This window comes from Saccharopolyspora erythraea NRRL 2338, from assembly GCF_000062885.1.
In the GTDB taxonomy this organism is placed as follows: domain Bacteria; phylum Actinomycetota; class Actinomycetes; order Mycobacteriales; family Pseudonocardiaceae; genus Saccharopolyspora_D; species Saccharopolyspora_D erythraea.
Genome location: NC_009142.1, coordinates 4,227,995 through 5,150,740, shown reverse-complemented (window position 1 = coordinate 5,150,740; position 922,746 = coordinate 4,227,995). Strand labels below are relative to the sequence as shown.

General features: G+C 71.7%; 735 protein-coding genes, 13 pseudogenes and 1 riboswitch (2 of these 749 only partly in view). Of the genes and pseudogenes, 395 read left to right on the top strand and 353 right to left on the bottom strand.

All coding sequences use genetic code 11. The features are described 5' to 3' along the window. Positions 1-742 carry the 5' portion of a 2-hydroxyacid dehydrogenase gene (locus tag SACE_RS22335; protein WP_009943519.1) on the bottom strand. 269 nt of this gene lie to the left of the window's left edge, so the window shows 742 of its 1,011 coding nt (coding positions 1-742); it begins with the start codon at positions 740-742; the stop codon falls past the left edge of the window. Between the two features lie 110 nt (positions 743-852). Here SACE_RS22335 and SACE_RS22330 point away from each other — a divergent pair, with 110 nt between their 5' ends. Together SACE_RS22330 and SACE_RS22325 are read left to right on the top strand one after the other, a co-directional pair. Next, entirely contained in the window at positions 853-1,716 is an 864-nt protein-coding gene (locus tag SACE_RS22330) for a dihydrodipicolinate synthase family protein (protein ID WP_009943520.1), read from the top strand. Positions 1,717-1,783: 67 nt separating this feature from the next. Further along, positions 1,784-2,461 carry a GntR family transcriptional regulator gene (locus tag SACE_RS22325; RefSeq protein WP_009943521.1) on the top strand — a complete coding sequence of 226 codons (678 nt, stop codon included), beginning with the start codon at positions 1,784-1,786 and terminating at the stop codon, positions 2,459-2,461. Positions 2,462-2,486: 25 nt separating this feature from the next. Here SACE_RS22325 and SACE_RS22320 read toward each other — a convergent pair whose 3' ends face one another. The 3 genes from SACE_RS22320 to SACE_RS22310 all read right to left on the bottom strand — a co-directional run bounded on the left by SACE_RS22320 (position 2,487) and on the right by SACE_RS22310 (position 4,514). Further along, complete coding sequence (locus SACE_RS22320; RefSeq protein ID WP_009943522.1) at positions 2,487-2,894, bottom strand: RidA family protein; 408 nt, start codon at positions 2,892-2,894, stop codon at positions 2,487-2,489. Between the two features lie 76 nt (positions 2,895-2,970). Then, positions 2,971-3,732 (bottom strand): SDR family NAD(P)-dependent oxidoreductase, encoded by a 762-nt coding sequence (locus SACE_RS22315; RefSeq protein ID WP_009943523.1) that lies wholly within the window; start codon positions 3,730-3,732, stop codon positions 2,971-2,973. Positions 3,733-3,749: 17 nt separating this feature from the next. Next, positions 3,750-4,514 (bottom strand): SDR family oxidoreductase, encoded by a 765-nt coding sequence (locus tag SACE_RS22310; protein ID WP_085982007.1) that lies wholly within the window; start codon positions 4,512-4,514, stop codon positions 3,750-3,752. Positions 4,515-4,624: 110 nt separating this feature from the next. Here SACE_RS22310 and SACE_RS22305 point away from each other — a divergent pair, with 110 nt between their 5' ends. Next, the gene (locus SACE_RS22305) at positions 4,625-5,452 is read left to right on the top strand and encodes a helix-turn-helix transcriptional regulator (protein ID WP_011874394.1); all 828 of its coding nucleotides are present in this window, start codon (positions 4,625-4,627) and stop codon (positions 5,450-5,452) included. A 41-nt stretch (positions 5,453-5,493) separates the two neighbouring features. Here SACE_RS22305 and SACE_RS22300 read toward each other — a convergent pair whose 3' ends face one another. The 8 genes from SACE_RS22300 to SACE_RS22265 all read right to left on the bottom strand — a co-directional run bounded on the left by SACE_RS22300 (position 5,494) and on the right by SACE_RS22265 (position 16,726). After that, positions 5,494-6,636 (bottom strand): L-talarate/galactarate dehydratase, encoded by a 1,143-nt coding sequence (locus SACE_RS22300; RefSeq protein ID WP_009943528.1) that lies wholly within the window; start codon positions 6,634-6,636, stop codon positions 5,494-5,496. Positions 6,637-6,682: 46 nt separating this feature from the next. Next, entirely contained in the window at positions 6,683-8,068 is a 1,386-nt protein-coding gene (locus tag SACE_RS22295) for an MFS transporter (protein WP_009943529.1), read from the bottom strand. Between the two features lie 216 nt (positions 8,069-8,284). Then, positions 8,285-10,729, bottom strand: coding sequence for a glycoside hydrolase family 2 (locus SACE_RS22290; protein ID WP_011874393.1), 2,445 nt, complete (start codon positions 10,727-10,729; stop codon positions 8,285-8,287). A gap of 401 nt (positions 10,730-11,130) precedes the next feature. Next, positions 11,131-12,195 carry a L,D-transpeptidase gene (locus tag SACE_RS22285; protein WP_231849728.1) on the bottom strand — a complete coding sequence of 355 codons (1,065 nt, stop codon included), beginning with the start codon at positions 12,193-12,195 and terminating at the stop codon, positions 11,131-11,133. Between the two features lie 350 nt (positions 12,196-12,545). Continuing rightward, the gene (locus SACE_RS22280) at positions 12,546-13,394 is read right to left on the bottom strand and encodes a carbohydrate ABC transporter permease (protein WP_009943532.1); all 849 of its coding nucleotides are present in this window, start codon (positions 13,392-13,394) and stop codon (positions 12,546-12,548) included. Next, positions 13,391-14,464, bottom strand: a complete 1,074-nt coding sequence (locus SACE_RS22275) for a carbohydrate ABC transporter permease (protein WP_231849727.1) — start codon at positions 14,462-14,464, stop codon at positions 13,391-13,393. The genes SACE_RS22280 and SACE_RS22275 overlap by 4 nt, the downstream gene beginning before the upstream one ends. A gap of 4 nt (positions 14,465-14,468) precedes the next feature. Then, positions 14,469-15,692 carry a sugar ABC transporter substrate-binding protein gene (locus SACE_RS22270; RefSeq protein WP_009943537.1) on the bottom strand — a complete coding sequence of 408 codons (1,224 nt, stop codon included), beginning with the start codon at positions 15,690-15,692 and terminating at the stop codon, positions 14,469-14,471. Further along, positions 15,692-16,726 (bottom strand): LacI family DNA-binding transcriptional regulator, encoded by a 1,035-nt coding sequence (locus SACE_RS22265; protein ID WP_011874392.1) that lies wholly within the window; start codon positions 16,724-16,726, stop codon positions 15,692-15,694. The genes SACE_RS22270 and SACE_RS22265 overlap by 1 nt, the downstream gene beginning before the upstream one ends. A gap of 175 nt (positions 16,727-16,901) precedes the next feature. Between SACE_RS22265 and SACE_RS22260 the strand changes: the two genes are divergently transcribed. Further along, the gene (locus tag SACE_RS22260; protein WP_011874391.1) at positions 16,902-18,833 is read left to right on the top strand and encodes an amylo-alpha-1,6-glucosidase; all 1,932 of its coding nucleotides are present in this window, start codon (positions 16,902-16,904) and stop codon (positions 18,831-18,833) included. 20 nt (positions 18,834-18,853) lie between these two features. Here the strand turns inward: SACE_RS22260 and SACE_RS22255 are convergent, their stop codons facing one another. Both SACE_RS22255 and SACE_RS22250 read right to left on the bottom strand, forming a co-directional pair. After that, the gene (locus tag SACE_RS22255) at positions 18,854-20,020 is read right to left on the bottom strand and encodes an acyl-CoA dehydrogenase family protein (RefSeq protein WP_011874390.1); all 1,167 of its coding nucleotides are present in this window, start codon (positions 20,018-20,020) and stop codon (positions 18,854-18,856) included. 43 nt (positions 20,021-20,063) lie between these two features. Continuing rightward, positions 20,064-21,248, bottom strand: a complete 1,185-nt coding sequence (locus tag SACE_RS22250; protein WP_009943542.1) for a CaiB/BaiF CoA transferase family protein — start codon at positions 21,246-21,248, stop codon at positions 20,064-20,066. A gap of 119 nt (positions 21,249-21,367) precedes the next feature. Here SACE_RS22250 and SACE_RS22245 point away from each other — a divergent pair, with 119 nt between their 5' ends. The 7 genes from SACE_RS22245 (at position 21,368) to SACE_RS22215 (ending at position 27,754) form a co-directional block, all read left to right on the top strand. Continuing rightward, positions 21,368-22,321 carry a LysR family transcriptional regulator gene (locus SACE_RS22245; protein ID WP_009943543.1) on the top strand — a complete coding sequence of 318 codons (954 nt, stop codon included), beginning with the start codon at positions 21,368-21,370 and terminating at the stop codon, positions 22,319-22,321. 173 nt (positions 22,322-22,494) lie between these two features. Continuing rightward, complete coding sequence (locus SACE_RS22240) at positions 22,495-23,295, top strand: alpha/beta fold hydrolase (RefSeq protein ID WP_009943544.1); 801 nt, start codon at positions 22,495-22,497, stop codon at positions 23,293-23,295. A 158-nt stretch (positions 23,296-23,453) separates the two neighbouring features. After that, on the top strand, positions 23,454-23,984 hold the full coding sequence (locus SACE_RS22235) for a thiamine pyrophosphate-binding protein (RefSeq protein WP_009943546.1): 531 nt from the start codon (positions 23,454-23,456) through the stop codon (positions 23,982-23,984). Beyond that, positions 23,984-24,568, top strand: a complete 585-nt coding sequence (locus SACE_RS22230; RefSeq protein WP_009943547.1) for a thiamine pyrophosphate-dependent enzyme — start codon at positions 23,984-23,986, stop codon at positions 24,566-24,568. The genes SACE_RS22235 and SACE_RS22230 overlap by 1 nt, the downstream gene beginning before the upstream one ends. A gap of 113 nt (positions 24,569-24,681) precedes the next feature. Continuing rightward, positions 24,682-26,076, top strand: a complete 1,395-nt coding sequence (locus tag SACE_RS22225; RefSeq protein ID WP_009943549.1) for an MFS transporter — start codon at positions 24,682-24,684, stop codon at positions 26,074-26,076. A 2-nt stretch (positions 26,077-26,078) separates the two neighbouring features. Next, a complete protein-coding gene (locus SACE_RS22220) occupies positions 26,079-26,945 on the top strand; it encodes an HTD2 family dehydratase (protein ID WP_009943550.1) in 867 nt (288 codons plus the stop codon). Continuing rightward, positions 26,942-27,754, top strand: a complete 813-nt coding sequence (locus SACE_RS22215; RefSeq protein WP_009943551.1) for an HpcH/HpaI aldolase/citrate lyase family protein — start codon at positions 26,942-26,944, stop codon at positions 27,752-27,754. The genes SACE_RS22220 and SACE_RS22215 overlap by 4 nt, the downstream gene beginning before the upstream one ends. Positions 27,755-27,811: 57 nt before the next feature. Here SACE_RS22215 and SACE_RS22210 read toward each other — a convergent pair whose 3' ends face one another. Further along, entirely contained in the window at positions 27,812-29,740 is a 1,929-nt protein-coding gene (locus SACE_RS22210) for a YhgE/Pip domain-containing protein (protein ID WP_009943552.1), read from the bottom strand. Between the two features lie 18 nt (positions 29,741-29,758). Next, a complete protein-coding gene (locus SACE_RS22205) occupies positions 29,759-32,467 on the bottom strand; it encodes an efflux RND transporter permease subunit (RefSeq protein WP_009943554.1) in 2,709 nt (902 codons plus the stop codon). 167 nt (positions 32,468-32,634) lie between these two features. Here SACE_RS22205 and SACE_RS22200 point away from each other — a divergent pair, with 167 nt between their 5' ends. After that, the gene (locus SACE_RS22200) at positions 32,635-33,330 is read left to right on the top strand and encodes a TetR/AcrR family transcriptional regulator (RefSeq protein WP_009943555.1); all 696 of its coding nucleotides are present in this window, start codon (positions 32,635-32,637) and stop codon (positions 33,328-33,330) included. Positions 33,331-33,377: 47 nt separating this feature from the next. On the opposite strand, the gene SACE_RS22195 is transcribed toward SACE_RS22200, so the two are convergent. The 4 genes from SACE_RS22195 to SACE_RS22180 all read right to left on the bottom strand — a co-directional run bounded on the left by SACE_RS22195 (position 33,378) and on the right by SACE_RS22180 (position 37,592). Next, entirely contained in the window at positions 33,378-33,866 is a 489-nt protein-coding gene (locus SACE_RS22195) for a hypothetical protein (RefSeq protein ID WP_009943556.1), read from the bottom strand. 157 nt (positions 33,867-34,023) lie between these two features. Continuing rightward, positions 34,024-34,524: a quercetin 2,3-dioxygenase gene (locus SACE_RS22190; RefSeq protein WP_011874388.1), complete on the bottom strand. Its 501-nt coding sequence runs from the start codon at positions 34,522-34,524 to the stop codon at positions 34,024-34,026. Between the two features lie 111 nt (positions 34,525-34,635). Beyond that, positions 34,636-35,880: a beta-ketoacyl synthase N-terminal-like domain-containing protein gene (locus SACE_RS22185; protein ID WP_011874387.1), complete on the bottom strand. Its 1,245-nt coding sequence runs from the start codon at positions 35,878-35,880 to the stop codon at positions 34,636-34,638. Next, positions 35,877-37,592 carry a polyketide synthase gene (locus tag SACE_RS22180; protein ID WP_009943559.1) on the bottom strand — a complete coding sequence of 572 codons (1,716 nt, stop codon included), beginning with the start codon at positions 37,590-37,592 and terminating at the stop codon, positions 35,877-35,879. Before SACE_RS22180 ends, SACE_RS22185 begins: the two co-directional genes overlap by 4 nt. Before the next feature lie 125 nt (positions 37,593-37,717). On the opposite strand from SACE_RS22180, the gene SACE_RS22175 reads away from it, so the two are divergent. Then, the gene (locus SACE_RS22175) at positions 37,718-38,980 is read left to right on the top strand and encodes an RNA-guided endonuclease InsQ/TnpB family protein (protein ID WP_011874386.1); all 1,263 of its coding nucleotides are present in this window, start codon (positions 37,718-37,720) and stop codon (positions 38,978-38,980) included. Between the two features lie 13 nt (positions 38,981-38,993). On the opposite strand, the gene SACE_RS22170 is transcribed toward SACE_RS22175, so the two are convergent. The 10 genes from SACE_RS22170 to SACE_RS22125 form a co-directional block, all read right to left on the bottom strand. Continuing rightward, the gene (locus SACE_RS22170) at positions 38,994-39,740 is read right to left on the bottom strand and encodes a polyketide synthase (protein WP_009943561.1); all 747 of its coding nucleotides are present in this window, start codon (positions 39,738-39,740) and stop codon (positions 38,994-38,996) included. Then, positions 39,737-40,480, bottom strand: coding sequence for an enoyl-CoA hydratase/isomerase family protein (locus SACE_RS22165; protein ID WP_009943562.1), 744 nt, complete (start codon positions 40,478-40,480; stop codon positions 39,737-39,739). The genes SACE_RS22170 and SACE_RS22165 overlap by 4 nt, the downstream gene beginning before the upstream one ends. Continuing rightward, positions 40,462-41,685: a hydroxymethylglutaryl-CoA synthase family protein gene (locus SACE_RS22160; RefSeq protein ID WP_009943563.1), complete on the bottom strand. Its 1,224-nt coding sequence runs from the start codon at positions 41,683-41,685 to the stop codon at positions 40,462-40,464. The genes SACE_RS22165 and SACE_RS22160 overlap by 19 nt, the downstream gene beginning before the upstream one ends. Positions 41,686-41,696: 11 nt before the next feature. Beyond that, positions 41,697-41,945, bottom strand: a complete 249-nt coding sequence (locus tag SACE_RS22155; protein ID WP_009943564.1) for a phosphopantetheine-binding protein — start codon at positions 41,943-41,945, stop codon at positions 41,697-41,699. A 3-nt stretch (positions 41,946-41,948) separates the two neighbouring features. Further along, positions 41,949-42,209 (bottom strand): acyl carrier protein, encoded by a 261-nt coding sequence (locus tag SACE_RS22150; RefSeq protein WP_009943565.1) that lies wholly within the window; start codon positions 42,207-42,209, stop codon positions 41,949-41,951. Between the two features lie 83 nt (positions 42,210-42,292). Then, on the bottom strand, positions 42,293-43,306 hold the full coding sequence (locus tag SACE_RS22145) for a 3-oxoacyl-ACP synthase III family protein (protein WP_009943566.1): 1,014 nt from the start codon (positions 43,304-43,306) through the stop codon (positions 42,293-42,295). Beyond that, the gene (locus SACE_RS22140; RefSeq protein WP_009943567.1) at positions 43,303-43,953 is read right to left on the bottom strand and encodes a hypothetical protein; all 651 of its coding nucleotides are present in this window, start codon (positions 43,951-43,953) and stop codon (positions 43,303-43,305) included. The genes SACE_RS22145 and SACE_RS22140 overlap by 4 nt, the downstream gene beginning before the upstream one ends. Continuing rightward, positions 43,950-45,653, bottom strand: a complete 1,704-nt coding sequence (locus SACE_RS22135) for a thiamine pyrophosphate-binding protein (RefSeq protein ID WP_009943568.1) — start codon at positions 45,651-45,653, stop codon at positions 43,950-43,952. Before SACE_RS22135 ends, SACE_RS22140 begins: the two co-directional genes overlap by 4 nt. After that, positions 45,640-46,830, bottom strand: a complete 1,191-nt coding sequence (locus tag SACE_RS22130) for a valine--pyruvate transaminase (protein WP_009943569.1) — start codon at positions 46,828-46,830, stop codon at positions 45,640-45,642. The genes SACE_RS22135 and SACE_RS22130 overlap by 14 nt, the downstream gene beginning before the upstream one ends. After that, the gene (locus SACE_RS22125; RefSeq protein WP_009943570.1) at positions 46,827-48,374 is read right to left on the bottom strand and encodes a coproporphyrinogen-III oxidase family protein; all 1,548 of its coding nucleotides are present in this window, start codon (positions 48,372-48,374) and stop codon (positions 46,827-46,829) included. Before SACE_RS22125 ends, SACE_RS22130 begins: the two co-directional genes overlap by 4 nt. Before the next feature lie 811 nt (positions 48,375-49,185). Between SACE_RS22125 and SACE_RS22120 the strand changes: the two genes are divergently transcribed. Next, positions 49,186-50,457, top strand: coding sequence for a cytochrome P450 (locus SACE_RS22120; protein ID WP_231849726.1), 1,272 nt, complete (start codon positions 49,186-49,188; stop codon positions 50,455-50,457). Positions 50,458-50,505: 48 nt separating this feature from the next. Continuing rightward, on the top strand, positions 50,506-51,882 hold the full coding sequence (locus tag SACE_RS22115; protein WP_009943572.1) for an FAD-dependent oxidoreductase: 1,377 nt from the start codon (positions 50,506-50,508) through the stop codon (positions 51,880-51,882). 179 nt (positions 51,883-52,061) lie between these two features. Here the strand turns inward: SACE_RS22115 and SACE_RS22110 are convergent, their stop codons facing one another. From SACE_RS22110 to SACE_RS22060, 11 genes are all read right to left on the bottom strand, one after another. Then, the gene (locus SACE_RS22110; protein WP_231849725.1) at positions 52,062-53,078 is read right to left on the bottom strand and encodes a methyltransferase; all 1,017 of its coding nucleotides are present in this window, start codon (positions 53,076-53,078) and stop codon (positions 52,062-52,064) included. Positions 53,079-53,357: 279 nt separating this feature from the next. Next, a complete protein-coding gene (locus SACE_RS22105) occupies positions 53,358-54,773 on the bottom strand; it encodes an Nramp family divalent metal transporter (protein ID WP_009943574.1) in 1,416 nt (471 codons plus the stop codon). 97 nt (positions 54,774-54,870) lie between these two features. Further along, positions 54,871-55,821 (bottom strand): phosphoglycerate dehydrogenase, encoded by a 951-nt coding sequence (locus SACE_RS22100; protein ID WP_009943575.1) that lies wholly within the window; start codon positions 55,819-55,821, stop codon positions 54,871-54,873. Further along, positions 55,818-57,002, bottom strand: coding sequence for a sialidase family protein (locus SACE_RS22095; protein WP_009943576.1), 1,185 nt, complete (start codon positions 57,000-57,002; stop codon positions 55,818-55,820). The genes SACE_RS22100 and SACE_RS22095 overlap by 4 nt, the downstream gene beginning before the upstream one ends. After that, positions 56,999-57,772, bottom strand: a complete 774-nt coding sequence (locus tag SACE_RS22090) for an HpcH/HpaI aldolase family protein (protein WP_009943577.1) — start codon at positions 57,770-57,772, stop codon at positions 56,999-57,001. Before SACE_RS22090 ends, SACE_RS22095 begins: the two co-directional genes overlap by 4 nt. Positions 57,773-57,928: 156 nt before the next feature. Then, on the bottom strand, positions 57,929-58,906 hold the full coding sequence (locus SACE_RS22085; protein ID WP_009943578.1) for an aldo/keto reductase: 978 nt from the start codon (positions 58,904-58,906) through the stop codon (positions 57,929-57,931). Next, complete coding sequence (locus SACE_RS39960) at positions 58,903-59,733, bottom strand: ATP-binding cassette domain-containing protein (protein WP_009943580.1); 831 nt, start codon at positions 59,731-59,733, stop codon at positions 58,903-58,905. Before SACE_RS39960 ends, SACE_RS22085 begins: the two co-directional genes overlap by 4 nt. Then, on the bottom strand, positions 59,730-60,563 hold the full coding sequence (locus SACE_RS39955) for an ABC transporter ATP-binding protein (RefSeq protein ID WP_009943581.1): 834 nt from the start codon (positions 60,561-60,563) through the stop codon (positions 59,730-59,732). The genes SACE_RS39960 and SACE_RS39955 overlap by 4 nt, the downstream gene beginning before the upstream one ends. Beyond that, entirely contained in the window at positions 60,560-61,462 is a 903-nt protein-coding gene (locus tag SACE_RS22070) for an ABC transporter permease (protein WP_011874383.1), read from the bottom strand. Before SACE_RS22070 ends, SACE_RS39955 begins: the two co-directional genes overlap by 4 nt. Beyond that, a complete protein-coding gene (locus tag SACE_RS22065) occupies positions 61,459-62,394 on the bottom strand; it encodes an ABC transporter permease (protein WP_009943583.1) in 936 nt (311 codons plus the stop codon). Before SACE_RS22065 ends, SACE_RS22070 begins: the two co-directional genes overlap by 4 nt. A gap of 3 nt (positions 62,395-62,397) precedes the next feature. After that, a complete protein-coding gene (locus SACE_RS22060) occupies positions 62,398-63,966 on the bottom strand; it encodes an ABC transporter substrate-binding protein (protein ID WP_009943584.1) in 1,569 nt (522 codons plus the stop codon). Positions 63,967-64,149: 183 nt separating this feature from the next. Between SACE_RS22060 and SACE_RS22055 the strand changes: the two genes are divergently transcribed. From SACE_RS22055 to SACE_RS22045, 3 genes are all read left to right on the top strand, one after another. Next, the gene (locus tag SACE_RS22055) at positions 64,150-65,445 is read left to right on the top strand and encodes a four-carbon acid sugar kinase family protein (RefSeq protein WP_009943585.1); all 1,296 of its coding nucleotides are present in this window, start codon (positions 64,150-64,152) and stop codon (positions 65,443-65,445) included. A gap of 4 nt (positions 65,446-65,449) precedes the next feature. Then, positions 65,450-66,454 (top strand): 4-hydroxythreonine-4-phosphate dehydrogenase PdxA, encoded by a 1,005-nt coding sequence (gene pdxA / locus SACE_RS22050; protein ID WP_009943586.1) that lies wholly within the window; start codon positions 65,450-65,452, stop codon positions 66,452-66,454. A 90-nt stretch (positions 66,455-66,544) separates the two neighbouring features. Continuing rightward, on the top strand, positions 66,545-67,342 hold the full coding sequence (locus tag SACE_RS22045; RefSeq protein WP_009943588.1) for a DeoR/GlpR family DNA-binding transcription regulator: 798 nt from the start codon (positions 66,545-66,547) through the stop codon (positions 67,340-67,342). Positions 67,343-67,464: 122 nt separating this feature from the next. On the opposite strand, the gene SACE_RS22040 is transcribed toward SACE_RS22045, so the two are convergent. Next, complete coding sequence (locus SACE_RS22040) at positions 67,465-68,208, bottom strand: SDR family oxidoreductase (protein ID WP_009943590.1); 744 nt, start codon at positions 68,206-68,208, stop codon at positions 67,465-67,467. 164 nt (positions 68,209-68,372) lie between these two features. Here SACE_RS22040 and SACE_RS22035 point away from each other — a divergent pair, with 164 nt between their 5' ends. From SACE_RS22035 to SACE_RS22025, 3 genes are all read left to right on the top strand, one after another. Then, a complete protein-coding gene (locus tag SACE_RS22035) occupies positions 68,373-68,849 on the top strand; it encodes a MarR family winged helix-turn-helix transcriptional regulator (protein WP_009943591.1) in 477 nt (158 codons plus the stop codon). Between the two features lie 187 nt (positions 68,850-69,036). Then, on the top strand, positions 69,037-69,702 hold the full coding sequence (locus tag SACE_RS22030) for a nitroreductase (RefSeq protein WP_009943592.1): 666 nt from the start codon (positions 69,037-69,039) through the stop codon (positions 69,700-69,702). 68 nt (positions 69,703-69,770) lie between these two features. Continuing rightward, entirely contained in the window at positions 69,771-70,502 is a 732-nt protein-coding gene (locus tag SACE_RS22025; RefSeq protein ID WP_009943593.1) for an SDR family oxidoreductase, read from the top strand. A 7-nt stretch (positions 70,503-70,509) separates the two neighbouring features. Here SACE_RS22025 and SACE_RS22020 read toward each other — a convergent pair whose 3' ends face one another. Next, positions 70,510-71,025 (bottom strand): RrF2 family transcriptional regulator, encoded by a 516-nt coding sequence (locus tag SACE_RS22020; RefSeq protein WP_009943594.1) that lies wholly within the window; start codon positions 71,023-71,025, stop codon positions 70,510-70,512. 103 nt (positions 71,026-71,128) lie between these two features. On the opposite strand from SACE_RS22020, the gene SACE_RS22015 reads away from it, so the two are divergent. Both SACE_RS22015 and SACE_RS22010 read left to right on the top strand, forming a co-directional pair. After that, positions 71,129-72,223, top strand: a complete 1,095-nt coding sequence (locus SACE_RS22015) for an IS630 family transposase (protein ID WP_011873748.1) — start codon at positions 71,129-71,131, stop codon at positions 72,221-72,223. Positions 72,224-72,240: 17 nt separating this feature from the next. Further along, positions 72,241-72,741 (top strand): site-specific integrase, encoded by a 501-nt coding sequence (locus tag SACE_RS22010; RefSeq protein ID WP_011874381.1) that lies wholly within the window; start codon positions 72,241-72,243, stop codon positions 72,739-72,741. A 55-nt stretch (positions 72,742-72,796) separates the two neighbouring features. Here SACE_RS22010 and SACE_RS37825 read toward each other — a convergent pair whose 3' ends face one another. The 5 genes from SACE_RS37825 to SACE_RS21995 form a co-directional block, all read right to left on the bottom strand. Further along, a complete protein-coding gene (locus SACE_RS37825; RefSeq protein ID WP_009951443.1) occupies positions 72,797-72,943 on the bottom strand; it encodes a hypothetical protein in 147 nt (48 codons plus the stop codon). Between the two features lie 290 nt (positions 72,944-73,233). Next, positions 73,234-73,395, bottom strand: a complete 162-nt coding sequence (locus tag SACE_RS36705; RefSeq protein ID WP_197537703.1) for a Chromate resistance protein ChrB — start codon at positions 73,393-73,395, stop codon at positions 73,234-73,236. 137 nt (positions 73,396-73,532) lie between these two features. Next, complete coding sequence (locus tag SACE_RS22005) at positions 73,533-74,963, bottom strand: sugar porter family MFS transporter (protein WP_011874380.1); 1,431 nt, start codon at positions 74,961-74,963, stop codon at positions 73,533-73,535. A 24-nt stretch (positions 74,964-74,987) separates the two neighbouring features. Continuing rightward, positions 74,988-75,929: a sugar phosphate isomerase/epimerase family protein gene (locus SACE_RS22000; RefSeq protein WP_009951445.1), complete on the bottom strand. Its 942-nt coding sequence runs from the start codon at positions 75,927-75,929 to the stop codon at positions 74,988-74,990. 109 nt (positions 75,930-76,038) lie between these two features. Then, positions 76,039-77,058, bottom strand: a complete 1,020-nt coding sequence (locus SACE_RS21995; protein ID WP_009951448.1) for a Gfo/Idh/MocA family oxidoreductase — start codon at positions 77,056-77,058, stop codon at positions 76,039-76,041. Between the two features lie 293 nt (positions 77,059-77,351). On the opposite strand from SACE_RS21995, the gene SACE_RS21990 reads away from it, so the two are divergent. Beyond that, a complete protein-coding gene (locus SACE_RS21990) occupies positions 77,352-78,401 on the top strand; it encodes a LacI family DNA-binding transcriptional regulator (RefSeq protein ID WP_231849724.1) in 1,050 nt (349 codons plus the stop codon). A gap of 2 nt (positions 78,402-78,403) precedes the next feature. Here the strand turns inward: SACE_RS21990 and SACE_RS21985 are convergent, their stop codons facing one another. Further along, the gene (locus SACE_RS21985) at positions 78,404-78,868 is read right to left on the bottom strand and encodes a hypothetical protein (RefSeq protein WP_011874378.1); all 465 of its coding nucleotides are present in this window, start codon (positions 78,866-78,868) and stop codon (positions 78,404-78,406) included. A 129-nt stretch (positions 78,869-78,997) separates the two neighbouring features. Next, positions 78,998-79,822: an IS5 family transposase gene (locus SACE_RS21980; RefSeq protein WP_011873634.1), complete on the bottom strand. Its 825-nt coding sequence runs from the start codon at positions 79,820-79,822 to the stop codon at positions 78,998-79,000. 339 nt (positions 79,823-80,161) lie between these two features. Here SACE_RS21980 and SACE_RS35930 point away from each other — a divergent pair, with 339 nt between their 5' ends. Continuing rightward, positions 80,162-80,995, top strand: coding sequence for an NAD-dependent epimerase/dehydratase family protein (locus SACE_RS35930; RefSeq protein ID WP_231849723.1), 834 nt, complete (start codon positions 80,162-80,164; stop codon positions 80,993-80,995). A 199-nt stretch (positions 80,996-81,194) separates the two neighbouring features. Here SACE_RS35930 and SACE_RS21970 read toward each other — a convergent pair whose 3' ends face one another. From SACE_RS21970 to SACE_RS21925, 10 genes are all read right to left on the bottom strand, one after another. Then, a complete protein-coding gene (locus tag SACE_RS21970) occupies positions 81,195-83,201 on the bottom strand; it encodes a heavy metal translocating P-type ATPase (protein ID WP_009950651.1) in 2,007 nt (668 codons plus the stop codon). Between the two features lie 4 nt (positions 83,202-83,205). After that, positions 83,206-83,595 carry an ArsR/SmtB family transcription factor gene (locus SACE_RS21965; protein ID WP_011874377.1) on the bottom strand — a complete coding sequence of 130 codons (390 nt, stop codon included), beginning with the start codon at positions 83,593-83,595 and terminating at the stop codon, positions 83,206-83,208. A gap of 204 nt (positions 83,596-83,799) precedes the next feature. Continuing rightward, entirely contained in the window at positions 83,800-85,311 is a 1,512-nt protein-coding gene (locus SACE_RS21960; RefSeq protein ID WP_009950655.1) for a PucR family transcriptional regulator, read from the bottom strand. Next, the gene (locus SACE_RS21955) at positions 85,308-86,384 is read right to left on the bottom strand and encodes a DUF917 domain-containing protein (protein WP_029622113.1); all 1,077 of its coding nucleotides are present in this window, start codon (positions 86,382-86,384) and stop codon (positions 85,308-85,310) included. The genes SACE_RS21960 and SACE_RS21955 overlap by 4 nt, the downstream gene beginning before the upstream one ends. Positions 86,385-86,445: 61 nt before the next feature. Next, positions 86,446-87,552 (bottom strand): DUF917 domain-containing protein, encoded by a 1,107-nt coding sequence (locus SACE_RS21950; protein WP_009950657.1) that lies wholly within the window; start codon positions 87,550-87,552, stop codon positions 86,446-86,448. 10 nt (positions 87,553-87,562) lie between these two features. Then, complete coding sequence (locus SACE_RS21945; protein WP_081468406.1) at positions 87,563-87,811, bottom strand: S-methyl thiohydantoin desulfurase domain-containing protein; 249 nt, start codon at positions 87,809-87,811, stop codon at positions 87,563-87,565. Between the two features lie 84 nt (positions 87,812-87,895). Next, positions 87,896-89,446, bottom strand: a complete 1,551-nt coding sequence (locus SACE_RS21940) for a hydantoinase/oxoprolinase N-terminal domain-containing protein (protein ID WP_009950659.1) — start codon at positions 89,444-89,446, stop codon at positions 87,896-87,898. 22 nt (positions 89,447-89,468) lie between these two features. Further along, positions 89,469-90,791 (bottom strand): purine-cytosine permease family protein, encoded by a 1,323-nt coding sequence (locus SACE_RS21935; protein ID WP_009950661.1) that lies wholly within the window; start codon positions 90,789-90,791, stop codon positions 89,469-89,471. 279 nt (positions 90,792-91,070) lie between these two features. After that, positions 91,071-91,883, bottom strand: coding sequence for an SAM-dependent methyltransferase (locus tag SACE_RS21930; RefSeq protein ID WP_011874376.1), 813 nt, complete (start codon positions 91,881-91,883; stop codon positions 91,071-91,073). 313 nt (positions 91,884-92,196) lie between these two features. Continuing rightward, positions 92,197-93,135, bottom strand: a complete 939-nt coding sequence (locus SACE_RS21925) for a helix-turn-helix domain-containing protein (RefSeq protein ID WP_009950663.1) — start codon at positions 93,133-93,135, stop codon at positions 92,197-92,199. Here SACE_RS21925 and SACE_RS21920 point away from each other — a divergent pair. Together SACE_RS21920 and SACE_RS21915 are read left to right on the top strand one after the other, a co-directional pair. Further along, complete coding sequence (locus SACE_RS21920; RefSeq protein ID WP_231849722.1) at positions 93,080-94,447, top strand: MFS transporter; 1,368 nt, start codon at positions 93,080-93,082, stop codon at positions 94,445-94,447. The genes SACE_RS21925 and SACE_RS21920 overlap by 56 nt on opposite strands. Positions 94,448-94,521: 74 nt before the next feature. Then, a complete protein-coding gene (locus tag SACE_RS21915) occupies positions 94,522-96,420 on the top strand; it encodes an ATP-binding protein (RefSeq protein WP_009950665.1) in 1,899 nt (632 codons plus the stop codon). Between the two features lie 25 nt (positions 96,421-96,445). Here SACE_RS21915 and SACE_RS21910 read toward each other — a convergent pair whose 3' ends face one another. Next, a complete protein-coding gene (locus SACE_RS21910) occupies positions 96,446-96,871 on the bottom strand; it encodes a universal stress protein (protein WP_009950666.1) in 426 nt (141 codons plus the stop codon). Between the two features lie 186 nt (positions 96,872-97,057). Between SACE_RS21910 and SACE_RS21905 the strand changes: the two genes are divergently transcribed. Then, positions 97,058-98,062: a zinc-binding alcohol dehydrogenase family protein gene (locus tag SACE_RS21905; protein ID WP_193755443.1), complete on the top strand. Its 1,005-nt coding sequence runs from the start codon at positions 97,058-97,060 to the stop codon at positions 98,060-98,062. Between the two features lie 56 nt (positions 98,063-98,118). Further along, on the top strand, positions 98,119-99,129 hold the full coding sequence (locus SACE_RS21900; protein ID WP_011874373.1) for an Acg family FMN-binding oxidoreductase: 1,011 nt from the start codon (positions 98,119-98,121) through the stop codon (positions 99,127-99,129). Positions 99,130-99,188: 59 nt separating this feature from the next. Here the strand turns inward: SACE_RS21900 and SACE_RS21895 are convergent, their stop codons facing one another. From SACE_RS21895 to SACE_RS21875, 5 genes are all read right to left on the bottom strand, one after another. After that, positions 99,189-99,635, bottom strand: a complete 447-nt coding sequence (locus tag SACE_RS21895) for a universal stress protein (RefSeq protein ID WP_011874372.1) — start codon at positions 99,633-99,635, stop codon at positions 99,189-99,191. 128 nt (positions 99,636-99,763) lie between these two features. Beyond that, on the bottom strand, positions 99,764-101,074 hold the full coding sequence (locus tag SACE_RS21890) for a YrhB domain-containing protein (RefSeq protein ID WP_009951588.1): 1,311 nt from the start codon (positions 101,072-101,074) through the stop codon (positions 99,764-99,766). A gap of 61 nt (positions 101,075-101,135) precedes the next feature. Then, on the bottom strand, positions 101,136-103,139 hold the full coding sequence (locus tag SACE_RS40230) for a toxin glutamine deamidase domain-containing protein (RefSeq protein ID WP_011874371.1): 2,004 nt from the start codon (positions 103,137-103,139) through the stop codon (positions 101,136-101,138). 505 nt (positions 103,140-103,644) lie between these two features. Further along, positions 103,645-104,763 (bottom strand): aromatic ring-hydroxylating oxygenase subunit alpha, encoded by a 1,119-nt coding sequence (locus SACE_RS21880; RefSeq protein ID WP_011874370.1) that lies wholly within the window; start codon positions 104,761-104,763, stop codon positions 103,645-103,647. Positions 104,764-104,960: 197 nt separating this feature from the next. Continuing rightward, a complete protein-coding gene (locus tag SACE_RS21875; RefSeq protein ID WP_009951624.1) occupies positions 104,961-106,046 on the bottom strand; it encodes an S-(hydroxymethyl)mycothiol dehydrogenase in 1,086 nt (361 codons plus the stop codon). 331 nt (positions 106,047-106,377) lie between these two features. Here SACE_RS21875 and SACE_RS21870 point away from each other — a divergent pair, with 331 nt between their 5' ends. The 8 genes from SACE_RS21870 (at position 106,378) to SACE_RS21835 (ending at position 114,832) form a co-directional block, all read left to right on the top strand. Next, positions 106,378-106,725, top strand: a complete 348-nt coding sequence (locus tag SACE_RS21870; RefSeq protein WP_011874369.1) for a bifunctional 3-phenylpropionate/cinnamic acid dioxygenase ferredoxin subunit — start codon at positions 106,378-106,380, stop codon at positions 106,723-106,725. Continuing rightward, a complete protein-coding gene (locus SACE_RS21865) occupies positions 106,722-107,900 on the top strand; it encodes an NAD(P)/FAD-dependent oxidoreductase (RefSeq protein WP_009950732.1) in 1,179 nt (392 codons plus the stop codon). The genes SACE_RS21870 and SACE_RS21865 overlap by 4 nt, the downstream gene beginning before the upstream one ends. Positions 107,901-107,945: 45 nt before the next feature. Further along, a complete protein-coding gene (locus SACE_RS21860) occupies positions 107,946-108,848 on the top strand; it encodes a LysR family transcriptional regulator (protein ID WP_009950733.1) in 903 nt (300 codons plus the stop codon). 303 nt (positions 108,849-109,151) lie between these two features. Continuing rightward, a complete protein-coding gene (locus SACE_RS21855) occupies positions 109,152-111,434 on the top strand; it encodes an FdhF/YdeP family oxidoreductase (RefSeq protein WP_009950734.1) in 2,283 nt (760 codons plus the stop codon). Positions 111,435-111,450: 16 nt separating this feature from the next. Beyond that, positions 111,451-112,287, top strand: coding sequence for a formate dehydrogenase accessory sulfurtransferase FdhD (gene fdhD, locus SACE_RS21850; protein WP_009950735.1), 837 nt, complete (start codon positions 111,451-111,453; stop codon positions 112,285-112,287). 166 nt (positions 112,288-112,453) lie between these two features. Further along, a complete protein-coding gene (locus SACE_RS21845; protein WP_009950737.1) occupies positions 112,454-112,987 on the top strand; it encodes a DUF2332 family protein in 534 nt (177 codons plus the stop codon). Between the two features lie 119 nt (positions 112,988-113,106). Then, positions 113,107-114,405 (top strand): RNA-guided endonuclease InsQ/TnpB family protein, encoded by a 1,299-nt coding sequence (locus tag SACE_RS21840; protein ID WP_009950738.1) that lies wholly within the window; start codon positions 113,107-113,109, stop codon positions 114,403-114,405. Continuing rightward, entirely contained in the window at positions 114,374-114,832 is a 459-nt protein-coding gene (locus SACE_RS21835) for a DUF2332 family protein (protein WP_173401319.1), read from the top strand. The genes SACE_RS21840 and SACE_RS21835 overlap by 32 nt, the downstream gene beginning before the upstream one ends. Before the next feature lie 279 nt (positions 114,833-115,111). Here SACE_RS21835 and SACE_RS21830 read toward each other — a convergent pair whose 3' ends face one another. Beyond that, the gene (locus tag SACE_RS21830) at positions 115,112-115,660 is read right to left on the bottom strand and encodes a DM13 domain-containing protein (RefSeq protein WP_011874368.1); all 549 of its coding nucleotides are present in this window, start codon (positions 115,658-115,660) and stop codon (positions 115,112-115,114) included. A gap of 211 nt (positions 115,661-115,871) precedes the next feature. On the opposite strand from SACE_RS21830, the pseudogene SACE_RS40225 reads away from it, so the two are divergent. Then, positions 115,872-116,255 (top strand): annotated as a pseudogene (locus tag SACE_RS40225) (PDZ domain-containing protein); the annotation flags it as partial. 129 nt (positions 116,256-116,384) lie between these two features. On the opposite strand, the gene purU reads toward SACE_RS40225, so the two are convergent. Next, positions 116,385-117,233, bottom strand: a complete 849-nt coding sequence (gene purU, locus SACE_RS21820) for a formyltetrahydrofolate deformylase (RefSeq protein WP_009950741.1) — start codon at positions 117,231-117,233, stop codon at positions 116,385-116,387. A gap of 10 nt (positions 117,234-117,243) precedes the next feature. Then, positions 117,244-118,617, bottom strand: a complete 1,374-nt coding sequence (locus SACE_RS21815) for an L-serine ammonia-lyase (protein WP_021341886.1) — start codon at positions 118,615-118,617, stop codon at positions 117,244-117,246. 135 nt (positions 118,618-118,752) lie between these two features. On the opposite strand from SACE_RS21815, the gene SACE_RS21810 reads away from it, so the two are divergent. Further along, complete coding sequence (locus tag SACE_RS21810) at positions 118,753-119,427, top strand: GntR family transcriptional regulator (RefSeq protein ID WP_031334562.1); 675 nt, start codon at positions 118,753-118,755, stop codon at positions 119,425-119,427. A gap of 11 nt (positions 119,428-119,438) precedes the next feature. Here SACE_RS21810 and folP read toward each other — a convergent pair whose 3' ends face one another. The 4 genes from folP to SACE_RS21790 form a co-directional block, all read right to left on the bottom strand. Continuing rightward, complete coding sequence (gene folP, locus SACE_RS21805) at positions 119,439-120,338, bottom strand: dihydropteroate synthase (RefSeq protein ID WP_009950746.1); 900 nt, start codon at positions 120,336-120,338, stop codon at positions 119,439-119,441. Positions 120,339-120,345: 7 nt separating this feature from the next. Further along, positions 120,346-121,227, bottom strand: coding sequence for a bifunctional 5,10-methylenetetrahydrofolate dehydrogenase/5,10-methenyltetrahydrofolate cyclohydrolase (locus SACE_RS21800; protein WP_009950747.1), 882 nt, complete (start codon positions 121,225-121,227; stop codon positions 120,346-120,348). Next, positions 121,224-121,844 (bottom strand): cyclodeaminase/cyclohydrolase family protein, encoded by a 621-nt coding sequence (locus SACE_RS21795; protein ID WP_009950778.1) that lies wholly within the window; start codon positions 121,842-121,844, stop codon positions 121,224-121,226. The genes SACE_RS21800 and SACE_RS21795 overlap by 4 nt, the downstream gene beginning before the upstream one ends. 101 nt (positions 121,845-121,945) lie before the next feature. Continuing rightward, complete coding sequence (locus tag SACE_RS21790; RefSeq protein WP_009950779.1) at positions 121,946-124,414, bottom strand: GcvT family protein; 2,469 nt, start codon at positions 124,412-124,414, stop codon at positions 121,946-121,948. 399 nt (positions 124,415-124,813) lie between these two features. On the opposite strand from SACE_RS21790, the gene glyA reads away from it, so the two are divergent. The 8 genes from glyA to SACE_RS21750 all read left to right on the top strand — a co-directional run bounded on the left by glyA (position 124,814) and on the right by SACE_RS21750 (position 133,857). Beyond that, a complete protein-coding gene (gene glyA, locus SACE_RS21785; protein ID WP_011874365.1) occupies positions 124,814-126,124 on the top strand; it encodes a serine hydroxymethyltransferase in 1,311 nt (436 codons plus the stop codon). Then, positions 126,124-127,356, top strand: coding sequence for a sarcosine oxidase subunit beta family protein (locus tag SACE_RS21780; RefSeq protein ID WP_009950572.1), 1,233 nt, complete (start codon positions 126,124-126,126; stop codon positions 127,354-127,356). The genes glyA and SACE_RS21780 overlap by 1 nt, the downstream gene beginning before the upstream one ends. A gap of 10 nt (positions 127,357-127,366) precedes the next feature. Next, positions 127,367-127,642 (top strand): sarcosine oxidase subunit delta, encoded by a 276-nt coding sequence (locus tag SACE_RS21775; protein ID WP_009950574.1) that lies wholly within the window; start codon positions 127,367-127,369, stop codon positions 127,640-127,642. Then, positions 127,639-130,482: a sarcosine oxidase subunit alpha family protein gene (locus tag SACE_RS21770; protein WP_009950576.1), complete on the top strand. Its 2,844-nt coding sequence runs from the start codon at positions 127,639-127,641 to the stop codon at positions 130,480-130,482. The genes SACE_RS21775 and SACE_RS21770 overlap by 4 nt, the downstream gene beginning before the upstream one ends. After that, positions 130,475-131,074, top strand: a complete 600-nt coding sequence (locus SACE_RS21765) for a sarcosine oxidase subunit gamma (protein WP_009950578.1) — start codon at positions 130,475-130,477, stop codon at positions 131,072-131,074. Before SACE_RS21770 ends, SACE_RS21765 begins: the two co-directional genes overlap by 8 nt. A 358-nt stretch (positions 131,075-131,432) precedes the next feature. Then, entirely contained in the window at positions 131,433-132,515 is a 1,083-nt protein-coding gene (locus tag SACE_RS21760) for an S-(hydroxymethyl)mycothiol dehydrogenase (RefSeq protein ID WP_009950580.1), read from the top strand. After that, on the top strand, positions 132,515-133,141 hold the full coding sequence (locus tag SACE_RS21755) for an MBL fold metallo-hydrolase (RefSeq protein ID WP_009950581.1): 627 nt from the start codon (positions 132,515-132,517) through the stop codon (positions 133,139-133,141). The genes SACE_RS21760 and SACE_RS21755 overlap by 1 nt, the downstream gene beginning before the upstream one ends. Before the next feature lie 179 nt (positions 133,142-133,320). Beyond that, complete coding sequence (locus tag SACE_RS21750; RefSeq protein WP_009950582.1) at positions 133,321-133,857, top strand: putative immunity protein; 537 nt, start codon at positions 133,321-133,323, stop codon at positions 133,855-133,857. A gap of 150 nt (positions 133,858-134,007) precedes the next feature. Here the strand turns inward: SACE_RS21750 and SACE_RS21745 are convergent, their stop codons facing one another. Beyond that, positions 134,008-135,849, bottom strand: a complete 1,842-nt coding sequence (locus tag SACE_RS21745; protein WP_009950584.1) for a BCCT family transporter — start codon at positions 135,847-135,849, stop codon at positions 134,008-134,010. Positions 135,850-136,327: 478 nt separating this feature from the next. Then, positions 136,328-136,675 carry a bifunctional 3-phenylpropionate/cinnamic acid dioxygenase ferredoxin subunit gene (locus SACE_RS21740; RefSeq protein ID WP_011874364.1) on the bottom strand — a complete coding sequence of 116 codons (348 nt, stop codon included), beginning with the start codon at positions 136,673-136,675 and terminating at the stop codon, positions 136,328-136,330. 399 nt (positions 136,676-137,074) lie between these two features. On the opposite strand from SACE_RS21740, the gene SACE_RS21735 reads away from it, so the two are divergent. The 3 genes from SACE_RS21735 (at position 137,075) to SACE_RS21725 (ending at position 139,965) form a co-directional block, all read left to right on the top strand. Continuing rightward, positions 137,075-137,704, top strand: a complete 630-nt coding sequence (locus SACE_RS21735; RefSeq protein ID WP_011874363.1) for an MBL fold metallo-hydrolase — start codon at positions 137,075-137,077, stop codon at positions 137,702-137,704. A 352-nt stretch (positions 137,705-138,056) separates the two neighbouring features. Next, positions 138,057-139,472: a GGDEF domain-containing protein gene (locus tag SACE_RS21730; protein WP_231849720.1), complete on the top strand. Its 1,416-nt coding sequence runs from the start codon at positions 138,057-138,059 to the stop codon at positions 139,470-139,472. 160 nt (positions 139,473-139,632) lie between these two features. After that, positions 139,633-139,965 carry a hypothetical protein gene (locus SACE_RS21725; RefSeq protein ID WP_011874362.1) on the top strand — a complete coding sequence of 111 codons (333 nt, stop codon included), beginning with the start codon at positions 139,633-139,635 and terminating at the stop codon, positions 139,963-139,965. A gap of 68 nt (positions 139,966-140,033) precedes the next feature. Here SACE_RS21725 and SACE_RS21720 read toward each other — a convergent pair whose 3' ends face one another. The 5 genes from SACE_RS21720 to SACE_RS21700 form a co-directional block, all read right to left on the bottom strand. Continuing rightward, positions 140,034-140,423 carry a VOC family protein gene (locus tag SACE_RS21720; RefSeq protein WP_009950589.1) on the bottom strand — a complete coding sequence of 130 codons (390 nt, stop codon included), beginning with the start codon at positions 140,421-140,423 and terminating at the stop codon, positions 140,034-140,036. Beyond that, the gene (locus SACE_RS21715; RefSeq protein WP_009950591.1) at positions 140,420-140,716 is read right to left on the bottom strand and encodes an ArsR/SmtB family transcription factor; all 297 of its coding nucleotides are present in this window, start codon (positions 140,714-140,716) and stop codon (positions 140,420-140,422) included. The genes SACE_RS21720 and SACE_RS21715 overlap by 4 nt, the downstream gene beginning before the upstream one ends. 7 nt (positions 140,717-140,723) lie before the next feature. Then, positions 140,724-141,047: a lamin tail domain-containing protein gene (locus SACE_RS21710; protein WP_009950593.1), complete on the bottom strand. Its 324-nt coding sequence runs from the start codon at positions 141,045-141,047 to the stop codon at positions 140,724-140,726. Continuing rightward, on the bottom strand, positions 141,044-141,301 hold the full coding sequence (locus SACE_RS21705) for a hypothetical protein (protein WP_009950594.1): 258 nt from the start codon (positions 141,299-141,301) through the stop codon (positions 141,044-141,046). Before SACE_RS21705 ends, SACE_RS21710 begins: the two co-directional genes overlap by 4 nt. A 356-nt stretch (positions 141,302-141,657) precedes the next feature. Then, complete coding sequence (locus SACE_RS21700; RefSeq protein ID WP_011874361.1) at positions 141,658-143,379, bottom strand: AfsR/SARP family transcriptional regulator; 1,722 nt, start codon at positions 143,377-143,379, stop codon at positions 141,658-141,660. Positions 143,380-144,088: 709 nt separating this feature from the next. Here SACE_RS21700 and SACE_RS21695 point away from each other — a divergent pair. The 7 genes from SACE_RS21695 (at position 144,089) to SACE_RS21665 (ending at position 155,929) form a co-directional block, all read left to right on the top strand. Continuing rightward, on the top strand, positions 144,089-145,279 hold the full coding sequence (locus tag SACE_RS21695) for an aminotransferase class I/II-fold pyridoxal phosphate-dependent enzyme (protein ID WP_009950596.1): 1,191 nt from the start codon (positions 144,089-144,091) through the stop codon (positions 145,277-145,279). Positions 145,280-145,296: 17 nt separating this feature from the next. Then, positions 145,297-150,003, top strand: coding sequence for an SDR family NAD(P)-dependent oxidoreductase (locus SACE_RS21690; protein ID WP_011874360.1), 4,707 nt, complete (start codon positions 145,297-145,299; stop codon positions 150,001-150,003). A gap of 145 nt (positions 150,004-150,148) precedes the next feature. Next, complete coding sequence (locus SACE_RS21685) at positions 150,149-152,917, top strand: beta-ketoacyl synthase N-terminal-like domain-containing protein (protein ID WP_009942709.1); 2,769 nt, start codon at positions 150,149-150,151, stop codon at positions 152,915-152,917. Positions 152,918-152,934: 17 nt separating this feature from the next. Further along, complete coding sequence (locus tag SACE_RS21680; RefSeq protein WP_009942711.1) at positions 152,935-153,885, top strand: quinone oxidoreductase family protein; 951 nt, start codon at positions 152,935-152,937, stop codon at positions 153,883-153,885. Positions 153,886-153,899: 14 nt separating this feature from the next. Then, positions 153,900-154,235 (top strand): ATP-binding protein, encoded by a 336-nt coding sequence (locus tag SACE_RS21675; RefSeq protein WP_009942712.1) that lies wholly within the window; start codon positions 153,900-153,902, stop codon positions 154,233-154,235. Positions 154,236-154,317: 82 nt separating this feature from the next. After that, positions 154,318-155,268: an NAD-dependent epimerase/dehydratase family protein gene (locus tag SACE_RS21670; protein WP_009942713.1), complete on the top strand. Its 951-nt coding sequence runs from the start codon at positions 154,318-154,320 to the stop codon at positions 155,266-155,268. 40 nt (positions 155,269-155,308) lie between these two features. Next, positions 155,309-155,929 (top strand): PaaI family thioesterase, encoded by a 621-nt coding sequence (locus tag SACE_RS21665; RefSeq protein WP_009942714.1) that lies wholly within the window; start codon positions 155,309-155,311, stop codon positions 155,927-155,929. 65 nt (positions 155,930-155,994) lie between these two features. On the opposite strand, the gene SACE_RS21660 is transcribed toward SACE_RS21665, so the two are convergent. From SACE_RS21660 to SACE_RS21640, 5 genes are all read right to left on the bottom strand, one after another. Next, positions 155,995-157,293 (bottom strand): macrolide family glycosyltransferase, encoded by a 1,299-nt coding sequence (locus SACE_RS21660; protein ID WP_143538185.1) that lies wholly within the window; start codon positions 157,291-157,293, stop codon positions 155,995-155,997. Continuing rightward, positions 157,286-157,918 (bottom strand): TetR/AcrR family transcriptional regulator, encoded by a 633-nt coding sequence (locus SACE_RS21655; RefSeq protein WP_009942717.1) that lies wholly within the window; start codon positions 157,916-157,918, stop codon positions 157,286-157,288. The genes SACE_RS21660 and SACE_RS21655 overlap by 8 nt, the downstream gene beginning before the upstream one ends. Positions 157,919-158,090: 172 nt before the next feature. Continuing rightward, on the bottom strand, positions 158,091-160,319 hold the full coding sequence (locus SACE_RS21650) for a xanthine dehydrogenase family protein molybdopterin-binding subunit (RefSeq protein WP_009942718.1): 2,229 nt from the start codon (positions 160,317-160,319) through the stop codon (positions 158,091-158,093). Positions 160,320-160,329: 10 nt separating this feature from the next. After that, positions 160,330-161,313, bottom strand: a complete 984-nt coding sequence (locus tag SACE_RS21645) for an FAD binding domain-containing protein (protein WP_009942719.1) — start codon at positions 161,311-161,313, stop codon at positions 160,330-160,332. Next, the gene (locus SACE_RS21640) at positions 161,310-161,918 is read right to left on the bottom strand and encodes a 2Fe-2S iron-sulfur cluster-binding protein (protein ID WP_009942720.1); all 609 of its coding nucleotides are present in this window, start codon (positions 161,916-161,918) and stop codon (positions 161,310-161,312) included. The genes SACE_RS21645 and SACE_RS21640 overlap by 4 nt, the downstream gene beginning before the upstream one ends. Before the next feature lie 419 nt (positions 161,919-162,337). On the opposite strand from SACE_RS21640, the gene SACE_RS21635 reads away from it, so the two are divergent. After that, positions 162,338-162,661, top strand: coding sequence for a hypothetical protein (locus SACE_RS21635; RefSeq protein ID WP_009942721.1), 324 nt, complete (start codon positions 162,338-162,340; stop codon positions 162,659-162,661). Between the two features lie 57 nt (positions 162,662-162,718). On the opposite strand, the gene SACE_RS21630 is transcribed toward SACE_RS21635, so the two are convergent. Further along, positions 162,719-162,919 carry a three-helix bundle dimerization domain-containing protein gene (locus SACE_RS21630; RefSeq protein ID WP_009942722.1) on the bottom strand — a complete coding sequence of 67 codons (201 nt, stop codon included), beginning with the start codon at positions 162,917-162,919 and terminating at the stop codon, positions 162,719-162,721. A 298-nt stretch (positions 162,920-163,217) separates the two neighbouring features. Between SACE_RS21630 and SACE_RS21625 the strand changes: the two genes are divergently transcribed. Further along, complete coding sequence (locus SACE_RS21625; RefSeq protein WP_009942725.1) at positions 163,218-163,775, top strand: DinB family protein; 558 nt, start codon at positions 163,218-163,220, stop codon at positions 163,773-163,775. 20 nt (positions 163,776-163,795) lie between these two features. Here SACE_RS21625 and SACE_RS21620 read toward each other — a convergent pair whose 3' ends face one another. After that, positions 163,796-164,329: a GAF domain-containing protein gene (locus SACE_RS21620; RefSeq protein WP_009942726.1), complete on the bottom strand. Its 534-nt coding sequence runs from the start codon at positions 164,327-164,329 to the stop codon at positions 163,796-163,798. Positions 164,330-164,524: 195 nt separating this feature from the next. On the opposite strand from SACE_RS21620, the gene SACE_RS21615 reads away from it, so the two are divergent. After that, positions 164,525-164,824 (top strand): hypothetical protein, encoded by a 300-nt coding sequence (locus SACE_RS21615; protein WP_009942727.1) that lies wholly within the window; start codon positions 164,525-164,527, stop codon positions 164,822-164,824. 36 nt (positions 164,825-164,860) lie between these two features. On the opposite strand, the gene SACE_RS21610 is transcribed toward SACE_RS21615, so the two are convergent. The 3 genes from SACE_RS21610 to SACE_RS39425 all read right to left on the bottom strand — a co-directional run bounded on the left by SACE_RS21610 (position 164,861) and on the right by SACE_RS39425 (position 166,242). Further along, a complete protein-coding gene (locus tag SACE_RS21610; protein WP_009942728.1) occupies positions 164,861-165,316 on the bottom strand; it encodes a VOC family protein in 456 nt (151 codons plus the stop codon). A 102-nt stretch (positions 165,317-165,418) separates the two neighbouring features. Continuing rightward, positions 165,419-165,832 carry a zf-HC2 domain-containing protein gene (locus SACE_RS39430; protein ID WP_050784263.1) on the bottom strand — a complete coding sequence of 138 codons (414 nt, stop codon included), beginning with the start codon at positions 165,830-165,832 and terminating at the stop codon, positions 165,419-165,421. Next, a complete protein-coding gene (locus SACE_RS39425) occupies positions 165,820-166,242 on the bottom strand; it encodes an RNA polymerase sigma factor (protein WP_011874355.1) in 423 nt (140 codons plus the stop codon). Before SACE_RS39425 ends, SACE_RS39430 begins: the two co-directional genes overlap by 13 nt. A gap of 1,124 nt (positions 166,243-167,366) precedes the next feature. Between SACE_RS39425 and SACE_RS21600 the strand changes: the two genes are divergently transcribed. Further along, complete coding sequence (locus SACE_RS21600; protein ID WP_009942730.1) at positions 167,367-167,663, top strand: hypothetical protein; 297 nt, start codon at positions 167,367-167,369, stop codon at positions 167,661-167,663. A 69-nt stretch (positions 167,664-167,732) separates the two neighbouring features. On the opposite strand, the gene SACE_RS21595 is transcribed toward SACE_RS21600, so the two are convergent. Both SACE_RS21595 and SACE_RS21590 read right to left on the bottom strand, forming a co-directional pair. Continuing rightward, a complete protein-coding gene (locus tag SACE_RS21595; protein ID WP_011874353.1) occupies positions 167,733-168,941 on the bottom strand; it encodes a metal-dependent hydrolase family protein in 1,209 nt (402 codons plus the stop codon). A gap of 103 nt (positions 168,942-169,044) precedes the next feature. Then, positions 169,045-170,421, bottom strand: a complete 1,377-nt coding sequence (locus SACE_RS21590) for an MFS transporter (RefSeq protein WP_044547501.1) — start codon at positions 170,419-170,421, stop codon at positions 169,045-169,047. Between the two features lie 100 nt (positions 170,422-170,521). On the opposite strand from SACE_RS21590, the gene SACE_RS21585 reads away from it, so the two are divergent. Beyond that, a complete protein-coding gene (locus tag SACE_RS21585; protein ID WP_009942733.1) occupies positions 170,522-171,391 on the top strand; it encodes a MurR/RpiR family transcriptional regulator in 870 nt (289 codons plus the stop codon). 42 nt (positions 171,392-171,433) lie between these two features. Here SACE_RS21585 and SACE_RS21580 read toward each other — a convergent pair whose 3' ends face one another. Beyond that, positions 171,434-172,162 (bottom strand): hypothetical protein, encoded by a 729-nt coding sequence (locus SACE_RS21580; protein ID WP_009942735.1) that lies wholly within the window; start codon positions 172,160-172,162, stop codon positions 171,434-171,436. Positions 172,163-172,341: 179 nt separating this feature from the next. On the opposite strand from SACE_RS21580, the gene SACE_RS21575 reads away from it, so the two are divergent. From SACE_RS21575 to pqqC, 6 genes are all read left to right on the top strand, one after another. Continuing rightward, positions 172,342-173,217, top strand: coding sequence for an Rv0361 family membrane protein (locus SACE_RS21575; protein WP_011874350.1), 876 nt, complete (start codon positions 172,342-172,344; stop codon positions 173,215-173,217). Between the two features lie 726 nt (positions 173,218-173,943). After that, positions 173,944-174,408, top strand: coding sequence for an MSMEG_3727 family PQQ-associated protein (locus SACE_RS21570; protein ID WP_009942737.1), 465 nt, complete (start codon positions 173,944-173,946; stop codon positions 174,406-174,408). Between the two features lie 10 nt (positions 174,409-174,418). Further along, entirely contained in the window at positions 174,419-176,107 is a 1,689-nt protein-coding gene (locus SACE_RS21565) for a PQQ-dependent dehydrogenase, methanol/ethanol family (protein ID WP_009942739.1), read from the top strand. A gap of 32 nt (positions 176,108-176,139) precedes the next feature. Beyond that, positions 176,140-176,250, top strand: coding sequence for a pyrroloquinoline quinone precursor peptide PqqA (gene pqqA, locus SACE_RS21560; RefSeq protein WP_009942740.1), 111 nt, complete (start codon positions 176,140-176,142; stop codon positions 176,248-176,250). An 87-nt stretch (positions 176,251-176,337) separates the two neighbouring features. Further along, complete coding sequence (pqqB, locus tag SACE_RS21555) at positions 176,338-177,231, top strand: pyrroloquinoline quinone biosynthesis protein PqqB (RefSeq protein ID WP_029621382.1); 894 nt, start codon at positions 176,338-176,340, stop codon at positions 177,229-177,231. 2 nt (positions 177,232-177,233) lie between these two features. Further along, a complete protein-coding gene (gene pqqC, locus SACE_RS21550; RefSeq protein ID WP_009942742.1) occupies positions 177,234-177,923 on the top strand; it encodes a pyrroloquinoline-quinone synthase PqqC in 690 nt (229 codons plus the stop codon). 11 nt (positions 177,924-177,934) lie between these two features. On the opposite strand, the gene SACE_RS21545 is transcribed toward pqqC, so the two are convergent. Beyond that, positions 177,935-178,963, bottom strand: coding sequence for a sodium:calcium antiporter (locus SACE_RS21545; RefSeq protein ID WP_009942743.1), 1,029 nt, complete (start codon positions 178,961-178,963; stop codon positions 177,935-177,937). Positions 178,964-179,198: 235 nt separating this feature from the next. Here SACE_RS21545 and SACE_RS21540 point away from each other — a divergent pair, with 235 nt between their 5' ends. The 4 genes from SACE_RS21540 (at position 179,199) to SACE_RS21525 (ending at position 181,965) form a co-directional block, all read left to right on the top strand. Continuing rightward, positions 179,199-179,651, top strand: coding sequence for a YkvA family protein (locus SACE_RS21540; protein ID WP_031334224.1), 453 nt, complete (start codon positions 179,199-179,201; stop codon positions 179,649-179,651). Positions 179,652-179,792: 141 nt separating this feature from the next. Then, positions 179,793-180,875, top strand: a complete 1,083-nt coding sequence (locus SACE_RS21535) for an S-(hydroxymethyl)mycothiol dehydrogenase (RefSeq protein ID WP_029621383.1) — start codon at positions 179,793-179,795, stop codon at positions 180,873-180,875. Next, entirely contained in the window at positions 180,875-181,504 is a 630-nt protein-coding gene (locus SACE_RS21530; RefSeq protein WP_011874347.1) for an MBL fold metallo-hydrolase, read from the top strand. Before SACE_RS21535 ends, SACE_RS21530 begins: the two co-directional genes overlap by 1 nt. 86 nt (positions 181,505-181,590) lie before the next feature. Next, complete coding sequence (locus tag SACE_RS21525; RefSeq protein ID WP_011874346.1) at positions 181,591-181,965, top strand: nuclear transport factor 2 family protein; 375 nt, start codon at positions 181,591-181,593, stop codon at positions 181,963-181,965. 24 nt (positions 181,966-181,989) lie between these two features. Here the strand turns inward: SACE_RS21525 and SACE_RS21520 are convergent, their stop codons facing one another. Further along, on the bottom strand, positions 181,990-182,862 hold the full coding sequence (locus tag SACE_RS21520; protein WP_009942748.1) for an SAM-dependent methyltransferase: 873 nt from the start codon (positions 182,860-182,862) through the stop codon (positions 181,990-181,992). 137 nt (positions 182,863-182,999) lie between these two features. Beyond that, positions 183,000-184,085 carry a LacI family DNA-binding transcriptional regulator gene (locus SACE_RS21515; protein WP_009942750.1) on the bottom strand — a complete coding sequence of 362 codons (1,086 nt, stop codon included), beginning with the start codon at positions 184,083-184,085 and terminating at the stop codon, positions 183,000-183,002. An 89-nt stretch (positions 184,086-184,174) separates the two neighbouring features. On the opposite strand from SACE_RS21515, the gene SACE_RS21510 reads away from it, so the two are divergent. The 11 genes and pseudogenes from SACE_RS21510 to SACE_RS21465 all read left to right on the top strand — a co-directional run bounded on the left by SACE_RS21510 (position 184,175) and on the right by SACE_RS21465 (position 196,641). Then, positions 184,175-185,371 carry an MFS transporter gene (locus SACE_RS21510; RefSeq protein ID WP_009942751.1) on the top strand — a complete coding sequence of 399 codons (1,197 nt, stop codon included), beginning with the start codon at positions 184,175-184,177 and terminating at the stop codon, positions 185,369-185,371. Positions 185,372-185,624: 253 nt separating this feature from the next. Beyond that, a complete protein-coding gene (locus SACE_RS21505; protein ID WP_011874345.1) occupies positions 185,625-186,368 on the top strand; it encodes a dienelactone hydrolase family protein in 744 nt (247 codons plus the stop codon). A gap of 311 nt (positions 186,369-186,679) precedes the next feature. Beyond that, a complete protein-coding gene (locus SACE_RS36690) occupies positions 186,680-186,868 on the top strand; it encodes a hypothetical protein (RefSeq protein ID WP_011874344.1) in 189 nt (62 codons plus the stop codon). A gap of 257 nt (positions 186,869-187,125) precedes the next feature. Continuing rightward, positions 187,126-188,352, top strand: coding sequence for an ROK family transcriptional regulator (locus SACE_RS21500; RefSeq protein ID WP_044547957.1), 1,227 nt, complete (start codon positions 187,126-187,128; stop codon positions 188,350-188,352). Between the two features lie 12 nt (positions 188,353-188,364). After that, positions 188,365-189,174 carry an ABC transporter permease gene (locus SACE_RS21495; RefSeq protein ID WP_009942756.1) on the top strand — a complete coding sequence of 270 codons (810 nt, stop codon included), beginning with the start codon at positions 188,365-188,367 and terminating at the stop codon, positions 189,172-189,174. Further along, positions 189,171-189,986, top strand: coding sequence for an ABC transporter ATP-binding protein (locus SACE_RS21490; RefSeq protein WP_009942757.1), 816 nt, complete (start codon positions 189,171-189,173; stop codon positions 189,984-189,986). Before SACE_RS21495 ends, SACE_RS21490 begins: the two co-directional genes overlap by 4 nt. 16 nt (positions 189,987-190,002) lie before the next feature. Continuing rightward, the gene (locus SACE_RS21485) at positions 190,003-190,998 is read left to right on the top strand and encodes an aliphatic sulfonate ABC transporter substrate-binding protein (RefSeq protein WP_009942758.1); all 996 of its coding nucleotides are present in this window, start codon (positions 190,003-190,005) and stop codon (positions 190,996-190,998) included. Continuing rightward, on the top strand, positions 190,995-192,503 hold the full coding sequence (locus tag SACE_RS21480) for a sulfatase family protein (RefSeq protein ID WP_009942760.1): 1,509 nt from the start codon (positions 190,995-190,997) through the stop codon (positions 192,501-192,503). Before SACE_RS21485 ends, SACE_RS21480 begins: the two co-directional genes overlap by 4 nt. 54 nt (positions 192,504-192,557) lie before the next feature. Then, positions 192,558-194,915 carry a glycoside hydrolase family 43 protein gene (locus SACE_RS21475; protein ID WP_037303245.1) on the top strand — a complete coding sequence of 786 codons (2,358 nt, stop codon included), beginning with the start codon at positions 192,558-192,560 and terminating at the stop codon, positions 194,913-194,915. Between the two features lie 212 nt (positions 194,916-195,127). Then, positions 195,128-196,098 (top strand): annotated as a pseudogene (locus SACE_RS38855) (SUMF1/EgtB/PvdO family nonheme iron enzyme). A 165-nt stretch (positions 196,099-196,263) separates the two neighbouring features. After that, on the top strand, positions 196,264-196,641 hold the full coding sequence (locus SACE_RS21465) for an SseB family protein (protein WP_009942766.1): 378 nt from the start codon (positions 196,264-196,266) through the stop codon (positions 196,639-196,641). A gap of 47 nt (positions 196,642-196,688) precedes the next feature. Here the strand turns inward: SACE_RS21465 and mug are convergent, their stop codons facing one another. Continuing rightward, positions 196,689-197,240, bottom strand: a complete 552-nt coding sequence (mug, locus tag SACE_RS21460) for a G/U mismatch-specific DNA glycosylase (RefSeq protein ID WP_009942767.1) — start codon at positions 197,238-197,240, stop codon at positions 196,689-196,691. A gap of 77 nt (positions 197,241-197,317) precedes the next feature. Here mug and SACE_RS21455 point away from each other — a divergent pair, with 77 nt between their 5' ends. Beyond that, complete coding sequence (locus SACE_RS21455; protein ID WP_011874341.1) at positions 197,318-197,863, top strand: YceI family protein; 546 nt, start codon at positions 197,318-197,320, stop codon at positions 197,861-197,863. A gap of 396 nt (positions 197,864-198,259) precedes the next feature. On the opposite strand, the gene pqqE is transcribed toward SACE_RS21455, so the two are convergent. The 4 genes from pqqE to SACE_RS21440 form a co-directional block, all read right to left on the bottom strand. Continuing rightward, a complete protein-coding gene (pqqE, locus tag SACE_RS21450; protein ID WP_009942769.1) occupies positions 198,260-199,351 on the bottom strand; it encodes a pyrroloquinoline quinone biosynthesis protein PqqE in 1,092 nt (363 codons plus the stop codon). Beyond that, positions 199,344-199,625: a pyrroloquinoline quinone biosynthesis peptide chaperone PqqD gene (gene pqqD / locus SACE_RS21445; protein ID WP_011874340.1), complete on the bottom strand. Its 282-nt coding sequence runs from the start codon at positions 199,623-199,625 to the stop codon at positions 199,344-199,346. The genes pqqE and pqqD overlap by 8 nt, the downstream gene beginning before the upstream one ends. Before the next feature lie 106 nt (positions 199,626-199,731). Continuing rightward, positions 199,732-199,869, bottom strand: a complete 138-nt coding sequence (gene pqqA, locus SACE_RS36670; protein WP_009942771.1) for a pyrroloquinoline quinone precursor peptide PqqA — start codon at positions 199,867-199,869, stop codon at positions 199,732-199,734. Positions 199,870-199,968: 99 nt separating this feature from the next. Further along, complete coding sequence (locus tag SACE_RS21440) at positions 199,969-200,367, bottom strand: DoxX family protein (RefSeq protein ID WP_009942772.1); 399 nt, start codon at positions 200,365-200,367, stop codon at positions 199,969-199,971. Between the two features lie 582 nt (positions 200,368-200,949). On the opposite strand from SACE_RS21440, the gene SACE_RS21435 reads away from it, so the two are divergent. After that, positions 200,950-201,555, top strand: coding sequence for a hypothetical protein (locus tag SACE_RS21435; RefSeq protein WP_011874339.1), 606 nt, complete (start codon positions 200,950-200,952; stop codon positions 201,553-201,555). Continuing rightward, entirely contained in the window at positions 201,552-202,145 is a 594-nt protein-coding gene (locus SACE_RS21430; protein ID WP_009942775.1) for a class F sortase, read from the top strand. Before SACE_RS21435 ends, SACE_RS21430 begins: the two co-directional genes overlap by 4 nt. Here the strand turns inward: SACE_RS21430 and SACE_RS21425 are convergent. Further along, positions 202,138-203,178: a DMT family transporter gene (locus SACE_RS21425; RefSeq protein WP_009942776.1), complete on the bottom strand. Its 1,041-nt coding sequence runs from the start codon at positions 203,176-203,178 to the stop codon at positions 202,138-202,140. The two genes, SACE_RS21430 and SACE_RS21425, sit on opposite strands and share 8 nt — an antisense overlap. A gap of 83 nt (positions 203,179-203,261) precedes the next feature. Between SACE_RS21425 and SACE_RS21420 the strand changes: the two genes are divergently transcribed. The 3 genes from SACE_RS21420 to SACE_RS21410 are packed head-to-tail and all read left to right on the top strand — an operon-like array spanning position 203,262 to position 205,175. After that, complete coding sequence (locus SACE_RS21420) at positions 203,262-203,885, top strand: TetR/AcrR family transcriptional regulator (RefSeq protein ID WP_009942777.1); 624 nt, start codon at positions 203,262-203,264, stop codon at positions 203,883-203,885. A gap of 37 nt (positions 203,886-203,922) precedes the next feature. Then, positions 203,923-204,753 (top strand): TIGR03619 family F420-dependent LLM class oxidoreductase, encoded by an 831-nt coding sequence (locus SACE_RS21415; protein WP_029621385.1) that lies wholly within the window; start codon positions 203,923-203,925, stop codon positions 204,751-204,753. Beyond that, positions 204,750-205,175 carry a TIGR03668 family PPOX class F420-dependent oxidoreductase gene (locus tag SACE_RS21410; RefSeq protein ID WP_009942779.1) on the top strand — a complete coding sequence of 142 codons (426 nt, stop codon included), beginning with the start codon at positions 204,750-204,752 and terminating at the stop codon, positions 205,173-205,175. Before SACE_RS21415 ends, SACE_RS21410 begins: the two co-directional genes overlap by 4 nt. Positions 205,176-205,236: 61 nt before the next feature. Here SACE_RS21410 and SACE_RS21405 read toward each other — a convergent pair whose 3' ends face one another. The 5 genes from SACE_RS21405 to SACE_RS21390 form a co-directional block, all read right to left on the bottom strand. Further along, a complete protein-coding gene (locus tag SACE_RS21405; RefSeq protein WP_009942780.1) occupies positions 205,237-206,046 on the bottom strand; it encodes an ABC transporter permease in 810 nt (269 codons plus the stop codon). Then, entirely contained in the window at positions 206,039-206,845 is an 807-nt protein-coding gene (locus tag SACE_RS21400) for an ABC transporter ATP-binding protein (protein ID WP_009942781.1), read from the bottom strand. Before SACE_RS21400 ends, SACE_RS21405 begins: the two co-directional genes overlap by 8 nt. Positions 206,846-206,874: 29 nt before the next feature. Then, positions 206,875-207,906: an ABC transporter substrate-binding protein gene (locus SACE_RS21395; RefSeq protein WP_011874335.1), complete on the bottom strand. Its 1,032-nt coding sequence runs from the start codon at positions 207,904-207,906 to the stop codon at positions 206,875-206,877. A 160-nt stretch (positions 207,907-208,066) separates the two neighbouring features. Further along, on the bottom strand, positions 208,067-208,192 hold the full coding sequence (locus tag SACE_RS39805; RefSeq protein ID WP_269453502.1) for a hypothetical protein: 126 nt from the start codon (positions 208,190-208,192) through the stop codon (positions 208,067-208,069). A 156-nt stretch (positions 208,193-208,348) separates the two neighbouring features. Then, positions 208,349-208,996: a mandelate racemase/muconate lactonizing enzyme family protein gene (locus tag SACE_RS21390; protein WP_021341582.1), complete on the bottom strand. Its 648-nt coding sequence runs from the start codon at positions 208,994-208,996 to the stop codon at positions 208,349-208,351. Here SACE_RS21390 and SACE_RS39415 point away from each other — a divergent pair. Both SACE_RS39415 and SACE_RS21385 read left to right on the top strand, forming a co-directional pair. Then, positions 208,980-209,162 carry a type 2 periplasmic-binding domain-containing protein gene (locus tag SACE_RS39415; protein WP_231849719.1) on the top strand — a complete coding sequence of 61 codons (183 nt, stop codon included), beginning with the start codon at positions 208,980-208,982 and terminating at the stop codon, positions 209,160-209,162. The genes SACE_RS21390 and SACE_RS39415 overlap by 17 nt on opposite strands. Positions 209,163-209,468: 306 nt before the next feature. Continuing rightward, the gene (locus SACE_RS21385) at positions 209,469-210,206 is read left to right on the top strand and encodes a hypothetical protein (RefSeq protein WP_231849718.1); all 738 of its coding nucleotides are present in this window, start codon (positions 209,469-209,471) and stop codon (positions 210,204-210,206) included. 60 nt (positions 210,207-210,266) lie between these two features. Here the strand turns inward: SACE_RS21385 and SACE_RS21380 are convergent, their stop codons facing one another. Next, complete coding sequence (locus tag SACE_RS21380; protein ID WP_009942787.1) at positions 210,267-210,608, bottom strand: VOC family protein; 342 nt, start codon at positions 210,606-210,608, stop codon at positions 210,267-210,269. A 115-nt stretch (positions 210,609-210,723) separates the two neighbouring features. On the opposite strand from SACE_RS21380, the gene SACE_RS21375 reads away from it, so the two are divergent. The 3 genes from SACE_RS21375 to SACE_RS21365 all read left to right on the top strand — a co-directional run bounded on the left by SACE_RS21375 (position 210,724) and on the right by SACE_RS21365 (position 213,911). Beyond that, positions 210,724-211,386, top strand: a complete 663-nt coding sequence (locus SACE_RS21375; RefSeq protein WP_009942789.1) for an ArsR/SmtB family transcription factor — start codon at positions 210,724-210,726, stop codon at positions 211,384-211,386. A 204-nt stretch (positions 211,387-211,590) separates the two neighbouring features. Further along, positions 211,591-212,793, top strand: a complete 1,203-nt coding sequence (locus tag SACE_RS21370; protein WP_009942790.1) for an MFS transporter — start codon at positions 211,591-211,593, stop codon at positions 212,791-212,793. A gap of 122 nt (positions 212,794-212,915) precedes the next feature. Beyond that, positions 212,916-213,911 (top strand): YdcF family protein, encoded by a 996-nt coding sequence (locus tag SACE_RS21365; protein ID WP_009942791.1) that lies wholly within the window; start codon positions 212,916-212,918, stop codon positions 213,909-213,911. A gap of 128 nt (positions 213,912-214,039) precedes the next feature. Here the strand turns inward: SACE_RS21365 and SACE_RS37820 are convergent, their stop codons facing one another. After that, a complete protein-coding gene (locus SACE_RS37820; RefSeq protein ID WP_021341585.1) occupies positions 214,040-214,195 on the bottom strand; it encodes a DUF6131 family protein in 156 nt (51 codons plus the stop codon). A 128-nt stretch (positions 214,196-214,323) separates the two neighbouring features. Then, the gene (locus tag SACE_RS21360; RefSeq protein ID WP_009942793.1) at positions 214,324-214,752 is read right to left on the bottom strand and encodes an STAS domain-containing protein; all 429 of its coding nucleotides are present in this window, start codon (positions 214,750-214,752) and stop codon (positions 214,324-214,326) included. A 368-nt stretch (positions 214,753-215,120) separates the two neighbouring features. Here SACE_RS21360 and SACE_RS21355 point away from each other — a divergent pair, with 368 nt between their 5' ends. Then, positions 215,121-216,419, top strand: coding sequence for a PP2C family protein-serine/threonine phosphatase (locus tag SACE_RS21355; RefSeq protein WP_009942794.1), 1,299 nt, complete (start codon positions 215,121-215,123; stop codon positions 216,417-216,419). A gap of 22 nt (positions 216,420-216,441) precedes the next feature. Here the strand turns inward: SACE_RS21355 and SACE_RS21350 are convergent, their stop codons facing one another. Beyond that, positions 216,442-216,816 carry a hypothetical protein gene (locus SACE_RS21350; protein ID WP_009942795.1) on the bottom strand — a complete coding sequence of 125 codons (375 nt, stop codon included), beginning with the start codon at positions 216,814-216,816 and terminating at the stop codon, positions 216,442-216,444. Between the two features lie 218 nt (positions 216,817-217,034). Here SACE_RS21350 and SACE_RS21345 point away from each other — a divergent pair, with 218 nt between their 5' ends. Next, a complete protein-coding gene (locus tag SACE_RS21345) occupies positions 217,035-217,868 on the top strand; it encodes an SDR family oxidoreductase (protein WP_011874332.1) in 834 nt (277 codons plus the stop codon). 129 nt (positions 217,869-217,997) lie between these two features. Here the strand turns inward: SACE_RS21345 and SACE_RS21340 are convergent, their stop codons facing one another. After that, positions 217,998-219,443 carry a CitMHS family transporter gene (locus SACE_RS21340; RefSeq protein ID WP_009942798.1) on the bottom strand — a complete coding sequence of 482 codons (1,446 nt, stop codon included), beginning with the start codon at positions 219,441-219,443 and terminating at the stop codon, positions 217,998-218,000. Between the two features lie 66 nt (positions 219,444-219,509). Here SACE_RS21340 and SACE_RS21335 point away from each other — a divergent pair, with 66 nt between their 5' ends. From SACE_RS21335 to SACE_RS21320, 4 genes are all read left to right on the top strand, one after another. Beyond that, a complete protein-coding gene (locus SACE_RS21335) occupies positions 219,510-220,433 on the top strand; it encodes a LysR family transcriptional regulator (protein ID WP_009942799.1) in 924 nt (307 codons plus the stop codon). A gap of 142 nt (positions 220,434-220,575) precedes the next feature. After that, complete coding sequence (locus tag SACE_RS21330; RefSeq protein ID WP_009942802.1) at positions 220,576-221,790, top strand: CaiB/BaiF CoA transferase family protein; 1,215 nt, start codon at positions 220,576-220,578, stop codon at positions 221,788-221,790. Next, positions 221,780-222,739 carry an HpcH/HpaI aldolase/citrate lyase family protein gene (locus SACE_RS21325; protein ID WP_009942804.1) on the top strand — a complete coding sequence of 320 codons (960 nt, stop codon included), beginning with the start codon at positions 221,780-221,782 and terminating at the stop codon, positions 222,737-222,739. Before SACE_RS21330 ends, SACE_RS21325 begins: the two co-directional genes overlap by 11 nt. 168 nt (positions 222,740-222,907) lie before the next feature. Continuing rightward, a complete protein-coding gene (locus SACE_RS21320) occupies positions 222,908-224,776 on the top strand; it encodes an FUSC family protein (protein WP_011874330.1) in 1,869 nt (622 codons plus the stop codon). Positions 224,777-224,798: 22 nt separating this feature from the next. Here the strand turns inward: SACE_RS21320 and gndA are convergent, their stop codons facing one another. Both gndA and SACE_RS21310 read right to left on the bottom strand, forming a co-directional pair. Further along, a complete protein-coding gene (gene gndA, locus SACE_RS21315; RefSeq protein ID WP_009942808.1) occupies positions 224,799-226,238 on the bottom strand; it encodes an NADP-dependent phosphogluconate dehydrogenase in 1,440 nt (479 codons plus the stop codon). A 104-nt stretch (positions 226,239-226,342) separates the two neighbouring features. Then, the gene (locus SACE_RS21310; protein ID WP_009942810.1) at positions 226,343-226,810 is read right to left on the bottom strand and encodes a zinc-binding dehydrogenase; all 468 of its coding nucleotides are present in this window, start codon (positions 226,808-226,810) and stop codon (positions 226,343-226,345) included. Positions 226,811-226,869: 59 nt separating this feature from the next. Between SACE_RS21310 and SACE_RS21305 the strand changes: the two genes are divergently transcribed. The 6 genes from SACE_RS21305 to SACE_RS21285 all read left to right on the top strand — a co-directional run bounded on the left by SACE_RS21305 (position 226,870) and on the right by SACE_RS21285 (position 233,810). Next, positions 226,870-227,148 carry an S-adenosylmethionine--2-demethylmenaquinone methyltransferase gene (locus SACE_RS21305; protein ID WP_009942811.1) on the top strand — a complete coding sequence of 93 codons (279 nt, stop codon included), beginning with the start codon at positions 226,870-226,872 and terminating at the stop codon, positions 227,146-227,148. 68 nt (positions 227,149-227,216) lie between these two features. Then, positions 227,217-227,624: a hypothetical protein gene (locus SACE_RS21300; RefSeq protein WP_231849717.1), complete on the top strand. Its 408-nt coding sequence runs from the start codon at positions 227,217-227,219 to the stop codon at positions 227,622-227,624. A gap of 242 nt (positions 227,625-227,866) precedes the next feature. Further along, the gene (locus tag SACE_RS21295) at positions 227,867-228,784 is read left to right on the top strand and encodes an AurF N-oxygenase family protein (protein ID WP_009942813.1); all 918 of its coding nucleotides are present in this window, start codon (positions 227,867-227,869) and stop codon (positions 228,782-228,784) included. A 4-nt stretch (positions 228,785-228,788) separates the two neighbouring features. After that, positions 228,789-230,315, top strand: a complete 1,527-nt coding sequence (locus SACE_RS21290; RefSeq protein WP_009942814.1) for an FAD-dependent oxidoreductase — start codon at positions 228,789-228,791, stop codon at positions 230,313-230,315. A 165-nt stretch (positions 230,316-230,480) separates the two neighbouring features. Then, complete coding sequence (locus tag SACE_RS38390) at positions 230,481-230,630, top strand: hypothetical protein (RefSeq protein ID WP_009942815.1); 150 nt, start codon at positions 230,481-230,483, stop codon at positions 230,628-230,630. A 66-nt stretch (positions 230,631-230,696) separates the two neighbouring features. Then, on the top strand, positions 230,697-233,810 hold the full coding sequence (locus SACE_RS21285; protein ID WP_011874329.1) for a type 2 lanthipeptide synthetase LanM family protein: 3,114 nt from the start codon (positions 230,697-230,699) through the stop codon (positions 233,808-233,810). Positions 233,811-233,825: 15 nt separating this feature from the next. Here SACE_RS21285 and SACE_RS21280 read toward each other — a convergent pair whose 3' ends face one another. Together SACE_RS21280 and SACE_RS21275 are read right to left on the bottom strand one after the other, a co-directional pair. Then, the gene (locus SACE_RS21280) at positions 233,826-235,313 is read right to left on the bottom strand and encodes a bifunctional aminoglycoside phosphotransferase/ATP-binding protein (RefSeq protein WP_009942818.1); all 1,488 of its coding nucleotides are present in this window, start codon (positions 235,311-235,313) and stop codon (positions 233,826-233,828) included. 66 nt (positions 235,314-235,379) lie between these two features. Beyond that, positions 235,380-236,444, bottom strand: a complete 1,065-nt coding sequence (locus SACE_RS21275; RefSeq protein WP_009942820.1) for an aldo/keto reductase — start codon at positions 236,442-236,444, stop codon at positions 235,380-235,382. 184 nt (positions 236,445-236,628) lie between these two features. On the opposite strand from SACE_RS21275, the gene SACE_RS21270 reads away from it, so the two are divergent. Next, positions 236,629-236,952, top strand: a complete 324-nt coding sequence (locus SACE_RS21270) for a CU044_2847 family protein (RefSeq protein ID WP_009942821.1) — start codon at positions 236,629-236,631, stop codon at positions 236,950-236,952. Positions 236,953-237,175: 223 nt separating this feature from the next. Here the strand turns inward: SACE_RS21270 and SACE_RS21265 are convergent, their stop codons facing one another. Beyond that, positions 237,176-237,835, bottom strand: coding sequence for an HAD family hydrolase (locus tag SACE_RS21265; protein WP_011874328.1), 660 nt, complete (start codon positions 237,833-237,835; stop codon positions 237,176-237,178). 197 nt (positions 237,836-238,032) lie between these two features. On the opposite strand from SACE_RS21265, the gene SACE_RS21260 reads away from it, so the two are divergent. Then, complete coding sequence (locus SACE_RS21260; RefSeq protein WP_009942823.1) at positions 238,033-239,277, top strand: sensor domain-containing diguanylate cyclase; 1,245 nt, start codon at positions 238,033-238,035, stop codon at positions 239,275-239,277. A 36-nt stretch (positions 239,278-239,313) separates the two neighbouring features. Here SACE_RS21260 and catC read toward each other — a convergent pair whose 3' ends face one another. From catC to SACE_RS21240, 4 genes are read right to left on the bottom strand one after another with little or no spacing between them, the layout of a single operon-like run. After that, complete coding sequence (gene catC, locus SACE_RS21255; protein ID WP_009942825.1) at positions 239,314-239,604, bottom strand: muconolactone Delta-isomerase; 291 nt, start codon at positions 239,602-239,604, stop codon at positions 239,314-239,316. Positions 239,605-239,635: 31 nt separating this feature from the next. Beyond that, positions 239,636-240,493 (bottom strand): catechol 1,2-dioxygenase, encoded by an 858-nt coding sequence (gene catA / locus SACE_RS21250; protein ID WP_009942827.1) that lies wholly within the window; start codon positions 240,491-240,493, stop codon positions 239,636-239,638. A gap of 28 nt (positions 240,494-240,521) precedes the next feature. Next, positions 240,522-241,625, bottom strand: a complete 1,104-nt coding sequence (locus SACE_RS21245) for a mandelate racemase/muconate lactonizing enzyme family protein (RefSeq protein WP_009942828.1) — start codon at positions 241,623-241,625, stop codon at positions 240,522-240,524. Next, the gene (locus SACE_RS21240; protein ID WP_009942829.1) at positions 241,622-242,530 is read right to left on the bottom strand and encodes a LysR substrate-binding domain-containing protein; all 909 of its coding nucleotides are present in this window, start codon (positions 242,528-242,530) and stop codon (positions 241,622-241,624) included. The genes SACE_RS21245 and SACE_RS21240 overlap by 4 nt, the downstream gene beginning before the upstream one ends. A gap of 254 nt (positions 242,531-242,784) precedes the next feature. Here SACE_RS21240 and benA point away from each other — a divergent pair, with 254 nt between their 5' ends. The 7 genes from benA to SACE_RS21205 all read left to right on the top strand — a co-directional run bounded on the left by benA (position 242,785) and on the right by SACE_RS21205 (position 253,604). Continuing rightward, positions 242,785-244,179: a benzoate 1,2-dioxygenase large subunit gene (gene benA / locus SACE_RS21235; protein WP_009942830.1), complete on the top strand. Its 1,395-nt coding sequence runs from the start codon at positions 242,785-242,787 to the stop codon at positions 244,177-244,179. Positions 244,180-244,190: 11 nt separating this feature from the next. Further along, positions 244,191-244,709, top strand: a complete 519-nt coding sequence (gene benB, locus SACE_RS21230; protein WP_009942831.1) for a benzoate 1,2-dioxygenase small subunit — start codon at positions 244,191-244,193, stop codon at positions 244,707-244,709. A 223-nt stretch (positions 244,710-244,932) separates the two neighbouring features. After that, positions 244,933-247,671, top strand: a complete 2,739-nt coding sequence (benC, locus tag SACE_RS39800; RefSeq protein WP_009942832.1) for a benzoate 1,2-dioxygenase electron transfer component BenC — start codon at positions 244,933-244,935, stop codon at positions 247,669-247,671. 87 nt (positions 247,672-247,758) lie between these two features. Further along, complete coding sequence (locus SACE_RS21220) at positions 247,759-250,461, top strand: helix-turn-helix transcriptional regulator (protein ID WP_011874327.1); 2,703 nt, start codon at positions 247,759-247,761, stop codon at positions 250,459-250,461. A 56-nt stretch (positions 250,462-250,517) separates the two neighbouring features. Then, positions 250,518-250,713, top strand: a riboswitch (cobalamin riboswitch). A gap of 205 nt (positions 250,714-250,918) precedes the next feature. Then, positions 250,919-251,818, top strand: coding sequence for an ABC transporter substrate-binding protein (locus tag SACE_RS21215; protein ID WP_009942834.1), 900 nt, complete (start codon positions 250,919-250,921; stop codon positions 251,816-251,818). Further along, a complete protein-coding gene (locus tag SACE_RS21210) occupies positions 251,815-252,831 on the top strand; it encodes a FecCD family ABC transporter permease (protein ID WP_009942836.1) in 1,017 nt (338 codons plus the stop codon). The genes SACE_RS21215 and SACE_RS21210 overlap by 4 nt, the downstream gene beginning before the upstream one ends. Continuing rightward, positions 252,828-253,604 (top strand): ABC transporter ATP-binding protein, encoded by a 777-nt coding sequence (locus SACE_RS21205; RefSeq protein WP_011874325.1) that lies wholly within the window; start codon positions 252,828-252,830, stop codon positions 253,602-253,604. Before SACE_RS21210 ends, SACE_RS21205 begins: the two co-directional genes overlap by 4 nt. Positions 253,605-253,620: 16 nt before the next feature. On the opposite strand, the gene SACE_RS21200 is transcribed toward SACE_RS21205, so the two are convergent. The 5 genes from SACE_RS21200 to SACE_RS21180 form a co-directional block, all read right to left on the bottom strand. After that, on the bottom strand, positions 253,621-254,139 hold the full coding sequence (locus SACE_RS21200) for a hypothetical protein (RefSeq protein ID WP_011874324.1): 519 nt from the start codon (positions 254,137-254,139) through the stop codon (positions 253,621-253,623). A gap of 95 nt (positions 254,140-254,234) precedes the next feature. Further along, complete coding sequence (locus SACE_RS21195; RefSeq protein ID WP_011874323.1) at positions 254,235-254,792, bottom strand: hypothetical protein; 558 nt, start codon at positions 254,790-254,792, stop codon at positions 254,235-254,237. Positions 254,793-254,894: 102 nt separating this feature from the next. After that, the gene (locus SACE_RS21190) at positions 254,895-257,027 is read right to left on the bottom strand and encodes a putative bifunctional diguanylate cyclase/phosphodiesterase (protein WP_009942840.1); all 2,133 of its coding nucleotides are present in this window, start codon (positions 257,025-257,027) and stop codon (positions 254,895-254,897) included. A gap of 143 nt (positions 257,028-257,170) precedes the next feature. Next, entirely contained in the window at positions 257,171-258,442 is a 1,272-nt protein-coding gene (locus SACE_RS21185; RefSeq protein WP_021341682.1) for a GGDEF domain-containing protein, read from the bottom strand. A gap of 157 nt (positions 258,443-258,599) precedes the next feature. After that, positions 258,600-259,367: a class I SAM-dependent methyltransferase gene (locus SACE_RS21180; protein WP_009942843.1), complete on the bottom strand. Its 768-nt coding sequence runs from the start codon at positions 259,365-259,367 to the stop codon at positions 258,600-258,602. 282 nt (positions 259,368-259,649) lie between these two features. Here SACE_RS21180 and SACE_RS37815 point away from each other — a divergent pair, with 282 nt between their 5' ends. Both SACE_RS37815 and SACE_RS21170 read left to right on the top strand, forming a co-directional pair. Beyond that, positions 259,650-260,483, top strand: coding sequence for a hypothetical protein (locus SACE_RS37815; protein ID WP_011874321.1), 834 nt, complete (start codon positions 259,650-259,652; stop codon positions 260,481-260,483). Next, positions 260,480-261,265, top strand: coding sequence for a metallophosphoesterase family protein (locus tag SACE_RS21170; RefSeq protein ID WP_009942845.1), 786 nt, complete (start codon positions 260,480-260,482; stop codon positions 261,263-261,265). The genes SACE_RS37815 and SACE_RS21170 overlap by 4 nt, the downstream gene beginning before the upstream one ends. Positions 261,266-261,280: 15 nt before the next feature. Here SACE_RS21170 and SACE_RS21165 read toward each other — a convergent pair whose 3' ends face one another. Beyond that, positions 261,281-261,973 carry a haloacid dehalogenase type II gene (locus SACE_RS21165; RefSeq protein ID WP_009942846.1) on the bottom strand — a complete coding sequence of 231 codons (693 nt, stop codon included), beginning with the start codon at positions 261,971-261,973 and terminating at the stop codon, positions 261,281-261,283. 83 nt (positions 261,974-262,056) lie between these two features. On the opposite strand from SACE_RS21165, the gene SACE_RS21160 reads away from it, so the two are divergent. Then, positions 262,057-262,641, top strand: coding sequence for a CGNR zinc finger domain-containing protein (locus SACE_RS21160; RefSeq protein ID WP_009942848.1), 585 nt, complete (start codon positions 262,057-262,059; stop codon positions 262,639-262,641). Between the two features lie 88 nt (positions 262,642-262,729). Next, positions 262,730-263,515, top strand: coding sequence for a pectate lyase (locus SACE_RS21155; protein ID WP_009942849.1), 786 nt, complete (start codon positions 262,730-262,732; stop codon positions 263,513-263,515). A gap of 30 nt (positions 263,516-263,545) precedes the next feature. Here the strand turns inward: SACE_RS21155 and SACE_RS21150 are convergent, their stop codons facing one another. The 5 genes from SACE_RS21150 to SACE_RS21130 all read right to left on the bottom strand — a co-directional run bounded on the left by SACE_RS21150 (position 263,546) and on the right by SACE_RS21130 (position 268,667). Then, positions 263,546-263,902, bottom strand: coding sequence for a DUF4186 domain-containing protein (locus SACE_RS21150; RefSeq protein WP_009942850.1), 357 nt, complete (start codon positions 263,900-263,902; stop codon positions 263,546-263,548). Between the two features lie 101 nt (positions 263,903-264,003). Further along, on the bottom strand, positions 264,004-264,960 hold the full coding sequence (locus SACE_RS21145; RefSeq protein WP_009942851.1) for a beta/alpha barrel domain-containing protein: 957 nt from the start codon (positions 264,958-264,960) through the stop codon (positions 264,004-264,006). Beyond that, the gene (locus SACE_RS21140) at positions 264,957-266,198 is read right to left on the bottom strand and encodes a CaiB/BaiF CoA transferase family protein (protein ID WP_009942852.1); all 1,242 of its coding nucleotides are present in this window, start codon (positions 266,196-266,198) and stop codon (positions 264,957-264,959) included. The genes SACE_RS21145 and SACE_RS21140 overlap by 4 nt, the downstream gene beginning before the upstream one ends. A gap of 38 nt (positions 266,199-266,236) precedes the next feature. Beyond that, positions 266,237-267,607: a GntP family permease gene (locus SACE_RS21135; RefSeq protein WP_009942853.1), complete on the bottom strand. Its 1,371-nt coding sequence runs from the start codon at positions 267,605-267,607 to the stop codon at positions 266,237-266,239. Between the two features lie 250 nt (positions 267,608-267,857). Next, the gene (locus tag SACE_RS21130; protein WP_009942854.1) at positions 267,858-268,667 is read right to left on the bottom strand and encodes an IclR family transcriptional regulator; all 810 of its coding nucleotides are present in this window, start codon (positions 268,665-268,667) and stop codon (positions 267,858-267,860) included. 29 nt (positions 268,668-268,696) lie between these two features. Here SACE_RS21130 and ilvA point away from each other — a divergent pair, with 29 nt between their 5' ends. Continuing rightward, positions 268,697-269,962 carry a threonine ammonia-lyase IlvA gene (gene ilvA, locus SACE_RS21125; protein WP_009942856.1) on the top strand — a complete coding sequence of 422 codons (1,266 nt, stop codon included), beginning with the start codon at positions 268,697-268,699 and terminating at the stop codon, positions 269,960-269,962. 66 nt (positions 269,963-270,028) lie between these two features. Here ilvA and SACE_RS21120 read toward each other — a convergent pair whose 3' ends face one another. Beyond that, positions 270,029-270,382: an ArsR/SmtB family transcription factor gene (locus tag SACE_RS21120; protein ID WP_009942858.1), complete on the bottom strand. Its 354-nt coding sequence runs from the start codon at positions 270,380-270,382 to the stop codon at positions 270,029-270,031. Positions 270,383-270,526: 144 nt separating this feature from the next. Between SACE_RS21120 and SACE_RS21115 the strand changes: the two genes are divergently transcribed. The 4 genes from SACE_RS21115 to SACE_RS21105 all read left to right on the top strand — a co-directional run bounded on the left by SACE_RS21115 (position 270,527) and on the right by SACE_RS21105 (position 274,361). Continuing rightward, positions 270,527-271,639, top strand: a complete 1,113-nt coding sequence (locus tag SACE_RS21115; protein ID WP_009942859.1) for an NADH:flavin oxidoreductase/NADH oxidase — start codon at positions 270,527-270,529, stop codon at positions 271,637-271,639. 74 nt (positions 271,640-271,713) lie between these two features. Continuing rightward, positions 271,714-271,935 carry a substrate-binding domain-containing protein gene (locus tag SACE_RS36665; protein ID WP_081468230.1) on the top strand — a complete coding sequence of 74 codons (222 nt, stop codon included), beginning with the start codon at positions 271,714-271,716 and terminating at the stop codon, positions 271,933-271,935. Between the two features lie 241 nt (positions 271,936-272,176). Continuing rightward, positions 272,177-273,250: a class I SAM-dependent methyltransferase gene (locus SACE_RS39405; RefSeq protein WP_143538183.1), complete on the top strand. Its 1,074-nt coding sequence runs from the start codon at positions 272,177-272,179 to the stop codon at positions 273,248-273,250. A 142-nt stretch (positions 273,251-273,392) separates the two neighbouring features. Continuing rightward, positions 273,393-274,361: an NsdA family TPR-like regulatory protein gene (locus SACE_RS21105; protein WP_231849716.1), complete on the top strand. Its 969-nt coding sequence runs from the start codon at positions 273,393-273,395 to the stop codon at positions 274,359-274,361. 99 nt (positions 274,362-274,460) lie between these two features. On the opposite strand, the gene SACE_RS21100 is transcribed toward SACE_RS21105, so the two are convergent. From SACE_RS21100 to SACE_RS21090, 3 genes are all read right to left on the bottom strand, one after another. Continuing rightward, positions 274,461-275,450 (bottom strand): transketolase family protein, encoded by a 990-nt coding sequence (locus SACE_RS21100; protein WP_009942863.1) that lies wholly within the window; start codon positions 275,448-275,450, stop codon positions 274,461-274,463. Continuing rightward, positions 275,447-276,280 (bottom strand): transketolase, encoded by an 834-nt coding sequence (locus SACE_RS21095; protein WP_009942865.1) that lies wholly within the window; start codon positions 276,278-276,280, stop codon positions 275,447-275,449. Before SACE_RS21095 ends, SACE_RS21100 begins: the two co-directional genes overlap by 4 nt. A gap of 211 nt (positions 276,281-276,491) precedes the next feature. After that, entirely contained in the window at positions 276,492-277,148 is a 657-nt protein-coding gene (locus SACE_RS21090; RefSeq protein WP_031334443.1) for a GntR family transcriptional regulator, read from the bottom strand. A 258-nt stretch (positions 277,149-277,406) separates the two neighbouring features. Here SACE_RS21090 and SACE_RS21085 point away from each other — a divergent pair, with 258 nt between their 5' ends. The 7 genes from SACE_RS21085 to SACE_RS21055 all read left to right on the top strand — a co-directional run bounded on the left by SACE_RS21085 (position 277,407) and on the right by SACE_RS21055 (position 284,691). After that, a complete protein-coding gene (locus SACE_RS21085; protein WP_011874316.1) occupies positions 277,407-278,453 on the top strand; it encodes a LacI family DNA-binding transcriptional regulator in 1,047 nt (348 codons plus the stop codon). 261 nt (positions 278,454-278,714) lie between these two features. Next, positions 278,715-280,382 carry a sodium:solute symporter family protein gene (locus SACE_RS21080; RefSeq protein ID WP_011874315.1) on the top strand — a complete coding sequence of 556 codons (1,668 nt, stop codon included), beginning with the start codon at positions 278,715-278,717 and terminating at the stop codon, positions 280,380-280,382. Positions 280,383-280,415: 33 nt separating this feature from the next. Next, entirely contained in the window at positions 280,416-280,718 is a 303-nt protein-coding gene (locus tag SACE_RS21075; RefSeq protein ID WP_009942869.1) for a hypothetical protein, read from the top strand. Between the two features lie 19 nt (positions 280,719-280,737). Then, on the top strand, positions 280,738-281,625 hold the full coding sequence (locus SACE_RS21070; protein WP_009942870.1) for a U32 family peptidase: 888 nt from the start codon (positions 280,738-280,740) through the stop codon (positions 281,623-281,625). Between the two features lie 17 nt (positions 281,626-281,642). Beyond that, positions 281,643-282,800, top strand: coding sequence for a mandelate racemase/muconate lactonizing enzyme family protein (locus SACE_RS21065; RefSeq protein ID WP_009942871.1), 1,158 nt, complete (start codon positions 281,643-281,645; stop codon positions 282,798-282,800). Next, positions 282,797-283,810: a zinc-dependent alcohol dehydrogenase gene (locus SACE_RS21060; protein WP_009942873.1), complete on the top strand. Its 1,014-nt coding sequence runs from the start codon at positions 282,797-282,799 to the stop codon at positions 283,808-283,810. Before SACE_RS21065 ends, SACE_RS21060 begins: the two co-directional genes overlap by 4 nt. A 20-nt stretch (positions 283,811-283,830) precedes the next feature. Beyond that, the gene (locus SACE_RS21055) at positions 283,831-284,691 is read left to right on the top strand and encodes an SMP-30/gluconolactonase/LRE family protein (protein WP_009942875.1); all 861 of its coding nucleotides are present in this window, start codon (positions 283,831-283,833) and stop codon (positions 284,689-284,691) included. 87 nt (positions 284,692-284,778) lie between these two features. On the opposite strand, the gene SACE_RS21050 is transcribed toward SACE_RS21055, so the two are convergent. After that, positions 284,779-285,447 (bottom strand): class I SAM-dependent methyltransferase, encoded by a 669-nt coding sequence (locus tag SACE_RS21050; protein WP_173401317.1) that lies wholly within the window; start codon positions 285,445-285,447, stop codon positions 284,779-284,781. 303 nt (positions 285,448-285,750) lie between these two features. Between SACE_RS21050 and SACE_RS21045 the strand changes: the two genes are divergently transcribed. Next, on the top strand, positions 285,751-286,920 hold the full coding sequence (locus tag SACE_RS21045) for an MFS transporter (protein ID WP_009942877.1): 1,170 nt from the start codon (positions 285,751-285,753) through the stop codon (positions 286,918-286,920). Positions 286,921-286,929: 9 nt separating this feature from the next. Here SACE_RS21045 and acnA read toward each other — a convergent pair whose 3' ends face one another. Beyond that, positions 286,930-288,957 (bottom strand): aconitate hydratase, encoded by a 2,028-nt coding sequence (gene acnA / locus SACE_RS21040; protein ID WP_197537701.1) that lies wholly within the window; start codon positions 288,955-288,957, stop codon positions 286,930-286,932. On the opposite strand from acnA, the gene SACE_RS21035 reads away from it, so the two are divergent. Both SACE_RS21035 and SACE_RS21030 read left to right on the top strand, forming a co-directional pair. Further along, positions 288,950-289,249: a hypothetical protein gene (locus SACE_RS21035; RefSeq protein ID WP_193755469.1), complete on the top strand. Its 300-nt coding sequence runs from the start codon at positions 288,950-288,952 to the stop codon at positions 289,247-289,249. The genes acnA and SACE_RS21035 overlap by 8 nt on opposite strands. A gap of 85 nt (positions 289,250-289,334) precedes the next feature. After that, entirely contained in the window at positions 289,335-290,225 is an 891-nt protein-coding gene (locus tag SACE_RS21030) for an FCD domain-containing protein (RefSeq protein WP_231849715.1), read from the top strand. Between the two features lie 46 nt (positions 290,226-290,271). Here the strand turns inward: SACE_RS21030 and SACE_RS21025 are convergent, their stop codons facing one another. The 5 genes from SACE_RS21025 to SACE_RS21005 all read right to left on the bottom strand — a co-directional run bounded on the left by SACE_RS21025 (position 290,272) and on the right by SACE_RS21005 (position 295,103). Further along, entirely contained in the window at positions 290,272-291,330 is a 1,059-nt protein-coding gene (locus SACE_RS21025) for an amidinotransferase (protein ID WP_011874310.1), read from the bottom strand. An 88-nt stretch (positions 291,331-291,418) separates the two neighbouring features. Further along, positions 291,419-291,811 (bottom strand): adenosylmethionine decarboxylase, encoded by a 393-nt coding sequence (speD, locus tag SACE_RS21020; RefSeq protein ID WP_009942885.1) that lies wholly within the window; start codon positions 291,809-291,811, stop codon positions 291,419-291,421. Continuing rightward, a complete protein-coding gene (locus SACE_RS21015; RefSeq protein WP_009942886.1) occupies positions 291,804-293,027 on the bottom strand; it encodes a type III PLP-dependent enzyme in 1,224 nt (407 codons plus the stop codon). The genes speD and SACE_RS21015 overlap by 8 nt, the downstream gene beginning before the upstream one ends. After that, positions 293,024-294,028: a GNAT family N-acetyltransferase gene (locus SACE_RS21010; protein ID WP_009942887.1), complete on the bottom strand. Its 1,005-nt coding sequence runs from the start codon at positions 294,026-294,028 to the stop codon at positions 293,024-293,026. Before SACE_RS21010 ends, SACE_RS21015 begins: the two co-directional genes overlap by 4 nt. Further along, the gene (locus tag SACE_RS21005; protein ID WP_009942888.1) at positions 294,021-295,103 is read right to left on the bottom strand and encodes a dimethylarginine dimethylaminohydrolase family protein; all 1,083 of its coding nucleotides are present in this window, start codon (positions 295,101-295,103) and stop codon (positions 294,021-294,023) included. The genes SACE_RS21010 and SACE_RS21005 overlap by 8 nt, the downstream gene beginning before the upstream one ends. 1,072 nt (positions 295,104-296,175) lie before the next feature. Between SACE_RS21005 and hpnC the strand changes: the two genes are divergently transcribed. From hpnC to SACE_RS20965, 8 genes and pseudogenes are all read left to right on the top strand, one after another. After that, entirely contained in the window at positions 296,176-297,072 is an 897-nt protein-coding gene (gene hpnC, locus SACE_RS21000; RefSeq protein WP_011874308.1) for a squalene synthase HpnC, read from the top strand. Further along, positions 297,069-297,941, top strand: coding sequence for a presqualene diphosphate synthase HpnD (hpnD, locus tag SACE_RS20995; RefSeq protein WP_009942891.1), 873 nt, complete (start codon positions 297,069-297,071; stop codon positions 297,939-297,941). Before hpnC ends, hpnD begins: the two co-directional genes overlap by 4 nt. Then, positions 297,938-299,302, top strand: coding sequence for a hydroxysqualene dehydroxylase HpnE (gene hpnE, locus SACE_RS20990; protein ID WP_009942892.1), 1,365 nt, complete (start codon positions 297,938-297,940; stop codon positions 299,300-299,302). The genes hpnD and hpnE overlap by 4 nt, the downstream gene beginning before the upstream one ends. After that, the gene (locus tag SACE_RS20985; RefSeq protein ID WP_009942893.1) at positions 299,299-300,312 is read left to right on the top strand and encodes a polyprenyl synthetase family protein; all 1,014 of its coding nucleotides are present in this window, start codon (positions 299,299-299,301) and stop codon (positions 300,310-300,312) included. Before hpnE ends, SACE_RS20985 begins: the two co-directional genes overlap by 4 nt. Further along, positions 300,309-302,219, top strand: coding sequence for a squalene--hopene cyclase (shc, locus tag SACE_RS20980; protein WP_009942896.1), 1,911 nt, complete (start codon positions 300,309-300,311; stop codon positions 302,217-302,219). Before SACE_RS20985 ends, shc begins: the two co-directional genes overlap by 4 nt. Continuing rightward, positions 302,216-302,884 (top strand): phosphorylase family protein, encoded by a 669-nt coding sequence (locus tag SACE_RS20975; protein WP_011874305.1) that lies wholly within the window; start codon positions 302,216-302,218, stop codon positions 302,882-302,884. Before shc ends, SACE_RS20975 begins: the two co-directional genes overlap by 4 nt. Next, positions 302,865-303,867, top strand: a pseudogene (hpnH, locus tag SACE_RS20970) (adenosyl-hopene transferase HpnH). Before SACE_RS20975 ends, hpnH begins: the two are co-directional and overlap by 20 nt. A gap of 44 nt (positions 303,868-303,911) precedes the next feature. Continuing rightward, the gene (locus SACE_RS20965; protein ID WP_231849714.1) at positions 303,912-304,625 is read left to right on the top strand and encodes a VC0807 family protein; all 714 of its coding nucleotides are present in this window, start codon (positions 303,912-303,914) and stop codon (positions 304,623-304,625) included. Positions 304,626-304,633: 8 nt separating this feature from the next. Here SACE_RS20965 and SACE_RS20960 read toward each other — a convergent pair whose 3' ends face one another. Together SACE_RS20960 and SACE_RS20955 are read right to left on the bottom strand one after the other, a co-directional pair. Further along, entirely contained in the window at positions 304,634-305,371 is a 738-nt protein-coding gene (locus tag SACE_RS20960; protein ID WP_009942899.1) for an SDR family NAD(P)-dependent oxidoreductase, read from the bottom strand. A gap of 6 nt (positions 305,372-305,377) precedes the next feature. After that, a complete protein-coding gene (locus SACE_RS20955; protein WP_009942901.1) occupies positions 305,378-307,798 on the bottom strand; it encodes a WS/DGAT domain-containing protein in 2,421 nt (806 codons plus the stop codon). A gap of 362 nt (positions 307,799-308,160) precedes the next feature. Here SACE_RS20955 and SACE_RS20950 point away from each other — a divergent pair, with 362 nt between their 5' ends. Further along, on the top strand, positions 308,161-309,645 hold the full coding sequence (locus tag SACE_RS20950; protein WP_044547948.1) for an ArnT family glycosyltransferase: 1,485 nt from the start codon (positions 308,161-308,163) through the stop codon (positions 309,643-309,645). Positions 309,646-309,678: 33 nt separating this feature from the next. After that, a complete protein-coding gene (locus SACE_RS20945; RefSeq protein ID WP_009942903.1) occupies positions 309,679-310,581 on the top strand; it encodes a DMT family transporter in 903 nt (300 codons plus the stop codon). A 56-nt stretch (positions 310,582-310,637) separates the two neighbouring features. Here SACE_RS20945 and SACE_RS20940 read toward each other — a convergent pair whose 3' ends face one another. After that, positions 310,638-311,918, bottom strand: coding sequence for an aspartate aminotransferase type Ic (locus SACE_RS20940; RefSeq protein ID WP_011874302.1), 1,281 nt, complete (start codon positions 311,916-311,918; stop codon positions 310,638-310,640). A 231-nt stretch (positions 311,919-312,149) separates the two neighbouring features. On the opposite strand from SACE_RS20940, the gene SACE_RS20935 reads away from it, so the two are divergent. The 4 genes from SACE_RS20935 (at position 312,150) to SACE_RS20920 (ending at position 314,982) form a co-directional block, all read left to right on the top strand. Next, positions 312,150-312,794, top strand: a complete 645-nt coding sequence (locus tag SACE_RS20935) for a hypothetical protein (RefSeq protein ID WP_011874301.1) — start codon at positions 312,150-312,152, stop codon at positions 312,792-312,794. A 38-nt stretch (positions 312,795-312,832) separates the two neighbouring features. Beyond that, positions 312,833-313,291, top strand: a complete 459-nt coding sequence (locus SACE_RS20930) for a GNAT family N-acetyltransferase (RefSeq protein ID WP_009949542.1) — start codon at positions 312,833-312,835, stop codon at positions 313,289-313,291. A 123-nt stretch (positions 313,292-313,414) separates the two neighbouring features. After that, on the top strand, positions 313,415-313,885 hold the full coding sequence (locus SACE_RS20925; RefSeq protein ID WP_009949543.1) for a hypothetical protein: 471 nt from the start codon (positions 313,415-313,417) through the stop codon (positions 313,883-313,885). Between the two features lie 86 nt (positions 313,886-313,971). Next, positions 313,972-314,982: an ATP-grasp domain-containing protein gene (locus SACE_RS20920; protein ID WP_009949544.1), complete on the top strand. Its 1,011-nt coding sequence runs from the start codon at positions 313,972-313,974 to the stop codon at positions 314,980-314,982. Between the two features lie 50 nt (positions 314,983-315,032). Here the strand turns inward: SACE_RS20920 and SACE_RS20915 are convergent, their stop codons facing one another. Then, complete coding sequence (locus SACE_RS20915; RefSeq protein ID WP_009949546.1) at positions 315,033-315,803, bottom strand: MBL fold metallo-hydrolase; 771 nt, start codon at positions 315,801-315,803, stop codon at positions 315,033-315,035. A gap of 223 nt (positions 315,804-316,026) precedes the next feature. Between SACE_RS20915 and SACE_RS20910 the strand changes: the two genes are divergently transcribed. Beyond that, positions 316,027-316,515, top strand: a complete 489-nt coding sequence (locus SACE_RS20910) for a GreA/GreB family elongation factor (RefSeq protein ID WP_009949547.1) — start codon at positions 316,027-316,029, stop codon at positions 316,513-316,515. A 94-nt stretch (positions 316,516-316,609) separates the two neighbouring features. Here the strand turns inward: SACE_RS20910 and SACE_RS20905 are convergent, their stop codons facing one another. The 4 genes from SACE_RS20905 to SACE_RS20890 all read right to left on the bottom strand — a co-directional run bounded on the left by SACE_RS20905 (position 316,610) and on the right by SACE_RS20890 (position 320,981). Further along, positions 316,610-317,491 carry a S1 family peptidase gene (locus SACE_RS20905; protein WP_009949548.1) on the bottom strand — a complete coding sequence of 294 codons (882 nt, stop codon included), beginning with the start codon at positions 317,489-317,491 and terminating at the stop codon, positions 316,610-316,612. A gap of 204 nt (positions 317,492-317,695) precedes the next feature. Beyond that, positions 317,696-318,973 (bottom strand): alpha-hydroxy acid oxidase, encoded by a 1,278-nt coding sequence (locus SACE_RS20900; protein ID WP_009949549.1) that lies wholly within the window; start codon positions 318,971-318,973, stop codon positions 317,696-317,698. A 58-nt stretch (positions 318,974-319,031) separates the two neighbouring features. After that, positions 319,032-320,474: an Nramp family divalent metal transporter gene (locus SACE_RS20895; protein WP_009949551.1), complete on the bottom strand. Its 1,443-nt coding sequence runs from the start codon at positions 320,472-320,474 to the stop codon at positions 319,032-319,034. Between the two features lie 327 nt (positions 320,475-320,801). Then, on the bottom strand, positions 320,802-320,981 hold the full coding sequence (locus SACE_RS20890; RefSeq protein WP_009949553.1) for a hypothetical protein: 180 nt from the start codon (positions 320,979-320,981) through the stop codon (positions 320,802-320,804). Positions 320,982-321,589: 608 nt separating this feature from the next. On the opposite strand from SACE_RS20890, the gene SACE_RS20885 reads away from it, so the two are divergent. Continuing rightward, positions 321,590-322,519, top strand: coding sequence for an AEC family transporter (locus SACE_RS20885; RefSeq protein WP_009949555.1), 930 nt, complete (start codon positions 321,590-321,592; stop codon positions 322,517-322,519). A gap of 27 nt (positions 322,520-322,546) precedes the next feature. Here the strand turns inward: SACE_RS20885 and SACE_RS20880 are convergent, their stop codons facing one another. From SACE_RS20880 to SACE_RS20870, 3 genes are read right to left on the bottom strand one after another with little or no spacing between them, the layout of a single operon-like run. Then, on the bottom strand, positions 322,547-326,863 hold the full coding sequence (locus tag SACE_RS20880) for a type I polyketide synthase (RefSeq protein WP_009949556.1): 4,317 nt from the start codon (positions 326,861-326,863) through the stop codon (positions 322,547-322,549). After that, complete coding sequence (locus tag SACE_RS20875) at positions 326,860-327,114, bottom strand: acyl carrier protein (RefSeq protein WP_009949558.1); 255 nt, start codon at positions 327,112-327,114, stop codon at positions 326,860-326,862. The genes SACE_RS20880 and SACE_RS20875 overlap by 4 nt, the downstream gene beginning before the upstream one ends. 27 nt (positions 327,115-327,141) lie before the next feature. Beyond that, positions 327,142-328,875, bottom strand: coding sequence for a fatty acyl-AMP ligase (locus SACE_RS20870; protein WP_009949559.1), 1,734 nt, complete (start codon positions 328,873-328,875; stop codon positions 327,142-327,144). Positions 328,876-329,145: 270 nt separating this feature from the next. Here SACE_RS20870 and SACE_RS20865 point away from each other — a divergent pair, with 270 nt between their 5' ends. Next, positions 329,146-330,072, top strand: a complete 927-nt coding sequence (locus SACE_RS20865; RefSeq protein ID WP_009949560.1) for a DUF6461 domain-containing protein — start codon at positions 329,146-329,148, stop codon at positions 330,070-330,072. Between the two features lie 65 nt (positions 330,073-330,137). On the opposite strand, the gene SACE_RS20860 is transcribed toward SACE_RS20865, so the two are convergent. The 3 genes from SACE_RS20860 to SACE_RS20850 are packed head-to-tail and all read right to left on the bottom strand — an operon-like array spanning position 330,138 to position 333,729. Beyond that, complete coding sequence (locus SACE_RS20860) at positions 330,138-331,232, bottom strand: ferritin-like domain-containing protein (RefSeq protein ID WP_009949561.1); 1,095 nt, start codon at positions 331,230-331,232, stop codon at positions 330,138-330,140. 32 nt (positions 331,233-331,264) lie between these two features. Next, a complete protein-coding gene (locus SACE_RS20855; protein ID WP_009949562.1) occupies positions 331,265-333,217 on the bottom strand; it encodes a GMC oxidoreductase in 1,953 nt (650 codons plus the stop codon). Further along, positions 333,217-333,729, bottom strand: a complete 513-nt coding sequence (locus SACE_RS20850; protein WP_009949563.1) for a hypothetical protein — start codon at positions 333,727-333,729, stop codon at positions 333,217-333,219. Before SACE_RS20850 ends, SACE_RS20855 begins: the two co-directional genes overlap by 1 nt. A gap of 436 nt (positions 333,730-334,165) precedes the next feature. Between SACE_RS20850 and SACE_RS39795 the strand changes: the two genes are divergently transcribed. From SACE_RS39795 to SACE_RS20835, 4 genes are all read left to right on the top strand, one after another. Then, positions 334,166-334,291: a hypothetical protein gene (locus SACE_RS39795; RefSeq protein ID WP_269453498.1), complete on the top strand. Its 126-nt coding sequence runs from the start codon at positions 334,166-334,168 to the stop codon at positions 334,289-334,291. Positions 334,292-334,429: 138 nt separating this feature from the next. After that, entirely contained in the window at positions 334,430-335,833 is a 1,404-nt protein-coding gene (locus tag SACE_RS20845; RefSeq protein WP_021341365.1) for a pyridoxal phosphate-dependent aminotransferase, read from the top strand. Positions 335,834-336,063: 230 nt separating this feature from the next. Continuing rightward, the gene (locus tag SACE_RS20840) at positions 336,064-336,282 is read left to right on the top strand and encodes a hypothetical protein (protein WP_009949565.1); all 219 of its coding nucleotides are present in this window, start codon (positions 336,064-336,066) and stop codon (positions 336,280-336,282) included. A gap of 126 nt (positions 336,283-336,408) precedes the next feature. Continuing rightward, positions 336,409-336,714, top strand: coding sequence for a hypothetical protein (locus tag SACE_RS20835; protein WP_009949566.1), 306 nt, complete (start codon positions 336,409-336,411; stop codon positions 336,712-336,714). Positions 336,715-336,748: 34 nt separating this feature from the next. Here the strand turns inward: SACE_RS20835 and SACE_RS20830 are convergent, their stop codons facing one another. Beyond that, on the bottom strand, positions 336,749-338,263 hold the full coding sequence (locus SACE_RS20830; protein WP_009949567.1) for a flavin-containing monooxygenase: 1,515 nt from the start codon (positions 338,261-338,263) through the stop codon (positions 336,749-336,751). Positions 338,264-338,333: 70 nt separating this feature from the next. Here SACE_RS20830 and SACE_RS20825 point away from each other — a divergent pair, with 70 nt between their 5' ends. The 4 genes from SACE_RS20825 to SACE_RS20810 all read left to right on the top strand — a co-directional run bounded on the left by SACE_RS20825 (position 338,334) and on the right by SACE_RS20810 (position 341,926). Continuing rightward, the gene (locus SACE_RS20825) at positions 338,334-339,344 is read left to right on the top strand and encodes an AraC family transcriptional regulator (protein WP_009949568.1); all 1,011 of its coding nucleotides are present in this window, start codon (positions 338,334-338,336) and stop codon (positions 339,342-339,344) included. A 43-nt stretch (positions 339,345-339,387) separates the two neighbouring features. Beyond that, positions 339,388-340,323: an amidase gene (locus tag SACE_RS39790; protein ID WP_009949569.1), complete on the top strand. Its 936-nt coding sequence runs from the start codon at positions 339,388-339,390 to the stop codon at positions 340,321-340,323. Continuing rightward, positions 340,278-340,766, top strand: coding sequence for an amidase family protein (locus SACE_RS39785; protein WP_269453497.1), 489 nt, complete (start codon positions 340,278-340,280; stop codon positions 340,764-340,766). Before SACE_RS39790 ends, SACE_RS39785 begins: the two co-directional genes overlap by 46 nt. Positions 340,767-340,972: 206 nt before the next feature. Further along, a complete protein-coding gene (locus SACE_RS20810) occupies positions 340,973-341,926 on the top strand; it encodes an ornithine carbamoyltransferase (RefSeq protein WP_009949571.1) in 954 nt (317 codons plus the stop codon). On the opposite strand, the gene SACE_RS20805 is transcribed toward SACE_RS20810, so the two are convergent. Next, entirely contained in the window at positions 341,910-343,790 is a 1,881-nt protein-coding gene (locus tag SACE_RS20805) for an AfsR/SARP family transcriptional regulator (RefSeq protein ID WP_269453496.1), read from the bottom strand. The genes SACE_RS20810 and SACE_RS20805 overlap by 17 nt on opposite strands. 323 nt (positions 343,791-344,113) lie before the next feature. Between SACE_RS20805 and SACE_RS20800 the strand changes: the two genes are divergently transcribed. Then, positions 344,114-345,643, top strand: a complete 1,530-nt coding sequence (locus SACE_RS20800; RefSeq protein WP_009949574.1) for an amidase — start codon at positions 344,114-344,116, stop codon at positions 345,641-345,643. Positions 345,644-345,647: 4 nt separating this feature from the next. Here the strand turns inward: SACE_RS20800 and SACE_RS20795 are convergent, their stop codons facing one another. Further along, positions 345,648-345,878, bottom strand: coding sequence for a hypothetical protein (locus SACE_RS20795; protein WP_009949575.1), 231 nt, complete (start codon positions 345,876-345,878; stop codon positions 345,648-345,650). A gap of 168 nt (positions 345,879-346,046) precedes the next feature. Between SACE_RS20795 and SACE_RS20790 the strand changes: the two genes are divergently transcribed. The 6 genes from SACE_RS20790 (at position 346,047) to bla (ending at position 384,151) form a co-directional block, all read left to right on the top strand. Continuing rightward, positions 346,047-367,826 carry a non-ribosomal peptide synthase/polyketide synthase gene (locus SACE_RS20790; RefSeq protein ID WP_011874295.1) on the top strand — a complete coding sequence of 7,260 codons (21,780 nt, stop codon included), beginning with the start codon at positions 346,047-346,049 and terminating at the stop codon, positions 367,824-367,826. Positions 367,827-367,926: 100 nt separating this feature from the next. Beyond that, complete coding sequence (locus tag SACE_RS20785; RefSeq protein ID WP_011874294.1) at positions 367,927-377,940, top strand: non-ribosomal peptide synthetase; 10,014 nt, start codon at positions 367,927-367,929, stop codon at positions 377,938-377,940. Between the two features lie 358 nt (positions 377,941-378,298). Then, positions 378,299-379,099, top strand: a complete 801-nt coding sequence (locus SACE_RS20780) for a thioesterase II family protein (RefSeq protein ID WP_231849713.1) — start codon at positions 378,299-378,301, stop codon at positions 379,097-379,099. After that, entirely contained in the window at positions 379,084-382,866 is a 3,783-nt protein-coding gene (locus SACE_RS20775) for an SDR family oxidoreductase (protein ID WP_009948745.1), read from the top strand. The genes SACE_RS20780 and SACE_RS20775 overlap by 16 nt, the downstream gene beginning before the upstream one ends. A gap of 23 nt (positions 382,867-382,889) precedes the next feature. Beyond that, positions 382,890-383,108, top strand: a complete 219-nt coding sequence (locus SACE_RS20770; RefSeq protein WP_009948746.1) for an MbtH family protein — start codon at positions 382,890-382,892, stop codon at positions 383,106-383,108. Positions 383,109-383,248: 140 nt separating this feature from the next. Further along, on the top strand, positions 383,249-384,151 hold the full coding sequence (gene bla, locus SACE_RS20765) for a class A beta-lactamase (RefSeq protein WP_009948748.1): 903 nt from the start codon (positions 383,249-383,251) through the stop codon (positions 384,149-384,151). An 81-nt stretch (positions 384,152-384,232) separates the two neighbouring features. Here the strand turns inward: bla and sbnA are convergent, their stop codons facing one another. From sbnA to SACE_RS20740, 5 genes are all read right to left on the bottom strand, one after another. Then, on the bottom strand, positions 384,233-385,216 hold the full coding sequence (sbnA, locus tag SACE_RS20760; protein ID WP_009948749.1) for a 2,3-diaminopropionate biosynthesis protein SbnA: 984 nt from the start codon (positions 385,214-385,216) through the stop codon (positions 384,233-384,235). 59 nt (positions 385,217-385,275) lie between these two features. Next, positions 385,276-386,301 carry a 2,3-diaminopropionate biosynthesis protein SbnB gene (gene sbnB, locus SACE_RS20755; RefSeq protein ID WP_009948750.1) on the bottom strand — a complete coding sequence of 342 codons (1,026 nt, stop codon included), beginning with the start codon at positions 386,299-386,301 and terminating at the stop codon, positions 385,276-385,278. Positions 386,302-386,332: 31 nt separating this feature from the next. Next, the gene (locus tag SACE_RS20750) at positions 386,333-387,325 is read right to left on the bottom strand and encodes a TauD/TfdA family dioxygenase (RefSeq protein WP_009948751.1); all 993 of its coding nucleotides are present in this window, start codon (positions 387,323-387,325) and stop codon (positions 386,333-386,335) included. Between the two features lie 20 nt (positions 387,326-387,345). Beyond that, the gene (locus tag SACE_RS20745; RefSeq protein WP_011874293.1) at positions 387,346-390,555 is read right to left on the bottom strand and encodes a non-ribosomal peptide synthetase; all 3,210 of its coding nucleotides are present in this window, start codon (positions 390,553-390,555) and stop codon (positions 387,346-387,348) included. A gap of 198 nt (positions 390,556-390,753) precedes the next feature. Next, entirely contained in the window at positions 390,754-391,737 is a 984-nt protein-coding gene (locus SACE_RS20740) for a clavaminate synthase family protein (protein WP_011874292.1), read from the bottom strand. 221 nt (positions 391,738-391,958) lie between these two features. Here SACE_RS20740 and SACE_RS20735 point away from each other — a divergent pair, with 221 nt between their 5' ends. The 6 genes from SACE_RS20735 to SACE_RS20710 all read left to right on the top strand — a co-directional run bounded on the left by SACE_RS20735 (position 391,959) and on the right by SACE_RS20710 (position 397,779). Continuing rightward, complete coding sequence (locus SACE_RS20735; protein ID WP_011874291.1) at positions 391,959-392,939, top strand: daunorubicin resistance protein DrrA family ABC transporter ATP-binding protein; 981 nt, start codon at positions 391,959-391,961, stop codon at positions 392,937-392,939. Continuing rightward, positions 392,939-394,057, top strand: coding sequence for an ABC transporter permease (locus tag SACE_RS20730; protein WP_197537700.1), 1,119 nt, complete (start codon positions 392,939-392,941; stop codon positions 394,055-394,057). Before SACE_RS20735 ends, SACE_RS20730 begins: the two co-directional genes overlap by 1 nt. Before the next feature lie 69 nt (positions 394,058-394,126). Further along, positions 394,127-394,834, top strand: coding sequence for a thioesterase II family protein (locus SACE_RS20725; protein WP_009951385.1), 708 nt, complete (start codon positions 394,127-394,129; stop codon positions 394,832-394,834). Between the two features lie 234 nt (positions 394,835-395,068). Beyond that, positions 395,069-395,950 carry an MIP/aquaporin family protein gene (locus SACE_RS20720; RefSeq protein WP_009951386.1) on the top strand — a complete coding sequence of 294 codons (882 nt, stop codon included), beginning with the start codon at positions 395,069-395,071 and terminating at the stop codon, positions 395,948-395,950. A gap of 91 nt (positions 395,951-396,041) precedes the next feature. Continuing rightward, the gene (locus SACE_RS20715) at positions 396,042-397,022 is read left to right on the top strand and encodes a phosphotransferase (RefSeq protein ID WP_029622213.1); all 981 of its coding nucleotides are present in this window, start codon (positions 396,042-396,044) and stop codon (positions 397,020-397,022) included. A 262-nt stretch (positions 397,023-397,284) separates the two neighbouring features. Next, positions 397,285-397,779, top strand: coding sequence for a hypothetical protein (locus SACE_RS20710; RefSeq protein WP_009951388.1), 495 nt, complete (start codon positions 397,285-397,287; stop codon positions 397,777-397,779). A 48-nt stretch (positions 397,780-397,827) separates the two neighbouring features. Here SACE_RS20710 and SACE_RS20705 read toward each other — a convergent pair whose 3' ends face one another. The 3 genes from SACE_RS20705 to SACE_RS20695 are packed head-to-tail and all read right to left on the bottom strand — an operon-like array spanning position 397,828 to position 399,271. Continuing rightward, positions 397,828-398,124 carry a DUF3817 domain-containing protein gene (locus tag SACE_RS20705; RefSeq protein WP_231849712.1) on the bottom strand — a complete coding sequence of 99 codons (297 nt, stop codon included), beginning with the start codon at positions 398,122-398,124 and terminating at the stop codon, positions 397,828-397,830. 2 nt (positions 398,125-398,126) lie between these two features. Beyond that, positions 398,127-398,600 carry a DUF2269 family protein gene (locus SACE_RS20700; RefSeq protein ID WP_009951391.1) on the bottom strand — a complete coding sequence of 158 codons (474 nt, stop codon included), beginning with the start codon at positions 398,598-398,600 and terminating at the stop codon, positions 398,127-398,129. After that, a complete protein-coding gene (locus tag SACE_RS20695) occupies positions 398,597-399,271 on the bottom strand; it encodes a DJ-1/PfpI family protein (RefSeq protein WP_009951392.1) in 675 nt (224 codons plus the stop codon). The genes SACE_RS20700 and SACE_RS20695 overlap by 4 nt, the downstream gene beginning before the upstream one ends. Positions 399,272-399,449: 178 nt before the next feature. Between SACE_RS20695 and SACE_RS20690 the strand changes: the two genes are divergently transcribed. Beyond that, on the top strand, positions 399,450-400,406 hold the full coding sequence (locus tag SACE_RS20690; RefSeq protein WP_009951393.1) for a GlxA family transcriptional regulator: 957 nt from the start codon (positions 399,450-399,452) through the stop codon (positions 400,404-400,406). A 166-nt stretch (positions 400,407-400,572) separates the two neighbouring features. Here SACE_RS20690 and SACE_RS38840 read toward each other — a convergent pair whose 3' ends face one another. Next, positions 400,573-401,118 (bottom strand): transposase, encoded by a 546-nt coding sequence (locus tag SACE_RS38840; RefSeq protein WP_085982282.1) that lies wholly within the window; start codon positions 401,116-401,118, stop codon positions 400,573-400,575. A gap of 23 nt (positions 401,119-401,141) precedes the next feature. Here SACE_RS38840 and SACE_RS20685 point away from each other — a divergent pair, with 23 nt between their 5' ends. The 3 genes and pseudogenes from SACE_RS20685 (at position 401,142) to SACE_RS39395 (ending at position 403,221) form a co-directional block, all read left to right on the top strand. Beyond that, on the top strand, positions 401,142-401,966 hold the full coding sequence (locus SACE_RS20685; RefSeq protein WP_044547486.1) for an IS5 family transposase: 825 nt from the start codon (positions 401,142-401,144) through the stop codon (positions 401,964-401,966). A gap of 10 nt (positions 401,967-401,976) precedes the next feature. Beyond that, positions 401,977-402,258 (top strand): annotated as a pseudogene (locus SACE_RS40355) (transposase); the annotation flags it as partial. A 366-nt stretch (positions 402,259-402,624) separates the two neighbouring features. Beyond that, positions 402,625-403,221, top strand: coding sequence for a superantigen-like protein SSL4 (locus tag SACE_RS39395; RefSeq protein WP_231849711.1), 597 nt, complete (start codon positions 402,625-402,627; stop codon positions 403,219-403,221). Positions 403,222-403,856: 635 nt separating this feature from the next. On the opposite strand, the gene SACE_RS20675 is transcribed toward SACE_RS39395, so the two are convergent. Then, positions 403,857-404,936, bottom strand: a complete 1,080-nt coding sequence (locus SACE_RS20675; RefSeq protein WP_009950053.1) for a (Fe-S)-binding protein — start codon at positions 404,934-404,936, stop codon at positions 403,857-403,859. A 184-nt stretch (positions 404,937-405,120) separates the two neighbouring features. On the opposite strand from SACE_RS20675, the gene SACE_RS36650 reads away from it, so the two are divergent. Then, positions 405,121-406,014, top strand: a complete 894-nt coding sequence (locus tag SACE_RS36650) for an RNA-guided endonuclease InsQ/TnpB family protein (protein ID WP_009950054.1) — start codon at positions 405,121-405,123, stop codon at positions 406,012-406,014. On the opposite strand, the gene SACE_RS20665 is transcribed toward SACE_RS36650, so the two are convergent. Together SACE_RS20665 and SACE_RS20660 are read right to left on the bottom strand one after the other, a co-directional pair. Next, complete coding sequence (locus tag SACE_RS20665) at positions 405,909-407,291, bottom strand: FAD-binding oxidoreductase (RefSeq protein WP_009950055.1); 1,383 nt, start codon at positions 407,289-407,291, stop codon at positions 405,909-405,911. The two genes, SACE_RS36650 and SACE_RS20665, sit on opposite strands and share 106 nt — an antisense overlap. Further along, complete coding sequence (locus SACE_RS20660; protein WP_009950056.1) at positions 407,291-408,922, bottom strand: L-lactate permease; 1,632 nt, start codon at positions 408,920-408,922, stop codon at positions 407,291-407,293. Before SACE_RS20660 ends, SACE_RS20665 begins: the two co-directional genes overlap by 1 nt. A gap of 136 nt (positions 408,923-409,058) precedes the next feature. Between SACE_RS20660 and SACE_RS20655 the strand changes: the two genes are divergently transcribed. Continuing rightward, positions 409,059-409,724 (top strand): GntR family transcriptional regulator, encoded by a 666-nt coding sequence (locus SACE_RS20655; RefSeq protein ID WP_009950057.1) that lies wholly within the window; start codon positions 409,059-409,061, stop codon positions 409,722-409,724. A gap of 35 nt (positions 409,725-409,759) precedes the next feature. Here the strand turns inward: SACE_RS20655 and SACE_RS20650 are convergent, their stop codons facing one another. The 5 genes from SACE_RS20650 to SACE_RS20630 form a co-directional block, all read right to left on the bottom strand. Continuing rightward, positions 409,760-410,839, bottom strand: coding sequence for an ABC transporter ATP-binding protein (locus tag SACE_RS20650; protein WP_009950058.1), 1,080 nt, complete (start codon positions 410,837-410,839; stop codon positions 409,760-409,762). 37 nt (positions 410,840-410,876) lie between these two features. Beyond that, a complete protein-coding gene (locus SACE_RS20645; protein ID WP_009950059.1) occupies positions 410,877-412,550 on the bottom strand; it encodes a glycoside hydrolase family 13 protein in 1,674 nt (557 codons plus the stop codon). Between the two features lie 37 nt (positions 412,551-412,587). Beyond that, positions 412,588-413,448: a carbohydrate ABC transporter permease gene (locus SACE_RS20640; RefSeq protein ID WP_009950061.1), complete on the bottom strand. Its 861-nt coding sequence runs from the start codon at positions 413,446-413,448 to the stop codon at positions 412,588-412,590. Further along, positions 413,445-414,461: a carbohydrate ABC transporter permease gene (locus SACE_RS20635; protein WP_011874287.1), complete on the bottom strand. Its 1,017-nt coding sequence runs from the start codon at positions 414,459-414,461 to the stop codon at positions 413,445-413,447. The genes SACE_RS20640 and SACE_RS20635 overlap by 4 nt, the downstream gene beginning before the upstream one ends. A gap of 62 nt (positions 414,462-414,523) precedes the next feature. Continuing rightward, positions 414,524-415,813 carry an ABC transporter substrate-binding protein gene (locus tag SACE_RS20630; protein ID WP_011874286.1) on the bottom strand — a complete coding sequence of 430 codons (1,290 nt, stop codon included), beginning with the start codon at positions 415,811-415,813 and terminating at the stop codon, positions 414,524-414,526. 379 nt (positions 415,814-416,192) lie between these two features. Between SACE_RS20630 and SACE_RS20625 the strand changes: the two genes are divergently transcribed. Both SACE_RS20625 and SACE_RS20620 read left to right on the top strand, forming a co-directional pair. Then, positions 416,193-417,413, top strand: a complete 1,221-nt coding sequence (locus SACE_RS20625) for an ROK family transcriptional regulator (RefSeq protein ID WP_009950065.1) — start codon at positions 416,193-416,195, stop codon at positions 417,411-417,413. 318 nt (positions 417,414-417,731) lie between these two features. After that, positions 417,732-419,132, top strand: a complete 1,401-nt coding sequence (locus SACE_RS20620) for an amino acid permease (RefSeq protein ID WP_011874285.1) — start codon at positions 417,732-417,734, stop codon at positions 419,130-419,132. A 283-nt stretch (positions 419,133-419,415) separates the two neighbouring features. Here the strand turns inward: SACE_RS20620 and SACE_RS20615 are convergent, their stop codons facing one another. After that, on the bottom strand, positions 419,416-420,138 hold the full coding sequence (locus tag SACE_RS20615) for a DUF1990 family protein (RefSeq protein ID WP_009950069.1): 723 nt from the start codon (positions 420,136-420,138) through the stop codon (positions 419,416-419,418). A gap of 7 nt (positions 420,139-420,145) precedes the next feature. Beyond that, positions 420,146-420,358 carry a hypothetical protein gene (locus SACE_RS20610; RefSeq protein WP_009950070.1) on the bottom strand — a complete coding sequence of 71 codons (213 nt, stop codon included), beginning with the start codon at positions 420,356-420,358 and terminating at the stop codon, positions 420,146-420,148. A gap of 85 nt (positions 420,359-420,443) precedes the next feature. Between SACE_RS20610 and SACE_RS20605 the strand changes: the two genes are divergently transcribed. After that, positions 420,444-421,148, top strand: coding sequence for a DUF1990 family protein (locus tag SACE_RS20605; RefSeq protein ID WP_009950072.1), 705 nt, complete (start codon positions 420,444-420,446; stop codon positions 421,146-421,148). Between the two features lie 35 nt (positions 421,149-421,183). Here SACE_RS20605 and SACE_RS39390 read toward each other — a convergent pair whose 3' ends face one another. Beyond that, positions 421,184-421,801 (bottom strand): CGNR zinc finger domain-containing protein, encoded by a 618-nt coding sequence (locus SACE_RS39390; RefSeq protein ID WP_011874284.1) that lies wholly within the window; start codon positions 421,799-421,801, stop codon positions 421,184-421,186. A 71-nt stretch (positions 421,802-421,872) separates the two neighbouring features. Here SACE_RS39390 and SACE_RS20595 point away from each other — a divergent pair, with 71 nt between their 5' ends. Then, a complete protein-coding gene (locus SACE_RS20595; RefSeq protein ID WP_231849710.1) occupies positions 421,873-423,153 on the top strand; it encodes an MFS transporter in 1,281 nt (426 codons plus the stop codon). A gap of 100 nt (positions 423,154-423,253) precedes the next feature. On the opposite strand, the gene SACE_RS20590 is transcribed toward SACE_RS20595, so the two are convergent. Both SACE_RS20590 and SACE_RS20585 read right to left on the bottom strand, forming a co-directional pair. Then, positions 423,254-424,489, bottom strand: coding sequence for an MFS transporter (locus SACE_RS20590; protein ID WP_009950077.1), 1,236 nt, complete (start codon positions 424,487-424,489; stop codon positions 423,254-423,256). A gap of 497 nt (positions 424,490-424,986) precedes the next feature. Continuing rightward, complete coding sequence (locus tag SACE_RS20585; protein ID WP_372491184.1) at positions 424,987-425,265, bottom strand: hypothetical protein; 279 nt, start codon at positions 425,263-425,265, stop codon at positions 424,987-424,989. Between the two features lie 26 nt (positions 425,266-425,291). On the opposite strand from SACE_RS20585, the gene SACE_RS20580 reads away from it, so the two are divergent. From SACE_RS20580 to SACE_RS20565, 4 genes are all read left to right on the top strand, one after another. Continuing rightward, a complete protein-coding gene (locus SACE_RS20580; RefSeq protein ID WP_009950079.1) occupies positions 425,292-425,480 on the top strand; it encodes a hypothetical protein in 189 nt (62 codons plus the stop codon). A gap of 34 nt (positions 425,481-425,514) precedes the next feature. Next, entirely contained in the window at positions 425,515-426,732 is a 1,218-nt protein-coding gene (locus SACE_RS20575) for a cytochrome P450 (protein ID WP_009950080.1), read from the top strand. Positions 426,733-426,734: 2 nt separating this feature from the next. Further along, positions 426,735-426,929, top strand: a complete 195-nt coding sequence (locus SACE_RS20570) for a ferredoxin (RefSeq protein WP_029622042.1) — start codon at positions 426,735-426,737, stop codon at positions 426,927-426,929. A 246-nt stretch (positions 426,930-427,175) separates the two neighbouring features. Further along, positions 427,176-428,153, top strand: a complete 978-nt coding sequence (locus tag SACE_RS20565) for an RICIN domain-containing protein (protein WP_009950082.1) — start codon at positions 427,176-427,178, stop codon at positions 428,151-428,153. A 31-nt stretch (positions 428,154-428,184) separates the two neighbouring features. On the opposite strand, the gene SACE_RS20560 is transcribed toward SACE_RS20565, so the two are convergent. Then, on the bottom strand, positions 428,185-429,030 hold the full coding sequence (locus SACE_RS20560; RefSeq protein WP_009950083.1) for an SAM-dependent methyltransferase: 846 nt from the start codon (positions 429,028-429,030) through the stop codon (positions 428,185-428,187). 287 nt (positions 429,031-429,317) lie between these two features. On the opposite strand from SACE_RS20560, the gene SACE_RS39385 reads away from it, so the two are divergent. Together SACE_RS39385 and SACE_RS20550 are read left to right on the top strand one after the other, a co-directional pair. Continuing rightward, positions 429,318-429,788 (top strand): helix-turn-helix domain-containing protein, encoded by a 471-nt coding sequence (locus SACE_RS39385; protein WP_231849709.1) that lies wholly within the window; start codon positions 429,318-429,320, stop codon positions 429,786-429,788. Beyond that, positions 429,755-430,639 carry an IS3 family transposase gene (locus SACE_RS20550; RefSeq protein ID WP_081495006.1) on the top strand — a complete coding sequence of 295 codons (885 nt, stop codon included), beginning with the start codon at positions 429,755-429,757 and terminating at the stop codon, positions 430,637-430,639. The genes SACE_RS39385 and SACE_RS20550 overlap by 34 nt, the downstream gene beginning before the upstream one ends. A gap of 69 nt (positions 430,640-430,708) precedes the next feature. Here the strand turns inward: SACE_RS20550 and SACE_RS20545 are convergent, their stop codons facing one another. Continuing rightward, positions 430,709-436,192: an ATP-binding protein gene (locus tag SACE_RS20545; protein WP_009949100.1), complete on the bottom strand. Its 5,484-nt coding sequence runs from the start codon at positions 436,190-436,192 to the stop codon at positions 430,709-430,711. 754 nt (positions 436,193-436,946) lie between these two features. Between SACE_RS20545 and SACE_RS20540 the strand changes: the two genes are divergently transcribed. Further along, positions 436,947-437,828 (top strand): exonuclease/endonuclease/phosphatase family protein, encoded by an 882-nt coding sequence (locus SACE_RS20540; protein ID WP_009949101.1) that lies wholly within the window; start codon positions 436,947-436,949, stop codon positions 437,826-437,828. A 102-nt stretch (positions 437,829-437,930) separates the two neighbouring features. Here the strand turns inward: SACE_RS20540 and SACE_RS20535 are convergent, their stop codons facing one another. After that, positions 437,931-438,194: a hypothetical protein gene (locus SACE_RS20535; protein WP_009949103.1), complete on the bottom strand. Its 264-nt coding sequence runs from the start codon at positions 438,192-438,194 to the stop codon at positions 437,931-437,933. 155 nt (positions 438,195-438,349) lie between these two features. On the opposite strand from SACE_RS20535, the gene SACE_RS20530 reads away from it, so the two are divergent. Beyond that, the gene (locus SACE_RS20530) at positions 438,350-440,119 is read left to right on the top strand and encodes a phospholipase D family protein (protein ID WP_021342045.1); all 1,770 of its coding nucleotides are present in this window, start codon (positions 438,350-438,352) and stop codon (positions 440,117-440,119) included. A 25-nt stretch (positions 440,120-440,144) separates the two neighbouring features. On the opposite strand, the gene SACE_RS20525 is transcribed toward SACE_RS20530, so the two are convergent. The 4 genes from SACE_RS20525 to lanKC all read right to left on the bottom strand — a co-directional run bounded on the left by SACE_RS20525 (position 440,145) and on the right by lanKC (position 446,347). Next, positions 440,145-441,854, bottom strand: a complete 1,710-nt coding sequence (locus tag SACE_RS20525; RefSeq protein WP_009949106.1) for an ATP-binding cassette domain-containing protein — start codon at positions 441,852-441,854, stop codon at positions 440,145-440,147. Then, positions 441,851-443,509, bottom strand: coding sequence for an ATP-binding cassette domain-containing protein (locus SACE_RS20520; RefSeq protein ID WP_009949108.1), 1,659 nt, complete (start codon positions 443,507-443,509; stop codon positions 441,851-441,853). The genes SACE_RS20525 and SACE_RS20520 overlap by 4 nt, the downstream gene beginning before the upstream one ends. Positions 443,510-443,604: 95 nt before the next feature. Further along, positions 443,605-443,745 (bottom strand): SapB/AmfS family lanthipeptide, encoded by a 141-nt coding sequence (locus tag SACE_RS37215; RefSeq protein WP_009949109.1) that lies wholly within the window; start codon positions 443,743-443,745, stop codon positions 443,605-443,607. Positions 443,746-443,812: 67 nt separating this feature from the next. Further along, a complete protein-coding gene (gene lanKC / locus SACE_RS20515; RefSeq protein WP_009949110.1) occupies positions 443,813-446,347 on the bottom strand; it encodes a class III lanthionine synthetase LanKC in 2,535 nt (844 codons plus the stop codon). A gap of 497 nt (positions 446,348-446,844) precedes the next feature. On the opposite strand from lanKC, the pseudogene SACE_RS36645 reads away from it, so the two are divergent. Further along, a pseudogene (locus SACE_RS36645) lies at positions 446,845-447,220 on the top strand (MmcQ/YjbR family DNA-binding protein). Between the two features lie 630 nt (positions 447,221-447,850). Here the strand turns inward: SACE_RS36645 and SACE_RS20505 are convergent. From SACE_RS20505 to SACE_RS20495, 3 genes are all read right to left on the bottom strand, one after another. Further along, the gene (locus SACE_RS20505) at positions 447,851-448,888 is read right to left on the bottom strand and encodes a DUF1015 family protein (protein WP_009949113.1); all 1,038 of its coding nucleotides are present in this window, start codon (positions 448,886-448,888) and stop codon (positions 447,851-447,853) included. Further along, on the bottom strand, positions 448,885-449,895 hold the full coding sequence (locus SACE_RS20500; RefSeq protein ID WP_009949115.1) for a 3-phosphoglycerate dehydrogenase: 1,011 nt from the start codon (positions 449,893-449,895) through the stop codon (positions 448,885-448,887). The genes SACE_RS20505 and SACE_RS20500 overlap by 4 nt, the downstream gene beginning before the upstream one ends. A 279-nt stretch (positions 449,896-450,174) precedes the next feature. Next, the gene (locus tag SACE_RS20495) at positions 450,175-451,536 is read right to left on the bottom strand and encodes a CoA transferase (RefSeq protein ID WP_009949116.1); all 1,362 of its coding nucleotides are present in this window, start codon (positions 451,534-451,536) and stop codon (positions 450,175-450,177) included. Positions 451,537-451,786: 250 nt separating this feature from the next. On the opposite strand from SACE_RS20495, the gene SACE_RS20490 reads away from it, so the two are divergent. Continuing rightward, positions 451,787-452,785: a phage baseplate protein gene (locus tag SACE_RS20490; protein WP_009949118.1), complete on the top strand. Its 999-nt coding sequence runs from the start codon at positions 451,787-451,789 to the stop codon at positions 452,783-452,785. A 10-nt stretch (positions 452,786-452,795) separates the two neighbouring features. Here SACE_RS20490 and SACE_RS20485 read toward each other — a convergent pair whose 3' ends face one another. After that, positions 452,796-453,431, bottom strand: a complete 636-nt coding sequence (locus SACE_RS20485; RefSeq protein ID WP_011874280.1) for a DedA family protein — start codon at positions 453,429-453,431, stop codon at positions 452,796-452,798. A gap of 189 nt (positions 453,432-453,620) precedes the next feature. Between SACE_RS20485 and SACE_RS20480 the strand changes: the two genes are divergently transcribed. After that, the gene (locus SACE_RS20480) at positions 453,621-454,259 is read left to right on the top strand and encodes a GAP family protein (protein ID WP_011874279.1); all 639 of its coding nucleotides are present in this window, start codon (positions 453,621-453,623) and stop codon (positions 454,257-454,259) included. A 7-nt stretch (positions 454,260-454,266) separates the two neighbouring features. Here the strand turns inward: SACE_RS20480 and SACE_RS20475 are convergent, their stop codons facing one another. Then, the gene (locus SACE_RS20475; protein WP_009949123.1) at positions 454,267-455,352 is read right to left on the bottom strand and encodes an AI-2E family transporter; all 1,086 of its coding nucleotides are present in this window, start codon (positions 455,350-455,352) and stop codon (positions 454,267-454,269) included. Positions 455,353-455,607: 255 nt separating this feature from the next. Between SACE_RS20475 and SACE_RS20470 the strand changes: the two genes are divergently transcribed. The 4 genes from SACE_RS20470 (at position 455,608) to SACE_RS20455 (ending at position 458,178) form a co-directional block, all read left to right on the top strand. Then, positions 455,608-456,144: a DinB family protein gene (locus SACE_RS20470; RefSeq protein ID WP_009949124.1), complete on the top strand. Its 537-nt coding sequence runs from the start codon at positions 455,608-455,610 to the stop codon at positions 456,142-456,144. A 90-nt stretch (positions 456,145-456,234) separates the two neighbouring features. Then, positions 456,235-456,780, top strand: coding sequence for a MarR family winged helix-turn-helix transcriptional regulator (locus tag SACE_RS20465; RefSeq protein ID WP_009949125.1), 546 nt, complete (start codon positions 456,235-456,237; stop codon positions 456,778-456,780). Beyond that, the gene (locus SACE_RS20460) at positions 456,773-457,621 is read left to right on the top strand and encodes an EamA family transporter (protein WP_009949127.1); all 849 of its coding nucleotides are present in this window, start codon (positions 456,773-456,775) and stop codon (positions 457,619-457,621) included. Before SACE_RS20465 ends, SACE_RS20460 begins: the two co-directional genes overlap by 8 nt. A gap of 197 nt (positions 457,622-457,818) precedes the next feature. Continuing rightward, a complete protein-coding gene (locus SACE_RS20455) occupies positions 457,819-458,178 on the top strand; it encodes a hypothetical protein (protein WP_009949128.1) in 360 nt (119 codons plus the stop codon). 67 nt (positions 458,179-458,245) lie between these two features. Here SACE_RS20455 and SACE_RS20450 read toward each other — a convergent pair whose 3' ends face one another. Beyond that, complete coding sequence (locus SACE_RS20450) at positions 458,246-458,854, bottom strand: TetR/AcrR family transcriptional regulator (RefSeq protein ID WP_011874278.1); 609 nt, start codon at positions 458,852-458,854, stop codon at positions 458,246-458,248. Positions 458,855-458,974: 120 nt separating this feature from the next. On the opposite strand from SACE_RS20450, the gene SACE_RS20445 reads away from it, so the two are divergent. Continuing rightward, positions 458,975-459,742 (top strand): class I SAM-dependent methyltransferase, encoded by a 768-nt coding sequence (locus tag SACE_RS20445; RefSeq protein WP_009949131.1) that lies wholly within the window; start codon positions 458,975-458,977, stop codon positions 459,740-459,742. A gap of 42 nt (positions 459,743-459,784) precedes the next feature. Here the strand turns inward: SACE_RS20445 and SACE_RS20440 are convergent, their stop codons facing one another. The 3 genes from SACE_RS20440 to SACE_RS20430 are packed head-to-tail and all read right to left on the bottom strand — an operon-like array spanning position 459,785 to position 463,604. Next, on the bottom strand, positions 459,785-460,582 hold the full coding sequence (locus SACE_RS20440) for an SDR family NAD(P)-dependent oxidoreductase (protein ID WP_009949132.1): 798 nt from the start codon (positions 460,580-460,582) through the stop codon (positions 459,785-459,787). Next, the gene (locus tag SACE_RS20435; protein ID WP_009949133.1) at positions 460,579-462,240 is read right to left on the bottom strand and encodes an FAD-binding dehydrogenase; all 1,662 of its coding nucleotides are present in this window, start codon (positions 462,238-462,240) and stop codon (positions 460,579-460,581) included. Before SACE_RS20435 ends, SACE_RS20440 begins: the two co-directional genes overlap by 4 nt. After that, positions 462,237-463,604: a TetR/AcrR family transcriptional regulator gene (locus SACE_RS20430; protein WP_009949134.1), complete on the bottom strand. Its 1,368-nt coding sequence runs from the start codon at positions 463,602-463,604 to the stop codon at positions 462,237-462,239. Before SACE_RS20430 ends, SACE_RS20435 begins: the two co-directional genes overlap by 4 nt. Before the next feature lie 91 nt (positions 463,605-463,695). Between SACE_RS20430 and SACE_RS40215 the strand changes: the two are divergent. Next, positions 463,696-463,914 (top strand): annotated as a pseudogene (locus SACE_RS40215) (FAD-dependent oxidoreductase); the annotation flags it as partial. On the opposite strand, the gene SACE_RS20425 reads toward SACE_RS40215, so the two are convergent. The 3 genes from SACE_RS20425 to SACE_RS20415 all read right to left on the bottom strand — a co-directional run bounded on the left by SACE_RS20425 (position 463,844) and on the right by SACE_RS20415 (position 468,765). Beyond that, positions 463,844-465,628 (bottom strand): elongation factor G, encoded by a 1,785-nt coding sequence (locus tag SACE_RS20425; protein WP_009949137.1) that lies wholly within the window; start codon positions 465,626-465,628, stop codon positions 463,844-463,846. The pseudogene SACE_RS40215 and the gene SACE_RS20425 overlap by 71 nt on opposite strands. A gap of 203 nt (positions 465,629-465,831) precedes the next feature. Further along, positions 465,832-467,394, bottom strand: coding sequence for a GMC family oxidoreductase (locus tag SACE_RS20420; protein WP_009949139.1), 1,563 nt, complete (start codon positions 467,392-467,394; stop codon positions 465,832-465,834). A gap of 408 nt (positions 467,395-467,802) precedes the next feature. Further along, a complete protein-coding gene (locus tag SACE_RS20415) occupies positions 467,803-468,765 on the bottom strand; it encodes a GlxA family transcriptional regulator (protein ID WP_009949140.1) in 963 nt (320 codons plus the stop codon). Between the two features lie 231 nt (positions 468,766-468,996). Here SACE_RS20415 and SACE_RS20410 point away from each other — a divergent pair, with 231 nt between their 5' ends. Both SACE_RS20410 and SACE_RS20405 read left to right on the top strand, forming a co-directional pair. Then, on the top strand, positions 468,997-469,191 hold the full coding sequence (locus SACE_RS20410) for a hypothetical protein (RefSeq protein ID WP_009949141.1): 195 nt from the start codon (positions 468,997-468,999) through the stop codon (positions 469,189-469,191). Positions 469,192-469,402: 211 nt separating this feature from the next. Further along, entirely contained in the window at positions 469,403-469,789 is a 387-nt protein-coding gene (locus tag SACE_RS20405) for a hypothetical protein (RefSeq protein WP_009949143.1), read from the top strand. Positions 469,790-469,829: 40 nt separating this feature from the next. Here SACE_RS20405 and SACE_RS20400 read toward each other — a convergent pair whose 3' ends face one another. Then, positions 469,830-470,621, bottom strand: coding sequence for a helix-turn-helix transcriptional regulator (locus SACE_RS20400; protein WP_011874275.1), 792 nt, complete (start codon positions 470,619-470,621; stop codon positions 469,830-469,832). A 134-nt stretch (positions 470,622-470,755) separates the two neighbouring features. Here SACE_RS20400 and SACE_RS20395 point away from each other — a divergent pair, with 134 nt between their 5' ends. The 4 genes from SACE_RS20395 to SACE_RS20380 all read left to right on the top strand — a co-directional run bounded on the left by SACE_RS20395 (position 470,756) and on the right by SACE_RS20380 (position 479,123). Then, a complete protein-coding gene (locus SACE_RS20395) occupies positions 470,756-473,941 on the top strand; it encodes a bifunctional cytochrome P450/NADPH--P450 reductase (protein WP_009946717.1) in 3,186 nt (1,061 codons plus the stop codon). 668 nt (positions 473,942-474,609) lie between these two features. After that, positions 474,610-476,076 (top strand): aldehyde dehydrogenase family protein, encoded by a 1,467-nt coding sequence (locus tag SACE_RS20390; RefSeq protein ID WP_011874274.1) that lies wholly within the window; start codon positions 474,610-474,612, stop codon positions 476,074-476,076. A gap of 13 nt (positions 476,077-476,089) precedes the next feature. Further along, entirely contained in the window at positions 476,090-477,601 is a 1,512-nt protein-coding gene (locus tag SACE_RS20385) for a GMC family oxidoreductase (RefSeq protein WP_009946720.1), read from the top strand. 19 nt (positions 477,602-477,620) lie between these two features. Beyond that, positions 477,621-479,123, top strand: a complete 1,503-nt coding sequence (locus tag SACE_RS20380; RefSeq protein WP_009946721.1) for an APC family permease — start codon at positions 477,621-477,623, stop codon at positions 479,121-479,123. A 45-nt stretch (positions 479,124-479,168) separates the two neighbouring features. Here the strand turns inward: SACE_RS20380 and SACE_RS20375 are convergent, their stop codons facing one another. From SACE_RS20375 to SACE_RS20330, 10 genes are all read right to left on the bottom strand, one after another. Next, on the bottom strand, positions 479,169-480,113 hold the full coding sequence (locus SACE_RS20375; protein WP_009946722.1) for a sensor histidine kinase: 945 nt from the start codon (positions 480,111-480,113) through the stop codon (positions 479,169-479,171). Beyond that, positions 480,110-480,487: an STAS domain-containing protein gene (locus tag SACE_RS20370; protein ID WP_009946723.1), complete on the bottom strand. Its 378-nt coding sequence runs from the start codon at positions 480,485-480,487 to the stop codon at positions 480,110-480,112. Before SACE_RS20370 ends, SACE_RS20375 begins: the two co-directional genes overlap by 4 nt. A gap of 126 nt (positions 480,488-480,613) precedes the next feature. Next, positions 480,614-481,942, bottom strand: coding sequence for a PP2C family protein-serine/threonine phosphatase (locus tag SACE_RS20365; protein WP_231849708.1), 1,329 nt, complete (start codon positions 481,940-481,942; stop codon positions 480,614-480,616). 403 nt (positions 481,943-482,345) lie between these two features. After that, positions 482,346-483,152, bottom strand: coding sequence for a SigB/SigF/SigG family RNA polymerase sigma factor (locus tag SACE_RS20360; RefSeq protein WP_009946725.1), 807 nt, complete (start codon positions 483,150-483,152; stop codon positions 482,346-482,348). Next, entirely contained in the window at positions 483,149-483,568 is a 420-nt protein-coding gene (locus SACE_RS20355; protein ID WP_011874273.1) for an ATP-binding protein, read from the bottom strand. The genes SACE_RS20360 and SACE_RS20355 overlap by 4 nt, the downstream gene beginning before the upstream one ends. A gap of 263 nt (positions 483,569-483,831) precedes the next feature. Beyond that, positions 483,832-484,281 carry an ATP-binding protein gene (locus SACE_RS20350; protein WP_009946728.1) on the bottom strand — a complete coding sequence of 150 codons (450 nt, stop codon included), beginning with the start codon at positions 484,279-484,281 and terminating at the stop codon, positions 483,832-483,834. Between the two features lie 131 nt (positions 484,282-484,412). Further along, complete coding sequence (locus tag SACE_RS20345; protein ID WP_009946729.1) at positions 484,413-484,754, bottom strand: STAS domain-containing protein; 342 nt, start codon at positions 484,752-484,754, stop codon at positions 484,413-484,415. A 365-nt stretch (positions 484,755-485,119) separates the two neighbouring features. After that, complete coding sequence (locus SACE_RS20340) at positions 485,120-485,587, bottom strand: SRPBCC family protein (RefSeq protein ID WP_029621616.1); 468 nt, start codon at positions 485,585-485,587, stop codon at positions 485,120-485,122. A gap of 496 nt (positions 485,588-486,083) precedes the next feature. Continuing rightward, the gene (locus tag SACE_RS20335; protein WP_009946731.1) at positions 486,084-486,716 is read right to left on the bottom strand and encodes a response regulator; all 633 of its coding nucleotides are present in this window, start codon (positions 486,714-486,716) and stop codon (positions 486,084-486,086) included. Then, positions 486,710-487,891: a GAF domain-containing sensor histidine kinase gene (locus SACE_RS20330; RefSeq protein WP_231849707.1), complete on the bottom strand. Its 1,182-nt coding sequence runs from the start codon at positions 487,889-487,891 to the stop codon at positions 486,710-486,712. The genes SACE_RS20335 and SACE_RS20330 overlap by 7 nt, the downstream gene beginning before the upstream one ends. Positions 487,892-488,143: 252 nt before the next feature. Here SACE_RS20330 and SACE_RS40210 point away from each other — a divergent pair. The 3 genes and pseudogenes from SACE_RS40210 to SACE_RS20320 all read left to right on the top strand — a co-directional run. Then, positions 488,144-488,476 (top strand): annotated as a pseudogene (locus SACE_RS40210) (uracil-DNA glycosylase family protein); the annotation flags it as partial. A 79-nt stretch (positions 488,477-488,555) separates the two neighbouring features. Then, positions 488,556-488,807: a uracil-DNA glycosylase family protein gene (locus SACE_RS40205; RefSeq protein ID WP_009946736.1), complete on the top strand. Its 252-nt coding sequence runs from the start codon at positions 488,556-488,558 to the stop codon at positions 488,805-488,807. 130 nt (positions 488,808-488,937) lie between these two features. Continuing rightward, positions 488,938-489,465 carry a hypothetical protein gene (locus SACE_RS20320; protein WP_011874268.1) on the top strand — a complete coding sequence of 176 codons (528 nt, stop codon included), beginning with the start codon at positions 488,938-488,940 and terminating at the stop codon, positions 489,463-489,465. 24 nt (positions 489,466-489,489) lie between these two features. Here SACE_RS20320 and SACE_RS35770 read toward each other — a convergent pair whose 3' ends face one another. Next, positions 489,490-491,334, bottom strand: coding sequence for an amidohydrolase family protein (locus tag SACE_RS35770; RefSeq protein WP_011874267.1), 1,845 nt, complete (start codon positions 491,332-491,334; stop codon positions 489,490-489,492). Positions 491,335-492,798: 1,464 nt separating this feature from the next. Between SACE_RS35770 and SACE_RS20310 the strand changes: the two genes are divergently transcribed. After that, positions 492,799-494,010 (top strand): IS110 family RNA-guided transposase, encoded by a 1,212-nt coding sequence (locus tag SACE_RS20310; protein ID WP_009946738.1) that lies wholly within the window; start codon positions 492,799-492,801, stop codon positions 494,008-494,010. Positions 494,011-494,025: 15 nt separating this feature from the next. Here SACE_RS20310 and SACE_RS20305 read toward each other — a convergent pair whose 3' ends face one another. Further along, complete coding sequence (locus SACE_RS20305; protein WP_011874265.1) at positions 494,026-494,490, bottom strand: GNAT family N-acetyltransferase; 465 nt, start codon at positions 494,488-494,490, stop codon at positions 494,026-494,028. Between the two features lie 134 nt (positions 494,491-494,624). On the opposite strand from SACE_RS20305, the gene SACE_RS20300 reads away from it, so the two are divergent. Together SACE_RS20300 and SACE_RS20295 are read left to right on the top strand one after the other, a co-directional pair. After that, positions 494,625-494,897 (top strand): hypothetical protein, encoded by a 273-nt coding sequence (locus SACE_RS20300; RefSeq protein ID WP_009946741.1) that lies wholly within the window; start codon positions 494,625-494,627, stop codon positions 494,895-494,897. A gap of 80 nt (positions 494,898-494,977) precedes the next feature. Then, the gene (locus SACE_RS20295; RefSeq protein WP_009946742.1) at positions 494,978-495,166 is read left to right on the top strand and encodes a hypothetical protein; all 189 of its coding nucleotides are present in this window, start codon (positions 494,978-494,980) and stop codon (positions 495,164-495,166) included. A gap of 7 nt (positions 495,167-495,173) precedes the next feature. Here SACE_RS20295 and SACE_RS20290 read toward each other — a convergent pair whose 3' ends face one another. The 3 genes from SACE_RS20290 to SACE_RS20280 all read right to left on the bottom strand — a co-directional run bounded on the left by SACE_RS20290 (position 495,174) and on the right by SACE_RS20280 (position 499,860). Continuing rightward, positions 495,174-497,117 carry a non-homologous end-joining DNA ligase LigD gene (locus SACE_RS20290; RefSeq protein ID WP_009946744.1) on the bottom strand — a complete coding sequence of 648 codons (1,944 nt, stop codon included), beginning with the start codon at positions 497,115-497,117 and terminating at the stop codon, positions 495,174-495,176. Positions 497,118-497,167: 50 nt separating this feature from the next. Continuing rightward, entirely contained in the window at positions 497,168-498,445 is a 1,278-nt protein-coding gene (locus tag SACE_RS20285) for an ATP-grasp domain-containing protein (protein ID WP_009946745.1), read from the bottom strand. A 200-nt stretch (positions 498,446-498,645) separates the two neighbouring features. Continuing rightward, positions 498,646-499,860: a GNAT family N-acetyltransferase gene (locus tag SACE_RS20280; RefSeq protein ID WP_009946746.1), complete on the bottom strand. Its 1,215-nt coding sequence runs from the start codon at positions 499,858-499,860 to the stop codon at positions 498,646-498,648. A 246-nt stretch (positions 499,861-500,106) separates the two neighbouring features. Here SACE_RS20280 and SACE_RS20275 point away from each other — a divergent pair, with 246 nt between their 5' ends. From SACE_RS20275 to SACE_RS20250, 6 genes are all read left to right on the top strand, one after another. Next, the gene (locus SACE_RS20275; RefSeq protein WP_009946747.1) at positions 500,107-500,628 is read left to right on the top strand and encodes a hypothetical protein; all 522 of its coding nucleotides are present in this window, start codon (positions 500,107-500,109) and stop codon (positions 500,626-500,628) included. A 164-nt stretch (positions 500,629-500,792) separates the two neighbouring features. Continuing rightward, complete coding sequence (locus SACE_RS20270; RefSeq protein WP_009946748.1) at positions 500,793-501,362, top strand: hemerythrin domain-containing protein; 570 nt, start codon at positions 500,793-500,795, stop codon at positions 501,360-501,362. Positions 501,363-501,480: 118 nt separating this feature from the next. Then, positions 501,481-502,608, top strand: a complete 1,128-nt coding sequence (locus SACE_RS20265) for an SDR family oxidoreductase (protein WP_011874263.1) — start codon at positions 501,481-501,483, stop codon at positions 502,606-502,608. A 7-nt stretch (positions 502,609-502,615) separates the two neighbouring features. Then, positions 502,616-503,065: a hypothetical protein gene (locus tag SACE_RS20260; protein ID WP_009946751.1), complete on the top strand. Its 450-nt coding sequence runs from the start codon at positions 502,616-502,618 to the stop codon at positions 503,063-503,065. Between the two features lie 87 nt (positions 503,066-503,152). Further along, positions 503,153-503,809, top strand: a complete 657-nt coding sequence (locus SACE_RS20255; protein WP_009946753.1) for a HemK2/MTQ2 family protein methyltransferase — start codon at positions 503,153-503,155, stop codon at positions 503,807-503,809. After that, entirely contained in the window at positions 503,793-504,008 is a 216-nt protein-coding gene (locus tag SACE_RS20250) for a CDGSH iron-sulfur domain-containing protein (protein ID WP_009946754.1), read from the top strand. The genes SACE_RS20255 and SACE_RS20250 overlap by 17 nt, the downstream gene beginning before the upstream one ends. A gap of 47 nt (positions 504,009-504,055) precedes the next feature. Here the strand turns inward: SACE_RS20250 and SACE_RS20245 are convergent, their stop codons facing one another. From SACE_RS20245 to SACE_RS20205, 9 genes are all read right to left on the bottom strand, one after another. After that, entirely contained in the window at positions 504,056-505,105 is a 1,050-nt protein-coding gene (locus SACE_RS20245) for an iron-containing redox enzyme family protein (protein ID WP_009946755.1), read from the bottom strand. Positions 505,106-505,132: 27 nt separating this feature from the next. Next, on the bottom strand, positions 505,133-506,308 hold the full coding sequence (locus SACE_RS20240) for a carboxylate-amine ligase (protein WP_009946756.1): 1,176 nt from the start codon (positions 506,306-506,308) through the stop codon (positions 505,133-505,135). Beyond that, positions 506,308-507,810 carry an FAD-dependent oxidoreductase gene (locus SACE_RS20235; RefSeq protein ID WP_009946758.1) on the bottom strand — a complete coding sequence of 501 codons (1,503 nt, stop codon included), beginning with the start codon at positions 507,808-507,810 and terminating at the stop codon, positions 506,308-506,310. The genes SACE_RS20240 and SACE_RS20235 overlap by 1 nt, the downstream gene beginning before the upstream one ends. A gap of 71 nt (positions 507,811-507,881) precedes the next feature. Beyond that, entirely contained in the window at positions 507,882-508,796 is a 915-nt protein-coding gene (locus tag SACE_RS20230) for an alpha/beta hydrolase (RefSeq protein ID WP_009946759.1), read from the bottom strand. Beyond that, positions 508,796-509,998, bottom strand: a complete 1,203-nt coding sequence (locus SACE_RS20225) for an FUSC family protein (RefSeq protein WP_009946760.1) — start codon at positions 509,996-509,998, stop codon at positions 508,796-508,798. The genes SACE_RS20230 and SACE_RS20225 overlap by 1 nt, the downstream gene beginning before the upstream one ends. A gap of 266 nt (positions 509,999-510,264) precedes the next feature. After that, positions 510,265-512,292, bottom strand: a complete 2,028-nt coding sequence (locus tag SACE_RS20220) for an NADPH-dependent 2,4-dienoyl-CoA reductase (RefSeq protein ID WP_009946761.1) — start codon at positions 512,290-512,292, stop codon at positions 510,265-510,267. Further along, the gene (locus tag SACE_RS20215) at positions 512,289-512,858 is read right to left on the bottom strand and encodes a PadR family transcriptional regulator (RefSeq protein WP_009946762.1); all 570 of its coding nucleotides are present in this window, start codon (positions 512,856-512,858) and stop codon (positions 512,289-512,291) included. Before SACE_RS20215 ends, SACE_RS20220 begins: the two co-directional genes overlap by 4 nt. A 106-nt stretch (positions 512,859-512,964) precedes the next feature. Next, the gene (locus SACE_RS20210) at positions 512,965-513,795 is read right to left on the bottom strand and encodes a S1 family peptidase (protein WP_009946764.1); all 831 of its coding nucleotides are present in this window, start codon (positions 513,793-513,795) and stop codon (positions 512,965-512,967) included. Between the two features lie 282 nt (positions 513,796-514,077). Next, complete coding sequence (locus SACE_RS20205) at positions 514,078-515,073, bottom strand: sugar-binding transcriptional regulator (protein ID WP_009946767.1); 996 nt, start codon at positions 515,071-515,073, stop codon at positions 514,078-514,080. Between the two features lie 123 nt (positions 515,074-515,196). On the opposite strand from SACE_RS20205, the gene SACE_RS20200 reads away from it, so the two are divergent. The 9 genes from SACE_RS20200 to SACE_RS20160 all read left to right on the top strand — a co-directional run bounded on the left by SACE_RS20200 (position 515,197) and on the right by SACE_RS20160 (position 522,513). Further along, positions 515,197-516,207 (top strand): zinc-dependent alcohol dehydrogenase family protein, encoded by a 1,011-nt coding sequence (locus SACE_RS20200; protein ID WP_009946768.1) that lies wholly within the window; start codon positions 515,197-515,199, stop codon positions 516,205-516,207. Further along, positions 516,194-517,555 carry an ABC transporter substrate-binding protein gene (locus SACE_RS20195; RefSeq protein WP_011874261.1) on the top strand — a complete coding sequence of 454 codons (1,362 nt, stop codon included), beginning with the start codon at positions 516,194-516,196 and terminating at the stop codon, positions 517,553-517,555. The genes SACE_RS20200 and SACE_RS20195 overlap by 14 nt, the downstream gene beginning before the upstream one ends. Next, positions 517,552-518,520, top strand: coding sequence for a carbohydrate ABC transporter permease (locus tag SACE_RS20190; RefSeq protein WP_009946770.1), 969 nt, complete (start codon positions 517,552-517,554; stop codon positions 518,518-518,520). Before SACE_RS20195 ends, SACE_RS20190 begins: the two co-directional genes overlap by 4 nt. After that, complete coding sequence (locus SACE_RS20185) at positions 518,517-519,344, top strand: carbohydrate ABC transporter permease (RefSeq protein WP_009946771.1); 828 nt, start codon at positions 518,517-518,519, stop codon at positions 519,342-519,344. The genes SACE_RS20190 and SACE_RS20185 overlap by 4 nt, the downstream gene beginning before the upstream one ends. Before the next feature lie 108 nt (positions 519,345-519,452). After that, a complete protein-coding gene (locus tag SACE_RS20180; protein ID WP_009946772.1) occupies positions 519,453-520,547 on the top strand; it encodes an ABC transporter ATP-binding protein in 1,095 nt (364 codons plus the stop codon). A 230-nt stretch (positions 520,548-520,777) separates the two neighbouring features. After that, positions 520,778-521,275 carry a hypothetical protein gene (locus SACE_RS20175; RefSeq protein ID WP_009946774.1) on the top strand — a complete coding sequence of 166 codons (498 nt, stop codon included), beginning with the start codon at positions 520,778-520,780 and terminating at the stop codon, positions 521,273-521,275. A 223-nt stretch (positions 521,276-521,498) separates the two neighbouring features. Continuing rightward, positions 521,499-521,681, top strand: a complete 183-nt coding sequence (locus SACE_RS20170) for a hypothetical protein (protein ID WP_011874260.1) — start codon at positions 521,499-521,501, stop codon at positions 521,679-521,681. Positions 521,682-521,728: 47 nt separating this feature from the next. Continuing rightward, the gene (locus SACE_RS20165) at positions 521,729-522,151 is read left to right on the top strand and encodes a phage holin family protein (protein ID WP_011874259.1); all 423 of its coding nucleotides are present in this window, start codon (positions 521,729-521,731) and stop codon (positions 522,149-522,151) included. Beyond that, entirely contained in the window at positions 522,148-522,513 is a 366-nt protein-coding gene (locus SACE_RS20160; RefSeq protein WP_009946779.1) for a DUF3618 domain-containing protein, read from the top strand. The genes SACE_RS20165 and SACE_RS20160 overlap by 4 nt, the downstream gene beginning before the upstream one ends. Before the next feature lie 67 nt (positions 522,514-522,580). On the opposite strand, the gene SACE_RS20155 is transcribed toward SACE_RS20160, so the two are convergent. Continuing rightward, positions 522,581-523,642 (bottom strand): NAD-dependent epimerase/dehydratase family protein, encoded by a 1,062-nt coding sequence (locus tag SACE_RS20155; protein WP_011874258.1) that lies wholly within the window; start codon positions 523,640-523,642, stop codon positions 522,581-522,583. Positions 523,643-523,786: 144 nt separating this feature from the next. On the opposite strand from SACE_RS20155, the gene SACE_RS20150 reads away from it, so the two are divergent. Further along, entirely contained in the window at positions 523,787-524,605 is an 819-nt protein-coding gene (locus SACE_RS20150) for a DUF1206 domain-containing protein (protein ID WP_011874257.1), read from the top strand. Between the two features lie 53 nt (positions 524,606-524,658). On the opposite strand, the gene SACE_RS20145 is transcribed toward SACE_RS20150, so the two are convergent. The 7 genes from SACE_RS20145 to SACE_RS20115 all read right to left on the bottom strand — a co-directional run bounded on the left by SACE_RS20145 (position 524,659) and on the right by SACE_RS20115 (position 533,838). Next, positions 524,659-526,683 carry a CocE/NonD family hydrolase gene (locus SACE_RS20145; protein ID WP_009946782.1) on the bottom strand — a complete coding sequence of 675 codons (2,025 nt, stop codon included), beginning with the start codon at positions 526,681-526,683 and terminating at the stop codon, positions 524,659-524,661. Between the two features lie 26 nt (positions 526,684-526,709). After that, the gene (locus SACE_RS20140) at positions 526,710-527,570 is read right to left on the bottom strand and encodes an SDR family oxidoreductase (protein ID WP_009946784.1); all 861 of its coding nucleotides are present in this window, start codon (positions 527,568-527,570) and stop codon (positions 526,710-526,712) included. A 229-nt stretch (positions 527,571-527,799) separates the two neighbouring features. After that, on the bottom strand, positions 527,800-529,110 hold the full coding sequence (locus SACE_RS20135; RefSeq protein ID WP_009946785.1) for a flavin monoamine oxidase family protein: 1,311 nt from the start codon (positions 529,108-529,110) through the stop codon (positions 527,800-527,802). Beyond that, positions 529,107-530,519 (bottom strand): APC family permease, encoded by a 1,413-nt coding sequence (locus tag SACE_RS20130; protein ID WP_009946786.1) that lies wholly within the window; start codon positions 530,517-530,519, stop codon positions 529,107-529,109. The genes SACE_RS20135 and SACE_RS20130 overlap by 4 nt, the downstream gene beginning before the upstream one ends. 187 nt (positions 530,520-530,706) lie before the next feature. Beyond that, positions 530,707-531,369 (bottom strand): hypothetical protein, encoded by a 663-nt coding sequence (locus SACE_RS20125; protein WP_231849706.1) that lies wholly within the window; start codon positions 531,367-531,369, stop codon positions 530,707-530,709. 159 nt (positions 531,370-531,528) lie between these two features. After that, positions 531,529-532,485: a hypothetical protein gene (locus tag SACE_RS20120; protein ID WP_009946789.1), complete on the bottom strand. Its 957-nt coding sequence runs from the start codon at positions 532,483-532,485 to the stop codon at positions 531,529-531,531. Between the two features lie 123 nt (positions 532,486-532,608). Beyond that, positions 532,609-533,838 carry a benzoate/H(+) symporter BenE family transporter gene (locus SACE_RS20115; RefSeq protein WP_009946791.1) on the bottom strand — a complete coding sequence of 410 codons (1,230 nt, stop codon included), beginning with the start codon at positions 533,836-533,838 and terminating at the stop codon, positions 532,609-532,611. A gap of 57 nt (positions 533,839-533,895) precedes the next feature. Here SACE_RS20115 and SACE_RS20110 point away from each other — a divergent pair, with 57 nt between their 5' ends. From SACE_RS20110 to SACE_RS20070, 9 genes and pseudogenes are all read left to right on the top strand, one after another. After that, positions 533,896-534,486, top strand: a complete 591-nt coding sequence (locus SACE_RS20110) for a helix-turn-helix domain-containing protein (RefSeq protein WP_009946793.1) — start codon at positions 533,896-533,898, stop codon at positions 534,484-534,486. A 485-nt stretch (positions 534,487-534,971) separates the two neighbouring features. After that, positions 534,972-536,204, top strand: a complete 1,233-nt coding sequence (locus tag SACE_RS20105; protein WP_009946794.1) for a cytochrome P450 — start codon at positions 534,972-534,974, stop codon at positions 536,202-536,204. Between the two features lie 408 nt (positions 536,205-536,612). Next, complete coding sequence (locus SACE_RS20100) at positions 536,613-537,920, top strand: cytochrome P450 (protein ID WP_009946795.1); 1,308 nt, start codon at positions 536,613-536,615, stop codon at positions 537,918-537,920. Between the two features lie 105 nt (positions 537,921-538,025). After that, positions 538,026-539,276 (top strand): cytochrome P450, encoded by a 1,251-nt coding sequence (locus SACE_RS20095; protein ID WP_009946796.1) that lies wholly within the window; start codon positions 538,026-538,028, stop codon positions 539,274-539,276. 21 nt (positions 539,277-539,297) lie between these two features. Continuing rightward, on the top strand, positions 539,298-552,281 hold the full coding sequence (locus SACE_RS20090) for a type I polyketide synthase (protein WP_009946797.1): 12,984 nt from the start codon (positions 539,298-539,300) through the stop codon (positions 552,279-552,281). Positions 552,282-552,298: 17 nt separating this feature from the next. Further along, on the top strand, positions 552,299-562,744 hold the full coding sequence (locus tag SACE_RS38830) for a type I polyketide synthase (RefSeq protein ID WP_011874255.1): 10,446 nt from the start codon (positions 552,299-552,301) through the stop codon (positions 562,742-562,744). A gap of 28 nt (positions 562,745-562,772) precedes the next feature. Next, complete coding sequence (locus tag SACE_RS39380) at positions 562,773-578,852, top strand: type I polyketide synthase (RefSeq protein ID WP_011874254.1); 16,080 nt, start codon at positions 562,773-562,775, stop codon at positions 578,850-578,852. Between the two features lie 47 nt (positions 578,853-578,899). Further along, positions 578,900-584,275: pseudogene (locus SACE_RS39780) on the top strand (type I polyketide synthase); the annotation flags it as partial. Further along, the gene (locus tag SACE_RS20070) at positions 584,272-585,747 is read left to right on the top strand and encodes an FAD-dependent monooxygenase (protein ID WP_009947012.1); all 1,476 of its coding nucleotides are present in this window, start codon (positions 584,272-584,274) and stop codon (positions 585,745-585,747) included. The pseudogene SACE_RS39780 and the gene SACE_RS20070, both read left to right, overlap by 4 nt. An 87-nt stretch (positions 585,748-585,834) precedes the next feature. Here the strand turns inward: SACE_RS20070 and SACE_RS20065 are convergent, their stop codons facing one another. The 7 genes from SACE_RS20065 to SACE_RS20035 form a co-directional block, all read right to left on the bottom strand. Beyond that, positions 585,835-586,797, bottom strand: coding sequence for a zinc-dependent alcohol dehydrogenase family protein (locus SACE_RS20065; protein ID WP_009947013.1), 963 nt, complete (start codon positions 586,795-586,797; stop codon positions 585,835-585,837). 227 nt (positions 586,798-587,024) lie between these two features. Continuing rightward, the gene (locus SACE_RS20060; protein ID WP_009947014.1) at positions 587,025-587,513 is read right to left on the bottom strand and encodes an FAS1-like dehydratase domain-containing protein; all 489 of its coding nucleotides are present in this window, start codon (positions 587,511-587,513) and stop codon (positions 587,025-587,027) included. A 1-nt stretch (position 587,514) separates the two neighbouring features. After that, the gene (locus tag SACE_RS20055) at positions 587,515-589,722 is read right to left on the bottom strand and encodes an MMPL family transporter (protein WP_231849705.1); all 2,208 of its coding nucleotides are present in this window, start codon (positions 589,720-589,722) and stop codon (positions 587,515-587,517) included. Positions 589,723-589,752: 30 nt separating this feature from the next. Next, the gene (locus SACE_RS20050; RefSeq protein WP_009947016.1) at positions 589,753-590,994 is read right to left on the bottom strand and encodes a beta-ketoacyl-[acyl-carrier-protein] synthase family protein; all 1,242 of its coding nucleotides are present in this window, start codon (positions 590,992-590,994) and stop codon (positions 589,753-589,755) included. Next, on the bottom strand, positions 590,991-591,278 hold the full coding sequence (locus SACE_RS20045; RefSeq protein ID WP_011874252.1) for an acyl carrier protein: 288 nt from the start codon (positions 591,276-591,278) through the stop codon (positions 590,991-590,993). Before SACE_RS20045 ends, SACE_RS20050 begins: the two co-directional genes overlap by 4 nt. Positions 591,279-591,280: 2 nt before the next feature. Beyond that, the gene (gene pigE, locus SACE_RS20040; protein ID WP_011874251.1) at positions 591,281-593,755 is read right to left on the bottom strand and encodes a prodigiosin MAP biosynthesis aminotransferase PigE; all 2,475 of its coding nucleotides are present in this window, start codon (positions 593,753-593,755) and stop codon (positions 591,281-591,283) included. 46 nt (positions 593,756-593,801) lie between these two features. Continuing rightward, a complete protein-coding gene (locus tag SACE_RS20035; protein WP_009947019.1) occupies positions 593,802-596,225 on the bottom strand; it encodes a hypothetical protein in 2,424 nt (807 codons plus the stop codon). Positions 596,226-596,715: 490 nt separating this feature from the next. Between SACE_RS20035 and SACE_RS20030 the strand changes: the two genes are divergently transcribed. Continuing rightward, positions 596,716-597,321 carry a TetR/AcrR family transcriptional regulator gene (locus SACE_RS20030; RefSeq protein WP_009947021.1) on the top strand — a complete coding sequence of 202 codons (606 nt, stop codon included), beginning with the start codon at positions 596,716-596,718 and terminating at the stop codon, positions 597,319-597,321. Between the two features lie 61 nt (positions 597,322-597,382). On the opposite strand, the gene SACE_RS20025 is transcribed toward SACE_RS20030, so the two are convergent. After that, a complete protein-coding gene (locus SACE_RS20025; protein ID WP_009947022.1) occupies positions 597,383-598,426 on the bottom strand; it encodes a glycoside hydrolase family protein in 1,044 nt (347 codons plus the stop codon). 346 nt (positions 598,427-598,772) lie between these two features. Here SACE_RS20025 and SACE_RS20020 point away from each other — a divergent pair, with 346 nt between their 5' ends. The 3 genes from SACE_RS20020 to SACE_RS20010 are packed head-to-tail and all read left to right on the top strand — an operon-like array spanning position 598,773 to position 603,559. Next, entirely contained in the window at positions 598,773-600,674 is a 1,902-nt protein-coding gene (locus SACE_RS20020) for a CoA transferase (protein ID WP_009947023.1), read from the top strand. Then, entirely contained in the window at positions 600,671-602,326 is a 1,656-nt protein-coding gene (locus SACE_RS20015; RefSeq protein WP_021342126.1) for a class I adenylate-forming enzyme family protein, read from the top strand. The genes SACE_RS20020 and SACE_RS20015 overlap by 4 nt, the downstream gene beginning before the upstream one ends. Before the next feature lie 12 nt (positions 602,327-602,338). Continuing rightward, complete coding sequence (locus SACE_RS20010; RefSeq protein WP_009947026.1) at positions 602,339-603,559, top strand: acyl-CoA dehydrogenase family protein; 1,221 nt, start codon at positions 602,339-602,341, stop codon at positions 603,557-603,559. Between the two features lie 153 nt (positions 603,560-603,712). Here SACE_RS20010 and SACE_RS20005 read toward each other — a convergent pair whose 3' ends face one another. The 3 genes from SACE_RS20005 to SACE_RS19995 form a co-directional block, all read right to left on the bottom strand. Continuing rightward, on the bottom strand, positions 603,713-605,140 hold the full coding sequence (locus tag SACE_RS20005) for a class I SAM-dependent methyltransferase (protein ID WP_009947027.1): 1,428 nt from the start codon (positions 605,138-605,140) through the stop codon (positions 603,713-603,715). A 410-nt stretch (positions 605,141-605,550) separates the two neighbouring features. Next, positions 605,551-606,930, bottom strand: a complete 1,380-nt coding sequence (locus tag SACE_RS20000) for an aminotransferase class V-fold PLP-dependent enzyme (RefSeq protein WP_143538173.1) — start codon at positions 606,928-606,930, stop codon at positions 605,551-605,553. 198 nt (positions 606,931-607,128) lie between these two features. Next, the gene (locus SACE_RS19995) at positions 607,129-608,514 is read right to left on the bottom strand and encodes an MFS transporter (protein WP_009947029.1); all 1,386 of its coding nucleotides are present in this window, start codon (positions 608,512-608,514) and stop codon (positions 607,129-607,131) included. Between the two features lie 235 nt (positions 608,515-608,749). On the opposite strand from SACE_RS19995, the gene SACE_RS19990 reads away from it, so the two are divergent. After that, complete coding sequence (locus SACE_RS19990; protein ID WP_009947030.1) at positions 608,750-609,244, top strand: MarR family winged helix-turn-helix transcriptional regulator; 495 nt, start codon at positions 608,750-608,752, stop codon at positions 609,242-609,244. 71 nt (positions 609,245-609,315) lie between these two features. Here the strand turns inward: SACE_RS19990 and SACE_RS19985 are convergent, their stop codons facing one another. Both SACE_RS19985 and SACE_RS19980 read right to left on the bottom strand, forming a co-directional pair. Then, the gene (locus SACE_RS19985; RefSeq protein ID WP_009947032.1) at positions 609,316-610,086 is read right to left on the bottom strand and encodes a thioesterase family protein; all 771 of its coding nucleotides are present in this window, start codon (positions 610,084-610,086) and stop codon (positions 609,316-609,318) included. Continuing rightward, complete coding sequence (locus tag SACE_RS19980) at positions 610,083-611,297, bottom strand: MFS transporter (protein WP_009947033.1); 1,215 nt, start codon at positions 611,295-611,297, stop codon at positions 610,083-610,085. The genes SACE_RS19985 and SACE_RS19980 overlap by 4 nt, the downstream gene beginning before the upstream one ends. A 415-nt stretch (positions 611,298-611,712) precedes the next feature. Here SACE_RS19980 and SACE_RS19975 point away from each other — a divergent pair, with 415 nt between their 5' ends. Both SACE_RS19975 and SACE_RS19970 read left to right on the top strand, forming a co-directional pair. Next, positions 611,713-612,726 (top strand): methionine ABC transporter ATP-binding protein, encoded by a 1,014-nt coding sequence (locus tag SACE_RS19975; RefSeq protein WP_009947035.1) that lies wholly within the window; start codon positions 611,713-611,715, stop codon positions 612,724-612,726. Positions 612,727-612,894: 168 nt separating this feature from the next. Continuing rightward, the gene (locus SACE_RS19970; RefSeq protein WP_009947036.1) at positions 612,895-614,199 is read left to right on the top strand and encodes a flavin monoamine oxidase family protein; all 1,305 of its coding nucleotides are present in this window, start codon (positions 612,895-612,897) and stop codon (positions 614,197-614,199) included. A 126-nt stretch (positions 614,200-614,325) separates the two neighbouring features. Here SACE_RS19970 and SACE_RS19965 read toward each other — a convergent pair whose 3' ends face one another. Then, positions 614,326-615,147, bottom strand: coding sequence for an alpha/beta fold hydrolase (locus SACE_RS19965; protein ID WP_009947037.1), 822 nt, complete (start codon positions 615,145-615,147; stop codon positions 614,326-614,328). A gap of 520 nt (positions 615,148-615,667) precedes the next feature. Between SACE_RS19965 and SACE_RS19960 the strand changes: the two genes are divergently transcribed. From SACE_RS19960 to SACE_RS19950, 3 genes are all read left to right on the top strand, one after another. Next, a complete protein-coding gene (locus tag SACE_RS19960; RefSeq protein WP_009947038.1) occupies positions 615,668-617,026 on the top strand; it encodes a class II 3-deoxy-7-phosphoheptulonate synthase in 1,359 nt (452 codons plus the stop codon). A 242-nt stretch (positions 617,027-617,268) separates the two neighbouring features. Next, positions 617,269-618,345, top strand: a complete 1,077-nt coding sequence (locus tag SACE_RS19955; protein WP_011874246.1) for a hypothetical protein — start codon at positions 617,269-617,271, stop codon at positions 618,343-618,345. Position 618,346: 1 nt separating this feature from the next. Next, positions 618,347-619,726 (top strand): aldehyde dehydrogenase family protein, encoded by a 1,380-nt coding sequence (locus tag SACE_RS19950; RefSeq protein WP_009947041.1) that lies wholly within the window; start codon positions 618,347-618,349, stop codon positions 619,724-619,726. A gap of 16 nt (positions 619,727-619,742) precedes the next feature. Here SACE_RS19950 and SACE_RS19945 read toward each other — a convergent pair whose 3' ends face one another. Then, a complete protein-coding gene (locus SACE_RS19945) occupies positions 619,743-620,558 on the bottom strand; it encodes a LuxR C-terminal-related transcriptional regulator (RefSeq protein ID WP_009947043.1) in 816 nt (271 codons plus the stop codon). Between the two features lie 764 nt (positions 620,559-621,322). On the opposite strand from SACE_RS19945, the gene SACE_RS19940 reads away from it, so the two are divergent. Next, positions 621,323-622,009 carry an AfsR/SARP family transcriptional regulator gene (locus SACE_RS19940; RefSeq protein WP_009947045.1) on the top strand — a complete coding sequence of 229 codons (687 nt, stop codon included), beginning with the start codon at positions 621,323-621,325 and terminating at the stop codon, positions 622,007-622,009. Positions 622,010-622,053: 44 nt separating this feature from the next. Here SACE_RS19940 and SACE_RS19935 read toward each other — a convergent pair whose 3' ends face one another. Both SACE_RS19935 and SACE_RS19930 read right to left on the bottom strand, forming a co-directional pair. Further along, on the bottom strand, positions 622,054-622,887 hold the full coding sequence (locus SACE_RS19935) for an isocitrate lyase/PEP mutase family protein (RefSeq protein WP_009947046.1): 834 nt from the start codon (positions 622,885-622,887) through the stop codon (positions 622,054-622,056). 114 nt (positions 622,888-623,001) lie between these two features. Continuing rightward, positions 623,002-624,159 (bottom strand): IS701 family transposase, encoded by a 1,158-nt coding sequence (locus SACE_RS19930; RefSeq protein WP_011874243.1) that lies wholly within the window; start codon positions 624,157-624,159, stop codon positions 623,002-623,004. Positions 624,160-624,769: 610 nt separating this feature from the next. Here SACE_RS19930 and helR point away from each other — a divergent pair. Then, positions 624,770-626,977 carry an RNA polymerase recycling motor ATPase HelR gene (gene helR, locus SACE_RS19925; RefSeq protein WP_029621652.1) on the top strand — a complete coding sequence of 736 codons (2,208 nt, stop codon included), beginning with the start codon at positions 624,770-624,772 and terminating at the stop codon, positions 626,975-626,977. Positions 626,978-627,021: 44 nt separating this feature from the next. Here helR and SACE_RS19920 read toward each other — a convergent pair whose 3' ends face one another. Further along, the gene (locus tag SACE_RS19920) at positions 627,022-628,350 is read right to left on the bottom strand and encodes an MFS transporter (RefSeq protein WP_009947049.1); all 1,329 of its coding nucleotides are present in this window, start codon (positions 628,348-628,350) and stop codon (positions 627,022-627,024) included. A 406-nt stretch (positions 628,351-628,756) separates the two neighbouring features. On the opposite strand from SACE_RS19920, the gene rhaI reads away from it, so the two are divergent. The 6 genes and pseudogenes from rhaI to SACE_RS19895 all read left to right on the top strand — a co-directional run bounded on the left by rhaI (position 628,757) and on the right by SACE_RS19895 (position 635,785). Next, on the top strand, positions 628,757-629,920 hold the full coding sequence (rhaI, locus tag SACE_RS19915; protein WP_029621653.1) for an L-rhamnose isomerase: 1,164 nt from the start codon (positions 628,757-628,759) through the stop codon (positions 629,918-629,920). Positions 629,921-629,973: 53 nt separating this feature from the next. Continuing rightward, a complete protein-coding gene (locus SACE_RS19910) occupies positions 629,974-632,034 on the top strand; it encodes a bifunctional rhamnulose-1-phosphate aldolase/short-chain dehydrogenase (RefSeq protein ID WP_029621655.1) in 2,061 nt (686 codons plus the stop codon). Between the two features lie 18 nt (positions 632,035-632,052). Then, the gene (locus tag SACE_RS19905) at positions 632,053-633,510 is read left to right on the top strand and encodes a rhamnulokinase (RefSeq protein WP_009947052.1); all 1,458 of its coding nucleotides are present in this window, start codon (positions 632,053-632,055) and stop codon (positions 633,508-633,510) included. Between the two features lie 105 nt (positions 633,511-633,615). Next, a pseudogene (locus SACE_RS39950) lies at positions 633,616-633,846 on the top strand (hypothetical protein); the annotation flags it as partial. Between the two features lie 158 nt (positions 633,847-634,004). Continuing rightward, a complete protein-coding gene (locus tag SACE_RS39355; RefSeq protein WP_009947054.1) occupies positions 634,005-634,400 on the top strand; it encodes an enolase C-terminal domain-like protein in 396 nt (131 codons plus the stop codon). Between the two features lie 62 nt (positions 634,401-634,462). Beyond that, positions 634,463-635,785 carry a glycoside hydrolase family 1 protein gene (locus tag SACE_RS19895; protein ID WP_009947056.1) on the top strand — a complete coding sequence of 441 codons (1,323 nt, stop codon included), beginning with the start codon at positions 634,463-634,465 and terminating at the stop codon, positions 635,783-635,785. 6 nt (positions 635,786-635,791) lie between these two features. On the opposite strand, the gene SACE_RS19890 is transcribed toward SACE_RS19895, so the two are convergent. The 4 genes from SACE_RS19890 to SACE_RS19875 are packed head-to-tail and all read right to left on the bottom strand — an operon-like array spanning position 635,792 to position 639,015. Next, entirely contained in the window at positions 635,792-636,511 is a 720-nt protein-coding gene (locus SACE_RS19890; protein ID WP_011874240.1) for a 2OG-Fe(II) oxygenase, read from the bottom strand. Then, positions 636,508-637,128, bottom strand: a complete 621-nt coding sequence (locus SACE_RS19885; protein ID WP_009947059.1) for a methylated-DNA--[protein]-cysteine S-methyltransferase — start codon at positions 637,126-637,128, stop codon at positions 636,508-636,510. The genes SACE_RS19890 and SACE_RS19885 overlap by 4 nt, the downstream gene beginning before the upstream one ends. After that, positions 637,125-637,616 carry an RNA polymerase sigma factor gene (locus SACE_RS19880; RefSeq protein WP_009947061.1) on the bottom strand — a complete coding sequence of 164 codons (492 nt, stop codon included), beginning with the start codon at positions 637,614-637,616 and terminating at the stop codon, positions 637,125-637,127. Before SACE_RS19880 ends, SACE_RS19885 begins: the two co-directional genes overlap by 4 nt. A gap of 52 nt (positions 637,617-637,668) precedes the next feature. Continuing rightward, positions 637,669-639,015, bottom strand: a complete 1,347-nt coding sequence (locus SACE_RS19875) for a cryptochrome/photolyase family protein (protein ID WP_009947062.1) — start codon at positions 639,013-639,015, stop codon at positions 637,669-637,671. 190 nt (positions 639,016-639,205) lie between these two features. On the opposite strand from SACE_RS19875, the gene SACE_RS19870 reads away from it, so the two are divergent. The 3 genes from SACE_RS19870 to SACE_RS19860 all read left to right on the top strand — a co-directional run bounded on the left by SACE_RS19870 (position 639,206) and on the right by SACE_RS19860 (position 644,082). Further along, positions 639,206-640,543: a TIGR01777 family oxidoreductase gene (locus SACE_RS19870; protein WP_009947063.1), complete on the top strand. Its 1,338-nt coding sequence runs from the start codon at positions 639,206-639,208 to the stop codon at positions 640,541-640,543. Between the two features lie 230 nt (positions 640,544-640,773). Beyond that, positions 640,774-642,288: a GGDEF domain-containing protein gene (locus tag SACE_RS19865; protein WP_009947064.1), complete on the top strand. Its 1,515-nt coding sequence runs from the start codon at positions 640,774-640,776 to the stop codon at positions 642,286-642,288. Between the two features lie 81 nt (positions 642,289-642,369). Then, positions 642,370-644,082, top strand: coding sequence for a serine/threonine-protein kinase (locus tag SACE_RS19860; RefSeq protein WP_009947065.1), 1,713 nt, complete (start codon positions 642,370-642,372; stop codon positions 644,080-644,082). A 100-nt stretch (positions 644,083-644,182) separates the two neighbouring features. On the opposite strand, the gene SACE_RS19855 is transcribed toward SACE_RS19860, so the two are convergent. Next, on the bottom strand, positions 644,183-647,650 hold the full coding sequence (locus tag SACE_RS19855; RefSeq protein WP_011874238.1) for an NAD-glutamate dehydrogenase domain-containing protein: 3,468 nt from the start codon (positions 647,648-647,650) through the stop codon (positions 644,183-644,185). On the opposite strand from SACE_RS19855, the gene SACE_RS39945 reads away from it, so the two are divergent. The 6 genes from SACE_RS39945 (at position 647,649) to SACE_RS19835 (ending at position 653,236) form a co-directional block, all read left to right on the top strand. Then, the gene (locus tag SACE_RS39945; RefSeq protein WP_081468317.1) at positions 647,649-648,182 is read left to right on the top strand and encodes a maleylpyruvate isomerase N-terminal domain-containing protein; all 534 of its coding nucleotides are present in this window, start codon (positions 647,649-647,651) and stop codon (positions 648,180-648,182) included. The genes SACE_RS19855 and SACE_RS39945 overlap by 2 nt on opposite strands. A 269-nt stretch (positions 648,183-648,451) precedes the next feature. After that, complete coding sequence (locus tag SACE_RS37740) at positions 648,452-648,634, top strand: hypothetical protein (protein ID WP_011874237.1); 183 nt, start codon at positions 648,452-648,454, stop codon at positions 648,632-648,634. A gap of 251 nt (positions 648,635-648,885) precedes the next feature. Then, positions 648,886-650,223, top strand: coding sequence for an MFS transporter (locus SACE_RS19850; protein WP_011874236.1), 1,338 nt, complete (start codon positions 648,886-648,888; stop codon positions 650,221-650,223). A gap of 7 nt (positions 650,224-650,230) precedes the next feature. Next, positions 650,231-650,893, top strand: a complete 663-nt coding sequence (locus SACE_RS19845; RefSeq protein WP_009947068.1) for a response regulator transcription factor — start codon at positions 650,231-650,233, stop codon at positions 650,891-650,893. Between the two features lie 4 nt (positions 650,894-650,897). Continuing rightward, complete coding sequence (locus SACE_RS19840) at positions 650,898-652,301, top strand: sensor histidine kinase (RefSeq protein ID WP_009947069.1); 1,404 nt, start codon at positions 650,898-650,900, stop codon at positions 652,299-652,301. After that, positions 652,298-653,236 (top strand): TAXI family TRAP transporter solute-binding subunit, encoded by a 939-nt coding sequence (locus SACE_RS19835; protein ID WP_009947070.1) that lies wholly within the window; start codon positions 652,298-652,300, stop codon positions 653,234-653,236. Before SACE_RS19840 ends, SACE_RS19835 begins: the two co-directional genes overlap by 4 nt. A gap of 232 nt (positions 653,237-653,468) precedes the next feature. On the opposite strand, the gene SACE_RS36615 is transcribed toward SACE_RS19835, so the two are convergent. Continuing rightward, positions 653,469-653,978, bottom strand: coding sequence for a GNAT family N-acetyltransferase (locus SACE_RS36615; protein ID WP_011874234.1), 510 nt, complete (start codon positions 653,976-653,978; stop codon positions 653,469-653,471). Between the two features lie 108 nt (positions 653,979-654,086). Here SACE_RS36615 and SACE_RS19825 point away from each other — a divergent pair, with 108 nt between their 5' ends. Next, complete coding sequence (locus tag SACE_RS19825; protein ID WP_009947074.1) at positions 654,087-655,142, top strand: zinc-dependent alcohol dehydrogenase family protein; 1,056 nt, start codon at positions 654,087-654,089, stop codon at positions 655,140-655,142. Positions 655,143-655,260: 118 nt separating this feature from the next. On the opposite strand, the gene SACE_RS35880 is transcribed toward SACE_RS19825, so the two are convergent. Together SACE_RS35880 and SACE_RS19815 are read right to left on the bottom strand one after the other, a co-directional pair. After that, positions 655,261-655,383, bottom strand: a complete 123-nt coding sequence (locus SACE_RS35880) for a winged helix-turn-helix transcriptional regulator (RefSeq protein ID WP_009947075.1) — start codon at positions 655,381-655,383, stop codon at positions 655,261-655,263. A gap of 96 nt (positions 655,384-655,479) precedes the next feature. Beyond that, entirely contained in the window at positions 655,480-656,661 is a 1,182-nt protein-coding gene (locus SACE_RS19815) for an epoxide hydrolase family protein (RefSeq protein WP_011874233.1), read from the bottom strand. 193 nt (positions 656,662-656,854) lie between these two features. Between SACE_RS19815 and SACE_RS36610 the strand changes: the two genes are divergently transcribed. Next, positions 656,855-657,430 (top strand): CGNR zinc finger domain-containing protein, encoded by a 576-nt coding sequence (locus tag SACE_RS36610; RefSeq protein ID WP_009947077.1) that lies wholly within the window; start codon positions 656,855-656,857, stop codon positions 657,428-657,430. A 123-nt stretch (positions 657,431-657,553) separates the two neighbouring features. Here the strand turns inward: SACE_RS36610 and SACE_RS19810 are convergent, their stop codons facing one another. Beyond that, entirely contained in the window at positions 657,554-659,200 is a 1,647-nt protein-coding gene (locus SACE_RS19810) for an FAD-dependent monooxygenase (RefSeq protein WP_009947079.1), read from the bottom strand. 12 nt (positions 659,201-659,212) lie between these two features. Next, positions 659,213-660,175, bottom strand: coding sequence for an MBL fold metallo-hydrolase (locus SACE_RS19805; RefSeq protein ID WP_011874231.1), 963 nt, complete (start codon positions 660,173-660,175; stop codon positions 659,213-659,215). Between the two features lie 152 nt (positions 660,176-660,327). Between SACE_RS19805 and SACE_RS19800 the strand changes: the two genes are divergently transcribed. Further along, positions 660,328-660,864, top strand: coding sequence for a MarR family winged helix-turn-helix transcriptional regulator (locus tag SACE_RS19800; protein WP_009951334.1), 537 nt, complete (start codon positions 660,328-660,330; stop codon positions 660,862-660,864). 90 nt (positions 660,865-660,954) lie between these two features. Here SACE_RS19800 and SACE_RS37200 read toward each other — a convergent pair whose 3' ends face one another. Continuing rightward, complete coding sequence (locus SACE_RS37200; RefSeq protein WP_011874230.1) at positions 660,955-661,209, bottom strand: IclR family transcriptional regulator domain-containing protein; 255 nt, start codon at positions 661,207-661,209, stop codon at positions 660,955-660,957. A 256-nt stretch (positions 661,210-661,465) separates the two neighbouring features. Here SACE_RS37200 and SACE_RS19790 point away from each other — a divergent pair, with 256 nt between their 5' ends. Beyond that, the gene (locus tag SACE_RS19790; protein ID WP_009951337.1) at positions 661,466-662,200 is read left to right on the top strand and encodes a PIG-L deacetylase family protein; all 735 of its coding nucleotides are present in this window, start codon (positions 661,466-661,468) and stop codon (positions 662,198-662,200) included. 82 nt (positions 662,201-662,282) lie between these two features. Here SACE_RS19790 and SACE_RS19785 read toward each other — a convergent pair whose 3' ends face one another. After that, positions 662,283-663,245: a siderophore-interacting protein gene (locus SACE_RS19785; RefSeq protein ID WP_009951338.1), complete on the bottom strand. Its 963-nt coding sequence runs from the start codon at positions 663,243-663,245 to the stop codon at positions 662,283-662,285. Between the two features lie 77 nt (positions 663,246-663,322). Between SACE_RS19785 and SACE_RS19780 the strand changes: the two genes are divergently transcribed. Continuing rightward, on the top strand, positions 663,323-664,333 hold the full coding sequence (locus tag SACE_RS19780; RefSeq protein WP_009951340.1) for an ABC transporter substrate-binding protein: 1,011 nt from the start codon (positions 663,323-663,325) through the stop codon (positions 664,331-664,333). Positions 664,334-664,398: 65 nt separating this feature from the next. On the opposite strand, the gene SACE_RS19775 is transcribed toward SACE_RS19780, so the two are convergent. Both SACE_RS19775 and SACE_RS19770 read right to left on the bottom strand, forming a co-directional pair. Next, a complete protein-coding gene (locus tag SACE_RS19775; RefSeq protein ID WP_009951341.1) occupies positions 664,399-665,379 on the bottom strand; it encodes a DUF4331 family protein in 981 nt (326 codons plus the stop codon). A gap of 196 nt (positions 665,380-665,575) precedes the next feature. After that, on the bottom strand, positions 665,576-666,019 hold the full coding sequence (locus tag SACE_RS19770) for an Lrp/AsnC family transcriptional regulator (RefSeq protein WP_009951342.1): 444 nt from the start codon (positions 666,017-666,019) through the stop codon (positions 665,576-665,578). Between the two features lie 173 nt (positions 666,020-666,192). Here SACE_RS19770 and SACE_RS19765 point away from each other — a divergent pair, with 173 nt between their 5' ends. Then, positions 666,193-669,684, top strand: coding sequence for an indolepyruvate ferredoxin oxidoreductase family protein (locus tag SACE_RS19765; RefSeq protein WP_009951344.1), 3,492 nt, complete (start codon positions 666,193-666,195; stop codon positions 669,682-669,684). 68 nt (positions 669,685-669,752) lie between these two features. Here the strand turns inward: SACE_RS19765 and SACE_RS19760 are convergent, their stop codons facing one another. The 3 genes and pseudogenes from SACE_RS19760 to SACE_RS40200 form a co-directional block, all read right to left on the bottom strand. Next, a complete protein-coding gene (locus tag SACE_RS19760; protein ID WP_143538171.1) occupies positions 669,753-670,937 on the bottom strand; it encodes an IS30 family transposase in 1,185 nt (394 codons plus the stop codon). A 286-nt stretch (positions 670,938-671,223) separates the two neighbouring features. Then, the gene (locus tag SACE_RS19755) at positions 671,224-671,478 is read right to left on the bottom strand and encodes a hypothetical protein (protein WP_009946624.1); all 255 of its coding nucleotides are present in this window, start codon (positions 671,476-671,478) and stop codon (positions 671,224-671,226) included. A gap of 31 nt (positions 671,479-671,509) precedes the next feature. Further along, positions 671,510-671,779 (bottom strand): annotated as a pseudogene (locus SACE_RS40200) (class I SAM-dependent methyltransferase); the annotation flags it as partial. 560 nt (positions 671,780-672,339) lie between these two features. Here SACE_RS40200 and SACE_RS19750 point away from each other — a divergent pair. From SACE_RS19750 to SACE_RS19725, 6 genes are all read left to right on the top strand, one after another. Next, positions 672,340-676,059: a nitrate reductase subunit alpha gene (locus tag SACE_RS19750; protein ID WP_173401315.1), complete on the top strand. Its 3,720-nt coding sequence runs from the start codon at positions 672,340-672,342 to the stop codon at positions 676,057-676,059. After that, a complete protein-coding gene (gene narH / locus SACE_RS19745) occupies positions 676,059-677,630 on the top strand; it encodes a nitrate reductase subunit beta (RefSeq protein WP_009946628.1) in 1,572 nt (523 codons plus the stop codon). The genes SACE_RS19750 and narH overlap by 1 nt, the downstream gene beginning before the upstream one ends. Then, positions 677,630-678,271, top strand: coding sequence for a nitrate reductase molybdenum cofactor assembly chaperone (gene narJ, locus SACE_RS19740; protein ID WP_009946629.1), 642 nt, complete (start codon positions 677,630-677,632; stop codon positions 678,269-678,271). The genes narH and narJ overlap by 1 nt, the downstream gene beginning before the upstream one ends. Continuing rightward, positions 678,268-678,999: a respiratory nitrate reductase subunit gamma gene (gene narI / locus SACE_RS19735; RefSeq protein WP_009946630.1), complete on the top strand. Its 732-nt coding sequence runs from the start codon at positions 678,268-678,270 to the stop codon at positions 678,997-678,999. The genes narJ and narI overlap by 4 nt, the downstream gene beginning before the upstream one ends. Beyond that, positions 678,996-680,156 (top strand): TDT family transporter, encoded by a 1,161-nt coding sequence (locus tag SACE_RS19730; protein WP_009946631.1) that lies wholly within the window; start codon positions 678,996-678,998, stop codon positions 680,154-680,156. The genes narI and SACE_RS19730 overlap by 4 nt, the downstream gene beginning before the upstream one ends. Positions 680,157-680,284: 128 nt before the next feature. Next, a complete protein-coding gene (locus SACE_RS19725; protein ID WP_009946632.1) occupies positions 680,285-680,752 on the top strand; it encodes a PPOX class F420-dependent oxidoreductase in 468 nt (155 codons plus the stop codon). Between the two features lie 41 nt (positions 680,753-680,793). On the opposite strand, the gene SACE_RS19720 is transcribed toward SACE_RS19725, so the two are convergent. Further along, positions 680,794-681,561, bottom strand: a complete 768-nt coding sequence (locus SACE_RS19720) for an alpha/beta hydrolase (RefSeq protein ID WP_009946633.1) — start codon at positions 681,559-681,561, stop codon at positions 680,794-680,796. Positions 681,562-681,622: 61 nt separating this feature from the next. Then, entirely contained in the window at positions 681,623-682,975 is a 1,353-nt protein-coding gene (locus SACE_RS19715) for an MFS transporter (RefSeq protein ID WP_009946634.1), read from the bottom strand. A gap of 377 nt (positions 682,976-683,352) precedes the next feature. Between SACE_RS19715 and sfnG the strand changes: the two genes are divergently transcribed. The 5 genes from sfnG (at position 683,353) to SACE_RS19690 (ending at position 688,345) form a co-directional block, all read left to right on the top strand. After that, a complete protein-coding gene (gene sfnG, locus SACE_RS19710; RefSeq protein ID WP_009946635.1) occupies positions 683,353-684,489 on the top strand; it encodes a dimethylsulfone monooxygenase SfnG in 1,137 nt (378 codons plus the stop codon). Between the two features lie 55 nt (positions 684,490-684,544). Continuing rightward, positions 684,545-685,747 (top strand): acyl-CoA dehydrogenase family protein, encoded by a 1,203-nt coding sequence (locus SACE_RS19705; protein ID WP_009946636.1) that lies wholly within the window; start codon positions 684,545-684,547, stop codon positions 685,745-685,747. 50 nt (positions 685,748-685,797) lie between these two features. Continuing rightward, entirely contained in the window at positions 685,798-687,000 is a 1,203-nt protein-coding gene (locus SACE_RS19700) for an SfnB family sulfur acquisition oxidoreductase (protein ID WP_009946637.1), read from the top strand. Positions 687,001-687,071: 71 nt separating this feature from the next. Further along, the gene (locus tag SACE_RS19695) at positions 687,072-687,710 is read left to right on the top strand and encodes a DinB family protein (RefSeq protein ID WP_011874225.1); all 639 of its coding nucleotides are present in this window, start codon (positions 687,072-687,074) and stop codon (positions 687,708-687,710) included. 74 nt (positions 687,711-687,784) lie between these two features. Beyond that, positions 687,785-688,345, top strand: a complete 561-nt coding sequence (locus SACE_RS19690; RefSeq protein WP_009946640.1) for a hypothetical protein — start codon at positions 687,785-687,787, stop codon at positions 688,343-688,345. Between the two features lie 96 nt (positions 688,346-688,441). Here SACE_RS19690 and kynU read toward each other — a convergent pair whose 3' ends face one another. From kynU to SACE_RS39345, 5 genes are all read right to left on the bottom strand, one after another. Further along, the gene (gene kynU, locus SACE_RS19685; RefSeq protein ID WP_009946642.1) at positions 688,442-689,677 is read right to left on the bottom strand and encodes a kynureninase; all 1,236 of its coding nucleotides are present in this window, start codon (positions 689,675-689,677) and stop codon (positions 688,442-688,444) included. 25 nt (positions 689,678-689,702) lie between these two features. Next, on the bottom strand, positions 689,703-690,692 hold the full coding sequence (locus SACE_RS19680; protein ID WP_009946644.1) for an amidohydrolase family protein: 990 nt from the start codon (positions 690,690-690,692) through the stop codon (positions 689,703-689,705). Beyond that, positions 690,693-691,553: a tryptophan 2,3-dioxygenase gene (locus SACE_RS19675; protein WP_009946645.1), complete on the bottom strand. Its 861-nt coding sequence runs from the start codon at positions 691,551-691,553 to the stop codon at positions 690,693-690,695. It lies immediately after the preceding gene. Positions 691,554-691,647: 94 nt separating this feature from the next. Beyond that, a complete protein-coding gene (locus SACE_RS19670; protein WP_009946646.1) occupies positions 691,648-692,646 on the bottom strand; it encodes an aldo/keto reductase in 999 nt (332 codons plus the stop codon). Positions 692,647-692,973: 327 nt separating this feature from the next. Next, positions 692,974-693,330 (bottom strand): cytosine permease, encoded by a 357-nt coding sequence (locus SACE_RS39345; RefSeq protein WP_009946647.1) that lies wholly within the window; start codon positions 693,328-693,330, stop codon positions 692,974-692,976. A 71-nt stretch (positions 693,331-693,401) separates the two neighbouring features. On the opposite strand from SACE_RS39345, the gene SACE_RS19660 reads away from it, so the two are divergent. The 6 genes from SACE_RS19660 (at position 693,402) to SACE_RS19635 (ending at position 698,836) form a co-directional block, all read left to right on the top strand. Next, positions 693,402-693,902, top strand: coding sequence for a cytosine permease (locus SACE_RS19660; RefSeq protein WP_231849704.1), 501 nt, complete (start codon positions 693,402-693,404; stop codon positions 693,900-693,902). Between the two features lie 252 nt (positions 693,903-694,154). Next, on the top strand, positions 694,155-694,721 hold the full coding sequence (locus tag SACE_RS19655; RefSeq protein WP_009946650.1) for a type 1 glutamine amidotransferase domain-containing protein: 567 nt from the start codon (positions 694,155-694,157) through the stop codon (positions 694,719-694,721). Between the two features lie 18 nt (positions 694,722-694,739). Next, the gene (locus SACE_RS19650) at positions 694,740-695,864 is read left to right on the top strand and encodes a baeRF2 domain-containing protein (protein ID WP_009946651.1); all 1,125 of its coding nucleotides are present in this window, start codon (positions 694,740-694,742) and stop codon (positions 695,862-695,864) included. Positions 695,865-696,016: 152 nt separating this feature from the next. Beyond that, the gene (locus SACE_RS19645; protein WP_009946652.1) at positions 696,017-697,180 is read left to right on the top strand and encodes a dipeptidase; all 1,164 of its coding nucleotides are present in this window, start codon (positions 696,017-696,019) and stop codon (positions 697,178-697,180) included. Positions 697,181-697,542: 362 nt separating this feature from the next. Continuing rightward, positions 697,543-698,019, top strand: coding sequence for a nitroreductase family deazaflavin-dependent oxidoreductase (locus tag SACE_RS19640; protein WP_011874223.1), 477 nt, complete (start codon positions 697,543-697,545; stop codon positions 698,017-698,019). A gap of 604 nt (positions 698,020-698,623) precedes the next feature. Next, positions 698,624-698,836, top strand: coding sequence for a DUF2277 domain-containing protein (locus SACE_RS19635; RefSeq protein ID WP_011874222.1), 213 nt, complete (start codon positions 698,624-698,626; stop codon positions 698,834-698,836). A 6-nt stretch (positions 698,837-698,842) separates the two neighbouring features. Here SACE_RS19635 and SACE_RS19630 read toward each other — a convergent pair whose 3' ends face one another. Together SACE_RS19630 and SACE_RS19625 are read right to left on the bottom strand one after the other, a co-directional pair. Further along, positions 698,843-699,430 carry a TetR/AcrR family transcriptional regulator gene (locus SACE_RS19630; RefSeq protein ID WP_011874221.1) on the bottom strand — a complete coding sequence of 196 codons (588 nt, stop codon included), beginning with the start codon at positions 699,428-699,430 and terminating at the stop codon, positions 698,843-698,845. Further along, complete coding sequence (locus SACE_RS19625; RefSeq protein WP_009946658.1) at positions 699,427-700,467, bottom strand: CE1758 family FMN-dependent luciferase-like monooxygenase; 1,041 nt, start codon at positions 700,465-700,467, stop codon at positions 699,427-699,429. The genes SACE_RS19630 and SACE_RS19625 overlap by 4 nt, the downstream gene beginning before the upstream one ends. 229 nt (positions 700,468-700,696) lie before the next feature. Between SACE_RS19625 and SACE_RS19620 the strand changes: the two genes are divergently transcribed. After that, a complete protein-coding gene (locus SACE_RS19620) occupies positions 700,697-700,957 on the top strand; it encodes a hypothetical protein (RefSeq protein WP_009946659.1) in 261 nt (86 codons plus the stop codon). Between the two features lie 46 nt (positions 700,958-701,003). Here SACE_RS19620 and SACE_RS19615 read toward each other — a convergent pair whose 3' ends face one another. From SACE_RS19615 to pabB, 8 genes are all read right to left on the bottom strand, one after another. Beyond that, positions 701,004-701,495, bottom strand: a complete 492-nt coding sequence (locus SACE_RS19615) for a hemerythrin domain-containing protein (protein ID WP_009946660.1) — start codon at positions 701,493-701,495, stop codon at positions 701,004-701,006. 65 nt (positions 701,496-701,560) lie between these two features. Then, the gene (locus SACE_RS19610) at positions 701,561-702,421 is read right to left on the bottom strand and encodes a metallophosphoesterase family protein (protein WP_009946661.1); all 861 of its coding nucleotides are present in this window, start codon (positions 702,419-702,421) and stop codon (positions 701,561-701,563) included. 209 nt (positions 702,422-702,630) lie between these two features. Next, positions 702,631-703,860 carry an NAD(P)/FAD-dependent oxidoreductase gene (locus SACE_RS19605; protein WP_011874219.1) on the bottom strand — a complete coding sequence of 410 codons (1,230 nt, stop codon included), beginning with the start codon at positions 703,858-703,860 and terminating at the stop codon, positions 702,631-702,633. 187 nt (positions 703,861-704,047) lie between these two features. Then, complete coding sequence (locus tag SACE_RS19600) at positions 704,048-705,565, bottom strand: FAD-binding oxidoreductase (protein ID WP_231849703.1); 1,518 nt, start codon at positions 705,563-705,565, stop codon at positions 704,048-704,050. An 84-nt stretch (positions 705,566-705,649) separates the two neighbouring features. Continuing rightward, the gene (locus SACE_RS19595) at positions 705,650-706,123 is read right to left on the bottom strand and encodes a carboxymuconolactone decarboxylase family protein (protein WP_009946665.1); all 474 of its coding nucleotides are present in this window, start codon (positions 706,121-706,123) and stop codon (positions 705,650-705,652) included. A 353-nt stretch (positions 706,124-706,476) separates the two neighbouring features. After that, positions 706,477-708,039 (bottom strand): class I adenylate-forming enzyme family protein, encoded by a 1,563-nt coding sequence (locus tag SACE_RS19590; RefSeq protein WP_009946666.1) that lies wholly within the window; start codon positions 708,037-708,039, stop codon positions 706,477-706,479. 30 nt (positions 708,040-708,069) lie between these two features. Then, complete coding sequence (locus SACE_RS19585; protein WP_009946668.1) at positions 708,070-709,563, bottom strand: AMP-binding protein; 1,494 nt, start codon at positions 709,561-709,563, stop codon at positions 708,070-708,072. Next, complete coding sequence (gene pabB / locus SACE_RS19580; RefSeq protein ID WP_009946669.1) at positions 709,560-711,710, bottom strand: aminodeoxychorismate synthase component I; 2,151 nt, start codon at positions 711,708-711,710, stop codon at positions 709,560-709,562. Before pabB ends, SACE_RS19585 begins: the two co-directional genes overlap by 4 nt. Before the next feature lie 712 nt (positions 711,711-712,422). Between pabB and SACE_RS19575 the strand changes: the two genes are divergently transcribed. The 7 genes and pseudogenes from SACE_RS19575 to SACE_RS39940 all read left to right on the top strand — a co-directional run. Then, positions 712,423-713,619: a 4-hydroxybenzoate 3-monooxygenase gene (locus tag SACE_RS19575; protein ID WP_009946670.1), complete on the top strand. Its 1,197-nt coding sequence runs from the start codon at positions 712,423-712,425 to the stop codon at positions 713,617-713,619. 20 nt (positions 713,620-713,639) lie between these two features. Beyond that, positions 713,640-714,920, top strand: coding sequence for an MFS transporter (locus tag SACE_RS19570; protein WP_011874217.1), 1,281 nt, complete (start codon positions 713,640-713,642; stop codon positions 714,918-714,920). After that, complete coding sequence (locus SACE_RS19565; protein WP_009946673.1) at positions 714,917-716,143, top strand: FAD-dependent oxidoreductase; 1,227 nt, start codon at positions 714,917-714,919, stop codon at positions 716,141-716,143. Before SACE_RS19570 ends, SACE_RS19565 begins: the two co-directional genes overlap by 4 nt. After that, the gene (locus SACE_RS19560) at positions 716,127-716,942 is read left to right on the top strand and encodes an aminotransferase class IV (RefSeq protein ID WP_231849702.1); all 816 of its coding nucleotides are present in this window, start codon (positions 716,127-716,129) and stop codon (positions 716,940-716,942) included. The genes SACE_RS19565 and SACE_RS19560 overlap by 17 nt, the downstream gene beginning before the upstream one ends. 112 nt (positions 716,943-717,054) lie before the next feature. Continuing rightward, complete coding sequence (locus tag SACE_RS19555) at positions 717,055-718,068, top strand: methyltransferase (protein ID WP_009946676.1); 1,014 nt, start codon at positions 717,055-717,057, stop codon at positions 718,066-718,068. A gap of 262 nt (positions 718,069-718,330) precedes the next feature. Continuing rightward, the gene (locus SACE_RS19550; protein ID WP_009946677.1) at positions 718,331-718,591 is read left to right on the top strand and encodes a GlsB/YeaQ/YmgE family stress response membrane protein; all 261 of its coding nucleotides are present in this window, start codon (positions 718,331-718,333) and stop codon (positions 718,589-718,591) included. Positions 718,592-718,726: 135 nt separating this feature from the next. Next, a pseudogene (locus SACE_RS39940) lies at positions 718,727-718,873 on the top strand (DUF4440 domain-containing protein); the annotation flags it as partial. A 463-nt stretch (positions 718,874-719,336) separates the two neighbouring features. Here SACE_RS39940 and SACE_RS19545 read toward each other — a convergent pair. From SACE_RS19545 to SACE_RS19515, 8 genes are all read right to left on the bottom strand, one after another. Then, a complete protein-coding gene (locus SACE_RS19545; protein WP_009946679.1) occupies positions 719,337-721,130 on the bottom strand; it encodes an ABC transporter ATP-binding protein in 1,794 nt (597 codons plus the stop codon). Beyond that, on the bottom strand, positions 721,123-722,883 hold the full coding sequence (locus SACE_RS19540; protein ID WP_009946681.1) for an ABC transporter ATP-binding protein: 1,761 nt from the start codon (positions 722,881-722,883) through the stop codon (positions 721,123-721,125). Before SACE_RS19540 ends, SACE_RS19545 begins: the two co-directional genes overlap by 8 nt. Before the next feature lie 80 nt (positions 722,884-722,963). Next, positions 722,964-723,119, bottom strand: coding sequence for a VenA family class IV lanthipeptide (locus SACE_RS38360; RefSeq protein WP_009946683.1), 156 nt, complete (start codon positions 723,117-723,119; stop codon positions 722,964-722,966). A 105-nt stretch (positions 723,120-723,224) separates the two neighbouring features. After that, a complete protein-coding gene (locus SACE_RS19535; protein ID WP_021342106.1) occupies positions 723,225-724,979 on the bottom strand; it encodes an alpha/beta hydrolase family protein in 1,755 nt (584 codons plus the stop codon). Next, a complete protein-coding gene (lanL, locus tag SACE_RS19530; RefSeq protein WP_009946686.1) occupies positions 724,976-727,729 on the bottom strand; it encodes a class IV lanthionine synthetase LanL in 2,754 nt (917 codons plus the stop codon). The genes SACE_RS19535 and lanL overlap by 4 nt, the downstream gene beginning before the upstream one ends. A 342-nt stretch (positions 727,730-728,071) precedes the next feature. Further along, positions 728,072-728,719: a GntR family transcriptional regulator gene (locus tag SACE_RS19525; protein WP_009946687.1), complete on the bottom strand. Its 648-nt coding sequence runs from the start codon at positions 728,717-728,719 to the stop codon at positions 728,072-728,074. Positions 728,720-728,723: 4 nt separating this feature from the next. Beyond that, positions 728,724-730,016, bottom strand: coding sequence for an amidase (locus tag SACE_RS19520; protein ID WP_009946688.1), 1,293 nt, complete (start codon positions 730,014-730,016; stop codon positions 728,724-728,726). Then, a complete protein-coding gene (locus SACE_RS19515) occupies positions 730,013-731,593 on the bottom strand; it encodes a class I adenylate-forming enzyme family protein (protein WP_231849701.1) in 1,581 nt (526 codons plus the stop codon). Before SACE_RS19515 ends, SACE_RS19520 begins: the two co-directional genes overlap by 4 nt. A gap of 928 nt (positions 731,594-732,521) precedes the next feature. Between SACE_RS19515 and SACE_RS19510 the strand changes: the two genes are divergently transcribed. Genes SACE_RS19510 through SACE_RS19470 form a run of 9 tightly spaced genes read left to right on the top strand, consistent with a single transcriptional unit; the run spans position 732,522 to position 743,104 of the window. Next, the gene (locus tag SACE_RS19510) at positions 732,522-733,379 is read left to right on the top strand and encodes an FAD binding domain-containing protein (RefSeq protein WP_009946690.1); all 858 of its coding nucleotides are present in this window, start codon (positions 732,522-732,524) and stop codon (positions 733,377-733,379) included. Then, positions 733,376-735,712: a xanthine dehydrogenase family protein molybdopterin-binding subunit gene (locus tag SACE_RS19505; protein WP_009946691.1), complete on the top strand. Its 2,337-nt coding sequence runs from the start codon at positions 733,376-733,378 to the stop codon at positions 735,710-735,712. Before SACE_RS19510 ends, SACE_RS19505 begins: the two co-directional genes overlap by 4 nt. Further along, positions 735,709-736,191, top strand: a complete 483-nt coding sequence (locus tag SACE_RS19500) for a (2Fe-2S)-binding protein (RefSeq protein ID WP_009946692.1) — start codon at positions 735,709-735,711, stop codon at positions 736,189-736,191. The genes SACE_RS19505 and SACE_RS19500 overlap by 4 nt, the downstream gene beginning before the upstream one ends. Beyond that, positions 736,188-738,476: a xanthine dehydrogenase family protein molybdopterin-binding subunit gene (locus tag SACE_RS19495; protein WP_009946693.1), complete on the top strand. Its 2,289-nt coding sequence runs from the start codon at positions 736,188-736,190 to the stop codon at positions 738,474-738,476. Before SACE_RS19500 ends, SACE_RS19495 begins: the two co-directional genes overlap by 4 nt. Positions 738,477-738,508: 32 nt before the next feature. Continuing rightward, a complete protein-coding gene (locus SACE_RS19490) occupies positions 738,509-739,258 on the top strand; it encodes an SRPBCC family protein (RefSeq protein ID WP_011874212.1) in 750 nt (249 codons plus the stop codon). Further along, positions 739,255-739,947 (top strand): enoyl-CoA hydratase/isomerase family protein, encoded by a 693-nt coding sequence (locus SACE_RS19485; RefSeq protein ID WP_231849700.1) that lies wholly within the window; start codon positions 739,255-739,257, stop codon positions 739,945-739,947. The genes SACE_RS19490 and SACE_RS19485 overlap by 4 nt, the downstream gene beginning before the upstream one ends. Before the next feature lie 41 nt (positions 739,948-739,988). Beyond that, entirely contained in the window at positions 739,989-740,870 is an 882-nt protein-coding gene (locus SACE_RS19480; RefSeq protein ID WP_009946698.1) for an alpha/beta fold hydrolase, read from the top strand. 28 nt (positions 740,871-740,898) lie between these two features. Next, positions 740,899-741,696: an SDR family NAD(P)-dependent oxidoreductase gene (locus SACE_RS19475; protein WP_009946699.1), complete on the top strand. Its 798-nt coding sequence runs from the start codon at positions 740,899-740,901 to the stop codon at positions 741,694-741,696. A gap of 37 nt (positions 741,697-741,733) precedes the next feature. Beyond that, on the top strand, positions 741,734-743,104 hold the full coding sequence (locus SACE_RS19470; protein WP_009946700.1) for an MFS transporter: 1,371 nt from the start codon (positions 741,734-741,736) through the stop codon (positions 743,102-743,104). A gap of 48 nt (positions 743,105-743,152) precedes the next feature. Here the strand turns inward: SACE_RS19470 and SACE_RS19465 are convergent, their stop codons facing one another. The 3 genes from SACE_RS19465 to SACE_RS19455 all read right to left on the bottom strand — a co-directional run bounded on the left by SACE_RS19465 (position 743,153) and on the right by SACE_RS19455 (position 746,810). Next, entirely contained in the window at positions 743,153-744,361 is a 1,209-nt protein-coding gene (locus SACE_RS19465; RefSeq protein ID WP_009946701.1) for an acetyl-CoA C-acetyltransferase, read from the bottom strand. 24 nt (positions 744,362-744,385) lie between these two features. Continuing rightward, positions 744,386-745,708 carry an MFS transporter gene (locus SACE_RS19460; RefSeq protein WP_009946703.1) on the bottom strand — a complete coding sequence of 441 codons (1,323 nt, stop codon included), beginning with the start codon at positions 745,706-745,708 and terminating at the stop codon, positions 744,386-744,388. A gap of 208 nt (positions 745,709-745,916) precedes the next feature. After that, entirely contained in the window at positions 745,917-746,810 is an 894-nt protein-coding gene (locus SACE_RS19455; protein ID WP_009946704.1) for a LysR family transcriptional regulator, read from the bottom strand. Between the two features lie 113 nt (positions 746,811-746,923). Here SACE_RS19455 and SACE_RS19450 point away from each other — a divergent pair, with 113 nt between their 5' ends. The 5 genes from SACE_RS19450 (at position 746,924) to SACE_RS19430 (ending at position 752,659) form a co-directional block, all read left to right on the top strand. Then, positions 746,924-747,850 carry a CoA transferase subunit A gene (locus SACE_RS19450; RefSeq protein ID WP_009946706.1) on the top strand — a complete coding sequence of 309 codons (927 nt, stop codon included), beginning with the start codon at positions 746,924-746,926 and terminating at the stop codon, positions 747,848-747,850. Continuing rightward, entirely contained in the window at positions 747,843-748,616 is a 774-nt protein-coding gene (locus SACE_RS19445; protein WP_009946707.1) for a CoA-transferase subunit beta, read from the top strand. The genes SACE_RS19450 and SACE_RS19445 overlap by 8 nt, the downstream gene beginning before the upstream one ends. A 72-nt stretch (positions 748,617-748,688) precedes the next feature. Beyond that, positions 748,689-750,242, top strand: coding sequence for a 3-hydroxyacyl-CoA dehydrogenase (locus SACE_RS19440; protein WP_009946708.1), 1,554 nt, complete (start codon positions 748,689-748,691; stop codon positions 750,240-750,242). A 7-nt stretch (positions 750,243-750,249) separates the two neighbouring features. Beyond that, complete coding sequence (locus SACE_RS19435; protein WP_009946709.1) at positions 750,250-751,401, top strand: acyl-CoA dehydrogenase family protein; 1,152 nt, start codon at positions 750,250-750,252, stop codon at positions 751,399-751,401. A 250-nt stretch (positions 751,402-751,651) separates the two neighbouring features. After that, positions 751,652-752,659 carry a glycoside hydrolase family 5 protein gene (locus SACE_RS19430; RefSeq protein ID WP_009946710.1) on the top strand — a complete coding sequence of 336 codons (1,008 nt, stop codon included), beginning with the start codon at positions 751,652-751,654 and terminating at the stop codon, positions 752,657-752,659. A 96-nt stretch (positions 752,660-752,755) separates the two neighbouring features. On the opposite strand, the gene SACE_RS19425 is transcribed toward SACE_RS19430, so the two are convergent. Next, positions 752,756-753,256, bottom strand: a complete 501-nt coding sequence (locus tag SACE_RS19425) for a MarR family winged helix-turn-helix transcriptional regulator (protein ID WP_009946711.1) — start codon at positions 753,254-753,256, stop codon at positions 752,756-752,758. A gap of 204 nt (positions 753,257-753,460) precedes the next feature. Between SACE_RS19425 and wrbA the strand changes: the two genes are divergently transcribed. Further along, positions 753,461-754,078 carry an NAD(P)H:quinone oxidoreductase gene (gene wrbA, locus SACE_RS19420; RefSeq protein WP_009946712.1) on the top strand — a complete coding sequence of 206 codons (618 nt, stop codon included), beginning with the start codon at positions 753,461-753,463 and terminating at the stop codon, positions 754,076-754,078. Positions 754,079-754,132: 54 nt separating this feature from the next. Here wrbA and SACE_RS19415 read toward each other — a convergent pair whose 3' ends face one another. Further along, entirely contained in the window at positions 754,133-754,795 is a 663-nt protein-coding gene (locus SACE_RS19415) for a 4'-phosphopantetheinyl transferase family protein (protein ID WP_009946713.1), read from the bottom strand. A 110-nt stretch (positions 754,796-754,905) separates the two neighbouring features. Between SACE_RS19415 and SACE_RS19410 the strand changes: the two genes are divergently transcribed. The 9 genes from SACE_RS19410 (at position 754,906) to SACE_RS19370 (ending at position 772,574) form a co-directional block, all read left to right on the top strand. Further along, positions 754,906-756,180: an RNA-guided endonuclease InsQ/TnpB family protein gene (locus SACE_RS19410; RefSeq protein ID WP_197537780.1), complete on the top strand. Its 1,275-nt coding sequence runs from the start codon at positions 754,906-754,908 to the stop codon at positions 756,178-756,180. 443 nt (positions 756,181-756,623) lie between these two features. Beyond that, complete coding sequence (locus tag SACE_RS19405) at positions 756,624-757,871, top strand: glycosyltransferase family 87 protein (RefSeq protein ID WP_009944728.1); 1,248 nt, start codon at positions 756,624-756,626, stop codon at positions 757,869-757,871. 435 nt (positions 757,872-758,306) lie between these two features. After that, entirely contained in the window at positions 758,307-762,878 is a 4,572-nt protein-coding gene (gene gltB, locus SACE_RS19400) for a glutamate synthase large subunit (RefSeq protein ID WP_037305841.1), read from the top strand. Beyond that, positions 762,871-764,322, top strand: coding sequence for a glutamate synthase subunit beta (locus SACE_RS19395; protein WP_009944731.1), 1,452 nt, complete (start codon positions 762,871-762,873; stop codon positions 764,320-764,322). Before gltB ends, SACE_RS19395 begins: the two co-directional genes overlap by 8 nt. Positions 764,323-764,593: 271 nt before the next feature. Next, on the top strand, positions 764,594-765,553 hold the full coding sequence (locus tag SACE_RS19390; protein ID WP_009944732.1) for a sporulation protein: 960 nt from the start codon (positions 764,594-764,596) through the stop codon (positions 765,551-765,553). Positions 765,554-768,547: 2,994 nt separating this feature from the next. After that, positions 768,548-768,994, top strand: coding sequence for an amidohydrolase family protein (locus SACE_RS40195; RefSeq protein ID WP_372491183.1), 447 nt, complete (start codon positions 768,548-768,550; stop codon positions 768,992-768,994). A 258-nt stretch (positions 768,995-769,252) separates the two neighbouring features. Then, complete coding sequence (locus SACE_RS19380; protein WP_009944734.1) at positions 769,253-770,380, top strand: thiolase family protein; 1,128 nt, start codon at positions 769,253-769,255, stop codon at positions 770,378-770,380. A 28-nt stretch (positions 770,381-770,408) separates the two neighbouring features. Further along, complete coding sequence (locus SACE_RS19375; RefSeq protein WP_009944735.1) at positions 770,409-771,554, top strand: acyl-CoA dehydrogenase family protein; 1,146 nt, start codon at positions 770,409-770,411, stop codon at positions 771,552-771,554. 147 nt (positions 771,555-771,701) lie between these two features. Beyond that, the gene (locus SACE_RS19370) at positions 771,702-772,574 is read left to right on the top strand and encodes a LysR family transcriptional regulator (protein WP_011874209.1); all 873 of its coding nucleotides are present in this window, start codon (positions 771,702-771,704) and stop codon (positions 772,572-772,574) included. Here the strand turns inward: SACE_RS19370 and SACE_RS19365 are convergent. Then, the gene (locus SACE_RS19365) at positions 772,489-773,409 is read right to left on the bottom strand and encodes a LysR family transcriptional regulator (RefSeq protein WP_231849699.1); all 921 of its coding nucleotides are present in this window, start codon (positions 773,407-773,409) and stop codon (positions 772,489-772,491) included. The genes SACE_RS19370 and SACE_RS19365 overlap by 86 nt on opposite strands. Positions 773,410-773,553: 144 nt before the next feature. On the opposite strand from SACE_RS19365, the gene SACE_RS19360 reads away from it, so the two are divergent. The 3 genes from SACE_RS19360 (at position 773,554) to SACE_RS19350 (ending at position 776,093) form a co-directional block, all read left to right on the top strand. Next, on the top strand, positions 773,554-774,591 hold the full coding sequence (locus SACE_RS19360) for an MBL fold metallo-hydrolase (protein ID WP_011874208.1): 1,038 nt from the start codon (positions 773,554-773,556) through the stop codon (positions 774,589-774,591). Between the two features lie 72 nt (positions 774,592-774,663). Continuing rightward, entirely contained in the window at positions 774,664-775,428 is a 765-nt protein-coding gene (locus SACE_RS19355) for a crotonase/enoyl-CoA hydratase family protein (protein WP_009944739.1), read from the top strand. Beyond that, on the top strand, positions 775,425-776,093 hold the full coding sequence (locus SACE_RS19350; protein ID WP_009944741.1) for a PaaI family thioesterase: 669 nt from the start codon (positions 775,425-775,427) through the stop codon (positions 776,091-776,093). Before SACE_RS19355 ends, SACE_RS19350 begins: the two co-directional genes overlap by 4 nt. Before the next feature lie 4 nt (positions 776,094-776,097). Here the strand turns inward: SACE_RS19350 and SACE_RS19345 are convergent, their stop codons facing one another. Together SACE_RS19345 and SACE_RS19340 are read right to left on the bottom strand one after the other, a co-directional pair. Continuing rightward, complete coding sequence (locus tag SACE_RS19345) at positions 776,098-776,679, bottom strand: SDR family oxidoreductase (RefSeq protein WP_143538169.1); 582 nt, start codon at positions 776,677-776,679, stop codon at positions 776,098-776,100. Between the two features lie 84 nt (positions 776,680-776,763). Then, positions 776,764-777,435, bottom strand: coding sequence for a TetR/AcrR family transcriptional regulator (locus SACE_RS19340; protein ID WP_009944743.1), 672 nt, complete (start codon positions 777,433-777,435; stop codon positions 776,764-776,766). Between the two features lie 67 nt (positions 777,436-777,502). On the opposite strand from SACE_RS19340, the gene SACE_RS19335 reads away from it, so the two are divergent. The 3 genes from SACE_RS19335 (at position 777,503) to SACE_RS19325 (ending at position 780,426) form a co-directional block, all read left to right on the top strand. Continuing rightward, the gene (locus SACE_RS19335) at positions 777,503-778,348 is read left to right on the top strand and encodes an SDR family NAD(P)-dependent oxidoreductase (RefSeq protein ID WP_173401314.1); all 846 of its coding nucleotides are present in this window, start codon (positions 777,503-777,505) and stop codon (positions 778,346-778,348) included. A 159-nt stretch (positions 778,349-778,507) separates the two neighbouring features. Beyond that, a complete protein-coding gene (locus SACE_RS19330; protein WP_009944745.1) occupies positions 778,508-779,251 on the top strand; it encodes an adenylate/guanylate cyclase domain-containing protein in 744 nt (247 codons plus the stop codon). Positions 779,252-779,337: 86 nt separating this feature from the next. Further along, positions 779,338-780,426 (top strand): VIT1/CCC1 transporter family protein, encoded by a 1,089-nt coding sequence (locus SACE_RS19325; protein ID WP_009944746.1) that lies wholly within the window; start codon positions 779,338-779,340, stop codon positions 780,424-780,426. A gap of 7 nt (positions 780,427-780,433) precedes the next feature. Here SACE_RS19325 and SACE_RS19320 read toward each other — a convergent pair whose 3' ends face one another. Together SACE_RS19320 and SACE_RS19315 are read right to left on the bottom strand one after the other, a co-directional pair. Next, positions 780,434-781,315 carry a hypothetical protein gene (locus tag SACE_RS19320; protein ID WP_011874207.1) on the bottom strand — a complete coding sequence of 294 codons (882 nt, stop codon included), beginning with the start codon at positions 781,313-781,315 and terminating at the stop codon, positions 780,434-780,436. Between the two features lie 54 nt (positions 781,316-781,369). Then, positions 781,370-782,788, bottom strand: a complete 1,419-nt coding sequence (locus tag SACE_RS19315) for an MFS transporter (RefSeq protein WP_009944748.1) — start codon at positions 782,786-782,788, stop codon at positions 781,370-781,372. A gap of 122 nt (positions 782,789-782,910) precedes the next feature. Between SACE_RS19315 and SACE_RS19310 the strand changes: the two genes are divergently transcribed. After that, positions 782,911-783,549, top strand: a complete 639-nt coding sequence (locus SACE_RS19310; RefSeq protein WP_009944749.1) for a TetR/AcrR family transcriptional regulator — start codon at positions 782,911-782,913, stop codon at positions 783,547-783,549. A gap of 200 nt (positions 783,550-783,749) precedes the next feature. Here SACE_RS19310 and SACE_RS19305 read toward each other — a convergent pair whose 3' ends face one another. The 4 genes from SACE_RS19305 to SACE_RS19290 are packed head-to-tail and all read right to left on the bottom strand — an operon-like array spanning position 783,750 to position 789,889. Next, positions 783,750-784,787 (bottom strand): family 2 encapsulin nanocompartment cargo protein polyprenyl transferase, encoded by a 1,038-nt coding sequence (locus SACE_RS19305; protein WP_009944750.1) that lies wholly within the window; start codon positions 784,785-784,787, stop codon positions 783,750-783,752. A gap of 16 nt (positions 784,788-784,803) precedes the next feature. After that, positions 784,804-786,204, bottom strand: coding sequence for a family 2B encapsulin nanocompartment shell protein (locus SACE_RS19300; RefSeq protein ID WP_009944751.1), 1,401 nt, complete (start codon positions 786,202-786,204; stop codon positions 784,804-784,806). 53 nt (positions 786,205-786,257) lie between these two features. Continuing rightward, positions 786,258-788,456: a terpene synthase family protein gene (locus SACE_RS19295; RefSeq protein ID WP_009944753.1), complete on the bottom strand. Its 2,199-nt coding sequence runs from the start codon at positions 788,454-788,456 to the stop codon at positions 786,258-786,260. An 11-nt stretch (positions 788,457-788,467) separates the two neighbouring features. After that, positions 788,468-789,889 (bottom strand): family 2B encapsulin nanocompartment shell protein, encoded by a 1,422-nt coding sequence (locus SACE_RS19290; protein WP_029621478.1) that lies wholly within the window; start codon positions 789,887-789,889, stop codon positions 788,468-788,470. 590 nt (positions 789,890-790,479) lie between these two features. Between SACE_RS19290 and SACE_RS19285 the strand changes: the two genes are divergently transcribed. The 3 genes from SACE_RS19285 to SACE_RS38565 are packed head-to-tail and all read left to right on the top strand — an operon-like array spanning position 790,480 to position 792,666. Further along, positions 790,480-790,749, top strand: a complete 270-nt coding sequence (locus SACE_RS19285; RefSeq protein ID WP_009944756.1) for a helix-turn-helix domain-containing protein — start codon at positions 790,480-790,482, stop codon at positions 790,747-790,749. Further along, on the top strand, positions 790,746-791,507 hold the full coding sequence (locus tag SACE_RS19280; RefSeq protein ID WP_009944757.1) for a bestrophin-like domain: 762 nt from the start codon (positions 790,746-790,748) through the stop codon (positions 791,505-791,507). The genes SACE_RS19285 and SACE_RS19280 overlap by 4 nt, the downstream gene beginning before the upstream one ends. Before the next feature lie 4 nt (positions 791,508-791,511). Continuing rightward, positions 791,512-792,666, top strand: coding sequence for a DUF6923 family protein (locus tag SACE_RS38565; RefSeq protein ID WP_009944759.1), 1,155 nt, complete (start codon positions 791,512-791,514; stop codon positions 792,664-792,666). Positions 792,667-792,674: 8 nt separating this feature from the next. Here SACE_RS38565 and SACE_RS19270 read toward each other — a convergent pair whose 3' ends face one another. After that, complete coding sequence (locus SACE_RS19270; protein ID WP_009944761.1) at positions 792,675-793,451, bottom strand: AraC family transcriptional regulator; 777 nt, start codon at positions 793,449-793,451, stop codon at positions 792,675-792,677. Positions 793,452-793,505: 54 nt separating this feature from the next. On the opposite strand from SACE_RS19270, the gene SACE_RS19265 reads away from it, so the two are divergent. The 4 genes from SACE_RS19265 to ssuE all read left to right on the top strand — a co-directional run bounded on the left by SACE_RS19265 (position 793,506) and on the right by ssuE (position 798,304). Then, entirely contained in the window at positions 793,506-794,696 is a 1,191-nt protein-coding gene (locus SACE_RS19265; RefSeq protein ID WP_009944762.1) for an MFS transporter, read from the top strand. 89 nt (positions 794,697-794,785) lie between these two features. Then, positions 794,786-795,808 carry a cation diffusion facilitator family transporter gene (locus tag SACE_RS19260; protein WP_011874202.1) on the top strand — a complete coding sequence of 341 codons (1,023 nt, stop codon included), beginning with the start codon at positions 794,786-794,788 and terminating at the stop codon, positions 795,806-795,808. 151 nt (positions 795,809-795,959) lie between these two features. After that, positions 795,960-797,438 (top strand): aldehyde dehydrogenase family protein, encoded by a 1,479-nt coding sequence (locus SACE_RS19255; RefSeq protein ID WP_231849698.1) that lies wholly within the window; start codon positions 795,960-795,962, stop codon positions 797,436-797,438. Positions 797,439-797,743: 305 nt separating this feature from the next. Continuing rightward, entirely contained in the window at positions 797,744-798,304 is a 561-nt protein-coding gene (ssuE, locus tag SACE_RS19250; protein WP_009944765.1) for an NADPH-dependent FMN reductase, read from the top strand. Between the two features lie 177 nt (positions 798,305-798,481). Here the strand turns inward: ssuE and SACE_RS19245 are convergent, their stop codons facing one another. Further along, on the bottom strand, positions 798,482-799,399 hold the full coding sequence (locus SACE_RS19245) for an ABC transporter substrate-binding protein (protein ID WP_009944766.1): 918 nt from the start codon (positions 799,397-799,399) through the stop codon (positions 798,482-798,484). A 504-nt stretch (positions 799,400-799,903) separates the two neighbouring features. Between SACE_RS19245 and SACE_RS19240 the strand changes: the two genes are divergently transcribed. The 3 genes from SACE_RS19240 to SACE_RS19230 are packed head-to-tail and all read left to right on the top strand — an operon-like array spanning position 799,904 to position 803,522. Then, the gene (locus SACE_RS19240) at positions 799,904-800,851 is read left to right on the top strand and encodes an amino acid ABC transporter permease (RefSeq protein WP_009944767.1); all 948 of its coding nucleotides are present in this window, start codon (positions 799,904-799,906) and stop codon (positions 800,849-800,851) included. Further along, positions 800,851-801,618, top strand: a complete 768-nt coding sequence (locus tag SACE_RS19235; RefSeq protein ID WP_009944768.1) for an amino acid ABC transporter ATP-binding protein — start codon at positions 800,851-800,853, stop codon at positions 801,616-801,618. The genes SACE_RS19240 and SACE_RS19235 overlap by 1 nt, the downstream gene beginning before the upstream one ends. Next, on the top strand, positions 801,615-803,522 hold the full coding sequence (locus SACE_RS19230; RefSeq protein ID WP_009944770.1) for an FAD/NAD(P)-binding protein: 1,908 nt from the start codon (positions 801,615-801,617) through the stop codon (positions 803,520-803,522). Before SACE_RS19235 ends, SACE_RS19230 begins: the two co-directional genes overlap by 4 nt. A gap of 61 nt (positions 803,523-803,583) precedes the next feature. Here the strand turns inward: SACE_RS19230 and SACE_RS19225 are convergent, their stop codons facing one another. Next, on the bottom strand, positions 803,584-804,123 hold the full coding sequence (locus SACE_RS19225) for an NADPH-dependent FMN reductase (protein ID WP_009944772.1): 540 nt from the start codon (positions 804,121-804,123) through the stop codon (positions 803,584-803,586). Between the two features lie 579 nt (positions 804,124-804,702). On the opposite strand from SACE_RS19225, the gene SACE_RS19220 reads away from it, so the two are divergent. Continuing rightward, complete coding sequence (locus tag SACE_RS19220) at positions 804,703-805,329, top strand: winged helix-turn-helix domain-containing protein (RefSeq protein ID WP_009944773.1); 627 nt, start codon at positions 804,703-804,705, stop codon at positions 805,327-805,329. A gap of 62 nt (positions 805,330-805,391) precedes the next feature. Here SACE_RS19220 and SACE_RS19215 read toward each other — a convergent pair whose 3' ends face one another. Next, positions 805,392-806,282 carry a diacylglycerol/lipid kinase family protein gene (locus tag SACE_RS19215; RefSeq protein WP_009944774.1) on the bottom strand — a complete coding sequence of 297 codons (891 nt, stop codon included), beginning with the start codon at positions 806,280-806,282 and terminating at the stop codon, positions 805,392-805,394. A 1-nt stretch (position 806,283) separates the two neighbouring features. Next, positions 806,284-807,849 carry an FAD-binding oxidoreductase gene (locus tag SACE_RS19210; protein ID WP_241867867.1) on the bottom strand — a complete coding sequence of 522 codons (1,566 nt, stop codon included), beginning with the start codon at positions 807,847-807,849 and terminating at the stop codon, positions 806,284-806,286. Positions 807,850-807,929: 80 nt separating this feature from the next. Between SACE_RS19210 and SACE_RS19205 the strand changes: the two genes are divergently transcribed. Both SACE_RS19205 and SACE_RS19200 read left to right on the top strand, forming a co-directional pair. Next, positions 807,930-808,556, top strand: a complete 627-nt coding sequence (locus tag SACE_RS19205) for a TetR/AcrR family transcriptional regulator (protein WP_009944777.1) — start codon at positions 807,930-807,932, stop codon at positions 808,554-808,556. Next, complete coding sequence (locus SACE_RS19200; RefSeq protein WP_009944778.1) at positions 808,553-810,091, top strand: glycerol-3-phosphate dehydrogenase/oxidase; 1,539 nt, start codon at positions 808,553-808,555, stop codon at positions 810,089-810,091. The genes SACE_RS19205 and SACE_RS19200 overlap by 4 nt, the downstream gene beginning before the upstream one ends. Positions 810,092-810,166: 75 nt before the next feature. Here SACE_RS19200 and SACE_RS19195 read toward each other — a convergent pair whose 3' ends face one another. Further along, entirely contained in the window at positions 810,167-810,655 is a 489-nt protein-coding gene (locus SACE_RS19195) for an ATP-binding protein (RefSeq protein ID WP_009944779.1), read from the bottom strand. 379 nt (positions 810,656-811,034) lie between these two features. On the opposite strand from SACE_RS19195, the gene SACE_RS19185 reads away from it, so the two are divergent. Both SACE_RS19185 and SACE_RS19180 read left to right on the top strand, forming a co-directional pair. Beyond that, the gene (locus SACE_RS19185) at positions 811,035-811,844 is read left to right on the top strand and encodes a nucleotidyltransferase domain-containing protein (RefSeq protein ID WP_231849697.1); all 810 of its coding nucleotides are present in this window, start codon (positions 811,035-811,037) and stop codon (positions 811,842-811,844) included. 103 nt (positions 811,845-811,947) lie between these two features. Beyond that, positions 811,948-812,841: an MBL fold metallo-hydrolase gene (locus SACE_RS19180; RefSeq protein WP_009944784.1), complete on the top strand. Its 894-nt coding sequence runs from the start codon at positions 811,948-811,950 to the stop codon at positions 812,839-812,841. A gap of 21 nt (positions 812,842-812,862) precedes the next feature. Here the strand turns inward: SACE_RS19180 and SACE_RS19175 are convergent, their stop codons facing one another. From SACE_RS19175 to SACE_RS19165, 3 genes are read right to left on the bottom strand one after another with little or no spacing between them, the layout of a single operon-like run. Then, on the bottom strand, positions 812,863-814,227 hold the full coding sequence (locus SACE_RS19175; protein ID WP_009944786.1) for a dihydrolipoamide acetyltransferase family protein: 1,365 nt from the start codon (positions 814,225-814,227) through the stop codon (positions 812,863-812,865). Continuing rightward, positions 814,220-815,245: an alpha-ketoacid dehydrogenase subunit beta gene (locus SACE_RS19170; RefSeq protein WP_009944787.1), complete on the bottom strand. Its 1,026-nt coding sequence runs from the start codon at positions 815,243-815,245 to the stop codon at positions 814,220-814,222. Before SACE_RS19170 ends, SACE_RS19175 begins: the two co-directional genes overlap by 8 nt. After that, positions 815,242-816,327 carry a thiamine pyrophosphate-dependent enzyme gene (locus SACE_RS19165; protein WP_009944788.1) on the bottom strand — a complete coding sequence of 362 codons (1,086 nt, stop codon included), beginning with the start codon at positions 816,325-816,327 and terminating at the stop codon, positions 815,242-815,244. The genes SACE_RS19170 and SACE_RS19165 overlap by 4 nt, the downstream gene beginning before the upstream one ends. Positions 816,328-816,449: 122 nt before the next feature. Here SACE_RS19165 and SACE_RS19160 point away from each other — a divergent pair, with 122 nt between their 5' ends. From SACE_RS19160 to SACE_RS19150, 3 genes are all read left to right on the top strand, one after another. Next, positions 816,450-816,935, top strand: coding sequence for an Lrp/AsnC family transcriptional regulator (locus SACE_RS19160; RefSeq protein WP_011874197.1), 486 nt, complete (start codon positions 816,450-816,452; stop codon positions 816,933-816,935). Between the two features lie 70 nt (positions 816,936-817,005). Further along, on the top strand, positions 817,006-817,827 hold the full coding sequence (locus tag SACE_RS19155; RefSeq protein ID WP_009944791.1) for an SAM-dependent methyltransferase: 822 nt from the start codon (positions 817,006-817,008) through the stop codon (positions 817,825-817,827). Positions 817,828-818,039: 212 nt separating this feature from the next. Next, positions 818,040-819,680, top strand: a complete 1,641-nt coding sequence (locus SACE_RS19150) for a hypothetical protein (RefSeq protein ID WP_011874196.1) — start codon at positions 818,040-818,042, stop codon at positions 819,678-819,680. A gap of 159 nt (positions 819,681-819,839) precedes the next feature. Here SACE_RS19150 and SACE_RS39335 read toward each other — a convergent pair. Both SACE_RS39335 and SACE_RS19140 read right to left on the bottom strand, forming a co-directional pair. Continuing rightward, positions 819,840-820,010: pseudogene (locus SACE_RS39335) on the bottom strand (cytidine/deoxycytidylate deaminase family protein); the annotation flags it as partial. A 110-nt stretch (positions 820,011-820,120) separates the two neighbouring features. Beyond that, positions 820,121-820,828 (bottom strand): IclR family transcriptional regulator, encoded by a 708-nt coding sequence (locus SACE_RS19140; protein ID WP_143538166.1) that lies wholly within the window; start codon positions 820,826-820,828, stop codon positions 820,121-820,123. 105 nt (positions 820,829-820,933) lie between these two features. Here SACE_RS19140 and SACE_RS19135 point away from each other — a divergent pair, with 105 nt between their 5' ends. The 6 genes from SACE_RS19135 to fahA are packed head-to-tail and all read left to right on the top strand — an operon-like array spanning position 820,934 to position 827,381. Further along, complete coding sequence (locus SACE_RS19135; protein ID WP_231849696.1) at positions 820,934-822,565, top strand: FAD-dependent oxidoreductase; 1,632 nt, start codon at positions 820,934-820,936, stop codon at positions 822,563-822,565. Next, positions 822,562-822,726, top strand: coding sequence for a hypothetical protein (locus SACE_RS38355; protein ID WP_009944797.1), 165 nt, complete (start codon positions 822,562-822,564; stop codon positions 822,724-822,726). Before SACE_RS19135 ends, SACE_RS38355 begins: the two co-directional genes overlap by 4 nt. Positions 822,727-822,760: 34 nt before the next feature. After that, positions 822,761-824,104: an MFS transporter gene (locus tag SACE_RS19130; RefSeq protein ID WP_009944798.1), complete on the top strand. Its 1,344-nt coding sequence runs from the start codon at positions 822,761-822,763 to the stop codon at positions 824,102-824,104. Between the two features lie 42 nt (positions 824,105-824,146). Further along, positions 824,147-825,346, top strand: coding sequence for a homogentisate 1,2-dioxygenase (locus SACE_RS19125; protein WP_009944799.1), 1,200 nt, complete (start codon positions 824,147-824,149; stop codon positions 825,344-825,346). Further along, positions 825,343-826,185: a hypothetical protein gene (locus SACE_RS19120; protein WP_009944800.1), complete on the top strand. Its 843-nt coding sequence runs from the start codon at positions 825,343-825,345 to the stop codon at positions 826,183-826,185. Before SACE_RS19125 ends, SACE_RS19120 begins: the two co-directional genes overlap by 4 nt. Beyond that, entirely contained in the window at positions 826,182-827,381 is a 1,200-nt protein-coding gene (gene fahA / locus SACE_RS19115; protein ID WP_011874194.1) for a fumarylacetoacetase, read from the top strand. Before SACE_RS19120 ends, fahA begins: the two co-directional genes overlap by 4 nt. A gap of 50 nt (positions 827,382-827,431) precedes the next feature. Here fahA and SACE_RS19110 read toward each other — a convergent pair whose 3' ends face one another. After that, on the bottom strand, positions 827,432-827,734 hold the full coding sequence (locus tag SACE_RS19110) for a GNAT family N-acetyltransferase (RefSeq protein WP_009944802.1): 303 nt from the start codon (positions 827,732-827,734) through the stop codon (positions 827,432-827,434). Positions 827,735-827,800: 66 nt separating this feature from the next. On the opposite strand from SACE_RS19110, the gene SACE_RS19105 reads away from it, so the two are divergent. The 7 genes from SACE_RS19105 to SACE_RS19075 all read left to right on the top strand — a co-directional run bounded on the left by SACE_RS19105 (position 827,801) and on the right by SACE_RS19075 (position 834,652). After that, the gene (locus SACE_RS19105; protein ID WP_009944803.1) at positions 827,801-828,781 is read left to right on the top strand and encodes a pirin family protein; all 981 of its coding nucleotides are present in this window, start codon (positions 827,801-827,803) and stop codon (positions 828,779-828,781) included. 199 nt (positions 828,782-828,980) lie between these two features. Continuing rightward, positions 828,981-830,378 (top strand): sugar porter family MFS transporter, encoded by a 1,398-nt coding sequence (locus SACE_RS19100; protein ID WP_231849695.1) that lies wholly within the window; start codon positions 828,981-828,983, stop codon positions 830,376-830,378. A 51-nt stretch (positions 830,379-830,429) separates the two neighbouring features. Next, the gene (locus SACE_RS19095; RefSeq protein ID WP_009944806.1) at positions 830,430-831,278 is read left to right on the top strand and encodes a fumarylacetoacetate hydrolase family protein; all 849 of its coding nucleotides are present in this window, start codon (positions 830,430-830,432) and stop codon (positions 831,276-831,278) included. Next, complete coding sequence (locus tag SACE_RS19090) at positions 831,278-832,594, top strand: L-fuconate dehydratase (RefSeq protein WP_009944808.1); 1,317 nt, start codon at positions 831,278-831,280, stop codon at positions 832,592-832,594. Before SACE_RS19095 ends, SACE_RS19090 begins: the two co-directional genes overlap by 1 nt. Then, positions 832,591-833,331 carry an SDR family NAD(P)-dependent oxidoreductase gene (locus SACE_RS19085; protein ID WP_009944809.1) on the top strand — a complete coding sequence of 247 codons (741 nt, stop codon included), beginning with the start codon at positions 832,591-832,593 and terminating at the stop codon, positions 833,329-833,331. The genes SACE_RS19090 and SACE_RS19085 overlap by 4 nt, the downstream gene beginning before the upstream one ends. A 14-nt stretch (positions 833,332-833,345) precedes the next feature. Continuing rightward, positions 833,346-833,660 carry an L-rhamnose mutarotase gene (locus SACE_RS19080; RefSeq protein ID WP_009944810.1) on the top strand — a complete coding sequence of 105 codons (315 nt, stop codon included), beginning with the start codon at positions 833,346-833,348 and terminating at the stop codon, positions 833,658-833,660. Further along, positions 833,657-834,652, top strand: a complete 996-nt coding sequence (locus tag SACE_RS19075; protein WP_009944811.1) for an aldo/keto reductase — start codon at positions 833,657-833,659, stop codon at positions 834,650-834,652. The genes SACE_RS19080 and SACE_RS19075 overlap by 4 nt, the downstream gene beginning before the upstream one ends. Before the next feature lie 81 nt (positions 834,653-834,733). Here the strand turns inward: SACE_RS19075 and SACE_RS19070 are convergent, their stop codons facing one another. From SACE_RS19070 to SACE_RS40350, 4 genes are all read right to left on the bottom strand, one after another. Next, positions 834,734-835,426 (bottom strand): FadR/GntR family transcriptional regulator, encoded by a 693-nt coding sequence (locus SACE_RS19070; protein WP_009944812.1) that lies wholly within the window; start codon positions 835,424-835,426, stop codon positions 834,734-834,736. Between the two features lie 67 nt (positions 835,427-835,493). Then, positions 835,494-836,186 (bottom strand): nitroreductase family protein, encoded by a 693-nt coding sequence (locus SACE_RS19065; protein WP_009944813.1) that lies wholly within the window; start codon positions 836,184-836,186, stop codon positions 835,494-835,496. A gap of 300 nt (positions 836,187-836,486) precedes the next feature. Then, positions 836,487-836,801 (bottom strand): YciI family protein, encoded by a 315-nt coding sequence (locus SACE_RS19060; RefSeq protein WP_029621482.1) that lies wholly within the window; start codon positions 836,799-836,801, stop codon positions 836,487-836,489. 95 nt (positions 836,802-836,896) lie between these two features. Next, a complete protein-coding gene (locus SACE_RS40350) occupies positions 836,897-839,200 on the bottom strand; it encodes an AAA family ATPase (protein WP_009944816.1) in 2,304 nt (767 codons plus the stop codon). Positions 839,201-839,327: 127 nt separating this feature from the next. On the opposite strand from SACE_RS40350, the gene SACE_RS19050 reads away from it, so the two are divergent. The 4 genes from SACE_RS19050 (at position 839,328) to SACE_RS19035 (ending at position 844,795) form a co-directional block, all read left to right on the top strand. Next, on the top strand, positions 839,328-839,993 hold the full coding sequence (locus SACE_RS19050; protein WP_009944818.1) for an esterase/lipase family protein: 666 nt from the start codon (positions 839,328-839,330) through the stop codon (positions 839,991-839,993). Positions 839,994-840,351: 358 nt separating this feature from the next. Then, the gene (locus SACE_RS19045; protein WP_231849694.1) at positions 840,352-841,707 is read left to right on the top strand and encodes a cytochrome P450; all 1,356 of its coding nucleotides are present in this window, start codon (positions 840,352-840,354) and stop codon (positions 841,705-841,707) included. Positions 841,708-841,814: 107 nt separating this feature from the next. Next, a complete protein-coding gene (locus SACE_RS19040) occupies positions 841,815-843,734 on the top strand; it encodes a 2-oxoacid:acceptor oxidoreductase subunit alpha (RefSeq protein ID WP_009944821.1) in 1,920 nt (639 codons plus the stop codon). Continuing rightward, the gene (locus tag SACE_RS19035; protein ID WP_009944823.1) at positions 843,731-844,795 is read left to right on the top strand and encodes a 2-oxoacid:ferredoxin oxidoreductase subunit beta; all 1,065 of its coding nucleotides are present in this window, start codon (positions 843,731-843,733) and stop codon (positions 844,793-844,795) included. The genes SACE_RS19040 and SACE_RS19035 overlap by 4 nt, the downstream gene beginning before the upstream one ends. Here the strand turns inward: SACE_RS19035 and SACE_RS39330 are convergent. Next, a complete protein-coding gene (locus tag SACE_RS39330) occupies positions 844,696-845,262 on the bottom strand; it encodes an LLM class oxidoreductase (protein ID WP_011874191.1) in 567 nt (188 codons plus the stop codon). The genes SACE_RS19035 and SACE_RS39330 overlap by 100 nt on opposite strands. Before the next feature lies 1 nt (position 845,263). Further along, complete coding sequence (locus SACE_RS39325; RefSeq protein ID WP_011874190.1) at positions 845,264-845,671, bottom strand: LLM class flavin-dependent oxidoreductase; 408 nt, start codon at positions 845,669-845,671, stop codon at positions 845,264-845,266. 358 nt (positions 845,672-846,029) lie between these two features. Between SACE_RS39325 and SACE_RS19025 the strand changes: the two genes are divergently transcribed. Next, on the top strand, positions 846,030-847,691 hold the full coding sequence (locus tag SACE_RS19025; RefSeq protein ID WP_009944824.1) for an amidohydrolase: 1,662 nt from the start codon (positions 846,030-846,032) through the stop codon (positions 847,689-847,691). Between the two features lie 30 nt (positions 847,692-847,721). On the opposite strand, the gene SACE_RS19020 is transcribed toward SACE_RS19025, so the two are convergent. Continuing rightward, positions 847,722-848,948 (bottom strand): RNA-guided endonuclease InsQ/TnpB family protein, encoded by a 1,227-nt coding sequence (locus SACE_RS19020; protein WP_081468269.1) that lies wholly within the window; start codon positions 848,946-848,948, stop codon positions 847,722-847,724. A gap of 416 nt (positions 848,949-849,364) precedes the next feature. On the opposite strand from SACE_RS19020, the gene SACE_RS19015 reads away from it, so the two are divergent. The 13 genes from SACE_RS19015 (at position 849,365) to SACE_RS18955 (ending at position 863,304) form a co-directional block, all read left to right on the top strand. Next, positions 849,365-850,111: a polysaccharide deacetylase family protein gene (locus SACE_RS19015; protein WP_009944826.1), complete on the top strand. Its 747-nt coding sequence runs from the start codon at positions 849,365-849,367 to the stop codon at positions 850,109-850,111. Between the two features lie 99 nt (positions 850,112-850,210). Further along, a complete protein-coding gene (locus SACE_RS19010) occupies positions 850,211-851,554 on the top strand; it encodes a nucleotide sugar dehydrogenase (protein WP_009944827.1) in 1,344 nt (447 codons plus the stop codon). A 15-nt stretch (positions 851,555-851,569) separates the two neighbouring features. Then, complete coding sequence (locus SACE_RS19005; RefSeq protein ID WP_009944828.1) at positions 851,570-852,820, top strand: carboxylate--amine ligase; 1,251 nt, start codon at positions 851,570-851,572, stop codon at positions 852,818-852,820. Next, positions 852,817-854,052: an NAD(P)-binding domain-containing protein gene (locus SACE_RS19000; RefSeq protein ID WP_009944830.1), complete on the top strand. Its 1,236-nt coding sequence runs from the start codon at positions 852,817-852,819 to the stop codon at positions 854,050-854,052. Before SACE_RS19005 ends, SACE_RS19000 begins: the two co-directional genes overlap by 4 nt. Then, positions 854,049-855,425: a sugar transferase gene (locus SACE_RS18995; RefSeq protein WP_009944831.1), complete on the top strand. Its 1,377-nt coding sequence runs from the start codon at positions 854,049-854,051 to the stop codon at positions 855,423-855,425. Before SACE_RS19000 ends, SACE_RS18995 begins: the two co-directional genes overlap by 4 nt. Next, positions 855,422-856,510, top strand: coding sequence for a glycosyltransferase (locus SACE_RS18990; RefSeq protein ID WP_009944832.1), 1,089 nt, complete (start codon positions 855,422-855,424; stop codon positions 856,508-856,510). Before SACE_RS18995 ends, SACE_RS18990 begins: the two co-directional genes overlap by 4 nt. Continuing rightward, entirely contained in the window at positions 856,507-857,487 is a 981-nt protein-coding gene (locus SACE_RS18985) for an NAD-dependent epimerase/dehydratase family protein (protein ID WP_009944833.1), read from the top strand. The genes SACE_RS18990 and SACE_RS18985 overlap by 4 nt, the downstream gene beginning before the upstream one ends. A 10-nt stretch (positions 857,488-857,497) precedes the next feature. Then, a complete protein-coding gene (locus SACE_RS18980) occupies positions 857,498-858,655 on the top strand; it encodes a glycosyl hydrolase family 18 protein (RefSeq protein WP_009944834.1) in 1,158 nt (385 codons plus the stop codon). Next, complete coding sequence (locus tag SACE_RS18975) at positions 858,652-859,977, top strand: glycosyltransferase family 2 protein (RefSeq protein WP_009944835.1); 1,326 nt, start codon at positions 858,652-858,654, stop codon at positions 859,975-859,977. Before SACE_RS18980 ends, SACE_RS18975 begins: the two co-directional genes overlap by 4 nt. A gap of 88 nt (positions 859,978-860,065) precedes the next feature. Beyond that, entirely contained in the window at positions 860,066-860,743 is a 678-nt protein-coding gene (locus SACE_RS18970) for a LuxR C-terminal-related transcriptional regulator (RefSeq protein WP_009944836.1), read from the top strand. Next, entirely contained in the window at positions 860,740-861,897 is a 1,158-nt protein-coding gene (locus SACE_RS18965; RefSeq protein WP_009944837.1) for a glycosyltransferase, read from the top strand. The genes SACE_RS18970 and SACE_RS18965 overlap by 4 nt, the downstream gene beginning before the upstream one ends. An 89-nt stretch (positions 861,898-861,986) precedes the next feature. Continuing rightward, positions 861,987-862,661, top strand: a complete 675-nt coding sequence (locus tag SACE_RS18960) for a sensor histidine kinase (protein ID WP_011874187.1) — start codon at positions 861,987-861,989, stop codon at positions 862,659-862,661. Then, positions 862,639-863,304, top strand: coding sequence for a response regulator (locus SACE_RS18955; protein WP_009944840.1), 666 nt, complete (start codon positions 862,639-862,641; stop codon positions 863,302-863,304). The genes SACE_RS18960 and SACE_RS18955 overlap by 23 nt, the downstream gene beginning before the upstream one ends. Here the strand turns inward: SACE_RS18955 and SACE_RS18950 are convergent. After that, the gene (locus SACE_RS18950; protein WP_009944842.1) at positions 863,297-864,838 is read right to left on the bottom strand and encodes an acetolactate synthase large subunit; all 1,542 of its coding nucleotides are present in this window, start codon (positions 864,836-864,838) and stop codon (positions 863,297-863,299) included. The two genes, SACE_RS18955 and SACE_RS18950, sit on opposite strands and share 8 nt — an antisense overlap. Before the next feature lie 277 nt (positions 864,839-865,115). Here SACE_RS18950 and SACE_RS18945 point away from each other — a divergent pair, with 277 nt between their 5' ends. Then, a complete protein-coding gene (locus tag SACE_RS18945) occupies positions 865,116-865,862 on the top strand; it encodes an alpha/beta hydrolase (RefSeq protein WP_009944843.1) in 747 nt (248 codons plus the stop codon). 22 nt (positions 865,863-865,884) lie between these two features. Here SACE_RS18945 and SACE_RS38350 read toward each other — a convergent pair. The 3 genes and pseudogenes from SACE_RS38350 to SACE_RS18925 all read right to left on the bottom strand — a co-directional run bounded on the left by SACE_RS38350 (position 865,885) and on the right by SACE_RS18925 (position 869,716). Continuing rightward, positions 865,885-866,720: pseudogene (locus tag SACE_RS38350) on the bottom strand (alpha/beta fold hydrolase). Positions 866,721-866,788: 68 nt separating this feature from the next. Beyond that, positions 866,789-867,811, bottom strand: a complete 1,023-nt coding sequence (locus tag SACE_RS18930; RefSeq protein ID WP_009944847.1) for an aldose 1-epimerase family protein — start codon at positions 867,809-867,811, stop codon at positions 866,789-866,791. Positions 867,812-867,880: 69 nt separating this feature from the next. Further along, the gene (locus tag SACE_RS18925) at positions 867,881-869,716 is read right to left on the bottom strand and encodes a glycoside hydrolase family 2 protein (RefSeq protein ID WP_009944848.1); all 1,836 of its coding nucleotides are present in this window, start codon (positions 869,714-869,716) and stop codon (positions 867,881-867,883) included. A 244-nt stretch (positions 869,717-869,960) separates the two neighbouring features. Here SACE_RS18925 and SACE_RS18920 point away from each other — a divergent pair, with 244 nt between their 5' ends. The 8 genes from SACE_RS18920 to SACE_RS18885 all read left to right on the top strand — a co-directional run bounded on the left by SACE_RS18920 (position 869,961) and on the right by SACE_RS18885 (position 884,481). Further along, a complete protein-coding gene (locus tag SACE_RS18920; RefSeq protein WP_009944849.1) occupies positions 869,961-871,676 on the top strand; it encodes an AMP-binding protein in 1,716 nt (571 codons plus the stop codon). A gap of 1,135 nt (positions 871,677-872,811) precedes the next feature. Further along, positions 872,812-874,518: a glycine/sarcosine N-methyltransferase gene (locus SACE_RS18915; protein ID WP_009944851.1), complete on the top strand. Its 1,707-nt coding sequence runs from the start codon at positions 872,812-872,814 to the stop codon at positions 874,516-874,518. A gap of 58 nt (positions 874,519-874,576) precedes the next feature. Beyond that, on the top strand, positions 874,577-875,779 hold the full coding sequence (metK, locus tag SACE_RS18910; protein ID WP_044547445.1) for a methionine adenosyltransferase: 1,203 nt from the start codon (positions 874,577-874,579) through the stop codon (positions 875,777-875,779). Positions 875,780-876,142: 363 nt separating this feature from the next. Continuing rightward, the gene (locus SACE_RS18905; protein ID WP_011874185.1) at positions 876,143-877,117 is read left to right on the top strand and encodes a carbohydrate kinase family protein; all 975 of its coding nucleotides are present in this window, start codon (positions 876,143-876,145) and stop codon (positions 877,115-877,117) included. Positions 877,118-877,173: 56 nt separating this feature from the next. Further along, the gene (gene metH, locus SACE_RS18900; protein WP_009947851.1) at positions 877,174-880,743 is read left to right on the top strand and encodes a methionine synthase; all 3,570 of its coding nucleotides are present in this window, start codon (positions 877,174-877,176) and stop codon (positions 880,741-880,743) included. 59 nt (positions 880,744-880,802) lie between these two features. After that, positions 880,803-882,263 carry an adenosylhomocysteinase gene (gene ahcY, locus SACE_RS18895; RefSeq protein WP_009947852.1) on the top strand — a complete coding sequence of 487 codons (1,461 nt, stop codon included), beginning with the start codon at positions 880,803-880,805 and terminating at the stop codon, positions 882,261-882,263. 327 nt (positions 882,264-882,590) lie between these two features. Continuing rightward, positions 882,591-883,478 carry a mycobacterial-type methylenetetrahydrofolate reductase gene (locus SACE_RS18890; RefSeq protein ID WP_009947854.1) on the top strand — a complete coding sequence of 296 codons (888 nt, stop codon included), beginning with the start codon at positions 882,591-882,593 and terminating at the stop codon, positions 883,476-883,478. 109 nt (positions 883,479-883,587) lie between these two features. Further along, a complete protein-coding gene (locus tag SACE_RS18885; RefSeq protein ID WP_009947855.1) occupies positions 883,588-884,481 on the top strand; it encodes a methylenetetrahydrofolate reductase in 894 nt (297 codons plus the stop codon). Between the two features lie 67 nt (positions 884,482-884,548). On the opposite strand, the gene SACE_RS18880 is transcribed toward SACE_RS18885, so the two are convergent. From SACE_RS18880 to SACE_RS18870, 3 genes are all read right to left on the bottom strand, one after another. Continuing rightward, the gene (locus tag SACE_RS18880) at positions 884,549-885,250 is read right to left on the bottom strand and encodes a DUF5134 domain-containing protein (RefSeq protein ID WP_009947856.1); all 702 of its coding nucleotides are present in this window, start codon (positions 885,248-885,250) and stop codon (positions 884,549-884,551) included. Between the two features lies 1 nt (position 885,251). Beyond that, entirely contained in the window at positions 885,252-886,646 is a 1,395-nt protein-coding gene (locus SACE_RS18875) for a PepSY-associated TM helix domain-containing protein (protein WP_009947857.1), read from the bottom strand. Between the two features lie 137 nt (positions 886,647-886,783). Continuing rightward, the gene (locus SACE_RS18870; RefSeq protein ID WP_009947858.1) at positions 886,784-887,536 is read right to left on the bottom strand and encodes a sugar isomerase domain-containing protein; all 753 of its coding nucleotides are present in this window, start codon (positions 887,534-887,536) and stop codon (positions 886,784-886,786) included. Positions 887,537-887,720: 184 nt separating this feature from the next. On the opposite strand from SACE_RS18870, the gene SACE_RS18865 reads away from it, so the two are divergent. After that, entirely contained in the window at positions 887,721-888,119 is a 399-nt protein-coding gene (locus tag SACE_RS18865; protein WP_011874184.1) for a DoxX family protein, read from the top strand. 7 nt (positions 888,120-888,126) lie between these two features. Here the strand turns inward: SACE_RS18865 and mmuM are convergent, their stop codons facing one another. Next, the gene (mmuM, locus tag SACE_RS18860; protein ID WP_009947861.1) at positions 888,127-889,020 is read right to left on the bottom strand and encodes a homocysteine S-methyltransferase; all 894 of its coding nucleotides are present in this window, start codon (positions 889,018-889,020) and stop codon (positions 888,127-888,129) included. A 408-nt stretch (positions 889,021-889,428) separates the two neighbouring features. Here mmuM and SACE_RS18855 point away from each other — a divergent pair, with 408 nt between their 5' ends. After that, complete coding sequence (locus SACE_RS18855; protein ID WP_009947862.1) at positions 889,429-890,829, top strand: FAD-binding oxidoreductase; 1,401 nt, start codon at positions 889,429-889,431, stop codon at positions 890,827-890,829. Positions 890,830-890,973: 144 nt separating this feature from the next. Next, on the top strand, positions 890,974-891,939 hold the full coding sequence (locus SACE_RS18850; RefSeq protein ID WP_031334478.1) for a magnesium transporter CorA family protein: 966 nt from the start codon (positions 890,974-890,976) through the stop codon (positions 891,937-891,939). Between the two features lie 216 nt (positions 891,940-892,155). On the opposite strand, the gene SACE_RS18845 is transcribed toward SACE_RS18850, so the two are convergent. Further along, the gene (locus SACE_RS18845) at positions 892,156-893,112 is read right to left on the bottom strand and encodes a chitinase (RefSeq protein ID WP_009947864.1); all 957 of its coding nucleotides are present in this window, start codon (positions 893,110-893,112) and stop codon (positions 892,156-892,158) included. Between the two features lie 181 nt (positions 893,113-893,293). Continuing rightward, positions 893,294-894,265, bottom strand: coding sequence for an SDR family NAD(P)-dependent oxidoreductase (locus tag SACE_RS18840; protein WP_009947866.1), 972 nt, complete (start codon positions 894,263-894,265; stop codon positions 893,294-893,296). Between the two features lie 56 nt (positions 894,266-894,321). Between SACE_RS18840 and SACE_RS18835 the strand changes: the two genes are divergently transcribed. After that, on the top strand, positions 894,322-894,771 hold the full coding sequence (locus SACE_RS18835) for a MerR family transcriptional regulator (protein WP_009947867.1): 450 nt from the start codon (positions 894,322-894,324) through the stop codon (positions 894,769-894,771). On the opposite strand, the gene SACE_RS18830 is transcribed toward SACE_RS18835, so the two are convergent. From SACE_RS18830 to SACE_RS18810, 5 genes are all read right to left on the bottom strand, one after another. After that, entirely contained in the window at positions 894,761-896,950 is a 2,190-nt protein-coding gene (locus SACE_RS18830; RefSeq protein WP_009947868.1) for a thiamine pyrophosphate-dependent enzyme, read from the bottom strand. The two genes, SACE_RS18835 and SACE_RS18830, sit on opposite strands and share 11 nt — an antisense overlap. Then, the gene (locus SACE_RS18825) at positions 896,947-897,894 is read right to left on the bottom strand and encodes a LysR family transcriptional regulator (protein WP_009947869.1); all 948 of its coding nucleotides are present in this window, start codon (positions 897,892-897,894) and stop codon (positions 896,947-896,949) included. The genes SACE_RS18830 and SACE_RS18825 overlap by 4 nt, the downstream gene beginning before the upstream one ends. An 8-nt stretch (positions 897,895-897,902) precedes the next feature. Next, a complete protein-coding gene (locus tag SACE_RS18820; protein ID WP_009947871.1) occupies positions 897,903-899,078 on the bottom strand; it encodes a Glu/Leu/Phe/Val family dehydrogenase in 1,176 nt (391 codons plus the stop codon). A gap of 92 nt (positions 899,079-899,170) precedes the next feature. Further along, a complete protein-coding gene (locus tag SACE_RS18815; RefSeq protein ID WP_009947872.1) occupies positions 899,171-900,319 on the bottom strand; it encodes an NAD(P)/FAD-dependent oxidoreductase in 1,149 nt (382 codons plus the stop codon). Further along, positions 900,316-901,872, bottom strand: coding sequence for an aldehyde dehydrogenase family protein (locus SACE_RS18810; RefSeq protein ID WP_009947873.1), 1,557 nt, complete (start codon positions 901,870-901,872; stop codon positions 900,316-900,318). The genes SACE_RS18815 and SACE_RS18810 overlap by 4 nt, the downstream gene beginning before the upstream one ends. A gap of 213 nt (positions 901,873-902,085) precedes the next feature. Between SACE_RS18810 and SACE_RS18805 the strand changes: the two genes are divergently transcribed. The 3 genes from SACE_RS18805 to SACE_RS18795 all read left to right on the top strand — a co-directional run bounded on the left by SACE_RS18805 (position 902,086) and on the right by SACE_RS18795 (position 905,559). Beyond that, positions 902,086-903,072: an ornithine cyclodeaminase family protein gene (locus tag SACE_RS18805; protein ID WP_009947874.1), complete on the top strand. Its 987-nt coding sequence runs from the start codon at positions 902,086-902,088 to the stop codon at positions 903,070-903,072. Positions 903,073-903,272: 200 nt separating this feature from the next. Beyond that, positions 903,273-904,727 carry an amino acid permease gene (locus SACE_RS18800; protein ID WP_009947875.1) on the top strand — a complete coding sequence of 485 codons (1,455 nt, stop codon included), beginning with the start codon at positions 903,273-903,275 and terminating at the stop codon, positions 904,725-904,727. Between the two features lie 55 nt (positions 904,728-904,782). Continuing rightward, positions 904,783-905,559 carry a serine hydrolase gene (locus tag SACE_RS18795; RefSeq protein WP_231849693.1) on the top strand — a complete coding sequence of 259 codons (777 nt, stop codon included), beginning with the start codon at positions 904,783-904,785 and terminating at the stop codon, positions 905,557-905,559. On the opposite strand, the gene SACE_RS18790 is transcribed toward SACE_RS18795, so the two are convergent. The 3 genes from SACE_RS18790 to SACE_RS18780 all read right to left on the bottom strand — a co-directional run bounded on the left by SACE_RS18790 (position 905,560) and on the right by SACE_RS18780 (position 909,161). Next, a complete protein-coding gene (locus tag SACE_RS18790; protein ID WP_231849692.1) occupies positions 905,560-906,564 on the bottom strand; it encodes an aldose 1-epimerase family protein in 1,005 nt (334 codons plus the stop codon). Positions 906,565-906,635: 71 nt separating this feature from the next. After that, positions 906,636-908,273, bottom strand: coding sequence for an amidohydrolase (locus SACE_RS18785; RefSeq protein WP_009947879.1), 1,638 nt, complete (start codon positions 908,271-908,273; stop codon positions 906,636-906,638). A 57-nt stretch (positions 908,274-908,330) separates the two neighbouring features. Further along, on the bottom strand, positions 908,331-909,161 hold the full coding sequence (locus SACE_RS18780) for a hypothetical protein (protein WP_009947880.1): 831 nt from the start codon (positions 909,159-909,161) through the stop codon (positions 908,331-908,333). 638 nt (positions 909,162-909,799) lie between these two features. On the opposite strand from SACE_RS18780, the gene SACE_RS18775 reads away from it, so the two are divergent. The 4 genes from SACE_RS18775 to SACE_RS18760 all read left to right on the top strand — a co-directional run bounded on the left by SACE_RS18775 (position 909,800) and on the right by SACE_RS18760 (position 914,580). Further along, the gene (locus SACE_RS18775; protein ID WP_037303984.1) at positions 909,800-910,966 is read left to right on the top strand and encodes a Glu/Leu/Phe/Val family dehydrogenase; all 1,167 of its coding nucleotides are present in this window, start codon (positions 909,800-909,802) and stop codon (positions 910,964-910,966) included. A 351-nt stretch (positions 910,967-911,317) separates the two neighbouring features. Then, positions 911,318-911,521: a cold-shock protein gene (locus SACE_RS18770; protein WP_009947882.1), complete on the top strand. Its 204-nt coding sequence runs from the start codon at positions 911,318-911,320 to the stop codon at positions 911,519-911,521. Positions 911,522-911,774: 253 nt separating this feature from the next. Beyond that, on the top strand, positions 911,775-912,716 hold the full coding sequence (locus SACE_RS18765; protein WP_143538321.1) for an NAD-dependent epimerase/dehydratase family protein: 942 nt from the start codon (positions 911,775-911,777) through the stop codon (positions 912,714-912,716). Between the two features lie 481 nt (positions 912,717-913,197). Continuing rightward, positions 913,198-914,580: an FAD-binding oxidoreductase gene (locus SACE_RS18760; protein WP_009947884.1), complete on the top strand. Its 1,383-nt coding sequence runs from the start codon at positions 913,198-913,200 to the stop codon at positions 914,578-914,580. On the opposite strand, the gene SACE_RS38345 is transcribed toward SACE_RS18760, so the two are convergent. From SACE_RS38345 to SACE_RS18735, 6 genes are all read right to left on the bottom strand, one after another. Beyond that, the gene (locus SACE_RS38345; RefSeq protein ID WP_009947885.1) at positions 914,581-914,757 is read right to left on the bottom strand and encodes a hypothetical protein; all 177 of its coding nucleotides are present in this window, start codon (positions 914,755-914,757) and stop codon (positions 914,581-914,583) included. It abuts the gene before it with no gap. Positions 914,758-914,815: 58 nt separating this feature from the next. Beyond that, complete coding sequence (locus SACE_RS18755) at positions 914,816-915,622, bottom strand: enoyl-CoA hydratase-related protein (RefSeq protein WP_009947886.1); 807 nt, start codon at positions 915,620-915,622, stop codon at positions 914,816-914,818. Positions 915,623-915,837: 215 nt separating this feature from the next. Continuing rightward, a complete protein-coding gene (locus SACE_RS18750) occupies positions 915,838-916,278 on the bottom strand; it encodes a thioesterase family protein (RefSeq protein WP_009947887.1) in 441 nt (146 codons plus the stop codon). Continuing rightward, positions 916,275-917,237: a 3-hydroxyacyl-CoA dehydrogenase NAD-binding domain-containing protein gene (locus tag SACE_RS18745; protein WP_009947888.1), complete on the bottom strand. Its 963-nt coding sequence runs from the start codon at positions 917,235-917,237 to the stop codon at positions 916,275-916,277. Before SACE_RS18745 ends, SACE_RS18750 begins: the two co-directional genes overlap by 4 nt. 63 nt (positions 917,238-917,300) lie before the next feature. After that, complete coding sequence (locus SACE_RS18740) at positions 917,301-918,185, bottom strand: beta-keto acid cleavage family enzyme (protein ID WP_009947889.1); 885 nt, start codon at positions 918,183-918,185, stop codon at positions 917,301-917,303. A gap of 76 nt (positions 918,186-918,261) precedes the next feature. Then, positions 918,262-919,122 (bottom strand): TetR/AcrR family transcriptional regulator, encoded by an 861-nt coding sequence (locus SACE_RS18735; RefSeq protein WP_011874179.1) that lies wholly within the window; start codon positions 919,120-919,122, stop codon positions 918,262-918,264. A gap of 274 nt (positions 919,123-919,396) precedes the next feature. Between SACE_RS18735 and SACE_RS18730 the strand changes: the two genes are divergently transcribed. After that, entirely contained in the window at positions 919,397-920,818 is a 1,422-nt protein-coding gene (locus SACE_RS18730; RefSeq protein ID WP_009947891.1) for an MFS transporter, read from the top strand. A 3-nt stretch (positions 920,819-920,821) separates the two neighbouring features. On the opposite strand, the gene SACE_RS18725 is transcribed toward SACE_RS18730, so the two are convergent. Then, entirely contained in the window at positions 920,822-922,249 is a 1,428-nt protein-coding gene (locus tag SACE_RS18725; RefSeq protein ID WP_031334468.1) for an amino acid permease, read from the bottom strand. A gap of 151 nt (positions 922,250-922,400) precedes the next feature. Further along, positions 922,401-922,746, bottom strand: partial view of a catalase gene (locus tag SACE_RS18720; protein WP_009947893.1) — the 3' portion only. 1,760 nt of this gene lie beyond the right edge of the window; 346 of the gene's 2,106 nt are visible here — the last part of the coding sequence; its start codon lies beyond the right edge, outside the window; its stop codon occupies positions 922,401-922,403.

Genomic DNA, 922,746 nt, shown 5'->3' with positions numbered 1-922,746 from the left:
CGGCGTTGACCACGTAAGCGCCCGAGGGCATGGTCGCGAGCAGTTCGTCCCCGAGCAGTCCGCGGGTGGCGTCGTTGAGCGGCATGTGCAGGCTCAGCACGTCCGCCCGCGCCACGGCTTCCTCCAGCGCCACGTACTGGCGCCCGGGCTCCGACGGGAACGGGTCGTGCACGACGATCTCCGCGCCGAATCCGTCGAGCCGGCGGGCCACCGCGCGGCCGATGTTGCCGAAGCCGAGGATCGCGACCGTCAGCGCGCTGAGATCGCGGCCGCGCAGTCCTTCCGGGCCCCAGCCGCCCTGCTCGACCTTGCGATGTCCGGCCGCGTAGTGGCGCAGCAGGTGCAGCATCGCGCCCACGGTCCAGTCGGCGACGGCGTCGGCGTTGAAGCCCGGCAGGTTCGCCACCGGGATGCCGCGCTCGGCGGCGGCCACGTGGTCGACGCCGTCGAACCCGACCGCGACCGACTGGATCAGGCGGCAGTTCGGCATCGCGTCGAGCAGGGCCGCGTCGATCCGGCGTTCCTTCTCCAGCGGGGCCAGCACGATCGTGGCGGTGGCGAGCTCGGCGCGGTGGCCTGCGGGGTCGGCGTCCGGCCCGATCTCGGTGATCCGCAGGCCGGGGTGGTCGGGCAGGTGCTTGCGCAGCTCCGCCTCGGTGATGTCGTTCAGGTGGTAGAGGCTGACGATGTGCTCGCCCATGCGGGCCTGCTCCTCTCCTTCGGGGAGCGCGGCGGAGGTCACGCGGCGCTGGTCGGCACAGTCTCGGCGGAAACCCTGCCTCAGTCAACCGTTAACGAAATACAGTTAACGAAGTATGCTGGGGTCGTACCGATCCGGACGAAAGGATCCGCATGAGCGGCCAGCGCACGGTCATCACCGCGGTGACCACGCCCTTCCAGCCCGATGGCGACCTCGACCTGGCGGCGGCCAGACAGCTCTACCGGTTCGCGGGGCAGCACACCGGGCAACTGCTCGTCGGCGGCACCACCGGCGAGTTCCCGGCGCTGACCATCGACGAACGCATGTCGCTGCTGGACGCCGCGCTGGAGGTCGCCGGAGCGGAGGGAGTCATCGCGCACGTCGGCACGGCCGATGCCCACAACGCCGCGCAGCTGACCCGCGCGTCGGTGCGCGCGGGCGCGCGACGGCTGGCCGCGCTGACGCCGTACTACCTGCCCGCGACGCCCGAGGAGCTGCACGCCTACTTCGGGGCGGTCCGGGACGCCGCCGGGGACGCGGAGATCTTCGCCTACCTGTTCCCGGAGCGCACGGGGCTGGAGGTGTCGCCGGAACTGTGCGCCGAACTGGCCGCCGCGCACGGGCTCGCCGGGGTCAAGCTCAGCGGCGCCGCGTCCCGCCGGGTGCGCGAGCACGTCGCGGCGGCGCCGGAGGGCTTCGAGGTGTACTCCGGCAACGACCGCGAACTGGGCGGCGTCCTCGCCGCCGGCGGCGAGGGCACCGTCTCCGGATGCTCCGCGGCGCTCCCGGAACCGTTCCTGGAGCTGGCCGAAGCGATCCGGACCGGACGCGACACCGGCGAGGTGCAGCAGCGGGTCGACCGCGTGGTGGCCGCGCTCGGGCCGAGCATCGGGCGGATCAAGTGCGCGCAGCGGTTGCGCGGGCTGCCCGCCGGGGAGTCCCGGATGACCGTGGCCGACCCGGATGCCGAGACCGAGTCGTTGATCAAGGATCTGGTGGCCGAGAACGCGCGCTAACCTGGTGGCCGCCCTGCCGAAGATCCACCGGCGGGGCGGCACCGCAGCCCGAGCCTAGGAGTTGGTCGTGAGCTTCCCGTCCCTGGTGCAGCGGTCGCTGGGCGACCGGGTCGCGCACGAGCTGCGGGTCCGCATCATCGGCGGGGAGCTGCCGCGCGGCACCCGGCTGGTCGAGGACGTGCTCGCCGAGCAGTTCGACGTCAGCCGCGGCCCGATCCGCGACGCCTACCGGCAGCTGGAGGCCGAGGGGCTGCTGGAGTCGCGGCGGCGCGGCGTGTTCGTCACCGGGCTCACCGAGGACGACGTCGACGAGCTGTACATGCTGCGGGAGTCGCTGGAAACCCTCGCGATGTCGTTGGCGATGCGGCGGGCCGAGCCGGGCGGCTGGGACCGGGCGCAGGAGTGCGTGGACGAGATGGCCAACGCCGCGCAGCGCCGCGACGTGCGGACCTTCGCCCGCGCCGACCTCGAGTTCCACACCGAGCTCTACCGGCTGTCGGGGCACCGGCGGTTGCGGGCGGTGTGGGAGCAGTACCTGCCGACGATCGCCGTGGTGCTGGACGTGACCAACGCCCAGGACGTCGACCTGCACCCGGCCGCCGAAGCCCACGCCGACCTGCTGCGCCTGGCCCGCAACGGCCCGGAGGAGGAGGCGCTGACGAACCTGCGCGCCCACCTCCTCGGTGCCCGCAACCGCCTCCGCGCCGCGATCGGCACCACGCAGCGGTCCGCGACGGCGGACTGATCCGCCGCACGGCGGGCAGCGCCCGTCAGCGCGGCACCGCGGCGACCGCCTCGACCTCGACGGCCAGTTCGGGCGTCGCGAGCGCGGCCACCACCGCCAGGGACTGCGCGGGCCAGTCGCCGTCGGGGTACCAGTCGTCGAAGACCTCCCGCAGCGCCGACCGGAAGCCGTCGAGGTGTTCGGTGCCCGCGACGAGCGTGAAGAGCTTGACCACCGACCGCGGGCCTGCGCCGAGGGAGTCGAGCAGGACCGCGATGTTGGTGAAGGCCTGGCGCGTCTGGGCCTCGGCGTCCGGACCGGCCAGGGAGCCGTCCTCGCGCGCGCCGATCTGGCCGGACAGGAACACCACCCCGTGGTCGGCGGGGACCGAGGCCAGGTGGCTGTAGCGGCCGGCGGGCGCGGCGACACCGGAGGGGTTCCAGCGCTTGATCATCGTCGTCTCCTCGTGCTGGCGGACGTCCTGATCTTCGCAACCGCTCGAGTGCACCGGGCGTCGAACCCCGCAGCGCTCACTGAGCGGTCCATCCGCCGTCGACGGCGACGAGGGCGCCGGTCACGAACGCGGAGGCGTCGCAGACGAGGAAGGCGACGGCTTCGGCGACCTCCTCGGGCTTGCCGATCCGGCCGATCGGATGCGCGCTGCCGAAGGAGGCGAGCATCTCGCGCCCGTCGTCGACGACGCCCTCCATGATGTCGGTGTCGACGACGCCGGGGAGCACGGCGTTGGACCGGATGCCCTTGGGGCCGCCCTCGATCGCGAGCACCCGCGTGATCTGCGCCAGGGCGCCTTTCGACGCGGCATAGGCGGTCTGGGTCCGGAACGCCACGACCGACGAGACGGACGCGATCGAGACGATCGCACCGCCGCCTCCGGCCTCCATCGCGCGGAAGGCTTCGCGCGCCTGCACGAAGTTGCCGCGGGCGTTGACCCGCATGATCTCGTCGAAGTCGTCGACGGTGGTGTCGGTGACCGGCTTGTTCAGGGTGCGGCCCGCGTTGTTGACGAGGATGTCGAGCCGCCCGAACCGCTGGGTGGCCAGCCGCGTGGCGGCTCGTGCGATGTCCTCGTCGGCGACGTCGCCCACGAGCGCGGCGACGTCGTCCGGGTCGTCCGCCGCGAGTTCCTCGACGGCCTCGCGACGGTCGGTCACGACCAGCCGGGCGCCGCGCTCGCGCAGCAGCGCGGCGGTGGCCCGGCCGATTCCGCGCGCAGCGCCGGTGACGACGGCCACTCGGCCGGTGAGGTCCCAGGAAGCGGGGATGGTGTTCAAGGATTCCTCCTGCGTGCTCAGCGTTGGCGGGCCGGACGCACGACGATCTCGTTGACGTCGACGTCGTCGGGCTGGTCGAGGGCGTAGGAAACGGCTTCGGCGATGGCCTCGGGCGCGATCGCGTTCCTGCGGTAGGTGTGCATCGCCTCCGCCGCCCCGGGATCGGTGATGGAGTCCGCGAGCTCGGAGGTGACGACGCCGGGGGAGATGGTGGTGACCCGGATCGAGGGGTCGGTCTCCTGGCGCAGTCCCTCGGTGATCGCCCAGGCGGCGTACTTGGTGCCGGAGTACACGGCGCTGGTCGGCACGACCTGGTGGGCGCCGATGCTCGCGATCGTGACGAAGTGGCCCCCGCCCTGCGCGGTGAAGCGGGGCAGCGCGGCGGCGATCCCGTGCAGCAGTCCGCGCACGTTGACGTCGATCATCCGGTCCCACTCGTCCACCAGCAGGGAGTCCAGTCGCGACAACGGCATGACCCCGGCGTTGTTGACGAGGACGTCGACGCGCCCGAACCGGTCGCGGGCGGTCTCGACGAAGGCGGCGACGTCGTCCCGGTCGGTGACGTCGAGGCGCACGGGGTGGATGCCGCCGCCCGACGCGGCGGTGGCCTCCTCGGTGCGTTCCGCGAGCGCCCGCAGGCGGTCGGTTCGCCGGGCGCCGGCGACCACCTGGTGCCCGGCACCGGCCGAGCGGGCGGCGATCGCCTCGCCGATCCCGCTGCTGGCGCCGGTGACGAGGACGACTTTTCCCGTGACGGGAGCGTTGGCTGCTTCTCGGCTCATGTGCATGCCGACCACGCTGCCCCGCTCGGACGTGCCGTACGAGGGCGCCGTCCTCATGGGAGCGCCGCACCCACCAAGACCGGCGCCCGGCCGCCTACGATCGGGCTGTGATGCGCTCCGACCTCGGCGACTACCTCCGCGCGCGGCGAGCCCGGGTCGGCCCGGGCGAGGTGAACCTGCCCAGCACCGGGTACCGCCGGGTGCCGGGTCTGCGCCGCGAGGAGGTGGCGCTGCTCGCGGGGCTCAGCGTCGACTACTACGTCCGCCTCGAACAGGGGCGGGAACGCAGCCCGTCGGCGCAGGTGGTCGACGCTCTCGCGGCCGCGCTGCGGCTCGACGAGGACGGCCGCGGCCACCTGTTCCGGCTGGCCGGGCTCGGCCCGCGGGCACGGACCGCAGCCGTGCGCGACCGCGTCGACCCGAGCCTGCTGGAGCTCATGGACGCCTGGCCGGACAACCCGGCCATCGTCTACAACCGGGCCTACGACGTGCTGGCCTCGAACGCGATCGCGGACGCGCTCTTCCACGACTGGACCCACTCGCGCAACCTGATGCACGTGGTGTTCACCGACCCGGTCGCGCGGACGTTCTACCGGGACTGGAACGACGTCGCGCGCAACACCGTCGCGGGTTTCCGGCTCTGCCACGGCGAGGCGCCCGACGACCCCCGCGTGCGGCAGGTGCTCACCGAACTGCTCGACCAGAGCCCCGAGTTCGCCGAGCTGTGGGCCGGCCACGACGCTCGGGGCAAGGCGCTCGAGCGCAAACGCTTCGACCACCGCGCCGTCGGGCCGCTGACGCTGACCATGCAGACCTTCGACGTCCGGTCCAGCCCAGGCCAGGAACTCGTGGTCTACCACGCCGAACCGGCATCGGCGAGCAGCCGCGCGCTCGCCCTGCTCGGGTCGCTGGCCGCCACCTCACGTCAGCGGACCTGAACCCTTCGACCCACCTCGCGTGGTGGTGCGGGGGCGGGACCTCAGGCGTGGAACTGCTGCTCCGCGACGGTCCAGGCGCGGGCCTGGTCGCTGATGGTCACGCCGAGGCCGGGGCGCGGGGAGAGGTGCATCCGGCCGCCGGAGATCTCCAGGTGCTCGTCGAAGAGCGGGTCCAGCCACTCGAAGTGCTCCACCCACGGCTCGCGGGCGTAGGCGGCGGCGAGGTGGATGTGGATCTCCATGGCGAAGTGCGGTGCCAGTTGCAGGTTCCGGCTGTCGGCCAGCGCCATCACCTTGAGGAACTGGGTGATGCCCCCGACGCGCGGGGCGTCCGGCTGCACGATGTCGGCGCCGCCCGCGCGGATGAGCTCGGTGTGCTCGGCGACGCTGGTCAGCATCTCACCGGTGGCGATGGGGGTGTCGAAGTGCGACGCGAGCACGGCGTGGCCCTCGAAGTCGTGGGCGTCGAGCGGTTCCTCGATCCACACCAGGTCCAGCGGTTCCAGAGCGCGGCACATGCGTCGCGCGGTGGGCCGGTCCCACTGCTGGTTGGCGTCGACCATCAGGGCCACGCCGTCGCCGATCTTCTCGCGCACGGCGCGCACGCGGGCGAGGTCGGTGGCGTTGTCGGGATGGCCGACCTTGATCTTGATCCCGCCGATGCCGTTGTCCACCGACTCCGCGGCGCGGTCGAGGACTTCCCCGATGGGCGCGTGCAGGAAACCGCCGGAGGTGTTGTAGCAGCGAACCGAGTCGCGGTGGGCGCCGAGGAGCTTGGCCAGCGGCAGACCGGCGCGCTTGGCCTTGAGGTCCCACAGCGCGACGTCGAAGGCGGCGATCGCCTGCACCGACAACCCGCTGCGGCCCACCGACGCCCCCGCCCAGACGAGTTTGTCCCAGATCTTGGCGATGTCGCTGGGATCCTCACCGAGCAGCACCGGCGCGATCTCGCAGGCGTGCGCGTACTGGCCCGGACCGCCCGCGCGCTTGGAGTAGCTGAAGCCGACGCCTTCCAGCCCGCCTTCGGTGGTGATCTCGGCGAAGAGCATCGCCACCTCGGTCATCGGCTTCTGCCGCCCGGTGAGCACCTTGGCGTCGCTGATGGCGGTGGGCAGCGGCAGCGTCACCGAGGAGATCTCGACTCCGGTGATCCGGTCCGAAGTGGCCGGTCCTGCGGTGGTCATGGTTGGTCTCCGTTCAGTGATTTCGTTGCTGGGTCGGGAAAGTCGGTCACGGCTCGTCGAACTGGATGCGCCTGATCGTGCCCATCGCGGCGAGGCCGACCAGTGACAGCAGCCCGTGCGCGGCGACGAACCACAGCGCGGTGTTGAACGAACCGGTCGCCTGCACGGTGTAGCCGATGACGATCGGGGTCACGATGCCCGCCACGTTGCCGAACGCGTTCATCGTCGACCCGACGAAGCTGGTGGCCTGCGGCGGCGCGATGTCGGTGGTGATGGCCCAGCCGAGCGAGCCGAGTCCCTTGCCGAAGAAGGCCAGCGTCATGATCGCGATGATCAGCGGGCTGCTGTCGGTGAGGCTGCACAGCGCGATGCTGGTCGCCAGTCCCATGCCGATGACCGACGGCACCTTGCGGGCCGCGGTGAGCGAGTACCCGCGGCGCAGCATGGCGTCGGAGAAGAAGCCGCCCGCGAGGCCGCCTGCGAAGCCGCACAACGCGGGCAGCGCCGCGACGAAGCCGACCTCCAGCAGCGACAGCCCGCGGCCCTGCACGAGGTAGACCGGGAACCAGGTGATGAAGAAGTAGGTCAGCGCGTTCACGGCGTACTGCGAGACGTAGACGCCCCACAGCGCGCGGGTGGAGAAGATCTTCGCGATGGTCCGGCGGTCGAGGCGGGCGCGTTGCAGCTTCGGCGCGTCCGAGGTTCCGGTCTTCGGTGCGTCCAGGTCGACCAGTCCGCCGCCCGCGGTGATCGTCTCCAACTCGGCGGGCGTGACACGCGGGTGGTGCCGTGGCGAGTCCATCCACCGCAGCCACACCACGGCCAGCACCACGCCGAGCACGCCCAGCAGCACGAACACCCACCGCCAGCCGAACTGGTGCGTGACCCAGCCCATCACCGGCGCGAACAGGGCGGTGGCGAAGTACTGGGCGGAGTTGAACACCGCCGTCGCGCGCCCGCGTTCGGCGGTGGGGAACCACGCCGTGGCGACCCGCGCGTTCGCCGGGAAGGCGGGCGACTCGAAGACGCCCAGCAGGAGCCGGAGCACGAAGATGACGGTCACGGCCACCAGCACCGGTGTGGTGATCAGCCCGACCAGGCTGATCGCGGCGGTCACCAGGGTCCACAACCCGAGGATCAGGGCGTAGACGCGGCGGGCGCCGAAGCGGTCGAGCAGGATGCCGCCCGGGATCTGGCCGACGACGTAGGCCCAGCTGAACGCCGAGAAGATGTAGCCGAGCTGGACGCTGCTGAAACCGAGGTCCTCCTGCAGGCTGGTGCCGGTGATGGAGAGGCTGCTGCGGTCGGCGTAGTTGAGCGCGGTGATGATGAAGATCAGCGCCAGGACCAGGTAGCGGGTCGGGACGCGGCGGCCGGTGGTGGCCGGAGCCGCCGTCTGCCCGCCGCTGGAAGCCGTTGTGTTGTCAGACATCGTTGTCCTCCGGTCGCCCGCGGAGCACTGCGCGGTGACCAGGACATTAGGGCGGCTCGGCGATGCCGGTCCAAAACCAATCGGACATCAACCAATACCTTGAACGTATCGGAAGGTCTGGGCTCACCGGCCGTCAGCCCGTGCGACGCGCTGGAGCGCCGGGTCCGCGCGGTCGTGCGCGAACCCGGCGCTCCGGGGCGTTCTGGCGATGGTGCGTCAGTCGCGGGTGGCCAGTGCGGTGACCTCCTCCTCGGAAAGAGCGCGGTCGAAGACGCGGACGTCGTCGACGTCACCGCGCAGGAAGTCGACCTGCGCGCCGCCGTACTGGGCCCGACCGATCACCGTGCTGCCGGTGGATTCCGCCGCGATGCAGGCGTTCTTCGTGTCCGCGAGCCGCCCGTCGACGTAGAGCGAGACGGTGCCGTCCGCGGCGTCGCGCACCCCGGTCAGGTGGTACCAGCGCCCGGGTTCGGGCTTCTCCGGTGACAGTGCGCGCAGTCCGACGAAGCTCATCGCCCATCGCTGGTCGGCTCCGGAGTACTGCAGGAAGAACCCGCTGTTGGTGCCGCCGTCCTGGCTGGCGACCGTCTGGAACGCCCCGGTGGCCTCGTCGAGCTTGGCCCACGCCGAGACCGAGTAGCTGCCCGCGGTGTCGATCAGCGGCTGCCCGGTGTCGGCCTGCCCCGCTCCGGCGAAGGAGAGCCCGCCGCCGTCGACCCCGGGCACCCACTCGGTGCCGGTCAGCGCGGCGTCGGCGGAACCGACCGAGTCGGCCGCGGTCGCACCGGTGCCCTCGTCGAACTGGTAGCCGTGCACGCCCTGCAGGCCCGGCGTTCCCGGGGCCGGCGCGGGACCGCCGCTGCCGTCGGCGCTGCGCACGATCTCGTCGTTGATGGCGCGGACCCGCGCGAAGTCCATCTTCTCCACCTGGCGGTCGTAGGTGAAGAACCCGTTGACCTCGTGCTCGACGTCGGTGATCTGGGTGTAGATCGCACCGCTGATACCGCAGCGCTGCGCCGCGGTGAGCACGTCGCGCTGGTTCTCCACGTAGCGCCTGGTGAGGGTCTGCTCGTCCGGGGTCATCTCGTAGGCGTGGCCCTCGCCGAACCACATGTGCCCGTCGACCTCCAGACCGAACCCGCCGTGCTCGCCGTCGATGGAAACCCGGTCGCCCTCCGGGGAAGGCGTGGCCGGACCGACGTACTGGTGCCAGTCGATGACGTCGCCCTTGCCCGAGTCGCCGAGCGAGGCACAGCAGTTGACCCCGCTGTGCCCGTTGACCAGCCGGGTCGGGTCCTGGCGCTTGACGTCCTCGGCGATGCGGCCGGTGGCCTCGCGCGACCACTCGCCCCAGCCCTCGTTGAACGGCACCCAGCCGATGACCGAGGTCCAGTTCTTCTTCTGCTCCACCAGTTCGTGCAGTTCGGACTCGAACTGGCGCTGCGCGTCGACCGGCGGCCGCTCCTCGCCGGTCCGCATCGACGGCATGTCCTGCCAGACCAGCAGACCGAGCTCGTCGGCGTGGCGGTACCACCTGTCGGGTTCGGTCTTGATGTGCTTGCGCACGGTGTTGAAACCGAGCCTCTTGTGCTGCTCCAGGTCGAACCGCAGTGCTTCGTCGGTCGGGGCGGTGTAGATGCCGTCGGGCCAGTATCCCTGGTCCAGTGTGGACATCAGGAACAGGATCCTGCCGTTGAGCGTGATCCGCTGCTTGCCGTCGGCTCCCGGCGCCATGCCGATCTCGCGCATGCCGAAGTAGGACGACACCTGGTCCACCGGTCGCCCGCGGTCGGTGAGCACGACGTCGAGGTCGTAGAGGAACGGCGAGTCGGGCGACCACAGCTTGGCGCCGGGCACCGGGACGTCGATCTTGCCGCCCGCGACGCCCTGCGTCCGGCTGACGACCCTGCCGCCGTCCCTGACGGTGACCTCGGCCCGCAGCCCGGGGGCGCCGCCGGTGCGCACCGTCAGCCCGAGGGTGGAGGTGTCGATGTCGGGCACCATGTCCAGCACCTCTGCGTGGCCGCGCGTCGCCACCGGTTCCATCCAGACCGTCTGCCAGATGCCGGACGCGCCCTCGTAGAAGATGCCGCGGTCGGGAACCAGGCGCTGCTTGCCGACGGGCTGCCAGGTGGCGTCGGTGCGGTCCTCGACGCCGACGACGATCTCCTGCTCGCCCGACGGCTTCAGCGCGCCGGTGACGTCGGCGGAGAAGGCGCCGTAGCCGCCGCGGTGGGTGGCGACCTGCTTGCCGTTCACCCACACCACGGCCTGGTGGTCGACGGCGCCGAAATTGATCTTCAGCGAGTTGCCGCGGCCGACCTGCCAGTCCGGCGGCACGGTGAAGGTCCGCCGGTACCACATGCGGTCTTCGTGGCGCTGGATGCCGGAAAGCGCCGACTCGGTGGGGTAGGGAACCAGGATGCGTTCCGGGAGGCGCTGCCCGAAGGGCGGGGCCTGGCCGGCCTCGGCGCGGGCGAATTCCCAGGTGCCATTGAGGTTCTGCCACTTCGGGCGGGTCAGCTGCGGCCTCGGGTACTCCGGCAGCGCGTTGTCCGGTGAGACCTCGTCGGTCCACGGGGTCGTCAGGCGCGGCTCGGCCTGCTGCGGACCTTCGGCCGGCTGCGCCGTGGAAGGTACCGCCGCGGTGGCCAACAGCATCGCTGCCGCGACCGCGGTGGTCAGGAAGCCTCGGATCGTTCGCCGTCGAGTCGTCGGTGCTGGTGACATCGGTGTCGGACACCCTTCTCGAAGGGGACCGCGCCAGCGGGCGCTGGCGCCAGAGCGCCGGCCGGACGCACGAGCGGTGGGTCCCCCGGGCCGACGCGTTGTCAATTGACGATCCCTTTTCGGCGGATGTCAACGAACTCGATCAATTTCGATCAGACTTCAACACTAATGTCGTAGTTGTCCGGGTGCGCTGCTCATTTGATGCGTGATGTTGTTCGTTCTCGATCACAGTCGGCATGGCGGCGCGCCGCTGCCGCCGGCGGCGGACGTGGAGGCCGTGCGGGCCTTGGTGAGGTCCCGTTGCGCCGCGCGGGCTTCCGGGGCGCGGGGCGTCAGCGCGGCTGGTAGAGCGCGCTTCCCTTGACGTAGTCGTCGTAGGGGATGGTCCAGTCCGGGATGTCCCCGTCCTGCGGTGTCAGCGGACGGTCCGACCCGACGATCTCCACCGGGTCCCCGATCTGGACGAAGTCGAAGAACCACTTGCCGTTGGCGGGGGAGAGGTTGACGCACCCGTGCGAGACGTTGGCCCTGCCCTGCTGACCCACCGTCGCGGCGTTGACGTGCACGAACTCACCGTTGTTGGAGATCCGGACCGCGTGCGGCAGGACCTCGTCGTAGTAGCCGGGCTCGCCCTTGCGCGGACCTCCCCAGGTGTCCGAGCGCATCCGCGTGGAGGTGTGCTTCTCGAAGGCGACGTGGATGCCCGACTGGGTGGGGTAGACCTTCCGGCCGAAGGAGGCCGGGAGCTCGCGGATCTGCTGCCCGTCCTGGAATACGGTCACCACGTGCCGGTTGACGTCGCCGACCGCGCGCTGGTCGCGTCCGACGACGAAGCCGCTCTCGTGGTCGGCGGTCCCCATGACGCCACCGCCGGCGTCCACGCCGTACAGCCGCGCGCGCACGCGGACGCTGGTGCCGGGTTTCCAGAACTCCCTGGGGCGCCAGTTGACCTGTTCGTCGCTCATCCAGTGGAACGAGCCCTCGGTCGGCACCGACGGCTCGACCGACAGGCGGCTTTCGACGGCCGCCCGGTCCGCCACCGGCCTGCTGAAGTAGATCGAGACCGGCATGGCCACCCCGACGGTGTCACCGTCGGACGGCCGCGTCCGGTCGACGGTGAGCTCCTCCTTCGGGACGACCGTGCTGAACGTCGAGTTCAGCGGGACCGAGGGGACGCTCTCGGCGTTGTGGGCCACGGCCTGCACGCGGTAGGTCGTGCCGAAGGCCAGCGGCGCGGTCGTGGTCCAACGGCGGCCGTCGGGGTCCATCGCACCCGGCACCGGGGCGTTCTCGTGGGTGGTCACGGTGACCGAGCTGAGCGTGCCCTGGTGCGCGGTGACGACCAGCGGGCCGCTGGGCGCGACCTGGGTGGCGCCGTGCGGTATCGATGCGGTCACCGACGCCGGCGGCACCTCGGCGCAGGAAGCCAGCACGCAGGAGAGCGCGGTTGCACAGATGAGCTGCCACGTCGTTGCGACCCGCATATCGGTCCCCCGCTCTGGTCGCCGCTCGGCCCGACATTCCAAACACTGTTGGGGTCCGGGGCCGAGATCTCAACACGATCATGGCCGGGGGTCATCCGATCAGTTCCTTCTCGTGTTCCGCAGGGTTACGCGCCTGGTCGGGCGGACCCGACGACCACCCGTCCGGGCGACATCGGCCCCGCGGACGCGTAGCACCTCGCCCGGGTGTTCGCACGTACGGGGCCCCGCGCATCCGACCGCGGGGCCGGAAGGGCGGGGTTCTGCTATCCCTTCACCGCGCCGGACGTCTGGCCGCGCACCAGGTAGCGCTGGCTGAACAGGAAGACGACCGCGACGGGCACCGTCGCCACCATCGCGATGGTCAGCTTCAGCGGCAGTTGCCGCCCCTCGCCCAGCGCACCGCTGACCAGCCTCGCCAGGCCGACGGTCAACGTCTCGTACCGCGCGCCGGAAGTCGCGACCAGGAAGTGGGCGAACTCGTTCCAGGAGGACTGGAAGGCCAGGATCGCCAGCGTGATCAGCGCCGGCCGCACCATCGGCAGCACGACGCTCCACCACCGGCGGACGACGCCGGCGCCGTCGACCTTCGCCGACTCCTCAACCTCGGCGGGAACCTGCTCGAACGCCTGCTTCATCAGGAAGATGCCCATCGCGTCGGCCAGCAGCGGCAGGATCATGCCGGAGTAGGAGTCGTACATGCTGAGCTGCCGCAGCAGGAGGAACTTCGGGATCAGCAGCACCACGCTGGGCACCGCCATCACGACCAGCACACCGCTGAACACCGCCTTCCGCCCGCGCCAGCGCAGCCGGGACAGGGCGTACCCGGCCATCGAGTCCACCAGCAGCCTGCCGATCGTCACGCACGCGGTGACCAGCAGGGAGTTGCCCAGCCACCGAGGGACGTCCACGGTGGGGTCGGTGGCGACCCGCTGGTAGCTGCCGGTGGTGACCGGGCTCGGGATGAGCGAGAGCGGATGAGCCACGGCGTCGGCGTCGGTCTTGAACGACGTGGCGAGCTGGATGGCGAAGGGACCGAGGTAGAGCACGGCACCGACCACCAGCACGGCGTAGCCGAAGGCGGTCCCGATGCGCCACGGGCCGGGTGTGGTCACGAGTTCCTCCCGTCCCGCAGCACGAGGCGTTGCGCCGCGGTGAGCACGACGATGAGCAGGAACAGCAGGAAGGCGATCGCCGCTCCCGTTCCGTAGGCGCCCTCGGCGAAGGACTGCTGGTAGGACAGCAGCGCCGGGGTCAGCGTGGTCTTGGCGGGATCGCCCTGGCTCATCACGTAGACCTGGTCGAACACCTGCCACGTGCTGATCAGCCCCAGCGTCGCCACCAGGAACACCGTCGGCATCAGCATCGGCACGGTGACCCTGCCGAAGCGCTGCCACCACCCGGCTCCGTCGACGCGCGCGGCCTCCTCGACGTTGTCGGGGATGTTCTGCAGGGCGGCCAGGAACATCAGCATGTAGGTGCCCGAGGTCGTCCACACCACGAGCGCGACGAGGGTGAGCATGGCCGTCGACGGCCCGGACATCCACTCCCACAGCGAGAGGCCGGCCAGGTCGGTTCCCGCCAGCCACGGCGGGGCGTCGTGCACGCCCACCGCGGCCAGCAACTGGTGCAGCACACCGCGGGAGTCGGTGAACCAGTCAGGTCCCTCGACACCGACCGACCGCAGCAGCGCGTTGACCGCACCGGAACCGGAGAACAGGAACAGGAAGATGACCGAGATCGCGACCGAGCTGGTGATCGACGGGAAGTAGAACACCGACCGGAAGAACCCGCGTCCGCGCAGCGCGCGGTCGTTGACCACGACGGCCAGCAGCAGCGCGACGAAGGTCTGCGCCGGGACCGTGAACAGCACGAAGTAGAACGTGTTGCGCACGCTGGTCATGAAGTCCTCGCGGGCGAGCCCGTCCTCGGCCAGCAGCTCCCGGTAGTTCTCCAGCCCCACGAACGGGGCCCGGCCCGACAGCGGGCTGTAGGTGCCGTTCCACTCCAGCAGGCTCACGTACAGCGCCAGGGCGGCCGGCACGACGAGGAAGAGCGCGAGCAGGGCCACGGCCGGGGCGACGAACAGCCATCCCGCGCGGTTCTCCCGCCTGGCCTCCGCCGACATCCGGCCGGCAGCGGGCGCGTACCGGGCTCGCGGACGAGGAAGTGCCGCTGTCTTCATCGGATCACCGGTCCAGTGCTCGTTCGGCGTTGCGCTGCACCTCGGCGAGGATCGCTCGCGGGTCGTCACCGCGGGCCAGACCCAGCAGCTTGGCGTCGAAGTCGTCGGCGACCGCCCCGAATCCCTGCGCCGTCACCTCGCCCTTCGCGTACGGGGCACCCGCGGTGAACCCCCGCATCCGCGTGTCGGCGTCGGTCGCCCGTGCCGCGCGCTGGTTGCTCGGCAGGACCCCGACCTCGCGGCCGACCTGCTCCTGCTGCGGGACGTCGAGCAGGAAGCCCACCAGGTCCTCCGCGGCTCGTTGCCGGGAGCTGCGCTCGGGAATCCCCCAGCAGTTGGTGAACGACAGCGTCCCCTTGCCCGCCGGGCCGCTGGGCAGCTCCACGGACCGCCACCGGGTGGCGGGGTAGTCGGCGGCGAGCGCGCCCGCGGCCCAGGTCCCGTCGATGGCCATCGCCGCGGTTCCCCTGCCCAGCGCCTCCCCGCCCCATCCGGCATCCACCTGCGAGGAGAACGCGGTGCTGCCGGAGCGGAACAGCTGCTGCACGTACCGCAGCGCAGTGAGGTTCTCCGGACTGTCCACTGTGGCTTTCCGACCCGCCGGGTCGAGGTACCAGCCACCGGCCTGCCGCATGAACGCCCCGATGCGGTCGCTGTTGTCGTCGAACACCAGGCCCTTGCGAGTCGGTGTGGTCAGGTGCTGGGCGACGTCGGCCAGCTGCCGCCAGTCCGTCGGGATGTCGGCGTCGGTGAGGCCGGCGGCCTGCCACGCGTCGGTGTCGATCAGCAGCGCCAGCGTCGAGAAATCCTTGGGGGCGCAGTAGAGCTCGCCGTCGCGGGTGAACACCTCCCGCAGGTTCGGGTAGATGTCGGCGGCGCCGCGCAGCCGGTCCCCGTAGGCGTGCAGGTTCCCGCTCCCGGCGTAGCGGCCGAAGCTGTCGGGGGAGAGGTAGAACAGGTCGGGCGGGCTGCCGCCTGCGAAGGCCTGCCCGAGCTGCTGCTCAAGCTCGGCGGCCGGAACGATCTCGACCCTGTTGCCGGTCCGTGCGGCCCAGCGGGCGGTCTGCTCGCGCAGCACGCGGGTCTCGGCTGTCGTGCCCGACCCGATCAGCACCTGCAACGTGACCGGTCCGCGCTCCTGCTCGACCGGATCGTCGAAGCCGCTGCCGCAGCCGGTGGCGAGGACGGCGACGGAGAAGGCCATCGCGGCCGCGAGTGCGCGCCGCATCAGAGCTGCCCTCCGGCCGAGTGGACCGGGTCGCTGCTGCCTCGGACGACGAGCTCCGGCGACAGCAGCTCGCCGCCGGCGGCGTCCGGCTCGTCCAGCAGTTCGACCATCCGCCGCGCGACCCGTTCGACAGGCTGGCGCAAGCTGGTCAGGCCCGGCACGAGCACCGAGGCCGTGGGGCTGTCGTCGAATCCCGTCACCGCCACGTCGGTTCCGACCCGCAGTCCGCGGGCGGCCAGCGCCGCGTAGGCACCCAGCGCCAGCGCGTCGTTCGCGGCGACCAGCGCGGTCGGCCCGCCGCCCGGGTCCAGGAGCAGCTCGGCGGCTTCACCGCGGTCGCGGTGCTCGTCGGCGCATCGCACCACCAGGTCGCCGGACGCCTCGACGCCGGCTTCCGCGCAGGCCCGCCGCCATCCCTCGGCGCGGTCGTCACCCACCCGGTTGCCCTCGGGCAGACCGAGGAACCCGATCCGCGAGTGCCCCTGTTCGAGCAGGTGGCGCACGGCCTGGGCGGTGCCGTCCGCGCCGTCGACGTCGACCCACGGGCCGGGCTGGTCGCCGGTGCCGGAGCCGGTCCGGCCGAAGGAGGCGAACGGCACCCCGCGCTCGGCCAGCCATTCGTGCCGGGGGTCGCCGACCTGCGTGTCGCTGAGCACGAACGCGTCGACCGCGCTGCGGGCGAGCAGGTCCTCGTAGACGGGGAGCCCCTCGGCGCCCGGGGCGGCGGTGAACAGCAGGACGTGCCTGCCGGTGCGCTCCACCTCGGCGGTCAGGGCCCGCAGGTACCGGTCCATGAACGTGTTGACCGAGTCCGCGCGTCGTTCGGCGACGCAGTAGCCGATCAGGCCGCTGGAACGGGTGCGCAGCCCGCGCGCCTTCGTGTCGGGCCGGTATCCCAGCTCGTCGATGACCTCGCGGACGCGCCGCAGCGTGTCGGGACGGACCTTGCCCGGCGCGTTGAGCGCGTTGGACACCGTCTGGCGGGAGACGCCGGCGCGTGCGGCGACTTGTTCGAGCGTCGTTGCCCGAGGCACCTCGGAACCCCTTCCGCGCAGGTCTGGCCTCGCCGTGCCGGTCCGTGCCAGACTGCGATCGGTTTGAACGTTCAAATCAAGCTTTGAACCTGTTTTGAACGTTCAAAGCCTTGGTTGAGGCACCAGGCTCGCCCGCCGCTGCCCGAATGTCAAGAAGAACCAGTTGGAGGAATCCATGCCCGACGGCCAGCAGCCCGCGCTCCACGACCTGGTCACCGTGCTGTGCGCGCCGAGCGTCGCCATCAGCGCGCCGGACGGGCAGATCCGCGCCGGAGGGGCGTCCGGTTTCTACCGCCACGACCGGCGCGGCCTGGCGCTGCTGGAGATCGGCGTCGAGGGTGCGGAGCTGGTGCCGACGGGCGCGAACGCGCCCGAGGCCGGTCGGGCATGCTTCCACGGGGTGCTGCGCGGACAGGGCGAGGCGAACCCGGATCCTGTGCTGCACTACCGCCGCGAGCGCCGTGCCGGTGGTGAGTCCTTCGCCGAGACCTGGACGCTGTGCAACCACTCGTCGCGCGACGCCGACCTGGTCGTCACCGCTCGCGTCGCGACCGACCTGGCCAGGATGGACCTGGTGAAGGCCGGTGCCCCGGGCGCGCTCGCGGAACCGGAGGCCACCGGCGACGGTGTGCGCTGGCAGGGTGACGGGTGCGCCGTCGACCTCGCCGCGAGCCGGACGGCCGACGATGTGTCCATTGAGGACAACCAGGTGCGCTTGTCGTGGCGCGTCGAGTTTCCCGCCGGCGCGCAGTGGTCCTTGTCGTTCGCCCTCCACCAGCACGAGCAAGAGCAGTCCGGGTTCCTGCCGCAGCGGCCGGCGCGTCCCGTCCGGCTGGTCGCTCCGCGGGCGGGGGAGGGTGATCACGCCAGGCTCCTGGAGCGCAGCCTGCAGGACCTGGACGGACTGCTGCTGGCAGACCCGCGGCAGCCGGAGTCGGCGTTCCTCGCCGCGGGCAGCCCGTGGTTCTTCACCCTGTTCGGCCGGGACTCCCTGTGGGCGGCCAGGTTCCTGCTGCCGCTGGGCACCGAGCTGGCCGGTGGCACGCTGCGCGTGCTCGCCGCGCTGCAGGGCACCCGGCACGACCCGGCCACCGAGGAGCAGCCGGGCAAGATCCCGCACGAGCTGCGGCGGGCGGCGATCGACATCGACGGCTCCGAGCCGCTGCGGCTGCCGCCGCTGTACTACGGAACCGTCGACGCGACGCCGCTGTGGGTGTGCCTGCTGCACGACGCCTGGCGCGCGGGCCTGCCGGAGGACGAGGTGCGCGCACTGCTGCCGACGTTGACGGCGGCGCTGGGGTGGTTGTCCGGTCCCGGTGATCCCGACGGTGACGGGTTCTGCGAGTACCAGGGCTCGGACGCCGACGGGCTTGCCAACCAGGGTTGGAAGGACTCCGGCGACGGCATCCGCTGGTCCGACGGCGGCATCGCGCGCCGTCCGCTGGCGCTGTGCGAGGTGCAGGGCTACGCCTACGCTGCCGCGGTCGGGGGCGCGGACCTGCTCGACGCCTTCGGCGGCGACGGCGGCCCGGCCCGCCAGTGGGGAGCCGAGCTGCGCGCGCGGTTCCGCGAGCAGTTCTGGGTGGAGGACGAGCACGGCCGCTACCCGGCGGTGGCGCTCGACGGTGACAAGCGCCCCGTCACCGGGCCGACGTCGAACATGGCGCACCTGCTGGGTACGGGACTGCTCGACGCGCACGAAGCGCGGCTGGTGGCCGACCAGCTCACCAGCAGCGCGCTGGACAGCGGCTACGGGTTGCGCACGCTGGCGTCGACCAACGCCGGGTTCAACCCGTTGAGCTACCACTGCGGCAGCGTCTGGCCGCACGACACCGCGATCGCGGTGCTGGGGCTCGCCGCCGAGGGGCTGCACGAGCAGGCGCGGGTGCTGGCCGAGGGACTTGTGCGGTCGGCCGTGGAGTTCGGCCACCGGGTGCCCGAGCTCCACGGCGGCACCGACAGGGCGGCGGGCGAGCCCGTCGTGGCCTATCCCGCGTCATGCCGGCCGCAGGCGTGGTCGGCGGCCGGTGCCGTCGCCGTGGTCGGCTACCTGGAGGGCTGGAACCGGGCGGCGAAGCCCGGTGCGCAGCCGGGGCGGAACGCGTAGGGCGGCGCCGGCATCGGTTCTCAGCCGTCGAGGCCGCCGCGCTTCACGAGCTGACTCGCGATGACGTTGCGCTGGATCTCGTTGGTGCCCTCGCCGACGATCATCAGCGGCGCGTCGCGGAAGTAGCGTTCGACGTCGAACTCGGTGGAGTAGCCGTAGCCGCCGTGGATGCGCACGGCGTCGAGGGCGATCCGCATGGCGGTCTCGGAGGCGAACAGCTTGGCCATGCCGGCTTCCATGTCGACCCGGCGCCCCGCGTCGTACTCGCGCGCGGCGTGCAGGGTGAGCTGGCGCGCGGCCGAGAACGAGGTGGCCATGTCGGCCAGGTAGTTGCCGATGGACTGGTGCTGCCAGATGGGTTTGCCGAAGGACTCGCGCTCCTGGGCGTAGGCCAGTGAGTCCTCCAGCGCGGCGCGGGCGACGCCGAGTGCGCGCGCGGCGACCTGCAGGCGGCCCGTCTCCAGGCCCTTCATCATCTGCGCGAAACCCGCGCCCTCCACGCCACCGAGCACCGCGTCCGCGCTCGCGCGGTAGTCGTCGAAGGACAGCTCGCAGCTCTCGACGCCCTTGTAGCCGAGCTTGGGCAGGTCGCGGGAGACGGTGAGCCCGGGCCCGTGCTCGACGAGCAGGATCGAGATGCCCTTGTGCGCGGGTTCGGCCCGCGGGTCGGTCTTGCACATCAGCGCGATGAGCTGCGAGCGCCGCGAGTTGGTGATCCAGGTCTTCGACCCGTTGACCACGTACCCGTCGGCGTCGCGGCTGGCGACGGTGCGCATGGCCTGCAGGTCCGAACCGCCGCCTGGCTCGGTCAGCGCCATCGTCGCCCGCACCTCGCCGGTGGCCATCCCCGGCAGGTAGCGGCGCTTCTGCTCCTCGGTGCCGAAGCGCAGCAGCAGCTTGGCGACGACGGTGTGCCCGCCCATCGCGCCGGCCAGGCTCATCCAGCCGCGGGCGAGCTCCTCGGTGACGAGCACGTAGCACGGGGTGGACACCGGGGTGCCGCCGTAGGACTCGGGGACGGCCAGCCCGAAGATCCCGAGCTGCTTCATCTGCTCGATCAGCGCCTCGGGGTAGGTGCCGGAGTGCTCCAGCTCCCGGACGACCGGGCGGACCTCCTTGTCGACGAAGTCGCGGACCGTGGCGACGACGAACCGCTCGTCCTCGGAAAGGGCGTCGAGGGTGCTCACGTCGGGATGCTCCTTGGTCTGGTCGTGTGTCCTCAGAGGACGCTCAGATGACGTTGCCGGAACGCAGGCCGTCGATGTCGCCGGGGGAGTAGCCGAGCTCGGTCAGCAGCCGCTCGGTGTGCTCGCCCGCGGCGGGCACGGGATCCATGCGCGGGGTGACTCCCGCGAGGTCGACCGGGGGCACCAGCGCCGGCACGACCGCTCCCGGGATACCCACGTCGCGCCAGCGGTCGCGACCGCTGAGCACCGGGTGAGCGAGGAACTCCGCGACGTCGTTGACCCCGGCGTTGGCGATCCCGGCCTGGTCGAGCAGCTTCGAGATCTCGGCGCTGTCGCCGCGGCCGAAGCGCTCGGCGACGATCGCGTTGAGCTCGTCGCGGTGCGCGACGCGGTCGGAGCCGGTGGCGAACCGCGGGTCGGCCACCAGGTCCGGGCGTTCGAGGACCTGCTCGCACAGCGCGGCCCATTCGGTCTCGTTCTGGATGGAGAACAGCACTTCCCTGCCGTCGGCCGCGGTGTAGGCGCCGTAGGGGGCGATCGTCGCGTGCTGGGTGCCGATCCGCGGCGGCTGGGTGCCGCTGTGGCGGGTGTAGTCGGCGGGCTGGCTCATCCATTCGGCGAGTGCCTCGAACAGCGACACCTCGACGGCGCGGGCGACGGCGGTGGTCGCCCGGGTGAACAGCGCGGTCAGGACTCCCGAGTAGGCGTACATCCCGGCGGCGATGTCGGCGACGGAGATCCCCACGCGGGCGGTTCCGCGTTCGTCGCCGGTCAGCGACACCAGCCCGGTCTGGCACTGCACGAGCAGGTCGTAGGCCTTGCGGTCGGCCCACGGCCCGCTGGTGCCGTAGCCGGACACGGTGCACGGGATCAACGACGGGTATCGCCGCGTCAGCGACGCCGCGTCCACGCCCAGCCGCGCCGCCGCCCCCGGCGCCAGGTTCTGCACGAACACGTCGGCCGTGGCGAGCAACCGCTCCAGAACCTCCCGGCCGCGCGGGGATTTCAGGTCCAGCGCCACGGACTCCTTCGAGCGGTTGAGCCACACGAAGTAGCTGGACTGCCCGTGCACGGTGGTGTCGTAGCGGCGGGCGAAGTCGCCGCCGCCCGTCCGTTCCACCTTGATCACGCGGGCGCCGAGATCGGCCAGCTGGCGGGTCGCGAAGGGGGCGGCCACCGCCTGCTCGATGCTGACGACGGTGATGCCGGAAAGCGGCGGTTCGGTCATGCGGAGACCTCCGTTGGCCCGGGCATGTGCAGTAGTAGCATCATCGCGGTTAATGACCGCGTTCGTGAAATAAAAAGAGCTGATGGCTCCATGTCGGGCGCGGATGGTGGGAGGACGCGGTGGACATCAAGCAGCTCAAGGCGCTGGTGACGGTCGCGGAGGCGGGTAGCGTCACCCGGGCGGCCGAACTGCTGCACCTGGTCCAGCCCGCCGTCACCCGGCAGATCCGCACGCTGGAGCAGGAGCTCGGCGTGGTGCTGTTCGAGCGGACCCGCCAGGGCATGCGGCCCACCGAGGCCGGGGCGGTCATGGTCGACCGCGCCCGCCGGGCCCTCAACGAGCTCGAACGGGCGCGGGTGGAGGTGCAGCCGACCCCCGGTGCGGTGACCGGCGTGGTGACCGTCGGGCTGCTGGAGAGCGCGACCGACCTGCTCGCCGAGCCGCTGGTCTCGGCCATCGCGCGGGAGCAGCCCGGGATCGAGCTGCGGCTGATGACCGCCTACTCGGGGCATCTGCAGCAGTGGCTCGACGACGGCGACCTCGACCTGACGTTGCTCTACAACCTGGCCAGCGGTCCGTCGCTCAACGCGCACCGGCTGGCGCGGGAGCGGCTGTGGGCGGTCGCGCCGCACGACGAGGCGTTGCGCGCCGCGAGCCCGGTCCCGTTCTCGGAGGTCGCCGCGCACCCGCTCGTCATGCCCGCGGCCGGGCACGCCCTGCGGGCCCTGATCGACTCGGCCGCCGCCCGCGCCGGAGCCGACCTGAACGTGGTCGTGCAGACCAACTCGATGCGGGTGCAGAAGCAGCTCGTGCTCGCCGGCCACGGCTGGACCATCCTGCCCGGGGTGGGCATCGCCGAGGACGTCGCCCGCGGATCGCTCAGCGCCGCGCCGTTGTGCGAGCCCGACGTGTGGCGCTCGATCGTCCTCGGCACGCAGCGCAGCGGGCGCACACCGCCCGCGGTGGAGGTCGTGGCGCGCGAGCTGGGACGGCAGGTCCACGCCGCCGTGCGCGACGGCCGCTGGCCGTCGGCCGAGTGGCATGCCGACGGCACCGGCCTGGAAGACCGATGAGGGCCCGGGAAAGACCGGACGGCATCGCCACGGAAGGCCGGACGGCATCGCCACGGAAGGCCGGACGGCATCGCCACGGAAGGCCGGACGGCATAGCCCCGGAAAACCGGACGGCACGACCCCGGAAGATCGATGACGAGCTCCGCGAGCTATCGCGCGGCAGGGAGGAAGCCATGCCCCACGCCCACCAGCGGACCGACGCCGTCGCCCGAGCCCACGATGGCACCGCGCTCGCCCACCAGCGCCAGGGGAGCGGCTACCCCCTCGTGCTGCTCGCGGGGCAGGCCAACAACCACCACTGGTGGGACGGCGTGCGCGAGGACTTCGACGCCGAGCACAGCACCATCACGATGGACTACCGGGGAACGGGTGACAGCGGCAAGCCGGACGAGCACTACTCGACCCGGGGTTTCGCCGAGGACGTCATCGCCGTTCTCGACGACCTCGGCGTCGACCGCGCCGACGTCTACGGGACGTCGATGGGCGGCCGCGTCGCGCAGTGGGTCGCCGCGCGCCATCCCGAACGCGTGCGGCGGCTGGTGCTCGGATGCACCTCGCCGGGCGGTCCGCGCGCCGTCGAGCGCGACGGCGCGGTGCGGCGCGCCCTGGCGCAGAGCGACCCCGCAGCGGCTCGCGGCGCCCTGCTCGAGCTGATGTTCGCTCCGGCCTGGCTCGCCGAGCATCCCGGACCGCATCCGGTCCTCGGCGATCCGGACATGCCCCCGCACGCCCGGCGCCGCCACCTGGTGGCCAGCAACGAGCACGACGCCTGGGACGTGCTCCCGCTGATCACGGCGCCCACGCTGATCCTGCACGGTGACGAGGACCGGCTGACACCGCCGGACAACGCGGAGCTGCTCGCCTCGCGGATCCCGGACGCGCGGGTGCGCCTCCTCGCCGGCGCGCGCCACGCCTATTTCCGCGAGCGCCGCGGAGAAGCCGGGGCGCTGGTCGCGGATTTCCTCGCAGGCTGAAGGAATCCGGCACACACCGGGCAGAGCGTCCGCCGGGCGCCGCTTCGGACTCCGATGCCGTCAGCGCATGCGGGCATCACTTCTTTTTATTGTTCAGGCGGCTGCATGAGTGCACATGATGTGTGCCACCAGTCGACCGAACAGCGGAGCCGAAGCGGATGCCCGAAAAGCAAGTCACCGCCTGGCAGGACGCCGTCTTCACCGTGTTGAAGAAGGGCGGGGTGCAGCAGATCGCCTACGTCCCCGACGCCGGCCACTCCCACGTCATCGGCCAGGCCCGGCAGGACCCGTCGATCCACGACATCGTGCTCACCACCGAGGAGGAGGGTGTCGCGGTCGTCAGCGGCGCCTGGCTCGGCGGCCAGCGGGCGGTGCTGCTGACGCAGAGCAGCGGTGTGGGCAACTGCGTCAACATGTTCTCCCTGCTGGAGATGTGCCGCTTCCCGTTCCTGGCGCTGGTCACGATGCGCGGCGAGTACGCGGATTTCAACCCGTGGCAGGCGCCCATGGGGCGCGGCACCCGGCGGGCGCTGGAGCTCATGGGCGTCACCGTCCTGCGGGCCGACGACCCCGACGACGTCGAGGAAACCGTGCAGGCGGCCTTGGACTCGGCTTTCGAGGCCGGTGACCGGGTGGCCGTCCTGCTCGGGCAGAAGCTGATCGGACGCAAGAAGTGGGAGCGCGACTGATGACCACCCGCCTCGACCGCCGCCGCTTCGTCGCCGAGCTGATCGACCGCGTCCCTGGCGACACCCTCGTCGTCAGCGGGCTCGGCTCGGCGAGCTACGACGTGTTCGCCGCCTGCGACCGACCCGGGAACTTCTACCTGTGGGGCGCGATGGGCGCCGCCGTCCCGTTGGCCCTCGGTCTCGCGCTCGCGCAGCCCCGGCACCCCGTCGTGGCGATCACCGGCGACGGCGAGCACCTCATGGGCATCGGCGCACTGGGCACCATCGGCGTCCGGCAGCCGCCCAACCTCGACGTGGTCGTGCTCGACAACGGGCACTTCGGCGAGACCGGCATGCAGTCCAGCCACACGAGCCTCGGCACCGATCTCGTCGCGGTGGCGCGGGGTTTCGGCATCGCCGACGCCCACCGGATCAGCGATCTCGCCGAGGTCGGCGACCTCGGCGCGCGCATCCGCGCCCGCCAGGCCACGACCTACGCCCAGGTGCTCATCAACACCGACGAGCCGCCCCGCGCGCTGCCGCCGCGCGACGGCGTGGCGAACAAGAACGCCTTCCGCGCCGCGCTCGGTTTCCCGACCTTCTAGCCGCGGCGGTGCCGAGAACACGACCGCCTGGCTCAACACCGGCGCGCCCGCGGCGACCCCGTTCGTCCCGCGCCGAAGAACATCCCACCGCGACGAGAGCAACGGAGCTTCACATGTCGCAGCAGACAACCCCCGCAAGATCCCGGACGACTCGGGCGAGATCCCGCGTCATCGCCAACATCGTCCGGGGTTGCCTGGGCAACCTGGTCGAGTGGTACGACTGGTTCGTCTACGCCTCCTTCAGCATCTACTTCGCGCAGGTCTTCTTCCCGGAGGGCGACCAGACCGCGCAACTGCTCTCCACCGCGGTGGTCTTCGCCGTCGGGTTCTTCATGCGCCCGCTGGGCGGCTGGCTGCTCGGTCTCTACGGCGACCGCTTCGGGCGCCGTGCGGCGCTGACCCTCTCGGTGACGTTGATGAGCGTGGGCTCGCTGACGATCGCGGTCACGCCGTCCTACCAGACGATCGGCCTCGCGGCGCCGGTCCTGCTCGTCGTCGCCCGCCTCGCGCAGGGGCTCTCCGTCGGCGGGGAGTTCGGCTCCAGCGCCTCGTACCTCTCCGAGATCGCGCCGAGCGGCCGTCGAGGCTTCTACTCCAGCTTCAACTACGTCTCCATCGTGCTGGGCCAGCTCTCGGCGCTGGCCGTGATGATCGTGCTCCAGTCGGTCCTGGACGAGGAGCAGATGGGGCAGTGGGGCTGGCGGGTCCCGTTCGCGATCGGCGCGGTGGCCGGGCTGGTCGTGATGTACCTGCGGCGGTCGATGGAGGAGTCCGAGCACTACAAGCGCGACCGGCTCCGGCGGTCCGCCCCGGAGGCGGCCGGGGAACGGCGCGGCCTGTTCGCCCTGCTGACCGAGTACCCGCTCCAGGTGATCGCCGTCCTCGGGTTCGCCATCGGCGGCACGGTCGCGTTCTACACCTTCACCACCTACCTGCAGAAGTACCTGGTGAACACCGCGGGCATCCCGAAGCCGACCGCCTCCCTGATCAACTTCGCCGCCCTGTTCGTCTTCATGCTGCTGCAACCCGCGGCGGGCGCGCTGTCGGACCGCATCGGACGACGGCCGGTGATGTTCGTCTTCTCCGTCGGCGGCATGCTCATCACGGTGCCGGTCATGACCGTGCTCGGCCAGACCCGCAACCCCTGGGTGGCGTTCCTGCTGATGACCGGTGCGCTGGTGTTCGTGAGCGGCTACGCGGCGCTGTCGTCGATCATCAAGGCCGAGATGTTCCCGACCAAGGTCCGCGCGCTGGGGGTGGGGCTCTGCCACGCGCTGGTGACGGCCACCTTCGGCGGAATGACCGAGTCCGTCGCGCTGGTGCTCAAGCAGAGCGGCCGCGAAAGCACCTTCTTCTGGTACGTCACCGGATGCATCGCCCTGACCTTCGTCGCCACGCTGCTGGTGCGCGAGCCTTCCCGCGAGTCCACTCTGGATGGCGAGGACACCGCGTCCGAGCGGGCGTCGGCGCGTGACGACGAGCAAGTGACATCCCCGATGGAACGATGAGCATGCACAACGCTGAAAGAGCACTCGACGAGTACGTGGAGTCGTGGGCACCCGGCCCGGTCACCGACGAGGACGCGATGCCACCCGGGCCGGTGGCGGCCGTGTCCGCCCTGCTGGACCTACCGGAACCCGCCGCCGGGCCCGGCGACCCCGTGCCCGCGCTGTGGCACTGGTTCCACTTCCTGCACTGGCCCCGGCAGGAGGAGCTGGGCGCCGACGGCCACCCGGCGCACGGGCGCTTCCTGCCGCCGATCCCGGACCGGCAGCGGATGTTCGCCGGCGGCCGTTGCGAGATCGTGCGGCCGCTGCGGCTGGGGGAGCGCGCGGAGCGCACGAGCAGTCTCGCGAACGTGGCGTTCAAACGCGGTCGGACCGGCGAGCTGCTGTTCGTCACCCAGCGCAACGAGTTCCGGCAGGGCGGGCGGACGTGCCTGGTGGAGGAACTGGACATCGTCTACCGGTCCGGGCGCGGTTCGGCGAAGCACCCGGCAGCACTGGACACCGCCACCGCACCGCCGCCCACCGGCACCTGGCAGCTCGCCGCGCAACCCGACCCGACGCTGCTGTTCCGGTTCAGCGCCCTCACCGCGAACTCGCACCGCATCCACTACGACCACCCGTACGCGCGGGAAGCGGAGGGCTATCCCGGGATCGTCGTGCACGGCCCGCTGCTGGCGGTCCTGATGCTGGAGCTGGTTCGCCGCAACGTGTCCCGGCCAGTGCGCTCCCTGTCGTTCACACTTCGCAGCCCGGTGTACGCGGGCGAGAAGCTGGTGGCGTGCGGGACACCGTCGGACGACGGTGCGCGCCTGCACGTGGCCACCCACCGGGACGACCGGCACGCCACGGCGGAGGTGACGTTCGCGTGACGCTCGCACGAGAGCGCATCGCCGCCGCCCGCAGCTTCCTGTTCGTGCCCGGGCACCGGCCCGACCGGTTCGCCAAGGCCGCCGCGTCCGCGGCCGACGTGGTGATCGTCGACCTCGAGGACGCCGTCGCGGCCGAGGACAAGGACCGCGCGCGGTGCGACGCCGCCGAGTGGCTCGAGCAGGGCGGCGACTGCGCTCTCCGGATCAACCCGCCCGGCACCGCGTGGTTCGAGGACGATCTCGCGACCGCCGTCCGCCACGGTTGCCCCGTCGTGGTGCCCAAGGCCGAGGCGGGCCCGGCGCTCTGCGACGTCGGCCGCCGGACGCGAGGTCTGATCCCGCTGGTCGAGACGGCGTCGGGCGTGGAGCGGGCCGCCGAGTTGTGCGCGACGGCCGGAACCGTCCGGGTCGCCCTGGGCAACGTCGACCTCGCCGGTGAACTCGGCGCCGCACCCGACGACCGCGCAGCGCTGGCTTACGCGCGCTCCAGGCTCGTGTTCGCGTCGGCGGCGGCAGGCCTCGCCCAGCCCATCGACGGCGTGACGATCGCGCTCGACGACACCGCGGTCCTCGAGGGCGACGTCGCGCACGCCCGCCGCCTCGGCTTCGGCGGGAAGCTGTGCGTCCATCCCGGCCAGGTGCCGGTCGTCTCGGACGGGTTCGCGCCGTCCGAGAGCGAGCGGGAGTGGGCACGCGCAGTCGTCGGGGCGGGGGACTCGGTCACCCACGTCGGCGGGCAGATGGTCGACAAGCCGGTGCTGGAGCGAGCGCGGCGCATCATGGCCGCCCGCAACGGCAACGAGTCATGATCGGTCCCGCGGGCCTGGATTGGGGCAGGGCAGGAAATCCCCGCCCTGCCCCGGATCTCACGCCAGTCCGCGCTGGACTCCGTAGGCCGGGCGGAATCGGGTGGCGCGGACCGTGCGCCCGCGCTCGACCGCGACCCAGGTCACCAGCAGGCCGCTCAGCGCCCAGATGACCAGCAGCGCGAAAGCCGCGCCACCGGGACCGCCCCCGTCGGTGACCGCCCGCAGGGCGTCCTGCGCCGGACCGACCGGTAGTGCGGCGGAGATCTGACCCAGCACCGCGGGCACCGCTGCCACGAACCCGTTGGCCAGCACCACCAGACCGACCAGCATCGCCGCGAACCGGCCGATGCCGCCCAGCAACGCGGCGAGCGCCTGGTTCACCGCGGTGAACGCCACCGCCGCCAGCGCCAGCAGCCCGGCGGCGGCGAACCACTGCCCGGCGGAGAGATCGCCCGCGATCCCGACGACCGCGCTCACCAGCACGCCCTGCACCACGGCGAGCACGGCGGGCAGCCGGAACTGCCGCAGTGCCAGCCGCAGCGACGAACGGGTCGACTCCAGCGCGCGCTCCGGAACCGGGCGCAGCACCAGGAACGTCGCCAGCGCACCGACCCACAGCGCGAGGACCGCGTACAGCGACAGGCCGGAGGAGCCGAAGCCGAGCGTGGTGCCCCCGGCGGTCTCGACCGGGTTGGCCACCGCCTTCGCCAGCTTGTCCCGTTCGCCGTCCGGGTACTTCGGCAGCTGCCGCACCGCCTGGTCGAGTCCGCCCGCGAGCTGCCCCGAGCCGTCGCCGAGCCGGCGCGCACCGTCGGCGACCCCGCGCATGCCTCCGGCCAGCTGGTCCGCGCCGTCGGCGAGCTTGTCGGCACCGCCCCGGGTCTGCGAGAGCCCGCCGGCGAGCTGCTGCGCGCCGCCGTCGAGCTGTGCGGCGCCGTCGGCGAGCCGGCCGATGCCGCCGCTGAGCGCGGGCATCCCGCCGGAGAGCTGGTTCAGGCCGCCGGAAACGCCGGTGCTGGCCTGCTGCACCTGTCCGGCGCCGTCGCTGAGGGCCTTCGCCGTCGCGGCCTGGACGGCGAGGTCGTTGCACATCGGCAGGACACCGGGCGGGCACTGCCTGGACATCTCGGCGAGCTTCTCCGACATCCCCTTGAGCCCGCCGTTGAGCTGCTGCACGCCCTGGGCTTCCTGCGCGGAGACCAGGGCCAGCGTCCCGACCTGCTGCGGAAGCTGCCCGGTCTGCTCACGCAGCTCGCCGAGCCCGTCGGAGAGCCCGCCGGTGCCCTGCGCGAGCTGCGCCGCCCCGTCGTCGAGGGCGCCCAGCCCGTCGGCCAGCGCGCGCGAGCCCTTCGCCAGTTCGCCGGCTCCGTCGGAGAGCTTGCCGGTGCCGCCCGCGAGCTGCTCGGCGCCGTCGGCCAGCGAGGTCGCGCCCTCCGAGGCGTCGCCCAGCTTGTCGCCCAGGGTGTTGAAACCGACGTAGACGTTGTCCAGATAGGTCGTGGTCAGCTGCTGGCCGAGCAGGTTCGCGGCCGTGGTGGTCACCACCCGGCTGATCGCCTCGTCGGCCAGGCGGCTGCGCTCGCCGGTGCTGACGTCGATGGTCGCGCGCCGGGCCGCGGCCGGGTCGCCGGAGAAGGAGGTGGCCGCCGCGGAGAAGTTCTCCGGGATCGTCACCACCGCCGCGTAGGTGCCGTCGCGCAGGCCCTCCTCGGCGGTCTGCGGGGTCGCGAACTCCCAGCTGTAGTTGCTCTTGATCTCCCCGCCGACCAGCTTCGCCGACAGCTGGCGCCCCAGCGGGGCGAGCTGGCCGCCGACCTCCACGGGCTTGTCGTTGTTGACGACCGCGGCCTTGACGTCCTTCAGCCGTCCGGGATCGCCCAGCGACCAGGTGAGCAGTCCCGCGATGGCCAGGGGGACCAGCAGCAGGCCGAGCAGGGGCAACACGGGGAGCCGGAAGCGGGACCGGCCCTTGACCAACGAGCTCACAGTGAGTACCTCGGCTTTCTAGCGGATCGCGCCGGAGAGGACGCCGGGGGCGGCGGGCGCGCCGCCGCGCAATTCGGCGACGGTCGGCGAAGCGGTCGCGGGCAGCACGTCGCTCACCTCGGCCAGGCCGGTGGTGCCCGCGACGACGGTCCGCCGGGAGCCGGTGAGCAGTGCGCGGATCTCCCGGCGCGCCGCGGGATCGGAGACCCGGTCGGTGCGGTCGAGCACCAGTACCGCGGGGTTCTCGGCCAGCGCGCGGCGCACCGCCTCCGCGCCGTCCTCGCCGGCGTCGACGTAGGCGACGTGCGAGCGCACCGCCGAGGCGCGGGCGGGCAGCACGTGACCGAGGACCTTGAGCCTGCCCGCGTCCGGCTTCAACCGGCCGGACAGCGTCAGCAGCAGCGCGGTGGTCGCCGACTCGTCGGCACACCGCACGACGTGCACCCCGCCGCGCGGCACCAGGAAGCCGACGTCGCGGTAGACCGGGCCGCCGGTGGACGGCTCCACCAGCCGCAGCCCCTGGCAGGCGATGGCTTCGTCGGAACCGGGGCGCGGCCAGTCGCGCAGCTCCAGCTCCTCGCGCAGGTCCTCGCCCTCGACGTCGAACGACGGCAGCACGCGGTCCAGCGCGCGCGGCATCCACCACGCCCTGTCGCCCAGCAGCGCCAGCACCGCCGGGACCAGCGTCATGCGCACCACGAACGCGTCGACGAACACCCCGGCGGCCAGCCCGAGCGCGATCGGCTTGAGGTTCGCGTCGCCTTCTGGCACGAACGCCACGAACACCGCGAACATGATCACCGCAGCCGCGGTGACGACCTTGGCCGAGGACACGAATCCGCTGTGGACCGCGCCGCGCGCGTCGCGGGTGTGCACGAACTCCTCGCGCATCCGCGTGACCAGGAAGACCTCGTAGTCCATCGCGAGCCCGAACAGCACGCCCATCAGCACGATCGGCATGAAGCTGATCACCGGCCCGGTGCGGGAGACGTTGAGCGCGTCGGCCAGCCAGCCGTCCTGGAACACCAGCGTCACGATGCCCATCGAGGCGCCGATGCTGAGCAGGTAGCCGAGCGCGGCCTTGATCGGCACGGCGATCGAGCGGAACACCATCGCCAGCAGGATCAGCGACAGCCCGACCACCACCACGCCGAAGGGCAGCAGCGCCTCGCCGAGCTTGTCGGAGACGTCGATGCCCACGGCGGTGAAGCCGGTGACGGAGATGTCGATGCCGTAGGTCTGCTGGAAGTGCCCGCGCAGCGAGCGGATCTCGTCGACGAGCTGCTTGGTCTGCTCGGAGTCCGGGGAGCCCTCCGGGATCACCTGCACGATGCCGGTGTCGGCGGTGGGGTTCGGGGTGGCCAGCGGGACGTCGGCCACCCCTGGCAGCCGCTCGATCTCGGACTTGAGACCGGCCATCAGGCCCAGCGGGTCGGTGCTGGTGACGATGTCGCCGGTGACGATCAGCGGGCCGTTGAAGCCCTTCGGGAAGTGCTCGGAGACCAGGTCGTAGGTGACCCGCGCCGGATCCTCCCGGGGCAGCGCCCCGGCGTCGGGCAGCGCGAGCCGCAGCCCCGCGGCGGGCACCGTCGCGATGCCCAGCGCGCCGATCACGACCAGCACGGTCACCAGCGGGAAGCGGGTCACCGCGCGCACCCAGCCCGCGAAGAACCGGTCGCCGCCCGAGCGCCTGGCCCGCCTCTTGCGCGGTCGCGGCCGCAGGCGGTCGCCGGCGAAGCCCAGCAGCGCGGGCATCAGCGTCACCGACACCAGCACCGCGATGCCGACGCCGACGGCGGCCGTGACGCCCATCGTGGTCAGGAACGGGATTCCGGCGACGCCGAGCCCGAACAGCGCGATCATGACCGTCAGCCCGGCGAAGATCACCGCCGAGCCCGCCGTGGCATTGGCCCGCGCGGCGGCCTCCCGCGCGCTCACGCCCCCGGCGAGCTCCTGCTGGTGGCGCGAGACGATGAACAGCGCGTAGTCGATTCCCACGGCCAGGCCCAGCATCAGCGACAGCAGCGGGGTGGTGGCGGTGATCGGTCCCAGCGCGGTCGCGACGAAGATCAGCGTCATCGACACGCCCACCCCGACCAACGCGTTCACCAGCGGCATCCCGGCCGCCAGGAACGAGCCCAGCGTGATCATCAGCACCACGATCGCGACGACCAGGCCCAGCGCCTCGATGATGCTCAGGCCGGGGAAGTTCTGCGCGAACAGCGGCCCGCCGTAGGAGGCCTGCGAGCCCGCGGGCAGGCGCTGCTGGAGGTCGTGGGAGATCTGGGCGATGCGGTCCTTGGTGGGCTGGCCGATCGTGGAGGTCTCGCCGTCGAGCTGGATCGTGATCAGCCCGGCCCGGCCGTTCTCGCTGATCGTGCCGCCGATGTTCTCCTCGTAGGGGGAGACGACCGAGGCGGCCCCGTCGAGGTTCCTGAGCTCCTCGACGGCCCGGTCGACCTCGGCGCGCACGGCGGCGTCGCGCACGCCCTGCGGGGCCACCGCGATGATCTGCGCCGAGGCGCCGCTGGTCTGCGGGAAGGTCACCGACAGCCGGTCCAGCGCCTGCTGGGCCTCGGTGCCGGGGATGGTCACCGAGTTGTCCATGCCCTTGTTGAGCAGACCCGCCGCGCCACCTGCCACGGCCAGCACCAGCAGCCAGGTGAGCAGCACGGTCTTGCGGGCGGCGAAGGCCCTGCGGCCGAGTGAGTAGAGGAACGAGGACACGCCAGACTCCTGTCGCCGGACGCACCGGACTGGTCTATGTCACCGGAACGGGGGGATTGGATACAGCACTGTATCCGATACATGAGCGTATCCGATAAGGTGGCGTCCTTCCACGCCGGTGCACGCGTCATGCTGGAACCGCTGGTCGAGCGAGGAGGATGGGTCCGTTGAACACGAGCAAGCCGGCGGCGGGAAAGGCACCCGCAGGTGGCGGGCGGGAGACCGCGCGCCGGGCCAGGACGCGCGAGCGGCTGCTCGACGCCGCCTACCGGCAGTTCTGCGAGCACGGCATCAACGGCACCTCCATCGAGGCGATCACCGACGACGCCGGGTTCACCCGCGGCGCGTTCTACTCGAACTTCGCCAGCAAGGAGGAGCTGTTCCTCGCCCTGACCGAGCGGGAGAACCGGGCGCGGCTGGAGACCCTGCGCGACCGGTTCGACGAGGTGGTCGCGCCGCTGGGGCGGGTGGCCGGCAAGCCCGATCCGGAGCTGATCGAGGGCGCGATCGCCGACATCCTGGCGGTCCAGCCCGACAACCGGCAGTGGTGCCTGCTCAACAGCGAGTTCAAGCTGCTGGCGATGCGCGAGCCGCAGGTCGCCCCGCGGTTCCTGGAGAGCGTGCGGACCTTCCAGCAGGAGCTGGCCGCGATGGTCGACACCGCGCTCGCCTCGGTGGGGCTGCGGTTCTCCGTCGACTCCGGACACCTGACCCGGCTGCTGCTGGACCACTTCGAGTCCGCGATGCAGGAGGCCATCCTCGCCGGCGCCGAGGACGCCGAGCGCGCGGTGCGCGACAACGTCATGCGCACCCTGCCGTCCCTGGTGCACAGCCTGACCGAGGTCCGGCCGCCCGGTTCCTGAGCGGCGTCAGGCGGGGGACCGGGTGCGGATCCGGTGGAACGCGGGGTTTACGCCGGTGTCCGCTCGCGCGCAAGATGCCCGGAGCCGGATACGCGCGCCGGCATCTCGGGGCTGCTGGTTCGCTGCCGCGGCAGCGTGGGCGGGTCGAGGGTGACGTGCCGTTCCGCCACCGCGCCCGCTTCCTCCGCCAGCACGGTGCAGTAGGCGCTCGCGTACGCCTGGCGCACGAGGAGTGAGCTCGCCTTGCAGCCGGCCGACGAGGCCGGCGGGATACCGGTGTCGTCCAGCGCGACCTCGATGCTGGCCGTGTCGTCGCTGGAGTGAACGGCTCGCCTGCTGCACCACAGCCACGCCGCCAACGGGCTCCCGGACGGACCGACGTTCATCTCGACGATCCCTCCTCGGGTGAGCTCGCCGGCAGCGCATCGGCAGGTGAGCTCACGCACGGCGAGCCGGCCGGCGACCTCCGCGGCGAGGATGACCTCTTCCCAGTAGCCGTCGGACAGGACGGCGCAGTCGGCTTTCTCGGGCAACATCGTGTTCTCACCGCCAGAGGTGGAGAAATGCCTCCCGCCCCGGCTACCCGGGGTCGGCGGCTCCCACTCCTCTGGCGGTGCGGTCGGTCGGCGTGCGGCCACTGCGACCGGTGCGCGGCCGCCAGTCCGTCGACGGGCTGGTGGCCACGCGGCGGCGCTACTGCGGCCCGCCCTCGGGGAGCCGCACCTCCAGGCCGTACTCCTGGGCGAGTCCCATCGCCTTCTGCAACTGCTCCGGCGACATCTGCGGCGCGGGCGGCACACCGGGCTCGGCGGGGGTGCCGACCCCGGCGAAGTACCTGTCCATGCCGCCGGGGGTGTACATGGTCAGAGTCTTGCCGGGGTGGACGCCGACGTTGCGGAGCGCGTGCACGGTGCCGCGGGGCACGAACACGAAGTCACCGGGGCCGGCCAGGAACGTGCGGCCGTCGGTGAAGAACTCCAGCTCCCCGGCGAGCACGTAGATCCCCTCGTCCTCGTTCGAGTGGACGTGCGGCGGCGGGCCGTCGCCCGGCGGCACCGAGACCTCCATGAGGCTCAGCGACCCGCCCGTGGTCTCCTTCGTCGCCTTCAACGTGTAGATGTCGGCGCCGATCCACACCGACTGCCCTTCGCTCGCCGGGACGTGCAGCAAATCCTTCTTCGGGCCTTCCGGCACCGCGACCTCCAATGGATCTCCGCGAGCTGCGCTCGTTCGTGACAGGTACGTGGGGAACGGGGTTCTCGTTTCACCGCAACATCATTCGCAGCACCTCTCCCTCAGGCGCCGTCACCGGCGGACCACGATCGCGGCGTTGATCCCGCCGAACGCCACGCTGTTGGACAGCGCCACGTGCAGCGCCCCGCGACGCGCGGTCGGGCCGACGAACGCGAGTGCCGGATCGACCGGTTCGGCCAGGTTGGGGTTGGGATGGGCGAACCCGCCGCGCAGTTGCAGGATCGTGGCGACCAGCTCCTGCAGTCCCGCCGAGGCCAGGCAGTGCCCCACCAACGGCTTGGTCGAGTTGATCAAGGGCCGGTTTCCGGGCCCGAACACCTCGGCGAGCGCACGCGCTTCGGCGGCGTCGCCCACCACCGAGCCGGTGCCGTGCGCGTTGACGTAGTCGACGGCGGCCGGTTCCACTCCGGCGCGGCCCAGCGCGGCGCGCATCGCCGCCGCCTGTCCCGACGGGTCCGGTTCGGTGCCCCGGCGGGCGTCGAGACGCTGCCCCCATCCGGCGATGCCCGCCATCCGGCGCGCGCCCCTGCGTCCGGCCCGCTCGCGGCTTTCCAGCACCACGGCCGCGGCGCCCTGGCCGTAGACGAACCCCCGCCGCCGCGCGTCGAACGGCCGGCACACCTGCCAGGGCTCGTCGGTGCCGTGCGAGCCCGCCATGGCGCCGCTGTCGTGGAAGGCGCGCAGCTCGGCCGCCGACAGCTCCGAGACCGGCGCCACCACCAGGCAGGTGTCCGTCTCGCCCGCGGCGACCATCCTGGCACCGAGGATCACCGCGAGCGTGCCGCTGGCCGAGGCGGCACCGGCCGTCCACCCCTCACCGGCGATCCCGGTCACCTCGCTCACCACGCCCACCACGTCGGTGTCGAGGTGGGTGAGCGCGTGCGACGGGCGCAGGCTGCCCGGTCGTTCGCGGAACCGGTGCAGGACGTCGGCGTGGTAGTCCAGCGCGAGGTTGTTGCCGGCGACGATCAACGCCGCACCGCTGCGCTGCTCGGGTCCGAGCAGCGCGTGCCGGACGGCCGCGAGCGCCGCGCAGGCCGCTGTCCGCGCGGGCAGGGCGGCCCTGCGGGACACCGCTGCCAGCCGGTCGGCGTCCGGGTCGTCGCGCAGTTGCCGGTCGGCCCAGGCGGAGACGGAGAACCCGTCGAGCCAGGCGCCCACCGACGTCCTGGCTTCGGCCGCCACGTCGGCGGCGCGCACGCCGCTTCGCCCGGCCGCCAGGGCGGCGGCGTAGGAGTCCGGACCGTCGGCGACGGAGTTGAGGACGCCGACGCCGGTGACCACCACCTCGTTCATCGCGCCGCGCGTGCCGCGCGCCTGGGTGCGATGCCCAGCGAGGTGCGGCGGAACGGGTAGCCGGGGAGCCGGACCCGGCGGCCGGGCGGGCGGTTCCACAGCGGGCTCCAGTCGATGTGCTCGCCGTCCAGCCACCTGCGGACGCGGACGTCGTCGTCCGGCGCGACGTCGTCGCCCGCCGCGATCCGCCGGAGCCCGTCGCGCAGCTCCGCGAGCGTGCGCGCGGGGACGACGGCACGCGACGCGAGGTGGTCGCGGCCGGTCTGCAGGGTCCAGGCCGTCACCGCCAGCTCCGGCGCCGACGGCCCGTCCAGGAACTCCGCCAGCCGGGCCGCGACCCGTCGCAGCGCCTCGGGGTCGGTCGCGCTGATCGGCACCGGGATCGGTCGTGAGCCCCACGTCCCGCCGGGTGCCGCGACGGCCGGTGCTTCCTCCAGCACGACGTGCGCGTTGGAGCCGCCGATGCCGAACGAGCTCACCCCGAGCCGCCGCGGGCTCCCCGACGCGGGCCAGGACACGACTCCCGCGCCCGCCTGCTCGTCGTGGACGTCGAAACCGCTGTCCATGCTGAGAATTCCCACGCCGGCCGGGATCGCGCCGTTGAGCAGGACCAGCACGCCCTTGGCGAGGCTGGCCGCGCCCGCCGCGCCCTCCAGGTGCCCGAGCACCGCCTTGACCGTGCCGATCCAGAGCCGGCCGTCGGGCCCGGCGAAGCGGGCGGGCTCCGCGCCCCGCAGCAGCTCCCGCAGACCGTTGAGCTCGACCTCGTCCAGCTTCGTCCCGGGGGCGTGCGCCTCGAGGTAGCCGAGCGAGGAGGGCTCGATCCCGCCCTGGGCGAGCGCCCGCCGCATCAGCCGGGCCTGCGAGTGCGCGTCGGTCTTGACCAGCCCGCCCGCACGTCCGTCGTGGTTGGCCGCGGCGCCCCGGATGACCGCGAGCACCGGGTCGCCGGAGTCGAGCGCGTCGTCTAGCCGCTTGATGACGAAGCACAGCACGCCCTCGCCGCGCACGTACCCGTCGGCGTCGGGGGAGAACGGGCGGCAGACGCCCGTCGGCGACAGCGCTCCCATGTGCGCCAGCGCGGCGGTCAGCCAGCCCGATCCGTAGACGTTCGACGCGCCGACGATGGCCATGTCGAAGTCGCCCGCACGCAGTCCCGACGCGGCCAGCGACAACGCGCTCAGCCCGCTGGAGCACGCCGTGTCCACGGTGATGCTGGGCCCGCGCAGGTCGTAGTGGTGCGAGATGCGGTTCGACAGGTAGGCGGCGACGCTGCCGGTCGCCGAGTAGCGGTCGAGCGCTCCGGTGCTGATCATGTGGTCGCGGAAGTCGCTGGTCGACGACGCGACGAACACGCCGACCTCCCGGCCCCGCAGGCTCGCGGGCGCGATGCCCGCCGACTCCAGCGCGCGCCAGCTGGTCTCCAGCAGCAGGCGCTGCTGCGGGTCCATCCACGCCGCCATCCGGCCGCCGACGTCGAAGAACTCGGCGTCGAAGGCGTCCGCGTCGGGCATCAGCCCGGCGGTGAGGCCGCCCGCCCCGGCCACCTCGGCGTTGTAGCCGACCAGGCGCTCCTCGGGCACCGGGCCCATCATCGAGCGCCCGCTCAGCAGCGTCTCCCAGAACTCGTCGACGTCGTCGCCCCCGGGCACCCGGCACGACATGCCCACGATCGCCAGCGGCTCGGACTCCGCGAATCGTCCAGTGCTCATGTTCACCGGTTCTCCAATCGGCGGAAGCCCCGGCGTTCACGCCGGGGAGGAGCCGATCCCGAACGTCGACGGGCGACCGCGCGCCCGTACTTGCTCGTGATCGGCAAACGTGTGAAATGATCAGCATGCGGACGGCGTACAAGGTTCGGGCCTACCCCGACCCCGAGCAGATGGCCCAGTTGGGCCGCACGTTCGGATGCGTACGCCTGGTGTGGAACAAGACCCTCGCCGACCGACACCGGGCCTACCACGCCCACGGCAAGAAGGCCTCCTGCAAAGAGACCGACGCCGCACTGACCGCGTGGAAGAAAACCGCCGAGCCGGCGTTCCTGTCCGAGGTCTCGTCGGTGCCGTTGCAGCAAACGTTGCGGCACCAGCACACCGCCTATCAGAACTTCTTCCTCGGGCGCGCGCGCTACCCGCGTTTCAAGTCCCGCAACGGCCGCCAGTCCGCGCACTACACGCGCAGCGCGTTCCGCCTGCGCGGCGGCAAACTGACTCTCGCGAAGCACACCGCGCCGCTTGCGTTCGTGTGGTCCTGGGGCGCCGAAACCCTGGCGTCGTTGAACCCGACGATGGTGATCGTGTCCCGCGAGCCCGACGGCCGCTGGTATGTCACGTTCGCCGTGGACACCGACGGCCCCGAACCGCAGACCGAGACTGGCCGTGCGGTCGGGGTGGACCTGGGTGTGAAGGACTTCGCGGCCCTGTCCTCCGGCGAGAAGATCGCGAACCCGAAGCATCCGGACCGCAAGGCCCGTAACCTTGCCCGCTACCAGCGGCAGATGACACGGAAGCAGAAGGACTCGAACAACCGCCGCAAAGCCAAGAACAAGGTCGCCCGCGCGCACCGCGAGATGCGCCACGCTCGCCAGGACTTTGTCCACAAGACCAGTACACGTCTGGTGCGCGAGAACGACGTCATCGCCATCGAAGACCTCAACGTCTCCGGCATGACCCGCTCCGCCAAGGGCACCGCCCACGAGCCCGGCCGCGTTCGGGCCAAATCCGGCCTGAACCGTGCCGTGATGGACGCGGCGTTGGGCGAGTTCCGGCGTCAACTGGAGTACAAGGCCGACCGCGCGGGAAAGACCCTGGTCGTCATCGACCGCTGGTACCCGTCCAGCAAGACGTGCTCTGCGTGCGGGCACATGCTGTCGAGCTTGAAACTGTCGGTACGACACTGGACGTGCCCGGACTGCGGCACCCGGCATGACCGGGACATCGACGCCGCGAAGAACATACTTGCCGCTGGTCGAGCGGTAGCCGGGGAAGCACCCGGCGATGCCTGTGGAGCTGGTGTGAATCCGCAAGGGTCCTCCCCTCGGTTGTCGGCTACGAAGCAGGAACCATCGGGCGCGAGCCCGATGGGAATCCCCGCCCTTTAGAGCGGGGAGGAAGTCAACGAGCTATCTCCTCTGCTCGCCCGTACCGCTGCTCGACCAGCCGGCGGAACTCCTCGCTCCGCCACGCCTGTTCGTGCCTGCCCACCTCGACCTCGATCGCTGCGTCACCGGCCGCGAGCGCCTGCGCGGCGAGCTGCTCCTTGAGCAGCCGGAGCGCGTGCCTGGGCGCGCGGGCGATGTCGCGGGCGATCTCCAGCGAGGAGCCGAAGACCTCGTCGTGCGGCACCACCCGCACCGGAGCGGACCTCGCGCGCAGCTCGGCTCCGCGGTAGCCCCGCGCGGTCAGCAGCATCTCGGCGCCGAGGGTGTGCCCGAGCCTGCTGGGGAGCAGCCACGTCGTGCCGTATTCCGGGACCAGTGCGTAGTTCAGGAAGTTCGCCGCGTAGACCGAGCGCTCGGACAGCACCGGCACGTCCGCGTAGAGCCCGTGGCTGAGCCCGCCGCCGATGGCGTGCCCCTGCATCGCCGCCACGACCGGCAGCGGGCAGTGCGGGAACGCGCGGACGAACGGTTCGACGTCGGCGCGTTCCTCGGTGAGCAGGTACTCGCGGCTGGCGCCGGTCGCGAACACGTTCGGCAGCCCGGCGGCCAGGACCACGTGCACGCGCGGGTCGGCCGCGACCGAAGCCAGCGCGGCGGGCACCTGCTCGATCAGCGCGGGCGAGATCGCGTTGCCGCCGTCGGTGTCGGCCATCGTCACGATCGCCACCCGCTCGTCGACCTCCACCGTCACCGGGCTCATAGCATTCCTTCCCGTTGCAGCAGGCGGACCCGGGTGCGCACGGCGGGATCGGCCGCGGCGCGCTCGAAGAGCCGGTGGGCGTGTTCGAGGTAGCCGGCGGGTTCCGCGCCGAGCATGCGGCGGCACTGCTTGAACTCGTCGACCGCGTCCGGCCGAGGCATCCTCCGCAGCGCCAGCACGATCCGCCGCACCACGTCGCCGGGCCGCTGCGCGACCTCGTCGACGAGACCGAGCCGCTGCGCCGCGGTGGCGTCGAACTCCTCGGCGAGCAGCGCCATCCGGAGCACGGCGCGGCCGACCCTGGCCGATACGAAGGGCGTGATCACCGCGGGCACCAGTCCGAGCAACAGCTCGGTGAGGCGGAAGCTCGCGGCGGGTCCGGCCACGACGAAGTCGCAGCAGGCTGCCAGCCCCACTCCGCCGCCGGTGGCCCTGCCCTCGACCACCGCCACGGTGACCAGCCTGCTGCCGGCCAGGCCGGACAGCAGCTCCATCAGCGCGGCGCTGGCCTCGGCGGGCCAGGCATCCGGTTGGTCCACAGCGGACAGATCGACGCCGGTGCAGAAGGCAGTGCCTTCCGCGCTGAGCACCAGCGTCCGGCAGCCCGGATCCCTTTCGGCGGCGCGCAGTCCGTCGAGCAGTTCGGCCACCGCGTCCGCGCTCAGCGCGTTGCCCGCCTCGGGGCGGGACAACCGCAGCTCGGCGCACCCGCCGCGGATGCTCAGCGCGCTGGGAGCCACCGGTACTCCCTGCGGTAGTTCTCGACCGAGGACAGCACCGCGCGCGGCCGGTCGCCCGCGCCCCACGCCGCGAGGTCGTCTGCGGCGACCCGGGCGTGCTCGGCGCCGAACCCGGCGGCCACGGCGCCGTCGACCGCGACGTCGTAGTCCGCGACGGTCAGCCGCGTCCGGGCCGCGAGCTCCTGCTCCAGCCCGGTCCGCTCGACCAGTTCCGCGGCCCCCGGCAGGACGGTGCAGGCGAAGAACTCCGACGCGCACCCCGATCCGTAGCTGAACACCCCCATCGACGAAGGCCGGTCCGCGGGTGCCCCGGCGACCGCGCTCATCATGGCCAGCAACGTGGTGGCGGAGTAGATGTTGCCGACCAGCTCGGGAAAGCGCAGCGACTGCGCGACCCGGCGGCCGAAGTCTTCCTGCTCACCGCCCCGGCCGAGGCCGGAGAGCTTGCGCACGCCGGTCCGGTGCGCGCCCCGGACCATGCCGGGGAACGGGGTGTGCATGGCCAGCAGGTCGTAGGAGCCGACGAAGTCCGCGCCGGGCTTGCGCGCCGCGTGGTCGCCGAACGCCCCGATCAGACAGTCCAGGTAGGACATCAGGGACAGGTCGGTGTCCATCACGTCGACGTCCGGACGCGGCCGGAAGAAGTCCGGCGTCTCGTAGCCGTAGCAGCCCGTCGTGCCCAGTTCCAGCTCGACGACCCGCGGTTGCGGCCCGACCAGCACCGCCACCGCCCCGGCGCCCTGCGCGGGTTCCATGTAGGAGCCCCGGGTCGGCACCGGGGTGTCGGAGGCGATCACCAGCGCCCTGCTGCCCGGTTCGGTGGCCACCACCGAGGCGGCCAGCCCGAGCGCGGCCGCCCCGCCGTGGCAGGCCTGCTTGACCTCCAGCAGCCGGCACTGGCGGGGCAGGCCCAGCAACTGGTGGACGTGCGTGCTCGCGGCCTTGGACAGGTCCAGCGGTGACTCGGTGGCGACCACGAGCGTCCGGATGCTCGCCTTGTCGTCGACCGCGTCCACCAGCGGCCGGGCCGCGGTGGCCGCCATCGCGACGACGTCCTCACCGGGAGCCGCCACGCTCTTGCGGCGCAGCCCGAGGTTGCCGATCCGGCCGGCGTCCAGACCCCGGGCGGCGAACAGGTCCTCGGTCTCCAGGTAGGCGCTGCCGCAGTAGGCGCCGACCGCTTCGATTCCCACGGGGACGTTCATGGCCACATCCGTTACGACTCGTTGAGGTTTTCCAGCAGGACGTCGACCAGGCCACCGATGTCGCGCACGCCGGCGAACCGGTCCGGGCGCAGCTCCAGGCCGACCTGGTCGAGCGAACCGACGACCACGTCCATCCGGTCCAGCGAGTCGCAGCCCAGCTCGTGCATGCTGCGGTCCTCGCGGATGTCGGCGGGGTCGACTTCCGCGCGCACCGCGAGGATGTTCTCGCGCACGACCGCGAACACCTCGTCCCTGGTCATCGGCTACGCCTCGGCGGCGATGTGGGCGAAGAAGGCCCGCGGCGTCCCCAGCTCGTAGAGCGAGGCGACGGTCTGCTCGACGCCAAGCTCGTCCTTGAGCATCGAGACGTACTCGACGGCCAGGATCGAGTCCAGGCCGAGCTCGGTGAAGCCGGTGTCCAGGTCGATCTTGCCCGCCTCGACGTACAGCACCTCGCCGAGCAGGTCGAGCGCCGCGTTCTCCGCGGTCCTGCTGGAGCCTTCCGCCTGGGTTCCGCTGCTCATCGCTGGTCCTCCTGATCCGGTGTCCGCAAAGGGTTTTCTCGAACGGGCGCGGCTCGTCGCGCAGGGACGAGCCGCGCCCGCGGTCATGCCTTCTCCCGCCACCTGATGGCCGCGCCCGCGGCCATCTCGCCCGCTCCGGCGAAACCCGCGAGCACCACCAGCGAGCCCGGGGCGACCCTGTCGGCTCGCAGGGCGTGGTCGAGGCTCACCGGCACGCCGGCGCCGAAGAGGTTTCCGTAGGAGTCGAAGGTGTCGAACTGCCGCGACGCGTCGATTGCCAGCTCCCTGACCCAGTTGCGCAGCAGCAGCCGGTTCGGCTGGTTGGTGACCAGCAGGTCGATGTCGTCGAGCCCGGCGCCGATCCGCCCGCACAGGGCGCGGACGACCTCGGGCAGGATCTTGGTCCCGCGCTCGATGACGTTCTGCGCCTTGGTGTTGTCGAAACCGACGTCCATCTCCGAGGTGCCGGGCTCCCAGTACAGCCGCCCGTCCTCCAGCGTGATGTTCACGTCGGGGGCGTACTCGAAGTAGTGGTGCACCTCGGTCGCCAGGACCGGCGACTCGTCGGAGGCCGCGACGAGGGCGACCGCCGCGCCGTCGCCGGGGACCGACGCGTGAGCCGAGGTCCGCACGCCGGGCTGGGTGAAGATCTTGCCGGCGTTCTGGGAGACGCACAGCAGCGCGGTGTTCGCGCCGTCCTCCTGGAGCAGCTTCCTGGCGAGGTCGAGCATGTACGGGAACACCACGCAGTGCCCGTTGTGCACGTCGACGACGGACCTGGGCCGGCAGCCGAGCCGCCGCGCGATCTCGGCCCCCGATCCCAGGAACGGCACGTCGGGCAGCGCGTTGTAGGTGAGCAGCACGTCGACCTCGCGCAGGGCCTCCGCGCCGTGCCGGTCGGTGAAGGCCGCCGCGGCCTGCTCGATGAGGTCGGCCCCGGTCTGCTCCCGCGACGCGTAGTGCCGGTACTCGGGCGGGCGGAACATCGGGTTGCGCAGCAGCGGGTCGTCCGGGCGCGAGTACCGCTCGAAGTACTCCCGGCCGACGCGGTTCGGCGGCTGGTAGCTGGCGACGTCGATCAGGCTGACGGGTTTCACCGCGCGGTCCTCGCTCCACCGCCGACGATCGGGATCCCGTTGCGGTGGCGGTGTTCCAGGATCGCCTTGACGTTGTCCATCTCGATCCGGTGCCCGGCGTTGAACAGCGGCCACAGCTCGCCCACCCACGGGCGCGACGGGCTCGGCGCCGCCTCCGGGTAGGGGTTGTCGGTGTAGTACGGGTGGTGGCAGTTGGTCATCAGCAGCACCGAGCCAGGCTTGCGCAGCACCAGCTCGGCGGGCAGCACGCGGAAGAGGTAGATCATCCACAGGTCGTCGCCCTGGTCCCACGCCGCGTGGTAGTCGACGGTGAGCGCGTCGGGGTTCGACTCGATCCGCACGAAGATGCGGGTCTGCGGGTCCACGCGGTCCCAGCCGACGTGCAGCCCGGTGTCGTCGATCGGCTCCAGACCGCGGACGCTGTAGGTGTACTCCTCCTGGCTGTACATGTCGGCCATGTAGTCGAAGACGGCGCGGGGCGGGCAGTCGATGTAGGTGTGCAGGGTGCAGTAGTCCCCGTACACCTCCTCGTGGGAGTAGGACTCCTTGGTGTTCTCCTGGGCCTGCTTGACGATGACGTCCATCGACAGGCTCTCGCACCGGGCCAGGCCCGGGATGGCGGACAGCTCTTGCTCGGAAGCCCTCACTTCGGCGATGTCCTCTCGGTCGCGGGTTGTGCGGGGACGAAGGGCAGGTAGGGCGGCATCTCGTCGCGCCGCATCTCGACCGACACCAGGCACGGCGCCCGGGTCCGGCCGGTCTCGGCGAGGAACGCGCGCAGTTCCTCCAGCCCGCGCACCGTCGTCGCGCGCAGGCCGGGGAACATGGCCGCGACGCCCGCGCCGATGTCGCTGCTGCGGAACGCGTTGAACGTGTGGCCGCCGTCGTAGAACAGCTCCTCCCGCGACTTGCAGGCCGCGTGCGAGTTGTTGTTGAAGATCACGAAGGTGACGGGCAGGTCGTGCTCGATCGCGGTGTGCACCTCCATGCCGTGCATGAAGAACGAGCCGTCGCCCGCCAGCACGTAGGTGCGCTCGCCGGTGGCGAACGCCGCGCCCAGCCCGGCGCCGAAGCTGAAGCCCATCCCGCCCATGCCGAGCGCCAGCAGGTACCGGCCGCGGGCGGGCGCGGGCAGGAAGTGCAGCACCCCGCACCCGGTGTTGCCCGCGTCGGACACCACGGTCGCCTCGGCGGGGACCGCGGCCGCGATCGTCTCGACCACCTCGCGCAGCGCGATCCGGGAGCCTTCCGACCGCTCGTGCGGCAGGTAGTCCAGTCCGTCGTGCGGCGGGGTCGCCGGCCGGGCGCAGGGCAGCCCCTCCAGCCGCTCGGTCGCGCGCAGCAGGCTCGCCCGCAGGTCGCCGCCGACGTGCAGGGCGGGGAGCTCGTCGGAGACGTAGGCGGGGGCGCGGTCGAAGCACACGATCGTGCGCCCGAACAGGGCGTCCTCCAGACCCGCGCGCGCCACCTGCGGGAAGCGCGTCCCCACCAGGACCACGGTGCTCGCGCGCTGGAGGCAGTGCCGCACGCTGGGATGGCCGTTGGCCCCGGCCACACCGACGAAGCCCGGGTGGTGGTTTCCGAAGACGTCCTTGGCGTCGGGTTCCACGGCCACCCACGCGCCCAGGCTCCGGGCGAAGCCCGCCAGCGCCGAGCGTGCGTTCGCGCGCACCACGCCCGAGCCCGCGACGATCAGGGTGGGTCCGCCGCGTCGCGCCCCTTCGAGCACGCGCCACACCCGCTCGTCGAGGTCCTCGAACCCGACTGCGTCGTCGTCCAGATCGACCGGTTCGGCCGTCGCCGTGGCCTGCTGGACGTCCTTGGGCAGCAGAAGAACGGCGGGGCCTCCCTCGCGCAGCGCCGCCCGCACCGCGCGCGGCAGCAGGTCGGCGATCGCGTCGGGCTTGTCGACCCGTTCGCAGAACCGGGAGACCGTCGAGAACAGCGCCGGGCCGTCCAGCGACCCGGCGAGACCGCTCTGGTCCTGGAACCCGCCGCGCCCCTCCAGGGAGGTCGGCGGTTGCCCGATCAGCGCGAGCACCGGCACTCCGGACGCGTATGCCTCGCCGAGCGCCGGAACCAGGTTCAGCGAACCCCCACCGGAGGTGGTGGCGACGACGGCGAGCCGGTCGCTCGCGCGGTGGTAGCCGTCGGCCATCGCGCCGGCGGAGAACTCGTGCTTGGCGATGACGCCGCGGACCCGGCCGGGGGAGCGGTGGATCGCGTCGTAGAGGTCCTCGACGTTGGCGCCGTGCACGCCGAAGACGTGGCGCACGCCCGTCGAGTCCAGGTAGTCGACGATGCGGTCGACCACCCGCGTGCGCGCGTCGTTGTCAGCGCCCGGCATTGACCACCTCCGCGAAGATCCCCAGGCCCTGCTCGATCTCGGCGTCCGACGCCGTGACGCCGATGCGCACGCTCGTGCGCGCGTGCGGCTCCCGGTGCAGGTGCGGCAGGTAGAACGGGGCCGAGGGCGCCACCAGCACGCCGCGGTCCTTCAGCTCGTGGAACAGCTCCGAAGTGGACGTTCGCAGCTCCGGCAGGTGCAGCCAGCGGAACTGGCCGCCGTCGGAGGCGTGCAGCAGGAAGGGGACCTCCATCCGCTCGTGCAGGACCTCGCCGACGAGCTGGTGGCGCTGCCGGTAGCGCTCGCGCAGGTCGCGCTCGCACAACCCGACGTAGTGGTCGTCGCGGAGCAGGATCGACGCGACCAGCTGCACCAGCTGCGGCGGGAACGTGGCCACCTGCGCCTGCAGCTCGGCGAACATCTCGATCACCGGCTCCGGCGCGAGCACGAAGCCCAGCCGCTCGCCTGCGAGCGCGCCCTTGGAGAAGCTCTGCACCAGCACCACGTTCGGCGCCCAGGGCATGCCGAGCTCGCGGAAGGCCAGGCTCGGGATGACCGGCGCGTAGGCGTTGTCGACGACGAGCAGCGCGTCGACGGCCGCGCACTCGCGCAGCAGCTCTCCCAGCGCCTCGTCGGAGATCACGTTGCCCGCGGGGTTGCTCGGCCGCGACACCACGACCGCGCCGACGTCGGAGTCGAGGGTCCCGCGCGGCGGCACGTAGCGGAACTCGTGCTCGCCTTCGGCCACGACGTCGGAGTGCACCATCTCGTAACGGACGTCCTGGTGGGTGCGGTAGCCCGGGTACTCCGGCCCGAAGAACAGCACCTTGCGGCCGCGCCGGGCCATCAGCGCCGACACGGCGTGGAAGGCGGCCTGGGCGCCGGGCGTGACCAGCACGTTGGCGCTGGAGACCGGCAGCGCGAACCGCTCGCCGTAGAGCGCCGCGAGCCGCTCGCGCAGCACCTCGTCACCGAGCACGCCGTGGTACCGCGCCACCCGGCTGGAGAAGCCGGGGTCGTCCACGGCGGCGCGGAACGCCGCCCGCACCGCCGCCGACATCGAGGGCAGCTCCAGCGGCATGCCGGTGGCCAGGTTGTGCCGTCCGCCGTCGACGTCGAGCAGGTAGGGCACGACGTCCTGCCACTGCTCGATAGCCGCGGCACTGGCCGTGGTCATGCGCGGACACCGTCCCGGTAGTGGTCGGCGATGCCGCCGGGCAGGTCCAGCCGCCCGATCGGCGAGTAGTCGTAGCGGTCCACCGGGTCCTGCGAGGGGGAGAGGATGAGCTCGTTGGCCTCGGCGACGTGCGAGGTGACCTCGTCGCTGGCGAACAGGTAGCCGATCCCGTCGACGAAAGTGCAGCCCAGATCGGTCAGCGTCATCCGGGCGCCGTCGACGGTGACCAGGCCGAGCTGCTCGAGCCGGGCGATCTCGGCGGAGAACAGCGCCTTGGCGTCGACCTCGTAATGCCGGCCCAGGGCGTCGAAGTCCACGCCGCCGGAGCGGATCCCGAACATGACCGCCCGCCGCGCGCGCTCCTCGTTCGGCAGCGTGTGGCCCCGCCACACCGGCGCCCTGCCCTCGGCGATGGCCTCGACGTACTGCCGGTTGTCGCACAGGTTGTAGTACTGCGTGCCGCCGATGTAGCCGAACCCGCTCACCCCGAGGGCGACGAGGTTGTCCTCCTCGATGGAGTCGAACTTGTTCTGCTGCTGCTGCGAGTGCACCCGGCCCTTGGCGTAGTAGAAGACGGGGCCGCGGGCGAAGCCCGCCGAGCTCAGTACGAACTCCGCCATGTAGTGCATCCGGAGCCGGTCGGTGGCGTCGGGGAACAGCTCCGGGTTGCGCATGTACTGGCGGGTGATCGGGTCCGAGCGCTTGAACATCAGCGGGAAGATGTTGAACTTCTCGATCCCCGCGGCCATCAGCTCGGTGAGCGTGTCGTACCAGTTGCGCAGGTTCTGCAGCGGTAGCCCGAAGATGAGGTCGACGTTGAGGTTGTCGATCCCGCGCTGCTCGAGCAGTCCGAGCAGGCGGTAGACCTCGTCCCGGCCGTGCCCGCGGTTGAGCTTGACCAGCACGTCGGGGTCCATCGACTGGATGCCGAAGACCCAGCGGTTGACGCCGCCCGCGGCGATCGCGTCGAGCCGGTCCTCGTAGTCGGGCTGGCGCACCACGCCGGGGTGCAGCTCGAAGGTGATCTCGGTGTCGGGCCTGGTGCGGACGTTCTTCCACAGGTGGTCGAACAGCCGGGTGATCTGGGGGGCCCGCAGGTAGGAGGGGGTGCCGCCGCCGAAGTAGATCGACGAGGCGTTCAGGCCCAGCGGGCTCTGCGCCGACACCCGCTGCGCGACCGCCGAGATGTCGTCCAGCAGCGCCGTGACGTAGCGGTCCACCCAGGACTGCTCGGCGTTGATCTCCTTGTAGAAGTGGCAGAAGGTGCAGTACTGCTCGCAGAACGGGATGTGCAGGTAGAGGTTCTGGGAGGCGGTGACGCCCCGGAAGACCTCGTCCTCGCCGATGTCGTGCAGGTACTTCAGCGGCGGATAGGTGCCCACCAGGTAGTACTCCAGCGGCGTGCGGTACACCCCCGCGGCGCGGAGCTCGTCCAGCGCGATCGCCTCGATCTGCTGGTCGGCGTATTCGACGGCTTCGGCGAAGCCGGGGACTGCCGGCGCATCGCCGGCACCTGGGGAACTCGATCCATTCGGCTGCCGCACAGGGTTCTCCTCCGGTCTCGTGACGCCAGACTCGTATCTCGTTCAACCGACTCGTAGCGTGTTCAACTAATTCGGCAAGAAAAGGGCATAGCCGCACTCGGCCCCGTGATTCGGGCAGCACTGAACAGCGGTGCCGACCGAATCGCGGAAAAAACCGCGACCTCGATGCAGAGGGGGCAGCGGTGACGGCTTTGGCTGAATTCCCGCCGAAAGGAGTCGTGGCGCTGAGCGGAAGTTCCTCCGCTGGAGTTCCTGTGTTGCCGTTGCCGAACAGGTCAGCACCGCGACCGGGCTGCCGATCCTCTGGTCCGCGATCTGATCGCCGGTTCGCCGGACCGGGACCAAGGTGTCGCAGCGGACGGCGAACTCACGGGCCATCTCGCCGCCCGGAGCCCGCTCGTGTTCCGCCCTGCTTCGCCGACCTGCGAAAACAGGACGAAGTGCGGGAAAAGAGGCACCGCTTCGCGTGCTACATCAGCTGCTCACCCGTTCGTCGTAACTGCGCTGCTTCCGTTCCGGGTAATCAGCCCGGTGCTGTTCGGTTGAACGCGATTGTTCAAAGACGAACTTTTCCACCCAGTTCTCCCCAGACGTTCAGCGGCTCTCATCGAAGCCTACCCGGTGGAGCCTAAGTGCGTCCGTGAGCGATCGTCAAGGATTGTCGCACCCGACCAGGTCGCCTCGATTTTCTTGACAGGGCGGGAAGTGCTCTGCAACATGGGGACATCTGATCACGGTGCGGTATCGACGTACCGTCTTTCTCCCGGTCGACCCCTCGGGTAAACGAACGGGTGGGGTGGAGGAGCTGCAGGTGGACGCAACCCGTGTGGGTGCAGGCTGCCCGATATCGCGGATCGCGGAAGAATTCGATCCTTTCGGCGAGGCCTACCAGCAGGATCCCGCGGGCGTGCTGAAGGCGGCGCGCGAGCGGGAACCGGTGTTCTACAGCCCGGAACTCGACCATTGGGTCGTAACCAGATATGCCGACATAAAGGAGATCTTCCGGGACACCCGGCGCTTCTCGGCGTCCAACGCCCTGGACCCGATCACGCCGCTGGGTGCCAAGGCCCGCGAGCGCCTCGCGGAGTACGACTTCGCGCCCGGTCCGGTCCTGGTCAACGAGGACGAGCCGCTGCACATGCGGCGCAGACGCGCGCTCGCCGGCCCGCTCGCCGCCGACGAGGTCGCCAAGCTGGAGGGGCGCATCCGCGACCTGGTGACCCGCTACGTCGACGGGTTCGCCGGACGCGGGCGGGCCGACCTGGTCGACGACCTGCTGTGGGAGGTGCCCGCGATCGTCGGGCTGCTGGTCTGCGGCGTACCGGACGAGGACATCGACCGCGCCCGGCACTACACCATCAAGATGGGTTCGTTCACCTGGGGAAGGCCGACCGAGGAGCACCAGGTCGAGATCGCCGACCAGGTGGGCCAGTGGTGGTCGCTGTCGGGCCGGCTCGTGGAGCGCCTCAAGCGCGAGGGCGGCGAGGGCTGGGTCCCCACCGCGATCGAGGTGCACCGCGAGGACCCCGAGCTGGTCAACGACAACCACCTGCAGAACATGATGATGAGCGGGCTGGTCGCCGCGCACGAGACCACGACCAACGCCACCGCCAACGCGCTGCGGCACCTGCTGTCGAACCGGTCCTCCTGGGAAGCGCTGTGCGCGGACCCGTCGGCCATCCCCAACGCGGTCGAGGAATGCCTGCGGTTCTCCTCGTCGGTGCTGTGCTGGCGGCGCAAGGCGCTGGTGGACGTGCCGGTGGGCGGTGTGACGATCCCGGCGGGCGCGCGCGTGCTGCTGGTGATCGGTTCGGGCAACCACGACGACGACGTCTTCGGCGACCCCGGGGAGCTCGACATCGCGCGGTCCAACGCCAAACGCCACCTCACCTTCGGGATCGGCAGCCACGCGTGCATCGGCGCGCCGCTGGCCAGGCTCGAGATGCGGATCATCCTCGAGGAGCTGACCCGCAGGCTGCCGGGGATGCGACTGGTCGAGGGACAGGACTTCGGCTACCTGCGCAACGCCTCCTTCCACGGCCCGCGGCACCTGCTCGTCGAGTGGGAACCGGCCGGGGCCTGATCCGGCCACCAGCCGGCGCGGGACAACATCCATCACATTAGGAGCATCATGGCTGCACGAATTGCCGTCGTCGGTGGCAGCGTCGCCGGGCTGAGCAGTGCGATCCTGCTGGCGCGCCGCGGATTCGAGGTCGACCTGTACGAGCGGGACACCCCGCCGCCGGACGACCTGGACGACGTGCAGCAGTGGAACCGGCCCGGGGCGCCGCAGACCCAGCACCCGCACGTCTTCCTCGGCCTGTTCCGCAAGCTGCTGCGGCAGAACCTGCCGGACGTGCACGAGGACATGCTCGCAGGCGGTGTGGAGGAACTGCCCTTCAGCTGTCCGCTCGCGGCGACCGCGCCCGGTGACGAGGACCTGCTGATGATGGCGGCCCGCCGGACCACGCTCGAGTGGGCGCTGCACCGCGCACGCGGGCGGGAAAGCCGCATCCGGTACTGCCCCGGTGCTTCCGTGCAACTCGGAGATGTCGACAACGGCACGCTCAAAGGGATTCGCACCGCCGAGGGCGACCGCGACTACGACGCCGTCCTCGACGCCACCGGTGCGCGCTCGAAGCTCGGCCTGGCGTTCACGCCGGTCGTCTCCGACATCGAGTGCGGCAAGGTCTACAACAGCCGCTTCTACGTCCTGCGGGACGGCGCCGAGCGCCCGCCGTTGCAGTACGGCTCGGTCAGCGTCGTGGACGGACTCGGTTACGGCGCGGCGCTTTTCTACCACGACCGCGGGACGTTCTCGATCGACATCGGCAGGCTGCCCGAGGACGACGCCATGAAGAAGCTGCGCGACCCGCACGCGTTCGACCGGGTGGTGGCGATGCTCGAGCCGTTCCGGCCGTGGTTCGAGGACGGCAAAGCCTCGCCGATCAGCGAGGTCGTCCCGATGCCGGGACTGCGCAACGTGCTGCGCGGGCTGGCGCCGGACGCGCCGAAGGGCTACTTCCCGGTCGGCGACCGGGTCTGCCTCACCGACCCGACGTTCGGGCGCGGGCTCGCGCTCGCGCTCGCGCACGCGGTGCGGATCGCCGAGACCTTCGCGGGGACGGAAGGCGAGCTGGCCGCACTCAACGTGCGCACGACGCAGGAGCAGGTGGACTACGTGCGGCCGTGGTTCGACGACGTCGTGGTCCAGGACGTCGCGCGCACGTCGCTGTGGCGCGCGGCGGTGGAGGACGAGCCGTGGCAGCACCTGCTGCCCGACATGCCGCCGAACCCGTTCCTGATGATCGACGCCGAGGAGCACGACCCCGAGCTCGGCCAGGCGGCCCGCCGCTACGTCAGCATGCTGACCCGCACGGTCGACACCTCGGACATCCACGAGCGGATCCAGGCCATCGGCACCTCGAGCGCCAAGGACCAGGCAGCCGCGAGCGCTCCGACCTACGCCCAGGTGCTCGACGCGCTGGGAGTGGGAGTGGCCGTGTGATTCGAGCGCGAAACCAGCCGGGGTGCTCGCCCCCGGCTGGTTTCGCGATTCCGTCGATTCGAATACGAGGAACCCGCGCGGAACACGTGCATCCGCCGCGGGTTCGAATTGTGCCGGGAACAAGAGCGGGCAACGAAAAAAGAAAAGGCGCCACCGGATGGTGACGCCTTTCCCGCGGATCAGTCCTGAACCGGAACAGCTTCGACGACGCTCATCGGAGAGGCGGTCGGGGTGACCCCGGTGAGCCGGAAACCGGCCTCCGCGAGCAGTGCCGAATACTCGTCCTCGGTGCGTTCCCGGCCGCCCAGGACGACCAGCAGCGTGATGTCCATGGCCTTGCCCGGGTGGTCGTCGTCGCCCGGCGGGAGCACCCGCTCGATGAGCAGCAGCCGGCTCTGCGGGGACATCGCCCGCCGGCAGCCGCGAAGGATCCGCACCGCGTCCTCGTCCGGCCAGTCGTGCACGATCGACTTCAGCAGGTAGAGGTCACCGCCGGCCGGCACCTCCTGGAAGAAGTCGCCGCCGGTGAAGGTGAGGCGGTCGGCGACCCCCGCGGCCTCGGCCTTCGCGGCCGCCTCCGCGGCCAGGTGCGGCAGGTCGTAGACCACGCCCGTGCTCTGCGGGTACGCGCTCAGCACCGCGCCGAGCAGCGTGCCCGTGCCGCCACCGACGTCGACGATGCCGCGTGCACCGGAGAAGTCGAAGGCCTCGAGCAGCGCGGCGGTCTCCAGCCTGCTGGCGTCGGCCATCGCGCCGTTGAAGAGCGTTGCCTGCTCGGGGTGGTCCTTGAGGTAGTCGAACAGCGGCTTGCCGAAGGTCTTCGGGAACGCCGGTTCGCCGGTGCGCAGGCTGTGCATGGCATCGGCGTAGACCGGGTGGAACAGCCCCGCGCTGAGCAACGTCGCCTTCACCGACTGCGGGTGGTCTCCCTGCAGGTGCGCACCGGTCGCGGTTACCGCGAAGCTGCGGGGCTCGACCTCGGAGACGATGCCGCAGCCCGCGAGCAGCCGCAGCAGCCGGTACAGCGACCGCGAGTCCGTCGCGGTGGCCGTGGCGAGGTCGTCGGTGCTGCGCGGTCCGTCGGACAGCAGGTCGGCGATCTGCAGTTCGGCCGCGAGCTGGAGCGCTCGCGCCCGGATGAAGCCGTCGTGGAGTTCCATCAACAAAGCGCTGCCATCGCGCACACTCGTGGTCACCAGATCTCACGCTCACTGACTCCGGGATCGTGCTCGGCGTGGCGGACCCGGAATTCCGCCGCGCCGCACCGCCGGGCGATTCCGGCGGTGTTGAACAAATCCGCTCCGGTCGTGCCCGGGCGGCCCCATCCGCCATTCTTATCACGCGGTGGTGCGGCGCAGAAGAAGCCGATCTTGATTTCGGGAGGAATTCCGGACGGGTCGCTTTCCCACTATTTCCGTTGTCGACGGACTCCGGTGCGAGGGGCCAGGTCGCGTTCGGCGGCGTCTCGCGTGCCGCTACTCGCCGAATCCGATGCCGAAGACCTCCAGCACCGAGTACACGCCGATCGTGGCGATGGCGGTGCTGCTGAGAACCAGCGCGACGGTCAGCCAGGGGTTGGCGCGGAAGCGCCGGTCGACCTCGGTCGTCCGCAGCTTCCACACGGCGATCACCACGCCGGGCAGGAAGACCCCGCCGCCGATCCCTCCCACCTGGACCATCAGCACCGGGGACTGGAGGAACAGGAAGAACGTCGCCCACACCGGCGGGAGGCACCAGGTCAGGATGCGGATCGTGCGCCGGCGGGCGCGCACGTCCTCCCAGTCGATGACGCCGAGCAGCCCGAGCGTGTTGGTCCACAGCCGCGGCACGCTGGCCGTCGAGCCGATGTAGGTGGAGTACAGCACCGCGATCGCACCGAACAGGAACAGGTACTGCGCCCACGGGCCCATGGTGTCGGTGTAGATCCGCGACAGCGTGGTGATCATGTCGTTGCCCTCGGGGACCAGACCCTGCGGGTGCAGCACCGCGGCGCCGATCACGTAGAACGACAGCGTGCACAGCGTGCAGACCAGCCACGAGGCGAGCACGTCCAGCCGCATGACCCGCAGCCAGCCCTCGGCCCGCCGGGCGCGTTCCTCGGTGCCGTCGTCGGGCCCGGTCCAGCGCGCATAGCCCTTCTCCAGGCACCAGTAGGTGTAGGTCGTCATCTCGTCGGCCCCGACTCCGGTGGCACCGAACATGGCGACGGCGATGCCGACGGTGCCGGCGGGGATGGCGAAGCTCAGGCCGCCGGCGATCTCGCCCGGGCCGTAGGAGAAGTCCGCCAGCGGCAGGCCGAGCGCGAGACCGACGGTGGCGAAGGTGAAGACGGCCACCGAGATGACGGCCGCGTTCTCCACCACGCTGTACTTGCTGCTCTGCAGCAGCAGCACACCGCTGGCGGTCACGATCACCGTCCACACCACCAGCGACGGGAAGCTCAGGGCGGCACCGTAGACCGGCCACAGGATCGAGCAGGCCGCGGCCGTGCCGCCGATGATGCCCCCGCGCTGGAACATCTTGGCGAAGTCCATCCCGATCCACAGCAGGTTGATCCACCCGACGCGCCCGGCCCGCGGGCCGACCCGGCTGAAGCCCTCCAGCGCGGTCGTGCCGTTGAGGATTGTCCAGCGGGCCAGCTCCATCTGGATCCACACCTTCACCCCGGTGCTGAGGATCACCAGCCACAGCAGCGCGAACCCGGCGCGGGCTCCCATCGAGGTGGTGACGATCAGCTCGCCCGAGCCGACGACGGCCGCGGAGAGCACCATGCCGGGACCGAGGTGGCGCAGCCTGCCGAGGAAGGTCGTCGGCGGCCTGCGGACGTCCTCGGCTCGCAGCGCGTAGAGATCGGGCTCGACCGGTGCGTTGGTCGCGGGGTTCGCGTTCATGGCGCTACGTCCTCTCCACCCGGCCTCGTCGCCGGGTGCGGGGCAGGGGGGAGTGTCGGCGGGGCGGTGGAACTCGGACGGTGGTGTCGGCTGGCCGTCAGGTGGCGTTGTGGTGGGGTTGTTCGCCGCGGAGCACCCTGGCCACGTCCTGGGCCACCATCACGCCCATGTCGCGGTTGGCCTCGTGGCTGCACGCGCCGATGTGCGGTGTCAGCAGCACGTTCGGCGCGGTCCGCAGTGGACTGTCCGCCAGCGGCTCGGTGGCGAACGCGTCGCAGGCGGCGGCCCCGAGATGTCCGGAGTGCAGCAGTTCCGCCAGCGCGGACTCGTCGACCAGGCCGCCGCGCGCGGCGTTGACCAGGCAGGCACCCGGTTTCATCGTCCGCAGAGCCCGCTGGTCCAGCAGCGGCGGTCTGCCGGGCTCGGCGGGCAGGTGCAGGCTCACGAAGTCCGACATCGCCAGGCACTCGCTGAAGCTCACCGGACGCACACCCCGCTCGGTCAGCTCCCCGTCGTCCAGGAAGGGGTCGTATCCGACCACGGTCATCCCGAAGGCCTGCGCGTACCCGGCGAGCAGGCGCCCGATCCGGCCGAAGCCGATGACGCCGAGCGTCCGGCCGGCGAGCTCGGGACCGTAGAGCTTGGGCCAGTCACCGGCGACGACCGCCGTGTGCGCCGCCGCGATCCGCCGCGCCGCGGCGATCATCAGGCCGAACGTCAGCTCCGCCACGGCGCGGGAGTTGCTGCCGGGGGCGAACACCACGGGTATGCCCCGCGCCCGCGCGGCGTCCAGGTCGATGTTGTCGACGCCCACGCCGTGCTTGGCGATCACCCGCAGCCGGGGCCCGGCCTCGATCACCTCGGCGGTGACCAGGTCCATGCCGACGATGAGCGCGTCGGCCTCCGGCACCCTGGCGAGCAGGTCGTCGGCGGGCATGGCCCGCGTCTCGTGCGGACGCACCGCGGCGGATCCGGCGGCTTCGAGGATCTCCCACGGTTCCCGGGAGAAACGGCCGAACGTCGGAGTGGTGATCAGGGTGGTGGTCATCGTGCAACTCCCCGCGACGCCCAGTCGGGATCGATCCGCACGTGCTTGACAGCCCTGCGGTGGTAGGTGAACGCGATGTGCAGGACGCCGTCGGCGGTCTGGGCGACCGACGGGTAGGACAGCTCCCGGTTGAGCCCGTCCCGCGAGTTGTTGGTCATGCAGTAGCCGTCACCGGTCTCCACGTCCCGGCGGACAGGCCACGTGCGTCCGCCGTCCGAGGACAGGGCGAGGGTCAGCGGTGCCCGGGGCGCGCCCCAGAAGGCGCGGCTCGGGCCGCCCTGCGTGGACGGGGAGCCGGTGATGCCGTTGTCGTCGATCTCGTCGTAGAGCGACGTTCTCCGCTCGGTGGCGTCGGCCGCGCTGCTGGCGTTGAACACCAGCGCCAGCCGCCCGTCGCGCAGGCGTGTGCACTGGATCGAGGAGTTGTTGTTGGGCAACGCGGTCGGCACCGGGGCGCTCCAGCTCCGCCCGCCGTCGTGGGAGCGGCTCTCGTGGATGGCGTCGGCCCAGCGGCTGCGGAACAGGGCCAGCAACGAGCCGTCGTCGAGCTCGACGACGTTCATGTGCACGCACCCGGTGCTGTCCGGAACCTCCTCGTGGTGCCAGGTCGCACCGCGGTCGTCGGAGACGAGCAGCGCGCTGGTGTCGTCGTCGCCGACCCACTTCCCGAATTCCGGACGTGCGCAGTGGAAGACGGGCAGCAGCCACCGGCCGGACCGCAGGACGACCACCGGCTGGCGGACGAACACCCCGCCCGCCTCGGTCGCCGCGACCAGCGTGCGCACCGGCCCCCACGTCCGTCCGCTGTCGCCGGAGGTCCGCACCCGCACTTCCGCGGTGTCCTGGTCGCCCGCGTGCTGGGCGGTGTGCAGCAGCCACAGCTCACCGCCGGGCGCGGGGAACAGCACCGGGTTCTGCTCGGACCGCGTCTGGTCGTCGGAGAGCCGGACGGGCTCGGACCAGGTGTCCCCGCCGGCGGCGAGCCGGGAGAACCAGACGCCGATGTCGGCCACGCCTTCCTGCGTCCCGCTGAACCAGACGCACCCCAGGTCACCGTCCGGCAGGGGCATCAGGTTCGCGGCGTGGGACTGCACGGCGGGGGCGGGGAGGAACGCCTCCCGGCGGTGCGGGTCGTCCGGGACGGGCCGCACCACGCCGTCGGTGCGCAGGGCGGTGGTCACGAGTCCTCGTTTCCGGAGGCGGCCGCCAGGTGCGCCGCGGCGATCTTCTCCAGGTGCACCAGGTCGGAGGCGACCGTGGCGAAGGTGTAGCCCTCCGCCAGCCTGCGCGCGGCGGCGCGGCCCTCTGGGGTGTGGATCCCTGCCGCGATCCCGGCCGCCGCGGCCACCTCGCGCACCTTCTTGAGCGCGGCCTCGAAGACCTCGGCGACATCGGGATCACCCGGGTAGGCGCCCCCGACTGCCAGGCACAGGTCCGACGGTCCGACGTAGACGCCGTCGAGACCCGGGGTCGCGCAGATCGCCTCGACGTTCTCCAGGCCCTGCGGCGTCTCGATCATGGCCAGCACGACGGTGCTCTCGTCGGCCTCCGCGGGCTTGGGACCGATCCGCAGCATGGAGCGCATCGGGCCGTAGGAGCGCACGCCGCGCGGCGGGTACCGGGTCGCGGCGACGGCCGCCGCCGCGTCCTCGGCGGTGTTGACCAGCGGCACGATCACGCCGCCGGCTCCGGCGTCGAGCGCGCGGCCGATCGACGCCGCGTCGTTGGCCTCCACCCGGACCACGCCGATCGACACCCCACCGGCGTCGATGGCCTGCATACCGTGCAGGATGCCGTCGTAGCCGATCAGCCCGTGCTGCCAGTCCAGCGCCACGTAGTCGTAGCCCAGGCGCGCGATGCGCTCGGTGGCGACCGGCGCGTCGAGCACCGACCAGTAGCCGATGGCGCGCTCCCGGTTGCGGATCCTGCGGGCGAAGTCGGCCGCGGTCATGGGTTCTCTCCTTCGGTTCTCTTCTTTGCTCGTCTTGCGTTGCGGTGCGGGTGGCGGTGCCGGTGCCGAGGGTGGGCCAAGCGGCTCTGCCGCTTGAGGACAACGACCAAAAGATCGCGGTGCGGTACTGGGCTGAGCGAAGCTCGTGCTGTCCGGTCAGCGGTTGTAGGCGGGCATCGGGCCGCGCAGGGCGGCACCGACCTCGTCGCAGGCGGCGACGACGTCGGCGGGCAGCGGCCCGGCGTCGAGGGCGGCGATGTTGGCCCGCAGGTGCTCGACCTTCGAGCCGCCGAGCAGGACCGATCCGGTGGCTGGCTTGGACACCAGCCAGCGCAGGGACAGCTCGGTCAGCCCGATCCCGGCGTCGTCGGCGACCTTGGCCAGCGCGGCGACCGACTCGAACAGCTCGGGGTTCCAGTAGCGCTGCCGGTACATCTCGGCCACCCGGGAGTCGGCGAACCGGCCGCCGGAAGGCTGCTCCCCGAAGGAGTGCCTGCCGGTCAGCAGCCCGCCGCCGAGCGGGTTGTAGACCATCGTCAGCAGGCCGGTGGCCGACGCGAACTCGGCGTACTCCTCCTCGATGCGCCGCGCGAGCAGGTTGTAGAGCTGCTGCGCGACGACGGGGCGGGGTGCTCCGGTCTCGTCGGCGGCGCGGTTGAGCTCGCTGATCTGCCACGCCGCGTAGTTCGAGACGCCGAGCGCGCCGATCTTGCCCTCGGCGACCAGCTCGGCCACCGTCGTCAGCGTCTCGGCCACCGGTGCCGCCCGGTCGGGTTGGTGCAGGTAGAACAGGTCGATGCGGTCGGCGCCCAGCCGCCGCAGGCTGCCTTCGACACCGGCCCGGAGCCCGCGTGCCGACAGCGGGGAGTGCTCCCCGGCGTCGGGGTGGGGGATGCCGGCCTTGGTCGCGAGCACGACGCGGTCGCGCCGCGAGCGCAGCAGGCCGGCCAGGATCTCCTCGGCCGCGCCGCCGGCGTAGCCGTTGGCGGTGTCGACCCCGGTGATCCCGGCCTCCAGCGCGACGTCGAGCATCCGGCCGGCCGCGGCGGCGTCGACGGTGTCCCCGAACGTCATCGTGCCGAGCACGAGCGGGGACAGCGGAACGTCGGTTCCCGGCAGTCGGGTGGGTTTCATCGGACAGCTCCTCCGGCGGTCGTGGCGGTGGCCGCGCGTGGCTTGCGGCCCCGCGTGGTGGACGGGTCGAGGGCGGCCGCGCGCAGCGCGCGGGTGTAGGGGTGCCCGGGTGCGGCGAGCACCCGCTCGGTGGGGCCGCGCTCGACGAGGGACCCCTTGCGCATCACCACGATCTGGTCGCTGATCTCGCGGACCACGGCGAGGTCGTGCGAGATGAACAGGTAGGTCAGCGAGCTCTCCCGCTGGATCTCCCGCAGCAGCGCGAGGACCTGCGCCTGCACCGAGACGTCGAGGGCGCTGGTCGCCTCGTCGCACACCAGGACCTCCGGCCGGCTGGCCAGCGCGCGGGCGATGCCGATCCGCTGCCGCTGGCCGCCGGAGAACTCCGCCGGGCGCCGGTCGAGCGCGTGCGCGGGCAGCCCGACGCGGTCGAGCAGCGCGGCGGCTTCGCGGGTCCGCTCGGTCCTGGAGCGCACGCCGTGCAGGCGCAGCGGCTCGCCAACGATCTCGGCGGCGGACAGCCGCGGGTCCAGCGACCCGTAGGGGTCCTGGAAGACCATCTGGATGCGGGGGCGCAGCGGACGCAGGTGCCTTTCCCCCAGCCGTGCGATGTCCCGCCCGCCGAGCAGGATGCTGCCGGACGTCGGCGTCAGCAGCCGCACCAGCGACCGGGCGATGGTGGACTTGCCGCAGCCCGACTCGCCGACGACCGCCAGGGTGCTCCCGGCGGCCACCGCGAAGCTGACGTCGTCGACGGCCCGGAACGGTCCTGCGGGCGTCGGGTACTCGACGACGAGGTCGCGCACGTCCAGGATCGGTTCGCTCATCGGGGGTCTCCGTTCGCTCCGTCCCAGGGACCGAGTTCGGGCACGGCCCGCAGGAGCGCCCGCGTGTACTCCTGCGCCGGGGCGCCCACGACGTCCTCCACCTCGCCGCTCTCGACGAAGCGCCCGGCGCGCATGACGTGGATGCGGTCGGAGACCAGCCGCGCGACGCCGAGGTCGTGGGTGATCATGAGGATGCCGACGCCGGTGTGCTCCTGGAGTTCCAGGAGCAGGTCGAGGATCTCGGCCTGCACCGTGACGTCCAGCGCGCTGGTCGGCTCGTCGGCCACGAGCAGCCGCGGTTCGGCGGCCAGCGCGATGGCGATCAGCACCCGTTGCAGCATGCCGCCGGAGAGCTGGTGCGGGTACTTGCGGAGCTGCCGGTCGGGCTCGGGGATGCGGACCCGGGCCAGCAGTTCCGCGGCCGACGCCTTCGCCGCGGCGGCGGGCAGCTCGGGCCTGCGCAGCCGCACGCTCTGCACGAGCTGGTGGCCGATGGTGTGCACCGGGCTGAGCGCGGTCATCGGGTCCTGCGGGACCAGCGAGACCTCGCGCCCCCGCACCTCGCGGACCGCGCGCGGGTCGGCGATGACGTCGCGTCCGCCGATCACGGCGCTGCCGGAGAGCACGGCGAGGTCGTCGGGCAGCAGCCGCAGCACGCCCATCGCGGTCGTCGACTTGCCCGAACCGGACTCGCCGATGATCGTCACCGTCTCGCCGGTGCGGATCTCGAACGAGACCCCGTCGACCGCGCGCACGACGCCGGCCTCGGTGATCAGCTCGATCTGGAGGTCGCTGACGGCCAGCAGCGGCTCTCCGGTGGCGGTGGTCATGCGCCTGCTCCCTTCCGCGCGGGGCTGCGGTCCCGCAGGCCGTCGCCGAGCAGGTTGACGCCGATGACCAGGACCACGATCACCAGTCCGGGCAGCGTCACCAGCCACCAGGAGGTCGTCACGTAGTCCTGGCCGTCGGAGATGATCCGGCCCCAGGTGGCGAACGGCCGTTGCGGTCCGGCGCCGAGGTAGCTCAGGGCGCTCTCCAGCAGCACCGCCTGCGCGAGCAGCAGCAGAACGACCAGCGTCGCGCGCTTGGCGATGTTGGGGACGACGTGGCGGGCCAGCACCGCGACCCGGTGCAGCCCGAGCACCCGGGCCGCGTCGACGTAGGGCTTCTCGCGTTCCACCAGCACCAGCGACCTGGTCAGCCTGGCCACCTCCGGCCACTGCGCGATGGCGATGACGCACGTGATGACCGGTACCGACGGCCCGAACAAGGCCACCACCAGCAACAGCATCATCAGCAGCGGCAACGACATCTGCGCTTCCAGCAGCCGCGAGACCACGGCGTCGACCCAGCCGCCGAAGTAGCCCGCCGCCGCACCGGCCAGCACGCCGACGATCCCGGAGACCACGACCGCGAGCACACCGACGAGCAGCGACACCTGGCCGCCGTGCAGCACCCGCGCCAGCAGGTCGCGGCCGAGCTGGTCGGTGCCGAACAGGTGGCCGTCGGTCAGCGGAGGCAGTCTGCGCTCGTGCAGGTTCTGGTCGTCGGCGCCGGGGATCGGCAGCACGTTGGCCAGCGCGACCGGCACGACCACCAGCGACGTGCACACCGCGCCCGCCCAGAGCTTGGCCCGCGCGGACTTCGCCCGCCGGGTCGCCGAGGCGCGGGCGAGGTCCTTCGGCGTGACCCGGCTCGGCCTGCTCTCTTCCACAGTGGACCGGGTCATCGGGCGACCGCCTTCCCGAGCCGCACCCGCGGATCCAGCAGCGGGTAGGTCAGATCGATGAGGAGCTGCACGCCCACCGCCAGCGCGGCCGTGATCAGGACGGTGGCCTGGATCAGCGGGTAGTCCCTGGTCTCCAGCGCCCGCACCACCAGCGAACCGACGCCGGGCCAGGCGAAGACCACCTCGACCACGACGACGCCGTTGAGCATGGCGGCGAAGCGGGTCCCCAGTGCAGTGAGCACCGGGATCGAGGAGTTGCGCAGCGCGTAGCGCCAGGTGAGCACGGCTTCGGAGAGCCCCCGCGAGCGCGCGATCGTCAGGTAGGGCGCTGCGAGGTTGGCCGCCATCTCCCGCCGCACCAGCCGGGAGATCAGGGCGATCTGCAGCAGCGCCACGGTGGTCGCGGGCAGCACGAGACCGGCCCAGGTGGCGAACCCGGACGCGGGCAGCACCGGGACGACCACCGCGAAGGCGGTGAGCAGCATGACGCCGCTCCAGAACTCCGGCATCGACTGCCCGGCGATGGTGAGCACGTTCGCGCCGGTCTCCCGGCGGGTGTCGGCCCGCCGTGCCATCCAGACGCCGAGCGGGACGGCCAGCAGCGCGGTGATCGCGATCGAGGCGACGGCGAGGGTGACGGTGTAGGGAACCCGCTCGGACACGACGTCGAACGCCGGTGCCTGGAACGAGTAGGAGGTGCCGAGGTCGCCGGTGACCAGCCCGCGCAGGAACACGGCGTACTGGGTGGTCAGCGGTTCGTCCAGGCCGAGCTGCGCGCGGACCCGCGCGAGCTCCTCGGTCGTGGCCAGCGGCCCGGCGTAGGAGGTCGCCGGGTCACCCGGGGCCATCCGGATCAGCACGAACACCGTGGAGACGGTGAGGAAGACGGTCAGGGCGCTCAGTCCCAGCCTGCGCAGGAGGTAGCGGACCACGGCTCATCCCTCCAGCCGGGTCGAGGCGAGCTCGTAGGAGTTGGTGGGTTCCAGCGCCAGGTCCTTCACCCGCCTGCGGCGGGCCAGCACCGCGCGCGGGACGAACGCCCACAGGCAGGGCCAGGTGTTCCACACCGCGTGCTGGGCGCGCGCGACCAGCTCCTGCCGCGCGGTGGGGTCCACTTCGGAGTTCGCCCGGTCCAGCAGGCCGGCGACCTCGGGGACGACGTAGCCCTGGTAGGTGTCGCGGGTCTTCTCCTTCTCCGCGGTCCCGCCGTACATGCCCTGCAACGTGATCATCGCCAGGCCGGTGGGGCTGGTGAACCCGTTGCCGAGGACGTCCCAGTCGCCCGCGCGGCCCTGCCGCCACTGCGAGATGTCCCCGCCGGGCTCGAACTGCTGGAGCGTCACCGGCACGCCGACGCGGCCGAGCATCTGCAGCACCGCCTCCATCACGGTGGTGTCGGCGGGGAACTCGCCGGACTCCCAGATGATCTTGAGCCGCAGGTCGCCCTCGCGGACTCCCGCCGCGTCGAGCAACTGCCGGGCCCGTCGCGGGTCGAAGGTGTACTCGCCGGTGCGCACCGCGCCGGACAGCGTCGCGGGCACGACACCGCCCGCCTGCTCCACCGACCCGACGAGCACGTCTTCCACCAGCGTGCGGCCTTCGATCGCGAACGTCAGCGCCTGGCGGACGCGCGGATCCGACAGCGGATGGCCCTGCGGTTTGCGGAAGTTGTAGAAGAGCTGGTTGATCCGGGTCCCGGGCACGGTGTCGAGTTCGACATCGGGCAGGCCCGTCAACTGCTCGGCCGAGTCCGGCGAGATCGTGTCGATCACGTCGACCTCGCCGCTGCGCAGCGAGACCACCCGGCTGGACTCCTCGGGGACGAACCGGACCTCGACGTTGCGGACCCGCGGAGGCGGGCCCCAGTAGCGGGGGTTCGCGGTCAGCGAGTAGTCGCCGGTCCCTCGGTTGGAGGCGGTGACCACGTAGGGGCCGGACCCGATCCCGGACTGCAGCTCCTCGGGCCGGTTGGCGCCGGACGGGGTGATGAGGATGTTGGCCATCAGGTAGTCCAGCGCGGGCAGCGGCCGCCGCGACCGCAGCTGGAAGGTGCGGTCGTCGAGGGCGACGACCGTCGGCCACTCGGGGAAGAACGCCGCCAGGAACGAGCCGTTGACGCCCTGGTACATCTCCAGCGCCGTGGCGACATCCCGCGGCGTCACCGGGCTGCCGTCGGAGTAACGCGCTCCCGCGCGCAGGCGCACCGTCCACGCCGTCGGCTCGGTGAGCTCGAACCGCTCGGCCAGCACCGGTTGGGGGGTCAGGTCGGGGCCGATGCGCACCAGCGCCTGCCGCACGGCGCGCTGCACGGTGACCGCCGCCTCGAACTGGTTGAGCTTGTTGTCCAGCGAGACCAGGGAGCGGTTGAGGGCCAGGGTCATGGTGTCGGGCCCCGGGCTCCCGGTCGGTCCCGCGCAGGCGGCGAGCGGACCCAGTGCGCACAGTCCGGCACCGAGCCGCAACGCGCTGCGCCGGGACAGCGCCGGGGATCTCGACTGGGTCATCGTCGACCTTTCCGTCTGGCACACCGGCCCGGCCTGCGGGCGGCCGGTGTTGCGTGGAGCACCCTTGCACGATTGCGTGTTTCGCGCAATGACAGTAGCGTGATTCGCGCAAAGACTGCGAGGGATGCGGTGGGTCCGCGTTCTCGGCGACGGCACGCGCCCGGTGCGCGGAAAGGGGAGAGGATGCGCGATCTCGCTGTTCTCGCCCTTGCGGACGACCTTTCGGGCGCGGCCGAGACCGCGGCGGCGCTGATGTCCTCCGCGCTGCGCGCCGACCTCGCTCTCGATCCAGGCGCAATGGTTTCTGCGTATAACGCGCAGAACGGTGCCGAGGCGCGTGCACTCGTCGTCGACCTCGACACACGGCAGTCGGACGCGGAACGCGCCGGGGCGGCGCTCGCGCACGTGCTCGCGCAGCGCGGTCCGACCGGTCCGCGGGTGCTGGTCAAGATCGACTCGCTGCTGCGCGGGAACGTGGCCGCGACGCTTTCGGCCGTCGGCCCCGCCGTTCTCGCGCCGGCGCTCCCGGTCGGCGGCCGGACCGTCGTCGCCGGAGCGGTGCGCGTCAACGGTGCGCCCCTGCGCGAAACGACGGCATGGGGCACCGAACCGGGCTCGGCACCGGACTCGATCGCCCAGGTCCTCGCACCCGCGCCCTGCCGCTCGGTCTCGCTCTCCGAGATCCGCCGCGACCCGCGGTCCGCGATCGCCGAATCGCTTGCCGCAGGCCGGATCCCGGTCTGCGACTCCGAGACCGACAGCGATCTGGACGCCGTCGTGGCCGCCACCCCGCCGGAGGTCGCCCTCGTCGGCTCCGGCGGTCTGGCCGCCGCCCTCGGCCGGTCCTTCCGGCAGCGCAAAGCCGCGCCACGCCCGGAGTTCGCGCCGCGCGAGGACCGCGCGCTGCTGGTCGTCGTCGGCACGGCCGAGCCGGGCGCGTCGGTCCAGGTGCACCGGCTCGTCGAAGCGGGGGCGCGGTCGCTGGACCTGCACGTCGATCAGCTCGCCCACGGGGACCCGCTTCCCGGCGAGATCGAGCGCATCGCCGACGCGGTGCGGCAACAACCGACCGCACTGCGGCTCCACGCGCCGCGAGGCGTCGACCCCGCCCAGTCCCGCGCCCTCGTGCGGCGGCTGGCCGGCACCGTGCGACGCGTCGTCACCGCCGTCGAGGACGTCGACCTGGTCCTGACCGGAGGCGAGACGGCACGCAAGGTCCTCGACGCGCTGGGCGTGCGAGCGCTGCGCCCGGTCGCCCAGGTGCACCACGGCGCCGTGCTCAGCCGCACCGCCGACGGCCGCTCGGTCGTCACCCGCCCCGGAAGTTTCGGCGACCCGGACAGCCTCGTGCGGATCCTCCGGCACCTCCGGCCAGATTTTCCTTCCCTGCCAACGACATCCCCGCCAGTGGCAGACCAGCCAACGACCTCACTGCCAACGACAGCACCCGGGCTCGTCCCGGGCTCCACGGAAGGCTGAACAGGTGAGCACCGCTCTTCCCCTCATCGCCGTCACCATGGGAGACGGCGCCGGCGTCGGACCCGAAGTCACCGTCGGCGCACTGCTCGACGACGGCACCGCGGCGCGGTGCAGGCCCGTCGTCGTCGGCGATGCCGCCCGGCTGCGCCAGGCCGCCGAGATCCTCGGGAGACCCGCGGAGGTCGTCGCGGTGGAGTCGGTCGCCGACGCGGTCTTCGCGCCGGGCCGCGTCAACGTCATCGACCTCGGGCTGCTCCCGGCGGACCTGCCGTGGGGCGAGGTCTCGGCGGTGGCAGGCGACGCGGCCTACCACTACGTCCGGGTCGCCGGCGAGCTCGCGACCGCCGGGCAGGTCCACGGCATCTGCACGGCACCGCTGAACAAGGAGGCGCTGCACTCGGCGGGGCACCTGTTCCCCGGCCACACCGAACTGCTCGCGCACCTCACCGGGACCGACGAGGTGTCGATGATGCTGTCCACGCCCAAGGTCAAGGTCGTCCACGTGACCACCCACATCGGACTGGTCGACGCCGTGGCGAGGATCGAGCCCGGTCTGGTGGAGCGCACCGTGCGCCGGGGCCACCGGGCGATGGTCGGTTCCGGTGTGGCGGAGCCGAGGATCGGCGTGTGCGGGATCAACCCGCACGCCGGGGAGAACGGGCTGTTCGGCCACGGCGAGGAGGAGGAGAAGATCGTCCCCGCGATCGCCGCCCTGCGCGCGGAGGGCATCGACGCGCACGGGCCGCTGCCCGCCGACACGGCGTTCTTCCTCGCCGGGCGCGGCGATTACGACCTGATCGTGGCGATGTACCACGACCAGGGGCACGCCCCGGTCAAGGTGCTGGGGATCGAGGCCGGGGTCAACATCACGGTCGGGCTGCCGGTCATCCGGACCTCGGTCGACCACGGCACCGCCTTCGACATCGCCGGGAAGGGCGTCGTCGAGGTCGGTAGCATGATCGAGGCCCTGCGCCAGGCGGCGGAGCTGGCGTCCGCTCCGGCCGTGTAGGAGGTCCCGCGGTGCGAGAGCGGGAGCCGGGCGCGTTCCGAGTTGGTTTCCGGGCTGCTTCGGCGAGTTGCCGGTGAGCGGAGGAGGACGATGACCCGCGGATCACAGGCGCGGCGCGACGCGATCGTCGAGCTGGCCACGACGTCGGGGCTGGCCAGCGTGGAGGAGCTGTCGGCGACGTTCGGGGTGACCGCCTCCACCATCCGCCGCGACCTGCAGGCGCTGGAGTCGGCGGGGCAGCTCGCCCGGACCTTCGGCGGCGCGATGGCGATGGCCGCCCACCCGGAGGCGTCCCTGCGCCAGCGCACCGGCGAGGAGTTCGAGGCCAAGCGGGCGATCGCGGCCTGGGCCGCGGCGCAGATCGGCCCGGGGGAGGCGGTGCTGCTCGACTCGGGCTCGACCACGGGGGCGCTGGCCCACGAACTGCGCCGCGCACGCGACCTGACCGTGGCCACCACCGGGTTGACGGCGCTGCAGGAGCTCGCCAACGCCGAGAACGTCCACGTCGAGTGCCTGGGCGGTACGCTGCGCCACCTCAGCCAGGGTTTCGTCGGCCCGCTCGCCGAGGCGGCGCTGACCAGGATGACCTTCGACCGCGCCTTCCTGGGCGCCGACGGGGTCACCGCCGAGGACGGCATCTGCGAGGCGAGCCTGCAGCAGACCCGGCTCAAGGAACTCATGGCGCAGCGGGCGAAGCGGGTCTACGTCCTGGTGCACGCCGCCAAGCTCGGCCGCCGGCCCTTCCACGCCTGGGCGGCGTTGCCAGACCGCTGCATGCTGGTGACCGACGCCAAGGCCGGCGAAGCCGACATCGCGCCGTTCCGGGCTCGCGGGGTCGAGGTGGTCGTGGTCGGCGCCGACGGCGTCGCGGAGCAACGCGGAGCCTGAAGCCGGCCTGACGCCGGACAGCTCGGCTTTTCCCTTCGAGCGGGGAAATGCCGCGGGCTCGGGTGTGCTCCGGCGTGGATGGCCTCTGTGGACAGACATCGGTTCAGCGGGTTCGGTACCGCTCAGCGCTGTCCGGCGAGCCACTCCTCGAAGGTGGTCGGCGCGATGCGGGCACCCTCGCCGGGCAGCAGCGCCTCGCCCGCCATCGCCGGACCGAACATCCCCGACCACGTCGGCACGAGCTTCACCTCGCGCCCCCGCGCGGCGTTGGTGCGCCGGGCCATGTCGACGAGGTCCTGCGGCTCCGGTCCGGCGAGGTCGGGGTGGCGGCCCAGCGGCTCACCCACCGCCACCTCGGCGAGCACGTCGGCGACGTCCCCGGGCGCGATCGGCTGCACGAGCAGCGGCGCGATGGTGGCCACGCCATCCTGCTCGGTCCAGCTCGCCACCATCGCGGCGAAGTCGTGGAACTGCGTGGCCGGCACGATCGTCCACGGCACCGGTCCGGCGGTCACCAGGCGCTCCTGCTCGCGCTTGCCCGCGTAGTGCGCGTTGCCGTCGACCCCGTGGATGCCCACGATCGAGAGCAGCACGTGGTGGGCGACCCCGGCCCGCTGCTCGGCGGCGAGCAGGTTGGCGGTCGCGGTGCCGAAGTACTCCACCGTCTCGGCTTCGCCGACGGGCGGCGAGCTGGTGGCGTCGACGACCGCCCTGACGCCGGCGAGGGCGTCGTCGAGCCCGGCGCCGGTGGTCAGGTCGACGCCGAGCGAGCGGCTGATCCGCACGACCTCGTGCCCGGTGCTTTCGAGGGCCGCGACGGTGAGGCTTCCGATGTTGCCGGTGGCGCCGGCGACTGCGATCCGCATGGGTGATCTCTCCTCGTTGGCGTAGTCCAGCCGACCCTAATGCGGCTTTCGTGGATACGCAATATCCATGATTGGCTGTGCGGCGACCTGTGCTGTCGCACCGCCTGCTCGACGCGGAGAGGTTTGGTTTCAAGTGAGATGGTTTCAGGCGTTAACATGCCCTCATGGCCGCCGACGCCCCTGGCCCCTCGCGGGCGACCGACCGCCCCGGGGACACCTCGCCTTTCGCCCTCGGCCTGCTGCTGCGCCAGGCCCACTGGCGCGCGGCATCGGTGATGGCGGAGGCGCTTCGGCCGCTCGGCATCGAGTTGCGGCACTTCGCCGTGCTGATCGAGCTGGTCAACCGCGGGCCGACGGTCCAGCGGGACCTGGCGGCGGCAACGGGGTCGGACAAGGCCGGAATCATGCGGGTCGTCGACGACCTGGAGCGCAAGGGGCTGGCCGTTCGCAAGGCCGTCGCGGGGGACCGGCGGGCGCGGGCCGTGGAGATCACGCCCGATGGCCTTGAGCTCTTCGATGCGGCCCATGTGGCGGCCGAGCCGCTGGCCGAACGTCTGGTCGCCGGGCTGGGGTCCGGCGAGGCGGAGCAGCTGAAGGCTCTGCTGACCAGGTTCGCCTACCCCGCGGGCGGCGAGGCGTAAGCGCGACGGCGCCGCGGTCGCCTGTCACGGGTGCGTTCCACGCCTTGCGCCTTTCGCTGTCCGCCCGGCTGAGGCATCAGTGGCTGTGACGCCTCGAACTCCGAATTAGTCTTATCTGAGATGGTATTGAATGATACTATCGTGGATGTAACGAGGTAGGCCCGCGTTGAGCAGGGAGATGCGGTTGATGGACGTCTACGAGGCCGTCAGGAGCCGACGGGCGGTGCGCGGGTTCACCGACCGTGAGGTCCCGAGGGAGGTGCTGGAGCGGGTGCTGTCCGCCGCGGCCTGGGCGCCGTCCGGATCGAACCTTCAGCCGTGGAAGATCTACGTGGTGACCGGCGAGCCGCTGGCCGAGATCAAGAAGCGCGCCGGCGAGCGCCTGGCCGCGGGCGACCCCTTCGACGAGGCGGAGTACGAGCAGTACCCGCCCGTGCTGAAGTCCCCGTACCACGAGCGCCGGACCGCCTTCGGCGAGCAGCGCTACGGCGCGCTCGGCATTCCGCGCGGGGACGTGGAGGCGCGCCAGCGGGCAGCTTCGGCGAACTGGGACTGCTTCGGCGCGCCCGCGGCCCTGTTCTGCTACATCGACCGCGACCTGGGCCGTCCCCAGTGGTCCGACGTCGGCATGTACCTGCAGACCGTCATGCTGCTGCTCCGCGCCGAAGGGCTGCACAGCTGCCCGCAGATGGCGTGGGCGAAGTTCCACGAGACCGTCGCGGAGGTCCTGGCGCCGCCGGACGACCTGGTCCTCTTCTGCGGCATGTCGATCGGGTTCGAGGACGCCGCGGAGGGTTACACCCGTACGGGCAGGGCGCGGCTCGACGAGACGGTCACGTTCGTCGAGGGTTAGCACGCAGGCCGCAACCAGAACCGCACAAGCCGCACGTGGGGACCTGACATCGAAGGGAGGCGTGTGCCATGAAGTTCGCAGTCATCGGCGGAACCGGGCGGATCGGGTCACGGGTCGTGGAGAACCTGAACGCGGCCGGTCACCAGGCCGTACCGCACTCCCCGTCCACGGGCGTGGACATCATCACCGGCCAGGGGCTGGAGGCGGCTGTGGCGGACGCCGACGCTGTCATCAACCTGGCGAACTCCCCGACCTTCGACGAGGCCTCGCTCGCCTTCTTCCGGACCTCGATGGAAAACCTCCTCGCCGCGAGCGAGAAGGTCGGGGTCCGGCACTTCGTCGTCCTCTCGATCGTCGGCGTGGACCAGGTGCCCGAGCTGGACTACTACCGGGCGAAGGTGCTCCAGGAGGACCTACTCAAGGCCGGGCCGATCCCCTATTCCATCGTCCGCGCCACGCAGTTCATGGAGTTCATGGACGCGACCCTGTCCATGACCACCGAAGGCGACACCGTCCGCCTGCCGCGCACCCCGATCCAGCCGATCGCCGCCGCGGACGTCTCCAGGTTCGTAGCCGAGGTCGCCGCGGGCAGCCCCGTGAACGGCGTCGTCAACATCGCGGGCCCCGACGTCTACCCCCTCGACGAGCTCGGCCGGCTCACCCTGGTCGCCAAGAGCGACGGGCGCTCCGTCGTCACCGATGACACCGCCGGCATGTTCGCCGCCGTCCACGGCGACGTCCTCACCGCCCCGGAGGACGCCCGCATCGCCCCCACCCGCTACACCGACTGGCTGTCCTGAAGCAGCCTCAGCTCTCCTCGCGCCGTCCGGTGGCCGAGCCGGAGCGGTCGGACGCGGCTTTGCTGAAACGCTCCCGGTTGCGGGCGCGGATGTCGTCGGGAACCTGGCCGACCAGATCGGCGATGGTGGTGCGGCGCAACGTGTCGCGCCACGCCTCGTGCGCCTGGGCCATCACGGCGGCGATGCCGCACGGGCTGGTGCACTTCTCCGGAGGCACCGCGCCGGTGCCGCGCTGGCGGATCTCCTGGCACACGAACGGCGCGGCGTCGCCCTCGACGGCGTCGAGTACGTCGAGCACGGTGATCCGCTCGGCGGGCCGGGCCAGGCGGAACCCGCCGCGCGGTCCCGGGGTGGCGGTCAGCAGGCCGGCGCGGGTCAGCGCGTTGAGGTGCTTGGCCAGGTAGGCCTCGGGCAGCCCGTGGTGCTCGGCCAGGCTCCGCCGGGACAGGGCGGTGTCCTCGGGGGCCTGCGCGATCAGCGCCGTGCAGTGCAGGCCCCACTCCACGCCCTGCGACAGCTTCATGCCGCCACCTTAACAAGGTGAACGTGGACCGATGATGTCCGCGATCTCGGCCCACGCCCGGCGACTAGTGTCCTGAGTTGGAAGTTTGTTGTATGTTTTGGTGATGGGTCGTAGAGGTCCGCGTTTGCCCGATTTGGCGTTGACGGACGCTGAACGGGAGACGCTTCAGAGGTGGGCGCGTCGCCCGAAAACCGCGCAGGCGTTGGCGTTGCGGGCACGGATCGTGCTCGCCTGCGCCGAGGGAGTGTCCAACATGGACGTCTCGCGGCAGTTGCAGATTTCCCCTCCGACGGTGACGAAGTGGCGCCGCCGCTTTGTCGCTGATCGCCTGGAGGGATTGTCGGACGAGCCCCGGCCGGGTGCCCCGCGCACGATCACTGACCAACAGGTCGAAACCGTGATCGCCAAGACACTGGAGGAGGCGCCGCCGAACGAGGACTCGCATTGGTCGACTCGTTCGATGGCGAACGCGGTCGGGATGTCGCAGACGGCGATTTCCCGGATCTGGCGGGCTTTTGAGCTCAAGCCGCACCTGGTGCAGACCTGGAAGCTCAGCACCGATCCGCTGTTCGTGGAAAAGGTCCGAGACGTCGTCGGCCTCTACCTGGACCCACCGGAAAACGCCCTGGTCCTCTGCGTCGATGAGAAATCCCAGATACAGGCTCTGGATCGCACCGCGCCGATCCTGCCGGTCATGCCCACCACCCCGGCGCGCATGACCCACGACTATGTCCGGCACGGCACCACCAGCCTGTTCGCCGCCCTGGACGTGGCCACCGGATCCATCATCAGCCAGCACTACCGGCGGCACCGCCATCAGGAGTTCCTGAAATTCCTGAAGACCATCGACAAGAACACTCCCGCCGAACTGGACTTGCACCTGATCTGTGATAACTACGCGACGCACAAGACACCCGTGATCAAGAAATGGTTGTTGCGCCACCCGCGCTTCCACGTGCACTTCACCCCCACGAGCGCCTCCTGGCTCAACCTCGTCGAACGGTGGTTCGCCGAGCTGACCAACCGCAAACTCCGCCGATCCGCCCACCGCAGCGTCACCGAACTCGAAGCAGACGTCCGCGCCTGGATCGAATCCTGGAACGCCGACCCCACACCCTTCGTCTGGACCAAGACCGCCGACGAAATCTTCCAAACCCTCGCAGCCTACTGCCAACGAATTAACGACTCACGACACTAGTGCTGGGCCTTGCCATGATGGGTCGCCGCAGTGAGCTGGTCGCGCTGAACCTGGAGGACGTGCGCGAGACGGCTGACGCTGGAGAGTTGATCCGAACCTCCAAGACCGATCAGGACGCCCAGGGCGCGGAGGTCGCCATTCCGTACGGGCAGCACGCCGACACCTGCCCGGTCCGACTGGTGCGAGCCTGGCGGGCGGCGCTGACCGCGCGCGGCATCACCTCTGGTCGCCTACTGCGCTCGGTGAACCGGCACGGCCGTCCTGGTGCCAGCATGTCCACGGATGCAGTGGAAGACGTGGTGCGCGCTCGGGCGGTCGCGGCCGGGCTGCCGCACGCCGAGGACTACTCGGCCCATTCGTTGCGGGCCGGGGTGCCACGTCGGCGTACAGGGGCCGGGGCGCCGGTGTCGGTGATCGCGGCGCACGGCCGGTGGGCGGAGGGCTCGCCGGTAGTTCTGGGCTACGTACGAGCCACTGACCGGTGGCGTGACAACCCGATGAAGGGCGTCGGCCTCTGAGGTCAGCTCGCAATCAGCGGCACGATGATGGCCACCACCGCGGCGATGAGGGCGATCACTCGGGAACGATAGCCTTCGTTCTTGGACTGCTGGCTAACTCCCAGGGCTCGGCGCGCGAGATCGAGCTGTCAAGTTCGCGCGCGTCCTGCTCAGCTTCGCGGGCTGCCTTCTCTTCGTGCATCTCCTCGAAGATTTGGCCCATGTCGTTGAAGGCTGCCTCCCCTCCTCCCAGGCCCGCTGCTGACCCGGAGCATCGACTCAAATTCCGGCATACGGGGGAAGTCGCTTCCTGCCACGGGTCCGGCTTCAACGGCTGCCCCGCACACTGGCCGCGCGTGTGCCGCAGCAGCGAAAACGCCCTGAGCACGCGGTCGACGCGCTCAAGAGACCTCGGGCGAAAGTTTCAGCCGCGCCAGCTCGGCGGGGCTCGCATTACGCAGCCAGCACCGCACGGTCCTCTTCGGGTGACCGCCTGTCCGCCCGCGCTGCCGGTCAGCTCGACCGCCCGCCCGCCGCACCCCCTGCGCGAAGGCGGGTACGTCCGGGGATCGCCCAGGTGCCGTGCCCCAACAACAGCGCCCCGGCTTTGCGCAGCTCGCGCCAGACGGCCACGCGATGCCGGGACGGCTCGGCGGGCAGCCTGATGACCAGCACCAGTCACGACACGTCACCCGATGTCACAGCGGCGAATGTAGCGGCCGTTACATCGCGCTGACGACGGCCGAACGAAAAGAGATCCGCTGCCCCGTCACACTTCAGGGCAGCGGATCTCTTCGGTTGTAGTCGTACGGCTACGAAGTCGACGCCTGCGGGGCCGGGTCGGCTTCCTGGAAGTGTTCTTCCAACTCCTCCAACGTCTTCCCGCGCGTCTCCGGGAGGAACTTCGCGAGGAAGACGATCGTCGCGGAGTTGATCAGCGCGAGGATGAAGAACGTGTTGCCGCCGAAGGAGTTGATTAGGACCGGGAAGGTCAGCGCCACGGTCCCGTTGCTGATCCACTGGGCGAAGATCGCGATACCCATCGCGAAGCCGCGGAACCGCAGCGGGAACATCTCCGACATCATCAGCCACCACACGGTCGCGATCATGCTCTGCATGAAGAACAGGAAGATGAGCATGAAGCCGAGGACCGCGTAGCTGCGCAACGTCGACTGCGGCAGCAGGAAGCAGGCACCGAGAAGCACCAATGAGATCGTGACGCCGACCTGGCCGGTGATGATGATGGGCCGTCTGCCCAGTCGTCCCAGCAGCCAGATCCCGAGGATCGTCGCGGCCACGGAGACCACGCCGTTGGCGATGCTCGCGGTGATCGACGCCGTCGTTCCCAGGCCGGTGGCCTGCAGGATCGTCGGCGCGAAGTACATGATCGTGTTCACGCCGGTGAGCTGTACCGAGATGCCGAGCACGACACCGATGACGACGAGCTTGCGGATCCAGGGAGTGCGCAGGTTCGTCCACTCGCCCCGGTGGGTCTCGGGTACGTTCTCGGCACATCTGCGGATGTCGGCGAGCTCGCGTCCGGCCTCGTCGGCGTCGCGGATCCGGCGCAGGACCGCCATCGCTTCGTCGAAGCGGCCCTTGGACGCGTACCAACGCGGGCTTTCGGGCAGGAACAGCATGCCCAGCCACAGCAGCACCGCTGGGATCGTCGCGAGACCGAGCATGTAGCGCCACGCGTGATCGCCCGGCCAGAAGTTCACGATGGCCGCGTTGGAGGTGTAGGCCAGCAGCTGGCCGGTCACGATCATGAGCTCGTTGTGGGTCACGAGCTGGGCGCGGCCGTGGGCCGGAGCCAGTTCCGCGATGAACATAGGCACGGTGGCCGAAGCACCGCCGACGGCGAGTCCGAGCACGATCCGGAAGAGGATCATGGTCTCGGTGTTCGGGGCGAGCGCGGTGCCCAAAGCCCCGGCGAAGAAGACCACCGCGAGCGTGAGGATGTTGCGCCGGCGGCCGTGCCAGTCGGACAGGCGGCCGCCGAGGACGGCGCCGAAGGCCGCCCCGAACACGAGTGAGGAGGTGACGATCCCTTCGGTGACCGGGGTGAGCCCGAGTCCCCCTCGTTCCGGGCCGAGTGCCATGAACGGCAGAGCACCGGAGATGACACCGGTGTCGTAGCCGAACAGCAGCGCGCCCAGGGTCGCCACCGCCGTGATGATCCGGACGAGGGGTTTCGGTCTGCTCGTGCGGGCCTCAGGTTGAGCCGAGACTGTCTGCGTCATCGCAGGGTCCTGCCTTTCTGCTGCTCACGCGACGGGTTCGGTGTGGAGAGCGGCGCGCAGCAGGTCCACCGAGCGGCGGACGCCGTCGACGGGAGTGCAGGCGAGGTCCTCGTGCTCGATGCTCAGCGTGCCCGTGTAGCCGGAGGAGCGGAGCGCGGCGACGAACTCCGACCAGTACGCGGTGCCGCCGGGGTGGCCGTCGCCGAGGGTGACGTAGTTCCAGGCGCGGTCGCCGACGCGGTCGAACGGCAGCGTTTCGAGGCGGGAGGTCAGCCCGAGCCGGTCGGATTCGAGGCGGGTGTCCTTGGCGTGCACGTGGTAGATGGCGCCGTCGAGCGCCTCGACGCTCTGGATCGGGTCGGAGCCCATCCACATCAGGTGGCTGGGATCCATGTTCGCACCGATGACGGGGCCGACGGCCTCGCGCAGCCGCAACAGGGTCGGCGCGTTGTAGACGAGCTGGTTGGCGTGCATTTCCAGAGCGAGCCGCACATCGTGGGCTCGTGCGAACTCCACGAGCTGCCGCCAGTAGCCGGTGGCGGTCTCCCACTGGCGTTCGAGCACCTCGGTGGTCTCCGGCGGCCAGCACGTGGTGATCCAGTTCGGCGTGCTGTCGCCCGGCGCGGCCGGGAGGCCGGACATGAGCACGACCGTGGGCACGCCGAGCAGCCCGGCGAGGCGGATCGTGCCGCGGACGACGCGGTCCTGCTCGGCGCCGGTGACGGGGTGGAGCTGGTTGCCGCTGGCGTTCAGCGCGGAGAGGCGCAGGCCGCGGTCGCGCAACGCCGCGGACAACTCGGCGCGGGCCGCTTCGCCGGCGAGCAGGCCCTCGAGGTCGAGGTGCGGGGCGGTCGACCAGTTGCCCGTGGCGAACTCGACGGTGTCGATTCCGAGCTCGGCGGCGAGGTCGAGGGTTTCGGTCGTGGACAGTGCCGCGACGCTGTCGGTCATCAGTCCGATGTTCATGGTCGGGTTCTCCTCATTGCGAGTCGTGCGGTCCGGGCCGCGGGTCGAAGCGGGTGAGGCGGCGGCGTGGAGTCCGAGCGGGCCGAGGGGGCCCGTCGGCCGGAGGTGGTCACGCGGCCAGCGGGGCGTACAGCGCGGGTTGCGGTGCGATCTCGACGGGTGCGGTCGATCCGGTGGCCACCGAGTGCAGGCATGCTTCGGCGACCGCGGCGGAGGCGTAGCCGTCCCAGGCCGTGGCTCCGCGGACCTCGCCCGAGGCGCCGGCGGTCACCCACGCCTGCAGCTCGTTGCGGTAGGCGTCCTGGAAACGGGGACGGAAGTCCCGCGCGACCGGCCGGCCCTCCAGCCCCTCGTAGCGGGTGGTCAGGGTGGCCGGAGGGTGCAGCGAGATGCTGCCGAGCTCGCCGACGAGCTCTCCCCGCACGTCGTAGCCGTAGCCGGCGTTGACGAAGATCTCGACGTCGACGAGCACGCCGTTCTCGGTCTCGAGCACGAGGAACCGGGTGTCCTGGAAATCCGGCCGGGCCAGTCCGGAGCGCCTGGGCGTGTGCGCGGTGGCGGTCACGATCTCCTGGCCCAGCAGCCAGCGGGCGATGTCGATGTCGTGCACGCCGGTGCCGGTGATCAGGGCCGAGTCGGGCAGAGCCGGTGGGTAGCCGGCATTGCGGTGCACGCTGTGCAACATCAGCGCCCGCCCGATCCGGCCGGAGTCGAGCACGCGCTTCATCTCCAGGTAGGAGGGATCGAAGCGGCGCATGAACCCGACCTGCACCAGCGGTCGGCCCCCGCGCATCTCGGCCTCCACCACGCGCAGGCACGCCTCACTCGTCGTGGCCAGCGGTTTCTCGCAGAGCACGGGCTTGCCCGCCCGCACGCAGGCGAGTGCGAACTCCTCGTGCGTCTCGTCGGCGGAGGCGACCACCACGGCATCCACCTCCGCGTCGTCGATCAGGCCGAACGGATCGGAATGCACCCGTGCACCCTCCGCCTCTGCCGCTGCTCCCGCTGCCCGGCCTTCGTCGGCGTCGTTCACCGCGGCGACCCGGGCACCGGACACCGCAGTCGTGAGGGTGCGGATGTGATCGGCGCCCATCAGGCCGCATCCGATGACACCGATGTTCATGGTCATTGCTCGTCTCTCCTGGTCGCATGCTCCGGTCTGCTCGGAGGCGCATCGGGTAAGGACGTTTCACTGAATCGAGGCTTGTGTGGATCGACCGTTCCTGGCAGGGGTCGCCTGCCGCGCGGCCTCGCGGTCACCGCGCGACCGAGGTCGTGCGCGTCTCGGACCGCCCGCTCGCCGTGGGTGTGACGAACGGCGGGGTCACTTTTTCGTACAACTAGTACGTACAAGTGCTACGTACTATGGGAGCGGGGTGTTATGCATGTCAATACCTGCACGGCAGATCGCGGGAGGAACGCATGCGGGATCCAGGTGCCCGGCCGGGCGTGCCGGGTGGCTCGCCGGGCCGGGCGAAACGTCCGACCATGTCCGACGTCGCCGCGCGCGTCGGGGTTTCCCAGGCCCTCGTGTCACTGGTGTTCCGCAACCAGCCCGGCGCCAGTGCCGAAACGCGCGAGCGCGTGTTCCAGGCCGCCGAGGAGCTCGGCTACCGCCCCGATGCCGCAGCCCAGCTCCTGCGCCGCACCCGCAGCCGGCAGTTGGGCGTCCTGTTCACCATGCGCCACCCGCACGACGTGGACATCGTCGAAGCGGTCTACCCCGCGGCCAGGAAGCACGGCTACAACGTCGTGCTCAGCGCCATGGTCGCCACCCGCGGCGAGCGTCAGGCCGTGGAGGAGCTGCTCGCGCTGCGCAGCGAGGCGATCATCATCATCGGCACCGAGTCCAGCGCCCACGAACTGGCCGCGGTCGCCGGCCAGACACCCGTCGTGGAGATCAACCCGACCGCGCGAGCCGCCGGCGTGGACGTCGTCCGGACCGCCGACGGCAATGGGGTGCGCCAGGCGGTCGACCACCTCGCCGAACTCGGGCACCGCGCCATCGCCCACCTCGACGGTGGTGTCATGCCGGGTGCCGGTGAGCGGCGGCGCGGCTACCGTGCCGCCATGCGCCGTCACGGACTCGCCGAGCACATCCAGATCCATTCCGGCGACTACACCGAGGAGTCCGGAGCCCAGGCGGCCAGGGAACTGCTCGCGCACGACGAGCTCCCCACCGCGGTCATCGCCGGCAACGACCGCAGTGCCCACGGCCTGCTCACCACGCTCCTGCGCGCCGGCGTCCGCGTGCCCGAGGACGTCTCCATCGTCGGCTATGACGACAGCCAGCTCGCACGCCTGTCGTTCATCGACCTGACCTCCGTGCGCCAGGACGCAGCCGAAGTGGCCGAGCTCGCCGTCCAGGCGGCCGTTGAACGACTCGACGACGGACGCACCGCCGACCGCGACATCGTCCTCAACCCCACCCTTGTCGTGCGGGGAAGCACCGGGCCGCCGCGCGCTTCGTGAAGCTAGTCGCGTTGGGCTCCGTCCGGCCAGATGATGGTGACGGGTGTGCCGCGTTCGCGGGCGGCGGCGACCACGTCGGCGCTGCCGCCGTAGCCGCGCGCGGGTTCTCCGTCCCAGACCGCGAACAGCCTGTCGGCCATCTCAAGCATCTTGATGCTGGCGGCCATGTGCGCTTCCGAGGTGGAGTCGGGGAAGTCGAGCCGGACGACGTCCGAGGCGCGGCTGAACAGGTCGTCGTACTCAGCGTGGTGCTCTTCGGGCAGCTTGTCGCGGTAGTTGGTTGCCGGAACGATGACGACCAGCGAGCCGCCGCGGTCGAGCACCGCCCGGGCGAAGAGTGCGTCCGCGCCGTCGGCGAGGCAGCTCAAGCCGACCAGGAAGTCCTCGTCATACTGCCCGAGGTCTGCGTAGAGCGCCCAGCTCACCAGCGCGGTCGTCGACGGTGCCAGTCCTCGGTGGCCTGTCACGGCAAGTCGGCTCACCATTGCTCCTCGTCGTTGAGCCCGATCAATCGACGTGCCTCGTCCTGCTGCCGGCCGGAAGGCGCCAGCGTGGGGGGATTGTGATGGTACCTCCCACGGGACTTAGGGGTCCTTTCAGATTGCGTGTGTGGGGAGCTTGGCGGCGAGGATCATGCAGTGGGTGAGTTGGAGGAAGCCGTCGTGGATGTCGTCGCGGGTTTCCCAGCGGATCCGTAGGCGGCGTGGTCCGTGCAGCCAGGCGATCGCGGCTTCGACCACCCACCGCAGCTTGCCGAGGCCGGAACCGTGGTCGTCACCTCGGCGAGCGATCCGGGGTGTGATGCCCCGGGCCCGCAGCTTGTCTCGGTAGACGTCGTGGTCGTAGGCCCGGTCTGCGTAGAGGCGGCGGGGTTTGCGGCGGGGCCGACCCGGCCGTCCGCGCACCGGTGGGATCGCCTCCACCAGCGGCACCAGCTGGGTCACATCGTTGCGGTTGCTGCCGGTCAGCACCACCCGCAACGGGGTTCCACAGGCATCGGTGATGACGTGGTGCTTCGAGCCCGGCCGACCACGGTCAACCGGACTCGGACCGACTTTTGGGCAACCACGTCCCCGTTTGGCCTGGATCTGGGAGGAATCCACGACCGCTCGGGAGAAGTCCAACTGATCGGCCGCTCGCAGGCGATCCAGCAGCACCCGCTGCAACTGCTCCCATACTCCGGCCTGCTGCCACTCGGCCAACCGCCGCCAGCACGTCGACCCCGAGCCGAATCCCAACTCCTGCGGCAGAAACTCCCACTGGATGCCGGTGTAGAGCACGAACAAGATGCCCTGCAGAGTCTTGCGATCGTCGATCCGACGCCGACCCGGATACCGAAACCGACGCTCGTGCCGGGGCAGCAACGGCTCGATCAACGCCCACAACTCGTCGCTGACCTCCCACGGCCTCGGGCGAGCCATCCCACGCTCCCAACGATCGAAACGTGATCAACTCCAGCCACCACCATGCCAGACCAAGATCATTATGCAAGGACCCCTTAATCCGAAGTTGTCGTCGCGGTCAGGGGGCCGAATCACGAGTCGCGTCAGGGGCCGAAGCGCGAGCTGCGGACGACGCCGCAGCGGAGTGGGAAGTCGCATTCCATTTGATCAGAGGAGCGGTATGAGAGTTGTCGTCGTCGGGAGAAGCGGGCACATCGGCACTTTCCTCATCCCGCGGCTGGTTCGCGCGGGCCATGAGGTTTTCAACATCAGCCGGGGAAATCGGGCCGCTATGTCGACTCGCTTGAATGGCAGCACGTGCAGCAGGTGGTGGCGGATCGTCAGCAGGAGGACGCCGAGGGCGTTTTCGGCGACAGGGTGGCGGGGCTGCGTCCGGATGTCGTCGTCGACTTGGTGTGCTTCACCCTCGAGTCCGCTGTCGCTCTCGTGGAACGACTTCGCGGAGAGGTAGGCCACCTGCTGCACTGCGGTTCCTTGTGGCGTTACGGGCCGAGTAACAGCCTGCCCATCGCGGAGGGGACGGGGACGGAACCGTTCGGTGATTACGGCATCCAGAAGGACCGAATCGCGCGGATGCTGAAGGACGAGACCGCCGGCGGCGGTGTGGTGACGACGTCGCTGCACCCCGGGCACATCGTCGGTCCGGGATGGGCCCCGATCGGACCGACCGGCAACTACGACCCCGCTGTCTGGCGCACGCTGTCGGCCGGGCAGCCACTGCGGATCCCCGGGCTCGGTGTCGAGCTCATGCACCACGTTCACGCCGATGATGTGGCCCAGGCTTTCGAGAGGGCGATCGCGCATCGTGACATGGCAGGTGGGGAGGACTTCAACGTCGTCGCCCCCACGGCCCTGAACGTTCGCGGGTTCGCGCACGAAGCAGCGAGCTGGTTCGGGCAGGAGGCTTCGCTGGAGAGCGTGTCGTGGGAGCAATTCCGCGCGACCACGACCGACGAGCACGCGCAGGTGAGCTGGGAACACCTCTACCGCAGTCACTGCCTCACGATCGAGAAAGCCAAGTCGCTACTCGGGTATTCGCCCACGTACGAGCCCGGGCCCGCCGTGCTCGAGTCCGTTCGCTGGCTCATCGAACACGACCAGCTCGAGGTGGATCGGCCTCTCGCCGTGTAGTTCGGAGTGACGGTGAAGTCGCCGTGGCCATGCCGCGTCCCTTCATCCCCGGGCAGACCCGGTGACTTGCGTCGCCGGCAGAATTGTTTGTCCGGCGGGGAAGCCACGCCCACTGAGCCTGATCCCGCACCACGCTCCGGCACGACGTCCCGGGTCAGCCTGATGGCCTGAACGGGTTGCCGACGGACGCCGCCGGTGCTCAGCAGGCGTCGCAGCACCCGTCGCTGTCCGGACGGCTACTGGGCTTGCCCACAATGGACGGTTGCTGGTCGTGGGGCGGCGCCACTGGCGTGGTGCCGGGCAGCGGCCGGGTGCGGGCGGCGCGGATGGCGTTGCCGATGACGAGGACTTCGGCGAGTTCGTGCACGAACACGACGGTGGCCAGGCCCAGGACGCCGGCGGCGGCCAGGGGGATCAGCACGGCGATGATCGCCATCGAGAGCCCGATGTTCTGCAGCATCACGGCGCGCGCATGGCGGGCGTGGGCGAGGACTTGCGGGAGGTGGCGCAGGTCTTCGCCCATCAGCGCGACGTCGGCCGTCTCGATCGCGACGTCGGTGCCCATGGCGCCCATGGCGATGCCGACGTCGGCGGTGGCCAGGGCGGGTGCGTCGTTGATGCCGTCGCCGACCATGGCGATCTTGCGGCCGTTGCTCAGCCTCTCGAGCAGTCCGGCCTTGTCTTCGGGGAGCAGCTCCGCGTGGACGGTGTCGATCCCGGCCTGCCGCGCCAGTGCGGTGGCGGTGCGGGTGTTGTCGCCGGTGAGCATCGCCGTGCTGATTCCCAGTGCGCGCAGCCGGCGGATGGTTTCGGGTGCTTCGTCGCGGAGTTCGTCGCGGACCGCGACCGCTCCGAGCACGGTGCTGTCGCGTTCGACGAGCACGACAGTGGCGCCTTGCTGCTGCCAGCGGGTGACGTCGTCGGTGAGCGGCCCGGGGTCGATCCAGCCGGGCTTGCCGAGCCGCAGCGCAACGCCTTCGAGGTGTCCGCGGAGTCCGTGGCCGGGCACGGCGGTGACCTCGTCGGCGGGGGCGGGGGAGTCGGTGGCCGACAGGATCGCCCGGGACAGCGGGTGTTCGCTGCGCGCTTCCAGCGCGGCGGCGATGCGCAGCACCTCGGCGTCGGTGGTGCCGTCGGCCGCGATGGTGGCCACGACCTGCGGCTCGTTGCGGGTGAGGGTGCCGGTCTTGTCCACCGCCACGGTGCTGACGCGTCCGAGCTCTTCCAGCGCCGCCCCGCCCTTGACCAGCGCGCCGGTGCGGCTGGCCGCGCCGACCGCCGCGACGACCGTCAGCGGGACGGAGATCGCCAGCGCGCAGGGGGAGGCGGCCACGAGCACGACGAGCGCGCGTTCGATCCAGACCAGCGGCTCGCCCAGGACCGGCCCGAGCGCGGCGATCAGGACAGCGAGCACCATGATGCCGGGCACCAGCGGGCGCGCGATGCGGTCGGCGAGCCGCTGCCCGCGGCCCTTGCGGTCCTGGGCCTCCTCGACGATGTGCACGATCCGCGCCAGCGAGGAATCCGAGGCCGGTGCGGTCACCTCGACCTCGACGGCGCCGCCGCCGTTGATCGCACCGGCGTGCACGGTCTCGCCGGGACCGGCCTCGACCGGGACGGATTCACCGGTGATCGCCGAGAGGTCGAGGCTGGTGCGGCCCGAGCGGATCACGCCGTCGGTGGCGGCACGCTCACCAGGGCGCAGCACCATCAGGTCGCCCACCGCGAGGAAGTCTGGGGAGACCTGCTGTTCGGCTCCGTCACGTAGGACCGTGGCGGTGGGCGGGACCAGAGCCAGCAGCGCCCGGAGTCCGCGCCGGGTGCGGGCGATCGCGTAGTGCTCCATCCCTTCGGCGATGGAGAACAGCACTCCGAGCAGGGCCGCCTCGGCGAACTGGCCGAGCGCCACCGCGCCCACGGCCGCGATGGTCATCAACGTGCCGACACCGACCCGGCGACGCAGCAGGTTGCGCAACGCGCCCGGAACGAACGTCGCGGCGCCGGCCACGGCGGCGGCCAGCTCGAAACCGACACCGGCCAGTTCGGCGCCCGCCAGCCCGATCAGCCACCCCGCGGTGAGCAGCACGGCCGCCACGGCGGCCAGGCGCAGCTCGCGAACCTGCCACAACCGCTCCGCGCTCTGCTCACCGCGGCTGTGTTCCTGCGATGGACCGGCTTCGGCGGGGCCGCAGCACTCAGCGCTCATCGGCTCAGCCCTCCCGGCCCGGATCGGCGGTAGCCGCATCCGCGGACAGGCCGAGCACAGCGGCCGTCAGCGCGCGCCCCTGCTCGGTCAGCTCGTACATCACCAGCTTCCCGTCCCTGCGGGAGGTCACGAGCCCTGCGGCCTTGAGCTGCCGCAGGTGGTGCGACACCAGGTTCTTGGCGTGGCCCACGACCCAGGACACGTCGCAGACGCACTGCTCACCGCCGGTGTGCAGGGCGGCGGCGACGGTCAGGCGTGTCGGGTCGCCCAGGGCGCGCGCCGCTGCCGCCGCCGGTTCCACGACCGCGAGCCCAGGCAGGCCGGTCCTGATCTCCTCGGCGTGGGGGAGGTCGAGGCACAGCAGGTCGCAGCCGTCGTCACGTTCCACAGTCACATCAACATACTAACGCTCATTGAACTGTTAGGTCACGGAGCTCAGCGCTGTGGTCAACGCCAGCGGTTGCAGCCCCCACCCGCCTACGAGGGGCTGCGGGCTGCGATCGAAGCCGAACTCAAGCGCTGAGCCGGCGGTCCGGGTGAAGGCGTGACGGCCGCAGCGGTCACAGCGGCCCAGAGGTGTCCGCTGTGGACTGGTGGTTCATGCGCCCTCGGCGAGCGTCACGGCGCGGCACGCCAGGTGCAGCGCGAGACGTTCGTCGCGGTGCTTGAGGTCCACCGAGAGCAGGCGCTCGATCCGCTCGATGCGCGGCGCGATCGTGTTGCGGTGCACGCCCAGCACCGCGGCGGTCTCGGCGATCGACGACTCCGAGTCCAGATACGCCATCAGCGTGCGCACCAGGTCGCCCGGCTGGTCGCGCAGCGGGCCGATCAGCGCGCGGGCCGCTGGCTCGAAGGTGTCGGTGCGGGTCCACTCCAGCAGCAGCTGCGCCATGCCGAGCTGGTCGACGTGCAGGAACCGGCCCGACTCCGGGCGGGTCAGGGCCATCCGGGCGGCGTCGGTCGCCTCGGCGATGGTGTCCGCCAGGCCGTCGGCGTGGGGATGCGGCCGGCCGACGCCCATGTGCGCGTCCATGGTGCGCTGCAAGTCGCGGTGCGCGTCGCGGAGCTGGGCGGCCAGCGTGCGCACCTCTTCGGAGGTCGGCTCCTGGTCGAAGGTGAACCAGGCGGTCCAGCCGTCACCGTGCTCCACGACGACGGCGTCGCTGCCTCCCACCCGCAGCGCCCGCCGGGCCTCCTGGCCGCGGGCCACGGTGTCGACACCGGACTGGGTGCCGATGCGGACGCCGACGTGCCAGCCGCCGAGCCGCCAGCCCGCGTCCGCGGCGCGCCGGCGCAGGTCGGCGGTGGGTTCGGTGTCGTGCCGCAGGATGTCGCTCAGCAGCGCGGCGCGGGACCGGGCGTCGCGCTCGAGCCGCACGCGGTTCGCCAGCAGCCACCGCTGCACCGTGCCCGCGGCCACCGCGAGCGCGGGCGGCATCGCCGCGGCCCGCGCGGTGCCCGTGCCGCGCAGCTCGGTGGCCAGCCACAACGTCGGCCGCGGGGTGTCGGGCATCCGCACCGGGTGAGCGAACAGCACGCCGCCGTCGAAGGCGATCCGCTGCGGCACCGGTTCGTCCACCCGCACCTCGTCGGTCGCCATGAGGTCCCCCGAGAGCGGGACGCCGAGGTCGTCGAGCAGCGCGACGGGCGCGGCGAACACCTCGCGCAGCGCGGCGACCACGTCCTCCGGGGGGCGGACCTGGTCGCCGACCGCGTCGTGGATGGCCATCAGCAGGTTCGCGCGATCGAGCCCTGGAGCGGCCAGCAACAGCCGGGCCGCGATCAGCAGGTCGAGCGACGGCACCTCGGCGACCAGCAGCGGTACGCCGAGGCGGTCGCCGAGCAGGCGCGTGCCGGCCAGCACTCCGGTGTCCGGGAGCAGGACGCCGACTCCACTGCCGTCGGCGACCTGGCGCAGCAGGGCGTCGATGCGCCAGTCGCCCGCGGAGACCGGCTCCACGACGACCGCGAGCTCGCCGGGCTCGATCGAGCGCTCCGCTCGCATCGGCCGCACCGCGCGGACCGCCGAGTCGAGCTTGTCGGCCCCGGCCAGCACCCGCACGGACTCCCGCCACTCCGGCAGGGCCAGCAGGTCGCGCACGCTGCTCATCGTGTCCCCTCCAGCAGGATCGGGTCGCAGTCGATGCCGAAGGCCCTCGGCGCCAGGAGCGGCAACCTCCGCGGGTCGGTCCAGAAGCCGGGTGCGGGCAGTTGCAGGACCGCCACGTCGGCGCCGGCGCGGATGGTGTCGCACGGGATCGGCACGCACGTCCGGCGGTCCAGCACGGCCAGGAGGTCCGGTGTGGACGCCACCGGGTCGCCGTCGTGCATCGCCAGGAGATACTCGTTCTCCATCTCCAGTCTCAGCAACGATCCGGTGCGGTGGTCCCGGACGGTCGCACTGCCGCGGCCGAAACCGGCGCGGCCGTGTTCGCCGGGTCCGGGGCGCCGGGAGACCTCCACGACGCGGCCCAGGCCGAGCACCCGGCCACCCGTGGCGGCGGCGAGCGCGTCGCCTTCCGGGCATTCCCCGATGGCGAGCGCTCGCTCGCCCAGCGCGAGCGCGGCGCCGACCGTGCCGACGATCGCGCACTCCGGCAGCTCCCGCGCCGGGATGGGCGCCAGCGCCAGCGCCGCCCAGCCGCCGGCGGAGGAGAGCACGGAGCGGGCGGTTCGTTCGACTTCGACCGAGGACGCCTCGGCGATGACGAGGGTCTGGCCGCTGGAGGCGAGCGCGGCCGGGGCGAGGCCGTTGCCCGCGGCGGCCACCGAGAACTGGTCCAGGCGCGGCAGGGCCCGGCCGCACAGGTCCGCGTCGACGAGGGGAAGTTCGAGGTCGAGCGCCGCGACCAGCGGCATGATCCCGTTCAGGCCACCGACCTCGATGGAGACGAGCGCGTCGATGGAGGCCCTGGTCCAGTGCTCGATCGCGCGGACGGCGGCGCGGATCTCGTTGCCGACGGGCAGTTTCTCGGAGAACACCGGGGTCGCTCCCATCACTCCGACCGGCACCACCAGTGCGTCGGCGGGCAGGTCGGAGACCGGGGTGAGCACCGCGCCGGGCTGGGTGGTGAGCTGTTCCCGCAGCAGCGCGGCGGCGGTGACCGTGTCACCACCGCCGCCGGAGCCCAGTAGTGACACGCCGCGTTCCAATGCGGTCACGTCCGGTAACCCGATGCGCATGCCGGACAGCCTGCCGCATCCGTCGCGGCCGGCGCCGCGGGGTTGCCAATTCGAGGCCGTTTCACGACTCCGCGGTGGTCAGGGCCTCCACTGGCCGGAATTCGTGCCGGAGGCCGAAGGCCGCGGGCCCGAAGACCGCCAGGGCCTGCGGGGTGCGCATCAGCTCCGGGGTGGAGATGCCGACCACCGTGACGCGCTGGCCGTAGCGCAGGGACTCGGTGGTGATCGGCTCGGCCTGTTCGGACTCCAGCACGCACACCAGATCCGGCACGAGGCACCGCACCTCGCCGTCCACGAGTGCCACCAGGTGCTCGTTCTGGAACACCAGATCCAGCTCGTGCCGCCCGTCGAAGGACTTCGCCGTGGCGCGGCCGCGGGCGAACCCGGCTTCGGTGCGCCGTTCGACGTCGGAGATCTTGCCGCGGAACAGCACCCGCAGGTGCTGGTACAGACTCCCGGCCAGCACCTCACCGAGGTGGGCGATCGGATCGTCCTGGCGTTCCCGCGCCTCGCGCAGCGCCCTGCCGACGGTGTGCGCGAGCGTGAGGGTGCGCGGGACGGCGGTGCGCTTGACCTCCGCGCCGCGCATCGAGTACTCGGCGATGTGCGCGACACCGCCGAGCCGGATGGTGATGCCGCGCGCCAGCCATTCCATGCGCTTGTTGTCCGCACCGGTGTCGATGACCGACGTCTCGCCGCGCTCTCCGGCGACCGCCATCGGCGAACCGGTCACCCCGTAGACGCCGAAGGTCTCCATCTGCAGTTCCGGGAACGCCCGGCCCATCCCGTCGGCGTCGACCACCGGCAGGCCGCTGCGCGCGGCCACGACCAGCGGGATCATCGAGTTGATGCCCCCGCACTCGATCGGCATGGTCGCCGCCGCCCGCGTCCCGAGGTGCCGTTCCAGCGCGCGCAGAGCCGTCAGCGCCTCGTCGCCGCTCGGGATCTTCTCGAACACCACGGTCGGCGCGCCCATCTGCGCGGTCGGGATGACCAGTGCCTCGTCGTCGACCTCGGCCGGGTCGAGGACGGTGACCGGCCCGCACTCGCGGATCGCCTGCCGCACCAGCAGCCGCCCGACGTACGGGTCGCCACCGCCTCCGGTGCCCAGCACCGCGGCGCCGCGGGCGAGGTCCTCCAGATGTTCCTCGGTCAGCAACCAGCTCACTGCGCCATCCTCACTGGGTCACCCGCACCGGATCGATGTCGTAGCCGAAGTAGCGCGGCCCCGCGACCTCCAGTCCGGCCGGGCTGTGCCAGCGCGGGTCGGCGGGTGCGGCGATGACCGCGACCCGCTGGCCGTAGCGCAGGGACTCGGTGGTCACCGCTTCGCCGGCGTCGTAGTCCAGGACGCAGATCAGGTCGGGTACGGACGCGAGCACGGTGCCGTCCCGTTCGGCGACGAGGTGCTCGTTCTGGAACCGCAGCAGCGGGGTCGCCGCCCCCGCCGGTGCCCAGGATCGCCGCGCCCAGCGCGATGTCGCCGAGGTCGTCCGGAGTGATCTCGCGCATCAGCGGCCCAGTTGCAGGTCGCCGACGGCTTTGGCGCGGATCCGGGTCGCGTTGCCCGGCAGGTAGGGGATCGGCACCTCGTCGAAGTCGACGATCTCCACGGTCGACGGGGACGCCCCGGCGGCCACCGCGCGGTCCAGCGCCTCCTGCTTGGCCTCGTCGACCACGGTGTCCCGCTGTCCCGGCTCGATCGCGTAGACGCGGTCGACCTCGCCGCCGATCTGCGCGATCGCCGCCCCGATCGCGTTGGCCACCGCGTAGTGCTCCGGGCGCCGCACGTCCCCGGGCTCGAACATCTCGTCGGGCAGCAGCATGGAACCGCCGCCGACGGCGACGACCGGCAACGGCTCGGCCGAGGTGCGCATCCGCTCGACGGCGTCGGTGGCGTCCGCGGCGATGCGCTCCATCGCGGCGCGGACCAGCGCGGGTTCGAGGTGGCCGACCCGGTCCGCGTCGCCGATCTCGGCGCGCCCGGCGGCGACCGCGATGTCGGTCGCGGTCAGCGTGTCGCCGCCGAACACCAACGCCCTCGACGTCAGCTGGTAGCCCACCGACTCCGGCCCGACCGCCACCCCGGCCGGCTCGCCCAGCACGAGGCTGCCGCCGCCGATGCCGATCGAGAGCACGTCGGGCATCCGGAAGTTCGTGCGGATACCCGCGACGCTGACCGCGGTCGTCGCCTCCCGGGGGAAGCCCTGGTTCAGCACGCCCACGTCGCTGGTGGTGCCGCCGACGTCGACCACCGCGCAGGTGTCCAAACCGGACAGGACCGCCGCACCGCGCATCGAGTTGGTCGGCCCGGAGGCGAAGGTGGCCACGGGGTAGCGGCGGGCGAAGTCGACGTCCATGAGCGTGCCGTCGTTCTGGCTGAGGTACAGCGGGGCGGTGATGCCCGCGCCGGTGACCGACTTGGCCAGGCCGTCCACGATGCCGGCGGCCAGCTCCCGCAGGGCCGCGTTGATGATCGTGGCGTTCTCCCGCTCCAGCAGCCCGATCCGGCCGATCTCGTGGGACAGCGAGATCGCCACGTCCGGCAGCTCGGCGGCGATGATCTCCGCCGCGCGCTGCTCGAACTCGTGGTTCACCGGGGAGAACACAGAGGTGATCGCGACGCTGCGGGTCCCGGCGCGGCCCATGTCGTCGGCGGCCTTGCGCAGCTCGTCCTCGTCGAGGTCGGAGATGTGCCTGCCGTCGAACTCGTGCCCGCCGTGGCACAGGTAGCTGCGCCCGGCCACCGCGTCGACCAGGCGCTCCGGCCAGCTCACCATCGGCGGCAGCGAACGGCCGGCGGGCAGGCTGAGCCGCACCGCCGCGGTCGGCGCGAGCCGCCGGGCCTCGACCAGGGCGTTGATGAAGTGGGTCGTACCGATCATCACGGCCTGCACCTGGGCCGGGTCGAACGCGTGCTGGTGCTGCAGTCCGTCGATCGCGGACACGATGCCGGAGGTCACGTCCTCCGTGGTGCTCACCTTCACCGCTGCCAACACGTGGGCCCCGTCGAGCAGGACCGCGTCGGTGTTGGTTCCCCCGACGTCGATGCCGATACGCACTTGTGGTCTCCCCTTGTCTCGATCAGGTGGTCCGGGCCAGGTCGGTGGCCGACGGCTTGCCCCCGACGCCGTGGACCAGCCCCAGCTTCCCGGCGACCGCGTAGAGCACGAACGCGAGCAGCAGCGAGTTCAGGCTCGGCAGCCCGATTCCGACGAGCCCGCCGACCAGGGCGGAGACCACCCAGATCACCAGCGTCGCGGGAACCCAGTTCGGTGCCTCTTCGGGCACGGTGCCGCGCGACCGGGACTCGTCGAGCTCGCGGCGCCAGCGCCGCACCACGAAGTACTCGGCGACCATGATTCCGCCGATGGGCGGGAACACCACGCCGAGCACGGTGAGGAACCCGCTGAACTGCTCCAGGATTCCGGCCGCGGCCAGCGCGCTGCCGATGACGCCGAACACCGCCGTGGCCACGCCCCGGTTGAGCTGCTTGCCGAACACCGTGCCGACGAAGTTCACCAGGCCCAGCCCCGACGAGTACAGGTTCCAGTCGTTGACCTTCACGGTGCCGAGCAGGATCACCAGGATCCCGACCCAGCCCACCGACGAGGTGATGATCGCGGTGACGTCGTCGGTACCGGCTGCATGCGCCAGCAGCACCCCGGACAGCCCGATGACGTACTCGCCGAGCGTGATGCCGATCAGCGTCTGCTTGACCACGTCGGAGGTGCTGCGGTTGAACCGCGTCATGTCAGGTGTGATCAGCGCGCCGACCATGAACCCGCCCGCGACGAGCGTTGTGCCCTCCAGCAGCGAAAGCCGCGGGCCGGGCGGCGCCGAGGCCATCAGCGCGCCGAGGTCGTGGCGCAGCAGTTCGGAGCCGACCGACCAGGCGATCAGCACCAGGAACGCGGGCACCGTCAGGTAGGCGGTCCAGGCCATCGACCGGAAGCCGCGCAGCACGATCGCGGTCACCAGCAGGCCGAACGCCAGCGACCACACCCACTCGGGCAGCCCTCCGACCAGCGTCACGAGCCCGCGTGCCGACACCGCGGACTGGATGCCGAACCAGCCGATCAGGCTGATCGCGATGGCCAGGCCGATCAGCGCCGATCCCGCCCGGCCGAACCCGGTCCAGCGGGCGAGCATCGAGGTCGACAGGCCCTCGCGGACGCCGATCACCCCGACGAGGATCGCGACGAGCTCCAGGACCACCGCGCCGAGCGTCAGCGCCAGCAACGCCTGCCAGAAGTCCATGCCGAAACCGAGGGTGGCGCCGAGCAGGAACTGGCTGAGCGCCGAGACCTGGCCGAACCGCTGCACGGCGACCGACCACCACGAGTAGCGGGCGCGGTCCGGGACTCGGGTCAGCGCGTAGTCGTCGACACCGACCGACGAAGCCATGACTTGTCCCCTCTCGGCCGGGGCTGTGCGGTCACCGCACACCGTAAGGGCTTGATCACTTCATGTCAGTGGTCGGACTGCACACCCGGACCGTCGCCGACGTGCACGCTGCATAGGCGGGACGATGTGCGCGCCCGACTCGCCGATGCGCTCGCGTGGTGTGGACGATTGCGCGTGTATGACCAGCGCACCGGAGTCCGCCCGCAGCGACGACCGCGGACTCGACCGTCGGTCGCGCACGGCCATCCGAGGCCGAAGTCCGTTCGAGCGCGGGCGTTGTCAGGGTTTGCGGGCGACGGCGCCGAGGAACTGGTGGTGCATCAGGTCCAGCGACGGCGACGGGTCGGCAGGGTCGGGACGCCAGTCGGCCAGCGGCACCACGCCGGGTTGGAGGACGTCGAAGCCGGCGAGCAAGTCGAGGATCTCCGCGCGCGAGCGCCAGCGCCCGGTCCCGAGGGCGTCGCTCAACAGCTTCTCGCTGGTCTCGGCCTGGCTGGCGACTTCCGGGTCGGCCTGCGCGGGGTTGTGGAAGTGCGAAAGCGCGAGGTGGCTGCCGGACGGGAGGGCGCGGCGCAGGGTGGCGGTGACGCCCGCCGGGTCGTCCTCGTCGCGCACGTGGTGCAGGACGGCGAACAGCAGGATTCCCACGGGTTCGTCGAAGTCGATGAACCGGTGGACCTCCGGGTCGCCCACGATCTCCTCGAGGCGCACGACATCGGCGTGGACGGCCGTTGTGGTGGCGTCGTCGGCCAGCAGCGCGCGGCTGTGGGCGACGACCATGGGGTCGTTGTCGACGTAGACGACGCGGGCGCCCGGATCGAAGGAGTGCGCGATCTCGTGCACGTTGCCCCGCGCCGGCAGCCCCGCGCCGAGGTCGATGAACTGCCGGATCCCGGCGTCGGCGACCAGGTGGCGCACTGCTCGCCGCACGAAGGCCCGGTTGGCCAGCGCCGCCCGCCCGGCGTCCGGGGCGACGGCCAGGAACTGCTGGGCCACCTCGCGGTCGACGGCGTAATGGTCCTTGCCGCCGAGGAGGAAGTCGTACACGCGCGCCGCGCTCGGTGCGAGGAAGCAGGTCTTCGCCGAAATCACCACATGAGACCTTCCGCAGCAAGCGAGCGCCGCACCCCGGCTGCTCACACCATCGCGCCGGGACCGGCGATGGGTGTGGCGCGTAGGGCGCTACCGATGCGCAGCGTAGGGGCTGATCACTCCGCTGTCACCGGTCTCATTGCACAGCGGCGCCACCCGCGCCGTGCGCCTCGCACAGTCGCTTCGCGGCGAGACCGACGCACCGCACCGCGGGGAACCTCCACCTGCACGCGCGGTTGATCAGGGGCGCTGCGTGTATCACGTAGTGGCACCCCGTCGGGACGGCCGCGTCCGGGCTCCCCGGTGTCTCCGGCTATTCGCGGAACCCGCGCCGGTAGGCGGTGGGTGAGACACCGATGGTTCTGTTGAAGTGGCGGCGAAGGGTGGCCGCGGTACCGAGACCCACGCGCTCGGCGATCTGGTCGATGCCGGCATCGGTCGTTTCGAGAAGTTCCTGGGCCCGGCGCATTCGTTGGGCCAGCAGCCATCGCAGGGGGCTGGTTCCGGTCGCGGACAGGAACTGGCGGCCGAGGTTGCGGGGGCTCGTGTTCGCTTGACGGGCGAGGTCGGCGACGGTCAGCGGCTCGTGGAGGTGGTCCATCGCCCAGTCCAGCAGCGCGCTGAGCCCACGTCCGTCGCGGGCCGGTAGCGGGTTGGCGATGAACTGCGCCTGACCGCCTTCGCGATGCGGGGAGACCACGAGCCGTCGTGCCAGGGCGTTGGCGACCGCCGCGCCGTGGTCGGCCCGGACCAGGTGCAGGCAGAGGTCGATTCCGGCGGCCTGCCCGGCGGAGGTGAGCACGTCCCCGTCGTCGATGTAGAGCACGCTCGGGTCGACATCGACGCGGGGGTACCGCTCGGCCAGACGCTCGGCGTACATCCAGTGGCTGGTGGCCCGCCGCCCGTCGAGCAGGCCCGCGGCGGCCAGCACGAAGGCGCCGGTGCAGATGGAGGCGACACGCGCCCCTCGCCCGTGCGCGACCTGCACGGCCTCGACCAGGTCGGCGGGTGCGGCCTCGATGGCTTCGTCGCAGGCGGGCACGACGACGGTGTCGGCAGCCGCCAACTCGTCCAGTCCGTGCCGCGTCTCGGCGCGGAACCAGGTTCCCACCGGCGCACCGGACGCGGCGCAGACGGTCAACTCGTACCAGCTCTGGGCCGCGTGCGGCTTCGGTGCGCCGAAGACCGCGCACGGGATGGCGATTTCGAACAGCGACATCCCCTCGGTGATGGCCAGTGCGACCGATGCCATGTCCGGAATTGTACGCATGTTGGCGTTCCAGCCACTGTCCGTTGGCACCTGGTCGTCGCCACCATTGGCTGCCATGACAGGACAGCTCCCGACCGCGGATGACATTTTCCGACGGCAAGGCAGGACGGCGGACGGCCCGGGCCCGCGGGAGTGGCCGGCGGTCGGTCTGGCCCTGGCGGCAGTCGGCTGGGGTGCGAACCAGTTCGCCCCGATGCTGCTGGTGTACCGGGCGGAACTGGGGGTGTCCGAGGCGACGGTCCAGGCCACCTACGGTCTCTACGCTGCCGGACTGATCCCCGGGTTGTTGCTGGGCGGTCCTTTCTCGGACCGGTACGGCCGCCGCCGGGTACTGGCACCGGCGTTGACGATTTCCGTGCTCGCCAGCCTGTTGCTGATGGCAGGCGGGATCGGCGTCGAGTGGTTGTTCGTCGGGCGGTTGGTCGCCGGTGTGGCCAGCGGCGCCGCCTTCAGCTCCGGTACGGCCTGGATCAAGGAACTGTCCCCGGTCGGCCCCGAGCGCGGCTCCGGAGCCCGGCGCGCGACGGTGGCGATGACCGCGGGTTTCGCCTCGGGCCCGCTCATCGCCGGGCTCCTTGCTCAATGGGGACCATCGCCCACTCTCGTCTCGTACGTGCCGCACGTGGTCCTGACGCTCGCTTCCCTTCCGCTCGTGCTGCGCACGCGCGAAACCCGCTCACCGCGTCCGGACGCAACGCTGTGGGAGCCGCTGCGGCTGCCTGTGGCGAGCCGTCGCCGGTTCCGCAACGTCGTGGTGCCGCTCGCGCCGTGGGTGTTCGGCGCTTCCTCGATCGCGTTGGCCTACCTGCCCGGGCTCGTGCGGGACAGCCTCGGCGACAGCGGGCTGGTGTTCAGCGCGGTGGTCACCGCGCTGACGATGCTGGCGGGAATCGCGGTGCAACCGCTGGCCCGGCGCGTGAACCGTCGGGGCGGAAGTCCCTCGCTCGCAACGGCTTCGGCTCTTGTGGTGGCGGGCCTGCTCCTCAGTGCGGGGGCCGCCGAGACCTCGCGACCGCTGCTGGTCACCGTGGCGGCGCTCGTGCTCGGCGCGGGTTACGGATGTTGCCTGGTGTGCGGCCTCACCGAGGTGCAGGCCATGGCGCGGGCCGACAACCTGGCCCGGCTGACGGCGATCTTCCAGTCGCTCGCCTACCTCGGCTTCGCAGCCCCCTACCTGCTCGCCGTGATCGAGCGGGTTCTGCCGGCGCCATGGCTCCTTCTGGCCGCAGCGTTCGTCGCCGGCCTCGCACTGGCGTGGACGACGTTCCGCGCCGCATCGGCAGGAGCCCAATGATGTCCGCTCGATCGGCGACCGAGGTTTCGCGTGAACCGGGCCTGGCGCGGTGATCGCCCTGGCACGATGGGTGGGTGGCCGATCCCGACGGCGGTAGCTTCCACCAGGTGCTCTGGGCCCGCCAGCGTGCCGACTTCGTGGGCCGGGAGCAGGAGCTCGACCACTTCCGCCGCAACCTGGCCTTGCCGGCGACCGAGCGCAAGTACGTCTTCGCGGTGCACGGGCACGGCGGCATCGGCAAGACCTACCTGTTGCGGCAGTTGAGCGACATCGCACGGGAGTCAGGCGCGCTGGCCGCGCTGATCGACGACCCACGCGCGGATCCGGTCGAGCTGATGTCGGCCATCGCCGCCGAACTGGAGCAGCAGGGCGGACAGGCTCGCGGTTTCACCAAGCGCTACGAGGAGTACCAGCAGCGCCGCAACGAGGTCCTCAACGACCAGCAGGCTCCGAGCGGCGCGAGGAAGCTCCTCGGCGTCGCCACGATGCGGGTCTTGGTCGGCTCCATGCGCACGGTTCCCGGGCTCAGCCTGATCGCGGATGCCGTGACGCCGGAGGAAGTCGCGGGCTGGATGGATCAGTCGCGGGAGTTCTTCGCCCAGAAGTTCAGCAGGCGCGAGGACGTCGACCTGTTGCTGTCGCCGGTCGACGAGCTGAGCAAGCTGCTGGTCCGGGACCTGCGCCGGCTCACCCAGCACTGCCAGGTGGTGCTGCTGTTCGACAACTTCGAGACGATCGCGCGCCCCGCCGAACCATGGCTCCTCGACCTGCTGGCGGGGCGGTTCGGCCACCTGCCGACCGGGTTCGCGTTGGTGCTGGCCGGGCAGCAGCCGTTGAACCCCAACTGGTGGGGCATGTACTCCGCGGTCGCGGTGACGTGGCCGCTGGCGCCGTTCACCCCGGAGGAGACGCGGGAACTGCTGCGGCGCAAGGGAATCACCGGCCCGGAAACCGCGAGGCTGATCCTGGCGCTGTCCGGCGGTCTGCCGAATCTCGTCGTAGCGCTGGCCGACGGCTACCAGGTGGAGGGCGAGCTCAGGGATCCCAGTGCGATCGCGGTGGAAAGGTTCATGAAGCTGGAACCGAACCCGTGGCGACGCGCCGACACCCTGCTGGCCGCGTTGCCGCGCAGGCTCGACGAGGATGTGCTGGCCGTGCTCAAACCCGGTCGGCAGAGCGGGTTCTTCGAGTGGCTGCGCCGATTGCCGTTCGTCGTGGAAACCTACGGTCACCTGCGTTTCCAGCGTGCGGTGCGGGTCCCGATGGTGCGTTACAAGAGCGGACGGTCGCCGGACGAGTTCACCGATCTGCATCGGAGGCTGTTCGCGCACTACTGCAATCGTCGTCGGCGGCTGGGGCTGTCCGATCAGGACGGGTGGTCCGACGACCAGTGGCGGCAACTGCTGTTGGAGGAGACCTACCACCGGTTGTGCGCCGACCCGCGACAGGAGCTGCACCGAGCGCTCGTGGTGGGTGCCGACGCGTGCGAGCACGGTGCGGACGTCGTTCGGGGCTGGTTGGACGTGCTCGGCGAGGCGGGCCGCGACAGCGGTGATGACGCGCTCGCCACGTGTGCCCGCGAGCTGGCGGATGCGGAACCGGGCGAGCTTCGCGCACGCATCAACACCAGGCTCGGATCAAGTGTCGAGCACCAGGAGATCGGCGGGAGTACTGGTGTTCCCGTGCAGGGGAGTCCTGGAACCGCGGACACCGGGCAACCGCGACCTGGTGATGAACAGGACTGCGGACGCCCAGGACAGCGAACCGGCCTTGGGTCGGGAGCAACTGCTGGTGGCGGCTTCGACCCTGGTGCGGGTGCGGGTGGCCGTGCGGGAGCGGGCGCGATGGGCGCCGGTGCCAGGCCACGACTCGGTGAGGACGAGGAAGAACGCGAGCGTCCCACTTACCTGGTTGAGGCCGAGGACATCTGGTTGGAGCTGCCGAAGACCGCTCCGCCGGTGTTGGGCGAGTGACTGCCGCCGAACGCGGACCGCGGCGCTACTCGCGGACCACCACGACGGGGCAGGTGGCGTGGTGGACGCAGTACTGGCCGACGGACCCGAGCATCGCTTCGGTGAACCCGCCGTGACCGCGGTTGCCCACCACCAGCAGATCGGGATCGGCGACCGCGCTGAGCAACGCGCGAGCCGGATGGTCGCGCACGACGCGCTGCTGCACGTTCACGGGTACCTCGCCGACGATTTCGCCGACCAGTTCGGACAGGGCGTTGGTGAGCAGGCGCTCGTAGTCGGCTCCAGCAGCGATCCGGTCGCTGTAAACGGTGGAGGTGTTCCACGCCGTCAACGCCACGACGCTGCCACCGGCCAGGCGGGCGTGCCACGCGGCCCAGCGCAGGGCCGCTTTGGACGACGGGGACCCGTCGACCCCGACGACGACCACGTACTGCTTGTCAGCGCTGGTCACCCTGGCACTCCCGTTTCGGCCGGCCCGGCACAGGACGTGGCTCCACGGTGGCGGACCGGTCGTCTGGTCGCAGCATGGAGTGGCGGAAGCCGCGGGTATGCCGCGGGTGGTCGGCGGCGGTACCCGCGGACCGGACGGGTGGGGCGACGTGCCGGCGAGGGGGACGCGATGGCTCCGGGCGAGACGATGGCGGCGTGGGTGGTGGAGGCTCCCGCACCGGTGGAGCGCGGACCGCTCAGTCCGAGGGACCTCCCGCTACCGCGGGCCGCGGATGACGAACTGCTGGTGCGGGTGTCGGTGTGCGGGGTCTGCCGCACGGACCTGCACGTCGCCGAAGGTGATCTTCCGCCGCACAGGCCGGCGGTGGTCCCCGGCCACGAGGTGGTCGGGCGCGTGGTGGCGTGCGGTGCGGCGACGACGGGGTTCGGCGAGGGAGACCGCGTCGGCATCGCCTGGTTGCGCCGCACCTGCCAACGGTGCGTGTACTGCCGCAGGGGCCGGGAGAACCTGTGCCCGAACTCCCGCTACACCGGGTGGGACGCTGACGGCGGCTACGCCGAGTACACCACCGTGCCCGCCGATTACGCCTACCACCTGCCGGAGGGCTACTCCGATGAGGAGTCCGCGCCGTTGCTGTGCGCGGGGCTGATCGGCTATCGGGCGTGGTTGCGGGCCCGGCTCCCCGAGGGCGGCAGCCTGGGCATCTACGGCTTCGGTGCCAGCGCGCATCTGACCGCCCAGGTCGCCATGGCCAGCGGTGCGACGGTGCATGTGCTGACGCGTTCGGCGCAGGCGCGGGAGCTGGCGCTCGAACTGGGCGCGGCCTCGGCGGGCGGGGCGGGCGACCGTCCGCCGGAGCCGCTGGACTCGGCGGTGCTGTTCGCGCCGGTCGGAGAGCTCGTGCCCGTCGCGCTGGAGGCGCTGGACCGGGGCGGGACCCTGGCGATCGCGGGCATCCACCTCACCGACGTGCCGCCGCTGAACTACCAGCGGCACCTGTTCCTCGAACGGAACCTGTGCAGCGTCACCGCCAACACGCGCCAGGACGGTCAGGAGTTCCTGCGGTTCGCCGCGCGCCACCGGATGCGGGTCACCACGACCCCCTACCCGTTCGCGGCGGCCGACCGGGCGCTGGACGACCTCGCCCACGACCGGGTGAACGGCGCGGCGGTCATCAGGGTCGCCGCCTGAGTCCCGGTGGGGCACGCTGGGGTCGGCTACGCAGCTCGCCCGAGGGGGTGGGGAGGATGAGCTCGTTTCCCTCCGCGTTGGGACTGTCCCCGCAGCAGACCGAGGACGTGGTCCGGATGGCCGCTGCCGCGCCGTCGCTGCACAACAGCCAGCCGTGGCGGTTCCGGCTCTCGCGGCATTCGATCGAGCTGCACGGCGACCCGCGTCGGCGACTCCCCGCGGCCGATCCGGCCGACCGCGAACTGCGGCTGGCCTGTGGTGCCGCGCTGATGAACCTGCGGCTGGCCCTCGCGCATGCCGGCGTCCGGCCGGTGGTGACGCTGCTGCCGCGCCTGGCGGGTCCGTCGGCGCTGGCCGAGGTCCGCGTCCAGGGCCACGGGGCGGCCGCGCCCGCCGACGAGATGCTCTACCGGGCTATCCCGGCGCGGCGCAGCAACCGGCGCCCGTTCATGGACACCGCCGTGCCCGCGGGCCATCGCCACCAGCTGGAAAAGGCGGTGCACGACGAGCACTGCCGATTGCACGTGATCGGAAGGCATGAGCGCAGTGGGCTGGAACGGCTGGTTCAGCGTGCTCACCGGGAGCAGATGAACGATCCGGCCTTCCGTGAGGAGCTGGCCCGCTGGACCGGAGTACGGCAAGGGGCGGCCGAAGGCGTCCCGGCGGCGAGCGCGGGACCGGAGCCCGAACCGCAGGACCAATGGGTGGTGCGCGACTTCTCCGGCGGGCAGGCGCGGCAGCGGGTACCCGGCAAGGACTTCGAGGACGAACCGCTGCTGGTGGTGCTGTGCTCGTACCGGGCGGGCAAGATCGCGGACCTGGAAGCGGGGCAGGCGTTGCAGCGGATGCTGCTGACGGCGACGTCGCTGGGCCTGTCGACCTCGTTGCTGTCCCAGGTGGTGGAGGTCGATCAGGCTCACGCGGAGTTGCGGCGGCTGCTGGGGGAAGGACTGTGGCCGCAGGCGGTGGTGCGCGTCGGCTACGGCTCGCCGATGCCGCGCACGCCGCGGCGTGAGCCGTGGGAACTGGTGATGGATGCCGGTTCGCCGGTCAACAGCCCGGACTGACCTGCACGAACGCGACCGTTGTCGGTGCTGTGCCGGAGTGGGCCCTCCCGGTTGTGGGTTCACCGCGCTTCGCGGACGACGGCCACCGGGCAGCGGGCGTGGTGCAGGACGCCGCTGGCGACCGAGCCGCGGAGCAGCTCCGCCTCGGTCAGGCCACCGCGTCCGCGGTTGCCCACGACGAGCAGGTCGGCGCCCTTGTCGCGCGCGGCGTCGAGCAGGGCCCTGGCCGGGTGGGCCTGGGCGACCTCCTTGCTGACGGACACGGAGGTCTGGCCGCCCACCTTGTTGATCACTTCGTCGAGGTAGCGGGCGGTGGTCGCGGCGAAGTCCTCCAGGCCGGGTACTTCCCAGTTGTAGATCAGCGGCGTGTCCCAGGCCATCAGCGCGGTGACGGAGCCGCGGGTGAGGCCGGCGTGCCACAGCGCCCAGCGCAGCGCTTCCTTGGAGGCTGGTGAGCCGTCAATGCCGACCACGATCGTGTAGACGCGTTCCTCGGTCGTGGTCACCTCCGGTGGTGTGCATCAAGGATGCGACGCGCGTCAGCAGCACGCCCAGCGAGCCGGGGCCGTCGACGGCGAAGTGCGCCCAGGTGTCGCGGTCGCCGTGCTCGGCGCTGCGAACGCCGACGGTGTTGTCAGAGCCGGGCGGGGGTGGCGCGGTAGGTGACGAGCAGCAGTCCGAACGGGCTGTCCTCCAGCTTGGGCACGGCGGTCGGGTTGCGCGGGTCCGCGATACGCGCCTTGCCGCCGTCGTTGGCGGCCACCAGGAGGTTCCCGACGGTCTCGCGGCCTCGCCGGTCCTTGCGCCGCAGCCACACCACGGCGCCGGTGTCCGGCGGCAGCGTCTGCAGCTGGGAGATCACCCCCGGCCAGTCGGTGTGGTGGCTCGTGGCGAGCACCGGTCCCAGGTCGCGCATCGTCGGCTCGTACCAGGCGGCGGCGCCGGGGTCCGGGGGCTCCGGCAGGTTCTGCGCGTGCGCGTCCCAGTGCCGCAGGTATCCCCAGGGGTCCTCGTTGGGCAGGCCGAACGGGTCTTCCCCGTCGTCCTTGGGGACGACGAGCGCGGAGTCCAGCAGCTGGTCGCGCCAGTCGCCGGTGCGCACGAACGTCTCGGTGGTGCAGGCGAACAGCCAGCCGCGGCGCAGCTCGTCCTCGGCCGCGGGGGCGACGAGGACGACCTCGCCTCCGTAGGTGGCCTCCAGCCACGCCGTCGCCTTGGCCACCGCGGTGTCGAGGTCGGGGGCGGCGGTCCGCCAGGGCACCGCGATGGGCTCGGCGGTCGCGGGTTCCCGGCGGAACGTGGCGACGGTCAGCTCGTGGACCTCCTCGTCGCGGAGTTCGGCGGGCATCCCGCGCTGGGGGTCGAGCACCAGTACCGCCCCGTCGGCGTACTTGGCGTACAGCAGGTGTCCGGTGACCTCGGCGCCGCGGAACCGGCGGCGCAGCCAGACCACCGCGCAGGTGTTCGGTCCCCCTGCCGCGATCACGTCCAGCGCGGTCGCCCAGGTGCGGTGCGCGGTGGTCGTCGCGTCCGGGAAGTGCTCGGCCAGCAGGCGGGTCCACCAGTCCGGGCGCTCGTCGGCCGGCTTCCACGGCAGCGCGCTCGCCTGCGCACCTCGAAGGACGGCGTCGACCGCGACCACGCAGTTGCGCGCGTTGACCCGCCAGCGCCACGGCTCCCGCCCGGGGAAGACGGGCGGCGGGGGCGGCGCGAGGTTGAGGGCTTCGTCGATCGGTGCGGCGTTGGCGACCGGGAAGGGTGCGCGTCCGTCCTTCGGGACGGCGACGGTGCCGGCCAGCATGGGCTGCGCGGCGGCGTCCCGGTGGCCGCACCGGACCAGCCAGCTGTGCCGTCCCTCGGCGACCGGCGCCGAGTCGGTGACGCCGACGCTCCCGCCGTAGACCTGCTCCAGCCAGGCGGCTGCGCTGCGGATCGGATCGATCATGTCGCGGACTTCTCGATTCTGTGGCATCGGATGAAGGGCGGGCAGGGTGCGCGGCGGGTGCCTATTCGATCAGGTCGTCCTCGTCCACGCTCGGTCGCGGACTACCCGCGTCCTCCATCGGAACATCCCCGTCCGAACTCGTGCTCGGACCGCCGGCATCAGACATCGGGACGTCCTGGTCGACCGCCGGCGGGGTTCCCGGCCGGGACGCGGGGGAGTCCGCGTCGGCCATCTGGACGTCCAGGTCGTGATGGGGCGCCGGGGTCTGCTGGCTGGCGGGCGGGGCCTGGGGCTGCGCGGGCGGCGTGTCCGGTCTCGCAGCCGGAACGTTCGTGTCGACCGCCGGCGCGTTCGGCGTCGCCCCGGGAGCGTTCGGCTGGGGCGCAGGCGTTTGCGAGACGTTCGTCGGGGCGTTCGGGTAATCCATCGCGTACAGCTCGCTGGGCTTCTTGCTGATGTCGGCAGGCATTCCGCTCTGCCCGTCGAGGTAGACGACCGCACCGTTGGGGTGCTTGACCACGTTGAAGAAGTGCCCGACCTCCTCGTTGGGCCACCTCGCCGCGACCGAGGCCACGAAGCCGGGCGGTTGGTTGGCGACGTCCTGGCTGAGCTGGTCGTAGCCGCCCGGGAACGGCTGGAACTTCCCGCTGGAACCGTGCGGCACCGAACCGTTCGCCACGTCGTCCAGGCCCATGGGTTTGGCCGGGTCCACCCGGTACGGCTGCCCCGTCTTGATGGTGTGCGCGGTGGCGACCGTGCAGTTGCCGCAGTTGGTGTCGTGGCCCGGGGTCTTGCTGTCGAACTTGTCCTTGTTGATCTGCTGGACCGGGCCGAAGTGGTCCTGCATGAACTTGTTCGCCTCGTCCGGGGTCTTGAAGCTGCTCGCATCGATCACTTGCGGCTTCTGAGGCGGGGCGTTGTGCGGCGGAACGCTCTGCGGCTGGGCGCTCTGCGGCGGAGCGGCCTGCGGCTGGACGTTCCGCGGCGGCGGAGCGCTCTGCGGGGTGCTGTTCTGCGCGGACGGCCTGACGATCGGCCGGCCCGTGCGCGTCGTGGGAGGCGCAGGCGGGCGGGGCGCCCCGAACAACGGTGGAGGCGTCGCACCGCCCCCGGGCCCGCTCCTGGGTGCGCCGACGTCCTTCGGGGGAGGTGGGGTGTCCGCGCCGGCGGGAGTGGTCGTGTCCGGGCCGGTGCCGGGTCCCTTGCCGCCCGCGGGTGGGGCGCCGGTCGGGGAGGTCCGCGCCGGGCGGTCGGCGAGGCCCTGCTTGGGCGGTGGCGGGGTCTTCGCGGACGGCGGGGCGGTGCTGTCGTTGTTCTTGATCTTCTTGAGTGCGTCGGCCGCCTCGTCGAAGGAACCGCCGAGCTTTTTGAGCATGGGCATCAGCGACTGCATCGCCTTGACCAGCTTGGTGGTGATGTCGGCGATCTTGGCGGTGACCTTGGCGACCTCGGCCACCACCTGCGGCACCACCCAGGTCAGACCGATGCCCAGGGTGGCCACCACCTGCAACGCCCAGCTCACCAGATGACCGACCAGCTCGGCGATGATGTCGCGCACCAGCGTGCGCACCGCCCCCACCACCTCCCCGGCGGTGGCGATCCCGCTGGAAGCCCCCTCGGCCGCACTCCGCGCAGCCGTGATCAACTTGCCCGTATCCGCACTGCGGGCGCGGTAGGCCTCAGCAGCCGCACCCGTCCAGGCGGCGGTGTCCTTGTCGACCAGACCGGCCATGTCCCCGGCGATCGCGCCCAGCTCGGCGCCGATGTTCTTCCAGGTCTGCGAATGCGCCTTGATCTCGTCCGGATCCCCGGTCAGCGAGTCCAGCGCGTCCGAGACCGGGCCGACGTGCTCCATCAGCCACCCCACCCCGGCGGCCAGGATCGCCCCGAACGGATCCAACGCCATGCCCAACGCGTCCAGACCGGTACCCACCGCACCGAGCACCCCGGCCGCCCAGTCACCGGACTCGATCGCCTTGCGGGTCTCGTCCACCGACTCCAGGATCGGCACCCCGCTGAACCCCTGCGTCGAGTCCTGCCGTTGCGCCACCAACGGATTGGTCATGGCGGGGCCCACCCCCGGGATGTGGTCGATGCGGAAAAAGGGAACTGTTCGGCGGAACTGCTCAGCGGATCAGCGAGTCAGTCGCGGCACGGGTCGACGTCGGAACCCATGTGCCCATACGGCTCGAGCCGGCCACCGGTTCGTCCGGGTGGCCGGTGGGCATGGTGCGTTCCTCGATCACGACCCCGCGGGGCATGCTCCGCCTTTCGAGACAATTCGGACAGGACGCCGAAGCTGTGCTGCGTGCGTCCTCCGCGGGCGCGATGCCGATCCAGGAGTCATCACCGGTGATCAGACCGCGACAGCCACGCCGAACGTGCACGTGTCGCCGACATGATCATGGTGAACGCCAATGCTGCGCCAACGTCACGCCAACGCCGAGGCCCCGGGGGTGGTGGCTCTCGATGCGGCTGAACTCCGAGCGCGGCAACCGTCCGTCCCGTTGGGCGCTCGGAGTTCTCTCGCGGGGCGACCCCGCGAGAGAACTCCGGCTGCGTGCCGGTCGTCAGGCGAGTTCCTTCTGGACCCAGTCGTGGAATTCCGCGATGTGGTATTCGCTGGGGACGAAGACTCCGCCCTTGCTGTAGCCGCGGGAGTCCATGGCCAGCTGGCAGCGTTCGCAGGCGTCGAAGTCCTGCCGGTTGACGCGGTCGAACAGCTCGACCGAGCGGGACAGGTCGCGGCCGGACTCCACGACCTCGGGCAGGTACAGCCAGTCGCACTCGATCAGCGTGCGATCCGGCGCGACCGGGAACATCCGGTGGAAGATGACGTGGTCGGGCACCAGGTTGATGAACACCTGCGGGCGCACGGTGATGGCGTAGTAGCGGCGGTCCTGGTCCTCGGTCACCCCGGGCAGCCGCTCCAGGCCCTCGCTGCCGTCGACGGTGAAGCCCTGCACGTCCTCACCGAACTCCGCACCGTGACCGACGTAGTACTGCGCGGCGAAACCGTCGGCGAACTCCGGCAGCACCTCGGTGAGCTCGGGGTGGATCGTGGCGCAGTGGTAGCACTCCATGAAGTTCTCGATGATCTGCTTCCAGTTCGCCTTCACGTCGTACTCGATGCGCTTGCCCAGCTTCAGCGCGGTGATGTCGTAGGAGTTGATCGCCCCGGCATCACCCAGCCGCGCGGTGACATCGGAGACCACCGTGTCGTCGAACGACGGCGGGTCCTCGGCCAGGCACACCCACGCATACCCCAGCCACTCCCGCACGTGCAGCCGGTTCAGCCCGAACTCGGTGCGGTCGATGTCGGGCATGTCGTTGAGGTTGGGCGCGGCGATCAGCTTGCCGTCCAGGCCGTAGGTCCAGGCGTGGTACGGGCACTGGAAGGAGCGGCGCACCTCGCCCTTCTCCTCGGTGCACAGCCGCGCGCCGCGGTGGCGGCAGATGTTGAGGAACGCATTGATCGCGCCGTCACGGCCCCGGGCGATGAGCACGCTCTCACGCCCGATCTGCACCGTGCGGAAGGCGCCGGGCTTGTCCAGGTCGTCGCAGCGCACCGCGCAGAACCACTGCTCCTCGAAGATCCGGGACTGCTCCAACGAGAAGATGGCCGGGTCGGTGTAGTAGTGGCCGGGCAGCGTGGCCAGCAGGCTTTCCGTCGGTCCGGTCGTGGTCATCTCAACCTCACTCGTGTAGTGGGACAACTGGTCTTGTTCGGGACTGACGTCAACGGTTGGCAACCGCACCGCTGCGACCTCGACGAAGGCAGGCGGCATCGAGCTCCCGACCAGGTCGGTGAGCGTGTGCGGGCATTTGTCGTCGCGGTGCGGCGGCGGTTCGCCTCAGGCGCGTGCTCCCGCGGCGCGAGCCGGGGTCACAGCACCACCACGGAGCGCAGCACTTCGCCGTTGTTCATCCGGTCGAAGGCCGTCTCGACCTCGCCGAGCGCGATCCGTTCGGTGACGAACGCGTCCAGGTCGATGCCGCCCTGCTCGTGCAGCTCGACCAGCGCGGGGAAGTCGCGTTCGGGCAGGCAGTCGCCGTACCACGAGGACTTGATGGCGCCACCGCGGGAGAACACGTCGATCAGCGGCAGGTCGAGATCCATCTCAGGACCCGGCACCCCCACCAGCACGACGGTTCCGGCGAGGTCGCGGGCGTAGAAGGCCTGCTGGAACGTCTCGGGGCGCCCGACCGCGTCGATCACGACGTCGGCACCGACTCCGCCGGTGAGCGTCCGGATCGCCTCGACCGGGTCGGCGTGGCGGGCGTTGACGAGATCGGTCGCTCCCAGTTGCTCCGCCCAGGCGAGCTTGCGCGAGTCCAGGTCGACGGCGATCACTTGCCGTGCGCCGGAGAAGTCGGCTCCGGCGACGGCCGCGCAGCCGACACCACCGCAGCCGATGACCGCGACGGTGTCGCCGAGCCGGACCGGTGCGGTGTTGACCGCCGCGCCGATTCCGGCCATGACGCCGCAGCCGAGCAGGCCGACCACCGCGGGATCGGACTCGTGGTCCACCTTGGTGCACTGCCCGGCGGCGACCAGGGTCTTGTCGGCGAAGGCGCCGATGCCCAGGGCCGCGGTCAGCGGTGTGCCGTCCTCCAGCGTCATCGGCCGGCGCGCGTTGCGGGTGTCGAAGCAGTACTGCGAGCGGCCGCGGCGGCAGGCCCGGCACCGGCCGCACACGGCGCGCCAGTTCAGCACGACGAAGTCACCGGGGCGCACGTTGCCGACGTCGGGGCCCACGGCCTCGACGACTCCTGCCGCTTCATGCCCGAGCAGGTACGGGAACTCGCTGCCGATGCCGCCCTCGCGGTAGTGCAGGTCGGTGTGGCAGACCCCGCACGCCTGCACCGCGACGACTGCCTCGCCGGGGCCGGGGTCGGGCACAAGGATGTCGAGCACCTCGACGGGGGCGCCTTTCTTGCGTGCCACGACGCCTCGGGCCTTGTGTCGCACGGGCAGATCTCCTCTTCGCACGAGCGCTGAGAGTGGTGGAGGGGCGGAACGCCACGGAGGAGCAGGTTGCGCATAGCGCACCGCGTTGCTCAATTTGAGACAACGATGAGGCTGGGTGGCCCTCCTGTCAAGAGGCACCTGGCGACGTTTGTGGTTACCGCTCGGTAGTCGAGAGGGCGAGTGGTGCCCGCCGGTCGAAACCCCTGTTGGAGGCGGAGAAGTAGCCCGAAGAGCCGCCGGTGGATCTCTTGACGGTGCCCCGGTCGCTGTGGATCCTTGTTGCGTATAGAGCTACTTGTTCTGTTATGCGCAACGTTTGGAGGGGGTGCTCATGATCGCCGTGTGCCGTGTCGAGGAGCTGCCGCCAGGGGAGTCGACCCGGGTCTTCGCGGACGTGGCCGTGGCCGTGTTCAACGCCGACGGTGAGTTCTACGCGGTCGACGACACCTGCACGCACCAGGACGCGTCGTTGTCGGAGGGGTTCCTGGAGGGCTGCTTCGTGGAGTGCCCGCTGCACGCGGCGTTCTTCGACCTGCGCACCGGGCAGCCGACCTGCCTGCCGGCCAAGCGGCCGGTGCGCACCCACCCCGTCACGATCGAAGACGGCGTGATCCACGTCCACGTCGCCGGACACGCCGGCCAGTCCGAGAACGCACAGGAACAGGAGGCCGTCGCATGAGGAGCATCGCGGTGATCGGGGCGTCGCTGGCCGGGTACTCCGCCGCCCAGCAACTGCGCGCACAGGGCTTCGGCGGACGGCTGGTGCTCGTCGGCGACGAGGTGCACCCGCCGTACGACCGCCCGCCGCTGTCGAAGGACTTCCTGCTCGGCAAGGTCGACGCGGACGCTCTCGCGCTCGGCGAGAAGTCCGACCTCGACGACCTCGAGGCGCAGTGGATCATCGGCGACCCCGCCGTGCGGCTGAGCCGCGCCGACGGCGCGGTGGAGCTGCTCAGCGGCGAGCGGGTCGGCGCCGACGGCATCGTCATCGCCACCGGCGCCACGCCCCGGCGCCTGCCGGGCACCGAGGGGATCGCCGGCATTCACACCCTGCGCACGCTCGACGACGCGGCGAGGTTGCGCGAGCAGCTGACGAGCGCCTCCCGGGTCGTGGTCATCGGTGCCGGTTTCATCGGGGCCGAGGTGGCGTCCTCGTGCTCCTACCTCGGCGCCGACGTGACCGTGGTCGAAGCCGCCGAGCTCCCCCTCGTCCACGCCCTGGGCCGGAGCATGGCCGCGGCGTGCGCGGAACTGCACGGCGACCACGGGGTGCGCACGCGGTTCGGCGTCGGTGTCGCCGGCATCCTCTCGGCGGCCGGCCAGGTGACCGGCGTCCGGCTCGCCTCCGGGGAGGAACTGCCCGCCGACGTCGTGGTGGTCGGCATCGGCGTCCGCCCCAACACCGGGTGGCTGGCCGACTCGGGCCTGACCATCGAGGACGGTGTGCGCTGCGACGCGGGCGGTATCACCGACCTGCCCAACATCGCCGCGGTCGGCGACGTCGCCCAGGTGCACCGCCCCCACCTCGGCTACGCCGCCCGCACCGAGCACTGGTCAGCGGCCACCGCCCAACCGCGCGCGGCGGTCCGCAACCTGCTGGCGGGCACCACCGTCGAGCACCACAGCGACACCCCGTACTTCTGGTCCGACCAGTACGGCAGCCGGATCCAGTTCGCCGGGTCGGTGCCTCCCGGAGCCCACGCGCGCGTCGTCGACGGCGACGTCGAGGACCGCAGCTTCCTCACGCACTACGAGCACGATGGCCGGCTCGTCGGCGTACTGGCCTTCAACCAGCCCAAGGCGTTCGGGCGCGCCCGGCGCCAGATCGCCAAACCCGGTCTCGTCGCGGCCTGACCACCGAGGACGCATGACACGTGTACTGGGCCGTAAGGTGGAGCAATGCTATTTCGGCAGCTCGAGTACCTCGTCGCGTTGTCGAGAGAGCAGCACTTCGCCCGCGCGGCCCAGGCGTGCCACGTCTCGCAGCCGACGCTGTCGGCGGCCGTCCGCAAGCTGGAGGACGAGCTCGGCGTCGCGCTGATCCGCCGCGAAAGGCGCTTCCAGGGCCTGACGCAGGAAGGGGAGCGCATCGTCCGGTGGGCGGAGCGCATCCTGGCCGACCGCGAGTCGATGCGGCAGGAGGTCGGTGCCCTGCGCACCGGTCTGAACGGACGGCTCACCCTGGGAGTCATCCCGACAGCCGCGCCCGCGGTGCCCCTGCTCACCTCCGCGTTCTGCGCGAAGCACCCGCTCGCGCAGGTGCACGTCCTGGCGGACGTCTCCACCGACGAGATCTCCCGCCGGCTGCGCACCTTCGAGATCGACGTCGCGCTGACCTACGACCACGGCGCCGAGGTGAGCGGGCTGACCTCGGTTCCGCTGTACCGGGAGCGCTACGTGTTCCTGACGCCGTCGGACGGCGAGTTCGGCCGGCGTGAGTCGGTGACCTGGGCCGAGGCCGCCCGCGTGCCGCTGTGCCTGCTGACCCCGTCGATGCAGGGGCGGCGCAGGCTGGACGCCCTGTTCGGCAAGGCGGGCGTCGCGCCTTCTCCGCAGCTGGAAACCGATTCGATCTCTTCGTTGTGCTCCCACGTCGCCACCGGGCTCTGGTCCACCGTCGTTCCCGCCCCCTTCGCCCGCGCGCTCGACGACATGGCGGGGGTGCGCGCTGTCGCTCTCGAGGAGACTGACGACGCCGCACGCGTCGCACTGGTGCTGTCCTCCCGCGAGCCCGGCTCGGTGGTCGGGCGCGCGTTCGTCGACGTGGCGCGGTCGATCGACCTCGCCGGGTCGCTGGAGTGACTCCACGAATCCGGGATAGACGGCGGCTATCAAGAGATCGGGAACGTCTCTTTGACAATTCCGCGGAGGTCGCCGATAACTGTCTGGCGCGGAATTCGGAGCGCGCGGTCGAGCAGGAAGCGGTGGAGGGCTCGGGCACCTCGGCGGGCATCGCGTCCGATTCCGATCGTCCGATGACCGCACGTCCTGCCTTCGACGGGTGAGTCCCGTGCGCAGGCGGTCGCCAGGCCGTTCCGGACGCCTTTCCCTGGGCGTCCGGAACGGCTCGCGCGGGAAGTACCCAGTGGAGGAACAGAGGCGAGGATGAGCTCCATCGAAGACCCGACTGACGACCTGTCGGTGACACCGCCCAAGACCTGGGCGACCGGCGTCCCCGCGGTGGCCCACGCCCTGCAGTACTCGCTGAGCCAGACCTCGGTCCGCCGGACCGCCCTGACCCTGCTCAACGTGAACCAGGCCAAGGGGATCGACTGCCCCGGCTGCGCCTGGCCGGAAGGGGGCCCGCGGGAGCGCGCCCTCAACGAGTACTGCGAGAACGGCGCCAAGCACATCAACGACGAGGCGACCACGCGCCGGGTCAACGCCGACTTCTTCGCCCGGCACAGCGTTTCCGAGCTGGCGGCCAAGTCCGACTACTGGCTCAACCAGCAGGGCAGGCTGACCGAACCGATGGTCAAGCGCCCCGGCTCGCAGCACTACGAGCCGATCGGCTGGGACGAGGCGTTCGGCCTGCTCGCCGAGGAGCTGCGCGGGCTCGACTCGCCCGACGAGGCCCTGTTCTACACCTCGGGGCGGCTCAACAACGAGGCCGCGTTCCTGCTCCAGCTTTTCGCCCGCGCCTTCGGCACCAACAACCTGCCCGACTGCAGCAACATGTGCCACGAGTCCAGCGGCTCGGCGATGAGCGAGACGCTGGGCGTCGGCAAGGGCACCGTCAGCCTCGACGACCTGCACCGGGCCGACCTGGTCTTCGTGGTGGGCCAGAACCCGGGAACCAACCACCCGCGGATGCTGTCCGCGCTGGAGGAGACCAAGCGCAACGGCGGCCAGGTCGTCGCGGTGAACCCGCTGCCCGAAGCCGGGCTGATGCGGTTCAAGCACCCGCAGAAGCTCCGCGGCGTGCTCGGCCGCGGCACCGCCATCGCCGACCAGTTCCTGCAGATCCGCCCGGGCGGCGACCTCGCGCTGTTCCAGGCGCTGAACTCGATGCTGCTGGAGGCCGAGGACGCCGCGCCGGGCACCGTGCTCGACCGCGCGTTCATCGACGAGCACACCAGCGGGTTCGAGGAGTTCGCCGAACACGTCCGCACCGTCGGCTGGGAGCACGTCCTGGCCGCCACCGGACTCCGCCGCGAGGAGATCGAGGAGGTCCGCGACCGCGTCCTGCGCAGCGAGCGGATCATCGTCTGCTGGGCCATGGGCCTGACCCAGCACAAGCACGGCGTCCCCACGATCCGCGAGGTCGTCAACTTCCTGCTGCTGCGCGGGAACATCGGCAAGCCCGGCGCGGGCGCCTGCCCGGTGCGCGGCCACAGCAACGTGCAGGGCGACCGCACGATGGGCATCTGGGAGCGGATGCCGCAGGCGTTCCTGGACGCCTTGGAACGCGAGTTCGGCTTCACCCCGCCCACCGAGCACGGCTGGGACTCGGTGGACTCGATCCGGGCGATGCTCGACGGCCGCGCGAAGTTCTTCCTCGGCGTCGCGGGCAACTTCGTGCGCGCCAGCCCCGACAGCGACCGCACCGAGCAGGCCATGCGCAACTGCCGGCTCACCGCGCACATCTCGACCAAGCTCAACCGTTCGCACGCGGTGTGCGGGGAGACCGCGCTGATCCTGCCGACGCTGGGCCGCAGCGACCGCGACGTCCAGGCCGGCGGTGAGCAGTTCGTGACGGTCGAGGACTCGATGAGCGAGGTGCACGCCTCGCGCGGCCGGCTGGAGCCGGCCTCGGAGGCGCTGCTCAGCGAGGTGGCGATCGTGTGCAGGCTGGCCCGCCGCACCCTCGGCGAGGACGTGGCGATCCCGTGGGAGGAGTTCGAGGCCGACTACGGCACGATCCGCGACCGGATCTCCCGCGTGGTGCCGGGATTCGAGGACTTCAACGCCCGCGTGGCCCAACCGGGCGGGTTCCGGCTTCCGAACCCGGCCAACCACGGGCAGTTCCGCACCGCGACCGGCAAGGCGAACTTCACCCGCAACGAGTTCGTGAACCTGAACGTCCCCGCGGGGCACCTCGTGCTCCAGACCCTGCGCTCGCACGACCAGTGGAACACCATCCCGTACGCGATGAACGACCGGTACCGGGGCATCCACAACGCCCGCCGGGTGGTGCTGGTCAACCAGGTGGACCTGGACGCCCTCGGGATCGCCGACCGCAGCGAGGTCGACCTGGTGAGCGTGTGGCGCGGGGGAGAGGAGCGCCGCGCGCCCGGTTTCCGGGTCGTGTCCTATCCGACCACGCCGGGCTCGGCCGCCGCCTACTACCCGGAAACCAACGTCCTGGTCCCGCTGGACAGCGTGGCCGACATCAGCAACACCCCGACGTCCAAGGGCGTCGTGGTCCGGCTGGAGCCTGTCGGCTGACAACGAGGAGGGCGACATGGGCCGGGCGACCGTGCGCAGGCGGGTGCTGCGCATCCGCGAGTCGGTGCGATCGCATCGGCCCGACACGCTGGCGGCCGAGGAGCCGATGGAGATCCGCGTCGGCGGGCGTCCGCTCACCGTGACGATGCGGACGCCCGGCTCGGACTTCGACCTCGCGGTCGGGTTCCTGGTGAGCGAGGGCGTGGTGCGCTCCGCCGGCGACGTGCGCAGCATCCGGTACTGCGCGGGTGCCACAGCCGATGGCGGCAACACCTACAACGTCGTCGACGTCGCATTGGCTCCGGGCGTGGCGGCCCCGGACGCCTCGCTGGAGCGCAACTTCTACACGACCTCCTCCTGCGGTCTCTGCGGGAAGGCGAGTCTGGACGCGGTGCGCACCACCGCGGCCTGGACCGTGGCCGAGGACCCGGCCCGCGTCGGGCAGGAGGTGCTGGAGTCCCTTCCCGGCCGGCTGCGCGAGGCGCAGCGGGTCTTCGACACCACCGGAGGGCTCCACGCCGCCGGACTGTTCTCGACCGCAGGCGAGCTGCTGTGCCTGCGGGAGGACGTGGGGCGGCACAACGCGGTGGACAAGGTCGTCGGTCACGCCCTGCGGTCGGGCCTTTTGCCGCTGCGGGAGTCGGTGCTGCTGGTGAGCGGTCGGGCCTCGTTCGAGCTGGTGCAGAAGGCCGTCATGGCCGGAATTCCGGTGCTGGCGGCCGTTTCCGCGCCCTCGTCGCTGGCCGCGGAGCTCGCCGAGGAGAGCGGCCTGACGCTGGTGGGGTTCCTGCGCGGCCGCTCGATGAACGTCTACACCGGAGCCGAGCGCCTCGTCGAACGCCAGCCCGTGTGAAAAAGACCGGTGGTCCGGTAAGCGCGTAGCGCTGCGGTGAGATGGCCTGCTCGCGGGCGAGGCCGGATGGTCGCAAGGTTTCCAGTGGTTTGGGACTTCGCGGTGTTGCCGCGTGGTGACGGCGATCGAAGTCTCAACGGTTCTTTCAACGATACGATTCAGTCGCATGGGCCAGGACGTTCGAGACTCCGCAACCCCGTCGCGCGAGCGGGAAACGGCCGCCAGGCGTAGGGCTCGCACACTTGCTGAGAGGTACCGGCGCTTCGACGAGGTCGACGCCGCCGGAACATCGCCGCTGTACGAGCGCGTCGCCGTCGCCCTGAGCGAGTCCGGCGAGGCGCTGCGCGCCATCGAGGCGGTGCCGGCGCGCAAGCGGCACCCGACGCTGATCCTCGCCGCGTTGCACGACCTCGCCCTCGCCGGACGCGCCCCGGTGCTTGCCGCGGCCTATGCCGCTGCGGACGGCGACGCCGCCGCTGCCGCGGCGATCGACACGCTTCGGCGAATGACCGACTCGGTCGTGGCCATCGCCGTGCGCCGGCAGCCGCGGGGGAACGAGACCGGACGCTGCGCCGTGCTGTATCCGGCCATCGCCGAGGCGGCGCGCCGGGTGGGCGCGAACGCGGTCGGGCTGATCGACGTGGGCTGTTCGGCTGGGCTCAACCTCAATGTCGATCGCGTCGGCATCACTCACCGGTAAGGCCGGGCAGTGCTCCGTCCTTCAGGGCGGTGGTGAGGCCCGGCCGTCGGCGGCGGGCCGGTTCTCTTTGAGCGTCAGACCCGCTCGATACGTTGATGCGGATTTGGAGGTGGTCAACCATGCAACTGCGGTACCGGTACCGCTTGTACCCCACGCCGGGGCAGAAGCAGGCACTCGCCCGCGCGTTCGGGTGCGCACGCGTCGTCTATAACGACACCGTTGCCGCTCGCCGCGCTGCGCATGCCAACGGCGACAAGTACCCCAGCGGGACCGTGCTGCAGAAGCGGTTGATCACCGACGCGAAGAAAACCAACGAACGAGCCTGGCTCACAGACGCAGCTGCGCAGATGCTTCAGCAGGCCATCCGCGACTGCGACCAGGCGTACAAGAACTTCTTCGACTCGCTCAAGGGCAGGCGTGGGGGCCGGAGGATGGGCGCACCTCGGTTCAAGTCCCGCAAAGACGCCCGCCAGGCCATCCGGTTCACTCGCGGCGCGTTCAGTGCCGTGACCGACGGCAAGTTGACGCTCGCGAAGATCGGCGACATCAAGGTGGCGTGGTCGCGTGACCTGCCTTCGGTGCCGTCATCGTGCACGGTCATCAAGACCGCCGACGAACGCTTCTTCGCGTCGTTCGTCGTTGAGGTCGGGGACGAAACCCTCGAACCGGTCGACGCTGAGACCGGTATCGACCTCGGCCTGTCGGCGTTCGCGGTAGACGACCAGGGCCGGATCATCGACAACCCTCGGTTTCTGCGGCGCGCGGAGCGCAAGCTGAAGCGCCTTCAGCGTGCCGTGAGCAGGAAGCAGAAGGGCAGCAACAACCGCAACAAGGCTCGGAAGAAACTGGCGCGTCAGCACGCCAAGGTTCGGGATACGCGGCTTGACTGGCTCCACAAGACGACCACCACGTTGATCCGCGAAAACCAAGCGGTGTATGTGGAGGATCTTGCGGTGTCCGGTCTCGCCCGCACCCGCCTCGCCAAGAGCGTGCACGACGCCTCCTGGGGCACCTTCCGCAGGTTGCTCGAAGAGAAGGCCGCACGGTACGGCCGGGATCTGGTGGTCATCGACCGGTGGTTGCCGACCAGCCAGACGTGCTTCGCTTGCGGTCGCATCGACGGCCCCAAGCCGCTGAGCGTGCGCACCTGGTCGTGCTCCTGCGGCACACACCATGACCGCGACCAGAACGCAGCTCGAAACATCCTCGCCGCCGGACGGGCGGAGAGGCTAAACGCCTGTGGAGGCGACGTAAGACCCCGCACCGGGGCGGTTGCCGCTGAAGCAGGAACCCCCGAAGCGCCGCACAAGCGCAGTAGGAATCTCCCCTCCAGGCAGGAGAGGACGTCAAAGCAACGGACAATCGCTGGGCGACGCGTCGTCTCCGGTGCAGTTGTCGTCCTCGGTTGTGGGAGATAGGCCCGTCCCGACCCGGGCGGTGCCCGAGGTCGTCGCCCGGGTCGGCATCGACCTCGATCCGGTCGACGTGACCGACGCGGATGACGCTCGATGGTTGCGCGCCTGCGTCCGTGTGCCCGAGGGCGCCCTGCCTGTCGTGACCACGACGTGGGCGCTGTCGCCCTTCCCACTCGAGGACCGCCTGCGCTTCCTGCACCGGCTCAGGGAAGCGGCGGCCGGCCGGGCGGTGGCGTGGGTGTCCGTGGAGGGGGTGGGAGTCGCGCCGACGATCCCGACACTCGGCGATCGCCGAGCCTCCGGCCACAGCATCATCGGTCTGGCGGTGTTCGACCGGTCGGCTCCGCGCGCCCAGGCCATCGGCCGCTGCTGGTCGCGGGGCCGCTTGCTGGCGTGGCTGGTGGACTCCTGGTCGGAGCAGCGTTCGTGACTCGCGCGACGCCGTCTTTCGATGCCCTGCGGCAGGTTGGCGCCGGGAGGTCGCGGGATCGACGAGTGGATCTCGCGGCTGCGCAGGATCCCTCGCGATGAGCAGGAAAAACGCCAGGTCGACAACAAGCGGCGCGAGGCCGTGGAACTGGATCTTCGGCTTGCGGAGACCGGGGACGCGACGCAGGAGTGGAGCAGGGCACCGCCTCGCCCGCGTTCTGGGAATCGGCGGTTGATCTCCGTTCCGGGCCGGGCATCCCAGGCGACCTCGCAGCCGGGCTCAGCCCAGAGCCAGCGGAGCGGAGCCGAAGGCGACGTTGAACCGGTCGCACCAGACCACCACGCTGGTCAGGCCGTGCAGGTCGGCGTCGGGCGGCAGGGGGTAGTTCTGGTTGCCGTGGGTGCCCTTGAGAGGACCGAGTGTGACGTGGCGTCCGTCGTCGTACTTGCCCCACGTGCCGCCGGCGGTCTGGTCGGTCAACCACACGTGAAGGTCCGGTCCGTCCGAAGTGGCCAGGTTCTCCAGCCGCAGCAGCCGGGTGCCGTCCGGGAGCGAGAGCACTCTGGCGGTGCCGGTGGTCTTGTGCTCCTGGGTGACGAAGGCCCCCGTTGCGAGTTCGACCGGCCCGGCCGGCTCGGCTGGGGAAGGTGGGGGCGGTGTGCCCGTGCTGCTGGGGTTCGCGGGCGCGGTCGGGGCGGGCCGTGGCGGCAGTGCCTCGTCGACGGTCCGCTGCGTCCACAGGCGCCACGGCTGAAACGCCCACGCCCCGATTCCCAGCAGTACCACCAGAACCACCGTCACCACAAGGAAGACCGATCGCCGTGCCATGCCGTCGACGCTAACCCGGAACGGGGTGGTTCGGGCATTACGGACTGCTTACGGCGTGGGCCCGGGGCCGCCCCCGGGCCCACGCCGGTTAGGTCAGGTGCCGACGTAGTGCGCGAGGTGCTCGCCGGTGAGGGTGGAGCGGGCGGCACACAGCCGCACGGAAGCACCCGGGCGGCTGACACAGCACCACCACCAACCGAAAGGAACTCCGATGAGTCACGCCACCTGGCGTTCGCGCACTGCCGTGCTGGCCGCGGTCGTCCTCGTCCCGGCCGCCTTCGCCGCCACCGCTGCCGCAGCTCCCGCTGTGGCGCCGCAGGCGGCCGAGGCGCCGGTGCAGCGGATGGTGCCGCAGATCCACCAGGGCGTGTATGCGGCGACGTTCCACAACACCTTCGGTCAGGGCTTGAAGGTGGCGTCGGTCAAGCCGGGCAGCAACACCGCCGAGTCCGGGCTGAATGCGGGTGACGTGATCGTCAAGGCCAACGGCAAGCCGGTCTACTACAAGGAGGACCTGACCAGGGCGATCGAGGGCGTCCGACCGGGCAACCCGGTCGCGACCACGGTCAACCGCGACGGCAGGGCCTTCACCGTCAACGTGCGTCTCGACCGGCCCGCCTGCCCCCGGCGACTCCGATGGGCGGGTCTCGGCCGGAGCCCGGTCCCGCCCCGTTCGAGCCGACGTGCCCCCTTCCCAGGGAGGAAGAGGGCACGTGTGGCTGTGTCAGTGGAAGACCACGGTGCTGTGGCCGTTGAGCAGCACGCGGCGCTCGCAGTGCCAGCGCACCGCGCGGGACAGGGCGAGGGCCTCGGCGTCGCGGCCGACCGTCTGCAACGCCGTGGGGTGGTAGGTGTGGTCGATCCGGATCACCTCCTGCTCGATGATCGGGCCTTCGTCGAGGTCCGGGGTGACGTAGTGCGCGGTGGCGCCGACGAGCTTGACCCCGCGGTCGTAGGCCTGGTGGTAGGGCTTGGCGCCCTTGAAGCCGGGCAGGAACGAGTGGTGGATGTTGATCGCCCGGCCGTGCAGGGCCTTGCAGGCCTGGTCGGACAGCACCTGCATGTAGCGGGCGAGTACCACCAGCTCCGCGTCGTACTCGTCGACCAGTTGCAGCAACCTGGCCTCGGCCTCGGGTTTGGTCTCCGGGGTGACAGGGACGTGGATGAACGGCAGGCCGGCGCCCTCGGCCATCGGCCGGAGGTCCTCGTGGTTGGACACCACGGCCACGATGTCGGCGCCGAGGCTGCCCGCGCGCCAGCGGAAGATCAGGTCGTTGAGGCAGTGCCCGAGCTTGGAGACCATCACCAGCATCCGCGCGTTGCGGGTGTCGGAGAAGGTGAAGGTCATCTCGAAGTCCGCGGCGATCGGTTCGAAACCGCGCGCCATCGCGTCGAGGTCGATCTCGCGTCCGGCGTTGACCTGCGTGCGCAGGAAGAGCCGGTCGCGCACCGAGTCGTCGAACTGCTGGTACTCGCCGATGTCGCAGCCGTGCTCGAAGAGGTAGGCGCTGACCGCGCGCACGATGCCGGTGCGGTTCGGGCAGCTCAGGGTGAGGATGAACGAACGGGTCACGGGTTTCTCCTCAGCATTCCACGATGTTGAGAGCCAGCCCTCCGCGGGCGGTCTCCTTGTACTTGTCCTTCATGTCGGCGCCCGTCTCGCGCATCGTCTTGATGGCCTTGTCCAGCGAGACGTGGTGCCTGCCGTCACCGCGCACGGCCATCCGGGCCGCGGTGATGGCCTTGATCGAGGCGACGGCGTTGCGCTCGATGCAGGGGATCTGCACCAGGCCGCCGACGGGGTCGCAGGTCAGTCCGAGGTTGTGCTCGATGCCGATCTCTGCGGCGTTCTCCACCTGCTCCGGGGTGCCGCCGATGATCTCGGCGAGCCCGCCCGCCGCCATCGAGCAGGCCGAGCCGACCTCGCCCTGGCAGCCGACCTCGGCACCGGAGATCGAGGCGTTCTCCTTGAACAGCAACCCGATCGCGCCCGCGGTGAGCAGGAACCGCACCGCGGTGTCGTCGTCGAACGCCGGCAGGAACCGCCTGCCGTAGTGCAGCACCGCCGGAACGATTCCGGCGGCGCCGTTGGTCGGGGCGGTCACCACCCGTCCGCCTGCCGCGTTCTCCTCGTTGACGGCCAGCGCGTAGAGCGTGACCCACTCCATGGCGTGCAGGGCGTCGGCCTCATCGGACTCGCCCTCCAGCCGCTCGCGCAGCTCGTTGGCCCGCCGCCGGACCTTGAGCCCGCCCGGCAGGACGCCGGTGGTGTGGGTGCCGCGCTCGACGCACTCCTGCATGACCGACCAGATCCGCAGCAGCCCCGCGCGGGTTTCCTCCTCACCGCGCCAGGAGAGCTCGTTGGCCAGCATGATGTCGCTGATCCGCAGCCCGGTCCCGTGGGCGTGGGCGAGCAGTTGCTCGCCGGTGCTGAACGGGTAGCGGACCGGCGTGGCGTCCTCGACGAGCACCTGTTCACCGGTCTCGTCCTCGTCGAGGACGAAGCCGCCACCGACCGAGTAGTACTCGCGCCGGTCGATCAGGGCGCCCTCGGCGTCGTGGGCCTCGAACACCATGCCGTTGCTGTGGAAGTCGAGGCGCTTGTTGCGGTGCATCACGATGTCCTCGTCGACCGAGAAGGCGACCTTGTGGGCACCGCCGAGCCTGATCCAGCCCTCCTCGCGCACCGCATGCACCACCGGGTCGGCGGCGACCGGGTCCACGAGGTGGGGCTGCTCGCCCGTCAGTCCGAGGACGACGGCCTTGACGCTGCCGTGGCCGTGCCCGGTCGCGCCGAGGGAGCCGAACAGCTCGCAGCGCACGGACGCGGTCCGGGAGAGCGCGCCGGACTCCTCGAGTCGCGTGACGAAGAGGTAGGCAGCCCGCATGGGGCCGACGGTGTGCGAGCTCGACGGTCCGATTCCTACCTTGAACAGGTCGAACACTGAGATGGTCATAAGCGTCCCCGGGTGGGTCTGGGCTGTGGTCACCGCGGCGGGAACCAGCAGATACGCGACTAATATATCAGTAATATGTAAGTTGTATAGCTATATTGTGCCCTTGGGATGGTTCCGCGGTTGTCAGGCCCTAAGATGGGAGCCGTGACCGCCACCTCGCAGGAGCTCGAACCGGCCCCGGTCTCGCTGGCCGACAGGGCCTACGCCGCCATCCAGGACCTGCTGATCATGCTGGACATCCCGCCGATGGCGCCGATCGACGACGGCGCGCTGAGCGAGTCGCTGGGCATCGGCCGCACCCCGGTGCGGGAGGCGCTCAAGCGGTTGCAGGCCGAGCGGCTGGTGGTCTCCTACCCGCGTCGCGGCACCTTCGCCACCGGCGTGGACATCACCGACCTGGCCTACATCTCCGAGATCCGGGTGCAGCTGGAGCCGCTGGCGGCGCGCCGCGCCGCGCAGACGGCCGACCGCGGCATCAGGGGCAAGCTCGCCGAGCTCGCCGACGAGATCGAGGCGCTCGACGTCACGGCCATCGACCGCACCGACCTGATGCGGTGGGACCTGCGCGTGCACCGCGGGATCTACCGCGCCGCGGGCAACCCGCACCTCGAGGACACCCTGATCCGCTACAACAACCTCGCCACGCGGATCTTCTGCCTGTTCCTGGACCGGATGACGCACTTCGACCAGCACGTGGGCGAGCACGTCGCGCTGCTGCGCGGGATCGCTGACGGCGACGTGGCCAAGGTGGGCAAGCTCGCGCGCGAGCACGTCCTGGGCTTCGAGAAGGCGATCCGGTCGGCCACCTGAGCCGCGCCGGTTCATCGCGGCACCTCCGCGGCGGCCACCGCGCCGAGCAGCTTGAGCGCATCGCTGGTCGCCGCGACGTCGTGGACCCTGAGGATCTTCGCCCCGCGCTGGGCCGCCAGCACCGCCGCGGTGACCGAGGCCGCCTGGCGGTGCCGCACCGTGCGGCCGGTGATCTGGCCGAGCATGCTCTTGCGGGACAGCCCGACCATGACGGGCAGACCCAACCGCCCCAAGGCAGGCAGTGACGCCAGCAGGTCCAGGTTGTGCTCCAGCGTCTTGCCGAACCCGAATCCGGGATCGACGACGAGATGTCCGGGCGGGATGCCGGCCGCGGAGCACTCGTCGACGCGCCGGCGGAGGAAGGACACGACCTCGCCGAGGACGTCGGCGTAGCGCGGGTCGCGTTGCATGACGCCGGGTGAGCCCTGCATGTGCATCAGGCAGACCGGTACGCCCAGCTCCGCCGCGGCCGGCAGCGCCCCCGGCTCTCGCAGCGCCCGCACGTCGTTGATCAGGCCGGCGCCGGCGGCCACGGCCGCGCGCATCACCTCCGGGCGCGAGGTGTCCACGGACACCGGCACCGAGGTCGCCCGCGAGAGCCGCTCGACGACCGGAACCACCCGCTCCAGCTCCTCGGCGACGCCGGGTTGCCGTGCGCCGGGGCGCGTGGACTCACCGCCGACGTCGATGATGTCGGCGCCTTCCTCGGCAAGTCGAAGGCCGTGGGCGACCGCCGCGCTGTGGTCGAGGTAGGAGCCTCCGTCGGAGAAGGAATCCGGAGTCACGTTGACGATGCCGCACAGCAGCGGCCGAGGGGCGCGCAGCCGCTGGAGCAGCGGCGCGCCCCCGGCGGCTCCGCCGCTGGGTGGCGGATTCGGCTCGCCGGTGAGGAGTTCGGAGGTGATCGTCATGGGTTCCCTAGGAAGGCTCGGACCGCGACGCGCTCTGGATCGTGTGCTGGAGCAGCAGCGCGGTGGTGACGGGGCCGACTCCGCCCGGCACCGGCGTCAGGCCGGCGACCCGGCCGCTGACGGAGGTTTCGTCGACATCGCCGACGAGTCCGCCGTCATCGGTGGGGTTCGTGCCGACGTCGATGACGACGGTGTGCTCGGCGACGTGCTGGGCGGTGATGAGCCCCGGGCGGCCGACCGCCACCACCAGGACGTCGGCGGTGCGGGTGTGGTGGCCGAGGTTCTGGGTGTAGCGGTGGCAGACCGTGACCGTGGCATCGCGCTGCAGCAGCAGTTGGGCCGCGGGTTTGCCGACGACGTTGGAGCGCCCGACCACCACGCCGGTGCGCCCGGCCAGCGGCACCTCGTGGTGGTCGAGCAGCGCCAGGACCGCCGCGGCCGTGGCGGGCGCGTAGGCGGGCAGCCCGGCGGCGAGGCGGCCCAGCGAGAGGGGGTTGGCGCCGTCGACGTCCTTGTCCGGGGCGATCGAGGCGGCCAGGTCCTCGAAGTTCGCGCCGGCGGGCAGCGGCGTTTGCAGGATGATCCCGTGCACCGCCGGGTCGGCGCTGAGCCTCTGCAGTTCGGCGCGGATGCTCTGCGTGGTCGCGTCCGCGCCGAGGTCCACGATGTCGCACAGGAGTCCGGACTTCGCCGCCGCCCTGGCGATCGAGCGGACGTACCAGGCGCTGGACTCGTCGTCGGTCGCCACCACGACGGCCAGGCGCGGGGTGACGCCGAGCAGGGTGAGCTCGGCGGCCGCGGAGGTGACCTCGGCGCGGATGCCGCGGGCGAGCTCGGTGCCGCCGAGGGTCTTCGTGGCCGAGGTGGCCGAGGAGGGGATGGTGGTCATCTGAGGATCTGCTCCCGGACTGCGGCGGTGGTCTTGTCGGCTTGCAGGAGGATCTCGTCGGTCGAGGCGATCGCCTCGACCAGCTCGGCCCGGTTCTCCAGCTCGGTGGAGGCGCAGAGGTTGATCTCGACGTTGACCCGGGCGGTGGACGCCGCGGCGCGGGCGGCGTCCGCGGCCGCGGCGATGTCGCTGATCACGTTCGGGTTGCCGACCGGACGCAGCTCCTCGGCCAGGGCGATGATCCGCTCGGCGACGGCCAGGACGCGGGCGGGCACCCGCCCGGCCTCGGCCAGCGCGGAGGCGATCGCCTGCGAGCGCGCGGTCTTCTCCACGGGTGTCGACCTGGGCAGCCCGTAGGCCTGGCCGACCGCGCCGAAGGCCGCGACGTCCTGCTCGGCCAGTTCCAGCGAGCGTTCGCACAGGTCGTCCGCGCTTTCGCGCACGCGGTCGATGGTCGCGGCGTGCTCGGCGTACTTCGGGCCGTTGCTGTACCGGGCGACCATCGCGACCAGCGCCGCGCCCTGGGCCGCGTGCAGGCCGGCGGTGGCACCGCCACCCGGGGCCGGGATCCGGGCGGCTAGGCCGGACAGGAAGCCGTCGATGGTGTCTGAGCGCATGGAATTCCTTCAGGAGTGGTTGCAGAAGGGGTTTGCGTGGCGGTGCCGGCTCTCCGCAAAGTCCTTTGGTGCCAGGGCTTTCTCGCCGGCAACCGTCGGCGTCAGCGGCGGATGCGGTGCATGTCCGGGTCGACCAGCGGTTCGGCGGCGACGGTGGCGCGGACCAAGCGGTCGAAGTACTGGATCTCGACCTGGGTGCCCACGGTCGCCGAGGCGGGGAGCCAGGCGTAGGCGATCGGAGTGCCGATCGTGTGCGCGAAGGCGGCGGAGGTGACGTAGCCCGCGGGCTCCCCGTCGAGGAACACCGGCTCGGAGCCGAGCACGACGCTGCGGCCGTCGTCGATGGTCAGGCACGACAGGCGCCGGGACACCGACTCGGCGTCGATCCCGGCCAGCGCGTCGCGGCCGACGAACTCCTCCTTCTGCCTGCGCACCGCGAACCCGACCCCGGCTTCGTACGGGTTGTGCTCAGTGGTCATGTCGGTGCCCCACGCGCGGTAGCCCTTCTCCAGGCGCAGGCTGTTGAACGCCGCCCGGCCGGCGGCCACCACCCCGAGCTCCCGCCCGGCCTCGAAGAGCACGTCCCACAGCCGCTGGCCGTACTCGGCGCTGGTGTAGATCTCCCAGCCGAGCTCACCGACGTAGGAGACCCGCATGGCGGTGACCGGGATGCCTGCGATGTGCGCGGACTTGCAGCGGAAGAACTTCAGGCCCTCGTGGGAGAAGTCGTCGTGGCTCAGCGGCTGCACCAGGTCGCGGGCGAGCGGGCCCCACACGCCGATGCAGCAGGTGCCACCGGTGATGTCGCGGATCTGCACGCTGTGGTCGGTCGGCGCCTGGCGGCGGAAGTGGTCGAGGTCGAGGTTGCCGTTGGCACCGACCTGGAACAGCTGCTCGCCGAGCCGGGCGACGGTGACGTCGCTGCGGACTCCGCCCGCCTCGTCGAGCATCAGCGTGTAGGTGACCGAGCCGACCGACTTGTCCATCTTCCCGGTGGTCAGCCGGTCGAGGAGGGCGAGCGCCCCCGGGCCGCTGATCTCGAGCCGCTTCAGCGGGGTCATGTCGTACATGGCGACGGCGTTGCGGGTCTTGTACGCCTCGGCCGCGGCGATGGGGGAGTGGTACATCGCCGACCAGGCGTCGCGCGGCCGCGGCGCCCACTCGGTGGGCAGGTCCTTGACCAGGGAGGCGTTGGCCTCGTACCAGTGCGGCCGTTCCCAGCCGTGGGCCTCCAGGAAGAACGCGCCGAGCTCCTTCTGCCGCGCGTGGAACGGGCTCACCCGCAGGTCGCGGGGCGAGAGCTTGGGCTGCAACGGGTGCATGACGTCGTAGACCTCGACGAAGTTCCGCTTGCCGGTCTCGGTGACGTAGTCCTCGGAGGTCTGGATCTCGTCGAACCGGTGCACGTCGCATCCGTGCAGCTCGACCTCGCTGCGGCCGTCGACGAGCAGCTGCGCGACGGAGCGGGCGACGCCGGCGGAGTGGGTGACCCACACGGCCTCGGCGATCCAGAAGCCCGCGACGTCGGGGGACTCGCCGACCAGCGGGCCGCCGTCAGGGGTGAAGGACATGATCCCGTTGAACCCGGTCTCGACCTTGGCCGACCGCAGCGCGGGCAGCAGCAGCCTGCTGTGCTCCAAGGACGGGGCGAAGTCCTCCTCGGTGAACGGCAGCATCGACGGCATGGCGGCTTCGGTGGCGCCGTCCTCCGGCTCGGGCAGCTCGCCCAGCGAAGCGGGCATCGGGCGGTGCGCGTAGGAGCCGATGCCGAGGCGGTCGTTGTGCTCGCGGTAGTACAGGTCCTGGTCCTGGTGGCGCAGGATCGGCAGCCGCGCCTCGATGTGGTCGTCGTTGCGGCCGACGAGCTCGGCGATCTGGTCGGTGCGCGCGTACTGGTGCGCCAGCGGCAGCAGCGGCACCCGCATGCCGACCATGTCACCGACGGCCTGGCCCCAGAACCCGGCGCAGGAGACGACGATGTCGGCCGGGATGTCGCCCTGGTCGGTCTGGACACCGGTGACGCGCCCGCCGTGCTGGTCGATGCCCAGGACCCTGGTCGAGCCGCGGAACTCGGCGCCGCGGGACTCGGCGCGCCGGGCCAGCGCCACCACCGCGCGGGAGGCCTTGGCCAGCCCGTCGGTGGGGGTGTGGAAGCCGCCGAGGACCTTGTCCTGGTCCAGCAGCGGGTGCAGCCGGACGCACTCCTCGGGGCTGACGACCTCGCCGGGGATGCCCCAGGACGTGGCCCAGCCCTGCTTGCGGTGCAGGTCGGCCAGGCGCTCCGGGGTGGTGGCGACTTCCAGCCCGCCGACCTGGTTGAAGCACCACGCACCGTCGACGTCGAGGCTCTTGAGCTTGTCCACGGTGTAGTTCGCGAACGCGGTCATCGTCTTCGACGGACCGGTTTGGTAGACCAGCCCCGGCGCGTGCGAGGTCGAGCCTCCGGTGAGCGGCAGCGGGCCCTGGTCGACGACGGTGACGCGGTCCCATCCGCGTCCGGTCAGCTCGTCGGCCAGGTTGGCCCCGACGATCCCGGCACCGATGATGACCACGCGAGGGGTCGTGCTCATGACTGGTCTCCTAACTGGTTGCCATCGACGACGCACGTCGCGCGGGCGCGGCGGACGTGCCTTCCGCATCCGGGCGACGTGGATTGGAGATCGAGGGCCTGCGACGGCGTTCGACCGGCTAGGTATACCTATAACGCCGATCTGATATATCAACTGGACATCAGAGTAGGCAGGCGCAACGGGCGAGGTCAACACATCGGGCCCAAACCGATCGGGTGCCTTTCGCGGACCGCGCGCCGGGTCCCTCTTCGGGGGTGCGTCGGCGATCGTCAGCCCGCCCGGTCTTGACCCGGCGACAGGTGCTCCCTAGTGTGGCCGACAACTGATATGTCAGCCGGATGTCTGTTGTTCTCCAGGGCGGCCCGGCCGTCGTCCGGCTCCGCCCGCGGAAGGAATCCCATGAGTCTGTCCAGCAACGATGGTGTCCAGGGCACCTTCAACAGTGCGCTGTCGGCGGTCGACCCCGAGGTGGCTGCGGCGGTGGGGGCCGAGCTGAACCGTCAGCAGACGACCCTGGAGATGATCGCTTCGGAGAACTTCGCGCCGCAGGCGGTGTTGCAGGCGCAGGGTTCGGTTCTGACCAACAAGTACGCCGAGGGGTATCCGGGCAAGCGCTACTACGGCGGTTGCGAGCACGTCGACGTCGTCGAGCAGCTGGCCATCGACCGGGTCAAGGAGCTCTTCGGCGCCTCGTTCGCCAACGTGCAGCCGCACTCGGGGGCCCAGGCCAACGCCGCGGCGATGTTCGCGCTGCTCAAGCCCGGTGACACGATCATGGGCCTGGACCTGGCCCACGGCGGGCACCTGACCCACGGGATGCGGATCAACTTCTCCGGCAAGCTCTACAACGTGGTGCCCTACCACGTCGGCGACGACGACCACCGGGTCGACATGGACGAGGTGGCCCGCCTGGCCCGTGAGCACCGGCCGCGGCTGATCATCGCCGGCTGGTCGGCCTACCCGCGCCAGCTCGACTTCGCGCGGTTCCGCGAGATCGCCGACGAGGTCGGCGCGTACCTGATGGTCGACATGGCCCACTTCGCCGGGCTGGTGGCCGCCGGGCTGCACCCGAACCCGGTGCCGCACGCCCACGTGGTCACCACCACCACGCACAAGACCCTCGGCGGCCCGCGTGGCGGGGTGATCCTGTCGGCCGACGAGGAGTTCACCAAGAAGTTCAACTCCGCGGTGTTCCCCGGCCAGCAGGGCGGTCCGCTGGAGCACGTCATCGCGGGCAAGGCGGTGCTGTTCAAGCTCGCCGCGGGTGAGGAGTTCCGCGACCGGCAGCGGCGCACCCTGGAGGGCGCCAAGATCCTGGCCGAGCGGCTGCTGGCCGACGACGCGGCCCGGGCCGGGGTCCGGCTGGTCTCCGGCGGCACCGACGTGCACCTGGTGCTGGTGGACCTGCGCGAGGCCGAACTGGACGGCAAGCAGGCCGAGGACCGCCTGCACGAGATCGGGATCACGGTCAACCGCAACGCGGTGCCCAACGACCCCCGCCCGCCGATGGTGACCTCCGGCCTGCGCATCGGCACCCCGGCACTGGCCACCCGCGGCTTCGGCAAGACCGAGTTCACCGAAGTCGCCGACATCATCGCCGAAGCCCTCAAACCCGACTTCGACGACACCAAGTCCAAGGCGCTGCGAGCCCGGGTCGAGTCCCTGGCCACCGACCTGCCCCTCTACCCGCACCTGAACGGAGGGTTCTGATGACGCCGCGCACTCCCGGCGCCGACCTGCCCGACCACCCGGACTGGCTCTGGCGCAACCCCGACCCGAAGCCGTCCTACGACGTGGTCATCGTGGGCGGTGGGGGACATGGTCTGGCCACCGCCTACTACCTCGCGAAGAACCACGGCATCACGAACATGGCCGTGCTGGAGCGGGGCTGGCTGGCGGGCGGCAACATGGCCCGCAACACCACGATCATCCGCTCGAACTACCTGTGGGACGAAAGCGCCGGGCTCTACGAGCACGCGCTGAAGCTCTGGGAAGGGCTGGAGGACGAGCTCGACTACCCGCTGCTGTTCTCCCAGCGCGGGGTGATGAACCTGGCGCACTCGCTGCAGGAGGTGCGCGACAGCGTCCGGCGGGTCAACGCCAACCGGCTCAACGGCATCGACGCCGAGTTCCTGGACCCGGCGCAGGTCAAGGAGATCTGCCCGATCCTCAACGTCTCCGACGACATCCGCTACCCGGTGCTGGGTGCGACGTGGCAGCCGCGGGCGGGTATCGCCAAGCACGACTACGTCGCCTGGGGCTTCGCCCGCGCGCTGGACCGCATGGGCGTGGACCTGGTGCAGAACTGCGAGGTCACCGGGTTCGAGCGGGTCGGCGACCGGATCGTGGGCGTCGAAACCACCCGCGGCGACATCCGGGCGGGCAAGGTCGCGCTGGCGGCCGCGGGCCACACCTCGGTGCTGGCCGACTCGCTCGGCCTGCGGTTGCCGATCCAGAGCCACCCGTTGCAGGCGCTGGTCTCCGAGCTGCTGGAGCCGGTGCACCCGACGGTCGTGATGTCCAACGCGGTGCACGTCTACGTCTCCCAGGCGCACAAGGGCGAACTCGTCCTGGGCGCGGGCATCGATGCCTACAACTCCTACTCGCAGCGGGGTGCGTTCCACACCATCGAGCGCCAGATGGCCGCCGCGGTGGAGCTGTTCCCGATGTTCGCGCGCGCCCACGTCCTGCGCACCTGGGGCGGCGTCGTCGACGTGACCCCGGACGCCTCGGCGATCATGGGCTTGACGCCGTTCGAGGGGCTCTACGTCAACTGCGGCTGGGGCACCGGCGGGTTCAAGGCCACGCCGGGAGTCGGGTGGTGCTTCGCGCACACGATCGCCCACGACGAGCCGCATCCGCTCAACGCCCCGTTCTCCCTCGACCGCTTCACCACCGGCGCCCTGATCGACGAGCACGGCGCGGCCGGCGTGGCCCACTAGGAGTTTCCCGATGATGCTGATCCCTTGCCCGTGGTGCGGGCCGCGTGACGAGAGCGAGTTCCACTACGGCGGTCAGGCCGACGTCCGGTACCCGGAGAACCCGCAGACGGTGTCCGATGAGGACTGGGGCCGGTTCCTGTTCTTCCGCGACAACCCCAAGGGTGTCTTCGCCGAGCGTTGGGTGCACGCGGCCGGGTGCCGCCGGTGGTTCAACGTCGAGCGCGACACCGTGACCAACGAGATCCACCCCGCGCACGAGGCGACCACGAGGACGGTGACGAGGTGAGCAACGAGTTCAGGCTTGCCGAAGGCGGCCGGATCGACCGCGACCGTCCGCTGAGCTTCCGCTTCGACGGCCGCGAGTACGTCGGCTACGAGGGCGACACGCTCGCCTCGGCGCTGCTGGCCAACGGCGTCCACCAGGTCGGCACCAGCATCAAGCACGGCCGGCCGCGCGGGATCATGGCCGCCGGGGTCGAGGAGCCCAACGCGCTGGTGCAGATCGAGAAGCCGTTCCCGGAGCCGATGCTGACCGCGACGACGGTTCCGCTGCGCGACGGCCTCGAAGCCACCGGCCTGCCCGGTCAGGGACGTCTGGCCGAGGAAGCGGATCCCGCCCGCTACGACACCATGCACGCCCACTGCGACGTGCTCGTCGTCGGTGCGGGGCCCGCGGGGCTGTCCGCCGCGCTCAGCGCGGCGCGCAGCGGTGCGCGTGTGATCGTCGCCGACGCCGACGCGGAGTTCGGCGGCAGCCTGCTGGGCATCGGTGAGCGCCTCGACGACGCCCCCGCCACCGAGTGGGTGCGGCGGGCGGTCGCCGAGCTGGCCACCTACCCGGAGGTGCGGCAACTGCCGAGCACCACCGTGTTCGGGCACTACGACGACAACTACCTCGTCGCGGTGGAGAACCGCGGGGAGGACGCGCCCAGCAGGCAGCGGATCTGGCGCGTCCGGGCCCGCGAGGTCGTGCTCGCGACCGGTTCGCACGAGCGGCCGCTGGTCTTCGCGGGCAACGACCGGCCGGGCACGATGCTGGCCGGCTCCGCCAGGACCTACCTGCACCGGTACGGAGTCGTGCCGGGACGGCGCGCGGTGGTGTTCACCGCCAACGACAGCGCCTACGCGGCGGCGGTGGACCTGCACGACGCCGGAGTGGCGATCGCGGCGATCATCGACGTGCGCGACGTGGTGTCGACCCGGTGGGCCTCGCACTGCATCGAGCGCGGCATCCCGATCCACCCCGAAGCCGCCGTGGTCAGCACGTCCGGCACCGGCCGGATCTCCCACGTGCACGTGGCGCGCTGGGAGACCCCGGGCGACCGCATGACCAACGTGCGGCAGGTGATCGACTGCGACGTCCTGCTGGTGTCCGGCGGCTGGAACCCCGCGGTCCACCTGCACAGCCAGTCCCGGGGCACGCTGCGGTTCGCCGAGCAGATCGGTGCTTTCGTGCCCGACCGCTCCGCGCGATCGGTGCGGTCGGCCGGTGCGGCGGCCGGCGTCTTCGCCACCGCCGACTGCCTGCGCACCGGTGCCGAGGCGGGCCGTGACGCCGCGGTCGCCGCCGGTTTCGACGCCGAGGCCGGTCCGGTTCCGCGGGCGGCGAACCCGCCGGTGCTGGCGGGCCGCAACGTGTGGCTGGTGCCCAGCCCCGCCGACTCGGCGGGCCACACGCAGTACGTGGACCTGGCGCGCGATGCCACCGTCGCCGACATCCGCAGGGCGGTCGGGGCGGGCCTGCACTCGGTCGAGCACGTCAAGCGCTACACCACGATCGGCACCGCGCACGACCAGGGCAAGACCTCGGGCATCCTGTCGACGGGCATCATCACCGAGGCGCTCGGGCGTGACATCGCCGATGTCGGCACGACCACGTTCCGCGCTCCCTACGCGCCGGTGACCTTCGCGGCGCTGGCGGGCCGGGACCGCGGCGACCTCTACGACCCGGTGCGGGTCACCGCCATGCACGACTGGCACGTCGAGCAGGGCGCCCCGTTCGAGAACGTGGGGCAGTGGAAGCGGCCCTGGTACTACCCGCGTCCCGGCGAGGACATGGAGACCGCCGTCCTGCGCGAGTGCCAGGCCGTCCGGGAGGGCGTGGGCATCCAGGACGTCTCGACCCTGGGCAAGATCGACGTGCAGGGCCCGGACGCCGCCGAGTTCCTGGACCTCGTCTACACGAACAAGATGAGCACCCTCAAGGTCGGCCGCATCCGCTACGGCCTGATGTGCCACGCCGACGGCATGGTGTTCGACGACGGCACGGTGATGCGCACCGGCGAGAACCGCTACCTGATCTCCACCACCTCCGGCGGTGCCGCCGGGGTGCTGCAGTGGCTGGAGGACTGGCTGCAGACCGAGTGGCCGCATCTGCGGGTGCACCTCACCTCGGTCACCGAGCAGTGGGCCACGATCGCCCTCGTGGGGCCGCGTTCCCGCGAGGTGCTGGCCCGCGTCGCGTCCGAAATGGACCTGGACAACGACGACTTCCCGTTCATGGCCTGGCAGGACGGGAGCGTCGCAGGACAGCGGGCGCGGGTGTGCCGGATCAGCTTCTCCGGCGAGCTCGCCTTCGAGATCAACGTGCCCTGGTGGCACGGTCGCGAGGTCTGGGACGCGCTCATCGACGCCGGCGCGCCGTTCGGCATCACGCCTTACGGCACCGAGACGATGCACGTCCTGCGCGCGGAGAAGGGTTTCCCGATCGTCGGGCAGGACACCGACGGAACCGTCACCCCGCACGACCTCGGCATGAGCTGGGCGGTGTCGAAGAAGAAGGACGACTTCCTGGGCATGCGCTCCTTCAGCCGTGCCGACACCTCGCGCACGGACCGCAAGCACCTGGTCGGGCTGCTGCCCGCCGACGAGGACCTGGTGCTCGAGGAGGGAGCCCAACTGGTGGAGCACTCCGAGCTGCCGCAACCGCCGGTGCCGATGCTCGGCCACGTCACCTCCAGCTACCGCAGTGCCGTGCTGCGGCGCGGATTCGCCCTCGCCCTGGTCAAGGGCGGCCGCGACCGCATCGGCGAGACGATCTACTCCACCGCGGGTGACGGGCTCGCCGCGGTCACGATCACCGAGCCCGTCTTCTACGACAAGGAAGGAGCACGCCGCGATGGCTGAGATCCACGGCGCATCTCCCTTGGCCTCCCGGGCGGAGCTGCTGGCCCGGGCTTCGGTACCCGGCGTCCTGGAGATCAGCGAGGTGCCGTTCAAGACCCAGATCACGCTTCGCCTCGACCCCAAGGGGGCCGCGGCGGAACGGGTGGGCACCGCGCTGGGCACCACGCTTCCCAAGCAGCCCGGCGAGGTTGCGGTCTCCGGGAACGTCCTGGTGCTGTGGATGGGGCCGGACGAGTGGCTCCTGGTCGCCCAGGAGGGAACCGCCGAGGCGCTCCAGAGCACGCTGGCCGACGCCGTGGGCGCCGAGCACGCGGCGATCGTGGACGTCTCGGCCCACCGCACCATCGTGGACGTGGCGGGGTCGAAGGCCGAGGAGCTGCTGAACAAGGGCTGCGCCCTCGACCTGCACCCCCGCAGTTTCGAGACGGGGCGGTGCGCGCAGACGATGCTGGCCCGAGCCGAGGTGGTCTTGGTGCGCCGCCACGACGCGGTCCCGGGCTTCTGGGTCTTCGTCCGCTCGTCGTTCGCCCGCTACCTCGCGGACTGGCTGGCCGACGCGGCCTCCGAGTACGGGCGGCCCAGCGCTGCCTGAAATGCCTGTCTTCGAACACACCTTGCGTTGCGGTGGAGTGGCGGAACCTCAGGCGTCCTCTGGCTCCGGAATCTTTTTCTCGCGTATCACCCATACGCCGCGAAAAAGCTGTCCTCGCCGGAGGACGCCTGAGAACCCGCGGCGGCGCCGGTTGCGAGAGGGAGCCAAGCGGCTTCGCCACTTCGAAGATCAAAGACAGGGCTCTGAAGAGGGCTCCGGGAAGTACCGCAGGCGGCTCCGCCGCTTGTCTAAGAGCCCTGACGGTCGTCGAGCACGACCTACCTGACAACAGCTACGCGGCGGACGCTCCCTCGTCCGCCGCGTAGCTGTGCCACAGCGAAACCGAAAGGAGTACCTCATGACCGAAGTGCGTGGGGTCGTCGCCGCCGGAAAGGGAAAGCCGGTCGAGGTGGTGACGATCAACGTCCCCGATCCCGGACCGGGTGAGGCGGTGGTGCGGGTGCAGGCGTGCGGTGTCTGCCACACCGACCTGCACTACCGCGAGGGCGGGATCAGCGACGACTACCCGTTCCTGCTCGGCCACGAGGCCGCGGGCGTGGTCGACGCCGTCGGAGAGGGCGTGCACGACATCGAGCCCGGGGACTTCGTCGTGCTGAACTGGCGCGCGGTCTGCGGCCTGTGCCGTGCGTGCCGGCGCGGCAGGCCGCAGTACTGCTTCGACACCCACAACGCCGCTCAGCCCATGACGCTGGAGGACGGGACCCCGCTGTCGCCGGCGCTCGGCATCGGTGCGTTCGCGGAGAAGACGCTCGTCCACTCCGGGCAGTGCACGAAGGTGGACCCGTCCGCCCGGCCCGCGGTGGCGGGCCTGCTGGGCTGCGGCGTGATGGCCGGGATCGGCGCGGCGGTCAACACCGGGCAGGCCGGTCCCGGTGACTCGGTGGCCGTCATCGGCTGCGGCGGCGTCGGCGCCGGCTCGGTCGCCGGCGCGAACCTGGCCGGAGCGCGCCAGATCATCGCCGTCGACACCGACCCGGTGAAGCTGGACTGGGCTCGCCAGTTCGGTGCGACCCACACGGTCAACGCCAGCGAGAGCGACACGGTGGAAGCCATTCGCGAGCTGACCGGCGGCCACGGCGCCGACCTGGTGGTGGACGCGGTGGGCATCCCGAAGACCTACACCCAGGCCTTCTACGCCCGGGACCTGGCGGGCACGGTCGTGCTCGTCGGTGTTCCCTCGCCGGAGATGCAGCTGGAGCTACCGCTGATCGACGTGTTCGCCCGGGGCGGCGCCCTCAGGTCGAGCTGGTACGGCGACTGCCTGCCCAGCAGGGACTTCCCGATGCTGGTCGAGATGTACCAGCAGGGACGTCTGCCGCTGGAGAAGTTCGTGACCGAGGAGATCGCCCTGGACCAGGTGGAGCAGGCGTTCGAGAAGATGCACCGCGGCGAGGTGCTGCGTTCGGTGGTGACGCTCTGATGGCCGCACGCATCGACCACACCGTCACCTCGGGCACCTTCTCGCTGGACGGCGGGACCTACGACGTGGACAACAACGTGTGGGTGGTGGGTGACGACCAGGAGTGCGTGGTCATCGACGCGCCGCACGACGCCGCCGCGATTCGCGAGCTCGTGGGCGGACGCGACGTGGTGGCGGTGCTGTGCACCCACGCCCACGACGACCACGTGCGCGTGGCCCCGGCTCTGGCCGAGCAGGTCGGCGCACCGGTGTTGCTGCACCCGGAGGACCAGGTGCTGTGGGACCTAACGCACCCGGACAGCAAGCCCGACGGCGAGCTGGCCGACGGCCAGGTCGTCCACGTCGCCGGGATCGAGGTGCGGGTGCTGCACACCCCGGGCCACGCGCCCGGTGCGGTCTGCCTGCACGTCCCGGCTCTCGCCACGGTCTTCACCGGCGACACGCTCTTCGCGGGCGGCCCCGGAGCGACCGGCCGGTCCTATTCGAATTACGACGTGATCGTGGACTCCATCCGCGACCGGCTGCTGCCGCTGCCGGAGGAGACGGAGGTGCGGCCCGGGCACGGCGAGTCGACCACCATCGGCGCGGTCCGGTCCCAGTTCGAGGAGTGGGTCGCGCGAGGTTGAGTCCTGCCTCGCGGGTGTCTCCACGCCCTGACCGGGATTTTCACAACTGAAGACGGCTGCTCCTCCGGCTGATCCGGCCGGGGGAGCAGCCGCTGTCGTGCGGATCGGCCGCGGCCGAACCCGAAGTGAGAGTCGCGGGCGGGTGAACGGGCATCGGCGCACCGGCGAGAATGGCGCGCATGCCCATCGGACCAGGCGATTTCGAGCTGACCATGGACGAGCTGCGCACCGTGGCCCGCTACGCGGCCGAGAGCGCGCAAGAAGTCCTCGCGATCTTCGAGGATGCTCATCCCGAAGACCCGCGGCCCCGCGCCGCCGTCGAGGCCGCGTGGACGTTCGCCAACGGCGCTCCGCGAACCAAGCTGCAGCGCGTCGCGTCGCTGGATGCGCACCGCGCGGCGAAAGCCGCCGCCGGTGAAGCCGCGAGCCATGCCGCGCGTGCCGCGGGCGACGCGGCTTCCGCTGCGTACCTGCACCCTCTTGCCAAGGCGACCCAGGTCGGCCACATCCTGCGCGCGACCGCATGCGCGGCGCGGGCAGCCGAGCTGCGCGCCGGCGGTGACCCCGCCGTGGGAGACGCGCTGGTCCAGCAGGCGCGTCAGCGCGCTACGCCTGTCCTGATCGACGTCCTCGGTCGATATCCCCTCGCTCCCACGGGAAAGAGCCGCGTCGCGCACCTGATGAAGGCCTTGGACAGCTCACTGCGGACGCCGTAGTGCAGCTCTCTCTGCGTCCGAGCCGGCACTCATCGCCGATGCGCTGACCCGGTCCCGGTTGCAAGACCCCGGAGACCCCCGTGCGGGGCACGGGGGTCTCCGGGGCTCGGCAGACGGTCTATGCGGGGTCCGGGTACGAGCCGGCCGCCCTCATTTCGGTGTGGTCGCGTTCTGCTCCTCGATCCAGCGGATCGCGAGCGTCTCCGGGGCATCGTCGGGCTCGATGTCATCCACAGTGGTCGGAAGGGCTCCGTCCGCTGCCGGTGTTTCCCCGTCCGCCTCTGCCGGATCGGAGTCGTCGGTGTCACCGTTGGTGCTTGCCACCTGGAGCTGGAAGTCGCCGTCATAGCGGTCGTCGCCGGTGACGACGGCGGCTTCGATGATCTCGGCGCCCTTCTCGGCGCGCAGGATCAGGGGATCGCTGCGCAGGTCCCTCGCCAGCGCCACGCAGAGCAGCACCATGACCACGGTGAACGGCGCCGCCACGATGATCGTCAGGTTCTGCAGACCGGTGAGCGCGTTGTCGGTGCCACCGCCGACCATCAGCATGACCGCCGCGACGCCTCCGGTGGCCACGCCCCAGAAGATGACCACCGAGCCGCGCGGATTGATCGAGCCGCGCTGCGACAGCGTGCCCATCACCACCGACGCGGCGTCGGCGCCCGAGACGAAGAAGATCGCCACGAGGACCATGACCAGGACCGCGGTGACCGCACCCAGCGGGAAGTGCGCCAGCACGTCGAAGAGCTGCGCCTCGGCCGCGCCCGCGCCCGCCACGTCGGTGCCGTGGCGCTGCACGTCGATCGCGGTGCCGCCGAAGATGGCGAACCAGGCCACGCTCACCGTGGCGGGCACGAGCACCGCGCCCAGGACGAACTGGCGGATGGTGCGGCCGCGGCTGATCCGCGCGATGAACATCCCCACGAACGGCGTCCAGGAGATCCACCACGCCCAGTAGAAGATCGTCCACGACGACAGCCACTGCTGCATGGCCGCTCCGCCGGTCGCGCCGGTGCGTGCGGTCATCTGGCCGATGTCGCGGAAGTAGTTCCCGATCGCCGACGGCACGAGGTCGAGGATGAACACGGTCGGTCCCACCCCGAGCAGGAACACCGCGAGGACCGCGGCCAGGACCATGTTGATGTTGGACAGCCACTGGATGCCCTTGGCCACGCCCGACACCGCCGAGGCGATGAACGCGACGGTCAGCACCGCGATCACGGCCACCAGCAGCCCCACGGCGGGGGTGCCGGACAGCCATCCGCCGGCCTGGAGCCCGCTGCCGATCTGCAACGTGCCCAGCCCCAGCGAGGCGGCGGAGCCGAACAGGGTCGCGAAGATCGCCAGCACGTCGATCAGCTTGCCGATGGGGCCGTTGGCGGTCCTGCGCCCGAGCAGCGGCGCGAAGACCGAACTGATGAGCTGACGACGGCCGCGGCGGAAGCTGCTGTAGGCGATGGCCAGTCCCACCACCGCGTAGATCGCCCACGGGTGCAGCGTCCAGTGGAACAGCGAGGTGGCCATCGCGGTCTCGATCGCCGCGTCGCTGCCCGGCGGGACGGTCCCGGGCGGTGGGGCGGTGAAGTGCGCGAGGGGCTCGCTGACTCCGTAGAACATCAGCCCGATGCCCATGCCGGCGCTGAACATCATCGCCACCCAGGACACCGTCTTGAACTCGGCGGGCTCGCCGTCGGCGCCGAGCGGGATGCGCCCGTAGCGGCTGCCGGCCAGCCACAGCGCGAATATCACCACGCCGCTGGCGACGAGGACGAACGCCCAGCCCCCGTTGACGATCAACCAGTCGAGCACGGCGGAGGACAGCGAGCTCAGCGAGTCGGTTCGCCACATGCCCCATGCGACGAAGGCCAGGGCGAGGAAGGCGGAGACGCCGAAGACGGTCCGGTCGACGCGAGCCGGTTTGTCGGCTTCGGGACAGGATTGCGGGGGGTCGGGGGAGTGATCCGGGGAAGTGGTGGGATGGAGCGGAGTCATGCCGTTCGGCGTCCCGGTGGACGCCGCCTCCTCTCGTTTTCGTGGAAGAGGACAGGATTCAGGTGTCCGATCGCGCGGACCGAGCCGGGCGGAACAGGATCTCTCGGCACACTGCGGAGGTGCGTGCCGGACAAAAGCCCTACTGATTTTCTGAGAAGTGGGCGACATGTCGAGTGCGCACAAACCCTGCCGTGCATACGGCGAGCTGTCAAGAATTCATTTGAGTCCACAGTGGAATGCATTTGGAAGGGTGCGCGGTAAAATGGCTGCGACGGTATCCCGTCCTGCCGGTGGCGGCGGGATACCGTCGCAGTGGGACGCTGTTCGCGATATGGGGGCGGTGATGCGTGTTCCGGTGATCGGGGTCGGTATTCCGTGATTGTCTTGCGTTGATCGCCGTGTTTTCGGTGTGCGAGTTGGCGGCGCGGTCGCCGCGCCGCGGGCAACCCGCGGAGAGGCGCTGACGACCGCGATCGTTCTACGCGACGACCTGCTGCTCCCGCTCGTGGGCCGGCTGGCCGGCGTGTCCGGCGACGTGGACGTGGATCACGCCGTCTTCGATCGTGACGGGGTGGGTGCGCACCGGCCGCTTGGCAGGCAGGCAGGTCGGCTGCCCGGTGCGCAGGTCGAAGAACGCCGCGTGCAGCGGGCACTCCACGAAGCAGCCCTCCAGGAACCCCTCCGACAACGACGCGTCCTGGTGCGTGCAGGTGTCGTCGACCGCGTAGAACTCACCGTCGGCGTTGAACACGGCCACGGCCACGTCCGCGAAGACCCGGGTCGACTCCCCTGGCGGCAGCTCCTCGACACGGCACACGGCGATCATGAGCACCCCCTCCAAACGTTGCGCATAACAGAACAGGTGGCGTAATGAGCAACAAGGATCGCTGAACGGCGTGTGGCCGTCAAGGGTTTCTTCGGGGCCCTCCGGGTGGGGTTTCGCCTGCGTGACGCGGTTGGTACGACTGCTGGGCGAGCTTCGCGCCGCTACCCTGCGGTAGCCCCGGGGCGGAGCTGTCGCGGCTCTTGACAGTGAGCCGCCGTGTCCGCAACATGTCTCGCATTAAGGAACTTGTTGACTTATGCGCAACACATGCGTTCGTTCTGCTCGCGAGGAGTTTTCCGTGCGTCTTGAGGTCGGTGGTGTTCTGGCACGCGGCGGAGGTGCGCCTGCCGAGGCGCAGGGTCTGCCCTGCAACGTGCTGCGCACGGTGGTCGTCCGGTGATGACCGCGCGGGTGGAGAAGGTTCTGACGTCGGGACTGCACATCCTCGACGGCGCGGCGACGGCGGTGGACAACAACGTCTGGCTGGTCGGCGACGACCGCGAGGTGATGGTCGTCGACGCGGCGCACGACCACGAACTGGTCCTGGACGCGATCGGTGACCGCAGGGTCACCGCGATCGTGTGCACCCACGGGCACAACGACCACATCAACGCCTCCGTGCCGCTGGCGGACGAGGTCGGCGCCCCGGTGCTGATCCACGCGGAGGACCGCGCGCTCTGGGACCGGGTCAACCCGGACCGCGCCCCGGACTGGACGCTGTCCGACAGCGAGGTGCTCACGGTCGCCGGAATCGATCTGGAAGTCCTGCACACGCCCGGTCACACGTGGGGAAGCGTCTGCCTGCACGCGGTCGAGCAGGCGTGGTTGTTCTCCGGCGACACGGTCTCCGCGGACGGCCGTGGCGCCACCGGGCGCTCCTGCTCGGACTTCCCGGTGACCATCCGGTCGATCTCCACCCGGTTGCTGGGACTCGACCCGGCCACGACCGTGCACCCGGGCCACGGCCCCACGACGACGATCGGTGCCGAGTCGCCGCGCCTGGAGGAACTGCTCGTCCGAAGCGCGTGAGGGCGAGTGATCGCCAGGAGTGACCACGCTGGTGGCGGCCATTTCTCCGCCAGGGCGTGAGCATCGGCGAGACCGGCGAGTGAGTCTCCGGCGCGGGCCGGTTCGCCCATGCGGCATGGAGATCCACTTCCCGGCCGGTGTCGCCGCGGCGCCGGGTGAGCCAGGTCGAGGTTGCGGACTGCCCCGCCGCCGGTCAGGGCGTTGCGGGTCAGGAAGGCGCTATCGTGAATCCGCGGGCCGGATGACTCGTCCAACCACCCGAGCTGGCGTCGGCGACGCCACGACCGGTGAGACCAGGTCCAACATGCGCGAAGGGCAGTCTTGGCGTCGAACGACGGCCGCTGTGGCCGTCGTGGGCATCGCTGCCGTCGGCCTGGTGGTGTCGGGCTCGCTGGAGCCCGCCGCCAGTGATCTCGTCGCCGATCTGACAGGGGTCGTGGGCGCCGTCGCCGCGGCCGCGGCCTTCGCGTGGACGGGATGGTACGAGTCCGGTGCCGAGCGGCGGTGGCGATGGCTGATGGTCGTGGCACTCGCCTGGTTCGCCACCGCCCACGCGCTGTGGACCTGGTACCGCGCCATCGACCCGGCGACCTTCCCGAACGCCGCGAATGCCCTTTACCTCGGGCTTCCCTTCTTCGCCTTCTTCGCTGTGCTCAGCATGGCGAAGAAGGACCACGGAAAGGTCGAGGAACACGACGTGGCGCCCTCGCACGCGGTCGTCGTGCTCGACGGGCTGATCATCGTGGGAAGCCTGGTGGCATTGAGCTGGAAGCTCACCGTCGACGCGGTCCGGCATGCCGACGGCGTGCCCGTCGACAGGCTTCTCATGGTGACTTCCTACACGCTGGCGGACCTGATTCTGATCGTCATCGCGATCCTTTTCGCCACCGCGTTGTACGGCCTGCTGCGGCTTCCCATGGCATGGCTGGTACTGGGCCTTCTCGCCATTGGTTTTTCCGATGCGGTCTACGTCTACACGATCAGCAGTTCGTCGATGGCACCGCCGGTCGCGGATGTCGGTTACATTGTCGGGCCAATGCTGTTCCTGGGGGCCGCGCTCGCTCCGAACCGCCAGTTCTCGCAAATGACGCCCCGCACGCCCTTGTTGTTCCTGCCGTATGTTCCGTTCGCCGCGGTGTGCGTGTTCACCGTGTTCACGACGGCCACCACCGGTGATCCGGATGTCGGCGAGGTGTACGCGCTCATCGCCGTCGTGGCGCTGGTCGTCCTGCGCCAGGTCATCACCCTGCGCCAGCTGTCGGTGGCCCGGCGGCAGCTGGCGCACCAGGCCACCCATGATCCCCTCACCGGCGCGTCGAACCGGAACCTCCTGCTGTTCCGGCTCGACAAGGCTCTCTCCCGAGCCTGGCCGCCCCGGAGCCTCGGGCTCCTGTACGCCGACCTGGACCACTTCAAGCAGATCAACGACGTCCTGGGGCACGAGGCCGGAGACGCCGTGCTGTGCGCGGTCGCGGCCCGGCTCAACGCCCGCATCAGGCCCACGGACACGCTTGCCCGCATGGGCGGCGACGAGTTCGTCATCCTCCTCGACCCCGCGCCCGAGGACCCCGGCGACTTCGGCAGGCGCATCCAGTCGGCTTTCGACGAACCCGTCTTCGTCTGCGGCGCTCCTCGCGTGGTCAGCGCCAGCTTGGGATACGTCGGACTCGACGACCACGACAGCCCGGACCAGGCCCTCGCTCGGGCGGATGAAGCCATGTACCAGGCCAAGGCCGCCGGCCGGCATGGGATCAGGATCAACCCCTAGGTCTGCGGTGCCGCCAGGCCGGCCGGGCGTGTGGAGCGGACCGTGGCTCGCCGAGCGGTTGTCGTCGCCGGATCGTGGGCTCGGCGGTGCGGAGCCCACCGTGCGCAGGTGTGCTCTTCGCAGCTCCGTTGGAACTGGTCACCTGGGCGAGGAGAGCTCCATGCACGTGCGCCGTATGAGCATGGCCGTGGTTGTCGGTGCGGGATGTCTGGCCATGGCCGCGGGATCCGCGGTCGCCGCGACAGGTCCGTTGCAGCTGGACCTGATCAGCCAGCGAACGGCGGTGGTCTGGGACCCGTCCGACGGTCGCTGTTACAGCAGCCCGTACGAGGGCGGCCGAGTCGCCGGTGCGATCAACTCGACCGACAAGAAGGTCGTGTTCTACAACTCGACCGACTGCTCGGGCAGCTCCCACGCGACGGTCCTGCCGGGCCAGGACGGCTCGGCCAGGAACCCGGACGGGCGCCCGGCAGGTTCGTTCAAGGTCGGCTGACCACGAGCGTGGGCGGCCGCCTCGAAGACCTGGTCGCGGAACTACTGAGGGGTGCGCCGGGGGAGTGGCTACTTCATGGTGGCGAGCTGGATCAGGTTGCCGCAGGTGTCGTCGAAGACGGCGGTGACCACCGGCCCCAGGTCGGTCGCGTCCTGGGTGAACTCGACGCCGAGCCCCTTGAGCCGCTCGACCTCGGCGTGCACGTCATCGACGGCGAACTGGGTGAACGGGATGCCGTCGGCGACCAGGGCCTGCTTGAACGGGCCCGCGGCCGGGTGTCCGTCGGGCTCGAGCAGCAGCTCGACGCCGTCCGGGTCGGCGGGGGAGACCACGGTGAGCCAGCGGGCCCCGCCCGCGGGCTCGTCGGTCTTCTTGATGAACCCCAGCTTCTCGGTGTAGAAGGCCAGCGCCTTGGCCTGGTCGTCGACGAACACGCTGGTGATGTTGATGTGGATCACGGGTCCGGTTCCTCTCGGTCGATGGGCCACCGCTCGACGATCGAGCGCAGCGGGCCCGTGTCGATGTGGTGGAACTTGTAGCGGCCCTGCCGCCGGGTGTGCACCAGGCCGGCCTGTTCGAGCACCGCGAGGTGCTGCGAGATGGCCTGGCGCGAGGAGGCCAGGCCGTGCTTCATGGTCAGCCGGCCGCAGATCTCGAACAGCGTCTGACCGTCCTTGTCGGTCAGCTCGTCCAGGATGGTGCGTCGCGTCGCGTCGCCGATGGCCTTGAACAGGTCGGGGTCAGCGTCCACGGCACAGTTATAGGCAAGTAGTCGCTTGCCTGTCAAGGTGAGGACCGTCTCCGCTCGTCGCGCGGCTGCCGGAGCAGCCCTGGCCGGAGTCGTCGGCGCCCAGCGTCCAGCCGGAGATGTCGGCCGGCTCGGTGCCGCGGTTGAGGATCTCGACGAACTCGTCCGCCTGAGCCTTACCCGTGCCCTTGTAGTTCACCTCGGTGGTCGCCAAGTCCATCTTGGCGGGCAGGCGCGAGAAGAGGGCGACGATGTCGGCGCTGTTCGAGCCGCCCTCGGAGCTGACGAACTGGCGGACGATCTGGCCGTCCCGCTTGAAGCCGCTGAGAATCACCTTGTACTCGCCCCGTCGACGGTGACGGTCTCCGGTGAGATGAAAGCGGGCAGGTCCACCGGGTCGGGGTTGTAGTCGCCGTCGGTTTCGTTGTGGTGGAAGCGGAAGCCGAGATCTGTCTTCGTGCCGTCCTCGAACGCGATGTTGACCTTGAGGTCGACGTCGAACTCGTTGTCGGTGCCCTCGCCGTAGGTGTGGTAGCCGTCCGCCCCGATGGTCGAAGACCAGATTCCCGTGGTCGCAACAGTACCCATGAGAGGTCCTCTCGTTCGGCGTGCAGTGGCCGCCGGGACGGCAGTGCGGAGCACTCGGCGAGGCGTGCTGGCGAGCCGCCTCTTGGCGAGGTGTTTTCGGATTTACTCGTTCGGCCGGTGATTGCCGTGCCCATGGTGGAGCCGAGTGTTGCCGTATGCTCGATCGAGTAGTCGCCGGTTGGGAGAATCACACAACTCGGTTCAGTATCAGCGATTCATTTTCAGATGATGTGAATCCGGGCAGCGGAAAACATCCGGAATATGTCAATACTCGAACAGGCGCAGGATGCAGGGCGTCGCGGCTGTTCCGGTACGGGGCCATCCGAGACCGACGTCCTGGCCGCTCCCGCGCCAGGTCAATACGCCTGCACGGCGTGCGCCGGACGGCCGGGCGGTGACGTGTTCTCCGGGATCCGCTGGACGGGCGCAGCGCGGCGCCGTTCGGTGCCTTGCGCCGTCGGCTCGGCGGGCCGGGCGTTCGGTACCTCGTCGGCGGGTCCGGGGTTCGGGGCCGGTTCGACAACGTTCTTCGTGCCGTTGATGGCCTTGTACCCGTCGGCGAAAGCGCGCAGCACGTCCGGGTTGCAGCCCGCCAGCGCCCCGATCTTCCTGGCCTTGGTTTGGCATTCGTGAGCGCTCCGGGCCAGGGTCAGGTTCGGGTTGGACCGCAGCCGGGAGGCGGCGATGTGCAGGGCGAAGGGGAAACCGGCACAGGAAAGCGCGATCTGCCGGGCGTCCTCCGGTGCCTCGGCGACCCGGTCGGGCCCGATCGCGTTCGACAGCAGCTCCAGCGACGTGTCGAGGTCGAGGGGCGCGAGCTCCACAACCTCGCACCGCGGAAGCGTCCACACCCGGTCCCTGCTCGTGATCAGCACCGAGCACAGCGCGGAGTCGGGCACCAGCCGGCGCACCCGGCTCTCGTCGGTGACGTCGTCGAAGACCAGCAGTGCGCGGGTGGACCGCAGCTTCCCGTGGAGGTAGCGGTACCGCGATGCGGCGTCGCGCGGGAGCTGCGCCCGGGGCATGCCGAGTTGCCGCAACAGCGTGCCCACCGCGTTCGGGTAGTGCTCCCCGTCGTCACCGAGGGCCTCACCGTCGAGGTGCGCGACGCCGTCCGGGAACACGCCGCGAAGCTCGTGCGCCACTCCCGTCGCCACGGCGCTCTTGCCGACACCGGGCTGTCCGGTGAGGACCACGACCGCCGGTGGACCGCCGCGTGACAGCAGTTCCGCGACGTGGCGGACCTCCCGCTTCCGGCCGGCCAGCGGTACCACCTGCGCCGGCTCCGCCGGTTGCGGCGGCTGTTCTCCCGGCAGGTGCGGCGGGCCGTCCGTCCCGGACGCCGGCAAGTCCAATGTGGAGTCCCGGACCAGGATTCGCTGGTGCAGCGCCTGGATGGCCGGTCCGGGTTCCAGGCCCAGATCGTGGTCGAGCACCGAACGCAGGTCCTGGAACACGTTGAGCGCTTCGGCCTGGCGGGACGAGCGGTACAGCGCGAGCATGAGCTGGGCGTGGAACCGCTCGTGCAGCGGGTTCTCCCGGACGAGGACGGACAGTTCGCCGAGGACCTGGGTGTGGTGTCCGAGGTCGAGCTCGGCGTCGATCATCTGCTCGGTGGCGGTGAGCCTGAGCTCCTCCAGGCGCGCCGCCTCGGCGGCCAGCCCCGGCGCTCCTTGCAGGGCCGACCCGCGCCACAGGTCGAGTGCGGCGCGGAACGCCTTGACCGCTGAACCGCTGCGGTGTTCCGACATCGCCTGGCGGGCCTCGCGGATGAGGACCTCGAAGCGCACGGAGTCGATGGTGCTCGCGTCCACCTCCAGCGTGTAGCCGCCGTGGTTCGACCGGATCGGCATGCGCAACTGCCTGCGCAGCCCGGAGACGCAGATCTGCAACTGGGTGCGGACGGTGGCGGGCGGGTCGTTCGGCCACACGGCGTCGACGAGCCTGGCGATGTCGACCGGGCGGCCGGCGTCGAGCAGCAGCGCGGCCAGCAGCGTCCGCTGCCTGGTCCCGCCCAGCGGCACCAGCCCGCGGGAGTCCTCGGCCTCGATCGGGCCGAGCAGCCGGAAGCGCATCATGAGCCGGATCCGGTGACGTGCGAAGGGAACCCCGGCGCGGACTCCTCGAAGGCCCGGTTCGTGCGGCACCGCCGGCCGCTCGGTGCACTCGCCGGAAGGCGCGACGCGCGCGGCGCGGAACCGAAGGCTGGTGCACATGTGGATCGGTCCGGGATGCGGGTCCTCGGGTTAACCCGCAGGAGCGTCATGCTGGGGGACCCCTTTCACCTGTCCAGTCGTCTCGAATGCTGGACCTTCGAGGACGCTGCACCGTCGGAACGTCCGCTGGGATATCGGGTTGTTAAAGACCGGCGGCCTCGGAGGTTGTGCAGAGGTCTGGGTCTGCATTCCGTTGTGCGAACGGCCATCAGGGTATAGGACTCGGCCGAGCCGTCAAGGCTGTCCCGAATGTCCCGCAACGCTCCTGCGCAACGCTCGTTGTCGGAACAATGAGTCTGTCAACGGCCGGAAGAGCGAATCCGGGTCAACTCCCGCCGCGTGGTTATCAGGGAATTCGCTTTCCGCGCAACGCCCGTCGCGTGTCAGAGATCCGTCGCGCGGGCGAACGTCGCACAACTCGACCTCGCACCTCGCTATGATAGCCGCGGCATAGCGCTGCGAATGCGTGGAAATACTCCGGGCTGACACGTTCCAGGCCGACGACGCCGCCGGGTACACCGGCGAAACGGCTCCCTTCGAACGGTCAACGCACGGAGAGGGATTTGGTCACGTGATCAACGAAGCGTACGAACGCACCATCGCGCCTGTGGCGGATTGGGTCCGCCAGACCCGCGACAACGGAATGTACTTCCTCGAGCCGCCCTTCGAGTCCGGCCAGGCCTCGCGGTCCCGGCTGCGCGACCGCGACGTCATCATGCTGAGCACCAGCAACTACCTCGGTCTGGCCGAGCACCCCGAGATCGCCGGGGCGATGAAGGACGCGCTGGACCAGTTCGGTCCGAGCACCTGCGGGGCCCGCCTCAGCAACGGCACGACGAAGCTGCACCACGAGCTGGAGGAGCGCCTGTCGCAGTGGCTGGGCGCCGAGGCCGTCGCGCTGTTCAGCTCCGGCTACCTGGCCAACCTCGGCGCCATCTCGGCGATGTGCGACTCCGAGACGGTGATCATCACCGACCAGTTCAACCACATGAGCATCCTCGACGGGTGCCGGCTGGCCGAAGGCAGTGTGAAGATCTTCGCGCACAACTCCATCGAGAAGCTGGAGTACGTGCTGGAGCGCAACGCCGACGCCGCCAAGAAGTTCATCGTCGTCGACGGCGTCTACTCGCTGGACGGCGAGATCGCCCCGCTCGACGGCATCAGCAAGCTCGCCGAGCAGCACGGCGCGATGCTGATGGTCGACGAGGCCCACGCCGTCGGCGTGCTGGGCGACGGCGGCCGGGGCGCCGCCGCGCACTTCGGCATCGGCTCCGACGTCCTCATGGGCACCTTCAGCAAGTCCCTCGCGGGTGTGGGCGGCTTCGTCGCGGGTTCCACGCGGCTGATCGAGTACATCCGCCACACCTCGCACGCCTACATCTTCAACGCGAGCCTGCCGGCGCCGACCGTCGCGGGCGTGCTGAAGTCGCTGGAGCTCATGCGGCGCGAGTCCTGGCGCATCGAGAAGCTCTGGCACAACACCGCCCGCCTGCGCTCCGGGCTGCTGGAGCTGGGCTACGAGGTGATGGGCAGCGTCACGCCGGTCGTGCCGATCATGATCGGCGACGACGAGGTCGCGCTGAAGCTGGCCAACGAGCTGATCGACGACGGGCTGTACGTGACCGTCGCGCTGCCCCCGGCGGTCCCGAAGAACACCAGCCGCTTCCGCGCCAACGTGTCGGCGGCGATGGACGACGAGACCATCGACCGCGCCCTGGAGCTGCTGGGGCAGGCGGGCAAGCGACACGGCATTCTCTCCTGAGGACAAGGAGTCCCGACGTGACAACGACCCCGACGGGCCGGAACTCCGCGACCGCTTTCCCGCCCGATGTCCAGCACAAGCTGCAGATGCAGGGGATCTTCCTCGGCTCGCCCGGCGACGGTCTCCGCAGCTGCCTGATGTTCCCGGGCCACGGCGCCCAGTACCCGCGCATGCTCGACGGGCTCGCCGAGCGCTATCCCGTGGTCGACGACGCCTTCCGGCGGGTCGACGCCACCTACGGGGAGCTCACCGGGCGCAGCCTCACCGGCCTGGTGTTCTCCGACGACGCGGCGAGCGAGCTGGAAGACCCCGAGGTCATGCAGCCGTCGATCTTCGCGGCCAGCATCGCGCTGCACCGGCTGGTGGTGGAGCTGGGCGCCGAGCCCGAGGTGCTCGTCGGGCACAGCCTCGGTGAGATCAGCGCCCTGGTCGCCGCCGGTTCGCTCTCGCTCGAGGAGGGCGTCGTGGCGGTGCACGGGCGCGGCGTCGCGGTGAAGGCCATCGAGCCGGAGGACCGCGGCGGCATGCTGAGCGTGCAGACCGACGACGACCAGGCGCGCCACCGGCTGGAGCGGCTGCTGGTGATCGCGGGCACCGGCGACCTGCGAGTCACCCGGAGCCTGGTGAACTCGCCCGCGCAGACGGTGCTGTCCGGGCACGGCGGCGCGCTCGACGAGTTCGCCGCGCGGTGCCGCGAGGCCGGTCTGGAGACGACCCGGCTGCCGGTGTCGCACGGCTTCCACTCCGAGCTGCTGGCCCCGGCCGTGCCGGTCCTGGAGAAGACGCTGGCGTCGCTGAACTGGCGTCTGCCGCAGGTTCCGGTGCTGTCCACGGTCTTCGGCGACTACTACGGGGAAGACGACGTCGCGCGGATCCCGGCCCTGCTGGCCAGGCAGCTGGTGACGCCGTTCAGCTTCCAGGACATGGTCACCCGCATCCACGACCGGGGCGTGCGCGCGTTCGTCGAGGTGGGGCCGAAGCCGATCCTGTCCGGCCTGGTCCAGCGGATCCTCGACGGCCGGGACGCGGTGTCGGTGCCGACCAACGTGCACTCGGTCGGCGCGGTCGAGAGCGTGCGCCGGTTCATCACCTTCGCCCAGGTGCACGGCTTGTGGCAGGGGCAGCGGGCGGAGGTGTCCGAGTCCGCTCAGCGGGTGGACGTGGCCGAGCCCGCGAACGCCGGGCCGACCTCGGAGGCGGTCACCGTCGACGCCGACGCGCTGCTCAAGGTCGTCGCGCGCCACACCGGGTATCCCGCGGCCCTTCTGGGGGTGGGCAAGCGGATGGCCGGTGACCTCGGGTTCAGCAGCCGGGTGCGCGCCGACATCGTGCGGGCGCTGGGCGAGCACCTCGGCGTGGGCGTCGACGCCTGCACCGTCGAGGGCGACATCACGCTCGGCGACCTGTTCGACCAGGTCGCGGCACTGCCCACCGCCACGGCGCCGGTCGAGGACACCGTGGAGGAGGCGGCCCCCGCAGGTGCGGCGCCGGTGGCCGGTCGGGATGTGTCCGAGGTCAGTGGTGTGGTGTTGGAGACGGCTCAGGCGAAGACGGGTTATCCGTTGGAGTTGTTGGAGCTGGATCTGGAGCTTGAGGCTGATCTGGGTGTTGACTCGGTGAAGCAGGTTGAGGTTTTGACCGCGGTGCGGGGGCATTTCGGTATTTCGGCGGATGTGGAGGTTGATCTTTCGGAGGTCAACACGCTGCGGAAGGTGATTGATTTCATCGCTGTGGCGGATCTGCCTGCCGCTGGTGGGGCCTCGTCGGAGGTGGTCCCGGTTGGTCGGGATGTGTCCGAGGTCAGTGGTGTGGTGTTGGAGACGGCTCAGGCGAAGACGGGTTATCCGTTGGAGTTGTTGGAGCTGGATCTGGAGCTTGAGGCTGATCTGGGTGTTGACTCGGTGAAGCAGGTTGAGGTTTTGACCGCGGTGCGGGGGCATTTCGGTATTTCGGCGGATGTGGAGGTTGATCTTTCGGAGGTCAACACCCTGCGCAAGGTCATCGACTTCATCGCCGTGGCGGACCTGCCCGAGTCCGGCGGGACGCCGTCCGCGGTGTCCGAGGAGGTGCCGACCCGTCCGGCCTACACGCCGGTTCTCGAGCGCGAGCTGGAGACCGTCACGCACCGCTACCTGCCGGTGGCGGTCGAGCGGCCGCCGGCCGCGAGCGCGGAACCGGACTTCTCCCTGTCCGGCAAGGGCGTCGTGGTCATCGCCGACCGGAGCGGGCAGGTCTGCCGCGAGCTGCTGCCCCGGCTCACCGACGCCGGTGCCAGGACCCGGGTGATCAGCTCCGCCGGTGCCGGGATCGACGGTGCGACCGAGGTCGACCTCTCCGACCCCCAGCGGCTGGAGGCCGCGCTCGCCGCGGCCCGCGACGAACTGGAGCAGGTGCAGGTGGTGATCAACCTGTACCAGCTCGCAGGTGCCTCGGAGGGCGAGTCGACCCTGGACGCCCCGGTCGAGAGCTGGACGCGCGAGGTCGACACCCGGATGGCCGTGGAGCTGCTGACCGCCAAGGCCTGCTACCCCGGCCTGGCGGCGGCCGGCTCGGACGGCGGCTACTTCGCGGCCACCGCCGTCGGCGGGTGCTTCGGCCTGGAGTCGGCCTCCGCCCTCGATCCCCTCGGCGGCCTCACCTCGGGCTTCGTCAAGAGCCTCGCCCTCGAGCTGCCGGAGATGAAGGCCAAGGTGGTCGACTTCACCGAGCAGGAGCCGCAGGCGGTGGCGCACGCGTTGTTCGACGAGATCGTCACGACCACCGAGCCGAACGTCGAGGTGGCCTACACCGACGGCACTCGCAAGATCGTCCTGGTCATGCCGCAGGAACTGGAGCACAACGACCTCCAGGAGCCGCTGCGGCTGGACTCCGACGACGTCGTGGTGGTCTCGGGTGGCTCTCGCGGCATCACCTACGAGTGCGCCAAGGAACTCGTCGCGGCCTACGGCGCCACCGTCGTGATCCTCGGCCGGACGCCGATGCCCGGCGGTGACGAGGAATGGCTGGGCCTCGACGACGACGAGCTCTCCTCCTACCGCGCGGACTACATGCGGCGGGCCAAGAAGGAGAACCCCTCGCTGACCCCGGCCGAGGTCAACGCCGAGTTCGGCAGGCTGCTCAACCGCCGTTCCCTGTACCAGAACCTCGTGGCACTGCGGGCCTACAACCCGCAGGTGTCCTACGAGGAGTGCGACGTGGCCGACGCGGGCCAGGTCGCCGAGGCGATGGAGCGGATCCGCCTGCGCCACGGCCGGATCACCGGCGTCCTGCACGGGGCGGGCCTGCAGTCCCTGCGCACCGCGGACAAGAAGGACCTCGAACACTCGCTGGACCTGGTCCGCATCAAGGTCAACGGCGCGTACAACCTCTGGCGGGCGGTCTCCGCCGACGAGCCCCGGTTCGTCGCGCTGGTCGGCTCGATCCTCGGGCGCATCGGCATGGACGGCCAGGTGGACTACACCGCCGCCGCCGACGTCATGCCCAAGATGTCGGCGCAGATGGCCCGGATCCTGCCCGGCAGCCGGATGTTCACCATCGCGTGGACGGCGTGGGTGGGCACCGGGATGGCCACCGACGACTCGGTGCGCAAGGTCCAGGAAGGTCAGCGCGGCATGAGCTTCGTGGGCATCGAGGAGGGCGTGCAGACGCTGGTCCGCGAGCTCTCCTACGGCGGGTTCGACCCGGAGACCTTCATCAGCGGTGACATCGGGACCAACAGCTGGGGAGGGATGGACGCCGCCCTGGACGAGGAGAAGGCGCGGATCGCGACCCCGGTCGGTCCCACCGGCCACGTCGCCGACCGGCTCAACCACCCGCTGCTCGACGAGGTCCACCACCGCGGCGATTCGTCGGTGCACGCGGCCAAGCGGCTGCGCGGCGACGTCGACCTGTACCTGGAGGACCACGCGGTGCGCGGCGCGGGCACCTTCCCCGCCGTGTTCCACGTCGAGGCGCATGCCGAGGCGAGCGGGCTGGCGGTGCCCGGCGGGTCGCTGGTGGCGGCCGAGGACGTCGAGCTGCTGAGGTTCGTCAAGGACAACCCGAAGTTCCCGCTGACGCTCTCGGTCCGGGCCGAGGTGTCCGACGACGGTGGTGACCGCACGCAGGTCTCCGCCGAGATCCGCTCGGACCTGGTCGGTCCCGGTGGTCGGGTGCTGGAGGCCGACCGGCTGCATTCCCGGGGCAGGTACTGGTTCGCCGAGCAGGCGCCGGCCGCTGGAGAGCCGGCGGTGTCGGTGCCGGAGCTGCTGGCCGACGGCCGCGAGATGGACCTGGAGTCCTTCTACGAGCGGACGTCCCGGCACCTGCTGTTCGGTCCGACGTTCCGCCACGTGCGGTCGGTCCGCTCCACCGGCGACTCGTCGGTCGTCGGCGAGATCGTGGTGCCGCACAACAGGGGGCTGTTCTCCTTCGGGACCTCACCGCGGTTCAGCGCGATGCCGACGGTGATCGACAACGCGTGGCGGGCCCCGCTGATGTGGATCTACGAGGAGACGGGCAGGTTCTGCGTGCCGGTCTCGATCGGGACGATGCGGTTCCACCGCTCGCCGCTGCCCACCGAGCGGGTCTACGCGTTCAGCAGGGTCACCAGGATGGAGACCTCGGCCGAGGTCCCGATCCACGTGGACACCCAGATCATCGACGACGCAGGCCGGCTGCTGTGCGACATCACCGACCTCGTGCTGACCAAGGTCGCCGAGGACGCTGTCGAGCCGCGGCGCTGACGCCATCCGAGCCCGGTGCGGTCGCCGCGTGGTGACCGCACCGGGTCCCCGTCCGATGCCGGCCACTTCGCCACCGGCGCTCCGGCCGGCTGACCCGCGCCGAGCGCGTCCGCGCCCGCGAGGCGACACACGAAAGGACTTCCGCGTGACAACCGACTTCGAGCCCGTGGCCATCACCGGGTACGGCTGCGTGTTCCCGCCGGACGGCTACGACACCGAGTCGTACTGGGAGAACCTGCTCTCCGGCCGCAGTGGGATCTCGACCCCGCCACCGCGGCGCTGGGAATGGCAGAAGTACTACGCCGAAGACCGCGGTGCCGAGGACAAGACCTACTGCAAGTTCGGCGGTTTCGTCGACGACTACCGGTTCCCGGCCGAGCTGCTGGGAGTGGACGAGGACGCCGTCGGGGATCTCAACCGGACGCAGCTGATGATCCTCGACACCACGCTGCGTGCGATCACCTCGGCCGGCTGCACACCGGAGCGGCTGGAAGCCGAGGGCACCGCGCTGTTCGTCGGCAACATGCTCGGCGACGACCTGCTGCTGGACACCTCGATCGCGGCCAAGGCGCGCGAGATCTTCCCCTACGTCAACGAGGACGAGGCGTTCCGCGCGCTCGCCCCGGAGCAGCGGGACGCGATCGAGGCCGGCTTCTTCGACGCGGTGCACGCCCGCTTCCCCGACCCCGACGGCGTGTCGGCGACCAACGTCTTCGAGGTCGAGCTCGCCAAGGCGGTCAGCCGCGTGCTCGGCCTGTCCGGGCCCGGCCTGGTGTGCGACGCCGCGTGCGCGGCGGGGCTGGCCGTCATCGACGTGGCGGTGCGCTACCTGCAGGACCGCACCCACCACACGGTGCTGGCCAGCGGCGCGCTGGGCAACATGAGCGTCACGGGCAACGTCGCCTTCGCCAAGATCGGCGGGCTCTCCGAGACCCACAGCGCGCCGCTGGACGCCAGCGCGAACGGGCTGATCCCCGGCGAGGGCGTGGGAACCGTGGTGCTCAAGCGGCTCGACGACGCGGTCCGCGACGGCGACCGCATCGCCGGTGTCATCCGCGGCATCGCCACCCGCTGCGACGGCAAGGGCAAGGCGATCTACGCGCCGTCCTCGCTTGGCCAGGTGTCGGCCATGCGCCGGGCGCTCGAGCTGGCGGACGTGCGGCCCGAGGAGCTCGACCACATCGAGACCCACGCGACCTCGACGCCGCACGGCGACCAGGTGGAGGTCGAGTCGCTGAAGGACCTCTTCGACGGCAGGCCGCTGCCGGAGCAGGAGGTGACGCTGGGCTCGGTCAAGGCGCTGACCGGCCACACCTTCTCCGCGGCCGGGATGGCGAACCTGATCAAGGTCCTGCTCGCCTTCGAGCACGACACGCTGCCGCCGACCCACTCCTACACCGCGCCGCGGGAGTCGATGGACCTGGAGCAGTCGCCGTTCCGGGTGCCGACCAGCCCCGAGACGTGGGCGCGGCGCGAGGACCGGCCGCGCCGGGTGCTGTCCAACGCCTTCGGTTTCGGCGGTGTCAACAGCAGTGTCTGCCTGGAGCAGTACGAGCCGGAACACCACCGACCGGCCGAGGCCGAAGCACGCGACCGCCGGTTCGGCCCGCTGGCCGTGGTCGGCGTCGGCTGCGTCACGCCGTTCGCCGTCGACGTCTCGGAGTTCGACGAGGACCGCGCGGCCGGCGCCGGGGTCACCGGGTTCCCGGGTGACCGCTGGCACCGGACGACCGAAGGGGTCTGGGACGCCGAGCGGACCTGGCGCGGCGGCGTGATCGACGACCTGGACTTCCCGTGGAAGCAGTACCGCCTCCCGCCGAGCGTCGTGGCGGAGCTGGACCGCTCCCAGCTGCTCGCGGTGATGGCGGCGGGGCAGGCGTTCGAGGACGCCGGCCTCGACCAGGATGCGCGCCGCGACGCCGGGGTGTTCATCGGCGCGACCTGCGGCACCGAGGCCGGCCTCACCCGCAACCTGCGGATCCGCCTCGTGGAGTACCTGAGCGCGCTCGAACAGGTCCCCGAGTTCCAGGCGCTCGACCAGGCCACCCGCGACCGCATCGCGGCGGCCTGCACGGATGAGGTGCTGGCGCAGATCCCGGCGACGCGGGAGAACGCGCTTCCCGGCTACATGGACAACATCGTCGCGGGCCGGATCTGCAACCTGCTCGACGCCAGGGGACCGGGACTGGTGGTGGACGACGACGCGTGCTCCTTCGGCGCGTCCCTGGACATCGCGGCCCGGTACCTGGAGCAGGGCGAGTGCCCGGTCGCGCTGGTGGGCGGCGCGCACGCGAACCTGGCGCCGGAGTTCACCGAGCTGTTCGCCCGCCGCATCCGCGAGTCGGGGCAGCAGACCGGGGAGCTCGTGCCCGCCGAAGCCGCGGTCTTCTTCGTCATCAAGCCGCTGGAGCAGGTCGGTGAGGACGAGTACGTGCACGGCGTGATCACCGAGGCCGGTCGCGCGAGCGTGGACGCGTCGGCACGGCCGGACGGCGAGCCGTTCTACTTCGGCGCCCAGGGCGCGTTGCAGATGCTCGACGCCGTCACGGGGATGGGCAAGTCGGGGGAGGCCCGCTGGGTGCGCACCCCGCAGCTCGACGGCGGTCCGCAGGGCTACCAGGTCCGCCTCACCCCGCAGGGCGAGGAACCGGCGCAGGGCGGCGACGCGGCAGCCGAGGACGGCATCGGGTTCGTCGTCGGGCGCACCGCCACCGACCTGCTCGCGGAGCTGGAGCGCGTCGCGGCCGGCGCTGCCCGGCCGCTCCCGGCCGTCCCGGCCGACGGGCACCTCGGCTACCGGCTGGGCATCGCGCACAGCTCGGACGACGAGCTCGCGCGCAAGGCCACCGTGGCGCTGAAGCTGCTCCGGTCGGCCGGGGACACCGCCGCGCCGAGCCCGGCCGCGACCGCCTAGAGCGAAGGGAAACCCCAGTGCAAGCCATCCAGATCGAGAAGTACGGCGGTCCGGAGGTCCTCAACGTGGTGGACCTGCCGGAGCCGTCGGTGGGCAGCGACCAGGTGCTGCTGCGCGTGGACCGCGCCGGCGTCAACTACGCCGACATCCACCTGGTGGAGAACTCCTACCTGGAACGCGCGAGGCTGCCGTTCGTGCCGGGCACCGAGGTCGTGGGCCGCACCCCGGAAGGCAGGCGTCTGGCCGCGCTGATCCCGCGCGCCGGCTACGCACAGCTCGCCGCGGTGTGGCACGACCTGTCCTTCGACGTGCCGGACGAGCTCAGCGACGACCACGCGCTCGCCCTGCTGCTGCAGGGCGTGACCGCGTCGCACCTGCTGCGGACCTCGGCACGGCTCGCGCCCGGCGAGTCCGTCGTGGTGCAGGCCGCGGCCGGCGGGGTCGGGTCGCTGGCGGTCCAGCTCGCCCGGGAGCTGGGTGCGGGCCGGGTCATCGCGACCGCCTCCTCCGAGCACAAGCGCCGGATCGCCGCGGAGCTCGGTGCCGACGAGGTCGTCGACTCGGCGCCGGAGGGGCTGACCGGGCGGCTGCGGCAGGCCAACAACGGCAAGGGCGTGGACGTGGTGCTGGAGATGGTCGGCGGCGAGGTGTTCGACGCCTCCTTCGCCGCGCTCGCGCCGTTCGGCCGGGTGGTCACCTACGGCATGGCGTCGCGGACGGACCGGCCGGTGTCGATCAGCTCCCTGATGCGGCAGTCGCGCAGCGTGGTCGGCTTCTGGCTCAACCACGTCGTGCGGGAGCCCGCGCTGCTCGCCGACACGGTCGCCGAGGTCTTCGGCCTGGCGGCCGAGGGCAGGCTGCGGCCGTTGATCGGCGGCGACTACCCGCTCACCCAGGCCGCCGCGGCCCACGTCGATCTGAGGTCGCGTCGCAGCATCGGCAAGCTCGTGCTCGATCCGACCCGGTGACTTGGGAGACGATCATGCAGAACACCGCGTCCCGTTCCCGAACCGACAAGACCGGCTCCGACGACGAGTACGGCGCGGCGGTGCACCTGGGCGAGCGGGACTGCTCGGTGCAACGACGGCACCAGAAGCTCATCGAGAAAGCGCCTTCGCCGTACGTGGACTCCGCGCTGCGCGAGGCCGGCGCCAACATCCACGCGGCCGCGGTGAGCCAGACCTCCGGAGGATCGGACGCGATCATGCTGCTGCGCGTGGACCGCCCGGTGCACGAGCAGGCGCTCGAACCGATCGGCAAGGCCGTCGACGCGCGCATCGTCCGCACGGTGAGCTTCGCCGACCACAATGGCAAATGAGCTGACAGCATCCCTCGCGAGCGGTGATGCTGTCGGCGGCTTCTGATGCAGTTCCGCCGTACCCCAACTCCAGGAGACGCAAATGTCCCTCCACGTCGTCGTCGGCAAGGGCCCGGTCGGCGCGGCCACCGCCGAACTCCTCGCCGACCGGGGCCACGCGGTGCGCCTGATCAGCCGGTCGGGCGGTCCCGCCAGCCGGACCGACGGCTCGGTCGAGCAGGTCGCGCTCGACGCCTCCGACGGCGTCCGGCTCGGCGAGGCGTGCGAGGGTGCGGTGGCCGTCTACGGCTGCGCGGCGCCGCCCTACCACCGGTGGGTCGAGGAGTGGCCGGCGCTGTCGGCGGCGCTGCTCGACGCGGCCGAGCGCAGCGGTGCGGTCCTGGTCCTCGCGGGCAACCTCTACGCCTACGGTCCGACCGAGGCGGTGCTGACCGAGGACCTGCCCGCCGCGGCGAACACCCGCAAGGGACGGGTCCGCGCCCGCGTCTGGCAGGACGCCCTGCGGCGCCACGAGGCGGGACGTGTCCGGGTCACCGAAGCCCGTGCCTCGGACTTCGTCGGCCCCGGCGTGACGGCGGGCGGGCACCTGGCCGAGCGGGCGGTGCCCGCGCTGCTCAAGGGCCGCACGGTCCGCGTCCTCGGTGATCCGGACGCGCCGCACAGCTGGACTTACGTGCCCGACATCGCGCGCACGCTGGTCCGCCTGGCCGAGGAGGAGCGGGCGTGGGGCCGCGTGTGGCACGTCCCCACACCGCCGCCGTACTCGGCGCGGGAGGCGGTCGAGACCATGTGCCGGATCGCCGGCATCGCACCGGTCAGGGTTGCCGCGACGCCGTGGGCGATGGTGCGCCTCGGTGGTCTGGTGTCGCCGCTGCTGCGCGAGCTGGTGGAGATCCGCTACCAGTTCGACGAGCCGTTCGTGGTGGATTCCGGTTCCTACTGCGAGACGTTCTCGGAGGAGGCCACACCAGCGCAGGACGCGCTCGCCGCGACGGTCACGTGGTGGCGCGAAAGGCTCGCTGCGCGGCCCTGATCGACAACTCGCGTAGCAACCGATCCGGGAGAGTAGGCGGATGGACCAACTGAGCCCGCAGGCGCAGGCCGCGCCGGTGCAGAGGCGACGGCCGGCCGCGGCCGAACTGGGCGCGGCGCTGCGGGAACTGGCCGATGCGGCGGTCTCCACGGAGGCTGGAACGGATGCCCTGCTCGGTGTCGCCGAGCGCGCACGTGCGTTGATCCCGGAGCTGAACACGGCGACGAGAACGCCGGGGGAGCCCGCGTCCGCCGACGCGGTCAGCTCGGGGCCGTACATGTACAACCCGGTCGTCGGGCCGGGGAACCCGATGGCACCACCGATGACCGTGGAGGTCGTCGACGGCGTCGCGGTCGGAACGTGCACGCTCGGGTTGGCCTACGAGGGCCCGGCGCGCTACGCCCACGGCGGGATCAGCGCACTGCTGCTGGACCAGATCCTCGGCCGTGCCCACGCGGCGAACGGACGCCCGGGGGTGACGGTGACGTTGTCCGTGCGGTACCGGCGGCCGGTGCCGCTTCAGACGCCTCTGCGGCTCAAGGCGTGGCTGGACGAGTCCGGTGACCACCCGATCGGCCGCGCCACGATCGCCACGGCCGCCGCGGCGGACACCGCTCTCGTCTCCGCCGAGGGCCGGTTCCTCGGCGTGAAGCTCCGCTAGGCCGCCAGGCGACCCACTACGCAAGCCACATCCGAAACACGTCTTAGCTCGCGGTTCAGCCCGGATCACCGGTGCGTGCTCCGGGCCCGCAGGTGGTCCTGGATGGCGTCGGCCGCCGCGACCGCTCCGCCTTCCTCGCCGAAGGACGCGCCCGCTTCCCGCGCCGCTGCGCGCAGGGACGAGTCGGTCAGGGCGCGGTCGACGGCGGCGCGCAGTTCCGCGGCGGGCACCGGCCGGTTCGACAGGTTGTGGCGCAGCACGACTCCGGCACCGCGGTCGGCGACGGCCCGGCCGATGACCAGTTGCTCGGACTGCTGCGGGACGACGACGAGCGGCACCCCGCACGCCAGTCCTTCCAGCGCGCTGTTCATCCCTCCGTGCGTGACGAACACGTCCGCGCGCCGCAGGACGTCGAGCTGCGGCACCGAGGTGCGGATCAGGGTGTTCGACGGCGGCGGTCCCAGCTTCGCCGGATCGGTGTGCGAGCCGACCGTGAGCACGACACGTGTCGGCAGTGCCGCCTGAGCTTCGAAGCAGGCGCGGAAGAACGCCTCGCTGCCGGTGTGCAGGGTGCCCAGGGACACCAGGGTCAGCGGCTCGGGGCCGTCGACGAAGGCGGCGAGTTCGGGGTCGAGGCGGTGGTCGCGGCTCTCCGCGGAGATCGTGGGTCCGACGAACCGGCAGTGCTCGTCGAGACGCGCGTTCGGTGACTGCATCCAGCTCGGCACCGGGAAGATCGTCAGGTCGCCGCGCATCGGCAGGCTCGGTGCCGGCGGGTAGGGCTGCTTGCCGAACCGTTGCACCACGCGGCGCTTCGCCGACCGCGCGGCAGGCACACCGGGGAGGGCCTCGCGGAGGAAGTGGAGCCATTCGCGTGCGGTCAGGGTGGAGAAGTCCTTGCCGCCGACCATGATGGTCGTCATCAGCGAGATCATGGGCAGGCCGAGGCTCGCCGCGGCCATGCGGCCCCAGATCGCGTTGGAGTCGAAGACGATCGCGTCAGGACGTTCCGACTTCGTTTCGGAGAGCAGGAACGGCAGCAGCGTCTCGGTGGCCTTCAGGATCCGGGCGACGACCCGGACCGGGCCGCCGGTCCGCGTGGCCTTCGCGATGTCGGCCGACCCGAGCGCGCCCGCCGGGTAGGCGCGGAACTCGCAGCCGGTGTCCTCGACCGCCGATCGGAACTCGTCGCTGGTGTAGTAGGCGACCTCCACGCCGCGACTGGTCAGTTCACGCACGATCGGCAGGCTCGGGTTGACGTGGCCGGCAGCCGGCATGCCCACCACGGCAATTCGACCCGCACCGCCCGCCTTTTCCTGGTTCGCGGGGCGGACGTCGGGCGGACCGGTTGCGCTGTCATTCATCGTCGTGCGCTCCTTCGCGCGATGCGGCGGGCCGGTAGCCGACCTGCCGGAGGATGTCGGTGAAATGGCCCTTGATCGCGTCCTCGCCGCTGTCGTCCGGGTGCACGCTCACGTAGAGCAGCGCCGCGCCGGCGAACATCTGCTGCAGGACGGCGGAGTCCACGTGCGGTGGCAGCTCGCCGGCCTCACGCGCCCGGTCCAGGGTGGCGCGCACCGCCTCGACACCGCGTCGGCCGTGCGCGTCGGCGTATGCCCGCAGCAGTTCCGGGTAGTCATCGGCCGCGGCGTACAGGCGACGCATCAGCTTGCGGTCGCGGGGATGCGCCAGCAGTGCCGCCCAGTGCGCGACCATGGCGTCGACGTCGGGCCACTCCAGCCCGCCGGTGTCCGCGTCGCGGTACTCCCACTCGACCGCGCCCACCAGCAGCGCGGTCAGGTTCGGGAACCGCCGGTACACCGTGGCACGGGTGACTCCGGCGCGCCGCGCCACCTGTTCGACGCTGACCTGGCCGACACCGCGCTCGATCAGCAGTTCCGTCGCGGCGGCGAGGATCGCCTCGTCCGCCTCGGCGCTGCGTGGCCGCCCGGGAGGCCGGCCGCGCAGCGCGCCGTCGTCAGACTTCACGATAGATGCAATACAGAGCAGCGCTGTATTGTATCTAGCCTGCGCGCCTCAATGCCCCGGCAACGCTCGTGGCCTTCGCTCTTCGTTGATCACCAACGGTTCGACGGAGGGCGAGTCGGAGCCGACGAGCGACTACCCCTCGATTACCGGCATCGCGAGGCCTTCTCCCGGGTCAGCTGTCCACGAGCGGCAGCTCGGGCAGCAGTTTGTCGAGCGTGATGGGGAAGTCGCGCACGCGTATCCCGGTGGCGTTGAACACCGCGTTGGCCACCGACGCACCGGCTCCGCAGATACCCAGCTCGCCGAGCCCCTTGGCGCCGAGGACGTTGGCCTTGTCGTCGAAGCTCTCGATGATGACGGCGTCGACATCGGGGACGTCGGCGTGGACCGGCACCAGGTAGTGCGCGAGATCCCGGTTGACGAACGCGCCGGACCGCGTGTCGACGACGGCGTCCTCGTCCAGGGCCGCGCTCAGTCCCCAGATCATGCCGCCGATGAGTTGCGAGCGGGCGGTCTTGGCGTTGAGGACGCGACCGGCGGTGAACACGCCCAGCATCCTGCGCAGGCGGATCTCGGCGGTGTCGGCGTCGACGCCGACTTCGGCGAAGTGGGCGCCGTAGGTGTTGATCGAGTACTCCTTGTAGTTCGGGTCGTCGGCCATGGACTGGGTCTCGCCCTCCGCCTCCACGCCTTCGGGGTGGTGACGTGCCACGAGCTCGCGCAGCTCCTCGGAAGCGCTGCCGACGCGCACGCTGCCATCGGCGAACACCGCCTCCGCGGTGTTCAGGCCGTGCAGCGGGGAACGCGTGTCGCCGCGCGCCGCCTCCAGCAGCATCTCGCGCAGGGCCTGGCACGCGCGGTGGACCGCGGTGCCGGCGCCACCCGCGCCCCACGAGCCTCCGGAGCCGGAGCTGGTGGGGAATTCCGACGAGCCGAGATCGACCCGCACGCGGTCGACCGGCAGGCCGAGCCCGTCGGCGGCGACCTGGCTGAGGATCGTGTAGGTACCGGTGCCGATGTCGGTCATGTCCGACTGGACGACGGCGGTCCCGTCCGCCTCCAACCGGACCCGCGCCCTCATCGGTAGCTGGAAGTGCCCGCGGATGGCGGCGGACATGCCGTAGCCGACCAGCCAGCGCCCGTCGCGCCGGCTCCCGGGCGTGGTGGGTCGCTGCTCCCAGCCGAACCGGCGGGCGCCTTCGCGCAGGCAGTCGACGGTGCGCCGGTCGCTGAACGGCACGCCCCGTTCGGGGTCGACCTCGGGCTCGTTGCGGATCCGCAGCTCGACCGGGTCCATCCCGAGCACGTGGGCGAGCTCGTCCATGGCCGACTCGACCGCCAGCATGCCCGGCGCTTCCCCGGGCGCGCGGACGTCCTCGCCGCGCGGCAGGTCGAGTGGTACCAGCCGGTGTCGCGTCAACCGGTTGGGCGCGGCGTAGAGGGGCCGGGTCGTGGCGGCGCTCTGCTCGGCGTACTCGATGCGCGGGCTGGTGAACATCGTGACCTCGTGGGCGAGGGCGACCAGCCGCCCGTCCCGTCCCGCGCCCAGCCGGACCCGCTGGTCCGATGTGGGCCGCAGGCCGACGAGCTCGAAGATCTGCTGGCGGGTCTGCGCGACCTTGACCGGCAGGCCCAGCGTGCGGGCGGCGAGCGCGGCCAGGGTCGTCTCCTGGTGGACGCGCAGCTTGGAGCCGAACCCACCGCCGATGTAGGGGGTGACGACGTGGATCCGCTCGCCGTCGAGCTGGAGGGTGGCGGCGAGCGAGGAGTGCGCCGAGTCGACGATCTGGCAGCTGGCGTAGACCGTCAGGTGCTCGCCCTGCGGAACCGCGAGGCACGCCTGCGGTTCCATCGGCTGGGAGAACACGTACGGCGTCGTGTAGCGCTGGTCGATCCTGACCGCGGCGGTCTCGAACGCGGCGTCGAAATCGCCCACCGCGGTGTCGGTAGGCAGTCCGGCGTTCACCGCCTCCGGGGCGTAGGCCTCGTCCTCGTGCGCGGCGAAGTCGAAGCGCCCCGGTTCCTCGGCGTATGCGACCTCGACGAGACGGGCCGCCGCGCGTGCCTGCTCGAAGGTGGTGGCGACGACCAGTGCCACGGGCTCGCCGTAGTGGTGGACGTCGGGGTCGGCCAACGCCGGGTAGGCGCGCCAGTACTCCGCGGGGACGGACAGGTCGGGGGCACCTTGCGCTGGAGCGTTGTGATGCGTCATCACCATGCGCACGCCCGGTGCGCGTTCGGCGGCTTCGGTGTCGATGCGGGTGATGCGGCCCTTGCCGATCGTCGCGCCGACGATGAACCCGTACAGCGGCTGACCGCCGTCCCACTGCTCGTAGGCGTAGGGGGCGCGGCCGGAGACCTTCAGCTGTCCGTCGACGCGGTTGAGCGCTTGCCCGATCATCGTCGCCTCCTCAGCTCGCCTCGGCCGCCTGCGCCAGCGTGCGGCACAGCGTGCGCTTGGCCAGCTCGATCTTGAAGTCGTTGTCGCCCTGCCCCACGGCGTTGCGCATCGCCGCCTCGCCTGCGGCGCGGTACGTGGCCGTCGTGGCGGGGTTGCCTATCAGGGCGGCCTCCGCCTCGATCGATCGCCAGGGCTTGTGCGCCACACTGCCGAACACGACTCGGGCCCCGCTGATCGCCCCGCCGTCCGTCGAGACGATGACCGCCACGGAAACCAGCGCGAACTCGTAGGACGCGCGGTCGCGCACCTTGCGGTAGAGCTGGCGTCCCGGCGGGGGCGCGGGGAGGATCACCGCTGTGATCATCTCGCCCGGCCGCAGGACGGTCTCGATGTGCGGCGTGTCGCCCGGTAGGCGGTGGAAGTCCGCGATGGCGACGCGGCGCACCGACCCTTCGGCGTCGAGCAGCTCGATCTGCGCCTCCAGGACCGCCATCGCGACGGCCATGTCGGACGGGTGGGTGGCGATGCACGCGTCGCTGGCGCCGAGGATCGCGTGTATGCGGTTGTAGCCACCGATCGCCGAGCAGCCGGAACCGGGCTCGCGCTTGTTGCAACCCGAGGCCGCGTAGTAGAAGTACGGGCATCGCGTGCGCTGCAACAGGTTCCCGCCGACCGAGGCCTTGTTGCGCAACTGGCCCGACGCACCGGCGAGCAGCGCCTGCGACAGCACCGGATACCGCTCGCGCACCCGGGTGTCGGCGGCGAGGTCGGAGTTCGACACCTGGGCGCCGATGCGCAGTCCGCCGTCGTCCTGCTCCTCGAGGTCGGTCAGCGGCAGACGGCTGATGTCGACCAGATGGCTGGGCCGCTCGACATCGATCTTCATCAGATCGAGCAGGTTCGTACCGCCGCTGATGAACTTCGCGCCGGGCTGGGCCACCGCGGCGACCGCGGCGTGCTCGTCCGTCGCTCGCTCGTAGGTGAAGGGCCTCATGGCCGGCCTCCCTCGGCGACGGAGCGGATGGCGGCGACGATGTTCGGGTAGGCCGCGCACCGGCAGATGTTGCCGCTCATCCGCTCGCGGATCTCCTCGTCGGTCAGCGCGATCTGGGCGGAGGCCACGTCCGCGGTGACGTGGCTGGGCCAACCCGCCTCCGCTTCGGCGAGCATGCCGACAGCCGAACAGATCTGGCCGGGCGTGCAGTAGCCGCACTGGAAACCGTCGCGCTCGACGAAGGCGGACTGCATGGGGTGCAGGGCGCCGGGCGAGCCCAGACCTTCGATCGTCACGATCTCGTCGCCTTCGTGCATGACGGCCAGCGTCAGGCAGGAGTTGATGCGCCGGCCGTTGACCAGCACCGTGCAGGCGCCGCACTGCCCGTGGTCGCAGCCCTTCTTCGTCCCGCCCATGCGCAGGTGTTCGCGCAGCGCGTCGAGCAGCGACGTGCGCGGATCCAGCTCGAGGCGGCGCTCACGGCCGTTGACGTGCAACGTGATCGTCGAGAGCGGAATGGTCTCCTGCTGCCCCGGCTCCACCGCGGTCCACGTACCGCCGACCGGGCCGGACGACTGACGGGTACCGGTCGTTGACTCGCCCATTGCGGCTCTCCTTCGCGCTTGTGGGGCTGCCGCCGATGTGAGCTCTCCGCCGGGTGTGCTCGGCTGCCGCGGTGACTGGGCGTCTTCGAGGGCGCTGAGGCCCGCCGTCAAGATCGCCTGGCATCCCCGGACCTCGTGGCCGCGTGGCAACCGGCGGACCGGCGCCGGGCGAGGCCGCGGCGTTGTCCGTGGCGGAGGCGCTGGGGCTTTCACCTACCGCACACAGGCTGGACGCGGGGTCGGCGGTGCAGACAGGGGCTTAAGTCCGTTGGCGCGGAGCACGCTGTCGCGGCAGTCGCCGGCTTGCGCATAACCGCAGTCCGGTGGGCTGTTCGGCATTCCGGGGTGGCAAGAGTGGCGACCACGCGAAGGTTCGCTGATGCTGCTCCGGTGTTGGCCCGGTGCGCTGAGGAGGGGTCATGGCCACCAAGCAACGGAGATCGGGAGGGCGTGAGGGCACGACGGTGAACCTGCCGGGCGTGACCGCCGAGTTCCACCAGCCTGACCACTACATCCCCACGCGCGATGATCTCGCGGGCGCGGTGAACACCGTGCGGAGCCGTCTTCCGTCCGGCAGGTCGATGGTCTTCTACGGCGGTCTGGGCGCGCTGGCGGTGTTCGACGTGCTCGCGTGGCCCGTGGCGGCGGCGATCGGAGTGGGGACGGCGTTGGCTCAGCAGAGCGCGGCGGAGGGCGGCCCGGGTTCTGCCGGTGGCCGGCGGTCGCCTGCGCAGCCGAGTTGAGCGGAACAGGTATTCGGGCCGTCGAGCCGACGCTCGGTGGCCCGTGTCAGCGGGCCGTCACAGGTTGGACAGGTAGGTCCGCGCGCGGCGTTCGATGAGGATCGGGAGGTAGTTCGTGATCCGCGCCGTGGGCAGGTACTCGGATGCCGCGACGTCGACCGCCGAGGACACCCGCTCCCTGGGCACCGACGGAAACCTGCGGGCAAGCTCGTCGTTGACCAGCGCGAGTTCCCGTTCGAGCCACTCGTGATCGATCACGCCTGAACCTCGCTGTCGGGCGGCAGCGATCTCCCGATGGGCCTGCGCGGCGGGTGGGTCGCCGTCCATGGGTGGAATATCGGAGCGAAGCGGAACGGACTGGATGATTCGCCCCTTCACACCACCAGGGCAAGCGTTGCCGCATCCGGCGTCGTCAGGGACCGAGGTCCCGGCTGAGGGCGCCGGCAGCGCGGGTGCTTCTCCCCGATTCCCTCCCGCAAGTAGGTCAGGAACTGGCCGATACCGCCTCTAGCGTGGGCCGTGATCGAGGGAAGTGGAACAACGGAGGGCGGAGATCATGACCTTCGACGAACTGGCCACCCGCGACCAGGCCGACGCGCCGGAGGTGACCGGTGAGCGCGCCGACCTGCTGGCGATGCTGGCCAAGCACCGGCACTTCCTGCGCTTCACCACCCGTGAGCTCACCGACGAGCAGGCCGGGCGGCGGACCACCGTCAGCGAGCTGTGCCTGGGCGGTCTGATCAAGCACGTGACCGCGGTCGAGCGCAACTGGGTGGGCTTCATCCTGGACGGCCCGTCAGCGATCGGTGACTTCAGCACCATGACCGAGGCCGAACAGGCCCGGTGGGTCGACGGGTTCCGCATGCTGCCGGGTGAGACCCTGGCCGGCGTGCTGGCCGACTACGCCGAGGCGGCTCGCCGGACCGACGAGCTGGTCGCCACCCTGCCCGACCTGGATGCCACCCAGCCGCTGCCGAAGGCTCCCTGGTTCGAGGCCGACGAGCGGTGGTCGGCTCGCCGGGTGCTGCTGCACATCATCACCGAGACCGCCCAGCACGCGGGCCACGCCGACATCATCCGCGAGTCCCTGGACGGTGCCAGGAGCATGGGTTGAGGGGCACGGGTCGGGGGCGCTCATTCGCTCAGCCGTAGCTGGTCTCCCGCGCGTGATGCCGCGACCGCCACGGTGGCGTGCGAGGCGAAGATCCAGGCGAGTTGCTCGCTCATCGCGGTGAAACCGTAGGGTTGGTCCGCGTACATGTCCAGGGCGCCGAGCTGGTCGGAGTCGGTGAAGAGCTGGAAGCCCATCATGGCCCCGATACCGAGTTCGCGGGCCCGGGGCGCGTAGCGCGGCCAGCGCTTCTCGGCGCCCATGTGCACGACGCGGAACCACGTCGCGTCGCGAGCGGCGTCGTAGCACGGTCCCTCGCGCAGCTCGCCCTGGGCTCTGTCGGAATCGACCACGAGCTGACTCGTCGAGGCCAACGTCTGCACCTGCTCCCCGCGGACGAGCAGCACGCCGGCGTGGTCGCACCCGGGCACGGTCTCGACGCACAACTGCGAGACCCGGACGAGGGTTTCGGTCACCGTCCGTGCCTGCATCAGCTCGCGTGCGACCTCGGCCATGGTGAACGCGAACTCGTCGGCGCTGTCCCGGAGCCGTCCCATGTGCCCCCCTCTGTCTGCCCAAGCGCCACGAGCACCACGGAACGCGGCCTCGAGGCTTGCCAAGGCAGTACCCCGAACTCCGGCACGAGAACCCACCCGGCGGGTAGCCGGGACACGGAGGGTTGCCGCGGTCCTCGGGGTGGTACCCGATTGTCGGCCGGCACCGGGCGTTGCCCTGAGGTTCGAGGAGAGAACATGGCTGCGAAGCAGCGGAGGCCGACGGGGCGTGAGGCGGCGACGGGGAACCTCCGGGATATCGCCACCGAGCTCGACCAGTCCGATCGCCGCATTCCCACGCGAGACGAACTCGTGTTCGTGCTCAACATCGTTCGGGGATATCTGCCTTCCCCCAGGATGATGGTCTTCTACGGCGCTCTGGGCGCGCTGGCCGTGCTGGAGATGGTCGAGTGGCCCGTGGCGGCGGCCATAGTGGCGGGCGCCGCTGTGGCACGACGATCCAGCAGCGCACCAAGCGCTGAACTGGCCGGCTCGTGATGCGACAGCGACAGCGCCGGCCTCTCGGCGTCGGAATCAGCTCGAGGTGGCGGGCCGGTCGGCGAACACACCGTGGAGCATCCCGGTGGCTTCTCCGATCTCGATCAGGTAGCCGTCGGGGTCGCGGAGATAGCACCGCACCTCGGCCTTGCGGTCCTTGGGTTCGGTGAGGAAGTGCGCGCCTTTCGCGCGGGCGTCCGCGTAGAACGCGGCGATGTCGGCGACCCGGATGTTGAGGAAGGCCGACACCGGATCCTCGGGCTGCGGCGGGGTCAGCACGATGTCGGGCTTGTCGGGTGTGGGTCCGCCGCCGGGGTTCATGATGATCCAGCTGTTGGCGATCCGCACGATGGCGGGGTTCTCGGCCAACACGACCTGCCCGCCGAAGATGTCGGCGTAGAACTCCCGGGAGACGCTGACGTCACGCACGGTCAGGAAGTGCGTGACGACCAGTCCCTGCTGCGGTGCGGGTAAGTCGTAGTGGTCCGTCACTGGTGCCTCCTGACGATCTTTCGATCAGCGAGATGCGTGGGAGTCGACGCCAGCGGCTGTCGGTAACTTCGGCTTCCCCGTGGGACCGAGGTGCTAAACGATTCAAGTCCCCGGTCGACAGGCTGCGGGGTGTGGCCGCCCCGGCTCAGGCTCCGTAGGCCGGTCGGAGCAGCCCCTGCTGCTGGGCTGGTGCCGTGGATCGGCTGCCTCGGCCGGGGCGTGTTCGTGGTAGCCGGCCAGGTAGGTGAACGCGGGAACACCGAGCACGAGCGGGGCCAGGAACACGCGCAGCGAGTGGTTCACGTCCGCCAGTTCGCCGGCCAGCCCGCGGCAGCGCTCGCAGTTGTCCAGATGCTCTTGGACCTGATCGGTTTCCCGCTCGGACAGGCCGCCGCGGGTCCAGCCGCCGAGGCGGTCCACGGTGGGGTGGCAGTCGTCCGGCGGGTTGCCGGCCACGTGCACCTGGAGATACGCCATGCGCAGGCCCTCCCGGGCGCGGTAGGTCAGCGCGGCCATGCCTTGGGCGTGAGACCGAGGAGCGGCGCGAGCCGCTGGGGCGACTCGCCCTCGACCACGGTGTGCCACAGCACGGTCTGCCAGCGCTCCGGCAGGCGGGCGAAGGCGCGCAAGGCCGGCGAACGTTCCAGCTTCGCGACCGCGGTGTCCTCGAACGACCCGCTGATGGCCTCCAGCCGGACGCCCAGCGTCGTGGTCACGTCCTCGGCCGGCCGCAGCGGCCGGTCCTTGCGGGCCCGGTTGTAGGCGACGTGCCTGACCGTGACCAGCAGGTAAGGGCGGAAACGCCTCGTCGGGCCCGCGGCCGGCGCGCAGCGCGTCCAGCACCCGGGCGAACGCCTCGGCGACGTGGTCGTCGGCTTCGCGCGACGACCAGGCCAGCTGCCGCGCGAGGTTGCGGGCCGCGGCACTGTGCCGCTGGTAGAGCATCCCGTACGCGTCGGCGCCGCCCGCGCGCACTGCGCTGATCAGCTCCCGGTCGCTGGGTCCCGGAACGTACTTGCGCTCGGCCATACCGCTTCGCTCCTGTGGTGACAGCACTGGTTGACAACGGAACACCGCCGGCTCCACGTCATGAAGCGAGAGCCGTACGCCCATCCGAGTGATCTTGTGGCGGAGGTGGGCGTCATGCCGTCACATGGCGCTCCGTCGCGTGTTCGGAAGGCGTGACAGACCCCTGGCAGCTCATCGGAATCCTGCTGGCGAGTGCGGCCCTCGGCTTGGGCCGCCCGGCGTTGTTCCTGCTCGCCGTGTTCGCGCACCACCGCCGGCGCATACCCGTGCGCGACGTGGAACGCCTGATCGAGCGTCTTTCCGGCGCGGAAGCCAAGGAAAACGACGGGGACGCGTCTCACGCGGCGGATCGGCGTCCCGGTAGCAAGCGCGCGAACCGGTGCTTTGCCATGGACGCCCGAGCGTTCCTCAGAGCGGCGCGCTGCCGGTCACCGTCGAGCTGCCTCCGCCGGGTAGCGGGGGACAGGTCGTCGTGGCCGAGGAGCAGCCGGCTGTCGCCCACCTCAGCGGGCGCAAGACCGAGGGACCCGCGCGGGCCACGTCCGTCAGCTTCACCTTGCCGGGCGACGACGCTCCGATCCGCACGGCGTGGGTCCGTGGCGGTGTCGACGGTCCGCTGCGGGCGGGAACTTCATGACCGGAGTCAGCCGACCCGGTCGGCGGAAGGGAAGTTTCTCGTTGTGGGAGGCGGGAAATCTCCTTCTCGGTGTGAGTGGGGAATGCTGAGGTCGGAACGCCCCGGCGAATGTGGTTGCGTGCCAAGCAAAGGCGGCTTTCGTCAGCCGCGGAGGCGAGGACTCGCCGGGCGTGGCCGGGTTCCGTTGTGGCGGCAGCGTTCCGGCGCAGCGCGTTGAGGGATCGGTAGACCAGCGTGCGAGTGGCACCTTCGGGGTACCGGGTGATCTCGTTCGACGGAGATCGCCTGGTTCCGGATGCGGGCACTGCCGTGCTGCCCGAGGGTCGAAATGCAACCGATCAACCTACCTGATCAGGAGGAACCGTGTCGCGCACCATAGTTCGGGTGACCGTGGCCACCACTCTCGCCCTCGGGCTGGGCCTGGCCGGAGGCGCCGCCTTCGCCAATGAGCTCCCGATCCCGGGCCTGTCCGAGCTGTCCAAGCTCCAAGAAGGCCAGCCCGGCAAGAGCGAACCGGGCAAGTCGGAGACGAGCGTCCAGCAGAGCGGAGACGAGCGCACGTCGACCAAGGACGATCAGCAGCAGGACACCACCTCGCAGAGCAGCGACGGGCAGCAGGAGCAGGGTGACTCCGAACCGACGACGCGGCCGGCGAGTGGCGGCGAGTCCATCGGCGACTGAGCCGCGGCACCGAACATCGCCCCGGTCCGCCACGAGCGGGCCGGGGCGATGTTCGTCAGGCCGCCGGGGCTACGCCAGGACACCGCTCTGCACGACGTGGCGGATGCGCGAGGGGTCGGCGACCGCGGAGATGTCGGTCAGCGGGTCGCCCTCGACGACGACCAGGTCGGCCAGCGCGCCCGGGCGCAGGGTGCCGAGCTCCCCGGTCATGCCGAGCAGGTCGGCCGCCGCGCTGGTGGCCGCGCGCAGCACCGCCAGCGGAGGCTGGACCTCGGCGCGGATGCGGAACTCCTCGTTCTGGTGGCGGTGCATCCCACCGAGCAGGTCGGTGCCGTAGGCCAGGCGCACCCCGCCCCGGTGCGCGCGTTCCAGCGCGGCCAGCCCGGCGTCGAGCACCTCGTCGACCTTGCGCCAGCTGCTCTCCGGTAGACCGAACTCGCGGCCCTCGGTCTTGAGCGCCCAGTAGGTCACCAGCGTCGGCACCAGGAACGCGTCGTGCGCGACGAATTCCTCCACAGTGGACTCATCGATGAGGTTGCCGTGCTCGATGGAGCGCACCCCCGCCCGCAGCGCCCGGCTGACCGACCGCGCGGTGTAGGCGTGCGCGGCGACGTAGCGGTTGGCGGCCTCGGCCTCCTCGACGATGGCGCGCAGCTCGTCGGTGGAGTACTGGGTCGAGTCGATGCGGTCCGTCGGCGAGGCCACGCCGCCGCCGGCCATGACCTTGATGTGGTGAGCGCCCTTGCGCAGCTCGTCGCGGGCGGCGGCGCGCACCGCGTCGACGCCGTCGGCGATCCGGCCCAGCCCCGCGCAGCACTGGTGCCCGTCGTGCACGCGGGTGCCGCGCGGCCTGCTGTCGCCGTGCCCGCCGGTCTGGCTCAGCGCCTTGCCGCAGAACATCAGCCTCGGCCCCCGGATCAGGCCCTCGGCCTGGGCATCGGCGAGGCCGAAGTCGGCGCCGGAGGCGTCCCGGACGGTGGTGAAGCCGCGGTCGAGCATCCCGCTCATGATCCGGGCGGCGTGCGCGGCGGCGTAGGAGGGCGACCAGGACGGCAGCGCGCCGAGGTCGGCGGTCGCGGCGGTGACGTGCACGTGGGCGTCGATGAGTCCGGGCAGCACCGTGGCGCCTGCCAGCTCGACGGTGCGCGCTCCTCCCGGCGCGGTGAGGCCTGGACCGGTCTCGGCGATGCGGCCGTCGTCGCAGAGCACGTCGCCTTCGGCGTACTCACCGGTGTCGACGTCGAGCAGGGTGCCGTTGCGCAGCAGCAGGGCGGTCACGGGGCAGGTTCCTCCTGGTCGTCGAGGTGGGAGACGGGTTCGGTAGGCGCGGGCCCGAAGTCGGTCGGCGGCCGGTGCATGCGGCGGTCCGGCCACGCCGCGTTCATCGGGTCGCGCCTTGCGGCTCGGATTCGGTCAGGTCCTCCAGCGAGCGGCCCGCGGTCGACACCCCGAACAGCAGCGTGCACACCACGCCGGCGGCCAGCACCGCGGTGGTCATGCCGAACACGCCCGCGAAGCCGAGCGTCGCGGCCGACATGCCGATCACCGACGGCGCGATGATGCTGCCGACGCGGCCGAAGGCGCTGGACAGTCCGGTGCCGGAGGCCCGGATCCAGGTGGGGAAGACCTCCGGCGTGTAGGAGTAGACCGCCGCGTAGGTGCCGTTGAGGAAGAACGACAGGACCGCCGCCGAGGTGGTGATCAGCACCGGGTCGGTCATCTGCGACATCCAGTACGCGCCGGCAGCGGCCCCGGCCAGGTACAGCGCGATGGTGTTCTTGCGGTCGAGCAGCTCGCCCAGCCATGCGGCCGAGAAGTACCCCGGCACCTGCGCGAGGTAGATGATGATCGAGAACTCGAAGCTGCGGGTGACCGTGATGCCCTGCTGCACCAGCAGGGTCGGGATCCAGGTGAAGAACCCGTAGTAGGAGAAGGTGATCACGAACCAGATCAGCCACGTGATCGCCGTGCGGCCCGCCATCGCCCCGCTCCACAGGTACCTCAGCGCGGAGAGCAGCCCGATCCTGCGGGTCCGCGCCGGGCGCTCCACCGCTACCTCGGGCACAGGCGGGAGCTCCGCGCCGGTCGCGGCGAGCACCCTGCGCTCCAGGTCGGCGACCACGCGCTCGGCCTCGTCGGCGCGGCCGTTGGCGAGCAGGAAGCGCGGCGACTCGGGCAGCGAACGCCGCCACCACAGCAGCATCACGATCGGCGCGGCGGTGATCACCTGCGCCCAACGCCAGCCCTCCGGCAGCGGCTGCACCACGAACCGCCCCAGCAGCGCCGCGGCGACGAAGCCGAAGGAGAAGAAGCCTGCCAGTGCGCCGACGAACCAGCCCCGGCGCGCGGCCGGGACGAACTCGGACAGGAACGGCGCGATGATCGCGCTCTCGGCCCCGGCGCCGAATCCGGCGAGCACCCGCGCGCCGAGGAAGATCCCGTAGTTCGGGGCCAGCGCGCCGACCACCGAGAACAGCGCGTAGACCGCCAGCGCCCACATCATCACCTGGCGGCGGCCGATGCGGTCGCCCAGCAGGCCCGCGCAGGTGGCGCCGAACAGGAAGCCGAACGGGGTGGCCGAGCCGATCAGGCCGAGCTGGGCGTTGGTGAGCCCCCAGACCTCCTGCACGCTGGGCAGCAGGAACGCCACGACCGCGGAGTCCATCCCGTCGAAGGTGTAGCCGAGGCCGCCGAGCAGCAGCAGGAGGTAGTGCGGCCGGCTCAGCGGAAGCCGGTCCAGACGTGCCAGCAGGGTCACCAGGTGCCTCCAGCGCTCCAGCACCGAACGAAGTGGGTGGCAACATATAGTGCATTTTTTGAAATGTGCAATACCTGTTGCGCTACGGGGGGTGCGGGAGATGAGCGGCGATCCGGACGGCTTCGAGGCCTGGCTGCGGGACCGGGTGCCCGAGCGCGGGCTGCGCCCGAAGGGGGCGGCGGTGCTGGAGGTGCTGCTCACCCAGCCCCGGCGGGCCTCCTACGCGTCGGCCGCAGAGGCCGCTGAGCTGGCCGGGGTCAACGTCGCGACGGTCAGCCGCACCGCGCAGGCGCTCGGCTTCACCGGCTGGGTCGACCTCCAGCAGGAGCTGCGGGCGCGCTACCTGTCCTCGCTGAGCGCGCCCGAGGTCGCCGCGGCGCACCGCACCGAGGGCGAGCTGGGCGCGGCCTCGCTGCGCCGCGACCTGGAGTCGATGGCGGTGCTGTCCCGGCGGCTCGACGACGGCCTGGTGCGCACGATCGCCGAGGCGATCGCCGCGGCCCGGCGCACGCTGATCGTCGCCAACGGCAGCTACGTGGCTGTCGGCTCCGCGCTCGGGCACAACGTCGGGCTGGCCGGGTACCAGGCGAGCGTGGTCCGCGACGACGCCGACCTGGCCAACTCGGTGTCCCGGCTCGAGCCGGGCGACGTGCTGGTGGCGATCAGCTTCTGGCGGCTCTACCAGAGCACGGTGACCGCTGCCGAGGAGGCGAGCAGCCGGGGTGCGCGGGTGTTCGTCCTCACCGACGCGGCCAGCCCCGCGCTGGTCGAGGCCGCCGAGCAGGTCGTGCTCATACCCGCCGAAGGCGTGGCGTTCTTCCCGTCGCTCGCGCCGGGCATGGCCGTCGCGCAGGCGATCGTCGCGCACTTGTCCACAGTGGATCCCGAGCGGACCAGGCGGTCGATCGAGGCGGCCGAGGCGCAGTGGGCGCGCTTCGGCCTGCTGCACCGCCGGCCCCGGCGCGGCTGACCAGCCGCTCGCGCTACTGGCAGGCCGGGGCCGCGCGGTCGATCAGGCGGATGGCAAACCGCCGGTGATCTGCTGGGTCGGAGTGTCCGTAGTGGTCAGGTTCGCGCTGACGATCCGCTGCAGGTGCCGGTTCGCGTTGTTGAGCTCATGGCGCAGGCCGTGGACCTGCTTGGTCAGCGCGTCGCCGTCGGCCAGCGTGTTCGTCTCGACGGCGCGCAGCAGCACGCCGAGGGTGCCGTGCAGGCGCTGCTGGACTTCGGCGAACGTGACGACCTGCTGCTGCATCTCCAGGGGCGGAGACGTGCGGGCCACCGCCTTGATCATGGTGTCCTGCCAGCGCTGGGCGGCGTGGCGGTAGTGGCGGTCCGCGGCCGTCCGGTAGTGCGGTGCCACCTGGGGGTCCAGGGCGATGCGGATGAGCTCCTGGCTGGTGTCGACGAGCTCGCGGGCGGCCTTGGTCACCGCGTAGGCCCACTCCCACTGCTCGGTCTGCGCGCTGGCCCGGTGTTCCTGCCGGGCCTCCTCGAGCTGATTCCTGGACAGCTTGACCTGTTCCCAGGCGCGTTCGGCCTGCTCATGCGCGTTCCGGGCGGCCTCCGCCGCCTTCGCGGCATCGCGCTCGGCGGCGCCGGCCAGACGGCGCATCGCCTCCGTTCGCTGCTCCGCCTGCTTGGCCTCCTGGCGGGCCAGCCAGAACTGCCACCATGCGAGTCCGACGGCGATGAGCGCCAGACCGGCCGCGGCCCACGTGGCCACCTCCTCGATCCGCATGCGCGAGACCCTGGCACACCCGGACGACCGACTGGTACCGCTGAGCGCAATCTCACGGGCACTTCACCCAGTGCGCCGCTTGACGTACGCGGAGTGGGGACCCAGCCGCTTGGAACGCGCGGTATCCGGTCAAGTACAAGTGGGGAGAGGCAGTTCCAGTCGGACCAGGAAGGATTTGCATGACACCTGCACCGCAAGAGCCCGGCCGCGACGGTTCGGAGGAGCCCGAGAACCCGGGCGGCTCCGACAACTCGGGCGAGCAGCCCGAGGCCTCGGGCGAGCAGCCTGACAACCAGGCGGCCGACTCGGAGGAGCACCCCACGCCCGCTGAGTCCGAGGAACCGCAGGACGCCGACCAGCAGGACGACGACCAGCAGGCGGCGGGCGAGCAGGGCATCGACCAGCAGGCAGCGGACCAGCAGGACGCCAACGAGCAGGACGCCAACGAGCAGGACGCCAACGAGCAGGACGCCAACGAGCAGGGCGCCGATCAGCATGAGGCGGACCAGCAGGGCGCCGATCAGCAGGGCGCCGATCAGCAGGACGCCAACGAGCAGGGCACCGACCAGCAGGGCACCGATCAGCATGAGGCGGACCAGGCTGGAGAAGCCGACGCGGTCCCGGCCGGGAAGAGGAAGACCGGCCTGGTCGTCGGCATCGCCGCGGCGGTTCTGGTTCTCGCCGGGGGCGCGGCAGCGGGCTACGTCTACCTCTGGGGTGCCTCGGCGCAGTCGGTCGCCGAGGACTACGCGGCGCTCGCGACGCAGGAGACTCAGGACCCGCGCAGCGTGACGGCCGAGAGCTACCGGCCCTTCGTGTGCTCGCAGGTCATGCCGGCGATCGAGCAGCTCCAGCAGGAGAAGAACGAGTTCCTCAAGGTGGCGCAGCCGCAGGACCTGGAACAGCTCAGGGCGGTGAAGACGTCGGTGAAGAGCGTTCAGGAGAACGGTGACTCGGGGACCGCCGCTCTGGAGTCGACGATCCCGGGCCAGCCCCCGCAGAGCACGAACCTGAAGCTGACCAAGGAAGACGGCGACTGGAAGCTCTGCGCCTGACCGCTCGTCCAAGGGGGCCGGGTGTTGCGGGCGGTGCCGATGTGATCGGTGGTGCGCCGGGACAGCGCCTGCGCGGCCGCGTCCGTCCCCGGTCCCCTTCCCTGATTTTTTGTTTTCCGGCCGCCCGCCAGGAAGTTCGACTTACGCGAGCGTGACGCGGGGGTTACGCTCCACCTGCGGTGGGAACACGCGGCAGGAGGCGTCGGGTGGCCCGGGCGAGGCACTGGGAGACACCGGCCGCGCAGGGCGCGACCGGCGCAGGGGGCTTTGCGATGTTCAGCGAGCCCGCCCTGCCGGTCGACTTGAGCGCGCCGCCGGCCCGCAGCAGTCGCAGCACGGACCATCGGACCTCGGCGCGGCCGAAGCGCAGCCAGTGGCATCCGCGCGACCGCGATCGAGCGGTACCCGCATCCACCTCGATCGAGAGCGGGGCGTGCTCGCGGGTTTCTGGGCGGCAGCTCCCGCCGCGAGGGGACTTTTCCCGGGAACGGGGGCGCTATGACGGATGAGCACGCTGTGCGGCCGGCGCGTCAGCATGCCGGCCGGGGGGCCGCAGTCCCGCCGATCACGCCCGTTCGCACCGACCGGGCGCCCTGAAGCGGTTCGACCCCAGTACGTCCGGCCCGTCGACGGGCACGGACGAGGCGGACAAGATTCTCCGGCCGCGCATGCGGCGGCGATTCCGCCGTGGCGCACGTGGTCGGGATCCATGAGGAGGTGAGGCCGATGGCGACCACAGCAGGGGAGCTGTCGGCACTGGTGAGCGAGCTCGGGTTGGACAAGCAGAACCAGGCGACGCTGGGGCGGATTCTCGCCCACGGAAACCTCAAGTACGCCGAGGAGGGGTCGGACGGGCGGCTGCACGCCCAGATCCGGATCCCGATCGACGAACTGGTGTGGGACCCGTCGATCCTCGTGATGCCGCACTCGGGCGATCTCGAGCTCGAGATCTTCAACGATGATCAGAACACCCACTGCGCGCTCCTGCCGAGCAACGGCGACCGGCAGTTCGTGTGGCTGCCGGTCCAGTCCCGGGCAACGGCCAGCCTGAACCTGGACGGCCCGGGCTACTACTGGTTCAGCTCACCCATCGGCAACGACGAGGGGCGGGGCATGGTCGGGGCGATCGTCGTGCTCGGCGACGTCCCGGAGCAGGCCCGGCTCGACCGTCCGGCCCAGCCGCGACCCTAGGAAGGAGCGGATGATGACCGAATACGTACAGGCCGGGCACGCCGTGAGCCAGTCGTCGTTGAGCGGCCTGGTCGGGAGCGCGCCGCCGGTGGTGCAGGACGTCACCTACGAACGCATCCTCGACGCCCGCTCGGAACCGCAGAACTGGCTCACCTACTACGGTGCCTACGACGGGCAGCGGTACAGCCCGCTGGACCAGATCAACACGGAGAACGTCCACCGCCTCGTTCCCGCGTGGGTCTTCCAGTCCGGCTCGGCCGGTATGCACGCGGGGCCTTCGACGTACTCGTTCGAAGCCGCCCCGATCGTGGTGGACGGAGTCATGTACGTCTCCGGCTGGGACGGCTGGGTCTGGTCCATCGACGCCCGGACGGGTCAGGAGCTGTGGCGGTACAAGCACGAGGTCCCGTACGACACGTCGCTGTGCTGCGGCAACGTGAACCGCGGGGTCGCGGTGGCGAAGGGCAAGGTCTTCGTCGTCACCCTCAACGCCCACGTGATCGCGCTCGACGCGGTCACCGGCAAGTGCCTGTGGGACTCGATCTACGGCGACGTGCGGGCCGGTGAGAGCGCCACGGTCGCTCCGCTGGTCGTCAAGGACATGGTCGTCGTGGGCAGCTCCGGCGGGGAGTTCGGCGTGCGGGGTCACCTCGACGCCTTCGACCTGGAGACGGGGCGGCACGTCTGGCGGACCTACACCATTCCCAAGCCCGGCGAGCCCGGGTCCGAGACCTGGCCGGAAGGCCCGGCCTGGACGCGGGGCGGCGGGAACTGCTGGGTCACGGGCACCTTCGACCCGGAGCTGAACCTCATGTACTGGGGCACCGGGAACCCGGCGCCCGACTTCGACGGAGGTGTGCGGGAAGGGGACAACCTCTACACCGACAGCGTCATCGCCGTGGACCCGGACAACGGCGAGATCCGCTGGCACTACCAGTACAACCCGCACGACCTGTGGGACTACGACAGCACGATGGAGAACATCCTGTTCGACCAGGACGGCCGCAAGCTGCTCGGTCACTTCGACAAGAACGGGTACTTCTTCGTCCTCGACCGCACGAACGGCGAGCTGGTCCGGGTGGTTCCCTTCGTCGACCGGGTCACCTGGGGCGAGATCGACTCCAACGGGAAGGTGACGCCCAAGGTGTTCCCCGACAAGGAGGGGGACGAGGTGCACTTCTGGCCCGGGCCCGCCGGGGGCAAGGAGTGGACGCACGCGGCCTACAGCCCGCGGACGCAGTTGTTCTACGCGCCGGTGCAGGACGTCGGCGCGATGGTCACCCGGCGGCGCAGGGAGTTCAAGGAGAGCATTCCCTATTGGGGAGCGAGCGTGACCGTGGACTCCGACGACATGGCGGGTTCGGTGTCGGCCTTCGACCCGTCCACGGGCCGGGAGGTGTGGCGCTGGAGCAACGACGTGCCGATGTGCGGCTCGGTGCTGGCCACCGGGGGCGACCTGGTGTTCACCGGTGAACCCACCGGCGAGTTCAACGCCTACGACGCGCGGAGCGGGGAGCTGCTGTGGCAGTTCCAGACCGGCTGCGGCCACCACAGCAGCCCGACGACCTACAGCGTCGACGGGAGGCAGTACATCGCGGTGCCGGTCGGATGGGGCAGCTGGGTCGAGGGGTTCCTGCCCGGGATGCTCGGCGCGCCGCACGGCGACGCCCTGTTCGCCTTCGCGTTGCCGCAGGAGTAGCACCCGAGATCGGCGGAGAGGAGGTGTCGGTCATGGAGTCCGCTGCCGCCGGACCCGAGCGTCTTGAGTGGGAGCCTCCCGAGTTCGAGGAGATCGGGTGCGCTTCCGAGGTGACGATGTACGTCGCGCAGTTGGAGGACTAGCGGTTGCCGCACGGGCGCCGGATGCGCGATCCGGCGCCCGTCGGTCGTCGGGCGCGGGTACCGGCTGCGTGTGATGGGGGCCTGGGTATGTGGTTGCGGGTGCTGGGATCGGCTGCTGGGGGAGGGTTTCCGCAGTGGAACTGCGCCTGCCCGGGCTGCCGCGCCGTTCGCGACGGCTCCCGGCCCTGCCGCCCCCGCACGCAGTCGGCGCTCGCGGTGAGCGCTGACTACCAGCGCTGGTTCCTGCTCAACGCCTCTCCGGACATCCGCGCCCAGATCGAGTCCTTTCCCGCGCTGCAGCCGGGCGCGGGAAGAGCGACGCCGCTGCGGGCGGTGCTGCTCACCGATGCCGAGATCGACCACACGCTCGGCCTGCTGCTGTTGCGGGAGGGACGGGCGCTCGAACTGCACGCGACTCCTGCGGTGCGGGAGACGTTGTGCGACGGGACGGCGATACTCCGGACGCTCGAGGCCTACTGCCGAGTCGAGTGGCGACCAGTGGTTCCCGGCGCCGACGCGTCGCTGGGAGCCGGGCTGTCCTACCGGGCCTTCGAGGTCCCGACCACCAAGGCGGCCCGCTTCGGGGCGGGCGGGCAGCAGGGGCGGGTCGTGGGGTACCGCGTGACCGAGGAGGCCACCGGCCGTGCGGCCGTGTACCTGCCGGGCGTGCAGGAGCTCACCGCGGAGGTGCGCGCGGAGCTGGACGACTGCGCGTGCCTGTTCGTCGACGGGACCTGCTGGCACGACGACGAACTGATCAGGCTCGGCCTGGCCGGCAAGACGGCGCGCGACATGGGGCACCTGCCGGTCGGCGGTGCCGGTGGCAGCCTCGAACAACTGTCATCGCTTCCCATCGAGCGCAAGATCTACGTGCACGTCAACAACAGCAACCCGATCCTGATGGACGACGCGCCCGAGCGGGAGGTCGTGGAGAAGCGCGGCATGGAAGTGGCCGAGGACGGGCTGGAGGTGCGGATCTAGCCATGGCGGCGCTCACCGGCACCGACGGCTTCGTCGCGGCGTTGCGCGCGCAGTCGCGGCGCTACCACGACCAGCACCCGTTCCACGTCAGGATGAACGGGGGACGGCTGAGCCGCCGCCAGATCCAGGGGTGGGTGGCCAACCGCTTCTACTACCAGGAGAGCATCCCGCTCAAGGACGCCGCGATCCTGTCCAACTGCCCCGACCGCGAGGTGCGCAGGCGCTGGGTGCGGCGGATCCTCGACCACGACGGCGCGCCGGGCGGGCGAGGCGGTATCGACGCCTGGTTGCACCTGGCCGAGGCGGTCGGCCTGACCCGCGAGGAAGTGCTCGACGAACGGCATGTCGTCCCCGGCGTGCGGTTCGCCGTCGACGCCTACGTCACCTTCGCCCGCACCCGGCCGTGGACCGAGGCGGTGGCGTCGTCGTTGACCGAGCTGTTCGCACCGGACCTGATGGCGCAGCGCCTCGCCGCGTTCGAGCGCTGCTATCCGTGGATCGACCCCGGCGGTCTCGGTTACTTCCGGGCCCGCCTGGAGCAGGCTCCCCGCGACTCCGAACACGCCCTGCAGGTGGTGACCGAACACTGCCGGTCGGCCGACGAGCAGGCACGAGCCGTGGCGGCCCTGTCGTTCAAATGCGATGTCCTGTGGAGCATTCTCGATGCCATCGACCACGCGTACGCCGACTGAGCGGCGCGTCGTCACGCCTCGACCGGAGCACCTCCGAAGACGGCGAAGCTGACGACCCAGTAGACGGCGTAGAGGCCGAGCAGCGTGTACCCGTGCCAGCGCCGCAGCCGGCCGGTGTGGAGGAAGTACGCGGCGAGGACGGTCAGCACGATGAGCACCGGCAGGTGCCAGGTCGGCACCTCCGGCTCGACCACGATGCTGCCGCCCGCGAGGACGATGATTCCGAGCTTGCCCGTGACCGAGAAGACGAGGCTCCCGACGACGTTGCCGATCCCGATCGCGGGCACGCCCTTGCGGACGGGTTCCACGGTCAGGAAGAAGTCCTCGATGGTCAGCGCGAGGGTGACGATGGTGGCGCCGAAGACGGTGCCTTCGATCCCGAAGTCCTCCAGGATTCCGCTGGTTCCGGTGCTGGTGGTCGACGCTCCGATGACGAGCCCGGCGAGCGCTAGGACCGCCAGGCCCAGGCAGGCCCAGCCGGGGAGCCTGCGCGCCTCGGCGAAGGGCGTCTCTGCGGACGACGTCTTCCCGTCTGCCGGATCTCGTCCACCGTCGGATTCCAGCATTTCTTCGTAGAAATCCGCATTCCGGAAGGTCGCGACCTCGCGCCTGAGCTCCCGGGCGGTGACGTAGGCGACGAACAGCGCGAAGAGCCCGAGCAGCAGCGCGCCGTCGACGACGGTGATCGGGGAGGTCAGCGTGAACACGACCATCACGAGCGGTGCGGCGGCGAAGATGGCGAGGTAGTCGGGCGGGACGCGGATCCGGGAGGGGGTGAGGACCGCCGCGAGCGCGAGCACGAGCCCGGTGAACGAGATCGCGGTGCCGAACACGAGGCCGAGCGCGACGTCCTGGAGCTCCTCGCGGTTCAGGACGGTACCGAGGACCACGTCGTCGAACTCGATGCCCGTGAAGATGATGGCGAGGAGGAACACCGGGATCCTGAGCCCGCTCGCCGCTCCCACGAGGTAGCCGACCAGCTTTTCGGCGCTGTAGATCAGCAGCACCGCCCCGGAGATGAAGATGAAGATCGAGGTCATGCCGGTGGCCCCTCCTCATCCCATCCCGACCTCCCGGGTGGCGGTTCACCCGCGGTCGTTCGCCGATCACCTTCTCCGCGGTAGTTCAGAACAGGGCTTTGAAATGGTGACGCAGGATAGGTCCCCTGGCACGTTCGCGTCCGGTCGGTAGCATCGGGGTGTCGACAAGGCCGAGCACGACGCTCCGGTGGGGCGGTGCCTGGCCGCGAACGCGCGTCAGCGGACAGGCCCGGAGATGTCAACAGTGGGTCGAGTGCTCATCGGGGTCGGCCTCGGCCTGCTCGTGCTGTGGCTGGCGCTGGTCGTGCTGTTGCTGGTCGCGCGCCCGAAGGGCGGTCTGCTGAAGGAAGCGGTCCGGCTGGCCCCCGACCTGGTGCGGCTGCTGACCCGCCTGGCCCGGGACCGTTCGCTGCCCCGTGGTGCGCGCGTCTGGCTGGCGCTGCTGCTGGTGTACCTGGCCATGCCGTTCGACCTCGTGCCCGACTTCATCCCGGTGGTGGGACACGTGGACGACGCCATCATCGTCGCCTGCGTGCTTCGCATGGTCGTGCGCCGGGCCGGGATCGACATCGTCCGCCGGCGGTGGCCGGGCAGCCCCGACGGGCTCGCCGCGGTGCAGCGCCTCGCCGGGTACTCCCCGGCCGACCGCGAAGACCGGCCCCGGCCTCGTGAAACCGGCCCCGAATGATCAGCGGGCCGTGGGGATTCGCGCCCACGATCGACGCTCTGGCGATGAGCGACCGACGCTCGGATACTGGGGGAGCCGGGGCGGTGCGCGCTTCGAAGCCTCGACGGAACCGGACGAGCCGTTGATCCAGTGGGGAGAACGATGACTTCGAGTCGTGCCGTGATCGCACCGGCGAAGGGCGTGCCGGTCGAGGTGGTGACCATCGAGGTACCGGACCCCGGCCCGGGGGAGGCCGTGGTGCGGGTGCAGGCGTGCGGCGTGTGCCACACGGATCTGCACTACCGGGAAGGTGGCATCAACGACGAGTTCCCGTTCCTGCTGGGGCACGAGGCGGCCGGGATCGTCGAGGCGGTCGGCGCCGGGGTGGAGGAGCTCGCCGAGGGCGACTTCGTCGTGCTGAACTGGCGCGCGGTCTGCGGGGTGTGCCGCGCTTGCCGCAGGGGACGTCCGTGGTACTGCTTCGACACCCGCAACGCGTCGCGTCCGATGACGCTCGAGGACGGCACCGAGCTGTCCCCGGCACTGGGCATCGGCGCCTTCACCGAGCGCACGCTCGTGCATTCCGGCCAGTGCACCAAGGTCGACCCCGCCGCCCGCCCGGCCGTGGCGGGTCTGCTCGGGTGCGGGGTGATGGCCGGCATCGGAGCCGCCGTCAACACCGGTGAGGTCGGCCGCGGTGAGTCGGTGGCCGTGATCGGCTGCGGCGGCGTCGGGGCCGGGGCGGTGGCCGGGGCGCGCCTGGCCGGGGCCACCCGCATCATCGCCGTCGACGTCGACCCCAAGAAGCTGGACTGGGCGGTCGACTTCGGCGCCACCGACACCGTGAACGCGGCCGAGACCGACCCGGTCGAGGCCATCCGCGCCCTGACCGGCGGCAACGGTGCGGATGTGGTCGTCGAAGCCGTGGGACGCCCCGAGACCTACAAGCAGGCCTTCTACGCGCGCGACCTGGCCGGCCGGCTCGTGCTGGTGGGGGTCCCGACGCCGGACATGCGCCTGGAGCTGCCGCTGCTGGACGTCTTCGCGCGCGGCGGTGCGCTGAAGTCCAGCTGGTACGGCGACTGCCTGCCCACCCGCGACTTCCCCGAGCTGGTGGACCTGTACCTGCAGGGCAGGCTGCCGCTGGAGAAGTTCGTCACCGAGGAGATCGGGCTCGACCACGTCGAGGAGGCGTTCGCCAAGATGGAGCGGGGCGAGGTGCTGCGATCGGTGGTGGTGCTGTGATGACCGCGCGCATCGACCACGCGACCACCTCCGGCACGTTCTCCCTGGACGGTCAGACCTTCGACGTCGACAACAACGTGTGGATCGTCGGCGACGACGAGGAATGCTTCGTGATCGACGCTCCGCACGACGCCGGGGCGATCCGGGACCTCGTCGGAACACGCACGGTGCGAGCGATCCTGGCCACGCACGCCCACGACGACCACGTCCGGGTCGCACCCGAGCTCGCCGACGCCCTGCGCGCCCCGGTGTTGCTGCACCCGGACGACATGGTGCTCTGGCGCATGACCCATCCGCAGCGCGATCCGGACGGAGCGCTCGCCGACGGCCAGCGGCTGACCATCGCGGGCACCGAGGTCGAGGTGCTGCACACGCCGGGGCATGCGCCGGGCGCGGTGTGCTTCCACGTCCCCGAGCTGCGTGCGGTCTTCACCGGCGACACCCTGTTCGCCGGAGGTCCGGGGGCGACCGGGCGCTCCTACTCCGACTTCCCGACCATCATCGACTCGATCCGCGACCGGCTGCTGTCCCTGCCCGGCGAGACCACCGTGCACCCCGGCCACGGGGACACCACGACCATCGCCGCGGAGAAGCCGCACCTGCAGGAGTGGATCGACCGGGGGCACTGACCGCCCCGTCGCGGACGGCCTCGTGCGGCACCGGCCGTTGAGGTCCCGGCGATCTTCTCGTGATCGAGATCGGCCACACTCGCCGCATGCCGAGTGAGCCAGAGCGCAAGAAAGTCGCGATCGCCTATTGCGAGCGAGTCACAGCCGGAGACGTCGAGGGCATCCTGGAGCTGTTCGAACCGGACGCGGTGATCGAGGACCCGGTCGGCACGGGGCCCGTCGCCGGCCACGACGCGCTGCGCGAGTACTACCGCAACATCGTCGACAACTACGGGTCCCGCATCGAGACCGGCGAGGCCCGGGGCAGCCACGAGGACACCTTCGTGGCGCTGCCGATCGTCGTGACCGCGACGATCGGGGGGAAAGCCAGCGTCGTCAACTCCGTCGACGTGTTCGAGATCAACGACGCGTGCCGGATCACGCGCATGTGGGCCTACTGGGGTCCCTCGGACATCCGCTGACCCCCGGCCCGGTGGGCCCCGGGCTCAGGGCTTGCGAGCGATCCCGCCCAGCTCCCAGAGCTTCTTGGGGCCCTCCGGGTCGGCCGGGAACTCCCCGAACGGTGAGCCGGTCACCGACCACACGGGCTCGGAGGATTCGGGACGCCAGTCCACCACGTCGACCAGCCCCGGCTCCAGGAGCTCCAGTCCGTCGAAGATCTCGGCGACCTCCTGCGGGCTGCGCACCCGGCCCCAGTCCGTGCTGCTGGTCATGAACTCGGTGAAGCGCTGCGCGGCTTCCCGGTCGTCGCTGACGATGTGCGAGAGCACGAGGTAGCTGCCGGACGGAACCGCGTCGAGCATCCGCGCGACCACGTCGCGGGGTGCGGCCTCGTCGGGAACGCAGTGCAGGACCGACACGTAGAGAACGGCGGTCTGCTCGGTGAAGTCGATGAGCTGCCTGGTCCGGGCGTCGGCGATGATCTTGCCGGGTGAGGTCATGTCCGCCTGCAGCACCGCGGTGTTGCCGTCGTCGGCGAGCAGCGCCCGCCCGTAGGCCAGCACCACCGGGTCGTTGTCGATGTAGACCACCCGCGCCCCCGGCTCGCAGCGTTGGGCGATCTGGTGCACGTTGTCCGCGGTCGGCAGGCCGCTGCCGTTGTCGACGAACTGGCGGACTCCGCACTCGGAGGCCAGGAAGCGCACCGCCCTGCGCAGGAAGGACCGGTTCTCGCGGGCGAACAGCAACGCCTCAGGGACCTCGGCGACCAGCGCGTGCGCGACGTCCCGGTCCACCTTGAAGTTGTCCTTGCCGCCGATGGCGTAGTCGTAGATGCGGGCGACGCTCGGCACGGTGTGGTCCACCGCGGTGCCGGGTTTGCCGGAGTGCTCCGGGCTCGGCGTTTCCGGGGTGTGCATGCGCGCGCCCTCCGCCAGTCCATGATCATGATGCCCCGGCAGGTTACCGCACGGTTCGCGACGGACGACCCATCGGACGCGAGTGGTCCCCGCGTCTGCGCGGTGGGTCGTGTCACCGGCGACAGCGGATGTGCCGGTTACTCGGGCGCGGGCCCGGTGCTGGACCTCACGCGCAGGGTGGTCGGCAGCATCACCGGGTCCGGGCGGGCGCCGGCGAGCACGTCGACGACCATCCTCCCCGCCGCGCGGCCCTTCTCTGTCATGGGCTGTTCCACCGTGGTCAGCCGCAGGTCTCCCAGCCACGGGGTGTCGATCCCGTCGAAGCCGGTGACGCTGAGGTCCTGCGGGATCCGCAGGCCGAGCTCGCGCGCGGCGTGGACGACGCCGACCGCGAGCAGGTCGCTCTGCGCCACGACAGCGGTGGGGCGCTGGTGCGGCGATCCGGCCAGCAGCTCCAGCCCGGCGCGGTGGCCTTCCTCGATCAGCCCGTCGCTCGCCTCCCAGGCCGCGACGGCGTGGCCGAGGGCGTCCTCGACCCCGCGGAGCCGGTCGATGCCGGTGGTCGAGGTGGCCGTGGCGCGGCGGGAGTCGTCCAGCGGGCCGCGGTGCGTTCCGGGTTGGCGCATCGGCAGCGTGACCACGCTGATCCTGCGGTGCCCCAGCTCCACGAGGTGCCGGGTCAGCTCCACGGTGGCGCCGTGGTTGTCGATGCTCACCATCGGCACGTCCGGCAGGCGGGTGCCCTCCACCCCGATGATCGGCACCCCCCGGTGGTGCAGGGTGGACACCGCCGGCGCGTCGTCCCCGCCGCAGCTCTCCACCACCACGGCGTCCAGCGGGGCCCGCTCGACCTGCTCCGGCGCCGGTCCCGTTCGCCCGCTGCTGCCCGACAGCAGCAGCAACCCGAACCCGGCCGGCGCGAGCTCCTCGGTGAGGCCGTCGAGCAGCGCGACCGCCACCGGGTCGCGGAACGCGTAGAGCAACCGCTCACCGATCACCACGCCGACGATCCCGGACCTGCCCTGCCGCAACGACCGGGCGACCGGGTCCGGACCCGCGTAGCCGAGCCTGTCGGCGGCGTCGAGGACGCGCCGGCGGGTCGCGTCGGAGACCGGGCCGGAACCGGAGAAGACGAGCGACGCCGTGGACACCGCGACACCGGCCGCTTCGGCGACCTTGGACAGCGTCGGGCGGGCGGCTGTGCCGGTCCGTGATCGGGGCATGCGCGAGTACTTCCTTGACGTCTCGACGGGCTGCCGGAAGACTACCGACCCGACGGGATCGAATCGATTCGACACTGGGGGGCCAGCTCGTGGCCGTGGAGTCGCGCACTTCCCGACCGGCCGTGTTGCGCGCGCGCAACGCCGTCACCGCGGTGTTCGCCGTCAACGGCTTCGCCATCGCCAGCTGGATGTCGCGCATCCCCGAAGCCCGGGACGCGCTGAGCATCACGCCCGGTCAACTCGGGGCGCTGCTCCTGTCGATCTCGGTGGGTGCGATGGCCGCCCTGCCGCTGGCGGGCAGCCTCGTCCACCGGTTCGGCGCGCGGGCGGTCATCACCGGCGCCGCCGTGCTCGACGCGGCGGGTGTGGCGTGCAGCGGCGTAGGAGCGGCGGCGCTCGGCGACTACTGGCTGACCGCGCTCGGACTGGTCTGCATGGGCCTGGGTTCCGGCGTCTGGGACGTGGCGATGAACATCGAGGGCGCAGCGGTCGAACGTGCTCTCGAACGCACGATCATGCCTCGCTTCCACGCCGCGTTCAGCCTCGGCACCGTCGTTGCGGCCGGGGTGGGCGCGGTCGCCGCGGCGTGGGCGGTCCCGGTCGCGACGCACCTGATCGCGGCCGCGCTCATCGTCGCGGTGCTGCCGGCGTTCGCCGCACGGTCGTTCATCCGCGAGGGAGCCGACGACGGAGGCGGCGACAAGGGCGCGAAGCCGTGGCGGGCCTGGACCGACCCCAGGACGCTGGTCATCGGTCTGATGGTGCTGGCCCTCGCGCTCACCGAGGGCACCGCCAACGACTGGCTCGCGGTGGCCCTGGTCGACGGCTACGGCGTGCCCGCCTGGCTGGGTGCCGCCGGGTTCGCGGTCTTCCTCACCGCGATGACGGCAGGCCGCGTCGCGGGCACGGCGCTGCTCGACCGGTTCGGCCGGCTGCGGGTGCTGTGGGCGACCATGGCCACGGCCGGTCTCGGGGTCGTGCTCCTGGTCTTCGGAACGTGGCTGCCGATCGCGCTGCTCGGTGCGGTGCTGTGGGGGCTCGGCGCCTCGCTCGGCTTTCCCGTCGGGATGAGCGCGGCGGCCGACGACCCCGAGCACGCCGCGGCGCGGGTCAGCGTGGTGTCCACGATCGGCTACACCGCCTTCCTCGCGGGACCTCCGCTGCTGGGCTACCTGGGCGACCGGGTCGGCACGCTGCAGGCGCTGCTCGTCGTCGCCGTGCTGCTGGTGCCCTCGGCGATGGCCGTCCCTGCGGCCAGACCTCGCGCTCACGCCACGTGCCGGTGACGGGCCGTGCGCCTTCGGGAGGGCGCGGTTGTCCGGCGTGCTGGCGTCGGCATCGTCCGGCGGGCTATGTTGTGCGGCGATGACTACCGGGACGGCATCGCGCCACGCACGGATTGGTGACCCGGTGCTCTTCTGAGCGCCGCGGGGGCCGGGGCCGGCCCGTTGTTCGATCGAGGATCTCCCGCTGCTGCGCGGGCTCCGCCTCCGTCGTGTTGATCACGAGGTCGACACATCAACCACGACAGGAGTGTTCATGCCCACCAAGACGCTGCGGATTCCCACCGCGGACGGCCAGGCCGACGCTTTCGCCGCCTTCCCCGACGATGGCCGGCGGCACCCGGGGGTGCTGCTGTACACGGACGCCTTCGGCCTGCGGCCCGAGCTGGAGCAGAGGGCCCGCGAACTGGCCGAGCACGGGTACTACGTGCTCGTCCCCAACATCTACTACCGGCACGGTCCGGCACCGGTGGTCGAACTTCCCGAGCACATCGGAGAAGACATCAGGCCCGCGGTCATCGCCCGGCTGATGCCCTTGCTCGCGGCGCACACCACCGAAGACGCCCTGCGCGACGCCGACGCGTACCTCGGCTTCCTCACCACCCAGTCCGAGGTCGGCGCGGGACCGGTCGCCGTGATCGGCTACTGCATAGGCGCCGCCTTCGCGATGCGGACCGCGACAGCCCATCCCGGCCAGGTGGCCGCCGTCGCCGGATTCCACCCCGGCTTCCTGGTCACCGACGAGCCCGACAGCCCGCACCGCCGCATTCCCGAGCTCACCGCCCAGGTCCACCTCGGACTCGCCGAGGGCGACATGTCGCCCTCGGCCATCAGCGAGCTCAACCACGCCATGGATGCCGCGGGTGTCGGCTACAGCACCGAGATCTACCCCGGCACCATCCACGGCTTCACCATGTCCGACACCGCCGCCTTCAACCCCGCCGCGCTGCAGCGCCATTGGGACCGCCTGCTCTCCCTCCTCCACCGCGCCCTGGCTTGAGTCCTGTCGTTGGAGTCACCTCGCGTTGCGGTTCCGGTGACGAAGCCGGCGTTGTCGCTGACCAGCAAGGCGACGGCCGCGGCGAGCTCATCGGCGTTCGCGCGGCGGCCGAGGGACGTTCGGCGGTGAGGGTGGCTCCCCGTTGTTCGGCTCCACGACCGAAACGGCCAGATGTCGTGTGATGCGACAACGTCGGCGGGCGCTGCGACGGCGTACGTTTTCGGCACTGTGCTTGAGTTCACGCGAGGCCCGGACACCGGTGAATCGCACTGAACGGACTCCGCTACGCCCAGGAGAAAGACGAACGGCTCATGTCTGCACGACGTTGCTGGTTGGCCGGAGAGGCCGCTTCCGCTCCCGCCGACCACCCGCACGTAACCGACAACCACGCCCGCACGTGGGTTCACCTGTCGGGCGAGCTGTACCGCGAGGAAAGCAGTGGACAGCGTTGCACCTTCACCGAGCTCGTCTCTCGTACCGACCTGGTGGAAACGGCCTGAAGCCGCACCGCGGAAACATCGCGGTCCATCCCGCATTCCCAATAGTCCGAGCCCTGGACAGGGCGGAACGACTGGGCATGGAAAAGCCCTTGAGGGCGCTTGCCCTGACCGGTCGAAGGGGTCGGTACACGGCCTGTCACCCCAGGCCTGCCGGCGACGGACGCACCCACGGCCTCGACGGGGACGGCAGGACCACATCGCGAGCGAATTCTGTCGGAGCCTTGCCTGAATAATTGGCCGTGCCGAGCATGGTCAGCATGGAAACGCCCACCGAGGTGCACGCGCTCGTGCGCCGCACGCACAAGGAGCGCGTGCTGCGCGCGCTCCGCGAGCGGGGTGCGCTGAGCCGGGGCGAGATCGCCAAGATCGTCGGGCTGTCCCGCACCACGGTCTCGGAGATCACGCGGGACCTCCTGCGGCGCGGCGCGATCGTGGTCGTCGACACCGACGCGGCGGTCCGAGAGGGCAGCGGCAGGCCCGCCGAGCGGCTCGCGCTCGATCCGAGGTCCGCGCAGTTCATGGGCGTGGACTTCGGGCACCGCCGGGTGCGGGTGGCCGTCGCCGACGCCGCGCACGAGATCGTCGCGTCGGGTCGGCAGCGCTACCAGGAGGATGCCGGCTGGCCGGAGCGGATCTCGGCTGCTTTCGGGCTCATCGACCGGCTCGGCGACGAGTGCGGAGTGCACTTCCACGCCCTGCAGGGCATCGGTATCGGGGTCACCGGGCCCTACCCGAGATCTTCGGCGCCGCACGCACCGGAAGGCGCGTTCGGGCCCGGGTTCGCCGCCGCGCGCGACGACGTGGACGTCTCCTTCGCGGAGCGCTTCGGCGCCTCGGTGATCGTGGACAACAACACCCGGTTCGCCGCTCTCGCCGAGGCGATCACCGGCGGCGGCGCGGTCGATGACCTGCTCTACGTCCGCCTGTCCGACGGAGTCGGCGGCGCCCTCGTGGTCGGTGGCCGCCTGGTCGGGGGCGCGACGGGACTGGCGGGCGAACTCGGCCACGTGACGATCGAGCCCGGAGGCCCGTTGTGCCGGTGCGGCAAGGCCGGGTGCCTCGAAACGGTCGCGTCGGTGCCTGCGATCATGGCGGCCTGCCGCGTGCGCGGCGCCGATGTCGGCTCCCTGGACGAGCTGCGGTCAGCGGTCGAGCGCGGGGACCCGGCCGTCGAGCAGGTGCTGCGCGATGCGGCCTCGGCGCTCGGCAGGGTCGTCGGCATGGTGGCGATGGCGTTCAACCCCGCCGAGGTCGTGATCGGCGGCGAGATCGCCCACCTGGCGCCGGTGATCGTCGGCCAGGTCACCGCGACCGTCGCCACCGAGCTGTTCCCGTGGGCCGCGGCGAAGCCGGCGATCCGGTGCGCCCAGCTCTCCGACGACGACGGTGCCCTCGGTGCGCTCGCCGCGCTCTTCCACAGCTCGCCGCTGTTCGCCGGCTATCCGGAGCCGGCCGCGTCGAGGATCAGCGCACTGCCGGCGTAAGGAGCTCCCACCATGGCCGTTCTCAGCGAGCGAAGCGCGGTGCTGGAAGCCGAATCCGCTCCCTCGCCGCGGCGCCGCCGGTTCGCGGTGCCGTTGGCACTCAACGCCGTGTCGATCCTGCTCGGCACCGGGCTGTGGTGGGCGCTGGCGGCGCTGGGGGTCGAGATCCCGGCGCCACCGGAAGTGGCGGGCAAGGCCGGGGAGATGATCGCGGACGGCACGCTGTTGAAGGACACCTCGGCCAGCCTCGCCCGGGTCCTCGCGGGTTTCGCGCTGGGCACGGCGCTGGCGATCCTGCTCGGCTTCCTCATGGGCTGGTACGGGCTCGTGCGCAGCCTGACCGAGCCGTGGGTGCAGTTCTTCCGCACCATCCCACCGCTGGCGATCATCCCCCTCGCGATCGTGCTGATGGGCATCGGCGAGGTGCCGAAGATCTTCGTGATCTTCCTGGCCGCCTTCCTCGCCTGCGTCATCTCGACGCTGCAGGGGGTGGTCACCGTGGACCGGACGCTGATCAACGCCGCGCGGGTGCTCGGCGCGGGCGACGCGACGATCTTCCGCCGGGTCGTCGTTCCCGCGTCGTCGCCGTTCATCCTCGTCGGGATGCGCGTCGGGCTCGGCTCGGCGTGGGCGACGCTGGTGGCCGCGGAGCTCATCGCGGCGCAGGAAGGCCTCGGCTACCGCATGCAGAACGCCCAGCTCTACTACGACCTCCCGACGATATTCGTCAGCCTGATCACGATCGGGATCCTCGGCCTGGTCATGGACCGGCTGCTCCTGCTCGCCGAACGCCGGCTGACCGGATGGCAGGAGCGGCCGTGAACCCCAGGAGCACGCAGACCGCGCGGCCCGCGAAGATCGCGGTGACCGGCGTGACCAAGACCTTCACCCTCGGGCGGGACCGGTTCGTCGCGCTCGACGACGTCTCGCTGGACATCGCCGACAACGAGTTCGTCACGGTTGTCGGCCCCTCCGGGTGCGGCAAGAGCACCCTGCTGAACATCCTCGCCGGGCTGGAGGAGCCGACCTCGGGCAGCGCACTCGTCGACGGTGTCCCGGTCGCGGGCCCCGGCCCCGAACGCGGGGTGATCTTCCAGCAGTACGCCCTGTTCCCCTGGCTGAGCGTGCGCAAGAACGTCGAGTTCGGCCTGAAGATCGCCGGCGTGCCGAAGAAGGAGCGGCGCGAGCGGGCCGACTACTTCATCGACGTCGTCGGGCTGACCGACTTCGCCGACGTGCTGCCGAAGGCCCTTTCCGGCGGCATGCGCCAGCGGTGCGCGATCGCCCGCGCCTACGCCGTGGACCCCGAGATCCTGTTGATGGACGAGCCTTTCGGCGCGCTCGACGCCCTGACCAGGGTCAAGCTCCAGGAGCAGTTGCTGCGGGCGTGGGGCAGGGAACGGCGCACGGTCCTGTTCATCACCCACGACGTCGACGAAGCCGTGTTCCTGGCCAACCGGGTGGTCGTCATGGCATCCCGGCCGGGTCGCGTCTTCGACGTCGTCGAGGTCGACCTGCCCCATCTGCGCACCGAAGAGGTCCGGCTCAGCCCCGAGTTCACCGTCCTGCGCAACCGCGTGTGGAACTCGGTCTACCACCAGGAACCGGGTCCCGCGCCGTCGACGACGGACTGACCCAGGAAGGGGCACCATGGCCATCAGGAAGCGGCTGCTCGGCGCGCTGCTCGCCGGGATCGTGGCCGCCGCCGCGCTCACCGGGTGCGGCAGCGGATCCGGCTCGGCGGGGCCCGACGAGGTCCGGTTCGGCTACATCGGCGACTTCAACGGCGCCAGCCTGCTCGCCGTCGCCGAGGACCAGGGCCTGTGGGAGAAGCACGGGCTGGAGGCCAGCACCAGCGTGTTCACCAACGGCCCGCTGCAGATCCAGGCGCTGGGCAGCGGCGACCTCGACTTCGGCTACATCGGTCCGGGGGCGATGTGGCTGCCCGCCTCCGGCCAGGCCAAGGTGGTGGCGCTGAACACCCTCGGCAACGCGGACCGGGTCATCGCCCAGCCCGGCACGGCCACCATCGCCGATCTCAGGGGCAAGACGGTCGGTGTCCCGCAGGGCACGTCCGGGGAGATGATCCTCGACCTCGCACTCCGGCAGGCCGGGCTGACGAAGAACGACGTCAGGGTGGTTCCGATGGACGCCTCGACGATCGTGTCGGCGTTCTCGTCGAGGAGGATCGACGCGGCCGGGTTCTGGTACCCCGCCATCGCCACGATCAAGAAGCAGGTACCCGGCCTCGTCGAACTGGCGAAGAACTCCGATTTCGCCGGCCGGCTCGAGTTCCCGACGGCGTTCGTCGCGGGCAACGACGTCGTGACCGGACAGCCGGACAAGGCCAGGAAGGTGATCGCCGTCCTCCGCGACGCGATGGCATACCGGTCGGCCGACCTCGACCAGACCATCAAGCTCACCGCGAAACTGCTCAAGGTCGACGAGTCCCAGGTGAGGGCCGACGCGGCCAACGTGAGGATCCTCGGCGTCGAGGACCTCGACCGGATGACCGGCGACGGAACCATCCAGCGGTGGATGTCCGGGATGGACGGCTACTTCGCCGGGACGGGCCAGCTCAAGCAGAGCGTCGGGCCCGCGAACTACTACACCGGCGACCTGTTCACCTCGGCGGGCCGGCCATGAAGCAGCCGAACATCCTGTTCCTGATGACCGACCAGCACCGCGCGGACACGCTCGGCGCGTACGGCAACCCCCGGGCCGCCACGCCCAACCTCGACGAGCTCGCGAGCACCGGGACCAGGTTCGACCGCTGGTACACCCCGACCGCCATCTGCACGCCCGCTCGCGCCAGCCTGCTCACCGGCAAGGCGCCGTTCCGGCACAAGCTGCTCGCCAACCACGAGCGCAACGTCGGCTACATCGAGGATCTGCCGGACGGGCAGTTCACGTTCTCCGAGGCGTTGCGCGACAACGGCTACAACTGCGGGCTGATCGGCAAGTGGCACGTCGGCACGGACAGGTCCGCGGGGGACTTCGGGTTCGACGGCCCCGACCTGCCGGGGTGGCACAACCCGGTCGAGCACCCGGACTACCTCGCCTACCTGGCCGGGAACGGGTTCCCGCCCTACGAGATCAGCGACCGGATCCGTGGCACGCTGCCCAACGGCGGCCCCGGGAACCTGCTCGCCGCCCGGCTCCACCAGCCCGTCGAAGCGACCTTCGAGCACTACCTCGCGACACGGGCCATCGAGATGATGGAGCGCTACGCCGCGGACGCGAGCGAGCGGGACAAGCCGTTCTTCCTCGCACTGCACTTCTTCGGCCCGCACCTGCCCTACATCATCCCCGACTCCTACTTCGACCTGTTCGATCCCGCGGACGTGCCGTTGCCGAGGTCGGTCGCCGAGACCTTCCACGGCAAGCCGCCGGTGCAGCGGAACTACAGCGCGCACTGGACGTTCGACACGATGCCGATCGAGACGACCCGCAAGCTGATCGCGGTCTACTGGGGCTATGTCGCGCTCATCGACCACGAGATCGGCCGGGTCATGGCCGCGATGCGGCGCCTGGGCCTCGCCGACGAGACGGCGGTCTTCTTCACGTGCGACCACGGCGAGTTCACCGGCGCACACCGCCTGCACGACAAGGGTCCCGCCATGTACGAGGACATCTACCGGACACCGGGGATCGTCCGGGTGCCCGGCGGGCCGGGGGGAGTGGTGCGCTCGGAGTTCGTCAGCCTCCTCGACTGCACCGCGACGATCCTCGACCTCGCGGGCATCGATCCCGGACCCGCGGTGGACTCGCGCAGCCTGCTGCCGCTGGTGTCCGATTCGGACAGTGCCGGCGGGTGGGACGAGGACATCGTCTGCGAGTTCCACGGCCACCACTTCCCGTACCCGCAACGGATGCTGCGCACCGACCGGTACAAGCTCGTGGTCAACCCGGACTCGGTGAACGAGCTGTACGACCTGGACGACGACCCGGACGAGCTGGTCAACCGCTATCCGCACCCGGAACTGGAGCCGGTGCGGACGCGGCTGATGCGCAGGCTCTACGAGATCCTGCGGCGGCGCGGCGACAACTTCTACCACTGGATGACATCGATGTACGACGTCGGGGACGTCGAGTACGACCCGACGCTGAGCGGTCTGGACGAGTCGACTTACCAGAACACCAAGCCCTGAGCGGTCCGCAGTGCATGCCGGGCGGCACCCGCCCATCACCCGGGAGGGACGAGCGTGAGATTCCCACGTGTGGCCCGCTTGCTGGCGGCTGTCGTCATCGTGCCGCTGCTGACCACCGCGCCCGAAGCGGTTTCGGCCGTGCCGGCCACCACTGGCACCTACACCAACCCGGTCACCGAAGGCGTCGTCGACACGTTCCCGGACCCGACGATGATCCGCGGTGGCGACGGCGACTGGTACGCCTACGGCACGACCAACCCCATCTTCAACAGCCGCGGGGAGTCCGGTGAGCACGTCCTGCCCGTGCTGAGGTCCGCCGACATGGTCAACTGGTCCTACGCGGGCGACGTGTTCACCGCGAGCGATCGCCCGGCGTGGTGGCCGGACGGGACCAGGCCGTTCGCGCCCGACATCCGCTACGTCGCGGGTTCCTACCACCTGACCTACGGCCTGTCCGGTGGCGGGGTCGCGCTCGCCACCGCCCCGGCGCCCACCGGACCGTGGACCGACCGCGGCCTGGTCGTCACCCTCGCCGACGGCTGCCCCACCAACCCCATCGGCACGATCGACCAGGCGATGGTGACCGACGGCGGCGGAACCCACCACCTGTACTGGGGCAGCTACGACACCATGTGCGTCGCGCCCATGAACGCCGACGCGACCCGGCTCGCCGGACCCACCACGATCGTCGCGCGCGGCCGCCGCGCGGAGGGCGCGTTCCCGGTGCGGCGCGGGGACTTCTACTACCTGTTCTTCTCCGACGGCGGTTGCTGCCAGGGCGCGTTCAGCGGGTACACGGTCAAGGTCGGGCGCGCGGACAACCCGCTCGGCCCGTTCGTCACCCAGGACGGCCAGTCGCTGACCGACTACTCGAGCAAGGGCGGCATCGTGGCGGCGGCCAACGGGAACGGCTTCGTCGGCCCCGGCCACAACGCCGTGCAGACCGACCTGTCGGGGCAGGACTGGCTGGTGTACCACGCCATTCCCGCCGCGGACCCGGACTTCCCGCCGGTCGACACCGCCGACGGGGTCAAGCCCGCCCTCAGCAGGCGGCCGATGCTGATCGACCGGCTCGACTGGATCGACGGCTGGCCGGTGCTGCGGGGCGGGGCAGGCCCGTCGAGCGGTCCGCAGCGGGCGCCGGTCACCAGAGCGGTTGCCGGCAGCACCTTCAACGGTCCCGCAGGACTGGCCGGCTGGACATCAGGTGGGGACCCGGCCGCACGCTGGTCCCTGGCCGAGGAACCCGCGTCCGGCGGCGTCCTCACCCAGTCCGCATCGCCGGCCGGGACATCTTTCCTCCTCGCCCCGGGCCGGATCGGCGGCGACATCCGGGCCGGGGCGAGGCTGAAGCTCACCGATGCGGGCGCCGGCGGCTCGGTCGGCCTCGTCATCTCGGCTCGCAGCCCGCGTGATTCCATCACCGCGTGGCTCGATCGGGCCGAGCACGCGCTGGCGGTGTCGGTCACGGACGACGGTGCCACCACGACGAGCCGCGCGGCGCTGCCGGCCACCTTCGACCACCGGACGTGGCACGACGTCGCTGTGGAAGTGCGAGGCTCAACGCTGACCGCCGAGGTGTCCGAAGACAGTCTGGGTGATGCGCAGGCGACCGTGTCCGTGCCGCTGCCCGACTCCGAGCTCCAGGCAGGCAGGGTGGGGGTGGCGTCGAGGGGTGCGCCGGCCGTGGCCGACAACCTCAGCGCGGCACCGCTCCACAAGCCCGTCACCACCCGGGTTCCCGACCCGCTCCCCGGAACTCCGCTGCCCGCCCACTCCGACGAGTTCAGCGGAACCGGCAGTCCCGAAGGGAGCGATCCCGCGTGGAGCTGGATCCGCCGTGCCGCGGGCTCGGCCACCGAGGCCGGCGGCGTGCTCACCTGGCCCACCCAGGGGGCGGAGTTGTTCAACAGCACCAACACCGCTCCGGTGCTGCTGCGCGACGCACCGGCCGGCGACTTCATCGTCGAGACCAAGCTCGCCTTCGACGGCACGAAACCGGCCCAGCAGGCGGGGATCCTGTTGTACGAGAACGACGACCGGTACTTCAAACTGGTCCACTCCGTCCTGCCGGTCACCGAGGGCGACGGGGCGGTCTTCCACCAGACCGAGTTCGCCAAGGAAGGGGAACGACCGACGACGACGCCCCCGACGCCGGTCTTCTACGGACCGATGTTCGGCGGCCCTCCCGCGGCGGTGACCTGGCTGCGGCTGGCGTACCACCACAACTCCGCCACCGGTGCCCACGACGTCCGCGCGGCGTCCAGCACCGACGGCGTGCACTGGACCTGGGGCGGAACCTGGTCGATGCCGCGCAGGGGCCCGCTCAGGATCGGCCTGGTGTCGATGAACGCGACCGGTGCCACGGCGGTGTTCGACTACCTGCACACCTTCCGGACCGCCACCGGCTGATCGACCCTGTGCCGGGTCGCAGGGGCACCGACGTGACGACGGTTGCAGGAGTTCTCCCATGTCGATGTCGAACCGGTCCGGCCGGCGGTGCTGCACTCCCGCCCGTGGCGCGGTCGCAGCGCAGACCGGACCAGCTCCGGCCGGTTGGCACGGCGGTGCGGTGGCGGGCATGGTGACGTTGGAGGGCGGCGAGTTCCTGATGGGAACCGACGATGCCGAGGGATCCCGGCGACGGTGAAGGGCCGGTCCGGCAGGTGCGGGTCGCCCCGTTCCAGATGGCTCCGCGGGTCGTGACCAACGAGCAGTTCGCCCGGTTCGCGAAGGACACGGGTTATCGCACCGAGGCCGAGCGGTTCGGTTGGTCGTACGTGTTCGCCGCCTTCCTCCCCGGTGCGCTCCGCCGAGCGTCGCCACGGCCGGCCGCTGCACCGTGGTGGTGCGGTGTCGAAAGCGCGTGCTGGGCGGCACCGAAGGGCCCGGCAGTTCGACGCGCGGCCGCGAGGAGCATCCGGTGGTGCAGGTGTCCTGGAACGACGCTGCCGCCTACTGCGACTGGGCGGGGCTGCGGCTGCCCACAGAGGTCGAATGGGAGTACGCGGCCCGAGGGGGACCGGTACGACGCCGTTACCCGTGGGGCGACGAGCTCGCCCCCGGTGGTGGGCACCGTTGCAACATCTGGCAGGGACATTTTCCCACCAGGAACACCGCCGAGGACGGCTTTCGCGGCACCGCACCGGCCGACGCCTACAGGCCCAACGGCTTCGGGCTCTACAACATGGCCGGCAACTTCTGGGAGTGGTGCGCGGACCGGTGGACCGTCGAGCGTTCCGGCTCCGCGCGCCCCAGGGCGACCGCCCGGGCGCGGACCTCGTGGTCGACAAGGTGTTGCGCGGCGGGTCCTACCTCTGCCACGAGAGCTACTGCAACCGCTACGGGTCGCCGCCCGCACGCACAACTCTCCCGACAGCACCAGCGGCAACACCGGTTTCCGCTGTACCGGCGCCGCCTGAGCGACTGGGTTCGACGACCTGAGGTCCCGTCTGGTGGCGCACGGCGTTCGCGTTCGTGCTCGCAGCGCCGTAGGGTTGGCGGTGGGTGCGTGTCCGGTCGATTCCGGTACCGGCGAAGGCGGCATCGGACACCGATGGTGGCTCCGGCGCACGTCCCGCGATCAACCGCATAGCGGGCGCCCCGACCGGCTCGGAGCAGTCGCCCGGAATCCGTGCCTCGTGTGCCGGTGCGCGTGCTGGTGTGAGAGCGTGGGCAAGTCGCCAGGAGCACCCGTCGAGGAAAGGACCCAGCCATGACATCTTCAGCTCCCGATGAGCGCGCGTCCGCCGAAGAAGCGGTGCCCGCGGGCGCGGATCAGGACGAGACCCAGTCCGTCTTGCAGGAGCTCGCGACCAGTTCCGCCTTGCTGCCGCAGGCCCCGTCCGAGGAAGGCGAGGAGCAGCCGGAGGGGACGGTCGCGCTGCCCGTCATCGAACAGGAAGGCCAGAAGTACATCCCGGTTTTCACCTCCGAAGAAGCGCTGGAGGAGGCCGGAGCGGATGTCAGTACCGCGATCCGGGTCCCGCTTGCCGAGCTGGCCGCGAACTGGCCGTCGGAGGACATGTGGCTCGCGGTGAACCCGGCCAGCGAGAACGGCATCGGTCTGCCGCCGGATGTGGTGCGGATGCTGCCCGTTTTCGCCGGCGGCGCGAGCGGAGCGGATGGCGAGGCCTGAACCAGGTGACTCGCAGTCCCGAAGGGACTGTGCGGGTGGTCTTGCGGCTACGAGCTTTCCACGGCGTTGCGTAGCCGGGCGAACTCCTCGGCCAGCCGGTCGAGGTTGTAGTGCGCGTTGAGCCCGCTCGGGTTCGGCAGGACCCACAGCCGGGTGGGACCGATGGTGCGCCGCTGGGGGCCGACCGCGGCGCGGCGCTCGTCGAAGGCGGTGCGGTAGGCGGTGACGCCGACGACCGCCAACCACGCCGGGCGCGTTCGGCGCACGGTGTCCTGCAACCGCGCGCCTCCGGCCCGCAGTTCCCCGGCGCTGAGCTGATCGGCGCGGGCGCTGGCGCGGGCGACGAGGTTGGTGATGCCGAGCCCGTGGTCGAGCAGGCTTTCCTGCTCGTCCGGGCGGTATTGCCGTGATGTGAAGCCGGAAACGTGCAGGGCGGGCCAGAACCTGTTGCCGGGGCGGGCGAAGTGGTGGCCGGTGGCCGCCGAGTACAGGCCGGGGTTGATGCCGCAGAACAGCACGCGCAACCCCGGCGCGAGCACGTCGGGCACAGTCGTGCCGTCGGCGGCCGCCAGCTCCTGGGCGCTGGGCCTCGTGCTCATCTCGCACCGTCCTTCCCGTGCCGCCGACGCTCCGCGCGGACGTCACCTTTCCGCCAGCCTGGTAATACCATGAGCTGATGGCTGTACGTGCGGGGAGTTTCCAGCTCGGGCCCGACGTCGGCACTCTGCTCGTGCGGACGTTCCGCGCGGGCGTGGGCGCGAGGGTCGGTCACGACCTCACGCTCGTCGCCACCCGGTGGCGGGGGCGCGCCGAGGTCGATGAGTCGGACCTCGCCGTCTGCTCGGTGCACGTGCGGATCGATGTCGACGGGCTGCAAGTGCGCAGCGGTGAAGGCGGAGCGAAGCCGCTCACCGACTCGGACAAGCGAAGCATCGAAGGCAACATCCGCGGCGTGCTCGCGGCCGAGGACCATCCGGAGATCGAGTTCGCCTCCACCGGTGTGGCCGAGGAGAGGGAGGCGATCGTCGTGTCCGGGACGCTGTCCATAGTGGGCGTGGCGCGGCCGGTTCGGCTTGTGTGCCACCGCGACGGCGACCGCGTCCGGGGTTCGGCGGAAGTCGTCCAGAGCGAGTGGGGGATCGAGCCCTACTCCGCGTTCTTCGGCGCACTGCGGGTGAAGGACGAGGTCACCGTCGAGTTCGATGTCGCGCTGAGCGACTAGGACGTGTTTCGGACGTGGCTTGCGTACTGGGTCGCCTGGCGGAACGTTGTCGGCCGCTGCTGGCATGCTCGCGCGGAAGCATTCCCGCGAGAACGCAGCGACAGGACCGATGGACTCCCATGGAGACGCGCTTCCGCTGCCTCCCGACGGACTGGAGCGTCTGAAGAACCGGAGCGACGAGCGGTACGAGCGCGGCCGCAGGCTCTCGGGCTCGCGCTCCACGCCCACGTCGAGGACAGCCGCGACGAGCGGTCCTCACGGGGGTTGGCTGCGCTGCGGGCGAAGCTCGCCCTTCCCCGGCCCCGCTGAGCGGATGAGAAGAAGGCAGTTCCGACCGGGGTGTGTGTGAAGGGCTCTGCTCCCCGCCGACGCCCCGGTTGGTCGTGCGGTCGTTTCCTACCCGGCGTCCCGTGGATGTGGCCGGGGTGTGAGTGCCGCTGCGACCGGCCGCCTCGGCTCGTTCGCCGCTCGCACCGCTTCGGCGACGATGCCGTGGTCGGGGGAGAGGACGCAGACGGGGTCGGTGCGGGCCGCGTCGCCGGTGAGGAGGAAGGCCTGGCAGCGGCATCCGCCGAAGTCGATCTCGCGGCGGGGGCAGCTCCGGCACGGTTCGGGCATCCAGTCGGTGCCGCGGAAGCGCTGGAAGAGAGGCGACTCGTTCCAGATCCAGTCGAGGGAGTGCTCGCGCACGTTCGCGCGCGGTAGCGGGAGCGGCTGTGCGGCGGGGCAGGGCAGGGCATCCCCGTTGGGGGAGACGGTGAACTGGTGGTGGGCCCAGCCGCCCATGCAGGGCTTGGGGTACTTGTTGTAGTAGTCGGGCAGGACGTAGGTGATCTCGATCCGTCCCTCGAGGCGGTCGCGTTCGGCGCGCACGATCGTCTCGGCCCGTTCGAGTTGTTCCCGGCTGGGCAGGAGGGCGGCGCGGTTGTGCCAGGCCCAGCCGTAGTACTGGGTGTTGGCCAGTTCGACGCGGTCGGCGTCCAGCTCCTCGGCCAGGGCCAGGACACCGGCGATCCGGTCGATGTTGCCGCGGTGCAGGACGAAGTTGAGCGTGAGCGGCCAGCCCAGGCGCTTGACCAGCCGGGCCGCCGCGATCTTGCGGTCGAACGACGGTGTGCCCGCGATACGGTCGGACGCGGTCGGCTCGTCGGACTGGATGCTGATCTGCACGTGGTCGAGACCGCCCTCGCGAAGCTGCTCCGCGCGACGGGCGGAGAGACCGAGCGCGCTCGTGATGAGGTTGGTGTACAGGCCGCGTTCGGCGGCGCTGCGCACGATCTCCACCAGGTCGCGGCGCTGGAGGGGTTCACCGCCGGAGAGGTGGAGCTGCACCACGCCCAGCTCGCAGGCCTCGGAGATCACCTGTCGCCACTGCTGCGTGGTCAGCTCCTCGCGGTAGTCGCCGAGGTTGAGCGGGTTGGAGCAGTACGGGCAGTGCAGCGGGCACGCGTAGGTGAGCTCGGCCAGCAGTCCGAAGGGCCTAGTCATCGTCGAGCTCCACCCACCGCTTGGTGACCAGGCGCCCGAGGAAGCTCGTCACCTCGTCCTCGGCCACGCGGTCGTAGCGGCGGCGCAACTCCTCGGCGATCTCGCCGACCGTCCGCCGCCCGTCGCACAGGTCCAGCACCGACGCGCCCGTCGAGTTCAGGAGCATGACCGACTCGGGCCCCAGCAGCATGTACTGCTTGCGCACCCGATCCATGCCCAGGCGCACGTGCGACGCCAGCCTGGGCCGGCTCGACGATCGCAGTGCCGCAGTCATCGCCGTCTCGATTCTCTCGTCTTCGTTGCTCGGCGCCGACCGGGGCCGGGCGCCGGACTCCACCTCCGGCGCCCGTTCGTCACTCGGCTGTCGGTTCCTCGCGGCGTCAGCCCTCCATGCGCGCGATGTACATCGTGACCTCGGATGCGCACATGAGCTCTTCGAACTCAGGGGCCTCCCATTCGGCCTCTTCGAACTCGGGGGGCTCCCACGTGAGAACGGAACGAGTGGCGTCGGATTCCATGGCTGCACCTCCTCTCTTCGTGTTCCGGCAACTCCCTCGGTGGCTCGGTCACACCTCCATGGTGCGCTTCCCCGAACGGCCGGGCTGCGTGAGTGTTCTTCATCTTTCGCGGGCGCCGGCCGTGGATCCGGGCTCAGGCGCTCTCCTCCGTTGCCGGATCAGCGCGTCGAGGGCGAACGGCCCGGCCCCGAGTGCCGCGATCAGGAGGAACGTCCAGGAGTACATGGCGGCCAGCTCGCCGGCGTTCTGGATCGGGAAAAGCCCGCGGGGCTGGTGCACCTTGAAGTAGGCGAACGCCATCGCCCCGGAGCACACCAGCGCGGCCGGCCGGGTGAACAGCCCGAGCAGAACCAGCCCGCCTCCGACGAACTGGATCAGCCCGGCCCACCACGACGGCCACTGGCCCACGGGCGTTGACTCGCCGTGCGGGGTGAACGGGCCGAAGAGGGTTGCCACCCCGTGCAGGAGGAACATGAACGACACGACGATGCGTACCACGGACAGAACGATTCCGCGGATGCGTTCTGGAGGCTCCCACGTCACATCCGTCGCCCCCTCGTGGTGTGGAGCTCTCCTGCCCTTCAGGGTTGGAACTCGCATGCATGTGCTGACGACAAGCTCTCAGACCGATCGGGATCGAGTTAAGAGGAGAACGTCCTCTTCCTGGTCCGGCGGGCGGAAAAGCCGTTCGAGCAGCGCAGCGCGGCGGCTGTGGTCGTTGGCGCCATGAGTGGCGGGTGCGCGGCAACAGCACGGCTGTGGCCAACAAGCCGATGCGTCGCCAGCGACACCGCGCGCGGTGGGGCCGGCGTCTCCTCGGAGAGTTCGTGCGCATGGGCCAATGATTACCAAGTCGAACGATTTTCGGGCTTGCGGTGACGCTGGGTTCACCGCCGCCGTGCTTCTGTGCCCGAACGTTCCTACCCAGCCGGCGGTTGCCCTGCGCACGTGAAGTCCGCTCGATGAGCGGACTCTTCATCACAGCTGCGCATCGGAGCCAACCGTTTCGCCGCACGGGCGGTTTCCCATGCATCACCCGCAGGCGCTCCGCCGCACGGGTGGAAGTGAGGGAGAAGAGCCATGCCTCAACGCAGTTTGCCGATGCTGACCATGCTCGGCATCGTCGCCGCGATGTCGGTCGGGCCGGTGGCCGCCGCCGAGCCCACGATCGAGACGACCTCGCCCTATCCGCCGCCGTCTCCGCAGATCCACATCACCGCCGATGGCCGGCCCCAGCCCGGCGACGACATCGGCGTCGTGGTCCGCTGCCCCTACGGCGCGCCCGGTGGAGCGCAGTCGCCGGTCCTCGAGATCGGCGAGTTCGAGAAGGTCGACACGCCGGCGGGCATCGACACCTACGTCGCGCCGGCGACCATCGGGTCTGGCACCGAGCCCGGCGACTACCCGCTCTCGGCCGGCTGCGGGAAGAACGGCCTTCGCACCACGTTCACCGTCTATCCCGCTGATGACGACGGCAGCGGCGACATTCCCGCCCCGGTGCCGGGTGCCGATGACGATGTCAGCGAGGACGGCACCGAGCCGCCCCAGGTCGCCCGCACGCCCAAGGGAGCCCCCGAAACCGGTGGCGACCCGGGTGCCGACCTTGCCGTGTGGGTCTGGGGTGCGGGTCTGCTTGGCCTGCTGGGCCTCGGTTCGGTAATGGCCAGGCGGGCGGTCCGCCGGTGAAGCACGCCCGTGTGCTGCTGGTCGTGGCGCTGGCAGGGCTGCTGGCGGGGTGCGGTGGGGCCGGGCACGTTCCCGGTCCCACCGCACCACCCCCGGTCGCATCGACCGGGGAACAGCGGGCACCGCTGCCGCCCGCGGTCCCGGCGGAAGTCCGGATTCCGGCGATCGACGCCGTGTCGACGTTGGTTGCCCTCGGGCTCAACCCGGACGACACCGTCGAGGTGCCGCCGGTGGAGACGCCGATGCAGGCGGGTTGGTACCGGTACGGGCCGCCCCCGGGCGACCGGGGCCCGGCGGTGGTGCTCGGTCACGTCAACGGCGCCGGGAAGGAAGGGATTTTCGCGCGCCTTCACGAGTTGACCGCCGGAGCTGAGGTCCTGGTGGCCAGAAACGACGGCAGGACGGCGGTTTTCACCGTCACCGAAGTCGTGCGGGTGTCCAAACTCGACTTCCCGACCGAGAGCGTCTACGGGAACACCGATGCCGCGGAGCTCCGCTTGATCACCTGTGGCGGCGATTTCGACAGGAACCGCAGGAGCTACACCGACAACATCATCGCCTACGCGACGTTGACCGGGTGGCTCAAGTGAGCTGGACCAGTGCGGACCCGAGGACGAGCAGGGCGAGACCGGCGGTCCGCCGCGTCGTAAGACGCCGCCGGGGCAGCCGGAACAGGCCGTGGTTGTCGATCGCCGCCGAGGCCAGCTGCTGCCCGGTGACGGTCAGGGCGATCGTGGTGGCGGCACCGATGACGGGGATCAGCGTGAAGGTGGCGGTGACGTAGGCGGCGGCGCAGGCCCCGCCCAGCCAGCCCCACCACGGCATCCGGCTGAGCGGAGCCGGCTTCGGCCGCGGTGTCCGGCCGAGCGCCAGCAGCACCATCAGCACGACGGCGATGGTGAGCGTCGCGACGACGAAGCTGATCACGCCGACGGTGAGAGCGTGGCCGAGGTCGGCGCGCAGCGCCGCGTTCACCGCGCCCTGGAGCGGCAGCACCGCGCCGGCGGCGATCCCGAGCGCCACCCACCCCGCGCGGACGAGTCGACCACCGGTCCGGCGCGGTGCGGCAACGGCGCGAGCGGGTTGCCGATCAACCGCGCGAGCCGACCGCGGATCAACGGCATGGGCCGGTTGCCGGTCAACGGCGTGAGCCGGGCGCGGGTCAGTGGCGTGGGCCGGCCGCGGACCGCGGATGATCACGGTGATGCCGGCGAGCACCGCGACCGCGCCCACGACGATGCCGGCGGTGAGCGGCCGGCGTGCGACGCCGAGCAGCCCGAACAGGTCCAGGCCGAGCGAGGCGAACATCTGGCCGGTCACGAACAGGCCGGCCGCGGCGAGCGCCCCGAGCCGGGGGAACAGCAGGATTCCGCTGGTGATGTAGAGCGGGCTGGCCAGGCCGCCCAGCAGGTGCCAGACCGGCACGCCGGGGACGAGCCGGGCCGCGCCGATCGCACCGACGGCGGTGGCGAGCACCGCGAGCAGGCCGGCGGCCACGCCCAGTTGCAGGGTCGATGCGCCGTACGGCGTGCCCACCGCCGAGGTGAGCCGGAGATTCGCCGACGCCTGCACCGCCAGGAGGCATCCGGCGAGCAGGGCGGTCGCGAGGAGTACGACGTACATGGGGCACCTCCACAACTGGACATGGTGTCCGTTTAACTGGTCACCGTGACCGGTTATTCCCCGGTGGCCCTTACGATGTGCTGGTGGTCGACAAGAAGACTGAGAGCCGGTCACTGGAGGCGATCCCCGCTGCGCCGGAGCCGAGCCGGTTGCGGGCCGATGCCGCCCGCAACCGCGCCAGAGTGCTCCAGGCCGCGGAACGGCTGTTCGCCGCCGAAGACCCGCGGCAGGTGACGATGGGCGACATCGCCCGCGCCGCGGGGGTAGGCCGGGCGACCCTGTACCGGAGCTACCCGACCCCGGCGTCCGTCGCGACGGCCCTGCTCGACGAGCACGAACGGCGGCTGCAGGAAAACCTGGTCCGCGGCGATCCGCCGCTCGGCCCCGGCGCCGCACCCGCCGACCGCCTCGCCGCGTTCTACGCGGCCATGACCGGCCTGCTCGAGCGGCACCTGCCGCTGGCGCTGGGCGCGGAGACCGGCAGCGCCCGCTTCCGCACCGGCGCCTACGGCTTCTGGCGGGTCCACGTGCGCACGCTGCTCATCGAGGCGGGGACGTCAGGTGCGGACCACATGATCGACGTGTTGCTGGCCCCGCTGGCCCCCGAGCTCTTCCAGTACCGGCGGCACGAACTGGGCCATTCGACAGAGGAGATCACCGCGTCACTGGAGAAGCTCGCGCACCAGGTGCTCACCGAGCGCAACTGAGAGGCGGGTCCGGCGGCCCCTCGGTACCGTCGGGGAGATGGACACAGGAGTGGCGTTCTTCGCCACCCCCAGCGCCGTCGACCCCGGCTCGCTGGCGCGGGTGGTGGAACAGCGGGGTTTCGAGTCCCTCTTCTTCGCGGAGCACACGCACATCCCCGCCATCCGCAGCTCTCCGTACCCGGGCGGCGGGGAGCTCCCCTGGAAGTACGTGCACACCCACGACCTCTTCGTCACGCTGACGGCCGCGGCCACCACCACGTCGAGGCTGCGGGTCGGCAGCGGCATCTGCCTGGTGATCCAGCGCGACCCGATCATCACCGCCAACGAGGTCGCCAGCATCGACAGGCTTTCGGGCGGCCGGCTCGAGTTCGGCGTCGGCGCGGGCTGGAACCGCGAGGAGATGGCCGACCACGGCACCGACCCGCGGCGCCGCATGCGCATCCTGCGCGAGCGGGTCGAGGCCATGAAGGTCATCTGGACGCAGGAAGAGGCCAGCTACTCGGGTGAGCACGTCTCCTTCGACCGCATCTGGTCGTCGCCGAAGCCGGTGCAACGCCCGCACCCGCCGGTGATCGTGGGCGGCAACGGGCCGACGGTCCTCGACCGGGTGCTCGCCTTCGGCGACGCCTGGATGCCCAACTACGCCTCTGAAGGCATCCTCGACCGTGCCGAGGAGTTGCGGGCGAGAGCCGAGCGACCGATCGAGCTGATGGTGATGGGCGTGCCGGCTGATCCCCATGTTCTCGAGCAGTTCGACGAAGCCGGCTTCCGGCGCGTGCTGCACTGGTTGCCCTCCGCCCACCTCGGCCCGGTGCAGCGGGCGCTGGACGCCTACGAAGACGCGATCCGCCAGGTGCACGGCGAATGAACCCCGACGAGGCGCGCGAAAGGCTCGCCACCGCCCGGCTGGCGCACCTGGCCACCGCGGACCAGTCGGGCAAGCCGCACGTCGTCCCGATCGTCTTCGCGACCGCGGGCGAGACGATCTACAGCGCGGTCGACGCCAAGCCCAAGCGCACCACGGCGTTGCGCAGGCTCGCCAACGTCGAGGCCAACCCGCGGGTCGCCGTGCTCGCCGACCACTACGACGACGCCGACTGGAGCGCTCTGTGGTGGGTGCGCGCGGACGGCACCGGCCGGGTGCTCGCCCCGGAGGACGCGGAGGCCCGCCGGGCGGTCGAGCTGCTCGCCGAGCGCTATCCGCAGCACCGCGACGAGCCGCCGGCGGGCCCGGTGCTCGCGGTCGACGTGCAGCGCTGGACGGGATGGGCGGCGAGCCCGGGCCGGTGACGGAAGCCCGGCCCGGGCATTCGGCGACATCGGCTTCCACGCGGTCCGGTGGACCGGCGGGTCAGTGCCGCCACCGGGACAGGCGGCGCTCCGCGGTGACGAGCGCCTGGTTGAACCCGAGGCCGAGCAGGGAGATCGTGATGATCCCGGCGTACATCTGCGGCACCTGGAAGTTGAACTGCGATGCGTTGATCAGATAGCCCAGCCCCGCGCGGGCTCCGGCCATCTCGGCGGCGACCAGAACCAGGATGGAGTTGGCCCCCGCCAACCGGATACCGGTGAAGACGGTGGGCACCACGGCGGGCAGAACCACCTTGTAGAACAAGGGGAACGGCGGGAACCCCATCGAACGCGCCGACTTGATCAGCAGCGGGTCCACCGTGCGGACCCCGCTGATCGTGTTCAGCAGGATCGGCCAGGTGCACGCGAACACGATCAATGACACCTTCGACGTCTCGCCGAGCCCGAGCAGCAGCACGAACACCGGCAGCAACGCCAGGGCGGCGGTGTTGCGGAACAGCTCCAGCAGCGGGTTGAGCAGATCGCTGACGACCCCGTACCAGCCGATGACCACGCCGAGCGGCACCGCGATGGCCACCGCGATCAGGAACCCGGCCAGCGACCGCGCGAGGCTGGCGCCCAGGTGCTCCCACAGCTGACCGCCGGCGGCCAGCTCCCACCAGGTCCGCACGACCTCGCTGAAGGGCGGCAGGAAGATGCTGTCCACCACGCCGAGCCTGGGCGTGAGCTCCCAGACGAGCAGGAACAGCGCGATCCCCGCCGTCGACCTGAACACGCGGTCGGCTCCGGCCCGCGTGCTCGTTCCGGGGGCGACCTTCCCCGGTACGCGCCGGACTCCGATGTCAGCCAACTTCAGCCACCTCCTCGGCGCCGGCGTGCCGCACCTCGGAGCGCAGCAGGTTCCAGATCTCGTGCCGGTAGTGGGCGAAGTCCGGTTCCGACCGGAGGTCATCGCGCTCGCGGCGGTGGGTCAGCTCGACTTCGACGACGTCCTTGACCGTCCCCGGCCGGGAGGTCAGCACCGCGACCCGCTGCCCCAGGAACACCGCCTCGTCGATGCCGTGGGTGATGAACACGATCGTCTTGCGAGTGCTTTCCCAGATCCGCAACAGCTCCTCTTGGAGCAGGTCGCGGGTTTGGGCGTCGAGCGCGGCGAAAGGTTCGTCCATCAGCAGCACCTCGGGGTCGAAGGCGAGGCTGCGGGCGATGGCCACGCGCTGCTTCATCCCGCCCGAGAGCTGGTGCGGGTAGTGGTTCTCGAAGCCGGACAGGCCGACCAGGTCCAGGTACTCCCGCGCACGGTCGCGCCGCTGCGGCCTGGGAACCTGCTTCGCCTCGAGTCCGAACTCGACGTTGCTCTGCGCGGTGCGCCAGGGCAGCAGCGCGTACTGCTGGAAGACCACACCGCGGTCCAGTCCGGGGCCGGTGATGGGCCGGCCGTCGAGCCGGATCTCGCCGCTGGTCGGCAGGTCGAGCCCGGCCAGCAGGTCCAGCATGGTCGACTTCCCGGAACCGCTCGGGCCGACGATCACGGCCAGTTCGCCGGACTCGATCCGCAGGTCCACTCCGCTCAGCGCGGTGACCTCGGTGCTGTTCCCGCCTCTCGCCGGGAACTTTTTCGTCACGTCGTCGAAGGTGATGGTGGTCATGGGTGCTCCGATTTCCCGCCTCGTCGGTGTCAGAACGGGTTGAACTCGTTGGTGTAGAGCTGGTCGACGTCGAGCTGTCCGGCATCCACCCGGCCGTCCTCGACCGAGCGGTCCAGCCAGATGCCGAACTCGCGGTCGGCGATGCGGCCACCGGGTCCGGCGACACCGGTGGACTTCCAGTACCGCACCGACGAGGTGTCCTCGTTGCGGCCCCGGCGCTGGATGATGTCGGTGAAGCGGGCCATGACCTCCTCGCGCGGGCGGGTCTGGGCCCACCGCACCGCCCGGGCCGTCGCCGCGACCACGGTCCGGGTCGTCGCCGGGTTGGCCGCGATGAAGTCGTCCCGCAGCACGTAGCAACCTCCGGTGAACGCTCCGAGGAGGTCGAAGTCGGTGAACACGGGCTGGATCCCGCCTCTTGCGATGGCCTTGTCCCGCTTGATGTCCGACAGCACCGACACGTCGAGCTGCCCGGAGCGCAACGCCTGCTCGGCGCTGACCGGCGGCACGACCACCAGCTGCACGGAGCGGATCTCGTCCTCGCTGAGACCGCCCCGTTCCAGGTAGATGGCCAGCACGTCCTCGTGGTGCGCGCCGAGGGTGTTCACCCCGACCTTCTTGCCGATGAAGTCGCGGGGACCGCGGATCGGGCTCCCCTCCAGCACGTAGTAGCCGGCGAGGGTGTCGGCGTCGGCGCCGTAGTAGCCGACGACCGCCCTGATCGGGGCGCCCGCGGCGATCAGGCGGATGATCGCGCCGTTGAACGCACCGCCCATGTCGATGTCCCCGGTGACGGTCGCCTGGATGTCCTGCGGACCGCTGGTGGTGTTGCCGATCCATTCCAGCCGCACGTCTGCGAGCAGGCCGAGGTCGGCGGCCAGCTCGGGGTACAGCACCTCACCTGACCAGCCCTGGTAGCGCACCACCTTGGTCTCGCCTCGGGCCGGTGATGCGGAGCCGGTCGAGCAGCCGCTCAGGGCTGTTCCTGCCGCGGCGGCGGCGATTCCACCGCGCAGCAGACTTCGCCTGCCGACGGGTTTCAGGCGTGCGACGTTCACCATCTGCACTTCATCCTCGTTGGTGTCCGGGTTGCTTCGGAGTGGGAGACAGGCAGCTCGAGCCGACCGCGGTGGCCGCCGGCGGCGCAGCGGCGTCGCGGTGCAGCGGCCGCGGTTGTGCGGACGCGTGGAGCGGATGCCTGGAGTGGGTGCGTGGAGCAGATCAGCGGGTGCGACAGACCGCACCGGCGAGGAGGATCAGGTCGAGGTACAGCCTGGCGGTCAGCAGGAAACCGTGGGCGGCGCGCATCGCGTGCGCAACCCCGCCGGGTCCTGTCGTCGTCCGCATCGGTCGCTCCCGCAGAGCTCGTGGTACCGCGTGTCCCTGAGTCACCCGAAAGCTACCGCCCGGATCCGGAGTTGAACATCGGCTCCCACGGAATAGGACAGCGGTCGCGGGACCGCGTGTCCACAGTGTCCGGACTGCGGAGGTTGGAGCCGGCGTTCACGCCTTCGGCAGTGCCGGCCAGGACGTGTGGCGGTCGTCGGTGAAGGAGAAGTCTTTCCCTTCCTTCGCATACAGCTCGGCGTAATGGGCGACCTTCTCCTCGTCGAGCTGCACCCCGAGTCCGTGGCCTGCCGGTACGGCGAGGTGTCCGTGGTGGTAGTTGCCGGTCGGCCCGCCGAACCCGGCGGTGACGTCGTCGGAAAGCAGCGCGCCGTAGGCCTGGCTGGCGTGGCGGAAGTTGGGCGTCGCGGCGATCAGGTGCGTCGCGGCTGCCAGCGCCACGCCGAGCTCGCCGAGGCTGTGCTTCACCACCGGGAGACCGGCGGCCTCGCACAGCCCGGCTGAGCGTTTGAGGTTGAGCAGGCCGCCGTCGGCCTGGTTGTCGGCCGAGATCGCGTCCGCCGCGCCCGCCCGGATCACCGCCAGTTGGTCATGGCGCGTCCAGCTCGCCTCGTTGGCGAGCAGGGGGATGTCACTGCGGCCGCGGACGTAGGCCATCTCGTCGAGGTTGCGACCCGAGACCGGCTGCTCGATGAACTCCAGGTCGTAGGGCCGCAGGGCGCGCGCGACGCGGATCGCCGTTCCCGGTGACCACGCTTCGTTCGCGTCGAGGCGGATGCGCGCGTCCGTGCCGAGCCTGGCCATCGAGGGGCTGACCCCGGACGTGCGGCTGCTGCCGATCACCGAGCCGGAACTCACCCGCTCGGTCTCGGTCGCGGTCCGCGCCGGCACCGCCTCCGCGCCACGCATCGCGGTGCTCATCGCGGCCCTGCGCGAAGCCGCCCGCGGGCTGGGCGAGCACAGCTCCTGACCGAGCGCGGACACGGGCCTCCACGTCGTGACGGGTGTCACGACACGGTCAAGACGGGACCACGGGGACTCGCTGATCGATACGGTCCGAAGCCGAGTCGCAGCCGCGCCAAGGGAGTCCTCTTTGGATTGGGAAGCTTTGACCGACTGGCTCAGCCCTCTGGCTCTGCCGACGGTGGTCGTGCTCGGGTGCGCCGTCGCGTTGTGGTCGGATCGCACACGCGCCCGCAAACTCGCGCGGAAGTGGGGAGTTCCCGAACCCAGCGCCGACCAAGTCGACGAAGTCCTGCACTACCGGCGGCTCAGGTTGGCCGGCTACCCCCTGATCTTCGTGGTGGCCGCCGTCTGCTGCCGACTGCTCTTGCCGCCGAACCCGGAGCATGCGGACGAGACCGGTCAAGGCAGCTACCTCGCCCTGGTGGCGATGTTCTTCTTCGGTGCCGTCATCGCCGAGCTGCTCGCCATTGCGCGCATCCGGAAGTCGCAGCCGATGCGGCTCCACCTCGCCGAAATCGCCCCGCGTTGGGGCGTGGGATTTTGCGGAGCACTTGTGCCGGCGACATTCGCGCTCGGGCTGATCGACCTCCAGGCGCAGCCGCACATCACGCCGAACATGCTTCTCCTGGCCGAGCAGAACAAGCAACACACCGGCACGCCCATCGCCGTTCCGTTCGTCGGTACCGCTTTGGTGGCGCTGCTCGTCATGTTCGTGCTCTGGTCGGCGCGGACTCGCTCGTTCAGCGCCGATGCCGAGCTGGACCGGGCGTTGCGCAACCGCAGCGCGCGGGTGGTGCTGGGTCTCGGGATCGGGATGCAGGTGTCGTTCCTGGGTCTTGTCTGGTGGCGGATGGACTTCCTGTCCCGCTTCGCCACCGGTGCCGACCTGTCCGGGGCACAACCCGCTGAGGTCGTCCTGGAAAACTGGGCGCGGGGGATGGTCGACCTCGTTCAGCCGTGGTTGTTGCTGGTCGTCACCGGCGGCATGTTCGGCTGGCTCCTCGTGGCGAATCCGGGCAAAGCGTGGAGAACCCACCGCACCCGCTGAAGGCGGGCCGGTTCTTCGGGGCTGAAGACGGGACCGGTTCTTCGGTGAGGACCGCCTCGGTCAGACCGGCGCGCCGCCGAAACCGATCTCGTTGCCGTCCGGGTCGCGGAAAGTGGCCTTGCGGACGCCGTTGGAGTAGGTCTCGCGCTCGTCCGGCTCCAGACCGCGCTCGGCGATCCGCGAGACGCGGGCGTCGAAGTCGCTGACGAAGATCGTGTGCATGGCGTGTCCGGCGTGTTCGGGTCGCACCTCGATGAACACGTACCGGTGCTCGGCGAGCTCCCACACCGCCTCGGTGTCGTTGGGCAGGAACGCCGGCGGGGCGCCGAGGAGCCGCTCGTACCAGGCCGCCGCCGCGGCGTAGTCGCGGACGGGGATCCCCGCGAAAAGGTCTACGGTCATCAGGTCAGGTTAGGGACTGCCGGTTCCCGGTGGGGAGTCGTGCAGGGCGCCGGTTTCGACCGCTGTCCTGGGCAGCGATCTCTTGTACGCTATTCCACGGAAGATTGGATTAGCGATGGGTGAACAGGGTGCGAAGGCGGTTCTCTTCGAGCAGTTCGCGCGCGTGGGCAAGGCGCTGGCCAGCGGGAAGCGGCTCGAACTGCTGGACATCCTCGCGCAGGGCGAGCGCACGGTCGAGTCGCTGGCGCGCGCGGCCCAGCTCGGGATGACGACCGCCTCGGCGCATCTGCAGACCCTCAAGCGGGCGAACCTCGTCGTCACTCGCGGAGAGGGCACCAAGGTGCACTACCGGCTGGCGGGAAGCGATGTGGCCGCGCTGTACGCGCTCGTGCGCGCCGTGGCCGATGCGCACCTGCCCGACGTGGAAGCCGCCCGCGCCGACTACTTCGGCGCGGGGGACGGCGCCGAGCACGTCAGCCGCGAGGAACTGCTGCGGCGGGTGGAGCTCGGCGACGTGGTCGTGCTCGACGTGCGGCCGCGCGAGGAGTACCAGGCCGGCCACATCCCGGGCGCGGTGTCGGTCCCGCTGGACGAGCTGGCCGGCAAGCTCGGCGAGATCTCCGCCGACCAGGAGGTCGTCGCCTACTGCCGCGGGAGCTACTGCGTGCTCGCCCACGACGCCGTGCGCCTGCTCACCGCCCACGGCCGCCCCGCGCGTCGCCTGGCCGAGGGGATGCTCGAATGGCGCTTGGCCGAACTGCCGGTGGAAACGACGTGACCGCCGGTACGTGCACGACCACGGCAACGGTGTGGCGGCAGTGAGTGCGATGACCGCCGCGTCCCCAGTCGACCAGCCCGCTGCGCGGGTGACGGCGGCCGGCTCTCCGCCTCCGCGGCCTCCGGCCGCGTCAGCTCATCCCCGCCATCGGGAGGCACACCTGTGACCGCCGCTGTTCATCCGGCGCAAAGGCGCATCCTCGCCGTGCTCGTGGGCGCCCAGGTCCTCAGTGGAGCCGGGCTCGCCGCAGGCATCACCGTCGGCGCCCTGCTCGCCGAGGACATGCTCGGCAGCACCGGTCTGGCCGGCCTGCCCAGCGGGCTGTTCACCATCGGCTCCGCCGTCGCCGCGACCGTCATCGGCCGCACGTCGCAGCACCTGGGCCGTCGCACCGGGCTCGCCGCCGGCTACGTCGTGGGAGCCGTGGGCGGCCTCGGGGTCGTCATCGCCGCCGCGACCGGCAGCGTGTTCCTGCTCTTCCTCTCGCTCTTCGTCTACGGCTCGGGGACCGCCACCAACCTCCAGGCCCGCTACGCGGGAGCCGATCTGGCCGTGCCGCACCACCGCGGCCGGGCGGTGAGCACGGTGCTGGTGGCGACCACGGCGGGTGCCGTCGCGGGACCGAACCTGGTCACGGTGATGGGCTCGGTGGCCGACGCCGTGGGCATCCCGTCGCTGGCCGGGCCGTTCATCCTGGCGGCCTTCGCCTACGCCGCCGCCGGAGTCGTGCTGTGGATCATGCTCCGGCCTGATCCGCTGCTCACCGCGCGCTCTCACGCCGCGGAGAACGCGCGTGCCGCCAACGGGGACGCGGACGAACCGGTAGACCCCACCGGACGCAGCGGACTTCTGCTGCTGGGTACGGCCGTCATGGTGCTGACCCAGCTCATCATGGTCGCCGTCATGACGATGACGCCCATCCACATGCAGCACCACGGCCAGGGCGTCGGCGCCGCGGGCCTGGTCATCGCCGTGCACGTGGGCGCGATGTACCTGCCGTCGCCGTTCAGCGGGCTGCTCGTCGACCGCTTCGGGCGCCTGGCGGTGGCCGCCGCGTCCGGGCTCACCCTGCTGGCTTCGGGTCTGCTCGCCGCTCTGGCGCCGCCCCACTCGGTGTGGCTGCTGGCGCTCGCGCTCGCCCTGCTCGGGCTCGGCTGGAACTTCGGGCTGGTCAGCGGCACCGCGATCATCACCGACACGGTTCCGCTGGCCACCCGCGCCAAGACGCAGGGCACCGTCGACGTCGCCGTCGCCCTCGCCGGGGCGGGAGGCGGAACGGCCTCTGGTCTGGTCGTGGCGGCCAGCGGCTTCAGCGCTTTGGCCATCGCCGGCGGCATCCTCGGCCTGGCCATCATCCCGGCCGTCGCGTGGACCGCTCGCGTGCGCCCGTCGACGACGGGTTCGTAGCGGCGAACGCGTGCCGGTCTTCACCGGCCGAGTGGTGTCAAGCCGCACCCGCGATCGGCACCAAGATCACAAGTTGTCGAGTCCGCGGATCGGTCGCAGCCCGATCGGATAGCCTGCGGATCATGCTCTTCTTCGGTGTCGCCGGGGTTTTCCTGTTGCTCTTCCTGGTCAGTTTCCTCTACGACCGGCGGCTCGTGCGCAACGGTGTCTACCTCTTCCTCGCGCTCGTCTTCCTGGCCGGAGGATTGCTGCTGGAGCTCAGCGCGGTCTCGCGGCAGGCGGCCGCCGTCGTGCTCTTGGGGGTGCTGCTCCTGCTTCCGCTGATCACTCTCGTGCTGGCGGGGTTCCTGATCGTGAACGGCGTGACGATGATGCGCCGTGAGGGCAAGCGCCCGGCGAACCTGCTGTCGCTGGCCGCCGGTCTGGGGATCATCGGCATCGTGGCGGTCAAGGCGCTGGCCAACATCACGCGTTGGCTGCCGCTGCAGGTCGCGGTGGAGGCGGTGAGCGACGTGCTCGCGTACGTGTCGCTGCTGTTCGTGTGCTTCCTGCTGTACTCGTTCGTCTACGGCAGGATCCGGCATCGCCGCGACGTCGATTTCATCGTGGTGCTCGGTTCGGGGCTGATCGGTTCGCGGGTGCCGCCGCTGCTGGCCGGCCGCCTCGACCGGGCGCGGGCCGCGTTCGAGGCCGAAGAGGCGAAGGGCCGCCGTCCGGTGTTGGTGACCTCGGGCGGGCAGGGGCCTGGTGAGGACCTTCCCGAAGCGCGCGCGATGGCCGACTACCTCATCGCCCAGGGCGTGCCCGAGGACCGCATCCTGGTCGAGGACCAGTCGCGGAGCACCGAGGAGAACCTGCGGTTCAGCAAGGCGATCATGCGGGAGCGCCGCCCGGACTACCGTTGCCTGGTCGTCACCAACAGTTTCCACGTCATGCGGGCCGCCCGCATCGCTCGCGGCGAGAAGGTCAACGCGCAGGTGATCGGCTCGCGCACGGCGCGCTACTTCCTGCCCAGCGCGACGATCCGCGAGTTCGTGGCGGTCTTCCTGGCGCACCGGGTGGTGAACATCGGCGTTTGCCTGTTCCTGGTCAGCACCAGCGTCGTCTCCGCGTTCTGAGCGGACCTGCGCACCCCGCGGTGACACCGGATTGCTGGGGTGACACCGGCCCCTACCGGTTGTTCAATGTGGACGATCTGATGGCCGGATACCGGAGCCGGCCCCGGTATCCGGTCCGCACGGCTCCGTCAGAACCAGTGGCTTCGTCCACCGACCTTGGTTCCCGTCCGACCCATCACGAACAGCACGAGCCCCACTGCGAGCAGGATGCCACCGATCGTGTAGAGGATGGAAATGTTGAGCACCACGCCAAGGATCAGCAAGATCAGACCAAGAGTGATCACGTCTTCTCCAAAGGTGACTGGCGGAAGGCTGTCATCGTCGTAGTACCCGGAATCGGCGCTTGTGAATCATCCTGCAGGATGGCGAATGCGTTTCTGGAGAGGGAAAGTCGGGCGTCACTTCCCCGCAGTCAACGCGCATCGCGGGGCTGCCCGTCGACCAGGGCCGCCGCGACGTTCGGGCGGCAGTCCAGTACGACGTCGAGTCCGGCTGTCCGCAGCGCGTCGCGAACCTCGTCGGTGGCGACCACCACGCGCAGGCCGATCCCACTGCTCCGGGTGGTCATGTAGGCGCGGGTGAGCAACTGCAGGCCGGCGATGCCCAGCCGGTGCACACGACTCAGATCCACCACGAGGTAGCGGATCGCCGGGTCCGGGCTCGGCCGCAGCAACGCCTCCAGCTCGTCGGCGCAGCGTTGCGACACCTCGCCTTCCACGGCCATGACGAGCGCATCCGGCTGCGGCCGGAACACGTTGCCCCGCAACGCAACCCTCGGCACGGGCTCCGGCGAGGGCACCACCGGTTCCGGGAGCTGCGAACCCAGCTGCTGAACGGTCATCGTTGCCGCCCTTCCTCTTCCGCACTGCTCCGCGGCCTGGACCCGCACACCGACCGGCCGCGCCTGGACGCCGAGCACCGCTGCTCGCGCCGAAGATCTAGTACCCCGGCAGCCGAGGATCAAACCTGCCGGCCCACCGGCCGCCACCAGCGATCCCGTGGCGTCCGCCTCGGTCGTCGCGCCGGAGGCCCGCTCGGGTGCGGTGGGTGATGTGCTGTCGGTTAAGCTCGGGGTCGGTTGAGCAGCCAGCCGAGGAACAGAGTCCGGACCGTCGCGCCTTCTGGTCAGCGGTCCGCCTGTCGGCCGCGGTGCAGTGTGCCTGCATCCGTCGGACGGGGGCCAAGTCTGTGAAGGTGGAGCGAGCTCAGGTGCTATCGGACAACGCCACGGTCAGCGACGCGGCGACCCGTGCCGCGGCGACCATCGAGGACTCGCGGCTGGCGGCGGTGGCCCGCTACGACATCCTGGACACCCCACCGGACGGGCCCTTCGACCGCGTCGCGGCGCTGGCCGCGAAGCTCCTGCGGGCACCGGTGGCCACGGTCTCGATCGTGGATGCCGACCGGATCTGGTTCAAGGCCACCCATGGCCTGCACGGGGTGACCGAGATCGAGCGCGCCCCCGGTTTGTGCGCCTCGGCGATCCAGCAGGAAGAACCGTACGTGGTCACCGACGCCCTGACCGATCCGCGCACCGCCGGAAACCCGCTGGTGCACGGCGAGATGGGGGTGCGGTTCTACGCCGCCGCGCCGATCACGACCTCCGACGGGCATCGGCTTGGCACCGTCGACATCCTCGACACCCGTCCCCGCCAGATCGGTCAGGACGAGTTGGACACGCTCCGCGAACTGGCCGGGGTGGTCATGGACGCCCTGGAGCTGCGCCGCTCGGCACAGCTGACCCTGCGCAAGGAACGGCGGGCACGCGGCCAGATGGAGCGCATCACCTCCGCCCTGCAGCGCAGCCTGCTGCCGCCGTCGCTGCCGTCGGTGCCCGGCCTGGAGGTGGCCTGCCACTACCACGCCGCGTCTCCCGCCGAGGTGACCGGCGACTTCTACGACGTGTTCGCCCTGGGCGGTGGCCGGTGGGCGTTCTTCCTCGGTGACGTCACCGGCCACGGCGCACAGGCCGCCGCGGTGACGTCGCTCACCCGGTACACCCTGCGAGCGGCCGCGCTGCACAGCCAGGACCCGGCAGCGGTGCTGGCCGAGCTGAACGCGGCGCTGCTGCTGGACCCCAACGTGCCGCAGCACTGCACCGTGCTGTTCGGCCTCTTGCGGCCCGAGCCCACCGGAGGCTTCGAGATCACGCTGGCGGGTGGAGGCCATCCGCCCGCGCTGCGCACCCATTCGGGCTCCGGTGTCGTCGAGGAGATCTTCCCGGGCGGGATGCTGGTCGGCGCGCTGCCGGATGCGGAGTTCGAGTCCTGCCGCCTGCACCTGCGGGAAGGGCAAACCCTGCTGCTCTACACCGACGGCCTCACCGAAGCCCGGCCCAGAGGTGAGTTCTTCGGGGAGGAAGGTCTGAAGGCGTTCCTCGCGTCCCACCCCACCACCTCGGCGAGTGAGCAGATCAGCGAGCTGACCGGGCTGCTCGCCGGGTTCGACCCGGGGCCGACCGACGACGTGGCGCTGCTGGCGCTGAGCGTGAAGTCCCCGACGAGCTGACGGCACGCCGGCCCGGTGCCGGCTACCCGTGGCCGTTGTCCCGGCAGGCCGCCAGCAGGTCGAGCACCATCCCGCCCAGCTGCCGCATGTGCTGGGCCGGGTCACCGCCTGTCTGGATGGACGCCGACGCCATCGCCGAGTACGCGGCGAGCAGCTGCGCCTTGTCGCGGATGGCCGGGTTCGACGACCTGCTGCCTGCCTCGGCCGCGTCGTAGAGCTCTTGGGGGTTGGTACGGAAACCGTTGGCTTCGATCGCCAGTACCGCGTCGCACGCCTGTCCCGCGGTGTCGACCGTGGCGGGGGCGCGGCGTCGGTCGATGTGGCCCCGCTCGTCAGGGCGGTGCTCGGCGCCGCGGTGGACTCGGGTGGTGGCGCCGGTTCGTCGTCGGCGGAGCATCCGCTCAGGAAGGCGGCCAAGGCGCACCACGTCAGAGCGACCGCGGCCCGCCGTCGAGTTGTCATAGCCGAGCAGTGTCGCAGTGGCCCGACGGGGGCGACAGCCTCCAGAGGGGCGAAGAGTCCCGCAGCGAGTCCGTCGCCGCGGTACGACCGCGTCCGGCTCGGGTGTTTCGCGGCGGCGCGATGGGCACCCCGTCGGGCGGGAAGGAGGACACGATGAGCGACCAGCAGCAGACACCGCCAGGTGTGGAAGGGCTGATGCGGCCGCGTCCGGACCACGGCGAAAACAGCTACACCGGTTCCGGGCGGCTGGAGGGCAAGGCCGCGGTGATCACCGGGGGTGACAGCGGCATCGGCAAGGCCGTGGCGATCGCCTTCGCCCGCGAGGGCGCGGACGTCCTGCTGTCGTACCTGGACGAGCACGATGACGCGCGGGACACCGCCGAACTGGTCGAACAGGCCGGGCGCAAAGCCGTCCTGGTGCCCGGCGACCTCGCCGAGCCCGCGCACTGCCGAGCGGTCATCGCTCAGGCGGTCGAGCACTTCGGGCGCATCGACGTGCTGGTCAACAACGCGGCCTTCCAGATGACCCGCGACCGGCTCGAGGACATCCCCGACGAGGAGTGGGACCGCACCGTGGCCACCAACCTGGACGCGATGTTCCACCTGTGCAAGGCAGCTGTGCCGCACATGGGTCCGGGGTCGTCGATCATCCACTCCACGTCGGTGAACTCCGACATGCCACCGCCGAAGCTGCTCGCCTACGACGCGACCAAGGCCGCGATCGCCAACTTCAGCGCGGGACTGGCGCGGATGTACGGCGACCGGGGCATCCGGTCCAACAGCGTCGCGCCCGGCCCGATCTGGACACCGCTCATCCCCGCCACGATGCCGCCGGAGCAGGTCGAGCAGTTCGGCCAGGAGGTGCCGATGCGGCGCGCGGGGCAACCCGCCGAGGTGGCGCCGGTCTACGTCATGCTCGCCTCCGACGAGTCGAGCTACGTCTCGGGTTCGCGCATCGCCGTCACCGGCGGCGCACCGATCCTCTGACGCAGGGACTGGTCACCGCTGCGCCTGAGCAGCCCGGGTCGAGTCCCACGCCTTCGGCGGCCTGCCGGTACGCGCCGGCGACACTGCGGTCAACGACAGCTCGGTCGTCGCCATCCGCGACGAAAGGACTCAGAGGGCGAATGCGCCGGTCAGGAGCGCTCCTGCGGTCATGACGAGGGTGGTGGCGAAGGCCCAACCGAAGATGAAGCGCTGGTGCCGGCCGAGTTGCACCCCGCTCATCCCGACCAGGATGAAGGTGGACGCGGTCAGCGGGCTCAGCGGGAACCCGGTGGTCATCTGCCCGAGAACGGCGGCCCGGGCGACTTCGGCCGGGGCGAGGCCGTACGCGCCGGCGGTCTCGGCGAGCACGGGGAGGATGCCGTAGTAGTAGGCGTCCGGGGTGAACACCAGGCTCAGGGGCATGCCGGTGACAGCCACCAGCACCGGCAGGTGACCGCCGAGGGAGGCGGGCACGACCGACACCAGTGCCCTGGCCATCTCGCTGATCATGCCGGTCTCGGTGAGGACTCCGGTGAACACGCCCGCGGCGAAGATCATGGTGGTGACCAGGACGACGCTCTTGGCGTGCCGGTCCAGCACGGCCTGCTGCTGTTCCCAGGTGGGGTGGTTGACCAGCAGCGCGATCGCGAACCCGAGCACGAACAGCACCGGCAGCGGCATCAGCTCCAGGACCAGGCTGATGAGGAGGACGGCGGTCAGGGCCAGGTTGAACGCGGTCAGCCAGGTCCGCCGCGATTCCGGCGCCCGCATCGTGCCGGGCCCGTCACCGCTGACCTGCGCGGGTGCGTCTCGTTCCGCCTCCTCCCGGGGAACCGGTACCCCGAGCGCGCCGAGACGGCGTCGCTCGCGGCCACCGATCAGGAAGGAAGCCACCAGCACCCACGCGATGCCGAGGCCCATCGCGGGCAGAACGGGCGTGAAGATCTCGGAGCTGTCCAGCTTCAGCGCCGTGATCGCGCGCATGGTCGGGCCGCCCCAGGGGACCATGTTCATCACGCCCGCGCCCAGGCACACGACACCGGTCAGCACCAGCGGGCGCATGCCCAGTCGCTTGTAGACGGGCAGCAGCGCGGAAACGGTGATGAGGAAGGTCGACGCGCCGTCTCCGTCGAGGGCCACGCACATCGTGAGGACGGCGGTGCCGACGGCGACCCACCGCGGGTCGTTCCCGGCGATGCGCAGGATGGCGCGGATCAGGGGATCGAAGAGGCCGGCGTCGACCATCAGGCTGAAGTACAGCACCGCGAAGGCGATCATGATGCCGGTCGGGGCGACCGTGGACAGCCCTTCCAGCACCACGGGGCCAAGCTCTGCTCCGAACCCGCCCGCCAGCGCGGCCAGGACCGGGAGCAGGACCAGCGCCACCAGGACCGAGACGCGCCTGGTCATGGTGAGCAGCAGGAAGAGGGCGATCGTGGTGAAGCCGAGGGCTGCCAGCATGGTCTCGCTCGCTTTCTCGTAGAGCGGCTCGTGCAGGACGGCGAGCGGTGTGGGCGGTGGGGCGCCGTGCGTTGCCGAAGAGTTTCCGCGCGGCGACAGATCGATGTCCAGCATCGGATTCGCATTTATCCATGCGATCCGGGCATCAATTCCGGGCGGCCCGGCCTATGCTCTGCGGCTATGGAGGCCACCTTGCGCCAGCTCGCGGCGTACGCCGCGGTCGCCCGCGCGGCGAGCTTCACCGCCGCCGCGGAGGAGCTGCACGTGTCGCAGTCGTCGCTGAGCCGCGCGGTCGCGGACCTGGAGCGGCTGCTGGGCGCGCGGCTGCTGGAACGAGACACCCGCAACGTCCAGCTCACCGCCGCCGGTGCCGAGGCCCTGCGGGTGGCGGAGCGGATCGTCAACGCTCACCGCGCGGGCATGCAGGACCTGCGGCGGTTCCTGCTCGGCGAGTCCGGTGCGGTCGCCGTGGCCACCCTGCCGTCGGTCGCGGCGGTGTTGCTGCCGCAGGTGATCTCGGCCTTCCGCGCCCAGCGGCCGCGGGTGGCGGTGCACATCATGGACGGTCTGGAGCGGTCGGTGCTGGGCCGCGTACTCTCCGGTGACGCCGACTTCGCGATCACCACGGTCGGCGAGCCCTCGGACCAGCTCGAGCAGCGTCCTCTGGTCCGCGACCGCTTCGTCGCGGTGCTGCCGCCCGACCACCCCTTCACCGAGGCGCCGGAGGTGGCCTGGGAGGACCTCGCCGGCGAGCCGTTCCTCGCGGTCGGCCGGGACTCGAGCGTGCGGCGGCTCACCGACGCGGCGTTCGCCCAGATCGACGCGCATGCGGCTCCGGCGGCCGAGGCGTCGAGCGTGGCGACGGTGGGCGGACTCGTCGCCGCGGGCCTCGGCGTCTCGGCGCTGCCTGCGCTGGTCCTGCCCCTCGTGGGCGCCGGGCCCGTGGTGACCCGGCCGCTCGTGGAGCCCGAGGTCGACCGGCGCCTGGACATCGCGCTGCGCGCGCAGCGAGCCCGTCCACTGGCCGCCGACCGGTTCCTGGAGACGCTCGACGAGTTCCGGCAGGAGGGGCGCGACCTGCCGACCGGGGTCTCCTGGGCTTGAGCCGAACGGCATCCTTGCGGAGATCGCATGGATTTATGGTCTTCCTTTGCTCGACAGGCATTTCTGCGGTTGGGCAGGCTTGAAGCCGATCCACCCGGAACTCCGCTGGGTGGTGGGCAACCGCGGACGGCGAGGAGCGGCCATGGCGCCACAGCAGCACACGACCGGGCACGGGCAGCTTCGCGGGCTGAAGGTCGTCGAGTTCGCGCACGTCGTGGCCGGGCCGATGGCCGGGTCGATGCTCGCCGACCAGGGCGCGGACGTCGTGCACGTCGAGCCTCCCGGCACAGGAGACGCGGCCCGCGGCATGGGGCCGAAGCGCGACGGTGTTCCCCTGTGGTTCAAGGTCGCGGGGCGCAACAAGCGGTCGGTCACCCTCGACCTGCGCCAGGAAGCCGGCCGGGCCGTGGCCCACCGGCTCGTCGCGTGGGCCGACGTCGTGATCGTCACCTTCCGCCCGGGACGGCTGCGCGCCTGGGGGCTCGACTGGGATTCCGTGCACCGCATCAACCCCGAGGCCGTGCTGCTGCAGATCTCCGGCTACGGCGCCACTTCCTCGCACGCCGACGAGCCCGGCTTCGGCAAGATGGGCGAGGCGCGCAGCGGCGTGGTGCACCTGACCGGCCACCCGGACGGCCCTCCCGTCCACACCGGCTTCTCCCACGGCGACGCGGTGACCGGGCTGATGGGTGCCTACGCGGTGCTCGCCGCACTCCACCGCCGCGACCACGACCCGGACTTCGACGGCGAATGGATCGACCTCGCGCTGTTCGAGCCGCTGTTCCGGCTCGTCGAGTGGCAGGTCATCACGCACGACCAGCTGGGCGAGGTGCCGCAGCGAGCCGGTAACCAGCTCGCGGTCGCCCCCGCCGCGGTCATCAACACCTACCGGTCCCGAGAGGGCGAGTGGATCACGGTGACCTCCGCGACGCCGCGTTCGGTGCGCAACGTGGCCCGGCTGCTCGGGTTGCCGGAGGACGAGTTCGCCACGACGGAGCAGCAGCACGCCGGTCGGCAACGGCTCGACGAGGGTCTGCGGGCCTGGATCGCGCAGCGCTCGACCGACGAGTGCCTGACGGAGTTCATGCGCAACGAGGTGGTGGCGTCGCGGGTCTTCAGCGCCGCCGACATCGCCACCGACCCGGTCTACGCCGAGCGCGAGGACATCGTCACCGTCGACGATCCCGAGCTCGGCCCGGTGCGGATGCAGGCGGTTCTCCCGCACTTCAGGCGCAACCCGGGCCGGATCTGGCGGACCGGGCCGGATCTGGGCCAGGACAACGACCTCGTGTACCGGGACTGGCTCGGGCTGGGTGATCAGGACGTCGCGGACCTGGAGAAGAACGGTGTCATCTGAGACCGGTGTCCAGCCGTCGTCGCGGCCCGCCCTGCGTTCGCTGCTGTTCGTGCCCGGGACGAAGGTGGAATGGCTGGGCAAGGCGAAGGAGTCCGGCGCCGACGCGGTCATCCTCGATCTGGAGGACGCGGTACCCGAGCTGCAGAAGCCGCACGCCCGCGGCCAGGTCGCCGAAGCCGTGGCGCAGGCCGAGGCGAACGCGTTCGGGAGCGTGGCGGTCTTCGTCCGCGTCAACCCGCTCGAAAGCTGGGAGGTGGCCGACGAACTGCGCGCGATCGCGCGTCCGGGCTTGTCCGGGATCGTGCTGCCCAAGGTGAGCAGCGCGCGAGACGTGTGGCTGGCCGACCGGATGCTCGGCTGGTGCGAACGCGAGGCCGGCCTTCCTGCCGATCAGGTCGCCCTGGTCCCGCTGCTGGAGACCGCGCGCGGTCTGCGGGATGCCCAGGACGTCGCCGCGGCTGCTGCGCGCGTGGCGTACCTGGGCGCGCTCACCGCGCCCGGCGGTGACGTCGAGCGCGCCGTCGGTTACCGCTGGACTCCGGAGGGAACCGGAACGCTGGCGCTGCGCGCCCGTGTCCTGCTCGATGCCCGGGCGGAGCAGGTGCCGCACCCGGTCACCGGGCTGTGGACCCGGATCGACGACCTCGGCGGACTGCGCGCTTTCGCCGAGCAGAACCGGGATCTCGGCTACGAGGGCATGATGGCGATCCACCCGTCCCACGTCCCCGTGATCAACGAGGTCTTCTCGCCCGGACCGGAGGAACTCGACCGCTGCGCCCGCCTGGTCGCGAGCGTGGAGGAAGCCCAGGCGCACGGGGTGGGCGCGGTGTCGTTCGAGGGGGAGATGGTCGACGAGGCCATGGTCGCCACGGCCCGGCTGACCCTGCGACGGCATGCCCGCGAACGCGGTCCCGACTCGCCGGGAGCGGCAGCGGGTGGTGAGCACTGACCGTCGAGGCTCGGTCCTGGTAGCTGCTGCCGCGGTGTGATCGACGGCAACTTGTGATGCCCGTGGCGTTCGGCGGCTTTCCGGCGCCGGTCTCGGTGAGAATCGGACGCACAGTCCACAGACGCCGCTCGGCGTGGAGCGCGTATCCCGGCCCGAAGGGATGTGCGTGTGATCACCGATGCGTTCCCCGCCACCAGGCGGCCGCGCGGCCTGCTGCCGGCGTGGCTGGTGCGCATGCTGCGCCCGGCCCCGTACTCGCGGGACTGGACGCGGGTGTGCGCGGCGACCGTCGGCATCGGGGGACCGCAGATCGCCGGGTTGGCGACCGGCCGGGTGGAGGAGGCCGTGCTCGCCTCGGTCGGCGCGCTGTGCGTGAGCTTCTCGGACCTGACGACCTCCTACCGGCACCGGTTGCGCCGAGTCGGGCTGACCGCCGTGCTCGGTGCGATCGGCTTCACCGCGGGGGCCGGGGCCGCCGGCCCGTGGTGGGCAGCGGCGACCGTGGTCGCGGTGTCGCTGGTGTCGGTGCTGTCGAGTCGGATGGGGGACCTCTGGGCCGCGGCGGGTGCGCAGATGCTCACCTTCTGCGTGGTCGCGACCGGTCAGCACTCCCAGTCGCTCGGGCTCGGCGCGCAGGTCCTGTGGTTCCTCTGCGGGGAAGTGCTGTTGGTGGCGATGGTCGCGGCGACATGGCCGTTCCGCCGCACCGCCCCGGCCCGGGAGGCGGTGGCGAGGGTGTTCGACACGACGGTGCGCATGTTCGACGCCGCCGGGACAGACCGGGCGATCGGTATCCGCCAGGACCTGACCCGGGCGCTCAACACCGCGCACGACATCCTGCTCGGCGGCGCGTCGACGTCCCGCAGCCGGGTCCACGACCGGCTCTACGTCGTCCTCACCCGCGTCACGCCCGTCGTCGAGGCCGCGGTCGCGTTGACGCACTCCGGAGTCCGGCCACCGGAGCGGGTGGTGGCCGCCCTGCGGGAGCTCGCGCGCAGCGTCCGCAGCGGTGACCTCCCCGCGCCGCACAAGCCGCCGGCGGCCGATGCCGCGACGGTGCGGGCGCTGGACGCGGGAATCGCGGATTTGATCACCGCGTGGCGTCGCGCGAAGCCGGTGCGGGTGAGCGGGCGGAGCCGGAGTCCGGGGGAGAGGCTGCAGGTGTGGCGCGGCAGCGTGACCTTCGGCCGCACCACCTGGCTGCTCGCGCTGCGCATGTCGCTGTGCCTGGCGGTGGCCGAGGGCATCGGCCTGTTCGGCGGCCTCGACCAGGGGCACTGGATCGCGCTGACGGTCGCGCTGGTGCTCAAACCGAACTCGGGCTCGGTCTTCGCGCGCACGGTGCTGCGTGCGCTCGGCAGCGTCCTGGGCGTGTTGCTCGCGCTGGTGCTGCTCGCGCTGGTGCCGCCGGGCTGGGGGATCGTGGTGTTCACCACCGCGCTGGCCGCCGTGCTCCCGGTGGCCCTGAGCCGGCATTACGGTGCCTTCACCGCGGTCGTCACCGCGCTGGTGCTGCTGCAGATGAGCCAGTCGGAGCTGTTCGCCGACGCCCTGCCCACCGTCCGGCTGGTCGACTCGCTCGCCGGCTGTGCGATCGTGCTCGGCGTCGCGGCGCTGCTGCGCCCGTTGCATCCGCGTGCCGAACTCGCGGACCGGATCGCGGCGGTGACCGAGACCGTGTCGGAGTACGTGTCGCTGTCGCTGGCGGGGGTCGCGCAGGGACGTTCCGCCCTGCGGCGCCGCACCTACCGCGACCTGTCGGACCTGCGGGCGGCGCTGCAACAGCAGCTGATGGAACCGGCCGCGGGCCGGGCGGAACGCTGGTGGCCGGCGGTCATCCTGCTGGAACGCGTCGTCGACGCCGCGACCGAACGCGCGCTGCTGGGCGGGCACATCGGCGACGACCGCCTGCAGCACGCGCAGCGGCTGGTCTCCGGCATGCGCAGCGCCACGCGGCAGCTCCGCGACGGCGGAGCGTCGCCGGAGGTCCTGCGCGCGCATCTGGAGCGCGTGTACACCGAGGTCTGCGCGGCGTAGGTGCGGTCGTCACGGTTCCACGTCAGACCGGCACCTCGGACCGGTCGCCGCTCCAGAGGGTGTGGAACACGCCTTCGCGGTCGGTGCGCCGGTAGGTGTGGGCGCCGAAGTAGTCCCGCTGCCCCTGGGTGAGCGCCGCCGGTAGCCGGTCGGCGCGCAGGGTGTCGTAGTAGGTCAACGCTGCCGAGAAACCCGGGGTCGGCACGCCTTGCCGGGTGGCGGCGACCAGCACCGCCCGCCAGTCGTCCTGGGCGGCCGCGATCTCGCGGGCGAAGGCCTCGTCGGAGAGCAGGCTCGGAAGGTCCGGGCGCGCGTCGTAGGCGGCGCGGACGCGGTCGAGGAACGCGGCGCGGATGATGCAGCCCGCGCGCCAGATCGCGGCGACCGCGCCCAGGTCGATGTTCCAGCCGTACTCGGCACTTCCGGTGGCGATCTCGTGGAATCCCTGGGTGTAGGACACGATCTTCGACGCGTAGAGCGCCTGCTCCACCTGGTCGGCGAACGCCGCGGCCTCGGACTCGCCCAGCGGCGCGGGAGTGGGCCCCGCGAGTCCGCGGGAGGCCGCGCGCAGCGCGGTGTGGCCCGACAGCGAGCGGGCGAACACCGCCTCGGCGATGCCCGACACCGGCAGCCCCAGCTCGAGCGCGATCTGCACGGTCCAGCGGCCGGTGCCCTTCTGCTCGGCCTGGTCGGCGACGACGTCGACGAAGGGTTCACCGGTGGCGGCGTCCACATGGGACAGGACCTCGGCGGTGATCTCGATGAGGTAGGAGTCCAGGCGGCCGGTGTTCCAGGTGCGGAAGATCTCGGCGATCCGGGCCGGGGAGAAGCCCGCGACCTCGCGCAGCAGATGGTAGGCCTCGGCGATCAGCTGCATGTCGGCGTACTCGATGCCGTTGTGCACCATCTTGACGAAGTGCCCGGCACCGTCCGGGCCGACGTGGGTCACGCACGGTGCGCCGTCGGCGGCCTTGGCGGAGATCTTCTCCAGCATCGGACCGAGCGAGGCGTAGGACTCGTCCGAACCGCCGGGCATGATGCTGGGGCCGTGCAGGGCGCCCTCCTCGCCGCCGGAGATGCCGGTGCCGACGAAGTGGATGCCGTGCTCGCGCAGTTCGCGCTCGCGACGGCGGGTGTCGGCGAAGTGGGCGTTGCCGCCGTCGATGATCACGTCGCCGTGCTCCAGCAACGGGGCGAACTCCCGGATCACCGCGTCGGTGGGGTCGCCTGCCTTCACCATGACGACGAGCCTGCGCGGGCGCTCCAGCGCGGCGACGAAGTCCTCGGCCGACTCGGCCGCGACGAAGTCGCCCTCCTGGCCGAACTCGTCCATGAGCTCGCGGGTCTTCGACGCGGTGCGGTTGTGCACGGCGACCGCGTAGCCGTTGCGTGCGAAGTTGCGGGCGAGGTTGCGGCCCATGACCGCCAGCCCGGTGACGCCGATCTGGGCTGAAGTGCTCATGCGGTTGCTCCCGCTCCCGTGGGTTGCGCGGACGCCTGCCAGTCTGCGACTCGACGCGCTGCGGCGCCCGAGGGGCCGGTGGCCGGGCTCAGCGCTCGAAGGGATCACCGCGGGTCGGTGAGGTCCAGCAGGACCTTCGAGGCGACGGCCCGGTTCCCGGCGATGTCGAAGGCGGCGGTCGCTTCGGCCAGCGGGAAGGTGTGGGTCAGCACGGGGTCGACGTGCAGGCCCTCGCCCAGCAGCGACAGCGCCTCGTCGAACTCGCGGTCGAAGCGGAACGCTCCGAGCATCTCGATCTCCCGGGTGACCACGATGTTTCCCAGGAAGCCCGTCTCGCCCGGCGGTAGCAGGCCGAGCAGGACGACCGTGCCGCGGCGCGCGACCGTCCGCACGCACGTGCCCAGGCCCGCCGCCGACCCGGACGCCTCGATGGCGATGTCGACCTGATCGGGCTCCGCTCCGTCCGCCCGGACCGTGGAGGTGGCTCCGACAGCGGCCGCGATGGCCAGCGGCTCATCGAGCAGGTCGGTCACGACGATCTCGGCCGCCCCGGCGTTCTTCAACGCGGCCACGGTGAGGCAGCCGGCACGCCGGAGTTGCGCGGGCCCGGGTTCCCGGTGTCCTCTACAGCGTGTCGATCAAGGGCACCGTCAAGGAGACGGTCGGCCCGCTGAACGAACCGGTGCTGATCGGTGGCGAGATCGTCCGGCCCGGCGACGTGGTTCGCGGTGACGCGGACGGCATCGTGGTGGTCCGGCGCGAGGACCTCGCCGAGGCGATCCGCAAGTCCCGGGAAAGGGAGGAGGCCGAGGCCGGCTACATCGCCGCCTACCGCTCTGGCAGGAGCGTCATCGAGGTCAGCGGCCTCGCGGCCAAACTCGAGGCGAAGGGCCTGATCGTGGAGGAGTGAGGCTTGCACAGCCGTAGGCATCTCACTGCGACGCACACGGCCGTGGCGCGGCGCTGCACAATCATGAGATGAACGAGCGTCGCGCCTCCGGTTTCCCCATGAACGTCGTCTTCGTGCTCGCCGGCGCGGTGCTCGGCATCGTCCTGGCCATCGTATGGTGGTGGCTGGACGACGCGCGCGTTCTGGTGCGGCTCCAGGCCCAGTCGGCTCCTGAGGGACAGGTCTACGCGGGCGAATCGGGGCACGAGGTCGTGCTCGCCCGTATCGACAACCACCTCGGCGACGTCCAGGGCTACGAGGTGTGGCTGGGCCGGGCCGTGAACAGCGACACCCCGTACGGGCATGTCGTGGAGGTCCCCGACGGTTGGGATCCGAAGGACATGCGCGTGGACTGGCGTCCCGACGGCGTCGGCTTGGCCTTCGCCGACGGCGGCCAGATCCTCGTCCCCGCCGAGCACTTCACCGGCGGCCGATGACCGGCGACTCCTGTTGAGCGCGGTGGGCCAGGTCGCGGAGTTGCTTCCGACGCTTGCCCCAACTGCTGGACGGTCATCGGCTCGTCGTCGAGCAGCAGTTCGTTGCGCGGAAGCGCGCGGCTCCTGGCTCCATCTTATTGACAATGACCATTGACACAGTCGCGAATGTCATCGATGCTGGTGCGGTCGCTCCGAGCAGTCACCGCTCGATGAGACCAGCCGTCGCCCTCGGAGGAGCACCCATGACGAGCAGCACCGCCCGGGACCACGCCGCCCCGTCGCAGCCCGACCGCCAGGAGGTCGCGGACCGGCTGCTGCGTTCATCGGAGATCCTGTCCTACGACCCGGTCCGGGAGGTGGACTGGGAGACCCCGCTGGACACCGCGTACCACGGTGCGAGTCCCGAGTGGAGCACGTTGTTCGGGACGGCGTACTGGGACGAGATGACGCCGGAGCAGCAGCGCGAGCTGACCCGGCAGGAAGCCGCGTCGGTGGCCAGCACCGGCATCTGGTTCGAGATGATCCTGCAGCAGATGGTGCTCCGGGACTTCTACGCCAAGGACCCGACCGATCCCGCCTTCCAGTGGGCGCTGACCGAGATCGCCGACGAGTGCCGGCACTCCATCATGTTCGCCAGGGGCGCGAAGAAGCTGCGGGCGCCCGCGTACCGGCCGCGGCGGCTGGTGGTCGAGCTCGGCCGGGTGTTCAAGACCGTCGCCTCCGGGGAGGCCGCCTACGCCGCGATCCTGGTCGCCGAGGAGGTCCTCGACGTCATGCAGCGGGACTGGATGCGCGACGAGCGGGTCGTGCCGTTCGTGCGGACGGTGAACAACATCCACGTCGTCGAGGAGTCGCGGCACATGAAGTTCGCCCGCGAGGAGACCAAGGCCCGGCTGGAGGGAGCGGGCTGGTTGCGGCGGCAGATCAACGCCGTCGTGGTCGCGGGCGCCTCGTACTTCATCGTGACCAGCATGGTGAGCAGGGAGGTCTACGAGAACGCCGGTCTCGAGCCAGAGCGCGCCGTCCGCGAGGCCAAGCGCAACGAGCACCACAAGTCGATGCTGCGCTCCAGCTGCTCGGGACTGATGGAGTTCCTCGGCTCGGCGGGCCTGCTGACCAGGGCGTCGCTGTGGTTCTACAAGCGCGCGAACCTCATCTGAGCCGATGGCGTACGCGATCACCCAGACTTGCTGCAACGACGCGTCCTGCGTGAAGGTCTGCCCCGTCAACTGCATCCACCCGACGCCGGACGAGCCGGACTTCGGCACCGCCGAGATGCTCCACATCGACCCGGCCACCTGCATCGACTGCGGAGCCTGCGCGGACGCCTGTCCGGTCGAGGCGATCTTCCCGGTGGAGGAGCTGACCGGTCCGCTCAAGCCCTACGCCGAGGTCAACGCGGCCTACTACGCGGGGAGGTCGCCCTCGCCGCGGGCGGCGGACGTGGCCCCGAACTTCCACAGCTGGGGACCTCCGCGGTTCACCCGCACCATTCCCGGCGACTTCCCGCCGCTGGACGTCGCGGTCGTCGGCACCGGCCCGGCGGGCATGTACGCCGTGGAGGACCTGCTGCTGCACACCAACGCGCGGGTCACCCTGATCGACCGGCTGCCCGTCGCGGGCGGGCTCGTGCGCTACGGCGTGGCGCCCGACCACCCGTCGACCAAGAAGATCGGCGAGACCTTCACCCGCTTCCACACCCATCCCCGGCTGCGGATGCGACTGGGCGTCGAGGTCGGGGAGGACGTCACCGCCGACGAGCTGGCCGCGCAGCACGATGCCGTGATCTACGCGGTCGGCGCCTCCTCCGCGCGCCGGCTCGGCATCGCCGGCGAGGACCTGCCCGGCAGCATCGCCGCCACCACCCTGGTGGGCTGGTACAACGGGCACCCGGACGTCTCCGCCGACGCGGTCGGCCTGTCGGCCGGCAGAGCGGTCGTGGTCGGCAACGGCAACGTCGCCCTCGACGTCGCCAGAATCCTCACCGCGAACCCCGATGCACTGGAGAGCACGACGATCTCCCGCGCCGCCCTGGCGCGGCTGCGTTCGAGCGAGGTCCGCGAGGTCGTGCTCCTGGGGCGCCGCGGCCCGCGGGAAGCCGCCTGCACGACGCCGGAACTGCTCGCCCTCACCCAGCGCGAAGACATCGAACTCGTCGTGGACACCCACGACCCGCGTATCGCGGAGGACATCGACGCCGCACCTGCCGGCAGCAAGGCGAGCCTGTTGCGGGGAGCCACCCGGGAGACCGTCGACTGGTCCGCCCCGCCGTCGCGCGGACGGCGGCGCATCGTGTTCCGCTTCCATTCCGCGCCACGGGAGTTCCTCGGCGACGAGCAGGTTCGCGGGCTTCGCGTCTCGGGCCCGAACGACGACGTGGAGATCGGCTCCGGCCTGGTCGTGCGCGCGATCGGCTACCGCGGAACCGAGCTGCCCGGGCTGCCTTTCGACCAGGGCAGCGGCACCATCCCGCACACGGGCGGCCGTGTCGACGGACAGCCGGGCACCTACGTCGTCGGATGGATCAAACGCGGCCCCTCGGGCGGCATCGGCGCCAACAGGACGTGCGCGCAGGAAACGGTCGGCGCGCTGCTGGACGACGCCATCGCCGGCCGGCTCCCGGCTGCGCGCCGACGGGGCTCTGCGAAGCGGGCCATGTCGTTGGCCCGACGCCTTCGCGGCCACGCCTGACTCCCGTCCTCGCCGAAACCCGCGCCAAGTGGCGAGACCGCTCCGGCTCCTCGTCAACCCATATCTGGCGCCTTGTCGCCAATGTTGATCAGCATCTCCAGGCGGAACCTACGATCGTGTCACCTCCGATCCCGGGGCGTGACGACAACGTGATTGGAGTCCGTTATGGAAGAACTCTCCAACGCTGTTGGTGAACTGCTCGCTGGTGTCGACTCTCCGGTCGGGCAGGCGCCGGGGCTCACCCAGCGGCTCGAGGACCGGAGCGCGACGCCGGCGGACGCCAGCTTCACCGACTACCCGATCTGCTGCACCTGACCGACCTGTCCGGTGGATGGCCGCCGTCGCGCGGCCATCCACCGCACCGACTCAGGTGGAGGCACCGTGATCGGCGAGGACGCGCTCACACTCGGCGAGTACCTGGATCTTCCGCCAGGAGAGTGTGCCCGGCCCGAGGTCCTGAAGAGGATCGACGCGGCGACGGCCTTCTGGCACGCCGATGCCGGGCTCGCCGAGGCGGTGCCCACTTCGCTCGACGGCCGGTCGGGACCCGAACTGCGGCGTCTCGTGGCAGAGCGGCGCATCGACCCCGGGCACCCGGTCGCCGAGGCGACCGGAGAGCTCGACGACGTGCTGCGGGCATGGACGCGGACCGCCGAACACGACGCTGGGGACTGGGAGAGCGCGGTCCACGACGTCATCGCACCGCTGGTCGAAGCCGCACGCGAGCACGCGTTGCGGGAGGTCGCCGGGCATCCGGCAGTGCTGTCCGCGGACACGGCGCGCACCGCCTGCCGGGAATGGCTCCGAAGCCCGCCGCCGTCCCTGCTCCAGACGGTGGTCGGCGCTTTCGTCGTGGACATGCGGGCCGCGCAACGGCTCGCCGGTGAGGCATCGTCCCAGCGGAACTGGTTCGCGCATCATCTGGCGGCTGTGTGCGCGGATTCGAGCAGCCGCAAGGCTTTCTTCGGCCGCTATCCGCTTCTGACCCGGTTCCTGCGCGTCCGGCTGCGCAACTGGGCGGACGCGGCGGTGGAGTTCGCACTCCGCCTGGACCGCGACCACGGCGCGCTCACCGGGCTGCTCGGGACTGATCGGCTCACGGTCGCGCGGGTGGAGACCGGCCTCGGCGACGCGCACAACGGCGGCCGAGGGGTCGCCCGAGTGGTCTTCGAAGAAGGGGCCGTCGCCTACAAACCACGATCGTTGCGCGCGACGCGCGTGCTGCGCGACCTGCTGTCCCTGCTCGAGGAGCGGTACGGCGTGTCCGCCGAGGTGTTCCTGCCCGAGGTGATCGACCAGGGGGAATACGGCTGGGCAGAGTGGATCGACCCCGAGCCATGCCGCACCGCGGAAGACGTCGCCGACCACTACCGGCGGCTGGGCGAGCTGCAAGCGGTGGTGTGGCTGCTCGGTGCCACCGACCTGCACTCGGCGAACATCGTGGCCTCGGGCGGCAGGCCCTTCCTCGTCGACTGCGAGACGCTGCTCTCGCCCGTGAGCGCGGCAACCGGAAGGGGCCGGACGCGCCCGGAAATCCTTCGCGAATCACCGATGTCGACGGGGGTGCTGCCGGTCGACGCGACGCTCGGCATCGGCCACGTGCGCGACATCTCGGCCTTCGGCGGCGGAGTCGGCGGGGCCGAGTGGCGGATGCCCGACTGGGCGGCTGCCGGCACCGGGGACATGCACGCGACCACCCGCGCGGTACGACTGCCACCTGGGGCGAGCCTTCCCACGCGCGACGACGGCGTGGAGGTCGACCCGTACGCACACGACCGGCACTTCCTCGCCGGCATGGCCGGGACCTCGGCCGCGCTCGCCCGGATCGCCGGTGACCTCGCGGCCGACCCGTCGTTCGAATCGCTGGTGTCCGGGACACCGGTACGTGTCCTGTTGCGTCCCACCGCCGAGTACGTCCAGGTCATCCAGGCGTTGCGGCATCCGGCGGTCCTGCACAACGCCTTCCTCGCCGAGGGCGCTTTCGAATGCCTGCTCCAGGAGCCGGTGCACGCCGATCCCGCTCACCAGCGCACCGTCTACGCCGCTGAACGGGCTGCCCTGCTCCGCGGCGACATCCCGTACTTCGAGGTCCACGCGCACCGGCGCGACCTGATCGGATGCGACGGCAGCGTGATCGCGGACTTCTACGATGCTTCCCCCATCGACCACTTCCGCCGGCGGGTGCGGCGGCTCGCGGTCGGTGGCGAAGCCCTGGGATGGGCGGCGGAGGCCGCCGTGTACTGCGGGAAGCTCAACGCGCACGGCCGCCGCGCGCACTCGGCGGGGAAGGTGGCGCACCATCACCGACCCGACGGCGCCCGGGGCGGGGAGTCGCACCTCGTGGCGGGGGCGACGGCGCTCGCGGAGTGGATCGCGCGGATGAGCTACGACGGGCGTTCGTGGCTGAGCGTGACCCTGGACGAGAATGAGCGGTGGAAGGTCTTGCCCGCCGGGGGGTCGCTGTACCTCGGCACCACGGGAATCCTGCTCTTCCTCGACGTGCTCTGCCGGGAGACCGGTGGCAGCGCCGAAGTCCTGCGGGTGCGGGACACGCTGTGGGAGCACTGGATCGGCAGTTATCCCACCGAGCTGCACGAGGGCAACCGAGGCGCCTTGATCGGACTCGCCGGCGACCTGCACGTCACGCAGCTGTTCGGACACCACAGCGGCGACCCCCGGCTGCGTGCCCGGGCAGAGGCGCTGCTCGACCGACTCGCGGACGAGGTCGAAGGCCTGGACCTGCTGACCGGAACAGCCGGGATCGTGCTGGTGCTCTCCCGCGTCGCCGCCGACCCGGACAACCCGCTCCGGCACCGGGCCGCGGCTACGGCCGCGCGGCACGTTCGGCGGCTGCTGCGGGAGGAGCGCAGCGGCTCGGACGGATGCTTGTGGGACCTCGACGGCGACAAGCGGTCGACGACCGGGTTCGCCCACGGCACTTCGGGGATCGCCTATGCGTTGCACGAGTTCGCCGATGTCGCGCACGAGCTGGGGTGCTGGGCGGAGCTGGTGGACCCGTGTCGCGCCGCGTTCGATCGCGCCTGCGAGTGGGAGCGTTCCTGCGGTCCGGCGGCCATGAAGTGGCCGACGTGGTGCAACGGCGCCGCCGGACTTGCACTGGCCCGCGCCGCGGTGCTGCGCGGGAGCGGGCGCGCGAGTCTCGTCCGGGACCTGGAAGACGCGGTGGGGTCCTGCCTGAGCGCCGAACTCGGCCGCCGCCACACCCTCTGCCACGGTGATCTCGGCGTGGCGGAGGCACTGCTGCAAGGCGCACGGGCGACCGGTCGGCGGGACTGGCGGGACGCGGCGATGCGCATCGGTGCCGAGGCGGCGACCTGGGCCAGGAACTCCGAAGGCCGGATTGCCGAAACGGACGCCGGGGACGTGCTCTCTCCAGGATTGCTGGGCGGTGCCGCGGGTGTCGGGTACGAGCTGTTGCGGCTCGCCCGTCCCGCGCGGATTCCCTCGATTCTCACGCTGGAGCGCCCCGCCTGAACGTTGGCACGGGGGTCACGTCGACCGCTGCGGGTCGGCGATGACGGCGACCGCCTCGTCGGCGGAGTCCTCCGGTGATCCGGTGGTGTCGATCGGCCACGCGCTCGGCCAGTCGTCGGCGTCGGAGGCGATCGACCGGGCGACCTCCTCGTCCGCGTCGGATGCTGTGGCGTGCCTTCCGCGCAGCCGTTCGACCGTGGTCGATTCCGGCGCCTGGCATCGCAGGGGTACCACGATCGCACGTGCCTGGTTCGCGGCCTCGACCGCGCGCTCGCGGTGGTGCTCGCGGGTCCAGGAGGCGTCGAGCACCACCGACTCCCCGTAGCCGAGGAGTTCACCAGACCTGCGGACGAGCTCGTCGTAGGTCCGCTCGGTGTGTTCTGCCGAGTACAGCCCGGACCGGTACTCCGCCGGCGCCGGCTCGGCGGGGGAGAGGTCCGCGATCTCCTTGCGCACGCGGTCGCTGGACAGCAGCACCGCACCGAGCCGGTCGGCGATCCGCTCGCTGAGCGTGGTCTTGCCCGACCCGGGGAGTCCGCCGACCAGCACCAGCCGCGGAACCGCCCGCCGGATGTGGTCGGCGGCCAGGGCGAGGTGCTCACGTGCGTCGCTCGCGGCCTCCTCGTCGCCGGGGGAGTGCTTGGCGCACGCGACCTTCGTCCGCACCAGCGCGCGGTAGGCGGTGTAGAAGTGGCGTAGCCCCGGGGGTACGGCGTCGTCGCTGAACTGCGCGTACCAGTCGAGGAACCGCTCGGCCAGTTCTGGTGCGCCGCGGTATTCCAGGTCCATCGCGAGGCAGACGGCGTCGTCGACGGCGTCGAGCCGGCGCAGCCGGTCGTCGAACTCGATGCAGTCGAGGATCCGCGGCCCGTCGTCGAGGCAGAAGACGTCCTCGGAGAGCACGTCGCCGTGCCCGTCTACGATGCGCCCCTCCGCGACCCGCCGGTTCAGCAGCGGTGCCCGGCCTTCGAGGAAGACGCGGCCGTGTTCGGCGATCTCGTCGAGGAGCTGTTCGTCGAGGAGGTCGCCGCCGAACGAGCGCAGCCCGTCGACGTTGGTGTTCCACCTGCCGGCCACCGCGTCCGGTGCGCCCTCGGCGGCGATCTCGTCGCCGCGCTCGGCGCAGGAGTGGAAGCCGGCGAGCTTCTTGGCCACCTCCCGAACCTCGTCCTCGACCGGCGTCCCCGCTTCGACGAGTGCGGCCAGCGACCGGTCGGCAGGCATGCGGCGCATGAGCACCAGGTGGTCGCACGGCTCGTGACCGGGCGGTCCGACGTCGAGCACGTCGAGGTACACGTCCGGCGCCAGCCGCCGGTTGAGCTCCAGTTCGCGCCGGCACGCCCACAGCCTCGTCTTCCGGTCGCGGAAGTCGACGAACCCCAGGTCGACCGGCTTCTTCAGCTTGTAGACGCGATCCCCTGCGAAGACCAGCGCGCCTATGTGGGTCTCGGCCGTGCTGAGGTAGCCGGTCCCGGTCTGCTCGGAGCCGCCGCTCGTGCTCAACGTCCACCTCCGCTGCTCGTCCGCCGACACCTCGGGTACCCGAGATCGAACGGCCTCAGACCAACATCAGGGCGCCGTCGTGGTGGCGAACTCGTGCAGGTAGGGCAGTTCGGCCGGGTCGGGGCGGTCGGCGGCGTTGAGGTTGCGGTGCCAGAACGGGTAGAGGGCCGGAGGCTGACCGGCGCGGGTGATGCGGTCGCGTTCCTGTTCGGTGAGCGCGAGAGAAGGGGCGGCGAGGTCGTCCCGGAGCTGCTGCTCGGTGCGAGCTCCGAGCACGATGCCGGTCACGCCCGGGCGCTCCAGCAGCCAGGCCAGCACGACCTGCGGGATGGACACCTGGTGCGCGGAGGCGATCTCGTCGAGCACGTCGATGACGGCGTGCGCCCGGTCCCAGTCCACCACGTGCGGCTCGGGCCAGCCGGTGCCCTGGCGGGTCGTCTCCGGCGTCGGCTGCCCGCGCCTGACCTTCCCGGTGAGCAGCCCCTCGCCGAGCGGGCTCCACACGAACGTGCCGACGCCGAGATCACGGGCGGCGGGCAGGATCTCGTACTCGATCTCCCGCGCCTCGGGCGTGTAGTACATCTGCTGCACCACCGGCTCCGCCGTTCCGCGCGCCCGCGCGGTGTAGACGGTCTTGCACAGCTGCCAGGCGCTGAAGTTCGAGGTGCCGACGTAGCGGACCTTGCCGTCGCGGACCAGCGCGTCCAGCGCCGCCAGCGTCTCCTCGACCGGGGTCTGCCCGTCCCACTGGTGCAGGTACAGCAGGTCGATGCGGTCGGTTCCCAGCCGGCGCAGGCTGTTCTCCACCTCGCGCAGGATGTGGTACCGGCTGGCCCCGCCCTCGTTCGGCCTGTCGCCGAGCGGCATCCGCACCTTCGAGGTGAGCACGACATCGTCCCGGCGGCCCGCCAGCGCCTTGGCCGTGATCTCCTCGGCCTGCCCGAACGAGTAGAGGTTCGCGGTGTCGACGAGGTTCACCCCGGCGTCGAACGCGATGTCGAACAGCCGGCGGCAGGCGTCGGCGTCCACCCCGCCCATCGCCGCGAACTTCGGGTGGTCTCCCACGGTCAGCGTTCCGATCGCCAGCCGCGAGACCATCAGCCCCGAGTTCCCCAGCCTGACGTACTCCACAGTCGCCTCCACTTCCGGGCGCGGACAAATCCGTCCAGTCCGCCCTACCCGCCCGCGGGCGAACAGCAAACCGCTGCCGGGAGAGCGCGCCCGGCGCAGCGGTGCGGCGGAAGTGGCCCTGTGGCAATGGATCTCCGGCTAGTTTCGATCAGGTCCACCATTCCCGAGCACGGGAGCGCAGGAAATGGCACAGCTGGTCAGCATGCCGCTGGAGGATGGCGGCGAGGTCCTCATCGAGTCGGCGGAGGGCCGCGGTGCGATCCCGGTCGGAGCCGGGGGCAGGGTCGTGCAGGCGTCGGAGACGGTGCAGAAGGCCATGGGCGGCATCCGCTCGGCGGCCGAGGCGGTGCTCGGCCAGCTGCGCGCGATGGACCAGCCGCCGTCGAAGGTCAACGTGCAGTTCGGGATCAAGGTCACCGGTGAGGCGAGCCTGGCGGTGGCGAAGTCCGCCGGCGAGGCGAACTTCAACGTCACCCTGGAGTGGAGCGGGGTCGACGAGAACTCATAGCGGGCCGTGGGCGGACCCTCGACTCGGCACTGGTCCGGTTGCGCGGGAGAACGGGTCCTCGGCGCCGGCTTCCTGGTCGCGCCCGAGGTGGTCGCCACCTGGCGCACGTGGTCGACGGCGAGACCGCGGCCGTCGCCGACTTCCCGCTGCTGCACAGCCACACGCGCACGTCGTCGCGGGTCGACCGGGGGAAGCTGCCCGGCCTCGGCACTCGGAACACTGGTCAGTCGGCTGCCGCCAGCGGGGTGTGGTCCAGCGCGGATCGCAGCTGCGGCAGGGAGTCGTACACGGCGCTGGCGCCGGCGTCGAACAGTTCGGCGGCGGCCCATCCGCCTGTGCGCACGCCCAGGGTGGGGATGCCGAGGCGGCCGGCGGCGTAGCAGTCCCACGCCGAGTCGCCGACGAAGACCGCGCTGCGGCCCTCGACGGCGTGCATGGCGGCGTCGATGAGGTCGGGTGCCGGCTTGGTCCGCTCGACTTCCGCGGAGGTCACCCAGTCGTCGGCGACGGTGCTGCCGCCGAGGAGGTCGAGGAAGTGTTCGGCGTGGGCGCGTTTGGCCGAGGTGGCCAGCGCCAGCCGGAAGCCCCGGCGCCGGATTTCCTCGAGCAGGTCCCGTGCCCCTTCGAGCGGCCGGACCTCGTCGACGAGCTGGTCGAACTCGTCTCCGTGCGCCTTGCGGAGGTCGTCGCCGTGTTCGCGCTCGGTCCGCTCTCCGGCGACGTGCTGCACGAACTGGTCGCCGCCCATGCCGATGGCCCGGTGCAGACGCCACACCGGCATGGTCAGGTCGAACCGGCGGAAGGCCCGGAACCAGGCCAGCGCGTGCTGGTAGTTCGAGTCCACCAGCGTCCCGTCGATGTCGAACACCGCCGTGTCAGGCACGAAAAGACCCACCTCCGATCGCGTTCCTCGGGGGCCTACCCGGTGCGGGCGCGGGCGAAACGGCCTGCGCAGGTGCGCGGCACGCGGGCTTTCAGGTCGCCATGGCAGCCAGAAGACTCACGCGGGAGCGGCGTGTACTCGCCGGTAGCGGGTACACGGGGGTGGAAGGCGCGCGCACTACTGTTTGCAGGTAGCCGATGGACAGTTCCACGCTGACCGACGAAGTCCCGTGGCGAACCGTTCTGCACCAGGCGGCGGGCCCCGTGTCGATCGTCGATCTGCGGGGACGCCTGGTCTACGTCAACCCGGCGCTGTGCAGCCTGCTCGGTTACGACGCCGAGTACCTGCTGCGTCGCGCTGCGCGCGATGTGACCCACCCGGACGACCCGATGCTGGACCGGCAGGCGATCGAGCGCATGCTGGCCGGCTCCCAGCGGTCCGCGGAGGTGGAGAAGCGCTTCGTGCGTGCCGATGGCACGGTCATCTGGGTACTGGTGACCAGTTCCCTCATCCGGCACCGCGACGACCGGCCCGTGTTCCTGCTGTGCCAGATCCAGGAGATCACCGCGCGCAAGGAGTCCGAGCTGCTCTGGCGGCGCACCCTCGCGCACGCCCCGATCGGCATGGCGTTGCTGGACATGCAGACGCACTTCGTGGAGGTCAACGACAGGCTCTGCGAGATGGTCGGCTACTCCCGCGAGGAGCTGGTGGGACGGCGCGGGATCGACATGCTCTACTACGGCTACCGGAGACCGGTGGAGAAGCTGAACGCCGACCTCCGGGAGGGCCGCGTCGAGACCGGCAGCGTGGACATCTGCCTGCGGCACCGCGACGGGCACCCGTTCTGGATGCTGGCCCGCGTCAGCGTCGTGCGCGGGGTCCAGGAGCGGCCGGTCTACATGGTCGGGCAGTACGAGGCGCTCGGAGACGACGGGCGGGTGAGCGAGGAACGCCTGGCCGAGCTGACCCGCATGGCGTTGCACGACCCGCTGACCGGCCTGGCCAACCGCGCGCTGCTCATCGACCGCTTCCAGCACGAGCTCGCCGAGCTCGGCGAGCGGGGAGGCGTGCTCTCGGTGTTCCTGGTCGACCTCGACCGGTTCAAGGAGATCAACGACGACTACGGGCACCAGACCGGTGACCAGGTCCTGCAGGCCGCGGCCCGCGAGCTGCAGGGCAGCGTGCGCCCCAGTGACACCGTGGCCCGCACCGGAGGCGACGAGTTCGTCGTGCTCGCCAGCGTTTCCGACGACTGCGAGGCCGAGGCACTGCACGCCCGGATCACCCACCGGCTGAACCGGACCGCCACCGCTGCCGGTCATCGCATCGACCTGGCCGCCAGCGTGGGACTGGCGACCACCCGCAACGCCTCGGCCACCTCCCGCGACCTGCTGGCGGGCGCCGACCGCGACATGTACGCGCGCAAGCAGCGCTCTGGATAGAGGGGCCCTCGGTTTCCGGCCCGTAGTCGTCCGCTCTCAGACAAGCGCGTCGGTCACCTTGGAGGGGTGGGTGGCAAGCGGCGTGACCTTGATGGTCATGTGCGGGAACAGCGGCAGGGCCGAGAGCAGGTCGTGCAGCTCGTCGGCCGAGTCGACGTCGAAGACCGAGATGTTGGAGTACTCACCCGCGATGCGCCACAGGTGCGGCCACTTCCCGGCGCGCTGCAACCGCTGGCTGTAGGCCTTCTCGCGGGCCACGGTGTCGGCGCGGACGTCGGGGTCGAGGTCGTGGGGGAGGTGCACATCCATCCGGACGTGGAACAGCATGGGTGAGTCTCCAATCAGGGCGGCGAGCTCGTCAGTTCCGCACCGGGGCGAGGACGAAGTCGTAGGACACGGTCTCGCCGCGGCCGTCGCCCGCGGGCTTCGGCGCGAGCACCAGTTCCGGCTTGACCGCGGAGGCGATGTCGTCGTCGTTGTGCTCGTCGCCCGGGAAGTACAGCTGCGCGGTGAGCTGCTCGTGCCCCGGCGCGGACACCTTGACGTGCAGGTGCGCCGGGCGCCAGGCGTGCCAGCCCGCGGCGGCGATCAGCTTGCCGCACGCGCCGTCGGTCGGGATCTGGTAGGGCGCGGGCCGGACGGTGGTGATCTCGAAGGTGCCGTCGGTGTCCGTGGAGAACGTGGCGCGCAGGTTCCACTCCGGGATGCCGGGTGCGAACTGCGAGTACAGGCCGTGGGCGTCGGCGTGCCACAGCTCGATCGACGCCTGCCCGAGGGCGCTGCCGTCGGTCGAGGTGACGCGGCCGCTCCAGACAAGCGGCGTGCCGGGTTCGCCGTTCCGCATCGGAACCGCGCCGCGCGCGCCCCGCTGCGGTGCGCCGGGCACGTAGTAGGGGCCCTCGATGGTGCCCTTGTTGCCCTCGCGGTGTTCGGTGGCGACCTCCTCGACGACGTGCTCGACCCACACGTCCAGGAACAGCGGCCACTCGCCGTCCTCGCCGACGCCGATCAGCCACGACTTGAGCGCGTTGTACTCGTCGTAGGTGACCTTGTGCTTGCGGATGGTCGCGTGGACCGCTTCCAGCACCTCGCGGACCAGCAGGTCCACGCGCTCCGACGGTGTGGCGGAGACGCCCGAGGTCTTGTCGGACTTGAACCGCTCGGTGGCGTTTGCGCCGGAGGCGGCCGCGGTGGGCGCGTCGTGGGTGGTGGACATGGGGTCCTCCTCGTTGCTTCTGTTCGGGTCAGGCGTCCTGGCGGTAGTGCTCGAGCTTCGCGGGGTCGATGTCGACCCCGAGCCCGGCACCCGGGCGGATGGCCAGCTCGCCGTCGCGGATGTCCAGCGGCTCGGTGAGCAGGTCGTCGCTCATGTCGAGGAAGTTGGACAGCTCGCCCGCGCGCCGGGACGTGAGCCGGTAGGCCGCCCCGAACGCGACCGTGCAGACCGACCCCAGCTGGCCGTCGATCTGGTTGCCCATCACGACTTCCAGGCCGAGGCCCTCGGCGAGGTGGTGCACGCGCTGCGAGCGGGTGAAGCCGGTGCGCGCGGTCTTGACGCTGACCGCGGTCGCCGAGCCGGCCAGCACCTCCCGCGTCACGTCGGCCGGGGTGACGGCGGACTCGTCGGCGATGAACGGCACGTCGAGCTGCGACACCAGCCAGCGCCGCCCCAGCACGTCGTCGGCCGGGCACAGCTCTTCGGCGAAGAGCAGGCCGAGGTCGGCCATCTCCTTCATCGCCACCGCCGACTCCGCGGCGGTCCAGCCGCGGTTGCCGTCGACGTAGAGCTCGACGTCGTCGCCGAGCCCGTCGCGCAGTGCCCGCACCACCGCGGTGTCCAGGGCGACCGGGCGGCGCCCGACCTTCACCTTGAACGTGGTGATGCCGTGGCCGGCGCGCATCCGCTCCGCCTCGGCGACCATGGCGGCGGGCTCGTCGAAGCCGAGCATGTGCGAGACGCGCATCCGGTCGGTGTAGCCGCCGAGCAGCTCGGTGACCTGCACGTCCAGGGTGCGGCCCAGCGCGTCCCACACGGCCATGTCGATCGCGGCCTTGGCGGCCGGGTTGCCCACCGTGCGGGCCAGCCGGGCCGCCATGGTCTCGCGTTCGAGCAGGCTCAGCCCCACGAGCTGGGGCGCGAAGATCTTCTCGATCACCGCGGCCACCCCGGCCTGGGTCTCGCCGTAGGTGAACGGCCGGGGCGGTGCCTCGGCCACCCCCACGACCCCGTCGTCGGTGTGCACCCGGACGAGCACGTGCTCGGCGGCGTGCACCTCGCCCGAGGCGAACCTGAGCGGCTTGCGATAGGGGATGGCGAAGGGGATCGCCTCGATGCCGGTGATCTTCATGCTCGGACCTCGCTGGGGTGCGGTTCGGCGGGCAGGGCGGTCTCGAGGACGTCGAGGACCGACCGGAGGAGTGCGGAGTCGTCGTCGCGCCGCCAGGCGAGTGCGAGCTCGACGCTGCCGGCGTCGGCGAGGTCGCGGAACACGACCCCGGCCAGCGGCAGCGCGCGGGCCGGCGCGGGCAGGACCGCGACGCCGAGGCCGCCGGCGACCAGTGCGAGCAGCACGGCGGTGCCCGCCGCCTCGTGCTCGCGGTGCGGGCTGAAGCCCGCGGCCTGGCAGCTGCGCAGCACCGCGTCGTTGACCACCGAGTCCTTGCCGGCGTAGACGACGAAGTCCTCGGCTCTGAGGTCGGCCACGGACAGCTCCGGTTCGACCGCGAGCCGGTGGTCGGCGGGTACGGCCAGGATCAGCGGCTCGACCTCGATCGTGTGCAGCTCGATGCCGTCGCCCCGTGCGGGCGGGCGCAGCACGCCGAGGTCGAGGTCGCCGGCGCGCAGCCCGTCGCACTGGGCGGGGGTGAGCAGGTCCGAGTGGATCTCCAGCGCGACACCGGGCAGCTCGCGCCTGACCACGCGGGCGATCCTGGGCAGCTGTGAGAACGCCGCGGTGCCGGTGAAGCCGACCCGGAGCAGGCCGCCGCGGCCGTCGGCGATGCGGCGCACGCCGCGCACGCTGTCGTCGACCGCGCCGAGCACCCGCCGCGCCTCGCCGAGGAGGAACTCGCCGGCCGGCGTGAGCCGCACCTGGCGCGTGGTGCGGGTGAACAGGGGCGCGCCGAGCTCTGCCTCCAGCTGCCGGATGGCGTGCGAGAGGGCCGGCTGCGCCAGGTGCAGCCGCTCGGCGGCCCGGCCGAAGTGGCAAGTCTCGGCCACCGCGGTGAAGTAGCGCAGGTGACGCAGTTCCATCGTCGGACCTCCCTCCAGCTCCAAGCCGACGTGCCGGTGCCTCGCTGGATGAACGGTAGGTACCGAAATTGAGTCAGGACAAGGAGTCGTTTTCGCATGATTGATAAATGACGTCGATTAATTACACCCTGGGTCAGGACTAGGCATTCACCTGGTGTGACCGCCGCCACCTCCTGCCATGGTCTGCGGTCATGCCAGGCGGCCACGGGCCGCAGCCAGGCCGATCAGAGCCGATCGAGGCCGTTGGAGGACCCATGACCGAGACGCTGGACCATCTCCGAGCCGTTCTCGCCGACGCCGTGGTCGAGGACCACGACGCGGGCGTGTACCGGGCGAACCGCCGGATCTTCACCGACGAGGAGATCTTCGAGCTGGAGATGAAGCACATCTTCGAGGGCAACTGGATCTACCTCGCGCACGAGAGCCAGATCCCCGACCCGGGTGACTACTTCACGACCTACATGGGACGTCAGCCGGTGGTCATCACCCGGGACCGCGACGGCGAGCTGCACTGCCTGGTCAACGCGTGCGCGCACCGCGGCGCAATGGTCTGCCGCCGCAAGACCGACAACCGGCTCACCCTCACGTGCCCGTTCCACGGCTGGACGTTCCGCAACGACGGCAAGCTGCTCAAGGTCAAGGACCCCGACGGCGCCGGCTACCCGGAGTCGTTCGACACCGGTGGCTCGCACGACATGACCAGGGTCGCCCGGTTCGACGGCTACCGCGGGTTCCTGTTCGGCAGCCTGAACCCGGACGTGCCGAGCCTGACCGAGCACCTCGGCGACACCACCAAGGTCATCGACATGCTCGTCGACCAGTCCCCGGAGGGCCTGGAGATGGTGCGCGGCGCCTCGACCTACACCTACGACGGGAACTGGAAGGTGCAGGCCGAGAACGGCGCCGACGGCTACCACGTCACCGCCACGCACTGGAACTACGCGGCCACCACCGCGCGGCGCGGCACGGGCGAGTCCAAGAACGACACCAAGGCCCTCGACGCCGGGGGCTGGGGAAAGTCCGGCGGCGGCTACTGGTCGTTCCCCCGCGGCCACCTGTGCCTGTGGACGTGGGCGGCGAACCCGCAGGATCGTCCACTGTGGAACCGGATGGACGAGCTCAGGCGTGAGTTCGGCGACGCCAAGGGCGAGTTCATGGTCAAGGGGTCCCGCAACCTGTGCCTGTACCCCAACGTGTACCTGATGGACCAGTTCAGCACGCAGATCCGCCACTTCCGCCCGATCGCGCCGGACAAGACCGAGGTGACCATCTACTGCATCGCCCCGAAGGGCGAGAGCGCGCAGGCGCGGGCGCACCGGATCCGGCAGTACGAGGACTTCTTCAACGCCTCGGGCATGGCCACCCCCGACGACCTCGAGGAGTTCCGCTCCTGCCAGCTCACCTTCCGCGCGGGCGCGGCGCCGTGGAACGACATGAGCCGCGGTGCGCGGCACTGGTTGAGCGGTCCGGACGAGGTCGCGGAGTCGCTGGGTATGCACGACGTGCTCTCGGCCGGGCAGAAGAACGAGGACGAGGGCCTCTACCCCGTGCAGCACGGCTACTGGCTGCAGACCATGCGCGCGGCGGTCGACCGGGAGGAGCGCCGGTCCGGCCAGGACGCCGCAGCCCTCGTTTCCGAGAACGCGTGAGGAGTACCGCGATGACCGCCACCGCAGACGCCCCGACCACCGGCATCACCCAGAACGACATCGAGCAGTTCCTCTACCGCGAGGCCCGCTACCTCGACGACCGCGAGTTCGAGAAGTGGCTCGACTGCTACGCCGACGACGTCGTCTACTGGATGCCGTCCTGGGGCGACGACGACCTGCTGACCGAGAACCCGCAGACCGACATCTCGCTGATCTACTACCCAAACAAGGGCGGCCTGGAGGACCGGGTCTTCCGCATCCGCACCGAGCGCTCCAGCGCCACGTCGATCCCCGAACCCCGCACGAGCCACAACATCAGCAACGTCGAGGTCATCGAGCGCCGCGGCGACCTGGTGGACGTGCGGTTCAACTGGCACACCATGTACTTCCGGTACAAGACCGTAGACCCCTATTACGGGACGTCGTTCTACACGATCGACTTCTCCGGCGAGGCTCCGCTGATCCGCCGCAAGACCGTGGTGCTGAAGAACGACTACATCCACCACGTCGTCGACGTCTACCACTTCTGAGAGGCGGTCCTGAACTCGCATTGCGTAGCGGTTCCGGTGGCGGAACCTCAGACGCCCTCTGGCTCCGGAATCTTTTTCTCACGTATCACCCATACGCCACGAAAACGCTGTCCTCGCCAGAGAACGCCTGAGAACCCGCGCGGTGCCGGCTGCGGGGGTGGGCCAAGCGGCTACGCCGCTTCGAAGATCAAAATCAGGCACTGAGCCGATGGGGAGCGTTTCCATGAGCCACCAGATCGCGATGTCCTTCGAGGACGGTGTCACGCGTTTCATCACCTGCGCCGAGGACCAGACGGTCGCCGACGCCTCCTACCGGCAGCGCATCAACATCCCGCTGGACTGCCGCGACGGCGCGTGCGGCACCTGCAAGGCTTTCTGCGAGTCCGGAGCCTACGACGGCGGGACCTACATCGACGACGCGCTGACCGCCGACGAGGCGGCCGCCGGGTACGTGCTGCCGTGCAGCATGAAGCCGAAGTCCGATCTGGTGCTGAGGATCGCGAGCACCTCGGAGGTCGCCAAGACCCGGGCGGCCACCTACGCCGCGAGGTTGACCGGACTGGAGCGGCTGTCGCCGACGACCGTGGCGGTGGCGGTGGAGACGCCGGAGCGGGAGGAGCTGGCGTTCCTGCCCGGCCAGTACGTCAACATCGCCGTGCCCGGTACCGGCGAGACCCGCTCCTACTCCTTCAGCAACGCCCCCGAAGACAAAGCGCTGACCTTCCTGGTGAAGCTCACGCCCGGCGGCGTGATGTCGCGGTACCTCACCGAACGGGCCGCGATCGGGGACGAGCTCACCTTCACCGGCCCGAACGGGAGCTTCTTCCTGCGGGAGACCGAGCGTCCCGTGCTGCTGCTGGCCGGTGGCACCGGGCTGGCCCCGATCCTGTCGATCCTGCGCACCATGCGGGCCACCGGTTCCAGCCGTCCGGCCCATCTGGTCTACGGGGTGACGACCGACGACGACCTCGTCGAGATGGACACCCTCGCCGAGCTCGCCGACCAGGTACCGGGGCTGACCTGGGACTACTGCGTCGCCGATCCGGGCAGCTCGGCGCCCAACAAGGGATATGTGACCGGCCTGATCCGGGACGAGCACCTGCACGGCGGCGACGTGGCGGTGTACCTGTGCGGCCCACCGGCCATGGTGGAGGCGGTGCGCGAGCACTTCGCGGAGCGCGGTGTCGAACCGACCGGCTTCTACTTCGAGAAGTTCGCGCTCTCCAGCGCACCGGCCGCGCCCGAGCCCGTCGCCGCGGAGGCATCCGCCGCGCCCGAACCGGAAGCCGCGCCGGAAACCCGGCCTGTTCCGGCGGAGGAGGCCGGCGCGGTGGTCGAGGTCAGTGCGGAATGCAGTGCCCCGGAGGTTGAGGCGCCGCAGGCCGACGCGCGCGAGCCCGTCGGTGTCGCGACCGCGGAGGGGCGTGCGCTTGCGGGGCAGAAGGTCTTCCCGCCTGCGCACATGCGACCGTTCGGCCCTGGTGGCGGTCGGCCGCCGGTCGACGAGGCCGCCACGCTGCGCGCCTTGGCCGGCCAGGCCATCTGGCCGGGTGGGAGTGGCGGCGGGCGCGCGCTGGACACCGGCGAACCGCTGCTCCCAGCTGGTGCGTCGCGGGCGGTCGCCGGTCAGGAGATGCTGCCCGCGCGCGACGACATCGCGCCGCTGTCGGCACCGCGGGCGACCCCCGGCGGCTACGAGATCGGCGAGGAGCACCCGTCGGTGCACGAGTCCGACGCGGTCTTCGAAGCCAGGCAGGCCCTCGAGCTGGGCGCCCTGGAGATCACCATCGGCAGGCTCACCTCCCAGCAGCTCGCCGGCTACCGGCTGCTGGCGGAAGCGACCGCGCCCTACGTGGAAGGCGACCGGTTCGTCGACGCCGCGGCGTTCACCGAGGCCAACGCCGCGTTCCACGACTACCTGTTCACCCTCACCGGAAACGAGCACCTGCTGCAGGCGTACCAGGCGCTCGGGGTGGAGGGGCACATGGCCGAGACCCTGCGCGGGGCGACCTGGTGCCACCCGCGGTGCACGCAGGACCACCTGGACATCGTCACCGCCTTCGAGGAGGGCGACCGGCAGACCGCGCGCCGCCTCGTCACCGAGCACGCCGAGCGATCCAAGATCACCACCCGCCGGGCCATGGACGACGCCAAGCAGGCGCGGCGGCCGGCGTTCGTCAGCCCCGGCCGGTTCGACGGCAAGGTCGTCGTGGTCACCGGCGCGGCCCAGGGCATCGGGGAACGCACGGCCCGCCGGATCAGCGCCGAAGGCGGCACGGTCGTCCTCGCCGACCGGTCCGACCTGGTCACCGGCCTGGCCGAGCAACTGAGCGGCGACGGCCGCGAGTCGCTGGCGGTCTTCGCGGACCTGGAGAGCTGGGCGGGCGCGGCCACGGTGGCCGAGCGTGCGCTCGCCCGCTTCGGCCGGATCGACGTGCTGGTCAACAACGTCGGCGGGGCCATCCGCTTCAAGCCGTTCACCGAGTTCACCGAGGACGAGATCCGCGCGGAGGTCGACCGGTCCCTGATGACCGCGCTGTGGTGCTGCCGGGCCGTGCTGCCGTCGATGGCCGAGCAGGGGAGCGGGGTGGTCGTGAACGTCTCCTCGGCCGCGACGCGCGGAATCCACCGGATCCCGTACTCGGCGGCCAAGGGCGGCATCAACGCCATCACCGCGTCGCTGGCGTTCGAGTACGCCGACGCGGGCATCAGGGTGGTCGCGACCGCTCCGGGAGGGACGGACGCGCCGCCGCGCCGCGTCTCCCGCGGCGGACCGCCGCTGGACACCGAGCAGCAGAAGGCGTGGTTCCAGGCCCACATCGACCAGACCGTCAACTCCTCGCTGATGAAGCGGTACGGGTCCCTCGACGAGCAGGCCGCGGCGATCACGTTCCTGGCCTCCGACGAAGCCTCCTACATCACCGGCACGGTGCTGCCGGTCGCCGGCGGGGATCTGGGTTGAAATCGGGCACGGACCGCGGCCCGCCGGCGCGCGACGCCCCTGCCGTCGAAGGGGGCACCGCGATGCAGGCCGATCTACCGTGAGCGTGTGACCGGACCCGCGGAGCCGCTGATCGGCCAGGGCGATGCCCTCGCCGAGCTGGAGGGCCTGGTACGCGAGGCCGGCGAGCACCGTTGCGGCTTCGTCGTGGTGAGCGGCGCGGCGGGCACGGGCAAGAGCACGCTCGGCAGGCGGCTGCTGGCCCGGCACGAGGGACCTGCCTGGTGGGCCACGGCGGCGCCGTGGGAGTCGCGCCAGCCCTACGGGGTCGTCGCGCAGATGCTGCCGGACCTCGACGTCGGGGCCGGCCCGGTGGCCGTCGCCGAGCGCGTGGCGGACCGGCTCGCCGCGTCGGACGGCACGACCGTCGCCGTCGTGGACGACGGGCACTGGGCCGACGAGGAATCCCTCCAGGCGTTGGCGTCGGTCGTCCGGCACCATCCGCGGGCCCGGCTGCTCGTCGTCGCGTTCGCGGTCACCGGCGACCCGCACGCCTCCGCGGCGACCCTGGAGCTGCTGCCGCGCATCGCCACCGCCGAGATCCGGCTGAGCCCGCTCACCGCCGCCCAGGTCAACGAGCTCGCGGCGGCGCGCGGGGTCGTCCTGCACCCGTCGATCGCGGAACGGCTCTGCCACCACACCCAGGGCGCCGCCCGCCACATCGCGCAGTTGCTGGACGAGGTTCCCGCCGCGACCTGGACGCGTTTCGACCCCGGGCTTCCGGCCCCCGCGGCCGTCGCCGCGCGGGTGCGCGAACTGCTCGCGGGCTGCTCGCCGACCGTTCGGGCGTTCGTGGAGGCGACCGCGGTGCTGGGCCCGGGCACAGCGGTGCGCGACGCTGCGCTGCTGGCGGGCGTCGACGACGGTCTGCTGACCGTGCTCGACGAAGCCTGCGCCACGGGGCTGGTCCGCCTCGCACCTCGCGGGCTGGCCGAGGTCGGTCCCGCGGACCCGATGGTGCGCGCCGCCGTGCTGGCCGCCCTGGCACCGGGCCGCAGGTCGGGCCTGCACCGCCGGGCGGCCGACCTGGTCGACGACCCGGCCCGCAAACTGCGGCTCCTCGTCGCCGCGAGCCCCGTTCCGGACCCCGCCGTCGCCGACCGACTCGATGCGCTGGCCACCGAGCGGGCGTCGGAAGGGGCATGGGCGGAGGCCGCGTCGCTGCTCATCGACGCGAGCCGGCTCACCGAGGACCGGCTGGAGCGCGAGAGCCGCATCAGCCGCGCCGTCGACGCGCTGATCGGGGCCGGTGACGTGTCCGCGGCCGCGGCTCTCGTGCCGGAAGTGGAGAGCCTGCGCGAAACGCCGCTGCGCAACGCGGTGCTGGGCTACCTGGCCGTCGTCCGCGGGCGGGTGGCGGAGGCGGAGTCCCGGCTCGGCCGCGCCTGGAGCCTGGTCAACGCCGAGCGCGACCCGGACGTCGCCGCGCTGATCTGCCAGCGCTACGTGCTGCACGCGCTCGTCCGCTGCCGCGCCGGCGAGCTCGTGACCTGGGCCGACCGCGCGATTTCGCTGGCCGGACCGGACGCGCCCGCCGCCGTCGAGGCCGCCGCGATCCGCGGGCTCGGACTGGCGGCGACGGGACGGGCCGGCCAGGCGCGCCGCGACTACGCGCGCCTGGGGGAGCGGGTCCGGCACGGAGCGCAGGCCCAGCGGGTGATGATGGCCCGCGGCTGGCTCGACCTGCTCACCGACGCGGTCGACGACGCACGCGCCGAGCTGGAGAGCGCCGTGCCGACCACCTTCCTCGGTGGTTCGACCCGGATCTCGCTGTGGGCGCGGGCCTGGCTCGCACGCGCGCAGCTCCTCGCCGGGGCGTGGGACGACGCGGTGCGCACCGTGCGCGACGCGGCGCCTCTGCTCGAACGCAGCGGCATCGTCCTCACCGGTCCGCTGCTGCACTGGACCGAGGTGACCGTGCACGCGTTGCGCGGTGAGTGGGAGCAGGCCGAGCAGGCGTTGCTGCGCTGCGACGCCGGACCGCAGGACTACGAGATCATGCGGGTCCCGACCTACCTGGCCCGGGCGCAGGTCGCCGAGGCGCGCGCCGACTCCGCGGGCGTGCTGCGGGCCCTGCACCCGCTCACCCAGTCCTGGGCCGGGGGCGGCATCGACGAACCCGGGCACTGGCCGTGGCACGACATGTACGCCCACGCCCTCGTGCTGGAAGGACGCCACGAGGAGGCCGACGAGTTCCTGCTGCCGCACGAGCGGCTGGCGGCCACGCGCGAGCACGCCTCCGCCCGGGCTCGGCTGGCGGCGGCACGCGGTCGGCTGCTCGGCGCGCAAGGTGATCCGGCCGCGGCCACGACCGCCTTCGAGCAGGCCCTGGAACTGCTCGAAGGGCTCCCGCTGCGCTACGACCACGCTCGTGTCGCCTTCGCCTACGGCCAGACGTTGCGCCGGGCCGGGAAGCGCCGCGAGGCCGACGCGGTCCTCACCACCGCCCGCGACGGCTTCGCCGCCATGGGCGCCGCGACCTACGTGGAGCGTTGCGACCGGGAGCTCAAAGCAGGCGGGGTGCACACGTTGCGCGCGGAGCGGGCCTTCAACGAGCTCACCCCGCAGGAGGAGGCCGTCGCGCGGCTCGTCGCACGCGGACTGTCCAACCGGGAGGCCGCCGCGGAGCTCTTCCTGTCCACCAAGACGGTCCAGTACCACCTGACGCGCATCTACACCAAGCTCGGCATCCGCTCCCGGGCCGAGCTCGCGGCCCTGCGCAGCGCTTCGGAGGACCCGAACCGGGAATGAGCACTGCCGTCGGTGCGAGAAGGCTCACGTTGGTTGGGCGGGCGTGATCAGGTCGGTTAGGGTGCCTGCGAGCCAGCCGTACCCGGTGAACGGGTCAGGGAATCCGGTCGGAAGCCGGAACTGACGCGCAGCGGTAGGGGCGGCGGACGGGGAAGGGCCGCGAGCGGCCCGCCACTGGGAGCGGTTCCCGGGAAGGCTCCCCGTTCCGGATTGCGCCCGAGTCCGAAGACCTGCTGGTTCCCCGTCGCGCCAGCCCGGGCGTGCGCGGGTTTTCGCCCCTTGCGGCTTCGCGTACGAGCCCGAGCGAAGGACACGGATGCTGCTGTTCTCCCCTTTCCCGCGGCCGCGTGCTGCCCGGCCAGGACGCAAGGCCCTGCTCGCCGGTGTGGTCGCGGTCGCCCTCTGCGGATGTTCCGCGCCGCCCACGGGAAGTGCCCCGCCAGGGCAGTCGACCGCCATGCGCAACTGCGATCGCGATGTCGTCGTCGAGGAGCCGCCGCGGCGTGCGGTGAGCCTCAACCAGAGCACGACCGAGATCATGCTCTCGCTGGGACTGCAGGACCGGATGGTCGGCACCGCGACCTGGACCGAACCCGTCGCACCGCACCTGGCCACGGCCAACGCGCGAGTGCCCCGGCTGGCGGAGAACACGCCTTCCTTCGAGGGCGTGCTGGCGACCGAGCCCGACATCGTGCTGGGCGCGTACCACGCCGTCTTCACCGACCAGCGCGTTGCCTCGCGCGACCGGTTCGAGCAGCTCGGCGTGCCGACCTACCTCTCGCCGAGCAACTGCCTGCCGGAGGAGGCGCCGCTGGGCAGGCCGACCGAGCTGGACGACATCTACCGCGAGGTCCGCGAGATCGCCACGATCTTCGGAGTGCCGGAGCGCGGGGAGGCCCTCGTCGCCCAGTTGCGGGGGAGGGTCGCGGCCGCCCAGGCCCGCGTGGCGGGGTTGCGGTCGCGCGACGAGCAGTCGGTGCTGTTCTGGTTCGCCAGGACCGAATCGCCTTACGTGGCCGGTGGCACCGGTTCTCCGGCGATCATGGCCCGAGCGCTGGGAGTGCGCAACGCCTACGAGGACGTGGCGTCGATGTGGCCCCAGGTCGGCTGGGAGGAAGTGCTGAGCCGGGAGCCGACGGTGCTGGTGCTCGGCGACCTCACCAGGGACCAGGAGGGCGACAGTCTCAAGTCCAAAATGGACTTCCTGCGCGGTGACCCCGCCGTGTCGCAGCTGGAGGCCGTGCGGCGGCAGGACTGGATCCCGATGAGCGGAACCGCGCTGAACGTCAGCATGCGCACCGTGGACGGGATCGAGGCGCTGGCCGACAAGCTCGTCGCCATGGAGCGGCAAGGGTGATCCGCACGCGGGCCGCTTGGCTGGTCGCGGGTGGCTTGCCCGTCCTGGCGCTCTCGATCGCGGTCGTGCTCACCCTCGGACCGGCCGACATCTCCGTCGGCGAGGTCACCGAGGTGGTCCGGGCGCGGCTCGGGCTGGGCACCACCGGCGTTTCCCGCATCGCGCAGGGCATCGTGTGGGAGCTGCGGATGCCCAGGGCGCTGCTGGCGGCGATCTGCGGCGCGGGTCTGGGAGTCTGCGGCGCGGTGCTGCAGTCGCTGCTGCGCAATCCGCTCGCGGACCCGTACCTGCTGGGGATCTCCTCGGGGGCGTCCACCGGCGCGGTGGTGGTCGCCGTGCTCGGAGCGGGTGCGGGCGCGATCGGGCTGGCCGCCGGTGCGTTCGCCGGCGCGCTGGTCGCCTTCGTCCTGGTGATGGCACTGTCCGCGCTCGCGGGCGGCGGCACGAGCCGCGTCATCCTCGCCGGTGTCGCGGGCAGCCAGCTGTTCTCCGCGCTGACCTCCTACATCGTCATGACCTCCGCCGACGCCCAGCAGACCCAGGGAGTGCTGTTCTGGCTGCTCGGTTCGCTGTCCGGGGCCAGGTGGGACGACGTCGCGCTCGCGGGCGCGGTTTGCGTGCTCGGGCTGCTGCTGTGCCAGTCGCAGGCGGGTGCACTGGACGCCTTCGCCTTCGGGCACGACTCGGCCGCTTCGCTGGGCGTGGCCGTGCAACGCGTTCGTGGGCTCCTGCTCGCGGGCACCGCGCTGGTGACCGCGACCCTGGTGGCCACCTCGGGAGCGATCGGATTCGTCGGACTCGTGCTGCCGCAGGCCGCCCGCTTCCTGGTGGGTACCCGGCACCGCGCGTTGCTGCCTGCCACCGCCGTGCTGGGGGCGGTCCTGCTGGTGTGGGTGGACGCGCTGGCCGGTGCCGTCGCCGCACCGCAGGAGGTCCCGGTGGGAGTCGTCACGGCGCTGGTCGGCGTACCGGCCTTCGCATTCCTGCTGGTGCGGAAACGGGGGATGTCGTGACCCTCGAAGCCCATGACGTGTCGTGGCGACTCGGCGGCGCCGTCATCCTCGACGGGATCACCGTCGAGGTCGAGTCCGGCGCGACCCTCGGGCTGCTCGGCCCCAACGGTTCCGGCAAGTCCTCCCTGCTGCGGTTGCTCGCGGGTCTGCGCCGGCCGTCGTCGGGCAGCGTCCTGCTCGACGGTGCCGAGATCGCGGGCATCGGCCGTCGTTCGCTCGCTCGCCGGATCGCGCTGGTCGAGCAGGAGACGAGCACCGAGCTCGACCTCACCGTCGCCGAGGTCGTCGCGTTGGGCCGCACACCTCACCGCGGCGCGTGGGCGCCCGCTAGCGCCGCCGACGTGGAGGCGGTGGACGACGCTCTCGCCCGCACCGACGCCACCGCGCTGGCGCGACGGCGCTGGCACACCCTTTCCGGTGGGGAGCGGCAGCGCGTCCAGATCGCTCGCGCGCTGGCCCAGCAGCCGTCGGAACTGCTGCTGGACGAGCCGACGAACCACCTCGACGTCGCCCACCAGTTCGCGCTGATGGAACTGGTGCGGCGGCTGCCGGTGACCGCCGTCGTCGCACTGCACGACCTGAACCTGGCAGCGTCGTTCTGCGACGCGTTGGTGGTTCTCCGGCAGGGTGAGGTCGTCGCCGCGGGGAGCCCGGCCGAGGTGCTCACCGAGGATCTGGTTCGCTCCGTCTACGGCATGGACTGCGAGATCAGCCGCCCGGACGGACGTCCGCACATCCGTTTCGTCGGCACCTCCTCGGTGCCGTCCGGCTGAAGCCGCGCGCCTCTCGTCATGCCCGGGGGTGCGGTGGACGGTCCTCCACCGCTCGCCGGACGGCCGAGACGAGGTGCTCGGCGCCGTCGACGAGGCCGGTGATGACCACGGCTTTTCCTCCGGTGGGTTTGATCCGGCAGTTCACGTCGCCGCCCAGCAGCCGTGCGAGCGCGGTGTCCTTGGCGTGGTCGGTGATGTCGGCGACGTCGTCCCACCGCACGGCACGCACTTCGCGGCCGCTGTAGGAGTGGACGAGGCCGCCTTCGTGGAGTTGGAACGACTCGCCGCGGCGGGCCAGCGACAACCATCCCTGCCAGCCGCCCAGGAGCAGCAGGCCGACACCGGCGCCGAGGCCCACGCTCGGCACGACGTCGTCGCCCGTGACCGAGTTCGCGTATGCGGGGATCGCCAGCACCACGAAGAGAACGGTGGTGACTAGCCCGACCACAAGGAGAACCGCGGCGATGCGGACGCGGCGGGCGCCGTCCACGGCGAAGCGGTCGACCAGCGCGCCCAGCCCGTTTTCCTCTCCCACGCGGACGAACACTATCCGCCGTGCCCCACTCCGGGTAGCGGCCAAGCGGCCGATATTGCGGTGTATGGCGGGGGTGGGCTGCTGCGCGGAGAACGTCAGTCGTCACCGAAGGGCATGTGCGGGCGGAAGGTGGGGATGCGGGGGAACAGCGATGCCGGCGGCGGGCCGGGCTCGCCGGACACGAGCCGGAGGACCACCTGCCCGTCGCGCGCGTCGGCGAGCTGCATGGCGAGGGTTCCGTCCACCGGGTCGGGTGCGGGCCGTGGTGCGGTGCTGCAGGAAGAGCCGTTCCCGCCGGAGTGGAAGGTCGAGATGCAGCCCGTGGACAGCGAGCCCGACGCGCTGCTGTCGGCGCCCTTCAGATCGAACTGGATTCCCGTGCCCTCCACGCGGTGGATGACGAGCTCGCCGAAACCGGCACGCCCGTCGAGCGCGAACGTGACCGGACCCGGTACGAGCACCTCGCAGTTGCCGTCCGCGCAGGCCGCGTAGTCGCGGCCGTCGGCAGCGGCGAGCGCGGGTGCGGGCTGCGACTCGGTGGTCGCGGTCGGGGCGGGGCCGTGCTCCTGCCCGGCGGACTGGCAAGCGGTCAGCGCGAACGCGCCCACGACCGCGACCAGACGACCACGACGGCGTCCTGCGTTGTAGTGCACGATCGGCCCCCATTCCGGCCCAACCTCGTGGGCGAGCAGGAGCCTACCGAGATGCCCGCGTTCCCGGAACGCCGAGCGGTGGTAACCGTTTCCGAGTGCTGATCAGACCTCCGGGCTGTGCGGGTCCAGGGTCTGGGGCGTCTGGATCGGCGTGGTGGCGAGGAAGTCGCGGAAGTCGTCCGGCGGCAACGGCGGGGAGAAGTAATAGCCCTGGTAGGCATCGATCCCGATCGCGCGGAGCAGGTGGTGCTGGGTGGCGTTCTCCACTCCTTCGGCGATGCACTGGCGTCGCATTGTCCGCGCCAGCTCGGCCACGGCTCGGGTGATGCCCAGGTTCGCGGGGTCGAAGCAGACCTGGCCGACGAACAACCGGTCCAGCTTGAGTATCTGCGTCGGCAGCTCGCGCAGGCGGGCGAGCGACGAGTAGCCCGTGCCGAAGTCGTCCATGGCGAACCGCACACCGGCGTCGACGAGCCTGCGCACGGCGCGTTGCGGTGTCGGCCCCAGCTCGGCGAGGACCGTTTCGACCATCTCCAGGACCAGGTTCTCGGGATCGGCGCCGGCTTCGTCGACGGCGGCGAGGACCTCCTCGACGAACTCCGGCCGGTCGGGGTGCAGGCCGCTGAGGTTGACGGCCACGGCGATGGGACGCCCGTCGGGGCGCCGCAGGCCGACGGAGGTGTGCAGCGCTTTCCGCAGGACGCAGCGATCCAGGCCGGTGAGCAGGCCGCCGCGTTCGGCGACCCCCAGCGCCACGTCCGGCGTGACCGGTCCGAGCTCGGGATCCGACCAGCGCAGCAGCGCCTCGGCCATGACGACCGCTCCGTCGTTGTCGATGATGGGCTGGTAGTGCAGGTCGATGCGGTCGTCGGCCAGCGCCTCGCGCAGGTGGTGTTCGAGGGTGAGCTGATCGGTGTGGGGCTCGGCGGGCCTGCTGCTGCTCTGCACGAGCTGCAGGCGCCCGTGGCTGCGGAAGCGGTTCTCGATCATCGCGGCCTCGGCGAGGCGCAGGATCTCGGTGATGGACGTGCCGTGGTCCTCCACCACGGTCGAGCCCACCGATGCCGAGACGTGCACCCGCCATTCCCGCAGCGGCACAACCATGCGGAACACGTTCCCGACGTGCTTGGTGAGGGCGTCGCTCCCGCCGACCGCGTCCACGTCGGGGCAGACGATGACGAACTGGTCGGCGTAGAAGCGGGCCGCCGTGCACTTCGGCGGTAGCTCGGTGGTCAGGCGATCGGCCACCGCCGCGAGCAACTCGTCGCCCGCCTCGTGCCCCAGGGCGTCGTTCACGCGCTTGAAGTTGTCCAGATCGCAGAACAGCACCGCGACCTCGCCGTCGGCCTCCGGGGACAGCAGCGAGGAAAGAACCTCCTCGAATCCCCGGCGGTTGAGCAACCCGGTCGTCCCGTCGTGGGTGGCCTGGAAGCTCAGGACCTCCGTGCGGCGGACCTGCTCGGTGACGTCGTGGAAGATCGCCAGCCACGAGCGGCCGCCCTCCGCGTCGACCGAGGCCTTGCTGTGCACCTGGCACAGGACCGGTTCGCCTTCCGACGTCGTGAGCACCCGGTGCGGGATCGGCCCACCGACGCCACCCGGAGAACGCAGCGGCGAGGTGCTGGGCAGCAGACCGCCGTTCCCTTCGTCGCTCGGGTGCAGGAAGTCGCGGTCCATCTTGTCCCGCAGCTGCGGCAACGGGCATGCGAGCAGGTCGGTGAGCGCCACGTTGGCGTCGAGGAGCCGCCCCGCGTCGTCGAAGAGGGCGATCCCGGTCGAGGCGAGCTCGAACAGGTCGGTGAACTGCCGCCGGGACGAGTGCTCGCGGACCTGCGCGGTGCTTTCGTCCCTGGTCACCTTGATGAAGCCGTCCAGCACACCGTCGGGGCTGCGCTGGGCGGTGATCACCACGTGCGCCCAGAAGCGGCTGCCGTCCTTGCGCACCCGCCACCCGCGGTCGATGAAGAAGCCGTCCTGGGCGGCCTGCTCGAGCTCCCACTGCGGGTAGCCGGACTCGGCCAGCTCGTGCGGGTAGAACACCGAGAAGTCCTTGCCGATGATCTCCTCGCTGCGGTAGCCCTTCACCCGCTGCGCACCGGCGTTCCAGCTCGCCACGCGGCCGCTGGCATCCAGCGAGAAGATCGCGTACTCGCGCATGTCCTCGGCGGCGAGGACCTTGGCCGCGCTGGCCTGCACGCCGTGGTCGTGGGGACCACCTGACTGTTCCGGATACACCCTGACCTCCTGGGAGGTTCGTCTCACACCCACCACGAGACTGCCCGGTTTGACCCTTTTCGATTCAGGCCGCGGCATTGGCCCGGGGCGGACGGCACGCACGCCACTGCTGTCCGCAGGCTACGTCGCGCAACACCGGCAACTCAGGCACCGTTCGCCCGCGACCGGCTCGGTTCCCCGGCTCCACCCTGCGACCGGTGCTTGCGGCTGTACATGCTCTGGTCGGCGGCGTGCAGCAGGTCGGTCCTGGAGGCCGACGGGTCGGCGGTGCTCGCGAGCCCGACGCTCGCGCGTAGCGGCAGCCGGATGCCGGACGCGTCGATCTCGGTGTGCAGGAACCGTTCGACGTGCCTGCGGAGCGCCTCCGCCGCCTGCTGGTCGGCCACCCGGCTGATGACGACGAACTCATCGCCCCCGAAGCGGCCAACGGTGTCGCCGGGGCGGGCGGCGCGCAACAGCGCGTCCCCGGCCGACATCAGCAGCTGGTCACCGACGAGGTGCCCGTGCCGGTCGTTGACCAGCTTCAGCTCGTCCAGATCGACCAGCAGCACGGCCAGCGCACCGCCGGTGCGCGGCAGCTCCGCCAGGCTCTGGTCCAGCCGGTCGGTGAGCAGGACGCGGTTGGCCAGCCCCGTGAGCGGGTCGTGCAACGCCAGGTGGGCCAGGTGGTCGTCGGTCATGCGCCCGTCGCCGATCTCCTCGTACTGGCCGACGAGGTAAGCGGCGCGGCCGTCGGGCCCGTGCACGGCGCTGATGCGGACGAACAGCCAGACGGGGTAGCCGAGCTTGTGCCGGAAGCAGGTCTCCAGCGAAGCGGTGTCCTTCAGTCCGTCGACCACGTCGGCGACCGCGGCGGTCGGGTCGTCGCCGGGATAGGTCAGGTCGGAAGGCTCCACGGCGAGCAGTTCCTCGCCGCGGTAACCGAGCTGCCTGCACAGCGCCGCGTTGACCTCCGTCCAGCGCCCCCGCGTGTCCAGCAGGGCCATGCCGATGGGGGCTCGGGTGAACGTCTGCTGCCACCGCGCCTCCGACTCGCGCCGTTCGGTGATGTCCTGGGCGTGCGTGGTCACGCAGACCGGCCTGCCGCCTTCGTCGCGGATCAGTGACGCGCACAGCAGCAACCAGATCACCGCGCCGTCGGAGCGCACGCAACGGAACTCGCGGCAGACCTCGCCCGACGGGGCCGCGATCACATCGCTGAGCAGGTCGGTGGCATCCCGGTCGTCGGGGTGGATGAAGTACTTCCGGTGGTTGCGCACGAGCTCGTCGGCGTCGCAACGCAGCAGCCTGCACAGCGCCCGGTTGACGTAGAGGAAACGCCCCTGCATGTCGAGCACGGTCATGGGCGACGCGGCCTGGTCGCAGACGGCGCGCCAAGGAACCGCGTCGGTGCCGGTTTGGCGCGGTAAGGGCATGGGACCGACGGTAGGCCCGCTGTTGGGGGCGGCATCGGCAGGTTAACTCTTGTGGGTTACCTGCTGCGCACGGTTTTCCGCGCGATTCCCGGCTGCCCCGGGCCGCGGAGGAGTGGGGACACGCCGCTGACCTCCGCCCGGCCGGAGGCCGTTCGGCTCACGGGGGCGGCGACTCGTGCGCCGGCCGAGTGCCCAGCACGAAGGCGAAGCGGTCGGTGAAACGCAGGACGTCGCCGGGGTGCTGCGCGCGGATGGTCTCGATGCCGCGTTCCAGTTCGTCGTCGTCGAAGGTCGACAGCACCGACATGCAGCGGCGGCGGATCCTGGCGAGGTAGCGCTCGGTGCCGTAGCGGTGCTGGAAGCGCGCCTCCGTGAGATCGACGTCGAGACCGGCGTGGCGGAGCGAGGCGGCGAGGTCGCCGGGCTCGGGCTGTGCGGCGGCGAAGCGGTCGAGCGCCTCGGCGAACAACGGGTACTCCAGGCGCGGCGGGAGTGTGACCACGAGCAGGCGTCCGCCGGGGCGCAGCAGGTAGGCCAGGCCGGCCAGCGTCCGGCGCGGGTCCCGGGCGTGGTGGATGGCTTCTTTGACCAGCACCGCGTCCAGGCCGGCGTAGGGCAGCACGGCGCTGCCCACGGCGATCTCCTCCATGGAGGCATGCACGCCGGTGACGCGCTTGTCGTGCGGCAGGTTGGCGAGCATGGCCGCCGACGAGTCCACGCACAGGATGGGCTGCTCGACCCCGCTGGCCTCGGCGAGCTGCGTGCAGAACAGGCCGGTGCCGCCTCCGACGTCGGCCACGCGGTCGGTGGGAGCCGGGGCCAGCCGCGAGGTGATCTGTTCGGTCATCCAGTTCAGGAAAGCCTCGCCGTGGGCCCACGTGTCGTCGTAGGAGTCGGCCAACCGCTCGTAATGGTCCTCGTGCATGGGCACCCCCGGTTCGCCGTCGCTTGCGGCTGGTGGGACCCGCATGGGTCGTCGCGCCGTGCAGCGCTGCCTGTTGACGATCCGGTGCTGGGAGTGTGCCACCGCCCGCACCGGTGCGCCGGGCGTGAGGGCGCGACACGGGCAGGTTCATCGGCCGCGTACCGCGAACGCATCGTCCTGGCGTTCACCGGGTACGCGGTGAACATGAGTGGAAAGCGAGTCGAAGGCAACCCGCCTTAGGGGCGGCGTGGGAGTCGACCGCCGACCGGGGAGGAAATGTCCTTGCGCGAACCGACGGCGATGCTGAGAACCCTGACCAGGGTTGCGTGCGCGCTCGATGATGCCGGAGTGGAGTACGCGCTGACCGGCGGCTGCGCCGTCTACGCGCGTGGTGGACCGCCTTCGGACCACGACGTCGACGTGCTGGTCCGGCCGGAGTCAGCGGCGGACGCCGTGGAGGCCATGCGTCGCATGTTCGGGATGCGGCCCGTCGAGCCGGAGGAGAGCTGGCTGACCAAGGTCTACGACGGCGACTGGCTGGTCGACGTCATCTACCGGCCCAACGAGAACACCGTCAGCAACGCCACCCTCGCGCGCGCCGAGCGCCTGCGCGTGGGGCCCGCGAGCATGCCGGTCATGCCGGCGACCTACCTGCTGACGGACAAGATCCTCGTCCTCGGCCCGCACCGGTGCGACTTCGCCGAGCCGTTGCAGTGGGCCCGGTCCCTGCGCGAGCAGATCGACTGGGCGGGCGTGCGGCGCGCGACGAGCGGTTCACCGTACACCGAGGCGTTCCTGTGGTTGTGCCGGCGGCTGGACCTCGTTCCCGCGGAGACGACGACGCAGAGGAGTGCGGTGATGTCACTGGACGCACGATCGCAGTACGTCGCCGAGCGCCTGAGCCGCGTGCTGGCGCAGGACCCTGAAATCGGTGAGCTGGGCGTGTCGGTCGAGGCCGATGGCGACGAGCTCCGGCTGGTGGGCGTGGTCAGCAGCCACGAGCAGCACGCGCACCTCGTCCGGGCGGCCTCGGACCACTCGGAGGGCCACCGGATCCGCGACGAGATCCGAGTGGTGGCAACGGTCGACACGAGTGCTGAGGAGGACGTGTCGTGATCCGCGTGGCGGCGGTCGGCGATGTGCACCTCGGGCCGGAGGACCACGGGCGGTTCCGCCCGGCGATGCTGGAGCTGGCCGAACGGGCCGACGTCCTGCTGCTGGCCGGCGATCTCACCAACCACGGCAGCGCCGAGGAAACCCGTGCGGTCACGGCCGAGTTCGGTGACCTGCCGGTGCCGGTCGTGGCGGTGCTGGGCAACCACGACCACCACTGCGACCGGCCCGAGGAGGTCACCGGTGCACTGCGCGAGGCCGGAATCCAGGTGCTCGACGGCGAATCCACCGTCGTGCCCGTGGGGCCGCGGGCGCTTGGAATCGCCGGCGTGAAGGGTTTCGGCGGGGGCTTCACCGACAACTGCGGCAGCTCCTTCGGCGAGCGCGTGATGCGCGAGTTCATCGACCACGCCAAGGATTCCGCCGCTCGGTTGGAGAACGCGCTGCACTCGCTGGACGCCGACTACCGGGTGGCGCTGACGCACTACTCTCCGGTGCCCGACACCCTGCAAGGCGAGCCGCGGGAGATCTATCCGTTCCTCGGCTCCGGTCTGCTCGCCGAGGCGATCGACAGCAGCCGGGTCGACCTGGCGGTGCACGGGCACGCCCACTACGGCAGCGAGCACGGCACCACGGCGGGCGGTGTGCCCGTGCGCAATGTCGCCAACCACGTGCTGGGCGCGCCGTTCAAGGTCTACCGGCTGGGTGTGGAGGACGAGCATTCGACTTCCGGCGAGGCGCGCGTGGAAGCTCGCGTGGGCGGAGCGGACCACAAGGGACGGTGATCTCCGCGAGAGCGGCTATCGCGTCGTCAGTGCGGTGACCAGTTCGTCCAGTCCGCCGAACTGCCAGTCGAAGACGTCGGAACTCGTCGGCGGGTCGCCGACCGGTCGCGGGACGTAGGCGGTGCGCATCCCGCTCGCCTGGGCCCCGCGGAGGTCCCAGGCGTGGGCCGCCACCATGAGCACGCGCTCCGCTGCGCATCCGGCCGTGTCGACGGCGAGCCGGTACACCTCCGGTGCAGGCTTGTAGGCATGGACGGCTTCGGCGGAGAGGGCCTGGTGCCAGCGCAGCCCGGCGTGTGCGTTGAGCCGCGGCAGCGCGGTGCGGCCGGCGTTGGACAGGCCCAGCACGGGAAAATGCCGCGCTAGTCGCTCGAGAGCGGGGACGGAGTCGCCCCAGGCAGGTAGGCGCCGCCCCGCTGTGGCAAGCCGGGCGATGGTCGCCGGATCGGTGAGTCCGGCGTGGTCGGCCACGCGTCGAGCGGCCTCCGCGTCGATGACCTCGCTGTTGGCGTACGCGCGATGCCCTTGCCCGATGCGTTGCTGCTCGAGCTCGACGTGCTCCTGCCAAGCGGCGAGCAGCTCGTCGACGGACGCGTCGCCGGAAGCGGGCACTGCGTCGCGGATCGCCGCTCGAAGCCCGCCGGGTTCGTCGACCAGTGTTCCGAGGACGTCGAAGACCACGACCTCGATATCGCGGATCTCGGCCATGTGATCTCCAGTTCTGACATGCGTCACCACCTTGACTGGTGACGATTCTTGCCGCCGGGTGCGTCACCGGTCAAGATGGTGACGTGGATTTCGCGTTCGTGAGCGGCAACCCAGCACTGGACCTGGCCGGAACCGTCGGGTCTCGCCGGGGTGAGCCCGTCGACGCCCTGACCGCGCCCGCGGACATCGAGCGGTGGGTGGCCGAATGCGACGAGCTCCCGAACCGCGTCACCGCCGACCTCGCCACCTTCGAGTCCGCGCTGTCGTTGCGAGAGGCGATCTACCGGCTCGCTCTTGATCGCGTGCTCGATCGGCCCTTCGATCCGGCCGGCCTTGAGATCCTCAACGACGCGGCCGCCGGTCCAGTGCCCGTGATCGAGCTCAGCGACGCCGGTCTGCACATGTCGGGGGACCTTCCGACGGTGCTCTCGCAGATAGCGAGGAGCGCTATCGCCGTGCTCGCCGATCCGCGTGCCTGTTTCAAGGAGTGCGGTCGCGCCGGCTGCACTCGCATCTACCTCGACCGCTCGCGCGGCGCCCGTCGCTCCTGGTGCGGGATGGAGGAGTGCGGCAACCGCGTCAAGGCCGCGGCCTACCGGGCCCGCAAGCGAGCTGCGACCACGGCTGAGGGGTCGCCCGGAGCGCTCTCAGGGCTGGGAAATCCGTGAAGCGATCCCCACGGAAGTAGCACGGGAGGAGGTGGTCGAACTTTCTAACATTTACGCGAACAATTCTCGCGTATTGGAAAGGGTGGCGATGGCACTCCCCGTGATCAGGTTCGTGCGGCCCCGCAAACTGTTCTCCGCCCTGGCGGTGTCCGCGCTCACCGTGGCGACGATGGCGGCGACCGCCGGCGCCGACGCTCCTCCGCCCCGGGCCGACGTGCCGGTGGACGCCACCATCGAGGTCGGAGCCGGTGAGGTCTTCGACGGCGAGGGCGACCGCTACTACGGCGTCGGCGAACTCGGCGACGGCGGCCAGGGCGAGGACCAGCCCGCCATGTTCGAGCTGGCCGACGGCGCCACGCTGTCCGACGTGGTGATCGGCGCACCCGCCGCCGACGGCGTGCACTGCCTCGGCACCTGCACCCTGCGCAACGTGGTCTGGGAGGACGTCGGCGAGGACGCGGCCACCTTCAAGGCCGAGGACGCGGGCGCGACGATGACCGTCGAAGGCGGCAGTGCGGCCCGGGCCGACGACAAGGTGTTCCAGCACAACGGTGCCGGCACGGTGATCATCCGCAACTTCGCCGTCTCCGACTTCGGCAAGCTGTACCGGGCCTGCGGGAACTGCGGCAACAACCCGCAGGAGCGGCACGTGCGGCTGGAGAACGTCAGCGCGACCGCGCCGGGGGACAGCCTCGTCGGCATCAACGTCAACTACGGCGACACCGCGACGTTCAGCGGCATCACCGTGGCCGGCGACCGCGAGATGGAGATCTGCGGCTGGTACGAAGGCGTCACCGACGGCGAACCCGACCACGTCGGCAGCGGACCGAGCGACCAGTGCAGGTACGACCCGGACGGCATCAGCTACGAGTGAGCGGCTTGGTGATCGCTGGGCGCGACGCGTTCAGGACGTGAGTTCCCGTTCGATCCAGCGGCAGACGACGTCGACGACGTAGGCCTGCTCGTCCCTGGTCAGCTCGCGGTCCGTCGGGACGTCGTGCCAGCGTTGCAGGCACGTGCGGCAGCAGGTCGCGGTCGCGTGCTGCGCGACGAACACCGGATGGCCGCGGTACGGCGTTTGCTTGCCGTCCTTGTGCGGTGCCGCGGGTGCCAGGCGCTTGAAGATCAAGTCCCGCGCGTGCAGGCGCAACGTGCGGATGTCGCGCAGTTCGGCGGTCGCCCGGTCGCGCCCGCGCAGGTGGAACTTCGCCCGGAACGGCTGCCGGGCGATCGCGTCGATCCGTTCGTCGATGTCATCCATCCGGTTCCCACCGCCCTCGTCGGGTGCTCAGGCGCTCCCGATTGTCGGACCGCCGGCGGCGGGCGTCAGAGGTGCGTCACGCCTCGGGCCACGGTGACCGGTCAGCGGCACGTCCCCTGGGCGGGTGCGAGTGCCCAGGGGAAGGCGGTGGCGCTGGAGCGGGCGCCTTGGGCGGCGCGGGACCGGTTGGGCTCGCCGAGCTCGTCGAGCAGCTCGCCGGAGAGCTCGACGAGACGTGCGAAGGCGGCGGGTGTGAGCCAGTCCGGGCGCAGGGCGAAGAGCAGGTCCTCGGTGGCGGCGTTGCCACCGGCGCCCGGCGCGAACGGGCAGCCCCCGAGCCCGCCGAGCGCGCCGTCGACCTCGCCTGCCCCGGCCGCGGCGGCGGCCAGGGAGTTGGCCACGCCGAGGCCCCAGGTGTCGTGTCCGTGGTAGACGATCCGGCGCGGGGGCGAGTGCTGGGCGATCCTGCTGATCAGGTCGGTGACCTGCGCCGGGACGGCCTGCCCGAGGGTGTCGCAGACCACGATGTCGGCGGCACCGGCGGTGCGCGGGTCGGTGGCGATGTCGAGCACCCGCCGCGCGGGCACGTAGCCGTCGAAAGGGCAGGTGAACGCGGTGGCGACGCACAGCTGGATGCGTCCGCCCGCGTCGCGGGCGTGCTCGACCGCCTTTGGCATGGCCGTGAGGCTGTCCTCTGTGGACCTTCCGAGGTTGGCCTGGTTGTGCTTGTCGGATGCGGAGAGGCAGTACTGGAAGTTGACCGCACCGGCCTGCGCCGCGCGTTGCACGTGGCGCGGAGTGGCCACCCAGACCCAGCAGCGGGCCAGCTCGTCGGCGGTGAGCTCTTCGACGACTTCGAGGGTGTTGGCCATGGAGGGCACCAGATCGGGGCGCGCCAGGGAGCCGATCTCGACGCTGGGGACGCCGAGCCGCAGCAGCTCGCGGACGACCGCTGCCTTGCGTTCGGTGGGCAGCTGCTTGCCGGTGAGTTGCAGGCCGTCCCGCAACGTCACGTCGCGGAGGGTCGTGCGGGGCTGGAACGAGTGGCCGGTGGTCACCTGCGCACCTCCTGGTTTGCTGCGTCCGCGATCTCGTCGGGGTCCAGTCCCAGCAGCGAGCGGAGGACTTCGTCGGTGTGCTCTCCGATTCCCGGTCCGGGCGAGCGGAGCGGCAGCGATGCGCGGCCGATGACCGGTACGACACCGGGGAACCCGATTTCGGCGGGCTGCCCGGAGCCGGTGTCGACCTCGAGGGTCTGGATCATCCCGCGCGCCCGGTACTGCTCGTCGGCGCAGATGTCGGCGGCGGTGTAGATCGGCCCGGCGGGGACTCCGGCGGCATCGAGGGCCTCCAACACTTCCGCGCGGGTGTGCGCGCTGGTCCACTCCTCGATCGCGCCGTCGAGTTCGTCGCGCCGCGCCCACCGCCCCGCGTTGGTCCGCAGGTCGGGTTCGTCGGCGAGGTCGGGCCTGCCGATCGCGTGCATGTACCGGCGGAAGATCGAGTCGCCGTTCCCGGCGATGACCACGCTGGTGCCGTCGAGGCAGCGGTAGGCGTTGGTGGGCGCGATGCCCTCCATCCGGCCGCCGGCCCGCTGCCGCTGCACGCCGTGGGCCAGGTAGTCCGGCACGAGCGACTCCATCACGGAGAAGACCGCTTCGTGCAGAGCGACGTCGACGACGCGCTCGGCCAGCGGCCGGCTCTCGGTGTCGCGCGCCATCGATCGGCGCAGGAGCGAGACCACGATGCCGAAGGCGGCGTGCATGCCGGCGATCGAGTCCCCTATGGACACTCCGACGCGCGACGGCGGACGGTCGGGCTCGCCGACCAGGTCGCGCATCCCGCCCATCGCTTCGGCCACCGCGGCGAAGCCGGGCCGGCCGGCCAGCGGACCGGTCTGGCCGAAGCCCGAGATGCGCGCCAGGACCAGTTCCGGGTTGGCCGCCTCCAGCGTCTCGGGGCCCAGCCCCCACTTCTCCAGCGTGCCGGGCCGGAAGTTCTCGATGACGACGTCGCAGTGGCGCACCAGCTCCAGCACGATGTCGCGCCCGCGCGGCTCCTTGAGGTCCAGCGCGACGGACTTCTTGTTGCGGTTGACGGTGTGGAAGAGCATCGAGACCGACCCCGCGTAGAGCCGCCAGTTCCGCAGCTCGTCACCGGTTTCCGGGCGCTCCACCTTGATCACCTCGGCGCCGAAGTCGGCCAGCATCCGCCCGGCCGTGGGAGCGGCGATGTAGTTGCCGAGTTCGAGGACGCGCACGCCTTCCAGCGGGAGCGGGGTGCTGTCGTTGCGCATTGTTCCCCCTTCTTCGATCGGGGTCCGGGCGCCGCCGGTCACACGACGAGGCTGAGCGCCAGGACCGGGCCCATCGCGACGACCGAGGCGACGGAGACGCCCGCGGAGCAGGTCTTGAGGGTGCCGCGGGTGGTCTGGCCCAGCAGTGACTGCAGGAGCCAGAAGGTGTTGCTGGTCAGGTGGACCATGAACAGCGATCCGGCGCCGGCGGCCAGCGCGATCAGCACCGGGTTGAGGCCGAGCACCGGGGCCAGCGGTGCCAGCAGTCCGGCCGAGGTGATCGCCGAGATCGTCACCGACCCGACCGCGATGTGCAGAACGGCCGCCATCAGCCAGACCAGGACCAGCGGGGCCCAGCTGTCGGCGGAGAAGTGCTTGCCGAGGATGTCGCCGAGCCCGGTCTGCTCGATCACTCCGGCGAGGCAGCCGCCGACACCGTTGAGCAGCAGGATCTGGCCGCTGTCGCGCAGCCCGCGGCCGAGCGACTCCTCGACGGCGGGCCTGCCGATGAACCGCGTGCCGATGAAGCAGGTGCCGACCAGGCCGAGCATCAGGGCCACGACCGGGCTCGACACGAATGACACCACCGGGTTCTTCCAGTCGAGCACGTCGGCCAGTGCTCCCGCGGCGATCAGCACGAGCGAGACGAGCAGCGGCGTGAACAGCAGCAGGAGAGGGGCCTGGTCCCGCGTGCTGGACGCCGCGAGGGTGCCGGGCCCCTCGCTGCGGACCGGCGCGGCGGGAGCGGAGGCGGTGTCGGGCAGCGGCAGTTCGTCGACCTCCGGCTTCCACCAGCCGCGGGTGAGCGCGAACGTCATCACCGAGATCGAGATCGCCACGGTCGGGATCACCACGACGAGCCCGTAGAACAGGTAGGTGCCGAGCGGGACGTGCAGCAGCGCGGCCAGCGCCAGGGCGCCGACGCCCGGCACGGTGAACACGATTCCGCATTCCAGCCCGATGGCCAGCGCGGTGGCGATCCGCGCGGTGCCATAGCGGCCGAGCTTTCCTGCGATGGCCCTGGCCAGCGGTGCCGAGATCACCAGCAGCACGTCGAGGAAGATCGACTGCAGGAAGGTGGCGAGGGTCAGGGCCATGGCGTGCGGGATGCGCCGCGGGCCTACGGCGCGCATCAGCGCGTCCACCAGCCGCTCGATGGCGCGCAGGTCGCGCAGGACGGCTCCCATCAGCACCCCGAATGCGATGAGCAGGCCGATCTCGGCCATGATCTCGCCGAAACCCTCGGTGATCGCGGTGACCGTCTTCTCGGCGCCGAGACCGGCGGAGAGCCCGAGGTAGCAGGAGCCCAGGACCAGGGCTACGACCGGGTTGAACCTGAACTTGACGATCAGCACCACGATGGCCGCTACCGCGACGGCGGTGTTGATCAGGATTGCCGTGTCAGACATTCGCGCGTCCGTTCTTCCGTGCTCCGTTGCACTTCGCTGCGCGCACTCGGCCACAACGATACCCGCATTATGGGCACCTACCCACGATGTGAGTCAATACAAGATCGGAAGTGTCCCGCTCGTCGAGGAGGGCTGAGCAGTGGTGCGAACACGCGCCGTCTGCGGCGGCCCGAACAGGGGCGACCGGAACAGGAAAGCGCGCGTGTCAGGCGTCGAGGCAGTCTCGTCCGAGGAGGGTCTGCGAAGGCGTTCAGGAGGGGTAGCGGCCACCGATCGCGCGGGTGATCTGCTCGGCGTGCTCGACCAGCGTGTCCACCCACTCGACGCACTTCTCGGCGGGCATGCGCAGGGTCGGACCCTGGATCATCAGCGCCCCGACCAGGTCGCCCGCGGAGTCGAACACCGGAGCCGCCAGCCCGGAGGCTCCGTCGATGCGCTCGCCGACGGTGATGGCGTAGCCCTCGGCGCGGGTCTGCTTGAGCAGCCTGCGGAGCTCGTCGCGGTCGGTGATCGTGCTGTCGGTCAGCTGCGGCAGCTCCTCCTGCAGCACCCGCTCGGCCAGCTCGGGGTTCCACGCCAGCAGCACGCGCCCGGACGAGCCGACGGGGATCGGCGCGATCTTGCCCACCGACATCTCCCGGCGCAGGGCGTGGTGGGTCTCGGCGACCGCGACGCACACCCGCTGGGTGCCTTCTGCGCGGAAGAAGCACGCCGTCTCGCCGGTCTGGTCGCGCAGGTCCTTCAGCACCGGGTTGACGACCTCGAGCACGTCGAGGTCCTTGGCGGCGGCGCCCGCCCAGTAGGCCATCCGGACCCCGATCCGGATCTTGTCACCCGCGCGGTCGAGGAACCCGTGGGCGACCATGTTGGTGACCAGGCGCTGTACGGTGGACGCGGGCAGCCCGGTCCGTTGCTGGATCTCACGAAGGGTCATCGACGACCGGGCGAGGGTGAACGCGTTGAGGATCTCCGCGATCTTGCCCAGGACGAGCAACGGGGCCTGCTTGGTGCCGGTCCCCGTCTCGGTAGCGTGCGGCGCGGGCTCGTCTCGGGCAGCCATGCCCCGAAGATACGGCAGGAGGAGATCTGGTGAGCGAGGTCAGCGAGTCCGGTGTGGTGGGCGCTCCGGACGTGGAGGCGGCGGCCGGCCGGTTCGCGGGCGTGATCGGGCCGAGCCCGCTGCACCGCAGCGAGCGGCTGTCCGAGCGGTACGGACTGGACGTCTGGCTCAAGCGCGAGGACCAGCTCGCCGTGCGTTCGTACAAGGCGCGCGGCGCCTACAACCTCATCGCCCAGCTCTCGCCCGAGGAGCGCGAGCGCGGCGTGGTCTGCGCCAGCGCGGGCAACCACGGTCAGGGGGTGGCCCTGGCGTGCGCCTCGCTGGGCGTGCGCGCCCGGGTCTACCTGCCGAGGACGACGCCGCGGCAGAAGCGCGACAAGGTCCGCTCGTTCGGCGGCGAGCACGTGCGGATGATCGTCGAGGGCGACACCTACGACGACGCCGCGGCGGCGGCCAAGCAGTACTCCTACTCGTCGGGAGCCACGTTGATCCCGGCCTTCGACGATCCGCGCACGATCGCGGGACAGGGCACCGTGGTCCGGGAGGTCGTCGAGCAGCTCGGCCGCACCCCGGACGCGGTGGTGGTCCCGGTCGGCGGCGGCGGGTTGCTCGCGGGCACCATCGCCTGGCTGCGCGAGACCCACCCGGAGGTGCGGATCATCGGCGCGGAACCCGCGGGCGCGGCCAGCATGGCCCTCGCGCTGGACGCCGGGCGCCCGGAGACGATGACCGACATCGACCCGTTCGTCGACGGCGCCGCGGTGCGCACGGTCGGCGCCCACACCTATGCGATCACCGCGTCGCGGAAGCCTCGGATGGTCGCCGTGCCCGAGGGTCGCATCTGCGTGGAGATGCTCGACCTGTACCAGTCCGACGGCATCATCAGCGAACCCGCGGGCGCGCTGGCCGCGGCGGCGCTGGACTCCGGCCTCGGTCTCGAACCGGGCGCGACGGTGGTCTGCGTGCTCTCCGGCGGCAACAACGACGTCAGCCGCTACGCCGAGATCGTCGAGCGGGCGCTGGTGTTCCAGGGCCGCAAGCACTACTTCCTGGTGGAGTTCCCGCAGGAGCCGGGTGCCCTGCGCGGGTTCCTCGACGACGTGCTCGGCCCGGACGACGACATCACCCTGTTCGAGTACGTCAAGCGCAACAACCGCGAAACCGGTCCGGCGCTGGTCGGCATCGAACTCGGCGCACCCGAGGATCTCGAGCCCCTCCTGCGGCGGATGGAGAAGGTCCCGCACCGCGTCGAGCGCGTGCCACCGGACAGCCCGCTGTTCACGTTCCTCGTGTGATCCCCTCCGGGGACCTCGATCCTCGCCGGGGTGCGTGCCGCGCGGTCTCCCGGCGACTCCGGCGGCTCATGCCGGGTGCTGCGACCGCCGGTGCGCTTGCAGGACGGCCGTGAGGAGTCCCGGGAACAGCGCGTCGAGGTCGTCCTGGCGCAGCCGGCTCATCCGCGAGGTCCCCTCGTAGTGCTGGCGGATGACGCCGGCCTCGCGCAGCACCCGGAAGTGGTGGGTGGAGGTCGACTTGCTCACCGGCAGGGAGAAGGCGATGCAGGCCATCTCGCTGTGCCCGTCGGCCAGCTCCCGCACGATCCGCAGGCGCACGGGGTCGGCCAGCGCGTGCAGGACGGCCTCCAGGCGGATCTCCTCCCGTTCGGGGTGGGCCAGCCGGCGACCGGACGTGGTGGCTCGCTCGGTGGCGGACATCGGGACCTCCGTACTTGCGACTCATCCCACAAAGTACGAACGCCTTCGTAGTTTGACAAGTCTCGTAGTACGGTGCGTATCGTACAAGTCGTTGGTCGCATCGAGGCCCCGCGAGCCACGCCCCGACTACGAGGAGAACTTCTGGTGAGTGCCCTGTTCACGCCGTTCACGTTGCGGTCGTTGGAGATCCCCAACCGCGTGTGGATGTCGCCGATGTGCATGTACTCCGCCGCTGCCGACGGGGAGGACGTCGGTGCGCCGACGGACTTCCACCTCGCGCACCTGGCTTCCCGGGCCGTGGGCGGAGCGGGCCTGGTGGTGGTGGAGGCCACGGGGGTGCGGGCCGACGGCCGCATCAGCCCCTGGGACCTCGGCCTCTGGAACGACCGCCAGCAGCAGGCGTTCACCCGCGTCACCGACGCGATCCGCTCCCACGGCTCGGTGCCGGCCATCCAGCTCGCCCACGCCGGCCGCAAGGCCTCGGTCGACAAGCCGTGGCGGGGGAACCAGCCTCTGTCCGAGGACGGCGGGGGCTGGCAGCCCGTCGGGCCCAGCGCGGAGCCCTTCGCCCACCACCCCGTGCCGCACGAGCTGACCGCGGAGGAGATCCAGCAGCTGGTGCGCGACTTCGCCGAGTCGGCCCGGCGCGCGCTGGCCGCGGGCTTCCAGGTGGTCGAGCTGCACGGCGCCCACGGCTACCTGATCCACTCGTTCCTGTCGCCGGTGTCCAACAAGCGCACCGACGCCTACGGGGGATCGCTGGAGAACCGGCTGCGCTTCCCGCTGGAGGTCGTCGACGCCGTGCGGGCGGTGTGGCCGGACGAGCTGCCCCTCTTCTTCCGCACCTCGGCCACGGACTGGCTGAGCGAGAACCCCGCCGACCCGCGCGAGGGCTGGACCGGCGAGGACACCGTCCGCCTGGCCAAGGAGCTGCAGGCGCGCGGGGTGGACCTGATGGACGTGTCCACCGGCGGCCTGGTCGCCGACGCCGAGATCAAGCCCGCTCCCGGCTACCAGGTGCCGTTCGCCGCCCGGGTCCGCGACGAGGCCGGCATCTCCGCGGCGGCGGTGGGCCTGATCCTGGAGCCCGCGCAGGCCGAGGAGATCGTCTCCTCCGGTCGGGCGGACGCGGTCATGCTCGGTCGCCAGCTCCTGCGCGAGCCCTACTGGGCGCACCGCGCCGCCGAGGAGCTCGGTGAGCAGCCGCAGTGGCCCGACCAGTACGGCTACGCCGTCGCCCGCCGCAAGGCCGGCTGACAGCCTTGCCACGCCGGTCGGCCGGGCCCGCAGGGGGCACCGGCCGGCCGGCGGGCGTGTCGTCCCGCGCTCGCATGAGGTCGTATCCGCGCGCCGCGGCGCAGAGTAGAGGTGCTCCACCAGCTCCACGTGCAACGGCTCGCGCATTCACCACGGGGCGCCAGGACGCGGCCCGGCTGGCCGAGCTCGCGGTCGATGCGGTGCTCGACCGGCTGGAAGCCGGGCGCACCGAAGCCAGGAAGGTGACGCTGGCACCGCGGCTCATCGTGCGCGGCACGACGGCCCCTCCGGCTTGAGGGTCCCTCAGGCTTGACGGGGACTTCGGCTGACGGTGACTCTGGCCGACGGCGCATCTGCCCGGCGGCACTGTCCGACGGTGGTTCTGGTCTGGCGATGGCTCTGCTCTGGGTGGCTCCACTCTGGTGGCGTATCTGGCCTGGCGGCTCTGTCGAGGCGCTTATTCCGTCCTGACGGCAAGAGCCCGCCCGACCGTCCCGGCCGAGGAGCGCGAGCCCCATCCGGCTGCCGGGTTTCGCGATGGGCGTGGCGATCTTCGCGCAGTGGATCAGCAACGCCACCGTGGCGTTCACCTTCCCCATCCTCATCAGCGCGCTCGGTAGCAACCCCTTCCTCATCCTCGCGGTGATAAACGTCGCGACGTTCGTATTCCTGGTGAAGTACCACCCGGAGACGCGGGGACCGGCGTTGGTGAACTTGTCGTTGTTGCCGCCTGGCGAACTCGTTCGTGCGGGGGAGTGGAAGAAACCGGCAGACCGTGTTGCTGGTCCGGACCTTGCAGTCACTTCCGTCGATTCGTTTCTGCTTCCCCTTGAACCGACTGGTTTTCCGCGGTCCGGTGTGCGGAGAACCAGGACCAAGTCCCTTGTCCGACGGTTGCTTTCCACTAGCGTTGGCGGCAGCAGAGCCGGTGTCGAGTGGGAATTTCGCGCGGAGCAGTTGTTTCTGATGACGGACGCACGCGCTGGGGGTCGTTCACATGCGCGTCGTGCCGTGCGCCAGAGTACGCGGCAGCTCCGCGCCGAGGTAGTGGGCCGGGCGGTTCTCCGGGAGAAGCTGCTGGAGGGCCTGCGGGGCAGGGTGATCGAGATCGGCGCCGGCCAGGGGCTGAACTTCATCCACTACCCGCCGGGCGTGGCGGAGTTGCTCGCGGTGGAACCGGACGACGTGCTGCGCGAGTTCGCCGCGGGTGCGGCCAGGGTCGCGCGCATCCCCGTCGATGTCGTGGCGGGAGAGGCCACCGCACTGCCGGCGGCGGACGCGTCGCGGGACGCCGCCGTCGTGAGCCTTCTGTTGTGCACGGTTCCGTCTCCCGAACGAGTCCTGGCCGAGGTGCGCCGCTGTCTGCGACCGGGCGGTGAACTGCGCTTCTACGAACACGTCCGGGCGCCGGGCCGCGTGGCACCCTACGTGCAGGACGCCGCCACCCCGCTGTGGATGCGCTGCTTCCGGGGGTGCCACCCCAACCGCGACGCGGAGTCGGCCATCCGCCGGGCGGGCTTCGACATCGTCGAGATCGAGCGCTTCAACGTCGGCACGACACCGCTCAACCCGGCGGCACCTCACATCCTCGGGCGGGCGATCCGGGGCTGAAGCGGCTGCGGACACGACCGGTAGCCCAGTGCATGGTCTGCAACGGCGGGGTGATCCTCCGCTACGCTCGCGGGCAACACCCGCCGAGAGCCCGGGGACGTCTGGGGTGCCGGGGCGGGGGCTCCGTCGGGAAGGCACGACCATGTCCGATGACTCCGGCCAGGCGCTGCGGCGGATGCGCGTTGCCGCGCGTCTGCCCCAAAGCCAAGCGGCCCTCCCCGCCTATGAGCCTGTGACCGCGGAGTACGTCAGCGAGCTTCGGTCGGGCATCGCGGAACTGGTCCGGCTGGACGGTCAGCACGGCGGCGTGGAGCTGGTTCCGTTGGCCGCGCGCATGTTCCGTGCGGCCTCCGCACGCCTCGCTGCCGGCCATCACCCGTCGTCGCTCGAGTCGGACTTCACGGCCACCGTCGCGGAACTCGGCGAGGTGGCCGGCTGGCTGGCGTTCGATGCCATGCGGCACGAGCGCGCTCGCTGCTTCAATCTGGAGGCGCTGCGCCTCGCCCGGTTGGTCGGCGACATCGGGATGGAGCTGTTCATCCTGGGCAACATGGCGTTGCAGGCCCAGGAGACGGGACAGGCGCGTGAAGCGCTGAGGACGGTGCGGCTCATGGAGCGGTTCCCGTTGAGCCCGCGGCTGCGGGTCATGGTCGCGTCGCGGCGTGCCCGTGCCGCGGCGGACCTCGGTGACGATCGATCGTTCGCGCTCATCCGGCGCGCCCAGGCCGAGGTGGACGACAGCGTGCACGCCACGGACCCGAAATGGACCTGGTGGGTCGATCGCCGCGAACTGCTGATCCACGAAGGCGGCATGTGGCGCGCGGCTGGAAACCCCGGCCGAGCGGTGGATCTCCACGCTTCGGCGTTGGAAGCCGTGCCACGCCATTACCGGTGGGCCTCCTACATCGGTGGCGCCATGCTCGTTGCGGCGCTCGTGGAAGCGCGATCGTGGGCGGAGGCCGAACGCGCCGCCAGCGACGTGGCGAAGCTGGTGCCGGAGGTGTCTTCGGCTCGGGCGTCGCGACGCCTGCGGGACGCCACCGGGACGGCGAGGCGCAACCGTGCCCCGAGCAGTCTGGAGGACATGCTCAACGCTCTCGCGGCGCAGTAGGAACGGCGCGAGGCACGAAAGCGGCGGTGTTCTCGGACATCCGGAGAACAGGCCGAGAGCGCACGCGCTCTCGGCCTGTCCAGCGGGCCACACGCTCGGTCAGGAAAGCTCTGCGAGCACGCGCTTCTTGATCTCGGGCACCGACAGCCCGTAGCGGTCGTGCAGCGTGGGCAACGCGCCCGCGGCGAGGAACTCGTCGGGGAGCCCGATCGGCACGATGCGCACGCCGGCTCCGGCGAAGGCCAGGCAGGACGCCACCGACTCGGCCAGGCCGCCGACGACGGTGTGGTTCTCCAGCGTCACCACGAGGCGGTCCCCGGCCGTCTCCCGCAGGATCGCCTCGCGGTCCAGCGGCTTGATCGTCGGCACGTGCAGCACCGCCACGTCGACGTGGTCGTTCTCCAGCTCCGCGGCCGCGGTCAGGGCGCGCATGGTCATCAGCCCCGTGGAGATCATCAGCACGTCGCGGCCGGTCCGCAGCTCCGCTGCCTTGCCGAGCTCGAAGCGGTAGTCGTACTCGTCGAGCACGGTCGCTACCGAACCGCGCAGCAGCCGCAGGTAGGTCGGCCCCGGCGCGTCGGCCAGCGCGGGCACCGCCTGTTCGATGTCGACCGAGTCGCACGGGTCCACGATGGTCAGCCCCGGCATGCCGCGCAGGATCGCCAGGTCCTCGGTCGCCTGGTGGCTCGGGCCGTACCCGGTGGTGAGGCCGGGCAGACCGCCCACGACGTTGACGTTCAGCCCGGGCTCGGCGATGTCCAGGCACAGGAAGTCGTAGGCGCGGCGGGTGGCGAACACCGAGTAGGTCGAGGCGAAGGGCACCAGCCCCACCTCGGCCATCCCGGCCGCCGCGCCCAGCATCGCCTGTTCGGCCATGCCCATCTGGAAGAACCGGTCGGGGTGGGCCTCCCGGAAGATGTGCATGTCGGTGTACTTGGCCAGGTCCGCGGACAGGCCCACGACTTCCGGCCGCTGCTCGGCCAGCCGCGACAGGGCGTGCCCGAAGGGTGCGCTGGTCGTCTTCTGCCCTTCGTCCACGAAGGACGCGATCATGGCCGAGGTGGTGAGCCTCCTGCCGGTGGTCGTCATGCCCCGACCTCCTCGAGTTGTTCGCGAGCGAGCTGCCACTCGTGCTCTTCGACCCGCATGAAGTGCGCTTTCTCCCGTGCCTCCAGGAAAGGCACGCCTCGCCCGACCTGCGTGTCGCAGACGAGCACCGACGGGGAACCGCGGTGCTCTCGCAGCTCGTCGAGCGCGGCGACCAGCGCGGCGACGTCGTTGCCGTCGACGCGCAGCGCGTGCCACCCGAAGGCCCGCCACTTGTCGGCGACCGGCTCGGTGCGCAGCACGCCGGCGGTCGGGCCGTCCGCCTGCAGGGCGTTGACGTCGACGATCGCGGTCAGGTTGTCCAGACCGTGGTGCGTGGCGGCGAGGGCCGCCTCCCACGTCGAGCCCTCGTCGAGCTCGCCGTCGGAGAGCAGGTTGAACACCCGCGCCGGGTTCCGCTGGTGGCGCAGGCCGATCGCCATCCCGGTGGCCACGCCCAGGCCGTGCCCCAGTGAGCCGCCGGAGATCTCCATGCCGGGGGTGTAGCTGGCCATTCCCGACATGGGCAGCCGCGAACCGTCCGACCCGTAGGTCTCCAGCTCCTCGACGTCGAGGACACCGGCCTCGGCCAGCGCCGCGTACAGGGCGATCGCGTAGTGGCCGATGGAGAGCAGGAACCGGTCGCGCTCGGGCCACTCCGGATCCTCGGGGCGGTGGCGGAGCTGGTCCGAGTACACGACCGCCAGGATGTCGGCGACACCGAGGGCCTGGGCGATGTATCCCTGCCCCTGCACCTCGCCCATGTTGAGCGCGTGCAGCCGGATGCGGCGGGCGGCCTCTCGCAGCGCTCGAATTCGATCAGACAACGGCATTCTCCTTGTCGCCGATCCAGCCGGCCATCGGAATCTCCTTGATCGGGAGGACGCTCGATGTTGAGTGTTAACAGTCGAGTGTTGGGAGTCGATGCTAGACGTCGCACGGGGCGTGTCAAGGGGGGAGAGCTTGGCCGCGGTGCCGACGGTGCTGTCCGCCTTCGTGGGTGTCGGGCTGGCCTGCGAGCCCGGGGCCAGCGGCCGAGTGCGGCTAGTTCGTGCTGGTCAACAGTTCGACCGCGGCGGACATGTGCTCCTTGAGCACGGCTGTCGCGCCCTCGGCGTCGCCGCGCTCGATCGCCTCGACGATCGGGCGGTGGTGGGCCGCGGACATGAGCGTGCTGCGATTCTCGACGGCCGCGCTCATCACCACGACCCGGATCGGGCCTTCGAGGTGGCGCCAGGTGTCCAGCAGCACGGAGTTGCCGGACAGCTCGCACAGCAGCGCGTGGAAGGACAGGTCGGCCTCGATCCGCTCGGGCAGGTCGTCGTTGCCGGCTTCCAGCTTCTCGAGCGCGGCGGTCAGCTCCGCGACGGCGTTCGCGTGCCTCGGCGACTGGACGATCTCGGCGACCGCCAGGCCCTCGAGCGCGCCGCGCACGCGGAACAGTTCGTGCACCTGCTCGCGGGAAAGGCTGCGCACGCGCAGCATTCCGCGCATGCCCGGCGTGACCAGGCCTTCCTGCTGGAGGTGGCGCAGTGCCTCGCGCACGGTCCCGCGGCTGATGGAGAGCCGTGAGGCGATCTCGACCTCGCCGAGGTGGTCGCCCGGGCGGTAGTGCCCGGAGAGGATCGCCGAACGAAGTGCCACCAGTGCGCGCTCGCGCAGCGTCTTGCGATCCAGACTGTGCAATGCCTCTTCCGCCACGACCCGATGATAGCCGTCTGTCGACAGTCAACCGCACGCCCGGCGGTCAGGTGGCACAGCGGTGCCGGCTCTCGCGCGTCCGGCCGCGGCGAACGGTGAGGTCGTGGCGTGCCATCGGCGGAGGAGATCAACAGCGAGGCCATGTGGTCGCCGGCAGTTCGTGCCTGGCGTGCCGGCTTGGCCTCCGATCGGCTCTTGACCGCGATTGTGTTACCGCTAACACTCGTCTCCAGCCGAACGCGCGAAGGGAGCCGGTTGGTGGTCAGGCGGTCTGGCGGCACGTCCGAGCCGGAGCCTCTCCCGGCGGGGCGGCCGCCCTCGCTCGCCGATGTGGCGGCGCTGGCCGGGGTGTCGCACATGACGGTGTCCCGGGTGGTCAACGGTGCGGGCCCGGTGCGCGCCGACACCCGTCGCCGGGTGCTGGACGCGATCGACCACCTCGGGTACCGGCCGAACTCCCTCGCTCGCGGGCTGGCCACGGGCCGGTCGCGAACCCTGGGCGTCGTCGCGCTCGACTCGGTCCTCTACGGGCCGGCGAGCACGCTGTTCGGGGTCGAGAACGCCGCGCGGGAGGCGGGCTACGGCGTGTCGGTCGCCAGCGTCAGCGCTCCCGAGCGGTCCCTGATCGTCGACGCCGTGGACAGCCTGCGCCGGCAGGGCGTCGAGGGGGCGGTGGTCATCGCGCCGCACGTCGCGGCAGGACGTGCGCTGGAGACCGCTCCCCGCGACGTTCCGCTCGTCGCGGTGGCCGACACCGACGAGGCGCCGGTGCCGGTGGTGGCGGTGGACCAGCGCGACGGTGCGCGCCGGGCGACCGAGCACCTGCTGGCGCTCGGGCACGAGACGGTGTGGCACATCGCGGGCCCGCACGGCTGGCTGGAGACGCAGGTGCGAGAAGAGGGCTGGCGCGCCGTGCTCTCCGGTCGCGGTGCGGCCGAACCTCCGGTGCTGCGCGGGGACTGGAGCCCGCGGTCCGGTTACGAGATCGGGAAGGAGCTGATCGGCCGCGACGGGGCTGACGCGGTGTTCGTGGCCAACGACCAGATGGCGCTCGGCCTGCTGCGCGCGCTGTCGGAGGCGGGGAGGAGGGTTCCCGACGACGTGCGCGTCGCCGGGTTCGACGACGTCCCCGAAGCGGCCTACTTCTCGCCGCCGCTCACCACGGTGCGGCAGGACTTCCTCTCCCTGGGCCGCAAGACCTTCGAACGGTTGCTCGGCCGGATCGAGGGCCGGGAGACGCCCGCGCGTTCGGTGGTGCCGGCAGAGCTGATCGTGCGCGAAAGCACGGGAATGCGGAAACGCTGACGGCGGTGTGCCGCTGACGCGACCGCGTCATCGGAACTTCGTTGTCGGCAACCGGAACCCTTGCGCCACCATTGCGCAGGGGGTAGTTCCTGGTGCGCCAATTTCCTTCTATGTCAACGAAATCGGGGCCAGGAAAACGCGATCAGCGGTATTGACCGGGACAAGGTGCTCGCGTACGTTCCGAACAACGTCCGAGATATCGAACGTGAGCTCCCGGGTTGCGGCACCACCTCCGCCGACGAAGACGAGGAAACGTCGACCATGCACACACTTGCCGACGGCTTGCGCCTGTCGATGAACTGGCTGGACAACCTGATCCTGGTCATCTACTTCGCCGTGGTGCTGGGAATCGCCTTCGCGGCGAAGCGAAGCGTCAACAACAGCCTGGACTTCTTCCTGTCCGGGCGGTCCCTGCCGGCGTGGGTGACCGGGCTGGCCTTCGTCTCGGCGAACCTCGGCGCTACCGAGATCCTGGGCATGGCCGCCAACGGCGCCCAGTACGGCGCCTACACCGTGCACTGGTACCTGATCGGCGCGATCCCGGCGATGGTGTTCCTGGGCCTGGTGATGATGCCGTTCTACTACAACTCGAAGGTGCGCAGCGTCCCGGAGTTCCTGCTGCTGCGGTTCAGCCGGTCCTCGCACCTGCTCAGCGCCGTCATCTTCGCCGTCGCCTCCGTGCTGATCGCGGGCGTGAACCTGTACGCGCTGGCCATCGTCCTGCGCGCGCTGCTCGGATGGCCGCTGCCGCTGTCGATCGTGGTCGCCGGGGTGTTCGTGCTGGCCTACATCGTCATCGGCGGACTGTCCTCGGCGATCTACAACGAGGTCCTGCAGTTCTTCGTCATCGTGGCCGCGCTGGTTCCGCTGACGGTGCTGGGACTGGTGCGCGTCGGCGGCGTGGACGGGTTCGTCGACAAGGTGGTCGCCGGTCCCGGTGCGGACTTCCTGACCGCGTGGGGCGGCACCGGCTTCGGGCAGGACAACCCGCTCGGCGCGAACTGGCTGACCATCACCCTGGGGCTCGGGTTCGCGGTGTCCTTCGGCTACTGGACGACGAACTTCGCCGAAGTGCAGCGCTCCCTGTCGGCCAGGAACCTCTCGGCGGCCAGGAGAACTCCGCTGATCGCGGCGTTCCCGAAGATGTTCATCCCGCTGATCGTGGTGCTGCCCGGGATCATCGCGCTGCTGGTGGAGCCGACGATCGGGCAGGCGGGCAGCGGCTACGACTACAACGACGCGATCCCGCTGCTGATGCGCGACCTGCTGCCCAGCGGCGTGCTCGGGCTCGCGGTGACCGGCCTGATGGCCTCCTTCATGGCGGGCATGGCCGCGAACGTGTCGAGCTTCAACACGGTGTTCACCACCGACATCTGGCAGGCCTACATCAGGCCCCGCATGCCCGACGCCCACTACCTGCGGGTCGGGCGGGTCATCACCGCCGTGGGCGTGCTGGTCGGCATGGGCACGGCGTTCATCGCCGCGTCGTTCAGCAACATCATGAACTACATGCAGACCCTGTTCTCGTTCTTCAACGTCCCGCTGTTCGCGACGTTCATCCTCGCGCTGTTCTGGAAGCGCATGACAGCGAAGGCCGGGTTCTGGGGGCTGCTGCTGGGAACTCTCGCGCCGATTTCCTTCTACCTGGCCTACAAGGGCGGGTTCGTGCCGATCAGCACCGACCAGGGCGCGAACATGATCTCCTCGATCATCGCCTTCGCGGTGGACGTCGCGGTCAGCGTGCCGATCGCGCTCGCGACCGCGCCCAAGACGGACGCGGAGCTGGAGGGCCTGGTCTACAGCCGGGCGGTCGCGCGCGGCGCCGGGGAAGCGGCGCCCGGCGACGGCGCCTGGTACCGGCGGCCGGCGCTGCTGGGGTGGAGCGCCATGGTGCTCGCCGCGCTCTGCTACGTCCCGTTCTCGTTGTGAGCACGCTCGATTCCGAACACCGGAGGGTGAGAAATGCCGGAAGACGACCGCTCCGCCAGCGTCGCGGAGCTGGAGGCGCAGTCGGCTACCGCGGCCAAGCTGTTCGACGTCCGCACGGTGATCGGCGGGCTGTTCCTGGTCTACGGCCTGCTGATCGGCGCCGCCGGGTTGTTCCCGGACGAGGCCGGACTGGCCAAGTCGCAGGGCATCAACATCAACCTGTGGACCGGCCTGGCGATGCTGGTCGTGGGCGGCCTGTTCGTGCTGTGGCTGCTGTTGCGCCCGCTCAGGCACGACACCGGCGGGAAGGAGACCGGCAGTGCGGAAAACCCGTAAGTTCCTGCGGTCGCTGGGAATGCCCCAGGGCGATGCGGCCGCGACGAGCGCGAAGCGCTTCCCCGACGGAGCGCAGTACCGGGTGGAGATCCCGAGCACCGAAGGCCCCGAGGTGCTCGAGGCGGTGCTCGACGAGGCGGTGCGCCGAGACGTCGTGGTGCACCGCGTCTCCCAGGGCAGCGGCGCAATGCTGCTCACCGACGGCGAACTGCGCGGCATGGCCGTCTCGGCCGCCGGACGTTCGGTCGAGCTGAGCCTGTTCGCCAGGCCGCTGGCGGGCTGGGACACCGGTGCGATGGCACTGGCACCCGGGGGCGGCCCGGTCGCCGCGCAGGCGCGTGGCACCGAGCAGCTCGTCCACGTGCTCGAGGACGTCCGCCGGACCGCCGAGGCCGGGATCCGGTCCGTGCTGATCACCGACCTCGGCGTGCTGGAGGTGGCGGCGAAGATGCGCGCGCAGGGCGACCTCCCGCCCGAAATGCGGTTCAAGATCAGCGTTCAGATGGGGCCGGCCAACCCGGTCTCCGTGCGCATCGCCGAGGACCTCGGCGCCGACAGCTACAACGTGCCGACCGACCTCAGCGCCGGCCAGCTGGCGTCGATCCGCGCGGTCACCGACCTGCGGCTGGACGTCTACGTCGAGTCACCCGACGACATGGGCGGGTTCGTCCGCCACCACGAGATCGCCGAGATCGTGCGGGTGGCCGCTCCCGTGTACGTCAAGTTCGGCCTGCGCAACGCCCCGAACATCTACCCCGGCGGAACGCACCTGACGTCCACGGCGGTGGCGCTGGCCCGGGAGCGGGTGCGCCGCGCCCAGATCGGCCTCGGCCTGCTCGACCGCTACGCGCCCGAGGCGAAGGCGTCGCCCCTGCCGGCCGACGACCTGGCCGTCCCGCGCCCGTGAAAACCGGAAGGCAGCACATGAGGATCACCCACGTCGACTCGTTCGTCCTGGGCACGCCGTGGCGGGACCTGACCTACGTCCGGGTTCGCACCGACGAGGGTCTCGTCGGTGTCGGCGAGACCCGGATGCTCGGCCACACCGAGGCCCTGCGCGGATATCTGCGCGAGGCCGCCGAGCGGCACGTGGTCGGCTCGGACCCCTTCGACATCGAGTCCCTGGTGTGGCGGATGAAGCACGGCGACTACGGCCGCGCGGGCGAGATCGCGATGTCGGGCATCGCCTGCGTCGAGATGGCCTGCTGGGACATCATCGGCAAGGCCCTCGGCCAGCCGGTCTGGCGGTTGCTCGGCGGCAAGGTCCGCGACCGCGTCAAGGCCTACGCCAACGGCTGGTACACCGTCGAGCGCACCCCGGAGGAGTTCCACGGCGCCGCACGGCGTGTCGTGGAGCGCGGCTACCGGGCGTTGAAGTTCGACCCGTTCGGGTTCGGCAGGTGGGAGCTGGAGCCCGCCGAGCGGCGCCGTTCGGTGGAGCTGGTGGAGGCGGTGCGCGACGCCGTCGGCCCGGACGTGGAGGTCCTGGTCGAGATGCACGGCAGGTTCACCCCCGCCGAGGCGGTGCGCATCGCGGGCGAGCTGGGCCGCTTCGACCCGGGCTGGATCGAGGAACCGGTACCGCCGGAGAACTTCGAGGCGCTGTCCAAGGTCGCCCGCCAGGTGGGCGTTCCCGTGGCCACCGGGGAGCGCGTCCACGACCGCATCGAGTACCGGGAGCTGTTCGCCCGCCAGGCCGCCGACGTCATCCAGCCCGACATCGGGCACTTCGGCGGCATCCTCGAGACCCGCAAGGTCGCCGCCACCGCCGAGACGCACTACGTCCTGGTGGCGCCGCACAACGTCGGTGGTGCCGTGCTGACCGCCGCGAACCTGCACCTGGCGGCGGTGGCGACCAACTTCAAGATCCAGGAGCACTTCAACGACTTCGCCGACCAGCACGTCAAGCGGGCCGCCCCGGGCCTGCCGGAGGTGGTCGACGGGTACTTCGCGCTGCCGGAGGCACCGGGGCTGGGCGTCGAGCTGGACGTCGACTTCGTTCGCGAACACCCACCGGCGGGTGCGCATTTCGACCTCTACGCAGAGGACTGGCAGTTCCGCGGGACCAAGGGATCCGAATGACACCGCGCGCAGTCGTCATCGACAGCCCCGGGCACCTGCGGGTCCAACCCACCGAGCCGCGCCCGCCCGGTCCGGGAGAAGCGCTCGTGCGGGTGGCGTGGAGCGGCATCTGCGGCTCGGACCGCGAGGTGTTCACCGGGCGGCGTCCGGCCGAGTTCGTCCGCTACCCCGTGGTTCCCGGCCACGAGTGGTCGGGAACGGTCGTCGAGGTCGGCGCGGACGTGGCGGGCGATCTGGCCGGCCGGCACGTCGTGGGTGAGGGCTTCCGCAACTGCCAGGTGTGCGAGGCGTGCCGCCGGGGCCAGAACAACCTGTGCAGCGGCGGCTACGACGAAACCGGCTTCACCCGGCCGGGAGCGTGGGCCGACCACCTCACGCTCCCGGCGCGGCTGCTGCACGTGCTGCCGGAGAACGCCGACCTGCGGGTCGCCGCGGTGCTCGAACCGGCCGCGTGCGTGGCCGAAGCGTGCCTGAAGCTGGCCACCGAGACCGGCGAGCGGGTCGCGGTCGTGGGCGGGGGCGGCCTGGGATTGCTGGCCACCCAGCTTCTCGCGGCGGCCTCACCGGCGGAACTGGTCGTCGTCGACCCCGAGCCCGCTCGTGCGGACCTGGCGACCGAGTGCGGTGCCACGACCTGGACCAGTCCGGAGGACGCGCCTGGCCTCTTCGGCCGTTTCGACGCGGTCCTCGAAGCCGCCGGGGCCCCTGGGACGGCGGATCTGGCGACCAGGCTGGCGAGAAGCGGCGGCAGGGTCGTGCTGACCGGTGTTCCCGCCGGCGACGAACGTTCGTTGTCGCCGAGCCACCTGCTGCTCTCCCAGATCACCTTGCACACGGTCTTCGGCGCCCCCTCTCGCGCCTGGACCCACGCGGTGCGTGCGTTCGCCTGCGGTCTGCTCGATCCGGCGCGGATCATCAGCCGCGAGTTCGCTCTCGACGACGCCGCCGAGGCGTTGCGCGTTCTCGGTGCCGAGCGGAAGCGGACGGTGAAGGTGCTGCTGCGTCCCTGACTTCGCATTGGAGGATTTCGTTGCCGTCCGAACACGACGTCGTGCAGGTCACCGACCCGTGCGCCCGTCACGGTGAAGGCCCGGTGTGGCATCCGGAGTGGCCAGGGCTCCGCTGGGTCGACATGCTCGCCGGTGACGTCCTGACCCTGGAGCCGACGGGTCAGGTGCACCGGGCCCACGTCGGTTCCGTCGTGGCAGCGCTACGGCCTCGGCGCGGTGGTGGCGCGGTGCTGGCGCTGGAGCGCGGGTTCGCCCTGGGCGACGCCGGGCTGACCGAGATCCGCGCGCTCGGCGACCTGTGGAGCGACCCGGCCGTCAGGATGAACGAGGGCGGCTGCGACCCCGAGGGCCGCTTCTACTGCGGGTCGATGTCCTACACCGCCGAGCCCGGCAGAGGAGGCTTGTACAGATTGGACACCGACGGCACCGTCTCGACGGTGTTCGACGGGGTCACGATCTCCAACGGCCTCGCGTGGAGCCCGGACGGAACGTCGGCCTACTACGTGGACACGCCGACGCAACGGGTCGACGTCTTCGACCACGTCGACGGAACGCTGCGCCGTCGACGGCCGCTCGTCCGCATCGAGCCGGAGCTCGGCGCTCCCGACGGCCTGACCGTCGACGCGGAAGGACATCTGTGGGTCGCGCTGTGGGGTGGCGGTGCGGTGCACCGTTACTCACCCGAAGGCAGGCTGGTCGACCGGATCGGCGTGCCGGCTTCCCAGGTGACAGCCTGCACCTTCGGCGGGCCCGGCCTGACCGACCTGTTCATCACCACATCGCGGGTGGAGGCCGACCTCCGGCGGCACCCGCTGTCGGGCGCGCTGTTCCGCGTGCCGGACGCGGGCATGGGAATGCCGGTCCGCGAGTACGACGGGTAGCGGGGACCGGCCGATCCGGGGACGCCGAACCCGGTCACGGCAGAACCGTCGAGGGGCGGGACAACGTCGAAGCCCGCTAGATGCGTGTCAGCGTTCGCGCTGTGCGACGAGAACCACGGTGGGGCCGCTGTGTTCGTCGGCGGGAAGCCGGAGCTCGGCCGTGGGCCGCAGCCCGGCCTGCTCGACCAGCGCGGCGAGCTGAACGGGCTGCCACCGGTAGGTCGTCCAGCGGACCGGGACCCCTCCGTAGGCTTCGGTGCGCAGCAGGTCGCCGTCGCCGACGTGCGTCGCGATGATCAGCTGCCCCTCCGGCACCAAAGCCCTGGCGAAGGACGACAGCACCCGCGGCAGGACGTGCCGAGGCAGGTTGAACAACGACCACCAGCCCAGCAGACCGCCCCACGACGCCTCGGCCAGATCGAGGTCGGTCGACGACCCGACGCTGAACGTGCACTCCGGATGGAGGCGGCGCGCGTGCTCGATCATGCGGGGCGACAGGTCCACCCCCGCGACGTCGACGCCGCGTTCGGCCAGATAGGCGGTGACCGTGCCCGGTCCGCAGCCGATGTCGAGAACGGGTCCCAGCCCGCCGACCGCGTCGGCGAACACGTCCATCGCGGCACGGAGCCACGGGTGGGTGCGGATGTCGCCGACGCCCGTCGTCGCCACCATGTCCACGTAGTTGTCGGCCACGCGGTCGTAGGAATCGCGAACGACATCAAGATCGGCAGGCTGAGGCACCGGACCCGAATTCATGGCCGCGACTCTAGGGCACGAAGAACACGGCGCTCTTGAGGTCGTGCTCGGCCGGGAACATCCTCCGAAGCCCCGGTCCGTCGTGCGCGGCCCCCGGGACCAGAAGATCATTTGTGTGTTCGTGCTCATGTGTTGTGGCGGAACCGGCGCGCAAGAGCGACGTTGTAGCTCGGAGCGAGGGGGTTCGCGGATGGTGGAACCGGCGGTACCGCTGATGACCGGCAGTGCGGTGGCGTGCGGTCGCGAGTGGGCGAGCAGCGCTCACCGGCCGCCGGCCGGGCTGTTGACACCCGCGGAGCCGGCATGACCGGCCGGCCGCGGGTCTGGGCGCTGCTCGCGCACGCCGCCCTGACCCAGCTCATCACCTTCGTGCTCCGGCCCGCGATGTCGTACCGGGCGCTGGAACTGGAGGTCCCCGCCTCCTGGCTCGGTCTGCTCTCGGGCACCTTCGCCCTGGTGCCGCTGGTGCTCGCGCTGCCGGCCGGGCACGTCGTGGACCGGATCGGGGAGCGCCGCGTGATGGTCGCGGGCAGCCTGCTGATGTGCGCGGCGGGTGCGGTGCTGCTGTCGCTCGGTGGCAGCGTGCCGGGGCTGCTGGCCGGCAGCGTCGTGCTCGGCACCGCGCACCTGGGGGCGGTCGTCGCACAGCAGGCGCTGGTGGCCAACACCTCCGGATCCGGGCGGATGGACACGGCGTTCGGCTACTACACCTTCGCCGCCTCGCTGGGGCAGGCGGCGGGCCCGGGACTGATCGTCCTGTTCGGAGGCTCCCAGGCGATTCCCGACACCACGCCGATCTTCCAGGGCGCCACGGCGATCGCGGTCGTGCTGTTCGCGCTGTCCTTCGCCGTCGGGTCCGGCGGTGCCCCGCGCCGTCCGGAGACCGCAGAACGCGTCGGCGTCCGCACGCTGCTGCGATTGCCGGGCCTGGGCCGGGCGCTGTTCACCAGCTGCGTCGTGCTGGCCGCGGTGGACATCTCACTGGTCTACCTGCCCGCGCTGGGCGCCGAACGGGACATCGCGTCCGGGCTGATCGGCGCGCTGCTCGTCCTGCGCGCGGCGGCGTCGATGGTTTCGAGGCTGTTCCTCGGCAGGCTGGCGGCCCGGCTCGGCCGCCGCCGGCTGCTGGTGCTGAGCGTGCTGATGTCGGCCGCGGGCCTGGCGGTCGCGGCGGCCCCGGTGCCGGCCTGGCTGCTGGCCACCGCCGTCACCGCCGCCGGTTTCGGCCTCGGCGTCGGCCAGCCGCTGACGATGTCGTGGCTGGCCGAGTCCGCCCCGACGGGCACCAGGGGGCTGGCGATGTCGTTGCGGCTGACCGGCAACCGCGCCGGTCAGGTCGTCGTCCCGGGCGCGGTGGGCCTGGTCGCGGCGGGGCTCGGCGCGGCGGGAGTCCTGTTCGTCACGGCGGTGGGCCTGGCATGGACCGGGTTCCTGGCGCGGAAGCTGTCGGTGGACCGGCCTCCGCAGGACTGACGTCACGGCTCACCGCTGCCGCCCGTCGGTGCGCGCCATCCGGCGGACGACGTAGGGCAGCGTGCCGCCGTGGCGCAGGTAGTCGATCTCGTGCCGGGTGTCCAGCCGAAGGTGGAGGTCGAACCCGTCCTCGGTGCCGTCGCGGCGCCGGATGGTGAGGCGCACCGCGTTGATGCCGGGCTCCAGCCGGTCGAGGCCGGTGAGGGCGAGTTCGTCCTCACCGGTGAGCTCGCAGTCCCGGGCGCCGCGGCCGGGTGGGAACTGCAGCGGCAGCACCCCCATGCCGATGAGGTTGCCGCGGTGGATGCGTTCGAAGCTTTCGGCGATCACCGCTCGCACGCCGAGCAGCGCTTGCGCCTTGGCCGCCCAGTTGCGGCTGGAGCCCGCGCCGTAGTTGCGTCCGGCGACCACGACGAGCGGGACGCCGGCCTGCTGGTAGGTCCGCGCCGCTTCGAACACCGGCAGCACGCGGTCACCGTCGAGGGTGCGGGCCCACGCTCCGCGGCGGGTGTCGTCGGGTGGGAGCAGGAGGTTGGTCACCGTCGGGTTGGTGAAGGCTCCGCGCAGCATCACCTCGTGGTTGCTGCGGCGGGTCGAGTACTGGTTGAGGTCCTGCGGCCGGACACCGCGTTCCAGCAGGTACCGCCCGGCCGCGCCGGCGCGGGGGATGGCACCGGCCGGTGAGATGTGGTCGGTGGTGACGTCGTCGCCGAGGTGCAGCAGCACGCGCCCGTGCGTCAAGCCGAGCTCCGATCCGGCTTCGGCGGGCAGACCGGTGAGGTAGGGCGGGCGCCGGATGTAGGTCGAAGCGGGGTCCCAGTCGAACCGGACGCCTTCGCTGAAGGGCAGCGCCCGCCAGTGCGAGGTGCCTTCCCGCAGCGTTTCGGCGTTGCGGCGGAACATGTCGCGGCGCACGGCCCGGTCGACGACCTGCCGGACCTCGTCGTCGCCGGGCCACAGGTCGCGCAGGTGCACCGGGTTGCCGTCGTGGTCGTGGCCGAGGGCGGTGGTCTCGAAGTCGTGGGTGACGGTGCCTGCCAGGGCGTAGGCCACCACCAGGGGCGGGGACGCGAGGTAGGCGAGCGAGATCCGGGGGTTGATCCGCCCGCCGAAGTTGCGGTTGCCCGACACGACGGCAGTCGGCTCGAACCCGTTGCGGACGAGCTGCTCCACGGCCGGGTGCAGCGGCCCGGAGTTGCCGATGCAGGTCATGCACCCGAACCCGGTGATGCCGAACCCGGCCTCGGCCAGCGGCGCGAGCAGCCCGGCCTCGGCCAGGTAGTCCTCGACGACGCGCGAGCCCGGCGACAGGGACGTCTTCACCCACGGCTTGGCCACCAGCCCTCGATCGACGGCCCGCTGGGCGAGCAGCCCGGCCTGCACCATCAGGGCGGGGTTGGCGGTGTTGGTGCAGCTGGTGATCGACGCGATCGCAACCGCTCCCGCGGGAACCGGTTCGTCGAAGCCCCCTTCCACCGGCTCCTGCCGGCCTGCGGCAGTCCGGAACGAGTGGGGCACGCGTGACAACGCGACCCGCTGATGCGGCAGGTGCGGACCCGCGAGGCTGGGCTCGATCGCGTCCAGGTCGAGCGCGACCTCCTCGTCGTAGCGCGGAACGGGGTCTCCGGCGCGGCGGTAGAGACCCTGCGCGCGCAGGTAGGCCGCGACGACGGCGCGCTGCTCAGGCGACCGGGCGGTGAGTTCGAGGTAGCTCATCGCCTCGTCGTCGAAGGGGAAGAACGCGCAGGTCGCCCCGTACTCGGGTGCCATGTTCGAGACCGCGGCCCTGGCCGCCCAGCCGAGTCCGGTCGCCCCCGGGCCGGTGAACTCGACGAACTTGTCCACCACGCCGTGCGCGCGGAGCAGCTCGGTGACGGTGAGCGCCAGGTCGGTCGCGGTCACCCCGCTGCGCAGGCGTCCGGTCAGCCGGACCCCGACCACGGTGGGGAAGCGGATGGCGGTCGGTTCGCCCACCATGGCCGCCTGCGCCTGCAGGCCGCCGACGCCCCAGCCGAGCACGCCGATCGAGTTGACCATCGGGGTGTGGCTGTCGGTGGCGGTCTCGGACGTGGTGCTGGTGTACGTGATCGGACTGCTCAGCTTCCTGCTGCGCCGCACCGGCGTGCCGCTGGCCCCGGTCCTCATCGGCGTCATCCTCGGTCCGCTCGCCGAACGCGAGCTGCGCAGGGCGATGGCCCTCGGCCAGGGCGATCCGGCGGTGCTCCTCGACAGCGCGATCGCGGTGACCCTGTACGCCGTCCTGGCCCCGGCGGTGATCGCCGTGCTCGTGGTGCGCCGCCGGTCCAGGCGGACGGCTGTCCCGGCGTGAGCGCCCGCCCCGCTGCGCTGTCACGGGCCGAGGCCCGCCGCGGCGCGGCTAGCATTGTGCGCGGTACCGGACCGGTGAGGAGAGCATGCCCCCCACGACTGCGATGCAGGTCATCGACCTCGTTCGACGCTCCGCGCTGGAGCGGGGCGCGCACGTGCGCGAGCAGTGGGTGGCCGACTCGCTGGGCATGTCGCGGTCGCCGGTCCGCAAGGCGCTCGCCTACCTCGCCGAGCTCGGCCTGGTCACCCAGGAGCCCAACCGCGGCTACTTCCTGAACCGGTCGGCGGGCGAGCTCGCCAACGTGGACCTCTCGGCAGGCTCCGACGTCGAGGAGGACGCGTACTTCCGGATCGGCGACGACTACCTCTCCGGCCGGTTCACCGGAGAGTTCACCGCCGCCGACGTCTGCCGCGCCTACGACCTGACGTCCCGGCAGGCCGACCGCGTGCTGTCGCGGATGCAGCGCGAGGACCTGATCCGCCGCAGGCCGGGCCGCGGCTGGGAGTTCCAGCACCTGATGTCCACCGCGGAGGCCCACGACCAGAGCTACCGCTTCCGCATGATCGTCGAGCCCGCCGCCCTGCTCGAACCGGGCTTCGCGGTGGACGCCGAGGCGTTCGCCCTGCACCGGCGGCAGCAGGAGGCCCTGCTCCGCGGCGACGCCCTGCTGCTGCCGCGTGGCGAGCTGTTCCGGGTCAACGCCGAGTTCCACGAGATGCTCGTGGCCTGCGCGGGCAACGCCTACCTGCTCGATTCGGTGCGGCGCGTCAACCGGGTGCGCCGGCTGGTCGAGTACCGGCACCAGACCGACCGGCAGCGCCTGGTGCGCCAGGCCGGGGAGCACCTCGAACTGCTCGACCTCCTGGAGGGCGGTCAGCAGGACGCGGCGGCGGGGTTCCTCCGCGACCACCTCGACGCCGTCCGCGAGATCAAGACCCGGCTGCCCTCCGGCCGGGGCGGGGCAGCAGGGAGCTGACGGGTGCTGCGGGTTCGCCGACACCCGCAGCACACCCGCCGGTCGTTCAGCCGCGGCGCACGTCGAGCGTGGCGCAGTGGAAGGACCCGCCGAAGGTCTGGAAGTGCTTGAACGGCAACGGGATCGGTTCGAAGCCCCACTTGCGCAGGTGTGCGGCGAAGTCCGCCTCCTCCGCCTCCACCAGCACGTGCTCCTCGTCCAGCATCAGGACGTTGCAGTGGATCCACTGGCTGGTGTAGTAGAGCGGATGCGCTGCCGGGAGCTGCGACGGCGGCGGAACCAGCACCTCCCACCCGGCGAAGACGTCGGGCAGCCGCGACACCCACGCCTCGTTGACCAGCACCCGCCCCTCGCCCATGGGCAGCAGCGTGGTGTCGATGTGCATCGGGCCGTCGTCGTCGAAGACGTAGCTGAGAACCCGGTACTCCGGACCGAGGTGCCGTTGCAGCCAGCGGACGCCGGCGCGGTTGGTGACGTGGCTGAGCTGGCCGACGACCACCCCGCCGCCGATGCGGACGAAGTCGGCGGCGTCGAACAGCGGCTCGTCCTCGTTGATCACCGGGTCGAACTCGTCGCGGTCCTCGATGCGGTCGTCGCGCCACGTGGTGTCGCGCAGCTGCGGTTTGGGCGCGGCGGTCCAGCGGGCGCCGCGTTCGAAGTAGTCCCGCAGGATCGGCCGGAACGCGAAGGTCTCGAAGTAGCGGGACCGCCACGCCATCGGCGTCTCCACGACGAGGTCGTCGATGGCGAACAGGCTGTCGCGCGGCATCGCCGAGTGGAAGCCGCCGCCGGTGGAGAAGTGCGGTGTGACCACCGGCCGGTGGTGGTCCACCGGCTCCGGGCGGCGAACCACCACGCCCTGGCGTTCCAGGAAGTCGGCCAGGCCGTCCACCTCGCGGCGGGCCAGTTCCACCAGCTCCGCGGGGAAACGGCGGCCCGCCCAGCCCGTCAGCGGTGCACGGCCGTGGCGGGGGACCACCGCCCGCGCGGAAGGGTCCCACTCGGGCACGCGCATGTCGTCGACGATGCCGACGATCACCTCGCGCAGCGGCTCCCATTCGGTGGCCACCCGCACTGGTGACGCGCTCGGTCGTGGCTGCTCCACGACTGGTTCCTGCAACTGCCAAGTGCTCAAAGGAGTCTCCATCCTGACGGCTACCTGCTGCCCGGCCGGGCGGCCAGGGGCGAAGGGATCAGCTGACGGGGTCCGCCAGCGCGGGAACCTGCCGCGTACCGCGCCGCAGGGTGCGCAGCTGCCCGACGGAGGCGTCCAGCGCGCGCACGAGCAGCCGCACGGCCCTTTCCGGGTCCGCGGTGCTGCCGCAGGTGAACGCGTCCACGAACGCCGCGCCGAACTCCGGGTAGGTGTGCACCGACGCGTGCGACTCCGTCAGCAGCGCGAGCACGGTCACGCCCTGCGGCTGGAACCGGTGGGAGCTCATCGCGCACACGGTGGCGCCCGCCGCGGCCAAGGCGTCGCCCAGCGCCCGGCGCAGGAACTCCTCGTCGTCGAGCAGTCCCGGCTCGACCGACACCAGTTCGGCGATCACGTGCCTGCCTGCGAAGCGGTGCTCGCGGTCAGCCATGGTGAGCCACTCCGGTCACCGGCTCGCCGTCGAGTCCCAAGTGGATGGTCGGCAGCGGTGGGAAGCCGTTGAAGCCGACGGTGGCGCAGCTGGCGGTGTACGCGCCCGCGGCGAGCACGTCCACGTGGTCTCCCGCGTGGAGGTCCAGCGGCAGGTGGTAGGTGTTGCGCTCGTACAGCACGTCGTCGCCGTCGCAGGTGGGTCCGGCGAGCACGACCGGCCCGGTGGGCCCGCCGTCGTGCGGCGTCGCCAGCGCGTAGGTGATGAACTCGTCCTCGGTCTCGGTCAGCCCGTTGTGCCTGCCCACGTCCAGGTACACCCAGCGGTGCCGGTGCTCGTAGGCCTTGCGCGACACCAGCACGACCTCGCTGCGCAGCACACCGGCGTCGGCGACCACGGCCCTCCCCGGTTCGAGCACCACCTCCGGCCGCGCCGCGCCGAAGTACCGGTCGAGGTACTCCTCGATCGCGGCCGCGTACTCGGATGGCGGCGGCGCGCCGTCGCGGTAGGCCGCCGGGAACCCGCCGCCGAGGTCCAGCGTCGTCAACCGGACACCCGAGTCGGCCAGCCGGTCCATCAGCCGGGCGGCGGTGGCGATGCCGTGCTCCCACGCACGTGGGTCGAGCTGCTGGGTGCCCACGTGGAACGACACCCCGCGCGGTCTCAGCCCGAGCCGGCCCGCGCGGCGCAGCAACGACTCCGCAAGCTCCGGCTCGCAGCCGAACTTGCGGCCGAACGGCGTGCTCGCCCCGGGCGGCTCGGCGAAGACCCGGCAGAGCACGTCGGCCCCCGGCGCCTCGGCGGACACGTTGACCAGGTCCGGCTCACTGTCCACTGTGAACATTCGAACGCCGAGGCCGTGGACGCGCGCCACGTCCGAGGCCTTCTTGACCGTGTTGCCGTAGGACAGCCGGTCGGGTGCCGCGCCGGCTCGCAGGCACAGCTCCGCCTCGGCCGGACTGGCCACGTCGAACGATGCGCCGAGGCCGGCCAGCAGCGACACCACCTCCGGCGCGGGGTTGGCCTTCACCGCGTAGTGCACGACCGCGCGGGGGAACAGCCCCCGCAGCCGCCGGTAGCGGTGGGCGATCGTCGGCAGGTCCACCACCAGGCACGGCGTCGGGGGCCGGTGGCGGTCCAGGAAACCGCGCAGCCTGCGGTGCACCGCCTCGATGGGTTCGGCCGCCGGATCGGCGGCGAGCAGGTCGTCGATCACGCGCGTCCTCCCTCCGCGGCCACGGCAGCGCCGGGCTCGGGTCCGAGCGGAACGCCTTCGTGGAGCACCCAGGTGGTGCAGTCGTCGCGTTCCGGGTCGTAGACACCGATACGCTCGAACACGCGCAGCGCACCCGTCGGATTGGCGGAGTCCACCGAGAACGCCATCCCGACGTAGCCGCGTTCCCGCGCGACCCGGTCGTTCTCGGCGAGCAGCACCCGGTCCAGGAAACGCCCTCGGAATCCCGGTCGCGTGCCGATGTACTCGACCTTGAGGTCCCGCTGCCCCGTGGTGTGCGGGCTGGCGTCGTGGGCGTAGGACAGCAGGTGCGCCGCCACCACTCCGCGCGCGTCGAGCACTACGAACGACAGCTCGGGCAGGAAGGAGGCGCAGCCGGTGAAGTCGCGCCGCCAGCGCTCCCGGTCGACGTGGCCGTCCTCGTGCTGACCGCTGAACGCGTCGTTGTGCGCCGCGCGCACCGCCTCGTCCAGATCGGTGGTGTAGTGCCGGAGCTCCAGTCCGCCGGGAAGCGACGGCGCCGGCAACGGCGCCACGGTCTCCAGGCGGGAGTAGACCTCGTGGTAATGCAAGCTCGGTCGCAGTCCCCGTCGTGCCAGCAGCTTCCGGTGCGCGTCGTTGTGCTCGGCGCACCACACGCCGACCCGCTGCGGCTGCGGCGAGCGCTGGGCCACCCGCGCCACCGCCCAGTCGAGCAGCCGGCCGCCCAGGCCCTGACCCCGGTGGCCGGGGTGCACGCCTCCCTCGACGTCGCACCGGTTCCCGTCGGCGGTGGGCAGCACGATCGAGCAGCCCACGAGCTCCGGGCCCGCGAAGACGCCCATCGAGTCGGCCTCGTCGACACCCGGAGCGGTCAGGTTTCGGACGAACTCGGCGGTTTCCACGTGGTCCACCGGCCGGTCCCGGTGCGGGATGGCGCGCATCAACGCCGCCCACGCCAGCGCGTCGGCGGCCCGCAGCGTCCGCCACGTCAGCTCAGGCATCCTGCTTGCTCCGCTGCTCGTCGGCCGGGGTGCGGGGCTGGACGACCAGTCGCGGGCCGCTGCCGGCTGCTGCCGCCTGCCGCGGATCCGCCGCGTCGGCGGGAGGACGACCCGCAGGCTGGTCGTAGGAGTAGCGGTTGAGGTGCATCACCAGGCAGGACAGGTCGGCGCCGCCCTTGTGGTACTCGCTGAGGTCGATGTGGGCGACGTCGAGTCCGTGCGCGTCGGCGATCGCGGCCAGCTCGTCGTTCTTGGCGCGCTCCAGCCGGTGCTCCTCGGTGCCCGGGCGCATGCCGTGCAGGTTCGAGCCGTTGACCACCGTGCGGTCCAGCCGCACCGAGTTGCACAGGCCGATGCGGCTGGATGCCATCGACACGTCGATGATCTCGGTGTGCCGGGCGAGCTCGTCCAGCTCGCGCTTCGTGAACGCCTCGGTGCAGACCAGCGTGTGCTCGCGCGTCAGCGGGAAGACGCAGCAGTCGAGGTGGTACAGGTAGGGATCGGTCATCTCCACGCGCACGATCCGCATGTCGAAGGTCCGCTCGAACCAGTCGTGGACCGCCGGGTCCGAGCGCATCCCCCAGCCGCCGACGTAGACGTTGCCGTGCAGGTGCTTGAGGTCCGCCTCGCCCTCGAAGCGGTGCGGTGCCACGTGCGTGCGGTAGCCCATCGACTCGAAGAAGCCGACGCCGACCTCGGTCTCGCCGCGCCGGGGCGCGGAGGTGAAGCTGGAGACCACCACGTCGTTGCCGTCGGGCAGGTGGTCCAGGGCGATGCCCAGGTTCGCGGTGAACACGAGGTCCTGCAGACCGCTCGTGCGCGGTGTCGGCAGCATGTAGACCAGCGCGTGCGCGGCCATGCACGCCTGCAGCCGCAGGAACTGCGCCATCGCGCGGTGGTGGTCCACGGGGCGCTCCCGTTCCGGGTACTCCCGCATCCAGATGTTGTTCGGCACCTCGGTGCTGAACGAGAACGGGGCGTTGAGCAGGAACGCGGGGTGGCGCAGCCGGGTCGGGTTCGCCGGCGCCGCGCCGCGGGCGGGTGCCGGCCGGGCGTCCTCGGACAGCATCGTCATGCGCTTCTCCTGTCGTTGGTAGAGGCGTGCATGCGCACGGGGTGTTCACCGCCGCTGACCGGCGTCGGGGGCGAAGTGCGGGATCCGGTGCGAAAGCGGATCGGTTCGGGTCGCGGAAGAAGTGCGAGCGGATCGGCCGGGCGGTGGAATTGCCCGCTGGTGGCGCCGCCTCTGCCCGCCTACTCGTAAGGCTTTCACCGCGCTGTCTCCGTTTTCCGTGCGTGCGGATGCCTCCTGCGAAGTTATAGGCGATCCCGAACCGCGGCAATGCGCGCCACTCTTCGGAATGACATTCGCGCTTGCCGGTAATGAATGAAAAGAATTCGCCAACCGGGGCGAGGTGAATATTCCCCTTAGCTCAGAAGTGTGGCGGAATCCTCCTCTCGTCGCTCGGGCAACGTTCCCGGTGAGGCGGACTGGATCGGTTCGGTAAGCCCCGGTTGCTGCCGTGGTAGCGGGGAGGGTTCCGTCGAACCTCAACGACGGACAGGTGCGGAAATAGTCCACAATAGAAATTTGCTCCCGCTGGGCGGCGGTGCGATTGGTTCGGGCGACTTCGTGCGGTCGTATCCCGTTTGCGATTTATTCCACCACAGCGGTATCTGAGTGCTTTGCCGTGCGTGGTGTTCGGTCGCCGCGAAAACCTTCAATGGGTAGTGGTTCCGGGCTGCGCGCCGAAAACGCTTTACGGCACCGGCTCGTCGCAGTGGGAGCGCAAGAAGCAGCCCACTCGTCGGGCCGCTGTGCGGTGCGGGACGCGGCGCCACCGTCCTGGCCGGGTCCGGCTGCGCCGAGCCGGAAAGGTTGCGGGACCGCTGGTTCCAGTTGGTACTGCGGCGAAGTCGGCTGCTCGTGGTCGGATGCGGCCATGGGGCACGAACCAAGATTCCTTCGGCAGCAATGATTTTCCTTCCCGAGATCCACTGAGGACATCTGTCGTTGCGCGCGCTGTTACGGCGTGCGCGGCCGGACAGGCCGTGCGACGGTGGGGTCCGGTGCCCATGCGGCGGCGTGCGGGAAGCTCTCTCCGACGCCGGTGGGTCGCCAGGATGTTCGAGGGGGGAATCACTTGGTGGCGCAGGGCGACCACGCTCGCGTCGAGGGCGTCTTCGAGGAGGACGCCCGTGCGCTGGGCGAGCTTCCGGGAGCGGGGACGCTGCTGGAGCGCATGCGGTCGGAGAACTTCCCGGTGGCCGCTGGGCTCCTGCCGCGCCGGGTTCGCCGGCACCTGGGCGCGCTTTACGGCTTCTTCCGCCTCGTCGACTACGCCGGGGACGAAGCGCCCGGTGACCGCGGCACGCTGCTGGACCTGCTGGACGCCGAGCTGGGGCGCTGCTACCAGGGCACGGCGCGGACCCCCGTCCTGCGGATGCTCGGTCCGACCGTCCGCGAGTGCGGGATTCCCCGTGAGCTGATGGCGAAGATGATCGAGGCCAACCGGCAGGACCAGCGCGTCCGGCGATACGAGACGTTCGACGACCTGCGCGACTACTGCGCCCTGTCGGCCAATCCTGTCGGCGAGGCGGTCCTCCACGTGTTCGGGCGGCCCGAACCCGCGCTGATCTCGCTGTCCGACAAGATCTGCACCGCGTTGCAGGTGCTGGAGCACTGCCAGGACATCCGCGAGGACCTCGAGCAGGGACGGGTCTACCTGCCCGCGGAGGACCTGAAGCGCTTCGGCTGCGGTGACGACGACCTGCGCCGGGCGGTGGCCCCGACCAAGCTGCGCGGGCTGATCCGCTTCGAGGTCGGTCGCGCCCGCCGCATGTTGCGCGCGGGTTCTCCCTTGGTCCACCTGCTTTCCGGTCTCGGTTCCGTCGCCGTCGCCGGGTACGTGGCGGGAGGTTTCGCCACGGCCGCGGCGTTCGAGGCCGCGGGCTACGACCCGCTCGCGGTCGACGTGCGGCCGACCCGCCTGCGCACCGCGGGGGAGTGGGCGCGGACGTGGCTGGTGGGGGGTGGGCGATGACGGTCTCTTCGGAACGGATACGCGAGGCATACGCCGAGTGCGAGCGGATCACCGGCGAGCAGGCGCGGAACTTCTCCTACGGGATACGGCTGCTGCCCGGGCCCAAGCGGCGGGCGCTGTCCGCCGTGTACGCCTTCGCCCGGCGGGTCGACGACATCGGCGACGGCGACCTGCCCTGCGAGGAGAAGCTGCGCCGGCTCAAGCAGGCCAGGGTCGCCGTCCACTCGGCCACCGTGGACTCCTCGGATCCGGTCGTGGTGGCACTGGCCGCCACGGCACAGCGGATGCCGATCCCGCTGTCGGCCTTCGACGAGCTGATCGACGGCTGCGAGTCCGACGTGCGCGGCGCGACCTACGACACCTTCGCCGAGCTCGTGCACTACTGCCGCTGCGTGGCGGGATCGGTCGGACGGCTGTCGCTCGGCGTGTTCGGCGCGGCGGACTCCGCCGAGGCGCGACCGCGCGCCGACGCGCTCGGCGTGGCGCTCCAGCTCACCAACATCCTTCGGGACGTCCGGGAGGACTTCGGCAACGGACGCGTGTACCTGCCCGCCGCGGACCTGGAGCGCTTCGGGGTGGGCATGGAGGCCGACCGCCGCGGAGACCTGCGCATCGACGAGCCCGGCTGGAACGCGCTCATCGAGTACCAGGCCCAGCGGGCCGAACTGTGGTACGCCGTCGGCCTGGGGCTGCTGCCGCTGCTGGACAGGCGCAGCCGCGCGTGCTGCGCCGCGATGGCGGGCATCTACCACGAGCTGCTGCACCGCATCGCGGCCGAACCGCACCAGGCGCTGAGCGGCCGGATGTCGTTGCCCGCCTGGAAGAAAGCCGGTGTCGCGGCGCGTTCGCTGGCGGGGCGTGCCCCGTGACCGGCACCGGCGGCGGGAAGGTCGTCGTGGTCGGGGCCGGGCTGGCCGGGATCACGGCCGCGCTCGACTGCGCCGACCGCGGCCACGAGGTCACGCTCCTCGAAGGCCGGCCCCGGCTCGGCGGTGCCACGAGCTCGTTCCAGCGCCAGGACCTGGTCGTCGACACCGGTCAGCACGTCTTCCTGCGTTGCTACTCCGCGTATGCGGCGCTGCTCGGCCGCCTGGGCGTCGCCGACGGGGTCGCGGTCCAGCCGCGTTTCCGGGTCCCCGTGCTGGCGCCGCGTCGGCGGGGATCGGTGTTGCGACGGTGGAGACTTCCCGCCCCGGCTCACCTGGCTCCGGTCCTCTTCGGACACCGCCTGATGACGCTGCCCGAGCGGATTCGGGTGGCGCGCACCGCGATGGCGCTGCGCGCGCTCGACGTCGAGGACCCGGAGCTCGACCGGGCCAGTCTCGGCGACTGGCTGCGCGACCGCGGTGAGACGGAGCGTTCGATCCGGCTGCTGTGGGGCCTGCTCGCGGTCGCCGCGCTCAACGCCCAACCCGACGAGGCATCGATGGCGTTGGCGGCCGTGGTCTTCCGGCGTGGGCTGCTGGACGGCGCGTCCAACGGCGACATCGGGTTCTACCGCCGCCCGCTGGGAGACCTGCACGGCCAGGCGGCGGGGCAAGCTCTCACCGCGGCAGGAGTGGACGTGCGGCTGCGCAGCACGGTCAGCGAAGTGCGCCGCAGCGGCGAGCGTTGGTCGGTGGCGGTCCGCAACGGTGGTGAGATCGGCGCGGACTCGGTGGTGGTCGCAGTGCCGCACCGGCGCGCGGCGCCGTTGCTCTCCGGACTCGGCATGCCGGAGGCGGCGCGGTGGGAGCGGTTGTCGGCCTCGCCCATCGTCAACGTGCACGTCGTCTACGACCGGCACGTCACCGACCTGGACATGGCCGCCGTCGTGGACTCGCCGGTGCAGTTCGTGTTCGACCGCAGCTGTGCCGCGGGTGTGCGGAGGGGGCAGTACCTCGCGATCTCGCTGTCGGCGGCGGACGACTGCCTGGAAACGCGGACCGCGGACCTGCGCGAGGAGTTCCTGCCCGCCCTGCGGGAGTTGTTCCCGCGCGCACGCGACGCACGTGTCCTGGATTTCTTCGTCAGCCGTGAGCCGAACGCCACCTTCCGGCAGGCGCCCGGCACGGGGGCGCTCCGGCCGCCTGCCCGGACCGGCGTGCCCGGGCTGGTGCTCGCGGGCGCGTGGACGGCGACGGGCTGGCCGGACACCACCGAAGGCGCGGTCCGCAGCGGTCACCGGGCGGCCGAGACCGTCGACGCCGACCTGCGCAGAACCCGGCACGACCTGGAGGTGACCGCATGACCTCGACCCTTCCGGCGGCGCTGACCGCGGCGCGGACCGCCGTCGACCCGGAGCTGCGCAAGGTCATCGGCAAGCTCGATCCGGACACCCGCGGTGTGTGCGAGTACCACTTCGGCTGGACCAACGCCGACGGATCGCCGAACGGCGGTGGCGGCAAGGCCCTCCGGCCGGCGCTCGTGCTGCTCTCGGCGCAGGCGGTCGCGCCGAACGGTGCGCAGGCCGTACCCGCCGCGGCGGCGGTGGAGCTGGTGCACAACTTCTCGCTGCTGCACGACGACCTGCTGGACGGCGACACCTCCAGGCGACACCGCCCCACGGCGTGGACGGTGTTCGGGCGCCCGGCCGCGCTGCTGGCAGGCGACGCGCTGCTCGGCCTGGCGACCGAGGTGCTGCTGGACTCGACCTCCGGGGACGCGATCGCGTCGGCGCGGGCGTTGTGCGCGGCGGTGCGGAGCCTGATCGCGGGCCAGAACGCCGATCTCGACTTCGAGCACCGCGCCGACGTCACTCTCGACGAGTGCCTGCACATGGCTGACGAGAAGACCTCGGCGCTGCTGGCGTGCTCGACGTCGATCGGTGCGCTGCACGTCGGCGCCCCGCGCGAGACCGTGGAGCGGCTCCACGCCTTCGGCTCCGAGCTGGGCATGGCGTTCCAGCTCGTCGACGACCTCCTCGGGCTGTGGGGAGACCCCGAGGTCACCGGCAAACCGGTGCTCTCCGATCTGCGCGCCCGCAAGAAGACCGTGCCGATCGTGCACGCGCTCACCTCCGGAACCGAGGCGGGGCGCCGTTTGGGCGAGCTGTACGGCAAGGAGGAACCGCTCACCGAAGCCGAGCTCCGCGAAGCCGCCGACATGGTGCGCCGCGCCGGATCGCAGCAGTGGACGCAGGACGAGTGCGAGCGCCGCCTCGCCGCGGCGCACCAGCACCTGCCCCGGGCCACCGGCAACGCCGAGGCGATCGAGTCGCTGACCGAGCTCGCCGAGTTCATCGTCCGGAGGCAACGTTGACCGAAGAGGTGCTCCAGCGGACCGCCGCGCCGGCCGAGGTCCTGGCCGCCGCCCGTGAACACCTGCTGTCCCTGCAACACGAGCGGGGCTGGTGGAAGGGCGAACTGGAAACCAACGTCACGATGGACGTCGAGGACCTGCTGCTGCGGCGGTTCCTCGGCATCCTCACCACCGCCGAGACCGAGCAGGCCGCGCGCTGGATCCGCTCCCGGCAGCGGGCGGACGGCACGTGGGCCCAGTTCCACGGCGGGCCCGGCGACCTGTCCACCACGGTGGAGGCCTACGTCGGGCTCAAGCTCGCCGGTGACGACGTCGACTCCGAGCACATGGCCGCGGCCCGCGCCTGGATCCTGGAGCGCGGCGGCATCGAGGAGACCCGGGTGTTCACCCGCATCTGGCTGGCGCTGTTCGGCGAATGGTCCTGGGACGACCTTCCCGCCATGCCGCCCGAGCTCGTGCTGCTGCCGCCGTGGGTGCCGCTGAACCTGGCGGACTGGGGCTGCTGGGCGCGGCAGACCATCGTGCCGCTCACCGTCGTGTGCACGTTGCGCCCGCGGCGTGATCTCGGGGTGGGGCTGGCCGAACTGCGCTCCGGACGCCGCCGGAGGAAGGTCCCGAGCCCGTCCTGGGCGGGCGCGTTCCAGGTCCTCGACGGGGCACTGCACGGCTACCAGCGACATCCGCTGAGGGGGTTGCGCGAGCACGCGATGCGCCGCGCCGCGGAGTGGATCGTGGCGCGGCAGGAGGCCGACGGCTCCTGGGGAGGCATCCAGCCGCCGTGGGTGTACTCGCTGCTGGCCCTGCACCTGCTCGGCTATCCGCTCGACCATCCAGTGCTGCGGCAGGGGCTCGCCGGCCTGGAGCGGTTCCTCATCCGCGAGGAGACCCCGGAGGGCACGGTCCGCAGGCTGGAGGCGTGCCAGTCCCCGGTGTGGGACACCGTGCTGAGCATGCAGGCGTTGCGCGACGCCGGACTGGCCGCCGACCACCCGGCGCTGCGGCGGGCCGCGGACTTCGTGCTGGCCGAGGAGATCCGCGTGAAGGGCGACTGGTCGGTCCGCAGACCGGACCTCGCCCCGGGCGGATGGGCGTTCGAGTTCGACAACGACGGCTATCCCGACATCGACGACACCGCCGAGGTCGTGCTGGCGCTGAACCGCGTCGACCACGAGCGCCCGGGCGCGGTCAACGCCGCCATCGACCGCGGAGTGCGCTGGATGTCCGGGATGCAGTCCGCCGACGGCGGATGGGGCGCCTTCGACGCCGACAACACCCGCGAGCTCGTCAACGAGCTGCCGTTCTGCGACTTCGGTGCGGTGATCGACCCGCCGTCGGCGGACGTGACCGCCCACGTCGTGGAGGCGCTGTGCGTGCTCGGCCGCGGCGACGGGGAGGCCGTGCGCCGGGGCGTGCGGTGGCTGCTCGACCACCAGGAACTTGACGGCTCCTGGTTCGGCCGCTGGGGCGCCAACCACGTCTACGGCACCGGCGCGGCCGTTCCGGCGCTGGTGCGCGCGGGTCTGCGGCGCGACCACCTCGCGCTGCGGCGGGCGGTGCGGTGGCTGGAGGTGCACCAGAACGACGACGGCGGCTGGGGCGAGGACCTGCGCTCCTACGACGACCCGGTGTGGGTCGGCAGGGGCAGGTCGACGGCGTCGCAGACGGCGTGGGCGCTGCTGGCCCTGCTGGCCGTGGACCTCCACGACACCGACGCGGTCCGCCGGGGCGTGGGCTTCCTCGCCGAGACCCAGCGCCCGGACGGCACCTGGGACGAGCCGCAGTTCACCGGCACCGGGTTCCCCGGCGACTTCTACATCAACTACCACCTGTACCGCCTGGTGTTCCCGGTGACCGCGCTCGGCCGCTACGAACAGGCGCGGCGCGAGCAGTCGGGCGGCAGCGGATGACGCCGCGACTGCTGGTGTGCGCACCGCTGCGGCTCGAAGCACTCGCGCTGCGGGCGGGGCCTTCGCGGCGCGAGGTCCGGCGGACCGGGTACGGGCCGGTGCGCAGCGCCCGCCGGGCCGCACGCCTGGCCGAGGAGGACGTCGACGCGTTCGCGGTCGCGGGGTTCGCGGGTGGGCTGGGGCGGTCCGTGCGCAGCGGGGACGTGATCGTCGCCAGCGAGGTCCGGGGTCCGCACGGAGCGGTCCGGTGCCCGTCGGCGCGGCTGCTGGCCGACGAGGTCGGGCGCGGGGACCTGTTGGTGCACTGCGGGCCGGTCATCAGCACCGGCCATGTCGTGAGTGACACCGAGCGCGCGGTGCTGGCCGCCTCCGGTGCGCTGGGGGTCGACATGGAGTCGCTGTGGCTCGCCCGCGCCGCCGCCGGGCGGCCGCTTGCGGTCGTGCGCGTGGTCGTCGACACCGCCGACGAGCCGCTCGCCGGCATGGGCACGGTCCGGCGGGGGATCAGGGCGCTCTGCCGTCTCCGCGAGCTCGGCCCCGCACTGGACCGCTGGGCCCGGGCGGTGTGCCCGGAGCCGCCGACCGCCACGGCCGGCCCCGGTACCGAAGGAAACGTCGGGTTCGGCATCGCCAAGGAGGTGCCCGATGGGAATCCCGGTCCGTGAGGCGCTCCGCGTCGGCGCCTATCTGGTCGGGCAGCGGCTCAGACGGCGGGAGAAGTTCGCCCTCACCCTGGAGCTGGAGCCGTTGTTCGCCTGCAACCTCGCCTGCGCGGGGTGCGGCAAGATCCAGCACCCCGCCGGGGTGCTCAAGCAGCGGATGCCGGTGGAGCAGGCGCTGGCGGCGGTCGAGGAGTGCGGCGCGCCCGTGGTGTCGATCGCCGGCGGCGAGCCGCTGATGCACCCGGAGATCGACGTCCTGGTCGCCGAGCTGGTGCGGCGCAAGAAGTTCGTCTACCTGTGCACGAACGCCCTGCTGATGCCTCGCAAGATCGACAAGCTGCGGCCCTCGCCCTACTTCTCGTGGGCGGTGCACATCGACGGGCTGGAGCAGCGCCACGACGAGTCGGTGTGCAAGCAGGGCGTGTTCGCCCAGGCCGTGGACAACGTGCGGGAGGCGCAGCGGCGCGGGTTCCGGGTGACCACAAACAGCACTTTCTTCACCAGCGACACACCGGCATCGGTGATCGAGGTCCTCAACTTCCTCAACGACGAGCTGCGGGTGGACCGCATGATGCTGTCGCCGGCCTACGCCTACGACAAGGCGCCCGACCAGGAGCACTTCCTCGGGGTGGCCGAAACCAGGGAGCTGTTCTCCAAGGTCTTCGCCGACGGCCGCCGCCGGCGCTGGCGGTTCAACCACTCGCCGCGGTTCCTGGACTTCCTGGCCGGCGACGTCGACTTCGCCTGCACCGCGTGGGCGATCCCGTCGTACTCGCTGTACGGATGGCAGCGGCCCTGCTACCTGATGTCGGACGGCTACGCCCAGACCTACCGGGAGCTGCTGGAGGAGACCGACTGGTCGGCCTACGGCCCGGGGCCACGACCCGCGGTGCGCCAACTGCATGGCCCACTGCGGCTACGAGCCGACCGCGGTGCTGGCCACGATGGGGTCCCTGCGGGAGTCGATTCGCGCACTCCGGTCCTGAAGGGGCTGGACACGAGCCCGTGACCCCGTACAGTGGTCCGCGACGTGCCCCCGACCGACGGCCACGGATTCATGTTCCGGCCGGGTGAGGACAGACCGATCCACCGCCCCCACGTCGTGCACCTCGAAGGTCTCGCATCGCACCTGTGGCACGCCGCCAAGCACCTCGGCGAAACGGTGTTCGTGCCCCTGCTGCTGTTCTACGTGCTGTTCCGGCTCACCGACCTGACCGGTGGTCTGCTGGCCGCGCTCGGATGGGCGCTGGCCGCCCTGGTGCTCCGGCTGGTGCTGCGCGCCCCGGTCCCGATGGTGCTGTGGGCGACCACCGCGCTGCTGGTCGCCCGCAGCGTGCTGGGGTTCGCGACCGGCAGTTCGTTCGTGTACTTCCTGGAGCCCAGCCTGCAGAATTTCCTGCTCGCGCTGGCGCTGCTGGTCACGCTGCGGCTGGAGAACCCGTTCCTGGTCAAGCTCGCGGGCGACTTCTGCGTCCTGCCGCCGGAGTTGATCGGCAACACGCGCGTGCAGTGGTTCTTCCGGCGGGTCTCGGTGCTGTGGGCGGCGGTGTTCACGGTCAACGGCCTGACGACGCTGTGGGCGCTCGCCCAGGCGACGATCGACCACTTCCTGCTCATGAGCACCGTCGGATCGTTCAGCCTGGTCGCCGTCGCCGCGGTGGCGTCGATGCTGTGGTTCCGCCGCGAGCTGCGCGGCGAGGGCATCCAGCTGCGGTTCGGCCGCAGGCCCGCCGCCGCGGGGTAGCGGCGCGGTCACCCGGCGCGACGGGCGGCGCGGTGGAAGGCGCCCGGGAAGGCGCCGTGGAGCCGGGCGGCCGCCGACAGCCAACGCGGCACGAACACTTCACCGCGCTCCCTCCGCACGCCGTCGAGCACGGCCTCGGCGACCGCGGCCGGGGCGACCATCCGCGGGAACCCGCGGGTGTAGGGACGGCCGCGGTTGCCGAAGAACGGCGTGCGCACGGCTCCGGGGAACACCGTGGTGACACCGACGCCCCGCGCCGCCGCCTGGAACCGGATGCTCGCGGCGAAGGCCCGCAGCCCGCCCTTGGTCGCCGCGTACACCTCTTCGTCGCGCACCCCGACGACCGCGATCGACGAGACGAAGACGACGTGGCCCCGCCGCCGCCGCGACATCCCGGGCAGGGCGGCCTGGGTCAGCAGCACCGGTGCCGTCAGGTTGAGCGCCACCAGCCCGGCGACGCTGTCCGGCGGCATCGCTGCGAGGTCTCCGGCCCAGCCCACGCCCGCGCTGTGCACGAGCAGGTCGGCTTCGCGCGCGGCTTCGGCGACGAGCCGCAGCTGCGCCGGGTCGGTCAGATCGGCCACCACTGACCGGGCACCCGTTCGTTCGGCGACCTCGGTCAGGCGGTGCTCGTCCCGGCCGGTGACCACCAGCCGGCAGCCCGCCGCCGCCAGAACCGCGGCCGTGGCCGCGCCGATGCCCGACGACGCGCCTGTCACCAGCGCGGTGCGCCCGTCCAGCTCCATCCTCGATCACCAACCCCGCAGCGATGGCTCTCCGAGCGCCGGTGCTTCCAGCGCGTCGAAGGCGTGCAGCAGCCGGTCGGCGAAGGCGGCGGCGTCCGGCAGCAGCGCGGAGTCGGTCGTGACGCCGAAACCGGCCGCGTCGCCCCAGCTGAGCACGCCCACCGCGAGGCCGACCCCCTCGGCCAGCGAGAGGACGGGGAAAACTGTGGTCAGCCGGGCGCCGCCGATACGCACCGGACGTCGGCGACCGGGCAGCACCGAGATCACCGCGCCGAAGAACCGGCGGTGGTAGACGTGCCGGACCGCCCACCGGTGCACGGGTGCGGGCAGCAGCCCGAGTGCCGCGAGGACCGCGCCCGCGGCGGCCGGCTGCTCGCCCTCCTCCGCCCGCGCCATCCGTTCGGCGACCTCGGTCACGCGCTGTGCGGGATGCATGGGGCCGATGGGCAGGTCGATGACCAGCGTGCGGGTGTGGTTGCCGGGCTCGTCGACGCCGACGCCGTCGCGCAGCCGTGCGGTCCTGGGGACCATGATCCGGAAGCGCCGGCCCGGGGTGGTGCCGGTGCGGTCGTCGAGCAGGTGGTGCAGGGCTTCGGCGACGACCGCCAGCAGCACGGCGGTGGTGCTCGTCCCGTGCGCGCGTGCGCGGGCCCGCACGTCGGCGGCCGGCACCTCCCGCCACGCGAAGGCGCGCCCGGCCGTGCTGCGGCCATCGATGCCCGTCGACGGCGCGAATCCCGCGCTCGCCAGGTGGGCGAGACCGCGCAGGAGCACTCCTGCCCGAGGCCGCCGCGCTCGAGGCCGGTCGGCCGGTTGCTCCGGTGCGCGGGTCTCGTCGTCGGTGAGCAGCCGCAGGAGAGCGCTGGTGATCGCCACTCCGTCGCCGAGGGCGTGGTGCGCCTTGGCCAGCAGCTCGGTCCGGTTCGTGCGGGCGTCGCGCAGCAGGAGCAGTTCCCACGGCGGGCCGTCGGCTCGTACCGGAGTGCCGAAGAACGCGTGCCGGGACTGGTGCCACTCCCGCGGGGTGCCGGAGTGGAGTTCGCGGCAGCGGACGTGCTCGGCCGGGTCGAGCGCCTCGACGTGTCGCCAGCGTGGCCTGCGGTGTCCGCGGGACACCATCCGACGCGTGAGCAGCGGCAGCCCCGGCGCCCGGTGCTGGACCAGCTCGCGGAGGTGCTCGCGCCACTCCTGCGTGGACCGGGTGCCACCGTCCAGCCGGAGAACGGCTCCGGCCTGCTGGGGTGTGCGCGGGGTGGTGGCGTGCACGAAGAACGCGTCCTGGGCGCGCATGGTCTCGGTGGCCGGCTGCCGCCGGAGCCGGGCGAGCGCGGCGACCTGCTCGGTGAAGTCCGCGATGCGGCTGTGCTCCAGGGCGGTCCGCTCCCGGCGCGGCAGTTCGGCGGGGTCGGTGGTCAGCGTGCGCAGGAGGCCCGTGAGGTCGCTGGAACGGGGGCACAGCTCGGCCAGCCCGGCCTCGGCCATCAGCTCCGCGTTGGCGCGGCCGTGGCCCGCGATCGGCTCGAACATCACCAGCGTCCGGCCGCACGCGAGCGCTTCCAGCGCGGTGGCACCACCGGCGTTGCTCACCACGACGTCGGCGGCGGCGATCAGCGCGGGCATGTCGTCGGTCCAGCCGAGGGGGACGAGGCGGCGGTCGCGTTCGGCCCGCCGCGCGCAGCGCTGGTGCAGCGCCTCGTTGCGGGCGCACACGACCACGACGCGGCCGACCCCCTCCACCGCGAGCGAGGCGTCGACGGCCCGTTCGACCGATCCGAAACCGAGCGATCCGCAGGAGACCAACACGGTGACGCCCTGCTCAGGCAGTCCGAACCGGCTGCGCGCCGCCGTCCTGTCTGCCGGCCGGAACGCCGCGACCACCGGTGGCGCGCAGACCTCGCCCACCGCCTCCGGCTCGGCGCGGTGCAGCTCGCGCAGGCTGACCTCGCTCATGACGAAGTGCGCGTCGATCCGCGAGTAAACCCAGAAGGGGTGCGGGCAGAAGTCCGACACCACGGCGGCCAGCGGCACGTCGAGCTCGCCGCGGCGCCGCAGCCAGTCCAGCCCCGCCGTGCCGAGCGGGTAGGTGGACACGATCAGGTCCGGCCGGTGCTCGGCGATGCGACGGCGCAGGCGGCGCCCGCTCCAGGAACCCACGAACCGGCGCGAGCCGTCGGCGAACCAGCGCCAACGCCACAGCGCCCGGTAGAACCAGTCGTAGAGCCACGGCGTCGACTCGACGTTGGCGGCGTAGATCCAGTTGAAGCTCGCCGGGACCCAGGACCCCATCTGTTCGAGGACGTCCAGCCAGGACACCTCGCAGCCGGGCCACGCCCGCCGGGCGGCCTCTTCGACCGCGCGTGCGGTGGCGTTGTGCCCCTCGCCGATGGTGGCGCTGAGCAGCAGAAGACGGCGTGGTGGGGAAGTCACGAGACAGGTCCTCCCAGGTGGCTCGTGCCCTCCGAGGCCGGGGAATGTGCCGGACGTGGTTCGCGTGGCGGTGCGGGTGGCGGGTTCTCGGAACTCGCGGCGGTGCGATCTGGGTCCCGCGCAGCGCAAGCGGCTGACGCCGCTTGTGAACAGACCCTAACCGCGCGCGGGCGAATCGGCCCGTCGGCGCGGGCGCGCTCGAACACCGGTTTCGGGTGGGGTGCCCGGCATGGGTTGCCGGTGGTGCCGGCGGGTAGCCGAGGCGGAAAGCGTTCACCTCGGGCGGTGGTGATGATGTTGCTCGACCAGGCGGATCCGCCGGTGCTGTCCGGCGTGGGCACCGCGGACGTCGGCGTGTGAACATGCGGCCCGGCGCACGCGCGAACGTCCTCCCGGCCTCGCCGCCGTCGGCCACCACGACGGCTCCGCCGGCGTTGCTAGCGCTCGGCGGCATCGCGGCCGCGTGGGCCGGGCTCCTGCTCGTGTTCGCCGTGACCCTCGAACCCCACGGCGACGAGCTGTACTTCCTGGCAGCGGGGGACCGGCTGGACTGGGGCTACGCCGACCAGCCGCCGCTGCTGCCACTGCTCGCCCACGCCGCCGACGTCGCGGCGCCCGGATCGGTCCTCGTCCTGCGGCTGCCCGCGGTGGCGCTGACCGCGTGCGGGGTGTTCGTCGTGGGCATGCTGGCCCGTGAACTCGGCGGCGGCCGGAAGGCGCAGGTCGTGGCGGCGGCGACGTTCGCGGTCTCACCGCACCTGGCCGTGACGGGCTCCCTGCTGGTGACGCCGACGGTCGACGCGTTCATGTGGGCGGTCCTGACCCTCCTGCTCGTGCGGTGGGTCCGGCTCCGCGACGACCGGCTGCTGCTCGGCGCGGGGGTCGTGGTGGCGGTGGCTCTGCAGGCCAAGTACCTCGTCCTGGTGTTCTGCGCGGCGGCGCTGATCAGCGCGCTGCTGGTCGGCCCGCGCGACATCGTGCGCCGCCCGCGGTTGTGGGCGGGTGCGGGACTGGCCTTCGCCGCCCTGCTGCCCAGTGCGCTGTGGCAGGCGTGGCACGGGTGGCCGCAGCTGCGGATGGCAGCCGTGGTGCCCGCCGAGATCGACCAGCTCGGCGGTGGGCGGGCGTCCGTGGTCCCGCTGCTCCTGCTGACCGCCGGCGTGCCGATCGGCGCCGGGATGGCGTGCGCGGGGTTGTGGGCACTGCTGCGCTCGACGGCCTTGCGCGACTACCGGTGGTTGGGCTGGGCGAGCGCCGGTGTCGTGGTCTTCTTCGTGGTGAGCGGCGGTCGGTACTACTACTGCTTCGGCTTGCTGCCGCTGCTGTGGGCGGTGGCCGCGGTCCGCGTGGAGGACGGGCGACCGGCCGCGCGGTGGCTGACCGGCCGGCCCGCCTGGGCGCTGTCCGCGGCGGTGGTGCTTGTGCTCGCGGTGGCCGTCCAGACACCGGCCATGGACCGGGTGAGGGCGTTGGCGAACAACTCCGGCGGCTGGCGCCAGGTCGTCGAACCGGTGCACCACGCCTACCAGCACGTAGCACCGGAGCAGCGCCGCACCACGGTCGTCGTGGCCGAGCACTACTGGCAGGCAAGCGTCCTGGAGCGGCTCTGGCCGGGCCGGGACCGCCCGGAGGTCCGCAGCCCGCACCGGGGGTTCTGGTACTTCGGGCCGCCCTCCGAGCAGCACGACACCACCCTGTTCGTGGGAGGCGATCCCGGACCGCTGCGGGAACACTTCCGCACCGTGGTGCCGGTCGCCGGCGACGACCCGCACGACGTGCGGGTCTGGCTGTGCACGGGCAGGCAGCAGCCGTGGTCGGGGCTGTGGCCGGCGCTGCGGCGGTTGTGACGGCCACAGCCGCGGGCAGGAAGGGGATTGGCGATGGACGGCGCGCACCTGCTCGTCGCCGTTCCGGCGGCGGTGGTAGGCGCTGCCGCCTTCGGCGTGGCCAGCGCGGTGCAGCAGCGCGAGGCCAAGAGCACCGAGGTGACGGCGAGGGTCAGCCCGAGGCTGCTGTGGCTGCTGGTCCGGCGCCCCGCGTGGGTCGCCAGCGTGCTCGCGGTGGTCGCCGGGCTCTCGCTGCAGATGGTGGCGCTGGCCTTCGGCCCGCTGTCGCTGGTGCAGCCGCTGCTGCTCAGCGGCCTGCTGTTCGGTGCCACGTTCGCCGCGTGGGGCGCGGGCAAGCGGCTGGACCGGACCCTGCTGGTCGGCGTCCTGTGCTGCATCGGCGGGCTGTCGCTGTTCCTGTCCAGCGCGCGCCCCAGCGAGAGCACCGACCACACGATCGGGATGGAGGCCCTGCCGCTGGGCGTCCTGCTCGCCCTGGTCCTGTTCGCCTGTGCGCTCATGGTCGTCCACGCGCGCACCGAGATCCGGGTGCTCGCGCTGGCCCTGGCCACCGGGCTGCTCTACGGCGTGACCGCCGCGCTGCTCAAGGTGATCGCCGGGGAGGTCCGCGAGGCGGGGCTGCTGGCGCCGTTCCAGCACTGGTCGCTGTACGTGGTGTGCCTGATCGGCCCGGTCGGGTTCCTGCTGAGCCAGAACGCCTTCCGCGAAGGGGTCTTCCTGTCCCCGGCGCTGACCGTGATCGCCGTGACCGACCCCCTGGTCGGCGTCGTGGCGGGGGTGAGCTGGTTCGGCGAGCGGATCAGCACCGACGCGGCGGCGCTGGCCGGTGAGGTCACCGGTGCGCTCGCCGTGGTCGCCGGGGTGTTCCTGCTGGTCCGCGAGAGCGAGACCGCCCGGCGCGACCCCGGCAGGTCCGCCGGGGCTCGCGGTGGCTGAGCGCCGTGCGCAGCCAGGCGGAGGGGTGGGGGCCGGGCCCCACCCCTCCGGATCGCTCAGCTGTTCAGGTCGGCGAGGATCTTCTCGGTGCCGACGAGGCGCACGCAGGTGGCCAGCGCGGCGATCGCCTGCTCGACCTCGGGCAGCTCCGGGTAGGTCGGCGCGATGCGGATCACGCGGTCGGCCGGGTCGTCGCCGTAGGGGTGGGTCGCGCCGGCGGGAGTGAGGTTGATGCCCGCCTCCTTGGCCTTGGCCACCACCGCCCGGGCGCAGCCCTCGGGCACCTGGAGGCTGATGAAGTAGCCGCCTGCCGGGCTGGTCCACGAGGCCAGCCCGGTGCCGCCCAGCTCGCTGGTGAGGATCTTGTCGACCGCGTCGAACTTCGGCCGCAGCAGCGCCGCGTGCCTGCGCATGTGCTCCCGGAGCCCCTCGGCGTCGCGGAGGAACCGCACGTGCCGCAGCTGGTTGATCTTGTCGGGGCCGATGCTGCGCTTGGCGGTGCAGCTCAGCCACCACTCGACGTTGGCGGGGGAGGCGCCGAAGAAGGCGACGCCGCCGCCGGCGAAGGTGATCTTCGAGGTGGAGCCGAAGACGAACGCCCGGTCGGGGTTGCCGTGCTCGGCGCAGAGCCCCAGCAGGTCGGCGATCTCGGCGGGCTCGTCGCCGAGGTGGTGCACCGCGTAGGCGTTGTCCCAGAAGATCCGGAAGTCCCGGGCCGCGGTGGGCATGGCGGCCAGCCGGCGCACGGTCTCGTCGGAGTAGACGGTGCCGTCGGGGTTGCTGTACTTGGGCACGCACCAGATGCCCTTGACCCTCGGGTCCTCGGCGACGAGCCGCTCGACGACGTCCATGTCGGGTCCGCCTGCGGTCATCGGCACCGGGATCATCCTGATGCCGAACCGCTCGCACAGCGCGAAGTGCCGGTCGTAGCCCGGGACCGGGCACAGGAAGGCGATCTCCGGTTCGTCGACCCACCGGCGCTCGCCGCCGGGCACCACGCCGAGCTGGGCGAAGACCAGCGCGTCGTGCATCAGCTCGAGGCTGGAGTTCCCGGCGGCCAGCAGCTGCTCCACCGGCACCTGAAGGGAGTCGCCGAAGATCGCCCGCAGCTCCGGCAGTCCTTGCAGCCCACCGTAGTTGCGCAGGTCGGTGCCGTCGGCGGAGACCGCGGGCGCCTGCGCGTCCAGCAGGTCTTCGGCGAGGTCGAGCTGGCGCGGCGACGGCTTGCCTCGCGTGAGGTCCAGGCGCAGTCCGCGTGCGACCAGGTCCGCGTGGTCCTGGCGGGCGCGGTCGCGCTGGGCGGTCAGCTCTTCGACGGTCGAGGCTGGAGCGGTCACCGGATTCCCTTCGCCGTGAGTCGTTCAACGGTCCGACGAGCCACCTTAGCGACTCGCCCGCGAGGGGTTCCGGCCCGTGTGGACCGGACACTGTGCGTGGACGGTCTGTCGCGCAGCGCGGTGACCACGTGCGGGCCACTGCTCGCATCGGCGAGCCGTGTCCGGCGGGGAGGCGGATGATTCCAGCGAGGTCCCGCAAGTGTGTCCGTCCCGCGATGAGGAGATGATCTCGTGTCCACTTTGAGCGGTATCGCCGGCCTGGTCCGCGTCGAGAACTGCCCGCGCTCGGAGACCGTGGCGCGCATGCGGGAGCTCACCCGGCCGACATGGCGGCACGAGGAGGTCTTCGGACGGTACTGCTCGCTCAGCGAGCACGTCGAGGCACCGGCTCGCGAAGTCTACGAGTACCTGGCCGACACCCGCAGTCTCGCGGAGTGGACGCTGTCCGTGCGCGGGCTGACCGAGACCGCCGAACCAGGGCTGTGGGTCGGCGACGAGATGCTGTGCGGCGACAGCACCCGCATCTACACCCGCACCGTGGCCAACCCCGACGCGATGACGGTCGACTACCACTGCGCGTGGGACCAGGGCGAGCACCTGTGGATGGTCTACCTGATGCGCGTCGTGGACGCCGGTTCCGTCCTCGGCCGTCCGGGTGCGGTGGTGCTGTGGACCAACTGCCGGCACCCCCACTACGACCGGAACCCGTGGCCGGAGCTCGCCACCTCGCCGGACCGGCCGTGGGTCGGCGACTTCTGGGACCTGTTCTACGCCGGGCACCGGACCGAGCTGCGGAACCTGAAGAGGATCTGCGAGCACCGGCACGCCAACGGCCGGCCGATCACCCCGGACTGGTCCGCGCCGGCCGCGGATTGACGCGAGCGGGAGGAACTGCGCGCCGTAGTCTGGCGATCATGGCGGACTGGGAGCTTCGACCGGCTTCGGTGGCCGACATCGAGACGGTGGCCGAGCTGCGGGCCGTGGTGCTGCGGGCGGATCTGGAGCGGCTCGGGCGGTACGACGAGCAGCGGGTTCGGCAGCGGCTGCGGGACGGGTTCGTGCCTGCGCACTCCTGGGTGGTCGAGGTGGGCGGCGCGTTCGCCGGCTGCGTGTCGCTGCGGCCGGCCGAGGACGCGCACTGGTTGGAGCACTTCTACCTGGCCCAGCACTCGCAGGGCTGTGGTGTCGGTACGAACGTGTTGGGCGTGCTGCTGGAGCGGTGCGACCGCGACGGCACCGTGGTCCGGCTGAACGTGTTGCAGGGCAGTCCGGCGCGGCGGCTGTACGAGCGGCACGGATTCGCACTGGAGACCGAGGATCCGGTGGACGTGTTCATGATTCGCCACCCGGCCTCGGCCGTGCATGGCAGATGAACATGTTCGTGGTCACGATCGGACCACAGTGGAGTGAGCTGAGGACTTCAGGGATCCCTGTGCGTGCGGCAAGCGTTGCCGGGGCACCGAGTGGGTATCCCCACCACGTCCCAGGAGGTGCCCATGACACGTCGGTTCCTGCACGGCCTGGCTGCCGGCGCGGCCGGCACGACCGCGCTGAACGCCGTCACCTACCTCGACATGGCGCTGCGCGGGCGCCCCGCCAGCACCACACCGGAGGAGACGGTGCACCGCCTGGAGGACATCGCGCACCGGCCGCTGGCCCCGGAGGGCTCCGGCACCGAGGCGGCCGGCAACCGGCGCGCGGGGATCGGCGCCCTGCTGGGCATCGCCGCCGGGCTCGGGTCCGGGCTGGCCTGCGCCGCGGCGCGTTCGGCGTTGCCGCGTGCGCCGCTGCCCGCGATGGGGCTGATCGCGGGTGCTGCCGCGAACATCGGCAGCGTCGGGCCCATGACCGCGCTGGGCGTGACCGACCCGCGGGAGTGGCCCCCGAGCTCGTGGGCGTCGGACATCATCCCCCACCTCGTTTTCGGCGCCGTCACCGCAACGGTCTACGACATGCTTGAGGACTAACGGAGCCACAACGCGCGCACTGCCCGCTCGAACAGGCGCTCGGCGCCCGTGTGGTGGCAACGGTTCCGCTGCTTGGGGGAGGGGCCATGTTGATGGTCGGGACGTTCCTGCCCGCGAAGGTCTGCGACGGCCTGGCGGCGACCGGCGGCGGGGTCATCCCGCCGGAGGAACACGCGGTCCTGATGCGGTTGCTGGCGGAGGTGGAGGGCGTGGAGTTCGTGCACGGCGTGGACTTCCGCGACTCCTACGTCCGGCGGGGACGCGTCCACTGCGGCGAGGTGTGCCTGAACGACCTGGACGCCTACCTCTGGCACGCCGACTTCGCGCGCAAGCCCGGCAGCTACGACCTGGACGCGCTGCTCACGCTCAAGCGCGACACCGTCGTCGTGCCCGACCCCGAGACGGTCGCCGTCGCGTTCGACAAGCACTGGTCCTACCTGGCCTTGGCGCGCGCCGGTGCGGCGGTGCCGGAGAGCGTGCTGGTGAGCCGGCGCAACATCGAGGCCGCGGCGCCGGTGATCGAGGAGTGGGGGCGGGCGGTGCTCAAGCCCCGCCGGGGTTGCTTCGGCTGGGGAGTGCTGTTCATCGACAGCTTCTCGATGCTGCGCGACGTCGTCGGCTACCTCGAGGCGGAGACCACCGAGGGGCGCGTGCGGGGTGTGCCCTCGGCGGCGTCCGGGCGCAGCTTCCTGCTGGAGCGCTTCTACCCGAACAGCCCGGAGGATTGGCTGGGTGTGACGCTCGTGGGCGGCGAGGTGGTCTACGGCTTCCGCAAGGGCGCGGACCGCCACGTGTGGCTGGACGACGTGACGTGGAAGGTCTACGACTCCGGACGTGACGGCGGCGCGGTCGAGCACCGGGAGGTTCCGGCTGAACACGCCGCGCTGGTAGACACCGCGCGGCGCGCGTTCGACCTGCCGTTGCTCGGGTTCGACATCATCCGCCACGAAGGTGAACCGGTCATCGTCGACGTCAACACCGGACCGGCGCTGTACCAGGAGCTCTTCGCCGCGGCGGGGAGGTCGCTGGCGCACGAGCTGCACCGCGCCTTCACCACGGCCTTGGCCGAGGCCACCGCAGCCCGGTCGGCTCGTTGAAAGGTCCGCCGGCCCCGCCGCCGGGCGGGGCCGGCCGCAGCCGCGAGAGGTCAGATCGTGTAGGAGCTGCCCGCGCGAACCAGTTCCGCGGGGCCGTCGAAGGCTTCGCGGGCTTCGCCGAGCAGCGCTTGCTGGTCGGTCCACGGCGAGTAGTGCGTGAGCAGCAGCCTGCGCACCCCCGCCGACGCCGCGGCGGCCCCGGCCTGCTTGCCGGACAGGTGCACGCCGGCGGGCTGGTCCGGGGAGTCCAACCAGGACGCTTCGGACAGCAGCACGTCGGCGCCCGCCGCGAGCTTGGCGATTTCGTCGCTGGGGCCGGTGTCGCCGGTGAAGGCGAACACCCGGTCCTCCGCCTCGATGCGCAGGCCCCAGGTCGGGCACAGGTGGTCGACCGGGAACGCGCGGATCTCGAAGTCCCCGACGCGGACCGGTTCGGCCGGCGGTTCGAGGAACTCGAAGACGTCGCTCAGGTCGGTTTGCCCGAGCTCCTCGGCGCTGGGCGCGTACAGCGCGGCGAGCCGGCTCGGCGCTTCCCGCGGCGCGTAGACGGGCATGCGGCGCTGCGTCGGGTCGTACGGCTTGTTCGGCCGGTACCGGAGGTAGACCGCCAGCGGAGCGAAGTCGGCGCAGTGGTCCGGGTGCAGGTGGGTCAGCAGCAGCGCGTTGACGTCGAACGGGTCGGTCCAGCGCTGCAACGGCCCCATGGTGCCGTTTCCGAGGTCGATCACGAGCCTGGTGTCCCCGGACCGCAGGAGGTACCCCGACGACGGCGACTCCGGTGCGGGCGCGCTTCCCGAACAACCGAGAACGGTCAACTCCATGAGGGTTCTCCGCAGGTGGTTTGGATGTGGATTCGAAACGTGCGGTGGCCAGTATCCGGTCACGCTCCGTGCCCTGCCGTACCAAGCCCCGATCGGTCGACGGCCACGCGCCGCGCCATCGTCCACTTCGGTCGAACGGGTGTGCGGGGCTCGCGTCGCGAGTGCTGCCGTGGCCGGGATGGCCGATACTGCCGGGACGCCCCCGGTGAAAGGGAGGGACGGCATGAGCAGCAGCGGCCCGGACCTGCCTCCGGAGGCTCGCGCGCGGCTGGAGGAGGAAGCGCGGTCGCTGCGCGCACAGCGGCGGCATCTCGCCGAGGAGCTGTCGCAGCGTGATCCCGTCGGCGACCGCGGCGACGACTCCCTGGCGCTGGAAGGGGCCGACGAGCTGGCCTGGTACGACGACCGCATCGCCGCGCTCGAACGGCGGCTGACCGGGCGCGGCCGGCGGGCAGGCCAGGGGGCCGAGGGGCTGCCGCCCGGTACCGAGGTGCGGGTGCGCTTCGAGGACGGCACGGTGCAGGAGCTGCGGGTCGTGGGTATCCCGGAGGAGGTGCCGGAGGGCGAGGAGGACCAGACGATGACATCCGACAGTCCGCTCGCGCTGGCGCTGGCCGGGGGGAGCGCGGGAACCGACGTCACCTACTCCACACCCGACGGCCCGGCGCGGGTGCACCTGCTCGACGTCCGCCTGCCGTCGCGGGGAGGCTGAAGCCGCCGGCAGGCAGAACGGGGCCCTGCCGCCGCGTCCGCGATGGCAGGGCCCCGGGGTGCTGATCGGGTGATCAGCTGGTCGAGCGTTCCGGTCAGGCGATCACGCTGTCCACCCAGTCGCGGAAGTCGCCGACGCTGGTGTAGATGTCGGGGGACTCGCCGCAGACGGAACCGACGCCCCGGCTGTCGACGCCGACGACCTTCCAGCGGTCGCCCTCGGCGACCAGCAGCGGCGAACCCGAGTCACCGCCGCAGGGTCCGCGCACGCCCTCCGGGTTGTCCGCGCAGACGTCGCCGTCGCGGATGCCCCAGGAGTCGTCGCCTTCGGCGTCGGTCACGCACTTCTGCGTGGCCGGCGGGATGATCGCGGTGTCGAGCTGCTGCAGCTGCGTCGGCAGCTTGGTCGGGTCGCCCGCGTCGTCGGTGGAGACGTAGCCCCAGCCGATCTCGCGGACGGCCGTGCCCGGCTCGCTGATCGCGTCGGCCATCGGGGCCGGCGCCTGGTCGGTCGGCCCGTCCAGGTGCAGCAGGGCGATGTCGCTGCCCTCCGCGCGGTCGGGCTTGGCCTGGTAGTCCGGGTGCACCACGATCTCGCGGAGCTCGGCCACGCTGCCACCGGAGTTGCGGTCGGTGGTGCCGATCCGCACGTGGAACAGCGCGGGGTCCATGACGGTGAACGGCGCGCCGTTCGTGCCGGGCTCGGTGACGCAGTGCGCGGCGGTCACGATCCACTCCGGGCTGACCAGCGCACCACCGCAGCGGTGGGAGTCGGGGTCCCCGTCGCGCTCGTACTGCAACGAGGCCATGAACGAGTACGTCTGGTCCGCGGGCGAGCCGCCTATGATGTAGGGCGTCACCTCGCCGCCGGGACCGCCGGCGTGCGCCGTTCCAAGACTCGTGAGCGTGCCGACCGCGGTCACCGCGGCCAGGGCCGCGGCGCGCCTGAGCGACCGCACCCGCAGGTTCTCGGTCATTCGGTTGTTCCTCCAGCATTCCTGCTGCGCGAAGTGCACGCGCAGTGCTGATCAATCTAGGCGAGTCCGGCCCGCCGCGGGGGCGTTGCCGGCAGTGGAGGAACTGCGGATTTGCCGGGAGAATACCGGGACGATAACGGGGAAAGGCGCCGGGAGGGTGCCTGGTTTCCGCTCAGTGCAGCGGAAACCAGGACCACCGACGGGTCAGGTTCCCGGGAATTCAGCCGACCACGCCCGCGGCAGCGCGACGTGGCGTTCGCCGAGGTCTTCGCTGCGCCGCACGCCGAGCAGCTGCATGCACCGCTGGTACTCGTCGGCGAGGATCTCGTAGGCGCGGACGGCGCCGTCCTGGCCGCCGGCCATGATGCCGTAGAGGTAGGCCCGGCCGACCATCGCGGCGTCCGCACCCAGCGCGCGTGCGGCCACGATGTCCTGTCCGTGCCGGATTCCGCCGTCGATGATCACCGTCGCCTCCGCGCCGACCGCCGCGCGCACGGCGGGCAGCACGTCGAGCGTCGCGGCCGAGCGGTCGAGCTGGCGGCCGCCGTGGTTGGAGACCACCACGCCGTCGGCGCCGCGCCTGACGACCTCGCGGGCGGACTCCGGCGTGGTGATGCCCTTGACCAGCAGCTTGCCCGGCCAGCGTTCGCGCAGCCACTCCAGTGCCGCGAAGTCCAGGCCCGGGTCGAACAGGGTGCGGGCGACGTCCTCGGAGGAGAGGTTGCCCTCGACCCCGGAAAGCGAGGCGAAGCCGATGCCCGGCGTGGTCAGCTTGTTGTACCACCACGCCGGGAACATCGAGATGTTCAGGATCGTCCTGGCGGTCAGGGTGGGTGGGATGGTCAGTCCGTTGACGACGTCCTTGAGCCGCTTGCCCGCGACCGAGGTGTCGACGGTGAGCAGCATCGTCGAGTAGCCGGCAGCCTCGGCCCTGGACACCAGCAGCTCGTTGGTCGCGGGGTCGTTGGTGCGGTAGAGCTGGAACCACAGGTCGCCGCCGGGCGCGGCGGCGCGAACGTCCTCAATGGACGTCGTGCCCACCGTCGACAGCGAGTAGGGCACGCCGAAGTGCTCGGCCACTCGGGCCACCGCGGCCTCGCCGTGGTGGTGCATCATGCGCGTGTAGCCGGTCGGCGCGAACACCAGCGGCATCGCGATGCGCTTGCCGAAGAGGTCCACGCCGAGTTCCGGCTCGGCCACCGGGTGCAGCGCATCCGGGCGCAGCGTCACGCGCCGGTACGCGGCGATGTTGCGCGCTGCGGTGATCTCCTCCTCGGCCGCGCCGTCGACGTAGTCGAAGACCGAGCGCGGGGTGGTCCGCCTGGCCGCCCTGCGCAGGTGCTCGATGGTGAGCGCGTTCTCCAGCCGCCGCGCCGTCAGCCCGAACGTCGGCTTCTTGAACTGCACCACCTCGCGGATCTGCGACCACTTGGGGAACTGCCTCGCCCGCGAGACGCGGGCGAGGGGGATCTTGCCTGTCATGGGTCCTTCCTCGAAGCGTGCGCCGGCCGCCGTGCGGGCGGCCGGCGCCGACCGGATGTCAGCCGAAGAGCTCGCCGATCTGCTGCTGCACGGTCAGCACGGCGAGCACCCCGAAGAGCAGGATCGACCAGACCAGCGCCGCCAACCGGTAGCCGCTGATGCGGATCGGCTTCGGCAGCATCCTGCGGTTGATGAGGATGAGCAAGCCGGAGTAGACGAACATCATCACCCCGCCCGTGCAGGCCGCGATCGTGGCCAGAACCAGCGGCTGGTCGAAGCCGACGGACACGATGACGGTGCCGATCAGGACCAGGCCCCACACCAGTCCCGCGTAGACCTTGCTCTCCGAGGCGTCGGGGAAGTAGGAGGTCTTGAGCACGTCGGCGGCGAGCCGGCTGGTGTAGTCGACGATGCCCAGCGCGGCGCTGAACATCGACACCGCGCCGACGACCCAGAAGAAGTAGCCGAACCAGCCGCCCGCGGCGGCCATCAGCCGCTCGCCCTCGACCCGCAGGAACGAGACGTCGTCGCTGAGCCCGGGGGTGCCGAAGACGGTCGTGTAGGCCAGCAGCGACATGAACACGATCGACACGAAGGAGATGCCGACGAAGGTGAGCAGCTGCTCCTTGTTGGCGAAGCGCCACCACGCCCGCCAGTGGGTCAGGTTCTGCTCGGTGGGCTGGAAGATGAACCCGGCCTGGCCGCGCGCCTCCGGTTCGCGGGTCAGCGGGGACACGATCTTGGGGACGTGGTGGCCCATGCCGAAGCCCTTGTCCCTGATCCAGTTGCTCTGCACCAGGTTCTGGCCGCCGCCGGCGCCCGCGAAGGCCAGCGCGCCGAGCAGCAGGGCGAAACCGAGCTCGGCGGCGGGGAAGCGCGGCTGGGTCACGATCGTCGGCACACCGGACCAGGTCGACGCGCCGAAGACGAACACCGAGGTGATGACGATGAGCAGCAGCAACGCCGCCACCTTGACCATCTGCACCCGTTCCAGCGCGCTGTAGACCGTGGGCGCCAGCGTGAGGATGAGCCCCACCAGCACCAGGATGGCCACCGACACGACGGCGACGTCACCGCCGAAGACGTAGGTCACCAGCGTCGCCGAGCTGGTCGTCCACGCGGGCCAGAGGTTGGCGAAGTAGGCCATCGCGGCGAAGACCAGGCCCCAGTGCCGCCACAGCCTGCTGAAGCCGGTGACCGCGGTTTCCCCGGTGGCCAGCGTGTAGCGCTCGATCTCCATGTTGAGGAAGTACTGGGTCATCAGCCCGAGCAGCGCGGCCCAGACGAAGGTCAGCCCGACCTGGGAGGAGATGTAGGGGAAGAGGATGAACTCCCCGCTGGCCATGCCCACGCCCGCGGCCACGACGCCCGGGCCGATGTAGCGCCACTGCCGGGCCGGCGGCGCCGGCAGGTCGCGTACCTGCGGTTGGGGGATGTGCTTGGCGGGGAACGCCTCCGACGGGTCGGAGAGGTCCGCGCCGTTGCGGCTCGACGTCACCATCAACGCCACCTCTGCTTTTCTGCCAGTGCGGGAGATTCGGGGGGAGGAGGAACGGAAGTGGCGGCACGGCGCAGCACGCGGGCTCGGCGATCGTGGAGCCGGCGGCGAGCGACGACCTCGAGTGGTCCGCTGCGGTCCGGTGCCTCAACGGTTCGTTGTTGCATATGTTGCAATTGGGGTGGTTTGATGTGCAACGTATAGTCGGCGCTGCGGGCATGTCAACGACAGCGACCGAACTGTTGCCTCCCGCTGCGAAGCGGTCGGAACACCCTGGACGTGGAGCGGCCGCGAGACGCCGTCAGGCGCCCCGCGGCCGCGGGTGACGGGTCAGGCCGCCGGTCGCTTGCCCCTGGTGATGGACTGGTCGACTTTGTTGGCGGCGTGCCACTTCTGCTGGCAGCTCTCCGAGCAGAAGTCGTCCGACGGTGAGGTTGCGAGCGGTCGTTCGCACAGCGCGCACAGCGCGGGGCCGGTGCGGTCGTCGGCCCGGTCGAGGAGGATGCTCATGACCGGCTCACCCCCGTCCTGAGCGCCGTGACGATCTCGGCGATCCCCACGACGATGGCATGGGCGGTGAGGAAGGTGATAACGGCGACCAGCGCCAGAGCGGAAGCGGTTGTCATCTTGGCCTCCTGTCCGTCGGCCGATACTCCCGGAAGCGACTAGCGTAACTCGCCGAATGTGACAGCTCAGAGGCTTTTCGGACTCGTTGTGCTACCTCTGGTGAACGCTCTGTGCAGGCTGTGTCCGGCCTCCCGGCGGCGCGCACGTTCGGCCCACGGCGCTGCCCCGAACGGCCGCACCCGCGACTGCCTCCGGTGACACCCCGCGCGGTCCGCCTCCGCTGCCCATCGCCGCGCGTCCTCAGTGCCTTTCCGTGGGCTCACCTTGCGTGGTGGTATGGGTGGCGGAATCCCGGGCGCGCCACGAAAAAGCTGTCCACGCCGGAGAATGCGTGAGTACTCCGCGGCTGGGGGTGGGCAAGCCGCCGCTTCGAAGACCGAAGTTGCGTTCTGCAGAGGACGGGCCGCCGCGGGTCCGGCCGCTCGAACAACTCCCGGCCGCTCGAGGGCGACCGGCGTCACAGAACTACGGTGTACGTACGTGACAGCGGTATGAACGGCGTAATCGAGAGCTTCCTGGTCATCGGCGCCGTCGTCGCGATCGGGTATCTGGCGGGGCGGACCAGGCTGCTCGGGGCCGCGGCGACCGAGGTGCTGGCCAGGGCCGCCTTCTTCATCGCCTCGCCGGCGCTGCTCTTCGTGACATTGATGCGCGCAGAGCTCTCGACCGTGCTCTCCAGCGCGCTGGTGGTCACGGCGGTGACGAGCTCGGTGGCCTGCCTGCTCTACGTGCCCTTCGGGCTGCTGCGGCGCAGGCCGGCGGCCGAGACCACGGTCGGTGCGATGGCCAGCGGTTACGTCAACGCCGGGAACCTGGGCATCCCGATCGCCACCTACGCGCTGGGCGACGCCAGCAAGATCGCGCCCGTCCTGCTGTTCCAGCTCGCGGTGCTGACCCCGCTGTTCACCACGGCGCTCGACATCCTCGCCGAACGCGCACGCGGCGAGAAACCGCGCCTGCTGCGCTCGATCACGGTTCCGCTGCGCAACCCCATCGCGCTCGCCACCGCCGCGGGCCTGATCGCCTCCGGGACCGGGTACGTGCCGCCGGAACCGGTGCTCGCGCCCATCGAGCTGCTGGCCGATCTGGCGGTGCCCGCGATGCTGCTGGCCTTCGGCATCTCGCTGCACGGTGCCCCTCGGCCCGGCCGTTCGCCTGCGGGCATGCCTGCGCTCGCCGCCATCGTCGTGATCAAGAACGTCGTGCAGCCGCTGATGGCGGTGCTGATGGGCGTGCTGTTCCAGTTGCGGGGCACGGAGCTCCTGGCCGCCGTGATCTGCGCGGCGCTGCCCACCGCGCAGAACGTGTTCGGCTACGCCGTCCGCTTCGAGCAGGGTGCGACGCTGGCGCGCGAGGCGGTGCTCACCACCTCGCTGCTCAGCTTCCCGGCCATGCTCGCGATCGTCGCGCTCGTCACATAGCACGCACCACCGGAGTGTCCACAATGGTCATACGAGGTGGGAGAGCTCCTCGGAGACCGCCGCGACGGTGCGGTGGATCTGCTCCTCGGTGTGGTGGGTCGTGACGAAGAAGCGCAGCCGCGCCAGTTCCTCCGGCACGGCCGGGGCGAGGATCGGGTTGACGTTGATGCCCCGTCGCAGCAGTGCGTTCGACAGCCGCAGCGTCTTCAGCGAGTCGCCTACGACGCACGGGATGATCGGCGTGCCGTCGCTGCAGCCGGTGTCGAGACCTGCCCGCCTGGCCAGCCGAAGGAACAGTCGACCGCGCTGATGCAGGCCCGCGACCAGCTCGGGTTCGGCCCGCAGCCGCCGCAGTGCCGCCAGCGAGGCAGCCGCGTTGGGCGGAGTCATCCCGACGCTGTAGACGAACCCGGGCGCGGTGTACTTCAGGTACCGCACGAGGTGGCGGCTGCCCGCGACGTAGCCGCCGCAGCCGGCCAGCGCCTTGGACATCGTGCCCGACCACAGCTCGACGTCCTCGCGGCGCACGCCGAAGTGCTCGCCGATGCCGCCGCCGGTGGCGCCCAGCACGCCCGCGCTGTGCGCCTCGTCGATCATCAGCAGCGCCCGGTGCCTGCGCTTGACCTCGATGAACGCCGGCAGGTCGGGGATGTCGCCGTCCTGGCTGTAGACACCCTCGATCAGCACCAGCACCCGCCGGTAGCGGTGCCGGACCGAATTCAGCAGCGCATCCAGCGCGGCGTGGTCGTTGTGCGGGAACGGACGCCGGGTGGCGCCGGAGAGCACGCAGCCCTGCAGGATGCTGTTGTGGGCCAGGGAGTCGTGCACGACCAGGTCCTCCGGGCCGACCAGGTGGCCGATGACGGTGACGTTGGTGGCGTGCCCGCTCACCATGGCGACGGCGTCCTCGGTCCCCAGCAGGCCGGCGAGCGCGGCTTCCAGCTCCCGGTGCACCGGCTTCTCCCCGGAGATCAGCCGGCTTGCCGAGCAGGAGCTGCCGTAGCGGGCGACCGCGTCCTGCACGGCCTCGACGACCGCGGGGTGGCCGGACAGGCCGAGGTAGTCGTAGCTGGAGAAGTTGAGCACCTCCCGCCCGCCGATGACCGAGGTGTCGCGGGTGATCCCGTCGTTGACCAGGAAGTACGGGTTGGAGACCCCGGCGGCCTCGGCCCCCGCGAGCCGGTCCGCGGCGGCGCGCACCTCCGGGAACTCCTCGATGCGGTGGTGCTCCGGGCTGGGCTCGTACCGCCGTTCGGGCGGAGCCGCGGGCTCGGGCGGGCCGGTCGGGGCCTCGGGTTCGCCGAGCTGGGCGTGAACCTGCGCGGTCAGCTCGCCGATCGTGGTGTCCGGGGTGATCCGCTCGGTGTCGAGGGCCAGGCCGGGCAGCGACCTGGTCAGCCCGGTGAGCAGGTCGACCACCATGACCGAGTCGAAACCGAGGTCGCCGCTGAGGGTCTGGGACCGCCGGAGCGCGGACTCCGGGAAGCCGCTGACCCGGGCGACGTGCTCGACGACCTTTCCCGCGGCGGCCATGGGCGCGCCGCTTCGCACGGGGGACACCGGTGCGGCGCCCCGCGCGAAGGCGGCGAGAACCGCGTTCTGCTCCCGGAAGAGCCTGATGACGTCGTGCATGGCGGTGCTGGTCTCCTGTTCGCCAGTGGTGTGCTCGGGTTCCGCGGCGGGTAGCGGGGGAGGGCCGGGCTCCGGTGGGGCGGCGGCCAGGTCGGGTTCCGGCGGTGCAGACGTGCGTTGCGGCAACGGGATCCAGGAGCGCAGCGCCGCGTTGAAGCGGTAGCCGGGCAGGCGGCGGCGCACGCGCTGGCCCGGTTCGTACAGCGCGTCCCAGGCCGGGTTCGCGCCGTCCCGGTGCAGTGCCGCGACCACCTCGGACAGCTCCCGCCCGGTGGCCTGCGGGCCGGGGCAGGGGAGCAGGCAGCGCGCCGGCGCGCCGGCACGGGCCGCCAGCGGGGCGAGGACACGCCTCGGACCCAGCTCGACCAGCGTCGCCGGGGCCGCGCGCAGTCCCGCCGACAGGGCCTCGCTGAAGCGGACGGTGGCCCTGATCTGCTCGGTCCAGTACGCGGCGTCCATCGGCTCGCCTGCTGCCAGCACGCGTCCGCGCACGGGGGAGCAGACCGGGATCCGGGGCGGCCGGAAGGTGGTCGCGTCGGCGACTTCCCGGAAGGCGTGCAGCATCGGCTCGACCTGCGGCGAGTGGAACCCGTGCGACACGCGCAGCCACCGGGTCGCCACACCCCGTGCGGTGAGCTCGGCCGCGATGGCACGCACCGACCGGGCCGAGCCGGCGACGACCACCTCGTCGGGACCGTTGACGGCCGCGAGGTCGGACTCGGGGTGCCCGGCGAGCAGGGCCGCCACCGCCCCGGCCTGCGAACGGACCGCGAGCATCGCGCCCTCGCCGGGCAGGGCCCGCATGAGCCGTGCCCGGGTCACGACCAGCCCGCAGGCGGCTTCCAGGTCGAGCACCCCGGCCAGCACCGCGGCGGCGTACTCGCCGACGCTGTGGCCGAGCACCCACGCGGGCTCCAGCCCGGCTTCGGCGAGCACCGTGCCGAGTGCGTACTGCACCGCGAAGATCGCGGGCTGCGCGTGCTCGGTGCGGTGCACGGCCTCGTCGTCGCCGAGGACCAGGTCGCGCACCGACCCGCCGAGGTGCGCCGAGAGCGCGTCGTCGGCCTCGGCCAGCGCACGGCGGTAGGCGCCCGACACCTCGTGCAGCGCGCGGGACATGCCCGGGTACTGCGATCCCTGACCGCTGAACAGCCAACCGGTGCCGACCTCACCGGCCGTACCGGACACCGCGTCGAGGCGCGCCGGGTCGGCGGCCACCGCGCGCAGTGTCGCGACGGCCTCCTCCCGGTCGGCGACCGCGACCGCCAGCCGGTGCCGTCCCGACGCCTTGACCTGGTTCGTCGTCCAGCAGTACTCGGCCAGCCGGTCCCCGGGCACCTCGGCCAGGTCGTCGGCCAGCATCGCGGCGTTGCGGCGCAGCCCCTCCTGTCCGCTGGCCGAGAGGGTGAGCACGCCGACGCCAGGGCCTCCGGGCGCCGGGTGCGGCGTGTGGTCGGCGGACAGCACCAGGTGCGCGTTGGTGCCGCCGATGCCGAAGCTGCTCACCGCCGCGTGGACGACGCCGCCGGGCAGCGCCATCGGTGCGTCGAGCAGTCGCAGGCCGTGCGCGGCCAGTCGCAGCGCCGGGTTCTCCTGCCCGGCGTACCGGCTGGGTGGCACGACCCGGTGGTGCAGGGCGAGCGCTGTCTTGATCAGGCCCGCGACACCCGCCGCGCCTTCGGTGTGGCCGAGGTTCCCCTTGACCGACCCCATCGCGCAGGGGTCGTCCCGCCCGCCGTGCAGGCTCCCCAGCGCCTTCACCTCGATCATGTCACCCAGCTCGGTGCCGGTGCCGTGCGCCTCGACGAACGCGACGTCGCGCGGGCGCACGCCGGCGCGACGGTGGGCCTCGGCCACGACCTCCTGCTGCGCCCACCTGTTGGGTGCGCTGATGCCGTTGCTGCGGCCGTCGGAGCCGACCACCGTGCCCCTGATCACCGCGTAGACGGGCAGGCCGTCGGCGACGGCGTCCTCGAGCCGGCGCAGGACCAGGACCGCGACGCCCTCGCCGCGTCCGATGCCGTCGGCCTCGCCGCTGAACGGCTTGCACCGCCCGTCGGGCGCCGACAGCCCGGCCTGGGTGTAGAAGACGTTGAGCGCGGGCGTCATGACCAGGTTGACCCCGCCCGCGAGCGCCTGGTCGCACTCACCCGCCCGCAGGGCCTGGCACGCCAGGTGCACCGCGACGAGGGAGGACGAGCACGCGGTGTCCACGGCGAGGCTCGGACCTCGCAGGTCGAGCTGGTAGGAGAGGCGGTTGGCGGTCATGAAGCAGCCGTTGCCCACTCCGAGCTGCGGGGTGATGCGCCCGAGGTCGCGCATCGAGATGTGCGCCCACTCGTTGGTCATGACCCCGACGTGGACGCCGGTGCGGGACCCGGCCTGCGCGCGCGGATCGAGCGTCGCGTCTTCCAGCGCGCGCCAGGCGGTCTGCAGCAACAACCGCTGCTGCGGATCCATGGCCTGGGCATCACGGGGCGGGATGCCGAAGAACTCGTGGTCGAAGGCGTCGGCGTCGGCGAGGAAGCCGCCGCAGCGGTTGTTCACGGTGCCGGGGCCGCAGTCCGGGTCGTGGAAGTCGTCCGCCCGCCAGCGCTCGGCGGGGACCTCGCCGACGGCGTCCCCGCCGCGCATCAGCAGCGACCACAGCGCGCCGGGGTCGGGGGCCTGCGGGAACCGGCAGTCGATCCCGACGATCGCGATGCCGGTCATGCCGCCCTCCGCTGCCCGCGTTCCGCGTCGACGAAGCGGGCGATGTCGTCGATGGTCGGGTGCTCGTAGGCCAGCGTGGGTTCGGTCGCCACGCCCCAGGTGTCCTCGATGTCGCCGCACAGCAGCAACGCGGACACCGAGTCGAGGCCGTGCTCGGCCAGCGGCACGGCCGGATCGATGTCGGTGGCGGCCAACTGGAGGTAGCAGGCGATCCGCTCGGTGAGCCAGGTGCGGATGGCGTCGTTTGCCATGGTGTCTCCTCGTGGGTGCGCGGGCGGTTACGCCCGGAGTCGTTGGACGGCGGGCTCGACGTCCTCGTGCAGCGCGACGTCGGTGCGCTCGCGCAGGAACCAGTCGCGCATCGAGCGGCGGCGGACCTTCCCGCTGGTCGTCAGGTGCACCACCGCGCGGGGCACCAGGACCACGCTGGGGGCGGCCACCTCGAACGCCGCGGCGACGGCGGCCTTGATCCGCGTGGTGAGCTCCGCGGGCGTGGCGCCGTGCAGGCGCGCGGTCCGGACGCCGTGCACCACCACGATCCGCTCGTGGCCGGCGTCGACCGCGAAGGCGGCCCCGGCGGCCTGCGCCAGCGCGGGGTGCAGCTCGGCCACCACGGATTCGATGTCGTGGGGGTAGAGGTTGCGGCCGTTGACGATCACCAGGTCCTTGCGCCGCCCGGTCACGAACAGCTCGCCGCCGGACAGGAAGCCGAGGTCGCCCGTGCGCAGGTAGGGGCCGTCGCCGTCGGCGGTGCGGGCGTGGAAGGTCTCCGCCGTCTCGTGGGGACGGTTCCAGTACCCGGCCGTGACGCTCGGTCCGCGCAGCCAGATCTCGCCCACCCGGTCGTCGGGCAGCACCCGCCTGCTGTCGGGATGTACGACCCGGATCTCGGTGCCGATGGACCGGCCGCTGCTGACCAGCCGGGTCCCGTCGCCCGCGGGCGCGGTGTCGACGGTGTCGCGTTCGAGCGCGGCGGGGTCGACGTCGCGGTGGACCGGCGCGGCACCCACCTCGGCCGCGCTGGCGCACAGCGTCACCTCGGCCATGCCGTAGCAGGGGACGAAGGCCTCCGGCGCGAAGCCCGCCGGCCGCAGGCGGTCGGCGACCGCCGCCAGGGTGCGGGCGCGGATCGGCTCGGCGCCGTTCATCGCGACCCGCAGGCACGAGAGGTCCAGCCCCGCGAGCTGCGCGTCGGTCACCTGGCGGGCGACGAGGTCGTAGGCGAAGTTCGGCGCGGCTGTGACCTCGGCCCGGTAGCGGTCGATCACCTCCAGCCACCGCCGCGGCCGCTTGAGGAACGCCGTCGGCGACATCACCGCCGCGTCGCAGCCGGTGTGGAAGGCGTGCAGCAGGGGGCCGATCAGCCCGAGGTCGTGGAAGTGGGGCAGCCAGCTCACCAGCGTCCTGGCCCGGCCCGCGGCGGTCACCCGGGCGATCTCGGTCTCGTTGTGCAGCAGGTTGCCGTGGGTGACCACGACGCCCCTGCTCCGGCTCGTCGAACCCGAGGTGTACTGGATGAAGGCCGCCGAGCCGGTGTCGAGCACGGGCATCCGCCAGGTTTCCGGATCGCCGAGGGCGTCCATGTCCGTTGCGGCGAAGGTGACCGGGCGAGCTCCGCCGGCTTCGGCGACCCAGGACGAGAGCTTGTCGACGCAGTCCGCGGTGGTGAGCACCAGGTCGGCCCCGGCGTCGTCGAGCATTCCGGTGACCCGTGCGGCGCTGCGTGCGTCGTGGGGCAGCGGAGCGGGGACCGCGACGACCCCGGCGTACAGGCAGCCCAGGAAGGCGGGCAGGAAGTCCATCGCTTCCCGGTGCAACAGCAGAACCGGGCGCCCGGGTTCGGCGTTGTCCCGCAACCACGCCGCGGTCGCGCGGGCCTGCCGGTCCAGCCGGGCGTAGGTGGTGACCTCTTCGGTCGGTTCGCCGCCCTGGTCGCGGACGTGGACGTAGCGGCGGGTGTCCCCGTGGGCGGCGACCTGGGCGCGCAGGTGCTCGACGAAGTTGTTGTGCATGGACGGCTCCCGAGGTTCTCCGGTAGGAAGACCTTGCCCTCCGGCAGGTCCGCGGGCGAGGGAGCAGGCCCCCGGATTCGCGGGGAGCGGCACCGCGCCCGAGGTCGGGAGTGGTCCGCGCCCAGGTAGGGATCAGCCAGGGGGAACACCCCACCCGGTGGGCCTCCGCTGCTTGTCTACTTTGGACATGTGTGGTCCGCCGCGGCCGCGTTGTCGGGGCCCGCGTCTAGCGTCGCGGACGCACGCGCGAGATGACTGAGAGGTGCAAGCGTGAACGACACCGACGACCTCGCCTGGGCCGACGCGCACCCCGGTGCGGACGACCACCTGGAGGAGATCTACTGCCTCACCTTCATCAAGGGAGTCGGCACCGAGGAGGCGTTGCGGCGTTTCGGCGCCTTTGCCGACACCATCGCTGTTCGCACGCCGCAGGAGATCGGGAGCCTGGACAACTTCGAGGACGGCTATCCGACCATGGCCTCGGCGCTGGGGCTGGGCGAGTGGACTGTCGTGTTCGAGCCCAGCGGATTCGAGGGCGTCCACTTGGTGGCCGCGCTGTCGTGCGGCACGGAGGCGTTCTCCTTGCTGCGCCACGACTACGCAAACCCGGTGGCCGGATACGCGGTCGACGGTGTGCTGATCACCGGGTTCGACCCGCTGTTCCCGAACCACCGCTACGGGGCGGATCCCGATCGGCTGCTTCCGCAGATGCGTGAGGTGGGCTTCGCGTTGGGTGAGGACGATGACCGGTTCGACAACGCCTTCTCGCGTTCGCTGCGCCTCGTCGAGCGCTTCACCGGTGCCCTGCCCACGCTCCAGCAGCTCACCGCACCGCTGGTCAGCGCGCACGTCGAACCGTGGTTCAGCGACGCGGTCAGGCTTGAGGTCACCGAGCAGCAGGCCGCCGACGCCGTGGCCGAAGTGCGGCGGCTCGCGGCGAAGCACGGGCTGACCGGCACACCGGGACTGGCCGACGCCCTCGCCGCCGCCTCCGAGAGCACGGCACCGGTGCGCGTCAGCCCGGAAAGCGAGCTGGGCCAACACGTCCGCGCGTGGCTCGCCGAGTCGCACCGCGCGAGCTGGTCGCTCAACGACCACTGGGCCCGGATGAGCGAGGCCGAGCGCTACCGCGGGTACGACCTCGGGTGGCTCACCAAGGCGCTGGGAACCGCGTTGCGGACCGGGAACGGGGGCTGAGGAGGTGGTCGGCCTGTTCGGACGGGCCGACCACCCCCACCATCGACGACCGCAATGGGTCAGCTCTACTTCTGGACCTCGGTGAGCAGATTCGGGCTGATGTTGAAGTTCGGGTACAGGTTCAGCCCCTCCTTGACCGGATGCGGGGTCCGCATGATCTCCTCGGCCAGGTAGCGCAGGTCGAGCATGAGCGGGACGGCCTCCTTCATCCTGGCCGGATCACCGTTGAACGTGCGGTGCAGCACCCACGTCAGCGCGGCGTAAGTGCGGGTGAAGCGTTCGACCAGGGCCTTGGCGTCGGCCATGTGCGGGTCGCTACCGTCGAAGTCGTTCGGGTCCACTTCGAACCGGTAGGCACTGTCCCAGTCGACCTCCATCGGGGCGCCGCTGGGGTTGTCGGCCGGGGTGTCGTGCACGCCGTAGCGGCGGCCGTAGCGGATCTCCTTGAAGCGGAAGTAGTGCGCCTCCTGGCGCTCCTCGTCGAACAGCCGGTCGTCGCTGGTGAAGATCGACTCGTCGAGGCCCTCGCCCTCCTCGATGATGACTTCGATCGCCTCCCGCGCCGAACGCAGGTCGGTGACCTTGATGACCTCGCCGCCGGAGTTGTAGAAGTGCTCGGGACCGACCTGCTTGTCCGGGTCGCCGGTGAAGACGCCCCGTTCGCGGTGGCGCTTCACCAGATTCCGCAGCCCCTTGTCGATCAGCCCGTAGAACTGGCCGATGGTGTGCCATCCCCGGGTGTCCCACTTCGGCTTGCCGTATGGCGGGCTCTCGATCGCGATGAACATGTCCAGCGCGGCCCGTGAGAAGGGGGTGAGCGGGAACGGCGTCACCGACTCGGCCGAGTAAGGGGCCTTGGCCGGGTAGGAGGGGAGGTTGTGGGCCTGGTCCAGCCGGGGGTTGCCGCCGAGCGCGTTTACGAGGTTGGCCGCCAGCGTCAGGTGCAGCATCTCCTCCAACACCACCGAGCGGATGACCAGCTGCGCCTCCTCGTTGGTGCCAGGGTGGATGCTGTACATCGCGGTCATGTACAGGGGGATGGTGGTCAGCTCGATCTGCATCGCCGCCTGCAGGAAGTGGCACAGGTGCGAGACCTCTTTGGGGTCGTCGGTGAGGTCCTTCGGGTTGAAGTCGTTGAAATCGAAGTCGTCGTTGCTCACGTGCGTTCGCTCCTGAGGTGGTGGTGCGGTCGTCAGTTGCGCGGGGACGCTGCGGCGGGCAGGTGGCCCGGGGCCCGGACGGTGACCGGCCGGTTGAGGTCGAGCAGGTCGTCGTGGATCTGGTCGGCGCTGCGCAGTGCGAGCATCGCGCCGGTCAGCGTCGGGTTGGAGGTGCCGACCGAGCAGAGGCTGCCGCAGCCGACGGCGTAGAGGTTCGGGTGGTCGTGGCTGCACTGGTAGGAGTCGACGACGGAGGTCTTCACGTCGTCGCCCATGATGTGGGTGCCCGCACCGTGCCGAGCGCCGAGGATCTCGTGGTACTTCCCGCCGGCCAGGATGGTGTCGATGACCGCCTCGTCGCCCTTCCTGTGCTTGTGCTGCGGGAGCGTGAAGTTCCACTCCTCGGCGCCGAGCGCGGCGAAGAGCTGCCCGGAGACGGCGACGGCCTGCTCGGCCCCGGCGCGCACGTACTTGTCGATGCCGTACGCGATGACCGGGCGGTAGTTGCCGAGGCGGTCGCGGTGGGCGGGGTCGATGGTCACGCGGTTGTTCGGGTCCGGGGGCTGCTCCAGCATGAACTCCAGCTGGAACTGCCTGGGCATGTGCTTGGCGAGCTGGTCGCGCAACGCTCGGCCGATCACCGGAGCCTTGGCGGCTTCGGTGGGCTTGAGCGTGCCCCGCTCGACCAGCGCCCGCACTTCGCGCGAGAACGAGTCGGCCTTGAATCCCCAGCCCCAGTTGAACAGTCCGATGCGGAACGGCGCGACGGTGTTGCGCCACGGACCGTCCCGGAACACGTCGATGAACGAGGTCGCGGCGGGCCCCCGGTGCGGGCCGACGTCCTCGGGCATGAGGCCCTGGGTGACGACCAGCGGGTGGTCCATGAGGTTGCGCCCGATGTTGTCGTTCTTCACGCCGGAGGCCAGCAGCAGCTTGGCGTTCTCGATCGCGTGCGCGGCGAGCACGACCATCGAGCCTTCGACGTAGTGGGTGGTGACCGCCGTGGACCGCGGGTCGTCGTAGACCTGGTACTCGACGCCGGTGGCGCGTCCGTGGGTGTTGAACAGCACGCGCGTGACGATGCTGCGGGTGGCGACCGTGACCCGCTCGTGGTCGAACTGCTCGTGTGTGCGCAGCGGGGTGTACTTGGCCTGCACCGGGCAGATCGGGATGCAGCTGGAGTTGCCGACGCAGCGTTCGCCGTAGTTCGGCAGCCCGGCCGCGCCCTTCGGCCGGTAGCCGCGACCGTTGTCGTAGTCGGGGTTGGGAATGCCGTTGCGCGCCTGCGGGGCGGGCACCACGGTGGGCTTGAGCTCGAACGACTTCTCGGCGTGCAGGGTCACCTTCGTGTTCCCCAGGCGGCGGCTGATCACCTGGTCCATGTAGGACTGCGGCAGCGCCTTCATCGGGTAGACGTAGTCCGGGATGGTCATCCCGCTGTGCTCGAGCTCTTTCGCGTCACCGCAGACGCCCAGTTCGTGTTCGGCCTGGCGGTAGTACTTCTGGACGTCCTTGCGGTCCTCCTCGTGCAGCACGTTCAGGCCGTTCTCGTCCAGCTCCGAGGAGAACGGCCAGTCCCGGCCGTGTCCGTAGTTGAGCAGGCCGAAGAAGTCGTGCTCGTGCATGCGGGGCACGACACCCTCCCAGTGCAGGGTGGTGCCGCCCATCGCGCGCAGGTAGTCGCTTCCGTACGGGCTGACGTCGGGGTTCTGCACGAAGTAGCCGTCGGGATCGGTGGCGTCCGGGGAAGGCGCGGCGGGATTGGAGAGGTACGGCGAGTTCGGGGACTTCAGCAGCGCGGCGCGGAATCCGCGGACTGCTTCGGTGTAGCCCTCCCAGGACGCGGTGGTCCCGGTGCCCGCCTCCAGCACGAGCACCCGCCAGCCCCGTTCGCCCAGGCGCTTGGCGACGAGGCTGCCGTACACCCCGGAGCCCACCACCACCGCGTCGTAGCGATGCCGGTCGGCGTAGCGGCTGGCGTTCATCAGGCGGTCTCCTTGTACGGGCCGGTGGGGGTGGGGGCGATCGGGGCCGGGGCCTTGGCCCAGCTGCCGAACCCAGTGGGCTTCGCTCCGGGGACGTGTCCGCCGGTGAGCCGCCACAGCAGACCCTCGACGTAGGAGTCCGCGGAGACCATGTACTGCTCGTTGGGCGCCGGCTTCTCACCGTTGGCGGCGGCCTTCGCGGTGAGCTTGGCGTACGCGTGCGCGCTGACGCCGTACCACGCGCCGAGGTACCACATCTTGGTCACCGCGCAGGCGAGCTCGGCCAGGTCGGCCTCGGCCGGGAGCTTGAACGGCGTGCTGTGCTGCTTCTTGGCCTCGGCGCAGTGCTTGAACAGCTGCAGCGCCGGTGTCGGCCCGGCGTGCGCGACCAGGGTCCGCAGGAACAGCTCGGTCATGCCGGTGGCCTGGAGGTCGATCGGGTCGAAGCCGGTCAGCGGCACGGACATGTCGACGAAGTAGCGGGAATCGCTGAGGAAATGATCCTTCGTCACTTCTGATGAATTTTTCTTGGGAGTCCTGAACGGATTCGGCAGGGAGAGCTCGTCTGTCATGGATCTCCTTTCTCGACAACCGGCGACGCTAGCAGCGCTGAACGGGTGGGCGAATGCGTCATTCGGGGAACGCGGCTTCGCGATCGGGCTACGTTGATCACGATGGAATATTCCGATAGTCGTTTGGGTATGGTCCGCTCCGCAGTCGTGCCGCGGATGTTCCGGTGGATTCCTGTTCCATTGTGGACGTGGTGTTCGGTCTGCTCCCGCCTCGTCGAGGTGGCGTGTACCTGTGTCGCTCACCAGGGGCGGACGGCGCCACCGAACGGGTTGTGGTCGGTCATTCCGGGCGGCCGTCCTGCGGGTCCGGTCCCTACAGTGGGTCGGCGCTGTTCGTGGTGGTGAGTGGCGATGAGCCCGAGGAAGGTGAGCGCACGTGAGCGAGCTGAAGTCGCCGCCGGTGACAAGCGGCCTGAAAGCCGATCCGCATCACGAGATCACACGCGACGTGGTATTCAACTATCTTCGCAAAGCCAGGTTGAACCGCACTTCCCCGCAATGAGCTTCCGGCGATACAGGCCAGGAAAGACCTGCCGATGCTCTGCCTGGTCGTGAACGAGGAGCAATACAAGACACCGCGCAGCGGCCCGGAGGTCCTGCGCAACACCTGCACCGTCACCGTTCGAGAACGGAGAGAGCCGTGCCCGATTCCGCGAAGACGTCCACTCCGGCCGTGCCCTGGCACCAGTTCGCCGACGGCTTCCCCGACGCCGAGCAGCGGCTCGTCCTGGGCCGTGACCTCGCCGAGCACGAGTCGCGGCCGCCGAAGACCAACCTCGCGGTGGCCGAGAACGTGACGCTCTACTCGCTGCTCGAGCGGCACGTCTTCAGCGATCTCGCCGGGTTGCCCGAGGACGGACTGCGCTACGTCACCCCCTACGGCAGTCCCGGGCTGCGGGAGAGGATGGCCGAGCGGCTGGAGCGGTCGCTGGCTCCGAAGTGGCCGGTCCCGGAGGTCCTTGTCCGGCCGGACGACGTGTTCGGCACCGCGGGTGTGTCTTCGGCGTTGGAGTGCGTCGCGCTGGCGCTGCGCGGTTCCGGTGTCCTCCGGCCCGGGGACGGCGTGCTGATCCCCGCGCCGTGCTGGCAGGGCTTCAAGTGGTCGTTCGAGCAACGTCCGCAGCTCCACTGCGTCTACACCCATGCCGGTGTGCCGGGAGATCCGGACCCGGTCAAGCGCTTCGAGCTGAGCCTGCGGAACCTGCAGGACGCCTACGCCACCGCCGACCCCGCACCCAAGCTGCTCGTCCTGACCAACCCGCACAACCCGCTGGGGGTCAACTACCCGAAGGACCTGCTGGAGGAGATCTTCGCCTGGGCGCTGGGGAAGGGGATGCACGTCATCTCCGACGAGATGTACTGCCATTCCCAGCTCGCCGGCAGCGAACCCGAGTTCGTCAGCGCGCTCGCGTTGGACGCGGTCCGGTCCGAGGAGGCCCGTCAGCGGGTCCACGTCGTCTGGGGGCTGGCCAAGGACTTCGGCCTTTCCGGGTTCCGCGCGGGATTCATCGTCTCGCGGTCGCCCGCGGTCCGCGCCGCCATGAAGGGCAGCGAGCAGCCGAAGGTGATGTCGCTTTCCTGGTTCAGCCCCTTCGACTCGCTCAAGCACCGGGTGGCGCTGCGGCTGCTGGAGGCTCAGGTCGACGGCGAGCCGTTCTGGGACGTCGCGATGCGACGTTACCGCGAGCGGCTCACGGCGCAGCACGGAGCGGTCGAGGAGGCGCTGGGCGACTGGGACATCGCGTGCGTGCGCGGCGAGAAGGCCAACTCCGCCCAGTTCCTCTGGGTGGACCTGACCAGGTGGCTCGACACCGTGGACATCGCGGGGCGCGACGGTGCCGGGATCTTCCCCGGTGCCGGGCTTTCGGAGGCGGCCCTGGCCGCCTACCTCGCCGACGCGGCCGACGTGGTGCTGCTGCCCGGACGGACGCTGTCGTGCCGCGACGAGGGCTACTTCCGGCTCTGCTTCACCGCGTACCAGCAGGACGTCGTGGTGGATGCCGCGAACCGGATCGGGGAGGCCCTGCACCGGTTGTCCGGTTGAGCCGGGTACGGACACTCTGCCGGCCAGTGATCGACAGTGGACCGATCGTGCGGCAGCGGCGAATCCGGTCGTCTCCGGGCACGGTTGCTCAGGTCGGGTGACCACGGACTTCGTTGCACGGCAAGGCGTTGCTCCGTAGAACGGATTCCCGCCGCGTTCGCTGGTGCGGTGACCGGATGTGGTGCCACTCTGGATTCCATTCACCGCTCCGGATGGAAAGTCTTCGAGAGATGGCCAACACCGCGCACTTCGTGAACTCGGCAGGCAGGCTCTTCCCGCGGATCGTCGTGCGCGACGATCGCGGCCGGATGGTCGCCGAGTTCGAGGTTCCGCCCTCGGTCACCCACCCCGCCGCGGCCGAGGGCGAGCTGCGGGCCGCGGGGTGGAAACGCGACGGCGAGTGGGGGTCCACGGGCAGGGGCTGGGAGGCTCCGGTCTCGCCGCTGTGACCCGCGACCGCGACTCGCATTCAGCGCGGTCGTCGAGGTCGGACCGGCGTAGAATCACTGTTCCGGCGCCCTTTTTCCGCAGCAGCCCCGGGTGTTGCTGCTGGGGCTGGTGGTGGTGATGTTGCGGTGAGGTTGCGGATCAAGCTGTTGCTGGCGAAGCTGGTCGCCGCGGTGCTCGGCCGCTGGCGCACCACGAAGCTCGCTTTGCGCCTTGGCAGCCGGAGGGTCGCGCGAGGAGTCCGGTCGGCGTCGTCGAAGGTCGGGAGCGGACTCGGCGGCGCGGTGCGGGCGGCACCCGCACGCGGCCGGTCCTTCGTGCGCAGCACCGGCTCGTCCTTCACCGCGCTGAACCAGCGTCGGCGCAAGCGGTCCGCTCGTGCTTCGCGGCGCCGGATGCGGTTCCGGCCGCACCTGCGCGGACGCGCCACGTAGGCGCCCGGTCCGCCGCGTCCGGCGGCGGAGTCGGTCAGCCGGCCGCCTCCACCGTCGAGCCGCTGCGCACCGCCGAGCGCGGAGTCACCGAGAGGTCCCCGGCGAGGTCACCGCGCAGCGTGGCCATGGCGTCCAGCGGGTAGTTCTGCCGCATCCGCCACGGCCACCGGTCTCCCTGCCGGGGGAAGGCGTCGATCGAGCGCCGCACGTAGCCGGAGTCCAGGTCGAGCAGCGGCCGCTCGGCCAGCTTCCGGTCGGGCGCGGGGACCACCGCCGCGTAGCCCTGCCGGTCCATCAGCTGGAGGACCTTGCAGACCAGGCGCGACGACAGGTCGGCCCGCAGCGTCCACGACGCGTTGGTGTAGCCGATGCACATGGCGAAGTTCGGGACGCCGGTCAGCATCGCCCCGCGCCACACGAACTGCTCCGACAGCTCGACCGCGCGCCCGTCGACGTGCGGTGTGATCCCGCCGAAGGCGAGCAGCCGCAGACCGGTGGCCGTGACGACGACGTCGGCTTCGAGCACGCGGCCCGACCGCAGCCGGATGCCCTCGGGTACGAAGGACTCGATGTGGTCGGTGACGACCTCGGCCCTGCCGCCGCGGATCGCCCGGAACAGGTCGGCGTCCGGGACCGCGCACAGCCGCTGGTCCCACGGCCGGTAGCTCGGGGTGAAGTGCTCATCGACCGCCTCCGGGTCCTTGAGCGCCCGGGTGCTCAGCCTGGTGAGCAGCTTGCTCGCGGCCTTCGGCCACCGGCGGCAGAACTGGTAGAAGCCCGTGGTGAACGCGATGTTCTTGGCCCGCAGGAGACGGTGCGCCAGGTCGGCGGGCAGCACCGCGCGGATCCCGTCGGCGATGCGGTCCCGCCCCGGGACCGGGCTGATCCACGTGGGTGAGCGCTGCAGCATGGTGACGCGCGCGGCGTCCTCGGCCATCGAGGGCACCAGCGTGACCGCGGTGGCACCGCTGCCGACGACCACGACCCGCTTGTCCCGGTAGTCCAGGTCCTCGGGCCAGAACTGCGGGTGCACGACGGTGCCGCCGAAGGACTCCACCCCCGGGAAAACCGGGTCGTGACCCTGCTCGTAGTCGTAGTAGCCGGCGCACGTGTACAGGAAGTCGCAGGTCAGGGTGCGCTGCTCGGTGCGGCCCGTCTCGTCGCGCACGTCGAGGGTCAGCGTCCACCGCGCGGTCCGGGTCGAGAAGTCCGCCGAGACCACCTTCGTGCGGTAGCGGATGCGCTCGTCGATGCCGTACTCGGCCGCGGTGCGCCTGATGTAGCTCAGGATCGACGGTCCGTCGGCGATCGACTTCGCCTCGCGCCACGGCTTGAACGGATAGCCGAGGGTGAACATGTCGGAGTCCGAGCGGATGCCCGGGTAGCGGAACAGGTCCCACGTACCGCCCATCGCGTCGCGGGCCTCGAGGACCGCGTACGACCGGCCGGGGCACTCGGTCTGGAGCCGGTAGGCCGCCCCGATGCCGGAGAGCCCCGCCCCCACGATGACGACGTCGAGGTGCTCCGGTTGCGGCGCGGTGGTGGTCATGGTCCCCAGTGTCCTGGCTCGTCGGGTTCGGCCCTTGACCCTACGCGACAAAGATTTGACTCTGGACGACATGTCGATGATCCGCTCGGCCGGGCTGCGCGGGTTCCGCGCGACGGTGGCCGAGCTGGGCGGCCGCGCCGAGGACCACGCCAGGGCGGCCGGCCTGCCGGTCGCGGCCCTCGACGTCGACGACCTGCTGGTGCCCGACCACGTGCTGGCCGAGGTGCTGGAGATCGCCGCCGCGGAGCTGGGCTGCCCCGACCTGGGTCTGCGCGTGGCCGCCCGCCAGGACCTGGGCATGCTCGGCCCGCTCGCGCTGGCCATCCAGAACTCGCCCAGTGTCGGGGACGCGCTGGAGTGCACCTCCCGCTACCTGTTCGTGCACGCCCGCTCGCTGAGCCTGGTGCTGGAGGACGACCCGCACGGCGCGCGCGGGGTGGCGGCGCTGCGCTACGGACTGCCGCCCGGGGCGCCGATCGCCGTGCAGGCCACCGACCTCGCGCTCGGCTTCCTGCACCGCGCCATCGAGTTCCTGGTCTCGGGGCCCTACGGCCTGCGCACCGTGGAGCTGCCGCACACCCCTCGCTCGCTTCGCGCTCACGAGGAGTTCTTCGGCGTGCCCGTCCGGACGGGCAGCAGCGCGCCGATGCTGCGGCTGCCGCGCAGCCTGGCCGCCCGGCCGCTCACCGGCAGCGACGAACGGGTGCGGCAACTGGCGCTGGGGTTCCTGGCCGAGCAGGCGCCGGGCGAGGCCACGCTGCTGGCCCCGCGGGTCCGCGCGGTGGTCGCGCAGTCCCTGGGCACCGCCTCGCCCGAGATCGGCGTCGTCGCCGGGCTGGTCAACATGCACCCGCGAACCATGCAGCGGCGGCTGGCCCGGGAGCGGACGAGCTTCGCGCGGATTCTCGACGACGTGCGCAGGGAGGCGGCCAGGCGCTACCTGACGACCACGGACATGCCGATGAGCCAGGTGACCGGACTGCTCGGTCTCTCCGAGCAGTCCGCGCTCAGCCGGTGCTGCCGCCGATGGTGGGGCAGCACGCCGAGCGCCGTGCGCAGGAACGGCGCGGAGGCTCGGTGAAATTCAGTGTTGTATCTGAATTCAGGTGTGTATTTTTCGCTGCATGTGGAAGATGCAGGCCACCGAACTGGCCACCGCGGTGCGCTCCGGCGAGATCAGCGCGCGTGAAGTGATCGAGTCGCACCTGGAGCGCATCGCCGAGGCCAATCCCAAGTACAACGCCATCACGGCGATGCTGGCCGACAGCGCGCGAGCGGCCGCGGCGGGCATCGACCGGCGGCGGGCGGCAGGCGAGCCGCTCGGGCCGCTGGCCGGGGTCCCGTTCACGGTGAAGGAGAACATCGACATCGCCGGGGTGCCCACCACGCACGGCGTGCCCCGGTTCCGCGACAGCGTCGCAGCCGACGACGCGCCGCCGGTGGCCCGGCTGCGCGCCGCCGACGCCATCCCGATCGGCCACGCCAACATGCCGGACATGACCATCGGCGGGTACACCGACAGCCAGCTCTTCGGCGAGACGCTCAACCCGTGGGGCACCATCCGCGACCCCAGCGGCACCAGCGGCGGCGACGGCGCGGCGGTCGCGTCGGGCATGGCCGCGGTCGGACTGGGCAACGACTCGGGCGGCTCGGTGCGGGGTCCGGCGCTCAACGGCGGGATCACCGCGCTGAACCCGAGCTACGGCCGTTTCCCGATGGAGCACCGCGTCGGCGGCCACGAGCCGGCGCTGGCCTCCCAGCTCCTGCCGAAGGACGGTCCCATCGCCCGGTCCGTGCACGACCTGCGCGCCTGCTTCGAGGTGCTGGCCGGCACCGACCCGAGGGACCCCCGCGCGGTTCCGGCGCCGCTGGACGGCCCGCCGCTGCCGGGTCCGATCCGGGTGGCCGTGGTTGCCGATCCGGGCGGGTGGGGCGTGCATCCGCGGGTCAGGGCCGCGGTCGACCGGCGGCCGGGGTGCTCTCCGACGCGGGCCACGAGGTGGAGGAGACCGACGTGCCGCGGCTGGCCGACGCGCTCGATTGCTACGGCAAGCTGGTGACCAGCGAGTTCCGCTCATCCTGGCCGCGGATCCGGCCGTTGCTCACCGACGACAGCGCCCGGCACATGGAGCTGAGCATGGAGCAGATGCCGCCCGCGGGATTGGACGAGTACCTGCGGGCCACCGCGGACCGGCACGCGATCGTGCGCGACTGGGCCCGGTTCCTCGCCGGGTTCCCGCTGGTGCTCGGCCCGGTCTCCACCGAGCCGCCGGGGGACGTGGAGGTGCTCGACGCGGAGCGGAACGAGCGGATCGGGCTGGCGATCCGGCTGTGCACGGCCACGACGTTCGCGGGGGTTCCGGCGGTCGCGGTGCCGACCGGGGTCGAAGCCGGGGTGCCGATGGGGGTGCAGATCATCGGCCCACACTTCCGGGAGGACCTGTGCCTGGCGGCGGCCTCGGCGGTCGAAGCCGCACTGGGCACCTTCACGCCGGTCGGCTGAGGAGCGGCGGCGGTCTCGCGAGGCCGCCATCCCCGATGCCGAGAGCTCCACATCGGACCGTCCGGAAAGCGCGACGCGCGACGCACCCGGTCCGGCGCGGATTTCGATATGGCGGGAATAAGGCGCGATGTCAGGCTTCGGGCGCCGCGTGCGGCTGCACGGCGCGCGGTGACCAGTCGCTCGCGAAGCCCACGGAGGAAGACCCCATGACAGCCCGGAGTTCGATCGGCCGCCCGGACCGCGCGGACCTCATCTCGCTGGCGGACCTGGAACCGGCCGAGATCCGAGAGATCGTGCGCAGCGGGGTCGCCCACGCCGAAGGTGCCAGGACGGGGGAGCCGCTGGCCGGCGCCGTGATCGGGATCTACTTCCGCAAGACCTCCACCCGGACCCGCACCGCGTTCTCGTCGGCGGCCCTGCGGCTGGGGGCCAGGATCATCGGCTACGGGCCGGGGGATCTCCAGCTCAACACCGGTGAGACGGTCGAGGACACCGCGCAGGTGCTGTCCCGGATGCTCGACGGGCTGGTCTGCCGGACCGCTGGCAGCACCGAGGAGCTGCGGGCGCTGGCCGCGCCGCCCGGGATGTCGGTGGTGAACGCGATGAGCGCGCACGAGCACCCGACGCAGGCGCTGGCCGACCTCACGACGATCCAGCGCCACCTGGGCGCGGTCGACGGTGCCCGCGTCCTCTACGTCGGCGAGGGAAACAGCACCGCTGCGGCGCTCGCGCTGTCGCTCACCCGGTTCGAGGGGACCGAACTGCACCTGCACACCCCGCCGGGCTACGGGCTCGAACCGCACGTGCGCGAGCAGGCCGCCCGCTACGCCGAGGAGTCGGGCTCCTTGTTGCGGGAGAGCGAGGAGATGACCGGCCTGCCCGCGGAAGCCGACATCGTCTACACGACGCGCTGGCAGACCACCGGCACCGCGAAACCGGACCCGGACTGGCGGTCGGTGTTCGCCCCGTTCCAGGTGGGCGGTGAGCTGCTCGCCGGGTATCCGGACGCGTGGTTCATGCACGACCTGCCCGCCCACCGCGGCGAGGAGACGACCGCGGCCGTGCTGGACGGGCCGCGGTCGATCGCCTTCGATCAGGCCGGCAACAAGATGTACGGCGCCATGGCGGTGCTGGAGTGGGCGCTCACATCGCGAACCTGAGCTCCCGCTTTCCTCCCGCGGCCACCAGCCGGGGTGGCTTGGACCGGGCCGCCTCGGCGGTCCGCTCCTCGGCGCGGTGCAGTTCCCGCGCGAACGCCCCAAGCAGCGGCAGGAACCGGTAGCAGGCCTCGTCGGTCTCCAGCCCGTCCACACCCTCCAGCAGGTGGGCGTCGACCAGGCTCTCCAGCGTGTTCTCCGCTTCGCCGGTGTCCAAGCGCAGAAGGGTGGCAGCGTCGTGCAGGCCGAACTCGGCGGTTTCCAGCCCGCCCAGCAGGCGGAACATCCGCGCCGCTTCGGGCGCCAGCCGCTGGTAGCCGGTCTGGAAACGCCTGCGCAGGCTCTGCTCGCCGTGCTCGAGGTGGTCCAGCCGGGTGCGCGGGTCCCGCATCCGGCTCGTCAGCCGCTGGATCGGCCAGTGCGGCTTGGCGATGAGCTTGGTTCCCGCGATCCGCAACGCGGCCGGGATCCGGTCGCACAGCTCGGCCAGCTCCCGCAGCGCGCGGGGTTCGGCGGCGGCGCGGTGGCCGACGAGCGCGCCGAGCATCTCGGCGGCCTCCTCGTGCCCGACAGGTTGCACGCGCAGCCACAGCGAGGTGTCGATCAGCTCGCTGATCTGGTTGCGGCTGGTGATCAGCGCCCTGGCGCCGGTACCGCCCGGGATGACGTGGCGGACCTGCCGGTAGGACGCGACGTTGTCGAGGACCACGAGGACGTCGCGCTTCTGCGTGAGCCCGCGGTAGAGCGACCTCGCGTCGTCGAGGTCGCCGGGGACGTCGCAGGCGGCGATGCCGAGCTGGCGCAGGCAGGTGTGCAGCACGTCCACCGCGTCGGAGTCCTGCGGTGTCCGGCAGCAGTCGTGGAGGTTGACGTACAGCACGCCGCCGGGGAACCGGTCGGCCGCGCGGTGCGCCCAGTGCACGGCAAGGGCGCTCTTGCCGATGCCGGCGCTGCCGGTGAGCAGGCCGACGACACCGGGCGGCCGGTGCAGCAGGATGTCCAAATCGGACAGTTCCTTGTCGCGCCCGCAGAAGGCGGAGATGTCGGCGGGGAAGGTACCGGCCGGGATGCTGGTGGAGCTCGCCCGGGACTGCCGGGAGGGCAGCCGGACCGACGGGTCGTCGCTGAGGATCGCCTCGTGCAGCTCCTGCAGGATCGGGCCCGGCTCCAGGCCGATCTCGTCGATGAAGTGCCTTCGCGCCTGGCGGAAGGTCTCCATCGCCTCGGCGCGCCGCCCGGCGCGGTACTGGGCGAGCATGAGCTGCGCGCGGGTCTGCTCGCGCAGCGGCTGCTCCTCCACGAGCGTGGTCAGCTCGCTGATCAGCTCGCGGTGCCTGCCGAGCTGCAGGTGCAGCGCGGTGCGCTCCTCCTGCACCACGAGCTTCTGCTCCTGCAGCCGCTCGACCTCGATCTCCACCACCGCCGACGAGATGTCGCACAGCGCGCGGCCCCGCCACAGCCCGAGGGCGGCGTCATAGGCCTCGGTCGCCCGCTCGAACTCCCTCCTGGCGGTGAGGGAACGGGCTTCGGCGACCCGGGCCTGGAAGGACAGCACGTCGAGCTCGTGGTCGGCGCGGCGGAGCATGTAGCCGGGGGACGAGGTCAGCACCACGTCGTCGCGGAAGCCCGCCGAGCGGAACGCCTTGCGCAGTTCGGCGACGCAGATCGCCACCTGGGTGCGGGCGGTGGCGGGAGGACGGCCGTTCCAGATCGCCTCCGAAATGCGGTCGATCGAGACGACTCGGTCCGGATTCAACAACAGCATGGCCAGCACGATCCGCTGGCGAGGTCCTCCGACCGCGATCCTCCTTCCCCGGTACTCCAGGTGTAAGGGCCCGAGAAGCCCGAATTCGAGACGATCCGTCATGTGTCTTCCTTCTGCTGCTCCCCCCAGTAGAAGCAGCTGTCCGTGCGCTTTGCGTGGCCCCCCAAGGCCGAACCCCCAGTGTGTCCCGAGCGACACGCGGTTCACTCTAACGGGCCAACAGAAGGGATCGCTGCCGAAGTGACGTCCGCGCTCGCCGGTCGGTTTCACCCCGAAAATCCGGGCAGTCGGCATTTATCGGGCGTGCAATGGGGCGAATGGCGCCGCGACCTGGACCTGTTGCCATCGCGAACAGTTGCCGGAGGGGAAATTCTCATCCGGTTCTCAGGGGATCGATAGGGTTCCGATAACGAAAGCAGGTTTATATGGGAATCATGGGAACGGCCGGTGCAAGCGGCGACGACGCGCTGGCCTCGGCGGGCATCGCCGAGCTGCGGTCGGCGCTGGCAGGGCGGCGGCTCAGCGCGGTGGAGCTGGTCGGATACCACCTCGACCGCATCGATCGGCTCAACCTGCGCGGCCCGCGGCTGCGCGCCGTGCTGGAGACCGACCCGCGAGCGGTCGAGATCGCCGAGGAGCGCGACGCCGAGCAGCGGCGCGGCCAGGTGCGCGGACCGCTGCACGGCATCCCGGTGCTGGTGAAGGACAACCTCGAGACCGCGGGAGGGCTGCGGACCACCAACGGCACCACGGCGCTGCTCGGTGCGCGCCCCGAGCGCGACGCCACCGTGGTGGACAGGCTGATCGAGGCGGGCGCGATCGTGCTCGGCAAGACCAACAAGAGCGGCTGGATCAGCGGTTCCGGCGGTTGGAGCGCCCGTGGCGGCCAGGGCCGCAACCCCTACCGGCTCGACCGGTCACCGCACGGGTCGAGCTCCGGATCGGCGGCGGCGGTCGCCGCCGGGCTCGGCCCCGCCGCCCTGGGTACCGAGACGATCGGCTCGATCCTCGGTCCGGCCGGGGTCAACGGCGTGGTGGGGCTCAAGCCGACCGTCGGGCTGACCAGCCGGGCGGGCATGATCCCCGGTGTCCGGAGCCTGGACACCGTCGGGCCGCTGTGCCGGAACGTGGCCGACGCGGCCACCGTGCTCGGCGTGCTGACCGGGGTCGACGAGCGCGATCCCGCCACCGGTGCGAGCGCCGGCCGGTTCCGGCGCGACTACCTGGGCTGCCTGGAGGGGGCCGAGCTCTCGGGCGTCAGGATCGGCGTGCCGAGGGAGTCGTTCTTCGGCTACGACGACCACGCCGACGCGGTCGCGGACGAGGCGATCCGGGTGCTGGCCGGGGCCGGTGCGGTCATCGTCGACGGCGCCGACATCCCCAGCCTGCCGCGGATGCTGTCCGAAGAGGGGCTGATGTTCGCCCAGTTGCAGGAGGTCAAGCACCACGTCGACGCCTACCTGGCCGCGACCCCCGGTGAGCACCCGCGCAGCATCGCCGAGCTGATCGCCTACAACCGGGAGCACGCCGAGACCGAGATGCCGCACTTCGGCCAGGAGACGCTGGAGATGGTCGACGCGCTCAGCGGGGACCTCGCGGACCCGGCCTACCTCTCGGCGCTGGCCACCATGCGCAGGCTCGCGCGCGACGAGGGAATCGACGCCGTCATGTCCGAGCACCGGCTCGACGCCCTGGTCGCGCCCACCGGCGGGCCGGCGTGGAAGATCGACCACGTCCACGGTGACCCGGACGCGCGCGGCAGCGCCCTGGTGCCGGGGCTGGCCGGCTACCCGGCGATCAGCGTGCCGGCCGGAGCGGTGCGCGGTCTGCCGATCGGGATCACGTTCATGGCCGGGGCGTGGAGCGAGCCGGTGTTGCTGCGGCTGGCCCACGCGTTCGAGCGGTCGCACCCGGCGTGGTTCCCGCCCGAGTTCGCCCCGCCTTCGGTCGGCTGAGCGCTCACGCGGCCTCGGTCAGCAGCTTGTGCAGCTCCCGGATCTGCTCCTTGAGCGCATTCAGCTCGGTGCGCATCTGATGTGTTTCGGAGGCGATCCGGGTGGACTCCTCGTTTCGCAGGCGGTACTCCTTCTCGAGCCGCATTCGCTGGATCCGGGCCAGGGTCAGCAGACTGAGCAGCAGCGTGCCGGAAGCGATGAGCAGGCTGATGATCCCGGTGTCCAGGTTTCCCATTTCAAGTCCTCTCCGAAGGGCTCGTCGGCGCGGGATGCTACTGCACCGGGAAGAGTCGCACGCATGCGCGCGAAGCCCGGAAATGGACACGATAACGACCCGAAAATTGTCGTGGTTAGCCTCGCGGCGGAATAGCGGGATTGTGTTCTTTTCGAGGAGTGGGCTGGCATGGATCATCTGGCGGAGCGCGGCTCGGACGGGCATGCCACCCTGGCGGAGCTGGTCGAGTGCAGCGCGCGCCGGGATCCGGCCGCGGTCGCCGTCCGGTCCGAGGGCCCGCCGCTGACCTACGGCGAGCTCGACGAGCGGGCGAGCCGGCTCGCCCGCCGGCTGGCCGGGCTCGGCGTGCGGCCGGGCGACGTGGTGGCGCTGGCGCTGCCGCGGACGCCGGAGCTGGTCGTCAGCCTGCTCGCGGTGCTCAAGACCGGCGCGGCGTACCTGCCGGTGGACCCGGACTACCCGGCGGAGCGCATCGCGTTCATGCTCGCCGACGCGCGGCCCGCACTGGTGCTCACGACCGGCGAGATCGCCGCGGGCCTCCCATCGGCCGAGGCCACCGTGGCACTCGTGGAGGAGCTCGCGAGCGATGAGTCCGATGTGGACGCTCCGCTGGCGGGCGCCACCGCTCGGCATCCCGCTTACGTGATCTACACCTCCGGCTCCACCGGGCGGCCCAAGGGCGTCGTCGTGCCGCACGAGGGCGTGGTCAACCACATGCTGTGGCAGGCCGAGACGTGCGGGCTGCGCGCCGACGACCGCGTTCTGGCCCGCACCGCGATCAGCTTCGACGCGGCGGGTACCGAGATCTGGCTGCCGCTGGTCGTCGGCGCGACCCTGTGCCTGGCCTCGGCCGACGTCGTGCGCGACCCCGAGCGTCTGATCGACTTCGTGGACCGGCACCGGGTGACCGTCGCGCAGTTCGTGCCGTCGCTGCTGGCGGTGGCGGCCGACGTCGACCTCGGCGAGCGGTCGCCGGCCCTGCGGCTGGTGTTCGTGGCGGGCGAGGTGCTGCCGCCCGCGCTCGCGGCCAGGGTGGTGCGGAGCTGGGGCGTCCGGCTGGCCCACCTCTACGGCCCCACCGAAGCCTCCATCGACGTCACGCACTGGGATTACGACCCGGCCATCGGGTCGCGGCCGCTGCCCATCGGCCGTCCGCTGTGGAACACCAGGGTGCACGTGCTCGACGAGCGGCTGCGGCCGGTGGCGCCGGGCGAGCAGGGCGACCTGTACGTGGCTGGCGTCCAGCTCGCGCACGGGTACCTGCGCCGTCCGGGGCTGACCGCCGAGCGGTTCCCGGCCGACCCGTTCGGCGCGCCGGGCGAGCGCATGTACCGCACCGGCGACCTCGCGCGCTGGAACGGCGCGGAGCTGGAGTTCCTGGGCCGGGCCGACGACCAGGTCAAGATCCGCGGTTTCCGCATCGAGCTGGGCGAGATCGAGTCGGTGCTGGCGGGCTTCGCCGAGGTCGCCCAGGCCGCGGTGACGGTGCGCGAAACCCCGGCGGGAGAGCGCGCCATCGTCGCCCACGTCGTGCTCCGCGAGCCGGTCGGGGTGCAGGCCCTGCGGAGCCGGGCCGCCGCCGCGCTGCCCGAGCACATGGTGCCGGCGTCGTTCGCGGTGATCGACCGGATGCCGCTGGCGCCCAACGGCAAGGTCGACCGCCGCTCCCTCCCGGACCCGTGGTCCGGCGCCGACGCCGGGCAGGCACCGCGCACCGAGCGGGAGGCGGCGCTGTGCGAGCTGTTCGCCGAAGCCCTGGGCGTGGCGCGGGTCGGTGTCGACGACGGGTTCTTCGAGCTCGGCGGGCATTCGCTGCTGGCGACCCGCCTGGTGCGCAGCATCCGGTCGGGCATGCGGGTCGAGGTCTCGGTGCGCGACGTCTTCGAGGCCCCGACCGTCGCCGCGCTCGCCGAGCGCCTCGCCGGCGCGGAACGCCTCGCCGAATCCGCGCAGCCGCAGGCGGGCGTCGCCGAGCTCTCGGCCGCGCAGATGGGGCTGTGGTCCCTGCACCGGCTGGAAGGCCCCAGCGCCACCTACAACATCCCGCTGGTCGTGCGGATCGACGGCCCGCTGGAGCGGCCCGCCCTGCGGCAGGCCGTGCAGGACGTGGCCGTGCGGCACGAGACCCTGCGCACGACCTTCCCCGAGGACGACGGCAGTCCGCGCCCGCGGTTGGCGTCCACCGAGGTCGACGTCGAGTTCGTCGAGGCCGCCGACGTCGAGGCCGAGCTGGTCCGCCAGGCCCGCCACCCGTTCGACCTGCTGAACGAGATCCCGTTCCGGGTGTGCGTGGTGTCCTCAGGCCCGCGCGAGCACGTGGTTCTGCTGCTGATGCACCACATCGCGGCCGACGGCTGGTCGGAGCGGCCGCTGGTCGCCGACCTGTCCGCCGCGTACCGGGCCAGGCTGGACGGTCACGCGCCGCGGTGGGTGGAGCTCCCGACCGGCTACGCCGCGGAGATGCGGCGCGTCCGCGCCGCGCTGGGTGCTGAGGACGACCCGACGAGTCCGCTGTCCCGGCAGATCCGCTTCTGGCAGGACGAGCTCGCCGACCTGCCCGGTCTCGTCGAGCTGCCCACCGACCACCCGCGTCCGGCGAGCGCGAGCCACCGCGGCGACGTGCTGCGGGTCCGGATGGACGCCGAGCTGCACCGCGCGCTGGCGGGTCTGGCCCGGTCGACCGGTACCACGCCGTTCATGGTCGTCCATGCCGCGCTGGCCGCGCTGATGACCAGGCTCGGAGCCGGTGCGGACATCCCGCTCGGCACTCCGGTGGCGGGCCGCGGTTCATCCGATGTGGACGACGTGGTCGGGTACTTCGTCAACACCCTGGTGCTGCGCACCAGGACGCAGGGTGACCCGACCTTCCGGGAGCTGCTGGCGCGGGTGCGGGAAACCGACCTCGCCGCGTTCGCCCACCAGGACGTGCCGTTCGACCGCGTCGTGGAGGCGGTCAACCCGGCGCGGTCGCTGTCGCACCACCCGCTGTTCCAGGTGATGCTGACCTTCGAGACGCTCGCCGGGGCCAGGCCCGACTTCCCGGACGCGCGGGCCGAGGTGGACGAGGTGTCCATCGGCGTGGCCAAGTTCGACCTCGACCTGCGGTTGCGGGAGCACCACGGCGAGGACGGCGCGCCTGCGGGTGCCGACGGGATCATCGAGTACAGCACCGACCTCTTCGAACGCGAGGGCGTTGAGCTGCTGTGGGAGCGACTGGCCGCGTTGCTGCGCTCGGCCGCGGCGACGCCGGACGCGCGGCTCACCGAGCTCGAGCTCCTCGCGCCGGAGGAGCGGATCCACGTGGCCGATGCCGGGCAGGTCGTGGTCCGCGGCATCCGTCTGGACGCCCGCCGGGTGCGGGACGAGCTGGCCGTGCACCCCGCCGTGGCCGAGGCCTTCGTGGCCGGCGGCGACAGCGGTCTCATCGCCTACGTGGTGGCCGGATCGGTGCGGGTGGCCGACCTGCGCGCCTACCTCGAACGCCGGGTGCCGTCCTACCTGGTTCCACAGGACTTCGTGCTGCTGGAGGAAATGCCGCGCGACGCGGGCGGTTCCGTCGACCGCGAACGGCTCCCCGCACCGGTGGCGCGGGAGGCCGCACGCGGTCCGCGCACGCCGCAGGAGCACCAGCTCGCGGAGCTGTTCGCCGAGGTGCTCGGGGTGTCGGACTTCGGGGTGGACGAAGGGTTCTTCGACCTCGGCGGGGACAGCATCGTCGCGATCCGCCTCGTCAGCCGCGCCCGCAAGGCCGGGCTGGTGCTCACGCCTCGCGACGTCTTCGAGCACAAGAGCGTGGCGCGGCTGGCCGCGGTCGCCACCCGCCAGACCGCCGCCACCGACACCGTGCCGGTGTGGGAGCCGAACGGTGCGGTGCCGCTGACGCCGATCATGCGCGGCCTGCTGGAACGCGGCGGCGACATCCGCGGCTATTTCCAGTCGATGGTGCTGCGGGCTCCCGCCGCGATGACCGAGGCGGACCTCGGGGCCGCCGTGCACGCGCTGGTGGCCCACCACGACGTGCTGCGGATGCGGTTGGAGTCCGGCCGGCTGGTGATCTCGCCCGAGGTCGGCACCGGATTCGTGCGTCGTGCGGACGCGCGCGACATCGACATGGCCGAGGCGGTGGAGCAGGAGACCGAGCGAGCCCGAGCCGCGCTGGACCCGGCCGCGGGCCGCGTGTTGCGGGTCTGCTGGCTCGACGCGGGCGAGGAGCCGGGCCGGCTGGTCGTGCTCGTGCACCACCTCGCGGTGGACGGTGTCAGCTGGGACGTCCTGGTGTCCGACCTGCGCGCGGCCTGGGAGTCGGTGCGGGCCGGACGGCCGGTGCGGCTGGAACCGGTCGGCACGTCGTTCCGCCACTGGGCGCACGTGCTGCGCGACTCCGCGGCGGGCAGGCAGGGTGAGCTGCCGATGTGGACCGACATCACCTCGCACGAGTCCACGCCCTTCGGCGGGTTGGCCCTGGACTTCACTCGCGACGTGCGCGGCTCCGCCCGCACCCTGACCCGCGAACTGCCCGCGGAGCTGACCGGCAAGCTGCTCACCGACGTCGCCGCGGCCGTTCGCGCCCGCGCCAACGAGGTGCTGCTGGCCGGCCTGGCCACCGGTCTCGCCGACGTGCAGCGCCGCTGGGACACCGGGGAGTCCGCCGTCGTGGTCGAGCTGGAGGGCCACGGCCGCGAGGAGATCGCCGAGCGGCTTGACCTCTCCCGGACCGTGGGCTGGTTCACCAGCGCCTACCCGGTGCCCCTGGACTCCGGCGTGCGCGGCGTGGACGAGCTGGCCGACGGCCGGACCCGGGCCCGCGTGCTCAAGCGGGTCAAGGAGCAGCTGCGCGGCGTGCCGGACAACGGCATCGGCTACGGCATCCTGCGGGAGTCGCTGCCCGCGCACCCCGCGCCGCAGATCGGATTCAACTACCTCGGCCGCTTCGGCGGCGGGGAGGCCGCCGCCGACTGGGCGGCCGACGGCTCGGCACTGGGCGGCGGAGCCGACGCCGGGCTGCCGCTGTCGTACCCGCTGGAGATAGACGCGATCACCGAGGAACACCCGTCGGGGCCGCGGCTGCGGATCACCTGCACGTGGGCCGGTGCGTTGCTCGACGAGGACCGCGTGGCCGAGCTGGTCGACGCGTGGCTGGAGGCGTTGCGCCTGCTCGCCGAGCAGACCGCCGACGCCGGGCTCACCCCGTCGGACGTGCCGCTGGTGGCGCTGTCGCAGAGCCAGATCGAGCAGCTGGAGCAGCACGGTCCGGTCCGCGAGATACTGCCGCTGGCCCCGTTGCAGGAGGGCCTGCTGTTCCACGCCCTCTACGACGACCAGGCCCCCGACGTCTACGCCGTGCAGGAAGTCTTCCGGCTCGACGGCGAGCTCGACGCGCCCGCGCTGCGCGACGCCGCGGCGGAACTGCTGCGCAGGCACGACAACCTGCGCGCCGGTTTCCGCTACGAGGGCCTGCCGCGCGCGGTGCAGGTGATCCCGGACGAGGTCGAGCTGCCGTGGACCGAGGCCGACCTGTCCGATGTGGACGACAAGGATGCCGCGGTCGCCGAGCTGACCACCGCCGACCGCGGCCGTCGATTCGACCTGACCCGGCCGCCGCTACTGCGGTTCACGCTGATCCGCCTCGGGGAGCGGGAACACCGCTTCGTCGTCACCAACCACCACATCCTGTTCGACGGCTGGTCCATGCAGTCGCTGCTCGACGAGCTGTTCGCGCTGTACCGCGGCGGCGACGTGGAACGGGTCGCGCCGTACCAGGACTACCTGGCGTGGCTGGCGGAGCGCGACCGCGCCGCGGGCGAGCGCGTCTGGCGCGAGGCGCTGGACGGCGTCGAGCCGACCCTGTTCGGTGGCTCCGGCGACGCCGTCGTCACGCCGGAGCAGCTCGTGCTGGACCTGCCCGCGGACTTCGCCGACCGGCTCCAGCGGTGGCTGCGCAGCCGCGGTCTCACCCTCAACACCGTCGTCCAGGGCGGTTTCGGCCTGCTGCTGGCGCGCAACCTCGACCGCGAGGACGTCGTCTTCGGCAGCACCGTCTCGGGCCGCCCGTCGGAGCTGCCCGGGGTCGAGTCGATGGTCGGCATGTTCATCAACACGCTGCCCGTGCGCGTCCGGCTGCGCGCCGGCGAGTCGCTGGGCGAGCTGCTGTCCCGCGTCCAGGAAGAGCAGTCCAGGCTGCTGGAGCACCACTACCTCGGCCTCAACGACATCCAGAACCTGCTGGGGACCGGTGAGGTCTTCGACGCGCTGACCGTGGTGGAGAACTACCCGCACGAGCCGGGGGAGTCGTGGACGCCGGTGCCGGGCGTGGAGGTCACCGGGCTGGAGGACCACGACGCCACGCACTACCCGCTGACGCTGTCGGTCGTCCCGGGCCGGACGCTGCGCCTGCGGTTCGAGTACCGGCCGGACCTGTTCGACCGCGCGAGCGCGGAACGGCTCTCCCGGCAGATGCTGGCTTTGCTGCACGCGTTCGTCGAACGCCCGGACCAGCCGGTCGGCGAGACCGGCGTGCTCGCCGAGGACGAGCGCGTGCGGGCGGCCGGCCGCGCGGACGAGGTCGCCGAGGAGGAGAAGACGGGCCGCGCGCCGCGCACTCCGCGCGAGGAGATCCTCCGCGGACTGTTCTGCGACGTGCTGGGCACCACCGAGGTGAGCATCGACGACAGCTTCTTCGAGCTCGGCGGGCACTCGCTGTCGGCGATCCGGTTGCTGAGCCGGTTGCGCTCGATGTTCGGGGTGGAGCTGTCGCTGCGGCACCTGTTCGAGCAGCCCACGGTCGCGGGTCTCGCGGCGCAGTTCGGGGACGCCGACCGCACCCGGGTGGTCCTGGAGCCGTTCACCCGGCCCGATCCGATGCCGCTGTCGTTCGCGCAGTGGCGGCTGTGGTTCCTGCACGAACTGGAGGACGACAGCGCGACCTACACCGAGCCGCTTCTGCTGCGCCTGTCCGGCGAGCTGGACACCGACGCGCTGCGAGCGGCGATCGGCGACGTGGTGGCCCGGCACGAGACGTTGCGCACGGTCTACCCGGAGACCGACGGCACCCCGCACCAGGTCGTGCTGCCACCGGAAAGTTCGGTTCCCGAGGTCGAGTTCGTCCGCACCGACGAGGACGGGCTGGCCGAGCACCTGCGCGACCTCGGCCGCTACAGCTTCGACCTGTCAACCGAACTCCCGCTGCGGGTCTGCCTGTTCTGGCTGGGGGAGCGGGAGCACGCGCTGCTGCTGTTGCTGCACCACATCGCCAGTGACGGCTGGTCCGACGCCCCGCTGAGCCGCGACCTGTCGGCCGCGTACGCGGCGCGGTTGCGCGGTGAGGCTCCGGGGTGGGCTCCGCTGCCGGTGCAGTACGCCGACTACGCGCTGTGGCAGCGAGAACTGCTCGGCAGCGAGACCGATCCCGGCAGCCTGGTGTCCAAGCAGCTCGCGTTCTGGTCTCAGAACCTGGCCGGGCTGCCCGAACGGCTCGAACTGCCCACCGACCGGCCGCGTCCGGCGGTCGCGTCCTACCGGGGCAGCGAGGTCGAGTTCGCCATCCCCGCCGACCTGCACCGCGGGCTGGTGGAGCTGGCGCGCCAGACCGGCACGACGCTGTTCATGGTGGTGCAGGCCGCGCTGTCGGCACTGCTGACCAGGATGGGCGCCGGCCACGACATCCCGCTGGGCAGCGTGATCGCCGGCCGCTCCGACGAGGCGCTGGAGGAGCTGGTCGGGTTCTTCGTCAACACCCTGGTGCTGCGCACCGACACCTCCGGCAGGCCGACGTTCCGGGAGCTGGTCGGCAGGGTCCGCAGGAACGACCTGGCCGCCTACGCCCACCAGGACGTGCCGTTCGAGCGGCTGGTCGAGGTGCTCAACCCGCCGCGCTCCATGGCGCACCACCCGCTTTTCCAGGTCATGGTGCTGTTCCAGAACAACGCCGAGGCCGAGCTGGACCTCCCGGGGCTGCGGGCGAGCTTCCACGACATCGGCTCCGGCTCGTCGAAGTTCGACCTCGACTTCGACTTCCGCGAGGACTACGCCGCCGACGGCACGCCGCTGGGCATGGCCGGGCTGATCGAGTACGCGACCGACCTGTTCGACCGCGACACCGTGGCCGCCATGGGACAGCGCCTGGTGCGCCTGCTCGACGCGGTGGTGGCCGACCCGGACCGCCCGGTCGACGACATCGACCTGCTCTCGGCCGCCGAGCGCCGGGCGCTGATGCCCACCGTGCGGGACGCGGACACCGAGGCGCGGACCATCCCGGCCCTGTTCGCCGAGCAGGTGAGGCGCACGCCCGACGCGACCGCGCTGGTCTTCGAAGACCAGCGACTGACCTACGCCGAGCTCGACGCGCGCGCCAACCGTCTGGCACGCGCCCTGGTCGAGCGCGGTGCGGGGGCGGAACGCGTCGTCGCGCTGGCGCTGCCGAGGTCGGCCGAGCTGGTGGTGGCGCTGCTGGCGGTGCTCAAGGCCGGTGCCACCTACCTGCCCGTCGACCCCGGCTACCCGGCCGACCGGATCGCGTTCATGCTCGCCGACGCCGCCCCGGCGGTCGTGGTCACCGACTCGGCGACCGAGCTGGACACGGAAGTGGAACGCCTCGTGCTGGACCACCTCGACCTGTCCGGATACGACGCGAACGACCTGGGCGAGATGGCGGGCCCGGACAACGCCGCCTACATCATCTACACCTCCGGCTCGACCGGCCGTCCCAAGGGCGTGGTCGTGCCGCACCGCAACGTCCACCGGCTCCTCACCGCCACCGGGCACTGGTTCGGCTTCGGCGGCGACGACGTCTGGACGCTGTTCCACTCCTACGCCTTCGACTTCTCGGTGTGGGAGCTGTGGGGGCCGCTGTTGCACGGCGGCCGCCTGGTCGTGGTGCCGCACGTGGTCAGCCGGTCGCCGAAGGAGTTCCTGGAGCTGCTGGTCCGCGAGGGCGTCACCGTGCTCAACCAGACGCCGTCGGCGTTCTACCAGCTCGCGCAGGCCGACCGGGAGAACCCGGAGGTGGGCGACCGGTTGGCGCTGCGCCACGTGGTCTTCGGCGGCGAGGCGCTGGAACCGTCCAAGCTGGACGACTGGTACCGGCGGCACGCACCGGACTCGCCGCGGCTGGTCAACATGTACGGCATCACCGAGACCACGGTGCACGTCACGTACTTCCCGCTGGAGGCAGCCCACACCGCCGACCCGCGCAGCCCGATCGGCGAAGGCATCCCGGACCTCGGCCTGTACGTGCTGGACAACTCCCTGCGGCCGGTGCCGCCGGGCGTGCCGGGCGAGCTGCACGTGTCCGGGGCGGGACTGGCCCGCGGCTACCTCGGCCGCGCCGGCCTGTCGGCGCAGCGGTTCGTCGCCGACCCCTTCGGTGCTCCCGGCACGCGGATGTACCGCACCGGCGATCTGGTGCGCTGGAACGGCAGGGGCGTGCTGGAGTACCTCGGCCGCGCCGACGACCAGGTCAAGATCCGCGGTTTCCGCATCGAGCTGGGCGAGATCGAGGCCCGGGTGCTGAGCCACCCGGCGGTGGAGCAGGCCGCCGTCGTCGTGCGCGAGGACAAGCCGGGCGACAAGCGCCTGGTCGGCTACGTCGTCTCCGCGGAGGAGATCGACCCCGCCGAGGTCCGCCGCCACGTCGGGGCGAGCCTGCCGGACTACATGGTGCCCGTCGCCGTCGTCCGGCTGGAGTCGCTGCCGCTGACGGCCAACGGGAAGCTGGACCGCAAAGCCTTGCCCGCACCCGACCTGTCGGTGCTGGCCGGCGGCCGTGCGCCGCGCAACCAGCGCGAGAAGATCCTCTGCGGGCTCTTCGGCGACGTGCTGGAGGTGCCCGGGGTCGGCATCGACGACAGCTTCTTCGACCTCGGCGGCCACTCGCTGCTGGTGACCAGGCTGGTCAGCCGGATCCGCTCGGCCTTCGGCGCGGAGCTGCCGCTGCGCGCGCTGTTCGAGACGCCGACCGTCGCGGGGCTGGCCGAACGCCTCGACGGCGCCGACGGCGCGCGGGTGGCGCTGCGGCCGATGCCGCGGCCCGAGCGGCTGCCGCTGTCGTTCGTGCAGGAGGGGCTGTGGTTCCTCTCCCGGCTGGAAGGGCCGAGCGCGACCTATAACGTGCCGCTGGTGCTGCGGCTGACCGGTGAGCTCGACGTCGACGCGCTGCGCGCCGCGTTCGCCGACGTGGTCGCCCAGCACGAGTCGCTGCGGACGCTGTTCCCCGAGCACGGCGGTGCGCCCCACCAGGTGGTGCTGCCGCCCGAGCAGGCGCGGCCGGTGCTGGAGGTCGTCGACGTCGACGAGGCGGCGGTGGGCGAGGCGCTGCGCGAGGCGTCGCGCCACCACTTCGACATCGCCACCGAGCTGCCGATCCGGGCCTGGCTGTTCCGCCTCGGCGGCGACCGCCACGCGCTGCTGCCGCTGATGCACCACATCGTCAGCGACGGCTGGTCGGAGTCGCTGCTCGGCAACGACCTGGCCACCGCCTACGCCGCCCGGCTGCGCGGCGAGGCGCCGGTGTTCGAGCCGCTGCCGGTGCAGTACGCCGACTACACGCTGTGGCAGCGGGAGCTGCTGGGCTCGGTCGACGACCCGGGCAGCGCGATCAGCCGCCAGATGGCGTTCTGGGCGGAGGCACTGCGCGGCCTGCCGGAGAAGATCGAGCTGCCCACCGACCACCCGAGCCCCGCGGCTGCGACCTACCTCGGCGACGAGGCGCCGCTGCGCCTGGACGCCGAGTTGCACCGGGCGGTCGACGAGGTCGCCCGCGCCACGAACACCACGCAGTTCATGGTGATCCAGGCCGGTGTCGCCGCGCTGCTGACCCGCATGGGCGCGGGCACCGACATCCCGATCGGCACGCCGGTGGCCGGCCGCACCGACGAGGCGCTGGAAGACCTGTTCGGCTTCTTCGTCAACACGCTGGTCATGCGCACCCGCACGCACGGCGACCCGACGTTCCGGGAGCTGCTGGAGCGGGTGCGCGAGACGGACCTGGCGGCGTTCGCGCACCAGGACGTGCCGTTCGAGCGGATCGTGGAGGCGGTCAACCCGGTGCGCTCGCTGTCGCACCACCCGCTGTTCCAGGTGATGCTGACCTTCGAGAACTTCGACGAGGTCGAGGTCGGGCTGCCGGGCCTGGAGGTGGAGCTGCAGGACGTCGTCGCGGGCGTGGCGAAGTTCGCGATGGACATCCGGTTGCAGGAGCGCTACGCCGCCGACGGCTCGCACGCGGGCATCGTCGGCGAGATCGAGTACTCGACCGACCTGTTCGAACGGGCCACTGTGGACTCCTTCGGCGAGCGGCTGCTCCGGCTGCTGCGCAGCGCCACGGCCGATCCGGACCGCAGGCTCGGCGAGCTCGACGTCCTGGAGCCGGGCGAGCGCCCGGCGCCGGGTGCGCGGGAGCTGGTGCTGGACGAGGCGGGGCGTCCGCTTCCCGCCGGTGTGGTCGGTGAGCTCCACGTCGACTCCGGCGGCGGGCTGGTCGCCACCGGACACCGCGCGCGCCGGCGCGGCGACCGCGTCGAGGTCGTCGCCCGCAAGGGGAGGTACGTGCGGCTGCGCGGCATCGGGGTGTCGCTCGACGAGGTCGAGCGCATCCTGGCCGGCGCGGCCGGCGTGGCGGTGACGATCGACGACGACGGCCAGCCGGTCGCCTACACCACCGACCCGGCCGCCGTGCGCGCCCGCGCCGAGTCGCAGCTTCCGGAGTACGCGGTCCCGTCGCGGTTCGTCGCGGTGGACGTGCTGCCCGTGGTGGACGGGGAGATCGACTACGCCGCGCTGCCGGCGCTGTCGCGCCGCCACGAGCGCCGGGGGCCGCGTTCGCCGCGCGAGGAGATCCTGTGCGGACTCTTCGGCGAGGTGCTCGGACTCGGCAGGCCGGTGGAGCCCGAGGAGAGCTTCTTCGAGCTGGGCGGGCAGTCGCTGTCGGCGATCCGGCTGCTGAGCCGGATCCGCGCGACCTTCGGCGTGCAGCTGTCGGTGCGGTCGCTGTTCACCGAGCCGACGGTGGCCGGTGTCGTGGGCCGCCTCGACGAGGCGTCGGCGGCACCGCGGACCCCGCTGACCGCGCGCCAGCGCCCGGACCGCGTCCCGCTATCGTTCGCGCAGCAGCGGCTGTGGTTCCTGTCGCGGCTGGAGGGCCCGAGCGCGACCTACAACGTCCCGCTCGTGCTGCGGCTGCAGGGCCGGCTCGACGCCGCCGCGCTGGAGGCGGCGGTGCGGGATGTCTTCGACCGCCACGAGAGCCTGCGCACGGTCTTCCCCGAGGTGGACGGCGAGCCGCACCAGCACGTGGTCGGCACCTTCCCGGGCCTGCGGACCGTCGAGGTCGCACCGGGCGAGCTGGACGAGCGGCTGGCGGAGGAGTCGCGCCACACGTTCGACTTCACCTCGGAGTGCCCGTTGCGGGCCACGCTGTTCCGCGTCGGTGCCGACGAGCACGTGTTGCTGCTGCTGATGCACCACATCGCGACCGACGGCGGCTCGGACGAGCCGTTCGCCCGCGACCTTTCGGCGGCCTACGCCGCGCGCAGGCAGGGCCAGGAGCCGCAGCTCCCGCCGCTGCCGGTGCAGTACGCCGACTACACGCTGTGGCAGCGGGAGGTCTTCGGTTCCGAGGACGACCCCGAGAGCGTGGTCTCCCGGCAGATCGCGCACTGGCAGCAGGCGCTGGCCGACCTGCCCGACCGCCTGGAGCTGCCCACCGACCGGCCGCGGCCCGCGGTCGCCTCCTACGAGGGTGAAGAACTCGGCTTCGTCGTTCCGGCGGAGTTGCACGCCGAGCTGCTGGAGCTGGCCCGCAAAACCGACACGACGCTGTTCATGGTCGTGCAGGCGGCGCTGGCGGGGCTGCTGACCCGCATGGGCGCGGGCACCGACATCCCGATCGGCACGCCGGTGGCAGGCCGCGGCGACGAGTCGCTGGAGGACCTGGTCGGCTTCTTCGTCAACACCCTCGTGCTGCGCACCGACACCACCGGGGACCCGACGTTCCGTGAACTCCTCGGCCGGGTCCGGGAGGCCGACCTCTCGGCGTTCTCGCACCAGGACGTGCCGTTCGAGCGGATCGTGGAAGCGGTCAACCCGGTGCGCACGCTGAGCCACCACCCGCTGTTCCAGGTCATGATGGTGTTCGAGAACGACGCCGAGAGCAGCTTCGCGATGCCGGGGCTGCGGGCGCGGTTCCTCGACGTCGACATGTCCGCGGCGCGGTTCGACCTGACCTTCCACCTGCAGGAGCGGCACGTCGGCGACGAGCCGGGCGGCATCGGCTGCGACCTGGAGTTCGCGGTCGACCTCTTCGACCACGCGACCGTGCGGCGCCTTTCGGAGCGGTTCGTGACCCTGCTCGAAGCGCTGGTCGCGGACCCGGACGCACGCCTGGGATCCGTCGAGCTGCTCGACGACGCCGAGCGTCGCATCGTGCTGCCGCCGGTCGGCGAGAGGTCCACCCGCGACCGCGGTGCCGTCGCGATCGCGGGGATCGACCCGTCCATCGTGGACGGTGCGGTCGCGCCGCCGGAGGAGCTGTCCGGCAGCGCGTCGGACCTGCTCGGCTGGCTGGACTGGGACCGGATCGAGGAAGTCGTGCTGCCGCACGCCCTCCTGGACGAGCTGTGCCGGGTGGCCGTGGAGCAGGAGTTCCTGCCGGAGACGCTGAAGCGGCTCGTGCGCTTCGGCAGCGACACCGCGGGCACCGACCTGGGCGGGTTCCGGCGGCACTTCCCGGAGGTCGAGGTCGAGACCTGGCGCGGCTGGGAGCAGACCGGCGTCGCCACGACCGGTGAGCCCGGCGCCGAGCGGCCCGCGCCGGGAGTGGCGGTCTACGTGCTCGACGAGCACCTGCGGCCAGTTCCGCCCGGGGTGTTCGGTGAGGTCCACGTCAGCACGCCGGAACTGTCCGAAGGTGTCGAGAACCCGTTCGGCACGCCGGGGCGGTGGATGTTCCCGACCGGGGAGCGCGCCAGGTGGCGGGCCGACGGGCTGCTGGAGTTCCGCGTGCGGGAGTCCGCGGAGCAGGTGGTCGAGGAGGACCGGCAGCTCTCGCCGGAGGAAGAGCTGCTGCGCGGGCTGTTCGCCGAGATCCTCGGCGTCGACGAGGTGGGCCCGCACGACAACTTCTTCGCCGTGGGCGGTCACTCGCTGCGCGCGACCCGGCTGACCGGTCGCATCCGCTCCGCCCTCGGCGTGGAGCTGCCGGTGCGCGCGGTGTTCGAGGCACCGACCGTCGCCGGGCTGGCCGCCCGGCTCGCCGAGGCCGGCGACGCACGTCCGGCGCTGCGCCGCATGCCGTTGCCCGACAGGGTGCCGCTGTCGTTCGCCCAGCGGCGGCTGTGGTTCCTGCACCGCATGGAGGGCCCGAGCCCGGCCTACAACATCCCGCTGGTGCTGCGGCTTTCCGGCGAGCTCGACGTGCGAGCCCTGCGCGGGGCGTTCGGCGACGTGGTGTCGCGCCACGACAGCCTGCGTACCCTGTTCGCCGAGACCGACGGTGTGCCGCACCAGGTCGTGGTGGACCGGGAGGCGCCGTTCGCGGTGCTGCCGCCGAGCCCCGGCGGTCTGGTCGACGCCGCGCGGTACTGCTTCGACCTCGCCTCGGAGCTGCCCGTCCGGGCGACCCTGTTCGGCGAGGACGACCAGCGGCACACGCTGCTGGTGCTGCTGCACCACATCGCCGCCGACGGTGGCTCGACCGAGCCGTTGCTGCGCGATCTGGCCTCGGCCTACGCCGCCCGCGTCGGCGGCGGTGCGCCGGACTGGGAGCCGCTCGCGGTGCAGTACGCGGATTACACCGCGTGGCAACACGAACTGCTCGGTTCCGAGGACGACCCGGGGAGCCTGGCCTCGACCCAGGTGGAGTTCTGGTGCGACCGGCTCGCCGGACTGCCGGACCGGCTCGAGCTGCCCACCGACCGGCCGCGTCCGACCATCGCGTCCCACCGGGGCGGCGCGGTCGACGTCCGCTTCGACGCCGAGCTGCACGCGGCGGTGACCGAGCTGGCGCGGTCGCGCGGTGTGACGGTGTTCATGGTGTTGCAGGCCGGTCTGGCCGCGGTCCTGTCGCGGTTGGGCGCGGGGACCGATGTGCCGATCGGCACGCCGGTCGCGGGGCGTTCCGACGCGGCGCTGGAGGAGCTGGTCGGGTTCTTCGTCAACAACCTGGTGCTGCGCAACGACGTCTCCGGCGACCCGAGTTTCGCCGAGCTGTTGGAGCGGGTGCGCGAGACGAACCTCGCGGCCTACGCGCACCAGGACGTGCCGTTCGAGCGGCTGGTGGAGGTGCTGAACCCGGCGCGTTCGCTGTCGCACCACCCGCTGTTCCAGGTCATGATGACCGTCCACGACGCCGGCGCCCACGACCTGGGCATGCCCGGTCTGCACGCGGAGGTCGAGGGGCTCGACACCGGCTCGGTCACCATGGACCTCTCGCTGGAGCTGCGGGAGACCTCCGACTCCGACGGCAACCCAGCCGGGATCGAGGGCGACCTGGAGTTCTCGGCTGATCTGTTCGACGCGCGCACGGTCGAGGAGCTGGTCGAGCGGTTCCGCCGCCTGCTGGCCGAAGCGGTCGCCGGCCCCGGGCGTCCGGTGTCGGCGCTGGAAATCCTGGCTCCGGCGGAGAAGGAGCGGTTCGCGGCGTGGAACGACACGCGCCGCCCCGTCCCGGAAGCGACGTTCGTGGAGCTGTTCGAGGCCCGCGTGCGGGAGCGGCCTGGCGCGACCGCGATCGTCACCGCATCGCGGGAGCTCACCTACGGTGAGCTGGACCGCCGCAGCAACGCGCTGGCGCACCGCCTGCTCGACTGCGGTGCCGCACCGGAGACGATCGTCGCCGTGGCGCTGCCGCGCACACCCGAACTGCTGGTGGCGTTGCTGGCGGTGGCCAAGGCGGGTGCGGCGTACCTGCCGGTCGATCCCGGCCACCCGGCCGAGCGGCTCGCGCACATCCTTTCCGATGCCGGCCCGGCGATCCTGGTCTGCGACGAGGGTTCGAGGGTTCCCGCACCGGAGTCCACGCGGCGCGTGCTTGTCGGCGACGAGGAACGTGCGGACGCGCCGAGCGCGGTCCGGGACGGGCGTCAGCTCGCGTACGTGATCTACACCTCCGGCTCGACCGGGCGACCCAAGGGAGTGCAGGTTTCGCGGGCCGGCCTCGACAACTTCCTCGCGTCGATGCACGAGGACGCCGGTCTGGCGCAGGACGAGCGGATGCTCGCCGTCACGACGGTGTCGTTCGACATCGCCGCGCTGGAGCTGTACCTGCCGCTGGTGAGCGGCGCGACCGTCGTCCTCGCCGACGAGGACGCCGTGCGCGACCCGCGCGCGCTCGGCGAGCTGATCGAGCGGGCGGGGGTCGGCCACGTGCAGGCCACCCCGTCGCTGTGGCAGTCCCTGGTGTCGGAGGTCCCGGAGCGGGTGCGCGGGCTGCGGATGCTCGTGGGCGGTGAGGCGCTGCCCGCGGCGCTGGCCGGGCGGATGCTCGAACTCGGCGGCCGGGTCACCAACCTCTACGGTCCCACCGAGACCACCATCTGGTCGGCGGCCGCGACGGTCACCGGAGGCGGCGAGGTCCCGCCGATCGGCGGGCCGATCGCCAACACCGCGGTGCACGTGCTCGACGCCGCACTGCGGCCGGTGCCGCCAGGCGTGGTCGGCGAGCTCTACATCGGCGGTCGCGGCGTCGCCCGCGGCTACGCCAACCGGCCCGGGTTGACCGCCGAGCGGTTCGTCGCGGACCCGTTCGGGGCGCCGGGCGAGCGCATGTACCGCACCGGAGACCTGGCGCGGTGGCGCCGGGACGGCAGGCTGGAATACGTCGCCCGGGTCGACGACCAGGTCAAGGTGCGCGGCTTCCGCATCGAGCTCGGTGAGATCGAAGCCTGCCTGGCCGCTCACCCGCGGGTCGCGCAGGCCGCGGCCGCCGTCCGGGGTGCCGATGAGGACAAGCGGATCGTCGCCTATGCCGTGGCGGCGGCCGGTGAGGTCGTCGATTCCGGTGCGCTCCGGGACCGGGCGCGCAAGCACCTGCCCGAGTACATGGTGCCGTCGGCGTTCGTCGTGCTCGACGAGCTTCCGCTGACGCCCAACGGGAAGCTGGACCGCAAGGCCCTGCCCGACCCGGACTTCTCCGGCACCGGGCGCGCACCGCGCGACGAGCGCGAGCGGGTGCTGTGCGCGATGTTCGGCGAGGTGCTCGGGGTGGACGGCGTCGGCATCGACGACGGCTTCTTCGAGCTGGGCGGTCACTCGTTGCTGGCGACGAGGTTGGTCAGCCGGGTCCGCGGTGAGCTCGGCGTCGAGCTGCCCGTCCGGGAGCTCTTCGTCAACCCGACCGTCGCGGGTCTGGCGGGGACGCTGGACGCCGCGGGCGGTGCGCGGCGCGGTCCGGCACCCGGACCGCGGCCGGCCCGGGTGCCGCTGTCGTTCGCGCAGTACCGGCTGTGGTTCCTGCACCGCCTGGAGGGACCGAGCGCGACCTACAACATGCCGTTCGTGCTGCGGCTGTCCGGCGAGCTGGACGTGCCCGCCCTGGAAGCGGCGCTCAACGACGTCGTCGGCAGGCACGAGAGCCTGCGCACCGTCTTCCCGGACTCCGACGGCACGCCGTACCAGCTCGTGCTGGACCCGGCCGAGGCGCGGGTCGATTTCGCGGTCGGCGCCGGCGATCCGGAGGCCGAGCTGGCCGAGGCGGCTCGCGCCGCGATCGAGATCGGCACCGAACTGCCGATCAGGGCCGCGCTGTGGAGCGCCGGCGCCCAGGAGCACACGCTTCTGCTGCTGTTGCACCACATCGCCGGCGACGGCTGGTCGCAGGGACCGCTGCTGCGCGACCTCTCCGAGGCGTACGCGGCACGAATCCGCGGTGAGGCGCCGCGGTGGACGCCACTGCCGGTCCAGTACGCCGACTACGCGCTGTGGCAGCGGGACGTTCTCGGCTCGGAGGACGACCCGGCGAGCGTGCTCGCGGGCGAGATCGGCTTCTGGCGGAGCGCACTGGCCGGCCTGCCCGAGCGGACCGAGCTGCCCACCGACCACCCGCGCCCGGCGGTCGCCTCGCACCGCGGCGACCTGCTGGAGTTCACCTTCGGCACCGAGCTGCACGCGGCGGTCACCGAGCTGGCGCGGTCGCGCGGGACGACGGTGTTCATGGTGTTGCAGGCGGGTCTGGCGGCCCTGCTGTCGAAGCTGGGCGCCGGCGGAGACGTCCCGATCGGCACTCCCGTCGCGGGGCGGACCGATCCGGCGCTGGACGACCTGGTCGGGTTCTTCGTCAACAACCTGGTGCTGCGCAACGACGTTTCCGGGAACCCGACCTTCGCCGAGCTGCTCGACCGCGTCCGCCAGACCAACGCGGCGGCCTACGCGCACCAGCAGGTGCCGTTCGAGCGGCTGGTGGAGGTGCTGAACCCGGCGCGTTCGCTGTCGCACCACCCGCTGTTCCAGGTGCTGCTGGACCTCCAGGCCGCAGGTGCCGCACCGGAGCTGACCGGTCTGCGCGCCGAGGTCGAGGGCGCCGAGACCGGCGTGGCGAAGTTCGACCTGTCGTTCAGCCTGGAGGAGAGCGCCGCCGGGCTCGAAGGCATCGTCGAGTACGCCACCGACCTGTTCGAGAGGAAGACGGTCCGCGGGCTCGTCGAGCGCTTCGAACGGTTGCTCACCGCCGTGGCCGCCGATCCGGACACGCGGGTCGGCGACATCGACCTGCTCGCGGCGGACGAACGCACTCGCCTGCTGGCCACGTGGAACGACACCGCTCGCGACATCGAACCGAGGTCGTTCCCGGACCTCTTCGCCGAGCAGGTCCGCCGGGCTCCGGACGCACCGGCGGTCGCGTTCGACGGCGCCGAGCTCGACTACGCCGAGCTGGACCGCAGGGCCAACCGGCTGGCGCGCTGGCTGATCACCCGGGGCGCCGGCCCGGAGCGCCTGGTCGGCGTGGCGCTGCCCAGGTCGGCCGACCTGGTGGTGGCGCTGCTGGCCGTGCTCAAGTCCGGCGCCGCGTACCTGCCGATCGACCTCTCTTACCCGGTAGAGCGCATCCGGTTCATGCTCGACGACGGTCGTCCCGAGTTCGTCATCACCGACGTGGCGAGCGCGGACTCCCTGGCCGATGCGGGCGTCCGGCTGGTGCTGCTCGACGGCGACGACACCACCGAGGCCCTGCCGGGACTCCCCGCCACCGAGGTCACCGCAGCCGAGCGGGGCGTGCTGGCCCCGGCGGGCGCGGCCTACGTGATCTACACCTCGGGCTCCACCGGACGCCCGAAGGGCGTGGTCGTCACCCACGGCGGCATCGTCAGCCTTCTCGCCGCGCAGCGGGAGACCCTGGGTGTGGACGGCCGGAGCCGGGTGCTGCAGTTCGCGGCGCTGAGCTTCGACGCAGCGGCCTGGGAGATGTGCATGGGGTTGCTCTCGGGTGCGTGCCTGGTGCTGGCTCCGGCGCACGAGCTGCTTCCGGGCGAGGCGCTGGCCGAGCTCGTCGCGCGGCAGCGGATCACGCACCTCACCCTGCCGCCCACCGCGCTCGGAGTCCTGCCGGACGACGCGCTGCCCGCCGGCACCACGCTCGTCGTCGCGGGTGAGGCGTGCCCGCCCGCGCTGGTGGCGAAGTGGTCGCGGGACCGCACGATGATCAACGCTTACGGCCCGACCGAGACCACGGTGTGCGCGACGATGAGCGCGCCGCTGGCGGGTGAGGTCGTGCCCGCGATCGGCGGTCCCATCACCAACGCGCGGGTGTACGTGCTGGACGCGGGCCTGCGCCCGGTGCCGCCGGGCACCACCGGCGAGCTGTACGTCGCCGGTGCCGGCCTCGCACGCGGTTACGCGGGCCGTGCCGGGCTGACCGCGGAGCGCTTCGTGGCCGACCCGTTCGGCGCCGCGGGCGAACGCATGTACCGCACCGGCGACCTGGCGCGGTGGAGCGCGGACGGCGTGCTGCACTACGCCGGTCGTGCCGACCACCAGGTCAAGGTGCGCGGCTTCCGCATCGAGCTGGGTGAGGTCGAAGCGGCGCTGGACCGGCACCCCGGCGTCGGCCAGGTCACCGCGCTGGTGCGGGAGGACAACCCCGGCGACAGGCGCCTGGTGGCCTACGTCGTGCCGGAGGGCGCACGTCCGGAGCCGTCGGACCTGCGGGCGCTGGCCGCGAGCGCGCTGCCGGAGTACATGGTGCCCTCGGCGTTCGTCCTGCTCGACGAGCTTCCGCTGCTGCCCAACGGCAAGGTGGACCGCAGGGCGCTGCCGGCGCCCGACTTCGTCGCCACCTCGGGGGCGGCGCCGCGGACCCGCCGCGAGGAGGTCCTGTGCGGACTGTTCGCGGAGGTGCTGCGGGTGCCTTCGGTCGGCATCGACGACGGGTTCTTCGAGCTCGGCGGCGACAGCATCCTGTCGTTGCAACTGGTGTCGAGGGCCCGCCGCGAGGGACTGGTGCTCAGTCCGCAGGACGTCTTCGCCCACCGCACGGTGCGCAAGCTGGCGGTTGCCGCGGGCGACGGCGGCGAGGTCGAGGAAGAAGCGGGTTCCGGGATCGGCGAGTTCCCCGCGACGCCGATCATGCACTGGCTGCGCGAGCACACCGAGCACTTCGCCGGGTTCAACCAGTCGATGGTGCTGCGGGTGCCCGCCGACCTCGGAGCCGACCGGCTCACGACGGCGGTGCAGGCGCTGGTCGACACCCACGACGCCCTCCGGCTGCGGCTCAACCCGGGCTGGCGGCCGGAAGTGCTGCCACGCGGCGAGGTCCGGGCCGCGGATCTCGTGCGGCGGGTGGACGTCGAAGGACTCGACGACACCGCGCTCGCCGAGGTCGTGGCCGAACACGGCGACGCGGCGCGTGACCGGCTGGCACCGGAGAACGGTGCCGTGGCCCGGTTCGTGTGGTTCGACGCCGGACCGCGCGCGGCCGGCCGTCTGCTGGTCGTGGTCCACCACCTCGCGGTCGACGGGGTTTCCTGGCGGGTGCTGCTGCCGGATCTCGCGATCGCCTGGCACACCGCCGGGGAGGGGCTGGAGCCGGTGCGCACGTCGCTGCGCCGCTGGGCCCAGCGGCTCGCCGAAGAGGCGGTGCGACCGGAGCGCGTGCGCGAACTGGAGCTGTGGAAGGGCGTGCTCGGCGAACCGGGTGCGCGACCGCGGCCGGGCACCGAGGCGGGCGAACTGGAGATCACGATCCCGGTCGAGGACACCAGGGCGCTGCTGACGACGGTGCCCGCGCGGTTCCACGCCGGAGTCGACGACGTGCTGCTGGTCGCCCTGGCCGTCGCCGTGCTGCACGTGCGCGGCGAGGACGGCGACCGGCGCAGCGACGTCGTGGTCGACGTGGAGTCCCACGGGCGGGAGCCGGTCGTCGACGGCGATCTCTCCCGCACGGTCGGCTGGTTCACCAACCTGCACCCGGTGCGGCTGGACCCCGGCGCGGTGGACACCGGCGAGCTGCTGGCGGCCACCGCCGCGCTGGGCCAGGTCGTCAAGCAGCTCAAGGAGCAGCTCCGGGAGATCCCGGACAACGGCATCGGCTACGGCCTGCTGCGCCACCTCAACCCGGGGACCGGCGCGGAGCTGGCGGCCTACCAGGTGCCCGAGATCGGCTTCAACTACCTCGGCCGGTTCCAGGGCGGTGGCGACCAGCACGACTTCGCCACCACCGACGACCTGCCGGTGCCGTCGGGCCGGGATCCCAGGATGCCGTTGCCGCACGCGGTGGAGGTCAACGCCGTCACCGAGGACACCGCGGAGGGGCCGCGGCTCTCGGCGACCTGGAGCTGGGCCGCCTCGCTGGTCGAGCGCGGGCACGTCGAGCGGCTGTCCCGCACGTGGGCCGAGGCGCTGCGGGCTCTGGTGGTGCACGTCGAAGACCCCGACGCCGGCGGGCACACCCCGTCGGACCTGTCGCTGGACACGCTGAGCCAGGACGAGATCGACGAGCTGGAAGCCGAGCTCGGGCTGGAGTGAGCCGGCGTTGGTCCCACACCGGATCCGGCCGCCACGCGGCCGGATCCGGTCCGACAAGATTTCGGCCCCGCCAGGGGTCCGCGCGGATTGGAATCCCGAGATGAGCCAGTCGAGGCTGGAAGACGTGCTCCCACTGTCGCCGTTGCAGGAGGGGCTGTGGTTCCACAGCCTCTACGACTCCGACGGCGTGGAGGTTTACAACACCCAGCTCGTCCTCGAACTGGCGGGCGCGGTCGACCCGGAGCGGTTCCGGGAGGCGCTGCGGCTGCTGCTGGAGCGGCACGCGAACCTGCGGGCCGGCTTCCGCCAGCGCAAGGGCGGGCAGCCGATCCAGTACGTGGTCCGCGACGTCGAGCCCGCGTGGGAGGTCGTCGACCTCCCGGCCGACGGGCTCGACGACTTCCTCGCGGCCGACCGGGTGCGCCGATTCGACGTCCGCACCCCACCACTGCTGCGCTGCACCCTCGTGCGACTGCCGGACCGCACCAGCCGCCTGGTGATCACCAACCACCACCTGCTGCTGGACGGCTGGTCCGCGCCACTGCTGATCGACGAGCTCTTCGCGTTCTACCGCGACGGAGCGGCGGCCGGCCTGCGGCCGGTCACCCCGTACAAGCGGTACCTGCGCTGGGTGTCCGAACAGGACCCGGCGGTGTCGGAGCGGGTGTGGCGCGAATCCCTGTCCGGCCTCGACGCACCGACGCGCGTCGCGGAGGCCGGCCGCACCGCGGCTCTGCCCGAACGCGCCTGGCTGACCATGCCCGCCGACGGGCTGGACGAGCTGTGCAGGCGGCGCGGCCTGACCGTCAACACACTCGTGCAGGGCGCCTGGGCCACCGTGCTGGGACAGCTCACCGGCTCCGCCGACGTGGTGTTCGGTGCGACGGTGTCGGGCAGGCCGCCCGAGATCGAGGGCATCGAGACGATGATCGGCCTGTTCATCAACACCCTCCCGGTGCGGGTGCGGCTGGACCCGGCGGCGTCGGTGGCCGAGAACCTCGCGCGCCTGCAGGCCGAGCAGTCGCGGCTGCTCGCGCACCAGCACGTGAGCCTGGCCGAGGTGCAGCGCGTCGCCGGGCTCGGGCCGCTGTTCGACACGCTGCTGGTGTTCGAGAACTACCCGCTGGACTCGCTCGCCGACGACGAGGACGACCAGGCAGGCCCGCGCATCACCGGCGTCGACGGCGGGGGAGCCACGCACTACCCGCTCGGCCTGGTCGTGGCCAGGACCGAGGACGGCCTGCAGTTCCGGCTCGACCACCGGCCCGAGGAGTTCGACGCCGCGGAGCTCCTGGCGCGCCTGCGGCGCTTCCTCGAGGCGTTCGCCGCCGAGCCGGACCAGCCACTCGGGCGCGTCGAACTGCTCGAAACCGCGCAGCGACACCGGATCCTGCACGAGTTCAACGACGACGAGCCCGCTCCGGAAGGCCCGAGCGTCGTCGAGCGCTTCGAGGAGCGGGTCCGCCTGGCACCCGAGCACCCGGCCGTCGTGCACGACAGCGGCGCCGTCAGCTACCGCGAGCTGAACGAGCGGGTCAACCGGCTCGCGCACCACCTCATCGCGGCCGGTGTCGGTCCGGGGAGCCTGGTGGGGGTCGCGCTCCCCAGGTCGGTGGAACTGGTCACCGCCCTGTTCGCGGTGGTCAAGGCGGGCGCCGCGTACGTGCCGGTGGAACCCGACCACCCTGCCGAGCGCATCGAGCACATCCTGCGCGACGCGGCGCCGGATCTCGTCATCACGACCAGCGACGTGCGGGTCCCCGCGCGCAACCTCCTCCTGCTGGACGAGCCGCTGCCGGAGCACCCGGCCACCAACCCGGGACGCGCGGTCGCAGGCCCGATGTACGTGCTCTACACCTCGGGCTCCACCGGTCGCCCGAAGGGCGTCGTGGTCCCGGCCCGCGCGGTGCTGCACCGCCTGGACGGCATGCAGCGGGCCTACCGGCTCGACGCGTCGGACCGGGTGCTGCAGAAGACCCCGGCCGGTTTCGACGTCTCGGTGTGGGAGTTCTTCTGGACGCTCAACGAAGGTGCCACGCTGGTGCTGGCCGCCGACGGCGGGCACCGCGACGTCGACCACCTGGCCGCGGTGATCCGCGAGCACGGGGTCACCACCGTCCACTTCGTACCTCCGGTGCTGCGGATGTTCCTGGAGACACCGCAGGCCGGGGAGTGCACCTCGCTGCGCCGGGTGTTCACCGGCGGCGAGTCGCTGCCCGCGGACCTGCAGCGCCGGGTGTGGGAGCTGCTCGACGTCCGGCTGCACCACCTCTACGGCCCGACCGAGGCGACCATCGACGTCACCTTCCACGACTGCGAGCCGGGCCGGGTCGACGATCCCGCCCCCATCGGCAAGCCGGTGCCCGGCGCCCGGCTCTACGTGCTCGACGGCGCGTTGCGCCCGGTGCCGGTCGGCACCACCGGCGAGCTGTACCTGGCAACCACCCAGCTCGCCCACGGCTACCACCGGCGTGCTCCGCTGACCGCGGAGCGGTTCGTGGCCGATCCGTTCGGCGCGCCGGGCAGCCGGATGTACCGGTCCGGTGACCTCGCCAGGTGGCGCAAGGACGGGGTGCTGGAGTTCGCCGGGCGGGCCGACGACCAGGTCAAGGTGCGCGGTGCGCGCATCGAGCCGGGCGAGATCGAGGCCGTCGCCCGCGAGCACCCCTCGGTCGGCCAGGTCGCGGTGGTCGTCCGCGGCGACCGCCGGGGACAGGAGAGGCTGACCGCCTACGTGGTCGGCGAGGCCGGGCCGCTGCGCGAGCACCTGCGGCGCCATCTCCCCGACTACATGGTGCCGACCTCGTTCGTCGAGCTCGGCGCGTTGCCGCTCACCCCCAGCGGCAAGCTCGACCGCAGGGCGCTTCCCGCTCCGGAGCACGAGATTCCGGCTTCCGGCTCGGTGCCGCGTTCACCGCGCGAGGAGATCCTCTGCAGCCTGTTCGAGGAAGTCCTCGGCGTGACCCGGGTGCGTCCCGAGGACAGCTTCTTCGAGCTGGGCGGCCATTCGCTGCTGGCGACCCGGCTGATCAGCCGCATCCGCGCGGGTTTCGACGTGGAGCTCGCGGTGCGCGCTGTGTTCGAGTCGCCGACGGTGGCAGGCCTGGCCGCCCGGCTGGACGGCGCGGGCGAGGCGCGCCCGGCGGTGCGACCCTTGCCGCGCCAGGAGCGCGTCCCGCTGTCGTTCGCCCAGCAGCGGCTGTGGTTCCTCCAGCAGCTCGAAGGACCCAGCGCCACCTACAACATCCCGATGACGCTGCGGCTTTCCGGTCTGCTCGACACCGACGCCCTCCAGGCGGCGATCGGCGATGTCGCCGAGCGGCACGAGAGCCTGCGCACCGTGTTCCCCGCCGTCGGCGGCACGCCCTACCAGCGGGTCCTGCCGGACCTGCCAGTGCTGCACGTCGTTGCGGCCGATCGCGTCGAGGAGCAGGTGGCCGAAGCGGCGCGCACGCCGTTCGACCTCGCCGCGGAACCGCCGCTGCGGACGAGCCTGTTCGTGCTGGGTCCGCAGGAGCACGTACTTCTCGTGCTGCTGCACCACATCGCCGGTGACGGCAGGTCCAGCGGTCTGCTCGCGCGCGACCTGGCCACTGCCTACGCGGCGCGCTGCGAGGGCCGTGGCCCGCGCTGGTCGCCGCTGCCGGTGCAGTACGCCGACTACGCCCAGTGGCAGCGCGACCTGCTCGGCCGTGAGGACGACCCGGAGAGCCTGGTGGCGCGCCAGCTCGCCTTCTGGCGGGACAGCCTCGACGGTGTGCCGCTGGAGCTGTCGCTCCCCACCGACCGGCCGCGCCCGGCGGTCGCCACCAACCGGGGCGAGGGGGTGGAGTTCGACGTCGGCCCCGAGGTCCACCACGCGCTGGCCGCGGTGGCCCGGTCGAACCAGGCGAGCGTGTTCATGGTGGTGCAGAGCGCGATCGCGGCGCTGCTGACCAGGATGGGCGCCGGGACCGACATCCCGCTGGGCACCTCGGTCAGCGGCCGGGGCGACGAGGCGCTGGACGAGCTGGTCGGTTTCTTCGTCAACACGCTGGTGCTGCGCACCGACACCTCCGGCGACCCGTCCTTCACCGACCTCCTCGGCCGGGTCCGCCAGGCCGACCTGGCCGCCTACGCCAACCAGGACGTCCCGTTCGAGCGGCTGGTCGAGGTCGTCAACCCGGCCCGGTCGATGTCGCGGCACCCGCTGTTCCAGGTCATGCTCGACTTCCACCGCGACGAGCGCACCGAGTTCGGTCTCACCGGTCTGGTCGTCGAGCGCGAGACCAGCAGCACCGACATGGCCAAGGTCGATCTGACCTTCCACGTCGAGGAGTCCTACGACGACGGCGGCGCCCCGACCGGTCTGCGAGGCGTGCTGGAATACGCCACCGACCTGTTCGACCAGCGCACCGCCGACTCCATCGCGGCCCGGCTGGTGCGGGTGCTCGCCGAGGTGGCCGCCGATCCGGCGACGACGATCGGCGAGCTGGACGTGCTGCCCGACGACGAGCGTGACCGCGTCCTGCGGCGCTGGAACGACACCGCGCACGAGGTCGTGCCGGTGACCCTGCCGGACCTGATCGAGCAGCAGGTCAGGCGTACCCCGCACGCCCCGGCGGTCTCGTTCGGGGACACCGGGATCGACTACGCCGAGCTCAACCGCCGCGCCAACCGGCTCGCCCGGCTGCTGCTCGAACGCGGCGCGGGACCCGAGCGGTTCGTGGCCATCGCGCTGCCCAGGTCGGTGGACTTGGTCGTCGCGCTGTTGGCGGTGCTGAAGACCGGCGGCGCCTACCTGCCGCTGGACCCCGCGCACCCGGCGGAGCGGATCGGGTTCATGCTCGACGACGTCCGCCCGGTGCTCGTGCTGACCGACCGCGGCTGCGCCGATCGGATTCCCAGTACCACTCCGCGGCTGCTCGTCGACGAAGTCGACACGTCCACCGTGGACGACCGCGATCCGCGGCGGTCGCTCGGCATGCGCAACGCCGCGTTCGTGATCTTCACCTCCGGCTCGACCGGCAGGCCCAAGGGCGTGGTCGTCCAGCACGACTCGCTCAACGGCTACCTGTCGTGGGTGCGCTCGGCGTACCCGGCGGTCGCCGGACGCGCGCTGGTGCACTCGCCGGTGTCGTTCGACCTGACCGTCACCGGTCTGTTCGCCCCGCTGACGACCGGCGGCTGCGCGCAGCTGGTCGAGCTCGACGAGTCCGCCGAACTGGGCGGCCACCGGCCCACCTTCGTCAAGGCCACCCCGAGCCACCTGCCGGTGCTGCTGACGCTGCCGCCGGAGTGCTCGCCGACCCGCCAGCTCGTCCTCGGCGGCGAGTCGCTGGTGGGGGAGGTGCTGGAGCAGTGGCGTGCCCGGCACCCGGAGGCGACGGTGATCAACGAGTATGGGCCGACCGAGACCACGGTCGGCTGCACCGAGTTCCGGATCGAGCCCGGCGAACCGGTGCCCTCCGGCGTGGTGACGATCGGGCGGCCGATCTGGAACACCCGGATGTACGTGCTGGACGCGGCCCTGCGGCCGGCCCCGGTCGGCGTCGAGGGCGAGCTCTACATCGCGGGCGACCTGGTGACCCGCGGCTACCTGAACCGCCCCGGGCTGACCTCGTCGAAGTTCGTGGCCGACCCGTTCGGCCCGCCCGGCTCCCGGTTCTACCGCTCCGGGGACATCGCGCGGTGGAACGCCGACGGCATGCTCGAGTTCATCGCGCGGGTCGACGACCAGGTGAAGATCCGCGGTTTCCGGATCGAGCTCGGCGAGATCGACACCGTCCTCAACCAGCACCCGGCCGTCCGGCACGCCGCCGCGATCGTGCGCGAGGACACCCCCGGCGACAAGCGGCTGGTGGCCTACGTCGTGCCGGAGGGCGAGCTCGACGCTGCCGGGCTGCGCGACCACGTGGCCGACCGGCTGCCGGAATACATGGTGCCGGTCGCGTTCGTGACGATGGACGCGCTGCCGCTGACCGGCAACCGCAAGCTGGACCGCAATGCCCTGCCGGCCCCGGAGTTCGCGGCCGAGGAGGGCTGCCGGGCGCCCCGCGACGAGCGCGAGGAAATCCTCTGCGGACTGTTCGCGGAAGTCCTGGGCATCGACTCCGTCGGGATCGACGACGGGTTCTTCGAAATGGGCGGGCACTCGCTGCTGGCCACGCGGCTGATCAGCCGCATCCGTGCGGAGCTGGGTGCGGACGTGGGGATCCGGGCGCTGTTCGAGTCGCCCACGGTCGCCGGCATCTCCGAACGGCTCGGCGCGTCCCGACCGGTGCGCCCACCGCTGGAGCCGAAGGCCAGGCCCGAGCTGGTCCCGCTGTCGTTCGCGCAGCGCAGGCTGTGGTTCCTCCACCAGATGGAGGGACCGAGCCCCACCTACAACATCCCACTGGTGCTGCGGCTCGCCGGAGAGCTGGACCGCGACGCGCTGCGGGCGGCGGTCGCCGACGTGGTGGCCAGGCACGAGAGCCTGCGCACGGTTTTCCCCCACGTCGGCGGCACGCCGCACCAGCACGTCCTCGACCACGCCGAACCGGTCGTGGTCGACGGGACCGGGACGTTGGAAGAGGCGGCGCGCTACTCCTTCGACCTGGCGCGCGAGGTGCCGCTGCGGGTCGTCGTGTTCGAGGGAGGTCCCGGTGAGCACGTGGTGCTGGTGCTGCTGCACCACATCACCGCCGACGGCACCTCGCAGGGGCCGCTGGTCCGCGACCTCGCGTCGGCCTACGGGGCGCGCGTCCGCGGCACTGCTCCACAGTGGACGCCACTTCCCGTGCAGTACGCCGACTTCGCGCTGTGGCAGCGCGAAGTGCTCGGTGACGAGGACGACCCGCGTTCCGGCGTGGCCCGGCAACTGTCGTTCTGGCGCAGGACCCTGGAGGGAGCACCGGACCGGATCGAGCTGCCCACCGATCGGCCCCGGCCGGCGGTGGCCTCGCACCGGGGCGACTCCCTGGAGTTCGGCATCGACGCCGACACCCACGCCGCGCTGTCGCGGCTCGCGGCCGAGCACGACGCCACGCCGTTCATGGTCCTGCACGCCTGCCTGGCGGCCGTGCTGACCAAGCTCGGCGCGGGCGAGGACATCCCGGTCGGCACCGTCGTGGCCGGTCGCGCAGACCCGGCGCTGGACGAGCTGGTCGGCTTCTTCGTCAACACGCTGGTGCTGCGCACCGACACCTCGGGCGATCCCACCTTCGCCGACCTGCTCGCGCGGGTCCGGGAAGCGGACCTGGCGGCCTATGCGCACCAGGACATCCCGTTCGAGCGGCTGGTGGAGATCGTCAACCCGGCGCGTTCGCTGTCGCACCACCCGCTGTTCCAGGTCGCGTTCGCCTTCCAGGGCGAGGACGACGGCGACGAGCCGCGGTGGCCCGGGCTGCACGTCGAGGTGGAAGGCGCCGGAGCGGGCGCGGCGAAGGTCGACCTGGCCCTGAGCGTGCGCGAGAACCGGGACGGCGCGGGGCGACCGGCGGGGGTGGACGGCGTCGTCTCCTACAGCACCGACCTGTTCGACGAGGACACCGCCCGATCGGTGGCCGAGCGCTTCGTCCGGCTGCTGGAGCAGGTGGTGACCGACCCGCGGCTCCGGCTGTCGCAGGTGGACGTGCTGACCGGCCGGGAGCGCGAGGCGCTCGCGGTGCGCCCGGCGGATCCGTCGGCGCAACCCAGCTGGCCGGAGCTGTTCGAGCGGCAGGTGCGCCGCGTGCCGGGCAACCTCGCGGTGGACTCCCGAGACGGACGCTGGACCTACGCCGAGCTCAACGAGCGGGCGAACCGGTTCGCGCACCACCTGATCGGCCTCGGGATCGGGCCCGGCGACGTGGTGGCGCTGGCCCTGCCGAAGTCGGGCGAACTGGTCGCGGCGATCATCGCCGTGCTCAAGACCGGTGCCGCTTACCTGCCCGTGGACGTCGAGTACCCGGCCGAGCGGATCCGCCACCTGCTCGAGGACGTCGCGCTGGTGGTCTCCACCGCGGGTGTCGAACTGCCGCGTCCGGCCCTGCTGATCGACTCCGGCTTCGCAGCGCACCCGGCGACCGACCCGACCGACGCGGAGCGCAACGCACCGCTGCGCGCGGAGTCAGCCGCCTACGTCATCACCACGTCGGGCTCGACCGGACTACCCAAGGGCGTTGTGGTTTCCCACGCCGGGTTCGCGACGCTGTCGGGCAACCACGTGCGTTCCTACGGGGTGCGCGAGGACAGCCGCGTGTACCAGTACGTGTCGCCGAGCTTCGACGTGTCGGTGGCGGAGCTGTGCATGGCGCTGCTGACGGGTGCGTGCCTGGTGGTGCCGCGGCGGACCGCGACCGGGGCCGAGCTGGCCGTCGAACTGGACCGCGAGCGCGTCACGCACCTGCACATCCCGCCGTCGGTGCTGGCCACCGTGCCCAGGGTGGAGCTGCCGCACCTGCGGTGCCTCGTCACCGGCGCCGAGCCGTGCCCGGCCGAGCTGGTCGAGTTCTTCGGCCGGGGCCGGACCATGATCAACGCCTACGGTCCGACCGAGGCCACCGTGGAGGTGACCTGGGCGCGGTGCGAACCCGGCGTGCACCCGGTGCCGATCGGCCTCCCGCTGGACGGCGCCGCCGCCTACGTCCTGGACTCCCGTCTGCGACCGGTGCCGGCCGGGGTGGCCGGCGAGCTCTACGCCGCCGGCCCAGGTCTCGCGCAGGGATACCGCGGCCGGTTCGGGCTCACCGCCGAGCGCTTCGTCGCGAACCCGTTCGGCCCGCGCGGTTCGCGGATGTACCGGACCGGCGACCTCACCAGGTGGGGCGCCGACGGGCGGTTGGAGTACCTGGGACGTGCCGACGACCAGGTGAAGGTGCGCGGCTTCCGGATCGAGCCGGGCGAGGTCGAGGCGGTCCTGGCCGCCCATCCCGGCGTCGAGCAGGCACGCGTGGTGGTCCGCGAGGACCGGCCCGGTGACAGGCGGCTCGTGGGCTACGTCGTCGGGCGGGCTGCCGCGCCGGAGCTGCTGCGGCACGCGCGCGAGGCGCTGCCGGACTACATGGTGCCCTCGGCGGTCGTGGCGCTCGACGAGATGCCGTTGACGGCCAACGGGAAGCTCGACCGGGACCGGCTCCCGCGCCCGCTCGCCGCGCCGGTGGGGGCGTACCGCAGGCCGCGTTCGCCGCGGGAGGAAGTGCTCTGCGACCTCTTCGGCGAGGTGCTGGGCGTGGGCACCGTCGGCATCGACGACGGGTTCTTCGAGACGGGCGGGCACTCGCTGCTGGCCACCCAGCTCGTCAGCCGGGTCCGCGAGGTGCTCGGCGCGGAGCTCGGCGTGCAGTCGGTCTTCCGTGCTCCTACCGTCGCCGAGCTCGCCGAACTGCTCGACGACGACGGCGATGGCTTCGACGTCCTGCTCGGGTTGCGCGGAGGAGAAGGTCAGGCGCTGTTCTGCGTGCACCCGGCGACCGGGCTGTCGTGGTGCTACTCGGGTCTGCTGCGCCACACCGACATGCCGCTGCACGGCCTGCAACTGCGCGGGATCGACGGCCGGGACCCCCTGCCGGCAAGCCTCGGCGAGCTCGCCTCGGACTACGCCGACCAGATCCAGAAGGTCCGGCCTCATGGCCCGTACCACCTGCTCGGGTACTCCCTCGGCGGCAACATCGCGCACGCGGTGGCCGCGGAGCTTCACTCGCGCGGCGAGCAGGTGGGGATGCTGGCGATGCTGGACTCGTCCACCTCGGACCTCGGCCTGGCCGAGGACGAGGTGCTGGCCCGGCTGTTCGACGACGTGGTCGGCGATACCGAGCGCGGAAGCGCCGAGCACCAGCGTCGCCGCATCGCGCAGGCGCTCGGCGAAGGCGTGCTGAGCGTGCTGCCCGCGCGGCATCTGCCGTCCGCGGTGGACGCCATCGTCAACAGCGTCCGGCTGGCAGCCGGGCACCGGCCCGACGTCGTCGACGGCGACGTGCTGCTGGTGACGTCGCGGTCCAACGACGACCTCGGCCCGCAGTGGGAGCCGTACGTGCGCGGCCGGGTGTGCGTGGAGCGCGTCGATTGCACGCACGACGAGATGCTCGGCAGTGGTCCGCTCGGCGAGATCGCGGCTCTGGTGCGGCAGCGGATGGCCGACCGGGAGCCGGCGGAGGCCGCGATGCCGTTCTGACATGCCGGATCGGCGGCTGATCGTCCACGGCGCCGGCCGGTTGCCTGCGCCGTGGACGAAAGCCCGGTGATCCCGTGAGCCGGCCCGGTACGGGCAGACCGACCTCACCGTCCGGTTCCGCGACCGTCTGACGGCAGCGGCGCAGGTGGCTCCGCTGCGTGTCCAGCATGTGCACGGCGATGCCGCCGCAGGTGGCCACAACACACAAGCCGCTGTCCACAACGGCCTGAAAGGACGAGGCCGCAACAGCGCGAGCACGTCTGTGCTTCCGTGTGCGCGAAGCTCCCGCCGGCGGTCGGCGAGCCATGGAAGTTGTCGCGATATTGCCCCGATAAACGCCGTTCCTATGGTCGGTCGCATGCTCGACTCGTTCACCGTCGAGTCGCCGTTCGTGCGGCGTGCTCGGCGTACCGACCCGCGGGTCCGGTTGTTCTGCTTCCCGCACGCCGGCGCCGGTGCGGCCACCTTCGCCGAATGGCCGCGGCTGCTGCCCCCGGAGGTCGAGCTGATCGCGCTCCAGCTCCCCGGCCGGGAGGACCGGATCCGCGAACAGCCGCTGACCGACCTCACCGCCGCGGTGCGCACGCTCGGGCTCACGATGCGTCCCTACCTCCGGGGGCCGTTCGCGTTCTTCGGTCACAGCGGTGGCGCGCTGCTGGCCTTCGAGCTGGCCCGGGCGCTGCGGGGCCGCGGCGGACCGCAGCCGGAGCACCTGCTGCTCAGCGGCGAGGTCGCGCCGGACCGGCCGCCGGTGGCCGAGCCGATCCACGAGCTGCCCGACGAGGAGTTCGTCGCGGCGCTGGGATCGCTGGGCGGGACCGCCGAGTCGGTGGCCGGCGACCCCGAGCTGATGCGGCTGCTGCTCCCCGCGCTGCGCGCCGACTTCACGCTCGGCGAGCGCTACGAGTACCGCCCCGAGCCACCGCTGGCGGCGGCCATCACCGTCCTGGGTGGACACGACGACGAACGCGCCCCGGAGCAGGCGATGCGGGCGTGGCAGGAACAGACCAGCGGCGCTTTCCGGCTCCGGATTTTCGAGGGCGGCCACTTCTACCTCAACGACCGCCCCCGGGAGCTGGCGGAGGAGATCGGGCGGCTCCTCCTCGGCGGGGACCAGCCGCGCACCGAGGAGGTTCGGCCCAGATGTCCAGCGAGTTGATGGCGGAGCTGTCCGCGGCGGTCCGCGCGCACGCCGGTGTCTCCGACGCCGCCTGCGGCGTCCGCAGGCAGGCGCGGTCGCGGGCGGCGACGCCCGCGCGCACGCCGGTCACCGGCGCGACCGCCGAGCGCGAGGTCGGCGGGGCGGACCTGCCGACGGCCGAGGTCCACGGCGGCGAGCTGCCGCACGACCCGTCGGCCCCTACAACCCTGCAGGAAGGATTGCGGCTGGCCGCCGAACTGGCCCCCGATCGCGGAACCACGTTCATCGCCGCCGACGGCGGTGAGAGCTTCCAGAGCTACGCCGAGCTGCTCACCGAGGCGCGGGAGCTGCTCGCCGGGCTCGGCGAACGCGGGCTGGCGCCGGGCGACTCGGTGCTGTTCCAGTTCGCAGGCAACCGGAACTTCGTCACCGCGTTCTGGGCGTGCGTGCTCGGCGGCTACGTTCCGACCCCGTGCGGGGTCCCGCTCGGGTTCGACCGCGAGAACGCCGGTACACGCAAGCTGCGCAACGCGTGGGAGCTGCTGGGCCGCCCGGTGATCCTCACCGACGCCGAGCTGCTGGAAGGGGTCCGGGGGCTCGGTTCCGGCTGGGACGCCGAGATCACCGCCTACTGCAACGAGGAACTGCGCCGCGCCGGTGCCGACGCCGATCCCCACCCGGTCGAACCCGGTGACCCGGCCGTGCAACTGCTCACCTCGGGCAGCACCGGTGTGCCCAAGTGCGTCCGGCACGCCCACGCCAGCATCATCGCCCGCACGCTGGCCAGCGCCGCGGTCAACGGCTTCGGCGAGCACGACGTGTCGCTGAACTGGATCCCCATGGACCACGTCGGCGGCGTCATCATGCACAACGTCAGCAACGTGGTCCTGCGCCACCAGCACGTCAACGCCGAGACGGACGCGTTCCTGGCCGACCCGCTGGTGTGGATGGACTGGGTGCACCGGTTCCGGGTGACCAACACCTGGGCCCCGAACTTCGCCTTCTCGCTGTTCAACGACAACGCCGAACGCGCGGCCGGCCGCGCGTGGGATCTGTCGTGCCTGCGCCACATCTGCAACGGCGGTGAGGCGGTGGTGACCCGCACCGCGCAGCGGTTCCTGGAGGTGCTGCGGCCCTACGGCCTGCCCGCGGACGCGCTGCTGCCGACCTTCGGGATGTCGGAGATCGCCTCCGGCACCATCTACTCCAGGCTCTCGGCCGACGACCCGGCGCAGGGCACCATCAGCGTCGAGAAAGCCTCGCTCGGCGGCAGGCTGCGCGTGGTGCCGCCCCGGGACGTCCCGGAGGTCATCACCTTCACCGAGGTCGGCCGCCCGCTGCCGGGGCTGGCGCTGCGGATCGCCGACGACCACGACCGGCCGCTGCCCGAGGACCACGTCGGCCGGGTGCAGTTCTCCGGCAGCACGATGATGACCGGCTACTACCGCAACGACGAGGCCAACCGGAAGGCCTGCACCGAGGACGGCTGGTTCAACAGCGGTGACCTCGGCTTCGTCCACGACGGCAGGCTGACGCTCACCGGACGCGACAGCGACCTCATCGTCATCCAGGGCGTGAACTACCTGAACTTCGACATCGAGTCCGTCGTGGAGCAGGTGCCCGGCACCGAGGTCACCTTCGTGGCCGCGTGCAACGACGCGGGGGAGGGCACCGACACCGACCGGCTGGTCGTCTTCTTCGTGCCCGCGTCCGCCGACGTGGCGGGCACGGTGGCCGCGATCAGGGCCAGGCTGGCCTTCGACATCGGGTTGCAGCCGCACCAAGTGGTTCCGGTCGAGCGCGAGGCGTTCCCCAAGACCGGCAGCGGCAAGATCCAGCGTTCCCAGCTCGTCGCCGACCTGCGCGCGGGCAAGTTCGCCGACGCGCTGCGCGCCCTGGAGGGCGGTCCGGTCGAGGAGGAGCCCCCGTCCGAGGACAACTGGTTCTTCGAGCGGGTCTGGACCGCGCAGTCCATTGTGGAGTCCGAGTCCCGCGCGGGTGTGCGGGTGCTGTTCGCCGACGTCGAGCGGGAGCAGTGGCTCGGCGAGCACGACGTGGTCGTCCTGCCGGGTACGCGCTTCGCCCGCGACGGCAACCGCTTCTCCATCGACGACGCCAACCCGGCGCACTACCGCGAACTGCTCACCGCGGTTCGAAGCGACTTCGGCCGGATCGACGCCGTGGTGCACGCATGGGCTGCGACACCGGGAGGAGACATCGACGCCGGTCTCCGCTCCGGTGCGCTGTCGGTGCGGATGCTGCTCGGCGAGCTGGCCTCGTGGGAGCGCCGGCCCGAGGTCCTCGTCCTCACCACCGGCGGCGTGCGCACCGGCGACGGCGACGCGGTGGACGTCGCCAAGGGCGCGCTGCCCGGCCTGGTCCGCACGGCCGTCGCCGAGGGCGCGGTCCCGGTGCTGCGGCAGGTCGACCTGCCGGCGGCCACGCCCGAGCGGTGGGCCGCGATCGTGCGCGCCGAGCTCGACGCGGTGCCCGACGCCGATGTGGTCGCACACCGCGGTGGCACCAGGCTGGTGCCCAGGCTGCGACCGGTGGAGCCCGAAGCCGGCAGCTCCCCCGCGCTGGTCCAGGGAGGGGTGTACGCGATCACCGGCGGTCTCGGCGGCATCGCGCAGCAGATCGCCGAGTACCTGCTGGCGGCCTACCAGGCGCGGTTGCTGCTGATCGGACGCAGTCCGGTCGCGGAGGGGACGCCGAAGGCGGAGCGGCTGGCAGACCTGCGCACGCTCGGCGAGGTCGAGTACCGGGCGCTGGACGTCGGCGACACCGCCGCCCTGCACAGCGCCGTCGCGCAGGCCGAGCGGCGGTGGGGGAGGTCGCTGGACGGGGTCCTGCACCTGGCGAGCAACGACGTCTCGCAGCAGTGGTCCCGGCTGGAGGAGCACACGGTCGCGCGCGCCTCGCGCGGCGAGTTCGCCCGGACCTACCGGGCCAAGGTGCACGGCACGATGGCCATCGCGGAGGTGCTGCGCGACCGGCCGGACACGCTGCTGGTGCTGTTCTCGTCGGTCAACGCCGAGTTCGGCGGCAGCTCCTTCGGCGCGTACTCCTCGGCGAACAGCTTCCTCAACGGCTTCGCCGACCACTGGGGCCACGAGCTCGGCAGGCCGGTGCGGTGCCTGTCGTGGAGCATGTGGACCGGCAGCGGGATGAACCGGGGCAGCCCGTCGGCCGCCGCGGCCTCGCGCGGGTTCGTGCCCATCGACGACGCGAGCGGGTTGTCGTCGTTGCTGACGGCGCTGGGACAGGACCGCGTGAACCTGCTGATCGGGCTCGACGGCCGCAACGAGGACATCATCGCCGAGCTCGCCCCGGAACATTCGCGCAGCACCGAGATCGTGGTGGCCTACAGCGGTGCCGGCGTGGACGAGGCGGAGCTGCGCGAGGCCACCGCCGAGCTGGTCGCCCGGTGCGAGGCCCCGGTGCGCTTCTCGCGGGTGGACCGCGTCCCGCGCGACGCGGCCGGCCGGGTCGACCAGGCCGGGCTGCTGGCGGCGGCGCGTGCGGCGTCGGCGGGGGAGCGCCGCCGCTACGCCGAGCCGGAGACGGACCTGGAGCGGCGGCTCGCCGCGATCTGGGGCGAGGTTCTCGGCCGCGAGCGGGTCGGACGCGACGACGCGTTCTTCGAGCTCGGCGGCAACTCCCTGCGCGCGGCGCAGCTCGTCGCGCGCATCAACGGCACGCTGCCCGCCAGGATGGCGGTGCACCAGCTCTACGACCACCCCACCGTCGGCCGCCTGGCCGAGGTGCTCGACAAGGCCCGGTGACGCGGCAGAGAGGAACGAGTCCGATGACCAACCCCTTCGAGGACCCCGACGGCACGTACCTGGTGCTGGTCAACGACGAGGGCCAGCACTCGCTGTGGCCCGCGTTCGCCGAGGTGCCCGCCGGGTGGACCGAGGTCCACGGCGAGGACACCCGCGACGCTTGCCTGGCCTACGTCGAGGAGCACTGGACCGACCTGCGGCCCAGGAGCCTCGTCGAGGCGATGGAGGCGGCCGGGAACTGATCCCGCGCCCCGCACGGCGGAGGTGGACTGCTCCCGCGGTCAACCTCCGCCGTTCGTCGTTGCGCGGCCGGCGGAATTCCGTCGCCGCGTCCGTCGGAGCCCGCCATGATGGCCGCGGGCCCACCAGAGGGAGGAAGACGATGACGGCATCGCGTCCGGCGGTCACCCGCCGCGCTCTGCTGGGAATGGCGGCGCTCGTGCCGCTGGCGGGATGCGCGAGGGGAGAGGCGCCGGCGGCGCCTCCGCCCGCCGTCGTGGCGCCCGATCACGACGACCACCTGGCCGGGCTGGAGCGGAAGTTCGGTGCGCGCCTGGGGGTGTACGCCCTGGCCACCGGCACCGGCGCGACCGTGGCCCACCGGGCGGACGAACGCTTCGCGTTCTGCTCGACGTTCAAGGCGCTGGCGACGGCCGCGGTCCTGCACCGCAACCCGATGTCGCACCTGGACGCGCTCGTCACCTACGGCGAGGCCGATCTCATGAAGAGCTCGGTCATCACCAGGCAGCACGTGTCCACGGGGATGACGATCCGCCAGCTGTGCGACGCCGCGGTCCGCTACAGCGACGGCACGGCGGGCAACCTGCTGCTGCGCGATCTCGGCGGGCCGGCCGAGCTGACCGCCTACGCTCGCGGCCTCGGTGACGAGGTGACCCGGATGGACCGGGTCGAGCCGCTGATCGTGGAAGCCACTCCGGGAGACCCCCGCGACACGAGTTCGCCTCGCGCGTTCGGCACCGACTTCGACGAGCTGGTGCTGAAGGACGCGCTGCCCGAGGACAAGCGCGCCTTCCTCCGCGACCTGCTCCAACGCGGCACCACCGGCGCCCGGCGCATCAAGGCCGCCGTCCCGCCGGGCTGGACCGTGGCGAACAAGACCGGCACCGGTGACTACGGCACGCTCAACGACATCGCCGTGGTGTGGCCGCCGGACTCCGCACCGCTGGTGATCGCGATCATGTCCAGCAAGCCCGCCAAGGACGCCGAGTACGACGAAGCCCTCCTCGCCGAGGCCGCCGCGCACGTCATCGCCACGCTGACCTGACGAGCCGCCCGGACCCACGGATGCGAACGCCCACCACGGTTTCTCCGCGGTGGGCGTCGGCACACGTGTCGGCGCCTCGGCTCAGCGCGCCCCGACGCCGCCGCTGGCCAGGTCCAGCGCATCGGTCTGGTAGACCTCGCGCACCCAGCTCGGCTGGTACAGCGAGTCGAGGTAGCGCTCCCCGAGGTCGGGGGCGATGGTCACCGCCGTGGTGGCGGGGCCGGCGTCGTTGGCGTCCATCCACCGGGTCGCGCCGCTGATGACCGTGCCGGTGGAGCCGCCGAACAGGAAGCCGCGCGCGGCCAGCCGGTGGCAGGTCCGCACGGTGTCGATCTCGTCGACCAGCACGACGTCGTCGACGAAGGACTCGTCGAGCAGCTGCGGCCGCACCCCGGTCCCCAGGCCGGGGATCATGCGGGGTGCGGCCGGGCCGCCGAAGGTGACCGAGCCGACCGCGTCGACCGCCACGACCTTCACGGCAGGGCGGAACCGCTTGAAGTACCGGGCGCAACCCATCAGGGTGCCCGTGGTGCCCGCTCCGACGAAGAGCACGTCGAGCTTGGGGAAGGCCCGGTCGATCGAGGGCGCGGTGGTCCGGTAGTGCGCCGACCAGTTGTCCGGGTTGGCGTACTGGTTCAGCCACACGTAGCGGTCGTCGCCCTCGCACAGCTCGCGGACGTGGGCGAGCCTGGCGGCCAGGAACCCGCCGTCGCGGTCGGGCTCGGTGATGGTGTGCACCTCGCAGCCCAGCGACTCCATCACCTGCTTGGTCGCCAGGTTGCACCGCGAGTCGGTCACGCACACGAACCGGTAGCCCCTGCTGGCGGCGATCACGCTCAGCGCCACCCCGAGGTTGCCCGACGACGACTCGACCAGGATCGAGCCGGGACCGAGCACCCCGGACCGCTCGGCCGCGGCCACCATCGCGTCGGCGGCCTTCAGCTTGATCGACCCGGCGAAGTTGAACCCCTCGCACTTGACGTACAGCGGGACGCCGAAGGTGGGCCGGAGGTCGACGTAGAGGTCGTCCTCGTTGAATTCGTGCGGCTGCGAAATGATGGGCACCGAGCTATCTCCGTCTTGGCGGGAACGAACCGAGCGTGTTGCGGTGAGGCCCCTGGAGCTCAGCCGTAGCGCTTGAGCTCGGAGAAGAAGTCGGGCACGACCGTCGGGTGGCCGTTGCGGGTGACCTCGTCGTAGACGAACTTGCCCACGGCCAGGTCCAGCACGCCCAGGCCGAACGGGGAGAACACCACCGGCCGGTCGGCGGGGACGGAGAGCCGCCCGCAGAGCACGTCGTTGATCGTGCCGTCGAGGAAGTCGCGGTTGCCGGTGCGCTGTTCGGCCAGGTGCGGCGAGGTGTCGGCCTTGAGGCAGTGCTCGACGTCGTCGACGACGTTGACCGCCGAGAGGATGATCTCCGGCGACAGGTCGCGCAGCGACACGTGCAGCACCAGCGGGTTGTGCTCGAACCACGCCGGGTCGTGGACGTGCGGGGTGCCCGCGACGGTGGCGAACACGACCAGGTCGCTGGAGCGGATGAGCTCCTCGGCGCTGTCGTGCACGGTGATCCGCGGCCCGGACTCGGCCCGCTCCAGGTAGCCGCGGAACCCGTCGGCGTGCTCGGCGGAGAGGTCGTGGACGCCGATCTCGTCGAAGCTCCAGCCGGTGGCCTGCAGGTAGTCGTGCAGGTACCGGGCGATCAGGCCGACGCCGAAGAAGCCCACCCGGCGGGGGCGGCCGCGGTCGCGGGTGAGGCGGTCGGCGGCCAGCGCGGCCGAGGCGGCCGTGCGGGTGGCGCTGATGACCGAGCTCTCCAGGCACGCGAAGGGGTATCCGGTGTCGTGGTCGTTGAGGACCAGCACCGCCGAGGCGCGGGGGATCCCGGCGGCGACGTTGCCGGGGAAGCTGGAGATCCACTTGATGCCGTCCACCGCGGAGTCCCCGCCGAGTGAGGCGGGCAGCGCGATGATGCGGGAGGTGGGGCGTTCGGGGAAGCGCAGGAAGTACGACGGCGGGTTCACCGTCCGCTCCTCGCCGTGCAGCCGGTAGGCCGCCTCCACGATGTCGACGACCTGCTTCTGGCGGCCGTCGAGCGAATTCTGGACCTCGGCACCGGATATCACCGTGAACGAGGGGACTGCGGACATGCTTCTACTCCGGGGTCGGTGGTTCGGGCGGTCAGGGAAGTGCGATGGTCGGCGAGCACTCGGCCAGGCGCACCGGGTCGCCCATCGCCACCAGCACCTCGCGGGAGCCCTCGTAGGGCTCGCGGCTGTGCGCCCGGGCGATGTTGTCGACCAGCATCAGGTCGCCCGCCTGCCACGGCTCGCGCAGCGTGTGCCTTTCGTAGACCTCGTTGAGCAGCGCGATCACGTCGTCGCCGATCGGCTCTCCGCTGCCGTAGTGGCTGTTGAACGGCAGTCCGCCGGGGCCGAACTCCATGACGAGGTAGTCGCGGACCTCCGGGTCGATGGTCCACTCGTTGAGGAAAGCGATCTGGTTGAACCAGACCCGCTCGCCGGTCCTGGGGTGGCGGATGACCGCCGACCGGCGCTGCCTGGTCCGCAGCCCGTCCATGTCGTCCCACTCGAACTCGATGGAGTTCTCCCGGCAGTAGCGCTCGACCACGGAGCGGTCCTCGGTGCCGAACGCCTCCTGCCACGGCACGCCGACCATCTCGTTGTAGTTGCGCGCAAGCTGCCAGCCCTCCCGCTCGAACCGCTCGACGAGGTCGGCGGGCAGCGCCCGCAGCACCGCGCTCGCGTCGGCCACGCCGGTCACGCCACCGGATGCCGGGGCGCCCAGGCAGGCGAACATCATCAGGCCGGGGAACTCCAGCGTGTAGCTGAGCTCGTGGTGCATGCACATCGGCTGGTTCGGCGGCCACTTCGAGGAGGAGTAGACGCCGTCGGCGTAGGTCCAGCGGCGGGCGAACGCCTCCCGTTCGCGCATCAGCGGTCCGGCGAGGTCCCCGCTGATGCGGCCGAACTCCTCGGCGGTGCTCAGCGACAGGCCCCGCACGAGGACGGCGCCGTGCTCGTCGACCAGCGAACGCAGCTCGGCGCGGTGCGCGTCGGCCCACGGCGCGGCCTCCGCGACGTCGCCGGCGTGCAGGATCGCCGGCTTGCCCGCGGTGAGGGCGAGGTCGAGGTCAGCGGCTGGTGAAGCCATCGGTCGTACCTTTCGGTTCTTCAGGCGGTCGGGGACTCGGCGGCGCCGCGGACGACGGCCGCCGCCTCGGCGGCGTGGGTGGCCAGGAAGTAGTGGCCGCCACCGGAGATCTGCCGGTGGTCGACGTGCCGGGCCACGGCCTCCCACCGGTGGTGCCGCGCCAGACCCTCGGCCTTGCCGGGGTCGCCTTCGGCGAAGACGACGGTGAGCGGCGCCGAAAGCCGTGGCTGCGGCGGGTTGACCTGGACGTCGACGAGGTACTGCGCCGCGCTGCGCACGTCGTGCCGGTACGCCTGCGCGACGTTGTCGGCGTGCTCGGTGCGCAGCTGGGCGAGCTCGCGGAACGCCTCCTGCGCGCTGAGCCGCTGCTTGATCCGCTCCAGGGAAAGCGAGCCGGCCTCGGCGATGTCGGCCTGCAACTCCTCGACGGTGTCCATCGCGCGCGCGGCGACGATCACCTGGTGCACCGCAGTGCCCTGCTCCTCCAGGAGCCGGGCCGCGTACGCGGCGAAGGCGGCACCCGCGGAGTGGCCCCACAGCGAGACCGTGCGCAGGCCCAGCCCGCCGATCTCGGCGACGACCTCCTTGACGATCTGCTCCAGCTCCGCGAACGATCCCGCGTCGGCGCCGAGGTCGTGGCCGGGCAGTTCCACCGCGTGCACCGCGATGCCGCGCGACTGCAACGCCTGGGCGAAGGAGTGGAAGTTGACCGGCCCGCCGCCGGCGTAGGGGAACACGACCAGCCCGTGGCCGGATCCGTCCCCTGTGGACAGGCGTTGCAGGATTCCGCCGCCGGCACCGGTCCTGCCGTCGATGACCGCTGCCAGGTCGGCGAGCACGGGGCGGCCGTTGACATCCTTGAGTGAGACCTGCCGGTCGAGCTTGATGATCAGCCGCACCGCCGACAGCGAGGTGCCGCCGCGATCGAAGAAGTGGTCGTCGCGGCCGATCTCGGACACCGGCACGCCCAGCACCTCGGCCCACTTCCCGGCCAGCATGCGTTCGGTGGGCGTTCGCGGCGGCTGGTGCTCGCCCGCGGCGGCCGCGCGTTCGGCCGCGAGCGCGGAGAGCGCCTTCTTGTCGGTCTTGCCGTTGCCCGTCAGCGGCAGCGCCTCGCAGTGGTGGAAGTGCTCGGGAACCATGTAGTGCGGCAGGCTTCGCCGCAGGAAGCCCTTGAACTCGTCGGCGGCGATGTCCTCCTGGCCAGTGTGGAAGGCGACCAGGTGCTTGTTGCCGCCGGCGTCCTCGGTCACCACCACCGCGCCGTCGCGTACGCCGGGAGCGCGCAGCAGCTGGTTCTCGATCTCCCCGATCTCGATGCGGAACCCGCGGATCTTGACCTGCGCGTCGCGCCTGCCGAGGAACTCGACCTTGCCCTCCGGCAGCCACCGGCCGAAGTCGCCGGAGCGGTAGAGCCGCTGCCCCGGACGGTGCGGATCGGGGAGGAACGCCGCCCGGGTGCGTTCCTCGTCGTTGATGTAGCCGCGGCCCACGCACACGCCGGAGAAGACGATCTCACCGGGAGCGCCCAGCGGCACCGGCCGCAGCCGCTCGTCGACGATGTAGACGCGGGTGTTGTTCACCGCCGGCCCCAGCGGCACCCGCTCGCGGACCGGGACCTCGGACATGACCTCGTGGTTGGTGTCGTCGGAGGTCTCGGTGAGCCCGTAGGCGTTGGCCAACCTCACCTCGGGATAGGTCGCGAACCAGCGCTGGGTCAGCTCCTTCTTCAGCGCCTCGCCGGTGACCGACACGCACTGGAGAGCGGGCAGCGGGCGCGGCGCGTCCTCCAGACAGGACAGCACGGTCTCCAGGTAGGAGGGCACGAGCTGCGCGATCTGCACGCCGTGCTCGGCGATGGTGTCGACGAACCGCTGCACGTCGAGTATCACGTCCTGTTCGACGATCAGCGTCCGCCCGCCGACCAGCAACGCGCTCACGAGCTGCCACAGCGAGATGTCGAAGCACTGCGGAGCGGTCTCGCTGACCACCGCGCCCTCGCCGATGCCGAGGTCGTCGATCTTGGCGTAGAGGTGGTTGGTCATCCCGGCGTGCTCGCACATCGCGCCCTTGGGCTCGCCGGTGGAGCCGGAGGTGAAGTACACGTAGGCGAGCTGGTCCGCGTCGACCGGCACCCCGGGCCTGGTGGTGTCGCCGTCGATGTCGCGCAGCGGCAGCACTTCGGCCTCCGCCCCGGCCTGGTCGAGGTTGGCGGTGCGGCCGCTCTCGGCCAGCGCGAACCGGCACTCGCTGCGTCTCAGCGTCCTGGCGATCCGGTCGGCCGGGAAGTCGGGCTCCACCGGCAGGTAGCAGCCGCCGGCCTTGAACACGCCCAGCACCGAGGCCATCCAGTCCAGGTTGCGGTCGGTGACCACGGCGACGACGTCCTCGCGCCGCAGTCCGCGGCCCAGCAGGGCGTTGGCGATCTGGTTGGCGCGCTCGTCGAGCCGGCGGTACGTCCACTCCTGGCCCTGGTGGACCGCCGCGACGGCGTCCGGGTGCCGGTCCACGCGTTGCTCGAACAGTTCGTGCACGCGCAGGTCCGGGAGCGCGCGTTCCGGGCCCGCCAGTCCCGTGAGCTGGAACTCGACCTCCGCGTCCGACAGCAGCGACCCGTCGGTGTGCGCGGCGTCGAGGTCCGAGCCGATCAGCCGCAGCGCGGCGAGGTAGTACCCGCCGAGGCGGTCCACCTGCTCAGGGCTCAGCAGTTCGACGCGATAGCTCAACCGCAGCGCGTCGCCGGTGCAGCTGACGTGCAACGCGGCGTGGTCGGTTCCGGCGGCCGAGCCCGCGAGGTCGAAGACGGTGTCGAAGAGCGGCCCGGTGTGGCCCAGCTCGGAAAGCGAGCCGGGCAGGTGCTCGCGGAGGGCGGTCTCGGCGCGGCCGACGTGCTCGACGACCTCGCGCCACGAACCGTCCGGCAGCGCGAGGGAGCACGGCATCGGGTCGCCCTCCCCGGTCCAGTAGCCGGTCACCACGTGCCGTTCGCCGGTGACCTCGGCGAGCACCTTGACGTGAGCGGCCAGCAGCACGGTGCCGGGACGTACGCCGAGCGCGTCGGAAGCGGCGCGAAGCGCCTCGACCGTGGCGTCGGGCAGCGTGCGCTCGTGCACCTCGGTCCGGGGATCCGGTCCGACGGTGGGTTCGTACCAGCGGGGGATCGGCGTGAAGGCGGCGCTCTCCAGCACTTCCGCCCAGAATCCGCGCCCTCCGGCGGTTGACTGGTTCAACCGAGGCTCTCCCTCCAGTAGTGGCTGGCCGCGCCCAACGCTATGCGCGTCGCCTTTTGCCTCGTTATCGGAACTTTTTCGCCGATCCGGCCGGTGGTCCGGCGTGCCGGGTGCCGCCGGACCCGACTGGGTTCTGCTTCACAGGCGGCCGGGGTTGCGCCAGGCGACCCACTGCGCAAGCCACCTCTGGAACACGCTCTAGTCGAGCACGTAGCCGTCGGCGGTGCGGTGCTCGCGGGACGCGCGGAAGTCGGCCAGCGCGAAGCTGCGCTGCAACCAGCGGTCCCTGCCGTCGTAGCGGGGCTCGAAGGCGGTCCGGCCGTGCACGGTGACCCTGTTGTCCACAATGGCCAGAGAACCCGGGGTCAGGTAGTGGGTGTGGGCGTTGTCGGCGAACAGCTTCTGCAGCTCGTCCATCGCCTCGCGCGCCCGCGGGGTGAGCGGCCTGGTCGCTGCGAAGTCCACCTTCAGATCCGGGTCGTCCTCCGCGCCGCTGAGCACGGCGTGCGGGGTCGGGTCACTGTCGGCCGAGCCGAACGACGGCGGTGGCTCGGTGACGTAGTCGGCGCGGAACAGCGCCTCCCGCGCGGCGTCGCTGAGCAGGTGGTCTACCTGCCGGATGCACGCGGTGCGCAGCCCGGCGACGGCCTCGTGGTCGGCCCGCAGGCACGAGAGCATCACGAAGTCGGGGCGGTGCGGGTGGAAGGCGTTCTCGACGTGGAACGACAGCAGCACCGAGCCGGCGTTGCCCTGGAACTCCTCCTTGCCCGGCACCGGGACCACGTCCTGCACCAGCGCGCCGGACTTCTCGGGCCGGAACGAGGCGGGATCGCCGAGCCCGCAGGCGAACATCATCAGCACCGCCGCGGAGACGGTGGCGGTTCGCTGCACGGAACCGTCGGCCGTCGGGGTGTCGGGCACCTCGCCGGGCCCCAGCGGGAGGCCGCTGACCACGAGCGCACCCGTGGTGCCGGAATCCCGGCGGAACCGCCGGATCGCCGTGCGCACCGATGCGGGCAGCTCCTCCCACGCCTCGCGCGCCGCCGACACCCAGCCCTGGTCGTCGATCCTGCCCTGCGCGACGGGCAGCAGGCCCAGCGCCACCCGTTCGATCTCCTGTGCCGCGGACGGCTCCACCACCGCCGTCTGCGCGGGCAACTCGGTGCGGACTGCCACCGACATGTGCACCATCCTCCGGTTCTCCTCGACTCCTCGCCGTTCGCACACGGCGACCCGGGCAGCGAACTTAGGCAAGCCTGCTTTTGCGGCGATATCGATTCCTTTTCCGATATTGGCCCGATAAGCCCGGGGTCTAGCGTGCGGTGCGAGTGAGCAGAGGTACGCCGACGAAGGGTCAGTCTCATGTGGACCGCAACGCGCCGCCCGTCGCGGGACCCCGCGTCATGACGGCTGCCGTCCAGGTCGAGGGACTGGTCAAGCGCTTCGGTGAACGCCGGGTGGTCGACGGGGTCGACCTGACGATCCCGGAGGGCACCGTGCTCGGCCTGCTCGGGCCCAACGGCGCGGGCAAGACCACCACCGTGCGGATGCTGTCGACCCTGATCCGGCCCGACGGCGGTCGGGCCCGCATCGGCCGATACGACCTGGTCAAGCAGGCCAACCAGGTGCGCAGGCTCATCGGGCTGACCGGCCAGTACGCCTCGGTCGACGAGGGCATATCGGGCCGGGAGAACCTCTACATGATCGCCCGGCTGCTCGACCTGCCGCGCAAGCGCGCCTGGGCGCGGGTCGACGAACTGCTGGAGCAGTTCGACCTGGTCGAGGCCGCGTCGCGGCCCGCAGGCAAGTACTCCGGCGGCATGCGCCGGCGGCTGGACCTGGCCGCCAGCATGGTCGGCGACCCCGCCGTGCTCTACCTCGACGAACCCACCACCGGCCTGGACCCGCGCAGCCGCAACAACCTCTGGGACTCCGTGCGCGCCTTGGTGGACGAAGGGACCACGGTGCTGCTGACCACGCAGTACATGGAGGAGGCCGAAGCGCTGGCGGACTCGGTGGTCGTGATGGACCAGGGCCGCGTGATCGCCTCCGGCACCAGCAGCGAACTGCGGGCCCGCGTCGGCGGACAGGTCCTGCGCGTGCGCACGGCAGGCCAGGAGCACTTGGACCAGCTCGCGCGCAGGCTCACCGCCATGCGCGCCCGCAACTTCCGGGTGGACGCCGAGAACTCGCTGGTGTCGGTGCCGATCGTCAACGAGTCCGAGCTCACCGAGGTGATCCACATGCTCGCCGCGTCCCGGCTGCCCATCTCCGGGGTCGACACCCACCTGCCGAGCCTGGACGAGGTGTTCCTGACCCTCACCGACAAGCCGCACCGCCCGGCCGACCCGGACGCCACGGTCGTGCTGCGGAGGGTGTTCTGATGGCCGCTCCCACCGGAGGCCAGATGCCGCGCCGCACGCCCGGCCCGCAGGCGCCGGGGCAGCGCGCCGTGCCGCCACCGGGCCAGCGCCCGCCGGGGCGCGGCCCGGCCGCTCCGCAGCGGCCGGGCGGTCCGCCGCCGCAGCCGCCGGCGCGATCGGCCCCGGCCCCGCACGCCCGGCCCGCGCCGCAGCCGCCCCCGCCCGCGAGGTCCGGGCCGCCGCCCGCGGCGGCTCCGCAGCGGACGCCGCGCCGCGACGAACCGCCGCAGCGTGGCGAGAACCCGCCGAAGTCGCCGCGCCGCGAGGGACCGCCGTCGAAGCCGTCGCGAATGCGGGAGGTCTCCGGCCGCGTCGGACCACGCGCGACGCTGCGCCACACCGGCGCCATCGCCCGCCGCAACCTGCTGCAGGTGGTCAACGACCGGGGAGCGATCCTCGACGCCACGCTGATGCCGATGATCTTCACGCTGATCTTCGTCTACGTCTTCGGCGGGGCGATCGCCAACGGCGACCAGAGCGACTACAAGCAGTACCTGCTGCCCGGGATCATGGTGCAGACGGTGTCGTTCGCCTCCCGCCTGACCGGCGTCACGCTCAACGTCGACGCGAGCAAGGGCGTGATGGACCGGTTGCGGGCGCTGCCGATCGCGCGCTCGGCGGTGCTGTCGGCCCGGATCTCGGCCGACATGTGCCGGGTGCTGCTCGGGCAGCTGGTGATGTTCGTCTTCGCGCTGGTCATCGGGTTCCGCGTGCAGACCGACCCGCTGTCGGCGCTGGCCGCGTTCGGGGTGCTGCTGGCCTACGGCTTCGCGCTGTGCTGGATCTCGGCCTTCATCGGCCTGGCCCTCAAGAGCCCGGAGACGGTGCAGTCGATCGGGTTCATCTGGACGATCCCGCTGCAGTTCGGCAGCTCGATGTTCGTGCCGCTGGACACCATGCCCGGCTGGCTTCGGGCGTTCGCGCAGGTCAACCCGACGACGCTGGTCACCGACACCTGCCGGAACCTGTTCCTCGGCGGCCCGGTGGCGCCGTCGGCGCTGGGTGCGTTCCTGTGGATCGGCGGCATGCTGCTGGTGTTCGTGCCGCTGTCGGTGTGGAAGTACCGGCGCTACGCGTAGGCGGCGCCGGCGCCTGAACCAGCAAACGTGCTCGTCGGCTGTGACGAGCGGACTCGAGAGGACGAGCAGGTGCAACCCATCCGGCTGTTCTGCTTCCCGCACGCCGGCGGCGGCATGGCCGCCTTCCGGCCGTGGGTGGGGGCGCTTGGCCCGGAGATCGAGGTGGTCCCGGTACCGCTTCCCGGCCGCGAGGCGCGCATCGGCGAGCCCGCGCACACCAGAATGGAGGCGCTGGCCGAGCAGGTCACCCGCGAGCTCGCGCCGTCGCTGGACCGCCCGCACGCCTGCTTCGGCCACAGCATGGGCGCCGGCCTGGCGTGGGAGGTCGCGCGCCGGACCGGCCCGCTGGGCGTCGTCGCGTCAGCGCGTCGCGGACCGCACCTGCCCACCCGGCGCAGGCGGCTGTCGGAACTCCCCGACGAGCTGTTCCTCGCCGAGCTGGGCAGGCTCGGCGGTACCCCGCGGGAGGTCCTGGACAACCCCGAGCTGGTCGAGTTGCTGCTTCCCACGCTGCGCGCCGATTTCACGCTCAGCGAGAGCTTCACCGCGCCCGCGGGCCGGCGGCTGCACTGCCCGGTGGTGGCCATGGCGGGGGAGGACGACCACGAGGTCGACCGCGACGAGCTCGCGGCGTGGGAGCGGTCGACCACCGGTGCGTTCCGCAGCCACCGCTTCCCGGGCGGGCACTTCTACCTCGCCGAGGCCAACCCGGAAGTCCTGTCGGTGGTGCGCGCCGAGGTCCTGCGCTTCGCGGAGCAGAGCGCGCTTTCCGGGTGAGGCCGCGCGTGCGGGTACAGGGGCGGCGCGGCGAACGCGCGTTCGCACCCGTCGTCCGCGCGACGGGCGGCGCCGAACCGAAATCGATTCGCATCCAAGCCTGCCTCGTGCGGGCGGGTGTAGGGCGCGGCTCAGCGGGTAGGTCTTGCGTACGACGGGCCGTGCGGGTCCGTGCCGCCCGCTGGGGGAGGTAAGAGTCTGCTGCCCTCGGCCACCACAAGACGAGGAGGAGCGATGGCTGAGTCCGGGAAAGGCCGCCGCGGCTACCGAGCGGGCCTCGGCGGTGAGATGCTCGCCGAGTTCCTCGGCACGTTCGTCCTGATCCTGCTGGGCTGCGCCTCGGTCGCCGTCGCGGTGGCCGGGCTGCCCGGATCGGGACGCCAGGCCGACTCCTTCGGTGCCGCCAACTGGCTGATCATCGCCTTCGGCTGGGGCTTCGCCGTGGTGTTCGGCGTCTACACCGCGGGCGGCGTCAGCGGCGCCCACATCAACCCCGCCGTGAGCCTGGCGCTCGCGGTGCGGCGGGTGTTCCCCTGGCGCAAGGTGGTCCCGTACTGGATCGCACAGCTGGTCGGGGCGTTCGTCGCGGCGGCGCTGGTGTACGCGGTCTACAGCTGGGCGATCGACGCCTTCAACGCCAAGGCCGGGACGCCGCGCAACGAGTCCCTGGACACCTTCGCGATCTTCGCCACCTTCCCGGCGGAGTACTTCGGGGGATCGTGGTGGGGACCGCTGCTGGACCAGATCGTCGGCACCGCCGTGCTGCTCCTGCTCATCTGCGCGCTCACCGACAAGCGCAACTCCGCGCCCGCGGCGAACATGGCCCCGTACCTCATCGGCATGGTCGTGGGCGTGATCGGGCTGACCTTCGGTCCCAACGCGGGCTACGCGATCAACCCGGCGCGTGACTTCGGTCCACGGCTGTGGACGTTCCTCACCGGGTGGGGGGACATCTCGCTCCCGGGGACCTACGAGTGGTTCAGCAACTACTTCTGGATCCCCATCATCGGCCCGCTCATCGGAGGCGTGATCGGGGCATTGGTCTACGACCTTCTCATCAGCCAGGTGCTCACGGCTCGCGGCGAGGAGGAACCCGAGGCCGGGCGTGTTCCGTAGGCGAGCCCGGGAGGCCGTACGGGTGTTTCCGCCGCCGCGGTGCGGTTTCGCCGGCCGAAGGCCGCACCGGAGGTTCTGCTAGCGTGACTGCGTGCAAGAACTTCCTCTGTGCCTGCCCGAAGAAAAAGTGTTGCGCGGTATGGAAGAATTCGGTATCCGCGCCACCACGACGGTCTACGTCCCCGTCGGTTTCGGTGACCACCACTGGGAAGCCGGCGATGGCGACGGGCGGCGGTGGTTCGTCACCGTCTCCGACCTCGAGCACAAGGAGCACTGCGGGCGCGGTGCGACGGCGGCGCTGGACGGCTTGCGCCGTGCGATGGGCACCGCGGTTTCCCTGCACGAGGGCGGCCTGGACTTCGTGGTCGCGCCCCTGCGTTCCGCCGGCGGCGATCCGGTCGTCGCGCTCGACGACCGCTACGCGATGAGCGTTTTCCCGTTCGTTACCGGCGAATCCGGCGAGTTCGGGCAGGAAATGGCGGCGGAGCGACGGAACCAGGTGCTCGACATGCTGGCGGCCCTGCACGCCCGCACACCACCGGAACGCACACCGCGAGCCGTGCTGGACCCGGCGGGCCGGGCCGGGATGGAAGCCGCACTCGGCGAGCTCCCGGGAGTCTGGGAGGGCGGTCCTTTCGCCGAGCCGGCACGAGAACTGGTAGCCGAGCACGCGGCTCTCCTCCGCGACCGGCTGGTCGACTTCGACCGGCTGGCCGACGCGGTGCGGGCGCGCGGCGCGCGGCACGTCGTCACCCACGGCGAACCGCATCCCGGAAACCTGCTCGCACGGGAGGACGGGTACCGCCTGGTCGACTGGGACACCGTGGGCCTGGCCGTCCCCGAACGCGACCTGTCGGTGGTCTCCGGCGACCCCGCCGCGCTCGCCCGGTACGTGGAGGTGACCGGACGGGAACTCGACGCGGACGCGCTCGCGCTCTACCGGTTGCGCTGGGACCTGGTGGACGTCGCCGAGTTCGTGGCGTGGTTCCGCGGTCCGCACGAACGCACCTCCGACACCGAGACTGCGTGGAAGGGTTTCACCGAAACCGTCGACCGGCTCGGGTCCGGTTGAAAGGTGCTTCGGTCGTGGGACTCGAATTCGCGATCATTTCCTCAGCGCGACCGGGCAGGGCTCCGCGCCACGCGGACTCGATGAGGACATCGCGTTCTTCGCCTGTGCAAGTGGAACGATCCGGCCGGGGAATTCGCTATTCCGCATCCAAAGGTAACAATTCGGAGGTCGCGGATCCCCTTGATCGGCGGTGGTGCATCATTGCTCGCGATCGCACGCCCACTGCGGAATTCGGAAGCCGCCGAAGCCGGAGCGCACCGACATGTTCGAAGATCCGAGCGCGATGCTCGACTGCACCACCGAGTACTTCTCCCACCGGTACGCCGACGACTCGGACCGGGTTCGTGCCGCCGCGGAGCTCTACGCCCACCTCCGGGACTTCATCGCCTGGCACCTGGAGCGGCGGGCCACCGTGGCCGCCGACGTCGTCGACGTCGGCCCCGCGCGGGAGCTCGACACTCTGGCCACCATCGCGAGCCTGATCCCGCCGTCGTTCGACGCCCTGGACCAGATCGCCGAGGGCGCCTGTGGCGTGATCGAACGGCGGTTGCTGCCTCAGATCCGCGACCACGAGCAGCGCCGGCTGCTGCACGAGGCGCACGACCAGTTCAGCCTGCGCGACAAGCTCGACGAGCAGTCGTCGGTCGCGGTGCCCGCGCTGCTGACCGCCCTGGACCGGGGTGCCCGCAAGCTCATCCAGGCCAGCGTGGTGCCGCCCCCGGCCGTCTCCGAGCCGTCTTCACCGGAAGGCCGCTGACGCGCCCGTCAGCCGGCTACGGCCCGTGACCGGCGCGTTGCACCGCACCTAACCTCCTTCGGATTTCAATCCACGCTGGTCGAGGGGTTGCCGGTCCGCGGATCCGGCGAGGAGCCGCAGGACGATGAGACCGCCGAACCCTGGGACCATCGCCGCCGAGCCCACCCGTGCTCCCGCCCGGCGGGCGAACGCCAGGACGACGACGATCAGGTACGCGCACCCGTGCGCGGGGCCGACCAGCGAGGAAACCCCGTCCCAGTGCACGGTCGCAATGTTGGTGAACAGCACGACCAGGGACACCAGTTCGACACCGGCCGCGATCCGCAGCACCCGCCGGGAACTCACGTTCAGGCCCCCGTCGTCGAGCCGGGCCGGACGATCATCAGCACCGTCACCACCGCCCACAGCACGTTGAAGATCCCGGTGTGCATGGCCAGCCGCGCGAGCGCTCCGCGCCGCTCGGCGGTGGCCTCGGTGGACGCACCGAGTTCGGTGAGGATGGCGGACTGGCGCGGGATCACCAGCAGGCCCAGCACCGCCGCCGCGGCGGCGGTCAGCACCATCGAGACGATCAGCCACGCGTCGCCCAGAACGCCCAGGCTGCTCGCGGTCGCCAGCCCGAAGACCGGCACGACGATCCCGATTGCGGAGTAGACGCGGCAGACTCGGTGCAGCGTGCGGACGACGGCCAGTCCGGACCCGCGGTCGGTGGCGGCCATGGCACGCCGCGCCGCGGCGGGGAACATGCTCGCGGCGACCGTGACCGGGCCGATCGCGATGATGGCGGCCAGGACGTGGATGGACAGCAGCACCTTCGTCACGCGACCGCTCCAGCGCCCTCGGCGGCCAACGGCACCGCGGCAGCCCCGGCGTCGCGCCACGCGGTGCCGCGGCGCTCGTGGGCGAACAGCTCCTCCACGGCGAGCGCGACGCGCGGTCCGAGCTCGCGCTCCAGGAGGTGGAGCCCCAGGTCGAGTCCCGAGGTGACGCCGGCACCGGTCACCAGGTCGCCGTCGTCGACGACACGGGCCTTGATCGCGGTCACCCCGGCTGCCGCGAGCTCGTCGAGGCCGAGGTGGTGCGTCGTCGCCCTGCGACCCTGGATCAGGCCGGCCATCGCCAGCAGCAACGAGCCGCCGCACACGGTGGAGACGACCAGCCCGGAGCGGTCGACGGCCTCCCGCAGCAGAACGGGCAGCTCGGTGCCGAGCGCGCGACGGAGGACGGCGACAACGGTGTCGTCGCCGTCGCCCTCGAGGCGTCCGGCCGCACCGGGCACGACGAGCAGGCCGCCGCGCCCCGGGTCCAGCCGCGCCGTCGCGCGCAGCGACAACGCGCCGACACCGCTGGGGACCTCCCGCGCGCCTTCGGCGGAGACCAGCTCCACCTCCAGCGCGCCACCTGCGGCGTTTCCACCGGCGCTGAGCACTTCGTACGGGGCGACGACGTCGAGCGGGTCGAACCCGTCGAACAACACGATCTGGGCGAACATCGGCGGTCCAGTCCTCCTCGGGCTTGGTCACCACGAAGCTAGCCGCGCTGCGCGTGATCGGGAACGGGCTGGAATGCCACAAGGCAACGGATTCTCGCCAACTCGATGAGCTGGCGTTATGCGTGAACTGACTGGTGGCGTGCTTGGCTGGAATCGGACGGGTGTCTAGTGTGTCGCCATGCACACGGTGGCCATACTCGCCCTGGACAAGGTCATCCCCTTCGACCTGGCCACGCCGCTCCAGGTGTTCAGCTTCGCCCGGCTGCCCGACGGTCGCCCCGCCTACCGGGTCCGGGTCTGCGGCAACGCGCCGGCCGTTGACGCCGGAGCGTTCACGCTGCAACCGCGGTGGGGTCTGGAGGCGCTGGCCGACGCCGACACGATCGTCCTGCCCGGCTGCTCCGAGCCCGAGGACCCGGTGCCCGACGAGGTTCTCGACGCGCTGCGGCAGGCCGCGGCCAACGGCACCCGCATGGCCTCCATCTGCGTGGGCGCGTTCGTCCTCGCCGCCACCGGGCTGCTCGACGGGCACCGGGCGACCACGCACTGGATGGGCACGGACGAGCTCGCCCAGCGCCATCCCGGGATCGAGGTCGACCCCGACGTGCTCTACGTGGACAACGGCCAGTTCCTCACCTCGGCGGGAGCCGCGGCGGGCCTGGACCTGTGCCTGCACATGATCCGGTGCGACCACGGCTCGGCGGTCGCCGCCGACGCGGCGCGGCTGTCGGTCATGCCGCTGGAGCGCGAGGGCGGGCAGGCGCAGTTCATCGTCCACGACCAGCCGCCCGTGCCGCGGGGCGCGGTCCTCGAGCCGGTGCTGCGCTGGATGGAGGACAACTGCGCGAAGGACCTCGTGCTGGAGGACATCGCGGCGCGTGCGGGCATGAGCACCCGCACGCTCAACCGGCGGTTCCGCGAGCAGACCGGCACGACACCGCTGCAATGGCTGCACCGCGCCCGCGTCCGCCAGGCCCAGTACCTGCTCGAGTCCACCGACCACCCGGTGGACCGCATCGGCACCCAGGTCGGGTTCGGCTCGCCGACGGCCTTCCGCGACCGCTTCAAGCGCGTCGTCGGCACCAGCCCGCACGCCTACCGCGCCGCCTTCCACGGCTCGCGCGACGGCGGTTAGCCGTGGAGGCCCTCTGTGGACCGCTGGCGGGTCCACAGAGGATACGTCCGATGCGGATTTCGGAACCTGTGCACGGCGACCCGTCTTCAGCGTGTGCACAAAAGCCGGGTCTGTCTCTTGCTCCTCTGTCAGGCTGGGGTGGGTTCGAGGGTCTGGGCATTGTTGATCACGGCGCGGTAGACGATGTCAGAGAGTCGTCGTTTGAGGATGTGGAGGGCCTTGAGCCCGCCGTCGCCGTCGGCTTTGCGCCGGGCGAGGTGGCGCGGGCCTCAGGCTGCCAGTGAGCTTGTGTGAGCGCGATGCGGTGCAGCTCGGCGTTGAGCTGCCAATTGCGGGTGCGTGATAGCCGGTGTCGGGCGAGGTTGGACGACCAGACAGGAAGCGGTGCGGTTCCGGTGTGCCGAGCGTAGGCGTCCTTGGAAAGGAACCGGTCGGCACCTGCGGTTTCGCCGAGGATCTTGGCCGCGGTCAGTGGCCCGCACCCGGAAATCGCCAGTAGCGACGGCGTTCGGTTTTCGACCAAGGAAGTGAATTCGTCTTGCAGGTGGTCGATGTCGGCGGTCAGCGCAGGCCGGCGGATGCCGGAGAGGTAGGTGAGCCGCAGGCCCGACGGGCGTTCCGGCCGCTGCGGTGCGGTATTGGCCCGGGCCAAGGCTAAGGGGTCCTTGCATAATGATCTTGGTCTGGCATGGTGGTGGCTGGAGTTGATCACGTTTCGATCGTTGGGAGCGTGAGATGGCTCGCCCGAGGCCGTGGGAGGTCAGCGACGAGTTGTGGGCGTTGATCGAGCCGTTGCTGCCCCGGCACGAGCGTCGGTTTCGGTATCCGGGTCGGCGTCGGATCGACGATCGCAAGACTCTGCAGGGCATCTTGTTCGTGCTCTACACCGGCATCCAGTGGGAGTTTCTGCCGCAGGAGTTGGGATTCGGCTCGGGGTCGACGTGCTGGCGGCGGTTGGCCGAGTGGCAGCAGGCCGGAGTACGGGAGCAGTTGCAGCGGGTGCTGCTGGATCGCCTGCGAGCGGCCGATCAGTTGGACTTCTCCCGAGCGGTCGTGGATTCCTCCCAGATCCAGGCCAAACGGGGACGTGGTTGCCCAAAAGTCGGTCCGAGTCCGGTTGACCGTGGTCGGCCGGGCTCGAAGCACCACGTCATCACCGATGCCTGTGGAACCCCGTTGCGGGTGGTGCTGACCGGCAGCAACCGCAACGATGTGACCCAGCTGGTGCCGCTGGTGGAGGCGATCCCACCGGTGCGCGGACGGCCGGGTCGGCCCCGCCGCAAACCCCGCCGCCTCTACGCAGACCGGGCCTACGACCACGACGTCTACCGAGACAAGCTGCGGGCCCGGGGCATCACACCCCGGATCGCTCGCCGAGGTGACGACCACGGTTCCGGCCTCGGCAAGCTGCGGTGGGTGGTCGAAGCCGCGATCGCCTGGCTGCACGGACCACGCCGCCTACGGATCCGCTGGGAAACCCGCGACGACATCCACGACGGCTTCCTCCAACTCACCCACTGCATGATCCTCGCCGCCAAGCTCCCCACACACGCAATCTGAAAGGACCCCTAAGGGTGTGGAGCTGGTGGGCCCGAATGGGCTGCTCAACCAGCTGACCAAGAACGTGCTCGAGACCGCCATGGACGCGGAGGTGACCGAGCACCTGGGATATGGCAAGCACGCGGCTGCTGGTCGTGGGAGTAGGAACTCCCGTAACGGCACGTGGACCAAGGCCGTGCTCACCGAGATCGGCCCGGTCGAGACCGAAGTGCCTCGCGACCGTATGGCCACGACCTATTCCGAATCGGTCCGCACGAAAGCCCGACGGATACCGACGCCGAGCGAGATCGTTGACGCCGTCGGTCAATCACCGGCAAAACATCGCGGCTGGCCTCCGGTCTCTTGCTCGTGCCCTGGTATCTTCCTTCGCTGTCTCCGGGCGCGCCAAGGTTTTCGGCGCTGCAGTGTTTCCCGGTCGCTTTTCGAGCCCCGCCCTGGAATCCGGCTGTGCTTCCTGCCCGCTCGGACACGCGCGCGTGCACGTTCGGTCCATTGTTTCTACTGCCGCGCGATCGTGGCGGGTTAGGGTCGTGCCGCATGACGCCATAAGCGGTCATCCCCTCACAGGGCAACCATTCGTGGTCGCGCGGAGGGGACGACACGGCTGTCCGGAGTCGTCATGTCGAGAGGGTGAGAGGCGATCCAGGAGGGGAATCGTATGGAGATCGGTTCGGTCCGTGGCGTTCAGGCGTCCAACATGAGATGGCCGGTGGCCTTGACCGTGCTCGCGTTGAGCCTGACGGGCTGCGGTTCGCAGACCGCGGCGACGGGGGAGGACGACGCTCGATCCGCTTCACCGAGTGGAAAGAGCCAAAGCACGCCACCACCAGCGCAGCCTGTGGGCAACCAGGGAAGCCAGAAACCCGCTGACGCTGTGAAGACCTTCGTCACCCAAGTGCTTCAGGAGCGGTATTCGCAGACGTGCATAGCCAGTGCTCCGGTCCTGGAGGTAGACCAAGATCCTGCGGCCTTCTGCGCGAGACAGGAGGTGACGAGGTCGCTGGCCGTATTGCGCAACGCCTGGGCCAAGCCGGGAGTGAAGCTCCCGCCGGAAGGCAAGGTGGCGGTTACCGGCGTGGTCGAGGAGGGCGACACCGTCACGGTGCCGGACTCGGCCATTACGCTTGACGGCCGGACCCTGCGCGAGCTGGAGCTCATCGGCTCGTCCGGCGACACCGGCTCGTTCAGCCTGTCATTGGAAGTCAAGAAGCACGAGAACGCTTGGTACGTCGGCAGCTGGGATATCAACATCTGAGTCGGGTTCGTCGGCTCTCCAGCGTGCCGGAGAGCAGGTCGGAATCTCGTGGTCCGGGCTCGGGTGCCGAGCTGGGGCAGCGGCTTCCCGCTCTGGCAGTGTCCTCTGCCCCCGCGTCTTTGTCAGCAAGCCAATGACAGGGAACATCGGTGTCCACACAGGCTGGGCAACACCGATTTCGACTTGCTTCTTCGGTCCGGCGAACCTGCCGGGGGTGTGAGGCTCGGCCGACCTCGGTGCGAACCAGGTGGACGACCTGTTGGTCGTGCCGAGGCTGACTGGCTTTCGGGAATGTGCACGGGCCAATAGCCGTCCGCGGCGGGGTGGAGTTCCCGCCGAACAGCATGCGGGCGTGTGCCCGGATGTGGCCGCGGAACGAGTGCCTCGGCCCGTCATCCGGTGAGTCCTATCGCGCCAGGAGCTCCTCCAGCAGGTCGCGCGCGCTCTCCTACTGCGAGGCCGAAAGCGTGGTCAGCGGCGACCGGAGGCGCCGCGTGGAGCGGCCTGGACCGCAGGGGGACCGGACGCGGCGAGCACGATCTGCTTGGCGCGCCGGTCCGGGCGCGTCGTTAGGCACCGGCGCGGTTGTCGACATCGACGGCGCGTACCTCGCGTGAGCCCACCGCCCCGGTGGCTCACACCCGCGCGTTCTGCGCCTCCCGCAGGAGCTCGACCAGGTGCAGCGCGCGGATTGTGGAGCGGCGTGCCCGCAGGCTCTGCTGCAACTGGCGGAGGCAGCCCGGGTTGACGGCCACGACGTAGTCCACACCGGACTGCTCGATCGCGTCGAGCTTCGGATCCAGCACGGCGCGGCTGTCCTTCGGCCGCAGCATCGCGTACGTGCCCGCGGCACCGCAGCAGTCACCGGCGCCGGGCAGCTCGACGTAGTCGGCCACGGCGCGGATCAGGTCGCGCGGCTGGCGGGTCACGCCCATGCCGTTGCGCAGGTGGCACGAGTCCTGCAGCGCGACGCGCGCACGGCGGTCTCCGACGCGGACCTCGCCGAGCGCCTGGTGGCCGGCCTCGGCGAGGTACTCGCTGACCTCCTTGACGCGGTCGCGTCCCAGATGGGTGCTCAGGTGTGCCGCGCAACCCCCGGCGGTGGTGACGATGCGCCCGGGCAGCCGGTCACCGAGTTCGCGCGCGAGCGCGGCGCCCTTGGCGGAGTCGCCGTTGTGCGCGTGCAGCGCGCCGCAGCAACCCTGGGCCGCCGGGGCGGCGAGCTCCGGGCGAAGCGCCCGCGCCGCCCGGCTGACCTGCGGGTACAGCCCGCGTTCGACGCAACCGAGCATCAGCGCGGACCCGTCCTCCCGCGAGCGCGCACGGGCGTGGCGCCGGACGAGGCCCTGCAGGCGCAGCAGCCACGTCCGGGACACCACCGCCATGAGCAGCCGCGCGATCCACGGGCGGCGCCTGCCCCGCCACTGGTGGTCGCGCCACTGCTCCAGGAGCGCGCCGTACTCCACACCGGCCGGGCACACCGTCTCGCAGCTGCGGCAGCCGAGGCAGAACGACGACTCCTCGGCGAGGGTGGGGTCGTCCTCGTCGAGCCGCCCGGTCTCCAGCGCGCGCATCAGCGTGATGCGCCCGCGCGGCGACGACGCCTCGTCGCCGGTGAGCGCGTAGGTGGGGCAGGCGGGCAGGCAGAAACCGCAGGAGATGCAGCGGTCCAGCAGGTCCTTGCCGAAGATCCCGCGCTCGGCCGGCTCGGTCATCTGAAATCCAATCGGCGGATGCCCCGGCCTTCAGGTCGGGGAGGAGCTGATCCCGAGTGCTGTTCGTTGATCACCCGAGATCGGCACTTGCAAACTGGCTTACTAACCTGTGAGGCACGGCGAGAACGCGGGTGAAGCGGGCGTACAAGTACCGCTTCTATCCGAACGTGCGCAGCGGCAGGAGTTGCTGCGCACGTTCGGTTGCGTCCGCAAGCTCTACAACCTCGCCCTGGACGCCAGGACCCGCGCGTGGTTCACAGAGCAACGCCGGGTGAACTACACCGAGACCTCCGCGATGCTGACCGCGTGGAAGAAGACCGACGAGTGGTCGCGTCCTCTTCCGGAGGGTGCGGAGCCGTCCACGGTGACCGTGTCGCGAGACGCGGCTGACCGGTGGTTCGTGTCCCTCCTGGTGGAAACGTCGGTTGAGCAGCACGACCTGAGCGACACCGCCGTGGGTGTGGACGCGGGCATCAGCTCGCTGGCCACGCTGTCGACCGGCGGGAAGATCACCAACCCCAAGCACGAGAACCGGGACCGGACCCGTCTGGCGAAGGCCCGGCGGGAACTTGCCCGCAAACAAAAGGGCTCGAACAACCGGGACAAGGCCCGTCGGAAGGTCGCCCGGGGCCATGCGCGGATCACCGACCGGCGCCGGGACCACCTGCACAAGGTCACCACTCGACTCGTGCGCGAGAACCAAACGGTCGTGATCGAAGACCTTCAGGTGCGCAACATGCTCCGTAACGGCACGCTCAACGTCCGCACGTGGACGTGCTCCGGCTGCAACACGGCCCACGACCGGGACGTCAACGCCGCGAAGAACATTCCGGCCGCCGGGCTGGCGGTATCGGCCTGTGGAGCCGGTGTAAGACCTCAACGGGAGACCTCCCGGACGGGCAGTCGGCTGAGAAGCAGGAACATTCCGGCGCGAGCCGGAAGGGAATTCCCGCCCTTCACGGCGGGGAGTAGTCAAGATCCCAGCTTTCCGGGGTTGAGGATGCGGGCGGGGTCGAACGCGCTCTTGATCCGCCGCAGCAGCGCCACTTGCTCGGGACCGATGCGGTCGGCGAGGTAGGGCAGCTTCGCGGCGCCGACGCCGTGCTCGCCGGTGATGGTGCCGCCCAGCTCCACCGCGGCGGCGAAGATCTCGGCGAACGCCTTGTGCGCGCGGTCGACGGCACCGGCGTCGTCGGGGTCCAGCACGCAGGTCGGGTGCAGGTTTCCGTCCCCGGCGTGGCCGAAGGTCGCGATCATCAGCTCGTGGCGGGCCGCGATCGCGTCGATGCGGTCGACCATCTCGGCCAGCTTCGGCCGGGGCACGGTCGCGTCCTCCAGGATGGTCAGCGAGTTCAGCCGCGACAGCGCGGGCAGCGAGCAGCGGCGGGCAGCCAGCAGGGCCTCGGACCGCGCGACGTCCTCGGCCAGCGTCACCTCCAGCGCACCTGCCGACGTGCATACCTCGGCCATCCGCGCCAGGTTGCCCGCCACCACGTCGTCGGTGCCGTCGTCACCGAACAGCAGCAGCGCTCCCGCGTCCGTGCGCAGGCCGAGCGCGGCGAACTCCTCCACGGCGGCAACGCACTTCTGGTCGAGGAACTCCAGCGTCGCGGGCACCAGACCCGCCGAGATGACGGCGGTGACGGCCCGGCAGGCGTCGGCGAGCGAGTCGAAGTAGGCCACTCCGGTCCCGCTGCCCGCCGGGGCGGGCAGCAGCGCCACGGTGACCTCGGTGATCACCGCGAGCGTGCCTTCCGATCCGGTGAGCAGGCGGGTCAGGTCGTAGCCCGCCACGTCCTTCCACAGCCGTCCTCCGGTGCGGACGACCTCGCCGGTCGGCAGCACGGCGGTGAGGCCGAGGACGTAGTTGCGGGTGACGCCGTACTTCAGCCCGCGCAGGCCGCCGGCGCAGGTCGCGACGTTGCCGCCCACTGTGGACGCGGTGCGGCTGCCCGGGTCGGGGGCGTAGAGCAGACCTCGCGCGCCCGCCGCGTCGGCGAGCCGGGCGGTGGTCACACCCGGCTCGACGCGCGCCAGCAGTTCTTCCCGGCTGATCTCCAGGATCCGGTTCAGGCGGGTGAGCACGAGCACGATGCCGCCGCGCTCGGCGACGGTGGCGGCGCAGAGGTTGGTCCCGGCACCGCGCGGTGTCACCGGGATGCCGCGCTCGGTCGCGAGCTCGAGCACCTCGGCGACTTCCGCCGTCGTGGCGGGGAAGACGACAGCGTCGGGTTCGGCGTGGAACAGCGGCGTGGCGTCGCGCGCGTAGGGCGCCAGCTCTCCCGGCTCGACGCGCACGTGCTCGGCCCCGACGATGGACGCCAGCGCGTCGGCGTCCTTCTTCGGCAGCGCCATCAGCTCACCATCCAACCCAGGACCGGCGTGGACTGCAGGTAGACGAGCAGGCAGATCAGGACGAGCAGGCCCAGGCTCCAGCCGACGACCCGGCGGAACAGCTCGCCTTCGCGGCCCTCGATCCCCACCACGGCCGCGGCGATCGCCAGGTTCTGCGGCGAGACCATCTTGCCGAGCACGCCGCCGGAGCTGTTCCCCGCGGCCAGCAGCTGCGCCGAGAGCCCCGTCTGCTGCGCGGCGGTGAGCTGGAGCAGGCCGAACAGCGAGTTCGACGAGGTGTCGGATCCGGTGACGGCCACGCCGAGCCAGCCGACCACCGGCGACAGCAGCGCGAACACGCTGCCCGCCTGGGCCAGGAAGAGTCCGAGGGTGATGGTCTGCCCGGAGAAGTTCATGACGTAGGCCAGCGCGAGCACGGCCATCACGGTGAGGATCGTCCAGCGGAACTGCGCGAAAGTCGCCCCGTACGCGCGCAGCGCCCGCATCGGGCCGACGCGGTAGAGCACCGCGGTGAGCACACCGACGAGCAGCAGGACGGTCCCGCCGTTGAGCAGCTCGAACTTGAAGGCGGTAGCCGACAGGGCTTCTCCTGCGCTGTCCACCACGTGCAGGCCCGGCCACTGCCACTTCCAGGTCGCGTGGTCGGCCAGCCAGTCCGACACCGGCCCGGAAGTCGTGATGGCGAACAGCACGACCACGATCAGGTAAGGCGCGAAGGACAGCAGGGCCGAGCCCCGCGAGGGGCGCTCGGCCGCCGGCTCGCCGGCGGCCGCGTCCCCGCCCCCGCCGGAGGAGACCAGCGCGGTGTGCTTCTGCGGCTGCCACACCCGCAGCACCACGATCGCGGCGAGCGCGCCCGCGAAGGCGGCGATGATGTCGGCGATCTGGTAGGAGATGTAGTTCGCGCTCACGAACTGGGCGACGCCGAAGGCCACGCCGGTCGCGAGCGCGACGGGCCAGGTCTGGCGCAGGCCGCGGCGCCCGTCGACCATGAACACCAGGACCAGCGGTACGACGGCGGCCAGCACCGGCGTCTGGCGGCCGACCACCGCACCCACCTCCGCCGGGTCCAGGCCCGTGATCTCGCCGAGGGTCGTGATCGGCACGCCGATCGCGCCGAAGGCGACCGGTGCGGTGTTGGCCACCAGGGCGACGCCGGCGGCCTTGATCGGCTGGAGGCCGAGGGCGATCAGCATGGCCGCCGACACCGCGACCGGGGTGCCGAAGCCGGCCAGCGCCTCCAGCAGCGCACCGAAGCAGAACGCGATGATCACCGCCTGGACGCGCTGGTCGCCGGAGAGCGTGCCGAAGGCTCGGCGCAGCACGTCGTCCCACCCGGTCAGCTCGGTGAGCTTGTAGATCCAGATGGCGTTGAGCACGATCCACAGGATCGGCATGAAGCCGAACGCCGCCCCCTCGGTGCCGGCCAGCACGGCCTGCCCGAGCGGCATGCCGTAGACGGCGAGCGCGACCGCCAGCGACACCGCGAGCGCGACCAGGGAAGCCTTCCACGCCTTCCACCGCAGGCCGCCGAGCAGCGCGAACAGCGTCAGGAGGGGTAATGCCGCGAACAGCGCGCTCCATCCGAGGGAATCCCAGAACGGGGCGTAGTTCTGCTCGTAGACCTGCATCGGCCCTCCCGTCGTCGCTGACCCGAGTGGCTTGGCTCACGTATCGTTGTCAGACAATGGGACACCGACGCGGGCCTGTCAACGCCGGGATGTCAACAGTTGTGCGACGATGGCGGTGGATCGATAAGGAGGCACGATGGCGCGGCGGGCGTTCACCACGCTGTCCACGGTCTCGGTCGTGGACGCCCTGGTGGCCTCCCTGCGCGACCGGGTCCTGGACGGCCAGATCCAGGCGGGCACCACGCTGGCCGAGAACGAGGTCGCCGCCGAGTACGGCGTCTCGCGACCCACCGCCAAGAGCGCGATCTCCACGTTGGTCTACCAGGGACTGCTGCAGCGCGAGGCCAACAAGCCCGCGACCGTGCCGCGGCTGGGGATCGGCGACATCAACGACCTCTTCCTCGTGCGCACCCCGCTGGAGCTGGAGGTCGTGCGGGGGCTGACCGGGGTGGACGGCGGCGTGCTGGAGGAGGCCGAGCGCGCGGTGGCCGACCTCGACCGCCTGCGGCCGTCGGCGTCGCACAGCACGTTCGTCGAGGCCGACCTGCGGTTCCACCAGATCCTGGTCGACGCGATCGGCAGCCCCCGGCTCAGCAGGCTCTACCGGACGATCCAGGGCGAGATCCACCTCTGCATGGTCCAGACGCGCCTGACGCTGGGCCGCGAGCGCATCGCCACCGAGCACCGCGCGGTGCTGGACGCGCTGCGCGACGGCGAGGCCGAGGCGGCCGTGCGGTGCATGCGCGAGCACCTCGACGGCGCGCACGACTCGCTGCGGCGCCACTTCAGCGCGGCCGGCTGATCCGGTGCGGGCGGGTGCCCGCCCGCACCGGACGATCAGGCGGGCAGCCGTTCCCCGGTGGACGCGGAGAACGCGTGGACGTGCTCGGGCTGGACGTGCAGCCGGATCTTGCGGCCCTTCTCCGGTGCGTCGCCGGGGTCCGCGCGCGCGATGATCCCGGTGGGCTCGTGGGCGGTGGTGCAGTGCACGTAGGCGTCCGGGCCGAGCTGCTCGACGAGGTCGACCGCCACCTCGAACCCGTCGTCCACCGTCCCGGGGCGGACCGCTTCGGGCCGGAAGCCGATGACGACCTCGCCATCACCGGCCGCGGCGGTCCGGGTCGCCCTGGGCAGCGGCACCTCGACGTCGCCGAGGCGAGCGCCCACATCGGTCAGCGCGCAGCGGAGGAGGTTCATGCCGGGGGAGCCGACGAATCCCGCCACGAACGCGTTGGCCGGGCGCTCGTACAGCTCGCGCGGGGGAGCGCACTGCTGGAGCACGCCCCCGTCCAGCACCGCCACCCGGTCGCCCATGGTCATGGCCTCCACCTGGTCGTGGGTGACGTAGACCGTGGTGACGCCCAAACGCCGTTGCAGCGCGGCGATCTGCGTGCGGGTGGACACCCGCAGCTTGGCGTCCAGGTTGGACAGCGGCTCGTCCATCAGGAACACCCGCGGTTCCCGCACGATGGCGCGTCCCATCGCGACCCGCTGCCGCTGGCCGCCGGAGAGCGCCCTGGGCTTGCGGTCCAGGTAGCCGCTGAGGTCCAGCAGCTCGGCGGCGTCGGCGACCCGGCGCCGGATCTCGTGCTCGGGCGTTCCGGCGATCTTCAGCGCGAAACCCATGTTCTGGGACACGGTCATGTGCGGGTAGAGCGCGTAGTTCTGGAACACCATCGCGATGTCGCGGTCCTTCGGGGACAGTCCGGTGACGTCGCGGTCGCCGATGCGGACCGCGCCGGAGTCGACCTCCTCCAGACCGGCCAGCATTCGCAGGCTGGTGGACTTGCCGCATCCGGACGGGCCCACCAGCACCAGGAACTCGCCGTCGGCGATCTCCAGGTCGAGCCCGTCCACGGCGGGACGGTCCGCGCCACCGTAGTGCCGCGTCACCTCTTCGTAGGCGACGGTCGCCATGTTCTCCGACCTCCTCGATCGTTGTCCGGTGGGGCTGTCAGACCTGGAGCCAGACCGTGGTGTCCGGCGGCAGCAGCCCGTCGTCCAGCGCTCCGCTGGCGAGCAGGACACCGTTGTGCGGCGGCAACTGCGCGGGTTGGCCGGAGACGTTGGTGACGCAGCGGAATCCGGGCGTCCGCCGGAACGACAGCACCCCTTCTCCGGTGTCCTCCCAGTGCAGGTCGCCCTCGCCGAGAGCGGGGTGCTCGCGGCGGATGCGCAGCGCCGAGCGGTAGAGCTCGAGCATTGAGTTCGGGTCGCCCTGCTGGGCCTGTGCGGTGAGGTCCTTCCACGACTCCGGCTGCGGAAGCCACGGCTGCGCCGGACCGCCGTCCGCGCTGAAACCGAACGGCGGACGCAGGCCCGACCACGGGATCGGCACCCGGCAACCGTCCCGGCCCCGCTCGGTGCGCCCGGACCGCTCCCACGTCGGGTCCTGCAGCAGTTCCTCGGGCAGGTCCTCGACTTCCGGCAGCCCGAGCTCCTCGCCCTGGTAGACGTAGGCGCCACCGGGCAACGAGAGCATCAGCAGCGCGGCCGCCCGCGCCCGCCGCGTGCCGAGCTCCAGGTCGAGCGACCCGTGCGGCCGGAAGAGCATCCCGGGTCGCCAGTCCACCGGCGGACGCCCGTAGCGCGTGACGTGGCGGACGACGTCGTGATTGGACAGCACCCAGGTCGCGGGGGCGCCGACGCCGCCCAGGGTGGCGGTCGTGCGGTCGACGACTTCGCGCAGCCGGGCGGCGTCCCAGGGGCATTGCAGGAAGTCGAAGTTGAAGGCGGTGTGCAGGCCGCCCTCGCGCACGTAGTGGGCCAGCCGGTGCGGGGTGTCGGTCCACGCCTCGGCGACGAACTTGCGTTCTCCGGGATAGGAGTCGGCGATGCGCCGCCAGCCGCGGTAGATCTCGTGCACCTCGTCGCGGTCCCAGTGCGGGTGCTCGCCGTCGGGGTAGACGTAGCCGGAGCCCTGCGGGGCCAGCGCGTCCGGCAGCTCGGGGTCCTTGACCAGCCCGTGCGCCACGTCGATGCGGAACCCGTCGACGCCGCGGTCGAACCAGAACCGCAGGATCGACTCGAACTCCTCGCGCACCTGCGGATTCGCCCAGTTCAGGTCCGGCTGCTGCGGGGCGAACAGGTGCAGGTACCACTCGCCGGGGCTGCCGTCGGGCTCGGCCACCCGCGTCCACGCGGGCCCGCCGAAGTTGGAGATCCAGTTGTTCGGCGGCTGCTCACCGCCGGGTCCGCGACCGGGGCGGAAGACGTAGCGCTGCCGCTCGGGGCTGCCGGGGCCCGCGGCCAGCGCCGCCCGGAACCACTCGTGCTGGTCGGAGGTGTGGTTGGGGACGATGTCGGGGATGACCCGGATGCCGTGCCGGTGGGCCTCCTCGATGAGCCGCTCGGCGTCGGCCAGGGTGCCGAAGCGGGGGTCGATGTCGCGGAAGTCGGCGACGTCGTAGCCCGCGTCGGCCTGGGGCGAGACGTACCACGGGTTGATCCAGATCGCGTCGACGCCGAGATCGCGCAGGTACGGCAACCGGGACCGGATGCCCGCGATGTCGCCCATCCCGTCGCCGTCGCCGTCGGCGAAGCTGCGGATGTAGACCTGGTAGATCACCGCGTCGCGCCACCACGGCGCGGTGGCCTCGCCGGTGGGAACGGTCTGGGGCTGCTGCATTCGAGTTTCTCCCTCTGCTGCGGGAATTGCCGGCCGGTTACTTGACGCCGCCCGCGGTGAGGCCCGCGACGATTCGGCGCTGGAAGAGGAGCACTGCGACCACGAGCGGGACGGTGACCACGACGCCGGCGGCCATCTGGGTGCCGAAGGGCTGCTCGAAACCCTGCGCGCCGGTGAACTTGGAGATCGCGACGGTGACCGTCTGCATGTCCTGCTCGTTGACCACCGACAGCGCGATGATGAACTCGTTCCAGGACATGATGAAGGTGAGGATGGCGGTGGTGAACACGCCCGGAGCGGCCAGCGGCACGATGACCCTGCGGAACGCCTGCGCCGGTGTGCAGCCGTCGATCATGGCCGCCTGCTCGAGCTCCACCGGCATCTGCCGGAAGAACGTCGTCAGGTTCCACACCGCCAGTGGCAGCGCGAAGGACATGCTCGGCGCGATCATCGACTGGTAGCTGTTGATCCAGCCCAGTTCGGTGAACAGCCCGAGCAGCGGGACCACCAGCGAGATGCCGGGGAACATGCTGCACGCGATGATCAGGGCCAGAACCAGCGACTTCCCGCGGAACTCCAGCCGTGCCAGCGCGTAGGCCGCCGAGACCCCGACGACCAGTGTCAGCAGCGTTGTGCATCCGGCCACGACGAGGCTGTTGAGCAGTGCGCGCCCGAAGCCGGTGCCGGGCTCGAACACCGCGAGGAAGCTCTCGAACGACCAGACGCGCGGCACCGGGAAGTTGTCGAACTGGTCCGACGGCCGCCGAAACGCGGTGACCACCATCCAGTAGAAGGGGGCCAGGCAGTAGATCACGATGGCGGCGATGCCCGCGGTGGGCAGCCAGCGCTTCCACGCGGCACTCCGCGAGTGCCTGCGGTCGGGCCGCGGCGCGCTCATGCGACCACCGCCTCGCGGGAGCGGACCCGCCGGGAGCGCAGCTGCGAGCGCGCCTCCCCGACGACGTCGGTGCCCAGCAGCCGGACGAGGGCGAAGGCCACCAGCGCGACGTAGAGGAACATGATCGTGGCGTAGGCCGCGGCCGCGCCGTAGCGGACGTTGGTCGCCTCCTGCCAGGCGAGCATCGACAGCGTCTCCACCGACTGCTTCTGCTGTCCTACCAGGACGAAGGGCAGGTCGAACATGCGCAGCGCGTCCAGCACCCGGAACAGCACCGCGACCAGCAGTGCCGGTTTCACCAGCGGCAGCGTGATGTGCAGGAACCGGCGCCAGCCGCCCGCTCCGTCCACCACGGCGGCCTCGTAGACCTCGCCGGGGATCACCTGCAGCCCCGCCAAGGTCAGCAGCCCGACGAACGGCGCGGTCTTCCACACCTCGGCGATGATCACCGCGAGCTGCGCCTGCGGTCCGTCGGCGCTCCAGACGACCTGCTGGCCCAGAACCTCGTTGGCAATCCCGTCCGGCGCGAAGATCCACCGCCAGAGCAGGCCGGACACCGCGGTCGGGATCGCCCAGGGAACCAGGATGCTGGCGCGTACCAGCGCCCGTCCCCGGAAGGCGCGGTGCATGACCAGCGCCATCGCCATACCCAGGACCACTTCCAGCACGACCGTGGTGGTTGTGAACATCGTCGTGTTCCACACCGCGTTCCAGAACCTCGGCGCACCCTCACCCGCGATGGCGTCGAAGTAGTGGCCGAGCCCGTTGAACTTCTCGCCTTCGACGACGAAGCCCTCGGCGTCGAGCTCGTCGTTCTCGGTGAAGAAGGACTGGCGCAGCGCCGAAAGCAGCGGGTAGAACACCACCAGGCCGAGGACCAGCAGCGTGGGCGAGAGCAGGATGCCCGCCAGCCGCGTCGTCGCGGCCGTGAGCGTGCGTTCGCGCCGTTCCCGCCGCCTGCCGTCCTGCCGCCGCACGCCGCCCGAGGTGCGGGTGGCGGTACCGGTCGTCATCGTCGTGCCATCCCTCGCAGCCGGATCCGCCTCGTCGCGGTGCCGGCCGATCACTTCGTGAGTCACAGCTTGATCAGTCCCTCGAGCCGGTTCTGCAGATCTGCCAGCGCCTGCCCGGAAGTCTTGGTGCCCGTCAGCGCGTCGTAGACCTCGTCCTGGATCGCCTGGGTCACCTCGCCGTACTTGACGACGCGGGGCCTCGGCTCGGCCCCGGCGATCGACTCCTTGAGCACCGGCAGGTACGGGTAGCGCTCGCGCAGCGCCGGATCCTCGTAGAGCGAGGCGATGGTGGGGGCCATGGCTCCCTGCGCCAGGTAGTTGCGCTGCTGCTGCTCACTGGCCCGGAACTTGATGAAGTCCAGCGCGGTGGCCTTGTTCCTGCCGTAGGAGGAGATCGCCACGTTGTGGCCGCCGAGGCTGGAGACTCCCGGCCCGGTGAGTCCGGGGAGAGCGGTGACGGCGAACTTGCCCGCGACCGCCGACGATCCGTCGGTCTTGCTCAGCAGCGACCACTGGGAGGGCCACCAGCGGCTGAACACCACCCGGCCTTCCTGGAAGGCGCGGCGTGACTCCGGTTCCTTGAAGGCGATCGACTGCCGCGGGATCACCCCGGAACGCAGCCCGTCCACCAGGAAGTCCAGCGCCTGCCTGGCCTGCGGGGTGTTCACGTCGGGCCTGCCGTCCTCGCCGACGATCTTCCCGCCCGCGCCGTGGACGACTTCGGCGAAGTTCGCGACGAGGCCCTCGTACTTCTCGAACTGCCCGGTGTAGCAGGACATCCCGGCCGCCCGCGGCAGCGCGAGGACGCGCCGGCACGCCTGCTGGAGCTCGGCGAGTGTCGTGGGAGGCGCGACGCCCGCCTCGTCGAGCAGGTCCTTGCGGTAGTAGAGCATCGCACCGTCCGAACTGGCCGGAACGCTGAACAGCCGGCCGCGGTAGAGCGCGGTCTCGACCGGCGGCCCCAGGTACTTCGAGGTGTCGAACTGCTCCTCGGGCAGTTCGGTGATCCAGCGGTTGGCGGCGAACTCCGAGACCCAGACGCTGTCGAGGTCGAGCACGGTGAAGGCATCCGAGCGGGTCTGGGCGTTCTGGATCATCTGCTGGCGTTGCTCGTCACCGGAGGCGGGCAGCTCGATCAGCCGCACCGGTTCGCGGGGGTGCGTCCGGTTCCACTCGGCGACCAGCCTGGGGTTGACGCCGTAGTCGTCCTTGCCGGTGACGAAGGTGATGGGGCCGCGACCTTCGAGCGGCTCGGTGGCCGCGTGCTCGCGATCCCCGGCACCGCAGGCGGCGTTGGGGAGGACGAGCGCGCAGATCATGATCGATACAGAGGTCGCGCGCTTGAACTTCACGTCGATCTCCCTTGATGCGACGGTCACCGAAGGCGGGAGCGCGGCCACCGCGCCGGGCGGCGAGGTGGTCTCGGGGCCGCGAGGTTCGCTTGCCGCGGTCGGGTGCTCCCGTGGTGCGGTCGCGGGGCGGGGAGCGGATCGCGCTCCGTCGGCTCGCTTGCGAACCGCACCAGTTTTTTCGGATGTGAATTAAGTGGGTGGAAACTTAGATGGTGACCGCGACCACGTCAAGGGGTGTGCATCGGCGGTGCCCCGTGGCTCCGCTGGAATCGGGGGTACGACGAGGGAAGGGCCGCTGTGCGCGGGTGCCCCGGCGTTGACCGCCACATGGCGTCGGCTTAGCATTGCCTTTCTTCGTTCTTGTCGAAAGGGGTGCCGGGTGGCCTCGCAGTCGGCCGACCTCCACCGCGCCGCGATCCTCGCCCTGGCGGGGACCGCGGGATCGCTGAGCCGCACCGAGATCGCGCGGCGGCTGGAGCTGAGCCCGGCGTCGGTCACCCAGCTCACCAAGGACCTGATCGAGCGCGGACTGCTCGCGGAACTGGCCGCCGCCCCCTCGCGCGGCGGCCGTCCGGCTCAGCTGCTGGGGCTGGCGGGTACGGCCAGGCACGCCATCGGCGTCAAGGTGACGCCGGATCACCTGGCGATCGCGGACGTGCAGTTGGACGGCACCGTGCGGCGGGTCGAGACCGCGGACTTCGACCCGGGCTCGGCCGACGCCCTCGGAGCGCTCGCGGACGCGATCCTGTCCTTCGCCGGTGACTGCGAGGGCGGTACCGCTTCGCTGCTCGGCGTCGGTCTCGGCGTGCCCGGGGGAGTCAGCGACCGCTGGGAAGGCGTGGTCAACGCCGACATCCTGGGGTGGAACGGGTTGCCGCTCGGTCGGCGCCTGCGTTCGATGCTGGGGCTCCCGGTGCTGGTCGACAACGATGTCAACGCGCTCGCCGTCGCCGAGTGCCTCTACGGTCGGGGCAGGACGCGGCGGAACCTCGTGATCATCACGATCGGGGTCGGCATCGGCGCCGCGATCGTCTCCGGGGGCTCGGTCTACCGCGGTGCGCACGGCGACGCCGGGGAGCTCGGCCACACCCCGTTCGAACTGGACGGTCCCCGTTGCGTGTGCGGCAACAACGGCTGTCTGGAAGCGGTCATCGGAGACCGCGCGCTGGTCGCCCAGGCGCGGCGCGACGGAATCCTCTCGGCCGACCAGGGCATCGCGGCGCTGCACGACGCCGCTGCCGCCGGTGACGCGGGTGCGTCGGCCATCCTGCGGGAGGCGGGGCGCAAGCTCGGCCGCTCGGTCGCCTCCCTGCTCAACGTGATCGACCCGGAGAGCGTGGTCGTCTACGGCGAGGGCATCGCGGGCTGGCGGTACTGGGAACCCGGGTTCGAGCCGGCGCTGCGCGCCCACCTGCCCAGGTCGCGCAACGACGTTCCGGTCGAGGTGGACCGCTGGGACGACCGCAACTGGACGCAGGGGGCCGCCGCGCTGGTCATGTCCGTGCCGCTCGACAGCGCGGAGGCGGGCGGGGACCAGGGCCGTGCCGTGCGCGCGCGGCTCGTGGACGCGCGCGGTGCCGGGGCCGTGGCAAGCGAGTGACGAACGGGAGCGGCGCGTAGCGAGTCGCGCGGAATCTTCCCGAAATCGCCGGGCACCTTGTCGGAAGGAAACCCGCGAGACTGCTCGGGCGATCGACTCAGAGGCGCCACGGGCCTCCGGCGGCGACGAGAAGCGTTGCGGGGCAAACGTTTTCCCCGCTGGCCGAACAGGACGGATGTCGTCCCGGCACAACCAGAGCGGCCCATATGGTGCTCGCACAACGATGACGTCGTATGGCGGACACCTCACTGTGGTCCCCGGCACTCGGCCGGTCGAGCGCAGCGCCGGCCGGGGAGGTTGTGGAAGGGAGTCCGTTCGATGTCAGAGCCAGTGGCCGAGGGGTACCGGAAGGATCTGAGTACCCGGCACATCAACATGATCGCGATCGGTGGTGCGATCGGTGTCGGGTTGTTCCTCGGTTCGGGCAAGGCGCTCAACCAGGTCGGGCCCGGTCTGATCCTCATCTACGCCGTCGCGGGTCTGATGATCTTCTTCGTGATGCGTGCGCTGGGCGAGTTGCTGATGTACCGGCCGGTGAGCGGGTCGTTCGCCGAGTACGCCGGGGAGTTCGTGGGCCCGTGGGCGCGGTTCGCCACCGGGTGGGGCTACTGGCTGGTGTGGATCGTGACCGGCATGGCCGAGATCACCGCGGTGGGCGAGTACTTCCAGTTCTGGTTCCCCCACGTGCCGCAGTGGATTCCCGCGCTGGGCGCGCTGATCGTGCTCTCGGGGGTCAACCTGATCGCGGTCAAGCTCTTCGGCGAGTTCGAGTTCTGGTTCGCCCTGGTCAAGGTCGTGGCGATCGTGGGCCTGATCGTGCTGGCCGCGGCGATCCTGGCGTTCGGGTTCTCCGACGTCGGCGACACCGCGGCGGTGTCGAACCTGTGGGCCCACGGCGGGATGTTCCCCACCGGCTCGACCCAGGCGCTGCTGGCGTTCCAGATCGTGATGTTCGCCTTCATCGGCGTGGAGATGGTCGGCCAGACCGCCAGCGAGAGCGCGAACCCGCAGAAGGTGCTGCCGCGCGCGGTCAACTCCATCATGTGGCGGATCCTGATCTTCTACGTCGGTGCGCTGGCCGCGCTGTGCGCGCTGGTGCCGTGGAACCAGTTCCCCGCCGACGGCAGCCCGTTCGTGCACGCCTTCACCCTGATCGGCATCCCCGCCGCGGCCGGCGTGGTCAACTTCGTGGTCACCACCGCCGCGCTGTCGTCGTGCAACTCCGGGATCTATTCCACCGGGCGGATGCTGCGCACCCTGTCCGAGGACGGCCAGGCCCCGCGGGCGGTGTCCAAGCTCAGCTCCCGGGCGGTGCCCGCGCGGGCGATCGCGGTGACCTTCGTGGCCATGCTCATCGGGGTCGTGCTCAACTACTTCGTGCCCGAGCAGGCCTTCACCTACATCACCAGCGCCTCCACCGTGGGAGCGATCTTCACCTGGGGCATGATCCTCATCGCCCACCTCGGCTACCGCCGCAAGGTCGCCACCGGCACCCTGCCCGAAGGCACCTTCCGCATGCCGCTGGCCCCCTACTCCAACTACGTCGTGCTGGCCTTCCTCGCCCTGGTCGTGGTCCTGCTCGCCTTCGACGCCGAAACCCGCATCGCCCTCTACATCACCCCCGTCCTCGCACTGGCCGCCTTCCTCGGCTACCTCGCCTCTCGCCGCGGGCGTCCCGCGGCGGAGGCGGCCCCGGCCGTCGAACGGACGCCCCGCTGAGTTGCGAGGTTCGACCGTGCGGGAAGAGCGGGCGGATCGCAGGCCGTCGGCCGCGGAGGTCCATGATGGACGGACCTGCGTTCCGCCCGCTCACTCCCCTCGCAGTGCAGAGCAGCCGGTGCAACCGCGGTCCGAAGAGGACAGAGGCGTCGAGTGGCTCGTCGCCCGTGCGATAGAGGTGGTTTCGGAGTGCTCCCGCCGTGATCAGCCGCTCCGGCACGACGACGAGACCGATTCCGGGCGACGTGACGGCTGAGTGCCCAGGAGCCGTCCGCTGCGCGGATCACGTGCTGGGGTGGTGCCACCGCAGGCCCAACCGGTCGCCCATGCCGGGGCGTGTCCCCGAGGGCACCAGGACCAGCCGGCTCTCGCCGAACGTGTTCGGGGTGATGGCCACCCCCGCCATGCGCAACCGCACGAGTCCGCGCAGACGTGCGCCGCACCGGGCGTAGAAGCGCAGCTGCGTGCGGCGGCCGAACAGCCGCCAGCCCAGCCGGAGCAGCGGCCCGACGTCCGGCGAAACCCGCGAGAAACCCCTGATGACGAACCACACCACGCCCGTCCGCAGGTTCTTGACCACCTCGTAGCTCAACCTGCCGCGTTCCAGGTGGCCCTCGAGCGTCTCGTACGACCAGCCCCACACGCGTTGCGAGTTCCCGCGGACCTCGTCGGTCACGGCGGTGACCCGGACGCCCATGTGGAAGCGCGCCCCGTGGAAGCGGCCCTCGAGCAGCATGTCGCGACCGAGCAGGGGCGAGCGGCGGTCGTAGACGGCGCGGACGATCTCCGGAGGGGAGAACTCGTAGTCCCGGATGAGTTCGCGGGCGCTCTCCCAGGCACCGCCGGGTGCGGGAGGGCCCGGATGTTCGAGGGCGATGTGGTGGCGGTGCGTGTCGAAGTGCCAGGCCGGCGCGGACACCTCGTCGGCGCTGAAGTTGACCCGGCGGTGCCGCAGTCCGCGCAACGCCGAGGCGTAGTCGACCCCGCCCAGCAGCCGGGAGCGCATCAGGCCCTCATTCGAGCTCGCGCAGCGAGTCACCGATCAGCCACAGGGTCGGGGGCCACAACCCGGTGAACAGCGCGCGGCGCTCGGCGTTGCCGCGCATGCTCTGGTCGACGGTCTTCGCGCGGATCCACAGGCCCAGGCAGAGCACGACCGACATCAGCGACAGGACGTGGAAGTGGGTGCTGCGGAGCCCGACGCGGTGCATCACCCGAACGAGCATGGGGCCTCCCTGTGTCGTCCAGCGCGTGCCGGGGCATGCCACGAGCATCCCCGTTCCGGGGCTCCCGCGCGAAAGGAACGCCGACGTGGCTTACGAGACTCCCGCGACGCGCCGACCGCTCGTGCTGGCGCAGTGGCTCTTCGGCATGGCGCTGGTGTCGTGGCGCTACCTCTGGCAGATCACGCCGCTGCACCGGTCCGAGGAGGCCGGCGATGCCTCGGACCTGCCGCCCGAGCTGCCCGCTGAGCTGGTCGACGAGAACTGCCAGATGCTCGCCGACGGCACGGGACCGCTGTACCACCGGACGTTCAGCGTGCGGATCGTGGACAACGAGCTGGACGCGGCCGGACTCATGGCCGCGGTGATGGCCGACATGAACCAGGCACTTCCGCGCGAGGTGGCGAGGGTGCACCGGACTCGCGGCGAGGGTGAGGCGTTGGGCCTCGGCGACGAGCTCGTGGTCCGCATGCCCGGCCCCTGGAACGCGCCGGTCCGGGTGGTCGCCTGCCGGCCGACCTCGTTCCACCTGCTGACGCTGCGGGGGCACCTGGAGGCCGGCCAGATCGAGTTCCGCGCGAGGCCGGAAGGCGACGGGCTGCGCTTCGAGATCGAAGCCTGGGCGCGGCCGAGCAGCATGCTGGTCCACCTGCTCTACTCCAGGGCTCGGCTGGCCAAGGAGATGCAGCTCAACATGTGGGTGCGGTTCTGCCTGCACGCCGCCTCGGTCGCCCGGGGTCGCGCGGACGACGGCGTGCGCATACGCACCCGCACCAGCGCCGTCACCTCGTGAAGTCGGGCCACGTCCGCGGGCGGGGTGCCCGCGACTCAGCGTCGGGGCGAGCGTTCCCGCTGCTGGGCGGCTTCCCGGGCGGCACGTGCGCGGGCCCGGTGCTTCGCGACGTTGAGGCGGTTGCCGCAGATCTCCGGCTCGCAGTAGCGGCGCCGGCCGCCGCGGCTGGTGTCGACGAAGACGCCGTTGCAGGTGGGGCTGCCGCAACCGCGGAAGCGGTCGTGGCCGAGCACGCGCAGCGTCGAGAGCAGGCCGACGCCTGCGACCAGCGCGACTTCCTCGGCGACTCGTGCGCCAGGCCGTGAGCCGAGGCTCCACTGCCAGCGCCCGTCGGTGTCCTGGCGCAGCCCCGGTCCGTGGGCGACGTCTCGCACGAGGGACTCGACCAGGCCGGTCATCGTGGCGGCGTCGGGTGCCTCGATGGCCTCGCGCAGAGCTGCGCGCACCTCGTGGACTTCCGCGACGTCGTCGGCGGTGGGCGACCGGCCGTCGGCCAGCGCGTCCGGGCGGATGCCGTGCTCGGTGAGGAAGCGGGCCAGCGAGTCCGGGCCGGCGAGCAGGTCGCCGGTGCTCACGGCCACTTCCGGTGCTGTGTTGACCAGCGCGGTCGCGATGCCCGCAGCCCGGACGTAATCGTCTAAGAGTACTTGCACCTCTTACCTCCAGCGGGCTACGGTAACCGTCATAACGAATTATACCCCTGTCGATGCTGCGGGTGTTTCTCATGAGCACGTTCCTGCCGGGCAGATCCATGCCCACGAGCGATCCGGACCCACGTGCCGTCCCGGGCGCGCATCCGCTGGTCGTGCTGGCCGGTCTGCTCCTGCTGGCTGTCAACCTCCGGTCGCCGCTGGCGGGTTATCCGCCGCTGCTGGGGATGGTGGGAAGGGATCTCGCGGCTCCGGCGGGTTTGACCGGTCTCGTGCAGTCCGCGGTGGTGCTGATGATGGCGGCCGGATCCTTCGCGGGCTCGGCGATCGGGGCGCGCTTCGGCCGGGAGCGGGCGCTCGGCGCCGCGGTGGCCCTGGTCGCGGCGGGTGGCCTGGTCAGGGGTGTGCCCTCGCTGGCCTCGCTGACCGCGGGCAGCGTCCTGGTCGGGCTCGGCCTCGGGGTGGCCGGTGTGCTGCTCGCCGGTGTGGTCAAGGACCGGTTGCCCGGCAGGGTCGGCGCGGTGACCGGCGGCTACGTGGTGGCCATGATGCTCGGCTCGACGGTGGCCAGTGCCGCCGCGGTGCCGGTCGCGCGGGTCCTCGGCGGCTGGTCGCTCTCCCTGGCCGCCTGGGCCGTGCCCGCGCTGCTCGCCGTCGTGATGTGGACGGTGCTCGTCCGCCGGATGACTCCCACCCGCACCGGGCGGCCATCGGGTGCTCGACCGTCGTGCGGGCGGTTGCGTCGCTGGGCGGCCTGCTACCAGGGCGGTACGTCGTTGCTCGTCTACGGCTGGTCGACGTGGCTGCCCGCCTACTACGCCTCCCACGGCATCGGGGCGCAGCACGCCGGACTCCTGCTCGCGGCGTGGAGCCTGGCCCACATCCCGGCTGGGCTGCTCGTCCCCGCGCTGGCGGAGCGCCGCAGGCGGTGGCGGTTCTGGTCGACGCTGATGCTGGCCTGCGCGGTGACCGGAACCGTCGGAGCGCTGCTCCTGCCGGTCCCGCCGGTGGTCGGCCCGTGGCCGTGGGTGGTGCTGCTCGGCGCGGCCGGAGGCGCTGGGTTCCCGCTGGGGCTCGCGGTCATCGCCTGGCGGACTCCGGACGCCGGGACGAGTGCGGCCGTCAGCGGGTTCGCCCTCGGAGCCGGCTACCTGGCCGCCGGTCTCGGACCGCTGCTCATGGGCCTGCTGATCGACGCGACCGGCGGCTACTCGGCGGCCATCGCGCTCATGCTCCTCGCCGCCGCGGGCCAAGGGCTGGCGATCGCCCGGATCGGTGAGGTCCGCGGTCCGGCGCGAGGGCCGGAAGCGCGGGCGCCTTCCGCTGGGCTCGGCGTGCGCGCAGCGCGCAGATAGGCCCATGTCGCCGTTTGTCCCGGGTGGACATGGAAAACGGCTCGACGCCGGCGGTCGTGCCGGCGTCGAGCCGTTCGTGGGATGCCGCGGGGGCAGTCGATCAGGCCGGGACCAGGGCGGGCTCGGTCCTGGGCTCGACCACCGGGATGTCGCGTGCGGGGACCTCCCGGGCGGCGGTCCTGCGCCGGGTGCTTCGCTCCAGGCCGCCGGAGACGACGGCCAGCGCGAGGCCGAGCATGGACAGCACCGACCCGACCAGGTTCGGGGCCAGCAGGCCGAGTCCGTGGGCGATCACCAGGCCGCCCGCGTAGGCGCCGATCGAGTTGGCGATGTTGAACGCCGACTGCACGGCGGCCGACACCAGCACCGGCGAACCGCCGGCCTTGGACATGACCATGGTCTGCATGATCGGCGCGACCATGAAGCCGCCCACGCCGATCAGGAAGACCGTCACCGCGGCTGCCACCTTGTCCGACGAGGTGATCGCGAAGGTGCCGAGCACCGCGGCGATGCCGACGAGCGCCGCGTAGAGACCGGGCATCAGGGCCTTGTCGGCGATGCGGCCGCCCAGGTAGTTGCCCAGCGTCATGCCGAGCCCGGCCAGCACCAGCAGCAGCGTCACGCCGGTCGGGGAGTAGCCGGAGACGTCGGTGAGGATCGGGGTCAGGTAGCTCAGGCAGGCGAAGGTCCCGCCGAGGCCGAAGGTGACGATCGCCAGCGCCAGCCACACCTGCGGGCTGCGGAAGGCGGCGAGCTGGCCGCGCACCGAGGCCTGCTGGGGGTCGGGGCGCCCCTGGTCGGGGACGAGGCGGGCGATGGCGGCGACGGCGACCAGGCCGACCGCGGCGACCACGACGAAGGTGGCCCGCCAGCCGAACTGCTGGCCGAGCAGCGTGCCAAGCGGGACGCCGACGACGTTGGCCAGCGTGAGGCCCATGAACATCATCGAGACCGCCTTGGCGCGGTTGCCCTCGCCGGCGAGGCTGGTGGCCACCACCGCGCCGATGCCGAAGAAGGCGCCGTGCGGCAGTCCGACGAGGAAGCGGAACGCCATGCCGATCTCGGCGCTGGGGGAGAGCGCGAAGAGCAGGTTCCCGACGGTGAACAGGCTCATCGTCGAGACGAGCATGGCCTTGCGGGGCAGCCGGGCACCGAGGACGGCCAGGGTCGGCGCACCGATCACCACGCCGAGCGCGTAGCCGGTGATCAGGTGGCCGGCGGTGGGGATGGAGACGCCGAGATCGGCGGCCGCCTGCGGCAGCACGCCCATCATGACGAACTCGGTCGTACCGATGCCGAATGCGCCGAGGGCAAGCGCGAGCAGCGCGAAGGGCACAGTTCTCCTCTCGAGAAGCGGAGTCGGGGTGGCGACGTCGGGGTCCTGGTCGCCGCAGTCGAGACGGGGTGGAGCTCCCCTCGCGCCGGAGGGTCACTCAGCGGTACTGAATCGATCCAGTTCAGACCGTGAAATTGGACAGACGATTTCGGTTCTCGCCCTCATCGGCTGTCCTGTATCCAGTTTCAGGACTCGGCGCGGGCATGTCCAGCTCGACCGGCGTGAGTCCGAACACGGCGAGTAGGCGCGAGACTCCGCTCATCACTCATACGGGTGAGAGGTCCACTGTGGCCGAAGGCGTGCCCTCGTTGCTGTGCGGCTTGGCGGGGGCGCGTGGGGTGGCGCGCACGGCGCCACGGTGATGGCGGCGCGGGTCAGCGCGGCGAGTCCGTGGATGTGTGGCGTACTGCGCCGCGTCGGTGGCGCTCGGCACTTGGGGCGTGCTTGCCGGGTTGGACGCGGCGCTCGATGTCCGGTCGGTCCCCGGTGGATCCCGGTCAGCGGGTCTGCACCGCCGAAGCGTTCGCGGTGGCGGCGAGCCGGGCTTCGAGGCCGTTGAGGATCGTCTGCACCCCGAACTCGAAGCTCTCCGCCTTCAGCTCCTCCTGGTCGCCGGCGCCGAGTTCGGCGATGCGGGCCCGAAGGCGCGGGTACTGCGCCGCGATCCCGTTGGCCCAGGCCGAGGACTCCTCCAGCCGCTCCTGCTCGTCGCCGCCCTCCCGGCGGATCTGCGCCTTCATCGCGACCTCGGTCGAGTCGTTGAGCGCGGTCCCCAGGACGAACGTGAACAGCGCGCGCGGGGATGCCCGCGGAGCAGGTGGACGAGCTCGTGCGGACCGTCACCACGGCGGCGCACCACACGTTCGTCGACGGGATGCACGTGGTGTTCGCCGTCGCCGCAGGGGTCGCCGTCGTCGCCGGCCTGATCGCCCTCTTCATCCGCCGCCCGGAGCCGCAGCCGGAGAACGGCCGGACGCCGGCGCGGGTCTGACCGCGACCGGTTCCACCCACCACTGGAGGAAAAAATGCAGAAGCATGCGCCGCACAACGCCGACGACGTACTGGAGTCGCTGCCCAGGGACCGGCCCTCGGGTTGTCCCTTCGACCCGCCGGAGGGTCTGGCGGAGATCCGCGGGCAGCGCCCGCTCACCAGGCTGGTCTACGGCGACGGGCACGTGGGCTGGCTGGCGACCGGCCACGCGGTCGTCCGCGCGGTTCTGGCCGACCGGCGTTTCAGCTCGCGCTACGAGCTGATGCACTTCCCGGTCGCCATGCCGGGCCTCCCCGCGCAGATCCCGCCGGCTCAGGTCGGGGACATCACCGGGATCGACCCGCCGGAGCACACCCGCTACCGCAAGCTGCTGACGGGCAAGTTCACGGTGCGGCGGATGCGTGCGCTCACCGAGCGGGTCGAGCAGATCACCGCGGAACGCCTGGATGCGATGCAGCGGCTCGGTCCGCCGGTGGATCTGGTCGAGGCCTACGCGCAGCCGATCCCGGCGCTGATGATCTGCGAGCTGCTCGGCGTCCCGTACGACAGGCTCGAGGAGTTCCTGGGCCTGGTGGCGGCTTCCGGAGATCGAGACCTCACGCCGGAGGAGCAGTTCGACGCCTTCGCCAAGATCCAGGAGTTCGTCCGGGAGCTGGTGCCGGCCAAGCGCGCGAAGCCGACCGACGACCTGCTCAGCGACCTGACCACGACCGAGCTCACCGACCAGGAGCTCGCAGGCATCGGTGGGCTGCTGCTGGCCGCCGGGCTGGACACGACGGCGAACATACTGGCGCTGGGCACCTTCGCCCTCCTGCGGAACCCGGAGCAGATCGCGGCGCTGCGCGAGGGCGACGCGGACCGGGCGGTCGAGGAGCTGTTGCGGTACCTGAGCATCGCCCACACCGGCATGCGGTCCGCACTGGAGGACGTGGAGATCGACGGCACGCTGATCAGGGCGGGCGAGACGGTCACGTTGTCGATCCAGGCCGCCAACCGCGACCCCCGGAGGTTCACCGATCCCGACGCGCTGGACCTGCGCCGGCACGCCGCCGGGCACCTGTCCTTCGGTCACGGCATCCACCAGTGCCTCGGTCAGCAGCTCGCCCGGGTGGAGATGCGGGTGGCTTTCCCCGCGCTGTTCAACCGGTTCCCCGGCCTGCGCCTGGCGGTCGCTCCGGAGGAGGTTCCGCTGCGCGGCGACATGAACATCTACGGCGTGCACGGTCTGCCGGTCACCTGGGACGGGGCGTGAGGATGCGCGTCGAGGTGGACCGCGAACGTTGTTGCGGGGCGGGGATGTGCGCTCTGACCGCCCCCGATGTGTTCGACCAGGACGGCGGGGACGGCCGGGTGCTCCTGCTGGACGCCGCGCCGCCCGCCGGTGAGCACGACGCGGCCCGGGAGGCCGCGCAGCTGTGCCCCGCCGGGGCGATCACCGTGCTGGAGTGAGGATGAGCGTGGTTGGCCGGAACACCCCCAGTTCGCTCCGGCCAACCGCGTCGCACCGCTGCTGCCCCCGGAAGTCTTCCGACGCGGCGGGCAGAGTGGCAAGAGCGGTGGGACGTCCCGGACTGTCCGGATCTGTCCGGCCTGCTCGCAGCCCTGTCCGGGACTGCGCGACCGGATCGCCGGAGGTGTCCGCTACTCCTCGAATGGCCGATGTCGCGCCGTGCCGGGCGGACGAGGATATCGGTCGTGGAACACGAGATCTCCCCGCACCAGGCGCGCGACGCCGACGAGTTCATCGCGTTGCTGCGCCGGCTCAAGCAGCGCTCGGACCTGACCTACCGCCAGTTGGAGGAGCGCGCCGCCGCGCGCGGCCAGGTCCTGGCGCGCAGCACGCTGGCCGGTGTGCTCGGCGGCAAGCGGTTGCCGCGTCCGGAGCTGCTGGCGGTCTTCCTGCACGCGTGCGGACGCGGGGACGAAGTACCGGCCTGGCTCCGCGCCCGCGACGTGCTCGCGGAGAGGGAGATGTCCCACAGCGCAGGCGAATCCGTTGCGAGCGCGGAGCCGGTTGCCGGCCCGGACGCCGCACCCGGTGAAGCGGACCAACCGATTGGGGCCGAGCCCCGGCGGTCGTCACCGCGCAGGTACTCGCGCGCCGTCCTCCCGCTCGGGGCGGCCGTCGCCGTCGTGGCCGCCGCCACCGCCGCCTGGATGTTGCTGCCGCCGGACGCACCGGGCGAGAACACCGCGACGACCGGAGCCGCGGTCGGCGGGCCGGCGACAGGTGAACGGGTCCGGTTGCGTCCGGTCGCCGCTCCGCGGCTGTGCCTCACCGACGGGCACGTCCGGGACGGGCGCTACGCGTCGCTGGTCGCGGTGCAGCGGCCGTGCGAGGAGGTCGCGCCGCAGACGACGGTGCTGGAGCCGGTGGGCGGGGACCTGCGCCGAATCCAGTGGCACCACCCGGAGTTCGGCAAGGGCTGCCTCAAGGCGCTGACCGACGGGCCCGCGGCCGGGCTCCTCGAGCCGTGGGACGCCTGCGAGAAGGCGAGCTCGTTCCTCCTCCAGCCCGCCGAGGTCTGGGGCCGCGGCGCGTTCGCGCTCCGCGTGCAGGGTCAGGGGTGCGTCGGGATCGCGGCTTCGGACACGACCGAAGGAGCCGAGGCGGTGGTGGAGCCCTGCACGGGAGCGGAGAACCAGGCGTTCCTCGTCGAGCCCGCGCGCTGACACCGCACGGCAGGCTCGGTGTCGGGGTCTGTCAGGGCTTGCGGCCGAGCCCGCCGATGTGCAGCGCGTGCGCGGGGTTGTCCGGGTCGGGGACGTCCGGCCCGGGCCGCCACCGGTTGTTCGGCACGAGCCCGGGTTCGACCAGCTCCAGACCGTCGAAGTAGCGGATCTGCTCCTCCCACGAGCGGAAGCAGCGGTTGCCCATCCCGTTCTCGGCGAAGGCCTTGGCCAGCTCGCGCGCACGGGGCTCGCCGGTGTCGCAGGTGTTGGACACCAGCAGGTAGCCGCCCGAGGGGAGCCGCTCGCGGATGCCCGCCGCGACCCCCTCCGGGTCCTCCTCGTCCTCCAGGTGCATGAGGATGCCGCCCAGCAGCACCGCGAACGGCTCGGTGGTGTCGACGAGCCGCCGGGTCTCGGGGTGGTCGAAGATCGCGTCGGCCTCCCGCAGGTCGCCCTGGATCACGGTGGTGCGGTTGTCGGTGGCCAGCAGCGCGCGCCCGTGGGCGAGCACGATCGGGTCGTTGTCGACGTAGACGACGCGGACGTCGGAGGCGATCTCCTGCGCGATCTCGTGCACGTTGCCCGCCGTGGGCAGTCCGGAGCCGATGTCGACGATCTGGCGGATGCCTGCTTCGCCGACGAGGTGGCGCACCGCCGCGCGCAGGAAGCAGCGGTTGGCCTTGGCCAGCAGCGGTGTCTCCGGGACGGCCTCGATCATGGCCTGGGCCGCCGCGCGGTCCACCGCGAAGTTGTCCTTGCCGTCGAGGCAGTAGTCGTAGACGCGGGCGATCGAGACCTCGTCGGTGTTGACGTCGACGAGGTCGGGCTGAGCCGCCGAGCCGGCCTGCCGCCGCCCAGCCCCTGCCGGATCAGTCACGCCGCCCCCATCCGTCCTCGTGTCCAACGCGCGACGCATCGTAGCCGACGTCCGACATCAACTTCGCCCTCGACCGCGGGGTCAGGCCGGACCCAACCGGTCGGTGGCGAGCCGGATGTGTGAGCGCTGGTGGGAACGGCGGCGTTCCCATCCGCCGTCCGGCGCAGAGGCGGCGGTGAGCGCCTGCCGACGAGAAAGGGGCCCCGGCCAGTGAACTGGTCCCCGAGGGTTGGACTGGAAATCCAGTTCCAGCTCTTGGGGAGCGGTTCGTGTATCCAGGTAGTTCGTTGTCGGAGCGGCAGCGTGAGGCTGCCGTGGCTTTGTTCGAGGCTGGTTACGGGGCGAAGGTCGTCGCGGCCCGGTTGGGTGTGTCGCGCACGGCGGTGAGACGCTTGCGGCACCGATGGGTCCTGCGAGGCGCGGGAGCGCTGATCATGAAACCGAAGCAGTCGTTCTCGTTCGAGTTCAAGCTCGAAGTCGTGCGTCGGTTCCTTGACGGCGAGGCCACCACGGCGGAACTGGCCCGCGAGTACGCCCTGTCCTCGCCCAAGCTGGTCGAGACCTGGGTGCGCAAGTACCGGCGTGAGGGTGAGGACGCGCTGCGGCCCAAGCGGCGAGGCCGACCGCCAGGCGCCCCGGAACCACCCGAGGGCGAGCTCAGCGAGGTGCAACGGCTGCGGCAGGAGAACCAGCGTCTGGCTGCCGAAAACGCCTACCTGAAAAAATTGCGGGCCTCGAGAGCGCAGGGGCGAAAGTAAAGACCCAGGTCATCGCCACTCTCAAGGCGCAGTACCCGCTGGCTGTGCTGCTGGCGGTCGCGGGCGTAGCCCGCTCGACATTCTTCTACCACCAGGCCCGGATGGACGCCGAAGATCCGCAGGCAGACCTCAAAGAAGCGGTGACGGAGGTCTTCGAGCAGGCCCACCGTCGGTACGGGCATCGGCGGGTTCACACGATCCTTGTCCGCCGGGGCTGGCAGGTCGCCAAAAAGACCGTGCTGAAACTGATGCGGGCCCTGGGCCTGGTCTGCAAGGTCCGGCGCCGCCGACCGTATGTGTCCTGGAAAGGGGAGGTCGGCACGATCGCCGCCAACGTGCTCAACCGCGAGTTCGCCGCGACCGCGCCGAACACCAAGTGGGTCACCGACGTCACCGAGTTCCGCGTCGGCACCGGCAAGATCTACCTGTCCCCAGTGATCGACCTGTTCGACCGGTCCGTCGTGGCCTACTCCTGGAGCACCTCACCCAACACGGAGCTGACGAACTCCTCGCTACGCAAGGCCATCGCCACACTCGAACCAGGGCAAACCCCGCTGGTGCACTCCGACCAGGGATTTCAGTACCAGCACGCCTCCTGGCGCAGACTCCTCACCAACGCCGGCCTGACACAGTCGATGTCCCGAAAAGCCACCTGCCTGGACAACGCCCTGGCCGAGAACTTCTTCGGCCACCTCAAAGAAGAACTCTTCCACCACAACCAGTTCGACACCGCCAAGGACCTCACCACCGCCCTCGACGACTACCTCGACTGGTACAACACCACCCGCATCTCCACCACGATGAAGGGTCTGAGCCCGGCCGAATACCGAGCCCAGACCCCCACCAACTAGCCTTCAATTAGTCGGTCCAACTCCCGGGGACCAGTTCACAGGCCGGGGCCCCTTCCGCGGTTCAGCCGATCACTGCGGGAGCATGCCCTTCTCGATCGCCTCGATGATCTGCGGACGCAGCTCGTCCGCGCGGACGATCGCGTCGACCGAGCCGACCTCCACGGCCCGCTGGACGCTGTGCACCCGGTCGAACTCGGCGGCGACCTCGCCCAGCTTCTCGGCGTGGACCGCCCGGCGGGTCTCGGCCAGCTCCAGCGTCAGCGCGGTGCGGTCGGCGTCGCCGGCCTCGGCCAGGCGGGCCTCCAGGTCGCGGACCCGCTGGTCCTTGGCCGTGCGGTCGTTGACCTCACCGGAGAAGACCACCGCCGCCGCGGGGGCACCGCCGATGACCGAGGCGTAGGAGCCCTCCACGGCCAGCACCGTCATGTTCGGGTTGAGCGCCTTGGAGAACACCACGAACGCGCCGCCGTGGTAGCGGGAGATCACGCAGAACACGATCGGGCCGCGGAAGTTCACGATCGCCCGGCCGATCTCGGCGCCGTACTCCAGCTGCAGCTTGCGCATCGACTCCGGGGAGCCGTCGAACCCGGAGAGGTTCGCCAGCACCACCAGCGGCCGGTTGCCGCTGGCGGCGTTGATCGCCCGCGCCGCCTTCTTCGACGAACGGGGGAACAGCGTGCCCGCGGTGTAGGTGTCGGGGCCGTCGGTGGGCGGGAAGCCGTGCCGCGGCACCGGACGCGACTCGATGCCGAGCAGGCACACCGGGTGGCCGCCGAGGTGCACGTCCTGCACCGCCGCGGTGTCGGCGTCGGCCATGCCCGCCCAGCGCTCCAGCACCGGGTGGTCCTGGTCGGCCAGCGCCCGCATCACGGTGCGGATGTCGAAGGACTTCTTGCGGTCCGGGTTGGCCGTGGCCGAGAAGATCTCACCGACCGTGGTGAAGTCGCTTCCCGCGAACTCGTGCGGGTAGTCGCAGATGTCCCGGTCGCGCGGGTCGGTGGTGGCGGCCTGGCGCGGTGCCTCCTCACCCGGCACGACGTAGGTGTGGTCGTAGTGCGACATCAGCACTTCGCGGGCGGCGGCCAGGTTCGGCGCCCAGTACTGCGCCTGGCCGTTGGGGCCCATCACCCGGTCGTAGCCGCCGATGCCGAAGTTGTCGTCGGCCGACACGCCGCCGGAGAAGTCCAGCGACTGCTTGCCGGTCAGCACCATCGCCGAGTCCGGGGTCATCACCAGGATGCCCTTGGTGTGCATCAGCATCGTGGCCTCGGCGTTCCAGTACGGCTGGGCGCCGACGTTGATCCCGGCCACGACGACGTTGATCTCGCCGCCGTCCTGGGTGAAGTGCACGATCCGCTTGAGGGCGGCGGCCACCCAGTCCATGTTCTCGGTGCCCGAGTCCATCGAGATCCGGGCGCCCGCCGACAGCGCGAACCACTCCAGCGGCACCCGCATGCGCTCGGCCAGGTCGAGCGCGGCGATCACGCGGGAGCACTCGGGTTCGGAGAGCGCGCCCAGCGACTTGGTCGGGTCGCCCAGCAGGACGACGCGGGTCACGCCCTCGGGGTGGCGCTCGGTCGGCGTGGTCACCACACCGGCGACGATCGCGGCGGAGTTCTGGCCCTTCGGCCGGTCCACCGGCACCAGCACCCCGTCCGCGTCGAGGTCGTGCTCGACGAAGGTGCCCTGACCGCCCGCGAGCATCCCGGTCAGTTCGTAGGGGTAGACGGTGCCGCGCTTGGCGGCGCGCAGCACCTTCTGGCGGTAGCTGTTCAGCGGCTCGATCCGCTCGGTCGGCGGCTCACCGACCGACATCCGCGGCTCGGAGCCCGCCTCGTAGCCGACCCGCACCGCGACCTCGCGCAGCTCCCCGGTCTCGCGGTCGCGCCTGCGGCCCAGGAACAGCACCTCTTCCAGGCCCGCGCCGGCCGTCGTGGGCAGCACGCGCCTGCCGAGCGCGCGCAGCTCCTCCGAGGTGAGCTCCACCGGCGGCCAGACGTAGATGACGATCCGGTTGGTGCTGGAACGCTGCCTGGCGGGCACCCGCGCCTGGACCTTGCGGATCGCGTCCAGGCAGCCGGTGAGCACGCCTTCGGCAGCGGGCAGCGCCACGAGCCTGCCCTCGTCGTCGCGCAGCGGGGTCAGGTCACGCACCTGGGCCATGGCGACGAAGCGCTCGTCGGACGGGTTCTCCCGCGCGACGCTGCGGAACAGGTAGACCTCCTCGTCGGCAGAGGGCAGCCGGGTGAGGTCGAAGTCGCGCCACCGCCGAAGCTGCAGGCGCTCGGCGATCAGCGGGTGCAGACCGCGGATCAGCCGCTGCTCGGCGACCCCTTCGGAAGCGGGCTCGAAGGTGAAGTGGTGGTGCATCACCGCGCCGCTGCGGCCCGCGACGGTGGTGGTGATCCGGCCGACCTGGCCGGGCAGGCCCTGGGCCCCCAGCACCTCGCCGAGCTCGGCGGCCATCGCGTCGCTGTCCTCGGGCTGGTCGGCCCAGGTCAGGTAGATGTCTGCGACCAGGTCGCCGTCGGCGGCCAGCTCGCCGATCGCACGCACCGCCTCGGGCAGCGCCGCGAAGTCGACCGCGGTGGCCACCACGCGCGGGTGCTCGTCCTGGTACTCGGCGACCACCGCGGTGCTGCCCGCCACCCGCGTGGTGCGGACGCCGTCGAGCGCGCGGTTGCCGTAGTAGCGGCGGGTGAGCACCTCCAGCAGCGGCGCCGGGTCGGTGCCCTCGCGGCCGATGCGCTGCCCGAGCAGCCGGACCAGCGGCTCGGCCGTGCCGACCATCTCCGCGATCCGCTCGGCGCGGTCGTGGGCGTCCGGGTGGGCGTCGAGGTGGCGCAGGTGCCCGCGCACCACCGAGTAGACCTCCGCTCGGTTGCGCCGCAGCATCGGCTGGGCGAACCAGTGGAAGACCACGGTGCGGGCCAGGTCGCAGACGACGGGGAAGCGCAGCTGGGTCGCGGCGACCAGGTGCTCCAGCACCAGGCCGGCCGCCGTGCGCGTCTCGCCGGGCGGCGGCACCTCGGTGAGCCAGTGCCCGAGCAGGGTGGTCACCACCGCCGCGTCGGAGGCGGCGCGCTGCTGGGCGAGGAAGATGCGGAAGACCGCCTCCTCCAGCTCGGGGGTCCGGTCGGCCCCCTCGACGCCGTAGTGGCCGAGCACCCGCAGCAGCCGCTGCTGGAACGTCTCGGACAGGCCCGCCCGCTCCACGTCCAGGCTCTGCAGGTAGGTGTGGAAGTACTCGCGCGGGCTGTGCACCCGCGTGTCGGCCTTGGCCTCCTCCCCGGCGGGCCGGTTGCGGCTCAGCTCGGAGAGGTCGGCGAACACCTGAAGCAGCTCGATCTCACCGTCGAGCGGGCGCTGCCCGGCAGCGACCAGCTCCGCCCGCGCGGCCAGGTAGTCGTCGAGGACGCGCTGCTCGTCGTGCGGGTCGACGTCGAAGCCGAGCAGCACGCTGCGCAGGTCCTGCAGACCGCGCGCCGCACGCTCGTGGGCGTCCCGGGCGCTCGGGGCGACGGGAAGCGCGAGTTCGACGGGAGTCGCGGCCTCGGCCTCCTCGGCGGCCTCCTGATCGCCGACCGGCTCCAGCCGCAGCAGCGGCGCGCCGGTCTCGATCTGGCTGCCGGCCGCGACCATCCGCTCGCGCAGCCTCGCACGGAACGGGGCGCGCAGCACCGTCTCCATCTTCATGCTCTCGAGCACCAGCACCGGAGCGCCCGCCTCGACCTCCTCGCCGATCTCGACCGGCGTCGCGACGACCAGCGCGGGCGCGGGCGAGCGCAGCACGCCGCCCTCGTCCTGGCTGACCCGGTGGGTCACGCCGTCGACCTCGACCAGGTGGACCGGGCCGTGGGTGTCGGTGACCAGCCGGAAGCGCTGCCCGTTGACCGTGATCTGGCCCGTGTGGGAGTCGAAGCGCTCGATCTCGACGTCGGCGGTGTGCTGCTGGGACCCGGTGTCGATGCCGATCCGGTAGCGCTGGTGGCCGACGCGCGCGACGAGCACGCGGTAGCTCTCGTCGCGCAGCTTGAGCTCCAGCGGGCGCCCGGTCTCGTGGCGCACCTGCGGGCGGCCGCCGTGGGCGGTGGACAGGAACTGCTGGCGGGCGGCCAGCTCTGCGTCCTCGTAGGCCTCCACGGCGGCGGCGGCCAGCGCGATCGCGGAGTGCTGGTGCGAGCGCAGCCCGCCGGCGGCGCGCTCCCGGTCGATCCAGCCGGTGTCGGCGCTGCCGTCGACCACCTCGTCCCGGTTGAGCAGGTCCAGCACGAAGCTCTTGTTGGTCGCGCCGCCCGCGACGATGACGGTGGTCTGCGCCATCGCGCGGCGCAGCCTGCCCAGCGCCTGCTCGCGGTCGCTGCCGTAGGCGATGATCTTGGCGATCATCGAGTCGAAGTCGGCGGGGATCGTGTCGCCCTCGCTGACGCCGGTGTCGACCCGGATGCCGGGTCCCGCGGGCAGGCTCAGGCGCACGATCCTGCCGGGGGAGGGCGCGAAGTCGCGGTCGGGGTCCTCGGCGTTGAGCCGGGCCTCGACGGCGTGCCCGAGCTCGGCGGGCGGCTCGCCCTCCAGCCTGCCGCCCGAGGCCACGTGCAGCTGGGCCTTCACCAGGTCGACGCCGGTGGTCGCCTCGGTGATCGGGTGCTCGACCTGCAGGCGGGTGTTGACCTCCAGGAAGGCGAACAGCTCCTCGCCGGGGTGGTAGAGGAACTCCACCGTGCCCGCGCCGCGGTACTCCACCGCCCGCGCCAGCCGCTCGGCCGCGGCCTTGAGCTCCCGGCTCTGCTCGGCGGTCAGCACCGGGGAGGCGGACTCCTCGATGATCTTCTGGTTGCGGCGCTGCACCGAGCAGTCGCGCACGCCCAGCGCCCACGCGGTGCCCTGGCCGTCGGCGATCACCTGCACCTCGACGTGGCGGGCGCCGGTGACCAGCCGCTCGAGGAAGACCGCGCCGTTGCCGAAGGCCCGCTCGGCCTCCATCCGGGTGCGCTCGTAGGCCTCGGTCAGCTCCTGCTCGCTGTTGATCACGCGGATGCCGCGGCCACCGCCGCCGGCGGTCGCCTTGAGCATCAGCGGGTAGCCGATCTCATCTGCCGCACGTCGCGCGCCGTCGAGGTCGGAGACCTCGCCGCGGCTCCACGGCGCCACCGGCACGCCGACCTCCTCGGCGAGCAGCTTCGCGCCGATCTTGTCGCCGAGCCTGCGCATCGCCTCGGCGCTGGGGCCGATGAAGGTCACGCCGATCTTCTCGCAGAGCTCGGCGAAGGCCGGGTCCTCGGCGACGAAGCCCCAGCCGACCCAGGCCGCGTCGGCGCCGGACTCGACCAGCGCCCGCTCCAGCACGCCGAGGTCGAGGTAGGGGCGCGCCGAGGCCGGGCCGAGGTCGTAGCGCAGGTCCGCCTCCCGCACGAAGGTGGCGGTGCGGTCGACGTCGGTGTGGAGGGCGACCGTCTCGATCCGCTCCCCGGTTTCCGCCGCGAGCTCCCGCACGGCATGGACAAGCCGCATCGCGGCCTCTCCGCGGTTGACGATGGCAACACGACTGAACACCGACTCGAGCCTCCTGATTCACTGCAACCTGTCCGAGGGCGGTCTAGCCCCACGATGGGACACGATCTCGGTTACCGGCCAGTATGGAAATGTAGAACACGCCCCATGATCCGAACCAAAAGTCGTAAGGAATCGCCAAAGTGCAGGTTCCGGCGGGGGCGTTGCGGCCGGGAACCCGCTCCGGGAGGCTCCGCGGCGCCGGTCCGGCCCACGGCGAGTGGCCGGAGCGGCACTCTCGGTTCGGGCGGTCCGGCTACGTGATTCGTGCCATGTACCTGGCAGGTTGCTGCCACGCGCAGTGCTTGTGAGGCATGCGTCCGTGCCGTTTCGCGAGCCGGTGGGGTGCTTGCGCATTGATCACGGATCCGTGCTACTGGGCGGGCAGCGCCCGGCGATGAGCCGGTAGTCGAGGAGCTTGGAATACCGGAGTGTCGAGCGCGCTTCGCCGCCCCTCCGGGCGGTGCGAGTGGTGGGTGGCCAATAACACCGGAAAAGGACGATCTGCTCGCCGCGGGTCGTGGGTGGATTGGCGCTGGAGGGCAACCGACTTCGAATGCTCCGATGCAATGCGCACCGGTAGCCGGCTCCTCGATTGACGGTCGCGGTCCTTCGACAGCCGGGCATCGGCGCGCTTTTCCGCTCCCCGCGCGAAGTTCCGGCCGCAGCCGGTCGGCGGTTGACAGCGGCACAAACGTGAGATTCGCTCATGTTTGTCTGGTGGACGACCGGACGTTTCGAGTGGGAAGGGGCTGGGATGAGGCGCACCGCCGCACTGCTGTTCGCGGGACTGCTCGCCGCGACGCCGTCCGCCGCCGTCGCCGCGCCCGCGGCGCCGGGCGGGGAGTTCACGGTGCTCACCTACAACGTGGCCGGGCTGCCCGAGCCGCTGTCGGGCAGCGACCCCGCGAACAACACGCCGGTGATCGGTGAGCGCGTCCGGCCATACGACGTGGTGCACGTGCAGGAGGACTTCAACTACCACGACGCGCTGTACGAGGCCGACGACCACCCGCACCGCACGCCCACGAGCGGGGGAGTGCCGTTCGGCTCGGGGCTCAACACCCTCTCGGACTTCCCGCTGCACGGCCTCGACCGCGTGACGTGGTCGCAGTGCTGGATCAACGAGGCCGACTGCCTGACGCCCAAGGGGTTCACGTTCACCCGCGTCGAGGTAGCCCCCGGGGTGGAGGTCGACTTCTACAACCTGCACGCCGACGCCGGTGACGCACCGCTGGACCAGGCGGCGCGGCGGTCGAACCTGATCCAGGTCTCGGACCACATGGCCGAGCACTCGGCAGGCCGGGCTGTGGTGGTGATGGGCGACACCAACTCCCGCTACACCAGCAGCGGCGACATCGTGCGCGAGTTCGCGCAGCGCAACGGCCTGGAGGACGTCTGGGTGCGGCTGGTGCGCGGCGGCGTCCCGCCCGCGGTCGGCGAGCCCGCACCGGGTTGCGACGACGAGACCGCCGACCAGTGCGAGGTGGTGGACAAGATCTTCTACCGGGGTGGCGCGGGCGTCTCCCTCGACGCGACGAGCTACCGCAACGAGCGCTCCGGCTTCCGCACCCAGAGCGGCGCGCCGCTGTCCGACCACGACCCGCTCAGCGCCGGCTTCCGCTGGAGCGCCGGCTGAGGCGGCGAGCCGCGCCCGGATCCCAGGACGGCCGCCCGAAGCGCGGTCTCGGAGCCGTCCTGGTCCGCACGGGCACCGGGCCCGGCTGCGCTCGCGCCCGGGTCAGTCCTCGCGGCCCCGTTCGCAGGAGTCCTGCGCCCAGGACTGAGCGCCGTGGTCGGTGCGGAAGGCCTGGTAGCACTCGTCGGTCGTGGGCTTCTCGCAGGCGGCCGTCGCCTGCTGGTTCGTGGCGCCGCTGTTGACGGCGTGGTCGATGCAGTCGAAGACGTTGGCCTGTGCGGCGGGCGTCGTGGCCAGCGGCGCCACCAGCACACCGCCGAGCAGCACGGCGGCCGACACCAGGCCCCGGGACAGTGACTTGCGCATGTGCGTCCTCTCCTCACGGAAGGCACCGTGCCTTCCCGGGGACAAAGCCAATCGGTGCGTCCCGCGGCCTGGCCAGCCGAGCCGAGTCCCGTCCACCGACCGGACTTCGCTTCTCACCGGGCCGGTCGTCACCCGGCCGGTCGCCGGAACCCACCGTGATCAACTTCGCCCGCGGCGTGATCGGCGCGGCGGGCGCCAGTCCGGCACCGCTTTACCTGCGCGATGTTTGGGCGCGTCGCAAGGCGGTGATCACACGTGAGGACGACGTTCGCGACGCGGCCGGCCGGCGGGCGAGGCCGTGGCGCGGTTCGGGTGACGGGGAGGTCGGTTGCCAGGTGGAGCACGTCGAGGACGGCGGTCTGGCCGGGAAATGGTTGCTCAGCAGCGAGGAACGGGGCAACCCCGCGACCGATCTCGACCTCCGCCACGCGGACGGCGCGGCGTGGTCCCGGGGCAACCTGGTGCGTCCGCTGATCGACGGCGTCGACTACTTCCGCCGGCTGCGGGACGAGCTGGCCGACGTCGGTGAGGGCGACCAGATCTACATCTCGGCGTGGATCGGTGATCCCGCCGAGCGGCTCGACGGCTCGGGGAAATCCGTCGGCGGCCTGCTGGTCCGGGCGCTGGAGGCCGGAGCGGCAGTGCACGGGCTGTTCTGGTGTCCGTACGTGGACGCCAGGAAGGACTTCGTGCCGGAGAACGACAGCTTCGTCGCGCTTCTGCAGAGCCTCGGTGGGGAGGCGGTGTTCGACCAGCGGGTGCGGGCCGTCGGCTGCCACCACCAGAAGTTCATCGTGATCCGCAGGCCGCGGCAGCCGGACTCCGACGTCGCCTTCGTCGGGGGCCTGGACCCGTGCGCGAGCCGGCGCGACGACGCCGAGCACCACGGCGATCCCCAGGCGCAGGCGTCGATCGCCGACGTGTTCGGTGATCAGCCGGCGTGGCACGACGCGCACCTTCAGGTGCGCGGGCCCGCGGTGGCCGACGTCGAGCACTGCTTCCGCGAGCGGTGGAACGACTCCGCCGCGCTGCGGCGCAAACCGCTGTTGTGGCTCTACGAGAGGATCCGGGGCGCTCGGAGCGAGACCGTCGAACTCCCGCCGCAACAGCCGCCGCCGCCTCGGTGCGGAGGACACGTCGTGCAGTTGCTGCGGACCTATCCGAGCAAGCTGCCGCCCTATCCGTTCGCGCCGCACGGCGAGCGCAGCGTGGCGCGCGGTTACCGCAAGGCGCTGGGCAACGCGCGCCGGTTCGTCTACGTCGAGGACCAGTTCCTCTGGTCGCCGATGGTGGCCGAGGTGTTCGCCGAGGCCCTGCGGCGCGAGCCGGAGCTGCACTTGGTCGCGGTGCTTCCCGAGGGACCGGACAAGGACGGCGTCGTGCAGGTCGCGACCAGCGACGTCGCGCACCGCGAGGCGCTGGACGAGCTGTACGCGGCAGGCGGTGACCGGGTCCAGGTCTACGAGCTGGAGAACACCGAGGGGCTGCCCGTCTACGTGCACTCCAAGGTGTGCGTCGTCGACGACGAGTGGGCGGCCGTGGGCTCGGCCAACCTCAACCGCCGGTCTTGGACCTACGACTCGGAGCTCACCGCCGCGGTGGTGGACGAGGACACCGGCGACACCCGCTCGTTCGCCGCGGAGCTGCGGCTCCGGCTGTGGCGGGAACACCTGGGCCGGGGCGAAGACGACGACGAGGACCTGGTCGACCCGCTGCGGGGAATGGAGGTGCTGCGGCGCGCTTCCGAAGCCCTGGAGGACTGGCGGAACTCGGCGCGGACCGAACCCCGGCCGCGAGGGCACCTGCGCATCCATCCTCGCCCGGCTCCGTCGGTGGCGCGCAAGGCGTGGGCGCGGCCCACCGCGCGCGCCGTCATCGACCCGGACGGCCGTTCGCGGGCGATGCGCAGGCAGAACCGCTTGTGAGGCAACGCAATGCGGACCCCGGTGGTCACCGCGTGGAGCCGGCTCCCGCCCACGCCTGGGTCATGTCGGCATAGTGCCGCGAGCGCACGAGCAGCTGTTCGTGCTCGCCGAGCACCGCCTGCCTTCCGTCCATGACCAGCACCCGGCCGGCGCGGCGGGCGGAGGCCGGCCGGTGCGCGATGACCACCAGGATGCCGCCCCGGGCGGCGAAAGCCCGCTCGGCTCGTGCTTCCGCCGCACCGTCTAGGTGCGCGGTGGCCTCGTCCAGCACGACGATCCGCGCCGGGCTCGCGAAAACCCGCGCCAGCCCCAGCAACTGGCGTTCCCCGGCCGACAGTCCCGCGCCCGCGTGGCCGAGCGCGGCGTCCAGCCCGCCCAGCCTGTCGAGCAGCGCGTCGGCGCCGACCGCGGACGCGGCGCGCAGCAGGTGCGCGTCGTCGGCGCCGGGTGCCAGCAACGCCAGGTTCTCCCGCGCGGTACCGGCGAAGAGGTAGCACTCCTGCGGGGTGAAGGCGATGAGGCGGTGGCGGTGCGCGGGGTCGATTTCGGCGATCGGGACGCCCCCGACCAGCACTCGTCCCTCGCACGGCTGCACGGTGCCGGTCAGCAACGACGCGAGGGTGGACTTGCCGATGCCGCTGGGGCCGACCACCGCCAGGTGCTGGCCGGGATCCAGGTCCATGTCGAAGTCGCGCAGGATCGGTTCGGAGTGCTCGCCCCAGCGGTGCGTCAACCCGCGCACGCGGACCGCGGCTCCGTCCGGCACGGCGGTCGCGCGCGGCGGCTCGGGCGGGCGGACCTCGCTGAGTCGGTTGAGCGCGACGAGCAGGCGCACCACGACCGTGCTCGTGGTCGCGGCGAACCCGTGCAGCGCCGGGTGCAGGGTGCCGGTCAGGTACACCAGAGTGCCGAGCACCGTGCCCGCGGTCAGCTCGCCCGCGGCGACCGCCGCCGGCGCGGCGGCGAGCACGAGCACGACCGGCAGGAAGCCGCCGACGGCGACCACGGCGGTGCGCAGGGCGGCGGCGTTGGACATCCGCACCGCGGCACCGGCCTGGGAACGGATCGCCGTCCGCATCGAGTCCTCGGCGATGTCCTGCCCGCCGCAGGCCACGACGTCGCGCATGCCCGCCAGCACGGTGCCGGTCGCCGCCGCGGTGGCCTCGTCGGCGAGTGCGAGCCCGCGCTGCCTGCGCGCCAGCGCGGGCAGCAGGCACAGGAACACCGCTACCGCGATCACCACCGGGGGGCCGGCGAGCCACGCCAGCGTCCCCGACAGCGAAGCGATGCCCACCAGGGCACCGGCCGTGCTCACCACGAGTCCGCGCGCCTGGACCAGCAGACCCGCCGTGGCGTCGCGCACGACCTCCACGTGCTGGGTGATCCGGGCGACCCCCGCCGCGTCCGGGCCGCCGCGCGGAGGGGCGGTGTCGTGCAGGACGCCCCGCACGACGGTGCGCACGAGCGCGTCGCGCAGCGGTTCGACGATCGTGCCGAGCCGCTGCCAGACCAGCCGGACGCCGAACGCCCCGGCCACCGCCGCGGCGGCGAAGGCGGCCAGCCAGGCCAGACCGCTCAGCGGGTCCCCGGCGGCGAAACCGTCGTCCACGGCACGCTGCACGAGTCCACCGGAGAGCAACGCGGGCAGCGCCTCCAGCAGCGAGTAGGCCGCGAGCACCGAGCAGGCGCGCCAGCGCCCGGCGAGTGCGCGCCAGTGCTGGGCGCTGACCGTCACGGCTGGACCTCCTCGGCGAAAAGCGCGCGGTAGGTGGGTTCGTCCATCAGCGCGTCGTGCGGTGCGAAGGCGCGCACGCATCCCGCCTCCAGCCACACCACCGAGTCCGCGCGACGCGCGGTGCAGGCCCGGTGGGTGACCACGACGCGGGTCAGCCCCGGATGTTCGTCGGCGACGGCGTTCTCGACCCGGGCTTCGGTGGCGGTGTCCAGCGCGGCGGCCGCGTCGTCGAGCACGAGCAGCCTCGGCCGCCGGGCGAGCGCTCTGGCCAGGCCGAGCCGCTGGGCTTCCCCACCGGAGAGCGGGGTCTCCGACAGCGGCGTGGCGTAGCCGGAGGGGAGCCGGGTCACCAGGTCGTCGATGTCGGCGGTGCGGCACGCCGAGCGCACCGCCGCGTCGTCCGCGCCGCTGCCGTAGGCGACGGCGGCGGCGACCGACTCGCCGAGCAGCGCGGGACGTTCGAAGGAGTAGCCGACGGCGGTGCGTTCGACCGCGCCGACCGGGACTCCGTCGAGCAGCGCGTCACCGCGGTCCGGTTCGCGCAGGCCGCCCAGCACTTCGGCGAGCGCGGACTTGCCGGACCCGGAGCGGCCGACGACGGCCACGACGTCACCGCCGGGAACCACGAGGTCGATGTCGTCCAACGCGCCGTCGACCCCGACACCGCTCAGTTCCACCTGTCCGCTTCCGCGGGGCAACGGGACTCTCGGGCGGGGTGGTGGAGCGTGGTCGAGCAGGGCCGCGATCCGGTCCGCGCACGACCGCGCGCGCGACAGCGCGGTGAACTGCGGCAGCTGCCGGACGATGCCGAGCGCGAGCGTCGCGTAGCCGAGCGCGGCGAGCACGTCGCCGACGCTGAGATCACCGGCCAGGACGCCGAAACCGGCCGCGCACAGCACGGCGACCTGCACGAGGGGCAGGAGCAGACCGCCGCGCCACATCATCCGCGCCTGGGTGCGCCACATACCGGCACCGGCGGCGCTCAGCTCGGGCAGCGGGCGCAGCACGCGCGCGGACTCCTGCTCGGCGACCCCGGCTGCGGCGATGGTGCGCAGTCCCAGGACGGCGTCGAGCAGCCGCGCCCCGAGCGAGCCCGCCGCCTCCTGGTAGGCGAGCACGTCGTCGGCGGTGTGCCGCAGGTGGGAGCGCGCGAGCAGCACAGCGGCCGGAACGGCGACCAAGAGCACCAGGGCCACGCGCCAGTCGATGAGCACCAGGGCCACGGCGGCTCCCGCCGCCAGCAGCAGCGCGGTGCAGAGCTGGACGACGACCGAGACGATCTGGCCCGCACCCGCGCAGTCGCCGGTCATCCGGCTGACGGCGTCGCCGTCGGCGACCGGGGATCGGCCACCGGAGCGGACCAGCGCCGTCGCGAGCAGTGCTCGCAGGCGGGCGGCGGCAGCGGCGGTGAGCCTGGCGGTGAGGGCGACTCCGGCGACTTCGGCCAGCACCTGGGCCGCGCCCAGCGAAACCAGCCACAGCACGCGCGCGGACGCCCCGTCGCCCGACAGCACGGAGTCGACGGCGTCGGCCAGGGCGGTCGGCAGGAGGACGCTCGCGGCGGCCGCGAGCAGGGCGGTGAACAGCAGCAGAGCCGCGGTGCCGCGGTCGTGGCGCACCGCCGAGCGCAGCAGGCGGTCGCCCGCACGGGCCATGTGACTGCTCCTTGTCGTTGCGCTGGCCGCGCGCCAGACTGTTGCGGTGCGAGAGCGGCGCACCTGTCCTGCGCCGCTCTCGCACCCGTGCCGCGTCAGTGGCAGGTCAGGAGGCTCACCGTGCTGTTGGCGCACGAGGCCAGCAGGCTCAGGTTGCTCCCGCCGCCGTGGCTGGGGTCGCCGTAGGCCAGCTCGTTGGGGGCGTCGAGCTCCTGCAGCTCCAGAACCATCTCCATGGTGGTGTTCCTTTCCGGTCGTTCTCGATCACCGGCCGAGGTCCGGCCGGAGTTCTCGGGGTGGTGGTCAGGCGTTCGGCCTGCCGAAGAACGGCAGCACGCGGCCGTGACCGTCGAGCGTCGCCGCGACGGCGCTCAGCACGCCGGCGCCGCCGGTGGCGAGGTCCATCGACAGGCGCAGCAACTGGTTGCCGGGCATGGCGATCCCGCCGTCACCGTGCGGGATCGCGTGCCAGCCGAGCGCGGTCAGGTGCCGCGAGACCGCGTCGGTCCACATCGGATCGGGGGCGCGGCGGTTCGCCGCGGCCAGCGCGGCGAGCAGACCGCAGCGCCCGAAGAGCAGGCCCGGGTGGATCACGAACTCGCCGAGGCAGCCGCGCAGCAGCTCCGGTTGGCGCTCCAGGCAGCTCGCACCCGGGTGGCGCGCGGCGAGCTCCTCGGCGACCAGGGCGACTCCGGCGCTGCCGACCGCGAGGTAGGGCAGCGTCCGGGTGCCGCTGTCGCGGACCTGCAACGCGCCGTCGTCGGTGGCCACGCACTCGTCGAGGTCGCGCTGGAGCGCGCGGTCGGCGAGCTCGAGCCAGCCGCGGTCGCCGGTGTCGTCGTGCAGGTGGGTGAACAGCAGCGCCGGGCCGGCCCAGCCGTCGAGCAGGCCGGCGCGTCCCACCGAGCCCGGCGGCAGGGCAACGCGCAGCGCGTCGGCCAGCCGGTCGCCCAGGTCGCGGGCGCGCTCCCGCAGCTCGCGGTCGTCCCTCGTGGACGCGAAGTGCAGCAGGTTGAGCGCGATCCCCGACAGCCCGCCGCCGAATCCGTGGTCGCGGGTCTGCTCGACCAGCGTCGCGGCGCCGTCGAGCAGGGCGTCGGCGTCGGAGTGGTGGCCGAGGTTCTCCAGCACGTGGGCGATGCCGTGCGCGCCGTCGAGGAAACCGGGCCGGGCCGGTGCGGTGCGCCGCACCGCGTCGACCAGCCAGCGCTCGTGCTCGGGGTAGCGGCCGAGCCCGGCGGCGTCCAGCGCGTGCAGGACACCGGCGGCGCCGTAGGCGAAGCAGGTGCCGCCGACGCGGAACTGCTCGATGTCGCCGGGGAACAGCCGGTCCTCGCGCTCGGGCGTCGCCGTGCAGAGGATCGCCTCGGCCAAGCCCTTGCGCACCACGCCCCAGTCCGGGACGGCGTTGTCGAGCTCGGTCACCGCGGCTTCGGTCCCGAGCAGCTCGCGGCGGATCTGGTCGCCGAAGCCTGCGGGCAGCGGGAACCGCCGTTCGACGATGTCGACGAACCCGGCCAGCTTGCCGGGCGACAGCTCCAGCAGCGGGTTGAGCGGCAGGAACATCCACAGCTTCAGCGCGGCCAGCGCGTACCGGTCGATGGCGACGCCGGTGCGCCCCTCGGGCGCCCGGAACCCGGGTGCGCCGAGCGCGGGCCGTGGGGCGGCGGAGTCGGTGGAGGCCATCTCGAAGTCGATGACCGAGACCTCGTCGTCCTCGTCGACGAGGACGTTCAGCCCGTGCAGGTCGCCGAAGACCACTCCGCGCCCGTGCACGCGGTCCAGCAGCCGCTCGACCCGCTCCAGCAGTGCCAGGGCGCGCCGGGTGTAGTCGGCGATCTCCTGCTCGGTGGGGTGCTGCCGGGTGAGCGGGTAGGTGCGCGCCAGCCACGTGCCCAGCGGCGTGCCGGGAACCAGGTCCATCGCGAGGAAGGTGTGCTCCCAGAGCTGGAACAGCTCGTGCACGGCGGGGACACCGCCGATGCCGTCGAGCCTGCGCAGCACCTCGTGCTCCCGGTGCAGCCGGGCCACGGCGTCGGTGCCGTCGCGGTCCAGTCCCGCGTGCGGGCGGGCTTCTTTGAGCACGACCTCGGCACCGTCGGACTTGCGCACGGCGCGGTAGACCCCGCCGCCGTTGGAGAAGTGCATCGACGAGGTGACCCGGTAGCCGAAGGCGGCGCGGTCGCCGCCCTTGCGGGCGGCCAGCGACGCGCTCAGGCACTCCGGCGGGGAGACCCAGTCGGGCAAGGAGAACCCCGGGTTGCGCTTGTCGGGAACCAGCTCGCCGTCCGGGCCGGCAATGGCGAGAACCCGGGTCCCGTCGAACTCGACCCAGCGTTCCGCGAATCCGCCGTAACGCACGTACAGCGGGCCCTGCTCATAACGCAGGTCGCTGAGGATGTAAGGGCCCGGCTCGCCCCGCAATTGCGGTGCCAATTCGGTGAGCACGGTGGCCAGGTGTTCGTCGTCCACCGGATAAATGGTGACCAGCTTCCCGCTCGCCGAGCGCGGCGCGTATTTGGCGTTGCGCGCGAGCAGTACGCGGGGGCTGCGCAGGTGTTTGAACGCGACGCGTTCCCGCAGGCAGTAGCGGTGGACCGCGGCCAGCACCCGCTCCGCGTTGCCGAGCGTGGCCGAGACGTGCACTTTCCAGCCCTGTGCGGGGAGAACGACCTCCGCCGGACGCAGCATGTGCCAGGTTCCGAGGGCGCTTCGCACCCAGTCGTCCCCGGGCTCGGGCAGCTGTCGGGCGTACTCGTCCTGAGTACCGGAGTGCCGGCGTTGCTCGTCGAAGAAGAGCGGATCGGCGAAGCAGAAAGCTTCGTACCGCAGATCCATTCCAGGCCTCTCGGTGTTCGGGGGGGGGCGTGAGTCATCGGTCGGGGTTAGCGGGGGGAAAGCGCTACTGGTGTCTTCGAATTCGGTTGCAGGTGCCGCCGGTAAATTTCGCCACGTTTTGCCGGGCGCACCAAGCCGCCGATTCAGTGATACGGATGGACTGAAGGAGTGAGACGATGTTCGGGAATACTGATAGGTAGCATGCGCAGAGTGAAATCGGTCCGTGGTGAATCACCCGTTTGACCAGTAACAAGCCCTCCTTCCAGCGAAGACGGGACCGGCGGCGATAGGACCAACAGAGTGGTGGCGCGGATCTCGTAATTCCGGTGAATTGATTTCCGATCGGGAGCGAATGCTCGCCTGCGACGAGTGACCGTCGACTTCCCCGGGGTGCAGGGGCGGGCGTGGCCTGTCGTCGAGCGGCACGGACCGCTGCCGGCCGCCCGCCCGCACCTGGACCGGGGTGACCTGTCGGAGGCAGCGGTTAGGCTGCCGCAATGACGCCGAAGGAGCTCAGGGCCGCCTGTCTGGGATTTCGCCGGTGCGCGCGAGGAGTTCCCCTTCGACGAGGCCAACAGCGTCTTCAAGGTCGTCGGGAAGATCTTCGCGCTCAGCAGGCTGGACGCCAGTCCGCTGCGGGTGAGCCTCAAGTGCGACCCGGAGCTGGCGGTGCAGCTGCGCGGCGCGTATCCGGCCATCACGCCCGGCTACCACCTGCCCAAGCGGCACTGGAACACCGTGGTCCTCGACGGTTCGGTGCCCGACCGCCTCGTCCTGGAGATGATCGAGGACTCCTACGACCTCGTGGTCTCCAAGCTGCCGAAGCGCGAGCAGGAGAAGCTGATGTGGACCGGCCTCAGCGACGAGGAGTGAGCCAGGCCCGCTCCGGCGCGTGGAGGGTGAGCCAGGCCCGCTACGGCGCGTGAAGAGGTCGACCCGCTCCGGCGCGTGGAGAAGGTCGCCGCACATCGGCGGGAATGCGCGGCCAAGACCGGATGACCCCGGGGCCGCGCAAAGCCCAGCGTCAGCAGCGCGGTCGCGCAGATCGCGGTCACGGGTATGGGCGCGGCGCGGTGGGCCAGACCGAGATGACCGCGGATCCCGGTGCGCCGCGCGGGTTCGGACGGAGCTGGTGCGCGGTACCGCCGCGGGACGCCATAACCCGGTTGGTGCCATGGCGCGCGTTCTGCGCGGGCCGACGCCGCGTCGATGGCGACGGCGTCGATGGCCACCGCGATCCGCACGACCGTCGACGCCCGCACCGAAGCCGAGGACGCCGGGCGGCGGGATGGGCCGAGCCCCACGTAGGTTCTGCCTCACAAGCGGCGTCAGCCGCTTGTGGTGGGGGACTCAGCTCGCACCGAGGGGGTTCTCAGATGCCCACTGGCGAGGGCAGCGCCGGTGTGGCGAATGGGACATCCTCGAGGTCGGCTGTCCCGGAGCGAGAAGGCGGCTGAGGTTCCGCCACCCGCCCAGCTACGCGAACCACTCCTGAGGCATTCCCTAGGTCAGCTCGCGGACGAACAGCCCCGACATGGGTTTGGGGTCGAAGCAGGTCGACTTCGGCGGCATGGGCACCCCGGCGTCCGAGGTCGCCATGAGCTGCTCGATGGTCGGCGGGTGCGGGACGAGCCGGACCGCGTTCCGGCCCGCGCACCAGCAGGTCTCCATCGCGTGGTGGCTGCCGGCCGTCGTCCCGGCCTGGTCGGTGAGACCGCTGAGCGTGGGCACGAGCTCGTCGTCGACGGTGAAGGCGTCGAGCGAGCGGTGGTCCCGGGGCCGCAACACCAGGCGGTACCAGCGGTCACCCAGCCCCACCGCCACGACTCCGGGAGCCGTTGCGCCGGCGGCGGACTCCTCGATCCGCGCTGTGCCCGGATGCGCGGCCAGCCGGTCGAGCACGTCCTGGGCCGTCGCCCGCTCCGCGAGCGCGAAGCACCGGTGGTATCCGAGGATGCGGGCCTCGTCGCCGGGAAACAACGCGGCCAGGGTGAAGGCGTGGTCCTGGCCGAGTTGGCGCCTGCGGTCGGCGTAGCGCTCGGCAGCCGCCATCCGGTGGTGGCCGTCGGCGATGTAGAGCGCGTCGATGCGACCGGCCTCGTCGGCGAGCTCACGTGCGAGCTCGGCGCTCCGGCGGATCCAGACCGAGTGCGCGACACCGTCCCTGAGCACCCGGACATCGGGTTCGCCTGCGGTGATCGCGGCGAGCCGGGCGCGCAGCACTCCGCGTCCTCTGTGGACGAGCATCACCGGGGTCTGCTCGGTCCCGGTGCTCTCGGTCAGCTCGGCGATCTGGCGCACGTGGTCCGGCCGGGTGTCCTCGTGGCGGCGGATCCGGCCGTCGCGGTAGTCGTCGACCGACACCTCGACCACGACACCGGTCTGCCGGTGCTGCCCGGATTCGAGCCGGTACACCACGATCGCCGGGGCGGGCAGCCGCGTGGCCGCGCCGTGCGGTCCGCTCAGCCGCATGCGGGGCGGGCGGAGGGTGATGCCGCGGTGCTCCGCCGGGGCGGCCTGCCGGACGGGGTAGGCGCTCACGAGGGTTCGCCGCTGCGCGTCGTGGACTGCGCGAGGCGCACCGCGTCCAGGTTCACGCAGTTCAGCACCGAACCGGACTCGAACGCGTCGACCATCCGCACCACCTCGGCGGCCACGGCGTGCTGGGCCTGCTCGGTGGAGGCCCCGATGTGGTGGGTGCCGTAGACGTTGGGGTGCCGGGCCAGCCGCGACCCGATGTGTCCCGTCCCGGTCGCGGGCTCGTCGGTGAAGACGTCGATGCCTGCCCGCACGTCCTTCTCCTCCATGGCCGCGATGAGCGCGTCCTCGTCGACCAGCTCGCCGCGCGAGGTGTTGAGGATGATCGTGCCCGGCTGCACGTGCGCGAGCAGGTCGGCGTCGACCAGGTTGCGGGTCGCCGAGGTGGCGGGCACGTGCAGGGACAGCACGTCGCAGGTCCGCGCGAGCGTGGTCAGGTCGTCGACGAAGCGGATGCCGATGGCGTCGGCGCGTTCGGCGGTCTTCGGGCTGCGGCCGGGTTTGGCCACCGCGTGCACGGTGGCGCCGAACGCAGCGGCGCGTTCGGCGAAGGCCAGGCCGATCTGGCCGAGCCCGACGACTCCGACCCGGCGGCCGTGGATGCCCCGCGCGCGGGAGTAGCGCTTCTTGTCCCAGCGGCCCGCGCGCAGGTCGTCGACGTTGTCGCACACGCTGCGGTCGAGCGCGAGCATCAGCGCGAAGGCGAGCTCGGCGACCGCGATCGCGTTGCGGCCGGGCACGTTGCAGACGTGGACGCCGCGCTCGGCCGCCGACTCGCAGTCGATCGTGTTGGTGCCCGAACCCGCGCGGATGACCAGGCGCAGGGAGTCCGCCGCCTCGATCACGGCCGACGGGACCGCTGTGCTGCGCACGACGAGCACCTCGCGGCCGGTGAGCCGGTCGGGGAGCTGCTCGGTGGTGGTGTCCGGCTGGTAGTCGCAGTCGTGTCCGTGCTCGGTGAGCGCGGACACGTGCTCGGCGGGGAACGCGTCGGCGAGCAGAACCCTCATCTGCCACTCCCTACTGCACCGCCGGGTGTGGGACCCGGCTCGTCGACGGGCGAGCCAGCACTCGTGTTGCTTATTGCGCACCCTGCTGCGTATCGCGCAATAGTGACCGCCGTGCCGGAGCGCCGTCAACACCCGCGGGCAGGCCGGATGCCGTGGTTCGGCGGGCGGGGCCCGGCGCGAGCCACGAGTAGCGTCGCGTGCCGGGCATGCGGACCGCCACGCGGAATTCACCCGATCGTTGGGTGACAGGCGGGTGGATGTGGGTGGAGACCGGTTCGGTCAGGGCCAGGCGGGGATGGCTCGGGCGTAGCGAGGCGGCAGGTGCGGCCACCTGAGCGGGGCGCCGTCGAGCCGGCCGGGCGGAGCGATCCCGGTCCACCCGCCGCCGAGCGGGATCCGGTAGCCGTCGGGGTCCCAGCGCCGACCGTCGGCAACGTCGTCGTGGAGACCCTGGTCGAGGAGCCATCGCGCGGTGCGCGCCAGGGACAGGCGCACGTGCCGGATCCGCCCGGTGCGAGCTCGTTCGGCGAGCGCGGCCAGCGCGCCGGCCGCGACGAGGTAGCCGGTGGCGTGGTCGAGGAGCTGGCAGGGCAGCGCGCCCGGGCGGTCGCCGTCCGCGCTGGTGGCCCAGCCGATGCCGGAGGCGACCTGCACCAGGCTGTCGAAGCCGCGGCGGGTGGCCCACGGCCCGCTCGTCCCCCACGCCGAGAGGGTGACGACGACGGTGCCAGGGTGCCGTTCGGCCACCTGCTCCGGCTCCAGGCCGAGCGCTCGGAGCGCGCCGGGCCGATAACCGGTGACCAGGACGTCGGCCTGGTCGGCCAATGCGTGCAGCAGGCGCTGACCGCTGTCCTCGGTGGCTTCCAGCGCCGTGCTGGCCTTGCCGATCACGCCGTCGACGGCGTGCAGCGGGAGTTCCGGGCGGTGCGGCGGGTCGACCCGCAGCACGTCGGCGCCGAGCGCCGCCAGCATGCGGGTCCCGACCGGCCCGGCGATCACCCTGGTCAGATCCAGTACCCGCAGCCCGGAGGCGGGCAACGCGCCCGGCGCCGCGCCCAGCGGGACGCGGGCTCCCGGCTCGTCGAAGGTCACCAGCGGCACGTCCGCCACCGCGCCGCCCCCGTCGCTGCGACACCACTCGCTCGCCGTCCGCGCGGCGACCGCGAGCCCGCCCGCGTCGTAGGCCCGGCGCTCGACCTCCAGGGCTGGTAGCGCCGCGATGGCTTCGGCCAAGGGCGTCTCGGCGTCGCCGCGGTCGGGCAACCCGAACGCGTCCAGCAGGGCCGCTCGGTGCCAGGGGTAGTTGGCGTGCGTGCGGACCCAGCCGTCGGCCGCGGGCCACAGCCGGGAGAGCGGCGCGAACCCGGCGATCGCTTGCCCGTTCGGGTCGCGGAGCAGGGCTTCGCCGAGCACCGCCGCCGCCACGTGACCGGTGTCGAGTGCGACCTCGGGCCTGCGGCCGGTCCGGACGTGCGCCAGTTCGGCGGCCGCGGTCAGGCACGCGGCCACCGACGCGACCGCACAGCCTGAGACGTCCAGCGGCGAGCGGAGCACGTGGGGGCGCGGGTCGCCGGTCAGCTCCACCGCACCGCCGTCGACGACCCCGAGACCGGTGAGCACATCCGCGAGGAGAGCGTCCACATGCCGATGCTGCCCGGGGAACGGGCCCGGCACCAGATGCGTCGCATGGGGGACATCCACCGGCGGAGACGACGGGTGTCGGGAGTGGAGCGCTGGCCGCGGATTCCATCGGACGACCGCGCGCGCGTGAAAGTGGCCGTTCGGTGTATTGATCGCGCGTGGCGAAGCTAGCAATCTCCACCAGCACCGGTGGTTCCGCACGCTCGCCGTCCGGATGCGGACGGCGTGGCGAGAACGAGGAGACGACGAAGTGGCCGAGCCTTCCAAACGACTCAACCGGCGTGGCCTGCTGCGGGCAGGTGCCGGACTCGCCGCTGCCGCTGGTCTCGGTGCCGCGGCAGGCCCGGGCGCCGCGGCAGCGGGCCCGAGCGCCGGAGCGGCGGACGTACCGGCGTCGAAGCGGTTCGACCTCAGGGCGCCGTCGCACGACCTGTTCCGGCACAAGACGTTGCGCGACGACACGGTGCAGCAGTCCTTCACCTTCGACAACGCCAACCGGCGGCTCTTCGTGGTGCAACGCAGGAACGGCACCGACTCGGCGGCAGGCGACCTGTGCGTGACGCAATTGGACTTCGCGGGCAACCAGCTCGGGTACATGTACCTGACGGGGTTCGGCCACGGAGTCTCCATCGCCGCGGAGCCCGTGGGCTCGGCCTCCTACCTGTGGACCGAGGTCGACGCCAACGCCAACGGTTACGGGCGCCGGCTCGCACGGTTCCAGTTCCGCAACGGCACGACGCTGCCGAACTCCTCGACAGGGCTGGCGAAGTTCACGCCGGTCGCCGACGCCACCGAGCACACCTGCGCGGTGGACCCCGTCCACGGCAGGCTCGTCGTCCGGTACCACCGCGGCGGTGCCAAGCGGTTCGCGGTGTACGAGCTGGCCAGGGCTTCGGCCGGTGACTTCGGCACCAGACTGGCGGACTTCGCGCAGCCCTCGCTGGGCTCCCCGGCCCCGGTCTTCCAGGGATACACCGCCTTCGGCCGGTACCTGTACCTGCTCGACGGCGAGTCCTACGACTCCAGCCCGACGCTGAACTCCCACGTGACCAGCGTCGACATCAACACCGGCGAGATCGCCGAAGGTCCGGTCGTCACCAGGGCGGGGGAGAGCCTCACCTACCGCGAACCGGAGGGGATGGCGGTGTACCGGACGGAGGCGGGCGAACCCCGCCTGTTCCTCGGGTTCGCATCGGGCACGGCCGGCGACCGGCGCTGCAACCTGTTCTACAAGAACGTGCTGGTCTGAGCGCGCGCCCTCAACTGCCCGGCTCCGGCGCCGGCGCCGCCCGTCGGCGCCGCCGCCGGGTCACGGCGTACCACACGATCACCACCGCGACCGCGACCCCGAAGACCAGCAGCCCGATGCTGGTGGAGTCGCGGTCCCCCTTCACGATCCGCCCCGCGCCGTAGGACGCCGGACCGACCGCCAGGACGAACGCGGTCGAGGTGATCAGGTTCCACACGACGAACTGGGAGAACTTCATCTTCGCGGCACCGGAGATCATCGCGGTGGTGACGAACACGGCCAGCCTGCCCCACTTCGCGTAGAGGCGTTCCCCCTCCGTGAGCACCTTCTGCCGCTTTTCCAGCCCCCGCCCGGGGCGGAGCAGGAGGCGCCGGCCCCACCGCGCCCCGATCCCGTAGCCGACGATCCCCCCAGCTTCGCTGCCGAGCACGGACACGACCAGGACGGGGATCAGGTCGAGGTGGCCGTGGGCGGCGAGCACGGCCGCCCCTCCCACCGACACCGTGCCGATGAACGGCACGCCGGCCGACGAGAGCAGCACGAGCACGAACAGCAGGAAGTACGCCCAGAGCCCGAAGCGCTCGCCGGGTGGTGCGGGCGAGTCGGGCCACGAGGCGAACAGCGCGGGAACTGACGTTCGCACCATCGGCACCTCGCACCCGGTGGCGGTTCCTCACCGGCGGGCGGGACGGCCCGCACGCCGCGCGGCCGGGCCGCGTCCGACCACAATGCGCGCCGCGCACGGGCGCCGCCAGCGGAACGCCCGCCGAGCATGGCGGTCCACCGAGCGGGGTACCCGTGCGGCGAACTGACCGCGGCGGCGTGGGGGGAAGCCGTGACTCTGCAAATCCTGCCCCTGGCCATCACGATGATGGCCGGCCCGCAGATCATGTCGGCGATCGTGCTGGTCACCTCGCAGCGAGCGGTGCGTTCCTCGCTGGCGTTCCTGCTGGGCGTGGCGGTGGCCGCGACCGCGGGCGTCGCGGTGGCGCGCGGGCTCGCCGCGCTGCTCGGCAACGCCGTGCACATCGACGGGGAGTCCCATACCGCGAGCGTCGTGGGCAAGGTGGTGCAGATCGTCCTCGTCGGTCTGCTGATCCTGCTTGCGGTCAAGAACTACGTGCAGCGGAGCACGTCCAAGCCGCCGAAGTGGCTCAGCACCCTGCTGACCGCGTCACCGGCGACCGCGTTCAAGACCGGCCTCGTGCTGATCCTGACCATGCCGTCGGACGTGATCATCATGCTGACGGTCGGCACGAACCTGGAGCACCGCGACCTGGGACTGGTCGCGGCCGTGCCGTTCATCGCGCTCACCGTGCTGGTCGCCGCGCTGCCGCTCATCGCCTACCTGCTGTTCCACCGGCGGGCGGTCACCGCCATGCCGAAAGTCCGGGAGTGGATGAACAGCAACAGCTGGCTCATCAACATCGTCGTCTGCGGCATCTTCATCGCACTCGTGCTCTCCGGCGGGTAGCGCCCGGCTAGCTCTCGATGCGGGTGCGGCTGACCCGGTCGGACACCAGGAACGCGCCGGCCCAGCGGGCGTTGGGGTCGCAGTCGACCAGCACCGCCTTGGCCAGCAGGGTCAGCGGGATGGCCAGGATCGCCCCGAGCGCGCCGATGACCCACGTCCAGAACACCAGCGACAGCAGCGTCACCGTCACCGACAGTCCGACCGCGTCACCGACGAAGCGCGGCTGGATGATGCTCTGGATCACGAAGTTCAGCACGCAGTAGACCACCACGACCGTGACCGCCAGCTTCCACCCGCCCTGCAGGAGCGCGAGCAGCGCCGGAGGTATCACGCCGAGGACGAAACCGATGGTGGGGATGTAGTTGGTCACGAACGCCAGCAGCCCCCACAGGATCGGCAGCGGCACACCGAGCAGCAGCAGCGCGATCACGTCCAGCACCGCGACGATCCCGCCGAACACCGTGGAGACCACCAGGTAGCTGCGCGTACCGAGGGTGAACTCGCGCAGCGCCCGGGCCGCTTCGGGATGGCCGTCGGCGACCATGGCCATCCGCGTGCCCACGGCACCGGTCTCGACGCTGATGAACAGCAGCAGCGCCAGCAGGAACACCAGGTTGGTGCCCACACTGGCCACACCGGACAGCAGCGAGCCGACGACGCCGGTCAGCTTGCCGAAGTCGACCTTCCCCGCCGCGTTCTTCACCTGTTCCGGGCCGATGCCGAACCGCGCCAGCTCGTGAGTAAGCCCGGCCAGGAGCGCGTCGGCCCGCGAGGCGTACTGGGGCAGGATCGTGGCCAGGCGGGCGATCGACAGCAGCACCACCACGGCGAAGGTGATCAGCACCGCGTACACCAGCACGACCAGCGCGGCGGTGGCCAGCCAGCGCGGCACGCCCTTGCCGACCAGCCACACCGGCACCGGGTTCGTGGCGATGACGATGACCAGCGCCAGGAAGGTCGGCGCGATCAGCCACGCGGCCGCCCGCATCCCGCCCACGACCACGACGACCGCCGCCATCCCGAGCAGCACGGTCAGCGCTCTCGGGAGCTGGTTGCCGCCCGGCTCGACCGGGTCGGTGGAACCAATCGCCACCCGGTCAACGTAAGAGCTGGAGCGGCAACGCGCGCGGCGTGCGCGCTGGAGCACCGCCGCCCGCGCCGGGTGCACACCCGGTTGCGCTCAAACGGCGGCACTCGTCGCGGAGGTGAATCACCCGCTCGTGCCACCGGAAGAGGCACGGCGCTCCTCCGCCGTGGGAGCATCGCGGGCGCCGGGCGAGCGGTGTCCTGGGGCCTCGACGGTGCGCTCGCGGCGGCCGTAGGCATCCCGCACCGTCGAGGAGGCGTGATGAACTGGCGCCACGAGCTGCTCGGCCAGCTCGACTTCTACTGGGAGCACCACCTGTGGCCCCGGCTCGACGGGCTGACCGACGACGAGTACTTCTGGGAGCCGGTCGAGGGCTGCTGGAGCGTGCGCGAGCAGGACGACGGCACGTTCGTGATCGACTGGGCGTGGCCGGTGCCGGAGCCGCCCCCGATCACCACCATCGCCTGGCGGCTGGCCCACATCGCAGTCCAGGTCTTCGGCATCCGCGCCAGCGCCCACTTCGGTGACGGTTCGCTGACGCTCGCCTCCGCGCGGTGGCCCGGTGATGCGGCCACCGCCCTGGCCATGCTCGAGACGAACTACCGCGCGTGGCGCGAAGGGGTGCTCGGGCTCGATGAGGCGGCGCTCGCCTCGCCGGTCGGCGAAGCGGAAGGGCCGTGGGCGGACCACCCCTACATCACGCTGGTCCTGCACATCACCAGGGAGACCGTGCACCACGGTGCCGAGGTGGCGCTGCTGAGGGACCTGTACCGGGCGGGGCCTGCTCTGCCGTCCTGACGCAAGGGCGCTGGCGGCCACAGCGCCGCTAGCCCCTCCCGCAGTCGTTCACGTCTTGTAATAGCAGGTCCAGGATGTTATGCATGACTCATGCATGAAAGCGGTCGACTGGCGAACCTGCTCGGGGCGGCGGCGCTGGCGGTCAGCGACCGGCTCCTGGCCGGTGCGACGGCCGCGGCAGGCACCAGTGCGAGCGGCGCCGCCGCGCTGGTGGTCCTGGCCGACGCGGCGGGGCTGAGCGTGACCGAGCTGGGGCGCCGCGTCGGGCTGAGCCAGTCGGCGGCCGCCCGCATGGTCGACGCCCTGGAGAAGCACGGCCTGGTGCGCCGCGAGGCCACCTGGGGCAAGGCGGTGGCGGTGCGGCTCACCGACGCCGGGCGGGAGACCGCCGGCGGCCTGCTCGGTGCCCGTGGGAGCGCGCTCGGCGAGGTGGTGGACGCGTTCGACCGTGCGGAGCGCGAGCAGTTGGAGCAGTTGCTCACCAAGCTGCTCGCCGGGCTGTACCACCGCCCCGGCGACGCCGAGCGGCTCTGCCGGCTGTGCGACCGGGGTTCGTGCGTCGCCCGCGGAGCCGTCTGCCCGGTGGGGCGGGCCGACCGGGAGCACCGCGCCCGGGAAGCGCGCGGCGATGGGTGAGGTGCTCGCCCTGCTGTCGGCGCTGTGCTTCGGCAGCACGCACTTCCTCGGCGGGCTGCTCGCGCGCCGGGCCGACAGCGCGGCCGTGGCGTTGGTCGCGCAGGCGGGCGGAACGGTGCTGGTCCTCGGTGCTGCCCCGTGGGTCGCGGCGACCGAGGTGAGCCCGGCGGCGCTGCTGTGGGGCTCGCTTTCCGGGGTCGGCACAGGTGTGGGCGTGGTGTTCCTCTACCGGGCGATGAGCGCCGGTGCCTTCAGCGTCGTGGCGCCGTTGAGCGATGTCGCCGCGGTCGCGCTGCCGGTGCTGGTCGGCGTCGCCCTGCTGGGTGACCGCCCCGAGGCGTTGACGTGGTGCGGGATCGCCGCCGCCGCGCCCGCGCTCTGGCTCGTCTCCCGGTCGGACTCCGATGGCGGAGGTGGCGGCGCGAGCCGGATCGCAGCCGGTGTGCGGGACGCACTGGTCGCGGGCGGTGGCTTCGCCCTGCAGTTCATCGCGTTGGCGCAGGTGGACCCCGCTGCCGGGTTGTGGCCCGTGGTGGCCAGCCGCGCGGCGTCGGTGCTGGCGATCCTGCCGCTGGTGCTGCGCCGTCCGGTGCGGCTGCGGCTGCGGCCCGCCGTCGCCTGCGGCGCCGTGGCGGCCGGCGCGTTGGGGAGCCTGGCCATCGTGCTGTTCACCCTGGCCGCACGCGAGCAGCTGCTCTCGGTCGCGGTCGTGCTCACGGCCCTGTACCCGGCCATCCCGGTGCTGCTGGGGTTGGTCGTGCTCGGTGAGCGGCTGACCCGCGCCCGCCTCGCCGGGCTGCTGTGCGCGGCGTCGGCGGTGGCGCTGATCTCCCTGCCCTGAACAGGCTTCCGGAGCGGGCTCGAACGGTGGCGGGAGAGGACGGCCGATGATCGAGCTCAAGAGCGGGCGAGAGCGCTCGCGGGTGTGAAAGCACTGGTTCCGGGTTGAGGAGGTCCACCGCGCCCCGCAGACTCCGTTCCCAGGGCGCCCCGCGTCGCCAGCACCGCCACGCCCCGGTGCGCCAGGAGGAGGCAGCCGTGTCCGACAGCAGCGAGGGGCTCTTCCAGGTCGTCATCGGCGCTCACGACCTCGGCGTGTTCACCGGCTGCCGGGGACTGGAGTCCGGTCCCGAGTCCGGCGCCATCGTCCTGAGCCGTCCGTGGACCCGCCACGCCGCGGTGGTGTCGGCCTGGATGGACGACGGCGGGAGCGACGAGCCCGGGACCGAGGGCGGCGAGATCACGATGCTCGGACCGGAGCGGGCTCCGCTGGCCTGCTGGACGCTGGAGGACGTCGTCCCAGTGCAGTGGAACGGCGCCGTGGACGGGTCCGGCGACGCGGATTCGGGTCTGGAGACCCTCGAACTCTCGTGCGCCGGACTCTCGAAGGTGATCTGAGCGGCTCAGAACGCGGCGACACCCGTCCGTCCGCAGTGGACGACGAGCGGGATGGCCTTCTGGTGTCTCAGGTGCCCTGCGGCGTTTCCTGGTCCACGCCGGCGAGGACCGTGGTCACGACTCTGCGGAGGGCCTCGGCCTCCGGCGGCCCGCTTTCCCGATCGGCGAACAGCAGGTGCGCGGCGCCGATCAGCGTGGGGGCGAGCGTACCGACGTCGGCGTCCGCCGCGATGCGACCTCGGTCGCGCTCGGCGGTGAGGTAGGACGCCATCGCGGACGTGGCCTCCTTCAGGACCGGGATGCCACCGGCCGGCCTGGTCTGCCGCAGCCGGGCTCGCAGGTCGTCCCGGAAGGTGACCAGACCGACGATCGCAACGGCGACCGACTCGAACACGGACGTCAGCGCGTCGGTGAGGTTGCCGACGATCGTGCCTGTCCCGGCGGCCTCGCGCAGGCTCGCCCCCTGACCCTCGATCCGCCCGATCCGGTCGAGGACGAGCTCGGCGAGGAAGTCGTCGAAGTCGGTGAAGTGCCGGTGCAGCACGCCTTTGGCGCATCCCGCCTCCGCGGTGACGGCGCGGCTGGTGAGCGCGTGCGGCCCGTCCCGGAGCAGGACGCGTTCGGCGGCGTCGAAAAGCTGCTCGCGGGCGTCGCGGATGTGCACCCCTGTCGGCATCGCTCCCGGCTCCTTCCGGAGATCGACGAGTGGGCAGTTGCCCACTAAAGTGGGCGCATGCCCACTTTACCGTCGGACCGCGCCCGCACTCCCGAGGACGAGCCTCATCGGCACCGGGAGGTGGCGGAGTCGTTCGGCACCGATCCCGAACGCTACGACCGGACCCGGCCTCGCTACCCCGAAGCCCTGGTCGCGGCCGTCGTCGGCGCAGCCCCCGGCCCCCGTGTCCTCGACGTCGGCTGCGGCACCGGCATCCAGGCCCGGCAGTTCCAGGCCGCCGGCGGCGAGGTTCTCGGCGTCGAACCCGACGCGCGGATGGCTGACTTCGCGCGCGGCACCGGAGTCGAGGTCGAGGTGGCGGCGTTCGAAGCGTGGGACCCCGCCGGGCGGGAGTTCGACGCGGTCATCGCCGGACAGGCCTGGCACTGGGTCGATCCGGTCGCGGGCGCGGCCAAGGCGGCGGCGGTGTTGCGGCCCGGAGGACTGCTGGCGGCGTTCTGGCAGGTGTTCGACAGCCCGCCGGAGGTCGCGAACGCTTTCGATTCGGCCTGCCGCCGGGTCGGGCCCGACTTGCCGTGGCACCGCACGGCAGGGCCGAAGAAGGCGGTGAACGGCTACCAGGCGCTGTTCACCAAGGCCGCCGAAGGCATCAGGCGGGCAGGCGCGTTCAGCGCACCCGAGCAGTGGAGCTTCGACTGGGAGTGGTCCTGCACCCGGGACGAGTGGCTGGATCTTCTCCCCAGTTTCGGCAGCCTCACCCGGCTCCCGCCGGACCTGGTGGCGCAGGTGCTGGAGGAGGTCGGGGCCGCTGTCGACGCGATCGGCCGCGGCTTCACGATGGACTGCACCGCGGTTGCGGTCACCGCGGAGCGGAACCGCCGAGCCTGAACGGATTCGGCCGTCCGTTGCGGCTCGCGAACCACGGCGGCATCACGGCCTCAGGCCGTGGCGCCGGGAAACCATGCGCTCGACGAAGGTCCGAGGCAGCACGCGGCGCACGGCGAACACGACCGGTGCGTTGCTGCCCACCGCGTAGTGCGGTTTCGGACGCGCCGACTCGACCGCGCGCACGACGGTCGCCGCCACCTTCGAAGCGGGGATCCCGTTGCGCTCGTTGGCATCCAGCGCGGTCGCCATCGCGCGGTACTCGTCGGTGAACGCCGAACCGTCCACGATGTACTGCGTCCGCCGCTGGCTGATCCCGGTGCGGGCCGCCCCCGGTTCGACGGTGGTGACCGCGATCCCGTACGGCGACAGCTCGCGCCGGGCGGCACTCGCGAAGCCCTTGATCGCCGCCTTCGACGCCACGTACGACGACCGGAACGCCAGCGGGAAGCTCGCCGGCATCGAGCCGACCACGACCACGCGGCCACGCCCGCGAGCGCGCATTCCCGGTAGCAGCAACTGCGTCAGCCGCACGGCACCGAACACGTTGAGCTGGAACACCCGCTGGATCGCCGCCGCGGGCAGTTCCTCGAACGGCCCGCTCTGGCTCTCGCCCGCGTTGTTGACCAGCACGTCGACCTCGCCCGCCGCCGCGGCGCACGCCTCGATGGAGGCGTCGTCGGTGAGGTCGAGCGGGAGGTGGTCCACACCCGGCACCGGGTTCTCGACCGCCGCGGGATCGCGGCTGGTGCCGGTCACCCGGTAGCCGCGCTCCACCAGCGCCGCGGCCACCGCCGCACCGATCCCCGACGACGCGCCCGTGACGAGCGCCCTGCGGCTCACGCCAGGTCCTTCGCCAGCGCGCGCCCGGCCGCCCGCCCCGAGAAGATGCACCCGCCGAGGAAGGTGCCCTCCAGCGCGTTGTAGCCGTGCACACCGCCGCCGCCGAACCCGGCGACCTCGCCCGCCGCGTACAGCCCGTCGAAGACCGATCCGTCCGGGCGGACGACCTGCGAGTCGAGGTTCGTCTCCAGGCCGCCGAGGGTCTTGCGGGTGAGCAGGTGCAGCCGCACCGCGATCAGCGGGCCCTGCGCGGGGTCGAGCAGGCGGTGCGGCCGGGCGACCCGGGTGAGCTTGTCCGGCCAGTACGAACGCGCGTTCTTCACCGTCATGAGCTGCAGGTCCTTGGCGTAGGCGTTGCCGACCCCGCGGTCGCGCGCCACCACCTCGCGTCTGACCTGCTTGAGTTCCAGCCCCGGATCGGGGGCGACCGCGTTCATGCCGTCGACCAGCTCGCGCAGCGTCGGGCGCACCACGAAGTCCTCACCGTGGTCGAGGAACGCCTGCACGGGCCCGGGGGCGCCCTTCTTCACCCTCGACAGCACGAGCCTGAGGTCCTTGCCGGTGAGGTCGGGGTTCTGCTCGGAGCCCGACAGCGCGAACTCCTTCTCCACGATGGCGCGGGTCAGCACGAACCAGGTGTGGTCGTGGCCGGTGCCGAGGATGTGGCGCATCGTGGCGAGCGTGTCGTGGCCGGGGAACAGCGGCGCGGGCAGCCGGCGCCCGGTCGCGTCCAGCCACAGCGACGACGGGCCCGGGATGATCCGGATCGCGTGGTCCGGCCAGACCGGGTCCCAGTTCCTGATCCCCTCGGTGTAGTGCCACATGCGGTCGGAGTTGACCACCGAGGCCCCCGCGTCCCGGCTGATCCCCAGCATCCGCCCGTCGACGTGCGCGGGAACTCCGGTGATCATCGACTTCGGCGCCGGCCCCAGCCGGGCGGCGGGCCAGCTTTCGCGCACCAGTGCGGGGTTGCCGCCGATGCCCCCGGAGGTCACGACCACCGCTTGGGCGCGCAGCTCGAACTCCCCGGCGGCCTCCCGCGACGACGCCGCGCCGCGCGGCAGCGACGAGGGCGCGAGCACCGTGCCGCGAACGCCGACCGCCGTACCGTTCTCGACGACGAGCTCGTCGACGCGGTGGCGGTGGCGGAACTCCACCAGTCCGCGCGCGGCCGCGGCGAGCACCGGCTCCCGGAACACCCGCACGACCTCCGGACCGGTGCCCCAGGTGATGTGGAACCGGGGCACCGAGTTGCCGTGCCCGGTCGCGCTGCCCGCGCCGCGTTCGGCCCAGCCGACCATCGGTGTGACCCGCAGCCCGAGGTCGTGCAGGTACCGGCGCTTCTCCCCGGCGGCGAACCCCACGTAGGCCTCGGCCCACCGGCGCGGCCAGCGGTCCTCGCGTTCCCGGTCGAAGCCCGCCGAACCGAGCCAGTCGGCGAGCGCGAGGTCGTAGGAGTCCCGGATGCCCATGCGCCGCTGCTCGGGGCTGTCGACCAGGAACAGACCGCCCAGCGACCAGAAGGCCTGACCGCCGAGGTTGGCCTCGTTCTCCTGGTCCAGCACCAGGACCCGGCGCCCGGCGCGGGCCAGCTCGTAGGTCGCGACCAGGCCGGCCAGGCCCGCTCCCACCACGATCACGTCGGCATGGTCGGTCATCGGTTCTCCTCCGTGGTCGGCTCGCTGTAGGCGTCGAGCACGCGGCGGAACAGCTCCTCGCGCCGCACGCGCACCTCGCGGTCGTCTGGCTCCACCAGGACCTGCACGGTGGTGCCGTCGTGCACGGCCACCAGCGCGTATCCCAGGGCGGTCTCGTCGGTGACGCGGCGTCCGGACCGCCGCAGGGCGCCCGCGACGATCGGCAGGACGGTGTCCTGGATGGACTTCTCCCGCGCGGCCATGACCCGGCGCAGCGGCGGGTTGCGCAACGCGTGCGCGGTGAACTCGGCCGTCACGCGGTACCAGGCGTCGTCGACCGGGATAGCGGCCAGCGCGGTGCGCAGCGCTTCCTCCGGACTCTCTGCGGAGGTGTCGGCGAAGGCGGCGCGCAGGCCGGCGAGCATGCGGTCGGAGCGCTGCTCCCACATCGCGAGGAACAGCTCGTCCAGCGAGGAGAAGTTGGAGTAGAAGGCGCCGCGCGAGTAACCCGCCCGGTCGCAGACCTGCTCGATCGTCGTGCGGCCGAAGCCCTGCTCGGCGAACACATCCAGCGCGGCGTCGAGCAGGCGCTGCCGCGTGCGGGCGCGGCGCGCGGTCACCGGCGCGGGCTCCGCAGCCGCGGGCCCGGCATCGCCGAGAGGGGTCGTCGCCGTCGCCATGTCGCTCACCTCGCTGCGGGAACGTATTCGATACATCGTTGTATCCGCAAGACCCGAGGCCTGGATCGGCGACGCCTGGGTCGAGGTGTTGCCGACGGCCGATGCCGCGCCGGCACGCGTTCCCGTCAGCGCGAGCAGGCCGCGCAAGCAGATCTCCCGGAGTTCGCCGCGCGAGATGTCGAGGTTGTCCAGCCGGTCCAGGGCGCCCGCGCGGGCCATGACGATCCAGCTCCGCACCGCCGCCCGCAGCGCGGCGGTCCGCGCCGATCCCAGTTGCTCGAGGACGTCGAGCACGTGGTCTTCGTGACGTCGTGCGCCCTGGGCGATGATCCGCCGCACCTCCTCGTCGGCCGATGCGGTGCCCGCGTGCAGCGCGCGCATCAGGTCGGCGTCGGTGTCGAACAGGTCGAGGAACATCTCGACCTGGGCGGTGAGCCGCTCCTCCGGTGTGGCGGTGCCGGGCGCGGTCCCGCTTGCCTCGAGCGCGGTCCCCTCCGCGACGCGCTCGCTCGCCCGGCCGACGACGGCGCGGAACAGTTCCCGCTTGGTGGCGAAATAGCGGTACATCAGCCCGCGTGAGACGCCGGCGCGGGCGGCGATCTCCTCGATCTGGACGTCGTCGTAGGGCCGCTCCGCGAAGAGCCGGGCGCCGATGCGCAGGAGTTGGTCGCGGCGGTCGGACGGGTTGAGCCGGGTTCGGGTCATCAGCTCGCCAGCTTAGTGCACATCGGTTCACTAAGGGAGTGCTCGGCAGTCGAGTGACCGCCCTGGAAGTTCCGGCACCGGCGCGGGGAGGATGACCGAGGTCCGCGTCGGCGGATCCGCCCGCGGCGGAGGAGGTTCGACGATGTCCCGAACACGCGAGCACGTCCTCGTCGTGGGAGCCGGCATCGCCGGGCTCTGCGTCGCCCACCAGCTGAACCGCAGGGGCGTGCGGGGCACCGTCAGCGAAGCCGCGCACCCCGATGCCGGGGCTCCGCACGGCAACGCCGGCTGGGTGAACCCGGCGCAGGCCGGCCCGCTGCCGGAGGCCGGTCTCGCCCTGGACGGCCTGCGCAAGCTGCGCAACGCGGACTCGGCACTGCACGTGGCTCCGCGCGCCGTCCCCGCGGAGTCAGGTTGCGGAAGTCGCCCGCGGTGCTCGACATGTTCTTGTCGAACACCCCGCCGGAGTGGCTTTGCCGTGCCCAGTAACCGCTGCGGGTCATGGTGACGACGCAGTCGGTAACCTGCCAGCCGCACAGCCCTTGCGAAAGCGTCTCCCGCACGGTCTCCTCCTCGGCCTTGACGAAGGCCAGTGGCAGCGAGCCCAGCTCGACCGCCAGCCCGAACTCGACGCCGGTGCCCGCCTCCGCGGGATCGACCCGCAGCCCGACAGTCGCCAGGAACGGGTTCGTGTCCTCGCCGATCACCTCGACCGCCGAACCGGTGCCAGCGGGCCGCCCGACGCAGATGGTCGTGGTTTCGCGGAAAGTCACGTCGATGCCGTGCTCGTCGGCCAGCGTCGCCTGGATGACCTGCTTCTGCACTTCTCCGTAGAGCGAGACCGAAAGCTCCCCGCGCGGGCCGTCGTGGCGCAGACCGATCAGCGGGTCCTGTTCGGCCAGCAGGCCGAGCGCGGTGTGCAGGGCGGGGCCGTCCGAGGGACGGCGCGCGAGCACGACCGACTCCAGCGTCGGCGGCGAGAAGTGGTGTTCTCCGGCGGTCGCGCGCGGCACGCCGATCGCGTCCCCGATCCGCACGTCGCCGAGACCGCAAAGCCGTGCGAGGCGGCCCGCGGTCACCGTCCGCCGTCGCACGGCGGACCCGCGGTCGAACACGTGGATCGCGGTCACCTTGTGCTCCTGGCCGCGGATGCGCACCGCCTCCCGCACGCGCACCGTCCCGGAGAACATGCGCACGTGGGCGACCTTGTTCCCGCCCGGTTCGCGCTCGGCCTTGAACACCGTGCCGGACACGGGGCCGTCCGCATTACCGCGGGACGCGGGCAGCAGCTCCGCCAGCCCCGACATGAGGTCCTCGACGCCCGCACCCGTGATCGCCGAGCCGAAGAAGACCGGGTGCACCAGCATCCGCGATGTCTGCGCCGCGAGCTCGCGCCGCAGCCGCGAGTGGGAAACCTCCGGCTTGCCGTCGACGTAGGCGGCCAGCAACGCATCGTCGTGCTCGGCGAGCAGTTCCAGCAGGGCCGCGGCGAAGTTCCGGTTCGAGGGACCGAAGGACGCGTAGCGTGCGGCGGGAGTTCCCAGGTCGATGGGCGTTCCCATCGGAATGCTCCCGCGCGCCACCTTTGCGGTGATGTCGCGCAGCAGGTCTTCGTGCCGCGCCCCCTCGCGGTCGATCTTGTTCACGAACACCAGCGTGGGAATCCGCAGCCGTCGCAGGGTGCGCATGAGCAGTCGCGTCTGCGCCTGCACGCCCTCCACCGCCGAGATCACCAGCACGGCTCCGTCGAGCACGCCGAGCGCGCGTTCCACTTCCGCGATGAAGTCGGGGTGGCCCGGCGTGTCGATCAGGTTGACCGCGACGTCGCCGACGACGAAGGACACCACGGCCGACCTGATGGTGATGCCCCGCTGCCGTTCCAGCGCGGTGGAGTCGGTCCGCGTGCTGCCGTCGTCGACGTTGCCGACCTCGTCGACGACTCCGGCGGAGTGCAGCAGCCGCTCGGTCAGGCTGGTCTTACCGGCGTCGACATGGGCGAGGATTCCGAGGTTCAGGGTGCGCATGCGGCGTCATGTCCTTCTGGTGGGAGGTGGGTTCCTCTCGGGTGGACACGAACGCTGCTCGCATGTGCTTCTCCTCGGTGGACGACTGGTGCGGACGATTCTGCTGCGGACCCCGTAGCACGGCAACAGGTTTTCCGCGGCCGTGCGTGGGACGCGCGGGCCGGTCGTGTTCCGGCCGGCTCGCGCGTCCTCGACAGCCCGGGTCAGTCGATCCGGTCGGCCATCAGCTCTCCGGCCATGATGGTGGCCAGGTTGGTGTTCGCGCGCGGGCACGACGGGAAGATCGACGCGTCGACCACGTGCAGCCCCTCGACGCCCAGCACCCGGCAACGCGGGTCGACCACGGTGTCCGGGGCCGCGGGGTCGCCCATGCGGCAGCTGCTGGTCAGGTGCTGGCCGTCCACCGCCGTGGCGAGCAGGTGGGCGTCCAGCGCCGCGTCGTCGTCGACGACCGCCAGCAGCGCGGCGTTGACCGCGTCCGGTGAGCCGTGGGTGATCGCGGCCGCGTGCGGACCGCGCGCCAGTTCGACCAGCGTCCGCACGCCGGCCCGCATCCGCGAGAGGTCACGCGGGTCGGCGAGCATGCGCTGGTCCAGCACCGGCTGCGCCGCCGGGTCGGCCGACGTCAGGGTCAGCGCTCCCCGGGAATGGGCCTGGTTGAGCCACACCAGGAACGCCCCGGCGCCGAAGCGGACGTCGGCGGTGGCCAGCGACAGCACGTTCTGGTTGCACGCCACCAGCATCATGTCGTCGGGCCGCGCCGCCGGGTCATCGCTGGTGTAGCGAATGCAGACGTTCGTGTAGCGCAAGTCCGGGCTGCGCACCGCCGACTCCGCGTTCAGCGGCAGCCCGGCGAGGATGAGCGGGTGGTCCTGGATGCCGCGGCCTACCGGGAGGTCCTGGCGGACCTCGACACCGAGCGAGCGCAGCTCGCCCGCCGGGCCGATGCCGGAGCGCATCAGGATCGCCGGCGAATGGGCGGCGCCCGCGCACAGCACGACCCGGTCGGCGTGCTCCTCGACGACCGCGCCGCCGGCGATGACCCGCACGCCGACAGCCCGGCTGCCGGCGAACAGGACCTGGTCGGCCAAGGCGTCGCCCCGGATCGTCAGGCCTGCCAGAGTCCGCGCGGGTTCGAGGTAGCCGTCGTTGGTCGACACCCGCCTGCCATCGCGGGAGTTGACGGGATAGGGCGAGATCCCGGTGGCACCGGGGGCGTTGACGTCCGGTTCCCAGCCGTACGCTGCGGCCGTCGCGGCTTCGAACATCGCTACGTCCACCGAGCCCCACTCCGCGCGCGGCGTCCGGTGGATCGGGATCGGCCCTCCGCGCCCGTGGTACGGCTCGTCACCGAACTGCCGGTCGTCCTCCAGCCTGGCGAAGTACGGCAGCACGTCCCGCGGCGACCAGCCGTCGCAGCCGGCTCGCGCCCAGTCCTCGAAGTCCTCCACCGGCGGCCGGATGGCGATCTGGCCGTTCACCGACGAGCTGCCGCCCACGCCACGGCCCTGTGAGTACGGCGCCGGGTCCTGCTTCTCGGTGCGCCGCGTCCACAGCCCCTGCTGGAGCAGTCGAGCGCTGACCGCCGGGTCGAGCAGGGCGCGCAGCGGGTTCGGTGACCGCCAGACCTCGGGCATCGCGGCGGACGGGTAGTCGGGTCCCGCTTCCAGCAGCAGGACCCGTTTGCCCAGCGCGGCCGAACGCGCGGCCAGGGCCGCGCCCGCGGACCCGGCTCCGACCACGATCATGTCCCAACCGTTGTGCACTTGAATCTTCCTTCCGATGACCATCCGGAGATGAGGAATAGGGAGTCGCCATCCCCGTCGAATGCGAGTGGTGCTGTCGGCCGGTCCGGAAGATCCTCGGCATCGACGCGCCGCGCGACCCGCTCGTCCGCGCGGCGCGAGGCGTCCGCCGAGCCCGTGTGGGCGCGCGGCGGTATCAGGCCGCCGGTTCAGAGGAGGGGGCAAGCGCCCCGAGAAGTGGGCAGTTCTGCGAGCGAGGTCGGCGAAGCCGGGTTTTCCGGGTAGGCCGAAGTCGCCCACCGGCGCGGACGCCGGTGGGCTCGCTCAGGACCTGTCGCTGATCGGCGTACCCACGAGCCGGACGTTAGCGGCCGGGGCACGAGCGGGCAAGCCGTTTTCGGAAGCCCGGTACTAGTCCTCAGTGGACGATCAAGCGGCGGCGCGCTTCTGGGAGAACGTGCGCCGGTAGTCGGTCGGGGTGACCCCGACGACGCGGCGGAAGTGGTGGCGCAGCAGCGCGGCGGTGCCGAAGCCGCAGTCGCGGGCGATCTGCTCGATGCCGTGCTGGGTGTCCTCCAGCAGCCGCCGGGCGTAGAGCACGCGCTGGGTCGCCAGCCAGCGGCTCGGCGTGGTGCCGGTCTCGGCGACGAAGCGCCGGGCGAAGGTGCGCTCGGACATGCGCGCCTGCCGCGCCAGGTCGGCCACGGTGTGGTCCTCGGCGAGCCGGTCGCCCATCCAGTCCAGCAGCGGTTGCAGGCTGTCGCCGGGGTGCTCCGGCGTGGGCACGTCGATGAACTGGCGCTGCCCGCCGTCGCGCTGCGGCGGCACCACCATGCGGCGCGCGATCCGGCCGGTGATCCGGGAGCCGAGCTCGCGGCGCACCAGGTGCAGGCACGCGTCGATGCCCGCCGCGGTGCCCGCGCTGGTCACGATGTCGCCGTCGTCGACGTAGAGCACGTCCGGGTCGAGCAGGGCCGCCGGGAACCGGCGCCGGAACGCGTCGGCCTGGTACCAGTGCGTCGTGCAGCGGCGCCCGTCGAGCAGTCCGGCCGCGCCGAGCACGAACGCGCCCGTGCAGACCGAGAGCAGCGTGGCGCCGTCGGCCGCGGCGTCGCGCAGCGCGTCGAGCAGGCGGGGCGGATAGGTGTCGCGCAGGGTGCCCGCGGGCACGGCCACCACGTCGGCACCCCGCAGGCCTTCGAACCCGTGGTCGGGAACGACGCTCATGCCGGTCGTTGTGCGCACGGGCTCTCCGGCGCTTTCGCCGCAGATGCGGAAGTCGAACGGCGGCACGCCGTCACCGGTGCGGTCGACGCCGAAGACCTCGCAGATCACGCCCAGCTCGAAGGGGGCGACACCCTGCATCACGACCGCCGAGACGGATCGCAGCATGCCCCCAACGGTAGCTGGCAGGATTTTGCAGCACAACGGCGTGAGCGCCACTGTTGGCGGGATTTGGTGCCTCGCACACTGAGTGCCATGAGCCGGCCGCCCAGAAATGCTCCTGAAGTGGTCTGCCTAGCGGGGCGGGTGGCGGAACGAGCTGAGGCCCACACCGCAAGCGGCTGACGCCGCTCACGAAACAGAACCCAGAGCCACCAGCACCTCCGAGGGGTGACCGCCATGAACACGCTCACGCCGACCCCGCAGCGCAGGCGGGGCGCCTTCCGCCGCTTCATCGCCACCCAGAACCGGTTGTGGGACCAGTACCACGCGTCGCTGCGGCCGTGGGAGCAGGAAGCCGAGCTGCACTGGGTCCGCAACGTCGTCACCAGGCGCTGGGAGCTGCGCGGGGGCGTGCTGCCGCCCTCGGCGTGACCACCGCCGTGCAGCCCAGCCCGCCGGGTGCCGCGACGCCCGGCGGGCTGTCGCCGTCGCGACCGGGCGGAGTCGCGGCGGGGCTGTGAGGATGTCGGGAAGCAGACGTGGCTCGCCGAGGAGTCGTGCTCGGTGCGGCGGTCCCGGTCCGGCCGAAGGGCCCGGCCGCCACCGGCCGACCACCGGCCGGGCATGAGCGGGAGGTCGCGGGATGTACGAGAACGCCAGCACGCCGGCGAAGCACCCGCTGGAGAGCGTCTACCAGGCCCGCGAGGCGCTCGACCAGGCCGCGAGCGGGCTGAGCACGGCATCGCTGCGGCGGCCCGACTGGCCCGCCTACGGCTCCGCGCTGCTGGGTGTCCTGAGCAGCCTCGACTACTTCACCCGCAGCCTGGTGGACCTGTTCGACGACACCGATCGCGAGCGCCTGTACCGCGACGCCCTGCACGACCACCCGCAGGAGGCGCTGGACCGGGCCGTGGAGCACCTCCGGCACCTGCACCAGGTCCTCAACGCCGCGGCGTCCGACGCCGACAGCTACTGGGCCGAGGCGCAGCACATCCAGGACAGCACCCGTCGCGAGGACGAATCGGGATGAGACCGCCGGCCGCGCGCATGGGAGCGGGCGCTGAGCCGGGTCATGGTGCGGCGGCGGTACCGGGTCCCGGTGGCCAGGCGCGTGGCCGCAGCACGCCCAGCACGTAGGCGCGGGCGACCAGCGCGGTCCGGTTCGGCGAGCCCCAGCGCCGGGACAGCCGTTGCAGGTGGTAGTTGACCCCGTCGGCGGTCATGCCGACCGCCTTGGCCACCTGCGCGGTGGTGCCGCCGCCCGCGACCAGCGCGAGGATCCTGGCCTCGACCGGACTGACCCGGGCGTCACCGCCCTCGGCTTCCGCGGGCTGCTCCACGTCCCCGAGCACGTGCAGGAAGACCAGCAGCGCGGCCTGGGCGTCGGGAGCCTCGCCGACGACGTCGACGACCAGCTCGCCGTGGCGGCGCACACCGTCGGCCGTCGTCCACAGCACCTCGACCGGGTAGCGCGAGCGCCGCCGCAGCCGCACCGCCTCGACGATCGGGTGCAGCTGGGTCGTCTCCCTGGGGCGGAACAGGTCCAGCGCGTTCTGCCCGTGCAGCCGCCCCGGCAGCGTCGCCCACTCGGCCGCCATGGCGGGGTTGGCGAGCAGGAAGACGCCGTCGGTGTCGCACACCGCCATCGGCATCGGCAGGTGGTCGAACAGCAGGACGGCGCGGTTGCGCCACGCGACCGCGGCATCGCCGCCGCGCAGGCCCGGCGCCGTACCGCCGCGCAGGCCCGGCGCGGGACCGCCGCGCTCACTCCGCGCGGACGCACCGGGCTCGCTTCGCCGCGCCCGCTCGGCTCGGTGCCCATCGCTCGTCCACCACCTGCCACGTCGAGGTCCGGGGCGCAAGGCCGCGGCGCCGCAGAGTACTACAGGTTCGTGTAGTGATCGGCCCCTGCGCGCCCCTTCCGGCGCGGAACCGTGGAGGCAGCCGCCGCCGACCGGAGGCGGCGACCGACCACCCGAACCGCGGAAGGCACCGCATGACCCAGACCCCGCTCCACCACGACGACGTCCCCGTCGCCGACGTCTCCGGCACCGGGCTCACCGCCACGCCCACCCAGCAGGCGATGGAGCTGGCCCGGCGGCACGGCCCGGTGTTCCGGCGCCGCACCCGCGAGTTCCAGAGCCTGCTGGTCAGCGACGTCGACCTGGTGGCGGAGCTGTCCGACGAGCAGCGGTTCGCCAAGGCCGTCGGTCCGGCGCTGGAGAACGTGCGGGAGTTCGCCGCCGACGGCCTGTTCACCGCCTACAACGACGAATTCAACTGGGCGAAGGCGCACGACATCCTGATGCCCGCCTTCGCACTGGGATCGATGCGCACCTACCACCCGGTGATGCTGCGGGTGGCCCGGCGGCTGCTGGACTCCTGGGACCGCGCCGCCGCGGCGTCGGCGCCGGTCGACGTGCCCGACGACATGACCCGGATGACGCTGGACACCATCGGCCTGGCCGGCTTCGGTTTCGACTTCGGTTCTTTCGGCCGCGCCGAGCCGCACCCCTTCGTCGGCGCCATGGTGCGGTGCCTGGACTGGAGCATGACCCGGCTGAGCCGGGTGCCGGGAACCGACCACAGCGAGCGCGACGAGGCCTTCCGCGCCGACGCGCGCTACCTGGCCTCGGTGGTCGACGAGGTGATCAACACGCGGGCGGCCGAGGGGGACACCTCGGGGGAGGACCTGCTCGGCCTCATGCTCGGCGCCAGGCACCCCGCCGACGGCACCACGCTGGACGCGGCCAACATCCGCAACCAGATCATCACCTTCCTGATCGCCGGCCACGAGACGACCTCGGGCACCCTGTCGTTCGCCCTGCACTACCTCGCGAAGAACCCGACGGTGCTGCGGCTGGTCCAGCGCGAGGCCGACGAGCTGTGGGGCGACAGCCCGGACCCGGAGCCGTCCTTCGAGGACATCGGGCGGCTGACCTACACCCGGCAGGTCCTCAACGAGACGCTGCGGCTGTGGCCGTCGGCGCCCGCCTTCGGCCGCCAGGCCCGCCACGACACCGTGCTCGGCGGCCGGATCCCGATGCGCGCGGGGGAGGCGGCGGCCGTGCTCATCCCGATGCTGCACCGCAGCCCGGTGCGGGGCGACAACCCGGAGCTGTTCGATCCCGCGCGCTTCGCCCCGGAAGCCGAGGCGGCACGCGGCCCGCACGCCTTCAAGCCGTTCGGCACCGGAGAACGCGCGTGCATCGGACGGCAGTTCGCGCTAGACGAGGCGACCATGGTGCTGGCGATGCTGGCGCACCGCTACCGGCTCGTCGACCACGCCGGCTACCGGTTGAAGGTCAAGGAAACCCTGACGCTCAAGCCGGAGGGGCTGACACTCGCCGTGCGTGCGCGCACCGCCGCAGACCGGGTCACCAACCGGCTCGCGTTGCCGGTAGGACTCCCTTCCGCGGCGCCCGGTGAGCCCGCCGACGCCGCCCGGCGGCCCGGCCGCGTCCTGCCGGGCACGGGACTCCTGCTCCTGCACGGTTCCAACTACGGGACCTGCCGCGATTTCGCGGCTCAGCTCGCCCTGGCGGCCGGAGAGCTCGGCTGCGACACGGCGGTCGCCCCGCTCGACGAGTACGCCGGGAATCTGCCGTCCGACCGGCCCGTGATCGTGGTCGCCGCGTCCTACAACGGCCGGCCGACCGACGACGCGGTGTCGTTCTCGCGGTGGCTCGACGAGGCCGAGCCGGGTGCCGCCGACGGCGTCGACTTCGCCGTGCTCGGCGTCGGCGACCGCAACTGGGCGGCGACCTACCAGCACGTGCCCACGCGCATCGACGCCCGGCTCGCCGAGCTCGGCGGCACCCGGATCCTCGAGCGCGGCGAAGCCGACGCCTCGGGCGACCTGGCCGGTGCGGTGCGCCGGTTCAGCGCGGCGCTGGAGACCGCGCTGCTGGAACGCAGCGGCGATCCCGACGCGGTGGCCGCCGCGCCGGAAGGGGACGGGCCCGCCTACACCGTCTCGGAGGTGACCGGCGGAGCGCTGGACTCGCTCGCCGCACGGCACGGCATGGTCGAGATGACCGTCACCGAGGTCGCCGACCTCACCGCGCCGGACTACCCGCGCACCAAGCGCTTCGTGCGCCTCGCGCTCCCGGAGGGCACCGCCTACCGGACGGCGGACCACCTGGCGGTGCTGCCGGTGCACGACGCCGCGCTCGTCGAACGCGCGGCCGGTGTGCTGGGCGTGGACCTCGACACCGTGCTCGACATCAGGGCGAAGCGTCCCGGGCGGCTCACCTTCGACCGGTCGCTCACGGTCCGCGAGCTGCTGTCCCACCACGTCGAGTTGCAGGACCCGCCGACCCCCGACGGACTCGACGCGCTCGCGGCGCTCAACCCGTGCCCGCCGGAGCGGGCCGCGCTGCGCGGTCTGGCCGAGGAAGCGCGCTCGGGGACGGCGGACCACCGGACGCTGTGGGATCTCATCGAGGACCACCCGGCGTTGCGCGACGCGCTGAGCTGGTCCGCTCTGCTCGAACTGCTGCCTGCGACGAGGCCCCGGCAGTACTCGGTCTCCTCGTCGCCGGCCGTGGACCCCCGGCACGTGGACCTGATGGTGTCCGTGCTGCGCGCACCGGCCCGGTCCGGGCGCGGGGAGTTCCGGGGCGCCGGGTCGCGCCACCTGAGCGAGGTGCGGCCGGGCGACACCGTCCTGGCCCGCGTGCAGCCGTGCCGGGAGGACTTCCGCGTGGCGCCCGATGAGCCGCTGATCATGGTCGCGGCCGGGACCGGCCTCGCTCCCTTCCGCGGCGTCATCGCCGACCGGCGGGAGCGGGTCGCCAACGGCGCCCGGCAGGCTCCGGCGCTGTGCTACTTCGGCTGCGACGCCCCCGACGCCGACTACCTGCACTCGGCGGAGCTGCGGGCGGCCGAGTCGGCGGGCGCGGTGGCGATGCGGCCCGCCTTCAACGAGGCGCCGGTCGGCGGGCAGTGCTTCGTCCAGCACCGCATCGCCGCCGAGGCCGGCGAGGTGTGGGCGCTGCTCGAGTCGGGCGCGCGGGTCCTGGTCTGCGGCGACGGCCGCCACATGGCGCCGGGCGTGCGCGAGGCGTTCCGCGGCATCTACCGCGAGCGCACGCCCGGCGCCGACGACGCCTCCGCGCATGAGTGGCTGCAGGCGATGATCGCCGGAGGCTGCTACGTCGAAGACGTCTACGCGGGCTGATCCCACGACGCACGAGCGACAGGAGCGAAGATGACGACGATGACGCAGGTCGGTGAGCCCCACCAGGACCAGGGCACCGGCGCGACCGAGGACGGCGGCGGCCCGCTCCCTGACGGCGGGCACGCCGGCGAAGTCGAACGCCGCGTCGAGACCGCGCCCGTCGGTCGCCTCCCGGACCGCTTGTATCGAAGTCCGGCGCCGCGGGGGCGAGCGCGAGGTCGGCGCCGAAGGCGAGGGCGCGGTGCCGAGCCGGTCACCATCCCGGCGGAACCAGGTTCAGCTACCAGCTCAACCAGCGGCGCGGCCACTTCGGATCGGCGCCGGAGCACGTCGAGGACCTGGTCCGCCTCGCAGCGACCGGGCGGATCGACCTGGCGCCCTCGGTGAGCGCGCACATCCCGCTCGCCGACGCCGCTGAAGCGGTCGAACGCCTGCAGCGCAGTGGCGGCGACGCGATTCGACTGGTCCTGGTGCCCGGCCACCCGTGAGTCATCCGGGTTGCCGTGGCGACCGGAAGACTCATGGGTTCTTCCCCGCGGCTACACCGTCGCGCGTTCGTCCCCGCCCCGTCGGCGACCGCCGGTCCGCGCCTGCCGGGTCGCCGCGGACCGGCGGCTGAGGGACCATTTCGGCATCCGACCCCCGGTTGAGGGAAGTAGGTGTCCGGCGTGCCCAGCCTTTACGTGGACGGTCGGTGGACAGCCTCCCAGAACGGGCGCGAGCGCGAGGTCATCAACCCGTTCGACGCGAGCGTGCTCACGACCGTCGACGAAGCCGACGAGACCGACGTGGACCGTGCGGTGCGGGCCGCCAGGCGGGCCTTCGACGACGGTGACTGGGCCTTCGGCCCCAGCAAGCGGCGCGCCGAGGTGCTGCGCGCGGTCGCCGGGATGCTCCAGCGAGACAAGGAGGCGATCGCCCGGGCCGAGACGCTCGACACCGGCAAGACGATCGCCGAGGCCCGTATCGACGTCGACGACGTCACCGCGGCGTTCTCCTACTACGCCGACATGACCGGCAAGGACGCCGGCCGCAACGTCGACGCCGGTCCCGACGCGGTCAGCCGGGTGGTCTACGAGCCCGTGGGTGTCTGCTCGCTCATCGCGCCCTGGAACTACCCGCTGCTGCAGGCGTCGTGGAAGGTGGCGCCCGCACTCGCCGCGGGCAACACCTTCGTGCTCAAGCCGAGCGAGATCACCCCGCTCAGCACCATAAGGATGGTCGAGCTGCTGGAGGAGGCGGGTGGCCCGCCGGGCGTGGTCAACCTCGTGCTCGGCGACGGTGCGACCGTGGGCGCGGCGATGGTCTCGCACCCCGAGGTCGATCTGGTCTCCTTCACCGGTGGCCTGCTCACCGGGCGCAAGATCATGGCGAGCGCGGCCGAGGGGGTCAAGAAGGTCGCGCTGGAGCTCGGCGGCAAGAACCCCAACGTCGTCTGCGCCGACGCCGACTTCGAAACCGCGGTCGACTACGCCCTGGCGGCGGCTTTCCTGGACTCCGGCCAGGTGTGCTCGGCGGGATCGCGGCTGATCGTCGCCGACGAGCTGCACGACCGGTTCGTCGCCGAGCTCGCCGACCGCGCCGAGCGCATCCGGGTGGGCGACGGCCTGGATCCGGACAGCGAGACGGGGCCGCTGGTGTCGGCCGAGCACCTGGCGAAGGTGGAGAAGTACGTCGAGATCGCCCGCGGCGAGGGCGCCCGGCTGGTGACCGGCGGCCGCAGGCCGGACGATCCGAAGCTGGCGAGCGGGTTCTTCCTGCTGCCCACGGTCTTCGCCGACTGCGAGCGCGGCATGCGCGTCGTGCAGGAGGAGGTGTTCGGGCCCGTCGTCACCGTCGAGCGGTTCCGCACCGAGGACGAGGCCGTGGAGCTGGCCAACGACACGCGCTACGGGCTCACCGGGGCGGTGTGGACCAACGACGCGAGCCGGGCGCAGCGGATGGCGAACCGGCTGCGCCACGGCACGATCTGGATCAACGACTTCCACCCCTACCTGCCGCAGGCGGAGTGGGGCGGGTTCGGACAGTCCGGCGTGGGGCGCGAGCTCGGACCGTCCGGACTGGACGAGTACCGGGAGGCCAAGCACATCTACCAGAACATCAGACCGGAGCCGATGCGCTGGTTCCGCGGCTGAACGGAGGTCGGCGGTGGCGGTCGAGGCGAGCTACGACTACGTGATCATCGGTGGGGGGACCGCGGGGTGCGTGCTCGCCGCGCGGCTCAGCGCCGACCCGGACCGCACGGTCTGCGTCGTCGAGGGCGGTCCGAGCGACGTCGGCGACGAGCGCGTGCTGAACCTGCGCAACTGGATCAACCTGCTGGAGTCCGATCTGGACTACGGCTACACCACGGTCGACCAGCCGCGCGGCAACTCCCACATCGTGCACTCCAGGGCTCGCGTGCTGGGCGGCTGCTCGTCGCACAACACGCTGATCAGCTTCAAGCCCTTCCCGCAGGACTGGGACGACTGGGGCCGGGTCGGCTGGAACGCCGAGACGATGGAGCCCTACTGGGAGCGGCTGCGCAACAACATCGTCCCGGTCGCCGAGAAGGACCGGAACCCCATCGCGAGCGACTTCGTCGCCGCGGCGTCGAGTGCGTTGGGGGTGCCGGTCGTCGAGGACTTCAACGCGCGGCCCTTCCACGACGGCGCGGGTTTCTTCTCGGTCGCCTACGACCCGGAGACCGGTCGGCGCTCGTCGGCGTCCGTGGCCTACCTGCACCCGGTGCTCGACGACCGCCCGAACCTCGAGCTGCTGCTGGAGACCTGGGCTTACCGGCTGCTGGTGCGCGGCGGGCGGGCGCAGGGCGTGGAGGTGCGTCACGCCGACGGCTCCACGGCGACGGTGATGGCCGACCGCGAGGTGCTGGTGTGCGCGGGTGCCGTCGACTCGCCCCGGCTGCTGATGCTCTCCGGTCTCGGACCGGCCGACGAACTGCGCAAACTCGGCATCGAGGTGGTCGCGGACCTGCCGGGGGTCGGCGAGAACCTGCTCGACCACCCGGAGTCGGTGATCGTGTGGGAGACCGACGGCCCGCTGCCGCCGAACTCGGTGATGGACTCCGACGCCGGGCTGTTCGTGCGCCGCGACACCTCCGACCCGCGGCCGGACCTGATGTTCCACTTCTACCAGATCCCGTTCACGGTCAACACCGAACGCCTCGGCTATCCGGCCGTCGAGCACGGCGTGTGCATGACACCGAACGTGCCGCGCGCCCGCAGCACCGGCCGGCTGTGGCTGCGCAGCGCCGATCCCGACGAGAAACCCGCGCTCGACTTCGGCTACTTCACCGACCCCGACAGCCACGACGAGCTCACCATCGTCGAGGGCCTGCGGATCGCGCGCGAGGTCGCCGCCACCGAGCCGCTGCGCTCGTGGCTGGTGCGCGAGGTCGCCCCGGGGCCGCAGGTCACCGGAGGCGAGGAGCTCTCGGAGTACGGCCGCCACGCCGCGCACACCGTCTACCACCCGGCGGGCACCTGCGCGATGGGGCCGGCGCGGGCCCGGGAGGCGGTGGTCGACCCGAACCTGAACGTGCGCGGGATCGAGGGCCTGCGGGTCGTCGACGCGTCGGTCTTCCCGCGGCTGCCCACGATCAACCCGATGGTCGCCGTGCTGATGGTCGCCGAACGAGCCGTCGACCTGATCACGACCTGACAGCCGGGAGGTACCCACGATGTCCACTTCGGACTCCCGTGGTGGGACCGACGACGCCAGGCTGACCGAGCTCGGCTACACCTCCGAGTTCCGGCGCGACATGAGCCTGTGGGCGAACTTCTCGCTGGGCTTCACCTACCTCTCACCCGTGGTGAGCACCTACACGCTGTTCGGCCTGGCGCTGGCCACCGGTGGACCGCCGATGATCTGGAGCTTCCTGCTCGCCGGGGCCGGGCAGTTCCTGGTCGCGCTGGTCTACGGCGAGATCGTCGCGCAGTACCCGCTGGCGGGCGGGATCTACCCGTGGTCGCGCCGGTTGTGGGGCAGGCGCTGGGCGTGGATGTCGGGCTGGGTGTACCTGATCGCGCTGCTGGTGACCATCACCAGCGTCGCCTACGGCGCCGGGCCCTACATCGCGCTGCTGTTCGGTTTCCGGCCGACGGTGGAGGCGACGGTGCTGTGCACCATCGGCCTGATCGTGGTGGCCACGTTGATCAACTACGCCGGGACGCGCGTGCTGTCGATGGCGGCGATCATCGGCTTCTCCGCCGAGCTGATCGGTGCGCTGATCGTGGGCTTCTGGCTGCTGTTCACCCATCGCTACCACGGACTGGGTGTGCTGTTCGACGACTTCGGCACCGCCGGGACCGGCTCGTACCTGCCGGTGTTCCTGGCCGCCGGGATCATCGGCTTCTACCAGTACTACGGGTTCGAGGCGTGCGGGGACACCGCCGAGGAGGTGCCCAACCCGGGCAAGAACGTGCCCAAGGCCATGCGCCGCACCATCTACATCGGTGGTGCTGCGGCGTCCTTCGCCTGCCTGACGCTGCTGCTGGCCGTTCCCGACTACCAGGCCGTCATCTCCGGCGCCGACCCCGACCCGCTGATCAACGTGCTCAACAGCGCCTTCGGGACCGTCGGCGCGCGGGTGGTGATGGGCGTGGTGCTGATCTCGTTCCTGTCCTGCACCATCAGCCTGCAGGCCGCCGCGGGCCGGTTGGCCTACTCCTACGCCCGCGACGAGATGATCATCGGCTACAAGATGCTGCGCAAGTTCTCCCACGCCCGGCACGTCCCGCCCTACGCGCTGCTGCTGGCCGGTATCGTCCCGGCGCTGCTCGCGGTCGGTTCGCTGGTCTCCACCGACGCCCTCACCAAGATCGTCTCGTTCGCGATCCTGGGGATCTACCTGGCGTTCCAGATGGTCGTGCTCGCCGCCCTGCGCGCCCGGATGAAGGGGTGGCAGCCCACCGGCGAGTTCCAGCTCGGCCGCTGGGGCATGATCGTCAACGTCGGGGCGCTGGTCTACGGCATCGGCGCGATGGTGAACATCTCGTGGCCGCGCACGCCCGACGCCCCGTGGTACGACAACTACATCGTGCTGCTGTGCGGAGTGGTGGTCGTGGCGGTCGGGCTGGTCTACATGTTCACCACGCACCACTACGGGCGCAGCGACGCTCCCGCGGGCGATGCCATCCCGGCCGAGCGACGCCCGGAACCGGGCCGGGAGGGCCGTGCCTGAGCGTCCACAGTGGCCGCGGCGCTTCACGGATCGGAGTGCAGGCTCTCAGGGCAGCCGCACGTGGATGCGGATGGTGGTGCCCAGCTCGTCGCTGCACACGCGCACCAGGTCGGCGAGGTGGTTGACGAGCAGGAGACCGCGCCCGCCGAGCCGCTCGGCGTCGGGGGGCAGGCGGCCGGCCAGCGGGTCGGTGATGTGCCCGGAGTCGCGCACCTCGCACACCAGGTCGCCGTCCTGCGGCCACAGGGCGACGACGCCTGTCCCGCCGCCGTGCGCGACGCTGTTGGTCGCCAGTTCGGTGGCGGCCAGCTCCAGGTCGCCCAGCCTTTCCCCGCTCAGCCCCAGATCCTTCGCGCGATCGGTGACCCACCGGCGGATCTCGCCGAGGTTGGACGCGTCGACTGTGCGCGCCTGCGTCGCGGGCGGTTCGGGCAGCGGCAGGTTGTAGGTCTCGACGATCCGGTGCGGGTCGTAGCGGTCGCTGGGACGCCGCCCGTCCGGGCCGATGAGCATCGGGTGGGAGGCGCAGGCGTCGGCGAGCACCTCGGGGGTGAGGTTGTCGGCGTCGTAGGGGCACAGGATGGTCGCCGCCCGCCCGGCGAAGGCCAGGTTGATGAGCGCCTCGTGCTGGACGCACGCCGGGTACTCGGACTCCGATCGCCCCGGCCAGACGGGCTCCCCGACGATGCGGACGTGCCTGCCGGGGTGGTCGTCGGCGAAGGGCCGCAGCACGCCGGGGATGATGCGGCCGGGGTTGCGCCCGGCCTCGGTCATGTCCAGCATCTCGACCCGCTCACCAGCGGCGCCCAGCGCGTCGCGCAGCAGCGCCAGGTTGGGGCCGGGAACCGCCACCGCGACCGGGTCGCCGTCGCGCAGCCCTTCTTCGATGAACGGCAGGGTGCCTGCCAGGTACTCGTCGCGGCCGGAGTAGAAGAGGGCGGGATGGGCGAACCGCTCGTCCGTTCTGACGTCCCCGGTGGCCGTGCTCATCTCGCCTCCTCCCGCAGGGAGATCGTCGGCACCCCCGTCGGCCACAGCGCCGTCAGGATGCGGCGCAGGCAGCTCGGCGGGCGGTGCAGCACGAACCGCCGCCCCGATGCCAGGCTGCGCGCGGCGTCGACCACCAGAGCCGTGCCGCGGGCGTCGATGAAGACCAGCTCGGCCAGGTCCAGGTGCACGTCCCCGCTGCCACCGCCCACCACGTGCCGCAGCGCGCGGTTCCAGTGCGCGTGGGTGGTCATGTCGACCTCGCCGGCCACTCTGAGACCGGCGGGCGGATCAGCCAGTTCGCGCAGGCGCAGCGCCTGGGCGCCGGGCTCGTCGCCGTCGTTGCGTCCGGTTTCCGCGGTGGGCTCGGCCGACACGGTTTCTCCCCACTTGCGCCGGGTGTGCTCCGGATGGCCCGTCCAGGTATAACACAGCCGGCCGTCGCTCCGGTCGACCCGGGGAGCCGACCGGCCGCGCACCGCGGGACGCGCCAAACTCCCCGCTCAGGTCGCTGGTGCACCGCTGGTTCCGGCGTGCGGCGCGTGCAGGGCGAGCAGCGCGACGTCGTCGGCGGGCGGCGGGCGGAAACCACCGATCAGCGAGGTCAGCTCACCGATGAGCCGCACCGCGCCGGCCTCGCTGCGGTCGGCGCAGAAGTCGGCCAGCCCGTCCTCGCCGAAGAACTTCCCGCCCGGGCGCGCCTCGGTGAGCCCGTCGGTGTAGAGCAGCAGGGTCTGCCCCGGTCGCAGGTGAGTCCGGCAGGTGGCGAACTCGGCGTCGGGGAACGCGCCGGCGAGCATGCCGCCGTCCGGGCAGATGGGCTCCACGACGCCGGGGCCCGGACCGAGCTTGAGGGCGGGCGGGTGGCCGCCCGCGGCCAGCGTGACGTCGAACCCGTCCTCCGGCGTCGTACGCAGCTGCCCGAACAGCACCGTGCACTGCTGCCGCACGTGCGGGTCGATCAGCAGGGCGGTGTTGAGCTCGGCGAGCGCGGCCGCGGGATCGGTGTGGTGCAGGGCCGCGGCGCGCAACGTGTAGCGGGTCAGCGACGTCACCGACGCGGCCGACGCGCCGTGCCCGGAGACGTCGCCGAGGAAGAACGCCCACCTGCCGTCGCCGAGGAAGAAGACGTCGTAGAAGTCGCCGGTGACGTTCTGCGGGGATGCGGCGTGGTAGTGGCACGCCAGCTCCAGCCCCGGAACCTTTGGCAGCGACGGGGGCAGCAACGTGCGCTGCAGGGTGGCCGCGAAGCCCTCCATCGTCTCGCGGGTCCGATCGCTGGCCTGGCGCCTGCTGCGCTCGGCGCGCACCGTGGTCAGCGCCGACAGCCGCAGTTCCAGCTCGTCGATCACCACCCCCGCCAGGTCGCTCAGCGCCTCCAGATCCCGTGCGCCGATGTCGCGCGGGCGGGTGTCGTAGACGTCGACCGTGCCGAGGCGGTAGCCGTCCAGGGTCGTGATCGGCGCCGCCGCGTAGAAGCGGACGCCCGGCTCGCCGGTCACCAGCGGGTGCCGGGCGGTCCGCGGATCGTTCAGCGCGTCGCGCACCACGTAGGGCTCGTCCTGGCCGATCGCCGAGGCCGCCAGGCCCGGTTCCCGGCCGGTGTGGGTGAGACGTCGCGAGCCGTGGCCTGCCTTGAACCAGATCCGCTCGTCGTCGACCAGCGTGACGGTCGCGATCGGCGCGTCGAGCAGCCGGGCGGCCAGCCGGGCGACGCGGTCCAGGGAGCCGACCGGCTCGTCGTCGAGGACGTCGTAGCGGGCCAGCGCGGCCAGTCGCGCCCGCTCGATGCGGGCGTCGTCATCGGTATGTGGTGCATGGTCGGCGACCACCACGTGCGTTCCTTCCTCACGCTCGCCCCACCGCCACCGGGCCTCGGTCGGGGCCCGGTGTGCTGAGGGGCGCCGAGCGTGCCGGACGACGCGCCGCGCGGCGTGCCAACCGGCCGCACCCGCTGTCCCGGTCACGTCAGGTCAGTCGGTGGTCGGATTCGCCCGCCCCGGACTGCTGACCAACGGTGTATATCACGACATCCGAGGTGTGCGGCAGTCGCCGATCCGTTGGAGTGAGCAGGATTCCGGGCGCACCGAGGCAGCGCGCATGGAGAAACCCGTTGCGCGCACGGGAATACACGCGATGCGTCGCATGAGGCGTACGCACCGCGCGTATCCGCCGCCGCGTGCCTTCGAGGCACCGGCTCGCTGTCCGGACGAAGTCAGTCGTGTGCCGCGGCTGTCACTCGATAGGGTCGCCGCCCCCGTCGGTGGGCCCGCCGTCGAGTCGTTCGCGCAGCCAGCTCAGCGTGCGCGTCAGCAACCGCGAGACGTGCATCTGGGAGACGCCGACCTGCTCGGCGATCTCGGTCTGGGTCATGCCGCGGAAGAAGCGCATCACCAGGATCCGCCGCTCCCGCTCGGGCAGCTCGGCCAGCAGCGGCCGGATGGTCTCGCGATCCTCGACCTCGGCGAGCTCGGAGTCGTCGAAGCCGATGGCCTCGCCCAGCGGCACGTCGTCGGTACCGGTGAGCAGGTCGTCCAGCGACGCGCTGCGGTAGGCGTTGCCCGCCTCCAGGCCCTGCTGCACGTCGTCGACGCTGAGCTTGAGGTGGGCGGCGAGCTCGCTGGGCGTCGGCGCGCGACCGAGCTCCTGGGAGAGCGCCGAGATCCCGGCGGAGACCGACAGGTGCAGCTCCTGCATGCGGCGCGGCATGCGCACCGACCAGCCGGCGTCGCGGAAGTGCCTGCGCACCTCGCCCATGATCGTGGGCACGGCGTAGGACATGAAGCCCACGCCGCGTCCGGGGTCGAACCGGTCCACCGCCTTGATCAGCCCCAGCGTGGCGACCTGCACCAGGTCGTCGTGGGTCTCACCGCGGTGGCGGAACCTGCGCGCGATGTGCTCGGCGACCGGCAGGTGCTCGGTGACCAGCCGGTCCCGCAGCGCCTGGTAGCGGCCGTCCTGCTCGTCCAGCTCGGCCAGTTCGGCGAACAGCGGCTCCAGGTCCTCGTACTCGTTGCGCGAACCGGTCCTGGCGCTGCTCACCCGGGTACCTCCGCCCGTGACTTCGCGAGCTCGACGCGCACCACGTGGGTGCCGTCACCCGCCGGGTCGTGGGCACTGCTGATCTCGTCGGCCAGCGCGGTGAGGACCCGCCAGCCGAAGGTGTCGGTGCGCGGGGCGGCGGCGTGCTCGCTGACCACCTCGGCGGTGAACACGAGCCGGTCGTGCTCGGTGCGGAACCGGCAGGTCAGCCACGTTCCCGGCATCGCGAGCGCGATGAGCGTCGCGCACGCCTCGTCCACCGCCAGCCGCACGTCGGCGATGGCGTCGACGTCGAAGTCCGCGCGGATGGCGAGGTCACCGGCGACCGCGCGCATCACCGCCAGCGGTCCCGGCTGCGCGGCCACCCGGATCTCCACCGCGTTGGACACGGCCGCTCCGGGCTGGCCATCGACCATCTGTTGCTCCACCATCACTCAGCGCCTCTCGACCACGGCACGTACGTCACTTGATCCACGGCTGACCCTTACCCCGCATCAGCGGGGGCCAAACCACGCGATGGCGGGAATTCCACGGGTGTGAGATGCGCAACTCGGGAAGGGCGTGGAAAGCCGTTGAGCCGCCGACCGGTGCTGCATGCCGGTCGGCGGCGAACTGGTCGGATCGCGTGAAGCCCGTCGCGGGGGACGGAATCCGCCCGCGTCTGCCCGAACGGCCGGGATCAGACGGTCGGAGCCGTCGCGCGCTCGAGGTTCCAGCGCATGGTCACCCGCGTACCCGCGGGGCCGGAGTCGACGGCGGTGTGGTCGGTCATGTTCCGGATGAGCACCAGGCCTCGCCCGCCGAGCCCGTCGCGCTCCTCCGGCGGCGGCCGCCACTGGCCGTGATCGGTCACCGTCACCTCCACCGACCGCGAGTCGGGCTGGTAGCTCGCGCGCAGGTCCACCACGCCCGTCCCGTCGGGGTAGGCGTGCGCGGCGGTGTTGGCCAACGCCTCGTAGGTCGCCAACACCAGTGCTTCGGACTGGTCTGCGCTGAGCGCGGTCCGTGCCGCCCACTGCACCAACCGGTGACGCAGCCGCGACAGCTGCCGCGGTTCCGCCGGTACCCCGGCGCAGTGCAGGTCAGCCGGGTCCGCGGGCGCGCCTGGTGCGGGCCCGTCGATGTTCATGGGTTCACTCATTTCGCTGCTGGGCCACAACTACGTTCTCGGGTTCGCGCGTCGCGCCCCGTCGCGCCGGGCCCGCCGGCGCGGCCGGCGGCGAACTCGGTAGTCGGTCGGCCTGCGGCGTACCGCCGATGTCAGGCCAGGGCGGCCTCGACCGAGTCGAACACCGGGATCTTGCGGTCGAGCGCGGTCACCTTCAGCGGGCGCACGGTCGCCGAGCTCGTGGCGACCACCCGCAGGCCGGTGCGCCCTTCGGCCTGCTTGTAGGCGGCCACCAGGGCGGTGAGCCCGGCCGAGGCGAAGAAGCCGACCTCGGTGAGGTCCACCACGAGGACCTCGGGCTGCTGCTCCAGCAGGGCCGCGAGGTCCTGCTCGACCTGCGGCGCGGTCACCATGTCGACGTCTCCCGACACCGACAGGACCGCCACCTTCTCCCGCCATCCCACGGATGTGGACACCTGCACCGCAGTGTCCACGGGATCGACATCATCAGCGTGCACAGACGAATCGAACGAAGTCACGGCCGTACTATCTCATATTCCGCAAGGGTCTCCGGACCCTCGTCCTCGCAGGTCAGACGGGCTGGCAAAGGTGGGCACGACGCAGTGGGCCCCGCCCTTGCCGACCGCAACCGCGGGGCCCACCGGCCAACCACCACGGGGCGCGAAACCATCGCCCTGCACTGATCGTTTCCCGTCGGCCGCGAGCTCAAACCCCTCTCGCGAGCCGAAAACGCGGTCCTCGGCCCGCACGGTGCGGGGATCACGGCGTGGGACACGGGAAACTCCTGATCAAAGGGTGTGCACGTGCCGCGGGGCGGCGTTGGTCACAGTTCGGTCGACTAATGCTGCTGCGGCGGTGCGGACACGTCACCGCGCCACTGACCGGTCTCCTGCCCGCGGGACTCCACGAACTCCTTGAAGCGCTCCAGGTCGTCCTGCAAACGCGTGCTGATGGCCCCGGTGGCCTCGCCGGTCTTCTCGACCGCGCCTTCGGGCTCGAACTCCCACTGCAGGTGCACGCGGGTTCGTTCGTCGTCGAGGCGGTGCACGGTGACCACGCCGGAGTGCTTCGGCCCGGTGGTGGAGCGCCACGCCACGCGCTCGTCGGGATGCTGCTCGGTGATCACCGCGTCGAACTCCCGCCGGACCCCGCCGACGGAGACCACCCAGTGCGTGCGCGTGTCGGTGAGCTGCTGGACGCTTTCCACGCCCTCCATGAACCTCGGGAACTCGGCGAATTGCGTCCACTGGTTGTAGACGGTGTCCACGGGACGGGCCACGTCCACCGACTTCGCGTGCAAAGTCACAGGTCCTCCCTATGATCGCTTGCGCCGTCAGCTCTCGTGATACCCGGTTGGCGCGCGGTTTACGCGCCCGTTGCCGCTTCCGGGTCAACGAGCGACCACGGTGGGTGCTCGGAAGTCCGGAGTGGACGGATGCAGGAGGAGCGAATCCCGCCCTCGTCGCCGACTTGCCCTCCCGGAAGGCGGTACGGGTGGACGAGCCGCGCGTTCGTGGCCGCCGCTCGTCCACCCGTGGCCGCCTTCAGCCGAGGGACACGGCGGCGAGCAGCAGTCCGACGGCGATGACTCCGGCGACGAGCACGATCAGCAGGTTGGGTGTCTTGTTCATGGATGATCACTCTCGGCGCCCGCCGACCCGCGCCGAACGCTGGGCGGATCGGGCGGACCGTCCCCGAAGTGCGCAAAGGCGCGGATCGTCGGGTGTGCGAAGTCTCGTGTGAGACGTAGTTCGCACAACGTGACCCCCCAGATGTGGGGGCTGCGCCGAAGCCCCGGCCCGCTACAGCAACCCGGACTGCGCGGCCTTGGCGATGAGCTCGATCCGGTTGCGCGCGTTCAGCTTTCGCATCGCGTTGCGCAGGTAGCCGGTGACCGTGTGCCGGGTCAGGCCCAGCTGGTCGGCGATCTCCGGGTTGGTCCGCCCCGCGGCGGCGTGGCGCAGCACGTCGTACTCGCGCTGGGTGAGTCCGGTGTCGTGCAGGCGCGAGCGCATCCGGGGCGCGGCCCGCTCGCCGACCCGCGGATCGAAGATCGGGATGCCGTGCGCGGCCTGGTGCACGGCCGAGACCAGGTCGGTCGCGCCCGCGTCCTTGAGCAGGCAGCCGTCGACGCCCGCGTCCAGCGTCGCCTGCAGCGCCGCGTGGTCCCGGTAGGCGGTGAACACCAGGATGCGCGCGGCGGGGGCGGCCTCGCGCAGCGGAGCCACGATCTCGCTGGCCATCGCGTCCGGCAGCCGCAGGTCGAGCAGGACGACGTGCGGCTGCGCCCGGCCGACCAGCCGCACCGCGGTGGCGGCGTCGGCGGCGCTGCCGACCACGCGGATCGCGGGGTCGTCGCGCAGCAGCAGGCGGACTCCGTCGGTGACGACGGGGTGGTCGTCGACGACCACGAGCCGGATGTCCTCGCTCACCACAGCGGAACCCAGATGCGCACGGTCAGACCACCGTCCTCATTGGTCACCACGGACATTGTTCCGCCGACCTCCTCGACGCGGTCGGCGGTCGACCGCAGCCCGATGCCGTTGCCCGCCGCCGCGTGGTCGTTCCAGCCGTTGCCGTCGTCGGCCACGGACACGGTGACGCCGTCGTCGAGCGCGATCACGCTGATCAGCACCGAATGCGCGGCGGCGTGCTTCTCGACGTTGAGCAGCGCCTCGCGCGCCGCCGCGACCAGCACCCGCGTGCGGTGCGGGCCGCAGTCGGGCGTGGTGCCGATCTCCACGGCCTGCGCCGTGACCCCGGTGCGGCGCTGGAACGCCGCGCAGTCGCCGGACAGGGTGGCCGCCAGCCCGCCGGAGGGTTCGTCGTGGTCGAGGGCGTGCACCGACTCGCGGAATGCCGAGGCGGTCTCGGCGATCTGGTTCTCCAGCGACACCAGGCGGTCCAGCAGCGCGGTGCTGCCGTCTTCGGCGTGCGTGCGCAGGTCGCGCAGTTCGGCGCCGATCCGGAACAGCTGGGCGCCGACCGAGTCGTGCAGCGCAGAGGCGATCCGGCGCCGCTCGGCGGCCGCGGCCGTCTCGCGCTGGCGCCGCGCCGCATCGGCGGTCTGCAGGGCCAGTCCGCCGCTGTTGGCGACGTTCACCGCGGCGTCGAGCCGCCTGCCCCCGAAGTCGGTGATCTCGCGCATCGCCGCGTAGACCACGCCGTGCACCCGTCCGGCCCGCACCATGGGCACCGCCAGCATCGTCCGGATGCCGTCGGCCGAGATCGGCCGGTCGAAGTCGTGCGTGATCAGCTCGGAGGCGCAGTAGTCGTCCACCCAGACCGGCCGCAGCTCGGCGAAGGACAGGCCGCCCAGGCCCAGCCCCATCGGCACGTGCAGGTCGTGCAGCCCGTCGGCCCACGTGCCGTTCCACTGCCGCAGCACCAGCAACTGCTCGGACTCCACCGGACCGGCCAGGCCGATGTGCGCGCCGCACTCGTGGCGGATCCGCTGGGCGAGCCCGCGCAGGGCGACCGTGTCGTCGAGCAGGTTGAGCACCTGGGAGTGCTCGTCGAGGAGCTCGTCGAACCGGACGCCCTGCTCCGCGGCCCGCTCCTCGCTCGCGCGGTGTCCTTGCCCCACCTCGACCCCAGACGTTTCGACCACCACTGTGCACGGCGTCGGCGCACCCGCGATGTCGCGCCGATCACCCGGCGGTCCAGCGGGCCTGCGGCCGATCGCCGGAGCGGAATCCTACCGGCGGCGTCCGGCGAACCGTCTCGCCGCGCCCGCACAGGGGCGGCAGGTCGCGGCTCGCCGAGATCTCGGTTCCCGGGCAGCAACCGTTCTGTTTCGGCGCGGGCGAATGGGTAACCGGGTGGGTGAACACGCTCACCGGCGGCTGGCCCGTAGCACGTTGTGGAGGCGGAAGTGCAGGTCTCTGAGTCGACGGCCGAACCGTTCGTGCCCTCCCGGGGCGGTCTGCGCGCGCTGCGCGACGCGGCGCGGGACTGCCGGGGCTGCGACCTCTACAAGTCGGCCACTCAGACGGTCTTCGGGTCCGGGCCCTCGCGAGCCCGGGTGCTGTTCGTCGGCGAGCAGCCCGGGGACCGCGAGGACATCGAGGGCGAGCCGTTCGTCGGCCCGGCGGGCGGGCTGCTCGACCTCGCGCTCGCGGAGGCGGGCATCGAGCGCGACGACGCCTACCTGACCAACGCCGTCAAGCACTTCAAGTTCGTGCCCCAGGAGCGCGGCAAGCGCCGGATCCACAGGAAGCCGAGCACCGCCCAGATGCGCGCGTGCCGGCCGTGGGGGGGTCGCCGAGCTGCGGGTGGTGCGGCCGGAGATCGTCGTGTGCCTGGGCGCCACCGCGGCGCAGGCGCTGATGGGCAGCGACTTCCGCATCAGCAAGGAACGCGGTGTGCTGCTGGACTTCCCCGAGATCGCCGGCGTGGAACCGCGCCCGGCATCGTTGCTGGCCACCACCCACCCCTCGGCGGTGGTGCGGGCGCCGGACCGCCGTGAGGCGTACCGGGGCCTGCTCTCGGACCTGGAGGTCGTGGCCGCGGCGCTGGGGTCGTGACCGGTCACGGGGCGGTGCCGTCGCCAGGTTTGCGGCCCCGGCGAACGGGCACTCCGTCGGTGGGCATCCGGCTGCCCTGCGTGATGGGGCGGTGGTCCGGTGGCCCGGTCTCGACGCGTGGAGGGTGACCTTGTCCAGCACCGAATCCGCAGGACGGGCGAAGCCGCTGCTGGGGATCTACCTCAACGACCACCTCGCCGGGGCGACCGGAGGGCTCGAGCTGGCCCGCAGGGTGGCGCGGAGCCGCCGCGGGACGTCCATGGAGTCCGACTTGGCCGAGCTGGTCGAGGAAGTCGGGCAGGACCGAGCGGAACTGGTGCGGATCATCCGGACGCTCGGGTTCTCCGTCGCCCGCCTCAAGCTCGCGGTGGCGTGGTTGGGGGAGAAGCTGAGCAGGTTCAAGCTCAACGGCCGGCTGCTGCGCGGTTCGCCGCTGAGCACGCTGATCGAGCTCGAAGCGATGTCCCTCGGCGTGCATGGCAAGGCCGCGGGTTGGAAGACGCTGCGGGCCATGTGCGACCGGCTGCCCCGGCTGGACGCCGGGAAGCTGGAGGAACTGCTCGACCGGGCGAACCGGCAGCTCGACCTCCTCGAACGCCTGCGGACGGAGACGGCCGAGGAGATCGCGCGCGAGCGCGCCGGTGGGCAGGTGCCCTGATCCCGGCGAAAAGGCCTCCCCGGATCAGCAACACGCGTGCACGGCGTCGTGGCGACCGTGCCACCACCACTCCGAGCGGGGCTGCGGTGCGGACCGCTGGGTCGCCGGGGTCGGCGCCTGCGCCGGGAAGTCGAGCAGCTCGGTCATCTCGTGCAGGACACCGCCGACCACCACCTTGCGCACCGCCGCGGCACGGGTGATGTCCGCCAGCGGGTCGCCGTCGACCGCGGTGAGGTCGGCGTACCTGCCCGGCAGGACCGCGCCGAGGTGCCCGCTCGCGTTGAGCGCTTGCGCGGCGTTGCCGGTGGCCGTGCGCAGGGCGTCGGCCGCGGACATGCCGTGGGCGACCAGAGCCCGCAGGTTCAGGTGCAGGCTGACCCCGAGGTGGTCGATCGGGGCGTCGGTGCCGCAGACCACGAGACCGCCGGCACCGCTGATCCGGCGCACGGTGTCCACATTGGCCGCGAGCATCTTCCTGAGTCCCGCGGTGATCTCCGGTGTTCGCGACACCAGCGCGATCGTCTCGCGCAGCGCGTCGCGTTCCCACTGGGGGTAGAGCCTGGCGATCCGCTCGTCGGCGAGCCACGATTCGTCGCCTGCCATCAGAACGGCGGAAACGAACAACGTGGGCGTGATCGACATGCCTGCCCGGCTGATCAGCGCGACCACGTCGTCGTAGGAGCGGCCGAGCCTGCTCAGCGTCTGGGAGAAGCCGAGCCTGCTGGTCGCGCCCAGGTGCTCCATGCAGTGCACCCCGAACCGCGCCGCCGGATAGGCGTAGTGCGAGGTCACCGGCAGACCCGTTCCCGCGCGGACCACCTGGTCCTGGGCGGTCGACGGCAACCGGACGTAGGTCTTGAGCAGGTCGTAGCGCAGCGCCCGCGCCCGTTCGACTTCCCGGGCCACCTCCCGCGCGTCCGTTGTCGGCCGGGTGAAGCCGTAGTACACCCGGCTGCCGTCGATCGGCTCGCCCGCCGCGAAGTAGCGGGGACCGAGCTGGTCGCCCGAGGCGGTCGCCTCGCGGTGCTGCGCGGCGAGGTAGGCCGGGTCGCCGGGGGACCGCACGCTGGTCACGCCGAAGGACAGCCACAGCCTGCCCTGGCGGGAGCCGAGGAACCGGCCTTCGAGGTGGACGTGCGCGTGCATGTCCACCAGGCCGGGCAGCACGGTGAGCGCGGTTGCGTCGACCACCGCGCTGTGCGGCCACTCCCGGCGGGAGGTGACCTCGCCTATGCGGTCGCCGTCGATGACGATGTCGACGTCGCGGCGGAGCACGTCGTGGACCCCGTCCCACAGCGCGCCCGCGCGCACCACGGTCCGCCCGCGGACGCGGGCCGGGGACCAGGTGAGGTTCAGCGGCACCGGGCAGGAGGTGCCCTCGTGGGAATCGACCATGCGCAGGGCGCCGAGGCTGAGGTACAGCAGCGTCCGCGAGTCGGGGTGCCACGACGGCGCGTCGGCGACCTCTGCGGTGACCTGGCGCGGCGCAGCGGTCGGCGTGCCGGAGGCGTCGACGGACACGACCCACAGCGCTGCGCCCATGACGAACGCGTACGACGAACCGTCGGGCGACCACACCGGCCCGTCCACCCCGCGCCCGCTCAGCGAGCGGTTCGGCAACACCTCGTGGTAGGCGATCGCTCCGGTGTCCACCCGGACGGTCAGGATCTGGTTCGCGCCTTCCCTGAAGCGCCGCGACACCGGCCGTTGCGCCGCGAAGGCGATCGTCGCACCGTCCGGCGACCAGGTGGGCCGTCCCGGGGCGCGCACCGCGTCGACCACCTCGCGCACTTCGCCGGTGGCGAGGGTGAGCACGTGGGTGGCGCCGTCCTGGTCCTGGAACGCCAGCGTGTCCCGTCCGGAGACCACGCCGGCGCCACCGCCGCCGAGGCAGGGGCGGTGAGCCGGTGCTCGTCGCCGGTTCGCAGGTCGCGCACCCAGATCCCGTGGTGCCCGACCGGTCGGTGCAGTAGGCGATCCGGTCGCCGTCCGGCGACCACGCGGGATCGCACACGTGGAACCGGTCGTGGGTCAGGCGCTGGGCTCGTCCGGCCAGGTCGCTCACCCAGAGGTCGCCCAGCGCGCAGAAGGCGATCCGGTCGCCGCCGGGGGACAGGACCGGGCCGGCGATGCCGTGAACCGGGTGGCGTCCCGCTTCGGGGAACGCGGCCGGGGCCGTCGGCTCCGGCGTGCGCACCGGGGCCGAGAGGCTGAACGCGATGTCGCGGTGTCCTCCGGCGGGCAGTTCCCGGGCCCGAATCCGGCCGTCGGCGGTGTAGAGGAGGCGGGTGGCCGACAACCACGTGGGTGCGAAGGGGAACACGTCCTCGTCCGGCGCGGACACGACCGTCCCGCCGACGACGACCTGCGCCGAACCGGCACCCTGGTTGCGGGGCAACAGGCCGTCCATCCGGACGTAGGCGATCGTGCTCCCCTCCGGGTTCCAGCCGGGCGCGTAGAGGCGAGCGCCGGTGGCCTCGGCGAGGCGCGTGCGCTCCCCGGCCTCGTTCACCGCGTCGATGACGGCGTTGTCCACCACCACGGCCATCCGGCTCCCGTCGGGCGACCACCTCGGCTGAGACTCCTCGCCGATGGGCGCGGTCCACGGCGCGATCCGGCCGGTCGCGAGGTCGAAGATGTGGATGCCGTAACGGCCGCCGCGGTCGGACGAGAACGCGATGCGCCTGCCATCAGGTGAGAAGGACGGTTCCCGGTGGTCGTGGGGGCCTTCGGTGAGCCTGCGCGGCGTGCCGCCGGTGGGCACGAGGTACAGGTGGAAGTTGCCTTCCGAGTACACCTGGCAGACCACCGAACTTCCGTCCGGCGCCCAGGAAGCTTGGGTCGCCTCCATCGCGTGCGGGGTGAGCCGCCGGCCTTCCCCGCCCCGGATCGGCACCGCCCACAACGTGCTGAGCGCATCGACCACCACGGTCGATCCGTCGGGTGACACGGCGCCCGACATGTTCGTACCGGCGGTGATCGTCACGGTGGCGCTGCCGTCGGCATCCGCCCTTGCCGCGTCCCGCGTGCCGAGCAAGCCGCCGCCGGCGAGGACGCCGCCGCCGGCCTGCAGCAGGCGGCGGGGGAAGGGCGAGGGTTGTGCCATGTCTTCTCCATAAGATCGTTGGTGTTCAGGACGTGGTGTTCTGGATGCCCAGGGCGGCGGGGTGTGGCTGATGTCTTCTTGCCGTTGGGTGGCTTGGAAGGAGTGGCCGCCCTGCTGTTCTGGACGCCCTGGCCGCTGATTGAAATCTGTGCGCGTGGTCGCTGTTTATGGAGCTGCCGGCGGGGTCGTCCACGGGGTTGAGCTGGGATGACGGGAGGACGGGCCCGGTGAAGGTCCGCAAGATCGTCTGGGCAGGGATCGATGTCGGCAAGCACGCTCATCACGCGTGTGTGGTGGACGAGACCGGCAAGGTCGTGTTCGGTCAGAAGGTCATCAACAGTCAGGCCGCGATCGAGGCGTTGATCGCCCGTGCCGCCAAGAAGGCCGGTGAGGTGGTCTGGGCGGTGGATATGACCTCCGGCGCCGCAGGTCTGCTGATCACGCTGCTTGTGGTCACCGGGCGGCCGGTGGTCTACGTGCCCGGCAGGCTGGTCAACCGGATGGCCGGAGCGTTCGCCGGTGAGGGCAAGACCGACGCCAAAGACGCCCGCACCATCGCCGAAACCGCCCGGCTGCGCGGCGATCTGACCCCGGTGACCAGCCCTAGCGAGATCGCCTCCGACCTGCAGATCCTCACCGCTAGGCGTGAGGACCTCGTGGCCGACTGGGTGCGCGGTGTCAACCGGATCCGCGAACTGCTCGCGAGCATTTTCCCCTCGCTGGAGCGGGCCTTCGACTTCTCCACCCGCTCCGTGCTGATCCTGCTGACGGGGTTTCAAACCCCCGACGGCGTCCGCGCCGCCGGTGCGGACGGCCTGCGGGCCTATCTGACCGAGCACCAGGCCCACGCCCGCAGCATCCCGTCCATCGTGGACAAGACACTGGCTGCCGCAGGTGAGCAAACCGTTGCCCTGCCCACGGAAACGATCACAGCGCCGCTGATCGCCCGCCTGGCCCGTCAACTGCTGGAACTGGACCGAGAGATCAAAGACCTCGACAAGCAGCTCACCGAACGCTTCGAGGCCCACCCCGACGCCGAACGCATCACCAGCGTCGACGGTTTCGGCCCGATCCTCGGGGCCCAACTGCTGGCCGACACCGGTGGTGACCTGCTCACCGCTTTCGGCAACCCCGGCCGCCTGGCCGCATACGCCGGCCTGGCCCCGGTCCCCCGTGACTCCGGGCGCGTCCGCGGCAACCTGCACCGCCCGAAGCGCTACCACCGCGGGCTGCGGCGGGTGTTCTACCTCGCCGCACTGTCCTCGATTCGCCCTGAAGGCCCCTCCCGCATCTTCTACCAGCGCAAACGCAGCGAAGGGAAGCTTCACACCCAGGCGCTGATCGCACTGGCACGCCGCCTGGTCGACGTGATCTGGGCCCTGCTGCGCGACAGCCGCACCTTCCAGACCACACCACCCACCCAGGCCCAAGCGGCTTGACACGATCATTGAAACTCATTCCGACGGCTTGGCCAGGTAGACCAGTGACAGGGTTTCGGCCACCACCCTCCGATCGGTCTCGAGGTAGCCGGCCTTGAGGTAGAGGCGGATGTTGGCAACGCTCCGGTCGCCGGTGAACAGCACGAAACGCCGCACCTCCGGCCTGTTCCGGGCCTCGACCGCGCGCAGCAGAGCCGCGCCGATGCCGCGTCCGCGCATGTCCGGCGCCACCACGAGCCGGCCGACATGGCACTCCTCGCCCTGCCGGGTGCCGCGCACAGCACCGACGATCCGCGTGCCGGCCTTGGCCACCAGCACCTCACCCGCCGCGATCGCCTCGCGGATCTCCTCGATGGGTTCGCGCAGCGCGGAAAAATGCGGGTTGTCGTAGAGCTGCGCCTCCGACACGTACGCCGCGCGCTGCACGGTCATGACCTCGCCCGCGTCCCGTACATCCGCCGTGGTGATAACCCAGTCCATAGCCAGCCTCTCTCGCCCGCAACCCGCAGTCACATCTCGCTGCGGTGACGAACTTAGTGCTCATCCGGGGAAAAGGGTCCAGAATACGCCTCGCCGCAGTATCCACAATGGAATATTCCCGTGCTAACTCTTCGGTGTGGTTCGACGGCGCCGCACGCTTGGTGATGTCCCGGCCGGGAAGGCCGGAAGGGGCTCTCGAACCGAGTAGCACCAACAGGGAGAGCACCGCGGGCGACAAGAAGCACGTCCTGCGCGTCGAGGACGAGGAGGGGCACACGGACAAGAAGGGCAATACCGCGATCGTGCGGCCCGCATCGCACAAGCTCCCGAGCAGCGGCCGCGAGTCGACCGCGCTCTGCATCTCGTGTCTCCCCCAAGCCGGAGTGATGCCGGCGGACTTCCTCTGATTCGCACGGGAATTCCGCGGGTATTCCAGGAGCGCGCTGTCGCGGGAGCGGCGGCGCACTCGAGAGCGAAGGAGGACGTCATGGCGGAGCCGGGCCGAAGCGCTCACCCGTCCGAACCGGTCGGGGACGCCGGGCGCGACCTCGACGCCGAACGCGGCGACCAACGCGGGCCGGACACCGAGCAGGAGGCGCACGTGGAGATCCACGACCCCGAGCACCCGCCGGCGCCGCCCAGCATCGAGGACGAGTTCGACGAGGACGAGCAGTGAGCCCCGCTCACTGGATCGGTGGCAGCTCCTGCTCCAGGCCCACCAGCGGTGCGAGCGGGTCTCCCACCTCGTCGAGGCGGTCGAAGACGGTGCGCACCGTCCACCGGTCGGGCGTCAGGTCGGGGTCGTCGAGCTCGTCCCAACTGATCGGGACCGACACCGGCGCGCCCGGGCGCGGTCGGGCGCTGTAGGGCGCGACGAGCGTCTTGTTGACGACGTTCTGCGTGTAGTCCAGACGGGCCAGACCCCGCCGCTCGTTCTTCTGCCACGCCCAGCTGACCAGGTCGGGGACGGTGGCACCGATGGCCTTGGAGACCTTCTCCACCCAGCGGCGGGTTTCCTCGTAGGTGTAGTGCGGCGCGATCGGCACCCAGATCTGCACACCGCGCTGACCGGTGACCTTGGGCCCCGCCCGCACGCCGAGGTGCTCGAGCGCGGTGCGGTGCAGCCGGGCGAGGGCCAGCACGTCCTCGAAGGAGGTCTTGGACCCCGGGTCGATGTCGAACAGCGCCCACGTCGGGTGCTCCACGTCGGAGGCCCACGACGTCCACGGGTGCAGCTCCAGCGCCGCGTAGTTGGCGAGCCAGGCCAGCGCGGGGACGCTGTCGGCGATGACGTAGTTCTGCGTCTCGTCCGGGTCGGCCGCCTCGTAGCGCCAACTGGTGAGCCAGTAGGGCGCGTGGCTCGGCACCTCCTTGTGCCAGAAACCGGGTTTGTCCGCGCCGTCGGGGTAGCGGTGGGTGTTGAGGGGGCGGCCCACCAGGTAGGGGAGGATCACCGGTCCGATCCGCGCGTGGTAGCGGACGAAGTCGCGCTTGGTCACCGGCGGTTCGTCGTCGCGGCCCGGGAACAGGACCTTGTCGAGGTTGGTCAGCGCGAGGCGGCGTCCACCGACCTCCCACGGCCCCTTGGCGCCCAGTTCGTCCAGCGCTGCCAGCTCCTCCTCGGAGGGCGGGTCCCACCGGGGTCGCTCGTCGCGCCCGCCTCCGGACTTCTCCTCGTCGGTCTTGCGCCCGGACCTGCGCGCGGAGGCGGACCGCTGCTTCGCCCCCGACTTCTCCCGCGTCTTGGCGGGTTTGGTGCCGGCCTTCTTCGACGTCCCGGATCCCGCCTTGCTGGACGAGGAACTGCCGGAGGCCCTGCCCGACGAGCCGGTGCCGGACGCCTTGCCGGAAGAACGGGTGCTCGACGAGCCGGTGCCGGACGCCTTGCCGGACGCCTTGTCCGACGACGCGCTGCCCGCCCCACTGGACCGGGCCGTCTTGCGCTCCCCGGACCGCGACCGGCCGGACTTCCCGGCCGGTGCGCCGTCCACCGGGACCTCCGCCTCGGAGGCGGGCAGGTCGCTGCGCCACATCGCCTCCGGCGCCGCGGCGACCTCCTCGTTCGTCCGGCCGCTCTTGACCGACTCGAGGTGGTCCTCGGCCGTCCACCCCGCCTCGGCGTGCTCGTCCTTCTTGTGCAGCAGCAGCCATTGCTCCTTGCCCGAGTCGTCGTCTCCGCGCCGGACCAGCACGAAGCGCCCGCCGAGCTTCTCCCCGTGCAGGTCGAAGTGCAGGTTCCCGGCCTCGATCGCCTCGGCCGGGTCATCGGTCTCGGCGGGCTCCCACGTGCCGCGGTCCCACACGATGACGTCCCCGCCGCCGTACTCGCCCTCGGGGATCACGCCTTCGAAGTCGGTGTACTCGATGGGGTGGTCCTCGACCCGGACGGCCAGATGCCTGGCCTTCGGGTCCAGCGTCGGGCCCTTGGGCACCGCCCAGCTCAGCAGCACGCCGTCGAGCTCGAGCCGCAGGTCGTAGTGGCGGCGCCGCGCGCGGTGGCGCTGGACGACGAACCGGTTGCCACCGGCGCGCGCGCCGCCTTCCCGTCCGGACGGCTCGCTGGTGCGGCTGAAGTCGCGCTTGCGCTGGTACTCGGCGAGCCGCTCGGACTTCTTCGCAGAACTCATCCCAACCGGATACCCGATCAAAGCGGAGCGAAAAGCGGGGACGGCGGCCGTCAGCCCTGCTCCTCCAGTTCGAACGGCAGCAGCTCCACCGCCCGGTTGTACCTCGCGAGCAGGTCCTCCTCGTCGCTCCCGCCGAGGTAGATCGCCGCGAGCTCGTAGCTGTAGGAGTCCTGGGCCGACAGGTCCGAGAGCCACCCGCCCTCGTTGGCGACGACGTCCACGATCGTGCCGGGCATCTCCTCGCGGACCCGCGCCACGTCCTCCTCGGACGGGACGCTGCGCACGAACGCGTTCTTGAACGTGCGGTAGTACCACTTGGCGGCGACCGCGTGTTCGCCCTGGCGGCTCGGCTGCTCCGGGTCCCGGCCCAGCGCGAGTCGCACCATGGACTGGTAGTTGGGCACGCCGTCGACGAACTCGAACAGCGGCGCGTGCGACTGCGACAGGCGCGGGTTGACCTCCAGGATGTTGAGCACGTCCCGGTCGGGGTTCCAGAAGAACTCGATGTTGAACGTGGACGAGGACAGCCCGATCTGGCGGATCACGCGGACCGAGATGTCGCAGGCGCGGTCGGCGACCTCCTGCGGCAGGTTGGACGGGTACTGGTAGCGCAGGAAGCTCGGCGTGCCCTCGTAGCAGATCGAGTCGATCACGCCGTAGGCGTTTGGCTCGCCGTGCGCGTCGCTGTAGCCCTCGACGGTGAGCTGGCGGCCCTGGACCTCTTCCTCCGCCACGCACATCTGCCCGGTCCGCTCGTCGATCTGCGGCGGGAGGTCGAGCATCGACAGCAGGTACTCGAAGGCGCCGCCGACCATGCCGATCTCGCCGCGGGTCTCCTCGACCGCGCGCTCGAACTCCTCGGCGCTGTCGATCCGGAAAGCCAGCGTGGACGAGAACGACTTGACCGGCTTGAGCCAGAACGGGAACTCCAGGTCCGGCAGTTCCGGATTCTCCAAGTCGACCAGCGCGAACGAGGGGTGCGCGTCGGTGACCTCCTGTTGCTCCAGGCGGCTCCAGTACTTGTTCTCGCACTTGACCACCGACTGCAGGCTCGGTCCGGGCAGTCCGTAGCGCTCGCAGAGGATCGGCACCATCGAGCTGACCGGGAAGTCCCAGTAGCCGATGATCGCGTCGATGCTGCCGTCGAAGGCGTCGAGCTTCTCCTGCGCCTTCTCCAGGTCCTCGGCGAGGGCCACCTCGCCGCCCATGAGTTCGTCTTTGCTCAGCAGGGAGTGGAACCGGTACTGCCTCAGGTGCGGCAGGTCGTGCAGGAGCGCGAGGTTGCGGTCGTCGAGTCCCAGCACGAACACGTTCTCGATCGAATTCATCACGACCGTTGCTTACCCGGCTTCCTCGGGTTCCATTCGACCGTCGTCGAACGATCCGGACCGTGGTCGGCCGCCTCCGCGGGGTACCGGAGCCCGGCGTCGGAGGCGTATGGCGGCTGACGCACGCCCCGACTACTCGATCGGCGACGCCGTGGGCCCGCCGTGACGGCCCGGTACCTGGAGCGGGGCGACCGCGCGGGTCAGAACGGCTCCTGGCAATGGGGCGCGTGGTCGGTGTCCAGGGCGCCGGAGGCGACCGCCACCGCACCGGGGTTCAGCTCCTCGACGCGCCCGCAGCGGTGGAGCTGTCCGAGCGTCGTCCCGCCGAGGTAGGCCGCCGCCAGGTCGCCGATGCCGAGCCGGATGTCCGGCGGTGCCTGAGTCCGGGTCGCGCCGCCGGTCCCGTCGGCACCCGCGGCCAGCCGCCAGCGCCCGGCGTTCCACTCGCAGAAGTCGTCGCCGACCTCCAGCACCACGTCTGCGGGCGCGCGGTAGCGCCGCTCGGAGAGGGCGCGGTCGAGGTGGATCAGCCGCACCCACAGGCCGTCGGAGAGCTGCCGCCGCGCCTGGCGGGGGTCGGCGAGCATGTCGACGACCGGCTCGTCGGGCGCCGCGCGCTGCCAGCGGACCTCTCCGACCAGGTCGGTGTCGAGCAGGTAGCGCCACAGCGCCGCGTAGGCCTGCGGGGTCGCGGCGACCAGCTCCTGGACGTGCAGCAGGTAGTCCGGCCCGCGGTCGGCCCACCGGGGTTCCGGGCGGTAGAAGGCGTAGCCGTCTGGGTGCACGGCGAAGCGCATCCTGCCCTGCTCCTTCGGGGCGGACCGGTCGTCGACGACGCGCAGGTGCCAGGACGGGCCCCGGGCCAGCCAGCCCGTGCGCCGGGCGGCAACGGCCGGGTAGAGATCGTGGGCGAAGCGCAGCGCCTCCTGCTCGCCGACCTCCCGCACCCGCCGCTGGTCCACCTCGACCGAGCGCAGGAACGGCGCCCGGCGCGGGATCGACAGCACCACGTCCGAGGTGCCGAGCCCGTAGCCGAAACGGCCGTAGATCGACCCCTCGGTGGCGTGCAGCGCGGCGACGGGATGCGAACGGCTCTCACCCATGCCGTGCAGCTGGGCGCGCATCAGCATGCGCATGACGCCACGCCTGCGGTGCCCCGGCTTGACGCCCACGGCGGTCACCGCGGCCAGCCGGGTGCGCACCTGTCCGGGCAGCGTGATCCCGGAGTCGAAGAACGCGGCGACGCCGATCATCTCGCGGCCGTCGAACACGCCGTGGGCGTTGGCGGGCTCGAACACAGCCCGCCACGGCTCCCTGATCGCTTCACGGCTGTCGTCGAGGAACGAGCCGGTGAAGACCGAGAAGAACTCGTCGTAGTCGTCACCGGAGAGCACCCGCACGGTCGGTTCGTCCATGCTCGATCGGCTCCTGCGCGTCGGGATCGGCTTCGGCGGCCGCACCGGACGTTCTGCCCCCGGCGCAGGGGGCGCCAAACATCGTCGGGCGGCATTACCACAACAGCCGTGCACGCGGTGTGATTGCTCACCTCTGCGACAAGCTCTTCAAGTACGCGAAACAACTCGTTACGGTGGGATGGCCAGGAAAAACATCACCGCCCGTGACCATCCGTGCGGATGTGAGGAAAGCGAGGGCCCCTCCGCGTGTCGGTGGATCTATCGTCGGTCGTCGCGGCCACCACGCGGTGGCTGACCGCTGCCTACCCGGCCTCCGGCGGAGCGTTCGACCGCGCGCTGGCCGAGGCGCAGGCGCAGCAGGCGGTGACCGTGGCGGCCTCGCTTCGCTACCCGACACCGGTGGACGCCGCGCTGGTCGTGCTCGCGGGCCCGGGCGGTTCGGCGCGGCTGGACTGGCTCGCGGGCACCGAGGTCCACGACCTGGAGCACCCCGACCACGCCTGGCGCACCTGGGTCGACGAGGTCGTCGCGAGCTGGGCGTGCTGCCTGCTCGCCGACCCGGCGCTGGCCGCCCGCGCGGTCGCCGCGCTCCCGCCCGCGCGCCCCGGCGTCCCGGCGGTCTCCTTCGGCCGGCTCACCGAGCCGGGGCGCCGCGAGCAGAACGCGGCGTTCCTCCTGCGCCACCCGGACCTGCAGGCCCCGGTTGCCGACCTGCACCGCGAGCGCCTGCTCGAGCTGATCGAGCCCGACACGAGCACCGCGGCCTGACCGCGCCCGGACGACTCCGCTCTCTCGGGCTCGTCGCGGCACGTTCACGAAGGGTGACCTTTCACCAGGCTCCCGCCACGCCCCACTCGTGCGAAGTGTTTAGCCCGTGGCGGCTCGGGCAACGCAGAAGCGAGTGGCTCGCTTCGCAGCGTGAGGAGACCGAAATGGCCCAGGAAGCGCAGAAGAACGGTGATCTCGTCGACGTGCTGATCCAGGACCACCGCGACGTGGAGTCGGCGTTCGGCGAGTACGAGCGCGGTGGCCTCACGACGGAGGCCCGCCGGGACCTCGTCGACCACATCATCACCGAACTGGTGCGGCACTCGGTCGCCGAGGAGCAGCACCTCTACCCGGCCGCCCGCGAGCACCTCCCCGACGGTGACCGGATCGCCGACCACGAGATCCGGGAGCACGCCGACGCGGAGTCGGTCATGAAGCAGATCGAAGGCCTCGACCCCGACAGCGCCGACTTCGACCGGCTCGTCCGCAAGCTGATCAGCGAGATCCGCCACCACATCGAGGACGAGGAGAGCGACCTCTTCCCACGCCTGCGCGACGTGTGCTCACCGCAGTACCTGCAGGAGATGGGCGACAAGATCGTGCAGGCCAAGAAGATCGCGCCGACCCGGCCGCACCCGGGGGCGCCGGACCGGCCGCCGGCCAACAAGCTCCTCGACCCGGGCGTGGGCATGATCGACCGGATACGCGACGCCCTCACCGGCCGCGGCCGCTGACCGCACCGGCCGCCCAGCGCCGCCGGCGCACAGCTCACCGCAACGATGCCGGAGCAGGGCCGCGCCGCCGCGCAGGCGTCGCGGCCCTCGGGGCGAATCGCAGCCGGGGAGGAATGCCGTGAGTCGACGCAGTGACCAGGTCGTGGTCGTGACCGGGGCGAGCGCCGGGGTCGGCCGGGCGGTGGCCCGCGCCTACGGCGCCAGGAAGTGCCGCGTCGCCCTGCTCGCCAGAGGGGCCGAAGGGCTGGCAGGCGCCGCCCGCGACGTCCGCGACGCCGGCGGGACCGCCCTACCGTTGCAGGTGGACGTCGCGCACGCCGACGAGGTCGACGCGGCGGCCGAGGAGGCCGAGCGGGAGCTCGGCCCGATCGACCTCTGGGTGAACGTGGCCTGCACGACCGTGTTCGCCCCGCTGGAGCGGATCTCCCCGGAGGAGTTCCGGCGCGTGACCGAGGTGAACTACCTCGGGACCGTCCACGGAACCATGGCGGCGTTCCGCCGCATGCGTCCGAGGAACCGGGGCACCGTCGTGCAGATCGGGTCGGCGCTGGCCTACCGCGGAATCCCGCTCCAGTCGGCCTACTGCGGTTCCAAGCACGCGATCCAGGGTTTCCACGAGTCGGTGCGGTGCGAGCTGCTGCACGACCGCAGCCGGGTGCGGACGACGATGGTCCAGCTCCCGGCGGTGAACACGCCCCAGTTCTCGTGGGTGCGCTCCAGGCTCTCCGGTCATCCGCAGCCGGTGCCCCCGATCTTCCAGCCGGAGGTGATCGCGCGAGCCGTGCTGCACGCCGGCGACCACCCGCGGCGCCGGGAGTACTGGGTCGGCGGAAGCACCGTCAAGACGTTGCTCGGCAACGCCGTCGCACCCGGGCTCCTGGACCGCTACCTGGCCAGGGTCGGCTACCGCATGCAGCGCGACGACTCGATCGACACCGGCTACCGGTCGGAGAACCTGTGGGAGCCGATCGACGAGCCTGCCGGGAGCGACCACGGAGCGCACGGGGTCTTCGACCACAAGTCCAGGGGGCGCAGCGCGCAGCTGTGGCCTTCGCAGCACCACGGCGCGGTCCTGTCCGGTGCTGCGGCGTTGTCCGCGGGGCTGACGTGGTTGTCACTGCGCGGAAAACGTGGGGCACCGGGCCACCCCTTCGGGGCCGGGCGGGACGGGCGGCTGGGCGCCCTGACGGGGCGGAAGCGGCCGCGCGGCGTCCGCGATGCACTACTACAGACGGTTGGCAGGTAAGCCGCACATGACTGATCAGCAGCTGAACGAACAAGTCCGCGAGCGCACGCAGGGGCAGCGGGAGCTGACCGACGTGGTGGCGGGCTACCTCGCGGCGGTCCGGGACGCCGCGGACGTGCTCAGCCTGCATTTCGAGGGTTCCCGATCCGGTGCCGAGAGCCCGAGCATCGAGATCGAGCTGGGCGGGGTGCCCGGAGTGCTGGTGTTCTGGACCCCCTACCGCGGCTGGGGCTACCGCGACGAGCGGGGCGAGCACTTCTACCGCGTCGGCAGCGAGTCCGACGTCGCCTCGCTGGTACCGGACGCCGAGGTCGTGGCGGCCTGGTTGCGGGTGCTGGACTCCGGCGACCTGGAGGGCCACGAGGACGCGCCGGAAGCGCTCCACCCGGGCGATCCGGCGCTCGTCGAGCGGCTCGCCACCCTGGGCGCGGGCGAGGACCCGCACGCACCCGGCTGACGCGGCCCGGCAGGGCAGCAGCGGTCGCGGGCGATGTGCCGGTGTGCGAGGACGTTTCGCCGTGCGCACCGGAGGAAAACCACGGGTATGCACCTGCTTCGACTGCCCGGCGTGTACCGCCCGCAGGGCGACACGTACCTGCTCGCCGAGGTGCTGGGCGAATCCGGGCTGCGAAGGGGAAGCCGTGTCCTCGACGTCGGGACCGGTACCGGCGCGCTGGCCGTCGCGGCCGTCCGTGCCGGAGCCGGCAGCGTGGTGGCGGTGGACGTCTCCGTGCCCGCCGTCGTATCGGCGAGCATCAACACGTTGCTGCGCGGCATGCCCGTTCGGGTCGCCCACGGTGATGCGCTGGAGCGGTTCGGCGACGAGCGCTTCGACGCGGTGGTCTCGAACCCGCCCTACGTACCGTCGGCTGCCGAGGAGGTGCCCAGCAGAGGGGCTTCGCGCGCGTGGGAGGCCGGGCGCGGAGGCCGTGCGTTGCTGGACCGGCTGTGCGCGCTCGCGCCGGATCTGCTGCGCCCAGGAGGAATCCTGCTCGTGGTGCATTCGGATCTGTCCGGTGTGGACTCGACGTTGCGGCAGCTGCGGCACCGCGGCATGCACGCGTCGGTGGTGGCCCAGCGGAGGCAGGGATTCGGCCCGGTGCTGCGCGCCCGCGCGCCGATGCTGGAGCGCCGCGGCCTGATCGAGCCGGGGCAGCGCGACGAGGAACTGGTGGTGGTCCGCGGTGAGCGGCAGGGATGACGACCGCGACCGGCGGCGGGTGACGCTGGTGCGGGGCGGTCCGATCCTGGTGGAGGGTCCGGTCGAACTGGTCATGGACGACGGCACGACGGTCTGCTCGGACCGGTTCGTGGTGGCCGTGTGCGCCTGCCGTCGCAGCAAGCGCTACCCGTTCTGCGACACCAGCCACCGCCGCCGCGCACGCGACGACCGTCGCTAGCGCTGGGTTCCACACCGGAATCCGCTGCGCCGCTTGCGACGCAGACGCTAGCCGCCGTCGCCCTGCCGTGCGTTCGGTGCGTCGTCGGTCAGGGGTTCCCGCAGCGAAGTGCGGTCGTCGTGCCAGCAGTCGAACAGGTGGCGCGCCAACCTGTCCTCGAGCAGGTCGGTGGCCTGCACCCCGAACACGACGTCGGCGCGCAGCGCCGGTTCGCGGGCGAGCAGGTCGCCCACGACGTCGCGGCGCATGATCTGCTCGTGCACGGCGTCGGCTTCCACGTGCTCGGTGAAGAAGCGCGTGCACGCCGGGTCCGCGCCGAGCCTGCTCAGCGCGCGGGCCATCCGGTCGGCGTTGGGTGCGGTGGTGATCTCCGCGGCGCTGAAGTGCCCGACGAGCGCGCCGCGCAGGCCGCGGTGCAGCCCCAGCAACGACATCAGGTTGACGATCGCGATCTGCGGTGCCGGCACGGCGTCGAGGTAGTGCAGGTAGCCGCTGGACATCCCGGCGCCTGCCAGCAGGTCGGCGAACAGGCGGGCGTGCACCCGCTCGCCCCGGCCGCCGCCGAACTCGTCGAACTCGACGGCGACCAGCGCGGCCTTGGCCCGGCCCTGCAGCCGCGGCACGACCCACACGTGCGGGTCGGCTTCCTTGAGGTGGTAGATCGACCGGTGCGCGAAGAACTCGCGCAGCTGCCACCACTCCCCGTGGTCGCGCAGGTAGTGCGAGACGGTGCCGCCGGTGGGCTCGACCAGCAGCGCGTCGAGGGTGCCCTCGACGTCGTCACCGCCCTCGACGTCGGCGCGCAGCGCGGACAGGAAGGTCCGTTCGAGCGCGCCGCGCAGGCGCAGCAGGTCGGGATCCCATTCCCAGTCCGGCGAAACACCCTGGAAACCCTGGTAGTGCAGCTCGTAGCAGACGTGCAGGGCCAGCGCCAGGTCCTCGCCGTAGGGCGCGGCGCGTTCCGCCTCGGCCACCGGCAGCGGGCCGGGCGGGGGAGGGCCGGCCAGCGCGTCGATGATCGCGGCCGAGACGGGGCCGCGGGGTGCGGGCAGGGCCGCCCCGACGGCTTGGTCGTCGAATGCTGCCGTGGTGCTCACTTCAGGGGTCCTTTCCTGGGATGCGGGTCAGGTCCGCAGCCGGTCGGCCCGCCCGGGTGCGGTGGCCGCGGCGAGCATGGCGACCACCTCCCGCGGTCCTCCGGCGGCGGCCGCCGCCCGCTGGCGTTCGGAGCCGGTGCCGACGCCGGTCACGTGCGCCAGCGCCTCCCGGACCAGAGCCGAGTCCCCGGTCTGCTCCAGCGCGGGACCCACCCGGCGCAGCAGCCGCTCCACCATCTCCAGCGCGGGGACGCGGCGGGCGGGCACCGGGTCCACCGCGGGTCCGCGGAGCCCGTACCGGGACGCGTTCCACACCGCTGCCGCGGCGACCTGGTCGGACACCTCGTCGCCCTCCCGGCCCGCGGCGAGGTCGTCGAGCGCGGCGCGCACCAGCGCGCGGGAGAGCGCTGCCTGCAGCACGGTCTCCTCCGCGGTGATCAGGGCGTCGGCCACCCGCAGCTCGACGGTGGGCAGGTGCGGCGAGGGACGCGCCATCCAGAACGACATCCGGTCGTCCACCAGCGCCCCGCAGTCGACCAGGCGTGCTACTTCGCGGTCGTAGGCGTCCCGCGACGGGAAGTGCGGCGGGACTCCGGAGCCGGGGTACAACCGCTGCTGCACGCCGCGCCAGCTCGCGTGCCCGGTGTCGTGCCCGAGGTGGAAGGGCGAGTTCGCCGAGATCGCCAGCAGGGTCGGCAGCCAGGGCCGGAGGTGGTTCACCACGGCCACCGCGGTGTCGCGGTCGGGGACGCCGACGTGCACGTGGCAGCCGCACACGTGGTAGTCCGAAGCGACCGCCCGGTAGCGCTCGGCGATGTCGGCGAACCGCTGGCCGTTGCTGGTGCCGGTGCCCTCCACCGCGAGGACGGGAGTGCCCGACGACACGATCCGCGCACCGGCCACCGAGGCGGCCCGGTCCAGCGACGTCCGCGCCGCCACGAGTTGCGAGCGCAGCTCCTCCAGCGTCCGGCAGCACCCCGTCGCGGCCTCGACCTGGCTGTTGAGCATCTCGGCGTGCAGCACCGCGTCCGGTGCGCCCAGCGGGCCGTTGGCGGCCTCGGCGAGCACCGCCTCGGCGTGCGGCGCGAGCTGTCCCGACGCGGCGTCCACCAGCAGGAACTCCTCTTCCACACCGATCGTCACACCGCCCCGCACCGGGGGCTGCCGCTCGGCGGGGGTGACGGGGTGCTCCTGCAGGCCCATCAGTCCGGCCGCCCCAGCCGCTTGACCTCCAGCGGCCGCACGGCCGGGCCCTCCAGCACCGCGCCGTCGACGTCGAAGCGGGAGCCGTGGCACGGGCAGTCCCAGGTGCGTTCGGCGGCGTTGAACCGGACCAGGCACCCGAGGTGCGTGCAGCGCAGCCCCACTCCGTGCAGACCGCCGGCCTCGTCCCGGTAGACCCCGGTCAGCTCGGCACCCTCGCGCAGCACCCGCGCCTGGCCGTGCGGAACCTCGCCCGGCAGCTCGACCTGGGAGCGGGTGAAGCGGTCGCGGACGAAGTCGGCCCCCGCGCCGAGGTTCATCCTGACCAGCTCGGTGGCCGAGCAGGGGGAGAAGCGGTTCGGCGAGAGCGCGTCGGCCCAGTCGTTGTGCCGCCCGGCGATCAGGTCGTCGAGCACGGTGGCGGCGAAGGTGCCGCCGGTCAGCCCCCACTTCATGAACCCGGTCGCCACGAAGACCCGCGACGACCACGGTGTGTAGTGGCCGACCATGGGGAAGCGGTCGTAGGGCGTGGGGTCCTGGGCGGACCAGCGGTGCGTGACCGCCTCGACCTCCCAGTGCCGGCGGGCGAAGTCCTCCAGGCGCTGGTAGACCTCCGGGCCCACGCCGGTCTCGCCGGTCGGGTGCCCCTCGCCGCAAACCACGAGGTGGTCGCCGTACGAGCGGACCGACCGCTTCGGCGTCCCCGCGTTGATCGAGAGGTCCTGCGGCGGCGTGCCGCGCACGCGGGCGGCCACGCAGTACGAGCGCTGCGGTTCGAGCCGGGCGAAGAACGCGCCGCGGTCCCAGACGGGGTAGTGGGTGGCGACGACGACCTGGTCGGCCACGACCGCACCGCGCTGCGCGACGACGCGGCACGGCGAGCCCTCTTCCAGCTCCAGCGCCCGGCTGTGCTCGAACACGTCGCTGCCGTCGCCGGCGACCGCGCGGGCCAGCCCGACCACGTAGCTGACCGGCTGGAACTCCACCTGGTCGGCCAGCCGCAGCGCTCCGGCCACCGGGAACGGCAGGTCGGTGTCGCTGCCGAACACCGTGTCGAGCCCGGCGTCCCGGGTGGCGTCGGCCTCCTCCTCGAGGGCGGCGAGGTCCTCGAGGGTGGCGTAGGTGCACGCCGGCTGCCGCCGCAGGTCGCACGAGATGTGCTCGCGCTCGGCGATCCCCGCGATCTCCTCCACCGCGTACGTGCTCGCCGCGGCGTAGACCTCGGCGGCCTCGGCGCCGCGGTGGGAGCGGACCGAGCTGTACACAGTGGACTGCAAGGCGGTCGCCTTCGCGGTGTTGTTCCCGGTGGCACCGGCGGCCACGCGCTCCGCCTCCACCACGGCCACCCGCGCGCCGCCGCGCTTGAGCCGCAGCGCGGTCGTGAGCCCGGCGATCCCGCCGCCCACGACCACCACGTCGTAGCGCCGCTCGCCGCGCAGCTCCGGGAAGTCCGGCCGGTCGGCCTCCAGCCACAGCGATGTGCCCGCCGCACCAACGTCCATGGTGGGATAGGTACCCCGCTCCCGGTGCGACTATGCGTGACGACGGGCCGCCTCGCTCCGTCGAGTCGGCGTCACACCGTTCCCGCATGCGGCACGCCCGAGTCGAGCGTGCGCACGAGACGTTCGGTCGCGCGCCTGGCCTCGGGGATCGACTGCAGCACCCATCCGTGGAACATGCCCGGGTACTCCTCGTAGTCGATGCGCACGCCGCGCTCGGCGGCGAGCTCCCGCAGCCGCCTGGCGTCGCTCAGCAGCACGTCGCGGGTGCCGACCATCACCGTCATCGGAGCCAGCCCGTCGAGCTCGCCGTAGAGCGGGCTGACGCGGGGGTCGTGCGGGTCGAGGTCCCCGGCGTACATGCGTCCCGCCTCGCGCAGGCCGGGCAGCGAGAGGAACGGGTCCCGCGGGTCGAGCTCCGGCATCGACGGGTGGCTGCTCGTGATGTCCAGCCACGGCGACAGCAGCACCAGCCTGCGCGGTTGCGGGCGCTGCCGCTGCCTGAGCCACTGGGCCAGGTGCAGGGTCAGCCCACCGCCCGCGGAGTCGCCCATGATGACCTGGTGCCGCGGGCCTTCCCGGCCCACCGTGGCCTCCCAGGTGCCTTCGACGACCTCGAGGGTCTCGTCGTACTGGTAGTCGGGGGCCAGCGGGTAGACGGGCAGCGTGACCGCGCACCCGGACTCGTCGATCAGCCTGCTCAGGAACCGCCAGTGCGCGTCCTCGACCTGGTGGATGTAGGCACCGCCGTGCAGGTAGAACAGGTGGTAGGGCTTGTCCCGGCGCAACGGGTGCAGCGTGTAGCTGTAGTGGCCCCGGATGTCGACGCGGTCCACCTCGTAGCGCTCGAACATCTCGTCGGGGATCTGCGCGCTCTCGGACTCGCGGCTCTCCACGCTGCGGTGCAGCTCGTGGAGGTCGGAGAAGATCCGCTTCTTGCCCATGAGCCTGTACTTGGCGATGAGCGCTCGGCCGCGCAGGCTGACCATCACCACTCCTTCCCGGGCACCGATCGCCCCTCGTGCTCGGTTTCGGATGCCGTCTCCCACCGCCGTTGGTGGTCGATCGAGTCGTTGAAGATCCGCAGCGCGCGTTCGATCGTCAGCAGCATCGCGCTCTGCGTGCTGGAGGTCCGCGGCGGGAAGTCCCCACGTCGGACCTGCTCGGTGATCGCGTCGTGCAGCCGGGCGGCCTGGTCCACCGCTTCCTGGCGCTGCTCGTCGCCGCTGGTGCCGGACTCCCGCGGCGTTCCGGCGTGGGCGGCGGTGGCTCGCGCCAGGCGTTCGACCAGCCAGGCGAACTCGGCGTTGAAGCGTTCGGTCGGCCGGGAGCCCGCGGCGGCGGCGTCGGTGAGGATGCGGCCGAGTCCCTGGGCCTGCTCGGCGACCTCGCTGAGCGTCAGCAGGGTGGAGCGGGCGGCCTCGGCGCGTTCCCGGTTGCGGTGCGGGCGGGGGAGGCGGTGCGGGACGAACCGGATGCTCTCGGTGCCGAGGTCGAGGGTCTCGTGGGCCTGCTGGAAGGTCGCGCTGAGGTTGTCGGCCCGGTAGCGCCAGTCGGCCGCGGCCGCGTGGTCCCAGTCGGTGCGCAGCATCTCGCCGAGCGAGTCCAGCAACAGCTCTATCTCGTCGGCGAGCCGCCGGAGCGCGGCGTCCATGGTGGACAGGTGCACCGGCGGGAACACCAGCGTGTTCACCAGAACTCCGATCACGGCGCCGATGAGGCTTTCGAAGACCCGCGGCGCGAGGTACTCGATCTGGGGCGCGGTGCCGTAGGTGAGCATGAGCAGGGCTGTGATGCCGACCCAGACGCCGCTCGGGCCGAGCCGGCGCCACAGACCGACGAGACTGCCCAGGAACACCGCCACCGCGAGCGCGACCAGCACGTTCGGGATGAAGTAGATGGTGAGGAACGCCAGCACCACGCCGAGCACGACCGCGGCCACCTGCTGCATCGCGTTGGCCACCGACCGGTAGACAGTGTGGCTCATCAGGAACACGGCGGCGTACGGCGCGATGAACGCCTGCGGGAGCTGGAAGCACCATATGGCCAGCCACCAGGCCACGACCGCCGCGACCGCCATCTTCGCGGCCTGCACGAGCTGTTCGCGTTCCCGGCCGCGGTCTCGCAGGGCGCGGCGCAGGAACCGGTGCGGGGCCAGCGCCGCGTAGCGCCAAGATCCCTTCTGTCCCACAGCGACGCTCCGAGTAGGTCCGTCGAGCCGTACAGCCCGTCGAACTACCCGTCGAGACACCGCCGCAAACGACCACGCGGGTCCGCAGCCCTGCGCCGACCACGTAACGTGCCCAGCGCCGCGCCCGGCCTCGGCGGCCGGTGCGGCGCCGGTGCGGCGCCGGTGCGGCTCAGGCCGGACATACGTCAGTCGCAGATCCCGGAGCGAGAAGGCGGCTGAGGTTCCGCCCGACGACCCACTGGCGCAAGCCACATCCGGAAGACGTCCTAGATGGCCGCGGCGAGCCGGGTGCCCTGGTCGATCGCGCGCTTCGCGTCGAGCTCCGCGGCGACGTCGGCCCCGCCGATGACGTGGGTGAGCACGCCCTTGACGGTCAGCTCGTCGACGAGGTCGCGCACCGACTCCTGGCCCGCGCACACCACCACGGAGTCGACTTCGAGCACCCGCGGCCGTTCGCGCTCCGGGCCGAACGAGATGTGCAGCCCGGCGTCGTCGATCTTCTCGTAGTTCACGCCGGTGAGCTGCTCGACCCGCTTGGCCTTCAGCGCCGCGCGGTGCACCCAGCCCGTCGTCTTGCCCAGCCCGCGCCCGATGCGCGATGTCTTGCGCTGCAACAGGTAGACCTGGCGCGGCGACGGCTCCGGCCTGCGCTCGGTGAGCCCGCCCGGCGCGTCCTCGGAACCGGTGACGCCCCATTCGGCGTTCCACGCCTCCAGGTCGAGGGCGGGGGACTCGGCGTGGGTGAGGAACTCGCTGACGTCCACCCCGATGCCGCCTGCCCCGATCACCGCGACGCGCTCGCCGACCGGCCTGCCGTGCCGCACCACGTCCACATAGGACAGGACAGACGGGTGGTCGATGCCGGGGATGTCGGGCACCCTCGGCGCCACCCCGGTCGCCACGACGACCTCGTCGTAGCCGCCGTCGACCAGGTCGGCCGCGGCGACCCTGGTGTTCAGGTGCAGCCCGACGCCGGTGAGCTCGATCTGGCGGCGGTAGTAGCGGATGGTCTCGGCGAACTCCTCCTTGCCGGGGATGCGGCGGGCGATGCCGAACTGGCCGCCGATCTCCCCGTCGGCCTCGAACAGCTCCACCCGGTGCCCGCGCGAGGCGAGACCGACCGCGGCCGAGAGCCCCGCGGGCCCCGCGCCGACCACGGCGACCTTCTTCGCCTGCCGCGCGGGCAGCAGGTTGAGCAGCGTCTCGTTGCCGGCCCGAGGGTTGACCATGCACGAGGCCTTCTTCTGAGAGAACGTGTGGTCCAGGCAGGCCTGGTTGCAGGCGATGCAGGTGTTGATCTCGTCGGTCCGGCCCTCGCCCGCCTTGGCCACCCACGCCGGGTCGGCCAGCAGCGGACGCGCCATCGACACCAGGTCGGCGTCCCCGCGGGAGAGCACCTCCTCGGCCACCTGCGGCATGTTGATCCGGTTGGAGGCCACCACCGGGATCGAGACGTGCGGCCGCAGCTTGCCGACGACGCCGGTGAACGCCGCGCGGGGCACGGAGGTCACGATCGTCGGGACGCGCGCCTCGTGCCAGCCGATGCCGGTGTTGATGATCGTCGCGCCCGCCTCCTCCACGGCGGTGGCGAGGTCGACGACCTCCTGCCAGGTCTGCCCGCCGTCGACGAGGTCCAGCGCGGACAGCCGGTACATGATGATGAAGTCGTCCCCGGCGGCCTGCCTGCACCGGCGGACGATCTCCACGGCGAGCCGGCGCCGGTTCTCGGCCGAACCGCCCCAGCGGTCGGTGCGCAGGTTGGTGCGGGGCGCCAGGAACTGGTTGATCAGGTAGCCCTCGGAACCCATGATCTCCACGCCGTCGTAGCCGCCCTCGCGCGCCAGCCGGGCGGCGCGGGCGAACGCCCGGATTTGCGCGCGGACGCCGCGGTCGGACAGCGCACGCGGCCGGAAAGGGTTGATCGGCGACTTGACCGCCGAGGCCGACACCGACAGCGGGTGGTAGGCGTAGCGGCCCGCGTGCAGCAGCTGCACGAGGATCTTGCCGCCCGCCTCGTGCACCGCGTCGGTGACCAGCCGGTGCCTGCGCGCTTCGGCCCGGGTGGTCAGCTTCGAGGCGAACGGGTACAGCCAGCCGGTGCGGTTCGGGGCGAAACCGCCGGTCACCATCAGGCCCACCCCGCCGCGGGCGCGTTCGGCGAAGTACTCGGCGAGCCGGGGGAAGTCCTTGGCGCGGTCCTCCAGGCCGGTGTGCATCGAGCCCATGACCACGCGGTTGCGCAGGGTGGTGAACCCGAGATCGACTGGGCTGAGAAGGTGCGGGAACTCGCTCATCGCTGATCGCTTTCGGTGGTTCGGGAGTCGTGGTCGGAGCGCATGGCCGCGAGCACCTCGTCGCACCAGTCGACGAACGCCTGCTCGACGCGGATGCCGCCGCGCAGGACGAGGTACTGGTGCAGGTGCCTGCCGGTGAGCCGGTCCGGTTCGCCGAAGTCGCGCCGCTCGATGGCCCGGTAGACCTCGATCCGCTCGGCGTGGCGCCGCCGGTGCCTGGCGATCTCGTCGAGTACGCCGCCGACGTCGCCCGCCGAGGCCCCGCGGATCTTCACCGCCAGGTCGTTGCGGATCGCGCCGGGCTCCACCGGTTCGGCCAGCCAGCGGGCGAGCTCGGCGCGGCCGTCGGCGTTGACGCGGTAGACCTTCTTGTCCGGCCGGCTCTCCTGCGCCACGTGGTCGCAGGAGATCCAGCCGAGCTCGACCATGCGCTTCAGCGTCCGGTAGATCTGCTGGTGGCTCGCCGCCCAGAAGAACCCGATGGATTTGCCGAAGCGCCGGGCCAGCTCGTAACCGGATCCCGACCGCTCCTCCAGCGACACCAGGATCGCGTGCTCCAACGCCATGCCGGGCAAACTAGTATGCATCAAGTTGCAATGCAACAGTGTGCATAGACGAAGAGGCCAACCGCGGGCCGGTCGCAGCCAGCGGGAGGCCTCTGGCGTCGTGCGTTCAGCGCGCGGAGGTGACCTGGCCGCCGGTGTGCTCGGCGATCCAGTCCTTGTACGCGGTCACGTCGGTGTAGATGCCGGCGTGCTCGGGGCAGTTGGCGCTCTGGCCGCGGCTGGTGGCGCCCACCAGCGTCCACCGGTCGCCCGCCCTGACCACGGCCGGACCGCCCGAGTCGCCGAAGCAGGCGCTGGCGGTGCCGCCCTTGTTGTCCATGCACAGCTCGCCGGCCTGGTCGAATCCCGAATCCGGGACCGCGCGGCACGCCTGGTCCTCGGCGATGGTGGTGTCGAGCTGCTGGAGCTTGACCGGGGCGTCGCCGCAGCCGCGCTCCGGGCAGGTCAGCCCCCAGCCGATCTCGCGCACCTCGGTGCCCGCCTTCGGCGACTCGGCGGCGATCTCGACCGGGGCCGCCTGCACCGGCTTGGCCAGGTGCACCAGCGCGACGTCGTAGTTGCCGGACCCGGTCCAGCTCCACTTCTCGTGCGGGATGAACCGGTCCACCCCGACGACCTCGCCGCCCTGGGTCCGGTCGGTGGTGCCGATCCGGTACTGCCACTGCGACGGGTCGTGCGGCTGGTTCGTCGTCGGGTCGGTGACGCAGTGCCCCGCGGTGACCAGCCATTCCGGGCTGATCAGCGCGGCACCGCAGTTGTGCTCGCCGTCCTTGGTCTGCATCCCGGCCATGAAGGCGTAGGTCTCGGTCGCGTCCTGCCCGCCGACGATGAACGGCTGGGCGCCACCCGCGCCTGGCGCGGCCACCGCGGAGCTCGCGGTCAGCGCCGCCGCGGCGGAAGCGGCCAGCAGAGCCGCGACGATCGATCGCTTGCCCAAAGGAGCTCTCCCCCTTCCCACGCTCGGTGTCCTTCACCGAGCGGTTCCGGAGGCTAAAAGATCTTCACTCGATCGGGCTACCGGCGAAAGTGCGGCAGATGGTCGACTTTCGTCGGGCGTCCAGGGCGAGGGAGCCGGCCGCGGGGATGCCACCGGAGGATGACGAGCCCGAGCGCCCGTGATGCATGCGCCGGCGATGCGTGAGCCGGGGCCGGTTGCGCCCGGTGGCGAGGATCGGTGGGTCTTCCGGTCGTCAGGGCGCCCGGAAGACCCACGGGTGCGTCAGTCCTGCGGCGGCGTCGGCGCAGCGCGCTTGGTGCTCCGTTCCAGCAGGGCCTCGGCGGCCTCGGCGTCGGTGATCAGGGTGGTGACGATGCCCGAGCGCAGCACCGCGTCGATCGCGGCCGCCTTCGGCTCGGTGTAACCCAGCGCGATCACTTCCGGTACGCGGCGCAGCTCCTCCTGGGTGATCGCCAGCACGTGGTGGGCCAGGCCGGTCGAGAGCGCGTTGCCCTCGGCGTCGAACAGCCGGGCCGCGACCTCGGCGGTGGCGCCCCGCCGTCCGATCGCCTCGCGCTCGGCCGGGCTCAGCGCGTCGTAGACCGTGGACTCGCCCTCCTGCCACGCCCCGATGCTCACCACCGCCTTGGTCAGCTGCCGGAACCGGGCGAAGGTCTCGGCGATGCCGGGCTGCTCGCGCAGGATCTGCGCGGTGCGCCGGTCGGGCAGCACCAGCGGGCCGTAGATCGGGTACGCCTGCCCGCCGGTGGCGGCCGCGACCCGGTTGACGGTCTCCACCGAGCGGTCGCGCATGTCCATGCCCGCCTGCACCCCGCAAAGCTGCACGATCGGGCAGCTCGGCAGTGAACGGATCGACTCGGCCATCGCGTTGACCGACCGCGCCCAGGACAGCCCGATCACGTCGTCGGGGGTGACGATCTCGGACAGCAGCTCGGCGGCCAGCGCGCCGATCCGCCTGCGTTGCTCGGGGCGTTCCTCCCTCGTGCGCGCTCGGTTGAGCACCAGAACCTGCCGCAGCCCGTAGACGGACCGGATCTCGTCGGAGAGCGGCACGTCGATCGGATAGGGCATGTCGAACTCGATCCGGATCAGGCCTCTCTCCTGAGCTGCGGAAAGGATGCGGGCGACCTTGAACCGGCTGATCCCGAACTCCTCGGCGATCTCCAGCTTGGAGTGTCCCTGGAGGTAGAACCGGCGCGCGATCGCGGCGGCGGTGACGGTTTCGCCAAGCCCGGGATTGGACGAATTCCTGCTCATATGAGCACAGTAGCATCGAAATCTGCCCGAAAGGTTGACGTAACACCGGGGCATGTCTTCAATTCTCGGCATGTTGCGAGGGCGCTCGCTCACGTGAGTGCTCAAACGAGCGGGAGGAGTGGCATGCGAGCCGCGATCGTTGACCGGCCCGGTTCGGTCCGGGTGGGCGACGTGCAGGACCCCAGTCCGGGGGAGCGGGACGTGGTGATCAAGGTCGGTGCCTGCGGCATCTGCGGCACGGACCTGCACATCGCCGACGGGCACTTCCCGCCCACCCCATACCCGATCGTGCCCGGGCACGAGTTCGCCGGTGAGGTGGTCGAGCTCGGTTCCGAGGCACCGGGTGGCTTCGAGATCGGTGACCGCGTGGCGGTGGACCCGTCGCTGTTCTGCGGCTACTGCACCCCCTGCCGCTCCGGGCACGGCAACCTCTGCGCGAACTGGAACGCCACCGGCGACACCGTCAACGGTGCGTTCGCCGAGTACGTGTCGGTACCCGCCGCGACCTGCTACCGGATGCCCGACGAGATGACCTGGGAGCAGGGCGCGCTGGTCGAGCCGGTGTCGTGCGCGGTGCACGGCGTGCGCCAGATCGGCGTCGAAGCCGGCGAGCGCTTCCTGGTCGTCGGCGCGGGCACGATGGGCCTGCTGATGCAGCAGCTGCTGCAGCGCGGTGGCGCCCACGTCACGGTCGTCGACCGCAACACCGCTCGGCTGGGCCGGGCGAGCAGGCTGGGCGCGGTGGCCGTGGCCGGCGACGTCGCCGAGCTGGACGGCGAGCGCTTCGACGCCGCGGTGGACTGCACCGGAGCGGCCCCCGCGATCGAGGCGGCCTTCGACTCGCTGCGCCGCGGCGGCCGGCTGCTGGTGTTCGGGGTCGCCCCGGCCGAGGCAAGGGTGTCGCTGTCGCCGTTCCGCATCTACAACGACGAGATCACCATCGTCGGCTCGATGGCGGTGCTGCACAGCTACGGCGCGGCGCTGGACCTGGTGGCCTCCGGCGCGGTGAACACCGAGGAGCTGCTCACCGACAGGCTGACGCTGGAGGACTTCCCCAAGGCGCTGGAACTGATGCGCAGCGGTGCGGGACTGAAGGTGCAGGTGCTACCGGGAGGTGTCGATGCCGATGCGTAGCAGGCGACGGACCCCGGCGCTGGCATTGCTCGCGGTGGCGGCGCTTCTGCTGCTCACCGGGTGCGCGGGCGCCGGAGCCATCGGCGCGGGCGGGCGGACGCTGGTCGTGGCGATCGTGTCGAACCCGCAGATGGAGGACGCGATCGCGCTGTCGGACCGGTTCGAGCGGGAGAACCCGGGAATCCACCTGAAGTTCGTGCAGCTGCCCGAGAACCAGGCACGCGCCAAGATCACCTCGTCCACCGCCACCGGGGGCGGCGAGTTCGACGTGGTGATGATCAGCAACTACGAGACCCCGCAGTGGGCGGCCAACGGCTGGCTGGAGAACCTGCAGCCCTACATCGACGCCAGCCCCGGCTACGACCCCGGCGACTTCATCCCCAGCATCCGCGACTCGCTGTCCTACCAGGGCGCGATGCACGCGGTGCCGTTCTACGGCGAGTCATCGTTCCTGGCCTACCGCAAGGACCTCTTCGACCGCGCCGGCCTGCGGATGCCCGAGCGGCCGACCTGGCAGCAGATCGCCGAGCTCGCCGCGAAGCTCGACGACGACAAGGCGGGCATGGCCGGGATCTGCCTGCGCGGCAAGCCCGGCTGGGGCGAGAGCCTGGCGCCGTTCACCACCGTCGCCAACACCTTCGGGGCCCGCTACTTCGACGAGAACTGGAACGCGCAGCTGACCTCGCCGGAGTTCCGGGCGGCCGCGGAGTTCTACGTGAAGCTCGTGCGCGAGCACGGCGAGGTCGGCGCGTCCAGCGCCGGCTTCTCCGAGTGCGGCACGCGCTACGCCCAGGGCCAGGCCGCGATGTGGTACGACGCCACCGTCATGGCGGGCACCAACGAGGACCCGGCGAGCAGCAAGATCGTCGGCAAGTCGGGGTACGTGGCCGCGCCGGTGGAGCGCACTCCCGACAGCGGCTGGCTCTACACGTGGTCGCTGGCGATGCCGAAGGTCGCCGAGGACAAGGACGCCGCGTGGCGGTTCATGCGGTGGATGACCGACAAGCGGTTCGTGCGGGAGGTCGGCACGACCTTCGGCTGGAACCGGGTGCCGCCGGGCTGCCGGCTGTCGACCTACCAGATCCCGGAGTACCAGCAGGCCGCGCAGGCCTACGCCCAGCCCACCCTCGACGGGATCAACCGCGCCACCCAGGCCAACACCATGACCCGTCCAGTGCCCTACCCGGGCATCCAGTTCGCGGGCATCCCGGAGTTCCAGGACCTGGGCACCCGCGTGAGCCAGCAGCTCTCGGCCGCCGTGGCCGGGCAGATCTCGGTCGACGAGGCGCTGCGGCAGTCCCAGGAGTACGCCGAGACCGTCGGCGAGTCGTACCGGGAGACGCGATGACCCCGACCACCCCCACGACTCAGACCCCGTCCGCGCAGGACGTCGCCGAGCGAACGGGAACCGCCGGACCGCAAGCGCGCAAGCCCGCGGGCAAGTGGTCGGCGACGGCGTGGAAGCGGCGGGCGCCGCTGATGCCCGCCCTGCTGTTCACCGTCGTGGTCACCCAGGTGCCGTTCCTGCTCACGGTGTTCTACTCGTTCCAGTCGTGGAACCTGGTGCGCCCCGGTTCGCGGCACTTCGTCGGGCTGCGCAACTACGTCGACGTCTTCGCCGACAGCCAGTTCCGCGGCGCGATGCTCAACACGGTGCTGCTGACCGTGGTCTGCGTGCTGGTGGCGCTGCTGCTGGGCCTCGGGCTGGCGATGCTGCTCGACCGGCAGTTCCTCGGCCGGGGTGTGGTGCGCACGCTGCTCATCACCCCGTTCCTGATCCTGCCCGCGGCCGGGGCGCTGCTGTGGAAGACCACGATGTTCGACCCGACCTACGGTCTGCTGAACTTCGTCCTCGGCGGTGACACCGACTGGCTGTCGGAGTACCCGCTGGCCTCGGTGATGGCCCAGGTCGTGTGGCAGTGGACGCCGTTCATGATGCTGCTGGTGCTGGCCGGGCTGCAGGCCCAGTCACGCGAGGTGCTGGAGGCCGCGCAGGTCGACGGTGCCGGGCGCTGGCGGATCTTCACCTCGATCACGCTGCCGCAGCTGAGCCGGTACATGCAGCTCGCGGTGCTGCTCGGCGCGATCTACGTCGTCAACAGCTTCGACGCGATCTTCCTGATGACCCAGGGCGGTCCGGGAACCGCGAGCACCAACCTGCCCTACTACATCTACCAGCGCGCCTTCGAGGGCTTCGACATCGGCCAGTCCTCGGCGATGGGCGTGATCGTGGTGATCCTGACCCTGATCGTGGCGACCTTCGCGCTGCGACTGATGTTCCGCACCTTCGGGGTGAGCGGGGAGGCGAAATGAGCACCCGTGCCGGTACTCCGCTGGGCCGGTCGGCGCTGACGGCGTTCACCTGGCTGGTCGCGGTCCTGTTCGTGTTCCCGCTGTTGTGGATGGTGCTGACCTCCTTCAAGCAGGAGGCCGACGCCTACACCGACCCGCCGCGGCTGGTGTTCACCCCGACGCTCGAGCAGTTCGCCGGGATCCTGGAACGCGGGTTCCTGCCCTACCTGGGCAACTCGGCGTTCGTGACCGTCGTGTCGACGGTGCTGGTGCTGCTGATGGCGGTGCCCGCGTCCTACGCGCTGTCGATCGCGGCGGTGCCGGGCACCCGCGACGCGCTCGGTTTCTTCCTGTCCACCAAGATGCTGCCGATCGTCGCGGCGATCATCCCGCTCTACGTCATCTCGCAGAACCTCAAGCTGCTGGACAACGTCTGGGCGCTGGTCGTGCTCTACACCGCGATGAACCTGCCGCTGGCGGTGTGGATGATGCGCTCGTTCTTCCTGGAGGTGCCCAAGGAGATGGTCGAGGCGGGCCGCGTGGACGGCGCGAACCTGCCGACGCTGCTGTTCCGGGTGGTGCTGCCGGTGGTCGCGCCCGGCATCGCCGCCACCGCGCTGATCTGCGTGATCTTCTCCTGGACCGAGTTCTTCTACGCGGTGAACCTCACCGCGGCCCAGGCCGGGACGGTGCCGGTCTTCCTGGTCGGCTTCATCACCAGCGAAGGCCTGTACTGGGCGCAGCTCTCGGCGGCGGCGCTGCTGGCTTCACTGCCGGTGATGGTGGTCGGCTGGATCGCCCAGAACCACCTGGTGCGCGGCCTTTCCATGGGCGCGGTGAAGTGACTTGAAGCCCCACCTGGGGCTTCAAGCGGCCCGCCAGGGCCATCCGCGCGCCGCGCGGATTCCCACACCGCGTTCAAGCACGGTCTGCAACGAACAAGGAGCACTTCAATGGCTGAAGTCGTCTACGCGAGCGCCTCGCGGGTGTACCCGGGCAGCACCCCGGTCCGCGCGGTCGACCGGCTCGACCTGGAGGTGGCCGACGGCGAGTTCCTGGTGCTGGTGGGCCCCTCGGGCTCGGGCAAGTCCACGGCGCTGCGCATGCTCGCGGGCCTGGAGGACGTCAACGAGGGCGACATCCGCATCGGCGAGCGGACCGTGACCGGCCTGCCGCCGAAGGACCGGGACATCGCGATGGTGTTCCAGTCCTACGCGCTGTACCCGCACATGACGGTGGCCGAGAACATGGGCTTCGCGCTCAAGCTGCGGGGGATGCCGAAGGACGAGATCCGCGCCAAGGTCACCGAGGCGGCCGGAATGCTCGACCTCGGCAAGTACCTGGACCGCAAGCCCAAGGCGCTCTCCGGCGGCCAGCGGCAGCGGGTGGCGATGGGCCGGGCGATCGTGCGCGAGCCCAGCGTGTTCCTGATGGACGAGCCGCTGTCCAACCTGGACGCGAAGCTGCGGGTGGAGACGCGCGCCAACATCGCCGGTCTCCAGCGGCGTCTGGGCACCACCACCCTGTACGTCACCCACGACCAGGTCGAGGCGATGACGATGGGCGACCGGGTGGCGGTGCTCAAGGACGGGCTGCTCCAGCAGTGCGCCTCGCCCCGGGAGCTCTACGACCACCCGGCGAACTCGTTCGTGGCGGGCTTCATCGGGTCTCCGTCGATGAACCTGCTGGAGGTGACCCCCGGCACTGACGGGATCGAGCTCGGCGGTCTGACCGTCCCGCTGCCGCGCGAGGTCGCGGCCGAGGCCGGTGACCTTTCGCGGGTGGTGTTCGGCGTGCGTCCGGAGTGCCTCCGGCCCGCGGGTGAGGGCGAAGCCGGTTTCGACCTCACCGTCGAACTGGTCGAGGAACTCGGTGCCGACGGCTACGTGCACGGGTCGCTGTCCCTGGGCGGCGAGGAGAAGCGCGTGGTCGTGCGGGTCGACGGGCGGGTTCCTCCCCGGCTCGGCGAGCGGCTCCGGGTGACGCTGCGCGACTTCGATGAGGTCCACTTCTTCCACCCGGAAACCACCCTGCGCATCGGCGGCTGAGCGGGCCGGGCTGTCGCGCGGGCCGCGGCGCGTCCGGAGCGGGTCCCGCGGGCAGAGCCGAAGCCCGGACTTGGACAACCACTGGGCAGGGGCGGACGTCGCCCCGCGCTACGCCGATGAGGCGAAGCATCGTCGTCCGGGCCGCCGCGGTGTTTGGATCGTCTTCGCCTCCGGGTACCGCGGTGAGGCGTGATCATTGCGATCAGCCGAGCCCGGAAGGGAGTCTGACGATGGCAGCCGATGCCGGTTCGTACGTGATGTTCCTGATCGTGGGCGTGGTGCTGGTGGCCGTCGACGGCCAGCTCATCAGGCGCAGCGGCACCACGTACCTCAGAGCCGTCTACCCCGATTCCAAGGTCGCCGACTCGGTCAACCAGCTGATCACGGTGGTCTTCCACCTGGCCACGCTGGGTGTGCTGGCCCTCATCTCCATCGTGGACGTGGACCTGGGCAGCCCGCTGGAGAGCGCGGTCGCCAAGCTGGGGATCCTGCTGCTGGTCCTGGCGCTGGCGCACGGCATCACGATCGGCGTGCTGGCCAAGGTCCGCGCCCGCCAGCAGGTCCAGGTGCTCGACGAGGAGCTGACGGCGGCGCGCGTCGAGGACCATACGCACGCGCCGGCCGGCGGCAACGCCAACTCGCCGATCAAGAAGCCCGCGCAGGAGCCCGCGACCGGCACGCAGGCGCAGCGCACCGCGCAGACCCCCGCGGAGCGCGCCACGCGCTAGGTGCCCCTCACGACGGTCTCTGCTCGCAGCCCACATCGCCGCGGCGAGCAGGGACCGTCGTGTCGGCTCACCCGTGCTGACGCGCCGGCCATCGGCCTGCACGCCTGTTCGACCGCCCTTCCGGCACGGGCGCCGATCACGTTTGCCCTGCGGTGGGCATTGGGTAGGTCGATGTTGTGCCGCGGGCCGCAGCGGCGACCGAAAAGCGGAAGGAGGCCGCCAGATGACGCGCGGTAGTGACAAGCACAGTCCGATGAAGGACGACGAGCTGGAGAAGGAGATGGAAGGACGGCTGCGGGGCAACCACCCGACACGCGCCGACGAGTCCCTCGACGCCGAGCCGCCCGCCGACGACGACCCGGGCGAGGAGCCGTTCGTGAGCGAGCAGGAGCGCCCCGAGCGCTGATGCAGGAAGCGGCGGCACGCCCGCCACCAGAACGGAAGGGGCCGACCATGGCGACGCGAGTACAGCCCGTGCATCGGGTTTCGCCGGGCGAGCGTTCCACACCGCAGCTGGTCGCCGACCTCAGCGAACAGCTCACGCACCTGGTCCGCACCGAGATGCGGTTGGCGCAGCGGGAGATGCGGGAGCGCGGCAAGGAGGCCGGCAAGGGCGCCGCCGCGCTGGGCGCCGCGGGCGTCTTCGCCCTGCTGGGCGGAGCGACGCTGGTCGCCACGGCGGTCCTGCTGCTGTCGCTGGTGCTCGATGCCTGGCTGGCGGCGCTGATCGTGTCGGTGGCGCTGCTGCTGGTGTCCGGTGTCGCCGCACTGGTCGGCCGTTCCCGGCTGCGCCGGGCCGCACCGGCGGTGCCGGAACGGACGATGGGCGAGGTCCGGGAGGACATCGAGCTGGTGAAGGAGGCGGGTCGGCGATGAGCGCGAAGCACCGGGGCCGCGGCACCGGCGATGACGACGCGGACTGGCTGGACGCGGACCGGGAGCTGACCCGGGAGGAGCTGGGCGAGACCATCCAGGAGCTCGCCAGCCGCGCGCGGGTTCCGGAACGCTCGAAGCAGGCGGTGTACGAGCGGGTGAAGGACACCCAGGATCGCGCTGCCGACGCAGCGCACCGCGCTGCCGACGCGGCGCATCGAGTACGCAACGCGCGCAACGACGTCTGGGTCTACGGCGCCGCGTCCGCCGCGGTGGGCGTCGCCGTCTACGCATTGACCAGGAGGAGAGCTCCCAAGTCGAAGGGGAATCCTCTGTACCGGCTGTGCGTGGCATCCGGCAGATAGGTAGCACAGGCGCCCGAGCGTTCCCATCCACTGTGGCCGCGCAGCCGACTACCGGCTGTGCGGCCGACTACTGGCGTTGGCCGACTCCGGTCCTGATCTCCGCGACGCGGCCGCCCGGAATCCTGGGCTGCAGCGGGGGAGTCGGGGCGCCCGCCGTTTCCCTGAGCCCGTGCACGAACTCCTCGACCGCCTCGGTGGAGCTGCGTCGAGGCTCCCAGCCGAGCACCGAACGCGCGCGCGAGACGTCCATGATGGGCAGTCGCAGGAAGGCGTCGAACAAGCCCGGCGACGCGGGTACGAGGTGCAGGCGCCACGCGGCCGCGAGTGCGGTCCGCACCGGCCACACCGGCATCCGGAACGTCTGCGCGCCGAACAGCTCCGCCAGCACCTCCGAGTCGATCACCGGTTCGGAAGCCACGTTGAAGGCGCCCGAGGCCTCCGAACGCACCGCGAGCCGGTACGCCTCCCCGAGATCGCTGCTGTGCACCGCCTGGAAACGCAGGCCGGGCAGCGCCGGGATGCGCGGGACGAGGTCGGGGCGCGCCAGCCGGTTCGGCAGGAACGGTCCGAGGAAAAGCCTGCGCTGCTCGGAAGCCGCCTGGGTCTTGAACGAGAAGGCGGTCCGCATCCGCACGACGCGGATGTCCGGGTGCTCGCGCTCGTAGGCGTCCAGGCTGCGTTCGAGGTAAGCCTTCTCGCGGGTGTAGGCCGCGCCCGGCCAGCCGTGCGTCGGCCATGACTCGTCGACCGCGCGCCGCGGACCCGGCGAGTAGGCGCCGACGGAGGAGGCGTGCACCAGCGCGGGCACTCCCGCCTCGGCCACCGCGTCGAAGACCCGCAGGCTCCCCATGACGTTGTTGCGCCAGGTCGCGACCGCATCGTGGGTCGGCTGGAAGATCCACGCCAGGTGCACCACGCAGTCGGCGCCGCGGAAGTGCCGCACCAGCTCGTCGCTGGTGACGTCGGCCCCGACCCAGGTCGCCTTGGGATCCAGCTGCGCGGGCTCGCGCCTGGCCATCGCCACGATCGCGGACACGGCCGGGTCGGCACCGAGCGCTTCGACGACGCTGGTGCCGATGTTGCCGGTCGCCCCGACGACGACCACGCGCATCGATTCCCTGGCGCTCATCGCGGTTCCTCCCATCCGCGGCGGCATCGGACCCTGTCAGTGGACCTACCCGGGCGGCGGAGCCGGGAAACTACCGCGGTTCGCGCCGGGCACCGGGCCGCGGGCGGCTCTTGATCAGGTGTGAAGCCGGGTAAGGTCGATCCGGTGGCTGGTCTGGTGCGCAGAGCGCGGCAGGTGGAGAACAGCCGTCTGGTCCGGTTCCTCGGCGTGGCGGGCTGGTCGGCCTACGGGTTGGTGCACCTCGTCATCGCCGGGCTGGCGCTGCAGATCGCGCTGGGCGACCGCGCCGAGCACGCCGCCCCGCAGGGGGCGATCGGCAAGCTCGCCGCGCAGCCGCTGGGCACGGTGGTGCTGGTGGTCCTGGCGGTGGGGCTGTTCGGGTTCGCCCTGTCGCAGTTCTGCCTGGCGCTGATCGGTTTCGGCTGGGTTCGGGAGCAGGCCGTCCGTGCCACCAGGCAGCTCGGCGCCGCCGGTCGCGGCGTGGTCGCGGTGAGCATCGGCGCGCTGGCGGTGAAGCAGCTCATGGGCAGCCCGGCCGGTTCGGGCAACAGCCGGCAGCAGGGGCTGACCGCGACGCTGCTCACCCTGCCCGCGGGCGGTCTCCTGGTCGGGCTGGTGGCCGCGGTCGTCCTCGTGGTCGCGGTCGCGACCGTGCGCCGCGGCGTCCTGCGCAGCTTCGAGGAGGACATGGACATGCGCTCGTTCCCCGGCGGCGTGCGCAGGTGGGTGCGGCGCCTGGGAGTCGTGGGCTGGATCGCGAAGGGCCTGGCCTACCTGAGCATCGCGGGGCTGTTCGCCGCCGCTGCCCTCTCGGTCGACGCGCGCAAGTCCGGCGGGCTCGACCAGGCCCTGCACTTCCTGGTGGGCTACCCGTTCGGGCAGGTCGCGCTGTTGGCCATCGCCGCGGGGTTCGCGGCGTTCGCCGTCTTCTGCGTCGCCGCGGCCTCCGCGCACCGCAGGTGACCGGCGCCCGGGCGGGTGGGAGCGCGCCCGGACGCCGGCCGGTCCGCGGACCCCTACACGTGGTCGCGGGGAATGGTGTGCTGCCAGTTCTTCGACAGCACCCGCCTTCCTCCCTCGTAGGCGTCGAGCTCGGCGTGCAGGACGAAGTCGTCCGGCGTCGAGGTCAGCACGGTCCTGGTGACGGTCTCGACGTCCCAGTTCGCGCGTGTGAACCGCATTCGCCACTCGTTCTCGCCGCACACCGACCCGAAGTCGTCGGCGACCCAGGAGTAGCGCTCGTAGGCGCGGCGCTTGAGCTTGAGGTCGATGTCGTCCAGCCGCACGACGCCGAGGTCCTTGACGACCTCCAGCGCTGACTTGTAGTCCACGAGGTCCCGCTCGACCTTCCAGCGCTGGTCACCGGGCACGAGCCGGGTCTCCGACAGCGGCGGGGTGCCCTCCGGCTCGCCGAAGGGTTGCTCGTCGTAGGGCTCGGGGTCCTGGCGCGGCCGGACCTTCACGGTCAGCTTGGAGGTGCCCGCGTGGACGGTGAGCCGGACCGGCCGCGGCGGCGGCCAGGCCAGCGGCCAGTACGACGTCGACAGCGACAACCGGATCTTGTGCCCGGGTGGGAACGCCTGAGCGCAGCCGTTGAGCTGGATGCGTGCGCGGTAGCGCCTGCCGGGCACCAGCGTCTCGGGTGCCGCGTGGCCGTCGAGGTGCGTGAGGTTGAGCAGGCCGTAGGTCACGCGGGTCGCTCGCCCGTCGGCGTGCACGTCGGAGAGGCGGGCGGCGACCATCGCCACCGGCTGGTTGACCTCGAAGTCCAGGTCGACGAACGGGCCGCCCAGGATCTCGCAGCGCTCGGTGAGCGGTTCGGTGTCGAACACCAGCGAGCCGCCGTCCTCCTCGCGCTGGTCGTAGGGCAGGTCCGGGGGAGCGTTGTAGGAACACCACTTGCCGGCGAACTGGCCGACCGACAGCGGTGATTCAACCGTCAACGACTGGTCCTCGACCTCGGTGCCCCCGGACACCAACGTGTTCTTGTCCAGCGCGTACTCGCGCAGGTGCACCGCGGGCGAGGGCCACCCCGGCTCGCCGACCCAGCGGCCCGGCCGCTCCGAGTAGGCGGTGGACGGGATCGCGCTCTCCTGCATCCAGGCCCGCAGCATCGGGCCTTCCATCACGTCGTTGTCGATGTCCTTGAGCCAGCGGTCCCACCAGCGGACCAGCTCCTGCAGGAACCCGATCGCGGGGCCGGGCTGCCCCAGGTGCGGGTACTTGTGCGACCAGGGCCCGATCAGGCCCTTGCGGGGGACGTCGAGGTTCTGCAACAGGCGGAACACGGCGTTGGAGTAGCCGTCGGCCCAGCCGCTGACGGCCAGCACCGGGCACTGCACGGCGTGGTAGTCCTCGCAGACCGAACCGTGCCGCCAGTAGTCGTCGCGGCGCTGGTGCGACAGCCACTCGTGCAGCCACAGCCCGCTGTGCTCCAGGCGGTCGTGCCACATCTCGCGCCAGCGGTCACCGACCAGTTCGGGGTCGGGCGGGCTGGAGTTGTACGCGAACATCGTCGACGCCCACGACAGGTTGTCGCTGAGCAGGCACCCGCCCATGTAGTGCACGTCGTCGGCGTAGCGGTCGTCGGTGGAGCAGACCGTCGCGATCGCGCTGAGGCTCTCCGGCTTGCGCGCGGCGATCTGCAGCGCGTTGAAACCGCCCCAGGAGATTCCCATCATCCCGGTCCGGCCGTCGCACCAGGGCTGATCCGCCAGCCAGGCCAGGACGTCCTCGCCGTCGGAGAGCTCCTGCTCCAGGTACTCGTCGGTCAGCACCCCGTCGGACTCACCGCTGCCGCGCAGGTCGACGCGCACGCACGCGTAGCCGTGGCCGGCCATGTACGGATGGTGGATGGAGTCGCGCAGCGCGGTGAAGTCGCGCTTGCGGTACGGGATCAGTTCCAGCACGGCCGGGACCGGCTCGTCGTCGGAGGAGACGGGCCGCCAGATGCGTGCGCCGAGCCGGGTGCCGTCCGGGAGGGGGATCCAGACGTGTTCGTCCTCGCGGATTTCGTGCGGCAGGGACGTTACTGCCTTCATGCTCACCCCTTAGCCGGTGCGTTCGGTCAGCCTGGATGTGTTTCGCCACCGACCGGTGCCAGCACCTCACCGGTGTAGTAGCTGGACAGCTGTTCGGCGGCGAAGAAGACGTAGGAGGGCGCGATCTCGTCGGGGTGGGCCATCCGGCCCATCGGCACGTGCCCGCCGAAGCCCTCGACGTGGTCCTCGGGCAGGGTCGAGGGGATCAGCGGCGTCCACACCGGTCCGGGCGCCACGCAGTTGACCCGGATGCCCTCGCCGGCCAGCGACTGCGCGAGCGACATGGTCAGCACGTGGATGGCGCCCTTGCTGGCCGAGTAGTCGATGAGCGTCTTGTTGCCGCGCAGCCCGTTGACCGAGCCGGTGTTGATGATCGCCGCGCCCTCGCCCAGGTGCGGAAGCGCCGCGCGGATCAGCCAGAACGGGCTGTAGACGTTGACCTTGAACGTCCGGTCGAACTGCTCGGTGGTGGTGTCGGTGAAGCTCTCCACCGGTGCCTGCGTGCCGGCGTGGTTGACCAGCACGTCGAGCCCGCCGAGCTCCTCGACGGTCCGGCGCACCAGGTCCTGGCACGCCTCCTCCGAGGCCAGGTCGCTGCGGTGCAGCTCGCACCGCCGTCCCTGGGCGCGCACCAGTTCGGCGGTGCGCTGGGCGTCGGAGTCCTCCAGCTCGGAGAGGTAGGCGATGGCGATGTCGGCGCCCTCCTTGGCGAAGGCCACGGCCACCGCGCGGCCGATTCCGGAGTCGCCGCCTGTGATCAGCGCCCGTTTGCCCGCCAGCAGCTCCCGCCCGCGGTAGTCGCGCATCTCGTCGCGCGGCACCGGCTCCATCGCCTGGGTCGTGCCGGGGTACGCCTGCTGCTGGCCCGGTGGCTGTTCGTCGGACATGAACGACCTCCGATCGGTCCGCTCGCGCTGCGGGGAGCGGACGGACGACCTTTAGCACTGGCGAGGAGGTACCCGCCACCGCGCGGAACTATGCGTGGTGATCGTGTGCGGGAGCGCACTCCCGCGCACACCCGTGCGGAGCGGCAGCGGGGATCCTCACGGCGGCCGGCTGATGGCGGTCCGCCGAGCACCGTGGGCCGTCCACCCCGTGGGCGGACGGCAGGCCGCACTAGCCGGTGCGCAGTGCGGTCTCGACGTGCCGCGCCGCGTGCAGGCCCGACTCGATCGCACCGTCGATGAACCCGGCCCAGCCGCCCGCGATGTCGGAGCCGGCGAAGTGGACGCCGCCGTGCGGTTCCCGCAGCGCGGCCAGGTACCTGGTGAGTTGCCCGGGGCGCTGCATCGGCCAGGTCTCGCGGGAGAAGGTGTCCCGCATCCAGTCGTGGCCCGTGACGTCGACGACCTCCAGGTCGTCGCGCCAGCACCGCAGGGCCCGTGCGACGCCGTCCGCGTCGGTGGGGTCGAGATCCGAGGCCCGGGTGCCGAAGGCGACCAGAACGGTGTCTCCATCCACTGTGTACTCCGGGCGGACGAAGGTGAGCGCGTGGTCGTCCGGCGCGTAGGCGGTGAACGGGGCGATGTGACCGCGCACCCGGATCCAGGTTTTCAGGCCCTGCGAAGCGGTGCGCTCCGCGCTCGCCGCCAGCTTGGCGGCCGGAAGGCCGGGCTGGAAGTCGATGGAACCGAGCACGTTGAGCGGGAGCGTGCAGACGATCCGCCGCGCGGTGTAGCGCTTCCCGTCGGCCGTGGTGGCCGTCGCACGACCGTCCTCCTGGCGGACCGCGGTGACGACGGTGCGCAGGCGGAACTCGGCGTCGCCGTCCTCGGCCATGGCCGAGGCCAGGGCGGCGGTGCCGGTGCCGAGCCGGTAGCCGGAGGTCGCCTCGTGCAGCAGCCGCCAGTCGCCCGACGCCGCGGCGCACCAGCGCATCGCCTGCGCCAGCCCGGAGACCTCGGCGGGGGCGTTGAAGTGCTCCGCCCACACCCCGGTGGTCACCTCCCGTTCGGTGGGGTCGAGGTCCAGCCGGCCGAAGTAGTCCACGACGGACTCGTGGTCGATCGCGTCCAGGCCCCGGTGCCGCAGCGGCTCGTAGGGCATCTCGAAGAACTCGCGGCTGTCCTCGGCGAGGCGGTCCATGCCGCGCTCGATGAGCGCGTCGAACTCCGCGGGCGTGCCCTTGTGCACCTGCCCGCCCGCGATCCAGTAGACCTCCTCGGAACCCGGGCTCGGCTCGACGTCCAGCCCGTAGCGGGTGATCTCGCTCCACGTGTGCGGCTGGAGCCAGTGCACCCAGGTGCCGCCCATCTCCAGCGGCCTGCCGAACCGGACGTCGGTCCACGTTCGCCCGCCGATGCGGTCGCGCGCTTCGAGCACGACGACCGATCGGCCCCGCAGCGACAGCTCGCGGGCGGCGGTCAGCCCGGCGAAGCCGGCGCCGATCACGATGACGTCGTAGGAGTCGTCCACGTCGATCCTCATTTCTGCGTTGGTTTCCCGTCGGCCGCGGCGGTGTCCGCTGCGAGTTGGGCATTCTCGGGCGGCAGGACCGGAGTCTCGATCCGCCATCGGAGTGGCTTCCGGTCCTGCACCAGCCGCCGGTAGGCGAACAGCACCACCGAGATGAGCAGGATGCCGACCCCGGCCGCGGTCTCCCGGAATCCGCCGTAGCCCGCCGGCGACGGGTGGGTCATGCCGACCACGAGCACGAAGAGGTCGAAGACGAACAGCGCCGCCGCGACCGGAACCCAGATCCGGCCGCGCCTGATCGGCCGCGGCCAGTGCGGCCTGTCCTTTCGCAGCAGCAGGAAGGAGCCGACGGCCGGCGTCATCGCCACCAGGTAGCCGAGGTTGCCGGCCAGCAGGATGCTCAGGGGTTCGCCGAGCAGCAGCAGGATCACGGCGTTGATCACCGCGTCCAGCGTCAGCGACCGGCCGGGCACGCCCCAGCGGTTCAGCCAGTGCAGCTGCCGGAGCGTCATGCCTTCCTCGGCGAGCCCGTAGAGCGCGCGTCCGCCGTCGGCGGTCGTCGAGACCATGCCCAGGAACAGCGCGACCACCAGGATCGACACGCCGAGCCACGACGAGGTGCCCAGCGACTGCTGGAAGGCCAGGGCGAACGCCGAGAGCGGGTCGTCGGAGATGCGCTGCTCGCCGATCGCGCCCGACATCGCCAGCGGGACGGCGAAGAAGACCACGACCATGAACAGCGTCGCCCGTTGCAGCGCGCGTGCGGTGTCGCGTGCGGGGTCCCGGTACTCGGGCGCGAACGACGCGCGGATCTCCGTGCCGTAGGTGGTCCACGCCGTGACGTAGAACCACACGACCAGCGTCAGCCAGTTGCCGCCCTGGTACCAGGTCAGGTCGGCGAGGTCCCAGCCGCCGCTCGCCGGAGCGCTGACGACCAGGGCAGCCAGGCCGGCGATGACGACCACGCTCATGCACTTGTTCAGGTTCGCCGCGATCTTGACGCCGAAGTAGTTCAGCGCCCAGCCTCCCGCTATCGCCGACAACGCGATCAGCTCCGAGAGCCCGATCTCGTGCGACAGCAGCCGAAACCCGTCGGTGACCTGGGGGAACCACTGCGAGTGCACGAGCTCGCCGATCGCGGCGGCGTTCACCGCGATGCTGAACGACCAGCCGATCCAGTACCCGAACGCCGCGACGGCGCTCAGCGGGGCGAAGTAGCGCTTCCACCCCTCGGCCGCGTACCGGGTGATGCCGCCGGAGCTGCCGGGCAACATCGAGGCGATCTCGGCGAAGAGCATGTTCTGCAGCAACCCGATCAGGGTCGCCGCCACCCAGATGCAGATCGCCGTCCACGCGCCGATCGAGCCGATCGCGTAGCCGACGGTGACCAGCAGGCCGGTCGGCACCGAATGGACAGCCATGCCGGACTCGCCGTCGACCCCACCCGTCGCGACCCGCCCTCCGACGCACGCTCACCTGGCGCGACGGCTTCGCCATCGCCATGACCCTCCCGGAGTCTCTACCTCGCGGCGATGCGGCTGGCGCTGGGAATCGACGACGACGGGACCCCTGCCGCCGGCGGGTGATCGCCGGTGGCCGGGTTCGGGCTCAGCCGACGAACTCCCGGTCGCCGTAGCGCAGGCCGGCACCGTCCCACCGGCCACCGAGCCGGACGACGAACTCGCGGGCGAGTTCGAGGTCGGCCAGTTCGGCGACGAGCACCAGCTCGCCGTCCATGGTGACCGACCCGCCGCCGAGACGTTCCCGGGCCTGTGGGTCGGTCGCCAGCCCGTCGTGCAGGTCGGTGACGTCCACACCCGGGACCTCGACCAGGAACGCGTCCGTGCGCGCGGAGTCGCGCGGCAGGTGCTCGAAGGTCAGCACCGACTCCTGGCCGAACTCCTTGCGCACCAGGTCGGCGATGTGGTGCAGCTCGACCGGGTCGGTCTCGCGCACGTCGAACGAGCGCGACCGCTCGTAGGTGGCCCGCTGGAGCTCGCCGGACCAGAACACGCCGTCCAGCAGCTCCGAACGGCCGTCGCGGGCGCCGTTGTCCCGGATGATGCCGCGGACCGCGCGGGCGAACTCGGTCAGCGGCGTGTCCAGCCTGGGGTCGCCGGGATCGGTGATGACCGCGGTGTTGCTGGTGGCGAACAGGAGTGCCTGCGGTTCCTCCGCGGGAGCGGCCTGTGCCGTCCCGGCGGTGAATGCGAACAGCAGCGAGACCACGGCGACGACCGAGCGTCGGCCGGGCCCGGAGGATGTTCTCACATCGGCTCCCTGTAGTGCGGAGAACGGGCGTGCGCCCTGGCTCGGACAGCTTGCCGCGCGAGTCGCGCTTCCGGGCGTCCGCCGCGCGGGTTCGCCCGATCGTTCGGGCCAGGCCGTTGCACGCCAACGCTTCCGCGATCACGTCCCGGGCCGAGGAGGTCAGTTCCCGGCCGTACCGGTCGTCTCGGGCAGCGCGTCCACGGTGAACTCCGCGGTCCGGACCTCGCCGCTGTGCTGGAAGTCCAGGAACAGGCGGTACGTCCCGGCCGAGGGCGCCTCGGCGTCGAAGGTGATCCGCGGCCCGGCGGGGGTGTTGCCGTCGCCGGGCTCGCCTTCGGGGTGGACGTGCAGGTACGCCAGGTCCGCGGCGCGCAACGCGACGAGGTGGCCGTAGGCGGCGAGGTAGGGCTGCAGGTCGGTGACCGGAAGCCCGCCCCGGGTGACCTCCGCCGTCAGCGGTGCGGACCTTCCGGCGACCAGGTCGCCTTCCAGGCGCACCTGGTACCCGTCGACCTCGGCGACCCGGCTCGGCGCGTGGGCGGCGGGCGTGAACTCGCCGGGCACCGAGAGGTCGACGCCGAGTGTCTGCGCGGTGCCGCCTGCCGGGACGAAGTCGGCGAACACGCGGTAGGTCCCGGCCGTGTCGATGCGCATCGGAACCCGCCACGTGCCGTCGGGGGACATCTCCGGGTGCAGGTGCTGGTAGCCCGTGGTGTCCCGGCGCACGAGCACGAGGTGCATCCGCTTGTCGTGCTCGACCTTGAACCCGGTCACCGCCTTCCCGCTCGGAGCGGTGATGCGGAAGGAGAACTCGCTGACAATGCCACGCGGCAGCGTCGTCGTGGTGGGGGAGAGGGTGTAGCCGCCGTTGGTCGACGGCAGCCCGGCAGGGACCGGTTCCGCGCCGTGGCTGTGTTCCTCGCCGCCATGGCCGTGGCCATCATCGGGGTGCTCAGGGCCGAAGTGCCCGGCAAGAGCATCCTCCGCCGTGTGGCCGTGTGGTTCCTGCGCCGCGTTGCCCGGGGATTGGCCGAGGGCGGCCCCGGCCGCCCACGCGCCGCCGAACACGAGCGCGAGCGCCGCGCCGTAGGCGGAAAGCCTCGCTGCGGTGTTCATCCACCCCTCCAGTCGCGGACGGCATGCGGTGCGCGTCCATGCGGCCGTCGCGGGCGCGAGACCACGATAGGCATACTATAGGGGGGTAGTGTAATCGGCTTTCGGCCGGCCCGGGCGTTCACCTCAGGACTCACCACTGTGGACGAGTTGTACGTCTCCGGCGGTGCCGCGTTCGCGGAGCCTGGACATGCGGCTGATCGCGTGGGCGGCGAGTCCGGCGACCAGGCCCCAGAACACCGACGCGATCCCGAACGGCGCGAGCCCCGAGGCGGTCACCAGGAACGCGATCAACGCGGCGGTGCGGCCGGCGGGGTCGGCGGTCGCGTTCGCCAGCGAGCCGCCGATGGTGTCGAGCAGTCCGATGCCGGCGAGCGCGGCGACAAGCGCGACCGGGAACGCGCCGAGCACGCTGCCGAGCGCCGCGCCGAACACTCCCAGCAGCAGGTAGAAGACGCCGGAGACGACGGCGGCCCGATATCGCTGCCCGGGGTCGCGGTGCGCGTCGGGGCCCATGCACAGCGCGGCCGTGATGGCGGCGAGGTTGATGCCGAAGCAGCCCAGCGGCGCCAGGACGAGGTTGGCCAGACCGGTCCACGACAGCACCGGCGAGACCGGCGTCGTGTAGCCGTGCGCGCGCAACGTGACCACGCCCGGCAGGTTCTGCGAGGTCATGGTGATCACGAACAGCGGGACCGCGATGCCGACCACCGCGTGCGCGGACCAGTCGGGCCAGGTGAGCACCGGTACCGCCGTGGCGAGCCGGACCCCTTCGAAGTGGAGGGTTCCCCGCGCGGCCGCGAACGCGACCCCCGCGACGAGAGCGGCCAGGACCGCGTACCGGGGGACCAGAGCCTTGCACACCAGGTAGCCGACCAGCATCGCCAGCACCAGCCAGAACTGCGTCCGCATGGTGGTGAAGACGTCGAGGCCGAAGCGCAGCAGCACGCCGCCGAGCAGGGCGGACGCGATCGAGGCGGGGATGAGGTCGACCGCCTTCTCGAACCAGCCGGTGACCCCGACCAGCACCGTCAGGGCGGCCGCCACGAGGAACGCGCCGACCGCCTCGGCCATCGAGGTACCTTGTGCGCTCGCGGCCAGCAGGGCGGCGCCCGGCGTGGACCAGGCGGTGACCACCGGTGCGCGGTGGCGGAGGGACAGCGTGATCGAGGTGATGCCGATGCCCACGCCCAGCGCCAGCACCCACGAGCCGATCTCGGCCGGGCCCGCGCCGAGCGCCCGGGCGGCCTGGAACACGATGGCGGCCGAGCTGGTGACCCCGACCAGCGTGGTGATGGCTCCGGCCACCAGGGAGGACACTGGGAGCACGCGGGAGGCGCGCGGGCGCAGCTGCACGTGACTTCCGTTCGCGGATCGTTCTGTTTGTGGAACGATCGGATGCTAGGAGGCCGGTTGGAACTGGTCAAGGTGGTGGGTGCGAACCTGCGCGCGGTCCGGTCCGTGCGCGGCCTGTCGCTGTCGGAGGTCGCCCGCCGCGCCGCGATCGGCAAGGGCACGTTGTCGGAGCTGGAGGCCGGCCAGCGCAACCCGACGCTGGAGACGCTCTACGCGCTCGCGCAGGTGCTGGAAGTGCCGCTCGGTGAACTGCTCGTCGAGACCGAGGCGGCCGACGGCGACCGGCAGGTGCTCGTGCGCGCGGGCGGTGCCGACCTCTCCGGGCGCACCATCGACGTGCAGCTGATGGACCGCACCGCCATCGGCGGCTTCCGGCAGGAGATCTACCGGTTGTACGCGCGGGCCGGCAGCCGGTACGTCTCGCCCGGCCACCGCCCCCGGGTCGTCGAGCAGCTCCTCGTCCACTCCGGAACGCTGGTCGCCGGTCCCGAGCAGGACCCGGTGACGCTGGGGCCGGGCGACTACCTCCGCTTCGACGGCGGTGCCGACCACGTCTACGAGGCACCGGGCACCGACGTGGTCGCCACGCTGGTCATGCGCTACGTCGACCCGGTGGGCGACGCGGGCCCAGGATCGCCGGCCCCCTGAGTGCTGCGCTCTCGGACTCCGGCGCGGTGCCTGCCGCTCCCTCCGCGAGACCACAGTGGACCCCCGTCGCGCCGTCGCGTCCGAGTCGCCTTCCGCCACCGAGAGCGGACGCGGCTGCCGTGCCGCGGCTCGTCCAGGCCGACTCCCGGAGATGGGGTACTCAGTCGGTCGGCGCGGGAATTCCTTGCCGTGAAACGACATTCGTCGCCGATCGGCGAGCGCGGAAAGCGTTGACGGTCGGATGGGGCCGTGTTAGCCTCCGCCCGACACCCGATCGGGGGATGGATGGCGAAGAGCCGTCCTGCTAGGCCCACCGCGCCGGTTGTCACGTCGCAATGCATCTGGGGAACAGTGCTCCGTCAAGCGGTTCGCGGACGCACGGCTCCCGAACCGTTCCTCTCCCCGCCGAGATCCGCCATTGGTGGGCGCCCGCAGTTTCCCGCCCGGCACGGCATCCGCGGGGACTCACGAAAGGTGCTCCAGACATGTCGACGACCGAGGGTGCACCACCCGTCGACTCCAACGTGGTCCGGCAACTGCTGCTGTTCGACCCATTCGACCCGGAGTTCCGCGCCGACCCGCACCGCGTCTACCGGGAGATCCGGGAATCCGGCCCGGTCACCGCCACCCCGGGCGGCCTGTGGCTGGTCTCGGGGCACCGGCAGGTGTCGGCCGTGCTGCGCGACCAGGCTTTCGGCTGGGGTGAGGCCGAACTGGCCGCCGGACACTTCACCACCGACGACGAAGGCAACACGGTGCGGCCGCTGACCTTCGCCGATCCGCCGGAGCACACCCGCATCCGCTCGCTGGTGACCAGCGCGTTCTCGGCGCGGATCGTGGAGCGGCTGCGTCCGCGCGCGCAGGAGCTGGCTCGCGAGTCGCTGGCCGCGGCGCTGGCAGGCGGCGGCAGCGCCGACGTCATCCAGCAGGTCGCGTATCCGCTGACCGGACGGCTGCTGTGCGAACTGCTCGGCGTCGACCCGGAGTACCAGGAGCGCTTCCGCGCCTGGGCCGAGGCGATGGGCCGCGGGCTGGACCCGGACTTCATGCAGTCGCCCGACCAGCTGGCCAGGCGCGAGGAGGCGCGGGCGCACTTCCACGAGTACTTCGCCGAGCTGGCGGCCCGCCGGCGGGCGGAGCCGGGCGACGACCTGGTGAGCGCGCTGGTCGCCGTCGAGCAGGAGGGCGACCGGCTCACCGCGACCGAACTGGTGGTGACCTGCACGCTGCTGCTCAGCGCCGGCTACGCCACCACGGTCCACCTCATCGGCAACGGGATGCTCGCGCTGCTGGAGAACCCGGACCAGCTCGCGTGGCTGCGCGCAAACCCCGGCCGGGTCGGCGACGCCGTCGAGGAGGTGCTGCGCTTCGACGGGCCGATCCAGCTCGTCTCGCGGGTGGCCCTGCGCGACACCGAGGTCGACGGCCACGCCGTCGCCGCCGGCTCTCCGGTGCTGTTGCTGCTGGCCGCGGCCAACCGCGACCCGGCGGTGTTCGACGACCCCGACCGGCTCGACGTGTCCCGCAAACCCGGGCGCAACCTCGGTTTCGGTGTCGGCATCCACTTCTGCCTCGGTGCCCCGCTGGCGCGGCTCACCGCGCAGGCCGCGCTGAGCCTGCTCGTGGAGCACGAGCTCGTGCTCGACGGTCCGCGGCCCGCGCCCACCGGGAGCCTGGTCCTGCGCGGTCTGGCCGAACTGCCGCTGCGGTCGGCCTGACGCGCCTCGCCGTCGAGGTGCCGCGGCCTGCCCGGCACCTCGACGGTGGCCGGAGTCCCGTGCCCACCGGATCGTCATCGTGCAGCGGGCCACGCCGGAAACGCGTCGGTCGTGTCCGTTTTGTGGCCGGAAGTGGCGCATTGCGGGCGCGTGCCGATGCGTGTCCATTTTGGATGGACCACCTGTGGATACCCGCAATTGCGTCACCGTAGTCCCAGCGTGCGCCGCCTCCGCGAATTCTTGCGGGGCCCGAAACGTTTTGTTCTGGCGGGCGTGGGCATGGCCGTCCGGTGAATTCCTCATCCTGATGGCGGTTGATCGGATTCGTTTGCAGGCACTTGACGGAATCACCGGCGCTGCGGCAGGCTGTGACGCACCGCATGGCAGGGAAGTTCCTGGGGGTAGCAAGTGACGGTCGATCAGCCTGAATTACCGACGTCGCGCAATGCGTCGGAATCCGTTTCCGATCAGCTCCCCGCGGTCCTCGGTGGTTTCGACCTGACAGATCAGGTCCGGTTTTCCGGCGGGTTCCCGCACGAGGTTTTCAACAGGCTGCGCGCCGACGAGCCGATCCTGCTGCACCCGCCGGGGCGGACCCGCGACGGTGAGAGCTTCTGGGTGCTGAGCCGGTACGAGGACGTCGTCGAAGCCGCCGCGAACCCGGTCTTCTCCTCCCAGGGCGGGGGAAGCCGGGAAGGCGGCGGCACCCACCTCGACGACCTCCCGGCGGGCACCTACGCCGGCGGGATGCTCAACATGATGGACGACCCGCGGCACCAGCTGATCAAGGACATCGTCTCCCCGGCGGTGTGCCCCTCCGCGGTGGCCGCCCTGGAGCCGGTGGTGCGGGAACGCGCCTCGGCGCTGGTGTCGACGGTGCTGGAGCGAGGGACCTGCGACCTGCAGGCCGAGGTCGCCGGCCGGTACTCGGTCGAGGTCGTCGCCGCGCTGCTGGGCGTGCCCCGGCAGGACTGGAGCCGGCTGGTGGACTGGGCCGAGATCGCCATGGGCTACGAGGACCGCGACGAGGGCGAGGCGACCGGCCGCAGCCAGGCGGCGCTGCTGGACATGTACAAGTACGGCTGCGAACTGGTGCGGGCCAAGCGCGCCGAGCCCGCGGGCGACTTCATGTCGCTGATCGCCACCGGTGAGATCCCCGAGGGCCACGGCCAGGCGCCGCTTGTCGACTACGAGCGCGAGGTCTTCTTCAACCTGATCTCGCTGGCGGGCACCGAGCCCACCCGCAACGCCATCGCGATCGGCCTGCTCGCCCTGGTCGAGCACCCCGAACAGTGGCAGGCCCTGCGCGCCGACCGGTCGCTGCTCGACGGCGCGGTGGAGGAGGCCTTGCGCTGGTCGAGCCCGACGCCCTACAACCGCCGGACGGCCACCGAGGACATCCGCTTCCGCGACGTGCTGATCCGCGAGGGCGACAAGGTGACGCTCTGGTGGGCCTCGGCGAACCGCGACGAGCGGGTGTTCGCCGACCCGTTCCGCTTCGACGTCCGGCGCTCGCCGAACCCGCACCTGGCCTTCGGGCACGGCGCGCACACCTGCCTCGGCCCCGCCCTGGCTCGGATGGAGCTGCGCGTTCTGCTGGAGGAACTGCTCGACCGGGTCGAGCGCATCGAGCTCACCGGGCCCGTTCCGTGGGCGCGCAACAGCAAGCACACGGTGGCGCTGCGCGTGCCGGTCGCGCTCACCGCATCCTCCTAGCACCGCGCGCCCGCCCCACCCTCGCGGTCCGCCGCTTTTCCCGCACCTCCTTCGCGGCGCGGCGGCGCCCGTACGAATTTGATATCGAGACGATTGGTGTTGCCCATGTCCGTTGGCGATATCGACACGCCGTCCGGCGAATTCGACTTCGCGGCGAATCTGCTGCCTTTCGACCCGCTGGATCCGGCATTCCAGGCCGACCCGTATCCGTTCTTCCGGTTGGTGCGCGAAACCGCTCCCGCGTTGTGCACTCAGCCGGGAATGTGGGTCGTCACGGGTTTCCGGGAATGCTCGGCGGTGCTGCGCAACCCGAAGTTCGGCCACGGCGACGGCCGGCTGGTCGCCTCCCAGATCACCCACGACGCCGAGGGCAACGTGGTGCGGCCGTTCGTGTTCATGGACCCGCCGGACCACACCCGGATCCGGTCGCTGGTGACCAAGGCGTTCTCGGCGCGGATGGTCGAGCGGTTGCGCCCGACGGCCGAACGGCTGGTCGGCGAGCTGCTGGCGGCGGCGATGTCCGGGCCCGCGGACGAGCCGGTCGACCTGATGGCCGAGCTGGCGTTCGCCCTGCCGTCCAACCTGATCAGCGAACTCCTCGGCATGCCGCCGCAGGACAAGCCGCTCTTCGAGCAGTGGTCCAGCGCCCTCGGACGCGGTCTCGACCCGGACTTCATGCTCAGCCCCGAGGAGATGCAGCGCCGCGACCAGGCCCGCACCGAGTTCGACGGCTACTTCGCCGAGCTGGCCCGGCGCAGGCGCGCCGAGCCGGCCGACGACCTGGTCAGCGCGCTGGTCGCGGTGGAGGAGGACGGCCGCAACCTGAGCATGAGCGAACTGGTCAGCACCTGCCGGCTGCTGCTGAGCGCCGGCTACCTCTCCACCGCCCACCTGATCGGCAACGGCGTCAACGCGCTGCTGCGCCACCCGGAGCAGTTCGAGTGGTTCCGCGCGCACCCGGACCAGGTGGCCGGAGTCGTCGAGGAACTGCTGCGCTACGACTCGCCGGTGCAGACCGCGGGCATGCGGACCGCGTTGCAGGACACCGAGATCGGCGACCAGCCGGTCAGCGCGGGCGAAGGCGCGATGCTGCTGGTCGGCGCGGCCAACCGCGACCCGGCCGCGTTCCCGGACCCGGACCGGCTGGACGTGTCCCGCAAGCCCGAGCGCAACCTCGGCTTCGGCATCGGTGCGCACTTCTGCGTCGGGGCGCCGCTGGCGCGCCTGACGACGCAGGTCGCGCTCACCGCGCTGGCCGGACTGCGCGTCGAGCTCGCGACCGACGACGCCCCGCGCATCAACAACCTGGTATTGCGGGGGTTCGCGGAGCTTCCCGTGTTCCTCCGAGCGGCGTGACGACCGGAGCGGTGGATTCGGGTGGCAGGCAGCGATGAGGTCGGGATCGGCGGCGCGGTGACCGCCGGGGACGAGGCCGTGGCGGTGGTCGGCCTGGCGTGCCGGCTGCCGGGGGCGCCGGACGTCGCCGCGTACTGGCGGCTGCTGCGCGACGGCGTGGACGCGGTGGGCCAAGCCCCCGCGACCCGCTGGAGCGCGGACGGCCCGGAGCTGCCGACGGCGGTCTCCGGTGACCCGCTGCGCGCGGGTTTCCTCGACCAGGTCGACCGCTTCGACGCGGAGTTCTTCGGGATCTCGCCGCGGGAAGCGGCCCTGCTCGATCCGCAGCAGCGGCTGGTCCTCGAGCTGACGTGGGAAGCCCTCGAGGACGCCGGGATCGTCCCGGGCGGGCCGGATGACGGCACCGGCGTGTTCATCGGTGCCACCTCGGACGACTACGCCACCCTCCGCCACCGGTCCGCGGACCGCGCCACGCAGCACACCCTGACCGGCACCAACCGCGGCATGATCGCCAACCGCGTCTCCTACGCGCACGGCTTGCGCGGTCCGAGCATGACCGTCGACAGCGCGCAGTCGTCGTCGCTGGTGGCCGTGCACCTGGCGTGCCGGAGCCTGCGCGACGGCGAATGTTCCGCGGCACTCGCCGGCGGCGTGAACCTCAACATCGCGCCGGACGGCTACCACGTGGTGGAGGGTTTCGGCGCGCTGTCGCCGGACGGGCGCTGCTACACCTTCGACTCCCGCGCGAACGGGTACGTGCGCGGTGAGGGCGGCGGTGTCGTGGTCCTCAAGACGCTGTCGAAGGCCATCGCCGACGGTGACGAGATCTACTGCGTCATCCGGGGCAGCGCGACCAACAACGACGGTCCGGGCGAGGGCGGTTTCACCGCGCCGAGCCGCGAAGCGCAGGAACGGGTGCTGCGGCAGGCCTACCGGCGGGCGCGCATCGACCCGGCTTCGGTCGGTTTCGTCGAGTTGCACGGCACAGGTACGCCGGTGGGGGATCCGGTCGAAGCCGCCGCGCTCGGCGCGGTCCTCGGGACGGCCCGCGGCGAGGGCTCGCCGTTGCCGGTGGGGTCGGTCAAGACCAACATCGGCCACCTGGAAGGCGCTGCGGGCATCGCCGGCCTGATCAAGGCGGTGTTGTGCCTCAGAAATCGGGAACTGGTGGCCAGCCTGAACTTCGAGGAACCCGATCCCGCGATCCCGTTGCCCCGCTTGGGACTCCGGGTGCTCACGGGTCCGGAGCGACCGGACGCGGGCTGCGATCCACTCGTGGCCGGGGTGAGCTCGTTCGGCATGGGCGGGACGAACTGCCACGTCGTGCTGTCGGAGTGGTCGCCGGTGCGCGGCGAAACCGACAACGCACGTCCGTCTGGAGAACTCCCGGTCGTCATGCCCGTTTCCGCCGCTACACCGGCGGCCCTGCGCGAGCTGGCGGGCCGGTTGCGGGACCACCTGGCGGAGTCCGGAGCACGACCGGTCGACGTCGCGTACTCGCTGGCCACCACTCGTGCGGCTCTGCGTCACCGCGCGGTGCTGCTGCCCGACGAAACCGGGGCGCTGGACGGCGCACTGCGGTCCCTGGCTCAGGACGACGTGAGTAGCAACGTGGTCCGGGGCGTGCCGGTGCCGGGCGGCGTGGCTTTGCTGCTCGGCGGGCAGGGCGGCCAGCGGCCGGGCATGTGCCGCGAGCTCCACGCGGGCTCCCGCGTGTTCGCGTGGGCCTTCGACGAGATCTGCGCCGCGATGGACCCGCACCTGTCCCGCCCGCTGCGTGAGCTGGTCTTCGCCGAGCCGGGCTCGGCCGAGGCCGCGCTGCTGGACGAGACCGAGCACACCCAGCCGGCCCTGTTCGCCGTCGAGGTCGCGTTGTTCCGGCTGGCCGAGCACTGGGGCGTGGCACCCGACGTCGTGCTCGGGCACTCCGTCGGCGAGCTGGCGGCCGCGCACGTGGCCGGAGCGCTGTCGCTGGAGGACGCCTGCGCCCTGGTCGCGGCCAGGGGACGGCTGATGCAGGCGTTGCCCGCCGGTGGCGCGATGGTCTCGGTGCGGGCGAGCGAGGCCGAGCTGGCGGCAGATGTGGTGTCGGCGTCCGGCCGGGTGTCGATCGCCGCGGTGAACGGGCCGGTGTCCACCGTGATCGCCGGGGACGAGGAGCCGGTGCTCGCGATCGCGGATCGCTGGGCGAAGCGCGGGCGCAAGACCAAACGCCTGCGCGTGAGCCACGCTTTCCACTCGCCGCGGATGGACGGCATGCTGGCGGACTTCCGGGCCGCGGCCGCGCGAGTCGACTGGCGTCCCACGCGCATCCCCGTCGTCTCCAACGTGACGGGCCAGGTGCTCACCGACGACGAGATCCGTTCACCCGAGTACTGGGCGGACCACGCGCGCCAGGCCGTGCGTTTCGCCGACGGCATCCGGACCTGCACGGCCGCCGGTGTCACCACGTTCCTGGAGCTCAGCGCGGACGGCGCGCTGTCGGCACTCGGACGGGACTGCCTCGACGGCGAATCCGCGGACGTCGCTTTCGTACCCCTCCTGCGCGGACCGGAACGCGGCGAGCGTCGTTCGGCGATGTCGGCCTTGGCGCGGCTGCACGTGCGCGGCGTCGACGTGGACTGGCAGGCCGTCCACGACGGCGCGGCGCGGGTGAAGCTTCCGACCTACCCCTTCCAGCGGCGCCGGTTCTGGCTGACCGGCTCCGCCGTCGATGACGCGGCGCCATCCGCACCGCAAGCCCGGCAGCCACTCGCCGACCGGATCGCGGACCTGCCGGAGCGCGAGCAGGACCACGCTGTGCTGGAGCTGGTCCTCCGGCACACCGCGGCGGTACTGGGACACGACGCGACGGAGGCGGTCGACCAGCGGCTTTCGTTCAAGGAGCTCGGTTTCGGCTCGCTGATGCTGGTGGAGCTGCGCGACGAGCTCGCCGAGGCGACCGGGAGGGCACTGCCCGCGACGCTGCTCTTCGACCACCCCACGCCGGCCGCACTGGCCCGCGGTCTGCGCGCGCAGCTCACCGGCTCGGCTCCGGCTCGTCCGGCGGCCACCGAGGCGCGCACACCGGACGAGCCGATCGCGATCGTGGCCATGGCCTGCCGGTATCCGGGCGGCATCCGCACGCCGGAGCAGCTGTGGAGCTTCGTGCGCGACGGGCGCGACGCGATCGGCGAGTTCCCGGTGAACCGCGGATGGGACCTCGACGCCCTGCACCACGCCGACCCGGACCACGCGGGCACCAGCTACGTGCGCCACGGCGGTTTCCTGCACGACGCCGACGAGTTCGACCCGGCGCTGTTCGGCATCAGCCCGCGCGAGGCGCTGGCGATGGACCCGCAGCAGCGGTTGCTGCTGGAGACCTCGTGGGAGGCGTTCGAGCGGGCCGGGATCGATCCGGTGTCGTTGCCGGGCAGTCCGTGCGGGGTGTTCGTCGGCGCGACCGCCCACGACTACGGGCCGCGGATGCACGAGGCCGGCGACGGGCTCGACGGCTACGTGCTGACCGGCACCACGCTTAGCGTGGCCTCCGGGCGCATCGCCTACACCTTCGGCCTCGAAGGGCCCGCCGTCACCGTGGACACCGCCTGCTCGTCGTCGCTGACGGCGCTGCACCTGGCGGCTCGGTCGCTGCGCGACGGGGAGTGCTCGCTCGCGCTGGCCTGCGGGGTCACCGTCATGTCGAACCCGGGCATGTTCGTGGAGTTCAGCAGGCAGCGGGGGCTGGCTCCGGACGGCCGCTGCAAGGCCTTCGCCGCCGCGGCGGACGGGACGGCCTGGGCCGAGGGCGCGGGTGTCCTGCTGCTGGAACGGCTTTCCGACGCGCGGCGGCACGGGCATCAGGTGCTGGCGGTGCTGCGCGGCAGCGCGATCAACCAGGACGGCGCGTCGAACGGGCTGACGGCGCCGAACGGCCTCTCGCAGCAACGGGTCATCTGCCAGGCGCTGGCCGCCGCGGGCCTCGAACCGTCCGATGTGGACGCCGTGGAGGCGCACGGGACGGGCACCTCGCTGGGTGATCCGATCGAGGCCCAGGCGCTGCTGGCCACCTACGGGCAGGAGCGGACTGCTCCGCTGCTGCTGGGTTCGGTCAAGTCGAACATCGGCCACACCCAGGCGGCGGCGGGCGTCGCCGGCGTGATCAAGGTCGTCATGTCGCTGCGCCACGGATCGCTGCCGAAGACCCTGCACGTGGACGAGCCCTCCCCGCACGTGGACTGGTCGTCGGGCGCGGTGTCGCTGCTGACCGAGCCGGTCCCGTGGCCGCGGGTGGACCGTCCTCGCCGAGCTGCGGTGTCCTCCTTCGGCATCAGCGGAACCAACGCGCACGCGATCATCGAGCAGGCGCCGCCGACGGAACAGCGCGACGAGCGCGCCGCGCCGTCGATGGCAGCCCTCGCGTGGCCGCTCTCCGGAGGCACCGACTCGGCGCTGCGCGAACGCGCCGCCCAGCTCTCAGCCCACGTGGACGACCTGCCGTCGGAGGCCGTGGCACTGGCCTGCGGTGCGCGGGCCTCGTTGCCGCAGCGGGCCGTCGTCGTCGGGCGGCGTCGCGAAGAGCTCCTCGGCGGCCTGACCGCGCTGGGGCGCGCGGACGCGGCCGCGAACGTCGTCATCGGGAACGCCGACATCTCGGGCGACACCGCGTTCGTCTTCCCCGGCCAGGGCGGTCAGTGGCAGGGGATGGCGCTGGAGCTGCTGGCCGACTCCGAGGTCTTCGCCGCCCGCCTGCTCGAATGCGCCGAGGCGGTGGAGCGGCACGTGGACTGGTCGCTTCTCGGCGTGCTGCGCGGTGATCCGGGCCAGCCGTCGCCGGACCGGGTCGACGTGGTGCAGCCCGCGCTGTTCGCGGTGATGGTCGCGCTGGCCTCGCTGTGGCGCTCCTACGGGGTCGAGCCCGCCGCGGTCGTCGGGCACAGCCAGGGGGAGATCGCCGCCGCCTGCGTCGCGGGAGCGCTGTCCCTGGAGGACGCGGCAGCGGTCGTCGCGCTGCGCAGCGAGGCGCTGACCGAGCTGTCCGGGCTGGGCGGGATGCTGTCGGTGCCGCTGCCGCAGGCTGATGTCGTCTCGAGGATCGATGACCGGGTTTCGGTCGCGGCGGTCAACGGACCGGAGTCGGTGGTGCTCTCCGGCGAACCCGCGGCCCTCGACGAGCTGCTGGCCGCGTTCACGGCCGAAGGGGTCCGCGCCCGGTCGATCCCGGTCGACTACGCGTCGCACTCCGCGCAGGTCGAGTCCATCCGCGAACGCCTGCGCACGCTGCTCGCGGGGATTTCTCCACAGGCATCGCGGATTCCGTTCTACTCGACGGTGACCGGCGACCGCATCGACACCCGCGAACTCGACGCCGAGTACTGGTACCGCAACCTGCGCCACACGGTCCGCTTCGAAGCGGCGGTCAGCGCCATGGCATCCCGGGGACACCGCTTCTTCGTCGAGGTCAGCCCGCATCCGCTGCTGGCGGTCGGGGTGCAGGACACGCTGGAGGCCGCCGGCGTCGGCGGCCTGGCCACCGGCTCGCTGCGCCGCGAACAGGGCGGTCTCGACCGATTCCTGCTCTCGATGGCCGAAGCGCACGTGCGGGGCATGGCGGTCGACTGGTCCGCGCCGTTCGACGGCTCGGGCGTGGTGCCCGCCGAACTGCCGACCTACCCGTTCCAGCGGCAGCGCTACTGGCTCGAGGCACCCCGTTCGGCATCGGATCCGTCGGACCTCGGGCTGGCACCGGCGGAGCACCCGCTGCTCGGCGCGGCGACACCGGTCGCCGGGACCGGCGGCTGGATGCTCACGGGGGCGTTGTCGACCCGCACCTCGCCGTGGCTTTCCGACCACGCCGTCCTGGGCGCGGTTCTGCTGCCGGGCACGGCTTTCCTCGAACTGGCCTTGCACGCCGCTGGTCAGGTCGGCTGCGACCTGGTCGACGAGCTGACCCTGCACAGCCCGCTGGTGCTGCCCGACGATCGCGGCGTCCGGATCCAACTGGTCGTCGGCGCACCGGAGTCAGACGGGCGACGGTCCCTGGAGATCCACTCGCGACCCGGGGACGACTGGACGCACCACGCGAGCTGCGTGCTCTCGCCTTGCGACGACACGACTCCGGCCTCGGACGCCGCGTGGCCACCTGTCGGCGCCCAGCCGGTCGACGTCGACGACCGCTACGACCGCCTCGCGGAGCAGGGCTACGGCTACGGGCCGGTGTTCCAGGGCCTTCGTGCCGCGTGGCGCCGCGGCGACGAGGTCTTCGCCGAGGTGGTGCTCGACGAGGACACCTCCACCGCAGCCCGGGCGTACGTGGTCCACCCAGCGGTGCTGGACGCCGCCCTGCACGTGGCGGGGCTGCTGCCTTCGGTCCCGGAGGGGACGCTGCTGCCGTTCAGCTTCAGCGGTGCGCGAGCGCACTCGACCGGGGCTTCGACGCTGCGGGTGCGCCTGGCGCCCGTCGGGTCGGCCTGCGCCGACGCCGCCGCCCTCTCGCTGGTCGCCACCGACCAGCACGGCGAACTCGTGGCCACTGTGGACTCCCTTGTGATGCGCCCGGTATCGCCCGATCGGCTCCACACCGGTCGGCATGACTCGCTGTTCCGCCTGGAGTGGGTCGGCGCGGAGCCCTCGGCGCCCGGGGAGTGGGCTGTCGTCGGTCCGTCCTCGCTTCGCGGATTGCCGGGATGCGCGGGCCACTACCAGGACCTCGCGGAGCTGGCGGAGACGCAGGACCAGGTACCCCCGTCGGTGCTGGTCGAGCTCGACACCGCGGGCGAGATCGCCGACGTGGTGCGCCGGGCCCTCGCGCTGGCGCAGGAGTGGCTGGCGGGCGAGCGGTTCGCCGAGTCCCGGCTGGTGCTGGTGACGCGCGGGGCCGTCGCCGCGAAGGCCGGCGAGGACGTGCCCGATCTGGCCGCCGCGGCGGTGTGGGGTCTGCTGCGCTCCGCCCAGGCGGAGAACCCGGACCGCTTCGTGCTGGTGGACACCGACGACCACGACGCCTCGCTGCGCGTGCTCGCCCAGCTCGGGGACGCGCAGCACGCGGTGCGCGCCGGTGCCGTGCTGGTGCCGCGACTCGAGCGCGCACCGCGAGCCGCGGAACCGTCCGGTTGGGACGGTGACGGCACCGTCCTGATCACCGGTGCCGGCGGCACGCTCGCCGGAATCCTGGCCCGGCACCTGGTGGCCGAGCGCGGTGTTCGGCACCTGCTCATGGTCAGCCGCCGCGGTGGATCCGCCCCGGGCACGACCGAGCTGTGCGAGGAGCTGACCGGCCTGGGCGCGGAGGTGACCGTCGCGGCCTGCGACGTCGCCGACCGGGCCGCGCTGGCGGAAGTGCTGGCCTCCATACCCGCGGAGCGGCCGCTGACCGCTGTCGTCCACGCCGCGGGCACCCTCGACGACGGTGTCATCGAGTCGCTGACGCCGCGGCGCGTGGACCACGTGCTGCGGCCGAAGGTGGACGCGGCGCTGAACCTCGCCGAGCTCACCCGTCACGCCGACCTGAAGGCGTTCGTGCTGTTCTCCTCCGTCGCGGGCGTGTTCGGCAGCCCGGGCCAGGCGAACTACGCCGCCGCGAACGCCGTGCTGGACGCCCTGGCCGCGCAGCGCCGGGCGCGCGGCCTGCCCGCGCAGTCCCTGGCGTGGGGGTTCTGGGCCGAACGCAGCGGCATGACCAGCCATCTCGAAGGCGCAGACCTGTCCAGGATGGCCCGCGGCGGCGTGGTGCCGCTGTCCTCGGACGAGGGCATGACGCTGTTCGAGACCGCTGCCGCGCTCGACGACGCCGTGCTCGTCGCGGCTCGTCTGGACGTCTCGGCGCTGCGCGCCCAGCGCGACGCACTACCGGCGGTGCTGCGTGGTCTGGTGCCGGCTGCTCCCCGGCGTTCCCGCCGAACGGAGTCCGACGGCGCGTCCTCCCTGTCCGGACGGCTGGCCGAAGCGTCCCCGGCCGACCGCGAACACCTCGTGCTGGATCTGGTGCGGACCCACGCCGCCGTCGTGCTGGGGCACGCGAACCCCACGTCGGTGCGACCGGACAGGCCGTTCAAGGAGTTCGGCTTCGACTCGCTCACCGCGGTCGAACTGCGCAACCGCCTCAACGCCGCCACCGGCAAGCGGCTGCCGACCACTGCCGTCTTCGACCATCCCACGCCGGAGGCGTTGGCGCGGTATCTGCTGACGGTGCTGACCGGCACCGAGGCCCGGACGTCGACCCCCGCAGCGGTCGCGGCCACCACCGGGGAACCCATCGCGATCGTGGCGATGGCCTGCCGGTACCCGGGCGGCGTCGCCTCACCGGAGGACCTCTGGCGGCTGGTGTCCGACGGCGGCGACGCCATCTCGGCCTTCCCCACCGACCGCGGCTGGCCGCTGGACGGCCTGTTCGACGCCGACGGCGACCGCGCGGGCACCTCCTACGTCCGGGCGGGCGGCTTCCTCGACGACGCCGCCCTGTTCGACCCGGCGCTGTTCGGCATCAGCCCGCGCGAGGCGCTGGCGATGGACCCGCAGCAGCGGTTGCTGCTGGAGACCTCGTGGGAGGCGTTCGAGCGGGCCGGCATCGACCCGCTGTCGGTGCGCGGCACCGACGTGGGCGTGTTCGCCGGCGTGATGTACCACGACTACGCGTCCCGGCTGCGCCAGGTGCCCGAAGGCGTCGAAGGCCACCTGCTGACCGGAAACACCGCGAGCGTGGCCTCCGGTCGCGTCGCCTACACCTTCGGTCTGGAGGGACCGGCGGTCACCATCGACACCGCCTGCTCCTCCTCGCTGGTGGCTCTGCACCTGGCGTGCCAGGCGCTGCGCCGCGGCGAGTGCTCGATGGCGCTGGCCGGCGGCGTGACGGTGATGGCGACACCGGGCACCTTCACGGAGTTCAGCAGGCAGCGCGGCCTGGCCGCCGACGGGCGGTGCAAGCCGTTCGCCGCCGCCGCCGACGGCACGGGCTGGTCGGAAGGCGCCGGCCTGCTGCTGGTCGAACCGCTGTCGCTGGCCCGGCGCAACGGGCATCCGGTGCTCGCGCTGGTGCCGGGCTCGGCGGTCAACCAGGACGGCGCCTCCAACGGCCTCAGCGCCCCGAACGGCGTCGCGCAGCAGCGCGTCATCCGCCAGGCGCTGGCCGACGCAGGGCTGTCGACCGCGGACGTCGACCTGGTCGAGGCCCACGGCACCGGCACCACCCTCGGCGACCCGATCGAGGCCCAGGCGCTCATCGAGACCTACGGGCAGGGCCGCGAACATCCGCTGCACCTGGGATCGGTGAAGTCGAACATCGGGCACACCCAGGCCGCGGCGGGTGTCGCCGGGGTGATCAAGAGCGTCATGGCCATGCGGTCCGGGACACTCCCGCGAACCCTGCACGTCGACCAGCCGTCCCCCCACGTCGACTGGTCGGCGGGCGCGGTGGAACTGCTCACCGAGGCGCGACCGTGGCCCGAGGGCGGACGGCCGCGCCGGGCGGCGGTATCGGCGTTCGGCATCAGCGGCACCAACGCGCACGTGATCCTGGAACAGGCCGTGGAACCCGCACCGGTCGAGCCGTCGCGGCGCGAGCTGCCGGTGGTGCCGTGGGTGCTGTCGGCCGACAGCGACCGAGCACTGCGGGCGCAGGCAGAGCGGCTGTTGACGCACGTGCGCGACCACGTGGATCAGGACGCCGCGGACCTCGGTCTCTCGCTGGCGACCGGCCGCGCGGCACTGGCGCACCGCGCCGTCGTGCTGGGAGCCGGCCGCGACGAACTCCTGCGCTCGCTCGGCGGTTTGGCCGAGGGACGCGAGGAGCAGGGGCTCGTGCGGGGGCGGGCGGACGGCGCACGCGGCCGCGTGGCGTTCGTCTTCCCCGGTCAGGGCGCGCAGTGGCGGGGCATGGCGCTGGAGCTGCTGGCCGAGTCCGAGGTCTTCCGGCGCCGGATGCGCGAGTGCGCCGAGGCAGTCGAAGCCCACGTGGACTGGAAGGTCCTGGACGTCCTGCGCGGTGTCGACGGAGCGCCGTCGCTGGACGCGGTCGAGGTCGTGCAGCCGGTCAGCTTCGCCGTCGTGGTGTCGCTGGCCGAGCTGTGGAAGTCCTGCGGTGTGGAGCCCGCGGGGGTGATCGGCCACTCCCAGGGTGAGATCGCCGCGGCCTGCGTCGCGGGCGCCCTGTCGCTGGCCGACGCGGCCAGGGTCGTGACCCTGCGCAGCGCCGCGTTGCGCGAGCTCGCCGGCAGCGGGGCGATGGCGTCGGTGGCGCTGCCCGTCGAGCAGGCCGAGAAGCTGCTGGACGGCCACCGGCTGTCGGTCGCTGCGGTCAACGGGCCGTCGTCCACAGTGGTCTCCGGTGCGGTGCCCGACGTGGAGGCGCTGCTGGCCGACTGCGAGTCGCGCGGTGTGCGCGCCCGCCGGATCGCGGTCGACTACGCCTCCCACTCCGCCCACGTGGAGCGGATCGAGGACGAACTCGTGGAGGTGCTCGCGCCGATCTCGCCGCGCGGCGGCGACGTCACGCTCTTCTCGACGGTGACGGGCGCCGAGGTCGACACGCGCGAGATGGACGGCGGCTACTGGTATCAGAACCTGCGGCGGACCGTGCGCTTCCAGGAGGCGGTCCGGGCGGCGGTCGAGGCGGGCTTCGACACCTTCGTCGAGGTGAGCCCGCACCCGGTCGTGGCGCAGGGGATCGAGGAGACCGTCGACGCCGCCGGCCGGGAGGTCGCGGTGCTGACGACGCTGCGCCGTGACGACGGCGGGTGGGAACGCTTCCTGACTTCGGTCGCCGAAGCCCACGTGCGAGGTGTCGCGGTGGACTGGCGCGCGCTGTTCGCCGGCACCGGGGCGGCGCGGGTGGACCTGCCCACCTACGCCTTCCAGCGGCAGCGCTACTGGCTGGAGGACGCCGAACCCACCGCCTCACGGGTCCAGGACCCGGCGGAGGCCGGGTTCTGGGACGCCGTCGAACGCGCCGATCTCGCCGAGCTGTCGGCCACGTTGGACATCACCGGCGACGAGCCGTTCAGCAGCGTGCTGCCGAGCCTTTCGGCGTGGCACCGGTGCCGCCACGACCTCGCCGCCGTGGAGGACTGGCGCTACCGCGTCGTGTGGCGGGAGGCGCCCGAACCGTCGGCTCCCGCGTCGCTGCCGGGCACGTGGCTGGTCCTCGTGCCGGACGCCGAGCGCCACCAGCCATGGGTCGCCGCGACCGTGCGCGCCATGACCGAGTGCGGTGCCAGGGCGGTGACCGTCGAGTGCGGGGAGAAGGACACCGATCGCGCGGCGCTCGCCGACCGGATGGGACGACTGCTCAGCGACCAGCCCGACGTGCGCGCGGTGGTCTCGTTGCTCGCGCTGGACGAGCGCAGGCACCCCCACCACCCGGCGGTGCCGGTCGGCTTGGCCGCCACGCTGGCCCTGGTGCAAGTGATGAGCGACCTCGACCGCCACACCCCTGTATGGATGCTCACGCGGGGCGCGGTCGCCGCGGGAGCCGAACGTCTCCGCCGCCCGGAACAGGCCCAGATCTGGGGACTGGGCCGGGTGGCCGCCCTGGAACACCCCCGGCAGTGGGGCGGACTCGTCGACCTGCCCGAAGACCCGGACGACTTCGCGTTGCGGCGGCTCTGCGGCGCACTGGCCGGCGGCTTGGGCGACGAGGACCAGTTGGTGCTGCGGGAGAGCGGAGCACTCGTGCGCAGGCTCGTGCGCGCGCCCGTCACCGCAGCACCGGTGCGGCGCTGGCGGCCTCGCGGCACCGCCCTGGTCACCGGCGGCACCGGCGCCCTCGGGCCGGAGATCGCACGCTGGCTGGCGGGCAACGGCGCCGAGCACGTCGTGCTCGTGAGCAGGCGCGGCGCGGACTCGGACGGGGCCGCCGAACTCGCCGCGGAGCTGCGCGAACTGGGCACCGAGGTGAGCTTCGAGGCGTGCGACGTGGCCGACCGCGACGCGGTCGAGGCGATGCTAGGACGCCTGCGCGCCCAGGGACGCGAGGTGCGTTCGGTGGTGCACGCGGCCGCGCTGATGCGCCTGGCCGCGCTGGCCGACACCGACCTGCGGGAGTTCGCCGACGTCCTGGCGGCCAAGGTCGAGGGGGCCCGGCACCTCGCCGAACTGCTGGACCCGGACCGCCTCGACGCCTTCGTGCTGTTCTCCTCCATCGCCGGGGTGTGGGGCAGCGGCGACCACGGTGCCTACGCGGCGGCCAACGCCTACCTGGACGCCTTCGCCGAGCATCTGCGCGCCGACGGGCGCGCGATCACGTCCGTGGCGTGGGGTGTGTGGGACGGTGCCAGGTTCCCCGAAGGCGTCGACGCGGAACAACTGCGTCGCCAGGGCCTGCCGCTCATCGCGCCCGGACCGGCGTTGACGGCGTTGCAGCAGGTGCTCGACCACGACGAAGCGGTGGTGTCGGTCGCCGACGTCGACTGGGACCGCTTCGTGTCGCTGTTCACCTCCGCCCGTCCGCGTCCGCTGCTCGACGAGGTGCCGGAAGCGGCGCCGGCCCCCGCCGACGATGGGCAGGACGAGCCCGGGTCGTCGTGGCCGGAACGACTCGCAGCCCTCGGTGAAGCCGACCAGCGCGCCGCGTTGCGGGCGCTCGTGCGGGAGCAGGCGGCGTTCGTCCTCGGCCACGGCGACGGGGAGTCGATCGACGACGGGCGCGCGTTCCGCGAGCTCGGCTACGACTCGCTGACCGCGATGGAACTGCGCAACCGGCTCAACGCGGCCACCGGGCTGCGGCTGCCGGCGACGCTGGTGTTCGACCACCCGACACCCGCCGCCGTCGCCGAGCACCTGCGTTCCCGGCTCGTGCGCACTGCATCCGGATCGCCGGTACCGGTGTTCTCAGAACTGGACCGGATCGCCGCCGCGGTGGCGGCCGGCGGAGTCGCCGAGGACGAACGGGCCGAGATCGAGACGCGGCTGCGCGCCCTGCTCTCGGCGGTCGGTGCGGAAGAGGTCGTCGCCGATGCGGACCGCGAGGACCTCGACGCGGCCACCGACGACGAGATGTTCGAGCTCATCGAGAAAGAGCTCGGCGCCACCTGACGGGGGAACTGCTGGCAATGGCTGACGAAGACAAGCTCCGCGAGTACCTCAAGCGGGTCACCGCGGACCTGCGCAAGGCGAACCGGCGCCTCCGGGAGGTCGAGGACGCGCAGCGGGAACCGGTCGCGATCGTGGGGATGGCCTGCCGGTACCCGGGCGGCGTGACCTCGCCCGGCGAGCTCTGGCGGGTCCTGGCCGACGGCCGCGACGTGATCTCCGGTTTCCCCGCCGACCGGGGCTGGGACCTCGACGGCCTCTACGACCCGGACCCCGCGCGGTCCGGCCGGACCTACGTGCGCTCGGGTGGTTTCCTCGACGACCCGGGCGGTTTCGACGCCGCGTTCTTCGGCATCAGCCCGCGCGAGGCGCTGGCCATGGACCCGCAGCAGCGGCTGCTGCTGGAAACCGCGTGGGAGGCGCTGGAAGACGCCGGTATCGACCCGGCGGCGCTGCGCGGCAGCCGGACGGGCGTCTTCGTCGGCCACAACTACCAGGAGTACGGGCCCGGTCTGCTCGACGCGCCCGAGAGCGTCGAAGGCCACCTGGTCACCGGTGTGGTGCCCAGCGTCGCCTCGGGCCGCGTCGCCTACTCGCTCGGTCTGGAAGGCCCGGCGATGACGGTGGACACGGCGTGTTCGACATCGCTGGTGGCTCTGCACCTGGCGTGCCAGGCGCTGCGCCGCGGCGAGTGCTCGATGGCGCTGGCCGGCGGCGTGACCGTGCTGGCGACACCCGGCACGTTCGTGGAGTTCAGCCGCCAGCGGGTGCTGGCGGCCGACGGGCGCTGCAAGGCCTTCTCCGACACCGCGGACGGCATGGGCATGGCCGAGGGCGTCGGCATGCTGCTGGTGGAGCGCCTGTCGGACGCCCAGCGGCTCGGACATCCGGTGCTGGCCGTCGTGCGGGGTTCGGCGGTGAACCAGGACGGGGCGTCCAACGGCCTGACCGCGCCGAACGGCCCGTCGCAGCAGCGCGTCATCCGGGCTGCGCTCGCCAGTGCGGACGTGTCCGCGGCCGACGTCGACGCCGTCGAGGCGCACGGCACCGGAACCGCGCTGGGCGACCCCATCGAGGCGCAGGCGTTGCTGGAGACCTACGGCCAGGATCGGGACCGGCCGCTGTGGCTGGGCTCGGTGAAGTCCAACATCGGCCACACGCTCGCCGCGGCGGGTGTGGCGGGCGTGATCAAGATGGTCATGGCCCTGCGCCACGGCCTCCTGCCGAAGACCCTGCACGTCGACCGGCCCTCGTCGCACGTGGACTGGGAGTCAGGAGCGGTCTCCCTGCTCACCGACCCGCAGCCGTGGCCGGAGTCGGAGGACCGGCCGCGCCGGGCGGCGGTTTCCGCCTTCGGCATCAGCGGAACCAACGCCCACCTCATCCTGGAACAGGCGCCGGGAGCAGTCGCGGAGGCGCCCGCGGAGTACCCGCCGTCGGCCGTACCGCTCGTGGTGTCGGCTCGCGGCGAAACCGCCCTGCGCGACCAGGCCGCCGCCCTGCGGCGGCACATCGAGCTGCACCCACAGACGCATCCGGCCGACATCGCGTACTCGGCGGCGACGACGCGCTCCGCTTTCGAACACCGCGCGGTGCTTCTCGGCACCACCCGCCAGGACTTCATCGACGGCTTGCATGCCCTCGAAACGGGCGCACCTGCGGCGGACGTGGTGACGGGAACCGCCGGCCGCGTCGGCAAGTGCGGTTTCGTGTTTGGTGGTCAGGGTGGTCAGCGTTGGGGGATGGGTGCGGGGTTGTGTGCTCGTTTTCCGGTGTTCGCCGAGGTGTTCGGTGCGGTGTGTGATGAGTTGGAGGTGCCGGTTGGTGAGGCGTTGTCCGGTGATGACCTTGGATTGATCGATCAGACGTTGTATGCGCAGTGTGGGATTTTTGCGCTTGAGGTTGGGCTGTTTCGTCTTTTGGAGTCGTGGGGTGTGGCTCCGGATTTCGTGTTGGGTCATTCGGTGGGTGAGTTGGGTGCTGCCCATGTTGCTGGGGTGTTGTCGCTTGGGGATGCGTGCAAGTTGGTGGCGGCTCGGGCGAGGTTGATGCAGGCGTTGGAGCCGGGGGTGATGTTGGCGGTGGCGGCCTCGGAGGACGAGGTCGTTTCGTTGTTGTCCGATCGGGTTGCGGTTGCGGCGGTGAATGGTCCGTTGTCGGTGGTGGTCTCGGGTGATGAGTCCGAGATCGCGTTGATCGAGGAGCGTTTCCGGGGCCGTCGGGTGAGGCGGTTGCGGACCAGTCATGCGTTCCATTCGCCGTTGATGGACCCGATGTTGGAGGAGTTCCGCGAGGTTGTTGCGTCGGTATCGCTCTGTGCTCCCCGGATTCCGTTTGTTTCCACGGTGACCGGTGCCCTTGCCGGTGAGGAGTTGGTCAGCCCCGACTACTGGGTGCGCAACGTGCGCGACACTGTTCGCTTCCTCGATGGTGTTCGGGCGATGCACGAGCAGGGTGTGGACACGTTCGTCGAGCTGGGCCCGGATGGCGTGTTGTCGGCGGCCGGGCAGGAATGCCTGCCCGACTCCGACGCGCTCTTCGTGCCATTTCAGCGTCGCGATCAGCCCGAACCCGAGAGTGCGTTGACCGCGGTCGGCAAGCTCCACGTGCGCGGCCGGACGCCCGACTGGGAAGCGGTGTTCAACGGCCTCGACGTCCGCCGGACCGATCTCCCGACGTATGCGTTCCAGCACCGTCGCTACTGGCTGGAGCCGGGTGCTTCGGCCGGCGGAATCAGATCCGCCGGGATCGGCACGCTCGACCACCCGCTGCTGGGCGCCCTCGTGTCGATGCCGGGGGAGACGGGCCCGGTGCTGACCGGGCGGCTGTCCGTCCGTACGCACTCCTGGCTTGCCGACCACCGAGTGCTGGGCAGGAGCCTGTTCCCGGGCACCGCCTTCGTAGAACTCGCGCGCTGCGCTGCCGAGGTGACCGGTGCGAGCGAGGTGGAGGACATCACGCTTGCGGCCCCGCTGGTGCTGTCGGAAACCGGCGACGTTGCACTTCGGGTCGTAGTCGGCACAGCGGACGAGACGGGGCGTCGAACGGTCGAGATCTGTTCCCAGCCGGGCGATGCCGATGTGGAAGGACCGTGGACAACGCACGCCACGGGTGTGCTCGCCGACGGACCCGAACGGGCCGCCCCCGCGTTCCAGGAGTGGCCGCCGCGAGGTGCCGACGAGATCGACCTGGTCAGCCTCCGGGAGTCGCTGGCCGATTCCGGACTGGACTACGGTCCGGCGTTCCAGGGGTTGCGCGCGGCCTGGCGCCGCGACGACGAGGTATTCGCCGAGGTCGTGCTGTCCGGTGACGTGGTCAGCGATGCCGAGGACTTCGGCCTGCACCCGGCCCTCCTCGACGCGGCTCTCCAGGCGCTCGCGGCGGCGTCACCGGACGGTGCGCTGCGCCTGCCGTTCGCGTTCAGCGGCGTGCGGTGGTGGTCGACCGGCACTTCGTCCCTGCGAGTACGTCTCTCGCGCACGGGCGGCGATGCCGTCGCCGTCGACATCGCCGACGAGGCGGGTTCGCCGGTGGCCGCGATCGATTCCGCATCGCTGCGCCCCGTGAGCGCGCAACAGCTCGAGGCAGCCCGAGCCGATGCCGGCGAGTCGCTGTTCCGGCTCAGGTGGGTGCCGCTCGAGTCTGGCGCCGGCAGCGCGGGCGACGGCTGGGCGGTGGTCGGCGACGGGGATTTCGGGCTGCCCGCGTCCCGCTACCCGAACCTTGCCGCGCTCGGCGATGCGCTGGACGGTGGGACGACCGTGACCGACGTGTTCGTCGTGGTCGACACGGACGAGCGCTCGGCATCGGCCAAGGCCGGTGCGGTGCTGGAGATGGTCCAGTCGTGGCTCGGCGACGAGAGGTTCGCCGATCTGCGTCTGGTTTTCGTGACCAAGGGCGCCGTCGCCGACGGGTCGGATGTCGCGGACATGGCGTCCGCGGCGGTTTGGGGCCTTCTGCGCTCGGTCCAGGCCGAGGCCCCCGGTCGCGTCGCTGCGGTGGATCTCGACGACGACCCGGCTTCGTGGAACACGCTGCGGAGAGTGCTGGGCGAGCCGCAGTGCTTGGTGCGCTCTGGCCGGGCGTTCGTGCCGCGGCTGGAGCGCGTGCAGGGGCAGATGCCCGCGGTGTGGGACACCGACGGCACGGTGTTGGTGACCGGTGGCACCGGAGTTCTGGGAAGTCTGCTGGCCCGGCACCTGGTGGTCGTGCACGGCGTGCGCAGGTTGGTTCTGATGAGCCGTTCCGGTGAGGCCCGGGGCCTGGATGCCGAGCTGGCTTCGCACGGTGCTCAGGTGTCGGTCGTCGCCTGCGACGTGGCGGACCGGGACGCCGTCGCCGAGGTGCTGGCCTCGATCCCGGCGGAGTTCCCGTTGCGCGCGGTGGTGCATGCCGCCGGTGTCGTCGACGACGGTGTTGTCTCCGCGTTGACCGCGGAGCGGGTTGACCGGGTGCTGCGTGGCAAGGTGGACGGTGCTGTGGTGCTGGATGAGCTGACGCGGCACCTCGACCTGTCGGCCTTCGTCCTCTTCTCCTCGGCGTCGGCCACGATCGGCAGCGCGGGCCAGGCGAACTACGCCGCTGCCAACGCTTTCCTCGACGCGCTCGCACACCGGCGCCGTAGCGCGGGCCTTCCAGCCCAGTCCCTGGCGTGGGGTTTGTGGGCGGAGCGCAGTGGGATCACCGGGGGCTTGTCGGATTCGGATCTGGCTCGGATGGCTCGGTCGGGAATCGTGCCGATGTCGAGTGGGGAGGCGTTGCGGTTGTTCGACACCGCACTCGCCACCGACGACGCCGTCCTGCTCCCGATGCGGCTCGACATCGACGCTCTCCAACGACTGGACCACGTACCGGCGGTCTTCCGCGGCTTCGTGCGGACGCGGCGCAGGCAGCCTCTCCAGGCGCGGGATTCGTCATGGGCGGTGCAGTTGGAAGCACTGTCCGAATCCCGGCGCTCCGAGGTCGCGCTGGAACTCGTCCGCGGTCAGGCCGCCATCGTCCTGGACCATGCTTCCGGTGATGCGATCGGCTCGGACCAGGCGTTCTCCGAACTCGGCTTCGACTCCCTGACCGCCGTCGAACTGCGCAACCGGCTCAACGAGATCACGGGACTGCGGCTGCCTGCCACGCTCCTGTTCGACTACCCGACGCCGAACGTGCTCGCCGAGCACCTGTTGGGCGAGGTCGCCGGACGACCGGCGGCCTCCAGCACGCCGGTGGCGTTGACGGCGAAGGACGACGAACCGCTGGCCGTGGTCGGCATGGCATGCCGCTACCCGGGAGGCATCAACTCGCCCGAAGATCTTTGGCGGGTGGTTCTCGACGGCACCGACGTCATCGCGGACTTCCCGGCAGACCGAGGCTGGGACGTGCTCAACCTGCCCATCGGCAAGGGCGGGTTCCTCGACGCCGTGGGAGATTTCGACCCTGCGTTCTTCGGGATTTCGCCGCGTGAGGCGTTGGCGATGGATCCGCAGCAGCGGTTGTTGCTGGAGGTGTCGTGGGAGGCGTTCGAGCGGGCCGGTGTCGACCCGCTGTCGGTTCGGGGCAGTCGGACCGGCGTGTTCGCGGGCGTGATGTACCACGACTACGCGGCACGGGTCCGGGAGATCCCGAGCGAGCTGGAGGGCTACCTGGGCAACGGGAACCTCGGCAGCGTCGCATCCGGCCGGGTCGCCTACACCTTCGGACTCGAGGGGCCGGCGGTCACGGTGGACACGGCGTGCTCCTCCTCGCTGGTCGCCCTGCACCTGGCGGCGCAGTCGCTGCGAGCGGGCGAGTGCTCGATGGCGCTGGTCGGCGGAGCGACGGTGATGTCCGCGCCGACCCCGTTCCGCGAGTTCGCTCGTCAGGGTGGGTTGGCGTCGGATGGTCGGTGCAAGGCGTTTTCGGATGGTGCGGATGGCACGGGGTGGTCCGAGGGCGCGGGGATGTTGTTGGTGGAGCGGTTGTCGGATGCTCGGCGGCTTGGTCATCCGGTGCTGGCGGTGGTGCGTGGTTCGGCGGTGAACCAGGATGGGGCGTCGAATGGTCTGACGGCGCCGAATGGTCCGTCGCAGCAGCGGGTGATCTTGCAGGCGCTCACCAATGCCCGGTTGTCCACTCAGGACGTCGATGTGGTGGAGGCGCACGGTACTGGTACTGCGTTGGGTGATCCGATTGAGGTGCAGGCGTTGTTGTCGGCTTATGGTCGTGATCGGTCTGTGCCGTTGTTGTTGGGTTCGGTGAAGTCGAATCTGGGGCATACGCAGGCGGCTGCGGGTGTGGCTGGTGTGATGAAGATGGTGTTGGCGTTGCGGCATGGTGTGGTGCCGAAGACGTTGCACGTGGCCGAGGCGTCGTCGCATGTGGATTGGTCTTCGGGTGCGGTGTCGCTGGCGACGGATGCGGTGGCCTGGCCCGAGGTGGACCGGCCCCGCCGGGCGGCGGTGTCCTCATTCGGAGTGAGCGGGACGAACGCCCACGTCATCATCGAACAGGCTCCAGCGGCCGAGGACGCCCCGCCGGCGGAATCGGGCGGAGGTGCTCCGGTGCTCCTTTCCGCGCGGAGCGAGGAGGCGCTGCGCGAGCAGGCCGAGCAGCTGCGCCGCCACGTGGAGGCACATCCGGAAATCACCGCGCTCGACATCGCCTACTCCACGGCGAAGTCCCGCTCATCGCTGGAACACCGTGCGTCCGTGACGGCGAGCGACCGCCGGCAACTCATCACGAACCTGGCGGCACTGTCGCAAGGCTCCGCGACCGGCCACACGCCGACAGCCACCAAGACCGGTTTCGTGTTTGCTGGTCAGGGTGGTCAGCGTTGGGGGATGGGTGCGGGTTTGTGTGCTCGTTTCCCGGTGTTCGCCGAGGTGTTCGGTGCGGTGTGTGATGAGTTGGAGGTGCCGGTTGGTGAGGCGTTGTCCGGTGATGACCTTGGATTGATCGATCAGACGTTGTATGCGCAGTGTGGGATTTTTGCGCTTGAGGTTGGGCTGTTTCGTCTTTTGGAGTCGTGGGGTGTGGCTCCGGATTTCGTGTTGGGTCATTCGGTGGGTGAGTTGGGTGCTGCCCATGTTGCTGGGGTGTTGTCGCTTGGGGATGCGTGCCGGGTGGTGGCGGCTCGGGCGAGGTTGATGCAGGCGTTGGAGCCGGGGGTGATGTTGGCGGTGGCGGCCTCGGAGGACGAGGTCGTTTCGTTGTTGTCCGATCGGGTTGCGGTTGCGGCGGTGAATGGTCCGTTGTCGGTGGTGGTCTCGGGTGATGAGTCCGAGATCGCGTTGATCGAGGAGCGTTTCCGGGGCCGTCGGGTGAGGCGGTTGCGGACCAGTCATGCGTTCCATTCGCCGTTGATGGACCCGATGTTGGAGGAGTTCCGCGAGGTTGTTGCGTCGGTATCGCTCTGTGCTCCCCGGATTCCGTTTGTTTCCACGGTGACTGGCGCTCGTGCCGGTGATGAGGTCACGACACCCGACTATTGGGTGCGCAATGTCCGCGACACTGTTCGCTTCCTCGATGGTGTTCGGGCGATGCACGAGCAGGGTGTGGACACGTTCGTCGAGCTGGGCCCGGATGGCGTGTTGTCGGCGGCCGGGCAGGAATGCCTGCCCGACTCCGATGCCGCGTTCCTCCCAGTCCTGCGTCGCGACAGCCCCGAGCCGGACAGCGTGTCGGACTGCCTGGGCAGGCTGCACGTCCGCGGTGCGGCCGTCGACTGGGCGGCGTACTACGCGGGAACCGGCGCTCGGCAGGTCGACCTGCCGACGTACCCGTTCCAGCGGCAACGCTACTGGCTCGAGGCGGACGAGGACGGCGGTGACGTCAGCGCGGCCGGGCTCGACGGCGACGAGCATCCCCTCCTCGGAGCCGTGGTCGAGTTCGCCGAGGGCAACGGCACGATCTTCACCGGCCGGATCTCCCGCCGCACGCACCCGTGGCTCGGCGACCACCTGGTCCACGGCGCGGTCCTCGTTCCCGGCAGCGCACTCGCCGAACTCGCGCTGCGCGCGGCGGAGGAAGCCGGATGCGGTGGGGTGGAGGAACTGACACTGGAGGTGCCGCTGACCCTCCCGGAGAACGGCGGTGTCCAGCTCCAACTCCGGGTCGAGGAAGCCGACGACGCCGGGCGCAGGCCGCTGACGATCCACGCGCGTCCCGAACCCCGCGACCACGATGAGGGGTGGACGTGCCACGCCCGTGGCGTCCTCGGTCCGGTCGCCGCGGCAGCCGCCGACCTCACGTCCTGGCCGCCGGAGGCAGCGGTCGTGGACGTCTCCTCCTGCTACGCCGAGCTGGCGGATGCAGGGCTCGTATACGGGCCGCGGTTCCAGGGCCTCCGTCAGGTGTGGCGGCACGGTGACGGCGACCTGTACGCCGAGGTGGCCTTGCCCGAGGACTCGGACACCACCCGCTACGGGTTGCACCCCGCGTTGCTCGACGCGGCGGTGCACGCGATCCGATACCTGTCCGGTGCGGACCTGGAGAGTGCCGCGCTGCCGTTCGCCTGGAGCGGTGTGTGCCTGCACGCGGTGGGCGCGTCGGAACTTCGCGTGCGGATCGCCCCTGCCGGGAAGGACACCGTCACCGTCTTGCTGGCCGACGGCACGGGCGCGCCGGTCGGCTCCATCGAGTCGCTGACGGTCCGCCCCGTGACCAGCGACCAGATCGCCGCGTCCAACGGTGGTTCGCTGTTCCGGACGATCTGGGTTCCGGAGAGCATGTCCGCGTCCCGCACCGGAACGCAGCGCTGGGCGCTCGTCGGCCCTGGTCTCGAAACGCTCGCGGAGACGTTGCAGGTCCGCAGGACCTACGCCGATCTGGCCGAATGCCTGTCGGACGGCGACGAGCTTCCTGACCTGGTGGTCATCGCGGCCACTACGACCGGCGGTGCGACGCGGGCGACGGTCCGGATGCTCGACACCGTCCAAGCCTGGTCGGCCGAGCCGCGATTCGCCTCGACGCGCCTGGTCGTGTGTACCGGGGACCCGGAAGTCGACATGGCCTCCGCCGCGGTGTGGGGTTTCCTGCGTTCGGTCCAGGCGGAGAACCCCGGTCGGGTCGCGGTGGTGGCCCTGGATGAGGACCCCGCCTCCTACCGGGCCCTGCCCGGCGTCGCCGATGCGCCGGAGAGCTCGGTGCGGTCGGGCCGGGCTTTCGCGCCGCGTTTGGAGCGTGTGCCGGGATCGGGCTCGGTGGAGTGGGAGGCCGGTGGCACGGTGTTGGTGACCGGTGGCACCGGTGTGCTGGGTCGTGCGGTGGCTCGCCATCTGGTGGCCGAGCGCGGTGTGCGGCGGTTGCTGCTGCTGAGCCGTTCCGGCGGGGCCGACGACCTGGTCGGCGAGCTGGCCGGTCTTGGCGCCGAGGTCTCGGTCGCGGCGTGCGATGTGGCCGACCGGGACGCGGTCGCCGGGGTTTTGGCCTCGGTTCCGGCGGAGTTCCCGGTGTCGGCGGTGGTGCACGCGGCGGGTGTGGTCGACGACGGCGTGGTGTCGTCGCTGTCCGCCGAGCGCGTCGAGGGCGTGCTGCGCGCCAAGGTCGGCGGCGCGGTGGTGCTGGACGAGTTGACGCGGCCCCTCGACCTGTCGGCGTTCGTCCTCTTCTCCTCCGCCGCAGGAGTGCTCGGCGCGGCGGGACAGAGCGCCTATTCGGCCGCCAACGCCGCCTTGGACGCGCTCGCGCGCAGGAGACGTGCCGAAGGGCTGCCGGCGACTTCACTCGCGTGGGGTTTGTGGGCGGAGCGCAGTGGGATCACCGGGGGGTTGTCGGATTCGGATCTGGCTCGGATGGCTCGGTCGGGGATCGTGCCGATGCCGAGTGGGGAGGCGTTGCGGTTGTTCGACAACGCACTCGCCGCCGACGACGCCGTCCTGGTCCCGATGAGGTTGAACACCGCGGCACTCGCCGGACAGCACGACATACCCGCGGTGCTGCGCGGTCTCGTCAGGAGACCGCAGCGGCGGATCGCGATGTCCGGGCCGCGTTCGCTCGTCACCCGTCTCGCCGGGCAGTCCCCGGCCGAACGGCGGCAGACCGTGCTCGACCTGGTCCGCCGGGAGGTCGCCGCGGTCCTGGCGTACGGATCGCCGGAACTCATCGGCGTGGAACAGGCCTTCCAGGACCTGGGCTTCGACTCGCTGAGCGCCGTCGAACTGCGCAACCGGGTGTCGGCGGCGACCGATGTCCGGCTGTCGGCCACGGTGGTCTTCGACTACGCGAACCCCACCGCCCTCGCCGAGCACCTGCTGACGCGGCTCCCGCTCGACGGCTCCGACCCGACCGCCTCCGTGTCGGCGGAACTGGACCGGCTGGAGGCGGCCCTGGCCGAGGCGTCCGCCGAACAGCTCGACCGGTCGCGGATCACGATGCGGCTCACCGCTCTGCTGGCGAAGTGGGGCGAGGACGACAACGACCACCCGGATGACCGGGACCTCTCGACCGTGACCGACGACGAGCTGTTCGGCCTCGTCGACGAGCTCGGTTCGAACTGAAGCGAACGCAGCAGGGGGATGAACTCGCGTGGCGAATGAGGAAAAGCTCCGGGACTACCTCAAGCGGGCCCTGGCCGAGGCGCAGAACGCGCAGCGCCGCCTCCGCGAGGTCGAGGACGCCCACCGCGAACCGATCGCGATCGTCGGCATGGCGTGCCGCTATCCGGGCGGTGTGACCTCGCCGGAGGATCTCTGGCGGCTGCTGGCCGCCGGCACCGACGCGGTGTCGGCGTTCCCCGCCGACCGCGGGTGGGACGTGCGGGACCTTCCCGTGCGCGAAGGCGGCTTCCTCCACGACGCGGCGGAGTTCGATCCGTCGGTGTTCGGGATTTCGCCGCGTGAGGCGTTGGCGATGGATCCGCAGCAGCGGTTGTTGCTGGAGGTGTCGTGGGAGGCGTTCGAGCGGGCCGGTGTTGACCCGCTGTCGGTCCGGGGCTCCCGAACCGGTGTGTTCGCGGGCGTGATGTACCACGACTACGCCACCCTGATGGACGCGGTGCCCAGCGAGCTCGAAGGGTTCATCGGCAACGGCAACGCCGCGAGCATCGCGACCGGCCGGATCGCCTACACCTTCGGGCTCGAGGGCCCGGCGGTCACCGTGGACACCGCCTGTTCGTCCTCCCTGGTGTCCTTGCACCTGGCGGTGCAGGCCTTGCGAGCCGGCGAGTGCTCCATGGCGCTCGCGGGCGGTGTCACCGTCATGGCGACCCCTGGCACCTTCGTGGAGTTCGCTCGTCAGGGTGGGTTGGCGTCGGATGGTCGGTGCAAGGCGTTTTCGGATGGTGCGGATGGCACGGGGTGGTCCGAGGGCGCGGGGATGTTGTTGGTGGAGCGGTTGTCGGATGCTCGGCGGCTTGGGCATCCGGTGTTGGCGGTGGTGCGTGGTTCGGCGGTGAACCAGGATGGGGCGTCGAATGGTCTGACGGCGCCGAATGGTCCGTCGCAGCAGCGGGTGATCTTGCAGGCGCTCACCAATGCCCGGTTGTCCACTCAGGACGTCGATGTGGTGGAGGCGCACGGTACTGGTACTGCGCTGGGTGATCCGATTGAGGCGCAGGCGTTGTTGTCGGCTTATGGTCGTGATCGGTCTGTGCCGTTGTTGTTGGGTTCGGTGAAGTCGAATCTGGGGCATACGCAGGCGGCTGCGGGTGTGGCTGGTGTGATGAAGATGGTGTTGGCGTTGCGGCATGGTGTGGTGCCGAAGACGTTGCACGTGGCCGAGCCGTCGTCGCATGTGGATTGGTCTTCGGGTGCGGTGTCCTTAGCGAGGGATTTGGTGGCCTGGCCCGAGGTGGACCGGCCCCGCCGGGCGGCGGTGTCCTCATTCGGCATCAGCGGAACCAACGCCCACGTCGTGCTCGAACAAGGCGACCCGTCGCACGAACCGCGAGGACCCAGGAACTTCGGCCCGACCCCCTTCCTGCTCTCCGCTCGCAGCGAGATCGCACTGACCGCGCAGGCCGAACGCCTCGCCGAGCACGTCACCGGTGATCCCACGGCGGACCTGGTCGACGTGGCGTACTCGTTGGCGACCTCCCGAGCAGCCCTCGACCACCGCGCGGTCGTGGTCGCAGAGGGGCGGGACGAACTGCTGAGCGGCCTGTCCGGGACCGGACTGGTTCGCGGACGGACGACCCCGGGCAAGTGCGGTTTCGTGTTTGGTGGTCAGGGTGGTCAGCGTTGGGGGATGGGTGCGGGGTTGTGTGCTCGTTTCCCGGTGTTTGCTGAGGCTTTTGGTGCGGTGTGTGATGAGTTGGAGGTGCCGGTTGGTGAGGCGTTGTCCGGTGATGACCTTGGATTGATCGATCAGACGTTGTATGCGCAGTGTGGGATTTTTGCGCTTGAGGTTGGGCTGTTTCGTCTTTTGGAGTCGTGGGGTGTGGCTCCGGATTTCGTGTTGGGTCATTCGGTGGGTGAGTTGGGTGCTGCCCATGTTGCTGGGGTGTTGTCGCTTGGGGATGCGTGCAAGTTGGTGGCGGCTCGGGCGAGGTTGATGCAGGCGTTGGAGCCGGGGGTGATGTTGGCGGTGGCGGCCTCGGAGGACGAGGTCGTTTCGTTGTTGTCCGATCGGGTTGCGGTTGCGGCGGTGAATGGTCCGTTGTCGGTGGTGGTCTCGGGTGATGAGTCCGAGATCGCGTTGATCGAGGAGCGTTTCCGGGGCCGTCGGGTGAGGCGGTTGCGGACCAGTCATGCGTTCCATTCGCCGTTGATGGACCCGATGCTGGAGGAGTTCCGCGAGACCGTCGCGTCGGTATCGCTCTGTGCTCCCCGGATTCCGTTTGTTTCCACGGTGACCGGCGCCCTTGTCGGTGATGAGGTCACGACACCCGACTATTGGGTGCGCAATGTCCGCGACACCGTCCGCTTCCTCGACGGCATGCGGAGTCTCGGCGACGAAGGCGTGACCACGGTGCTGGAGCTGGGTCCTGACGCGGTCCTCGGCTCCGCCGCCCAGGAGTGCGTTCCCGGCATCGCCGCGGCATCCGCGCTGCGCGCCGGCCGCGAGGAGAGCCGGTCGCTGCTGGCCGCGACGGCACAGCTGCACGTCGGAGGCGTGGCGGTCGACTGGAAATCAGTGTTCGCCGAGCACGAGACCCGCCGGGTCGACCTGCCGACGTATCCGTTCCAGCGGCAGCGCTACTGGTTGCAGAGCAGGCAGGCCGTCGGCGCCCTGCGCTCGGCGGGCATCAGCGCGGCCGAGCACCCGCTGCTCGATGCGGCGATCTCGATGGCGGGCTCGGACCGGCTGCTGCTCACCGGCAGGCTGTCGGTCCAGTCGCAACCGTGGCTCGCCGACCACGTCGTCGCCGGGAAGGTGCTGTTCCCGGGGACGGGATTCGTCGAGCTGGCGATCCGCGCCGGTGACCGGGTCGGCTGCACGCGGATCGACGAACTCACCTTGCACGCGCCGCTGCCCCTGTCGGAGACCGCCGCGATGTGCCTGCAGATCGAGGTGTCCGCGCCCGACGAGTCCGGCAGCCGCGGAATCGAGGTCCACTCCCGGCCGGACGACGCGCAGGACGACGACCCGTGGACGCTGCACGCTTCCGGAGCGCTGAGCCCGAGCACTCCGGAAGCGCCCGCGGCAGCGCGGGAATGGCCGCCCTCGGCCGCCGAAGCGTTGAGCGTGCAGGCCCTCTACGACGAGCTGGAAGCGCTCGGCCTGGAGTACGGACCCGCCTTCCGGGGACTGCGTGCGGCCTGGCGGCGCGGTGCCGAGATCTTCGCGGAGATCGAACTACCCGAGCCCGGCATCGCGGCGGCGGACTCGTTCGGCATCCACCCGGCACTGCTCGACGCGACCCTGCACGCCCTCGCTCTTCGCGCGGACGCGGAGCAGGCGCGGCTGCCGTTCGCGTGGGGCGGTGTCCGGCTGCACGCCACCGGCGCGTCCTACCTCCGGGTTCGGCTCGCACCGGCTGACGGTGACGCGGTGGCCCTGGAGCTGGCCGATGCCGACGGCGCGCCGGTCGCCTCGGTGGACTCGCTGGTGCTCCGCCCGCTGACCGCCGCAACGCCGGACGCTTCGCGGCCGCACGACTCCCTGTTTCACCTCGAATGGGAGGAGCTGTCGCTGACCGGTGAACCCGCCGCCGGTCACTGGGCCGTGCTCGCAGCGCCGGATTCTCTGCCCGACCTGGGGGATCTGCGCGTCGACTCCTTCGCCGACATCGAGGAGCCGGCCGCCGAAGCAGTCGTGCCCGACGTCGTGGTCGGCGTGGCACCGGCAGGTGCGTCGGTGCGCGAGACCACGCGGTGGGGACTGGAGCTGGTCCAACGATTCGTCGCAGAGGAGCGGTATGCCGGGACCCGGCTCCTCGTCGTGACGTCGGGTGCCGTCGCCCCGGACGTCCGGGAGCCGGGCCACGCCGCGCTGTGGGGGTTGCTGCGGTCTGCGCAGGCCGAACACCTGGGCCGGATCGTGGTGGCCGATCTCGACGACTCGGCCGCTTCCACGCGTGCGCTGCCGTCGGTGCTGGTCGCCGGGGAGGCGCAGTTCGCCGTCCGCGCCGGCCAGGTCCTCGTGCCGCGGCTGGCCAGGCGGGCGGTGCTGCCGGCGCCGTCGGGGCCGTGGCGGCTGGACGTCACCGCCGAGGGAACGCTGGAGAACCTCGCGCTGGTCCCGGCACCGGAGGCGCAGGTCCCGCTGGAGCCGGGGCAGGTCCGGATCGCCGTGCGCGCCGCGGGGGTCAACTTCCGCGACGTGCTGATCGGGCTGGGCATGTACCCGGGTGAAGTCCAGCTCGGGGGCGAGGGCGCGGGTGTGGTCACCGAGGTCGCGCCGGATGTGACCGGCCTGGCTCCCGGTGACCGGGTCACCGGCCTGTTCGGCGGATCGTTCGGCCCCGTCGCGATCGCCGACCACCGAACCGTGGCCCGCATCCCGCGCGACTGGTCGTACGAGCAGGCCGCCGCGGTCCCGATCGCCTACCTGACGGCCTACCTCGGGCTGGTCGAGCTCGGTGCGTTGCGCGCTGGCGAGTCGGTGCTTGTGCACTCCGCCGCGGGCGGTGTCGGCACGGCGGCCGTGCAGCTCGCCCGCCACCTCGGTGCGCACGTCTTCGGCACGGCCAGTCCGGGCAAGTGGGACGCCGTGCGCGCCCAGGGCGTGGCCGAGGAGAACCTGGCCTCCTCGCGGACTCTCGACTTCGAACGTCACTTCCTCGCCGCCACCGGCGGGCGCGGCGTCGACGTGGTGCTGAACTCCCTCGCCGGTGAGCACGTCGACGCCTCGCTGCGGTTGCTGCCGCGCGGCGGTCGCTTCCTGGAGATGGGCAAGACCGACATCCGCGGCGCGGACGAGGTCGCCGCGGCGCATCCGGGTGTCGCCTACGAGGCGTTCGACCTGATGCGCGTGCCACCGGAGCGGGTGCGGGTGATGCTCGCCGAGGTGCTCGAGCTGTTCGAACGCGGCGCTCTGAGCCTCCCACCGATCACCTCCTGGCCGGTCTCGCGCGCCCCCGAGGCGTTCCGGCACCTCAGCCAGGCCCGGCACACGGGCAAGGTGGTGCTCACCGTGCCGGCCGCGCTCGACCCCGGTGGCACGGTGCTGATCACCGGAGGTACCGGCACGCTGGGTTCTCTCGTGGCCAGGCACCTCGTCACCGTGCACGGTGTGCGGCATCTGGTCCTCACCAGCCGCAAGGGCCGCGACGCGGAGGGCGCCCGGCGGCTCGAAGCGGAGCTGGCCGAGCTCGGCATCGACGTGACGATCGCGGCCTGCGACGCCGCCGACAGGGACGCTGTCGCCGCCCTGATCTCCGCGATCCCCGAAGCGCACCCGCTGACCGCCGTGGTGCACACGGCCGGGGTCACCGACGACGCCCTGCTGGAGTCGATGACGCCCGAGAGCGTCGACCGAGTCCTGCGGCCGAAGGTCGACGCCGCGTGGAACCTGCACGAACTGACTCACGACCACGACCTGGTGGCGTTCGTGCTGTTCTCGTCGCTCGCGGGCACCCTGGCCGGTCCGGGGCAGGCCAACTACGCGGCGGCCAACGCCGCGCTGGACGCGCTGGCGCACCAGCGGCGGTCCGAGGGCCTGCCCGCGCTGTCGCTGGCGTGGGGGTTGTGGGAGCAGAGCAGCGGGATCACCGGGGGGCTCACCGCGGCCGACCTCGCCCGCATGGAGCGCTCCGGGGTCGCCGCGCTCTCCGCCGAGGACGGCCTGCGCCTCTTCGACTCCGGTCTCGCGCTCGACGACGCGGTCCTGCTCCCGGCCAAGCTCAGCACCAGAGCCGGCGAGACGACTCCGGACCTGCTGCGCGGCCTGGTCAGGGCACCGTCGCGGCGCGCGGCGAAAGCGCGTACCGCGGACGGCGAAACCTCGCTGCGCGACCGGCTGACCGGCATGACCGCGGCCGAGCAGGAACAGGCGTTGCTCGCCCTGGTCCGCGCCGAAGCCGCCGCCGTGCTCGGATACGGCGACGCCGAAGCCGTCGACGCGGTGCGGGAGTTCCGCGACCTGGGCTTCGACTCGCTGTCGGCGGTCGAACTGCGCAACAGGCTCGCGCCGCGGCTCGGGATCCGGCTTCCCGCGACGCTGGTGTTCGACTACCCGACGCCGCGGGTCCTGGTCGAGCATCTGCGGCGGGAAGTCCTCGGCACGGCGCCGCGGACTCCGGTCTCCGCGGCCGTCGAGGTCGCAGAGGACGAGCCGATCGCGATCATCGGCATGGCGTGCCGGTTTCCCCCGGACGTGTCCACGCCGGAAGAGCTGTGGCGGTTCCTGGTGGCAGGCGGCGACGGCATCACGGCGTTCCCCACCGACCGCGGCTGGGACCTCGACTCGCTGTTCGACCCGGACCCCGACCGGCCGGGCAAGTCCTACGTGCGGGAGGGCGGGTTCCTGCGCGGCGCGGGCGACTTCGACGCTGACTTCTTCGGGATCAACCCCCGCGAGTCGCTGGCCACCGACCCGCAGCAGCGGCTGTTGCTGGAGACCTCGTGGGAGGCGTTCGAGCGGGCGGGGATCGACCCCGGGCAGGTGCGCGGCAGCCAGACCGGCGTCTTCGTCGGGGTGATGCGCCAGGACTACGGCCCCATGCTGCACCAGACGGCGGAAGGCGTCGAAGGATACCGGCTGACCGGAAGCGCGGCCAGCGTCGCCTCGGGGCGCATCGCGTACTCCTTCGGCCTGGAAGGGCCCGCGATGACGGTGGACACGGCATGCTCGTCGTCGCTGGTCTCACTGCACCTCGCGGCGCAGGCGCTGCGCCGCGGCGAGTGCGCGATGGCATTGGCCGGCGGGGCCACCGTGATGGCGACCCCGGGCATGTTCGTCGAGTTCAGCCGCCAGCGAGGGCTGGCCGCCGACGGACGCTGCAAGGCTTTCTCCGCTTCGGCCGACGGCACCGGCTGGTCCGAGGGCGTCGGCATGCTGCTGGTCGAGCGGCTTTCGGATGCCCAGCGGCTCGGGCACCGGGTGCTGGCCGTTGTGCGGGGTTCGGCGGTGAACCAGGACGGCGCGTCGAACGGCCTGACCGCGCCCAACGGTCCCTCGCAGCAACGCGTGATCCGCCAGGCGCTCGCCGCCGCGAAGCTGTCCACCGAGGACGTCGACGTCGTGGAGGCCCACGGCACGGGCACCGCGCTGGGCGACCCGATCGAGGCGCAGGCGTTGCTGGCCACCTACGGGCAGGACCGGCCGGCGGAGCGGCCGCTGCTGCTCGGGTCGATCAAGTCCAACATCGGCCACACCCAGGCCGCCTCCGGTGTCGCGGGCATCATCAAGGTGGTCCTGGCGCTGCGGGAAGGGCTGCTGCCCCGGACGCTGCACGTCGACGAGCCGAGCCCACACGTGGACTGGTCGTCGGGCACCGTCGCGCTGCTGACCGGCACCACGCCGTGGCCGGAGAGCCGACGACCGCGCCGCGCGGCCGTGTCGTCCTTCGGCGTGAGCGGAACCAACGCGCACGTGATCGTGGAGCAGGCCCCGGAGCCGACAGCACGGACGGTAACCGCCGAACCCCGTGCGCTGCCGTGGATCGTCGCCTCCCGCACCGAGTCAGGACTGCGCGACCAGGCGAACCGGCTCAGGGCGCACGCCGAGACGCATCCGGAGCAGGACACCGCGAGCATCGGCTACTCGCTGGTCGCCGGACGGGCCGTGCACGCGCATCGGGCAGCGGTGCTCGGCGCTGACCGGGCGGACCTCCTGCGCGGACTCGACGCGCTCTCGGCGGGCGCGGAGGCGGCGAACCTCGTCATCGGTGCCGCCACCGGCCCGCGCAAGTCCGCGTTCCTGTTCCCCGGGCAGGGCTCGCAACGTCTGGGCATGGGCCTGCAACTGCTGGCGGAGTTCGACGGCTTCGCGAGCGCCTTCGAGACCGTGTGCGACGAGCTCGACCGCCACCTGCGACGCCCGGTCCGCGAGGTGCTGCACGCCGAGGCGGGCTCACCGGCAGCCGAGCTGCTCGACCAGACCGAGTACACCCAGGCGGCGCTGTTCGCCGTCGAGGTCGCGCTGTTCCGCCAGCTGGAGAACTGGGGCTTGTGCCCGGACTTCGTCGCGGGGCACTCGATCGGTGAGCTCACCGCCGCCCACGTGGCGGGTGCGCTCAGCCTCGACGCGGCGGCAGCGCTCGTCGCGGCCAGGGGCAGGCTGATGCAGCAGGCTCCGGCCGGAGGCGCGATGGTCGCGGTCCAGGCGGGTGAGGACGAGATGTCGGCGATGCTGGCCGGCCTGGAGGACGGGGTCGGCATCGCGGCCGTGAACGGGCCGAACTCCGTGGTGCTTTCCGGCGATACCGATGTCGTCGAACGCATCGCCGGGCAGTGGCGGGAACAGGGACGCAGGATCCGGCGGCTGCGCGTCAGCCACGCCGCCCACTCCCCGCACATGGAAGGGATTCTCGAGGAGTTCCGCTCCGCGGTGTCAAAAGTGCGGTTCCACCCGCCGGAGATCCCGATCGTGTCCACCGCGACGGGCGAGGTGCTCAGCGCAGAGGAGATCGCCGCTCCTGAGCACTGGGTGCGCCACCTGCGGGGCGCCGTGCGGTTCCTGCCCGCCATCCGCCGGCTCGCCGAGGCGGGCGTCACCGCGTTCGCGGAGGTCGGCCCGGGCGGGGTGCTGTCGGCGATGGCGCAGGACTGCCTTCCGGAAGCCGCGGAGAACGCGGTGATCGTGCCGTTGTCGCCCGGCGACCGCGCCGAAGGCCCGAGCCTGCTGGAGGCCGTCGCCCGGCTGCACGTCCACGGGGTCGAGCCGGACTGGGCCGCCGTCGTCGCGGGCCGGGAGCCGGCGCGGGTGGAGCTGCCGACCTACGCCTTCCAGCGGCGGCGGTTCTGGCTGCCGAGCACGAGCGCCGACGCGTCTTCGACCGGGCTCGACGCGCTCGGCCATCCGTTGCTCGGCGCGGCGGTGCCGATGGCCGACGAGGACGGGTTCCTGTTCACCGGACGCCTCTCGGTCGCGAGCCACCCGTGGCTCGGCGACCACGTCGTGTCCGGCAGGGTGCTGCTGCCCGGCACCGCCTTCGTCGACCTCGCGTTGCGCGCGGGCGCGGAAGTCGGGTGCGGCCGGCTGGCCGAGCTCACCATCGACGCCCCGCTGATGCTGCCCGAGCACGGCAAGGTCGCGCTCCAGCTCGTGGTGGGGCCCGCCGACGAGTCCGGCAGGCGAGCGCTGGACTGCTACTCGCGGCCGGACTCCGCTTTCGCCGTCCCGTGGACGCGGCATGCGAGCGGGACGATCGCGCCCGTGGCCGACGTTGCCGGCGAAGCCGACGACTGGCCGGTGGAGGACGGCGAGGAACTCGACCTCGACAGCCTCTACGACGTGTTCGCCGAGCGCGGGTTCGAATACGGGCCCGCGTTCCGCGGTTTGCGCAGCGCGAAGCGGCGGGGCACCACGGTCTTCGCCGAGGTCGCCGCATCGGAGTCCGAACGAACTCCGGCCGGCGGGTTCGCCCTGAACCCGGCGCTGCTGGACGCGGCGCTGCACGTCCTCGCCTCCGGCGCGGAGGGCGATCAGCCGCGGCTGCCGTTCTCGTGGAGCGGCGTGACGCTGCACGAGCCCGGGGCCACGGCACTGCGCGTGCGGATCGACCTCATCGGCGACGGCAACGCCTCGCTGGCCGTCCACGACGAGACCGGCGCGCCGGTGGCATCGGTGGAATCGCTGGTGCTGCGGCCGGTTCCCGAGTCGCTGCTCACCTCCTCCGGTGACGCGGATGCGTTGTTCGCGGTGGAGTGGGCCACCCAGTCGGCGCCGGGTGCGGTGCCTGGCACGGTGGGTGTGCTCGGTGACGGCGACGGGATCGCGGAGGAACTGCGGGCGGCCGGGGCCGAGGTCGTGGTCTACCCGGACGTCGAATCCGTGGCTGCCGCCGAACTGCCCGAGGTTGTCCTGGCTCCCATGCAGTCGGACGCTTCGGACGCCGCTTCGGGCGCGGCGCAACTCGCCCACCGCGCACTGGCGCTGTTGCAGGCATGGCTGGCCGGTGATCGGTTCAACGCGACGCGGCTGGTGCTCGTGACGCGAGGAGCGGTCGCCAGTCGTGACAGCGCGGACGTGCCGGAGATGGCCGCTGCGTCGGTCTGGGGCCTCGTGCGGTCCGCCCAGTCGGAAAACCCTGGACGCTTCGGGCTGCTCGACGTGGACGACGCACCGGGCACGGCCCTGCTCAACGCCGTGTCGTCCGGAGAACCGCAGGTCGCTCTTCGCGGTGACGTCGTGATGACGCCGCGTCTGGTCCGCGCGCAGCGCGCCGAACCGGACGGCCTACCGCGCTGGGACGACGACGGCACCGTGCTGATCACCGGGGGCCTCGGCGCGCTGGGCGCGGAGGTCGCCCGGCACCTGGTCGCCGAACGCGGAGTCCGCCACCTCGTGCTCGCCGGTCGTCGCGGACGCGCAACCGACGGCGCCGATGCCCTGGAAGAGGAGCTGATCGGCCTCGGCGCCACCACGGTGACCATCGCGGCGTGCGACGTGGCGGACCGCGAGGCCCTGGCCGCACTGCTGGACGCCATTCCCGGCGAGCGTCCGCTCACCGGCGTCGTGCACGCCGCCGGGATCCTGGACGACGGTGTGGTGGAGTCGCTGACCACCGCAAGGGTCGACCGCGTCCTGCGGTCGAAGGCCGACGCCGCGTGGAACCTGCACGAGCTGACCCGCGAAGCGCCGCTGACCGCGTTCGTGCTGTTCTCGTCCGCCGCCGGGATGCTGGGCAGCCCGGGACAGGGAAACTACGCCGCCGCGAACGCTTTCCTCGACGCCCTGGCACTGCACCGGCGGGCCGAAGGGTTGCCCGCGCAGTCCCTGGCGTGGGGTCTGTGGGCGGGCGGCATGAGCGGGGAGCTCGACGAGGGGGCGCGCAAGCGTCTCGGGCGGCTCGGCATGTCCGCGCTGGAACCGGCCGAGGGTATGCGGTTGTTCGACACCGCCGCCGCCACCGGCCGGGCCTTGCTGGCGCCGGTGCGGCTCGACACCGCCGCCCTGCGCGAACAGGCGCGAACCGGCGAGCTCCCGCCACTCCTGCGCGGCCTGGTGAAGGTCGCACCGCGGCCCGACCGCGCCACGACGTCGACGCTGGCGGCCCGGCTGGCGGGCCTCGGGGAGGCGGAGCAGACCCGGCTGCTGGTCGACACCGTCCGCGCGGCTGTCGCCGCCAGCCTCGGGCACGACAGACCGGAGGCGATCGGTGCTCAGCGCGCGTTCACCGATCTCGGTTTCGACTCGCTGACCTCGGTGGAGCTGCGCAACCGCCTCACCAGGACGGCGGGTGTGCGGTTGGCCGCCACCCTCGCCTTCGACCACCCCACGGTGGCGGCGGTCGCCGAGCACCTCCGGCAGCGGCTGACCGACGCGGCCCCCGAGCGCGCCCGGCCGGTCGCCACCACGGCGGCCGCGGACACCGAGCCCATCGCGATCGTGGGAATCGGATGCCGGTACCCGGGCGGGGTGCGGTCGCCGGAGGACCTGTGGCGGCTGGTCGCCAACGGCGAGGACGGCATCTCGGCGTTCCCCGGTGACCGGGGTTGGGATGTGGAGGGGTTGTTCGATCCGGACCCGGACCGCGCGGGCAAGAGCTACGTCAAGGAAGGCGGTTTCCTGCATGACGCGGCGGGGTTCGATGCCGGGTTCTTCGGGATTTCGCCGCGTGAGGCGTTGGCGATGGACCCGCAGCAGCGGTTGCTGCTGGAGACCTCGTGGGAGGCGTTCGAACGGGCCGGGATCGACCCCGCGGGACTCCGCCACAGCCAGACCGGCGTGTTCGTCGGCGTGATGTACCACGACTACGCCACCCGGCTGCCCGCCACGCCCGCGTCGGTGGAGGGATACCTCGGCGCCGGCACCGCGGGCAGCGTCGCCTCCGGCCGGCTTTCCTACACCTACGGCTTGGAGGGCCCGGCGGTCACGGTGGACACGGCGTGCTCGTCGTCGCTGGTCGCTCTGCACCTGGCCGTGCGCGCGCTGCGGCAGGGGGAGTGCTCCCTGGCGCTGGCCGGTGGCGTGACCGTCATGGCGACTCCCGGCACCTTCGTGGAGTTCAGCCGTCAGCGGGGGTTGGCGCCGGACGGGCGGTGCAAGTCCTTCGCGTCGGCGGCGGACGGGACGGCGTGGTCGGAGGGTGTGGGTCTGCTCGTCGTGGAGCGGCTGTCGGATGCTCGGCGCAATGGACATCCGGTGTTGGCGGTGGTCCGTGGTAGTGCGGTGAACCAGGATGGTGCGAGCAATGGTTTGACGGCGCCGAACGGTCCCTCGCAGGAGCGGGTCATCCGGCAGGCGCTCACCGACGCCCGGCTGTCCACCGCGGACGTCGATGCGGTCGAGGCCCACGGCACCGGAACCGCGCTGGGCGACCCGATCGAGGCCCAGGCGTTGCTGGCCACCTACGGGCAGGACCGCCCCGCCGGCCGACCGCTGTGGCTGGGCTCGATCAAGTCGAACATCGGGCACACCCAAGCCGCCGCCGGGGTCGCCGGTGTGGTCAAGATGGTCATGGCGATGCGCGCCGGTGTGCTTCCCCGGACCCTGCACGTGGACGAACCGTCTACCGCCGTGGACTGGTCGGCAGGTGACGTGTCGTTGCTGACCGAGCCGGTCGACTGGGCCGGCGACGACCGGCCGCTGCGCGCGGCGGTGTCCTCGTTCGGCATCAGCGGCACCAACGCGCACGTGTTGCTCGAACAGGCACCGGCGGAGAAGACCGCGGAGTGGCCCGAGAAACCGAACGCAGCGGTCCCGTGGCCGCTGTCGGCCCGGAGCGCACCCGCGCTGCGCGAGCAGGCGGCGCGACTGCGGACCTGGCTCGCCACCACCGACGCCGACCCGGCCGACATCGGACGGGCGTTGTCCGAGCGCAGGGCCACGATGGAGCACCGCGCCGTCCTGGTGGGCGTCGACCGCGAGGAGTTCACAGCTCAGCTCGCGGAGTTGGCGGACGGACGCGGCGACGCCGGAACCGCCGATGCCGTGGACCGGACGGTTTTCGTGTTCCCGGGTCAGGGTGCGCAGTGGCGGGGGATGGCCCTGGACCTGCTGGCGGAGTCGGAGGTGTTCGCGGCTCGGCTGGCGGAGTGCGAGGCGGCGATGGCGGAGTTCGTCGATTGGTCGGTGCTGGGCGTTCTGCGTGGTGATGTGGGTGCGGCGTCGTTGGATCGGGTTGATGTTGTTCAGCCGGTGTCGTTTGCGGTGATGGTGTCGTTGGCGGCGTTGTGGGAGTCCTATGGTGTCAGGCCTGGCGCGGTGGTGGGTCATAGCCAGGGTGAGATCGCGGCGGCGTGTGTGGCGGGTGTGTTGTCGTTGCGGGATGCGGCGCGTGTGGTGTGCATTCGAAGCCGGTTGATCGCCGAGGTGTTGGCGGGCCGGGGCGGGATGGCTTCCATCGCGCTGTCCGTCGATGAGACCGACGAGATGGTGCGGCGCTACGACGGGCGCGTGACGGTGGCCGCCACCAACGGGTCGTCGTCAACGGTGGTTTCCGGTGATGTCGATGCCTTGGAGGAGCTGCTGACCGAGTGCTCGGATCGCGGTGTGCGTAGTCGGCGGGTTCCGGTGGATTATGCGTCGCATTCTGTTCATGTCGAGGCGTTGGCCGAGCGGTTGCCGGCGGCGTTGGGCGGAATTGCCCCGCGGTCTGCGGAGGTTCCGTTCTTCTCCACGGTGTCTTCCGAGTGGCTTGATGGCGAAGAGCTGGACGCGGCTTACTGGTATCGCAACCTGCGTGAACCCGTGCGCTTCGAGCAAGCGGTGCGCTGCGTGGCCGAAGACGGGCACGGTCTTTTCGTCGAGGTCAGCCCGCATCCCGTGCTGGTGCCCGCGATCGACGAGACCGCGGAGGACGCGCGGGCCGTCGGGTCGCTGCGCAGGGACGAAGGGGGGCTCGACCGGTTCCTGCGTTCGGTCGGCGAAGCCCACGTGCACGGCGCCGACGTGGACTGGTCGCCGGCGTTCACCGGTGCCGAGCGCTGGGTCGACCTGCCCACCTACGCCTTCCAGCACGAGCGGTTCTGGCTGGAGGCCGCCGGCGGTGACGACGGCGCGAGGGACTCCGGCGACGCCGGCTTCTGGAACGCGGTGGAGGCCGGTGACCCGAAGGCGCTGACCGACCTGCTCGGCCTCGACGGCGAGCAGTCCCTCGCCTCCGCGCTGCCCGCGCTCTCGTCGTGGCGGCGCGCGAAGCGGGACCGCTCGGTGCTGGACTCCTGGCGCTACCGCGTCGCCTGGCGGCCGGTGCCCGAACCTCCCGCGGCGGGGTTGCGCGGAACCTGGTTCGTCGTGGCGCCGAGCGACCCGGCCGTGAAGACCTGGATCGACCAGTGCGCGCGGTCGTTGGAGCAACGCGGCGCCCAGGTCGCGCGCATCGTCGTCGACGCCGCGGAAGCCGACGCCACGAGCCTGAGCGCGGAGCTGGCCGCTGAAGGGGAACGCGGCGGGATTCTGTCGCTGCTCGCGCTCACCGAGGGCACGCACCCGCTGCACCCATCGGCACCGCTCGGCCTCACCGCGAACCTTGCCCTGGTCAAGGCGGTCGCGGACGCGGCTGCCGGCACACCGCTGTGGCTGCTGACCTCCGGCGCGGTCTCCACCGGCGACGCCGACCCGGTCCGCGACCTCGGCCAGGCCGCGGTGTGGGGCCTGGCACGGACGGTCGCGCTGGAGCTGCCACGGCAGTGGGGCGGTGTCGTCGACCTCCCGGCCGACGCCGGCGAGCACGCGACCGACCGGCTCTGCGCGGTTCTCGCCGCTGCCGGTGCCGAAGACCAGGTGGCGATCCGCGAGCCGGGCGTCATGGGACGGCGGCTGGTGCGAGCTCCGCTGGCGGAGACCGCGGTGACCCGCGAGTGGCGGACGAGCGGCACCGCGCTCGTCACCGACGGCACCGGACCGATGGGTGCGCGGGTGGCGGCGTGGCTCGTGGAGCAGGGGGCGGAGCACCTCGTGCTCACCGTCGACGACGACACGGATGCCGACCACGCCGCGCTCGAGGCGGAGCTGGGCGTGCCGGTGACGGTGGCGGCGTGCGATGTGGCCGACCGCGACGCACTGGCGAGCGTGCTCGACGGAATTCCCGCGGACCGGCCGCTGACCGCCGTCGTGCACACCGCCGGCGTGCTGGGAGCCGGTGCCCTGCTGGAGGCCGGGCCCGCGGAGTTCGCCGCCACCGCGCGGGCGAAGGTGCGGGGCGCGCTCAACCTGCACGAGCTCACGCTGGACACCGATCTGGCGGCGTTCGTGCTGTTCTCGTCGGTCGCGGGTGTCTGGGGTGGCAGCGAACAGGGCGCCTACGGCGCGGCGAACGCGGTTCTGGACGCGCTCGCCGACCGGCGGCGGGCGCTGGGACGACCGGTCACCTCGATCGCGTGGGGGCCGTGGGCCGACGCCGGCATGGGAGCCGAGGACGAGGCCGCGGAAGAGGCACGCCGCGAGCAGCTCCGCAGGCGCGGGGTGCTCCCGATGCCGTCCGAACGGACACTCGGCGCACTGCGCGACGCGCTTCTGCACGGGGACACGGCGGTCACCGTCGTGGACGTGGACTGGGAGCGGTTCGCCCCGGCCTTCAACGCGGCTCGGCCGAGCGCGCTGCTCGCGGAACTGCCGGAAGTGCGCCGCGTGCTCGACGCCGCGAACGCCGAGGCTGCCGAAGGCGGACAGGAGTTCGCGGCCCTGCTGGCCGGACTGCCCCAGGACGAACGCGAACTCCGGCTCGTCGAGCTGGTACGCCGCGAGGTGGCGGCCGTGCTAGGACACCCGTCAGCGGAGGCGTTGCCGGCAGGGAGGGCGTTCACCGAGCTCGGCTTCGACTCGCTCGCCGCGGTCGGACTGCGAAACCGCCTCGGCGCGGCCACCGGAGCGAAGCTCACCGCGAGCGCCGTCTTCGACCACCCGACGCCGGAGCGGCTGGCCGGGCACCTGCTGCGGCAGCTCGCCCCCGCCGCGTCCGCCGCGGGCTCGTTGGACGAGGAGCTGGACCGCCTGCGTGGCACCGTCTCCGCGCTCGACGACGAAGGTGAGCGCCGCCGGGTGCTCGCCCGGTTGCAGGCACTGGTCACCGAACTGGCACCGGCACCGGCGACCGGCGAGGTGTCGGCCGCCGAACGGATCGGGTCGGCCAGCGACGAGGAGATCTTCCGTTTCATCGACACGGAGTTGAGCTGACCATGACCGACGACGCCCAGCGCCTTCGCGAGTACCTCAAGAAGGTCACCGTCGACCTGCACCAGGCGCGCCAGCGCATGCGGGAGGCCGACGAGCGCGACTCGGAACCGATCGCGGTGGTGGGGATGGCCTGCCGCTACCCGGGCGGGGTGGGCTCCCCGGAGGACCTGTGGAGGGTGGTCGCCGAGGGCCGCGACGTGATCTCGGGCTTCCCCGGTGACCGGGGTTGGGATGTGGAGGGGTTGTTCGATCCGGATCCGGATCGTGCGGGCAAGAGTTACGTGCGGGAAGGTGGTTTCCTGCATGACGCGGCGGGGTTCGATGCCGGGTTCTTCGGGATTTCGCCGCGTGAGGCGTTGGCGATGGATCCGCAGCAGCGGTTGTTGCTGGAGACGTCGTGGGAGGCGTTCGAACGCGCCGGGATCGACGTCCACCGCCTGCAGGGCAGCCGGACGGGTGTTTTCGTCGGCAGCGGCACGCAGGACTACGGCATGCTGGTCAGCGCGGCGGGCGAGGACCTCGAGGGCTACCTGCTCACCGGCAACGCGCTGAGCGTGCTCTCCGGCCGCATCTCCTACACCTACGGGCTGGAGGGCCCGGCGGTCACGGTCGACACCGCTTGCTCGTCGTCGCTGGTCGCGCTGCACCTGGCGTGCCAGTCGCTGCGCCGCGACGAGTGCTCGCTCGCGCTGGCCGGCGGGGTCTCGGTGCTGTCCACCCCCGCGGGGTTCGTGGAGTTCAGCCGTCAGCGGGGGTTGGCGCCGGACGGGCGGTGCAAGTCCTTCGCGTCGGCGGCGGACGGGACGGCGTGGTCGGAGGGTGTCGGGCTGCTGGTTGTGGAGCGGTTGTCGGATGCTCGGCGGCTTGGGCACCCGGTGTTGGCGGTGGTGCGTGGTTCGGCGGTGAACCAGGATGGTGCGAGCAACGGCTTGACCGCGCCGAACGGCCCGTCGCAGGAGCGCGTCATCCACCAGGCGCTCACCTCCGCGCGGCTGTCGTCGGCGGAGGTGGACGCGGTCGAGGCCCACGGCACCGGCACGCCCCTCGGCGACCCGATCGAGGCGCACGCGTTGCTGGCCACCTACGGGCAGAACCGTCCTGCCGGCCACCCGCTGTGGCTGGGTTCGGTGAAGTCCAACATCGGGCACTCCGGCGCCGCCGCCGGGGTCGCCGGCGTTATCAAGATGGTCATGGCGATGCAGGCCGGTGTGCTGCCGAGGACCTTGCACGTCGACGAACCCTCGTCCGAAGTGGACTGGTCGTCAGGTGCGGTTTCACTGCTCACCGAGCATGTCCGCTGGCCGGGGGCGGACCGGCCCCGGCGTGCGGGTGTTTCGGCCTTCGGCGTCGGCGGCACGAACGCCCACGTGCTCGTCGAACAGGCTCCTGAACCCGAGCCGCCGACCACAGATCCTCGGCAGGGCCGCGCGCCCGTGCTCCCGTGGGTGCTCTCGGCCAAGTCGCCGCAAGCTCTGTCGGAGTACGCGCAGCGGCTGATGGCATCGGCGGCGGACGAGAACGCCGATCTCGCCGACATCGGGTTCTCCCTCGCCTCGCGCGCTGTGCTCGACCACCGTGCGGTCCTGGTGGGTGCCAGTCGGGAGGAGTTCACAGCTCAGCTCGCGGAGTTGGCGGAGGGCCGCGGCCCGGGCGGTGCCGCGGGCTCGTCCGGCCGGACGGTTTTCGTGTTCCCGGGTCAGGGTGCGCAGTGGCGGGGGATGGCCCTGGACCTGCTGGCGGAGTCGGAGGTGTTCGCGGCTCGGCTGGCGGAGTGCGAGGCGGCGATGGCGGAGTTCGTCGATTGGTCGGTGCTGGGCGTTCTGCGTGGTGATGTGGGTGCGGCGTCGTTGGATCGGGTTGATGTTGTTCAGCCGGTGTCGTTTGCGGTGATGGTGTCGTTGGCGGCGTTGTGGGAGTCCTATGGTGTCAGGCCTGGCGCGGTGGTGGGTCATAGCCAGGGTGAGATCGCGGCGGCGTGTGTGGCGGGTGTGTTGTCGTTGCGGGATGCGGCGCGTGTGGTGTGCATTCGAAGCCGGTTGATCGCCGAGGTGTTGGCGGGCCGGGGCGGGATGGCTTCCATCGCGCTGCCGGTCAGCGAAGTCGAGGAAATGGTGCGCTCGCACGGTGATCGGCTCTCCGTCGGTGTGGTGAACGGGCCGTCTTCGACCGTGGTGTCCGGTGATGTCGACGTAGTGGAGGAGTTGCTGGCCGAGTGCTCCGGTCGTGAGGTGCGTAGTCGGCGGGTTCCGGTGGATTATGCGTCGCATTCTGTTCATGTCGAGGCGTTGGCCGAGCGGTTGCCGGCGGCGTTGGGCGGGATCGCCCCGCGGTCTGCGGAGGTTCCGTTCTTCTCCACGGTGTCTTCCGAGTGGCTTGATGGCGAAGAGCTGGACGCGGCTTACTGGTATCGCAACCTGCGTGAACCCGTGCGCTTCGATCAAGCGGTGCGCACTCTGGTCGGGCAGGGCTACGGATCTTTCGTCGAGGTCAGCCCGCACCCCGTGCTGGTGCCCGGTGTCCAGGAGACGGCCGACGAGCTGGGGGCGAGCGTCATCGCCACCGGGACGCTGCGCCGCGACGAGGGCGGTCTGGCAAGGTTCTTGCGGTCGGCGGGAGAGGCGTTCGCGGGCGGCGTCGACCTGGACTGGTCCGCGAGCTACGCGGGCACGGGCGCCGTCCGGATCGACCTGCCCACGTACGCGTTCCAGCACCAGCGGTACTGGCCCAAACCCCGCCGCGCTGAGGACCGGGATGTCCGCGACCCGGAGGAGATCGAGTTCTGGGAGGCCGTCGACCGGCAGGACCTGCCGTCGTTGACGAAGGTTCTCGACGTCGGCGAAGAGCAGCTCGCCCCGGTGACCGCGGCGTTGGCTTCGTGGAACCGGGAACGACTGGAGAAGTCCGCTGTGGACTCATGGCGGTACCGGGTCGTCTGGGAGCCCGTGCGCGACCACGCCGCTCCCCGACTGTCCGGCTTCTGGCTCGTCGTCATCCCGTCCGTGGAGTCCGTGCGGGCGGAGCAGTGCGTGCGGGCGATGGAACGGCACGGCGCACGGGTGCGCCGCGTCGAGCTGTCCGCGCACGACCTCGACCCGGAGTCGGTCGCAGACGGGTTCGCCGAGGACGACCTGCGCGGCGTGGTTTCGTTGCTGGGGCTGGACGACCGGCCGCATCCGCGGCATCCCGCGGTGTGCACCGGGCTCGCGGCGAACCTCGCGCTGGTTCGGGAGTTGTCGACGTCGGCGGTCGACGTGCCGCTGTGGTTGGTCACTTCCGGCGCGGTCTCGGCCGACGAATCGGACCCCGTCGTCCGCCCTCGCCAGGCGGCGGTGTGGGGCCTCGGTTCGACCGTGGCGCTGGAGGAGCCGCGCCGGTGGGGCGGACTCGTCGACCTGCCCGCGGAGCCCGACGACGGTGCGCTGCGGTCGCTGTGCTCGGTTCTCGCGGATTCGCGGGGAGAGGAGCAGTTCGCCGTCCGCGCGTCCGGACTCCGCGTTCGCCGGTTGGTCAGGGGCCGGACGCGGGAACAGCAGGAGACCGCGTGGCCGGTGTCGGGTACCACGGTGGTGACCGACGGCTGCGGCCCGATGGGTTCGCACGTCGCGCGGTGGCTGGCCGCCAACGGCGTGGAAAGCCTGCTGCTCACCGTCGATCCGGGAGCATCGGCTGACGACGGCCTGGTGGCCGAGTTGGGCGCCGCGGGCGTGCGGGTGCGGGTCGCCGAAGTCGATCCCGCAGATCGGGAAGCGCTGGCGGCGGTGTTTGCGTCGATACCGGAGGAGCACCCGCTGACCGCGGTCGTGCACACCGGCGGAGTCCTCGACGAGGCGCCGCTCGACGCGCTCGGCGCGGAGCGAGTCGAGCGGGTGTTTCGCGCCGGCGCCGAAGCGGCCTGGAACCTGCACGGGCTGACTCTCGAAGCGGATCTGGCCGCGTTCGTGCTGTTCTCCTCGGTCGCCGGCACGTTCGGCGGGGTGGGGCAGGGCGCGTACGCGGCGGTGAGCGCGACGCTGGACGCGCTGGCCGGGTTCCGGCGCGGGCAGGGGTTGCCCGCGACCGCGATCGCATGGGGGCCGTGGGCCGACGGCGCCGATCCCGACACCGACCGGGCGCGTGCCGAACGCTTGGGTGGACGTGGAATCCGCCTGCTCCCACCGGCACGCGCGCTCGCAGCACTGCGGTACGCGCGCAGCCGTTCGCAGGTGGTCATCGCCGATCTGGACTGGCAGCGTTTCGCCTCCGCGTACGCCGCGTCCGGCCACCACCCGCTGATCTCGGAGTTCCGGCCCGAAGTCGCGGACGGGCCCACCGAGTCCACCGGGTTTTCGGCGCGGCTCATCGGGCTCGATGTCGAGGAGCAGCACCGCGTGCTGGTCGACCTGGTGCGGACGCAGGCCGCCTCGGTTCTCGGGCACGCCACACCGTCGGAGCTCGACCCCGAACGGGGGTTCCTGGAACAGGGCTTCGACTCGCTGACCGCGCTCGAACTGCGGAACCGGCTCAGCGGCGCGACCGGACTCCGGCTGCCCGCGTCGGCGCTGTTCGACCACCGCACGGCCGGCGACCTCGCCCGGTACCTGAGGAGCGAACTCGTCGGAGACGCCGCCGAGCCGCGGGCGGACCCGATTTCCGCCATGTACGCGCAGGCCAGGGATTCTGGCAAGACAGCGGAGTTCGTCGAGCTGCTGTCGGCCGCCGCGAAGTTGCGTCCCGCGTTCGACTCCGCCGCCGATGCCGGTGCGGCACCGGGTGTGGCCGAACTGGCGCAGGGCGGGGAGGGTCCCGAGCTGGTCTGCCTGCCGTCCGTGCTCGCCACCTCCGGGGCCCACCAGTACGCGCGGTTCGCCACCGCGTTGCGCGGCCGGCGCTCGGTCTGCTCCCTGACGTTGCCGGGATTCGCGGCGGGCGAGCCGTTGCCGGCGAACCTCGACGCACTTGTTGACGCCGCAGCGCACGCGGTGCGGGCGAGGATCGGGGATGCTCCGGCCGCGCTCGTCGGCTACTCCTCCGGAGGACTGCTCGCCCACCCGGTCGCGGCGGCGCTGGAACGCGACGGCGCGCGGCCCGCCGCGATCGTGCTGATCGACACCTTCCCGCCGGGGTCCGGCCTCACACCGGCGGTGCTCGACGGGATGTTTGCCCGGCTGGCCGGCCTCGACGCTCTCAACGACGCCCGCCTCACCGCGATGGGCGGCTACCTGCGCCTGCTGTCGGACTGGAAACCCGCCGAGATCGGCGCGCCCGTCCTGCTGGGGCACGCGGCCGAACCGCCGCAGGACGCACCTGACCGCCAGTGGCACCAGCCGCACCACGGTGCCGTCCTGCCAGGCGACCACTTCACCGTGCTCGAGGACCACGCCACGAGCACCGCCGAGATCGTCCACGAGTGGCTGACGGCCACCACAGCCGAGGAGACCCGATGAAGCAGCACGACACCGTTCTCGTCGTAGGAGCAGGGCCGTGCGGGCTCGCGGTCGCCGCGGAGCTCCGGCGGCTCGGGGTCCAGGTCACCATCGTGGACTCCGAACCGGTGGCCGGCACGGGATCGCGCGCCATCCTGCTGTGGCCGCCGGTACTGGAGGTGCTGGACGAACTCGGCGTCGGCGCGACCGCCCGCGAAACGGGACTGCAGCCCCAGGCATTGTCCTACCACCTCGGCACCGGCCGGACGGTGCGCGTCGGGCTGGGCGCCGAGAACGCCCCGCTGCTGCTGCCGCAGGAGCGGACCAGCGCCCTGCTGGAGCAGGCGCTCGTCCGGTACGGGGGTGCGGTCGAACGCGGGATCCGGATCACCAAGGTCGTCCAGCACGACGACTCGGTCGCGGCGTCGGCGCTGCACCCGGACGGCACGACCACCGACTTCGAAGCGGACTGGCTCATCGCCGCCGACGGGCTGCGCAGCCAGGTCCGCGAACAGCTCGGCGTGCCCTTCGAAGGCGAGCAGCTGCCCACCACGTTCCTGCTCGCCGAAGGACGCCTCGAAGGCGACATCGGCCGCGACTCGATCCACTACTTCCTCGGTGAGACCGGCGTGGTGCTGGTGGCACCGCTGCCCGGCGGCGAGTTCCGGATCTCCGGTGCCATCCCCGAAGGGACGCAGGTGAGCACGGCGCAGGTGCAGAGGCTGCTCGACGAGCGCGGCCCCGGCGGTCTGCGCGTGGGCGAGTTGCGCGCGCTGTCCACGTTCGTCAGCCACGAGCGCGCGGCCGGCACGTTGCACACCGGCCGTGCGTTCCTACTCGGGGACGCGGCGCACGTCCACAGCGCGATCGGCGGACAGGGGCTGAACCTCGGCATCCAGGACGCCCGCAACCTTGCCTGGAAGCTCGCCGGTGTGGTCCACGGCAGGTTCGCCCCCGTGGTGCTGCGCAGCTACGAGGCGGAACGGCGGGTCGCGATCCGCCAGACCCTGGCCACCACCGGCCGGATGGCCCGGCAGGCGGTGGCCGGACCCCTGGCCCGGCGGGTCCGCGACGTGGTGTGGGGCGGCCTGGAAGCGGTCGGGGCGATGGACCGCTGGTGGGCGCCGCTGCTCGCGGGCTGGCGCAGCCGCTACCCGGACGTGCTGCTCGGCGAGGAACGCCACGCCCACTGGTCGTCGGCCTGGCGGCTGTCACCGCGGCCGGGCACCCGCAACCCGCACCTGCTCCCCAAACCCGACGACGGCCTCGCCGGACGCTTCCAGCTCGTCACCTGGGGCGGTCCGGACTGCGAGCTCGCCCGTCGCGGCCGGGAACTGGCCGGCGACCTGCCCGGCGTGGTAGCCCACTTCGCGCTGGGCGGGCGGAGGGAGCGATTCGTGCTGCTGCGCCCGGACTCCTACGTCGCCGCCGCCGGCGGCCCGGCCGACTTCACCGCCGCACGATCGCTGCTCGACGACCTGACCACCGTCTGACATCTGTTGTGGGCGTGGTTCGCACGGCGAGGTGGCGGCACCGCGGAAGCGCCCCAGGACAACTCACATCGTGAGTGCCCATCGGGGTCACGGTGTCAGCACGATCCTGCCGAACACCTCGCCGGTGTCCATCTTCTGGTGCGCCAGCACAGCTTGCTCCAACGGCAGCAGCTCGTGCACCACCGTGTGCAGCTCGCCACGGCCTGCGGCAGCGAACTGCTCGGTCCTCACGGCACGCCGGCCGGGTTCGGGGACGGTGTCGGCGCTGAAGGTGGCGAACGACATCGACTTCCGGAACGCCTCGAACATCCGCATGCCGAACCCCGCCGGCGGCGGTCCTCCCACTATGCCGACAGCCACCATACGACCGTTCGGGTTGAGTTTGTCGAAAAACGCCGGCATGTCCGCACCGGCGATGATGTCGATGACGACGTCGTAGCCCGCGGGAGCGTCCTCACCTCCGTCGCCGGAGCGGTCCAGCACGTGGGTCGCGCCGAGCTCGCGCAGGCGATCACCGCGCTCGGCCGACGACGTCGTGACCGCCACCGCGTCGGCACCACCCCGCGCCGCGAGTTGGACGGTCGTGATCCCGATGCTGCCCGCCGCGCCGCGCACCAGCACCGACTCGCCAGGGACGAAGTGGGCGTGGGCCAGGCCGAAATGGGCTACCACCCCGGAGTTCCCGAGCGTCACCGCGTCGGCGGGGGAGATGTTCGCCGGGAGGGGGACGACCTCCTCGACCGGCGCGATCGCGCTTTCGACGTAGCCGCCGCCCACGCCGGTGAACGCCCACACGCGTCGGCCGACCCATGACGCGGCGACGCCGTCGCCGACTGCAGTCACGGTGCCCGCCACCTCACTTCCGAGAATGTGGCCTTCCTCGAAACCGTAGGAAGCGAGAGCACCGCTGCGGATCAAGGCGTCGACCCCACCGACGCCGATCGCCTCGGTTTCGATCAGCACCTGCCCGGCAGCGGGGGTCGGGGCGGGGAGGTCGATGACCGCTAGACCCTCGGGAGGTCCGAACGTCCGGATCGCGACTGCCTTCATGCCGTCTCCATGTCCTGGGGTCCATCGGGACTGCTCCAGGCGCCGCGCGCACGGTCGCGGTGCGGCGGACGCCGGTGGTCTGGCGAGGAACCGCACGCGGGGAAGTGCACGGCTCTCACTCCCGTCGACGCTAGCGGACGCCGCCGTCGGTTTGGTCGAAGACGGAGCTACCACCAGTGCCGCGCTCGGGGCGCGCAGCATCAGACGAGACCGAACGAAGGCACCGCCTACGCCGACCCGGATCCGGCCCCGACCGCGTCCGATGACGCCGCATCGGCCGGGATCAGCGCGACCGACGACGTAGCCGTGCACACCGGTTCTCCGTCCACTGTGGAGATATCCGTGGTGACGGTGAGCGCCGGTACGCCGGCGAGTACTCGCAGGCCGGTGATGGTGGGGGTGACCTGGAGGTGGTCGCCCGCGCGGATCGGGCGCCGGATGTCGAAGCTCTGCCCCCGGTGCACCATCGCCAGGCCGCCAGGGTTGAGCTCGGGGTCGGCCATGAGTCGTTCCAGCGCCGCCCCGCACAGCACGATCGGGTAGGTGGGTGGTGCCACGACCGCCGGGTGCCCGGCCGCCCGCGCCGCCTCGGCGTCGCGGTAGGCCGGGTGGGGGTCGCCGATCGCGTCGGCGAAGCGGGCGATCTCGCCCGCCCCGACCGGATGCGGTGCCACGCCGGGGTACGAGCGTCCGATGACCGCGGGGTCGATCTCCACGTCAGTCCCCCGACTCCGAGATCCCGATCCTGCGGTGCACCCGGCGCAGCAAGGGCGGTGCCCACCAGTTGGCCCGGCCCATCAGCCGCATGAACGCCGGCACGATGACCGCCCGCACCAGCGCGGCGTCGACGACCACCGCCAGCGTCAGCCCGACGCCCAGCAGCTTGAGGATGGAGAGCTGCGAGGTGGCCAGCACCAGCAGCACCGCCGCGACGATGCCCGCCGCCGCGGTGACCAGGCGGCCGGTGCGCTCCAGGCCGATGGCCACCGCCTCCTCGTTGTGGCCGCCGATCAGGTACTGCTCGCGGATCCGGGACAGCAGGAAGACCTCGTAGTCCATCGAAAGCCCGAACGCGATGCAGAACATCAGCACCGGGATGGTGACCTCGATGTGCCCGGTCACGGTGAAGTCCCCGACCAGCCACCGCAGGTTGCCGTACTGGAACACGTAGACCGCGGCACCGAAGCTGGCCGTCAGGCTGAGCAGGTTCATCAGGATGGCCTTGAACGGGATCAGCACGCTGCCGGTGAACAGGAACAGCAGCACCAGGGTGCTCAGGCCCAGCAGCGCCAGCGCGGCCGGGAGCCGTTCCAGCAGGCTCGCCTTGGTGTCGACCAGCACGGCCGTGTCGCCGGCGACGGCCAGCTCGCCGGGGGCCGGGGCCGCCCGCACGGAGCGCACCAGGTCCTCGGCCGCGGTGTCGTAGGGCTCGTGGTCGACGGCCATCGTGATCCAGGCGGTCTCGTCGCTGGTGCGCGCCGGCTGCCCCGGAGCGACCGGTGCGCCTTCGACGTAGACCGCGCCGGGGGCCTGGACACCGGTGACGCCTTCGCGCTGCGAGAGCTCCTGTGCGTAGCGCTCCGTCTCCTGCGATCCCGCGCCGGTGAGCAGCACCTCCACAGTGGTCTGCTTGGCCTGCGGGAACCGCTCGTCGACGATCGTGGCGGCGCGGTGGGACCCGGCGTCGGGCGGCAGCACGCGTTCGTCGGTGAGCCCGAACCGCACGTCGGCGAAGGGGATCGCGAACACCAGCAGCAGCGCGATCACCGGCAGCGACGTGAGCAGCGGGCGCCGCATGACCGACGTGGCGATCCGGTGCCACATCGGGCCTTCGGTGCGAGGTGGTCCGATGAACCGGCTCAGCACGTCCCAGCGCGCGAGGTGCCGGCCGGTCAGCCGCAGCAGCGCGGGCAGGACGACGATGCTCGCGATGCCCGCGATCAGCACCACCGGCAGTGCCGCGTAGGCCAGCGACCGCAGGAAGTACAGCGGGAAGACCAGGAGCGCGGCCAGCGACACCGCGACGGTCACCGCGGAGAACAGCACGGTGCGGCCGGCTTTGGCGGTGCTGGTGGCGATGGCCTCGTCCATCGTGCGGCCCGCGGCGAGCTCCTCGCGGTAGCGGGTGACGATGAACAGGCTGTAGTCCACCGCGAGGCCGAAGCCCAGCGCGGTGGTGATGTTCATGGCGAACATCGAGACGTCGGTGACCTTGGTCAGCAGCGTCAGCACCGCCAGCGTGAGGGTCACCGAGACGGCGCCGATCGCCAGCGGCAGCAGCGCCGCCAGCGGGGTGCGGAACACCAGCAGCAGCAACAGGCCGACCAGCGGGGCGCCGAGCAGCTCGGCCCACACCAGGTCGACCTGGCTCTGCTCGTTGACCTCGGCGTTGACCTGCGCCTCACCGGTGGCCGACAGGCGCAGTCCGGGGAAGTCGCGCTGCAGTTCGGGCACCAGGTCGCGCGACGCGCGCTGCGCGTGGTCCTCCTCGCCGCTGAGGCGCACCGCGAACATCGCGGCGCGGCCGTCCGGGGCGACCAGCGCCGGGTCGCCGGTCTCCCAGAACGAGTGCACCCAGTCGGCCTTGCCGGAGTCCCGCACCGCCTGCTGCAACCGCCGCGCCGCGTCGACTGTCTCGGGGGCGTCCAGCGCCGCCGCCGGCTCGGCCACCAGCACCAGGTTCGGGGTGCCGCCCTGGAACCGCTCGCTCAGCGTCCGTTGCGCCACCGCCGACTCGGAGTCCGACGGCGTGTAGCCGCCGCCCGCGAGCTGGTCGTTGACGCCGGCGCTGAGCGCCAGCGCCGCCCCGCACACGAGTGCGGCCAGCACGAGGACCGCGCGGAAGCGGCGTGCAGCTCCCGCGCCCACCCGGGCCAGCAATGGCGGCTTCTGCTGTTGTTGCGATCGCATGGGCGTTGCGGTCATGGCCGGTCCTCGAGGTGTGTCGTCGGAGCGCTACAGGGGTGGGGCGAAGGCGAGCACGACGTTGTGCCCGCCGAAGGCGAACGAGTTCGACAGCGCCAGGTTGATGCGCGCCTCGCGCGGCCCGCCGTGGACCACGTCGATGCCGAGCTCGGGATCGGGCACCCGGAGGTTGGCCGTGGGCGGGATGACCCCGCTGGACACCGCCTGCACGGTGGCCACGGCCTCGACCGCCCCCGCCGCGCCGAGCGAGTGCCCGGTGAGCGACTTGGTCGCGGTGACCGGGATCCGCTCCACGCCGGTGCCGAACACCGCGCGCATGGCGAGGGCTTCGGCGTGGTCGTTGAGGGCGGTGCCGGTGCCGTGGGCGTTGACGAAGTCGACGTCGGACGGCTGGGCACCGGCGTCGCGCAGCGCCGCGACGATGGCGGCCCGCGCGCCGGCGGCCTCGGGGTGCGGCATCGTCACGTGGTAGGCGTCGGCGGAGCGCCCGTAGCCGGCCATCCGCGCCCGCACCTGCGCGCCGCGCGCGGTGGCGTGCTCGGCGGACTCCAGGACCAGCACGGCCGCGCCTTCGCCCATGACGAAGCCCGTCCGGTCGGCGCTGAACGGACGGCACGCGCTCTCGGGCGCGTCGTTGTCCTCCGACAGCGCGCCGAGGCGCGCGAAGCCGGCCAGGACGCTGCGCGACAGCGGCGCCTCGGCGCCGCCCGCCAGCACCACGTCGGCCTCGCCGAGGCGGATCATCTGCGCCGCCGCCACCAGTGCGTCGGCGCCCGAGGCGCAGGCGGTGGTGACCGTCGTGCAGGGGCCGGTGGTGCCGTAGCGGATCGCGATGGACGCCGACGGGTCGTTGATCATCGACATCGGGACGGTCTTGGTGCGCATCGCCCGCACCCCCGACTCGTGCAGGGCCAGGCAGTTGCGCTCCCAGGTCCCCACGCCGCCCATGCCGGAGCCGATGACCACGCCGATGCGCGAGGTGTCGGACGCGGCGAGGTCGAGCTTGGCCTCCTCGACGCCCAGCCGGGCGGCGACGATCGCCAGCTGCGTGCACCGGTCGGTGCGCAGCTGGTCGCGCCGGGTGAACTGGAACTGCTCGGGCAGGTCCACCTCGGCCGCGATGCGCACCGGGTCGTCGCCCGGGTCGTAGGCGGTGACGCGCCGGACGGCGCTGCGGCCGAGCTGCTGGTTGGCGTGGAACTGCTCGGTGCCGACCCCCAGCGGGCTGACCACGCCCATGCCGGTCACGACGACCTCGTGCAGGCCGGTCACGACGCCGCTTCCGGCTTGTCGGCGGCCGAGGCGGTGGCCAGCCGGGCGACGAGGTCCAGCGTCAGCTCCATGACGTGCCCGACGGTCTCGATGCCCTCCAGCTGGCTCTGCTCCACGCGCATGCCGACCTCGTCCTCCAGCGCGCTGACCAGCTCGACCAGGTCCAGCGAGTCCATGCCGAGGTCCTCGCGCAGGTCGGCCTCCTCGGTGATCTGCTCGGCGGGGATGCCCAGCTGCTCGGCCAGCACCTGCTCGATGCGCTCGAAGATCTCCTTGCGGTCCATGATCACTCCCAGTTGTTGTGGATGCCCGTTGCGGTTTCGCAGACCGCGCGGGCGGATTCGGCGAACCGGTCGATCTCGGCCTCGGTGACCACCAGCGGCGGCTGGAGGCGCACGACCTGGTTGCGGTTGGCGGTGACGAAGGTGAGGATCCGGTGGTCGCGGCCCATCGCGGCCACGAAGCGCAGGCACAGCAGGTCGCCGAGCGCGGTCTCGACGCTGGAGCCTGCCTGCCGCAGCACCTCCCGCACCGGGTCGGGCAGGAGCTCGGCGATCGCCCGGAAGTCACCCGGCAACCGCGAGGCCATGTCCTCGACCGCGGTGCGCACGGCCCCGTCGTAGCGGGCGTCGAAGGCGATCGCGTTCATCAGCCCGATGCCGCGGACCTCGCCCACGAACTCGAACGGCGCGCACGCCTCGGTCAGCGCGTCGCGCAGGCGCCGACCCATCACCTCGGCGCGCGCCGCCAGCTTCTCCGACTCGATCAGGTCCAGAGTCGCCAGCGCGGCCACCGAGGCGAGGTTGCCGCCGCCGAAGGTGGAGGTGTGCAGCAGCGAGCCCGACGACGACCCGTAGGCGGCGTCCCACACCTCGGCGGTGGACAGCGTCGCGGCGATCGGGACCAGCCCGCCCGACAGCGACTTCGCCAGGCACAGCACGTCGGGTTCGACGCCCTCGTGCTCGCAGGCGAACATCGCACCGGTGCGCCCCAGCCCGGTCTGGATCTCGTCCACGATGAACACCGCGCCCGCCTCGCGGCAGATCCGCTGCGCCGCGGTGAGGTAGCCGGGCGGCGGGAGAACCACGCCGCCCTCGCCCTGCACGGGCTCGACGATGAACGCCGCCGCACCCGCGATCGCTTCGCGCAGGGCGTTCTCGTCGCCGAAGGGCACGCCCACGCAGTCGGGCACCATCGGCCGGAACGGGTCGCGGTAGTGGTCGCGGCCGGTCACCGACAGCGCCCCGAAGGTCTTGCCGTGGTAGCTGTTCTCGGCGTGCACGAAGCGGGTGCGGCCGGTGGCGGCCCTGGCCAGCTTCAGCGCCGCCTCGACCGCCTCCGCTCCGGAGTTGCCGAAGAACGCCCGCCGCATCCCGCCCGGCGCGATCTCGCACAGCCGCTCGGCAAGCTCGGCGGTCCGGTGGGGGATGGAGGCGTACTGGACGAACGTGGGCTCTCCGGCCGTCAGGAACTGCCCGACCGCGGCGGTGACCGCGGGGTGGTTGTGCCCGACGTTCAGGCTGCCGTAGCCGCCGATGAAGTCCAGGTACTCCACGCCGTCGGCGGTGGTCAGCGTGCTGCCGCTGCCGCGGGTGAACACGCGGTCCATGCCGTGCACCGCGTAGAAGCCGGCCAGCGGCGGGTTGACGTTGTCGCGGAAGCGGCGCCTGGTCGACTCGGCCGGGTCCGGCCGCTCGGCGGACCAGCCGGGCAGCTCGTCGATGCGGTCGAGCCTGACGAGCCGGCCCCAGCTCGACGGCGCGCTCGGCAGGAAGCCGTGCCGCCGGGCGAGTTCGCCGATCTCGCGCACGCGTCCGGGGTCGAGCTCCCGGCCGAGGCTGAACGACTCGGCGCGCTCCTCGAGGGCGAGCACGACGGTCTCGGCCAGGCAGCCGTTGATCTGTTCGCTGGTAGCCAGCTCCATTCCGTCGAGCACCACCGCGTCGGAAGCCGAGACCAGGCCGCCGTCCAGCACGAGCACGTCGCGGCGCTCGCGAACGGGACGCCGCACGTCGCGGGGCAGCGCGACGTCGACCACGACCGAGCCGGGTCGCAGGTCGTCGCAGTCGATGAGGCCGCCCGCCGACGAGGCCGCCACGATCAGGCGTGTGCGCCGCAGGCATTCGGCGACGTCGTCGCCGATGGTGACCCGGTCGTGCGCGGCGGCGGGCAGCTCGTCCAGCAGCTGCTCGGGTCGCATCCGGCCCTTGCGGTGCACCAGGTGCAGCCGGCAGCCGTCGTCGAGCAGCAGCCTGGCCATCGCCAGGCCGATCGCACCGGGGAAGCCGACGATGCCGACCTCGACGTCGGACGGACGCCGGCCCAGCCGCGCGATGACCGTGCGCAGCAACTCGTGCGCCGAGTACGTGGTCAGGGAGTTCCCGCTGGTCAGCGGCACGTCGACGCGTCGCTGCGTGGTGAGACCGCGGTTGCCGACGATCGAGGTCGCCCCGCCCAGCCCCACCAGCTGAGCACCCGCGCGCCGCAGGTCCTCGACCTGGGCGACGACGTGGTCGACGGCGTCGGTCGCGCGCCGCAGCAGGTCCTCGGCGGTGTGGGGCAGGTACCGCAGGTCGCCTTCGCAGCGGTGGCCGGTGGCCGAGACCACGGTCCCGAACATCGGCATGGGCACGGTGTGCCGCGCGGCGCCGGACGGTGCGCGACCGGTCCGCTCGTCCGCCATGCTCGACAGCAGTGCCGCCGCGCGTACGTAGTTGCGCTGCCCGGTGTTCACCGGGTGCGCGAGGAAACCGAACTTCACCAGCTTCTCCAATCGGCGCGAAGTCGCGGTCGGCCGCGGCAACCGCTCATGCGTCTGTCCTCATCGGACTGTCCGGCCGCGCGGGCCGTCGGTTCGACGCGGTGAACGCCAGGCCGCGTTCGGAGAGGACGTCGCGCTGCCACCCGAGGCCGGCCAGCCCGAGGCCGTCACCCTCGTTGTTGTGCGCCAGCTGGACCGTGCAGAGGTTGATGGCCGCCGGCTCGGCCAGCAGAGCCGCCAGCTCGCCGGGCTCGGCGGAGATGATCCGCCGGTGGCGGACGGTGACGTCGTCGACGCGCCGGGTCCAGTCCTCGTCGACGAAGCTCAGCACGCCGGTCTGCGCGCTGACCGCGGACGGGCGGTGCGCTTCCCGGTAGGTGCGGATGATGGAGTGGCCGCCGTTGACGCACCGGAAGACCGTGAGGTTGCCGCGGTGCGGGCGGCCGTCGGCCGCGATCTGCTGCACCAGCGTCGGCAGGATGTCGGGCACCATCGCCCACGCGCCGTCGCCGACGAAGGCCAGCACGTTGTCGTCGCGGGTGAGCGCGATCGCGGGCACCGACTGCAGCGCGTCGCCCATCAGCGCCCGCCCGGCCCAGCCGGAGAACCCGGGGCCGGTCCTCGGCAGGTCGCAGACCGCAGAGAGTCCGGCTCGCCCGACGTCGTAGACACCGGTGTAGCGGTAGCCGCGTTCGCGGATGAGCTCGTCGAGGACGTCGTGCAGCTGCCGGAAGAAGTAGTTCGGGGTCATCGGCAGCGCCGGCACCAGCCCGACGACGTCGGAGAAGGAGTCCCTCGTGGACTCGATCGCCGCACGCCGCGCCGCCAGCACGGCGGGATCGACCTCGACGCGCTCCAGGAGTGCGGTGAGCAGATCCGGGGCCGGGCAGGCCAGGCCGAGGTCGGTGAACGGCGCGTGGTCGCCGGTGTCCTCGGCCACCTGCACGATCCGGGACCGCTGGAGGTTGCGGGGCGAGAGCGGGGTGTCGATCTCCTCGATCCGGCTGCCGAGGAACAGCAGCGCCTGCTCGTCGGCAGGACGCGGGCGGTCGTCGTGGTGCAGGAACTCGTGGACCCGCGGTGATGTTCCGTACAGGCTCATGGTTCCGAGGTACTCCGGAACGTGGTTTCCCCCGTGGTAGCGGGAAACCACGCCCGGCTGCGTCAGCGAGTCGGCCAGTGCCAGCCCCGTCCGGCGCGCGAGCTCCCGCAACGCGTCGGCGGCCCCGGGGCGCAGCGCACCGGGCTGGCACAGCAGCCGGACGGGTTCGCCTTCGAGTAGCCGCAGCAGTTCGTCGAAGCCCGGCACCACCGCCGACGCCCGCGCGGGAGCGGGCTCCCCGCGGTTGATCGCGACGGGTTTGGCGCTGTCGAGAACTTCCTTGGTCGCGAACAGCACGACCGGGCCCTGCCCGGCGTCGTACGCGGCGAAGGCGGCGGCCAGCCCCTCGGCCATCCGGGAGGTGTGTTCGATGTGCACCACCTGCAGCCCTCGGGCCCGGGCCACCTCGCGGGAGTCCTCCGCGGCGGTGATGGTGCCCTGGAACGGGTACCACTGGCCGGGCTTGGAGTCGGCGCACAGGATGAAGCCCTTCGCCCGCGACGAACGCAGGTTGGCCAGCGTCCCCCGGAACTCGTCGATCATCCCGCTGGTCACCACGACCAGCCCGGGAGCGCCGTCGAGCTGCCAGCGCGCGTGCATCGCGCACGCCAGGCTGTGCTCGCTCGGCCCCCGCAGCACGGGATTCCCGTTCGCGGAGGCATGGCGCTCCAGGTCGTCGATCGCGCGCGCGACGACCGAGCCGGTGTAGCAGTGCAGCCCCCAGGCGGTGCCGGCCCGTTCGTCGAGGAATCGGGCGATCGCGGTGGCCAGCGTCGTCGGCGGTGCCGGGATATGCAGCCGCGACATCTGCTCCAGCTGCACCGAGTCGGTGAACGAGCAGACCAGGTCGGCCACGGCGGCCCACCGCGCCGGGGCCGGCCAGCGCGGCGCGAACCGCCCGAGGCCGATGCGGGCCTGCGCGGGTGGATCGGTGTGCAGCTGGACGGTGGCGGGGGAGGGGGCGAAGCTCACCCGCTCGGGCAGGGCGGCGGTGAGCTTGGCCAGCCGCTCCTCGACGCGGGCCGCCGCCGCGATCGCCGAGTCCCGGAACTCGCGGTGGTCGAGCACCAGCAGGGTCAGCGTCGCCGGCCGCGGGTCCGGGTCGGCAGCCAGCTTCGCGGCCAGGTCGTCCAGCGAGTCGGCGACGACGAGCGCGGGCTCGGCCTCGGGCACCGCGCGGCCGAGGAACCTGCGCGCCCGGCGGACCACCTCGTGCAGTTGCGCGGATTGCGGGGCCGGGCCGGGTGCTCCGGTCAGGTGCTCCAGCGCGGCGGATGCCGATTCGGCGGAGTCGGAACGGGCGTCGTCGGCGACCACCGCGAGGAGCAGGCGGCGCGAAGGTGCCTGCGAGTCGTGCTCAACGGCCATGCGGCGGCCTCTCCTTCGGTTCGGGCACGACCACGGATGTCGTTACCAAAGCACTAGAGCAACACTCTAGTCAAGCACTCTGGTGGGCCGATCGGGCGGGGTGCCGCCGCGGCCGGGAAGTCACCTGCATGGGCTCACCAGTGAATCGATTCAGAAAGCCGAAGCCATGTACTCGTGGCGCGTCCGGGTCCGATGCGGACCGAAAGTGCGCGACCACCGAGCGTGACCGCGCGCCTGCTGCCGATCCCGGCTCACGGCCGCAGGCGCCGGAGCGCGGGAGCACCGCGCGCGGTGGGAAGGACGTCGATCCCGGTCATCGGGCGTCCGGCGGGCTCTTCCACATGCACCGTCTCGCGGAGTAGGAACGCACTGGCCAGTGATCGCACCGGGCCGCGCGGGGCCGGGTGTCGGCCCCGTTCATCCATGACGGTGAGTTAGATTGATGTCCACCTCCTCCCCCCTCCCGATCCGGCGCGACGCAAGGAGCCACATGGCCGCGAAGAAGGCTAAGGGTGCCGCTGACAAGATCCTCGACGCTGCGCTGGTCCTGTTCGTCGAGCGCGGGTACTCCAGCGCCACTATGGACATGATCGCCAAGAAGGCGGGTGTCGCGGTCCAGACGGTGTATTTCACCTTCCAGAACAAGACCAACATCCTCAAGCGGCTGATCGACCTGACCGTGGCCGGTGACGACGAGCCGGTGCCCACCCTGGAGCGGGCCTGGGTGCGCGAGGTGATCGAGGAGCCCGACCCGGTCCGCCACCTCGAGCTCCAGGTGAAGGGGACCGCCAAGGTCTACCGGCGGGTGGCCTCGCTGCTCAACGTGCTGTCCAGGGCCTCCGACACCGACCCGACCGTCGCCGAGCTGTGGTCCAACAACCAGGAGCAGCGCCGCATCGTGCAACGCCGTTTCCTGCTGGCGCTGCGCAAGAAGCACGCGCTGCCGAAGGGGCTGACGTTGCAGCGCGCCGTGGACATCTCGTTCACGATCCTGGGGCCGGAGGTGTTCGAGCTGCTCGTGGTCGACCGCGGTTGGTCGGTTCCGGAGTGGGAGCGCTGGGCTGTGAGCACCCTGCGCTTCCACCTCCTGAGCTGAGTGTCCGGGCTGCGCCGACCGCGGACGGCATCGGGAGCGGGGGGAGTCGCGCCGGTGGTCGTCACAGCGGACCGACCGCTCCGGTGAGCTGTGCCAGTGCGAGGGTGAGGAAGAAGTTCCCCCACACCGTCTCCACGGACTCGGTGCCGTCCGGCCCGGTGCGGTAGCTGCCGTGCAGCAGCGCCCCGGACCCGGTGAGGTGCTCGTCGACCAGCGCGTCGACGGTGGCCATCGCGAAGTCCCGGTAGCGCCGGCCGGACTCGCACCCGCGGCCGAGCGTGATCAGCGCGTAGGCGCTGATCGCCGCCGCGGAGGTGTCGGGTTCGGCCGGTGGGCCATCCGTGCGGTCCGGTGGCGGCTGGTGCGGCCGGGTTCTGAGCCAGTGCTCGGCGACCGAGTGCGCGAGCGGCAGGTACGCGCCGTCCAGTTCCGTCGCGGCCTCGGCGAGGCCCAGCAGTGCCCACGCCTGTCCCCGCGACCAGGTGCCTGGTCGCGGCTCGGGGCGGAGCCGAGAAGTCGCGTCGTCCCAGCGCAGATGCGCCGACACCGCGCCGTCGGCGGCGAGGCAGAGCCGGACGTGCTCGTCGAGGTGGGCGCGGGCCAGGGCGGTGTGGGCGCCGTCGGACCACGGCAGCAGCCGCACGAGCGCGGCCAACGGGTCCACGAAGGACTCGCGCAGCCCGTGCTCCCCGGTACCGAGCGCCGTGCCCATCGGGATGATGCCCAGCTCGGGCCGGAAGTCCGCCGCGAGCGCCTTGGCGCCGATGTGCGCGACCTCGGCGGCGCGTGCGTCGCCGGTGAGCAGGTGCCCGAGCGCCGCGCCGTACCAGAACGTCATGGCCCTGGTCGACGTCGAGTCGTCGGCGCGCGGCAGCAGCGACTCCGTCCAGTCCGATGCCGCCCGCAGGTGCTCCCGTTCGCCGGTGACGGCGGCGCGCAACCACAGCAGGCCCACCCAGAAGCCGCCGGTCCACGAACCCCGGCGAGACGTGGTCCAGGTGCCGCCGGGATGCCGCGCGAACATCGGGAACCGGTCGCCGACCTCCTCCAGCGTCGTGTTCACCCCGAGCAGTGATCGCTCCAGCGCCCGCTCGTAGCCGGCCATCGCTCACCATCCCCCCCCGGTATCGGCGTTCCCCCGCCGACGGACTGTAGTGGTGCTCCAACGCGGTGGTCCAGTTGGTTTGACCCACTCGTGACCGGACCGTGCGCCCGGATCCGGCGCAGGCCCCGGGGTCCAGACGTCGTAATCGGCGAGAGTTCCGGCGGAGGCGAACGAGCGAGCTGGTCACGGCGTTGCTTGACTAGACCGCAACTCTAGTGCTCTACTCCCAGCGCGGTTCGCCGAGGGCGCGGGACGCCCGCGCAGGCACCGATCGGCCGACACCGGTACGGCCGCCGTTTTCCGTATCCACTGGGGACCGGATTTCCTTTGCTGGGGAGGTAACCGCGTGACCGCAGGCCCGTTCCTCAACGCGGTGCAGGAACTTGCTCCGTTCGACCACGGCCCGCTTTCGGGCATGCAGTACGCGCGCGGCGACGACTCTCCGACCGGTTTCGGGGTGACGCAGCGCCTGATCGACGCGCACCTCGGCCTGCTCGGCGCCGGCAGAGCTGCCGCCGCGCAGTGCGATCCCGGCGTCACCACGCTCTCCGGCCCGGACGGCTCCGTCGAGCTGCGGTTGCGCGGGGCCTGCGGAACCGACCCGGACCGCGTGTTCCGCGAAAGCACCGCGCAGGCCCGCTGCGGTCTGATGTCGGTGCACAGCCGCGCCGAACCCGCCGTCCGCCGCATAGGCGTGGACTACGCGTCGGTGCTGGCCGGTGTCACCGCGGTGCAGGGTGTGCTCGCCGCGACCCTCGCCCGGCTGCGGGGAGCGCCGGTCGGTGCTGTCGAGTTGGCGCTCGAGCACGCGGCGGTCATGTCCGTCGCGCAGTACATCGGTGCGGCCAGCGCCTCCGAGGACGCCGAGAAGCTGCTGCCGGGAGCGCAGGACGGCAGGCCGCGTCCGCCGTTCGCCTCGTCCGACGGGGTGCTCTTCGAGCTGGAGGCCCTGGACGTCGAGCCGTGGCAGCGGTTCTGGGCCGAGATCGGCGCGCCGATCGAGGCGGTCAGCCGGAGCTGGCGCCCGTTCGTGCTGCGCTATCCCGGCGCGGTCAGCCCGTTGGCCCCCGGGCTCGCCGAGGCACTGGGAGAGCACGACTTCGCGGGCATCACCGAGATCGCCGAGCGGGCCGGGATGAGCGTGTGCCGGGTCCGGACGGTGGCCGAGCGCCGCGCGGACCCGGACCTGTGGCCCTCCCGTGGAAGCGGTGCGCCGTGGGAGTTCGCCCCCGCTGCGGTCCCGGCTGAGCCGGCCGCGCACTCCGATCGGCTGTCGGCAGGGGAGCTCCCGCTCGCCGGCATGCGGATCGTGGAGTCCTCCCGGCGGGTGCAGGGCCCGATGGCCACCCGGCTGCTGTCGCTGCTGGGCGCCGAGATCATCCGCATCGAGCCGCCGGGCGGCGACCCGCTGCGCGGGATCCCGCCCATGGCGGGGGATGTCTCGGCCCGGTTCGTCGCGCTCAACCACGCCAAGCGCATCGTCGAGATCGACATCAAGGACCCCGCCGGGCAGCGGTCGGTGCTGGAGCTGGTCCGCGACGCCGACGTCTTCCTGCACAACTGGGCGCCGGGCAAGGCCGCCCAGTTCGGCCTGGACGCCGAGCACATGCACGAGGTCAACCCGCGGCTGGTGTACGCCTACGCCTCCGGCTGGGGCAGCGCGCTGGGGGAGCGGCCGCCGCTGGGCACCGACTTCATGGTGCAGGCGCACGCCGGTGTCGCAGACGCCGTCACGCCCGACGGCGAGGACCGGCACCCGTCGCTGATGACGCTGCTGGACGTGCTCGGCGGTTTCGTCGCGGCCGAGGGAGTCCTCGCCGGCCTCGTCTCGGTGCGGCGCAACGGCTCGGGCTGCCGCGTCGACACGTCGTTGCTGTCGGCCGCGACGACGTTGCTGGCGGAGCGGCTCGCCGGGGCGAACCCCGAATCCACCGCACTGGACGAGGTTTTCCGGACCGCCGACGGACTGCTCGCGGTCTGCGCCGACGAGGAGGAGGTCGAGCGCCTGACCGCCGCGACCGGTCTGGCGCCGGCGCCGGGAACACGGCCGGCGGACCTGACCGAGAGGCTGCGGACCGCGCTGGCCGCGCGGCCGGCCCACGAGTGGGAGCGGGTGCTCGGTCGCCACGCGGTGCCCGCCGCCCAGGTCGAGATCGACCTCGCCGACCTGCCGCGACGCGAGGACTTCGCAGACGTATTCCAGCACCACGGTTGCGCTGTGGTCGCTTCTCCTTGGAGGTTCCAGTGAGCACTCAGCCGTTGCCAGACCTCGTACCGCAGCACCTGCGCCGCCTGTGGTCGGAGGAGGGCATCTACCCCGGCGCGGCGGTGTTCGACCTCTTCCTGGGCAAGGCCGCCGTGCAACCCGACCAGCCCGCGGTCTTCGACGACGACGGCGTGACGAACTACTCGCAACTGCGGGAGAAGGCGCTGCGGCTGGCGGCGGGACTGCGCGGCCTGGGCGTGCGCGCCGGCGAGGTAGTGGCCTGCCAGCTGCCGAACTCCGCGCTGGCGTGCGCGGTGGAGCTGGCGACCGCGGCGCTGGGGGCGACCGTCCTGCCCTTCCCGACCGGGCGCGGCCATCGCGACGTCCTCTCCCTGCTGCGCCGCTCCGGTGCCGTCGTGACCGTCATCCCCGCCCGCTACGGCGACGTCGACCTCGCCGCCACCATGGCGGAGCTGCGGCCGGAACTGCCGCACCTGCGCCACGTCGTGGTCCACGGTGCGGAAGCTCCGACCACAGTGGACGAGCTGCTCGCGACCGAGCCGGCCGATCTGGACGACCTGCCGAGCCCGGATCCCGACACCGCGGTGCGGTACCTGGTTTCCTCGGGCACCGAGTCCGAGCCGAAGATCGTGGCCTACTCGCACAACGCCCTCATCGGTGGCCGGGGGCAGTTCCTGAAGCGGTTGCAGCGGCCGGGCCGGCCGATGCGCGCCATGTTCCTGATCCCGCTCGGTTCGTCGTTCGGGTCCTGCTGCACCTTCGGCGTGCTGTGCGCGCTGGGCGGATCCCTGGTGCTGCAACGCAAGTTCGACCCCGTCCAGGCGTTGCGGGCCATCGGTGAGCACCGGCCCACCCACCTGGCGGGCGTGCCGACGATGTTCCAGCGGATGATCGGCAGCCCGGAGTTCGCCGGTACCGACACCTCGTCGCTGCAGGCGCTGATCACCGGCGGTTCGCTGATCGACCCGCAGACGGTCGACCGCTGCGTGGCCGACTTCGGCTGCACCCTGATCAACCTCTACGGTTCCGCGGACGGGGTGAACTGCCACAACGGCCTCGACGACCCGCCGCATGCGGCGAAGACGACGGTCGGCGTGCCCAACCCGTCGGTGTGCAGCATCCGCATCGTCGACGACTCGGGCGCGGACCTGCCGCCGGGTGAGGTCGGCGAGGTGCTGGCCCGCGGCCCGATGTCGCCGATGTGCTACGTCAACGCGCCCGAGCTCAACGAGCGCTACCGGACCCCGGACGGCTGGGCCCGCACTGGCGACCTGGGCGTGATCGACCCGGTCGGGCGGCTGCGCCTCAGCGGTCGCAAACGCGACATCATCATCCGCGGCGGCTCCAACATCAGTCCCGCGCAGGTCGAGGGCGTCATCGCCGCGCACCCGTCGGTGCTGAGCGTGGCGTGCGTGCCGGTGCCGTGCCCGGACCTCGGGCAGCGCATCGCCGCCTGCCTGGTCGCGGTACCGGGCGCCGCGGTGCCCGACGTGGCGGAGCTGGCCGAGTTCCTGCGCGTGCAGGGCCTGGAGCCGCGCAAGTTCCCGGAGGTGCTGCTGGAGATGGACGCCTTCCCCCTCACGCCGGCGGGCAAGGTCGACAAGCGCGCGCTCGCGCAGCAGGCCACCGAGGTGTTCACGGCCACCCGCGGCGACGAGCCGGCCCGGGTCTGAGGGAGGAGAGCCATGACCGCGGAACCGAACGCGCCGGGCAGGGCGCGGGAACTGGCGCGACGCGTCCGGGAGTTCGTCGACACCCACGTGGTACCGGCCGAGCCGGAGATGTTCGCCAGCCGCGAGGTGTGCGCGGAGCTGCTCGTCGAGTTGCAGAGCAAGGCCCGCAGCCAGGGCCTGTGGGGCATCGGCTACCCCGCCTCGCTGGGAGGGGCGGGCCTGCCGCTGACGAGCTATCTGCTGGTGGCCGAGCAGGAGGGCCGCTCGTTCTACGGGCCCGCCGTGTTCGGTGCCGAGACCGTGGTGGACGTGCACATGCTCGACCGGTTCGCCACCCCGCAGGTGCGGGAGCGCTTCCTGCTGCCGACGGTGCGCGGGGAGGCGGTGCCCAGCTACGGGATGACCGAGCCGGGCAAGACCGGCTCGGAGGTCTCCGGCTTCACCACCGAGGTGCGCTTCGAGCCGGACCGGTGCACCGTGCGCGGGCGCAAGTGGTTCATCTCCAACGCCGACCGCGCCACGTTCATGACGGTGATGGCGCGCAGCGAGGGCCTCGGCAAGCACCCCAAGGACGCGTTCTCGCTCGTCGTCGTGCCCACCGACGCGACCGGCTTCGGCATCGTCCGCGAGCTGCCGGTGCTGGGGCACTTCACCGGGCAGTGCGAGGTGGAGCTGCGCGACGTGCAGGTCCCGCACAGCCACGTCGTCGGTGAGCGCGGCGCCGGACTGGCGGTGGTGCAGCAGCGGCTCGGACTGGCCAGGACGGTTCGGTCGATGCACTGGCTCGGCCAGGCCCAGCGCGGGTTCGACCTGATGTGCCGGCGCCTGCGCTCGCGCCGGGTGCAGGGCGGTCACCTGGCCGACAAGCAGTTGCTGGGCCAGCACGTGGCCGACAGCTACGCCGAGATCAGCGCCGCGCGGGCGCTGGTGCGCAGGGCCGCGGCGCGCATCGACCAGGGGCGGCTGCACGTCGACCTCGGCGTGGCCAAGCTGGCCGCCTCCCGCACCGCGGTCGCGGTGCTGGACCGCGCCGTTCAGGTCCACGGCGCGGAGGGTCTGTGCGACGACACACCGCTGTCGGTGATGTACCGGGCGGCCCGGTCCACTCGCATCTACGACGGCGCCGACGAGGTCCAGATCAGCCAGATGGCACCGCGCATCCTGAAGACCTACGCCGATTCCGACGGGTTCGACTTCACCGACCCGGTGGACGATTTCGCCGCACCGGCCTGAGTGCCTGTCTTTTCACCTCGCATGCCGGTGGGGGGTGGGGGGCGGAACCGCCTTCCGACACCGCGATCGCGAACAGCACGGATGTCCGCCAGGGGACATCGCGGACGCCGACGGCGCCCGGCCGCCTGCGCACCAGGCGGCCGGGCCCGGACGTCAGATGGCGGTGCGGTCCAGCAGGCCGAGGCCGGGCGTCTCGTCCGGAGCCGGAAGCATCGCCAGGTCCACCGCCCCGTGCTCGGTGCGGGGGAGCTCGGCGACGACGTGGTGGACCAGTGGCCGCTGGTGGGCGGGCAACGCCTTGGCGGCGTGCCGGCGCAGTTCGGGCACCAGCCACGCCCTGGCCTCGGCGAGAAGGCTGTGGTGGACGGGATCGTTGGCAGGGGCCCGGTCTCCTAGCTCGCCGAACGGGAACCGCGGCAGTGGTGCGGACCCGGGGGCCTGGTCGTCGGATCGCCGCACGAACGCCACGTCCAGCTCGCCGTCCGGCCACCCGCCGGCCCGGCTGAAGCGGCAGTCGTAGCCGTAGCGCGCACCCAGCGCCGCCAGGTGCTCGGGACGGACGGCGGCGGCGTCGACTTCGGCCGCCAGCATCCGGAGCTCGCCAGCCGGGGTGCCGGTGCGGCTTTCCAGCACCCGGGCGATCTTGACCGCGCCCGCGACACCGGCGCGCGGGACCCTGCGCAACCCCAGCGCCTCGACGCGGTCGGCCAGCATCGCGGCGGCCCGGTCCCGGGCGTCGACCGACCAGTGCAGCCAGGTGGGCACCTCGACGGTGCGGCGCGTGCCGTCGCGCCAGGCGACGACGTCGAAGGAGAACGGGGCCGCCGACTCGCGGGAGTCGGCCGGGCGCGGCCGCACCTCGACGTGCGCGGCGCCGGGGAAGTCCCGGAACCAGCGCGCGTCCACCAGGAGCTCGTCCTGTTCGGACAGCTGCCGCCGCCACCGCTCCTCCAGGATCGAGCCCGCCACGTCGTCTGGCGCGCCGGACACGACCGATGCGGCGTGCATGGCCCGCACCAGCGGGAGATCCCGGATGCCGCCGAAGTGCACCCGGCCACCGGGCCCGGTGGCCGCGAGCGCGGCGGTCAGGGCGCGGCGCAGGTACTCGGCGTCGGGGAAGCGGTGCACGGGCGAATCGCACACCACCAGCTCGAAATCGTCGCCCTCGAACAGTTCGGCGTCGATGGTGTCGCCGAGGGTGAGCTCGACGTGCCCGAGTCCGCCGCGGCGTGCCGCGGCTCCCACATCGCTGAGCGCAACGAAAGATAGGTCTAAACCAAAATAGTGTTCGGCGCCGATCGCGCGGGCCAAGCGTTCTCGGCCACTTCCGCATGCCAGCTCGAGAACGCTTTTCGCCACGAGGTGGGAGTTGCGCTCGTCACAGTCGGTTCCCGATTCCCGCCCGCGGGAATCGGCTGTGATCTTGTCGGCGATGGCGGTGTAGCCGTGGCGCACTGCGCGGCGGTGGTCGTCCGGGGCGACCTCGGGGACGACGTAGGCGACCAGGCCCGCTCCCGTCTGCGGGAACATGGTGTTCGGCAAGACGAAGACATCGCGAACGCCCTCGTGCCCGCGCAGCACCTCGGAAATACGAGACGCCTCGGTGCTGGATGAAGCGCCGGTGGATAACGACACGTGTCCCGGTCGCACGAAACCCCCAAGATGATCAATGGCCTCAGCGGAAACATCGCCCAGAGCGCGCGACTCGGAGCCGGCGCTTCGCGGCGCGGCTCCGGGTGGTCCGTCGATGGCTGTGAGCTCGGGACCGAGGTTAGCGCGCAACCGGCATTCGAGGGAATCAGGGAGAGGTGAGATCTTCGAATTCCGCCAATTCTCCGAAAGCGCTTCGCGTGTTCTGATTGCGTCGGCAAAATCATGGAGTCCCGGTCTTCGGTCTCCGGTTCTCGGGCATTCGGCCATTCGGCCGCTTGCGGCCGATCCGCTCGGGTGCGGCGGGTCATCGACGCCTCGTGCCGTCGCCGTCGAGCGGGTCAGGCGAGCGCGGGCAGCTCGGCTTCGCCGAGGAAGGTCGGGAAGGGGCGGGGGTCGGGGTCGGGTGCCCACCGGCCGTCCAGCAGCCGGTAGTGGGCACCGGGGCCGTCGAGCAGCAGTCGCTCCAGTCCCGCGAGCAGCCGGTCGACGTGCTCGGTGGTGGTGTCGAGTCCCACGCTCGCGCGCAGCGCGGGGCCCGGCTCGGCTCCTGTCCGCGACATCAGGCGCCTGGTGAGCATGTGCGCGCAGAACAACCCGCTGCGCACACTGACGCCGTGCTCCGCCGACAGCGCGGCGGCGAGCAGGTCCGCGTCGGTGGTCTTGCCGGCGTGCGGATCGATGGCGAAGGAGACCACGCCCACGCCCGGCCTGCCGGGCCACATGGACAGCGGCCGCACGCCGGGCAGCGCCGCCAGCCCTTCGCGCAGCCGGTCGACGAGAGCCTGCTCGTGCGCGGTGACGAAGTCCCAGCCCAGTTCGGTCAGCTCGTCGCACGCGGCCGCCAGCGCGTGGGCGCCGACCACGTTCGGGGAACCGGCCTCGTGCCGGGCGGGCAGGCCGCACCACGTCACGTGCGCGCTGTCGGCGGAGTTGGCGGTGACGTTGGCCGTCGCACCGCCGCCGACCAGGTAGGGCTGGGCGTCGGCGAGCCACTCCGGAGAGCCGACGAGTGCGCCCGCGCCGAAGGGCGCGTACATCTTGTGACCGGAGAGCGCGACCCAGTCGACCTGCCACCCGGTCATGCTCAGCGGGCGGTGCGGTGCGAGCTGGGCGGCGTCCAGCACGGTCCGCGCGCCGTGCCTGCGCGCGATCTCGGCGAGCTCGGCCACCGGCCACAACTCGCCGGTGACGTTGGACGCGCCGGTGAGCACGACCAGCTTCGGTCCCGCGGGGAGTCTGCGCAACGCCGCCGACAGCAGCCGCGCGGCGGCCTCCGGTGAGTCCGGCATCCCCAGGCCCACCACGGAGTCCGGAGCCCACGGCAGCAGTGCCGCGTGGTGCTCGGTGTCGAAGCGCAGCACCGCGGTGCCCGGCGGAAGGCAGCGCGCGAGCAGGTTGAGCGCGTCGGTGGTGTTGCGGGTGAACAGCACCTCCGAGTCGGCAGATGCTCCAGCGAACCGGCGCAGCGAGTCGCGCGCCTGCTCGTAGGCGCGGCTGCTCACCCGGGACGCGAATCCCGCGCCGCGGTGCACGCTGGCGTACCACGGCAGCACGTCGCGCACCGCGTCGTGGACGCGGCGCAGGCACGGTGTGGTGGCGGCGTGGTCGAGGTTGGCATGGGGCACGAGATCGCCGGAGACCACCGGCACGCGCAGGTCGGCCCCGATGACGGCGGGCAGTGGGCTGATGTCGGCACGCGGACCGCGAGCGTGTGGCACGCCTTCTCCTCAGGTCGGACCGGCCGTGGAGGTGCGGCCGTGGCGGCGGGAGCGCTGCCACGGCCACGTCAGCCTCCGACCGCGGCGGCGTACTCCGCGCCGTTGTGGACGTTTCCGCCACGAGCCGCGTCCGGTCGGCAGCTATGCGAGCCGAACACTAGAGCAGCACTACAGAAACCGTCAATGGCCGGCCCGGTGCTAGCGCGCCGATTCAGCTTGCCTGACCTCGGAGATCTCGGCGCGCTTGGGAGGAATCGCGGTCATCGCCACGAGTGCCCCGAGTGCCGCGAACACCGCCGCGCCGACGAGCGCGGTGGTCTGCGGGTTGAATCCGGCCGCCGGCAGCGGCAGCAGGACTGCCACGCCCAGGCCGCTGCCGATCCGCTGCGCGCTGTTGACCAGACCGGAGGCGATGCCGGTGTCCTGATCGGCCACGGACTCGACCGCGGGCACGGTGACGCCGGAGAAGCAGCACGACAGTCCGACGGCGGCCACCACGCCGGCGGGCAGCACGTCCACGAAGTACGAGCCGCCGTCGTGCGGTGCCCTGGCGAGCGCGAGCAGCGCGACCGCGAGCAGTCCGAGGCCGAGCAGCAGCGTGTGGCGCGCGCCGAACCGGCTCATCAGGCGGGGTACCAGGGTCGCGGAGGAGGCCATGACGACGAGGCCGACCGGCAGCATCGCGGCGCCCGCGAGCAGCGGCTCGTACCGGAGGCTGTTCTGCAGGTAGAAGGAGAGCAGGAGGAACAGCGGGATGTGCGAGGCGCCGTAGAGCAGGCTGACCGTGGTCGTGGCCACCACTGTGCGGGTGAGGACCCGGCCCGGGACGAGCTTGTTGCTCGAACGCGCCTGCAGCACGGTGAACAGCACGAGCAGCAGCACGCCCGCCGCGGTGAGCCCGAGCGTCAGCGGGTCGGTCCACCCCGCGCTGGGCGCTTCCACGAAGGCGGCGCTGAGGACCAGGAGACCGCCGGTTCCCAGCAGGGCGCCGACGAAACCGGGGCGGGCACCGGGGTCGGAGTCGAGGTGCGGCAGCAGTGCGGGACCCGCGAGCAGGACGGCGATCCCGATCGGCACGTTGATCAGGAAGACCCATTCCCAGCCCAGCGCCTGGGTGATGAGGCCGCCGAGCGCCGCACCCGAGGAAGCTCCGCCCGCGCGCATCGCGCCCCAGATCCCGAAAGCCTTGGAGCGCTCGCGCTCGTCCTGGAAGACGGCGACGATCAGCGCGGTCGTCGCGGGCACCAGCAGCGCCGCGCCCAGGCCCTGCACCGCGCGACTGGCGATCAGCAGCGCACCGCTGGTGGCCAGTCCGGCGCCGAGCGAGGCGATGGTGAAGATCCCGAAGCCGAGCAGGAAGACGCGTTTGCGCCCGAAGAAGTCGGCGATCCGGCCGCCTACGAGCAGCAGGCCCCCGAAGATGACCTGGTAGGAGTCGACGACCAGCGACACCTCGCCCGCGCCCAGGTCGAGATCGGTGCGCATCGTGGGCAGGGCGACGTTGACGATCGCGATGTCGAGGAACACCACGAACTCGGCGGCCACGACCAGGGTCAGCGCCCACCACCGCAGCGACGGATTCATTTTACCTCCTGAACAGTTAGGCAACACAATAATAGGGCGCGGCATCTAGTTGGCAAGAGTGCTGGTGGACAGCTGTGCTCGAGCGGTCGCTCGCCGACGTCGCCTCCCTGTTCTGCGTGGAAGGCGGGCGTGGCCTGCGAGATGAGGGCCCCGCCTCGTCGCGGACGCCGAAATTCGTTCAGCAGGTGAACTGTGTTGTCTGGTAGTCGTTGTCGCAGGTCGGCTATAGTGAGGTGTGGCCAAGAACAGTGACCGGGACGCCGCGCCGCCCTGGATCGCCGACAACATCGGATTCCTGCTGGCCAAGGCCGGCACCCTGTCGACCGAGCTGTTCCGCTCGCGCCTGGAGCGCCTCGACGTCCGGCCGCGCCACTACTCGGTGCTGAGCGTGCTGCACCTGCACCCCGAGCAGTGCACCCAGCAGTTCCTCGCGGGCTGCCTCGAGGTCGAGCCGAGTTCGGTGGTCTCCGTCGTCGACGACCTGGAGGACCGCGGACTGGTCGAGCGGCGCCGGGACCCCGGCGACCGGCGGCGCAACGTGCTGGTGGTGACCGAGCGCGGCGAGGAGCTGATCGCCGACGCCCAGGAGATCGCCGCGGAGCTGGAGCAGGACCTCATGGCCGGGGTGCCCGAGCGGCGGCGCCGGGAGATGCGCACCCTGCTGATCAACGTGCTGGGCAACGCGACCAGGACGCAGCATCCCGAGGTGGAGGCCGGTTCGGCCGGTTGAGCCCGTGCGGGCGGGCACGGGCCCAGACCGACCACACCGGGCCCAGCCCGATCACACAAGGCCCAGCCCGATCACACCGGGACCAGCACGGTGCTCTGGCGCACCGACCCCACCCTGCCGTGCTCGTCGTGGACGATGCCTTCGGCGACCGGGGCGCCGGACCGCCGCACGAGGGGGTGCGCCGCGATGCCGATCCACCCCGGCCGGGGCGACCGTTCGAGGTGCACCGTGCTGTCGACGTTGAGCGCGGCGCGGTCGTCGGCTCCGATGCCACCGCTGAGCCCGGTGAGCAGGTCCGACGCCGCGAGCACCCCGCAGACCGGCGCGCAGCCGGCGACCAGGGGCGTGCGCGGGCGGACCCACGCCACCGCGGCGAACCCGTCCGGCGGGTCCGGATCGAAGCGGATCTGCAGGTGTTGCCCGTTGAACGACGGCCACGCCACGTGCTCGTGGTGCGGGAGGCACTTCTCCGGCGGTGTGAGCGGTGGTGACGACTCGGCGGTGCGCTCGCCGGCCTGGTCCCGGACGGCGAACAGCGCCGCGGCGCGGGCCACGGGCGTACCGGCGCACAGCGTCGCGTCGGCCACCGAGTAGCGCCGCCCGTCGCGCAGGAGGTGCGTCCGCGCGGTCAGGGGTTCGAGCGGGACCGGACGCAGCAGGTCGACGGTCACGCGGACGAGCTCACCCCGCGAGTCCGCCGCGACCGCGCCGAGCAGGTGTCCGAGCAGCGCGTTGACCGCGCCTCCGTGCACGCGGTCCGGTGACCACGGTCCGGCCGCCGTTGCCGCCGCCTGCCAGCTCTCGCAGGCCGGACCGGGCGACCACGCCGGAGCGGCGCTCACCGGGCGTCCCCGGCCCGCACCGCGACCGAAGCCCGTCGCAGGCCGACCGCGCAGCCGCCCGCCAGCACCAGCTCCAGCGCCAGGACGGGCCACGCGGAGCCGAGCCCGCCCGCCGCGTCGGCGACCGCGCCGACCAGCGGCGGGCTCACCACGAAACCGGAGAAGAAGGCCAGCGACGCCAGCGCCGACGCGTGGGTGACCTGGCCGTACGAGCGGTCGCGCACGACCGCGAGCATGCACACGGCGTTGGCGGCGACCGCCGTCGCCCCGATCCCGATGCTGCCGATCCAGGCGGGTAGCAGCCCGAACCAGCCGCTGGCCCACACCGCGCCGACGAACACCGCCGCGGCGAGCGCGAGCCCGAGCAGGAGCCCGTGCGGCTCGGCGAGCTTGCCCGCCAGGGAGGTCCAGCCGATCCGGGCGACGATGCCCGCGATGCCGAAACCGGCGATCATCAGCGCGGCCTGCCGCTCGCCGGTCGCGAGCTGTTCGGTGGCGTAGAGCGGCAGGAACGTGGTGAACGCGGCGAGTCCGGCGCCCAGGAAGAGCTGGTAGAGCATCAGCCAGCGCAGCTTGGCGTTGGGGCGGACCAGCTTCGACCACCCCGCCGCCCGCGGTGCGGCCTGCTCGCCGGGGATGACCGACCAGGACACCGCCAGCGCGACCAGGGAGAGCGGGATCACCAGCGCCAGCGCGCCCCGCCACCCCAGCAGGACGGCGGCGGTGGGCAGCGCGGCACCGGCGACCAGGGCGGCCAGCTGCACCCCGGACTGCTTGGCGCCCACCACCGAGCCTCGGCGTTCGGGTGCGACGTGCAGCGCGATGACCTTGTTGGTGGCCGGGTTGGCCAGCGCCTGGGCGAGTCCGCACAGCGCCACGCCCACCACCAGCATCGCGAAGCTCGTGCTCACCGAGATCAGCCCGAAGGACAGCGCCACGACGCCGAACAGCGCGATCGTGGCATTGCGGGCGCCGATCCGGCCGACTCCCTGGCCGGCCCACAGCGACAGCACGGCCGCCACGGCGAAGCACACCGCCGTCAGCGATCCCAGCGTCGAGCGGCTGATCCGGAGGTCGGAGACGAGCACGGGACCCAGCACGCCGATGGCGTAGAGCAGCAGCATCGGCAGCGCCATCGCCAGGGTGAGGATGAAGATCATCGGGCCGGTCGCGCGCGTCGGTCCGCCCCGGCCCCCTTCGTGTGTGGTCATGCCGGTCCTCGTCTCGCGGCGGCGGGGTTGGTGGAGGTGGCCGGGAGGCGGCTGCCGCCGGCACCGGACTGTAGCCAGGGTCTAGGGCGGTGGTCTAGTTCGCGGTGCGTGCGCCCGGCGGGGGAGCCGGTCCGCGGTCGGCCTCGTCCCGCCGTGGCGCCGGTGCGTCGCCCGCCGGTGGCGGGTGTTCGCTTCGGTTGGCCGTTCGTGGCATATTCGGAAAGCATCAGATCGATAACAGCACGCTGATGCGTATATGGCTAGAGCGAAGCTCTGAAGTAGTACTCACATTCGCTGGGATTTCTCCGGGCGCAGGCCCGCGGGTTCCCGTGCGGTGTGGTGGTCACCTGCCCCGCCGGTGCGGGAGCGGGTCGTCGTCGCGTCCGGTGTGCGGCCTTTTTCCGGGGGAGTTGCTGTGCTCGCGGTCGAGAACCTCTGCAAGACCCATCCGCACCGGGCGGAGCCCGCGCTCGACGGGGTCGAGCTGCGCGCCAGGCCCGCGACGATCTGCGGCGTCTTCGGGCCGGCGGGTTCGGGCAAGACCTCGCTGCTGCGCTGCCTGGCCGGGCTCGACGTGGCCGACTCCGGCCGCGTCACCGTCTCGGGCCGTCCGGTGGCGCTGCGGCGCGGCCGAAGACGCGGTGCGCGCAGACCTGTCGGCTTCGTGCCGGAAAGCGATGCGTTGCTGCACGAGTGCACGGTGGCGGGCAACATCGCCCGGCCGTTCGAGCTGGCGGGTTTCGACCGCGTCGCGCGGCAGGTGCGGGTGGCCGAACTGCTCGAGCTGACCGGCCTGCGGGCGGAGTCGCACGCGAGCCTGTTCCAGCTGCGCCCGGAGCAGCTGCGCCGGTTGCAGGTCGCCCAGGCGCTCGCCGCGGGGGCGTCGGTGCTGGTGCTCGACGACGTCGACGAGCACGTCGGCTCCGGCGGCGGGGGCGCGCTGGCGACCGTGCTGGACCGGGTCCGCGGCGAGCTCGGGCTCACCGTGGTGCTGGCCACCGACGACTCGGAGGTGGTCCGCCGCCTCTGCGACGACGTCGTCGTCCTCGACGGCGGGCGGGTGCTGGAGAGCGGCCCGGTGCTCGAACTGCTGGCCAGGCGGCGCAGCCGGACCGCGGAGCTGCTGCTGGACCCGGTCGCGGCTCCGGCCGTCGCGGGGCCGCTGCGCGCCGGGCTGCCGGGCGATGCGTGTCTCGTGGACGTCGTGCTCGTCGGGTATGCGGCGGTGGGCTCGCTCCTGCCGCTGGCGGTCAGCAGGTTCGGCATCGCGATGACCTACCTCAGCGGTGGTGTCGTCCCGGTTGCGGGCACCCTCGTCGGGCGGTTCCGGGTGTCGATCGCCGGACACGGGACCGGCCGCGCGCTGGACTGGCTGGCATCGCAGCGCTGCGCGGTGTGGGAGGTCGAAGACCCGACCATGGCAGCCTGAAACCCGCTGTCCGGAAGATGATCCAGTCCAATCGACTAGACCACAGAACTAAAGCAGAACTACAGTGGGGCGACTTGTTGAGGCGGCTGCCGTCCGCCGTGCCGGGCCCGTTCGCAGCGCCCGTTCGCGCCGGCGGCGCCGCCACGATCCGCGGAGAGGTGGTGGACGATGGCCGACGTCGTCGATGTCGTCGTCGTGGGCGCCGGGCTGGCCGGTCTGAGCGCCGCGTGGAACCTGGAGCAGGCCGGGCTGACGACGTTGACCGTCGAGGCTTCCGACGAGGTGGGCGGGCACACCCGCTCGCGCGTCGTGGACGGGGAGGTCGTGGAGCTCGGCGCGGAGAACTTCGGTCCGCACCACCACCACGTGCGCGGGCTGGCGCGTCAGCTCGGGCTGACCGTGCGGACTTCCGCGTTCCACGGCGTGGCGCCGGTGATGTGGCGGACCGGTGGGGGTGCGCGGGTGTCGCGCGTGCCGGGAATCCGCCCGTCGGAGGCGCCGGCGGCGCTGCGCGCGCTGCGTGAGCTGAAGCGCATGGCCGGCGGAGTCCCGCCGGTCGCGCCGTGGACGGCTCCCCGCGCGGCCGAGCTCGACGAGCAGTCCTGGTCCTCCTGGCTGGACCGGATGCACGTGCACGGCCACGCCCGCGGCCTCCTCGACTCCGGGTTCGCGAGCTTCTCCACGGTGCCCGCCGACCGGCTCTCCCTGCTGCAGGTGGCGTGGTGGGTGCACCGCGCCGGAGGCATCCTGCCGACGCTGCGCGACGGTCTCTCGCTGCAGATCGCCGAGGGCACGCAGCAGCTGTCGATCCGGTTGCGGGAGCGGCTGCGCGGCCAGGTGGTGCTGGGCACGCCGGTGAACCGGGTCGTCCAGGACGGCGAGAAGGTCGCCGTGCACGCCGATCCGCACCAGTGCTGGGAGGCCCGCGCTGCGGTGGTCGCGGTGCCGGTGTCGAAGGCCGGTTCGCTGGAGTTCGACCCGCCCCTGGACCCGCAGCAGCAGGCGCTTTACGGCGCGCTGCGCTTCGGACGGGCCACGAAGCTGATCGCCGTGAGCCAGGAACCGGTGGAGGTCAAGCACCGGGTTCTGATCGGCGGAGCGCCACTGCCCGCGGCGTGGCTGCGGGGCCGACGCGTGGCCACCGGGTTCGCGACCGGCGACTCCGCGGACCTCGACGTGCAGGTGCTCTTCGAGGACCTGGCCGACGTCTTCGAGCTGAAGCGGCCGCGCCTGTACACCGAGGCGAAGCGGTGGGCCGCGGACCCGTTGTCGGAGGGCAGCTACCTGGCGTTCGCTCCGGGGCAGCTCACCGCGCACGGCCCGCACCTGAAGCGCCCGCACGGCCTGGTCCACTTCGCCGGGGCCGACCGCAGCAGCTGGCACCCGGACCTTGAGGGGGCCATCGAGAACGGCTACCAGGTGGCCGACGCGCTGGTGCGCAGGCTCGCCAAGTCCGCTCAGCCGGTCATCTGACGCCACCCTGCCACGGCGTGAGTCTTTCGGCTTGCCACAGCACGATCCCGAAGGCTCACGACCCGGCACCAGGTTGCCACCGCATCGCATGGCGCGGTGGCAACCTGTACGGAGATGCCGCGGGTGTCAGTGTTCGACGGGGGCGGTTGCCTCACCGGTGACGATGGCGGCGTACTCCTGCGGGTGCGTGGTCTGCGGCGCGTGCCCGCAGCCGCGCAACGTCCTCTTCCTGGCACCGGGAACGGCATCGGCCAGCAGGTCGATGATCGGCCGGTACCAGGGCAGTCCGCGGTCACCCCGGGTCAGCAGCACGGGCGCGCTGATCCCGGAGAAGTGCTCGGCGCGCAGCGTGGGCGGCTCCGGGTCGGCCATCCGGGCCAGCCACACCGGCCCATGCGTCGTGAAGGTGCTACGGCGCCGGGCGTCGAGCTCGAGGTCCCAGGTACCGGGGCCGAACCCGACCTCGTCGATGAACATCCGCGCGGCGGCCTCCCGTTCATCCGCGCCGAGCAGCTCGGCGACCTTGGCCGCGCGTTCGCGCACCTCGTCGAACTCGGCGTTGTGCGGGGTGCCGGCCAGCATTCCGAACAGCGGCGGCTCGTGCACCGTCAGCCCGCTGCACAGCCGCGGATGCCGTGCGGCCAGCAGCAGCGCGACGGTGGCGCCGTAGGAGTGCCCCACGACGTGGGCGGGCCCGTGGTCGAGATCCCGGAGCAGCCGGGCGAGGTCCTCGACGTCCTCGCTGAGGGGCCGGACGGCTGTGCCGCCGTCGCTGCGGCCGTGGCCACGCCGGTCGTAGCGCAGGACGTGCAGCCGGGAGGAGAGCTGGGGCACCAGCGGGTCCCAGCCGGAACGGTCGTCCCACGAACCGTGCACGAGCACGACCGGCTGACCGCTGCCCGCGAGTTCGTAGTGGAGCCTGCGGCCGTCGATGGCGATGTGGGACATGGCGTGGCCTCTTCTGTCGGGTAGCCGACCGGTCCCGCCGTGCGGAGGAACGAACGGAAGGTGACCGGCCGGCGTCTCCTGTGGAAAGCAACACTCTAGAGCGAGCCACCAACGCAGCAGGTCACGAAAAGGACTTGTTTGGGTCATGCGTTGGCCAATTCCGTTCCCCGTGCCTACTTCTCGGTGGTTCGGGCGAGTTCGGGGGACAGTCCGGCAGTGCAGCCGCCGGCGCCGGACCGCCGGAAGCGCGATGCGGCAACAAGCGGCAACAAGCTGTCAACGGCGTCGTGCGACGGCTGAATCGTTGCAAGATCCGATGGACCACATCGGCTCCGGCGGACGACCGAACGCGTTCGTCCGAGCCCGGGAACCGGACCGGCGGCCGCTCGCCGCCGGTGCGGGGTCGACGCCGCCCTCGCCCCACGAACGCCCGCACCACCGGAAACCGGGACGGGTCGGCGGGACCGCGCGAGCCCGGGTCGACACACAAGGTCCGGACCGGTCAGACCAAGGGCGGAAAATGACTGTCGCAGATTCGCACCTCGCCGCCGAACTCGACGCCGAGTCGTGGCGGAGCATGCCTGCCGCGCAGCAACCGGACTGGCCGGACCCGGTCGGGCTGCGCCGCGTGGTGGACGAGCTGCGCGCCGCACCGCCCCTGGTGTTCCCGTCGGAGTGCGACCGGCTGCGCTCCCGGCTGGCGGTGGTCGCCCGCGGCGGCGGCTTCCTGCTCCAGGGCGGGGACTGCGCGGAGACCTTCGACGGGGTCTCGCCCGCGCAGGTCCGCGCCAAGCTGCGCACGCTGGCCCAGATGGCGCTGGTCATCGGCTACGCCTGCGCCGCGCCGGTGGTGAAGGTCGGCCGCATCGCGGGCCAGTACTCCAAGCCGCGCTCCAGCCCCACCGAGACCCGTGACGGCAGAACCCTGCCGTCGTACCGGGGCGACTCGGTCAACGGACCGGAGTTCGGCGAGCAGGCGCGCACGCCCGACCCGGAGCGGCTCCTGCGGATGTACCACTCCTCGATGGCCACGCTCAACGTGCTGCGGGCCTTCGGCGGTGGTGGCAGGAGCGACCTGCGCAGGGTGCACGGCTGGAACGAGGAGTTCGTGTCGGCGTCGCCCTCCGGCAAGCACTACCAGCGGTTGTGGGAGGAGATCGGCGCGGCGCTCGGGTTCATGCGGTCGCTCGGCGCCGCGCCGGAAACGGTCGGCGAGACCGAGTTCTTCACCAGCCACGAGGCGCTGGTCCTGGAGTACGAGAGCGCGCTGACGCACGGCGGCGGCCGTCCGGGCGAAGCCTACGACCTGTCGGGGCACATGGTGTGGATCGGCGAGCGGACGCGGCGGATCGACGGGGCCCACGTCGAGTTCGCTTCCAGGATCCGCAACCCGATCGGGATCAAGCTCTCGGCGGCGGCCGAACCCGACGAGGTGCTCGCCCTGATCGACAAGCTCGACCCGCACCGGGAACCCGGCAGGCTCACGCTGATCACGCGGATGGGGGCGCAGCGGGTGCGCGCCGAGCTGCCGGCCCTGGTCGAGAAGGTGACCGCCGCCGGCGCACCGGTGGTGTGGGTGTGCGATCCCATGCACGGCAACACCTTCGAGGCCGCGAACGGGTACAAGACGCGCCGCTTCGACGACGTGCTCGACGAGCTCCGCGGGTTCCTGGAGGTGCACCGCGCGCTGGGCACCCATCCCGGCGGCGTCCACCTGGAGCTCACCGGCGACGACGTGACCGAGTGCCTCGGCGGTGGCGACGACATCGGCCCCGACGACCTGCCCGAGCGCTACCGCACCGCCTGCGACCCGCGCCTGAACCGCTCCCAGGCGCTCGACCTGGCCTTCCGGCTCGCCGAGATGTACCGGGGTGCATGAATGCGCTGTTCGGTGCCGAGCGAATTCCCGTCGGGAGACAGGTTCCTGCACGTGGACCCCGGCTGACCTCCGGAGGAGGTACGGTCGGCTCCCGAATCGTCGGACCGGGAGAACGCCGGTCAGCCGGTCCTCCCGCCGCGGTGCGCGCCTGGCTCACCCGCCGCACCCAGGACCCGTCGACCAGCGCGGCCCGGCCTCGCGCGGCGCGGGCTGGCCTCGACCAACGACGAGAGCGGACGACGATGACATCACCACGGACGGCTCCGGGCGCGGGCCCGGGATTCGCCGTCGAGACGCGGACGCACCTGCGTGACGTGCTGGACTGGCACTTCGATCCCGCCACCGGCTCGCCGTTCTGGCTGTCCAGGGCGGGGTTTCTGGACTTCGATCCGCGCCGCGACATCGCCGGCCTCGCCGACCTGGTCCGCTTCCCCGACCTGTGCCGGGAACTGCGGGGCGTTCCCGCGGAGGACCTGATTCCCCGCGGCATGGCCGGAAGGAGGCTGGAGGTCTTCGACTCCGGTGGCACGAGCGGGCGTCCCTACCGGCGCGTCGATGCCGGAGCCGTCGAGGACAACGTCGACTGGTGCAGCGGGGTCCTCGACGAGCACGGGTTTCCCGAGGGGGTGAACTGGCTGCACGTCGGGCCGAGCGGCCCGCACGTCGTCGGTCGCGCGGTGCGCTACCTCGCGGCGCGGCGCGGCGGGTTGTGCTTCACCGTGGACATGGATCCCCGCTGGCTGGCCAAGCTGGTGGCGACCGGTCAGCAGGAAACCGCCGACGACTACGTCGAGCACCTGCTCGACCAGATCGAGGCGGTGGTGCTGACCCAGGACGTCCGCTGCGCGTCGGTGCCCCTGCACCTCGTCGACGAGCTCTGCGCGCGCCCGCAGGTCTACGAGACGCTCGCCGAGCGGTTGCGGGGGCTGCTGTGGGTGGGCACCGCGGGCAGCAACGAGACCATGTCGCTGCTGCGCACCATGTTCCCGGCGGCGGCGATCTCGGGTTGGTACGGCGACACGGTGATGGGCATCGCCGCGGAGCGCGCGTGCGAGTCCGGTCCCGAGCGGCCGTGCGTGTTCCGCCCGTACCACCCGGCATCGGTCATCCAGGTCGTCGACGCCGCGAGCCGCGAGCCCGTCGGCTACGGGCAGCGCGGTCGCGTGCTCCGGCACCTGCTGACGCGCGAGGCGTTCCTGCCCAACCTGCTCGGCCGCGACACCGCGCTGCGGGTGCCGCCGTTGCCGGGAGACGACGTCGACGGCATCGCCTCGGTGGCCGCGGTCGGCGGTGGGCCGTTCGCCGAGGAGGTGCTCTGAGGTGGGCAGCGGGAACCGCGGAATCCTGACCGTGAACCCGCTGATCGCCGGCCGCACGCACCTGAGCCAGGACGTCGGCTCGCTGGCCGGCGTCGACGGCTCCGCGCTGGCCGAGGTGCGGCTGGCGCCGCGGCTGCTGGCCAGGCTCGCCCTCAACGAGGTGCGGGCGAGCGCCGACGGTGTCGCTCCAGGCGCCGAACTGTTCGTGCGCGCCGCGGACGCCTTCGAGCACGGTGACGTGCTCGGCGAGTCGCCGCGGCACTACCTGGAGCGCGTCGCACTGGCGGCCGGGCTGCCGATTTCGGTGGCGAGGGCCGGGCTGCGCGACATCGCAGGCTCCATGCGGGACATCAGGCGCATCAACGAGCGGGACTTCCCGGCGGCGACCGTGGTCCCGGGAGGCCGGGTGGAGCTGACGCCGGCCGGACGGGTCTTCGCCTCCGTGGTGGCGATGGGCAAGCACCAGGAACCCAACGAGGTGTGGCTGCGCGCGCTGTCGCTGGGCTACAGCGTGCTGGTCCGGCCGGGCCTGCGCGACCCGTTCACCGCGCGGCGCCTCGCGGGCGCACTGCTGGGCGCCGGGATGCCGAAGCATAAGGTCACGCTGTTGCCGGGCGACGAGGGCATGGCCCGCATGCTGGTGCGCGAGGCGGACCGGTCGGTGATGTTCGGGCCGGAGGAGAAGGTCAGCTCCTGGCGGGCGCTGCGCAACGTCCAGGTGCACGGCGACGGCCGCAGCAAGGTGTTCATCGACCACGAGCCGAGCGCCGGTGAGCTGGAGTTCCTGGCCGAGTCGGTCGCGGGCAAGGCCGGGGTGCGCTGCGACTGCGCCTCGGTCATCCTCACCACCGGCGATCCCGCCGCGCTCGCGGACTCCCTGGCGGAGCTGCTGGCCGAGCGCCGCGCCGAGGTCGTCACCAGCGACGCGGCGCAGGTGCCGGTCGTCCCGGCGCGTGCCGCCGAGCGGTTGCGCGTCCGCTACGCCGAGCTGGGCGCCGGGATGACCGACCACAGCAGCCCCGGCTACGGCGGGGGTCCGCTGCTGGAGCTGCCGGACGGTTCCTTCGCGGTGCGTCCGGTGGTGCTGTCCACCTCGGACCCGTCGCACCCGGCGGTGGGCACCGAGATGGACTACCCGTTCGTCACCGTGGCGCGGTGGCGTCCGGTGGACGGCGTGGTCCCGCTGACGCGTTCGCTGTTCCTCACCTTCCTCGCCGAAGACGAGGGGCTGCTCGCCGCGGCAGCGGCGGACCCGACCGTGGGCGAGGTCATCGCAGGCGCCGCGCCGCCGTGGGCCAGGCACTTCTGGCTGCCCGAGCCGCCGTTGACCAGGCTGCTCATGGCCGAGAAGCGGATCCTGACCTTCGAGGCGCCCGCGTGAGCGCAGGCCGCCGGTGTCAGCGTCCGGGAGGTACGGCCCTCGGACCGGCGGCGCCGGCACCGAGGTTCTCGGGCTCGATCAGTCCCAGCGCCGACACCAGCACACCGGCCTGGAAACGCGACTTCGCCCTGAGCCGCGCCATCAGGTGGGCGATGTGCCTGCGGTAGGTGCGGACCGAGAGGTTGAGCTTGCGCGCGGCGGTTTCGTCGGTGTAGCCGGCTCCCATCAGGCGCAGCACCTGGCGGGTCACCGACTCGTCGTCCCAGTCGATGTCCACATGCCGCAGCGCCTCGATCCCGAACCCGTGCGTCCACGTCGTGTCGTGGAGGGCCTGCAACGCCCGCACGGCCGCGGGTTCGTGGACGACCCTGAGCTGGACGCGCCCGTGCTCCCCCGCGGAGCCCAGCAGGCAGGTCCGGCCGTCCACGATCGTCATGACGGGCAGCTCGCCGGAGGACATCCGGACCTGCGCCCCGGAGTCGGCCAGGCCGCGCAGGCCCGCCACGTCGGCGCCCGCGCCGGTGCCGACCAGCAGGCGCATCGCCGCACCGCGCTCGAGCAGCTCGGTCTGCAGGTGGTGGAACAGCTCGGACTCGCCGGACGCGGGCCAGCCCGGGCAGCTCGTCCGCACCGAGACCGCGCGGTGCCCGGCCTGGTGGATCAGCTTGGCGACCACCAGCTCCGGCGACTCCGGCGGCCCGACCGGCGGGGCGGCGGGGGTGCGGTGGTCCTCGTGCAGGGCGACGGCGATCTCGGCCATCTTCTCGGCGTGGTGCAGCAGCTCGCGCAGGGCCGGTCTGCGCCGCGTCCGCGGTTGTTCCAGTGTGCTCACGGTTCTAACCCCCATGCGTTCGGAACGTGTTCCTGCCGGACTCCCGTCCGCGGTAGGGCTGCGCCGACCGGTGGACGACCGCCGCGGCGCGGGCATCACAAGACCGCGGGCGACGCGTGCGATCCGGCCGCGGTGCGGCAGGAATGCGTCGGAAATGCAACACGCGTGCGTCGTTGCGGACCCATGCCATTGCCCTCCGGGCTGCGGGAGTTGGCGCCGCTCATTGTCTCCGCACCACCTAATGCGAATCTAAAATGGTTCTTATGCGGCGGAATGGTGCTGCGAGGGCGCTGGTGTCCGACCGCGCCGCGAAGCGCGGAAGCGGTTCGTCAGCCGAATTGGGAGTATTTTTTGTGAAGCCGGACACCGGGGGTGTGCGGCGCCCGTCCGGCGGTGTCACGTCGGTATTTGTCCGTTTCCCCCGAGGCTCGGATGCGTGCAACCGCAACGACTTCCGGCGCGCCGGCCCAGCCTCCGGAGGGTCGCGGGAATCACGGCTGTGTCCAATCTCGTTGCACGGCCGAGCTGATTCGCGGTGCTGCTGAACCAGACGGCGCCAACCGGCTGCTCCGAATGCTCGCGACTGTTGCGCTTGCACGATTGGAGGTGGTACACAATCGAACTCTGCGAGGAGTCCGGTCGCGCATGTGTCCGTGTCGGCCAACTATCGCTTGCTCTGGGGGTCAGGAAGTTTGCGGTACAGAATGCTAGGACCGTTGCGGGTCGTGGACCGGGGAGGTGATGTCCCGGTCAATTCCCGGCACGTGGAATTGGTGCTGGCGTCCCTGCTGTTCCGGGCGAACCAGGTGGTCTCGGTCGACCAGCTCGTCACCGAGATCTGGGGCGACGACCCGCCCCGGCGGGCCGTCGACGGGATCTACGTCTACGTCTCGCAGCTTCGCAAGTTCCTCGGCAGGTTCGGCCAGGAGAGCAGCCCGATCACCACCAGGTCGCCGGGCTACGTGCTCCACGTCGGTCCCGGCGCCCTCGACGTGCACGCCTTCCAGCGGCTGATGGACAAGGGCCGGGTGTGCATGCGGATGCAGCGCTACGAGGAGGCGTCGACGTCCTTCCAGTCCGCGCTGTCGCTGTGGCGCGGGCCGGTGCTCGGAGAGATGCGGGGCGGGCCGATCATCAGCAGGTACTCCACCTGGCTGGAGGAGGCGCGGCTGGAGTGCCTGGAAGCGGTGGTCTCCACCGGGATCGCCCTCGGCCGGCACCAGGAGCTGGTGGGACTGCTGCGGATGCTGATCGCCGAACACCCGCTGCACGAGGAGTTCTACCGGCAGCTCATGATCACCCTCTACCAGCGCGGACGCCGGGCCGACGCCCTGCGCGTCTACAACGACGCGCGGGAGACCCTCAACCGCGAGCTGGGGCTGGAACCCAACCGGGGACTGCAGGAGCTGCAGCGCTCCATCCTCGTCGGCGACGGCGAACTCGCCTCATGAGGGCCCGGTCGCCAGGACCCGGCCTGGCGACCGGAGCACGCGGCTCAGCCGACCGATTCGCGCACGCTCTCCGCCAGGCTCCGCAGCTCGCCGCGGAGCCAGTTCCCGGCTGCCCGGAACAGCCCGGGCCCCAGCGACACCCGGCTCACGCCGAGCTCGGCGAGCGTCGACAGCGCGGGGCCGTCCGGTTTGTGCAGGACGTTGACCGGACCGTCGAGTCCCGCGACCAGCCTGCCGATGGTCTCGGGATCGCCGGCCATGATGGGGAAGACGCAGTCGGCACCGGCGGCCAGGTAGGCCCGGCCGCGTTCGAGGGCTTCGCCGACCAGTTCGGGACCCGGGCGGGAATCGCCGGTGAGCGCGGCCCGGAGGAAGACGTCAACTCGCGCGTTGATCACCAGCGGGACGCCGGCCTCGTCGGCGGCCGCGCGAACCTCGGTCAGCCGCTCCGCGTGGGAGCCGGGCTCGGCCAGCCCGCCGGTGCGGTGGTCGGTGTCCTCCAGGTTGCACCCCGCCGCGCCCGCGGACAGCAGCCGGGCGACCAGCTCCGGCGCGGGCAGGCCGTAGCCGGACTCGCAATCCACCGTCACGGGGACCGAAACCGCCCGTGAGACGCGTCGCGCGGCCGCGAGCATCTCCGCGGGCGGCGCGGTCTCGCCGTCGTCGAAGCCCAGCGACTCGGCCACCGCGTGGCTGGTGGTCGCCACCGCGGGGAACCCCGCCTCCTCGACCAGCCTCGCGGTGACGGCGTCCCAGGCGTTGGGCAGGACCAGCGGGCGCTTCGGGACGTGCAGGTCGCGGAGGACGGCGGCGTCCGCGGCGAGCTTCTGGCGGGCGTCGTCTGTGAGCGGTGTTGGAACGTGCTGCTCGACCGGCATGATCGCGAGTATAGGGAGGCCGCCCGACCGCGACGGCCCTGCTCCACGCCGCGCACGCTGGTGCTACTCGTGCTGGTGGACCGTTCCGGTGAACGTGGCCGGTGGTGACGCGGTTCACGACGCGCAGGTGAGCGCGCTCCTGCCGCGGTCGTCCAACGCGGTGGCCGCGTGCGCCATCGAGGAGAGCGTCGCGTGCCGATGCCAGCCGTCGAAGGACTGACCGGCGAAGTCCATGATGCCGACCTGCTCGGTGATGTCGGTGAAGTCCGACTCCGCCCGGCGCAGCAGCCGGCTCAACCGCAGCAGTTCCGAGGGCACCACGTCGACGAGGTCGGTCAGCCACAGCTCGGCCGCCCAGGGGGCGCCGACCTCGCCGACGGCCAGCAGCAGGAGGTCGTCGCGCTGGAAGCGCCCCGCGCCACCGGGCATCCTGACCCGCACACCGGCGGCCAGCGTGGTGCCCGCGGCGGGCCGGCGCCTGGCCTTCGCCGCGTTGGCGATCTGCTGGGCCGAACGCGGCTCCACGCCGCGCAGTGCCGCGGTCGGGTCGGTCACCACCAGCGGGAGCGACCCGGCGATCCGGGTCAGCGACGGCGTTCCGGTCATCTGCAACGCCCGCGTCATGGCGAACGGGTCGGTGTCGCGCCCGTCGGAGACCACCGGCAGCCTGGGGAGTCCGCCGCGGGACATCGCGGTCAGGTAGGCCGCGATGGTGCAGTCGCCGAGCGTCTCCGGCTCGATCTCCCGCGGGATCGCCGCACGCGCACGCCGGGCGGCGTCGAGGAGCCACCGCTCGGAGAGGTGCAGCCGCCATTCCACGGGATCGCACCGGGCGTCGGAGGCGGCCCAGACGCCCACCGCCTGCTGGGCGTTGAGCACCCGGCCCGCGCTGGGGAAGAACCGCCGTTCGACGCCGACCGAATGGCGTCCGGTCTTGGGGATCACCACCGGTCGCACCACCCACGCCTGCGGCGGCCGGGTGCGGACCACGTGGCGGGCCAGGGCGTGGCGCACCGGCGCCCAGTCCCACGTCGAGCTGCTGACGAAGTGGTGCAGCCCCTGTTCGGACGCGGCGCCACCGGTCGCCGCCGCGATGTTGCGGATCGACTTGCGGCCCGACGCCGAGAGCAGCCCGCGCACGTACTGGACGCCCTTGCTGCGCTGGTCGCTGCGCGGCAGCGGCGCGAACAGGGAGTCGCAGAGTTCGGTGAGCACCGCCTCCCGCGGCATCGGGGACGCGGACCTCGGCAGCGGGGCACCCATGTGCGGCATCGGGTTCCAATCGGTCGATCCAGTACCGGGTCGGTCGTCACCGGCGGCGCCGATGTGACCGGGCCGCCGCGGCCGAGCGCGGTCGCGGCCGTGGTGCGGGCGCGGCCAGGCTCGGTGGTGCCGCCGACTCCGCACAAGGTAGGTGGGCACGCGCGGCCGGTACGCGGATTGACAACTAGTTGCCGGAGTCGGGAGCGGCGCGTTCGGAACGAGCGGCGCCCGGGCCGGTATCTGCCAAAGAGCCCGGTGCCGCGACAGGTTCGCCGGTTCCGGCGCGGGCGGACGGAACACCGCCGCTGGAACGTCTGTCCACTTTCGAGGAGTCGGGAGCGCGAGACCGGCTTGACCGTGGAGAAGGGCCGGCGATGCCGGGAAAGGGAGTGGCTCCCCGCCACTCTCAACGTATAGCGCACCGGGGGGCTTGCGGCAAGACCCCGGGTATGCCGCAGAATCGCCAGCCGAAGCCAGGACCTGCGAAAACGGGAGTCGCGCAGGGCGTGTGCGGCCGGTCTGGGAACTGACGGCGGGAAACACGCGCGAATGTCCGGCCGGGGAAAGCACCGGACGTGGACAACGACGAAGATCGGCAACAAGCCGCGGTGAGGGGCACGTGTCAACCCAGGAGTACGAAGGCGAATTGCGGTCCGAGCGCGGCTACGTGGCCGGGCTCTACGCGCGGCTCGACGCCGAGCGGGCGCGGGTGAAGGGTGCGTACGACGCGGCGTTGCGGGGGGACGGTGCGACACCCGTGGAACGGGACGTCGAGGTGCGCGCCCTGGCCAGAGAGGCGAAGCGGCTGGACGTGGCGGACAACGGGCTGTGCTTCGGCCGGTTGGACACCCTCTCGGACGAACGGCGATACATCGGCCGGATCGGCCTCTTCGACGAGGAGAACGAGTACGAAGCGGTGCTGCTGGACTGGCGGGCGCCGGCGGCGCGCGCGTTCTACGTCGCCACCGCCGTATCCCCGGAGGACATGCGCCGGCGCCGGCAGTTCCACACCCGCGGGCGGCAGGTGGTCGACTTCACCGACGAGGTGTTCGGCCTGCCCGGCGGTGCCGACCGGGGGGACGCGGCCCTGCTCGCGGCGGTCAACGCGCCGCGCGGTGAGGGGATGCGCGACATCGTGGCGACGATCCAGGCCGAGCAGGACCGGATCATCCGGCTCGACCACCCCGGGGTGCTGGTGATCGAGGGCGGTCCCGGCACCGGCAAGACCGTGGTGGCGCTGCACCGCGTCGCGTACCTGCTCTACACCCAGCGGGAGCGGATGCAACGCCACGGCGTGCTCGTGGTCGGTCCCAACCCGGCGTTGCTGAACCACATAAGCCGCGTCCTGCCGTCGCTGGGTGAGTCCGACGTGGTGTTCATGACGACCGGCGATTTCGTGCCAGGTCTGCGCGTCACCGCCGACGACACCCCGGAAGCCGCGCGGCTCAAGGGCTCCCTGAAGATCCTGGACGTGCTCGCGGCGGCGATCGCGGACCGGCAGCGGCTGCCGGAGCAGCCGGTGCCGATCGAGCTGGGCGACGTCACGGTGCGGATCGACGCCGAGACCGCGGAGTGGGCCAGGGAGGAGGCGCGCTCGAGCGGGCTGCCGCACAACGAGGCCCGTGCGGTGTTCACCGAGATCGTCACGTACGTGCTCACCGAACGGGCGATCGGCCGGATCGGCCGGGGCTGGCTGTCCCGGTCGGACCGCGAAGCGTGGGAGCGGATGCGGTCGGACCTTCTCGCGGAGCTGGCGGAAAACGACACGTTCACCGCCGCGCTCGACGAGCTCTGGCCGATGCTGACGCCGGAGGCGCTGCTGGCGTCGCTGTACACGTCGCCGGAACGGCTGCGGGCGGCAGGCGCCGACGAGGCGCTGTGGCGCGCCGACGGTGACGCCTGGACGGTGCCGGACGTCCCGTTGCTCGACGAGCTGGTCGACCTGCTGGGCCGCGACAAGGCGGCTGAGAAGTCCGCCGAGCAGGCCGCCGAGCGGCAGCGGGAGGCCGAGGCCGAGTACGCCGCAGGCGTGATGGACATCCTCGTCGCCCGCCAGGACTCGATGGACGACGAGGACCACCTGTTCGCCACGGACCTGCTCCACGCCGAGGACCTCGCGGACCGCTTCGTCGAGCAGGACACCCGCGAGCTCGCCGAGCGGGCCGCAGCGGACCGGGACTGGACCTACCGGCACGTCGTGGTCGACGAGGCCCAGGAACTGTCCGAAATGGACTGGCGGGTGCTCGTGCGGCGCTGTCCGAACCGGTCCTTCACGGTGGTGGGCGACCTCGCGCAACGCCGGTCGGTGGCCGGAGCGACGGCGTGGGGCGCGATGCTGGAGCCGTACGTGCCCGGCCGCTGGGTCTACCGGTCGCTGTCGGTGAACTACCGCACTCCGGCGGAGATCATGACCGTCGCCGCCGCGCTGCTCGCCGAGTTCGCCCCCGGGGTGCAGCCACCGGAGTCGGTCCGCGCGTGCGGGGTCCGGCCGTGGTCCAGGCAGGTCACCGAGGACGACCTGCCCGCGGCCATCGAGGAGTTCGTGCGGGACGAAGCCGGTCGCGAAGGCACCAGCGTCGTGATCGGGCCACCGGGTGTGCCGGGCGCCGTGGCGGCGTCGGAGACGAAGGGGCTGGAGTTCGACGCCGTCCTGGTCGTGGAACCGGAGCGGATCCTCGCCGACGGCCCGCGTGGCGCGGCCGAGCTCTACGTCGCCCTCACCCGCGCCACCCAACGGCTCGGCGTCCTGCACCAGGGTCCGTTGCCGCGGGCCCTGGCGGGACTCGCCGAAACCGGGACACCCGCCCGGACCGGGGACCGAAGGTAGTCGTAGTGGAGGCAGGGGTGTGGGCGGGACCCCACCCCGTGTCCTCAGTCGGCGGTCGGCGCCGCCCGAGGTGATGCGGTGTCGCCGCTCCACCCGTGCCGCGCCTCGATCTCCTCCAGGGCGAGCCCTTCGGTCTTCGGGCCGAAGAGGGTCCCGATGAGCCCGGAGACCACGAGGAAACCGGCGAGGATGAGCGCCAGGTTGTGGAACCCGGTGGCGCTGACGGCCGGTACGAACAGGCTCCAGAAGCCCAGGCCGATGCGCACGACGGCGAACATGAGTCCCTGCGCGGTGCTGCGCAGCCTGGTGGGGAACAGCTCGCCCGACCAGAGCTGGAAGAAGTGCTGCGCGCCGAACCCGCCGCCGATGCCGATGGCGACCATGTAGCCGAGCGCCACCGACGAGCTCAGCGGGAGGAAGGCGAGCAGCAGCACGCCGGCCAGCTGCACCAGGCTCGACACCGCGAACATCACCCGCCGGTTCACGCGGTCGTTGAGCGGCATGAACACCAGCGCGGTGAACGCGGCCACCAGCAGGAAGTAGAGGCACTGCAGACCGACGCTCGCAGCCTCGCTCTGGTCGCCGATCGCCTCGAGCAGGTACGGGGTGTAGAAGCCGTTGGTGCCTGCGAAGAGGTTCCAGACGCCGTACATGCCGGTGAGCACCAGCACCGCGGTCAGCCCGCGACCGGACAGCAGCAGGCGCAGCGCCCGCAGGGGATGCGAAGTGCCTGCCGTGGCGCGGGATTCGCGCTCCCACCGGGCCGATTCGCCGACACCGTGGCGCATCCACCACGTCACCAGCGCGACGACGAACAGGTGCGCGAACAGCAGCCGGACGCCCAGCATCCCCAGCGGTTGCAGGAGGAGACCGAGCAGCAACGTCACGACCGGACCCAGCGACCACAGCACCTGGGCCAGCCCGCCGAGCCTGCCGCGTCGCCGGGCGGGCGAGAACTCGGTGATCAGGCTCCACGACGCCGGGATGTCGGCACCCACGGCCAGGCCGACCAGGACGTAGCCGGTGAAGACCATCCAGACGTCGGCGGCGAAGACGATGAGCAGGGTGCCGAACATGTACAGCAGCAGGTCGTAGGCATAGATCTTCTTGCGCCCGTATCGGTCGCAGACGTATCCGCCGACCAGTGCGCCGATGCCTGCGGAGATCGCGTTGGGGCTCAACGCTCCCAGCAGGCCGATGGTGCTGTCGGAGAGCCCGTAGTGCGACACCCAGGAGCCGAGAGCGACGGAGCCGGCCACGATCGACCCGGCGTCGATGTAGCCGGCCATCGCGGCCACGAACGACCACTTCCACTGCTGCGCGGGTGGCGCGGTCTGGTCCGGATGGACGGCGTTGTCGGACGATCCGGTCATGCGTTGTCCTTCGCTCGGGTACCGGCGGGGGAGCGGCTCCGGTCGCGGCGGTGGCGCCGCCGCGGTGGGTCTACCACCGAAGACGGTATCGCCACACCTGTGAAACGATTTATAGCTTTGGGAAGGTAGGCATGCTTGCGCGGGTCGTCAACCCGTTCGAGGCTCGTTTTCGGTCGAATATGGCGCGGAAAAGCGTTCGATGTAGCGGTGTCGTGGGCTGTATGGGTGGCAGGGTCTTCGCATTCGGGCGTATGCCGGCCTTCGTGTTGACGCTCGCATCGCCGCAGCGTTAGCCTGCTCCGGATTAAACGTTTTAAAGTTCGTTCGCCGTCCGCCCATCGAGTCGTCAGAGGCGCCGGTGCGGCCGTCGGCGGTCCTGGGAAAGCGTTGTCTGGAGCCAGCACGAATGTCCGCATCTCCCGCCGTGAAGGCGGCGTTGAAGTCGCAGAGGATCGAGACGCCGTCGTGGGCCTACGGGAACTCCGGTACCAGGTTCAAGGTATTCGCGCAGGAAGGCGTGCCGCGCGACGCGTTCGAGAAGATCGAGGACGCCGCCCAGGTGCACGCCCGCACCGGAGTCGCCCCGAGCGTCGCGCTGCACATCCCGTGGGACCGCGTCGACGACTACGCCGAGTTGCGTGCGTACGCGGGTGAGCTCGGGATCGAGCTCGGTGCGATCAACCCGAACGTCTTCCAGGAGGACGACTACCGGCTCGGCAGCGTGTGCAACCCGGACCCGGCGGTGCGGGCGAAGGCCTTGGCGCACCTGCTCGAGTGCGTCGAGATCATGGAGGAGACCGGGTCTCGCACCTTGAGCCTGTGGTTCGCCGACGGGTTGAACTACCCGGGCCAGGACTCGATTCCCGCGCGGCAGGACCGGCTGGCCGAGGCGCTGGTGGCTGTGCGCGACCGGCTCGGCCCCGGGCGGCGGATGTTGCTGGAGTACAAGTTCTTCGAGCCCGCCTTCTACGCCACCGACGTGCCCGACTGGGGCACCGCCTACGCGCACTGCGTGGAACTCGGTGACGGCGCACAGGTCCTGGTCGACACCGGGCACCACGCCCCGGGCACCAACATCGAGTTCATCGTGGCGCTGCTGCTGAGCCGGGGGAAGCTCGGCGGGTTCCACTTCAACAGCCGCTTCTACGCCGACGACGACCTGATGGCAGGTGCCGCCGACCCGTTCCAGCTCTTCCGGATCACGCACGAGATCGTGCGGGCCGGCGCGCTGGAGGACGCCGGTGTCGCGTTCATGCTCGACCAGTGCCACAACATCGAGCCGAAGGTCCCGGCGATGATCCGCTCGGTGCTCAACGTGCAGGAAGCGACCGCCAAGGCGTTGCTGGTCGACGCCGACGCCCTGTCGCGGGCACAGCGCGAGGGTGACGTGCTCACCGCCAACGCGGTGCTGATGGACGCCTACAACACCGACGTGCGCCCACTGCTGGCCGAGATCCGCGCCGACATGGGCCTCGACCCGGACCCGGTGGCGGCTTACCACCGCAGCGGTTACGGCAAGCGGATCGCCGCCGAGCGGGTCGGCGGGGCGCAGGCGGGATGGGGCGCGTGAACGAGGGAACCGAGCGCGATGGCCGGGAACCGGCGGCGCGTGGAAAGGCGGACATGACTGCAACCCCGGACGTCACAACCGAAAACCCCGAGGTCGCGAGCCTTCTCGGGCGCGCCCACCGGTTGGGCGCGGACCGCAGGAACACCAACTACGCCGGTGGCAACGTCTCGGCCAAGGGTGCGGTCGCGGACCCGGTGACGGGTGAGCAGGAGACCGTGATGTGGGTCAAGGGCTCCGGCGGTGATCTCTCCACCCTCACCGAGGACGGGCTGTCGGTGCTGCGCGTGGAGCGCCTGCGTGCGCTCGCGGATGTCTATCCGGGCGTGGAGCGCGAGGACGAGATGGTCGGCCTGCTCGACCACTGCCTGCACGGCAAGGGCGGCGCCGCGCCGTCCATCGACACCGCGATGCACGGCCTGGTCGAAGCCGAGCACGTCGACCACCTGCACCCCGACTCCGGCATCGCGCTGGCGACCGCCGTCGACGGCCCGGAGCTGACCCGGGAGTGCTTCGGCGACGCGGTGGTGTGGGTTCCCTGGCGGCGTCCGGGTTTCCAGCTGGGCACCGACATCGCCGAGGTGCGGCGCGCCCACCCGCACGCGGTCGGTGTCATCCTCGGCGGGCACGGGATCACCGCGTGGGGAGCGACCAGCGAGGAGTGCGAGCGCAACTCGCTGTGGATCATCCGCACCGCGCAGCGGTTCCTGAGCGAACGCGGCGGAGCGGAGCCGTTCGGGCCGGTCGTGGATGAGTACCGGGCGCTGCCCGCGGCGCAACGGCACTCGCGCGCGGCCGAGCTGGCGCCGGTGATCCGCGGCCTGGCCTCCACCGACCGCCGCCAGGTCGGCGACTACTGCGACGACGAGCAGGTGCTGGACTTCCTCTCCCGCGGCGAGCACCGCAGGCTGGCCGCCCTCGGCACGTCGTGTCCGGACCACTTCCTGCGCACCAAGATCCGCCCCCTGGTGCTCGACCTGCTCCCCGCGACACCGCTCGACGAGGTCGTCGAGAGGTTGAAGGAACTGCACGCGGACTACCGCCGGGAGTACCGGGCGTACTACGAGCGCTACGCCACCGACGACACACCGGCGATGCGCGGAGCGGACCCGGCGATCGTGCTGGTCCCGGGCGTCGGCATGTTCTCCTTCGGTACCGACCACCAGACCGCGCGCGTGGCGGGGGAGTTCTACCGCAACGCCATCGAGGTGATGCGCGGCGCGGAGGCGGTGTCGCGCTACCGGCCGATCGACGAGGCCGAGAAGTTCCGCATCGAGTACTGGGCGCTGGAGGAGGCCAAGCTCCGGCGCCGCCCACGGCCCCGGCCGCTGACGGGCCGGATCGCGCTGGTCACCGGCGCGGGCTCGGGCATCGGGAAGGCGACCGCCGGGCGCCTGGCGGCCGAGGGCGCCTGCGTCGTGCTGGCCGACATCGACGCCGAGTCGGCGGCAGCGGCGGCGGCCGAGCTCGGCGGGCCCGGCCGCGCGGTGCCGGTGCGCGCCGACGTCACCGACCAGGACGAGGTCGCCGAGGCCTTCGCCGTGGCGGCGCGGACCTTCGGCGGTGTGGACCTGGTGGTCAACAACGCCGGGCTCTCGCTGTCCAAACCGCTGCTGGAGACCACCGTCGCGGACTGGGACCGCCAGCACGACGTGATGGCCCGGGGTTCCTTCCTGGTCGCCCGGGAGGCCGCGCGGATGCTCATCGCGCAGGGCGTCGGCGGCGACATCGTCTACATCGCCAGCAAGAACGGCGTCTTCGCCGGCCCGAACAACCTCGCCTACAGTGCGGCGAAGGCGAACCAGGCGCACCAGGTGCGGCTGCTGGCGGCCGAGCTCGGCGCGCACGGCATCAGGGTCAACGGCATCAACCCCGACGGCGTCGTGCGCGGGTCGGGCATCTTCGGCGGCGGGTGGGGCGCCCAGCGAGCGGCGCTGTACGGGGTCGAGGAGGAGAAGCTGGGCGAGTTCTACGCGCAGCGGACGCTGCTGAAGCGCGAAGTCCTGCCCGAACACGTCGCCAACGCCGTTTTCGCGCTGGTCGCGGGCGACCTGTCGCACACGACCGGAACGCACGTGCCGGTGGACGCCGGCGTTCCCGCGGCGTTCCTGCGCTGACGCGCGGAAGGGCTCGTTGTGGAGCGGACTTTCGCGGCGGTGGACCTCGGCGCCTCCAGCGGCCGCGTGATCGTCGGCCGTTTCGGGGCCGGGGAGCTCGATCTGCACGAGGTGCACAGGTTCGCCAACAACCCGGTCCGGCTGGCCGACGGTCTGCACTGGGACGTGCTGGGCCTGTACCGCGAAGTGCTCGGCGGGCTGCGCCTCGCGCAGCCGCACGCACTCGCATCGGTGGGCATCGACGGCTGGGCGGTCGACTTCGGCCTGCTCGACGGTGACGGCGTGCTGCTCGGCAACCCGTACCACTACCGGGACGAGCGCGGGGTGCGCGGCGCCGAGGCGGTGCGGGCGCGCGTCGACGACGCCGAGCACTACCGGATCTGCGGACTGCAACGCCTGCCGATCAACACCGTCTACCAGCTCGCGGCCGCCGCGCGCAGCGCCCACTGGGACCGCGCCGAGACGCTACTGCTGGTACCGGACCTGCTGGTCTACTGGCTCACCGGTGAGGTCGGGGCCGAGATCACCAACGCCTCAACGACCGGCCTGTTCGACGCCACCAGCCGGTCGTGGTCGCGGCCGCTGCTGGACCGGCTCGGCCTGCCGTCCCGGCTGTTCCCCGCGCTGCGCGCGCCGGGAGAACCGGCGGGACACGTGCGGGACGGGGTGGCGAGCGAGGCGGGCGTCGCCGGCGGACTGCCGGTGACCGTGGTGGCATCGCACGACACCGCCTCGGCCGTGGCGGCCGTACCGGCAAGCGCGGACCGGTTCGCCTACGTCTCCTGCGGAACCTGGTCGCCGGCGGGCCTGGAACTGGACGGGCCGGTGCTCACCGAGGAGTCCCGCGCGGCGAACTTCACCAACGAGCTCGGCGTCGACGGCACCGTCCGGTACCTGCGCAACACCATGGGGCTGTGGCTGCTGCACGAGTGCGTCCGCAGTTGGCGGCGCCAGGGCCGTGTCGTGGACGAGCCGCAACTGCTGGCGCAGGCCGCCGAGGCCGCCCCGTTCGCGGCATTGGTCGACGCGACCGCTCCCGCCTTGCTCGCGCCCGCCGACATGCCCTCGGCGATCGCCGAGCAGTGCGCGCGCACCGGACAGCGCCCACCCGCCGACCCGGCCGCGGTCACGCGGTGCGTGCTGGAAAGCCTCGCCATGGCCCACCGCGCCACCCTGCGCGAAGCGGCGCGGCTCAGCGGACGCGGCTTCGACGTCGTCCACCTCGTCGGCGGCGGCAGCCGGATCGAGCTGCTGTGCCAGCTCACCGCCGATGCCTGCGGCGTGCCGGTCGTCGCGGGTCCCACCGAGGCAACGGCGCTGGGCAACCTGCTCGTGCAGGCACGGGCGAGCGGAGCCGTCGCCGACCTGGCCGCCGGCAGGCGGCTGGTCGCCCGGACGCAGCGGCTCCGCCACTACCGCCCGCGCGGCGGCGAGAGCGAGTGGGCCTCCGCCGCGGCACGGGTAGGACTGGGATGAGGGTGCGAGCGGTGCCGGCGGGCGCACAGAATTCCGCCCGTCCGTGCCACATTGGAGCAGCATCGGTGAAGTTCACATCGCTGCGCACCTACCTGTCCCGCCGCGGTGGTGCTTCCTGCGGATCGACACCGACGAGGGCCTCACGGGCTGAGGAGAACCGGTGGTCGAGGGCCGGGCGCACACGGTGGCCGCGGCGGTCGACGAGCTCGCCGACTACCTGGTGGGCGAGGACCCGCTGCGCATCGAGGACCACTGGCAGTGGCTCACCAAGGCGGCTTCTACCGGGGCGGGCCGGTGCTCTCCGGCGCCGTCGCCGGGATCGACCTGGCGCTGTGGGACATCGCGGGCAAGGCGCTGGACGTGCCGGTCCACCAGCTGCTCGGCGGGCACGTCCGCGTCTACAGCTGGATCGGCGGCGACGAACCGTCGGACCTGGCCGAGTCGGCGCCGGAGCGCAAGGCAGCGGGGTTCACCGCGATTGGGACTTCAAACGCGTGCTGGACAAGGGGATCGCGGTCGTGCAGCCGGACCTCTCGCACGCCGGGGGTATCTCGGAGGGGCGGCGGATCGCGGCCATGGCAGAGGCCTACGACGTCTCGGTCGCACCGCACTGTCCGCTTGGGCCGATCGCCCTGGCGGCCGGCCTGCAACTCGGCTTCGCGACGCCGAACCTGCTGATCGAGGCGGAGCCCGGGCATCCACTCCAACCGCGGCTCGGACCTGCTGGACCACCTCGTCGACCGGTCGGTATTCCGCTACCAGGACGGCCACGTCGAGCGCCGGGCCTGGGCATCGAGGTCGACGAGAAGGCGGTCGAGCGCGCGGCGGAGGCCGGGCACCGCTGGCGCAACCCCGTCTGGCGCCACGACGGGTCGCCGACCGAGTGGTGAGGTCGTCGGGGAACCCGATGCGCCGTTGATCGGAGCCGCCGACAAAGATAAATTTCTTTCACATGTTGGGTCTGGTCTTCCGCAGTGCGGTCGTGGGTCTGGTCGCCGTGCTGGTCTCCTCGCTGAGCACGGCGCCCGCGAGCGCCGCGGGCTGGTCGCGGTCGTTCTACTGGGGCGTGGCGTCGTCCGGTTACCAGACCGAGGGATCGCCCCCGGACAGCAACTGGTCCAGGTACGTCGGCGCGGGTCGAGGCGAGGTCGATCCGTACGCCGACGCCGCCGACTTCCGCCACCGCTATCCCGAGGACATCCGGCTGGCCAGGGACATGGGCGTCAACACCTACCGGTTCGGGGTGGAATGGGCCCGGGTGCAACCGGCCCCCGGGGTCTGGGACGAGGCGGAGCTCGCGTACTACGACGACGTGGTGCGTCGGATCACCGACGCCGGGATGACGCCGATGATCACGCTCAACCACTGGGTCCACCCGGGCTGGGTGGCCGACCAGGGCGGCTGGACCGACGACCGGACGGTCGAGGACTGGCTCGCCTTCAGCGCAGCGATCGTGCAGCGCTACCGGGGAGCCGGAGCGCTGTGGGTGACCATCAACGAGCCGGTCATCTTCCTGCAGCGGGAGATGGAGATCGGCGCGCTCGACGTGTTCCGGCTGCCCCGGGCGCAGGCCAACGTGGTGCGGGCGCACCGGCGGGCCTACGACCTGGTCCACCGCATCGACCCGACCGGGAAGGTCACGAGCAACCAGGCCTTCCTGTCGGGCTTCAACGCCGTGACCGACCTGTGGTTCATGGACCAGGTGCGCGACAAGCTCGACTTCGTCGGCATCGACTACTACTACGGCCTCGCGCTGGGGAACCTCAGCGCGATCCACGCCGCCTGGGCGGACTTCTGGAAGGTGCGGTTGCAGCCCGAGGGCATCTACGACGCGCTGCGCTTCTACGCCGACCGCTATCCCGGCCTGCCGCTCTACGTCGTGGAGAACGGGATGCCGACCGACGACGCCAAGCCGCGCGAGGACGGCTACACCCGCGCGGCTGCCCTGCGCGACACGGTCTTCTGGGTGCAGCGGGCGAAGGCCGACGGAATCGACGTCATCGGCTACAACTACTGGAGCATCACCGACAACTACGAGTGGGGCAGCTACCGGCCGCGCTTCGGTCTGTACACAGTGGACGCGCTGGGTGATCCGGCGCTCACGCGCAGACCGACCGACGCCGTCGGCGCCTACCGGCAGGTGATCGCCGACGGCGGCGCCCCGGCCGGGCACGCGCTGGTCCAGCCGCCCGCGTTCTGCTCGCTCGTCGACCCGCTGACCAGTTGCCTGGCGCCCGCCGATCCGCGCGGCCCGCGCGTCCCGCTGGGCCGGTGAGCGCGGTCAGGCCGCGTCGTGGAAGACCAGGCCCAGGGTGTGCCTACGTCCGGAGCGCACCGCCGAGACGCCGTGGCGCACCGGGGCGGCCGACCAGCCACGCGACGAGCGCACCGGCCGGTCCCGGGTGGTGAACACCAGCCCGCGTCCGTGCGGGATCAGCGTCGCGGTGCCCCGGGACTGCGCGCGCGGACGCTGCTCGACCAGCAGGAACTCGCCGCCGGTGTGGTCGGCGCCGGGCTCGCTGAGGTTGACCACGACCTGCAGCGGGAAGACCTTCTCGCCGAAGAGGTCGCGGTGCAGCGCGTTCCACCCGCCCGCGTCGTAGCGCAGGAGGATCGGCGTCGGCTTGGACTGGCCCGCGCGGTGGCACTCGGCCAGCCATTCCTCCAGCGTGTCGGGCCACCGCGCATCGCGCCCGAGCCTGCTGTTCCAGTCGCGGGCGAGCGGTAGCAGGCGCCGGTACAGCGCGCTGCGGAGTTCGGCCACCGCCTGCGGGAAGGGTTCCCGGAAGTACCGGTACTCGCCCTTGCCGAAGCGGTGCCTGCCCATGTCGACGGTCGTGCGGAAGTTTTCGGGCTCGTCGTAGAGCCGGGCGATCTCGGCGGCTTCGCCCGCGGTGAGCAACTGGGGGAGCAGCGCGCACCCGTAGTCGTCGATCTCGGCGTACACCGCGTCCCAGTCCGCCTGGTCGACGCGGTCGGCGAATGCGGTCCGGTCGTTCATGCCGCTCCCTCAAGGTCCAGCAGCGCCCGCTTGGTCTCGGGTCCGCCGACGTAGCCGCCGAACGAGCCGTCGGAGCGGACGACCCGGTGGCAGGGGACCACGATCGGCAGCGGGTTGGTCGCGCACGCGGTGCCGACCGCGCGGACCGCCTTCGGGCTGCCCGAAGCGGCGGCCACCTGCGCGTAGCTCTCGGTGCGCCCGTAGCCGATCTCCGGCAGGTGCGCGAGCACCTGGCGGCGGAAGCCCTTCGACAGGCGCAGGTCCAGACGCAGGTCGAAATGCTTGCGGCTGCGCGCGAAGTACTCGTCGAGCTGCCTGGCGACGGCGTCGAGGCGGGCCGGTGCGTTGAGGATCCGCGGGCTCACGGCCGCGGCGAGCCCGGCGAGCACCCCGTCGTGGTCCTCGCTGGCGTAGGCGACGCGCACGAGCCCCGCCTCGGTGGCCGCCAGCAGCAGCCGCCCGACCGGGCTGTCGACCGTGCGGTAGCCGATGTCCAGGACGCCCTCCCGCTGCGCGGCCTCGACCAGGCGGGCGTGCAGGCGCGCGTGGGCGTCGTCGTCGTTCGGGGGCAGGGAAGCGAACAGTCGCTCGGCCCCGGGGTCCGGCGAGCTCGTCATCGGGTCCCTCCTTCGTCGCTGGTGGACAGCGGGTAGGTGGCGCGCAGGCGCCGGATGCCGTCGGCGGCGGCGCGGCGCGCGGCGTCGGTGCTGCCGCCGGTGATCGCGGCGATCTCCTTGTAGGGCAGGCCTGCCAGGTAGTGGTAGGCGACCGCGGCCCGCTGCTTGGCGGGCAGCTCCCGCAGCGCGGCCCACAGGTCGCCGTCCCACTGTTCGGGCCGCCCGGTCGCGGCCGGGCGTTCCGGCGGGGCCGCGACCGCGACCGGGCCGCGCGCCCGCGCCCTGGTCGCGTCGATGGCCTTGCGGTGCGCGATCGTGACCAGCCACGCCTCCACGTTGGCGTCGCCCGGCAGGTCCGGGTACGCCTTCAGCGCGGCCAGGAACGTCTCGGACCAGGCGTCCTCGGCGTCCACGGGCCCCAGCACCGCGCGGCACACCCGCAGTACCACCGGCCCGTACTCGGCGACGATCTGCTCGAAAGGTCTCATCGGCACACCAGGTAGACGCACGAGCCACCGCGAACGTGAGATCCGCGGCGCATCACCGCTGCCGGAGGTCGAGGAAGCGCTCCCGGGCCTGGTCCAGGTCGACGATCGGTGCCGGGTAGCCGAGCCTGCCGAGCTCGTCGTCACCGAGCCGCCAGGGGCGGTGGACGTCCCCGGCGCCGAGCCCGGCCAGCTCCGGCACCCAGCGCCGGACGTAGTCGCCGCCCGCGTCGTACCGGTCGGCCTGCCGGAGCGGGTTGAGGACCCGGTTCGGGCGGGTGTCGGTGCCGGTGCCCGCGACCCACTGCCAGTTCAGGCAGTTGTTGGCGATGTCGCCGTCGACGAGGTGGTCGAAGAAGTGCCAGGCGCCCGCGCGCCAGTCGAGGTAGAGCGACTTGGTCAGGAAGCTGCCGGTGATCAGCCGGGCCCGGTTGTGCATCCAGCCCAGCTCCAGCAGCTGGCGCATCCCCGCGTCGACGATCGGGACGCCGGTGCGGCCCTGCTTCCAGGCGCGCAGCGCGTCGGCGTCGCGGTGCCAGCGGTCGCCGCGCGGGCGGTAGTCCTCGTGCACCGCCTCGGGCCGGGCCGCGAGCACCTGGTGGTGGAAGTCCCGCCACGCCAGCTGCCGCACGAACGCCTCCGGTCCCTCGCCGCGGCCCGCGCGGTCGGCGAGCTCGCGCGCGGAGAGGCAGCCGAAGTGCAGGTACGGCGAGAGTTGGGAGGTCGCGTCGGCGGCCAGGTCGTCGTGTCGTTCGTGGTAAGCGCGCACCCCGCCGCCGAGCCAGCGGTCGGCGCGCCTGCGTCCCTCGGTCTCGCCACCGGGCCACGTCCCGTCCGCGGAGCCACCTGCCGGGCGCGGGCCGATCGAGAGCCGGGAGGGCAGTCGCAGCCGTCGCGGCTTCGCGGCCGGCGGGCGCTTGCCGGTCTCCAGCCAGCGGCGCAGGTACGGCGTGAACACGGTGAAGTGGTCCTTGTCCGCTCCGCCGGGCGTCACCCGGCCCGGAGCGAGCACTGTGACGACCTCGTCGTGGCAGCGCAGCTCGCGGCGCTGGGCGGACAGCGCCTCGGCCAGCCGCGCCTGCCTGCGCATCGCGTAGCCGCTGACGTCGGCGCAGATGTGGACCTCGGCCGCGTCGACCTCCTCGGCGATCCGGCACACCTCGTCGACGAGCGCTCCCCGGCGCAGCACCAGCCGCCCGCCGAGCCCGCGCAGGTTCTCGTCGAGGTCGGTCAGCGACTCGTCGAGGAACCGGGTCCGCCGGGGGCTCGCGAAGCGCGAGCGCTGGATGTCGTCGTCGAGGACGAACAAGGGGACGACGCGGTCGGCCTCGGCCGCGGCGGCCAGCATCGGGTTGTCGTGCACCCGCAGGTCGCGGGTGAACAGCGCGATCGCCGTGGTCATGGTGGTGCGCTCGCCTTCGCTCGTCGGTGCGTGTCCGCCACTGTGCGCCCGCCCGGCGCGGGCGGCATCGCGGGCACGCCTCGGCCGGACACGCCTCGGCAGGACGCGGCAGCGGCTCCCGGTGGCGGGTCGTCGCCGCTCACCCGCTCGGCTGGGCGCGGACGGCCGGGCCCGGCTAGCCTGCGCTGCCATGGGCTTGGTGCACTCCAGCATGATCGACGCGCCGGTCGACGAGGTGTTCGCCTGGCACGGACGTCCGGGGGCGATCACCCGGCTGACTCCGCCGTGGGGGCCCGCGCGCGTGGTGGCCGAGTCCGGTTCGCTGCGCGACGGGCAGGCGGTGCTGGCGTTGCCGGGCGGGATGAGGTGGGTGGCCCAGCACGATCCCGCGGCGTACGACCCGCCGCGCCGGTTCGTGGACGAACTCGCTTCGCCCTTGCTGCGTCCGGCGATCCGGTGGCGGCACACCCACGAGTTCTCCGAAGCGGGCGACGGCACGACGCGGCTCACCGACACCGTCGAGACGACCGTCCCGGCCCGCGCGCTGCGTCCGATGTTCGCCTACCGCCATCGCCAGCTCGCCGACGACCTGGCGGCGCACCGCTGGGCCCGCGAGCACCGGCCGGAGCCGCTGACCGTGGCGGTGTCCGGATCCTCCGGCGTGGTCGGCACGGCGCTGACCGCTCTGCTCACCACCGGCGGCCACCGCGTGGTGCGGCTGGTCCGCCGCACTCCTCGGGCGCAGGACGAGCGGTGGTGGGACCCCGAGGCGCCGGCCGGGGACCTGCTCGACGGCGTCGACGCGGTGGTGCACCTGGCGGGCGCGTCGATCGCCGGGCGCTTCACCGCCGAGCACAAGCGACGGATCCGCGAAAGCCGGGTGGGTCCGACCGCGCGGTTGTCAGAACTCGCCGCGCGCACGGGAACCGGGACGTTCGTGACCGCGTCGGCCATCGGCTGCTACGGGTTCGACCGCGGCGACGAGACGCTGACCGAGGAGAGTCCCCGCGGTGACGGCTTCCTCGCCGACGTGGTCGAGGACTGGGAGTCCGCCGCCGAACCCGCGCGAGCGGCGGGGGCCCGGGTGGTCCACGTCCGCACCGGTATCGTCCAGACCGCGGCGGGCGGAGTCCTGCGGCTGATGCACCCGCTGTTCGCCGCCGGGCTCGGCGGTCCGCTCGGCAGCGGCGAGCAGTGGACCTCCTGGATCGGCATCGACGACCTGCTCGACGTCTACTACCGCGCGCTCGTCGACGACCGGCTGCGCGGGCCGGTCAACGCGGTCGCGCCGAACCCGGTGCGCAACCGCGAGTACAGCCGCATCCTCGGCCGCGTGCTGCGCAGGCCCGCGCTGCTGCCCACGCCGTCGTTGGCGCCCCGCGCCGTCCTCGGCGAGGAGGGAGCGCGTGAGCTGGCGCTCGCCGGCCAGCGCGTCGTCCCCCTCCGGCTGCTGGCGGTGCGGCACCCGTTCCGCTTCCGCGACCTCGAACCGGCTCTGCGGCACGCCCTCGGGCGCACGGCTTCTTGACTTGAACTTATCGTCCAAAAGGGACAGTCGATCTGTTTTGATTCCCTGCAAAAGGAAGTGGGTAGTGCCGCAATTCGTCCACAGTGGAACGCTCTGGTTCCGCGATCGAGGCGGCATTCGCGTCGGGGCACCGGCAGCCGCAGGCCTCGCGGCAATCGCTCGCTTCCGCGCCGTCGCCGGTGATGCGGCGGTAGTATCGTCGCCGTGGCAGGCCAGGCGGAGGGACGGCAATGACGCCCCCGGACATCGCACTGTCGCGTGAAGACGGCGACGATCCGCCCTTCACCGAGATCAGGCGGCTGATCAGCGGCGGTGACGACGACGCCGCGGCGCGCCTGGCCGCCCAGGTGGCCGACGCGTCGGGGGACCCGCGCGTCGAGGGGCGCGCGCTCGTGCTGCGGCTGGGCTCGCTGTTCAACCTCGGCCGGGTGGCCGAGTGCCCGCCCCTGCTGGACCGCGCCTTCCAGGCGCTGGACGATGTGGGCGACCACGCGCTGCTGGGCGATCTGTACGCGTTGGCGGCGATCATCGCGGTGCAGGACTCCCTGGAGCGCTGCATCCGCCACCTCGCGCACAGCGCCCGGGAGCTGGAGCAGGTGGAGCGACCGCGCATCGAGGCCGTCAACGCCTGGCACAACCTCGCCGTCACCCAGTCCTACGTCGGGTTCCACGCGCAGGCGGTGGTCGCCGCGGAGCGGGCCTACGAGACCGGCCAGCTCATCGGGCTGGCGCCCGGTGACCACGCGCTGCCGGAGATCGCGGTGCGGTGGGCGGTGTCGAAGGACCACCAGGGCGACACCGAGGGATGTGTGCGGATGCTGCGCGGCGTGCTCGACACGTGGGGCAGGCGCACCGAACCGACCGCGATGTGGTGCGTGGAGCAGCACTACTACGGCTACGCGGCGGCACGGCTGCGCGTGCTCGGCGAGCCGGCGCACGCCGACCCCGCGCTGTTCGCAGCCGAGGCGACCGGGTGGGAGGCCGCCGACCTGCGCCTGCTGGTGAGCGCCTGCACCACCGTCGCCGACGGCAGGCCCAGGGACGCGATCGCGCTGCTGACCGACCGCGAGGTCCACCCCTACACGCTGGGCGCCGCCGAGATCTGCCGGGTGCGCGCCATCGCCTACCAGGCCGACGGCGACTTCCGCGCGGCCCTGGCCGCCGACCGGGAGGCGACCCGGCGTTCGTCGGCCGACGGCGAGGCGTTGCGCGAACGCCTGGTCGCCGGCGCCCGGGTGCAGCTCGACCACGAGGAGCTGACCCGCATCGTCGGCCAGTACGAGAGCGAGGCGCTGACCGATCCGCTGACCGCGCTGCCCAACCGCAGGCACCTGCACCGGCGGATCGCGGAGGCGGCCGACCGGCCCGCGCACGCCGCGGTGGGTGTGGTGGACCTGGACGGGTTCAAAGCGGTCAACACCGTCCACGGTCACCTTTCGGGTGATCTGGTGCTGCGCAGAGTCGCCGCGATCCTCGCGCGCACCGTTCGCCACGGCGACTTCGTCGCCCGTTACGGCGGTGACGAGTTCGTGGTGTTCCTCCCCGGAACCGACCTGGGTACCGCGCACGAGATCGGCGCGCGGATCGCCGCTGCGGTCGCGGCCGAGAACTGGGACGCTCTGGTGGTCGGTACACCGGTGACTGTCACCGTCGGGTGGGCGGCGCTGACCGATCACCGCGACCTGCTGTCGGCACTGGACACCGCGGACCGCGCCATGCTCGACCGCAAGAGCTGGGTGTCCTGACGCCCGTGCCCACGGGCGGCCGGCCCCCGGTGATGGGGCGGTTCCGCCGTGGCAGGCCACGGCCCTTCCGGGGGAGGGGATGTGGAGCTCGTCGTCGCGCTGGTGAGCCGGTTGCTGTCCTGGCTGCGCTGGTCGGTCGTGCCCGGCACCTGCCCGGGCGGCTGGACGTGGGCGACCGCCGCGTGCGGCGCGGTCTTCGCGTGCCTGCCGCTGGCCGGTGCGGTGGGCGTCGCGGTGGTCCGTAGGCGGACCGGGAACGCCTACTCGCTTCGCACCGTCGTCCCCTTCGCCGCGGTGGGCGTGGTCTTCGGGGCGGTGCTGCCGCTGGCGGCCTTCACCGCGGTCGCGCGGCTCTACGAGCAGGCCGCGGCGGGCACCGTGCCCGCCGGGCTCCGCAGCGCCGACGTCGCTTCAATGGGCAACTCCCACTGCGTCCTGCCGCCCGAGATCGACTACCTCGGTACGCCCACCGCGCTGCTCGACGAGGTCACCAACACCGCGGCCCCGCTGCGCCTGGCCGCCTACGGCGCGACGCTGGTGCTGCCGCTGCTGTCGTTGCTGGTGGTGCGGGTGCAGGCGGTGCTGGCGTTCCGGCGCGGGCCGCTGTGGCCCGCCCGCCTGCTGTGGCTGCCGTTCGCGGTGTTCGCCGTCCTCAGCACCTGGCTGAGCGCCAACACCGCGGCGCTGCTGTGGCTGGGCTTCCTGCCCGCCGCCCTGGTGGGCTGCGTGCTGGTCCGGCTGGTCGGCGAGCCCGGGTTGGGAGTCCTGCACCCGAAGCCGGAGCGGGAGCCACCGCCACGCGTGCCGCCGCCCGGACCGGCGCGGTCGAGGACCGCCGTCCAGCCGGCGACGGCCGCCGAACCGCGACCGATGGCCGCTGAACCGCCGACGGCGACTGAACCGCCGTTGATGGCCACGCAGCGCCACCCGCCCGCGGAGCCGCCGCCCGACGTGCCCGCCGGTGCCGGTGGACACCGCTTCCGGCGGATCCGGAGGCTCGGCCACGGCGGCTTCGGGTCGGTGTGGCTGGCCATGGACGACCAGCTGGGGCGGATGGTCGCGGTCAAGATCGCCAACACCGACGACGAGATGTCGGTGCAGCGGACGCTGCGCGAGGCCCGGGCGCTGGCGGCGGTGAACCACCCCAACTGCGTGCACGTCTACGACGTGGTCGACGACGAGACAGGTCTGGCCATCGTCATGGAGTACATCCGGGGCCAGGGGCTCTCGGAGCTGGTCACCACGGGCGGGCGGCTGACCGACGTCGCCGCCGCGCGGCTGTGGACGACCCTGGCGGGCGCGCTGGCCGCTGCGCACGAGCAGGGCGTGCTGCACCGCGACATCAAACCGTCCAACGTGATCGTCGACGGCTCGGGCGCACCGCACCTGATCGACTTCGGCATCGCGCGGGCGCAGGGCGACGTGACGCTGACCTCGCCGGGCACGATGGTCGGCACGCCCGACTACCTGGCTCCCGAGACCGCCATCGGCACCGCGGCCACCCCGGCCTCCGACGCCTGGCAGCTGGCCGCCACGGTCAGCTACGCCCTGACCGGCGAGCCGCCCAGGGGCAGGCGGGAGAGCCAGATGTCGTCGCTGATGGCCGCCGCGCACGCCGCGCCCTGCACCCGGCTGCCCGAACGCAGCGCGCACCGCGGCCTGCTCCTGGCGTCGCTGGGGGCCGACCCCGCGGCTCGTCCCGGCCTGGCGGTCGTGCAGGAGGAGCTCCAGCGGTGGCTGGCGCGCGGCCACCTCGCCGCGACCGGTCCGGTGACCGAGCAGGTGTCCAGGTAGCCCGGCACATCCAAGGCTTCAGAGCGGTTTCCGCGGCGGTGCGAGCCGAGTCCAGCACCGCGAACGGCCGGCCGTTTCGTGAAGCGGCCCCCGGTCCGGTTCAGCGGCGGCCCCACACGGCCGTTTCGGGCTCGGCCTGCATGCCGATCTGGGCGAGGTTGCGCAGGTCCTGCAACGCGACCGAGAGCATCGCGACGTCGAGCTGCCCGGCGCGGTGCAGCTGCGCGACGGTCTCGCGGCACCGCCGGACCGGGGCGTCGTTGGCGCCGAGCCAGCTGCGCACCAGGTCCTGGGTGTCCTGCCCGGGCACGTAGCGGCTCAGCGCCGCGCTGGTCAGCCTGCGCCGCTGCGCGAACAAGTCGTCGCGCAACGAGATCTTGGCCAGCAGCGCCCAGTGCGACTCCGACGGCAGCTCCACGATCTGGTCCTGCAGCCAGTCCAGCCGCAGCGCGGCGTCCAGCGCCGAGTAGACCGACGCGACGTAGCCGACGTCCCGGCGGTCGTGGGCGATCTCGACCACGTCCAGCGACGCGGCCAGCGGGGCCAGCGCGGCGATCCGCCCGGCGAGAAGGAACGGCACGCCGGCGGTCGCCAGCTCCTCGCTCTGGCGCTGCACCGCCTCGGCCTGCGGCCCGGCCAGCGCGGCGGCCAGCACCGGCACGAGCTGGCGGATCTGCGGGCGGAAGTACTCGACCTCGGCAGCGATGTCCAGCGGCGGCCTGCGGTTGCGCAGGAACCACAGCGTGCCGTGCTGGGAGAATCGCTGGAGCTCGCGCAGCATCTCGGTGCGCACCTCGGTGGGGCAACGGGCGCCGAGCGCGTCCACTTCGGACCAGAGTGCGTTGAGACCGAAGATGTCGCGCACCGCGAGGTAGGCGCGAGCGGAGTCCGGTGTGGACACACCGGTGGTCTCCTCCAGGCGGTAGAAGAAACCGGTGCCGACGTGGTTGGCGAGGTCGTTGCTCAGGGCGGTGGTCAGGATCTCGCGCCGCAGCGGATGCCGCCGCATCAGCGGGCCGAAGCGGGGCCTGAGTCCGGCGGGCAGGTAGTTCACCAGCTCCTCGGCGAGGTGCTGCTCGTCGGGGACGTCCGATTCGGACAGCTGCGTGGTGATGGCGTTCTTGGCGTGGGCGAGGAGCACCGAGATCTCGGGCCGGGTGAGCCCGATGCCCGCCTGCCGGCGTTCGGCGATCCCGTCGTCATCCGGCAGGGACTCCAGCTCGCGGTCCAGGCGCCCGTGGCGCTCGAAGTTGTGGATCTCCTGCGCGTGCTGGTCGAGGTAGACCGCTGCGTCGGCCTGCACGACGCCGAGTACCCGGGTCTGCAGCCTGCTGTCCTCCAAGACAGCCCGCGCCACGTCGTCGCTGTTGTCCGCCAGGATCTCGTCGCGCTGCGCGCGGGTGATCTCGCCGTCGGCGACCGCGGTGTTGAGCAGGATCTTGAGGTTCACCTCGTGGTCGGAGGTGTTGACCCCGGCGGCGTTGTCGATGAAGTCGGTGTTGATCCGCCCGCCGCGCAGTGCGTACTCGATGCGTGCCCGCTGGGTCAGTCCGAGGTTGCCGCCCTCGACCACGGTCCGGCAACGCAGCTGCGCGGCGTCGACGCGCACGGAGTCGTTGGCCGGGTCGGAGGCGTCCAGGTGCGACTCCGCGGAAGCCTTGACGTAGGTGCCGATCCCGCCGTTCCAGATCACGTCGACCGGGGCGCGCAGCAGCGCCCGCACCAGCTCCGGCGGCTCCAGGGACTCGGAGTCGACGCCCAGCAGCCCGCGTACCTGCGGCGACAGCGGCACCGACTTCGCCTGCCGGGAGAAGATCCCGCCGCCTTCGGAGATCAGCTGGCGGGAGTAGTCCTGCCAGGTCGAACCGGGCAGCGCGGCCAGCCGCTCCCGCTCGGCGTAGGAGGTCTCCGGGTCCGGGTCGGGATCCAGGAACACGTGGCGGTGGTCGAAGGCGCCGACGAGCCGGATCCGCCGGGACAGCAGCATCCCGTTGCCGAACACGTCACCGGACATGTCGCCGATGCCCACCACCGTGAACTCGTCGCGCTGCGGGTCCAGGCCCATGTCCTCGAAGTGGCGTTCCAGCGACACCCACGCGCCGCGCGCGGTGATGCCCATGGCCTTGTGGTCGTAGCCGGTGGAGCCGCCCGAGGCGAACGCGTCGCCGAGCCAGAACCCGTACTCGGCGGCGATCGAGTTGGCCAGGTCCGACAGCCGCGCGGTGCCCTTGTCGGCCGCCACCACCAGGTACGGGTCCGGATCGTCCTGCCGCAGCACCCGCGGCGGGCCGGTCACCGACCCGTCGACGCGGTTGTCGGTGATGTCCAGCATTCCGCGGATGAAGGTGGCGTAGCAGTCGCGCACTTCCGCCTCGGCCTCGGCGCGACCGAGGCCCGCCAACGGTCGCCGGACGACGAAGGCGCCCTTGGCGCCACCGGGCACGATCAGCGCGTTCTTGACCGTCTGCGCCTTCATCAGCCCGAGCACCTCGGTGCGGAAGTCCTCCGGGCGGGTGGACCAGCGGATGCCGCCGCGCGCGATCCGCGCGGCACGCAGGTGCAGCGCCTCGACGCGCGGCGAGCACACGAACGTCTCGAACAGCGGACGGGGGCGCGGGACGAACGGGATGCCCGAGGGGGCGATCTTGAACGAGAGGTAGTCCTTGGGTGAGCCGTCGTCCGAGCGCTGGTAGTAGTTCGTGCGGACCACGGCCCGGAAGAACGCGAGGACGCTGCGCAGCGTCTTGTCCTCGTCGAGGCCGGTGACTTCGTTCAGGCTGGCTTCCAGCGCCGCGTCGAGCTCCCCGGCGGGCGGACCGTCGCGCGCGTCGGGGTCGAACCTGGCCCGGAACTGCTCCAGCAGCAGCCGCACGAAGTCTGGCCGGTCGGCCACCGTCTGCTCGACGTAGGGCTGGCTGAAGGCGAACCCGGCCTGCCGCAGGTAGCGGTAGGCGGCGCGGACCAGCGCGGCCTCCCGCCAGCCGACCCCGACGGTGAGGACCAGCTCGTTGAAGCCGTCCGGCTCGGCCCGGCCGTGCCACATCGCGGCGAAGGTCTCCTCGAACAGCGTCGCCAGCTCCGGGGTGAGCGCCCCGGCGGCGTGCACCAGGCCGAAGTCGTCGATCCGCGCCCCTTCCGCGCCTGCCGGGGCGATCTCGTAGGAGCGGTGGTCGGCCACCCGCAGCCCGAGACCGGCGAAGATCGGCAGCACGTCCTGCAGCAGCGGGGCGGGCGCGGGCCAGCGGATGCGGAAGCGCACCACGTTCCCGGGCCGCTGCCGGTCCCAGTACAGCGAGCCCAGCGGCGTGTCCGGCCCCTCCAGGCGCAGGATGTCGTCGACAGCCCATTCGACCGGCACCTCGTACTGGTACCCCGCCGGGAACGCCCCGCGGTAGCGGGCGAACAGCCGATGCCCGTCGGCGCCCTGCTCGGCGGCCAGCCGTTCGGCCAGCTCGCTGCGCCACCGCGCGAAATGCCTGGCCAGCTCGTCGGGGTGCTGCTCGTCGTCGCGCCGCGTGACCGTTCGCACGTCCGGGGCGGGGCCGTCCCCCGGGCCACCTCCGCGCATGGCCCACCTCCCGGCGACCGCTCGGGTGAGGAGCACCCATTCTCACCCGTCCGGGCGCCCCCGACCAATCTGCGGACGCCCCGCGACCGCGGCGGCGGTGTCCGGGGTGCTGTTTTCAGCGGGCCGTTCGATGGCTATACAGGCGAACCATGGATCTGCGTCGCCTGGCTCGGGAGGAACGCACGGACCTGCCGCCTTCCCGGCGACGCTCTCCCCGCGGGAGCGGGACGCGCCGATCCTGTGCGCCGGATGGCGGGTGCGCGACGTGGTGGCGCACGTGGTGAGCTACGACGAACTCGATGGCCGGGCACTCGCCCGGCGGTTCGCCGGCGGCGGGCTCCGGCCGTCCCGCATCAACGCCATCGGGGTGGCATCCCGGCGGAGCGGCTGCTGCCCGCTCTGCGCTGCGCCCTGTTCGCGCCTCCGGTCCGCGGCCTGTGGCCCGCTCGGGGAGTTCGGTTGGTGGCGACCGACCTGGACTGGTCGTGCGGCCGGGGACCGGCGGCCCGAGGCCCGGCCGAGGCACTGCTGATGACCATGGCCGGCCGCCGCGGCGTGGCCGGGGAACTTTCGGGCCAGGTCAGCCCAAGCTCGCCGCTCGCATCGACACATAGCGGGGGAGAATCCCCTGGCGAGGGTGACGACATGGTGACGTGCGGTGGCGGCCACGAACTGCGGCCAGCCCGGGGGTGTTGACCAACCGCGGCGTGACCGTCGATCGGTGTACCGAGCCTGCGATCAAGGTTCGCGTCGGGTTGTGTCCCCGCTGTCCGAACTCGCTGAAACGAAAAAGGGCAACCGATGCGTGTGCGTTCCTTGGCTGTCGCGGTGCTGACCGCCGTCGGGTTGGCCGTACTCGGAGCCACGCCGGCTTCTGCGCAGCTCGATGGTCTGACCGGAAGTCTTCCTGTCGTCGGTTCACTGCTCGGCGGCGGCGGTAGTGGAGGAGGGGCGTCGGTCTTCGAGCAGCAGGAGTCGACGTAGACGGCCGCACTGCTGTGTCGGAAGCCCTGTCCGGTACCGCCGGGTGGGGCTTCACCTCGTGCGCCCCTGCCACCACACCGCTACGCGCCGCTACCTGATCGGCGCGACCACGAGAACCCGCTGCTCAGATACCCGATCCAGTGATCAGGAGCGTTGCTTCCACCTTAAGCGGATGTAAAGGAGTGCCGTCCGTTCTTGTTGCGGCGTCGCCGCCACCTCAGTGTGAGTCCGTTCACGGAAGGAGGACGGGTATGTCAGGACAGGTGGCGACGGCTCCACCGGCGGCGCGGCCGGGCGGCGAGCGGCGGGTGGTGGCCAACGTCGTGCGCGGCTCGATCGGCAACTTGATCGAGTGGTACGACTGGTACGCCTACACCGCGTTCAGCGTGTACTTCGCCTCGGCGTTCTTCCCGAAGGGCGACCTGACCGCGCAGCTGCTCAACTCGGCAGGCGTGTTCGCGATCGGGTTCCTGATGCGACCCCTCGGCGGCTGGATGCTGGGACGCTACGCGGACCGCTTCGGGCGGCGTGCCGCGCTGACGCTGTCGGTGACGCTGATGGCCGCGGGCTCGCTGGTCATCGCGCTGACCCCGACCTATGCCTCGATCGGCATCCTCGCACCCGCGCTGCTGCTGGCGGCCCGCCTGGTGCAGGGCATCTCCGTGGGCGGTGAGTACTCGACGTCGGCCACCTACCTCTCCGAGGTCGCCTCGACGGGCCGGCGGGGCTTCTACTCCAGCTTCCAGTACGTGACGCTGGTGGCCGGTCAGCTCACCGCGCTCGGTGTGCAGATCGTCCTGCAGCAGGTGCTGAGCGGCGAGCAGATGAGCGAGTGGGGCTGGCGGATCCCGTTCGTGATCGGCGCGGTGGGCGCGCTGATCGTGATGTGGCTGCGCCGCGGCATGGACGAGACCGACAGCTACCAGAAGGAGTCGGCCTCCGGCTCGGACCAGCGCGGCACCGTGCGCGCGCTGCTGCGCCACCCCAGGGAGTGCCTGCTGGTCGTCGGCCTGACCCTAGGCGGCACCGTCGCCTTCTACACCTTCACCACGTACCTGCAGAAGTTCATGGTGAACACCTCCGGCATCGACAAGGGCACCGTCGCCTGGATCAACTTCCTGGCGCTGCTGGTGTTCCTGTGCGTCCAGCCGCTGGCCGGGGCGCTGTCGGACCGCATCGGCCGCCGCAAGCTGCTGCTGGGCTTCGGCGTCAGCGGCACCCTGCTGACGGTGCCGCTGCTGACGCTGCTCAGCTCCACGCAGAACCCGGTGGCCGCCTTCGCGCTGATGCTGGCCGGGCTGGTCATCGTCACCGGCTACACCTCCATCAACGCCATCGTGAAGGCCGAGCTGTTCCCGACCAACATCCGCGCGCTCGGCGTCGGCCTGCCCTACGCGCTGACGGTGGCGATCTTCGGCGGCACCGCCGAGTTCGTCGGGCTGTGGCTCAAGCAGGCGGGCAACGAGCCGGTGTTCTACTGGTACGTGGCAGGATGCGTCCTGGTCTCGCTGGTCGTGTACCTCTGCATGCGCGAGACCTCGCAGAGCTCGTCGCTGGAGGACGCCCCGGAGCCGAGCGGGCGGAGCTGAGCGGGAGGTGGCCGTGCGCGTGCTGCTCGTCGAGGACGACGACGGCGTCGCCGACGCCCTCGTCGACGTCCTCACCGCGCACGGCCACCGCCCGACCCGGGTCTCGCGGGGCGCCGACGCGCTGACCCGCCACCGCGAGCACGACCTGGTCCTGCTCGACCTGGGGCTGCCCGACGTCGACGGCCTGGAGGTGCTCCGCAAGCTGCGCAGGGTCGCCGAACTGCCGGTGATCGTGCTGACCGCCCGCGGCGAGGAGCGCAGCGTGGTCCGCGGGCTGCGCTCCGGAGCCGACGACTACCTGGTCAAGCCGGTCCGGATGGCCGAGCTGCTGGCCCGCATCGACGTGGTGACGCGGCGGCACAGCGCCGCCTCGCCGGCCGGCGAGGCGGTGGCGGCGGCCGACGTGCGGGTGGACCTGCGCACCCGCCGCGTCCGGGTCGGCGAGCGCGACGTCGAGCTGACGCCGAAGGAGTTCGACGTGCTGGCGGTGCTGGCCAACCACGCGGGCACCGCGGTGAGCAGGCAGAAGCTGATGGACGAGGTGTGGGGTGATGCCTACCTGGCCATCTCCCGGTCCCTCGACGTGCACATCGCGCAGTTGCGCGCCAAGCTCGACCGCCCGCAGGTGCTGACCACGATCCGCGGGTTCGGTTACCGGTTCGGGGAGTAGCGCCGTGCGCAGGCGCCTGCTGCTGGTGCTGCTGACCTTCTCGATCGTGGCGGTCGCCGCGTTCGCGCTGCCGCTGCTGGGCGTGACCGCCGCCCAGCGGACCCAGCAGCTCGCCCTGTCCCGCAGCGGCGCGCTGGACCGGTTCGCGGCGCTGGCCGACCAGGCCAGCGGCACCGGTGACGTCGCCCAGCTGGTCAGCGAGGCCACCCGCTACACCGAGCTCTACGGCGAGCCGCTGGTCGTGGTCGACGCCGATCGCGGTCCGATCGTGGAAACCGGAGGGCTGCGGGCCGCGGACGTGGCCGAGCCGATCGACCAGGCGTTGCGCAACGAGCCGTCCGGGCAGCTCGCGCCGCTGCGGCCGTGGTCGGGCGAGGACGTGCTGCGCCACCGCCCGGTCGGCAGCGGCACGCGGGTGACCGGCGCGGTGGTGATGCGGGTGTCGGTGCGTGCGGCCGCCGCCGACATCTCGCGCCAGTGGGCGCTGATCGCGCTGGGCGCGGTCAGCGCGCTGGCCGCCTGCGGGGTGCTGGCCCTGGTCGTGGCGCGGTGGATCCTGCGGCCGATCGGCGAGCTGGAGTCCGGGGTCCGCGCGGTCGCGGCCGGCTCCCGGCAGACCCGGGTGGCGGTGGGCGCCGGGCCCCCGGAGCTGAGGGCGCTCGCCGGACTGTTCAACGGCATGTCGGAGGCGGTGGCCGAGGCCGAGGAGCGGCAGCGCCGGATGGTCGCCGACGCGTCCCACCAGCTGCGCAACCCGATGGCCGCGCTGCGGTTGCGGGTGGACGCGCTGGAGCGGCGGATCCAGCCGGAGGCCATGGCCGGCTACTGGTCCACGGTGGAGGAGGTGGAGCGGCTGGAGGCGTTGCTGGACCGCTTGCTGGTGCTGTCGACGGCCGACGACAGCGCCGCCGACCGCGACGGTGGTGCCGACGACTCCACGTGCGATCCGCACGCGGTGGTCGCGGACCGGGTGGCCGCCTGGCGTTCCGCCGCCGACGCTGCCGGCGTCGTGCTGCGCACCGGCGACCCGCCCGCCTCCAGCGTCGACGCGCGGTGCGCGCGGGACGACCTGGCCCAGATCCTCGACGTCGTCCTGGACAACGCGGTCAAGTACGCGGGCGCCGGTGCCGAGGTGACCGTCTCCGAGACCGTCGACCGGCACTGGTACCGGCTCGCGGTGACCGACACCGGCCCCGGACTGGCACCCGACGAGCTGGCCATGGCCACCGGCCGGTTCTGGCGGGCCGACCGCGACCGCGGCAGCCGGGGGACCGGGCTAGGGCTGTCCATCGCCGACCGGCTCGCGACCGCCCGCGGGGGGTACCTGCACGTCTCCGGGGTCGAGCCGCACGGTTTGTCGGTGCGGGTGGAACTGCCGGTCGCGCGGGACGGAGGTGCCCGACCGTGAACGGCATCGACCGCCGTCGGCTGCTGCGGCTGGGAGCCGCCGGGCTGCTCGCGGGCGCGCTGCCCGCGTGCGCTCCGGCCGGGCCGGAGCTGCCCCTGCGCATCGCGGCGGGGGAGCGGGGCGGCTTCTACTCCGAGTTCGCCGAGCTGCTGGCCGACGAGATCGTCCTGGCCGACCCCCGGCTCAGGCCCACCGTCGTCGACACCGAGGGCAGCGTGGCCAACGTCGAACTGCTCCGCGACGGCCGGGCAGACCTCGCACTGCTGCTGGCCGACGTGGCCCAAGCCGCACCGCTGGGGGAGCTGGGGCCCGCGGTGCAGGTCAGGTCGCTGGGCCGGGTCTACGAGAACTACGTCCAGCTCGTGGTGCCGGTGGGCAGTCCGGTCCGGGAGCTGGCGGACCTGCGCGGGCGGACCGTGTCGCTGGGGGCGCCGAAGTCCGGGAGCACGTTCTTCGGCACCCGGCTGCTGGCCCGCTCCGGAGTCGCGGCCCGGACGCTGGCCCTGCCGCTGGAGGAGGCGGTGGCGGCGCTGGAGAACGGCAGGATCGACGCGTTGCTGTGGTCGGGTGGCGTGCCCACGCCCGCGCTGCGCGCGCTGGACGAACGGACCGGCATCCGGCTGGTCCCGCTGCCTGCGTCGGTGCCCGGGCTGTGCGGGTACGCGGTCTGCGAGCAGGTTTCGGTGCCGCCGCGCGCCTACCGGCTGGCGGGAGGGGTGCCGACCATCGGCATGGCCAACCTGCTGGTGTGCACGCCCGCCCTGCCCGAGGACGTCGCCGCGACGGTGGTGCGGGTGCTGGTCGGCCAGACGTCGCGATTGGTGCCGAGGCAGGCGGTCGGCACGCAGTTCCTCGACGTCCGGACGCTGACCGGCACCGGCACCGTGCCGTTGCACCCCGGGGCGCAGCGCGCCTACCAGGAGCTCCACGGCTGACCGAGCGGTGACTTTGTGCCCTCCCGGGTGCTTCGCGAGGCGATGACAATTGCGCGCAATGGTGAGGTACCGGGAGGTAGAGGTGCCGTTGAGGAATCCTGGGCGCGCGGAGCCGCGCCGGTGGGGCTGTTTCCCGAAGCCGGTCCGCAGGTGGATCGACGACCTGAGGCTGCCGCGACTACCGCGTCAGACGCCGGGCCTGCCCGCCTGACCCCCGGTCGCCGAGCCGGCCTCATGCGTCCGGCTCCAGCAAGAGGACCGCGTACTTGTCGTCCGGACGCGCGGGCTGCCTGGTCAGACCCGCGCGTTCGGCGACCCGGATCGCGGCCGCGTTCGACGGGCCGGTCTCCACCAGCACCGGCCATCCTGGCTGCGCGGAGGCGCCGGCCCGGATCGCCGCGCGCGCCGTTTCGGTCGCGATGCCCATGCCCCAGAACTCGGGCGACACGCGGTAGTAGAGGTTCCAGCAGCGCCGGTCGCGCCACTGCTTCGGCTGCACGCCGCCGAATCCGGCGACGCGCCGCCCGAGCAGGATCGTCCAGTAGCCGTGCTCGCCGCGGTCCCAGACCTCGACGAAGGCGTTGAGGAAGCGCGCGCAGTCCTGGCCTCCGGCGGCTCGCGCGGCGGTTCCTCGCGGGCGCGCAGCGACGCCTCCAGCGCGGTGAACGCCTCCAGGTCGCTGGCGAGCACGCGCCGCAACCGCAACCGCGACGTCGAGACCTCGGGAATCGCCATGGGACAACGCTAACCGCGGGAGCAACCGGAATCGCGCCGAAGCCGGTCCGATAGGTTGGTGCGCCCGTGCAGCAGTGCGCCGGCCGAGCGGTGCCGGGGTGAGGAAGTGCGATCGATGCGTGCCGTGGTGATCGACGAGTTCGGCAGGACCCCGGTCGTCCGCGAGGTGCCCGATCCGGAGCCGTCGCGGCTCGGCGCGGTGGTGCGCGTCGAGGCGACCGGGCTGTGCCGCAGCGACTGGCACGGCTGGATGGGCCACGACCCGGACATCGCGCTGCCGCACGTGCCCGGGCACGAGCTGTCCGGCGTCGTCGAGTCGGTGGGCGCCGAGGTCGCCAACTGGCGGCCCGGCGACCGGGTCACGGTGCCTTTCGTCTGCGCGTGCGGCCGGTGCGCCGAGTGCGCGCGGGGCGACCAGCAGGTGTGCGCGCACCAGACGCAGCCGGGCTTCACGCACTGGGGTTCCTTCGCCGAGTTCGTGTCGCTGGAGAACGCCGACGTCAACCTCGTGGCAGTGCCGGAGGCGATGTCGTTCGCGACCGCGGCCGGGCTCGGCTGCCGGTTCGCGACGGCCTTCCGCGCGGTGGTCGCCCAGGGCCGGGTGGCGGCGGGGCAGTGGGTCGCGGTGCACGGCTGCGGTGGGGTGGGGCTGTCCGCGGTGATGATCGCCGCCGCCTGCGGTGCCGCCGTGGTCGCGGTCGACATCTCACCGGACGCGCTCGCTCTGGCGCGCCGCTTCGGCGCGAAGGAGTGCCTGGACCCCTCGGCGCTGCCGGTGTCGGTGGCCGAGGCGGTGGCCGGGATCACCGGCGGTGGTGCGCACGTGTCGATCGACGCGCTCGGCAGCCCGCGGACCTGCGCCAACTCGATCGCGAGCCTGCGCAGCCGCGGCAGGCACGTGCAGGTCGGCCTGCTGCCGCAGGCGGCGGGCGACCCGAGCCTGCCGATGTCGCGGGTCATCGCGCTCGAACTGGAGGTGCTGGGCAGCCACGGCATGGCCGCGCACGAGTACCCGGCGATGATGGAGATGGTCGCCGCCGGTTCACTGCGCCCGGACCGGCTGGTGACCAACGCGATCGGCCTGGAGCAGGCACCGGAGGCGCTCGCCGCTATGGGCGCAGGAGCGGGCCCGGGTGTGACCGTCGTGGAACCGCACCGGCGCGCCTCCTAGAGCGTGTCTCCATTTCTGTGGGGAGGCGAGCGAGAGGGGGCGCTGAGCGCGAGGGTGAGCCCCACGGTAGCCAGCGCCCGACGCCACCTTCAGCGGCGAAGCACGGCCCCGGCGTCCTTCATTCGCGGTGCTGTCTCGCGAACTCCGCGCCCCAGGTGTCCACGGTGTGCACGACTTGTTCGAGAGTGCGACCCAACTCGGTGAGCGCGTACTCGACTCGTGGCGGCACCTCCGGGTACATCGTCTGGGTCCAGCCATCACTCCAACCACCATCGGCCCCACACCGCCTGCGGCGATCAGCCCCCGGTCTCACGCCTCCACGTCGGCGTCGACAACGTCATGACCAACGACCGCTGGCGGCCAGCACTGCCGCGAGGCCTTCTTGTAGATCCTTGACGAAGTACTCGGGAACCTCCAGCGACGGGAAGTGCCCCCCGGTCTCGGGCGACCTCCACCGGACGATCTGCCGGTACCGCTCCTGTGCCCAGGCACGCGGATACTTCTCGATGTCGCGGGGATACATGCTGATTGCTGACGGGACGTCGACCCGAAGTTCGGGGTCGAGCGAGTTGTGGCTTTCGTAGTAAATGCGGGCTGACGATGCGCCGGTCCGTGTCAGCCAATACAGGGTGATGTTGTCGAGAACCCTGTCTCTGGAGATCGTCTCGAACGGGCTGTCTTCGGTATCCGTCCACTCGGCGAACTTGTCGAGAATCCAGGCGAGAAGCCCGACCGGTGAGTCGACGAGCGAGTAGCCGATGGTCTGCGGCCGGGTCGCCTGCTGCTTCGCGTACGCCGCGCGGTGGCGCCAGAAATGGCGGGTTTCCTCGGTCCACTTGCGCTCGACGTCCGTCAGCCCGTCCGTTGTCAACCCGGGCGGTCCCTCCGCGAACGTCGTGTGGATGCCGAGCACGTGCTCCGGGAACCTGCCGCCGAGAACCGTGGTGATATTGCCACCCCAGTCGCCGCCGTGGGCTGCGAACTCGCTGTAGCCGAGCCTTCCCATCAGTTCCACCCAGGCGGCCGCGATCTTTTCGGTTCCCCACCCGGTGGTGGCCGGCTTGTCACTGTAACCAAAACCTGGCAGCGACGGGACGACGACGTGGAACGCCGGTGCGTCTGCGCTTTCCGGATCTGCCAGTTCGTCTATTGCATCGGTGAACTCGGCAATGCTGCCTGGCCAGCCGTGCGTCAAGATCAGAGGGGTGGCGTCTGCGCGGGTGGATCGACGGTGCAGGAAGTGGATTCCCAGATCGTCGATGGTCGTGCGGAACTGGCCGATCTGGTTGAGGCGCGTTTCGAACGACCGCCAGTCGTACCCGGTGCGCCAGTAGTCCACGACATCGACGAGGTCGGCGAGAGGAACGCCCTGATCCCATCGGCGCGGGTCGGGCGCGGCGCGATAGACCGTCTCAGCTTCCGGCAGCCGGGCTGCGGCCAGTCGCGCGCGCAGGTCGTCGAGGTCGGAGTCGGTTGCGTGGGCTTCGAATGCTTGCACGTCGCTGGATTGACGGTTCATGAGATGCCCCCGCCGGGGTGAGCTGACGTGGTGACAACGCCACGATCGATGGCGGCCGCAGCGTCGGTGACGCACCGGTGTGTCGACATGAGACCTCCTGGTCATCGATGGAACCGGCTTGGGAGCTGTCGGAACCAGCTAAGACGGTTCTAGCAGATCTCGACGCTGGCGTGCAACCAGCTAAGATGGTTCCATGCGTGCTCAGTTCCCTGGCTTCCGTCTCGGTAAGGTGCTGGCGACCAGCTTCACGGCGACCCTGACGGAGCGTCGTGGCGACGCTGTGGAACGCATTCCCACGCCGAACCGACTCGTCGACTGGCTGGCGGTGAGTGGCCTCGCCGTGGAGTCCTGCACCACCGCCCAGCTCGAACGCGCTTGGGAGCTGCGGGAATCAATTCACGCCGCCGCGACGGCGGCCGCGCGCCGAGACCCTCTCCCCGTGTCCGCTGTCCAGGTCATCAATGACTGCAGCACTCGAGGTCGGGCCGCGGCTATCTTGACGCCCGAGGGCAATCGGCAGTGGCGACTCGGCTCGGCTTCCTCCGTGGAGGATGCCCTAGGCGTTATCGCCGCCGACGCGATCAGCATCATCACAGGCGAACGAGACGGAAAACTGGCCTTGTGCGCATCGCCAACCTGCCAAGCGGCCTTCTTCGACACCAGCCAGAGTCGCACCCGCAAATGGTGTGACATGAACACGTGCGGGAATCGCCAGAAGAAGGCGCGCTTCAATGCCCACAAGCTCGAAAACCCCGGATCGGCAAAGTAGTCGTTGCTCTCGGTGCATCCAGGTGGGTCCCACGTCTGCGGCACCCCTGTCGCTTTGGGGGCGCTCCAACGGCTCTACTGAGAGCCGTCCGTGGCTTTCGATCAACGTGCTCAGTCAGTACAGCTAGCTGCGCCCACCCTCCTTTTCGGACTCCGCTGCGAGGCCCCGGGTGATTCCGCGTTGGTGCGGCGCGCCGATCGGGTGGCCGAGTGCGCGTCTGAGCGCCGTCCGGAGGGCGTGCCTGCTCGGTTCGTGCACAACGGCTGCGATGTGGGCGTCCGGCCGCACGAGCCACACCTCGCCCGGACGTGCCTCCAGCGCCGAGGCGAGTGCGCCCGCACCGTCGATCTCGGCCAGGGACGTCACGCGCAGCGGTACGTCGATGTCGGCGACCGCGTCGCGCACCTGTGCCGTGTCCACCTCCGCGGTGGCCAGGAACAGGAACCCGTCCCGGGCCAGCTCGCGGACGTGGGTGCGGTCAGGGCCGGGTATCGCAACGTCCGGCACGAGGACCCCTGGCCCCGGACGTGGTCGCTGCCCGCGCGGCGGTCGTCCGGCGAACGCCCGGCTCGGGGCGGGAGTGGTCAGCGGCGACGCCGCGTACCAGAACGGTTCGCTGAGCCTGCCGGAGTCGACCTCGGCGCGCGCCGCCGGGTCCGACACCGCGCTGTCGAGCACCCGTCGCCGCCGCTCCCGCTGCGCTTCGCCGTGCGGAACGAGGAACTCCATCGTGGTCGTGGTGACGGCCAGGTTCTCGCGGGCGGCGAGGTGCCGCTCGGCGTGGTAGCTCTCCAGCAGGCCCTCGCCCGCCCAGCCCCGCAACGCGAACGCGATCTTCCACGCCGCGTTCTCGGCGTCGGCGACCCCGGAGTTCAGCCCGCGCGCACCGAACGGCGCCACCAGGTGCGCGCAGTCGCCGGCGAGCAGCACCCGGCCCGCCCGCATCCGGTCGGCCAGCCGCGAGTGGAACCGGTAGACCGTCTTCCAGACGATCTCGTAGTCGCGGTCGCCGATGACCGCGCGGATCCTGGCGTCCAGCGCTCCCGACCCGGACTCGGCCGCCAGGTCGTAGTCGCGCGGCACCTGCCAGTCGATGCGGTAGGTGGAGCCGGGGCACGGGTGGATCAGCACCTGGCGTCCCGGGTTGCAGGAGGGGTCGAAGTGGAAGCGCCGCTCGTGGGCCCACCCGGGCAGGTCGGCCCGGATGTCGCAGATCAGGAACCGGTCGTCGAAGGAGTGCCCGGCGAAGGTCACGCCCAGCATCCGGCGCACCTCGTCGCCGTGTCCTCCCGCGCACGCGACCGCGTAGTCGGCCGCGAACGTCCGGGCACCGCAGCGCAGCAGTACGCCGGAGGTGTCCTGCTCCAACTCGGTGACCTCGTGGTCCCACCGGACTTCGATGAGCGGTTCGGCTGCGATCCGCTCGTCGAGGATCTGCTCGGTGCGGACCTGCGAGAGGTTGACGAACGGCGGGAAGCGGGCGTGGCCGCGGTCGCCGAGGGTGTGGCTGAACAGCTCCGCGTCCCGGTAGAAGGTGCGCGCGGTCGTCCAGGTCAGGCCCTCGGCGGCGATGCGCCGCCCCGCGCCCACGCTCTCCCACACGTCGAGCACGTCGCCCTGCTGGCAGATCGAGCGCGAACCCGCGCGGTCGCGCTCCGGCCGCCGGTCCAGCACCACGACCGGCACGCCCCACCTGGCCAGCAGCAGCGCCGCCGTCTGGCCGACCGGTCCGTTGCCGATCACCGCGACGCGTCCGTGCCGTGCGCTCATCGGTGTCCCCGCTCAGCCCTGCAGCAGGTCCCAGACTCCGCGGTCGCGCTCGGCGGTCCAGATCACCGGGCGCTCCACACCGGACAGTTCGTCCCACAGGCGTGCCACGTCGAAGGGGAGGCAGTGTTCGAAGATCGGCCAGCGCCCGTAGGTGCCGACCAGCGCGGCGTGGGTGGCCTCGAACGCCTCCTTGAGCGTGCCGCCCCGCTGCTGGACCGCGCCGACCTCCTGGATCATCACTTCCAGGAAGTGGCGGGTCTGGTCGATCGCCGCGTGCACCGCGTCGGTTCCCCGGCTGACCGCGCCCCGTCCGCCGACCAGCGCCTCGGCGCTCAGCGCGCGGACGGCGTCCAGAGTGGAGGTCGCCCACTCGCGGTGGAAGGCGTCGCCGGTGTAGAGGGCGGCCTCGGCCTCGACCAGGTCGCCTGCGAACAGGATGCGCTGCTGCGGCAGCCAGGCGACGATGTCGCCCTCGGTGTGCCCCCGGCCGCAGTAGCGCAACTCGAGGTCGCCCCGGTCGCCGCCCAGGTCGATGGTGAGCCGGTCGGAGAAGGTCAGCGTCGGCCAGGTCAGCCCTGGCACCGACGCCGCGTCCTTGGCCAGCCTCGGCATCCTGGCGAACTCCGATTCCCAGTCCTGCTTGCCGCGTTCGGCGATCAGGGCTCGGGTGTTGTCGTGGGCGATGACGACCTCGGCGTCGAACGCGCTCGCGCCCAGCACCCGCACCGCGTGGTAGTGCGACAGCACCAGGTACTTGACCGGCTTGTCGGTGTGCTCGCGCAGCCTGGCCAGCCACTCCCGGGCGGCGGTGGGCGTGGCCAGGGCCTCGAAACAGACCAGGAAGTCCTCGCCCTCGACGGCACCGACGTTCGGATCGCCCTCGGCGGTCAGCGCGTACACGCCGTCGGCCAGCACCTCCAGCGTCTGCTCCTTGTCGGCCAGGTCTCCCGACGACGCGAACGGCTTCGCCGACATCGGCCCCTCCTCGGTCAAAGCTTTGATCAACTGGGGTGAAGCTAGCGCGGCGCGCACACCCAGTGGAAGCCACCGAACGGCTGCTCGCAGCATGTGCACCGCGGCGGGCGACGCGCCCGCGCGGCCCAAGAGCCGCCCTCTAGCCTGGGCTCATGCCAGCAGAACCCGCCGCCGACTCCCTGGACTACCTCTCGTTCGTCGACTACGCGGTCGAGCGGACCTCCCGCGAACTGCCGGAGGTCGACCCGGTCGCGATGCGGCTCGTGCTGACCCTGCACCGCGCGACCAGTGCGCTGGTGTACGACCTCGAGTCGTCGGTGCACCGGCCGCGCGGCCTGAGCTGGCCGGGGTTCCGCGTGCTCTTCGTGCTCTGGCTGGCCGGGCCGCTGGAGGGCAAGCGGGTCGCCGAGCTCTCGGGGATGAGCCGGGCGGCGGTGTCGGCGCTGGTCAAGACCCTGGAGCGGGACGGGACGATCTCCAGGCGGCAGGGGGAGCGCGACCGCCGCGTGGTCTCGTTCGAACTCACCGACGCGGGCCGGGAGGCCATCCTCGGCGCGTACACCGCGCACAACGAGCGCGAGCAGGCGTGGGCGTCCACGCTGACCCGGCCAGAGCGCACGATCCTGATCGGCCTGCTGGAGAAGCTCGCCACCGGCTCGGTCAGCGCCGAGGCCAAGCGCCGCAGCTGAGGACCAGCGCGGTTCGAAGCAGAGCGGTGCAGAGGCCTGTGAAGCCGGTAGGCGCGTGCGTTCCCGGGCTTGCAGGCGGCCCCCGAGCGGCTACGACCCCCGCCGGGCCGCCGGACAGGTCAGCCGGTGGCGGATTCGGGAGCTCACGTCGCGCAGGAGGTCCACCCAGTCGGCCGGGTCGCGGTCGAACCGCTCCGCCGACCACCCGACGCTGAGGCTGCCGTACGGCTCGTCGCGCAGGAAGACCGGCACGGCGAGCGTGGCAACCCCGGGGTCGTACTCGCCGACCGTGTAGGCCCAGCCGAGTTGGCCCACCTCGTCGAGCGCTGCGGATCGATGGCGCACCTGCAGACCATGGGCGCTCTCCCGCCCACGGGGAAGAACGACTGAAACCGGAGCGACGACGCCGACTCGGGGCCTCAGTCCGATGTGGACCGAAGTTCGCACGAGTCGGCCTCGTCGCTGAACTCGTCGACGTCGTCGGCGAAACTCCGCCGGCCCGATGGTCGAGTGCGGATCGCGACCGCTGACCAAGCCGGTACGACCTCGCATCCGCCTGCGGTGTGGGGGAAACTGGTCGCAGTCGGTGAGGAGGTTCGGTGTGGTCGAGAAGCTGGAGCGGATGCCGGAGGACTGGTCGAGGGCGCTGGCGGTCGTGGCGCACCCCGACGACCTGGAGTACGGCGCGGCGAGCGCGGTCGCGGAGTGGACGGACGCCGGCCGCGACATCGCCTACCTGCTCGTCACCCGCGGCGAAGCGGGCATCGACGGCCTGGAGCAGGGGGAGAGCGCGCGGGTCCGGGAGGCGGAGCAGCGGGCGAGCGCGGGCGTCGTCGGCGTGTCGGTGGTGGAGTTCCTGGGCCACCGCGACGGAGTGATCGAGGACGGCGTCGGGCTCCGGCGCGACCTGACCGCGGCGATCCGCCGGCACCGGCCCGAAATGCTGATCACGCTCAACCACCACGACACCTGGGGCGGCAAGGCGTGGAACACTCCGGACCACCGGGCGGTGGGGCGTGCCGCTCTCGACGCGGCCGGTGACGCGGGCAACCGGTGGATCTTCCCCGAGCAACTGCGCGAGGGCGGTCTCGAACCCTGGGGCGGGGTGCGCTGGGTCGCGGTCGCCGGTTCGCCCCAACCGACGCACATCGCCGAGGTCGGCACGCGTTCGCAGGAACGCGGGATCGCCTCGCTCTCCGAGCACCGCACGTACCTGGCGGCGCTCGACGGCGCCGAACCCGCCGAGCAGGCGCGATCGTTCCTCACCGGGATCATGGACTCGGTGGAGCGCGACCACGGCGTGCGCGGTGTCGCCTTCGAGGTCTATTCGCGCTGAGCGTTCTTCCGCGCAGAGCGTCGGAAACTCCAGGCGAGGCAGTATGCGAAACCCGGCGATGTGCCGTCGCTGGGAGGCTGCGTCAGTTGCAGCGGCCCTGGCGCCAGTAGCCCATGAAGGCGACCGAGCCGCGGGGGACGCCGTAGTCGCCGACCATCATCCGCCGCAGGCGCTTGATCACCGCGGCCTCGCCCGCCAGCCACCCGTAGAGCTCGCCGCCGGTGGCGTCCACGCTCTCGCGCTGCTCGGGAACCTCCCACAGCAGCGTCGTGTCCACGTCGACGTCGTCCAGCTCTGAGGAGGCCGCTCGGCGGGCGGGTTCGCACAGCTCGGCCAGCGCGTCGGCCAGGGCGGTCTCCAGCAGGGAGCCGTGCGGCGTGGGCCGGTTGGCGCGCTGCCGGACGGACCAGCGGATCTCCACGCCCTCCGGCGCCCGCCACCACTGGACGTCCCCGGCGGTCGGCACCTCCACGCAGACGATCCCCCGCGCGTCCGGGGGCAGCGACTCCACGATGGAGGCCACCGCGGGCAGCGCCGTCTCGTCGCCCGCCAGCACCACCTGCCTCGCCGTCTCCGGCGGGAGCCACTCGCATCCCCACATCCTGCCGTTGCCCGGCCGGTCGGGGCCGCACAGGACGGCGATGTCACCGGGCGCGGCGGCGGCCGCCCACCGCGAGGCCGGACCGCCGTGGCCCTCGTCGACGCCGTGCAGCACGAAGTCGACGTCGATCTCGGCGACCTCCGGGCGGTACGCGCGGACGGTGTAGGTGCGCATCGTGGGGCGCACGTCGTCGGGCATCGCCTGCCACCGCGGGTACCAGTCCTCGCCGTGCGGGATGTCGGCGATCGTGCGGCCCGGCTGCGGCAGCAGCAGCTTGATGCGCTGGTCGGCGCCGCCCGCGCCGAACTCGCGCAGGCTGTCGCCGGTGAAGGTCAGGCGCACGAAGCTCGGGCCGAGTCTTTCGGCGCGCGCCACCCGGACCACGTACATCCGGTACCCAGGCTGCCCGTCGTGCCGCCGCCTGGCCGTGCGCGCCTTCGTCATGGGTGTGACCTCCGTCAACGTCGGTACGTCTGATCGCGTGCTAGCTTAGCCTAACCTTAATGCTTCAGGAGGTTCACGTGCGTCGCAAGATCGGGGCCATCGCCGGGCTCATCGCCGTCACCGGTGCTCTGGCCGGCTGTGCTCCACCGGAGCCGGCGGCAGACTCGGCAGGCGGCCGGTGGTCCTACACCGACGACCGCGGCGTCACCGTCAACGCCGACCAGCGCCCGCAGCGCTTCATCGCCCAGGTGTCGGCGGCGGGAGCGCTCAAGGACTTCGGGGTCGACGTGGTGGGCACGTTCGGTCCGCTGGTCAAGGACGACGGCACCACCGAGAACGAGGCGGGCAGCGTCAACCCGGCCGAGGTCACCGACGTCACCGGCCCGGCCTACGGCGAGCTGAACATGGAACGGGTCGCCTCGCTGCACCCCGACCTGCTGGTCAGCGGCAAGTACGCGGAGTTCCCGGGCCTGTGGCACCTCACCCAGGACCAGGAGGAGACGGCCAAGTCCATCGTGCAGACCGTCGGCGTCCAGCAGTCCGGTGTTGCCCTGCCCGAGAGCATCCGCAAGTACGAGGAGCTGGCGCGGGCGCTCGGCGGCGACGTCGACTCGCCGCGGGTGCGCGCCGACGAGGAGGCGTTCAACGCCGCCGCGCAGCGGCTGCGCGGCCTCGGTGAGCGGCTGCGGTCGCAGAACCGCTCGATCCTGGCCGTCGGCGGCACCCCGCAGGAGTACTTCGTGGTCGTCCCGGCGCGGAATCCCGACCTGGGCTACTACGTCAGGGAGCTCGGGCTGCCGATCACCACTCCGGCCCACCCGGACACCGCGGGCGGGGGGTACTTCGAGCGCCTGTCGTGGGAGAACGCCAACGCCTACAGCGGCGACATCCTGCTGTGGGACACCCGCCGGGCGTCGATGAACCCCGAGCAGATGAAGCAGAACCCGCTGTTCGCCGCCCAGCCGGCGGCGGCCGCGAACCGCTTCGTCGAGTGGGACGCCGTGGCGCCGATGAGCTACGCCTCCTACGCGCGGATCATGAACAAGCTGGCCGACCAGATCGAGCGGACGATGGCGGGCATGCGCTGACCCGCACCACCGCGCGGACCCCGGCTGCCGAGCGCGGCCGGGGTCCGTTGCCGTTCGCCTCGCGGTCAGCCGCTCATCGCGGCGGCTCCGACCGGGTGCGGGTTTCCCAGATAGGGGAACCGGTCGAGCAGGTCGTTGTGCGGACCGATGTGGTCGGTGGTGATCCGGCCGCCGGAGACCATGTTCAGCCGCGCCGAGGTCACGTCGTCGGTGAGCTTGCGGCCGTTGGGATAGGCGGCGGGCCTGCTGCGGTCGTAGCGCAGGATGTCGGGCAGGATCTGACGGAGCACGCGGTGGGCGTCCTCGACGCCGTACCCGCCGGTGTGCTGGAGCACGGCGGTCCACGCGTCGCGGTAGTTCTCCCAGTCGTCGGCGGGCTCCCGCGCGTTGTAGGTGTCCTTGGCGTCCTCGGAGTTGAAGTAGGCCGTCAGCGAGGGGTGCGCACCGCGGTCCATGGACACCAGCTTCCCGTCGCGGTGGACGCTGACCCTGGCCCAGACGCCGATCAGCGGGTTCGATCCGAGTTCGGCGTTGGGCATCTCGAGCACGATGCCGAAGACGTTCTGGTCGGCCATCGAGTCGCGGCCGGTCCACCGGAAGTCGTGCACGATCCCGTCGAGGTCGGCGAAGAAGGGGTCGCTGCGGATACCGGCGCTGAAGGTCAGCTCGCCCGCGGTGGCGACCTCGGGGTCCGAGTCGAAGCTCACCGGGGCGTCGGCGATGAGCCGCTCCGCGCCGGGTTCGTGGGACTGGGCACGCCGTCCCAGCGACCGGTGGACGGAGACCGTCTGCCCGCCGTCGCCCGGTGGTGAGAACACGAAGCTGAAGGCCACGTCGGCCAGGGAGTCGCCGTCGGTGTCGACGTTGATCCGGTAGACGGCGTCGGGGTGGAAGTGCTCGGCCCGGGTGGGGGCGAACGGGTTGACGTTCATGATCAGGACCGTGCGCTCGCGCGACGGCGCGGTGAAGGCGAAGACGTCGGTGAGGTCCAGCCGCGCGTCGTCGCCGGGAGACCGCAGGTCGGGCCCGCTGAGGTGGTGGGACATGACCCCTCCAGGTGGGAAGTGCTGCCGGTGCGGCGAATGTCCCACCGCGAGGGGAAGGTCACCAGGGGAAGTGGTTCCCGCGCGGGAGGAATCGCGAGCACTCGACCCGGCGCCGTGGACGGCTTCCCCGCCGTGGAAGGGAAAGCGATTTCCCGCGCGTGCGCTGTCGACGGCCGGACCACATGCCGCCGGGACGTCAGCTGCGCATCCAGGTCCCGAGCACCATCAGCGTCTTGGTCCCGGTGACCTTGCCCGAGCGGCGCAGCCGCTCGATGGCCTGCTGGAGGTGGTTGACGTCGCGGACGCGAAGCCAGATGAGCGCGTCCGGGTCACCCGCGATGGTGAAGACCGCCTGCACCTCCGGCAGCGCCGAGGCCGTCTGCACGATCTCGCCCGCCCCTGTGGTGCCGAGGTAGCGCAGCTCGGTGAACGCCTCGACGGCCCACCCGAGCTTGGAGTGGTCGATCTGCACGGTGAACCCGGTGATCACCCCGACGTCGCGCAGCCGGTCCACCCGCCGCTTCACCGCGGCCACCGACAGCCCGACCTCGGCCGCCATCTCGGAGAACGTGCGCCGGCCGTCCTCGCGCAGCAGCCGCAGGATCGAATGGTCGACCGCGTCCACCAGCTCTTCCGCCATGCCTGCTCCAGCTCGTTTCGCCCTGCCGTCAGAGGCGTCACCCGCCACGCAAAGAAACCCTCGGAGGCGGACCCTCGAGTACAAGATTTTGCGTGATCGACACCGGATCTGGCCAGCGGCTTGCGCCGTCCCCGGCATCGCCGCTGTGCTGTGGCGCAACTCACCACGCATCGATGGAGACCGCCATGCACACCGACCCCGCCGCCGTGTCGCTCGACGACAAGTACACGGCAGACAGTGGCCGGGTACTGATCTCCGGCATCCAGGCGCTGGTCCGGTTGACCCTGGAGCAGCGCAGGCTCGACGAGTCGCGCGGACTGGACACGCGCGCGTTCGTGTCCGGCTACCAGGGCTCGCCGCTGGGCGGGCTCGACATGGAGATGGGCCGGGCCAAGCGCTTCCTGGATCCTGAGGGGGTGGTGTTCCAGGCCGGCCTCAACGAGGAGCTGGCCGCCACGGCGGTCGCGGGCACGCAGCTGCTGCGCCAGGTGCCGGGGCGCAGGCACGACGGGGTCACCGGCTTCTGGTACGGCAAGAACCCCGGGCTGGACCGGGCCGCCGACGCCATCCGGCACGGCAACATCGCGGGCACCGCACCGCTGGGCGGCGCGGTCGCCTGGATCGGCGACGACCCGGGCAACAAGTCCTCCACCATCCCCAGCGCCAGCGAGCAGATGTGCCAGAGCCTGGCGATGCCGCTGCTGGCGCCCTCCTCGGTCCCGGAGATCATCGAGTTCGGCCTGCACGCGGTCGCGCTGTCCAGGGCCGTCAACCTGTGGGCGGGGCTGAAGATCGTCGCCGACATCGCCGACGCCTCGGCCACCGTCGACCTCGGCGCGCTCGGCCACGGCGTCCCGGTGCCCGGGACCGCCGACCGCGCCCCGGCCCAGCTGCTGGGCCGGCCCGCGCTGGACGCCGAGTTCGACGTGCTCACCCGGCGGCTGGACCTCGCCCGCGCCTACGGCACGACCCACGGCCTGAACAAGGTCACCTTCAGCGCCCGCCGCGCCACCACCGGCGTGGTCGCCTCCGGACTGGCCCACGCCGTCGTGCTCCGCGCGCTGGAGGACATGGGCATCGACGAGGGCGCGATGGAGGCGCTCGGCCTGCGGCTGGTCCGCGTCGGCATGCCCCACCCGCTGGACCAGGCGCACCTGGCCTCGATGCTGGAGGGCCTCGACGAGGTCGTGGTGGTCGAGGACAAGACGCCTTTCCTGGAAGCCCAGGTCAAGGAGGCGATGTACCGGCGTCCCGACGCGCCGCTGGTCGTCGGGCGCCGCGACGACAGCGGCCGTCCGCTGCTCACCGTCCGGGGCACCCTGTCGGCCACCGACGTCGCGCGGGCCCTCGGCAGGCGCATCGGGCAGGACCGCCTGCCGGAGAGCGCGGCGGCCTACCTGCGCACCGCCGACCCGCGGCGGTCGCGGATCGAGCTGCCCACGATCGCCGCGCGCACCCCGTACTTCTGCTCCGGCTGCCCGCACAACACCTCCACGCGGGCCGACGACGACACGCTCGTGGGCGCGGGCATCGGCTGCCACGTGATGGTGCTGCTCGACGGCGAGGGCCGGGGCCACCAGGTCGGCGTGACCCAGATGGGCGGCGAGGGCGCGCAGTGGAACGGGCTCGCCCCGTTCACCGACGACCGGCACTTCGTGCAGAACCTCGGTGACGGCACCTTCCACCACTCCGGTTCGCTGGCCATCCGGGCGTCGGTCGCGGCGGGGGTCAACGTGACCTACAAGCTGCTCTACAACGACGCCGTCGCGATGACCGGCGGGCAGCGCGCCGAGGGCAAGCTCGACATCCCGACGCTGACCCGCTGGCTGGCCACCGAGGGCGTCCGCCGGGTGGTGGTGACCACCGCCGAGCCCGGAACCTACCGCGGCGTCGCCCTCGACCCGATCGCGACCGTGCGCCACCGCGACGACTTCGCCGACGTGCAACGCGAACTGGCCGCGGTGGAGGGCGTCACGGTACTGGTCCACGACGACCGCTGCGCGGCGGAGGAACGACGCCTGCGCAAGCGCGGAGCGCTGCCGACACCCGCCGAGCGCGTGGTGATCAACGAGCGGGTGTGCGAGGGCTGCGGCGACTGCGGGGACAAGTCGACCTGCCTCTCGGTGCAGCCGGTGGAGACCGAGTTCGGCCGCAAGACGCGCATCCACCAGGCGTCGTGCAACTCCGACTTCACCTGCCTGAAGGGCGACTGCCCGTCGTTCCTGCTCGTGGAGCCCGGCACCCGGGCCCGGCGGGCGGTGCCCGCGCTGCCGGTGGAGCTGACCGCGCCGGCCGAGCGCCCGCGGAGCGACGGCGTGCTGATGCGGATGCCCGGCATCGGCGGCACCGGCGTGGTCACGGTGTCGCAGATCCTGCAGATGGCCGCGCACATGGACGGCCTGCACGCGGCCGGGCTGGAGCAGACCGGTGTGGCGCAGAAGGGCGGCCCGGTCGTCAGCGACGTCCGGATCTCCAAGCAGCCGGTGGCGGGGGCGCTGCGCGCGTCGAAGTCGACCGTCGACGTCCTGATCGGCTTCGACCTGCTGGGCGCGGCCGCAGAGCAGAACCTGGAGACCGCCGCGGCCGACAGGACCATCGCGCTGGTCAACACCGCCGTGGTGCCGACGGCCGCGATGGTCACCAACCGCGTTCCGGTGCCGGGATCGCCGCAGGACGCCCTCGACCGCATCGCGGCGGCCACCGCCGAGCAGGTCCTGCTGGACGCGCAGGGCATGGCCGACGCGCTCTTCGGTGACCACATGCCGGTGAACATGCTGATGATCGGCGCGGCGTTCCAGCGCGGGTGCCTGCCGATGAGCGCCGAGGCGATCGAGCGGGCGATCCGGCTCAACGGCGCGGCAGTGGACACCAACCTCGCGGCGTTCCGCTGGGGCCGCGCGGCGGTGGTGGACCGCGACGCCGTCGAGCGGGCGCTCGCGCCGCAGGAGCGCGCTGTCGTCGAGGTCGACGCGACCGCTCGCCGGATCGCGGGCGACGCGGCGGGAGAGCTCGGCCGGGTGCTCGCTACGCGGGTCGCCGACCTCGTCGGCTACCAGGACGAGGCCTACGCCCAGCGCTACGCGCGGGAGGTCCGCCGGGTGGCCGGGATCGCCCGCGAACGGGCGGGCGAGGAGGGCGGTGAGCGCGTCGCGGTCGCCTACGCCAAGGGCCTGCACAAGCTGATGGCCTACAAGGACGAGTACGAGGTGGCGCGACTGCACCTCGACACCGTGGAGAAGGCCCGGCTCGGCGACGAGTTCGGAGCCGGCGCCTCGGTCTCGGTGCTGCTGCACCCGCCCGTGCTGCGCGCTCTGGGCATGAAGCGCAAGATCCGGCTGCGCCGCACCGCCGAGGTCGCGTTCCGGGCGCTGCGTTCGGCTCGCCGCCTGCGCGGCACGCGCCTGGACGTGTTCGGCTACGCGAAGGTCCGCCGGGTCGAGCGCGAGCTGGTCGGCGAGTACCGCCGGCTCGTCGAGCGGGCGCTGGACCGCCTCGGGTCCGGCACCGCCGAGCAGGTCGCGGCCATCGCCGAGCTGACCGAGCTGGTCCGGGGCTACGAGGACATCAAGCTCGCCGGTGTCGAGCGGTTCCGGGAGCGGGCCGCCGAGCAGCTCTCGGCGCTCGCGGCGCGAGCCGACGTCGACGACCTCGCGGTGAAGAGCTGAGCCGACGTCTCCGGCAGCCACGGCCCTCCCGGGTTGGCGGATTCAAGGGGTCGTCGCAACACAGATGGTCAACTGGCTTTGGTCAGGAGCATAGCGAGGCGCTCGGCTGGGGAGTCCCAGCCGAGCGTTTTGCGTGGTCGCCCGTTGAGCTGTTGGGCGACGTGCTCGAGGTCCTCGGGTCCGTAAGTGCCGAGGTCGGTGCCCTTGGGGAAGTACTGGCGCAGCAGTCCGTTGGTGTTTTCGTTGCTGCCGCGCTGCCAGGGACTGGCCGGGTCGCAGAAGTAGACCGGCATGTCGGTGGCCATGGTGAACTGCTTGTGGCGGGCCATCTCGGCTCCCTGGTCCCAGGTCAGCGAGCCACGGAGGTGATTCGGCAGCGTTGTGATCGTCGCTACGAGTCCGTCCCGGACCGTTTCGGCGTCGTGCCCGTTCGGTAGGTGGACCAGCATGGTGTACCGCGTGGTGCGCTCTACCAGGGTGCCGATCGCGGACTGGCTGCCAGCGCCAATGATCAAGTCTCCCTCCCAGTGGCCGGGCACGGCCCGGTCGGCGGCCTCAGCGGGGCGGTCGCTGATCATCACCATCGGGTCGATGAACCGCGCGGTGCGCTGGTTCGGGTTGCGGCGTGGCTTGCGGCGGGTCCGGCCGGTGCGGATCGCGGCCTGTACTTCGCGTTTGAGACCACCGCGGGCCTGGAAGTACAGCGCCTGGTAGATCGTCTCCACGCTCACTCGCATCCTCTGGTCGCCGGGATGCTCCTTGCCTAGAGCGTGGCAGATCTGCTCCGGTGACCAGCGCTCGCGCAGGCCATCGGCCACGAACTGGTGCAACGGTCCCTGCGCGATCAGCTTGCGTTGCTTCGGGCGCGGTCGACGAGCGGCCGACGCGCGGTGGGCCGCATATGGCTGGTAGGCGCCGTGGGTGGAGTTCGCGCGGATCTCCCGGGAGATCGTGCTGGCTGAGCGCCCCAACGCGCTCCCGATCGCCCGCAGTGAGTGGCCCTCGGCCCGCAGGTCCCGGATCCGCTCCCGCTCTGCCAAGGTCAGCAGCCGAGGATGCAACTGCTTGTCCAGCGTGGGCAACTCGGCTGCCACGGAGTTCACGTCGACAATCGTGCTGGTGCCCGTCGCGTAATCGACACGAACCCCGTTCGGGTAGGTCCGCGCGTTCCGGCTCTTGCGGACCCCGTAGTCCCAGTCCTTCGCCGTGCGCTCGTTGATGCCCACCCGCTCGGCCGCCCGACGTCGGGCCACACCCTCGGAACGCAGCTGCTCGTACTCCTCGCGCCGTGGGTGTCGACGCGACGCCCGAATCGACCGCCGCCCAGCCTGCCGGGCCCAACTAAAGGCCGTGTTCCGGTTCAGGCCCAGCTCACGGGCCGCCACAGTGACGCTCCCGACCGCATCAAGCCGGTCCAGGAAGCGTTGCTTCAGCTCGGCACTGTCACCCTCACATGCCACGGTCCTCGCAACTCCCACAGGTCGTAGGTGTTGCGAGGACCGCTAGAACCCCCGGTTCCCGGGAGGGCCGTGGTTCGTCCTACGGCTTGCGCAACCAGGCGAGCGTGCCGCGTTTGGTGACGCGCAACGGAGTCCCGAAGTGCTGCGCGGCTTCGCCGGCCAGTCGCCAGGAAAGCCCGCGTCCCCGGAGGAAGAGGCGGAGCGCTTCGCGGTCGGGGATCTCCACCATCGGCTCGTCCCAGCGATGGACCTCGACGAGGGCGAAGACGCCGGCGAGCTGTGGCAGTCCGTTCTCGGCGTCGAAGCTCAGCGGCTCTCCCCGGCCCGGCAGCACCGAGGCGAGCTCGGGGTCGTTGAAACCGGCTGCTCGTGCACGTGGCGAGAAGGCCGCCGGGGCGCAGGACGCGGCGCGCTTCCCGCAGCGCGGGGAGCGGATCTGGCAGGTGGTACAGCATCCACAGCGCCGCAGCGCAGTCGAACGTGCCGTCGGCGAACGGCAGGTACAGCGCATCGGCGCGGACCGCGGGGCAAGGCGCCCGCGACACGTGGCCCGCGCGGTCGGCTATCAGCGGGCGCAGGCCCCGCGCGGCGAGCAACCGGGCGAGGGTGCCGTTGTCGCCGCCGATGTCGACCACGGTCCGGCAGCCCTCGGCCGCGATGCGGCGGGCGACGACGGGATGGATGTCACCGCGCGCGGAGAGCCGGCGGGTGGCCGCCTGGTTCGCGGCGAAGCGTCCGGGGTCGGTGTCGTAGTCGACGGGCAGCGCCGTACCGCGGTCGCGCGGAGTCCGGTGCGTGCCCCATGGCCGGAAGTGTCGCAAACCGACCGCTTCCGGCGTGCTCGAGCCGAATCACCCAATCGTGAGATCGAATTGCGGATTCGGAATGGGCGTGGCTTGATGCGGCGCCCGAAGCCCGCTCATCCACAAGTGGGAGGGATTGGATCGGGAAAAGCATGCGAAAGTGTTAGAAAACTTGGTCGGCTCCCTCTCCGGAATGCGAAATGGAAAATCAATCGGAGCGAACCGGGGCGAAACGGCGAGCGGTGAACAATGCCGCAAAACGGTCCCCGTGCGCATTGATGTGATTACCCGGGGTGGCAAATTTCACGGCGAGTGCCGCGTTGAAACGTTGCTATCACGCGGCGTAGCGTGTTGTTGCCACGTCGGCATTCCAACGGGAACCGGAGTCGATCATGTGTGCGGTACCGACGCGCGGCGGTGCGGAGGGAAGTGCTGCTTCCGCAGGTGACGCGCTTCTCCGAATCGGTAGATTGCTCTCGAAGGCGCAGACGTCCGACGATCTGCGCACCGTTTACCGGGAGGGCGGCCGGGACGGCGATACGTTTTATCGCGACCGCTGGACCCACGACAAAGTAGTCCCCTCCACCCACGGCGTGAATTGCACCGGTTCGTGCCGGTGGAACGTTTACGTCAAGGACGGGATCATCACCTGGGAAGCTCAGGACACCGACTACCCGTCGGTGGGGCCCGACCGGCCGGAGTACGAGCCGCGCGGCTGTCCCCGCGGCGCGTCGTTCTCCTGGTACTCCTATTCGCCGTCCCGGTTGCGCTATCCGCACGCGCGCGGCGTTCTGGTGGAGATGTACCGCCAGGCGCGGCGCGAAACCGGTGATCCGGTGCTGGCCTGGCGGTCGGTCGTGGAGGACCCGCAACGCAGGCGCCGCTACCAGCGGGCGCGCGGCAAGGGCGGGCTGGTGCGCATCTCCTGGGACGAGGCGGTCGAGATGATCGCCGCCGCGCACGTGCACACCATCGCCGAGCACGGCCCGGACCGCGTCGCGGGCTTCTCGCCGATCCCGGCGATGTCGATGGTCTCGCACACCGTCGGCTCCCGGTTCATGTCGCTGATCGGCGCACCCATGCTGTCGTTCTACGACTGGTACGCCGACCTGCCGGTGGCCTCCCCGCAGGTCTTCGGCGACCAGACCGACGTTCCCGAGTCCGCGGACTGGTGGGACGCGGCCTACCTGATGATGTGGGGCTCCAACGTCCCGGTCACCAGGACCCCCGACGCGCACTGGATGACCGAGGCGCGCTACCGGGGCCAGAAGGTCGTGGTGGTGTCCCCGGACTACGCCGACAACACCAAGTTCGCCGACGAGTGGCTGGCCGCCCACCCCGGCACCGACGCCGCGCTGGCGGTGGCGATGGGCCACGTCGTGCTCCGGGAGTTCTTCGTCGAGCGCGGCACGCCGTTCTTCACCGACTACGTGCGCCGCTACACCGACCTGCCGTTCCTGGTCACCCTCGCCGAGCGGCCCGAGGGCCTGGTGCCGGGCAAGTTCGTCACCGCGGCCGACCTGGGACACGACGGCGAGCACGAGGCGTGGAAGACCGTGCTCGTCGACGAGCGCACCGGCAGGCCCGCGGTTCCCAACGGATCGCTGGGCTTCCGCTGGAACGACGGCGAACCGGGGCGGTGGAACCTGGACCTGGAGGAGACCAGCCCGCTGCTGAGCCTGCACGGCGCCGAGGTGCTCGGTCAGCGCGCCGGGGCGGTGCCGGTGCGCCTGCCCCGCTTCGACGAACCGGACGGTCTCGGCCGGGAGGTCACCCGCGGGGTGCCCGCGGTCCGGCTGCGCCCGGGCGGTCCGCTGGTGACAACGGTTTTCGACCTGCTGCTGGCGCAGTACGGCGTCGGCCGCGACGGCCTGCCGGGGCAGTGGCCCGAGGGCTACGACGACGCCGAGTCGCCTGGGACGCCCGCGTGGCAGGAGCGGATCACCTCGGTGCCTGCCGAGCGGGTCACCCGCATCGCCCGGGAGTTCGCCGACACCGCGATCCGCTCCGAGGGCCGGTGCATGATCCTGATGGGTGCGGGCACCAACCACTGGTTCCACTCCGACGAGGTCTACCGGACGTTCCTGACGCTGCTGCTGATCACCGGCTGCCAGGGCCGCAACGGCGGCGGCTGGGCGCACTACGTCGGTCAGGAGAAGATCCGGCCGCTCACCGGGTGGTCCACATTGGCCAGTGCCGCGGACTGGAACCGCCCGGCGCGGCAGATGATCGGGACCGCGTGGTTCTACACCCACACCGACCAGTGGCGCTACGACACGTTGGACACCGGTGCCCTGGCCTGGCCCGGCGCGCCGGGAAAGCTGGCCGGGACCACCGCGGCGGACTGCGTGGCGCGGTCGGCGCGGGCCGGGTGGATGCCGTCCTACCCGACGTTCGACCGCAACCCGCTGGACCTGGCCGACGAGGCCGACCGGGCGGGCGCCGACCCCGTGCAGCACGTCGTCGACCTGCTGCGCTCGGGAAAGCTGGGCTTCGCCTGCGAGGACCCCGACGCCGAGTCGAACTGGCCGCGGGTGCTCACGGTGTGGCGGTCGAACCTGCTGGGTTCCTCGGCCAAGGGCAACGAGTACTTCCTGCGGCACCTGCTCGGCACCGACTCCTCGTTGCGCGCGCGGGAAGCACCGGACAACGGTGGGTCGTCGGAGGTGAGCAGGCCGGAGCAGGCCCCGGAGGGCAAGCTCGACCTGCTGCTGTCGCTGGACTTCCGGATGACCAGCACGACGATGTTCTCCGACGTCGTGCTGCCCGCCGCGACCTGGTACGAGAAGCACGACCTGTCCAGCACCGACATGCACCCGTTCGTCCACTCGTTCAACGCCGCGGTCGCCCCGCCCTGGCAGTGCCGCACCGACTTCGACGCCTTCCACGCCATCGCGCGCCGCTTCAGCGAGCTGGCCCGCGACCACCTCGGCGTGCGCCGCGACGTGGTCGCCACCGCGCTCGGGCACGACACCCCGGGCGAGATCGCCCAGCCGGGAGGCGTCCTGCTGGACTGGCGGGCGGGGGAGACCGAACCGGTTCCCGGCCGGACCTTGCCCACCCTGACGGTCGTCGAACGGGACTACCCCGCGGTGGCCGACAAGCTCGCCGCGGTGGGACCGCTGCTCGACAAGCTCGGGGCCACGGTCAAGGGCTACACCGTGGAGGTGGACGAGGAGCTGAGCCGGCTCGGCGCCCACAACGGCGTGGCCCGCAGCGGCGCGGCGGCGGGACGACCGCGGCTGGACACCGACATCCGCACCGCGGACGCGATCCTCGCCCTTTCCGGCACCACCAACGGACGCCTCGCGGTCGCGGGCTTCCGCTCGCTGGAGCAGCGCGTCGGCAGACCGCTCGCGCGGATCGCCGAGCACGACGGCGGGCACCGGGTCACCTTCGCCGACACCAGGTCGCGGCCCGCGCCGGTGGTGACCAGTCCGGAGTGGTCCGGTGACGAGTCGGGCGGGAGGCGCTACTCGCCGTTCACCATCAACGTGGAGCAGCTCAAGCCGTGGCACACCCTCACCGGGCGCCAGCACGTCTTCCTCGACCACGACTGGATGGCCGAGCTGGGCGAGCAGCTCCCGCTGTACCGGCCACCGCTGGACCTGCACCGGCTCTCCGGCGAACCGCGCATCGGTCCGGGTGGCAACGCCGAGGTCGTGGTCCGGTACCTCACCCCGCACTCGAAGTGGTCGATCCACACCGAGTACCAGGACAACCCGATCATGCTGACGCTCTCCCGGGGCGGTCCGGCGATCTGGATGAGCCCCGCCGACGCCGAGGCCATCGGCGTGTCCGACAACGAGTGGGTCGAGGCCGTCAACCGCAACGGTGTGGTGGTCGCACGCGCGGTCGTCTCGCACCGGATGCCGACCGGGACGGTCTTCCTCTACCACGCGCAGGAACGGACGGTGAACGTCCCCAAGAGCCGGACCGACGGGCGGCGCGGCGGCATCCACAACTCGCTCACCCGGATTCAGATCAAGCCCACCCACCTCATCGGCGGCTACGCCCAGCAGTCGTTCGCGCTGAACTACCACGGCCCGACCGGCAACCAGCGCGACGAGGTCACCACGATCCGCCGCCGCGACCAGGAGGTGGAGTACTGATGCGCGTCATGGCACAGCTTGCGATGGTGATGAACCTCGACAAGTGCATCGGCTGCCACACGTGTTCGGTCACCTGCAAGCAGACGTGGACCAACCGCGGTGGCGTCGAGTACGTCTGGTTCAACAACGTCGAGACCCGGCCCGGTCAGGGCTACCCGCGCCGCTACGAGGACCAGGAGCACTGGCGCGGCGGGTGGGAGCTGGACCGCAAGGGACGGCTGCGGCTTCGCGGCGGGAGCCGGCTGCGCAGGCTCGCCTCGCTGTTCGCCAACCCCGACATGCCCGAGCTCGACGACTACTACCAGCCCTGGACCTACGACTACCGCAACCTCACCGACGCCCCGCTCGGCGACGACACCCCGGTGGCCCGGCCGACCTCGGCGATCACCGGCGCTCCCACCGACGTTCGGTGGGGGCCGAACTGGGACGACGACCTCGGCGGCATGCCCGAGCACGCCGACGCCGACCCGGTCGTGGCCAAGCTGCGCGACGAGCTGGGGCTGAAGCTGAAGTTCGAGTTCGAGCAGTCGTTCATGTTCTACCTGCCGAGGATCTGCGAGCACTGCCTGAACCCCTCGTGCGTGGCGTCGTGCCCGTCGGGCGCGATGTACAAGCGGGTGGAGGACGGCATCGTGCTGGTCGACCAGGAGCAGTGCCGGGGCTGGCGGATGTGCGTGTCGGGCTGCCCGTACAAGAAGGTCTACTTCAACCACCGCACCGGCAAGGCCGAGAAGTGCACCTTCTGCTACCCGAGGGTGGAGGTCGGGCAGCCGACCATCTGCTCGGAGACGTGCGTGGGGCGGCTGCGCTACATCGGGGTCCTGCTCTACGACGCCGACCGCGTGTCCGAGGCGGCCGCCGTCACCGACGACCACGCGCTCTACCCGGCGCAGCGCGACCTCTTCCTCGACCCGGACGATCCCGCGGTGGCGGCCGAGGCCGAACGCGCGGGCATCCCGCACGACTGGATCGAGGCGGCGAGGCGTTCCCCGGTGCGCGACCTGATCTGCACCTACCAGGTGGCGCTGCCGCTGCACCCGGAGTACCGCACCATGCCGATGGTCTGGTACATCCCGCCGCTGTCGCCGGTGGTCGACGCGGTCGCCGGGACCGGCTTCGACGGGGAGGACGCGGGCAACCTCTTCGGCGCCATCGACGCGCTGCGCATCCCGGTGGAGTACCTGGCCGAGCTGTTCACCGCGGGCGACGCCGGCCCGGTGAGGGCGTCCCTGCGCAAGCTCGCGGTGATGCGCTCGTTCATGCGGTCGGTGAACCTCGGCGAGCAGCCCGACGCCGCCCCGCTGGACGCGGCGGGACTGACCACCGAGGAGGTCCGCTCGATGTACCGGCTGCTCGCGCTGGCCAAGTACGACGAGCGCTACGTGATCCCCTCGGCGGGCATCGGCGACGCCCACGAGCTGGAGTCCATCGCCACGACGTGCAGCCTCGACACCGACGGAGGCCCGGGAATGGGCGGTCCGCCGCTGAAGTCCGGCCGGACCGACCTGTTCGTCTGGAGCGGCCGGGGACGGCCCGACGGCCTGTTCCCCGACACCCGGGCGGGGTCGTGATGCGGCTGTTCGGCAGGCGGTCGCATGCGTCGGCACACACCGACGCCGTCATCCGGCAGGTCGCGTCGTGGTGCCTGCACTACCCGGACGACGCCTTGCGGCAGAACCTCGGTCTGCTCGGTGACTGCGTCGGCGAGCTCGGCGACCACGAGGCGGCCGGGCACCTGCGGGCGGTCGTCGAGCACCTCCGGAGCACCCCCGCCCGGGAGGCGGAGCAGCACTACGTGGAGGTCTTCGACATCAGGCCGCGGCGCGGCCTCTACCTCACCTGGTACCTGCACGGCGACACCCGGCTTCGCGGTGGCGCGCTGGCCGAGCTCGTGGGCCTCTACCGGTCCCACGACTTCCGGGTGGAGGGCGGGGAGCTGCCGGACTACCTGCCCGTGCTGCTGGAGTTCACCGCCACCGGCGGTCCCGCGGCGGTGCGCGAGGGCGAGCGGCTGCTCGCCCGCTTCCGGCCCGCGCTGGAGCTGCTTGCCCGCAAGCTCGACGACATCACCACCCCCTACGCCGGTGCCGTCCGCGGGGTGCTGAGCACGGTGCCGCGCGAACACCGCCAGGAGATCCCGGTCGGTCCGCCTCCGCGCGAGCACGTCGGCCTGGACCCGTACCCGTCGGCCGCAAGAGGAGGCAACAGGTGAGCCCGACAGACCTTCTGCTGTGGGGTGTGCTGCCCTACGTCGTGCTGGCGGTGTTCGTCGTCGGCACGGTCTGGCGCTACCGCCACGACAAGTTCGGCTGGACCAGCCGGTCGAGCCAGCTGCACGAGGCGCGCGTGCTGCGGGTGGCCAGCCCGCTGTTCCACTACGGACTGTTCATGGTGGCGGGCGGCCACGTGCTGGGCCTGCTGGTGCCGAAGCAGCTCACCGCGCTCGTCGGCGTCACCGAGCACAACTACCACGTCGTCTCGCTCGTGATGGGCTTCCTGGCCGGTGTGGCCGCCATCGCCGGGTTCGCGCTGCTGCTGTGGCGGCGGATGCGCAACGTCGCGGTGCGCAAGGCCACCTCGCGCGGCGACCGGGTCGTCTACACCGTGCTGGCGCTGGTGATGCTCGCCGGGTTGTGGACCACGACCGTCGACAACGGCGTGCGCGGCCCGTACGACTACCGCGAGACCATCGGGCCCTGGTTCCGCGACATCTTCCTGCTGAACCCGCACCCGGAGCTGATGGCCCACGCACCGTTCGACTACAAGATGCACGCGGGCCTGGCGCTGGTGCTGTTCGCGCTCTGGCCGTTCAGCAGGCTGGTGCACGCGTTCAGCGCGCCGGTGCACTACCTGTTCCGGCCGCACATCGTCTACCGCAGCCGGTCGGGCGACCGGCTGGTCGGGAACCGCAAACCGCAACGCGGCTGGGAAAGGGTGTGATCCCGCGCTTCGCCGAGAGCAGGCGAACCCGCGCCCCGGCCCCACCGCGTCCTCGCGGCGAACGCGGACGCGGACGCGGGCGACAGCTCGTCGACAACTTCGGGCCGAACTGGTTCACCTCGGTCATGGGCACCGGCATCGTGGCCAACGCCGCCGCGACGCTGCCGGTGCACGCGACCGCGCTCACGTTCGCCGCCACCGCGGTGTGGCTGCTCGCCGCAGTGCTGCTCGTGGGCGCGGGCATCACGTGGGCGCTGCACTTCGCCCTGCGCCGCGGTCGTCCACACGTGACGGATCCGTTCCTGGTGCAGTACTTCGGCGCGCCCCCGATGGCGCTGCTGACGGTCGGAGCCGGGACGCTGCTGGTCGGCAGGCACGTGATCGGAGAGCGCGCCGCGGTCGCCGTCGCGTGGACGCTGTGGTCGGCCGGTGCCGTCAGCGGTCTGGCCGCCGCCGTCCTGGTGCCGCTGTGGATGTTCACCAGGCACCGGTCGGCTCCGGACTCGGTGTTCGCGAGCTGGCTGATGCCGCTGGTGCCGCCGATGGTCGCGGCCGCGGGCGGCGCCCTGCTGGTCCCGCACGCCGCGCCGGGCCAGGCGAGGACCTCGGTGCTGATCGCCTGCTACGCGATGTTCGGCGCGGGCCTGCTGGCGTCCACGGTGGTGATCACGCTGGTCTGGTGGCGGCTCACCCAGCACAACCAGGGCCCGGCGGTGCTGGTGCCGACGCTGTGGATCGTGCTCGGCCCGCTCGGGCAGTCGGTGACCGCGGCCAACCTGCTCGGTGACGTCGCGCCGCTGGCCGTACCACCGCCGTACTCGACCGGCCTGGCCGTGTTCGGGCTCGTCTACGGGGTTCCGGTGTGGGGCTTCGCGGTCTTCTGGGCCGCGATCGCCGCGCTCATCACCCTGCGCACCGCACGCGCGAAGCTGCCGTTCTCGCTGACGTGGTGGTCGTTCACCTTCCCGGTGGGCGTGGTCGTCACCGGCACCAGCGAGCTGGCCGAGCGCAGTCACGCCGCGGTGTTCGCCGTCGCGGCGGTGCTGTTCTACGCGGGACTGGTCTGCGCATGGGCCGTGGTCGGCGTGCGGACGTTGCGCGGATGCGTGCGCGGAACCCTGTTCGCGCCCGGGCCGGCGGCGGGCGGGCACTCGTGACCGCACGCGGCGCGGGCGCGTTGGTTAGGGTGGGGGCGGCCGGTGCAGGTGCACGCCGCACCGGCCCCACGAACACGACGCCGATGCCGGTGTGCGGGTCCGGCCGCGCCGGTGAAGGGAAGCGAGTCATGGCACCCTCCATCGCCACCACCGACCGGGTCGACCTGGCGGGGCTGCTGGAGTTCGCGCGTTCGAGGCACCGCGGGCTGCTGGTCACCAACCGCGCCGACGGCAGGCCGCAGCTCTCGCCGGTCACCTGCGGGGTCGACGGCGACGGCCGGATCGTGGTGTCGACCTACCCGCAACGGGCCAAGGCGCGCAACGCCCGCAGGGACCCGAGGGTGTCCATCTGCGTGTTGTCGGAGGACTGGGACGGGCCCTACGTGCAGATCGACGGCCGCGCCGAGGTCCTGGACATGCCGGAGGCGGCTGACGGGCTGGTCGAGTACTTCCGCTGCATCTCCGGCGAGCACCCGGACTGGGACGAGTACCGCGAGGCCATGGCGCGGCAGAACAAGACGCTGCTGCGGATCTCCATCGAGCGTTGGGGCCCCATCGCCACCGGCGGTTTCCCGCCCGAGCTCGTGCAGGGCTGAGCGCCTGGTTCCGAATCCGCCTGTGCGGGCCCGTGGACGAGTCAGCCGGTCGTCGCGGCGGGGGAGGAGGCGCGGACGATCCCCCGCTCAACGCCGAGGTCGGCGTCGCGCACGATTTCCCGGTTCTGCCGCAGGGATTCCAGGAACAGCACGATCGTCGCGGCCACGCTGCGGTGGGTGAGGTCGTTGAGGACGTCGTGCTTGCCGCCGGCGACGCTGGTCAGCCGTGAGGCGGGCATCCGCGCGTAGACGCCGCGGACTGCCGCACGCGGGCTGATCTCGTCGTCGGCGCCGTGCAGGCCCAGCACCGGCACGGTGATCCCGGCCGGATCCACCTCCTCGTGCCACTGCGGGGGCAGGTCCACCGCGAGCGAGCCGCTGCCGGTGTCGGTGAGCCGCTGCCGGTGGGTGGGGCAGGAGGTCCGTTCCCGCAGCTCGTCCTCCCACGACTCGAAGCGCGGCTCGCGCCCGGCACCGGGCAGGCCCGCCAGGATCAGCGCGTCGGGTGCGACCGCGCGTTGGGCGGTGAGCCGAAGGGCGAGCAGGGCCCCGGTGTCGGACCCGGCGAGGACGCGCGGTGCCGGGTCGGACTCGTCGGCCAGCAGGGCCTTGACCTGCGTCGTCACCTCGTCCGGGTCTGCCGTGGCGTCGCCGGCGACCCGGACCCGGTAGGCGTCGGCGGACAGCCGCTCGCCGAGGCGCTGGTAGACGACCGGGTTCTCGCCCCGTCCCACGGCGAGTACCACCGTGCCCCGTGCGTGCGGTCCGGCCGGTTCGTCCCACCTCGCGGTGGTCGTGTGCGTGGTCATCTGGTTCTCCCCTCCGGGATGGGTGTTTCGGCGCCCGGACGGGCGTCTGTGTCGTTCGCGGTCAGGCGTGCACGGACTCGCGGGACGTGGCGTCCGGTGCCGTCTCGGCGGTGGCGAAGAGGTCGCGTTCGCGGATCGCCAGCGCCGCCACGGCACCGATCACGCCGGTGAGCAGCAGGTAGCCGCACGCAAGCCAGGGCGAGCCGCCGCCGGCCGCCAGCAGTGCGGTGACGATCAGCGGCGTGAGCCCCGACGCGTAGATGCCGGAGAACTGGTACACGAAGGACATCCCCGTGTAGCGGAGGCGGACGGGCGTGAGCTGCGCGTAGAAGGTGCCCTGCGGCGCGTAGATGACGGCGTGCACCACGCCGAGCAGGAGCACCACGACCAAGCCCGCCAGCAGCGGGTCGCGGCTTTGGAAGGCGAGGAACGCCGGGTACACCAACACGCCGTAGACCGCGGCGCCGAGCGCGTACGTGCGTCGCGGTGTCCACCTGTCGGCCACGGCGCCGAAAACGGGGATCAGCACGGCCAGCGTGATCGAGGCCGCCATGATGGCGACCAGGACGTCGTTGCGCGCCATGCCCAGCGTCGAGGTCGAGTAGGAGATGAAGAAGACCGCCCAGGTGTTGAACGCCGCGCCTTCGGCCCACCGCGACAGCAGGCCCAGCAGCGTGTTGCGCCGGCGCACCGGTTCCCGGAAGAGCTCGAGGATGGGCACGCGGGCGGCGCCCTCCAGCGCGCGCATCCGCCGGAACGCCGGGGTTTCCGACACCCGCAGCCTGATGGCCAGGCCGACGAAGACCAGCACGATGCTGAGCCCGAAGGCGATCCGCCAGCCGTAGTCCAGGAACTGCTGCTCGTCGAGCGAGTTGCCCAGCAGCGCGAACAGCCCGGTGCCCAGGCCCAGCCCCAGCGCCAGCCCGACCTGCGGCCAGGCGCCGTAGCGGGCGCGCCGTCCGGGCGGTGCGTACTCGACGGCCATCAGCACCGCGCCGGCCCACTCACCGCCGATGGCCAGCCCCTGCAGCAGCCGCAGGAGCACCAGCAGGGCCGGCGCGAGCATGCCCACCTGCTGGTAGGTGGGCAGCAGGCCCATCGCCGCGGTGGCCAGACCCATCAGGACCATTGTGGACACCAGGGTCCGCTTGCGCCCGATGCGGTCGCCGATGTGTCCGAAGAGGACCCCGCCCAGCGGGCGGGCGACGAAGCCGACGAAGAAGGTGACGAACGCCAGCATCGTCCCGATGTAGGGGTCGTCGCTGGGGAAGAACAACTCGTCGAAAACCAGTCCGGCGGCCGTGCTGTAGAGGAAGAAGTCGTACCACTCGACGGTGGTGCCGATGACGCTGGAGACCAGGACGGTGCGGACATCGGCCGTCCGCCCGGATTCGGGGGTCTGATCGGAGGACACGTCGGCAGAGTCGCACAGCCGTGAGGGTGCGCGGACCCTCCGTCCGAGGAGTGGAACGGCGGCGAACGGGCTGTTGACACCCGTGACCCGCTTTGGTCGTATGACGGTGTGTTCCCAGGAAGCCGGCTCACCAAGCGCCGTCACGTGGATCTCAACCGCGTGGTGGCGCAGGCTTGTCGCCGCTCCTGATCTTTCCCGCGCCCGGATCGCCTGTCCGGGCTCGCTGTTGCTACCGCACCCGGTGATCGCCTGAGCTACCCGGCGAACTCCGCCGCGATGCGGTCGAACTCGCCTTTCCCGCTACGACGGTGTTCCGCCACGCGCCGCGTCGGACCGTCGTGCCTTGATGCATCCTGCGTTTTTCCAATGGAGACAACATGTCCAGCGACGTCCCCTCCGAGCCGCTGAAGTTCGCCTACTGGGTTCCCAACGTCAGCGGCGGCCTGGTCACCAGCAAGATCGAGCAGCGGACCGAGTTCAGCTTCGAGTACAACAAGGAGCTCGCGGTGCTCGCCGAGAACAGCGGCTTCGAGTACGCGCTGAGCCAGGTGCGCTACGCCTCCAGCTACGGAGCCGCGCAGCAGCACGATCCGGCGGCCTTCAGCCTCGGTCTGCTGCTGGCCACCGAACGCCTCAAGCTGATCGTGGCCGCGCACCCGGGGCTGTGGCACCCGGCCATCCTCGCCAAGTTCGGCATCACCGCGGACATCCTGTCGCAGGGCCGGTTCGCGGTGAACATCGTCAGCGGCTGGTTCAAGGACGAGTTCACCGGGCTCGGCGAACCGTGGCTGGAGCACGACGAGCGCTACCGCCGCACCGAGGAGTTCATCCGCGTGCTGCGCGGGTTGTGGACCCGGCCGAACTTCGACCTCAACGGCGACTTCTACCGGATCCACGACTTCAGCCTCCGCCCGCAGCCGCACCCGGTGGCGGGACGGTCGCACCCGGAGATCTTCCAGGGCGGCAACTCCACGGCGGCCCGCAGGCTCGCCGGGCGGGTCTCGGACTGGTACTTCAGCAACGGCAAGGACTTCGACGGCTTCTCCGAGCAGGTCGCCGACGTCCGCGCCTTCGCGGCCGAGAACGGGCGCTCGGTCCGCTTCGGGCTCAACGGCTTCGTGATCGCCCGCGACACCGAGGCAGAGGCGCGCGAGGTGCTGCGGGAGATCGTTGCCAAGGCCGACACCGAAGCCGTCGAAGGGTTCCGCAAGGCGGTCGCGCAGGCCGGGAAGTCCACTTCGGACGGCAAGGGGATGTGGGCGGACTCGGAGTTCGCCGACCTGGTGCAGTACAACGACGGGTTCCGGACGGGGCTCGTCGGGACTCCGGAGCAGATCGCGCACCGCATCGTCGAGTACAAGAAGCGCGGGGCGGACCTCCTGCTGCTGGGTTTCCTGCACTACCTGGAGGACGTCGAGCAGTTCGGCACCCGCGTGCTGCCCATCGTGCGGGAGCTGGAGGCCGAGCTCGACCGCACGGGCGAGGTACCGGCCGTCGCGGCGGCGCGACGGTGAAGCAGTGAGCACCACCGGAAACCAGGGAGAAGCTGTGACAGCGACGGAGAAGGCAGTGAACTGGAAGAGCCGCCCGACCACCGCCGAGGGCTGGGTGCGGCGGGCCGACGAGGTGGCCGCCGTGCTGGCGGCCGACGCGGTGCGGCGCGACCGCGCGAACCAGACCCCGTACGAGGAGGTCCGGCTGCTCAAGGACTCCGGGCTGGTGACGCTGCTCGGTCCGGTCGAGCACGGCGGTGGCGGGCAGTCGTGGTCGACGGCCTACCGGGTCACCAGGGCGGTGGCCGCCGGGGACGGCTCGATCGGGCAGCTGCTCGGCTACCACTACCTGTGGGCCTGGGCGGCGCGCCTGGTGGGCACGCCGGAGCAGATCGCGGCCGTGGAGGAGCTCTACACCACCAACGACTACTTCTTCGGCGGGGCGGTCAACCCGCGCGACCGCGACCTCGTCATCACCGACGAGGGCGACGAGCTGGTCTACGACGGGCGCAAGTCGTTCTCCACCGGGAGCAAGGTCTCCGACCTGACCGTGCTGGAAGGGGTGATCGAGGGCACCGACAAGCACGTCTTCGCCATCGTGCCGTCCCACCAGGACGGCATCGTGTTCAACGACGACTGGGACAACATCGGCCAGCGCCTCACCGAGTCGGGCAGCGTGGAGATCCGGGGCGTGCGCGTCCCGTGGGAGTCCGCGGCGGGATACGTGGACAAGCAGTTCCAGCCGCTGACCTACAACACGCTGAACCTGCCGACGATCCAGCTCGTCTTCGCCAACTTCTACCTCGGCATCGCGCAGGGGGCGCTGCGCTACGCGACCTCCTACACCCGTGAGAAGACCCGCCCGTGGCCCTACGGCGGCGACGACAAGCAGCACGCGTCGGAGGAGTTCCACATCCTCGACACCTACGGCGACCTGCAGGCCAAGCTGTGGGCGGCCGAAGCGCTGGTCGACCGGGCGGGCTCGGCGATCGAGGAACTGCTGCACGCCGAGCGCGAGTCGGTCACCCCGCAGCAGCGCGGCGAGGTCGCGGTGCTGGTGGCCGCGGCCAAGCAGCGGATCATCGACACCGGGCTGGAGATCGGAAACCGGATCTTCGAGGTGACCGGTGCCCGGGCCACCGCCAGCTCCGTGGGGCTCGACATCTACTGGCGCAACCTGCGCACCCACAGCCTGCACGACCCGGTCGCCTACAAGCGGGTCGAGGTCGGCCGGTACGCGCTGCTCGGAGAACTGCCCGAACCCACCTGGTACACCTGACCGCCGCCGGGACCGGCTCCGGCCGGCCCCGGCCCCAACCGAGGAGCCACATGACAGCCGAGGCCGCGACGCGCGCGCACGTGGTCGGCAGCGAAGAAGAGGCGCTGGAACTGGCGCGCCGGCTCGCCGCGGAGTTCGCCCCCGGCGCGTCGGAACGGGACGCGCAGCGCAGACTGCCGGTGGAAGAGCTGGACGCGCTGTCGGCGAGCGGGCTGCTGGGCATCACGGTGCCCGCCGCGCACGGCGGTGCCGAGGTGCCGACCCGCACCCTGGTGGAAGTCTTCCGGCTGCTGGCCGCGGCCGACCCCAACATCGCGCAGATCCCGCAGAGCCACGTCGTCTACGTCAACGTGCTGCGGGAGAACGGAACGCCGGCGCAGCAGCGGTACTTCTTCGCCGAGGTCCTGGCGGGACGGCGGTTCGGCAACGCGCAGTCGGAGTCGGGCAGCCGCAACGCGCAGGACATCCGCACCAGGCTCGCCGCCGGCCCCGACGGCGACTTCGTCCTCGACGGCACCAAGGCGTACTCGACGGGAGCGTTGCTGGCGCACTGGATCCCGGTGCTGGCCAAGGATGACGACGACGCTCTGCGGGTTGCTTACGTGCCGTCCGACGCGGCGGGGCTGACCGTCGTCGACGACTGGGGCGGCATGGGACAGCGGACCACGGCCAGCGGCACGGTCCGGCTGGAACAGGTGCGCGTACCCGCGGCCAACGTCGTGGCGCACCACCGCACGTTCGAACGTCCGCAACTGCACGGAGCGCTCGCGCAGGTGCTGCACGCCGCGATCGACGTGGGCATCGCGCGTGCCGCGCTGGACGACGCGGCCGCGTTCGTGCGCACCCGCAGCAGACCGTGGGCCGACAGCGGGGTCGAGCGGGCCGGCGACGACCCGCTGACCATCCAGCGCTTCGGCGAGCTGGAGATCCGCGTCCGGGCCGCCGAAGCACTGCTGGACCGGGCGGCAGCCGCCGTGGACGAGGCCCGCGGCGATCTCGACGACGACTCGGCCGCGGCGGCCTCGATCGCGGTAGCCACGGCGAAGGCGTTCGCCGACGGCACCGCGGTCGAGCTGGGCAGCGCGCTGTTCGAGGTGTCCGGCACCCGCTCCAGCCTCGCCGAGACCAACCTGCACCGGCACTGGCGCAACGCCAGGACGCACACGCTGCACGACCCGGTGCGCTGGAAGGTCCAGCACATCGGCAGATACGCCCTGAACGGGACCCACCCGCCGCGCGCCGGTCAGATCTAGACAGGTGTCATCGAGGTGCTACCGGCGCAAATTCCGGCGACTTCACGGCCTGAGCCCATTACGATCACCGCATGTCTGGACCCGAACAGCAGGTGAGCGCCGACGACCTGGACCAAGCCGTCCAACTCGCCATCGCCGCAATGCGGGACGTACCGCTGGAGCAGTGGAGCGCCAAGGCGGGTTCGCTGGAATGGGACTGCTGGGAGACGGTCGAGCACCTCGGCGACGACCTGTTCGCCTACGCCGTCCAGCTGGGTCCCCGCAGGCCACCGGCCGACAGGGAGGTCCCCTTCGTCTGGCACAGCCGCAGGCCCGGCGGCCCCGCGAACGCGGTGCACGCCGACCGCGCGGCCGGGGTCGCGGGGCTGATGGACGTGCTCGAGGCCAGTGCCGCGTTGCTGGTCGCCATGGTGCGGACCACACCGCCGCAGGTGCGCGCGCACCACGTCTTCGGGGCGTCGGACCCGGAGGGCTTCGCCGCGATGGGCGTCGTGGAGACGTTGGTGCACGTGCATGACCTCGCCGAAGGGCTCGGGTTCGCCTGGAACCCGCCCGGCGATCTGTGCGCCGGAGTGCTGGCGAGGCTCTTCCCGCACGTGCCGGTCGACGATGACCCGTGGCGCACGCTGCTCTGGGCGACCGGCCGTGCGGAGCTGCCCGGCCGCCCGCGTCTGGCCGAGTGGCGCTGGTACGGCGAGCCCCGGCCGTAGGAGTGGATTCCCGGGAGTCGGCTCGCGGGAGTGCGGACAGCGACGAGAAGCGTTTGCTCGATAAGGAAAGCGACGTGATCTTCGGTCTCGTCGCGGACGGTCCGCGAGTGGGGGTTCGGGACCGGCGGATCCGGGCGGTCTGGTCCTGGTCGCCACGGGCGCGGCTGCCGGCACTCGGCCCGTCCACCGCCGAGGACGCCGACGCGGGAGTCCCGACCGACGAGCAGCACTACGTGCCCGGAGACGTTCCCCGTGTTCTCGCGCGCCTGGGCAAGGCCCTGGACGCCGAGGTGGAGGGTGGCCCGACCTACGTCTTCTGCGAAGAGGGCGCGGAAGGACCGGTCGCGGAACTGCCCGTCATCGTCTCCGACAACGCGGGGCAGCGGGCCGCGCAGCGGCTCGTGCGCCCGGACGACTGGTCGGAACTGGTCACCGGGCAGCGCGGGGAGTGGGCGATGGCCGTCCACGGCGGTTCGCGGTGTCGATCTGCTTCTCCCCGGCGGCCGACCACGTCGCCGCGGAGGCCGGATCTGGACCCGCGAGGACTTCCGCGGTCGTCGCCTCGCCCCGGCCGTCGTCGCGGCGTGGGCATCGCGCGAACGGCGCAACAGGGAGGTGCTGTTCTACAGCACTAGCGCGGGCAACCACCGCACCCCGGTCGGTCGCGCGCACGCTAGGCCTGCGCCCGCTGGGCTGGATCTGGAAGCTCCTCTGACACCGTCCGACAGCGGTCATCCCGCAGGCGTCTGGGCGTGCACGAGCTCGGCCAGCACCGACATGCCCCGGTAGACCTCGGAGAAGCTCGTGCTCAGCGGTGCGAGGCCGATCCGGATGCCGTCCGGGGCGCGAAAGTCGGGGATGACCCCGCGCTGCCAGAGCGGGTCGATCAGTTCGCCGAAGTCCGCGCGGCGCAGGGTCACGTGGCTGCCGCGGCGCTCCGCCGCGCGCGGCGAACCGAGGGTCACACCGTGCGGGAGCAACCACTCGTCGGCGAGCCGCAGCGCGTAGTCGGTCAGCTCGGCCGACTTCGCGCGGACGGCGTCGATGCCGGCTGACTCCAACATGTCCAGCCCGGTCAGCAGCGGCAGCATCGCCAGGATCGGCGGTGTGCCGCTGAGCACCCGGCGCACGCCCTCGGCGGGCTCGTACCCGGGGCCCATGGTGAAGGCGTCGCGCCGGCCCATCCAGCCCCAGATCGGCTGGCGGAGCCCGTCGAGGTGGCGGCGGCTGACGTAGCCGAACGCCGGTGAGCCCGGGCCGCCGTTGAGGTACTTGTAGGTGCAGCTGACGGCGAAGTCGGCCTCCCAGTCGTCCAGCCGCACCGGGACCGACCCGACCGAATGGCACAGGTCCCACAGCACCAACGCACCCGCGTCGTGTGCGACGCGCGTGACGGCCGCGCCGTCGGCGAGGTATCCCGACCGGTACGCGACGTGGCTGAAGACGACCAGCGCGGTGTCCGGTCCCACCGCCTCCGCGACCTGCTCGGCGGTGATCCCGGCCTCCGGGTCGGTCTCGATCCACCTAAGCACCAGGTCGCGTTCAGCGGCGATGCCTTCCAGCACGTAGCGGTCGGTGGGGAAGTTGTCGGTGTCGAGCACGACCTCACGCCGTCCCGGCCGGGCCGCGACCGCGGCGCGGGCCAGCTTGTAGAGCAGGACCGTGGTCGAGTCGGCGACCACCACCTGGCCGGGGCCGGCGCCGAGCGCCACGCGGCCGATGCGGTCGCCCACGGTCAGCGGCCAGTCGAGCCATTCGTCGGTCCACCCGCGGATCAGCCGCCGCGCCCAGGGGCCGCGGACGAACTCGTCCATCCGCTCGGCGGTCTCGCGGGCCGGGCGGCCCAGCGAGTTGCCGTCCAGGTAGGCCACGACGTCGGAGTCGTCGGGAGCCAGGAAGCGCTCCCGGAAGGCGCGCAGCGGATCGGCCTCGTCGAGTTCCTTCGCCTGCTGCTGGAAGTCGAGCACGTCGGGGCGCCTTTCGCGGGGCGGGTCAGCCGAGGACCCGCGCGGTGGACAGGGAATCGGGGAAGCGGTCGGGGTCCTGCTCGAGGCCGCCCGCGACCCAGCACGGCGGCGCTTCGCGGTCGGTCATGGACGCCAGCACCTCGTCCGGGCTCAGCCCGGCGGAGAGCAACGCGGCCACCTCGCGGGTGTTGACGCCGAGGGGGAGCGGTCCGTTGCCGAGGTCGGTGCCGTACCGGACGGTGCCACCGTACCCGGCGAAAGCGCGCAGGTTCGCGATCGCGGTCCGGCGTGCCTCGGTGTCCGCGCCGTGGCCGTGGATGTCGAGGGTGCTGATCCACACCATGCGCTCGGCGGCGTCGGCGAGCGCCCGGTCGGGGAGCTGCTCGGTCCACGGGGTGTGGGCGAGCCGGTCCACACCGTGCCGCAACGCCATCCCGAAGGTGCCTTCGCCCTCGGCGTGGGCCACGACCGGCAGACCGGCGTCGTGCGCGGTGGTCACGACGGTGTCCACAACGGACTCCGCCAGCAGCGGCCCGGCACCGGAGTGCAGCGCGATCTTGATGAACGACGCGCCGATCCGCTGCTGTTCGCGCACCGCGACCCGCGCGTCGGCAGCGGTGCCGACCTCGCGGAAGCTGCCCGGCAGCGCCCAGCCGCGGTCGCTGGGATATCCGCCCGGCGCGGTGAGGAAAGCACCCGCGAACCGCAGGCGGGGTGCCGCCGGATCGTCGCGCAACCGGGCCAGCACGTCCGCGGGACCGCCGAGGTCGTCGGCAGCCGAGATGCCGCGGGCGCGGACGGTTCGGAGGTCGACGAGTCCGCAATGGACGTGCGCGTCGCGCAGACCGGGCAGCAGGGTGCCTTCGACCGCGCGCGCCGGGACGCCGGCCGGGGCTTCGGGGACCGGCTCCGAGGCCACGCCGTCGCGGACGCGCACCGCACAGCGGCCGAACCACCGCCCCCACCAGGCCGAGTCCGCCAGCAGCCACTCGTCGGGCGAATGGGGGGAGCCCACCTAGATCTCCGTGCGCACGGCGTAGAGCTCCGGGAAGAAGGTCAGCTCCAGCGCCCGGCGCAGGAACGACACGCCGCTGGAGCCGCCGGTGCCGTGCTTGAGCCCGATGGTGCGCTCGACGGTCTTGAGGTGGCGGAACCGCCAGAACTGGAAGTTCTCCTCCAGGTCGACCAGTTCCTCGCACGCCTCGTAGGCGTCCCAGTTCTCGGCGGCCGTCTCGTAGATGCCGCGGAACAGCGGAACCAGCTCGGGCGTGAAGGTGTGCGGCAGGCTGACATCGCGCTGCAGGAACGCGGCGGGGACGTCGTGTCCGCGCCGGTGCAGCAGGCGCACGAACTCGTCGTAGACGCTGGGCTCCTTCAGCAGCCCGTTGAGCAGCTCGTGGGCGAACTCGTCGTGGGCGAAGACCTCCAGCATCTCGGCGTTCTTGTTGCCGAGGATGAGCTCGATCGCCCGGTACTGGTAGGACTGGAAACCCGACGACCTGCCCAGGAACCCGCGGAACTCGACGTATTCCGCCGGGGTGAGGGTAGCCAGCACCGACCACTGCTCGGTGAGGGTGTGCTGGACGTGCTTGACCCTGGCGAGCTGCTTGAGCGCGGGCTTGAGCTCGTCGCGGGCCAGGTGCTCCCGCGCGGTGCGCAGCTCGTGGAGGATCAGCTTGAGCCAGAGCTCGACGGTCTGGTGCTGGATGATGAACAGCAGCTCGTCGTGGTGCTCGGGCTCGCTGACCGGGTGCTGGGCGTCGAGCAGCCGGTCCAGGCGCAGGTACTGGCCGTAGGACAGCTCGCGGCGCAGGTCCCGGACGACGTCCTTCTCCAGCGGGCGGCTGTTGCCGTGGACCACGCCGTTCTCCCTCATGCGGGCCGGGGACAATGTGCGGAGTATTGAACGGTCGTCACAATTCCGCAAGACCCCGGCCCGCGCGGGAGCCGGCCGGCGAGTGGGCGGGACCTCAGCGGTCCAGCCGCGCCATGCCATCCGGGTGGTAGCGCTCACCTGCGGCGACGTCGGCGGGGAAGAGCTGCGAGAGCTCGTCGACGACACGGCGGTCCAGTTGCGTGGTGGCCGCGACGATGTTGGCCTCGACGTTGCCGATGCGGCGGCTGCCCGGGATCGGGACGATGTCGTCGCCCTGCGCGAGCAGCCAGGCCAGCGCCAGCTGCGCGGAGGTGAGCCCGAGCTCTTCGGCGCGCTCGCGCAACGGCTGGACCAGGGCGATGTTGTGCCGCAGGCTCTCCTCGGCGAACCGGGGGTAGCGCTGCTGGCGCACCTGGAGGTTTTCCACGTCGGAGACCTCGCGGAACGCACCGGTCAGCACACCGCGGCCCAGCGGTGAGTAGGCGACCAGCGCCACGCCGAGCTCCCGCATCGCCGGCAGCAGCTCGGCCTCGGGCTCGCGGGTGAACAGGGAGTACTCCTGCTGCACGGCCGCGATCGGGTGCACCGCGTGCGCCCGGCGCAGCGTACGGGCGCTGATCTCGGACAGGCCGAGGTGGCGCACCTTGCCCGCCTGGACCAGTTCGGCCATCGCGCCGACGGTCTCCTCGATCGGCGTGTCCGGGTCGAGCCGGTGCAGGTAGTACAGGTCGACGTGGTCGGTGCCGAGCCTGCCGAGGCTGGCGTCGATGGAGCGGCGCACGTTCTCCGGCCTGCCCAGCCCGGAGTCGGCGGTCGCGCCGAACTTGGTGGCCAGGAACACCTCCTGCCTGCGTTCGGCGAGCAGTCCGGCGATGAGCCGCTCGTTGTGCCCGTCGCCGTAGGCGTCGGCGGTGTCGACGAAGTCCACGCCCAGGTCCAGCAGCCGGTGCAGCAGGCGCAGCGACTCGGCGTCGTCGGCCGCGCCGTAGACGCCGGAGAGGCCCATGGCGCCGTACCCGATGGCGCTGACCTGCGGGCCACCCGGCCCGAGCGCCCGCCGGGACGGCTTCGGGGGTTGGGTCGGTTCGGTCACGCGGTCCTCCGTTAGGTGGTGCTTCGGTTCATCGACAGCCTACGCATGTCCCGGAAACTTGGTTCCGTGGCACCAAAATGTGGAAAGTGTCCGAAGTCCGGCGCATTGCCCGCCATGCGACCGGTTCCGCCGAATCCGGGCGTCGGCGGTGAAACCACGTGCGCGGTCGCGAAATCGGTTGCGAACCGGCGGAATTGAGGTTCGCGTCGGCGGAGCCGGGCGGGACGGCGGCGACCGCGGCCCAGTCGACGTGCCGCGCGGCGCCCCCGGCGTAGAGCGCGGTCAGCACCCCCGTCACCCCCGTGATCAGCGCATGCATCCGCATGATCAGGTCGAACCCAGGAAGCCGCCCGCGATGACCAGCGCGAGGATCTTCGTCGTCGTGCCGCCCCCGAGTCCGAGCTGCCCGAGCACGGTGGCGGTGGCCCGCGTCGCGCGCACGGTCAGCACGGTTTCCCAGCCCGCCGCGAGCACCCAGGACACCGCAGCGGGCAGTCGGTTGCCGCGCACACCGAAGGCCGCCCGGCTGAGCACCATCGTCGGCGCCGACCCCCGTTTGCCCGCCATCGACACGAAACCGCAGAGCAGGAACGACACCACGATGCCGGTCGCACCGGCCACCAGCGCCTGACGGAAAGAGATGCCGAAGCCGAGCGCGAAGGAGCCGTAGCTCAGTCCCAGCACGGAGACGTTGGCGCCGAACCAGGGCCAGAAAGAGCCGGCGCCAGAATGTGCTCGGCGCGCTGGTGTTCCTGATGACCGGCTTTGGGCTCGGCTGGGTCAACGCCGCCACTGACTACTCCCGGTGCCTGCCCAGGACGTGCTCCGGAGCCGCGGTGGTCGGCTGGGCATGTTCGGCTCGGCGCCGGTGGCGCTGCTGGGTGTTCGGCCTGCTGCTGGCGGGCTCGTCGCCGGAGCTGGGCGGGGCCCTGGCCGCCGACCCGGTCGGCGCGCCGGCCACCATCCTGCCGACCTGGTACCTCGTCCCGTTCGTGGTCGTGGCGGTGCTCGGCCTGATCGGTGGGGCCGTGCTGCCACCGCGATCGGCTGGGGCCTGGTCACCAGCGCCGCGGCCGGCAGGGCTACCTGCTCGGCCGGCTGGGTCTCGGCGGCCGGGGGCGTGGGCCGGGGCGAACCTGGGCGTGCTCGTGGCCCTGCTGATCGTGTTCCTGGCGATCCTGGTCTTCGGTCGCGCTTGCGTCCGGCGCCAGGAAGCCGCTGATCCGCCGCCGATGGCGCACTGCGGCGCGATCTAGCGGATGTTGCAGGAGGGGTTCGCGTAGCGGTTGCGGGGGTGGGCCGAGCCGCTGCGCCGTTTCCAAGATCAGCGACAGGCACACGCGGCGGTGCGGGCGGGCCCCCCACACCAAGCGGCTGGTGCCGCTTGCGGAACACCAGTCGCCGCGGGTGGTCCTCCGATCATCCACTGTGGCCGTCGACGTCGATGTTTGCCCGCCTCCCGGCCTGGGCAAGCCTGGGCTGGTGGCGACGACCACGGGAGGTATGTGATGGCCCTGGAAGGGCGGAAGGTCGCGTTCCTGGTCGCGGCCGAGGGAATCGAACAGGTGGAGCTCACCGAGCCGTGGAAGGCGGTCGAGGAGGCCGGCGGCACACCCGAACTGGTGTCCGTGCGGCCCGGGTCCGTGCAGGCCTTCAACCACCTGGACAAGGCGGACACGTTCACCGTCGACAAGGTGGTCTCGGAGGCCCGGCCGACCGACTACGACGGCCTGGTCCTGCCCGGCGGCGTTGCCAATCCGGACAACCTGAGGCAGGAGCCGTCGGCGGTGCGCTTCGCCGGTGAGTTCTTCGCCCGCGGCAAGCCGGTCGCGGCGATCTGCCACGCGCCCTGGCTGCTGATCGAGGCCGATGTGGTGCGCGGACGGCGGTTGACCTCGTATCCGAGCCTGGCCACCGACCTGCGCAACGCGGGAGCCGAGTGGGTCGACGAGGAGGTCGTGGTCGACGCCGGGCTGGTCACCAGCCGTCGGCCGCAGGACCTGCCCGCCTTCTGCGCCAAGGCGGTCGAGGAGATCGGCGAAGGTGCGCACCGCAGCCAGGCGCGCAGCGCGTGAGTTCGTGTGGAGGTGGCCATGAAACTGGCGTTCCTGCAGGAGATCTACCGCAGTCCCGGACCGTTCGCCACGGTGTACCTGGACACCTCGGCCGACGCCGAGGACGCGGGCAAGGCGGTCGAGCTGCGCTGGCGCGCGGCGCGCGACGAGCTCGCAGGCCGGGGCGTGGACGAGGCGGTGCTGTCGTCGCTCGAGGAGCGGGTCGGACAGCACCGCCAGGAGACCGGTCGGCGGGCGCAGGTGCTGGTGGCCGACCGGACCGGTGTGGTGTTCACCGGCGAGATGCCGGGGCTGCCTTCCGAGCTGGCCTCCGACGAGCACGTCAGCTACGGCCCGCTGCCGCACCTGATGCCCTACCTGCAAGCGCGTGAGCCCCGGCTACCGCACGTCGTGGCGGTGGTCGACCACGTCGGGGCGGACCTGACGGTCGTGCCGGCCGAGGGCGAGATGAGCACCCGGACCGTCGAGGGCGAGGACCATCCGGTGCACAAGACGCACTCGGCGCCGGAGGAGCTGCAGAAGCACTTCCAGCAGTCGTCGGAGGAGACCTGGAAGCACAACGCGGTCAAGTCCGCCGACGAGATCACCAAGGCCGCCGAGAAGATCAGCGCCGAGGCGCTCGTGCTGGCCGGTGAGGTGCAGCAGCGCAAGCTGGTCCGCGAACGGCTCGGCAAGGGCGTCCAGGAGATCGTCGTGGAGACCGACGCCGGTGCCAGGGACCGCAAGGCCGCCGTCGAGCCGCTGGAGGCCAAGATCGACGAGGCGGTCGGCTCGGCGGTGTCGGCGCGCGTGGACGAGGTGGTCGGGCTCTTCGAACAGGAGCGCGGCAGGCACAGCCGCGCCGTCGAGGGCTGGGAGCCGACGGTCGAGGCGTTGCAGCGCGAGCAGGTGCAGGTGCTGCTGTGGTCCAAGTCCGCGCACGACGTGACGGACCTGAGCACCGGCCCGCGCGCCAGCCAGGTCGCGCTCGACGAGCGCCCGCTGCGGGACATGGGCGTGGAGGAGATCACCACCGCACCCGCCAGCGCGGCGCTGGTGCGCGCGGTCGCGGGCGTGGACGCCGAGCTGGTGGTCGTGGAACCCGGCTCGGTCGAGCTCACCGACGGCATCGGTGCCGTGCTGCGCTATCCGCTCGCGTCCTGATCCTGGACGCGCGGCCCGGCGGGTGCTCCACGCGGTACCCGCCGGGCCCGCACGTGCGTCGCGGTCGGTCGCGCTGGAAATCGCACGCGTCGGCAGAAGGCGCCGGATAGCGTGCGGGAGGCACAGACGCCGTGACGACGTGAGGAGACCGCGTGCCGACAGCCGATGCCCTGAACCGCGCCAAGACGTTGCTGGAGCGCACCCCGCTGATCGACGGGCACAACGACCTGCCGTGGGCGCTGCGCAAGAGCGTCGGCGCGGACCCCGCCCGGGTCGACCCCGGACCGCTCGACGTGGCCGTCGAGCAGCCGGGGCTGCACACCGACCTGGTCCGGCTCCGCCGGGGCCGCGTCGGCGGCCAGTTCTGGTCGGTCTACGTGCCCTGCGGGTACACCGGCCACCACGCGGTGACCGCCGTGCTGGAGCAGGTCGAGCTCGTCCACGAGCTGGCCGCCCGGTACCCGCGAGACCTCGCGATCGTGCGGTCGGCCGATGCCGCCGAGAAGGCGTTCGCCGACGGCCGGGTCGCCTCCCTGCTGGGCGCCGAGGGCGGGCACTGCATCGCCGAGTCGCTGGGCGTGCTGCGGGCACTGCACCGGCTCGGCGTGCGATACATGACGTTGACCCACAACGAGAACGTGCCGTGGGCGGACTCGGCGACCGACGAGCCGGCGGTGGGCGGCCTCAACGACTTCGGGCGCGAGGTGGTCGGCGAGATGAACCGGCTGGGCATGCTCGTCGACCTGTCCCACGTCGCACCCGCCACGATGCGTGCGGCGCTCGACGTCGCAGAGGCCCCGGTGGTGTTCAGCCACTCCTCGTGCCGGGCCGTGGCCGACCACCCGCGCAACGTCCCGGACGACGTGCTGGCTCGGCTGCCCGGCAACGGCGGGGTCTGCATGGTCACCTTCGTGCCGTCGTTCGTCTCCGAGGCGCGGGCGTCCTGGGACGCCGAGCTGCGCGAGTCGATGCGGCGCGAGGGCGGCGATCCGCGGGATCTCGAAGCCCGCGAGGCCTTCGCGGCGAGGTGGGAGGCCGACCACCCCAAGCCCGGGGCGACCACGGCGGACGTCCTCGCCCACGTCGAGCACGCGCGCGAGGTGGCCGGGATCGACCACATCGGCCTCGGCGGTGACTACGACGGGGTCTCCGACCTGCCGGAAGGGCTGGACGACGTCTCCTGTTACCCGGTGCTGATCGCCGAGCTGCTGGAGCGCGGCTGGAGCGAGGACGACTGCGCGAAGCTGGCGGGTCGCAACGTCCTGCGCGTGCTGCGCGAGGCCGAGGCGGTGGCCGCGCGACTGGGCACGGCCTGATCCGCGGCCGGGCACGGTCTGACCGGGGGCCTGGGCGACGCGGGATGGCCTGATCCGGCGACGGGAGGCCTGGCATCGCCTGGTCGGACGCCGAACGGCGCGGCATGGGCTGATCCGACGAGGGGTGGCCCGGCATGGCCTGATCCCAGGCCGGGCGATCCGGGCGCGGCTAGCTGCCGGGCGGTCCGTGCACGGTCTGATCGAACCGGGCGACACGGCGCAGCCTGACGCGGAGCCGGGAACCCAACGCATCCTGGTCCGAGGCCGTGACGGTGCGACCGGGGAACCGGTCAGCCGGCGCCGCCGCCGTGCTACCTTGGTCGGGCGACCAACTTGGTCGCCTGACCAAGACGGGAGTGGTGATGGAGGACCTCGGCCGCCGCCGTCCGCCCACCGGACTCGCGCGGCTGCTCTTCCGGATCCCGGTCCGGCTCTGCCGGATGGGGCTGGGCCGCCTGCTCGGCGGGCGCTTCCTGCTGATCAACCACGTCGGCCGGGTGTCGGGGCGCATGCGGCAGGTCGTCGTCGAGGTCGTGGAGCACGACGCTCGCGACGGTTCCTACGTGGTCGCCTCGGGTTTCGGCCCGAACGCCGACTGGTACCGCAACGTCCTGCGCACACCGCAGGTCACGGTCCAGGTGCGCGGGCGGACGTTCCCGGCGACCGCCGTTGCGCTCCCCGCAGAGGAGGGCGCCGAGCTGATGGCCCGCTACGCCCCGCGCCATCCCGTCGCGGCTCGGCAGCTGGCCCGCTTCATGGGCTTCGCCGTCTACGGTTCCGCGGCCGACTACCGCGAGGTCGGACGGCGCATCCCGTTCCTGCGCTTCACGCCGCGCTAGCGGCCGAGGCCAGTCGGCGCCGACCATCCGTTCCACGCCCGCGAGCAGCCGGGCGCGGCCGAACTCGAACACCGAGTCCAGGTCGAGGTCGTCGCCGTCGGAGAAGGCGGCCAGCACGGGCGCGAACGCCGGGTAGTCGCCGGAGGCGGCCAGCGCGGCGTAGGCGGACTTCGACTCGATCAGCCGGGTATCGACCTCGACCGCTACTCGACCGGGCGGGTGGTGCTGCTGGGGGCCGCGGGCTACGGCGCCGCGTCCGGGGGCCAGGGCACCGGCTTGGCGGTGGTGTGCGCGTACGTGCTCGCGACCGTGCTGGCGGAGGCCGGAGGCGACCACCGGGTCGCCTTCGAGCGGTACGAGCGGCGCATCCGCCGATACGCGACCGAGTGCCAGAGGGGCCCGCGCGGGTCGGCCCGTTCTTCGCCCGCCCACGCGGGCGGCGATCTGGCGGCGCAACCAGCTCTCCCGCGTCCTTTCGTCGCGGGCGGGAACCGGCTTCTTCCGCTGGCTCGGCGCGAGATCGGCGAGCGCGATCGAGCTCGACCGGGCTCCGGCATGAGCGATGCCGCGCGCGCCTGTCGGTGCGCCGGAGCACAATGCCGGCATGTGCCGCAGCATCAAGACGCTCCGCCCGCCCTACGCCGAGCAGGTGACCGAGACCGACATCCGCGCCGCCGCGCTCCAGTACGTGCGCAAGGTGTCCGGCTTCCGGCAGCCCGCGGCGCACAACGCCGCCGCCTTCGACCGCGCGGTGGACGAGATCGAGCGGGCCACGGCCGAGCTGCTGTCCACCATCGAGGTCCGCGGCGCCCGGTAGCCGCGGTCACGAGTCCGTTCGCGCCACCAGCTCCCCCAGGGTCTCCAGCGCCTGGTCCGCGGGTAGATCGTGGTCGACCATCCGGTGCAGCATCAGCCCGTCGAGGAGGGCGACGATCAGCGTCGCGGCGCCGACGCGCCGCTGCGGCGTCCAGTCCGGGTGGAGCTGCCCCATCCGGTCGGCGAGGTCCGCGCGCGCCTGCCGCAGCTGGTCGCGCAGCACCTCCCCGAGCAGCGGGTCGCGCATCGCTCCCGCGATCAGCTCCACGGCCAGGCGCGTCGCCCTCGTGTCGTCGGTGGTGGCGGGCAGCAGCCTGCGCAGCGCGCCGAGCGCGGCGTGCTCGTCGGGTGCTCCGAGGAGCTCGTCGAGCACCGGGTTGACCACCACCTCGGTCGCCCGGCGGGCGATGGCGGCGTGCAGGTTCGCCGACCCGCCGAAGTGGTAGTGGATCAGGCCCAGGTTGGCGCCCGCGCGCTCGGCCACGGCCCGGGTGGTCACCGCGGGCCAGCCGCCTTCGGCCAGCAGCTCCACGCCGACCTCCACCAGGTGCGCCCGGCGGCGGGCACCCCGCCCGGCACCACCTGAACTGGTCATCCGACCAACTTAGCACCGGTCTGCCCGGAGGCGGTCTCCCGCCGGAGGACCGGCAGCACGTGCTCGCCGAGCAGGTCGACCTGCTCCAGCGCGGTGTCCAGCGGGATGCCGCCGAGATCGAGGCTGAACAGCTGCCTGCGGTAGTCGCCGTAGCGCTCGCGGAAGGTGAGGGTCTTGTCGATGACCTGCTGCGGGCTGCCCACGCTCAGCGCGGTGGTCTCCACGACCCGCTCCAGCGAGGTCTGCTCGCGGTAGACCGGGGTGTTGTGGAAGTAGGGGCGGAACTCCTCGACCGCGTCCTGGGACCTCTGCCTGATGAACACCTGGCCGCCCACGCCGACGACGGCGTCCTCGGCCCGGCCGTGGCCGTGCTCCTCGTAGCGCCGCCGGTACAGCTCGACCAGCGGCTCGAAATGGTCCATCGGGATGAACAGGTTGCTGATGAAGAAGCCGTCGCCGTAGCGCGCGGCGTTCTCGGCGGTCTCGGTCTGGCGCACGCAGCCGTGCCACACCGGCGGCGGCGAGCCGTCCAGCGGTCGCGGCACCGAGGTGAACCCGCGCAGGGGAGTGCGGAACCTGCCGTCCCAGTCGACCTCCTCCTCCCGCCACAGCCGGTGCAGCAGCGCGTAGTTCTCGGCGGCGAGCTCCACCCCGTCCTCGGCCTTCTTGCCGAACCACGGGTAGACCGCTTCGGTGTTGCCCCGCCCGAGTATCAGCTCGACCCGTCCGGGCGCGAGGTGCTGGAGCGTGGCGAACTCCTCGGCGATCCTGACCGGGTCGTTGGTGGTGATGAGGGTCGAGCCGGTGCACAGCACGATCCGCGAGGTGACAGCCGCGATGTAGGCCAGCAGCGTGCTGCCGGAACTGGTGACGAACGGCGGGTTGTGGTGCTCTCCCAGCGCGAACACGTCGAGCCCGGCCTGTTCGGCCCGGCGCGCGAGCGCGCTGAGCGCCCGGACGCGGTTGTTCTCGCTGGGGCGGGCTCCCGTGCGGGGGTCCGGCAGCAGGTCCCCGATCGTCAGCATCCCGAATTCCATGGCGGTGTCCTCGCAAGGTGTGAACGACTCGAATGGCGGTTGCGTCGGCCGGTCGCGACGTGCTGGGTCGAGGCCGCGAGTTCGGTTGATCGATCATGCGCGCCGATGCTGGTTTGGTCCCCACGCAACCGGGGCAACGGTCTCGTTGGGGGATCACTCCCGCCCGGCCGGGAACCGGCCCGGCCAGGCGGGCCGCCGAGGCCGGGACGCGAGAGCAACGGGAGGATCGATGTCCAAGACCGAACAGGGTGCGGTGCGCAAGGTCAGACGTCGGCTGCGGTTCTGGTTGCGCCTGCTCGGTGCGCTGATCGCGTTGTTCGTGATCGCCGTGGTCGTCTCCGCCGTGGTGATCGCGCAGGACCCGTCGCGCGCCGCCAGCGGGGTCAACGGTTTCCTGTCGGCCCTCGACGACGGTGCCAAGGCGGTCCTGTCCGCGCCGATCGCGTTCTTCCAGGCCCTGGTCTCCTTCGTCGACCAGGTGCTCAACTGACGCCGCTGTCGGCGGTCCGCGCCCGGCGGGCCGCCGGCCCGCGCGTTCACGACTGGCGTTCGACGAGCGCCCGGACGTACTCGACGCTGCCGCAGCCTTCCTCGATCCTGGCGCGGCGTGCGCGCAGGAACGCCTCGCCGAGCTCGCCGCGGCGCGCTTCGTCCAGCGTCGCGCGGGCGTCGTTGAGAATCGTGCGCTCCTCCTCGTCGAGGTGGTGGGTGAGCGACTCGCTGAGCTCCTCGAGCTTGCGGTCCCATTCCGGCGTCCCCGGCCCACCCGCCTCCAGCAGGCCGAGCAGCGCCGCATGGCCCTCGGCGTGCTCCTCCGCGCCGTGCTCCACCTCTTCGGAGTCGACCTGCGAGAACCGCCGCAGCACCGGGTAGACGTCGGACTCCTCGGCCTCGGCGTGCGCGACGAGCAGCCGCGAGAGCTCGCCCAGCGCCTTCTCCCGGTCGCCCTCGGAGCTGCGCAGCTCGCGCAGCAGGTCCTCGAAGCGCCGGTGGTCGTCCAGGATCAGCCGCACCACGTCGTTCGACATGCTCGATGTCCACCTTCCTGCTGTCGCCGGTCGGCGCTCCGGCCAGGTCGGCCGGAGCGCCGTGGTCAGGATCGGTCCGCGGGGTCGAGCGGGGGCAGGATCTGACGCATCAGCCCGTGCGGGTGACCGCGCTTGCCCCACTCGCGGGGGTAGCCGATGGACACCTCCTCGAAGGGCACGCCGTCGTACCGCGTGCGGCGGGGGATGTGCAGGTGCCCGTACACGACCGCGCTGACCCGGAAGCGGCGGTGCCAGTCCGCGGTGCGCTCGGTGCCGCACCACTGAGCGAACACCGGGTAGTAGAGGACGTCGGTGGGCTGACGCACCAGCGGGTAGTGGTTGACCAGGACCAGCGGGATGTCGTCGTCCAGCACCTCCAGGCGCTTCTCGGTCTCCGTCACCCGGGCCTCGCACCAGTCCTGCCTGCTCGGATACGGGTCGGGGTGCAGCAGGAACTCGTCGCTGCACACCACGCCGGTGTCGTAGGCCTTCTTCAGCGCCTCGGTGCTGTTGGACGTGCCGGGCGGCAGGAAGGAGTAGTCGTAGAGCAGGAACAGCGGCGCGACCCGCGCGGGTCCGCCCGCGCCCTCCCACACCGGGTAGGGGTCCTCCGGCGTCACCACGCCGAGACCGCGGCACAGCTCGACCAGGTGGCGGTAGCGCGCGTCGCCGCGCAGCTGCACGGAGTCCTGGGACGGCGTCCACAGCTCGTGGTTGCCCGGCACCCACAGCACCCGCGAGAAACGCTTGCTGAGCAGCGACAACGCCCATTCGATCTGTTCGGCGAGCTCTCCGACGTCTCCCGCGACGATCAGCCAGTCGTCGTCGGACTCCGGCACCAGGCGCTCCACGATCTCCCGGTTCTGGGAGTAGCCCACGTGCAGGTCGCTGGTGGCGAACAACTTGCCCTCTGCGGTGCCGCTCACGTTCGTGATCTTATCAACCGGGTGAGTCGCGGCGGGACCGAACGAAGTGGCCGCGGCCACCCGTTGCGCACGAGGGAGGTCACGTCCTCTGCGGGATGTTCCACATTGGACATAGCTGGTCCGGTGCGACCTGCCTGGGCATGGCAGGCGCGACTGCCCGGGGGGCGAGGTGTTTCCGCCCGGCGAACTCCACTGACCGAAGCGCCACGCTACGGCACGAGCGAGGCGAGGTCGCCGGAGCGCAGCTGCCGCGCGTCGACCTCGGCGTGGTGGTCGACCAGCGCCTGCAGCGCGTCGCCGTCGTCCCACCAGTTGACGTTCATGGCGGCCTGCACGCGCCCCTCCCGCAGCCAGAAAGCGATGAACTCGCGTGCGCCGAGGTCGCCGCGGACCACCAGCTCGTCGTGCCTGGGGTCGGCGAGTCCCCGGTACTCCATGCCCAGCTCGTACTGGTCGGTGAAGAAGTAGGGCTCGCCGCGGAACGGCTGCCCCTCGCCGAGCAGGTTGCCCGCGACGTGGGTGCCCTGGTCCTTCGCGTTGGCCCAGTGCTCGACGCGGATGCGGCCGTGCACCGGGTGGTCGGGCGCGGCGATGTCGCCCGCGGCGAAGACGTCAGGATCCGACGTGCGCAGCGTCGAGTCCACCGCGACGCCGCCTCCTGGCACCTCGTTGGTCAGGATCAGCCCGGCCTGCTCGGCGAGGCCGAGCCGGGGCGCGGCTCCCACGCCGACCACCGCCATGTCGGCCGGGATCTCGGTGCCGTCGGTCAGTACGACGCCGCTCAGGTGGTCGGCGCCGGTGAACCCGGCGACCGCCGTGGCGAGCCGCCAGTCGACCCCCTGCTCGGCGTGCAGCGCGCGGAACACCTCGCCCATCTCGTCCCCGAGCGCACCCCGCAGCGGCAGCGGCAGCGGGTCGATGACGGTGGTCGCCGCCCCGTGGGAGCGGGCCGCTGCGGCGACCTCGCAGCCGATCCAGCCCGCACCGACCACGACCACCCGCTCGGCCTGCCGCAACGCCGCGCGCAGCGCGAGCGAGTCGTCCAGCGTGCGCAGCAGGTGCAGGCCGCGCAGCTCGCTCCCGGGCACGCGCAGCGCGCGCGGATGCGAGCCGGTGGCGAGCAGGAGGCGGTCGTAGCGGTGCTCCTCGCCGCCGGAGTCGAGCACGCTGTGCTCGGCCAGCGACACCCGTTCCACCGCCGTCGCGCTGTGCAGGCGGATGTCCCTGTCGGCGTAGACGTTCTCGTCGTGCACCCAGACCGGTTCGTCGGCGTTGCCGAGCAGGATCTCCTTGGACAGCGCGGGCAACTCGTAGGGCCGGTGCCGCTCCCGGCCGAACAGCAGGATCTCGCCGTCGAAACCGCGCTCCCGCAACGTACCGGCGGCGGAGGCGCCGGCGAGCCCGGCACCGACGATGACCACGCGACGAGGAACTGCCATGGTGGGTCCTCCCGGGGTTGCGTACTCCTGCGCAAGACGCTATCGGCCGCCGTGGATCTCCGCCAGCAGGAACGCCGGTGGCGCCGTCCTCCCGGGGCGACGACGCCGGCCGGTCGGGACGGAGGTGTGCGCCAGGACCGTCGCGGGCGCCCCGGCACGTCCGCACGCCGCCGGGATCAGTGCCGGGTCAGGCGACGGCCTGCGGGAAGCGGAAGAAGCCGTGCGGGTCGTACTTCTTCTTGATCGCCGCCAGCCGCGGGTGGTTGCGCCCGTAGTACGCGGTGCGCCAGTCCGGCAGCTCGGTGTCGGGGTAGTTGGAGTAGGTGCGGCCGTTGGAGTGCGGGTCGAACGCGGCGAAGCCGCCGTCCACCCACAGTTCCCCGGCGCGGCGGTCCTCCTCGCCGGTGTGGCCCGCGTTGAGACCCAGCGAGTACACCGAGAAGAACTCCGCGTCGCGGTGCACGTAGGCGGTGGCGTTCTCGGCGGGCTTGTTGGCGTTCCCGCCCAGGGAGAGCAAGCCCAGCCAGCGGTACTGCCCGGCTCTGCGGTCGGCGTCGAAGGCGGCCAGCGCGTCGTCGACGCCGGAACGCGGCCAGGGTCGGTTGAACATCCGGCTGCGGTGGCGGACGTAGTTCTCCCGCGGCAGCGTCGCCTCCGGGTTGTGGCCGACGAGGTCGCACTGGTCGACCGTCTTGCCGGCGCAGCCGTAGAGCGCCATGAGCGCCTCGTGGTAGGTCTTCTCGGCGACCGTCCTGGTCAGCGGTTGGGACCCGGCCTCGGAGACCAGCGCGCCGACCAGCTCCTCCAGTTCGGCCCGCGGTCCGAAGAAGGCGCCGGAGACCAGGACCTTCGGCACCGCCGCGGGCTCGGCGTCGCGGAGCAGGACGCCCATGCCGGAGGCCAGCCGCTCCGGCGCGGCGCCGATCCAGCGCTGCCAGGAGCTGATCACCTCCGCCGCGGCGTCGAAGGGCCAGCTCAGGCTGAAGGTCGCCGCGCGGGTGACGGTGCCCGCGGCCATCTCGAACTCGGTGACGATGCCGAAGTTGCCGCCGCCACCGCCGCGCAGCGCCCAGTACAGGTCCGCGTTCTCGCGGTCGGAGCAGCGCACGATCCGGCCGTCGGCCAGCACGACCTCGGCCGAGACCACCTGGTCGCTGGCCGGCCCGAACATGCGGGTCTGCCACCCGAGCCCACCGCCGGTGATGAAACCGCCCGCGCTGACCGTCGGGCACAGCCCGGCGGGCAGCGACACCCCGTGCGGCGCGAGCGCGGTGGCGACGTCGTCGGCCTGGCCGCCGGCGCCCAGACGCACCCGGTCGCCCTCCACGCGGACCTGCTTCAGCCGCGAGACGTCGATGACCAATCCCTCGGTCGTGGACCAGCCGGTGAAGCTGTGGCCGCCGCTGCGCGGTGTGGCGTGGATGTCGTGGTCCTGCGCGAACCGCACGCAGGTCCGCACGTCCTCGGCGGTCTGGCAGTAGGCGATCGCCCGCGGCCGGATGGAGTCGAACTGGGCCGAGGCCAGCTGCCGCGCCAGGTCGTAGTCGGCGTCGGACGGCAGCACCAGCCGGCCGGTCAGCTCCTCGCCGAGCCGACGCCACCCGCGGGGCGACCCGACCGCCGCCGCGAAACCGCCTGCGCCGAGCAGACCCGTCGCGGTGACCGCTCCCATTCCGGCGCGCAAGAAAGATCGTCGAGTGGACACGCGTCCCTCCTGGATCCGAAGAAGGGCGCTGCGAGCACGCGAATGCCCGCAGCGCCGCAGGAATTCGTCCGGGCGGACCGGACGTCAGTTCTTCGGGGGCTGGTAGCCGCCGACGGGCTTGCGCTGCGTGACGCCGGTGCGGTTCCAGGCGTTGATCAGCACGATCGCCATGATGACCTTGGCCAGGTCCTCCTCGTCGAAGTGCTTCCTGGCGTCGTCGAAGACGTCGTCGGGCACGTGCCCCTCGGTGAGCAGGGTGATGGCCTCGGTCAGCGCCAGCACGGCGCGCTCCTGCTCGGTGAAGAAGTCGGTGTCGCGCCAGGCGTTCAACGCGAAGATCCGCTGCTCGGTCTCGCCCGCCGCGCGCGCGTCCTTGGTGTGCATGTCCAGGCAGAACGCGCACCCGTTGATCTGCGAGGCGCGGATGAAGATGAGTTCCTTCAGCGTGTGGTCCAGGCCGGAGTTGACGACCGTGGCGTGCATTCCCGCGAGGGCGCGGTAGCCCTCACCCCACGCCTTGGCGAGCTCGATGCGTGCCTCTTGTGGCAACTTGACCATCCTTACCAGGTGTCGTGCGGCCGCGCGCCGGGAAACCGCCGTCGGCGGGAGCCGCGGCCGCGGTAGTTGCGGTGTTCATCGGCGCGGAATCGGCGACCGCGGTTCGGGCCCCTGTCCGCGAATCCGCTGACGGCACCTCGCGGTGCCGTGAACGTGCGGCGGTTGGCGAATTGCCGTTGCCGAACCGCCGTGGTGCTCGAAGTCCCCAGACGCTCGAACTTCCGCGATGGTGCGCCTGCCACCGGACGGATCCCGCGGCAGGGTGAAGCTCGGAACTGCGGGCTCGCCCGATTCGTTGGAAGAACGGGCGATTTGCCCCGAAGTCGAATGCGAGAAGCATTCCGACTTCTTGATCACCTTACCACGCGAAGCATTTCCGAGAGCTGGTGCCTGCGGATTTTCCAGGTCCCGGTCCGCGGCAGTTCCTCGAACCGGAATGCGACCGGATCGCACATCGGAGCCAGGTCCGCGACCGCGCCCCGCCACCGGTCCATGTCGAGCGGGCGCTCGTCGCGGGTGCAGACCACGGGCACCGCCTCGCCGCCCGGTCCTTCCACGATGACCACCTCCCGGAGCTCGGGCAGCCGCCCCATGAGGACGTCCTCGGCCTCGAGGTTGCTGTCCACGGTGGCGATCCGGTCGGCCTCCCGGTCGAGCAGGTGCAGGAAGCCGAGCCGGTCCTTGTAGCCCATGTCGCCCATCCGCCACCAGCCGCCGGAGAGCTGGCTCTGCCAGCGCGCGTCCTCGCCGAGGTAGGTGACCGCGCGGCTGCGGCTGCGCACCTCGATGTGGCCGGTGGCGCCGGTCGCGGCCCTGCCGCCGGCGGGACTGGTGATGCGGACCCGGGTGAACCCGGGCAGCGACCTGCCGACGCAGCGGCCGTCGGCGCTCCCGGCGCTGCGGCGGGTGTACCAGCGGCCGGCCACCGGACCGGTCTCGGACTGCCCGTAGAAGGCCAGGAACAGCGGGTTGCGCTGCCGCGAGGCGGAGAGGAGCCGCTGGATGGTCCGGGGGTGCATCGCGTCGAAGGTCCCGGTGTAGAAGCGCACGGCACCGAGCGGGCGATCCTGCGCGTCGGCGAGCTGCTCCCACTCCACGTAGGTGTTGGGGTGGGTCTCCACCACCTGGGGCCGGGTGCGGGCGAACAGCGGGCCGATCTTGTCCGGCGCCGGGTCGACGGCGATGACCATCGGGCTGCCGTAGTGCAGGAAGACGCCCAGCGCGTGGTAGAAGCGCGAGTGCACGAACGAGACGCAGAAGGCCGCCTTGCGCCCGCGCATCGGCCACGACCACAGCTTCTGCGGCAGCAGCCGGTGCCACAGCGCCTCGGCGCTGTGCACGACCAGCTTCGGCACGCCGGTCGTGCCCGAGCTGTGGGTGATCAGCGTCGGCTGGCGGGGGTGCAGCAGCACCGGTTCGGCCTCGCGCGGCTCGTCCTGCACGGGCAGCGGCGTGGTCCCGGGCCGGGTTCCGCCGCAGGAGAGCAGGACCGCGCGGGTGACCTCGGCCAGCGGCGCGCCGGCCAGCGCGGCGTCGAACCGGTCCCCGTCGGTGACCAGCCACGGCCGGTCCAGGCGGCGCAGCAGCTCGGTGGCGGTGGCCCCGTCCAGGGTGGGGGAGAGCAGCGCGGGCACCGCCCCGATCCGCGAGATCGCGCACGCCAGCAGCACGATGTCGAAGTTCTCGGTCTTGTGCAGGGCTACGCGGTCGCCCGGGCGGACCCCGGCGGCGCGCAGCCGGGCGCCGAGCGTGCCGATCAGCTCGGCGAGCCGCGCGACGGTGAAGCTCGTCCCGTCCTCCGGCGCGAGCTGAAGCGGCTGGTCGAGCACGATGTCGGTGCGGCCGTTGCGCTCGGCGGCCTCGTGGAACATCAGGCCGATGTAGAAGCCCCGGCCGGCGAGGAGGCGTCGAAGCATGACGGGTTCCTTTCGGTGGGAGTGGGCCGGCTATGCGCGGTGCGCGGCCGCGTCGAGCGGTGCGGTGCCGTGCCCGCGGAGTTCGAAGCGCCGGAGCTTGCCGCTGTGGGTGCGCGGCAGCGACTCGACGGTGCGGACGCTGCGCGGCACCTTGAACGGCGCGAGCCTGCGGCGGGCGAGCTCGATCAGCTCGCGTTCCAGCACCGCCGGGTCCTGGGCGGGATCGGCGGGCACGACGAAGGCGCGCAGCTTCGTGGCGCCGACCTCGTCGGGCACCGCCGCGACGCCGATCTCCTCGACGCCGGGGTGGGCGCCGAGCACGGCCTCGACCTCCAGCGGCGACACCTTGATCCCGCCGACCATCTCCAGGTCGTCCATCCGCCCGTGGTGCAGGTAGCTGCCGTCGGGCTCGCGCGAGACCCGGTCGCCGCTGCGGAACCAGCCATCGACCAGCGTCCTGCCGGTCAGCTCCGGCTGGTTGAGGTACTCGGTCATGCGCACCGGCCGGATCCACAGCTCGCCCTGCTGCTGGTCGCCCAGCACCGCGCCGTCGGCGTCGCGCACCTGGAGCTCGAACGCCGACACCGGGCGGCCGACGGTTCCCAGCCGGTTGAACCCGAAGCCGTTGGCGGTGGCCGCGCAGCCGACCTCGGTGAGTCCGAGCTGGTTGAACAGCGGCGCGGACAGGAACTCGGCGGTCTGGGAGGCCTTCTCGGCGGGGAACTGCTCACCGCCGGAGACCGCCATCCGCACCGTGGTGAAGGCCCGGCCGTCGGCCTCGGCCACCAGCCGCCCGTAGCCGGACGGCACCGAGTACAGCATCGTCACGCCGTGCCGGCGGACCAGCTCCTCGGTCATCGCCGGTGTCGGACGGTCGCCGACCAGCACCGCCGAGGACCCCGAGTGCAGCGGGAAGACGAAGGTGTTGCAGAACCCGTAGCCGAAGTAGAGCTTGGAGACCGACAGCGTCACGTCGTCCGGTCCGATCCGGAACGCCTCGACGCCGATGTGGCGGTGGTAGACCGCCGGACTGCCCTGCCGGTACGCGACTCCCTTGGGAGCACCGGTGGTGCCGGAGGTGTAGTAGACGTAGAGCGGCGCGTCGGTCGTCACCGGCGGCATGGGCTCGGCCGCGACCGCCTCGCTCAGCAGCTCGCCGACGTCGACGACGTTGCCTGCCGCGAAGCGCCCGGCGAGTTCACCGGTGGTCACCACGAGCGCGGCATCGCAGTCGCCCGCGATGAGCACGTGGTCCTCCGGGGTCAGCGCAGGGTTGGTGATGACCGGGGTCGCGCCGATGCGGGCGGCGGCAAGGAACGTGACGACCCAGCCGATGTCATCGCTGAGCACGACCAGCACGCGGCTGCGCGGGGTGGCACCGCGGCGCAGCAGGACTCCGGCCGCGCGGGCGGCCAGGTCGTGCACCTGCCCGTGGGCGTAGGAGCCGCCGGGCGTGTGGAACGCCGGTCTGCTGTTCCAGCCCCGGCTGGTGGCCAGGGCGGCGAGGTCGCCCGCGAAGTTCACGAGGCCACCTCCGCCTTGTCCGCGCCGGGTGCGGCCGGCTCGGCCACCGCGAACAGCGCGCTGTGCGCCCGCAGCGGCGCGCACGCCTTCAGCAGCATCTCCTCGTACTCCTCGACGGGGTCGGAGTCCAGGACGATCGCGCCGCCGGCGCCGACGTGCCACTCGCCGGCGGACAGAACGGCGGTGCGGATCGCGATGTTGAGGTCGGCGGTGCCGCCGCAGCCGATGAACCCGATCGCCCCCGAGTAGACGCCGCGCGCCTCGGTCTCCAGCGAGTCGATGATCTCCATCGTGCGCAGCTTGGGCGCACCGGTCATCGACCCGCCGGGGAAGCAGGCGCGGACGCAGTCGACGACGCCGAGGTCCCGGCGCAGCGTGCCGCGGATGGTGGACACCAGCTGGTGCACGGTCGCGTAGCTCTCGGCGGCCATGAGCACCGGCACGTGGACGCTGCCGACCTCGCAGACCCGGCCGAGGTCGTTGCGCAGCAGGTCCACGATCATCAGGTTCTCGGCGCGCGTCTTGGGACTGCTGACCAGGTTCTCGCGGAGCTCGGCATCCTCCGACTCGGTTCCGCCCCGCGGCGCGGTGCCCTTGATCGGCTTGGTCTCGGCGACGCGGTGGTGGTCCACCCGCAGGAAGCGCTCGGGGGAGGAGCAGGCCACCTCGACCTCGTCGAGCCGCAGGTATGCCGCGTACGGCGCCGGGTTGCGCCGCCGCAGTTCGCGGTAGAAGTCGTAGCCGGTCTGCTCGGCGGGGATGCGCACCGCGTTGGTCACGCAGATCTCGTAGCTCTCACCGGCGTGCAGTTCCCGACGGCAGGACTCGACGTCGGCGATGTACTGCTCGCGGTCGCGCACCAGGCGCTTCTCCACCGCCGCGACGTCCACCGCCGCGGGAGCCGGGCGGCCGGGCCGCCGCGGCGCCGCCGTGGTGGACGGCAGCTCGCGCAGGGCGGCGGTGGTGGCGTTGATCCAGCGCTGGGCCTCGGCGGGGCTGCCGGGCCGGTCCGCGCTGAGCGCCACGACGTAGGTGCGGGCGGCTTCGTGGTCCACCGCGACGAAGCGGTCGGCGAACAGCCAGCACGCGTCGGGGGTGGCGGAGCGGTGCCGGTTCGCCGAGCCGCAGTCGGCCTTGAGCTCGTAGCCGAAGTAGCCGACGTAGCCGCCGCTGAACTCGAACGGCAGGTCCGGACCGGTGACCACGCGCCTGGCGACCTGGTCCTCGATGTAGTCGAAGATGGTGCCTGCGAACCGGGTCGTCGCGCCGCCCTGAGCGTCGACGGCCACCGCGTCCTCGCCGACGCGGTAGGTCGCGACCTCGGCGAACGGGCCGGAGTCGTCACCGAGGAAGGAGAACCTCGACAGCCCCGGCTCGACGTGGGCGCTGTCGAGCCAGAATCCCCGATCCGAGGCGGAGAACAGCCGCGTGTAGGCGGCCTCGGTGTCCACCGCGGCGTCGATGGTCTCGACGTGCAGGTTGTAGTGCGTGACGGCGGCCGCCGCCCTTCTCGGCCGGTGCGCGGCCGGTGCGTCGGTCGCCGCTGGGCGGGGCCCGAGAACGGCGGTGCGCTCCTCGGTGAGCCGCCTGAAGTTGGCCATCAGCCGCCGACCGAACTGCGTCTCGATCGACTCCGGGTGGAACTGCACTCCCCACAGCGGGCGGTGCCGGTGGCGGATGCCCATCAGCACGCCGTCCTCGGCCCACGCGGTGGCCTCCAGTTCGGCGGGCAGCTCCTCGGGGACGCAGAGGGAGTGGTAGCGCACCGCGACGAACCGCTGGGGTATGCCGGCGAACAGGTCGCGGTCGTCGTGGGTCACGCGGGTCAGGTGGCCGTGCCGCGGCGCGGGAGCGGGCACCACGGGCGCGCCGTGTACCGCCGCGATGCCCTGGTGGCCCAGGCAGACACCCAGCACCGGGATGCCGGCTCGGGCGGTGATCGCACCGGAGATGCCGAAGTCACCGCTGCGGTCGGGCCTGCCCGGTCCCGGCGAGATGACGATGTTGTCGTACTCGGCGAGGTCGACCTCCTCGGCCGCCGTCGCGTCGTTGGTGATGACGACCGGCTCCTGCCCGTTGACCTCGGCGATCAGCTGGAAGAGGTTGTAGGTGTAGGAGTCGTAGTTGTCGATGATCAGTGTCCGCATCGAGCCCGTCCTGCCCCTTCTCGGCCGACCGTCGTGTTGGTGCTTCGGCGGGTGGCCGCCCGCCCGCGGTGGGTCGCGGCGGACGTGCGGAATCGCCGCTGTCACCCGTGGAATCGACCCGGTCGCAGCAGGCGGCGTCCGCGGAGCGGATTCCGCGGCTCGCCGATGACCGGATCGCGACCGCCGATCAGCCGAGGTGGTCGCGATTTGACGTGGTTCCCCCGAAACCGTCGACGGAACCTTACCAACGTGCCGGCTCTCGTCGGCCGTTGTTCGGTCATATCTGTCAGATCGTCTTCGCGGAAATCTCGGCTCCGTCGACGTGGGCGAAGGAATATGGCCAGTTGTGGATGTCGAACCGGGCCGTCTTCAGCGGCGGGGAACGGCGCAGGTCGGGTCGTGGTGATCGGCATCACGGAGAAAGGGAAATGTTTGTCAGGTCGGAACGGTTCACGGTTTTACCGGATGGCGGGGGCGGCAATGGGTTCTGCACTGAATGCGGTGGGCATTGCCACTTGCTCGGCGGCTGTAGTAATGTCCGGGAATACCGCGGCTCCGTCCACTGTGAACACATTTTCCGGGTGGGCCGGTGCGTGCCCGGACCCGAGATCGCGCGCACCAGGGCCGCGTGGAATTCCGATCGGTCGACGTGGGGCTTTTCGCGCGGGAACGAACGGGTCGGGACCAACGTGCGGGAACTGGGGAGGAACTGATGCGCGCCGTGCGAACGCGGGTGGCCGTCGTCGGGGCGGGTCCGTCCGGTCTGCTGCTGTCGCACCTGCTGCACACGCAGGGGATCGACTCGGTGGTGCTGGAACGGCGCAGCCGGGAGCACGTCGAGAGCCGGGTCCGCGCCGGGATGCTGGAACAGGGCGTGGCCGACCTGATCCGCCAGGCCGGGGTGGGCGCCCGGATGGACCGCGAGGGCTTCGTCCACGACGGTTTCGAGCTGCGCATCGGAGACCGGCGGCACCGCGTCTCGCTGACCGGGCTCACCGGGCGCACCGTGTGCATGTACGGCCAGCAGGAACTGGTCAAGGACCTCATCCGCGCCCGGACCGAGGCGGCGGCCACGCTGCACTTCGGGGTCGAAGACGTCAAGCTCCACGGCCTCACCGGTGACGCGCCGGTGGTGCGTTGCACGATCGACGGCGAACCGACCGAGATCACCTGCGACTTCGTCGCCGGCTGCGACGGCTTCCACGGCGTCTCCAGGCGGTCGGTGCCGGCGAGCGCGCTGTCGGTGTACGAGCACGAGTACCCGTTCGCCTGGCTCGGCGTGCTTGCCCGGATGCCGCCGGTGGCATCGGAACTGGTCTACTCGGCTCACGAGCGCGGGTTCGCGCTCTACAGCATGCGCACGGAGTCGCTCAGCCGCCTGTACCTGCAGGTCGCCCCGGACGACGACGGCTCGACCTGGCCGCCGGAGCTGATCTGGAAGGAGCTGGCGACCAGGCTGGGGCCGGACGCCTCCGAGGTGCTGCGCCCCGGGCCGATCCTGGAGACGTCGGTGACCAGGATGCGCGGCTTCGTCGCCGAACCCATGCAGTACGGGCGGCTCTTCCTGGCCGGGGACGCCGCGCACATCGTACCGCCGACCGCGGCCAAGGGGCTCAACCTGGCCGTGGGAGACGTGCGGACGCTCGCCCAGGCTTTCGCGCGCTGGTACTCGTCGGGCGACCGCGGGCCGCTCGACGAGTACTCCGCGACCTGCCTGCCCGCCGTCTGGCGCGCGCAGGAGTTCTCCGCGGCGATGACGTGGCTGCTGCACCGCCCGGCCGACAGCACCGGGTTCACCGAGAGGCTGCGCCGGTCGCGGCTGGAGAACCTGGTCTCCTCCCGCGCCGCCGCCACCGAGTTCGCCGAGAACTACGTCGGCGTCTCCCGCGACCGGATCGCCGGCTCATGACCGGCACGACAGGAACTCCCATGCCCCAGCAGGGAGAGACCGGCCCCCGGCAGAACCAGAACCGCGCCACCGCGCCCGCGCGAACCGGCGGCGAGCCGGTCCGGTGGGCCCCGGCGGGCACCACGATCACCCTGATGACGGTCACCGGCCTGCTGGTCGTCGGCCAGCTCTACGCGGTGATTCCGCTGCTGCCCGCGATGGCGCGGGACTGGGGCGGCACCCACGCCGAGATGACCGCGACCTCCAGCCTGTTCGGCATCGCCTACGCCGTCGGCTTCCTGCTCACCGGCCCGCTGTCGGACCGCTTCGGCAGGCGCCGCGTGGTCGTCACCGGGCTGACCGCGATGGCGGTGACGACCCTGGCGATCGCGTTCGCGCCCTCGCTCGCCGCGGGCGGAACGCTGCGAGTGGTGCAGGGGCTTTGCGCCGCCGGGTTCTCGCCCGCCGCGCTGGCCTACCTGACCGAGCGGCTGGCCCCGCGCCACCGCCCGGTCGCGCTGTCGTGCCTGGTCACCTCGTTCACCGCGGCGGCGATCACCGGCCAGGTCAGCGCGCAGGCCTTGCTGGAGGTGAGCGGGTGGCAGGGCTTCTTCGCGGTCAGCGCGGCGGCGATCGCGGTGGTGGTCGTGCTGCTGCGGATCGTGATGCTCCCCGACGCACCCCAGCCGGGCGGCTCGCTGCTCACCCCGTTCCGGGTCATGGCCCGGCTGGTCGTGCGCCCGCAACTGGCGCTGGTGTGCCTGGCGGCGCTGTCGGTGCTCAGCAGCTTCGCCGGCCTCTACGTAGCGCTCCAGCTGCTCGGCCCGCCCGTGCTGGTGCGCAGCGACGGCGCGATGCTCGCGCTGCGGCTCAGCGCGTTCCCGGCGATGGTGGCGATCCCGCTGGCGGCGCCGCTGCTCAACCGCTACCGCGCCACCCACCGGGCGGGCCTGGCACTGGCCGCGGGAGCGGCCGCGACCCTCGCGCTGACCGCCGCCGGGGACTCGGTGCTGGTCGTGGGCGTGTTGATGCTGGTGTTCGTCACCGCCATCATGGTGGTCTCACCAGGGCTGACGCAGCTGGTGAGCGAACTGGGCGCACCCGCGCGTGGCGCGGCCGTGGCGCTCTACACCTTCGCCCTGCTGGTGGGCGCCAGCGTCGGACCGCAACTGGTCGCCGTGATCAGGGACGCCGGCTTCACCGCGGTGCTGGTGGTCCTCGGCGCCGTCCAGGTAGCCGGAGCGGTGCTGGTCGCGGTAGCCGGAGGACTGGCGGGCCGTGGTCGGGGACAAGCCGAACGCGAAGGAGCGCAGACGCCGTGAGCGCGCGGAACACCAACTCCCGGAAAGACGTCATCGTCGTCGGGGCGGGCCCGGTCGGGCTGTCGGCGGCGCTCGCGCTGCGGTCCTGCGGACTGGAGGTCACCGTCCTCGAGGCCGACCCCGCCAACCGGGTCCGGCCGGGCAGCCGCGCCCTGTTCGTCCACCGCGAGTCCCTGGCGCTGCTCGACCGCGCCAGTCCCGGCCTGGCTCCGGCGATCGCCGGCTTCGGTGTCATGTGGCGGACCAAGCGGACCCTGCTCGGCGGCCGGGAGGTCTACGCCAGGACCTACCCGGAGCTGCCGCCGGGCCGCATCCCGCCGTTCACCAGCCTGCGCCAGCTCGACACCGAGCGCTTCCTGCTGGAGGCGGCGAAGGTCGCGGGCGCGGACTTCGTCTGGGGTGCGCGGGTCACCGCGGTCGAGGCGGGACCGGACGAGGTGCTGCTGACCACTGAGGACGGTGCGACCCACCGCGCCTGCTACGTCGTGGCCGCCGACGGCAGCCGGTCCACGGTCCGGCGGTCGCTGGGCATCGCGATGAACGGCCCCCGCTCGGAGGGTTTCCACACCACCGTCGACATCGCCGAGGACCCCGACGACCCGATGCCGCTGGAGCGGACCTTCCACTACGAGCACCCGGGCCTGGGCTGGCGGCACGTGATGCGCGTGCCCTTCGCGGGCGGGTTCCAGATCGACGTGCAGTCCGCCGACGGCGACCGTCCGGAGGAGTTCGCCACCGAGGAGGCGGTGCGCGACTGGCTGCCGCGGGTGGTGCCGCGCAAGTACGTCGACTCGGTCACCTGCGTGGCGAACTACCGGTTCCTGCAGGTCGTCGCCGAGTCGTTCGCCGACGACTCGCGCCGGGTGCTGCTGGCGGGGGAGGCCGCGCACCTGTTCCCGCCGCTGGGCGCGCGCGGGATGAACAGCGGCATCGCCGACGCCGACGCCGCGGCGAACGCCATCGCGCTCGCGCTGTCGGCGGCCGACCCGCGGCAGGCCGGGGCGGCGGTCGAGCGGTTCGACGCCACGCGCCGCGCCGCGGCGGAGGCGAACCGCGACGCCGCGGGCACGGCACTGGCCCACCTGCGGCCGAGGCGCCGCATCACCCGGCTGCGCCAGCGCGCCGCCGCCGCGCTCTCACCGGTGGTCCCGGCGTTCGGCGAATGGCTGGAGCAGGCGACCTACGGGCCGAAGACGCCCAGACCGCATGCGGGAAGGTACTGACGTGGGCTGCTCGGTTCCGAAACCCGCCGCCGAGTCCTACGTGTGGGACCGGCGGGAAGGACTGCTCGCCGGGCCCGTCGAGGACGCTCCGATGCGGGCCGCTGACTCCTGGCTGGTGACCAGCGGCCGGGTGCGGGCGCTGGACCGGCACCGCGCGCGCTTCGGCACGGCGTTCGCCGAGCACGTGGGGCCGGAGGAGTTCGGCGAGTTCTGGCACGCCGTCGTGGCGGCGCTACCGCGCCAGGGCGACTGGTTCCCCCGGGTTGAGCTGGTCACCGCGGGACCGGAGCCGAGCCTTCGGCTGCGCGTCCGTCCCGCACCGCCGCTCGGCACGCGGATCCGGGTATGGCCGCTGGACGGTCCCGACGAGCGACGCGCGCCGCGCACGAAGGGTCCGGACCTGCCGTGGCTGGGCCGTGCACGCGCTCGCGCCGTCGACGCGGGTGCCGACGAGGCGCTGCTGACCACCGCCGCGGGAACCGTGGTGGAGGGCGCGACCTCGGCGCTGCTGTGGTGGGAGGACGACGTGCTCTGCCTGCCGTCGCCGTCGCTTCCCGTGCTCGACAGCGTCACCGCGGGACTCGTCGTCGACCGCGCCGCCGACCTGGGCGTGCCGATCGAGTACCGCGAGTGCGACCTGTCCGGGCTCGCCGGGCGCGAAGCGTGGTTCGTCAACGCGCTGCACGGCATCAGGCCGGTCGTCTCGTGGGTCGGTACCGCGGTCGAGCCTGGACCTCCTTCGCGAGCCGGTGAATGGAGCGAGTGGCTGTCCGCCCTCGCCGAGCCGCTCGCGCTCTGAACTCCCGAACCGACCCGTGAGCCTTTCGGGTCGTCATAGCAACCCAACGGACTCACGGGATCCGGATGGGCCCCGCGTCCGGGGAACCAACACCTCGACAAGGAGACATGCCATGCCCAACACCGTCGACCCGGCACGCCGGCTGATGGAGCTGATGACCGGCTACTGGAACACCCAGGCGGTCTACGTCGCCGCCCGGCTCGGCATCGCCGACCGGCTGGCGGGCACCCGGTCCACGAGCGCGGCCCTGGCCACCGAGCTCGACGTGGACGCCGACGCCCTGGGCCGCCTGCTGCGCTTCCTGGTCGGCGCCGGTGTGCTGGTGGGCGACGACCAGCAGGGCTATGCGCTGACCGAGACCGGCGAGTTGCTGCGCTCGGACGCGGACAAGCCGCTGCGCAACGTCGCGCTGCTCTACGGCGAGGAGTTCTACCGCGCGTGGGGCGACCTGCACCACTCGGTGACGACCGGGAAGTCGGCGTTCGGCCACGTCTTCGGCGACGAGCTGTTCGCCTACCTCAGCGGCAACCCGCGGACCTCGCTGTCCTACGACCGGGCCATGGTCGCGGGCACGGCGTTCTTCTCCGACGTGCCCGGTGCGTTCGACTTCTCCGCGGCGCGCAAGGTCGTCGACGTCGCGGGCGGGCACGGCCAACTGCTGGCCGAGGTCCTGCGCGCCCACCCCACGCTGCGCGGCGTGCTCTACGACGCGCCGCACGTCATCGAGGAGGTCCGCCGGGCGGGCGGTGTCGCAGCCGACGAGCGGGTGGAGCTGGTTGCGGGCGACTTCTTCGACTCGGTCCCGCGGGGCGGCGACGTCTACCTGCTCTCGCGGATCCTGCACGGCTTCGACGACGAGGCGTGCGTGCGCATCCTGGCGAGCTGCCGGGAGGCGATGGGCGAGGACGCCACGCTGCTGATCGTCGAGCGCGTGCTCCCGGAGGGGACCGAACCGTCCCTGGCGCTGGGCTACAACCTGCACATGCTGGCGGTGATGGGCAACGGCCGCGAGCGCGGCGAGCAGGAGTACCGGGTGCTGCTGGAGAAGGCCGGCTTCGAACTCGGACCGGTACGCCCGCTGCCGCTGGACGCCGCGCTGGTGACCGCCAAGCCGCGCAAGCCGTGACCGCGGACCGGCGCCGCGCGGTGGTCGACCGGGTGTTCCCAACGCCGCCGCGAGTGTGATCTCCGCCCCGCCGTGGCAGCGGCCCGAGCGGTGCACTCCGGCATCGCCGCTGGTCACGCTACTGGTTCGGTTACGCCGGGAGCCCGGCTCGGGCGCCGGATCGGGTTCGCGGGGGACGGCGTCGTGAGGGGAATGTGTGATTGCGCCCGTCGGAGGGCACCCATGGGCCAAGAGGGATTTCGAGGCCGAAGGGAGCAATCCGGTGGGCATCCTGAGTTGGATTGTTTTCGGGCTGATCGCCGGCGCGATCGCCAAGTTCATCATGCCGGGAAAGGATCCGGGCGGGATCATCGTGACGATCATCATCGGTGTGCTCGGCGGACTGCTCGGCGGCTGGCTGGGATCGGCCGTGAGCGGCGGAGGTGTGTCGGGCTTCAACGTGATGAGCTTCGTGTGGGCGGTCGTCGGATCGCTGATCCTGCTCATCATCTACCGGCTGATCTTCCACCGGGCGCGGGCGTAGCCCCCCGGACCAGCGAACGTGCGAGCTGATGCGACCGCGTTCACCGGAATCGTTCGGCGGAGGGCCCGGCCAGGCAGGTCCGGCCCTCCGCCGAACGCCGCCCTCGCCCGGCACAGGCACGCGGGGGCGATCGGCATGATCGAGCGGGAACGCGCCGCCCGCCCCGAAGACCTCGCGCGGCTGTTCGTGGAACGCGCCAACGCCGGTGACGTGGAAGGCCTCGTGGAGCTCTACGAGCCGGACGCGGTGCTGGCGTTCCGGCCGGGCCAGGTGGTGCGGGGCAGCGAACAGATCAGGGAGGTCTACGAACAGCTCCTCGTCGACCGGCCGGTGTTCACGCCGGGCGAGCCGCTTCCCGTGCTGCGCAACGGGGAAATCGCCCTCACCGCGACCAAGCTGGCGCGCGGAGTGACGACCGCGGAGGTCGCCAGGCGCCAGCCCGACGGGAGCTCTGTGGGTGATAGATCAGCCCAACCTCCGAGCGTAGGAATCTCGAAGGCTTCCCTGAGTTCACTTTGCGTGGCGGTGCTGGTGGCGGAAACCTCAGGCGTCCTCCGGCTCCAGGATCTTTTTCTCACGTATGCCTACCTATACGCCGCGAAACGCTGTCCTCGCCAGAGGACGCCTGAGAACCCGCGGCGGTGCCGGTTGGGGTGGGCTAAGATCAAGGACAGGAACTCAGGCCCGCAGCAATTGTGGTCATGGGCCAAGTGCCTGCGCGGATTCAACGGCCGAGAACAAATCCTCAGGGACGTACCGCGCCTGCCGCTGTTCCGTCCGGTGTGGACGATTCGTTGCGGGGAGCCGGTACGGTCGCGCCGCGCCAGTACCCGACCAGGTCCGCGTAGAGCGTGCTTGTTTCCAGGAGCTCCTCGTGCGTGCCGACGACGGCGGTCTCGCCGTCCATCACCATGATCCGCTGCGCCCTCATCGCCGAGCTGATGCGGTGCGCGAGCACGATCAGCGTCCCGCCGCGGCGCTGGAAGGCGGCCTCGGCCCTCGCCTCGGCCTCGGGGTCCAGGTGGCAGGTCGCCTCGTCGAGTACGACGACGCGTGCCGGCGACAACCACACCCGCGTCAGCGCGATGAGCTGGCGCTCGCCTGCCGACAGCGCGTCGGCGCCCGGTCTGATCTCGGCGTCCCAGCCGCCGAGCCGGTCGATCAGCGCGGTGGCCCCGACCGCGTGCGCTGCAAGCTCCATTTCCTCCCGCGTCGCGTCCGGGTTGAGCACGGTCAGGTTGTCCCGGACCGTGCCGGCGAAGACGTAGGCCTCCTGCGGGATGAGTGCGATCTCGCGCCGCAGGACCACGTCGGCCACCTCGGCGATGTCGACACCGCCCAGCAGCACCCGGCCGCCCTGCGGGCGCGTGATGCCGGTGATCAGGTCGGCCAGGGTGGACTTGCCGACACCGCTGGGTCCTACCACCGCCAGGTGAGTGCCGTGCGCGATGGTGAAGTCCACGCCGTCGACGACCGGGGCGGCGTGGGGCGAGTAGGCGAACCGCAGGCCCTCGACGCGGATGTCGCGAGCCAGGACCGGCAGCGCCCCGCCGGTCTCCGGGTGGACGGGGTCGCGCCGGGTGACCTCGGCCAGCCGCCCCAGCGCGACGCCCAGCGCCACCAGCCACGTGCTGCCCGCGTTCACCAGGAACCGCATGGCCGGGTCGAGCTGGTGCGCCAGGTACACGACCGCGCCTGCGACGACGCCCGCGGTGGCCGAACCGCGTGCGACCAGCCACGGCGACAGCAGCAGGAGCGTCAACAGCGGCAGGTGCACGCCGACCGCCAGGACCAGCACCCGGGCGACCCGGGTCAGCGCATACGCACGGGCCGCCCGCGCGTTCTGGTGGACCGCGGCGGCCACCGACGTGGCGGCCCGGCCCTGCGCGCCGCATGCGACGACGTCGCGGATCGCGTCGATGACCGGTTCGGCCTCGCGGGTGACCAGCTCACCGGTGAGCACGACCTCGCGCTGCCTGGCGACCAGCGTCCGCAACACCCGCAGGAACCCCAGCACGGCGAGCGCCACCATCGGCGCGACGACGGCTGCGATCAGCGGGGACAGCAACGCCAGCCCGGCCACGGCGACCAGTGCGGTGAGGAACTGGCGGGCGTTGCGCAGGACCGACGCCGCCAGGTTGCGCACGCTGTCGACCTGGTCGGTCGCCTGCGCCACGCTCGCGCCGTCCAGCGGTTCGAGCTGGGCCACCGCGCGGCGCACGGTCGCCGTGACCAGGGCGGTGACCAGGTAGTCCCGCAGCGGTTCGACGATCTCGGCCAGCCACGGGTACACCCGCCGGGTCGCCACCGCCGCCAGGCAGTGCACCGCGGCGAGGGCCGACAGCCACACCAGGCCCAGGTCCGGACGGCCCGCGAGGAACCCGCGGTCGATGGCCGCCGCCACCAGCAGGCCGGAGACCAGCGGAGGCGCGGCTTCCAGCGCCGACCAGGTGATCAGCTTCCTCATCGCGTACCGGTTGGCGCGCAGCCGCTTGCGCAACAGCTCGTACCCGGCCTGGACACTGCTCGGTTCAGCCACCGAACACCTCCCGGTAGGCGGGGTCGGACCACAACTGCGCGTGCGGGGCGAAGCCCCTGACGCGCCCTTCGTCCAGCCATGCCACCAGGTCGGCGCGCGCGGCCGTGGACGCGCGGTGCGCGACCAGCAGGCACGTGCGCCCGGCCAGCACGCGGTCGAAGGCGTGCGCGACCTGGACCTCGGTGGCCGCGTCGAGCGAGCTGGTGGCGTCGTCGAGGATCACCAGCCGCGCGTCGACCAGCACCGCCCGAGCCAGGCCGAGGCGCTGGACCTCTCCGCCGGAGAACCGCGCCTCCCGCACGGGGGTGTCGTAGCCGGCGGGGAGCTTGCGCACGAAGTGGTCGGCCCGCGCGATCCGCGCGGCCCGCTCGACCTCGGCGCGGGAGGCTCCGGGGCGCCCGTAGGCGATGGCGTCGTGGATGGTGCGGCCCAGCAGCGCGGGTTTCTCGAAGGCGTAGGCCACCGACGCCCGCAGCGCCGACTCCGAGAGCTCGGCGAAGGCGACGCCGTCGAAGGTCACGCTGCCGCCACTGGGGTGCACCAGCCGTCCGGCGACCGCGGCCAGCACCGACTTGCCGGATCCGGACCTGCCGACCGCGGCGACGTTGCTGCCTGCCGGAATCCGCAGGTAGACGTTGTCGAGCACGACCCGGTCGCCATCGCGCACCGTGACCCCGCGCAGGTCGAGCCGACCGGCCCCGATGTCGGGCACCACCGGCGAACCCGGCTCCCGGGCGGGGGTGGAGAGCACGGTGGCCACCCGCGTCGCACCGATATGGGACTTCAGCACCATCACGATGCTCTCCACGGCTTCGAAGCCGTGGACCGCCAGCAGCACGTAGCCCGCCGATGCGACGAACTCGCCCGCCGTGATCCGCTCCGCCGTCAGGGCGAATCCGCCGACGCACAGCACCGCGATCTGCAGCAGCGAGATGAGCAGCAGCAGTTGCCAACCGATCTGCCCCTGGGCTTTCCACACCGCGCGTCCGGTGATGTTGAGCTCGCCCAGCGGGCGCAGCACGCGCGCCGCGTCGCGCTGCGGGTTGCCGTTGGCGCGGATCGTGCGGGCGCCGCGCAGGGCGTCGAGGAACCGCGCGACGATGTCGGCCTGGATCTGCTGGTAGCGCAGGAAGTGCTTGGCCGTCCGCGACACGAACAACCGGACCATTCCGAAGGCGACCGGGATTCCCACCAGCAGCGTCAGCGCGAGCGTCCAGTCGATGATCCACAGCGCCACCGCGCAACCGGCCAGGGTGAGCAGTCCTACCGCGATGTTGAGCAGCACGAGCAGGAAACCGGCGGGCTTGGCGGTGTCGGTGGTCAGGCGGGAGAGCAGGTCGCCGGAGGCGAAGCGGCGGCGGCCCGCGACACCGAGCGCCAGGACGTGGCGGATGAAGCGGTTGCGCAGGTCGGCGGTGACCGCGGCCTTGTAGTAGGCGTTCGCCAGTTCCATCGCGGCCTCGGCGGCGCTGAGCACGGTCAGGACGACACCGACGTGGACGACCGCGGTCGCCACACCCGCCCCGCTCACCGCGGCGTCGATGCCCTCAGCGACGGCGGCGGGCAGCAGCAGCGCGGCGGCGGTCCTGGCGATGACCGCGGGAACCAGCACCGAACTCCACAGCGGACACTCGCGGAGGCACTCGGCGAGCAGCGCGCGCCCGGCAGCGGCGTTCTCGCCCTCGGCGCGCTCAAGCGGCAGGAAGCGCGCGAAGCCGCGCCGTCGCGGCGGCGCCATGGCGACGTCTGACATCCGACTCCTCCCTGGTACGAACGAGCGGGCGGAAGTGGCCGCGCGCGCGACCACTTCCGCCCAGCAGCGGATGTCTTGGATCAGTCCTCGTTGACGAGGGTGAGGGCGAGGCAGTTGCTCAGCAGTAGGCACTGGTCGCCGCCGCCTCCGCCGAACTGCACGCCGTCCTGGTCGACCGGCTCGGTTTCCGGAAGCTGCTGCAGAGCGGTCACGTCGAGCTCGAATTCTTCGTACATGACTTACCTCCTGGGATTTCTAGCCGGAACCGCGTTTGGTGGTCGGTCACCACCACCGGCCTGGGGGCGGGCCCCGAGCCGGAACGCACCCGATCCGCCTGCACGTCATGGGCGCCCCCACGTGCGGCAGAAGCGGGCCACGGTGTTGCGCACCACCGCGGACACACCGGTCACCACCTCGTGGTGGTTCCCGGGGACCTCCTTGTAAGTCAGATCGGCGCGGCCGGTCTCCAGCAAGCGGTCGCGCAGCTCCCTGGACTGGCCGACGGGGATCACGTCGTCATCGGTGCCGTGCATCAGCAGCAGCGGAACCGAGATCTCCGGACACAGCCGCAACACGTCGCGCGCACCGAGCTGATCGTCTATTCCGGACAGTGCTCCCAACCGCATCGCGCGGTGCCCGACCCAGGGCGCGCTCGCGGAGTGCAGGCGTGCCCCGGACAGCAGGGGCGCCAGCGCGACGCACGCCGACCACAGCTTCGGTGCGGCGCTGGCAGCCAGCAGCGAGAGGAACGCGCCGTAGCTGACGCCGAGGACCATCGGCCGCGGGAGGTCGGCGCGCAGCGAGCCCAGGTCGGCGCCGATGGCGACCACGTCGTCGAGGTCGGGCCCGCCCCAGGAATCCAGCACCGGGCTCAGGTGCTCGTGCCCGTAGCCGGTGCTGCCGCGGTAGTTCGGCGCCACGACCGCGACCCCCGCGGAGGCCAGCGCCTGGAACAGCGGCTCGAACTGCATGCGCCACGCCGACAGCGGCCCGCCGTGCAGCGCGAGCACGAGCCGGTCGGACCGCAGCCAGTCCCTGCCGTAGACGATCGCCTCGACCCCGCCGGCCGCGGCGCTCAGCCGCACGAGCTCGGCGTCCACCCACTCACCGCCCGTGCCGTCGTCCGGCAGGTACGACGTCTCCTCGCAGGAGGTGATCGTCAGCAGCGTCGTCGGCTTGGTGGGGGAGGAGAACGGCACCCGGATCGCGGCGGTGGACCAGTGCGCCCGCCCTCGGGTGACCCCGGTGGGGATGGCGAGCTGCCGCAACTGGTCGTCCTGCGGCGTGTAGACGTGCAGCGTGGTCACCGCGCCGCGCTGCCTCTGCACGAGCACCCGCTTGCCCGGCGGGTCGATCGCCAGCGCCCGGTGGCGGAGTCCGTCCTCGTCCAGCAGCTCCGGGAAGCGGACCGCGTTCGCGCCGTCGAGCCGCGCCCAGCCGAGCCGGTGGTGGCCGCCCGCGTTGGTCTCGATCACCAGAAGGCCGCTGCCCGGATGGCAAGCGACGATGCTGTCGCGGCTTTCCGGGGACAGCGACAGGATCGTCCGCCAGCGTCTCCGCCCCAGATCGACCAGCACGCCGTCGCACCGTCCCTGGCCAGTCGTGAGGTTGGCGCCCAGCAACTCGAGCCTGGGGTCCAGCCACACGCCGCCGGACACCCAACCGGGCAGCCGCAGCACGAGCTCGGCCCCGGCGTCGGTGACCCGCCAGATCGCCGACTGGCAGGCGCTCTCGCGTGCGACCAGCACTCCGAGCGCGGAGGACGTGGGGTGGGGCAGCAGGTACCCGGCGATCGCGTGGACGCGCTTGAGGACCCGGCGACCCCCCTCGGGATCGAGCAGCACGAGCTCGTGCTGCTCGGGCGAGTTGGGGAACAGCAGGACCCGGCCGTCGGCGAGCGGCTGCGCCTGGGCGCCGCGGTGGGGGGCGGGCTCCTGGCGCAGCAGCCTCGCCACGCCCGAGTCGAACCCCCACACCTCGAACACCGACTCCGCGCCGCGCGTCCGCACGCAGGCCGCGTGGCGCCCGCCGGGCGCGAAGCTGAAGTTCGACCGCACCACCGCGCTCCCGGCGGCGGTCGTGCTCGGCGCGCTCATCGCTGCCCGGTCCAGCCGCCGGCGTCGGCCATCCACCGGCGCGACCCGCCGTAGCGCAGGCGCAGCAGGAACGCCAGCACACCGCTGACTCCGTCGGCCCACTCCGCCGACACGTGCCCCTCCGGGTCGGTGAACACCGTTCGCCCGTCGCGGTAGACCCGGCGGCCGAAGACGGCGTGCGCCATCCGGTGCGCCGTGGCGACGTAGGCGGGTTCATCGAGGAAGTCGGCCATGTCGAGCACGAACTCCGCGTTCCCGGTCAGGCCGTGGCACTGGCCGACGGCGCCGGTCCGGCTGTGGTCGACCGTGGCGGACGCCGCCTTCTCGGCCATGTCCCTGGCGCGCGTGTCGCCGGTGAGCCTGGCCAGCCGCACCAGGAACGTCCCGATGCCGGAGGAGCCGTTGCACCAGTGGGGCAGCAGCGGTCCCGACGTGTCCAGCCCGCCGTGCCAACGCGCCCCGGCGTCGTCCACGACGGCGTGTCGCAGCAGCGGCCGTGCCAGTTGCTCCGCGGTCGTCTCGCACGCCGCTCCGCCGAGCTCGCCCGCCGCGAGCAGGAAGTAGCCGATTCCCGCGGTGCCGTGGGCGAAGCCGTGGAAGCGCTGGCCGGCGAAGGTGGAGTCGGCGTCCTCGGGCACCTGCCAGAACGGCCCGTCGGAGTCGTGGCGCATCGAGCGCAGCAGCGCCTCGGCGCACTGCCGGACCCGGTGGGCGAACTCGGCGTCGCCGGTGACCTGCCAGAAGTGCAGGTAGGTGAGCCCGATCCCGGCCATCCCGTGGGTGATGTCGGGGCTGAGCCAGCTGGTCGGCAGCTCCTTGGCCAGTCCCACCGCGTCGTCGGCGGCGGGGTGGTCGCGGAGCGCGTCGGCGGCGTCGTGCAGGGCCCATGCGATGCCGGCCCGGCCGAAGTGCAGCCCCGGCGGGCGGAACGCGTCCTGCCGCATGCGGCGGCGGATCCAGTCGGCCGCCGTGCCGATCGCCTCCGCGACCCGGTCGCCACCGCGCAGCCGGTAGTACGAGGTCAGAGCGCCGAGAACACCGGCGGCGCCGTGCTGGACGTTGCACGGGTCGTGGAGCGGGCGCGCCAGCGGCCAGAGCGCGTCGTCATCGCCGGGGTTCATCGTCGCGAGCAGGTGGCCGACGATCCCGTCGACCGCTTGCTGCCACTTGTCGCCGTCGAAGGGTTCGACCGCGCTGGAGCGGTGCCCCAGGCCGGGTGCCGCCGCGAGCACCGTCCGGGCGTGCGACGGAGTGGGGCGGTCGGCCGGTTCGTCGTCCATCAGTGCGGTGATCAGCGCGGTCACCGAGTCCGGGAGCTCGGTGGCCGTCACCGTGGGCAGCCACACCGACAGGCGCTCCCGCAGCGGCCGGCTCGCAGGCTCGTCCTCGGGAAGGCGGGGGTCGGCTCCGGTGAGGACGTAGGCGAGCGTCGCGCCGAGGCTGAAGCGGTCCGCCAGCTGGTGGGGCTCGTCGCCGCGCAACTGCTCCGGCGCGGCGTAGCCGGGAGTGCCCGCGGAGAGCCTGCCGGTGGTCTCCCCGGCGCGGACCGACAGCTCGAAGTCGATCAGCCACGGCTCGTCGTCGACGACGATGACGTTGTTCGGCGTGAAGTCCCGCAGCACCAGTCCGGTCTCGTGCACCGCCCGCAGCTTGTCCACGAGCCGTTCCGCCAGCCGCAGCGCGGCCGGCAGGTACCCGCGCGGCCCGTGCTGCCGGAACCGGTCGGTGACCCACCGCCGCAAGGGCGGCCCCTGGAGGTCGCGCATGGCCAGGTACAGGTGCCCGCTCTGTTCGAAGAACTCGACGACCTCGGGGGCGACGCCCAGCGGTGCCAGCGCCTCCAGCGCGCGGGCCTCGGCCCGCAGCATGTCCTGGGCGCAGGTGCCGTCCGAGCCGACGACGGTGTGCGGACGGGTCTCCTTGATCACGACCGGCTTTCCGGTGCGCAGGTCCTGAGCGCGGTAGAGACCGCCCTTGTTGGCGTGCCGGATCGCCTCCCGCACCGCGAAGCGGTCACCGAGCAGGATCCGCCTGGCGCCCGAGGACGGCGCGCTTTCGGCGGCTGGGAAGGGGCATCGCACCCACTCCGGCGGCGTGTACCGCGGCTCCCGGAGGTCGGGCACCGTTTCTCCGGTCGGGCTGTCGATGATGTGGCGGTACAGGCCGTCGTTGGTGAGAACGCGCCGGTTGACGAACGAGCCGTAGCGGTAGTGCACGATGCTGCCCGGCCGGTACGGGCGGTCCGACAGGATCACCGGACCACTCAGCCCCGTGGTCGCCAGATGCAGTGCCTCGGCGAGCCCGACCGCCTGCTCGTCGTCCTCCGGGTAGCAGGTCAGGAACTTGCCCGCGCCGTAGCGCGGCGCGTGCCCGGAGTTCAGCGCGTAGACGTGGGCCAGCGTGATCGCGAACTTGAAAGGGCGCTCGGCGTCGAGCAGAACGGGCAGGCACCGCTGCAACACCGCGCCCGCTGTCCCCATCGTGGCCGACACGTGCAGCTTCCAGCCCTGGAGCACCTCCCGGGCGCCGGACGGGGAAACCGTGCACCACGGTTCTCCCTCGGCGACGTGCCAGCGCGGTGCGTCCGCGCGGGCTCCGAGCGCGTCGCGCAGCAGCGGAACGAGATCCTTCGCGTCCGGTGTGGACAGTACGGGGGCGGGTCCGGGGCGCCCCGGGTCGGCGACGGGCCTGCCGGTCAGGAGCTCTCCGGCATCCTGACCTGCCGACTTCGGGTGTGACTCCTGCTCCATCGACCCTCCCCGTTCACCGGCCAGCAACCCCATGCTGAGTTCGGTCGGGGTCTTGCGCTCGGCGTGCGGCGCGGGTCGCGGGTGGGGTCGGTAGACCCTCGGTATGCGTCCCCGCAAGCGAGTACATTCGATCGGGACGTCGGAGGGTGAGCGGTCCGAATCTCCGTCCTCAGTGGATTGAGATCCAGCAGCACGGAAAGCATCCGGTTCCGGATTCTGGTTCACCCACGCGGGTGTTCAGCAGTGGAGGACCGTTCGGGTGGTGGGAATGCCGTCGCGCAGAGTACCCCTGTTCAGGGACGGTCCGCGGGGACGCTGATCGTGCTCATGAGGAACCCCCGATCAGCGGCCTCCCTCGCGCCTGGCCGGGCGCTCGTCCTCCAGATGGGTGCTGCCGACGATGTGCGCGCGGGTGAGCTCTCCGGCCCGGGCGCTGTCGCCCTCGCGCAGGGCGTCGATGATCGCCTGGTGCTCCTCGGCGGACTCGCGGTGGGTGCGCACGACCTTGGGTCCGTCGGGCATCGACTGCCACAGCATCCGCATCAGCGAGAGCAGCACCGGGCTCTCGGCGGCCTGGTAGATGGCGAAGTGGAAGTCGCGGTTGAGCGAGCCGTAGGAGCGGTCGTCCTCGGCCAGCCCGGCGATCCGGTCGTTGACCGACTGGATCGCCGACAGCCGCTCCGAGGTGATCCGCTTGGCCGCCAGCTGCGCGGCCAGCGACTCCAGCGCGGCGCGGATCAGGTAGTTCTCCTCCTTGGCGTCGAACGCCGACTCGGCGACCGTGGCGCTGCGGTGCGCGTCGGTGGTGATCAGGCCCTCCGACTCCAGCCTGCGCAGCGCCTCGCGGACCGGTGTCGGGCTCACGCCGAGCCGGTCGGCCAGGTCGCGCTGGCGCAGCGTGGTTCCCGCCGCCAGCTCACCGGTGACGATCATCTCCCGGAGCATGCTGGTGACCAGTTCGGTCTTGCTGGTGTACAGCGGCTGGGACAAGGCCTCATCCGTTCTCTGCGTCGCCGCGCCCGCGCTCCAGCAGTTCCGCGCAGCGCAGCAGGGGGTCGGTCGTGGGGGCGAGGAACTGCACGCCGGTGGGCAGTCCCTCCGGTCCAGGCAGGCCGGGCACCGACAGCGCGGGTACTCCGGACACCGAGGCCAGGGAGGTCGCGGAAGCGTGCGCGGCCTGCACCGGCAGCATCCGGCCCGCGCATCCGGTCAGCTCGTCGCCGATCCTGCTCGCCAGCACCGGTGAGCTCGCCATCAGCAGCGCGTCGACCTGGCCGAAGGCGTCGTCCAGCCCGGCGATGATGGAGCGCCGGACCGCGAGCGCCCGCCGGTAGTCGGCGTCGGCGACCCGTGCGCCGAGCCGCAGCACATCGCGCACCTGCGGGCCGACCTGGTCGGGGTCGGCGGGCCACCAGTGCCGTGCCGACTCCGCGAGCATGATCACGTAGGACGCCGCCATGGCGAGGTCGGAGTTGCGCACGGCGACTTCCACCGCCTCCACCCCGGCTTCGCGCAGCCGGAGCACTGCGTCGTCGATGGCGGCGGCGACCGGTGGCTCGACCCGCCTGGCCCAGTGGTCGCGGATCACGCCGACGCGGCGCACGGGCGGCCCGGACGGTTCGGCACCGAGCACGGTCAGCGCGACTCGGCAGTCGGAAACCGTCGCACCCAACACCCCTGGTGCGTCCTGCGTCGGGGCGAGGGGCGCGACGCCATCGGTTGGGAGCGTGCCGACCCCGGCCTTGATGCCGACCACGCCGCACAGCGCGGCGGGGTTGCGGATCGAACCGCCGGTGTCGGTGCCCAGCGCGACCGGGACGACGCCCTCGGCCACGGCGGCGGCCGAGCCACCGCTGGAGCCGCCGGTGATCCGCGCCGGGTCCAGCGGGTTGCGGCAGCCGGGGGTCACCATGCCCCAGGCCAGCTCGTGGGTGCGGGTCTTGCCGATCACGACCGCGCCCGCGTCGCGCAGCCTGCTCACGATCGCCGCGTCCCGCTCGGCGCAGTGGTGGCCGAGATCGCGCGTGCCGCAGCGGGTCCAGGCCCCGGCGACGTCGATGTTGTCCTTCACCGCGACCGGAATCCCGTGCAGCGGGCCACGATCGGTCCCGCCGGCCAGTTCGCGGTCGGCCACCGCGGCGTCCTGCGCCGCGCGTTCGGGCAGCAGCTCGACGAACGCACCGGTCGCGCTGTTGCGCGCGGCGTCGAGCGCCCGGGCGACCAGCTCGGTTGCGGTCGTGCCGGAAGACCGCAACCGAGCCGCGAGTCCGGTGACCGAGGCGCTCACAACTCCGCTCGCCACAGCTTCGCCACCGCCTTGTCGAGTTCCGAGGTGTCCAGCGGCTCGCGCAGCTCCGAGCGCCGCAGCTTGCCCATGCTGTTGCGCGGGAGGGAGTCGACGAAGAACACCTGCTTCGGGCACTTGTACGGTGCCAGCAGCTTCCTCGCGTGGGCCACGACCTCCTCGGCAGAGACCTGCGACTCCGCGACCACCCACGCGGTGACCTGCTCGCCCCAGCGCCGCGACGGCAGCCCGGCGACCGCCGCGGAGGCGACCGCGGGGTGCTTCTCCAGGGCGAGCTCGACCTCGCGGGGGTAGACGTTGAGCCCGCCGGTGATGATGAGCTCCTTCTTGCGTCCCGTGATGCGCAGGTAGCCGGTGTCGGCGTCGATCCGGCCGAGGTCGCCGGTCCGGAACCAGCCGCCGGGGTGGAACGCCTCGGCCGTGGCCTCGGGGAGGTTCCAGTAACCGGAGAACACCTGCGGCCCGCGGAGCAGGATCTCTCCTTCGGTGCCGTCCTCGATCGGCTCGCCGGAGTCCGTGCCGACGCGGAGCTCGACGCCCGGCAGCGGCAGACCCACCGTGCCGGGCAGGCGAGGACCGTCGAGGGGGTTGGAGACGTCGAGCCCGCTCTCCGTGCTGCCGTAGCGTTCCAGCGGTGGTTCGCCCATGACCGCCGCGATCCGCTCGGCGAGGTCCGGCGACAGCGGCGCCGAGCCGCTGACCGCCAGCCGCAGGCTCGGAGCGCCCAGCGCGTCGGGGACCTCGGCCACGAGGCGTTCGTGGACCGCGGGTACCGCGAACAGCACCGTGGCGCCGTGCCGCTGGATCGCATCGCCGAGCTCGGCGGCGTCGAAGTGGGGCAGCACCACCGCCGACGAACCGGCCAGCAGCGTGGCGTGCACGCCGCCGAGCCCGTGCTGGTGGCTCAGCGGCAGCGAGTGCACCAGCACGTCGCCGGCGCTCCAGCGCCACGCGTGCATCGCGGCCCGGATCGACGAGAGCAGGTTGGCGTGGGTCAGCGGCACGCCTTTCGGTGCGCCCGTCGTACCGGAGGTGTAGGCGAGCAGCGCGACGTCGGCGGAACCGATCCGGGGCAGCGGACCCGGTTCGAGCCCGGGGAGCGGCTCGTCGAGCGAGACCGCGTTCGCGACGTCGACCAGCGCGGACGCGGGCCGGGCGGCGAACGCCCACGACGCCTGGCTGTCGTCGACGAGGTGGGCGAGCTCGTCGCCGGTGTAGGCCGGGTTCGCCAGCACGACGATGCCGCCGGCGCGCAGGATCGCCAGGTAGGCCACCACCAGTGCGGCGGAGTTGCCACCGCAGAGCAGGACCCGGTCGCCGGGGGCGAGGCCGCGGCTCAGCAACCAGGACGCGGTGCCCCGGCTGCGCTCGTCGAGCACGCGGTGGCTCAGCCACTGATCGCTCTCGGAGGGGAAGAGCAACGCGGGCCCGTCGTCGGGGCGCAGCGTTCCCGGCAGCGTGCCCGCGGCGAGGTTTTCGACGTTGGTTTCGGGGCCGTGGCGCAGCCACGCCGTCCGGTTTCGGGACTCCTCGGATACCGCCAATGCGTCCTCCAGCACGCCGGGTCCGCCGAGCTTTCGCCGGTGACGCCAACGAAAAGCGCGTTCTACGCTCGGGTTCGTGCGAGGTCGGGCGAAGGCTGGACCACCAGGTTTGCGATATGGTATATCAAATCGCACGACGTGTCAGGCGGACGGCAACCGAGAGGAGAGCCGTCATGGACCCTGTCCCCAGCGCGAACGTTCGCCGGTCCCGCCCTTCCTCCCCGCCGCGCCCGGATGTCGCGTGGCATCGACGGCTTTCGGACGTGACCGCGCCACCGCTCCCGGCAGGCGAGGCGGGTGTCTGTGCCGATGCGGCCGCCTTGCTCCGGACCGTCGGCGCTCGGCCGAGTCGCCCGGCTGACGCGGCCTGGTCCTCCGGCCTTCGACAGGGCGGCCTTGTCGGTGCTGCCGTGCATCGGCCGGTCGACCGCCTTCCGAGCCGCGGCGCCGGCGCGGGCGTGCGCTGGACCGTCGATCCGGGACAGGGCCGCCTTGCCGGTACTGCCGTGCATCGGCCTGCTGGCACGGCCATGCAACTCTCCGCCGCCACCCGACGAAGCCGCGCCGCCGAGAGGGCCACCGCGCATCAATTCGCCGCCACCCGATGGAGCCGCCCCGCTGACATGACCGGGCGCCGGTCCACCGGCCGCCCACGGAGCCGTACGCCCGGCATGGCCGCCATGTACTGCGCCACCGCCCGGCCGAACCGCGCCGCCGGCGCGGCGATGCGCCGGTCTGCCGGCCTCCGGCAGGGCCGCCCCACCAGCGCGGCCCTGGCCACAGACACCCCACAGTGCCGCTGCCTGGCGACCGGCGTGCGAACCATCGCGCGGTCCGCGACGGTAGTGCCAACCCTCGCGCTGTCCGGCCGGTCGTGCGGTCGCCGACCGGGACCGCTCACCGCCGCGCGAGACCGTGCGTTACCGCGCCGATTGGAGTCCGCGTGAAGCCGGCACCGTTCGAGTACCACCGCGCGCACGACGTCCGCGGCGCCGTCGAGCTGCTCACCGAGCTCGGCGACGACGCCAAGCTGCTCGCGGGCGGCCAGAGCCTGGTAGCGATGATGAACTTCCGGCTGGCACGACCGGCCGCGCTGGTCGACGTCGGCCGTGTCGACGGCCTGCGCTACCTGCGTTCCGACGGCGCCGCGCTGCGCATCGGCGCGCTGACCACGCACCACGAGGTGCAGACCGCCCGCGCACCGCGGCTCCCCGACTCCTTCGGCGTGCTCAGCAGGGCGGCGCGCTGGATCGGCCACTACCCGATCCGGACCAGGGGCACCGTCGGCGGCAGCCTCGCACACGCCGACTCCACCGCCGAGTGGTGCCTGCTCGCGGTCCTGCTGGACGCCGAGATCGTCGCCGAGAGCACCGGCGGGCGCCGCTCGATCCCGGCGGCGGAGTTCTTCTCCGGCTTCCTCGACACGGCCCTGCGACCCGACGAGATGATCGTCGAGGTCGTGTTCCCGTGCCCGGCGCCGCACGCCGCGCTGACGGAGTTCGCCCAGCGCGCCGGGGACTTCGCGATCGTGGCCGCCGCCGTGGACCTCGACGTGGCCGACGGGGTGTGCCGGGGCGGGCGGATCGCACTGGGCGGGGTCGACGCGGTGCCGGTCCGGGTCCCCGAGGCCGAGGCGGTCCTGTCCGGGGCCGAGCTCGGCGACGAGTTGTTCACCGCCTGCGCCGACGCGGCGGCCACCGCGATCGAGCCGGGCGACGACGCGCACGGCAGCGCCGACTACCGCCGGATGCTGACCCGCACGCTGGTCGCTCGCGCGTGCCGGGAGGCGACGGCGGTATGACCGGGCACGGACAGGGCTGGATCGGCAAGTCGTTCGCCCGCAAGGAGGACCACCGGTTGCTGACCGGTCGCGGCTCCTTCGTCGACGACCGCCCGAGGCCGGACGCGTTGCACGCCGCGTTCGTCCGCAGCCCGGTGGCCTCGGCGGTCCGCGCGTCGGTCGACCTGTCCGAGGTGTCCGGTGTGGACGGTGTGCGGGCGGTGTTCACAGATGGGGAACTCGGCGTGTCCGGGCTGACCGCGCTGCTGGACCGGCAGGAGTTCGTCGCGACCTCGATGCCGATCCTGGCCGCCGGGTCCGTGCGCTACGCCGGTGAACCGCTGGCGATCGTGCTCGCGGATGATCCCTACGCCGCCGAGGACGGCGCCGAGCGCGCCGCGGTCGACTTCGAAGCGCGGCAGGCGGTCACCTCGATCGAGGAGGCACTGGCACCCGGGGCGCAGGGCGTGCACGACGAACTCGCGGCCAACACGTTCCTCGACGTCGCGTCGTTCAGCGACGACGAGATCGACGACGTCTTCACCGGCGCGCACTGCGTCGTGCGGACGGCGCTGCGCACGGGCAGGCAGAACGCCTTACCGCTGGAACCCAGGGGTTGCCTGGCCGAGTGGGTGGACCGCGACGAGCAGCTCGTCCTGCACGTCTCCAGCCAGGTGCCGCACCAGGTCCGCACCGCCGCCGCGCGCTGCCTGGGGCTGGCCGAGCGGCAGGTGCGGGTGGTGGTGACCGACGTCGGCGGCGGATTCGGGCTCAAGAGCGTGGTCGGGCGCGAGGAGATCGCGGTGGCCGCGGCGGCCCTGCGGCTGCGCAGGCCGGTGAAGTGGATCGAGGACCGCTCCGAGGCGCTGTCGGCCAGCTTCCACGGCCGCCAGCAGCAGTACGACGTGCGGGCCGCGTTCGACGCCGAAGGCCGCATCCTCGCCCTGGACGCCGACATCCGCTGCGACGTCGGCGCGTACTCGGTGTTCCCGTTCACCAGCGGGGTCGAGCCGCTGATGGCCTCGGCGGAGCTGCCCGGCGTCTACCGCGTTCCGCGCTACCGGGCGCGGGCCAGGGCGATCGCGACGAACAAGGCGCCGACCGCGCCGTACCGCGGTGTCAGCCGCCCGCAGATCGTGGCCGTGATGGAGCGCCTGATGGAGCGCGCCGCCCGCGAGCTGTCGCTGGACCCGCTGGAGCTGCGACGCAGGAACCTGATCGACTCGTTCCCCTACACCGGCATCAACGGCATCACCTACGACCCGGGCTCCTACCGCGACTCGCTCGACCTCTGCGAGCGCCGGCTGCGCGAGGAGGGCTGGTTCGACTCCCGCGACGGCGACCGGCGCATCGGGATCGGCTTCGCCTGCTTCAACGAGCGCACCGGGTACGGCACAGAAGCGTTCGCGCAGCGCAAGATGGCGGTCGTCCCCGGCTACGACATCTCCGAGGCGCGGATGGACCCCGGCGGCTCGGTCACGGTGACCACCGGCACCTCGGCGCACGGCCAGGGCCACGAGACGACGCTCGCCCAGATCGCGGCCGACCAGCTCGGCCTGCACCCGGACCGGATCAAGGTGCGCCAGGGCGACACCGACCTGGTCTCCTACGGCTGGGGCACCTTCGCCAGCCGTTCGGCGGCCATCGGCGGCGGCGCGGTCCGGCTCTCGGCCTCCCGGCTGGCCGACAAGATCCGGACGGTGGCCGCGCACCTGCTCGACACCGAGGCGGGCAACATCGACCTGGCCGACGGCTGGTGCCGCCGCCGCGACACCCCGGGGGACGGGATGCCGATCGCCGAGGTCGCCGAAGTCGCCTACCTGCGGGCGAACCGGCTGCCCAAGGACGTCGGCCCCGGCCTGTCGGCCGAGGCGTCCTTCGACGTGCTGACCTCCGGCACGTTCTCCAACGCCACCCACGGCGTCGTGGTCGAGCTCGATCCCGGCACCGGCAGTCCGCGCATCCTGCGCTACCTCGTCGTCGAGGACTGCGGCGTGGTGATCAACCCGAAGATCGTCGACGGCCAGGTGCGCGGTGGTGTCGCGCAGGGCATCGCGGGTGCGCTGTACGAGGAGATCGGCTACGACTCCGAAGGCCAGCCGACCGCGGGCAGCCTGATGGACTACCTCGTGCCGACCGCCTCGGAGATCCCCGAGATCGGCGTCGAACACCTGGAGACGCCGTGCGCGTTCACCGAGACGGGTGCCAAGGGGATGGGCGAGGGCGGCACCATCGGCGCTCCCGCCGCCATCCTCAACGCGGTCAACGACGCCCTGCGCGGCACCGGCGTCGAGCTCGACGCGCTGCCCGTCCGGCCGGAGCACATCCACCGAGCCCTGGAGCGCAACCGATGAAGGACCAGCACCTGATCAGCCTGACGGTAAACGGCGAGCCCCACGAGGTCCTGGCCGAGTCCCGGCGCACCCTGGCCGACGTGCTGCGCCACGACCTCGGCTACACCGGCACGCACCTGGGGTGCGAGCACGGGATCTGCGGGGCGTGCACCGTCCTGGTCGACGGTGTGCCCGCGCGCTCGTGCCTGATGTTCGGCGTGCAGGCCGACGGCGCCGAGATCGGCACCGTGGAGGGCCTGGCCGACGGGGACCGGCTGTCGGACCTGCAGGAGGCGTTCTCCCGCAGGCACGGCTTGCAGTGCGGGTTCTGCACACCGGGCTTCCTGATGCTCGCCGAGGCGTTCCTGGCCGAGAACCCCGACGCCACCAGGGAGGAGATTCGCGAGGCGGTCTCGGCGAACCTGTGCCGCTGCACCGGGTACCAGGGGATCGTCGAGGCGGTCGCCGACGTCGCGGAGAGCAGGCGGGAGCGGGCATGAGCACCACCAGCGCGCCGACCGCGGGCACCGCCGTCGGGCACCGCGTCATCGGCACCAGCGTGCGCAGGCACGAGGACGACCGGCTCCTGCGCGGCCTGGGACGCTTCGCCGACGACGTCGACCGCATCGGCCAGGCGCACGCCCGGGTGGTGCGCTCCGGCTCGGCGCACGCCGAGATCCTCGGCGTCGACACCGCGCAGGCGCGGAGTGTGCCCGGTGTGCTCACCGTGATCACGGGCGCGGAACTGGCCGGTATCCCGCCGATCCCCATCAGGCTGCCGCGCGGCGACGAACCCGCCGAGAGCCTGCAACCGGTCCTGGCCGTCGACCGGGTCCGCTACGTCGGCGAACCGGTGGCCGTGGTGGTGGCGGAGGACCCCTACACCGCCGAGGACGCCGCCGAACTGGTCGTGGTGGATCTGCGGGAGCTTCCCGCCGCGGTGGAGGCGGCCGGCACCAAGCCCGTCGCCACGCTGGAGGCCGGATACGGCGACGTCGCCGGGGCGTTCGCGGCGGCCGAGCACGTCGTCGAGCTCGAGCTGGAGGTCGGCAGGCACGCCGCCGTGCCGCTGGAGACGCGCGGACTGGTCGCCGAGTACGACGTGGCCGCGCGGACGCTGCAGGTCTGGGGTGCGACCAAGGTCCCGGTGTTCAACCGCGGAGTGCTCGCGCGGATGCTGGGCATGCCGCAGGAGCGGATCCGCCTGCACGCGATGGACACCGGGGGCGGATTCGGCGCGAGGGGCGAGTTCTACCCCGAGGACCTGCTGATCCCGTGGCTCGCCCGGCACCTGCGGCGGCCGGTGAAGTGGACCGAGGACCGGGCGGAGAGCCTGGTCGCGCTCAACCACTCCAGGCAGCAGCGCCACCGCGTCGCCGCCGCCTTCGACGCCGACGCGCGCCTGCTCGCGCTGCGCGACGAGATCGTGCACGACAACGGCGCCTACCTGCGCACGCACGGGCTGCTGGTGCCGGAGCTGACGATCGGCATGCTGCCGGGGCCGTACCGGGTTCCGGCCTACCACGCCGCGGTCGACGTGGTGCTGACGAACAAGACGCCGTGCGGCACTTATCGCGCGCCCGGCCGCTACGAGGGCACGTTCGCCCGGGAGCACCTGCTGGACGTCGCGGCCGACCGGATCGGCATCGACCGCGCCGAGCTGCGCCGTCGCAACCTGCTGCGAGCCGACGAAATGCCCCACGTCCGGCCGTTGCGCGCGCTCGGCACCGACGTCGTTCTGGACGCGGGCGACTACCCGGGGCTGCTCCGCACCGCGCTGGAGCGGACGCTGCCGTGGCGGGCCGAAGCCGAGCGGCTGCGCGCCGAGGGCCGCACGGCGGGCTTCGGGTTCGCGATGTTCCTGGAGAAGAGCGGGCTCGGTCCGCACGAGACCGCCGACGTGCTGGTCGAACCCAGCGGGCTGGTGCGGGTGCACTCGGGCGGCACGTCGCTGGGCCAGGGCATCGAGACGGCGCTCGCCCAGATCGCCGCCGACCGGCTGGGCGTCGACTACACGTCGGTCCGCGTCGTCAACGGCGACACCGAGCTGCAGCCGTTCGGACTCGGGTCGTGGGCCAGCCGCTCGACCGTGCTGGCGGGCAACGCCGTCGACCTCGCCGCCCAGGCCGTGGTCGAGCGCGCCCGGCAGGTCGCCGCGCTGATGCTCGACGTGCCGCGGGCGTGGGTCGAGCAGGACGGGGCCGGCTTCGCCGCCGACGGCCGGCGCGTCGAGCTGGCCGAGGTCGCCGCCGCCTGCGCGCCCGGCAGCAGGTACCTGGAGGCCGGGGTCGCGCCGGGGCTGCAGGCGCGCCGCGTCTTCGAGGTCGACCACATGACCTACCCCTACGGCGTCCACGTGGCGCTGGTCGAGATCGACCGGGGGACCGGGCACGTCTCGGTGCTGCGCTACCTGGTCGCCTACGAGGTGGGCCGGGCCATCAACCCCGCCCTGGTCGAGGGTCAGCTGCTCGGGGGAGTGGCGCAGGGGCTTGGTGGTGCGGTCTACGAGAACTTCCACTACGACGAACAGGGACAGCCCCAGGCGACGACGTTCATGGACTACCTGCTGCCGACGGCCGCTGAGGTCCCAGGTGTCGTCGAGGCGCTGGTGACCGAGGACGCGCCCAGCCCGGACAACCCGCTGGGCGTCAAGGGCGCGGGCGAGGGCGGGATCACCGCCGTCGGCGCGGCCGTCGCCAACGCCGTCCGCGACGCCATCGGCCTGTCCGGAGACGTCGGGCACCTGCCGCTGGCACCGCGGCGGGTCGCCGAGCTCGCGAACTGACGTGCTCGCCGCGGCGAGAGGGAGGAGTTGCCATGCGGCTGACCAACGAGGTGGTGCTGCCCGCGCCGCCGGAGCAGGTCTTCGACCTGATCAACGACGTCGAACGGGTCGCGCCCTGCATGCCGGGGGCCACCCTGCAGGGGCGCTCGGGCGATGACGGCTACCAGGGCAGGGTGAAGGTCAAGGTCGGGCCGATCTCGGCCGCCTACAGCGGGGTCGTGCGGTTCCTGGAGGTCGACCGCGCGGGCAGCAGCATCGTCCTCGACGCGCGGGGCGCCGACCAGCACGGCGGCGGCGCGGCCGAGGCCAAGGTGCGGGTCCGGGTCCGCCCGCACGACGAGGGCAGCGTGTTGTCGCTGGACACCGATCTGGTGATCCGGGGCAAGGTCGCCCAGTTCGGACGGGGCGCTCTCGGGGACGTCTCGCAGAAGCTGATGGAGCAGTTCGCGGGCAACCTCAGCGGCCTGCTCGCCGAGCCCGCACCCGCCGCCTCGCCGGCGGAGCCCGCCCCTGCGCCGCCGGCCGCCGCCCCCGCGGCGGAACCGCGGGCGGCCGAAGCCGAGCTCGACGGGATGTCGCTGGTCGCGTTACCGCTCGCCAAGCGGATCGCGCCGCTGGCCGCCGCGCTCGCAGTCGGTGTCGTCGCGGGCAGGCTGCTGGGCGGCCGGGGCAGGCGGCGCGGTGTGCTGGCCGACGAGATCGTCGACGCCACCGTCCGCGTCGGTGCCGACCGCTACACCCTGCCCGCCCGCCGCGTCGTGACACTGCTGGGGCGCCGATGAGCACGTCGTTGAGGCCTTCCGAACCCCAAGCCGGCGTTCTGCTGCTGGCGCTGGACCGGCCGAAGGTCCACAACGCGCTGGACCTGGAGCTGGTCGCCGCGCTGCGCAAGCACATCTCCGGCGCCGGTCCCGGCACCCGGGCGATCGTGGTGTGCTCGCAGACCTCCGGGCGCTTCTGCGCGGGAGCCGACCTCGCGGTCCCCGACGCCGAGCGCAAGGCGGTCAGCGACGAGCTGTACGCGCTGTTCGAGCAGATGATCACCGCGCCGGTACCGATCGTCGCGGCGATCGACGGCGCCGCGGTCGGCGGTGGCGCGCAGCTCGCGCTGGCCTGCGACGTGCGGCTGGGCTCGGAGCGCGCCCGCTTCCGCTTCGTCGGTCCCGCGCACGGGCTCTCGGTGGGGCCGTGGGCGCTGCCGTCCACGGTCGGCAGGCACGCCCTCGAACTGATCTTCAGCCAGCGGTTCGTCGAGCCGGAGGAATCCGTCCGCATCGGACTGCTCGACCGCGTCGCCGACGCCCCGCTGGCCGAGGCGCTCGCGGTCGCGCGCACCGTGACCGGCCTCGACCCCGACGCGGTGCGCAGGGCCAAGGAGCACGTCGTGCACGGCGAGCGGCTGCTGGAAAGGCTCGCCCGCGAACGCACCGAGAACGGCGCCGTGTTCACCGGGGAGGTTCCCCGCAGGTAGCGGCCGCGGCCGCGAGATGAGTCCCGGAAACGGAGGCCCGGATGCCCCACGCCACGACCGACGACGGAGTGCGCCTGTACTACGAGGAGGCGGGCAGCGGTGTCCCGCTGGTGTTCGTCCACGAGTTCGCCGGCGACCACCGCTCGTGGGAGCCGCAGATCAGGCACTTCTCCCGCTCCTACCGCTGCGTCGTCTACGCGGCGCGGGGCTTCCCGCCGTCGGACGTGCCGGGCGATCCCGCCGCGTACGGCCAGTACCGGGCGGTCGACGACCTGGCCGCGGTGCTCGACGCCATCGGTGCGGAGTCCGCCCACGTCGTCGGCAACTCGATGGGCGGGTTCTGCGCCCTCCACTTCGGACTGCGCTACCCGTCCCGCGCCCGCTCCATGGTGGTGGCCGGGTGCGGCTACGGCGCGCATCCCGACACCCAGGACACGTTCCGCGCCGAGTCGGAGAAGGTCGCGGTCGCCTTCGAGACCGACGGCTCGGCCGAGATGGCCCAGTGGTACGGCTACGGCCCGGCCCGCGTTCAGTTCGAGAACAAGGACCCGCGCGGGCACGCCGAACACGTGGCGGTGCTCGCCGAGCACGACCCGATCGGTGCCGCGCTGACGATGCGCGCGGTGCAGAAGGCGCGTCCCTCGCTGTACGCGCTGCGCGGCGAGCTGGCCGGCTGCCAGGTCCCGGCCCTGATCGTCGCAGGCGACGAGGACGAGGGCGTGCTGGAGACCGACCTCATGCTCAAGCGCACCATGCCGAGGGCGGGCCTGCTGGTGCTGCCCAGGACCGGTCACGTCACCAACCTCGAGGAACCCGAGCTGTTCAACATCCACGTCGAGCGCTTCCTGGCCCAGGTCGTCAACGACCGCTGGCCCGCCAGGGATCCGCGTTCGCTGAGCACGTCCACCACGGGCGCCAAGTGAGCCCCGACGCGACAAGGGAGAGTCCGCAATGGATCTGAAGCTCGACGGCAAGACCGCGTTGGTCACCGGCGCCAGCAAGGGCATCGGCCGCGCCACCGCGGAGCGGCTCGCCGCGGAGGGCTGCGACGTGGTGGTCGTCTCGCGCACGGAGGCCGACATCCTGCGCGCGGCCAAGGAGATCACCGCGGCCGGTGGCGGCGAGGCGCTGGGGCTGGCCGGGGACATGAGCGTCACCGCCGAGGTCGAGCGGTGCGTGCAGGCGGCCATCGACCGCTTCGGCAAGATCGACATCGTGGTGACCTGCGCGGGTTCCTCGCCCGGCGGGCTGCTGGAGGAGCTGACCGAGGAGCAGTGGCTCGGCAGCATGCAGCTGAAGTTCCTCGGCTACGTGCGCACGGTGCGCGCGGTGATCGGCCACATGCGCGAGCGCGGTGAGGGATCGATCGTGCTGGTGGTCGGCAACGACGGTCTCAAGCCGTCCTACTGGGAGATGACCGCGGGCGCGGCCAACGCCGCCGACATCAACTTCGCCTCGTCGGTGGCCGAGCAGTACGGGCCGATGGGCATCCGCTGCAACACCGTCAACCCCGGGCCGGTCAACACCGACCGGTGGGCGGGTCTGGAAGCGGCGTTCGCCCGCGACAAGCAGGTCTCCGGCGACCGCGCGCACGAGCTGGCGCTGGCGTCGCTGCCGCTGGGCCGCATCTGCGAACCGGACGAGGTCGCCGACGTGGTGACCTTCGTCGCCTCGCCGCGGGCGAGCTACCTCAACGGCGCGCACATCCCGCTCGACGGCGGGCAGCGCAAGGCGATCATGGACCTCTGAGGTCCGCACTGCCGGCCCAGACCGAACGGAGCCTGCCATGAAGACCGGAGACCAGGTCGTCCAGGAACTGCCGTGGAAGTGGAACACCCAGGGCACGATCTTCCTGATCGGCGGACTGGGGTTCATGTTCGACGCGTGGGACGTGACCCTCAACGGGTTCCTCATCCCGCTCGTCGGAGCCGAATGGGGCCTCTCGCCCGGCGCGCGCGGCTGGGTGGGCACCTCGAACCTGATCGGCATGGCGGTCGGCGCGATCGTGTGGGGCTGGATCGCCGACACCATCGGCCGCAGGCGCGCGTTCAGCCTGACCTTGCTGATGTTCTCGCTGTTCTCGGTGGCAGGTGCGGCCTCGCCGGACTTCGTCACCTTCTGCGTGTTCCGGTTCCTGGCCGGAGTGGGCCTCGGCGGCTGCATCCCGGTGGACTACGCGCTGGTCGGCGAGTTCACCCCGGCCAAGGTGCGCGGCAAGGTGCTGACCGCGATGGACGTGTGGTGGCCGATCGGGGCGACGCTGTGCGGCGTGGTCTCGGCCGGGCTGATCGTGGCCACCGGGAGCTGGCGGATGCTGCTGCTGGTCATGGTGCTGCCCGCGCTGCTGCTGTTCTGGGTGCGCCGTTCGGTGCCGGAGTCGCCGATGTACCTGGTCCGCAAGGGACGCGGTGAGGAGGCCAGAGCGGTGATAGACGCGCTGGTGCGGCGCACCGGCGCGACCGCCGAACCGTGGGTGCTGCCCGAACCCGCGCCCAAGGCGAAGCTTTCACCTCGGGCATTGGGCGGGCAGTTGCGCGACCTGTGGCGGTTCAGCGCGGGGATCACCTCGGCGTCCTGGGCGCTGTTCCTGACCGTCTTCCTGGTCTACTACGGCGCGCTGACCTGGCTGCCGAGCATCCTGATCAGCCAGGGCTACGGCAACTACGCGGCGTTCATGGTCACCACGCTGATGACCGCCATCGGCATCGTCGGGGTGCTGGTGTCGGCGTGGCTGGTCGACGTGGTCGGGCGCAAGTGGGTGATCGGGGCCAGCGGTCCGCTGGCGGCGCTGTCGCTGGTGCTGTTCGCCTACCAGCTCGACATCGACTTCGCGGCCAAGGCGTGGATCACCGCGTTCGGCTTCCTCATCGAGCTGACGATCCCGGCCCTGTACGCCTACGTCTCGGAGCTGTACCCGACGGAGCTGCGCGCCAGCGGGTTCGGCTGGGCCTCGACGGTCAGCCGCATCGGTGCCGGGTTCGTGCCGCTGATCTTCGGCTCGCTGCTGTGGCCGCACCTCGGGCTGCCGATGACCTTCGCGGTGATCGGCGTTCTCCTGCTGCTGGCCTCGCTGTGGATGGCGGTCGCGGCGCCCGAGACAAAGGGACGCGAGCTGGACGAGATCGGCGCACAGCCCAGCGCGCAGGGCGCTTCCTGACCGGACGGACCGGGCCCGCGCCGACCGCGCGGGCCCGGTCCTCCTGCGTCAGATCCGCTCGAAGACCGCCGCCAGGCCCTGGCCGCCGCCGATGCACATCGTCTCCAGGCCGTAGCGGGCCTGCCTGCGCTTCATCTCCCGCGACAGCGTCGCCAGGATGCGTCCGCCGGTGGCACCGACCGGGTGGCCCAGCGAGATGCCCGATCCGTGGACGTTGAGCCGGTCGAAGTCGGCCGGCTTGAGCTCCCACTCCCGGGTGCAGGCCAGGACCTGCGCGGCGAACGCCTCGTTGAGCTCGATGAGGTCGATGTCGGAGAGCCCGAGCCCCGCGCGCTCCAGCGCCCTGGCGGTCGCCGGCACCGGACCGATGCCCATCGTGCGCGGCGGCACGCCCGCCCGGGCCCAGGACACCAGGCGCACCAGCGGACGCAGGCCGAGTTCGGCGGCCTTCTCGGACGTGGTCACGACGCACACGGCCGCCGCGTCGTTCTGGCCGCTGGCGTTGCCGGCGGTCACGGTGGCGTCGGGATCGGACTTGCCCAGGACCGGCTTCAGCCCGGCCAGCTTGTCCAGCGTGGTGTCCGGGCGAGGGTGCTCGTCGGCGGTCACGACGGTGTCGCCCTTGCGGGAGCGCACCGTCACCGGCACGATCTCCTCCTCGAACAGCCCGGCCGAGACCGCTTCGGCGGTGCGCTGCTGCGAGCGGACCGCGAGTTCGTCCTGCTCCTGCCGGGAGATCCCGTACTCGCGGCGCAGGTTCTCGGCGGTCTCCAGCATCCCGCCCGGCACCGGGTGGTTGGCGCCGCCCGCGGTGACCCGGCCGCGCGCCAGCGAGTCGTGCAGCTGCAGACCCGCGCCGCGGATGCCCCAGCGCGCCTCGGTGGTGTAGAAGGGCGCGTTGCTCATGCTCTCGGCGCCGCCGGCGAGCACCACGTCGCTGACGCCGGTCTGGATCTGCATCGCCGCGTCGAGCACCGCCTGCAACCCCGAGCCGCAACGGCGGTCGATCTGGGTGCCGCCGACCTCGACCGGCAGGCCCGCGTCGAGCGCGGCCACCCGGCCGATCGCGGGTGCGTCGGAGCTGGGGTAGCAGTGGCCGAGGATCACCTCGTCGACCGCGGACCCGGGCAGCCCGGTGCGCTCCAGCAGGGCGGTGATCACCGTGGCGGCGAGCTCGGCCGCGGGCACGGTCTTGAACACCCCGCCGAAGCCGCCGATCGGGGTTCGCAGCGGTTCACAGATGACCGCGTCGCGCATTGCTGCTCCTCACTTGCAGTCGGGTCAGGCGGACCGGGCGACCACGGGCCGTTCGGCCACGGGCTCGCCCTCGGTGGACGGTGCGCGCCGCAGCAGGGCGAGCACGCAGAACAGAGTCAACAGCACGTGGGCCACCGCCAGGAACACCACCGACACGATGGACCCCGTGACGTTCATAAGGTACTGGCCGAGCATGGGCGCGGTACCGGCGAACAGCGTCGTGCACAGCTGGTAGCACAGCGAGATCCCGGTGTAGCGCACGTGCGCGGGGAAGGACCGGGCCAGGATGCCCGCCAGCGCCGCGTAGTACATCGCGTGCGGCAGGGTCGCCACCGCCATGCCGAGCATCGACAGCCCCAGCGATCCGGTGCTGATCAGCCAGAACATCGCCGGCATCAGCACCAGCTCGGGCACCAGCAGCACCGTGACCGCGCGGCGCAGGTCCCAGCGGGTGGCCAGCACCGCCCCGAGCGGCTGGAAGATCAGCTGGGCGATGCCCGCGACGAGGATGACGGTGAGGAAGGTCGAGCGCTGGAAGCCCAGGTCCGACACCGCCCACGACAGCGCGAAGGTCGACTTGAAGTAGGTGGCAGACACCGCGATGGTGCACGCGCCCACACCGAGCGCGATGATCAGCGGCGAGCTGCGCAGCACGTCTCGGATGGGCAGCTTGGCCACCGTCCTGGACTCCATCAGCCTGCGCATCTCCGGCGACTCCTCGACGCTGAGCCGGATCACCAGGCTGACCACCACCAGCAGCGCGGAGGCCAGGAACGGGATCCGCCAGCCCCAGCTGGAGAACGCCTCGTCGGGAAGCTGGGCGACCAGCAGGAACGACAGGGTGGCCAGCACGTTGCCCGCTGGGGAGCCCTGCTGGGCGAAGGCGCCGTAGAGGATCTTCCTGCCCTTCGGCGCGTGCTCGGACGCGATCAGCACCGCTCCGCCCCACTCGCCGCCCATGGCCACGCCCTGCAGCATCCGCAGGACGACCAGCAGCAGCGGCGCGGCGACGCCGATCGTGGCGTAGGTGGGCAGCAGTCCGACGCAGGTGGTCGCGCCGCCCATCAGCAGCAGGGTGGTGATCAGCGTCTTCTTGCGGCCGATGCGGTCGCCGAGGTGGCCGAACAGCACACCGCCGACCGGGCGGGCCAGGAAGCCGACCCAGAAGGTGGCGAAGGCGGCCAGCGTGCCGGCGGCCGGGTCGACGGTGGGGAAGAAGACCTTGTTCAGCACCAGCGCGGAGGCGCTGCTGTAGATGTAGAAGTCGTACCACTCGATGGTCGTGCCGGTGAACGAGGCGATACCGGCTCGGCGCGCCACTCTGGTGTCGGGTACGGCTTGGCTCATGGACGGGCTCCTCGTGGGCAGGACTGCGTCGTCCTGGGAAGCGAGCTGAGGCCGCAGGGCGTGATCGGGCTCACGGGCTGCGGTAGCGGCCACCCTGACACGCCGTGCGCGATACCGTCCAATACCAAATCAGGCGCGCAGCAAGACGCGGATCGACATAATCGCCTCGGCGTCTGCTCACGCCAGAGCTGGCTCGCGCCCCGCGGGATCACTCCGGGGTCGGCATGGCTTCCTCCGAGACCGCCAGCACGCATCGCAGCGCGGCCGACGGGTTGTCGCGCCGCCACGCCAGCGCCAGCGACATGGGCTGCGTGGGACCCGCCAGCGGCCGGTAGACCATGCCCTCGGTACGGATGTGCTGCACCGACGACACCGTCAGCGTCACCCCGACGCCCGCGCCGACCAGCGCGAGGATCGTGTAGGAGTCGGGTGCCTCCTGAACGATCCGCGGGTGGAACCCGGCGGTGACGCAGGCGTGCACGAGGGCGTCGCGGACGGCCGAGCCGCGGGTGCCGGGGAAGGTCACGAACGGCTCGTCGGCCAGGTCGGGCAGGTTGATCTCGTTCCGGTCGGCGACCCGGTGCTCGGCGGGCAGCGCCGCGACCAGGTGCTCGTGCTCGACCAGCCGGACCGCCACCCCGTCGCGTCGGACCGGCAGCCGCACGAAGCCCAGGTCGAGCTCGCCTTCGGCGACCTTGTTGAGCGCCTCGCCGGAGTAGGTCTGGCCGCGCAGCACCAGCTCGATGCCGGGGTGCCTGGCCCGCACCGCGCGGGTCAGGCGGGGCAGCGTCTCGTGGCTGCTCGCCCCGGCGAAGCCGATGCTGACGCGCCCGATCTCGCCGCGCCCGCCGGCCTGCGCCGCCCGGGTCGCCACGTCGAGGTCGGCCAGCACCTGCCGGGCGGGGTCGAGCATCGCCTGCCCCGCGGAGGTCAGCCGCACCGACCTGGTGTTGCGCTCGAACAGCTGCACCCCGAGCTCGTGTTCGAGCTGGCGGATCTGCTGGCTCAGCGGCGGCTGGGCGATGTGCAGGCGTGCGGCGGCGCGCCCGAAGTGCAGCTCCTCGGCGACGGCGACGAACCCGGCCAGATGGCGGAACTCCACGGCGCACCTCCTCGATTGTTCGGCATTCCATCTTACTGGCGTCTGAATTCAGTATTGGACGCTCTCGCCGCGGCGTGGTTGGTTGGATCCACCCGAACCGAGGGAGGTCGACGGTGGGCGAGGACCGCACCGCCACGATGCGCGAGGCCGTCTCGGCGCACGTGCGCGACGGTGACGTGGTGGCCCTGGAGGGCTTCACGCACCTGATCCCGGTGGCGGCCGGGCACGAGATCATCCGGCAGGGCAGGCGGGACCTGACGCTGGTGCGCATGACCGCCGACATCGTCTTCGACCAGATGCTGGCCGCCGGGGTCGCCCGCAAGCTCGTCTCCTCCTTCGTCGGCAACAGCGCCGTCGGATCGCTGCACGAGCTGCGCAGGCGCGTCGAGCACGCCGATCCCGAACCGCTGGAGCTGGAGGAGTACAGCCACTACGGGCTCCTGGGCCGCTACCTCGCGGGCGCGCAGGGGCTGCCGTTCTACCCGCTGCGCTCCTACGCGGGCAGCGACCTGCCGCGGGTCAACCCCAACATCCGCACCGTCCGCTCGCCGTTCGACGACGGGACGACGGTGCACGCGGTCCCGCCGTTGAACCCGGACGTGGCGATCCTGCACGCGCAGCGCGCCGACGCGGCGGGCAACACCCAGGTCTGGGGCATGCTCGGCGGTCAGCAGGAGGTGGCCTTCGCCGCGCGCAAGGTCGTCGTGGTGGTCGAGGAGGTCGTGGCGCCGGAGGTGATCCGTTCCGACCCGAACCGGACGCTGATCCCGGAGTTCGTGGTCGACGCGGTCGTGGAGTGCCCGCGCGGTGCGCATCCCTCCTACGTGCAGGGCTACTACGAGCGCGACGGCGCCTTCTACCGCGCGTGGCCGGAGATCAGCCGCGATCCGGAGCGGTTGCGGCAGTGGCTCGACGAGTGGGTGCACGACCTCGCCGACCACTCCGAGTACCTGGCCAAGCTCGGTGACGCGCACTGGGACGAGCTCATTCCGAAATCCGCGCTGTCCGCACCGGTCGACTACGGAGCCGCACGTGACTGACGCCGAGTACACCACCACCGAACTGCTCAGCGTGCTCAGCGCGCGGGAGCTGGCGGGCAGGCGCCGGGTGTTCGCCGGGATCGGCCTGCCGACGCTGGCGGTCGCGCTGGCGCAGCGCACCGTCGCACCCGATGTCGGCCTGGTCTACGAGTCCGGCGTGTACGGGGCGCACCCGCAGCGGTTGCCGGAATCCATCGGCGACTCGTTCCTGGTCTCCGGGGCGGAGTCGGTGCTGAGCATGTCGGCGCTGTTCGGGTTCGTGCTCCAGGGCGGGCACGTCGACGTCGGCTTCCTCGGCGCCGCCCAGATCGACCGGTGGGGCAACCTCAACAGCACGGTCATCGGCGAGTGGGAGCGACCGAAGGCCCGGTTGCCCGGCTCGGGTGGGGCGGCCGAGGTGATGGCCAACTCGCGCGAGGTGTTCGTGGTGATGCGCAGGCACGACCGGCGCTCCTTCGTCGACGAGCTCGACTTCTGCACGAGCCCGGGACCCGCGCGGGCGCGGGCGGCCGTGCCGGACGCGCCGGTGCGCGGACGGGGCGTGACCACGGTGATCACCGGACTCGGACTGCTGCGGCGCGAGAGCGCGGAGGAGGAGCTGCGGCTCGTCGCGGTGCACCCCGGCGTCGACGCCGACCAGGTCCGCGAGGCCACCGGCTGGCCGCTGGAGGTGGCCGCCGACCTGCCGACCACGAATCCGCCGACCGAGCGTGAACTCCGGTTGCTGCGGGAGGAGATCGACCCGCGGCGGGTCTATCTACGCTGAGGGCGACCGGCCGGTGCGCGCTCACCGGCCCGCCGAGCGGGTCCTACGACGGTTTCTGGAGGAGATGCTGCGATGGGGCAGTGGGCACAGCAGGTCAACGTGGTCCGGGTGATCGGTACCGGCGTGATGGGGCGGGGCATCGCGCAGCTCGCCGCGGCGGCCGGGCTGACCGTCGAGCTGGCCGACGCCCGCCAGGAGGCGGTGTCGGCGGCGGTCGACCACGTCGGCGAGATGTTCGGCAAGCTGGTGGGCAAGGGCCGGATGAGCGCCGAGGAGGCCGACGCCGCGACCGCGCGGCTGCGGCCGGTCGGCGACCCGCTGGCGCCGGCCGACTCCTGCGACCTGGTCGTCGAGGCCGTCCGGGAGGACCTGGACACCAAGCGCGAGCTCTTCGCCGGACTGGAGGAGGTCTGCCCGCGGCACGCGGTGCTGGCCACCAACACCAGCTCGCTTTCGGTGACCGCGATCGGGGCCGCGCTGGCCGACCCGTCCAGGCTCATCGGCCTGCACTTCTTCAACCCCGTGCCGCTGATGAAACTGGTCGAGGTGATCCCCGGCGCGCGCACCCGCCAGGACCTGTCCGCCGACCTGGTGGAGCTGGTGCGGCGCCTCGGGCACCAGCCCGTGCTGGCCACCGACACCCCGGGCTTCCTGGTCAACCACGCCGGACGCGGCCTGGCCACCGAAGCGCTGCAGATCATGTCCGAGTCCGCGGTGGAACCGTCCGATGTGGACCGGATCGCCCGGGACGTGCTCGGGTTGCGGATGGGGCCGTTCGAACTGCTCGACCTCACCGGCCTGGACGTCTCGCACCCGGTGCTGGAGAGCATCTGGTCGGGCTTCTACGGCGACCCGCGGCTGCGGCCGTCCGGGATCACCAGGTCCCGGCTGGAGGCCGGGCTGCTCGGCCGCAAGACCGGTGAGGGCTTCTACCGCTACATCGACGGCGTCAAGCAGGAGGCGCCCGAGCCCGGCGCTCCCGACGCCCCGCGAAGGCCGGTGTGGGTCGACGACACCGAGCCGGCAAGCCGCGACCGGCTGGTCTCCCTGCTGCGCGAGGCGGGCGTCGTGGTCGAGGAGGAACCGTCCGAGGACGCGGTCCTGCTGGTGACCCCGTACGGCCAGAGCGCCGCCCAGGTCGCGCGCAGCCGCGGTCTTCCCGTGCACCGGGTCTTCGGCGTCGACCCGCTCGGTGACTTCGCCTCCCGGCTCGTGCTCGCCGTGCACCCGGCGGCCGACGTCTCTGCCGCCGCCTCCGCCCACGTCGCGCTGTCGGCCACCGGACTGCCGGTCACGGTCGTCGCCGACGCACCCGCCACGATCGCGCAGCGATTGCTGGCCTCGATCGTCAACACCGCCTGCGGCATCGCCGAACAGCGCATCGGCCGGCCCGCCGACATCGACACCGCGGTGCGCGTGGGGCTCGGGTACCCGCGCGGACCGCTGGAGTGGGGCGAACACGCCGGGCGCGAGCGCATCCTGGCGATCCTGCGCAACATGCACGCCGAGACCGGCGACCCGCGCTACCGGCCGAGCCGCTGGCTGGTCGAGCGCGCCGAGCTCGGCCTCGCACTGACCGGAACCGGCACCACGCCCGCCGAGGTCCTCGGCGGCGGTGAGGACTAGGAAACCGATGGACCTCCAGCTCAACGACACCCAGGCCGCTTTCCGCGAGATGGCCGCGAACTTCGTCGACGCCGAGATCGTGCCGCACGTGCGCGAGTGGGACCGCCGCGAGGAGGTCGACCTCGGCGTGGTCGAGAAGCTCGGCGCGCTCGGCTTCCTGGGACTGACCATCCCCGAGGAGTACGGCGGCGTCGAGGCCGACATGCTCAGCTACGCGCTGGTCATCGAGGAGCTCGGCCGCGGGGACTCGTCGGTGCGCGGGATCGTGTCGGTGTCGTTGGGCCTGGTGGCCAAGTCGATCGCCACGCACGGCACGCCTATGCAGAAGCAGCGGTGGCTGCCCCGGCTCACCAGCGGGCAGGCCATCGGGTGCTTCGCGCTCACCGAGCCCGAGTCCGGATCCGACGCCGGTTCGCTGGCCACCCGCGCCCGCCGCGACGGTGACGACTGGCTGCTCAGCGGCCAGAAGATGTTCATCACCAACGGCACCTGGGCCGAGGTGGCCCTGGTGTTCGCGCGGGCCGAGGAGGGGGTCACGGCGTTCCTGGTACCGACCGCGACTCCGGGCTTCACCGCCAACACCCTGCACGGCAAGCTCGGTCTGCGCGGCCAGGCGACCGCCGAGCTGGTGCTCGAGGACGTGCGCGTGCCCGACTCCGCGCGGCTGGGCGCCGCCGGCAAAGGGCTGGGCATCGCGCTCGGCGCGCTGACGAAGGGGCGCATCTCGGTGGCCGCCGGAGCGGTGGGCGTGGCGCAGGCCGCGCTCACCGCCGCGGTGCGCTACGCGGGCGAGCGCGTGCAGTTCGGCAAGCCGATCGCGGCGCACCAGCTGGTGCAGGAACTGCTCGCCGAGTCGGCGGTGGAGGTCGAGGCGGCGCGGTTGCTGACCTGGCGGGCGGCGGAGCTCGCCGAGCGGGGCGTGCCGAGGGAGGAGCTGGCCACGGCGTCGTCGATGGCCAAGTACCACGCCGGTGAAACCGCGGTCCGGGTGGCCAACAACGCGCTGCAGGTCTTCGGCGGCTACGGCTACATCGACGAGTACCCGGTCGGCAAGTACCTGCGCGACGCGCGGGTGCTCACCCTCTACGAGGGCACCAGCCAGGTGCAGAAGCTGATCATCGGCCGCTCGCTCACCGGTGTCGACGCGCTGACGGGGTAGCGGCGGCCCGCCGCGCACGAGGCCGCGCCCTCAAGCCGTCGCCCACAAGCCGCGCCCTCAAGCCGCCGCCGCCCACGAGCCGCTGCGGCCGGAGCCGGTCTCGGCACTGCGCCGTCCGGTGGGGCCGGTACCGCCGTTGTGCCGCTGCCGCCCTGGATTCCTTGACGATCTTCCGGGCACCTCGCTACGGTCCCGCAACCGGAAACTTCCTTTCCTGTTGTTTTCCGCCGCCGTGGCGAGGAGAACGCTCATGAGATGGCAGAACTCCCTTCGCACGGCGGCTCTCGCCGCGATGCTGGTCGCGGTGGGCGCGGTCGCGGACGCCGCGCCGCCCGCCGCGCCGGAGCCCACCCCGGTGGCGGTGAACGGCAAGCTCTCGGTGTGCGGCAACACCTTGTGCGGCAGCGGCGCACCGGTGCAGCTGCGCGGCATGAGCACGCACGGCCTGCAGTGGTACGGCCAGTGCGTCAACGACGAGTCGCTCGACGCGCTCGCCCACGACTGGCAGGCCGACGTGCTGCGGATCTCCATGTACGTCCAGGAAGGCGGCTACGAGGAGGACCCGGAACGCTTCACCGCGATGGTGAACCAGTACGTCGAGGCCGCGACGCGGCGGGGGATGTACGCGATCATCGACTGGCACATGCTCGATCCCGGTGACCCCAATTACAACCTCGAACGGGCCCGGACGTTCTTCACCGAGGTCGCCCGCACCCACCGCGACAAGCCCAACGTCCTCTACGAGGTCGCCAACGAGCCCAACGGCGTCGAGTGGCCCGCGATCAAGAGCTACGCCGAGCAGGTCATCCCGGTGATCCGGGCGCAGGACCCCGACTCGGTGGTGCTGGTCGGCACCCGCGCGTGGTCGTCGCTGGGCGTCTCCGACGGAGCCGACGAGCAGGAGATCGTCGACAACCCGGTCGACGCGGGCAACATCCTCTACACCTTCCACTTCTACGCCGCGTCCCACGGCGAGGACCACCTGCGCACGCTGTCGCGGGCGGCGGACCGGCTGCCGCTGTTCGTCACCGAGTTCGGCACCCAGGAGGCGTCCGGCGACGGCGGCGACGACTTCGCCATGGCGCAGCGCTACCTCGACCTGATGGCGGAGAAGAACATCAGCTGGACCAACTGGAACTTCTCCGACGACCACCGGTCGGGCGCGGTGTTCGAGGAGGGCACCTGCGACAGCGGGCCCTACACCGGCACCGAGCCGCTCAAGCCGGCCGGGGTGTGGGTCCGCGAGCGGGTCCGGTGAGCCGGCGCTCGGCGACCGGCAGGTCCCTGCGATAGCGGTTCGGCGCGTTCGCCCGTGTCCCGTTGTCAAGATACGGGCGAACGCGCCGCGTAGCGGTCAGCCCGAGCACTCCGGGCCGTTGGCCGCGCGCAGCGCCCGCATCACGTCGGCCAGATCCGCGGACCGCTCCACGCCCAGCGGTGCGAGCACTCGCCGGCGCAGCACCTCCGCGGCCGCCCGCCTGGCCTGGTCGGCGACGTCCCGGCCGTGGTCGGTGAGGGTGGCGTAGGTGACGCGGCGGTCCGACGGGCACGGTTCGCGGCGGATGAGACCGGCCGCGGCCAGCCGGTCGGCCACCTTGGTGAACCCGCCGCTGCTCAACGCGGCCTCGCGGGCCAGGCGGGTCATCGGCATGCGGCAGTCGGGGGAGCGGACCAGCCGCAGCAGGATGTCGAAAGAGGCGGGGGCCAGTTTGAAGCGCTCGGCCAGTTCGGCGTCGAGCTTCGCCTGGGTCACGTGGTAGCCCTCGATCACCAGGCCCCACCAGGTGACGATCTCGTCGTCGTCGGTGCAGGGGTCGACCGTCGACCCCTGCCGGGCGGTGTTCTCGCTGCTCACCAGCCTGCTCCTCCCTGCTCCAGCGCTGTCACCGGATTCTACCGCAAGTGACTCGCGGGCAAATGGCTTGCGTGGAAGATATTGCGCCAGTAGTGTCTGCACTGCAAGCGAAGAGGTCGGTTGGTGGAGCGGCGCAGGAGCCGCGGTACCGCCTCCGGCGACGTCGGGCGGGAAGACCCGTCCCGTGCGAAGGAGTCAGCGGTTATGGGTGAGCCGATCAAGCTCAGCGTCATCTACTACTCGGCGACGGGGACCATCTCCGAGATCGCCAACGAGCTCGCCGCGCAGGCCGAGGCCGCGGGCGCGCAGGTCCGCCTGCGCAAGGTCCGGGAGCTCGCGCCGGACGAGGCGATCGACGCCAACCCGGCGTGGCGGGCCAACGCCGACGCCACGGCGGGCGTGCCGGAGGCCACGGCCGACGACGTGGTGTGGGCCGACGCGGTGATCTTCGGGTCGCCGACCCGGTTCGGCAACGTGTCCTCGCAGCTCAAGCAGTTCCTCGACACGCTGGGCGGCCAGTGGGCGCAGGGGCAGCTCGCCGACAAGGTCTACAGCGGCTTCACCTCCAGCGCGACCCTGCACGGCGGCCAGGAGTCCACGCTGCTGGCGCTCTACAACACGATCCACCACTTCGGCGGCATCCTGGTCGCGCCGGGCTTCACCGACGGCTCGAAGTTCGTCGACGGCAACCCCTACGGCACCAGCCACGTCGACGGGCAGGGCCAGTTCAAGGTCGACGAGACCGCTCGCAACGCCGCCGCGGTGCAGGCCAAGCGGGTCGTGTCCATCGCGTCGGCGCTCAAGGGCGCCGGGGCCGCCTGAGGTCGGGAACCCGGAACGGGCGGCCGCCACGCGGCCGCCCGTTCGGCGTATGAGTCACCGCTCCCGCAGCCGCACGATGGCGCTGACCACGAACCCGTCGGCGGCCAGCCACCGCCCGGTGAACTCGGTGAGCGGGCGCCCCTCGGCCTGGCCGCCGGGCTTGAGCAGCCGGGCGTGGAACGTGCCGCCCGCGGCGTCGAAGGTCAGGTCGGCCTGCTCGAAGTCCAGCCACGCCCCGGTCAGCGGGAACCACGCCTTGTAGACCGACTCCTTGCAGCTGAACAGCACGCGGTCCCAGTGCACTTTTCCGTCCTGTGTGGACAGCTCGCGCAGGCGGGCCCGCTCCTCGGGAAGCGAGACGGCGTCCAGCACTCCTCCGGGCAGCGGCTCGTGCGGCTCGGCGTCGATCCCGATGGTCACGACGGTGCCGGCCGGGCCGACGACCGCGGCGCGGTAGCCCGCGCAATGCGTCATGCTGCCGACGACGCCCGCCGGCCACTGGGGCGCTCCGCGCTCTCCGGGCAGCAGTGGCGCGGGCGGCACGCCCAGTTCGGCCATCGCCCGCCGGGCGCAGTGCCGGACGGTGGTGAACTCGCGGCGCCGCTTGTCCACGGCGCGGGCGATGGCGGCCTCCTCCTCGGGGAACAGCGTCGCCTCCGCCGGGTCGTCGAACGCCTCGACCCACGTCGCGCCTTCGGGCAGCACTCGCTCGATCACCTTTTCTCCTATCGGCGGAAGCCCCGGCCGTTCACGCCGGGGAGGAGCCGATCCCGAGTGCTCCTCGGTGACCACGCACCGTGCTTACTGGTGATCGGCAATCGTGTAAAATGATCTTTGTGAGGACGGCGTACAGGGTTCGGGCCTACCCGGCCCCCGAACAGGCGGCCCAGTTGGGCCGCACGTTCGGGTGCGTACGCCTGGTGTGGAACAAGACCCTCGCCGAGCGGCACCGCGCCTACCACGCGCACGGCAAGAAGACCTCCTACAAGGAGACCGACGCCGCGCTGACCGCGTGGAAGAAAACCGACGAGCTGGCGTTCCTGTCCGAGGTTTCGTCGGTGCCGTTGCAGCAAACGTTGCGGCACCAGCACACCGCGTATGCGAACTTCTTCGCCGGGCGTGCGCGCTACCCGCGTTTCAAGCCCCGCAACGGCCGCCAGTCGGCGCACTACACGCGCAGCGCTTTCCGCTTGCGCGGCGGCAAGCTGACTCTGGCGAAGCACACCGCGCCGCTTGAGTTCGTGTGGTCCTGGGACGACGAAACCCTCGAAACGCTGAATCCGACGATGGTGATCGTGTCCCGCGAGCCGGATGGCCGCTGGTATGTGACCTTGGCCGTGGACACCGACGACCCCGAACCGCAGCCCGAGACCGGCAGCGCGGTCGGGGTGGACCTGGGTGTGAAGGACTTTGCTGTCCTGTCGACCGGCGAGAAGATCGCCAACCCGAAGCATCTGGACCGCAAGGCCCGCAACCTCGCCCGCTACCAGCGGCAAATGGCCCGCAAGCAGAAGGGCTCGAACAACCGCCGCAAAGCCAAGACCAAGGTCGCACGGGCGCACCGCAAAATCCGGTGTGCCCGCACCGACTTCCTGCACCGCACCACCACGAACCTGGTGCGCGAGCACGACGTCATCGCGATCGAAGACCTCAACATCGCCGGAATGGCCCGCTCCGCGAAGGGCACCGTGGCCAAGCCTGGCCGTAACGTGCGCGCCAAATCCGGATTGAACCGTGCCGTGATGGACGCGGCGTTGGGCGAGTTCCGGCGGCAACTGGAGTACAAGACCACCCGCGCGGGCAAGACGCTGGTCGTCATCGACCGCTGGTACCCGTCCAGCAAGACGTGCTCGGCCTGCGGGCACCTGCTGGAGAAGTTGAGCCTTTCCACCCGGGCATGGACGTGCCCGGGATGCCGCACCCGGCACGACCGGGACATCAACGCGGCGAAGAACATCCTTGCCGCTGGTCGAGCGGTAGCCGGGGAGACCCCCGGCGATGCCTGTGGAGCTGACGTGAGTCCGCAAGGGTCCTCCCTTCGGCAGTCGGCGGTGAAGCAGGAACCATCGGGCGCCAGCCCGATAGCAATCCCCGCCCTATAGGGCAGGGGGGAAGTCAAGTCGTGTTCCGCTCCTCGTCGCCGATGATGACCTTCAGCTTAGCCGCTTCGGGCCGGCAGGCGGCGACGTTCGTGCATGATCGGTCCGGTGGCGCCTGGGTGGGCGTAGGTCGGCGAACGCGCTGATCAGGGCCATGTCATGTTCACTTGGGACACCGGCACCGCGGAGCGTGAGCGCCGGGGCACAGCCTGCGCAGGAGCCGTCGTCGGCCCGTCCACCCGGCTCCGCGCCGCTTCGCGCGGGGGCGCGCCCGCGCGTGCGCGGCCGTGGGTTAGAGTCTTGCGGTTCTTCGACGGGTTCAAGTCCCCGCGGCCGAGCGTTGTGCAGCGTCGGAGATCGTCACCGGTCACCTCGGGCGATCGCGGACGAGGCCGCACGATCGAGAGGGCCCCATGGCCACGGTGCCAGCAGAATCCGGTCCAGCGGTGACGGTGCTCGACCGGTTCGGACTGAAGGAGAAGCTCGTCCGGCATTCCAACGCCGTCATCGCGCTGTCGGTGCCCGCGGTGCTGCTGTCGCTGGCGGTGATGGTGCTGTTGCGCCGCGCTGGCGTCGACGAGCGCGCCGGGATCGACTACCAGGTGTACCGGTGGGCGGTGCACACCTGGCTCTCCGGCGGTGACATCATGCACGGTGCGCCGATGACCAGCGCCGGACGGCTGCTGCCCTGGGTGTACCCGCCGTTCGCCCTGCTGCCGCTGGCGCCGCTGGCCCTGCTGCCGCACGTGGCGGGGCTGTTCGCGCTCTACGCGGTCGACCTGGCGGCGATCGGTGCCGCGCTGTACCTGGTCGCCCGGCACGCGTGGCCGCACCTGGGCCGCCGCGCCGCGCTGGCGGTGGCCTCGGCGCTGGTGCCGTGGACGCTGTTCCTGGAGCCGGTGTACGCCTCCTTCGGCCTCGGGCAGATCAACATCGCGCTGATGGGCCTGGCCGCCGTGGACTGCCTGGCGCGCGCTCCGCGCTGGCCGCGCGGGCTGCTCATCGGCATCGCCGCCGCGATCAAGCTGACACCAGCGGCTTTCCTGCTGTTCTTCCTGGTCCGCAAGGACTTCCGCGCGGCGGTGACCGGCGTGGTGACCGCCGCCGGATGTACCGTGCTGGGCTTCCTGCTGAGCTTCCCGGCCTCGCTGGACTACTGGTTCGGAGCCGGGCCCGCCAACGGCGTCAGCGGTTCGGCCTTCCACACCAACCAGTCGATCGCCGGGGCGCTCGCGCGTTCGGAGCTGCCGCCCTCGTTGCGGACCGCGGTGTGGGTGGTGCTGTGCGTGGTCGTCGTCCTGCTGGCGGCGTATGCCATGGCCAGGGTCGACCCGCCGCTGGCGGTCGTCGCGAACGCGCTGGTGGCGCTGCTGGTCTCGCCGACGTCCTGGTCCGACCACTGGGTGTGGTGCGTGCCGGCGATCCTGGTGATGCTGGCCTGCGCCGTCCGGGAACGCAGCGCGGGGTGGCTGGCCGCCGGGGTGGTCACCGCGTTGGTGGTGCTGACCGCGTCCTTCAGGTGGATGCCCAGCGGTGGGCCGTGGACGCCGGTGCAGCACCTGGTCGGCAACCCGTACCTGTTGCTGGGACTGGTGCTGCTCGTGTCGCTGGTCAGGTGTGCGAGGCGCTCGAGGGCCCAGGATGCCGGCGTCTCCGAGCCCGCTGCCGCATCGATCATGGCTGGAGCACGCTGAATCCGGGCCGTGACCGGTCGACTGTGGACTGGCGGGTGTCGGCATCCGAGTGGCGCCAGGGGTTTGTGGGGCGCGTCACCCTGCGGTTCGCGCTTCGCGCGGGCGCCCGGTAGCGTGTGTTTCGCCGCGCCCACAAGGTGATCGTGAACCACGCCACGGACCCGGGGGTTGCGGAGTCGCGTGTGGACTGCGGACGGCCGGAATTTCGCGAGGTCAGCGGGGTCGCCGCCGTTGCTCCCATTGGGTGGGACCGCTCACGCGTTATTAACTCGTGTTACTTAACGGTAGCTTTCCGGACGCTCGCTATGTAGAGTGCCTCAAACTGACCGAGAGTGCAACGGCGCATCCTTTTGTCAGTGCCCGAAAGGTTCTTGCGGGCACGCGTCGAGTGACTCCGCCCTCGCGCGGCCCGCGGCCTGGCGACGGGGAGGACCGATGCCTAATTCCCACCATGTGAGAGCGGCGCAGCGTGGCGCCGAAGCGCGGGGGCTCTACGACCCCGCCAACGACCGCGACGCCTGCGGTGTCGCGTTCGTGGCCGACCTGCGCGGACGACGCAGTCATGACCTGGTCGGCAAAGCACTGACGGCGCTGCGGAACCTGGAGCACCGTGGCGCCAAGGGCGCCGATCCCGACACCGGCGACGGTGTCGGCCTGCTGACCCAGATCCCGGACGCCTTCTTCCGCTCAACGGTGCCCTTCGAGCTGCCGGAGGAGGGCGCCTACGCGGTGGGTACCGCGTTCCTGCCCGCCGACGAGCAGGCCGCGGCCGAGGCCGTGGCGCTGATCGAGCGGATCGTGTCCGAAGAGGGACTGCGGATCCTCGGCTGGCGCGAGGTGCCCACCGACCCGTCGTGCGCGGGCTGGGCGGCGCGCGAGGTCATGCCCTCGTTCCGGCAGCTCTTCCTCGGACACGGCGAGGCGGCCGGGCCCGACGCGGCGGGCGAGACGGCCCTGCAGTTCGAGCGCCGGGCCTTCTGCGTGCGCAAGCGCGCCGAGCACGAGGCCGACGTGTACTTCCCGAGCCTGTCGGCGCGCACCATCGTCTACAAGGGGATGCTGACCGAGGCGCAGCTCCCGGCGTTCTACCCCGACCTGGGCGACGAGCGCTTCGCCAGCGCCATCGGCCTGGTGCACAGCCGGTTCTCGACCAACACGTTCCCGTCGTGGCCGCTGGCGCACCCGTACCGGTTCATCGCGCACAACGGTGAGATCAACACCATGCGCGGCAACCGGAACTGGATGCGCACCCGGGAGAGCATGCTCGCCACCGACCTGATCCCCGGTGACCTGCAGCGGCTCTACCCGATCGCGACGCCGGACGCCAGCGACTCGGCGACCTTCGACGAGGTGCTGGAGCTGCTGCACCTGGGCGGGCGCAGCCTGCCGCACGCGGTGCTGATGATGATCCCGGAGGCGTGGGAGAACCACGCCGAGATGGACCCGGCCCGGCGCGCCTTCTACGAGTTCCACAACTACCTGATGGAGCCGTGGGACGGCCCCGCCCTGGTCGCCTTCACCGACGGCACCCAGATCGGGGCGGTGCTGGACCGCAACGGTCTGCGTCCGGGCCGTTACTGGGTGACCGAGGACGGCCTGGTCGTGCTGGCCAGCGAGGTCGGCGTGCTCGACGTCGAGTCCGAGCGCATCGTGCGCAAGGGCCGGCTGCAGCCGGGCCGCATGTTCCTGGTCGACACCGATGCCGGGCGCATCATCGACGACGAGGAGATCAAGGGGCAGCTTGCGGCCGAGCACCCCTACCGGGAATGGCTCGACGAGGGCGTCGTGCACCTGGAGGACCTGCCCGACCGCGAGCGCGAGCTGCCCTCGCACGCATCCCTGGTGCACAGCCAGCAGGTATTCGGCTACACCCAGGAGGAGCTGGGTGTGCTGCTCAAGCCGATGGCCACCAGCGGTGCCGAGCCGATCGGCTCGATGGGCAACGACGTGCCGTTCGCGGCGTTCTCCAAGCGCCCGCGGCAGTTGTTCGACTACTTCACGCAGTTGTTCGCCCAGGTCACCAACCCGCCGCTGGACGCGATCCGCGAGGAACTGGTCACCTCGCTGAGCACCCACGTCGGGCCCGAGCACAACCTGCTCGACCACGACCCCGACGCGTGCCGCCAGCTGGTGCTGCCGTTCCCGGTGCTGGACAACGACCAGCTCGCCAAGATCGTGCACATCGACGACGACGGCGACCGCCCGGGGCTGCACCCCGCGACGATCCGGTTGACCTACGACGTCGCAGGCGGCGGGCAGGCGCTGCGTGAGCGGCTGGACGAGATCTGCGAGGAGGTCTCGGAAGCCGTCGACGCCGGCGCGCACGTGCTGGTGCTGTCCGACCGCGCCGCCGACGCCGAGCACGCGCCGATCCCGTCGCTGCTGGCCACGGGTGCGGTGCACCACCACCTGGTGCGCGAGAAGAAGCGCACCCAGGTCGGGCTGGTCGTCGAGGCCGGCGACGTCCGCGAGGTCCACCATGTCGCTCTGCTCATCGGTTACGGGGCCGCCGCCGTTAACCCGTACGTCGCGATGGCCAGCGTCGAGGACCTGGTTCGCGGTGGCGTGATCAAGGACGCCGACGCCAGGCAGGCGACGGCGAACCTGATCAAGGCGCTGGGCAAGGGCGTGCGCAAGACCATGTCCAAGATGGGCGTCTCCACTGTGGCCTCCTACACCGGTGCCCAGATCTTCGAGGCGATCGGGCTCGGCGAGGAGGTCGTGGACAAGTGCTTCACCGGCACCACCTCCCGCCTCGGCGGCGTGGGCTTCGACGTGCTGGCCGGGGAGATCGCCGAGCGGCACCGCAGGGCCTACCCGTCCGACGGCGTGCAGGCACCGCACCGCACGCTGCACGTCGGCGGTGAGTACCAGTGGCGGCGCGAGGGCGACCCGCACCTGTTCAACCCGAAGACGGTGTTCAAGCTCCAGCACTCCACGCGCAGCGGGCGCTACGAGATCTTCAAGGAATACACCAAGGCCGTCGACGATCAGTCGAAGGACCTGATGACGCTGCGCGGGCTGTTCAAGTTCCGCGAGGGCGTGCGCAAGCCGGTGCCGATCGAGGAGGTCGAGCCGGTCTCGGAGATCGTCAAGCGGTTCGCCACGGGTGCCATCTCCTACGGCTCCATCTCCCAGGAGATGCACGAGGTGCTGGCCATCGCCATGAACCGGCTGGGCGGCAAGTCCAACACCGGTGAGGGCGGTGAGGACGCCGACCGGTTCACCCCGGACGCCAACGGCGACTCGCGGCGCTCGGCGATCAAGCAGGTCGCCTCCGGCCGCTTCGGTGTGACCAGCGAGTACCTGGTCAACGCCGACGACATCCAGATCAAGATGGCCCAGGGCGCCAAGCCCGGCGAGGGCGGCCAGCTCCCGGGCCACAAGGTGTACCCGTGGGTGGCCAAGACGAGGCACTCGACGCCGGGCGTCGGGCTGATCTCGCCGCCGCCGCACCACGACATCTACTCGATCGAGGACCTCGCCCAGCTCATCCACGACCTGAAGAACGCCAACCCGAAGGCCCGCATCCACGTGAAGCTGGTCTCCGAGGTCGGTGTCGGCACGGTCGCGGCGGGCGTGAGCAAGGCCCACGCCGACGTCGTGCTCATCTCCGGTCACGACGGCGGCACGGGTGCCTCGCCGCTGTCGTCGATCAAGCACGCCGGTGGCCCGTGGGAGCTCGGCCTGGCCGAGACGCAGCAGACGCTGCTGGCCAACAAGCTGCGCGACCGGATCGTGGTGCAGACCGACGGGCAGCTCAAGACCGGTCGCGACGTGGTGGTCGCGGCGCTGCTGGGTGCCGAGGAGTTCGGTTTCGCCACCGCGCCGCTGGTGGTGTCGGGCTGCATCATGATGCGGGTCTGCCACCTCGACACCTGCCCGGTCGGCGTGGCCACCCAGAACCCGCAGCTGCGGGCGAAGTTCGACGGCAAGGCCGAGTACGTCGTCAACTTCTTCGAGTTCGTCGCCCAGGAGGTCCGGGAGTACCTGGCCCAGCTCGGTTTCCGCTCGGTGGCCGAGGCCGTCGGGCACGCCGAGCTGATCGACACCGAGGCCGCGGTGCGGCACTGGAAGTCCGAGAACCTGGACCTCGCGCCGATCACCCACGTGCCCGAGCTGGAGCCCGGCGCGGCCCGCCACCAGGTCGTCGAGCAGGACCACGGGCTGGAGAAGGCGCTGGACAACACCCTGATCCAGCTCTGCGAAGGCGCGCTGAAGGAAGGCACGCCGGTCCGGCTGGACATGCCGGTGCGCAACGTCAACCGCACCGTCGGCACCATGCTCGGTTCCGAGCTGACCCGGCGGTGGGGCGGCGAGGGCCTGCCGGACGACACCATCGACGTCACCTTCACCGGTTCCGCCGGCCAGTCCTTCGGCGCCTTCCTGCCGCGCGGCATCACGCTGCGGCTGCTGGGCGACGCCAACGACTACGTCGGCAAGGGCCTCTCCGGTGGCCGGATCGTGGTGCGCCCGGAGGCTTCGGCGTCCTTCGCCGCCGAGCACAACGTCATCGCGGGCAACGTGCTGCTCTACGGCGCGACCGGCGGTGAGCTGTTCGTGCGCGGTGTGGTGGGCGAGCGCTTCTGCGTCCGCAACTCCGGGGCCACGGCCGTCGTCGAGGGCGTCGGCGACCACGGCTGCGAGTACATGACCGGTGGCCGCGTGGTGATCCTCGGCGGCACGGGGCGCAACTTCGCCGCGGGCATGTCCGGCGGCATCGCCTACGTGCTGGACCTCGACCCGCAGCGGGTCAACCACGAGATGGTCGACGTCGACCCGCTCGACGAGGCCGACCGCGAGTTCCTCACCGACCGGCTGCGCAGGCACTTCGAGCAGACCGAGTCGCAGGTCGCCAGGGAGCTGCTGGCGGACTGGGACAGCGCCGTCGAGCGCTTCGGCAAGGTCATGCCGAAGGACTTCAAGCGGGTGCTCGCGGCGCGGTCGGCCGCCGAGCGGGACGGCCGCGACGTGAACGAGGCGATCATGGAGGCCGCTCATGGCTGACCCCAAGGGCTTTCTGACGACCCAGCGGGAGACGCCGCAGCGCCGTCCGGTGGACCTGCGCCTGCTCGACTGGCGCGAGGTCTACCAGGACTTCGACTCCGGCACGGTCCGCAAGCAGGCCGGCCGGTGCATGGACTGCGGCATCCCGTTCTGCCACCAGGGCTGTCCGCTGGGCAACCTGATCCCGGAGTGGAACGACCTGGTGTGGCGCGACGACTGGCGCGACGCCGCCGAGCGCCTGCACGCCACCAACAACTTCCCGGAGTTCACCGGGACGTTGTGCCCCGCCCCGTGCGAGGCGGCGTGCGTGGTCGGCATCAACTCCGACCCGGTGACCATCAAGCAGGTCGAGATCGAGATCGTCGACCGGGCGTGGGACGAGGGCTGGGTCCAGCCCCAGCCCCCGGCCACCCGGACCGGCAGGAAGGTCGCCGTGGTCGGCTCCGGCCCGGCCGGCCTCGCCGCCGCGCAGCAGCTCACGCGGGTCGGCCACGACGTGGTGGTCTTCGAGCGGGCCGACCGCATCGGGGGTCTGCTGCGCTACGGCATCCCCGAGTTCAAGATGGAGAAGCACCGGCTGGACCGCAGGCTCGGGCAGATGCGCGCGGAAGGCACCGAGTTCCGCGCCGGGGTCAACGTCGGCGTGGACGTCACCGTCGAGCAGCTGCGCGCGGAGTTCGACGCGGTGGTGCTCGCCGGCGGCTCCACGCAGGCCAGGGACCTGCCCATCACCGGCCGGGAGCTCGACGGCGTGCACCAGGCGATGGAGTTCCTGCCGCTGGCCAACAAGGTGCAGGAGGGCGACCTCGGGCGCTCGCCCATCAACGCCGAGGGCAAGCACGTGGTGGTCATCGGCGGCGGTGACACCGGCGCCGACTGCGTGGGCACGGCGCACCGGCAGGGCGCGGCGTCGGTGACGCAGCTGGAGATCATGCCCACCCCGCCCTCGACCAGGCCGGAGCACCAGCCGTGGCCGACCTACCCGATGATCTACCGGGTGTCCTCGGCGCACGAGGAGGGCGGCGAGCGGCTGTTCTCGGTCAACACCCAGGAGTTCCTGGGTGACGAGCAGGGCCGCGTCCGGGCGCTTCGGCTGGTGGAGGTCCGCCGCGAGGACGGCAGGTTCGTCCCCGTGGAGGGCACCGAGCAGGAGGTGCCGTGCGACCTGGCGCTGCTGGCGATGGGCTTCGTCGGCCCGGAGCGTGCCGGTCTGCTCGAGGAGCTCGGCGTGGAGCTCGACGAGCGCGGCAACGTCGCCCGCGACGACTCGTTCATGACCACTGTGGACGGTGTGTTCACCGCGGGTGACATGGGCCGGGGCCAGTCGCTGATCGTGTGGGCCATCTCGGAGGGCCGCTCGGCGGCGGCCGGGGTGGACCGCTACCTGACCGAGCGCGAGGTGCTGCCCGCGCCGATCGCGCCGACGGACCGGCCGCTGGTCTGAGTCCGTTCGACTGAACACCCGCGGGCGGGGTCTCCTCCGGGAGGCCCCGCCCGCGGTCTTTTCCGCCGCACCTGCCGGGGTTCACCCGTTCCGGTTGTGTCGTGATGATCACGCACCGCGGTCGCGCGGTTCGGAACCAGCCGCCGCCGACCCGCGTTGGACCGGTGGGCGGTGATCAGCGGAGCCGCGCTCCCGCGTGGCACCGCCACCGCTGATCGACCTCGGAAGCCACCGTGGTGGCGGGAACGGCAGGAAAGGAACGGACCGGCAGATGGTCTTCAAGAAGTTGCTCGGGGCGCTCGGCATCGGAGGCCCCTCGGTGGACACGGTGCTCCACCACCCCGGCACCCGCCCTGGTGAGGTCCTCACCGGGGAGGTGCGCATCACCGGCGGTTCCCAGGCGGTCACCATCGAGCACGTCGCGCTCGGCCTGGTCACCCGGATCGAGACCGAACACGGCGGCCACGACGGCGACGCGTTCGTCGAGTTCCACCGCGTCGTGGTGGCGGGCCGATTCGAGCTGGCCGAGGGCGAGGACCGGGTGATCCCGTTCGAGTTCCCGGTGCCGCTGGAGGCGCCGGTGACCGAGTTCTACGGCCGGCACCTGCACGGCATGACCCTCGGCGTGCGCACCGAGCTGTCGGTGGCCAAGGCGGTCGACAAGGGCGACCTGGACCCGGTCTCGGTGCATCCGCTGCCCGCGCAGGAGCGCGTGCTGGAGGCGTTCTCCCGGCTGGGCTTCCACTTCAAGCACGCCGACCTCGAGCACGGCCGCCTGCACGGCGTGCACCAGGAGCTGCCGTTCTACCAGGAGATCGAGTTCCACCCGCCCGGCCAGTACGCGGGACGGGTCAACGAGGTCGAGCTGACCTTCGTCGCCGGGCCGCACGGGTTGGACGTGGTGCTGGAGGCCGACAAGCGCGGCGGTTTCTTCACGCCCTCGCACGACGCGTTCGGGCGCTTCCACGCCGGTTACGAGGAAGCCGAGCACATCGACTGGGCCGCCCGCATCGACGAGTGGCTCGCGCAGGTCGCCGAGCGCAGGCACGCCATGCCGCACGGTCACCATCAGCACGGCAGTCACGACCACCACCACGGCCACCACGGTGCGGGTATGGGCGGCGTGATCGCCGGAGCGGCGGCCGGTGCCGCCGCGGGCATCGTCGGCGGCATGGTGCTCGGCGAGGTCGTCGACGAGGTCGGGGACTTCTTCGAGGGCGACGAGGGCTAGCGGGTCGTTCTCGACGACGGCGTGCTCGCGGGTGTTCCGGCGAGCGGAGCGAAACCACCACCGCCCGTAGGGCACACCGGCCCGCCATGCGACGCCGGACGCGCACTGTCGCGTCCGGCGTCGTTCGCGCTGGTCACGCGTACGTGCGAAACCCTCTGGTAGTGGCTCCCGGCCCGAGTGACGGGGCGCGCAACCGCTTGTGATCAATGACACAGTCTCTGTGATCGCTAAAGCATCCCGCCGACACTGTCGGGGCCGATCATGGCGCGCTGGGCTGGGGGAGTCGCTCACAGGAGGTGCGTGTGGATCTTTCACGGCGAGCTCTGTTCCGCAGGGGCGGCCAGGCCGCGGCGGGCGTGGGTGCGATGTGGTTCCTGGACGGTGCCGGCGGGGCGCCGGTGGCGCTGGCCCGGCCAGGCGCGCCGGGCAGCCGCGAGGTCGTGGTCACCCAGGCGACCAACGCCTCCGCCGCGGTCGCGCCCGGCGCCGGCTCGGTGGTCGTCGACCTGCTGAACGTTCTCTGGTCGATCCCCATCGGCGGCGGTGCCGCGGTCCGCCTGACCGACGTGTTGCAGGAGGCCGCCGAACCCGATTTCTCCCCGGACGGCAGCAGGATCGTCTTCCAGTCCTATCAGGACGGAAACTTCCACCTCTGCCTGGCCGACCGGGACGGCAGGGGTCTCACCCGGCTGACGAGTGGACCGACCGACCAGCGCGAACCGCGGTTCTCCCCGGACGGAACCCGCGTCGCCTTCGCCGCCGAGACGGACGGCCGCTACGGGATCCACGTGCTCACGCTGGCGACCGGCGAGATCGCCGCCTGGACCAGCGGCTCGGCGCAGGAGGCGCAGCCGGTGTGGACGCCGGACGGCTCGGCCATCGCCTTCACGTCGTCGGACGACGACACCCCGCAGGCGATCGACCTCGTGGACGCGCACGGAAACCGCCGCACCCTCGTCACCGTGTCCGAGGGCGACATCGCCGGCCCGACCTTCTCGCCCGACGGCAGGCTCGGCTACGTGCACCGGACGCCGTCCGGAACCGCGCTGGTCCTCGACGGGAAGGTCGTCTCCGACGAGGGCGAGGACGTGTTCCCGTTCTCCGCCAGGTGGTTGTCGGCCGATGAGCTCCTCTACACCGCCGACGGCCGCATCCGGCGCCGCGCTCTCGGCGGCGCCCGCAGCGACATCCCGTTCACCGCCGAGGTCTCCGTGCGCGAGGTCTCTCCACCGCCGACGCGCAGGGACTTCGACTCCACCGCCGACCGCGCGGTCAAGGGCATCGTCGGCCCCGTGCTGTCGCCGGACGGCACGCGGGTCGCCTTCCAGGCGCTCGGCGACATCTGGGTGGTGCGCGACGGCGAGGAGCCCGAGGCCGTGGTGTCCGACGGCGGCTACAACACCGGTCCGGCGTGGTCGCCGGACGGCCGGACGCTGGTCTACGCCGGCGACCGGGCGGGCACGCTCGACCTCTGGCTGCACGACCTGGAAACCGGCCAGGACAGGCGGCTGACGGACCTGGAAGGCGACGAGACCGGAGCGGTGTTCAGCCCGGACGGGTCCGCGGTCGCGTTCCTGTCCGGCCGTTCGGTGCACACCGTGGACGTCGCCAGTGGTGCGGTCCGCAAGGTCGTCGGCCCCCTGAACGCGCCCGGCAGGCCGAGCTTCTCCGCCGACGGCACCCGGGTGTGCCTGGCCGGGTTCGTCCCCACCACCGCGCGCTTCCGGGAGGGCGAGAACCTGGTCCTGACCGTCGAGCTGGCCACCGGCGAGATGCACTACACCCACGCCGTGCCGGGCCGGTCGCTGTCCAACCGCATCGACTCCGGCCCGGTCTACTCGCCCGACGGCACCAGCATGGCCTTCGTCGTCGGCGGTGTCCTCTGGGTGTCCGGTGTTGACGATCGTGGGCGGCCGTCAGGTGAGGCCCGCCGGCTCGGGGATGAAACGGCGGCTTCGCCGAGCTGGAGCGAAGACTCGCGCACCCTGCTCTACCTGTCCAACGGGAAGCTGCGGCGGGTGAGCGTCGGCGAGAGCACCGCGAAGCCGGTGCGGATGCGGCTCACCTGGCGACCCGCTGCCCCGTCGGACCGCAAGGTGATCCGTGCGGGCGCGCTCTGGGACGGGACCGGACCGAACCTGCGGCGCGACGTCGACATCGTGGTGCGCGGCAACCGGATCGCCGAGGTGGTGCCGAGCCGTGGGGCACTCGGTCCCGACGGCGTGGACGCCCGCGACCTGACCGTCATGCCGGGGATGATCGCCACGCACGAGCACATGCCGTGGGAGAACAACAGCATCCCCAAGCTGTGGCTCGCCTTCGGCGTGACCTCGGTCCGTTCGCCAGGTTCCGGCCACTACCTCGCGGTGGAGGCCAAGGAGGCGCAGGCGTCGGGCAAGCGGGTCGGGCCGAGGCTGTTCACCGCGGGGGAGATCATCGACGGCTCGCGCGTCTACTACGACAGCAACCGTCCGGTCACCACACCCGAGGAGCTGGCCAGGGAGCTCGAGCGGGTCAGCGAGCTGGAGCACGACCTGGTCAAGACCTACGTCCGGTTGCCGTACTCGTTGCAGCAGGCCGCGATCGAGGGAGCCCACCGGCTCGGCGTGCCGGTGACCTCGCACTACCTGTTCGGGCCGGTGAACCTGGGCGCCGACGCCGTGGAGCACCACGGCGGCACCAGCCGCTACCTGCGCCGGCAGAAGGAGACCCACCTCGGTCACGCCTACGACGACGTGGTGGAGCCGCTGGTGCGCTCGGGCATGACCTTCACGCCGACGCTCGGGCTCTCCGGCCTCGGCTCGGTGAGCATCCGCCCCGCGCTGTACCACCACGCGGGCTGGGCGCTGGACGACCCGCGCCTGCGGGCACTGCTGCCACCGCAGATGTACGAGCAGTTCCGCGAGGAGGTGCAGGAGGCGGTGGCCGACCGTCCGGAGGCGGCCCTGGCCTTCACGACGCGGCAGGTGCGGACGGTGCGGCGGATCCTCGACGGTGGCGGTCACGTCGCGCTGGGCACGGACAGCCCGCTGGTGCCGCACGGCGTGTACTACCACCTCAACGCCCAGTACCTGGTGCGTGACGGGATCACCACCTACGAGGCGTTGCGCAGCGCGACGGTGGAGGGGGGCGCGGGTGCTGGGCGCGAGCGAGCACCTGGGCACGGTCGAGGCCGGCAAGCTGGCGGACCTGGCCTTCGTGCAGGGGGATCCGCTCGCCGACATCGCCAACGCCGCCAACGTCCGCCAGGTCATGCTCGGAGGTGCGCTGCACACCGTCGAGAGCCTGCTGTCGAACGGGCCCGCGTCCACCGCGCCCGCCGCGGCGGGCTCCTCCACGGCTCCGGTGCACACCTTCGCCGCCGAGGTCCCGCAGCACCTCGGACAGCAGCGGTTCTGGTGGCACCGCGAGGGATACGTCCCAGGGCGGTGCTGCTGCTGAGTTCCCGTCTTCGAACTCTCTTTGCGTGGTGGAACCTCAGGCGCCCTCTGGCTCCGGGTTCTTTTCTCTCGCATCAGCCCAGCGGGTGAGCCGTCCGGGTCCGGGCTGCTCGCCCGCTGAGGCGCGCCGTCACGCGGACGGCGCATTGATCTCGCCTATTCCAGCGTTGCGCACCCGGTCTTTGCCGCGGCGGGACCGGGAGTGCTTCATTCGGGGCAGGGCCGTCGCGGTCCGGTCTCGGCAGAACGGGAGAGGCGCATGCGGGACGCCGTCATCGTCGACGCGGTTCGCACTCCGGTGGGCAAGCGCCGCGGCGCGCTGGCCGGAGTCCATCCGGCCGAGCTCTCCGCCCACGTGTTGCGAGCCCTGGCCGAACGGACCGGCCTCGACCCGGCCGAGGTCGACGACGTGGTCTGGGGCTGCGTGAGCCAGGCGGGGGAGCAGGCCGCCAACATCGCACGCACCGCCGTGTTCGCGGCGGGCTGGCCGGTGTCGGTGCCCGCCACCACCGTCGACCGGCAGTGCGGGTCGAGCCAGCAGGCGGTGCACGCGGCGGCCGCCGGGGTGATCGCCGGTCACTACGACTTCGCGGTGGCGGGCGGGGTCGAGTCGATGAGCCGGGTGCCGATGGGCACGGCGCGCCAGGACGGCCGGCCGGTGCCGCCGAGCGTCCTGGAGCGCTTCGGCGTCGACGGCTTCAACCAGGGGGTCGGCGCGGAGATGATCGCCGCGAAGTGGGGCCTGTCGCGGCAACAGCTCGACGAGTACTCCCTCGCCTCGCACGAGAAGGCCGCCGCGGCGATCGACTCCGGTGCCCTGGACGGTCAGCTCGCCCCGCTGCCCGGCCTCCTCGACGCCGACGAGGGCGTGCGGCGCGGCGGGACGATGAGCAAGCTCGCCGTCCTCCCGACGGCCTTCCGCGAGGACGGTGTGATCACCGCGGGCAATGCCTCGCAGATCTCCGACGGTGCCGGGGCGTTGCTGATCACGACCAGCGAGCACGCTCGCGGGTTGCGGCCCGTGGCGCGGGTGCACACCGCCGTGCTCGCCGGGGACGACCCGGTGATGATGCTGACCGCGCCGTGGCCGGCGACCGCCAAGGCGCTGCGCAAGGCCGGGCTGGGCATCGACGACATCGGCGCGTTCGAGGTGAACGAGGCGTTCGCGCCGGTGCCGCTGGCGTGGCTGGCCGAGACCGGCGCGCGCCCGGAGCGGCTGAACCCGCTGGGCGGGGCGATCGCGGTCGGCCACCCGCTCGGCGGATCCGGCGCGATCCTGCTGACGCGGCTCGTGCACCACATGCGCGACAACGGCATCCGCTACGGCCTGCAGACCATGTGCGAAGGCGGTGGCATGGCCAACGCGACCATCGTCGAACTGCTGTGACCGGTGGCGGAATCTTCGAGGGGGAACCATGCGCAGCACGGCCTACGGCCCGGAGCACGACGCCTTCCGCAAGCTGGTGCGGGACTTCCTGAACCGCGAGGTCGTGGACCACTTCCCGGACTGGGAGCAGGCGGGCGTCGTCCCGCGCGAGGTGTTCGTGAAACTGGGCGAACTCGGCATTCCCGGCCTGCAGGTCCCCGAGCGGTACGGGGGAGGGGGCGCGACGAGCTTCAAGTACAACGCGATCGTCAGCGAGGAGACCGCCCGTGCCGGTGTGTCGCTCGGCGGGCTCTCGGTGCACATGAACGTCGTGCTGCCGTACTTCCTGGCCTACGGCGACGAGGAGCAGAAGGCGCGCTGGTTGCCCGGCCTGGCCGGCGGCGAGCTCATGAGCTCGATCGCGATGACCGAGCCGGGAACCGGGTCGGACCTGGCCGGGATGAGCACCACGGCGCGCCGCGAAGGTGGCGACTACGTCCTCAACGGCGCCAAGACGTTCATCACCGGAGGGATCAACGCCGACCTGGTGCTGGTCGTGGCCCGCACCGGTCGCGGCGGCGACCGCCGCGACGGCCTGTCGCTGCTGGTGGTCGAGCGCGGCATGCCCGGCTTCGAGCGCGGGCGCAACCTCGACAAGCTGGGGCTCAAGGCCCAGGACACCGCGGAGCTGTCGTTCACCGACGTCCGGGTGCCCGCCGCCAACCTCCTCGGCGCCGAGGGCGCGGCGTTCGGATACCTTACCGGGAACCTGCCGCAGGAGCGGTTGTCGATCGCCGTCGCGGCGCAGGCCGCGGCCGAGGCGGCGCTGGAGACGACTCTGGAGTACGTCCGGGAACGCAGGGCGTTCGGGACTCCGGTGAGTTCCTTCCAGAACACCAAGTTCGAGCTCGCGGCATGCGCGACCGAGATCGAGGCGGGACGGGCGCTGCTGGACCGCGCCCTCGGCGAACACGACGACGGCGCGCTGAGCGGCGCGGACGCGGCCAAGGTGAAGATCTTCTGCACGGAGCTGCAGGCCCGGGTCGTCGACCGGTGCCTGCAACTGCACGGCGGATACGGCTACATCCGCGAGTACCGCATCGCCCGGCTCTACGCCGACGCGCGGGTCACGCGGATCTTCGGCGGTACCACCGAGGTGCTCAAAACGATCGTCGCCAAGTCGCTCGGCCTGTGAGGTGTTCTTGATTTCGCCCTGGGCAGCGGCTCCGGTTGCGGGGGGAACGGCTGCGGTGCTCCAAAGATCGAAGCCAGACAGTGGGACGGCAGGCCGGGAGTGGTCCACGGCACAGCGCGCGCACGCGGTGCCGACTACAGTTCCGGCGTGGAGCTGCACCAGGTCGAGTACTTCCTGGCGGTCGTGGACCACGGGGGGATCAACGCCGCCGCCGTCGCGTTGCAGCTCGCCCAGCCCACCGTGTCGCAGGCTATCCGCACGCTGGAGCGGGAGCTCGGCGCGCAGCTGTTCCACCGCGCGGGCCGCGGCATGGTGCTGACCTCGGCTGGAGCGGCTTTCGTCGGCCCGGCCAGGCAGATCCTGCGCGACGTGGTCACCGCGGAAGGCGCGCTGGTCGACGCCGACGGCCTGCCGCGCGGACGGCTCGACGTCTACGCCGCGCCCGCGCTGGCCGTCGACCCGGTCGCCCACCTGGTCGGCGCCTACCGGCAGCGCTACCCCAACGTGTCGGTGCGGCTCGGCGACTTCAGCGACGAGGACGCGTGCGCGGCGCTGATCCGGGAGGGGCACTGCGAGCTGGTGATCTGCCACCTGCCGGTGTCCAGCGGTGGGCTCGAGGTTCGCGAGCTCGGCAGCCGCGAGTACTGGCTGGTGTTCCCGCCCGGAGTCGACGCGCCGGAGCAGGACCCGTTGCCGCTGGCCGAACTTCCGGACGTCCCGCTGGTCGCGGTGCCCAGGGGTGCCTCGCAGCGCACCCACATCGAGCGGGCGCTCAGCGCGGCGGGACGCCGCACGCGGGCCTCGGCGGTCGTGCAGCACCGCGAGGCGCTGGTGCCGTTCGTGCTGGCCGGCGTCGGGGCGACCATGCTGCAGCGCTCGGTCGCCGAACGCGCCGCCGCGCGCGGTGCGGTGGTGCGGGCGGTGGACCCGCCGCTCAACCGCGCTTACGGCCTGGTGTACGACCCCGCTCTGCTCTCGCCCGCGGGCCGGGCGTTCCTGGAGCTGGCCGGTCGCGGATGAGCGAGAGGAACGCCTCGGCCGCCGGGGACGGCGGCCCGGGCCGGAACAGCACGCCGACGCTGCGTTCCAGCCTGGGCTCCGTGGAACGCAGCACCACGCCGTCCAGTTCGCGTTCGGCCAGGTCGCGAGGCAGGAAGGTCGCGCCGGCGCCGTGGGAGACCAGCTCCCAGATGGCTTGGCGGTGCGCGCATTCCACCGCCACGAAGCGGACGGCGTCGTCCACCAGGGCGCGGGTGGTGGTGTCGCCGAACTCCATGACCAGGGGGATGTCGGCCATGGCCGACAGCGGGACCGGGTCGGGCAGCCGCGCGGCCATCGCGGGCGGCAGTACCAGCACGATCTCCTGGGTGCGCAACGGCAGCGAGCGCAGCGTCTCGGTCCGGACGGACAGGTCGGTCAGGCCCAGCTCGGCACGTCCCCGGCGCACCTCGGCGACCACCGCCGCCGACCCGCCGGGGTCGATGACGTTGAGCAGCACACCGGGGTGGCGGCGGCCGAACTCGCCGGCCAGTTCCGGCAGCGGGTCCACCGCGAGCGTGGCCAGCGCCGCGATGTCCAGGGTGCCCGCCACGGTGGTGCGGACCTCGTCGACGGCGGCCCGCGCGCGCTCGACGTCGCGCAGGATTCGCCGTGCCGGTTCCACGAAGGACTCGCCGTCGGGGGTGAGCACCAGCTTGCGCCCGGTGCGGTGGAACAGCTCCACGCCGAGTCGGCGCTCCAGGCTGCGAATGGCCTGCGAAAGCGACGGCTGGGCGATGTACAGCTCGCGCGCGGCCCTGGTCACGCTGCCGTGGTCGATCACGGCCACGAAGTACTCCACCAGCCGCAGGTCCACGCCGAGCAGGATAGCCGCCGGGTTCCGGCCGGACGATCCGCGCATAGGCGGCGGCTATCGGTGCGTGCGGCAGCCGATCTTTGCCAACGGCCGCCGGAGCTGGTGGATTGGGAGGTCGAGGGTGGCAGAAGGGACTGGCGAATCGTGGAAGTGACCGGCGTCCGGCAACGGGAGGCGTGGGTCGCGGGGGTGATGCCGCCCGTCGAGCGCGTCCGCGACGGGCTGTGGTCCATCCCGGTGCCCATCCCCGGCAGCCCGCTGCGCTACGTGCTCGTCTACGCGCTGGAGCTGCCCGGCGGAGTGGCCATTGTGGACGCCGGTTGGGACTGCGAGGACGCGTGGCAGGCGCTGGTGGCCGGGCTCGGCACCGCCGGGTTCGAGGTCGCCGACGTGCGCGCGGTGCTGGTCACCCACATCCACCCGGACCACTTCGGGCTGGCGGGCCGGGTGCGGGAGAAATCCGGGGCCTGGATCGGCATGCATCCCGCCGACGCCGCGCTGGTCGGCCACGACGATGCGAGCCTGGAGTCGGTCGTCGCGCATGGCCGCGCCCAGCTCGCGGCGACCGGAGCGCCCGACCCGGTCGTGCACGGCTACTCCGTCGGCTCACCCGGGATCCAGAGCTTCCGCCACGCTGGTCCGGACCGCCTGATCGAGGACCACGACGTGGTCGACCTGCCGGGCTGGGACCTTCGAGCGGTGTGGACACCCGGCCACACACCGGGGCACCTCTGCTTCCACGAGCGCGGGTCCGGCGTGCTGCTCTCCGGTGACCACGTGCTGCCCAGGATCAGCCCGAACATCTCGGTCCAGCCGCGCCAGCTCGCCGACCCACTGGGCACCTACCTGCGGTCCTTGCGTTCGGTGGGCGAGATCGACGCCGACGAGGTGCTGCCCGCGCACGAGTACCGCTTCCGCGGACTGCGCGAGCGGACCGACGCCCTGATGGCACACCACGACGAGCGGCTCGCCGAGATCGAGAAGGCGGTGCTGGAGGCTCCCGGCAGCACCTGCTGGGAGATCACCACCAGGCTGACGTGGTCGCGGCCGTTCGACACGATGCCGGAGTTCCTGCTGCGCCTGGCCGTCCGCGAGTCGCTGGCCCACCTGGTGCTGCTGGAGTCGCGCGGGCGGCTGCGCCGCGGCGCCGAGGAGGTGCCGAGATGGTTCCCCGTGCAATGACAGTCGAGCTGGACTGTTTTCGGCGAGCACGTCAGACTGGGCCCCGTCGGCCCGAACCGCAGAGGAGACAGCGTGGGTGAGAGCGTCCTGACCGAGTACGGCGACGGAATCGCCGTGATCACGATCAACCGGCCGCACGCCCGCAACGCCGTCGACCTCTCGGTCGCCGAGGGACTGGCCGCGGCGGTCGACGAGATCGAGGAACGCTCCGACGTGGTGCTGGCCATCCTCACCGGTGCCGAGGGCACCTTCAGCGCCGGAATGGACCTGAAGGCCTTCGCCCGCGGCGAGCGCCCGTCCATCCCCGGGCGCGGATTCGGCGGCCTCACCCAGAGCCCGCCGTCCAAGCCGCTCATCGCCGCGGTCGAGGGCTGGGCGCTGGCCGGTGGCTGCGAGCTGGCGCTGAGCGCGGACCTGATCGTCGCGGCCAGGGACGCCAGGTTCGGGTTGCCGGAGGTCAAGCGAGGGCTGGTCGCCGCGGCCGGCGGCCTGCTGCGGCTGCCCCGGGCGCTGCCCTACCAGCTCGCCATGGAGGTCGCGCTGACCGGCGACCCGCTGACGGCCGAGGTCGCGCACGCGCACGGGCTGGTCAACGTGCTCACCGAACCGGGACAGGCCCTCGCGGGCGCGCGGGAGCTGGCGGCGCGGATCGCCGCCAACGGCCCGCTGGCCGTGCGCGCCACCAAGCGGATCGTCTCCGGCGCGGCCGGCTGGACCGACCAGGAGGCGTTCGCCGCGCAGCTGGAGATCACCGAGCCGGTCTTCGCCTCCGCCGACGCGCAGGAGGGCGCTCGGGCCTTCGCCGAGAAGCGCCGTTCGGTTTGGAAGGGCGAGTGAGCGTCGAGGCCGCCGACGACCTGGCGATGCGGGAACGGCGTCGTGCGGTGCGGGAGCTGGGCGCGGTGCTGCGGGAGCTGAACGAGGCCGCCGTGTCCACCGAGGTCGACGCCGAGACGCTGCGGCAGGTTGCCGAGCGGGCGCGCGAGCTCATCGCGCCGCTGGAGGCCGCGGCCCGCACAAGGGACGAGATGCCCAGTGTGGACGGTGCGGGCCGGCGGATGTACAACCCGGTGGTGGGCACGGGAAATCCGCTCTCACCGCCGATGTCGGTGGAGGTCGCCGAGGACGGCACGGTCGTCGGTACCTGCACCCTCGGGCTCGCCTACGAGGGGCCGCCGCGCTACACCCATGGCGGGGTCAGCGCGATGCTGCTGGACCAGTTGCTCGGACACGTCTACGCGGCCAGCGGAAAGCCGGGGATGACGGTGAAGCTGTCGTTGCGGTACCGGCGTCCGGTGCCGTTGCGGACGCCGCTGCGCCTCACCGGCTGGGTGGACCCCGACGACGGCCGCGGCGGGTCGCGGGCCACGATCGCCACCGCCGACGAACCCGATGTCGTCCTGGTCGAGGCCAGGGGCGTGTTCGTCACGCCCAGCCCGGAGCGGGTCAAGCAGCTCTTCGGCGACAACCCCGCCTTCGCGCGCCGCTACAAGGCGGACTGACCGGTTAGGTCAGCTTGCGCCAGAGCAGCCGGGTCAGCGCGCCGGCCACGGCGGGCAGCACTCCCGGGTGCGGCTGGTCGCGCGCCTCGGGGGCCGAATCGCGCATGGCCTGGAACCCACGAGGTGGGCGACGGCGCGCGCCGTCTTCGGCGCGAGCGCACTGGCGATTTGAACCGCCGTGCAGGTCGGCAGCGTCACGTTTACCGTCTCCGGCCGCTTCTCGACCGCGCGGATCACCCGCTGGGCGGCCGCCCGCGGGCTCATCGCGGGCCAGCCATTGGGCGGCCATGTCGGTCCGTACCAGCGGGAGGCGCACCGAGCTGAAGGTGATGCCGTCGCAGAGGGCGTCGAGCCCCGCCGCGCGGCCGAACTCCTCCAGCGCCGCCTTGGACGCCAGGTAGGCCGAGAAGCGCGGGGCGTGGCTCTGCAGACCCTGCGTGGTGACGTCGAAGAGTTCGGCGACCCTGTGCCGCGACTGCTCGCGGACGAGCACGTGCACGACCTCGCGGTCCGGCCGCCGGACGAGCCGTCGCACCAGCCTCCGGCCCGGAAATCCCGTTGCGCCCGTGACTAAGTAGCCGGTCATGCGTTGCCACCTGCCTCGGATGAGGTGCCGTGCGCCGGAAAGCCCGCGCCAGGCGATGACGGGCACCGTAGCAGCGGCGTACCACTAACTTCCGGCGATCACGACCTGCTCCGGATCGATCCGCACGCCGTGGCGCTGGGCGAGGTCGCTCAGGATCGCCCAGATCCACCGCACCAGCTCCTCGGTCAGCTCGTCGCGGCCGAAGCCGGACGGGTCGGCCAGCCACTGGTCGACGGTCGCCTCGACGAGCCCGACCAGGCCCACCGCGAGCGCGTCGGTGCGGTACGCGGGCGCGCCGATGGCGTCGCGGTAGGCGGTGACGACGTTGATCACCTGGGAGCGCAGCGCGCTGCGACCCCTGTCGTAGACGCCGGTCGAGCCGACGTCGCGTTGCAGGTACCGGTAGAGGTTGGCGTGCTCGCCGATCCAGTCCAGCGAACGCCCGACGACGCCGCGCACGAGCTCGACCGGTGGCAGGCCCGCGTGCCACAGCGGCTCGAGTTCGGCGTCGAAGAGCTCGACGGCCCGCTCCGCGACCGCCCGGTGCAGGTCGGCCTTGCCGTCGAAGTACCGGTAGAGCTTGGGGCGCGGTACCCCGGCCGCGGTCGCGATCTGCTCGGTGAGCACGTCGGGACCGTGCTGCTCGACGGCGCGCATCGCGGCGTCGACGAACTCCGCGCGCCTGCGTTCCCGGTGTTGCGCCCACCGGGTCGACCTGCCGTCCGCCGGTGCGCCGATGCTCTTGACTCGGGCCATCACGAGGCTACGATAACGGCAAAGTACCCGGTACAAGCAGTACCACCTACCAGAGCTGTCGAACAGCATGAGGGGGCTTGCGGCGTTGGCGAGGCGGGAATCCTGGGCGGGCAGGGTCGCGGTGGTCACCGGGGCCGGATCGGGCATCGGCCGCGCGGTCGCGCTGCGGCTCGCGCGCTCCGGCGCCGAGGTCGCGGTCTCCGACATCGACGAGCAGGCGGCGCGGGAGACCGCCGGTCGCTGCGGGCAGTTGGGCGCGACCGCCCGTCCCTACGCGCTGGACGTTTCCGACCGGGATGCGGTGTACGCGCACGCCGCCCAGGTCGCCCAGGAGTTCGGCCGCGTGCACCTGGTGCTCAACAACGCCGGCGTCGCGCTGAAGGCGCCGGTGCGGACGATGAGCGCCGAGCAGCTGCGGCGTGTCATGGACGTCAACTTCTGGGGCGTGGTGCACGGCAGCCAGGCGTTCCTGCCGCACCTGATCGCCTCGGGCCGCGGTCACCTGGCCAACGTCTCCAGCGTCTTCGGCTTCATCGGCGTGCCGACGCAGAGCGCCTACAACGCCTCGAAGTTCGCGGTTCGCGGGTTCACCGAGGCCCTGCGCCAGGAGATGCTGGCCGAGCGCGCTCCGGTGCACGTCTCCTGCATCCATCCGGGCGGGGTGAAGACCGACATCGCCCGGAGCGCGGGCGGGGTCGGCGCCGGTGAGCGCGAGGAGGTGGCCCGCTCGTTCGACAAGATCGCGCGGACGACTCCCGAGCGCGCGGCGCGGATCATCCTCGACGGGATCAGCCTGCGCCGGCCGCGCATCCTCGTCGGCTCCGACGCCTACGTGATCGACGCGCTGCCCCGCCTGCTCGGCGCTTCCTACCAGCGCTTGGTGGGCACCATCGCCGGCAGGCTCGTGCGTTAGGGAGCGGTGCCGATGTCGCGCGGTCCCGGGCCGATGCGCCGCCCGAGGCGGAAAAAGTCGGCCCCTCGTCGAAGCGGTACTGGAGCTCGTCGAGGTGCGCCGGCCGCGGACCGCGAGCAGGAGGCCCGCCGCAGGCGGCTGGCGAGCAGGGTGCGGGCCGTGGCCCGCCGGGTCGACGGTGATCCCTGGCTGCTCGCGCTGGCCGAGTGGCTGCGCACCCGGCTTCCGGGCGACGCCCGCTACGGCGATCCGCTCTCGATCGGCGGCAGCGCGGTGTCCGGCGTGCTGGGACGGCGGTTGGCAGTCCTGGCGGCGCGGCAGCCGAGCGTGTTGCGCGAGCTCGGGTTCGGCGCGCTGCAGGTGTGGCAGTCCCAAGCGGAGGGGGAGCCCGCCGATGAGGGAGAGCAGGAGCTGGCGGTGCTGTTCACCGACCTCGCCGGGTTCTCCACCTGGACGCTGGAGGTCGGCGACGACTTCGCGGTGGAGATGCTGCGGGAGGTCGGTGCCGCGATCGAGCCGCTGGTCCAGCGGCGCGGACGGCTGGTCAAGCGGCTCGGCGACGGACTCATGGCGGTGTTCCCGCACGCGCACGACGCGGTCGAGGCCGGTCTCGCGGCCAGGGACGCCGTCGAGCGGCTGGCCGTGCGGGGACACCGGCTGCGCCTGCGCGCCGGTGTGCACGTGGGACGGCCCCGCGAGCTCGGGCAGGACTACTTCGGACGCGACGTCAACATCGCGGCCCGGGTGGCCGGTGCGGCGGGCGCCGGCGAGGTGCTGATCTCCAGCTCCACCCTGGAGCGGCTTGACAACACGGGATTCGTGTTGCGCCGCAAGGACTTCTTCCACGCCAAGGGCGTCCCACCCGGCGTCGGGGTGTACCGCGTCGACACCGAAACGAGGTGAACCGGCGCTCTACAGTGGACATGCGGTGCCACCCCGCGCGACGGACACGAGTGGTGGACACCACCGCCACTTGAGAGCCTGAGCGGATGAGCGAGAAAGACCCCGCGTCCGCACCCCCGGACCGGCGGGCGATCCGCCGGTGGCGGCGCCGGCTGGCCGACGAGCGCGAGGAGGCCAAGGTCTACCGAGAGCTCGCCGCCCGCCGGGACGGCGAGGAGCGGGAGATCCTGCTCGGCCTGGCCGAGGCCGAGGAACGCCACGCCGAGCACTGGAAGAACCTGCTCGGCGACGAGGTCGGACCGGAGCGCCGGGGCGACTTCCGGATGCGGACCCTGGTCCTGCTCGCGCGCTGGTTCGGCTCGGTGTTCGTGCTCGCGCTCGCCCAGCGCGCGGAGAGCCGGTCGGTCTACGACATGGACGCCGACGCCACCCGTGCGATGGCCGCCGACGAGCGGATCCACGCCGAGGTCGTGCGCGGGCTCGCCGCACGCGGCAGGGCTCGCGTGTCGGGGTCCTTCCGCGCGGCGGTGTTCGGCGCCAACGACGGCCTGGTGAGCAACCTGGCCCTGGTCCTCGGGGTGACCGGTGGCGGAGTGGGTACCACCGCGGTGCTGCTCACCGGACTGGCCGGGCTGCTGTCCGGGGCGCTGTCGATGGGGGCGGGGGAGTACATCTCGGTGCGCTCGCAGCGGGAGCTGCTGGCCGCCTCGCGGCCGGACCGGGCGGCCCGCTCCGCGGTGGCGCACCTCGACGTCGACGCCAACGAGCTCGCGCTGGTCTACCGGGCCAGGGGCATGCCGGCCGAGGAGGCCCAGCGCCGCGCCGACTCCGTGCTGCGGACCGGGTTTCCCGAGCCGGCCTCCCGCCCGGAACAGGAGGAGGACGGCCACGAGGTCGTCGGCACCGGTGTGCACGCGGCGGTCTCGAGCTTCTGCTTCTTCGCCTCCGGCGCGGCCGTTCCGGTGCTGCCCTTCCTGCTGGGGTTGCAGGGGCCGGTGGCGATCGTCGTCGCGATCGTGCTGGTCGGGTGCGCGCTGATGCTCACGGGTGCCACGGCCGGGGTGCTCTCCGGCGCGCCTCCGCTCTCGCGGGCCGTCCGGCAGCTCGCGATCGGGACGGCGGCGGCCGCGGTCACCTACCTGCTCGGGATGCTCTTCGGCGCCACCCTCGGCTGATCCCCGCTCACTGCTCCAGGGCGGCAAGCGTGGCGTCGACCGGGCTCGCCGTGTCGACCACGTTCTCCAGGAAGTCCAGGATGCGCTGGGCGTCCGGGGTGAGGTCGGGGCCCGGCGCGGAGGCGTCCAGGGACGCCAGCCGCGCGCTCTGCCTGGCCTGCAGGACCGCGCCGCGCAGCACCTGGATCTGCTCCCGCGTCGGCTTGCCGCCGCTGTCGGCGATCTCCTGCACGCAGCGGCGGACGCGGGGGTCGCTGCGGATCAGCGACCGGCGCGCGGCGAAGTCGGCGATGTCGCGGGTGGAGTCGCGGAGCCTGCGCGGCGGCGAGCCGACGGGCTGCGGTTCCGGGGCGGTGCCGCCGGGCGGCAGCAGGCTGTCCATCGCCGTGCGCATCCGCTCGGCCTGTTCCCGGCCGCGCTGGACGGGGTCGACTCGGGAACGCGCGATGCCCCGCGCCCGAGCCCGGGCCCGCTCGCCCCGCTCCGTCAGGCGCGCGGCTTGGCGCGGTGCCTCCCGCCGCTGCCGTTCCTGGGCGAGCGCGAGGTAGCGGCCGAACTCCAGGCCCGGCTTCGGCGGCGGCAGCTTGGAGTGCGCGGTCTCCGCCTGCGGGGACTCGTCGAACCAGTACCGCAGGCGGTTGCGGACGAACTCGTCGGCCGTCTCGTCCTTGCCCCGCCGGTTCTGCGCGGAGCCGTCGGGGCGGTGGTCGAGCGCGTGCAGCAACGCCTGCACGTGCCAGCCCTCGGCGAACCACGGTTCGAGCAGGCGCTCCAGGACTCCGCGGTTGGCGTCGGTCCACTGCACCCGGCGGCAGAGCAGCTCCACTGCCGCCGCGACGTCCCCGCTGTTCCGGGGGATCACGTTGACCGGCCAGTCGCGCAGCCGCACCACCGCACACCTCCCAGGACGATCCGTTGCAGCGGCAAGGATAACGTCGGCGGGTCAGGACCGCGGCCTGCCGCCCAGCAGCGGCCCGGCCACCACCGCCCCGGCCAGCACGAAGCCGACCGCCCACATCGCCGCGACGGTGTGGCCGTGCACCTGCGCGGTGATCGGGGACGCGCCGGAGCAGGTCGCCGAGGCGGCTGCGGCGGCGGTGTTCATCAGCGCGATGCCGGTGGTGCCGCCGATCTGCTGGGCCGTGCTCACCACGGCGGAGGTGGCACCGGCGTCCCGCGGCGCGACGCCGGCCAGCGCCGTACCGATGCTCGGCGTCATGACCAGCCCGGTACCGAGGCCGAAGAGCAACTGCGCGGGCAGGATGCCGGAAAGGTACGTGCTGTGCGGGTTCAGCAGGGTCAGCCATCCCAGGCCGCACGCGGTGAGCAGCATGCCCGGCACCACGAGCCGCCGGGCGCCGAGCCTCGGAAGCAGCCGCCCGGACACCTGCGACGAGATGAGCATCGCCAGCGCCGAGCCGGGCAGCATCGCCAGGCCGGCCCGAAGCGGTGAGTAGCCCATCACGCCCTGCAACTGGTAGGTCAGCACGAGCATGGTGCCGAACATCGCGGCCATGGTCAGCGCGACGGCGCAGAAGGCTCCGACGCGACGCCGGTCGGTCACGATGTGCGGTGGCAGCAGCGGATCGCGCGTCCGGGCCTGGCGCACCGCGAATCCGGTCAGCAGGACGATCGCGGTGGCGAGCAGGCCCGCGACCACCGGCGAACCCCATCCCCGGGTGCTCGCCTCGTCGACTCCCCAGACCAGCGCCGCCATCCCGGTGGTCGCGAGTGCCGCGCTGACGAGGTCGAGCCGCACACCGCTGTGCCCGGCGGGGTTCGGCAGCAACGCCGGAGCCAGGGCGGCCACGAGGACGGCGACCGGCACGTTGACGTACAGGCACCAGCGCCAGTCCAGGTAACCGGTGAGCAGCCCGCCCGCCACGAGACCGAGCGCGCCGCCGGCCCCCACGACCGCGCTGAACCGGCCGAGCGCCTTGGCGCGTTCCCGCGGGTCGACGAACAGCGCCGCGACCAGCGCCATGGTCGAAGGCGCGAGCAACGCGGCGAACGCGCCCTGCGCGGCGCGGGCGGTGATCAGCATTCCGGCGTCGACGGCGGCGCCGCCCGCCGCCGAGGCGGCACCGAAGCCGAGCACGCCGACGACCAGGCTCGGCCGCCGTCCGAGCGCGTCGGAGATCCGGCCGCCGAGCAGCAGCAGCGAGCCGAAGGCCAGCATGTAGGCGGTCACCACCCACTGCCGGTCGGCGTCGGAGAGCCCGAGGTCGCGCTGGGCCCACGGCAGCGCGATGTTCACGATCGTGGTGTCCAGCAGCACCATGAGCTGAGCGGCGCCGGCCAGGGCGAAGCCCCACCAGCGCCGGTGTCCGGTCTCCGCGGTGGAGGCCGTCGTTCCGGTCATGTCATCCCTCTTCTCGTCGGCGGTGCTCTGCCGCACCGGCCGGAGAGAGCATGCCACAAAGGCTAACTCGGTTAAAAACTAGTACTGGATAACTGATTGACCGAGTCTTGCGATGAGCTAGCATGGCGGTCATGAGCGAGCCGGGTCTGCGGGAACGCAAGAAGCAGCGCACGCGCCAGGCGATCTCGGACGCCGCCATCCGGCTGTTCGTCGAGCGCGGGTTCGACGCCGTGTCGGTGGCCGAGGTCGCGGCGGCCGCCGAGGTGTCCAAGCCGACGCTGTTCAACTACTTCCCGACCAAGGAGGACCTGGTACTGCACCGCTTCGCCGACCACGTCGACGAGTCCGCGCGGGTGGTGCGCGAACGCGCGGAGAACTCTCCCCTGGACGCGCTGCACCGGCACTTCGTGGCAGGCCTGCGCGAGCGCGACCCGATCACCGGGCTCTGCGACGCCCAGGAGGTGCTGGCCTTCAGCGGACTGGTCTACGGCACACCCGCCCTGGTCGCGCGGCTGTCGCAGTTCGCCGACCGCTCCACGCGGGCGCTCGCCGGCGAGCTGCGGACGGCGACCGGCGCCGACGCCCTGACCTGCCTGCTCGCCGCCGGGCAGATCACCACCGTCCTGCGGCTGCTCGCCCTGGAGAACCACCGCCTGCTCGCGGAGGGGCGCAGCGCGGACGAACGGCACGCGGACGCGGTCCGGGAAGCCGACCGGGGCTTCGATCTCCTGCGCACCGGCCTGGCCGCCTGCTGCGGCTGAACCGCCTCGGTCCTCAGTGGACTGAGGACGCCTGTGCTGACTTCGCTTGCGGTGCTGCGGAATCGCTTTGTCGATCGCTCAGCGTTGGGCGAGCGCGAACGATGACCGGGTGAGGAGGGTGTGCGCCGGCCAGGGCAGGGAAGGGGGGAGTGCCCCGGCCGGCGCACGTTCGGTCGCCTCGACGGACGGTCGCGGCGGGCTCAGCTCTCCCGGTGCGAGGCGAGCCGGGCCAGCGCGGCGAGCTCGGCGGCGGGCCGGTTCTCGGGTGCCGCCTCGCGCAGCGCGCGAAGCGCCGCCTCCAGCAGCTCGTCGGCCTGCCGCCGGCTCCAGTCCCGGCCGCCTGCGCGGTCCACCAGCTCCGCCGCGCGGGGGAGGTCGGCATCGGAAAGCGGCTCCGCCCGGTGGTAGAGCTCGGCCAGCTCTTCGGCCGCTGCGGTGCCGGAGGTGAGCGCGGCCACCACCGGCAGCGACTTCTTGCGGGTCCGCAGGTCCGAATGCACCGGTTTGCCGGTGATCTCCGGGTCGCCCCAGATCCCGAGCAGGTCGTCGACGTGCTGGAAGGCCAGCCCCAGCAGCTCGCCGAACCGCCGCAGGTGTTCGACCTGCTCGGTGCTGCCGCCGCCGAAGTCCGCGCCCACCGCGCACGCGCAGCCGAGCAGTGCGCCGGTCTTGCCCGCCACCATGGTCTGGCATTCGGCGACGCCGACGTCATCGCGCTTCTCGAAGGCGAGGTCGGCGACCTGGCCGTCGACCAGCTCCAGCACCGCGGTGTTGAGCGTCCGCACGCCGGCCTGCGCCGCCGGGTGCCCGCTGGCGGCCAGCACGTCCGACGCCAGCGTGAGCAGCGCGTCACCGGCCAGGATCGCCGGGCCGTTGCCGAAGACGCGCCACGCCGTGGCGCGGTGCCTGCGGGTCAGGTCGCCGTCCATGACGTCGTCGTGCAGCAGCGAGAAGTTGTGCACCAGCTCGACGGCCACGGCGGCGGGCAGCGCCGTCGCGGGCGAGCCGCCGACGGCCTCGGCCGCCAGCACCACCAGGGCGGGCCGGATCGCCTTGCCGCCCTGCGTCCGCGTCGGTGCGCCGTGCTCGTCGTACCAGCCGAAGTGGTAGCCGGCGACGAGCCGCATCGCGGGGGCGAGGGTGTTCACCGCCGCGCGCAGCCCCGGGTCCACCAGCTCCCGGCTCCAGGCCAGGGTCTCGCGGGCGGATCTGGCATGGGGGGTTTCCACGATGGCCATGGCCTGCCACCTCTCGTCAGCGGGTGATCTCGACGTGCTCCAGCACGCCGAGGGCGTCGGGGACCAGCACGGCTGCCGAGAAGTAGACGCTGACGAGGTAGCGGATGATCGCCTGCTCGTCGATGCCCATGAACCGCACGTTGAGGCTCGGCTCGTACTCGTCGGGGATCCCGGTCTGGTGCAGGCCGACCACGCCCTGGCTCTCCTCGCCGGTGCGCATCGCGAGGATCGAGGTGGTGCCGTACTCGGAGATCGGGATCTTGTCGCAGGGCAGCACGGGAACCCCGCGCCAGGTGATCGCGGAGGTGCCTTCGACGGTGCGGCTCTGCGGCGACAGGCCGCGCTTGCTGCACTGGCGGCCGAAGGCCGCGATCGCGCGCGGGTGGGCGAGGAAGAACTCCGTCTTGCGCCGCCTGGACAGCAGTTCGTCCATGTCGTCGGGGGTGGGCGGGCCGGTGCGGGTGTGGATGCGCTGCTTGAGGTCGGCGTTGTGCAGCAGGCCGAAGTCGGGGTTGTTCACCAGCTCGTTCTCCTGGCGCTCCCGCAGCGCCTCGACCGTCAGCCGCAACTGCTGCTCGACCTGGTCCATCGGCTTGCTGTAGAGGTCGGCGACCCGGCTGTGCACCCGCAGGATCGTCTGGGCGACACCCAGCTCGTACTCGCGCGGTTCCAGCTCGTAGTCGACGAACGTGCCGGGCAGAGCCGGCTCGCCGCTGTGGCCGGAGGCGATGTCGATGGCGGCCTCACCGTGCTTGTTGCGGGGGCGCGGCGTGCCGTCGCGGATGTGCTCGATGTGGGCGCGCAGGTCGTGGAAGCGTTCGGTCAGCTCGCTGATCGCGGCTTCGTCGACGGTCAGCACGGTGCAGCGGGTCAGCGCCTTGACGCTGTGGTCCCAGGAACCGGCCCGGCCGCCGAGGACGTCCGCCCCGAAGTGGTCGCCGTCGGCCAGCACGCCGAGCGTGGAGTCGTCGCCGTACTCGGTCGTGCCGATCCTGGCCACCTTGCCGTGGGCGAGCAGGTGGAGCCGGTCGGCGGGCGAACCCGCGGTCACGATCACGTCGCCCGTCTCGTACTCGCGCTGGACGAACCGGTCGGCGAGCACGCCCAGCGCCGAGTCGTCCTCGAAACCGCGCAGCAGCGGCAGCTCCCGGAGCTTCTGCGGGATCACGCGGACCTCGGTGCCGGTGCTGGTGAACTCGACCCGCCCGTCGCCCAGCGCGAAGGTGAGCCGCCGGTTGACCCGGTAAGTACCCGCCGTGACCTGCACCCAGGGCAGCATGCGCAGCAGCCATCGCGGCGAGATGCCCTGCATCTGCGGCGCGGTCTTGGTCGTGGTGGCCAGTTTGCGCGCCGCGGCGGTGCCCAGGCTCAGCGAGGCGTCGCCGTCGACCGCGTTTTCCGGCTCAGTGACAGTCAAAACACAACCACCTATCTGTTGCGGGTGGACGAGTGGGTGTCAGGTTCGCGTCGTCAACCGGCCGCACCGGTGATGCCGAGCGGGGCGGCCGGCAGGTCGGCGCCGACCGCGCTCACCGACGGCTCCCGGTACCGGCCGGTCACCTGCGACCACGCGAGCTCGCCGGCGAGCCAGTCGTGCAGGCCCCTGACGTAGCGGTCGAGTTCTTCTCGCGGTGCCCGGCCCGGCTCGAACCGGTGGGCCAGCGCGGGCAACTCCTGCTCGGCGACGGCGGTGAACCGGCGCAGCCGCACCTCGGCGAGATCGGCGACGACGGCCGCCGCCTGCTGCAGGCCGCAGTCGAAGAACCGTTGCACGGCCAGGACTCCGTTGGTGACCTCGGTTTCCCGGTCGACTTCCTTGTGGTAGGAGAACAGGTCGTTGCGCAGCGGGCCGACATCGGCCCAGTTCTCGTGCAGCGCGCGCATTTCCGGCGTGTCGAACACCGCGGGCGCGAGCCCGGCACCGAGGGTGTGCCGGGCCAGCGCGCCGCGGAAGGCCGACCCGCCGGTCCGGCGCCGCATCCGCAGGTAGTCCACCGGGTCGCTGACGCGGTTCTGGATCAGGTTGTCCAGCTCCCACAGCCAGCTGCCGACGAAGTTCCGCACGTGCTCCGGGAACCGGCGCCGCAGCCGCGGGGCCAGCACGGGCGTGCTGCGGGCCCACAGGTCGGCGAGGCCGCGTTCCACCGGGTTGGCCGGCGCGGGCGTGCGCCGGGTGTCGGCGGGCATGAAGCCGGGCAGCCGGGCCAGGAACGCCTCCGCTCCGGCCCGGTTCCTGCTGCGCTTGAACACCTCGGTGAAGAAGTCGTCGAAGAACCACCCCCAGACGTGCCAGTCGTTGACCAGCTCGAGTTCCGGACCGGGCGAGTCCGGGTGCGCCATCGCCGAGAACTGGCCGAAGTCGGCCGCGTCGAAGACGTTCGCCGTCCACACCCCGGAACCGTCGAGCATGCCCATCCGGCGCGCCCACTCCTTGGCGTGGGCGCGAACGGTGCCGACCTGCGGGTTGGTCCGCACGGGATGCGGCGAGCTCATCGCCGGCACCGCGATCCGGGCGTACCTGAGCTGGCCGTGCGGTATCGGCAGCCCCGGCCGCACGGTCCGAAGCAGCGAACCGAGGTGCGACGACGACGTGCCGAGTCCGTGCGGCCCGCTGAGGAAACGCCGTGGTTCCCGCGGTTCCGCTCCGCCGGGAACGGCGTACCGGCCGGAGCGCAGGTGCCACTCGTGAGCGCCGGACTGCCAGTCCTGCAGCCCTTTGACGTAGTCCAGCACGTCGGCGCGCTCCACCGGGCTCAGCCCGTGCTCCTCGAACATCGCGGGCAGCTCGGTGAGCGTGACGTTCTCGAACTGGTGCAGCCGCGAGGTCAGCAGGTCGTTGACGGTGTCGGCGGCCTCCTGCGGGTCGGTGTCGAAGAACCGCTCGACCACGAGAACCCCGTTGCCGAGCTCGCCCTCCTCGCTGGTTTCGCGCGGGTAGGAGAAGATGTCGTTGCGCAGGTGCACGCCGTCGCAGAAGCTGTCCCGCAGCACGCGCATCGGCCTGCTGCGCGCCACCACGTCGGGCACCTCGGAACCGGCGGCGTACTCCACCAGTGCGGCCGACCACGACGCGCCGCCCGCCTCGCGGCGCATCGCGATGTGGTCGACCGGGTTGGGCACCCCGCACCGGCTGGTGCCGGTCAGCTCCCGGAGGCGGTTCTCCAGGAGCTCCCGCGTGCTCGCGGCGAACCGGACCAGCCACCGCGCCGGCACCTCCGGAGCCGTGCGGACCCACAGGTCCGCCAGGCCCCGCTCGACCGGACCGGTCGCGGCGGGGGCGGCGTCCGAGGGCCCCACGGGCATGAGCTCGGCCAGCCCCAGCAGGTGGGCCCGCGCTCCGTCGACGTCCCCGGTCCGCTTGTAGCGGGCCAGGAAGTGGTCGTCGAAGAAGAAGGCCCAGACATACCAGCCGGTGATCAGCTCCAGCGCGGGAGCGCTCGCGTCCGGGTGCGCGTAGGCGCACAGCAACGCGTAGTCGTGCCGGTCGAAGTCCTCCCGCGTCCAGACCTGCTCACCCTCGGGCTCCGCCCGGGAGCCGAGCATGCCCATCTCCTCGGCCCACCGCCGGGACCGGGCCCGGGCGGCTTCGAGGTCCGGGTTCAGCCGCGCGGGCCGGGGCAGGTAGAACGCGGGCAGCCGGTACGGCTGCCGCTGCTGGGGGGCCGGCATCACCGATGTCCTCAGCCTTCCCGGCCGATCTCGACGTGTTCGAGCACGCCCACCGCGTCCGGGACGAGGATGGCCGCCGAGTAGTAGGCGCTGACGAGGTAGGAGATGAGCGCCTTGTCGTCGATGCCCATGAACCGCACCGAGAGGCCGGGCCGGTACTCGTCGGGCAGTCCGGTCTGGTGCAGGCCGATGACGCCCTGGTCCTGCTCGCCGGTGCGCATGAGCACGATGGAGCTGGTGCGGGTGTCGCTGACCCCGATCTTGTTGCACGGCAGGATGGGCACCCCGCGCCAGGCCGGTACCTGGTGGCCGCCCATGTCGACCGTCTGCGGGTAGACGCCGCGCTTGCTGCACTCGCGCCCGAACGCCGCGATCGCGCGCGGGTGGGCCAGGAAGAATCCGGGGTTCTTCCACACCAGCGCCAGCAGCTCGTCCATGTCGTCGGGCGTGGGCGGGCCGGTGCGGGTGTGGATGCGCTGCTTGAGGTCGGCGTTGTGCAGCAGGCCGAACTCGCGGTTGTTGACCAGCTCGTTCTCCTGGCGTTCGCGCAGGGCCTCGATGGTCAGCCGCAGCTGTTCCTCGACCTGGTTCATCGGGTGGTTGTAGAGGTCGGCGACCCGGCTGTGCACCCGCAGCACGGTCTGGGCGACGCTGAGCTCGTACTCCCTGGGCTTGAGCTCGTAGTCGACGTAGGTGCCGGTGAGCTGCGGCTCGCCGCTGTGGCCGGAGGCGATCTCGATGGCGGCCTCACCGGCGTCGTTGTGCGGGCGGCTCGGGCCCGCCAGCGCCTGCTGGATGTGCTCGCGCAGCGACTCCGAGTGGCCGTTGAGCTCCTGCAGGGAGTCGCGGTGCAGGCTCAGCACGGTGCACGGCGTGACGGCCTTGATGGTGTACTCCCAGTCGGAGTCGCCGTCCCCCAGCACCTGGGCGCCGAAGTACTCGCCGTCGGCCATCACGTCGAGCACGGTCTGGTCGCCGTACTCGCCCCTGCCGATCTTGTTGACCTTCCCGTGCGCCAGCAGGTAGACGGCGTCCGCCCGGTTGCCCGCCTCGGCGATCACGTCACCGGGCTCGAACTCCTCCTGGCGGAACCGGTCGGCCAGCGCGGTGAGCGCGTCCTCGTCGTCGAATCCGCGCAGCAGCGGCAGCTCGCACAGCTCGTGGGGGATGACCCGGATCTCGGCGCCGGTGTTGGTGAAGGTGACCCTGCCGTCGCCGATGACGTAGCTCAGCCGGCGGTTGACCCGGTAGGTCCCGCCGGGGGTGTGCACCCAGGGCAGCATGCGCAGGAGCCAACGCGAGGTGATGCCCTGCATCTGCGGAGCGGACTTGGTCGTGGTTGCCAGGTTCCGCGCCGCGGCCGTACCCAGGCTCAGCTGGGAACGCCCGTTTTCCACGTCCGAACCTGACGTGACCGGATCCGTTGCAGTCACGGTGAATACCGCCAATCTTGGTGGTGACAACAGTGCGCGAGTGCGGAAAGGGAATTGTTCGCGGGATTATGGGATCCGCGCGTCGGGTTTGTGGTGAGTCGGGTCTATCTGAATTGAGCCGACCGTGCTGGGCTGATCGTGTCGGGGCCCGGCGATCATCGTTGACGACGGCGACGCTAGCACCGCCGTTCGGCCTCGTACAGTCACCCGAAAGAGCGTCATGTGCTGGGCGGAATTGAGTGTCGAAGATCGCTCCGGCCGTCACCCGAACGCCGCTTGCGTGCACTTGTTCCGATTCATTATCGGGATAGTCGGGTAAAAGCCGTTTGCTGCTTCTGCGGACTCGGATGTACCAATTGCGCAGGACCGTACGTGGGCGAACGCGGTGCGCGCTGCTCCACTCGGGGCATGTGACGTGGTTTCGCATTCCACGTTTCGGGGATCAACGCGCCGATCTCGTTGGATGTAGGGTTCGGTTCCTGGTAGGCACGGCAACAGGGCACCGACTCCCGTTCGGGAATCGTGATACGCCGTCGTCGAAGTCGAACATCGTCACCGGCAGTGGCCGGGGTTGCGGGAGGACTGCTGTCGTGAAGTGGAACCTGCGGTTGGTGGCGGCACATCGCGGTATCTGGAAGGCGGGTGAACTCCAGCGCAAGTTCGCCGAGGCCGGATTGGTGATTTCGGCCGGAAAGATGTCCAACCTGTGGTCGGGAACTCCGAGCAGCCTCAAACTCGGCGACCTCGACGCGATGTGCGCCGCGCTGGACTGCGAGGTCGGTGATCTGCTGGTCGCCGAGCGCAGCAGGCCGCCGGTGGCAGGCGGGGAGGCCGCCGCGGGACAGGGAGGCGGCCGGTGAGCGTCTACGTGAGCGGTTCGCTCTGGGTGGCCGGCGCGGTGCTGGTGGCCGCCGCCGTGGCGTACATGGTCCGCCGGTTCGGCCAGGACGAGGGGCGGCCGGGCAACAACGACGCCGCCGGTCAGGTCTTCACCATCGTCAGCGGCCTGCACGCGGTGGTGGTCGCGTTCGTGCTGATCACCCTGTTCGACACGGTCGGTTCGGCTCGCGACGGCGCCTACGAGGAGGCCGAGAGCCTGGTGGCGGTCTCCTGGGCGGCGGACTCGCTGCCCGGTCCGGCCGGGGCCGAGGTGCGGGCGCTGGGCAAGCAGTACGCCGACACCGTCGTGAGGCAGGAATGGCCGCAGATGCGCGCCGGGGCCGACGTCACCGGACCCGGGTGGACCCAGCTCGACCTGCTGCGCGATGCGGTTCTGCGCGCCGAGGCCGACGGGGACTGGCAGGAGGGCCGCAAGTCCGAGGCGACCACCCGGCTCGAGCAGGTCTACGAGCAGCGCCAGGAGCGGCTCAACACCGCGTTCGACAGCGGGGTCGTGGCGGTGGTGTGGTTCGTGCTGATCGCGGGTAGCGTCATCTGCGTGCTGCTGCCGAACCTCTTCGGCGGCACCAGGATGTTCACCCACATCATCGTCGTGTCCACGCTGGCCGGGGTGCTGACGCTGCTGCTGTTCGCCATCTACCAGCTGCAGAACCCCTTCGGCGGCGGGTCGTGGATCGAGCCGGACGCCTTCCGGTGGGCGCTGGCCAGGCTCGGCTGAGCCGATGGTGATCCGAACCGCAGCCCGGTCGGCGGTCGTGGTGGCGGTGGTCGCGCTGACCTCCGCGCCGCTGGTGCCGGAGGCCGCCCCCGCTGAGCGGTGCACGATGCTGCGCGTGCACGGCGACGCGCCGAGGGCGATGTCGACGCTCTCGGCGGTGGAACTGCCATCCGGCGCGCGCAACCCGGTTCGCCTGCTCGGCCACCGGGTCAACGCGATCGGATACTCCGCCGTGCAGGGGCGGGTTTACGGCGTGGCGGCGGGGGACCGCGGTGGCGCCTTTCCGGACGGCGGTCACGTGGTGACCATCGACTCCTCGGGCCGGACCGCCGACCTGGGTCCGTTGCGGGGCCGGCACCGCTTCGTCGCCCCCAGTGCCGGTGCGGTCTCGGGAAACCGCTGGTACGTCCGCGACCACGCCTCGCTGTACACAGTGGACATCGATCCGGGCAGCCCGGCATACCTGCGAGTCGTGCGAGCGGTCTCGCTGCATCCCTGGTCGTGGGTGGACGACTTCGACGTCGATCCGGCCACCGGCCTGCTGCACGGCGTCACCTCGGCTCCCGTCGGTCGGCCGCTCGTGGTCGCCATCGACCCCGGTGACGGCAGCGTGGACGTGGTGGCCGAAGTCCGGATCGCGTCGGGCAGGGAGTTCGGTTCGGCGGTCTTCGGGCCCGGAGACGCGTTGTACGTCACGGCGAACGCGGTGCGCGGGCGAAGCCGGCTGTACCGCGTGGAGCGGGACGGCTCCGCGCGGCTGCTGGACTCGGGGCCGCCCATGGCGAATTCCGACGCGGCGGGCTGCCTGGCGGCCGTCCCGCCGCCACCTCCGCCGCCACCTCCGCCACCGACTCCGGAACCCGTACCTCCGCCGCCGATTCCGCCCCCGCCACCTGTGCCTGCACCTCCTCCGCCGCCGGAACCCGCGCCGGTTCCCGGTGTTCCTCCGGCCGCGGACCCGCCGCCGGCTCCGTCCCCGCCACCCCCTGAACCGCCTCCGGCGGACCCGCCGACCGCGCCGGACAGGCCGCTCAGACCCGAGCGCGAGGAGGAGCCGGAGGAGCAGGCGCACGACACCGCCGAAAAGCGCCGGTGGGGCCTGGCCGCGCTCGTCCTGCTGCTCGGGGCGGGCGCCGCCGCGCGCAGGGTGGCGCGCTGAGCGAAGGGTCAGCGCAGCGTCCGGCGGGAACCGGGAGTGTGGCCGAAGGCGCGGCGGAACACGTCGATGAAGGCACTGGTCGTGGCCCACCCGCTGCGGCGCGCGACCTCGGTGACCGCGCTGCCCTCGGCGAGCATCCGCAGCGCGTGGTGCAGACGCAGCTGGGTTCGCCACTGCGGGAACGTCATGCCCATCTCGGCGCGGAAGAGCCGGCTCAGCGTGCGGTCGCTCGCCCCGACCTGGGCCCCCAGCGCGGAGAGGGTGCGCGGGTCGGCGGGATCGTCGTCGAGGATCGCGCAGACGGCCGCCAGCCGCGGGTCCCGGGCGGCCGGGAGGCGGATCGGTTGCCGCGGAGCGTGCCGGAGCTGGTCGAGCAGCACGGCGCGCATCCGCGACCGCTCGCCGTCGTCGTGGTGCTCGCCGGCGGTGTAGGCCAGGATCAGCTCCCGCAGCAGCGATCCGACGGCGATGACCGCGGGGCTGCTCAGGCGCAACGGGTTGTCGGTCGTCGGCAATCCCACCGTGTGCAGGTCCGTTTCGCCGTAGGCGCGGTGCTCGTGCACCGTTCCCGCGGGCACCCAGACCGCCCGGGTCGCGGGCGCGATCCAGCTGCCGGCCTCGGTGGTCACCGCCAGCACGCCGCGTCCGGCGTAGACGATCTGGTGATCGTCATGCCGATGCGCGTCCACGCCCGAGCCGGCGGGCAGGTACCTGAGCGCGGTGGGCGCCTCCGGTGCGTGGCGCACCCGCCTGCGGTGCGCGGGCTCCTGGCGGTCTTCCGACACAACATGGCAGTTTATCGGAAGCGGGACAGCGCCGCGTGGTCCGACGATCGCGGGGTGCTCGAAAGCGACAAGAAGGCTGTGCGGTTGATGGCCGCCGGCCACGCCTGCGTTGACCTCTACCAGGGAGCGGTGCCCGCCGTGGTGCCGTTCCTGGTGCTGGAACGGAACTACGGATACGACGCGGTGTCCGGGATCGTGATGGCCGCGACGCTGCTGTCGTCGGTGGTGCAGCCGCTGTTCGGCGCGCTCACCGACCGCCACCGGCTGAGCTGGCTGATCCCGGTGGCGATGACCACCGCGGGGCTGGGCGTCGCGCTGGCCGGACCCGCCGGGTCCTACCCGCTGACGTGGCTCGCGATCGCGCTCTCGGGGCTGGGAGTGGCCGCCTACCACCCGGAGTCGGCGAGGTTGGTGCGCTCGGTGTCCCGTGGCGACCACCTGGCGATGAGCTGGTTCTCGGTCGGCGGCAACATCGGGTTCGCGCTCGCGCCTGTCATCGTGGCGCCGCTGCTGTCGGCGGGCGGCCTGCGCGCAACCCCTTGGCTGCTCGTCCCGGCGCTGCTGGGCGCGGCGCTGACCACGGCCGTCCTGCGCTCGCTGTCTCGTCCGGTGGCCGCGGCCGGGCAGGCGGTGGCTCGGAGAGGAAGCGACGACTGGCCGGCTTTCGCGCGGCTGACCGCGATCGTGGTGTTCCGCTCGATCGTCTACATCGGACTGAGCGCGTTCGTGGGACTCTGGGCGCAACAGCGAGTGGCCGGTGGCGAGACTGCTGGAGCGGTCGCGTTGTTCGTGTTGTTCGCCGGGGGAGCGGTGGGGACGCTGCTCGGTGGCAGGCTGGTCCAGGTGTGGGGACGGGTGCGGACACTGCGGATCGCCTATGCCGCATCCGTCCCCGCGGTCGCCGGGGTGGTGCTGGTTCCCGGCCATGGCGTGTACTTCTTCGTCGCGGCCTCGGCGATCCTGCTCTACGTCCCCTTCTCGCTACACGTGACGCTGGGGCAGGACTACCTGCCGAACCGGGTCGGCACGGCGGGCGGTGTGACGCTCGGGCTGGCGGTCAGCGTGGGCGGCGTGGCGACCCCGGCCGTCGGCGCCATCGCGGAGCACGCGTCGTTGCAGGTCGCCCTCGGCGTGCTGATCGCGTTCCCGGTGCTGGCGTGGGTGTTCGCGCGATCGCTGTCCGAGCCCCGTTCGCTGGAGTCGCGAAGTGCCGGGCACGCGCCGGTGGCGTCTACATCGGACTGACGTGTTGTTGCACGTCAGTGGTAGTTGCGCCGTTGTCGCGCAGGGGTATTCGGACGTAGCGTTGTGCCGAGTCCCGAGGAGGTCGTGTGGTGGGTGACGAACACAGCCGCGGACACGGTCATCACCACGGCCACGGCTGGCTGGCGAGGCTGCGGCGCGCCGCGACCCCGCACGGGCACGACTCGTCGGAGATGGTCGACGGGGCGATGCAGGCCAGCCGCAAGGGGATGCGGGCGTTGTGGCTGTCCTGCGGGGTACTCGTGCTCACCGCGACCGGGCAGGCCGTGCTGGTCGCCTTCACCGGCTCGGTCGCGCTGCTCGGCGACACCCTGCACAACTTCGCCGACGCCATGACGGCGGTGCCGCTGGCGATGGCCTTCCTGCTCGCGCGGCGGCCCGCGACCAGGCGCTTCACCTACGGTCTCGGGCGCGCGGAGGACCTCGCCGGACTGCTCGTCCTGCTGGTGATCGCCGTCTCGGCCGTGCTGGCGGGCTGGGAGGCGGTCCGGCGGCTCGTCGAGCCGCAGCCGGTGCAGCACGTCGGTTGGATCGCGGCCGCCGGTGTGCTCGGCTTCGCGGGCAACGAGCTCGTCGCCCGCTACCGAATCCGGGTCGGCAGGCAGATCGGGTCGGCCGCGCTGGTCGCCGACGGCCTGCACGCCCGTACCGACGGGTTCACCAGCCTCGCGGTGCTGCTCTCGGCCGGTGGTGCGGCGCTGGGCTGGTGGTGGGTCGACCCGGTCGTCGGACTGCTCATCACCGCGGCGATCCTGTCGGTGCTGAGGGGGGCGGCCAAGGAGGTTCTGGGCCGCATGCTCGACGCGGTCGACCCCGCCGACGTCCGGCGCGCGGAGGAGGCGCTGGCCGGCACCCCGGGTGTGCGCGGTGTCGGTCGGCTGCGGATGCGCTGGGTCGGCCACAGCCTGCACGCCGAGACCGAGCTGGACGTGGACCCGGACCTGAGCCTGGCGCAGGCGCACCGTATCGCCCACGAGGCCGAGCACCGGCTCCTGCACGCCCTGCCGCGCATGGGTGCGGTGGTGGTCCATGCGCACCCGGCGGATTCGCCCGCGCACGACGTGGTCGCCCACCACCGGGAGCCCGGCGGCTGAGGCTCGCCGCGCAGTTCGCGCCAGACCTGACCAAGTCCGAGCGCTGCGGCCGGCCGACTCGGTACGGCGACCAAGATCGGCTCGGCGCTGGAATCACGGCCCGCGGAATGACATCGTGCAGGGGGACGTCCCCGGTGTGAGGAGTACCTACGTGACCGAGCTGCTGCCGTCCCCCGCCCGCCCGGCCGAGGTGAGCGCGCTGATCGGCGCCGACCGCATGCCCGGGCAGGGCTGGATCGACGACGTGGACCCGTCGCGCGGTGCGGTCGTCGCGAGACTGGCCAGGTGCGGTGCGGCCGAGGTCGCCGGCGCGGTCGCGACCGCCCGGGAGACGTTCCAGCGGCGGTGGCGCCGCAGGCCGGCGTCCGAGCGGGGCTCGCTCCTGCGCGCCGTGGCCGAGCGCATCCGGGCCGAGGCCGAGGAGCTGGCGGTCCAGGAGAGCACCGAGACCGGCAAGCCGCTGCGGCAGGGCCGGGCCGACGTCGCCGCCGCGGCCAGGTACTTCGAGTTCTACGGCTCTGTCGTGGAGGCCCTGCACGGCGAGGTCGTTCCGCAGGTAGGCGACAACCAGGTGTTCGTGCACCGCGAGCCGCACGGTGTCACCGGGCACATCGTGGCCTGGAACTACCCGCTGCAGATCACCGCGCGCTCGGCCGCGGCGTCGCTGGCCGCCGGGAACTGCTGCGTGATCAAGCCCGCCGAGGAGGCGTCGCTCGGAGCCGTCCGGCTCGCCGAGATCGCCCTGGAAGCAGGGGTGCCCGCGGGTTGCTTCAACGTGGTGACCGGTCTCGGCGAGGAGGCCGGCGCGGCGCTGGCCGCCGCCCCGGTCGACCACCTGGCGTTCACCGGCTCGGTCGAGGTGGGGCGGCTGGTGGCGGCCACGGCGGGCCGCAACCTGGTGCCGACGACCATGGAGCTCGGCGGCAAGAGCCCCAACATCGTGTTCGACGACGCCGACCTGGAGCTGGCGCTGCCCACCATCGTCAACTCGATCGTGCAGAACGGTGGGCAGACCTGTTCCGCGGGTTCGCGGCTGCTGGTCCACCGCGACATCCACCGGCGGGTGGTCGACGGGATCGCCGAGCGCTTCCGGGCGTTGCGGCTGGGCCCGGCGCTGGAGGACCCGGACCTCGGCCCCCTGATCTCGGCCGCCCAGCGGGAGCGCGTGGCGGGGCTGGTCGGCGACGGCGCGGGGGACGGCAGGCTGGTCACCGGCGGCCGGGTGGCCGAGGGGCCCGGCCTGGACGACGGGTACTTCTTCGAGCCGACGCTGGTCGACGACGTGGCCCCGGACTCGTTGCTGGCCCGCGAGGAGGTCTTCGGCCCGGTGCTGGCGGTGACCCCGTTCGACGACCTCGACGAGGCGGTTCGGATCGCCAACGGCACCGACTTCGGTCTGGTCGCCGCGGTGTGGACCCGCAACGTCGGCCGGGCGCACTGGATTTCCCGCGAACTGGACGCGGGACAGGTCTTCGTCAACACCTACGGCGCGGGCGGTGGCGTGGAGCTGCCCTTCGGAGGTGTCAAGAACTCCGGTTTCGGCCGGGAGAAGGGCTTCGAGGGACTGCTCGCCTACACGCGGACCAAGACGGTCGCCGTGCGGTCCGTCGCCGACGACGACATGAGCTGATCCTGTTAGGACGAACGTCGCGGGTGCCGTCCGGCTCGTGGGACGCCCGGCGGTTGTGTTGACACCGTTTCCCCGTGCTGGTGACGATAGGCGCGTGATGACTTCCGCTCTTTGCACCAGGCGCAGGCACGTGGACCAGCTCCGCGTGTCGAGCCAGGCGTGTCGCGACTGACCTGAACCCGGCCGCCACGCGACGTGGCGGCGCGGTCCCCGCGACGCTCACGCGCGTTCACCGGTGCGCTGACACCGCGCGGTCGTCCGCAGCGCGGGGCCGCGGCGAACTTCAGCGAATCAGAGGAGCACGCGTGTCCAACGTCCTGATCATCTCGGGGAGCCCGTCCGCCACGTCCAAGACCGAGCGGGTCGGCGACCACCTCGCGCGCCGCCTGGCCGGCGAGGGCATCGCCACCGAACACCTGCGGCTGCGCCGGCTCCCGCCCCGGCCGCTGCTGTCGGCCGACGCCGCCGACCCCGACGTGGCCGCCGCGGTGGCGCAGGTCGAGCGGGCGGACGGGATCATCCTGGCCACACCGACCTACAAGGCGGCCTACTCGGGTCTGCTGAAGGTGTTCCTGGACCTGCTGCCGCAGTTCGGCTTCGCGGGCAAGGCCGTGCTGCCGCTGGCCACCGGCGGCAGCGTCGCGCACGTGCTGGCGCTGGACTACGGACTGCGCCCGGTGGTGCAGTCGCTGGGGCCCCGGCACGTCGTGCAGAGCTTCTTCCTGCTCGACAAGCACATCCTCGGCCTCGACGAGGACCTGTCCCTGCACGCCGACAGCGCGGCGCCGCTGGAAGACGTGCTCGCGCAGTTCCGCAAGGCGCTGGACGGGGTGCCGCACGAGACCGTGCTGGGCCGGTCGGCCTGAGTGCCTGCCTTTGCACTCACCTTGCGTTGCGGCATACGTGGGAAAAGGAGTCCGGAGCCAGAGGGCGCCTGAGGTTCCGCCACCCACACCAGACAGGCTCTGAGACTTGCGGACGGGGAAACCGGAATCGAGGCCGGGGCGAGCGCCCCGGCCTCGATTCCGTTGCACGGCTTCGACTCACCTGATCTCGGGCGGGCTGGTGCGGGACTCCGGGATCGCCGACGAGGCCGTGCCCCACTTGTCCAGGACGCGCCTGTACGAGCCGTCCTGGATGAGCTTGTTCACCGCCGCCTGCAACGCCGGGGCCAGCGCTGAACCCTTGCGCACCGCGAACCCGACGTCGAGCCGGCGGAACTCGTTGAGGAACTTCAGGTTCGGCTGCTGGGCGACGCCGTAGCGCAGACCGTTGATGGTGCTCATCAGCACGTCGACCTTGCCCTGGTTGAGCGCCGAGTAGAGCGCGCTCTGCTCGGAGAACACCTGCACCTGGTACTCCGGCCGACCGCTCTCGGCGCAGCGGTGCCGCTGCGCGTTGAGCGTGGCCTCGAACGTGGTGCCCGCCCCCGTGCCGACAGTGCGGCCGCACAACTGGGTCACGTCGGTGACAGGTGGCAGCTCGCTGTCCCGGCGAACGGCGAAGCCCTGGCCGTCGTTGATGTAGGTGACGAAGTCGATGGTCTTCTTGCGTTCCTCGGTGACCCCGAAGTTGCCGGTGCCGACCTCGTACTTTCCGCTGCCGAGCGCGGGCAGGATCGCCTCGAACGCCGCGGGCTCGCGTTCGACGCGGACTCCCAGCACCCTGGCCGTGGCGTCGGCGATGTCGATGTCCTGACCGACGGCGGTGCCGTCGTCCTCGGCGTAGAAGGCGCCAGGTGGCGAACCTCCGATCGATGAGCCGACGCGGAGCACGCCGTTGCGCCGGGTCTCCTCGGGCAGCAGCGCCGCGATCGACTCGTCCTTCTGGATCGCCGAGACGACGTCGGCGTGGACGTCCAGGCCGGGCGTGGTCGCCGGTGCCGTGCCGCACGCGCCGACCAGCAGTGCGGTCAGGCAGAGTGCGGCGGTGAGTGTTGCTGGTCGGTGCCAGGTCCTCATCGGAGTTTCTTCCTCGGGTTGTGCGGCTCAGGAAGCAGCGGTGGCGGAGTGGCAGCGCGGCTCTCGCCAGCCCGCCACTCATCTGTCGACGGGCACGACGTGGCCACTCGCGGACGGCGTCGCTGGGCAGGATTCGGTGGTGCGGCGGGAAGGAGGAGAACACGCGTCGGCCGGCCGGCGCGGAACGCGGAGCGCCGGGCGCCTGAGGGATGGCCGGGACCAGCGGTGCGGTCAGCGACTACAGGAAGCCGACCACACGAGCCCCAGGTCGATGTGGGGCCGCGTCACCAAGCGGGGCTGGTAGGTCACGGTTCGAGAATTCCGCGCACCGCCGGGGCGGTCAACGGCGGCCACTCCTTGGGACGGCCCGCGTGCGGCGGCTTGACCGGGCGGTGCGCGGGGTTATCGTCGATCACGAGGCCGGTGGTGGCTCGACCGCGTTGAGGGACGTGGTCGACGGCGGCGGGTGCCGTCCGTCCCTTCCCTTCCCGCGAGTAGGAAACCATGACCCGTTCCCATCTGCGGGCGGTCGCCGACGTCGATGTCCCCGATGTCGTGGCCGCACCGCCGAAAGTCGTTCCGCTGCGCCACCGCGCGCGGTGGGTGGCCGCCGCCGTCGTGCTGGTGCTCCTGGCGCTGCTGGTCCGGTCGGTGCTGACGAACCCGAACTTCCAGTGGCAGGTCGTCGGCGCGTACTTCACCACGCCCGCCGTGCTGCACGGGCTGCTGATGACCCTGTGGCTGACGGCCGTGACGATGGTCCTCGGCTTCCTGCTGGGCACCGTGCTCGCCGTGATGCGGCTGTCGGGCAACCCGGTCCTGGCCGCGTTGAGCTGGGGCTACGTATGGCTGTTCCGGTCGATCCCGCTGCTGGTGCAGTTGCTGTTCTGGTTCAACATCGGCGCGCTGTACCCGGTTCTTGGCGTGGCGCCGTTCAGCGTGTCCACCGTCAACCTCATCGGTGGGACGACCACCGCGATCATCGGCCTGGTGCTGCACGAGGCCGCCTACGCCGCCGAGATCGTGCGAGGCGGCATCCTCTCGGTCGACGCGGGGCAGACCGAGTCCGCGCAGGCGCTGGGGATGCGCAAGTCGCGCGTGCTGCGCCGGATCGTGCTCCCGCAGGCCATGCGGGCCATCATCCCGCCGTCGGGCAACCTGCTCATCGGCACGCTCAAAGGCACCTCGATCGTCAGCGTCATCGCGGTGCACGACCTGCTCTACTCGGTGCAGATCATCTACAACCGCAACTACCTGGTCATCCCGCTGCTGCTGGTGGCGTGCATCTGGTACCTCGTCGTCACGACGGTGCTCACCACCGGCCAGTACTACGTCGAGCGGCACTACGCGCGCGGCGCCGAGCGACATCTGCCTCCGACGCCGGTGCAGCGGCTGCGCGCCGCGTGGCGGGATCTCGCCGCACGCGCCGCGAGGCAGGGAGGAACCGCCTGATGGGGGCTTCGGCGATGGTGCGCGTGCGCGACCTGCACAAGAGCTTCGGCGCGACACCGGTGCTGCGCGGGGTTTCGCTCGAGGTGGCCGAGGGTGAGGTCACCTGCGTGATCGGCCCGTCCGGTTCGGGCAAGAGCACCCTGCTGCGGTGCGTGAACCACCTGGAGAAGATCGACGCCGGCACCGTCGAGGTCGACGGAGCGCTGGTCGGATACCGCGAATCCGGCGGCAGGCTCCACGAACTGCCGGACCGCGCGATCGCCCGGCAGCGCGCCGAGATCGGCATGGTCTTCCAGGACTTCAACCTGTTCGCCCACATGACCGTGCTGGAGAACCTGGTCGAGGCTCCGATCGGGGTGCGCGGTCTGTCCAGGAAGGACGCGGCCGAACGCGCGCGCGAGGTGCTGCGTCTGGTCGGGCTGCCCGACCGCGAGGACTCCTACCCCAGGCAGCTCTCGGGCGGCCAGCAGCAGCGCGTCGCGATCGCACGCGCGCTGGCGATGCGGCCGAAGGTGCTGCTGTTCGACGAGCCGACCAGCGCTCTGGACCCGGAGCTGGTGGGAGAGGTGCTGTCGGTGATGAAGGAGCTGGCGGTCGGCGGCCTGACGATGCTGGTGGTGACGCACGAGATGGGTTTCGCGCGGGAGGCCGCCGACTCGGTGGTGTTCATGGACGCGGGCCGGGTGGTCGAGAGGGGCTCGCCGGCCGCGGTGCTGGGCGCACCGCGCGAGCGGCGGACCCGCGAGTTCCTGGACCGGGTGCTGTGAGCGCCCACCTGGTGGTCGTCGGTGCCGGCCCGCGCGGTGCCGGCCTGCTGGAGCGCATCGGTGCCAGCGCACCGGAGCTGTTCGCGACCGGGACGCTGACGGTGCACCTGGTGGACCCGCATCCGCCGGGCGCCGGGCGGCTTTGGCGGGCCGACCAGCCGGAGTCGCTGTGGATGAACTCGATGGCCGAGGACGTCACGATGTTCCTGGACTCCTCGGTGCGGTGCGAGGGCCCGGTCCGCGGCGGCCCGTCGTTGAGCGAGTGGGCCCGCGAGGCCGTCGAGCTGGAGGCGTCGGGATCGCCTGGGCCGCTGGACGATCTGCCGGATCGGATCGCCGTGCAGGTCCGGGCCATGACCGGGCGGACCTTCGCGGGCCGTCAGGTGCAGAGCGCCTACCTCTCCTGGTTCTTCGACCGCGCGGTCTCTTCGCTGCCGGCCAACGTGTCGGTGCGGGTGCACGAGGACGACGTGGTGGGCCTGGAAGACCTGCCCGACGGGCGCCAGCGGGTGCGGCTGGCCGAGGGCGCGGACCTGCTCGCCGACATCGTCGTGCTGGCGATGGGGCACACGGACGCCGAACCCGACGGCGAACACGCGCGGCTTCGCGAGTTCGCCCGCGACCACGACCTGTTCTACCTCGCGCCCGAGTACTCCGCCGATGCCGGCCTCGACCGGTTGCGGCCTGGGGAGGACGTGATCATGCGGGGTTTCGGGCTGGCGTTCGTGGACCTCATGGTGCTGCTCACCGAAGGGCGCGGCGGGCGGTACCGGCGGTCGCGCGACGGCACGCTGACCTACCTGCCGTCGGGGCGGGAGCCGAGGATCCACGTGGGTTCGCGCCGCGGCGTGCCATACCGCTCGAAGATCGGCTACGGCCTGCAGGGTCCGCGTCCCAGCTATCCGAGGTTCTTCGGGCCCGAGCAGATCGAGCGGCTGCCGCGTGGTGCGGACTTCGGCCGCGACGTGTGGCCGCTGATCGAGAAGGAGCTCGGCTGGGGCCACTACCACGAGCTGTTCACCGCGCATCCCGACCGAGTCACCACGAGCTGGGAGGAGTTCGCAGAGCGCTACGCGCGGCTCCCGCAGGGTTCCCCGGAGCTTGCGGCGCTGGTGGCCGACGCGGTGCCCAAGCCGGAGGACCGGCTCGACGTGCCGGCACTCGACCGGCCGCTCGCGGGCAGGTCCTTCAGCGGGAAGGAGGAACTGCAGACGGCGGTGCGAGAACACGTCGCCGCCGACCTGGCTCGCAGGGACGATCCCCGCCACAGCGCGGACCTCGGAGTGTTCCTGGCCCTGCTATCGGTCTACGGCCAGCTTCCGGCGGTATTCGACAAGCTCGGCGCGCGGTCGCACGTGCGGCAGCTCGACGGCTGGTTCTACGGCTTCTTCAACTACGTCGCCAGCGGGCCGCCCGGCCCGCGCCTGCAGCAGCTGCTCGCCCTGTCGCGAGCGGGCGTGCTGTCGTTCGTCGGGGCCGGCATGTGGGTGCGTGCCGTCGACGGGGAGTTCCAGGCCGGCGGTGCGAGCACCGGCGACGTGGTGCGCGCCCGCGCGCTGGTCGAGGCGAAGCTTCCCGCGCCGACCATGCGGCGCAGCCGCAACGCGTTGCTGCGCGACATGGTCGAACGCGGGGCGGCGGTGGAGGAAACCCTGGTGGAGGAGGATTTCCGGCACGTGACGGGACGACTGCTGGTGACCCAGGAGTCTGCGCGGGTGGTGAACCGCGAAGGCCGGGCCCATCCCCGCCGCTACGCGCTCGGCCCTTACACCAGCGGCCGGGCGATGGCGGCCTTCGCGCGCCCGCACACCAACTCGCCGGGCTTCCGGAAGAACGACGCCGTGGCGCGCGAGATTCTGAGCACCTTGGCCGAGATGGAGCAGACGCACCGGGCGTGCGCCTGACTCACAGCTTCCGGGCAGCCATCCCACATGTCTCGAATGTCCACAGTGGCGTGGGCATCCCTCATGCAAGGGTCGCGAGTGGCGTGGGCGTCAGGGCGTCGCTGAGTGCGTTGACGCTCGAGGTGAGATGGTCGGCCGCACTGGGCGTCAGCGCCTCGCCGCCGTCGAGCCAGTGGTCGTAGAGGAAGCAGACCGGGAGCGCGTCGTGCGCGGATTGCTCGACGAGCATCCGGGTCCGGATGTGCTCCAGGCCGATGGCGTGCCCGCGCACCGCGCCGACGCCGACGAGCTGGACGGTCGCGCGGGCGAAAGCGCGGTCCGGCAGCAGTCGGAGCCATTCGCGCAACACGGGACTGCCGCCCGGCTGGTAGCAGGGAACCACGAACGCCAGCGCCTCCGCGGCGCTCACCAGCCGCCGGCTCCGCCGGATCGCCGGGTGGTCGAACGACGCGGTGAGCAGCGCGGACTGCGGCAGGTCGCGCAGGTTGAGCACTTGCGCCGCGTGCCCGGACGTCAGGAGGCCACGATTGAACGCACCGGTGACGGCCTCGAGTCGGGAGCCGGCGGTCGGGCTGCTGGAGACGATGACGACAGAGGACACGGCGGTTCGGCTTCTCCACTGGCGATTCCCTCCGGCCTGCGCCCGGCGAAGCGGGTGCTCGGGGAGGGCGTGCTGGGACGCGGCGGGGACGTCTGCCGCTCGACCGGCGCGGTGCGGGAGCGGCGAGGTCAGGACCGACAGCGGCCACCGGCCACGCGGAGGTGGTCCACGTGGCGCCGGCGGGTGAGGAGCGCTCCGGGGGCCATGGCGGGCAGTAGAGCACCGGTCCGGTGACCGGTCAACGCGGACCTGTCGAGGGTTCCCACTTGGTGGGCCGCTTTGACGCTCCCGTGTCGCGCTGGTTACATCGGGTTCATGACTGCGGGAGCGAGGCTCGTGCGCCGTGCACACGTGGACCTGTTGCGGGTCGCCTCCTCCGCTTGTTGACGCTCCCGTCATCCTCGCCGTCCGACCGGCATTCCACCGCGGCAGCGCGTCCACTTCGGACGGTCTTTCGCTGACGCCGCCGGCGTTCCGCAGGACGGACGGCCTCGGCCGAACCCGGCCTCTTCGGAAGTTCCACGAGAACCGGTGCGTCGTGGCGGTCGCGGCGCGCCAGACAGAACGGAGACCCGTGCCATGAGCGTCGATTCCCCTGACGACCCGTGGGGTGCGGACCCGGCCCGCCCGCGCCCGGCGGACACCGTGGTGCTGGAAGTGGTCGCCCGCGTGGTGGTGCAGCGCCACGCCATCGACGAGGTGGGCGCCTACGTCACCCGTGAGCTGCGCGCGCTGGCGGAGAAGCCCGCCAACCCGAACGTGCGCATCCACTGGGAGGACGCCGGCGTCCCGGAGTCCGGAACCACGGGCGGGCTCGTCCGCTCGGCAGACAACCCCAGGCTGCGGATCCTGGTGCCGTCACGCGTCGTGCTGCGCGACGGCGAACCGCTCACGCTCACCCGGCTGGAGTTCGACCTGCTGCTCTTCCTGGCGGAGAACCCCGGCCGGGTGCACCGGCGCGGTTCGCTGCTGCGGCTGGTCTGGGGCATCGAGTCGGCGCTGAGCACCAGGACCGTGGACGTGCACGTCCGCAGGCTGCGCGGCAAGTGCGGGCCGGAACTGGATTTCATCACCACGATCCGGGGCGTCGGCTACCGCTTCGACGGTGCCGACCACGTCGGGATCGACTACGGGGCCGAGGATTCAGGTGGGAAGCGCTGGCTCGCGGCGGGCGGCAGCAACAACCGGGCGTTGCCCACCGGCTAGCACGTTGACCGGATCGGCGCCGTGTCGTCCGGTCCCGCAGTCGTGGGCCACTGTGGAGTGTCCTAACGGGATTGCCGTGGTGCGGTGGGGGCGAGCACGCGCAAGGAGGCGGGAAGCACCCGGATCGTGGCGGGCAGCGTGCCGATCTCGTCGCCGTCGGCGCAGAGCGGGATCGGCCGGTCCGCGGCGAGCGCCACCTCCCGGGCGGTGCTGACCTCCACCTCCGGCAGGTCCAGGTGGGCGCCGGTCTTCGCCGCGCGCAGGAAGGACGCGATCCGGTGCAGCCGTCCCTCCCGGACCACGAGCACGTCCAGCATCCCGTCGTCGAGCCGGGCGGTCGGCACGATCCGCAGGCCGTGACCGTACGAGCCGGAGTTGGCGACCACCACGGTCTGGCCGCGCAGCTCGCGCGTGCGCCCATCGGCGGTGATCGTGTAGGTGGCCGGACGCCAGGTGAGCACCGCCCGGATCGGCGCCAGCCGGTAGAGCAGCGCGCCCGGGAGCCACCGGTTGCGGTTGATGACGGCGGTGGCCATCGAGTCGATGCCCGCGTAGACGTTGCCCGGCACCACCACGCCGCCGACCTCCAGGACGTCGATCGCCCGGGCGGTCGCGTCCAGCAGCAGCCGGGCGAGCTCGCGGTCGCCGTCCGGCAGGCCGAGGGTGCGGGCGAGGTCGTTGCCGCGTCCGGCGGGCACGATGCCGAGCGTGCCGTTGCCGGCGACGACGCCGCACGCCGCGTCGCGCACCAGGCCGTCACCGCCGACCGCCACTACGATCTCGCCGCGACGTGCGGCCGATGACGCCAGTGCGACGGCGTGCTCGCGGCTCCGGGTCGGGCACACGGTCACCGCGGCGCCGGCCTCGCGCAGCAGCCGGGCGATCGGTTCCCACCGTTCGGCGGCACGCCCACCGCCGGAGATGGGGTTGATGAGCGCGGTGTAGGCGCGCACGTCAGGAGATCAGGACGCCGGGGTTGAGGATCCCGGCCGGATCGAAGGTGCTCTTGACCGCGCGCAGCGCCTCGACCGCCAGCGGCCCGATCTCCTGGGCGTAGGTGTCGCGGTGGTCGGTGCCCACGCCGTGGTGGTGGCTGATCGTGGCTCCGGCGGCGCGGATCGCCTCGTTCGCCGCCCGCTTCGCCTCGCGCCATTGCGAGACGGGGTCCTCGGCCTGTGCGCAGACCACCGTGAAGTACAGCGACGCGCCGGTCTCGTAGACGTGAGAGATGTGGCAGAGCACCAGCGCGGAGGTGCCCTGCGCCGACAGGGCCGAGGTCAGCGCGTCGGTGACGGCGGTCCGCAGCGCGGGGAGCCCGGACCAGAACGTCGCGGTCTCCAGCGTCTCGACGAGCGCACCGGCCGCCAGCAGCGGATCGCGCAGGTAGGGCGCGCGGTAGCGGCCCTCGCGCCACGACTCTCCGGGGCCGGTGCCCAGCGGTTCGCCCCCGGCCTCGCGCAACACCCTGGCCACCGCCTCCCGCTTTGCGGAGACGTCGGCGCCCTCGAAGCCGACGACCGCCAGGCAACCGCCGGAACCGCCGCCCGGCTCGCCGTTCGGGTCGGCCATGTTGACCGCCGTCTCGGCCTCGTCCGACAGCCGCAGCACGGTGGGCGACGGGCCGTCCTGGGCCAGTTGGCGCAGCGCGGCGGTTCCGGTGTCGAAGGAGTCGAAGCGCCAGCCCTCGTAGACCCGTTCACGCGGCACGGGACGCAACCGCACGGTGACCGACGTGATCACGCCGATCGCGCCCTCCGAGCCCAGCACGAGCTGCCGCAGGTCCGGTCCGGCGGCCGACTTCGGCGCGCTGCCGAGCTCGACGGTGCCGCGTGGCGTGGCGAGCACGACGCCCACCACCATCTCGTCGAACCGGCCGTAGCCGGCCGAGGACTGCCCGGCCGAGCGGGCGGCGGCGTAGCCGCCGATGCTCGCGCCTTCGTAGGACTGCGGGAAGTGCCCGAGGGTGAACCCGTGCCCGCCGAGCAGCCGCTCCGCGTGCGGGCCGCGCGCACCGGCCTGAAGTGTCGCGGTGCGAGACACCGCGTCGAGCGCGAGCAGGGCGTCCATCCGTCGCAGGTCCAGCGCGACCACTCCGGCGAAGCCGGTGCGCGCCGGCCTGAGGCCGCCGACGACCGAGGTTCCGCCGCTGTAGGGCACGACGGCGACGCGGTGCTCGGAGCAGGCCCGCAGAACCGCCAGGACCTCCTCGTGCGTGCCGGGGAAGACCACCGCGTCGGGGGCGTCGGAGGCGTCCCCGGATCGAAGCCGCAGCAGATCCGGTGTCGACCAGCCGCGGGTGTGCCCGACGCGGACGCCGGGGTCGAGGCTGACGTGCTCGGCGCCGACCGCCGACTCGATCGCCGCGCGGGCCCGGTTCGGCAGCACCACCTCGGGCAGGCGGCTGTCAGCCGGCTGCACCGGCTCCGGCGACGGGCTCGCACCGAGGTGGGCAAGCGCGGCGCCCGCGGCCTCGGGCAGCGCGACCGCGCGCTCGGGGTCGCCCCACAGGTAGGGGTGCATGTCCACGACGGGGAGATCTGACTCGGTCAACGCAGCCTCGCGATGTCGGTGCCGGGCGAAAACGTGATACACATTTACACATGATGTCGCAGCATCGCAACGCCCGATCCGATCTCGCCGCCGGCGGCGAGCTCCGGTCGGCCAACGCGATTCCCGAACACCGCATCCTCGACGCCGCCTACGAGTTGCTGCTGGCCATCGGGTTGCGGCGGATGACGATGGCCGACATCGCCCGCCGCGCCGAGGTGTCCCGGGCGACGCTCTACCGGCGCTGGCCGAACGTCCGCTCGGTCGTCGGCACGCTGATGACCCGCGAATGGGGCGCGCTGGGCACCGCGGCGTTCGAGGCGCCGCGCACGTCGGCCAGGCAGGGGCTCGTCGACGGCATCGTGCACATCGCGGGCACGATCCGGACGAATCCCATGCTGCGCAGGATCATCGAGCTGGACCCCGACTTCCTGCTGCCGTACCTGCTGCAACGGCGAGGGGCCAGCACGGACCAGCAGCTGGCCATGATGGAGCTGGCGTTGCGGGAAGGGCAGCAGGACGGCTCGGTCCGCGCCGGCGACGTCACCATGCAGGCCAGGGCGCTGCTGCTCACCGCGTGGTCGTTCGTGCTGACCGGCCCGGTGGTGGCCGGCGAGCACGAGCTGCCGGCGCTCGACGAGCAGCTGCGCGAGATGCTCGACCGGTACCTGCGGCCGTGAGCGGGACGAACGGGGCCGGCGCGTCGCTCAACGCCGAACGCAGGGCCCGGGAGCTCGACGAGCTGGACCGCCGCACACCGGTCGACGTGCTGGTCATCGGCGGCGGGGTGACCGGCGCAGGGGTGGCACTGGACGCGGCGTCGCGCGGACTTTCGGTGGTGCTGGCCGAGAAGCACGACCTGGCCTTCGGCACCAGCCGGTGGAGCTCCAAGCTCGTCCACGGCGGACTGCGCTACCTGGCCTCCGGAAACGTCGCGATCGCGCACGAGAGCGCGGTGGAGCGCGGCATCCTGCTGGGCAGCACGGCACCGCACCTGGTCCGGCCGATGCCGCAGATCGTGCCGTTGCTGCCCGGGGTGAGCAGGGGCGATGCCGCGGTGGTGCGCGCCGGGCTGGCCGCCGGTGACCTGCTGAGGGCCGCGGCCGGAACCTCCCGGCACGCGTTGCCCGCCTCCCGGCGCATCGCCCGCGCCGAGGTCCAGCGCTACGCGCCGGCCGTGCGCACCGAGGGACTGCGCGGCGGACTGCTGTCCTGGGACGGCCGGCTCCAGGACGACGCCCGGCTCGTCGTCGGCCTCGCGCGCACGGCTGCCGCGCACGGTGCGCGGATCCTCACCCGCTGCGCCGCCGAGGAGGTGACCGGCGGGGGAGCGGTGCTGCGCGACACGCTCACCGGCGGCACGCACCAGGTCGAGGCCCGCATCGTCATCAACGCCGCGGGGGTGTGGGCCGGTTCGATCGCTCCGGACATCACGCTGCGGCCCAGCCGGGGAACGCACCTGGTGGTGTCGCGGGAGGTTCTCGGCGGGCTCAACGCCGGCCTCACGGTCCCGGTGCCCGGTGAGCACAACCGCTTCGTGCTCGTCCTGCCGTCCCCGGAAGGAAAGGTCTACATCGGACTGACCGACGAGGACACCGGCGGCGACATCCCGGACGTGCCGCAAGCATCGGAGGCCGAGGTCGACTTCCTGCTGGACACGGTCGGCACCGCGTTGCGCGAACCGTTGTCCCGCAAGGACGTTCTCGGCACCTATTCGGGCCTGCGTCCCCTGCTGGACGCGGGCACCGGCCGGACCGCCGACATCTCCCGCAAGCACGCGGTGGTCATCGCGGGTGACGGTCTGGTCACGATCGTCGGAGGCAAGCTCACGACCTACCGGCGGATGGCGCAGGACGCACTCGACGCCGCGCTCGAACGCAGCGGCCGTACGGCGGCTCCCTGCCGCACCCGGCGGCTACCGCTGGCCGGCGCGGGCAGCGCGGCCGAACTCGGGGCGGTGCGTGCTCCGCGGCGCCTGGTGCGGCGCTACGGGACCGAGGCGGCGGCGGTGCTCGCCGAAGCGGGCGGCGATCCCTCGATGCTGGAACCCGTCGGTGACGGCATCGCGCACACGCGGGCCGAGCTGCGGTTCGCGCTGCGCCACGAAGGCGCGCTCGACGAGTCCGACGTGCTGGACAGGCGGACCCGCATCGGCCTGGTCGGCGCGGACCGGCAGCGCGCCCTGCCGGTGGTGCGCGAACTCCTCGACCGCTGAGGGTGCCGGGCGCTGATCGCCCGCCGGTTCCCAACCGGTCGCTGCCGGGTGTGCCACCGCCGGCAGCGACCGGCATCAGTGCTCGGTGGACCTGTTGAGACCGGTCAGCAGCCGCGAGATGACCTCGGGGTCGACCTCGGCGGTCTCGTCCTCGCTGACGTACGAGCGCTTCTTCTCACGGCGCGGCAACGGCACCTCGTCGGCCTTCACACCCGTGGGCAGCCCCAACTGGCACCACACCATGCGGCGGCCACCGGGCAGGTACTCGACGCCGCTGCGCTGGTAGGCCAGCTTCGGTGCCTCGCCACGCGGGTCGTCCTCGACCTCGATCACCAGGCATTCGCCGGTGAGTCGCAACCGGATCGTGATGAAACCGGGACTGTCCGGGTCGGCCACGTCCACGGCGGCGGTCACGATCTGGTTCGCCACTTCCACCGCCTCCGACACCAGCGGCCGCAGCGACCACTCGGTGAGGGCGAAGCGCACGAACAGATCCGTGCAGTTCACCGCGCTGGGCACGGCCAGGAGTCGAAGGTCGTCGACCTGTGCGGTTTGCGCGTTCACCGGAGTCCTTCCTTCGTTCCTTCCAAGTGGCCCCCAAGCGTCACCCGAAAGCACTATCTTGCCAATCGGGGTGAGTGTCGCCTCCGAAAGGGTCGATATCAAGATCGTTCTTTCGTTGTGCGCATCCTCATACACAGCCATGGCGGCGCGAGCCGCCGGGTCGAGCGGAGGAACCGGGGGCACATTATGCCTGGTGTCGTGACAGTCGTTGGAATGCTCGCACTGCTCGTGGTCGGCGGGACAATCGTCGGTGCGGTGACGTTCGCGGTTACGAGGCACCAGAACGGACAAAGCGGAACGCCGCGCCGGCGCGGCGGTAACGCAGCCGGTGGGTTCTACGGCGCCGAGACCAGCGGCGGCTCCAACTCGAGCTGGGGCGGTGGCTGCGACACCGGAGGTGGAGTCGGGGGCGGCGACGGTGGCGGCGGAGCCGGCTGCTGAGCGCGTGCAGGGCTCCGGCGGCGGTGAGACCATGACCGCACCGGACGCGGTCGAACACGCGCGAGCGGTGGTGCGACAGCGCTTCCCGGACGCTCTGGTCGCCGTCCTCGGCGGTTCCGCCGCCGAGGGAAGGCTCACCGCCACGAGCGATCTCGACATCGCGGTGCTCGTCCCCGGCGGGACGGCCACGCGGCGGGAGACGATCCGGTCGGACGGACGTCCGGTGGAGCTGTTCGTCCACACCCGCGACGGGCTGAACGCGCTGTTCTCGGCCGATGCCGCCACCCGCCGGGCGACGATGCAGACCATCTACGCCACCGGGATCGTGGTCCTCGACGAATCGGGGCAGGCCGACCGCATCCGCGAGGATGCCTCGGAACAACTGCGCTCGGGGCCGGCGCCGCTGGGGGAGGAGGCCGTCGAGACGAAGAGGTACGGCCTGACCGACGCGCTCGACGACCTCGTGGACACCGAAGACCGCTACGAGCGGCTGGCGGTGGGCGGATACGTCCTCAACACGGCCGCGGATCTGCTCTGCGACCACCACCGGGCCTGGATCGGTGGCGGGAAGTGGTTGCCGCGTCGGCTGCTCGCGGCCGACGCCCGGCGCGGTGCCGCACTGCTCGACGGGCACCTGCGGTTGTGCGAGACCGCCGAGCCCGGCGCCCTGGCGGTTGCGGCCGGCGAGGTCCTCGAACTCGTCGGCGGCCCGGTCCGCGAAGGCTATGCGCGAACCTGGCGTGCCTGACCGGCGAACCGCTCCACCGGTCGCAGCCAGGTGGAGGGTTCGCCGGTTGCGAAGCCGGTCTCGCTACGATTGGCCCGTCGTCGGCGGACTGGAGGATCGGCACATGTCGGCGGAAACCGTCGTGACACCGCTGAGCGCGCACACCACCGCGTACCTGCAACCACCGGGCGGGTGGTTCCGCAACAACGCCGGGTGGTTCACCGGCGAGGACCGCGTGCTGCTGGTCGACACGTGTGCCACGGAGCGGCGCAGCAGGTGGCTCCTGGACGCGGTCGAGCGGTCCGCGCCGGGCAAGCCCGTGTCGGTCGTGCTGACCCACGGGCACGGAGACCACGCCAACGGCGCGCGGCTGGTCGCCGAGTCCGGCGGCGCGGTCATGGTTTCCCCCGAGACGGACCGCATGGTCTCCTCGGGGCCGCACACGTTCCCGTCCGCGTTCGTCTACTCCGGCTGGGGTGACATCCAGCCGCCGCGGGACGTCGAGATCGTCAGCCAGCGCACCACTTTCGACGCAGGCGGGCGCACCGCGGAGGTCATCCCGTTGGCCACCACCGCGCACACCGGAGGCGACCTCGTCGTCTGGGTGCCCGGCGACGGCGTGCTGTTCTCCGGAGACCTGGTCTTCTCCGGTGTCACGCCGCTGGCCGTCCACGGGCGGATTTCCGGGTGGCTGGATGCGCTGCGCGCGCTGGAGGAGTTCGAGGCCCGGCACCTCGTGCCCGGCCACGGTCCGATCACCGCCCCCGCGGAGGCGATCGGCGCCGTGTCGGAGTACCTGCGCTGGCTGCTCGACTCCGTGACCGCTGTCGCGCAGCCCGACTTCGCCGTCCTGGAGCGGGAAGGCCGCCTGCGCTGGCCGGACTGGCACGACCAGGAACGCCACGCGGCCAACCTGCGCGTCGCGCACGCCGAGGTCCACGGCCGGCCTGTCGAGATCGGGCCCGTGATGGCGGCGATGATCGAGTCCGCGGGCGGGCCGATCGCACTCGACATCTGACCCGCCCGCGTCGAGCAGGCCCTACAACTCGCCGAGCGCGGTGATCGGGGACTCCACGCAGTCGGCCACGAACCGCAGGAACCCGCCTGCGGTGCCGCCGTCGCAGACGCGGTGGTCGAACGCCAGAGTCAGCTCGCACACCTTGCGCACGGCGAGCCGGCCGTCCACCGCCCACGGGCGGTCGATGATGCGGCCGACTCCCAGGATCGCCGCCTCCGGCTGGTTGATGATCGCCGCCGAGCCGTCCACACCGAACACGCCGTAGTTGTTGACCGTGAACGTGCCGCCGGTGAGGTCGGACGGAGCCAGCGAGCCCTCGCGGCCGGCGATGGTGTGCGTGCGCATCGCGTCGGAGAGCTCGCGGGTGCTCATCGACTGCGCGTCGCGGACCACCGGCACCACCAGGCCGCGGTCGGTCTGCGCGGCGAAACCGAGGTGGATCCGGTCCAGCAGCACGATTTCGTCCTGCTCGACCCTGGAGTTCAGCTCGGGGAACCTCCGCAGACCGAGCACGGCGAAGCGGGAGACCAGCGCGAGCACGCTGACCGGTTGTTCGGGACTGCGGGCGTTGAGCGCGGCACGGGCCTCCAGCAGCCCGGTGGCGTCGACATCGACCCAGACCGTCGCCTCGGGGATCTCGCGGCGGGACCGCGTGAGCTTGTCGGCCACCGCCCGGCGCAGCCCGCGCAGCGGGATCCGGGTGGAATCCTCCGGCGCGACAGGAGTTCCAGCCGGCGCGGCATGGGTTTCCCTCTCCGCGGCGGGCTGGTCCTGGTGCACAGCGCGCGTTTCCCACGTCGTGGTGGGGGTTTGCGCCTGCGCCCGCTGGGCGGCGATCGCCTCGTCCACGTCGCAGCGGCGGATCACGCCCTGCGGGCCGCTGCCGCTGATCCGCGTCAGGTCGATGCCGTTCTCCCTCGCGAGCTGGCGGACCAGGGGCGAGATGACCGCGATCGACCGGGCACCGCGCGCCGGCTCGGCCGGTGCCGGAACGGGCGCGGCCACGGGAGCACCGGACGCGGTCCGCCGCCGGCGCCGGTTGCGCCGCGCCGGTGCGGCGGAGGTCCCGTACCCGATGAGGACGTTGCCGCTGTCCTCCTCCGCCGGGGCGGGGTCCGGCACGACCACACCGGGCTCGGTGAAGCCGGCACCCGGTTCCTCGACGGTGAGCAGCGGTGATCCGACGGTCAGGGTCTCGCCCGCCGAACCGTGGAGCCTGCCCACCACGCCCGCGTACGGGCACGGCACCTCCACGACGGCTTTGGCGGTCTCGACCTCCACCACGGGCTGGTCCACCCGGACCTGGTCGCCCTCGGCGACCAGCCAGTTCACGATCTCGGCCTCGGTCAGGCCCTCGCCGAGGTCCGGCAGCGCGAACTCAGGCATGCTGGACCTCCCCGGCCGGGCGGGCGGGCACGACCTCGTCGTCCCACTGCAACCGCGCGATGGCGTCGAGGATCCGGTCGACGCCGGGCAGGTGGTACTCCTCGAGCTTGGGTGGCGGGTAGGGGATGTCGAAGCCGGTGACCCGCAGGACCGGCGCGTGCAGGTGGTGGAAGCAGCGCTCGGTGATGCGCGCGGCGACCTCGGCGCCGTACCCGCAGAACCCGGCCGCCTCGTGCACCACGACGGCGCGGCCGGTGCGCCGCACCGACCCGGCCACGGTGGCGTCGTCGAACGGCGCGAGACTGCGCAGGTCCACGACCTCGACGTCCCAGCCCTCGTCGGTGGCCGCCTCGGCGGTCTCCAGCGCCGTGGCCACCATCGGGCCGTAGGCGATGAGCGTGACGTCCCGGCCCGGACGGCGGATGACCGCGCGGTCGAGCGAGCCGGCGGGGTCGAGCGACACCGCGTCCTTCGCCCAGTACCGGTGCTTGGGCTCCAGGAACACCACGGGGTCCGGCGAGTCGATCGCCGCGCGCAGCAGGCCGTAGGCGTCCTCCGGCGTGCCGGGCGACACGACGCGCAGCCCCGGGGTGTGGGTGTAGTAGACCTCCGACGAGTCGCAGTGGTGCTCCACGCCCCCGATGCCGCCGCCGTAGGGGATGCGGATGACCACGGGCAGCTCGACGCGCCCGCGGGTCCGGTTGCGCAGCTTGGCGAGGTGGCTGGTGATCTGCTCGAACGCCGGGTAGGCGAACGCGTCGAACTGCATCTCCACCACCGGGCGCAGCCCGTTCATCGCCATCCCGATCGCGGTGCCGACGATCCCGGACTCGGCCAGCGGGGTGTCGAACACCCGCCGCTCGCCGAACCGAGCCGCCAGCCCGTCGGTGACGCGGAAGACGCCGCCCAGCGGGCCGACGTCCTCGCCGAAGACCAGGACCCGGTCGTCGGCCTCCAGCGCGTCGGCCAGCGCGCGGTTGAGCGCCGCGGCCATGGACATCCGTTCGTCGGTGGTCATGACTTCGCTCCGGCGATCTCCTCGGCGAGCAGCCCGGCCTGCTCGCGCAGGGCGGCCGTCGGCTCGGCGTAGACGTGGGTGAACAACTCGGCGGGGTCCGGTTCGACGTCGACGTTCATCCGGTTGCGCACCGAGGCGGCGAACGCCTCGGCCTCCTCGGCGACGGCGGCTCGCCGTGCCTCGTCGAGCAGTCCGCGGGAGGTGAGGTGGCGCTCCAGCCGGTCGACCGGGTCCTTGCCCAGCCAGGCGGCGACCTCGCCGGCGTCGCGGTAGCGGTTGGCGTCGTCGGCGTTGGTGTGCGCCTCGACCCGGTAGGTCAGCGCCTCGATCAGGGCCGGTCCCGCGCCGGCCCTGGCGGCGGCGACGGCCTCCCGCACGGTCGTGTAGACCGCGGCCGGGTCGTTGCCGTCGATCAGCTCGGAGGCGACCCCGTAGCCGATGCCCTTGTGCGCCAGCGACGGCGCCGCGTTCTGCTTGCTCATCGGCACGCTGATCGCATAACCGTTGTTCTGCACCAGGAACACCACCGGCGCCTGCCACACGCCCGCGAAGTTCAGCGCCTCGTGGGTGTCGCCCTCGCTGGTCGCGCCGTCGCCGAGCAGCACCAGCGAGACCGAGTCCTCGCCCTTGAGCCGGGCGGCGTGGGCCATGCCCACGGCGTGCAGGGTGTTGGTCGCGAGCGGCGTGCACTGCGGCCCGACCCGGTGCTCGTAGGGGTCGTAGCCCAGGTGCCAGCTGCCCTGCAGCAGCGTGAGGGTCTGCACCGGGTCGACGCCCCGGGACACCAGCGCGACCGAGTCGCGGTAGGTGGGGAACAGCCAGTCCCGCTCCTCCAACGCCAGCACCGCGCCGACCTGGCACGCCTCCTGGCCGCGCGAGGACGGGTACACCGCGAGCCTGCCCTGCTTGGTCAGCGCGGTCGCCTGGGTGTCGAAGCGCCTGCCCACGACCATCCTCCGGTGCAGTTCGAGCAGCACCTCGCCGGCGGGCAGCTCCTCGGCGGTGGTCGGTTCGCCGTCGGTGCCCAGCAGGGTGAGCGGGGTGTCCGAGGGCAGCAGGCTCCGTTGCCTAGCGGTGGTCATGGGGTCCTCCATTGCGCGAACCGCCGGATGTGAGAGGGATTGTTCAACTGGTCGCGCCGTTCTTCCAGATGAGCGCCGTTTTCCTGGACACATGGCAGGCAGGTGCGGCTATGGTGTGCCAGATGTCTTCAGAGCAGGCCGATCGGGGCGTCCGGGCTGGACGTTCCGCAGAGCTGGACGACCTGGACCGGCGCATCGTCGAGGAGCTGCGCCGCGACGGCCGGGTGTCCATGCGCGCCCTGGCCGAGCGCCTGCACATCTCCCGCGCCAACGTCTACACGCGCGTGGAGCGGCTGCACCGCGACGGCGTGATCACCGGCTACAGCGCCGTGATCAACCCGGAGCGCTACGGCTACGGGGTCTCGGCCTACGTCTACCTCAAGGTCAGCCAGCACTCCTGGAAGTCGGTGCGCCGCCGCGTGCTGGAGATCCCCGAGGTGGCCCACGGCGCGCTGGTCTCCGGCGAGAACGACCTGGTGCTGCTGGTCCGAACGCGTGACGCTCAGTGCCTGCGGGAGCTGGTGCTCAACCGCCTGCAGACCATCCCCGACGTGGTTTCCTCCCACACGGTGCTGATCCTGGACGAACTACCGTCGCACCCGGCATGATCACGCTGAGTCGCGATTTGCCCTGGCATCGGTGCCGGGGGGCGCGGAACAGGAATACTGGGGAGGCAGCGTGGCCCACGCAGCGGGGCGGCCGAGCAGCGACGACTTCTTGCCGATCGCCATCCTGCACACCGAGCAGGCGCACTCGGCGCGGCTCTACGACTACATACTGGGCGGCAAGGACAACTACACCGCCGACCGGGTCGCCGCGCACAAGCTGCTCCGGGCCTGGCCGGGGGTGAAGGACTCGATGCTGGCCAACCGGGCGTTCATGCACCGCGTCGCGACTTTCCTGGCCCAGGAGGCCGGGATCCGCCAGTTCCTCGACATCGGCACCGGCATCCCCATCTCGCCGAACCTGCACGAGGTGGTGCAGCGGACCGCGCCGGACGCGCGGATCGTCTACGTCGACAACGACCCGATCGTGCTGACCCACGCGCGGGCGCTGCTGACCGGCGCCCCGCAGGGGCGCACCGCCTACGTCGAGGCCGACATGCGCAGGCCCGAGACGATCCTGACCGCGCCGGCGTTCACCGACACCCTGGACCTGTCCGAACCGATCGCGCTGACGGTGATCGCGATGGTGCACCTGATCGCCGACGAGGACGCGTTCCCGCTGGTCGACCGGCTGGTACAGGCACTGCCGTCCGGCAGCTACCTGGCGCTGTCGACCTCGACCGCCGACACCGCTCCCGAGATGCACGAGGTGGCGCGGTTGTCGCGGGAGGAGGGCATCGACCTCCAACTGCGCAGCAAGGAGAAGGTCGAGGAGTTCTTCCAGGGGATGGAGCTGGTCGAACCCGGAGTGCAGCTCATCAACCGCTGGCGGCCCGGTACCGAGGTGGTGGAAGCCGACATCGCCATGTACGGAGGCGTCGCCCGCAAGCCCTGAGACCTGGTCCCTTGTGGACGGCGATCCGCCCCCCGCGGTGCTATCGGCCACGGGGCAGAACCGCCCGATAGGTGACCACGAGGGCTATCCGCGGCGCACCGAACTGCGCGTGTTCCCGCCGGATCCCTCGGACAAGGCCATCAAGCTGGGGCTCGTGCCGTACCACGACCTCGCGCCGAGGCTCAACGCCCTGCAACGGCGCAGCGACCGAGGTGGTCGGCCAGTCGACGCTCGGCCGCGACCTGTACGTCGCCGAAGCGACGATCCGGGCCGGGGTGCAGTATGCCGAGGCGAACCGGCGCGAGCTGGTCTCCGACCAGATCGCGCGGTTCCGGCGGGGCTGGGCAGGTGACCCGCAGCCGGAGATCCCCGACGGTTTCGTTCCCGGGTTCGGTCCCGAGGACCGCTACCGCGTGGAGTTCCCCCGCGCCTACGTGATCCCGGTGGGCGGGGGACAGCGGTCCGACGCGTCGGCGGCGCGGCTGGTGGACCACCGCGTCGCCAACGACGTCCGCGTCGGGCGGGCCAGGACCGGCTTCCGGCTCGCCGGCCGCCACTACCCGGCGGGTTCGTACGTGGTCGACATGCACCAGCCCAAGCGCGGGCTGGCCAACGTGATCCTGGCCGACGGCGCGGACATCTCCGCCGACGTGCCGCGGCTGTACGACATCTCGGGTTGGAGCCACCGGCTGCTGTGGGGAGCCTCGGTCGACGTCTCGCGCACCGACGCACCCCGGGTGCCCACGACGCCGGTCGCGGTCGCGGCACCGACCGGCGGGGTCGACGCCGCGCCGGGGCAGGACCTGCTGATCCGGCTGCTGGACGGCAAGGACGTCCGGGCGGTCAACGACCTGCTCGGCGAAGGGTTCGCGCTGCACCGCCGGGAGGACGGCACGGTCGTCGTGCCCGCTGCCGCGCGGCAGGCGGCGGCCGAGCGGCTCGGGGTGCGGTTCACCGCCGCTCCCGGTGGGCAACGCGGGCCGGTGATGCGCAAACCGGTGATCGCCGCCGCCGTCTCGCCCGACGAACTCGCGACGCTGCGCGAGATGGGCTTCGAGGTGCGGCCGGTTTCCACCGACGTGCTCAACGCGGGCTTCGACCTCACGCGGGTCGACGGCCTGTTCGTGTCCGCCGGGCTGGTCTACTCGGAGCTGTCCGCGCAGGCGCGGGCGCCGGTCGATGCCTTCCTGGCGCGCGGAGGCGTGGTGACCCGCGGAGCGGGCGGCGCGCGCTTCAACGCCGAGACCGGTCTGCTGCCGGCACGGGCCATTGCCGGACGCGACGACGCGAACGGGGTGGTGGCGGTGACGAACGCCGCGACCGCGATCGGCTCCGGCGCGCCGGAGCCTCCTTCGTCTACTCGCCGCTGTGGTTCACCGAGCTGGGGCCCGGCGTGGCGGCCGAGCAGCGCTACGCGCCGCGCGATCCGCTGGTGGCGGGCCACTGGCTGCCCGCGGCGGACGGGAACGGGCCGACGCAGGCGGCGGGTGCGGCCTCGGTGGTCTCGGGAGTGTCCGAGCGCGGCGCGCGATCCGTGCTCTTCGGAACCGAACCGCTGTTCCGGGGCCACCCCAAGGGCCTGTACGCGCAGGTCGGGCGGGCGGTGTTCTGGTCGGTGGGCTGAGCGCGCGGCGGTGTGCGGGGAATGTTCACCCCGCGTGCGGCGTTGCAGTCAAGGGCAACCGCCGCCCGCCGAAGGGTATGGGCCGGTCATGGGCGCCGCCTTCACAAGCCGCGCAGGGTTCGACTCCCTCGGTTGCCCCCGAGCCCGGTGGGACGTCACGTGGCGTGAACGGCCGTGGACGGCCACCCGCTACCGTCGGCGTAGGTCTCACCCCAGTAGAACGGGTTGAGCTCGACCAGCTTCCGCGCGGCCCACCCGTGGGAGCTTCCCGGATCGGCGACGGCGACCTGGACGTCGGGGCCCCACAGGGCGAGCCGTTCCTGGAGATCCCGCACGGTGCGAGGACGGCGATGCCGTCGCCCACGGGGTTTCCGGCAACGCATACCGAGGCCGTCACCCGGCTGCCGAGCGTGTAGGCCTGGCAGATCGCTCCGGTCTCCGCGCACAGCGTGGCGGACGCGTTGAGATTGTCGAGGCCGACGCTGGTCAGGATCCGGCCGTCGTCGAGGTAGACCGCTGCGGCCACGGCGTGCTCGGAGTCCGGCCACCGGTGGCGCATCTGCTCGATCGCCGCGTCGACAAGATGTTGGTCGAGTTCCACAGGCGCAGTATGCGTGCTCGGTCCAGTCGTTTTCCGTGCTGACCCGTCGCACGTGTGCCCTGCGGCCTTCAGCCCGCCGCGGTGGTGGGCGACCCGCCGAGCGCCTCGCTGATGCGCCGGGCCGCTGACACGACGATCGGGATCGCCCGCTCCGCGACGTCACGGCGGTGCGTGATGACGTTGATGGCCGCGGGGCTCTCGCCCGGCGCGGGGTGGATCGGCGCGGCGATGCCCGTGGACCCCGGCACGACCTCCTCGTGCGTGACGACGTGCCCGTCGCGCCGCGTCGTCGCGACCCGCTCCTGCTCGCCCTCGCGGGGGCTGCCCGCCGCGAGCAGGGCGATGCCCGCCGCGCCCCGCTCCAGCGGATCCCGGTTGCCGATGCCGTAGGAGAAGCGCGGTCCAGGGCCCGGCGGCTCGATGACCGCGACGGCCACCGCCGACCCGTTCTCCGGCACCACCAGGCACGTGGTGGCGTCCAGCTCGGCGGTCAGCTCCCGCAGCACCGGCGTCGCGACGTCCAGCAGCCGCGGCCGCACCCGCTCGGCGAGGGTGAAGAAGTCCAGGCCGACCCGGTACCGCCCCTGCTCGTCCCTGGAGACGAAGTTCTGCCTGGTCAGCGCCATCAGCAGCCGGTAGGCGACCGAGCGGTGCACGTCGAGGCGGGTCGCCACCTCGCTGGCGCCGAGGCCCTCCGGCGACTCGGCCAGCATCCGCAGGACCCGCAGTCCGCGTTCGAGGGTTTGCGACCCGTCCGGTTTCCGCTCAGCAGACACGTGCACTCCGGTTCGGCTCCGAGGTCTTGACACGCCCGAAACCCCGGAAAGATAGTTGATGCAATCTTTGTAACAGCAGTGCTCGATAGTTGCAACAACCTTGAGGTGGTTGTGTACTTCACCCCGCGCCGCTACGCGTTCACCCCGCCCCCGGAGGCCGACTCGGTCGTGGTCGTCGGCGCCGGCCCGGTCGGGCTAGCCCTCGCCCTCGGCCTGGCCCGCCGAGGCGTCCGGGTGACCGTGCTGGAGGCCGGGGACTCGGTATGCGCCGGAAGCAGGGCGATCTGCCTGTCCCGCCATTCGCTGGAGGTCCTGGAGAGGCTCGGCGTGGGGGAGCGGTTCGCCGAGCTGTCCCTGCCGTGGACCTCGGGTCGCAGCTACTACCGCGACACCGAGGTCCTGTCCTTCGACATGCCGAGCGGGGCCGGCGACGCGCACCCGCCGATGGTCAACATCTCGCAGTCGGTCGCCGAGCAGGTGCTGGTCGATGCGATCGAGGCGACCGACGGTTGCGAGGTGCGCTGGAGGTGCCGCGTCGTCGACTGCACGCGCCACGACGACCACGCGGTCCTCGAGGTGGAGACGCCCGAGGGGCCGGTGCGGGTGCGCGGCGACTGGGTGGTGGCCGCCGACGGCGCCCGCAGCACCGTGCGAGAGGCGCTGGGTCTGCGGCTCGACGGCACCAGTTACGAGGGCCGCTACGTCATCGCCGACATCCACTGGCCCGCCGCGCTGCCCACCGAGCGCCGGGTCTGGTTCGACCCGCCGAGCAACCCGGGCTCGACGATCGTCCTGCACCGCCAGCCCGACGACATCTGGCGGGTCGACTACCAGCTGCAGCCCGGCGCCGACCCCGAGGTGGAAACCGATGAGCAGCGCGTCCGCGAACGGATCGCACGCCACCTGGACTGGCTGGGCGACGACCGGCCCTGGACGCTGGAGTGGACCAGCCTCTACCGCGCGCACGCGTTGTCGCTGGACTCCTACCGGCACGGCCGGGTGCTGTTCGCCGGCGACGCCGCGCGCTTGGTCCCGATCTTCGGGGTCCGCGGCCTGAACTCCGGGCTGGAGGACGCCGACGTCCTGGCCTGGATGCTCGCCGCGGTGGTCGACGGTGAGGCGGGACCCGCGCTGCTGGACGTCTACGCGACCGAGCGGCGCGACGCGTGGTGCCAGAACGTGGCCGAGGCGGAGAAGAGCACGTTGTTCATGACCCCGGGCACCCGGGGCTACGAGCTGACCCGCGACGCCGTGCTGGCGCTGGCGGGCCGCCGTCCCGCGTTGCGCGAGTTGGTCAACCCGCGCCAGTCGAGCGCGACGCACAGCCGGACGTCCCCGCTGACGCTGCCTTGCGACGCGCCGGGTCTGCGACCGGGCGACCCGGTCCCCGACCGCGTCGTGCGCACGTCCGCGGGCACGTCGAGCCTGAACTCGTTGCGGGGACGGGATTTCGCGTTGCTCGGCTTCGGCGTCGCCACCGCGGAGCTGGGCGAAGCGGTGTCCGCGCTGGCCGCCCGGACGGGCGTCGGCGTGCGAGGGCTGACCACCGGAGCAGGAGGGGACCATCCGGCGGTCAGCGCGTTCGACGACGTCGGCGGCGCGCTGGCGGCGGAGTTCGGAGCCGGACCCGGCGAGGTCTTCGCGATTCGCCCGGACGGCCTCCTGTTCGGCAGGCTCCCGGACTTCAGCGGGGCTGCGGACGTCGCCGATCTCATCGTCACGGGAGGTCACCGATGAACGGGCACGCCGAGTTCGTCTGGCGGTCGGTCAGCGAGGCGCTCGACGCCGTCGAGGACCGCGAGGCGTTCCTCGTGCGCCTGGTGCTGCTGACCGCGCTCGACCACCTCGACGCCGACCAGCTCACCGGTCTCATCGCCGAAGCGCGCGACGCGTGCTGACCCGCCGGACCACGACGATGCCAGGAGCCGCCACGTGACCGCACCGACCGAGCCCGCTCGGGCACCCCGCCGGGAGTTCGGCAAGATCGTGGCCGCCGGCCTGGCGGGCACGACGATCGAGTTCTACGACTTCTTCCTCTACGGCTCGGCCGCCGCGCTGGTGTTCAACAAGGTCTTCTTCCCGGCCGGGGACCCGGTCACCGGGGTGCTGCTGGCACTGGTCACCTACGCCGTCGGCTTCCTGGCGCGCCCGGTCGGCGGGGTCCTCTTCGGACACCTCGGCGACCGGCTGGGGCGGCGCAGGACGCTGGCGCTGAGCCTGACGCTGATGGGCGGGGCGACGGTGGCCATCGGCCTCGTGCCCTCCTACGAGACGATCGGCGTGGCCGCACCGGTCCTGCTCACGGTCCTGCGGCTGGTGCAGGGCGTGGCGCTGGGCGGCGAGTGGGGCGGGGCGATCCTGCTGGTGACCGAGCACGCCGACGCCCGCCGCCGCGGGTTCTGGGCGAGCTGGCCGCAGACCGGCGGTCCGCTGGGCAACCTGCTGGCCACGGGTGTGCTGGCGCTGCTGGGACTGGCCGTCACCGACCAGGCGTTCGTCGAGTGGGGCTGGCGGCTGCCGTTCGTGGTCTCGGCCGTGCTGGTCCTGGCGGGGCTGTGGCTGCGGCGCGCGGTGCAGGAGTCGCCGCTGTTCGCCGAGCTGCGCGCGTCCGGTGCCGCCGAGCACGGCAAGGCCCCGATCGGCGTCGTGCTGCGCCAACACCGGCGCGAGGTCGTGCTCGCGACCATGGCCAACGTCGGGGAGAAGACGACCTACTACGTCTTCAGCATCTTCCTGCTCTCCTACCTCGCCGAGCAGCTGCACCTGCCCAAGGGCGTGGGCCTCACCGCGGTCGCCGTCGGCTCGGTGTTCCAGGTCGCCGCGATGCTCGCCGGTGGCGCGCTTTCCGACCGCTTCGGCCGCCGGGGGCTCAACATCGCGCTCGCGGTGCTCATCGCGGTCTGGGGCTTCGTAGGGCTGCCCATGGTCGACGGCGGCAGCCCGGCGACCATCACGCTGGTCGTCGTCGTGGGGCTGACCCTGCACGGGCTGATGACGGGCGCGCAGGTCGCGTTCTTCACCGAGCTGTTCCCCAGCGCGGTGCGCTACACCGGCGCCTCGCTGGGCTACCAGCTCGCCACCGTGCTCGGCGGGTCGCTCGCGCCCATCATCGGGGTGGGCCTGATGAAGCGCTTCGGTTCGACGCTGCCCGTCGGCGTGTTCCTCGCGGTGGCCGAGCTGTGCACCGTGATCGCCTTCCTGCGGGCGGGCGAGACCGGGCACCGGCGGCTGAGCGACATCGGCGCGCCGGTCGAGACGTCCGGGCAGCGCACCTGATCTGCCCCTGGTGGAACTCCGCAACCGAGGAAGGAACGCGAGATGGCTTACTACCGCTGTGTGGGCGATGTGCCGCCGAAGCGGCACACCCAGCACCGCACTCCCGACGGTGGCCTCTACTTCGAGGAGCTGATGGGCGAGGAGGGTTTCTCGGCGGACTCGTCGCTGCTGTACCACCGGGCGATCCCGTCGGCGATCGCCGACGCCACCGAGTGGGAGCTGCCGGACCTGTCGACCCGGCCCAACCACCCGCTCAAGCCGCGGCACCTGAAGCTGCACGAGCTGTTCCCGGGCGAGTCGTGGAAGGCCGCCGACGTGGTGACCGGCAGGCGGCTGGTCCTGGGCAACGCCGACGTCCGCATCTCCTACGCCGCCGCGGGGGAGGCCTCGCCGCTGTACCGCAACGCGGTCGGCGACGAGTGCGTCTACGTCGAGTCGGGTGAGGCGGTCGTGGAGACCGTTTTCGGGGCGCTGACGGCGAAGCAGGGCGACTACGTGCTGCTGCCGCGCGCGACGACGCACCGGTGGGTCCCGCAGGGCGGGGAACCGCTGCGCACCTACTGCATCGAGGCCAACAGCCACATCACCCCGGCCCGGCGCTACCTGTCGAAGTTCGGCCAGCTTCTGGAGCACGCGCCGTACTGCGAACGGGACCTGCACGGGCCTGCCGAGCCGCTGCTGGCCGAAGGGACCGACGTCGAGGTCCTGGTCAAGCACCGGGGCGGCGGCGGTTCCGTCGTCGGCACCCGCTACGTCTACCCGGAGCACCCGTTCGACGTCGTCGGCTGGGACGGCTGCTTGTACCCCTACACCTTCAACATCTCCGACTTCGAGCCCATCACCGGCCGCGTGCACCAGCCGCCGCCGGTGCACCAGGTCTTCGAGGGCAACAACTTCGTGGTGTGCAACTTCGTGCCCCGCAAGGTGGACTACCACCCGCTGTCGATCCCGGTCCCGTACTACCACTCCAACGTGGACAGCGACGAGATCATGTTCTACTGCGGTGGCGACTACGAGGCGCGCAAGGGCTCCGGCATCGGCCAGGGCTCGGTGTCGGTGCACCCCGGCGGCCACTCGCACGGTCCGCAGCCCGGTGCCTACGAACGCAGCATCGGCGTCGAGTTCTTCGACGAGCTGGCGGTCATGGTCGACACGTTCCGGCCGCTGGAGCTGGGCGAGGGCGGGCTGGCCGCCGACGACCAGCGCTACGCCTGGACCTGGTCGGGGAGGGGGCCGGCGTGACCCCACCGCTGCTGAGAGGTCTGGTCGACGACGCGGGGCTGTTCCCTCCGACGGCGCTGGAGATGGATGCGGCGGTGGCCCGCCACCGCGCGGACCTGGCGTCGGCGGAACCGATGCTCACCCACCGCTTCCTGTGCCCCGCGAGCCGGATCGGCGAGCTGCGGGAGCACCTGACCGGCGCCGACCACGTCGAGGTGGGGCTGATCGCCGACCGGGGCGTGTCGGGACTGGCCGAGACGTGCGCCGAGCTCGGCGGGGATCCGCGGACGTCGCTGGCGCTGGTCGAGGTGCCGATGGCCAAGGTCGCCTCCGTCGGCGACCTGCTCGCCGTGGTGCCCGACGGCGTACCGGTGTTCCTGGAACCGCCCTCGGCCGCCGACGTCGGCCAGGCGCTCGACGCGGTGCACGCGGCGGGCGGCGAGCGGGTGCTCGGCGCGAAGCTGCGTTGCGGTGGTGTGCGCGCGGAGCTCTTCCCCACGCCGCACGAGGTCGCGAGCTTCATCGTGGCGTGCGTCGCGGCGGGTGTGCCGTTCAAGGCCACGGCCGGACTGCACCACGCCGTGCGCCACCGCGACGCGACCACCGGCTTCACCCACCACGGCTACCTCAACCTGCTGCTGGCGAGCGCGGTGGCCGCGGCCGGTGGCGCCGGGCAGGACGTGCTGGCGGCGCTGGAGATCGACGATCCCGCCGAGCTCGCCGGGCGGATCGCCGCGCTCGACGAGCAGACCGCGCACCGGACGCGGCGCGCGATGCTCAGCTACGGCTCGTGCAGCACCAGCACACCGGTCCGGGAGGCGGGCGAACTGGTTCCGACGACAGGAAAGGACCGACAGTGACGTTGCAGAGTTGGGTTCCGGTGCCGGCAGGCTCGCACTTCCCGGTGCAGAACCTGCCGTACGGGGTGTTCGAGCCGTCCGGCGGCGGCGCCGCGCGGGTCGGCGTCGCCATCGGCGAGCACGTCCTCGACCTGGCGGCCGCGCTCGGCGACGAGGTGTTCGCGCGGCCGAGCCTCAACGCCTTCATGGCACAGGGGCGCGAGCGCTGGCACGAGGTGCGGGCCCGGGTCGTCGAACTGCTCACCGTCGAGGCGAACCGGCCCGAGGTCGAGCCCGCGCTGCACCGCGCCGCGGACGTGCGGCTGCTGCTGCCGTTCGAGGTCGCCGACTACGTCGACTTCTACTCCTCGGAACACCACGCAGCCAACATCGGCCGGATGTTCCGCCCGGACTCCGAACCGCTGACCCCGAACTGGAAGCACCTGCCGATCGGCTACCACGGCCGGGCGGGCACCGTGGTGGTGTCGGGCACCCCGGTCGTGCGGCCCAGCGGTCAGCGCAAGCCCCCGCAGGCCGACGCGCCGAGCTTCGGTCCGTCGCAGCGGCTGGACATCGAGGCCGAGGTGGGCTTCGTCGTCGGCACCGGCTCGGAGCTGGGCACGTCGGTCGGCGTGGCCGACTTCGCCGAGCACGTGTTCGGGGTGTGCCTGGTCAACGACTGGTCGGCCCGCGACATCCAGGCGTGGGAGTACGTGCCGCTCGGGCCGTTCCTGGGCAAGTCGTTCGCGACGTCGGTCTCGCCGTGGGTCGTGCCGCTGGAGGCGCTGGAGGACGCGAGGGTGGCGCCGCCGGAACGCGCACCGGAGCCGCTGCCCTACCTGCGCGACGGCGAGCAGGACTGGGGGCTGGACCTGGCGATGGAGGTCCGGCTCAACGGCCACCTCGTCTCCCGGCCGCCGTTCGCCTCCATGTACTGGACCCCGGCGCAGCAGCTCGCGCACATGACGGTCAACGGCGCGTCGCTGCGCACCGGCGACTTCTACGCCTCGGGCACCGTCAGCGGCCCCGAACCCGAGCAGCGCGGTTCGCTGATCGAGCTGAGCTGGGGCGGGCGGGAGCCGATCGAGCTGCCCGGCGGCGGCACCCGGTCGTTCCTGGAGGACGGTGACGAGATCAGCATCAGCGCCACCGCGCCGGGCGCGGAGGGCACCACGATCGGTTTCGGCGAGGTCGTCGGCCGCATCCTGCCGGGCTGACATCCGGCCTCGCGGTCTGCCGGGCCCGCCCGGCAGACCGCGAGGCGGCATCACAGGTCGAACTCCGCTCGCCGGTCCTCCGGAACCAGCTCCAGGTACTCCGGGTGGCGGGCGATCCAGGAACGCACGAACGGGCAGTGGGGGAGCACCTCGAGCCCGCGTTCGCGTGCGCTGTCCAGCACCGCCCGGACGAGCCGGCTGCCCAGCCCCTGGCCTTCGAAGCGGTCCCCGACCTCGGTGTGCAGCAACGAGATCGTGCTGCCCCGCAGCCGGTAGTCGACGAAACCGGCCGTCTCGCCGTCGCCGCGGATCTCGAACCGGGCGTCGCCGGGGTTGTCGACGGTTTCTGCCACGTGTCCCTCCAACGTCGTCGCCTCGCGCAGTATGCCTCGCACCGGTGCCCGAGTAGCGTTGGTGCGGTGAGCAACGTGGAGCGGGATCCCGCCGAAACCGTGTGCGGCGGGGTCGCCACCGCGGCCGAACCGGAAGTCGAACTCCTCGAACCGCGCGAGGTCCCGCTCGGCGGACCCCGCGCGATGACCGTGGGCCGCACGTTGCCCAACCGGAACCGGCGCATGGTGGGCGCCTGGTGCTTCGCCGACTTCTACGGCCCCGTCGGCATCGCGGGCCAGGCGGGCATGCAGGTGCCGCCGCACCCGCACATCGGCCTGCAGACGGTGAGCTGGCTGCTGGACGGTGAGGTCCTGCACCGCGACAGCCTCGGCAGCCGTGCGCTGGTGCGGCCCGGCGAGCTGAACCTGATGACGGCGGGCAGCGGCATCTCGCACTCGGAGGAGTCGCCCGCCGAGCACTCGCCGGTGCTGCACGGCGTGCAGCTCTGGGTCGCCCTGTCCGGAGACCAGCGCGCGGTCGGCGCGCACTTCGAGCAGCACGTGGACCTGCCCGTGCTGAGCGCCGCGGGCGGTGCGGCCACCGTCCTCATGGGACGGTTGGACGGCGCGGTCTCGCCTGCGAAGACCTACACCCCGCTGCTCGGCGCCGAGGTGGCCGTCGGCGGGGCCGACTTCTTGCTGCCGCTGGAACCGAACTTCGAGCACGCGGTCCTCGCGCTGCGCGACGGGCTCACCGTCGACGGACGTCCGGTGGCCACCGGCACCATGCTCTACCTCGGCCGGGGACGACGGGACATCTCCTTCGGCGGACCGTCCACCGCGCTGCTGCTCGGCGGGACGCCGTTCGAGGAGCAGATCGTGATGTGGTGGAACTTCGTCGGCCGCGACCACGACGAGATCGCGCGGGCGCGGCTGGACTGGGAGGCGGCGCGCGAAGCGGCCGATCCGGGGAGCCGCTTCGGAGCGGTGCTCGGGTACGACGGGCCGCCGCTGGCCGCCCCGGCGCTGCCCAACGTCGCCCTGCGTCCACGCGGCCGCCGTCGCTGAAAGATCCTATCTATCCGTCAATCTTCTGCGACTCACGTCAGCCGGTTCGAGCACGCTTGGGTCTTGCGCGGCGAAACATCGGATGTATAGCCTCGGTGCCCGGTGACGCACGGCACAGGGGCCGCCCTCGCGGCCGCTCCGCCGGACCTCTCTCGGCCGTGCGCGCGCAGGTCCGTCCGGCTGCCGTGAGGAGACTCCCGTGTCCGATGTCCGAGCCGCCGGACGGAGCCGCGTGGACGGTCCCGGCGCCGAGCCGACCGGGGAGCGGCTACCCGCCTTCGTCTACGTCGTGGCGGTGCTCGGGGGTATGTCGGGCATCCTCTACGGCTACGACGTCGGGTCGATGTCGGGCGCGCTGCCGCTGATCAGCGAGGACTTCGGGCTCGGCGCGGGCGGGCAGGGTCTGGTCACCAGCATGCTGCTGTTCGGCGCGCTGCCCGCGATCGTCGGCGCGACCATCGCGGCGCGGCGCTTCGACCGGCGCCACCTGCTGATCGTGTGCGGGGCGTCGTTCGTGCTCGGCTCGGTCGGGTGCGCGCTCGCGCCGAGCGCCGCCGTGCTGATGGTGTTCCGGTTCGTGCTCGGGCTGGCGTGCGGCATCGCCAACCAGTTCGGCCTGATCTACCTCAGCGAGCTGGCGCCGAAGCGGATCCGCGGCCTGCTGACCGGTACCTACCAGCTCGCCGTCAACATCGGCATCCTGCTGGCCTACGTCATCGGGTCGGTGTTCGCCGGCAGCGGGCTGTGGCAGTGGATCCTGGGCCTGGGCACGGTGCCCGCTCTGGTCTTCCTGGCCGGGATGGTCATTTCGCCTGCGAGCCCGCGCTGGCTGCTGGCCCGGGGCAGGCGCGACGAAGCGGTCCGGGTGTTGGAACGGGTCCGGCCCGGTCGGCGCCAGGCCGAGCGGGAGGCCGACGAGATCGAGCGCAGCCTCCGGCAGCAGACTGCGGGGTTCGCCGAGCTGTTCGGGGCCTACCGGCCGGCGATAGCGCTGACGCTGGTGCTGACGTTCTTCCAGGTCTTCACCGGGATCAACTCGGTGGTCTACTACGCGCCGATCATCTTCGCCGACGTCACCGGCGGGTCCAGCTCTGCGGGCACGATAGCCAACTACGGCGTCGGCATCGCGCTGGTGGTCTCCACCGCGATCGCGCTGCCGCTGATCGAACGCCTCGGCCGCGTCCCGCTGCTGGCCACGAGCCTGGCCGCGCAGGTGCCGCCGACGGTGCTGCTCGCGTTCTTCCCGGACCACACCTGGCTGGCGATCGGGTGCGTGTTCCTCTACACCTTCGCCTTCGGTATCGGGCTGGGGCCGGTGTTCTGGCTGCTGTGCCCCGAGGTGCTGCCGCTGCGCGTGCGCGCGCTGGGGATGGGCGTCATCACCTTCACCCAGTACCTGCTCAACGCCGCCTCCTCCCTGGTGTTCCCGTCGGTGCTGGAGGTCGTGGGGACCTGGGTGTTCCTGGTGTTCGCCGGGCTCTCGGCGGTGGCGTCCTGGTACGTGCGGACGCGGGTGCCGGAGACCGGGGGCAGGTCGCTGGAGGAGATCGAGGACCACTGGCGAACCCGGGAGGCACCGGGTGCACCGACCCGTTGATCGTTTTCGCCGGACGCCCGGCGGAACAGGGATGGATGTTTGGAGAGTCGTGTGAGACTGCTGCGCGTGGGGCCCGCCGGAGCCGAGCGGCCGGCCGTGCTGGATGCCGAAGGCCGGATCCGGGACCTGTCCGGGGTCACCGGCGACATCGACGGCGACTTCCTGGCCGGTGGCGGTGTCGAGCGGGTCCGCGGAACCGACCTGGGCACCCTGCCGGAGCTCGCCCCCTCGACGAGGGTCGGACCGCCGGTGGCGCGGCCGGGCAAGATCGTGTGCGTCGGGCTGAACTACTCCGACCACGCCGCCGAGACCGGCGCCCCCGAACCGGCCGAACCGGTGCTGTTCATGAAGGCGCCCAACACCATCGTCGGGCCCGACGACGAGGTCCTGGTGCCGCGAGGCAGCGTGAAGACCGACTGGGAGGTCGAGCTCGCGGTCGTGATCGGCCGCACGGCGCGCTACCTCGCCGACGACGAAGCCGCGATGGCCTGCGTGGCGGGCTACGCGATCTCCAACGACGTCTCGGAACGGGAGTTCCAGCTCGAACGCGGCGGCCAGTGGGACAAGGGCAAGTCCTGCGAGACGTTCAACCCCATGGGGCCCTGGTTGGTCACAGCCGACGAGATCGCCGACCCGCAGCGGCTCGGTCTGCGGTTGCGGGTCAACGGGGAAACCCGCCAGGACGGCGACACCGCGAACATGATCTTCGGTGTGGCCGAGATCGTCCGCTACCTCAGCGGGTTCATGGTGCTGGAGCCCGGCGACGTGATCAACACCGGCACCCCGGCCGGTGTCGCGATGGGGATGCCCGAGCCCAAGCCTTACCTGCGGGCGGGCGACGTCGTGGAGCTGGAGATCGACGGGCTCGGCAGCCAGCGCCAGAAGGTGGGGCAGGCCTGATGGGTGCGGAGATCACGAGCCTGCGGACTCACGACGTCCGCTTCCCGACCTCGCGGGACCTCGACGGCTCCGACGCCATGAACGCCGACCCCGACTACTCGGCCGCCTACGTGGTGATCGGAACCGACGCCGGGCTGGAGGGCCACGGGTTCGCCTTCACCATCGGCCGCGGCAACGACGTGCAGACCGCGGCGATCCGCGCGCTGGAGCCCTACGTCGTCGGGCTCGCGCTCGACGAGGCGCTGGCCGACCTCGGCGGGGTGTGGAAGCGGATGGTGCACGACTCCCAGCTGCGCTGGCTCGGCCCCGAGAAGGGCGTCATGCACATGGCGGTATCGGCAGTGGTCAACGCGCTGTGGGACCTGCGGGCCAAGCGCGAGGGCAAGCCGGTGTGGAAGCTGCTCGCCGACCTGACGCCGGAGCAGATCGTCGAGCTCGTCGACTTCCGCTACCTCACCGACGCGCTGACGCCGGGCGAGGCGCTGGAGATCCTGCGCCGCGCCGAGCCCGGCAGGGCGCGGCGGGAGGCCGAGCTGCGCGCCACCGGCTACCCGGCCTACACGACCTCGCCGGGCTGGCTCGGCTACGACGACGACAAGCTGCGCGGGCTGTGCGAGCAGGCGGTCGCCGACGGCTTCGGCCAGATCAAGCTGAAGGTGGGCGGCGATCTCGACGACGACATCCGCAGGCTGCGCATCGCCCGCGAGGCCGTCGGACCCGGCGTCCGGATCGCCGTCGACGCCAACCAGCGCTGGGACGTCGGCACCGCGATCGACTGGGTGCGCGCGCTGGCCGAGTTCGACCCCTGGTGGGTCGAGGAGCCGACCAGCCCGGACGACGTCCTGGGCCACGCGACCATCGCGAGGGCGATCGCCCCGGTGCGGGTCGCCACCGGTGAGCACGTGCAGAACCGGGTGGTGTTCAAGCAGATGCTGCAGGCCGGGTCGCTGTCCTACCTGCAACTGGACGCCGCCCGGGTGGCCGGGGTCAACGAGAACGTCGCGATCCTGCTGCTGGCGGCCAAGTTCGGGGTACCGGTGTGCCCGCACGCAGGCGGCGTCGGGCTGTGCGAGCTGGTGCAGCACCTGTCGATGTTCGACTACGTGGCGGTGTCGGGTTCGAAGGAGGACCGGGTGATCGAGTACGTCGACCACCTCCACGAGCACTTCGCCGACCCGGTCGTGGTCCGCGACGGCCACTACGTCGCGCCCACCGCGCCGGGTTTCGGGGCCGCCATGCTGCCGCGGACGCTGGCCGACCACGCCTACCCGGACGGACCCGTGTGGGCCACGAGTGAGAACGGGAGCGGTGCGTGAAGGACTTCGAGGGACTCGGCGCGGTCGTGACCGGCGGCGGATCGGGCATCGGCCTGGCCGTGGCCCGGACGCTGGCGCAGCGCGGAGCGGCCGTGGCGTGCCTGGATCTGGACCCGTCGGAGGCTCCCGGTACCGGCCTGCGCGCCGACGTCACCGACGAGGAGTCGGTGAACGCCGCGGTCGCGGCGGCCGCGCGGCAGCTCGGGCGGATCGACGTCCTGGTCAACAACGCCGGGATCGGGGCGCAGGGCACCGTCGAGACCAACTCCTACGACGAGTGGCAGCGGGTCTTCGATGTCAACGTCCTCGGACTGGTGCGCGCCACCCGGGCCTGCCTGCCGCACCTGCGGCGCTCCCCGGCGGCCGCGATCGTCAACACCTGCTCCATCGCCGCGACGGCGGGGCTGCCGCAGCGCGCGCTCTACAGCGCGAGCAAGGGCGCCGTGCAGTCGCTGACGCTGGCGATGGCCGCCGACCACGTCGGCGAGGGCGTCCGGGTCAACTGCGTGAACCCCGGCACCGTCGACACCCCGTGGGTGCGCCGGTTGCTCGCCGCGGCCGACGACCCGGAGGCGGAGCTCTCGGCATTGGAGAAGAGGCAGCCGACGGGCAGGCTGGTGTCGGCGGAGGAGGTCGCCGCGGCGGTGGCCTTCCTGGCGAGCCCGTCGGCCGGGGCCACCACGGGCACCGTCCTGGCCGTCGACGGCGGGATGCACGGACTCAGGCTCCGCAGGTGAGCGCGGGAGGGCAGATGCAGCGGATCGCCTTGCACACCAGGCTGGAACCCGGCAGGGAAGCCGACTACGAGCGGGTGCACGCGGTGATCCCGCCCGAGCTGGACGCGGCCCTGCGCGAGGCCGGTGTGCGGACCTGGCGCATCTGGCGCGACGGCCTGGACCTCTTCCACGTCGTGGAGGTCGCGGACTACCGGGCCATGCGCCGTGCGTTGCGCGACCACCCGGCCAACGTCGCGTGGCAGGAGCGGATGGCCGAGCTGCTCGCGGTCGAGGACGACTACTCCGGCGACGACACCGGCCTGCCGCTGGTCTGGGAGCTCCCGTCGTGAAGCGGGTGCGGCTGGGCCGGTCGCGGGTGCGAGTGAGCGGGCTCGGCTTCGGCGGCGCGGTGATCGGCAACCTCTACCGCGAGGTCGCCGAGGACACCGCGCTGGCGGCCGTCGACGCCGCGTGGGAGGCGGGCGTCCGCTACTTCGACACCGCACCGCACTACGGGCTCGGCCTGGCCGAACGCAGGCTGGGCCGGGCGCTGGCGGACCGGCCCAGGGACTCCTACGCGCTGTCGACCAAGGTCGGGCGGTTGCTCGTCCCGCGGCCGGACGCCGCCGGGCAGCGCGACCACGCGGCGGGTTTCGACGTCCCGGCCGACCACGTCCGGCAGTGGGACTTCAGCGCCGACGGCGTGCGCCGCTCGCTGGAGGAGAGCCTGCGCAGGCTCGGCGTGGACCGGGTCGACGTGGTCCTGCTGCACGATCCCGACGACCACTGGGAACAGGCCGTCGGCGAGGCGTACCCGGTGCTGCACGAGTGGCGGGACCAGGGCGTGGTCGGTGCGATCGGCGCGGGCATGAACCAGTGGCCGATGCTGGAGCGCTTCGTCACCGAGACCGACATCGACGCCGTGATGCTCGCCGGGCGCTACACGCTGCTGGAGCAGTCCGCGTCGGACACGATGCTGCCGGAATGCCTGCGGCGCGGTGTCTCGGTGCTCGCGGCCGGGGTCTTCAACGGCGGGCTGCTCGCCACCGACGCCCAGGCACCGGACGCGATGTATGACTACCGGCCCGCGTCCCGGGAGCTGCGGGCGAAGGCCGAGCGCATGCGCGAGGTCTGCCGCGCCCACGGCGTCAGCCTCCCGCAGGCCGCCATCGCGTTCGCCGCCGGCCACCCCGCGGTGGCCGGCGTCGTGCTCGGGATGCGGTCGGCCGACGAGGTCGTGCGCAACGCCGAACTCCACGCCAGGCCCGTGCCGCGGCAGCTGTGGGCCGACCTGGTGGCCGCCGGACTGCTGCGTCCGGACGTCACCGCGCGCGACTCCTGAACGGGCCGCGAACGCCGGTCAGCGGCGAACAGCGTCGAGCCGGCGGCCGCGCGGCGCAGCTTTTCCGGACGGCTCGCCGGGTCAGCTCGAAGACCGCGGCACACCCAGCGCACTGCGGAGCCACTCCTCGACCCCCGCCACGTGCACCGTCGCCCACGCCCGCGCGACGTCGGGCTGACGCGACTCGATCGCGTCGCAGATCGCGGCGTGCTGCTCGCGGGTGCGGCGGACCGCCCCCTCCTGGGTGAGCCCCCGCCAGATGCGCGCCCGCGCGGTCGAACCGGAGAGCCCCTCGATCAGCGAGCACAGCACGGTGTTGCCCGAGCCCGCCGCGATCCGCCGGTGGAACTCCAGGTCGTTGGCGACCAGCACCTCCACCGAGGGGTCCTCGCCCAGCTCGTCCAGCACGGCGCGCAGCCCCGCGATGTCCTCGTCGCTCATCGCGGTGGCGGCCATCGCGGTCGCGGCGGGTTCGAGGATCCGGCGGACCTCGAAGAACTCCAGCACGCTGTCGTCCTGGTGGAAGTCCACCATGAACGCCAGCGCGTCCAGCAGCAGGTTCGGCTCCAAGGTCGTCACGTAGGTGCCGTCGCCCTGGCGCACGTCGAGCACGTGGATCAGCGACAGCGCCTTCACCGCCTCCCGCAGCGAGTTGCGGGACAGGCCCAGCCGTTCGGCGAGGTCGGCCTCCTTGGGCAGCTTGTCCCCGGGGCCGAGCTCACCGGTGACGATCATGGATTTGATCTTCTCGATCGCCTCGTCCGTGACTGGCACCGCGCCACCCTCTCCGCCGTCCTGACCAGTGTTCGAGGATACCGGCCGCGCGGGGCGGCGGAGCCGGTCACGGGTGGTGCACCAGCGCCTGCTCCAGCGGCTTGCGCGCGAGGTCGGGCACCTCGCAGTCGGCGGCGGGGTAGCCGACCGGGAACAGGATGTACGGGCGTTCGCCGCGGGGACGGCCGAGGATGTCGTTGAGGAAGCCCATCGGGTTGGGCGTGTGGGTCAGCGTGGCCAGGCCCATCGCGTGCAGCGAGCTGATGAACATCCCGCAGGCGATGCCGACGCTTTCGTTGACGTAGTAGTGCTTTCGCCTGCGGCCGGTCTCGTCGGTGGAGTACTTCTGCGCGAACACCACCACGATCCACGGCACGACGTCGAGGTAGTCCTTGTCGGCGCCCGTCTCCAGGCGCGCCAGCGCGCCGTGCCACTCCTGGAGGTCGTCGCGGCCGTAGAAGGCGCGTTCCTCGGCTTCGGCGGCGAGCCGGATGCGGTGCCTGGTCTCCGGGTCCCGCACCGCGACGAACGTCCACGGCTGCTGGTGCGCGCCGCTGGGAGCGGTGTTGGCGGTGCGCACCGCGAGTTCGATGGCCGCTGCGGGTACCGGGTCGGGGCTGAAGAAGCGGACGCTGCGCCGCCGTGCGAGCAGGTCGTGCAGGGCCTGCCCGCGCCGCAGCCCCTCGTCCACCGGCACCCGCTCCGGCCGGTACGGGACGAAGGGGTGCGAGTGCGGACGAGGCGACGGCGCGGCGGGCATGGAGATCTCCTTCCGGGAGCGCGGTCAGCATGCGGGCGCAGACGGTTGGCGCGCAATACCGCCGACCGGCGCCGCCCAGGTCGGCGGCATCGCGCGGAATGCTGAACGAACTCGGTCCGGAACCGAGGAAATGGGTGCCCGAAATCGGCCGCGCGACCCTTTTCGCAACCGCGCGGGTGTTGTCGGCCGGACCGCCCAGAATGGTCCGGATCCGGTCGCCGAGGGCGAACTGCCGCTTTTGGTTCCCGTCGCCGGGAACGCCTTTTCCGGCTGTCCCCGGCGCACCGGAACCCGCAGCGGTTATCCGCCGCTGACGCCGCTGTCGAGCCGGTCGGCGTAGTGGACGAGCTCGGGCACCGTGTGCAGCGCCCTGAACTCGATCACCTCGGGCTTGACCATGTGGCGCAGCACGAAGGGGTCGGTGGCCAGGATGGCGTCCAGCCTGCCCCGCTTCATGCCCGCGGCGATGATGACGGAGTCGGCTCCCGGCGCGCAGCGGCCCTCGATCAGGAAGTCGCCTGCCCGGTAATGCCGGTTTATCCATTCGAAGTGGTCGGGGAGTATGAGGTTGATGTCTTCTGCCGGCACGGTGTGATGCAGCAATACCACATACATTCTTCCAGGGTAGGACCGGGCTTCCGGTCGGGCAGTCACCTCTCAGTAACGTTTCGGCGCGATTTTCGGGCATGCGGCCGGAAAAGTAAAAGAACTCAAAAACCGGCACAAAGGAAATGCATCGTCCATGCGCCGACGCCGGCCGCAGCGGTCAGGGCAGCAGCCTGCTGAGCTGGACCCGCGACCTTATGCCGAGCGTGGCGAAGATGTTGCGCAGGTGGTGGTCGACGGTGCGCCGGCTGATGAACAGGCGGTCGGCGATCTCCCGGTTGGTGGCGCCCTCGGCGACGAGCCGGGCGATCTTGGCCTGCTTCGGGGTGAGCGCGTCCAGGCCCGCGGTCGCGGCGGCTGGCGAGGGCGTCGGTGTGCCTGCCGTGCGCCAGCTCGGCGCAGGCGATGGCCCACGAGCTCAGCGCACCGGTGCGGCCCAGGCCGCGCGCGGCGATCTCCTCGGAGGTCGCCTCGAGCCGCAGCCGGGCGGTGTGCCGGTCGCCCTGCAGGGCCGCGACGAGCGTGAGGATGCTGAGGTGGCTGATCGCGAAGTTGCGCTGACCGAGCGCGCGGGCCATCCGCAGCCCCTCCAGCGCGCTGGCCTCCGCGGCGGCGTACCGATCGAGCATCAGCGCGGCCAAGGACTGGTACACGCCCGCCCACGGAGCCAGCAGAGCGACGGGCTGTTCTCGTGACGAGCTGAGCGCCCTGGTGGCCATCCGCAGCGAGACCTCGGCGTCGCCCAGCACGAACGCCGCCTGGCTCGCCCAGATGCTCGACGCTGTGTCGTCCACCGCCTCGGCCAGCCGCACCACGCGCCGCAGCGCGGGAACCGCGGTCCCGTGCTCACCGCGGAAAGTCGCGGCAAGGCCCGCGAAGTGGTCGAGCATGAGCCGCACCCGCGGCCCGTCGGCGGGCGTGCGCAGTTCCTCGGCGCGCCTGGCGTTGGCGTGGTAGGCGCGGAAGTCCCCGGCGGCGAAGTCGGCCTCACCGGCGAGCATGAGCGCGGTGAGCGCGAGCCGGCGATCGGTGCCGGCGAGCTCCTCCGCCGCGCCGGTCAGGTTCCGGTCGGCGATGGCGGGCACCCCCTCGGCCAGCTCGATCGCGCCCCGCAGCAGCTGGGTCATCCCGCGCAGCCTGCGCGAGCGGATCAGCGGCGCGGCCTGCCGCAGCAGCGCACGCGAGTGCGTCCTCCTGCCCGCCAGCCACGAGTCGCGGCCCGCCATGACCAACCGCAGCGCCCTGGTCTCGGCGTCGCCGGAGAGCCGCGCGGCGCGCTCGTAGGTCCGCGCCGACACCGAGAAGTCGCCCGCCTGCCCGGCTTCCTCGGCGGCGTCGCCGAGGGCGTCGGCGACGCTCCCCGGCGTCCACCGCGTCACGGTGGCGCGGTGCCACAGCCACCGGGCGCGGTGCTGCCGCGCGTCGAGCACCTCGCTCAGCAGCAGGTGGGCGTCCCGGCGCAGCGACGGTGGCGCCTCGGCGCGGAGGACGCTGCTGGTCAGCTCGTCGGGAGCGCGCACCCGGTCGCCGTCGACGACCAGCAGACCGGACGCCTCGGCCTCGTCGAGCGCGCTCGGCGCGACGCGCGCGGCGGCGCGCATGAGCGTGCTCAGGTCGAGGTCCTCGTCGACCGCCGGGAGAAGCGCCAGCAGCCGTGCTTGCGTGGTCAGCCCCCGCAGACACCTGCCAACCCCGGTCCTGATCCGGCTGCGCGCCGGTGGTGCCGTCGGGCAGGGTTCGGTGCCGCCGAGCTGTTCGGGTGTCAGCTCGTCGGCGAGCTCGGTGAGGGCGAGCGGGTTCCCGGACGCGAGCACCACGAGTTCGTCGGCCAGCCCCTCCGGCAGCCCGTACGGGACGCGGTCGTCGAGCAGGCGCAGGCTGTCGGCCGGACTGAGGGGTTCGAGCCGCAGCAGCGGCAGATCGGCCAACTCGTCGGGGACGGTGGCGGCGCCGGGTCCGAGTCCGGTGGTGAACAGCAGCACCAGGGGTGCGGTCTCGGCCCGGCGCGCGGCGAACGCCAGTGCGTCCAACGACGTGTGGTCGAGGTGGTGCGCGTCGTCGACCCAGCACAGAACCGGCGCCTCGCCGGAAAGTCCGACCAACGCGCGGTGGGCGCGGTCGGGTCCCGCCTCGCAGGCCGGGAAAAGCCGCCGCAGCCCGGCGAGCGGTACCGCCGACTCCGGCTCCACGGCGCGGAAACCGCGCACGTCGAAACCGGCGACGTCGCGCCGGGCCGTGTCCAGCAACGCGGTCTTGCCCAGGCCGGTGCCTCCGGCGAGCACCAGTGCGCCCCCGCTGCCCGCGCGCGCCCGTTCGAACAGCTCACCCAGCATCCGCAGTTCGCGGTCCCTGCCGCGCAGCGCGAGCAGGCGGGATGCGCCGGCGATCCCGGCGTTGTCCTGCGGCATCGCAACAGTCTGTCGCGGTGGCCCGCACCGGACAAGCGACCGCAGGAACCGGCGATTTCGCCGATGTGGAGCAGTGCCGGGCTGATCAAGACTGCCGGGATTCCCACATTCCGAGCAAGGAGGCTCAATGCGCAGGACACTCGGCGCGGTGCTGGCGGCGCTGGCGCTGGCAACCGCGGGCCCGGCGGCGTCGGCGGACGACCGGGCGAGCACACCGGTCGTGTTCGTGCACGGCTACAGCGGTGCGGCGTGGAACTGGAACACCGCGCGGGACGTGTTCCGGGAGGCCGGCTACGGCGACGCGGAACTGTTCTCGTTCGAGTACAACTCCCACCAGTCCAACGAGCGCAGCGCGGCCGAGCTCGCCGCGTTCGTCGACCGGGTGCTCGCCGAGACCGGTGCGGACGAGGTCGACATCGTCAACCACTCGATGGGCGGGCTGGTCAGCCGCTGGTACATCAAGGAACTGGGTGGTGTGGAGGAGGTCGGCCACTGGACGTCGCTGGCCGGCGCCAACCACGGCACCCGGACGGCGAACCTGTGCCAGGCGTACCCCTCGTGCCGGGAGATGCTGCCGGGCTCGGCCTTCGTCGAGCGGCTCAACTCCGGCGACGAGACGCCCGGCGACGTCGAGTACACGACGTGGTACTCGCCCGCCGACGGCGTCATCGTGCCCTACACCAGCACCGCGGTCGAGGGTGCGCGGAACAACGAGGTGCCGGGGGTGAGCCATCTGGCCTTCCTGTCCGACACCGGCATCCTGCGGCAGGTGGCGGCCGGTCTGGCCGGCTGAGGCCGGTGCCGGGGCGGCGGCTCCGGCCGCCCTGGCACCAGCCGCGCGCCTCCGTACCCGGCTGCCGGGAACCACGGCCGCGACGGCGTTCGCGGCCGTGCCTGCGCGGCGGCCGGGCGCCAATACGGCTCAGGAACCACAGGAAGCCCACCGCCACGGCTGCACTGACCGCTGCCGCCCATCACCCGCAGGCACAGGCGCGGACAGACGCGGCAGCGTCTCCGGCACCCCCCCGGGCGGTCCGGCACCGCGGCTGCCGGGCCTCCTCCGGCCGTGCCCGCCGTCTCACATAGCGGGAGCGCGCACATCACTCGGTCGGCGTATACGGGGTCAGTAAACAGCTGTTACTCTCGCTGCTATGACGGACATCACACCTGACGATTCTCCGCCGATGCTGTCGGGTGCGAGGCCGCTGGTCGGCCATGCCGGGGAGTTCATCAGGAATCCGGTCGCGATGGCCGAACGCGGTTACGCCGAATGCGGCGAGGCGTTCTCGGTCCGCATTCCGGGGTGGACCGCCCACATGTTCATCGGGCCGGAGCACAACCGATTCTTCTTCTCCGAGACCGACCGCCGCCTGTCGATCAGGACCGCCTATCCGTTCTTCGTCCGGATGTTCGACCCGGCGTTCTACTTCTTCGCGGGCGACGACGAATACCGGCGTCAGCGAGCCTTGGTTCTCCCGCGCTTCCAGGGGAGGCAACTGGAGAACTACGTGGCCACCATGGTGGACGAGGTGTGCGAACTGGACCGCGCTCTGGGGAATTCCGGCGAGTTCGACCTGGTGCGCACGATGGGTCCGCTGGTGATGCGGATCGCGGCGCGCGCTTTTCTCGGCCGGGAGTTCTCCGCGCGGCTGGAGAACGGGTTCTTCGAGAAGTTCCGCCGTTTCTCCGCCGGGATGGATCCGGTCATGGCCGGCTGGCTCCCGCTGCCGCACCTGGTCCGCAGCCGGTTCGCCAAGCGCGAGCTGCACCGGCTGATGGGCGAGCTGATCCGGCAGCGGCGCCGGAGTCCCGTGGAGCCGGGCGATTTCCTGCAGACGCTCATCGAGGCCCGCTACGACGACGGCGAGGTCGTGCCCGACCGCGTGCTGATCAACCTGATCCTGTTGTTCAGCTGGGCGGGCCACGAGACGACCACCGGCCACATCAGCTGGGCGGTGATCGACCTCCTGCGCAATCCCGAAGCGTTGCGCAAAGTGCTGGAGGAGACGCACGGCGTGCTCGGTTCACGCTCCTTCGGCGAACTCACCCTCTCCGACGTCGGGAAGCTCAAGTACCTCGGCCACGCACTGCACGAGACCGAGCGCCTGCATCCGGTGGCATTCACGATGGCCAGAACTGCGGCCGAGGCCTTCGAATACGCCGGGTACAGGATTCCCGAGGGTGCGATGCTGATGATCTCCCCGGCGGTGACCCACCGGCTTCCCGGGCTCTATCCCGAGCCCGACCGGTTCCGGCCGGAACGTTTCCAGGACAATCCCAAGGACACCAGGTACCTGGTCGGTTTCGGTGGCGGGGTGCACCGCTGCCTCGGTGTGCATTTCGCCTATCTGGAGATGACCATCGCGCTCGCCCACCTCTTCCGGGAATTCGAGTTCGAGCTGCTGGACACGAATCCGCGACCCGTTCCCGGGGCGCACACGAAATGGCCGCGAAGCCCGTGCCGCGTCCGCTACGTGCGGCGGGCGGGGACCGGTCGCGCAGCTTGATCGGCCCGCCCTACTCGCGGTAGGAACGCCGCCAGGGGCTGTATCGTCGGCCTCGGGATCGTCCGCGTGCGCGGACGTTGCCGGCACGGTGAAAGGGAACGGGTCAATTGGTGACGACGAACGGGCACCGGCCCTCGGACCAGCCGGGGCCGGATGCCGCCGCGGCCGGGGGGCGGGACATCCAGACGCAGAAGATGAACCGGGTGGTGATCCGGTTCGCCGGGGACTCCGGTGACGGCATGCAGCTCACCGGGGACCGGTTCACCTCGGAAGCCGCGGCCTACGGCAACGACCTGGCGACGCTGCCGAACTACCCGGCGGAGATCCGCGCTCCCGCCGGCACGCTGCCGGGCGTGTCGAGCTTCCAGCTGCACTTCGCCGACTACGACATCCTCACGCCGGGCGACCGCCCTGACGTGCTGGTCGCGATGAACCCGGCGGCGCTGAAAGCCAACATCGGCGACCTGCCGCACGGCGGGATCCTGATCGTCAACACCGACGAGTTCAACAAGCGCAACCTCACCAAGGTCGGCTACGAGACCGACCCGCTGGAGACCGAGGCGCTCTCGCCCTACACCGTGCACAAGGTGCCGATGGCCGAGCTGACCCGGGGCGCGGTCGAGCCGACCGGGCTCTCGCGCAAGGACGCCGAACGGGCGAAGAACATGTTCGCCCTGGGGCTGCTGTCGTGGATGTACCACCGGCCGACCGAGGGCACCGAGCGCTACCTGCGGGAGAAGTTCGCCAAGAAGCCCCAGATCGCCGAGGCCAACGTGCTGGCCTTCCGCGCGGGCTGGAACTACGGCGAGACGACCGAGGCCTTCGCGGTGACCTACGAGGTCGCGCCCGCGACCCTGCCCAAGGGCACCTACCGCCAGATCACCGGCAACACCGCGCTGGCCTACGGCCTGGTGGCCGCCGGGCAGCGCAGCGGGCTGCCGGTGTTCCTGGGCAGCTACCCGATCACGCCGGCCTCCGACGTGCTGCACGAGATGGCCAAGCACAAGAACTTCGGCGTGACCACGTTCCAGGCCGAGGACGAGATCGCCGGCGTCGGCGCCGCGCTGGGCGCCTCGTTCGGCGGCGCCCTGGGCGTGACCACCACCTCCGGTCCGGGCCTGGCGCTGAAGTCGGAGACGATCGGCCTGGCGGTGACGATGGAGCTGCCGCTGCTGATCTGCGACATCCAGCGCGGTGGCCCCTCGACGGGCCTGCCGACCAAGACCGAGCAGGCCGACCTGCTGCAGGCGCTCTACGGCCGCAACGGCGAGTCGCCGGTGCCGGTCATCGCGCCGCGCTCGCCCGCGGACTGCTTCGACGCCGCGCTCGACGCGGCCCGCATCGCGCTGACCTACCGCACCCCGGTGCTGCTGCTGTCCGACGGCGCCATCGCCAACGGCTCCGAGCCGTGGCTGGTGCCCGAGGTCGCCGAGCTGCCGGACCTGTCGGTGCGCTTCGCGACCGGCCCGAACTCCCCGGACGGCCAGGAGTTCTGGCCGTACGTCCGCGATCCCGAGACGCTGGCGCGGGACTGGGCCGTGCCCGGCACGCCGGGCGCCGAGCACCGCATCGGCGGCCTGGAGAAGGCCGACGGCCCCGGCCACATCTCCTACGACCCGGACAACCACGACAAGATGGTCCGGCTGCGGCAGGCCAAGGTGGACGGCGTGGAGGTGCCGGACCTCGAGGTCGACGACCCCTCCGGCGAGGCACGCGTGCTCGCGCTGGGCTGGGGCTCGTCCTACGGCCCGATCGGTGCCGCGTGCCGCCGGGTGCGCGGGGCGGGGATGCCGATCGCCCAGGCGCACCTGCGCCACCTCAACCCGATGCCGGGTAACCTCGGAGAGGTGCTGCGCCGGTACGACCGGGTCATCGTGCCGGAGATGAACCTCGGGCAGCTCGCCATGCTGCTGCGCTCCCGGTACCTGGTGGACGTCATCAGCCACACCAAGGTCGCGGGGCTTCCGTTCCGAGCCGAGGAGCTGCAGAACGTGCTCACCGACGTCGTTCAGGGGGTGTCCGCTTGACCACGACGGACCTGGGCTTTCCCGCCCTCGGGGGCCTGGCCGGGGTGCCGGTCTCCGAGGAGAAGCAGTCGGCCAAGGACTACAAGTCGGACCAGGAGGTCCGGTGGTGCCCCGGTTGCGGCGACTACATCGTCCTCAACGCGGTGCAGAGCTTCATGCCGACGCTGGGCCTCAAGCGCGAGAACATCGTGTTCGTCTCGGGCATCGGCTGCTCCAGCCGGTTCCCGTACTACATGAACACCTACGGGATGCACTCCATCCACGGCCGGGCGCCCGCGATCGCCACCGGGCTCGCGACCGCGCGGCCGGACCTGTCGGTGTGGGTGGTCACCGGTGACGGCGACGCGCTCTCCATCGGCGGCAACCACCTGATCCACGCGCTGCGGCGCAACGTCAACCTCAAGATCCTGCTGTTCAACAACCGGATCTACGGGCTGACCAAGGGCCAGTACTCGCCCACCAGCGAGGTCGGCAAGGTCACCAAGTCGACCCCGGCGGGCTCGCTGGACCACCCGTTCAACCCGGTCTCGCTGGCGCTGGGTGCGGAGGCGAGCTTCGTGGCCCGCACGGTCGACTCCGACCGAGCGCACGTGACCGAGACGCTGCGCGCGGCGGCCGAGCACCGGGGCAGCGCGCTGGTGGAGATCTACCAGAACTGCCCGATCTTCAACGACGGCGCGTTCGACGTCCTCAAGGACAACGACGAGAAGCAGCGCCGGATCATCCCGCTCAAGCACGGCGAGCCGATCGTCTTCGGGCCGCAGGACGAGCGGCTGGCGGTGGTCCGCGACGGCGGCGGCGACTTCCGGGTCGCCAAGTTCTCGGAAGTGGACGAGTCCGACGTGGTGGTGCACGACGCCGAGCGGGAGGACCCGTCGCAGGCGTTCGCGCTGTCGCGCCTGGGCGCCCAGGACCTCGACCCGACCGTCACCGGCGTTTTCCGCTCGGTCCAGCGCGCGACCTACGACGATCTGGCGCGGGCGCAGCTCGCCGAAGCCGCGCACAGCAACCCGCCCAACCTCCAGGGGCTGCTCACCGGCCGGGACACCTGGACGATCTGAGTCGCGGACCGCGCGGGCCCCGGGGATGCGTTCCCCGGGGCCCGCGCCTTCCGCTCAGGCGATGAGGTCGGCCAGCCGGTCGACCTGGCCGACGTCGGCGGGCCAGCAGTGCAGGACCACCGCCTGGGCGCCGAGGTCGCCGAGCTGCTGATCGCGGCGCGGATTCCGGCCGGGGTGCTCGCCGTCGGGTCGGCGAAGTAGCTCTGGCCGTAGTACGTGGTGATGGCCGTCCTGGCCTGTTCGACGACCTGGTCCGGGCCGATGGCGGCGTTGACCTGGCCGACCAGACGCGGGCGTCCGGGGCGGCCGTGCTCCCGCCAGGACGCCTCGGCCAGCCGGAACGTGCGTTCGGCGTACTCCAACGGGCCTGCGCCGAGGAACCCGTCGCCCCACCTGCCGACGCGGTCGACGGCCGACGGGACGAACCCGCCGAACAGCACCTCAGGACGTTCGAACGGCCTGACCACGTCACCACACGCCTCGCCCGCCCACAGCCGGTGCAGCTCGGGCCATCTGGGCGTCGAGAACGCGTCCGTGGCGGCGGATGTCGGCGCGGACGGCGAGGAAGTCGTACTCGCGTCCGCCGATGCCGATGCCGATGCCGAGGGTGCGGCGCGAACCGCTCGTCCTCGCCAGCGTCGCGATCTGCTTGGCCGGCAGCGGCGTCTGGCGCAGCGGGGCGAGCAGCACCTCCGTCTGCACGCGGATGCGTTCGGTGGCTCCGGCGAGGGCCGCGAGCGCGACGAGTGGTTCGGGGTTGTCGAACACCAGCCGGTCGAGCAGGCCGAGGGTGCTGAACGGGCCGGTGTCCGCGCGCCGCGCCCACGACAACAGGCCGGCGGGGTCGCTGATGGGCAGGCCGAGGCCGATCTTCACGAGTACACCTCCAGAAGGGCGGGTGCATCCGCTGGTGCCGCCCCTCTGTTCGCATTGCGCGGGTTCCCGCTCTGCGGCGTACTCCCGGGGAACCTGGTGGTCGAGTGCGGCAAGGCCGACTCGAAGCACCGCAGCCCTGCTGCTGGTTCTTCCAGGCACAGGGGAGCTTGTCCTGGGCGCAAGCAGAACACGTGGTCGCGGGTGCTGTCCGCCGAACCGCTTGGTTGACCGGCCAAACCCGGCTCCATAGCCTTCGATGATCGACGCGGATGTCCGCTCCAGGAGGTTTGCGATGTGCGAGGCGTGCTGCCGACCTGCTCCGCAACCCCGTCTCAGCCGGTCCCGTTTCCTCGCGCTCGTGGGGCTGACCGCCACCGGCGGGCTGCTCGGTTCGGGCTGCGCCCCGCAGTCGCCGGGTGGCCCACGCCCGCCGGCCGGGCCGACGCTCATCGACAACGTCAAAGGCATCACGCTCACCGCGGACGGAACCCGCGAGTTCACCAACCTGCTCGTCGGGCCGGACGGCCGGGTCGCCGGGCTGGACGTGGCCAACGCCGGTGGCGCCACCCGGGTGGACGGCAAGGGGCGGGTCGTCATCCCCGGCCTCCACGACGCGCACGGGCACTTCGGCGGCCTCGGCGCCAACACGACCCAGCTCGACCTGGCCGGCACCAGGTCGCTGGAGGAGGCGATGCGGGCGCTCAGGGCGCACGCCGAGCAGAACCCGGACAAGCGCTGGATCACCGGCCGCGGCTGGAACGACGTCGTGTGGGGCCTCGGCAGGCTGCCCGGCGCCGCCGACCTCGACGCCGTGGTCGCGGACCGCCCGGTGTGGCTGGTGCGCGTCGACGGGCACGCGGGCGTGGCGAACACGGCGGCGCTGCGGGAAGCGGGGGTCGGGGCGGCGACGCCGACCCCACCCGGCGGGGAGATCGTGCGCGGCGCCGACGGCGCGCCGACCGGTGCGCTGGTGGACGCGGCGCAGGACCTCGTCGAACGGCACCTGCCGCAGCCGACCACCGAGGACCTCAGGCGGCGGTTCCTGGCGGCGCAGAGCAAGTTGCACGAAGTGGGGCTCACCGGGATCAGCGACGCGGGCACCGGCGCGGCCGAACTCGCGGTGCTGCACGGGCTCGCCGCCTCCGGCGAGCTGACCATCCGCACCAACTCGTTTCTGACCTGGGACGCGTTCGCCGAAATCGGGGCGGACGCGCGCCGCGACTCGGTCGCCGGCGACGTGCTGCGCGTGGGCACGGTGAAGCTCTACGTCGACGGCGCGCTGGGAAGCCACGGCGCCGCGTTGCTGCGGCCATACGCCGACGATCCGGGGAACTCGGGCCTGCCGCAGATGGACGCCGCCGAGCTCGGGCGGCGCGTCACCGCGGTGATGCGGGCGGGCTACCAGGTTGCCACGCACGCGATCGGCGACGCCGGCAACCGGATGGTCCTCGACGCCTACGAGGCCGCGCTCGCCGCGACGGGGAACCGCATGCGGCACCGGGTCGAGCACGCCCAGGTCATGTCCACATCGGACATACCGAGGCTGCGGCGCCTCGGCGTCATCGCCTCGATGCAGCCGGTGCACGCGACCGACGACATGAACATGGCCGAGTCGCGCATCGGACTCGAGCGGATGGCGGGCGCCTACGCCTGGCGGGCCATCCTCGACCAGGGCATCACCATCGCCTCCGGATCCGACTTCCCGGTCTCCTCGCACAACCCGTTCGACGGGCTGCACGCCGCGGTCACCCGCACCGACCGCGAGGGCCGCCCGCACGGCGGCTGGTACGCCGAGCAGGCCATGACGCCTGTCGAAGCGCTGCGCACCTTCACCGGCGACGCCGTCTTCGCCGCGCACCAGGAACGGGTGCTGGGCACCCTGGAACCGGGCAGGTGGGCGGACTTCGTCGTCCTCGACCAGGACCCGCTGCAACCACCGGCGGGCCGGCACCGCTGGCAGACCCGCGTCCTGCAGACCTGGGTGGCCGGCCGCAGGGTGGGGGAGTACGGGGAGTTTTGACGTCCTCACCGGTTTGAGGTCCGGTGATTCCTACCGCGTCTGGCGGCGTGGGCTTCGCGCCGCCAGGTCGCTTCGGTGGGTTCCTGTTTCACCGCGCTCAGCCCGAACGATTTCGGGTCTTACATGCGCTTCACAGGCTGTCACCGCCAGTCCAGCGGCCTTCGCGACGTTGACCGCCGCGTTGATATCCCGGTCCAGCCACACACCGCACTCCTGGCATTGCCAGGTGCGTACGTGCAGCGGCTTGGGCACGTCTTTCGCCCCGCAGTTCGAGCAAGTCCGCGTGGTGGGTTCGAACCTGCCGATGCGGGTCACCTTCCGTCCGTGGAGGGCGGCTTTGTATTCGAGCATCGACACGAACGACGACCATCCGGCGTCGTGGACGGACTTGGCCAGGCGAGTGCGTGCCAGTCTCGACACCGCCAGGTCTTCCACCGCGATCGCTTGGTTCTCGCGAATCAGCCGGGTGGACAGCTGGTGGTGGAACTCGCGTCGCGCGTCGGCGACCCGCGCGTGAGCGCGAGCCATCTTGACCCTGGCTTTGTCTCTGTTGTTCGACCCTTTCTGCTTGCGGGAGAGGTCTTGCTGTGCCCGCTTGAGCTTCTTCTCCGCCTTGCGCAGGAACCTCGGCGCAGCAATCTTGGTTCCGTCCGACAGGACCGCGAAGTGCCCCAGTCCGAGGTCGATCCCGATTTCCGGGGCGTCACCGGTGATGGGTTCGGGGTTGGTGTCGATCACGAAATACGCGAAGTACCGTCCGGCGGAGTCCTTGATCACGGTCACGCTCGACGGCGTTGAGGGCAGCTGGCGAGACCAGCACACCGGCACATCGCCGATCTTCGGCAAACGGAGTTTCCCGCCCAGCGTGATCGACCAGCGGGCGTTGGCGGTAAACCGGATCGATTGCCGCCGGTCACGGCGTGTCTTGAACCTCGGTGCCCCCATCTTGCGGCCCTTGCGCTTACCACTGATCGAGTCGAAGAAGTTCTTGAAAGCCCGCTCTGCGTCCCGCAACGACTGTTGCAGTACCACGGCCGACACCTCACCCAGCCAGGACCGGCCGGGGGTCTTCTTCGCGGCGGTGATCAGCGTCCTGGACAGCTCGGCGGACTTCGGCGCGGGAAGCCCTTCGATGTCGGCGTCCCGGCGTGCCGCGATGGCGTCGTTGAACACCACACGAGCACACCCGAACGCCTTCGCCAGCGCGGTTTGCTGACCAAGCGTCGGGTACAAGCGGAAGCCATACCGAAGCCGCACACCTTGATCATATAGCCATGGTTCATGGCCAATTGCGGGGATATGCGCACTGGAGAACACTGTTTTTCATGCTCCACGCACACTTGGTTTTCGTGATCAAGTACCGATACGGAGCCTTCAACGGCCGCCAGCTCACCCGGCTGGAAGAGGCGTCTCTCCCGCCTCATGTGCAAAGACCCCGCGGTGCGCTGCTTCACCCCGCCCTGAAGAGCGAAGCACTGCACCGCGTCTTGGTAGCCCGCCGCGTACGGGTAGCCCAGAGCTTGGAAGTCCTGAAGCCACTTCCCTGAGCGACTGCGCGCCCGCCTCCTCGTGCCGATGCGGTAGCGGGGTTACCCCGTCGACCCGATCCGCCCGTCCCCGTCGCATGCCTACGGTTCCGGCGTGACCTGGAGCCGAGGGGGGACGGCGTAGCCATGGCCTGGACCGTTCAGGAGCAGATCGCGGCCCCATCGGGGCGCGCGCTGCCGTACGTGCTGATGTACCACTCGGTTTCCGAGTACGCGCAAGACCCCTACCGGGTGACGGTGGACCCCGCCCGGTTCGAGCGGCAGCTGCGGTGGCTGGAGCGCCGCGGGCTGCGGGGCGTGTCGATGGGCGAGCTGATGGCGGCCGACGACCCGCGCGGCCTGGTCGGCCTGACCTTCGACGACGGCTACCAGGACTTCATGCACCACGTCGTGCCCGCCCTGCGGCGGCACGGCTTCACCGCGACCGTGTTCGTCATCGCAGGCAGGCTCGGCGGCAGCAACGTCTGGGACCCGGACGGGCCGCGCAAGCCGTTGATGACCTCCGAGCAGGTCGAGCAGGCCGTCCTGGCCGGGATGGAGATCGGCTCGCACGGCATGCTGCACCGCCGCCTGTCCGAACTGGACGACGACGAGCTGGCGGAGGAGGTGGCGGGCAGCCGCGAGGTGCTGCGCACCCTGTCCGGTCAGGACGTCGGCGGGTTCTGCTACCCCTACGGGGACCTGAGCCGGCGGGTGCGCGACGCGGTGCGCGACTGCGGCTACGACTACGGGTGCGCGATCTGGTACTCGCCGCTGACCGGCAGGCACGCGCTCCCGCGCACCTACGTCGGCGACAGCGACGGCCACCTCAGGCTGCTGGCCAAGCGGGTCCGTCACGAGATGGGGGTAACCGAACTCCTGTCATTTCGGTAGTCGCACTAACCCCGTTGGAGGAGGGCCGCGGCAGACGCGGGTGCGACGGTTCTCGTAGCCGGATTCAGGCGGAAACGCGCGCATGAACTGGGAGGGATCGTGACCGCAAGTCCACTCGCCCTGGCCGTCAACGGCAGGGAGCACCAGCTCTTCGAACGGCTGGTCCCGTTCATACGGCGCAACGCCCACGTCGGCGAACCCGTCGCGGTAGTCGGTCTGGGTTACGTCGGACTGCCCACGGCCTACTCGCTCGCGGCGTGCGGAGCGCGGGTCACCGGTCTGGACACCAGCGCGCGGCGGCTGACCGAGATCCGGGCGGGTGAGGTCGACCTGCCGGAGGCGCAGCGACGGGGGCTGGCCGAGGTGCTGGAGTCGGGCGCGCTGCGGCTCTCGGACAACGCGGCGGTGCTGACCGAAGCCGACACGGTCATCGTGTGCGTGCCCACGCCCGTCGACGAGGACCGCACTCCCGATCTCTCGGCGCTGCGCGCGGCGTGCGAGAGCGTCGTCGCCCACGTGCGCAACGGGCAGACGATCATCCTCACCTCGACCACGTTCGTCGGCACCACCCGGATGCTGCTGGTGGAGCCGCTGCGCAGGCGCGGGCTGCGGGTGGGCACCGACGTGCACGTGGCCTTCAGCCCGGAGCGCATCGACCCCGGCAACCTCGACCACACCCAGCGGGAGACCCCGCGCATCGTGGGTGGCGTCACGAGGTCCTGCGCGGAGCGGGCGGCGCACGTCATCGGGCGCACCACCGACTCGGTGTACCTGGTCGGCTCGCCGGAGGCGGCGGAGCTGACCAAGCTCTACGAGAACATCTTCCGCGCGGTGAACCTGGCGCTGGCCAACGAGATCGCCGACGTCTGCCGCGACCTGGACCTCGATCCCGTCGAGGTCACCATCGCCGCCGGGACCAAGCCCTACGGGTTCCTCGGCAGCTTCCCCGGTCCCGGCGTCGGCGGGCACTGCATCCCGTGCGACCCGCACTACCTGCTGTGGCAGCTGCGCGAGCACGGCGTGCGGGTGCCGCTGATCGAGCAGGCGATGCGTTCCATCGAGCACCGGCCGGACCAGGTCGTGCGCCGGGTCCTGGAGGAACTGGTCGACGCTGCCGTGCCACCCCGCGGCGCGAGGGTGCTGATCGCCGGTGTCAGCTACAAGGCCGGCGTGCGGGACCTGCGCGAGTCGCCCGCGCTGCCGATCATCTCCGGCCTGCGCCGGGCGGGGGTCCACGTCTCCTACTACGACCCGCTCATCCCCGAAGTGGTGCTGGAGGACGGGACGGAGCTGCAGAGCGTCCCGGACCCGGGCCAGGACTGCGACCTGGTCCTCATGCACACCGTCCACCCCGGACTCGACTACGGCTGGGCCACGCGGTGCCCGCTGGTGATCGACGCGACCTACCAGTTCGACGCCGCCGCCCACCGCCGGGTCGTGTGAGGGGGAATCGACCAGATGGGCAGGCACCACGGCCGTCTCGACGGCCTCGACACCTCGACCCCCGCGGTGGTCTTCAAGCTCGACCCCAACGTCATGCACCACGGTGGGCTCGGCCTGATCCGCAGCCTCGGGCGGGCCGGTGTGCCGATGTACGCGGTGCAGGAGCACCGGTACGCGCCGGCCGCGCACTCCCGCTACGTGCGGGGCCACTGGGTGTGGCGGCCCGACGCCCAGGACGTGGACGGCGTGCTGCGGGGACTGCGCGGCATCGCCGAGCGGATCGGGCGCACCGCGGTGCTGTTCCCGACCGACGACGCGGGTGCGATCTTCCTCGCCGAGCACGGGAACTCGCTGCGGGAGTGGTTCAGCTTCCCGCAGCCGCCGCACGACCTGCCGCGGCTGCTCGCCGGCAAGTACACGATGTACCGGCTGTGCCAGGCGCTCGGCGTGCCGTGCGCCCAGGCGACGATGGTGGGAAGTCCCGACGAGGCGGGCGAGTTCGCCGACCGCTTCGGGTTCCCGGTGGTGGTCAAGCTCCCGACACCGTGGCGCAACGGCGCCGGGCGGCGCAGCACGACGATCGTGCACGACCGGGCCGAGCTCGCCGAGCTGTGCCGGCTGCCCGGAGACCAGCGGCTGATGCTGCAGGAGTACCTGCCGGGCGGCATCGGGCACGACTGGTTCTTCCACGGCTACTGCGACGCCGAAGCGCGGTGCACCGCCTCCTTCGTGGGCACCAAGGAGCGGTCGTACCCGGCGCACGCCGGGCTGACCAGCCTCGGCCGCTGGGCCGAGAACGCCGAACTGCACCGGCACGCGACCGATCTGCTGCACCGGCTGGACTTCCGGGGCATCGTGGACCTGGACTTCCGCTGGGACGCCAGGGACGGCCAGTACAAGCTGCTGGACTTCAACCCCCGTCTCGGAGCGCAGTTCCGGTTGTTCGAGGACAGCGCGGGCGTGGACGTCGCGCTGGCCGCCTACCTGGACCTGACCGGACAGGCCACGCCCGCCGGGACCTCGGTTCCCGGCAGGCGGTTCCTGGTCGAGAACTACGACCCGATCGCCGCGCTGCGCTACTGGCGCGACGGGCGGCTCGGGCTGCGCTCGTGGGCCGACTCGGTCCGCGCGGTGGACGAGACCGCGTGGTACGCGCGCGACGACCTCACACCCTTCGCGTTGATGTGCCTGTGGATGGGCGCACGCGCGGCTACTCGCCCGTTGCGGCGGCTGCATTTTCGCCCGGGAAAGGAGAAAAAGGTATGAACGACTACGACCTCGTCGACGTGGCCATCGTCGGCGCCGGGCCGTACGGGCTGTCGCTGGCCGCGCATCTGCGCGCCAACGGGGTGTCCTACCGGCAGTTCGGCGTCCCGATGGGGCTGTGGCGCACGGCGATGCCGCGCGGCATGTACCTGAAGTCGCAGGGGTTCGCCTCCAACCTGTCCGATCCGGACGGGACGCACTCGCTGCGCAACTTCTGCCGCGAGACCGGCCGTACCTACGCCGACTACGGGGTGCCGGTGTCGCTGGACACCTTCGTCTCCTACGGCGAGTGGTTCCGGCTCGACCGGGGGCTGGAGGTCGACGAGCGGCTGGTCACCGACGTGCGCAGGCGCGACGAGCACTTCGACCTGACCCTGGCCGACGGTGAGCAGGTCCGCGCCCGCAACGTGGTGGTGGCAGCCGGTGTCGAGCACTTCGCCCGCCTGCCCGAGGTGCTGGAGGACCTGCCGACCGAGCTGTGCACGCACAGCTCCGAGCACACCGACCTCAGCGTGTTCCAGGACCGGGAGGTGATCGTCGTCGGGGCGGGGCAGTCGGCGCTGGAGACGGCGGCGCTGCTGCACGAGCACGGGGCACGCACGCAGATGCTCGTGCGCGCGGACGGTCTGGTGTGGAACGGGCGACCGCTGCTGCCGGACCGCCCGTTGCTGCAACGCATGCGGGAACCCGAGGCCGGTCTCGGTTCGGGGCTCTCGACCTGGTTCTACTCCGAGCACCCACGGCTGTTCCGGCGGTTGCCGAAGCAGACCAGGGTCTACCGGGCGCGCACCGCGCTGGGGCCGGCGGGGGCCTGGTGGCTGCGCGAGCGCGTCGAGGGCAAGTTCCCGGTCCGGCTGTCCCACGGGATCGACTGGGCGGCACAGGACGGGCACCGCGTCCGGCTCGGGGTGCGGGCCAACGGGCACGGCAGGCGGGAGTTCGAGGCCGACCACGTCATCGGCGCGACCGGCTATCCGCCCAACCTGGCGCGGTTGTCGTTCGTGGGACCGCAACTGCGCTCGCGGCTGAGCACGCTCGCGGGTACGCCGCGGGTGGGCCGCGACTTCCAGTCCTCGGTCCCCGGCCTGTTCTTCGTCGGCGCGGTCGTGGCCCCGGAGCACGGACCGGTCATGCGCTTCGTCTACGGGGCCGACTACGCGGTGCGGCAGGTCAGCGGGCGGCTGTCGGCGCTGCGCTCCCGCCGCATGGCGGTGGGAGGCGTCGGTAGATGAGCGCCCCCGGCCTGCGATCCGAGCACGGCGGCTTCACCGCCGCGCTGCCCTCGCTCACCCGCGAGCACCCGTGCGACGCGCGGTCCACGCGGGTGGTGAAGGCGTCGGCGCTGCCGGTCACCGATCTGGTGGCGGTGGTGGTGCCGGCGGTGCTCGCGCAGGTGCCGGTGCCGGCCGGGGCCGCCTACGGCCTGGCGGTCCTGGCCGTGCTCGCCGGTCAGGGCCAGCACCGGCTGCGGATCTGCCTGCGGGTGTCCGACCAGGCACCCCGGATCGCGGTGGCGGCGTTGCTGCCGGTGGCGGTGCTGCTGCCGTGGACCGCTCCGGGAGCGGCCGTGCTGCTGGCGCTGCTCACCGCGGGCGCGCTGGTCACCGCGCGTGGCGCGGCGTACGGGCTGCTGAGGGCGGCCCACCGCCGCGGCAGGCTGGTCGAACCGGCGCTGGTCGTCGGGAGCGGGGACGAGGCCGCCCGGATCGCCGGGCTCCTCGCCGAGCACCCGGAATGCGGGTTGCGCTCGGCGGGCTGGGTCGCGGGCGGTGGTTTCGGGGCGGTGAGGGGGCTTCCCGCTCTCGGCGGCGTCGCGGACCTGGCCGGGGTGATCGCGCGGTACCGCATCGCGCGCGTGCTGGTCTGCGCTCCGGAAGGCGACGACGGGGCACTGGTGGCCGCGGTGCGCGCGTGCCGGTCGGTGGGCGTGGACTTCTGCCTGGTGCCCAGGCCCGGCGAGCTGGGGCTGGCGGTGCCGAGGGCGTGCCTCGACGAGATCTGGGGAGTCGTGCTGGTGCCGCTGCGCAGGCCGAACCTGTTGTCGGCAGTGGCCAAACGCGCCTTCGACCTGGTCGTGGGCACCGTGCTGCTGGTGCTGCTCGCACCGGTGCTGCTGGTGCTGGCCGGGATCGTGCGCGGCTGCGGCAAGGCCACGACCTTCTTCTGCCAGTGGCGGGTCAGCCGGACCGGGCGGCTGGTGCGGGTGGTCAAGCTGCGGACGCTGGTCGACACCGGCGAGAAGTGGGCGGTCGCGGCCGACCAGTGCACCGCGCTCGGGCGGTGGCTGCGGGGGACGCATCTCGACGAGCTGCCGCAGCTGGTCAACGTGCTGCGCGGGGAGATGTCGCTGGTGGGTCCCAGACCCGAGCGGCCCTACTACGCCAAGCGTTTCGCAGGGGAGATACCGCACTACGCCGACCGGCACCGGATGCCGGGCGGCATGACGGGATGGGCGCAGGTCCACGGCCTGCACGGGGACACCTCGATCCCGGACCGCGCGCGCTTCGACAACCAGTACATCGAGTACTGGTCGCTGTGGATGGACCTGGTGGTCGTGGCCCGCACGGTCGCGATCGTCGCACGAGCCATGGGAGGACGACGGTGAAGGTTCTGCACGTGATCACAGGGCTCGGGGTCGGCGGCGCCGAGCTCCAGCTCCGGTCGGTACTCCAGCACACCAGGCACGACTCCGACGTGGTCGCGCTGTACAACCCGGGAGACGTCGCCTCCATGATCCGCTCCGACGGCGTGCGGGTCCGCGACCTCGGGATGACCAGCAACACCCAGCTCAGCGCGGTGCTCAGGCTGCGCGAGCTGATCCGCGACGAGCGCTACGACGTGGTGCACACCCACCTCTACCGGGCTTGCGTGTACGGGCGCCTGGCGGCGCGGTTGGCCGGCACGAAGGTCGTGGTGACCACCGAGCACTCCATCGGCGAGACCCACCTCGAACGGCGCCGCATGACGCTGGGCGTGCGGGCGTTGTACCTGGGCACCGACCTGTGCTCGGACGCGACGATCGCGGTGTCGGACACCGTCGCGACGCGGTTGGTGAACTGGGGAGTGCGGCCGCGCAAGATCACCGTGATCCCCAACGGCGTGGACTTCGGCCGGGTCCGCTTCGACGCGGAGGCCAGAGGGCGGGTGCGGGCCGAGCACGGCATCCCGCCGGACGCCTTCGTGGTCGGGGTGCTGGGCAGGCTCGATCCGAACAAGAGGTTCAACCTCGTCATCGACGCGATGGCACCGCTGGTGGACCAGCGCACCAAGCTGCTGCTCGTCGGCGACGGCGCCGACCGCGAGCGGCTGGAGAAGCTGGTGCGCGCGCACGGCATCTCCGACCACGTCGTCTTCGCGGGCGAGCGGCACGACGTCGCCGCGATGCTGTCGTCGCTGGACCTGTTCGTGGCCTCCTCCGCGCAGGAGACCTTCGGGCTGTCGGTGCTGGAGGCGCTGGCCAACGGCATGCCCGCGCTCTACACCACCTGCCCGGCCATGGACGGCATCGACACCGACCGCGCCCGCCAGGTGCCCGGGGACCCCGAGCGCATGCGCGCCGAGATCGCGCGCGAGATCAGCGAACGCAGGCCGCGCGCCGACGTCCCCGAGATCCGCCGCCGGTACGGCATCGAGGCCGTCACCGGTCGCATCGACGACCTGTACGCACGACTGGGGGAGGCCCAGCGATGAAGGCACTGGTCACCGGCGCGGCCGGGTTCATCGGCTCGCACCTGACCGAGCAACTGCTCGCCGAGGGGCACAGCGTGGTCGGGCTCGACGACCTCAGCACCGGCCGGTTCGAGAACCTGCCCGACGCCGACGAATTCGAGCTCGTCAACGGCAGCGTCATGGACCGCGGGCTGGTCGACGAGCTGACGTCCGAAGTGGACATCGTCTTCCACCTCGCGGCGGCGGTCGGCGCGTTCGTCATCCAGGAGCGGACGATCCGCAGCCTGCTCACCAACATCCACGGCACCGAGAACGTGCTCGACGCGGCGCTGCGCTACAACGCCCGGCTGCTGCTGGCCTCCACCAGCGAGATCTACGGCAAGAATCCGAAGGTCGGGCTGCGCGAGGGCGACGACCGCGTCATCGGCTCGCCGCTGATGTCGCGCTGGACCTACTCGGAAGCCAAGGCCATCGACGAGAGCCTGACCCACGCCTACGTGCGCGAGCTGGGACTGCGCGCGGTGATCGTGCGGCTGTTCAACACCGTCGGACCGCGCCAGACCGGGCGCTACGGCATGGTCATCCCCCGGATGGTCAACCAGGCGCTGCAGGGCAGGCCGCTGACGATCTTCGGCACCGGCAGGCAGGTCCGCTGCTTCTGCCACGTCGACGACGTGGTGCCCGCGCTGGTCGAGCTGGTGCAGCTGGACAAGGCGCGCGGCAGCGCGGTGAACCTGGGCAGCGGCGAGCAGGTCTCGATCGCCGAGCTGGCCGCCCGGATCATCGAGATGACCGGCTCGTCCAGCGACACCGTGCGGGTGCCCTACGAGCAGGCCTACGGCCCGGGCTACGAGGACATGCAGCGGCGGGTGCCGGACTGCTCCCGGGCCAGGGAACTCATCGGCTTCGAGCCGTCCAGGACGCTGGACGACATCATCCGCGCCGTGATCGCCGAGCAGACGCGGTCCCGGCAGGTGCCCGCGGTCGCGGCGGAATGAGGACGGGCCGATGGCGAACAAGACGACGAGGCCACGGCTCAGGTCGGTGGCCGCGCAACCGGTCGCCGCCCTGCGGCGCAGGGCCGGTTCGGTGTGGTTCCTGGCGCTGATCGGCTGCGCGATGGTGCTGGCCGCCGTGATGGCGGTGCCCAGACCCGCGCCGGTGGTGCCCTCGGGAACCGTGGTGGTGGCGTCGTTGCCGTTCTGGAACCTCGGGAACGGCACGGCGACGGTGGTGCAGAACCGCACCGCGGTCAACGAGGTGTCGCCGTGGATGTACGGGCTCGGCGACGACGGCAGGCTCACCATCCAGTACTCGCCCGCGCAGGCCACCGAGGTCGCCGGGCACCTCCAGCGGTTGCGCGAGGCGCAGATCCCCATCGTGCCGTCGCTGGCCAACATCACCGAGGGGAACTGGTCCTACGAACCGGTGGCGCGGATGCTGCACGACCCGGAACTGATGCGGCGCCACGTGTTCGAGATCGTCGAGCTGGTCAAGCGCGAGAACTACGCCGGTATCGACATCGACTACGAGAATCTGCGCGCCGGCGACCGCGAGCAGTTCACCCGGTTCGTCACCGACCTGGGACGGGCCCTGCACGCCGAGGGCAAGACGCTGTCGGTCGCGGTGTTCGCCAAGACCTCCGATGCCGGCTACGACGAGCGCAACGTCGCGCAGGACTACGCCGCGATCGGCCAGGTGGCCGACCAGGTCCGGCTGATGGGTTACGACTTCCACTGGGGAACCTCGCGCCCCGGTCCTGTCGCTCCGGTCGGCTGGATCCGCGACGTGCTCAGCTACGCGACCAGTGTGGTGCCCAGGGAGCGCATCGTGCTCGGCGTGCCGCTCTACGGCTACGACTGGGTCGACGGCCAGGGGACCTCGGTGACGTGGCTGCAGGCCTTCAAGCTCGCGACCGAGCACAAGGTGCCGACGTTCTACGACGCACGCACCCAGTCGCCCTGGTTCGCCTACACCGACGCGCAGGGGCGGCGGCACGAGGTGTGGTTCGAGAACACCGCCAGCTCCAAGGCGAAGTTCGAAGCCGCTCGCGGGTCCGGGATCCGCGGCGTCTACCTGTGGATGTACGGCTATGAGGACACCGGCACCTGGCCAGAGCTGCGGGCCAGTCTCCCGGTGACGAAATCACGGGGGAGGAATGGATGATTCCGTGGTGGTTGCTGGCCATTGTGGTCTTCGGGACCAACTTCACGCTGTGGGGCGTGATCGGACTTCTGCGGCTGCTCGACAGCTCGACGTGGGGCTGGTGGTCCAAGAGCAGGGCACCCGCACCGGTCGACCTCGATGTCAGCGACGTCGCCGTGCTCATCCCGGCGCACAACGAGGAGGAGGTCATCGTCGACAGCCTGAACGCGATCACCTCGCTGGTGCCCAGGCAGAACGTGCACGTGATCTCCGACGGCTCGACCGACCGCACGGTGGAGCTGGCCCGGCGCTGCGGGGTGAACGTGATCAGCACGGCCACCAACGTGGGCAAGGCGGGCGCGCTGCACCAGGGCATCCGGCGGTTCCGGCTCGTCGAGCGGTTCGAGGTCGTGATGCTGCTCGACGCCGACACCCACGTCGAGCCCGGGTACTTCCGGGCCGCGCTGCCGCTGTTCGCCGACCCGGGCGTGGTCGCGGTCGCCGGGTGCGTGCGCTCCACCACCGATGACAGCAGGCTCTCGCAGGTGGGCAGGCTGGTGGCCTACCACCGCCAGCGGATTTACACCATGACCCAGTATCTGCTGAAGTTCGGCCAGACCTGGCGCCGGGTCAACGCCACCCACATCGTGCCCGGGTTCGCCAGCCTGTACCGGACCGCGGTGCTGCCCGAGATCGAGGTGAACCCGCCGGGTCTGGTGATCGAGGACTTCAACATGACCTTCGAGGTCTACCAGAAGGCCCTGGGCAAGGTGGGCTTCACGCCGTCGGCGGTCGCGGTGACCCAGGAACCGGGCACGTTCAAGGACTACGTGCGCCAGAGCAAGCGGTGGTCGCTCGGGTTGTGGCAGACGGTGAGGCTGCACCCGCCGAAGGCGAACCTGTTCACCGCGATGCTCGGGCTGCTGCTCCTGGAGTTGCTGAGCAGCAGCATCATGATCGTGCTGCTGCCGCTGTTGCTCGCGCTGCTGGTGATCCCGGAGGTGTTCGGCTCGGTGGCGCACCTGCCGGTGATCGGTGAGGTCCACGCCGCGGTCGCGGCGCACCTGAGCCTGCCGGTGATGCTTTTCGGCATCGTGCTGCCCGACCTGCTGCTGACGTGCCTGGTGGCGCTGATCCAGCGCCGGCCGCGGTTCCTGCTCTACGCACCGGTGTTCCTGTTCATGCGGGTGCTGGACGCGGCGATCTCGCTGTACGCGCTGCCGCAGGCCTGGCTGGCGCGCTCGACGGGGCGGTGGAGCAGCCCCGGGCGCAGGCCGGTCGAGGCCACGCCGCAGCAACCGCAGCAGGTGCGGGAGCCGGAACCGGACCTGCGGGCCGGGTGATGACCCACGGTCACTCGGCCGTGTACATGAGACGGAACTCCTGCGTTCGCACGAGGACGTGGCGCGCCGGGGACGGGATCGTTGGGCGGTGAACTTCGTGCGGCTGCTCATGGTGGACGACCACCTCATGCTCACCGAGGCGCTGAGCGTGCGGTTGTCGACGGTGCCGGACCTGTGGCTGGTGGGCCGGTGCGAGCTGGAGGACCCCCGGTTGCCGGAGATGGTGCGCAGGCTGCGGCCGGACGTCATCACCGTCGACGTCGAACCGGTGGGCACGCGCGGCGGGGAGCTGGTCCGCCTGCTCCGGCGGGAACGTCCGCAGGTGCACGTCGTCGTGCTCACCGGACGCCACGATCCCGATCAGGCGGTGGAGGCGGCCCGTGCCGGCGTGCAGGCGTGGGTGTCGAAGGAGTCCGGTGTGGACGAGCTGACCGCGGTCCTGCGCGGGGTGTGCGCGGGCCACGGCTGGTATCCGCCGGAACTGCTCGGCATCGTCCTGCGCGAGCTGCGCGAGGACGCGGTCCGTGCCACCGAGCGGACCGGGCCGCTGGACTGCCTCAGCGACCGCGAACGCGACGTGCTGCAGGGCATGGTGGCGGGCAAGCGCGGTAGCCGGATCGCCGAGGAGCTGCGGATCTCCACCGAGACCGTGCGCACCCACACCCGCAGCATCCTGGCCAAGCTGCACGTGCACAGCCAGCTCGAGGCGGTCAGCGTGGCCACCTCGGCGGGGATGCGCCCGCACGGTCCGAGGCCGATGCGGTGAGCGGCCGGCTGCGGGTCGCCGCGGTCGTCACCCGCCTGGAAGGCGGTGCGGGCGAGATGGTCCTGCGTGGAGGGCGGGCGCTGGATCCGGCGGAGTACGAGGTGACGATCGTGGCGGGCAGCGGCGGCCGGCTGCTGCGCGAGGCCGGCGCCGCCGGGCTCGAGACCGTGCTGGTCCCGGCGCTGCGCGCGCCGATCGCACCGCACGCCGACGTGCTCGCCCTGGCCGGGCTGGTCCGGCTGCTGGCGAGGCGGAAGTTCGACGTCGTGCACACCAACTGCGCGAAGGCGGGCACGCTCGGCCGGCTCGCGGCGCGCCGCACGGGTGCGCCGCGGATCGTGCACACCTACCACGGCTTCCCGTTCCACGAGTTCCAACGGGTGACACGCCGGGCTACCTATGTCGCCGTCGAACGGGCGCTCGGCCGCATCACCGACCTGTCACTGTGCGTAGGCACCGGTGTCGCCGTCGAGGCGCTGCGACGGCGCCTCGTGCCCCCGGAACGCGTTCGCACGATCGGCGTAGCCGTGGACCCTGTTCGGGTGCTCACACCGCAGTCGCGGCACGACGCGCGCCGAGCGCTGCGACTTCCACCCGACGTGCCCGTCGTGGGGACCGTGGGGAGGCTGACGTACCAGAAGGCGCCGGACGACTTCGTCGCCGCGCTGCGCGCCTTGCGTCCGCGGGGCGTGGTCGGTGTCTGGGTCGGCGGGGGAGAGCTCGCCGGTGAGGCACGCGACCTCGCCGAGCGGGCGGGGGTGCGCCTGGTCTTCACCGGCGACCGGGCCGACGCGGTGGACCTGCTGCCCGCCTTCGACGTCTTCGCCATGTCCAGCAGGTACGAGGGCCTGCCGCTGGCCGTCGTCGAGGCCATGCGCTGCGGGATCCCGGTCGCGGCCACGGCCGTGAACGCCGTCGGGGACGTCGTGGTGCCGGGCGAGACGGGACTGCTGGCTCCTCCCGGACGGCCGGAGCTGCTGGCCGCTGCCGTCGCACGCCTGCTCGACGAGCCGTGCGAAGCGCTGCGCATGGCCCGGGCGGCCGCCGCGCGGATCGCGGGCAGGCACGACTCGGCTGCGCTCGCGGAGGCGTTGGGGGACGCATACGGTGGCTCGCGGACTCCCGCCGCCGCCCGGGTCATGCACGTGGAGTAGCCGAAACACCCCGCGCGCACGAGCAAGCAACGCGGCCCAACGTCATCCCGACAGTCCAGATGACGGGATGGCCGGACGAAGGAGCGGCTTTGCATCGGGGATCTGCGTGGAAGTGGGGGCGCGCGGAGCCACCCGAGGTCCAGGGACTGCTGCACGACCTGGGCAGGGGGCTGGCGACGTTGTCGTACCTGAGGGAGGGGATGGACGCCGAGGCGTCGCTGTCCGGCAGCGCGCGGCACCGGCTGCGGCTCATGGAACGCGAACTGGAGCGGTTGGTGGAACTGGTCGACGACCGGCCCGCCGCCTCCGAGGTGTTCGACGTCGGCGAGCTGGTGGCCGAACTGGTGTCGGTCACGCGGTTGTCGGCGCCGGCCGAGGTCCGGTTGCGGCCGGGCGAGCCGTGCACCCTGCGCACCGACCGCACCGCGATGTGGCGGATGCTGGCCAACCTGGTCGAGAACGCCGTGCGCGCCGCGGGAGCCGACGGCACCGTCGAGGTCGCGGTGTCCCGGCGCGCGTCGGGCGGTGTCGTGGTGGAGGTCGCCGACGACGGTCCCGGCTTCGGCCGGGGGCCCAGCGGCAAAGCCTCGCTGGGACTGGCGATCGTCCACGACCTGGCCAACGCGTGCGCGGCGCGGCTGCGCATCGACTCGCCGCCGGGGGGCGGCACGCGGGTCGTTGTCGTCTTCGGCGCCCGACCGGGCCCGTCGTGGAGGCGACGCCGACGGGAAGGGGGATGCGATGGTCGATCTGGTGCTCGGTGACGACCACGCGATATTCGTGGACGCGCTGGTGAGCGCGCTTCCGGAAAACGATTTCCGCGTGGTGGGCACGGCGAGCAGCATCGAGGACACGCTGGCCGCGGTGCGCTCGCACCAGCCGGACGTGTGCCTGCTGGACAGGTACTTCGCCGACGGCGACGGGCTGACGGTGGTCGAGAAGATCACCGACGGGCGCACGAAGGTCCTCGTGCTCACCGCCGACGGCGACGTGCAGGGCATGCGCGACGCGCTGGGACGGGGCGCGACCGGCTACGTGAACAAGATGTGCGGCCTTTCCGTGCTGGCCACCGCGATCCGCGCGGTGGTCGACGGCGAGGTGGTGGTCGAGCTGGCGGCGTCGCGGGCGCCGAAGCTGCGCGGCACGACCGACGCGCGGCGGCTGGCCTCGCACCTCACCGCGCGCGAGCGGCAGTGCCTGGAGCTGCTCGTCGAAGGTGCGCAGACCCGTGCGATGGCGAGGGGGCTGGGGGTGTCCTCGACCACCGTGCGGACCCACGTGCAGTCGGTCCTGACCAAGCTGGGCGTGCATTCCCGGCTGGAGGCGGCCTCCTTCGCGCTGCGGCACTCGCTGCTCGACCAGCCACCGGAACCGGAGGTGACCAGAGCGCGCACCGCGGTCAGATGACGGCCTCCACCAGGTGCGGGCCGGGCTCCAGGCTCGCCTGGCGCAGGGCGTCCAGCAGCTGCTCGCCCGTGGTGGCCCGGACCGCCGGGACGCCGAAGCCCGCCGCGAGCGCGGTCCAGTCGGGTGCGGGGTCGCCGAGGGCGGTCATGCCCGCGGCGGCCGGCCCCGGCCGGTCCACCCCGGCGCGGCTGAGTTCCGCCTCCAGGATGCGGTAGCGGGAGTTCGAGCAGATCACGGTGGTGACGTCCAGCCGCTGCCTGGCCTGGGTCCACAGCCCCTGCACCGTGTAGAGGGCGCTGCCGTCGGCCTGGAAGTCGATCACGTGCCGGTCCGGGCAGGCGACCGCCGCGCCGGTGGCGGCCGGGATGCCCATGCCGATCGCGCCGCCGGTGAGCGTGATCTCGGTGTGGCGGGGCGCGGCGGCGGCCAGGCCCGGGTACGCACCGGACGAGGAAACGCCTTCGTTGACCACGATCGCGCCTTCCGGCTGGGTGAGCACGATCGCCGCCGCGATCGCCGAGGAGGTCAGATCTCCTTGCGGCGCCCGCACTTCCGGGCGCTGCGGGGCGGGCGGTCGTGCATCGGCGCTGCCGGTGGCCTCGGCGAGGGCGTCGAGCGCCGCCGCGGCGTCCTGGCCCGGATCGGCGAGCGTGTGCAGCTGCGTGCCGTCCGGCACCAGGACGCTGGGCATGCCCTCGTAGCCGAAGAACGCCACCGGTTCGGTCGTGCCCACCAGCACCAGGTGCGAGAAGCCGTCGAGGCTGCCGAGCACGTCCTCTGGGAAGTAGGGCAGCGAGCGCAGCGGCGGCACGTCCGGACCCCGCTCGATGCGGGCGGGCGAACGCTCCGCGAGGACCTCGCCGCCGACCGCCGCGGCGATGCGCGCGGCCGTGCGGATCCCGTCGGCGCTCAGCGCGTTCCCGCCAAGCAGCAGCGCCGGGCGCTCCCCGGAGGCGAGGACCTTGGCGACCGCGTCGACCTGCTCCTGCTCGACCTCGGCCGGACCGGGGGCAGGCGGGACGTCGGCGGTCGTGCCGCCCTCGCTCCACATGTGGTCGGCCGCGGCGATCAGCGTGGCGGGCAACCGGTCCCGGAGGGCCGCCTGGCGCGCCTCGACGAACTCGGCCCCCGCCGACCGCGCGGACGTGGTCCGTCCCACCCAGCCCGAGACCGGCGCCGCGAGCGACTCGATGTCGCTGGCCAGCGGTGCGTCGGCGGGCTGGTGCCAGGTGGCGTGCTCCCCGACGACGTTGATCACCGGGGTGCGGGCGCGGCGCGCGTTGTGCAGGTTGGCGATGCCATTGGCGAAACCCGGACCGAGGTGCAGCAGCGTCATGGCGGGTACCCCGGCCATCCGCGTGTAGCCGTCGGCCGCACCGGTCACCACGCCCTCGGACAGGCCGAGCACGGTGCGAATGCCGGGCACCGCGTCGAAGGCTTCCACGAGCGGCATCTCGGTCGTGCCCGGATTGGCGAAGCACACCCGCACGCCCGCCTCGATCGCCGTGGCCAGCAGGCCTTCCGCACCCTTCACGACCGCTCCTTCCGTCGACAACCCGCAGACATGCTCTCCGGAACCGGGCGAGCAGACAAGGTCCGACCTTTCGGTACCGTGGTCGGGTCCGGGGGTGCGACTCGATGCTGGAGGGATGACGGCGGTGCGTGGGGTGGCCCTCGGGCGGCGGTACCGGTCTGTGCGAGCGGCCTTGGCGGCCGTGGCTCTCCTACCCGCGTTGCTGGTCTCCGGCTGCGTCCCGGCGCCGCGGGCCGCACCACCCGGGCGGCAGGAGGCGCCGACCGCATCGGCCCCGATGCCGGCGATCATTTACGAGCAGGTGCGCTCCGAACACCGCCAGACCGACGTCCGGCTCTACACCGCCCACCCCTCGGGCCTGGAGCGGACCAAGGGCCTGCCGGTGGTGCTCTACCTGCACGGGCGCGACGGCATCGATCCCACCCCGATCCCCTACGACACCCTGGCCGCGCTGGAACGGGAGTACCGCGACGGTGCGATCCCGGCGTTCGCCTTCGTCGTGGTCGACGGCGGCTACAACGCCTACTGGACCGACGGTTCGGCGAACGGCGACCTGTCGAGCATGCTCACCGAGGAGCTGCCGCGATGGTTGCGGGAGCGCGGACTCGGCGACGACGAAGGACGGCCGTTCGCGGTCGCGGGGATCTCCACCGGCGGATTCGGCGCGCTGAACTACGCGATCGCGCGCCAGGCGGCCGGGAACCCTGTCTCGGCGGTCGCCGAGCTCGCCCCCGCGCTCCCGGTGACCTGGGAGCACATGAGCGAGAAGGGCGTCTTCGGTTCCGAGGAGCAGTGGCGGCACGCCGATCCCTTGGCGCACCTGGACAAGCTCGGCGACGTGCCCGTCGGGGTGTGGGTCGGCGACACCGACCCGTTCCTGCCCGGCGCGGAGCGGCTGGTCGCCGAGCACACCGACATCCCGGTGGCCTCGGTGCTTCCGGGCGGCCACGACGGGTCGGTGTTCGACGTGGTCGGGGCCGACATGGTGCGGTTCCTCGCCGACCACGTCCCGGCCGCCGGCTGACGGTGCACCGGCGCCGCGGCGGTCAGTCCTGGTGCGCCAGCAGGTGTTCGAGGATGAAGCGGTTCAGCGCTTCCGGTGCCTGCTCGGGGATCCAGTGCGAGACGTCCTCCAGCATCTCGAACCGGTACGGGCCGGTGACGTGGTGCTCGGTGGCGAGGGCCGCGGTGGAGCCGACCGCGACGTCCTCGGTGCTCCAGACGTAGAGCGTCGGCACCTCCACCTTCCCGATCGGACCGTTGAAACGGGTGGCCCGGTACCAGTTCAGCGCCGCGGTCAGCGCGCCCGGCTCGGTCAGCCGCTGCACGTAGTCGTCGACGTGGTGCTGGGGGACGAAGTTGCCGTAGATCTGCCGCAGCTTGCGCGCGTTGTCCTCCAGCAGGGCGCGTTCGGCACCCGAACCGCGGAACACCTGCATGTAGGCCGACCGCTGCTGCTGGTCCTCGTCCTCGCGCACCGCCTGCCCGAACGGGTCGAGGTGGGGGATCGACACCGCGGTCAGCGTGCGGACCGGTCCGGGTGCGCCGCCGCCGTCGCCCACGACACCGCCGCGCCCCAGTCGTGGCCGACCAGGTCGAAGCGCTGCCAGCCGAGGTGGTCGGCGATGGCCAGGACATCACCGACCAGTTCTTCCAGCCGGTAGTCGGCGACCTGCTCGGGGCGCGCGCCGGGCGAGTAGCCGCGCTGGTCCGGGGCGACCGCGTGGCACTCGGCTTCGCCGAGCACGGCGAGCTGTTCGCTCCACTGGACGGCGGCCTCCGGGAAGCCGTGCAGCAGCAGCACCGGACGGCCGCCTTCCGGGCCGCTGGTGAGCGCGTCGAACCTGCCCGCGGGCGTGGGGATCTGGATGTAGTCGGCCACGCCCTCACCCTATGACCTCGCGGTGCCGGTGTCAGGAACGGCTCCGGCGACGCCGGAAACCGGCCTCATCAACCGATTCGGTAGCCCCAGCGGCCCTCGTGCACCTCGCCGGGCCGCAGGGTGATCAGGCCGTCGCCGGTCACGAACGCGTTGGGAGCGCACGTCATCGGCTCGACGGTGATGCCCGCGCGGGCCGGGCGGTCCTGCGACGGCGAGTCGTCGGTGTAGACCTGCAGGTAACCGTGGGTCCGGTCCACCCAGAGCTCGACGTGCTGCCCGCCAGGGCGCTCGAAGCGGACCACCGCCTCCCCGCCGGATTCCCTTGCCAGGTCGGTGAAAGCGGTGTCCATCTTGGTGGCGCCGATCCGCCGCGCCGAGCGGAAGTCGTACTCGGTGCCCGCGACCGGTGCGGTCCCGGTCGGGATGAGGTTGTCGTCGGTGACGTAGTAGGTGCTCGCGGGCAGCTCGAAGCCCATGGTGTCGATGGCCGGTCCGCTGGCGGCGATGTAGGTGTGGTTCGCGGTGCCGAACGGGGCGTCGGTGTCACCGACGTTCTTCGCCGACAGCCTGCTGCTCACCCCGCGTCCGTCCACGGTGAACTCGATCTGGAGCGCCAGGGTGAACGGGTAGCCGTAGTGCGGGTGCAGGAGGTGTTCGAGCACCACTCCGTCCCCGCGGTGGCGCACCGGCTGCCACTCGACCCAGCTCATCAGCCCGTGCAGCGCGGCCTGTCGCGACGGCTCGTTGATCGGGACCTGCAGCTGCTGACCGCCGAAGGTGTAGCGGCCGCTCTCGATCCGGTTGGGCCAGGGCAGGATCGTCTTGCCCTGGTAGCCCTCGCCGAGCCACGACGGGTCGTGGGTGAGCAGCATCTCGGTGCCGTCGACCTGCCACGACAGCAGCGTCGCGGCGACCCCGGCGACCACCACCCGGTGCCTGCCGGAGCGGATCTCGTAGAGCCGCCCGAGCGCGGTCTGCCCGCCGCCCGCCGGGGGCCGGGCGTGCGCGGTCGGGGTCAGCGACGTGGCAGCGGCGACTCCGGCCGCGGCCGTGATCGCGCTGCGCCGCGTCCACTTGCGCTGCTGTGACATGGGTTCCTCCTCGCACCGAGCCGGTTTTCCACCGCGGCCGCGCCGGATGCGGCGGCCGCTGCCGGCGGGTCAGGGCGTGCCCGCGTCGATCACCTCGAGGTTGCGGTCGCGCACGATCGCCAGGTCGGGCTTGAGCACCCGGCGGTCGTAGGTGAAGAACCCGTTGACCTCGTTCTCGACGTCGGTGGTCTGGGTGTAGACGGCCGCCGACAACCCGCTTGCCCGCACCACGTCGGCCAGCGCGGTGCTGACCTCGGAGTAGCGGCGGGTCAGGTGTTCGCGGCTCTCGGTCATCTCGTATGCCTGCGGCGGCCCCGGCCAGAGGTGGCCCTGCTCGACCAGGCCGAGCCCGCCGTACTCGCCGTCTACCGACGCGCGCGGCGCGACCACCGCGGGCTTGCCGGGGCCGACGTAGGTGTGGTCGTCGTAGATGTGCCCCGCGCCGCTGTCGGGCAGCGAGTAGCAGCAGTTCACCCCGCTGCTGGCGTCGACGAGCCGGGTCGGGTCGGCCTGCGCGACCTGTTCGGCGACCGCTGCGGTGTCGAACTCGCCCCAGCCCTCGTTGAACGGCACCCACGCCACGATGGAGGTGGTGCTGCGGAGCTGGTCGATCATCTCCGCCAGCTCGGTGCGGAAGTGGGCCTCGGCCTCCTCGCTCGGCGGCGGGTTGCTGCCGGGCGGGTCGGCGAGGTCGATCGGCAGCGACGGCATGTCCTGCCACACCAGCATTCCGAGCCGGTCGGCCCAGTAGTACCACCGGGCGGGCTCGACCTTGACGTGCTTGCGGATCATGTTGAACCCGAGCCGCTGAGCCGCCTCGATGTCGAAGCGCAGCGCCTCGTCGGTCGGCGCGGTGTAGATGCCGTCGGGCCAGTAGCCCTGGTCCAGCGGCCCGTGCTGGAACAGGATCCGGCCGTTGAGCGCGATCCTGGGCCTGCCCTGCTCGTCGTTGACCAGGCCGACCGACCGCATGCCCGCGTAGCTGGTGACCTCGTCGAGAACCTGGCCACCGGTGCCGAGCAGGCGCACGCGCAGGTCGTAGAGGAACGGGTCGGACGGGGACCACAGCCGCGCGTTGGGTACCGCCACCCGCAGCTCGCCGCCTGCCGCTCCGGACTGCCGGGCGACCTCCTGGCCGCCCGGTTCGCCGACCACCACCTCGGCCTGCGCGTCGGAGTTGCCGGTGCGGGCCCGCACCGCGAACGTTCCGGTCGCGACATCGGGAGTCACGTCCAGCTTGCCGATGTGCACTTCGGGCACCGGCTCCATCCACACCGTCTGCCAGATGCCCGAGGCGCCGGTGTAGAGGATGCCACCCGGCTTGTTGCGCTGCTTGCCCACCGGGTACGGCGCCGCGTCGTTGCGGTCCTGCGCCACGACCACCAGCTCCTGCTGCCCGCCGGGGACCAGCGCGTCGGTGACGTCGGCGCTGAATGAGGTGTAGCCGCCCTCGTGGATGGCCACCGAGGTGCCGTTGACGCGGACCTCGGCGCGCTGGTCGACGGCACCGAAGTGGAGCAGGACGCGCTGACCGGACCACTCCGCAGGCACGGTGAACGTGCGCCGGTAGAGCATGTGGTCGTCGTGTCGCTGGATACCCGACAACGCCGACTCGGGCGGGTAGGGGACCAGGATCCGCTCGGCCGGGGTGCCGGGCGGCTCGGCCCCGCCCGCGTACTCCCAGGTGCCGTTGAGGTTCTGCCAGCGCTGGCGGACCAGCTGCGGGCGCGGGTACTCCGGCAGCGCGTTGTCGGGTCCGACCTCGGCGGTCCAGGGAGTGGTCAACGGGGCCTCCTGCGGCTCCCACGCGATGTCCGCCCCGGCCAGCGCCGCGAAGCCGGTGAGCGCGAGCCCTGCGGTGAGGATGACGGTCAGCCGACGGGATGCGGACGGGTACGGACGCATGCGATGGCCCTCCACCGGACGTCATGCCGCCGCGAGGCGCCCTCCTGCCGATCCTGCCCCCGCTTCGGCGAGCCGATCCATACTTATCGTGACCATGCTCACACGTAAAGCCATCGCCCACATTCGGCGCAACCCATCAGGGTGCGACCCGGCCTCCGATGCGCCGCGCCGAGCCCGTCGCGCCGGGCGATCAGGCGCAGTACAGTTCGCCCTACCAGGGCCCACGATCAGCGGAGGTGCGCCCTTGTCCGTGCCGGCACAGTCCGAGGCCGCGAACGCGTTCCTGGCCGCCCGCGACTTCCTGCTCCGCCACCGCGAGGACTACGACACCGCGCGACGCGACTTCCGGTGGCCGCGGATGTCGGAGTTCAACTGGGCGCTGGACTGGTTCGACACCATCGGCGAGCGGGCCGACCGGACCGCGTTGTGGATGGTCGAGGAGGACGGTCGCGAGACCGAGGTGTCGTTCAGCGCCATGTCGCGCCGCTCGAACCAGGTCGCGAACTGGTTGCGCGGGCTCGGCGTCTCCCGCGGCGACCGCATCGTGCTGATGCTCGGCAACCAGGTCGAGCTGTGGGAGACCGTCCTGGCCGCGATGAAGCTCGGCGCGGTCGTCATCCCGGCCACTCCGCTGCTGGGGTCCGCCGACCTGCGCGACCGCGTGGACCGCGGCCGAGCCCGGTTCGTGGTGACGACGTCGGAGAGCGCCGCCAAGTTCGCCGACGTGCCGGGCGACTACGGCCGGATCGCCGTCGGGGAACCGGTGGCGGGCTGGGAGTCCTATGCGGACAGCGCTGTCGGCGGCGGGAGTTTCACCCCGGACGGCCCGACCCGCGCCGACGACCCGCTGCTGCTGTACTTCACCTCGGGCACCACCGCCCAGCCCAAGCTGGTCGAGCACACCCACGTGTCCTACCCGGTGGGGCATCTGTCCACCATGTACTGGATCGGGCTGGAACCGGGCGACGTGCACCTCAACATCTCCTCGCCCGGCTGGGCCAAGCACGCCTGGAGCAACGTCTTCGCGCCGTGGAACGCCGAGGCGACGGTGTTCATCCACAACTACGGCCGCTTCGACGCGGTCCGGCTGCTGGAGCAGATGCAGCGCTGCGGCGTGACGAGCTTCTGCGCGCCGCCGACGGTGTGGCGGATGCTCATCCAGGCCGACCTGGGCATCCTGCGGACGCCGCCCGCCAAGGTCGTGGGTGCGGGCGAGCCGCTGAACCCGGAGATCATCGAGCAGGTCCGGCGCGCGTGGTCGGTGACGATCCGCGACGGCTTCGGCCAGACCGAGACCAGCGTGCAGGTGGCCAACACGCCGGGGCAGCCGGTCAGGCCCGGTTCGATGGGCCGCCCGCTGCCGGGCTTCGAGGTGGAGCTGCTCGACCCGGTCACCGGCGAACCCGGCGACGAGGGGGAGATCTGTCTCGCGCTGCAGCCGCGGCCGGTGGGGCTGATGACCGGCTACGCCGACGACTCCGAGCGCAACGACGAGGTCACCCGCGGCGGCCACTACCACACCGGTGACGTCGGCACCCGCGACGCCGACGGCTACATCACCTACGTCGGCCGCACCGACGACGTCTTCAAGGCTTCGGACTACCGGATCTCGCCGTTCGAGCTGGAGAGCGTGCTGCTGGAGCACGAGGCGGTCGCCGAGGCCGCGGTCGTGCCCTCGCCCGACCCGATCCGGCTGGCGGTGCCGAAGGCGTACGTGACGCTCACCGCGCGCCACGAGCCGACGCCGGAGACCGCGCTGTCGATCCTGCGGTTCGCCCGCGAGCACCTCGCGCCCTACAAGCGGGTGCGCAGGATCGAGTTCATGGACCTGCCCAAAACCATCTCCGGCAAGATCCGGCGGGTGGAGCTGCGCGGCCGCGAGGAGCAGGCCGAGCGCGATGGCGCCACGGCGGGCGGGCTGGAGTTCCGCGAGGAGGACTTCCCGGCTCTCAAGGAGTGAGAGAAGGGTACTGAATCCCCCGGTGGGCAATCTCTCCGCTGAACCGGTCCGGATGCACCGGGTGATCGCCCCCCGGTTGGCGTGATCGAGTGGTCGCTGCCACACTGCCGATCACGGCCCGTTGATCTACGGTGAACACCAGGGGTGGTCGTGGTGAACGATCCCGGTACGTCCGTCGAGCTCGCCGGCCCGCGCCGGTCGGGGGCGACGGCTCCGCCGTATCGCGGGCGCGCATGGGGGCGTTCGACGGGCTTCTGCTGGAGGCACGGGCGTCCGACAGGCTTCTGCCGGTACCGGCGGTCGGCGGGGTTTTGCGACGAGGCCGGTGGGGGAACACCGGTACTGATCGGTTCCGGCGGTGAATCGGTACGGAACGGGCAGTGTCACGGTGAATCGGTACGGAGCGCGCGGTGCCGCGGTGAATCGGTACGGAACGGGCGGTGCCGCGGCGCTCGAATTGTCGCCGACGGTGACCGGACATCGCTCACCCGGAGGCCGTCGGGGCTCGGGTGGTTCGGGTCCCGGACCGTCACCGGTGGTCAGCGGGCCTGGTCGCGGCACTACCGCTGAGCCGCCGAGGATCGTAACATCCGCGGTCCGCGACGCGATCCAATCAGTGAAAAAGAGAAAACGACATCCTCCGCGACGCCCGTTGGATCATTTTTGTAGAGGTCCGCGGTTGCATTGTTTTCAGTTGTTTGGTAAGTAGTGCGCACGCGTAGTATACACAACTTCGCGACCTCTCGCACTTCCTCGATCGTTATCCGCCGGCAAAATCGTCGGAATATACGCTGGTAGCAGCGCATTTATTCACCCAGGGTGACTATGGGAATCACGCTAACATCGCATTGCGGTGATTAGTGTCACACGTTCGTACGCTTGCTTTGCGATCTCCTTCGCCTAGTTTGGTTACACGACGCACGGATTTCGCGTCGGCCGGTCGACAAGGGTGCCGACCGAGTTGATGACTGGTGTTCGAGCGCGGCCTTGAGCGTTTCTCGGCTGCCCGCACCGGTTGCGGTGCCGCTTTTCGGTGGCGGCCCGGCACGACCGCGAGACGAGCTCGGGGTATGGAATTCGCGCGTCCCCGAGTGGTGCAGTGGCGCATGACCAACGCGAACGGTGGGAGTGAAGTATGGCCAAGAGCGTGGACGACCTCGCCCGAAGTGAAGGCACCGGTCCGATCGACGGCACCGCGGATCTGGTGGCCCGCGAGGAGCAGGTGTTCGGCGACAATCCGTTGGAAGTGCGCGAATCCGACCACTACACGCACGAATACGTCGGCGGATTCGTCGACAAGTGGGACGAGCTCATCGACTGGAAGAAGCGCTACGAAAGCGAGGGCAGCTTCTTCATCGACCAGCTCAAGGCCCGCGGCGTCCGCTCGGTGCTCGATGTCGCCACCGGCACCGGCTTTCACTCGGTGCGGCTGCTGGAGGAGGGCTTCGAGGCGGTCAGCGCTGATGGCAGCCCCCAGATGCTGGCCAAGGCCTTCAGCAACGGCCTGACCTACGGCGGGCACATCCTGCGGGTGGTGCACGCCGACTGGCGGTGGCTCAACCGCGACGTGCACGGCGAGTACGACGCGATCATCTGCCTCGGGAACTCCTTCACGCACCTGTTCTCCGAGCGCGACCGCCGCAAGGCGCTGGCCGAGTTCTACGCCATGCTCAAGCACGACGGTGTCCTGATCATCGATCAACGCAACTACGATTCGATCTTGGACACCGGTTTCTCCAGCAAGCACACTTACTACTACGCCGGTGATGACGTTTCCGCTGAGCCCGACTACATCGACGACGGGCTCGCGCGCTTCAAGTACACGTTCCCGGACAAATCCGAGTTCTATCTGAACATGTATCCGCTGCGGAAGAACTACATGCGGCGGCTCATGCGCGAGGTCGGATTCCAGCGGATCGACACCTACGGCGATTTCCAGGAGACCTACAAGGAATCGGAACCCGATTTCTTCATCCACGTTGCGGAGAAGAACTACCGCACCGAGGAGCAGCTTTCCGCTGGTTATTCGAGTGCGGTGTCGACCGCCCGCGACTACTACAACTCCGAGGACGCCGACAACTTCTACTTCCACGTCTGGGGCGGCAACGACATTCACGTCGGCCTCTACCAGAGCCCCGACGAGGACATCGACAGCGCCTCTCGCCGGACCGTCGAGCGGATGGCGGCCAAGGTCCGGATCACCCCCGAGACCCGCGTGCTCGACATCGGCGCCGGCTACGGCGGCGCGGCCCGCCACCTGGCCCGCACCTACGGCTGCAAGGTCGCCTGCCTGAACCTCAGCGAGGTGGAGAACGCCCGCAACATCGAGTTCAACCGGGCCGAGGGGCTCGACGAGCTGATCGAGGTCAAGGACGGTTCGTTCGAGGACATCCCGTACGAGGACAATGCCTTCGACATCGTCTGGTCGCAGGATGCGATCCTGCACAGCGGTGATCGGGAGCGGGTCCTCGAAGAGGTGACCCGCGTGCTGAAGGGCGGGGGTTCGTTCGTATTCACCGACCCGATGGCCGCCGACGGCGCCCGGACCTCCGATCTCGGCCCGATCCTCGACCGGCTGCACCTGGACACCATGGGCTCGCCGGGCTTCTACCGGCGTGAGCTGGCCAGGCTGGGCCTGCAGACCGTGGACTTCGAGGATCTCAGCGAGTACCTGCCGGTGCACTACGGCCGGGTGCTGGAGGTGCTGGAGAGCCGCGAACAGGAGCTCTCCGACCGCATCGGCGAGGATTACCGGAACCGGATGAAGACCGGCCTGCGCAACTGGGTCGAAGCGGGCAACGCGGGCAACCTGGCGTGGGGGATCTTCCATGCGCAGTCTTGACAGTGACCGTCCGTACGCAAGGATCGAAGCCGAAACCGCTGTGAGGTGAGGATCAGCCGTGAGTGAGATCAACCGCAGGTTGTTCACGAGTGAGTCGGTGACCGAGGGTCACCCCGACAAGATGTGCGACGCGATCAGCGACTCCATCCTGGACGAGCTGCTGCGGCAGGACCCGCGCAGCCGGGTGGCGGTGGAGACGCTGGTGACCACCGGCCAGGTGCACGTGGCCGGTGAGGTGACCACCGATGCCTACGCGGACATCCCCACGATCGTCCGGGAGAAGATCCTGGAGATCGGCTACGACTCCTCGGTCAAGGGCTTCGACGGCTCGTCCTGCGGTGTGAACGTCGCGATCGGCCAGCAGTCCCCGGACATCGGCCAGGGCGTCGACACCGCGCACGAGTCGCGGGTCGAGGGCGTCATCGACGAGATCGCCAAGCAGGGCGCCGGCGACCAGGGCCTGATGTTCGGCTACGCCTGCACCGACACCGACGAGCTCGCCCCGCTGCCGATCACGCTGGCGCACCGCCTGTCGCGCCGCCTGACCGAGGTGCGCAAGAACGGCACGCTGCCGTACCTGCGGGCCGACGGCAAGACCCAGGTGACCATCGAGTACGCCGGTGACCAGCCGGTCCGGCTCGACACGGTGGTGCTGTCCACCCAGCACGCCGAGGACGTCGACCTCGACGCGACGCTGAGCAAGGACATCCAGAAGCACGTGATCAGCCCCGAGCTGGAGCGGGTCGGCCTGGACACCTCCGACCTGCGGCTGCTGGTGAACCCGACCGGTCGCTTCGTCGTCGGTGGCCCGATGGGTGACGCGGGGCTGACCGGCCGCAAGATCATCGTCGACACCTACGGCGGCATGGCCCGCCACGGCGGTGGCGCGTTCTCGGGCAAGGACCCGTCGAAGGTGGACCGCTCGGCGGCCTACGCGACCCGCTGGGTCGCCAAGAACGCGGTGGCCGCCGGTCTGGCGAGCCGCATCGAGGTGCAGGTCGCCTACGCCATCGGCAAGGCGGCCCCGGTCGGCCTGTTCGTCGAGACCTTCGGCACCGAGAACGTCGACCCGGTCAAGATCCAGGCCGCCATCAACGAGGTCTTCGACCTGCGCCCGGCCGCGATCATCCGCGACCTGGACCTGCTGCGTCCGATCTACGCGCCGACCGCCGCCTACGGCCACTTCGGCCGCAGCGACGTCGACCTGCCGTGGGAGCGCACCGACCGCGCCGAGGCGCTCAAGAGCGCGGCCGGTATCTGACGGAGCCGTCCGGCCGGAGTTCCCGGCGCGCGCGGGAGCACCGCTTCCCGCACTGTGGGACTCCGGCGGGACGGCTTGCCAAATGTTCCTCCGATGGCGTCTGTAGTCCCTGTGGAGTGCCGCGGCACCTCACAGCGCACGTGCGACCGGGGTGCTCGCCGAGTACGACGAGTACGAGGTGAGCACCCCGGTGTGCGAAGGGGCCGGACGCCGGAGCCGGTCGGCCACCCGTGCAAGCTGGGCGGCCGAGCGGGCGGAGGCCGGCGGGGGGGGCGGGGCGCGCAGCAGCGGCCTGCCCGGCGCCGGATCGATGTGACGACCGCGACAGGCGTGTCCACCCAAACCTGGTGAAGGAGTAATGCAGTGCGGATTGCGGTGACCGGTTCGATCGCCACGGACCACCTGATGGCCTACCCCGGCAGGTTCGCCGAGCAGCTGATCGCCGACCAGCTGGAGCAGGTCTCGTTGTCGTTCCTCGTGGACGATCTGCAGGTCCGCCGCGGGGGCATCGCGGCCAACATCACCTTCGGCCTCGGCCAGCTCGGCACCACCTCGGTGCTGGTCGGCTCGGTGGGCGAGGACTTCGAGGAGTACCGGGCGTGGCTGGAGCGCCACGGGGTGGACACCAAGTCGGTGCGGGTCTCGGGGACCAAGCACACCGCGCGCTTCCTGTGCACCACCGACCAGGACCTCAACCAGATCGCCTCCTTCTACGCCGGTGCGATGCAGGAGGCCCGCGAGATCGAGCTCAAGCCGATCGCCGACCGCCTCGGCGGCCTGGACATCGTGGTCATCTCGCCCAACGACCCGGAGGCGATGGTCCGCCACACCCAGGAGTGCCGGGACCGCGGGTACAAGTTCCTCGCCGACCCCGGGCAGCAACTGGCGCGCATGGGCGGCGAGGACATCCGTAAGCTGGTCGGCGACGCCGAGTACCTGTTCACCAACGAGTACGAGCACAGCCTGTTGCTGCAGAGCACGGGCTGGTCGCACGCCGAGGTGCTGGACCGGGTCGGCATGTGGCTGACCTCACTCGGGCCCAAGGGTGTCAAGATCGAGTCGAAGTCGGCGCCGACCATCGAGGTCGCGCCGCCCCAGGAGCAGCGCAAGGGCGACCCGACCGGGGTCGGCGACGCGCTGCGCGCGGGCTTCCTGGCAGGGCTGGCCGGGGAGCTGAGCCTGGAGCGGTCGGTGCAGCTGGGCTGCACGCTGGCGACGGTTTCGCTGGAGACCGACGGCCCGCAGGAGTACGTCATCGAGCCGGGCTCGTTCGTCGAGCGGTTCGCCGGCGCCTACGGCGAGGAAGCCGCGGCCGAGATCCGGTCGCTGCTGAGCTGACGGCGGCGAGGGCAAGAAGTTCGCTTCAGAGAGGGCGAAGGGGAATAAGAGGCGTCATGGCAGACCGGAAGAACGATCCCAGCGGGTTCCTCGCGGCCATCGGTGAGCGCGTGCTCGTCGCCGACGGCGGCATGGGGACGGCGCTCCAGGCGTACGACCTGTCGCTGGACGACTTCGCGAACCTCGAGGGCTGCAACGAGATCCTGAACGAGACCCGGCCTGACGTGGTGTCCTCGGTGTACCGCGGGTTCCTGGAGGCGGGCTCGGACGCCATCGAGACCAACACCTTCGGCACCAACCTCGCCAACCTCGGCGAGTACGGCATCCCGGAGCGGATCAGGGACCTGGCCGAGAAGGGCACGCGACTGGCGCGCGAGGCCGCCGACGAGTACTCGACGCCGGACAAGCCGCGCTTCGTGCTCGGCTCGATGGGGCCGGGCACGAAGCTGCCCACCCTCGGTCACGCCCCCTACGCCGACCTGCGCGACGCCTACGTCGAGAACGTGCTGGGCATGATCGACGGCGGCATCGACGTGGTCCTGGTGGAGACCTCGCAGGACCTGCTGCAGACCAAGGCCGCGATCGTCGCCGCGAAGCGGGCGATGGAGCAGACCGGCCGGTGGCTGCCGATCATCGCGCAGGTCACCGTCGAGCAGACCGGCACGATGCTGGTCGGTTCCGAGATCGGCGCGGCGCTGACCGCGCTGGAGCCGCTGGGCATCGACATGATCGGGATGAACTGCGCCACCGGCCCGGCCGAGATGAGCGAGCACCTGCGGGTGCTGTCCCAGCACGCGCGGGTGCCGATCTCGGTCATGCCCAACGCGGGCCTGCCCGAGCTCGGCCCCAACGGCGCGGTCTACCCGCTCAAGGCCGACGAGCTGGCCGAGGCGCTGGCCGGCTTCGTCACCAACTTCGGTGCCCGGCTGGTCGGCGGCTGCTGCGGCACCACCGGCGAGCACGTCCGGGCGGTGTCGGAGGCGGTGGCGTCGCTGACGCCGCCCGAACGCACGCCCGAGGTCATCCCGTCGGTGTCGTCGATGTACCAGACGGTGCCCTTCGAACAGGACGCCTCGATCCTCAACGTCGGCGAGCGGACCAACGCCAACGGCTCCAAGGCGTTCCGCGAGGCGATGCTCGAGGAGCGCTACGAGGACTGCGTCGAGATCGCCAAGGCCCAGACCCGCGAGGGCGCGCACATGCTGGACCTGTGCGTGGACTACGTGGGCCGCGACGGCACCAAGGACATGCGCGAGCTGGCCTCGCGCCTGGCCACCGCCTCGACGCTGCCGATCATGGTCGACTCCACCGAGCCGGACGTGATCCAGGCCGGGCTGGAGCACCTCGGCGGCCGGTGCGCGGTCAACTCGGTCAACTACGAGGACGGCACCGAGCCGGGCGGCCGGTTCCAGCGGGTCATGGAGATGGTCCGCGAGCACGGCGCGACCGTGGTCGTGACCTGCATCGACGAGGAGGGCCAGGCCCGGACCAGGGACTGGAAGCTGCGCGTCGCGGAGCGCATGATCGAAGACCTCACCACCAACTGGGGCCTCGAGAAGTCGGCGATCATCATCGACTGCCTGGTCTTCCCGATCACCACCGGTCAGGAGGAGGTCCGCAAGGACGGCATCGAGACCATCGAGGCCATCCGGGAGCTCAAGAAGCGCCACCCCGACGTCCAGACGACGCTGGGCCTGTCCAACGTCTCGTTCGGCCTGAACCCGGCCGCGCGCCAGGTGCTCAACTCGGTGTTCCTCAACGAGTGCAGGGAGGCCGGGCTGGACTCGGCGATCGTGAACTCCTCGAAGATCCTGCCGATGACCAAGATCGACGAGGAGCCGCGCAAGGTCGCGCTGGACCTGGTCTACGACCGCCGCAGCGAGGGCTACGACCCGCTGCAGAAGCTGATGGAGCTGTTCGAGGGGCAGACGGCGAAGTCCAGCAGCGCCTCCCGCGCGGAGGAGCTGGCGAAGCTTCCGCTGTTCGAGCGGCTCGAGAAGCGCATCGTCGACGGTGAGCGCAACGGTCTGGAAGCCGATCTCGAGGCGGCCATGCAGGAGAAGCCGCCGCTGGAGATCATCAACCAGAACCTGCTGGGCGGCATGAAGATCGTCGGCGACCTGTTCGGCTCCGGTCAGATGCAGCTGCCGTTCGTCCTGCAGTCGGCCGAGGTGATGAAGGCCGCGGTCGCGCACCTCGAGCCGCACATGGAGAAGGACGACTCCGGCGGCAAGGGCAGGCTGCTGCTGGCCACGGTCAAGGGCGACGTCCACGACATCGGCAAGAACCTGGTCGACATCATCGTCTCCAACAACGGCTACGAAGTGGTCAACATCGGCATCAAGCAGCCGATCAACGCCATCCTCGACGCCGCCGAGGAGCACAAGGTCGACGCGATCGGCATGTCCGGGCTGCTGGTGAAGTCGACGGTGATCATGAAGGAGAACCTGGAGGAGATGAACTCCAGGGGCATCGCCGAGAAGTACCCGGTGATGCTCGGGGGAGCCGCGCTGACCCGCTCCTACGTGGAGAACGACCTCGACGAGGTCTACCAGGGCGACGTGCGCTACGCCAAGGACGCCTTCGAGGGCCTGCACCTGATGGACCGGATGATGGCCGTCAAGCGCGGGGAGACCCCGGAGGAGGACGAGGCCGAGGCGGCCAAGAAGGCCGAGCGCAAGGCCCGCCGCGAGCGGTCGCTGCGCATCGCCGAGAAGCGCAAGGCCGCCGAGGGCGACATCCCCGACCTCTACGACGAGTCGACCCGCTCCGACGTGGACGCCGACGCGCCGGTGCCGGCCCCGCCGTTCTGGGGCTCGAAGGTCATCAAGGGCGTCCCGGTCGCCGACTACCTCGCCCTGCTCGACGAGCGCGCGACGTTCTTCGGGCAGTGGGGCCTGCGCGGCTCCAAGAAGGGCGAGGGCCCGACCTACGAGGAGCTGGTGGAGTCGGAGGGCAGGCCGCGGCTGCGGTACTGGATCGACGAGCTGGCCACGGCCGGGATCCTGCAGCACGCCGCGGTGGTCTACGGCTACTTCCCGGTGATCTCCGAGGGCAACTCGCTGATCGTGCTGGACAAGGAGGAGCCCGACGCCCCGGAGCGCACGCGGTTCACCTTCCCGCGCCAGCAGCGCGACCGCAGGCTGTGCCTGGCCGACTTCTTCCGCTCGCGGGAGAAGGCCGAGCAGACCGGCCAGGTCGACGTGCTGCCGATGCAGCTGGTGACCATGGGCCAGCCGATCGCCGACTACGCCAACGAGCTGTTCGCCAAGAACTCCTACCGGGACTACCTGGAGATCCACGGGATGGGCGTGCAGCTGACCGAGGCCCTGGCCGAGTACTGGCACCGCAGGATCCGCCGGGAGCTGCAGTTCTCCGGCGGTGCGTCGGCGGCCGACCAGGACCCGGCCGACGTGCTGGAGTTCTTCAAGCTCGGCTACCGGGGTGCCCGGTTCTCCTTCGGCTACGGCGCGTGCCCGGAGATCGAGGACCGTGCCAAGATCGTGGAGCTGCTGGAGAGCGAGCGCATCGGCGTGGTGCTGTCCGAGGAGTTCCAGCTGCACCCCGAGCAGTCCACCGACGCGATCGTCTGCCACCACCCCGAGGCGAAGTACTTCAACACCTGATCGAACGCGGCAACACCTGAACCTCCACGAGAGTTCGCAGGAAAACGAGAAAGGAAACCATGAGCGCGAAGCTGCAGAAGGTCAACGGCATCGAGTTCGCAGTGAAGGACCTGTCGCTGGCGGAGGCGGGCCGGCACCAGCTCCGCCTGGCTGAGCACGAGATGCCCGGCCTGATGGCAACTCGCCGGGAGTACGCGGACTCGAAGCCGCTCAAGGGGGCGCGGATCGCCGGTTCGCTGCACATGACGGTGCAGACCGCGGTGCTCATCGAGACGCTGCTCGAGCTCGGCGCGGAGGTGCGCTGGGTGTCCTGCAACATCTTCTCCACCGACGACGCCGCCGCCGCGGCCGTCGTGGTCGGACCGAACGGCACTCCGGAGAAGCCCGAGGGCACCTCGGTTTTCGCCTGGAAGGGCGAGACCCTGGAGGAGTACTGGTGGTGCACCGACCAGCTGTTCCAGTTCGACGGCGGCCTGTCCCCGAACATGATCCTGGACGACGGCGGTGACGCCACGCTGCTGGTGCACAAGGGCGTCGAGTTCGAGACCGCCGGCGCGGTGCCGCAGGCCACCGACGAGGACCCGGACGAGTACAAGGTCGTCCTGGCGACCCTGCGCGAGAGCCTGGACAAGGACAAGGGCCGCTTCACCAGGATCGCCAAGGAGATCCGGGGCGTCACCGAGGAGACCACCACCGGCGTGCACCGCCTCTACGAGTTCGCCAAGACCGGCGAGCTGCTGTTCCCGGCGATCAACGTCAACGACTCGGTCACCAAGTCGAAGTTCGACAACAAGTACGGCTGCCGCCACTCCCTGGTCGACGGCATCAACCGGGGCACCGACGTGCTCATCGGCGGCAAGACCGCCGTCATCTGCGGCTTCGGTGACGTCGGCAAGGGCTCGGCGGAGTCGCTGCGCGGCCAGGGCGCTCGCGTGATCGTCACCGAGATCGACCCGATCTGCGCGCTGCAGGCGGCGATGGAGGGCTACGAGGTCAAGACGATCGAGGACGTCGTCGAGCAGGCCGACATCTTCATCACCACGACCGGCAACTTCAACATCATCACCGCCGAGCACATGGCGAAGATGAAGCACAACGCCATCGTCGGCAACGTCGGCCACTTCGACAACGAGATCGACATGGCCGGGCTGGAGAAGGTCCCCGGCATCAAGAAGGTCGAGATCAAGCCGCAGGTCCACGAGTACACCTTCCCGGACGGCCACGCGATCATCGTGCTGTCCGAGGGCCGGCTGCTCAACCTGGGCAACGCCACCGGGCACCCGAGCTTCGTCATGTCGAACTCGTTCACCAACCAGACGCTGGCCCAGATCGAGCTCTGGACCAAGCCGGGCGAGTACGACAAGCAGGTCTACGTGCTGCCCAAGCACCTGGACGAGAAGGTCGCCCGCCTGCACCTGGACGCCCTGGGCGTCAAGCTGACCAAGCTGACCAAGGAGCAGGCCGCCTACATCGGTGTGGACGTCGAGGGCCCGTACAAGCCCGACCACTACCGGTACTGATCAGCCGCTGCGGCACCACGGTGCCGACCGGTGGTCACCGCCCGGTGCGGCGGGCGGTGACCACCGCACCGGGCCCGCGGACATTGCTCCGCGACGGCGCGGCCCCCCGGCCGAAGCGGGCCGCCGACGACATGACCGTCCACAACGCCCCCTCCTTTTCCCGAGCGGGAACCGCTGAGGGTTCCCGCGTTCCTCGATTCGCGGTTTTCGCGAACAGACCTTCCAGCAGGAGTATCGGTCCCTGCTCGCATCGGGCAGGTTCGCGGCGTGGATTCTTCCGCTCTCCGCGGTGACCGAAGTCGACCAGAAGGAAAACCTGAGGCCGAGATGAACACCATCGCACTCGAACTGGTTCCGCCCGACCTCGACGGCGGTGAGCAGAAGGCCGTTGCGGAAGGGAGGAAAATCGCCGAGCTCAGCCGGTCGAGCGGGCTGGCGGGCCGGATCCGGCACGTGATGATCCCCGGCATCATCCAGGAGGACGGGGACCGCCCGGTCGATTTCCGGCCGAAGATGGACACCATCGACTTCTGGCGGGCCATCCAGCCCGAGCTCGACGGCATGCGCGCGCTGTGCACGCAGGTCACCGCCTTCCACGACGAACAGAAGCTGGGCGAGCGCCTGCAGGACCTGCGCAAGGCGGACATGGACGGCATCGCGTTCGTCGGCGTGCCCCGCAACATGACCGACGGCGAGGGACCCGGTGTGGCCCCGACGGACGCGCTCACCAAGTACCAGGACGTGGTTCCCCACCGCGGGTCGATCCTGATCCCGACCCGTGAAGGCGAGCAGGGCCGGTTCGGTTTCAAATGCGAGCGCGGCGCCACCTACGGAATGACGCAGCTGCTCTACTCCGACGCCATCGTGGAATTCCTCCGCGAATTCGCGAAAACCACGCCGCACCGCCCCGAAATCCTGCTGTCGTTCGGGTTCGTCCCCGGTGTGGAGAGCAAGAAGAAGCTCATCCAGTGGCTCATCCAGGACCCGGGCAACGAAAGCGTCGCGAAGGAACAGGAATTCGTGGCCCGCACCGCCGAACTCGGTTTCGAGCAGCGCAAGCAGGCGGTCGTCGACCTCTACAAGCGGGTCATCGACGGCGTGCACGGCCTCGGGTTCCCGCTGAGCGTCCACCTCGAAGCGCCCTACGGCTACAACGAGCCGGCGTTCGAGACGTTCGCCGCGATGCTGGAGCACTGGGCGCCGAGCCCCGCCTGAGCCCGGTGGCCCGGCTGGGCCGGGAGCGAGGCGGCACACATCGCCGGGCCACCCCACGCGCCGGACCACTATGCTGCGGAGCCGCGCGTGGAAGGGGAGAGGCCAAGTCATGACTCGGGTCGTCGACCGGCTGCGGCCGGGCAGGACGGTGTTCTCGGTGGAGTTCTTCCCGCCGAAGAGCGACGAGGAAGAGCGGCTGCTGTGGAAGGCGATCCGGGAGTTCGAGGCGCTGGACCCCGCCTACGTCTCGGTGACCTACGGGGCGGGCGGGTCCAGCCGCGACCGCACGGTGCGCACCACCGGCCGGATCGCGGGCGAGACCACGCTGCTGCCGATGGCACACCTGACGGGGGTGAACCACTCGATCGCCGAGCTGCGGCAGGTCATCGGCGCCTACGCCGCCGAAGGCATCCGCAACGTGCTGGTGATCCGGGGCGACCCGCCGGGCGACCCGATGGGCGAGTGGATCCCGCATCCGGAGGGCATCACCTACGCCGACGAGCTGGTCCGGCTGGTGCGCGAGTGCGGTGACTTCTGCGTGGGCGTCGCGGCGTTCCCGCACATGCACCCGCGCTCGGCGGACCTGGAGTCCGACACCCGGCACATGGTCGCCAAGCTGCGTGCGGGGGCGGACTTCTCGGTGGCGCAAATGTTCCTGGAGCCGGAGCACTTCCTGCGGCTGCGCGACCGGCTGGCCCAGCGGGGCTGCCACCAGCCGCTGCTGCCGGGGATCATGCCGATCACCACGCCGAAGGTGCTGGGCATGACCACGCAGCTGAGCAACATGACGATCCCGTCCGCGGTGTCGTCGGTGCTCGACCCGCTGGCAGGCGATCCCGCGGGCTTCCGCGCCGCCGGGATCGAGATCACGACCAAGCTGTGCGAGAAGCTCATCGCCGAGGGCGTCCCGGCGCTGCACTTCTACAGCCTGAACCGCGCCCAGGCGACCCGCGAGGTCGTGAGCAACCTGGGCCTCAGCGACGGGGTGCTCAAGGCGACCTGACACCCGCGAGTCGCAGACCGCCGCGCCCGATCCCGGATCGGGCGCGGCGGTTTTCGCATTCGGGCGGCTAGAGCGCTGTCAGCAGCATGACGCCCATGCCGAAGCTCATCGCCGCGTGGCAGGCGCTGTCGAGGGCGACTGCCCGCCGCGTCCGGCCGGGCACCGCGGCGGTAGGACCCGCCGCACCGGTTCCGGCGTCCAGGGCGCCGCGTCCGATGTCCAGGGCCCGTGCGGTCCACGGCAGCGCGGCCAGCACGAACGCCGCGCCGAGCAGCACCGAGACGGCGACGACCGCGCCGGTCGGGCCGGTCGGGCCGGTCGGGAGCGGCCCCGCGGCGGCGATGCCGCTCGCCGAAGCACCGAGCGAGTGGTGGTGACCGCCGTGGCCGGAGTCGGGGGAGTGGCCCGTCATCAGCAGCGGCATGGTGGCCACCATCCACACCATCGCCGCCATCATCAGCGCGTGGTGCAGGTGCGCGAGCGCGGGGGAGCCGTGCCCGTGGTGATCGTCGGTGCGGCGTCGGTTGCCCGCCAGGAAGGCGAACCACAGCGCGGCCAGCCCGAACAGCACGATCTGGGGCGTCGCCGGGAGCGCCATGCCCCACGGCCACGCCATGGCCGCCATCAGGGCGCTCATCAGCAGGTGGGCCGCCGAGCTGACCCGGTCGGCCAGGCCGGAGCCCCGGGCGGCCAGCCGGGTGAGCGACCACAGCGCGGTACCGGCGAACAGGGCGGTGAGGACCCAGCGCAGCAGCAGTGCTTCGATCACGTCAGGCTCCCGGGGTCGGGTCGGCGGTGCGGCGCGCGAGGGCTACGAGCCCGGCGTCCACGGCCAGGAACAACAGCAGGGAGGCTCCGAACACCGGCAGGGCGTAGGCGACGAACGCGGCGACGAGGATCACCGGCGCCATCACCCGGCCCGGCACCCGGCGCCACGCGCCGCGCGCGGGCAGCCTGCCGAAACCGGAGGCCGGTCCGCGCAGCCACCACATGCGATAGCCCCAGAAGACCATCGCGGTCAGGCCGAGTCCGAGCACGAGCAGCACGAGCTGGTTGACCCAGCCGAACAGCAGCCCCATGTGCGCGTCGATGCCCCACCTCGACAGCTTGGCCATGAGCGGGTAGTCGGCAAATCGGAGCGTCGCGGTGACCGCGCCGCTCGCGGGGTCGACGGCGGCCGAGTCCTGCTGGGTGGGCCAGTGGCGCTGGACCTGCTGGACGGTGTAGGCACCGCCGTCCTCGGGTGGGGCGATCTCCACCGCGCCGGTGATCCCGTGTTCGGCCGCGGCCTCCCGCACCCGGTCGAACCCGACGTCGCCCCGCGCCGTGGAGCGGGCAGGCAACTCGGTGGGGACGGTTGGGGTCTCCCAGGACAGCGACTCCCGCAGCGCCCCGATGTTCTCCCCGGCGTGGACCGACCAGGTCAGCCCCGTCGCGGACAGGAACAGCAGCCCGAGGGCCAGCCACACGCCGGTGGCCCCGTGCCACGAGAGCGTTCCGCGCCGACCCGCCCGGCGCACCTCGGGCGCGAGCACCGCGCGCAGCCTGCGGCGGGGCCGCCTGCGAGCGATCCACAACGCGAGCCCGCCGAGCACGACGACCCACAGCCAGCTCGCGGCCAGCTCGCTGTAGAGGCGCCCGGCGTCGCCCAGGTGCAGGCCGCGGTGCAGGTTGTCGACCCAGGCGCGCAGCGGGAGCGCCTGGCCGCTGCCGTAGGTGTCGAGCACCCCGCGCACTTCGAGGGTGTGCGGGTCGACGAACACCGTGCGCCGGTAGCTCTCCGGCAGGTCCGGGGCGTTGAAGATCACCTGCGTGGTGTCGGTCGGCGTCGGCGCCGGGCGCACCGACTTAAGCGAGTCGCCGGGGCGGACGGCACGGGCCACCTCCACCTGGGCCGTGAGCGGATGGCTCGTCGCCGCGGGAGGGACGTGCAGCTCGTGGTCGTAGACGTGCTGCTCCAGCTGCGGGGTGAAGACGTAGAGCAGCCCCGTCAGCGCGGCGACCACCAGGAACGGCGCGACCAGGACCCCGGCGTAGAAGTGCAGGCGCAGCACCAGCGGCCGCACCGCCTGCCACCACGACTGCCGGGGTGCTTCCGAAGATCCGGGCTCCCGGATGCCGGGTTTCGCGGGCGTCTCGTCGACCAACTGCTCATCGGGCGCCATGTCACTCCTAGAACCGCTCCGCCGCTCCGCTCGTCCGGAGTCGACCTTCGACCACAGGTCGTCGCAGGGGCGGTCTCGGTTCCCGGGGAGCCGAGCGAAATGGATCGGCCGCGCGGGCCGCTGCCGGGGGTGCGGGCTCAGGCTCCGCGGCGGATGCGACCGGCGTAGCGCTCCTCCAGCGCGCGGTTGTGCTCGTCGCCCTCCGGGATGTTGGCCGACAGGTACACCGGCGGTGCCTCCCCGGCGGCCAGCAGCGCGCTGACCACCTCGGCCACGAGCATCTGCGCCAGCAGCGCGGCGGTGATCGAGGAGACCCCGCACACCGCTCCGCCGCCGGGCAGCGGGAGCACCGCGTCGCCGTAGGGCGCGCCGTTGTCGAGCACCACGTCGGCGAAGTCCGCCAGCCGCTTGCCGGACGGGTGCCGGGAGTTCACCTGCTCGGAGTGCTGGCGCGAAGTGATCGCCACGAGCCGGTGGCCGCGCTCGGCGACCAGCCTGGCGAACTCCACCACCGCGCCGTTGACCCCGGAGTTGGACGCGACGACGAAGACGTCCTGCGGGCTGACCGGGGCAAGCTCGTAGAGCCGGTGGGCCACCTCCGGCGTCCGCTCCAGGTGCGGGTCGAACAGGACGCCCGGTGGTTCGCCGCCGTGGACGACCAGGTCGCGCAGCGCGATCATGTTCGTCGGCACCAGGCCGCCCGCCCGCCCGGCGATCTCCATCGCCAGCGCCTGCGAGTGCCCGGTGCCGAAGGCGTGCACGACGCCGCCGGCCCGCACCGAGCCGGTCACCAGCTCCGCGGCCCGGCCGACAGCCTCGGCCTGGCCGGTGGCGACGCCGTCGAAGATCTCGCGCGCCGTCCGGACGAACTCGTTCCCGCTCACCGCCATCTGCGCCTCCAGCGCTCGCGCTGATCTGCCATCGGCGACTCTATGCGCGGCCCGCCCGCCCGTGGCGGAGGCAATTGTCGGAGTCCGCTGAGATGCTTCTGGCCCGAGCCGCGGATCGCCTCGGCTCGGGGCTGCTGACGCGGACCGGCGACACGCCGGATCCCGACCTCCCGGAGGAATGACCATGGCCGCCGAACACGTCGACACCACACCCGCCCGCCCCGGCCGAGCGATGAACGTGACGCTCTGGGTGCTGCAAGTCCTGCTCGCGGCGTTCTTCGCCTTCGCATCGCTGCCGAAGCTGCTCGGCGACCCGACCGCGGTCGCCACCTACGACCTCATCGGGTTCGGCCAGTGGTTCCGCTACCTCACCGGCGCGGTCGAGCTGGCCGGAGCGGTCGGGCTGCTCATCCCCCGGCTGTCGCCGCTGGCCGCGCTCGGGCTGGCCATCGTGATGCTCTGCGCGACGGTCGCCAACCTGACCGTGCTGGCCATGCCCGGGGCCGCGGTCATGACGGTCGTGCTGATGCTGCTCTTCGCCTTCGTCGCGTGGAGCCGCAAGTACCAGCTCACCGGTCGCTGAGACCCGCTCAGGGCAGGGTGGCGGCCAGGTCGGCGATGTCGTCGGGCCGCACCCGGCAGCAGCCGCCGATGACTGCGGCGCCCTCGTGCGCCCAGGCGCTCGCCGCGGTGCCCGGGAACCGGGACGCGCCCGTCCAGGTGCGGCAGTGCGCGTCCCAGTCCTCGCCGCTGTTGGGGTAGGCGACGACGGGTTTGCCGGTCACCTGCCGGGCGATCGCCAGTGCCGGGGCGACCTCGGCGGGGGAGCAGCAGTTGACGCCGACGGCGACGATGTCTTCGTGGTCGCGGGCCACCTCGAAAGCCTCGGCGAGCGGTTGCCCCGCCCGGGTGCGCCCGTCGGCCACCGTGTAGGAGAGCCAGGCCGGGACGCCGATGCCGTCGACCGCCTCGACGAGGGCGATCGCCTCGTCGAGGTCGGGCACCGTCTCCAGGGCGAGCACGTCCGGCCCGGCGCCCGCCAGGACCTCCAGCCGGGGCCGGTGGAAACCGACCAGGTCCGAGACGGTCAGCCCGTAGCGTCCGCGGTACTCGGAGCCGTCGGCGAGTGTCGCGCCGTAGGGCCCGACCGAGGCGGCGACCCACCTCGGCCGGTCCGGCTCCAGGCGTTCGGCGGCCTGCCGGGCCAGCTCGACGCTGCGGCGCATGAGCGCCGCGGCGTCGCCGCGACCGATCCCGCGCGCGCCGAAACCGGGGAAGCTCGCCTGGTAGCTGGCGGTGGTGGCGATGACCGCACCGGCGCGGAAGAACGCCTCGTGCGCGGCGACGATCTCCTCCGGCGCGTCGTGCAGCAGCCGCGCCGACCACAGCTCGTCGGAGAGGTCGTGGCCCCTGGCCTCCAGTTCGGTGGCCAGGCCACCGTCGAGCACGAGCGGGGCGCTGCTGCACAGGTCGGGGAACGGCACGCACCCACCATAGGCGTCGCGGTGGCAGGCGCGCGGCGTCCTGTCCTCAGCCACCCCAGATGTCCTACAGGTAGCGGCCGGACCGCCCCGAGCCGCATGAGGCTCTCGACGGGGTGCTCGGAGTCGATGTCGAAGATGTTTCCAGGACGGGGACACTGCGGGGCTGGGCAACGACACGAGGGTGATCGGTGCGGACATGTGGATCACCTCCGAGCGGGTCCGGCGTGCCTGGCGGTCGGCGGTGCTGGACAGCGCGGAACGCCCGCGGGACCGGCCCTGCCCGCGCCTCATCCATTGGGCCGGTCGGGACGAGGGCGACACGGTTCTTGCGCCCAGATCCCGGGCGACGCTCCGTTGCGGCACCGCCCGCGGGATACCGTGCACGGCGGTGCGTTGAACGGAGGAGACATGCCGGACCTTCCGGAGGGCGTCGTCGCGGCGCTGCGGGCGGAACTGCCCGAGCGGTGCCTGCTGACCGATCCCGACTCGATGGCCCGATACGCCCACGACGAGGCGGAGTGGGCCCCGCACGGCAAGCCGGCGGCGGTGGTGCGGGCGAGCACCACCGAGCAGGTCGCGACCGCGGTGCGGATCTGCTCGCGCCTGGGCGTGCCGGTCGTGCCCAGGGGCGCCGGGACCGGGCTGTCGGGAGGGGCCAACGCCCTGGACGGCTGCGTGCTGCTCTCGCTGGCGGAGATGAACCGCATCGTCGAGATCAACCCCCGCGAACAGCTCGCCGTGGTGCAGCCCGGTGTGGTCAACGACGACCTCCGCGCGGCCTGCCTGGAGCAGGGCGCGTGGTACCCGCCGGACCCGGCCAGCTCGCCGTGGTCGACCATCGGCGGCAACGTGGCCACCAACGCCGGCGGGGTCTGCTGCGTCAAGTACGGCGTGACTCGCGACTACGTGCTCGGGATGGAGGCGGTCGTCGGCGACGGCGAGGTCGTGCGGCTGGGCAGGCGGACCGCCAAGGGCGTCGCGGGCTACGACCTGTGCGGCCTGTTCGTCGGGTCGGAGGGCACGCTCGGCGTCATCACCGAGGTCACGGTCCGCCTGTTACCCGGCGTGCGAGCGCCGGAGCGCACCGTGGTCGGCTACTTCGACACGCTGGTGGCCGCGGGCGAGGCGGTCGCGGCCGTCGCCGCCGCGGGCGTGGTGCCCTCCGCGCTGGAACTGCTCGACAAGCACTGCCTGGAGGCGGTGGACGCCTGGAAGCAGATGGGACTCAGCGCCGAGGCGGAGGTGCTGCTGCTCGGGCGCTCCGACAGCCCCGGTGCGGCCGGTGACCACGAGGTCGAGACGCTGGCCCGCTGCTTCGACCAGGCGGGTGCGACCTGGAGCGCGGTCTCGACCGACCAGCACGAGGCCGACGCGCTGTTCCAGGCCCGCCGCCTGGCCTACCCGGCGCTGGAGCGGCTCGGGCCGCTGCTGACCGAGGACGTGTGCGTGCCTCGCGCGGCGGTCCCGGAGATGCTGGCCCGCATCGAGGCCTCGGCGCGGCGCCACGACACCCACATCGCCAACATCGCCCATGCCGGGGACGGCAACCTGCACCCGCTGATCATCACCGCCGCCGGGGACGAGGAAGCGAAGCTGCGCGCGCAGCGCGCGTTCGACGACATCGTCGACGACGCGATCGCGCTGGGCGGCACCGTGACGGGCGAGCACGGCGTCGGGCTGCTCAAGCGCAGGGGCCTGCACGCCGAGCTCAGCCCGGCCGTCGTCGGCATGCACCACGCGGTGAAGAACGCCCTGGACCCGCGGGGCATCTTCAACCCGGGAAAGGTGTTCGGCGACCCCGGGAGCTGACCGGGGGAGACGGCTGCCGGTGGCCGCGCCGTGCCCGCCGGCATGCTGCGCCGTGGCCGCCGGCATGCCGCACTGTCGCGGTCCGCCGATGGCTTCGCCACATCCGCCACACAGCGGCGCCGGGGCAGTCTACGGTGTCCTGTCATGGCCCGAACGCGCTTGTACCGCAACGGAATTCTCGAAGCGGAGGACTTCCCCGTAGCGGACGTTTCAGACCATCTGCTCGATCCGGACGCGACCGTGTGGCTGGACTTCTGCGCGCCCGGTGAGGCGGAACTCGCGGCGATCAGCGAGGAGCTCGGGCTGCACGCGCTGGCGGTCGAGGACGCCGTCCACGAGGGACAGCGCGCCAAAGTCGACTGCTACGACTCGCATTCCTTCCTCACCGCCTACGCGGTGAGCATGGACGGCGAGGTGTTGCGGTGCCACGAGGTCGCCGCTTTCGTGACCCGTCAGGCACTGGTAACCGTCCGCAAGGACGAGGCTTTCGACATCCAGGCGGTGCTCGCCCGGTGGGACGCCGCGGCCGAGGGCGCCAAGAGCGGAGTCGGTTTCCTCCTGCACGGTCTGCTCGACTACGTCGTGGACGGCCACTTCGACACCGCGCAGGCGCTCGACGACCAGATAGAGCAGCTGGAGGACCTCGTCTTCGAGGACCGCCCCGACCACACCTGGTTGCAGCGGCGTTCACTGCAGGTTCGCAAGAACCTGGTGCACCTGCGGCGCGTGGTCGTGCCGATGCGCGAGGTCGTCGGCAACCTCATGCGCCACGACATGCGGTTGGTCGACGAGGCGATGCAGCCGTACTTCCAGGACGTCCACGACCACGTGCTGCGCGCATCGGAGTGGACCGAGTCGTTGCGCGACCTGATCACGACGATCCGCGAGACGCAGCTCAACCTGCAGGGCTACCGGCTCAACACGATCATGAAGAAGGTGACCAGCTGGGCGGCGATCATCGCGGTGCCCACCGCGGTCACCGGCTTCTACGGCCAGAACGTGCCCTACCCGGGCTTCCAGCAGGTGTGGGGTTTCTGGGCGTCCCTGGTCTCGATCGTCGTGCTGTCGGTCGGCCTGTACGCGCTGTTCCGCAAGCGGGACTGGCTGTAGGCACCGCCGCGGAACGCCGGCCGGCTCGGGACGCCGGGCGGCGGCCATGGTCATCGTCGCCAAAGGCACGAGGGACTCCCGGATCCCGCAGTTCATGCCCCGTGCCATCGCGGTGCCATCTCGCCGCCGACAACGTCGGACGTCCGGGGCGCGTTGCTCGCGCGCTGGCCGACTACTTCTCGGACGCTCCTCGTATGGGCCCTCCGGCCGCACCGCCTAGCCGGCGAAAGCTCCGAAGATCCGGGTGAACTCGTAGTCGGACTGCGCGATGCTGCTGCAGTCCGGTGCGACCGGTCCTCCCGGGCAGCGGCCGTTGTCGCGGCCCGCCGACCAGAACGACAGCAGCCCGATCCTGTTGGCCGCGGCCCAGTCGACCAGTTGCCGGGCGTGGCTCTGGTCGAAGACCTTGCCGTTGAAGTTGCGGCCGATCATGGGTGTGACGCCGAGCCGCGCCTTCAGCTCGGCGTCGCTGAGGCCCGGCCAGATCTGGCGCATCTGCCCCAGCGTGCTCTCCGCCGCGGCGATCACCGCGTCACCCCACGGCTTGCTGGAGCCGAACTCCATCGTCATCGGGTTCACCAGGACGTCGACGCCGTGCGCCGCCGCGCTCTGCAAGACCTGGTAGGAGTACGGGTCGAGCCCGGTGTCGTCGCTCTGCACCCGCAGGGTGTAGCTGATCTCGGTGCCGCGTTCGGCCTGGAGCCGGGCCAGCGCCTCGTTGACCACGTCGTGCGGGATCGACGCTTCCACGTCGATGTCGAGGTGGTTGGCGCCGACGGCGTCGAGCGTCTTGCGGTACGCGGCGAGCAGTTCGTCGGCGGTGCGGCAGGAGCGCTCCAGGTACGGGCCCAGTGCGCCGCCGCTGGCAACGATCACGTCGCCGCCCATCTCCCGCAGCCTGGTGACCTGGTCGACGATGCGCGGCTCGGTCAGCGGGATCTGCCCTCCCCACTGCGGATCGCATCCCGCGCTGCTGCCGAGGACGAAGGCGAGCGTGAAGTGCTTCTGCCCGGTGGCCTGCGCGATCTCGGGCAGCGTCGGCGACTCCCGGGTGATGTCGACGTAGGGCGCCGTCCTGATCGTCGCGGCGCGCTCAACTCCGGCCGCGGGCGCGGCCACCGGTAGGAGAACGGCGGCCGCGACCGCGGCGAGCAGCGTGGGCAGGGATCTCATCGGGACTCCCGGGTCTCGTCGGGGCGGAGCGACGATCGACGCCGAGAAGGTATTTGGTCCAGACCAGTACCGTCAATCGATCAGGACCGTTCGGACCGGCCGGTCAGGCCCTCCGGCGGTGCCGGGTGGGACCGAACGGTCCAGCGGTCGAAAGGGCCGCCCGTTCGGAACCGGTGCGCGCTCAGCAGATACCGGCGAACGCGTCGACGCAGGTCAGTTCGGCCGACAGCGACCACAGGCGCCCTGCCTGCTCGAGGTCGGTCGCGTAGTCGCGGACCCCGGCCACCATGGCGGTGCTCTCGGTGGGTTCGGCGATGTCGCAGTCTTCGCAGTAGGCGCCGCCCATGCCTTCCAACCGAGGCGAGGTCGCGGCCCACACCTGGGTCGCGGCTCCCTGCTCCGGCGTCTTGAACCCGTCGGCGACCAGGTTGCCGTCCGCGTCGACCCAGCCGTTGGCGACCATCTCCGACCGGCGCAGGTGCCGTTGCAGCGGCGTCAGGATGGCGCCGGGGTGCACCGAGAACGCGCGCACTCCGGCGTCCCGGCCGAGGACGTCGAGCCGGGCGGCGAACAATGCGTTGGCCGTCTTCGACTGGGCGTAAGCGAGCCACTTGTCGTACCCGCGCTCGAAATGCACGTCGTCCCAGCGGATTCCGGAGATCTGGTGCCCTGCGGAGGACACCGCGACGACGCGGGCGCCACCGCCGCGGGCTAGCGCCGGCCACAGCAGGTTCACCAGGGCGTGGTGGCCGAGGTGGTTGATCGCGAAGTGCGCCTCCCAGCCCGGCCCGACCCGGGTCTCCGGGCAGGCCATCACACCGGCGCCGCAGATGACGATGTCGAGGTCGCGGCCCGATTCGAGGAAGCGCTCGGCGAACTCGCGGACGCTGCCGAGGTCGCCGAGTTCCAGGGTCTCGAGCTCGACGCCGTCGATGCCCGCGGTCGCGTCGGCCGCGGTCGCGCGTCGCCGGGCGGGAACGACGACGTGGGCTCCGGCGCCTGCCAGCGCGCGGGTGGTCTCCAGCCCGATCCCGGAGTAGCCGCCGGTGACGATGGCGAGCTTGCCGGAGAGGTCGACTCCGGCCAGGACGTCGGCGGCCGTGCTCGACGCGCTGAAGCCGGAGCCGGTCTTGTGCTGCGTTGTCGTTGTCATGGCGGCGAAGCTAGGAGCTGGAGTGCTCTCCAGGTCAAATGGCTACGCTCGGTGCCATGGCGCACTCCACACCGGACCTGGGCATCGGGCAGGTCGCCGAACGCACCGGTCTCAGCATCGACGCGTTGCGGTTCTACGAACGCGAGGGACTGCTCGTGAGCCCGGTGCGGCGCGGGTCCACCGGAAGGCGCCGCTACGACGAGCGGGACGTGGAGTGGCTGGTCTACTGCACGAAGTTCCGCGCCTCGGGCATGCCGCTGGCCACGATCCGCCGCTTCGCCGAGCTCGTCCGCCGGGGACCCGGCACCGAGGAGGACCGCCTCGCGCTGCTGCGACGGCACCGGGAGGAGCTGGTCGCCAGGATCAGCGAGCTGACCGGCTGCCTCGACGTGATCGACCACAAGATCGGCGTCTACGAGGAGCACCTCGAGCGGGGAGCGGCGCACGAGCTCTGGAACACCGCGGTGCCCGCGGAACGCGCGCCGTCCCCGGGGGTCAGTGCTTGACCAGGCGCAGCGCCTCCTGCTCGATGGTCTCCTCGTCCAGCAGCACGTGGTAGGCGGCGTCGCCGAGCGGGATGAAGCTGTCCTCGCCCGCGACCCGCCCGACCGCGCCGTCGAAGCCGCCGTCGACCAGCGCGGTGACCACCGCCTCGGACACTCCTCCCGAGCGCCGGGTCTCGTCGACCACCAGCACCCTGCCGGTCGCTCGCGCCGCCGCGAGCAGGTCGTCGACGGGAAGGGGAGCCAGCCAACGCAGGTCCAGGACGCGGGCGCCGATCCCGTGCTCGCGCAGCCGCGCCGCGACCCGCAGGCTCATCGGCACGCCGTTGCCGAAGGTGACCAGTGTGAGGTCCCGGCCGTCGCCGTGCTCGCTGGCCCGGCCGATCGGCACGTGCCCGGTCCCCGGCTCCGGATACCGCGCGAGCCAGCCGCCGTCTCCGGACTCGTGCAGGTCGCGGGTGTGGTACAGCGCGATCGGTTCCAGGAACACGCACACCCGCCCGTCCTCGCGGGCGGCGGCGACGCAGGTGCGCAGCATCGCCGCGGCGTCGTCGGGACGCGACGGTGAGGCCACGACCACGCCCGGCAGGTCCCGCAGCGCGGTGACGCTGTTGTCGTTGTGGAAGTGGCCGCCGAAGCCCTTCTGGTAGCCGTAGCCGGCGATGCGCACGACCATCGGGTTGCGGTAGCGGCCGTTGGAGAAGAAGCCCAGCGTGGCGGCCTCGCCGCGCAGCTGGTCGGCCGCGTTGTGCAAGTAGGCCAGGTACTGGATCTCCGGGATCGGCAGCAGGCCCGCGAGCCCGGCGCCCAGCGCGGTGCCGAGGATGCTCTGCTCGTCCAGCAGCGTGTCGAAGACCCGCGCGCTGCCGAACTTCTTGCGCAGCCCGCGGGTCACGCCGTACACGCCGCCCTTGCGGGCGACGTCCTCGCCGAAGACCAGTGCGCCGTCGTCGCGGGCGAGCTCGTCGGCCAGCGACCGGTTGATGGCCTGCGCCAGCGTCAGGGGCCCCTCCGCCTCCGGCGGCTTGCCGCCGAAAGCACGCGCCCTGGCGTCCTGGTCGGACGAGGCCGCCCGCCGCTCGACGGCTTCCGGGTCGTCCTGGGCGATGGAGGCCATCACCTCGGCGGCGTTGGCGAGCTTGCGCCGGGTGAGGGCGTCCTCGGCCACCCGCGCGACCTCATCGCGTTTGGCCTCGTAGCGGGTGACCACCTCGTCAGGCGTCAGAATTCCGTGGCGCACCAGGGTTTTCGCGGTCGCGAGCACCGGGTCGCGGTCGTAGTCGGCGACGATCTCGCTGCGCGCCCGGTATCCGGACTCCACATCGGACCCGGCGTGGCCCATCAGGCGGACCGTCCGCAGGTGCAGGAACGCCGGCGCCCGGTTCGCCCGGACCCAGTCGGCGGCCTCGCGCGCGACGTCGAGGCAGCGCAGCGGGTCGTCCCCGTCGGCGGTGAAGTAGCGCAGCCCGGGCCGCTGCCCGTAGGTGGACTCGATCCAGCCCTGGGGGGTGCGGACGCTGATCCCGATCCCGTTGTCCTCGCACACCAGCAGCAGCGGCATCGGCACGCCCTGGTGCGCGCAGTGCAGTGCCGAGTTGATCGCTCCGGTGGCGGTGGAATGGTTCGCCGAAGCGTCCCCGAAGCTGCACACCACGACCGAGTCCGGCGCCCACTCGTTGCCGACCCCGAGCTGGGTGGCGCGGCCGAGGGAGAACGCCAGGCCCACCGCGCGCGGCAGGTGCGAGGCGATCGTGGAGGTCTGCGGGATGACGCCGAGGTCGCCGTGGCCGAACACCTTGTGCCGTCCGGCCGAGACCGGCTCGTCGGCCGAGGCGACCACGCCGAGCATCACGTCGCGCAGCGGGTCGTGCCCCGGGACCTGGCGTGCGCGGTGGACGTAGAAGCCGCCCGAGCGGTAGTGCAGCAACGCCGGGTCGGTGGGGCGCAGCGCGTCGGCCACCGCCGCGTTGGACTCGTGCCCGGACGAACCGATGCTGTAGTAGCCGAGCTTGCGGGAACCGAGCTGCCTGGCGGCGAAGTCCAGGTGCCTGCTGCCTGCCTGGGAGTCGAACAGGGCGAGCAGGCGGCCGGAGTCCACCTCCGCCTCCGCCGACGGCGTCCCGGTGGGCAGCCCGGAGACGGTGTTGAGGAAGTGCTCGTCGATGGGCTCGCGGCCGTTCATGGCGCCTCCGCTCGGATCGGCTGCCGCCGCTCACCGGCGTGCCAGCTCTCGGCCAGCGCCGCGCACGACCTGGCCAGGTACTCCAGCGCGATGGGCAGCAGCGGGTTGGTGTTCTGCTTGCGGTGCAGGGTGCGCACCCTGCGGTGCGGCTGCCACCCGGCGATCCGGCTGAAGCGCACGTGGTCGTCACCGAGCGCCATGGCGGGCAGGACCGCGACGCCGAGCCCGCGGGCGACCAGGTCCCGGATGACGGCGTAGTCGTTGCTGCGGAAGATGATGCGCGGCACGAAGCCCGCCGCCGCGGCCAGCCGCACCAGCGAGCGGGCGCCCGCGGTGTCCTGGCGGGTGCAGATCCACGCCTCGTCGGACAGCTCGCGCAGGTCGACCTCCGGCGACCCGGCCAGCGGGTGGGAGTCCGGCAGCGCCAGCCGCAGCGGCTCGGCCATCAGCTCGGTGACGCACAGCTCCACCGGCCACTGCCGGGGGTCCAGGTCGTACTCGAAGACCACCGCCGCGTCGACGACGCCGTCGAGCACCCCGTCGAGGACCTCGTCCGGCTCGCCCTCGTCGAGCTGCACCTCGGCGTTGGGTCGCTGCGCGACCACCGCGGCCAGCACGTCCGGCAGCACCCGCGCGTTGGCGGTGGCGAAGCTGGCCAGCCGCAGGCTGCCCTCGTCGCCGACGACCATCGCGTGGACCTCGCGCTCCAGCGCGTCCAGCGCGCCGAGCGCGTCCCTGCTGCGCTCGGCCAGCCGGATCGCCAGCCCGGTGCTGCGCGCGCTGCGGGCGGAGCGCTCGAACAGCGAGGCGCCGATGGCGCGTTCGAGCAACACCATCTGCTGCGAGACGGCGGAGGCGGTGTAGCCGAGGACCCGGCCCGCTTCGGCGAACGAGCCGGTGCGCACGCACTCCTGGAGGGTCCTCAGGTGGATCGGGTTGAGCATGGTGGTCCTTACGCGGTCACGGCCTCGGGCCGGGCCTCCTGGCGGGGCAGGCGCCCGCGCAACCGCATCGCCGTGCGCACCCGGTCCTGGGCCAGCCGCAGCGCGGCCTCGTGCGGCAGGACGTCGTGCTCGCGCGCGATGTCGAGCACGACGGCGGTGTTGTCCCGGGACCGGCGCGCCACCTCGTCGAGGATCAGCGCGGGCTCGGGGCGGAACGCCGACCTGCGGGCGTCCATCGCGAACCCGGCCGCGATCGCGCCGCCTGCGTTGGCGATGAAGTCGGGGACCACGGTGATGCCGCGCGCTGCCAGCAGCGACCGGGCACCGGGTGTGGTGGGCAGGTTCGCCCCCTCGACGACCAGGTCGGCGCGCACCTCGCCGGCCAGCCGCTCGTCGATGACGTCCTGCCCGGCCGCGGGCACCAGCACGTCGCAGTCGACGACCAGCTCCTGGCCGCGCGGGACGCGCAGGTGGTCCGGGGCAGCCTGCACGCAGGCGTCGCCGAGCTCGGCGCGCGCCGCCAGCCAGTACCCGACGTCGAGACCGTCCGGGTCGTGCACCGTGCCGTCGACCGTGGACAGCGCGACCACCTGCGCGCCGAGTTCGGCGAGCCTGCGGGCCGCGGCGGTGCCCACCGCGCCGAAGCCCTGCAACGAGACCCGGGCACCGGCCAGCTCGCGGCCGAGGCGGGCCATCGCCGCGTCGGCGGACTCGGCGACCCCGTGACCGGTGACGCCGAGCTGGTCGTAGGGCACCCCGCCGAGCGACTCGGGCACGCCGACCGCCGCGCCGCGGTCGCCCAGCTCGTCCTGGATGATCGCGGCGTCGTCCTCGGTCATGCCCATGTCCAGGCCCGCGACGTAGCTGGCCGGGATCTGGTCGGCCAGCCTGCGGGCGAACGCCCGCACGATCCGCTCCTTGTCCGGTGAGCCCGGGTCGGCGTTGATGCCGGCCTTCGCGCCGCCGTGGAAGAGGTCCACCGCGGCCCACTTCCACGTCATCACCCTGGCCAGGCGGGCGATCTCGGTCACCGTCACCGACGGGCTCATCCGCGTACCGCCCTTGCCGGTTCCGCGCGCGGTGTTGTCGATGACCAGCACCCCGCGCATACCGGTCCGGGCGTCGGAGACGCACACGACCTTCTCCGGGCCCCACTCGTCGATCTCCTGCAACAGATCACGCACCGTCGTGCTCCTTTGTGACGCAACGCCCCCGATGGTGCGTTGCGGGAATCCGCGCGAAGCGCGGACGCGGACAGGTGAAGTGCTTGCGGCGGTCACACGCAGTTGTGCTCGGGCCGGACCTCGGCGCCCTCGAACCGGCGGACGCTGAGACCGGAGACGTCGACGGCGGGGGTGCGGCCGAGCACGAGATCGCGCATGACCTCGCCGATCGCCGGCCCCTGCAGGAAGCCGTGCCCGGAGAACCCGGTCGCGTACAGGAACCTGCTGACCTCCGCCGACTCGCCCACCAGGGCGTTGTGGTCGGGCGTGATCTCGTAGAGCCCCGCCCAGCCGTGCGCGACACCGACTTCCGACAGCGCCGGAGCCCGCCGGGCCACCGCCTCCGAGAGCCCGTCGAGCCAGGCGTCGTCGGTGCCGAGCCGGAACCCGTACTCCTCGTCGGGGTCGGACATGCCGATGAGCAGTCCCGGCCCTTCGTCGTGGAAGTAGAAGCTGGTGGAGAAGTCGATGGTGAACGGCATCCGCGGGGGCATCCCGGGCACCGGCTCGGTCACCAGGATCTGCCGCCGCAGCGGGCGGACGGGCAGCTCCACCCCGGCCATCTCGCCCAGCGCCGCCGACCACGCGCCGGTCGCGCAGACCACGGTCGAGGTCGCGACCCGGCCCTGCGCGGTGCGCACACCGGTGATCTCGCCGTCGTCGACGTCGATGCCCGTGACCTCGCAGTGCCGTCGGATCACCGCGCCGTGCCGCCGCGCGCCCTGGGCATAGCCCTGAACCACGGCCTCCGGGGTGCAGTGGCCGTCGGTCGGCGAGAACGCCGCGGCCAGGAGCCCGTCGGGCTCGACGTACGGGGAGAGCTCGCGGGCCTGCTCGACGGTGAGCATCCGGCTGGGCACCCCGAGGGAGTTCTGCAGCTCGACGCTGCGCTCGAACGCGGCGACGTCCTCCGGATCGGCCAGCAGGAACAGGTAGCCGTGCTGCTTGAGGTCGATCTCGCCGCCGGGCCTGCCGGCGAACTCCTCGAACGCCCGCAGGCTGCGCCGCCCCAGCTCGATGTTCACCGGGTCGGAGAACATCGCCCGGATCCCGCCCGCCGCCTTGCTGGTGCTGCCCGCGCCCAGCTCGTCCCGCTCCAGCAGCAGGACGTCGACGCCGGCCTCGGCGAGGTGGAAGGCGGTGCTCACGCCCATCACCCCGCCGCCGGCCACGACGACCTCCGCCCGTGGCGGCAGGGTCATGCGCCACCCCCCAGCTCCGGAGGCAGCCGGTAGTCCATCTCCGGCTCGACGGTGTCGACGTCCATCTGGGCCTTCTGCAGCTTGCCGGAGAAGTCCCAGTTCAGCGACTGCCAGCGGGTGAACTGGTCGAGCACCCAGATCCCGGACTGGCGGCTGCCGTTGCCGGAGCGGCCGTTGCCGCCGAAGGGCAGGTGCGCCTCGGCTCCGGAGGTGGAGTTGTTGACGCTGACCATGCCCGCCCCGATGCCCTGGCGGAAGCGGAACGCCGTCTGCGGGTTGGTGGTGTAGACGGCGGCCGACAGCCCGTAGCCCGGCAGGTTGCCCAGCTCGATCGCCTCGTCGAGGGTGTCGAAGGTGCTCACGCCCACGATCGGGCCGAAGGTCTCCTGGCGGAAGACGTGGTCGTCGGGCCGCAGGCCGTCCAGCAGCACCGGGTGGTAGTACAGCCCGGTCGACGGGTCGCCGTGGAAGCCCTTGCGCGGCGCGGACTCGGTGATCCGGCCGACCGACTCCGAGCCGAGCACGGTGTGGTGGTCGGCGATCGTGCCGAGCACGGACTCGAAACCGTCGGCGAACTTCTGGTCCAGCAGCGGGCCGTAGAGCACGTCGCCGGTCGGCTCGCCGATCGTGGCCGAGCGCAGCGCCTCGTCCAGGCGCGAGACGAACTCGTCGTGCAGGTCGCGGTGCACGATCAGGTTGCCCAGCGAGGTGCAGCGCTGGCCGGCCGTGCCCCAGCCGGAGAACAGCGCGCCCTCCACCGCCAGGTCCAGGTCGGCGTCGGCGGCCACGACCATCGGGTTCTTGCCGCCCAGCTCCAGGCACGGGCTCTGCAGGTGGCGTCCGCAGAGCTCGCCGACGCGGGTGCCGACCGCGCTGGAACCGGTGAAGCCGACCTTGTTGACCGTGCCCGCCTCCAAGGCGGCCTCCAGGCCCTTGAAGGTCGCCTCGCCATCGGCGTAGACGAGGTTGAGCACGCCGCGCGGCACGCCGGCGCGCCACGCCAGCTCGGCGACCGCGCGGGCGGCGGCCGCGGCGTACTCGGCGGGCTTCCACACCACGGCGTTGCCGCACAGCAGCGCCGGGACGATGTACCAGGAGGGCACCGCGACCGGGAAGTTGCCCGCGGTGATCACCGCGGCGACCCCGACCGGGACCCGGAAGGTGAACAGCTGCTTGTCGGGCATCTCCGACGGCACGGTCTGCCCGTAGAGCCTGCGCCCCTCGCCGAGGAAGAAGTCGCAGGTGTCGATGATCTCCTGGACCTCGCCCAGCGCCTCGGCGTAGGGCTTGCCGATCTCGCGGGTCACCAGCTTGGCCAGCGACTCCTTGTTCGCCTCGACCAGCCGTCCCAGGCCCGCGACCACGCGGCCGCGCACCGGGGCGGGCACCTGGGCCCACTCGCGCTGGGCGCGCTGGGCGTTCTCGGCGGCGACGCGCAGGGTGTCCGGGCCGCCGAGCCGGACCCGCGCCACCACGTCGTCGAGGTTCGACGGGTTGCGCGAGAGGTACTCGGTGCCGCCGTCGTCCACGGCCGTGGTGTCCGGGCCGATCACTGAGCTCAACGTCGACTCCACCGACATTCCACCTCTTCCTCGTCGCTGATCGCAGCCGGGCTGTGACCCGGTGGGGCCACCGTAATGCCGGAGGGGGCGATCGGCGGAGAATCAGAAGAGTGATTTCTTCTCGAACTGAGGGACAGCGCCACTGTCGCTCGAACACGCTCCGGAGTTGATCACCCTGTCCGGCCCGGGTGCCCGTGTGGCACCGTGCTGCGCATCGGCGGCCGGGTGGGCCGCGGGGCGACGGAGGTGGACATGCGGGTGTGCAGCGACGAGCAGGTGGCCGAGGCGCTCGACGTCGACGCGGCGATCCGTTCGCAGCGGCTGGCGTTCGAGTGGCTGGGCAGGGGAGAGGTGCAACTGGCCGAGAAGGTCGCGCTGCGCACCGGTGACGACACCACCCTGTGCTACCTGAGCAGGCTCTCCCCGGCCCACGGTGCGGTGAGCAAGCTGGTCGCGGTCCACCCCGGCAACGCGGAGGAGGGTCTGCCCGCGATCTCGGCGACGGTCCTCGTGCTGGACGCGGTCACCGGGCGGACGGTCGCGGTCATGGCCGCCACCGCCCTGACCGAGCTGCGCACGGCGGCAGGCAGCGCGGTGGCCGCCGACGCGCTCGCGCTGCCGTCGGCCGACGAACTCGCCGTGATCGGCTCCGGCGTGCAGGCCAGGGCGCACGTCCGCGCCATCGCGCGGGTGCGGCGGCTGCGCGAGGTGCGGATCTTCAGCCGCGACCCGCGGCGACGGGAGTCGGCGGCGGCCGAGCTTTCGGCCGAGCTGGGGCTGGCGGTGCGGGCCGTCGGCAGCGCGGCCGAAGCCGTCCGCTCGGCGCCCGTCGTGGTCACCTGCACGCTCTCGGCGCAGCCGGTCGTGCCGACCGACCGGATCGAGGCGGGGGCGACCGTGCTCAGCGTCGGCAGCTTCGAACCGCACCGCCGCGAGGTGGACGAGCTGCTCGTCCGGCGCGCCGGCGCGGTCGTGGTCGACGACGTCGCGACCGCCGCGTCGCACGCGGGCCCCGTCGTGCACGCCCTGGAGCGGGGCGACATCACCCGGGACGGGTTGCGGTCGCTGGGCGAGGTGCTGCTCGGTCGCGCACCCGGGCGCACCCGCGACGACCAGGTGGTGTTCTTCAACAGCGTCGGCCTCGGCGTGCAGGACGCGGCGGCGGCGCACGCGGTGCTCGGCACGCTGTGAGTCCACCGCGGTGAGTCCGGCGCGGCGCGGTCAGTCCCGGCGGGGCTGGTGCTCAGCATGAGCGTTCCGCATGCTCGCGGGGTTTTCCGGACGGCCGCCATGGATGAACATGCCCGCAACCGGGTCGGCGTGATCCCACTCGAGCGCAGGCAGCGCGATCCGCGCCGGCCAGTCGGAGGTTGCAGTTGCGTGAGAATCCCGTGGCATCCGGCGGTTCCCTGTTCGGCACCGGGCCGAACGGGGTGTTCCGCCGCACGGTGCCCCGTCCGGAAACCGAGTCCGAACGACGCATGGTGCGGGTCCTCGGCCTGCCGCAGCTGACGATGATCGGCGTCGGCGCGATCATCGGCGCCGGCATCTTCAGCCTCGCGGGCGCGGTCGCCAGGGACATCGCGGGGCCCGCGGTGCTGGTCTCGTTCCTCATCGCGGGCGCGGCGTCGCTGTGCGCGGCCTTCGCCTACGCCGAGTTCGCCGGCATGGTGCCCCGCGCCGGGTCGTCCTACACCTACGCCGCGGCGGTGCTGGGCGAGGTGGTCGGCTGGATCATCGGCTGGGACCTGCTGCTGGAGTACACCGCGATCGTCGCGACGGTGTCGATCGGCATGTCGGGCTACGTCGGCTACCTGCTGGAGGTGGTGGGCGTGGACCTGCCGCTGTGGATGCAGGGAGCGCCGGGCACCGGTGAGGGCCACCGCGTGGACCTGATCGCGATGCTGATCTGCCTCGGCGTGGCGTGGCTGCTCAACCGGGGCACCAGGACCTCCGCGCGGGTCGACGTGGTGCTGACCGCGGTCAAGATCGCGGTGGTGCTGCTGGTGGTCGTGGTCGGTCTGTCCAGAGTGGACTTCGGTAACCTGGAGCCGTTCGCGCCCTTCGGCTGGGGCGGGGCGGTGACCGGTGCGGCGACGGTGTTCTTCGCGGTCTTCGGCTACGACGCGCTGAGCACGGCCGCCGAGGAGTCGGTCGACGCGCGCAGGCTGCTGCCCAAGGCGATGGTGCTGTCGCTGGCCATCTCGATGGTGCTCTACGTGCTCGCCTGCGTCGTGCTCACCGGGATGGTGCACTACACCCAGGTCGACCCCGACAGCGGTTTCTCCAGCGCGTTCAGCAGTGTCGGCTTGCAGGGCGTGGCGGTGGTGATCGCCGTCGGCGCGGTGCTGGGCATCGTGACCGTCAGCTTCTCGTTCATGATGGGGGCGTCCCGGCTGTGGTACGCGCTCAGCCGCGACGGGCTCATGCCGAAGTGGTTCGGCGAACTGCACCCGGTGCGCCGGGTTCCGCACCGGGCGACGTGGATCCTCGGCGTCGTCTCGGCGGTGCTGGCCGGGCTGCTGCCGGTGGAGGAGGCCGCGGAGCTGACCAACATCGGCGTCCTGTTCGCCTTCGTGCTCGTGTGCGCCGCGGTGGTCGTGCTGCGCTACCGGCGTCCCGACCTGCCGCGCGGTTTCCGCTGCCCCGGCATGCCCGTCGTGCCCGTACTCGGCGTGCTGTTCTCCGCCTGGCTGATGTCGTTCCTGTCGGGGGAGACCTGGCTGCGGCTGGGCATGTGGCTGGTGCTCGGCCTGGTCGTCTACGCCCTCTACGGCTACCGCAACACGCGCAGGGTGATGCCCGGCGGTTCGGTCGACCTGTCCGAGCTGCCCGGCCGGAGGTGAGCCGGCGGCGCGCATGGGCGATCATGGGCGCCTGGCGCCGCTGGAGGAGGAGAGCGTGGGATTCGCCGATCGCTTGCGCGAGGCGCTCGAGCCGGGCTGGGCGGACTTCCCCGGCCGGGTCGGGTTCGCCGCATGGGACCTCGACGAGCGGGAACCGGTCCTGTTCGGCGCTCGGCGGGTGGTGCACCCGGCCAGCACGATCAAGGTCCTGGTGATGCTCACCGCCCTGCGGGAGGTCCAGCGCGGCGGCCTCGCGCTGGACACCGAGGTGCGGTTCCCCGACGAGCGGGTCGGCGGCGCCGGGGTGCTCAAGGACCTGCCGGGCCTGCGGTGCCTCGAGCTGGCCGATGCCATCACCCTGATGATCTCCATAAGCGACAACACGGCCACCAACGCTGTGATCGAGGCGGTCGGCTTCGAGGCGGTCGGCGAGCTGGCCGCGGAGCTCGGCTGCGAGGGCACGCAGGTCCAGCGGCTGCTCATGCGGGTGCAGGACCCCGGCCGCAACACCACCTGCGCGCTGGACCAGGCCCGCATCCTCGACTCCCTCGCCAGGGGAACGGTTCTTCCGCCGCGGCTCACCCAGCACGCGTTGTGGGTGCTGTCGCGGCAGCAGGTCCGGGACCGCCTGCCCGCGCTGCTGCCGGAAGGCGCGCGGTGCTGGAACAAGACCGGCGAGATCGACGGTTCCCGCCACGACGTCGCGCTGATCGGCGACCACGAGCGCCCGCGCGCGGTGGTGGCGGTGCTCGTCGACGAGCTGGCCGACCACCGCGCGGGCGCGGCCCGCATCGCCGGTCTCGGGCTCAGCGTCTACGAGGCGCTGGACTGATCAGGCCTCGGCCACCTCGACCTCGACGGCGTAGGACCGCGACTCGCCCGGCTCCAGCACCGGAAGCTCGCCCGCGGCGCGGGCGGCGGCGCGGCCGCCGATCACCCGGCAGTTGGCGGGCTCGATGCCGAGCACGTAGGTGCCTGCACCGAGCATCTTCCACTGGAACAGCCCGGGAAGCCGCCTGGTGTCGAAGCGGATGGCCAGCGACAGCCCCAGATCCGGGTTGAGCAGCCGCGCCTCGGCCGGTCCGGGCTCGGCGAAGTCGTGGCGGAAGACCTGTTCGGCGAAACCCGGGCTGGGCGCGGTGAAGGTGTCCCAGGAGCCGAGCCCGCGCTCGGCTTCGGCGTCGCGCGCGACGGGTTCGGCCCCGGGGACGCGCAGGACGCTGCCGCTGTCGAGCAGCGGCCAGCCGAGGTTCATGTGGTAGAGCACCATGTGCGGCTGCGGCTCGAAGCCCTCGTTGGTCACGGTGTCGGTGACGGTGACCGCGCGCGAGCCCAGTTCGGTGGTGATGGCGCGGTCCAGCACGATGTTCTCGCCGAACAACCGCGTCTGCCGGAGCCTGCCGGTGACCTCCAGCCGCCCGTCGGCCACGGTGTTGACCTGCTGGGCGGCGAGTCCGCTCGCCCTGCCGTGCAGCCCGAACTCCTGGCCCTCGTCGGTGGCGGGCGCGCCGAACTGGTCGAGGCCGCAGGTGGTGAGCAGCCCTCCGCCGAAAGTGCGTTGCCAGCCCGTGCCCTCGTGCTCGACGTGCCCGGGTCCGACGTGCCCGGCGGGGGAGATCCAGGCCAGCGGCACACCCCGGAAGCTCGCCGCCCCGAGGTCGAGGCCGCGGTCCGGCAGCACGTCGAACACCAGCCCCGACCCGGTGCGCACCTGGAACCGGCGGGCGCCCCTGGCCGGTCCGTCCTCCTCGCAGAACCGGTCGATGCCGGCCACCTGGGCCGGCGATCCCACGTACTGCCGCAACCGCTGCGGTGACTGCTCGTCCAAGTACCACACGCGGCCGATCCTGCCACGGACCGGCGTTCCCGCCGCCGGGCGGACACCGGTCATGGGGGAACCAAGGGCGCTCAGACGATGCGACCGTCCACAACGGTCATGTCGACGCCGCACAGCCCGATCTCGTTCGCGGGCAGGGAGAACGGGTCGCCCTCGAGCACCACCAGATCCGCCGCCTTGCCGAGCTCGATCGTGCCGACCTCGTGCTCGACGTGGTTCACCCACGCGCTGCCCGCGGTGTAGGCGGCCAGCGCGTCGACCAGGTCCAGCCCCTGCTCGGGCAGGAACGGGTCGTCGTCACCGGGCTCGCGGCGGTTGACCGCGACGTGCACCGCACGCATGGGCGAGGCGTCCGACACCGGCCAGTCGCTGCCCGCGGCGAGCACGGCACCCGCGGCGCGCAGCGACCGGAACGGGTACTGCCATCCCGCGCGGCGGTGCCCCAGGTGCGGCACCGTCAGCTCGGTCATCGCCGCGTCGTTGACCGCCCACATCGCCTGGATCGTGGCGGCCACGCCGAGCTCGTGGAAGCGCGGCACGTCGCTCGGCTGCACCACCTGCACGTGCGCGATCTGGTGGCGCAGGTCGTTCATGCCGTTGGCGGCCCGCGCCGCCTCCACCGCGTCGAGCGTGTCGCGGATGGCCCGGTCGCCGACCGCGTGGAAGTGCAGCTGGAAACCCTCGGCGTCGAGCAGCCGCACGGCGCGCGACAGCGCTTCCCGCGTCAGGTAGGAAAGTCCGCTGCCGTGGCCGCCGACGTAGGGCAGCAGCATCGCGGCGGTCAGGTTCTCGCAGACACCGTCCTGCATGATCTTGACCGTCTCGGCCCGGAAGCGCTCGCCGCGCGCCTGTTCCCGCCGCGCGAGCAGCTCTGGGATCTGCGACTCGTCGCGCTCGCGGTCCCACCAAAGCGCGCCGCGGACGCGGCCGGTGAGCAGGCCCCGCCGGTCCAGGTCCACGTAGGTCCCGAGCGTGTCGGCGTAGCCTAGGTAGGGGCCGATGATGGCGTCGTGCCAGCTCGTCACGCCGAGCGAGTGCAGAACCCGCTGCCCTTCGAGCAAGCCCTCCCGGTACTGCTGCTCGGTGGTCGCGGGCACGACGCGGGAGACCAGCGCCGTGGCACCTTCGTGCAACGTCCCGGCCGGACCGCCGTCGCGGTCGCGTTCCACCCGGCCGTCCGGCGGATCCGGCGTGTCGCGGTCGACGCCGGCCAGCCGCAGCGCCGCGCTGTTCACCCAGGCGCCGTGGTGGTCGCGGTTGATCAGGTAGGCCGGACGATCCCCGGTCACCGCGTCCAGCGCCTCGCGCGAGGGCGTGCCGCCGGGGAACTGCCCCATGTCCCAGCCGCCACCCAGCACCCACTCGGTGTCGGGGCGCGACCGCGCGTACTCCCCGATGCGCCGCAGGCAGTCCTGCGCGTCGGCGCTGTCGGTCAGATCGCAGCGCAGCCGTTGGAGGCCGCCGTAGACCGGGTGCACGTGCGCGTCGTGGAACCCCGGCAGCAGCAGCCGCCCGCGCAGGTCGACGACCTCGGTGGAAGGCGTGATGCGGGAGCGCACGTCCGGCCCGCCGAGCGCCACGATCCGTCCGCCGCGCACCGCGACCGCGTCGGTGGCGGACCGGGCGGAGTCCATTGTGGCCACCGGGCCGCCGACGAAGGCCAGCTCCGCGGGCCCGCCGTCACCACTCCGCGATGGACCGTTGCGCATGTCCGTCTCCCACGTCCGCGGTCATTGTGGCAGCCGCAGCCGGTGCGGACCGGCGGATCAGCCCTGGGCCTCGCCGGTGATCAGCGCGACCGCCAGCTCGCGGGTCCGCTCGTCGACCTCGGGCAGCCGGAAGCCGGCACCGCGGATGTGGGCGAGCAGGTCGGGCTCGGGGGCGACGCCGTGCGCGCGCAGGTAGTAGCCGGCCGCGCCGGGCCAGATCCAGCGCCCGTCGGTGTGGAAGGTCAGCGGGACGGCGGGGCCGCGCTCCGGGTCGAGCTTGTCGGCGTCGTAGCTGCGGGCGGCCAGCACGATCGGCGCGCGTTCGAGGTAGGCCAGCACCTGCTCGTGGTCCTCCGGGCCGACCGAGGGGCGCTCGGTGATCGGACGGCCGTTGCCGTCGAAGACCTCCGCGGTGCGCAGGGCGGGGTCCGCGGCGGGAGCGCCAGCGGCCCGGGCCAGCCAGGCCGGGATGTTGGCCGCGGCCCGGGGGTAGCGGCGGAGCTCGTCGGCGTGGGCCTCGCCGTCCGGCGCGGCGCGCCAGGCCGGCTCGAAGTCGCCGTTGAAGTCGACGCTGTAGCTGCCCGGCCGCTGCAGCCGGTACTGCGCGCTGATCCAGGTACCGCGCTCGGGCCGGTACATGCCGTGGCGCAGCCGGGTGAAGAGCTCGGTGGCGTCGGACGGGGCGGCGATCGGCACGACGGTGCCGTTGGGCGCCAGCAGCTGCGCCACGAGTTCGCTGTGCGGACCGATCGCGCGGTACTCGACGGTGGCTTCCTGCCAGCCCGGCGGGAGGGCGCGCACGATCACCCGGCCGATCTCCTGGATGAGCTGCTGCTGCGCCGCCTCGTCCAGTGCACCCGGCGGGTTGTTGGGTCCCGGTTGGCTCATGCCTGCATCCTCCCAGTGCGACTCCGACCGCGGGAGCCGTTTCACGCAAGTCCCGATGTGCCGTCCGCGCGCCCGAGCGGGCGGTCCGGGCGCGCGGCGCCGGTTCGCCGGATCGGCCGATCCCTTGTCCCCGCGGGGGCGGCCACCGCCGCGTGCAGAAGCTTAAGCCCCCTTCCGAGTGACGTGTCAGGGCCAGTTGCCGCACTGCTCCACCGGGGTGAAACCGCAGGTCACAGCGCTGCTACTGGAAGGAGAAAGGCTTGCGGCTGTGAATTCCTGATGACGCTTCGAATGTCGGATAGCACGATTGTTGACAATAAATCCAGGCGGGGTTTAGCTTCGTCACATCGCCAACTCCGACGCGGAGGTGACCATGCAGCTCAACGAGTACGGCCACCCGCGTCCCGTGCGTTGGTTGTCTTCTTCCTCGCTCTGGCTGCGACATTCGTGACGCCCGCCGCCCGTCCGGGCGGCGAGGGCCCACAGCGCAGCGCGTGTGACCGGCGGTGATCTTCCGGCCGGGTTCAAGGCACGCCCCATCGATCGGCACCCAAGCGGGCACCTCCCGGTGCCCGTCGTCATGCACTGCGAATTGAGAGGAGGTTCGGCTGGTGGCACTCGTCGACTGCGCCCCGCTGATGAAGGTGACGTGGACCGACCCGGTGACGGGCAAGCGTGGATTCCTGGTCGTGCACAGCCTGGTGTCCGGCCTTGCCACCGGCGGGACCCGGATGCGCGCCGGCTGCACGATGTCGGAGGTCGAGGACCTCGCGCGCGGCATGGCCCGCAAGACTGCGGTGTTCAACCTGCCGGTCGGTGGCGCCAAGGGCGGCATCGACTGCGACCCCAAGGATCCCGAAGCGCGCGGCGTGCTGCGCCGGTTCGTCGAGGCGATGCGGCCGTGGATCGACGCGCACTGGGTCACCGCCGAGGACCTAGGGGTTCCGCAGCACCTCATCGACGAGGTCTTCGCCGAGGTGGGGCTGCAGCAGTCCTACCACGCGGCCATCCGCCGCGCCCCCGACGTCGGGCACACCCTGCGCCGGATCCGCGCCGGGCTCAACGCCCCGGTGCCGGGCGGGCTGCTGCTGGGCGACGTCGTCGGCGGATACGGCGTGGCGCAGAGCTGCCTGGGCGTCGTGCAGGCCCGGGGCTGGGACAGCGCCGAGACAACCGTCGCGGTGCAGGGCGTGGGCACGATGGGCGGCGGCGCCGCCTGGTACCTGCACGAGGCGGGGCTGAAGGTCGTCACGGTCGCCGACGCCGCGGGCGCGCTCCACCACCCGGACGGCCTGGACATCCCCGCGCTGCTGGAGATGCGCGACCGCTTCGGCGAGATCGACCGCGACCAGGTTCCCGCCGACGTGCAGCGGCTGCCGCGCGAGGCGGTCCTGACCGCCGACGTCGACGTGCTGATCCCGGCGGCGGTGTCGTACGCGATCACGCCGCTCCAGGTGCCCGAGGTCTCGGCGAAGGTGGTCATCGAGGCGGCCAACACGCCGGTGACGCCGGAGGCCGAGGAGCTGCTGGCGGCCCGGGGCATCCCGGTGATCCCGGACTTCGTGGCCAACTCCGGGGCGGTCGCCTGGGCCTGGTGGCTGCTGCTGGGCAGGGTCGACGCCGACCCGGTGCTGTCGTTCAGCGTGCTGCGCGAGGAGATGCTGGCCAAGATCCCGCCGCTGCTGGCGGCCTGGGACGCCGACGGCACGACCCCGCGGGCCGCGGCGCTGGAGCTGGCCGACTGGCAGACCGAGCAGAACCGGGTCGCCGAGGCCGAGGGGCGGCTGCTGGTCAGCATTCCCTGACCGGTCCGCCGCGTCGCGGGTGGCGCAAGCGCACGGGTGCGCCCGGCCGGCCCAGGTGCCTGCCGGGCGCACCCGTTGTACTTCCAGGGGAAGTCGGCGGGAATTGGCCGGGCGTTACAACCCGGCGCGGCGGCCACGACTTCGGGTGATGAGTGTGTGACAACCCGCGTCGGGAGTGCTAGCGTGGTCGCAGTTGCAGTTTTGGTTCCCAGAAGTACTCGAAAGTGCCTGCGAAACAATGTGACGCAGGCACTTTGTTGTGCCGGAGGCCGTTTCCGGCCCGGGTGATCATCTCGGCGACTTGGGGTCTACGAAGTGTTGACCCTGGCCATTAGAAGTAGGAGACAGAGAATGGCTACCGGTACCGTCAAGTGGTTCAACGCTGAAAAGGGATTCGGCTTCATCACCCCCGACGGGGGCGGCGCCGACGTGTTCGCCCACTACTCGGCGATTGACGCCACCGGTTTCCGCACGCTGGACGAGAACCAGCGGGTGGAGTTCGAGATCGCCCAGGGCCCGAAGGGGCCGCAGGCCGCGCAGATCCGCACGATCTGAGATCGCCTGAGACAGTCCGGCAGGCCCGCACCGCACGGCGGTGCGGGCCTGCCGTCGTGCTGGTCCCTAGGGCGAAGCCCGGCTCCTGCCCAGGCCAGGGGCGGTGTCCTGTCCGGACCATGCCCCGTGGGCCCAGTCGTGCCGCGGCGCCGCGACGGAGGCTCGCACGACCTCCGAGGTTCACCCGATGTGGTGCGCATGGCGCCGGTAGTCTTGCTGGTTGCCGTTGTCCGCTCCGATGTCCGAGGTTCCTGTGCCCCTGCGTGTGTTCGTGGCCGGTGCCACCGGTGTCGTGGGAAGAGCGCTGCTGCCGCGGTTGCGGGAGCGCGGTCACCACGTGACCGCGCTGGTCCGCCAGGCGGGCAGGCTCGAGGGCGGCGACCTGGTCGACGCGGTCGCGGTGGCCGACGTGATGGATCCTCGGCGGCTGCGCCGGGTGGTGCAGGAATCCGCCCCGGACGTGGTGGTCTGCCAGGTGACGGCGTTCCGCCACCCCGACTTCGACGTGGCCCTGCACCGCACCTCCCGTCTGCGCGACGCCGGGACTCGCAACCTCGTCAGCGCCGCCGTTTCCGCGGGTGCACGGCGCATCATCATCCAGAGCATGGCCGCCGCCTACTGCCCGCACGGACACGACGTGCTGGACGAGGAGGCTCCGCTGTGGACGGAGGCGCCCGGGCGCTGGGGCGAGGCGGTCCGCGCGGTCGCGGCGATGGAGGACGCGGTTCTGACCTGCCCGAACATCGAGGGCATCGCCCTGCGATACGGCGCGCTCTACGGTCCCCGCACCTGGTACGCGCCGGGCGGCACCATCCACGAGAAGGTGCGCGGCAGCGCGTTGCCGCTGGTCGACGACGGTGTGGGACTGACATCGTTCACCCACACCGAGGACGCGGCCGGCGTGGTGCTCGAAATGCTCACCGGTGGTGATCCCGGTGCCTACAACGTGGTCGACAACGAGCCCGCAGAGAGCATGGAGTGGCTGCCCGCCTACGCCCGGATCGTGGGCGGTCCGGCGCCGGTGTCGCTGACCCTGGACCAGGCGCGCACGCAGCTCGACTGGCTCACGGTGCACCAGCTCACCGAGCAGCGCGGCGCGACCAACTTCCGGCTGCGGGAGACGCTGGGGTGGCGTCCGGCGTGGCCGAGCTGGCGGGAGGGATTCGCGTCGTTGTGCGGGTTGTGGCCGGGCTGACCGCGGGATTCACCCGATGCGCCCAACCGGAATGGTGGTTGGTCACGCAACGAAACATTTCTCGCATCTCCGGGAGCGGACAATTCGGTTCTCGCTCGGCGATCGGAGGTGCGGTGCGAGTTGAACGGTGGATGTCGGGACGCTTGATATCGGGTTGCGGTCGCGGCGCGTATCCGGTGGTGCCGGCGAGACCCCGAGTCGGGGCCTATTACCTCATGTGCGGGTGAACCGCAATGGTCTCGATTCGGGATTGGCCGCGCGTGTCGGGACCCGTTCGGACGGTTTCCTCGAAACGTGCAATCGTTTCCGGTAAAAAGCCCGTTTCCACAGGTAGATCGCGGGTCGGGGCGAGGGCCGCTGCGCGGGTCCGGCGCGGGAGCGCAGCGGGCTTCCTGAGCCCTGCTAAGGGGTATGAAAACGCGACGTGACGGGATAGGTTCGACCAAACCACCGCCTGAGGGAAGCCGGAGAACCCCGACCGATGACCACCACGGACACCGCACACCCGCTGGAAGCGATGCTGCCCCCGGGCAGCGTGATCGTCGACCCCGACGTGCTGGAGGCCCACCGCCGCGACCGGGCGACGTTCTGCCCGTCCGGGACGCCGTCGGTGCTGGTCCGCGCGCGCTCGACCGGCGACGTCGCCGCGACGCTGCGGTGGGCGCACGAGAACCGGGTGCCGGTGGTCCCGCAGGGTGCCCGCTCCGGGCTGTCCGGTGCGGCCAACGCCTCCGACGGCTGCGTGCTGCTGTCGCTGGACAGGATGGACCGCATCGTGCAGGTCGACGCGGCCGAGCAGGTCGCGGTGGTGCAGCCGGGCGTGATCAACGGCGTGCTGGCCGCCGCGGTGGCCGAGCAGGGGCTGTTCTACCCGCCGGACCCGGGCTCGCGCGGCATCTCCACCATCGGCGGCAACGTGGCCACCAACGCGGGGGGCATGTGCTGCGTCAAGTACGGCGTGACCGGCGACTTCGTGCGCGGTCTGGAGGTGGTGCTCGCCGACGGCCGGGTGATGCGCACCGGGCGCCGCACCGCCAAGGGCGTCGCGGGCTACGACCTGACGAGCCTGATGGTGGGCTCGGAGGGCACGCTCGGGGTCATCACCGAGATCACCGTGGCGCTGAGGTCGGCCTCGGCACGCCCGCTGACCGCGGTCGCGTTCTTCCCGGCCATCGCCGACGCCTGCCGGACGGTGGCGGGCTACCTCGGCGAGGGCTACCGGCCGTCGGTGCTGGAGTTCATGGACCGGCCCACCGTGGACGCCGTCTCGCGCATCGCCGACCTGGGCTTTCCCAGCGACATGGGGTCGATGCTCATCGCGCAGTCCGACAGCGGCGAGTCGGCCAGGGCCGACCTCGAGGCGTTCGAACGGGTGGCGCGCGGCTTCGGCGCCTCCGACGTCGTGGTCGCCGACGACCCGGCCGAGGGCGAGATGCTGATGCAGGCCAGGCGGCTGGTCGGTGACGCCCACGAGCACCTCGGCTCGCAGCTCATCGACGACGTGTGCGTGCCCCGCAGGCACCTGGTCGACCTGGTCGAGGGGCTGCACCGGCTGGCCGAGCAGTACCGGGTGCAGGTCCTGTGCGCGGGTCACGCCGGGGACGGCAACATGCACCCTGTGGTCGTGTTCGACGCCGAGGACCCTGACGAGACCGTCCGCGCCGAGCAGGCGTTCGACGCGATCATGGCGCTTGGCCTGGAGCTGGGCGGCACGATCACCGGTGAGCACGGCGTCGGCCACCTCAAGCGCCACTGGCTCGGCCGGGAGCTGGACCCGGCGGCGTTGTGGGCGCAGCGCGCGATCAAGCGGACGCTCGATCCGCGCGGCATCCTCAACCCCGGCCGGGTCCTGCCCCCAGAGTGATCAGGGCTCCTCGTAGCCGTCGTCGTCGGCGGGCACCGGGCGGTTCTGCTCGGCGAGGTCGGCCGGGTCGACCTCCGGCGACAGCTCACCGACCGGTTCGGCCTCTTCGTCCTCGCCTGGGATGACGGTCTCGCGCGCCTGCTCGGCGGCGTCGGCTTCGGGGGTCTCGGGATCCATGCTTCCTCCACGGTCGGGTACTGGCCGGCCAACTGCCACCGTATCGACTCCGCTGCCGCTACGCGCCCGGTGATCCGTCCAGGGGAGGGAAGCGCGGGGCGCGGCGTTCGAGGTAGCTGTGGATGCCTTCCTTGACGTCCGGCCGGCGGAACGCCGCGATCATGCGTTCGGTGGCGTCGGCGGTCGCGGTCTCCAGGCCGCTGTCCAGACCGGTGTAGACCTGCTGCTTGATCTCGGCCATCGACGCGGGGGAGCACTCGGTGGCCAGGGTGCGGGCGTAGGCGAGGGCGCTGCCGAGCACCTGGTCGCCGGGCACGACGCGGTCGACCAGACCGAGCTCGCCGGCCTCGGTGCCCAGCAGGGTCCGCGCCGACAGCAGCAGGTCGAGCGCCTTGCCGACGCCGACGAGCTTGGGCAGCAGCCACGCGATGCCGTACTCGGCGATGAGCCCGCGCTTGCTGAACGCGGTGGTGAACTTGGCCTCGGACGCGGCGAACCGGACGTCGGTGAACAGCGCCACCACCAGGCCGACACCCGCCACGGGGCCGTTGATCGCGGCGATGACCGGCTTACGCATGCGGGTCGCCAGCGACAGCGGGCGCTCGTCGGGGTCGAAGTCCTCGGGGCCCACTTCGGAGAGCGCGGCCATGTCGGCGCCCGCGCAGAAGCCGCGTCCGGCGCCGGTCACGACGACGACGCGGACCCGTGGGTCCCGGTCGGCTTCCTCCAGCAGGTCGAAGTAGCGCCGCTGCATGGTCCGGGTCCACGCGTTGAGCCGGTCCGGCCGGTTGAGCGTCAGCAGGAGCACGCCGTCGTCGCGCACCTCCGCCAGCACCTCGTCGGCGGGTTGGGGATCTTGCGTCACTCGATCACCTCCGCGGGGGTTGCTGGCAAGCTACCGAGGAGGACGGGCCGCCTCAAGGACCGTGGGCGATCCTCCCGGACGGCCGTCGTGGACAGGTCCGATCCGGTGGCTCGTGGAGCGGTTCCCGCGGGCCCGGTGGTCGCGGTCGGTGCGGTGACCGCGACCACCGGGAGAGATCCGGCATCCGAGCCGGGGCCAGACCGAGGTCGGGCTCCTCAGCCGATCGCCCGGCCCGCGTACTCCGGCGGCTCCTCGGTCAGCTCCGCGATGCGCGCGGCGACCTTCTCGGGGAAGGGCGCCGACCGTCCCCGAGCGCTGTCGACGTGCAGCGCGAGGATCTCCTCGGTGGAGACGAGCACGCCTTCGACGACCATCTCGTGGCACAGCCGCAGCTTCTTGGGGCCGCCACCGACGATCCGCGTGGTGACCACCAGCTCGGAGTCGGGCGGCACCTCGCGCAGGTACCGGACGTGCGCCTCGACGGTGTAGAGGGAGCACCCCGTCTCGGTGCGGTAGGTCTCGTCGAGTCCGAGCTGGTCCATCACCGCGTCGGTGGCGAACCCGAACACCAGGACGTAGTAGGCCTCGCTGAGGTGGCCGTTGTAGTCGATCCACTCCGGGCGGACCCGCTGCCGGAACTTCACCAGACCGCTCATGACCCGCCCTTCCGCACGTTCTCGACCGCCCTCATGACCGCGATCACGGCGCGGTCGCGCTCGGCGACCAGCTCGGCGATGCTGCGGCCGTCCGCGGCCTCCTCACAGCCCTTGACCATCCGGTCGCGCAGTTCCTCGGTCAGCTCCGGGGCTTCCAGCCGCGTCCACGGCGACTTCAGCGACGGACCGAAGTGGTCGAGCATGTGGGCCATCCCGCCCTCGCCGCCGGCGAGGTGGAAGGTCAGGCACGGGCCCAGCAGCGGCCACCGCAGCCCGGGACCCTCGGTGATCGACGCGTCGATCTGCTCGACGGTCGCCTCCCCGTTGGCGACCATGTGCAGCGCCTCCCGCCAGATCGCCTCCTGCAGCCGGTTGGCGATGAAGCCCGGCACCTCGCGGTCCATCGTGATCACCGACTTGCCGGCGACCTCGAAGAACTCCGAGGCCCACTCGACGGCCCAGCGCTCGGTCCGCTCACCACCGACGACCTCGACCAGCGGGATGAGGTACGGCGGGTTGAACGGGTGGCCGACCACCAGCCGCTGCGGTGTCGCGCACTGCGCCTGCATCTCGGTCATCCCGTAGCCGGAGGTCGACGACGAGACGACGACGCCGGCCGGGGCGGCCGCGTCGATGCGGGCCAGCAGGTCCTGCTTGAGCGCCAGGTCCTCGGGCGCGCTCTCCTGCACGAACTCGGCGTCGGAGACCGCGGCCTCCAGCGTCGGGGCGATCGTGAGGTTGTCGCGGGACGCGCCGGCGGCGAGCCCGAGCTCGGTGAGCGCGGGCCACGCCGCGTCGACGAGCCTGCGCAGCCTGGCTTCGGCGTCGTCGGCCGGGTCCCACGCGGTGACGTGGTAGCCGCGCGCCAGGAAGTGCGCGACCCAGCCGCCACCGATGACCCCGGCGCCGATGCAGGCGACGCGGCGCACCTCGGCGGGGGAGACGGTGTTGTGGTTCAAGTGTTGGCCTTTCGGAGCGGGGAAGTCGTTGCGGGACGCGGTGTTCGCGCTGCGCCGAGGGGCTCAGCGCTTCCGGAGGCCGAGCTTGGCGCGCGCCTGGTCCGGGGTGGCGATGCGCGAGCCCATGGACTCCAGCAGCGTGACCGCGCGCTCGACGAGCTGGGCGTTGGTGGCCTTGACGCCCTTGCTCAGGTACAGGTTGTCCTCCAGCCCGACCCGGACCTGCCCGCCGAGCAACGCCGACTGCGCCACCCACGGCATCTGGTTGCGGCCGATGGCGAAGCTCGCCCAGTTGGCGCCCTCGGGCAGCATGTTCACCATCGCCTGCAGCACGCCGGGGTCCGCCGGTGCGCCGTAGGGAATTCCCATGCAGAGCTGGAAGAGCGGCGGCGCGTCGATGAGGCCCTCCTCGATCAGCTTGGTGGCGAACCACAGCTGACCGGTGTCGAAGATCTCCATCTCGGGCTTCACGCCGAGCTCCTGGATGCGCTTGGCGCCGGCCCGCAGCATGTCCGGTGTGCTGATGTAGAGCTGGCTGCCCTCGCCGAAGTTCAGCGAGCCGCAGTCCATCGTGCAGATGTCGGGCAGCAGTTCCTCGACGTGGGGCAGCCGGTCCAGGCCGTTGACCAGGTCGGTGCCGTCCACCGGCTTGAGCGGGTCCTCCTGGTCGATGACCAGGTCGCCGCCCATGCCCGCGGTGAGGTTGATGACGACGTCCACCCCGGTGTCCTTGATCCGCTCGACGACCTCGCGGTACAGCGACACCTCGCGGGAGCCCTGGCCGGTCTCGACGTTGCGCACGTGGATGTGCACGACGGCGGCTCCCGCGTTGGCGGCGTCGACCGCGGAGGTCGCGATCTGCTCGGGGGTGACCGGCACGTGCTCGCTCTTGCCGACGGTGTCGCCGGCACCGGTCAGGGCAGCGGTGATGATCACTTCGTTGTTCATGCGGGTACTCCTCATCGGCACCGGGACGTGCCGGTGCTTCGCGGTCCGATGTGGTTGGTTGGACGGGCGTCGGCGGTCAGTGCCGCACGATCTCGCGCTCGACGAAGTCGCGGAGCACCTGGCGCATCCGCCGCACGGTGCGGCCCGGCCTGCCGGCGAGCACCTGGACGCCCAGGCCGTCGATGAGCGCGGTCAGCGTGACCGTCAGCTCCTCGGCGTCCCGGTCGGTGAACACGCCCTGCTGCTGGCCCTGCCGGATGGTGCGGGCGATGGTGTCGTGCCAGCGGGTGTAGGAGTCGCTGTGCAGCACCTGCAGGTCCGGGTCGAGTGCGCTCTCGTTCCAGACCTGCAGCCAGATCGACCACTCCGACCTGAGCAGCCCCTCGGTGGGCAGTTGCAGCTCCACCAGCCGCAGCAGCCGCTCGTGGGCGTCGGAGATGCTGTGCAGTTCGGCGACCTGGCGGTCGAAGGCCAGCTTCACCGAGTAGCGCAGCGTCTCGATGAGCAGGTCCCGCCGGCCGGGGAAGTAGTAGTGGATGGTCGCCGCGCTGGTCCCGCACGCCTGGGCGACGTCGGAGACCCGCACCGAGTGGTAGCCGCGCTCGGCGATCAGGTGCCACGCGGCGTCGAGGATCTGCTGGTAGCGGCCGGCGTCGCCGGAGCCGCCGCGCCCCTGCTCGGAGCGCGCCGAGCGACGGGGCACGGCCACCGCGGTCTCCGCGTCGTCGCCGCCGTTGAGCAGCCAGTTCACCGTGACGCCGGTGACCTCGGCGATCCTGGTCAGCTCGGCCGGGGTGAAGCGCCTGGTCCCGGTCAGCGACTTGGAGAGCTTGGTGGCGTCCAGGCCGATCTGCTCGGCGAAGGCGCGTTGGCTCCCCGGGTACCGGCGCGACACGTCCCGCACCCGCTGGCGTAGCTCCGCCGTCGTGTCCTGCACGGGCGCAACGCTAGCAGCGCATTGCGAGAATCGCAATAAGGCGATTTGGTTGCGATCTGGCGCGTAGCCGGAAGTACGGATACGCAAGCGCTCTGAACTGTGGAGTTGGTCTGTCTATCGAGGACCTCAGGTGCGTCGGCCGCGGCCCGTTATGAACTGATAAGTCAGTCGGTTCGCAACGCGTGGGCGGGCGCCGGTGACCATCGCAGCCATGCGAGCCTAGAGCAGCCGTGCTGAGCTTGGCGCGGCGAACTGCGAGGACACGGGAGCGGACGTGGCGGAGACCGGACCGGCCGGCGCGGTGACCGAGCAGGCGCGGGACCGCAGGTGGCACGCCCTGGCGATCTGCCTGGTCGCAGGTTTCATGACGTTGCTCGACGTCAGCATCGTCAACGTCGCCCTGCCGTCGATGCAGCAGGGCCTCGACGCGCCGCCGATCGCACTGGCCTGGATCGTCTCCGGTTACGCGCTGACCTTCGGCCTGGTGCTCGTGCCGGCCGGACGGCTCGGCGACGACCGCGGGCGGGGCCGGATGTTCGTCATCGCGCTGCTGGCCTTCACCGTGGCCAGCGCGCTGGCGGGTTTCGCGCAGAACGCGCTGTGGCTGGTCATCGCCCGGCTGCTGCAGGGCGCGGCGGGCGGCATGCTCAACCCGCAGGTGCTGGGGCTGATGCAGCAGCTCTTCCACGGCCGGGACCGGGGACGGGCGTTCGGCCTGTTCGGCGCCGTGGTCGGCCTGTCCACCGCGATCGGCCCGCTGCTGGGCGGGGTGATCCTGCAGTTCGCGGGCAACGAGGACGGCTGGCGCTGGGTGTTCTTCGTGAACTTGCCGATCGGGGCGGCCGCGCTGGTGTACGCGCTGCGGGTGCTACCGCGCGAGGACCGCACCGAGCGCCCGCACAACCTCGACCTGGTGGGCGTGGTGCTCCTCGGCGCGGGACTGCTGTGCCTGCTGCTGCCGCTGGTGGAGCACTCGGAGTCGCCGTGGTACCTGCTCGCCGCCGCCCCGGTGCTGCTGGCGCTGTTCGTGGCGTGGGAGCACTGGTACCGGGTGCGCGGCTACGCGCCGCTGGTCGACCTGCGGCTGCTCCGGATCGGCAGCTACTCCTTCGGCACCATGCTGGGGCTGCTCTACTTCGGCGGGTTCACCAGCATCTTTTTCGTGCTCGCGGTGTACTTCCAGCGGGGGCTGGGTTACTCGCCGCTGGAGGCGGGCCTGGCCATGACGCCGTTCGCGGTGGGCTCGGCGGTGTCGTCGGCGGTCAGCGGGCGCATCGTCTACCGCATGGGGCGCACGCTGGTGATCATCGGCCTGGTCGGTGCGCTGGCCGGGCTGCTGGCCACCGATGTGCTGCTGGGCCGGCACTTCGGGCAGATGGCAGGGCTGGTGACCGCGCTGCCGCTGCTGGTCGCCGGTGTGGGCAGCGGCATGGTGATCTCGCCGAACCAGACCGTCACGCTCAGCGAGGTCGACAGCGCGCAGGGCGGCACCGCCGCCGGTGTGCAGCAGACCGCCCAGCGCATCGGCACCGCGCTGGGCACCGCGACCGCTTCGGGCCTGTTCTTCGGAGCCCTGGAGGCCGGCGGCTACGACGAGGCGATCTCCAGCGGGCTGGTCGTCTCGGTCTGCTTCGTGGCCGCCGCGCTCGTCCTCGGCATCACCGAGCGGCTGGTCGTCGCGCGCCGCGGGCGCTGACGCTCACTCCCGCGCGGCGGCGGCCAGCCCGGAGTGGCGGCGGCCGTAGAGCAGGTAGATCGCCATGCCCAGCACCAGCCAGGCACCGAAGCGCAGCCAGGTGATGACGTCGAGGTTCGACATCAGGTAGAGGCACGCCACCGCGGCGAGGATCGGCAACCACGGCGAGAACGGCACCCGGAACGGCCGCTCCAGGTCCGGCCTGCGCCTGCGCAGCACCGGCACGGCCAGGGTGACGATGACGAACCCGGACAGCGCACCGATGCTGACCATGTCGGCGAGCTCGGAGATCGGCACGAAGCCGGCCAGCAGCATGATCACGACCGCGCCGCCGATGGTCATCCGGTGCGGGGTGCCCCAGCGCGGGTGGACCTGGGAGAGCTTGCGCGGAAGCAGTCCGTCCCGGCTCATCGCGAAGCCGATGCGCCCGATGGTGACCAGCTCGACCATCATCACCGAGGTCAGCCCGGTGACGGCGCCCAGCGAGATGAGGCCGGCGACCCACGGAACGCCCACCGACTGGAAGGCCGCCGCCAGCGGGGCGCCCTCGTCGATCTGCTGGTAGGGGACCATCGCGCTGAGCACGAGCGCGACCGCGACGTACAGCAGCGTGCAGATCGCCAGGCTGCCGAGCAGGCCGACCGGCAGGTCGCGCCGGGGGCGCTTGGTCTCCTCGCCGAGGTTGGCCAGCGCCTCGAACCCGGTGTAGGCGAAGAAGACGATCGCGGCGGCGGTGAGCACCCCGCCGAAGCCGTAGACCGACTGATCCATCCCGAGCAGCGCCTGGACCAGCGGTTGCTCCAGCAGGCTCGCGCCCCCCTCGGCGGGCTGGGCGGGCGGCACGAACGGCACCAGGTTGGCGCCGCGGAAGAAGAACAGCCCGGCGACGACCACCAGCACGCAGACCGAGACCTTGACCACGACCAGCGCGTTGGTCACCCAGGCCGACTCGCGGATGCCGGCGACCGCGACCACGGTCAGGACCGCGATGATCAGCATCGCGCCCACGTTGACCGTCGCGTCCTCGCCGAAGTACTCCGGCGGCAGCCCGAGCAGGTTGGAGACGTAGCCCGACCAGCTCCGCGACACCACCGCCGCACCGAGCGCGAACTCCAGCAGCAGATCCCACCCGATGATCCAGGCGAAGACCTCGCCGATGGTGGCGTAGGCGTAGGTGTAGGCGCTGCCGGCGGTGGGCACCGCGGAGGTCAGCTCCGCGTAGCAGACGGCGGCCAGCGCCGCGACCACGCCGCCGATGACGAACGAGAGCACGACCGCCGGACCGGCGTGGTCCTTGGCCTCGATGCCGGCGAGGGTGAACACCCCGGTCCCGATGATGATGCCGATGCCTATGCCGACCAGGTCCACCCCGGACAGGCGCCGGATCAGGCCGCCCTGCCGACCGCGGTTGAGCACGTCCTCGACTGGCATGGTGCGTAGCAGGCTCACGGCGAAGCACGGTACGGAACTCAGGTGTCGATGACATAACGCGGGTGGACCGTTGGTGTCGTGACCGCCGCCCGCGCCCATTGTGGACGTAGCGGGACGGGCGGCGCCGCGCCCGCCCCGCGGATCGTGCCGATCAGGCGGGGATGGCGCTGGTGTCGCGCTCCCACATCCGGTGCTTGGCCAGCACGGAGGCGAACTCGGCGATGAAGTTCGGAGGGAGCGCCCCGCCGGTCGCCGCGGCGGTCACCACGCCCGCGTCGTTCACGACGCCGTCGCCCGAGGACTCGCGAGCTTCGGAGACCTCGGCGCGCCGCAGCATCGCCAGCCCGGCGTCGCTGGCGGCGACCGGTTTGGCGTGCTTGTAGGCCTCGGAGACGAAGTGCACGGCCATGCCGTCGGAGGCGAGCGCACGCACGCTCTCCTCGCCGCCCGGCACGATCACGCCGTCGTAAAGGACCGAGGACATGGTCGGGATCGCG

What these genes read in the sequence shown, in the direction of transcription:
- SACE_RS22330 (WP_009943520.1), top strand. Translation starts at nt 853, where the DNA reads ATGAGCGGCCAGCGCACGGTCATCACCGCGGTGACCACGCCCTTCCAG.
- SACE_RS22320 (WP_009943522.1), bottom strand. Translation starts at nt 2,894, where the DNA reads ATGATCAAGCGCTGGAACCCCTCCGGTGTCGCCGCGCCCGCCGGCCGC.
- SACE_RS22310 (WP_085982007.1), bottom strand. Translation starts at nt 4,514, where the DNA reads ATGAGCCGAGAAGCAGCCAACGCTCCCGTCACGGGAAAAGTCGTCCTC.
- SACE_RS22305 (WP_011874394.1), top strand. Translation starts at nt 4,625, where the DNA reads ATGCGCTCCGACCTCGGCGACTACCTCCGCGCGCGGCGAGCCCGGGTC.
- SACE_RS22300 (WP_009943528.1), bottom strand. Translation starts at nt 6,636, where the DNA reads ATGACCACCGCAGGACCGGCCACTTCGGACCGGATCACCGGAGTCGAG.
- SACE_RS22295 (WP_009943529.1), bottom strand. Translation starts at nt 8,068, where the DNA reads ATGTCTGACAACACAACGGCTTCCAGCGGCGGGCAGACGGCGGCTCCG.
- SACE_RS22290 (WP_011874393.1), bottom strand. Translation starts at nt 10,729, where the DNA reads ATGCTGTTGGCCACCGCGGCGGTACCTTCCACGGCGCAGCCGGCCGAA.
- SACE_RS22275 (WP_231849727.1), bottom strand. Translation starts at nt 14,464, where the DNA reads ATGAAGACAGCGGCACTTCCTCGTCCGCGAGCCCGGTACGCGCCCGCT.
- SACE_RS22270 (WP_009943537.1), bottom strand. Translation starts at nt 15,692, where the DNA reads ATGCGGCGCGCACTCGCGGCCGCGATGGCCTTCTCCGTCGCCGTCCTC.
- SACE_RS22260 (WP_011874391.1), top strand. Translation starts at nt 16,902, where the DNA reads ATGCCCGACGGCCAGCAGCCCGCGCTCCACGACCTGGTCACCGTGCTG.
- SACE_RS22250 (WP_009943542.1), bottom strand. Translation starts at nt 21,248, where the DNA reads ATGACCGAACCGCCGCTTTCCGGCATCACCGTCGTCAGCATCGAGCAG.
- SACE_RS22240 (WP_009943544.1), top strand. Translation starts at nt 22,495, where the DNA reads ATGCCCCACGCCCACCAGCGGACCGACGCCGTCGCCCGAGCCCACGAT.
- SACE_RS22235 (WP_009943546.1), top strand. Translation starts at nt 23,454, where the DNA reads ATGCCCGAAAAGCAAGTCACCGCCTGGCAGGACGCCGTCTTCACCGTG.
- SACE_RS22230 (WP_009943547.1), top strand. Translation starts at nt 23,984, where the DNA reads ATGACCACCCGCCTCGACCGCCGCCGCTTCGTCGCCGAGCTGATCGAC.
- SACE_RS22225 (WP_009943549.1), top strand. Translation starts at nt 24,682, where the DNA reads ATGTCGCAGCAGACAACCCCCGCAAGATCCCGGACGACTCGGGCGAGA.
- SACE_RS22220 (WP_009943550.1), top strand. Translation starts at nt 26,079, where the DNA reads ATGCACAACGCTGAAAGAGCACTCGACGAGTACGTGGAGTCGTGGGCA.
- SACE_RS22195 (WP_009943556.1), bottom strand. Translation starts at nt 33,866, where the DNA reads ATGTTGCCCGAGAAAGCCGACTGCGCCGTCCTGTCCGACGGCTACTGG.
- SACE_RS22185 (WP_011874387.1), bottom strand. Translation starts at nt 35,880, where the DNA reads ATGAACGAGGTGGTGGTCACCGGCGTCGGCGTCCTCAACTCCGTCGCC.
- SACE_RS22180 (WP_009943559.1), bottom strand. Translation starts at nt 37,592, where the DNA reads ATGAGCACTGGACGATTCGCGGAGTCCGAGCCGCTGGCGATCGTGGGC.
- SACE_RS22175 (WP_011874386.1), top strand. Translation starts at nt 37,718, where the DNA reads ATGCGGACGGCGTACAAGGTTCGGGCCTACCCCGACCCCGAGCAGATG.
- SACE_RS22170 (WP_009943561.1), bottom strand. Translation starts at nt 39,740, where the DNA reads ATGAGCCCGGTGACGGTGGAGGTCGACGAGCGGGTGGCGATCGTGACG.
- SACE_RS22160 (WP_009943563.1), bottom strand. Translation starts at nt 41,685, where the DNA reads ATGAACGTCCCCGTGGGAATCGAAGCGGTCGGCGCCTACTGCGGCAGC.
- SACE_RS22155 (WP_009943564.1), bottom strand. Translation starts at nt 41,945, where the DNA reads ATGACCAGGGACGAGGTGTTCGCGGTCGTGCGCGAGAACATCCTCGCG.
- SACE_RS22150 (WP_009943565.1), bottom strand. Translation starts at nt 42,209, where the DNA reads ATGAGCAGCGGAACCCAGGCGGAAGGCTCCAGCAGGACCGCGGAGAAC.
- SACE_RS22135 (WP_009943568.1), bottom strand. Translation starts at nt 45,653, where the DNA reads ATGCCGGGCGCTGACAACGACGCGCGCACGCGGGTGGTCGACCGCATC.
- SACE_RS22130 (WP_009943569.1), bottom strand. Translation starts at nt 46,830, where the DNA reads ATGACCACGGCCAGTGCCGCGGCTATCGAGCAGTGGCAGGACGTCGTG.
- SACE_RS22115 (WP_009943572.1), top strand. Translation starts at nt 50,506, where the DNA reads ATGGCTGCACGAATTGCCGTCGTCGGTGGCAGCGTCGCCGGGCTGAGC.
- SACE_RS22105 (WP_009943574.1), bottom strand. Translation starts at nt 54,773, where the DNA reads ATGAACGCGAACCCCGCGACCAACGCACCGGTCGAGCCCGATCTCTAC.
- SACE_RS22100 (WP_009943575.1), bottom strand. Translation starts at nt 55,821, where the DNA reads ATGACCACCACCCTGATCACCACTCCGACGTTCGGCCGTTTCTCCCGG.
- SACE_RS22090 (WP_009943577.1), bottom strand. Translation starts at nt 57,772, where the DNA reads ATGACCGCGGCCGACTTCGCCCGCAGGATCCGCAACCGGGAGCGCGCC.
- SACE_RS22085 (WP_009943578.1), bottom strand. Translation starts at nt 58,906, where the DNA reads ATGAAACCCACCCGACTGCCGGGAACCGACGTTCCGCTGTCCCCGCTC.
- SACE_RS39960 (WP_009943580.1), bottom strand. Translation starts at nt 59,733, where the DNA reads ATGAGCGAACCGATCCTGGACGTGCGCGACCTCGTCGTCGAGTACCCG.
- SACE_RS39955 (WP_009943581.1), bottom strand. Translation starts at nt 60,563, where the DNA reads ATGACCACCGCCACCGGAGAGCCGCTGCTGGCCGTCAGCGACCTCCAG.
- SACE_RS22070 (WP_011874383.1), bottom strand. Translation starts at nt 61,462, where the DNA reads ATGACCCGGTCCACTGTGGAAGAGAGCAGGCCGAGCCGGGTCACGCCG.
- SACE_RS22060 (WP_009943584.1), bottom strand. Translation starts at nt 63,966, where the DNA reads ATGACCCAGTCGAGATCCCCGGCGCTGTCCCGGCGCAGCGCGTTGCGG.
- SACE_RS22055 (WP_009943585.1), top strand. Translation starts at nt 64,150, where the DNA reads ATGCGCGATCTCGCTGTTCTCGCCCTTGCGGACGACCTTTCGGGCGCG.
- SACE_RS22045 (WP_009943588.1), top strand. Translation starts at nt 66,545, where the DNA reads ATGACCCGCGGATCACAGGCGCGGCGCGACGCGATCGTCGAGCTGGCC.
- SACE_RS22040 (WP_009943590.1), bottom strand. Translation starts at nt 68,208, where the DNA reads ATGCGGATCGCAGTCGCCGGCGCCACCGGCAACATCGGAAGCCTCACC.
- SACE_RS22035 (WP_009943591.1), top strand. Translation starts at nt 68,373, where the DNA reads ATGGCCGCCGACGCCCCTGGCCCCTCGCGGGCGACCGACCGCCCCGGG.
- SACE_RS22030 (WP_009943592.1), top strand. Translation starts at nt 69,037, where the DNA reads ATGGACGTCTACGAGGCCGTCAGGAGCCGACGGGCGGTGCGCGGGTTC.
- SACE_RS22025 (WP_009943593.1), top strand. Translation starts at nt 69,771, where the DNA reads ATGAAGTTCGCAGTCATCGGCGGAACCGGGCGGATCGGGTCACGGGTC.
- SACE_RS22020 (WP_009943594.1), bottom strand. Translation starts at nt 71,025, where the DNA reads ATGAAGCTGTCGCAGGGCGTGGAGTGGGGCCTGCACTGCACGGCGCTG.
- SACE_RS22015 (WP_011873748.1), top strand. Translation starts at nt 71,129, where the DNA reads ATGGGTCGTAGAGGTCCGCGTTTGCCCGATTTGGCGTTGACGGACGCT.
- SACE_RS22010 (WP_011874381.1), top strand. Translation starts at nt 72,241, where the DNA reads ATGGGTCGCCGCAGTGAGCTGGTCGCGCTGAACCTGGAGGACGTGCGC.
- SACE_RS37825 (WP_009951443.1), bottom strand. Translation starts at nt 72,943, where the DNA reads ATGGGCCAAATCTTCGAGGAGATGCACGAAGAGAAGGCAGCCCGCGAA.
- SACE_RS22005 (WP_011874380.1), bottom strand. Translation starts at nt 74,963, where the DNA reads ATGACGCAGACAGTCTCGGCTCAACCTGAGGCCCGCACGAGCAGACCG.
- SACE_RS22000 (WP_009951445.1), bottom strand. Translation starts at nt 75,929, where the DNA reads ATGAACATCGGACTGATGACCGACAGCGTCGCGGCACTGTCCACGACC.
- SACE_RS21995 (WP_009951448.1), bottom strand. Translation starts at nt 77,058, where the DNA reads ATGACCATGAACATCGGTGTCATCGGATGCGGCCTGATGGGCGCCGAT.
- SACE_RS21990 (WP_231849724.1), top strand. Translation starts at nt 77,352, where the DNA reads ATGCGGGATCCAGGTGCCCGGCCGGGCGTGCCGGGTGGCTCGCCGGGC.
- SACE_RS21980 (WP_011873634.1), bottom strand. Translation starts at nt 79,822, where the DNA reads ATGGCTCGCCCGAGGCCGTGGGAGGTCAGCGACGAGTTGTGGGCGTTG.
- SACE_RS21970 (WP_009950651.1), bottom strand. Translation starts at nt 83,201, where the DNA reads ATGAGCGCTGAGTGCTGCGGCCCCGCCGAAGCCGGTCCATCGCAGGAA.
- SACE_RS21960 (WP_009950655.1), bottom strand. Translation starts at nt 85,311, where the DNA reads ATGAGCAGCGTGCGCGACCTGCTGGCCCTGCCGGAGTGGCGGGAGTCC.
- SACE_RS21955 (WP_029622113.1), bottom strand. Translation starts at nt 86,384, where the DNA reads ATGCGCATCGGGTTACCGGACGTGACCGCATTGGAACGCGGCGTGTCA.
- SACE_RS21935 (WP_009950661.1), bottom strand. Translation starts at nt 90,791, where the DNA reads ATGGCTTCGTCGGTCGGTGTCGACGACTACGCGCTGACCCGAGTCCCG.
- SACE_RS21920 (WP_231849722.1), top strand. Translation starts at nt 93,080, where the DNA reads ATGGCGATTTCGAACAGCGACATCCCCTCGGTGATGGCCAGTGCGACC.
- SACE_RS21925 (WP_009950663.1), bottom strand. Translation starts at nt 93,135, where the DNA reads ATGGCATCGGTCGCACTGGCCATCACCGAGGGGATGTCGCTGTTCGAA.
- SACE_RS21905 (WP_193755443.1), top strand. Translation starts at nt 97,058, where the DNA reads ATGGCGGCGTGGGTGGTGGAGGCTCCCGCACCGGTGGAGCGCGGACCG.
- SACE_RS21900 (WP_011874373.1), top strand. Translation starts at nt 98,119, where the DNA reads ATGAGCTCGTTTCCCTCCGCGTTGGGACTGTCCCCGCAGCAGACCGAG.
- SACE_RS21890 (WP_009951588.1), bottom strand. Translation starts at nt 101,074, where the DNA reads ATGATCGATCCGATCCGCAGCGCAGCCGCCTGGCTGGAGCAGGTCTAC.
- SACE_RS40230 (WP_011874371.1), bottom strand. Translation starts at nt 103,139, where the DNA reads ATGACCAATCCGTTGGTGGCGCAACGGCAGGACTCGACGCAGGGGTTC.
- SACE_RS21880 (WP_011874370.1), bottom strand. Translation starts at nt 104,763, where the DNA reads ATGACCACGACCGGACCGACGGAAAGCCTGCTGGCCACGCTGCCCGGC.
- SACE_RS21870 (WP_011874369.1), top strand. Translation starts at nt 106,378, where the DNA reads ATGATCGCCGTGTGCCGTGTCGAGGAGCTGCCGCCAGGGGAGTCGACC.
- SACE_RS21865 (WP_009950732.1), top strand. Translation starts at nt 106,722, where the DNA reads ATGAGGAGCATCGCGGTGATCGGGGCGTCGCTGGCCGGGTACTCCGCC.
- SACE_RS21860 (WP_009950733.1), top strand. Translation starts at nt 107,946, where the DNA reads ATGCTATTTCGGCAGCTCGAGTACCTCGTCGCGTTGTCGAGAGAGCAG.
- SACE_RS21855 (WP_009950734.1), top strand. Translation starts at nt 109,152, where the DNA reads ATGAGCTCCATCGAAGACCCGACTGACGACCTGTCGGTGACACCGCCC.
- fdhD (WP_009950735.1), top strand. Translation starts at nt 111,451, where the DNA reads ATGGGCCGGGCGACCGTGCGCAGGCGGGTGCTGCGCATCCGCGAGTCG.
- SACE_RS21845 (WP_009950737.1), top strand. Translation starts at nt 112,454, where the DNA reads ATGGGCCAGGACGTTCGAGACTCCGCAACCCCGTCGCGCGAGCGGGAA.
- SACE_RS21840 (WP_009950738.1), top strand. Translation starts at nt 113,107, where the DNA reads ATGCAACTGCGGTACCGGTACCGCTTGTACCCCACGCCGGGGCAGAAG.
- SACE_RS21830 (WP_011874368.1), bottom strand. Translation starts at nt 115,660, where the DNA reads ATGGCACGGCGATCGGTCTTCCTTGTGGTGACGGTGGTTCTGGTGGTA.
- SACE_RS21815 (WP_021341886.1), bottom strand. Translation starts at nt 118,617, where the DNA reads ATGACCATCTCAGTGTTCGACCTGTTCAAGGTAGGAATCGGACCGTCG.
- SACE_RS21810 (WP_031334562.1), top strand. Translation starts at nt 118,753, where the DNA reads ATGGGAGCCGTGACCGCCACCTCGCAGGAGCTCGAACCGGCCCCGGTC.
- folP (WP_009950746.1), bottom strand. Translation starts at nt 120,338, where the DNA reads ATGACGATCACCTCCGAACTCCTCACCGGCGAGCCGAATCCGCCACCC.
- SACE_RS21800 (WP_009950747.1), bottom strand. Translation starts at nt 121,227, where the DNA reads ATGACCACCATCCCCTCCTCGGCCACCTCGGCCACGAAGACCCTCGGC.
- SACE_RS21795 (WP_009950778.1), bottom strand. Translation starts at nt 121,844, where the DNA reads ATGCGCTCAGACACCATCGACGGCTTCCTGTCCGGCCTAGCCGCCCGG.
- SACE_RS21790 (WP_009950779.1), bottom strand. Translation starts at nt 124,414, where the DNA reads ATGAGCACGACCCCTCGCGTGGTCATCATCGGTGCCGGGATCGTCGGG.
- glyA (WP_011874365.1), top strand. Translation starts at nt 124,814, where the DNA reads ATGAGTCTGTCCAGCAACGATGGTGTCCAGGGCACCTTCAACAGTGCG.
- SACE_RS21780 (WP_009950572.1), top strand. Translation starts at nt 126,124, where the DNA reads ATGACGCCGCGCACTCCCGGCGCCGACCTGCCCGACCACCCGGACTGG.
- SACE_RS21775 (WP_009950574.1), top strand. Translation starts at nt 127,367, where the DNA reads ATGATGCTGATCCCTTGCCCGTGGTGCGGGCCGCGTGACGAGAGCGAG.
- SACE_RS21765 (WP_009950578.1), top strand. Translation starts at nt 130,475, where the DNA reads ATGGCTGAGATCCACGGCGCATCTCCCTTGGCCTCCCGGGCGGAGCTG.
- SACE_RS21760 (WP_009950580.1), top strand. Translation starts at nt 131,433, where the DNA reads ATGACCGAAGTGCGTGGGGTCGTCGCCGCCGGAAAGGGAAAGCCGGTC.
- SACE_RS21755 (WP_009950581.1), top strand. Translation starts at nt 132,515, where the DNA reads ATGGCCGCACGCATCGACCACACCGTCACCTCGGGCACCTTCTCGCTG.
- SACE_RS21750 (WP_009950582.1), top strand. Translation starts at nt 133,321, where the DNA reads ATGCCCATCGGACCAGGCGATTTCGAGCTGACCATGGACGAGCTGCGC.
- SACE_RS21745 (WP_009950584.1), bottom strand. Translation starts at nt 135,849, where the DNA reads ATGACTCCGCTCCATCCCACCACTTCCCCGGATCACTCCCCCGACCCC.
- SACE_RS21740 (WP_011874364.1), bottom strand. Translation starts at nt 136,675, where the DNA reads ATGATCGCCGTGTGCCGTGTCGAGGAGCTGCCGCCAGGGGAGTCGACC.
- SACE_RS21735 (WP_011874363.1), top strand. Translation starts at nt 137,075, where the DNA reads ATGACCGCGCGGGTGGAGAAGGTTCTGACGTCGGGACTGCACATCCTC.
- SACE_RS21725 (WP_011874362.1), top strand. Translation starts at nt 139,633, where the DNA reads ATGCACGTGCGCCGTATGAGCATGGCCGTGGTTGTCGGTGCGGGATGT.
- SACE_RS21705 (WP_009950594.1), bottom strand. Translation starts at nt 141,301, where the DNA reads ATGGGTACTGTTGCGACCACGGGAATCTGGTCTTCGACCATCGGGGCG.
- SACE_RS21700 (WP_011874361.1), bottom strand. Translation starts at nt 143,379, where the DNA reads ATGATGCGCTTCCGGCTGCTCGGCCCGATCGAGGCCGAGGACTCCCGC.
- SACE_RS21675 (WP_009942712.1), top strand. Translation starts at nt 153,900, where the DNA reads ATGCAGAACACCGCGTCCCGTTCCCGAACCGACAAGACCGGCTCCGAC.
- SACE_RS21670 (WP_009942713.1), top strand. Translation starts at nt 154,318, where the DNA reads ATGTCCCTCCACGTCGTCGTCGGCAAGGGCCCGGTCGGCGCGGCCACC.
- SACE_RS21665 (WP_009942714.1), top strand. Translation starts at nt 155,309, where the DNA reads ATGGACCAACTGAGCCCGCAGGCGCAGGCCGCGCCGGTGCAGAGGCGA.
- SACE_RS21660 (WP_143538185.1), bottom strand. Translation starts at nt 157,293, where the DNA reads ATGAATGACAGCGCAACCGGTCCGCCCGACGTCCGCCCCGCGAACCAG.
- SACE_RS21650 (WP_009942718.1), bottom strand. Translation starts at nt 160,319, where the DNA reads ATGATCGGGCAAGCGCTCAACCGCGTCGACGGACAGCTGAAGGTCTCC.
- SACE_RS21645 (WP_009942719.1), bottom strand. Translation starts at nt 161,313, where the DNA reads ATGAGGCCCTTCACCTACGAGCGAGCGACGGACGAGCACGCCGCGGTC.
- SACE_RS21640 (WP_009942720.1), bottom strand. Translation starts at nt 161,918, where the DNA reads ATGGGCGAGTCAACGACCGGTACCCGTCAGTCGTCCGGCCCGGTCGGC.
- SACE_RS21635 (WP_009942721.1), top strand. Translation starts at nt 162,338, where the DNA reads ATGGCCACCAAGCAACGGAGATCGGGAGGGCGTGAGGGCACGACGGTG.
- SACE_RS21625 (WP_009942725.1), top strand. Translation starts at nt 163,218, where the DNA reads ATGACCTTCGACGAACTGGCCACCCGCGACCAGGCCGACGCGCCGGAG.
- SACE_RS21620 (WP_009942726.1), bottom strand. Translation starts at nt 164,329, where the DNA reads ATGGGACGGCTCCGGGACAGCGCCGACGAGTTCGCGTTCACCATGGCC.
- SACE_RS21615 (WP_009942727.1), top strand. Translation starts at nt 164,525, where the DNA reads ATGGCTGCGAAGCAGCGGAGGCCGACGGGGCGTGAGGCGGCGACGGGG.
- SACE_RS39430 (WP_050784263.1), bottom strand. Translation starts at nt 165,832, where the DNA reads ATGGCCGCGCTGACCTACCGCGCCCGGGAGGGCCTGCGCATGGCGTAT.
- SACE_RS21585 (WP_009942733.1), top strand. Translation starts at nt 170,522, where the DNA reads ATGAGCGGCGATCCGGACGGCTTCGAGGCCTGGCTGCGGGACCGGGTG.
- SACE_RS21580 (WP_009942735.1), bottom strand. Translation starts at nt 172,162, where the DNA reads ATGCGGATCGAGGAGGTGGCCACGTGGGCCGCGGCCGGTCTGGCGCTC.
- SACE_RS21575 (WP_011874350.1), top strand. Translation starts at nt 172,342, where the DNA reads ATGACACCTGCACCGCAAGAGCCCGGCCGCGACGGTTCGGAGGAGCCC.
- SACE_RS21570 (WP_009942737.1), top strand. Translation starts at nt 173,944, where the DNA reads ATGGCGACCACAGCAGGGGAGCTGTCGGCACTGGTGAGCGAGCTCGGG.
- SACE_RS21565 (WP_009942739.1), top strand. Translation starts at nt 174,419, where the DNA reads ATGATGACCGAATACGTACAGGCCGGGCACGCCGTGAGCCAGTCGTCG.
- pqqA (WP_009942740.1), top strand. Translation starts at nt 176,140, where the DNA reads ATGGAGTCCGCTGCCGCCGGACCCGAGCGTCTTGAGTGGGAGCCTCCC.
- pqqB (WP_029621382.1), top strand. Translation starts at nt 176,338, where the DNA reads ATGTGGTTGCGGGTGCTGGGATCGGCTGCTGGGGGAGGGTTTCCGCAG.
- pqqC (WP_009942742.1), top strand. Translation starts at nt 177,234, where the DNA reads ATGGCGGCGCTCACCGGCACCGACGGCTTCGTCGCGGCGTTGCGCGCG.
- SACE_RS21545 (WP_009942743.1), bottom strand. Translation starts at nt 178,963, where the DNA reads ATGACCTCGATCTTCATCTTCATCTCCGGGGCGGTGCTGCTGATCTAC.
- SACE_RS21540 (WP_031334224.1), top strand. Translation starts at nt 179,199, where the DNA reads ATGTCAACAGTGGGTCGAGTGCTCATCGGGGTCGGCCTCGGCCTGCTC.
- SACE_RS21535 (WP_029621383.1), top strand. Translation starts at nt 179,793, where the DNA reads ATGACTTCGAGTCGTGCCGTGATCGCACCGGCGAAGGGCGTGCCGGTC.
- SACE_RS21530 (WP_011874347.1), top strand. Translation starts at nt 180,875, where the DNA reads ATGACCGCGCGCATCGACCACGCGACCACCTCCGGCACGTTCTCCCTG.
- SACE_RS21525 (WP_011874346.1), top strand. Translation starts at nt 181,591, where the DNA reads ATGCCGAGTGAGCCAGAGCGCAAGAAAGTCGCGATCGCCTATTGCGAG.
- SACE_RS21520 (WP_009942748.1), bottom strand. Translation starts at nt 182,862, where the DNA reads ATGCACACCCCGGAAACGCCGAGCCCGGAGCACTCCGGCAAACCCGGC.
- SACE_RS21515 (WP_009942750.1), bottom strand. Translation starts at nt 184,085, where the DNA reads ATGCCCCGATCACGGACCGGCACAGCCGCCCGCCCGACGCTGTCCAAG.
- SACE_RS21505 (WP_011874345.1), top strand. Translation starts at nt 185,625, where the DNA reads ATGCCCACCAAGACGCTGCGGATTCCCACCGCGGACGGCCAGGCCGAC.
- SACE_RS36690 (WP_011874344.1), top strand. Translation starts at nt 186,680, where the DNA reads ATGTCTGCACGACGTTGCTGGTTGGCCGGAGAGGCCGCTTCCGCTCCC.
- SACE_RS21500 (WP_044547957.1), top strand. Translation starts at nt 187,126, where the DNA reads ATGGAAACGCCCACCGAGGTGCACGCGCTCGTGCGCCGCACGCACAAG.
- SACE_RS21495 (WP_009942756.1), top strand. Translation starts at nt 188,365, where the DNA reads ATGGCCGTTCTCAGCGAGCGAAGCGCGGTGCTGGAAGCCGAATCCGCT.
- SACE_RS21485 (WP_009942758.1), top strand. Translation starts at nt 190,003, where the DNA reads ATGGCCATCAGGAAGCGGCTGCTCGGCGCGCTGCTCGCCGGGATCGTG.
- SACE_RS21480 (WP_009942760.1), top strand. Translation starts at nt 190,995, where the DNA reads ATGAAGCAGCCGAACATCCTGTTCCTGATGACCGACCAGCACCGCGCG.
- mug (WP_009942767.1), bottom strand. Translation starts at nt 197,240, where the DNA reads ATGAGCACGAGGCCCAGCGCCCAGGAGCTGGCGGCCGCCGACGGCACG.
- SACE_RS21455 (WP_011874341.1), top strand. Translation starts at nt 197,318, where the DNA reads ATGGCTGTACGTGCGGGGAGTTTCCAGCTCGGGCCCGACGTCGGCACT.
- pqqE (WP_009942769.1), bottom strand. Translation starts at nt 199,351, where the DNA reads ATGACTAGGCCCTTCGGACTGCTGGCCGAGCTCACCTACGCGTGCCCG.
- pqqD (WP_011874340.1), bottom strand. Translation starts at nt 199,625, where the DNA reads ATGACTGCGGCACTGCGATCGTCGAGCCGGCCCAGGCTGGCGTCGCAC.
- pqqA (WP_009942771.1), bottom strand. Translation starts at nt 199,869, where the DNA reads ATGGAATCCGACGCCACTCGTTCCGTTCTCACGTGGGAGCCCCCCGAG.
- SACE_RS21435 (WP_011874339.1), top strand. Translation starts at nt 200,950, where the DNA reads ATGCCTCAACGCAGTTTGCCGATGCTGACCATGCTCGGCATCGTCGCC.
- SACE_RS21425 (WP_009942776.1), bottom strand. Translation starts at nt 203,178, where the DNA reads ATGTACGTCGTACTCCTCGCGACCGCCCTGCTCGCCGGATGCCTCCTG.
- SACE_RS21415 (WP_029621385.1), top strand. Translation starts at nt 203,923, where the DNA reads ATGGACACAGGAGTGGCGTTCTTCGCCACCCCCAGCGCCGTCGACCCC.
- SACE_RS21410 (WP_009942779.1), top strand. Translation starts at nt 204,750, where the DNA reads ATGAACCCCGACGAGGCGCGCGAAAGGCTCGCCACCGCCCGGCTGGCG.
- SACE_RS21400 (WP_009942781.1), bottom strand. Translation starts at nt 206,845, where the DNA reads ATGACCACCATCACCTTCGACGACGTGACGAAAAAGTTCCCGGCGAGA.
- SACE_RS21395 (WP_011874335.1), bottom strand. Translation starts at nt 207,906, where the DNA reads ATGGTGAACGTCGCACGCCTGAAACCCGTCGGCAGGCGAAGTCTGCTG.
- SACE_RS39805 (WP_269453502.1), bottom strand. Translation starts at nt 208,192, where the DNA reads ATGCGGACGACGACAGGACCCGGCGGGGTTGCGCACGCGATGCGCGCC.
- SACE_RS21390 (WP_021341582.1), bottom strand. Translation starts at nt 208,996, where the DNA reads ATGGCCAGGCTCGGCACGGACGCGCGCATCCGCCTCGACGCGAACGAA.
- SACE_RS21380 (WP_009942787.1), bottom strand. Translation starts at nt 210,608, where the DNA reads ATGACCGTAGACCTTTTCGCGGGGATCCCCGTCCGCGACTACGCCGCG.
- SACE_RS21375 (WP_009942789.1), top strand. Translation starts at nt 210,724, where the DNA reads ATGGGTGAACAGGGTGCGAAGGCGGTTCTCTTCGAGCAGTTCGCGCGC.
- SACE_RS21365 (WP_009942791.1), top strand. Translation starts at nt 212,916, where the DNA reads ATGCTCTTCTTCGGTGTCGCCGGGGTTTTCCTGTTGCTCTTCCTGGTC.
- SACE_RS21360 (WP_009942793.1), bottom strand. Translation starts at nt 214,752, where the DNA reads ATGACCGTTCAGCAGCTGGGTTCGCAGCTCCCGGAACCGGTGGTGCCC.
- SACE_RS21350 (WP_009942795.1), bottom strand. Translation starts at nt 216,816, where the DNA reads ATGCTCCGCCGACGACGAACCGGCGCCACCACCCGAGTCCACCGCGGC.
- SACE_RS21345 (WP_011874332.1), top strand. Translation starts at nt 217,035, where the DNA reads ATGAGCGACCAGCAGCAGACACCGCCAGGTGTGGAAGGGCTGATGCGG.
- SACE_RS21340 (WP_009942798.1), bottom strand. Translation starts at nt 219,443, where the DNA reads ATGCTGGACATCGATCTGTCGCCGCGCGGAAACTCTTCGGCAACGCAC.
- SACE_RS21335 (WP_009942799.1), top strand. Translation starts at nt 219,510, where the DNA reads ATGGAGGCCACCTTGCGCCAGCTCGCGGCGTACGCCGCGGTCGCCCGC.
- SACE_RS21330 (WP_009942802.1), top strand. Translation starts at nt 220,576, where the DNA reads ATGGCGCCACAGCAGCACACGACCGGGCACGGGCAGCTTCGCGGGCTG.
- gndA (WP_009942808.1), bottom strand. Translation starts at nt 226,238, where the DNA reads ATGAGCACTTCAGCCCAGATCGGCGTCACCGGGCTGGCGGTCATGGGC.
- SACE_RS21300 (WP_231849717.1), top strand. Translation starts at nt 227,217, where the DNA reads ATGAACGAGCGTCGCGCCTCCGGTTTCCCCATGAACGTCGTCTTCGTG.
- SACE_RS21295 (WP_009942813.1), top strand. Translation starts at nt 227,867, where the DNA reads ATGACGAGCAGCACCGCCCGGGACCACGCCGCCCCGTCGCAGCCCGAC.
- SACE_RS21290 (WP_009942814.1), top strand. Translation starts at nt 228,789, where the DNA reads ATGGCGTACGCGATCACCCAGACTTGCTGCAACGACGCGTCCTGCGTG.
- SACE_RS38390 (WP_009942815.1), top strand. Translation starts at nt 230,481, where the DNA reads ATGGAAGAACTCTCCAACGCTGTTGGTGAACTGCTCGCTGGTGTCGAC.
- SACE_RS21270 (WP_009942821.1), top strand. Translation starts at nt 236,629, where the DNA reads ATGGCACAGCTGGTCAGCATGCCGCTGGAGGATGGCGGCGAGGTCCTC.
- SACE_RS21260 (WP_009942823.1), top strand. Translation starts at nt 238,033, where the DNA reads ATGGACAGTTCCACGCTGACCGACGAAGTCCCGTGGCGAACCGTTCTG.
- catC (WP_009942825.1), bottom strand. Translation starts at nt 239,604, where the DNA reads ATGCTGTTCCACGTCCGGATGGATGTGCACCTCCCCCACGACCTCGAC.
- catA (WP_009942827.1), bottom strand. Translation starts at nt 240,493, where the DNA reads ATGTCCACCACCCACGACGCGCCCACCGCGGCCGCCTCCGGCGCAAAC.
- SACE_RS21245 (WP_009942828.1), bottom strand. Translation starts at nt 241,625, where the DNA reads ATGAAGATCACCGGCATCGAGGCGATCCCCTTCGCCATCCCCTATCGC.
- SACE_RS21240 (WP_009942829.1), bottom strand. Translation starts at nt 242,530, where the DNA reads ATGGAACTGCGTCACCTGCGCTACTTCACCGCGGTGGCCGAGACTTGC.
- benA (WP_009942830.1), top strand. Translation starts at nt 242,785, where the DNA reads ATGACCGAGACGCTGGACCATCTCCGAGCCGTTCTCGCCGACGCCGTG.
- benB (WP_009942831.1), top strand. Translation starts at nt 244,191, where the DNA reads ATGACCGCCACCGCAGACGCCCCGACCACCGGCATCACCCAGAACGAC.
- benC (WP_009942832.1), top strand. Translation starts at nt 244,933, where the DNA reads ATGAGCCACCAGATCGCGATGTCCTTCGAGGACGGTGTCACGCGTTTC.
- SACE_RS21215 (WP_009942834.1), top strand. Translation starts at nt 250,919, where the DNA reads ATGCGCAACTGCGATCGCGATGTCGTCGTCGAGGAGCCGCCGCGGCGT.
- SACE_RS21185 (WP_021341682.1), bottom strand. Translation starts at nt 258,442, where the DNA reads ATGCCCTTACCGCGCCAAACCGGCACCGACGCGGTTCCTTGGCGCGCC.
- SACE_RS21180 (WP_009942843.1), bottom strand. Translation starts at nt 259,367, where the DNA reads ATGCACGAGGACCATTACGAGCGGTTGGCCGACTCCTACGACGACACG.
- SACE_RS21165 (WP_009942846.1), bottom strand. Translation starts at nt 261,973, where the DNA reads ATGGCCGAGATCCGCGATATCGAGGTCGTGGTCTTCGACGTCCTCGGA.
- SACE_RS21155 (WP_009942849.1), top strand. Translation starts at nt 262,730, where the DNA reads ATGGCACTCCCCGTGATCAGGTTCGTGCGGCCCCGCAAACTGTTCTCC.
- SACE_RS21150 (WP_009942850.1), bottom strand. Translation starts at nt 263,902, where the DNA reads ATGGATGACATCGACGAACGGATCGACGCGATCGCCCGGCAGCCGTTC.
- SACE_RS21140 (WP_009942852.1), bottom strand. Translation starts at nt 266,198, where the DNA reads ATGCGCAACGACAGCACCCCGCTCCCGCTGGAAGGCGTGCGCGTCCTC.
- SACE_RS21135 (WP_009942853.1), bottom strand. Translation starts at nt 267,607, where the DNA reads ATGTCTGACACGGCAATCCTGATCAACACCGCCGTCGCGGTAGCGGCC.
- SACE_RS21130 (WP_009942854.1), bottom strand. Translation starts at nt 268,667, where the DNA reads ATGGCTGCCCGAGACGAGCCCGCGCCGCACGCTACCGAGACGGGGACC.
- SACE_RS21120 (WP_009942858.1), bottom strand. Translation starts at nt 270,382, where the DNA reads ATGTCCGCCACCGAGCGAGCCACCACGTCCGGTCGCCGGCTGGCCCAC.
- SACE_RS36665 (WP_081468230.1), top strand. Translation starts at nt 271,714, where the DNA reads ATGAGGTCGTATCCGCGCGCCGCGGCGCAGAGTAGAGGTGCTCCACCA.
- SACE_RS39405 (WP_143538183.1), top strand. Translation starts at nt 272,177, where the DNA reads ATGGGCGTGGCGATCTTCGCGCAGTGGATCAGCAACGCCACCGTGGCG.
- SACE_RS21105 (WP_231849716.1), top strand. Translation starts at nt 273,393, where the DNA reads ATGTCCGATGACTCCGGCCAGGCGCTGCGGCGGATGCGCGTTGCCGCG.
- SACE_RS21100 (WP_009942863.1), bottom strand. Translation starts at nt 275,450, where the DNA reads ATGACGACCACCGGCAGGAGGCTCACCACCTCGGCCATGATCGCGTCC.
- SACE_RS21095 (WP_009942865.1), bottom strand. Translation starts at nt 276,280, where the DNA reads ATGCCGTTGTCTGATCGAATTCGAGCGCTGCGAGAGGCCGCCCGCCGC.
- SACE_RS21080 (WP_011874315.1), top strand. Translation starts at nt 278,715, where the DNA reads ATGCACACACTTGCCGACGGCTTGCGCCTGTCGATGAACTGGCTGGAC.
- SACE_RS21075 (WP_009942869.1), top strand. Translation starts at nt 280,416, where the DNA reads ATGCCGGAAGACGACCGCTCCGCCAGCGTCGCGGAGCTGGAGGCGCAG.
- SACE_RS21070 (WP_009942870.1), top strand. Translation starts at nt 280,738, where the DNA reads ATGCCCCAGGGCGATGCGGCCGCGACGAGCGCGAAGCGCTTCCCCGAC.
- SACE_RS21065 (WP_009942871.1), top strand. Translation starts at nt 281,643, where the DNA reads ATGAGGATCACCCACGTCGACTCGTTCGTCCTGGGCACGCCGTGGCGG.
- SACE_RS21060 (WP_009942873.1), top strand. Translation starts at nt 282,797, where the DNA reads ATGACACCGCGCGCAGTCGTCATCGACAGCCCCGGGCACCTGCGGGTC.
- SACE_RS21050 (WP_173401317.1), bottom strand. Translation starts at nt 285,447, where the DNA reads ATGAATTCGGGTCCGGTGCCTCAGCCTGCCGATCTTGATGTCGTTCGC.
- SACE_RS21045 (WP_009942877.1), top strand. Translation starts at nt 285,751, where the DNA reads ATGACCGGCCGGCCGCGGGTCTGGGCGCTGCTCGCGCACGCCGCCCTG.
- acnA (WP_197537701.1), bottom strand. Translation starts at nt 288,957, where the DNA reads ATGGTCAACTCGATCGGCGTGCTCGGCTGGGGCGTCGGCGGCCTGCAG.
- SACE_RS21030 (WP_231849715.1), top strand. Translation starts at nt 289,335, where the DNA reads ATGCCCCCCACGACTGCGATGCAGGTCATCGACCTCGTTCGACGCTCC.
- speD (WP_009942885.1), bottom strand. Translation starts at nt 291,811, where the DNA reads ATGGCTGACCGCGAGCACCGCTTCGCAGGCAGGCACGTGATCGCCGAA.
- SACE_RS21010 (WP_009942887.1), bottom strand. Translation starts at nt 294,028, where the DNA reads ATGCCTGAGCTGACGTGGCGGACGCTGCGGGCCGCCGACGCGCTGGCG.
- SACE_RS21005 (WP_009942888.1), bottom strand. Translation starts at nt 295,103, where the DNA reads ATGACGATGCTGTCCGAGGACGCCCGGCCGGCACCCGCCCGCGGCGCG.
- hpnD (WP_009942891.1), top strand. Translation starts at nt 297,069, where the DNA reads ATGACGGTCTCTTCGGAACGGATACGCGAGGCATACGCCGAGTGCGAG.
- SACE_RS20985 (WP_009942893.1), top strand. Translation starts at nt 299,299, where the DNA reads ATGACCTCGACCCTTCCGGCGGCGCTGACCGCGGCGCGGACCGCCGTC.
- SACE_RS20975 (WP_011874305.1), top strand. Translation starts at nt 302,216, where the DNA reads ATGACGCCGCGACTGCTGGTGTGCGCACCGCTGCGGCTCGAAGCACTC.
- SACE_RS20960 (WP_009942899.1), bottom strand. Translation starts at nt 305,371, where the DNA reads ATGGAGCTGGACGGGCGCACCGCGCTGGTGACAGGCGCGTCGTCGGGC.
- SACE_RS20950 (WP_044547948.1), top strand. Translation starts at nt 308,161, where the DNA reads ATGCGGCCCGGCGCACGCGCGAACGTCCTCCCGGCCTCGCCGCCGTCG.
- SACE_RS20945 (WP_009942903.1), top strand. Translation starts at nt 309,679, where the DNA reads ATGGACGGCGCGCACCTGCTCGTCGCCGTTCCGGCGGCGGTGGTAGGC.
- SACE_RS20930 (WP_009949542.1), top strand. Translation starts at nt 312,833, where the DNA reads ATGGCGGACTGGGAGCTTCGACCGGCTTCGGTGGCCGACATCGAGACG.
- SACE_RS20925 (WP_009949543.1), top strand. Translation starts at nt 313,415, where the DNA reads ATGACACGTCGGTTCCTGCACGGCCTGGCTGCCGGCGCGGCCGGCACG.
- SACE_RS20920 (WP_009949544.1), top strand. Translation starts at nt 313,972, where the DNA reads ATGTTGATGGTCGGGACGTTCCTGCCCGCGAAGGTCTGCGACGGCCTG.
- SACE_RS20915 (WP_009949546.1), bottom strand. Translation starts at nt 315,803, where the DNA reads ATGGAGTTGACCGTTCTCGGTTGTTCGGGAAGCGCGCCCGCACCGGAG.
- SACE_RS20910 (WP_009949547.1), top strand. Translation starts at nt 316,027, where the DNA reads ATGAGCAGCAGCGGCCCGGACCTGCCTCCGGAGGCTCGCGCGCGGCTG.
- SACE_RS20905 (WP_009949548.1), bottom strand. Translation starts at nt 317,491, where the DNA reads ATGACCGAGAACCTGCGGGTGCGGTCGCTCAGGCGCGCCGCGGCCCTG.
- SACE_RS20900 (WP_009949549.1), bottom strand. Translation starts at nt 318,973, where the DNA reads ATGACAGGCAAGATCCCCCTCGCCCGCGTCTCGCGGGCGAGGCAGTTC.
- SACE_RS20895 (WP_009949551.1), bottom strand. Translation starts at nt 320,474, where the DNA reads ATGGTGACGTCGAGCCGCAACGGCGCGGACCTCTCCGACCCGTCGGAG.
- SACE_RS20890 (WP_009949553.1), bottom strand. Translation starts at nt 320,981, where the DNA reads ATGAGCATCCTCCTCGACCGGGCCGACGACCGCACCGGCCCCGCGCTG.
- SACE_RS20885 (WP_009949555.1), top strand. Translation starts at nt 321,590, where the DNA reads ATGAACGGCGTAATCGAGAGCTTCCTGGTCATCGGCGCCGTCGTCGCG.
- SACE_RS20880 (WP_009949556.1), bottom strand. Translation starts at nt 326,863, where the DNA reads ATGACCGGCATCGCGATCGTCGGGATCGACTGCCGGTTCCCGCAGGCC.
- SACE_RS20875 (WP_009949558.1), bottom strand. Translation starts at nt 327,114, where the DNA reads ATGGCAAACGACGCCATCCGCACCTGGCTCACCGAGCGGATCGCCTGC.
- SACE_RS20870 (WP_009949559.1), bottom strand. Translation starts at nt 328,875, where the DNA reads ATGCACAACAACTTCGTCGAGCACCTGCGCGCCCAGGTCGCCGCCCAC.
- SACE_RS20855 (WP_009949562.1), bottom strand. Translation starts at nt 333,217, where the DNA reads ATGAACGCCAGCCGCTACGCCGACCGGCATCGCTACGACGCGGTGGTG.
- SACE_RS20840 (WP_009949565.1), top strand. Translation starts at nt 336,064, where the DNA reads ATGGCCAACACCGCGCACTTCGTGAACTCGGCAGGCAGGCTCTTCCCG.
- SACE_RS20830 (WP_009949567.1), bottom strand. Translation starts at nt 338,263, where the DNA reads ATGACCACCACCGCGCCGCAACCGGAGCACCTCGACGTCGTCATCGTG.
- SACE_RS20825 (WP_009949568.1), top strand. Translation starts at nt 338,334, where the DNA reads ATGTCGATGATCCGCTCGGCCGGGCTGCGCGGGTTCCGCGCGACGGTG.
- SACE_RS39790 (WP_009949569.1), top strand. Translation starts at nt 339,388, where the DNA reads ATGTGGAAGATGCAGGCCACCGAACTGGCCACCGCGGTGCGCTCCGGC.
- SACE_RS20810 (WP_009949571.1), top strand. Translation starts at nt 340,973, where the DNA reads ATGACAGCCCGGAGTTCGATCGGCCGCCCGGACCGCGCGGACCTCATC.
- SACE_RS20805 (WP_269453496.1), bottom strand. Translation starts at nt 343,790, where the DNA reads ATGACGGATCGTCTCGAATTCGGGCTTCTCGGGCCCTTACACCTGGAG.
- SACE_RS20800 (WP_009949574.1), top strand. Translation starts at nt 344,114, where the DNA reads ATGGGAATCATGGGAACGGCCGGTGCAAGCGGCGACGACGCGCTGGCC.
- SACE_RS20795 (WP_009949575.1), bottom strand. Translation starts at nt 345,878, where the DNA reads ATGGGAAACCTGGACACCGGGATCATCAGCCTGCTCATCGCTTCCGGC.
- SACE_RS20790 (WP_011874295.1), top strand. Translation starts at nt 346,047, where the DNA reads ATGGATCATCTGGCGGAGCGCGGCTCGGACGGGCATGCCACCCTGGCG.
- SACE_RS20785 (WP_011874294.1), top strand. Translation starts at nt 367,927, where the DNA reads ATGAGCCAGTCGAGGCTGGAAGACGTGCTCCCACTGTCGCCGTTGCAG.
- SACE_RS20780 (WP_231849713.1), top strand. Translation starts at nt 378,299, where the DNA reads ATGCTCGACTCGTTCACCGTCGAGTCGCCGTTCGTGCGGCGTGCTCGG.
- SACE_RS20775 (WP_009948745.1), top strand. Translation starts at nt 379,084, where the DNA reads ATGTCCAGCGAGTTGATGGCGGAGCTGTCCGCGGCGGTCCGCGCGCAC.
- SACE_RS20770 (WP_009948746.1), top strand. Translation starts at nt 382,890, where the DNA reads ATGACCAACCCCTTCGAGGACCCCGACGGCACGTACCTGGTGCTGGTC.
- bla (WP_009948748.1), top strand. Translation starts at nt 383,249, where the DNA reads ATGACGGCATCGCGTCCGGCGGTCACCCGCCGCGCTCTGCTGGGAATG.
- sbnB (WP_009948750.1), bottom strand. Translation starts at nt 386,301, where the DNA reads ATGTCCGCAGTCCCCTCGTTCACGGTGATATCCGGTGCCGAGGTCCAG.
- SACE_RS20750 (WP_009948751.1), bottom strand. Translation starts at nt 387,325, where the DNA reads ATGGCTTCACCAGCCGCTGACCTCGACCTCGCCCTCACCGCGGGCAAG.
- SACE_RS20740 (WP_011874292.1), bottom strand. Translation starts at nt 391,737, where the DNA reads ATGTCGGTGGCAGTCCGCACCGAGTTGCCCGCGCAGACGGCGGTGGTG.
- SACE_RS20735 (WP_011874291.1), top strand. Translation starts at nt 391,959, where the DNA reads ATGACGGCTGCCGTCCAGGTCGAGGGACTGGTCAAGCGCTTCGGTGAA.
- SACE_RS20730 (WP_197537700.1), top strand. Translation starts at nt 392,939, where the DNA reads ATGGCCGCTCCCACCGGAGGCCAGATGCCGCGCCGCACGCCCGGCCCG.
- SACE_RS20720 (WP_009951386.1), top strand. Translation starts at nt 395,069, where the DNA reads ATGGCTGAGTCCGGGAAAGGCCGCCGCGGCTACCGAGCGGGCCTCGGC.
- SACE_RS20710 (WP_009951388.1), top strand. Translation starts at nt 397,285, where the DNA reads ATGTTCGAAGATCCGAGCGCGATGCTCGACTGCACCACCGAGTACTTC.
- SACE_RS20695 (WP_009951392.1), bottom strand. Translation starts at nt 399,271, where the DNA reads ATGTTCGCCCAGATCGTGTTGTTCGACGGGTTCGACCCGCTCGACGTC.
- SACE_RS20690 (WP_009951393.1), top strand. Translation starts at nt 399,450, where the DNA reads ATGCACACGGTGGCCATACTCGCCCTGGACAAGGTCATCCCCTTCGAC.
- SACE_RS20685 (WP_044547486.1), top strand. Translation starts at nt 401,142, where the DNA reads ATGGCTCGCCCGAGGCCGTGGGAGGTCAGCGACGAGTTGTGGGCGTTG.
- SACE_RS39395 (WP_231849711.1), top strand. Translation starts at nt 402,625, where the DNA reads ATGGAGATCGGTTCGGTCCGTGGCGTTCAGGCGTCCAACATGAGATGG.
- SACE_RS20675 (WP_009950053.1), bottom strand. Translation starts at nt 404,936, where the DNA reads ATGACCGAGCCGGCCGAGCGCGGGATCTTCGGCAAGGACCTGCTGGAC.
- SACE_RS20665 (WP_009950055.1), bottom strand. Translation starts at nt 407,291, where the DNA reads ATGGCGCTGCCGAAGAAGGACGCCGACGCGCTGGCGTCCATCGTCGGG.
- SACE_RS20660 (WP_009950056.1), bottom strand. Translation starts at nt 408,922, where the DNA reads ATGCAGGTCTACGAGCAGAACTACGCCCCGTTCTGGGATTCCCTCGGA.
- SACE_RS20655 (WP_009950057.1), top strand. Translation starts at nt 409,059, where the DNA reads ATGGCGCGGCGGGCGTTCACCACGCTGTCCACGGTCTCGGTCGTGGAC.
- SACE_RS20650 (WP_009950058.1), bottom strand. Translation starts at nt 410,839, where the DNA reads ATGGCGACCGTCGCCTACGAAGAGGTGACGCGGCACTACGGTGGCGCG.
- SACE_RS20645 (WP_009950059.1), bottom strand. Translation starts at nt 412,550, where the DNA reads ATGCAGCAGCCCCAGACCGTTCCCACCGGCGAGGCCACCGCGCCGTGG.
- SACE_RS20640 (WP_009950061.1), bottom strand. Translation starts at nt 413,448, where the DNA reads ATGAGCGCGCCGCGGCCCGACCGCAGGCACTCGCGGAGTGCCGCGTGG.
- SACE_RS20635 (WP_011874287.1), bottom strand. Translation starts at nt 414,461, where the DNA reads ATGACGACCGGTACCGCCACCCGCACCTCGGGCGGCGTGCGGCGGCAG.
- SACE_RS20620 (WP_011874285.1), top strand. Translation starts at nt 417,732, where the DNA reads ATGTCAGAGCCAGTGGCCGAGGGGTACCGGAAGGATCTGAGTACCCGG.
- SACE_RS20615 (WP_009950069.1), bottom strand. Translation starts at nt 420,138, where the DNA reads ATGCGCTCCCGGCTGCTGGGCGGGGTCGACTACGCCTCGGCGTTGCGC.
- SACE_RS20610 (WP_009950070.1), bottom strand. Translation starts at nt 420,358, where the DNA reads ATGCTCGTTCGGGTGATGCACCGCGTCGGGCTCCGCAGCACCCACTTC.
- SACE_RS20595 (WP_231849710.1), top strand. Translation starts at nt 421,873, where the DNA reads ATGAGCACGTTCCTGCCGGGCAGATCCATGCCCACGAGCGATCCGGAC.
- SACE_RS20580 (WP_009950079.1), top strand. Translation starts at nt 425,292, where the DNA reads ATGCCCGCGGAGCAGGTGGACGAGCTCGTGCGGACCGTCACCACGGCG.
- SACE_RS20575 (WP_009950080.1), top strand. Translation starts at nt 425,515, where the DNA reads ATGCAGAAGCATGCGCCGCACAACGCCGACGACGTACTGGAGTCGCTG.
- SACE_RS20570 (WP_029622042.1), top strand. Translation starts at nt 426,735, where the DNA reads ATGCGCGTCGAGGTGGACCGCGAACGTTGTTGCGGGGCGGGGATGTGC.
- SACE_RS20540 (WP_009949101.1), top strand. Translation starts at nt 436,947, where the DNA reads ATGAGGCGCACCGCCGCACTGCTGTTCGCGGGACTGCTCGCCGCGACG.
- SACE_RS20535 (WP_009949103.1), bottom strand. Translation starts at nt 438,194, where the DNA reads ATGCGCAAGTCACTGTCCCGGGGCCTGGTGTCGGCCGCCGTGCTGCTC.
- SACE_RS20520 (WP_009949108.1), bottom strand. Translation starts at nt 443,509, where the DNA reads ATGGCCCGTGCGGGCGACCGCCTGCTGCGCTCGGCGGTGCGCCACGAC.
- SACE_RS37215 (WP_009949109.1), bottom strand. Translation starts at nt 443,745, where the DNA reads ATGGAGATGGTTCTGGAGCTGCAGGAGCTCGACGCCCCCAACGAGCTG.
- lanKC (WP_009949110.1), bottom strand. Translation starts at nt 446,347, where the DNA reads ATGGATCTGCGGTACGAAGCTTTCTGCTTCGCCGATCCGCTCTTCTTC.
- SACE_RS20500 (WP_009949115.1), bottom strand. Translation starts at nt 449,895, where the DNA reads ATGAGGGTTCTGCTCGCCGACGCGTTCCCCGCCGAGCACGTGTCCGCG.
- SACE_RS20485 (WP_011874280.1), bottom strand. Translation starts at nt 453,431, where the DNA reads ATGGTGCGAACGTCAGTTCCCGCGCTGTTCGCCTCGTGGCCCGACTCG.
- SACE_RS20470 (WP_009949124.1), top strand. Translation starts at nt 455,608, where the DNA reads ATGAACTGGCGCCACGAGCTGCTCGGCCAGCTCGACTTCTACTGGGAG.
- SACE_RS20465 (WP_009949125.1), top strand. Translation starts at nt 456,235, where the DNA reads ATGCATGAAAGCGGTCGACTGGCGAACCTGCTCGGGGCGGCGGCGCTG.
- SACE_RS20460 (WP_009949127.1), top strand. Translation starts at nt 456,773, where the DNA reads ATGGGTGAGGTGCTCGCCCTGCTGTCGGCGCTGTGCTTCGGCAGCACG.
- SACE_RS20450 (WP_011874278.1), bottom strand. Translation starts at nt 458,854, where the DNA reads ATGCCGACAGGGGTGCACATCCGCGACGCCCGCGAGCAGCTTTTCGAC.
- SACE_RS20435 (WP_009949133.1), bottom strand. Translation starts at nt 462,240, where the DNA reads ATGACCGACCATGCCGACGTGATCGTGGTGGGAGCGGGCCTGGCCGGC.
- SACE_RS20430 (WP_009949134.1), bottom strand. Translation starts at nt 463,604, where the DNA reads ATGACCCGAACCCGGCTCAACCCGTCCGACCGCCGCGACCAACTCCTG.
- SACE_RS20425 (WP_009949137.1), bottom strand. Translation starts at nt 465,628, where the DNA reads ATGCGCACCCTGAACCTCGGAATCCTCGCCCATGTCGACGCCGGTAAG.
- SACE_RS20415 (WP_009949140.1), bottom strand. Translation starts at nt 468,765, where the DNA reads ATGCTGCGATCCGTCTCGGCGGTCGTGATGCAGGGTGTCGCCCCCTTC.
- SACE_RS20410 (WP_009949141.1), top strand. Translation starts at nt 468,997, where the DNA reads ATGAACACGCTCACGCCGACCCCGCAGCGCAGGCGGGGCGCCTTCCGC.
- SACE_RS20405 (WP_009949143.1), top strand. Translation starts at nt 469,403, where the DNA reads ATGTACGAGAACGCCAGCACGCCGGCGAAGCACCCGCTGGAGAGCGTC.
- SACE_RS20395 (WP_009946717.1), top strand. Translation starts at nt 470,756, where the DNA reads ATGACCCAGACCCCGCTCCACCACGACGACGTCCCCGTCGCCGACGTC.
- SACE_RS20380 (WP_009946721.1), top strand. Translation starts at nt 477,621, where the DNA reads ATGTCCACTTCGGACTCCCGTGGTGGGACCGACGACGCCAGGCTGACC.
- SACE_RS20375 (WP_009946722.1), bottom strand. Translation starts at nt 480,113, where the DNA reads ATGAGCACGGCCACCGGGGACGTCAGAACGGACGAGCGGTTCGCCCAT.
- SACE_RS20355 (WP_011874273.1), bottom strand. Translation starts at nt 483,568, where the DNA reads ATGGTCGATGGCCAGCCCGGAGCGGCCGTGTCCAACGCGGTGGAGATC.
- SACE_RS20350 (WP_009946728.1), bottom strand. Translation starts at nt 484,281, where the DNA reads ATGAACATCGACGGGCCCGCACCAGGCGCGCCCGCGGACCCGGCTGAC.
- SACE_RS20305 (WP_011874265.1), bottom strand. Translation starts at nt 494,490, where the DNA reads ATGGACTGGGTTATCACCACGGCGGATGTACGGGACGCGGGCGAGGTC.
- SACE_RS20295 (WP_009946742.1), top strand. Translation starts at nt 494,978, where the DNA reads ATGGCGGAGCCGGGCCGAAGCGCTCACCCGTCCGAACCGGTCGGGGAC.
- SACE_RS20290 (WP_009946744.1), bottom strand. Translation starts at nt 497,117, where the DNA reads ATGAGTTCTGCGAAGAAGTCCGAGCGGCTCGCCGAGTACCAGCGCAAG.
- SACE_RS20285 (WP_009946745.1), bottom strand. Translation starts at nt 498,445, where the DNA reads ATGAATTCGATCGAGAACGTGTTCGTGCTGGGACTCGACGACCGCAAC.
- SACE_RS20280 (WP_009946746.1), bottom strand. Translation starts at nt 499,860, where the DNA reads ATGGACGAACCGACCGTGCGGGTGCTCTCCGGTGACGACTACGACGAG.
- SACE_RS20270 (WP_009946748.1), top strand. Translation starts at nt 500,793, where the DNA reads ATGGCCCAGGAAGCGCAGAAGAACGGTGATCTCGTCGACGTGCTGATC.
- SACE_RS20260 (WP_009946751.1), top strand. Translation starts at nt 502,616, where the DNA reads ATGACTGATCAGCAGCTGAACGAACAAGTCCGCGAGCGCACGCAGGGG.
- SACE_RS20255 (WP_009946753.1), top strand. Translation starts at nt 503,153, where the DNA reads ATGCACCTGCTTCGACTGCCCGGCGTGTACCGCCCGCAGGGCGACACG.
- SACE_RS20240 (WP_009946756.1), bottom strand. Translation starts at nt 506,308, where the DNA reads ATGGGCCTGCAGGAGCACCCCGTCACCCCCGCCGAGCGGCAGCCCCCG.
- SACE_RS20235 (WP_009946758.1), bottom strand. Translation starts at nt 507,810, where the DNA reads ATGGACGTTGGTGCGGCGGGCACATCGCTGTGGCTGGAGGCCGACCGG.
- SACE_RS20230 (WP_009946759.1), bottom strand. Translation starts at nt 508,796, where the DNA reads ATGGTCAGCCTGCGCGGCCGAGCGCTCATCGCCAAGTACAGGCTCATG.
- SACE_RS20220 (WP_009946761.1), bottom strand. Translation starts at nt 512,292, where the DNA reads ATGAGCGAGTTCCCGCACCTTCTCAGCCCAGTCGATCTCGGGTTCACC.
- SACE_RS20215 (WP_009946762.1), bottom strand. Translation starts at nt 512,858, where the DNA reads ATGGCGTTGGAGCACGCGATCCTGGTGTCGCTGGAGGAGCGGTCGGGA.
- SACE_RS20205 (WP_009946767.1), bottom strand. Translation starts at nt 515,073, where the DNA reads ATGAGCAGGAATTCGTCCAATCCCGGGCTTGGCGAAACCGTCACCGCC.
- SACE_RS20200 (WP_009946768.1), top strand. Translation starts at nt 515,197, where the DNA reads ATGCGAGCCGCGATCGTTGACCGGCCCGGTTCGGTCCGGGTGGGCGAC.
- SACE_RS20195 (WP_011874261.1), top strand. Translation starts at nt 516,194, where the DNA reads ATGCCGATGCGTAGCAGGCGACGGACCCCGGCGCTGGCATTGCTCGCG.
- SACE_RS20190 (WP_009946770.1), top strand. Translation starts at nt 517,552, where the DNA reads ATGACCCCGACCACCCCCACGACTCAGACCCCGTCCGCGCAGGACGTC.
- SACE_RS20185 (WP_009946771.1), top strand. Translation starts at nt 518,517, where the DNA reads ATGAGCACCCGTGCCGGTACTCCGCTGGGCCGGTCGGCGCTGACGGCG.
- SACE_RS20180 (WP_009946772.1), top strand. Translation starts at nt 519,453, where the DNA reads ATGGCTGAAGTCGTCTACGCGAGCGCCTCGCGGGTGTACCCGGGCAGC.
- SACE_RS20175 (WP_009946774.1), top strand. Translation starts at nt 520,778, where the DNA reads ATGGCAGCCGATGCCGGTTCGTACGTGATGTTCCTGATCGTGGGCGTG.
- SACE_RS20170 (WP_011874260.1), top strand. Translation starts at nt 521,499, where the DNA reads ATGACGCGCGGTAGTGACAAGCACAGTCCGATGAAGGACGACGAGCTG.
- SACE_RS20165 (WP_011874259.1), top strand. Translation starts at nt 521,729, where the DNA reads ATGGCGACGCGAGTACAGCCCGTGCATCGGGTTTCGCCGGGCGAGCGT.
- SACE_RS20160 (WP_009946779.1), top strand. Translation starts at nt 522,148, where the DNA reads ATGAGCGCGAAGCACCGGGGCCGCGGCACCGGCGATGACGACGCGGAC.
- SACE_RS20155 (WP_011874258.1), bottom strand. Translation starts at nt 523,642, where the DNA reads ATGAGCGCCAGGGAATCGATGCGCGTGGTCGTCGTCGGGGCGACCGGC.
- SACE_RS20145 (WP_009946782.1), bottom strand. Translation starts at nt 526,683, where the DNA reads ATGAAGGCAGTAACGTCCCTGCCGCACGAAATCCGCGAGGACGAACAC.
- SACE_RS20140 (WP_009946784.1), bottom strand. Translation starts at nt 527,570, where the DNA reads ATGTCCGACGAACAGCCACCGGGCCAGCAGCAGGCGTACCCCGGCACG.
- SACE_RS20135 (WP_009946785.1), bottom strand. Translation starts at nt 529,110, where the DNA reads ATGAGGATCGACGTGGACGACTCCTACGACGTCATCGTGATCGGCGCC.
- SACE_RS20130 (WP_009946786.1), bottom strand. Translation starts at nt 530,519, where the DNA reads ATGGCTGTCCATTCGGTGCCGACCGGCCTGCTGGTCACCGTCGGCTAC.
- SACE_RS20120 (WP_009946789.1), bottom strand. Translation starts at nt 532,485, where the DNA reads ATGAACACCGCAGCGAGGCTTTCCGCCTACGGCGCGGCGCTCGCGCTC.
- SACE_RS20105 (WP_009946794.1), top strand. Translation starts at nt 534,972, where the DNA reads ATGTCGACGACCGAGGGTGCACCACCCGTCGACTCCAACGTGGTCCGG.
- SACE_RS20095 (WP_009946796.1), top strand. Translation starts at nt 538,026, where the DNA reads ATGTCCGTTGGCGATATCGACACGCCGTCCGGCGAATTCGACTTCGCG.
- SACE_RS38830 (WP_011874255.1), top strand. Translation starts at nt 552,299, where the DNA reads ATGGCTGACGAAGACAAGCTCCGCGAGTACCTCAAGCGGGTCACCGCG.
- SACE_RS20070 (WP_009947012.1), top strand. Translation starts at nt 584,272, where the DNA reads ATGAAGCAGCACGACACCGTTCTCGTCGTAGGAGCAGGGCCGTGCGGG.
- SACE_RS20065 (WP_009947013.1), bottom strand. Translation starts at nt 586,797, where the DNA reads ATGAAGGCAGTCGCGATCCGGACGTTCGGACCTCCCGAGGGTCTAGCG.
- SACE_RS20055 (WP_231849705.1), bottom strand. Translation starts at nt 589,722, where the DNA reads ATGACCGCAACGCCCATGCGATCGCAACAACAGCAGAAGCCGCCATTG.
- SACE_RS20045 (WP_011874252.1), bottom strand. Translation starts at nt 591,278, where the DNA reads ATGGACCGCAAGGAGATCTTCGAGCGCATCGAGCAGGTGCTGGCCGAG.
- SACE_RS20035 (WP_009947019.1), bottom strand. Translation starts at nt 596,225, where the DNA reads ATGGCCGTTGAGCACGACTCGCAGGCACCTTCGCGCCGCCTGCTCCTC.
- SACE_RS20030 (WP_009947021.1), top strand. Translation starts at nt 596,716, where the DNA reads ATGGCCGCGAAGAAGGCTAAGGGTGCCGCTGACAAGATCCTCGACGCT.
- SACE_RS20025 (WP_009947022.1), bottom strand. Translation starts at nt 598,426, where the DNA reads ATGGCCGGCTACGAGCGGGCGCTGGAGCGATCACTGCTCGGGGTGAAC.
- SACE_RS20010 (WP_009947026.1), top strand. Translation starts at nt 602,339, where the DNA reads ATGACCGCGGAACCGAACGCGCCGGGCAGGGCGCGGGAACTGGCGCGA.
- SACE_RS19995 (WP_009947029.1), bottom strand. Translation starts at nt 608,514, where the DNA reads ATGAATCCGTCGCTGCGGTGGTGGGCGCTGACCCTGGTCGTGGCCGCC.
- SACE_RS19980 (WP_009947033.1), bottom strand. Translation starts at nt 611,297, where the DNA reads ATGACCACACACGAAGGGGGCCGGGGCGGACCGACGCGCGCGACCGGC.
- SACE_RS19970 (WP_009947036.1), top strand. Translation starts at nt 612,895, where the DNA reads ATGGCCGACGTCGTCGATGTCGTCGTCGTGGGCGCCGGGCTGGCCGGT.
- SACE_RS19965 (WP_009947037.1), bottom strand. Translation starts at nt 615,147, where the DNA reads ATGTCCCACATCGCCATCGACGGCCGCAGGCTCCACTACGAACTCGCG.
- SACE_RS19960 (WP_009947038.1), top strand. Translation starts at nt 615,668, where the DNA reads ATGACTGTCGCAGATTCGCACCTCGCCGCCGAACTCGACGCCGAGTCG.
- SACE_RS19955 (WP_011874246.1), top strand. Translation starts at nt 617,269, where the DNA reads ATGACATCACCACGGACGGCTCCGGGCGCGGGCCCGGGATTCGCCGTC.
- SACE_RS19935 (WP_009947046.1), bottom strand. Translation starts at nt 622,887, where the DNA reads ATGCCGGTCGAGCAGCACGTTCCAACACCGCTCACAGACGACGCCCGC.
- SACE_RS19930 (WP_011874243.1), bottom strand. Translation starts at nt 624,159, where the DNA reads ATGCCGCACATGGGTGCCCCGCTGCCGAGGTCCGCGTCCCCGATGCCG.
- SACE_RS19920 (WP_009947049.1), bottom strand. Translation starts at nt 628,350, where the DNA reads ATGACCGGATCGTCCGACAACGCCGTCCATCCGGACCAGACCGCGCCA.
- rhaI (WP_029621653.1), top strand. Translation starts at nt 628,757, where the DNA reads ATGTCCGCATCTCCCGCCGTGAAGGCGGCGTTGAAGTCGCAGAGGATC.
- SACE_RS19910 (WP_029621655.1), top strand. Translation starts at nt 629,974, where the DNA reads ATGACTGCAACCCCGGACGTCACAACCGAAAACCCCGAGGTCGCGAGC.
- SACE_RS19895 (WP_009947056.1), top strand. Translation starts at nt 634,463, where the DNA reads ATGTTGGGTCTGGTCTTCCGCAGTGCGGTCGTGGGTCTGGTCGCCGTG.
- SACE_RS19890 (WP_011874240.1), bottom strand. Translation starts at nt 636,511, where the DNA reads ATGAACGACCGGACCGCATTCGCCGACCGCGTCGACCAGGCGGACTGG.
- SACE_RS19885 (WP_009947059.1), bottom strand. Translation starts at nt 637,128, where the DNA reads ATGACGAGCTCGCCGGACCCCGGGGCCGAGCGACTGTTCGCTTCCCTG.
- SACE_RS19880 (WP_009947061.1), bottom strand. Translation starts at nt 637,616, where the DNA reads ATGAGACCTTTCGAGCAGATCGTCGCCGAGTACGGGCCGGTGGTACTG.
- SACE_RS19875 (WP_009947062.1), bottom strand. Translation starts at nt 639,015, where the DNA reads ATGACCACGGCGATCGCGCTGTTCACCCGCGACCTGCGGGTGCACGAC.
- SACE_RS19870 (WP_009947063.1), top strand. Translation starts at nt 639,206, where the DNA reads ATGGGCTTGGTGCACTCCAGCATGATCGACGCGCCGGTCGACGAGGTG.
- SACE_RS19865 (WP_009947064.1), top strand. Translation starts at nt 640,774, where the DNA reads ATGACGCCCCCGGACATCGCACTGTCGCGTGAAGACGGCGACGATCCG.
- SACE_RS39945 (WP_081468317.1), top strand. Translation starts at nt 647,649, where the DNA reads ATGGCCCACCTCCCGGCGACCGCTCGGGTGAGGAGCACCCATTCTCAC.
- SACE_RS19855 (WP_011874238.1), bottom strand. Translation starts at nt 647,650, where the DNA reads ATGCGCGGAGGTGGCCCGGGGGACGGCCCCGCCCCGGACGTGCGAACG.
- SACE_RS37740 (WP_011874237.1), top strand. Translation starts at nt 648,452, where the DNA reads ATGCGTGTGCGTTCCTTGGCTGTCGCGGTGCTGACCGCCGTCGGGTTG.
- SACE_RS19850 (WP_011874236.1), top strand. Translation starts at nt 648,886, where the DNA reads ATGTCAGGACAGGTGGCGACGGCTCCACCGGCGGCGCGGCCGGGCGGC.
- SACE_RS19825 (WP_009947074.1), top strand. Translation starts at nt 654,087, where the DNA reads ATGCGTGCCGTGGTGATCGACGAGTTCGGCAGGACCCCGGTCGTCCGC.
- SACE_RS35880 (WP_009947075.1), bottom strand. Translation starts at nt 655,383, where the DNA reads ATGTACCCGGAGGTGCCGCCACGAGTCGAGTACGCGCTCACCGAGTTG.
- SACE_RS19815 (WP_011874233.1), bottom strand. Translation starts at nt 656,661, where the DNA reads ATGAACCGTCAATCCAGCGACGTGCAAGCATTCGAAGCCCACGCAACC.
- SACE_RS36610 (WP_009947077.1), top strand. Translation starts at nt 656,855, where the DNA reads ATGCGTGCTCAGTTCCCTGGCTTCCGTCTCGGTAAGGTGCTGGCGACC.
- SACE_RS19810 (WP_009947079.1), bottom strand. Translation starts at nt 659,200, where the DNA reads ATGAGCGCACGGCACGGACGCGTCGCGGTGATCGGCAACGGACCGGTC.
- SACE_RS19805 (WP_011874231.1), bottom strand. Translation starts at nt 660,175, where the DNA reads ATGTCGGCGAAGCCGTTCGCGTCGTCGGGAGACCTGGCCGACAAGGAG.
- SACE_RS19800 (WP_009951334.1), top strand. Translation starts at nt 660,328, where the DNA reads ATGCCAGCAGAACCCGCCGCCGACTCCCTGGACTACCTCTCGTTCGTC.
- SACE_RS19785 (WP_009951338.1), bottom strand. Translation starts at nt 663,245, where the DNA reads ATGACGAAGGCGCGCACGGCCAGGCGGCGGCACGACGGGCAGCCTGGG.
- SACE_RS19775 (WP_009951341.1), bottom strand. Translation starts at nt 665,379, where the DNA reads ATGTCCCACCACCTCAGCGGGCCCGACCTGCGGTCTCCCGGCGACGAC.
- SACE_RS19770 (WP_009951342.1), bottom strand. Translation starts at nt 666,019, where the DNA reads ATGGCGGAAGAGCTGGTGGACGCGGTCGACCATTCGATCCTGCGGCTG.
- SACE_RS19765 (WP_009951344.1), top strand. Translation starts at nt 666,193, where the DNA reads ATGGAGACCGCCATGCACACCGACCCCGCCGCCGTGTCGCTCGACGAC.
- SACE_RS19750 (WP_173401315.1), top strand. Translation starts at nt 672,340, where the DNA reads ATGTGTGCGGTACCGACGCGCGGCGGTGCGGAGGGAAGTGCTGCTTCC.
- narH (WP_009946628.1), top strand. Translation starts at nt 676,059, where the DNA reads ATGCGCGTCATGGCACAGCTTGCGATGGTGATGAACCTCGACAAGTGC.
- narJ (WP_009946629.1), top strand. Translation starts at nt 677,630, where the DNA reads ATGCGGCTGTTCGGCAGGCGGTCGCATGCGTCGGCACACACCGACGCC.
- SACE_RS19725 (WP_009946632.1), top strand. Translation starts at nt 680,285, where the DNA reads ATGGCACCCTCCATCGCCACCACCGACCGGGTCGACCTGGCGGGGCTG.
- SACE_RS19720 (WP_009946633.1), bottom strand. Translation starts at nt 681,561, where the DNA reads ATGACCACGCACACGACCACCGCGAGGTGGGACGAACCGGCCGGACCG.
- sfnG (WP_009946635.1), top strand. Translation starts at nt 683,353, where the DNA reads ATGTCCAGCGACGTCCCCTCCGAGCCGCTGAAGTTCGCCTACTGGGTT.
- SACE_RS19700 (WP_009946637.1), top strand. Translation starts at nt 685,798, where the DNA reads ATGACAGCCGAGGCCGCGACGCGCGCGCACGTGGTCGGCAGCGAAGAA.
- SACE_RS19695 (WP_011874225.1), top strand. Translation starts at nt 687,072, where the DNA reads ATGTCTGGACCCGAACAGCAGGTGAGCGCCGACGACCTGGACCAAGCC.
- SACE_RS19675 (WP_009946645.1), bottom strand. Translation starts at nt 691,553, where the DNA reads ATGAGGGAGAACGGCGTGGTCCACGGCAACAGCCGCCCGCTGGAGAAG.
- SACE_RS19660 (WP_231849704.1), top strand. Translation starts at nt 693,402, where the DNA reads ATGACCGGCTTTGGGCTCGGCTGGGTCAACGCCGCCACTGACTACTCC.
- SACE_RS19655 (WP_009946650.1), top strand. Translation starts at nt 694,155, where the DNA reads ATGGCCCTGGAAGGGCGGAAGGTCGCGTTCCTGGTCGCGGCCGAGGGA.
- SACE_RS19650 (WP_009946651.1), top strand. Translation starts at nt 694,740, where the DNA reads ATGAAACTGGCGTTCCTGCAGGAGATCTACCGCAGTCCCGGACCGTTC.
- SACE_RS19640 (WP_011874223.1), top strand. Translation starts at nt 697,543, where the DNA reads ATGGAGGACCTCGGCCGCCGCCGTCCGCCCACCGGACTCGCGCGGCTG.
- SACE_RS19635 (WP_011874222.1), top strand. Translation starts at nt 698,624, where the DNA reads ATGTGCCGCAGCATCAAGACGCTCCGCCCGCCCTACGCCGAGCAGGTG.
- SACE_RS19630 (WP_011874221.1), bottom strand. Translation starts at nt 699,430, where the DNA reads ATGACCAGTTCAGGTGGTGCCGGGCGGGGTGCCCGCCGCCGGGCGCAC.
- SACE_RS19625 (WP_009946658.1), bottom strand. Translation starts at nt 700,467, where the DNA reads ATGGAATTCGGGATGCTGACGATCGGGGACCTGCTGCCGGACCCCCGC.
- SACE_RS19620 (WP_009946659.1), top strand. Translation starts at nt 700,697, where the DNA reads ATGTCCAAGACCGAACAGGGTGCGGTGCGCAAGGTCAGACGTCGGCTG.
- SACE_RS19615 (WP_009946660.1), bottom strand. Translation starts at nt 701,495, where the DNA reads ATGTCGAACGACGTGGTGCGGCTGATCCTGGACGACCACCGGCGCTTC.
- SACE_RS19605 (WP_011874219.1), bottom strand. Translation starts at nt 703,860, where the DNA reads ATGGCAGTTCCTCGTCGCGTGGTCATCGTCGGTGCCGGGCTCGCCGGC.
- SACE_RS19595 (WP_009946665.1), bottom strand. Translation starts at nt 706,123, where the DNA reads ATGGTCAAGTTGCCACAAGAGGCACGCATCGAGCTCGCCAAGGCGTGG.
- SACE_RS19590 (WP_009946666.1), bottom strand. Translation starts at nt 708,039, where the DNA reads ATGCTTCGACGCCTCCTCGCCGGCCGGGGCTTCTACATCGGCCTGATG.
- pabB (WP_009946669.1), bottom strand. Translation starts at nt 711,710, where the DNA reads ATGCGGACACTGATCATCGACAACTACGACTCCTACACCTACAACCTC.
- SACE_RS19575 (WP_009946670.1), top strand. Translation starts at nt 712,423, where the DNA reads ATGCGCGCCGTGCGAACGCGGGTGGCCGTCGTCGGGGCGGGTCCGTCC.
- SACE_RS19570 (WP_011874217.1), top strand. Translation starts at nt 713,640, where the DNA reads ATGCCCCAGCAGGGAGAGACCGGCCCCCGGCAGAACCAGAACCGCGCC.
- SACE_RS19560 (WP_231849702.1), top strand. Translation starts at nt 716,127, where the DNA reads ATGCGGGAAGGTACTGACGTGGGCTGCTCGGTTCCGAAACCCGCCGCC.
- SACE_RS19555 (WP_009946676.1), top strand. Translation starts at nt 717,055, where the DNA reads ATGCCCAACACCGTCGACCCGGCACGCCGGCTGATGGAGCTGATGACC.
- SACE_RS19540 (WP_009946681.1), bottom strand. Translation starts at nt 722,883, where the DNA reads ATGTCAGACGTCGCCATGGCGCCGCCGCGACGGCGCGGCTTCGCGCGC.
- SACE_RS38360 (WP_009946683.1), bottom strand. Translation starts at nt 723,119, where the DNA reads ATGTACGAAGAATTCGAGCTCGACGTGACCGCTCTGCAGCAGCTTCCG.
- SACE_RS19535 (WP_021342106.1), bottom strand. Translation starts at nt 724,979, where the DNA reads ATGAGCGCGCCGAGCACGACCGCCGCCGGGAGCGCGGTGGTGCGGTCG.
- lanL (WP_009946686.1), bottom strand. Translation starts at nt 727,729, where the DNA reads ATGGAGCAGGAGTCACACCCGAAGTCGGCAGGTCAGGATGCCGGAGAG.
- SACE_RS19505 (WP_009946691.1), top strand. Translation starts at nt 733,376, where the DNA reads ATGACCGGGCACGGACAGGGCTGGATCGGCAAGTCGTTCGCCCGCAAG.
- SACE_RS19500 (WP_009946692.1), top strand. Translation starts at nt 735,709, where the DNA reads ATGAAGGACCAGCACCTGATCAGCCTGACGGTAAACGGCGAGCCCCAC.
- SACE_RS19495 (WP_009946693.1), top strand. Translation starts at nt 736,188, where the DNA reads ATGAGCACCACCAGCGCGCCGACCGCGGGCACCGCCGTCGGGCACCGC.
- SACE_RS19490 (WP_011874212.1), top strand. Translation starts at nt 738,509, where the DNA reads ATGCGGCTGACCAACGAGGTGGTGCTGCCCGCGCCGCCGGAGCAGGTC.
- SACE_RS19485 (WP_231849700.1), top strand. Translation starts at nt 739,255, where the DNA reads ATGAGCACGTCGTTGAGGCCTTCCGAACCCCAAGCCGGCGTTCTGCTG.
- SACE_RS19480 (WP_009946698.1), top strand. Translation starts at nt 739,989, where the DNA reads ATGCCCCACGCCACGACCGACGACGGAGTGCGCCTGTACTACGAGGAG.
- SACE_RS19475 (WP_009946699.1), top strand. Translation starts at nt 740,899, where the DNA reads ATGGATCTGAAGCTCGACGGCAAGACCGCGTTGGTCACCGGCGCCAGC.
- SACE_RS19470 (WP_009946700.1), top strand. Translation starts at nt 741,734, where the DNA reads ATGAAGACCGGAGACCAGGTCGTCCAGGAACTGCCGTGGAAGTGGAAC.
- SACE_RS19465 (WP_009946701.1), bottom strand. Translation starts at nt 744,361, where the DNA reads ATGCGCGACGCGGTCATCTGTGAACCGCTGCGAACCCCGATCGGCGGC.
- SACE_RS19460 (WP_009946703.1), bottom strand. Translation starts at nt 745,708, where the DNA reads ATGAGCCAAGCCGTACCCGACACCAGAGTGGCGCGCCGAGCCGGTATC.
- SACE_RS19440 (WP_009946708.1), top strand. Translation starts at nt 748,689, where the DNA reads ATGGGGCAGTGGGCACAGCAGGTCAACGTGGTCCGGGTGATCGGTACC.
- SACE_RS19435 (WP_009946709.1), top strand. Translation starts at nt 750,250, where the DNA reads ATGGACCTCCAGCTCAACGACACCCAGGCCGCTTTCCGCGAGATGGCC.
- SACE_RS19430 (WP_009946710.1), top strand. Translation starts at nt 751,652, where the DNA reads ATGAGATGGCAGAACTCCCTTCGCACGGCGGCTCTCGCCGCGATGCTG.
- wrbA (WP_009946712.1), top strand. Translation starts at nt 753,461, where the DNA reads ATGGGTGAGCCGATCAAGCTCAGCGTCATCTACTACTCGGCGACGGGG.
- SACE_RS19410 (WP_197537780.1), top strand. Translation starts at nt 754,906, where the DNA reads ATGATCTTTGTGAGGACGGCGTACAGGGTTCGGGCCTACCCGGCCCCC.
- gltB (WP_037305841.1), top strand. Translation starts at nt 758,307, where the DNA reads ATGCCTAATTCCCACCATGTGAGAGCGGCGCAGCGTGGCGCCGAAGCG.
- SACE_RS19395 (WP_009944731.1), top strand. Translation starts at nt 762,871, where the DNA reads ATGGCTGACCCCAAGGGCTTTCTGACGACCCAGCGGGAGACGCCGCAG.
- SACE_RS19390 (WP_009944732.1), top strand. Translation starts at nt 764,594, where the DNA reads ATGGTCTTCAAGAAGTTGCTCGGGGCGCTCGGCATCGGAGGCCCCTCG.
- SACE_RS19380 (WP_009944734.1), top strand. Translation starts at nt 769,253, where the DNA reads ATGCGGGACGCCGTCATCGTCGACGCGGTTCGCACTCCGGTGGGCAAG.
- SACE_RS19375 (WP_009944735.1), top strand. Translation starts at nt 770,409, where the DNA reads ATGCGCAGCACGGCCTACGGCCCGGAGCACGACGCCTTCCGCAAGCTG.
- SACE_RS19345 (WP_143538169.1), bottom strand. Translation starts at nt 776,679, where the DNA reads ATGACCGGCTACTTAGTCACGGGCGCAACGGGATTTCCGGGCCGGAGG.
- SACE_RS19340 (WP_009944743.1), bottom strand. Translation starts at nt 777,435, where the DNA reads ATGGCCCGAGTCAAGAGCATCGGCGCACCGGCGGACGGCAGGTCGACC.
- SACE_RS19335 (WP_173401314.1), top strand. Translation starts at nt 777,503, where the DNA reads ATGAGGGGGCTTGCGGCGTTGGCGAGGCGGGAATCCTGGGCGGGCAGG.
- SACE_RS19325 (WP_009944746.1), top strand. Translation starts at nt 779,338, where the DNA reads ATGAGCGAGAAAGACCCCGCGTCCGCACCCCCGGACCGGCGGGCGATC.
- SACE_RS19315 (WP_009944748.1), bottom strand. Translation starts at nt 782,788, where the DNA reads ATGACCGGAACGACGGCCTCCACCGCGGAGACCGGACACCGGCGCTGG.
- SACE_RS19310 (WP_009944749.1), top strand. Translation starts at nt 782,911, where the DNA reads ATGGCGGTCATGAGCGAGCCGGGTCTGCGGGAACGCAAGAAGCAGCGC.
- SACE_RS19305 (WP_009944750.1), bottom strand. Translation starts at nt 784,787, where the DNA reads ATGGCCATCGTGGAAACCCCCCATGCCAGATCCGCCCGCGAGACCCTG.
- SACE_RS19295 (WP_009944753.1), bottom strand. Translation starts at nt 788,456, where the DNA reads ATGCCGGCCCCCCAGCAGCGGCAGCCGTACCGGCTGCCCGCGTTCTAC.
- SACE_RS38565 (WP_009944759.1), top strand. Translation starts at nt 791,512, where the DNA reads ATGGTGATCCGAACCGCAGCCCGGTCGGCGGTCGTGGTGGCGGTGGTC.
- SACE_RS19245 (WP_009944766.1), bottom strand. Translation starts at nt 799,399, where the DNA reads ATGAGGACCTGGCACCGACCAGCAACACTCACCGCCGCACTCTGCCTG.
- SACE_RS19240 (WP_009944767.1), top strand. Translation starts at nt 799,904, where the DNA reads ATGACCCGTTCCCATCTGCGGGCGGTCGCCGACGTCGATGTCCCCGAT.
- SACE_RS19235 (WP_009944768.1), top strand. Translation starts at nt 800,851, where the DNA reads ATGGGGGCTTCGGCGATGGTGCGCGTGCGCGACCTGCACAAGAGCTTC.
- SACE_RS19220 (WP_009944773.1), top strand. Translation starts at nt 804,703, where the DNA reads ATGAGCGTCGATTCCCCTGACGACCCGTGGGGTGCGGACCCGGCCCGC.
- SACE_RS19210 (WP_241867867.1), bottom strand. Translation starts at nt 807,849, where the DNA reads ATGCACCCCTACCTGTGGGGCGACCCCGAGCGCGCGGTCGCGCTGCCC.
- SACE_RS19205 (WP_009944777.1), top strand. Translation starts at nt 807,930, where the DNA reads ATGATGTCGCAGCATCGCAACGCCCGATCCGATCTCGCCGCCGGCGGC.
- SACE_RS19180 (WP_009944784.1), top strand. Translation starts at nt 811,948, where the DNA reads ATGTCGGCGGAAACCGTCGTGACACCGCTGAGCGCGCACACCACCGCG.
- SACE_RS19175 (WP_009944786.1), bottom strand. Translation starts at nt 814,227, where the DNA reads ATGCCTGAGTTCGCGCTGCCGGACCTCGGCGAGGGCCTGACCGAGGCC.
- SACE_RS19170 (WP_009944787.1), bottom strand. Translation starts at nt 815,245, where the DNA reads ATGACCACCGACGAACGGATGTCCATGGCCGCGGCGCTCAACCGCGCG.
- SACE_RS19165 (WP_009944788.1), bottom strand. Translation starts at nt 816,327, where the DNA reads ATGACCACCGCTAGGCAACGGAGCCTGCTGCCCTCGGACACCCCGCTC.
- SACE_RS19160 (WP_011874197.1), top strand. Translation starts at nt 816,450, where the DNA reads ATGTCTTCAGAGCAGGCCGATCGGGGCGTCCGGGCTGGACGTTCCGCA.
- SACE_RS38355 (WP_009944797.1), top strand. Translation starts at nt 822,562, where the DNA reads ATGAACGGGCACGCCGAGTTCGTCTGGCGGTCGGTCAGCGAGGCGCTC.
- SACE_RS19125 (WP_009944799.1), top strand. Translation starts at nt 824,147, where the DNA reads ATGGCTTACTACCGCTGTGTGGGCGATGTGCCGCCGAAGCGGCACACC.
- SACE_RS19090 (WP_009944808.1), top strand. Translation starts at nt 831,278, where the DNA reads ATGGGTGCGGAGATCACGAGCCTGCGGACTCACGACGTCCGCTTCCCG.
- SACE_RS19080 (WP_009944810.1), top strand. Translation starts at nt 833,346, where the DNA reads ATGCAGCGGATCGCCTTGCACACCAGGCTGGAACCCGGCAGGGAAGCC.
- SACE_RS19065 (WP_009944813.1), bottom strand. Translation starts at nt 836,186, where the DNA reads ATGCCCGCCGCGCCGTCGCCTCGTCCGCACTCGCACCCCTTCGTCCCG.
- SACE_RS19060 (WP_029621482.1), bottom strand. Translation starts at nt 836,801, where the DNA reads ATGTATGTGGTATTGCTGCATCACACCGTGCCGGCAGAAGACATCAAC.
- SACE_RS40350 (WP_009944816.1), bottom strand. Translation starts at nt 839,200, where the DNA reads ATGCCGCAGGACAACGCCGGGATCGCCGGCGCATCCCGCCTGCTCGCG.
- SACE_RS19050 (WP_009944818.1), top strand. Translation starts at nt 839,328, where the DNA reads ATGCGCAGGACACTCGGCGCGGTGCTGGCGGCGCTGGCGCTGGCAACC.
- SACE_RS19045 (WP_231849694.1), top strand. Translation starts at nt 840,352, where the DNA reads ATGACGGACATCACACCTGACGATTCTCCGCCGATGCTGTCGGGTGCG.
- SACE_RS19015 (WP_009944826.1), top strand. Translation starts at nt 849,365, where the DNA reads ATGGCCTGGACCGTTCAGGAGCAGATCGCGGCCCCATCGGGGCGCGCG.
- SACE_RS19005 (WP_009944828.1), top strand. Translation starts at nt 851,570, where the DNA reads ATGGGCAGGCACCACGGCCGTCTCGACGGCCTCGACACCTCGACCCCC.
- SACE_RS19000 (WP_009944830.1), top strand. Translation starts at nt 852,817, where the DNA reads ATGAACGACTACGACCTCGTCGACGTGGCCATCGTCGGCGCCGGGCCG.
- SACE_RS18995 (WP_009944831.1), top strand. Translation starts at nt 854,049, where the DNA reads ATGAGCGCCCCCGGCCTGCGATCCGAGCACGGCGGCTTCACCGCCGCG.
- SACE_RS18985 (WP_009944833.1), top strand. Translation starts at nt 856,507, where the DNA reads ATGAAGGCACTGGTCACCGGCGCGGCCGGGTTCATCGGCTCGCACCTG.
- SACE_RS18980 (WP_009944834.1), top strand. Translation starts at nt 857,498, where the DNA reads ATGGCGAACAAGACGACGAGGCCACGGCTCAGGTCGGTGGCCGCGCAA.
- SACE_RS18975 (WP_009944835.1), top strand. Translation starts at nt 858,652, where the DNA reads ATGATTCCGTGGTGGTTGCTGGCCATTGTGGTCTTCGGGACCAACTTC.
- SACE_RS18955 (WP_009944840.1), top strand. Translation starts at nt 862,639, where the DNA reads ATGGTCGATCTGGTGCTCGGTGACGACCACGCGATATTCGTGGACGCG.
- SACE_RS18945 (WP_009944843.1), top strand. Translation starts at nt 865,116, where the DNA reads ATGCCGGCGATCATTTACGAGCAGGTGCGCTCCGAACACCGCCAGACC.
- SACE_RS18930 (WP_009944847.1), bottom strand. Translation starts at nt 867,811, where the DNA reads ATGTCACAGCAGCGCAAGTGGACGCGGCGCAGCGCGATCACGGCCGCG.
- SACE_RS18925 (WP_009944848.1), bottom strand. Translation starts at nt 869,716, where the DNA reads ATGCGTCCGTACCCGTCCGCATCCCGTCGGCTGACCGTCATCCTCACC.
- SACE_RS18915 (WP_009944851.1), top strand. Translation starts at nt 872,812, where the DNA reads ATGGCCAAGAGCGTGGACGACCTCGCCCGAAGTGAAGGCACCGGTCCG.
- metH (WP_009947851.1), top strand. Translation starts at nt 877,174, where the DNA reads ATGGCAGACCGGAAGAACGATCCCAGCGGGTTCCTCGCGGCCATCGGT.
- ahcY (WP_009947852.1), top strand. Translation starts at nt 880,803, where the DNA reads ATGAGCGCGAAGCTGCAGAAGGTCAACGGCATCGAGTTCGCAGTGAAG.
- SACE_RS18890 (WP_009947854.1), top strand. Translation starts at nt 882,591, where the DNA reads ATGAACACCATCGCACTCGAACTGGTTCCGCCCGACCTCGACGGCGGT.
- SACE_RS18885 (WP_009947855.1), top strand. Translation starts at nt 883,588, where the DNA reads ATGACTCGGGTCGTCGACCGGCTGCGGCCGGGCAGGACGGTGTTCTCG.
- SACE_RS18875 (WP_009947857.1), bottom strand. Translation starts at nt 886,646, where the DNA reads ATGGCGCCCGATGAGCAGTTGGTCGACGAGACGCCCGCGAAACCCGGC.
- SACE_RS18870 (WP_009947858.1), bottom strand. Translation starts at nt 887,536, where the DNA reads ATGGCGGTGAGCGGGAACGAGTTCGTCCGGACGGCGCGCGAGATCTTC.
- SACE_RS18865 (WP_011874184.1), top strand. Translation starts at nt 887,721, where the DNA reads ATGGCCGCCGAACACGTCGACACCACACCCGCCCGCCCCGGCCGAGCG.
- SACE_RS18855 (WP_009947862.1), top strand. Translation starts at nt 889,429, where the DNA reads ATGCCGGACCTTCCGGAGGGCGTCGTCGCGGCGCTGCGGGCGGAACTG.
- SACE_RS18850 (WP_031334478.1), top strand. Translation starts at nt 890,974, where the DNA reads ATGGCCCGAACGCGCTTGTACCGCAACGGAATTCTCGAAGCGGAGGAC.
- SACE_RS18845 (WP_009947864.1), bottom strand. Translation starts at nt 893,112, where the DNA reads ATGAGATCCCTGCCCACGCTGCTCGCCGCGGTCGCGGCCGCCGTTCTC.
- SACE_RS18840 (WP_009947866.1), bottom strand. Translation starts at nt 894,265, where the DNA reads ATGACAACGACAACGCAGCACAAGACCGGCTCCGGCTTCAGCGCGTCG.
- SACE_RS18835 (WP_009947867.1), top strand. Translation starts at nt 894,322, where the DNA reads ATGGCGCACTCCACACCGGACCTGGGCATCGGGCAGGTCGCCGAACGC.
- SACE_RS18830 (WP_009947868.1), bottom strand. Translation starts at nt 896,950, where the DNA reads ATGAACGGCCGCGAGCCCATCGACGAGCACTTCCTCAACACCGTCTCC.
- SACE_RS18825 (WP_009947869.1), bottom strand. Translation starts at nt 897,894, where the DNA reads ATGCTCAACCCGATCCACCTGAGGACCCTCCAGGAGTGCGTGCGCACC.
- SACE_RS18815 (WP_009947872.1), bottom strand. Translation starts at nt 900,319, where the DNA reads ATGACCCTGCCGCCACGGGCGGAGGTCGTCGTGGCCGGCGGCGGGGTG.
- SACE_RS18785 (WP_009947879.1), bottom strand. Translation starts at nt 908,273, where the DNA reads ATGCGCAACGGTCCATCGCGGAGTGGTGACGGCGGGCCCGCGGAGCTG.
- SACE_RS18780 (WP_009947880.1), bottom strand. Translation starts at nt 909,161, where the DNA reads ATGAGCCAACCGGGACCCAACAACCCGCCGGGTGCACTGGACGAGGCG.
- SACE_RS18775 (WP_037303984.1), top strand. Translation starts at nt 909,800, where the DNA reads ATGAAGGTGACGTGGACCGACCCGGTGACGGGCAAGCGTGGATTCCTG.
- SACE_RS18770 (WP_009947882.1), top strand. Translation starts at nt 911,318, where the DNA reads ATGGCTACCGGTACCGTCAAGTGGTTCAACGCTGAAAAGGGATTCGGC.
- SACE_RS18760 (WP_009947884.1), top strand. Translation starts at nt 913,198, where the DNA reads ATGACCACCACGGACACCGCACACCCGCTGGAAGCGATGCTGCCCCCG.
- SACE_RS38345 (WP_009947885.1), bottom strand. Translation starts at nt 914,757, where the DNA reads ATGGATCCCGAGACCCCCGAAGCCGACGCCGCCGAGCAGGCGCGCGAG.
- SACE_RS18750 (WP_009947887.1), bottom strand. Translation starts at nt 916,278, where the DNA reads ATGAGCGGTCTGGTGAAGTTCCGGCAGCGGGTCCGCCCGGAGTGGATC.
- SACE_RS18740 (WP_009947889.1), bottom strand. Translation starts at nt 918,185, where the DNA reads ATGAACAACGAAGTGATCATCACCGCTGCCCTGACCGGTGCCGGCGAC.
- SACE_RS18725 (WP_031334468.1), bottom strand. Translation starts at nt 922,249, where the DNA reads ATGCCAGTCGAGGACGTGCTCAACCGCGGTCGGCAGGGCGGCCTGATC.